The following is a 758,075-nucleotide window of genomic DNA, read 5'->3' as shown; positions in this document are numbered from 1 at the left end:
CGGCCTGGTGGTCAGGAAGGTGAACCGGTCTGTGGGCGGGGATGGTCGCGGCCTGGTGGTCAGGAAGGTGAACCGGTCTGTGGGCGGGGATGGTCGCGGCCTGGTGGTCAGGAAGGTGAACCGGTCTGTGGGCGGGGATGGTCGCGGCCTGGTGGTCAGGAAGGTGAACCGGTCTATGGGCGGGGATGGTCGCAGCCTCGTGATCATGAATGCGAACCGGTCTGTGAAGTGAAACGGGGCAATATCTACGCGGAGCTTTCATGATCACGATCATGATCACGGGACAGGGTGGGGAGGGCGGAGATCAGCCGGTCGCGCTCGCCGGGCGGAGGGTTCTGGGCGTACGGGCCGAACGGGTCGAAGGCGACCGCGTCGGGGAGGATGCCCTGCCAGGCGGCGACCCAGGCCACCCGCTGGACGTACGCCTCCATCGGTGCCCGGAACGTCAACCGGGCAAGGGCATCCGCCCGCGCCGACGCTGCGACGAAAGTCGGGAGGTCGTTCCGTGTCCACGCCTCGACGACGGCCACCGACCACTGCGGCAGGGCAGCGGCGAGTCCCAGCAGGCTCGCCTCGGCGCCCCACATCAGCGAGGGCCCGTACATCCGGTCTTCGCCGGTCAGCAGCAGGGCGTCGGGGGCCGCCGTCCGGGCCGCGTCAAGGATGTCCTGGCAACCCATCGCGTCGTCGAGCAGGGCGAGCTTGACGCCGCAGACCCCGGGCACGGTGAGGAGTTCGGCCACCGTGTCGGCGTCGTACTGGCACCCGCTGGCCCGGTCGTACAGGACGAACGCCAGTAGCGGCAGGCCGATCTCGGTGCCGAGCCGCTCGTGCAGGCGTACGATCTCGGCTCGCGACGCGCCCCGGACGGGAGCGACGAGGAGGGCTGCCGCACCCGCGTCGCGGAGTCCCGCGGCGAGGGGCAGCAGGTCGCTGACCCTCCGGTCCGGCCCTGGGCCGACTCCGGCCACGATCGGCAGGCTCGACGCGGACCCGAACTCCCGTACCAGCCAGCGCAGCTCACCGGCATCCAGGTGCGCGCCGCGCCCGGTGTGTGCGCCCACGGCGATGGCCGCGCTGCCGCCGCCGCGAAGCGCCTCCGCGTAACCGGCGACCGCCTCCCGCGCGACTGTTCCGTCGCGGTGGAACGGCGTGAGCGCCGCCGCGACCAGCCGACCGCGGAGCAGGTCGCGCAGGTCTGCGAAGGTGTCGTCGTGGTGGGAAGCGACGCCGGTCACGCTCGCCGAGTCTGCCAGGGTCGAGCCGGGTATGGGGCGTCACGACCCGCACCCGTTGCCGGCCAGCATGGTGGGCGCGTCATTGACGCGGTACGACGGCATGTCTACGTTCGACACCGTGATAGGGGGAAAAACGCCCTAAACTAAGGGAGTTCGGCCCCTCGTGCGGCATGACCTGCCCGAGGTTCACCTACCATCCGGGCCACGGCGAGCAGAGGGACGAAAGATGAGCAGCGAAGGAACGGACGCCGGCGAGCGCACCCTGCGCGTCGGCCTGGTCGGCGTCAACACCTCCCATGCCGGAGCGTTCGCCCGGTTGCTCAACGAGCGCGCCGTCGCCGACGGGGCCCGCATCACGTGGGTGTGGGGTGGCGAGCTGCGCCCTGGCCAACCCGATGCCACCACGCTCGCGCGCACCTACGACATCCCGCACGTCGCCAGCGAGCCCACCGAGATGCTGTCCGAGACCGACCTGGTGCTGGTGGTCGACGACACCGGACAGGGCGCGAACCACGTGCCGCTGGCCCGGGCGTTCGTGGCGGCGGGTGTGCCGACGTTCGTCGACAAGCCGATGGCGGTCGACCTGGTGGAGGCGAGCGGTCTCTTCACTCTCGCCGCCGACAAGGGCACGCCGGTCACCAGTTCGTCGGCCCTGCGGTTCGCGGTCGAGCTCGAAGCCGAGCGCGACCAGCTCGCCGCGCTGGGCACCCTGTCATCGGTCGTGAGCGTGGGCCCGGGGGAGTGGTACTACTACGGCGTCCACGCGGTCGAACAGCTCTTCGCCCTGGCCGGATCGGGCGTGGAGTGGGTGCAGCGGTTCACCTGGCCAGAGCGCGACATCGCCGTGCTGTCCTACGCCGACGGCGGTCCCAGCGCGGTCGTGCAGACGCTGCGCGACGCGAAGTACGCCTTCCACCTCACCGCCTACGGCAGTGAGGGCAGGCACGCCGTGGACATCAAGGACTTCGACGGCTTCTACGCCGGGCAGGTCCGCGCGGCCGTGGAGATGGCCCGGACCGGCAAGCCCCCGATCGCGCCCGAGGAGACCCTCGAACTGCTGGCCGTGCTGAGAGCGGGCGTCCTCTCCGCCGAGGATGGCGGGACCCGGGTGAACGTGTCCAGCGTCCTCGGCGGGATCTGACGCCGCCGCCGCGCCAGCGAAAATGATCACATATGCGTGATCATTACCACCGATGCGCGGCGACTTCGGCATGCATCGTTGGTAGTTGGCGAGTACGGCGCGGCGCCCGCAGGCCGCGCGGGGCTATCGCGTCAGGTCGTCCTGAACGTCGCCATCATCGCCATGTCCTCGTGCTCGAGGTTGTGGCAGTGGAGGAGGTACGGACCGCGGTAGTCGGTGAAGCGCACCGCGACGTCCACATGCTCCGCCGGCCGGACGTCCACCGTGTCCTTCCAGCCGTGGTCGTACGGACCGACTCCGTGGCCCCCTCGGCTCACCACCTGGAACGGGTCGAGGTGGACATGCACGGGATGGTGGACGTCGGTCATGAACCGCCAGATCTCGATCTCGCCAAGGGTCGGGTCGGCGTCCGCGCGTCGCGGGTCGTAGGCCTTGTCGTTGATCGTCCAGCCGTTGTGCTCGCCCCCGCCATCGCCGTCACCCTCCGGTCGAGCGGCCACGCCGGCGCTGCCGGGACGATCGCCGACGTCGCCGCGCCGGAAGCGCCACACGCGGGTGCGCACGGCCTTGGCCGGATCCAGGCGTTCGATCGTGGAGAGCTTCGCGGGAACGTGGGAGTCGTCCTTCACCCGGCGGGTGACCCGGAACCGCATCACCTGTGCGGTGGAGTCGTTGCCGAGCCGGTTGACCAGCGTGACCTCCGTGCCTGGTGCGTACGCCGAGAAGTCGATGACCACGTCGAAGCGCTCGGCGGGGGCGATGTCGATCCGGGCGTGTTCGATCGGCGTCTCCAGCAGCCCGCCGTCGCTGCCGACCTGGACGAACGCCGGCCGTTCGCGGGGTGGGGGGTCGAGCGTGAGTCCGTAGCGGCGGGCGTTGGACGCGTTGAGGATCCGGAACCGGTACCTCGCACCCTCGACCTCGCAGACCGGCCACGGCGCGCCGTTGACCAGGATGACGTCGCCGACGACGCCTTCCATGTAGTCGGCGGTGACGCCAGGCGTGGTGCGCAGCGTCCGGTCGAGTGCGGGGTAGCGGAACGACCCGTCGGCTTCGAACGACCGGTCGCAGATCACCAGCGGGATGTCCCGCTCGCCGTCGGGCAGCGGCAGGGCCCGCTCCTCGTCGTCGTGCACCAGATGCATGCCGACCAGACCGCGGTAGACCTGCGGCCCGGTGAAGTCCATCCGGTGGTCGTGGTACCACAACGTGGCTGCGCGCTGGCGCATCGGATAGACGTAGTCGCGTTGCCCGTCGGACTCGTCGCCCCGCATCGGGGCCGCGCCGCTGTGCCCCGCGTGGGCAGGCCGGGTCCAGCCGCGGGTCGGGAGGATGAGGTCGAGCGGACCACCGTCGCTCTCCGCGGGCGTGTGCCCGCCGTGCAGGTGGACGGAGACGGGCACGGGCAGTTCGTTGCGGTGGCGTACGACTGTCCTCCGGCCGCTGGTGGTGACGAGGGTCGGTCCGGGAAAGATGCCGTCGTAGCCGAGGATGGGGGTACGCATGCCAGGCAGGATCTCGGCGTTCGCGACCCGCTGGACGATCTCGTAGTAGTCGGTGGTGGCGTCGGTCCGTACCGGACGCTTGATGGGAGGGATCGGCAGCGGTACGCCGAACGGCTTGGGCAGGGGCGCCCGGCTGGGCAGGAACTCCGCCGTCTGCCCGATCAGCCCGCCGATCCCGCAGCCGGCGAGGGCCGCGGCGGCGCCGCCGGCGCCGACCAGGCCGAGGAATCCGCGCCTGGACAGGGCTCCTGGTCCTCCGTACGAACGGCTCGACCGACCGGGCCTGCCGAATGGGCGGTGGCTGTACAGGGTCATGCGTACGGCTCCCTCGAGGTTCGGTGCTCTCGGTTGGCCGCCCGCCCCACCCCCACGAGTCTTGTCAACCCGGGCTTGACGCAGGTCGGGACGGAACAACCAGACCGTGAAGAGGACCTGGATGGTGATGAGCGAGACGCCTATGGGGATGTGGAGATCGGCGAGGCGGAGATAGCCGAGGACCTTCTGGGCCTCTTCGGCGACGGCGAGGGTCAGGCTGAACCACATCGGCGACCACCGCCCACGACCGCGAGCGGCGTAGACGAGTGCGGCGATGATCTGGGACCAGCCCAGCAGGCTGACGATGTGCGAGTTCATCTCGTGCACGGCGATCGCGTCCACATCGCCGGTGAGGAAGATGCCGGCGAAGACAGGCTGGGCCGCGATCACGCCGCAGTGCAGGACCGCGATGGCGCGCAGGACCCACAGGCTTGCCCGTGGGTGTCGCGCCGGCGGCACCGGGTCGGTCGCGAGGTCGCCGGATAGGCGCTCCGTGGTAGGCGTCCGCGGGCCCGGCGTGACCGGGTGCTCAGCGGCCATGGCTGTCTCCCGCCTGCCGAACCCGCTGCCGGCGACGCGGGCGACGGGGGCGACGGGCGCCGCCCCGGAACAACCACACCGTCAGCAGGACCTGGACGACCACGATCCCCACGCCGAGGGGGAGGTGGATCGCGAGTTCACGGGTGTGGCCCAAGCCGATCTGGATCCCCTCGGCGAAGAACAACAGGAAGGTCACGAGGAACGGCCACCCCCGTCCGCCACCGGGCCAGACGTACGCCAGCGCGGCCGCGCCCTGGAGCATCGTGAGCAGTGGCAACAGGCTGCCGTTGAAACCGTGGACGGCGAGGGATTCGACATCGCCACCGAGGTACCTCCCGGCCAGGAGCGGCTGGCCGACCACCGCCGCGGCATGGACGAGGGCGACGCCCCGCAGGGTCCACAAAGAGGCGCCGGGCCGCCTGCCGGGGACCTGCCGGGCTGGGGGCGCGGCGCCGGCGGTCCCGGCCGCGAGGTCAACGGTGGGTGGCACGGATCTCCTCCTGAAAGAGTCGCTCAACCAGCCCGACTTTATATGTCGGCTGCCTACGTATAAATCAGGGATGACCCTGGACTGAGGTCCTGGGACCCTGGAGAGAACCCGAAGATCGCGGTCGCGCGCTTGTCGGGGGTGGGGCCGCCACAGGTAGCCTGTCTACTCGTGAAGGTCGACATTGTCCGCGGACACCTCGACGCGCTCCTGCTCGCCTCGCTGGAGGACGGCCCGCTGCACGGCTACGCCATCATCGAGGCACTCCAGGCGAGGAGTGGCGGCGTCCTCGACCTTCCCACCGGGAGCGTCTACCCGGCGCTGCGCCGACTCGAGCGGGCGCACTACGTCAGCGGGCGATGGAGCATGGTCGGCGGCCGCCGCCGGCGTACCTACCAGCTCACCCGGGCCGGGCGGCAGGCGCTCGCCCGGGAGCGCGCCGACTGGACCAGGTTCACGAGCGCGATCGGTGGCGTCCTGGGGGAGCAGGCGTGAGTGTGGAACGACGTGGTGGCGCGATGACCCTCCCCGCGGGTACGGCGTTCGTCGCACGGATGGCCGCGCGGCGGCGGGCCGCTCCCTCCAGGCCTACCCAGCGTGCGGATCCGTCCGCCGCGCCGCAGGTTGACTCGATCGCGGGATACCTTCGCGCTCTCGCCCGGGCGCTGCCGGGCCCGCGCCGGACGCGTACCGAGTTGCTGGGTGAGCTGGCCGACGGACTCCACGACGCGGCAGACGCGTACGTCCGGGCCGGGATGGATCCTCGGCAGGCCGAGGCGCAGGCGGTCGGCGACTGCGGCCGGATCGCCGAGATCGTCCCGGCCTACCGGGCAGAGCTGATCGCCGCGCAGAGCCGGCGCACCGCCATGCTCTTCGCGCTGTCCATGCCGGCGACAGTGCTCGCGTGGACACTCGCCTGGACCATCGGCGTCCAGGAGGCCCCGTCATTGTTGACCAGTGACCACCCACGGCTCGCCGTGATCCTTTCGCTCGTCACGGACTTGGCCGGCATGGCCGGTGGCGTGAGCGGCCTCGCCACCCTGGGTCTGCTGATGTGGTCGGGTCGGCTGCGGCGCTTCCTGCGTCCGGTGATCGCCGGCCAGGTGGTCGTCGGCGCCACGGTCCTCGCGGTCACGATGGGTTGCTCGACGGCGATGAACCTGCTCGACCCCAGCTTCGCTCTCCGGGTGGCTGGCGCGTCCGCGTTGGTTCCGATCGTCGGTGCGGCCACCTGTGTGCTCGGTGGCTGGCAGGTGCACTCGCTGTGGCGTACGTTCCGCGCCGTGGCGCAGTGATCTGCCCGGCAGCCGGATCTCACCGGCCGGTGCGGATCTCACCGGCGGACGCGGATCTCACCGGCCGACGCGGATCTCACCGGTGGACGCGGACTTCACGGACGCGCGGGGGTCAGGTGGTCGTCGCAGGTCTCGGGATCTCCGCGCGACTTCGTACCATCGGGGCAGACGGAGTTCGACCAGAACGTGTCCGTCAGGTCCGCACCGTCGAGGCGGGCGCCCCGGAGGCTGGAGTTGATCAGCGACGCGCCGGAGAGGTTGGCGCCGGTGAGGTCGGCCCGCGCGAGGTCGGAGCGTTTCACCACCGCGGAGCTCAGGTCGGCGTCCACGAGGCGGGCCCGGCGCAGTCCGACGTCGGTGAGTGTCGCCTCGCCGGCGAGGGAGGCGCCCCGCAGGTCCGCCCCCGCCATGTCCACCTCGTCCAGGGTCGCCCCCTCCAGCACCGCATCGCTCAGGTCGGCGCCGGACAGGTCGACGTTGCTCAACCAGGAGCTACGCAGGCTGGCCCCGTGGAGGTTGGCCCGGCTGAGCTTCACCTCCTGAAGGCGTAGCTCGTCCAGCGAGGACCACTCGAGGTTGGCGCAGTGCAGGCGGCGTTCGATGAGCTCGGAACCGTCGACCTCCCGGTGGGACAGATTCCGCCACCCCTTGCCAGGACAGTTCCGGCCGGGATCCTTCTCGGCGCACCCGGACAGCATGCTCGCCAGTATCGCGACCACGCCAAGGCACGACACCAGGATTCTCGCGCGAGACACTCGCCTTCCCCCGTGGCGCACGTTCCCAGTATCGGTTCCGGGCCAGCGGCTCGGCGGGCTTTCACCCTGGCCGGAGGAGCTGGGTGAGCGCGAGGTTGTGGAACCTTGGCCGCAGCCGCGCCATCGCCGAGGATCCCCGGCGCGGATGGACCCGGTTCGTCAGCAGGACCGAATAGACCCCGAGGTCCGGGTCGAGCCACACACTGGTTCCGGTGAACCCGGTGTGTCCGTACGCACGGGGGCTGAACAGGTCACCGACCCCGGCACCGGCGGGTTGGGTGCCCTGCCATCCCAGGCACCTCCGCAGGTTGAGGTGATCGGTGGCCGGGCGGGTCATCACCGCGAGCGTCCGTGGTGCGAGGATCGGCCCGTTGTCGCCGGCGCCGTCCCTCAGCAGTGCCAGGGCAAGTCGCTCCACGTCACCGAGCGGGGCGAACAGTCCCGCATGGGCGGCGACACCCCCGAGCGCGTGGGCGTTCTCGTCGTGCACCGTGCCCTGGACGACCTGGCCGCGCCAGGAACAGTCCTCGGTGGCGGCCGCACGGGCCCGGTCCTCAGCCGGCGGGTTGAAACCGGTGTCGGACATGGCCGCCGGCCGCGTGACGGTCTCCCGCACAAGAGCGTCGAGGGACTGGCCGGCCACAGCCTCGGCGACAAGTCCCAGGATCATGAACCCGGGGGAGGAGTAGGCCACCTCGGTGCCTGGCGCGTGGCGGAGCGGCAGCCGGCGCAGTGCGGTGAGCATGCCGTCTCGATCGGCGTGCCGCCGGTACAACGGCTGCTGGCCGGGGATCCCGGACGTGTGCGTCAGCAGGTGCCAGAGCGAGATGTCGGCCTTGTCGCTCCCGGCGTAGTCGGGGAGGTACGCCGAGATCGGGTCGGACAGCGCGAGCTGGCCGCGTTCGAGCAGTGCCATCGCCGCGAGTGCCGCGACCGGTTTGGTCACCGACGCGAGGTCCCACAGAGTGTCCTCGGCCACGGGCTCGCCGTCCCACGCCAGAGTGCCGAGGACGCCACGGAAGGTGGGGCCGGTCGTGGTGCCGACCGACCAGGCCGCTCCGGAGAAGACGCTGTCGTCGCGGGCGGCGCGCAGGAAGGCCTCGGGCGACGTCCTCGCCGCGGTTGCCGACGAACGGGGGCTCACTGGGTGTGGTCTCCTTCGTCCTCGTTGCGCCGGGCGTAGTGGGCGAGGCGGTCCAGGTCCACCTCGACGCCCAGACCAGGCCCCTGGGGGACCACGAGCGCGCCGTCGCGCATCGCGATCCGCTCGGTGAGGATGTCGTCGGCGGTGAGGTAGTACATCGCGTCGATCGCATGGTCGAGCCGGTCGAGCGCGGCGGCCACGTGCAGGTGGCAGGCCGTGGAGATGCCCAGCTCGCCGCCACTGTGGAAGTTCAACCCGAGCCCGAACGCCCGGCAGATTCCTACGAGGTCCATCGTCGGTCCTACGCCGCCCCACTTGTGTACGTCGGCATGCACGATGTCGACGGCACCCATGCGTACGGCCGGGGCGAGGTCGTCGAGCGTGACGACGCACATGTTCGTGCACAGGGGCGTGCGGATCTCGGCGCGGACCCGGGCCATGCCCTCCAGTCCGGCGCACGGGTCCTCGAGGTACTCGAGACCGAGGGCGTCGCTCTCGTGACCCGCCCAGATCGAGGCGGTCACGGACCAGGCGGCGTTGGGGTCGACGCGCAGCGCGAGGTCGGGCAGTTTCTCCCGCAGGGCCCGCAGCAGTGACACGTCGTGGCGGGCGTCGGCGGATCCCTTGAGCTTCAGTGCCGTGAACCCCTGCGCCGCCACGATCTCCGCGGCCTTGGTGGCAAGGGCTTTGGGCAGCTCGGCCGGCGCAACGTCGCCCACGGCGGCGGGCGTGACGAGGGCGGTGATGGGTACGACGCCACGCGCGGCGCCACCGAGGTGAAGGTGCAGCGGGACGTCCGCCGCCCGGCAGGTGAGGTCGAGGAACGCCATCTCCAGACCGGCGAGTGCGCAGTAGCCGAGGTAGCCGTAGAAGAACGGCACCATGGCGCAGCGGCGGCGTACCTCGGCGCTCGCGCGGGGATCGACGCCGACGAAGTCCTCGGCGAGCTTCCTCACGAGGGTGGCCGTCGGGCGGCCGTGCATCGTCTCGCCCCAGCCCGCCCGGCCGTCGTCGGTGCGGACCCGGATGACCGTCCGGGTGGTCGCGGACTTGGCCTCGAAACTCGACGCGAACGTCGTTGTCAAGGGAACGTTGACAACCCACACGTCGATGCCGGCAACCCGCATCGGCTCCTCTCCCAACCCCGCATCGGCCCCGACCCGTGCGGAGGTGGATGTGCCGTTCACTCCGCAGGACTTTCGCGCGGCTGCACGCGCGGACAAGTCTCTCATCCCGGCGGGCCCGGCGACCCCGGCGTCCTCGCCCGTCATGCCGAGGCGGTGTTCGCCACGCCGCAGGAGCCACGCGGTGTTCGCCACGCGGCCGACCCTCGCGGTGTTCGCCACGCGGCCGACCCTCGCGGAGGCGCACACTCCGACCTCAGGCGAGATGGACTGGCAGGCGTTCCAGTCCTCTGATCAGGCTGCTGTTCCGCCACCGTAACTCGGCAGGCGCCCCGGCCAGCCGTAGCCCAGGGAAGCGGCCAAGCAGTCGCGTGAACGCGATCTCGCCCTCGAGCCGCGCCAGCGGAGCGCCCAGGCAGTAGTGGATGCCGTGGCCGAACGCCAGGTGACCTCCGGCCGGTCGGGTGACGTCGAGCCGGTCCGGGTCGGCGAACCGCGACCCGTCATGGTCGGCGGAGGCGAGCGACACCAGGACGAACTCTCCGGCCGGGATCTCCACGCCCGTCGCCCCGTCGCCATCACGGGTCCCGCTGTCGGTGCCCAGCACCACCGGCTCTGCGGTGAACCGCATCGTCGCGAGGTTGACCGGTCCGTCGTAGCGGAGCAGTTCCTCGACCGCTCCAGGCAGGAGGGACGGATCTCGCTGGAGGTGGGCGAGTTGGTCGGGATGGCGGAGCAGGGCGAGCGTGCCGTTGCCGATGAGGTTGACCGTCGTCTCGTGGCCCGCGACCAGGAGCAGGAACGCCATCGAGACCAGCTCGTGCTCGTCCAGCCGGTCCTCGTCGTCGCGGGCGTGGATGAGGGCTGTCAGCAGGTCGTCGCCCGGGTCGGCCCGCTTGTCGGCCAGGAGCCGGTCGAGGTAGCTGGCCATCGCATACGACGCGACCTGTACCTCCTCGTCCGTACCGTCCGACACGATCGTCGTCGACCAGGCGCGGAAGTCGTCGCGGTCGGCAGGGGGTACGCCGAGAAGGTCGCAGATGACCGTGATGGGCAGTGGGAAGGCGAAGGTGTCGAGCAGGTCCACGGGTCCGTCGCCGACGCGCGCGGCCAGATCGTCGAGGAGTTGGTCGGTGATCGCCTCGATCCTGGGCCGGAGCCCGTCGATCCTTCGGGCCGTGAACGCCTTGGTCACCAGCTTGCGCAGCCTGGTGTGGTCCGGGGGGTCGGCGTTGAGCATGTGGGCCCGCAGGGACGCTGCGACGATCTCGTCGTCGCGCATGGCGTCGTCGTCGAACTGCTCGGTCAGGACACGCGGGTCCTTGCGCAACCGTGGATCGGCCAGCGCGGCCCGCGCCTCGGCGTACCTCGTCACGACCCAGACGTCCCACCCGTTCGGCAGCATGACCCGGCGTACCGGTCCTTCGTGTCGCAGCGCGGCATAGACGGCGTACGGATCGGTGAAGAAGCTCGGGTCGAGCGCCAGTGGTGCGGGTCTGGTCGTTCCGGGCATTCGCCCTCCTTCACAAGAACTCCTGGACCTTCGACACCTGGACAACGCATCAGAGCCGGGGTGAGATCCCGCCCCCAGAGCACGATGGCTGTGGTGGGCGCGGTCATGCCGGAGCGGGCGTTCGTACCCGCGCAGTCGCGCGAGCTCGGGTCGCTGGCCGCCATGCGCGCCCAGGTGGTCGACGGCGCCCGGGCCGTACGCGGGAGGGAGTGCTGATGTGCCTGCTCGCGCCCGCGTTCTTCCTCGGGCTGGGCAGTGAAGGCTGGGACCGCCTGCAGCGGGCGCACTTTCTGGACGACCCGAACTTCCCGCCATTCGGGACGCCCGTGGTGTGGTTCGGGGCGATGAGTGTCGCGAGCCTGGCGGGATCGATCGCTCTCACCCAGGTCATCCGCCGGCACGTCGACGCCCTCCGGCCGGTACGGCTGGGCCGGATACTCGTCATGGCACAGGTCGCGGCGGCATCGTGGTCTTCGCGCTGGTGGGGGTTCTGGATCGCCGCACGCGCGCTGTCGCACGTCCGGCGGTGCTCGGGCCGATCCGGAGCGTCGCCGAACCAGTGTCGGACCCTCGGTAGGACGCCGGTTGGAGACCGGGAGCTCACCGAGAGGACCTCGGTCAGACGCTCTGGGCGGCGTGTAATAGCAGGCCCCTGGCGCCGCCATCCCGTACCCTGACTCTCTATGTCTCCCCGTACGTCCTCGCCCCCACGACGTGCTCAGGCACGCTCGGCGAGCACGTCCCGTTCCCGTGCGAAAGCTAACAAGGGACGCGGCAGGGGACAGGGCAGGACGCGGATGACCCAGTCCCGCCGCCCACCCGCCCGCCAGGGGAGCCTCCTCGGGCGCGCCGCCACGGCGCTGGTCCGGCTGGTCGCCGGCATCTGGCTCGGCATCGCGCACCTGATCGGCGCCATCGTCCGGCGGATCGGTTCCAGTGCCCGCGAGCTCGATCCCGAACTGCGACGCGACGGTGTGGGCATGCTCTTCGTCGGTCTGGCGATCGTCGTCGCATCCGCCGTGTGGTGGAACATGCCCAACGACGTGGGCGACGGCATCAGGGTCGTCGTGTCCGGCAGTGTCGGCTCACTCGCCTGGGCGATCCCGATCCTGCTCCTGCTCGTCGCGTGGCGGACGCTGCGCCACCCCGACCGCAACGGTCCCGGCGGGCGGCAGTTCATCGGCTGGGTCGCGATCCTCGGCGGCGTCCTCGGCCTCGTCCACATCCAGCACGGCATTCCGCGGCCGGAGAAGGGAATCGAGGACCTCGTCGGTGCAGGTGGCGCGATCGGTTATGTCATGTCATCGGTACCTTCCGACCTGCTCACTCCGTACGTCGCCGTGCCCCTGCTCGTGCTCCTGACGCTCTTCGGGCTCCTGGTGCTGGGTGGTACGCCGGTACACGCCCTGCCCGAGCGCAGCCGGGAACTGTGGGCGAAGGTCAACCCCAAGGCTGCTGCCGCGCAGGCCGGGGACAGCGCCGCCGACCAGACCAGCGTCGACGAGGACGCCAAGCAGACCCAGCCGCTGCGCCGGTCCCGGTCCGCGCGCCGCCGGATCGCCGCGATGGCCAAGTCGAGCTCCGGTGCGGATGACGACGACGAGACCGGCGACAAGCCCTACGACAGTCCGGTCCTGGAAGGCCGCGAGATCGCCAAACGCGGAAAGAAGGGCGCGACCGCCGCTGACGACACCGACCCTGCCGCCGACGGCGAGGTAGCCGCCGCGACCGCCGAGTCAAGGAGCGAAGGCAAGGCCGGCAAGTCCGGCGGCAAGTCCGGCGAGGCACCCGCACACAGCCCGCTGCCGCAGCGGGTCGAGCAGCTGGCGCTCTCCGGTGACGTGACCTACGTCCTGCCCGCCGGAGACGTCCTCGCGCCCGGCTCGCCGCACAAGGCCCGCTCGAAGGCGTCGGACAAGGTCGTCGACAAACTCACCGAGGTGCTCGAACAGTTCGACATCGACGCGCAGGTGACGGGCTACACCCGCGGGCCGACGGTCACCCGCTACGAAGTCGAGCTCGGCCCCGCCGTCAAGGTCGAGAAGGTCACCGCGCTCACCAGGAACATCTCCTACGCCGTGGCGAGTAACGAAGTGCGGATCCTGTCCCCGATCCCCGGCAAGTCCGCGATCGGTGTCGAGATCCCCAACACCGACAAGGAGATCGTCAGCCTCGGCGACGTGCTGCGCTCGAGCGTCGCACGCGGTGACCACCACCCGATGGTCGTCGCGCTCGGCAAGGACGTCGAGGGCGGTTTCGTCGTCGCGAACCTCGCGAAGATGCCGCACCTGTTGCTGGCGGGAGCGACCGGCTCCGGCAAGTCGAGCTTCATCAACTCGATGATCAGCTCGATCCTCATGCGGTCGACGCCGGACGAGGTGCGGTTGATCCTGGTCGATCCGAAGCGGGTGGAGTTGACGGCGTACGACGGGATCCCGCATCTCATCACGCCGATCATCACCAATCCCAAGAAGGCCGCCGAGGCGTTGCAGTGGGTCGTGTCGGAGATGGACCGGCGCTACGACGACCTTGCCGCGTTCGGGTTCCGGCACATCGACGACTTCAACAAGGCCGTACGCACGGGGAAAGCGAAGCCTCCGCCCGGCAGCGAACGGGTACTCACGCCGTACCCCTACCTCCTCGTCATCGTCGACGAGCTCGCCGACCTGATGATGGTCTCTCCCCGCGACGTGGAGGACTCCGTCGTCCGCATCACCCAGCTCGCCCGGGCCGCCGGCATCCACCTGGTGCTCGCCACCCAGCGACCCTCGGTCGACGTCGTGACCGGGCTCATCAAGGCCAACGTGCCGTCCCGGTTGGCGGTCGCGACGTCCAGCATGGCCGACAGCCGGGTCATCCTCGACCAGCCCGGCGCGGAGAAGTTGGTCGGTCAGGGCGACGGTCTGTTCCTGCCGATGGGCGCGAACAAGCCGATCCGGATCCAGGGTGCCTGGGTCACCGAAGCCGAGATCCGCAAGGTCGTCGACCACTGCAAGGTGCAGCTCACGCCCACCTACCGTGAGGACGTCACCGCGGCACCGGGTGCCAAGAAGGAGCTCGACGACGAGATCGGCGACGACATGGACCTCGTCGTCCAGGCCGCGGAGCTGATCGTGTCGACCCAGTTCGGGTCGACCTCGATGCTGCAGCGCAAGCTCCGGGTCGGGTTCGCCAAGGCTGGGCGGTTGATGGACATCCTGGAGAGTCGGGGGGTCGTCGGGCCGAGCGAGGGGTCGAAGGCGCGCGACGTCCTGGTCAAGCCCGACGATCTGGAGGAGTTCCTCCTCACCCTGCGCGGCGACTCCGACTGACGCGTTCTCTCCGCCCCGGCTGCGGAGTCGGCTCCATTGACTCCTGACCAGGTGCCCGGGGGAGCCGGAGGCAGAAGCTCGGGCGATCGTCGTCCGGCTCGTACCACGCTTCGCCGCCGTTGGCGTGGGCGAGATTGCGCACGATCCACAGCCCCAGACCGGTGCCGTCGGCGTGCTGGCGAGCATCCGGCCCCCTCCTGAAGCGTTCGAAGAGGTGGGGCTCGAACTCCTTGGGCACGCCTGGTCCGTGGTCGCGGATGCGAATCTCCACGTCGTCGTCGCCCTCCTCGCTGACCTCCACCTCGATGGGTGGCTGCCCATAGGCGAGCGCGTTGTCGAGATAGTTGGCGAGCATCTCAGAGAAGGTGTGCCGGTCGACGAGAACGACGGTGTCGGGGCTGCACGCCAGCTCGACGTCCTGGTACCGCCGGTCGAACGCCCCCAGCCGTTCGAGGACGAACTCCAGCACGTTGACCGGCTCGGCGCTCACCTGCGAGGTCTGCGCGTCGATCTTCGAGGCGGTCCGCAGCTTGTTGACGAGCGTCTGCAGGTGTTCGGTACGTTCGGCGATGCGGTCGATGAGCTCGTCACGCTCGTCCTTGCCGCTGGCGGTACGCAGGAGCCGGAGGGACAGGGCGATGGCGTAGAGCGGGTCGTTGAGTTCGTGGGCCGTCACAGCGATCACGACATCGCGCTGGTCGAGGGCGGCCTGGAGGGTGCGTACCGCGTGCCGGCGATGGGTGACATCACGCATCGCCGCGATGTAGAGCAACTCGTTGCCCCACGCGGCGGTGGTGATCTGGATCTCGACTGCGGAGGCCCGACCGTCGGGCCTCACCACGTCGATCTCGCTCGACCCGTGCGGGACGATGGGAAAGCCGACCGGAGCGCCGATCAGATCGTGGACCCGGCGGCCCAGCAACGTCGCGGCCGCGGGGTTGCAGAACCGGATGATGCCGTCCGTACCGATCGCGATGATTCCGTCCGGTGTAGCACTCACGGCCACCTGTCCCGCGTCCTGGTCCACCGTAGCCGTCGGCATCGTCTCGGCGAGCTCTTCCTCGGCCCCTTCGGCAACACTTTCGCCGACCCTGTCCTCGACCACCTGAGCGGCGTCGTCAGGCGGGTGCGGCCCACCCCGATGCACCTGATCCGGGCCGGACGTCGGCTGGGCCGCGGGCTGCGGCACGCCTGGTCGCCGGTCTCTGATGCCGCTCATGAGACCGCGTCCTCGTCTCCGTCGGTGCGTACGCCTGGGCCGCCGTCGGCGTCGACCCACCCGGACTCCTCGCTCACCGGTCGGCCGATGTGGAGGCCGGTCTCGTCGATCGTGACCCTGCGGACGCGTTCGTCGTGTGCGGTGCCACGTGCCTGGACGACGCTGACGGTGCGCTGGTTCTCCCCGGCGGCCTCGAAGTAGTGCAGGCGGATCGTGACGTCGGTGAGACCCGCGACCTCGATCGCGGCTGAACCCGTTGTCATGAGCCGGGCACGGTCAGGAGGCAGCGCGGTGAGGAGCGTGGTGATGTCGCGCTGGCGCAGGACCGAGCCCAGTCCGGTGAGGAAATCCAGCAGGGTGCGCGGTGTGGCCACCCGTTCGAGCGCCGACAGGGTGTCGATGACGAGTCTGGCCGGATCGAAGTCGGCGATCGCATGCCGTAGCTGGCTGAAGTGGTCTTCAAGCGACGACATCTCCGGGTACTTCGCGACCACCTTCAGGTTCCCCGACCTCTCCATCGCATCGAGATCGATGCCCCAGCTGGCGGCGCTGCGGCCAAGCTGCTCACGGGCCTCGTCGAAGCTGTAGAAAAGGCAACGCTCGCCGGCCTCGACAGCGGCACTCGCATACTGCAGGCAGGTCAGGGTCTTGCCCGCGCCGGTCGGACCGGTGAGCAGCACAAGGGCGTCCTGGAAGAATCCGCCGCCACACATGACGTCCAGTTCCCGGATTCCGGAGGAGATGCGCACCCGCGAGGCGCGGTGACGGGCGGGAACGAAGGCCAGGGGGAGGACGAGGATCCCTTCGTTCGGATCGATGGCGAAGAGCCACTCGCCGGTGCGGTGGGGAGCGCCACGGAACTTGAGGATCTCGATGGTGCGGCGGCGCCGTTCGTGTTCGAGCACGTTGCGCATCGTGATGACGTTGCTGTGGACGAACTCCTCGACGCCGTGACGTGACGTCGTGTCGTACTCCTCGGACTTCTCCGCGGTGATCACCGTGACGACACCGAGGTCGTCGAGCGCCGAGGCGACGCGGAACAGTTCGTCTCGGACGTCACCGACGTCAGTGAACCGGGTGAGGATCGCGGCCATCGAGTCCAGCGCCACCCGGTGGGCGTCGGTCTTGCGGATGGCATGTTCGATGCGGGCGATCAGCGGTCCGAAGTCATAGGGGCCCAGGTGGGCGGCACGCCTGGCCTTGTCCTGGGAGGCGTCGACGAACGCCCACTTGCCTTCCTTCTCCCACGTCTCGACGTCGAGCCCGAGCGACGCCGCGTTGGTACGGACGTCGTCCGGGTTCTCCTCGAAGGTGACGAAGACCCCGGGCTCGTCGAATCGCTGGATTCCCCGGGCCAGGAACTCCAGCGCGAACAGCGTCTTGCCGCTGCCCGCGGTCCCGGTCACCAGGGTGGAACGACCCGCGGGAAGCCCGCCGAGGGCAAGCTCGTCGAACCCCCTGATACCTGTCGGGACACGAGCGAGGTGGCGCTGGTCCTGGTTCACCAGCGGTCACCGCCCGATCCGGCCTCCTCCATGACGGGAAATCCGAGGGCGGCCGATGTGCGGTGCCGGTCCGAGAGGTCCCCGAAAGCCCAGCGCTGCGGGAGTGGCATCAGCCGGACGACGGTCGGTGCGATCAGAATGCCTTCGCTCTCGGCGAGGTCCGGGCGTTCGACCACGTCGATGATCTCGAGTTCGTAGCGACCGGGAAGCGCCGACTCGCACAGCCAGCGCAGGTCCCGGACCGCCGCCTCGGTCCGTTCGGTCTGTCCGGCCACATAGAGCCTGAAGGAGTATGGCGTCACGATCGGAACACCTCTGGCGCCGAATTCGGGGGAGGGCCGGGTGGCGGGCGGTGCGCCGGACCGCGGCTACCCGTCGTCAACAGTGCCCCCTTCGAGGGACCGGCGGACGGGGGAATTCGTCCCAGGTGCCGAGGGCGTTCTGGATACCTGCGCCAGGACATCCGGCCACCGTCGTGGGACCTTCGCCGGAGCGGGCTGCCGCACGCGGCACGGTGTCCGTGCCCGCCTTCGAAGAAATCGCCGGGGTTGTCGGGCTGTAGAGTCCTTCACGACGACATGACCGGGACCATGATCATGGAGGAGAGCGGCTTGCGGATCGCCGTCACCGGTGCGAGCGGCAGGATCGGAACCGCGGTGGTGGCGGCCGCGCTCGCCGGTGGTCACGAGGTCGTTGCCCTTGATCGCGCGACAGCGGCACCACCCGATCCCGGGCCGGCCGCGGATGCCACCCCCGTGACCCCGTCGACGTTCGTCACGCCGGACGGGACGACCGACGCCGCACCGCCTGTCGCCTGGCTCGACGTCACCGATCTCGAGGCGTTCACCGCGCAGATCGACCGCTGCGACGCGCTGATCCACCTCGCGGCGATCCCGAGTCCGTGGGGGAGGCAGGCAGCCGACGTTCACGCCAACAATGTCCTCGGCAGCTACCACGCCTTCCTGGCCGCTGCCGAGGTCGGTATCCGCCGGATGGCGTGGGCGTCCAGCATCAACGCGATCGGCGGCTACTACAGCCGGGCGCCGAGGTTCGACTACTTCCCGGTCGACGAGGACCATCCGAGCTACGCCGAGGATGCGTACAGCCTGTCGAAGTGGCTCGGCGAGCAGCAGGCCGACGCGATGGCCCGCCTCCACCCGGACCTCTCGATCGCAAGCATCCGCCTGCACGGTGCCCGGGCCGAGCACCCGCGGATCCGGCCGCGCGCGGAGGAGGAACCCTCCGAGGACCGGCTTCGGACGGAGGCGCGGCATTTGTGGGGCTGGGTCGACATCCATGCCGTCGCCAGGGCGTTCCTGTCGGCGTTGACCGCCGACTTCACCGGCCACGAGGCGTTCTTCGTCGTCGCGCCCACGACAACGACGTCGGTGCCGTCGGCGGAGCTGCGGTCACGGTTCTACCCGGATGTTCCACTCCGTCGGTCCCTGGAAGGCCACGCCGGGTTCTACGACTGCGGCAAGGCCGCCAAACTCCTCGGCTGGACCCACGACACCTGATCCTCCCCGGGTCCGCCAGGGTTGCCGGACCTCCGAAGTCCTGCCGAACCTGCAGAACGAGGAGTACGCCATGAAGCTCGCGGAGATGGTTCCACCCGGTCCGGACTCGTCGACACTGCGCCGGCTCGTCGTCCAGGCGGGTGTCGAGTGGGCGATCGGCGGACTTCCGCAGACCAACGGACCGGACCGGCGGGGCACGGACCAGCCCTGGGACTACGCGCCGCTGCTGTCGATGAAGCAGCGGTACGAAAGTGCAGGGCTGGGGCTCGCCGCCATCGAGGCCAGACCGCCGCTGGTCAAGGCGAAGCGAGGGCTGCCGGGCCGTGACGAGGAGATCGACGCTGTTTGCACGCTGATCGAGAACATGGGCCGGCTCGGCATCCCGGTCTGGTGCTACGAGTGGATGAGCGACTTCAACTGGTTGCGGACCAATACCGCCGTCCCGTCGCGTGGTGGCTCGTTGGTGAGCGGCTACGACCACGCGTTGATGCAGGCCGCTCCACCTGCCGAAGCGGGGCCGCTCAGCGAGGAGACGCTCTGGGAGACGCTGGAGTACTTCCTGCGCCGGGTCGTTCCGGTGGCCGAGCAGGCGAACGTCAAGCTTGCCATGCACCCTGACGACCCGCCGCTCTCGCCGATCCGCGGCGTCGGCCGGATCATGCGCAGCGTCGACAACTACCAGCGGTTGCTCGACCTCGTGCCCAGTCCGGTCAACGGGATCACCCTGTGCCAGGGGAACTTCCGGTTGATGACCGATGACATTCCGGCAGTGATCAAGAAGTTCGGCCGGCAGGAGAAGATCTTCTTCGTCCACTTCCGCGACGTCCGCGGCACGGTTGTCGACTTCGTGGAGACCTGGCACGACGACGGGCCGACTGACCTGCTCGACTGCCTGCGTACCTATCACGAGGTGGGCTTCGACGGGCCGATGCGTCCCGACCATGTGCCGACGGTCGAGGGCGACAGCAACGCGCATCCCGGCTACTCCCTCTACGGACGACTGTTCGCGCTCGGCTACATCCGCGGGATGCTGGAGAGCATCGGGCGCTGAGCGAGCGCGGGTGCCTTGGCGGAGCTCGATTTGTCCGATATGCGAGGCCCGGTGGACTGGGGATTAGCCGCACGAGCGGTGGTACGGAAAGATGGGCGCCGATGACTCGTCCCGGCGCCACCTCCACCGCGGAGGGCACGACGACCCCGACGACGGTGGCACCGGTCACCGTCGCCATGGTGACTCTCGGTTGCGCCCGCAACGAGGTCGACTCCGAGGAGCTGGCCGGCCGCCTCGCGGGGGCGGGGTTCGCGCTCGTCGACGACGCCGCGGACGCCGACGCCGTGGTCGTGAACACCTGCGGCTTCGTCGAGGCGGCGAAGAAGGACTCCGTCGACCAGCTGCTCGCGGCTGCCGACCTCAAGGACGCGGGGCGTACGCAGGCCGTCGTCGCCGTCGGCTGCCTCGCCGAGCGCTACGGCGAGGAGCTTGCCGAGGCGCTGCCCGAGGCCGACGCGGTCCTCAGCTTCGACGACTACCCCGACATCGCGAGCCGGCTCCGAGGCGTTCTCGCCGGCGAATCGCACGTGGCGCACACGCCCCGGGACCGCCGCAAGCTGCTCCCGCTCACCCCGGCCGCGCGCGGGGGAGCCGCGACCGGCGGAGCCGCGACTGGGGGAGTCGCCGTGCCTGGGCATGCCGTCGTACGTCCGGACAGTGATTCGGGCACCCGCGGTCATCCGACGCCAGCCGTTGGCGCGGGAGATGTCGGCACGGGAGATGTCGGCACGGGACCGGACCTGCCCGACGGCATCGCACCGGCGGCCGGGCCACGGGTCTACCGCCGCCGCCTCGGGACCGGCCCGATGGCCCCGCTGAAGCTCGCGTCCGGATGCGACCGAAGGTGCACGTTCTGCGCGATCCCCCGGTTCCGCGGTGCCTTCCTCTCCCGCCCACCCACAGAGATCCTCACCGAAGCACGGTGGCTCGCGGACCAGGGCGTCCGCGAGCTCTTCCTGGTGAGCGAGAACTCCACGTCCTACGGCAAGGACCTTGGCGACCTCCGCCTCCTCGAGAGCCACCTGCTGCCTGAGCTCGCCGCCGTCGAGGGGATCTCCCGGGTCCGGGTGTCCTACCTTCAGCCGGCGGAGATGCGGCCCGGTCTGGTCGAGGCGATGACCTCGACGCCCGGGGTGGCGGCGTACTTCGACCTGTCGTTCCAGCACGCCAGTCCGACGATCCTGCGGCGGATGCGGCGCTTCGGCGACACCGCACGGTTCCTCGCGCTGATCGACCAGATCCGGGCCGCCCACCCGACCGCTGGCGTCCGCAGCAATGTCATCGTCGGCTTTCCCGGCGAGACGGCGGAGGACTTCGACGAGCTGTGCGAGTTCCTCCAGGCGGCGCGGCTGGATGTTGTGGGGGTCTTCGGCTACTCCGACGAGGACAATACGGAGGCGGCGGCATACTCCGGCAAGCTCGACGAGGACGAGATCGCGTCCAGGGTCCAGCGGGTGACCGAGCTGGCCGAGGAGCTCACCGCGCAACGCGCGGAGGACCGGATCGGCGAGCTCGTCGACGTACTCGTGGAGAGCGCCGGTGACGGTGGTGTCGAAGGACGTGCCGCCCACCAGGGACCCGAGGTCGACGGCACCACCCGCCTCGACGGTGTGGTGTCGGCGACGGTCGGTGACCTGGTGCGTGCCCGCGTCGTCGACACCGACGGGGTTGACCTGATCGCGTCGGCCCTGCCGCCGGACGACGGTCATCCGGAAGCGGAACTGGCCTCGGTGCCGGCTGGAGGAGATCGCGGGTGACTCAGGTGTCTGAACGCCGTGTGAGCGCGTGGAACGTCGCCAACGCCGTCACTGTCCTGCGGATCGCCCTCGTACCCATCTTCTGCTGGTTGCTCTTCACCAGCGCCGAGCCGGGCGACACCTCCCTGCGCTATGTCGCCTTCGGCGTCTTCGTGTTCGCGGCACTCACCGACAAGTTCGACGGAGAGCTGGCGCGGCGTCGCGGTCTGGTGACCGACTTCGGGAAGGTCGCGGACCCACTCGCCGACAAGGCTCTGGTCGGCGCGGCCCTGGTCGGGCTGTCGCTACTCGGCGAGCTCGCCTGGTGGATCACGGCGCTCGTGCTGGTCCGTGAGTTCGGCATCACGGTGCTGCGGTTCTGGGTGATCCGTTACGGCGTCATCTCCGCGAGTCCTGGCGGCAAGGCCAAAACTCTGCTGCAGACGGTCGCGATCAGCCTGTATCTGCTCCCGCTGGAGGGTCTGCCCAGGCTGCTGGCTGAGCTGACCATGGGGTTCGCCGTCGCGCTGACCGTCATCACCGGCTTGGACTACGTCATCCGCGCGCTCCGGCTCCGGCAGAGTGGGCGGAGTTGAGCCCTCCGCCCGTCGGTGACCTGGCCGGCCGTTGTCATGACCTGCTGGGCAGGGTTGGTGCCACGGTCGCGACCGCCGAGTCGCTCACCGGTGGTCTGGTGGCTGCCGCCCTCACGTCCCGGGCGGGCTCGTCGAAGGTCTTCCGCGGCGGCGTGGTGGCGTACTCCGTCGACCTGAAGGCGGCCCTGCTCGGCGTACCCGACGAGGTGTTGGAGCGGCACGGTCCGGTGCATCCGGCCACGGCGCAGGCGATGGCGGTCGGCGCGCGGGACCGACTGGGCGCCGACTACGGCCTCGCCACCACCGGCGTAGCGGGACCGGAGGCTCATGGCGAGCAGCCCGTGGGCACCGTCGACGTTTGCTGTGTGGGACCCGGAGCGCCTGTCGTACGCCGGTACCAGCTGTCCGGCGATCGGGACACTATCCGCGGATCCGCCGTCGCGGCCGCGTTGGAGATGCTCGCCGACACCGTAGTGCGCGACAACGCAAGGTCGTGATCTACGCCATGAGCGTACGCATCTGAGCGGACCGTAGGCGGTGCGGTGTCGTCATGGCGAACAGATCCCGGGTACGGTGGGTGCAGCTTGGGGAAACGCACACGTCCGGTCGCGCCGCGTCTGCGACGGTTTCGGGCTTCCGGCCTGGAGATGAGAGGGGAGCGCCCATGGTCCTGGTTCGTCACCTGCTGGGTGGCGTTCTACGCCGCCAGCGCCTGCGGCAGGGGCTCACCCTCCGCGAGGTCTCCGTCGACGCCCGGGTGAGCCTGGGCTACATCTCCGAGGTCGAGCGCGGGCAGAAGGAGGCCTCGAGCGAGCTCCTGGCCGCGATCTGTGCCGCTCTCGAGGTGCCCCTGTCCGACGTGCTCCGCGAGGTCAGCGACGAGATCGACAAGATCGAGACCCCGCTGGTCCCGGCGACCGTCCCGTCGTCGACGATCACAAAGGTCACCGCGAAGCGGATCGAAGCGCCCCTCGACACCAAGCTCATCGAGGGCAAGCGAATCGAGGGCCGTCGAATCGAGACGAGCCAGATCGAGACCCGCCGAATCGACAAGTCCCGGATCGAGCCGGCACATGTCGACAAGGCCAGGATCGAATCGGGACAGATCGACGACACCCCCGTCGAGGCCGCCAACGCACACCGCGCCGTGGTGGTCGCCGCCTGACGCTGGTCGGGCACACGAGCCCTCGCCCGCACGGCAAGGCAGGCCTCGGCGACGGTCCGCTGATCGTGCGGCTGCCTTCGCGACAGCCGGCGGTTGCCTGGTGCGCGGTGGGCGTCGATCCCGCGGCGCTATGGCAAGTGCGAAGGTGCCGACGCCATCCAGGCAATCTCGGTGGGGTGGCCGACGTGTACAGGTCCTCGCTACCGGTCAGCCCCTGCCAATGCCAGCAGACCTACCCGACGGGGAATACTGCCTGCACACCGCAGCGGATCCCCTTGACCTTCTCCGCGGAGCTGCGGGAAGACAACAACGGCGCCGTTCGCGGCCTGCTGATCGACGGAGACCGCGTACGCGCCCTCGAGTCCAGCGCATGCTCTCCTGTCAGAACAGGCTGAGGCCGGCGCCAGCATTCCGCGCGCTGGGCTGCCATCCCCCTGGCGATCCACTGCCGCCCGGCCCGGGTGCCCTGCGCTCACTGCGACCGGGCGGGCTGGCACGACGGGCACCAGTAGACCACGCGCTCCTGGCCCGCTGGGCCGATCTCGCCGCGCCGGATCGGTGTCCGGCATCGGCGACAGGGTTCGCCCGCACGTCCATACGCCCAGTGCTGGTGTCCCCGGCGTAGGTTGCCGGTCGTCGCCTGCTCGGGATGGTCGCGGTTGGTCCAGAGCAGCTGTCTGGCCAGGCGCACCATCCGCGACAGGTCGCCGGCGTCGCGCACCGGTGTCAGCGGGTGGACGCCGCGCAGAAACAGCAGCTCGGTGCGATAGAGGCTTCCGATGCCGGCGAGGTTTCCCTGGTCGAGGACGGCCTCGCCGATCGGACGGTCGGGTTCGACCGAAAGCCTGCGGACAGCCTCGTCGGCGTCCCAGTCACGTCCCAGCAGATCCGGCCCCAGATGGCCGACGACCGTCGCCTCGTCGGCGGTGGCGAGAAGGTCCACCCGAGCCAGCCGTCGCCCGATGGCGACCGCCGCCTGGTTGGCGAGGATCACCCGCACCGGCTCGCGAGTGCCGGGCCATCGCGTGCCGGCCCGTTCGATCCGCCACGTCCCTTCCATGCCGAGATGGGTGTGGAGGGTCAGATCGGGCTCGATCCGGGTCAGCAGGTGCTTGCCGCGCGACACTACTTCGCGTACCAGGCGGCCGGTGAGATCGTCGGTCGCATGCTGAGGCACCCGCAGCTCAGCGGCCGTGAGCCTCCGCCCGGCCAGGGCAGCATGCAGCCTGCGCCCGGAAAGCCAGACGGTGTCACCTTCGGGCATGCTGTCCAACGCCTTCGGCCATGCGCCATTCTCCCCACAGGCGGATGCGTGCCGGCGCCGTCATGCCCCGTACTTGCGCGGCACGGCCTGTGGACGACCGGTGCCGGACCCCGGCTTGCCACTGGGCATCAGAAGATGGACGCCTTCTCGGCTGCGATCAGGAGGCGGGCCGACCTGCTCGACGAGATCGCCGATGTCCTCGAGTACCCCGAAGTGCAGATGGCAGAGGCGGACCGGCTCGCCGACGTGAACCGCTTGAGGAGAGAAGGTGGCTGGATCTGCGCGCCGATGCTCGGGGAGTGCATTGACGGTCAGCCGGAGAACAACACGCCGGAGGCGCTGAACGGCTACTTCACTGCGCGAAGGGAGATCTATCGCAGGGTCGAGGAACTCGTCGAGGATGCTTACGTGAAGGTCGGCGAGAAGATGATCGGTGACCAGAGCTATGACTGGAACCAATGGACCTTTGTCGCCGGCGATCTGGTCAAAGAGAGCGCTGCCGAGCTCGTTCGCCAGCACGACACGCATCACTCCTCGGCTGTGGCGCTCCTCCTCAGCAAGCGTCCGGCACCTTCGCCCGTTCTCACCGGACACCGCCCGTACGGACTGACGGCGCGGGTCCTCACGGTCGGCGGGCCGATCCTCACCCTCACCGGAGCCGCATACGACCTCTGCAGCGGAAGCCCACCCCAGCGTGTCGTCCTCACCACCGGTGTCGGCGTCGGCGCCGGGGCAAGTACGGTGTGGTGGCTATCAAGGGCTGCAGCGGGACCTCCCGGCTGGGCGGTGGCACTCATCGTTACGGGGATCAGTTTCTTGGCGTCTCAAGGTGCCGACTGGGTCTATGACAACGGCCGGACCGCCCGCGACAAACTCCTCGACACAGAACAGAACCTCGATCCTGGGCGTCAGACCCTCCCACGTTGAACGCGATACAGAGAGCTACCAACATGTATGTCCCGTGGCCAATGATCTGGAGACACTTCCGCAATCAGGGAAGCACCATCTTGGGCGGCTTGATAGTTTTCGTCGTTCTGATGCTCCTCTTGTCGGTTTCCGTATTTGCTGCAGGCAACCCGTGGCTTTCGTTCCTGCTGCTTTTGTTTGTCGTGGTGGTAGCTTTCCTCGGCATCAGTGCCTACGTCACGACAGGGACGTGTGGACATCGGGGAAGCGGGGCCGTCTTTCAGATCCGTTAACGCACGGGCGGATCTGGTCTCATCATGCCGAACCTGAAAGCGACGACAGCGCTGGTGACTATTGCATGCCTCGTCCTGTCGCTGGCATTGCTGCTCTTTCCGTGGTTGATGGATCTGGTGCCCTCGGATGGCACGTGGCGAGATGCCAGGCTCCGCGCCTGGGCGCCGGCTATGCCGATCTTCGGACTCTTGGCACTGGGGTGGTCCACCCTCGGCCGCCTGGTGAGGAAGCGCGGAGCACTTGGCGTAGGCATGAGCCCCGAAGGCATCTACCACTGGTCGCGGTTCGCATGCTGCTTCTACGCATGGGAGTGGATCAGTGAGATTCGACCAACCGCCCAAGGGGCGCCTCGGGTGGGGCTCGCTGTGGCTGAGCCGAGCATTCGTCCGGACAATGGCGAGGAGAACTGGGTCGCCAGGATCGACCGTACCCGTCGAAACAGTACAAGGCTCGGCGTCACCGGGCTCGCGGTGAATCCGGGGGCGGCCTACATCGCATTGGTGTTCTAACACCGGCAACCGGAGTTGCGGCACGAGCTCGCTGGCGAGGCGGGAGTGACCCGCATCCAGAAGATGGACTTTCCCGAGCTGATCAGAGAGCTCGACGACCGCGGAGAGCTTCGCCCCACCTCGCGATGAAACGACCAACACAAGGGCTGAGGACCACCGCTGGGCGTGGCTCGGGCAGGCTGGTCCGTATGGAGTTCTCCGAGGTCGTACGCAAGCGCCGGATGGTCCGCAACTTCGATCCCTCCCGGCCGGTCGATCCCGCCGCCGTCGAGCGGATCCTCGACAATGCGATCCGCGCGCCGTCGGCGGGGTTCAGCCAGGGTTGGGCCTTCCTCGTGCTCGACACTTCGGAGGGGATCGACCGGTTCTGGGCCGCGACGACCCCGCCGGGCGGCGGCTCGGACGCGTGGTCGGAGGGCATGCGACGGGCGCCAGTGCTGGTGGTGGCGCTGTCGTGCAAACGGGCCTACCTCGACCGGTACGCCGAAACCGACAAGGGCTGGACCGATCGCGACGAGACCCGATGGCCGGTGCCGTACTGGCACGTCGACACCGGCATGGCGGCCCTGCTCATGCTGCTCACCGTCACCGACGAGGGTCTCGGCGCCTGCTTCTTCGGGATCCCGCCTGAGCGCACAGCCGCCTTCCGGAAGGAGTTCGGCGTACCTGAGGACCACACGCCGATCGGTGTCGTGGCGCTCGGCCATCGGGCGCCGGACCGGCCTTCACCGTCACTGAAACGCGGCCGCCGCAGCTCCGACCACGTAGTCCACCGCGGCCACTGGTAGGCACCTCCTCCTCGTCAGAGGTATCTCGCCTTAGAAAGGCGAGATACCCCCTGACGAGCCGGGGCCGTGCCCTCGGGTCGGACTCGAGGTCAGCGGCCGAACTCCTTGGGTTCGATCTCGCCGTTCTCGACTCCGGTCTCCCATGCCTTCTGGTACCGCGTGGCCAGCTCGGCCAGCCCGGCGTCCACATCGGTGTCGGGCTCGAGGATCAACCCGATGACCGTCGTCGCTGTGTCCTTGCCTTCGAGGCTGAGCACGGAGCCGGGATTCTTCGGCCACTGCTGGTCGTTGTCTGTCGGCCGGAACAGCTGCAGCGAGGCGTTCTCCTTGGCGACCGGTGAGTCCCATGCCTCCTCGCTCAGCGGCGGGATGCCGTTCTTGGCGAGCGTCTCCTGCATCTCCGGGCCGACCAGCACCCCGAACACCGTCGCCGCGGCCTCCGGTTCCTCAGTCCTGGAGGAGATGGCAACGGGGAAGCCCGCGTTCATCGGCGACCGGACCTGGGTCGTGCCGTCGGGAACGGGAATCGGGCCGGTGCCGAGGTCGACCTTCGAATCCAGCTGCTGAAGTCCGCCGACGATGCTCCCGCTGGTGAGAACCATGCCCACCTTGCCCTCGGCGAACGACGAGAGGAAGACGTCATAGTCCATCGTCTCCGCACCGGGATAGACGGTCTTGTCCTTGATCAGGGTGCGGAAGTGTTCGATGCTCGATGCGTACTTCTCGGACTCGAATTTCCCCGTGGACTTGTTGAAGAGGCCGTTCTGCGCCAGGTCACCGTACGCGGAGAGGATCGGCAGGTCGAGCGTCCATCCCTGGAAGCCGACCCAACCCATCGGAAGACCGACGCCGTACGCATCGCCGCCGCCGGCCTTGGTGATCGCCCGTGCCGCCTCCTCGACCTCGGAGAACGTCGTCGGCGGGTCATCCGGATCGAGCCCCGCCTTCTCGAAGAGCTCACGGTTGATGGCCAGCCGGACGGTGAACGTCGTCGTCGGGATCGCGTACGGCCGCCCGCCCCACACGAGCTCGCTGGTGTCCTGGAGGTACGGATCGGCGTCTTCGAGGAGCTTGTCGTCGACGAGGCCGTCCAATGGCTGCACCCAGCCCGCCGCGACGAAGCCACCCATCTGCGCGCTGGGTGCGTGGAAGATGTCCGGCGACCGTTCTGTCTGGAAGCCGAGCCGGACGATTTCTTCGTACTTCTCGGTCGCCTGTGGTTCGAACCGCACCTTGATGCCGAGCTCGCGCCCTTCCTTCGCGTTCCACTTCTTGAAGAACGCCTGGCGCGCGCTCGCCTCGGCGCCGGCCCGGTCCCACACCACGACGGTCTTGACGTCCCCACCGTCCGAACCGTCACCGGTCGACCCCCCGTCACCTCCGCAGGCGGCCAGGAGGGCCGCGACGAGTCCGGCCGCGGTCAGCGCCGCAGCACTGCGCAATCTCATGTTGTCTCCCTTCGTTGGGAAAACTCGTTGACGGTCGCGTCCGGGCGTGGAGTGGCGCGCCCGCTGGTGACGGTGGCGAGCCAGGCCCACAGCGCCGGAACGCTGAGCCAGTACGGAACCCAGACCGTGGTCGGTAGCAGGACTCCGACGACGAGGAGCGCGGCCGTCCCCACCGCGCACAGGGCGGCGAGATCGGGCCGCCGGATCGCGCGCAGGTACGAACAACGCAGCGCATCACGCGCACCGTTCCCGCGTACCGCGAGCAGCGGGAAACTCCACTGGACGGCGATCAACCAGGTCACGGAAACCGGGACGACGACCACCGGCAGTACGGCGCCCCAGCTGCCACCGGGCGAGGGACCGAGTAGCGCGGACGCCGTGACGACCGAACCCGCGACGGTGACGACGGCGAGGCGCAGGGCCGAAGCGAAGCAGGCGCGGGCCTCCTGCCAGCTCTCGGCGAGGGTCGGCGTGGAGGTTCCGTCCGCGATCCTCGTGACGGTACGCACCAACACCACGGTGGCCGCGGGAGCCGTCACCACCGGCAGGCACAGCAGCAGCCACACCAGGCTGGCGCGGAGCAGAGCTACCCAGCCGGCGAGTAGGCGGTAGGGCAGGCCGTCGACGGCGAGGAGCCCGCTCATCCGTCGATCCCCCTGGTCCGGAAGCCCGCTCATCCCTTCACCGCTCCCTCGGTCCAGCCGCGGACGAAGAAGCGCTGCAGCACGATGAATACCACCACGATCGGGATCAGCGCCATGTTGGCGCCGGCGAGCACGACGTTGTAGGCCGCCATTCCTTCCACCGCGTCGTACTGCAGTGCTGAGACTCCGACGATCAGGGTGCGCAGGTCGGGCGCGGCGAGAGAGAAGGCCAACGGCACCTGGTAGTTGTTCCACGACGCCTGGAAGCCGAGCACGATGGTGGTCACCAGGATCGGTGCCATCAAGGGGAGGGCGACGCGGCGGTAGATGCCGAAGAAGCCGCAACCGTCGACCCGGGCCGCGTCCTCGATCTCCGTGCCGAGGCCGCTGACGAACGCCTTGACGAGATAGACGTGGATCACCATGATTCCGGCGTACTCCACGAACGTCATGCCCAGCAGGTTGTCGATGCCGAGCGCGCGGGCGATCTTGTACTGCGGATAGAGCATCGCGGTCGTGAGGCCGATGAACAGTGTCGCCATGTAGACCGCTTCGAGTACCCGTTGGCCCGGCAGGCGTTTACGCGCCAGCACGTAGCCGGACATGCTGGAGGCGAACGTGTCGAAGACGACGACACCCGTGGTGACGAGGACGCTGTTGAGGAAGTAGCGGGCGAAGTTGGACCGTGTCCAGGCATCGAGATAGTTCGACCACTCCCAGGTGCGCGGAAGGAGTCCAGGGCGAGTGGAGATGATCTGGTCGAGCGGTGACAGTGAGGCGAGCAGTCCGAAGACCAGCGGGATGAGCATGCCGGCAGCCAGCACTGTCAGCAGGATCCAGAGGACACTCACCCGCACCCATCCGGCTGGTGTACGTCGTGGTCGCCGGCCGGGGACTCGGTGTGCTCCGGCGGACACCCGTTGCTCCTCGCCTGCGGGAGCCTCGGTCCTCGCGCTCATGCTCTTCCCCCTTCGCATGACGGCTGCGGTGCCTCACTCCGGCACACCTCGTACCTCGGCGTGCCTCCGTGGTGGCTCCTCGCGCTCATGCTCTTCCCCCTTCGCATGACGGCTGCGGTGCCTCACTCCGGCACACCTCGTACGTCGGCGTGCCTCCGTGGTGGCTCCTCGCGCTCATGCCTCCTGCCTCCTGACCAGACGCAGGTACGCCACCGAGACGACGCCGACCACCACGCTCGCGGACACGCCCAGCGCGGCCGCGTACCCGATCTGTGGGATCGCCGTCGGTTCGAAGAAGAACCGGTAGATGTAGGTGAACATCACGTCGGTCGCTCGCGCCGGGCCGCCGTCGGTGAGTGTCTTGACCAGGTCGAACGACCGCAGGATGCCGATGATGGAGATGAGGACGACGATCCGCGCGACCGGCATGAGCATCGGCAGGACGATGTGCCGGAACGTCTGCCACTCGCCGGCCCCTTCGACCGCGGCGCTCTCGGTGAGCTCGGTCGGGATCGTCATCATGCCGGCGAAGAACAACAGCATGTTGATGCCGACATGCGCCCACACGCCAACGCCGATGAGGCTGAGCAGCGCGTTCGTCGCGTCGCCGAGGAAGTTGACCGGGGAGTCGACGAGCCAGGTCGCCAGCAGGACCTGGTTGAACGGCCCGCCGATGTGGCGCAGGAGGAACCCGAAGACGATGCCGATGATCGCGGGGGAGAGGACGTAGGGCAGGAAGTAGATCGTGCGCAGGATCGTGCCACCACGCACGCCGCGGAAGAAGGCGTACGCCAGCGCCAGCGCCAGCGGCACCTCGAGCACCAGGCGCCCGCCGGTGAACTGCAGTGTCGTGACGACGGATTCCCACCACTGGCTGTCCCGACCTACGCGGGCGTAGTTGTCAAGACCGACGAACGTCGGCTCGGTGAAGCCGTTCCACCGGTGGAAGCTGTAGTAGATGAGCCAGGCGATGGGAACCAGTGCGAACGCGGCATAGGGAAGGAACGCGGGGAGAAGCATGAACCAGGCCGCGGAGTTCTCGCGGTGACGCCAACCCTCGCGACGAGGTCGAGGGAGCTTCGCGCGTCGCATCGTTCCCCCATTCACCGTGAAACGATTCACGGTTCGCCGAGGCTACGAAGGCTGATCAGGCCTGTCAAGCGGTCTCCACCGGCTTCTACCGGCGGGCTTGGGCGACCGGAGACCAACCGCCCTCGCCGCAAATGACCACGCTGAGCAGGCCCGCGGAACCGTGACCAGGCGTCAACACCCGTCCCGGCGTACGCAAGCCTGGCCGACCAGGCGAGCTAGCCCTCCGGATCGACCCAGTCGAGCTAGCCCTCCGGATCGATCCAGTCGAGCTAGCCCTCCGGATCGATCCAGTCGAAGGTGCGGGTGACCGCCTTCTTCCAGCTCGCGTAGTCGCGTTCGCGGACCTTCGCGTCCATCGCGGGTGCCCAGCGCCTGTCTTCCTGCCAGTTGCTACGCAGGTCGTCCTGGCTCGACCAGAAGCCGACCGCGAGACCAGCGGCGTACGCGGCTCCCAGCGCCGTCGTCTCCGCGACCCGCGGCCGGATCACCGGCACGTCGAGGATGTCGGCCTGGAACTGCATGAGCAGTTCGTTCACGACCATGCCGCCGTCGACCTTGAGCTCGGTGAGGTCCACGCCGGAGTCGGCGTTCATCGCATCGACGACCTCGCGGGTCTGATAGGCGGTCGCCTCCAGAGTCGCACGGGCGATGTGCCCCTTGTTGACATAGCGGGTCAGGCCGACGAGGACGCCACGGGCGTCCGACCGCCAGTACGGCGCGAAGAGGCCGGAGAACGCGGGAACGAAGTACGCCCCGCCGTTGTCGTCGACCGACCGTGCCAGCTCCTCGATCTCCGACGCGCTCCTGATCAGTCCCAGGTTGTCACGCAGCCACTGCACGAGCGCGCCGGTGACCGCGATCGAGCCTTCCAGGGCATAGACGCAAGGCTCGTCGCCGATCTGGTAGCAGGCGGTCGTGAGGAGCCCGTTCTCGCTCCTGACCCGCTCGGTACCCGTGTTGAGGAGCAGGAAGTTGCCGGTGCCGTAGGTGTTCTTCGCCGTACCCACGTCGAAACACACCTGCCCGAAGGTCGCCGCCTGCTGGTCGCCGAGGTCGCCCGCGATCGGTACTCCGGGGAGCAGGCCGCCCCTGCGTACTTCGGCGTACACCTGTGACGACGGCCGGATCTCCGGGAGCATCGACAGCGGAATGCCCATGTCCGCGGCGATCTCGGGATCCCACCGCAGGGTCGCGAGGTCCATGAGCATCGTGCGGGACGCGTTTGTGACGTCGGTGAGGTGAACACCGCCGTCGGGGCCACCGGTCATGTTCCACAGCAACCAGGTGTCCATCGTGCCGAAGAGCAGTTCGCCACGGTCGGCCTTCTCCCGGGCACCCTCGACGTTCTCGAGGATCCAGGTCACCTTCGGCCCCGAGAAGTACGTCGCGAGCGGGAGGCCCACCCTGTCCTTGTAGCGATCCGCGCCGCCTCCGAGTGCGCCCAACCGCTCACAGATCCGGTCGGTACGGGTGTCCTGCCAGACGATTGCTGGATAGACCGGTTTGCCGCTCGCGCGCTCCCAGACGAGGGCCGTCTCACGCTGGTTCGTGATGCCGACCGCGGCGATGTCGGCGGCACTGATGTCGGCCCGCGCCAGTGCGCCCGCGGTCACCTCGCGGGTGTTGGTCCAGATCTCTTCGGCGTTGTGTTCGACCCAGCCCGCCCGCGGAAACATCTGCTCGTGCTCGAGCTGATGCACGCTCACCACCCGGCCGGAGTGGTCGAAGACCATGCACCTTGTGCTCGTGGTGCCCTGGTCGATGGCAGCGACATACCTGCTGCTGCGCTTGTCGGTGACCTCACTGCGTTCGGTCATGTGACCTCCTTCGTCGGTCCCATGACCATGGTGCTGTGTTTGTCGGTGACCTCACTGCGTTCGGTCATGTGCACTCCCACTCCGCTGGCCGATGAGTCTGCAGGTAGCGTACGAAGCGGCGCGAGGTGCAGGGGAGGGTGTATGGCAAGTGTCGAGCGACTTCTCGCCGCGGCGCATCACGTTGTGTGGAACGAAATTCGCTGTGTCGTGCCGGACAATGGCCGTTGCCTGGGCTCCTCCCCGCCTCCGCGGGATCGGCCAGCGGGCCGGCATATTCCCGAATGGGGTCTGACGGAAATTCGAGAGTCACGACCTGGCGGGTTGTGGTAAGGCGATGACTCCTATCGGTCGGCCCTCCACAGGATTCGCGGCGTTGTCGAACCGTTCACGAATGGCCGTCCAGGGCGGCGTTTCACCACGCCTCCGCATGCCGATCCTTTCTAGTAGATTGATCATCTGCTGGGGACGTGGAGACGTAGGTACATACCGGGCGAATTCGAGGCGAGAGTTGTGAGGAGTTCTGCGAGGCTGGGTCCGCAGGAACGTGCGGACGCCTGGTCCCGGCTCGGCCAGCACACCTTCGACGTACTGGTCATCGGTGGTGGTGTCACCGGTGCCGGCACCGCGCTCGACGCCGTGACCCGAGGACTCGACACCGCCCTGGTCGAAGCGCGCGACTTCGCCAGCGGTACGTCCAGTCGGTCCAGCAAGCTCTTCCACGGCGGCCTGCGCTACCTCGAGCAGATGAACTTCGGACTCGTCGCCGAAGCGCTCCGGGAGCGCGACCTCATGCTCACCCGGATCGCACCACACCTGGTCAAGCCGGTGCCGTTCATCTACCCGCTGAAGCATCGGATGTGGGAGCGGCCCTACGTCGGATCAGGGCTGCTGCTCTACGACGCGATGGCGCGCGGACGTTCTGTCCCACCGCACCGGCACCTCACCCGCACCGGAGCGCTCCGGCTCGTTCCCGGGCTGCGTCAGGACGCGCTCGTCGGTGCGATCCGCTACTACGACGCCCAGGCTGACGACGCCCGGCACACCCTCACCGTGATCCGGACCGCCGCCCGCTACGGCGCGGTCGTACGAAACTCCTCGGAGGTGACGGAGTTCCTCCTCGAGGGTGGCCGGATCGTCGGCGTGAAGGTCCGTGACGTCGACTCCGGCGACACCACGACGATCCGGGCGAAGGTCGTCATCAACTGCACCGGCGTGTGGACCGACGACATCCAGCGGCTGACCGGCGGACGCGGCCGGTTCAAGGTCCGGGCGTCGAAGGGCGTGCACGTGCTTGTCGCGCGGGACCGCATCGCGTCCGAGGCGGGCCTCATCCTTCGCACGGAAAGGTCGGTGCTCTTCGTCATCCCGTGGGGCAACCACTGGATCATCGGCACGACCGACACCGACTGGACCCTCGACCTCGCCCACCCGGCGGCGAGTCGCGCCGACATCGACTATCTCCTCTCGCACGTCAACGAGGTCCTGGCCGTACCCCTCACCCGCGAGGACATCGAGGGTGTCTACGCCGGGCTACGCCCGTTGCTCGCAGGGGAGTCCGAGCAGACCAGCCAACTCTCCCGCGAACACGCCGTCGCCCGGCCACTGCCCGGGTTGGTGTCGATCGCGGGCGGCAAGTACACCACCTACCGCGTGATGGCGAAGGATGCGGTGGACGCGGCCCGCCCTGACCTCGGGCAGTCCCTCCCGCCATCGGTGACCGAACACGTTCCGCTGGCGGGCGCCGAGGGCTATCACGCGCTGGTCAACCAGGTCGACGCGCTCGCCGACGCCTACGGCCTACCGGTATGGCGGATGCAGCGGCTCCTCGACCGTTACGGCTCGCTGGTCGATGAGTTGCTGGAACTCGCCGAAGCGGACCGGAGCCTGCTCGAACCCCTGCCCGGCGCGGGAGAGTACCTCAGCGTCGAAGCGCGGTACGCCGCGAGTCACGAGGCCGCCGTCCACCTCGACGACATCCTCGCCAGGCGTACCCGGATCTCCATCGAGGTGCCGCACCGGGGTACCGAGACCGCCGAGTCGGTCGCGACCCTGGTGGCGGACGTTCTCGGATGGGACAAGGCACGGATCCGGAACGAAGTGGAGGTCTACCAGGCGCGGGTCGCCGCGGAGCGTGAGTCTCAGACCAAGCCCGACGATCTCAGCGCCGACGCCGAACGCCTGCTGGCTCCGGACACCCGCAAGCTAGCCGTCGGCCGCGCCCTGGGCTGAACCGACGGCCGCGCCGACGGGCTCGGGCTGGCCGGTCGGTTCGGGCTGGCCGGTCGGTTCGGGCAGGCCGTTGGCGGCAGGGGCATGGGGTCGGAATGCCTCGTACAGAGCGGCCACGCAGGTCGACGTCTGAGTCACCGGTACGACGAGTGCGACCGGAGCGGTCAACGGCGGGTCGATCGGCAGGACCGCCACCTTTCTGGGTGCACTGCCGCGCTCCGCGTCGGCGTAGATCGCCGTCCATTCGCCGACTCCGGATCCGATCTCCACAAGAGCGTTGGTCACGCTCGACACCGGTCGGCCGGTGCGCGGCTCGAATCCGGCGCGACGGCAGGCGCCCAGGACCAGGTCCCCGAGCAGCCGGTCACACCCCGGTTCCGGAAGCCGAAGGGGCAGGTCGGCGAGCTGCTCGAGCCGTACCGCTGGCTGTCCGGCGGTGGGGTGGGAGGTGGGTACGGCGACGTACACCTGCTCTTGCCACAGCTCGATCGTCCGCAGGTCCGGATCGGCAGGTGCTGCGCGGACGAGCGCGAGGTCCAGCTCGCCACGGCGTACGGCTGCCAGCTGGTCGTGCGCTGGTCGACCGTCCAGCTCGGTACGAAGGCCAGGAGCGAGCTGGCTCAGCGCGTCGATGGCGGATTCGAGGGTGGCGGCCAGCCCCGGGCTGGTCCCGATCCGCAGGAACCGGGTGCCAGCCGTCGCCAGCTGCGAGGCCACCGCCTTGGCCTGGTCGGCGGCCGCGAGGACCTTGCGAGCCTCGGAGAGGAGCCGCTCACCGGCATCGGTGAGCCGGACCGTCCGCGACGTACGGTCCAGAAGCTGGAGGCCGAACTCGCGTTCGAGCCTGGCGATCTGCTGGCTCACCGCGGGCTGGACGACATGTAACCGTTGCGCGGCCCGGCCGAAGTGCAGCTCCTCGGCCACGGCGACGAAGTACCGCAACTGCCGGAGTTCCACGTCCGCCTCCCGTCAGCCCGCAGCCATCACAATTCCTGATCGCTGCACAGGTCAACCGCGTCTTGGTCACGGAGCTTCCCACCGGTTGGCTGGTGGACGGGCGCGGATGGCCGCCGGGTGCGGGGAAGGGCCGGCCGGCGTCAGGTGGTGAGGCGCGCGAACGATGAGGAAACGAGGGAGTACGCATGCGGGTCGGGCTGTGGATCGAGGGACAACTCGGGGCACCTGTCGAGGAGGTGGTCAGGCAGGTGAGCGCGGCGGCCGAGGCGGGTTACGCACGGGCGTGGATCGGCGAAGTCGGCAGCTGGGACCCCCTGACCCTGCTCGCGGTGGTGGGACGGCACGTTCGGGAGATCGAGGTCGGGACGGCGATCGTCCGGACCTATCCGCGGCACCCGCTGGCGCTCGCCGCACAGGCTCTGACGGTCCAGGCAGCGACGGGGAACCGCCTCGTCCTCGGTGTCGGGCCGAGCCACGCACCGATCATCGAGAACGAGTACGGCCAGTCGTTCGCGGCTCCAGGGCGCAACATGCGGGAGTACCTGTCCGCCCTGACGCCGTTGCTGCGTGGCGAGTCCGTGGCGTACCACGGTGAGAGCTGGACCGCCGTCGGTGGGATCGGGGTGGCGGGCGCCGACGCGCCCCCGGTTCTGGTGTCCGCGCTCGGCCCGGTCATGCTGCGGGTCGCGGGCGAGTTGGCGGACGGCACGATCACCGCGTGGGCGGGACCCCCGACGATCGGCGACATGGTCAGGCCCGCGCTGGAGCGGGCGGCCGCGGGCGCAGGACGACGCTCGCCGGCCGTGGTGGCATCGGTGTGCGTGTGCGTCACCGCCGATCCCGATGGAGCGCGCCGATGGGTGAACGAAACGTTCGGCCGGGCGGGGGAGCTTCCGAGCTACCGGGCGGTGCTCGACCGGGAGGGGTTGGCAGGGCCCGGAGACGCCGTGGTCGCCGGTGACGAGACCGCCGTCGAACGGGGTCTGCGCCGGTTCGCCGACGCGGGCGCCACCGAGATTCTGGTGATTCCCGTCGGTACCGCGCAGGAGAAGGCCCGGACGGTCCAGACGCTCGGCGGCCTCGCACCGTCGTTCCACGCCGGGTGAGAAGGCGCTCATGCAGACCTTTGCCTGCGGGCACCGCGCTGGCTTGGCGTCGCTCGCAACGGTCGTCCTCCGTGAGTCGCCTCGTGTCAGCCGCGGAGGCGGAGTCCGCGTGGTGTGGTGTGGAACCCGGCCGATTCGAGCGCGCTGGCCAGCGGACTGGCGCCCGCGGGATGGTTCCGCTGGCGTAGGACCGCTTCGCCGTCGACCCGTTCGACGCTGAGCTTGCCGAGCACGCCGTCGCGGACGGCGAGTGCGAGTGCGTCGACCGCCGGTTGCAGGGTGGCCGGGTCGTCGGACCAGGTGAGCAACGTGCGCCCGCCGCGTTCGACGTAGAGGACGAGCTCGCCGTTGACCTGGACGACGAGCGCGCCGGCCTTCCGGCCGGGACGGTGCCCGCTCTGCTCCTCCGTCACCTGGCCGGGGCGGGTGGGCCAGGTGAGAGCGGCGCCGTACGGATTGGCGGGGTCGGTCGCCGCGAGCACGAGTGTCGTCGGAGAGGCGCCGGAGGGTTCGGCACGAAGCTGGTCGACCGCTCCGGCCACACCGAACTGGGCAGCTCCGAGCCCGGCGACGAAATAGCCTCGGCGGCAACGCCCCGACTCCTCGAAGGCCTTCAGAACCTGGTAGACCGCCGCGAACCCGCCGGGCACCCGCTCCGCGACCACGGCCCCTCGGGTGAGGACGCCGTAGCGGTCGAGCAGTGCCTCGGCGGCCGCGTGGGCCCGCCTGGTCGGGTGCGGATCGCGTTCGGGCAGCAGGGACCACCGACCGCCCGCGATCGGCGGTCCGGTGCGGCTCGGCATGGCGGGCCGGCCCCCGCCGCGAAAGGATGCCCGTCCGCCCGCGAGCCGGGCCCGCGGTGTCCGCGACCGTGACCTGTGCGCCGACGAGCCGCTGCCGAGCAGCGCCCGAAGTGGCGCCAGGGTGTCGCCGGTGAGGTGACCGGCCCACACGAGGTCCCACAAGGCGGTCACCAGGGCGGCGTCGTCGTTCTGTGAGCCGGCGCCACCCTCCATCGATGCGGTGCTCACGGCGGTAGCCAGATGACGGAAGAAGAACCCGCCACCTGAGTCGAGGACGTCGAGGACGGCCCGGTGCAGCGGGCCTGGTTCGAAGTCCGGATCAACCTCCGGCAACGTGAGAGCCGCCGTGTCGGCCAGGTGCAGGGAGACCCAGCCATCGCTGCCCGGAAGGGTGCCGTGACCCGCCCACACCACTTCACCCGACGCGGTCAGCTCGTCGAGCATGGTGGGGGAGTAGTCGGCCACCCGGGCGTTGAGGACCAGCGGTTCGAGCGCGGACGCCGGCACCGCGCAGCCGGCCAGCTGCTCGACCACGCGAAGCACTCCATCGGTGCCGCGCAGGCGTCCTCCGACATGTTGCCAGCTCGGGAGGAACCTTGCGAGCGTGGGCGGGTCGACGGGCTCGACCTCACTGCGCAGCGCGGCCAGCGACCGGCGGCGGAGGGTACGCAGGACGTTGGCGTCGCACCACTCCGCACCGGCGGACTCTGGAGCCGAACCACGGAAGGCGCCTTCGACCACCCGGTTCTCGGCGGCGAGGCGGTGGAGGGTGCCCATGACGACCGCGACGCCGAGGCCGAACCGACCAGCCACGTCGGCGGCGTGGAACGGTCCATGCGTTCTCGCGTATCGCGCCACCAGATCACCCAGCGGATCGGCGACCGGCTCGGTGAACGCCTCCGGGATCCCCACCGGCAGGGGCGTGCCAAGGGCGTCGCGCAGTCGTCCGGCGTCCTCGATGGCGGCCCAGCGCTCGACCGGTTCCGCACCCTCGACCGATGGGTGGCCTTCGGGCGCCGGTCCACGCACCCGGATGACCCGTCGGGCTCCCTCCAGTTCGGCCAGCCAGTGAGCCGACCGCTCCGGGTCGACGCACCGAGCGGCGACCTCCGCACTGGACTGGGGACCGAGCAGGCGGAGCAGGTCGGCGACGCCCTCGATGTCGCGGCACCTGCGGTCAGGGTCGAGTCGCTGGAGTTCGGACTCCGTACGCACGATGACGTCCGGGTCGAGCAGGTCGCGCAACTCGGTCTGCCCGAGCAGTTCGGCGAGCAGCGACCGGTCGAGTGCCAGCGCTGCCGCCTTGCGCTCGGCCAACGGTGCGTCGCCTTCGTACATGAACGCCGCGATGTATCCGAACGTCAGCGACTTCGCGAACGGCGACGGCTCGCTGGTCTCGACCTCGACCACCCGCACCCGACGGGCCTCGATGCCGCGGAGGAGCTCCACCAGGCCGGGCAGGTCGTAGACGTCCTGCAGGCACTCGCGGACCGCCTCCAACACGATCGGGAACGAGGCGTACTTGCCGGCAACCGCGAGCAGCTGGGCCGACCGGCGACGCTGCTGCCACAGTGGGGTCCGGCGACGAGGATCGCGGCGGGGCAACAACAGCGCCCGCGCCGCACACTCACGGAACCTCGACGCGAACAGCGCAGACTCGCCGATCTCGTCGGTGACCAGGCGTTCGATCTCGTCAGGGGCGAAGATTGCGAGCTCGGCCCCCGGCGGGGTGTCCTCGGTGTCGGGAATCCGGAGCACGATCCCGTCGTCGGCGTGCACGGCTTGGACGTCGACGCCGTAGCGTTCGCGCAGCCGGGCGTTGATCGCGAGGGCCCAGGGTGCGTGCACCCCGCCGCCGAACGGCGTGTGGACACAGATCCGCCAGTCGCCCAGCTCGTCGCGGAACCGCTCGACCACGATCGTGCGGTCGTCGGGCAGGTGTCGGGTCGCCCGCTTCTGCTCGGCCAGGTAGGACACGAGGTTGTCGGCCGCCCACTCGTCAAGGCCGGACTGTCGCACTCGCGCGCGGGCGTCGTCGGGAGAGAGCCGGTCGAGCTCGCGGACGAAGCCGCCGATCGCATGGCCGAGCTCCGCCGGCCGGCCGAGCACGTCGCCCTTCCAGAACGGCAGCCTTCCGGGTTGGCCTGGTGCCGGCGAGACGAGCACCCGGTCGTGGCTGATCTCCTCGATGCGCCAGGACGAGGCTCCCAGCGTGAAGATGTCGCCGACGCGGGATTCGTACACCATCTCCTCGTCGAGCTCACCGACCCGCGACGCCTTCTCGCCGACGAGGAACACGCCGAAGAGCCCACGGTCGGGGATGGTGCCGCCACTGGTGACCGCGAGCCGCTGCGCTCCCGGCCGTGCGGTCAGCGTGCCAGCCACCCGGTCCCACACGAGGCGCGGGCGCAGCTCGGCGAACTCGTCGGACGGATAGCGCCCCGTGAGCATGTCGAGCACCGCGTCATAGGCCGAGCGCGGCAGCGTCTGGAAGTTCGCGGCCCGGCGGACCAGGGCGTAGAGCGCGTCGACGTCCCAGGTGTCGACCGAGCAGGCCGAGACGATCTGCTGGGCCAGGACGTCGAGCGGGTTGGCGGGCAGCCGGGTCGCCTCGATCAGGCCCGCCCGCATGCGGTCGGTGACGACGGCGGTGGCGACGAGATCGCCGCGATACTTGGGAAAGATCACCCCGCGCGAGACGGCTCCCACCTGGTGTCCGGCGCGGCCGACCCGCTGGAGGCCGCTGGCCACGGACGGAGGTGCCTCCACCTGCACCACCAGGTCGACCGCGCCCATGTCGATGCCGAGCTCCAGGCTGCTGGTCGCGACCACGCAGGGGAGACGCCCGGACTTGAGGTCGTCCTCGATCAGCGCGCGTTGTTCCTTGCTCACCGACCCGTGGTGGGAGCGGGCGAGGACATCGGGCGCGCCCTTGCTCGCCCCGGACTCCGCCATGATCTCGGCGGGGGAGCCGGCGTGCGGAAGGGCTTCGTCGTGCGTACGGTCGTAGGCGATCTCGTTGAGCCGTGCCGTCAGGCGTTCGGCGAGCCGCCGGGAGTTGGCGAAGACCAGCGTGCTGCGGTGGGCCTCTACCAGGTCGGCGACCCGCTCCTCGACGTGCGGCCAGATCGATGCCCGGCGCTCCGGCCCGGCGGCCGCGCCGGTACGGATGTGCTGGCCCGCCCCGTCCGTCCCGTCGTCCGGACCGTCGTCGACGGTGGCGCGCAGCGCGCGCGGTTCGGACGCCGTTCCCAGCTCGCCCATGTCCTCGACCGGGACGACGACCTGGAGATCGAACTCCTTGTCGTACGCCGGATTGACCACCGTCACCGGAGCGGCGCCGCACAGGAAACGGGCAACCTCGTCCACCGGGCGGACGGTCGCCGAGAGACCGATCCGCTGGACCGGTGGGCGCCGAGGCGGTTCGTCGCTGCCGGCGGGCTGGCCGGCGACGAGGGCGTCCAGGCGTTCGAGGCAGAGGGCGAGGTGGGCGCCGCGCTTGGTCCCGGCGACGGCATGCACCTCGTCGAGGATCACCGTCTCCACACCCCGCAACGCCTCCCGGGCCTGGGAGGTCAGCAGCAGGAACAGCGACTCGGGCGTCGTGATGAGGATGTCGGCAGGCGTACGAGCGAACCTGCGGCGGGCGTCGGCGGGCGTGTCGCCGGAGCGGAGCGCCACCTCGATCGACGGCTCGGTCAGGCCCAGCCGGTGGGCGGTGTGCCGGATGCCGGCGAGCGGCGCCCGGAGGTTGCGTTCGATGTCGACGGCGAGGGCCTTCAGCGGCGAGACGTAGAGGACCCGGCAGCGGTGCTGCCGCTCGGCCGGCGGATCGGCGGTGGCCAGCCGGTCGAGTGCCCAGAGGAACGCCGCGAGGGTCTTGCCCGAACCGGTCGGCGCGACGACCAGGCTGTGCTCGCCTCGGCTCACCGCGTCCCAGGCACCCACCTGGGCGGGAGTGGGCGCGGCGAAGGAGGACCGGAACCATTCTCGGGTCGGGGTCGAGAACCGCGAAAGTACGTCAGGAGCCTCGGGCACCCGTCCATGGTCTCGCAGCCCGCCGACACCTCCGGTGAAAGGCGCTGGCCGCCGTCTCGGATCAGGACGAATCGGCGGGCGAATCCGTCAGACCGGATGTTTCGTCGCGGGCGTCGGGAGGCTTGCGCCGGATCGGCCGACGAGGAAGTCGCGGTAGATCTTCAGGAAGCCGACGAAGATCGTGACAGCCGACGCGGCGTTGAAGACAAGCCTCGACCAGTGCAGCCGCTGGAACTCCTGCGCTGTTTGCACGAGAAAGGCGTCGGAGTGCACCGCGGTGCCTTCGACGAACAGGATCTCGTTGCGCGGCCAGTGGAACGCCATGGAGAAGAGTCCCTCGCACACGATCATGAGCACGCTGAAGGCGACCCAGTAGCGTGCCGGTCTGATCCGCCACGCCAGGACCACGGCCCCTACACCGGTGATCCAGGAGAGGAACCCGAGCGGCGGGAAGAAGTCGTTCGGTGCGGTGACCTTCATGAACTCCAGCGCCGTCTCGAGCGAGGCCGGAGGGTCGACGAAGATGTTCGGATAGACCATGAACGTCTCGAGCACGATCGCGCCCAGCAGGATCATCATCAACCAGAGGTACGCCATCGAGACGGCGAGCGTGACCAGGCGAAGTTTCATGGGACCACGGTGCCGCGCCGAACCCGCGCCGCACATCCGGGAAGAGCCGGTACGCCACCCGGCCTCCGCCTCAGGGTGCGGCCGGGGGTCCCCCTGGCCGGCCAGACTTTCCTGGCGAACCAGGCTCACCTGATGCTGACCGGTGACCAGCTGGCGCCGCCGTCGTCGGTACGGAAGAGGTGTCCTTCCAGGTCGAGGATGTAGCCGATCTCCTCGGTCGTGAACCCGGCGAAGGCCGGCCTACCCAGGCCCGGTACCGGCGTCGTCGACGTGTCATCGGTTCCGATGTTCCGCGCCTCCCCAGGCACCGCGACGATCGCCCGGCCGGTGTCGCGGGCGCCGAGCGCCGATGCCGTCGCCGGTGCCGCCGGTTCCCCGGCGGGTACGTCGGACCAGCTCGCACCCGAGTCGGTCGAGACGTGCAGCGTGGTGCCTGTGCCGGTCGCGCACCTCAGCCAGAGAGAGCCGATCGTCGCCGACAGGCGCCCGGCGTCGAGGTCCTGGTGACACGGCGTCGGGTGCGTCTCGAACGTCGTACCGTCGTCGGTCGACGCCCAGACCGACGTCCCGTCGGCGTCCTTGTCGGTGACGGCGACCAACTGGCCCGTCACGGCGAGGTCTTCTGGCGCCTGCGCCTCGACACCGAGCTGCTGCCATGTGCTCTCGCCGAGAAGAGCGCGCCACAGGGTCCAGGCGCTGCCGTTGTCGACCAGCGCGTACGCCGAACCTCCGCCGATCTCCAGCCGCTTGACGAGACCGGGCACGGACCGGTCCTGCTCCCAGGTACGACCCGCGTCCCGGGTCACCCAGAGGGCACCGCCGTACGCCCAGCCGGTCTGACCGTCGCCAGCGAACCGGACGTCACTCACCGTGCTGGCGCTGACTTCGTTGTCTCCACGCGCGACAGCGGACGGAGGGCTCGCCAGCGAGCTGAACGTCGACCCACCGTCCTGGGTCGCCGCGAGGGCGGCGCGATCGCCGTCGGTGGTGCCCAGCAGCCAGTAGGTCTCGGGTCCGGCCGCCGTGATCGAGACGGGCGAGAAGTCCCCGGGAACCGGGGCGATCTCCGAGAGCACGTTCGGCTGCTCCGGCTCCGCCCCGGGCGACTGGTCGGCGCGTTCTTCCCGCCTCCGCTCGGAGTCGCCGTCCCTGCCGGGCGCCGATTCCCCTCCTCGGTCCTCGGAGTCCATGTCCGTGGCGTCGGGGGCGCTCTTTTCCGCCTGCCCACCGGCCCCGCTGCTGGCCCCGTCGGCGACCATGATCGTGGGCCCGCCGCCGGTCGCGACGTAGCCGATCCCGCCGAACGCGGCGATCACCGCGGTGACGGCACCGGCCGCCATGACGGCCTTCCGCCGCTTGCGCCTTCGGGCCGCGCCGGCGTGGACGCGGTCGAGGACGTCCACGTCAGGGGAGAGCCCCCACCGGTCGCCCCGCAGTCCTTCGCGGAGGCGGTGCTCTAGCGGGTCCATGGCGTGTCCTCCTGGTCGCCTCCGCGGGCGGTCGGACCCGAGGCGGGTGCGGTCGCCTCTTTGGCGGTTGACTCTCTGACGACGGCTGGCGGCACCTCGCGCCGGGGCGGCTGGTCCTGTCCCTGCTCCGGCAGGCGCGCACGCAGCTTCGCGAGCGCCTTGAACGTCTGGCTCTTCACCGTTCCGACCGAGCAGCCGAGGATCTCGGCGACCCGACGTTCGGACAGGTCTTCGGCGAACCGGAGCACGATGACGGCGCGTTGCTTGCGGGGGAGCGCCGCGAGCGCGCGCTGGAGTTCGGGGTCCGGAAGCTGCGGATCGTCGTGGTGGCCGCGGTCGGGTACGTCGTCGACCAGCTGTTCCCTCCGTCGGCGGCGCCAGATGCTCACGTTCCGGTTGACCATCGTTCGGCGTACGTAGCCTTCGGGGTCGTCGCGGTTGCGTACCCGATGCCAGGCGGCAAGGGTCCGCTCGAGCGCGTCCTGGACCAGGTCCCCCGCGGCGTCTGGACTCCCCGTCAACATGTGGCCAAACCTCAACAAGTCGGGCATTCGGGCCCGGACGAACGCATCGAACGCCTCCTCGTCGTCGTTCCGCACGCGGCGGCTCCCTTCGCCGTCGGGCGGTCGTGGACTGGTGACGCGCGACCGCTACCCGTAGGTTGCCCGATCGAATTCGACGGCGTAAACGGACCCGCCGTTCCCGGGTGCCAGCCTGGTCCGGGATCGTTATGGGCGGGTCCGGGATCGTTATGGGCGGGTCCGGGCCCGGACAACCGATCCCCGACCCGCCCGGGCGACGGAGTGGTCAGGTCGATCAGGTCGAGCGGCTAAGGTGTCCGACCATGCGCGCACTGGTGCTCTCCGGGGGCGCTGGTACCCGGCTGCGGCCACTGACGCACACGTCGGCCAAGCAGCTGGTGCCAGTGGCCAACAAGCCTGTCCTGTTCTACGGCCTGGAGGCGATCGCCGAGACCGGCATCACCGAGGTCGGCATCGTGGTCGGGGTCGACTCCGCCGCCGAGGAGATCAAGGAGGCGGTGGGCGACGGCAGTCAGTTCGGGCTGGACGTGACCTTCATCCCGCAGGACGCACCACGCGGGCTCGCCCACGCCGTCCTCATCGCCCGCGACTTCCTCGGTGACGAGGACTTCGTGATGTACCTCGGCGACAACTTCATCGTCGGCGGCATCAAGGCGCTGGTCGACGAGTTCCGGAGGGAGCAGCCGGCGGCCCAGATCCTGCTCACCCAGGTGCCCGATCCCACCCAGCTCGGCGTCGCGGAGCTCGACGCGTACGGCAAGGTGATCGGCCTCGAGGAGAAGCCGAAGCAGCCCAAGAGCGACCTCGCGCTGGTCGGTGTCTACATGTTCACCCCGGCCATCCACGAGGCCGTACGCAAGATCAAGCCGTCCTGGCGCAACGAACTCGAGATCACCCACGCCATCCAGTGGTTGATCGACCAGGGCATGGACCTGCGTTCCACGGTGATCTCCGGCTACTGGAAGGACACCGGGAACGTCGCCGACATGCTCGAGGTCAACCGCACGATCCTGGAAACGCTCGAGCCCAAGGTCGAGGGCACCGTCGACGACGTCAGCGAGATCATCGGCCGGGTCGTCATCGAAGCCGGCGCGACGGTCACGGCGTCACGCATCGTCGGGCCGGCGATCATCGGCAGGGGCACCACGGTGGCCGACTCCTACGTCGGCCCGTTCACCTCGGTCGAGCACGACTGCCGGATCGTCGACTCCGAGATCGAGTTCTCCATCGTCGAGCACGACACCTCCGTCGAGGGTGTACGCAGGATCGAGGCGTCGCTCATCGGCCACCATGTACAGGTGACGCCCGCGCCCCGGGTGCCGAAGGCGCACCGCCTGGTGCTCGGCGACCACAGCAGAATCCAGATCAGCTCCTGACCGTTGCCGTCCCAAGGGAATACCTCCGTGCCTGCGTCCACTGACACGACTCCGCGCATCCTGCTCACCGGCGGTGCCGGCTTCATCGGCTCGCACTTCGTCCGTACGTTGCTCACCGGCGGGTTCCCGCCTCTCGCCGGTGCGCAGGTCACGGTGCTCGACAAGCTCACCTACGCCGGCAACCCGGCCAACCTCGACCCGGTGCGTGACCGGCCGGGCTTCGCGTTCGTCGAGGGTGACATCACCGACGCCGCCCTCGTCGACTCGGTCATGGCCGAGCACGACGCGGTCGTCCACTTCGCCGCGGAGTCCCATGTCGACCGGTCGATCGAGGGCTCCGCGGACTTCGTGGTCACCAATGTCGTGGGCACACACACGCTGCTGGACGCCGCGCTCCGGCACGGCGTCGGTCCGTTCGTCCACGTGTCGACCGACGAGGTCTACGGCTCGATCCCCGAAGGCTCGTGGCCGGAGACCGATCCGTTGGCACCCAACTCGCCGTACTCCGCCTCGAAGGCGTCGAGCGACCTGATCGCGCTGTCCTACCACCGCACCCATGGCCTCGACGTCCGGGTGACCAGGTGCTCGAACAACTACGGGCCGTACCAGTTCCCCGAGAAGGTCATCCCGTTGTTCATCACCAACCTGCTCGACGGGAAGAAGGTGCCGCTCTACGGCGACGGGCTCAACGTCCGCGACTGGCTGCACGTCGACGACCACTGTCAGGGGATCGCGCTCGTCTTCGAGAAGGGCCGCGCCGGCGAGACCTACAACATCGGCGGCGGTACCGAGATCACCAACCGCGAGCTCACCGAACGTCTGCTCAAGGCCTGCGGCGCGAGCTGGGACAGTGTGGAGTACGTCGAGGACCGCAAGGGTCACGACCGGCGTTACTCCGTCAACTGGACGAAGCTGCGGGACGAGGTGGGCTACAGCCCGCGCCACGACTTCGACACCGGCCTCGCCGAAACCGTCGCGTGGTACCGCGACAACCGCACCTGGTGGGAGGGCCTGAAGCAGGAGCGGACGCCGTGATGCGCTGGCTCGTCACCGGTGCCGCGGGAATGCTCGGCCACGACGTCGTCGCACGACTCCGGGCCGACGGCGAAGAGGTCACCGCTCTCGCCCGAGGGGACCTCGACATCACCGACCCCGCGGCAGTCCGCTCGGCGTTCGCCGCGCACCGTCCGCAGGTCGTCGTCAACTGCGCCGCCTGGGCGGCGGTCGACGACGCGGAAGCGCACGAGGGTGCCGCACTGCTGGTCAACGGCATCGGCCCGCGGGTACTCGCCGAGGCCGCCGCCGCGACCGACGCCCGGCTGGTGCACGTCTCCACCGACTACGTGTTCGCAGGGGACGCGACCGAGCCGTACGCCGAAGACGCCAAGCCCGACCCGCGCACGGCGTACGGCCGGACGAAGCTGGTCGGCGAACAGGCCGTGCTCGAAACCCTCCCCGACGGCGGTGTCGTCGTCCGCACGGCATGGCTCTACGGAGCGCACGGTTCACACTTCGTCCGCACCATGGCGAAGCTCGAGGGCCAACGCGACACTCTCGACGTCGTAGCCGACCAGCGTGGTCAGCCCACCTGGACCGCCGACGTCGCCGAGCGGCTGGTACTCGTCGGCGCCAACCCGGAGGTGACGGGCGTGTTTCACGCCACCAGCTCAGGGGAAGCAACCTGGTGCGATCTTGCCAAGGACGTGTTCGAGCTGCTCGGATCTGATCCGGCGCGGGTGCACCCCACGACGACCGACAAGTTCCCGCGCCCGGCGCCTCGACCTGCCTACAGCGTGCTCGGGCACGCCAGGTGGGCCGAACTGGGTGTCGGCCCACTCAGGCACTGGAGGGCCGCTCTGCGCTCAGCCTTCGCGACGATCGTGTGAAACACGGCGGGCGAGTCGATCCAAGACGCCGGCTCTGTCCCCCTATCGTGTGAGTCGTCGAGTTGGGCGAGGAGAGAGCAAGTGCACCGCCACGGGTTTCTGCGCAATCTGCACGCGGTCTACCAGCCGCGTACGTATTTCGAGATCGGCATCAACGACGGCCGGAGTCTCACCCTGTCCCGCGTTCCCACGGTCGCCGTCGACCCCGCCTTCAAGGTGGTGAAGGAACTCCGGTGTGACCTCCACATGGTCCGGGAGACCAGTGACGACTTCTTCGCCCGCGAGAAACCGCTCGAGCACCTGGGAGAGGCGAAGGTCGACCTGGCGTTCATCGACGGCATGCACCTGTTCGAATACGTCCTGCGTGACTTCATCAACACCGAGAAGTACGCCGACTGGTCGAGTGTCGTGGTCTTCGACGACCAGCTGCCGCGCAATGTCGACGAGGCGGCGCGCAACCGCCACACCGGCGCATGGACGGGTGACGTCTACAAGATGATCCCGGTGCTGCAGCGTTACCGGCCTGACCTCCGGCTGGCGGTGATGGATACGAGGCCGACCGGAGTGATGGTGGTGCTGGGCCTCGACCCCACGAACACGGTGCTCGCGGACAACTACGACGAGATCATGGACACGTTCCTGCTCAAGGACCCCCAGCAGATCCCGCCCGAGATCGTCGAACGGAGCTGCGCGATGACGCCGGAGGCGCTGCTGTCGGCGCCGTTCTGGTCCGCGCTGGTCGCCGCGCGCGACGTCGGCGACCCGTCGTACGGCCGCGAGCAGCTGCTTGCCGGGATCGACCACGATCTCGCCGACCTGTCGCGTCCCCAGCTCTGCGACTGGCTACCCGACCCGGCCGCCGGCCGCGACTGTGAGGTCGACCAGTCCGCGTCGGTAGGCGAGCACCGGATGGTCGCCGCCATCCGCCAGAAGGCCGCCGCGAAGGCCTCGGGCATCCAGAGCCGGAACGGCGCCGGGTCAACCGCGCAGCATGCGGCCACGGCGACGAAGCAGGCGGGCGCCACGAGGCCGCCGAGACGTGTGTCGCGGCGGCCGAGTGACCTGTTCGGCAAGGTGGCGAAGCGTGCGCCGTTCCTGCGCCGGCTACCTGGTGCTCCGCGGTTGGTGAAGAAGCTCCGCTAGGTAGAGGCGCTTCGTTCAGCGCTGGCGGACAGGCCGGCGGACGAGGCGGCGGCGGATCCGCCGGGCAAGACGACGCCCTCTCCGCGCGAGCCGGTCTCTCACCGGTGGCGGCGCCGCGGCGGTCGCGTCGAACGTCTCATCCGGTCCGGACCGGGTCAGGACGTCGACGACCGGGGGGCGGGACCTGGTGGGCACGGTGAGCGTGGCTGGGAGACTGATGAACCCGTCGGCGTCGGCCACGCGGTTCTTTGCCTTCTTTTTCTTCGTTCCCCGCGACGCTGTGCTCGCGCCGGGGCGGAAGAGCCGAACGGCCACGGAGTAACGGCCGGGATCCAGCTGCTCGATGAGCGGGGCGCACAGCTCCGAGTGGGCGGTCCCGTCGGTGACCGCGGGCGCGAGCTCGGCGTTGAGCTCCGCGACCTTGCCCGAGCCGTCATGGACCAGCCGGATCGCCGCGTCGGAACGTGGCTCGGCGACTACGGCACGCAAGGGAATGGTGAGAGTGGCCTCCGGAGGTGTCCCCGCCACGACTGGTCTGGATTTCACGAGGAGCTCCAGGCCAGGCGTGATGGCATGGTCGCCTACGTCGAGGGACAGGTTGGCGTGGTTCGTCCAGTGGGGCGTGATGATCCGGGGCGGGTCGCCGAGGATCGCGGGTACGCAGTTCTCGGTCGCCTTGGTGGCTCTGACCGCACCCAGCCGGGTGTCCTTCGCCCAGCCAAAGCCGGAGAGCCGGACGGTGACGTCCCAGACACCGCTTGCCAGGGCGCCGGAACCGGCGACGGTCGAGACGTCGATCTCAGCCTCGCCTTGCAGGATCAGCCGGAACTGCTCGTCCAACTCTCCACTGGACGGTCCGGCGGCGGCCGCGGTCGCCGACTCGTCGACCGCCTTGCGGACACCGGAGTACGCCACCGGAACGAAGAACTCGGCAGCGTTGCCGCGGGCCCGGAGGATGACGTCGAGCCGCGCCATGGGCAGCCGGTCCGTGGTGTCGAGGTCGTCCTCGGCCACGCCCTCCAGCGCCTCGGCAGGAAGCGGAGGGAGGAGTAGGTCGCGGTCTCCACGGTGCGTGAACGTCATCGGTGCGCTGTTGGCACGGAGCTCCGCGGTGACGGCGAGCCGCAGCGTGCCACCGTGCCAGCCCAGGTCGTCGAGTCTGGCGTGGGTCCGGATCCGCTCCTCCCACTCGGCGAACTGGACCAGGGCATCGAGACGACCGGCCATGGCGAGGCTGCCGATGATCCGCTGTGCGGCGGGAAGGCCTGCGGCGACGCCCGGTCCGAACCTTTCACTGCAGACCAGCCGGATCTCCTCCAGGAGCGCCCTGCGGTCCTCGTCGGGTGCGTGCAGAAGGCGGCGGCCGCGGAGTCGCTCGAGCATCTCCTGGCGGAACCACCGGCGGTAGAGCCGGTCGCGCAGCGGACCTGGTTCGGTGTTGGCCTCCACGATGTCCAGGGCCTCGCGGAGATTGGCGAAGTACTCCTTGTGTTCGAGGCGCTGGAAACCGGCGTTGGAGGCGTCGTCACGGCGTACGTGGTAGTAGCAGACGTAGTCGCTCAGCACCGACACGGTCCGCGCCGCGAAGTACGCGGCGGTGACGAAGACGTGGTCCTCCAGCCGGCGTCGCCCCTCGGGAAAGCGCAAACCGTGCTCGTCGAGGAACTCCTTGCGGAACATCTTGTGTGGCGTGAGGCTGTCGATGAGCGGCGCGTCGGACAGTGTCGCGTGGGGGTAGGTCTTGCGGAACAGCTCCCGCGGAACTCCGCGTCCCTTGCCCGCCATCTTCCCCACGACGACGTCGGAGCCGTTCTCCTTCGCGAAGGCGTACATACGTTCCAGCGCCTCGTCGCCCAGCCAGTCGTCGTTGTCGACGAAGAAGACGTACTCCCCCCGCGCGTGGGCGATCCCGACGTTGCGCGGCTTGCCCGACCAGCCGGAGTTCTCCTGGTGGATGACCCGGAGGTGGGGGTGGGCGGCGGAAAGGGCGTCGAGCCGTGCAGGGCTGTCGTCGGTCGAACCGTCGTCGACGAAGATCGCCTCGAACTCGGTCGAGGGCAGGCTCTGGCGCAGGAGCGAGTTGATGCAGTCCTCGAGATAGGGGCCTGGGTTGTAGACCGGCACGATGACGCTGACCTTCACCCCGGATCCCTGCGTGCTCACGTCTGCGGGATCCGGCGTCTCTACTGGCGACTCCACCGGCGTCTCTGCCGGTGACCGGTCGGTGGGCTTCGATGCCAGCCCGGTCATGGGAACTCCTTCGTCAGCCTCGTGAACCACGTCTTCCCGGCGTCGTGGATCGACTGGACCCGGGTGGGGCCGGTCAAGACCGTGATCATCCTTCCTTTACCCCACCAGACATGTTTCTCACGCGTACGCCGACCCCGCTCTGTCAGGTGAGCGAGGAACGGTATGCCTTGCAGTCGGCGTACGACGGGAGTGCCCCCTGCAGTTCGGCCTGCGCCAGGGTCGGAGCGGCGGCGTCCTTCTCCGACAGCACAGGCTCGATGTCGTCGGGCCACGCGAGGGCGAGGTCGGGGTCGAGGGGGTGCACGCCGTGCTCGCGGCCGGGCGCGTAGCCCTCCGAACACAGGTAGATCGCCGTCGTGTCGTCGGTGAGGGCGAGGAACCCGTGGCCGAGCCCTTCGGACAGGTAGACGGCTCGCCCGGTCTGTTCGTCGAGCCGGACGAACTCCGAACGCCCGAATGTCGGCGAGCCGACCCGCAGGTCCACGATCACGTCGAGGAGGGCGCCGCGGGCGCAGGTGACGAACTTCGCCTGGCCGGGAGGAACGTCGGCGTAGTGAATGCCACGCAGGACACCGCGTCGTGACACTGAGCAGTTGGCCTGCCGCAGCGCGAACTGGTGGCCGACTGCCTGCTGGAACTCGTCGGAGGCGAACCACGCGACGAACGAGCCTCGGTCGTCGGGGAAGACCGGCGGCTCGGTCACCCAGGCTCCTTCGATGCTCAACGTCTTCATGGCCCCAGACCCTACCGAGCGGCTGGCGACGCCGCCCTTTCCGGTCACGGCCTGCGACGGCGGACGTCTGCCGTCGGTGGGGTCAGGGATCTCCCCAAACCGGTCGTCGGTCGAGTAAGATTCCGTGTTTTTCCTCAAGACGGGAGCGCCGTCACAGCATCTTCTGATCATCGGATGTCTCGGGGAACTCCGCGATCACCCGACTGGAAGGGTGCGGCATGGGCGTTGCGGACAAGGCGGTTGTGCGGACCCGTTGGTTGCGGTGGGTCCCCGTATGGGCCCGTCCCGCCCTGCGTACGCTGCGGCGTCAGGTGAGGGACATCCTGGCCGGTGGGCGCTGGCAGACAGAGGCGGCGAAACTCAGGCGCAGCTGGGCGAAGCTCCCCGCCGAGACACTCGATGACTATCTCGTCAGCGGATATCAGAATCCGCGGATCAACGCGCAGAGCATTCTCGCGCGGCACTTCCTTCTCACCGAGCTGTTCGGCTCGGAGTTCGAGCCGATGATGCGCGAGGAACTCGTGTTCTGCGTGGACGCCAATGCCGCCCTCCGGCGCCGCGCCGGGGAGCTCGGCGTCGCGATGTCCCAGTACACCGACCCGGAGAAGCGGGCCGCCGTCAAGAAGGTCTGCGCGGTCATCGCCGACCGGGAGGACACCTACGAAAGGAAATGGTCGAAGGCGCTCGCCGCCCGGGAGGCAGACACCCTCCGGGTCCTGGAGTTCGCCTGCGGATCGGCCAACGACTACCGTTTCCTCGACGCCTACGGCATCGCGCGGTTCCTCGACTACACCGGCGTCGACCTCAACGAGGACAACATCCGCAACGCCCGCCAGCGTTTCCCCGCCCGCGGCGCAACGGTGCGGTTCGAACTCGGGAGCATCCTCGATTTGCCGTATGCCGATGACAGCGTTGACTACGTTCTCGCCTTCGACATCTTCGAGCACCTCTCGCTGCCCGCGATGCACAAGGCGATGAACGAGGCCATCCGGATCGCGCGGAAAGGCGTCGTCATCGCGTTCTTCATCATGGTCGACAAGCCTGAGCACAACGTCCGGCCGAAGGACTCCTACCACTGGAACGAGCTCAGTGCGGGGAGGATCCAGGAGCTGCTGAAGGTGAAGTTTCCGACAGTCAGAGCCATACATATACCGACATTCCTCGCGGCCGACTATGGTGCCGAGCACTCCTACAACCCGAAGGCCTGGACCGTCATCGCCGAGCGTCCCGCAGTTCAGACCAACACCTCGTGAGTGGACGACCGTGACAAACCGGGCACAGGCGGCGTCCGGCAGGTGACAGCGCCCACAGGGTGGGCAACTACCATCCCTGGGATCGCACGCACACCGACGAAGGGAAGTGACGAGAACCGTGCCCCAGACGAGGCCCGACCCGACACCCGGCGCCGGGAACGAGAGACCCGCGTCCGCGCTGCGCAGCATCGCCGTGGTCCTGGCCGGCGGCTCCGGCGAGCGGGTGGGCCTCCGGCTGCCCAAGCAGCTGCTCAAGGTGGCCGGAAAGCCCCTGCTCGAACACACGCTGGAGGTGTTCGAGACCTCACCCGACGTCGACGAGATCTTCGTACTGATGCTGCCCGGCTGGACCGAGGACGCCGAGAAGATCGTCCGTAACGCGGGATTCCGCAAGGTCACCCGGATCCTCGACGGCGGTTCGAGTCGCGACGAGACGAGCCGGCTCGCGATCGCCGCCGCGGGGGACGGCGAGGCCAAGATGCTGTTCCACGACGCGGTACGCCCGCTGCTCGACCACCGCATCATCGCCGACTGCGTGACGGCCCTCGACACCTTCGCCGCGGTCGACGTGGCGATCCCGTCGGCCGACACGATCATCGTCGTGGACGACGGCATCATCACCGACATCCCCAAGCGTGACCGGTTGCAGCGCGGACAGACCCCACAGGCGTTCCGGCTCTCGACCATCCGCCGTGCCTACGAACTCGCGGCCAAGGATCCACAGTTCACGCCCACCGACAACTGCACGGTCGTGCTGCGCTACCTCCCCGACGTCCCCATCACGGTCGTCGAGGGGTCCGAACGCAACATGAAGGTCACGTATCCGATCGACGTGTTCCTCGCCGACCAGCTGTTCCGGCTGGGTTCGCACACCCCGCCGAGTGCCCTGTCGACCGACCAGGCGAGCGCACTCCTCCAAGGGAGGACCCTCGTCGTCTTCGGCGGCAGCTACGGCATCGGTGCCGAGATCGGTGACGCGGCCAGGGAACTCGGGGCCACGGTCTACAGCTTCAGCAGGTCCGCGACCGGCACCCATGTCGAAGAACCCGAACATGTGCGGGCGGCGTTGGAGAAGGCGTACGAGGAGACGGGCCGGATCGACTTCGTGGCGGTGACGGCGGGGGTCCTGCACACCGCCGCCCTCGCCGACTGCCCCGACGACGTCATCACCGACAGCCTGCAGGTCAACCTGCTCGGGCCGGTCTACGTCGCCCGGGCGGCGCACCGCTACCTCGCCGAGTCCAGTGGTCACCTGCTGCTCTTCACGTCGAGCTCGTACACCCGCGGGCGGGCGGGCTACAGCCTGTACTCCTCGACGAAGGCGGCGGTCGTCAACCTCACCCAGGCGCTCGCCGACGAATGGGCAGCCGACGGGATCCGGGTCAACTGCGTCAATCCCGAACGCACCCAGACGCCGATGCGCACCCGGGCGTTCGGCGAGGAGCCGCCGGGCACGCTGCTCCCAGCCCGCGACGTCGGCCTCGCCTCCCTCGACGTCCTGCTGTCCGAGCAGACCGGTCACGTCGTCGACGTACGCCTCGAACCCGTACCTGGTCCGGTCACGACGCCGCCGGGCGAGCACGGCGACAGCGACCCGACCCAGCCGATCACCGACGCCCTCGACCACGTGGAGGGTGCGGCCGCGGGCGGCGACACCCTCGACTCCGCCGACTACCGCGGATGACTGGATCGGTCGGCTAACCGTGCAGACCATCCAGGTCACCGAACGAGTCCCCTCGCCGAGGCTCGACCGGACCAGCATCGGGCTGGCCGCCGGACTCGGCGCCGCGTACGCCGTCCTCGTCGTGGCCGCCCTGGTGCCCTTGCCGGTCGCCTTTCTTCCGGCCGCGCTGCTGGTCACCGCGTTGGAGGTCGCGGTCGGGTGGCGGGCACCGTTCCTCGCCTGGGCCGCCGGTCGGGTCGGCGCGGGCGCGCCGTGGCGGGGCCTGCTCTACGGGTTGTCCGTGGTCGTCCTCCTGGCCCGGTCCGACTCGCCGTCCGGCTGGTTCGTGACGGCGGTCGCGGGCGTGTTGGCAGTGGTGACGCTGCGGGCGGGCGGCATGGCGTTGTCCGAGCTCGTCCACCGCCAGCGCAGGATGCCGGTCGTGACCCGCGGGCTGTCGCTCGCCCCGGTCGAGATCCCGAGCGCTCCGCACCCCGTGGTCGGGCAGTACCTTCCGCTGTCGCTGGGCTGCCCCGACGTCCTGCTCGCGGCCGGAGCCGCGCTCGGCCTGCTTTCCGGTGCGTATCCGCTGCTCCTCGTCGGCGCGGTGCTGGCGGTCACCCTCGTTGCGGTGGCGACCGGACTCCTGGGGTTTTCGGCGCTCGCCATGCGGCGCGTGACGAAACCGCGGCTGGAGGCGGCGGTCAACCGGGCGCTGGACAAGGTTGCTCCGGAGGTGGCGCTCTACTTCGGCGGAGCTCCGCAGACCCTCTACCAGCTCGAGATGTGGGTGGAGACCCTCGAGCGCCTGGACGTCCCGGCTCTGCTGATCCTCCGTGACCGGGAGAGCCTGCGGGCGCTCGGCCCCACCCGGATACCTGTGCTCTGCATCGAACACGGAACGGTGCTGATGGGCCAGCCGCTACCGCAGCTACGCGTCGCGATGTACGTCGCCCACTCCGCGAACAACCTGCACCTGTTGCGGCGCAAGGGGGTCCGCCATGTCTTCATCGGGCACGGCGACAGCGACAAGGCGGTGACGACCAACCCGTTCCTCAAGGCGTACGACGAGATCTGGGTGGCGGGTCCCGGCGGCAGGGAACGGTTCCGCACCGCCGGCCTGGACATCGACGACTCCCGGGTGCTCGAGATCGGACGCCCGCAGCTCGACGCCCTCGTCACCACTCATCGTGAGGTGCAGCCCGACCAGCTGACCGTGGTCTACGCACCGACCTGGGAGGGCTACGGCGACGAGCCGCACCAGAGCTCGCTCGGCTCGTGCGGAGCCACTCTCGTCCAGCTGCTCCTCGCCGAGCCCGACGTCCGCATCATCTACCGGCCCCATCCGCTCGCTGGCACCCGCGACCCGGCCGTCGTGCGCGCCCATCGGGAGATCCTCGACCTCCTGGGGGCGCAGGAGGTGCCGGCGCCCGTCGCTCCCGCGGAGGCGTACGCCCATGCACGCGACGACCTGGAGGTGGCCCGCTCGCCGGTGCTCACCTCCCGCGCCGAACAGCTGGCGGCCCTCGAGGTGTGGGCCGCCAAACAGCTCGCGCCGTACACGCCCGCCCTGCCGTACGCAGCGGACGCACCGGAAAGCACCCCCGAGCCGGTACACCGTGGCCACGTGGTGGCGCCGGGTCCCCACTTCAGCGTCCAGGCCTGCTTTGCCGCTGCCGACGTCCTCCTGAGCGACGTCTCGAGCCTCATCACCGACTTCCTGGCCAGCGGACGCCCCTACGCCGTCACCAACCCTGCGGGCCTCTCTGGCGCGGAGTTCGTCGGGCGCTACCCTTCGAGCCGTGGGGGCTACCTCGTCGACCCCGACGGGCACGGGCTGGCCAGCCTGCTCGCCGCCGGGCGGGGCAGCGCCGATCCGGCCGTCGACGAGCGGACGGCGTTGCGCGAGCAGCTCCTCGGCCCCCCTGAACCACCGGCTCTCGAACGCATGCGCCAGGCTGTGACGGCAAAGGACCGATGCCTGACCTGACGCCAGGGTCGGAGTAGGGTCCGCGCCACGACACCGGCATGGCCTCCACCGCCGTCGACGACATCTGGGAGAAGATTCCACCGTGTTGCACGCGCTCGCTCCACGAGGGCCACAGATCGCCGCACTGGCTGCCCTGATCGCGAGCTATGCCGGCCTGGTCGTGACGGCTGTCCTGGCCCGCCCGCTGCTGTTCGCCCTGGCGTTGCTGGTCGCGTCGGCCGTCGACGTGCTGGTCGAACGCCGGTACCGCCCGGTGGTTCTGCTCCTGCGTCGGGCCCAGATCGGGATCTCCCACCGGGCGTTCGCCCAGATCTTCCTGTTCCTGCTTCTGGTGGCCATCACCGACGCCAACCGCGACATGAACCGGGCCGAGCTTCTCGCGATCACCGTCGTGGCACTCGCCATCCCGGTCTGCCGGATCGGCTATCTCGGCCTGCTGACCCTCGTCAGCCGCCGGACCCTCCCGCCGGTGGAAGTGCGCGGCTTCGAGCTGCCGGAGGAGCTGCGTCCGGTCGAGCTCCCCAAGGTGCTCACCGAGGACGCCGCCCTGCGGTTGATGGCCCTCGGCCTGCTCCCCGTCCTGGCCGGTGCGCTCAGCGTCTGGACCAACGCGTTCTGGTCGTTCGGTCTCATGGTGGGCTTCTACACCGGCACCGTCGCGGTCGCGAGCCTGCTGCTGGTCCGTCAGCTCGTTCTCCTGGGCCGCCGGCCAGACCCGCAGGCGCTGCTCGACGGCGTGAGCGAGGCCCTGCACGCCAGGGGACCGGAGGTCGTGCTCTACTTCAGCGGTTCGCCGAACGAGCTCTACCAGGCCGAGATGTGGCTGCAGACTCTCGAACGCATGTCCCAGCCCAGTGTCGTCCTGGTCCGGCAGCGGCACGCGATCCGCGACCTCGGCCGCACCAGCGTCCCCATCGTGTGCATTCCGCGCGCGGTCGACCTGATGAACTTCGCCCTGCCCGACGCGCGGATCGCGCTGTTCGTCGCCAACGTCGGCAACAACATCCACTTCCTCCGCGAGCCGCGGATCAAGCACGTCTTCATCGGCCACGGCGACAGCGACAAGGTGGCGAGCTTCAACCCCTTCAGTAAGGTCTACGACCAGATCTGGGTCGCGGGCTCCGCCGGCAGGGAGCGCTACGCGCGCGCCAAGGTGGGCGTACGCGACGAGGACATCGTGGAGGTCGGCCGACCCCAGCTCGACGTCCTGGAGCGCCGGAGCGGTCCCGTGCCGACCCCGGGCCCCGGCCGACCGCTCACCGTGCTCTACCTGCCCACGTGGGAAGGCTGGACCGACGATCACTTCCAGACGTCGCTGACGGTGATGGGCCCGGAGCTGGTCCGGCGGCTGCTCGGGTCGAGCGTCCCCGTCCGGCTGATCTACAAGCCGCATCCGCTCACCGGCACCCGTGACCCGGTGGCCGCGCGGGCCGATCGGGAGATCCGCGCCATGATCGCGGCCGCCGCCGACCGTCACGGCGCGGTCGCCGCCGACCAACAGTCCCGCCTGGACATGATCGCCGCCCAGCTGGCCGATCCCGATCTTCCGCCGGCCGACGCCGAGCGCCTGCAGGGGGAGTGGCACACCATCTACCGGGCGGCCTACGCCGGACGCCCGGTCGTCGTCTCGGACCGGCTGCCCACCCTCTTCGAGTGTTACAACGAGACCGATCTCATGATCGCGGACGTGTCGAGCGTCGTGTCCGACTTCCTGAGCACCGGCAAGCCGTGCGTCGTCGCCAACCCCAAGGGCCTTTCGGAGGAGACGTTCCGCGCGACCTTCCCCAGCACCAGCTCCGCCTACCTGCTGAATCCGGGCGCCGACATCGGTGAGGTCGTCGACACGATCCTGTCCGATGACCCACTCGCCCGGGACCGTGACGTGGCGCGGGCCTATCTGCTCGGTCCCGACGAGCCACCCGCCCAGGAGCGATGGAACACCGCCGCCGACGCGCTGATCGCCGCCGCCGATGTGGAGTGGTCCGGTGAACACGGGGCGGGTCCACGACGTGGTGCCGTCCTTCAGCCCGTCGCGGAGGAGATGGTCGCCGAGGACGGTACGGACACTGAGGATCCGACTGAGCCGTCCGACCCTGCCGAGCTGTCCGACGCCGCCGAGGCGCCAGGTCGGGACGCGGCGGCGGACGGCCTCACCACCAGCAGCACCAGCGCCCGCGACACCTGACCTGGCCCGCCATCAGATCTACATTTTTGGGACATTCCGCGCGCTTCGGACTTGGTCGTTTAACGGCTCGATAACTCCTTGTTCCCAGTTGCCACTGACTGTGCCCGCTGACCGGTTTGAGTAGGGGACCCAGCGGGAAGCCAAAGCTCACGCGCAGGAGTCGAGCGGACCACAGGTTTGCGGGGGATTCATGATCAAGGTCAGCGTCGTCGTGCCCGTTTACAACCCGGGTCCCTATCTCGACCGGTGTGTTGACTCGTTGCTCGACCAGAGCCTCACGCCGGAGGAGTACGAGATCGTCTTCGTCGACGACGGCTCCACCGATGCCTCGCCCGCCCGCCTCGACAAGCTGGCGGCCGAACACCCGCACGTGAGAGTCCTGCACCAGGAAAACTCCGGCTGGCCGGGCAAGCCTCGCAACGTCGGCGTCGACCAGGCACGCGGCGAGTACGTCCAGTTCGTCGACCAGGACGACGAGATGGCGCCCGAGGCGCTCCAGCGGATGTACGCCATCGGAGCACGCAACTCCAGCGACATCGTGCTGGGCAAGGTGGCCGGCACGATGACCGCGCCGAGTCACGTGTTCGCCCGCAACGTCGAACGCTGCACGATCGAAGACGCTCCGCTGATCGAGAGCGTGAGTCCGCACAAGATGTTCCGTCGTTCGTTCCTGCAGGACAACGACCTGCGGTTCCCCGAAGGGAAACGCCGGCTGGAAGACCAGCTGTTCATGGTGCAGGCGTACCTCCGGGCCAAGACCGTCTCGATCGTCGGCGACTACGCCTGCTATTTCTGGAACCGTCGTGACGACCGCGGGAACAGCAGCAGCACCCGGTCGTCGATGCGGGGTTACTACGGCAATCTCCGCGAGGTGATCGACGCGGTGAAGGCCGGCACGGAGCCAGGCGAGCTCCGTAACCGACTGCTGCGCCGCTTCTTCCGGATCGAGATGATGCGCAGGCTGTGCGAGCCGCGGCTGTTGCAGTACTCCGACGGCTACCGCAACGAGGGCTTCCGGGTCGTCCGTGAACTCGCGTTCGCCTGTTTCGCCGGCAGCGACGGAAGGTTCGCGGGTGGCGAGGTCGTGGCCGGCCTCCCGCCGATCATGCGGCTCCGCGCGGCGCTTCTCGAACGTGACCGGCTCGACGGCCTGATGGAGCTTGCCCGGCGCTGCGAGAACGTCCGGGGCTTCGCCACCGTCGATGACCTGCGCTGGGAGAACAGCTCTCTGTGCGCCGACGTGCGGGCCGGTCTCCTGCATGCTGACGGCTCGCCGGTGGTCATCGTGGAGCGGGGCGGGCGGTTCGAGGTCGACCCGTCGTTGGTGTCAGGTCTGTCCACGATCGACTCCTGGGACGCCGGCGACCCGTGCGCGGACGCGACCGCAGAAGTACGCGTGTTCCACCGCGACACCAACCTGTGGTGGTTCGCGCCGACGACACTGCGGGCCACGTTGGTTCCGATCGGCGCGGGGCGCCAGGACTGCTACCAGGTGGTGCTGGCGGGTACGGCGACGTTCGACCCGCGCACCCTTGCCGGTGGAGCGCCGTTGGAGCCGGGCCGTTACGACATGTGGGTCGCCATCCGGTCACTCGGCCTCGGACGGGCGGTCAGGCTCACCATCGACGGCGGCTCTCGATGGGACGGCGCGCTGATCCCCGCCGTCGTCGGCAACCCGTCGCGCATCATCGTCCCGCACCGCACCCTCCCGCTCGGCCAGCTGTCGCTGGAGATCGACGAACGCAACCAGAGCCTCGCCGGCGAGCTCGCCGCGCGCGGTATCGGTCCGCTGCAGGCGCGCGGTGCCCAGCTGCATCTCGCCGTACCCGTGCAGGCGGCGCCCGGCACGGGTCCACGCGAGGTCGAGGTCGTGATCGGCAGGGCCGGGTCGTCCCGGACTCTTCCTGGCCGGATCCAACCGGCGCAGGAGGCGGTCCTGGCGTTCAATGACGTGACCACCCTGCCGTCCGGCCGGCACCCGTTGTCCCTGCGTACGGACCCGTCGGGGCGGCAGCCCGCGATCCCGATCGGCACGGCGGTCGTGCAGGGCGGGCGGATCGTCGGCGTCAGAGGGATCGCCTATCGGGCGATTCCGCGGCGGGTCGTCGCCCGGGTCACGTCGGAGCCGTGGCTGCACCGGCAGGCGTTCCGCGCCATCGCCGCCCTGCCGCCCGGGGCCGCGGACAGGGCTCGTACGGTCGCGCGCAAGCTGTCCCGTTGGTCAGCCGACTAGGTTTCTCAAGCCGCCCGGCCAAGATGAGCAACGGTGGCGAATTCGGACACGCGTTCCGGCACTGTCCGAATTCGCCACCGTTGATCATTTTTGGCCGTCGTCCGCGTTGATCTCGGTGTCGCATCGACTGGCACCCGCCGGATCCGCGATTACAGTCGTTGCAGGGTGGTCCGGTCGGGCAGGCAGGCAGGGGCCGGGCAGCCGCGACGTCCGGGGAGGGACGCGGTGGGATCGCTCATCGAGGCGCGGGGGCTGTACAAACGTTTCGACTCGTTCGTCGCCGTCGCCGGGATCGACGTCGAGGTGTCAGCTGGTGAGGTCTTCGGCTTCCTCGGGCCGAACGGTGCCGGCAAGAGCTCGACGATGCGGATGATCGGCTGCGTGTCGCCGATCTCCGGCGGGAGCCTCCGCATCCTCGACATGGATCCGGTCGTCGACGGTTCTCGCATCCGGGCCCGGCTCGGCGTGTGCCCTCAGGACGACTGGCTCGACGAGGAGCTGACGGTCCGGGAGAACCTCGTGATCTACGGCCGCTACTTCGGCATGTCCAGGCGGGCGTGTGCCGACAAGGCAACGGAGCTGCTGGACTTCGCCCAGCTGTCGGAGAAGGCGAGCGCCAAGGTCGCGGACCTGTCGGGTGGGATGAAGCGGCGACTCACCATCGTCCGCGCCCTCGTCAACGATCCCGACATCATGCTGCTCGACGAGCCTACGACCGGGCTCGACCCGCAGGCACGGCATCTCGTGTGGGACCGGTTGTTCCAGCTGAAGCAGCGCGGGGTCACGCTGGTTCTCACCACCCACTACATGGACGAGGCCGAGCAGCTCTGTGACCGGCTGGTCGTCATGGACAAGGGCCGGATCGTCGCCGAGGGTTCGCCGGGCGACCTGATCCGCACCCACTCGACCCGGGAGGTGGTCGAGTTGCGGTTCGGGGTCGGCGGGCAGGAGAGTGCGGCCGAGAAGGTCGCCGACCTCGCCGACCGGATCGAGGTCCTGCCCGACCGCGTACTCCTGTACACCTACGACGGGGACGCCGCCGCCAACGCCGTGAACAAGCGCGGCCTGGCACCGCAGGGCCTTCTGGTCCGCCGGAGCACCCTCGAAGACGTCTTCCTCCGCCTCACCGGCCGTACGCTCGTCGACTGACCGGGACCTCGCATGGTGACAGCCCGAACGCGGCCGGCCCGGTGGGACAGGGCCCTGCGTGCGTACGAGTACTGGATGGTGTCGTACAAGCGCACCTGGCGCGGCACGATCATCTCGAGCTTCCTCGTACCGTCGCTCTTCCTCGCCGCGATGGGCCTTGGCCTCGGTGCGTACGTCGATGCGGGTGAGGGAAGGTCGGCGCTGGGTGGCCAGACGTACCTCCAGTTCATCGCGCCCGGACTGCTCGCCGCCACGGCGATGCAAACCGCGTCGTTCGAGTCGTCGTACCCCGTGATGGGTGGCTGGAAGTGGTTCAAGACCTACTTCGCCATGCTGGCGACGCCGTTGGGCGTCGCGGACGTGCTGGTTGGGCACCTGCTCTTCGTCGCGTTCCGGGTGCTCACCACCTGTGTCGTCTACCTCGCGGTGATCACGGCGTTCGGCGCCGTCGCCTCGCCGTGGGGAGTGCTGGCCGTCGTGGCGGGGCTGCTCACCGGGCTCGCGGTCGCGGCGCCGACGTTCGCGATGGCGGTGACGACCGACCGCGACACGATCTTCTCGATGTACTTCCGGTTCGCGATCCTGCCGATGTTCCTGTTCTCCGGCGCGTTTTTTCCGGTCAGCCAGCTGCCGGTGGCCGCCCAGCCGGTGGCTTACGCCACACCGCTGTGGCACGGCGTCCACCTGGCCCGGATGTTCACCCTGGGCGAGCCCACCTGGTGGTGGGTGGCCGGCAATGTCAGCTACCTGTGCCTGTGGATCGGCGTGGGCGTGTGGTGGGCGGCGCGGGGGTTCCGGCGCCGGCTCGTCACGTAGGTGGAGGTGCATGTGCCCATGGCCGCTCTGGTCCTCCGGATGGTCCCCCTGCCCCCGCCGCGCGGGCGGGCGTGGTTGCTGGTCGAACGCAACCTCATGGTCTACCGGCACGACTGGCTGGTGCTGGTGTCGGGTTTCTTCGAGCCGCTGTTCTACCTGCTGGCGATCGGTGTCGGGATCTCGCAGCTGGTCGACGGCTTCGTGGTGGACGGGCGGTTGGTGAGCTATCCGGCGTTCATCGCTCCGGCCATGCTGGCCTCGAGTGCGATGAACGGTGCGATCGCCGACACGACGTACAACCTGTTCTTCAAGCTGAAGTACTCGAAGCTGTACGACGCCGTGCTCGCGACCCCGATACGACCATGGGACGTCGCGGCAGGTGAGGTGATCTGGGCACTCATCCGCGGCGGGCTCTACGCCGCGGCCTTCATCGTGACCATGCTCGTCATGGGGCTGCTCGCCTCGTGGTGGGCGGTGCTGGCACTGCCGGCCGCGATTCTGGTGGGGTTCGCCTTCGCATCGGTCGGCATGGCGGGGACGACATACATGCGTAGCTGGCAGGACTTCGAGTTCGTCAGCCTGGCGATCCTGCCGATGTTCTTGTTGTCCGCGACGTTCTTCCCGCTCTCGGCCTATCCACCGGTCGGGCAGTTCCTGGTCCAGCTCACGCCGCTGTACCACGGAGTGGTGCTGGTGCGGAGCCTCACGCTGGGGTCACTGTCGTGGGACCTGTTGGTGAGTGTCGGCTATCTGGTGGCGATGGCGGTCGCCGGGTTGTGGCTCGCGTCGCGGCGGATCGGGCACGTCCTGCTGAAGTGACCCGCGAATGGTCTCCTTCACTGCGGCGCGCGTTGGTTCTCGCTGAGCGTCCCGACCTCGTGTCAGGCGGCGGCGTGATCGGCCTTGACGGCGAACTCGTGCAGTGTCGCGGCGGAGATCAGCTCGTCGACCAGTGGTTCGAGGTCGAGGCGGTGTTCGATCTTCTCCAGTGCACTCACCTGGGCCTTGGTCTCCGCGAGCGGCGACGCGAACAACGTGCAGCAGTCCTCGTCGGGCATCTTCGAGATCTCCGCCGTGCCGATCCGCTCGGCCTCGGCGACGATCTCGGTCTTGTCCCAGCCGAGCAACGGACGCAGCAACGGCAGTTCCGCGGCCGCCTCCACCGCCACCAGGTTGGGCAGCGTCTGGCTGGACACCTGTCCCAGCGAGTCGCCGGTGACGATCGCCTGCGCGCCCACCTGTGCGCCGAGTCGGGACGCCACGCGCACCATCAGGCGGCGCTGTGCCAGGACCTGCAGCTTGCCGGCGCCCGCCGTGGCGAGTGAGCGCTGGGCGTTGCCGAACGACACCACCCACAGCCGCGAGCCGCCACCGCGGTAGCGGTCCAGCCGGGCCGCCAGGGCGTACGCCTTGTAGACCGACTCGGGACCGGTGAACGGCATGCCGGAAAAGTGCACATAGTCGGTCGCGAGTCCGCGCCGCATCGTGCGGTAGCCGGCCACCGGCGAGTCGAAGCCGCCGGACAGCAGGGTCAGTGCCCGCCCGTTGACGCCGACTGGTAGGCCGCCCTGGCCTGGCAGTTTCTCGGTGTAGAGCAGGACCTCGTGCCGGTCGATCTCGATGCCGAGTTCGACGTCGGGGTTCCGCAGGTCGACCTCAAGCCCGAGTTCGGCTCGCACGCGGTCGCCGAGGCGGACCGCGATCGCGTGCGAGCGCATCTCGAACCCCTTCCATCGCCGCCGCGGACGGATCGCGAACGTTGCCGGGCCGTGGTTTGTGCCGCTCGTAGTGCCGACTGTCGCGGCGTTGGTGGCGCGGGTGGCGCCACTGTCGGGCCCGTGGCCGTCGCGGTTGTCTCGTGCGTACGGACGAAGCAGGTCCAGAGCGCCGCGTTCGATGGCGGTGAGTGACGGCTTGACCATGACCGCGGGATGGACGAGGGCGAGTCCCAGGACGGCCTGCGTACGTTCGACGAGGACCGGTAGGGGAGCGCCCTTGACGACGAGGACGCCGTAGCGCCGCCGAACCGAGATGTCGCCGAGGTCGGCGAGGGTGTTGTCGAGGTTGCGCAGCAGGGTCTCCTCGAACCGCCAGCGGTTGCGACCCTTCAGTGCCAGCTCGCCGTACTTGAGCAGCACACACGACTGCATGAGGTCCTCCTCGGGTGGCCGGCGGACTACTCTGCCGCCGGCGTTCACGCCTGTCCTGGCCCGTCGATACGGCCGCTGCCCGCCGCGCGGTTCCGTGTCCGTAGGCCCGCTCCATGGTCCGCCTGCGGACATTCGTACGCCAGTCCGGGGTGCCTGTATCGCCGTGGTGGTACGCCCGGATGGGTGTTTCGTGCCCATGTCGGATACTGGGTGGGTGCGGCTGACGGAGTTCTGGCGAAGGATGGACCAGCATCTGGGCGACACCTATGCGCGTACCTGGGCGCGTGATCACGTCCTCGCCGACCTGGGTGAGCGTACCGTCCAACAGGCGTTGGACGCCGGCTGGGACGCCAAGGACGTCTGGCGCGCAGTCTGGCGCGCACTCGAGCTGCCGCCGTCCGAACGCTGAGCGCGCGTCCCCGGCGTGTCGCTGGCCTTCGAACACGTGTTCGCCATAGAGTCGTGGTGTGTGTGGCACGAAGGTCCCGCCGGCAAGGTGGCGGGTTTTGTCCACAACGCTCGAAACGGCTGCATCGTCCACAGGTGTGTCGGCCACCATGATCGATGTCGGTGGCTACCTCTAACGTCGTGGTCGTGGCAGACAGAGCGCACAGAGACAGTGCACCCAAGGACAGGGCGCAGAAAAAGACCCGGGGTTCCCGGCGAGCCCCCGACCCGACCGGGATGGCGAGCATGGCAGGTCAAGACCGCGAGAAGGCCCTCGATACGGCGATAGCCCAGATCGAGCGGCAGTTTGGCAAGGGGGCGGTGATGCGCCTCGGACAGGAGGGACGCGCCCCGGTCGAGGTGATCCCGTCCGGCGCGATCGCGCTCGACGTCGCCCTCGGCATCGGTGGACTCCCGCGCGGGCGCGTGGTGGAGATCTACGGACCGGAGAGCAGCGGTAAGACGACCATCGCGCTGCACGCGGTGGCGAACGCCCAACGCGGCGGAGGTGTCGCCGGCTTCATCGACGCCGAGCACGCGCTCGATCCGGAATACGCCAAGAAGCTGGGTGTCGACACCGACGCGCTCCTGGTGTCCCAGCCCGACAGCGGCGAGCAGGCGCTCGAGATCGCCGACATGCTGATCCGCTCCGGCGCACTCGACATCGTGGTCGTCGACTCGGTGGCCGCACTTGTGCCGCGGGCAGAGATCGACGGCGAGATGGGCGACAGTCACGTCGGCCTGCAGGCCCGGCTGATGAGCCAGGCGCTCCGCAAGCTCACCGGTGCGATCAACTCCTCCAGGACCACGGTGATCTTCATCAACCAGCTCCGCGAGAAGGTCGGCGTGATGTTCGGATCTCCCGAAACGACGACGGGCGGGAAGGCGTTGAAGTTCTACGCCTCGGTGCGCCTGGACGTCCGCCGAATCGAAACGCTGAAGGACTCTCAGGAGGCCGTGGGCAACCGGGTCCGGGTCAAGGTGGTGAAGAACAAGATGGCCCCGCCGTTCCGGCAGGCGGAGTTCGACATCCTGTTCGGTGAGGGCGTGAGCCGTGAGGGAAGCCTGATCGACCTCGGGGTGGAGAACGGTCTCGTCCGCAAGGCCGGCGCCTGGTACACCTACGAGGGCGACCAGCTCGGGCAGGGCAAGGAAAACGCCCGCAAGTTCCTCAAGGACAACCCGGACCTCGCCGAAGAGCTGGAGAAGAAGATCAAGGAAAAGCTCGGCATCGGTCCGCAGGTCGACGCTCCTGCCGATGAGCCCGAGGACTTCTAGGGCGAAGAAGCTGCCGCGTGGGGATGGTGCGGGTGAGGGGTCGAATGCGGATCCCGAGAAGGTTGCCCGTGCCATCGTTCTCCGGCAGCTCACCGTTCAGCCGAGGTCACGCGCCGAACTTGCACGGGCACTCGAGCGGCGAGGCGTCCCCGACGATGTGATCGAGAAGGTGTTGGGCCGGTTCTCTGAGGTCGGCCTCATCGACGATGCCGCGTTCGCCCGCGCCTGGGTCGAATCGCGCCACACCGGCCGTGGCTTGGCGCGGCGGGCCCTCGCACACGAGCTCCGGCGGCGGGGGGTCGGTGACGCCGAGGTCGGTGAGGCCGTCGACCAGCTGTCCCCGGAGACAGAGCTCGCGACGGCACGAGCGCTGGTGAGCCGGCGCTTGGTGGCGACGCGAGGTCTCGACGGCCAGACCCGGGTCCGGCGGTTGGTGGGGATGCTCGCTCGCAAGGGCTACTCGCCTGGCGTGGCTCTCCGCGTCGTCCGCGAGGCCCTGGCCGATGATGCCGACGAGGAGGAACGCGCGGCCGTCGAGCAGTTCGCCATGGCCGTCGACACGATGGACGATCCCGCTGAGTCGCCCGGCAGTGCCGGCGGTTGAGTGGATCATGCCGTCCCAGGTCAGCCGGGTGGACCGCTGGCTCTCCGGACAACCCGGTCGCCTCGGCGCATTCGCCCCCGTTAGCGTTCCGGGTTATGGCAATAGAGGTGAGGACAGCTCTCGACGGCGACCGTGAACCGATGCACCGGGTCGGCCAGCTGGGCTTCGCGGCCCGGTCTTCTGCGTACGACGAGGAAGCGGACCGTGCGGGAGTCCCGCTCGACCGCCGGCTCGTTGCCACCGACGGCGGCGAGATCGTCGGCAGGCTGTCGGTCTGGGAGCTCGGGCAGTGGTTCGGCGGGCGTCGGGTCCCGATGGGGGGCGTCGGCGGTGTGGCCGTCGATCCGGCGTACCGGGGAAGGGGCGTGGCGAGCGCCCTCATCCGCAGAGCGCTCGGGCAGATGCGCGAACGCGGCGAGGTGCTCTCGACACTCTTCCCGATGAACCACACGCTCTACCGCCGGCACGGCTGGGAGGTCGCGGGAAGCTACCCCGAGCACAAGCTGGGTCTCCGTGCTCTGACCGCGCTACCGAGGCCCGCCCGCCCGACTTCGACGCGCCGCGTCGAGGAGCGAGATCTGCCGGCGCTCCGCGACCTCCACGAGGAAGTGTCGCGGGACGAGCCCGGCAACCTGTGGCACGGGCCGGACTTCGCGGCCCGACGTCTCCTCGGGGGCAAGCCGGTCGATCAGGACGCCTACGTCGCCGAACGCGACGGCGGTCTCGTGGGGCTGGTCATCGTCGAGCGCGGCGAAGCGGCGGACGATCGTGGCTTCTTCACCTTGACCATCCGCCAACTGGTCGCCGTCGATCTCGACGCGGAGCTCACGCTCCTACGCCTGCTGGGCGCGTTCCATCCCGTTGCCGAGGTCGCCGAGTTGATCGCGCCCCATTCGTTCGCCCTGTCCATGTTGGTGGGTGAACGTGACCTGCGACCGGCTGGCTGGGGGTGGTGCTGGATGTCCCGGTTGGTGGATGCGCCGGGTGCGATCGCCGCACGCGGATATGACGACTCGGTCGACGTCGAGGTCCACCTTGCCCTCACCGATGACACAGCGCCGTGGAACTCCGGCGCCCACGTCCTGAGGGTCAAGGACGGCCAGGCGACCCTCGAACCCGGCGGGCGAGGGGAGGTCACGCTGGGCGTCGGCCAGCTCGCGTCGCTCTACACCGGCTGGGCCAACCCGCGCCGGCTCAGCAGGGTCGGTCTGGTGGCCGGGGCGACCGATGCCGATCTCCGCGCGCTTGACCGGGCGTTCGCCGGGCGTACTCCGTGGATGCGCGACTTCTTCTGAGCCTTCCTTCGGAAAGGAAGTGCCTGACGGACGGGCGGGCGTTCGCAGCCCTCGCGAATTGCGGTCTCATCCTGTCCGTGACCTGTCCTATGGTCAGGTCACGACCGCAGGCCACAACCGCGGGCCACAACCGCGGGCCACGACCGCGGGCCACGACCGCGGGCCACGAGTGAGGAGCTCCCGTGAAGATCGGAAACGTCACGTTCGACTGTGCAGACCCCGACCGGATGTCGACGTTCTGGGCTGCGGTTCTGGGCTATGAGAAGCGGGACTTTCCTGAGGACATGAGGCAGATGTTGCTAGCCGCCGGCCTCACCGACGACGACCTGGCTGGCCGCGGACTCGCCGAAGATCCCGCCGGAGTGGGCCCGCGGTTCTTCTTCCATCGAGTGCCGGAAGGAAAGCAGGCGAAGAACCGCGTCCACCTCGACATCAACAGTGCGGAAGGCCGCCGGGCGGAGCCGCAGGAGGTCGATGCCGAGATGAAGCGGATCGTCGCTCTCGGCGCCACGGTAATCCACAAGCAGGACGCGACATGGGGCCCGTGGCCCGAATACCACTATGTGATGGCCGATCCCGAGGGCAACGAGTTCTGCGTTCAGTGACCGCCCGCGCGCCGGTCACGACCAGGCGACGCACCGCTCGGCGAAGTTCTTCAACGCTCCGCTCTTGACGACGATCGTGCGCGGCTGAAGGAGACCCGCGTACGAATTCACCAGGGCGATCAGGTCCAGCAACCCGCGGTAGCCGGAGAGGCCGGACAGGTCCAGGTAGATCGTCGTGAACCGCTCGCCGATCTCGAGCGCCGCGCCGATGTCGAACGCGTCGAGCGTCCGGAAGTCGAGCTCGGGATGCAGCTTTCGCGCCCGGTCAAGGCAGACCGATGAGATGTCGGTCCCGATGACCATCCGCGTGTGCTGGGCAAGTAACGCCGTCGTGGTGCCCCACTCGCAGCCGATCTCGAGGACCGAGTCCGCGGGTCTGACCACGCTCGGGATGGTCTGCCGGTACTCCCGGACGCCTCGCGTGGCGATGACGCGAGACCGGAACCTGTACTGCCGTTCGTTCGCCATATCCTCCGCCGCCTGCTCGCAGCCGAGGAAGATGATCGCCCCGGCTGAAATGAAGAGAGCGCCCAAGGCCACGCGAGAACGCCGGCCCGCGAACGGACCAGCATCACCAGCATGGCTTCAGACGCTCTGTCTGCCGAAGCTCTCTGAGCTACCGCACCGAACGCCCGCGTGATCGCGGAATCCGGCGCTAACCTCCTGAAGGCCTGTTCAGTTGTCGTACGACACGCTACCAACGCCGTGGGGCATCGCCCACAGGTTTTGCGCGTCACCCCACGCCGTTGACGTCAGCTCCGCTGTCAGGTCCGTTCAGGCCCTCGCGTCGCTTCCCCGCTTCACGCGGCGAAGCGGTAGTCGCGGGACTTCCAGGCCAGCAGGGCGAAGGTCTGGATGACCGCGGACTGTTCCAGTGTTTCCGGCCGGTACGACGGGTCGTACGGGCCGCCGCCCGACGGCGGGAAGCGGAACAGCCCCAGGGCGGGGTCGCGGTTGCTGGCCCACGTGTGCTCGGCGTAGGTCTCGACGACTGCCCGATAACGCGGATCGTGCGCGGCCGAGTCGAGCAGGAAGAGGTTCTTGAAGAAGATCGAGTTGAAGATTGCCGGCTGGTCGAAGTAGCGGTTCTCAGCCGTCCAATAGTCGAGTGCGGCTCTCGCGTCGGCTTCGGCGCTCTCGAGGTAGTCCCGGTCTCCGGTGGCGCGGTAGAGCAGCGTCCCCGCACCGATCATCGCGCCCGAGTTGTAGATCCAGAGCGTGGGGTTGACCGTGCCGTCGAGGCTGATGTCGTTCCAGTACAGGCCTTCTGGCGATCGCAGACAGGTGCGGTTCCATGTATACAGTCGGTCCGCCCAGTCGAGATAGCTCCGCTTTCCGGTGATCTCGTAGAGGTGGGCTGCCAGCTCGGCCACGAGCCCGGTGACGTTGGCCGCCCGGATGGAGGTCCACGACGCGTCGACCCAGAAGATCCCGCCAGGGCAGGGATGCGAGGCGTCGGTGTCCCATCCCTGGGCGAGTACCTCGAAGACCTGCTCGGCCCGCTGCCGTGCGGACGCCTTGTGGGTCAGCCGGTAATGCCGTACGAACTCCAACCCGACGATCGCGTTGTCGTCGTAGAACAGGTCGCCCCCGCCGCCGAGCGGTGGCACGACGTAGGAGGCGTAGCCGGGCGGCTCGCGGTCGGTGTTCCAGTACGCCTGCAGGGCCGAGAACCTGTCCCGCACGTCATCGTCGTACGTCCGTCCCGACCCCGGAACGACGGTCAGGTCGATCGTGGCGGCCGTGGCCTCCCGGACCGGCCAGAGGTAGGAGAAGGCGTTGTCGGTGTCCTCGCGCGGGTACTTCTCCTGGTAGAGGTGATGCTGTCCGTCGCCCAGGTAGAGGTACTCCTGGAGCGCGTCGTAGGAGGCTGTTGCCCGACGCGCCCACTCCGCCTGGCTGGTCCCGGCGGCTTCCGCGGACGTCGACGGTGTCGTGGCGGGTGCCGCGCCCGCAGGACCCGCAACGGCGGCGGTGAGCGTGGTGGCCAGGAGGGCGCCGGCAGTGACGAGAACTCCGAGCGGGCGAGGCACGAATGCGAGGCGGGTCATGGTCGCGTGAGCCTTTCGGAGCGACGGTGACGCGAGAGGTCGGCTCAGCGTGCTCGCTTCCGCCGGCATCGTCGAGCATCGTGACCGTACCCGGCCCTCACGCCACGTCGTCGGTCACGTCGTGGTGGACCAGTTGACGTGTGACTGGGGGGACCCTGACACGAACCTGGTGGCGCAGGGGGTTTCCTCATCCAACGCTCGACATCGTCTCGTCAGTCGCCGCGGGAAGCTCCAGCTTCAGGACCGGCACCTGGGACGGCAGCGACAGGGACGACCCGGCGACCCTGGCGGCGCATCCGTGACTCGAGCCACTGGGCAAGCCGGCCGAGGCCGTAGTTGATGACGATGAAGATGGCGGCGAGCACGATCCCGACCGTCAGCGGGTTGTTGTAGAGCGGTGAGATGTAGATCTCCTCGCCGACTTTGACGATGCCGGGAGCCCCGATCACGTAGCCGAGAGCGGTGTCCTTCAGGGCGACCACGCACTGGCTGATGATCGCGGGCAACATCGACCGAACTGCCTGCGGAGCCAGGACGAGCGACATGACCTGGGACTTCCGTAACCCGATCGCATAGCCCGCCTCGCTCTGGCCCCTCGGTACCGCCAGAATGCCGGCCCGGAAGATCTCGGCAAGGACGGAGCCGTTGTAGAGCATCAGGCCGACGACCAGGGCCCAGAAGGGGCCGAAGGTCTTTCCGAACGCGAGGAAGATGAACAGGATGAGGAGCAGGAGCGGGACCGCTCGGAAGAACTCGACGATCGTCACGCTTGGCACGCGGATCCACGCGTGGTCGGAGAGTCGGCCAGCGGCGAAGACCGCGCCGAAGACAATGGCGAGCACGATGGCGACGGCGGCCGCGCTGAGCGTGGTGACGAGACCTTCGGCGAGCGCACCGATGATGAGGGGTTTGGTGAACGCCGCCCACTTGTCCGGGGTGATCTGCTCGGTGTCCCACAACTTCCACAGCGCCCACGCGAGGACCGCGGCCATGGCGAGGGTGCCGACGGCGGTGTAGACGCGCTGTCGGGCCAGAGCCTTGGGGCCGGGTACGTCGAACAGCACCGCACTCATCGCGCCACCGCCACACGCCGTTCGAAAATCGCCGCGATCCCCGAGATCACCAGGACGATCGCGATGTAGCCGCCCGCGATGCCGATGAAGCTGTAGACCAGCGAACCGGGGAAGTCCTCGATCAGGTCACTCAGCCGGTAAGTCGCCTCTGTGACGCCGAACGCCGCGGCGACCGAGGTGTTCTTCGTCAGGGCGATGTAGACGCTCGCCAACGGTGGGATGACTGCCCGGAACGCCTGCGGCAGGATGACGAGGCCGAGCGTCTGGCCGAACGTCATGCCGAGCGAGCGGGCCGCCTCGGCCTGACCGGACTGGACCGTGTTGATGCCCGACCGCACCACCTCGCAGACGAACGCGGCCGTGTAGAGCGAGAGTGCTGTCACCGCGCGCCAGAAGAACGCGTTCCCCCAGAGGAAGTCGTCTCTCAGCAGTCCGAGTGCCGGGAGTCCCACGACGGCGATGATGAACAGCACGACGAGCGGGGTGTTGCGAAAGACGTTGACGTAGCTGGTGCCGAAGGCGCGCAGCGGTGCGATCGGTGAGACCCGCATGGCAGCGAGCAGGGTTCCCAGCACGGTCGCGATGACCAGGGAACACCCGAGGAGCTGAAGGGTCAACCAGAATCCGTCGATCAGGCGGGATCCCAGCTCGGACAGATACACGGCAGCTCTTCCTCACCTTCGTCGCGCGAACGTGTCGGTGCCCGGCGCGTCGTCACGCCGGGCACCGACCGGGTTGTCCTACTCGCAGGCGTCAGGCTTCGGCGGAGTGGGGGTCTTCACACCCGACTCGCCGAGCGTCGCCTCGAACGCCTCCGCCCAGGTGCCGTCCTCGACGGCTCCCTGGATGGTCTCGTCGAGGAACTTGCACATCTCCGTGTCACCGTGCGTGTAGCCGATGCCGTACCGCTCTTCGCTGAACGCCTTGCCGACGACCTCGAGCTCGTCGGGCTTCTGCGCGGCGTAGCCCAGCAGGATGGCGCCGTCGGTCGTCACGGCGTCGACCGAACCATTGAGCAGCTGGTTCACGCAGTCGGAGTACGTGTCGAACGGCACAGGGCTCGCGCCGTAGTCGTCGGCCACCTTGTCAAGCGACGTCGACCCCGTCACGGAGCAGGTCTTGACGTCGGCGAGCTGCTGTGGCCCGGTGATCCGGTCCTTGTCCTCCTCACGGACCAGGAGCTGCTGGCCGGTGATGTAGTACGGGCCGTACTGACCGACGACCTGGCGGCGCTCGTCGTTGATGGAGTACGAAGCGAGGACGATGTCGACGGTGCCGTTCTGGAGGAAGGGCTCCCGGTTGTCCGAGACCGTCTCCTTCCAGGTGATGTCCTCGGGCGCGACACCGAGCTTGGCGGCGATGACCTTGCCCATCTCGATGTCGAACCCGGTCGGCGCGTCGGCGCCCGGCTCCTTGTAGCCGATGCCGGGCTGGTCCATCTTGACGCCGATCGTGATCTTGCCGGCGTCCGCCAGCTTCGCCATCGTCGTACCGGAGGCGAACTCGGGGTTGTCGGCGACCTCGACGTCGACGCCGGTTCCCCCACCACAGGCGCTGAGGACCAGCGCGGCAACGGCGCCCACCCCCAGCAACCGCAACTTACTCATTCGCATGACGTCCCCTTCTCGGTGTCTTTCGTACTCGTTCGGCCTCGGGCCTTGGTCGGCTTCGCCTTGCAGGGCCCCGCGTGAGGCGAAGGTTCGGTGTGCAGCAGGGTCTTCAGTGCTGCAGGATCTTGGAGAGGAAGTCCTTCGCGCGATCAGAACGCGGGTTCGTGAAGAACTCCTCAGGCGTACGTTCCTCGACGATCTGGCCGTCGGCCATGAACGCCACCCGGTCGGCGGCGCTGCGGGCGAATCCCATCTCGTGGGTCACGACGACCATGGTCATGCCGCCCTGGGCGAGGTCGACCATGACGTCGAGCACTTCCTTGATCATCTCGGGGTCGAGCGCCGAGGTGGGCTCGTCGAAGAGGATGACCTTGGGCTCCATGGCCAGCGCGCGGGCGATCGCGACCCGCTGCTGCTGCCCGCCAGAGAGCTGGGCGGGGTATTTGTCCGCCTGGTTGGCGACGCCGACCCGTTCGAGGAGTTGGGTGGCCTTCTCCTCGGCCTCCGCCTTGGACTTCTTGCGTACCTTGATCGGTCCGAGGGTGACGTTCGCCAGCACGGTCTTGTGCTGGAAGAGGTTGAACGACTGGAAGACCATCCCGACGTCGGCCCGCAGTTGGGCGAGGGCCTTGCCTTCGCCCGGCAACAGTTGACCATCGAGGCGGATCTCGCCCGAGTCGATCGGCTCCAACCGGTTGATGGCGCGACAGAGCGTGGACTTGCCCGAGCCGGACGGTCCGATCACCACGACGACCTCGCCGGCATGGACGGAAAGGTTGATGTCGCGGAGCACGTGCAGCTCTCCGAAGTACTTCTGCACGTTGTCGAGGACGACCAACGGATGCCCGTTCGCCGCCTGGGCGGCGGGCATCTCTTCGCTCGTGTCAGTCATGACAGGGCAAGGTACCCTGTCCGCGCTCCGGTGCGCGACACAGCGGGGCGGACCGTAACCCGACTGCATTACAGATCGTCGGCGGGCAGCATCGCTGGTCACTCATCGTGATAACACATCTGCCGATCGTGACGGCACTGTGGTGCGCGTGGTCGCCTTGTCGGGCACCTGCCTCCTGCGGTCGGCCCGGACCGGAGCCGTACCCTGGGACGGTCATGACGCAACGCACCGAATCCTCGCTTCCCGACGTTCTCGACACCGGTCACGCCGCCGGAGCCGTCGCGGGCGGCCGTACATATGAGGTCCGTACGTTCGGCTGCCAGATGAACGTCCACGATTCCGAGCGGCTCTCCGGCCTGCTGGAGGACGCGGGTTACGTCCGCGCTCCCGCCGGTGACACCGCTGACGTCATCGTGCTCAACACCTGTGCCGTACGCGAGAACGCCGACAACAAGCTCTACGGCAACCTCGGCCACCTCGCGCCCATCAAGGCGGAGCGCGCAGGGATGCAGATCGCGGTCGGGGGTTGTCTCGCGCAGAAGGACAAGGGCGAGATCGTCCGCCGCGCGCCGTGGGTCGACGTCGTTTTCGGTACGCACAACATCGGCTCGCTGCCGGTCCTGCTCGAACGCGCGCGGGTGCTCGGCGAGGCGCAGGTCGAGATCAAGGACTACCTCGAGACGTTCCCGTCGACGCTGCCGTCGCGCCGGGAGTCGCCGTATGCCGCCTGGGTCGCGATCAGCGTCGGGTGCAACAACACGTGCACGTTCTGCATCGTGCCGGCGTTGCGGGGGCGCGAGAAGGACCGCCGCCCCGGTGACGTGCTGGCCGAGGTGCAAGCCCTGGTGGACGAGGGCGTGCTCGAGGTGACGCTGCTCGGGCAGAACGTCAACGCGTACGGCGTGGAGTTCGGTGACAGGTTCGCGTTCGGGAAGCTGCTGCGCTCGTGCGGCGGGATCTCCGGGCTGGAGCGGGTGCGTTTCACCTCGCCTCACCCGCGCGACTTCACCGACGACGTCATCGCCGCGATGGCCGAGACGCCGAACGTCATGCACCAACTGCACATGCCGCTGCAGTCGGGCTCGGACTCGGTGCTGAAGTCGATGCGGCGGTCGTACCGGCAGGCGCGCTATCTCGACATCGTGCGGAAGGTCCGCGAGGCCATGCCGGATGCCGCGATCACGACGGACATCATCGTGGGCTTCCCGGGCGAGACCGAGGAGGACTTCGCGCAGACCCTGCACGTGGTGCGCCAGGCGAGGTTCGCGGGCGCGTTCACGTTCCAGTACTCCAAGCGGCCGGGCACACCCGCCGCCGACATGGACGGCCAGGTGCCGAAGGCCGTCGTGCAGGAGCGGTACGAACGGCTGGTGGAGTTGGTCGAGGAAACTGCCTGGGCGGAGAACCGCGCGCTCGTCGGCCGGGAGGTCGAGGTCCTCGTCTCCGAAGGGGAGGGCCGAAAGGACGCCGCGACAAGGCGGCTCAGCGGCCGCGCGCCCGACAACCGCCTGGTCCACTTCACACCCGACGGTGCGGTGCCTGTCGGTGCTGTGCCGGTCGGTGCTGTGCCCGTCGGTGCCGTGCCCGTCGGTGCCGTGGCAGACGACGTTCAGGGAACGATCCGGCCCGGTGACCTTGTGCGTGTGGCGGTGACCTACGCCGCGCCGCATCACCTGGTGGCCGACGGACCGGTTCTCAGCGTACGCAGGACGCGGGCTGGTGACCTCTGGGCAGCAAGCAGGAAGGGTTCGGGTGGTTCCGGCGAAACGCCCGCCGCGGCCAGCGAGGCCACCGGGCGCCCAGCCCCGGTCCTGCTCGGCATGCCGTCCCTTCGCGCCTGACCCCTTTCGCGCCCGAGCAGGGGCGCGCGTGCCCATGATCATGAAGGAAAGTCGTCCATAGGCCCCGCAACCTTCATGATCACGATCATGATCACGGGTCAGGGGGCGGGGGAGAAGCCTTCGGAACGGATGCGCCATCCGTCGGTGGGGAACCCGGGCGCGGGTCCTTCCGGCGCACCGTCCCAGCCGCCCGCCATCATCGCGACGGCGTAGAGCAGTCCGCCGTTGCCGGGTAGATAGAGCGGCAGCGTCCCCGGCCGCTGGAAGTTGTGACCGTTGCCGAGGTAGCGGTTCTTCGGCACGTCCAGGAGCAACGCGTCGACCGCCAGCGACGGTTCCCCGACCCGGCACGCCGTCATGGCGAGGAGGGGAAAGTCCCACCCCCACGTCTCGTCCCATCCCCAGCGGTCCAGCACGTGGCGCAACGTGGCGCGCATCCGTGCGTGGTCGACGAGGCCGGTGTCGGGAACGAAGCCCAGCGCCCCGACCATCGCCGGGTGCCCCTCGGGCAGCGTCACCGGATGCTCCAGCTCGACGTAGATCCCGTCCCGCACCGGCAGGGGCGCGAACCCACGTGCGATCGAGTCCCAGAGCGAGATCCGCGGCAGGCCGAGACGCTCGCGCCAGGCCTGCGCGGTCCGCAGCCCCCAGGCCCAGTAGCTCAGCTCGAACGTCGGATTGCGCGCCTCCCGCCGGGCACGAAACGCGCGTTCCTGCGCCGACGCGAGCGGAGGCCCGAGGTCGAACCGTTCCCGTCGCGGATCCCAACTCGCGTACGACGCCATGAATGTCGCCGACTCGAACACGAGCGGTGCGAGACGTTCCAGGGTCCGCCGGGTGGGACGCGCCCGCCACAGGAGCTCGGCGAAATAGATCGGGTGCGGCTGCTGCCAGATGAGGACGGCTCCGATGTCGCTGGGGCTCTCGCGTCCTTCCGGGCCCACCTGCTTGGGCCATCGGGCGCCCGCGTAACCCTGCGCCCTCGCGTACTCCTGCGCGACGGGGAGGATCCTTTCGTACCACCCGATGCTGCGTTCGAGCAGCGGCGTGCGGTCCCACAGCGCGAAGTGGGCAGCGTGCCACCAGTGCATCTCGAGATGGAACTTCCCGCGCCAGCTGTTGTGGACGAGTCCGGTCTCCTGCGGCGGTGTCGAGCCGGCGCAGTGGATGGCGGTGAGGTACTGCGAGAGCACGACCCGCCGCTCGAGCTCCTCCGCGCGCGGGTCGGTGCTGTCGCCGACGTCGACGACGCCGCCGGTCGCCCAGAACTCCGCCCAGAACAGCTCGGCCGCCGTCAGGGTCTCCTGCACGGTCTGTGGTGTCCCGGCAAGCGGTGTGGGGGAGAAGCCCGCCGTGAAGTCCAGCGCGCCGATCCCGTCGGCCCGCAGGACGAGCTCGTGCGGCCCGGTCTGCTTCAGGTGCGCACCGGAGGACCAGGTGAGCCCGACATGGTGGACGTCCCTATCGAGGACCCTGCGGATGTGGGCGTGGCGGCCGCGGACCGAGACCTCCGTGTGGTGCAGCGCGGCGGAGTTCCAGTCGCACGGCTCGCTCCAGTCGCCCTGGGCGTACGGAAAACGTACGGCGACAGCGAGCTCGCCCCGGGCGAGGAGCGCCGACTCGATGCGCACGGCGATCAGGTCGAGCTCCGGGTCGCAGGTCGTCGCCACCTCGACCAGCGTCCCGTCGAGGAGGAACCGGCTCTCGATCCGGCCGCGCCACAGGTCGAGGCGTTGACTGATCGCCGCCAGCTCCGACACCCGCAGCCCACGGCCGTCAGCCCGGACGAACCCGATCCGGCCGAGGTCGATCCGGTGCGGATTCTGCCGAAGCCACTGCCGCGCCTCCTTCGCCCGATGGGTGACCGTCGGGTCGGAGTAGTCGGCACCCGTGGTGGCGTAGGCGACCCTGCGCCCCTCGGGCGTCTCGTAGTCCTCGTACGAATCCGCCAACGTGAAACCCTGCGGGTTGGGCGCGGTGTGCCAGGCCCACTGCGCTTGGGTTCCCAGGCGAATTCCGTCCGCGTGGAAGTCGGGCAGGCTCTGCAGTCCGGTGACATCCACGGTGAACGCGAACTCGCCGTTGCCGACGGACAGAGGTTCGAGCGGGTCGGCGGAGGTTCGGTGCACGGCGTGGCGAGCCACGATCGTGTAGCGATCCATCATCATGAGAAAAGGTCAAAGTGTGTGTAGTGGGCGAGCGGGAACTCTCGGGTGGGTACGGCCCAGTCGGCACCGGCTTCGGAGAAGAGCAGGCCGTCGCGCGCACAACGTTCGACCAGGGCGTCGACACCGTCCAGGGCGACCCATCGCGCACCTTCCTCGAAACGGGCGGTGACTGCGGGTGGCGAGACGGGTCTGGGTCTGCCGGCGGATTCAAAGATCCCGGACAGGGCGAGAACGAATCCGCGGCACATTCTAAGCGGGCACAGGATTTCCCGGTGGCGCCCACCCACCACCTCGGCGAGGTCGACGAGCAGGTGTGAACGATCGACGGGACCACGAAGTGCTGGCAGGTCACCCGGCCCGTCGGCCAGCATGTCTGTGATGGTGGGCGGGTCGATCGTGAGCATCCCGGTCGTGTACCACGCCGTGGCGGTGGCTGAGGTTCCCCTGACGACGATCCGCGGATCGGTCTGCTCTTCGGCGCACAAGGTCGTGGCGGCGATGATGGTGTGGCCGTCGGTCGTGGTGATCCGAACGCTTGCCGTGTCGTCACCCTCGATGTCGCGGCAGCGGTAGAGCTCGGCGCGTACGGTCGCGGGGACGGCGGTATCTCCCGCCGCGCGCCCAGCAGCCCGCCCGGCGACCATGAGGGCGTTCATCAGGCCGTGGGCGAACGGATTGGTCAGCGTGCCGTCAAGCACGTAACGCCCCTGATGCGTGAGCCGCCCCGCCCAGCCGGTGCGCGCGTAATAGGCGTCGGAACGTTGCCACCGGCCGATCATCGCGACCAGCTCGATCTCGCCGAGCGCGCCGCTGCGCGCGAGTTCGCCGAGGGCGTCGGTCAGGGGGGCCCGCGCGGTCTGGAAACCCACCTGACACAGGACGTCGCGGCCGCGCTGCACCTCGACCAGCCGGTCGAGGTCCTGGATCGTCACCACCGGCGGCTTCTCGACCAGGACGGAAATCCCCGCGGCGAACGTCTGCTCGATCATCTCCGCGTGCAGCGGAATGGGCGTCGCGAGGATCGCGATGTCGAGCAGCTCACCAGCCAGCATCGCGGCGAGCGACGGATAGCCCACCGGGTGGTGCGAGCAGGACTCGGCGACGGCCTCGGCGGCACCTGGGGCGATGTCGGCGTAGGCCGCGAAGTCGAGGCGCCGGTCGAGATGGAGCTGGGCGGCGGCCCGCAGGTGGGGTGCGCCCGTATCCGTTGACGCCCACCAGGCCGACGCGGGGGAGTCGCATGAGCAATTCTCCTCGCCGAGAGGGATGCGTCCACATCGCCCGACGCCCGCGAGAACCGGAGCGAGTTCCCGCGATCGGGCACGGGCGGCGAGGCCGGCTTTGGCCCGACCAGCGGCGGGACCGTCGCGATCCTAGGTCAACCGGCGCGGACGGGTCGAGCGTTGTCCCTGGTACCGGCCACCCTCGGCCGCTGGGCGACGAGCTCCCGCAGGCTCCAGAAGAGAGCACCGAGGGGGATCTCGAGAATGTAGGTGAACGTGGAGAACAGCAGGACCGCCGCAGCTACCGGTCCGGCCGGACCACCCAGCGACACCATGGCGGCCGCGGTACCGGCTTCGCTGATGCCGAACCCGCCCGGCGTCACCACGACGGTGGTGAGCAACCGCCCCAGCGCGAACGCCGCCACCGCCTCGCCGAGTCCGACGTACGCACCGGTCGTCGCCAGGCATGCGCAGAACAGGCCCGCCTGGAGGACGAGGTAGGCGAACATGCCGGCGGTCATCGCCGGCCAGGCGGTGCGCAGCAGTCCGGCGGTCGTCGTCCGCAGCCGGGCGAGCGAGACACTCGGCACGAAGCGGCGTGGTCGGATCCGGTGGGGAAGGAGCCGCAGGACGCGGTCGGCCGTGCGTCCGGTGATCCGCGCGGCCCGGTCCCACCGTAGGGCCGTGACGGTGGCAGCCACGAGGCCGATCAGGGCGAGGGCCGCCACCAGCGCAGGCACGGCGACCCGCGCGTCGGGAACCCTGCCGGTGGCGAGCAGGGCCACCAGGCCGAGCGCCGGCAACAGGAACCTCGCGAGCACGTTCCACAGGCCGCTCGTCACCGTGCTCACCGCGATCGGGTTCGTCCGGAAGCCCCACGAGCGGGCGAGCGCGAACGTCAACGCCACACCCGCGGCACCGCCGAACGGCATCAGGTTGCTGACCGCGCTGCCGGCGGCGTTCAACGTCATCGCCTGCGGGCGGCTGAGGCCGGGCAGGGACGCCGTGAGCACGAAGGTGTACGCCCAGAGTCCCGCCAACCACAAGGCGACGAGTCCGGCGACGACCACCGGATCGAGTGCGGCGAACTGCGCGCCGATGTCGCTCCACCCCACGTCGACGAAGTACGGAAGGCAGACGACGAGACCGACCGCGACCAGCAGCGAGAGAGCGGACAGGGCCATGCGTAGCGGCGCCCTCCCTCGCCGATGGTGGGGCGTCACGGCGGAAGGGAACGTCATCGGGCGCTCAGCCCCGGGGGTGCCGCGCTCCAGGTCGGCACCTGGTCCAACGGGTGCGTGGACGCCGAACCGGATGCCACGTCCCTGCGTACATACCACTCCGTTCCCAGCACGAGGCGGAACAGCGGACCGGGCAGTCGCCTCAAGGCGGCGAGCGTACGGATGGAGTCGCCCCCGGTCGCCTGGCTCGCGTGCGCGGCAAGGCTTGCCCGCTTGGCCGCGGCGTACCTGCGTACGTCGATGCGATGGGTGATCTCCGTCCGCGACGCGAAGAGGTGGGCGAAGCGTTCGACGTCGAAGCCGGGCGGAAACCGATAGACGCGACCCACCAGCCGGAGCGCCCGCAGCAGCAGCTCACGGTCGACCGTGGCCTCGAGCACTGTCGGCGTGCCGGCGAGCTCGGCTGCACGGACGCCGACGCGGTGGACGTGCACGTGGTCCGGGTGGCCGTAGCCACCGGCGGGGTCGTAGACGGTCAGGAGGTCGGCGCGTTCGGTCCGCAGCAGATCGGCCAACCGGTGGGCGGCCTCGTCGACATCGCTTCTGCAGAAGGCCACCTGGCCCGGCCCCGGAACGGCGGTGCCGTCGAGTCCGCTGTCGGCGTAGCCGAGAACCTCGACGCGGGCACAGCCGAGTGCCTTCGCCGAGGCCGCCAGTTCGCGCAGTCGCACCTTGTCGAGGTTCTCGCTCCCTGGACGCGTGGCGGAAAGACCATTGCCTCCGGCCGTGGCGACGACAAGGACCACCCGGTGCCCTTCGCAGGAGAGGCGCGCCATCGTTCCGCCGGTGAACAGCGCCTCGTCGTCTGGATGGGCATGAAAGAAGACACACGTACGACTCACCCGCCCAGCCTGACATGCCGGCAATCAGAATCCGCGCATTCTCGGGGAGATCTCCGGGACACCACTGAGTACCAGAGATCTTTCGAACCTTCGCGTCAGGGACATCTCGGGGATTCCTCCAATGGTGAACCGCGACGGCGCCTTGATAGGTATGGACGCAGGCGTGAAGGGGAATACTGAGGGCGATGCAATAGTCCTGACGCACAAGTCCTCTGCCACCTGGCCGACGGCCAGGGAAGTAGAAGAGATGTGTCGCGCGTATTGGTATTGCGTCGGCCCGATCCCACGCTTGTAGACACGCCGAAATACGACACGACAGGCGTCGAGGAAACGCAGAGTCGAATTGCGGGTGGAATTCCACCTGACTCGGCGCGGGGGAGGGTTCATGGTGAAAGTTGTTCATGTCAGCGACTGCTTTCTACCCCGGCTGGGTGGCATCGAGACCCAGGTCGCCGAACTCACCCGGATGCAGCGTGGCGCGGGCCACGACGTCGAGATCATCACCGCGACTCCCGACCGGACGGACGGCCGTGTCGGCGCTGCGGTGCCCGTGCATCGCGTGGTCGCGCGGCTCCCGTGGGACCTTCCGGTCCATCCGCGGATGGGACACCACCTGGCGCGGCTCTACCGGGAACTGCGGCCCGACGTCGTCCACGTGCACGTCGGTGCGGTGTCGCCGTTCGCCTGGTCAGGCGTCCGGGAGGCCACGTTGGCCGGCATCCCCACCGTGGTGACCGTGCACAGCATGTGGGACGCCGGCACCGCCACGGTCTATCGCTTCCTCGACGCGATGGTCGGCTGGACGCGCTGGCGCGGAGTGTGTACGGCGGTGAGCGGAGCCGCTGCAGAACCCATCCGCCGGGTCGTCGGGGAGCGCGTCCCCGTCCACGTCGTGGCCAACGGCATCACCATCGGCCACTGGCGTCTCGCACCGCCGGGTGGCGGGGTCGAGCCCCGCGGTCCCGTGCACGTGGTCGCGGTCGGCCGGCTCGCACCCCGCAAGCAGCCGTTGACACTGCTGCGGATCCTGCGTGACGCTCGGGACGTTCTCGCCGTCGGGCAGGACGTCCGGCAGGACGTCCGGCAGGACGTCGGGCAGGACGCCGGGCAGGACCCTGCCGGCACGTCCCCGCTCCGGGCCACGATCGTGGGTGACGGTCCCGCACTGCCGTGGATGCGGTGGTACCTCCGGCGACATCGGATGGAGCCGTGGGTGACCCTCACCGGGCGCCTGGACCGTACGCAGGTGCGTACGGTCCTGGAGGACGCGGACCTGTTCGTGGCACCGGCCCGGCGCGAGTCGTTCGGCCTCGCGGCGCTGGAGGCCCGGCTGGCGGGCGTTCCGGTGGTCGCGTACGCCGACAGCGGGGTGTCGTCGTTCGTCGTGGGGGAAAAGGAGGGCCTGCTGGGCCGCTCACCGGGCGAGCTCTCGGCCGCCGTGGCGCGGCTGGCCAGCGACCGACCACTCCGCGCCGCACTCGCCGCGCACAACCTCGTGAGCGTCCCGGTGCACTGCACCTGGCCGGTGGTGCTCGCCGACTTCGACGAGCGTTACGCTCAGGCCATGGCGCGGGCGCCGGTGGCGCCGGTGAGGTAGGGCTGGGGGCTCTCGACGAAGGAGAGTGGCGGCGATGCCGACGACGCTGCGGGATGTCGCGAAGCTCGCCGGCGTATCCCCCAAAACCGTCTCGAACGTCGTCAATGGCTACGTACACGTACGTCCCGAGACCCGGGACCGGGTCGAACGCGCCATCGCCACGCTCAACTACCGGCCGAACCTCTCTGCCCGGAGCCTTCGCCAGGGCAGGACCGGGATCATCGCGCTCGCCGTCCCGGAGTTGGACATTCCGTACTTCGCCGAGCTTGCCCGGCACCTCGTGACCGAGGCCGACCTGCACGGGTGGACGGTCCTCGTCGACCAGACCGAGGGCGTGCACGAGCGGGAACGCAAGGTGATCGGTGGCCTTCGCGACCAGCTCATCGACGGTCTCATCCTGAGCCCGCTCGCCCTGACGGCCGAGGACCTCGCAGCGCGCACCGACTCGACACCCATGGTGTTGCTGGGCGAGCGCGTCCACCATGGTCCCGCCGATCACGTGGTGATCGACAACATCGCCGCCGCCCGGGATGCGACCAACCATCTGATCGAGCGCGGGTGCCGGCGGATCGCCGCGATCGGTGCCCAACGGGTGCCTGCCGGCGAGACGGCCCGGCTGCGGCTGCGCGGCTACCGCGAGGCACTCGCCGAGGCCGGCCTGCCCTACGACGACGAGCTCGTGACGACCACCCTGCGCTATCACCGCCGCGACGGCGCGGCGGCGATGACCTGGCTGCTGGGACTCTCGCCCCGGCCCGACGGCGTCTTCTGCTTCAACGACCTGATGGCTCTCGGTGCGCTGCGTACCCTCGCGGAGCGGGGGGTCAAGGTGCCGGGCGACGTCGCCGTGATCGGGTTCGACGACATCGAGGACGGCCGGTACTCCGTGCCCACCCTGTCGACGATCTCTCCGAACAAGCAGGAGATCGCGCGCCTCGCCGTCGATCTGCTCAAGCGGCAGATGGTGACCGGCGGTCCCGGGCGGGCCGATGCCGACGGGCCGCAGGAGATCTTCGCGCCGTACAAGCTCACGCCACGGGAGAGCACCCTCGGCTGAACCGAGCCCATGAACCGGCCCATCAGGTGGGGTGTTCGGCCACCCACGCGTGACGCCTGACGCACCCACCTGGCACGGTAGCTGTTCGACGAAACTCCTCGGAGGACCCATGCACGACGACCACCGCCTGGTCGAGGCCCGGCTGGAACGCGCCCTCAGGCAGCGCCTGCGCCCGGCTCTCCACGGCGCGACTGTCCCGCTCGACATCGAGGTCTGGCACGCACCAGGCGAACCGGTACCGGTGAGCGACGCCCTCGGCGCCGACTACAAGCCGGCCGCCCTCGGCGAGTCCTGGGGTCCGCCCTGGGGCACCAGCTGGTTCCGGCTCACCGGCCGCGTCCCGCAGGAGTGGGACGGTCAGCGGGTCGAGGCGGTCGTCGACCTCGGCTTCGGTGGCGGGCCGGGCTTCTCGGCGGAAGGGCTCGCCTACACACCTGAGGGCGAGCCGATCAAGGGCCTCAACCCCGACAACATCTACGTCCCGCTCGCAGGTCTGGCCTCGGGTGGCGCCTCGGACACGGACCAGGCGTACGCGAAGGGTGGTGCCGCCTTCCAGGTCTACGTCGAGGCGGCCGCTAACCCCACGGTCATCGGCTGGCCGGACTTCTCACCGACGAACCTCGGCGACAAGGAGACCGCCGGGACCGAGCCGATGTATGAGATCCGCCGGGCGGACCTCGCCGTCTTCCACGCGGACGTGTGGAATCTCCTGCTCGACATCGACGTCCTGAACGAACTCCGTGCCGAGCTGCCCGCCGACCTGCCGCGCCGCTCGGAGATCCTCCGGGCGCTCGAGCGGTCGCTCGACGCGCTCGACTACGACGACATCCCAGGGTCCGCCGCGGCCGCCCGCGCGCAGCTGGCCGGTGTTCTCGCCAAGCCGGCGTACGCCAGTGCCCACCAGATCTCGGCCGTCGGCCACGCCCACATCGACTCGGCCTGGCTCTGGCCACTGCGCGAGACGGTCCGGAAGGTCGCGCGCACGGTCTCCAACGTCACGACGCTGGCCGCGGACCACGACGACTTCCGGTTCGCGTTCTCCCAGGCTCAGCAGCACGCCTGGATGAAGGACCACCACCCGCAGGTGTGGTCGCGTCTCAAGGCCGCTGTCGAGAGTGGCCACGTCATCCCGATCGGCGGCATGTGGGTCGAGTCCGACACCAACATGCCCGGTGGCGAGGCGATGGCCCGGCAGTTCGTCCACGGCAAGCGGTTCTTCCTCGACGAGTACGGCATCGAGACCGAGGTCGTCTGGCTGCCCGACTCGTTCGGCTACTCCGCGGGCCTGCCGCAGCTGGTGAAGCTCTCGGGCCACAAGTGGTTCCTCACCCAGAAGATCTCCTGGAACCAGACGAACAAGTTCCCGCACCACACGTTCTGGTGGGAGGGGATCGACGGGACCCGGGTCTTTACGCACTTCCCGCCGGCCGACACCTACAACGGTCAACTCACCGGACGCGAGCTGGCGCATGCACAGCGCAACTACCAGGACAAGGGTGGCGGCACGTGGTCGCTGCTGCCGTTCGGTCATGGTGACGGCGGTGGCGGGCCGACCCGGGAGATGCTGGGCCGGGCGGAGCGCCTCGCCGACCTCGAGTCCTCGCCCAAGGTGACGGTCGAGCACCCGGCGCGGTTCTTCGAGAAGGCGCACGAGGAATACGCCAACGCGCCCGTCTGGGTGGGCGAGCTCTACCTCGAGCTGCACCGCGCCACCTACACGTCGCAGGCGAAGACCAAGCAGGGCAACCGGCGCAGCGAGCACCTCCTGCGGGAAGCCGAGCTGTGGTCCGCGGCGGCCGCGGTGGCGGGCCGGCTCGAGTATCCGTACGCCGATCTGGACCGGATCTGGAAGGCCGTCCTGCTCAACCAGTTCCACGACATCCTGCCGGGCAGCTCGATCCGCTGGGTCCACCGGGAGGCCGAGGAGACCTACGCGCGCCTCGCAATCGAGCTGGAGGCGATCATCGCGCGCGCCCAGCAGGCGTTGGCCGGCGAGGGTTCGGCCGACGTCGTCTTCAACGCCGCGCCGCACGACCGCGACGGGGTGCCGGCAATGGGCGCTTCGGTGCGCGGGCGTTCGCACGCACCGGACGTGACGGTGAACGACGAGGGTCCGGGCATCGTGCTCGACAACGGCCTTGTCCGCGTCACCGTCGACGAGCGCGGCCTGCTGAGGTCGGTCTACGAGATCGAGTCACAGCGGGAGGCCCTCGCGCCCGGCGCGGCCGGCAACCTGCTCCAGCTCCACGTCGACACCCCGAACCTCTGGGACGCCTGGGACGTCGACCCGTTCTACCGCAACAAGGTCGTCGATCTGGTCGACGCGGACTCGGTGGAGGTCGAGAGCGCCACGCCGGAGGAGGCCGTGGTCGCGGTCACCCGGTCGTTCAGCTCCTCGCGGGTCGTGCAGCGGATCCGGGTCCGCGCGGGTGCCTGTCAAGTCGATGTTGACAACGAGATCGACTGGCACGAGAAGGAGAAGTTCCTCAAGGCGTCGTTCCCGCTCGACGTGCGGGCTGAGCAGTCCGCCTCGGAGACGCAGTTCGGGCACCTGTTCCGGGCGACGCACACGAACACCTCCTGGGAGACGGCGAAGTTCGAGATCTGCGCCCACCGGTGGATCCACGTGGGAGAGCCGGGATACGGGCACGCGATCGTCAACAACTCGACGTACGGCCACGACGTGACCCGCGACGTCCGCCCCGACGGTGGTACGACGACGACCGTGCGCCTCTCGCTGCTGCGGGCGCCGCGGATCCCCGACCCGGTGACCGACCAGGGGATGCATCGGCTGTCGTACGCCCTGGTGCCGGGCGCCGGCATCGCCGAGGCGGTGGAGGAGGGCTACCGGATCAACCTGCCCTCGCGCACCGTTGCCGGGTCTGACGGCGTTGCTCCACTCGTCACGGTCGACAACCCCGCGGTCGTCGTGGAGGCGGTCAAGCTGGCCGACGACCAGTCCGGCGATGTCGTCGTCCGCCTGTACGAAGCGCACGGCGGTCGGGCGACGGCGCGGCTCACCACGTCGTTCGGGATCGATTCGGCGCAGGAGACCGACCTGCTCGAACGCCCCCTGGCCGAGAGCGACCTGGCCGACGGCGGAGTCGAGGTGGCGCTACGCCCGTTCCAGATCCTCACGCTCAGGCTGGCCCGCGCGTCGTAGCAGCGGTAATCGGCACAACGCCATGGCCAGGGAAGGCGGCCGCGGCTCGTCCAACCTGCCGACAGCGCGCACCTGTCAGGGGTATCTCGCCTTCTACGACGAGATACCTCTGACAGGTCACCGGCTACGACAGGTCCACCGGCGACGACAGCAGGTCCGGCAGCCACGGGTCGATCGGCTGGCTGTACCCGGACAGGTCCCTCATCAGGCCCCACAGTTGTGACACAATCCGCGGCATGGGTGACGGAAGCAGGGCCGCCGCCGATGAAGTGGCGGAGACCCTCCGCACAGAACTCCTCGACGGCGTACGCCCACCGGGCTCGCACCTGTCCGAAGAACACCTGGCGGAGAGGTTCGGGGTAGGTCGCTACACCGTGCGCGCCGCCCTGCGGAGCCTGGTCACCGCCGGACTACTCGTCCACGAGCGGCACCGTGGCGCGTTCGTCCCCGCACTCAGCCGAGACCGGATCGACGAGCTCTTCGCCTACCGTTCCGTCGTCGAACTCGGTAGTCTCCGCCTCGCCCTCGACGGCGGACAGGATCTCCGCCCCGTCGAAGACGCCGTCCTCGAGCTCGAACGCATCGACCGGCCGGGAAGCACTCACGCCGCGTGGCACGACGTCACCGCGGCACACCGAGCGGTCCACCACGCGATCGTGGCCGCCGCCGGAAACTCCCGCCTCCTCGCCGCCTACTCCGCGTGTGAGGACGAACTGCAGTTCGTGCTGGCGTTCCTTCGTCCCGAGTTCGCGCCGGGCCGGCTCGCGACGCTGCACCGGGACCTGCTCCGGCGCCTCGCCGACGGTGTCGAGGCCGCGCAGGCCGCGCTCGCCGACGACCTCGAGGTCGGTCGGCAGGGTCTGCTGCGGGCGCTCCACGATCCTGCCCTTGAAGGGAGAACTGCCTGATGCCAGAGCTGTCGAAACGGCCCGAACGGCCCACCATCCGTCGCCAACTCCCGCGCTGGTCCGAGCTGCGGCCGCTCCTGCGTACCCGCCGAGTCGAGCTGGACGCGACCCAGCGTCGGCTCCAGCGCGCCCTCACGATCGCCGACCTGCGTGAGGCCGCGCGCCGGCGTACTCCTCGGGCGGCGTTCGACTACACCGACGGCGCCGCCGAGGGCGAGGTGAGCCTGCGCCGGGCACGGTCGTTGTTCCGCCGGCTGCAGTTCAACCCCAGCATCCTGCGCGACGTGTCGAAGGTGGAGACGGCGACGACGATCCTTGGGCGCCCGTCGGCGTACCCGTTCGCGTTCGCGCCCACCGGCTTCACCCGGATGATGCAGCACGAGGGGGAGTCGGCAGTCGCTCGCGTCGCCGAACGCGTGGGCATCCCGTACGGCCTCTCCACCGTCGGCACCACCTCGATCGAGGACGTCGCCGCGGCGGCGCCGGCCGCCGACAAGTGGTTCCAGCTCTACATCTGGACCGACCGGGCAGCCGGCAAGGACCTCGTCGACCGCGCCCGCGAGGCCGGCTACACGGCACTGGTGCTCACCGTCGATGTGCCGGTCGCGGGCGCGAGACTTCGGGACGTACGCAACGGCATGACCATCCCGCCCACCCTCACGCCGAAGACGCTCATCGACATGGCGACCCACCCGGCGTGGTGGTTCAACCTGCTGACCACGAAGCCGCTGACGTTCGCGTCGCTGTCGGACTGGCCGGGCACGGTCGCCGAGCTGATCAACACGATGTTCGACCCGACGGTGACGTTCGAAGATCTGGCGTGGATGCGGGAGTCGTGGCCGGGATCCCTTGTGGTGAAGGGAATTCAGAACGTCGTCGACGCGCGCAAGGTTGTGGACCTCGGCGTCGACGGCGTGGTGGTCTCCAACCACGGCGGCCGACAGCTCGACCGGGCACCCGTGCCGTTGGAGCTGCTGCCGCAAGTGGTCGACGCCGTCGGCGACCGGGCGGAGGTGCTCGTCGACACCGGCATCATGAGCGGTGCCGACATCGTGGCCTGCCTCGCACTGGGCGCGAAGGCCGCGCTCGTCGGTCGGGCGTACCTCTACGGGCTGATGGCCGGCGGTGAGCGGGGCGTCCAGCGGGCGGCCGACATCCTCGGCACGGAGATACGCCGGACGATGCAGCTGCTCGGCGTCGCCGACGTCAGCGAGCTGAACCGCTCCCACGTCACGTTGCCCGCCGTGCCCTTCTGAGCGGGCCCGCCTGGCCAACTCCCGCCTGGCCAACTCCCGCCTGGCCAACTCCCGCCTGGCCATCTCTCTCGTCTCGCCCACCCTCCCCTTCGGGAACCTCCGAAGCCGACCAGGGGTCGCCGTCAGGGGCGGATCCGGGTCATGGCCCGTGCATCCGCTCGGTGGGCAGGGCAGGATGGACAGAAGCCAGCACACCACGCGAGGAGGCTGCGCCTTATGTATGACAACGCCACGTGGTTTCCGATCTGCGCCGCGCTCTCGGCTGTCGGGGTCGTGGCGGCGTTCTTCGCGTTCCGCCGGCGTGGGCTGGCCTCCGGTCTCCGGCTGCTCGGCTGGGCGGTCCTGCCGATGGCGGTCTACCTGACCGGCATGGTGCGGCTGTTGTGGACCATCGGCGCGGCGGTCGGCAAGTGGGTCTCCGGCTTCGTCTTCAGCCCGTTCGTCTGGGCCGGCGTCGCCCTCTTCGGCTTCGCCGCGATCGCCCTCCCCGTCGCCGGCGCGCTACGGCGGCGGAAGGCCGGCCGTGAGGTTCCGGCGGGCGAGGGCGCGGCTGCCCAGCTGGAACGCGGTGGCACTTCAGGGACCGGCGCGGTCGGTGCCGCGGAGTCCGGGACGAAAGGGAAACCAGCCGAGAAGAAGGCAAGGAAGACGTCCGAGGAGAAGTCGACCGCCGACAAGGGGGCCCGGGACAAGGCCGCGGGCCAGGGGGACAAGTCCTCCGACCCGCTCGAAGGCATGGAAGACATCGAGGACATCCTCAAGCGACGTGGCATATCGTGAGGCGTTTCTGGCCCCGCTGAGCGCGTGGTGACCCCACGTCGAGCAGGTACGAATGTCCCCGTCGGCCAGCCGCCCCGTCAGGACAGAGGCAGACCCCCGGAGATCCTGACGTGCGCGCTCGGTGGCTGTGCCTCGCGGCGCACTCGCCCGGCTGGGGACGGGCGAGCATCGAACGATCTCCGGGGGCCCGAATCCGGCCGGGTCGAGGCGTTCACTCCCACGATCGGCCGGGGCACGGAGTAGCGGGGACCGGGCGAGGCACGCCGCACTTCGGTGACGCTCGCGTTCGCGCGACGAGGTGGTCGCGGCAGGATGGGCGCCGAGGCCGTGTGCCGGCAGTCTCGTACCCGTCGGCCGGTGGTCCACACGCCAGGCAGGGTCACGATCCGGTGAAAGGTGGCGGCCGTTGCGTTCCGCTCCACTCGACGTACTCGCCGTCGTCGGTCCGACCGCGGCAGGGAAGTCCGACCTCGCGGTCGAGCTGGCGCTCCGGCTCGGCGGCGAGGTCGTCAACGCCGACTCGATGCAGCTCTACCGGGGCATGGACATCGGTACCGCGAAGCTCGCGGTCGCCGAGCGGCGAGGTGTCCACCATCACCTGATCGACGTCCTGGACATCCACGAGACGTCGACGGTGGCTGAGTTCCAGGACCGCGCCCGAGCGGCGATCCGCGACTGCCAGGTACGCGGCGTCCTCCCCGTCGTGGTCGGCGGGTCGGCGCTCTATGTCCGGGCGGTGCTCGACAGGTTCGAGTTCCCCGGCACTGATCCGGTCGTACGCCGACGACTGGAGGCGGAACTGTCCGCCGTCGGATCCGTACGCCTGCACGCACGCCTCGCGGAGGTCGATCCGGAGGCCGCGGCCCGGATCCTGCCGTCGAACGGGCGGAGGGTGGTTCGTGCCCTGGAGGTCATCGACATCACCGGGAGGCCGTTCACCGCGTCGCTTCCCACGCATGCGTACGCATTCGACCAGGTCTGTCAAGTCGGCCTTGACGTTCCTCGTCGAGTGCTCGACGAACGGATCCGGCTCCGCGTCGACCGGATGTGGGACGCGGGCATCGTCGACGAGGTACGCCGGCTGGATGCCGCGGGCTTGCGGAAGGGCGTGACGGCGAGCCGGGCGCTGGGCTATGCGCAGGTGCTGGCCTACCTCGCAGGTGAATGCGGCGAGAACGAGGCGAAGGACGCGACCGTGCGGGCCACCCGACGATTCGCACGCCGCCAGGACTCATGGTTCCGGCGGGACACCCGGATCAGCTGGCTGCCCTACGACGCCTCCGGCCTGGTCGAGCGGGCCCTCGCTGCGGTGTCGGCCGACCAGCCGCCGCAGCAAGAATGATCACGTTTGCGCGGTCAATGCCAACAACACGTGGCAAATGCACGGTGCAGCGTGGGAATGATCACGCAGGCGTGATCATTTTCGCCCCGACGCGGTGGTTCTCTTCGACAGGGTTCGCGTATAGCGTCGATCGGGACGAGGAAGGGAGCACCATGATGCGCCGACTCGCCGTCGCTTCCGTCGCCAGCGCCACCGCGGCGGTGCTGGCCGCCGGGCTTGTCGTCCCACCCGCACAGGCGTACGTCCGCGCCGCGAGCCCGCCCGGCACCACGACGTCCCTCGCCGAAGCGCCCGCCGGACATGTGCCCGCCGGGAAGGTGCCGGTCGCCGAAGGCTATGGAGGGGCGGTGTCCACGGTCGACCTCGACGCCACCCGCGCGGGTCTCGGAGTGCTCCGCAGGGGCGGCAACGCCGTCGACGCGGCGGTCGCGGCGGCCGCGACGCTCGGTGTCACCGAACCGTTCTCCGCAGGCATCGGTGGCGGCGGCTTCTTCGTCTACTACGACGCCCGCTCCGGCGAGGTCCGCACGATCGACGGCCGGGAGACGGCACCGGCGGCGGCCACGGAGGAGTTGTTCATCGACCCCGAGTCCGGCGGCCCGTTGCCGTTCGAGCAGGCGCGGGTCAGCGGCCTGTCCGTCGGCGTCCCGGGCACTCCTGCCACCTGGCAGCGTGCGCTCGACGAGTGGGGTACCTGGTCCCTGCCCCAGGCGCTCGCTCCCGCGACAAAGGTGGCCGCGGAGGGCTTCGTCGTCGACGAGACGTTCCGCTCCCAGGTCGCCGAGAACTCCGACATCTTCGACGACTTCACCTCGACTAGTGAGCTGTACCTTCCGGGCGGCGCGCCGCCCGCTGCTGGATCCCGCTTCAGCAACCCGGATCTGGCGCGCACCTATGCGTTGCTCGCCAAGCAGGGCGTCGGTGCCCTCTACGACGGCCCGCTCGGCGCCGAGATCGCGCGTACCGTCCAGCAGCCGCCAGTCGCCCCCGACACCGATCGCGTTGTCAGGCCGGGCGCGATGACCGCTGCGGACCTCGCGGCCTACGACGCACCGCTGCGCGCGCCGACGCACGTGGACTATGCCGGCCTCGACGTCTACGGCATGGGCCCGCCGTCGTCCGGTGGCTCGACCGTGGGGGAGGCGCTCAGCATCCTCGAGAGCCAGGACCTTTCGGCCGACGACAGGACCGCGGCACTGCACGCGTACGTCGAGGCGAGCGCGCTGGCCTTCGCCGACCGCAACCGCTACGTGGGCGATGCCGACCAGGTGGATGTCCCGCTCGACGAACTGCTGTCCCAGGGCTTCGCCGACGAACGTGCCTGCCAGATCGATCCCGACGCGGTGCTGGAGAAGCCCGTCGCCCCCGGCGTCCCGGACGGGCAGTACGCGGGCTGCGGCGAAGAGGCGCCCGGCGCAACCGGCGGGCAGCGCGAAGGCTTGTCCACGACGCACCTGACCGTCTCCGACCGGTGGGGCAACGTCGTCGCCTACACGCTCACCATCGAGGCGACCGGCGGGAGCGGCATCGTGGTGCCCGACCGGGGTTTCCTGCTCAACAACGAGCTGACCGACTTCAACTTCGCACCCACCCAGGGCGATGCGCCCGACCCGAACCTGCCGGGGCCCGGCAAGCGGCCGCGTTCGTCGATGTCGCCGACGATCGTGCTCGACGACGGCCGGCCCCTCCTCGCGCTCGGTAGCCCGGGCGGAGCGACGATCATCACGACCGTCCTGCAGACCCTTGTCAACCGGCTCGAGCTCGGCATGAACCTGCCGGAGGCCGTGGCGGCTCCGCGCGTATCGTCACGCAACACCGCATCCCAGGCCGAACCCGCATTCCTCGCCTCACCGGAAGGCGAGGCACTTGTGGCAAAGGGGCACAAGTTCGCCGAGATCCCGGAGATCGGTGCGGAGACGGCGCTGGAGTTCGGCCGGCACGGGTTCGTCCAGGCAGTCGCCGAACCCACCAGACGAGGAGGCGGATCGGCCATGGTCGTGAGACCCGGCCCGGATCGCTGAGGACCGCACGGGGGCGTACGAGGCGCCTCCTGATGCAATAGGTTCGTACGAAGGACCCCGGCAAGCCGGACCATCGAGCAACACAGGCCGCCGAGCACGACAGGGTCCTCCGGCATGACTGGGCCCTTCGGCATGCATTGGGACACCTCAGGCAGAACGGAAGCGAGCGACAAGGTGACGCGGACAGTGCGGTGGGTCAAGGGCCACGGCACCGAGAACGACTTCCTGCTGCTCCGCGACCCGGACGGTACGACCTACCGTGACCTGGACGCCGCGGCCGTGCGGGCGATGTGCGAACGCCGCAGGGGTGTGGGCGCAGACGGGGTCCTCCGGGCCGTACGCACGGACGCGATCGAGGACGGCCGGGCCTACGCCGAGGTGGCCGAGTGGTTCATGGACTTCCGCAATGCCGACGGCTCGACCGGCGAGATGTGCGGCAACGGTGCACGGGTGTTCGCAGCTTTCCTGTACGCGGAGGGGCTCGCCGACCCCGGCACCGAACTGCCCGTCGCGACCCGGGCGGGACTGAAGCGGATCCGGGTCGAGGGCGACGGCCAGCTCACCGTGGACATGGGCATCGCCCGGTTCCCAGCCTCGGACGGCCTGGAGGTCTCGGCCGCCGGTCACACGTGGTCGGCGACGGCGGTCGACATGGGGAACCCACACGGGGTGGCGTTCGTCGACGACCTGGCGGATCCCGGCCCGCTGCTCGACCCGCCGACGTGGAGTCCGTCGGAGGTGTTCCCGAAGGGCGTGAACCTCGAGTTCGCCCTACGCCGGGGCACCCGGCACCTGGCGATGCGGGTGCATGAGCGAGGCGTCGGGGAGACGCGGTCGTGCGGTACCGGCGCGTGTGCGGTGGCGGTGACGACGGCACGGGCCGACGGGGTGGATCCGCCCGCGACGTATCGCGTCGACGTACCCGGTGGCACACTCGCGGTCGGTCTGCATTCCGATGGCCACGTGGAACTCACCGGACCCGCAGTCCTCGTCGCGCGCGGTGAGGTCGACGTCTAGCCTAGTGCGTCGGACGAGCGGCGTCCTGGCTCTCCTCACTGCTCATGGGCTTTCTCCGTGGTCCGGCCTCCCTGGTCCGGCCTCCCTGGTCCGGCCTCCCTGGTCCGGCCTCCGTGGTCCGGCCTCCGTGGTCCGGCCTCCCTGGTCAGGAGAATCCCTGACCAGCGTCTCCGTCTTCCGGCCTAGAAGAGACGGGCCCTTCGGCCGAGGACTTTTGTCGGTCGTCACAGCTAATGTCCGTGAGCATGGCGATGATTCCGCAGCAGGCCACCGAGGACGATGCCGGTGCGCTGCGTGAGCAACGCCGGCGGATCGTCCTGCGTCACGTCCGTTCCCGGGCCGCGTCACGCCTCGCCCGCAGGTCCGCAGTGATCCGCACGGCGGTGTTGCTGCGTTCGATCGGCTACCACGACGAACGCTGAACCGCCTTGTCGCGCAGCCGGTTCAGGGACGCTGAACGGTGCCGTCCGGCAGCCGGGTACGGGTCCAGGCGTCGTTCACCAACGGATCCACCGGCGGATACTTCGCCGCCAGCTTCTCGTCGAGATCGACACCGAACCCGGGTGTGTCACTGGGCCACAGGTGCCCGTCTCGCACCTCGGGACAGCCGGGGAAGACCTCGGTCGCCGCCTCGTTGAAGACGTGCTGCTCCTGGATGCCGAAGTTCGGCGCGGCCAGGTCGAGCGCCAGGTTGGCCGCGTGCCCTATCGGTGAGACGTCGCCCGGACCGTGCCAGGCCGTACGAATGCCGAAGAGCTCGGCGGCCGACGCGAGCCGCCAGGCCGGCGTGAGCCCACCGATCGCGGAGATGTGGCACCGGACGAAGTCGATCAACCGGTCGCGCACAAGGGGGACGTACTCCGCCGGGTTCGTGAACAGCTCCCCGATCGCCAGCGGCGTAGCGGTCTGCGCGCGCACTGTCGGGAGCCAGCCGAGGTCCTCCGGCGCGAGAAGGTCCTCGAGGAAGAACAGGTGGAACGGCTCGAGCTCTTTTGCCAGGCGTACGGCCTGGGTGGGGTGCAGTCGTTCGTGCACGTCGTGCAGGAGGTGCACCGACGGTCCCAGCTGCTCGCGCAGGTGGGCGAAGAGTGCGGGCACCACTCGCAGGTAAGCGTCGGGTTCCCACGCGTTCGGCGTGAGGCCGGGTCGCACCCTGACGTCGGCTTGGAGTGAGCCGCCACGCTCATCACCGGCACCCGTCGACGCCGCGGACGGAGCTCCGTAGGTCAGCGCACCCGGGATCGCGACCTGGCAGCGGACGTACCGGTAGCCGTCCTCGACGTACGCGCGCACGTTGTCCTCGACCTCGGCGGCGTCGCGTCCGGAGGCGTGGGCGTAGACGGGCACGGCCGTGCGGCAGCGTCCGCCGAGCAGCTGCCACACCGGTAGGCCGGCCTGCTTGCCCTTCAGGTCCCACAGCGCCATGTCGATACCGGAGAGCGCGTTGTTGAGGACCGGCCCCAGGCGCCAGTACGAACTCACCAGGAGTGACGACGCGATGTCGGTAATGTCGGCCGGGTCACGCCCGATCAGCTGGGGAGCGAGGTAGTCCTCGATTGCTGTGGCGACTGCCCGTGCACGCTGCGTGAACGTCGCGCAGCCGAGGCCGTAGAGCCCGGGTTCGGACGTCTCGATCTTCACGACCACCAGGGTGATCCGCTCCGGTGCGGTGAGGATCGTCCGTACGCCGGTGATCCGTACGCCGCTGTCTGACGACTGCCAGGGCGGAGCGGCGAGGGGCTGGGACTGCTCGGAGGGCGAACTCACTAGGTGATCCTTCCGGCCCTCGCCGGTTGCGTTACCGCAGGTGGCGTGGGCAGCTGGGGAGCGGGCTGGTGGCGTGCGGGCAGGTGGCCTGCGGGCTCGTGGCGTGAGGGACTGTACGAAGCGGATCCGGCGATGCCTACCGGTCCACGCCGAAGGGACAGGTATCGGTCATACCGGTTCCTGCGTCCGGGCATCTCGGCCCAAGCGTGGCGCCGGTGCCGATGCCGGTGCTCACGGATGTCGGTGCTCACTCGGACGATATGCGGGTGCACGGAAACGGCCCGCGTGCCACGATGGAGGAAGCTACGGCGTCTCCGTAGCGTTGACTGGAGCAGGATGACTCTACGACCACACACGAACACCCAGGCAGAGCTGGCGCGACAGGGCGATGCCCCGGAGAGGCCAACCGAGAGTCGAATCGACCTCGACCCGATCATGGCTGAGCGGGAGGTACCGGGGATGGACGACCGCGCCGAGGCAGATCCCGCCACCGGTGAACTCGATCTCGAGGACCGTCAGGCTCTCCGCCGGGTAGCAGGCTTCTCGACCGAGCTCACCGACATCACCGAGGTCGAGTATCGGCGCCTCCAGCTCGAACGCGTCGTCCTCGTCGGCGTCTGGACAGACGGCAGCGTCGAAGACGCGGAAAACTCCCTCCGCGAACTCAAGCTGCTCGCCGAGACGGCTGGTGCGGAGGTCCTCGAAGGGCTGATCCAGCGGCGAAGCCGGCCCGACCAGGCCACCTACATCGGCCGCGGCAAGGTCGACGACGTCCGGTCCGACGTGATGATGACCGGTGCCGACACGGTGATCTGCGACGGCGAGCTGAGCCCTGCCCAGCTGCGCAACCTGGAAGAACGCATCAAGGTGAAGGTCATCGACCGCACCGCGTTGATCCTCGACATCTTCGCCCAACACGCCAAGAGCAAGGAAGGCAAGGCCCAGGTCGAGCTGGCCCAGCTGTCTTACTTCCTTCCCCGGCTGCGTGGTTGGGGTGGGCAGCTGTCCCGGCAGGCCGGCGGCCGCGCCGGCGGTGCCACCGGCGGTGTCGGCCTGCGTGGACCTGGTGAGACCAAGCTCGAGATCGACCGGCGCCGGATCCGTACCCGGATGGCCAAGCTACGCCGGGAGATCGCGGCGATGAAGACCAGCCGCGGGACGAAGCGCCTGCGCCGCCGCCGCAACGAAGTACCCTCCGTCGCCATCGCCGGCTACACCAACGCCGGCAAGTCCTCGCTGCTCAACCGGCTCACCGGAGCAGGTGTGCTCGTCGAGGACGCGTTGTTCGCCACCCTCGACCCGACGACGCGGCGGGCCAGCAGTCCCGACGGCAAGCTCTTCACGCTGACCGACACCGTGGGTTTCGTACGCCATCTTCCGCACGAGTTGGTCGAGGCGTTCCGGTCGACGTTGGAGGAGGTCGCCGACGCCGACCTCGTGGTCCACGTCGTCGACGGCTCGCACGCCGACCCAGAAGGCCAGATCAGCACCGTCCGTGAGGTGCTGGCCGAGGCGGGCGCCGGCGACGTGCCGGAGATCGTCGCGATCAACAAGGCCGACCTCGCCGACCCGGTGGAGCTGGCCAGGCTGCAGACGCTGGTCCCCCGATCGGTCATTGTCTCCGCCCGGACCGGACACGGCATCGCCGAACTGCTGGACGCGATTGGGACCGAACTCCCGCGTCCCGAGGTCGAGGTCAGTGCGCTCGTGCCCTATGCACGCGGCGACATCGTGGCGAAGGTCCATGAGCACGGCGAGGTACTCGAGATCGAGCACACCCCCGAAGGCACCAGGCTGCGCGCGCGGGTCAACCCAGGCCTCGCGGCCGCCCTGACCGGCTTCGCCGGCGGGTGAGGGATCGTCGCCGCTCGGCCGCGCCCGCCCATGTGGGAAACGACGCGGGTGACGTGCTGCGGTGGAGACGAGGGACGGTGTATCCCTACCGCCCCGTCACGGGCTAGGACGCGCGCCAGCTGGTGGAGCGGGAAGACGTGGTACGCCGCCGCGGAGAACCGCTGAGCAACCACGCACTGATGAGGCCGCCGACGGCGCCGAAGAAGTGTCCCTGCCAGGAGATCCCGGCCTGGGGTAGGAGCCCGCTGAGGAGCGCACCGCCCCAGAAGACGACCACCAGGACGCCGATCAGGAGCTGGCCCAGGCTGCGGTTGAAGATACCCCGCACGATGAGGTAGGTGGCATAGCCGAACACGATCCCGCTGGCGCCTACCGTGATCGAGCCGGGCGGCGACGTCAGCCACGTGCCGATCCCGCTCACCAGCGCCACGACGACGGTCACGCCCAGCAGATGGGCCGCGCCGCTCGCGGCGATGATCGCGCCGAGCATGAGCAGCGGGATCGTGTTGGAGATCAGGTGGCCGAACCCCGCGTGGAGGAACGGCGCGGCGGCGATGCCGATCAGGCCGTCGGAGTCACGCGCCTGGATGCCGAAACCGTCGAGCGCCCCGCCGAGGAACGTGTCGAGGAACTCGCTGGCCCACATCAACCCGACCAACAGGACCAAAATCTTGAGACCGGCGACGCCGGGATCACCGAAGCGGTTGCCGGCACCGCGCCGGTCCGGCAGCGGCGAGTACGCAGACGACATGCTTCCACCATGCCCGATCCGGGCAAGTCGCGCCGCTTGTGCGATCAGTTTCTTACCGGGTTTTCAAGTCCAACCGCTCGGCGCCCGGCCTCGTGCCTGGTGGCACGGCGGACAGGCAGCCGGGGGGGTGGTGGGCGTCGCGCGGGCGGACACATGGCGGTCGGGCAGGCGGTGTCGCGTGGTGGGCGTCGCGCGGGCGGACACATGGCGGTCGGGCAGGCGGTGTCGCGTGGTGGGCGTCGCACGGACGGCTGGATGGCGGTCCGGCGGCCGAAGTGGCGTAGTGGGTCCGCAGCCGGGACCACGCGCTGGGAGGCTGGCTCAGCCCTCCGCACGCCCGCCCAGGTGCTCGGCCAGGAACCGCTCGGCTGCCGCGTAGTAGACCTCGCGGTTCTCCGGCCGCGCCAGGCCGTGCCCTTCGTCCGGGAAGAGAAGGTATTCGTGCGGAACGCCCTTGCTCTTCAGGGCCTCCACGATCTGCTCCGCTTCGGCCTGTTTGACCCGCGGGTCGTTCGCACCCTGCGCCACCAGGACCGGGATCGAGATGTCCTCGACCCGGGACAGTGGGGAGCGTTCCCAGAGCATGTCCTTCTCGGTCTCGGGGTCGCCGACCTTGGCGTACATCATCGCGACCATCGGCTTCCAGTACGGCGGGACCGCGGCCAGCAAAGTCAGGAGGTTGGACGGGCCGCACAGGTCGACCGCACAGCGGAACACGTCGGGTGTGAAGGCGGCACCCGCCAGTGCGGCATACCCGCCGTAGGAACCGCCCATGATCCCGATCCGGTTCGGGTCGATGTACCCCTGTCCGCCGAGGTGTTCGATGGCGTCGAGCAGGTCGGTGTGCATCGTGCGGCCCCACTGCTTGTCGGCGGCGTTCCCGAACGCCTTGCCGTAGCCCGTCGACCCGCGGAAGTTGACCTGCACACATGCGTAGCCGCGGTTGGCGAGCCATTGCGCTTCGGCGTTGTAGCCCCAGGCGTCACGCGCCCATGGACCGCCGTGGACGTTGAGCACCGCGGGAAGGTGCTCGCGTTCGACGTCGGGCGGGAACGTCACGTAGCCGTGGATCTCAAGGCCGTCGCGCGCGGTGAAGGCGAACGGCTCCATGGGCGCGAGGGCGTACCCGCCGAGGTCCGGCTTGTGCGCGAACAGGAACCGGAGGCCGCCCGTCGACCGGTCGTAGAGGTAGAAGCGGACCGGGCCGTCGGACGGCATGACCGACACCATCCAGAGCCGGTCGTCGCGTTCGGTGCGGTTGATGCCGAGTTCGCCGTCGATGCCGAGGGAGCTCCGGAGTTGTTCGACGGCCTGGCCGTACGCCTCGTCCAGAAACGTCCAGGACTTGCGATCCTTGTCGAAGATCACGGCCTGCGGCACGCGGGTCTCCGGGTCGAACTCCACTCCGTCCACGTCGTACGCGGAATCGGCGGCGAGCTCAGTCTCCTTGCCCGTTGCGAGGTCGACGCTCACCAGCCGGGCCGCGTTGGCGCCGAGAGAGGAGACGAGGTAAAGCGTGGTGCCGTCGCGGGAGAACCCGACCGGGCTGGTGGTGTTGGCGTCGTCGGCCGGAACCTCCAGCCAGGAATGGAACTCGCCATCCTCGTCGGCGAGGAAGAACACCACACCGCCGTCCTCGGTCACCGAGGCCGCACCCTGGATAGTGAGATCTGTGTCGGCGAGCCAGCCGACGTAGCCGGGATTGTCCCGGATCTTCTCCAGTTCGCCATTGGTGAGGTCCAGGCGGTAGACGTCATGGAGTTCCGGCCTGTCCCTGTTGATGGCGAGCAGCATCGTGGTCGGGTGCCAGCGGTTGTGGCCGAGGACCCGCACCTGCACGTTGTCGTACGGCGTCACACACCGCTCGGCGCCGGACTCCAGGTCGAGCAGGTGCAGGCGCCAGTTCTCGTCGCCGCCCTCGTCCTGCAGGTAGTACAACGTCCGGTCGTCGTGGCAGAAGCCGAAGACCCGGATCCCGCGGCCGCGATCACGCGTCACTGGCGTCGCCTGGTCCGGTTCGTCGACCGGGCCGACCCACACGTTGAGCACGCCCTCGTCAGGAGCGAGGTAGCCCAGCCGGGTGCCGTCGGGGGAGACGGTGGGGGTGGCGTACGTCGGATTGCCGAACAGGACCGCGCGGGGGATCAGCGGTACGGCGTCGTAGGTCATGAGCAAATCCCACCACATGAGGGGCCGTCGGCGGGGAACCCGGGCGGTATAACCTCGCGGGATGGCCGAACCAGCGCGGGATTCCCGCGACGCCCCGCCATCGACGTCGGACCGGCCGGATCCCCGTGTGCGTGAGTTGCTCCAGGACGCTGTGACCGCGCTCGCCGGCACCGAGCGGCCCGGACAGGTGGTCATGGCTGAGGCCGTGACGCGCGCGATGGAGCGTGGTGAACACCTGGTCGTGCAGGCCGGAACGGGTACGGGGAAGTCCCTCGCCTATCTCGTTCCGGCGTTCCTGCATCCGGGTGGGGGCGAGCGCCGCCCGGTCGTGGTGGCGACGGCCACGCTGGCGCTGCAGGCGCAGCTGGTCGGCCGTGACCTTCCCCAGCTGGTGGATGCGATCGAGAAGAGGCTCGGCCGGCGACCGTCGTACGCCATTTTGAAGGGACGGCACAACTACGCCTGTCTGCACCGGGTTCGTGACGGCGTACCCGACGAGCAGGGAGCGCTGGTCGAGAGAGTCGACACGGGGCCGCTCGGCCGGCAGGTCCTGACGTTGCGGAACTGGGCGAAGAACGAGGCACAGACCGGGGGCAACGGCGACCGCGACGCGGCGCCGACCCACCAGGACCGCGCCTGGGCGCAGGTGGCGGTGTCGTCGCGGGAGTGCCTGGGCGCACAGCGCTGCCCCTATGGCGACGAGTGCTTCGCCGAGCGTGCCCGGGAGCGTGCGCTGGCCGCCGACGTGATCGTCACCAACCACGCACTGCTGGCGATCGACGCCCTGGAGAACGTCCCCGTGTTGCCCGACTACGACGTCGCGATCGTCGACGAGGCGCACGAGCTGGCCGCCAGGGTCACGAGCACGGCGTCGGCGGAGCTGGCGCCCGGCATGGTGCAGCGCGCGGCGCGCCGGGCCCGGTCCTTCTGCGACGGCGGCGAAGCCGACCCGTTGGAGGACGCGGGCGAGACCCTGCGCGCTGCCCTCGCCTCGGCGTCGCTCGGCCGCGTGGAGTCCCTGGGTGGCGAGCTTGCCACGGCGGTCGCGCTCGTCCGTGACAGTGCACGTGCGGCGTGGTCGGCGTTCCCGGGTGAGAAGAAGGACCCCGGGGGCGATGCCGAGAAGGAGTCGGGACGCCGCCAGGCACGGGCCTACGTCGAACAGGTCCGTGACATCGCCGATCGGATCGCGGCGATGTCGCCCCACGACGTCGTGTGGGTGGCCGAACGCGAGCGTGGAGGGCCTGAACTGTGCGTGGCGCCGCTGTCCGTGTCGGGCCTTCTGCGGGTGCACCTGATGGCCGAGCGGACCTGCATCCTCACCTCGGCGACGTTGAAGCTGGGCGGCGACTTCGACGCGGCGGCTCGGTCGGTGGGCCTGCGACCGGTCGACCGCCTCCCTGATCCGCCGGAAGGCCACGAACCGGCGGGCGACCAGCCAACAGGTGACGGGCCCGATCGTGACCGCCCAGAAGGTGACCGCGCGGATGGTGACCGCGCAGGCGGTGACCGCCCAGAAGGTGACCGCCCGGATGGTGACCGCCCAGCTGGTGACCGCCCAGCTGGTGACCGCGCAGGCGGTGACCGCCCAGGTCGTGCGGCTGGCAGTCACACAGGCGGTGAGATCGCAGAACCCGGCGGCGCTTCCACCGACGCGGCCGCGGCGGCGGGCACGGACGTCGTGGAGCCCTTGCCGTGGCGTGCGCTCGATGTCGGTTCGCCGTTCGACTACGGCCGGCAGGCGATCCTCTATGTCGCCCGACGATTGCCGCCGCCGGGGCGTGGTGGCATCTCGGAGCGCACCTTGCAGGAGCTGGCACAGCTCATGGAGGCCTCGGGCGGCGGGACACTCGGCCTCTTCTCGTCCCGCCGCGCCGCGCAGGACGCCGCGGCCGCGGTTCGGGAACGCCTCGGCCTCGAGGTGCTCTGCCAGGGCGAGGGGCAGCTGGCGGAGCTGCATCGCCGGTTCGTGGACGAGCCGCGGACGTCGTTGTTCGGCACCTTGTCGCTCTGGCAGGGACTGGACGTGCCGGGCGACACCTGCCAGCTCGTGGTCATCGACCGCATTCCGTTCCCGCGCCCCGACGACCCGCTCGCCTCGGCCCGGCAGCGCGCCGTCGACGAGGCCGGCGGCAACGGCTTCATGGCGGTGGCGGCGACCCATGCCGCACTGCTGCTCGCCCAAGGCGTCGGCCGGCTGATCCGGCGTTCGTCCGACCGCGGGGTGGTCGCCGTGCTCGATCCCCGGCTGGTCACGGCCCGCTACGGCGGCTTCCTGCGGGCGTCACTGCCACCGATGTGGTTCACGCCCGACCGCGACGTCGCCGTCGGAGCGCTGCAGCGTTTGCGCGCCGCCCGCGACGCCTGATCAGTCCGGCATGCGTACGCAGATCGCGATCGGGGTCTGTTGGCGGCCCTGACCGAACGGGTTGTCCCGGAACAGTTCGCAGAAGAAGCCGGGGCGGCGATCGGTGTCGTGTCCCAACACGTCACGGCCGAGGTCGTTGGAGTCGATGACGACGGTGCCCGCCAGCGTCCCGGCGATGTCCTCGGGGAGCTGGGCAGTCACGGCGTCGGTGATGGCCGCGGCCACCTTGCCAGGGTCCTTGGGCGGAAGCTTCGCCGAGACATTGGACGGGAACGCCGAATAGGACGTCGGGCCGTCGATCGCGTTGACCCGGTGCCCGGCCACGACGTAGAACCATCCGCGCTGGCGGACGGCCTTGCCGACGACACTGGCTGCTGCCGCTGCCAGGATCCTGGGAAGGCCCGCCTCGTTGATCGCCAGCTGCATCGTCCAAGGGCTGCCGAGTCCGATGCCGTGCGGCGTGCGCTGGACCAGCCGGGAGAGGACCCTGGCCGCAGGCCCCGGGTCGATCTCCCAGGTGAAGTAGGACCGTCCCTGCGAGATCGCCACGATCTTCTCGCTCACCACGACGTACCACGGTCCCTCGAAGACCCCGCTGAAGTGGGGACTCTCCGCGACGAGGCGCGCGGCGTCGCGGACGTAGGCCGTCACGCGGGCCGGCACGTCGTCGCCGCGGGCGAAGAGTTCGGTCTGGAGGGGGATGCGTGCCCATCGCATCCCTTCGACCTCCACGACCAGGCTCTTGCCGTCGTTCGGGGCCAACGGCTCCTTCGCCGGCGGTGGATCGTGCGGGACAGCGGACCGCGCGTGGTCAGCTCCTGACGTCGCGTCGGTCCCCGTCGTGGAGTTTGACATGCTTCTCCCGGTCGTCAGGTGGTGTGCGCGGCACCCTGACAGGTCAGACGCGCCGCAGGACCGCGACGACCTTACCGAGGATCACGGCGTCGTCTCCAGGAATCGGCTCATAGGCCGGGTTGTGCGGCAGCAGCCACACCTGCTTGCCGCGCCGGCTGTAGGTCTTGACGGTGGCCTCACCGTCGATCATCGCGGACACGATCTCGCCCAGCTCGGCCGTGGGTTGCTGGCGAACCACCACCCAGTCGCCGTCGCAGATGGCCGCCTCGACCATCGAGTCGCCCTTGACCTTGAGCAGAAACAGCTCACCCTCGCCTACCAGCTGACGGGGGAGCGGCATGATCTCCTCGACAGCCTGCTCGGCGAGGATCGGTCCACCGGCGGCGATCCGGCCTACCACGGGCACGAACGCCGGCGTGGGATGAGCGTCACCGCTGTCGGTCTCGTCGTACGTCGTCATCCGGGCACTCGAGACGGCCCGGCGGTGAGTGTCGGGGAACAAGACCTCGAGCGCGCGGGGTCGGTTGGGGTCGCGCCGGATGAATCCCTTGGTCTCGAGGACGCGGAGCTGGTGGGCGACCGATGAGGACGAGGTCAGACCGACGAGCTCGCCGATCTCGCGCATGGCAGGTGGATATCCCCGGTTTTCGACCGACTCGCGGATGACTTCCAGGATTCGGCGCTGCCTGGGCGTGAGGCCGGTGGCGTCCGGCGGCCCGTCGGGCAGTTCGCGCACGGCCGCGGTGGAGGAGTCGCGATCGGACTTCTTCCGCTTGGGCATAGCGGTGTTCTCCTTCCGAGGGTTTCCAGGAAGGGCTCCCGGGTTCCCGCCGGGTGCCCACATCGAGGAGCGTAGGGCCTCCGTCATCCACTTTCAAACATCTGTTCGACGGCGTGTCGCGAGCGTGTCGCGGACCGTGCAGGACGCCGCTCGCGCCCACCTGGCCGATGGGACGGTCTGCCTGGCCGACGTGGGCGGGGCTGGTCCTCTCCCACCGGAGAACCTGTGGCCTCGAACCTATTTTCGACCCTGCGGTCTGGCGGGCTGTCGGTGGGGTGGTGTAGAAAATCGTCCAGACGTTCGATCGAACAGTCGTTCGACGTCGAGCAAGGTCGAGGTTCGTTCCCTCGCCGTAGGAGGTCGGCACATGAGTAGCAGTGCGCCAGTCGTGCACATCGACGAGTTCCGTTCCCGGCGGACCTCTCGGGCGAGCGCGCCCCACCTCCCGGAGGCACTGTCGGACAGTGGGCGGCTCGAGGGGGTCCCCCGCAGGGGCGCCGCCGAGCGCTCTCCGGCGCGAGCCCGGCGCGGTCCACGGCCGCGGCTGGTACGGGCGTGTCATCGAGGGCTGGTGGCGGGTGGGCCCGCGCAGGCGCCGGTCACCCTGACCCGGCGGGGCCGGGTCGCCGTTCTGGTGATGACGCTGGTCTTCCTCGCGCTCGGCGTCCTCGGCTCGGTGGTCCTGTTGCAGGGCGCGTCGGCCGCCGACGCGGGCTCTGACGGTGGTCAGTCGGTCCGGACCAGGACGGTGACGGTGGCGCCAGGGCAGACGCTGTGGGAGATCGCCGCACGAGTGGATCCTGATGCCGACATCCGGGCCACGGTCGAGGAGATCTCCCGGCTCAATGGCCTGACGAGCGCCGGTGACCTGGAGATGGGCCAGTCACTCGTGGTCCCAGTTCGTTCCGGTAGCTGACATCGCCGCCCCGAGGGTCTGGCCGGCGACACGCCCGGCTATCGCGGGTTGTGTCCCGCCTTGCGCCACCTGACCTGCAGCGACGCGGGGAGAGGAGTGTCGCCGGCGCGCCGAAGCTTGCATGGGTCTGGGCGACCGACGTACGGTACCCCTAGATGTGGTAGTTACAGAGTTGTAAGTCGTCCACAGGTTGTGATTCGAAGCCCACAGGTTCTCCCCAGGGAATCCACAGTCTCATCCCCAGGGACAGCGCGATCTGGGCCCCGAACCAGGACATGTCGGGCAGATCTCGACGGCAGGGCCCGATCATCTGATCACCCCGCCGCCTGGACCCCGAGGAGCGCGCGTCATGCACTGCCCTTTCTGTCGACACCTCGACAGTCGCGTCGTCGACAGTCGTACGACCGACGACGGCACCGCGATCCGGCGCCGTCGCCAGTGCCCTGAGTGCGAGCGTCGCTTCACGACCGTCGAACAGGTCACCCTCGCCGTGGTGAAGCGCTGCGGAGTGACCGAGCCGTTCAGTCGGGACAAGGTCGCGGCCGGTGTGCGCAAGGCGTGCAAGGGACGGCCCGTCGACGAAGATGCCCTCGCGCTCCTCGCACAGCGCGTCGAGGAGGAGATCCGGGCTAGCGGTTCGGCCGAAGTTCCCTCGCACGAGGTCGGGCTCGCGATCCTCGGGCCGCTGCGGGAACTCGACGAGGTCGCCTACATGCGGTTCGCAAGTGTCTACCGGAGCTTCGCGAGCCTGTCCGACTTCGAGACCGAGATCGCGCTTCTGCGCGCCGAGCGGGCCGAGACGGTTCCCGAACCCACACCCGAGCGGGAATCCGCCCACCCCTAGGAGCTGGGCCACGACGGCCGAACGGGACCAGGTGGAGACGGCTCGCCACAGACCCGTTCCTGGGCAGGCGAGGGGAAGCGTCCGGCCCAGGAACACCAACACACCAGAAGGAACCAAGGAGAGGCAGCATGACGGAGACGGTGAGCGGCTCAACCCGCGGGGGGGCGAGGGGACGTACGAACAAGGGACTGAAGATCTCGAGGGTCTTCACGAAGCCCGGTTCGCACCCCTACGACGAGGTGACCTGGGAGCGCCGCGACGTCGTACAGCAGAACTGGAAGACCGGCGAGACCGTCTTCAGCCAGAAGGGCGTGGAGTTTCCCGACTTCTGGTCGGTGAACGCCTCGACGATCGTCACCACGAAGTACTTTCGGGGTGCCGTCGACACTCCGCAGCGGGAACAGAGCCTGAAACAGCTCATCGACCGGGTGGTCAAGACCTACCGACGGACTGGCGAGGAGCACGGGTACTTCGCGTCTCCCGCCGACGCCGAGATCTTCGACCATGAGCTCACCTGGATGCTGCTGCACCAGTACTTCAGCTTCAACAGCCCCGTCTGGTTCAACGTCGGCACGCCGTCGCCGCAGCAGGTGAGCGCCTGCTTCATCCTGGCGGTCGACGACTCGATGGACTCGATCCTCAACTGGTACAAGGAAGAGGGCCTGATCTTCAAGGGCGGCTCCGGCTCGGGTGTGAACCTCTCCCGCATCCGCGCCAGCCGCGAACTGCTCTCCTCCGGCGGCACGGCGTCCGGGCCGGTGTCGTTCATGCGCGGTGCGGACGCCTCGGCCGGGACCATCAAGTCCGGCGGGGCGACCCGGCGCGCGGCGAAGATGGTGATCCTCGACGTCGACCACCCCGACGTGGAGGAGTTCATCGAGACGAAGGCGCGCGAGGAGGACAAGATCCGTGCCCTCCGCGATGCCGGCTTCGACATGGACCTCGGCGGGGCCGACATCCACTCGGTGCAGTACCAGAACGCCAACAACTCCGTCCGGGTCTCCGACGAGTTCATGCGTGCGGTCGAGGACGGCGCGCCGTTCGGCCTGCGGGCCCGGATCACCGGGGACGTTCTGGAGAAGGTCGACGCCAAGGGGCTCTTCCGCAAGATCTCCGACGCGGCATGGGGTTGTGCCGACCCCGGCCTGCAGTACGACGACACGATCAACGACTGGCACACCTGCCCCGAGACCGGTCGGATCACGGCGTCCAACCCATGCTCGGAATACCTTCACCTGGACAACTCCTCGTGCAACCTCGCCTCGCTCAACCTGCTGAAGTTCCTGACCGACGACGGGCGCTTCGAGACCGACACCTTCGTCAAGGCGGTCGAGCTCGTCATCACCGCGATGGACATCTCGATCTGCTTCGCCGACTTCCCCACCCAGGCGATCGGTGACACGACGCGGGCCTACCGCCAGCTCGGCATCGGCTACGCCAACCTCGGCGCCCTGCTGATGGCCACCGGGCACGGCTATGACTCCGAAGGAGGCCGGGCGCTCGCGGCGGCGATCACCTCGCTGATGACGGGCACCGCCTACAAGCGGTCTGCCGAGCTGGCGGGGATCGTCGGTCCGTACGACGGCTACGCACGCAACGCCGAGCCGCACAAGCGGGTCATGCGCAAGCACGCCGCTGCCAACGACGCCGTACGCTCGATCGGCGCGATGGACCGCGAGGTTCTCAAGGCGGCAGGCGCGGCCTGGGACGGCGCGTTGAAGATCGGTCAGAAGAACGGCTACCGCAACTCCCAGGCCAGCGTGATCGCACCGACCGGCACGATCGGTCTGGCGATGGACTGCGACACGACCGGCGTCGAGCCTGACCTGGCGCTCGTGAAGTTCAAGAAGCTGGTCGGCGGCGGGTCGATGCAGATCGTCAACAACACGATCCCGCGCGCGCTCGACAAGCTCGGCTACCAGCAGGAGCAGGTCGAGGCGATCGTCGAGTACATCTCCGAGCACGGCCACGTCATCGATGCACCGGGACTCAGGCCGGAACACTACGAAGTGTTCGACTGCGCCATGGGCACTCGGGCGATCAAGCCGATGGGCCACGTGAAGATGATGGCGGCGGTGCAACCGTTCGTCAGTGGCGCCATCAGCAAGACCGTGAACATGCCCGAGACGGCGACGGTCGAAGAGGTGGAGGAGATCTACTTCCAGGGTTGGAAGCTCGGCCTCAAGGCACTCGCGATCTACCGCGACAACTGCAAGGTCGGTCAGCCGCTCTCCGATGCGCGGGCGAAGAAGAAGTCGGCCTCCCAGGAGGCCGAGGCAGAGGCTACGGAGAAGGAGGTCGTGGTCGAGTACCGGCCCACGCGTCGCCGGCTGCCCAAGTCCCGCCCGTCGCGCACGACGTCGTTCACCGTGGGCGGCGCCGAGGGTTACATGACGGCCGGCTCCTACCCCGACGACGGGTTGGGGGAGGTCTTCCTCAAGCTCGGCAAGCAGGGGTCCACCCTCGCGGGTGTCATGGACGCCTTCTCCATCGCGGTGTCGATCGCCTTGCAGTACGGCGTTCCGCTGGAGACCTTCGTCCAGAAGTTCACCAACCTGCGGTTCGACCCGGCAGGCATGACCGATGACGCCGATGTCCGCATGGCGCAGTCGATCATGGACTACATCTTCCGGCGGCTGGCTCTCGACTACCTGTCGTTCGAGAAGCGTGCGGCCCTCGGCATCTACTCGGCCGAGGAACGGCAGCGTCAGCTCGAGACGGGTTCGTACGAACCGATCCCGGAACCTGACGATGCCAGCGACATCGGCGATGCGGCCTCGCTCACCCAGGAGGGGAGCGGTACGGACGACGACGCCGGGCCGGAAGCGTCCCGGGTCGCACAGGCGCAGGCCAAGCCGGCCCCTCGGGAGGCACACACGTCGACGGAACTCCTCGAGGCGATCCAGGGTCGGACGGCCGACGCGCCGCTCTGCTTCACCTGCGGAACGAAGATGCGTCCGGCAGGGAGCTGCTTCGTCTGCGAGGGATGCGGCAGCACCAGCGGTTGCAGCTGATCCGCGTGGACCCCGGCAGCCCGGGCGGGTGAGTCGAGAGGCTCGTTCGCCCGGGCTGTCCGGGTTCTGGTTTTGCCGTCCCTGGCGGCGGGGCGGCCGATTCCGAGCTCTGGTCAAACCGGTGCGACAACGATGGCCAGGTCCGGCAGGATTGCACCTCGTGCTCCTGACTCTGACGACCACTGCCGAACCCGCCACCGATCTGGGCTATCTGCTCCACAAGCACCCGGGGCGGGCGCAGGAGTTCGCCGTCGCCGGTGGCACGGCCCACGTGTTCTACCCCGAGGCGAGCGCTGCCCGGTGCACGGTGGCGCTCCTGCTGGAGGTGGACCCGATCGGGCTTGTGCGTGGCAGGCAGAGCCGTTTCAGGGACGCGTTCGCGCTGGGCCAGTACGTCAACGACCGGCCGTACGTCGCCTCCAGCATGCTGGCCGTCTCGCTTGGCAAGGTCTTTCGTACCGCTTTGTCAGGGCGATGCGACGCCCGGCCTGAGCTCGCGGCGACGGCGCTCCCGCTCGAGGTACGGATACCTGTCCTGCCGTGCCGTGGAGACCCGGACCTCGCCAAGCGGCTCTTCGCGCCGTTGGGCTGGCAGGTGCAGGCGGACCGGATCATGCTCGACGAGGCGATTCCGGACTGGGGAGCCTCGCGGTACGTCGATCTTCGACTCGTCGGCCGTCTGCGGTTGGCCGACGCGCTCAACCACTTCTACGTCCTGCTGCCCGTGCTGGATGACGACAAGCACTACTGGGTGGGCGCGGACGAGGTGGAGAAGCTCGTCAGAGCGGGCTCCGGGTGGCTCGCGACCCATCCGGACAAGGCCTTGATCACTCACCGGTATCTCGCCCATCAGGCGGGTCTCACCCACAGTGCGCTGGCCCGCCTGGCGGAGGTAGACGACGCGGAGCCGGCGGAGCTCGACAACGCCGTCCCCTCGTCCACTGGCGCCGACGGCGCCGACGGCGCTGACGGCGCTGACGGCGCTGACGGCGCTGACGGCGCTGACGGCGCTGACACAGCCGCCGGGGAGCCGGATCGACTGGTTCCGCTGTCCGAGCAGCGGCGCGCCGCCGTCCTTGCCGTCCTGCGTGACGTGGGTGCCAAGCGGGTCGGGGACCTTGGCTGCGGTGAGGGTGCGTTGGTCGCGGCCATGCTGGCCGATCCGTCGTTCACCGATGTCCTGGCGACCGACGTGTCCGCGCGAGCCCTGGAGGTCGCCGCGAGGAAGCTCCGCCTGGAGCAGATGCCGGAAGTGAAGCGCGAGCGCCTGACGCTCTTCCAGTCCTCGTTGACCTACCGCGACGACCGGTTGACGGGTCTGGACGCGGCGGTGTTGATGGAGGTGGTGGAGCACGTGGATCCGCCCCGCCTCGCCGCCCTCGAACGCAGTGTCCTGGGTCATGCGGCACCCGCGACAGTGATCGTGACGACGCCGAACGCGGAACACAATGTGCGGTACGAAAGCCTGCCCGCGGGAGCCTTCCGCCATCGCGACCACCGGTTCGAGTGGACGCGCGAGGAGTTCGCCGCCTGGGCCGAACAGGCGGCCGGCCGGTTCGGCTACACCGTGCGGCTGCTTCCGGTCGGTGCCGACGATCCCGAGGTGGGACCGCCGACACAGCTGGCCGTCTTCACCCGACAGCCGTCCGCCGTGTCCGACCGCGAAGGCGCGCGCCGATGACCTCGACATCGACCAACGAAGCCGCGCGCTCCGCTACGTCCGACCACCTGCTGGAGATTCCCGCGTTGAGCCTGGTGGTGCTGGTGGGGGCGAGCGGGTCGGGAAAGTCGACCTTCGCCCGGACTCACTTCGCATCGACGGAAGTGCTGTCCAGCGACTTCTGTCGCGGCCTGGTCGCCGACGACGAGAACGATCAGTCGGCAACGAAGGACGCCTTCGACGTGCTCCACTACATCGCCGGCAAACGCCTCGCGGCCGGGCGGCTCACCGTCGTCGATGCGACCAACGTGCAGCCCGACGCCCGCAGGTCCCTGGTCGGCCTGGCTCGCGAGCACGACGTCGTCCCGGTGGCGATCGTGCTCGACCTTCCCGAGCGCGTGTGCATCGATCGCAACGCCGGGCGGGCCGATCGGACGTTCGGTGCGAACGTCGTGCGGCGCCAGAGCGGCCAGTTGCGGCGCGGGCTTCGGAACCTCAAGCGTGAAGGTTTCCGCACGGTCCACCGCCTCACCTCCGAAGCGGACGTCGACACGGTCACGATCAGCCGGACCCGGCTGTACAACGACCTTCGCCACGAGACCGGCCCGTTCGACGTCATCGGCGACGTGCACGGCTGCCGCGCCGAGTTGGAGGACCTGCTCGTTGCCCTCGGCTACGAGGCGACACGTGACGCACACGGGCACCCGGTGAACGCGCGGCATCCCGACGGACGGCGCGCGGTCTTCGTCGGCGACCTGGTTGACCGCGGCCCGGACACACCTGGTGTCCTCCGCCTCGTCATGGGCATGGTGGCCGACGGTTCGGCGTTCTGCGTACCCGGAAACCACGAGAGCAAGCTGCTGCGAGCGATGCGCGGGCAGAATGTGCGGGTCTCTCATGGGCTGGCCGAGTCGATGGAGCAGTTGGCGGGGGAGTCCGAGGAGTTCCGCGCCGATGTGGTGCGGTTCCTCGACGGGCTCATCTCGCACTACGTGTTGGACGGCGGCGCCCTCGTCGTGTCGCATGCGGGACTGTCCGAACGGCTGCAGGGGCGCGCGTCGCGCCGTGTCCGTGCGTTCTGCCTGTATGGACAGACCACCGGAGAGACCGACGAGTTCGGTCTGCCCGTGCGGTACCCGTGGGCGGATGACTACCGCGGCCAGGCCATGGTGCTCTACGGCCACACGCCCGTGCCGACACCCGAGTGGATCAACAACACGATGTGTCTTGACACCGGCTGTGTCTTCGGCGGCCGACTCACAGCAGTCCGCTATCCCGAGCGGGAGGTCGTGTCAGTACCCGCCGCGAGGGTCTACTACGAGTCGGCGAAGCCCTTCCCGCCCGCATCACCGGCACCGGGCGCTGACACGCTGAGGAACCCGCAGCTTCAGGCCGTTGCCGGTGGGCCGAGGCAGGCGACCCGCCGCGAACCTGACGTCCTCGACATCACCGACGTCGCCGGTCGGCGGGTGGTGGAGACCCAGCATCACGGGCGGATCAGTGTGCGGGAGGAGAACGCCGCCGCGGCGTTGGAAGTGATGAGCCGCTTCGCCGTGGATCCGCGGTGGCTGCTCTACCTCCCGCCGACGATGAGTCCGGTCGCCACGTCGACGAGAAGCGATCTGCTCGAGCACCCCGACCAGGCCTTCGACGCCTACCGCGCGGAGGGGGTCGGTGCGGTGGTGTGCGAGGAGAAGCACATGGGTTCGCGGGCCGTCGCGCTGGTCTGCCGCAACCTCGCGGCGGCGCGGGACCGCTTCGGCGCGCCCGGTGACGCGAGCGGCGCGGTCTGGACGCGGACCGGGCGGCCCTTCTTCGGCTCTGACGTGACCAAGCGGCTCATCGAGCGACTCGGTCAGGCCGCGGAGTCCGCCGGGCTGTTCGACGAACTGGCGACCTCCTGGTTGCTGCTCGACGCAGAGCTCCTGCCATGGAGCGCCAAGGCCGAGGACCTGTTGCGCCACCAGTACGCGTCCGTGGGCGCCGCGGCTCGAACCGCCCTGCCAGCGGCTGTCTCGGTTCTGGAGCAGGCCGCGACGTCCGGACTCGACGTGACGCCGCTGCTGGAACGTACGAAGTCCAGGCAGGCCAACGCCGAGGTGTTCACGGCGGTCTACCGGCAGTACTGCTGGGCCACCGAGGGCCTGACCGGGGTGCGCCTGGCGCCGTTCCAGCTTCTGGCCAGCGAGGGTGCGAGCCATCACGACAAGACCCACGCGTGGCATCTCGACATCGCCGATCGGCTGGTGGCGGCGGATGGCGCGCTGTTCACCGCCACCAGGCGTACGTTCGTCGAGGTCACGGATCCAGAGGCGGTCGGGGTAGCCGCAGCATGGTGGGACGACCTCACCTCCGCTGGAGGCGAGGGCATGGTCGTCAAGCCGGCGGCGAACCTCGTCCGCGGTCGGCGGGGTCTGGTGCAGCCGGGGCTCAAGGTCCGTGGCCGGGACTACCTTCGCCTGATCTACGGCCCCGACTACACCGAGCCGGTCAATCTCGAGCGGCTTCGCCAGCGCGGCCTCAACCACAAGCGTTCGCTGGCGGCGCGGGAGTATGCGCTCGGGCTCGAGGCGCTCGACCGGCTCGCGCACGGGGAGCCGTTGTGGCGGATACACGAGTGTGTGTTCGCCGTCCTGGCGCTGGAGTCCGAGCCGGTGGATCCGCGACTCTGAAACTCACCGCCTGCGGTGCGGGCGGCGCACGGTTGACGGTCGCCCGGGTCGGCGCTTCAGTCCGGCCCGGGTCCGACCCACGTCGGAGGTGCTACTCAGCCTGGAGATCGGCGAGAGCGCGCTGGGCTGCTTCCAACTCCGCCTGCAACTGCTCGACCCGGGAACGTTGCCGGTCCCGGGCCGCGCTCAGCACCGACTCGATCGCCTCGGCGATGTCGGGGTGGAGGTCCTTGGCGGCGGCGGCGACCGCCGTTGCCGGCACCGGCAAAGCTTTCACCACCCGCTTGCCGCCATGGGTGACCTCGGCCTGCCAGTCGGTGGCCTCCGCGGTACCGGTCACGGTGAGGACGAGTTCGACACCCTGCGGCTTCGCACCAGCGCCCTTGCGAGGCCTCCCACGCCTGGGTCGCGCCCCCGCCGGATCGGCAGCTTCGGACGCATCTGTCGCCGGAGCCGCGTCGCTCCCGCCGCTCGCGGAACCGGGGCTGGACGCGACGTCGAGCGAGCTGTCGCCTCGATCGTCCGCGGTCTCCGCAGCCGCCACCGCCGCGGCTTCGTCCTGCTTGGTCACATCCACCATCAGCGCTCCTTGATGTCCTGCCATAGGTTTGTCGGGTGCGGCGCTCACTGTAGCAGTGGGTAGAACGTGTGTTCGACAAGATCCTCTTGCGTGTCGCGGTGAAACGCTGGACCGGTGGAGAGCTGGGAACGCAGGCGTAGGGAATGGGGGAACGACTGTGCGCGTCGTCATTGCTGGGGCCCATGGAAAGGTCGGCTTGCGCCTGGGCCGGATGCTCGCTGATCGCGGTGACGACCTCATCGGCATCGTCCGCAATCCTGAGCACGGACCGGACCTTCGCGCGCACGGTGTTGCTCCGATCGTGCTCGACCTGGAGCAGGCGACCGTCGAAGCGGTGAGTGACGTGCTTGCCGGTGCCGACGCCGCCGTCTTCGCGGCCGGTGCCGGCCCAGGCAGTGGTGCCGCCCGCAAGGACACCGTGGACAGGGCCGCCGCGGTGCTCGTGGCCGAGGCCGCCGAACAAGCCGGCGTACGACGAATCCTCCAGGTGTCGTCCATGGGAGTGGAGCAGGTCCGCGACGGTGCGTCGCCGCCCGGGATGGACGAGGTGTTCGTCGCCTACCTGAAGGCGAAACTCGCCGCGGAGGAGGACCTGCGGACGCGCGACCTCGACTGGACGATCCTGCGTCCGGGCGGGCTCACGGACGCACCCGGCACCGGGCGGGTATGCCTCGCCCCACACGTGGAACGCGGCCAGGTTCCACGCGAGGACGTGGCCGCCGTCCTGGTGGCGTTGCTGGAGGCGCCCGCGACCGCGGGTCTGGTCCTCGAGCTCACCAGCGGCGACACGCCCATCCCGGATGCCGTGTCCGCGGTGACAAGCCTGCCTTGACAGCGCGATCGGCAGGGCCCCGCGCCTCGCGCGGCTCGAGCATCGTGTGGCTGTTGCGAGAAGCCGGACCGCGAAGAACGACGGCGTTGCGGGCAGGTTAACCGGAAGCACCGACAGGCTGAAGAGTGCGACCTCGAGCCGTCCCACAGGGACCTGTGTTCGGAACGACCGTGTCCAAAGTGACCTGAGTCACTTCGACAAAGCGGAATGGCCGGAGTAAGAGAAGAGCTGAAGCCCTTGTGGGCAGTGTCGCCCACCCTTTCCTTCTTCTGAGACGACCTCGGGCGGCGTTGCCTCCCGTTCCAGCACCATCGCCACGCCCTTGCCGTACCACGGCACACATATGTCAGGCATCCATCGCCACCATCCGTGCGCGCGATGCCAGAGCTTCGGAGACCACCTGTGCGCACCACCGTCGGCGCTGTCGACCCAACGCTGCGAGAAAGACCTGCCCGGATGCCGTTGTTGGTCCTCCTCCTCGGCTCGATCACCGCGATCGGGCCGCTGTCGATCGACCTGTACCTCCCAGCTTTTCCGGAGCTGACCCGTGCGCTGCACACCAGCGAGGCGATGGTCCAGCTCACCCTGACCGCCTGCCTGGTCGGTCTCGCCTCGGGCCAGGCGTTCCTCGGACCACTGTCTGACGCGGTGGGGCGCAGGCGCCCGCTCATCGCGGGCATGATCGGCTTCACGGCCGCCTCCGTGCTGTGCGCACTTGCTCCCACGATCGAGGTCCTCCTGGCCGGCCGGTTCCTGCAGGGCTTCGCCGGGTCGGCGGGCATGGTCCTCGCCCAGGCGCTCGTCCGTGACCTGGTGGAAGGTCCGATGATCGCCCGGGTCCTCAGCCGGCTGATGCTCGTCATCGGCGTCGCGCCTGTTCTCGCGCCCACCTTCGGCGGCCAGATCCTCGGTCTCACCGGGTGGCGTGGGCTGTTCTGGGCACTCGCCGGCTTCGGCGGGATCATGACCTTCGTCGTGGTGGCGTTCGTCAGCGAGACGCTCCCGAGCGAACGCCGCCAGCGCGGCGGCATCCTCGGCACCCTGCGCGGCTACCGACGGGTCTCGTCCGACCGGCGCTACCTGGGATACGGCGCGATCTCGGCGTTCGGGTTCCTCGCGATCTTCGGCTATGTCTCCGGGTCCTCCTTCGCCTACCAGGAGGTCTACGGTGTCTCGCCGCAGACGTTCGGCCTGCTCTTCGGCCTCAACGGGGTCGGGTTGGTCTGCGCGAGCCAGCTGAACGCACGGCTCGTCCTCAGGGTGCCGCCGTTCGTGATCCTGCGTACCGTCCTGCCGATCACCGCGGCCGGGGCGATCGCGATGCTGTTCACGACGGCGACAGGGGCGTTCGGGATCATCGGCCTGGCCGCACCCCTGCTGGTCGTGATGACGAGCCTCGGTCTGGTCCTGCCGAACTCCGGTGCCCTCGCGCTGAACCGCCATCCCGAGTCGGCGGGGACCGCAGCGGCACTTGTCGGAATGACCCAGTTCGTGGTGGGAGGCATCGCCGGCCCTGTCATCGGCCTGGCCGGTACGGGCAGCGCCGTTCCCATGGCCGTGGTCATGGTGACCGGCGTGGCCGGCATGAGCGTGATCGCGACGCTGCTGGCTCCGGGAGAGCCGAGGCGCGGCGCGCGGCACCGGAGATCCAGGAGCCCGGTCGAGGCGGCCGAACCAGCCCTTCGCTGACGGCCGGCCTCGGTGCCCGGCCGGATCGGGCAGACTGACAGGCGTGGTGGCGCCACGGTGGGTTCTTCACGTCGACCTCGACCAGTTCATCGCGGCGGTCGAGGTGCTCCGCCGGCCGGAGCTCGCCGGGCGGCCGGTCGTCGTCGGCGGGGCCGGTGACCCGACCCAGCGCGGCGTGGTGGCTACGGCGTCCTACGAAGCCCGCGAGTTCGGCGTCCAGTCGGGCATCCCGTTGCGGACGGCGGCGCGAAGGTGCCCCGACGCGGTGTTCCTCCCCTCGGACCCGCCGGCCTATGACGCGGCGTCGGAGAAGGTCATGGAGACCCTGCGGGAGTTCCCGGCCGTCGTCGAGGTCATGGGCTGGGACGAGGCGTTCCTCGAGGTGCACACTCCTGACCCGGAGGCGATGGCGGCCGAGATCGCCGACGCCGTACGCACGAACACCCAGCTCGCGTGCTCGGTTGGTATCGGCGACAACAAGCTGCGCGCCAAGCTGGCGACGGGTTTCGCCAAGCCCGCCGGCGTCTTCCGCCTCACCGAGGCCAACTGGTGGCAGGTCATGGCCGAACGCCCGACCGACGCCCTGTGGGGGATCGGCCGGAAGACCGCCCGCAAGCTCGCCGACCTCGGTGCCCACACCGTCGCCGAGCTCGCCGGGACGGACGCGGCCGTGCTGGCGGGGCGGCTCGGGCCGACCATGGGCCCGTGGTACCGCCGGATCGCCCGGGGCGAGGACCGGTCACCCGTCGTCGGCACGCCGTACGTCCCGCGGTCGCGAAGCCGGGAGACGACGTTCCAGACCAACCTCACCGACTGGTCGGCCGTACGCACGGAGGTCGTGACGCTCGCGCACCGGGTCGCCGACGACGTGGTGGCCGAGGGCCGACCCGCCGCGCGGGTCGCCGTCAAGGTCCGATGGGCACCGTTCCAGACCCACACGCGAAGCGTCACCCTGGCAGCGCCGACGAGTGACGCCGCCGACATCGAGGCGGGGGCGCTCGCCGCGTTGGCGAAGTTCGAACCGGGCCGGGCGGTCCGGCTGCTCGGCGTACGGGCCGAGTTCGAGACCAGGTGAAGGGGAACGCCCTCAGAAGCGCCAGCGGGTCTGGCTGAACGGCCGGCCCTTGGCGAACCCGAATGCCTTCGAGGGCGCCACTTCGTAGATGAGCACGTCGCCGCGCCGGATCGCGTCGGCGAGGCCGTGGAACGTTCCGTCTGGCGCGGTGAAGTGGTGCCGGTACTTCGACTCGTAGCCGGTGGCGATCCGGTCCAGCCGAGCCTTGTCCTCGACAGTACGGGCGTCGCCTTCCACCACGATGTCGCAGCCCTCGTCGAGGTCGTTGCGGCCGGTCGTGAGGATGCAGTGCGGGTTGCTGGCGAGGTTCTTCGCCTTGCGTTCCTCCGAGCCGGTGCAAAAGTACAACGCGTCGTCCAACCAGAGCCCGATCAGGGGCGTGACGTGGGGGCGTCCGTCCGGGCGTACCGTCGTCAGCCAGTACACGCCCGCCGTCTCCAACTGCCCGCATGCCTCCGCCCACCCGGTCGGCGTCGCGTCCTCGCTGCTGAATCTCGCATCCAGGTCGGTCGTCGGCGGCTTGGCGGCCATCGTCTCTCCGTTCCTCGTGGGTACGTCCTGTGACGTAGACGCGTCCAGAGCCGGAAACTCATCGGTCCGGGCGCCCCTGGGTCCTACCCAGGGTTCGCGCTGACGTCCCACAGGAGGACGGCGAGGTCGTCGAGCGTCGCGACCTCGCGCCCTCGTGCGATGTCCCTCACGCCGGTGAGCACGTCGAACCGGTGCATGAGCGCCACACTCATGGCCCGGCGGCAGAACGCGTCGTCGACCGGCCACCCGTAGCCCGCCAGGAAGGAGCCGAGGAGTCTCTTGTCGCCTTCGAACGCGCCGAAGTGGAGGGCTGCCAGTTCGTAGTAGGGGTCGGTGACGAAGGCGTCGCCCCAGTCGATGATGCCGACCAGTTGGCCGCCGTCGACGAAGAGATGGTCCTCGGTCAGGTCGGCGTGGACCAGCCGGCGGTGGGGAGACGGTGCAGAGAGAAAGTCGGGGATCTGGTCGATCAGGTGCTCCGGGAGCGTGCCCCATGCGCGGTGCCGCTCGGCGGTGCCGGGCCGGTGGTCGCGGAGCCAGTCCCGTTGGAGACCCGCCGCCTCGGGCACCCGCAGGTCGTGAACCTGCCGGATGATCTCGCCGACCGTTCCGGCCAGCTTGGTTCCGGTGGAGGCCGACGGACGAAGGTCGCGCCAGGCGCTGCCGGCGAGCCGGGTGGTGACGAGGTACGGCCAGGGATCGGCGCCGTCGTAGAGCTGGCCGTGGGCGACCAGCGCCGGCGCGGGAATGTTCGGGTGCCCTCTCAGGAGTTGCTGTACGGCCAGCTCGGCGTCGTGGTCGGCGCGCCAGGTTCCGAAACAGCCGAACAGCTTCACCACGACCGGTCCGGCGAGAAACGTCGGATAGGTACCGACGAAACCGGCCACCAGATCGCCGTCCGCATGGCCGTGGCGGCGGAGTACCTCCCTTACGTACGGCGCCCAGAACCCGACGTCGCCCAGTCGATCGCCGTAGTCACCGCCGGAGAGGTCCGGCGGCGGGGGAGCGCCCATCACGCCGGCCGATCCTGCCAGTTTCATACGTACACCCGCGGTGGGTTTTCCTTGCGGGGCTCACGCTCGGGCTACGCCGTCACTCGCACACCACGCCGTCGCCGTCCCGGTCGTGGTACCAGAAGTACTCGATGTCCCTGCCGAAGTAGTACGGCCCGTAGCCGCTCTCCCTGGCCCGCCGGCAGTTCACGAACCAGGGGTCGACGTCGTGTGGCCAGTTCCGCGACCGGTCGTGGCGCGAGTCGTTTCCGGAATCGGACGGTTCAGAGGGTGTCGACAGGCCCGCCGAGGAGTCCCGGTGTGGCTCCTTCGGTGAGGTCGGAGGAGGGTGCGGATCGGCGGAGTAGGGCGCCGGCGCCTGGCGCGCGGTGGGCACGGGACCACGATCGGCGTCGCGGTCAGCCTTCGGCGTGCGCCGAGCCGGCTGGTCATCCGGATCGAGGGTGACGACATTCGTCTCGCCGGGTGCGGAGAAGACGAAGACGTAAGCCAGCAGGATGGTGACGCCCACGACGAACCCGAGGGCGACGCCGAGCGGTCGTCGGCCGAACCTGGCGCGGGGTGGGGAGTCGTCGATCCACAGCTGCCAGCCGTACGGCGGAGGACCCCAGGACGGGTCGGGCTTCCAGCCGGGTGGAGGGGTCCAGTCAGCGGGCGGGCGTGGCCAGTTCGGTGGCGGGTTGTAGCGATCGGCCATGGCTGTCTCCCCGGACGAGGACCGTGGTGATCTTAGGCGTCACGGTTCCTCTCCGCAGGCCCTTGCTCACATCGTGGCAAGTCCGGTCAGCCGCGCAGTGTGTGATCCAACGGCGGTCCGCGGCCGTACGAGGCGAGCGTCGACGCCCGCGCCGCTCGTGGTCAGCCGACGGCGAGGGTCGGGTGATAGCCGCGCTGCCTGTCGTCAGCGGTGCGCCACCCCTGCTCGGTGAGCAGGATCACATGACCGTCGAAGGCTGGTACGTCGTGCCCGGACTGACGCCATCCCTCGAGCCATCGGCGGTCGGCGGCGGTGATCTCGAGCGGCCCGCTCCGGACGATCACCGTCAGGAACGAATGCCTTGGCGGGCCGACACTGACCCGCGGGCCGAACAGCCGCTCGGCCGTGTCGCGGACGGCCGCCGCGCAGTGTCGGATCTCGTCCGTGGTTCTGTCTGTCAGGGCGAGCACGGCCGTGTCGAGGAGATGTTGGATCGTGTCGGGAAGTTCGACGAGACCGATGATGACCATGCCGGCGCGAAGCCGGTGACGCCGGGCGATGCCCGCGAGCGCGGCGGCCGGGTCGCGCAACTCCCCCCGTTGAGTTCGCATGTCTTTGATGGTGCGCCTTTTCCGGTCGGCTTGGTGAGCTTTTTCCACAACCGGGCCTTGTCGCGACGACCGATCACGTCGCGGCGTACCGGGAATTGGACGGGTCCGTGGGGCTCTGTGTGATCCTTGGTGAGCGTCGTACGTCATCCGGACGAGAAGGGAGCGCACTCAGGTCATGGGTCGGCACGACTTGCTTTTGGCGCGCGTGCCAGCGGAGCTGGCGGGCCATGCCCGCCTGGTGGTCGAGTGGCTGGTCGGCGACGCGATGGAGTTCAGTGAGCTTGGGCAGGCAGAGGTCCAGCGGCTGCTCTGGCTCGACCTCCCCACCAGGTGGACGGTTTCCCCCGCCCAGTGGCCGCAGGTGGCAGAGGCGACTGCGCAGGTCCTCGATCTGGCTGGGCGACCGACCCTCGCCGTCCTGGCCCGATCGGATGAGACCCGGGAGATCCTCGCCGCACATGCCCGCTCGGGCGATGACGGTGCCCAGGCCGCCGAGGCGGCGTATGTAAAGACCGGCACCATGCCCCCCGACACCGATCTGCTCGTGTGGGGATCCAGGCACAGCGGACCGGAGACGCACGCCCACGACGAGCTGAGGCGCGTCCTCGAAGCGGCCGTGGTAGCCGGCGACTACGTTCCGGGAACGGCCGGTTGGCGCCAGCGGCAGCAGGCCCTGACCGACCGGTGGCTCACCACGCCGACCCGGTTGTTCGACGCGCAGCGTCCTGTCGATGTGATCCACGGCTTTCGCCGTGAGCAGTGGAGCACGACGGGCACACCGGCCCGCTGCGTGATCCTGGGGGAGATCGAGCCACTCCTGCGGGAACCGCTGCCGGCGCCCGAGGGGGAGCCGGCTCCTCTGGTGTGGCTCCTGGACCAGATCGGACAAGGCGTACGCCTCACCCAGCGCGGCTATCTGCCGCCGTCGATCGTCAAGGCCGCCGATGAGCGTTTCGGATGGAGTCCGCCGCCGTTCCGGGCGACGAGGGAGTCCGACCTGGCGCCGCTGCTCGAACTGCACGAACTCCTGCGTGAACACCGGCTGCTCACCAAGCGTCGCGACCAGCTCCGACCGTCCGCCCGGTGCCGGGCACTACGGGAAGCACCGGGACGGTTCTGGGAGGTGTCGGCGGTCGCGTGGCTCGGCACGACCCCCTTCGAGATCCGGGTGGGCGAGATCGCGTGCGCGGTCATGCTCCGTGGATCGTGCACGCTCGACGACCTCAGCGCGCTCGCTCACGAAGCGGTCGCGCCCGAGTTCCGCGATCGGCACGGCCGGTTGGTACCCGAGGGCGCGGCCTATGAGGTCGTTGTCGGATGGTTCCGTCGCGCAGTCGCGCTCGGCTTCGCCGATGGTCGGGTTGGTGGCCTGGAGAGGAGCTTGAGTGAGGTGGGCAGGCCGGCGGCACTCACGGCGCTGCGCGCCCGGGCACACAGCGCGGTGAGCTGACAACGCTGGGTTGGTCACGAATCCAACGCCCAAACCATGCTCACGATCGGGCACCTGGTGTGTGGCAGGCTCGTCACCGTGGGAAAAGTCGTGATGGTGACCGGGATGCAGGCGGCGGGAAAGACGACGATCGGGCCATTGCTCGCTGCCGGCCTCGGGCCTCTCGCGGCCGCGTTCGACGGCGATGTCTTCTATCGGATGGTCGTCGCGGGCAACGTGGACATGACACCAGCGCGGCACCCTGAAGCAGTCCGCCAGGTGGGGCTGCGGTACGACGCGGCGGCACTCGTCGCACAGCACTACGTCGAGTCAGGGTTCGACTTCGTCTACACCGACATCATCCTGGGTGCCGACGTGCACAGGTGGATGGACTCGATCAGGAACGCCGAGCGTCACCTGGTCGTCCTCAACCCCTCGATCGATGCCATCGTGGAGCGCGAGATCGGAAGGGGCAAGAACTCCTACCGAGACTGGCAGAAGCCTGGCATGACTCTCGAAGCGGCGGTCGCCTCGATGCAACGCGCCCTCCAGGAAACGCCTCGTCGAGGTCTCTGGCTCGACTCGAGTGGTCAGACGCCCAAGGAAACGGTCGAAGCGATCGTCAGCGACCTGTCGACCTCGCTGTACTAGCTACGAGCGCCGCAAGCTCGCTCGAGGCGAGCTGGATACCGACCAGAAAGCCTGCGGCGCTTCGAGATTGCGGCTCAGGGCGTGTCACGGAGCGGGTGCACGGTGTCGACGAACTCCCTGAACGTCTTGACCCACAGGTCGGGCACATCGCGGTGAAGGTGGTGGCCGCCGGGCAGGACCGTGAAGCGTTCGGTGGAGAGGGCGCGTTCGACGGCGAGGCGATCGATACCGCGCAGCGCGCTCAGCCGACCACTGCCGAGCGGGTCGGGTTCGTCCGGTGCGGCCAACACGAGTGCCTGGGCGCGCAGAGTCGCGACCAACGTCGGCAGGTCCCACGGACGGGGTGCGCGAAGCCCGGCGAGGATCGCAGGAACATCGGCCGCGGCCATGCCGGCGACGGCGTGTTCGACGTCTTCGGGGGACCAGCGTGGGTTGGCGAGGCGCAGCCTCCGCATGAGCTGGTCGCGGTCGGAGTGGACGAGCGCGGAGTCCGTGGCGATCGAGTCGGCCAACGCTTCGCGGTCCTCGGTCCGGGCGCCCGGCGGCTCCTCCAGCACCAGCGCCTCGGTGAGATCGACGTACCGGCTGGCCAGCACGAGCGCGACGATGGCGCCGAGCCCGTGGCCGACGAGGACGTCGACCTTGCCGGGGAACCGTTCGGAGGTTCCCTGGACGATGGCCGGCATGTGCAACGGCCGGTTGAGGAGTGGTCGCTCGCCGTGGCCGGGGAGGTCCAGCGCGGTGACGTCCCAGCCGAGCCCGGCGAGCGCCGGTCCGATCCGCCACCAGGTCGCCGCGTGTGACATCTCGCCGTGCAGGAGCACCACCCGGCCGCGCGCCGGACCCAGTGGCTCCCACCGAAGAGTCATGTCGGACATCAAAGCGGACGGGACCGCCTGTTGACGACACGCGGAGCGGATCTTTTCCGTACGCACGTCGCCGGCAGGCGCGCGGGCCGGTGGAGCGCTGGGGGAGTCGGGAGATATAACCGGAGCGCAGGACACGCCGCCCGGTGACACTCGCCGGGAGAGTCCGTGGCCTGAGCCGAGAACCGGGAGGCCGCCGATGAGGAACCTGACCCTTGACCCTGATCCCCGCTCCGGCGAGCGCGAGGTGCTGCTCGGGTTCTTGCGCGGGGAGCGTGCCAAGGTGCTCAAGACCGCCGAGGGATTGACGGAGGAACAAGCGCGCTGGACGCCCGCCGGCAAGCTCATCCCCGTCACAGGTGTGCTCAACCACCTCACCCATGTGGAGTGGCGCTGGATCGACGGTCGCTATCTCTGCCAGGAGGTGTCCCGGTCGGAGGAGGAGTTCGTGCCGACGGCAGACCACACGCTGGCGGAGGTTGTCGCTGCGTACGAGGAGCGGGCCATCCGCACCGACGCGACCGTCCGTGGCGCACCGAGTCTCGACGCTCCATGCCTCGGTGGACGGGAACCCATACCCGGCCTCGACCTCCGGTGGGTGCTTCTCCATCTCATCGAGGAGACGGCCCACCACTGTGGGCACGCGGACTCGACCCGGGAGATGCTCGACGGCACCAAGTTCTGGTGAACGGCGACCTCAGCGAGGGAGATGACATGAATACCACGCGGTCCTATCGCCAGCGCGGCCTCGAGTGCACGGAGTACGTCATCGACGTGCCGCTCGACCATGACCGCCCCGGCGGGGAGCAGCTCCAGGTCTACGCGCGCGAGGTCGTCGACACGACGCAACCCGATGCGTCGGTGCTGCCGCGCCTGGTGTTCCTGCAGGGTGGGCCGGGCGGGAAGGGGCCGCGACCGGTCGACCGGTCGGGGTGGCTCGCGCGGGCGTTGAAGGACTACCGCGTCGTCCTGCTCGACCAGCGCGGCACCGGTCTGTCCACGCCCGCCAACCGGCAGACGCTGCCACGACGGGGGACGCCCGCGGACCAGGCCGCCTACCTCAGCCATTTCCGGGCCGACGCCATCGTCCGCGACGCTGAGGTGCTGCGCCGCGAGCTTCAGGGCGATGAGCCGTGGAGCGCGCTCGGCCAGAGCTACGGCGGCTTCTGCGCGCTCACCTACCTTTCGTACGCACCGGAGGGGTTGCGGGAGGTCTTCGTCACGGGCGGGCTGCCGCCGCTCTCGGCCACGCCGGACGAGATCTACCAGATGACCTACACCCGGGCCGTGGAGAAGAACCTTGCGTACTTCGACCGCCATCCCGACGACCGGGACCTGTGCGTCCGCGTCGTCGACCACCTGCGCGACCACGACGTACGCCTGCCGACCGGGGAGCGGCTGAGCCCGCGCCGCTTCCAGGGCGTCGGCATGCGGTTGGGGATGCGAAGCGACTTCGACGCGCTGCACTACCTGCTCGAGGAGGCGTTCGTCGACGGACTGTCGGGTCCCGAGCTCTCCGACACGTTCCTGGTCGGCGTCGGGAGCGCGCCGTTCTCCAGTGGCCCCTTGTACGCGGTGCTGCACGAGGCGTGCTACTGCCAGGGTGTCGCCTCAGCATGGTCGGCCGAGCGGGTCTATACACAGCGTCCGGAGTTCGCGCTCGATCCCGGAACGCCGTTCCTGTTCACCGGCGAGATGATCTATCCGTACCTGTTCGAGGAGGTTCCGGCGCTGGTGCCGCTGCGCGAGGTCGCGGACCTGTTGGCGGCCAAGGACGACTGGCCACCTCTCTACGACCCGGACCGGCTCGCCGCCAACGACGTGCCGGTCTTCGCCGCCGTCTACTACGACGACCTCTACGTCGCCCGGGAGTTCTCCCTCGCCACCGCCGCGGCCGTAGGACGCCTGAGGCCGTGGATCACCAACGAGTACGAACACGACGGCCTGCGGACGGGCAACGTTCTCGACCACCTGCTGACGCTGGCGAGACAGACGCCCTGACCGGCACCGAACGGGACGGGGCGACATTCAGCCGCCGGGATAACGCTCCCGCCAACGCGTGAACGGTCCGTAGTCGCCGTGCAACTGGCCGCCCTGGGTGAACTCCATCGCGAAGTCGTCGGCCACTTCCAGGATCGTTCCACGGCCTTCGATCTCGGCCACCCAGTCGGGAGGGAGTGCGGTCTCGCCGTGGAGGACGCCGAGCAGGTTGCCGCAGACGGCGCCGGTCGAGTCGCTGTCACCGGAGTGGTTGACGGCGAGGAGGAGCGCTTTGCGGATGTCGGCCGGATCGGGGTGGGCAAGCGCGCAGTAGACCGCGATCGCCAGGGCATCCTCGGCGACCCAGCCGCCACCAAGGCGTTCGACGATCTGTGGACCGACGGGTTGCTCGGCGGCGGCCCGCGCTGCCCGCAGGGCTTCGGTCGTCTCTTCGTGGCCGGCGTACGTCTTCAGCAGGGCAAGCGTCTCGTCGACCGCGTCGTCCAACCGCGCACCGTCGACGAGGATCCGGACGATCGCGGCGAGTGCGCCGGCGGCCAGGTAGCCGGTGGGATGCCCATGGGTCTGAACCGCACAGTCGACCGAGAGGTCGAAGCACTTCCGCGGCTCCCAGCCGGGCGGGGGGAGGAGTCCGAAGGGCGCCGACCGCATGACCGTGCCGCACCCCTTCGACCGCGGGTTCGCCGGCGCCTCGCGCGTCCCCATGCGGCTTGCCCGCAGACCGGAGATGCACGCGTTGCCGGGGGCGCGCTGCGCGTACAGCCAACCCTGCCGGCCGAGCCATCCCGAGACGTCGGGCGGCGGAGCAGGCTCGTCCTGCGTCGCCAGCCACCGAAGGTAGGCCTGGTAGACGACCGACGGCGCGTGGCAGATGCCCCGGTCCGCACGCACGCTGGCGCGGATCAGCCCTTCGGCGGTGAACAGCGTCATCTGGGTGTCGTCGGTGACGAGGCCGCGTCGGTCGCCGTTCATCGGAGCGAGGTCGGTCAGGCCGTCGGCCCCGTGTGCGCGAAGGATCGCATCGAGGGAGAGAAACTCGATCGGTGCGCCGAGGGCATCCCCAACGGCACCGCCGAGGATGCACCCTCGCACCCGGGACCGGTAGTCCTGCAGGCGTTCGCGCGTCCACGTCCTCACGGTGGCCGTCATCGGCGCCCGCTCGGTGGACGCAGGACGGCGACGGGATCGGTCACGCGGATGTCCCGGCACGTGAAGCGGAACAACGCCGCGGGTCGGCCGCCGGTAGGTCCGGGCGAGGCCGTTTCGCCGGTCGTCGTGAGCTGCCCACGTCGGGAGAGGACCCGCTGCAGGTTGGTCGCGGAGACCCGGTGTCCGAGGGCGGCGGAGTAGAGCTCGCGCAGCTCGGAGATGGTGAACGTCGGCGGCGCCAAGGCGAAGCCCAGGTTGGTGTAGGAGAGCTTGGAACGGAGTCGGTCGCGCGCGCGCAGGATGATCGCTTCGTGGTCGAACGCCGTGCGGGGGAGCGCATCGACTCGGTGCCACTGTGTGTCGTCAGGCAGCTCCGGGTCGTTGTCGCTTGCGACGAGGCCGAGGAACGCGGTGGCGATGACGCGAGGGCCGGGTACCCGGTCGGGTGCGCTGAACGTCGCGAGCTGTTCGACATGGGACAGTTGCCGCACATCGACCTTTTCGGCCAGCTGACGGCGTACGGATCTCTCGATGTCCTCGTCGGCCTGGAGCTGTCCGCCCGGAAGCGACCATCGACCGACCTGCGGCTCGCGCGCCCGCTGCCACAGCAGCACCTCGAGGGACAGCTGGCCGGGTGACCGGGACCGGACCTGGAGCACTGCCGCAAGCACCTCATGCCCCAGTTTGTTCACGCGGTGATAGTATCTCTAGAAGTTTTCGATTCAAAGGCGAAAACCGGAAAGTCGAAAGCCCCAAGGGAAAGCCCCAGAGAAGAAGTGCAGGGAGGGCCCATGACCGCTGTCACCTCAGCGGAGCCCCGCTCGGACACCGAATCATCTGAGAGCGACATGTCAGAGAGCGGGACCGGCGCCTACGACGGAGTGGAGCCGGACCAGGCATGGCAGGAGGAGGTACGCCGGCTCGCCACCGAGCGCGACGCCGTCCTCCTGGCGCACAACTACCAGGTTCCTGCGATCCAGGACATTGCCGACCACACCGGTGACTCGCTCGCGTTGAGCCGCATCGCCGCCGCCAGTGACGCGTCAACCATCGTCTTCTGTGGCGTCCACTTCATGGCCGAGACCGCGAAGATCCTCAGTCCGGACAAGACCGTCCTGATCCCGGACGCGCGGGCCGGGTGCTCCCTGGCCGACTCGATCACCGCCGACCAGTTGCGGGCGTGGAAGGCCGAGCACCCAGGCGCCGTCGTCGTGTCGTACGTCAACACGACCGCGGAGGTAAAGGCGGAGACCGACATCTGCTGCACGTCGTCCAACGCGGTCGAGGTGGTCGCGTCGATCCCCGCCGACCGCGAGGTGCTGTTCCTGCCCGACATGTTCCTGGGCGCTCACGTCAAGCGTGAGACCGGGCGGGAGAACCTCCACGTCTGGGCGGGCGAGTGTCACGTCCACGCGGGCATCAACGGCTCGGAACTCACCGAGCGGGCGGCCGCGCACCCCGACGCCGAGCTGTTCATCCACCCCGAGTGTGGCTGCGCGACCTCCGCGCTCTACCTCGCGGGCGAGGGTGCGGTGCCGCCCGACCGGGTGAAGATCCTGTCCACCGGTGGGATGCTCGACGCGGCCCGCGAGACCCGGTCGCGATCCGTGCTGGTCGCCACCGAGATCGGCATGCTGCACCAGCTCCGCAAGGCCGCACCGGGTACGGACTTCCAGGCGGTCAACGACCGCGCGTCCTGCAAATACATGAAGATGATCACCCCGGCCGCGTTGCTGCGTTCGCTGCGCGAGGGCGTCGACGAGGTCCACGTCGATCCGGTCCTGGCCGAGCGTGCCCGCGGCGCCGTGCAGCGGATGGTGGAGATCGGCCAACCCGGCGGCGGCGAATGAGGAGCCGCTGGGAAGCCTCCGCCGACGTGGTGGTGATCGGTTCCGGCGTGGCCGGGCTCACCGCCGCACTCGAGGCGTCCCGACTCGGTCTGCGAACTCTCGTGGTCACCAAGACGTACGCCCACGAGGGAAACACCCGCTGGGCACAGGGCGGGGTCGCCGTCGTCCGCGCCGACGAACACGACGAGGGCGACACCGTCGGCCGGCACGTGGACGACACGCTGCGGGCCGGTGTGGGTCTGTGCGACGCCGACGCGGTCGCGGCCATCATCGGGGACGGTCCGGCGGCCGTGGCGTCGTTGCGGCGGTACGGCGCGGCGTTCGACGTCGACGCCGCGTCGGGACTGCTCGCCCGCACTCGGGAGGGCGGCCACACCGCCTACCGCGTGGTCCATGCCGGTGGTGACGCGACCGGCGCCGAAGTGCAGCGGGCCCTGCTGACCGGTGTACGCAAGCGCGCGTTGACAGTGCTCGAGAGCCAGGTCGCCGTGCAGGTTCTTCGTACTCCCGAAGGGGCGGCGGCCGGTGTGCTCCTGCTCGGCGCCGACGGTGTGGCGGGCGTCGTGCGCGCTCCTGCTGTCCTGCTCGCCACCGGCGGGCTTGGCCAGCTGTACCAGTCGACGACGAACCCCGACGTCGCGACCGCCGACGGGATCGCGTTGGCGTTGCGGGCGGGTGCGTCCGTGGCGGACATGGAGTTCGTGCAGTTCCATCCGACGGTGCTCTACACCGGGCGGGGTTCGACCGGCCGGCGGCCACTGGTGACGGAGGCGGTCCGCGGCGAGGGTGCGGTCCTGGTGGACGCGTCCGGCGCGGCGGTGATGGCGGGCGTCCATCCGTTGGGTGACCTGGCACCACGCGACGTCGTGTCGGCGGCGATCATCCGGCGGCTCGCGGAGGCGCCGGGCGGTGTGGACGACCACGTGTATCTCGACGCGACGCACCTCTCGGCGGCGGCGTTCCAGGCAAGGTTCCCGACGGTGTACGCCGCCTGCACGGCGGCGTCGATCGACCCGTCCGCGGAGCCGATCCCGGTCGCCCCGGCGGCGCACTTCGGGTGCGGTGGCGTCGTGACGACGGTCGACGGGCGCACCGAGGTGACCGGTCTCTACGCTGCTGGCGAGGTCGCGCGCACCGGCCTGCACGGCGCCAACCGGCTGGCCTCCAACAGCCTGCTGGAGGGGTTGGTCGTGGGCACCCGCGCCGCCCGGGCGGTGGCGTCCGACCTGGCGACGGGCGCACTCGCGGATGTGGGGCAGATGGTCGAGGAGCCGTTGCCGGTGCTTTCGGTCGCCCGGCGTTCCACCCTGCAGCGGGTCATGAGCCGACACGTCGCGATCGGGCGGGACGCCTGCGGGCTGGCGGTGGCGGAAGAGGCGCTCGACGCGACCGGTACGACGACTCTGGTGGATACGCGTGAGGGGGTCGAGGACGCCGCCCTCGCCCTGGCGGCACGCGCGGTCATCGTCGCCGCGCAGGAGCGCCACGAGTCGCGTGGTTGCCACGTGCGCCACGACTTCACCGACACTGACGACGAACGTTGGCGGGTCAGTCTGGCTGTACGCCTCGACGCTGAGGGTCAGCTCGTCCCGGCCAGGACATTGGCATTGGATGGTGTGGCATGACGCGGGGCACAGTGGTGACGGACGGGTCGGCGGAGGTCCGGGTGGGGGCCTGGGCGGAGCGTTCGCTGGACACGCTTTCGCCGGGCGTGGCCGGTGCGCTGGCCGAGTCCGGGCTCGACGCCGATGACGTCCTGAGGGTCGTCAAGACCGGCTTGACAGAGGACCTCCGGTACGGCCCGGACGCGACGACGGTGGCGACGACACCCGAGCATGTGCTCGTCCGGGCAGAGATGACGCCCCGGTGTCAAGGCGTCCTTGCAGGTGGCGCGGTTGCGCTGGTGGTGTTCGACCTGCTGATGCCGGGGGAGGTGGAGGTGCTGGCGCGCGAGGCCGACGGTGCGGTGCTCGCGCCACACCAACCGGCGCTGGTGGTGCGCGCGCCGGTACGGGGCCTCCTCACCGCCGAACGCACGGCGCTCAACCTCGTCTGCCACCTGTCCGGTGTCGCCACCACGTCGGCCGCGTGGGTCGCTGCGGTCGCGGGTACCGGATGCACGATCCGCGACACGCGGAAAACCCTGCCCGGGTTGCGGATGTTGGAGAAGTACGCCGTCCGTTGCGGTGGCGGGGCCAACCACCGGTTGGGGCTGGGGGACGCGGTCCTCATCAAGGACAACCATGTCGTGGCTGCCGGCGGTGTGGCCGCGGCGCTCGCTGCGGTGCGTGCAGAGGCGCCCGATCTTCCGTGCGAGGTCGAGGTGGGATCGCTTTCGGAGTTGGACGAGGCGTTGGCAGCCGCGGCGGAGTTCGTCCTGCTGGACAATTTCACGGTCGAGCAGTGCGCGGAGGCGGTCCGGCGCACTCGTGCGTCGGCACCTGGGACGCGGTTGGAGGCGTCGGGCGGGCTCGTGCTCGACGAGGCGCGCGCCTATGCCGGGACCGGTGTCGACTTTCTCGCCGTCGGGGCGCTGACCCATTCCGCTCCCGCGCTGGACCTCGGCCTCGACCTGCGCTGACCCCGCCGGTTCCCCACGGACGTTCCACTCCCGCACGCCCCCCACCCCGTGATCATGATGGTGATCATGAGGATTTCCGGGGCGTATGGCCGACTTTCCTTTCATGATCATGAATCACCTGCGTGGTGTCCGGAGTGAGACAGCTCCACCGGAATAAGTGGATGCACACGGGATGTTCGAGAAGGCGATGAACGTTCGCATCCTGCTCTGGGTACGCCTGTACGTCGACCTTCGGCTACAGGCCAGCTCCGCCTGTCAGTAGTCGAACGCCGGAGATCTGGGGCGGTCCGCAGACGCCTGAGCTCCGTTGATTTCCAGGACGCGGGCGCCCTGCGCCGATTCGAGACACCTGAGCGCTGCGCCGATTGGCCGGTGCGCCTTCGCCGGAGCCGGAACTGACAAAGATGACGGTCTCCAGCTCTGATCCCTTTCGCCATAAGACCACCGTCGTACGCCTTCGTACGGGAGGAAAATCGTGTCGGCTACCTCCGCCGCGTCAGCGCGGCAGACTCCTCAACCCCGCTTGCCGTTCTGGGCCCAGATCCTTGCTGGCCTGGCCCTCGGCATCATCCTCGGCCTGCTCGCCCGCGGCCTCGAGCTGAGCTGGCTCGCCGAGACTCTCACCCAGATCGGCAGCATCTTCGTCCAGCTGCTGCGGGTCGCCGTACCACCGTTGATCTTCACCGCTATCGTCGTGAGCATCGCCAGCCTGCGCCAGGTGACCGGTGCGGCACGACTCGCGGGCCAGACCCTGCTCTGGTTCATGATCACCTCGCTCCTCGCCGTGACGATCGGGCTTGTCCTCGGTCTGCTCACCAACCCGGGCCTCAACACGTCGCTCTCGCAGGACAACGCGGAGGCCTATGACGGGACCAGCGGGTCCTGGCTCGACTTCCTCACCGGCATCATTCCCGCCAACGTGCTCGGCGTGTCCGCCGAAACCTCAACGGAGCAAGCGGATGGCGTGGTCTCGGTGACGACGGACCTGTCGTTCAACGTCCTGCAGATCGTCGTGGTGGCGGCGGTCGTCGGGGCAGCGGCGCTCGCGGCGGGGGAGAAGGCCGAACCGTTCCTGGCGTTCAACCGTTCAGCGCTTGCCCTTGTGCAGAAGGTGCTCTGGTGGATCATCCGGCTCGCTCCGATCGGGACGCTCGGCCTGATCGGCAAGGCGGTCGCGACGTACGGTTGGGACCTCCTGGGCCCGCTCGCGACCTTCACCGTCGACGTGTATGTCGGATGCGCACTCGTCCTCTTCGGTGTCTACAGCATCCTCGCCCGCCTGCACGGCCTGAGTCCGTTGAAGTTCTTCTCCGGCGCGTGGCCGGCGATCGAGTTGGCGTTCGTGTCCAGGTCGTCGGTGGGCACCATGCCACTGACCCAGCGCGTCGTGACGCGAAACCTCGGTGTGCCACAGGAGTACGCCTCATTCGCCGTGCCCTTCGGTGCCACCACGAAGATGGACGGCTGCGCGGCCATCTATCCAGCGCTGGCGGCGATCACGGTGGCGCAGATCTTCGGTGTCAACCTCGGCTTGACAGAGTATCTGCTGATCGCGTTCGTCTCGGTCGTCGGTTCGGCGGCGACAGCGGGGCTCACCGGTGCGATCGTCATGCTGACGCTGACGCTCTCGACCCTCGGGCTCCCGCTCGAGGGAGTGGGTCTGCTCATCGCCATCGACCCGATTCTGGACATGATGCGTACCGCCACCAACGTCGCGGGCCAGGCGCTGGTGCCGACCATCGTGGCGAAGCGGGAGGGTCTGCTCGACCTGCAGGTCTACAACGGCCCGCGGTCCGCGCTGGCGCCGGAGCCTGAGCCAGCCGCCAGTCCGGTCACCGCAACGGCCTAGCGAGCTCGAGTGTCGCGGACCTGTCCGACGGATCAGACGCCCACCGTGGGCGGCATCTTCGGACAGGTCCGCGGCGGTCGAAACTACGGCCGTGGCAGGGTCGCATGGCTGGTCTCAAACGGAGCTCGCCAGGCGGAAGCCGATGCCGACGAGATCTGGGTCGTACGCGCCATGCCGTCGAGCGCACCGGGCGAGGTCCCGGCAGTGGAACCACGCACCGCCACGGGTGACATGAGGATCGGTCGCGAAGGTGTCGGTGACGGGGACGCCCGCAGGCGCTCCCGGGTAGCGTGCATATTCGGTCGAGGTCCACTCGTCGCAGTTCCCGACCATGTCGAGGATCCCGAACGGGCTTGCTCCTGCTGGGAAGGATCCCACCGGCAGCGGGCCACCCGCTCCATGCTCCCGCAAGTTAGCCAAGCGTGGGTCGAACTCGTCACCCCAGGGGTACTCCCGCGTGTCGTCGCCTCGGGCCGCGCGTTCCCACTCGTTCTCGGTGGGCAGCCGGACGGGCCGGTCGAGTTGGTGACCGAGCCAGGCGCAGTACGTAGTGGCTTCGGCCCAGGGGACACCTGTGACCGGGTGGTCTGGCTCGCCTGTGGGCGATCTGCGACCCGTGTCGGCGGTGAAGTGCGACCACTGTGCGTGGGTGACGGCCGTACGGGCGATGCGGAACGTGGGGACGAACACGTCGGTCCGGGGCGCCTCCTTGCGGAACCATTCGACATCGACCTGAAGGTCACTGTGTCGGTCGAAGACAGCTGCCACCTCATCCGTCGGCGTACCTCGGTGAAGGACGCCACCGGGCACCACCACCCAGTCGGCGTGCAGGGGATCTGTCGAGGGCGTTGTCATGCGGGAAGACTCGCAGTGGTGACCGACGGCAGGCATCGGTCCACGGACCGAGCCTTCCTCCGACCATGGCCTGAGGCGAGGCTGGGCCGACGGTCAGCGCGGGACCACCATCGCCAGGAGGCAACCGGCGAGGGCGAACGCCAGGAACGTCAGAACCTTCCATCGCACGCCGTCTCCTCCCCTCTGGTTCGACGCCACCCGTTGGCCCGCTTGGCCTTCGCTCGACGCGACCACATGTCGGTACGGCGCTGTTGGTACGACGCGGCGGCCAGGACCGGCAGGGAATGGGGGCCGGGTCCGGTTGACCAGCCGCCGCGCTTTGGCGTCATGTAGGCCTAGGTGCCTGTGGGGACAACCTCCAAACCGGCCAGGCGGACATAGCGTCACGAACGATGATCGATCCAACCGCTGATCGGGCTCTCTTCCGGCAACTCGCCGACGAGCTTCGACGCCAGATCGCCGCAGGCGAGCTTGCGCCGGGAGAGCGGCTGCCGTCCGAGAGCGCGCTAGGGCAGCACTACCACCTTGCCCGAACTGCCGTGCGTTCGGCGCTCGGTGTCCTTCGCGCGGAGGGCCTCGTCGAATCGGTACGTGGTCTCGGCTGGGTGGTCCGGGATCGTGGTGAGCTACGTCCGGTCCGCCTGGGCAAGAGTGACGAGGCCACGATCGTGCTCGGCGAAGGGCTGCCGCAGGTGGTGGTCAGCCGCAAGGACGGAACGACCGAAACGTTCCCGGCGGACCAGGTGGTCATCCGCCCTGCCTAGAGCCTGTTCCTGAACCTCTGTTGATCTTGGTGGTTCGCCCAGTCAATGTCGCACGGGCTCGGTGTCGCGCAGAGAAGTGCCGGCGGGCTGGGGTACCGCGTCGGGCTCGGGAGTCGAGGTAGCCGGCACCACACCAAGGTGCCTGGAATCCGCGTGCCTCGTTCGGATCTTGATCGGAAGGACGAGGTGCTTGACACCCTTGTACGGCTCGCCGCTGGTGACGCGGTGATGAAGCAAGAGTGCCGCCTCACGGCCGATGTCCGTGGCGGGAAGGGACGCGGCGACCACGGTCAGCGGAAGGATGTCGAACGGGCCGGCGTCATCCATGCCGGCCAGGTCGACCTGTCCTGGTACGTCGACGCTCATGGCCGCAAGGTCGGCGACGGCGTGCGCGAGGGTAAAGCCGTTCGCGCAGAGAAGGACGCTCGGAGGATCGGGGTCGGCAAGCAGCGTCTCGAGCGTCCCGGACTGTCCGGGCTCGGTCAGCCCGACGTATCTGCGGAGCACCGTGAGTTCGGGGTGGATGGGGATGTCGTTGTTCCGCAGCGCCTGTAGGTGCCCTGTCAACCGGTCGCGCACGCTGGTGCATTCGGTCTCGCTCCACAGAGTGGCGATGCGTCGGTGCCCCATGCGGATCAGTTCCTGCGTCACCTCGTAGCCGACCGCGACGTTGTCTGCGACGACTGCGTCCGCGGCAAGGTCCGGCCGGTACCGGTCGATCATGACCAGAGGAACGCCACGCCGGCGTACCTCGGCCAGGGCGTCGGCGTTGGCACCGCCTTCGGCCGGGTAGAGCACGATGCCGCTGACGTTCGCGTTGAGTGCCTCCTGAAGTGCCGTCCGCTCCCGCTCGGGACGGTCGTTGCAGTGTGTGAGGAACAAGCGGTAGCCGTGCTCGGTGCAGGTGGTTTCCAGACCCATCAGAAGCTGACTGATGTAGGAGCTGTGGTTCTGCAGGATGCACGCCACGGTGGGCTTCCGGTGCGCTCCGGCGGGCGTCGGCGCCTCGGCATCTGCCTTCTCGGCAGGCCGTTCGGCGATGAACGTTCCGACTCCCTGACGACGGACGAGGACCCCCTCGGCAACAAGCTCGTTGAGGGCACGGACGGCGGTTGTCGAACTCACGCCGAACCGGCGGCATACCTCGCGCTCGGTGACGAACGGTGTTCCGGGGGCGTGGCCACTCTGCTCGATCGCGGCACGCAGCGCGCGCCGCACCTGTTCGTAGAGCGGAGCCCTGTCCGTCTTGTTGTCCACGCTCATCGCACACCCACTGGTTCATTCTCATCCGACCGCGACTGCTCAGGTTAACCCTCCCGTCAAATGCGTCCAGAGGCCGTTGCTCAGGGACGCTGCTACCACATTGACACATGCAATCCTCGCAGTACCTTTACCGCCATCGCCCACCGTCCTGAGCCCTGTAGGGAGACCCCGCCATGGACCGAACCCCGTCGAACGTCTCGCGTCGCCGGTTCCTGCTCGCCTCGACTCTGCCGATCGGGCTGTCCGTCCTGGGTTCTGCCTCCCCTGCGAACGCGGCCCCGCCGACGTCGGGTATCTCGTGGCCGGAAGGTCAGGCCCTTCCGCACTTCGCGCGGCCCCGCCACCTCGATGTCGTCAACCTTCTCTCGCCGGTCCCCAACGACGAGAAGGTCATGTTCACCACGCTTCAAGGTCTGGTCAATCGCTCCCGGCCACGCCTCTACCTGCTCCACACCGAGGAAGAGGGTGCATACACCTGGCTGGAGGACCTCGGCCTGCCGTGGGACGAGCAGGACCGCTGGGAGATGTTGTCGAAGTATCAGACGGAAGCCAAGGGAATGGTGGTCTGGGATCCCAGCATCCCCGACACCGTCAACGTCGCCACCACACTGGCGGGAATCCACGACGCGCTGGCCGTCAGTCCGCAACTCGCGGCCCGGCTTTCCGAGGCTCCCTACCGACTGACGACACTGGTCGACCTGCGCGATCGCTTCGACAGCGGCCTCGACGCCTACAGATGGCAGTTCGAGGAGTTGTGGGACGAGACCACCCACCGGATGGTGGTAGCTCTCAATCCGGAGGTCCACCTCGGATTTTTCCGGGACTACGCCGTCGCCAACCGCGCGATGGTGTTCTGGCTTGAAGTCAACGCAGCCGAGGAGCGCGCGCTACTGGAGGACATGCTGTCCGCGGTTGACCCGTACACGCCGTACATGGGGTGGTTTGCGTCCGACATCGCCGGCGAGTTCGCCGGCACTGAGCTGGTGTCCCAGCACGCCGCCTACGTCGTCCCCGCGGACTGGTTTGCGAACGGCACGGTGTTCGCGGGTGCCCGGCCGCCGGTCAGTGACCGGCAGCAGTCACCGCCCACTCCGCGGCTGGAGAACCGGATCTATGTGACGTTCACCCTGGGCGAGGGCGACAACTTTGCCTACAACCAGCACCACATGCGCAACCTGTGGGAGAACGACGCGCGCGGCAGTGTTCCGATCAACTGGACCACCAACCCGCTCCTCGCCGATGGCGCACCGGCGATCCTGGCCCACTACCAGCAGACCGCGACCGAGAACGACTACCTCGTCGCTGGACCCTCTGGCGCGGGCTACATCTATCCGACCGCGTGGCCGGACGCCACCTTCTCCACCTACACAGCGACGACGGGTGCGTACATGAAGCGCACCGGCATGGACTCGATCCAGATCCTCAACCGGGTCGACCACGAGGACGTGGACCTCAGCGACGAGAAGGCTCACCAGTTCGCCACGGACGTACGGCCCAGGGGTTGGTTCATCCACCACACCGACCACACCGAGATGCAGGTCGTCGCGGGCGTGCCGCAGGCGACCGGATATCTCGTCAACAGCGTCGAGCAGACCAAGAACGCCATCGCCGAGTCGGCCGCGGACTGGGACGGCACGTCACCGTTGTTCGTGTCAATCGCTCCGATCGCGTGGAGCATGAATCCCGCGGACCTGGCGGACGTGGCGAACTCACTGAGCGATGACTACACGGTGGTCCGCGGCGACCACTTCCTCGACCTCGCGCGTGAGGCCCTCGGACTTCCCCCGATGGACTGACCCGTACGACGGCCGTGCTTCGGCATCTGACCGCCGACCCGATGTCAGGGTGGGTCGGCGGTCAGATGTCACTTCGGACCCGTCGCGAGTCGCCTGACCACCAACTCGGTTGTGTCTACGCCAGCTCGCCGCAAGGCCAACAGTGCCGCGCCCGCAGCAGGCTCGAGCACCGGCTCAACAACGTCGAGGCGTTTCCCTCGTGAGGCTGCCAAGCCGGTCCCGACTCTCCCTGCAAGAGCACCGGACCGACCAGCGTGGCGAAGTTGATCGACGGCAGTCGATCGGACCGTCCACGTCGGAAGTCTGAGCGCTCGGACCGCACGGGAGGTGCGGTCTGACGCGTTCAATGTGGAGAAGTGGCATACCGAACCGGGTCACGGTCAACCATTTCTCCGCAATCGATTCAGGCTCGAGGGCAATTCCATTCAGGCTCGGGGCAAAGGGTGCCTGCGACCGCAATCGATCCAGACTCGAGGGCAAGTCGATTCAGACTCGGGGGCAATTCGATTCAGGCTCGGGGGCAAGGCGTGCCAGCGACCATGACGTCCTCCACTGTCAACCCCGCCTTGCCGGCGCTCCGACGGAACCGGACCAGGTCCGCCGGCGCGCCGATGTCGAGAGTCCCGCGGCCGCCCGCGATGGCGCCTGGCGTCGTCGTCGCCAGCGCCACCGCCTCGCCGAGCGAGAACGGCCCCAGCCCTGCCACGTGTGCCACGCCATCGCTGATCGAACGCGCGGCACCGGCAAGGTAGGGCGTACCCACATGCGACAATCGCCCCTCGGCGGACAGCTCCACCTCGCCACCGACCGGCGTGCGGTAGATGCCTGGCGGCGATCCCGCGAGTGTCGTGGCGTCCGACACGAGGAACGACCGCGACAGTCCCTTGGCCCGCAGCATCGCGACGAGCGTGTCCGCCGGCAGATGATGGCCGTCGGCGATGAAGCCCGCGGCCAGCCGGTCATCGGCGAGCTGCGCCCATACGTAGTTGGGATGCCGGGCCAGGACCGCGTGGGCGCCGTTGCCGAGATGCGTCGACAACGACGCACCCGCCTCCGCCGCCGCCCTGATCTGCTCGGGTTCGGCGTGCGTGTGGCCTACGGAGACGCGGATCCCGCGGGCGACGAGATCTGAGATGTAGGCAGGACTTCCAGCGAAGTGCGGCGACAGTGTCACCATGCCCACCAGCCCGTCGCAGGCCGCCTGCCAGCGCGCGAACTCCGCCACGTCGGGCGGGCGTACGTGCGCGGCCGGATGCACTCCACGTGGCCCGTCCTCGCCGGACAGGTGTGGCCCCTCCACATGGACGAACGGGATCGCGTGCCGCACCAACGGGTCGCGCTCCCGGGCCCGGACGATCCGGCGCAGGCACGCGATGATGTGAGACTCGGCCGCTGTCACGATGGTGGGAACGACGGTCGTGACGCCGACCGCGAACAGCGCGTGGACGAGTCCGACCACCACCTCCGGCCCGGCGTCGTCCTCGGCGGCATTGGCGTCGAATCCGCCGAACCCGTTGACCTGCAGGTCGACGAATCCGGGCGCTATCCAAACCTCCGCGTCCTCCGCTGAGCCCGCTGAGCCCGCCGGGCTCCTGGTCACCTTCGCGATGAGGCCGTCCTCGATGCGTACGACTGTCAACAGGCCGGTGGCGGGGTCGCGGCCGGCCAACTCGGTCACGCCGGGAGAACCGGGCAAGGGCTCAGTCGAGGTCATGGGCGGAGTCCTGGTCGAGATAGACGGTGCAGCCGTGGTGGGTACGCAAGGCGCTCGCCGGACACGACTCCGCGATCGGGCCCTGCAATGCGTCGCGAACCGCGGGCGCCTTCGCCAGTCCGGGAACCATGCAGAACATCCGCCCCACGTCGAGCAGGCGTGGCACGGTCAGGGTCAGAGCGCTCGTGGGTACGTCGTCGAAGGTGGGGAAGCAGCCGTCGTCCACCTGTTGCTGGCGGCAGGTGGAATCGAGCTCGACCACCTTCACGGCCAGAGGATCGGCGAAGTCGGCCACCGGCGGGTCGTTGAACGCGATGTGGCCGTTGACGCCGATGCCGAGACAGCAGATGTCGATCGGCGCCTCGTCGAGCAGCGCGGCGTATTCCGCCGCCCGGAGCTCGGCATCCCCGTCGGTCCGCATCAGGTGCACGTCCTTGAACGGCAACCTGTCGAAGATCGCTGCCCGCAGCCACTGACCGAACCGTTGTGGTGCCTCGTCGGCAAGCCCGAGATAGTCATCCATCTGGAACGCCGTCACGCGTTCCCAGTCGATTCCCGCCTCGGCGGTGAGCGCGTCGAGGGTCTCCTGCTGGCTGGGTGCGGCTGCGAAGATCATGCGTACGGCGTCCTGGAGGCCGAGCCGTTCGCGGATCTCCGCCGCGATGTCGCTGGCTGCCGCATGCCCGAGGCTGGCGCGGTCTGGAAACACGCGGACGATCGGTTCGGTCACAGTGGGTCCTCTCGGTGCGAAATGCCCGACACCTACCAATAGCAGAGGCCACATCGAGATGTTCTGGTGTGGCAGGGAGTCGGACGTGATCGGACATCGGCGATGATTTGCGGGGGTACCGCCGGTCAGACTCAGCAGCGGGCGACGACACGACCATCGGTGGAGGGGAAAGGCCATGAACGACTCGACGAGTGCGACCAGGTCGGGCTGGTTGCGCGGACCGTTGCGGCCGTTCCGGTTCGGGCAGTACCGGCTGTTGGCCGCGTCGGTCACGTTGTCGCTGTTCGGTGCCGGCGGATGGTTGATCGCGCTCGTGTGGCAGGTCATCGCGCTGGGCGGTGGGCCCGGCGCCGTGTCGATGGTGTCGGCCGCCTCTGCCGGCGGAATGCTCGCCACCGCTCTGCTCGGCGGTGTCATGGCCGACCGCATCCCGCAGCTACGGATCCTGCGTGCCGTCGCCGTCGTACGCACCCTCGCGGTCGGCGTGGTGGCGGCACTGGCCGTCGCAGGCTGGCTCGAGGTGTGGCACCTGGTGCTCGTGGCACTGGCGATCGGGCTCGGCAGTGGGTTCACCTATCCCGCGTACTCCGCGCTGCTGCCGTCGATCCTTCCCGGCCGGGACCTGATGGCCGCGAACGGTGTCGAGGGGATGCTGCGTCCGATGATCATGCAGGCGGCCGGTCCGGCCGTGGCGAGTGCGGTGATCGCGGCCTGGTCCCCGGGCGCGGCCCTGGCGGTGGTCTGCGTGTGCGAGGCGGCGGGCGTCGCCCTGCTGCTGGCGATGCGCCCGGTGCCACTCCGGCAGGAGCATCCGGCAGGCCCTGAGCATCCCGTGCGATCCGCCGTGACCGACCTCAGGGACGGCTTCGTCTACATGGTGCGAACGCCGTGGCTGTTGGCGACGTTGCTGTTCGCGTCGGTACTGATCCTGCTGATCATGGGCCCGATCGACGTCCTTGTACCGTTCGTGATCAAGGACCGGGCCGGTGGTGGACCCGGCGACCACGCGATCGTGATGGCGGCGTTCGGGATCGGTGGCGCGGTCGGGTCGTTGGCGATGGCCTCGTTCCGGATGCCACGGCGATACCTCACGGTCATGAACCTGTTCTGGGGACTCGGTTGCGCGCCGCTCGTCTTCGTCGGCTTCGCCACCCACGTCGCGCAGATCGCGGTCGCGGTGTTCGTCGTCGGGATCTGCTTCTCCGCGCCGATGGTGATCTGGGGAACCCTGTTGCAGCGTCGGGTGCCCCCGCACATGCTGGGCCGGGTCTCGAGCCTCGACTTCTTCGTGTCGCTGGTGTTCATGCCGGTGTCGATGGCGCTTGCCGGACCGGTGAGCGCCGCGGTCGGGTCGGGTACGACGTTCCTCGCCGCCGGCCTGATCCCCGCCGTGATCGCGGTGCTCGCGATCGTGCTGGCGAAGATGCCGAAGGACGAACTCGCGCACCCGCTCGACGACCGCGGAGACGACGAGGACGGATCCGCCGGAACGGACGACGAGCCCGAGAACGAAGCCGTCCACCCGGTCGAGCCCCTGCCCGTGTGCACCTGACGTTTCCGGTCTCGGCGTGACGCCGCCGGATTGGCCGCCGTGGATGGCTCGTCGCCCGCCAGTCGGGGTCAGGGAGTCGTCGGGCGGTGCAGGTCGGCCGGCAGCTCCTTGGCGGCGGCCCGGTCGAGCAGCCACAGGGTGCGCTGCCGACCGCGTACGCCGGCGGCCGGGATCTGCACGGGACCCGCCCCGGACAGGGCCAGGCGTACCGCCCCCGCCTTCTCCGCTCCCGAGACCAGGAACCACACCTCGCGCGCGGCGTTGAGCGCCGGGAAGGTCAGCGAGATCCGCGTCGGCGGCGGCTTCGGCGCTCCGTGGACCCCGACCACCGGGCGTTCGTCGTAGACGGCAGGACGTTCGGGGAACAGCGACGCCACATGACCGTCCGGACCGACCCCGAGCATGCAGATGTCGAACGCCGGAACCGGGCCGTGGTCCTCGGGACGCACCGCGGCGGCCAGCTCGGACGCATAGCGTTCCGCGGCCGCCTCGACCCGGGCAGCGTCATGCTCATCCGCGGACGGCATGGCGTGGATCCGGGCCGGATCCACCGGCACGTGGTCGAGGAGCGCCGCCCGGGCGCCGGTCTCGTTGCGTTCGGGATCGCCGGTGGGCAGGAAGCGTTCGTCGCCCCACCACACGTCCAGCCGTCGCCAGTCGATCGCATCGCGGGCCGGCGAGTTGGCGACGGCGGCAAGGCTGCCGGTCCCGATCCCGCCACCGGTGAGGACGACCGACGCCCTGGTCCGGCTCGCCTGGACGTCGACCAGCGCGGTGACGAGCCGGGCCGCGATGGCTTCGGCGAGCAGGTCCTTGGTGGCATGGACGACGATCTCGGGGGTACTCATCGCGAACCCTGGACCTCCGCCTCGCGCGTGGACTTGCGCGGATCGATGTCCGTGGCCCGCATGTGCAGCAGTTCCTCGACCGTCAGCGCATAGACGTCGTCCGGATCGAGCCGGCGCAGTTCCTCCGCGAGCAGTTCGGAGGTCTCGCGGCGTTTCAGCGCGACGTGGCGTTCGGGCTGATCGGGAATCGAGTACCGCGCCAACAGACCGTCGCCTCGGGTGATGGCGATGTCGCCGTCGTCGGTGTGGAGACGGGCCGCCGTGATGCCGGGGCCCTCGCTCGTCGTCACCGACGTCGGGATCCGCAGCCGCAGGGCCAGCCAGGCGGCTATCAGGTCGGCGCTGGCGTTGGACCGTTCGGCCTCGATGGTCGCGCCGACGACCCTGGCGTGCTTCTGGTCCAGTGCCGCGGCCAGCAGGGCCCGCCACGGGGTCGTACGCGTCCACGCCAGGTCCGTGTCACCCGGCGCGTAGCCCCGGCAGTGTTCGTGCAGCGCCTCGATCGGTCGTTCGGCCGCCGCCGCATCGGTGACCCGGCGACGGGCCAGCTGGCCGAGGGGATCGGCTGAGGGGATCGCGGGCGCCCTCCCGGGCCACCAGGTGACGACCGGCGACTCTGGCAGCAGCAATGGCATCGCCACCGAGTCCGGGTGCTGGGAGAGCTCTCCGTAGAGGCGGAGCAGCAGGCTCTCACCCGGACCGCTCTCGCCGCCCACCCGCACCTCGGCGTCGAGCCTCGCCGGGCCTTCGCCATTGCGCGGGATCACGCCGATGATGCGGGACGGATGCTCCTTCGCCGCCAGCATCGCGGCCTTCAGCGCGTCGTAGTGTCCGCTCTCGTCGGCCACCACGATGAGCGTGAGCACCATGCCCATCGCCGGGCTCCCGGCATTGCGACGCGCCTTGACCAGGGCCGACGCGATCTCGCTCGCACTCGTGTCCGAAAGATCGATGATCACAGCGCTGCTCCTTCACTCCGCACGATCGGCGCCCGGATCCCCTTGTCGTACGGGTATGGCTGTCGTACGGGTGGCTGAGAAGCCTCGCGCACGTCGCTCACGGTCGTCTCCAGGTGCGGCCGTCCCGGGCGAGCATCTCGTCAGCGCTGGACGGCCCCCAGGTGCCGGACGGGTACTGCTCGAGCTTGGCGTGTTCGGCCCAGAAGTCGACGATCGGGTCGAGGATCTGCCAGGACAGCTCGACCTCCTCGTGCTGGGGAAACAGCGGCGGATCGCCGAGAAGCACGTCGAGGATCAGCCGTTCGTACGCCTCCGGCGAGGACTCGGTGAACGCACCGCCGTAGGCGAAGTCCATCGTCACGTCCCGGATCTCCAGCTGCGTTCCCGGCACCTTCGAGCCGAACCGGATGGTGATGCCCTCGTCCGGTTGGATCCGCATCACCAGCGTGTTGTGGCCGAGCTCCTCGGTCGCGGTCGCCGCGAACGGCAGGTGCGGTGCCCGCTTGAACACCACCGCGACCTCGGTGACCCGCTTCGGCAGGCGTTTGCCGGTACGCAGGTAGAACGGCACCCCGGCCCAACGCCGCGTGTCGACCTCCAGCTTGATCGCGGCGTAGGTCTCGGTGCGGGAGTCCTTCGGGATGCCCTCCTCGTCGAGATAGGCGCCGACCTTCCTGCCACCGGCCCATCCGTCGGCGTACTGTCCGTGCGCCGTGTGCAGGTCGAGCCGACGCGGCAGCTGCACGGCAGCGAGGACCTTCTGCTTCTCGATCCGCAACGCCCGGGCGTCGAAGCTGACCGGCTCCTCCATCGCGTTGAGCGCGAGCAGCTGCAGCAGATGGTTCTGGATCACGTCGCGGGCCGCGCCGATGCCGTCGTAGTAGCCGGCGCGCCCGCCGATACCGATGTCCTCGGCCATGGTGATCTGCACATGGTCGACGTAGTTGGCGTTCCACACCGGTTCGAACATCTGGTTGGCGAACCGCAGCGCGAAGATGTTCTGGACCGTCTCCTTGCCGAGGTAGTGGTCGATCCTGAAGACGGCCTCGGGCGGGAAGACCTCCGACACGATCTGGTTGAGCTCGCGGGCGCTCTCCAGGTTGTGACCGAACGGCTTCTCGACCACGACTCGGCGCCAGTGCTCCGTCCCCTGGTCGGCCAGGCCGTGTTCCTTGAGCTGGCGTACGGTCACGGGGAACAGCTTCGGCGGCACCGAGAGATAGAACGCGTGGTTGCCGTTGGTGCCGCGCTCGCGGTCGAGCTCGTCGATCGTGGTGCGCAGGCGTTCGAACGACGGGTCGTCACCGAGCTCGCCCTGGACGAACCGGCAGCCCTCCCGCAGCTGCTTCCAGACCTCCTCGCGGAACGGCGTGCGCGCGTGTTCCTTCACCGCGTCGTGGACGACCTTTTCGAAGTCCTCGTTGGCCCACTCGCGGCGGGCGAAGCCGACCAACGCGAAGCCGGGCGGCAGGAGCCCGCGGTTGGCGAGGTCGTAGACGGCCGGCATGAGCTTGGTACGCGCCAGATCGCCGGTGACCCCGAAAATGATGAGGCCGCACGGACCGGCGATGCGGGGGAGCCGGCGGTCCTGCGGATCGCGGAGCGGGTTGGAGGGTGCGGGGCGGTTCTTCACCAGCACGGCCTCATCGGTCATGGACGACCTCTCCTTGGTCGGCGCTGTGCCCTCGTGACGACCGCACGTCGTTCGGTCATGGGCGCACCGCCTTGACGGCGGCGATGAGCTGGGCAAGGCCAGCTCGACGATCGGTGAGATGCAGGCGTACGACGGGTTGTCTGGTGGCGATCAGCACCCGGGCGTCGCCCGCGGCCTGGGCCCGCTGGAGCTGGCCGAAGGTGTACGGACGGTCCGGTACGGCGAGGTCCTCGGCCACCTCACCGGTGATCTGGACGAAGCCGCCGTTGCGGTGCCCGCCCTTGTGGTACTGCCCGGTCGAGTGCAGGAACCGTGGGCCCCATCCGAACGTCGTCTGGACGCCACTGGCCGCCGCGACAAGAGGGCGGAGCTCTGCCGCATCGGCCTCGCCGTCACGGTCGAGGTAGGCCTGCAGCGCGAGATAACCCGTCTCTGGGACGAGAACGTGCAGGGACGCGAAGAGCGCGGCGAGCGACTGCTCGCCGCGCAATGTCGAGGGGTCGCCGTAGACCTCGACCGCTCCCTCGGTCCAGGCGAGCGGCATCCCGTCTCCCGCCTCTGGCGAATCGAGCAGCGCCCGCGCCTGCTTCTTCGCCTCCTCGACGTTCGGCTGGTCGAAGGGGTTGATCCCGATGACCCGGCCGGCGATCGCGACGGCGGCCTCCCAGAGCTGGAACATCGCGCCGAGGGGTCCGCTGGTGAGGACCTGGCCAGGGACCTGGTGTTCAGGCGTGCCAATGGAGACCCTGGTGCCGGCACCGGCACCGTTCCAGCCGGGTGTCGTGGCCGACGTGCGGCCGACGTCGACGGGCAGCAACCCTCGCCCGTCCTTGCCGGTGGACTCGGCGACGAGCTGTTCGACCCAGGCGGGTAAGCCCCTGATGGGCGTGGCACCGTCGCCCAGCACGACCTTCTCGAGGCCCTGCTCGTGAGCCGCGGCGAGGGCGGCTGCCAGCGTCAGGGCGGGGTTGTCCGGGGTGGACTCGGCGAGCGCCGGAAGGATCGCCTCCGCCTCGTCGAGAAGCTCGGCCACGTCGGCTCCCGCCAGTCCGGCCGGCACCAGACCGAACGCGGTCAACGCGGAGTAGCGCCCGCCCACCTTGGGGTCGGCGAGGAACACCTTGCGATAGCCCTCGCTCTCGGCAAGCTCGGCGAGCGGAGAGCCCGGGTCGGTGACGACGACGATCCGGCTCGGCCCGTCGATACCCGCCTCGGCGAACGCCCGGAGATAGGCGCGGCGCTGGCTGTCGGTCTCGACCGTGGAACCGGACTTGCTGGACACGACCAGCACGGTCCGGTCGAGCCGGTCCGCGAGCGCCCGCCTGACCACGGCGGGGTCCGTGGAGTCGAGGACCGTCAGCGCGACGCCGGCGGTCGCCGTGATCACCTCGGGCGCCAGCGACGATCCACCCATTCCGGCCAGGGCGATGTGGTCGAGCCCTTCCTGGCGCAGCTCGGCGGACAGGGCGTCGATCTCGGCGAGCAGCGGCCGCGACGTGCGCGGGGAGTCGACCCAGCCCAGCCGGATCGAGGCCTCCTCCTGCGCCGCCGTACCCCACAGCAGGGAGTCGCCGCGGGCCAGTGCCGGCGCGACGTCGTCGTCCACGAGCGCCCGCAGGACCGCACCACAGGTGGGCTGGTCGACCTCGACACGGACGGCGTCGGTCACCGGTGGGCCTCCAGCTCCCTGCTCACCGACTCCAGCAGTTCCTTCCAGCTGGCCGCGAACTTCTCGACGCCCTCGTCTTCCAGGACGCCCACCACGTCGGCGTAGCTGATGCCGAGCGCCTCGAGATCGTCGATGACCTTGCGGGACTCGGCGTAGGTGTCGAGCACCGTGTCGCCGCGCGTCTCGCCGTGGTCGGCGTACGCCTCGATCGTCGCCTCGGGCATCGTGTTGACGACGCCGCGGGTCACCAGCTCGGTGACGTAGATCGTGTCGGGCAGGCTCGGGTCCTTCGTCGACGTCGACGCCCACAGCGGCCGCTGCGGGTGCGCACCGGCGGATTTCAGCGCCTGCCAACGGGCACCCTCGAAGACCTCTTCGTACGCCTGGAACGCGAGGCGGGCGTTGGCGATCGCTGCCTTGCCGCGCAACGCCCTGGCCTCGGTCGATCCGATCTTGTCCAGCCGCTTGTCGACCTCGGTGTCGACCCGGCTGACGAAGAACGACGCCACGCTGCCAATGCTCGACAGCTCACGGCCGGCCGCCTTTGCCTGCTCCATGCCGGTGAGGAACGCCTCCATCACCTCGCGGTAGCGCTGCAGGCCGAAGATCAGGGTGACATTGACGCTGATGCCCTCGGCCAACGCCGTCGTGATGGCCGGGAGGCCTTCGCGCGTCGCCGGGATCTTGATGAAGAGGTTCGGCCGGTCCACGAGCCACCAGAGCGCGCGCGCCTCGGCGATCGTCTTCTCGGTCTCGCGCGCCAGCCGGGGGTCGACCTCGATGGACACCCGGCCGTCGACGCCCCCGCTCGCGTCGTAGGCCGGCCGGAGGACGTCGCAGGCCCAACGGATGTCGTACGTCGTGAGCGCGCGGACGGCCTCCTCGATGTCGACGCCGCGGACGGCGAGGTCCCGGGTCTGGTCGGAGTAGACCTTCGCGTCGGACAGCGCTTTCGCGAAGATGGTCGGGTTGCTCGTCACGCCGACGACGTGCTTGTCGCGAACCAGCTCGGCGAGGTTGCCCGAACCGAGTCGCTGCCGGGACACGTCGTCGATCCAGATCGCCACGCCCTCGTCGGCGAGGGCCTTGAGTCGGTCGTTCATCTGGGTCCCCTTCTTTGTCTGCGATGGCGGCGCGGGTTGGCGCAACAGCCCTGGCGGGCTGGCCCGTCCCTACCCGCGAGCGGCGGCGATGCTCTCGCGGGCCGCCTGCGCGACCGTTTCCCCTGTCAGTCCGAACTCGGTGAACAACGTCTTGTAATCCGCTGAGGCGCCGAAATGTTCGAGCGAGACGATCCGGCCGGCGTCACCGGCGAAGCGGTACCACGGCTGGGCGATGCCCGCCTCGACACAGACCCGCGCCTTGACGCCGGGCGGGATGACGGTGTCGCGGTAGGCCTGGTCCTGCGCGTCGAACCACTCGACGCACGGCATCGACACGACCCGGGCGGCGACGCCCTCGGCCTCGAGCTGCTCGCGGGCGGCGACGGCCAGCTGGACCTCCGAGCCGGTCGCGATGAGGACGACGTCGGGCACCTGCTTTCCTGGAGCGTCGACGAGGACGTAGCCACCCCGCGCCACCTCGCTCGCCGGTGCGAACCCGGTGCCTCCCGAACGGTCGAACGTCGGGACGTTCTGCCTGGTGAGGGCGAGTGCCTTGGGCGCGTCGGAGTGAGCCATGACGTGCTGCCAGGCGGCCGCCGTCTCGTTGGCGTCGGCCGGGCGGACGACCTCGAGGCCGGGAATTCCGCGCAGTGCCGCGAGATGCTCGACCGGCTGGTGGGTCGGACCGTCCTCACCCAGGCCGATCGAGTCGTGGGTCCAGACGTAGATCACCGGCAGCTTCATCAGCGCGGCCAAGCGCACGGCGGGGCGCATGTAGTCGCTGAACACGAGGAAGGTGCCGCCGTACGGACGGGTGCCGCCGTGCAGGGCGATGCCGTTGAGGACCGCGCCCATGGCGTGCTCGCGGACGCCGAAGTGCAGGACCCGGCCGTACCAGTCACCGGTGAACTCCTTCGTGGAGTACTCCGGCGGGATGAACGACGGCTCGCCAGCCGGCGTGGTGTTGTTGGAGCCGGCCAGGTCCGCAGAGCCGCCCCACAGCTCCGGCAACACCGGAGCCAGCGCGGTCAGCACCTCACCGGACGCCTTGCGGGTCGCGACGTCCTTGCCCGGCTCGAACGAAGGAATCCGGTCCGTCCAACCCTCGGGCAGCCGGCGCGAACGCATCCGATCCAACAGCAGCGCCTGGTCGGGGTGATCGTCGCGCCAGGCCTGGAACGTCTCCTGCCATTCCTCGTGCACCTTCGCGCCGCGCTCGCGCAGTTGGCGGACGTGGGCGAGCACCTCCTCGTCGACCTGGAAGCTCCGGTCGGGGTCGAAACCGAGGACGCGCTTGGTGGCGGCAACTTCAGTGGGCCCGAGCGCCGAACCGTGCGCCTTGCCGGTGTTCTGGGCGTTGGGCGCCGGCCAGGCGATGATCGTCTTCACGATGATGAGCGACGGCCGGGCGGTCTCGGCGATCGCCTCCTGGTACGCGTCCCACAACGCCTGGACGTCCTCGACGTAGCCATCGGCGCGGCGCCACTCGACCGTCTGGACGTGCCAGCCGTAGGCCTCGTACCGCTTGGCGACGTCCTCGGACAAGGCGACGTCCGTGTCGTCCTCGATCGAGATCTGGTTGGCGTCGTAGAGCGCGATCAGATTGCCGAGCTTCTGGTGCCCGGCGATGGCGCTGGCCTCGTGGGTGATGCCCTCCTCGATGTCGCCGTCGCTTGCGAACACGAAGATCCGGTGGTCGAACGGGCTGGTCCCCGGCGCGGCGTCAGGGTCGAGCAGGCCACGCTCGCGGCGGGCCGCCATCGCCATCCCGACCGCGTTGGCGAGGCCCTGGCCGAGCGGGCCGGTCGTGGTCTCGACGCCCGCGGTGTGGCCGTGCTCGGGGTGGCCGGGGGTGCGGCTGCCCCACTGGCGGAGATGCTTCAGGTCATCCAGGTCGAGCAGGCCGGCGAAGAAGAGCTGGACGTAGAGCGTGAGGCTCGAGTGGCCACAGGACAGGACAAACCGGTCACGACCCATCCAGTCCGGGTCGGCCGGGTCGTAGCGGAGCAGGCGTTGGTACAGGAGGTACGCCGCGGGGGCGAGGCTCATGGCCGTTCCTGGGTGGCCCATTGCCGGTGTCTCGACCGCGTCCATGGCCAGCACCCGAACGGTGTCGACGGCGCGCTGGTCGAGATCGGTCCACTCGAGGCGGTTACTTCTGTCGTTGGCGCTCATGTGCGTCGATCGGCTCCTGCTCGCGGATGGAAAACTCTGTTGAACATCACCGATTCGGAGCCTACCCATGCTCCGTGCCGCAGCGGTGGCCGCCGCATGACCATCGGGTCTCTGGTCGCACCCTGTGCACGGATGGGCGACCTCCCGCTTCTAGACTGACGGCTGCTTTGTGTCCGGCCGGCCCGGTTGCCGGCGTTGCTGGTTTCGCTCCCGAGGTGTACGTGACAGCTGTCGGCTCCGAGTCCTCGCTGGGCGAACCACGGTCCTCGCTGGGCGAAACCGGGCGTTTGCCGAGCGAATCCGACACTTTGGTGACCGAACCGGCTGGCGTTGGTCCGGCGACGTGGCGCGACGTTGTCGGCGCCTACGTCGCCCTCACCAAGCCGCGGATCATCGAGCTCCTGCTCGTCACCACGATTCCGGTGATGTTCCTCGCCGCCGGGGGAGTGCCACCGCTCGGACTGGTGCTTGTCACGGTGGCGGGTGGGATCCTCGCGGCCGGAAGCGCCAACACCCTCAACTGCGTCCTCGACCGCGACATCGACGAGCGGATGCGCCGCACCCGGCGCCGGCCGCTGCCCAGGCACGCCGTAAGGCCTCGCGACGCGCTGTGGTTCGGTCTCGCGCTGGGTGTCGTCTCGACCCTGGTCCTCGGGCTGGCGGTCAACTGGCTGTCGGCGGTCCTCGCCCTGGCGGCCAACGCGTTCTACATCTGCGTCTACACCCTGATCCTCAAACGGCGTACGCCACAGAACATCGTGTGGGGCGGCATCGCCGGCTGCTTCCCGGTCGCCATCGGGTGGACCGCCGTGCGGGGGTCACTCGACTGGGCACCGTTGGCGCTGGTCCTCGTGGTGTTCTTCTGGACGCCGCCGCACACCTGGACGCTCGCGATGCGCTACCGCGACGACTACGCCGCGGCCGGTGTGCCGATGCTGCCGGTCGTCGCGACCGAACGCGCCGTCGCCTGGCAGGTCATGGCGTACTCTCTCGCGACCGTCGCGGCCTCCCTCGCTCTGTGGCCGATCGCCCCCACCGGGTGGTTCTACCCGGTAGCCGCCTCGGTACTTGGCCTGGTCGTCCTGGTGGAGGCGTACGCCCTGATCCGGCGGGTGGCGCGCGGCCGAAGCGGGCTCGACCTGCGTCCCATGCGGTTCTTCCACTGGTCCAACCTCTATCTCGCGCTGCTGTTCGTCGCCGTCGCCCTTGATCCGCTGTTGACCTGAGGAGGTCCGACCGTCGATGACTGTGCCGGCAGCCCCCACCGATCGGAACGAACCACAGCATTCGCCACTCCACCTCGACTGGCCCAACTGCCTCAACGCCCGCGACGTCGGCGGGCTCCCCACGACCGACGGTGGTCGGATCCGGGAGCGGGCGCTGGTGCGTACCGACAGCCACTCCAAGCTCACACCGGAGGGAATCGCCGCCGTCCATGCCTACGGCGTGAGCCGAATCATCGACCTGCGGCGGAACCGGGAGTGCGAGGCGGCGCCCAGCCCCTTCGCGGCCGACCCGCTCTACCGCAACCTCGAGGTCCAGAACCCAGCCGATCCGGACCACCAGGCGCTCGACCTCGCCGACATCTACCTCACGATGCTCGACCTGCGGCCGACGCTCTTCACGGCCGCCGTCGCGGCGATCGCCGACGCCCCGCCCGGAGCGGTCGTCGTGCACTGCGCAGGCGGCAAGGACCGGACCGGCGTCGTGGTCGCGATGGCGCTGCACGTGGCCGGCGTCGACGAGGAGACGATCGCGGCCGACTACGCACTGACCGAGGCGCAACTGGTCGAGGAAAGCGCGGCTTTCCTCGCGGCGGTCGAGGACCAGGAGTTGCGCGAGGCCTACCGCCGGCTCCAGCCCACGCCGCCGTCGAACATGCTGAAGGTCCTCGGTCACCTGGACCGGCGCTATGGCGGAGTCCCGGGCTATCTCGAAGCCGGCGGCATGAGCACCGCGCAGGTGGACGCGCTCCGGGACCGGCTCCGCGCCTGAACCAGTCCGGCGGGTGCGGGCTGGACACCTGTTGGCCCCGACGATGCTGACGGTGAATGACCACGCTGAGCATGCCTGGTGCCTGCAAATGACCACGCTGAGCATGCCAGTGGTCCCCGGAAAGGCATGGATGCATGTCCCGGCTACCACAGGCATGCCCAGCGTGGTTATTCACCACCGTCGCCGGGCCTACCCAGCGTGGTTATTCACCACCGTCGCCGGGCCTACCCAGCGTGGTCGTTCACCACCGTCGCCGGGCCTACCCAGCGTGGTCATTTGCGGCTCTCGCCGAGGTGATCAGCCGGACAGGGCGGACTCGACTTCGCCGACCTGCTCGGTGGTCAGGGTGATCGCGCCGGCTCCCGCGTTGGACTCGAGCTGGGCGAGCGTCGAACTGCTGGGAATCTGCGGTCCCATGCCGGGCAGCGTCAGGAGGTACGCGAGAGCCAGCTGGTTCACCTCGATGTCCCAGGACTCCGCCAGCTTCACCAGCTTGCGTACCGATGCCAGCCGTTCCGGCGTCGCGACCGCGGCGAGCTTGCCCTCGTCGTGCAGCCGGTCACCGGCACCCGCCCGGGCGGGGTCGAGGTAGCGGCTCGTCAACAGCCCGCCGGCGAGCGGGCTGTACGGGATGTAGGCGACGCCGTTGGCCGCACAGAAGTCGAGCACGCCGCGGTGTGGCTCCGTCTCCCGGCCGAGCGGGTCGTACTGGTTCTGCACGGCGACCGGTCGGCACCGCCGCGACAGACCCGACGCCACGTCGAGGTACGTCGCGAGCTGGTCACGACTGAAGTTCGACACGGCGAAATACCGGACGAGGCCCTGGCGTACGACGTCCTCGACGGCCTCGAGACTCTCCTCGACCGGCACCGTGTCATCGGGGCGGTGGAAGTAGAGCATGTCTACATAGTCCAGCTGCAGTCGCGCGAGCGACGCGTGGAGAGCGTCGAGGATGTTGCCGCGGGACAGCCCGCTGTGGTTGGGTGTCGCGCCGTCCATGCCGCCGTGGATCTTGGTCGCGAGAACGACGTTGCGTCGCTGGTCGGGGTTGGCGCGGAACCACCGTCCGATCAGGCGTTCGGAGTTGCCGGCGCCGGCGTTGTAGCGGTTGGCGGTGTCCCAGAAGGTCACGCCGAGCTCGATGGCCCGGTCGAAGATCGGGAAGGCCGCGCGTTCGTCGACCCGCGCGGCGTCGCCGGTGTCCGGATAGCCGAACTTCCAGGTGCCGAGCCCGATCACCGATGCCCGTAGGCCCGAGGCGCCGACGAGACGGTACGGCATCCCGTGGTACTCCTCGGCCATGAAGGGAACGTCGTAGAGATCAGGGCGGGGAGTCAGGTGGTCCATACGGTCCTCTCGGCAGACGTGGCGCAGGGGAGTACGCCGACGATGATGCCTGAATCGGCACGCGCTTCGGAAGGCGCTTTCCCACACCGGTCTCCCAGGACCGGGGGTGGCGGACGGACTGTGGGCGAGGTACGGACGGACTGCAGGCGAGGTGCGGACGGACTGTGTGGGCGAGGTGCGGACGGACTGCAGGCGAGGTGCGGACGGACTGCAGGCGAGGTGCGGATGACGCACGGGCGCGGTGCGCATGGCCTATGACCTGGTCCCTCGGGTGTCCTCGAGCGGCTGCTGGCTGGTGCACGGAGCCTGGCAGGCATGGTGAACGCCTGGCAATGGGTTCACGTGCACCGGCTGGCCCCTGCGTACCGTCGCGAATGCCACCAACCCACCCAGCCCACACAGCACGGCGCTGATGAGCATGGCGCGCCCGAAACCGGGCCCCAGTGGGCTGTCGGTCCCCGCGCTGACGCCAGCGACCGGGGGGAGGACCGCGACCGCGAGCAGGCCGGCCGTCCGGGCCACCGCGTTGTTGACGCCGGAGGCGGCACCGGCCCGCTCACCCGAGACCGATGCCAGCACGGTGGAGGTCAGCGGCGCGACCGTGATCGCCAGACCGAGGCCGAAGACGACGATCGCGGGGAGGGCGTGCGTCCAGTACGAGCTGCCCGGCACTATCCGCGCCATCAACGCCAGCCCGGCGCCGGCCACGATGGGCCCCAGCGTCATCGGCACCCTCGGCCCGACGCGTTGGGCGAGGGCGCCCATCCGCGAGGACAACAGGAGCATGAGCACCGTGATCGGGAGCGTGGCGACGCCCGCCGCGAGTGCCGTGTAGCCCAGCGACTGCTGCAGTTGTAGGGCGAGCAGGAAGAGCGCGCCGCTGAGTGCGGCGTAGACCGCGAACGTCGTGAGGTTGGCTCCGGTGAACTGCGACGAACGGAAGATGTCGAGCCTCAGCAGCGGATCGCGCCGCCGGTTCTCCACCAGCGGGAACGCGACGAGTCCGACGACGCCGAGCACCGCCGCCACCACGCCTACCGGCTCCCAGCCACGGGCCGGCACCTCGATGAACGCGTACGTCACACCGCCGAGCCCCACGGTGATGCAGGCGGCGCCGAGGACGTCGAGCCGGCGCGGAGCTGCGGGATCCCGGCTCTCCGGTACGTGACGCAGCGTCACCCAGAGTGCCGCTGCCGTAAACGGCAGGCTCAGGAGGAACACCCACCGCCACGACGCGGCGTCGACCAGCCACCCGCCGAGGAAGGGACCGATGGCCGACGAGACGCCGGTCAGCCCGGCCCAGAGCCCGACCGCGGCCCCCCGGTCCTCTCCCCGGATGCTGGCGTCGATGAGGGAGAGGCTTCCCGGAACCAGGAGTGCGCCGCCGACGCCCTGGACCAGGCGCGCGGCCACGAGGACCGGACCGGTCGGAGCGAGACCGCAGGCCAACGAGGCGATGGTGAACGCCACAAGACCCAGCGTGAACACCTTCCGCCGGCCGTAGCGATCGCCCAGGACCCCACCCAGGAGGAGCAACGCGCTGAGCGTGAGGAGATAGCCGTCGACGACCCACTGCTGGACCACGAGTCCGCCGCCAAGATCCCGGCTGATCGCCGGAAGGGCGATCGTGACCACGGTGCTGTCGAGGAACGCGATACCCGAGCCGAGCACGGTCCCCACGATCACCCACCGGCCGCGGCTGGAGTCGAGCGGCAACGACAGCCGCGCGGCAGGGGCGTTCGGTCCCTGCGGTGGCTGGTTCATCGGCGTCCCCCGGGATCGTTCCTGGCCCCACCATCGTGCGCGATCGACGGCGGCGAAAGTGCCAGGACGGACCGGATCGACTGAACGAGTCCTGGTCCGGGTACACTTCCACCCGACGGCCTCCGCCGTCTCTCCTGCGGGCGAGCCGCCCGCGTGGTCGCTTTCCGAGTGTTCCGTTCGGTCCGGTGCCTCAGTCGCCGGATGTCGTGCGAGCCTTCGACCGGAAGTCGCGGCCGCTTGTCCAACACGACGGAGCATTCCTTCTTCATGCCACAAAGCCCCAACACGTCCACGCCCCGTGCCCGAACCAGCTCGTCCTCGCGGTCCGGCAAGGGCCAGCGCCGCGACAACCCGAACTCCGCCCGCTCCGCGAACTCCGGTTCCCAGGGCGGTCGTCGTACGTATGGCAACCAGTCGTCCGGTGAGCGCCGTGGCGGAAGGTCCAACGACCGTGGCCGGTTCGCCCGACGCCAGTCCGCACGACCGGCGACCCAGCCGCGCCCGGTCGACGCCGATCGAGCCCGTGAGCGGGAGCTCGACGCCGCCCTCGACGCGGCCGCGCGGGTCGAGCCGGCCGATCTGCCGGAGAGCTTCTCCGACACCGACCTGCCCGAGCGACTGGCCGAGGCGCTGAGTCGTCGCGGCATCCGCCAGCCCTTCCCGATCCAGGCGAGGACCCTGCCCGACGCGCTCGCCGGGAGAGACGTGCTCGGCCGGGCGCAGACGGGCTCGGGCAAGACACTGGCGTTCGGGCTGCCGATGCTCGCCGCGCTCGCCGAAACAGTGCGGGAGCGGACGCCCGGCAACCCTCGCGGACTCGTCCTCGTCCCCACCCGTGAGCTGGCCCAGCAGGTTGCGGACGCGCTCGCGCCGTTGGGCCGGCGGCTCGGCATCGAGCTGACCACGGTCTACGGCGGTTCGTCGATGCGCCGTCAGGTCTTCGCCCTCCGTGATGGTGTCGACATCGTGGTCGCCACGCCGGGTCGTCTCATCGACCTGATCGAGCAGGGCGAATGCCGTCTCAGCGACGTCAGGATCAGCGTTCTGGACGAGGCCGACTACATGGCCGACCTCGGGTTCCTTCCGGCGGTGACCCGCATCCTCGACCTGACGCCGGCCGGCGGGCAGCGGATGCTGTTCTCGGCGACCCTCGACCGCGGCGTGAGCCGGTTGGTCGGCCGGTACCTCAGTGACCCGGCATTCCATGCCGTCGCCGCGGCAGCCGCACCGATCGAGTCGGTGGAGCACCGGGTCTTCACCCTGCGCCCAGAGGACAAGGTCGCGGTCGCGGCCGAGATCGCGTCCCGGCCCGGGCGTTCGCTGTTCTTCGTACGCACCAAGCACGGCGCCGACCGGCTGGTCCGGCAGTTGCGCCAGTCCGGCGTCGAGTCCGTCGCCATCCACGGCAACCTCAAGCAGGGTGCCAGGCGCAAGGCGTTGGCCGGATTCTCGGCGGGCTCGCCCCGGGTGCTCATCGCGACCGACGTCGCAGCCCGGGGTATCCACGTCGACGACGTGGACCTCGTGGTGCACTTCGACCCGTCGGCCGACCACAAGGACTACCTCCACCGCTCAGGGCGCACGGCGCGGGCCGGTGCGACCGGGACGGTCGTGTCGCTCGTCCACCACGACCAGCGGCGTGAGGTCGACCGGATGCACAAGCAGGCCAAGGTGAGCGCGACGGCCGTCGACGTCGAGCCCGGTCACACCGCGGTGCGCGACGTCGCCACCTCCGGCACGCCGATCGTCGTACGACCGCAGGCGACCGCCTCCGGCCGGCCAGCCCGCAGCGGTCGCCCCACCAACGGGCGGGGGCGCCCGAGCGGCAACCGGCGGGGCTCGTCCAAGAACTCCTGGCGTCCGCACGACCACCAGACCGCGGACGGTTTTCGCCGCGGACGCCCCAAGGGCCAGGTCTCACGCGGCCAGCAGGCTTCGTAGCTGGTCGAGCGAGGCGTTCGCGCCGGTACACACGATGCCGACCTGACGCCCGGCGAACCTCGGCGGATCGCCCAGAACGACCGCCAACCCGGCCGCGCCCGCACCCTCGGCGAGGGTGTGGGCGCGGCTCAGTAACAACCGCTGGGCGGCACGGATGTCGTTGTCGCTGACGAGGACGAAGCCGGCGAGACCGTCCCGCATCAGTTGCTGCGTCAGCGCGAAGCCGCGGCCGGTCGACAGCCCTTCGACCTCCGTACGGTTGGGGCGCTCGACCAGGTGCCCCGCATGCCAGGAGTCGTGCGCGGCCGGTGCGGCGTCGGACTGGACTCCGATCACCTCGATGTGCGGCGCGAGGGTACGCACCACCAGGCTGGCCGCGGCGGCGTTGCTCCCACCTCCCACCGGTACGACGATGACGTCGAGATCAGGTGCCGCCGTGAGCAGTTCGAGGTAGGCCGTACCGACGCCGGCGATCAGCGCGGGTTCGTCGGCCGGACTGACGAGCCGCGCACCACACCGGGTGGCGAGCAGCGTGGCGGCGGTCGCGGACTCCTCGAGCGTCGTGCCACGCAGCAGCACGGTCGCACCCAGCGCCTCGACCGCACGGTGCTTGGACTCGTTCGCGCCTTCGGGCATGACGACCGTGCAGGGCGCGCGGAACTCCCGAGCCGCGTAGGCGATCGACTGGGCATGGTTGCCGGTCGAGTAGGTCACCACTCCACGGTCGCGCTCGGCGGCCGGCATGGTGGCGAGCAGCGTCAGCCCGCCGCGGACCTTGAACGCACCGGTGGGCTGGACGTTCTCGTGCTTGACCACCACATGAGCCCCGCACGCCGCGTCCAGGGCGGGATAGGACCAGGCCGGTGTGGGCGGCAGGTGCGGCCGGAGCGTCTGACCGGCGCGGAGGACGTCGGTGAAGCAAGGTAGGCGCATGGCTCCAGGCTCCGGCACAGTTTCGTATTCGCCCAATGCCACTTGTCTCGATGTTCCATAGATCGCATCGATACGATGCACCGCATGCTCGACGTCGCCCGGCTCCGGGTTCTCGCCGCGGTCGCCAAGCACGGCTCGGTCACCGCCGCGGCGCGTGAGCTGCACTACGCCCAACCCTCGGTGAGTCATCACCTTGCCCGGTTGGAGGTGGAGACCGGCGCCCGCCTCGTACAGCGGGCGGGACGCGGGATCCGGCTCACCGAAGCCGGACGGATGCTCGCGGCCCGGGCGGAGGAGATCCTGGGCCGGCTCGACGCGGCGGAGGCGGAGCTGGCCGCGCATGTGGGGTTGCGGCGGGGGCGGGTACGGCTGGCCGCGTTTCCCTCGGCCCTCGGCACCGTGGTCCCCGTGGCGGTACGTCGGCTCGAGGAAGTGGCACCGGGCGTCGAGCTCTCCCTGGCCGAGGCGGAGCCACCGGAAGGTCTCGCGATGCTGCGGTCCGGCGAGGTCGACGTGGCTCTGGTGTTCCGGCACGGCGACGATCCCGACGAGGGCAGCGACAGCGACCTCCGGCTGGCGCACCTGCTCGACGAGGCCATCTACGTCGTCACCAGGAAGGGCAGCCGCAGCCACGGCCCGCGGACCGACGTCGCCACCTTCGCCGACGAGTCGTGGGTCGCTGGGTGCGAACGCTGCCGTGCCGACCTCGTGCGGCGCTGCGGCGAAGCCGGGTTCGCCCCGCGGATCGCCTACACGACCGACGACTACGTTGCTGTGCAGGCCCTCGTGGCCGCGGGCGTGGCAGTGGCGACCCTCCCGGCTCTGGCGCTCACCGCATCCCGGCATCCAGGCGTACGGATCGATCGGTTGCACGGCTCGGTGCGCCATGTCGCCGCCGCGACGTACGGGCATCCACCCGATCCACCCGCGGCGGCCGCGCTCGTCTCCGCGCTCCAGGAGGTATGCCGGGATTTCGCCCCGGCGTTCTGAGCGAAGCGTCGGGACCAGCCGGCCTCGAGCGGCGGAAGCCCTCAGACGGTCGCGAGCCGGGCCTGGTCCTCGTCCGCCGAACCCGCCGGGTCGTCGGCGCGTTCCTGCGTACCGACGACCACCCAGGCCGCCATCGCCACGGTCACCGCCGCGCCGAGCAGGTGGAGGCCGACGAGCGCGACCGGCAGGTCGGTGGCGTACTGCACGAAGCCCACCCCTCCCTGGGCCAGCTCGACGGCGAGCAGCCACGTGGCCGCCCGGCGGGCCCGCGGGGGTGCGCCGGTCGCGTGGAGGGCCAGCAGGAGGCCGACAGTGAGTCCGACGAGCAGGAACACCAGATCGGCGTGGAGTTGGCTGAGCATCGCGGAGTCGAGACCGTTGCGCGGAGCGCGATCGTCACCGGCGTGGGGTCCGCTCCCGGTGACGACGGTGCCGGCGTACATCACGGCGAACGTGGCCGCGAGCGCCACCTGCGCCAGCCGGCGGACGGCGGACGGGACGGTCGGCACCGGAGCGCCGCCACCTTCCCGGGTACGTCGGACGAGCACCACGGCGACCGCGATGAGGGCCGGCGACACCATGAAGTGCGCGGACACGACCCACGGATTGAGCTCGGTGAGGACGGTGACGCCGCCCATCACGGCCTGGAAGGGCACGCCGAGCAGGAGAACGGTGGACAGCCGTACGAGGTCGGGCCGGCGCGGCCGGAGGCGCAGGGCGGCGAGCCACGCCAGGCCGACGGCGATCGCGACCGCGAAGGTGAGCAGCCGGTTGCCGAACTCGATCGTGCCGTGAATACCCAGCTCGGGATGGGTGGTGAGCGACTCCGCGCTGCACCGCGGCCAGGTCGGGCAGCCGAGGCCGGACCCGGTGAGCCGGACGGCGCCACCGGTGACGACGATCCCGACATTGGCGACGAGGGCGGCCACGGCGAGCCTGCGCATCAGTGCCGCGGTGGGGCGGGGGAGTGACACGCGGTAAAGCGTAGGTACCACCGCCACCCGCGCCGCCCTCGGGTGTCCGGCGCCCCTTCGGGGGTCCACCTCCTCACCACCAACCCGTTCTTCCCGTGATCATGATCGTGATCATGAAGGAAAAGTCGTGTATACGCCGAAAGTCTTCATGATCACGGGAGGGCCCCACGCCAAGGAGAAATGGGAGTGCGCCACGCCCATGATCATGGGAGTGCGCGCCCCGCTGGACGTCGTGACGAGAGGGCGGGCGACTACTCCCAGCGGAAGGTGCGGGCGGTGGCGATCCCGCCCAGGACTGCCCAGCCGAGGAGGACGCCCACGAACCCGCCCACACCGCCCCAGGAGGGATCGGAGAACGCATGACGCAGTCCCTCCGCGAGCGCCCCAGACGGCAGCCAGCCGATCACCGGCTGGAGAAGCGCGGGGTACGCCTCCACAGGCACCAGCGTCGCTCCACCCACGAGCAGGAGGATGTAGACGAGGTTGGCCGCCGCGAGGGTCGCCTCCGCACGGACGGTCCCCGCCATCAGCAGGCCGAGCGAGGAAAACGCGCAGGTCCCCACCACCAGCAGCACCAACGCCGCCGCGGCGCCGCCCACACCCACGCCGGGTCGCCAACCCAGCAACCAGCCGGCGCCCACCACCAGGACGAGTTGCAGCATCTCGACCAGGACGACCGCCAGCAGCTTGCCGGCCAGCAGCCCGGTCCGTGACAGCGGTGATGTGCCGAGCCGCTTGAGGACGCCGTACCTGCGTTCGAACGCGGTCGCGATGGCCACGCTGGTGAAGGCCGTCGACATGACGGCGAGTGCGATCACGCCGGGCACCAAGAGGTCGATCCGCCGCGCGCCGCCGGCCGCCGATCCGAGGTCGAGCCCGGGCGCGAGCGCGCCGATCACCAGCAGCAGCAGCGGGATGACGAGCGCGAGCACCAGTTGTTCGCCGTTGCGGAGCAGCAGGCGCGCCTCCATCAGGCCCTGCGCGAGGACCATCCGGGGCCAGGGCGCGCGGCCCGGCGCGGGCGCGAACGTCCCTCCCACCGCCGACATCCCGGCCTCCGACGCCGCGGACCGCGGGGTCACCGGTGCAGCTCCCGCCCGGTGAGCTCGAGGAACACGTCCTCGAGGCTGTGCCGCTCGACGGCGAGGTCGTCGGGGAGTACGCCGTTGGAGGCACACCACGCCGTCACCGTCGCCAGCAGGTGCGGGTCGACCGTCCCCTGGATCACGTAGCTACCGGGCAGGGGCTCGCGTACCTCGCAGCCTTCGGGCAGTGCCGCGCGCAGCGAGCGCACGTCGAGCCCTGCGGGACCGCGGAACCGCAGCGTGTTCGCCGCTCCCCGCGAGGTGAGCTCGGCAGGGGACCCGGACGCGATCACGGTTCCGTGGTCGATGACGTGGACCTGGTCGGCAAGTCGTTCGGCCTCGTCCATGTGGTGGGTGGTCAACACCACCGCCACCCCGTCGGTGCGGAGGTCCTCGATGAGCTCCCAGGTCGTACGCCTGGCCAGAGGGTCGAGGCCCGCCGTGGGTTCGTCGAGGAACACGAGTTCCGGCCGCCCGACGATCGCCATCGCGAGGGCGAGGCGTTGGCGTTCGCCGCCGGAGAGCCGGCGGTAGGTGGTGGCGCCGCAGGAGCCCAGGTCGAGCCGGCGTACCAGCATGTCCACATCGAGCGGATGGGCGTGCAAACGGGCGATATGCCGCAGCATCTCCACGGCGCGTACGCCGGACCAGGCGCCGCCGTCCTGGAGCATGACGCCGAGCCGGGGCACAAGCTGTCGCCGGTCGCGCACCGGATCGAGGCCGAGCACGCGAACCCGTCCGCCGCTCGGTCTCCGGTAGCCCTCGCAGGTCTCGATCGTCGTCGTCTTGCCGGCACCGTTGGGCCCGAGAATCGCCGTCACGGTGGCCTGGCCGACCGTGAGGCTCAGCCCGTCGACAGCGGTGACGGCGCTGCTTCCCCGCCCGTACCGCACCACGAGGTCCTCGACCTCGACGACGAGCTCACCCACGAGGGCGAGTCTAAGAGGCGGTCCCCTCGCGTCACGTGACCCGCCTCCTGCCGTGCTTCCGGGCGTACGCCATGGCCGCGACCGCCACGGCCAGAGCGACGGGCGGCCCGAGCAGGATGGCTACCCGGACGCTCCCGGCCGACCAGACGTCGGGCCACGGCCACCAGTCGCCACCGGAGGTCTCACGGGTGTCTGGAGGCGACGTTGCCGTCGGGTCGACCACGACGGTCACCAACGTCCCGGCCCGGCTCGGCATCGACACCCGGCGGCGCTCGACCGCCTGGCCGACCCTGACGCTGACGTCGTAGTCGCCGAGGAAGCCCCGGGTCGTGTACTCGCCTCCGCCGTTCGTACGCCCGCCAGCCCGGGTCCACCAGTCGTGGTAGATGAGGTTCCGCCACGCGGCCGCGTTCGGCTTGGGCGTGAAGTCTGCCCGGTACATCGCCGCCGACGGACTCCAGTGGATCGGCTCCCAGAACCCCCACGTGGTGATCCGGGTGACGGCCGGATGGCTGAACGCCACGGTGAGGAAGTCGCGGGTGTAGTCCGCCTGGAGGTCTTCGTCGGTCGTCGTCACGTCGAACTCGCTGACCTCCAGCGGAACGCCGAGGCGGGCGTACCGGTCGAGGATGGGGACGAGATCGGCGGGCGGCGTCAGCTGCGGAGTGGCGAAGTGGGCCTGGAATCCGACTCCCTCGACGGGGACGCCCTCGTCCCGAAGCTTCTCGACGAGCGTGAAGAGATAGTCCTGGTGGCGGCGGTTCCAGCCGTGGTCGTCGAGGATGTCGTAGTCGTTGACGAACAGCCGCGCGGACGGGTCGGCCCGGTCGGCCAGTCGGAACCACGACGCCACCTCGTCCGGTCCGAGGACGTCCTGCAGGTCGTGCATGGCGTACGGCTCGTTCACGACATCCCAGACGTCGATCGTGCCGCGCAGGGCACCCACCTCGTCGCCGATGTGCCGGTTGACCCGTTCCCGCAGCAGTGTCGGCCGACCCCGCAGCTTCCGGACGTCCTCGGGCATCCGCCGCCAGCCCGGCCACAGCAGGGCGTGCCCGGTGGTGGTCATTCCCGCCGTACGCATCCAGTCGAGGGCGGGCAGGGTGGCCTGCCGGCGATGTCGGGTGTTCTCCCACGCCGACCATCTGAGGTCGTTGCCGAGGGTGCCGTGGTTGAACGTGGACCGCAGCACCTGGTGGTACTGGGCGTGGGAGCCGAGGGTGGCGGCGTCGACGGCCGTACCGAACCTGAACGCATGCGCACGCATGACCACCTCCACCTCGGCCCTGCGTACCGGCCGGCCGGCCGCGTCGCGCACCCGGATCTCGAGGTTGCCCTGGCGGTAGGCGTCGATGCGGGCCCGTGCCTCTGCGCGCCAGGTGGCGTCCTCGCCCCGCCCCTCGTAGGTCGAGGACGGGAACCCCGGCGGGTCGCCCGGGCCGAGGTCGCGGAGCGAGAAGCCCGCGATCTGCAGCGTCTGCGGCCCGTGACCCAGCCAGAACGACGCCTGGGCACCACCCGCCGGGTAGCTGCCCGCGACCCGGAAGGGGTACTTGTACTCCCGCCACTCGGGACCGAACTCGAGCGCGACCGACACCGACTTGCGGTGGTCGCCGCCGGCCTGCTCGACGTTGAACCGGGCGTGGGCGTCGGCCCGCCGCAACGACCGGCCCCAGAACCTCACCACGACGGCGTGGCCGTCCCGCAGCGGCACGGCAGTCCGGGCCGCCATCCTGATCTCGCGTTCGCCGTCGGCGTACGGGCTGGTGGGCGGTGAGGCGACGGTGAGCTGGAGTGCCCGCTTCAGTCCCGGTCCGTCGGGGATCGTGCCCGGTCGGACGGGAACGATCCGGGGCCGACGGATGTCGCCGGTCCTCGCGGCGTCGGCGAGGGCGCGAAGTGGATCGGGGCCGAGCACGTCGCGGGGGGCGGCTGACACGTCAGCCTGTGGCGCCGTGCCTGCCGTGCCTGTCTGCGGCGCTGCGGCTCCGGCACGTACCGGCGGGGCGAGGGGGACCACGGCACCGGCGCACAAGACCGCGACGGCGCCGAGGAGCGCCCACCGCCCGGACGTACGCATCGGAGCCCACACGCGGACCAGCCTCCACCATCGTCCGACGGTCGCCTCCGGCCGACACGCGTACGTCTCCGGCGGTTCGATGTCACGACAGAAGGGAACGGATGTGACGAAGGTCGCAGCTGCCCGCATGCGACTCAGGCCGGCGACTTAGGTGCGCCTCACTAGCCGGCGCGGCCGAATAACAGCACAATGAAGTTGTGAAAAACGCCCGGCCGCCTGTCGCGGCTCCCGCGGCAGCGGGACATGGTGTGTCCAGCGGGCATTCCACGCCCATGGACACGCAGCGGGACGTCACGCCCGAATCGGCCCACCAGCACGGGTCGACCCGGGAACGTGTCGCGCGGGTGATCCTCGAGTCCGGGCCACAGACGGCCGCCGCCCTCGCCGAGCGGCTCGGCGTCACACCGGCGGCCATCCGGCGCCATCTCGACGCCATGCTGGCCGAGGGTGTCGTCGTGGGGCGGCAGCAGCGCGTCTACGGACACCGGGGGCGTGGCCGGCCGGCGAAGGTGTTCGCGTTGACCGACGCGGGCCGCGGTGCGTTCTACCAGGCGTACGACGATCTCGCGGTGAGCGCGCTCCGCTACATCAGGGAGACCGGCGGGGACCACGCCGTCGAGGAGTTCGCGCGCCGCATGGTCGGCCGGCTGGAGGAGCGGTACCGCTCCGTCGCGGCGTCCTCGCCGGGCGCGGAGGGAACATCCGCGCTGGCCGAGGCGCTGTCCGAGGATGGGTACGCTGCCTCGGTCGAACCGGCCCGGCTGGGGGAGCAGCTGTGCCAGCACCACTGCCCGGTCGCCCACGTGGCCGAGCAGTTCCCACAACTGTGCGAGGCCGAGACCGAAGCGTTCTCCCGGCTCCTCGGGCGACACGTTCAGCGCCTCGCGACCATCGCCCACGGTGACGGCGTGTGCACGACGCACGTGCCCCACCAACCGCAGGAACACCGCACGCAGGAACACCGCACGCCGGAACACCGCACGCACGAACTCCGGGCCGCAGAACCCCGGACGGAGCAAGACCGAACCCAACCCACGACCCGGCTGGACCGGACTGGGAGGAATTCTTCATGACCACGACCGCGCATCCCGAACTCGAGGGTCTGGGCCGCTACAAGTACGGCTGGGCCGACTCCGACGTCGCGGGTGCCACGGCCAAACGAGGCCTGTCCGAGGCCGTCGTCCGCGAGATCTCCGCGCTCAAGAACGAGCCCGAGTGGATGCTCGACATGCGGCTGCGGGGTCTGAAGTTCTTCTACCGCAAGCCGATGCCCACGTGGGGCGCCGACCTGTCGACGATCGACTTCGAGAACATCAAGTACTTCGTACGCTCCACCGAGAAGCAGGCCGCGACCTGGGACGACCTGCCCGCGGAGATCAAGAACACCTACGACAAGCTCGGCATCCCCGAGGCCGAGAAGCAGCGCCTGATCGCCGGCGTCGCCGCGCAGTACGAGAGCGAGGTGGTTTACCACAAGATCCGTGAGGACCTCGAGGAGCAGGGCGTCATCTTCCTCGACACCGACACGGCGCTTCGCGAGCACCCGGAGCTGTTCCAGGAGTACTACGGCACGGTGATCCCCCCGGGCGACAACAAGTTCGCGGCCCTCAACACGGCGGTGTGGAGTGGCGGCAGCTTCATCTACGTACCGCCGGGCGTGCACGTCGAGATCCCGTTGCAGGCGTACTTCCGGATCAACACCGAGAACATGGGGCAGTTCGAGCGGACGCTGATCATCGTCGACGAGGGTGCCTACGTGCACTACGTCGAGGGCTGCACTGCGCCGATCTACTCGACCGACTCGCTGCACTCGGCGGTCGTCGAGATCATCGTGAAGAAGAACGCCCGCTGCCGCTACACCACGATCCAGAACTGGTCCAACAACGTCTACAACCTCGTCACCAAGCGGGCTACCGCTGCCGAGGGCGCGACGATGGAGTGGGTCGACGGCAACATCGGGTCGAAGATCACGATGAAGTACCCGGCGATCTACCTGATGGGCGAGCACGCCAAGGGCGAGACGCTCTCGATCGCGTTCGCCGGCGAGGGCCAGCACCAGGACGCCGGCGCCAAGATGCACCACCTCGCACCGCACACCTCGTCCACGATCATCTCCAAGTCGGTGGCGCGTGGCGGCGGCCGCACGTCCTACCGCGGCCTGGTCGAGGTGCAGGAAGGCGCCGACCACTCCAAGAGCACGGTGAAGTGCGACGCCCTGCTGATCGACACGGTGAGCCGGTCCGACACCTACCCCTACGTCGACGTCCGTGAGGACGACGTGGAGATGGCCCACGAGGCCACGGTCTCCAAGGTCACCGACGACCAGCTCTTCTACCTCATGAGCCGCGGGCTGGGCGAGGACGAGGCGATGGCGATGATCGTCCGCGGGTTCGTCGAGCCGATCGCGCGCGAGCTGCCGATGGAGTACGCACTCGAGATGAACCGGCTGATCGAGCTGCAGATGGAGGGCGCTGTCGGCTGACGCCGGCAGGGCCACCACCCGCGGCTCATGCCGAACGAACGCAGGCACAGGACACCACGAACGACAGAAGGCGAGAACGACTCCGACATGCCCGAGATCAAGACCCGTCCCCGCAGCGCGGACGCTGGTACCGGTTCTGGAACCGCCAAGCCGGCTTCGCACCTGCACCCGCCGGGTTCGTTCGACCTCGCCGACCACGAGGTGCCGAGCGGCCGCGAGGAGGTGTGGCGGTTCACCCCGCTGAAGCGCCTGCGTGGCCTTCACGACGGCTCGGCCGCAGGCGGCGGCAAGGTCGTCGTGGACGTCGACGCGCCCGCGGAGGTCCGGGTGGAGACCGTCGGCCGGGACGACGCCCGGTTGGGTGGGGTCTATCTCCCGGGTGACCGGGTGAGCGCCCAGGCCTGGACGTCGTTCACCGAGGCCACGGTCGTGACGATCCCGTCGGAGGTACGGCCGTCGAAGCCGGTCGTCGTGACCGTCCGCGGCGAGAACGCCGAAGGCGCGAGCTACGGCCACACCTTCGTCGACGTCCAGCCGTACGCCGAGGCGGTCGTGGTCCTCGACCACGTGGGCACGGCGACCTTCGCCGACAACGTGGAGTTCAGCATCGGAGAGGGCGCTCAGGTCACGGTCGTCTCGATGCAGGACTGGGCGGACGGCTCCGTCCACGCGGGACACCAGGCCGTCCGGGTCGGCCGTGACGCCAGGGTCCGGCACGTCAACGTGACTTTCGGCGGCGACCTGGTGCGGATCTACACCCACGTCGAGTACGCCGGCGTGGGTGGTGAGGCCGAGATGCTCGGGCTCTACTTCGCCGACGCGGGCCAGCATCTCGAGCACCGCCTCTTCGTCGACCACAACGACCCGCACACCAAGAGCAACGTGGAGTACAAGGGTGCGTTGCAGGGCAGCAAGGCGAACACCGTGTGGATCGGCGATGTGCTGATCCGCAAGGCGGCCGAGGGCATCCAGACCTACGAGAACAACCGAAACCTGATGCTGACAGACGGCTGCCGGGCGCACTCGGTGCCGAACCTCGAGATCGAGACCGGCGAGATCGTGGGCGCGGGTCACGCGAGCACGACAGGTCGTTTCGACGACGAGCAGCTGTTCTACCTGCAGTCGCGGGGGATTCCCTCCGACGAGGCGCGTCGGCTCGTGGTGCACGGGTTCTTCGCCGACCTCGTTCGCCACATCGGCGTTCCCGAGCTCGAGGACCGGCTGCTCGCCGCCGTCGAGGCCGAACTGGAACGCAGCGTCGGCCTGCCGCCGGCGTCCTCGGGGGTGGGAGCATGAGCGACTACCAGCGCGCCTGTGCGTTGGCCGAGGTACCGGACCTGGGTGTCGTGCCGACCGTCATCGACGGCGTACCCGTCGCGATCGTCCGCAGTGAAGGTGCCGTCCACGCGATCTACGACGTGTGTTCGCACGAGGAGGTCGCACTCTCCGAAGGCGACGTCGACGACGGCGAGATCGAGTGCTGGCTGCACGGCTCGCGCTTCGACCTCGCCAGCGGGCAGCCAACCGGCTTGCCCGCGACCGAGCCGGTGCCTGTGTATCCGGTGAAGATCGACGGCGACGACGTGCTCGTCGACGTACGCCATCCCCTGAACGCCGCGACCGAATGAACCCCACAAGCGACTGACCTGCACGAGAAACTGGAGCCTGATATCCCGTGAGCACCCTCGAGATCCGCGACCTGCACGTGTCCGTCGAGACCGAGACCGGTCCGAAGGAGATCCTGCGTGGGGTCGACCTGACCGTCACGTCGGGGGAGACCCACGCCATCATGGGCCCGAACGGCTCGGGCAAGTCGACATTGGCGTACTCCATCGCCGGCCACCCGAAGTACCAGATCACCAAGGGCGGCGTCACGCTCGACGGCACCGATCTCCTCACGATGACAGTCGACGAACGTGCCCGGGCCGGGCTGTTCCTCGCCATGCAGTACCCCGTCGAGGTGGCGGGAGTCTCGGTCTCCAACTTCCTGCGTACGGCGAAGACCGCCGTCGACGGCAAGGCGCCGGCACTGCGGCACTGGGTGAAGGACGTGGGCGGCGCTCTGGACCGGCTCGGTATGGGGGCCGACTTCGCCCAGCGCAACGTCAACGAGGGCTTCTCCGGCGGTGAGAAGAAGCGGAACGAGATCCTCCAGCTTGAGCTGCTCGACCCGAAGTTCGCGATCCTCGACGAGACCGACTCCGGGCTCGACATCGACGCCCTGAAGGTCGTGTCGGAGGGCGTCAACCGGTTCAGCGACAAGGGTGACAAGGGCGTCCTGCTCATCACCCACTACACCCGGATCCTGCGCTACATCACGCCGGACCACGTGCACGTCTTCGTCGACGGCCGGGTCGCCGAGGAAGGTGGCCCCGAGCTGGCCGAGAAGCTCGAGGCCGAGGGCTACGCGAGCTACGCGAAGGCGGGCGCATCCACGTGACGACCACCCCTGCAGTAGGCCGGCTGGACGCGCAGAGGATCCGGAAGGACTTCGCGATCCTCGACCGGGTCCTGCCCAACGGTCGTCGGCTCGTCTACCTCGACAGCGGGGCGACCTCGCAGAAGCCGCGCCAGGTTCTCGACGCCGAACGCGACTTCTACGAGCAGCACAACGCCGCCGTCCACCGGGGCGCGCACCGGCTGGCCGAGGAGGCGACCGACCTCTACGAGTCCGCCCGGGCGCGGATCGCCGCGTTCGTCGGTGCTGACGAAGGTGAGGTGGTGTTCACCAAGAACACCACCGAGGGCATCAACCTCGTGGCGTATGCGATGAGCAATGCCGCGACGGCGGGCCCTGCGGCGGAGCGCTTCTCGGTCGGCCCCGGCGACGAGATCGTGGTGACCGAGATGGAGCACCACGGCAACCTCGTGCCCTGGCAGATGTTGTGCCAGCGCACCGGGGCCACGCTGAAGTGGTTCGGGCTCACCGACGACGGCCGGCTCGACCTCTCCGAGGTCGAGGCCATGATCACGCCGCGCACCAAGGTGGTGGCGTTGACCCAGCAGTCCAACGTCCTCGGCACGGTCAACCCGCTCGATCTCATCACCGCCCGGGCCCATGTCGTCGGTGCGCTCGTCGTCGTCGACGCCGCGCAGTCGGTGCCGCACCAGCCGGTCGACTTCCACCGGCTCGGCGTGGACTTTCTCGCCTTCTCCGGCCACAAGATGCTTGGGCCGACCGGCATCGGGGTGCTGCTGGGGCGTCGCGAGCTGCTCGAGGCGATGCCGCCGTTCCTCACCGGCGGGTCGATGATCGAGGTCGTCCGCATGGACATGACGACGTTCGCTCCGCCGCCACAGAAGTTCGAGGCAGGGGTGCCCAACATCGCCCAGGCGATCGGGCTCGGCGCCGCGGTCGACTACCTGAATGCCGTCGGCATGGAGGCCGTCGCCGCGCACGAGCACGACCTCACGGCGTACGCCCTGCACCGGTTGGCCGCCATCCCCGGCGTACGCATCATCGGGCCGCCGACGGCGGAGGCGCGTGGGGGAGCGGTGTCGTTCGTCGTCGACGGGATCCACCCACACGACGTGGGCCAGGTCCTCGACGACCTCGGCATCGCCGTCCGGGTCGGGCACCACTGTGCCTGGCCGATCGTGCGCCGCTACGGGATCCCGGCCACCACGCGGGCGACGTTCTACCTCTACAACACCCGTGCCGACGTCGACGCGCTCGCCGACGGCGTCGAGGAGGTCAAGCGCTTCTTCGGCGTGGACAGTGCTCTGGGCGTGGACAGTGCTCTTGGCGCGGGCAGTGCTCTTGGCGCGGGCAGTGCTCTTGGCGTGGATAGGGGTACGGGAACCTGATGCAGGTCGAGGCGCTCTACCAGGACATCATCCTGGACCACTATCGAAGCCCGCACGGCAAGGGCCTGCGGGATCCCTATGACGCCGAGGTCTACCACGTCAATCCCACCTGCGGTGACGAGGTGACGCTCCGGGTCCGACTGTCCAGAGCCGAGGGCGACGGAGACGGACCGGTCGTCGAGGACGTGTCCTACGACAGCATGGGGTGTTCGATCAGCCAGGCGGCCGCGTCGGTGCTGCACGACCTCGTGCACGGCCGCCGGGTCGACGACGCGATGCGGGTGCATGATGAGTTCCTCGCGCTCATGCAGTCCAAGGGCCAGGTCGAACCGGACGAAGAGGTGCTCGAGGACGGCATCGCCTTCGCGGGGGTGTCGAAGTACCCCGCGCGGATCAAGTGCGCGCTCCTGGCCTGGATGGCGTGGAAGGACGCGACCCTGCAGGCGATGGGTGCTGGTGATGCAGCGGGCACGCAGGAGCAGGTAGCGTCGGAGCAGTTGGGCACCCAGCCGGACGACGAGAGGGGAGCCGGACGATGACCGAAGTGAAGACGTCCGACGACGATGTTCTCGAGGCGATGAAGGATGTGGTCGACCCCGAGCTCGGCATCAACGTCGTCGACCTCGGTCTCGTCTACGGCGTGGCGCTGGACGACGAGGGCGTCGCGACGATCGACATGACGCTGACGTCCGCGGCGTGTCCGCTCACCGACGTGATCGAGGACCAGACGCAGGTGGCGCTCGACGGTGTGGTCGACGCCTTCCGGATCAACTGGGTCTGGATGCCGCCGTGGGGCCCGGACAAGATCACCGACGAAGGTCGCGAGCAGCTCCGCGCGCTCGGCTTCAACGTCTGAACGGCATCTCCGCACCACCACGCCGGTCCGGTACGGTCCGTCCGCTGACAGGATGGTGGGCGTGAAGGAGATCCGGTGCACGCCCGAACGGCTCGACCGCTGGCTCACCGGCTTCGCCGAGCGACACGGAGAGACGTCGTACGCCGCGACACCGCAGATCGTGACGGTGACGGCGGCCGATGGTGCGCGGGCTGAGTGTCGCGTTCCGTTCCCTCCGCTCGCGGTCGACGAGACTCAGCAGTACGCCGGGCTGGTCGAGCACGCCCGCCGTGACCGGACGGTCGGCGTCGTACTCGTCCGGATGGGTGGGTACGCCGCCGGAGTGTTCGAGGGTCGCCACCTGGTGGCGTCGAAGGTCGGTTCGCGCCTGGTGCAGGGCCGGTCCGCCGCCGGCGGCTGGTCACAGCAACGGTTCGCCCGGCGGCGGGAGAAGCAGGCGAGGGAGGCGTTCGGCGCGGCCGCGGACGTCGTCGCCCGGGTGGTTGTCCCCCGTGCCGAAGCGGGCGAGCTTGACGCGGTCGTCGTTGGTGGTGACAAGCGGGCAGTCGAGCAGGTCCTCGCCGACACCCGGCTGGGAGCGCTGCACCGGCTCGTCGCACCGCCGCATCTGCACGTGCCCGACCCGCGCCTGGCCGTGTTGCGGCGAACACCTGAGGAGTTCCGGGCCGTCCACATCCGGCTCAGCGCCGCAGCTTGGGGATGATGTCGCGGCCGTACGCCTCGAGCGTGCGTTCGGGTTCGTCGTGCATGAGGTACAGGGCGAAGTGGTCGACCCCGATCTCGGCGAGCTCACGGAGCCGGTCCACGTGCGCCGACTCCGGACCGACCAGGCAGAACCGGTCGACGATCGCGTCGGGTACGAAGTCGGTGGACGGATGGCCGGCCTTGCCGTGGTGGGAGTAGTCGTAGCCATCCCGCCCGGCGATGTAGTCGGTGAGCGCCCGGGGGATCGGGCCGTCCGTGCCGTAACGCGCGACGAGATCGGCCACGTGGTTGCCGACCATCCCGCCGAACCACCGCAGCTGGTCCCGCTGATGCGGCAGGTCGGCGCCGACGTAGGCCGGTGCCGCCACGCAGATGGTGATCGCGCCCGGATCACGGCCGCTGTCAAGTGCGGCTTGACGAACCGACCCGATCGTCCAGCGGGCGATGTCGAGGTCGGCCGTCTGCAGGATGAAGCCGTCGGCCACCTCACCGACGAGGCGCAGTGCCTTCGGGCCGTAGCCCGCGAGCCACATGGGCAGCCTTCCCTCGCGTACCCACGGGATCCGCAGGGGTACGCCGTGGTGGACGACCTCGCGGCCTTCGGCGAGTTCCTTGATGACGTGCATGGACTCGCGCACGGTGGCGAGGGTGGCGGGTCGCCGGCCGATCACCCGGTGGGCGGAGTCGCCGCGCCCCATCCCGCAGATCGTGCGGTTACCGTACATCTCGTTGAGGGTCGCGAACATCGACGCGGTCACCGACCAGTCGCGCGTTCCGGGGTTGGTGACCATCGGACCGACCGTCATGCGCGACGTCGCCGCGAGGATCTGCGAATAGATGACGAACGGCTCCTGCCACAGCACGTGGGAGTCGAAGGTCCAGCCGTAGCTGAAACCGTTGCCCTCGGCCAGCCGCATCCGGTCGACGACGTCACGGGCCGGCGGATCGTTCTGCAGGACCACCCCGAATTCCATGCGTCCCCCAAGTTTCCTGCGTGTGTTGTCGACGGTGCGAGCGGGCCAGAGTGCAGGCGCTCGCTCAGGTGAGGTACTGGCAGAGGTCGCGGGCGAGGAACCCACCGTGGCCTGCCCGACCGTGGAACTCCCCGCCGGTGATGACGATCTGCCCACGCGAAAGCACCGTCTCGACCCGGCCGGTGATCGACATTCCCTCGTACGCGGAATAGTCGACGGCCATGTGATGCGTACGCACCGACAGGGTTTGTCGTGCCCGCGGGTCGTAGACCACGATGTCGGCATCGGACCCTGGCGCGATCACGCCCTTGCGGGGATAGAGGCCGAACATCCGCGCGGGCGTCGTCGAGGCGATCTCCACCCAGCGGCCCAACGAGATCTCGCCGCGGACGACGCCCTGGTGCAACAGATCCATCCGGTGTTCCACGCCCGGGATGCCGTTGGGAATCTTCGAGAAGTCACCCTTGCCGAGCTGTTTCTGGTCCTTGAAACAGAACGGGCAATGGTCGGTTGACACCACCGAGAGATCGTTCGTCCGGAGCCCACGCCACAGCTCGTCCTGGTGCTCGACGGGGCGCAGCGGTGGCGAGGCGACGTACTTCGCACCCTCGAAGTCCGGCCGGCCGAGATCGTCGAGGGACAGGAAGAGGTACTGCGGGCAGGTCTCGGCGTACACGTTCTGCCCGGTGTCGCGGGCAGCGGCCACGGCTGCCAGCGCCTGGCTCGCCGACAGGTGGACGATGTAGAGCGGCGCACCGGTGACCTTCGCCAGGGTGATGGCCCGGTGGGTTGCTTCCGCCTCGAGCTCCGGCGGCCGCGTCGTGCCGTGGTGTACGGGATCGATCCGACCCTCGGCCAACGCCTGGACGACCAACTGGTCGATCGCGATGCCGTTTTCGGCGTGCATCATGATCGTCGCGCCGATGTCCTTCGCCTTCTGCATCGCCCGCAGGATCTCGCCGTCGGTCGCGTAGAACACTCCGGGGTAGGCCATGAACATCTTGAAGGAGTTCACTCCGGCCCCGACGCAGGCGTCCATCTCCTTCAGCGTGGCGTCGTTGACGTCGGAGATGATCATGTGGAAGCCGTAGTCGACCGCGGCCTTGCCGGCGGCTTTCCCGTGCCATGTCTCCAACGCCGACAGCAGGGACGTGCCCTTGGGCTGCACCGCGAAGTCGACGATGGTCGTGGTGCCGCCCCAGGCGGCGGCGGTGGTACCGGTCTCGAACGTGTCGGCCGAATGCGTTCCGCCGAAGGGCATCTCCATGTGTGTGTGGACGTCGATGCCACCGGGCAGGACGTACTTCCCCGCGGCGTCGATCACCCGGTCCGCACCCGCCGCCCAGGTGTCGGCGAGGCCTGACTCGGGCGCCGCGACCGCCGCGACCTTCTCACCGGCGACGAGCACGTCGGCGGGGGTCGCGCCGGTGGTCGAGATGAGGATTCCGTTGCGGATGACCGTGTTCATCGCATGCGTCCCTTCGACCTAAGGCGTCACGAGAGAGTCGTAGGTCTCGGGCCTTCGGTCGCGGTAGAAGGCCCACAGATCACGCACCTCGGACAGCACCGCCATGTCGAGGTCGCGGACGACCACCTCGTCGTCGGTGTCGGATGCGGCGTCGCCGACCACCTGCCCGCGCGGGTCGGCGAAGTACGACTGACCGTAGAAGTCGTTGTCTCCCAGGGGTTCGACGCCGACGCGGTTGAGCGCCCCGACGAAGTACTCGTTGGCGACAGCGGCAGCCGGCTGCTCGAGCCGCCACAGATACTGCGAGAGGCCGCGGCTCGTCGCCGAAGGATTGAAGACGATCCGCGCGCCGGCGAGTCCGAGCGCGCGCCAGCCTTCGGGGAAGTGGCGTTCGTAGCAGATGTAGACACCGATGCGCCCGACCGCGGTGTCGAACACCGGATAGCCGAGGTTCCCGGGTCGGAAGTAGAACTTCTCCCAGAACCCTTTCACCTGCGGGATGTGGTTCTTGCGGTGCTTGCCGAGGTAGCGCCCGTCGGCGTCGATGACAGCGGCGGTGTTGTAGTAGACGCCCGGCTGTTCCTCTTCATACATCGGGACCACGAGCACGATGCCGTGCTGACTGGCGAGCTCGCACATCAGCTGCGTCGTCGGGCCGTCGGGGATCTGCTCGGTGTAGGAGTAGTAGTCGGCGTCCTGCACCTGGCAGAAGTACGGACCGTAGAAGAGTTCCTGCAGACACACGACATGCGCGCCCTGCGAGGCCGCCGTCTGGATGTGCGCGACCGCATTCGCGATCATCGAGTCCTTGTCGCCGGTCCAGCGTTGCTGCACGAGCGCGGCCCGCACCGTTCCCGGCGTACTTCTCGAGTCAGGCATGGTCAGACACTCCCCTCCTTAGTCGGCGTCGGTGCGAGTTCGGCGTTGGCGTACCGACTCGCGACAATGGCGGACGGATCCCTGAGGTCGACCCGGCCGTCGTGATGGACGACCTGCTCCTGCGACTCTCTCGTTGCCGTCATCGCCCCCCGCTCCCCTCGCCGGTCCCACCTGGCGAAGCCCCACCGTCGCGAAGGCTTGGATGCCACCTGCGTGCGGCAGACCAGCGCCTCGTCAGGCCGATGCTAGGCGATCACCGGACCGGTCGGGGCAAAACGGTGAACGGCGAGGCGGCTTGGAGCGAGTCGCGATCGAAGCTCTCGTCGTACTACCGGGCGCGGTAGCGGGCGAGCGCGGCGGCGACGAGATCGATACTGGCCGCCTCGCTCGGCTCGGCCCAGCAGATGAGCTCCGACACGCCTTCGGACTCCCAGGCGGCGAAGGCGTCCGCGCGATCTGATCGGCGTCGCCACGGATGACCCGCGTCGGATCCTGGTCGTCACCGTCGGGGTTCGCGGTCTGGCCGCCGGGAGCGGCGATCCGGATGCCGGCGGTGCGGGCCAGCGTCGCCGGGTCGCGGCCGATCTCCTGGCAGGCGGCGGTGAGGGCGGCGTTCGCCTCCCGGAACCGGTCGCCGGGCAGGCCGAACCACGCGAGGTTCCAGCTGTCGGCGTACTCCGCGGTGAGCCGGAGCATGCGTGGCCGAACTCCGGCCACCAGCACGTCCGGGCCGGTCCGGTCCGGGCGGATGCGTACGGGCGCGTCGGCGGCGTGGTGGAAGCGACCGGACACGGACGCACGGCCCGTACGCAGCATGGTCGTGATGATCTCCAGCGCCTCCGCGAACCTGCGGACCCGGTGGTCGAACGGCAGCCCGAACGCCTGGAACTCCGGCTCGTGCCACCCCGCGCCCAGGCCGAGGACCACCCGGCCGCCGCTGATCTCCTGCAGTGTGTCGGCCATCCGGGCGAGGACGGCGGGTGGTCGGAACGCCGTACACAGCACCAGCGCGCCGATGCGTACGCGTGACGTGGCGTCGGCGAGCGCGCTCATCACCGTCCATGCCTCCCACGGCGACGCCGCCGCATCCTCGGTCGACTCGCCGAGCAGGTGGTCATAGACCCACACCGAGTCCAGGCCGGCGTCCTCTGCGCGGGTCGCGAGGGACCGGATGTCGGCGTAGCTCAGCGGCACACCCGGCCGCGACTCCTCGCCCAACGGCAAGATCAGGCCCACACGCATGGATCCCCTTCCACCGGGAGGTGAGGTCCGCAGCCTTCGCGTACTCGGTGGTGCGAGGTGCGGCGGGCTGTCGGCCATCAGTGCTACCGGCGGCAGCGTATCCGTCCAGGCCGGCTCGAAGGAACGACAGTGGTCCCCAGGCGCGTTGAACCCGCATGTTCTTCGACACCGACGCGACCCTCACCGGGTGTCACGATTTCCGCGACAAGGGTGTTGACCACCTGCGCTATCCGGTCGACTCGGTCGTCGTTCTCGTCGGGATCCCAGGTGCCGGCAAGAGCACCCTTCTGCACAGGCTTTCCGGGACCGCCGCTGACGAGCCCCTCCCGGAGCAGCGGGGAGGCGTCCGGATCGTCGACTCCGAGCAGGAACGTTTCCGCTGGCAGCGGTACATGGGGAGCCATGCCTACGCCTGGTGGCGCCCGGCCGTGCACGCGGTGCACTACGGTCGCGTCTGGGCGGCGATCCGGCACGGAGGTCCGGTGATGGTTCCCGACTGCGGTACGCGTCCTTGGGTACGCAGCCTGCTGGGGCGCCTCGTCGCTGCTGAGCGTCGCGTCCTGCACCTCGTGCTCCTCGATGCGACACCAGAGCAGGCCCGGGCGGGTCAGCGGGCGCGAGGGCGATCCCTTGGCGTGCAGACCTTCCAGCGGCACTGTCGCCGATGGGGCGCGCTCCTGGCCGCGGTGGAACGGGAGGGAGACCCGGCACATCTGGTGCCCGGCGCCCGGTCGGCGGTGGTCCTGGACCGGCGGTCGGCGGAGCGGCTTCGCGCCGTGAGTTTCACCGGCGTGTCGCAGCGGTCGGACTACGGCGTTGTCGCCGAACTCCGGTCCGGTTCCTGATCCTCCCCCTGTTCCTCGGCCTGACCTTGTTCCTCGGCCTGACCTTGTTCCTCGGCCTGACCTTGTTCCTCGGCCTGACCTTGTTCCTCGGCCTGACCTTGTTCCTCGGCCTGACCTTGTTCCTCGGCCTGACCTTGTTCCTCGGCCTGACCCTGATCCTCGCCCGCACCCTGATCCGTACGCCGCCTCTGTTCTTCATCGCGACCCTGGTCCAGGGCCGGCCCATGCCCGCGCTGACGTCCGGACAGGAGTACCGGGAGGACGACGAGGACCACCATCAGGGCCAGCAGCACGATCGAGGCCGGCCGCTGGACGAAGATGTCAGGACTGCCCTGAGAGATGATCATCGTCTGACGCAAGCTCTCCTCCGCGATCGGCCCGAGGACCAGCGCGACCACGAGCGCGGCCGGCGAGAATCCGTGGAGCCGCATGAAGAATCCGAGCACCCCGCACCCGATCATGACGGCGACGTCGACCATGCTGGCGTTGACGGTGAAGGTGCCGAACGTACAGAGGACGACGATGATCGGGGCGAGCACGCGGAACGGCACCCGCGCGATACCCGCGAACGCCGGAATGCAGAAGATGTTGACCAGCAGCAACATCGCGTTCCCAAGGTACATGCTCGCGATGAGGCCCCACGCGAACTCGGGGTTCTGTTCCATCAGCAACGGACCTGGCTGCAGGCCCCACATCAGGAATCCACCGAGCAGGACGGCTGTGGACGCGGAGCCCGGAATGCCCAGCGTCAGAAGTGGAACCATCGCACCCGCCGAAGCGGCGTTGTTCGCCGCCTCCGGGCCGACGAGACCCGGCATGGCGCCCTTGCCGAACCTCTCCGGTTTCGCCGAGAGCGACTTCTCCACGCTGTAGGACATGAGGGACGCAACGGTGGCCCCTGCTCCCGGCGTCGTGCCGACGAAGAAGCCGAGGAACGAGCCGCGCAGGATCGGCCCCCGCGACTCGAGGACATCGGCGCGGTTCGGCCAGAATCCCTTGGCGCGGGCGCTGACGGAGAAGTAGCCGAGCCGTTCCAGATACCCACCACGGTAGAGCGTGTGGAACACCTCGCCGAGCCCGAAGATCCCGATGGCGACCGGGATGAAGTCGATGCCGTTGATGAGTTCCGGCGAGCCGAACGTGAACCGCTGCTCGCCGCCGCCGATGTCCACGCCGACCGTCGCCAGGACGAAGCCCATGAGAGCGGAGAGCCCACCAAGCAGACGGTTCCGGCCGATGACGACAACCAACGTGAGAAGGCCGGCGAGCACCAGCAGGAAGAGCTCCGGCGGGCCGAACCGCGACGTCACCGACGCCAGCAGCGGCGCCGCGACGCTGATGAGCAGCGTCCCGACCGTGCCGGCGACGAACGACGCGACTGCGGCCATGACGAGTGCGGGACCGGCTCGGCCCCGGCGGGCAAGGGGATAGCCGTCGAACGTGCTGGCGACGGTCGCTGACTCGCCCGGTGTGTTGATGAGTACCGACGTGATCGTGCCGCCGTACATCGCGCCGTAGTAGATCGCGGCGAGCATGACGATCGCACCGGTCGGATCGAGGGAGAACGTCAATGGCAGCAGGATGGCGATACCCGCGGACGGGCCGAGACCGGGCATGACACCGACCACCATGCCGACCAGAACGCCCAGGGCGAGCAGGACGAGGTTCTGCGGGCTGAGGACCGTCGCGATGCCCGTCGCGAGATGCTCCAGGATCTCCATGCGCGGGCGTTCCTTCTAGAAGATTCCGGAGGGCAGCTGGGCGTCCAGGACCCTCTCGAAGAGCACGTAGAGCGTGACCGGCAGGCCGACACCGACAGCGGCGTTGCCGACGAGCCGGCGGCGCCCAGGATTGAGCAGCATCAGCGCGCCGGAGAGGAACACCACCCCGCCGACAAGTGCGCCGGCCACGGCCAACAGGACGAAGAAACCCACACACGCACAGACAGCGCCAGCCAACAGGGGCGGATGAGTCGGGGCCCCGGTGTCGGCCCTGGCCCCGGTGTCGGCCCCGGCCCCGGTGTCGGCCCCGGTGTCGGCCCCGTCCCCAGGATCGTGTCGCCACAAGGCGACGAGGCAGAGGACGAGCGCGGCCACACCGATGAGCCGTGGAAAGAACCCCGGACCGATCTGCCCCGAGGGCATCCGCCATGCCATGTCCCAGGACAGAACGGAGTATCCGGCAAGCACGCCCGCGAGCACGCCGAGGAACATGCCACGAGCGCCGAGCCGCCGAAGCCTCATATCGCACCGCGTTCGCGCAGGATCTCCTCCAGCTCCTTGGAGGTGTCGGCGATGAACTGGCCGAAGTCGTCGCCCCAGCGGACGTCCTCGACGAGAAAGTTGTCGCGCAGGTAGGCCTTCCACTTCTCGGTCCGTACGAGCTTCTTCATCGTGGTGATCCACCACTGCCGGGCGTTGTCCGGCACCTCGGGCGGCAGGATCAGTCCGCGCGGCATGGTGGGAAGGTCGGTGAACCCGAGCGACTCACCGGTGGGTACGTCGGACAGCTTCGCCGGCGACTCGCGCCCGGTGAAGAGCAGCGGCACCATGTCGCCGGCGTCGATCTGGCCCATCACCTCGCCCGGGTTGGAGACCACCGCCTCGAGGGACTTCGACGTCAGGGCGGTGAGCAGTTGTCCCTCGTCGTTGAACGGTACGTAGTCGATCTTGTAACCGGCCTTGGCGGCGAACATGTCGTGGAGGATGAAGTCGACGTTGACGGTGCCGATGCCGCCGACCGCGACGGTGCCCTTGCCCTTGGCATGGTCGACCCACTGCTGCCAGGTCGCCAGACCGCTGCCGGCATTGACGACCAGCAGCGCGGCGTCGGTCGCGAAGAGGCCGACCGGAGTGAAGTCGGTAGGAGTCCAGCCCGGATCGGACTCCAGCGGCGTGGTGAGGAACGATCCCGACGTGGTCGAGATGACATAGGGATCGCCGGACTTTCTGAAGACGTGGCCCCAGCCCGTCGCGCCGCTGCCACCCTCGCGGTTCTGGACCGCGATGTGTTCGGGATAGAGCTTCTCCCGCTCGAGGATGTCGACCATGGTGCGCGACATGATGTCGTTGCCGCCTCCTGGGCCGAACGCGATCGTCCAGTCCAGGTCCTCCGACGGGTAGTCGGCCTCGCCCCCGCCCGTCGCGGCTCCGTCGGCACACCCCGCCACGCCGACAGCCGCGGCACCCAGGGCGAGGAACGTTCTTCTCGGGTACGCATGCGTCATTGCAAGGCTCCCTTCGTTCCGGTCGTACGCCGGATCGGCGTGGCCGGGTGGCCCTCAGCCGAACCGTGGAGTGCGCTTGTCGAGAAAGGCGCGGACCCCTTCGGCGTAGTCGGCGGTGTCGAACGACGTATTTCGCAGGTCGGTCGTCACCGCGTCCTCGGTGGTTTGCCCGGCGACGATCCGGTTGACGATCGTCTTCGCCGCCCGGACGCTGAACTGCGCGCGCGTGCTGAGCAGGTGGGCAAAGTCGTAGGTGTGCTTCTCCAGGTCGTCGACCGGTGTCACCTCGTCGAGCAGGCCGACCCGCAGTGCTTCGGGAGCCGACATCTTCTCGCCGGACATGAGGATCCACTTGGCCCGTGACGGTCCCGCGAGGTCGACCAGCCGCTTCGTGGACTCGAGGCTGTAGACGAGACCGAGCTTGGCCGGGGTGATGGCCATCGTGGTGCGCTCGTCGCCGAACCGCAGGTCGGCCGCGAACGCGAGCCCCGCGCCCCCGCCGATGCAGTAGCCGTGGATCATCGCGATCGTGGGTTTGTCGAGCTGTTCGATGGACTGCTCGGCCGCGGCCACCCGGTCGTTGTAGACGCGGGCCTTCCCGGCGTCGCCGCGGACGCGTTCGAACTCGCTGATGTCCGCCCCGGATGCGAACGACCGGACGCCGGCACCCCGCAGGACCACCACCTTCACCGACTCGTCGGCCGCGAGCACGCCGAAGAGGTCGGGGAGAGCGGTGTACATGTCGAGGGTGATGGCGTTGTGGCTGTCCGGGCGGTTGAGCAGCACGGTGGCGACGGCACCGTCTCGCCGCAGAACAAGGTCGCCGTCTGGAGCGGCGAAACGGTCGGCATGGCTGGCGGAGTTCACGATTCGACACCTGCGCGGTCGTAGGGGGTGGTGGAGGTCTGGGGGGCGGGCCCCCGATGCCGCTGCATCTCCGGATGGGCGTCGAACGCGATGCTGTCGACGAACAACGCCGCGATCTCGTCGTCGGCGAGCCCCGCCTCGGTGAGGACCTCGACCGTGTGCTGGCCGAGCCACGGCGCCGGAGCCCTGACGGCGAAGTCGAACTCACTGAACTTCGTGGGTGGCCCGATGGTGTTCATCGCCCCGATGATCGGATGGTCGAGGTCGACCACCATGCCGCGGGCCCGCACGTGGGGATCGGCCAACGCCTCGTCGTAGGTGAGGACGGGTCCGCCCGGGACACCGGCCTTGTCGAGTGCGTCGATCCATTCCTGCGTACGACGGCGGGTGGTGATCGCCTCGATCTCGCGTTCGAGGTCGTCGATGTTGCTCAGCCGGTCGGGGAGCGTGCGGAAACGGGGGTCGTCCAGCCACTCGGTCCGGTCGAGGACGCCGGTGACGAGGCGTTCCCACAGCCGGTCGTTGTTGGCGCCGATCGTGACGTAGCCGTCGGCGGTGCGGAAGGCCTGGTACGGCGTCGACCGGCGGTGTCGGGTGCCGGTGGGTGCGGGGAGTTCGCCGCTGCCGAACCAGGCACCGGACTCCCACACCGTCCAGGCGAGGCCGGCTTCGACCAGCGAGACGTCGATGTGCTGCCCCTTTCCGGTGCGCTGGCGGAGGAGAACGGCTGCGAGGATCGAGTAGATGGCCGTTGCGCCGGCGGCGAGGTCGTTGACCGCGATGCCGACCTTCGCTGGCCGTCCATCGGGATGGCCGGTCATGCGGAGGAACCCGACGGCGCCCTGCGCCATGATGTCGAAGCCCGGCCGGTCGCGGTAGGGCCCGTTCTGGCCGTAGCCGCTGATCGAGCAGTAGAGCAGGTCCGGTCGCAGGGCACGCAGGGCTTCGTAGTCGATGCCGAGCCGGGCGACGACGCCGGGCCGGAAGTTCTCGATCACCAGGTCGGCGCCGTCGACGAGGCGGAGGAACGCCTCCCTGCCCCGGTCGGCCTTCAGGTCGAGGGAGACGCTGCGTTTGCTCCGGTTGGGCATGGCGAACGGATAGCTCTCGCCGTTGACCTTGGGGCTGAGCCGCCGGGAGTCGTCACCGGTGATTGGCTGCTCGATCTTGATCACGTCGGCGCCGAGTTCGGCGAGAACCATCGTCGCGTACGGGCCGGACAGGAACCGGGTCAGGTCGAGGACTCTGAGTCCGTCAAGGGGCAACATGTTCGGTATTCCTCCCGTGTTGCCACGAATCCGTGCAATCGGTCATTCGAGCCATTGGTCGAGACGGTGCTTGCCACAAAAGCCATGGATGCCGCAAAGTGGGATAACATCCTGTAATTCAGGAACACTAGGCAGGGAGGCAGGGTGACGTCAACGGATTGGCAGGATCCGAACACATCGGGTGGCGTCCTGGGCTCCGGCGTTCCCGGTGGCAGCGCCCCCGGCACGAACGGACCCGAATCCCCGGGCGCGGAGGAGGGCGTATCCGAGCCGCCCGTGCGTCGCCGAGGCGTGCAGTCCATCGATCGCGCCGTCATGATCCTGCGCTGCTTCGACGCCCGCCATCCCGAGCTGGGCATCAGTGACATCGCCCGGATGACCGGACTGTCGACGAGCACCACGCACCGGCTGCTCGGCGCGCTGCAGGACAACCGGCTGGTACGCCAGACCCGCGACCGCCGCTATGCCCTGGGCTCACTGCTGGTCCAGCTCGCCCGCGGTGGCGCGATGGCGACAAGCGTGCGCGAGGCCGCCCTCCCGGCGATGACCCGGCTCCGCGACGAGATCGACGAGACCGTCGGCCTGCACGTGTTGCTGCCCACCCATGACCGCGCGGTCATCGACCAGGTGGAGAGCCGCCAGCCGCTGCGTCGCAGCTACACCGAGTTCGGCGCACCGATCCCGCTGCCCCTCGGCGCGCCCGGCAAGGCACTCCTCGCGCACCTCGCCCACACCGTGCAGGAGTCGATCCTCGCCCGGCCGATACCGGCCGCCACCCCGGCGACGGTCACCGACCCGGTGCTCCTTCGCAAGCAGCTGGCCGAGATCCGCGCCCACAACTTCGCGCTCTCCTACTCCGAGCGCACGTCGGGTATCCGGACGATCGCCGCCGTCGTCTTCGACGGCTCCGACCTTCCGGCGGCATCGATCAGTGTCTCCGCGCCCGAGGTGCGGATGCCCAACGAACGGATGGAACGCCTCGGCCCGGTCGTCGCGGCCACGGCATGGTCGATCTCCGAGGCCCTCGGTGCGACCCGCGACGGCGTGGCCGCACAGATTGCCCTGGCCAGCCCACCCGTGGAGTGATCGACGTCCACCCCTTCAGTCGTCGAGGCCACGGGCCGCGAGCGCGTCACCCATGGCGTCGGCCTTCTTGAGCAGGCGTACGACGAGGGACACCGCGAGGGCGACCGGGCTGCGTTCGAGGCCACGGGCCCGCTGCGCTTCCCGGGTTTCCGCGTACGTCTGGGCGACCAGGGGAATGCAGCGCACCGTGAGGGCCAGCACGAGACCGACCCGCATCGGGCTGACGCCGACCCGCTCGAACGGACGCAGGGCCGACTCGAACGCGTCGAGCATCGCCGTGACCCGGGTCGTGAGCGTGACCAGCGCTGCGAGCGCCACCAGGACGAGCAGTTGACCGACGACGAGGACCGCGTGGGCGGGTCCGGCGCTCACCCACTGGAACGCCAGGAGCGGTACGGCGAACCAGCAGACCGGACGGACCTGCGCGAAGCCCACCCGCCAGGGGATCTGCGCGGCCGCCACCAGAGCCAGGGTGAGCACGACCGCGACGCCGAGGGTGGACACGGCGGTGATCCGCAGGATGACCACCGCCGCGACGGCGAGCGCGGTGAGCTTCGCGCCGGCCGGAAGCCGGTGCAGGAGCGACGACCCCGGTTGGTAGAGGCCCAGACCGCCGTGACCGGGAAGGGCGGCGTTCATGTGAGCAGCTTCCGGTAGGCGTCGACCGCGTCGTCCGCGGTGCCGTCGGCGACCAGGCGCCCGTGGTCGAGGACGAGAACGCGTTCGAACCCGTCAAGCAGTTCGAGGTGATGCGTGACGAGGACGACCTGCTGAGGAAGCCGGCGGAGCAGGTCCGTGACCATCCGTGCGTTGCGCAGGTCGAGCAACGTGGTCGGCTCATCACAGACCAGCGTGGTGGGCTCGGTGACGAGAACCCCGGCGAGGGCGAGCAGCTGCAGCTGGCCACCGGAGAGCAGGTGGGCGGGGTGATCGGCGTAGTCGGCGAGACCGTACGCCTCGAGCGCGGCCTGCGCTCTCCGGGACACCTCCTCGCGGGGCAGGCCGAGCCGGCGCAGGCCGAACGCCACGTCCTCACCGACGGTCGGCATGACGACCTGGGCATCGGGATCGGTGAAGACGAAGCCGACCCGGCGGCGGACCTCGCGGCCGTCGGTCCGGGTGTCGAAACCGTCGACCTCGACTGTGCCGTGGGTCGGCACCACCAGGCCGTTGAGCAGCCGCGCGAAGGTGGACTTGCCGGACCCGTTGGCACCGACGACACCGATCCGCTGCTCGGTCAGGCGTACGTCGAGATCGGCCAGGACCCGCCGGGAGCCGTAGTGGTGGGAGACGCCCCGCAACTCGATCACCGGTCGCTCCCGGTCCTTGTTCGCCGCCCGCCGGAAGTCGAGCCGACGCGGCGTACCAGTGCGGCGACGCCCATGCCACCGCCGACGGAAACCGCGGCGAGTCCGAGCGACGGGCCGTCGTCGCGCACCATCCGGGTGAAGAGCCGGACCATCACGACAGCGCCGGTCGCGCCCCAGGCATGGCCGAGCGCCAGTGCGCCACCCTCGGGACAGAGCCGGTCGGGGTCGAGGTCGAGCGCGTCGGCGCAGGCCAGCACCTGTCCGGCGAAGGCCTCCACGAACTCGATCGCGCCGATGTCGTCCATGCCCAGCCCCTGCCGGTCGAGCACCTGCCGCACCGCGGCGACCAGACCCAGACCCGGCCGGCCCGGGTCGGTACCCGTGCACGCCCAGTCGAGGATGTGCAGGCCCGGCCAGTTGTGCCGCGCCCGCAGGCGTTCAGGGACGACGGCGACCGCCGCGGCGCCGTCGTTGACGCCGCAGGAGTTGCCGGCGGTGACCGTTCCGCCTGCGTCGTCCGGGACGAACGCGGGACGCAGCCGGGCCAGCCGGGCCGACGTGAGACCGGCGCGCGGGCGTTCGTCATGATCGAGCCCGCCGACCGGAACGAGCTCGTCGGCGAACCGCTTCGCCTCCATGGCCGCGACCGCCCTCGCGTGGCTTCGCGCCGCGTAGGCGTCCTGGCGGCCTCGGGAGACGCCGGCCTCGTGGGCCACCAAATCCGCGGCCTCGCCCATCTCCGGATCGGGATATGGCGGGGGAGCGAACGGCGCCCGTTCGTAGGGCTGCGGCTCGCCGCCTTGCTCGCTGCCCGGCCCGCCCGCTCGTGCGGGCCAGCTGCGGATCGGCGCCGTCGAGGCACTCTCCGCGCCGCCGGCGAGGTAGACCGCACCTCTCCCGGCCTTGACCAACCCTGCCGCGAGGGTGATCGCCTCCAGCCCGCTGCCGCACTGGCGGTCGACCGTCAGGCCCGGCACGCCGGGGCCGAAGCCGGCCGCGAGCGCGGCCACCCTTGCCACATTGCCGCCGGGACCCATGCAGTTGCCGAGGACGACCTCGCTGACGTGCCGGGGTGAGAGGCCAAGGTCGTCGACCAGCGCGCGGAGAACGGGCGCGGCCAGCTGTTCCACCCGCACGTCGGCGAGCCCTCGGCCGCGGCTGCCGAGGGGGGTACGCCTGGCCGCCACGATCGCCGGGGCGTTCGGGTCCGTGCGTTCGGGTGGGGCGGCTTCCACGTGGTTCAGAATGTTCACGTAAGTGCCCGGACGACAAGGCTGCCGTCCGCGAGTCCGGCGATGACCTCGGCGCGGGCGACCTTGCCCGAGCCGGCACGTGGGAGCCGGTCGACCTCGTACCACACCCGTGGTCGATGGGAAGGGTGCAGTTGGTCGGCGATCGCGGCCCGCAAGGTCGCCAGGGCGACACCGCCTGGGCCGTCCGGCTCGACGACCGCGACCACGACCTGCCCGAGTTCACCGTGCGGCGTGCCGACGACCGCGACGTCGGCGACACCGGACGCGAGGCGAAGAGCGCGTTCGACCGCCTCGGCGGCGATGGTCGCCCCGCCGCAGTTGATCGACTGGTTCGAACGACCGGTGACGATGAGGGTGCCGTCGGGCTCGAGGCAGCCGTGGTCGCCGACGCTCGCGTACCCGTCGGCGGAGAGGTCGAGTCCCTTGGCGAGGTACCGACTCCGCGCCCAGATCACGCCATCACGGACCTCGACCTCCACATCGGGGAACGGCCGCATCGCGCCCGGGGGAGAACCACGCCGGCGGAGCGCGACGAACGACAGCTCGGCCGCCCCGTAGTAGTCGATGACCTCGATCCCGGCCGCACCTGCCACCGCCTCCACTGTGGGGGCGAGGTGTGCGCCGGCACAGACCGCCCGCCGCAGCCGACTGGTCGCCGGGTCGACCCGGCCGGCGAGGACGCCGAGCATCGCGGGAACGACGTGAGCCGTGGTGCAGCTCACCGTCGCCTCCGTCGCGAGCGTGGGCGACCAGTGCGACAACGGGTGGATCGCCGCACCCATGACAAGGGCGTGCAGCGCGCCGAAGAGGAAAAGCGTTCCCGACATCCGGCCGGGGATCAGCACGGTGTCAGTGGCGTCGACGCCGGTGAGCGCCGAGAACGCCGGAAAGCTGTACGTCCACGACTCCTGCGTACGCACGACCGGCCGCGGGACGCCCGTGCTGCCGGAGGTGAAGACGACCAGGCACCCCGCTCCGCCATGGCGTTCGGCGGCCGCGGTCGCGGCGTCGAGGGCGGGACCGCGCATGGCGTGCGGCCATGCGGAGTCGGCGACGATGATGCTGGCACCCACGCGTTCAGCGGCCATCAGGTCGACCAGCAGGCGGACCGGCTCGCCGTCGAAGGAGATGACCACGCCTCCAGGCCCCACGCCCTCCGCGGAGAGTGCGTCAGCGCGCTCGGACGCCCGGTCGGCGAGCGCGCCGAAGCTCAGGGGGCCGCACGGACCGACGACAGCCGGCCGCTCAGGTTCGGTCGCCGCGCGGCGGGCCACGTCACGGAAGATGGCCATCGTTTCGCACCGTACCCCCTGCCGTCCCCTCAGAGGCCCCGCTCGTGGATGTGCCTCCTGAACGCGGCGTACGCAATGTGGGATAGCCGGCATGGACGCCCTTGGCGACGACGGTGGCGACCGCGGCCTTGATGAGGTCACCGGGCAGGAAGACCGCCGCCGCCACCATCGTGGCCACCAGGCCCGACGTTCCAGTGCGGGCGGCCTGCACGGGGATGCCGATGGCGTAGACGACGGCGATGCCACCGACGACGTTGGCGATGAACCCGACGGGCAGCGTGTACCGCGGCATCGTCTTCTCGGTCAGCCAGCCGGTGACCCAGGCGCCCAACGGGAACGCGAGGAAGTAACCGGCCGACGGGCCGGCGAGGACGCCGATCCCGCCGCGTCCGCCGGCGAGCAGCGGCAGGCCGGCGAGGACGAGGACGCCGAACGTCGCCACCGCGAGGAACCCGCGTCGCGCGCCGAGGATCGACCCGGCCAGCATGACGCCGAGGGTCTGCGCCGTGATGGGGACGGCGTTGCCGAAGAGGTTGAACGAACCAGGAAGGCCTAGCGCGGCGATGAGGGCCGCGAACAGGGCGATGACGGCGAGGTCACGCGTCGGTAGTCGGCGACGGGAGGGCACGGGCGGCTCCTTCGGCAGGCTTACGTCTGTTCGGGCGTCGGCAGTCCGAGCGTAGGCGCGTTGACGTGCGATGCCCGCTCCCGCCATCGCCAACCTCCCGGCCGCAGGCTTGGAGCGATCCGACAATGCCGCTGCGGCCGCGAGGTGTAAATGACCACGCTGGGCATGCCTGTGGCCGCCCAGCCGGGCGACGACGCCTCTCCGGCTACCACAGGCATGCCCAGCGTGGTCATTTACACCTCGGCCAGCCCTGTACGGCACGTGCGCGGCGATCCGGTGGGGCGATCCGGTGGGGCGATCCGGTGGGGCGATCCGGTGGGGCGATCCGGTGGGGCGATCCGGTGGGGCGATCCGGTGGGGCGATCTGGTGGGGTGGCGATCTGGTGGGGTGGCGATCTGGTGGGGTGGCGATCTGGTGGAGGCGGAGGAAACCCGGAGGCGGGACGCGCGGCTCGTTCTCTAGACTGGTCCGCATGCTCATCCGCTGTGCTTGATCGGACACTCCTTCGCCCACGTGTCCCCTGTGTCCGATCGGCTCCGGAGCGTTCTCAAGTGATCACGGCCAGCAACCTCGAACTCCGCGCGGGTGCGCGACTCCTCCTCTCCGACGTATCTTTCCGCGTCTCTCCCGGTGACAAGGTCGGCCTTGTCGGCCGCAACGGCGCCGGCAAGACCACGCTGACCCGGGTACTCGCCGGTGACGGCCTCCCGGCAAGCGGTGACGTGACCCGGGTCGGATCCGTGGGCTACCTACCCCAGGACCCGCGGACCGGCGACCTCGACGTCACCGCCCGCGATCGGGTGCTCTCCGCCCGCGGTCTCGACGACGCCGTACGCGAACTCCGGTCGACCGAACTGGAGATGGCGGGCGCCGCCGGGCGCGAGCGTGACAGCGCGGCTCAGGACCGGGCGATGCGGAAGTACGCCAGGGCCGAGACCGAGTTCCTCGCCCGGGGCGGTTACGCAGCGGAGTCAGAAGCCGCGCAGGTGACCGCCAACCTCGGCTTGCCCGACCGGGTGCTCGGCCAGCCACTGCGTACCCTCTCCGGCGGCCAGCGACGCCGGATCGAACTCGCCCGCATCCTCTTCTCCGGCGCCGACACCCTGCTGCTGGACGAACCGACGAACCACCTCGACGCCGACTCGATCGGCTGGCTGCGGGAGTTCCTCCGTGCGTTCAAAGGCGGACTCGTGGTGATCAGCCACGACGTCGGGCTGTTGGAGGCGACTGTCAACCGCGTCTTTCACCTCGACGCCAACCGGGCAGAGCTCGACATCCACAATGTCGGCTGGAAGGTCTACCTCACCCAGCGCGAGGCCGACGACCGGCGCCGCAAGCGCGAACGTAGCAACGCCGAACGCAAGGCTCAGGCCCTCATGGCCCAGGCCGACCGGATGCGGGCGAAGGCCACCAAGGCGGTCGCAGCGAAGAATATGGCCCGCCGGGCCGAGCGCCTGATCGCCGACCTCGAACCCGAACGACGATCCGACCGCGTGGCGAAGATCCGGCTGTCCGAGCCCGCACCCTGTGGCAAGACGCCGTTGACAGCGACCGGTTTGTCCAAGTCGTACGGCTCTCTCGAGGTCTTCACCGACGTCGACCTCGCCATCGACAAGGGAAGTCGAGTCGTGGTTCTCGGCCTCAACGGTGCAGGCAAGACGACGTTGCTGCGTATTCTCGCCGGCACGGAAAGTCCCGACACCGGAATCGTCGAGGCCGGACACGGTTTGCAGCTTGGCTATTACGCGCAGGAACACGAGACCCTCGATATCCGGCGTACCGTCGGAGAGAACATGGCCTCGGCCGCACCGGATCTCACCGACAGGGAGGCGCGCCGCGTCCTCGGTTCGTTCCTGTTCACCGGCGATGACGTGGACAAGCCGGCGGCCGTGCTTTCCGGGGGTGAGAAGACCCGCCTCGCGCTCGCGCGGCTCGTCTGCTCCGCCGCCAACGTCCTCCTGCTCGACGAACCGACAAATAACCTCGATCCGGTTTCGCGACAGGAAATTCTTGGTGCAATTCGGTCGTACAAAGGGGCGATCGTCCTCGTCACCCACGACGAGGGTGCGGTCGCGGCCCTCGAACCCGAGCGGGTATTGCTTCTTCCCGATGGCGTTGAAGATCTCTGGAACACCGAATATGTTGATCTTGTAAGCCTCGCCTGACCCCAGAATCCTGGCCGGGACGTCCGCCCCCACCGTGCCTGCCCGCAACAGAAGAGAAAATAATATTGGCGCGACACGGCCGATCTTCCGTTGGTAACGAGGCATGGGTCGGCGGATCATGGGGCATTGGTATTGATCGAATGCTGTACGCCATCGGTACCACGTGAGCGTGAGCTGTCGGTGAATGAGACCGAGCGCGACGTGAGCGCGTGACCGATACGTCGGCATCACTGGGGCGGGTCGGCGAACGGAAAGCCGAACGCGACCATCACACTCGTCAGCGGGAGGCAGGCGTGGCCGAGACTCTGAAGAAGGGCGTACGGGTCACCGGAACGCAGCGGGACAAGCTCGCGGCGGACCTCAGGAAGAAGTATGACGGCGGAAAGAGCATCCGCACCATCGCTCAGGAAACGGGCCGGTCCTACGGGTTCGTGCACCGGCTGCTGAGTGAGTCGGGGGTGAGACTTCGCAGCAGGGGTGGCGCCACGCGCACCAAGAAGGTGCGGGTCTAGCGCCGACGTGGGACTGGGGTGTGGACGCCCACACCCCAGTCCCGACACCTGGTGTCGAGGGGGGATCGCGCCTGCTGCAGAAGAGCGTTGCCCTGGAGCGGGGTGTTGCTCCTGGTCGCCACGCCGCGCGCAGACGATGGGACGCAGCGCGACACCGGTGCGGTCAGATGGTGCGTTCAGATGGTTGGTGCCGCGCGTTCAGATGGTGCGGAGCACGCCGCCGTCAACAGCGACGGTGGTCCCAGTGATGTAGGACGCCACCGGCGACAGGATGAAGGCCGCGACCCGACCGAACTCCGGCGGCGAGCCATAGCGACGCAGCGGTATCTCCGCCTCGCGACGTCGCCGGAGAGCCTCGGGATCGGCACTCTGCGCGGCAAGTTCGCGACTACGCTCAGTGTCGAAGCTGCCGGGCAAGAGGCCGTTGACGCGCACACCGGCCGGACCGAGTTCGTCGGCCAGTGTCTTGGACAGGCCGGCAAGTCCCGGTCGCAGGCCGTTGGAGATGGCGAGGTTCGGGATGGGTTGGCGCACCGAACTCGACAGGACGAACCCGATCGACCCGCCGTCGCGACACGCCGCCGCAACCGCCCGGGCGAGGCGTAGCCCACCCAGGAAGACCGACTCGAATGCCGCCCGCCACTGGTCTTCGTCGGAGTCGAGTGCGCTTCCGGCAGGTGGGCCGCCGACACTGATGAGGGCACCGTCGAGGCGTCCCCACTTGGCCATCGCGGTGGCGACCAGGCGTTCGGCCGAAGCCGGGTCGGCGTTGTCGGCGGCGACGCCGACAGCGCGCGCGGTGCCCAGACTCGCGGCAGCGCGCTGGACGCCGTCTTCGCCGCGGGCGGAGATCACCACATAGGCGCCCTCGGCGACGAGGACCTCGGCGGTTGCCCGGCCAAGCCCCCGACTTGCTCCGCTGAGAAGGAACACTCGGTCCCGCACCCCAAGATCCACGGTGCATCATCCTGCCTCATGGTGGTCACGCATTGCATGCAGAAACTGTAAGTGTCCGGCGAAATTTGGGGCATCCAGGTGCACCTTCCCGCATCATGATCACGTTCCGCACACAGGGCCGGTCGCTGGGCCGGTCGCTGGGCCGGTCGCTGGGCCGGGCTGCCCGTCCACCGGCGGCCAAGCCGACCGGCCCGCGACGGCGTGAGCGTACGGTCGGAGGCATGTCTGGAGACGACGTGGTCGACCTCGCAGGCGTGGGGCGATGGCTGCGGTCGGCTCGCTCAGCTCGGGCGGTGACGGTGCTCACCGGTGCGGGTGTCTCGACGGATTCCGGAATTCCCGACTTCCGCGGACCGGCGGGAGTGTGGACCACCAACCCCCGTGCCGAGCGGCTGTCGACGCTGGCCGACTACCTGTCCGATCCCGCCGTACGAATCGAAGCCTGGCGGCAGCGGCAGAAGCACCCCGCCTGGACCGCGCGGCCGAACGCGGCCCACCGGGCGCTGGCGGCGCTCGAGTCCGCCGGCGTCGTCCGCACGCTCGTCACCCAGAACATCGACGGTCTGCACCAGCGGGCCGGCTCGGAGAACGTGATCGAGCTCCACGGCACGGTCTGGTGGGCGGTCTGCCTGGAGTGTGAGGTGCGTACGCCGATGGCCGACGTACTCGCGCGGGTCGAGGCGGGTGAGCCCGACCCACGGTGCCTGGAGTGTGCCGGTATCCAGAAGTCGGCGACGATCTCGTTCGGGCAGTCGCTGGATCGGGAGGTGCTCGAGCAGGCGGCGCGCGCCGCGGCATCATGTGAAATCCTCCTGGCCGTGGGTACGTCGTTGCAGGTGCATCCGGCGGCCGGACTGTGCGACGTCGCGGTCGCGGCGGGCGCGAAGCTCGTCATCGTCAACGCCCAACCGACGCCCTATGATGCGGCCGCCGCGGCGGTGGTCCGCGTACCGATCGGCGACGCGCTCCCACGCCTCGCCGAGACGTCCGGCTCGCCGATCCCAGTGGCGCCAGACGATCAAGAGGCACCGTGACCACCATTCCGGCTGGCACTCCGGCAAGAGCCAGGAGCATCTGCTCGCGATCCACTACCGCTCGGTCGGGCTCGGTGCCGGCCTGCTGCGGGCCGGTCAGTCTGCCGTCCATCGAACCCGCCCTGGGAAACCCGGTGGATGAGCCCTGAACGGCGCGCCCATAATGGGGTCGAACGAACGTATGCGAGGAGAAGTCGCGGCATGACGCGCGTGGGACAGCGAGCTAGGTGCGCCGAGCTGGGCGCTGGGGTCTTCGGCATGAGCTGAGTCCGCAGTCCGGCCCCTCGGTCCGGCTCGGCGTGGGTGAGATCACCCGGTCCCTGATCTGCCAGGTCCCTCAGCTGTTGAGGCACCGCCGCCGTCCCGATCCGCCGGAGGCCTCCCGTGCGTACCCCTGACATCCGTCGACTGTTCCTCGACTACTTCCGCGAGCGCGGCCACCAGCTGGTGCCGTCGTCCTCGCTCGTGCCCGACGACCCGACGCTCCTGCTCACGACCGCGGGCATGGTGCAGTTCAAGCCGTACTTCCTGGGCGAGTCCTCGCCGCCGAAGGACCGCCTGGTGTCGCTGCAGAAGTGCGTACGAACGGTCGACATCGACAACATCGGCACCACCGACCGGCACTCGACGTTCTTCGAGATGCTCGGCAACTTCTCCTTCGGCGACTACGGCAAGGCGATCGCGGTGCCGTGGGCGTACGAGTTCCTGACCGACGTACTCGGCCTCGCGCCGGAGCGGCTCTGGGCGACGGTCTACCGCGAGGACGACGAGGCCGTCGAGCTGTGGCGGCGCGTCGGCATCCCGATCGAGCGCATCCAGCGGCTCGGCGTCGCCGAGAACTACTGGGACACCGGCGGTCCGGGTCCGTGCGGTCCGTGTTCGGAGATCTTCTACGACAGGGGTCCCGCCTACGGTCGCGAAGGTGGACCGGCGGTCGACACCGACCGGTACCTCGAGGTCTGGAACCTCGTCTTCATGCGCTACCTCCGCGGTGAGGGTGGTGACGAGAACACGATCCCGTTCGTCGGGGACCTGCCGCGGCCCTGTCTCGAGTCGGGACTCGGGCTGGAGCGGGTCGCGATGGTCCTGCAGGGTGTCGACACCATCCACGACATCGATGTGATGGCGCCGGTGATGGCGCGCCTCGGTCAGCTCACCGGGGCGGACGTCCGTGCCGAGGGTCAGCGCCGTCCGGCGCGGATCGTCGTCGACCACGTGCGGGCGGCCGCGTTCCTGCTCGCGGACGGCGTACTCCCCTCGAACGAGGGACGCGGTTATGTGCTCCGTCGGCTGCTGCGCCGGGCCATCCGCCACGGTCAGGCGCTGGGAGTGGACCATCCGTTCCTCCACGACCTCGCGGGTACCGTCGTCGACCAGCTCGGTCAGGTCTGGCCCGAGCTGACCGAACGCCGCGGCCTGGTCGAGCAGGCGATGGGACACGAGGAGGACGGATTCGGGCGGACGCTCGCGCAGGGTGCACGGCTCCTCCACACCGCGATCCGGCGTACGCGTGAGGAGGCGGTGCGCCGGAGCTCCACGTCGACGACACCGGCGCAGCCGGTGCTGTCGGCGCGACCCGTGCTGTCGGGGCGTACCGCGTTCGAACTCCATGACACGTTCGGCTTTCCGGTCGACCTGACCACCGAGATCGCGGCCGAGGCCGGGTTGGTGGTGGACACGGACCGGTTCGAGGCGCTGATGGACGACCAGCGCCGACGTGCGCAGCGGGCGCGAGGCGAGGCGCGTACGCAGGGCGATGACCGTGGCCGTGGGCAGGCGTACCGGACCATTCTCGACCGCACCGGGGCGACGCGCTTCGTCGGCCACGACCGGCTCACCGAGGAGGGCTCGATCATCGGGCTGGTCCGGGACGGGACCGAGGTACCGGCGGCGCTCGAGGGTGAGCACGTCGAGGTGGTGCTGGACCGGACGCCGTTCTACGCCGAGTCCGGTGGGCAGGTGGGCGACGCCGGAGTGATCCGTACGCCTGACGGCAGCGAGCTGCGGGTGGTCGACACCGGTCTCGGTGCGGGTGGCGACCTTCACGTCCACCGGGCGGAGGTGGTTCGTGGCGAGCTGCGCGTCGGCCAGTCTGTGCACGCGGTCGTGGACGATGACCGGCGGTCGGCCACCGCACGCTCGCACAGCGCGACCCATGTCCTGCACGCGGTGCTGCGCGACACGCTCGGCGACCACGCGCGCCAGCACGGGTCCCTCGTCGCGCCCGGCAGGCTACGTTTCGACGTCACCCACTTCGCGCCGATCGAATCCGACGCGCTCGTGCGCATCCAGGACGAGGTGAACCAGCGACTGCTCTCCGATCCGGAGGTCCGTATCTGGCAGGCGAGCCGTGCCGAGGCGCAGGAGGCGGGGGCGATCGCGCTCTTCGGCGAGACGTACGGCGAGGTTGTGCGGGTGGTCGACATCGGCAACTTCTCCCGGGAGCTCTGCGGCGGTACCCATGTGGGCCACGGCAGCCAGGCCGGTCCGGTCCGTCTGGTGGGGGAGACGTCGGTCGGTTCAGGCGTACGCCGGATCGAGGCGTTGACCGGGATCGACGCGCTCCGGTACAGCGACCACGAGCGGGTCCTGGTCGAGCAGATCGCCGCCCTGCTTGGGGTTCCGCGGTCCGGCGAGATCCTGCGCCGCCTGCAAGGTCGCCTTGACGCACTGGCGCGGGCCGAGGGTGAGCTGGCTGACGTGCGGCAGCGCGAGCGGGCGAAGCTGGCTGAACGCCTTGCCGGAAAGGGCCGCGACGCCGGTGGTCGGTGGATCGTGGCCGAACGACTGGACGATCCGGGCGTGCGTGACGGTCACGACGTCAAGCAGGGCGAGGAGATCCGGGCGTTGGTCGACGGCGTCCTCGCGTACTGCCCGTCCGGGCGTCCTGGTGGTGCGGTGCTCGGGATGGTGCGGGACGGCAAGGCGCAGCTGGTTCTGGGGATCAATTCCGCGATGGAACAGCTGACCGCTCCGGCCCGGGACCTCCTGCGGCCCGCGGGACGCACGATCGGTGGTGGCGCTGGCGGGGTCGGCCGCATCGCGCACGCGGGTGGTCGGGAGGTGAACCGGCTCGATCAAGCCCTCGCGCAGGCGGCTCACCACCTCGCCACGTCGACCCGTACGTGAATCGCGGGCGGGTGTGGGTTGATCATTCCGGGCGGCTGCGGTCACCTGCGGGGACCGGGCGTGGGCCGCGCTCGGCGGTACGGATCCGGGTGCGCAGCCGCCCGTCGTGGGCTTCGTCGTACGCGAGAAAGCCCACCCCGAGGACCGCGATCAGTGCGAACAGGAACCACTGCACCGCGTAGGCCAGGTGCGGCCCTTCGGACAGTTCCGGCGGGGGGAGCACCCGCGGGGACGATCCGGACGCCTGGCCGGCACCGGGCGGCTCGATCAGCTCCAGATAGCCACCGACGACCGGGTACGGCAGGTGCGCGGCGATCTGCTCGACGTCGATGAAACGCACCTGACCGTCTCGTGGAGCGCCGGTGCCCGGATCGGCCGCCTCGGAGGGGCGCACCCGGCCGAGCACGCGCACCTCGCCGCTCGGGACCGCCGGCGGCTCAGGTGCCTGCACCGACGCGGTGCGCGGGACCCAACCACGGTTGACGAGGACGGCGGCGCCTCGGGAGGTGACGAGAGGGGAGAGGACGTTGAACCCGGGCTCGCCCCCCTGAGACCGGTAGCGGACCAGAATCTGGTGCGAACCGTCGTACCGTCCTCGCGCGCTCACGCGCGTCCACTCCTGCCCAGCTGCCACCGGCCGACCGGGGGCGAGCACGGTGTCGAGCGGCTTCGCCGCCGCGGAGCTGTTGGTCGTGATGACCGCGTTGTGTGCCCGCCGATCATCGAGCCGGTGCAGCTGCCAGCGCCCCAGCTGGACGAACACGGCGACCAGCAGCGCGACGATGATCACCAGGGCGATCCAGCGCGGGCGCAGCAGGAAGCGGTACACGTCTCGCGACGCTAACCGAGCGCTCCGCCCGCCGTGCCTGTGGGGTGTCCACTCGGTACCGAGCGGCGTGTCGCCCCGGGTTGCGGTGTCCGCCTACGCTTGGCGGGTGGCAGGCGAACTGGTGGACAGGTACGGGCGGGCGGCAACCGACCTCCGGGTCTCACTGACCGACCGTTGCAATCTGCGGTGCAACTACTGCATGCCGGCCGAGGGCCTGCCCTGGCTGCCGACGCCCGAGGTACTGACCGACGACGAGGTCGTACGCCTGATCGCGGTGGCGGTCCGACTGCTCGGGGTCCGGGAGGTGCGGTTCACCGGTGGCGAGCCGCTGATCCGCCGTGGGCTCGTCGATATCGTCCGGCGCACCGGAGAGCTGAGTCCGCGCCCCGAGATGTCCCTCACGACCAACGGCATCGGTCTCACCCGGCTCGCGACGCCACTTCGGCAGGCTGGTCTGGACCGGGTGAACGTCTCGTTGGACACGTTGAGCGCTCCGGCGTTCCACGAGCTCACCCGCCGCGACCGATGGTCCGATGTCGTCGCCGGCCTGGCAGCGGCGGAGACGGCCGGGCTCACGCCGGTGAAGGTCAACGCCGTCCTCATCCGTGGCCTCAACGACCACGAGGGGCCGGACCTGCTGGCCTGGTGCCTCGAGCGTGGTTACGAGCTCCGGTTCATCGAGCAGATGCCCCTCGACGCCCAACACCGCTGGAACCGCGACACGATGGTGACGGCGGACGAGATCCTGGCCGGGTTGCAGAGCCACTTCGACCTGCGACCTGACGACCGCAGCCGGCGGGGGAGCGCTCCGGCGGAGTCGTTCGTCGTCGACGGTGGACCGGCGCGGGTCGGGATCATCGCGTCGGTGACGCGGCCGTTCTGCGGTGACTGCGACCGGGTGCGACTCACCGCCGACGGGCAGGTTCGCAACTGCCTGTTCGCCCGCGAGGAGTCCGACCTGCGCGGTGCGCTGCGCGGTGGTGCGGGCGACGAGGAGTTGGCCCGGCGTTGGCGAGCGGCGGTCGCGACGAAGCAACCAGGACACGGGATCGACGACCCGACGTTCCTGCAGCCGACCAGGCCGATGTCCGCGATCGGCGGATAGCCAGCGGGCCGCGCTGACCGTGGTTTCGCCCGAGACGAGAGCTGGTTCGGAGAGCCGCTAGCTCTTGCCTGCGGCACCGCCCGGCGGGTCCGTGCCTTCGAAGGGTTCGATCTCGCGGAGGAACCCCCGCGCGCTGAGAAAGTCCGCGAGAGAGCTCCGGTGAGCGTCACAGGCCACCCAGGTCTTGCGTCGCTGCGGCGGGTGGATCTTCGGATTGTTCCAGCGAAGTGCCCATGTGGCCGGATTGTTGCAACCCTTCGCCGAACAGATCGCCTGGTCGGGGCGGAAGTCGTCGGTCATGGCTCTCCCTCAACCAGGCTCGCCCAGCTCATCCAGGCCGTGGTGACGCGTTACGCACGAGGGGGACTTCGAAGAGTAACGGTGCAGTGGGGGAAGTCCGGTGGTTTGCGTACGCCCTGTGACGGCGAGAATGTCGCCAGATAACAAGAAGCGATGCCGGGCAGCCACGGGGGAAGCCGCCCGGCATCGCATCACGTCGCACTCCGACGGGGGAAGCGGAGCGCGCAGACATGAGTTTGGCACGAACGTCCCGCCAGGTCTAGACGGCTCCCCGGGTATTTTGCGGTCGGCTTGGATGATCGGATCCAGCCGGTAGTTCGCGAGGGTGGTCGGGGACGTACGCCGGCATGCTGTCGGTACGCCGCTCACGGCCCGCATTCGCAATCACCACAGCGATATAGGGCAGGATGAAGGCCGCCACGATGAGCAGCCACCGCAGTGTGCCCTGCGTGACGAACGCCATGACGAAGCACACTGTCCGCACTCCCATGGACAGCAGATAACGCACCTCACGGGAACGTACGTCCGCTTTCAGACTCTTTGGTGCCGTCGTGACCCGGAAGGTCGGTTTGCGCACCTTCTGCCGCATCGCGTCTCCTCCACCTCTGCTGCAACCGTACGCCTGAACGACGTGCGAACGGCCTCGCCTGTGACAGTGAGTTGCCCCACTGCGACGGCGGTCAGGTCCCGCTCCTGCGCCGGCTTCCCGGCACGGGCAGGGCCGTCAGGTGCGTACCGCCTCGACGGTGTGGTGGACGGGCAGGACGATGCGGGACTCCGCGCGGCCGCCCCGGTGGACGGTCTGCTCGGCTGCGGGCGAGAGGTCGAAGCGCGGATAGTTCGAGGATGCGATCTCGACCCGGATCCGGTGCCCCGCGGCGAAGGTCATGGCGGTCGCGCCGACCTCGATCTCGACCTCGCCCGGTCGACCCGGCGCCGTGCGTACTCGTCGGATCGAGTCCACCACCAGCATCGCCCGCCCGTCGAGGTGGAGGTCGACCAGCTTGACGGTGACGTCGGCCACATCGGCGGTCGAGGCGAAGGTCACGTGCGCGCGGACCTGGCCAATGATGGTGAGGTCGCGCTCGAGGGGTCCGGTCGTGTAGACGAGGACGTCCGGGCGTTCCTCGATGTCCCACTGGTCGAGCGGTCCAGCCTCGGGCAGCACCGGATGGAGGGTGCGCCCACCGCCGGTCGGCACCGGATCCCCAGGGTCGTGACGGTAGTGGTCGGCACCGGCCTCCTGCGGCGGCTCCCACGCGAGGGCGTCATCGCCGGCAAGGAACAGCGGCGTGGGCGTGGTCTGGGGAGGCCAGTCGGGAAGGTCGAGCCAGCGGTTGGCTCCCATGACGAAGACCCGCACTCCGGCAGGCACGTCCCGGTCGGCGATTCCCGCGGTCAGGAACGCGAGCTGTTCCTCCGCGATGCCGTTGAAGTCGCCCTGTGCGGCGACTCCGAAGTCGAGTCGTCCGGTCGTACGCCGGAGCAGGCTGGCGTGGGACCACGGCCCGACGACGAGGCGCTGTCGGCGACGTACGGACTCGTCGACGTCCGGCCCGGTGAGGAGGGTGTAGCCGCCGATCGTGGCGTCACAGAACAGGTCGTGCCACCCGGCCAGGTGGTATCCGGCCGGCTGTGGACCGACCGGCTGGGTACCGGCGCCCTGTCCGTCGCGCAGTGCGGGGGCCGCGTCGAGGGGATCCCAGAGCTCCGCGTCGTCCGGGTCGAGCCACCGGTTCCAGTCGGCGCTGATCCGGGGCAGGGTGGTGTTCTCGACGCCCGACCTCAAGACGCCCGGCCAGGTGTCGAGGTCCGCGATCGCCGCCTTCACCAGCTCGGCGTCGTAGCTGCCGCCGACCGCGCCGATGCCGAGGGTCCAGGCGGAGAAGACGCCCAGCTGGAGGGCGCCGCCTTCGTACACCGCATCCCGAACGGTCGGCCCGGCGACGGCGGGCACGATGACCCGCAAGGCTGCCGGGCGTTCGGCGGCGGCCAGCCACTGGGTGAAGCCGTTGTACGAACCGCCGGCCATGGCGACGGCGCCGTTGGACCACGGCTGGGACGCACACCAGGCGACGGCCGCGGCACCGTCGAGGCGTTCGCTGCGAAACGGCGCGAAGGTGCCGGGGGAGTCCCAGCGGCCGCGTACGTCCTGGGTGACGACGGCCCAACCCAGCCGGGCCATGCCGATGGCGTCATGGTTGCCGCGGACCGATGCCCTTCCGTACGGCGTCCGCATCAGCAGGACCGGGTGGGGCTCGCCGTCGTCGGCGACGATCACGTCGGTCGCGAGCGGGATGCCGTCGGGCATCGTCACGGTGGTGTCGAGACAGGTGAGGCGCGAGGTATCTCCCACGCTCGTGGAGCCTAGTTGTGGTTCGCCGGCCGGTCACCGCACTCAGGGCGGCTGGTGTCGGCCACGTTCGCGCGGGTCTTTGCCCCCTGACCTCCGCACCTGGACGCCCACGCCGATTCCCCGCGATGCACGCTGAATCGGCCGTGTTTCGTGGGAAATGACCACTTATGCGCGATCATTCACCGCCAATGGCCCTGGACTCGGCTCACATATGCCTTGTCATGATGTCGCACTGACGTCATAGTGGCGTCATGTTCTCCGTCAAAGGCCAGCAAACGTTGCGAAGGCGGATACACCTGCCGCCTGCGGTGCTCGGCATCATCGCGGTCCTGAGGCTGCTGCCCCAGGTCGGACGGGGCAGGACGGTCCTCTTCGCGGTCGGTGTCGCTCTCTCCTCCGTCCTACCGATCGCCCTGGCCGTGCTCACCGGTCTCGTGGTCGGCTCGATTCCCGCCGCTGTGCGAGGCGGCCTCGACAGCCCCGCAGGCACGACAACGGTCCGGCTGCTGGTGGCCCTCGCCGTCATCGTCGTGGTGCTGCGGGTCTGTCAACCGGTGCTGGCCGCCCTCACCGCGACTCTCGGCCGGGGGCTCGACCGGCTGCTCCAGGAGAAGGTGATCACGGCGGTCGGGCGGCCCCACGGGATCGCGCATCTGGAGGACCCCGACGTCCTCGCCGACGTCCGCAAGGTCCGCGGGCTCGGCATGGACCCCACCCGGCCGAGCATGGCGATCGAGGCGCTGGGCTGGCTGTTGCCGTCCTGGTTGCAGGCGCTGGGCTCGACCGTGGTGCTCGCCTTCTTCCACTGGTGGCTCGGTCTGATCTGGCTCGTGGCGTGGCCGGTGCTCGTCTACGTGATGCAGCGGGAGTACGTCAGGGTGGGCCAGATCACGTATGGCCAGAGCAGCGCGCTACGGCGTGCCGAGTACCTTCGCGACCTCGCGCTGGAGCCGCCGGCCGGGAAGGAGGTTCGGGTCTGGGGGATGCTCGACTGGCTCATCAGTCGGTTCGAGTCGACCTGGCGGACCGCGATCGAGCCGGTGTGGAACGCCCGCAAGCCCCACCCGCGGACGCTCTTCGGATCGACCGGAGCCGTGCTCGTGCTCAACCTCGCCTCCTACGGCCTGCTCGCCTGGGCCGCGACCCGTGGCGACCTGGCTCTGGGAGCCCTCGCCGTCTACGCGCAGGCGCTGAACGGGGCGAACGCCTACGCCGCGTTCAACGACGGCAACGCGCACCTGTCGTTCGCCGCTGTCGTCGTACCACGGCTGTTGGAACTGGACGAACGCCTGCGGACCGACGCACCGGCGGCGGCGCGCGCCATCGCCGGACCGGCGGGCGACCGGGACTTCCCGGCCCGCGACGTGCGCTTCGAAGGGGTGACGTTCCAGTACCCGCGCAGCGAACGCCGGGCGCTCGCCGGTCTCACGCTCACCCTCGCCGCGCACCGGTCGCTCGCGATCGTCGGCGAGAACGGCGCCGGCAAGACGTCCCTCGTCAAGCTCCTATGCGGGCTCTACGCTCCGACATCCGGCCGGATCAGCGTCGACGGCACCGATCTGCGCGATCTCGACCCGGCCGCGTGGCGCAGCCAGGTCGCCGTGCTGTTCCAGGACTTCGCCCGCTACCACCTGCCCGTCCGCGACAACATCGGCATGGGTGCGCCGGAACTCGCAGGCGACCTCGACCGGCTCCGCAGTGCCGCGCGCAGGGCCGGGCTGCTCGATGTGATCGAAGGGCTGCCCCTCGGCTGGGACACCGTGCTCTCCCGCGAATACACCGGCGGCACCGACCTGTCGGGCGGCCAGTGGCAGCGGGTCGCACTCGCCCGGGCGATGTTCGCCGTGGAGGCCGGCGCCCGCGTCCTGATCCTCGACGAACCGACCGCCGCGCTGGACGTTCGGGCCGAAGCCGAGCTCTACGACCGCTTCCTCGAACTCACCGAAGGCCTCACGACGATCCTGATCTCCCACCGCTTCTCGACGGTACGAAGGGCGGACCGGATCGTCGTCCTCGCCGACGGAGCCATCGACGAGGACGGTACGCATGAACAGCTGATGGCCCAGGGCGGTCGGTACGCCCACATGTTCACGCTGCAGGCGGCCCGGTTCACCGACGAACTCGCCGTCGCCGGGGAAGGAGGCCGTGATGCGTGAGGCATGGCGGGCGTACCGCATCACTCTCGCGATCGGTTTCAGGGCCGCGCCGTGGCACGCGACGTTCCAACTGATCACCGGTGCCCTGATGGCGTCGACCCCGCCTGTGGCCGCCTACCTCATCAAGCTGCTCATCGACGCGGCGGTCGCCAGGGACCTCACCGACGCCATGGTCGCGGCGGCCTTTCTGGCTCTCGTCGTCGCGGTGGGACTCGTCCTCGTCTTCTACTACTGCGACTGTGTTTTCGCCGTGATCGAGCGCTCGGCCGCCTATGCGGACCGCAGGCTCATGGAACTGGTGGGCGGAGCGGACGGGCTCGCCCACCACGAGCAACCGGAGTATCTCGACCAGGTGCAGCGGATCCGGGAGGAGCGGGGCAGCCTCGCTCTCATGGTGAACGGCACGGCCGGTGTGGTCCGTGTCGCGGCGGCGCTCATCCTGACGGCGATCCTGCTCGCGCAGATCCATCCCGCCCTGCTGGGTCTGCCGGCGGTGGGCGTCGTCTCGTTCCTGCTCGCCAAGCGGGGACGGGACCTGCAGGTGGCGGCACAGGAGGCAACGACCGAACCGGAACGCCTGCGCCGGCACCTGTTCGAGGTGGCGACCGCGCCGGGAAGCGGCAAGGAGCTGCGGGTGTTCGGGCTGGCGGGGGAGCTGCTGCGTCGGCACCATGCCGCATCCGAGGAGGTCCTGGTCGAACGTGACCGGGCGGACTGGCGGGGAGCGCGCCTGCAGTCGTTCGACGCGGTGGTCACGGCATCGGCGTACGTCGGTGCGGTGACACTCGTCCTGCTCCTCGCGATCGACGGGCGGGCCACACCGGGCGACGTCGTACTGGCCGTCGGCCTCGCCACGCAGATCGGCGGCATCGTCGACACGGCGGTGTCCTACGGCACCCACTTCCTCCACGTCCTGAAGATCGCCAGGCGGCTCACCTGGCTCGAGGACTACGTCGACGACGACCGGCGACCTGTCCCCGATCCCGTCGTGGTGCCGCCTCGGCTCGAACGCGGCATCGAGTTCCGCGACGTGTCGTTCCGCTATCCCGGCACCGAGCGCCCGGTCGCTGACAAGGTGACCTTGACACTGCCCGCCGGCAAGGTGGTCGCCCTCGTCGGTGAGAACGGCGCGGGAAAGACCAGCCTGATCAAGTTGCTGTGCGGCTTCTACCAAGCTGACAGCGGGCAGATCCTCCTCGACGGGACGCCTCTGGACCGGTTCGACCAGGCGGAGTGGCGCGCCCGGATCGGTACGGCGTTCCAGGACTATGTCGCGTTCGAGTTCCTCGCCGGTGAGTCGGTGGGTGTCGGCGACCTGGAGCGGATCGACGACCGCTCCGCGGTGTCCGCCGCTCTCGACCGGGCCGGCGCGACGCCGGTGCTGGACGTCCTGCCGAACGGCCTGGACACCCAACTGGGCAAGGCATGGGACGGCGGCGTCGACCTGTCCGGCGGCCAGTGGCAGCGGCTCGCCCTTGGCCGCGGGCTCATGCGTACCGACCCGCTTCTGGTGGTCTTCGACGAGCCGACGGCGGCGCTGGACGCGCAGACCGAGCACGCGTTGTTCGAACGGTTCGCGGCCGCCGCGCGCAGCGGGGAGAGTCGGGGCACCGTGACACTGCTGGTCTCGCACCGCTTCTCGACCGTACGCATGGCCGACCTCATCGTCGTGCTCGACGGCGGGAGAGTGCTGGAGCAGGGGAGCCATGCCGAGCTGATGGCCCGGGACGGGTTGTACGCCGAGCTGTACGACCTGCAGTCCATGGCGTACCGCTGACACCGGTGCTACGGAAGGGCCCCGTGCTCCTACGGAAGGGCCCCGTGCACCGGCGTCCCTCGGGCCATCACGGTCTCCACCTCGAGGCGGTCGGACAGGACCACCAGGTCGGCATCCTTGCCCGGCGCGATGGTGCCGGTGTGGTCCGCGATCCCCAGCAGCGTGGCGGGTGTCGTCGCCGCGGCGATCGCGGCGTCGGTGATGGGGATGCCCACGCACCTGACGGCGTGCCGGAGGGCCGCGTCCATGGTGAGCGTGCTGCCGGCGAGTGAGCCGTCGGAGAGGGTGACCTTGCCGTCGCGGGCGAAGACAGGCACCGGCCCGAGACGGAACTCCCCGTTGGTCATGCCGGCCGCCGGTGTGGCGTCGGTGACGAACGCGATCCGCTGCGGGCCCGCGGCGTCCACCGCGATGCGTACGGCGTCGTCGTGGACGTGGAACCCGTCGTTGATCAGCTCGCAGGTGACCGCCTCGTTGGCGAGGGCCGCACCGGCCGGACCCGGATCGCGGTGGTGGAAGTGGCGCATCGCGTTGAACAGGTGGGTCGCGAGTCGTGCACCCGAGGCGAAGGCCGCTCGCGCCTGGTCGAAGTCGGCCTCGGTGTGACCGACCGCGGCGATGACGCCGGTCGTGACGAGCTCATGCAGCAGCTCCATGCCACCGGGAAGTTCCGGTGCGAGCGTCACGACCCGCACGGTGCCGTCGCCCGCCGCGAGCAGGTGCCGCAACGCCGGCAGGTGGGGCGGGAGGAGGTGGTCGGCATGGTGGGACCCGCGTTTGTCGGGGTTCAGGAACGGGCCCTCCAGATGGACACCCACGATTCCGGGATCGGCGCCGCCTCGGATGATCTCGGCGATGGTGCGTACGGAAGCGGCCATCCGGTCCAGCTCGTCGGTGACCAGGCTGGCCAAGGTCCGCGTCGTGCCGTGGCGGCGATGGAAGGCGACCGCGGCCAGGATCTCCGCCGGATCGTCGGTGGTGATCTGGGCGCCACCGCCACCATGCATGTGCAGGTCGACGAAACCCGGCAGGACATAACGGCCGGTGAGATCGTGCACGGCATCGTCGACGGTAGGCGGGTCGCCGGATCCGACGCCCACGATCCGGCCGTTCTGGATGGTCAGCCAGCCGGGGTCCAGCACGCGCCGAAGCATGACGACGCGGGCGTTCGCGAGTGCGATCACGTACGCAACGCTATCCACGCATCGCGCGGCCCGGGGGGACGGCGGCCAGGTCGGCGTCGACGTCGGAGACCGAGCGGCACCCGCACAGGGCGAGGGTTTGGGCGACCTCCGCCTGCAGCGATGTCAGCAGGTCGCGTACGCCGTCGGCGCCGCCCGTGGCGAGTGCCCACAGCGCGGGCCGGCCGACGAAGGCGGCGGTGGCACCGAGGGCGAGCGCGCGGACGACGTCGCGGCCGGTACGGATGCCGCCGTCGACGTAGACCTCACAGCCCTCGCCGACGGCCGCCCGGACCTGCGGCAGTGCCACGGCCGTCGGGATCGCGCCGTCGAGTTGGCGCGCCCCGTGGTTGGACACCCAGACCGCCGCGGCGCCGGCGTCGACACACGCGCGGGCGTCGTCACCGCGCAGGACGCCCTTGACGACGACGGGCAACCCGCCGGAAAGCTCGCGCAACCAACCGATGTCCTTGAACGTCACCGCGGGATCCTGCCAGGTTCCTTCGTCGTCGCGGGTCTCCAGCGCGGGTACGAGCCGTGGCACCGACGGACCGACTGGGACGGCGCCGACGCGCGCCTTCGTCGCGACGTACGGCGTGTCGACGGTCAGCACCAGCGCCCGGGCTCCCGCGTCCACGGCACCGCGCACGATCTCGGCGGTGAGGTCGCGGTCGCGAAGCAGGTAGTGCTGCATCCACCACGGCCCCGCCACCGCCGCCACCTCGTCCAGTGACGCCGTGGCGCGTGTCGACAGGACGAAGAGCGACCCTGCCTCGGCCGTGCCCTTGGCCGTCGCCACCTCACCGTCGGGATGCGCGAGCCGGTGGTAGCCGGTCGGTGCGACAAGAACCGGCGAGGCGACCGGCGTCCCGAGGGCGCTCGTCGCGGTTTCCACGTCGGACACGTCGCGTAGCACCCGCGGACGCAGCGCGACCTCGTGCCACGCCCGGTCGTTGCCGGCGAGGGTCTCCTCGACGCCGGAGCCGGTCGCGATGTAGTCGTAGACGTCGGCGGGAAGTGCCGCCCGCGCGGCCTGCTCCCACTCCGCTGGACTGGCCATGACGGGCATTCTGCCGGAACGGGACGCGCCCGGCCGCCTGCGGTCAGTGATCGACGTGGCGGCTGCTAGCGTGCCAGAACGCGGAAATCGCTCACCACCATCCACACGCCACGGGAGGCAGACGTGGGTCGCTCAGTACTCGTCACCGGAGGAACCCGGGGCATCGGACTCGCGGTCGCGCAGGCGTTCCGTGAGGCGGGCGATGACGTCGCGTTGACCTATCGCGGTGGCGAGCCACCGGCGGGATTCCTCGCAGTGAAGGCCGAGATGACCGAGCCCGACACGGTGGAGCAGGCGTTCGCGGAGGTCGAGGAGAAGCAGGGTCCCGTCGAGGTCCTGATCGCCAATGCCGGCATCACCCGCGACACCCTCCTGCTCCGGATGAGCGAGGACGACTGGTCGAGCGTGATCGAGACCAACCTGACCGGTGCGTTCCGGTGCGCCAAGCGGGCGGCCAAGGGCATGCTCAGGCTGCGCCGCGGCCGGATCGTCTTCGTGTCGTCGGTCGTAGGTCTGCTCGGTTCCGCCGGCCAGGTCAACTATGCGGCCAGCAAGTCCGGCATGGTCGGCATGGCCCGCTCCATCGCCCGCGAACTCGGGTCGAGAGGCATCACCGCCAACGTTGTCGCGCCCGGTTTTGTCGAGACCGCGCTCACCGAGGTGCTGTCCGAAGAGCTACAAAAGAAGTACGTCACGCAGATCCCGTTGGGTCGCCCCACGACCACCGAGGAGGTGGCCAAGGTGATCCGCTGGGTCGCGAGTGACGAGGCCGCCTACATCACCGGAGCGGTCATCCCGGTCGACGGTGGCCTGGGCATGGGCCACTGAACCGCAGAGGAACGGCGCTGAGCCGCAGGACGAGCCGCACAGGGATGGGGAGCTGAGCAATGGGTGGGATTCTCGAAGGTAAGCGGATTCTCGTCGCGGGCGTGACGATGGACACCTCACTGGGCTTCGCGGTCGCGAAGGTCGCGCAGGAGCAGGGCGCGCAGGTCGTCATCACCAACTTCGGCCGCGCGCTCGCGATCACCCGACGGATCGCCAAGCGGCTGCCGGTCGAGCCGGCGATCATCGAACTCGACGTGACGAACGACGAACACCTGGCCGGCCTGGCCGACTCCCTGCGTACGCACGTGGACGGCCTCGACGGGGTGGTCCACTCGATCGCGTTCGCGCCCCAGGAGGCGTTGGGCGGCAACTTCCTCAACACCTCGTACGCGGACGCCGCGACGGCGTTCCACGTCTCGGCGTACTCCCTGAAGTCGCTCACCACGGCGGCGCTGCCGTTGATGGGGGCGGGCTCGTCGGTGGTCGGGCTGACGTTCGACGCAACCGTGGCGTGGCCGGCGTATGACTGGATGGGTGTGGCCAAGGCGGGCCTGGAGTCCTGTGCCCGCTACCTCGCGCGTGACCTCGGGCCGAAGGGCATCCGGGTCAACCTGGTGTCCGCTGGATACACCAAGACCATCGCCGCCAAGGGCATCCCCGGTATCGAGCAGGTCGAGGGCATCTGGGGCGAACGCGCCCCGCTGGGCTGGGACCCCGATGCCGACCGTGAAGCGACGGGGCGGGCGTGTGTGGCGCTGCTGTCGGACTTCTTCGGCAAGACGACCGGCGAGATCGTCCACGTCGACGGCGGCTACCACGCGATGGGCGTCTGAGCCTAGGGGCCTACCGTCTCCAGCCAGGTGTGCGCGATGAGGGCGTGGCCGGCGGGAGTCGGGTGGACGCCGTCGGCTGCGAGTTCGTCGGCGGGCCGGGTGGTGGCCGCGTGCGTCAGCACGGAGTCCAGCGGTACGAGGGTGGCGTCGTGGTCCGCCGCGAGCCTGCGTACGACGGCGATCTTCGGATCGAGATCCTCCCGCCAGCTGTCCTGCCCGGGTCTGACCGGCAGCAGGAACGGCTCCACGAGAACGAGCGCCGCACGGCTGTTGTCAACCGTGGCTTGCAGGATCGCGCGATAGTCGCGCTCGAACGCCTCGACCGACGTCGGATCGCCGCTGTCGTAGCGCCGCCAGGTGTCGTTGACGCCGATCATGATCGAGACGACGTCCGGCTTCAGGTCGAGGCAGTCGGCCTGCCACCGCTCCCGCAGGTCGCGCACCCGGTTACCGCTGATGCCGCGGTTGAGGAAGGTGACCGGACCGCCCTCGGAGTTTCCGGCGTACGTCTGTGCGACGACTCGCGGATAGCCGCCGCCGAGGTCACGAGGATCCCCTCGGTCGCGCCCGGCGTCGGTGATGCTGTCGCCGATGAACAACACCCTGCTCGCGGTCTGGAGAAGGCTCATGACGGCACACCCTTCGTGCTCGAGCTGGTTGTCACGCGGTCGGGACGTCTACGTGGTCGCGCCAGGAGTACTGCGGGGTGAAGCCGAGTGCCTCGCGGGCACGGTCGATCGCCAACAGCGTCTCGAAGCCGGCGACGTCGCGGGTGACCTTCACCTCGGGGAACACCTCGCGCAGGAGGTCGGCGGACGGCCGGTCCATGATCGTGTCGGCCGCGGCGATGATGAAGTTCGTGCTGCCTTCGACCGGCGCGTCGAGCGCGAGCCGGCATGCCTGGGCGACGTCGCGGACGTCGACGTAGCCCCACAGGTTCCACTTCCGCGCGTGCGGATCGGCCCAGAACGACCGAACCCGCGCGTAGTTTTCCGGCAGGAAGATGTTCGACAGGCGCAGCCCGACGAAGGGGATTCCCGACCATCCCGAGATCTGCGCCGCGATGGTCTCGCCCACCACTTTCGACAGGGCGTACGTCGAGGTGGGGTGGGGGAAGTGGTCCTCGTCGACGGGTGCGTAGCGCGGCGGTACGTCACCGAAGGGGAGGCCGAGCGTCGTCTCGCTGGACGCCCACACCACCCGCCGCAGGCCCAGCTGTGCCGCCGCGAGGAACACGTTGCCGTTCATGGCCGAGTTGGCGTTGAAGGTCGTCGCCGGGGTGTGGCGGCCCGGCGCCGGGATGTTGCCCAGGTGGACCACCGCGTCGACGCCCTGCAGCAGCTCGACGACCTGTCCGTAGTCGGTCAGGTCCGCGCGCAGGAACGAGGTTCCGAGATCGGCCGGGGCGGGTGCGAGGTCGGTGGCGACCACCTCGTGCCCGTGCGCGAGAAGGTCCTTGGTGGTGGCCTGGCCGGCCTTGCCGCTGGCCCCGGTGACGCAGATCCTTGCCATGGTGATCCTTTCGTACGCAGGAGATCCCCGCACTGCCACGCCAACCGTACGATGCACCACCCAGCTGAACCTCGGTCTGCCGGGTGAGAGAAGAATGGCCGGGCATGAGCGTCCACGAACTTCGCCCGACTGAACCGCCGGCGGAGTGGTCCGCCGTCCTTCGTGAGCTGTCCGCGTCTGGCCCGATCAGCGAGTCCGATCTGGTGGAAGCCGTACGCCTGGACGCGGCGGACGTCGAGGACGTGCTGCTCGACAGTGCGCTGGCTTATGAGTCGCCCGACGGGTGGGTCAATCTGATGACCGTGGCCGACGGCGCGGTCTTCACCCACACTCTGACCTGCGACGAGGTGGAAGCCGGTCGCCTTTACGCCAACGGTGACCTGGCTTTGTGGGAGCGGTTGGCCGAGGAGGACGATCTACCCCTTCGAGGGGGTGGATCCCTGTCCATCGACTGGATCGGCGAGCAGCCGGACGAGCAGCTGGTGTTGGCAGGTCCCGACGGCTGGCTGAGCGGGTTCGAGGAGGGAGACCTGCTCGCTCTCGGGTTGCGCGACGGCATTGTCGAGATGTCCACCGCCAGCGTGGAGGAGCCCGTCAGCCCCGAGCTGCGCCGGTCGGCGGCGACGGTCGCCGCGGCCTTCGCAGGAGCGGCTGTCGAATCCCTGAACGACCTTCCCCGGCTCAGCGAGATCGACTTCGCCCCAGGTGCACGAATCGACGAGGTACTCGCCGCGCTGCTCCTCGAGCGGCCGGATACGTTCGCCGAGCCGTTGCCCCCGTTGACCAGGATGCTGCACGCCGGACAACTCGAGGTGGTCGATGGTCGCGTCGGCCCCGCCGGTATGCCGTGGGACCCGCGGCTCACCGCTGGCATGGATCCTGCCGACGTGGTGCGTTACGCCCGCGCGCGTGCGGCGCTGCGCATGTGGGGAGCAGTCGACGACTTCACCAGTTTCCTCCGGCACCTGGGCGACTCCGAGCTGGTCCTCGCCAAGATCGCTGACGACGTCGAGGCGAGGCCGCTCGACGCCGACCGGCTGACGGCGATCCGTCGCGCGGCCTCAGGTCCGGCGCAGCGGGCTGCGGCACTCCTGTTGGCGGCGCGGTCGGCGGAGGGGACCGGTCGGGCCGACGAGGCAGCGGAGCTGGTCGAGGAGGTCCTTCAGGAACGTCCCGACCTCGGGCCCGCGCTCTGCGACGCCGCGGAGTACGCCGCCTGCAAGGGGGACGCACTCCGTGCCGACGGCCTGCTGCGTACGGCCGGATTCTCCTCCGACGACGGAATGCGCAGGTGGCTACGCCCGCTGACCGCGCTCCCCGCCGCCTCGACGTCTCGCAACCGGCCGTGCCCCTGCGGGTCCGGACAGAAGTACAAGATGTGTTGCCTGCGTAAGGAGATCCATCCACTCACCACTCGGGCCGCCCTGCTCTACGGCCTGCTGGTCACCTATGCCGAGCGGGGCAGGCACTTCGACCAGATTGTGGCGCTGATGGATCTGTGTCCGCGTGTCCCGGTGATGTTCGGCGTCGAGTTGGCGTTGTTCGAGCGCGGCTACCTGGCCGAGTTCCTCGCCGAACGTGGACCATGGCTGCGCGAGGACGAACGCGAGCTGCTCGCCCGCTGGGAGCAGAGCCCACTCCGGCTCTACGAGGTGGTGTCGTCCCGGCCAGGCCGGGATGCCACCGTGCGGCACCTGCCCGACGGCGATCCGGTGGTGCTGCCTGACCGGACATTCTCCCGGAGCGCCGAGCCGCTGGATCTCGTCCTTGCCCGGCTGCTCGACGACGGAAGCCGGTTGGCCCTTTTCACCGATCCTCTGCGGGTCCACCGCTCCCGCCGTCGCGAGATGCTCGACCTTCTGGACGGCGACGTCGACCCGTCGGCAGTCATGCGGTTCTTCGCGCCGCAACCGCCACCTGAGCTGCGCAACCAGGACGGACACGAGCTGACCCAGTGCTCCGCGACGTACGACGTGGACGGTGGCGACGAGGCGTGGGCCGCCCTCGCGAAGGATTTGTCCGAGGAAGGACAGGACCGTCTCGTTGCCATCGTGGACGACGTAGTCCGCGGGTCGGTACGTCGGGCCGGAACCCGCTGGACTGTCGAGGCAAACTCGCTCGAACGCCTCCGAGAACTCCAGCAACTCCTTCTCGCGGCCGCTCCGGATGCTCGCCACCGCTCCGAGTCGAGCGTCCCGCTGGAAGAGCTGATCGGATCCGCCGCCCCGCCGGCCGGCCTCGGTGCCGCATCCGCACCTGCCTCGCCCGAGGAGATGGAGCAGGTCATGGCCGAGGTCATCCGGCAGTACGAAGAGGCGTGGCTCGACGACGCCATCCCCGCGCTCGGCGGGCGCACCCCTCGGGAGGCAGCGGCCGAGGGCGGCGCAGCTCTCGCGGAACTCACGGCCCTGCTCGACGACTTCGAGTGGTCCAGCCGTCAGGAGGGTGGCGGCATGAGTGGCGAACGGATTCGTACGCTCCTTGGCCTACCTCCTGGGCGCGTTCAGGGCAGAGGACGGGTCTGAGGGGCGGGAGTTGACGTCGCCGAAGCCGGTGCGCCAGCCCGTTCGCAGTGCCGACGGGCACTTCGGTCGAGAGGCCCGGATCGTGGACGTGATGGGGGCCACTGTCACCCCGCCTGAGGTGGGGCGTACGAGCGGACCGAGGAGAGAGACGCCTCGCGAAGCTAGGTGTCTGACCAGCGGCGTATTCTTCGCCCGTGGGACTGCGGTTCGAGACGCGCCGGTCCGATTCGCCGTGGGTCGACACCGTGTGGACCTGCGCAAGCGAACAGGTTACGGCGATGACGTCCGTCGCAGGGGTGCGCTGGGGTCTGGTGTTCTGGGAGCAGGACGGTCGGGCACACGCGGGCATCACCGGTCCCGAGACCCGGACCGGCACGGCGCCGGTGCCAGAGAGCGCGACCTTCACGGGCATCGAGTTCGCCATAGGCACCTCGTTGCGGGCCGTGCCCACGTCGACGCTGGTCGACGGCGGCGTCGAGCTCCCCGACACCACGCGCCGGACGTTCCGGCTGGATGGCGCGCGCTGGGAGACGCCCGGGCCCGACGACGCCGAGGCGCTGGTCGAGCGTCTCGTACGCGCCGGGATCGTGATCCGTGACCCGCTCGTCACCGACGTGCTGCTGGGTCACCGCCCGGACGCCTCGGGGCGCACGGTCGAACGCCGGTTCCGCGCCGCGACCGGGCTGACGCGGGGTGCCGTCCGGCAGATCGAGCGGGCCCGCACGGCGGCGGAGCTGCTGGCCGCCGGTAACCCGGCCGCCCACGTCGTCGCCAAGCTCGACTACTTCGACGAGCCGCATCTGGCCCGGGCGCTGCGCTCCTATGCCGGACGCACCACTAGGCAGCTGCGCGAGGGCGCCGGCGGCGCGATCGCCCTTGACCTGGATCAGCCCTTGACGTCGTAGACCAGCTTCAGGATCCCGTTCGAGTAGCTCTCCGACTCCCGCAGCGTCAGCATCTGCTTGTCGCGGTCGGCCCGGCCGAACAGGCTCTTCCCGTCACCGAGCAACACGGGGAAGACGAGCAGGTTGTACTGGTCGATCAGGCCTGCGTCCGACAGCCGCCGGGCCAGCTCCGCGCTCCCATGGATGAAGATCGTGCCGCCCTCGCCCTTCTTGAGCGCGGCGACGTCCTCGGTCGAGCGCAGGATCGTCGTCAGCCCCCACCCGTCGACGAGGGCGTCGTCGGACAGCGTGGTCGACACCACATACTTGGGCAGTTCCTTGTAGGCGGCGTGGTCCTCCGAGCTGGGCCAGGTCGGCGCGAACGCCTCGTAGCTGCGGCGGCCGAACATCAGCGCCGTCGTGTCGGCGAGCTCCTCGGCCTTCAGTGACCAGGCTTCTGGGACGAACTCGAGGTCCTTGAAAACCCAGCCGCCGCTGCGGTGCTCCTCACCCGGCCCACCGCCGGGCGAGTCCACGACGCCGTCAAGCGACATGAAGCCGGTGTAGACCAGGTCACGCATGGTGCTGTCTCCCTGAGGATCGGGCGAGCTGCTGGGTGGTCATGCTAGGTCGCGGCCGTGGCGGCCGTCTTGGACAGAAACGACAGCGCGTTCAGTCGTCGGCCGGCCGTCGTCCTGCGGAATCGGGGCAGATGGATCGGACTACGGGCCCGCTGCAAGGCAAACCCCGGAGGGGTCCCCCCGGCGGGCGTCTCTCGCGCCATGTGAAGCCAGAAGTGGAACCGCATGTGGTTCACGAATCATGCGCTCGGCGCGCGCCCGCGACGAAAGCGCTGGTACCAAGCTTCGGAGGCCTCGTCGGCCAGGCGGTCGAATGCCGGGCGCGGGATGGCGATGTCGGCGCGCCCGGGGATCTCGAGAAAGTCGAGCAGGTGGCGCACCGTCGCTTGGTAGTCGGCGACCAGATCTTCGTAGACCACGGTGTACGGGACCACGCCCCAGCGGTCGAACTGATCCTGCATGTCGGCCTCGCGCTGGTTGGCGCCAATGAGCAGGAACTCCAGCGCGTCGTGATCGTAGCGGTCAATCACATCGGCGGCGCTGGTACGTGGCGGCGCCTCGCCCACCACGGTGTCGGCGCGGTTGGGCCGGTGCCACTCCTGTGATCGGATCGCTCGCAGCCACGAGACCGCCAGGCGTAGCTTGTTCCGCCGGGTCATGAACACGTGTTTGCAGGCGGGAAAAACCGTCGCCCAGGCCTTGCGTCCATCGGGATCGACCACGCCCGGGATTGCACTCGCGAACAGAGCCGTCAGTTCCTGGTGCGGGCGCGCGCTCATGCCGTATTTGGCACCCATCACGCCGTTGGGCGTGGCAGCCTCACGCCACAAAAAGTCGCGCAGCTGCACGGCATCGGAGACGCCATATTTGGCCGGCAGCCCGTGACCCGCCGGGTCCTCGAGCCACTCACGCGGACGCCCGGCGATGCCGGTGTCCTCCAGCGCTTGGGTCAACATGGTGCTGCCCACGCGCTGGCTGAACCAAATGAGATACGACTGTCGGGGCGCCGCGACCGCCATGCGTGGAGCTTAGCGCCCCGCGCATGGCGTCCGCGTAGGTCAGACCCAGCGCACGCCTGAGGCGGGGCCGGCCGTCGGCAGGATGCGGCGGCGAGCGCCAGGGCGACGCCAAGGTGTCATTGTTGCTCAGGATGCAGATCAACTGTGAACGTCGGGTAGTCCGGCTCCGGGCAAGCCAGTCCTGTGTATCCAAGCTTGGTGTAGAAAGGCGCCGCGCGAGTTTCGTGCGCCTGCCACTCAACGTAGCGGGCACGACCTCTCGCCCACTCTATTGCCGCATTCAGTAGTTGAGTACCTGCGCCGCGCCCGCGCTGAGATTCAGTCACGATCAGGTCGTGCATCCGGACGATCCGGTGGAAGTCACCATGCCTGAGGTGTGGTCCGTAGTCCTGCGCGGCAACGTACCCGACCGCCCGATCGTCGCGATAGGCCCCAATGATTGCCCAGCTGTCGGCTCCGACGAGTCGGGCGAATACCTGCCTTGCCTTCGGCTCGGGATCGTGAGGGGTCGATCAGCGGCCGTAGATCGTCATCATCAATCAGCTGGACAGGTCGGATCGCAAAGATCATGGTGTCATCTTGGTCCGGTCGATCAATAACGACAACAAATCAGGCTGGCCCCGGTGACCTCTGAAGACGAGCGCACCCGACGATCCGCACTTCAAACCCGACGACCAGCATTGTCGAACGGTCCCGCCGAAGCGACGCGTGCCGTCCGCTCCCCGGAAAGGCCAGAAGGCGGCGTTCCATGGAGTAATGGGTCGTCACCGAGGAGCCCCGCGAGGGACGACCTGTGCCTTGTGGGGTTGCCGCGTATAAGGTGTCTCGGCGATCGAGCGCGAGCATCGACCATGACGCTTTACGAGGACGACGAGGAAGACCGTGGAACCATCCGAAGTCCGGCGCGCGGTTGAGGCCGCCGGGGCGACTGCCTCCGCGCTTGGTCTGCAAGTCGGCGATGCGGTCGTCGTTCACAACTCGGACCGCATCGCCGTGCGCCTGATTCCGTGCGATGTTCTTGCTCGTGTAGCACCGCTGTCCCTTCATGACGGTCAGGGGCAAGCGGGCATGGAGTTCGAAGCAGAGGTTGCTCGCCGTCTCGCCGAAACCGACAGCCCGATAGGTGAGCTCGAGCCTCGGGTGGAGCCCGGCGTCTATCTGCGCGACGCCTTCGCTATCACGCTATGGACCTACTACGAGCCCGTCGTTGCTGACCGGCAAGGCGGCGCGGCGCACGAGCAGCCCGGCATGTCCACAGACCTCGCGCCGGCGGACTATGCGCACGCGCTCGTCCGCCTCCATGCCGGCTTGCGCAAGATCGATCTGGCGGCACCACACATCACCGCTCGAATCGCCGGTTGGGCAGAGGGAGTTGGCGATCCAGAGCAGACTCCAGACCTTCGCGACCGTGACCGCGAACTGGTCAGCGACACACTCAGCCGCGTGAGCGCGGCGATCAGCCGTTGGGGTTCGGACGAGCAGCTGTTGCACGGTGAGCCTCATCCGGCAAACGTGCTCAGCACCAGGAGGGGGCCGCTCTTCATCGACCTCGGGACGTGCCAACGTGGGCCGGTCGAGTACGACCTCGCCTATGTCCCCGATGACGTTGCAGAACACTATCCCGGAGCCAACCAGGACCTCGTTCACCAGTTCCGCATCCTCATGTGGGCAGGCGTCACGACGATGCGCTGGAACCGAAACGACCAGTACCCCAACCGGGACTACTGGAGAATCGAGACGCTCAACCAGCTTCGAGCAGCGCTCGATCGCCACGGACTGGATTGAGTCCACGGGGAGGTTCACCGTCGTTCGGATCGTCAGTCGAACCGGTCATCAGGGTGCGACCGCGCTGACCAGGTGGTCGTAGCGCGAGGTGATCCATTCGATGGCCCGCAGATTTCGTTGGTAGCCGGCGGGATCGGGCACCCAGCCGTGTAGGCACCAGTCGGCGCCGCCGACCAAGGCGGTGAGCAGAAGTGGTACGACAGCGGCCTGCTCGCGTTCGGTCAATGGGTGGGTTGAGTGGTAGCCGGCAACGTAGTGCCGCAGTACGGCGGCCATGGCATCGGGGTCGCCGTCGGTGATCTGGTTCTGGAGGCGGCTGGCGAGGTAGTAGCTGAGGTCGCGGACTCGTGGGCCGTGTGGCAGGTGGTCGAGGTCGATGTATCCGGTGACCTCGCCGTTGTGGACGAGGATGTTGCCGACGTTGCAGTCGCCGTGGGTGAGCTGGGTGGGCAGGTCGGTGAGCGCGGCCCAGAGCTGGTCTCGCAGGGGATCGACCAGTGAACGCAGCTCCGGCGGCAGCTTGGCGTAACCATCGCCGAGGATGTCCGGCGCGGGGTCGTCGGTGTGTGAGGTCACGTGCCATGGGCACTCGGCGAGCATGCGGTCGAGCTGGCCGATGCCGGCGCCGATCGTGTGCGCCAGCTCCGGCGACTCGTGCAGCTCAGGGTCGTTGGGGAGCAGAGGAAGGAGTGCGTACGCGTGCGGGCCAGTTGGTTGCTTCTCGTTCGGGTCGGTGCCGAGGTTGTCGGCGTTGTAGGCGATCAGCCCGTCGTCGGTGATGACTGGCGTGGCCACGGGCAGTCCGCCGGCCTGCAGGTAGCACAGCACCCGGTACTCCTCGACCGGGCCCACTCCGGGTGGCCATTCCGGTAGGTGCTTGAGCACCCACTGTCGGCCGTCCTCGCCCGTGACCTTCCAGATCGGGTTGTGGACCCTGTCCATCGGCTCGACTCGGGCCGCACCGACGACGCTCTTCCAGGCCTCCAGGGCCGCGTACTCGTCCATGCCGGGGACGCTAGGCACGTCCGGTCCGTGGTCGCACGACATTTTCGCCGGCCGGATCCGGCCATGTCGATCCCCCTACGCCGTGGCATGGTCGACGGAGCCCTTCGTCCCCCGCCACTCGGTTCGGACCACTGGCTAAGCACCTGGCTCTGCTCAGCTGGGCCGGCCGCCCCATGGGTTGCGGCACTTCTGCGCGTCGTCTTCGCACCGGTACGACTGCCGAAAGGAAGCGTCATCCGCATACTGACCCGAACGCACGGCCTGACTTCAGCCACAACGACTTCTATCACCGGTACCTGCTGCGCCAGGTACCACGGCAATGCGATCGAGCGCTCGACATCGGATGCGGAACCGGCTTGTTCGCCAGGCGATTGGCTCAGCGTGCACAGACGGTTGACGCCATCGATCGCGCGCCCGAGGTGATCGCCCAGGCGCGTGCGCTGTCCCACGACACACCCAACGTCCGCTACGCCGAGGCAGATGTCGCCGACTACGACCTGGGCAGTGCGCGTTATGACTTCATCGCCGGTATCGCCAGCATCCATCACATGCCGTTCGCGGAGACGATCACGAAACTGCGTGATGCGTTGGCCCCGGGTGGCGTGCTGGCCATCCTGGGCCTCTGCCGCTATGCGACACGAGCCGACTACGTGCCCGACCTGGTCGCGGTCCCGGCGAACCTGGCTGCCAAAGCGGCGGTCCGGGCGAAGGCCCGCCTTGGCAGCCGGGCGGCGGGCTCCGGACCGGCGCCGTCGATGGATGCGCAGATGACGTTGCCGGAGATCAGAACTGAAGCGGTTGCCCTGCTGGCCTGGACCCAGGGGCGGCCGTCGTACAGCACAGAGTCGGTGCCCAGGCCGATGCGGGCATCGAAGTCCGTCTCAGGTGTCATATCAAGAGGTTGACGTCGCCGAACTCGTGCCACAGGTAACCGCCGTCGAGCGCGGCGGCGTAGCAGGCCCGTACCAGCTCAGTGCCGGCGATCGCCTCGAGCATCTGCAGGTGTGACGCCCGCGGTTCGTGGAAACCGGTCAGCAGGCCGGACACGACCCGTACGCCGCGTGCCGGGGTGACCACCACGTCGGTCCATCCGTGGGCAGCAGCGATCGTGCCGGACCCCGGCGGCGCGGACTCCAGCGCGCGGACGACCGTCGTCCCCACCGCGACCACGCGGGCGCCACGGTCTGTCGCGTCGCTCACCACCCGCGCCGTCACGTCAGGGACCTCGAACCATTCGGCGTACGGAGGTTCATGGGCCTCTGCCGAGGCGACGCCGGTGTGCAGCGTGACGGGTACGACGAGAACGCCCCGGGCGACGAGCCGGGTCACGATCTCCGGAGTGAACGGCCTGCCAGCGCTCGGCATCTCCGCACTGCCGGGGATGGTCGCGAAGGTCGTCTGGTAGTCCTCGAGCGGCCACTGCTCCGCGACGTAGCCGTACCTGATCGGTCGACCGTACGCCGCGAGATAGCGGGGTATGTCCGTCACTGTGAGCACCGCGTGCCACAGCCGGTGGGACACGTGGCGATCCCGCAGCAGCAGGTCGACGCCACCGGGCAGGGCAAGTCGGTCACCTGGTTGCCCACCCGGGTCAGGATCGGCGCCACGGCGCAGCTCCACCAGCCAGGATCCGTCCGGTGCGAGGGTCGAGAAGTGCACGGCCCGCTGCGTACCACTGTCGTCCGGCAGGTCCACCGCCGCTGGCAACGTCCCCGATCTGTTGACCACAAGGACGTCGCCGGGGGAGAGCAGGTCGGGCAGCTCGCGGAACGCATGGTGGCTCACGCCGCCGGCGCCCTGACCGTCGCGCGGGCTCCGACCCACCAGCAGGCGTACGCCGTCACGGGTGAGGCCTCGCGCCTCGGGCGGCTCGTGCGCCTCGAGGGCGGCCGGAAGCGAGAAGTCGATCGACGGAGGACCGGCACGGTCGACGGGCGCGCCACCATCGGCGGTCTTGGCTTCGGCCACCGACGTCATGCGGCGAGCCCGTCGAGCAGGTCCGTCGCCCGGAAACGACCGCTGGGCGGGCGTTCGGTGATCAGCCGGACGAACGCCGGAACCACGGTGTCGGGCAGTGGTCGGTCGGAGATGTCCTCGCCCGGGAACGCGTCCTGGTGCATCTGGGTACGCAGGTCACCGGGGTCGACCCACCAGAGCCGCACGTCGTGCTGCCCTTCGGCGAGTTCGGCGGCGAGGACGTTGGACCACTGTTCGAGTGCGGCCTTGGCCGAGCCGTAGCCACCCCATCCGGCGTACCCCTCGACGGCGGCATCGCTGGTGACGTTGACGATCGCACCGCCCCTCGCCGCGAGGTGGGGCAGGGCGAGCTGGGTCAGCGCCAGCGGCGCGACCGTGCCCACCTCGAGGATCTCGCGATACGCGGCGAGGCCGAGGTCTGCCACGGCGGGTAGCGGGCTCGGCCCGAGTAGGCCGGCGTTGTTCACCACCAGGTCGGGGCCACCGAGCAGCGCGGCGGCCTCGACCAGCTCGGCCCGGTGCCCGGGGTCGGTGACCGAACCCGCGAGGCTGGTGACCGTGCCCGCCGACCCGGCACGGGCGGTGAGCTCCCGGGCGGCGTCGGCCAGGGGGTCGGGGTTGCGGGCGTCGATCACGAGGGACCAGCCCCGGTCGGCGAGCCCGCCGGCAAGGGCGAGGCCGAGACCGCGGGACGCTCCGGTGATGAGGGCGACAGGCATGGGGACTCCCTTCCTGGACAGGGTGTGCGGGTCGGTTCGGAGAACGCGGTCGCCACCTAGCAGCCCTGAGCCGCCGGGGTGGTCGCCGCGGCCGCCGCGGTCGGTCGGACGGCCGGCTCGGCCCGGTGCCGGCCGGCTTCTGCCGCCCTCCGCCGCGCGTGGTGGGCCAGCCGGGCGAGGCGGCGCTGTTCGGCCTGGCGCAGCAGCTCTTCGGCGCGAGCTGTGGCGAGGCTCTGGATCATCACGTCGTTCCACATGAGGTGCTCCCTTCACTGGAACCGACGCTAGGGCGGCGGCGGACGCCCGCCATCGGGCCGCCGATCGGACCGGAGTACGCCGTTCGCCCTACTCCATGCGGCCTACCACCCGTGGCCTACGTCGTGAGACCTACGACCTGCGGCCGGTCCGCCAGCGGGTCAGAGACGGGTAGCGTGGCAGCCGTGTCCACGCCTGTGCCGCCGGAATGCTGCGACGACCTCGACGCGCTGTCCCGCGCGCTCCTCGCCGTCACCGGGCAGACGGCGACGCACGAGGTCCTGCAGATGATCGTCGAGTCGGCGCGCACCCTCGTCGGGGCGGAGTACGCGGCACTTGGGCTTCCCGACGGGCAGGGCCGGTTCGCCGAGTTCTACACGTCCGGCGTGAGCAGCGAGCAGTGGGCGGCGATCGGCCCGGTACCGCGGGCACACGGCCTGCTCGGCGTCCTGATGCACGACGCCCACCCCTACCGCGTCGTCGACGTCCAGACCGACGGCCGCTTCTCCGGGTGGCCCGGCGCACATCCCGACATGCGCGGATTTCTCGGCGTACCCATCGTCGACCGAGGAGACATTCTCGGCGCGGTCTACGTCGCCAACGGCCCGGATGCGCCCGAGTTCACCGCGGACGACGAACGCCTGCTGACGATCCTCGCCGCGCACGCGGCGATCGCGCTCACCCGGGCGCGGATGTTCGAACGCAACCGGGAGCTGACGCTGGTGGAGGAGCGGTCCCGGATCGCCCAGGACCTCCACGACGCGGTGGCGCAGAAACTGTTCAGTCTCCGCCTGACCGTGGGTGCGGCCGAGGCCCTTGCGCTGAAGGGGGATCTCGACCGCTCCCGGGTGGAGTTCGCCAGAGTGAAGGAGCTGGCGGGTTCCGCGCTCGACGAGCTGCGGGCCGTCGTCACAGAGCTCCGCCCGCCGGCGGTCCGCGAGGACGGTCTCGTGCCGGCCCTGCGCAAGCACATCGCCGTAATCGGCAGGGCGCATCCAGTCGAGATCGGCTTCACCTCCGACTGCGACGGCCGCTGCCAGCTGCCGGAGCAGGTGGAGGACGTCGTGTTCCGGGTGACGCAGGAGGCGCTGCACAACGCCTTGCGGCACGCCGAGCCCAGCGCCGTGACGATCGATCTGCGGACCCCCGAGACCGGCGTCGTCCTGACCGTCGCCGATGACGGCAAGGGATTCGTCGACGACCCCGCGCGGCAGGGCGGGCATCACCTGGGCCTCGCGTCGATGCGGGAGCGGGCGCGGCGGGCGGGTGGGAGGCTCCGGGTCGAGTCGCGGCTCGGGGCGGGGACGACCGTGACCCTCGAGGTGGCCCGTGAGTGAACCCGTGAGTGAGCCCGTGAGTGAGCCCGTGGGTGAGCCGATGAGTGAGCCCTTGAGGGGGCCCGACGCCGAGCCTGTGGCCGACGGCGTGGGTACGCGTTCGGACACCGTCGCAGGGCCGATCAGGGTCCTCGTCGTCGACGATCACCAGGTCGTCCGGCACGGCCTGCGGACGTTCCTCGACATCCTCGACGACATCGAGGTCGTGGGAGAGGCGGCCGACGGTCAGGAAGCGGTCGAACAGGCTGAGGCGCTCGCGCCCGACGTGATGCTGCTCGACCTGCAGCTCCCGTCGGTCGACGGTGTGGAGGCCTTGCGGATGCTGCGCGACCGGGGGAACCCGGCCCGGGTTCTCGTGCTCACGTCGTTCACGGAACCGGCCAAGGTTGTGCCGGCGCTGCGGGCGGGTGCGGCGGGCTACCTGTTCAAGGACGTCGATCCCGACGCGCTGGCGCAGGCGATCCGCGCGGTGCACGCCGGACAGGTGCTGCTCGAACCCGAGGTCGCCGCGGCTCTGCTCCGAGGTGACGCGGGCGACGAACGCGCCGGCGCCCTCACCGACCGCGAACGCGAAGTGCTCGCCGAGATCGCCCGTGGCAGGTCCAACCGCGAGATCGCCCGCGCCCTCGTCCTGTCGGAGAAGACCGTGAAGACCCACGTGTCGTCGATCCTCGCCAAGCTCGGCCTCGCCGACCGCACCCAGGCCGCCCTCTACGCCGTTCGTTCCGGCCTCGTCTAAGTTGGCGTTCCATGGACCGCTCTGAAATCCGGGCGTTCGTCGATCGGTGGGTCGAGGACTGGAACGCCCACAACCTCGACGCCGTCCTCGAGCACTTCGCCGACCACGTGGTCTTCACCTCGCCCAACGCCGCGGAGTGGATACCCACCACGGGTGGTGTCATCCGCGGCAAAGCGGCGTTGCGCGAATACTGGTCTGTCGGTCTGCGAGCCCAGCCGGACCTCCATTTCGAGGTGATCGCCAGCTACGCCGGGGTCAACACGCTGGTGATCAACTTCCGGAACCAGCACGGTCGCGTGGCCAACGAGGTCCTCACCTTCGACGGTCCGCTGGTCGTCGAGGGCCACGCCACTCACCTCGACGGCTGAGCCTGGAGCGCACGGTCGCTGGTCGCGTGGCCTCAGCGGTCAGGCGACCCTCGACGCCAGCCGTTCACCGGTGACTCCTAGGCTGGGGGACCGGCGGCCAGGGTGTCGCCGTATCGACCACAGGACCTGAGGATGAAGACGTTCGACGAGCTGTACGCCGAGCTGGCGGCGAAGGCGGTGGCCCGCCCCGAGGGATCGGGCACCGTCGCCGCCCTCGACGCCGGCGTCCACGCGATCGGCAAGAAGCTCGTCGAGGAGGCGGCCGAGGCGTGGATGGCGGCTGAGCACGAAGGCCGGGAGCGGGCCGCTGAGGAGATCTCACAGCTGCTCTACCACGCCCAGGTGCTCATGATCGCCTGTGATCTCGACCTCGACGACGTCTACGCCCATCTCTAGGGTGAGCCGGCCGCGACAGGTTGGCTCGCCCTCGCCGACGCGTCCGTTCGTTCCTACCCCAGGCACCTGAGGAAGAGAGCCAGACCATGCTGCGTGTCGCCGTTCCCAACAAGGGATCGAGAATCGCCGAACCCGCCGCGGAGATGCTGCGCGAGGCGGGTTACCGCCAGCGCGGGGATTCCCGCGAGCTGGTGCTCACCGATGCCGAGAACGGCATCGAGTTCTACTACCTGCGTCCCAGTGACATCCCCGTCTTCGTCGGACAGGGCACCCTCGACATCGGCATCACCGGGCGTGACTATCTGCTCGATTCCGGCGCACCGGGCGAAGAAGTCCTACAGCTGGGCTTCGCCCGTTCGACGGTCCGGCTCGCCGCCCGACCTGGAACGGCGTCCTCGATCGAGGATCTCGAAGGGCTCCGGGTCGCCACGTCACTGACCGGACTGATGCGGAACTTCCTCGCCGAGCGCGGTGTGACCGCCAAGGTGATCAAACTGGAGGGCGCGGTAGAGACGGCCATCAGCCTCGGCGTAGCCGACGTCATCGCCGATGTCGTCGAGACCGGAAGCACGTTGCGCAACGCCGGCCTCGAGGTCTTCGGCGAGCCGATCCTCACGTCCGAAGCCATTCTCGTGAAGCGGGACGGAGTGGCCGACCCGAGCGAGCTCGAGCTGCTCATCCGCCGGCTTCAGGGAGTTCTGGTCGCCCGCGACTACGTCCTGATGGACTACGACCTCGAGGCCGACGCCATGGAGCGGGCCGTCGCGATCGCACCCGGTCTGGAGGGGCCAACGGTCTCACCGCTTCATCGAGCGGGCTGGGTCGCCGTGCGGGTGCTCGTGCCGCGCGTCGAGGCCCAGCGGCTGATGGACGAGCTGTGGGAGATCGGCGCCCGCGCCATTCTCGTCACCGACCTGCACGCCTGCCGGCTGTGAGATGCGGCCACCACGATGACCTCCACGCCACCAGGGCGTCCCGACGGGCCGAGTACGCCGGTGCCCCACAGCCTTCCCGCACTGCCACACACGTGGCGCCCCCGCTTCGTACCCGTGGTGGCCGCTGCGATGGGGGTTGTCCTTGTCGCCGCCGCTCTGGGCATGTGGGTCGGGTTGCCGACGGCGGCCCGGGCGCAGATCAACATCCTGCAGTCCCTCACCCTCGGCCTGGTTCTGCTCGCCCTCCTCGCGGGGTTGTACCGGCTGGCCCGGCTGAAGGTGCGCGCCGACGAGGCCGGCCTCACGATCGTCAACGTCCTGCGCACTCGCCAGTTGGAGTGGGCGCAGGTCCTGTCGGTCAACCTCCGTTCGGGCGATCCGTGGGTGCAGTTGGACGTCGACGACGGTACGACGGTGCAGGCGATGGCGATCCAGTCCGCCGACGGTCAGCACGGGCGGACGGCGGCGCGCGAGCTGTCCCGTATGGTCGCCCAGCACACCCGAACGCAGCGGAACGACTGACGCCCTTGGAGATCGAACACGTGTTCGATATCCTGTGGTGGAGGGCAGCGGGAGGCGGGAGCGGTGAGAGAGCGATTCGTCGTACGCGAGACCGACTACGGCCATGGCATCTGGGATCTGCTGCTCGACGACTGGTGGATTCCTCGGCTCGACATGGCACGTCGCGATGCGGAGCTGATCGTCGAGGAGCTCAACCAGGGGTCCTGACTGGCGCGTCCCTTGTCGACGTGACGTTGGTCGGCTGGATCCGGTCATGACGAAGCGTCGCGCCGTCGCCGTGGCGGTGCTCCCTTCGGTTTTCGCGTTCGTGGTCTACCTGTGGGCGCTGGGTGTTCCCGCGCTCTGGCTCGACGAGGCGGCAACGGCGAGTGAGGTCGGGCGGTCCCTCGGCGGTCTGCTCGGATTCCTCGCACACCGCGACGCCGGTCTCGGCGCCTACTACCTCGCCATGTCGGCCTGGACCTCGGTGGGCGACGCGGAGTGGTGGCTACGTCTTCCGTCCGCCGCGGCCATGGCGGTCGCGGCAGGTGTGATCGCCGACCTGGCACGCCGCTGGTGGGGGGTGTCGAGCGGGATCACTGCCGGTGTGCTGACGGCTTTGTCGCCGATGGCGTCGCGGTACGCCCAGGAGGCGCGCCCCTACGCCCTCGTCGTGGCCGTCGGCGTCCTGTCCGTCTGGCTGCTGCTCCGGGCAGTACGGACGGATCGGTGGCGCTGGTGGGCGGTCTACGCCGCCGCGCTGACGCTGCACGCTGGTCGGCGTACGACGGAACCCGCTCACCGCGCCGCTGCTGGTGTGGGTAGTCGCTCCGCCCCTGCTGCTGTTCGGCGTCGGAGCCATCACACCGGCGTTCCTTCCGCGGTACCTGCTCACCTCGGCGCCCGCGCTCGTCCTTCTCGCCGCGGCCGGGCTGCGGCACCGGACGGCCTGGACGGTCGCGGTCGTGGGCGCTGTGGCTGCAGCGGTGGCATGGGCTCCCCTGGCGAGGATGCGTGCGCCCGACGGTCATGGACCGGACCTGCGCGCGGCCGCACGAGTCGTTGCGGCCGACTGCCGTACCGGCGATGCGGCGTACGAAACCCTCACGACCGTTCACACTCTTCCGTACTACCTGCGAGGCTCCGATTGCGACCCACCTGGGTCGCCGGTGGTCTGCCGCCAGGCGTTCGCCGGGTGTGGATCGTCGTGCCGCGGTGGCAAGGGGGCAAACCGTCAGGTGTGACCGGACTCCGGCACGTACGCACGACTTCGGTGGCCGGCGCGCGCGTCATGCTCTGGGAGCGGCCGCGCCGGTGACGTCCCGGCTCTGGCGTGGCAGGCGATGCGACGACGCTCAGACGGTGGTCAGGATCTCCGCGCCCGTGGGCGTGACGAGCAGCGTGTGCTCGAACTGCGCCGACCACCGGCGATCCTTGGTGAGCACGGTCCAGCCGTCCTCCCACATGTCCCATTCGTGCGTGCCGAGGGTGAGCATCGGCTCGATCGTGAACGTCATGCCGGCCTCGATCGTGGTGTCGAAGCGTGGCTCGTCGTAGTGCGGAATGATCAGTCCCGAGTGGAACGCCGTGCCGATGCCGTGGCCGGTGAACTCCTGTACGACCCCGTAGCCGAACCGCTTGGCATAGGACTCGATCACCCGTCCAATGACGTTGACCTGGCGGCCGGGTGCGACGGCCTTGATTCCTCGCATCATGGCCTCATGGGTGCGTGAGACCAACTGGCGTACGTCTTCTGCGACGTCGCCGACGAGAAAGGTGGCATTGGTGTCGCCGTGCACGCCGCCAATGAACGCGGTGATGTCGATATTGACGATGTCGCCGTCTTCGAGTTGGCGCGCGTCAGGAATGCCGTGGCAGATGACCTCATTGACCGAGGTGCAGAGCGACTTAGGGAATCCCTGATAACCGAGCGTCGAGGGATAGGCGCCAGCGTCACACAGAAACTCGTGGCCCACCTGGTCGAGTTCATCGGTGGTGACGCCCGGGGCGACCTGCTTCCCGACCTCCTGGAGCGCCTGTGCCGCGATCCGCCCGGCGACCCGCATCCGCTCTACGGTGTCGGCGTCCTTGACCTCCGAGCCGGTGAACCGGCGTGGCGTGGCCTTGTCGACGTACTCAGGTCTGCCGATGTCCTGGGGGACCTTGCGGCGCGGGGAGATCTCGGCGGGAACCAGTGGGGCCATGGTTCCGGGAGTCTACGACGCCCGTCGGGAGGTTCTGTCACCATGTCCGCCGGGTGCGAACGACGCTGCGGAGTTGCCGGAGCCGCTTCGCTGGGGGAAGCTTCCCCCATGAGCGTGGAACCTGCCGAGTGGTATTTCTGTCTCCGGCACCACCGGGTCGAGCCTCGGGAAGGATGCCGCGCCGCTGATCGGCTCGGTCCCTACCCCAGCGAGGCGGAGGCGCAGGAGGCCCTGGCCAAGGTGGCCGAGCGCAACGAGCAGTGGGACACCGACCCACGCTGGAACGACGACGTCGACGACGAGCGCTGATCGGGCCCATCCGTCTCCCGTCGCAACGAGTGCTGGCTCGGCTGTGACGGGGTCTGGGTGGCGGCATCAGGTTGTTGGCCGTGACTGGAGTCGGCTGTGGGGACGGCGCACTCTGCGCACGTCCCCACAGTTGACACTGCTTTTTCGTTTTCGATCGATCTACCCGGTTTGGATCATCCCGCGGACTGGCGGCGCGGCGCACGGCTGCCCGTCCGGGCGGTCGCTGTCTGCGTGGCGCTCGGTGTGGTCGCTGCTCGCGTCATCCTGCGTCCGGCCATCTTCCGGGTCCCGGCGGTCCTCCTCGTGGTGGTCCGCTTCATGCCGGCCCGCTTCCGAATGGCCTTCTTGGCCGGTGCGCGCTTCTTGGCGGCCTTGCGCGCCGGCGCCCGCTTTGTCGCGGTCTTCTTGGCCGTACGCTTGGCCGTCGTGCGCCGGCCGGTAGCCCGCTTGGCGGCGCCGCGCTTCGCGGTGGCCCGCTTGGCGGTGGCCCGCTTGGCGGTGGCCCGCTTGGCGGTTGTCCGCTTGGCGGCGCCGCGCTTCGCGGTGGCCTTCTTGGCCGTGGCGCGCTTCGCGGTTGTCCGCTTCGCGGTGGCCCGCTTGGCCGTGCCCCGCTTCGCGGCTGTCCGCTTCGCGGTTGTCCGCTTGGCGGTGGCCCGCTTGGCGGGAGTGCGCTTCGCTGTGGCCCGCTTGGCGGTGGCCCGCTTGGCCGGGGTCCGCTTGGCGGTTGTCCGCTTGGCCGTGGCCCGCTTGGCGGGAGTGCGCTTCGCGGTGGTCCGCTTCGCGGTGGTGCGCTTGGCGGTAGTGCGCTTCGCCGTCGTCCGCCGAGTCGTTGTCTTGCGACCCACGCGCTTCGCTGTGCTCCCGGTGGCCTTCCTTGCCGCAGCCACCGACTGCTTCCGTACGGTCTTTGCCGCCGACTTTCCTGCCGCTGTGGCCCGGGTAGCTATCTTCCCCGTCTTCCTGGCCGCGGCCGTTCTCGTGTTTGCGGTCTTGGTCGCCGCTGTTCTTGCTGTGGGCACCGCACTGCCTCCCTTGCAGGGGCCTCCGGCCTTCAACCGGACCGTTGCTGCCAACTTGGCCAGGACATTCACTCCGGCCGTCTCAGTGGATCTTGCGCATTAACGGCTCCCGTAAACCACGAACGGCGGGGGAATTTATTGATCTGTGCGAGAACCGCTCAGAAATGCGGTCGAGTTCCATGCATCGTGATTTCGCAAACCCAGAGTTGATGGGAAGCATTGGCGTCCAAACACCGAATATGTAAAGCAGATAGGCGCTCGCCGAAGTCGTCCTCCCGCAGACGTTATGCGCCCGGGCCCACGATGGTGTCGAGAAGGCGACCGAGTCGTGCGCGCAAGGTGCGGCGTCGACCGGGCGTCGGTTCGGTGGCCGCGATGCTCAGCAGGTGTTGTGCACTGTCGAAGGACACGGCCGGCAGGGCATCTGTGTCGACTGCGAGAACATCGTGCGCGAGGGCGGCGAGTTCTGGCTGACCTGTGTCGAGGGCGAAGATGTTCGCGCCCTTGCGGCGTACGTCATCGACGCGTTCGAGCAGTGGTACCGGCACCGACGCAGCGACGACGAGAAGCGACTCGCCTCGGCGTGCGTCGCGCAAGCGGTCCAGCCCGACGGCGAGATGTGCCGGCGCGCCCTGGGGCGGGTTCCATCGCACCAGGGTGGGCGCGATCTCAGGGAGGGCGGCATACCGCGACTCGTCGTCGAGGTGTGCGGTGAGGTGCCAGGGTTCGTCCTCTGGTGGGCCGAAGAGCAAGAGCCCGCCGGGGGACTTCGTGGTGGTCCGAAGTGCGCGTCCGAACTCGGCCGTGCGTTCGAGCCAACCGCTCCCGTCGAGAAGGTCGCGGAGTGCTCGTGCCTGCTGGAGATCCATCGCACTCCACCGTGCCACATGGGCCCCGCGAGGGGGACGGTTTGGTGCCGACTGGTTTGCTGGACTCGTACGGCGGGCGTCGTGCGGAGAGGAGCAACCAGTGAGGTACGGCTACAAGGCATCGGCCGAGCAGTTCGGCACCCGCGAACTACTCGACTACGCACTACTCGCCGAGCGGCTCGGCTTCGACATCGTGGCGGTGTCGGACCACTTCCAACCGTGGCGACACACCACCGGCCACGCGCCCCTTGTCTTCAGCTGGCTCGGTGCACTGGCGTACGCATCGGAGCGGATCACGATGGGCACGAGTGTGCTCACGCCGATCCTTCGCTACCACCCGTCCGTGGTGGCGCAGGGCTTCGCCACCATCGACCAGTTCGCACCCGGCCGGGTCTTCCTCGGCGTCGGTACCGGCGAGGCGATGAACGAGGTACCGGCCACGGGCGCGGCGTGGCCTGGCGGCAAGGAGCGGCGGGCGAGGTTGCGGGAGGCCGTCACCTTGATTCGTACCCTCTGGACGCAGGAACGCGTGGACTTCGCCGGCGACTACTACACGACCTCCAAGGCGACCATCTACGAACGTCCGGACGTCCCGCTGCCCATCTACGTCGCGGCGTCCGGACCGCTCGCCGGCCGGCTGGCGGGGCGGATCGGCGATGGTGTCATCCAGACCAGTGGCAAGTCACCGGAGCTCTACGAGACGGTGCTCGGCAAGGTGCGCGAAGGTGCGGAGGCGGCCGGACACGATCCAGCGAAGCTCCCGAACCAGATCGAGATCAAGGTGTCCTACGACGCCGACCGCCGGGTCGCCGAAGAGGCCTGTGCGTGGTGGGCGGCGCTCGGACTGACGCCGGAGCAGAAGCAGGGCGTCGAGGACCCGGTGGAGATGGAACGCCTGGCCGATGCCGACCCGCTGATCGCCACGAAGCGGTTCATCGTCTCCGACGACCCTGACGAGGTGGTGGACAAGATCGCGCCGTATGTCGAGCTCGGCTTCAGCGAACTCGTCTTCCACGGCCCGGGCAACGACCAGGCGCGCTTCCTGGAGGGTTTCTCCCGCGACGTCCTGCCGCGCCTGCGGTCCCGATGGGGCTGAAGCCCGGGGAGTAGTCACGACGAGTATCTGACGGGCACCATGGGTGCATGAAGTCACTGGTCCGGTTGGCTGGCTGGGTCGGCATCGTCCTGTTGTTCCCGGTGCTCTACCTCTACGCCGTGAGCGGGCTCGTTGCCCCTGTCTGGGCAGTGGTCGTGCTCCTTGCCTGCTGGCTCGTGCTCGGGCTCTGTGCCGTGCGGTGGGTTCGGCGGCGGCCGCTGGTGGTGCTGGCGCTGCCCTTCGTCGGGGTGGCGTTCTGGTTGGCCGTGGTCTCGCTCGGTGAGATCCTCCTCGGGTGGACGGCCTGACGGGTTCACCGGTCGCCGTACTGGTTGACACAGTGGACTTGGTGACGCCGGGGGTGGCGCCCGCCACCGCGATGAGTCGCGCCATCGCCTCCGTCCTCACCGGGGGATGAGGCGGCAGCGGACCGGGCCGGTCGCTCGGAGAGTGATCCCCGCGGTGAGGGGCACCTCGGTGTCGATCGCGGTGAGTTCGTACGCCTGGAGCACGAGGGCGAGGGCCAGCACCGACTCCAGCATCGAGAAGTGCTGACCGATGCAAGCTCGGGGTCCGCCGCCGAACGGGAACCAGGCGTAGCGCGGACGTGCCGCCTCCGCCTCCGGCGTGAACCGGTCGGGGTCGAAGACCTCGGGCTCTTCCCAGTACGCCGGATGCCGGTGGGTGACCCATGGACTGACGAAGACGTGCCCGCCCGCGGGGATCGCGAAGCCACCGATCTCGGTCTCGGTGACCGCCAGACGACCCGTCGCCGGTGCCGCGGGATAGAGGCGCATCGCCTCCTTCAGTACCTGCGTTGTGTAGGGGAGCGCGTCGAGGTCCCTGGCCTCGGGAACTCGGCCACCGAGCAGCCGGTCGACCTCCTCCCGGGCCCGGGCCTGCTCGTCCGGATGACGGGCCAGCAGGTGTAGCGCGAAACCCAGCGACGTCGCGGTGGTCTCGTGCCCGGCCAGAAGGAAGATGAGGACCTGGTCGCGGATCTCACTCGCCGCGAGGCTGTCGCCGTCCTCGTCGGTGGCGCGCGCCAGCAGCGAGAGCAGGTCAGTACCGTCGGCGCCCTCGGAGTTTCCCTTGCCGGTGCTGGCCGTACCCGCGCCGCGGCGCTCATCGATGATGCGGTCACAGACGCCGTACAGCTCGCGTAGGGCCGCCGCCGCGCGGCGGTTCGACGAAGTGGGCCACTGCCGTGGGATGTGGATCGGTGAGAGACCGCGACGTCGGGTGTATTCGCCGATCACCGGGAAGGATCGACGAACGGTCTCGATGGCGTCGTCGACGTCGGCGCCGAAGAGGATGCGCGCCACGACCCGGAGCGTGAGCCGGGTGGACTCCTCGATCACGTCGACCACCTGGCCGGTGGCGCCCCGCCAGGCCTCGACTGCCGCGCCGACCTCCTCGCACATGGCAGCTGCGTACAGGTCGACCCGGCGCCGCGTGAACAGCGGCTGGATGAGCCGGCGTTGGCGTGCGTAGTCGGTGTCCTGGCTGGTCAGCAGGCCGTTGCCGAACGACTCGCGCACCTCGACGTAGAACCTGTTGTCCTTGCGGAACAGGGCCGCATCCGAGAGAACCTGTCGCGCACCGTCGGCGGAGAACACGCCGTGGACCACCAACCGAAGGCCGGGCGGGCCGACGACGAAGCGCACCACGTCGCCGCACTCCTGAAAGGCGCGCAGGTACGTGCCCAGGCAGTCACGCCGAAGATCGAGCATCGACCCGACCAGAGGTCGGCCGGTGGGCGTCGGTGCGGTGGTGAGAGTCATGGCTCCTCCAACGGCGGGCAGTGGCTGCTCGAATCAGTCTCGGGTGTGGAGGGACTCCGGCGCCCCGCTCAACACGCTCCTACGCGCTGGGCGGCGCTGGTCACCGGCCGGCCCCTGCACACCCGGTCGTGCCGTACGCATGGCGCCGGCGCTCGCCACGACGACCATCCCCACCGCGGCGAGCTGCCACGGCGTGAGCCGCTGGTCGAGAATCAGGAAGCCCGCGACGGTCGCGACGGCGGGCTCGAGGCTCATCAGCACGCCGAAGGTCCGCGGTGAGAGCCTGCGCAAGGCCGTGAGCTCGAGGGTGTAGGGCACCGCGGTGCACAGCAGGGCGACGCAGGCGCCCAGGAGGAGGGTGGGCGGGGCGAGGAGAGCGGGACCGGTGGTCACCGCCGCGAGGGGAAGGATGGCGATGCTGGCGACGACGAGTGCGAACGCCAGACCGTCGGCGCCGCGGAACCGTCTGCCGGTCTCGGCGCCCAGCAGGATGTACGCCGCCCAGCACACCCCGGCGCCCAGGCCGAACGCGGCTCCCACCGCGTTCAGCTCCTCCAGCCCGCCCTCGCTCAGGAGTACGACGCCGATTCCGGCGAGTCCGACCCAGAGGAAGTCGCGTAGCCGCCGGGACATCACGACGGCAAGCCCGAGTGGACCCAGGAACTCCAACGTCACCGCGGCGCCGAGGGGCAGGCGGGCCGCGGCTTCGTAGAAACAGACGTTCATCGCCGCGAGGACCAGTCCGAGGCCGACGCCGACCGCCAGATCCCGTCGAGTGCGGCCGGACAGGCGGGGACGCACGAGCCCTACGACGAGTACCGCCGCCAGCAACATCCGTAGCGTGACCGCACCGACCGCCCCCACCTGCATGATCAGGATGACGGCGAGCGCACCGCCGAACTGGACCGAGATGGTCGCCCCCAGCACCAGGGCGACCGCCTGTCCGTCACGACGCGGCCACTGAGCCGGAGGGCCGGTGTCGCCCACGCCGGAGGACCTCGACGTCATGCCTCCCGCGGGCCCTCACCGGGTGGTGCCGTGCGTTCCGGCGGAGCCGCGGTTTCCGTCACGCGACCAGGCTGCGTCGTCTCCCGCCAGCCGTCGGTGATCGGCAGTCGGCGGTCACGACCGAACGCCTTGAACGAGATCTTCGGGCCCGGCGGGTACTGCCGACGCTTGAACTCGGCGGCGTCGACCATCCGGATCACCTTCTCGACCAGTTCCGGCTCGAAGCCTGCCGTCACGAGGTCGGCCGCACTGGCGTCCTGCTCGACGTAGTCGTCCAGCATGTCGTCGAGAAGTTCGTACGGGGGAAGGGAGTCGGTGTCCCGCTGGCCTGGGCGTAGCTCCGCCGACGGCTCCTTGTTGATGCTGCTGGTCGGGATCGGCGGCGTCTCACCGATGTCCCGGGCGACCTGGTTGCGCCAACGGGCGAGCCGCCAGACCCACGTCTTCGGGACGTCCTTCAGGGGCGCGAAGGCGCCGACCGCGTCGCCGTACATCGTGGAGTAGCCGACCGCCAGCTCGCTCTTGTTTCCGGTCGCGATGACCAGGTGCCCTTCCTGGTTGGCGACTCCCATCCAGATCATGCCCCGGATCCGGGCCTGGAGATTCTCCTCCGCCACCCCGGTCAGCTCGACGTTGTCGAGGAACGCCGCGACTATCGGCTCGATCGGGATCTCGCGGTAGTCGAGCCCGGTGCGCTCGGCGAGGTCGGCGGCATCGTCCTTGGAATGATCGCTGGAGTACTTGCTGGGGTTGGAGATCCCGTGGACGTTCTCCGGGCGCAGAGCGTCGCAGGCGATCGTGGCGGCCAGGGCGGAGTCGATCCCGCCGGACAGGCCCAGCACGACGCTCTGGTAGCCGTTCTTGTGGACGTAGTCGCGCAGACCGGTGACGACCGCCGTGTAGATCTCGGCCTCCTCGTCGAGCCGCGGCGCGATGCCGGAACGGCTCGGCGGGTAACCCATGAGCGGGCTGTCGGAGATGACCGTACGGTCGATCCGGATGCCGGCGTACTCGTCGGCCCCCTGGGTCGTCGTCGCGAGGTCGAGGTCGACCGTGAGCAGCCCCTCGGTGAACTGCGGCGCCCTGGTCAGGACCGTGCCCGTCTCGTCGACCACGATCGAGTCCCCGTCGAAGACCAGCTCGTCCTGCCCACCGACCATGTTGACGTACGCGAGCGGGCACATGGCCTCGCGGGCGCGCCGGGTGACGAAGGTGAGCCGCTCGTCGTCCTTGGCCAGTTCGTACGGCGAGGCGTTGATCGTGAGCAGCAGTCCGGCACCAGCGGCACGGGCCGCGCGCACCGGACCGCCGTCCTGCCAGAGGTCCTCACAGATCGCGATCGCGACGTCGATGCCGTGCACCGTGACGACCTGGAGGCTCTCGCCGGGCACGAAGTAGCGGTACTCGTCGAAGACGCCGTAGTTGGGAAGGTGGTGCTTGATCGCCCGAGTGACGATCTTGCCGCCGTGGAGGACGGCGGCAGCGTTGTGCGGCGAGCCCTTGGGCCGCCCGATCTGGTCCGGCGATCCCGCGCCCTTGTCCAGATATCCGCAGACGACGACGAGCTGGCCGAGGCCGGCGGCGGCGAGCTTGGCGGCGAGATCCTCCATGGCGGCGCGGGAGGCATCCACGAACGACGAGCGGAGAGCAAGGTCCTCGACGGGGTAGCCGGTCAGAGCCATCTCGGGGAACGCGACGATGTGCGAACCCCGGTCGGCGGCATGCTGGGCCCACCGCAGGATGGCATCGGCGTTGCCGGCGATGTCACCTACCGTGACGTTCAGCTGTGCCAGTGCGAGGCGGATTTGTGCCACGCTCCGAGGGTAGTCGGTCGGCGTCTGCCGGCCGACTCTGCGCCCGTGGGCGTTCCCGATCCGGTCGCGCGTCGCGGAGACCGAGTGGGATCGACGCTGGACAAACCGGACGCCTCACCCTCACGAGCCTCCCCGTTCTGCCGGCAGTGATCAAGATGTGGCGTCGGCGGGGCCGGCCACGTGTGAGGCCCGGGCGGGCAATGCGCCGGTAACCCCGGAGTGATACTGATGGTCAGCGGACATACCGCTGCCCGACGCCAGTGAACGAGTCGCAGGGATGGATGAGCATGGACAAGCAGCAGGAATTCGTCCTCCGCACTCTCGAGGAACGCGACGTTCGGTTCGTCCGGCTGTGGTTCACCGACGTCCTCGGCTTCCTCAAGTCCGTGGCGGTCGCACCGGCCGAGCTCGAGGGCGCGTTCGCGGAGGGGATCGGCTTCGACGGTTCCGCGATCGAGGGCTTCGCCCGCGTCTACGAAGCTGACATGCTCGCCAAACCCGACCCGGCGACGTTCCAGATCCTGCCGTGGCGGGGGAGCTCGCCCAGCACGGCGCGGATGTTCTGCGACATCCTGATGCCGGACGGTTCACCGTCGTACGCCGATCCGCGCTACGTCCTCAAGCGGGCCCTCGGCAAGGCGGCCGATCTGGGCTTCACCTTCTACACCCACCCCGAGATCGAGTTCTTCCTCTTCAAGAACACGCCTGAGAAGGGCCGCCCCCCGGTGCCTGTCGACCGCAGCGGCTACTTCGACCACACCGCCCACGGGATGAGCCAGGACTTCCGGCGCGAAGCGATCACGATGCTGGAGGCGATGGGGATCTCGGTGGAGTTCAGCCACCACGAGGGCGCGCCCGGACAGCAGGAGATCGACCTGCGCTACGCCGACGCGCTGGCGACCGCCGACAACATCATGACGTTCCGCGTGGTGGTCAAGGAGGTCGCGCTCAGCCAGGGCCTGTACGCGTCGTTCATGCCCAAGCCGTTCTCGCAGTGGCCAGGATCGGGGATGCACACGCACATGTCGCTGTTCGAGGGCGACCGGAACGCCTTCTTCGAGTCAGGTGCTGAGTACCACCAGTCGAAGGTGGCCCGGTCGTTCATCGCGGGACTGCTCCGCCATGCCAGCGAGATCACCGCTGTCACCGACCAGTGGGTCAACTCGTACAAGCGGCTCTGGGGTGGCGGTGAGGCACCCGCGTACATCTGCTGGGGGCACAACAACCGCTCGGCGTTGGTGCGGGTTCCGATGTACAAGCCGGCGAAGGGGCAGTCGACGCGGATCGAGTTCCGTTCGCTCGACTCCGCGGCCAACCCCTATCTGGCGTACGCCGTGATCCTGGCGGCCGGGCTCAGGGGCGTCGAGCAGGGTTACGACCTGCCACCGGGGTCAGAGGATGACGTGTGGTCGCTCACCGAGGGCGAGCGTCGTGCGCTGGGGATCGACCCGCTGCCGCAGAGCCTCGACGAGGCGATCCGGGTGATGGAGAGTAGTGAACTCGTCGCTGAGACGTTGGGGGAGCACGTCTTCGACTTCTTCCTCCGCAACAAGCGGACGGAGTGGGAGGAGTACCGCCAGCAGGTCACGGCGTTCGAACGCGACCGGATGCTCCCAGTCCTCTAGCGTCAGGCCCGCAGGCGTCGCGTGGGAGAGTGCCCGCTGCGGCTTCGACCGCCCACGCCTTCCAGTCCGCGCGCGACCATCGCCGTTCGATGACGAGCATCCGCATGACGTCGACGCTCGAGAAGACGGAGAGCAGATCCACCGCGCGTTCGCGCCCGTTTCGACCAATTTTGAATGGCATCACATTCCTACGTGGCAGAATCGCACGTCCTGGACCAGGAAGGTCCTCCCGTGCCGGAGCCCTCGTTCAACCTCGTCGTCATCGTGGGGAGTACTCGGGAGGGACGGATCGGCCACCACCTCGCCCGGTGGTTCGTGTCGCAGGTCGAGCCGCGCGACGACATGGTCACCGACCTGATCGACCTGGCCGACGTCGAGTTCCCGTCGGTCTACCCTCAGTCGCTCGGCGAGGTGGAGAAGGCGTTCATCGCGCGGATCGCGGCCGCCGACGCCTATGTGGTGGTGACTCCGGAGTACAACCACGGGTATCCGGCCTCGTTGAAGCAGGCGATCGACTTCCCCTACCTCGAGTGGAGCGGCAAGCCCGTGGCGTTCGTGTCGTACGGCGGCATGAGCGGAGGGCTCCGCGCCGTCGAACAGTTGCGTCAGGTCTTCGCGGAGGTCAACGCCGCCACCGTGCGGGACTCCGTGAGCTTCCACAACGTCGAGGAACTGTTGGACCCCTCCGGCGAGCTGCGCGACCTCGCCGGGTGCAACGCGGCGGCCAAGGCCATGCTCGACCAGATCGTCTGGTGGACGTTGGCGCTGCGCGCTGGCAGAGCCGTCCGGCCGTTCCCCGCCTGATCCGGTGGACGTCAGGGCTTGCGTGCCACGCCGCCGTACATCCAGCGGGACTCATGCGCTCCGCGGCGGACGGAAGTCCAGCTAGCTCGGCGCGAACGCCGCGGTCGTCACGCGGCCCTTCCGGACGTGGACGACGGTTCGTACGTCGTGGGATCCGGGCACGTCAGCCCTGACCTGCCAGCTACCGGGTGGCACGTCGACGATGCCGAACCATCCGCTGCCGTCGGTGAGCCCCGACGCCACCTTCGTGCCGGTACGCAGGTCGTGCACGCTGACGGTTCGCTGGTCCAGCGGCATGCCGTCCTGGCCGACGAGTTCTCCGGTGACGTGACCCGTCTCGGGCCGGGTCTTCCACGGCATCGAGGGGACCTTGGCCGGGCGGGCGAAGACTGGCTCGTCCGCACCGGTCGGGTCCTCCTGCGTGAACGCCGAGGCGAGTGCGGCGCGCTCGGCGTCGGCGAGGGAGGGATCGGCGTTGGCGGCCGCACTGGGGACCGCATAGGAGTAGCCGCTCCACCCCACGACCCTGTTGCCGGCGGCGGTGGATGTGAAGGCCGCCCGCGCCTGGCGCACGCTGTCGGGCACGCTGTTGAGGTAGACGGCTGGCCCGACGACGTTGTGCCGGCCCGCCTGCCAGTCGGCGAGGACCTCGTTCCACTCGCGGAACATCTGCTGCTGGTCGGGCAGGTGTTCGCGCTTGTAGTTCATGGCGACGGTGGTGTCGATGATCCCCTCGTCGAGCCAGCCCTTCCAGTCCTGCATGACCTCTGCGTAGGTGCGGGTGCGTTCCCAGCCGCCGACCGACTGCGGGCCGAAGCCGTAGGTGATGCCGTTGATGGAGAGCCTGGCGAGGGGCTTTCGTTCGTACATCGACAGGTAGATCTTGCGGACCAGAGCCGTGACCTGTGCGCGGCGCCACGCGCTCCACTGGAGGTCGGCCGGGGCCGGCGTGTCCGTGCGTCCGGTGGCGTCGCGGAACCGCTGCAGCGAGACGTCGGAGTAGCCCCAGTCGCTCGTCTCGGTCGTGGAGTTGTAGTCGGGGTAGCGGATGTAGTCGAGGTTGATCCCGTCGATGTCGTACTCGTCGACGATGCTGGCGATCCCGTCCACCACGTAGTCGGCGGCGGCGGGGTTGGCGGGGTCCATGACGTTCATCGTGTTGACCCGCTCGGCTCCGTCGACCCGCTTGTTGAGCCAGCGGTCGGCACCGGTTGCGGTCTCACCGTGGGTGTGGAACACGTGGTCGGGCGACGGTGGCGGAGTCGCTGCGTTCCACATCGGGGTGGCGTTGACCCAGGCGTGGACCTCGATGCCAGCGGCGTGTGCCTTCTCGATCACGTCGTCCAACGGGTCGAAGGCCGGGTCGATCGCCACGTGCGTACGCGGGAAGGCGGACCGGTTGCAGAAGCAGTCCATCCACCGGCCGACCTGAACGATCAGGGCGTTGGCTCCGAGAGCCTCGGCGTCGGCGACCAGTTTGTCGACGTTCTCCGGCGTGTAGATGCTCGGCCGGAACGAGTCGACCCAGTAGCTGCGCCACTGCGCGATCGGCTTCGGCTCCGCCGTGGCGGTCGGGGTCGGCCCGACCGAACTGGCGAGGAGGGCGCCCATCGCCCCGACCGCTCCCAGCGCGGAGATCGCACGGATGATCCGACCCATGGGCTGCTCCTCCCGGGATCCTGACGCTTCGGATGTGCCCTGCCGACGCATGCTCGCAGTACGAAGGGAAGTTACACCGGCGGGTCCACCGGTGGAAGCTGTTGCCGCCTCGGGCCACGGCCCAGGCTGTCGCCGGCCGCCGACCCGGCATGCCGAGACTCCCGCGGGCGCCGGTGTCGGCGGTCAGGACACCAGGTGGTCATCTAGGTTGGGATGCGTGCCGGGTAGGGGCGGACGCGGGGGCCGGGCCGCAGCGACGGCAGAGGGAGGTTGCGGGGTGACGCCACAGGCGCACGTGTGGACCACGGGACAGCTCGTCCGGCTGGGATTCGGGGAGCCTGACCGCATCCGGGAGACGCTGGGGGAGCTGGGTCCCAGGTTCGACCCCCTTCTCGAGGCCGCCGCCAGAGCGGCCGACCCCGACCAGGCGTTCTCCTTTCTCGCGGCACTCCTCGACGCCGCGCCGGACCGGGCGGAGCTCGAACGCCACCTCCTGACCGACCGCGCACTCCTGTCCAACCACGTGCTCCGGGGCCGACTCGCCGAGGTTCTCGGCGCAAGCAGCGGGCTGGCAGAGCATCTCCTGCGACATCCCGCGCACTGGCGTGAGCTCGCCGATCCCGAACTGAACCTGGTCCGACCGACCGCCACGGCGTTGCGTGTTGCACTCCTGGAGGCCGTCGGAGCCGACCCGTTGGCGGCCGAACCGGTCGCCGCCGAAGCCGGACCGGCCGCCCCCGACGCCCTGCGGGTGGGGTATCGCCGGCTGTTGCTGCGCCTCGCGGCCAGGGATCTGGCCATGGCGGTCTCGGTCGACGATGTGGCCGCCGAGCTTGCCGACCTTGCGGCTGCCGCGCTGGAGGCGGCTCTCGCGATCGCGCGCGCCCGGCTGCCCGAGGGTGCCGTGCCGTGCCGGTTGGCGGTGATCGGTATGGGCAAGTGCGGCGGCCACGAACTCAACTACGCAAGCGATGTCGACGTGTTGTTCGTCGCCGAGCCGGCGTCGCCGGGACCCGCGGGTCCCGGCCCGGACGGGGAGGTGGGCGCCCTGCGTACCGCCACCCAGCTCGCGTCCCAACTCATCCAGATCTGCTCCGACCACACGGCCGAAGGAACGCTCTGGCCGGTCGATGCGGCACTTCGCCCCGAGGGCCGCAGCGGACCGCTGGTTCGCACTGTCGCGAGCCACCTGGCCTACTACGAGCGGTGGGCGAAGACCTGGGAGTTCCAGGCTCTGCTGAAGGCGCGGACCGTCGCGGGTGACCGTGACCTCGGCGCGGCCTACCTCGAGGCGGTGACGCCGCTGGTGTGGCGCTCCGCGGACCGGCCAGGCTTCGTCGAGGACGTCCAGGCGATGCGGCGTCGAGTTGTCGACCACATCCCGGCGGCCGAGCTCGACCGTCAGCTCAAACTCGGGCCGGGTGGCCTGCGGGACGTGGAGTTCGCCGTCCAACTGCTGCAGCTCGTCCATGGCCGCGCGGATCCCACTCTGCACAGCCCGTCCACGCTGTGCGCGCTCGAAGCTCTCACCCAAGGCGGGTACGTAGGACGCGGTGACGGTGCCGCCCTGGCCGATGCGTACCGCTTCCTGCGTACGTTGGAACACCGCGTCCAGCTGACCCGGCTCCGGCGTACCCACCTGCTGCCCGCCGACGAACGGGAGCTACGCGCGCTCGGGCGTTCGTTGGGCTACTTCGCCGAGCCGGTCGCGGAGCTCACCCGGGTCTGGAAGCAGCACAAGCGCGAGGTCCACCGCCTGCACGAGAAGCTCTTCTACCGGCCGCTGCTGGCCGCTGTCGCACGGATCCCCGGCGAAGAGGCCCGGCTCACCCCGGAAGCCGCGCGCGTCAGGCTCACCGCGCTCGGCTTCTCCGATCCCGCCGCCGCGCTGCGTCATCTCGAGGCCCTGACCGCCGGGGTGTCCCGACGGGCCTCGATCCAGCGCACCCTGCTGCCGGTGATGCTCCACTGGTTCGCCGACGCACCGGATCCCGACGCGGGCCTGCTGGCGTTCCGGCAGGTCTCCGACGCGTTGGGCACCACCCCGTGGTACCTGCGGCTGCTGCGCGACGAGGGCATCACGGCCGAACGCATGGCCAGGGTGCTCGCGACGAGCAGGTTCGTCGTCGACCTCCTGCGCAGGGCGCCGGAGGCCGTCGCCATGCTCGGCGACGACGAGAGCCTCCGCCCGCGAAGCCGGGAACAGCTCGAGACGGAGACTCTCGCGGCGGCCGGGCGCCACGACGACCCCATGGCAGGGATCGGCGCCGTGCGTAACGTGCGTCGACGAGAGCTCTTCCGGATCGCCGCCGCCGACGTCCTCGGGCTGATCGATGTCGACGCCGTGGGCGAAGCACTCACCGACATCGCGACGGCCACCCTGGTGGGCGGGCTGACCGTCGCGGTCCGCGCGGTCGAGGCCGAACGCCGAAGGTCGCTGCCGACCCGGCTCGCTGTGATCGCGATGGGCCGCTTCGGTGGCCACGAGATGAGCTACGGCAGCGACGCCGACGTGATGTTCGTCCACGAGCCGCTCGCCGGCGCCAACGAGCAGGAGGCCGCCGAAGCCGCGACCGCCGTTGTCACCGAGCTGCGCCGACTGCTCGCGTCGCCGGCACCGGATCCACCCCTGGTCGTGGACGCCGACCTGCGGCCAGAGGGACGACAGGGACCGATGGTGCGGACGCTCCCGTCGTACGCGGCGTACTACCGCCGCTGGTCCCACGTCTGGGAGGCGCAGGCACTGCTGCGTGCCGAGCCGATCTGCGGCGACCCCGAACTGCGCCGACGCTTCGTGGAGCTGATCGATGCGATCCGCTGGCCAGCGGCTGGACTCCCCGAAAGCGACGCCCGTGAGATCCTCCGGATCAAGGCTCGGGTCGATGCCGAACGCCTGCCACGTGGCGCCGACCCGACCACCCACACCAAGCTCGGACGTGGCGGTCTGGCAGATGTCGAGTGGACGGCACAGCTGCTGCAGTTGCGCCACGCCGGCCGCCTGCCGGAGCTGCGGACGACTCGGACCGTCCAGGCGCTGCGGGCCGCCGCGTCGGCCGAGCTGATCGACAACTCCGACGCCGAGGCGCTCGTGTCGGCCTGGCGGCTCGCCACCCGCGCCCGCAACGCGGTGCTGCTGGTTCGGGACCAGCCGTCAGACTCCCTGCCGCGCGACCCCCGGGACCTCGCGGCCGTCTCCCGGGTCCTGGGATACGCGCCGCTCGAAGCTGGCCGCTTCCTCGAGGACTACCGGCGGGTCACGCGCCGTGCCCGGGCGGTCGTCGATCGCGTCTTCTGGCAGTGAGAAGTCGGCTCGACCGCCGCCGGCTACCCGGTCAGGGAGGAGCGGCCGTCGAGGCTGGCGAGGTCGGCGGCCACCTTGCCGGCGGCCCACCCGGCGGCGTTGGAGACCGACACCGAACGCGCCCTGGTGCGGGGGAACAGCTCGCCGAACAAGGCCTCGACCTCCTGTTCCCGGGCGGCGAGGACAGGCAGGAGCCGGCCGGATGACTCGGTATCGACCGTCGCCTGGCTGGCGGCATTCGCTTCGTGCAACCGCTCGCCGATGCGCGAGGAGTAGGACACGAGGAACGACTGGCGCCACGAACGCGTGCTCGACCGGCCGAACCTGCTCACCTGGCTGCCATGAGCGAGCATCGCTCGGTTGGCCTGCAACAGCAGCGACGTCGTGAGGATCTCGACCAACTCCAGGTCGACCTCCTCGCCGACGACGGTGACGTAGCCGGTCTTGTCCTCGACCACGGTGCGCGATCGGTTTGCCGTGGCGACCACGTGGACGAGCAACGACTTGGCGCTGACATACGGTGCGTCCAGCCAGATCCGCCGGGCGGTCGCACTGCCTGTGCCGGGCGTTCGCCCGGCACCGTCGACGTCGGCGTCGAGCAGTGCCCGGTCGAGCGAGAACTTCGTCATCAGCTCCTGCGCCTTGCTGGACAAGGCTTCCGCCTCGTCCGGGAACTCCGTCGACTCGGCCTTGGCCAGTAGTGCCCGGATGCGGGCGAGGACCTTGTCGTCGACATCGCCGCGCCCTGGTCGTTCGGGGGGTACGGACGCCTCCCCTGGAAGGGGAAGGATCTTCGTGGTGCGTGGCAGCGTCAGGCAGAAGCCCAGCACGGTCATCGCCGTCTGTAGGGCGGTGGAACGGTCACGGCCCTGACGGGTGCGCCACTGGTCGAGATGCGGCTGGTCGGATCGCCACCACAACGACCCGCCCAACTCGTCGAGCTGGGCGCGCCAGCGTGGATCGATCGTGGACTCGGCATAACGCTGGGTCTCGCCGAGGATCACGTCGGTGAGGTAGTCACGCTGCAGGGGGTCGAGCCGGCGACTGGCAAGCTCGGCGGCGTCGCGAGGTTGCCAGCCGCCCTCCCACATCCCGCGAACGCCGCGAAGCAGACAGGACCCGATCACGGTGTCGACCAGGCGCGCCTCCACCCCGGGAGCGGCGAGGTCCGTCGCCACTCGGCGGGAGATCTCCGCGTTGTCGCGGCCGGAGTAGGCAGCGGCAAGCACCCACCGCTCGATCTCCTCAGGCGTCGGCGTTGCTCCAGGAGACATCGCACGCACGGATCCGAGCCCAGCAGCCCCGAACTCGTCCGGCCGGAGGTCGGCGCGGCAGTGGGGACAGTCGCACAACGGGTCGCCGAACGGCGACGTCCCCTCACCACTGGCCCGTCCGGACCGACGCCGCCTCGCGCGCTGCTTGGCGGCCCTACGCTCGCGGCTGTTCCTTCCCACGTCGAGGTCTCCTCCCCGTCGGAGTTCGGTGTCGTGGCGCAGTCTGCCGCGTGCCACCGACAAGGTGGCGGAGACCCGCGGGGTGGGTGGTATCTGTGGTGGCGGAGGTCAGCTTCCTTCAGCTCGCCTCTTTCGTACCGACGATGCGAGTTCACGAAGCACGCCCTCGGTCACCTGCCAGCTCATGCACGCATCGGTGATGCTCTTGCCGTAGGTCAGCTGGTCGGCGTCGCCTTCGACGAGATCCTGCCGGCCTGGTTCGAGGAAGCTCTCCAGCATCATCCCGACGATGCCGTGCTGGCCGGTGGCCACCTGGTCCGCGACCGCCTTGGCGACGACCGGCTGGCGCAGGTGGTCCTTGCCACTGTTGCCGTGGCTCGCGTCGATGACCAGGCGTTCGGGAAGGCCCGCCTTCTCCAGCCGGAGCAGCGCATCGGCCACGTTCGCCGCGTCGTAGTTGGGGCCGGTCTGGCCGCCGCGCAGGATCACGTGACAGTCCGGATTCCCATGCGTGGTGAGAATGGCCGCGACGCCGTCGTCGGTGACTCCGGTGAAGACATGGCTCACTCCCGCGGCTCCCGCCGCGTCAACCGCGCCTTGCACGTCGCCGCCGGTGGAGTTCTTGAATCCCACCGGCATGGAGAGCCCGCTCGCGAGGTGGCGGTGGACCTGGCTCTCCGACGTCCTGGCACCGATGGCGCCCCAGCTCACCGTGTCGGCGATGTACTGCGGAATGATCGGGTCGAGGAACTCGCACCCCGCAGGCAGACCGAGCGACAACACGTCGAGAAGCACCTTGCGGGCCGTACGCAAGCCCTTGTTGACGTTGTAGCTTCCGTCGAGGTCCGGGTCGTTGATGAGCCCCTTCCAGCCCAGGGTCGTCCGCGGCTTCTCGAAGTAGACCCGCATCACGACGCAGAGGTCGTCGGCGAGTTCGGTGGTGAGGGCCGCGAGGCGTCGCGCGTAGTCGAGTGCGGCCGCGGGGTCATGGACCGAGCAGGGGCCTACGACGACGAGCAGCCGGTCGTCGTCACCGGACAGGATCCGGGTGACCTCCCGGCGACCACGGACGACCACGGCCGAGCCGGCCCGGTCCAGTGGGAGTTCGTCGCGGAGCAGGGCGGGGGAGAGGAGCGGCCTGGACTGGCTGATTCGAAGGTCGCGCACCGCCTCGCCAGCCGCGGTTTCGGCAGGATTGGCCGGACTGGCCGGAGCGGGGCTGGCCGGATTGGCCGGATTGGCCGGATTTGCGGGGGTGGCGGGATCGGTCAGATCGGCTGCGGAGCGTGGGGCGGGATCGGATGTTGACGACACGGGAAGGGCGTCCTTTCGGCTGGGGGCCGTCCCCGTCTGGGCGTTGGGGCCGGCTCGCCTGGTGGGCAACAAAAAGAGGCAGGGCCCTCGCGGACCGCTGCCTCTGCCGGCTCTGGATGGTTGAAGATCAGCGCATGGCGTCGCTGCCGCGCCCATCCAGGGCCGGCTCGCTAAACCAATAGCTCCATCGCACGGCAGTGACCCTACCCTGCCGAGCGCGGACCGGGCAACGCGGTCAGTCTGGGAGGGACGCGACGCGGCGGTCGGGGCGCTCGAGATACCTCTGGTCAGGCGGGCTGAAGCCGAACTGGGCATAGAGGCCGTGGGCGTCGTCGGTGTGCAGCGCCCATCGGAAGTGTGCACCCGGGCCACGGTCGATCATGGTCCGCACGAGTTCCTTGCCGAGGCCGTCGCCGCGTACCTCGGGCAGGACGTAGACGTCAGCCAGGTAGGCGAACGCCACGCCGTCGGAGATCGCCCGTGCGAAACCGACCATTCGGGCGTTCGTCGGCGTATAGGCACCGACCACCCGCCAGGCGGAAGCGAGTTGGCGTTCGACGTCCTCGCGGGTACGCCACCGGCCCCAGTAAGCATCGGTGGACAGGAACGCCCACAAACCCTCGACATCGATCCGCTCAGGACTGTCGTCGAGTTCGTACGGGCCGTGCGAGATGACCATGAGCGCCGAATCTAGCTACCCGAGCCCTCACCCGGTGAGCGTCCCCCGTGCGCCGATCCGGCGAGCGAGCACCTCGAAAGGGTTCTGCGGTTCGTCGACAGCCCGACCGAAGACGTGGACATGCACGTGCGGAGTTTCCTGGCCGGCACGGGGTCCATCGTTGAGGAAACAGCTCAGTCCGGTTGACCTGTGCCGGTGGGAGAAGACGGCGCGTACCTCTCGGAGCCTTTCTGCGTACGACACGATCTCCTGCGGATGAAGTGCCGCCGGACTCACGACGTGGCGGAGCGGCATCACCAGCACACTTGCCGCCACCAGCGGAGCGCGAGGCCTGAGGACACGAACACCATCGGCGCGCCAGAGTTCCTGCTCTCGTTCGACGGCTGGGACGCAGCCGTCGCAGGTCGCGGGGTCGACCTCGGGACCGGGAGGCGGCATCGGTTCTGCCGTCGCGAACGCCAGGCTCAGTCGTCGGTCCAGATCCTCCTGCTCTGCAGGCGACATCGGTGCTGGACGTTCGTGCAGAGGCAGTGCCATCACCCGGACAGGCTTGACGCGCTCAAGCCGGTTGCGGCCGAAGACATGGATCGTGGGTTGGTCCGACTCCGGGACCGGCTCTCCGATGCCGCTCCCGTACGGGACCCACGACCAGGCGAAACTCAACCCGAACCCGTCGCACCCGAGGACAGCATGGAGACCAGCCTGCGCAGCCCGATAGACATGAGCGAGATCGGCGGCAACGTCCGGCGTCGGTTGGTCGTTCGGACTGCCGCTCCGGAGGCGCAACGCCACATGTGCCTCGGTGAGGGGGTACGCCGGTCGTACGATCTGCCAGTGTTCGGAATCCAGTAACACCACTTCTCGTCGATCGCTCGCGTATGTACGCGTAGCCATCCTCACCCGGCCGCGAGGGGGGTGGACACCCACCAGAGAACGCCGAACGGGTCGAAAAGTCCTGCTTCCCGTACTCCATAGGTCCGGTCGCCAGGTGCCGACTTCAGCGTCGCGCCCGCCGCCAACGCCTGCTCGACGGTGGCATCGACATCGGGAACGTAGAGCGACAGGCAGATGTTCGGGTGATCGTCGGCCACCGTACTGGTCTTGCTGTCTGGACCCAGGAGCAGTCGCGATCCGTCGATGTCGAGCTCCGCATGGAGAACCGTGCCGCGATCGTCGGTGTAGGTCGAGGCCACGGTCGCGCCGAATGCGGCCTGGTAGAACTCGATCGCCACCGGTACGTCAGGCATCGCCAGGCCGGGCGCCAGCGCGCCGCGACCGTCGGGGATATAGCTCATCGACTTCCTCCATGGCTCGGGCGGGGCCTGTGGCCACCTATCCTGGCCAAGGCTCAACTTCCGCGCAACAGATGTGCTGCGAGGCCGGGCTCGCCGCCGGGCTAGATGCTTCGAGATACTCGCGGCATGGTTGTCGCTCTTCGGCGGCCATTCTGGGAGGACATGTGATCGTTCTGCTCTCGGTCGTTGGTGTCGCGGGTGTCGCGATCTTGTGGGCGGAGGTGGTGCACTGGCGGGCCTCTCGCAGTCTGACGAGTCCCGATCGGGCTGGAGCGGAGGCGATCGTCGTGCTGGGGTACCGCAATCCGAGTAGCGAGAACGCGAATGTGCTGAACCGCTGGCGGGTGCGTGCGGGTCTGCGTTCGATCGATCCTCATGCCTCATCGTCTCGACTCGTGTTCTGCGGCGGACCTCACGAGGCGACGGTGATGGCTCGTTACGCAACCGAGCAGTGCGGATTCACCGGTGATGTCGTCGTCGAGGAACGGTCGCGTACGACGTGGGAGAACGTCGAGAACGTCATTCCCCTCATCGGCGACGTCGACCGCATCAAGTTCGTTTCCCATCCGCTCCACGCGCAGAAGGCGCGACTCTATCTTCAGCGCCAGCGGCCGGACCTCGCATCCCGAATGGTTCGGTCAGCGGATTACCGGTTCGGGGAGTGGGCACCGCTCAAGCCACTGTTCGCTGCGTACGGCCTCGTGGACCTGGCGAAGACGAAGAAGAACCTCGCGGCGTCGGCATAACTGATGGCGAGCCCACCGCCAGGGCGTGGGCTGCGGAGTGGGTGAGATACCTGGAAAGCGGGCCGGACTGCACACGTCGGCGCCGATCTACGAACGACTTGGCTATCGAGGCGAGGCCGGGCCTCAGGACAGATCGATCCGCCAGTGGTGACAGTGCAGCGTGCGCCCCGCGAAATCGAGGTCGCACGCTCCGAGGTTCGCGAACCCGTTCTTCTCACACACCTTGTTGGACGCGGCATTCGTCACTGCAGGAAAGGCATGGATCCGCCCGAACTTCCGCTCTCGCCGCCTTCTCGAGCACGGAACGCACGGTCTGACTGGCAATTCCTCGATTCTGGAACTCGGAAAGGACCATCCACCCGATCTCGACGATCTCCTCACCCTCATGTGAGGACTCAAAGACCCCGACCCAGCCGACAGCCGAGGACGAACCGTCCAGCATCACTTTGAGCGGCCAGCACCGTCCCTCGGCGGCCATTGCGAGGGACTTCGTGTGCGCGCGCTCGATGGCCTCTGGCGGGCGTGGACCACCCAGCTCGGCCATCATCACCGGCTCGGTTTCGGTCACCAACCGTAGCTCGACGTCCTCGGCGGTCATCATCTCCAGCGGTGACAGTAACGCCCGCGACCGACATTCTTCCCCGGTTGCCGGCGCCTCGCTGCGCGCCTCTCTGTCGTGCATGGCCGCACGTCGTCCGGTCCTAAAGGGTGCCGTTGTGCAGTGCGGCGAGCTGGTCGTCGTACCAGGGGATCCACTCTGAGGATCTTGTTTCCTCCTCCAGGCCATCGAGCCCGGCGCTTGAGGAGGTGGAGCGTTGTCGCCGCGACCCTGTCGTGCTGTCGGATCGATGACGACCGGCGTCCCGGAAGCTTTCAAAGAAGTCCGGGATGGGGTGTCGGATCGGGGCGGTGGTGTTCGTAGCAGGGGTGAGGCCGCCCACAGGGGCGGCGCGCCAAGGCAAAGGAACCGCGATCATGAAGCTTACGACCATGACTCAGGTCGCCATCGACGGAGTGACGCAGGGACACGGCGCCGCGTCGGAGCCTTGAACGAGCCCCCCAAGTACGTTGCCTCGACCGCGCTCACCGCGCCGCGTTGGGAGGGCACGACCGTTCTCCGCGGTGACCTCGCGGCGGGCGTGACGATCCAGGTCTACCGACCGGCCGGGCGCCTGCGGTATGCAACGGCCTGAAGTCCCTGACCACCGAACCACGCTGTCTTGACACCACAGGAGATGATCTTCAGATGCAGTACCTGGTTTCCGTGATCGATGACAAGAGCAATCCCGACAGCACGGACAGGCAGCCTGCCATCAGCGCGTTCAACGAACGACTGATCGCCGAGGGCTACTGGGTTTTCGCAGGCGGACTCGCCGACACCGACGCGGCCACGGTCATCGACAACCGGGGCGAGCAGGCGGTGTTCAGCGACGGGCCTTTTGTGGAGTCGAAGGAGTACCTCGCCGGTATCTGGGTGTGGGAGGCCCCCGATCTGGATGTGGCGCTCGAGCTCGCCACCGAGGCGTCGAAGGTCTGCGATCGGAAGATCGAGGTGCGGCCGTTCCTGTGAACACCCCCGGTCGGTGCCGCGTCTGGCCTCGGGTTGGCGCTGGTTGTACAGACCAGCCCTCCTGGTCGTCAAGCCCTCTGATCCGGCCGGAGTCCCCACGGAGCGCTGGCTCAGCCCGGGCCGTTGGGATGGGTGAGGTCGTAGGCGCGGGAGAGCTTCTTGGGGACGACCATGCGCCAAGCGTCGACGACCAGCTCGCGGGCCTCGATCGGGTCCAGTGCCGCCAGCTCAGCGTGGACCCAGTTGAAGCGCATGTCCGACGCCGATGGCATCTGGAACTTGTGCGGCTCGCTCGCGACGAGGGCGGCCCGCTCCTCCTTGGGGTACGCGAAGCCCATCACGCTCTCGTCGAGGGAGAACGCCACGTAGACGATCTGCCCGACGCGGAACTTCAACTTGCCGCGTACGTACACCTGGTAAGAGCGCTCCAACCCGGCGCCCAGCGCCCGAACGTCTTCGATCACCGCCATGCTCGGAACCCCTCGATCATGGGGCGGGGCGGGCCCGCCGGTCCGCACGCCGTCCAGCAACCACAGCTACCTCAGCAAGACCAAGATGCCCGCCCAGAAGCGGACACCTTCAGATGAGCCAACGACTCACCGCACGCGGGCATCTTGACATGAGGCATCAGGCCTCGCGCGCGGACAGGAGGCTGGCAGAGTCGCTGGCCAGCTATCAGGAGCACCCTGACGAGAGCGTGCGAGACAACGAGGGTGCGGCGACGACGGTCCCGGCTCCCTCCCGTGGCGCCACCGTTATTCATCGGCGTCGTAGACGGTCAGCTCGCCATGTTCGGAGAAGCCATGCTCGGAGAAGAGGCCGGGAAGGTTCGTCGGTTGGTCGCGAAGCTCGGCGTCGAGGAAGCCGAGCGTCATCTCGGTGATGATGCGGTTGCCTTCGGTGCGTCCGAGGGAGCCGACCAGCGACGGCACCGGCGGCATCCACAGGGGCGCGTCGGTGAAGGTCGGGTGGGCGGTGCCGGGGATGGTGAGCATGTAGGCGGTCGTCGTGCTGCGCTCGAGTGCCCGCCCCAGATCGGGGAGGTAGGTGGGGTTGTCCTCCAGTCCGATCTGGCTGGTCAGCGCCAGAACTGGCTGGTCATATGGCCCGGGATCGCCGTCGTATGGACGGCCGTCGAGGGCGATCACCGCTGAGAAGCGCTCATCGGTGCGGGCCGCTTGGAAGGCGCCGCCTACGCCGGCCGACATGCCGACGACCGCGGCGCGGTCGGTGTTAAGCCGACCGGCGAGGATGCTCCGCACGTCGCCGCTGTCGAGGCGGCCGAGGTGGGTGAGGGCCGAACTGAGATCGCTGGCCCTCACCGCCGCCAACCTCTCGGCCAACCGGTAGGCGTCGAAGCCGGCGCGCTCCTGCCTGCGAACCTGCTCCGCCCTGCGAACCGTCCGGCCGTCGGCGAACCTGACCGCGGCCGTGTCGTAGGGGTGGTCGAGCGCGGCGACCACGTAGCCGTGGCTGGCCAACTCCTCGGCCCAGGCGGTGTTCGTGGTCCGCCCCATGCCACCACCCGGCGAGAACAGCACCACCGGGAACCGCTCCAGATCGTGGGCGACCGGCCCGTCGGGCACCGCGTTGGTGCGGGCCACCACCTGGCTGTCGAAGACGAACCGGGGGATTCCGAGGAAGTGTCCGACGCCCTCGGCGACGGCGTTCGCCTCGGCCTCCGAGCGGCCCAGGTAGAACGCCCGCTCCGCCTCGTCCGGGCTCGCTTCGGCCGGATACCAGATCTGGGCCTGCAGCGCACGCACATCGTCGGCATCGGTCGTCCACGTCTCGGGCCGATCGGGTTCGGTCCACTCGATGACGGTGGTGCCGACCGCGTAGGTGCCGGTCGGCGTGGGGAAGTCCGGGATGGGGAAGGCGACCGCCGCGCCCAGACCGGCGACGATCGCCAGGACGCCGGCCGCCGAACCTGGTCCGGCCAGCCACCAGCGGATCCGCCGACCGCCGGGCTTCCCCCACATGGTCCGGGCCGTGAACGGCAGCACTACCACGACCGCCACCAGCACCGGGATCATCTGCCAGCGAAGACCGACCACCGCGAGCACCGCCGCCGACGCCAACGACACCGCTGCGGCGCCGATCGCGACTCGGCGCCGGAATCGCGGCGGCAGCCAGCGGGCCAACACCAGCGCGAGTCCGCCCACGACCAGGACTGCTTCGATCGGCGTCATGCCGATTCCGCTGATCATCTCGTTGGCAGACGCGAGGGGAAGGGAGGCCGGGTCAGTACTCCTGCTCGATGCTGGCATGACGGCTCCAGAGCGGGCAGCCTCGAGTGCCGCCCGGGTAGGGTTTCGTGGTGGAAGCCCAGCGCCTGGGCGACCATGGGTATCGGGCTACAGGAAGTGCTGACACTGCGCGGCGGTCCGTCCGGCCAGGATGGGGATGCCGAGGTGGCCGATGAGGCGGTGCGGGTGTTCTATTCGGCGAGCGCCTGGACCGGTGTGACGCGGGTGGCGAGTCGGGTCGGTACGACGGCGGCGATGAGGGTGAGGACTGCGGTCGCCGCGATGACGGTGACGGTCGGCCAGAGTGGTAGGGCGGGGGCGACGAGGGTGCTGGTGAACGGCTGGTCTGGGTCGACCCGGATGAATCCGAGGAGCGATTGCGCTCCGGCCCATCCGTAGGCGATGCCGAGGAGGAGGCCCGTGGCGAGCGCGGCGATGGTGATGTGCGCGGCTTCGAGGAGCACGACGCGTCGTACCTGGCCGTTGGAGAGACCGAGTGCGCGCAGCAGGCCGAGCTCGCGCCGGCGTTGGATGACGCCGAGCGCGAGGAGGTTGACGAGTCCGACGCCGGCGATGACCGCCGACACGGCGACCAGGGCCATCATGATGGCCGCGAACGTGTCGAGCGGCGCCGCGAGCGCGGGTGGCAGCTCGCCGCCCGCGGCCGCCGCCAGCACACCTTTGGCCGAGTCGGTCGCGACGGCGAACATGGTCACGAGCGTGACGCCCATGACGACGCCGATCGCCATGCGGCTCGACCGTTCGGGGTAGCGCAGCGCGTTCTCGGCGGCCAGGCGTGCGGTTGCCGATCTGCCGAACGCACGGCCGACGAGCCGCAGCACGGGCGGCATGACGAGCGTCGCGCCGAGTGAGAGCCCGGTGAACGACAGGATGCCGCCGAAGAACGCCACCACGACGCCCAGGGGCGTGAAGAGTCCGGTGAGGATTCCCAGCGCGAGCAGCACGCCGCCGGTCACGAACACCGCGATCGCCGCCGCGTTGCGGCCCTTGCTGCGTACGAGATCACCGTGGGAGCTGTCGACCGACCCGCCGAGCGCCTCCAGCGGTGTCACGGTGAGCACGCGGCGCGAACCCGCCCAGGCCGCGGTCCACGTCGTGAGCGTCACGACTGCGGCAGGGAACAGGAGGGCGGGCTGGACGACCGCGTACTGGAGACCCTCCAGCCTCAGCAGCTCGGTTCCGAGGGCGACGCCTACCGCCGCGAACGCCGTGCCGCCGACGAGTCCGGCGAACGCACCGATCGCTCCGACAACGAGACCCTGGCGAGCGACCTCTGCGCGCTGCGCCCGCGCCGACGCCCCGATCAAACGGAGGAGCGCGATGCGCCGGGTGCGACCCGCAACGATCGTCGAGAACGTGTTGGCCGTCACGATCGCCGCGACGTACACGGCGACACCCAGCAGGATCAGCGTCAGAAAGCTCTGTACGAAGGCGAGCGTCCCGCTGTCGCCGATGTAGGGGTCCGCCTCCAGCATGGCGGCGATGAACCCTGTCGCCGAGATGAGCAGGACGCCGAACGCGCTCGAGATCGCCGCGACCAGGATCGACGCGCCCATGCCGCGCTCGCGCAGCCACGGGAGCGGCGCGGCGACCCGCGGCCGCGACGAGGTGTGGACGTTGCCCGTCGCGGCGCTCATGCCGATACCCCCTCGGTCGCGCCGGAGGCGGCGGGCGCGGCGACGGAGGCCGTGCCGAGCTCGGTCGCAAGCATGAACGCCGAGAGCTCCTCGGCGGTCTGGCGAGGCTTGTCGGCGACGATGCGGCCGTCGCCGAGGAACAGCACGCGGTCGGCGTGCGAGGCGGCCACCGCGTCGTGTGTCACCATCGCGATCGACTGGCCGTGCTCGCCGCACGCCTCCCGCAGCAGCGCGAGCACCTCGCGGCCCGAGCGCGAGTCGAGGTTGCCGGTCGGCTCGTCGGCGAAGACAAGGTCGGGCGCCGTTGCGAGGGCGCGGGCAATCGCGACGCGCTGCTGCTGACCTCCGGAGAGCTCGTGCGGACGATGGTGCAGCCGCTCGTGCAGGCCGAGCGTCTTGACGAGACCGTCGATGCGCGCCTCCTCGAGCGCCGACGGCCGGCGGCCGTCGAGGTCGAACGGCAACAGGATGTTGGCCCGCGCGTCGAGCGTCGGGACCAGATTGAACGCCTGGAACACGAACCCGACCCGGCGACGACGCAAGATCGTCAGGTCGAGGTCGGACAGGCCCGTGATCTCGGTGTCGCCGATCCACGCGCGGCCGCGGGTCGGGACGTCCAGTCCGGCCATGATGTGCATGAGGGTCGACTTGCCCGATCCGGACGGTCCCATGACGGCGGTGAACTCGCCGCGGCGGATGCCGACGCTGACGTCGTCGAGCGCGCGCACCTCGCTCTCGCCGGCGCCGTAGGTCTTCGTGAGGTGCCGCACCCGTGCCGCGAGGCCGAGGCCGGTCGATGTCCGTTCCATGCCTTCGACGCTATGGACCGTCCGGCACCCGGCGCGTCTGCCGGCAGAGGTATTCGCGTACATCGTCAGGATGATTCGAATGGGAGGGCCAGAAGCACGTAAGTACAGGCCAGCGCAGAGCAGTCGCTGACCGCGCTACGCGAGTCCGTGCTCGAACGCGAAGACGACGAGCTGCACGCGGTCGCGCAGGCCGAGCTTGGTGAGGATGCGGCTGATGTGCGTCTTGACGGTCGCCTCGGACAGGAACTCGCGCGCCGCGATCTCGGCGTTGGACAGGCCGCGGGCGGCGAGCGCGAAGATCTCGCGCTCCCGGTTCGTGAGCTCCCCGTACTCGCGCGGGACGGGCCGCGGTGCGGCATCCGCGAAGTGCGCGAACAGCTCACGGGTGGCCGATGCCGCGATGACGGCCGATCCGGCGTGCACCGTACGGATCGCTGCGAGCAGGAACTCGGGGTCGGCGTCTTTCAGCAGAAACCCGCTCGCACCTTGCCGAATCGCGCGAGCGGCGGCCTCGTCGAGGTCGAACGTCGTGAGCATGACGATGCGGGCCGGAACGGGTTCGCGCAGGAGCTCGGCTGTCGCGGCGACGCCGTCGAGCACAGGCATCCGGATGTCCATCAGAACGACGTCGGGCTTCGCGGCGTGCACGACATCGATCGCCTCACGTCCGTTGGACGCCTCGCCGACGACCTCGAGGTCGGACTGCGAGTCGACGAGCATCCGGATGCCGGCGCGGAACAGCGCCTGATCGTCGACGAGCACCACCCTGATCGCGCTGATCGCGTTCACGACCCGCCTCCGATCGGGAGGGTCGCCCGCACGACGAAGGCGCCGTCCTGTGTGCTGGCGTCCAGCCGCCCTCCGACGAGCTGCGCGCGCTCCCGCATGCCGATGACGCCGTGCCCGCGCGTCCGCTCACCGGCGCTGCGGTTCTCCAGCTCCTGCGGCTGAGTGGCCGTCGTACCGGGTCGCAGGGCGTTGCGGACCTCGAAGTCGACGTGATCGGCGTGCCAGGCGAGCCGCACATCGACCGGTCCTGCACCGCCGTGCTGCAGCGCGTTGGTGAGCGCCTCCTGCAGGATGCGGTACACCGCGAGCTGGATCGACGCCGGCGGTGTGCGCTGCGGCGAGGGGTCGACATCGAACCGGAGCTCGACGCCCGCCCCACGCAGCTGCGCGTACAGCTGCTCGAGGTCGGCAAGCGTCGGCTGCGGCCCCTCGGCCTGGCTGCGCCGCAGTTGGGTGAGGAGGAGCCGAACGTCGGCAAGCGCCGCGCGTGCGGTCGTCGAGATCGTGCCGAGGGCATTGCGCGCCACCGAGGCGTCGGATACTGCGGCATACCGCGCCCCATCAGCCTGGGCGACGACGACAGCGAGGGAATGCGCGACGACGTCGTGCATGTCGCGCGCGATGCGCACGCGCTCTTGCTCGGCGACGGCCTCCGCCTCGGCCCTCAGCTGCGCGACGCGGTTCTCCTGCGCACGCAGCGCGGTACGCACCAGCGCCCCGGCCGTCCATGCCAGCAGGAGTGCGAACATCGCGGCGAACAGCGACGCCACCGCGGTCGTGATGATCGACCGCCGCTCGCCAGTGAGGATCGGTTCGCCGAACAAGTACGCCGTGATGACGCCGGCGCCCGTGATCGCTGAGGCGAAGCCGAGCCAGAACACGACCCTGGACCCGTAGGCGGCAGTCGTGTAGAGGACGGCGAAGATCGCGACGTCGGTGGGGCTCGGCGGCCGGCCGAAGCCCATCTGCACGATCGCCCCGGCCCACGCGACCGCGAGCGCGATCCCCGGCGAAAGGCGACGAAGCGCGACCGCGGCGGCCATGAGCACGACGACCATCGCTGTGCCGACCCCGTTGTGCGACACAGTGCGCCCCACCACAAGCTCAGGCCACGCGACGACCACTGCGAACAGCGCCGCGACAACGAGGTCCACGACGAGCTGGTTCGTCTTCAACCGGCGGAGCACACACCTCACGCTACGTGACGACGGAGGTCGAAGCATCCGTCCAGCGATGTACGCGAACTCAACCTCTACGCCTCGGTCTTGCCTCGATGCAGGGGAGAGCATCGAGGCACTCGCCGAGTACCTCGGCCACGCCGATCCCGGGTGCAGTGCTGTGGACCTACATACATCTGATGCCACGTAGTCAGGCACGTACGCGAAGGGCCGTCGACGACGCTTTCCGGCAAGGCGGCTAGGTCAACCAGGATGGTGGACGGGCCGCAAGGTGATGGGGTGGCCGGTTGGAAGGGTCCTTGATCCAGGACCGAAGGCCGCGACCGGCAAGCGGCTCATCGCGGTATCGCGGCACGAGATGGCAATGTGCGTGCGGCACAGACTGGCCGCCGACAGTGGCGACGTTCCAGCCCACATTCCAGCCATCAGGAGCGTGGATGTCGACAATCAGCTCCCGCATCAGCTCCAGCAGACGTCGTGTCGATGCCCACTCTTGGTCGGTGAGGTCGAACACGGTAGGCCGATGGTCACGCGGTAGAACCATCGCTGAGCCCTCCGGGGACTCTTCGGTCCACATCGAGTAGCAATGATCATCAGAGAGCACGACCCGAGCCTTGACCTGGGGTAGGCAGAAGGGGCAGTCCTGCATCCACGCATGCTGCCACAGGAGGTGGGACCCACGACATGTCGCGTGCCCTCCGCGTGCCCCAAGCCAGGGCCAATCATGGTCCGCAGCGGTCAACGACGGTCAGGCCGAGCCGTCTCCAGCGCTGCGCCGATCTACGCTCAGCGCAGCGGGAGCCTGCGAGGTTCCTTTGCAAGGCAGGGGTCACGGCTTCGGTGGCTGGAGTTTAAGATACGCCTGAGGTGATGCTCCCGCTATGGGGTACCGGCCGATGTTGACGTAGACCTCGCCGTAGTCGGTATCCATCCGCCACGCCTCGAACTGATCGAGGTCGTACGAGCAGTAGCGATGCAGCAGCGTCAGCAGCTCGCGGTGCTCAGCCTCGGACAATGGACCATCGGAATCGGACATCTGCTCGTCCATAAGTCTCGCCTCCAGCGGATGCGGCATCATGCAGTCATCAAAGCAGCGCCAGCTTCGATGACTGTCCAAAACCCACCGCGCTGACCCCAGCATGACCCCAACGACCGGCACCGTCGGCCGACAGCGAGCACCTGGTCGACGGCCGCCGGAGCGCAAGCGGGCAGGTCGCGATCACGATGCCTGCGTCTACGGATCACAGGGTCGGCGTGCCACTTGCGTGCCAGATCGGGCGGCTGATCATGGGCTGTCACGGTCAACACTGGTCACTACGACACCGGGGCGGACGCCTCGCCAATCAACGCTCAGCAGAGCGTGCACACCGAATATGGCTTGCAAGGCAGGGGTGATCCCCGGCAGGGGAGTGGTACACATCCGGTACACATGAGAACGAAAAGCGGCGGCAGACCGTGGAAGACGCCACGAGACGTTTCCCCAGGTCAGCCGCCGTTTTCGTCGGGCTGAAGCAGGTCAGGGACCCGCGTGGATCAGATGTCGAAGTAGAGCTCGAACTCGTGCGGGTGGGGACGCAGGCGCACGGGGTCGATCTCGTTGGAGCGCTTCCAGTCGACCCAGGTCTCGATCAGGTCGGGTGTGAAGACTCCACCCTCGAGCAGGTACTCGTGGTCGGCCTCGAGGGCGTCGAGCACTTCCGGCAGGGAGCCGGGCACCTGCTGGACCTGCGCGTGCTCGTCCGGCGGCAGCTCGTAGAGGTCCTTGTCGATCGGCTCGGGCGGCTCGACCTTGTTGCGGATGCCGTCGACACCCGCCATCACCATCGCCGCGAACGCGAGGTACGGGTTGCACGACGGGTCCGGCACCCGGAACTCGATCCGCTTCGCCTTGGGGCTCGTACCCGTCACCGGGATCCGCACCGCGGCCGACCGGTTGCGCTGGCTGTAGACCAGGTTGACCGGCGCCTCGAAGCCCGGGACCAGGCGGTGGTAGGAGTTGACCGTCGGGTTGGTGAACGCGAGCAGGCTCGGCGCGTGCTTGAGCAGGCCACCGATGTACCACCGGCCTGTGTCGGACAGGCCGCCGTAGCCCAGCTCGTCGTAGAAGAGCGGCTGGCCGTCCTTCCACAGGCTCTGGTGGCAGTGCATGCCCGAACCGTTGTCACCGAAGAGCGGCTTCGGCATGAAGGTGGCCGTGTGGCCAGCCTTCCACGCGACGTTCTTGATGATGTACTTGAACAGCATCAGGGAGTCGGCCGCGTGGAGCAGGGAGTCGAACTTGTAGTTGATCTCCGCCTGACCCGCCGTGCCGACCTCGTGGTGGGCGCGCTCGACCTGGATACCCGACTCGAGAAGTTGGGCGACCATCTTGTCGCGCAGGTCGGCGAAGTGGTCGTTGGGAGAGACCGGGAAGTAACCGCCCTTGTAGCGCGGCTTGTATCCCTTGTTGCCGCCATCCTGCTCGGCGCCGGTGTTCCAGGCGCCCTCGATCGAGTTGATGAAGTAGTAGCCGGCGTTCTGCTTCGTCTCGAAGCGGACGTCATCGAAGACGTAGAACTCCGCCTCCGGCCCGAAGTACGCCGTGTCGGCGAGGTTGCTGCTCTTGAGGTAGGCCTCCGCCTTGCCCGCGACGTTGCGCGGGTCCCGGCTGTAGGCCTCGCTGGTGAACGGATCGACGATCGAGAAGTTCAACGCCAGCGTCTTGCGGTCCCGGAACGGATCGACGAACGCCGTCGCCGGGTCCGGGATCAGCTTCATGTCGGACTCGTGGATCGCCTGGAAGCCTCGGATCGACGATCCGTCGAACATCAGCCCCTCCGCGAACGCGTCCGCGTCGAACGACGACGCAGGCACGTTGAAGTGCTGCATGATGCCCGGTAGGTCACAGAACCGTACGTCGATGAACTCCACGCCCTGATCACGGACGAAGGCCAGCAGGTCGTCGGCGTTTTGGAACATCCACCCTCCTCGAAGTCTTGCCACGGACGGTAGAAGTCAGCCGTTTCTCCGCCATGACGCCTATGTTGCGCCTGTGTTACGGGACCAGTGTGGCCCACCCGCATGGTCACCGCGAGGGCAGCCTGCGAGGCCACGCCCGCCGGATAATCTTCACGGATGGCTGAGCAGTCAACCGGGCGCGGCTACGCAGGTCAACGTCTGGGCCTTCCCGAGGCTGGCCGCGGGTCGCTCGCCGGCTGGGGTACCCGGATCACCGCCCTGATCCTCGACTGGTTCCTGGCGAATCTGGCCGCCTTCGCGCTCGTACGCGACGCCGGGATCTGGCAGGCGCCCGCCACCGGGCGGGATTTGGTGCCGCTCGCCGTGTTTGCCCTGGAGGTCTGGCTGATGACGGCATTTGTCGGGGCCAGCGTCGGTCAGCGGCTCCGTCACCTGGTCGTCGTCCGGCTGGACGGTGCACCTGTCGGGGTGGTGCGGGCGTTCGTGCGTACGGCGTTGATCCTGCTCGTCCTGCCGCCGCTGATCGTCGACCGTGACGGCCGAGGGCTACACGACCGGCTGGCCGGCACGGCGCTGGTCCGGGCCCGCTGAACGATCTCGCCGCGGCCGCGCCGCGAGCGTTCCGCCCGGGCTTTCGTACGACCTGGTGCCGCGGGTCAGCGAGGGCGGGGCGCGCCTGGTGGGAGCTTGACGTTCTTCGGCAGCGGACCCTTGGGGATGGGCAGCTGCTGCCGGTTGGCCGACAACGCCTTGAGCCGGTGAAGCAACTCGGTGACATCCGCCGGACGGAGGTTCCGGGGCAGCTTCATGACGTGCTTGGAGAGCCGGCGGAGCGGCACCTGATCCTTGCCGTCGCCGACCACGATGTCGTAGATCGGCGTGTCGGGCGCTACCCGGGCGTGCTTGCGCTTCTCGTTCGCGAGCAGGTTGCCCACCCGGTTGTGAGCGCCTTCGCCGACCAGCACGATCCCGGGTCGACCGACGACGCGGTGCACGACGTCCTGGTTGCGGGTGACGGCCACGGCCGGGTCGACGGTCCAGCCCTTGCGCAACGTCGACAGGGCGTTGGCGCCGGCGCCGAGCTGGCCCTCGAGCCGGGAGTACGCGGCCTTCTCCACGCGGCGGCCGAAGATGATCATCGTGACGAGGAAGCCGAACGGGAGACCGGTGAGCCCCCACAGGATCGGGTTGCCGAGCAGGAATCCGAGCCCGGCGAAGACGGCGACCACACCGAGGAAGATCCCCGCGAGCAGCAGCCCGATCCGAGGTTGCGCCTCCTTGGTGATGCGGTAGGCGGCACGGACCTGGGCGATCCGGCCTGGCTTGCTGTCGTCGGTGACCTCACGCTTAGCCATGGGTGGCGCCTGTGTTCCTTCCTCGGGTCATGCAGTGGTGGTGGACTGGCTCAGGGTGTCGCGGCGGGTTCCTCGCGCGACTCGAGCGCCTGGCGGTAGAGGCGGCCGGCACGGTACGACGACCTGACGAGCGGCCCGGACATCACGCCCACGAAGCCCATCGCGAGCGCCTCGTCGCGCAGCTCGACGAACTCCTCCGGGCGCACCCAGCGCTCCACCGGGTGGTGGCGTACGGACGGACGGAGGTACTGCGTGATCGTCAACAGCTCGCACCCCGCCTCGAGCAGGTCACGCATCGCGCCGCTGATCTCGGCACGTTCCTCACCCATACCCAGGATGAGGTTGGACTTCGTGACCAGGCCGTACGCACGGGCCTGGCGCAACACGTCGAGGGACCGGGAGTAGCGGAAGCCCGGCCGGATGCTGCGGAAGATCCGCGGCACGGTCTCGATGTTGTGGGCGAACACCTCGGGCGCGGACTCGAACACCTGCGCCAGCAGCTCCGGGCGTCCGGAAAAGTCGGGCGCGAGCAGCTCGACGCCGCAGCCGGGGTTCATGGCGTGGATCTGGCGTACGGTCTCGGCGTAGATCCACACGCCCTCGTCGTCGAGATCGTCACGGCAGACGCCGGTGACCGTGGCGTAGCGCAGTCCCATCGTCTGGACGCTCTCGGCGACCCGCCGCGGCTCGTCGCGGTCGAGAGCGACCGGCTTGCCGGTGTCGATCTGGCAGAAGTCGCACCGCCGGGTGCACTGGTCGCCGCCGATGAGGAACGTCGCCTCGCGGTCCTCCCAACACTCGAAGATGTTGGGACAGCCCGCTTCCTGACAGACGGTGTGGAGGCCCTCACGCTGGACCAGCGCGCGCAACTCGGTGTACTCCGGACCCATTTTGGCCCGGGTCTTGATCCACGACGGCTTCTTCTCGATCGGCGTCTGGCTGTTGCGCACCTCGAGGCGCAGCAGCTTGCGTCCTTCCGGAACCACGGCAGTCACGGCTCACAGCCTACGGCGCCGCGGCGGGGTCGGGCAGCGCCCGGTCCGGTGAGGAGGCGCCGGGTTGGGCCCCGTCAGGGCCGCCGGGTTAGGTTGTCGGCTGTGTCCTTACGAATTGCCATTGCCTCGATGAACCCGGTCAAACGGCGCGCAACGCTCGAAGCCGTACGTGTCGCCCTGGGCATCGACGACGTGCAGTGCCAGGCCGTCGAGGTGGACTCCGGCGTACCCGCCCAGCCGGTCGGTGACGAGCAGACCCTTGCCGGCGCCCGCAACCGTGCCGAGGCGGCCCGGTTGATCGCGCCCGAGGCGGACCTGTGCGTCGGCCTCGAGGGTGGTGTCATCGAGCGGGACGGCACCCTCGAGTGCCTGGCGTGGGTCGTCGTGCTCGGCACCGCCCCGACGGGCGAGCCGATCAGGGGCGAGAGCCGGACGGCGACGTTCGTCCTGCCCACGGAGATCGCCAGCCTGGTCCGCGCGGGCGTGGAGCTCGGTGCCGCCACCGACGAGGTGTTCGGCGGGACGGACACCAAGAAGAGCACCGGCACGGTCGGCCCGCTGACCGGCGGGGTGATCGACCGAGTGGCCTACTACGCCCACGCGACCGTGCTGGCCCTTGTCCCGTTCCGCAATGCCGGCCTGAGCTTCCCGGCATATCCCGGCCACCAGCCGACGTTGGAGTCCGTGGGGTAGCCAGCAGGCCGCCCCGACCTGACATCAGCGTGGGAGGGGATGCCGGCAATGTCTGCACCGGAACAGAGCATCGACGACTGGAACCGGCAGGTCATCGAGGAGTTCAGGGCGAACGACGGCAAGGTCGGCGGCTACTTCGCCGGGTCGACGCTGCTGTTGTTGACCACGACGGGTGCGAAGTCCGGCAGGCGGCGTACGTCACCGCTCGCCGCGTTGCGCGACGGTGACCGGCTGCTGGTCTTCGGCTCCAACGCGGGAGGCCCTCGCCACCCCGCCTGGTACCACAACGTGCTGGCCAACCCGGAGGTCACCGTCGAGTTCGGCACCGAGACCTACGCCGCGACCGCCGTCGACATCCAGGGTGAGGAACACGACGAGCTCTACGCCCGGCAGGTGAAGGTCGCTCCGGTCTTCGGTGAGTACCAGGAGAAGACGACGCGGGTCATCCCGGTTGTCGCGTTGTACCGACGGGACTCGTGACCGGGTCCCTCGATGCCTCGAGCATCGCCGCGAGGGCCTGCTCGGTGGGTTCGAGGATGTCGTCGACGCTGACCCGGCGGCCGAGTTCGGCAGAGAGCGAGGTCACGCCCGCGTCGGGGAGGCCGCACGGCACGATCCGCCCGAAGGCGCCGAGGTCACAGTCGCAGTTGAGGGCGAACCCGTGCATCGTCACGCCCTGGGCGACCCGGAGTCCGATCGCCGCGACCTTGCGGTCGGGGCCACGACCATCGGCCGGCACCCACACCCCGCTGCGGCCATCGATCCGGGCGGTGGCGAGTCCGGCGCCGGCACACACCTCGATGAGGACGTCTTCCAGCCGGCGTACGAACGCCACGACGTCGATCGGCTCGGGCAACTTGACGATCGGATAGCCGACCAGCTGTCCCGGCCCGTGCCAGGTGATCTTGCCGCCCCGGTCGACGTCGATGACGGGGGTGCCGTCGACTGGTCGTTCGGTGGGGTCGGTACGTTTTCCCGCGGTATAGACGGGCTGGTGTTCGAGCAGGAGTACCGAGTCCGGGATCTGGTCGGCGACGCGTTCGGCATGAAGCTCGCGCTGCCGGGACCACCCGGCCGCGTAGTCGACGGCATCCGCGCCGAACCCGGCCCGGATGAACCGAGGTGAGGCCATATCCTCACACCCTAGAGTGTGCGGCGACAGGGCACCGCGGGGGCCGCGCCGTGGTGTGAGGTCGCACAGTCTGGGGAGGCCCAAAGGGCCGCTGTCGGGGCATCGCTAGCATGATCCATTCGTTGCTGTCGCCGTGTGGGATGGGCGACCATGAGAAGTGACGCCCGCAGTCAGCCGTACCGTCGATCGTAGGTCTGGAAGGCTTGGAAACCGTGCGGAGCCACTTCGATGTGGATGGGTACGAGATCGAGGGTTTGCTGGGTGCCGGACCCACCGGCGAGACCTGGCTCGCCCGCGAAAGCGCCTCAGGGGCAGAGGTCGCGCTGCATCGGGTCCAGCCCCGTGACGCTGACGCGCTCGACCATGCCCGCCGCCTGGTCGAGAGACTGAACGCCCTCAACCATCCACGCGTACGCCGGATCCGCGAGCTGCTGCCGTTCGACGACGAACTCGTCTTCGTCCTCGACCACATCGAGGGCGGCAGTCTCGAACAACTGCTGCTCGTGCGCGGCACTCTGGATCCGGGCGAGCTCGTCACCATGGCGGCAACAGTTTCCAGCGCCCTCACGGCCGCGCATGAGCGTGGCCTGGTCCACGGTGACCTGCGGCCGGAGGACATTCTCTTCACGACCGACGGCACGCCACTCGTCACCGACATCGGGTTCGGGCGGATCGCCGCGCCGCCGGTCGACGAGCTGGCACGGCCCTACGCCGACCCGGCCGAACCCGAGGATGCCGACCCCACACCCGCCGGTGATGTCTACAGCCTGGCCGCGATCTGCTACGCCGCCCTGACCGGCCTGGTGCCGCGCCCCGGCGAGCCGCAGCGTCCCGTGCACCAGGTCGCCCCGGGCGTCCCACCGGGTATCGCGCACGCGATCCAGGCCGGCCTGCAGCCGGCGTGGGACATGCGGCCGCACATGGGTCAGTTCGGCGCGCTCCTGGACGCTGCCGCCCGGCGCGCGCCGGTCCGGCTGCCGGACTCCATGTCGCGTGCCGAGCCCGCGGCGCCGGACTTCGGCCTTCCCACGCCCGACTTCGAAGGGCCGCCGGCCGATGCCGGTCCGGTCGACGCGCCCACGCAGACGCTGGCGTCGTTCGAGTCCTCCGGCGGCTACCGCCCGCCGACCGGACCGACCGCCCGCGCCGGCGGGTCCCCGCCTCCGGCGGTGCCAATCGAGCAGGGACACCGAACCGACCGCGCGGCGCCACCTTTCGCCCCACCGCCGAAGTCGGCGGGGGAGAGGCCGCCCGAGGCGTCACGATCCACGACGGGACAGCAGCCCCCGTTCGCCGGTCAGCACCCGTTCAGTGGTCAGCTCCCGTTCACCGGCCAGCCGCCGTCGAGCGGGCAGCAGCAGTACGCCGGACAGCAGCAGCACTTCAGCGGCCAGCCGCCGTTCAGTGCTCAGCACGGCACAGGAGGAACGGCGGCGCAGGTGCGGCCGCCGGCGCCGCTCGTGCGGGACGGTGCCGACGACGACGGTCCCGACCAGGAGTCTTCCCACACGCGGCAGCTTGTCGTGATCGGCGCCGTCCTGATCGCCGTCATCGGAGTTATCACCACGGTCGTTCTGTGGCGGATGTCGACGGACACGACGCCGATCGCCGAGCAGACCCACACGGCGAAACCGAAACCGAAAACGCCCACACCGACACCGCCGACGGATCCGTTCTCCCTCCAGTGGTTCAAGAACTTCGAACTCTTCGACGATCGGCGTGCCAACGCCTACGCCAACCGCGATCCGGAGCTGCTGAACCAGCTGTACGCACCGGACTCGCAGGCGTACAAGGAGAATCGAAAGCTCATGGCCGACCTGGCCCAGAACGACGCCGCGAAGGTTCTGGACCTCAATCGATCGATGATCACCCTCACCACGGAGTCCCGCCAGCCGCGTGCCATCGTCTTCGAGGTCGTACGCATGCAGCAGGCCTACACCGTCGTCATGAACAACGGTCAGCGGCACAAGTGCCCCGCCGGCCCGCTGAAGAAGGTGCGGATCGAGATCGTTCCGCTCCAGGGCAGCACCGCGTGGCGGATCAGCCGCGAGTGGCAGGTCGGCGGACCCGATACTCCGGACCTGGAGATCTGCGACGGGAGCAAGCCCGCCGGGTGACCAGGGGGCCGCGGGGTGCGGCCGGCGACCCGCGTACCACTCGCTACTGTGCAGCTTTCAGACATCCGACGGCGCGTCGGTGGGAAGGCTTGGGTGGATGCAGGGCGACTTCCGGGTCGAGGGGTACGACATCGAGGGCCTGCTGGGCGCGGGCCCTGCTGGTGAGGTGTGGCTCGCTCGGGACGTTGCCGCAGGTTCCCAGGTTGCTCTCAAACGCGTGCATCCACGCAACAACGCTGCCCACGACGAGGCGCGGCGGATCGTGTCGGTGCTCGGTTCCGTGGCGCACCCGCACGTGCTGCGGATCAGCGAGATGTTGCCGGTCGGCGACGCGCTCGTCTTTGTCTGCGACTACGCCGAAGGTGGGAGTCTCGGCCAGCTTCTGCTCGCCCGGACGACCCTCGACCCGGGCGAAGTGGTCACGATGGCGACCGCGATCGCGGGGGCGCTGACTGCCCTGCATGAGCGCGGGCTGGTCCACGCCGACGTCACCCCCGAGAACGTTCTTTTCTCCGCCGATGCGCGGCCACTGTTGGCCGATGCCGGCCTTCTCGGCCTGGTCGAGGGGGGCCCGGAGCTGGGCACCCTCGGGTACGCCGACCCTGGCCAGCGCCCTGGCGCCGAGCCCGTACCGGCTGCCGACATCTACGGGTTGGCCGCGGTCTGCTACACCGCACTCGCCGGTACGCCACCCGAACCGGGACAGGGCCGGCGTCCACTGCATCAGGTGGCGCCCGGGGTCCCACCCGCCCTCGCCCACGTCGTGGAGGCCGGCCTCGCGGGCCAGCCCGACCAACGCCCTAACGCCGCACAGTTCGGGGCGCAGCTCGCCAGCGCCTGCCCCGCCGTTCCGGTGAGGTTCCCGGATGGTCTTGCCTCGTCCTCGGGGGCACCCTCCTTCGAGGGGTCGAGCCCGGCATCGTTCGGGCCGACGTCGGGTACTGGCGATCCTCGGGGGAGCGGTCGTTCGGCCGACCCGTGGCGGGGGAGTAGTGGGACCCAGGCTCCGGGCGCCGGGCCGGGCACATCGGCGGTGGGGGATCCGCTGCGGGGCGCTGCTCCCGGGCCTGGACCGGTCGCGTCGGATCAGCCAGACGCGTTCGCCGGCCTGGCCCCGCCTCGTCCCAGGGACGCGGTCGTTGGCGACGCGGAGGACGAGGACGACGGACGTTCCCGGAAGGGGCGAGGCGTGCTGATCGCCGCACTCGTCGGCGTACCGGTCGCGCTGGCGGGCGTCGCCGCTCTCGGCGTCCTCGGCTGGCAGGCACTCGCCGGGCCCGAGCCATCTCCCACCGAGACTCCACCCACGGCCTCGTCATCGCCGTCCACGGGGTCGGCGGCGCCGTCGAGTTCGCCGCGTACGGAAGCTGAGGCGCGGTGGACGCAGGTCCTCACCGCGCTCGACGAGCGCCGAGCCGAGGCATGGCGAAAGTTGGACCAGGACGGGCTCTCCCAGGTCTACAAACCCGGCTCCAGGGCGCTGCAGGAGGAGCTGGACACCATGCGCGTGCACGCCAGCAAGGGCGTCACGAGTGTGGAGGGCCTGAGTACGCCGATCCAGTCACTCGAGGTCGTCTCCGAGGGTCCGGACCGGGTGGTCGTCGATGCGGTGAGCCAGCTCCAGCCGTACAGCCTGGAGGTCGACGGTCAGCTCTATCCCCATGATGGCGGCGAGCCGAGGCGGTTCCGGATGACTCTCGAGCCCGACGGCTCGGGCGGCTGGCTCATCGCCGGGAGCAAGGAGATCGGCCCCGCATAGCGGCCCGGACGGATGCTCGCCGCGACAGGCACGCGCCCGGGCGGGGTTGTGGACAACGTTCGTCACGCCGACCGCAGGTTCTGCCAGGCTTGGCGACCATGCGCGGTGAGTTCCGGGTACGCGGCTATGACCTCGAGACGTTGTTGGGCGCCAGCGCGAGTGGCGAGATGTGGCTCGCCCGTGCGCAGGGCTCGGGTGACCACGTGGCCCTCAAGCGGCTACGCCTGCGCGATGCCGCCGCCCGCGAAGGCGTGGGTCAGGTCGTCTCGTTGCTCGGCCTGATCGACCACCCGCACGTCGTACGCATTCGCGAGGTGCTGCCTGACGGCGACGAGGTCGTCCTGGTTCTCGACCATGCCGACGGTGGCAGCCTCGACCATCTCCTGAGCGGTCGGGGCGGCCTCGATCCGGGTGAGGTCGTGACGACGGTCGCGCCGATTGCGGAGGCCCTCGCCGGTGCGCACCAGCACGGTCTGGTCCACGGGGACGTGACACCAGAGGCGATCCTGTTCACCTCTGACGGCCGCCCGTTGCTCGCCGACCTCGGGGTCCTGAAGCTGGTCGAGGGTGGTGAGGCCCTCGGGACGCACGGCTACTCCGACCCGATGGGCACCGGAGAGGGCGGCCCCACGTCGGCCGGCGACGTCTACGGCCTGGCGGCGGTCTGCTACACCGCGCTGACGGGCGTGGCGCCTCGGCCCGGCCAGTCACGGCCCGAGCTGTCCGAGGCGGTTCCCGGCCTTCCCACCGAGCTCGTCCACGCCGTCAGTGCGGGTCTGCAGCCGCTACCGGCGCGGCGTCCTGACGCGGCTCAGTTCGCCGACCTTGTCTATGCCGCCTGCCCGGCCGCACCGGTGCGGTTCCCGATCGGACTGGTGCTGAGCGACTCGGACATCGCCGCCGCGTTGGGGGAGTCGTCCCCAGGAGCAGGTTCCGGGACCGGCACGCCCTCCAGCCAGCCGCGGCATCCGGCCGCGCCGATGCCCGGCTCTTCCTCGACGTCCGGCTCCTTCCCGACGTCGGGCGCCGTCCAGACGCCGGGCGCCGTCCAGACGCCGGGCGCCGTCCAGACGCCGGGAGCGGCGCCAGACATGGGCCCCGCGCCGGACGGTCCGCCGGCTCGTGACCCCTTCGCCGCTGCCGGGTTTCCCGCACCCGGACCAGCGATGGCGCCAGAGGCGGCGGCCGCGGACGATGACGAGAAGGACGGTCGCCGGATAGGTCTGATCGTCGCGAGCGGGCTTTCGTTCCTTCTGCTTGCCGGTGCCGTGGTGGGCGGGATCGCCTGGGCGCAGCGCGCTCGCCCAGCCGATCCGGCTGCGGCCCGTGACGCCGACATCGCGCGAGATGGCAACGGAGCGGCGGCAGCCGCACCGGGTCGCGGCAAGGACACCCCGGACGGTGCCACCGGTCGTGGCCGTACGGAGGACGGAGCCTCGGTCCCACCCCGAGCGGAGAACTCACCCAAGGCCTCCCACGCACCCGAGCCGCCGGCCGCACCAGGCGGGTCGGGCAGCGACGGCGAGGCCACCTGGCAGTCGATTCTGGCCGCGCTCGATCGCCAGCGCGCCGAGGCGTTCGCCGAGTCCGATCCCGCCCTGCTGGGCGACGTCTACGCGACCGACTCCGACCTGCTCGCCAAGGACCGCGCCGAGATCGACAAATGCGCCACGGCGGGTTGCCACATCGAAGGGCTGAGGTTCGACATCAAGCGACTGCGGGTCGTGTCGTCCGGCGACGGTCAGGTGGTGCTCGAGGTGATGGACCAGCTTCAGGCCTACACCGTGGTGGCCGACTCGGGTGAGCGGACCGACCGGCCGGCCGGCGAGGTGACGACCCGACGGATCACGCTCGACAGATCCAACGTCGGCGACTGGCGGATCGCCCGCATCGTCGCTCGCTGAAGATCGTCCTGCTGGCCGCGGGTCACTGCGGTTCAGGACCGATGTAGCGCGGCAGCGACCGCTGAGGCGACATCAGGCGCGGTGAAGGTGAAGCCAGCTTCGAGCAACCGACTGGGCAGGATCCGCAGGCCGTCCAGGAGCTCGATGGAGAACCCGCCGAGGACCGTACGCAGGACGAACGCAGGTACCGGCGCAGGGGTTGGCCGCTTCAGCGCCGCCCCGAGCGCCTGGGTGAACTCGGCGTTTGTGGGAGGTTCGGGCAACGTCAGGTTGTAGGCACCCTGACAGCCGGGGCGTTCGACGACGAAACGTACCGCGGCCAGCCAGTCGGTGAGGGAGATCATGCCCATGTACTGCTGGCCGGACCCCAGCCGTCCACCGAGACCGAGCCGGAAGGGCGCGGCGATGAGCGGGAACGCCCCGCCGGAGCGGTCGACGACGACGCCGGTACGAAGGCGGACCACCCTGACGCCGGCGCGTTCCGCCGGGCTTGTCGCCTCCTCCCACTCGCGTACGACTCCCGCGAGGAACCCGCGTCCCGGCAGGGAGTCCTCGGTGAGCTCCTCGTCGCCCCGGCCCTCGCCGTAGTAGCGGATGGCGCTCTGCGCGACGAACACCGGCGGCTCGGGGAGGCCGGCCAGCACGTTGGCCAGGGTGCTGGTGGTGGTGATCCGGCTCGTGCGGATGGTCTGGCGGTAGGCGGCCGTCCAGGGGATCCGGCCGATGTTGGCGCCGGCGAGGTTGACCACCGCATCGGCGTCGGCGAGCACCCCCGGATCGACCTGGTCGTGCGCGGGATCCCACTGGGACTCGTGCGGCGACTGGGGAGTGCGGCGCACGAGCCGGATCACGTCATGGCCGGCGCGGGCGAGGTCGGCGTGGAGCGCGCGCCCAAGAAACCCCGACGCGCCGGCGAGTACGTACCGCATGACGAACCAGTCCCCCCGTTGCCGAGCCGTGAGTGTCCGAACCGAGTCAGCCCTCGAGCGGACTCAGCTCCCGAACTCGGCGGCGACGCTGCCATCCTCCAGGCGCCGCTTGACCGCGCCCAGGAAGCGCGCCGCGTCGGCGCCGTCGATCAGCCGGTGGTCGTAGCTCAGGGCGAGGTAGACCATGTGCCGGATGGCGATCGTGTCGCCGAGCGGCGTGGTGACCACGACGGGGCGTTTGACCACTGTTCCCGTCCCGAGGATGGCGACCTGGGGCTGGAAGAAGATCGGCGTGTCGAACAGTGCACCGCGGCTGCCGGTGTTGGTGAGGGTGAACGTTCCGCCGGAGATCTCGTCGGGCGTGATCTTGTTGATGCGGGTGCGTTCGGCGAGGTCGGTGATCCGCCTGGCCAGCCCGGTGACGTTGAGGTCACCGGCGTCGTGGATGACCGGGACCATGAGGCCGCGGTCGGTGTCGACGGCGATGACAAGGTTCTCGGTGCCGTGATAGGTGACCTCGCCCTTGTCGACGTCGATGGTGGCGTTGAGCTTCGGATGTTCCTTGAGCGCTTCCAGAGTCGCCTTGGCGAAGAACGGCAGGAACGACAGCTTCACGCCCTCGCGTTGGGCGAAGGTCCCCTTCACCCGGTCGCGCACCTTGGCGATCGCCGTGACGTCGACCTCGACGACGGTGGTGAGCTGGGCGGTGCTCTGGAGGGACTCGTGGACCCGCTGGGCAATGACCCGGCGGGCGCGGCTCAGCTTCTCCGTGGTCCCGCGGAGGGGGCTGGGTTGTGCGGGGACGGATGGAGCCGAGGGGGCAGCGCCAGGCAGCCCGGACGCGGCCTCGGCCTGCTGACGGGTGCGGATCGCCGCCTCCTCGCGGGCCTTCGCCGCGGCGAGGACGTCCTGCTTGCGAATCCGGCCACCGACGCCGGTGCCCTGGACGTTGGCCAGGTCGATCTGGTTCTCAGCGGCGAGCTTGCGGACGAGCGGCGTGACGTACTGGGTCGCCGCTCCGTCAGTGCCACCGACCGCGGCTCCGCCTCCCGCGGGAGAAGGGGGCACCTGGGTCGGCGTGGCTCCGGCGGGCTCAGGCGCGGCTGAGGGCGGGGTCTGCGCCGCGGGTACCGGAGCTGGCGTGGGCTCGGGCTCAGGACTGGGAGGCGCTTCTGCGGGCGCCGGTGTTGGTGCGGCGTGGCGGGGGCGTGGTGCCGCCTGCTCGCCGGCGATGATGCCGAGCTCGGCGCCGATGGAGACGGTCTCGTCCTCGCCGACGGTGATCTGGGTCAGCGTGCCGGAGGCAGGTGCGGGGATCTCGGTGTCTACCTTGTCGGTGGAGACCTCGAGCAGTGGCTCGTCGGCCTGCACGGTGTCGCCTACCTGCTTGAGCCACCGCGTCACGGTTCCCTCGGTGACGCTCTCGCCGAGGGCGGGGAGAGTGACGGAGGTCCCCTGCCCGTTGCCGGACTCGGCGGCCACCGGAGCGGGTTCCGCGGGCACTTCGGCTGCCTGAGGTTCGGGCTGGGCCGGTTGCTGGGCCTCCTCCCGCGGCGGCGCCGGTGGGGCGGCCGCCTCCTGGGCGGGTTGCTCTTCCGGCCCGGCGGGTGCCGGCTCCTCGCCACCGGCGGCCTCGACCTCAGAACCGATGACGCCGAGCTCGGCGCCGATAGAGACGGTCTCGTCCTCGCCGACGGTGATCTGGGTCAGCGTGCCGGAGGCAGGTGCGGGGATCTCGGTGTCTACCTTGTCGGTGGAGACCTCGAGCAGGGGCTCGTCGGCCTGCACGGTGTCGCCTACCTGCTTGAGCCACCGCGTCACGGTTCCCTCGGTGACGCTCTCGCCGAGGGCGGGGAGAGTGACGGAGACCGGCATCGTTGCTCCTTGTCCTGAATGTTCGAAGTCTGGGATGTCCGAAGTCTGGGATGTCCGAAGTCTGGCGTGTGCTGAGTCTGACGTGTCCTACACCCGGGGCGGCCGCGAATCCTGAGGGGCGAACGATGGGCCCGGCCGTCAGCTGTGGCTGTGCAGCGGTTTGCCGGCGAGGGCCATGTGAGCCTCTCCGATCGCTTCACTCTGCGTGGGGTGCATGTGCACGAGCTGGGCGACCTCCTCGGGGAACGCCTCCCAGTTGTAGATGAGCTGCGCCTCGGAGACGAGCTCGCCGACCCGTGCACCCACCATGTGGATGCCGACGACCGGACCGTCCTTGGCCCGGATCACCTTGACGAACCCGCGCGTACGCAGGATCTGGCTCTTGGGGTTGCCCGCCAGGTCGTAGGTGAAGGTCGTGATGCCGTCGGCGCCGTACTTCTCCGCGGCCGCCGCTTCGTTGAGCCCCATCGAGGCGACCTCGGGATCGCAGTAGGTGACCCGGGGGATGCCTGTCTCGTCGATGACGGCGGGCTCGAGGCCGGCGATGTCCTCGGCGATGAAGATTCCCTGCTGGAAGCCGCGGTGGGCGAGTTGGTAGCCGGGCACGATGTCGCCGGCCGCGCGGACGCCGGGAACGTTCGTACGAAGACGTTCGTCGGTGAGGACGAAGCCGCGGTCCATGGCGATGCCGACGTCCTCGTAGCCGATGCCCGCGGTGGTCGGGCCGCGCCCGACGGACACAAGGAGGAGGTCGGCTTCGTAGGACTCACCGGACTCGACGGTCAGGCGTACGCCGGAGTCCGTGCGTTCGACGGCCTTGTACGAGGTGGTGGTCTTGGTCGTGATCCCGCGCCGCCGGAAGGCCCGCTCGACCATCTGGGAGGAGGCTTCGTCCTCGAGCGCGATCAGCCGTGGCAGTGCCTCGATGATCGTGACCTCTGCACCGAAGGACCGCCACACACTGGCGAACTCGACCCCGATCACGCCACCGCCGAGGACGATGACCGATTTCGGCACGTCGTCGAGGAGGAGGGCGTGCTCACTGGTGATGACACGTTCGCCGTCGATGTCGAGGCCGGGCAGTGTCTTGGAGTACGAACCGGTGGACAGCAGGATGTTCGGCGCGGTGTAGCGGGTGCCGTTGACCTCGACCGCGTCTCGCGCGACGAGCCGGCCCTCGCCTTCGATGACGGTGACGCCGGCCGACTTGAGCAGGCCGGTGACGCCCCGGAAGGCGCGGTTGACTACGCCGTCCTTGTACTTGTTGACACCGGCCATGTCGACGCCTTCGAACGTCGACAGGATGCCGAAGTCGCCGCCGTCGCGCGCGTTGTCCGCGACTTCGGCGGCGTGCAGAAGTGCCTTGGTCGGGATGCAGCCGCGGTGCAGGCAGGTGCCACCCAGTTTGTCCCGCTCGATGAGGGCGACGTTCAGGTCGAGCTCGGCTGCGCGTAGCGCGCATGCGTACCCACCGCTGCCTCCACCGAGGATCACAAGGTCGAAAGCGGTGCCGGCGTTGTCCGCCACGGGGTCCTCCGCGTGCGTTGATCGAGAACGTGGTGTCGACGATCTCGTGACCTTCCACCTCGCCGGGGCCAATCCACCTCGTCGAGCAGGGGGCACGCGACCGTCACGTCACAGTCATCCTTGCACTCCCGCCGCGATACCTGCCAAACGGTCCGCCTCGGCGGGGCCGGGATGGGCCGAGAGGGACAAGGTCGTTATGCGTCCACCCGGAACCTACGCGACACTTGAGCCGTTCGGCGGACGAACGAATGTCGTGATTTCTCGTGGCCGTGGACGTAGGAGGTCGGCAGATGCTGCGGTGGTTCCGGCGGCGCCCCCGCAAGGGTCGCTCGGGCGGCGGATCGGGCGCCGGCCGGCGCGGTTGGTCGGCGCAGGACAAGACCCACCTGGAGAGCTTCGCGCGCACGCGGCGAGGGGTCGAGGGCTTCGTCGAGCCGCGCACGGCCGTGACCGACATGACCCTGCTGCTGGTCGCGTCGGACGGCGAGTGGACCCGGAGGCGGGTCCCGGACGCGGCATTCGCCCACGAGTTCGCCAACAAGCTCGGCGTCCCCAGCTACGACGCGCAGGTGGTCGGCTACCCGCAGCGCATGCGGGACTGGACCAGCCGCCAGGCGGCCGCACAGAAGGACATTCTGGGCAAGGCCGGCGAAGCCAGCACGTGAGGAAAATCATTCCCACGGCCCCTCGGCGGGAACAACGCGGTCCGGAGTACGGCAACCGCGACGCACTGATGCGCCGGCACGGGCTCTATGCCGAGCTGGACGACCTGCAGGCCTGTGCCTACCGGTGAGGCGGACGTGCCCTACAGCTCGCCCTCGGCAGCCGCTTCGGCGATCCCGATCAGTGTGCGTACGGCCGATCCGGTCCCGCCGCTCGGTGTGTAGCCGAACGGACCGCCCTCGTTGAACGATGGACCGGCGATGTCGAGGTGCGCCCACGAGACACCGTCGGCGACGAACTCCTGCAGAAAGGCCCCCGCCACGAGAGCGCCGCCGAGCCGCTGGGTGGCGATGTTGGCGAGGTCGGCCACCTTGGACTCGAGGCGTTCGCGGGTCCCTTCGGGGATCGGCAACGGCCAGCCGTCCTCGCCGACACGCTCGGCGATGGCTCGGACGTTCGTCGCGAGGTCGTCGTCGTTGGCCAGGATCCCGAACGTCCGGGCGCCCAGCGCGACCATGCAGGCACCGGTGAGGGTGGCGACGTCGACGATGAGGTCGGGCTTGTCCTCGCCGGCCCGGACGATCGCGTCGGCCAGCACCAGCCGGCCCTCCGCGTCGGTGTTGAGCACCTCGACGGTCTTGCCGCCGTACATCGTCAGGACGTCGGACGGACGCTGCGCCGAACCCGACGGCATGTTCTCGGCCATCGGTGCGTACGCCGTCACCGCCACCGGCAGTCCCAGCTCGGCGATCGCGGTGGCCGCGGCGAGGACCGCGGCGGCACCGCCCATGTCGCACTTCATCGTGACCATGCTGTCGGCGGGCTTGAGTGAGATGCCGCCGGTGTCGAACGTGATTCCCTTGCCCACGAGGGCCAGGTGCTTCTTGGCGCGCGCAGGACGGTAGGTCAGCCGCACCAGCCGTGGCGGCCGCTCCGAGCCCTGGCCGACGCCGATGATCCCGCCGTAGCCACCGGTCGCGAGGGCCTTCTTGTCGAGCACCTCGACGGCGAGCTTCGCCTTCTTGGCCTCGGCCTTCGCCTGGTCGGCGAACGCCGCGGGGTAGAGGTCCGACGGTGCGGCGTTGACCCAGTCGCGGGTGAGGTTGACCGCGCGCGCGACGGCCTGGGCGCGTGTCAAGGCGTTCTTGACGGCCTTGTCGCGGGACTTCTCGGTGAGGACGGTCAGGTTGGAGATCGGCTTGGGGCGGTCGCCGTTGTGTTCCGAGCGGTAGCGCTCATAGGAGTACGCACCCAGCAGGGCGCCCTCGGCGACGGCACCGATGTCGGCCGCGTCGTCGGCCGTAAGAGCGAAGGCGACCGCGCCGGCCTTGCCGGTCAGCCGGCGGACGGCGGCACCCGCTGCCCTCCGGAGCGCCTCGAGAGTGGCCGCCTCCTTGCCGTTCTTGACTTTGCCGAGGCCGACCGCGGCGATCACTGGTGCGGCGACGGCGCCACCGGAGGGCACGAGGGTGACCTCATCGGCCTTGCCCTTGGCGCCGAGGGTCTCGAGCGTCCGGACGAGGGTCCCGCCCAGGGCTCCGTCGATCTCGCCCGCCCCAGGCGCGAGGGTGAGGCCGCTCCCGTCGGCTGGTACGACACCGATGACCACAGCGTCTGCCTTGACCGTCGCAGCTGAAGCTTTGCGAACGGAGATGGTCGGGTTCGAGGCTCTCACGCTTGATCGTCTCCTCGTCGGTCGGAGCGGCGGGTGTGCTGGGATACGGCAGGATTTCGGGCTCGCGCGGATGCTACGCCGTCGGGGCACGGGGCTGCGCGGATGGTACGCCTCGGCGGCGTACGGCCAGCAGATAGGTTCGCGGACATGATGCGTTCGCCACTTCACGACCGGCACCTCGCGCTGGGTGCGAAGCTCGCTCCGTTCGGTGGTTGGGAGATGCCGCTCGAGTATCCCGGTGGTGGCGTTCTCGCCGAACACCGGGCGGTCCGCACCAGTGTTGGTGTCTTCGACGTGAGCCACCTGGGCAAGGCGCGCCTGCGCGGCCCCGGCGCGGCGGCCTACGTCGACGCGACCCTGACCAACGCACTTGGCAAGATCGCTCCCGGGCAGGCGCAGTACACGCTCTGTTGCGACGACGCGACCGGCGGCATCGTGGACGACCTGATCGCCTACTTCGTCGGGCCGCAGGAGTTGTTCCTCGTCCCCAACGCCGCCAACACCGCGGAGGTCGTACGCCGGCTCGCGGCCGAGGCGCCGTCTCGGGTCGAGGTGACCGACCTGCACGAGGCGTACGCCGTCCTCGCCGTCCAGGGACCGCGCAGCGACGACCTGCTGGCAGCGGCGGGGCTGCCGGCCGGACATGCGTACATGTCCTTCGTCGAGGCGCCCTGGCGCGGCACCACGCTGACCGTGGCGCGCACGGGCTACACCGGGGAGCGCGGCTACGAGTTGGTGATCCCCGCCGACGCGGCGGGGACGGCGTGGGACGCGTTGTTCGAGGCTGGTCGGGCCCTCGACGTGATGCCGTGCGGGCTCGGTGCCCGCGACACGCTGCGGACCGAGATGGGCTACCCGCTGCACGGTCAGGACATCTCGCTCGACGTCACGCCGGTACAGGCGCGCCTCGGTTGGGCGGTGGGCTGGAAGAAGCCGGCGTTCTGGGGGAGGACCGTGCTGTCGGAGGAGCGAGCGGCCGGTCCGGCGCGGCGGCTGCGCGGTCTCGAAGCACAGGGCAGGGGCATCCCGAGGCCCGGCATGTCGGTGGTCGACGAGGCCGGCGAGCCGCTTGGTGCCGTGACGAGTGGGACGTTCTCCCCGACCCGGCGGGTCGGCGTCGGCCTGGCGCTGCTGGCTTCCGGCGTGGCGGATGGCGCCGAGGTCGCGGTGGACGTCAGGGGCCGCCGCGAGCCTTTCGTCGTCCGCCGCCCACCCTTCGTGGACACTTCTCTTCGTTGACACCGCCCCCACGGCGTAACCACCTCCCGGTCATCTCATTTTCGAGATAGCGTCGCAGGTATGGGAGCGGAGGACCAGGACAACCTGCCGGTGATGCCGGGCTTTCGGGAGATGGCCGTCAGGCGTCGCCGGCTCGCCACGGAACTGGTCGAACTCCGCAAACGGTCCGGGCTCTCCCAGACCCAGGTGGCCGCGCGGATGGGCACGTCGCAGTCCGCCGTCGCCCGGATCGAGGCCGGCGCCGTGGACGTCCGGCTGTCGACCTTGGAGCGGTACGCATCCGCGGTGGGCCGCCAGGTCGAAGTCCGGCTCGCCGCCAGCGTACGCCCACCACGGAAGTAGGAGGGGGCATCCGGACGTGGCACCCGAGGATGCGGCAAGCGACAGGGAGAGACGCATGGCAGACGACCGCGTGATGACGTTCGACACCTACATCCAGGAGCAGCTCTTCGAACGCCGGGTCGTTCTCGCGCAGGGCTTCCTCGACGACCAGCTCGCCACCCGGACCGCCGCCCAGCTGCTCACTCTGGAGGCCCTTGCCGACCAGCCGATCCGGCTCCACCTCGGCTGTCGCGGCGGCGAGTTGGGGGCGGTGCTCAGCCTGGTCGACACGATCCACATGCTGGGCGTCGATCTCACGGCTGTCGCGGTCGGTGAGGTGAGCGGCGTCGCTGTCGCCGCCTTCGCCGCCGCGCCCACGCGGCTCGCCTACCCGCACGCACGCTTCGCCCTCGACGAGCCGAAGTCGCCCGAGATCAGCGGTACCGCGTCCGAGGTCGACACCTACGCCCGCGAGCACCTCCGCATGCGCGACGCAGTGATCGAGCTTCTCGCCGCCGCGACCGGACGCCAGGCCGACGAGATCGCTACGGACCTACGGAAGGGCCGGTTCCTCACCGCGGAGGAGGCCGTCGGTTACGGACTCGTCAACCGGCTGGTGGGTCCGGGCGAGCGGGAGGCGTCCGCGCCCTGAACAGGCCCACCCGGGTCGGGCGAGGGTGGCCGGTCCCAGGCCGCCCGGCGGGCGGCACGGCGCAGAGTCGCGAGTACCGGACGTCCCGCGAGGAGCACCAACGCCGCGTTGACGAGGGCGCGTACGCCGTCCCAGCCGAACGACGTCGTGACGTAGAACGCCGCATAGTGTCCGACGTTCGCGAGGGCGGATTCGCCTGGTGCGTACGCCATCCCGGCCGGCAGCGAGCGGGAGAACGGCCAGAACGACAGGTTCAGCAGCGCGCCATACGCGACGCCCGCCAGCCCCGCGTAGCCCGCGAGCAGCCAGCGCTCGACCCGGCCGGACGCCCGTGGCAGAAGGCCGGCCAACAGCCCCACCCACGCGAGCCCGACCATCTGGAACGGCATCCACGGCCCGACACCTCCGGTCGCGAGCGCGCTGGCAAGGAGCATCACCGAGCCAAGCGCGAAGCCGAAGCCGGCGCCGAAGACCCGGCCCGCGACGACCAGCAGGAACAGCGTCGGCTCGAACCCGCCCGTACCCGGGCTGAGCGCCCGCAGCGCGACGCCGGCAGCCGCCAGCACCCCGAGCATCGCGATCGCCTTGGCGTCCATGCCGCCGTCGGCGAGTTCGGCGAGGACGACAGCCACGACGAGGGGGAGGAGCAGGACGAAGAGGTACGTCGCGGCGACGGAGTCCCCGCTCGCCGTACTCCCGACGTCGGCCAGGAACGGCCAGCCGAACCCGGCCGCGCCGACGAGCGTCGCCAGGACCAGCGCGACGAGCGACCGCGCCCGAAGTGTGCGCGTCACGACGCCGGCTCGAGCGAGGCGGCCACCTGCCCGACGGTGAGCCACGGCAACGGACGCAGGATCTTCGCCACCTGCGGCGCGAAGGTCGGCGACGCCGCCACCACGTGTGCGACGGGGCCGTCCGCGACGATCTCCCCGTCGGCGAGGACCACCACCCTTGTGGCGATCTCGGCGACCAGCTCGACGTCGTGGGTCGCGACGACGATCCCGTGGGCGATCCCACGGCCGTCGCCGCCGACCGCGAGCTCGCGCAGGATCCCGGCCAGGCGTCCCTTCGCGAGGTAGTCCAGGCCACGGGTGGGTTCGTCGAGCAGCAGCAGCGGCGGTTCGGCGGTGAGGACGACGGCCAGCGCCAGACAGAGCCGCTGCCCTTCGGACAGGTCCCGGGGATGCCGATCGAAGGGTACGCCTGGAGCCAACCGGCCGAGGATGGCCGCGCACCGACCTGCCGGGGCCCCGAAGTCGGCGTCGGCCTGTCGGCACTCCTGCGCCACCGTCTCGGCGTACAGCAGCGCACCAGGCTCCTGCGGCACGAGACCCGCGGCCTTCGCGATGACCGCGGGCCTGGCGCCGGCCGGGTCGAGGTCGCCTAGCCGGACCGTGCCGCCGGCCGGCTTCGTGAGTCCCACCAGGGCATTGAGCAGGGACGACTTGCCCGCGCCGTTCCGCCCCATCAGGGCGATGACCTCACCCGGTGCCACGTCAAGGTCGATGTCGTGCAGCGCCGGCCGGGTCGCAGCCCGCCGTGGTCCGTAGCGCACGAGCAGGTGGCGTACGGACGCGACCGGGCGTGCGCCGGAGCCGGACGTACTGTCAACGCTGCCTTGCGCACCCGCTGGCGCCGGAGTTGCCGGCGTCGATCGCGGGGTCGATGGCGGGGTCGATCGCGGGGTTGGCGGTGCGACGGTGGCGAGCCGCTCCCGCAACGGCCCGGCCAACGCGCGCGCGTCGCGCACCGTCAACGGCAGCGGGTCCCAGCCGGCGAGCCGGCCGAGTTCCACGACCGGTGGCGCCACCGTCGAGTCGGCCATGACGGCTGCCGGCGGTCCCACCGCGAGTGCCTGGCCGTCACCGGGGACGAGGACGATCCGGTCGGCGTACTGCACGACGCGTTCCAGCCGATGTTCGGCGAGGACCACCGTGACGCCGAGGTCGTGGACGAGCCGGTGCAATGCGGCGAGTACGTCCTCGGCGGCCGCCGGGTCGAGAGCGGAGGTGGGCTCGTCCAGCACGAGCACCCGCGGATGGCTGGTGAGGACGGAGCCGATCGCGACACGCTGCTGTTGACCGCCGGAGAGCGTGGCGATGGGCCGGGACCGTACGCCGGTGAGTCCGAGCAGGTCCAGCGTCTCCTCCACCCGGGTACGCATGACGTCGGGTGCCAGGGCCAGCGACTCCATGCCGTAGGCCAGCTCGTCCTCGACGGTGTCGGTGACGAACCCGGCCAGCGGATCCTGACCGACCACGCCCACGACGTCGGCGAGGTCTCGCGGATGGTGCGTACGGGTCTCGCGCCCGTCGACGACCACGCGGCCGCTCAGCGTGCCGCCGGTGAAGTGGGGGACCAGGCCGTTGATGGCGCGCAGCAGGGTGGTCTTGCCACTGCCGGTCTGGCCGACGACAAGGCACAGTTCGCCTTCGGCGATCTCGAACGTCACGTCGCGCAGGACCGGGCTCGCGCTCCCCGGGTAGCGCATGGACACCGACTCGAACCGGATCATGACGCCTGCACCTTCCCCCGTTGGTCGCCCGCCCGCTGGTGCTTTGCCTGTTCGTCGCCCGCCCGCTGGTCGTCTGCCTCTTCGCCGTCCGCCTGCTGGCCGGCCGGCGCCTCGTCACTCACCGGTCGGGGCGGAGGTGGAGCCAACCACGCGGGCAGGAGGCCGAGGAGCGCGGCCACGGTGGGGATCACCGGCAGCTCGGGCACCGTGAGCGGCACGGTACTGGCAACGAGGTCGCCGCCCCCCGCGATGGATACCCACAAGAAGCCAGCGGCGACGGCAACGCCGCTGGCGGTGACCAGCCATTCCGGCAGGGCCCAAGGATCTGGCCGGTACCTCGTCCGGACCGTGCGCCGGCCACCGAGCATCAACCCGGCACACGCCGTGACGAGCCCCGCGCCGAGAGCGGGCAGGGCGAGAGTTCGGGTGGCACCGGCGTCGAGGAGCGCGTAGACGCCGACGCAGATACCCATCAGGCCCCCGAGGACGAGGCCGGAGGTGAGCAGGCGGGCCCGCCGGGTCACGTTGCCGAGCCGACCGTATCCCCGTGAGTCCATCGCCGCCGCCAGCGCGAGGGAGCGTTCCAAAGCTCCCTCGAGGACTGGTACGGCGGTGGCACGGACCGAGCGCAGGCCACGGTCCGGCTGGCCGCGCAGCCGGCGGGCCGCCCGCGCCCGTGCCGCGTCGGCGACGAGCTGGGGTGCGAACGTCATGGCGACCACGACCGCGACACCCAGCTCATAGAGCGCTCCAGGCACGTGCGTGAGCAGGCGCTTGGGGTTGGCGAGCGCGTTCGCCGCCCCGACGCAGCCGAGTATCGCGGCGAGCCGCAGTCCGTCGTACACCGCCGATGCCAGCGCCTCGGCGGTGACCTGGCCGCCGATCCGGATGCCGTCGACCCACCCCGGCAGGGGCAGCTCGGGCAGGGTGAAGAGGACCGTCCGGCCGGCGACGGCGGCGCCGAACACCGCCTGGAACACGACGCGGATCACGATGACCGCCAACCCGAGCTTGAGAAACGCCGCATAGGAGTTCGCCCACGGCGCGGTCGATCGCCTGGCCGCCACGACGTAACCCGCAACCGCCAGGAGCAAGGCGAGCAGCAGCGGGTTCGTCGTCCGGCTGGCGGCGGTGGCGAGCCCGAGCGCCCACAGCCACCACGCGCCCGGGTGCAGGTTCCGGGCGAAGGAGGGGCGATGGGCTGCACGCACGGGTCGGCCCGTCAGCCCGTCGAGCCGGCGTCGGCGTTGCGCTGACGCCGGATCATGAACCCACCGACAATCAGCACGACCACGACCGCGACGGCTGCCACCGGCAGGACTGGGAACCCACCCGACTCGGCGTCCGCGCTCGCGGCGGTTTCTGAAGACTCAGCTGGGCTGGAGTCCCCGGCGGGAGTGGCTGCCGCGGGCAGCGCGAGGGAGACGCTCGGCTCGGGCGTGGGGAACTCCGGCACCGAGTCGACGGTGTCGCCGCACCCGGTTGCTGGGAAGTCGTCGATGGCGCAGATCAGCCCTTTCTGCTCGCGTACCTCACCGATGGCGGCGAGCACCTGCGCGGAACTGGCTTTCGCGTCGACCACCGCGCATGCACCGCGGGCGTCCGGTGGCTCCGGCTCGCCCTCGGCCTCGCCCGCGAGGCCGTAGTCGACGACGACCGCGACCCGCTTCTTGCCTGTCTCGGCCGGTGTCGTCCCGCAGATCTGATCGAAGTCTCCGGCGGCCCGCGGCGGGCGGGGCGGTGTCTTCTCGCCCGAGACGGCGAGCCGCCATCCCTCCACGGCACCGTCCTTCGGGGTGACGCCGGAAGGGCCGGACTTTGCCAGTGCCCAGGCGTCGTCCTGCCACTGGTAGAAGCCCCAGAAGCGGTACGCATCCGCGTGGGCGGTGCCGGTGCCAGCGGCGAGTGCGGCCGCGAGTACAGCGGCACAGAGTACGACGAAGAACGGAACGGCCAGCGTGGCGTACAGCAGGCCGGCGCGATGACGGGGGCGGATCTCGGACCGCATCGATGTCCTCTCACGGTGTTCGGTCACGGTCGATGCGGGAACCGGACCACACACGAGAGATGCCCCCGGCAACGCAGGCGGCGTACGCCTGGAGCCGAGGGCGGGCTCGGGTGTCTGACCCGGGCTCCGCCCGCAGACCTCGACGGGTGGTGTGGAGCCGGCCGCCATGGTCAGGTGCTCCGGCTTGCCGCGGGCACCTGGTGTCGAACCCCTGGATGGAGCCAGTGGATCGAGCGACCTGGCACGCGGCCTACGGTTGCGGGTCAGCGCCGGACTCGGACCGGCTTCCCCTGCTGGTGGTGGCCTTTTCGACCACAACCCCATGGCGGTAGTGCTGGACGGACGGTCTCACGCCCGCACCCGGAAGTCAAAGGAGGGTGGGGGCCTCCACTAGGCTCACCTGCCATGACGTGGACGTGGCGGCTCGAGGACGCCGAGGGCAACCCTGTGGACGCTGGCGAGTTGGCGCGCAGCGAATTCCCTTCGCAGAGCGACGCGGAGAGCTGGGTCGGTGAGTGCTGGCGTGATCTCGTCGCCGTGGGCGTCGACCAGGTCGTGCTGCTCGAGTCGGGGCGCGAGGTCTACGGGCCGATGAGCCTGCACCCCGCCGACTAGCTCGCACCACCTCGCCGGACGCGTCGGTCGCGGCGTCGTTCAGATCGTCTCGCCGGGCTTCACGAGCGGCTTGGGCATGCGGAGCCGGCGGATCTGGGTGGCCCGCATGACGCCGTAGGCGACGGCACCCCGGTGACTCTCGTCCGGGAAGCGTTCGCGCAACTGCCGCTTCAGCCGGCGCCCCATGAAGATCAGGTCGATCGGTACGACGATGATCGCGACCAGCCACAGGTAGGTGGCGACGATCTGTACCTGCGGCATGGGGATCGTCATGACGATGAAGATCACCAGGAAGTAGGGCAGGAGATACTCCGCGGGAGTACGCCTGGAGTCGACGAAGTCGCGGCAGAACCTCTTCACCGGGCCCTTGTCGCGTGCCGGGAGGTAGCGGTCGTCGCCGGTCACCATCGCCTGCTGGACCTTCGCCCGCTCGGCGCGGGCCTTCTCCCGCTGCTGGCGGATGGCTTCCTTGCGGTCACGCGGTGCCGACACGCGTGCCTTGCGTGCCTGTTCGGCATCGCGGCGCTTGGGGGTGGGCCGACCCTTGCTGCCCGGTCGAGCAGGAGCGGTCTCGGCGGCAGGCTCGGACGGCGGCGGCGCCTCTTCGGTCGTACGGCGTCGGAACACGATCCACAGGGTATCGGCTCGACCACGCCCACCGGCCGCGGAGGCCGCTGAGCGCCACGCGCTTCCTGTCGCGGAACCGCGCGCACCGCGCCGGCGGATTCCGGTCCGTTTCGGGCGGAGACCGGACGAATTCGGCTTCCAGGGCTTCGCCCATCGCCAGCGTGGCGCCGGTGAAGACGGGGCAGGGAGCTACGAAGGTGCGTTCTCGCCGCCCGACCTGGGCACGCGTGGTAACTGCGGGGCGGGCGGGGTCGCTCTTGTTCGCTTCGCGGGCATAGGGTGATCGCAGGCAAACTGCTGTCCGGTGCCGCCGTGGCGCCCGACTTATGACGACCGGCCTGGAGACGAAGGGGGCGGCCGACCTCGATGGGTATCCTCAACCGCTTCGCGATGATCTTCCGCGCGAAGGCCAACAAGGCGTTGGACCGCGCTGAAGATCCGCGCGAGACCCTTGACTACTCGTACCAGAAACAGCTGGAGATGCTCCAGAAGGTCCGGCGCGGAGTCGCCGACGTCGCCACCAGCCGGAAGCGTCTCGAGCTGCAGATGAACCAGCTGCAGCAGCAGTCCGGCAAGCTCAAGGACCAGGCGCAGAAGGCGCTCGGCATGGGCCGGGAGGACCTCGCCCGCGAGGCGCTGACCCGACGGTCCGGTATCGAGCAGCAGCTCACGGATCTCAGCACCCAGCACGCGACCCTGCAGGGCGAGGAGGAGAAGCTCACGCTCGCCGCCCAGCGCCTGCAGGCCAAGGTGGAGGCCTTCCGCACCAAGAAGGAGACCATCAAGGCGACCTACACCGCCGCCGAGGCGCAGACCAGGGTCGGCGAGGCGTTCACCGGCATCTCCGAGGAGATGGGCGACGTCGGCATGGCCGTGCAGCGTGCCGAGGACAAGACGGCCGAGCTCCAGGCACGTTCCGGCGCCATCGACGAGTTGCTCGCCTCGGGTGCGCTCGACGACGTGACCGGCACGGGCAAGGACGACATTTCGCTCGAGCTCGAACGCATGGCGTCCGGCAACGACGTCGAGAGCGAGTTGGCGGCGATGAAGGCACAGATCGGTGGCGGCAGCGCCGAGGCCCCCAAGCAGATCGAGGGCCAGGCCGCCGAGGGCGACCAGGCCGCGTCTCCGGCCAGCCCGAAGTCCCAGGCGGCGCCGGAACAGCCACAGAGGCAAGGTGAGTGAATCGTGATCGTCCGCATTCTCGGAGAGGGGCAGGTCAAGGTCGCCGACAAGCACCTTCAAGCCCTCAACGAGCTCGACAGCAGGCTCGAGTCTGCGGTCAACGCTGGCGACGAGGCAGCCTTCCGGGCGGCGCTGCAGGCGCTGCTGGAAAAGGTTCGCGCGGTCGGGACCAAGCTCCCTGACGACTCCCTGGAAGATTCCGACCTCTTCCTCCCGCCGGAGGACGCCACGGTCGATGAGGTCAAGGAACTCCTCGGCGAGGAAGGTCTCATCCCCGGATAGTGGAACTCGAGAAGACCGCCATGACGGTGGTCGAACTCATCCGCCTCATCCGCCGCGCCCGTGACGGGTGCGGCGGATGCTGCCGAGCGAAGCTCTCTCGGGGCTGGAACGAGACCACGCCGGGAACATTTGGGCGCTCCCGCGTCGTCCTATGAAGTGACTCTCGAGGAGCGATGAAAAAGATGGCTCGCACACGATTTCTGCCCGACCGGGGCCTTACGTCGCGAATGGTTCTGGTCATGTTCCTGCTCGGCCTGCTCTACGTCGCGGCGATGGCCGGGCTGATCGCCGCGGGTTTCGACGTTGCCCTGGTGCTGATCATCGCTGCCGGTTTCCTGGTCGCGCAGTGGTTCTTCTCCGACAAGATCGCGCTCGCCGCGATGGGTGCCCACGAGGTGTCACCAGAAGACGGCCGGATGGCGGCCGAGCTCCACGGCGTGATCGACCGCCTGTGCGCACTGGCGGACATGCCGAAGCCGCGGGTCGCGATCGCCGACACCGACCTGCCGAACGCGTTCGCGACCGGCCGCAATCCGAAGAAGGCGGTCGTCTGCGTGACCACCGGTCTGATGAGGAAACTCGACACCGACGAGCTGAGAGGCGTGCTGGCGCACGAACTGTCCCACGTCGCCCACCGCGACGTCGCCGTCATGACGATCGCGTCGTTCCTCGGCGTGCTCGCCGGCCTGGTGGCACGGTTCGGGATGTACTCCGGCCTCGGCCGCAGCCGCGACAACACCGCGGTCATCTTCGCCGTCGTGTGGCTCGGCAGCATCGCGGTCTACGTGATCAGCTTCATGCTCACCCGTGCGCTGTCCCGCTACCGCGAGTTCGCGGCCGACCGGGCCGGCGCCTACCTCACCGGTCAGCCGTCGGCGCTGGCGTCGGCCCTGACCAAGATCTCTGGCGACATGGCGCAGATCCCGACCCGTGATCTCCGCAAGGCCCAGCCGGCGCAGGCGTTCTTCTTCGCGCCCGCGGCCGTGGGCAAGACGCTCGGTGGCCTGCTCTCCACCCACCCGCCGACCGAGAAGCGGCTCGAACGCCTCGCCCAGGTGAGCGCCGAGCTCGGCAAGCCGATGGCCTAGACCCAGCGCCCCTGACGACATGCCCACGCCACCACCCGCGCCCCGACAACCTCGTGATCATGATCGTGATCATGAGGGATTTCGGGGTCTATGGCCTGGCTTTTCCTTCATGATCATGGGCGCAGCGCCCGCCCGGGCATGCACGTCGACCAGGTTCTCCCTGGGCGAGCACATCGAGTGCGCACGACGACCAACCACCTCGCGATGATCGAGACGATCTGAGAGGCTGCCGGGATGAAGTTCCTCGACGCGTTGCTCGGGCGTAGCCAGCCCAAGAAGCCCGACCTCGACCAGCTGTTCGGGCTGCCCCAGGCGGCGCTGACCCTGGAGGCGGCGACGGACTTTCGGCCGACCGGCGTGGGTTCGGTGTGCTACCGGGCCGCCGAGGGCGGTGCCTTCGCCGCCACCCAGGCCGATGTGCAGCAGCTGCTGGACGCCGACGAGGGCCCCAAGGTCGAGCGCACCCAGGACAGCTACGGCTTCACCTGGTTGGTGTGCAAGCACGACCCGTCCGATGCCTCTGGACTCGTGACCGACCTGCATGCGGTCAACAGTGCGCTGGAGGCGTCCGGGTTCGGGCCGTTCCTGCTCTGCTCACTGCTGACGTTCCGCGACACCGGCGGCCGCAAGCTGGCGCTGGTCTATCTGTACAAGCGCGGGAGCTTCTATCCGTTCGCTCCGCAGACCGGCGAACGCCGCGACAACGCGCTCGAGCTGCAGATCCGGGGGCTCGTCACCAATGACCTGCGGGTCGAGGACGACCTGTCCCGCTGGTTCCCCGTGTGGGGTGCGCCGGGCCTGTGAGGCGGCGCCGGTCCGGTGCGCGCGGAACGCCGGGCCGATTGCCGGCGGTCGTACGTTCGGTGAGGTCCGGCTCTTGTTCGGCGGCGTCCTTGCCGTACGGGATGCCACTCAGAGAAACGCGCCGGAGGGAAGGTAGGGGGCGGGCGGACGCATGTGGCGCAGGCACAGATAGCCCTCCGTACGCAGGGACAGACCGGCCGCCAGTGCGACGTCCACGGCCCACTCCTGCGCGGCGGTGAGGAAGTCGATCCGGGTCAGCGCTCCCTCGGGCGCGCGGGCCAGGGCCGACCAGAGCAGCCGCTGCGCGATCTTGCGGGTCGTGGCGGCCAGCAGAACCGGTGTACCCGAGGCGTCGACGAAGCAGTAGCCGCTCCCCGTCAGTGTGTCGCACACCAGCAGTCCGAACTCGGCACACAGGAACTCGTGGTCCACCCCGTGCGCCGCTCCGCGGATCTGGCGGTCGACCGAGTCGCACAGGTCCCGGTCTCCCGGGCCACCCTCGCGGATCCCGTCGACCACCGGCAGGGCTGCCCGGTTGACCGTGCCGGTGATCCGGATGGTCGGGTGCAGCGTGAAACCGGCGAGCCGGTAGCGACGCGCCGCGCGCGGGTCGGACGTCGAGATGATGATCCCGCGCAGGCACCCCTGGCTGTAGCCGAGCACCGCGTCGAGCAAAGCCGAGCCGATCCCGGCGCTCTGGTGGTTCGGATGGACGAAGTACGCCGACAACCCCCAGAGCTTCTCCCTCCGCAACGCCATCGTGACGCCCACCACGTCGCCATCGGCGTCGGCGACCCAGCAACCCTCGGGGTCATGGCGCAGGAAGTGCTTGGCCCGGCGCGCCCACAGCGAACTCCACTCCGGCGACGCCGGCCCCGGCGGCGGCGAAGTGCCGGTGGGGCGCGTCGCCCGGACCAGCTCCAACGCCGCGTGGGTGAGTGCTCTGGCGGCCACGATGTCGTCATCGCGCATGGGGCGGATCAGCACGAAGTGACCCTATGCCGGGACCCCGCACGTGCGCACCCGCCCGTCACGCGCCAGGATGTCGGGCGTGCGCGTGCTGATTGCTCCTGACAAGTTCGCCGGGACTCTGACCGCGGTCGAGGCGGCCGAAGCGATGGCCGAGGGCTGGCGCCGGCAGGCTCCAGCCGACGACGTGGTCACGGTGCCGATGTCCGACGGTGGGCCCGGATTCGTCGACGTCCTGCGCGCGGCCTCGGGCGGCGAGTTGGATGCCGTGACGGTCACGGGTCCGCTCGGTGAACCGACGCCCGCCACCCTCCTTCGTACCGGCGACACGGCCTATCTCGAGTCGTCGCAGGCGTGCGGGCTGGCGCTGGTGCCGGAGCAAAGGCGCGATCCACACCGGGCCACCACCTTCGGTGTGGGCGAGATGGTGGCGGCCGCGATCGACGCGGGCGCGCGCCGGCTGGTCGTGGGCCTCGGAGGGAGCGGGACCAACGACGGGGGAGCGGGCCTCTTGGCCGCACTCGGCGCCACCGCGGAGCCGTCCGGGGCGCTCACGTCCGGTGGCGCGACCCTTGCCGACCTCACCCACCTCGACCTGGCCGCGGCACGGGAACGCGTGGCCGGCGTCGAGATCCTGGCGGCGAGCGATGTCGACAACCCCCTGCTCGGCCTGCGGGGGGCGACCAACATCTTCGGCCCGCAGAAGGGTGTCGGAAAGGACGAGCTGGTCGCCCTGGACGCCGCCCTCGAGCGCTTCGCCGATCTGGCCGATCGTCCGCTCGCGGACGCCAAGGGTGCGGGTGCCGCCGGTGGCCTCGGCTACGCGCTGCTGCTGCTCGGCGGCCGGCGGGTGCCCGGTATCGAGACGATCATCGACGCCGTACGCCTGACCGAGCGGGCCCGCAAGGCCGACGTCATCGTGACCGGCGAGGGTGCCTTCGACTTCCAGTCCAAAAGCGGCAAAGTGGTATCCGGTGTCGCGGCAGTCGCGGCGGAGGTCCTGCGGCCCTGCGTGGTCCTCGCGGGCGACGTGCTGGTCGGTTCCCGGGAGATGCGCACGATGGGCGTCGAGTCGGCGTACTCCCTGGTCGACCTGGTGGGCCGGGACCGTGCGCTCGGCCAGGCCAGAGACAGCCTCGTCGCCCTCGCCGAACGCGTGGCCAGGACTTGGTCCCGCTGAGCGCACCCGCCGGTGAGCTGTGCAAGCATGGTGGCGGTGCTCCCGGGGATGTCCGTACATCGGGATCGCTGAGCACCGGAATGGCTGAGCTGCCGCGGACGTTGCAGCCAGCAGACATGACCGCGACCAGATGATCACGGGAGTCCGATCTATGACCATTCAGGGCGACCTGACCCAGGAGCAGCAGGCCGACGGCGTCGTGCTCACCGACGCGGCAGCGAGCAAGGTCAAGAACCTCCTCGATCAGGAGGGCCGTGACGACCTCCGGCTTCGACTCGCGGTCCAGCCGGGTGGCTGCTCCGGCCTGCGCTACCAGCTGTTCTTCGACGAGCGCGAGCTCGACGGCGACGTCGTCAAGGAGTTCGGCAACGTCGGCGTGATCGTCGACCGGATGAGCGCGCCATACCTTCAGGGTGCGGTGATCGACTTCGTGGACACGATCGAGAAGCAGGGCTTCACGATCGACAACCCGAGCGCCACCAGCTCCTGCGCCTGCGGCGACTCGTTCCACTGAGCGTTCCCTGAGCCCTGGACTCCTTCGCGCCCGGCGCTGTCAGGCTCCGGTGTCGAGGAAGATCGGGTTCGTCAGCGCCACCATCGGCTCGAAGTGCGTCATCGCCGCGTGCGGTCGGCGCACTTCGACCCTGACGTAGTGCGAGGCCGCGGCGGTCGTGGTCCAGGTCGCGGTTCTCTCCCCACCGGTCTCCAGCTGGGCGACGGCTCCCTTGTCCGTGACGAACCGGACGAATCCTTCCGGCGCGCCCCTGATGGCCACGTCGAGTGTCACCGGGGCGTCCCAAGGGAGGCAGAGTCGGCCACCGATCCCCGCGACGTGCCCCGCACCACGCGCTGAGACCTCCAGCTCGACTTCTGCTGACCCGGTGAGGTAGCTGTGCCCCGCGCGTACTCCGGCCAGTACCGCTTCCCGGGTCAGCGCCTCCGCGCGGACGACTGTCTGGCCGAGGCCCACCCTGTCCTCGCCACCGTGGAAGTCGCTGCTGCCGACCGCGGGCAGCCACCGGCCCGCGCGGCCGGCGGCCACCAGAGCGGCGTCCCAGGCGCGGAGCGACACCTCGTCGTCGGGTGTCCAGTCGCCGTTCCACACCTCGATCGCGTCGACGTCGTCGAAGCCGTACTTCCACGCGCAGCCCAGACACGGCGCGAACGGATGTGCGGCGATCGCGATGCCTCCCTGGCGGTGGATCTCGCCGACCGTGGCGGGGAGCAGGCCGTCGGCCGCGCGGAAGCGCCAGTCGATCCACGAACCCTCCGTGAGACCCGCGGCGACGAGGTGCCCGTTGCGGGTCGTCACCTCCTCACCCACGATGATCAGCAGGTCGTCGCTGGCGTGGTGGCCCCAGATCCCGGCCGCGCTGCAGGTGTTGTGCTCCGTGGAGACGATGAAGTCCAGGCCGGCGTCTCGTGCGGCGGCCGCGAGTTCGGCGGGCTCCAGCTGCCCGTCCGAGTGGACCGTGTGCATGTGCAGGTCGCCGCGGTACCACGAGGGACCCCGACCGTGCGCCCGCGCGGGCGCTGGACAGGGTACGAAGTCTGCGTCCGTACGACCCGACTCCGTACGACCCGACTGCGTACGACCCGACTGCGTACGACCCGACTGCGTACGACCCGACTGCGGCGTATCCCGTCGCAGCGTGACCTCGACGCGATAGGTCATGCCCTGCGGCGCCACGGTGTACGGGCCCAGCAGGATGTGCCAGGTGCCGGCGTTGACCGGGCCGGGGACGTAGCCGGGGGTGGCCTGCGTACGTCCGAGCACGAAGGCGTCGCGCGCGCCCCCGGACCATCCGCGGAAGCCGGGGCCTTCAGGCACGTCATGGCCGCGTTCGTCGAAGATGCCGATGTCGAGCGCGTTACCTGGCAGTCCGGCGGGCGGCTCCGGCCGGTCGTAGCCGTAGGCGACGGCGATTTCACGGACGCCTTCGGGTACGTCGACCGGCAGGTAGACCCAGTCGGGCGCGCCGATCTCGAACCGGCCCTCCAGGACCACGGTCTCGTCGCCGTCACCCACCGCATCGGTATTGGCGGAGAAGCTCACCCGGTCGAGTATGGGCCCTCCTTCGTCACGGGCCCCACCAGCGTCGAAATCGGCGGACCAGACGAACGACCATAGCGTCGCCTTGTGACTGGCGACCAACCTCGCGCCCGGCGGGCTCACTGCCTGCCAGGTCCGGGTCGTACGGACTGTGCGACCGACCGGCCCGGCTCCGCGCCAGCCGTAGGTAGCCGTCGGCGATGGGTGACACCGGCTGGCCGGCACGTAGCCGCCTGCTCAGCTCCAGCCAGACATGTGCGTGTTGGATCGCCGCGACCTCGGTGACGGTACGCCGGTCCTCGCCGAGAAGGAGGCCCGCGAGCTCGGGTGCGACGAGAACGGCCGATCCCAGGTGCTGGAGGCACCGACCCTCGCCCTGGTGGTCGGCGAGCTTGCGGAACTCCGTCAGGGCGTGTTGCCACAGGGCGGCCGCGACCGTCGCTCGGCCCTGCATCCAGGCGGCGACGCCCCGAAGCTCCGCGGCGTGTGCCTGCCCCGCGGAGTCGCCACACTCGCCGGACCGGCTCTCCGCGAGGTCGAGGCGGTCGAGCGCACGGTCGGGCCGACCCTGGTGGAGGTAGACGACGCCCATCGTCAACAAGGTGGTGACCTCACCCTTCACGTTCTTTCGCGGAAGGCGCTGCCAGACGCGCTGGAGCTCGAGTTCGGCGCCGGCCAGCTCGACGGCGGCCATCATGGGGTCGGTCGCGCTCTCGGCGCGGGCGAGGTGGAGTAGGGCCCGCTCGTGATGGTGCCACGCACCCAGATCCCAGGCGGTGGGCCGTCGCCACGGCAGCCAGGACCACCTGTCGGCCGGCACAGGTACGCCGGCCTGGCTCAACATGGCGGCGGCGTCGTCGAACATGCCCGCGGATCGGTAGACCGCCGCCATCCGGACCGCTGCGAGGCGGTCCAGGTCGTGCCGGCCGGCAGTGTAGGCGAGCTTGACGAGGTTCTCGTGGACGAGGCGAGCACCGAACACCTGCTGCTGGCGGACGTACCAGACGTCGACCGCGTCCGCGAGCCGGGCGAGGTCATCGAGAGTCAGCGCGAGCAACTCGCCCTCGGGATAGTCCTCGGTGGGCGTGTCCACGTAGCTGGCGGTGAGCAACGCCCGGAGCAACGGCTCCTCGGCTTGGAACCACAGGGCGGCCGACCTGGCGTAGTCCACGCTGTCCAGCAGGATGCTCCACCGTACGGCGAGATCGGCGTAACGATGGACGAGCGAGGACAGAGCGGCGCGGACAGCGGTCATGCGTTCGCTGTCAGGTTCGGTCGCCCTGACCGCCTGGCGTACCTCGAGCGGCATGCGATACCTGCCGACCGGCGAGCGGCGGACGAGATACCGGTTGCAGAGCTCCTGGATGGGGTCGACGAGGTCGATGTCGTCGAGTTGTGGAGGGGTGGGGCGACCGAGCTCGTGCGACGTCGCAGGTCCACCGGACTCCATCGCGTCCAGGGCATCGATGCCGCGGCGCGCCGCCTCCATCGCCTCGACCGTGAGCTCTGCGACGGGAAGGTCGGCGAGGGCGCGCGCCAGGTGGCGGGCCTTGCGAGACATGCTGACGCCGGTGCGTTCCAGAATCGCCAGCCAGACGCGCTCGCGCGGATCCTGGTCGGACGTCATGTGGCGCCACAGGCGCGTGGTCAGCTCGGCCGGGCTCCAGTGGCTCTCGGGGCGGCCCATCTCCCGCGCCAGGTCGCGGACCGCCCCGGGCCGCCCGCCGCACACGGCGAGTACGTCGTCCAGCCAGTCGGCGTCCTGCGGCTCCCCGCCGTCCCGTGGTTGTTCTGCGGACCAGACCGTGCGCATGCTCGAGGCGTCCAGCTCTCCGAGCGCTACCACGCAGTCGTCGGGGAACGCGGCGCCGATGGTGGGCCGCCCGGCCACGACGAGGTACGGATGGCTGCCGTCGGTGGTCCACTGATCGACGAGCCAGGTGACCTGGCCGGCGTCGATGACGTTGTCCAGGAAGAGGACCGCGGGCCGTCGTGACAGCTCGTCACGGAGCCGCAGGGCCGCGTCGGCGAGGATCTGGGGCTCCGCGCTTGCCGGCTCGGCCGCACCGAACATCGACAGGAGCCGCCCGGCGATCGTCGGTGCGTCGTCGGGAGATCGGGTGGACCAGCCACGCAGGTCGAACGGCGCGGTGTCGGCGGCATCGACGTAGCCACGCTCGACGAGTTCCGCGACGACCGCCTCGGCGACGGCTGAGCTCCCGATGCCCGGGAGCCCTGTCACGGCGAGCAGACCGCGGCGGCAGACGATGTCGAGTCCCCGATAGACGTCGCTGTCACGGCCTGCGAGCGGTGCGGGGGTACGAAACCACGCAGGTCGCAGGGGCGGTCCGGGCGCCACCAGGTCGCTGTCGAGGTCGCGGTAGCGGTTCCGGTTGCGCTCCAACACCCGCCGGGTCAGCCAGAGGATGGTGAAGAGTCCACCGACGCCCAGGACGTAGCGCAGATCGCTGAGGATGTTGCCGAGTGCGTCGGAGAGAACGCTCAGAAGGAAGAGGCCGACCGTCGTCGTGGCCAGGACGGCGGCGTTGCGGACCGGACCCCACCGGGGTTCGACGTCGATCTTGGCGGCGGGCGGCGCGGCAGGTGGCGGTGCCGGCGTGATCGGTGCCTGCCCGACGAGTGCCGGCGTGATCGGTGCCTGCCCGACGGGCGCGGGAACGCCCGCGGCCGGTTCCCTGGGCGATTCGGCGTCGGGGAAGCCCAGGCGTGACGCCGCCGATCCGGAGGGGGGCGCTCCCGCGCCACCGCCAGCCGGCGCCGCGTAGCCGGGATCGGGGTCAGGCGGCCGGCCAGGACCGGCCGGACCGCCAGGTGCGGTGTCGTCTGGTCCGCTCATCGAAGGACACCTCCGGTGAGGCCCGGCACCACCCACCGGCGCCAGGTGGCGAGCAGGACGACCACCGGGACCACGGCCGACACCGCAGCGCTGGCGGCGACCGTCCCGGCAGAGGTGCCGAACTGCCGCGCCTCACCCCAGAGCACGAGCGTGAGCGGGCTGGAGCCCGGTCCGCTCACCAGCAGGGCGATGATGAAGTCGTTCCAGACCTGGACGAACTCGATCACCGCCACGGCGACCACAGCGCGTCCGGCGTTGGCCCAGAGCCGGGTTGCGGCGGTGACCGCTCGTGTCTGACCGCGCAGGGCGTCCACCTCCGGGCTGTCCGGCGCGGCGATCAGCGCGGCACGAAGGATGAGGATCGCCAGCGGCAGGGCGGCTGCGGCGTGGACGAAGATCAACGAGAAGTCGGAGCCGGCGAGGCGCAACGCCGTGAAGGCCTCGCGAAGCGGTACGGCGTACATCTGCACCGGCGCGACGGCGAGCAGAGTGAGCGCGGCGACGACGACCCGGGCCAGCCGGGGCCGGGTGCTCAAAGCCAAGGCACGGGCGGCGAAGAGTCCCGTGCCGACCACCAGGACGGTGGCGCCGAGGGCGACCGTCAGCGTGGTCGACAGCGAGTCGACGAGCCCGGGCGCGGAGATCTCGAGCGACCGCAGCGACAGGCCCTCCGTGCCCCGTCGCCACCAGCCCGTCGACCCGGCGTCAATCGGGTCTCGAAGGGCCGTGGCGACCAGGGAGATGACCGGAAGCGCCCAGAGGACGCAGATGCCGCTGCCGACCACGATGCTCCAGCCGCGGGTGCGTACGTCGGACTCGCGACCGCGTTCGCGCCACCAGTGCGGCGGGCTTGTCGAGACGTTGCGTGGCCGGCCCATGGCGTGGCTGAGCACGAGCGCCACGACGCCGAGCATGGCGAACAGGATCACCGCGAGAGCGGCGGGTTGCCCCTGGTCCTCCAACGGCTTCGCCGTGAGGCGCCACCAGTGGACGGCCACCGTGTCGACGTCGTCCTGCATGGGTCCGGGCGTGGCGACGAGTACGAGGTCGAACAGCCGGACCGCCGCCGCCACCAACGTCAGCGTGATCGTGGCCCCGACTGGCCAGAGCATCTGCACCCGGATGCTCAGCTGCCGGAGGCGGCCCGCCCCCTCGACACGCGCCCGGCGGATGACCCCTTCGGGACTTGCCCGGAGCCCCGCCCGGAACAGTGACACCGCGAAGCCCAGCCACGTCCAACAGAACGACGAGACGAGTACGAACCAGATCAGACCCGGGCCGAGCCAGACCGGTGTCCGGTCGAAGAGCTCGAACACCAGCGCGCTTGCCAGCCCGCGCTCGGGGACGGGATCGAACATCAGCCGGAAGGCAGCGCCGGAGGCGACGGCCGAGGCGCCGAACGGCAGGACGATGACGCCCATGAACGCCAGCCACCAGCGGTCGACCGCCCTGCTGAGCATGGCGATGCCGAAGCTCACCACCACCAACGCCAGGGCGGTGACGATCCAGAGGGCCGTGTGCCACAGGGCGCGGAGCGCGTCGGTGTCACCGAGGACGGCGGCGAAGTTTCCGAACCCGAACCGGTCGGCGTCGAACGCCTGGACGACGGTCACGAGCATGGGCACGATGAGCAGGACGAGGACCATGGCCGCGGGGATGGCGAGGACGTAGTCGAGGACCTTCACCGGCGGCCGGCCGGGCACCAGCGGCCCGCTCATGGGGCGGCTGGTGACCTCCAGCCGGAGGTCGCGATGCGACACGATCGCCATCAGAACCCCTGGAGGTCCACGCACTCGTCGATGGCCGCAGCCGCTGCGCGGCGCCTGAGGTGCAGCGACGTCTGGTCGACGTCGGGTCCTCCGGCTTCGTCCTCGAGGGCGATCAGCCGTTCGATCGCCCGGTCGGCGGCCGCTGGCGCCAGGTCGGCGTGGCCGTTGCCTACCTCGGCGAGCAAGTCCTGCAGGACTCTCCACAGTCCTTCGCGGCCACCGATGGCGCCGATCTGGTCCGAGAGGTCGAACTGGTAGGGCCGTTCGTGCAGCTGCCGCGCGAACGACCCGACCTTGGGCGTGTAGCTGCCCTGCGGTGTGTTGCGGTTGGCCGGGATGAAACCGCCGTGGCCCGCGATCCAGTTCACCGGCGCGGACGGGTGAGCCAGGCGTCTGATCAGGTCGGCCGCGTCGTCCACCGCCGCCCGGGTCAGCACTGCCGCGTCGCCGCCCGCGATCAGCGGTGCATCCTGCGCGTCCACCCGAGGGAAGGCGAAGATTCCCCAGTGGTCGGTACATCCGTCGCCCTCCGGGCGACCGAAGTCACGGACGAACGGCTCGGCGAAGTCGGGGACGAGCACCATCGCCGCCCGGTGGTACCGGAACACCTCGAGCACGGCGTCCGGGAACTGCTGCACCAGGGACTTCTTCACACCGCCGGACAGAGCTCCGGGCGCGCCCCACATCTGACCCAGCAACACGAGAGTGTCGCGCACCTTGGGGTGGTCCCACGGTCGTGGTGACCCGCCCCTGAGTCCTCGGTACGCACAGGGCGAGTGCCCCAGCAGGACGTTCTCGAAGAACAGCGTCAGCATCCACCCGTCGGCTGCGGCGACGGCGAGGGGAGCGACGCCTCGGCGTACGAGCTCGGCGTTGACGTCGGTCCATTCCTCCCAGGTGCGCGGCGGCTCGAGGCCGTACTTCGCGAACACGCACGTGCGGTACCACACCAGCGACTCGTGGGCGAGCTTGAAGGGCAGACCGTACGCCGCCGGGTCGCTGCCCTCCTCGGGATCGAACAGCAGGTCCCGCCACACGAGGTCGTAGTTCTCGCCGACGGTGCCGTAGGACAGGAGGTCCCTCGGCAGCGGCTCGAGGACGTCACGGTTCTCCCACACAAGGCCCGGCATGGGCAGCATGACCACGTCGACCCGGCCGGCTCCCCGCGCGGCCAGTGCGGTCGAGATGTCGTCGCCGAGGGGTACCGGTTCGACGGCGTACGTCTTGGGCCGCATTCCGGGCAGGTCGTCCAGGTGGTCGATCAGCCGCCGGAACGCCACGAGCTCGGCGGCGCTCCATGCGACCGCGACGCGGACCGCCGAGTCCGGTCGTACGAGGTCATAGCCCGCCGAACAGCCGGCGCCACCGCCGGCGAGCGGCAGGAGGCCGGCCGTGCGCAACAGGCCTCGCCGGCTGAGGCGAGCCGGGGGCCCTGCCGACCTGGCATCGTCCCGGTCGCCGGCATGCGTACGCGGGTTCATCGGACACCACCGGGCTCCACGCCCACGGGGTCGTCGTCGAGTTGCCGCACCCGCGCGGCGTCGGTCGTGATGATCAGCATGGCCACGAAGGGGTGGGGGACAGGTCGATCAGGCACGCCCACGTGCTCGGTTCGCCGCACCCGGCGACGCTGGTCCCCGAAGACAGCGTCCCAGGTGGGCTGTCCGGGTGCGTCCTCGAGTACGACGGCGGAGGGCTTCCAGCACATGGCCCTGGCCAGCCCGAGGAGTTGGCGTTCGGTCGGGGTGAGGTGCTCCGGTCGGCGTTCGGCGATGGGTTCGAGACCGAACGCGGAGACGGTTTCCTGGACGGTCTTCGTGGCGTCCTCAGTCGCGGGCGCCGTCGGGCACTGCGCCTGCAGGATGTGGTCGAAGACCGTGCGCTGCGGCTCGAGCCAGCCGTCGGCCGGCACCAGCCTGATCCCGCACTGCCTGCTCTGCTGGTGGTTGAGCCGGTGTTTGCGATGCCGGCGGTGGTCGGTGTGCTGCTGGCTGACCACGGTGTCGTCGACGAACACCCGCCCGTTGGACGGCTTGTGGAGTCCCACGATCACGTCGGCGAGGACGTCCACCGAGGGTTGGTCTCGTACGACCGCCGCCCGCACACTGCCGGCGCGTACCTGAAGGTTCAGCTTCGTGCACACACCTACGACCGTGAGGCGTTCCAGTCGTAGTCCGACCATGCCACTCCCCCTGGGGACAAGGCTGCGCTGCCCGTCCGCCACTCGGATCTCGGATCCGCCGGTCCCGGCGCGCTGCGCGAGCGCGTCCATCTGGTCACAGTGCCGAAAGAGATGATCTACCTTAGGTGACGAGGGTGATCTTGTGCAGCATCCGATCGGCTGGCCGGCGCCGGTCCGCCCCGCCGCGCGGGTCCGGGATCATCAGTCGAACACGACCGGCGTGAGGTCGGGCTCCGCGAGGTCGGCGTCCAAGGGATGCACGGGGCGTAGGACGTGCTGGTAGTCCAGCCCGTTCAGGTCCTGGTTGACACCGCCCGGCGTCAGCGCCAGCACCCACCCCCGGGCCGCCCGGTACAGGTCCGGCTGGAGATAGCCGATCTTGACCGCGGTCAGGTCGTGGGTGGCCGGGTCGAGGCCGAGGCCGGTGAAGTCGGCGACATGGTGGAACGGCTTGCGGCGGCTCGTGAGGATGGCCGAGATGCCGCCGGTCCGCACGACCGCGATGTCGCCTCCGGTCCGGTCGTCCCGCTGCACATGCGCGACGCGGCCGGCGAGCGGCACCGACTCACCGCCACCGAACTCGCCGCCAACCCGGACGTCCACCTCGGCACCGACGCCGGCATCCACGCAGGTACGCACCGCCGCGGGGGCGACACAGCTCGCCCAGATCGCCGACCGCTCGCCGGAAACCAGGGCAGGCGTGGCGAGCAGCTGGCCGAGGAACCACGCGACGTCGTTCGACCCTCCTGCGGTGGGGTTGTCACCGGAGTCGCTCACGAAGAACGGCCGCCGGTCGGAGCCGAACGCCTGGGCGATGCACCAGTCCGCAGGCCCCGCGGGTGCACAGAACTCGAAGCCGTCCCGGGCGTCCCACCAGGCCTGTGCGAGCCGGGTGGCCTCGCCGGTGACAGCGCTGCGGTCAGTGCCCGACACGAGGACGGTGGCGGCAGAGCGTGGCTCGTCGGCCCATGCGTACCCGACCCAGAGGGAGGCGTCGAGCACGCCGTCCCGGCGTTCGGCGTCGGCGAGCGAGGCGTAGATCGACTGTGCGGGTTCGACCCGGGTACTCGTCTTCTCACCCGGGAGTAGGACCGGGATCCGGACCCAGGCGCGTACCGGTCGGACGTCCTGGACCAGACAGTGCACGAGGGTGCGGACCGCGCGCTCGCGGGTCTCGACGTAGTCGATGTGGGGCGCCGTGCGGTACGCCGTGAGCAGTTCGACGGTGCCGGCAAGCTCGCGGGACACCTGTCCGTGGAGGTCCATCGACGCCGACATCAGGCACGCAGGGCCCACGAGGTCACGGATCTTCGCCGCCAGCCCGGCCTCGGAGTCGCGGCGTCCCTCCACCGCCATCGCCCCGTGGATGTCGAAGTAGAACCCGTGCATCGGGCCCGCGTCGAGTGCGGCTCGGAGCCGGTCGAGCAGCTCGGCCTCGAGCGAGTCGTACGCCTCGGGGAGCACCTGACCGCCCGGCAGCGCGGACGCCTGGAGCAGCGGGACGAACTCGACCTCCGGTCCGTCCGGGAGCCGCCAGTCGGTCAGGAACGGATAGCGGTCGGCCAGTTCGTCGCCACGGCCGACGCGGAAGTCGGCCAGTGTCGTGCGGTGGGGCGCGAACGTGCTCGACTCGGTGGACATCCCGGCGATGCCGATGCGGTAGGTCCCGGTGCTCTCGCTCATGGGCGGCAAGTCAACACCACAAGTGTTTCGGCGGTGCGGTCGTCCTCAGGTGAGCGCATAGAACCGTCGCGCGGTGCCGCCGAAGACGGCCACGCGCTCGTCGGCGGTGAGGTCGGCAGTGAGCTCCTCCGCGGCGGCCACCCAGTCGGAGTACGACGTGGCGAGCAGGCACACCGGCCAGTCGGATCCGAACATCACCCGCTCAGGGCCGAACGCGTCCAGCACCTCCTCGACGTACGGCTTCAGCGTCGCGACGTCCCAGCGCGCCCAGTCGGCTTCGGTGACGAGGCCCGACAGTTTGCAGGTGACGTGGGGATGGGCCGCGAGCTGGCGGATCTGCGTGGTCCATGGCTCCCGCTGCCCGGCGGCGATCCCGGGCTTCGAGCAGTGGTCGAGAACGAACGCCACCTCGGGCAGCTCGGCGACCGTCGCGACGGCAGCCGGGAGCTGGACTGGAATGGTCAGCAGTTCGTACCGCAGTCCCGCGGCACCGACGGCGGCGAGGCCGCGGCGGACGTCCGGTCGGCACAGCCATGCCGGGTCCTCCTCGGACTGGACGCCGTGCCGGATCGCCCGCAGGTAACCACCGCCAGGGGCGTCCCGCAGCGCAGCCAGATCGTCCGCGACCGAGGCCGCGGTGAGATCGACCCACCCTGTGACGGCACCGACCAGCTCACTGGTCTGGGCGAGTGCGAGGAAGTCCCGCGTCTCCGCGGTGTCGGAGAGCGTCTGCACGAGGACGGTCCGCGTGATGCCGTTGGCCTGCGCATGCGGTGCGAGGTCGTCGAGGCCGAAGCTGCGCCGGATCGGTGCCATGGCCTCGCCGACGATCCAGGGTTCGTCGCGGACGGCGAGGTCCCAGACGTGGTGGTGCGCATCGACGCGGAGTGTCTCAGCCGCCATTGCCGTCACCGGCCGTAGCGAACCGCGCCGACGGCGGCGAGGTCGTCCCACAACGCCTCAGGGACGTCGTACTCGATCATCGCGAGGTTCTCCTCCAGCTCGGCGACTGTCCGGGCGCCGGTGAGGATGGACGCCACAGCCGGGTGCGCGAGCGGGTACTGGATCGCCGCCGCCTTGAGGGGTACGTCGTGGCGTGCGCAGACCGCGCCGAGTTCCTGCGCCCGGGCCACCAGATCCGGCGGTGCCGTCGTGTAGTTGAACGTGGCACCCGGACGGGGGTCGGCCAGCAGCCCGGAGTTGTAGACCCCGCCGATGACGATCGAGACACCGCGTTCGAGGCAGGCGGGCAGCACGTCGGCCGCCCCGGTCTGGTCGAGCAGCGTGTAGCGACCGGCCAGCAGGACCGCGTCGATCTCGGTCTCCAGGACGAACCGGGTCGGGATCCTGGACTGGTTCATGCCGACGCCGATCGCCTTGACGACTCCCTGCGACCGCAGCTCGTGCAGGACGGGATAGGCGACCGTCAGCGCCTGCTCCTCGTGGTCGTCGGGATCGTGGATGTAGACGACGTCTACCGAGTCCAGCCCCAGCCGGTCGAAGCTCTCGTCGAGCGAGCGTCTGATGGCGTCGGGGGAGTAGTCGTAGATCGCCTCCGACGGAGGAGCGTCGACGAACCCGTCGGAGTCACCGTCGGGGTTGTCCACAATCAGCCGGCCGACTTTGGTCGAGAGGACGAAGCTCGTGCGGCCGGCATCGGCCACGGGTGCGGCCGCCAGTGCCGCGCCGATCCGCCGCTCCGCGATGCCGTGGCCGTACAGCGGAGCCGTGTCGACATAGGTCAGGCCCGCGGCGAGCGCCGCGTGCACGACCGCGGCCGCGGTGGCATCCTCGACATGGCTGAACATCCCTCCCAGCGGCGCCGTTCCCAGTCCCAGCGCTGTGACCTCGACCCCGCTCCGGCCCAGGGTGCGCCGCTCGGTTGCCCGCTTCGTCATGCCTACCTCGCATCGCTTTCCCGGCGCGCGGACGGTGACCACGCGCACCTGTGAACTGGTGAGCCAGGTACGGCTCGGCGTAGGAGCCAGCCCGACCTCATGGCAAGCTGACGCTCGGATCCTAATAGTCATCAGACGGATTCGGTCATGTGCGGAACCGCCGAGGGCCGCCGAGGAAGGGAGCCAGCGGGTGACGAAACTCGTTGCCGTGGACGTCCATGATGTGAGGTTCCCCACCTCCGCGGGCTGGCACGGCTCCGACGCCATGAACCCCGATCCCGACTACTCCGCCGCCTACGTCGTCCTCCGTACGGACGAAGGACCACATGGTCACGGCTTCGTCTTCACGATCGGGCGCGGCAACGAGGTCCAGTGCGCGGCGATCCAGGCGCTCGCGCCGGTTCTCATCGGCCGCGACGTCGAGGAGATCTGCGGCGATCTCGGCGTGGTGTATCGGGAGCTCGTGGGCGACTCGCAGTTCCGCTGGCTCGGCCCCGAGAAGGGGATCATGCACATGGCGATCGGCGCGATCGTCAACGCGGTCTGGGATCTTGCCGCCAAGCGGGCCGGCAAGCCGGTCTGGAAGCTCCTCGCCGACCTCACGCCGGAGGAGCTCGTCGCCCTCGTCGACTGGCGCTACCTCAGCGACGCCCTCACCCCGGCCGAAGCGCTCGACCTGTTGAAGAAGGCCGAACCCGGACGAGCCGAACGCGAACGCCGGCTGCGGTCGGACGGTATCCCGGCCTACACGACGACGCCGGGCTGGCTCGGCTATGACGACGCCACCGCCGAACACCTGGCCCGCCAGGCGGTCGCCGACGGGTTCCGCCAGATCAAGCTCAAGGTGGGGCGCGACCTCGACGACGACCGACGGCGCCTCGCGATCGCCCGCCGTGCGGTCGGCGACGACATCAGGATCGCCGTCGACGCCAACCAGTGCTGGGATGTCGCCGAGGCGGTGTCGTGGGTCGACGCGCTACGGGAGTTCGATCTCTGGTGGGTGGAGGAGCCCACCTCACCCGATGACATCCTCGGCCACAAGTCCATCCGGGAGGGGATCGCGCCGACCAAGGTCGCGACGGGGGAGCACGTCCAGAACCGGGTGATCGTCAAGCAGCTGCTCCAGGCCGGGGCCGTCGACATTCTCCAGCTCGACGCGACCCGGGTGGGCGGTGTCAACGAGAACCTCGCGATCCTGCTGCTGGCCGCGAAGTTCGGCGTACCGGTGTGCCCGCACGCTGGTGGCGTCGGTCTCTGCGAGCTCGTCCAGCACCTGGCGGCCTTCGACGCGGTGGCGGTGGGTGGTGACCGTGCGGACCGTGTGGTGGAGTTCGCCGACCATCTGCACGAGCACTTCCTGACACCCGCGGTCGTCCGCCGCGGTGCCTACGTCGTGCCGACCGCGCCGGGGTTCTCGGCCGAGATGCGTCCGGAGGCGCTGGCCCGCTACGGCTTCCCCGACGGCCCGGAGTGGTCGGGCGCCGGTGGCTGAACGTTTGGCCAGCGCCCCGGCCGGGTCAACTGGTGACCTTGACCGTCTTGCCCGATGAGCCGTCGACCACCGGCCGATCCCCGAGGGGTTCGTCGAGGTGGACGGCGACGGACTTCTCCTGGATGACCTGCGTACACACGAGCTTGTCGTCGGACGGTTGCGGTTTGCGACGGTGCAGCTTGACCGTCACCGCGTCGTCGCGCTGGCTGACCTCGGCCTCACGGAGATCAGGCGTACAGGGAGTAGGCAGGGTATAGCCGATCGTGAGTGTGCCGCCCGAGGCGTCCTGCTCCACCTTGTCGATCCTGATCAACGGTGTCCACGTGGAGTCGTCCGGCGGCTTCGCCGGCGGCATCTCCTGGCTCTTCCTGGACGGCTTGGGTGACGGATTCGACGTGGCGGTGGGCTCGTCGGCCTCGGGCTCGGTCTCGACCGTCGACGTCCCACCGCAACCGGTGAGCAGGACGCCCGCGGCCACGAGTGCGGCGGCCCGGGCCATAGCCATGGTGCGAGTCCCCATCAGTGCCTCCCGGATCACGGGGCGGTGCCTCGCCGGAACCTGCTGTGACGGGACACCTCCCGGGTCCGACGTCCGGCTCTGGACAGCGGTTCCAACCCGTCGACGCGACCGGTATGGGTGGAGTCGGTCACACCTGCAGAGGTGTCCGCCTGGGTAGGGTGGCGTATCTCGGCTCGCCCCCCGTGGTGGCGGGCGAGGTCGAGAGGTGCCTCGTACAGGCGTCGACTACTGCCCGCCAGACCGAAGGGGACTTCTCCGTGCGTATCGCGGTGACCGGATCGATCGCGACCGACCACCTCATGACCTTCGACGGCAAGTTCCGCGACTCCCTCGTGGCCGACCAGCTGGACAAGATCTCGGTGTCCTTCCTGGCGGACGAACTCGAGGTGCGGCGCGGCGGCGTGGGACCCAACATCGCGTTCGGGATGTCCCGCCTCGGCCTCCGCCCGGTGCTCGTGGGTGCGGTCGGTCAGGACTTCGGCGACTACCGTTCGTGGTTGGAGCGCCACGGTGTCGACTGCCACTCCGTCCACGTGTCCGAGCTCAGGCACACGGCCCGCTTCGTGTGTACGACCGACACCACCCAGGCACAGATCGCGACCTTCTACGCCGGTGCCATGGCGGAGGCCCGCGAGATCGAACTCGCGCCGGTGGCCGAGCGGGTCGGTGGCCTCGACCTGGTGCTCATCGGGGCCAACGACCCCGCGGCCATGGTGCGCCACACCGAAGAGTGCCGCGACCGGGGGTACGCCTTCGCGGCGGATCCCTCCCAGCAGCTGGCGTGGTCCGACGGCGAGCTGATCCGATCGCTCGTCGACGGAGCGACCTACCTGTTCACCAACGAGTACGAAGCCGCGCTCGCCGAGCAGAAGAGCGGCTGGAGCCCGGCGGAGATCCTCACCCGGGTGCAGGTGCGCATCACCACCCTGGGAGAGAAGGGCGTACGCATCGACCGGGCCGGTGAGCCGACGCTGCATGTGCCCTGCGTACCCGCGCGGGCCGAGGTCGACCCGACCGGCGTGGGCGACGGGTTCCGGGCAGGCTTCCTGGCCAGCCTCGCGTGGGGACTGTCGATGGAGCGCGCCGCCCAGGTCGGCTGCCTGCTCGCCACCCACGTGATCGAGACCACGGGGCCCCAGGAGTACCAGCTCGCCGCCGACACCTTTCTCACCCGCCTGGCGCAGGCGTACGGCGACGAGGCGGCCGCGGAGGTCGAGCCCCTCCTGCGATCCGCGGCGATTGTCACGCCCGAGCCGGTGTGACGGCCGGGTCCTCGGGGCGCGGGGGGCTTCACCGGGCCGCAGGAGGCGCCGAGTAGGGTTCTGTCGCTGCTATGTCGAGGTTGTACCGGCCGAGTTGGGCGTGTTCAGCAGGGCCGGTGGCGTCGCTCGCGTCCAGAGCGAGCTCGGGTCAGAGGGAGAAGGGCATCCGGTGAGGTCGAACGCTGGTGATCGTGGACCGCGCCGTGTCCTGGGCAGGATCGGCGCGGCGTTGCTCCTGGGGCTCGTGGCGGTCGCCGCAAGCGGGTGCTCTGCCACGGACATCGACACCTGGAAGAGGGGTGGCCTCCCGGCGCCGGCAAGCGACCGGGCCACCCACGTGCTGAGCCTGTGGCAGGGCGCGTGGATCGCCGCCCTCGCGGTCGGTGTCATCGTCTGGGGTCTCATCATCTGGGCGGTGATCGCCTACCGCCGCCGCGACGACTCGGTCCCGCCCCAGACCCGCTACCACCTGCCGATCGAGATCCTCTACTCAGCGGTGCCGTTCGTCATCATCGCCGTGCTCTTCATCTTCACGGTGCGCGACCAGAACGCCATCCTCGAGGTCGACCCGGACAAGCCGCCGACGAACACGGTCAACGTCATCGGCCAACAGTGGGGCTGGACCTTCAACTACCTCGACAATCCCGAGATCGGTGAGACGGTCTGGGAGGCCGGTACGCCGGACCGCAACGCGCACCTGTACCTCCCGGTCGGTGAGACCGTCGGCTTCAGGCTCAACTCGCCGGACGTCATCCACTCGTTCTTCGTCCCGGCGTTCCTGTTCAAGCTCGACGTCATTCCCGGCAAGGAGAACTACTTCGAGCTCACCCCGACCAAGGAGGGGACGTTCGCCGGCAAGTGTGCCGAGCTGTGTGGCACCTACCACGCCCGGATGCTCTTCACGGTGCACGTGGTGAGCAAGGAGGAGTACATCGCGCACCTCGAGGGACTCGAGGCCAGGGGCCAGACCGGTGAGAACACCGGAGGTGCGCACACATCGACCCAGGTGGGCGTCGAGACCGGACAGCCTGAGGGAGCGAGCAAGTGACGATTCTCGGTGACCGCCCGCAGGCGGACCAGCGTGTGACGCCCCCGGAACGCGAGCGTCGGGTCGGCAGCATGGTCGTGTCGTGGCTGACGACCACCGACCACAAGGTCATCGGCCACCTCTACCTCATCACGTCGTTCGCCTTCTTCCTGGTGGGCGGACTGATGGCGCTCATCATGCGATCGGAGCTGGCCCGGCCAGGCGTCCAGATCCTCGGTGAAGAGAAGGGTGAGGAGATCTTCAACCAGCTCTTCACCATGCACGGCACGATCATGCTGCTGCTGTTCGCCACTCCACTCTTCGTCGGCTTCGCCAACGTCGTCATGCCGCTACAGATCGGATCACCCGACGTCGCGTTCCCGCGGCTGAACATGTTCAGCTACTGGCTCTTCCTGTTCGGCGGGCTGATCACACTCTCGGGATTCCTCGCACCCGGTGGAGCCGCCAACTTCGGCTGGACCGGATACGCGCCACTGTCGGACGCCGTGCGCTCGCCGGGCGTCGGGGGCGACCTGTGGGTGATGGGCCTCTACATCGCCGGTCTGGGCACGATTCTCGGCGCCGTCAACTTCGTCACCACGATCTTCTGTATGCGGGCGCCAGGGATGACGATGTTCCGGATGCCGATCTTCACCTGGAACATCCTGGTCACGAGCATCCTGGTGCTGATCGCGTTCCCGATTCTGGCCGGTGCTCTGCTGATGCTCGAGGCCGACCGGCAGTTCGGCGCGCACGTCTTCGATCCCGCCAGCGGCGGGCCGATGTTGTGGCAACACCTGTTCTGGTTCTTCGGCCATCCTGAGGTCTACATCATCGCGTTGCCGTTCTTCGGGATCATCACCGAGATCCTTCCCGTGTTCAGCCGCAAGCCGTTGTTCGGCTACGTCGGGATGATCATCGCCACGCTCAGCATCGCGGCGCTCTCAGTCGCCGTGTGGGCCCACCACATGTTCGTGACAGGGAACGTCAACCTGCCGTTCTTCTCGTTCATGACGTTCCTCATCGCCGTGCCGACCGGGATCAAGTTCTTCAACTGGATCGGCACCATGTGGCGCGGGTCCCTGAGTTTCGAGACGCCGATGTTGTGGTCGATCGGATTCCTGGTGACCTTCCTCTTCGGCGGACTCACCGGTGTGATCCTGGCCGCACCGCCGCTGGACTTCCATGTCAGCGATACCTATTTCGTGGTCGCACACTTCCATTACGTCGTATTCGGCACAGTCGTTTTCGCTATGTTCGCCGGGTTCTATTTCTGGTGGCCGAAAATGACCGGACGAATGCTTGACGAATACCTTGGAAAGATTCATTTCTGGACATTGTTCGTCGGCTTCCACTTGACATTCATGATTCAGCACTGGCTCGGTATCGAAGGAATGCCACGTAGATACGCCGACTACATGGTCACAGACGGTTGGACGACCCTCAACATGGTGTCGACGGTCGGTGCGTTCCTGCTCGGCATGTCGACGCTGCCCTTCCTGCTCAACGTCATCCAGTCGCGCAAGAACCCCCGCGTCGACGTCGACGACCCGTGGGGCTGGGGGCGCAGCCTGGAGTGGGCCACGTCCTGCCCGCCGCCTCGGCACAACTTCACGTCGATGCCGAGGATCCGCTCGGACAGCCCGGCGTTCGACCTGCATCACCCCGAGATCGCGATGCTCGACATGGCGACGCTCGAAGGCGGGGACCATGTGGTCGACGCACCGGACGACACCGGACGGCGCGAGCACATCGAGGAAGTCAGCGGACAGAAGCCGGAGGATCGGTCGTGAAGGTCGAAGGCATCATCTTTGCGATCCTCGGGATATTTTTCGTCATCGTCACCCCGATCTACTGGTTCCTGTCCTACGACCCGACCGGCACGAGTGCGCTTGTCCTGACGACCCTGCTCGCCCTCCTGGTGGCCTTCTACGCCCTGCTGACGGCCCGCCGGATCGGTCCGCGACCCGAGGACCGCAAGGACGCCGAAATCGCCGAGGGCGCCGGTGAGCTCGGGTTCTTCAGCCCACACAGTTGGTGGCCCCTCTTCTGCGGGTTGTCGCTTTCCATTTGCGTGCTGGGGATCGTGTTCGGATGGTGGCTTTTTCTCATCGGTGCCGGTTTTGGCACCGTCTCCGTCCTGGGCCTGGTCTTCGAGTATTACCGTGGTGAACACGCTCACTAAGCGTCGCTGGCCCTTCCGTTTGGGTAATCTTTTGTGTTGCACTGATCGACGGGCAACTTCTCAGGGCCGGTGGGCGTCCTTATACCCGAAGGGTGCCTTCATGAGGGGATTGCCGGGGCTTGGCGAAGTCATCGGCACAGGGGAGTCGAGATGGCAGTACGGGGGCGCTCGGCGCCAGCGCGAATCATCGGTTTTCTTACGGTCATGATGTCCACAGCCCTGCTGTTCGCCTGCCAGTCGGGCGGCGGCTCGGCCGAGACGCGAGAGGACTCTGCTGAGGGCGGCATCGTTGCCGCACAGGTGGGTGATCCGACACCACCGGCCAAGGTCACGATCGCACCGGCCGACAACCGGGTGAACGTCCCGCTCGACGCTGCGGTCAAGGCCACGGTCAGCGGTGGCACGCTCAGCAAGATCGCTGTTACCGCCGCGAACGGCGCGAAGGTCAAGGGCACGCTGAGTGATCGCAAGACGGCGTGGTCCTCCAACGTCGCCCTCGCGGCAGATTCCGTCTACCAGGTCGAGGTAACCGCCCTCAATGCCGAGGGTGAGCCGACGGAGGTCATCCAGACCTTCAGCACGCTCAAGCCGGCGAAGGAACTCGGCACCGACATCATGCCGCTGGAGGGCAGCAGCGTCGGCGTCGCAATGCCCATCACGCTGAAGTTCGACGAGCCGGTAGCCAACCGGGCGGCGGTCGAGAAGCGGCTCGAAGTCCAGACGTCGAAGCCGGTCGAAGGCTCATGGCACTGGTTCAGCGACGAGGAAGTCCGCTACCGACCCAAGTCGTACTGGCCGGCGCACACCAAGGTCACCGTGAAGGCCCACATGCGAGGCGTACGCGCCGACAACGGCGCCTGGGGCGTGACGGACAAGGTGCGGCGGTTCAGCATCACCAACTCCGTCATCACCAAGGTGAACCTCGCCGACCACCACGCCCGCGTCTACATCGACGGCAAGCTTCGTCGCACGATTCCCGTGACCGGGGGCAAGCCCGGGTGGCGGACGCGGGACGGCATCAAGGTGATCCTGGAGAAGCGCGAGAACATCCTGTTCAGGAACGAAGCGATCGGCGCGGCGGAACACTACCGGCTCCTGTCGCGCTGGGGCCTCCGAGTCACCTGGAGCGGCGAGTTCCTCCACACCGCGTCCTGGTCCACCGGATCGCAGGGGAGCGCCAACGTCAGCCACGGATGTGTCGGCATGAACAGCGCCGACTCCGGCTGGCTCTGGGGGGTCTCGCACGTCGGTGACCCGGTGGAGGTGCACAGTCCGGAAGGAGACGCCATGGAGCCGAGCAACGGCTTCGGCGACTGGAACTTCTCCTGGAAGGACTACAAGGCCGGCAGCGCCCTGGCGCCGCAACCGGTGAAGGCGGCCACGGGCTCCAAGCAGGAGAAGGCTGGACGCTAGGCCCCGCGCCGAGTACTCACCGGCCTGGCACGCGTCGGGCAAACCACGACCAGAACGCTGGAACCCGTGTCGTGGTGTGCGGGCGTGGACAGTCACGGGGTAGATCGGACCAAACACCTACCGAGCAGGAGATATCGGACCACAGCTACCGAGCAAGAGAGCCCGAGTCGGAACAGCCAGATCGATGGGCCGGTGTAGCCCTCCCAGTTCCGGGAGTGGATACACCGGCCCATCGATGTGCGGTCGATCCCTACCACCAGACGGGAGACGGCGTACCCCGCCACCATCTCGGCGGGACACCCGCTCAGGCCGCGTCTTGTGCGCCTTGGGACGGCCTACCTACCGCTTCTGGTCTGAGGTGCTGCTCTCGTGACTGCTGACCTCGCGGTGGCCGTTGTGTGCGTGCTCATGGTCATGCCCGGCCTCGAGCTCTGGCTTTGTCGGCTTCTGTACGACATCGCCGAAGTAGAAGCGGGACGCCCGGGCCCGGAGCCGCCGCAACCGATGGCTCGGCGCCTGGACGCCGTTGGCGTCCACGCCGTCGCCGACCTCGATCGGCTCCTGCCGTTCGTGGGACGCGAGGACGAACGCGTCATCCTGGCTGACCGGCTTGTGCACCTCGATGAACTCGCCCGTCGGGAGCCGCATGATGATGCCAGCCTCCATGCCGTGCAGGAGTGTCTCCCGGTCGCGACGCTGTAGTCCGATGCAGATCCGCTTCGTCACGAGGAACGCGATCACCGGGCCGATGAAGATGGCGAACCGCAGGAACCAGGTGATGTCATTGATCGCGATGTGGAAGGTGGTGGCGATGATGTCGTTTCCGCCACCGATCCAGAGCAGGCCGTAGAACGTGATCCCCGCGGCCCCGAAGGCGGTCCGGGTCGGCTGGTTCCGGGGCCGGTCCAGCACATGGTGCTCGCGGGCGTCGCCGGTCACCCAGCGTTCGATGAACGGATAGATCGCGAGGACGATCGCAAGCAGCCCCAACAGGCCGAAGCCCGGGATGAAAATGTTCCAGCTGATGGTGAACCCGGCGATGTGGGTCTCCCAGTTGGGCATGATCCGCAGGCCACCCTCGACCCACCCCATGTACCAGTCGGGTTGGGTGCCCGCCCCGACCTGGGACGGGTTGTAGGGCCCGTAGTTCCACACCGGGTTGAGCTGGAGCAGCGCGCCCATGAGGGCCGTGACGCCGAACACGATGAAGAAGAAGCCACCGGCCTTCGCCGTGTAGACCGGCATCAGGGGGTAGCCGACAACGTTCCTGTTGGTCCGGCCCGGCCCGGGGTACTGCGTGTGCTTGTGGTAGACCACCAGCGCGATGTGCAGGGCGATGAGCGCGAGGATCAGCCCGGGGAGCAGCAGGATGTGGATGCCGTACAACCTCGGGATGATCGTGTCGCCGGGGAACTCACCACCGAACGTGAAGAACGACACGTACGTGCCGACCACCGGGATCGACCGGATCAGGCCCTCCACGAAGCGCAGCCCCGTGCCGGACAGCAGGTCGTCGGGGAGGGAGTAGCCGGTGAAGCCCTCGATCAGGCCGAGCTGCAGCAGGATGGTGCCGATCAGCCAGTTGATCTCCCGTGGTTTGCGGAAGGCACCGGTGAAGAACACCCGCAGCATGTGGACCGTCATCGCGGCGATGAACAGCATCGCCGCCCAGTGGTGGATCTGCCGCATCAGCAGGCCGCCGCGGACGTCGAACGAGATGTGGACGGTCGACGCGAACGCCTCGGACATGTGCACGCCCTGGAGCGGCCCGTAGGCGCCGTTGTAGACGACTTCCTGCATGCTCGGCTTGAACCACAGGGTGAGGAACGTGCCGGACAGCAGCAGGATGATGAAGCTGTAGAGGGCGATCTCGCCCAACAGGAACGACCAGTGGTCCGGGAAGACCTTGCGGAGCTCCTTCTTGACCAGCTTCGCAAGCCCCACCCGCTCGTCGAGGAACTCCAGCGGTTTGCTGACGGCCTTGGGCGTCGTGCCGGTACTCATCCGCGCTCCCAGTAGCTCGGGCCGACGGGTTCGGTGAAGTCGCTCTGCGCCACGAGGTAGCCCTCGGAGTCGACCATGATCGGCAGCTGTGGCAGGGACCGGGCAGCTGGACCGAAGACGACCTTTCCGCTGTCGGCAAGGTCGAACGTCGACTGGTGGCAAGGACACAGGACCTGGCGCGCCACCTGCTCGTAGAGGTTGATCGGGCAGCCGACGTGGGTGCAGACCTTGGAGTAGCAGAGGATGCCGTCGACGCTCCAGTCCCGTCGCCCAGGGAGCGTACGGAAGTCGCCCTCCTCCATCCGGACCAGGATCACCGCGGCCTTCGCCCGTGCGTTGTTGCGTTCGGAGCCCTCGGGCAGGTCTTCGAGGTTGGCCGGTACGGCGTTGACGAGTTGGCCGAGCTCGAGGTCCTCAGGGCGCAGCACCTTGTACGTCACGTCGTTGGCGATGCGGGTGCCTCGCCGCCAGATCGTGTGGGCGGACCGGCTTCCCGGCAGCGGCCCGAGGTCGCCGAGCAGGATGACCACGGGCAGGCCGAGGGCGGCCATCGCGCCGATCAGCGTACGCCGGATCATGGTGCGCCGGCCGATGCCGCTCTCCGCACCGCCCAGACGGACAGTCGCGATCGCTTCGGCGCGGTCCTCGTCGGAGGAGCGCGCCGGGTGCCGTTCCTCGACGATCTCGTGGCTGTCCATGAGCCGGCGGGCCCACTGGATCGCGCCGAGCCCGATCAGAAGCAGCGCGAGACCGAGCGTCATGCCGAGCGCGAGGTTGGACGCGCCGAACCCGAGGAACGCCGCGTGCTTGGGGACGAGCAGGTACGCGACGACGAACGCGAGGACAAGCACGGCCGCCAGGCCGAACATCGTCGCGATCTGTCGCTCGGCCCGGGTGGCGGCTGCTTCGTCGACGTCGGTGATGCGCGGCTCGTGCGGCGGAACCCCGGGGTTGGGGATCGGGTCGCCCTCGGCCCCAGCGCCGTCGGGCACCACGACCTCGCCGCGGGACTCGAGATCGCTGCTCATGTCGCCTGAGTTCCCCTTCACTTGGCCCTGCCGTTGCTGCCGCTGGTGGCGCTCTTCGCGGCGATCCACACGGCGATGATGACGAGCGAACCGATGCCGACGATCCAGGCCGCCAGACCCTCGGAAACGGGTCCGAGACCGCCGAGGCTGAAGCCGCCCCGGCTGGGTTCGTTCTTGACCGCCTCGAGGTAGCCGATGATCTTCTTCTTGTCCTCCGGACCGTGATCACCGCGTCGGAGAACACCGGCATCTGGGCCGGCCCCGTGAGCATGGCTTCGTAGATGTGCCGCGAGGTCGATCCGTCGAGGCTGGGCGCGGTCTTGCCCCAGGTGAGGGCGCCACCCTTGCCGATGACGTTGTGGCAGGACGCGCAGTTGGTACGGAAGAGCTCGCCGCCCTCGGCCATCTCGGCATCGGAGAGGTCTTCGGTGGCGTACTCGTCAGCGGCCGGAATGCCGGGACCCGGGCCGAGCGAGGCGACGTAGGCCGACAGCGCGGCGATCTCCTCGTCGTTGAAGACAGGCTTCTTCGCCGGCAGCTGCGGCCCAGGCTGCTGCGCCGGCATCCGACCGGTGCCGACCTGGAAGTCGACGGCGGCGGCACCCACACCTATGAGGGTAGGCGCCAGGTCGGTGCCCTCCGCATTGAGCCCGTGGCAGGACGAGCAGCTGACCGCGAAGAGCTTCCGCCCCTGCTCGATCTGCGTGGACTGGGCGGACTCCTCGGCGGCCTTCGACGACGGCGAGGCCACGGCGTAGAGGCCGCCGAAAAGCCCCAGCGCGAACAACACCACGACAATTCCGGCGAAGCGGTGCCGCCGCCTCGCTGACAGGGCGCTGCTGATCCGGGAGAACCCCGGCAGCCCGGCCTTCTCTGCCCGGGGACGACCCCGGAACCCAGCAGTACGTGCCCGGGAGCGACCCCGGAACCCCGCTCTATCTACCCGGGGACGACCCCGGACCCCAAAAGGCACCTCGGCCCGCTCCCTACTTGATGAGATAGATGGTGGCGAAGAGTCCGATCCACACGACGTCGACGAAGTGCCAGTAGTACGACACGACGATCGCGGTGACCGCCTGCTCGTGGGTGAACCGTCGGGCGAGGAACGTCCGGCCGAGTACCAGCAGGAACGCCAGCAGCCCGCCCGTGACGTGGAGCCCGTGGAAGCCCGTCGTGAGGTAGAAGACCGAGCCGTAGCCCGACGACGCCAGGGTCACGCCCTCGGCGATGAGCTCGGAGTATTCGTACACCTGACCACCGATGAAGAACGCGCCCATCAGGTAGGTGAGGACGAACCACTCCCGCAGGCCCCACTTGGCGGCGTTGAGAACACCGCCTTCGCGGCCCACCTGGCCGCGCTCGGCGGCGAAGACGCCCATCTGGCAGGTCACCGACGACAGCACCAGCACCGTCGTGTTGACGAACGCGAACGGGACGTTGAGTTTGGCCGTCTCCTGCGCCCACAGGTCGGGTGAAACCGCCCGGATCGTGAAGTATGAGGCGAAGAGAGCGGCGAAGAACATCAACTCGCTCGCGAGCCAGACGATCGTCCCCACGCTGACCATCGAGGGCCGGTTGGGGAGGCCGTGAAAACGGCTCGCCGGCTCCAGGGTTGCTGTCGACACGTCGGCCATTATGTCGGTCTACGGGTGGCCGGGCGGGGCCACCCCCGAGCGCTCGCCCGTACGCCTGCACATGGGCTGCCTCGCGCCCGGGTAGGTCACCGTCCATGGTGCGGTCCCCTCCTGCCTCGTGCGGGAGCGCCGATCGCCTCTGCCCTGATGACCTGATGACGAGACAGGCGGCTGGTCCGTGACATGGGTCCAGGCGGAGATATGGGTCCGAGGTGGGATCAGGGCGTCGCGGGACACCCCAGGCCGACGGCCAGCGTGGATATCCGGCGCCGGGCGGCCGCGTCGTGGGCGGTACGATCGCCGACAGCACGTACCTCGTCGCACATCCACGAGAGCATCCTTTGCGAGGACATCCCGATGAGCGCTGAAGCCACCTCGTCCCACGCCGGGTCGAGCGCACGGTCTGACCGGCGCTCGGTGCGCGTCCTGGTCTATTCCGACGACCGCAACACGCGCGACAAGGTGAGGTTCGGCATCGGCAAGCGGCCGGACCGCGATCTCCCGCCGGTCGAGTTCGTCGAGTGCGCCACCTACCAGGCGGTGCTCAAGACGCTGGACGCAGGGGGAGTCGACGTCGTGATCCTCGACGGCGAGGCCGTTCCCACGGGCGGGATGGGGTTGTCCCGGCAGCTGAAGGACGAGATCTTCCGCTGCCCGCCGATCCTGCTCCTGACCGGGCGTACGCAGGACGCATGGTTGGCCACCTGGTCGCGGGCCGACGCGGCAGTGCCGTACCCCCTCGACCCGCTGGCACTCTGCCGGGCCACCGTCGAGCTGGCCCGCAGGCGGCTCGCCACCCAGCCGGCGCACTGAGCCCCGGCGCTCCCACGGACTCCACGGAGGCTGCGATGGCGGATCAGCCGGACCTCACCTGGTCGCATTTGCTGAGCGCGCTCCTGCGCGGCGAGGACATCGGCGCCGAGGCGGCCTCGTGGGCGATGGGCGAGATTCTCTCCGGCGAGGTCACGCCCGTCCAGATCGCCGGGTTCATCGTCGCGATCCGGGTCAAGGGCGAGACGGTGGAGGAGCTCGACGGCCTGGTCCAGGCGATGTACTCCCATGCCACCAAGATCGACGTGCCGGGCCGCACCCTCGACGTCGTCGGCACCGGTGGCGACGGCGCGCACACCGTCAACATCTCCACGATGGCGGCCATCGTCGCGGCGGGCGCCGGTGCCCGGATCGTGAAGCACGGCAACCGCAGCGCGTCGTCGCTGTGTGGGGCAGCCGACCTCGTGGAGGCGCTCGGCATTCCGCTCGATCTCGAGCCCAGCCGGGTCGCGGCGCTGGCCGAAGAGGCCGGCATCACGTTCTGCTTCGCCCCGCGCTTCCACCCCACGATGCGCCATGCCGCCCTGACAAGGCGGGAGCTCGCCGTCCCCACGACCTTCAACGTCCTCGGGCCGATGTCCAATCCGGCCCGCCCGCGGGCTCAGGCGGTCGGTGTCGCCGACGCGCGGATGGCCGGGCTGATGGCCGGTGTGTTCGCGGCCAGGGGTGACGACGCGTTCGTGTTCAGAGGCGACGACGGCCTCGACGAGCTGACCACGACGACGACCTCGCGGGTGTGGGTCGTACAGAACGGCACGGTCGTCGAGGAGCGCTTCGACCCCGCCGATCTCGGACTCCCCCCGGCCCCCGCGGGCGCACTGCGCGGTGGTGACGTCGCTCACAACGCCCACGTGTGCCGGCAGCTGCTGGCGGGCGAGCGGGGTCCGGTGCGTGACGCGGTGCTTCTCAACGCCGGCGCTGCCCTCGCCGTCCACGACCCCTCCGACGCTGCCCTGGTCGACAGGATCAGGACGGGCTACGCACGGGCGGAGGACTCGGTGGACTCCGGCAAGGCGGCGGCCGCCCTCGACCGCTGGGTCGACGCCGCGGCGACGTAATGCCCAGTACGGCTTTCTCATCCGTGTCAGCCGGACCGGTCGGTGATTCTGAGGGCCCCCGTCGGTGATCTCGAGTGCTCAGTCGGTGATCTCGAGCGTGGCCATCGCCTTGCCCACATCGGTGCGTAGCTCCTGGTGGGTGTCGGGGATCGAGGCGAGGAAGATCCCTCCCGACCCACGGCCCAGATCGACCACCACGAGGGTGACCGCCTCGCCGCGGGACTCGAGCCCGTCGATCCGATAGGTGAAGTGCTGTTCGAGCAGGTACGCCGGACGACCGTCGATCCTCAGCGCCCTGTTGGATCGGGTCCGCTGGGCGACCTCCGCGCCGGTGAAGCCTTCGTCGGCGAACCAGTCCGAGGCGCTCTTGGCGCTGCCTTCGAGGTCGTCGCGGTCGTACCACTCGCGGCTCGCGGCACCTGTCGCGAGCAGGGCGACCCAGTTGTCCCTGTCGTTGTACTCGCGCTCGGTCACCTGCGTCTGTGCCTGTCCGGCGGTGAGGATGTTCGCCGCGGCCGGGTCGGCGGTCCATGGTCGCGGCAGTGCTGTGAACTCCAACCGGGGCCTGTCGGGAACCTCGGTCGGATCCGGCACGACATCGTCGTCCGGTGTCGTCTCGTCGTCCGGTGCCACATCGCCGGGGGCGGGAGCCGGCTCTGGCGTGACTTGATCGGAGGGACGCTCCTGCGTGGCGGCCGGCGTGGCCTGCTCTGTCTCGCCGCCGCGGAAGAACGCAAGATACGTGACGCCCGCGGCCGCGGCGACGAGGGCGAGGACGGCGAGGACGGTGGTGAGGCGCTTGCCTCGGTCGGTCGATTCGGTGTCGGCGCTGAGGATCTCGGTGTACGGGTCGGCACCGTCGCGGGGTCGGGCCGCGGCTCCGTCGTACGGCAGATATCCCGGGCCGGGAGCTCCTGGCGGTGGTGGCACTGCGCCCGGTGGTGCGAACCCAGGTGGGGGTATCCCGCCTGGTGGCGGGGATCCCGCGTCAGAGGTCAGGACGTCGGTCCAGCGCGTGCCGTCCCACCAACGGAACCCACCCGGCGTACCCGCGGGGTCGGCGTACCACCCTGGGCCCCTGGCCGTCATGGCTCCAAAGCTAGCCAGGGTCGGCAAGTCGACGCGTGATCAGTCTTCGGGGAGGCCCAGACTGAACGCGGCCTCGAGGTCGTGCTGGGAGTACGCACGGAACGCGATGTGGGTCTGCGTGGACAGGACGCCGGGAACCTTGTTGAGCCGGTCGGCCACCACGTCGGCGATCTCGTCGTGCTGGCGGACGCGTACCAACGCGATGAGGTCGAGGTCGCCGGTCACGGAGTAGACCTCGCTCACTCCGTCGAGCGCGGCGATCTCTTCGGCCACCTCCGGGATCCGGTCGACATCTGCCTGGACGAACACGATCGCCGTGATCACGGTGTCTCCTTCGAAAGTGCGTCGTACCGGCCCGCATGAAGGGACCACTGATCCGAACCTATGGGATGCCGGGTCCCCATGCGCGAGGGGGAGGGCCGCCTATCGGGCGGGTTGGTGGGTGGTGCGTAGGTGCCTGGTGTCGTCGGACGGGACGCCGGTGTGCCCCGCGTACGCGGTGTCCAGCCACGCCGTGTGCCGCTGCGCCCCGTCGAGCGGGCAGCTCCACTCGCCGTCGAGCTCGACCAGCCGGATACCCGGCTGCTCCAGCCAGCGAAGGATGCGTTCGGTCTCCTCGACGGTGGCCGCGGGCGTGGGGGGCGGTGGCGGCTCGACGGTCTCGGCGGCGGAGGCGATGACGTCGATCGCCGCGCGCGCCGGCGTGCCCGGCGGGACGACGCCGGCGCTGGCGAGCCGTCCGTGGCGTACGACGTGGGCCTCCCAACCACCGTCGGCGGTGCGGAGAGCGGCGACGAGCTCGGGGCACCGGGCAAGCGCGCTCATGCGCTGGGTGCGGGCCGCAGCGCGCACGAATGCCGCCATCCGGTCGCGGTGCACGCTCGCCTCCTCGTACCTCGTCTGCGCGGCGAGGCGCTGGATCCGGCCGCTGACGGCCTCGATGACGTCGCGCGGGTCGGTGGCGATGGCAGCCTTGACCGCCTCGACGTGAGCCGCGTAGCCGGCGACGTCGACTTCACCCACGCAGGGCGCGACGCAGCGGCCCATGTCGGCGAGTACGCAGGCCGAGCCGCCCCGGGGTGACCTGGACAGCTTCTGCGTGCACTGTCGGATCGGGAACGCCTCGTGCAGGGCCGCGACCGCCTGCTCGGCGACCTTGCGGGACCCGAACGGGCCGAGGTAGGTGGCCGAGTCGGCCTTGACGTCGCGGACGAGCGAAAGCCGAGGAAAGGGTTCGATGGTGACCTTGAGCCAGCTGGCCCGCTCGGGGAACCGCGACCGGCGGTTGTAACGCGGCTTGTGCGCGGCGATGAGCCGGAGTTCGCGGACCGCGGCCTCCAGCGACGTCGCGCACTCGATCGCGGTGACGTCGGCGGCGAGGCCGATCATCTCGCCGATCCGTGAACGCGTCTCGGAAGCGGTGAAGTAGCTGCGGACCCGGGTACGCAGGTCCTTCGACGTGCCGACGTAGAGCACCCGGCCATGGTCGTCGGTGAAGAGGTAGACGCCCGGAGCGTGGGGGAGCCGGTCGGCGAGGTGCCGCTTGCGACGCTGAGCTGGAGAGACCCGGGAGCTGAAGGTCGACAGCTCCTCGAGGGTCTGCACGCCGAGCGGCCCCAGGCGTTCGAAAAGTCCGTGCAGCACGTCGACGGTCGCCCGCGCGTCGGCGAGGGCCCGGTGGTTGGGCGTGGTCGCCGAACGGAAGTAGCGAGCGAGCGTGCCGAGCTTGCAGTTGGGCGCGTCGTCGCGGGTGAGGACCCGGCGGGCGAGTCGAGCGGTGTCCACGACGTCGAACGACGGCCACCAGAACCCGTGCCGGGTCGCGGCTGCGCGTAGGAACCCGACGTCGAACGGCGCGTTGTGGGCCACGAGGACGCAGCCCTGCGCGAACTCGAGGAACGCCGGCAGCGCCTGGTCGACCGCGGGAGCGTCAGCGACCATCGCGTCGGTGATCCCGGTGAGGACGGCGATGAACGGCGGGATCGACCCGCCGGGGTTGACGAGGGTCTGGAACTCGCCGAGCACCTCGCCGGTCCTGACCTTGACCGCACCGATCTCGGTGATCTCGGAGCTGTCGGGTGCCCCGCCGGTCGTCTCGAGGTCGACCACGCAGAACGTCAGGTCGCGTAGCGGCGTGCCCAGCTCGTCGAAGCTCGCCTGCACCCCGACGGGTACCCGCGACTGGGTGCCCTGACCGGGCACCGCTCGGGTCGTCGAGGCGCCGCTGGTCGTTGGCTCGCTCGTCGGCTGGGCGGTCATGGCGGCGACGCTACGGGCGCACACCGACAGGATGGCCGTACGACGCGCCGGGTATGGGCATTCTGTCCGCACCCGACCACCCGTCGGCCGAGCTCGGCCGGCATACCCACCGCGGCCCTGCTCCGGCCCTTAGCCGCGCTCCTACGATCAGCGGGATGGACACCGCCGCCGCCGCCGACGCCGCGCAGCCCGACGACGACCACGGCGACCACGGCGACCGGGACGACCGGGACCGGTCCGCGGCGGATGTGGCGGTGTTCGCGCAGCAGCGCTCACGAGTGTTCGGTCTGGCGTACCGCCTCCTCGGATCCGCGGCGGACGCGGAGGACATGGTCCAGGAGACCTTCCTGCGTTGGCTCGCAGCCGATCCGGGCACCGTCTCGGTACCCGAGGCCTGGCTGACCCGCGTCGTCACCAACCTCTGCCTGAACCGGCTCACCTCGGCCCGGGTCCAGCGCGAGCGCTATGTCGGGCCGTGGCTACCCGAACCGGTCCTCACCGAAGGCGGTGCCCTCGGTCCGATGGACACCGTGGAGCAACGGGAGTCGGTGTCGTTCGGCGTCCTGCTGCTCCTGGAGCGGTTGACGCCGCCCGAGCGTGCGGTCTTCGTCCTCAGGGCGGCGTTCGGGTACAGCCACCAGGAGATCGCCGCCGTCCTCGACATCGGCGAGGCGCACGCGCGCCAGTTGTACCACCGCGCGCGGGGACACGTCGGCGACCACCGGCGGCGCTTCGCGGCGGATGCCGACGAACAGCGCCGGCTGGTCGAGCGCTTCTTCGCGGCCGCCGTCGATGGTGACATCGCCGGTCTCGAGCGCCTGCTCGCCGAGGACGTCGTCTCGTGGGCCGACGGTGGCGGCCAGGTCACGGCCGCCCGCCGGCCGGTCAGTGGGAGGGATCGGGTCGTGCGCTACCTACTCGGCGTCGGCAGGCGACCCGAGGCGGCCGGAGCGAGGGTGGAGTTCCGCGAGGTCAACGCGACGGCCAGCGTCGTGATCCGACTCGACGGGTCCCCGGCCGCGGTGCTGGTGCCCGAGATCCGTGACGGGCGTGTCGCCGCCGTCCGCATCGTCGTCAGTCCCGCCAAGCTGGCCTTCGTCTCCGCGCAGCTGGCGTGAGGCCTGAGGATGTGAACATCCTCACGCCCTCCCGCTGTCACGGACTGGCCGGCTCGCCGGTTCAAGAGGCGCCCACCTCGAGGAGACGCATGACGCATCACATAGTGGTCCTGGGCGCCGGCTACGCAGGTCTCGGCGCCGCCACGGGCCTCGCCCGCCTGGTCCGCGGCACCGGTACGGAAGACGACGTCAAGGTGACGCTGGTCAACGCGACCGACCGGTTCGTCGAGCGGGTACGCCTGCACCAGGTCGCCACGGGCCAGCAACTGCCGGACCTGCCGCTGCCGGGCCTGCTCGCCGGCACCGGCGTCGATCTGGTCGTCGCACGGGTGAGCGCGGTCGACGTCGAACGTCGGCGGGTACGCCTGGACGCGGCACCGGGCTCCCTCTCCTATGACACGCTCGTCTGCGCGTGGGGCAGTGGGGCGGACGTCGACAGCGTGCCGGGCGTCCGCGTGCATGCGTACACCCTCGCCGAGGCGGGTCAGGCCGAGCGCCTGCACGCTTGTGTGCGGGCGGTCCCGTCAGGAGGAGTCGTCGCGGTCGTCGGCGGCGGGCTCACCGGCATCGAGGCGGCCACCGAACTCGCCGAGGCGCATCCGCGACTCCGAGTCGAGCTGGTGACGGGGGAGCGGGTGGGCGGCTGGCTCTCCGAACGTGCCCGGCGTCACCTCCGCCGGGCGTTCGTCCGGATGGGGATCGGTGTCCACGAGGGTGCGCGCGTCGCCGAGGTCGACGCCGGCGGGCTGCGGCTCGGTGACGGGGCGTTCCGCGGCGCCGCCGCGTGTGTCTGGGCCGCCGGGTTCCGCGTGCCCACCCTTGCCCGCGCCGCAGGGCTCGCAGTCGACCGGCGCGGCCGGATGCTCGTCGACGACACCCTGCGGTCGGTGTCGCATCCGGACGTGTACGGCATCGGTGACGTGGCGGCGGCTCCCACGCCAGGCGGTTCGGAGAGCCGCATGTCGTGCCAGACCAGCCTGCCGATGGGGAGGTACGTCGCCGGTTCGATCGCGGCCACGCTCGAGGGACGCGCGCCGAAACCGATCCGGATCCGCTACGTGTGGCAGAACATCAGCCTCGGCCGGCGTGACGGGGTGACGCAGTTCACGGGGCCGGACGACAGTCCGACCGGTGCGGTACTCACCGGGCGGGTGTCCGCCGCGTTCAAGGAGGCCGTCACGCGTGGCACGGTCGTCGCACTCCGGCATCCCCGCCGGGACATCGGCCGGCGCGGTCACTGGCGGCGCCGGTCCTCATCCGACGGGACGTGGCCGCCGTCGCCGGACTCCGACGTCAGGCGTGGGTGATGCGGATCTTGGACTGCCCGTGCCGGCGTTTCTCCCAGTCGGCCATGAAGCGCGCCTTGAGACCGTGGCGTTCGGCAAGCGCCACGAGCGTCTCGGTGCGGTAGTAGAAGTCCTCGCGGAGGACGTGGTGTTCCTCACCCTCGGTCCGGTCAAAGGTGAAGTCGAAGAAGCCGTTCGGTGCAAGGACCCGGCCGACGTGCGCGAAGCACTCCTCGATGACGTGGAGCGGGGAGTGCGAGAACACGCTGTGGGCGTGGACGACATCGAAGTACGCATCCGGCAGAAAGGCGAAACGCAGGTCCCGCACCGGCGTCAGATGGGGAAGCTTGTCCCGCAGGCCGTAGCTCACCAACGTCTCCTGCGCGGCGACGAGGATGTCGGGGGAGATGTCGATGCCGTAGTAGTTGCCCGCGTCGAGGTAGTCGATGAAGAGCCGGCCCGCCCGCAGGTTGCCGCAGCCGATCTCGAGCATCCGGTGGTCGGGCTTGAACCCGTGCTCCACGAGGTAGTCGAACTGCATCTTTCCGAGTGCGAGCCAGCGGGCGTGTGACTTGCTGCCGACCGCGGCCTCGGCGCTGCGGGTGGCGTCGGACCGCATCACCCCGCGGTAGTAGGTCACGTGGTCGCGACTACGCAGCCGCAGGATCAGGTCACGGGCCAGCCGGCGGGCGTACCCCGGCACCTTTGTCGGGTTTTGTACGGCATAGCGCACCTGGTAGAGCACGCTCGCGCGGTTCTTGGTCGTCACGCAGCCGAAGTTAACCACGCGGCGCGGACCGCCGCGTCGTCACATGGGCCATGTCGACGTTTCCGCGAGACGGCGCTTCCAGAGCGTGACGCCCGCGCCATCGGGATCCCAGCGACGGCAGAAGTCGAGCAGTTCGCGACAGCGGGCGATCATGGCCGCCTGTCGGGTGGCCCAGCCAGGCACGTCGCCGCCGTACGCCGAGAAGAACGCGTCGAGCAGGGGTACCCGGTCGGGATGATGCGTACGCACGATCCACTCGCACCAGGCGAGGTCCTCGATCGGGTCGCCGGGGTGGGAGAACTCCCAGTCCAGGATCGCCGTCACCACAAGCGTCTCCGGGTCGAACAGCAGGTTGTTGGGACCGTAGTCGCCGTGGACCAGAGGTCCCGGGACGACTCCGTGGAGGCGGCGGAGTGTGTCGCCGCAGGCGGCGAGGACGGCCGTCGCCGTGGCGCTGTCGACGTCGGGAGCCAGCAGCTCCTGCCCATGGACGCCCGGGAGATGGCCCACTCGGACGGAGGTCGCGTCGCCGTCGATCAGGGGTGGTACGGGCAACAGATCCGCGAGCCTTGTCAGCGCCGTGCGTTCCCGGTCTCGGCGCAGGTCGGCGTCGGGACCTGCGTACGTCTTCACCACGACCGTGCCCTCGACACGGGTGAAGTTCGTGTAGCCGTGCGGTAGGCGCACGGGGTTCTGCTCGCCTGATCCCACCCCGGGCATTCTGCCTGGCCGATCTCGCCCATGTGGAGGAGGCCGAAACCGCAGTGCGCTGGTCGGTGCCCTGTGGAACGCCAATTACGCTCGCAGCCGTGAGTACGGGACCAGCCGAGCCGGCAGGGTCGGGCGAAGGTGACCTGTCCCGGCCTTTGCCGGAACAGGTGCGCCAGCGCGTCGTCCTTCTCGCCTCCGACGCGCTCGGTGTGCTCCCCGCCGCTGCCGTACCCGCCTCGCTGCGGCCGTTCGCCCGCTTCAAGCCCGAACGCCGGGTCCGCCTGGCGGCGACACCGATCGCGGCCGCAGTCGATGCCGATCCGGAGTTCCGGGAACGTGTCGCCGCCCGCATCACCGAGGCTGTCCCGGACCTGGCGTCGGCGTTGCGCGAGGGACGCCGGCCCGGCGCCGTCGATCCGCTGGAGGCGGCCGCCGCGGCCTACCTGCTGCGCCCGGCCGGCTGGACGGCGATCGTCGAGGAGGTCATCGACCATCTCGAACAGGAGAGCGCGACCCAGGCCGGGGAGCGGGAGGCCGGTCTTGCCGCCCGACTGCGCGACCAGCTCGCCGCGACACAGGCGAGTGCCCGCCAGGGCCGGGAGCGCCTGCGGGCCGAGCTGGCGGCGCTGAAGGAGGAGAACACGACTCTGCGTCGTACGCTCCGGCACACCCGTGACCGGGTGAAGGAGGCCGAGGCGGAGGCGACGCGCAGCGCCGAACTCGCCGCGAAGGCGCGTGAACGGGCGACCGCGGACGTGGCGCGGATGGATGCGGAGGTCCGGCGGCTCCGGTCCCGGCTGGCGGAGGCGGAGTCGGCGGTCGAGTCGGCGCGGCGTACGAGCAGAGAGGATCGCGACCTGGCCGATGCTCGGCTCCGGCTGCTCCTCGACACCCTGGTCGACGCGGCGCAGGGGCTTCGCCGTGAGCTCGCCCTCCCGCCACTGCGTTCCCGACCCGCCGACGCGGTGGCGGCCGCGTCACCGGCGGCTGGCGGGCAGCTCGCGGGACCGGAGGACGTCGTACCACTCGAGTCGCTGCTGGCACTGCCTCAGGTGCACGTCATCGTCGACGGCTACAACGTGACCAAGACGGCCTGGCCGGCGCTGCCGCTCCAGACCCAGCGGACGAGGCTTCTCACGGCGCTCGGCGGCATCGTCGCCCAGACGGGTGCCGAGGTCACGTGCGTCTTCGACGGCGCGACGCTCGACACCCCACCTCAGCTGGCGGTGCCGCGCGGTGTGCGGGTGATGTTCAGCCCGGCCGGGGTCACTGCCGATGACGTCATCCGTCAGCTCGCCGCCGCCGAGCCGGAAGGACGTCCCGTCGTCGTGGTGTCGAGTGACCGCGAGATCGCGGACGGCGTGCGGCGGAGCGGAGCCCGACCGGTGCGCGCCGACGCGTTGGTTCGTCTGCTCCAGCGGTGAGCCGGCGGTGAGTCGGCGGTGAGTCGGCGGTGAGTCTGCGGTGAGTCTGCGGGACTGTCGGCGGGCGTGTCTAGCGTCGGTGCCATCGCGTGCGTGCCATGTCAGCGTGGCCGCTCACCAGGCATGACGGAGGACCGATGGACATCGACTGTGACCGTTGCACGATGCGAGGTCGAGGCTGCCACGACTGTGTGGTCACCGTGCTCCTCGGCGGCCCGCCGACCGAGACCGAGGGACCTCGCACGGGTGCCGGCCTGCCTCACGGTGCGCTGTCGGTTGCCGGCCTGGCCGGTCTCGACGTGGGCCTGGCAGACGTCGAGCTCGACGAAGCTGACCGGACGGCGTTGCGGGTGCTGGCCGATTCCGGCTTGGTGCCACGACTGCCGCGGAGCGCCACCATGGCCGTCACCGGTGATCGAGGCCGTCGTCGCGCCTGACGGTGAGTGAATGACGACATTGTGCTGATCTTGTTACTCAATGTGATTGTCCTTACGCAGCGTGTTTCCGCGCGTCTTTTCTCATCCTGACAGCGACACGCCGCCACGATTTGAAAGATCACGGACCGATCACTAAAGTCGCGCGCCAAGTGTCTGTCCGCTTTGAGCTGACCAGCCCGGTCGGCGCAGATGCTTCGCTTAGTCCCTGTTGGGCATGTATCTGACAGGGAACCGGGGACCCACCATGTACCCGGGGTGAATCGGAGTGCTCGGCCGCACACCAAGCAGCTGAGACTTTCGTAGGGCGACTTCCCGGCCCGAACCCGTCAGCTCACCCGGTAGGCGTCTGAGGAAGGAAGGGGCATCGCTTCTCGTGTCGAATCGCCGCAAGCGTCCCTCAGGGCGTGCGCTGCTCGCTCTCGGCACCGCCACCGCGGCCGTCATCGCGACGGTCCCCGGCTCCAGCTATGCCGAGCCTGCGCCCAGCATCAGCGAGGTCCGTAAGCAGGTCGCACAGCTGTACGAGGAAGCGGAGAAGGTCACCGAGGAGGCCAACGCGCTCGGCGACCAGATGAAGGTCATCGACCGTCGGGTCCGCGCGCTCAACGCCGATGTCTCCCGCCAGCAGAAGCGACTCAACGGACTTCGCGGCGACATCGGCCAGTTCGCCGCCGCCGAATACCGCACGGGTGGTCTCGACACCACCGTGCAACTTCTCGTGGCTGACGACCCCGACGAGTTCCTCGCCCAGATGAGCACCGCGAAGGCCTTCGCCGGCCAGCAGGGCGATCGGCTCCGCCAGCTCCAATCCGAGCAGAAGCGACTCGCCGAGCGGCAGGCGGCCCGGCAGGCCGAGCTCACCCGCTTCCGCGAAGCCAAGGAAGCCGCCAACTCCCGCCGCAAGATCGCCTCCAGCAAGGCAGCCAAGGCACAGTCCCTCCTCGACCGGCTCACCGCCGAGGAGCGCGAACGCCTCGCGGCCGCGGAGGAGCGCGAACGACTCGCCGACCGGTCCTCCCGAGGTGGCGACCGGATTCCCCCTCCGCCACCCGGTGGCACCCGCGGCGCCACCGCCCTCGCCTACGCCCGTCAGCAGGTCGGGGAAACCTACGTCTTCGGTGGCGACGGCCCCGACACCTGGGACTGCTCCGGGCTGACGATGGTCGCGTGGGAACAGGCCGGTGTCTCCCTCCCCCACTCGTCCCGGGAGCAATACGCCGTCTCGGCCAAGATTTCCCGTTCGGAGTTGCAGCCCGGCGATCTCGTCATCTACTACAGCGATATGCACCATGTCGCGATCTATGCCGGCGACGGCATGATTCTGCACGCGTCGAACCCCAGTGATGGCGTGAAGTACAGCGACATGGACGAAATGCCGTACGCCGGCGCGGTCCGGCCAGGTTAGTGACGGTCCGCACCACGTCGAACTCCGTCGACACGGCCTTGTGCCTGCCCATTCCCACGGAAGGGGTGGGGCCCAATTCCGTACGATGCGAGGGTGGCTGATGATCCTTCGCGGCACGCACGCAGGGTGGCCTCGACCCCTGGACGGGCCTTCGTCCAGTACTTCGTCGCTTTGGTTTGCGGCGGTCTGCTCGTGCTGGCTGTCTTTGTCACGGGCAGGTTTCTCCTCACCGGCGTCGCGATCCCGTCGGCAGCGACCGTTCGTTCGATCGAGGCGACACCCCGCGCGGAGGCCACCGACTCCGGTGTACCCACCGTTTCCAGTCGGGCCGGCAACCTCGCGGCCGCGAGGTACGACGTCGCCAGGGACCTGCTCCGCCGGCAGTCCGCCGCCTTGCGCAGCAGGGACAGGTCCGCCTATCTCGCCACGATCGACCCCCGCTCGCCCGACTACGCGAAGGTCGCGGCACGTACCTTCGACAATCTCGTCCGCATGGGTGCGAAGAACTTCCGGTTCGGCAGTCCCGCGGAGGATCCCGGTGCACTCACCCCCGAACGCCGGCGGGCGCTCGGGACGACGGCGTGGGTCTCGGAGGTCGACACGACGTTCACCCTCACCGGTGCCGACCGCGAGCCGTGGACGTCGACGCTTCGCATGGTGTTCGTCGAACGGCAGGGGCGGACCTACGTCGCGGGTGACCGCGAGGGCGAGTCGTCGTCGGGTCCCACGCCGCTGTGGTTGACCGACAAGGTGACGGTCGTCCGTGGCGAGCACAGCCTGCTCATCGGCGTCGAGTCCAGGACCCGCCTCGAGCGCTACGCACGCACCGCTGACGAGGCCGTACCGCGAGTGACCAGGGTGTGGGGCGAGGACTGGGCACAGTACGTCGTCGTGATCGCTCCCTCCACCCAGGTCCAGATGGAACGCGTCGTGGGCGTCGACGCGGAGAGCCAGGGCGCGGTCGCCGCCGTCACCACGTCCGTCGGTCGCACCTCGCCGACGGAGGCGTCGCACATTGTCATCAACCCCGCCACGTTCGACAAGATCGGCTCCCTCGGCAGGCTCGTCGTCCTCACGCACGAGACCACCCATGTCGCGGCGCAGGCGACGGTCAGCCACATGCCGGTCTGGTTGTCTGAAGGCTTCGCCGACTACGTGGGCTTCAACGAGGCCGGACTGTCCACGGCGGTCATCGCGCAGGAGTTCCTGTCCGAGGTGCGCGAGTCCGACGCACCCGACGATCTGCCGAGCACGTCCGACTTCGACCCGCGGGCGGACGAGCTCGACCAGGCGTACGAGGCCGCGTGGACGGCGTGCAGCTACATCGCCCAGCAGTGGGGCGAGGAGAAGCTGGTGGACTTCTACCAGGCGATGGACGACATCACGACGATGGCGGACGAAGAACGCGTCTATCGGAGCGTCCTGAACACCACGGAGGAGCGGTTCGTGGCTGGTTGGCGAGAGCACGTCCAGGTCACGAGCGTCGGCGGCTGAACGGCGAGCGGGCCAGACCGTCGCGGGACGACGTGGAGGCAGGGGGAACGGCGGGTTAGGGGCAACGGCGAGTTCGGGGGACGGGTCTGAGGATCCGGTGACACGGGGGAAGCATGCACAGTGGGGGGATCGCACGACGGCCTGCCCTGATCGTGGCGGTGGTGCTGTGGGGATGTCTCGCGGTGGCCATCGCCCTGGCGACGCCGTGGCAGCCGTCCGGAGACGTGGTTGCGGCCTCGTCCTCGCCGCACGAGGTGGTGGCGGACGACTTCACCTCGGGCGAGGTGGCGATCGGCAGCTGGCTCTCGCGGTCCGTGCGGTTGCCGGGCTACCTCATCACCGCGGCCGGCATGGTCACGGCGATGGTGCTGGGCTTCACCTCACTCGGTGCACGCCTGAGTGCGCGCGCCTTCCCGCGGGTGCGCGGGTGGTGCGCGCGGGTCGTCCTGGGTGCCCTGGTCGTGACCCTGGTGATCCGACTGGCGGTGGTGCCGTTCGAGGTCTGGCTGGAGGTGGCACGGCGCCGGTCCGGCGTGTCGACGCAGAGCTGGTGGGCGTGGGGTGCTGACCTGCTCGTCGGGTTCGCGGTGACGAGTACGGTCACGGCGGTTCTGCTCGTCGCTCTCGTGGGGCTGGCCCGCTGGTTTCCCCGCTGGTGGTGGGCACCCGCCGCGGCGGTGGCCACAGCGGCGGTGGTGCTGGGTTCGTACGTCTATCCGACGGTCGTCGAACCGCTTTACAACCGCTTCACGCCCATGGCGGACGGGCCTCTGCGCACCTCGCTGCTCCAGCTCGCCGAGCGGGACGGCGTGCGGGTGAGCGAGGTGTTCGTCGCCGATGCGTCAAGGCGTACGACGCGGCTCAATGCGTACGTCTCCGGGTTCGGGAGTACCTGGCGTCTCGTCATCTACGACACGCTGCTCGTGGAGGCGCCGCCGGCACACGTCCGCCGGATCGTCGCCCATGAACTCGGCCACGCCAAGCGGCACGACGTCCTGCGCGGGACGCTCGTCGGGGCACTCGCTGTCGGATCCGCGGTCATCACTCTCGCGTTGGCTCTGGACAGTCGCCGGATCGGGCGGCGTGCGGGGGTGTCGTCGGTGACGGACCCGCGCGTGGTGGCACTGGTGCTGGCGTTCGTGGCGGCGGGGACACTGGTCGCCGCGCCGGTACAGAACCTCGTGTCACGGCGGATCGAGACAGCCGCGGACCTCCATGCCCTCGACCTCACCCGGGACCCGGCCGGCTACGCCGAGACCCAACGCTGGCTCGCGGTCACCAACCGCAGTGAGCTGCAGCCGAGTCCGCTGGTCACCGGGCTCTTCGCCACGCATCCCACGCCACCGGAGCGGATCGCCCTTGTGCGCTGGTGGGCCGCCCGGCAGGGCGCACCACCGGTTCCCGCCCTGGTCGCCGGTGAGGGATTGCCTGGCGGGTGATCTGTCCGGATAGGGTCGGTGGACGTGGCGCGCACTCTCGTCGTGACCAACGACTTCCCGACCCGGCAGGGCGGCATCGAGGCGTTCGTCCTCGCGCTGTGCCACCGGATGCCGCCAACCGAGGTGGTCGTCTACACCGCCGCGATGCCGGGAGACCGCGCCTATGACGCGGGTCTGCCGTTCCCGGTGATCCGCGATCCGGGGCGCAGGTTGCTGCCGACGACCGCCGTAGCGAGGCGTACCCGCGAGGTGTTGCGCGCCGAGGGTTGTGACCGGGTGCTCTTCGGAGCGGCGGCACCGCTGGGTCTGCTCGCAGGCGGTCTGCGTGCGGCCGGTGCGCACCGCATCGTCGGGCTCACCCACGGCCACGAGACCTGGTGGGCCCGCGTGCCTGGAGCCCGCCAGGCACTGCGGCGGATCGGGCGTACGACCGACACGCTCACCTATCTCGGGGACTACACGCGTGGTGCCATCGCGAGCGCCCTGGCGCCGGAGGACGCGCGGCGGATGGTGCGGCTGACTCCCGGTGTCGACACCGAGACGTTCGCTCCTGGCACCGGTGGCGAGGTCGTCCGCAAACGACTCGGCCTCTCCGCCGACCAGCCGGTGGTGGTGTGTGTCGCCCGGCTCACCGAACGCAAGGGCCAGGACACCCTGATCCGCGCATGGCCGCACGTGCTGCGGGACGTGCCCGGCGCCGCGCTCCTGGTGGTTGGGGACGGTCCGCATCGTGCCGCGCTCGAACGCCTCGCCGACGAAACCGGGGTACGCACGCACGTCGTCTTCACGGGCGCGGTGCCGTGGACGGACATCCCGCCGTACTTCGACGCGGGGAACGTCTTCGCGATGCCGTGTCGCACCCGGCTCGGCGGGCTGGAGCCCGAGGCGCTCGGCATCGTCTTCCTCGAGGCGCAGGCGAGCGGCCTGCCGGTGATCGTGGGGGATTCGGGCGGAGCGCCCGACGCGGTGATGCACGGAGAGACGGGGTACGTCGTCGATCCGTACAACCCGGTCGCGGTCGCCGCCAAGGTGGCGGGACTGCTCGGAGACCCCCGGGCGGCGCGGGCGATGGGCGAACACGGCCGCGAATGGGTACGCGAGAACTGGACGTGGGACGTGTCGGTGGCGAAGCTGCGCACGCTGCTGGGCTACCCTGCGGCGGGCTGAGCCCGTCTGATCGGACGGGCGCCGAGAGCGACGGAGGTGCGCGTGCCGCTCGTCGACATCGCCGACGACTCGTACGTCGTGGCCTCGCCGGGAGCGATCGCGGCCCGGCTGAAGGATCCGGCGTTCTGGCAGTCGTGCTGGCCCGATGTCGCGTTGAGGAGCTATCACGACCGCGACGCCGAAGGAATGCGGTGGTATGCCGCGGGTGCGGTCGTCGGTACGGCCGAACTGTGGCTGGAGCCCTGGCGCGACGGGACCCTGGTGCACGTCTTCCTGCGCGGTGATCCGCCGTCGAGGTGGTCCGCGCGGCGGCTGGAGCGGCTGCGCCGTGCGCATGCCCTGGCTCTGAAAGCGGCCCTTTTCGCGGTCAAGGACGAGATGGAGGCCGACCGGGACCCGGGTACCAGACTGGCCGACCGGGTGGCACGCCTCGTGGCGCACCGCGCCACCGAACCGTCGAGGTCCGGAATCGCGCACCTGCTCGCGGAGCTGGCGGACGACGACACCGGGCCGTTGGACCTGGTGGACGTCGCCCGGCTCGACGGCGGGATCGCCACCGCGACCCACCTGCTGCGGGTGAGCGACAGGCAGGGACTGTGCCGCGATCTCGTCCTGAAGCGCTACCTTGCCGACGACGACACGGCCGCGCTCGAGTGGGAACGGTTGGGTTTCGCCCAGCGGTGCGGCGTCGCGACACCGGCGCCGGTGGGGGTGGACCTCGCCGGCCGCTGGTTCGGTACGCCCGCGCTGGTGATGACGGCACTCCCGGGCGCGATGGTTTACGACCCGGTTGATCCGAAAGCGTGGGTGGCCGCACTCGCCCGGGCGCTCGTCGGCATCCACCGGACCGATCTGTCGCCGCCGCTGCCGGCCGCCGTCCGCCGCCCGCCGTCGTGGCGTTCGTTCGATCGGGCCGGCCTGCCGGAGAGCTGGCGTGGCGAGCGGAGCGACGGTGTCGCTCGGGTGGCCGACCGCCTGCGTCTCCTCGGACCGGCCCAGCCCGAGGTGCTCTGCCACGGCGACTTCCATCCCGGCAACGTGCTGTTCGACGGCGATGCCGTCGTGGGTGTCGTCGACTGGAGCGGGGCCCGGATCGAACCCGCGGAGTCCGACGTCGCCAACTGCCGGGTCGAGCTGGCGCTGATCGGCGGCGACCTGCCGGACCTCTTCGCGGCGGACTACGCCGAGGCCCGCGGTCGGCCGCTCGAGCACCTGCCCCTGTGGGACGCGCTGGCCGGGGCCGGGACGATGTCCTGGCTGCCGTACGCCGGAGAGAAGGTCAACCAGGCCGGCGCCGAGATCACGAGGGAGCAGGCCCTGGTCCGGATCGAGCGGTTCGTCGACGACGCGCTGGCCAGGGCCGGTGCTGCGGATCCGTAGCCGACCGACTCCGATGCGTGCCGGGGCGGCGCCAGTACGGGTGATCTGAGGGACAGAATCTGCCGGCACCGGCGCGTTGTCGGTGCGAGCGTCCATACTGAGCGATGCGCCGGGAGGCGCCGGCCGTCCTTGGTCGGGCGTTGGCTCGATCGCGATCCGCGGCCGTCGGACGTGTCCGCACATCGATGTGCGGGATGGGAGCGTGAACCCATGACGGTTCTTCTCGCGATCGGCACGGGCAAGGGCCTGTTTCTCGCCCGCAGCGAGGACCGGCGTCGCTGGGACATGACGGGTCCGCACTTCTCGATGACGGCGGTCTACGCGGTCGGCCTCGACACCCGGCGTGAGCGGCCGCGGGTCCTGGCGGGCGTCACGAACCCGCACTTCGGCCCGACGGTGGCCAGGAGTGACGATCTGGGCGCGACGTGGGACGAGCCGGAGGAGGCACCGATCGCGTTCCCCGCCGACACCGGGGAAGCGCTCGAACGCGTCTGGCAGCTCGCGCCCGGCCCGGCCGACCAACCGGACGTCATCTATGCCGGCGTGGAACCGTCGGCGCTGTTCCGCTCCTTCGACGGTGGGCGCACCTTCGAACTGGTGCGCGGGCTGTGGGACCACCCGCACCGGCCCACCTGGGAGCCAGGTGGCGGTGGCAAGGCCATCCACACGGTCCTGCCGCACCCCACCGACCATGACCAGCTGCTGATCGCGATGTCGGCCGGCGGGGTCTACCGCACCGACGACGGTGGCAAGAGCTGGGCCGCGAGCAACACCGGCATCCGGGCTTACTTCCTGCCCGACAATGAATATCCCGACTACGGCCAGTGTGTGCACAAGGTCGCGCGGAACGCGCGCCAGCCTGAGCAGCTGTTCGCGCAGAACCATCACGGCGTCTACCGTTCCGACGACGGTGGAGCCACCTGGTCCTCGATCGCCGAGGGACTGCCGAGCGACTTCGGCTTCCCGATGGTGGCCCACCCGCAGCGGTCCGGCGTGATCTACAACTTCCCCCTGACCGCGGACGGGCGGCGGTTCCCGACCGAGGAGCGCTTCCGGGTCTTCCGCAGCGAGGACGCTGGTGCGTCCTGGACGCCGCTCTCGGCCGGCCTGCCGGCGGAGGCCTTCTACGCGAGCGTGCTACGGGACGCGATGGCCTGCGACGACGCGGATCCGGCCGGCGTCTACGTCGGGTCCCGCAACGGCGAGGTCTACGCCAGCGCCGACGAGGGCGAACACTGGCAGCTGGTCGCCTCCCACCTGCCAGACGTCCTCTGCGTCCGCGCGGCCCTGGTGGCGTAGGGCCTGGTTGCCATGCTGGGGCAGGGTTGCGTCGTGAATGAGGTGGGAGTGAGTACGCAGAAGCGGGTGACGGTCCTGGTCCCGAGCATGCTGCGCGGCGACTGCGACGGCGCGAGCCGGATCGACCTCGACGTCGACCAGCCGGCGACGCTAAGCGACCTGCTCGCCGCACTCGCTGACCGACATCCCCGGCTCGAACGCCGGGTGCGCGACGAGCAGGGCGGGCTCCGGCGCTATGTCAACGTCTACGTCGACGGCGAGGAGTCTCGGCGACGTGACGGACTGGCGACGCCACTGCGTGACGGCTCGGAGGTCCACATCGTCCCCTCCGTCGCCGGTGGGTGAGTACTGACCATCACGACTGGCGCCGGTGAGTGAGTCCGCTCGTCACGACTGGCGCCGGTGGGTGAGTACTGACCATCACGACTGGCGCGGGTTCCTGCGGCGGAGTGGGATGTTGGCGAGGGTCGGGGGAGTGCGGGTGAGGTCAAGCACCTCGCCGTCGCACAGGTAGTAGATGCCCGGCGCCTGGTAGTCGAGGCGGCGGCTCAGGTCGCCGATCGTCAGGAACGATGCGCCATCCGCACCGCGGAGTACGACGGTGGCGACCGAGACTCCGTTCATCGTGAGGGCGTACTCGCCGTGCCATTGCGGATCCGGGCCCGGCCCGGCAGGAGGTCGACGGCTCACCGGGTCGTTCCGGTAGTACGTGGTGCCGTCGTCGATGCATTGCAGGTAACCGTATTCGCCGTCGTCGAGGAGCCGGAAACGCCGATGGGGGCTGTCCTCCTGGACGCACCTGTCCCTTCCCACCACGCGCAGGAGCTTCTTCTCACCACCCACGTCCTGCCACACCTGCGTACCGTCGTGGACGAGCGTCATGGTTTCTCGCCCGACGTATTCACCGGCGAAACGGGCCAGGTCGTCAGGCGTCACTGCCACGGCCGGTGGCACCGGCCCCGGAGCGGCCGCCGGAACGTCGACGAGGGAGCGAATCACGCGTTCGCCGAGCGTCAATGGCAGCCGCTGGTCGAGGGAGTTGGTGAGGACGACAATCCCGAGGCCGGCGCTCGGTACCCACGCCAGGATGCACTGGAAGCCGAATCCGCTACCGCCGTGGTTGTAGGCGAGGACCCCGGGATCCCAGGTGCCGAAGTCGACGCCGAGCCCGTACCCGCGTCGCTGGCCCGGTGCCGGGAACGGGATCCGGTACATCTCGCCCAGGAGAGCCGGGTCGAGGAGCTGCTCGCCGGTGCGAAGGTGGAACCGGATGTAGCGCAGGGCGTCATCGACGCTTGCGTACAGCCCTGCGGCCGGGACCATCGGGACCCGCAGCGGGAGTCGCCTCACTCGTGCCGAGTGGCCGATCGCCCGGTCGGTCTCGCGGGCGATCACCCGGTGGTCGAAGGTCGTACGCAGCAGTCCGAGTGGCGCGAGCAGGTTTCGGCGTACGAACTCGTGGAACGCAAGCCCGCTTCGTCGCTGGAGAATGTAGCCGGCCAGATCGATGCCCAGGTTGGAGTATTCGTAGTGGTGACCAACCGGAAAACGGAGCCAGGTGTCGCTGATGCTGCGGCAGTGGGCGGGGAAGGACGCCTTGCCGGCAAGGAAGTTCGACCCGACGGGCGCTTCGTGGGTGAAGCCGGCGGTGTGACTGAGCAGGTGCCGCAGGGTCATCCGGCGTTCGGGCGCGGTCTCGAAGCGACTCCGGACGGTGAACTCCGGCAGGTAGGTCGTGATCGGCTCGTCGAGGTCGACCAACCCGTCCTGGACGGCGAGCATGACCGCCGTTGCGGTGTACATCTTCGACGTGGACTGGACGCTGAACATCGTGGACGTACTGACGGGCTGGTCACCGCCGGCCCTCGTCGTCCCGAACCCCGCCGACCACAACCGCTTTGACGCGTCGCAGATCCCGATCGCCAGCCCCGGGATCTGGTGCTCGACGAGCCGGTCGGGAATCTCCTGACGCAGCTCTTCGACGATCGCCGTCACATCGGCCATGTGTGCCTCCCACCCCAGCTTGTGGGAGGTTCGTCGGCATCTATGCCGCCGGGCCCCTCACAACGCGGCCATCAGAGTAGCCGTCGGCCGCGATGATCGCGCCCCGGCGGAGGGCGGAAGCCGCCTCCTGTGCGGCGTTCTGGTGCTCTCCGGGCACGGTCTGCACCTGATCGAGCAGTTCGGCCACCTGGCGTACCTCGCGGACGACATCGCCGACCGGGACACCGCTGCCGGCGAGTGCGACGTCGAGTGCGGCGCCCCCGGCCCATCGGTGGAGTGGTACGCCGAGAGCGGGTTCGGGATGCGGCGTCGGCGGGAGCCCGCAGGCCACCTCGTCGGCCTGGACCGATCGGGTCACGTCACGGACGGCCGCCCACCGGTGGGCGAGTTCGGGCGTGGCGAGCCCGGTCGAGGGCGGGGCGCCGAGGCGGCTTCGCACCGTGAACCACGAGGTCGCCGACGCGAGCGACGGCGGATCGAGCCCAGCCATGATCCCGGCGGCGAGGCACTCGGCGAGGAGCAAGCCGGACGGGTGGAACAGCCGCCGTACGGCCTGTCCCGATGCTGTCAAGGTCCAGTTGGCAAGGTGGCCACGGCGTTCGAGGAGGCGCACCATGCGGTCCAGCTCGCTGCGTACACCTGTGGCGTTCTCCGTCAGGAGGGTCTCGAGCTGGCCGACCGACTCGACCAGCCGACGTCGCCGCGCTCCCGACGTTCGGCGCGTCGGGCGACCGCGTCGCCCCACCGTGTCCGCGCCCGCGGCCCTCGTCCCGGTCGCTGCTGGAGCGGGGTCCCACTCCTCGGAGGGTAGGTCGAGTCGCGCGAGGGCATCGGCGGCGCGCTTGGCGTGGCCGCGCCGGGTCGGTTCCCATGCGGGCAACTCGACCCGCGCGACGACGGTCGGTCGTCCGCGCAGGGTGGACGGGGTGAGCTGAACCCGCCGACCGTTCGCCCTGATGGCCTCCACGCAGGTCGTTCCTCGCTTCGTCCCCACCGCGAGGACGACTGCCGGGCCTTGCGCCGGACGGCCGCCGTCGACCACGACATCGCCCGGCTCGACGGCGGCCAGGTCCGCGTCGAGAACCTCACGCCGGTCCGCTGCCGTGGACGTCACGGAGTCCTCACCGGCGTCGACCTCGGCCTCGTCGGAGGGCTCGAGCACGGCGAGTTCGTCGAGTTCGGCGAGTTCGGCGCGGCGCTCCGTGAGATCGGACCGCAGCACCTCCGCGTGGTCGAGCGCGCGGTGGTGTCGCAGCGAGGACTCGACTGCGGCCACCGCCTCGGCAGGCGAGCCGGTACGCACGAGATTGGCGGCCATGGCGGGCGTCACCCGGAACGCCGAGTGGATCGACGCGAGATGCCCGCCGGCCAGGGCCGCGACGCGATGGAACGGCACGTGCGGCGACCACGGGACCACGACGTGACCCGTCTCGTCGATACCCCGCCGCCCCGCCCGCCCGGCGAGCTGCGAGAACTCGCCAGCGGCGAGCAACTCGCCACTTGCCCGGACGACCCGGTCGATCACGACGGTCCGCGCCGGCAGGTTGACCCCCAACGCGAGCGTCTCGGTCGCGAACGCGACCTTCACCAGCCCCTCTGCGAAAGCGGCCTCCACGACCTCCCGCTGGACCGGCGCCAGCCCGCCATGGTGGGCGGCGACGCCCGCCTCGAGCGCCTGTTGCCACCCTCCGGCGCCGATCGCCCGGAGCTCGCCAGCCGACAGCGGCACGAGGGCCTCGCCGACCAGGGAACGGATCCGTACCCGCTCGGACTCGCTGGTGAGCCGCACGCCCTCGTCGACGCATCCCGAGACCGCCTCGTCACAACCGCCGCGGGAGAGAACGAACCAGATGGCCGGCACCAGGTCGTTCGCCTGCAGATGCGCGATCAGGTCTCCGCGCTCCGGCGGCACCGGCCGGTCCCGGTCCCGGACGCGGAGCCCTTCGCCGCGGGTGTCCCTGCGGGCGCCGTCGAGGAGCTCCGCCGTCGTGTTCACCTGCCCGTCGACGTACATCGGCAGCAGGAGCGGTGCCGCGCGGCGCAGGTTGCCCACGGCGTAGAGGTGGTTGAGCGTGACCGGCCGATGCGCCGCGACGACCAGTTCGGTCGGGCCGTGCACCTGCGCCAGCCACGCGTGCACCGCCTCGACGTCGGGAATCGTCGCCGACAGGCACACCAGCGGGACGTGGGAGGGCGTGTGGATCACGATCTCTTCCCAGGCCGCGCCACGCTCGATGTCCTGCAGGTAGTGGAACTCGTCGAGGATCACCGCGCCCAACGTCGACAACGCAGTGGCGTGGTCGTAGAGCATCGCCCGCAACACCTCGGTCGTGACGACCAGCGCAGGAGCATCCGGGTTGACGACCCGGTCACCGGTGATGAGGCCAACCCGGTCCGGGCCGAGGCGCGCGGCGAGATCGCGGTGCTTCTGGTTGCTGAGGGCCTTCAGCGGCGTGGTGTAGACGGCCCTGGTGCCGGCGGCGAGAGTGCGGGCGACCGCATAGTCGGCGACGAGCGTCTTGCCCGCGCCGGTGGGTGCCATGACGAGCACCGAACGCCCGTCGTCGAGCGCGGCCATGGCCTGGAGTTGGAAGGGATCGGGACGAACGTCGAGCGCGTCGAGGAACGCGGCACGGACACGGGGGGACAAGCGGACCTCCGCGAAGCTGGAGTAGCCGCCGCCCGCCTCAGGTTGGCGCGGGTGTGGTCAGAGGGTGCTGAGCAGGCTCAGCGAGAGGCTCGGGGCGGCGGCGTGGGCACGATCATCCTCGGCAGGTTCAACGCGGCGCACCCCCTCTCCCTGCATGCGTTCGTACGTGCGTCCATGTGGACGGCCTGGTTCTGGTTCGGTCAGCCTGCCCGCGGCCGGATCGCGCGTCAAGTGCGATTGCACGCGCCTCGCGAGCCCGTGCCGGGACCTACGATCCGAGGGCGCTCGCTGCGACGCGGAGATCGGCGACGAGCCCGGCGTAGACCTCCTCGCGGTCCTCGGCCCGCAGTGCCGCGGACGGATGGATCGTCGCGAGCACCCGCGGCTCCGGGCCTCTCCCACGGCCGGCGCGGGCGGCCGACGGACCGGCGGGCTCGGAGAGGTCCGGCCAGGGCAGGAGCTTGCCGCGGTCGACGGTGACCTTGAAGTCCGTTCCCAGTACCGCCTTGGACGCAGTCGCGCCCAGACAGATCAGCAGTTCGGGATCGACCACCTGGAGCTCCGCGATGAGCCACGGCCGGCAGGCGACGATCTCGGTCCGTGTCGGCGTCTTGTGCAGCCGGCGCTTGCCGCGCTCCGCTTGGGTGAACTTGAAGTGCTTGACGGCGTTCGTGACATACGTACGGTCCCGGTCGATGCCGGCATCCTCCAGCGCCCGGTCGAGCACCCGGCCCGCCGGGCCGACGAACGGCTGTCCCTGCCGGTCCTCCTGGTCGCCGGGAATCTCACCCACCAGCACCACGCGGGCGTCCGGATCACCGTCGCCGAAGACGGTCTGGGTCGCTTCCCTGTAGAGGTCGCAACCTTGGCAGGACCTGGCCGCCCGTTTCAGCTCCTCGAGATCGGCGTCGGCGGGCACGAACTCCGCGGCGGTGCGCTTCGGCGTACGAGCCATGCGTCCACACCTACCCGGGCAGGAGTCGGCCAGTCGTGGCAAGCCGTCCGCACCGCGGGAGCTGGACCCGGCGGACCGTCTTTCCTGATCAAGAAGCGGCAAACTGGCATCAAGCGGGCCGGAGCAGGCGACCTCCGCCGGCGAGTCCGAGGGCCGATGGAGGACAGCCGCCAGCGGCGACTGACGAGGCACGCGAACCCGCGCGGATACGCTGGCCAGGTCGTGAGTACGGCACGAACCAGCAGGAGGCGGCGAATGCCCGGATCACAGCAACGAGGCGCGGCGAACCGGATGGCCTCGGCGGCATCGGCGTTCCTCACGTCCCTCGACCCCGAGCAGCGGTCGCAGGCGACGGCGGCGTTCGACACCGATGACCACCGCGCGTGGACCTATCTGCCCGGACCGCGCCCTGGACTCGCGCTCGCCGACATGACCGAGCGCCAGCGCGAACTCGCCCTGGCGCTGCTGGAGACCGGTTTCAGCGCGCGCGGGCTCGGTGAAGCGCAGGCGATCATGGCCCTCGAGTCGATCCTGCGCGACATCGAACGCGAGGTCGACAACGCGATGTGGCTGCAGCGCAACCCCGTGGCGTACTGGGTCCGCGTCCTCGGCGATCCGACCGGCACGCGACCTTGGGCGTGGCGGGTCAACGGCCACCATCTGGCCGCGCACCTCACGGTGGTGGGTGACGCCGTAGCCGCCACTCCGCAGTTCTTCGGCGCCAACCCCGCCGTGGTCCCGAGCGGGCCGCACGCCGGTCTTCGTACCCTCGCCGACGCGGAGGATCTCGGCCGTGCGGTCCTGGGTGCTCTGGACGCGGAGCGCCGTACGGTCGCGATCGTCGACCAGTTGGCGCCGGACGACATCCTCACTCGGCGTGATCCGGTGGCGGACCCGAGCGTGATCACCCGCGGACTTGCGTACTCCGACATGAATGCCGACCAACAGGAGCACCTCACGAAGCTCGTCCGCCACTACTTCGACCGGGTACCTCCCGAGCTGGGGGAGACCGCCTGGCTGGAGGCGGTCGACACCGGGCTTGAGCAGGTGACGTTCAGCTGGGCGGGGTCCGAGCAGCGCGGTGAGGGCCACTACTACGCGGTCGTCGGCCCGACGTTCCTGGTGGAGTACGACAACACCCAGAACGACGCCAACCACATCCATTCGGTCTGGCGGGACCTGCGCCGAGACTGGGGCGAGGACCTGCTCGCGGCCCATTACGCGGCGCATCACGGCTGAGCACTCCGCGCGCCAGCGGGTAATTGGCTGGCACGAGAGCACGCCGTCTCACCAGACTGGGCTCGCGTGGGGCACATCGAGCTCGCCGACATCTGCTACCAGCTCCCGGACGGCAGGGCGCTTCTGACCGACGTCGACCTCCGGGTCGGCGACGGTGCCAAGGTCGCGCTGATCGGCGCCAACGGTTGCGGCAAGACGACGCTGCTCCGCATCATTGCCGGGGAGCTCGAACCGGCGTCGGGCACGGTGACGCGCAGCGGCGGCCTGGGTGTGATGCCGCAGTTCATCGGCACCGGCAAGGGTGCCGCGACCGTCAGCGACCTGCTGCTCTCGGTCGCTCAAGACCGGGTGCGCGCCGCCGCGGCGGCCCTCGACGCTGCCGAGCTGGCGATGATGGACCGCGACGACGAGCGCACCCAGCTCGCGTACGCCGCCGCCCTCGCGGAGTGGTCCGACGCAGGTGGCTATGACGCCGAGGTCAGCTGGGACACCTGCTGCACCGAGGCCATCGGACTGCCGTACGAACGGTTGCGGAATCGCGACGTCACCACCCTGTCCGGAGGCGAGCAGAAGAAGCTCGTCCTGCAGGCCCTGCTGCGTGGGCCGGAACAGGTGCTGGTCCTCGACGAGCCCGACAACTACCTCGACGTCCCCGGCAAGCGCTGGCTGGAGCAACGGATCGTCGAGTCACAAAAGACCATCCTCTACGTCTCCCACGACCGTGAGCTGCTGGCGGCGACCGCCGGCCGGATCGTGACGTTGGAAGGCGGTACGAACGGCAACACGGCGTGGGTGCATGGCGGCGGCTTCGCTTCCTACCACGAGGCTCGCCTCGACCGGCACGCGCGTTTCGAGGAGCTCCGTCGCCGGTGGGACGAGGAGCGCGCGAAGCTCCAGGCGCTGGTCGACATGCTCCGCCTCGCGAAGTCGAACAAGACGCGGGTGGCGGTGAATCGCCTGGAGCGGTTCGAGGCGGCCGGGCCACCACCGGAGCCGCCGCGGAAACAGCAGATCCGGATGCGGCTCGCCGGTGGGCGTACCGGCGTACGGGCCGTGACCTGTCGTGGGCTCGCCCTGCGCGGATTGACCGAGCCGTTCGACCTGGAGGTGTTCTACGGCGAGCGGCTGGCCGTGCTCGGCGCGAACGGGACCGGCAAGTCGCACTTCCTCCGGCTGCTCGCCGGCTGGCCGACGCTCGACACGGTGGCGTACGAAGGAGAGTGGAGGCTCGGCGCCCGCGTGGTGCCCGGGCACTTCTCACAGACGCACGAGCGACCCGACCTCGCCGGGCGTAGGTTGCTCGACATCCTCTGGGAGGACTGCGCGCTCCAGGTCGACCAGGCGGCACCGATGCTGCACCGGTACGAACTCACCGGCGCACGGGACCAACGTTTCGAAACTCTCTCGGGTGGTCAGCAGGCGAGATTTCAGATCCTGCTGCTCGAGACCGGCGATGCCGGCACGCGGCGGGATCCGGCCACGATGCTGGTTCTCGACGAACCCACCGACAACCTCGACGTCGCGTCGGCGGAGGCGCTGGAGGCCGCGCTGGACGAGTTCGACGGCACGGTGGTGGCGGTGACGCATGACCGTTGGTTCGTCCGTTCGTTCGACCGGTTTGTGACCTTCTCCGCCGAAGGACAGGTGTGCGAGGTCCCTGAGCCGGTGTGGGACCGCTGACCGCGCGATCTCCGGTAAGTTGGTGAACCCAGCAGGAAAGCGCCGTCCAACAGCACACCGGTAGGTAGTAGAGGGGCAGGGCGCAGTGCCAGATCAGACGAGTTCGAGCGTCACGATCGTCGCGGAGCCAGCAAAGATCATGTCGGTCATCGCTGACTTCGAGGCCTACCCGAGATGGGCCGCGGCGGTGAAGGAGGTCGAGGTCCGTGCGGTCCATCCCGATGGCCGGGCCGACCAGGTTCACTTCGTGCTCAACGCCGGAGCGATCAAGGACGACTACACCCTCTCCTACGCGTGGGACGGCGACCGCGAGGTGCGCTGGTCGCTCGTCGAGGCGAAGGTCGTGAAGTCGCTCGACGGTTCCTACACCCTGCGGGACAAGGGGCGCGGCAACACCGAGGTCACCTACCAGCTCGCGGTCGACGTCACGTTCCCGATGATCGGTCTGATCAAGCGCAAGGCGGAGAAGGTCATCATCGACACCGCGTTGAAAGAGCTGAAGAAGAAGGTCGAGCAGGGCTGACGGCATCGCGTGTTCGCTAGGCGCCGCACGGTGCAGTGCACCGGATTGGGTAGCCTCGGCCGGGGCAATGGAAAGGCCGGCCGACCGGTTGGTCAGCAGGTGGAAGCCCGAATCCCGGATGCCGCCGAGACGGTCGGTTCGGGACATTGACGCGTGAGAAGGGCAGGGCGTCGTGGGTGAGTCGCGGCTGACCATCGGTGTCGACGTGGGTGGCACCAAGATCGCTGCCGGCCTGGTCGACGAGGCTGGCGCCATTGTCGCCGAGGCCCGGAAGGAGACCCCGGCAACGTGCCCGCAGGAGATCGTCGCCGCGATCGTGGACGTTGTTGCCGAGCTCCGGGCGGACCACGACGCCGAGGCGATCGGGGTCGGCGCGGCCGGCTTCGTCGACGCGAGCCGCTCGACGGTCCTGTTCGCCCCCAACCTCGCGCTGCGCGACGAGCCGCTCAAGGAGGCGGTCGAGAAGCGCACGTCGCTTCCGGTCGTGGTCGAGAACGATGCCAACGCGGCGGCCTGGGCGGAGTTCCAGTTCGGCGCGGGCCGCGACGTCGACGACATGATCCTGTTGACGATCGGCACCGGGCTCGGCGGCGGGTTGGTCCTGTCCGGTGAGCTCTACCGGGGCGCCTTCGGCGTCGGTGGCGAGGTCGGACACCTTCGGGTCGTCCCGGGCGGGTACCTCTGCGGTTGCGGCAACAAGGGCTGCTGGGAGCAGTACGCAAGCGGCAGCGCTCTGGTGCGGGAGGCACGCGAGTTCGCCCGTTCGAGCCCACCGCAGGCCGCCCGCCTCCTCGAGCTTGCCGACGGTCAGGCGGACCGGATCGAGGGACCGATGGTGAGCACCGCCGCGGCCGAGGGCGATGTGGCGGCCCGTGAGCTTCTCGAGGACCTCGGCCGCTGGCTCGGCGAAGGGATCGCTTCCCTGGCCGCGGTGCTCGACCCGGCCGCCGTCGTGGTGGGCGGTGGCGTCTCCGAGGCCGGTGACCTGCTGCTGGAACCCGCGCGCCAGTCGTTCGGACGCCAGCTCACCGCGCGGGGCCATCGTCCCGTCCTCGAGATCCGGCTGGCGACGCTCGGCAACGAAGCGGGCATCATCGGTGCCGCCGACCTGGCGCGGCGGCGCTGATGGCGTTCATCCACGCGCTCACCATCGGGGTCGACATCGGGGGTACGAAAGTCGCCGCGGGGGTGGTCGATCCTGAGGGGAACGTCCTCGAACGTCTTCGTCGAGACACGCCCTCGACCAGCCCGAGAGCGACCGAGGACACCATCGCGACCGTCGTGGCCGAGCTCCGCGACAGGCACGAGGTGACCGCCGTCGGCATCGGTGCGGCTGGCTGGATCGACGTCACCGGCTCGTCCGTGCTGTTCTCACCCCACCTCGCCTGGCGGCACGAGCCGCTGCGGGACGCCGTCCGCCGACGGATCCGGCTGCCGGTGGTCATCGAGAACGACGCCAACGCCGCCGCGTGGGCGGAATGGCGCTTCGGGGCCGGCCAGGGCGAGAGCCACCTGGTCTGTGTGACGCTCGGCACCGGGATCGGCGGCGCCGTGATCACCGACGGCGTGATGCTGCGCGGGAAGTACGGCGTCGCGGGGGAGTTCGGCCACATGACCGTCGTCCCCGGTGGTCATCGGTGCGAGTGCGGCAACCGCGGCTGCTGGGAGCAGTACGCCAGCGGCAACTCGCTCGTGCGCGAGGCGCGTGAGCTGGCGGCGTCCGGGTCGCCGGTGGCGCAGAACCTGCTGGACCGGGTGGGTGGTGATCCGGGCCGGATCACCGGGCCGTCGATCACCGAGGCGGCCAAGGACGGCGACCCGGTGGCGGTGGAGCTGTTCGAGGAGGTCGGCCGCTGGCTGGGCGTCGGTCTGGCCAACATCGCGGCTGCCTTCGACCCGGGCACGTTCGTCGTCGGCGGGGGAGTGTCGCAGGCAGGCGAGTTGTTCCTCGGTCCGGCGCGGGACACGTTCCGTCGGACGCTGACCGGGCGTGGTTTCCGTCCGGAGGCGCAGATCCTCCGGGCCGCTCTGGGCAACGACGCCGGGATGGTCGGTGCGGCTGACCTGGCCAGGGAGAACATCCGGTTGTTCCGCCGCCGCCGCACCCGCCGACCGGCCCACGAACGCCTCCGCGCTCGCGTCGACCGCCTCTCCGACCTGTAGCGGGTTCCCCGTTCACCGCGCGCGTTTGCGTCAGCGCTCGATGAGGGTGAGTTCGAACGAATAGCGCGAGGCGCGGTAGAGATGCGAGCCGAACTCCACCGCGCGGCCCACGTCGTCGTACGCCGTCCTGGTCATGGTGAGCAGGGCCGCACCCTTGGGCTCGCGGAGGTCCTTCGCCTGGGTGGCGGTGGCGGGACGGGCGCCGATCGTCTGCCGGGCGACGCGGAGCTGGACGCCGGCGGTACGCAGGACTTCGTACAGCCCGCGCTCTTCCAGGGTGGCGGCCGTGATCTTCACAAGGTCCTCGGGCAGGTAGTTGGTCATCAGCGCGAGTGGTTCGCCCCGGGCGCAGCGCAGGCGCCGGATCCGCAGCACGGAAGATCCGGCCGCCAGACCGAGCGCACTCGCGACCTTCTCGGGTGCCGCGACGACGCGCAGGTCCCGCACGGTCGTGGAGGGTTCCTGACCGGCCCGGGCGAGGTCGTCGTGGAGGCTGGACAGCTCGATCGATCGGCGTACCTGCGACTGCACCACCTGCGTGCCCACGCCGCGTTTGCGGACCAGCAGCCCCTTGTCGACGAGGTGGCGGATGGCCTGGCGCATGGTCGGGCGGGAGAGCGAGAGCTGATCGGCGAGGACGATCTCGTTGGGTAGCCGGGCACCGGGGGCGAGCGTGCCGGCGACGATCGACTGCTCGATCTGCTGGGCGACCTGGAAGTAGAGCGGCACCGGGCTGCGCCGGTCGACCGTCACGGCGAGTGGGGTCACGCCCGGCTCCTCCCTCGTCCGGCGTACGGCATGGTCAGCCGGATCAAAGTCCGGACCAGCACCAGTGTGCCGCATGCAGCTGCGGACAGCCTAACGTCAGAATGTCCTTACAAACCGTTGACAGGTCAGTAATGCTGGAGAAAACTCGGCCGGGATGTCCGTCGGCGAGGAGAATTCCTCGCACACGACGACGACAGGCACCCGAGGCGGGAGGCTGGATGCGAATCGGGTTGATCGGCGTGGGCCGGATCGGATCCCTGCATGCCCAGACCCTTCACGATCTCGAGATCGTGGAGTCGGTGTTCCTGGCCGACGCCGACGTGGCCCGCGCGCACGAGACCGCCGACAAGCTGGGCATCGCCGCCGCCGGCAGCGTGGCGGAACTCTTCGCGAGCCGGCCCGACGGCGTGGTGATCGCCGCCGCGACGCAGGCGCATGCTGAGCTCGTCCACCTGGCCGCCGCGGCCGGTGTGCCGGCGTTCTGCGAGAAGCCTCTGGCGTCGGACCTCGCGGGCACCCATGAGACGTTGGCCACGGTGGCGGCCGCGGGAATCCCGCTCCAGATGGGGTTCCAGCGGCGGTTCGACGCGGGCTACGCGGCCGCGCGGGAGGCACTGGCAGCCGGCGAGCTCGGTCGGCTGCATGCGGTCTGGGCGTGCACACTCGACCCCGCGCCGCCGCACGCGTCGTACATCCCTGCCTCCGGAGGGATCTTCGCCGACTGCAGCGTCCACGACATCGACGCAGTGCGTTGGGTGACCGGACACGAGGTCGTCGAGGTGATGGCGACCGGTGCCAACCGGGGCGCGGACTTCTTCGCCGAGGCGGGCGATGTCGACACTGCCAACGCGCTCATGACGCTCGACGACGGCACCCTGGTCGCGCTGGCGGCGTCGCGGTACAACGGCTCGGGCTACGACGTACGCCTGGAGCTGCACGGCTCGCAGCGGACCGTCATCGCCGGCCTGGACGAGCGGTTGCCGGCGGGGTCGGCCGAGCCCGGTGTGACGTGGCCCGGCGGTCCGGCGTACGCGAACTTCGCCGAGCGCTTCTCCGAGGCCTATGTCGCCGAGCTGCGGGCGTTCGTCGACGTCGCCGCCGGCCGGATCGAGTCGCCGTGTCGTGGTGAGGACGCGCTCGCGGCCTTGTGTGTCGCGCACGCGTGCGAGCGTTCCAGGAGGGAAGGTAGGTCGGTACGCGTCGAGGAGATCGCCCAGGAGGTGCCGCCCCAGTGACCGGACGAGGTGAGGTCATGAGTCAGCACGGCACCCTGGTCATGCGGGCGACGAAGGAGGTCCCATGACCGCGGGCGAGAGCTATGACCTGATCACGATGGGTCGGGTCAGCGTGGATCTCTATCCCAACGACATCGGCGTTGCCCTCCAGGACGTCACGACGTTCGGGAAGTTCCTCGGCGGCAGCGCCACTAATGTCGCGGTGGCGGCGGCCCGGCACGGTCGCCGCAGCGCGGTGATCACCCGTACGGGCGCGGATCCCTTCGGCGACTACATCCACCGGGCGCTGCGTGGGTTCGGCGTGGACGACGCGTACGTCTCGGCGGTCGAGGGGCTGCCGACGCCGGTGGTGTTCTGCGAGATCTTCCCACCTGACCACTTTCCGTTGTATTTCTACCGCTATCCGAAGGCGCCCGACCTGGAGATCCACCCGGGCGAGCTCGACCGGGAGGCCATCGCTGCCGCCCGGATCTTCTGGGTGACGGGCACCGGACTGTCCGAGGAGCCCAGCCGGTCGACGACGCTCGCGGCACTGCGTGACCGGAAGCACCGGGCCCACACCGTGCTCGACCTCGACTACCGCCCGATGTTCTGGCACACCGACGAGGCACGTGCGGTGATCGGTGGTGCGGTCGAGCACGCGACGGTGGCGGTCGGCAACCTCGACGAGTGCGAGATCGCGGTCGGTACGCGAGACCCGGACAAGGCGGCGCAAGCCCTCCTTGACAGGGGCGTGGAGCTCGCGATCGTCAAGCAGGGGCCGAAAGGCGTGCTCGCGCGGACGCGGACGGACGAGGTGGTCGTCCCGCCGGTCCCGGTCGAGGTCGTCAACGGTCTGGGCGCCGGTGACGCGTTCGGCGGAGCACTGTGCCACGGTCTGCTCGCCGGGTGGGACCTCGAGCAGGTGATCCGGTTCGCCAACGCCGCAGGTGCCTATGTCGCGGCCCGGTTGGCGTGCGCCGACGCGATGCCGGACGAGGCCGCGGTCTGGCAGCTCCTTGCGGACACTCCGGGGGCGAGCGAGGGGCCGGCTGGCGCCGATGGCTGACACGTCGCGGGTCGAGGTGAGCGAGCTGGTCTCCCGCCGGATGGTTGAGCCCGGCGCGGTGGCCGCCGCCTACACCGCACGTGCCCGCCGGCCGCTGGTCGGGCGTTCGGGCCGGCTCATGGTCATCGCGGCCGACCATCCGGCGCGCGGGGCGTTGCGGGCGGGCGACCGGTCGATGGCGATGGCGGACCGGCCGGATCTCCTTGCCCGGTTGCTGGTCGCACTCGCCCGGCCCGGGGTCGACGGCGTGCTGGCAGCCCCTGACGTCGTGGAGGACCTGCTGCTGCTCGGTGCGCTGGAGAACAAGGTCGTCATCGGTTCGATGAACCGGGCCGGCCTGCCGGGGACGGCGTTCGAGATCGACGACCGGTTCACGGCGTACGACCCGGAGGGGATCGCCCGAGCACGCCTCGATGCCGGCAAGATGCTGCTCCGGATCGACTCGGCCGACGGCGCGTCGGCGGCGGCGCTGCACCGGTGCGCACAGGCCGTCAGTGCCCTTGCCGGACGCGGCCTGATGGCACTCGTCGAACCATTCATGGCGCGACGGGTCGACGGCCGGCTGGTCAATGACCTGACGGCGGACGCGGTCGTCCAGTCGGCGGTGATCGCCGCGGGCCTGGGGACGACGAGCGCCTACACCTGGCTCAAGCTGCCCGTCGTGGCCGAGCAGGGTGGCATGGAACGCGTCGCCGCCGCGACCACCCTGCCGATCGTGCTGCTCGGTGGCGAGGTCCAGGGAGATCCGGACGAGTCGTACGCCCGCTGGGAGAAGGCCCTGGCACTTCCGACCGTCCGCGGGCTCGTCGTGGGCCGGTCGTTGCTCTATCCGCCCGACGGTGACGTCGCGGCCGCGGTCGACACCGCGGTGAGCTTGTTGCCCGGCAAGGAGGACGCGTGAACCACCACCTACCCGCAGGATCACTCGCGGAAGCTCCATGGACGTTGGCGTTGACGCCGGAACGTGCGGGCTGGACCTACAGCGGTCTGCGGGTGCTGGAGCTGTCTCCCGGGGGGACGCAGTCGCTTACGACCGGCGAAGAGGAGATGGTCGTCCTCCCGCTGGCCGGCGAGGGTGTGGTGGTGCGGTGCGACGGCGAGACGTTCGAGCTGGACGGGCGTCCGGATGTCTTCGCAGGCGTGAGTGACTTCGCCTACCTGCCTCGCGATGCCGAGGTCCTGATCGAAGCGGCGCGGGGTGCCACGGTGGCGTTGCCGTCGGCGCGATGCAAGACACGGTTGACAGCGCGCCACGGTGCGGCGAAGGACGTTCCAGTGGAGCTGCGCGGCGCCGGGCAGTGCAGCCGCGAGGTGCACAACTTCTGCGCCGCCGGTGTCTTCGAGGCCGACCAGCTCATCGCGGTCGAGGTCCTGACGCCTGGCGGCAACTGGTCGTCCTACCCTCCGCACAAGCACGACGAGGACCGGCCGGGGCAGGAGTGTCCGCTGGAGGAGATCTACTACTTCGAGGTCGCGAACGGCCCGGACGGCCAACCGGGCAAGGGATTCCAGCAGGTCTACGGTACGCATGACCGGCCGATCGACGTACTCGCCGAGGTACGCAGCGGTGACGTCGTGACAATCCCGCACGGCTGGCACGGACCGTCGATGGCGATGCCCGGCTACGACATGTACTACCTCAACGTCATGGCCGGGCCGGGCGAGGAACGCGACTGGCTGATCTGTGACGACCCGGAGTACGCCTGGATCCGTACGACCTGGAACGACCAGCCGGTCGATCCCAGGTTGCCTTTGACCACAGATCGCCGATGACCACAGATCGCCGATGACCACAGCGAGAGGGTGAGCGTCCATGGGCACAGTCAGGCTCACGGTCGGGCAGGCGCTGGCGAGGTTCCTCGCCCAGCAGTGGACCGAACGCGACGGTGTCGAGCAACGCCTCATCGCCGGCTGCTTCGGCATCTTCGGCCACGGCAACGTCGCGGGCTTCGGCCAGGCACTGGTCGAGTCAGCTCAGCGGGATCCGGCGGAGCTTCCATACTTCCAGTCTCGCAACGAGCAGGCGATGGTCCACACGTCCGTCGGCTACGCGCGGATGAAGGACCGGCTGCAGACGTTCGCGTGTACGACGTCGATCGGGCCGGGCGCGACGAACCTGGTCACCGGTGCGGCACTGGCGACCATCAACCGGATCCCCGTCCTGCTGTTGCCGGGCGACATCTTCGCGACCCGGGTGGCCAACCCGGTGCTGCAGGAGCTGGAAGACCCGCGATCCTACGACGTGTCCGTCAACGACTGCCTGCGCCCGGTCTCGAAGTACTGGGACCGGATCAACCGTGCCGAGCAACTGGTCCCGGCGGCGCTGGCGGCGATGCGGGTGCTCACCGACCCAGCTGAAACGGGTGCGGTGACGCTGGCGTTGCCGCAGGACGTGCAGGCGGAGGCGTACGACTGGCCGGAGGAGTTCCTCGCCAAACGGATCTGGCATGTGGCGCGTCCGGTACCGGAGCCGGCGGCGCTCGACCGTGCGGTGGCGCTGATCCGCTCGGCGCGGCGACCGCTGATCGTCGCCGGGGGCGGGGTGATCTACTCGGGCGCCACGCAGGCGCTGACGGCCTTCGCCGAGGCGACGGGCATCCCCGTGGGGGAAACCCAGGCGGGCAAGGGCTCCCTGTCCTGGGACCACCCGTGCAGTGTCGGGGCGATCGGCGCGACGGGCACGACAGCCGCCAACGCCGTCGCTGCCGAGGCCGACGTGGTGATCGGGATCGGTACCCGCTACAGCGACTTCACCACCGCGTCGAGGAGCCTCTTCGCCAACGAGGACGTGCGATTCGTCAATGTCAACGTGGCGGCGTTCGACGCGGCCAAACACGCGGCGACTGGCCTGGTCGCCGACGCACGTACCGCCCTCGAGGCGCTGTCGGAACGTCTGGCCGGATGGCAGGTCGACGCGACGTATCGCCAACGTACGCGGGAGCTCTCGGACGCCTGGCAAGGAGTGGTTGACACTGCTTACGGCGCCGAACACGCCCCGTTGCCCGCGCAGACCGAGGTGATCGGTGCGGTCAACGAGGCGGCGGGGGAGCGGGGCGTCGTCATCAACGCGGCGGGCAGCATGCCCGGCGAGCTGCACAGGCTGTTCCGGACGCGGGACTCGAAGCAGTACCACGTGGAGTACGGATTCTCCTGCATGGGTTACGAGATCGCCGCCGGGCTCGGGGTCAAGATGGCCGACCCGACCCGCGACGTCATCGTCCTCGTCGGCGACGGCTCCTACCTCATGCTCGCCCAGGAGATCGTCACGGCCGTCTCAGAAGGCGTCAAGCTCATCATCGTCCTCGTGCAGAACCAGGGCTTCGCGTCGATCGGTTCTCTGTCGGAGAGCGTCGGTGCGCAACGGTTCGGCACGAGCTACCGCTACCGCAACCCGGAGACGGGCGCGCTCGACGGCGACGTGCTGCCGGTCGACCTCGCCGCCAACGCGGCGAGCCTGGGTGCGGATGTGCTCCGCGCCGGCACGATCGAGGAGCTGCGGACGGCGTTGACGAAGGCGCGTGCGGCCAGTCGTACGACCCTCGTCCACGTCGAGACCGACCCGCTCGCCGGCGCGCCGTCCTCCGACGCGTGGTGGGACGTGCCGGTGGCCGAGGTGTCGGCGCTGGAGTCCACCCGCAAGGCGCGTGAGGACTACGACACCAACAAGCCGAGCCAGCGCCACTACTTGTAAGCGGAGTACCTGTGAAGCAAGGGGTATGAGATGTCGACCACCAACGACGCAAGGGTCGTCGAGCCGAGAACCGTTGAGCACTGGATCGGTGGCGCGTCGACGCCGGGTGGGTCCTCGCGCCGTGGACCGGTGTGGAACCCCGCCACCGGCGCGCGGCAGGCCGACGTCGTGCTGGGCTCTGCCGCCGACGTCGACCTCGCGGTCGCCACGGCGACCAAGGCGTTCACGGCGTGGCAGGACGTCCCGCTCACGCGACGGGCGAAGATCCTCTTCGCGTTCCGCGAACTCGTCAACGCCCACGTCGACGACCTGGCCCGCATCGTCACCGCCGAGCACGGCAAGGTCGTCTCCGACGCCAAGGGCGAGGTCCAGCGCGGCCTCGAGGTGGTGGAGTTCGCCTGTGGGATTCCGCACCTGCTCAAGGGCGAGTTCTCCGACCAGGTCTCGACCGGTGTGGATGCGTACTCCTTCCGCCAGCCACTCGGCGTGGTGGCCGGGATCACGCCGTTCAACTTCCCGGTCATGGTGCCGATGTGGATGCACCCGATCGCGATCGCGTGCGGCAACACCTTCGTCCTCAAGCCTTCCGAGCGTGACCCGTCCGCGTCCACGTTGGTGGCCGAGCTGTGGCAACGTGCCGGCCTGCCCGACGGCGTCTTCAACGTCGTCCACGGCGACAAGGAAGCCGTCGACGCGGTCCTGGACCATCCGGGGATCGCGGCCGTGTCGTTCGTCGGGTCGACCCCGATCGCGAGGTACGTCCATGAGCGGGCCTCTCGCGCGAGCAAACGTGTCCAAGCCCTCGGTGGCGCGAAGAACCACGCGGTCGTGCTGCCGGACGCCGACCTCGACTTCGCCGCCGACCACATCACCGCCGCGGCGTACGGCTCGGCGGGCCAACGCTGCATGGCGATCTCGGCCGTCGTTGCCGTGGGCGAAGCCGGTGACGTGCTGGTCGACAAGCTGCGCGAACGCGCGGCCGCGATCCAGGTCGGGCCAGGCGCCGACGACGCCGCCGAGATGGGTCCGGTGGTGACCAGGCAGGCGCAGGAGCGGGTCGCCGCGTACGTCGAGAACGGCACAGAGGAAGGCGCGACGGTCGTCCTCGACGGCCGCGGCCTGCGTGTCGCCGGCCACGAGGACGGGTTCTTCGTCGGACCGTGCCTGCTCGATCGGGTGAGCCCGGCGATGAAGGTCTACCAGGACGAGGTGTTCGGGCCCCTGCTCGTCGTCCTGCGCGCCGACACGCTCGACGACGCGATCGGGCTCGTCAACGCCAACCCTTACGGCAACGGCACCGCTGTCTTCACCGGCAGCGGTGAGGCGGCGCGCACCTTCCAACGCAGCGTGACCGTCGGAATGATTGGCATCAACGTGCCGATCCCTGTCCCCATGGCGTTCTACAGCTTCGGCGGCTGGAAGGACTCGCTGTTCGGAGACCGGCATGTCCACGGGTCCGAAGGTGTGGGCTTCTACACCAGGGCAAAGGCCGTCACCGCCCGGTGGCCCCACATCGAACAGGTCGTGGACGCCACGCTGCACTTCCCGTCAACGTAGGCGAGGAGGGGCCCAGCAAGGGATTCGGCTCGCTTCGCCGGCACACGCAACAAGGAGTTGACAGGTAATGGACCATGGTCCGCTGACGGGTCGAGTCGCCGGTGCGCCGATCTCGTGGGGTGTCTGTGAGGCACCCGGCTGGGGTGTGGAGCTTCCGCCGTCGGAGGTGCTGGCGCAGATGGCCGCCCTCGGTCTGGCGGCGACCGAGTTGGGCCCCACCGGCTACCTCGGGCCCGATGCGGCGTCGGTGCGCAGGACGCTCGCGACCCACGGGCTCGGGTTGGTCGGCGGCTTCGTTCCGGTGACCCTCCACCTCGCCGCCGAGGTGGATCTCGCTCCGACCGTCGCGGCGATGCGTACGCTCGCCGAGGCAGGCGCCGAGGTGGCCGTCCTCGCCGCTGACGGCGGCCCGACCGGCTATGACCGCAAGGTGAGCCTTGACGACGCTGAGTGGGCACACCTGTTACACAACCTTGACCGAGTCCGAGCGGAGGCGGCGGCTCTCGGACTGCGTGCCTGCCTGCATCCCCACGTGGGTACGGCGATCGAGTCCCGCGATGCGGTCATCCGGCTACTCCGTGACAGCGACGTGGGCATCTGCCTCGACACCGGCCACCTGGCCATCGGGGGAATGGACCCGACGGAGTTGGTCGCAAGCGCGGCGGAGCGGATCACGCACGTCCACCTGAAGGACGTCCGGCTGGGCACCGCCAAGGCGGTCGCCGAGGGATCGGTGAGTTTCCTCGATGGCGTACGCACCGGACTGTTCGCGCCCCTCGGGCAAGGTGATCTTGACATCGGCGGAGTGGTGGCCGGACTGGAGCGGGCCGGCTTCACCGGGTGGTACGTGCTGGAGCAGGACGCCGCGTTGTCCGGGCCTCTCGGGGAGCGAGAGGAGGGTCCGGAAGCGGACGTACGCCGGAGCATGGAGTTCCTGTGGGGGACCGTGGTACCCGCGCTCGATGGAGCCGACCATGGTGGGCCCGACGGGGCGTGAGGGTTCGGTCGGACCGTGGCCGGCCAGGCGTTCGTCGGTGGGGGCGAAGGTTGAATACCGACCGGGCCGATATGAGAGGGTGTCTTCCGGGTCTACGGGCAGTAGGCCCCGGGTGGTGTCGCGGGGGAACGTCCACCTGGCGGGGGCAGGCTGGTTCCGACGTCGACCGCGAGGAGTGCCTGGACCATGGATTTTGGTCTGACCGCCGCCGGACTCGTGATCGGGTTCGTCGTCGGCCTGACAGGTATGGGTGGCGGGGCGCTGATGACTCCCGTGCTCGTCATCTTTTTCGGGGTCCAGCCCCTGGCTGCCGTGTCCAGCGACCTGGTCGCCTCGGCGCTGATGAAACCGTTCGGTGGCTTCGTCCACCTGCGGCGTGGAACTGTCTCGTTGAAGCTCGTGGCGTGGCTGTGCGCCGGGTCCATCCCCGCGGCGTTCTCCGGTGTCCTCATCCTGCGGGCGCTGGGTTCGTCGGCCGACATCGAAGGCGTCGTCAAGAAGGCGCTGGGAGTGGCGTTGTTGCTGGCCGCCGCCGGGCTGATCTCGAAGGCCTATCTCACCCTCGTCTCGCGCTCCCGGAAGGAGCGGGCGCGGTCCGGCGAGGCATCTGGCACGGTTTCGGGTGCCGCTCCTGGCACGGCGTCCGGCGCGGCCGACATCGTGATCCGGCCGGTGCCGACGCTGCTCGTCGGCATCATCGGCGGCCTGGTCGTCGGGATGACGTCGGTCGGATCCGGATCGCTCATGATCATCGCTCTGCTGCTCCTCTATCCAGCCATGAAGCTGGGTCAGTTGGTCGGCACTGACCTTGTCCAGGCCGTGCCCCTCGTCGCCGCGGCAGCGGTCGGCCACCTGTTGTTCGGCGACTTCCGGCTCGAGGTGGCGGGATCCTTGCTCCTGGGCGCTATCCCGGGAGTGGTCGTCGGCGCTCACGCGTCGTCCCGCGCACCGTCAGGGATCATCCGCCGGGCGCTCGCTCTGGTGTTGTTCGCCTCCGGCATGAAGATGCTCGGTGTCCCCGACGTTCCGTTGGGGATCACGCTTGGCGTCGTCGTGGTCGTCGGACCGATGCTCTGGATGTGGGCGCGGGTTCGCCACGGTCAGCCGGCGCTTGCACGGAACGGTCGGCGTACGAAGCGTTCCGCTGCGAAGCAGGAGGCGAGTATCGCTCGGGACTAGAAGCCTGCTGGCCGGAGCGGTGGTCACTCGCTCTTGAAGTCGTCGGCGGTGAGTCCGTCGGCGTGTCCTTCCGGCCATTGGACGAGCTCGATCAGGTAGCCGTCGGGGTCGCGCACCATGGTGACCAGCGGATCATCGGGACCGGCGGTGGGCCGCGCTGGATCGGTCTGGATGCCGTGGGCGGCCAGGGTGGCGATGGTGGCGTGCAGGTCGGCCGTGTGGATGGCGAGGTGGTTGAGGCCACCGGTCTCGGTGACCGGCCGGGCGGGATCGTGCGCGAGCTCGACGGTGACGAACGGGTCGTCCGGCAGCTGGAGCATGGTCAGGCTGCCGAACGGGGTGTCGGGAACGGTTCCGACGACGTTGTAACCGAGTGCCTGGTAGAACGCGCGAGAGCGATCCAGGTCGGTGACGCGGAGTCCGACGAGCAAGGTACGCACGGTCATCTCCCTGATGGTGTGGCGTCCTGCGGGTTCGTTGGGTCCATGATTCAGTGTTCGACGTCGTAGAGCAGGTGCGTGACACGGTTGCCCTGGGCCACGCGGGACGGGTTGCCGAGCGTCACGTTGTCGCCGGGTTCCATGGCGCCGAAGAACGGCCTGCCGCCACCGAAGACGACGGGCACGACGTTCATCACGATCTGGTCGATCAGGCCGAGCCGCAGTGCCTGCCCGCCGATCTGACCAGCGGCGACGTCGACGATCCGGTCGCCGCAGAACTCGCGTGCCTGCTTGATCGCGGATTCGACTCCGTCGGTGACGAACGTGAACGGTGCGGTGTCCGCATACTCCCAATCCGTCGGCGCCTCATGTGTAACGACGAAGACGTGTTCACCCGCTGCCGGTACGCCATTCCAGCCGTTCGTCTGATCGAACGTGTTCCGCCCGAGGATGACCGCGCCGATGTTGGGGTAGACGGACTGCATGAAGTCCTTGGACGCCTGGGTGCTGCGCAGCGCGTGCTCGTCGGATTCGGACCATTTCCATTCGACATCGCCACCCGACATCCAGTCGAACAAGGACCCGATCTGGCCATCGCCGTAAGCGATGTAGCCGTCGGCCGACACCGCCGCGCAACCCATGATCGTCTTGCTCATGATCTTTCCTTTCGTCCCAGTCAAGTCGTCGTTGTCAGGGACGCTACGAGCGCCACGGGAGGGCCGGCATCTGTCACATGACTGGTGCTGAGCTGCGTCGACGACGTGGGCGGTCACAGGTCGAGGTGGGCGAGTTCGCCGCGTCGTCTGACACCCAACTTGGGGTACGCCTTGTACAGGTGGTAGCCGACGGTGCGTGGGCTCAGGAACAACTCCGCCGCGATCTCGCGGTTGCTCATGCCGCGCGCGGCCCGACGGGCGACCTGCAGCTCCTGCGGCGTCAGCTGGCCTGCGTCGGTCGCGGGCGAGTGGTCCGGCACGTCATCGCCCAGGGCGACGAGTTCGGCCCGCACGAGCCGATCCCACCCGTGCGCGCCGATCTCTTCGAACTCGTGGTGTGCACCGACGAGTTGCTCCCTCGCAGCTTTCGGACGCCTGCGCCGCCGCAGCCATCCGCCATACGCAAATCGCGTACGCGCCCGGTCATACGGTCCGCACTCATCGATGTCCAGCGACTCCCGGAACGCACTGTCCGTGTCGGCGGCGTCGGCGAGGAGCGCCTGGCATCGGAGCATCAGCCCTCTCGCGACCGGGTGGTCGGTGTGCGTCGCCCACTCGGTGAGCTGGGGCAGGTACGTCCGCGCCCGCCCGCTGTCGCCAGCCCGAACGGCCGCCTCGACGTGGTCGGGGATCGCGCGCACCATGACGTCTCGGCCGGGCAGCCCGCCGCAGACGCCGTCCAGCCTGTCGAGAGCGGAATGTGCGTTCCCTGCAGTGAGATCGACCATGGCGAGCGCCCACTCCGCCTGCGCGGCGGCGATCCCATGGTGACGGTTGTCGCTCAGCACCCGCGCGGCGTGGCGCTCAGCCGTGGCGGCGTCGCCCCGAACCGCCGCGAGCCATGCCGACATCGACGTGAGCACGACGACCTGTAGCTGCTGCCCGAACTCGTCGGCGAGCGTCACCGCCTCGACAAGGCTCGCGTCCGCTTCGCGCAGGCGCCCGGTGGCCAGCTGGGTCGTCCCCAGCAACTCCAGCGTGTACGGCAGCCATCCCATCGCGCCCTGACGCCGCAGCTCCTCCACGTGCCGGCCGAGCATCGCCGCCGCGCGGCCGTCAGCTCCGATGAGCAGAGCCATGAAACCGGCCGTCAACCGCTCCAGCGTGGGCGTGTCCTCGCGCTGGCCGGCCGACTCGACCATGGCACGCATCGGGTCCACGGCGCCCGCCACGTCGCCACGCAGCAGCCGGCTCATGCCGACCAGGCCGTCGACGAGCACCGGGGAACCGCCACGGACCTGGGCCAGCTGTTCTGCACAAAGGCCCACCAGCTCGGCATCGGCCGCGTCGCGTGCGCACCACATCGCCTCCGTCAGCACCGCGACCGCCTGGTCGGGTTCTGTCGTCAGGACTGGCGTCGCGGCATCGACGGCAAGGCGCGCGGCGTCGGCGGGGGAGGTGCGCTCGTAGGCGACCTGGGCGCGGATCCACGCCGCCTCCGCCACCTCGCGCGGCTCGTCCGTGAGAGCGACCCCGTCCTCCGCCAACTCGACGGCACGGTCGCCCTGGCCCGCGTCATACGCAGCGCGAGCGGCGGCCACCAAGCGCCGACCCCGTTCGGCAGGGGCGCTCGACAGCTGCGCGGCCCGCTCCAACGCCCGCACCGCCGTCGACGGCCCACCCCGGCCCGCGGCACGGTCCGCCACCCGCTCCAGCTCCGCCGCCACACTCTCGTCCGCCCCGCTCGCGGCCAACGCGCGATGCCACGCCCGTCGATCCGCGTCCCGCGGGTCCGACAGCACGGCCGCCAACGCCCCGTGCGCAGCAAGGCGCGCGGCGAAGGACCCTTCCTGATACGCCGCCGCCCTGATCAGCGGATGCCTGAACGCGACCCCTCCCGCCGCCACCTGCACCAGGCGACGACGTTCAGCGGGTTCGAAGTCCGCCGCCTCGAGGCCGAGCTGGCCAGCAGCCGTCATCAGCGTCGCCAGGTCTGATCCGTGATCGGCCGCGGCCAGCAGCAACGCCGACCGCGTGCGTGGGCCGAGGTCACGCACCTGCCGGCCGAAGTGCGTCTGCAACCGGCCCGTTGCCGGAAGCGGAGCAACGGGAGCCGGCCAGCCCGCAGCGTCGACATTCGTGGTCAGTTCGATGATCGCCAGAGGGTTGCCGCCGGACTCGTCCAGGATCCGCTTCACCATCTCGCTCCGCACGGGCCGGACCGTCGACGCCAGGCGCGCGGCGTCGGCCTGCTCGAGCCGGTCGAGGGTCAGGCTCTCGATGCCGGGCGCGTGGAACGGGCGCTCGCCGTCGCGGATGGCGAAGATCGTCGCGATCGGGTCCGCCTGGAGCCGTCGGACCGCGAACAGCAACGCGTCCCGAGACGGCTGATCGAACCACTGCACGTCGTCCAGCAGGCACAGCAACGGCCCATCACCGGCGAGCTCCGACAACAACGACAGCGTCGCCGCCCCGGGCAACCCCCGGTCAACGGGCTCGCCGCTGGTGCCGAATGCCACGCGGAGGCAGTCGGCCTGGGTCTGCGGAATCGCGTCGATCCCGTCCATATCGCCGGCGAACAGCACCTGCAGGGCGGCGAAGGCGACCTCGGTCTCCGACTCGATCCCCACCACCCGCAGCACCCGCATACCACTGGCCACGTCGGCTGCGTGATCGAGCAGCGCCGTCTTGCCGATCCCGGCTTCGCCGCGCACCACCAACGAACGGCTCCGGCCGTCCTTCGCGTCAGCCACCAGCCGATCGATCCGCGACAGCTCCGCGTCCCTCCCGACAATCACGCCAGGAACGCTAACGCACGGTGAGCCACCGGGTCGCCCTCCCGCGCGGGGTCTCCGCGGGGCAGCCGTCGTCATCGACCACTGGCTTCAACGAGTCACGAAACAGTCCCGAGCCGCCCTGGTCGGATCACTGGGCTGCACCGTCTGCCGTCGGCACGCCGCCCTCCGGCACGCCGCCCTGCCGAACGGCGACAAGGGTCTTCCGCTGCCGCGCGAGTGTCACCCGCCGAGCTCGGTGGGACACGAGGTGACGCACCGCTTCCACGACGACCGTGACGCTGATCGCCAGCCCGAGTCCGAGCAGCACTCCCTTGATCGGCTCCCTCTCGAACGCCAGGCCGCCCAGGTAGCCGACGCACGCCGAGTACGTGGCCCACGACACGGCGGCCACCGCGTCGAAACGGGAGAACGTACGCAGCGGGAATCCCACCGTGCCCATCGTGAGGGTTGTGGCCGTCCGACCGCCTGGTACGTACCGCGCGACGACGAGGACCAGCCCGCCGCGCCGGTCGAGCGCCGCCGCTGCCCAACCGAAAGCCCGCCGTCGCCGGCTGCCCGGCCGTGTACGGGCGAGCAGCGGGCCGCCCGCCACCCGCCCGAGCAGGTACGACGTGTGGTCGCCGGCAAAGGCGCCAAGCGCCGCGATCACGATGAGGAACCAGAGGTTCGGCGCACCCGCAGCGGCGAACGCGCCCGCCGCGATGACGACGCTCTCACTCGGAAACGCCGGGAGGAACCCGTCGAGAGTCGCGAGCACGAAGACGGCCAGGTAGATCCACGGCGAGTTCATGGCGTCGTGGACGACGTCCAGGATGGGTGCGCTCATGGACGTCACCCTCGCCCGGAGTGGCCCGGTTGGCGTCGGGCAAGAGTGCCCGGAAGGCCCCCTCCTTTCGAGGGGGGCGCTCCGACGAAGGATGTACGCCATACCGCCCGCCCTCGCCTACTCTCAGCGGGTGGACCACGGTCGGATCGCGCCAGTCGTCGGCGAACGCGCCATGGGCTGGGCGAGCCGCACCTTCGACCGGTCGGCCCCCTGGCTGGTGGGTGCGCTGGTCGCCTTCATGTCGGCTGGGTCGGTTCGGGACTGGACCGAACCGATGATCCTGGTTGTGGCGGTTTCGTCCGGTGTGGCTGCCTGGATGGGCCGCCGCCGGCGCTGGCCGCTGTTCGTCACCGGGGCGGCCAGCATGCTCCTGCTGGCGCTCTGGCCGGCTCCGTTCGTCGCGTCGTACTACGCCGGAACCAGCCTGCGCCGCCGCAAAGAACTCATCGCCTACGCCGCGATCGGCGGCACGACCCTCATCGTGTCGTTCGTCCTCCCGCTCGACCTCGGGCTCGACCTCGGTGGCGCCGAACGCGCCGAGGGGGTGACGAACCAGGCGGCGATCCTGCTGTTCATGGGCCTGGGTCTGGTCGCCGGTCTGTGGGTCCGGGCCAGGCGGGAGGTGCTCGCCGGACTGCAGGACCGGGCCGAACGACTCGAGCGGGAGCAGGCGGCGCGTTCGGACCAGGTAAGGGCCGAGGAGCGCTCGCGCATCGCGCGGGACATGCACGACGTCGTGGCGCACCGCGTCTCGCTGATGGTCCTGCACGCGGGCGCACTCGAGGTCAACGCACCGGACCAGCGCACGGCGGAGGCGGCTGCTCTGATCCGTACGACGGGTCGCGACGCCCTCGCCAACCTGCGGGATGTTCTCGGAGTCCTCCGATCGAACCCGCCGTCGGTCGAGTGGGTGTCCGGCGCGCAGGGCTCGCACGCGCCCATGACCGGTCAGAGCACTCCCGACGCGGGTGCGTTCGACGCGTACGCACTCACACCGCAACCGACGCTCGACGATCTCGACACGCTGCTCGATGAGTCGCGGGCCGCCGGTGTCCCGGTGAGTCGGCGCGACGAGGGCGCACCAGGTCCGGTGCCGATCATGGTGCAGGGCACGGCCTACCGCGTCGTGCAGGAAGCCCTGACCAATGTCCACAAACACGCCGGCGGCGCCGCGACCGAGGTCGTCCTCACCTATGCGGCCGGTGGCCTGCGGCTGGTCGTACGCAACGACGCGCCACCGCCCGGCGCGGACAAGGCGCTGCCGGGCGGCGGGTACGGGCTGACCGGCCTGCGGGAGCGCGTGCAGCTACTCGGCGGCGGTCTGGTCGCCGGACCGCGGCCCGACGGCGGGTTCGCTGTGACCGCGGAATTTCCCGCGCTCCCGCAGGGGGAGCATGCGCCAGAGGACGACGGCGTGGGGGAGAGGACATGATCCGCGTCCTGGTCGTCGACGACGAGGTACTCGTGCGGTCCGGGCTGCGGATGATCCTCGAGTCCACCGGTGACATCGTGGTGGTCGCGGAGGCGCGCGAGGGTACCGAGGCGGTGGCGGCGACCGCACGGCACCGGCCGGACGTCGTACTCATGGACGTACGCATGCCCGGCATGGACGGCCTCAGCGCGGCGGCGGAGATCGCGAGGTCGCCGGATCCGGCCAGGATCATCATGCTCACCACGTTCGACCTCGACGAGTACGTCCACGCCGCGCTGAAGGCCGGCGCGGTCGGGTTCCTGCTCAAGGACACGCCCCCGCGCGACCTCGCCGCCGCCGTCCGTACCGTCGTCGCCGGCAACGCCATGCTCGCGCCCACGGTCACCCGGCGACTCATCAGTTCCTTTGCCGACAAGGGCCCTTCGCAGGCCGAGACGGCGCGAAAGCGGCTCGCTGTCCTGACCGAACGGGAGCAGGAGGTGGCGCGGGCCGTCGCCCGAGGGTTGTCCAACGCGGAGATCGGCCGGGAGCTCGCGATGAGTGAGGCGACGGTGAAGACCCACGTCAGCCGATGCCTGGCCAAGCTCGACCTCACCAACCGGGTGCAGGCGGCCATCCTGGTCCACGACGCGGGCCTGCTCTAACGGTTAACGTTTCGTCCGTGCCGCAGATCAAGGTTCTCAGTTACAACGTGCGAGGCCTGCGCGACGACCGGGCAGCGCTGCACACGATCGTCCGCCAGGTCCGGCCCGATGTCGCCCTCATCCAGGAGGCGCCGAGCCGGCTGCGGTGGCGGCCGAGGTGCGCGGGACTCGCCAGGGAGTGCGGCCTGCTCTACGCAGCGGGCGGTCGTACGGCCGGCGGTAACCTCCTGCTGGTCAGCTCGCGGATCGACGTCCACGCGGTCGAGGAGCTGCGGATCCCGCAGCGCGCCCGCGAACCCATCCGCGGCGTCGTGGCGGCAACCCTCGGCCTCGAGAAGGTCCGGTTCGCCGCGGTCGGCATCCATCTCGGACTGTCCAGCCTCGGCCGGCGGCGCGACGTCCGCGACGTCCTCGGGGTGCTGCGGGTCCGCCGCGACCTTCCGATCGTGCTGGGCGGCGACCTGAACGAGCCCGTGGGTGGACCGAGTTGGCGGGAGTTCGCGGCGGCCGGCATGCACGATCCGGCGACATCGGTCGAACCCGGAGATGGTGGCCCTTCGGCGGGGGACCTCGACCCGCACGCTCCGACGTTTCCGGCGGCGGGACCACGCACGCGCATCGACGCGATCTTCGTGGGTCCGGGTGCGGACGTCGCCGACTACGGCGTGCCCACGAAGGCCGATCTGCGGTATCAGCTCGTCCGCGCGACCGACCACCTGCCGGTCGTCGCGGTCGTCGACCTACCTGGCTGAGTCGGGCGCGGCTCGAAACCCCTGCGATATAGACGATATCTGCGTGCCGAATATTGTCCGCGCTCGCTTGACGGTCTCGCGCTCGACGATCAATAGTCGTTGCTGCAGACACCGGAGTTGCTGCCGTTGCAGCCGGTGCTGTTCGCGATGCAGGGGGAGTACTCCACCAACTGGTCGGTGCTGACGGCCGCGTTGGTGATCTCCGTCCTGCCGATCGTCATCGTGTACGTACGCATGCAACGCCGGTTCGTGGTAGGGCTCACGATGGGTCCCTTGTCGGACCCGGTGACGTACCGATCGAAAGGGTCGCATGAGCGAGAACAACTCTGGCCGGCTGCCGCTCCGCCCGCTCGGCGGCACGGGCCTGGAGGTCACGCCGGTCTGCCTCGGTTGCGGTGTGCTGGGCGGGATGGAGCGGATCTTCGGCTACGACGTGACCGCCGACCAGGGAGTCGCGACCGTCCGTCGCGCCCTGGACAGCCCGGTCAACTTCCTCGACACGTCCGCGGGCTACTCCGACGGCGAGAGCGAGCGCCGGGTGGGTGCCGCCCTCCGGGCTCATGGCGGCCTCCCGGACGGGTACGTCCTTGCGACAAAGGTCGACCCGGACCCCGAGACCCGGGACTACTCCGGCGCGCAGGTGCACCGCTGTGCGGAGCAGAGCCGCGAACGCCTCGGTATCGACAGCTTCCAGCTGCTCTACCTCCACGATCCGGAGGTGATCGGCTACGACGCCGCGATGGCGCCGGGTGGCCCGGTCGAGGCACTGGTCGAGCTGCGGAAGGCGGGTGTCGCCGCACACCTGGGCGTCGCTGGCGGGCCGATCGAGCTGCTGAGCCGCTTCGTCGCGACCGGCCTGTTCGAGGTGGTCCTCACCCACAACCGCTACACGCTGGTCGACCAGTCCGCCGGACCATTGCTCGACCAGGCCACGGCCGCCGGCGTCGCCGTGGTGAACGCCGCGCCGTTCGGCGGCGGCATCCTGGCCAAGGGCCCGGAAGCCGTCGCGAAGTACGCCTACCGCGAGGCGGATGACGCCATCCTGAACCGGATCCGGACGATGCAGGACCGCTGCACGGCCCACGACGTACCGCTCGGCGCCGCGGCGTTGCAGTTCTCCCTGCGGGAGCAGCGGATCGCGTCCACGGTGGTGGGCGTCTCCCAACCCGAACGTGTCGACCAGACGGTCGCCTGGGCCAACTGGCCGATCCCGGACGAGCTGTGGCGGGAACTCCGGGACCTGCTGTCGAACGGACCAGACACGGGTACGGCTGGTCGAGGGAAGGGATGACGGTGCCGAAACTGCCGGACGGGTTCGCGTGGGGTGTCGCCACCGCGAGTTACCAGATCGAGGGTGCGGTGGCCGAGGACGGCCGGGCGCCGTCGATCTGGGACACCTTCACGCACACGCCTGGACGCATCGCGGACGGCCGCAACGGTGACGTCGCCTGCGACCACTATCACCGCTACGCCGAGGACGTCGCGCTGATGGCGGACGTGGGCGTGACGCACTACCGCTTCTCCCTGGCGTGGCCCCGGATCCAGCCGACGGGCGTGGGACCACTCAACCAGGCGGGGATCGACTTCTACGCCCGCCTCGTCGAAGCGCTGCTGGCGAGAGGGATCCAGCCCTGGGTGACCCTCTACCACTGGGATCTCCCGCAGGCGTTGGAGGACGTGGGCGGCTGGCCGTCGCGCGACACGGCGTACCGCTTCGCCGACTACGCGGTCGCGACGTACGAACGACTGAAGGACCGCGTAGCGAGCTGGACGACCCTGAACGAACCCTGGTGTTCGGCGTTCCTCGGCTACGGCAACGGCCAGCACGCCCCAGGAGTCCAGGACGAACGCAAGGCCCTGCACGCCGCGCACCACCTGCTGCTCGGGCACGGTCTCGCGGTCTCCGCCATGCGCGCGGCGGGAGCGGCCGACCAGCAGATCGGGATCACCCTGAATCTCTGGCCGGTCACACCGGTCAGCGACAGCCCGGTGGACACCGACGCGGTCCGGCGGGTCGACGGGATCAACAACCGGTTCTTCCTCGACCCGGTGCTGCGCGGAAGCTATCCCGCCGATGTCCTCGACGACGTCGCGAAGATCACCGACACCGACCACATCCAGTCCGGCGACGAGCAGGCCATCGCGGCGCCCGTGGACTTCCTCGGGGTCAACTACTACAACCCGAACTACGTCCGCGGTGGTGCCTCCCGGGCCGCCGGTGGCCGGGCGTGGATCGGCTGCGACGACGTGGAAGCGGTCCCGCAGGGCTTCCCGGTGACGGACATGGGGTGGGAGGTCGAGCCCGACGGACTGCGTCGCCTCCTGGTCAGACTGCACCACGACTATCCGGGGTTGCCGATCTACGTCACCGAGAACGGCATGGCGGCCCGCGACACGATCGACGCGGACGGCAGGGTGGACGACCCGGACCGGATCGCCTACATCGACGCGCACCTGCGGGCCGGCGCACAGGCGATCGCCGAGGGTGTCGACCTGCGCGGCTACTTCGTGTGGACCCTCACCGACAACTTCGAGTGGTCCTGGGGATTCAGCAAGCGGTTCGGCCTCGTCTACCTCGACAACGAGACCCAGGAGCGGATCCCGAAGACGAGCGCGGTGTGGTTCGCCTCCCTCGCGCGGACGAACGAGCTGCCCGATGGCTGAGCAGCATGTCCTCGTCGTCGGCGGCACAGGCGGCATCGGGGCGGCGGTCGCCGAACACTTCGGCGGACTTGGAGCCCACGTCATCGCCGCCGGCCTTCCCACCAAGGCTCCGCCACCGGAATCGACGGCCATCACGGTGGAGGAGATCGACCTGGCGAAGGACGGCCAACTCGAGGACCTGATAGCCCGTCAAGCGCGCCTTGACGTGCTCGTCAACTGCGCGGGCATCATCCGGCGTCGCCTGGAGTTCCAACCCGAAGTCTTCTCCCAGGTCATCGACATCAACCTGACGGGGACGATGCGCGCATGCGTCGCGGCCCGGGCCCTGCTCGCCGCGTCGCAGGGCAACATCATCAACGTCGCCTCGATGTTGAGCTACTTCGGCGGGCCGCTGGTACCTGCGTACACCGCGAGCAAAGGGGGAGTCGTGCAGCTCACCAAGTCACTCGCCGTCGCGTACGCCGAGGACGGTATCCGGGTCAACGCGGTCGCTCCCGGCTGGATCCGGACCGACCTCACCGCCGAGATCCGCTCCGATCCCGAGGCCGAGCGGCGCATCCTCGACCGTACCCCCTTGCGTCGTTGGGGAACGCCCGCCGAGGTCGCCCAGGTCGTGGCGTTCCTCGCCTCGCCGGGTGCGGCGTTCGTCACCGGCGCCGTCGTACCCGTCGACGGTGGATACCTCGCCGCGTAGAAAGACTCTGGAGGTCACCCATGACAGAACGCCAGCGCCGGCCCGCCAACTCCGCCGACTCCGCCGACATCGTGTTCGGCAAGGTCACCGAGTCCGAAGGCGTCCTGCAGGAGATCGCGATCGCCGCGATGCCCGACGACGACCGGATCTGGGTCGAGCAGGAGAAGGACGTGTGGTTCCGCCCGCTGATGTTCAACACCGTCGTCGGGCAGTGGTGCAACCTGCTGCGCGTCACCCGTTCGGGCGTCGTGTCGCGACACCGCCATCCGGCCGCCGTCTACGGCTACGTGATCAAGGGAAAGTGGCACTACTACGAGCACCCCTGGGTGGCTGAGGCGGGTCACTTCGTCTACGAGCCGCCCGGCGAGATCCACACGCTCACTGTTCCCGAGGACTGTGCGGAAATGGTGACATTTTTCAACATCACCGGAGCGATGATCTACCTCGACGCCGACGGGCGCCAGATCGGCTACGAGGACGTCTGGACCAAGATCGAACTCTGCCGGGCCCATTACGCCAAGGTCGGACTGGGTGCAGACTTCGTGGAGCAGTTCATCCGGTAGGCGCCCACGCCCGCGGGGCAGTGCCTGAGCCGTAGGGAGGCACCGCCATGGACCTGAGCCAGGTCTATCGGTTCAGGTTGGACTGGATCACGAGCTTTGTCGCGGTCGCGCAGTACGGCGGCTTCTCCGCTGCGGCCGCCGCGCTCTACCGCTCCCAGCCGCGGATCAGCATCCATGTCGCCGAGCTCGAACGCGCCCTCGGCGTACGACTGTTCGACCGGTCGGTCCACCCTGCTGTCCTCACGCCGGAGGGGCGGGCGATCCTGCCGCACGCCAAGGCGGTTCTCGCGCACGTCCAGGAACTCTGCGACGGCGCGGCCTCCGACGGGACCGCCCGCGGAGAGGTACGCCTGGCGATCTATCCCAGTGCGGCGGCCTTCCTGCTGCCCGAGCTGCTCGTGGAGCTGCGCCGGCTGCATCCCCACGTGAAGCTGGTCCTGCGCGAGGGTCCGACCATGGCGTTGAGCGAGCTGGTTCTGACCGGAGAGGCGGACCTGGCCATCCGTCCGGTCCTCCCTCCGGTGTCGACGGAGAAGCTCGCGCACAAGGCGCTGTGGCAGGAGCCGCTCGTCGCGGTCGTCGGGAGCCGCCATCCGTTCGCCGGCCAGGACGGTGTGGAACTCGACGCACTCGCCGGCATGCCGTTGATCACGATCGGCGAGGGCGAGGAACAGGCGAGCTCGCAGTTCGAGACCAATCTCGTCTTCGAACAGGCCGGGCTCTCACCCCACGTCGTCTTCCGGAGCAACCAGCCCCAGACCCTGATCGCGCTCGTCCGCCGCGGACTCGGGATCGGCGTGACCAACTCCCTCGCGATGACGACGTCGAACCTCGACGGGGTTCGTCTGGTCCCCATTGCCGACGCGCACTGCCAACGGGAGGTGGCGCTGTGGTGGCGTACGGACCAGCCGCGTTCGGTCGCCGCGACGGCCGTGCACGAGGTGGTCTGCGGACTGCCCGCCCCCCACGGCGCTGCCGGGCAGACTCACACGATGGCGCCGTCCTCGTCGTCCGGCGGACCGCCCTTCATCCGTACGACGAGAGTCAGGAAGCCGGCGATGAAGCAGACCACGCCGACGACGACGAACCAGCTGGGTACGTAACGGCCGGCCACGGTCGCCAACAGCAGCAGCACAGGTCCACCGAGGAACGCCACCCACGCGAGTTTCGTCACCGTCTCGACCCGGGGTAGTGGCGGCGGTGGCGGCGGGACGTAGCGCTCCTCGTCGGCTGCGGACGAAGCGTGTCCACGCCCCGCACTGCCAGCCGGGGTTTCGACGGACGTTTCCGTCGTCGTTTCCCCTCCAGGCGGGGGAGCATTCTCCGTGGCCCGATGCTCGGCGGCGTTGTCATCCTCCTGGACCGGCCATCGCGGGACGGCGTCGGGTGCCGTCGCGTCATAGCCTGCGATGATGGCTGCCCAGGCCTCGTCCTCGTCGAGCGTCGCCTGGCCCTGAGCAGGTTCGGTGTCCTCGCCTCCTCCGCTCACCTGTCGAGGCAGCTGGTCGGCCAGCAGGGCCCGTGCCTGCTCCTCGGCCTCCTTGTCGACAAAGAGCCGGTCGCACGGGACCGCGGGCAGCCGGATCTCCAGACAGGGGCCGAGCACCGGTGGGCACGGCTCGGTGTAGGCGGCGACCTGGGCGGTGCCGAGAACGTCGAGCATGCGGTCGGCGACGCTCGGGTCGAGGTCGGCGATCGCGACGTACGAGGCGGCCTGCAGACCGTTGTCACGCATCGGAGCCTCCCGCGAACTTGCAAGACCCGGCGACCAGGACGGCACTGACCCTCGCTCAGGCCCAACCAGGGACTGGCCTGCCAAGGGACCGGCACAACCGCTCGACGAATGCCCACGTCTCGGCGTAGATCGTCGGCGCGTCATAGTCGAGCGTGGCGACATGGTAGCTGTCGGCCAGGCTGTGTTCCTCGATCTCCCGCGAGCCGACACGTGCTCGTAACAAGCGCATGCTGGAGCCGTCGAGCACATGGTCCTGCAGAGACCGGAAGACCAGCAGCGGCTGGGTCACCGCCGGCAGTTCGGCGGCGACCAGACGCCACAGCTGGGTGAGCGAGTGCAGTGCCGACAGCGGTGTGCGGTCGTAGGCGCCCTCATGGGCGCCCGGCTTGTGGATGTCATGGCCGATCGCGGGCAGCGACGCGACGAACCGGTGCATCAGCGGAAGCGACCGCAGCCGGATGTCGCGGCTGCCCAGGGCCGGATTGACGAGCACGACGCCCGCGATCCGGTCGCCGTGGACTTCCGCCAGTCGGAGCGCGAGGCACGCACCCATGGACTGGCCGCCGACGATCACCGTGTCGCACTCGGCGGCGAGCCGGACGAACTCCCGCTCGACGCAGGCGTACCAGTCCTGCCATCCGGTGCGGTTGAGGTCCTGCCACGTCGTGCCGTGCCCCGGCAGACGGGGCGCGGCGACGCGCATACCGTGCTCGGCGAGATAGGTGCCCCAGGGCCGCATCGAGTGCGGAGAGCCGGTGAAACCATGGCAGAGCAGAGCGCCGGTCCGGCCGGTTCCGGCGTACAACGGCTCGGCGTGGGACTGCACTCGCACGGTGCGTGCTCCTCGGGAAGTCGCGCGACGCTGGGGACTTGCGAGAATATCCGTTGAGCCACATTCGCGCCGTGACCCACCGGGCGTTGCCCTGAGATCTGCAGCGGCCTAAGGTGCCGAACAGGAGACGAAGGAGAGAACTTGTTCTACTGGTTCCTCAAGGTCTTCGCCCTCGGACCGTTGCTGAAGACCATCTACCGGCCGTGGGCCGAAGGTCTGGAGAACGTTCCTCGCGAAGGTCCAGCCATCTTCGCGAGCAACCACCTGTCCTTCGTCGACTCGGTGTTCCTCCCTCTGGTGGTGACCCGGCGGATCACGTTCCCGGCGAAGATCGAGTACTTCACCGGCGTGGGCATCAAGGGCCGGCTGACGGCACTGTTCTTCCGCGGCATCGGCCAGGTGCCGATGGACCGCACCGGCGGCCGGGCCAGCCAACTCGCCCTCGACGCCGGCCTGCGGATCCTCCAGCGCGGCGAGATCTTCGGGATCTACCCCGAGGGCACCCGATCGCCCGACGGGCGGCTCTACAAGGGCAAGACCGGTGTCGCCCGCCTCGCCCTCGCCTCCGGCGCGCCTGTCCTTCCCGTCGCCATGATCGGCACCGACACGATGCAACCGCCCGGCAAGGCGCTGCCCAAGATCATGCGACCCGGCGTACGGATCGGCAAACCACTCGACTTCAGCCGGTACGAAGGCATGGAAGACGACCGCTTCGTCCTGCGTTCGGTGACCGACGAGATCATGTACGAGCTCATGGAGCTGTCCGGCCAGGAGTACGTCGACGTCTACGCCCAGCGCGCCAAGGACGAGCTGGCCCTGAGCAGGAGGCGGTCCGCAGACACCGGACCGACCGATGACGGGGCAGAGCGTGGTGCGGGGACCGACGTACGCAAGGCGAGCTGAGGGTGGCTCACCCCGCGGAGGGGCCTGACCCGGCGGCATCGTTGTGGAAGGGCCTCGCGGTCCTGAGGTTCGTCTTTCTCGCGCAGGCGCTGGCGGTCAACCTGCTGCGCTGGCCGGAGCTGGCGCACCCGATGGCGGTGTGGTTCGTCCTGAGCGTGATGGCCGCGTGGACCCTGCTCATCAGCTGGGCCTATGACGCGCCGAGCAGGCGCCGGTGGCAGGTCCTGTCCGCCGACCTCGCGGTGGCCGTGGGTGCGCTGCTCACGACGCCGTACATCCTGAGCGAGCAGATGCTGGAGCAGCACGACTTCACCGTCCCGACGTACTGGGTGACGGCCCCGGTCCTGGCGTGGGCGATCCATCGGGGCTGGGTGGGCGGTGTCCTTGCCGGTCTGGTGATCGTCCCGGCCGACCTGTCGACGCGGGCGGTCATCAACGACTCCACGTTGGGCAACCTGTTCCTGCTGCTGCTGGCCGCCCTCGTCGTGGGCTACACGTCCGCGTTGGTCCGCCAGGCAGCCACGGAGCGAGCCCGAGCGACGGAGCTGGCCGCGAGAACCGCGGAGCGTGAACGCCTCGCCCGCGCGGTTCATGACGGGGTCCTGCAGGTGCTCGCCTACGTCCAGCGGCGCGGACTCGCGATCGGCGGTGAGGCGGCGGAGCTTGGCCGGGCCGCCGGCGAGCAGGAGGAGCGGTTGCGGAGCCTCATCCGTGGTGGAAGCGAACCGCTCGGGACCGCCACTCACGGCCAGGTCGACCTGGCCCGGGAGCTCGCCGGGTTCGCCGCCACGAATGTCTCGGTCGCCGCTCCTGCCGAACCGGTGCTCGTGCCCTCGGAGGTCGCCCGGGAGCTGGTCGCCGCGGTCAAGGCGGCCCTCGACAACGTTCACCAGCACGCGGCGGGAGCGCGCACCTACCTGCTGCTCGAGGACGACGAGCACGGCGTGGTCGTGAGCGTCCGCGACGACGGGCCGGGGATCCAGCCCGGCCGGCTCGAGGCGGCGGCGGCCGATGGGCGGATGGGTGTGAGTCGTTCCATCGTCGGACGGCTGGCGGAGCTCGGCGGGACGGCTACATCGCGGAGTGCGGCGGGGGAGGGGACCGAGTGGGAGCTGCGCGTCCCCCGGGCGCCCGCCGCCCGTGCAACTGACACAGCGCCAGCGACCTAGCAGGACTTCGTCAGGGGGGTGCTCTGGCTCGTCGTCGTGGGTTGATTCGGTTGTCTGGCGTCAAGGACCTGGCACATTTCGATCTCGAGGCGGTGTCGGATCGGGGCTGACGTGTTCGTAGCAGGGGTGAGAGGCCGCCCACGAGGGGCCGCCCCCTGGAGGGAGAAGCCAATGAAACTGACGACCATCACGAACGTCTCCGTCGACGGAGTGATGCAGGGACTTGGCGGGTGGTCGACTCGCGAGCCACGCCGAAGGGCGTGACGCTCCAGGTCTACCGGCCCAGCGGGCGCCCGCAGTACGCCACCTGAAGCACGTGGCACAGGCGCCGCGCTGCGGGCCCCAGCCGTGGCAGGCTCGCCGGGCCCTCCGACCCACCGCCGCGGCGCGGGCGCCCCGAACGCCGGACGGGATACCGTCGCTGTCGGGTCGCTCACCACCGGCGACCGGCAGGTCCTCGAAAGAAGTCCGGGAAGGGTGTCGGATCGAAGCAGAGACGTTCGTAGGGCGGGTGAGCGGCCGCCGACGAGCGGCGCCCCACAGCACAGGAGATGATCTTCAGATGCAGTACCTGGTTTCCGTGATCCACGACACGGCCGGCCTCGCCACCCCGGACGAGATGGCTGCCATCAACGCGTTCAACGACCGGCTCGAGGCGGAGGGTCACTGGGTCTTCGCCGGCGGCCTCGCGGCGCCCAGCGCGGCCACCGTCATCGACAACCGGCGTGGGCAGGCGGTGTTCACCGACGGGCCCTTCCTGGAGTCGAAGGAGTACCTCGCCGGCTTCTGGATCATCGAGGCCCCCGACCTCGACGCGGCGCTGGGGCTCGCCGCCGAGGGGTCGAAGGCCTGCAACCGGAAGGTCGAGGTACGGCCGTTCCTGTGACACCCCACGAAATGAGCGTGGTCGACGTCCGGGAGGCGATCACCCAGGCCCACCACGAGGAGTGGGCGCGGGTGGTCGCCGCCCTGACCAGGCGTTTCGGTGATCTCGACATCGCAGAGGAGGCGGCGGCCGAGGCGTTCGCGACCGCCGTCGAGCGGTGGCCGGCCGACGGCGTACCCCCCAACCCCGGCGCCTGGCTGACCACGACTGCCAACCGCAAAGCGATCGACCGGATCCGGCGCGAGAGCAAGCGCGGCGACAAGCAGAAGGAGGCTCAGATGTTGTCCGACGACGACCCGCCCGAGCCGCTTGGCGCCATCGACGACGAGCGGCTCCGGCTGATCTTCACCTGCTGTCACCCGGCGCTGGCGATGGAGACCCGCGTCGCGCTGACGCTGCGCATGGTCGGCGGTCTGACCGTTCCCGAGATCGCCCGTGCCTTCCTGGTGCAGGAGACCGCCATGGGGCAGCGGATCACCCGCGCGAAGGCCAAGATCAAGGCGGCTCGCATCCCTTATCGGGTGCCGTCCGCGGAGGATCTCCCGGCTCGTGTGTCCGGCGTACTCGCCGTCCTGTACCTCGTCTTCAACGAGGGCTACCTGGCGACCGGCCCCGACACCGATCCCGTACGTCACGACCTGACCGCCGAGGCGATCCGGCTCACCCGCCTGATCCGTGCCCTCATGCCCGACGACGGTGAGGTGGCCGGGCTGCTGGCGCTGATGCTCCTCACCGAGGCCCGCCGCACCGCCCGGGTTTCGACCAGCGGCGAACTGGTCACCCTCGACGAGCAGGACCGAGGGGCCTGGGACGCAGGCATGGTCGCCGAGGGCCATGGGCTGGTGCGGGAGCGGCTGGCCACCGGGGTGGCTCCGGGTCCCTACCAGATCCTCGCGGCGATCAACGCCGTGCACACCTCCGCCCGCGACGTACGCGACACCGACTGGTCGCAGGTCGTCGCGCTCTACGACCAGCTCGTCCGCCTCGACCCGTCGCCGATCATCGCCCTCAACCGGGCCATCGCGGTCGCCGAGCTCGACGGCCCGGAGGTGGCCCTGGCGACCGTCGACCGTCTCGAGGACAAGTTGGCCGACTATCACGCCTACCACGCGACCCGCGCCGACCTGCTGCGCCGGCTGGGCCGCAGTCAGAAGGCGCGCGCGGCGTACGACAAGGCCATCGAGCTGGCCGGCAACACCGCCGAGACCGCCTACCTGACTCGCCGCCGCGACCAGCTGGGGTAGCGCACAACACACGACCCGACATACCTGACGAAGTACTACTAGCAGGACGCCGGCCGTTGTGCGTACTGTCGGGACCATGATCCGCGTGATGGTCGTCGATGATCACCCGATGTGGCGCAACGCGGTCGCCCGCGATCTCAGCGAAGCGGGATTCGACGTGGTCGCCGAGGCGGGAGCCGGTGAGGAAGCGCTGCGCCGGGCGGAGGCCACCAGACCCGACGTCGTGGTCCTCGACCTGCAGATTCCGGAGCTCGGTGGCGTCGAGGTGACGAGGCGGCTGCTGGAGGCCAACTCCGGCAGCCGCGTCCTCATCCTCTCCGCCAGCGGGGAGCAGGGCGACGTCCTCGCCGCGGTCAAGGCGGGCGCGACCGGATACCTCGTCAAGTCCGCCTCCCCCGAGGAGTTCGTCGACGCCGTACGCCGGACCGCCGACGGCGACGCCGTCTTCACCCCGGGCCTGGCGGGGCTGGTGCTGGGTGAGTTCCGCCGCCTCTCCGGTGCCTCGCGGGTCGCCGAACCCGTCGCGCCGCAGCTCACCGAGCGGGAGACCGAGGTCCTGCGACTGGTGGCCAAGGGCCTGAGCTACCGGGCCATCGCCGACCGGCTCGTCCTCTCCCACCGCACGGTCCAGAACCACGTCCAGAACACCCTGCGCAAGCTGCAGCTGCACAACCGGGTCGAGCTCGTCCGCTACGCCATGCAGAGTGGCCTCGACGACGGCGAACCCGACGAATCACCCGACGTCTGACGCTGGATCCCCGCCCTGCCGACCGGCCATCAACTGCCGGGTCTAGGCTCGACGTCGACCTGTTCTTGCGGTCTTTGTTCTGTCATTGCGAAGGGACCTGTCCATGCGCGTTGGTGTCCTCACCGGGGGTGGCGACTGCCCCGGCCTGAACGCGGTCATCCGGGCCGTCGTCCGTAAAGGCGTCGGGGAGTACGGCTATGAGTTCCTCGGCTTCCGTGACGGCTGGCGCGGCCCGCTGGAGAACGTCACCAGCGAGCTCGGCATCCCACAGGTGCGTGGAATCCTTCCGCGGGGCGGAACCATCCTCGGTTCCTCGCGGACCAACCCGTTCAAGGTCGAAAACGGCGTCGAGCGCATCAAGGACAATCTGGCCTCGGGCGGCGTGGACGCGTTGATCGCCATCGGTGGCGAGGACACCCTCGGGGTGGCAACGAAGCTCGCGGAGCTGGACGTCAAGGTCGTCGGCGTACCGAAGACGATCGACAACGACCTGGGCGCCACCGACTTCACGTTCGGCTTCGACACCGCCGTCAACATCGCGACCGAGGCCATCGACCGGCTCCACACCACCGCCGAGTCCCACCATCGGATCGTGGTGGTCGAGGTCATGGGCCGCCACGCCGGCTGGATCGCGCTGCACTCCGGCCTCGCGGGCGGCGCCAACGTGATCCTCATCCCCGAGCAGCCATTCGACATCGACAAGGTGGTCGAGCACGTCGAGAGCCGGTTCCGTACCAACTTCTCGCCGATCATCGTGGTGGCCGAGGGCGCGACCCCCAAGGAGGGTACGCACGCCCTGCACAGCGAGGAGCTCGACGCCTTTGGGCACGTCCGCTTCGGCGGGATCGGTGACCTGGTCGCCAAGGAGCTGGAGAAGCGCACCGGCAAGGAAGCCCGGGCGGTCGTCCTGGGCCACACCCAGCGCGGCGGCACGCCCACGGCGTTCGACCGCTGGCTCGCCACCCGGTTCGGGCTCCACGCGATCGAGGCGGTCCACGACGGCGACTTCGGCAAGATGGTCGCCCTCCGCGGCACGGAGATCGTCCGCGCTCCGCTGGCCGACGCGACCCGCGAGCTGAAGGTGGTCACGCCGGACCTGTACGCCGAGGCGGGGGTCCTGTTCGGCTGAGCGCCGACCCCCTACCGGTAACCTTGCCGGGTGAATTCCCGTCAGAACTGGCGGGCGCTCCCTGCCGCCCAGCAGCCGGAGTGGCCTGACCCTGGTGCCGTGGAGGCCGCGGCCGCCCAGCTCCGTACCTTCCCGCCGTTGGTGTTCGCGGGCGAGTGTGACTCGCTCAAGGCGAGGATCGCCGACGTCGCCACCGGCAAGGCGTTCTTCCTGCAGGGCGGCGACTGCGCCGAGACGTTCAACGGGGTGGGCGCCGACGCGCTGCGGAACAAGCTGCGCACGATCCTGCAGATGGCGGTCGTCCTCACCTACGCCGGCAGCGTGCCGGTCGTGAAGGTGGGCCGGATCGCCGGACAGTACGCCAAGCCGCGGTCGAAGCCGACCGAGACCCGGGCGGGAGTGGAGCTGCCCGCCTATCGCGGTGACGCGGTCAACGGCTTCGCGTTCACACCTGAGGACCGGGCGCCCGACCCGGACCGGCTGGTGCGTACCTACCACTCGTCCGCGGCCACCCTCAACCTCGCCCGCGCGTTCGTCATCGGTGGCGAGGCCGACCTGCGGCAGGTGCACGCCTGGAACACCGACTTCGTGCGCGACAGCCCGGCGGGGGAGCGCTACGACCGGATGGCCCGCGACATCGACCGGGCGATCTCGTTCATGCACGCCTGTGGTGCTGACCCGGCCGAGTTCCACTCGGTCGACTTCTACGCGAGCCACGAGGCGCTGCTGCTCGACTACGAGGACGCGCTCACCCGGATCGACTCCCGCACCGGAACGCCGTACGACTGCTCCGGTCACTTCCTCTGGATCGGTGAGCGTACCCGCCAGCTCGACGGTGCCCATGTGGAGTTCGCGAAGGGGATCCGCAACCCGGTTGGGGTGAAGCTCGGCCCGACGAGCACACCCGAGGACGCCCTGGCGCTCATCGACGCGCTCGACCCTGATCGCGAGCCGGGCCGGCTGACGTTCATCACCCGGATGGGTGCGGGGAAGGTCCGCGACGCCCTGCCTCCGCTGGTCGAGAAGGTCACCGCCAGCGGGGCGACCGTCGCGTGGGTGTGCGACCCGATGCACGGCAACACCTTCGAGACGCCGAGCGGCTACAAGACCCGGCGCTTCTCCGACGTGATGGACGAGGTGGAGGGCTTCTTCGAGGTCCACCGGTCCCTTGGCACCATCCCCGGCGGGCTGCACGTCGAGCTCACCGGTGACGAGGTCACCGAGTGCGTGGGTGGCGGGCATGCGCTGGAGGAGGCCGATCTGGTCCACCGGTACGAAACCGTGTGCGACCCACGCCTCAACCGCGCGCAGTCGTTGGAGCTGGCGTTCCTCGTCGCGGAGATGCTGCACCGGGCGTGAGAACCTCACGCCCGGTGGCATGACGAGGCAGAGCTCAGCTCCAGAGCCGGTCTCGGAGGAGTTCGCCGTCCCAGGTCGAGGAGTCGGCGAAGAACGTCGTGTCGGCGGGGTCGAGGTGCTCGCGGAACAGCTCCTCGTTGATGTCGTCGAATCCGAGGCCGGGCCCCTCGGGCACCGCGATGTGCCCGTCGTCCTCGACGAGCGGGTTGGGCAACCCCGTCACGAGGTCGCTCCAGAACGGGATGTCGGCCGCGTGGTGTTCGAGCGCCAGGAAGTTGTTGGTCGCCGCGGCGATGTGCACGCTCGCCAGGGTGGCGATCGGCGTGCCGGCCATGTGCAGCGCCATCGCGACGCCGTGCTCCTCGGCGAGGTCACCGATCTTCTTGGTCTCCAGGATGCCACCGGAGGTGGCCGGATCAGGGTGCGCGACCCGGATGGCCTCACGTTCGAGCAGCGGCCGGAAGTTCTCGGCGAGGTAGATGTCCTCGCCGGTACAGGTGGGCGTGTTCAGCTGCGTGGTGAGTTCGCGCCACTGCTCGGTGAGCTGCCACGGCACCATGTCCTCGAGCCACGCGAGGGTGAACGGCTCGAGCGCATGGCCCACCCGCAAGCAGGAGTTGACACCGATGTGGCCGAAGTGGTCGACCGCCAGCGGGATGTCGTAGCCCACGATGTCGCGCACGGTGGAGACGTGCGCGGCGAGGTGTTCGGCACCCTTCTCGGTCACCTGGATCCCGGTGAACGGATGCATCGTCGCTCTTGACTCGCGTGCACCCGGTGGGGCGATGAGGGCGCCGGGCACGTCCCAGAGCAGGTCGATTCCCACGTCACACTTGAGGAACTGGTAACCACGCTTGCGCCGGGCGAGGAGCCGTTCGCCCAGCACGGTGGGGTCCGACGAGCGTGGCGTGTCCGCGTAACAGAGCACCCTGTCGCGGAACTTCCCACCCGCGAGAGCGTACGCGGGTACGCCGTACGCCTTGCCGGCAAGGTCCATCAGCGCCATCTCGACCCCGCACACGCCACCGGCCTGACGTGCATGGTGGCCGAACTGCTTGACCTTGCGGAACAACTTGTCGACGTTGCAGGGGTTCTCGCCGAGCAGTCTCGCCTTCAACAGCAGGGCGAAGGTCTTGCTCGCGCCGTCGCGTACCTCGCCGAAACCCGCGATCCCCTGGTTGGTGTCGATCCGGATGATGGTCGAACGGAACGGAACCCCCACCAGGGTGGCGATCCGCAGGTCGGTGATGCGCAGGTCACTCGGTCGGGAATGGGTGGTGACGTTGTCCAACAGTTGCTCGGGATCCGCGGTCACTGCTGCTGCTCCTTCTTCCATTGCTGGAAGTCCTCCTCGATGTGGTCCGGCCAGGTGCCGACGTCGATCTCGGCGCTGGTGTAGACGCCTTCGGCGAGGCGGAGCTTTCCGAACACGTCGCGGGTCCGGATGTTCTCACTGGACTCGGCGACCTTCTCGGCGAGGTGCGGTGGAATGAAGACCAGCCCGCTTGGCGTACCGAGGACGACGTCGCCGGGCAGCACGGTCGCCTCCCCGATGCGGACCGGGATGTTGATTCCCGCGAGGGTCACGTGCCGGATCGGTGTCGGATCGACGTCCCGGAAGAAGAAGTTGACGTCCTTCAGCTCCACGATTCCCTGGTAGTCGCGGATACCACCATGGATGACCGCTCCGACTCCGGTGCGGGCGGCGACCGCCGTGCTCAGGTTGTCGCCGACGACCGTGCCCTCCTTCACCTTGCCGAAGATGTCGGTGACCATCACGTCGCCCTGCTGCAGCGTCTGGATGATCCAGGAGTTCTGCTTGTCGGGGGCAAGATGGCCCTCCCGTGCCCCCGCTGTGACGGTTGCCGCGTCGTAGTCGGGCCGATGCGGAAGGAACTGTGACGTCACCGCCCGGCCGACGAGGATCGTGCCGGGATGGGTCTCTCGCCATCCACCGGCAAACTGGCGATCGTAGCCCGCACGCAGCAGGGTGCCCCACGCCTCTTCCGTGGTGGCGAGTCGGAGCCGGTCGAGCACGTCGTCGGGAACACGCGGTCGGCCGTCGGCGAAGCGCTCGCCCGACCACTCACGGGTGAGCTCGATGAGGTGGTCAGGGGTGGGTTGGATGCGCATGAAAAGAAGGGACCTCCGTAGTCGGTCGTCGACACTTCAGCATCTCACGCGGCCACGGACGACCCCTCGGTCTTCCGAGATCGGTCACGATGTCGGGGTCGGCGAGCCTGGCGTCGCAACCAGCTCGACTGCGGAACGAAACTTTCGCGGGCTTCGGTCCGTGCACCTGCCCGGACGACCATGTCGATCTCTTATGGAGGTTCATGCGCCCAGCGCATGAACACCTTCTGGACTTCAGGCGTGTTGCCGAGAAGTAGGGCCTCGACCTGCTGGGTTGCGGCCGCTTTACCAAAGGATCTGGTAATTACGCGCCGGGGTCACTATGGTGACGCCACCCAGTGTGGATCCACCCCCGACAGTTCGAAAGTTTCGTCGATTGGCCCGCTCCATCCTCACTGAACAGACGGCCACTCGGTTAGCCCGGCCGGTGCGTACCCAGTGAGTCGGACGGCCTCGACGCCTGAAGGTGTACGTGAGAGGTGTGCTCATGGAACGTCCAGCGAGCTTGGATCGCCGTCGATTCCTCGCCCGAGCGGGATTGGTGGGCGCGGCTCTTGCCGTACCCGGCGTGGCGGCGTGCCGGACCGAGGCAAGTAAGACGAGAAACGCTCCGCCGCAGGCATCCAACGCGGCTGTGCCGAAGAAGCTGCTCGACGAGGCCAAGGACTTCGAAGGCCAGACGACCCGCACGTTGTCGACGCGGCAGTACTTCGACAAGGCGAACACTGCGGTGGAGAACATCCTCCAGACCTTCGCCAAGGACACGAAGACGACGGTCAAGAACGCCACATTCAATGCCGACGAGGGCAACTTCGTGGCCAAGCAGCAGGCTGCCGTCAGGGCCGGCAATGTCGCGGACATGGCGTCCGTCGATGCTGGTCGGTTCGTCTCGCAGATGCACGAGCTCGACCTCATCGAGGACGTCACCGATGTCGTCGACGAGCTGGTGGCGGAGCTCGGAACGGCCGGCGGTACCGCTGAATACTCGTTGGTGATCGACGGCAAGTGGTGGGGAATCCCCTTCTACAGCATGGGTTCCGGTGTGTTCGCACGCAAGGACTGGCTGGAGGAGAAAGGCATCGCCTACGAGGACATCAAGACCTTTGAAGACGCCCGCGACGCGGCTCTCGAGATCTCCAACCCCGACCAACAACGCTACGGCTGGGGTCTCACCGTCAACCGCGGCGGTGACGCCAACGGACTCGTCGAATCGCTGATCAACGCCTACGGTGGCGGAATCAGCGATGACGCGGGCGAGAAGGTCGTCTTCAACTCTCGGGAGACCATCGAGGCGGTCCGTTTCCTGTCCGAGATCTACACGTCGGACAAATACAAGCCGATGCTCCCACCAGGAGTGATGAGCTGGACCGACACGGGCAACAACGAGGCCTATCTCGCCGGGGTCACCGGTTTCACCCTCAACTCCTACAGCATCTATGCCGAGGCCATGACGACCGGCAACGCCGTCCACCCGGTGACGTGGACCTTCCCGGGGTTCGCCGGACCGGCGACCGACGTCTCGCTCACGACGGCGGGAGTCATGGCCTTCGTGATCTTCAAGGGCGCGAAGAACCCCGACCTCGCCAAGATCGTGGCGAAGTACCTCGCCTCGGGTGATGGTCTGCTCCCGTTGGCGAAGGACGCCGGCGCGTTGGTCTACCCGGCATACGAGAAGGTCTGGAACTCCGACCCCTTCTACCTCGAAGGTGACCCGATCTTCAAGCCCACTTACGAGTTGGCCACGAAGGAGCTGCCGATCGAGACCACGACGGGCTACCACTTCCCGCAGGACGCGAGTCCAGGTCGAGGAGCGGTCGGGCAGGCGTACATCCTCACCGACATGATGGGTGAGATCATCCAGAAGGGTGTCGAGGTCGAGACCGCCGTGGAGAACGCACACAAGCGCATGGTCCAGACCTTCGAGCAGCTGGGGTTCAAGCAGTGAGCAGTGCGCTCCGTGAAGTCCGTCCTGCACGTCCACAGTCAGGTGCGGTCGTCAGGAGACGGCGGCTCCTCGGCACGGACTGGCGGGTGGGTTACCCGTTCGTCGGCCCGATGGTGCTGCTGTTGGTGGGCCTGATCGCGATCCCGTTCCTCGACGCGATCAGGCTCAGCTTCACGGCCCGCCACGGCGCCGACAACGTTTTCGTCGGGTTCGACAACTACGTCAGGTTGTTCGGCGACCCGTTCTTCGGTCGTTCGGTGTCCAACACGATCGTCTACACCGCCTACTCCGAGGTCTTCAAGGTGAGCGCCGGGCTGATCGCGGCGCTGCTCCTGCACAACCTCAGGAAGGGGCGGTCCCTGGTCACGGGGCTCGTCCTCCTGCCGTGGGTGATCCCCACGGTGGTGGCGGCGGTGAGCTGGCGGTCGATCTTCGACCCACTGTTCGGCAGCTTGAACTACCTGCTGAACCAGCTTCACCTGGGGCCGTTGCTCGCCGACCTTCATGTGCTGCCGCAGTGGCCGACGACCTGGCTCGCCGACCCGGACCTCGCGATGGCGTCGGTGGTGATGGTGAACACCTGGAAGGGGATTCCCTTCTTCACCATCAACTTCCTCGCCGGCCTGAAGGCGATCGACAGCCAACTGTACGAAGCGGCCGCGGTCGACGGCGCGTCGGCGTGGCGACGGTTCATCCATGTCACACTGCCCGGCCTGAAGTACGTCATGCTGGTCACGGTGTTGCTGTCGACGATCTGGACGTTCAACAACTTCGACTCGGTCTGGTTGCTCACCCAGGGCGGCCCGGCCGGCTCGACAGCGTTGTACACCATCTTCGCCTACCAGACAGCGATCCAGCAGCTCCAACTCGGCCTCGGCTCGGCCGCGGCGGTGATCCTGCTGCCGTTCACCGCGGTGCTGATCTTCGTCCTCGCACGGTACCTGCGCGGCGGTGCGGGTACGGGCAACGGCGATGGCGTGGTCGCGCGGTTCTTCGCACGGATCAGTCGGCCCATCCTCTGGACGGTGGGGGTGGCCTTCACGGCTCTGTTGATCAAGCTGGACCCACAGCTCTTCGTGAAGGCGGCTGTCGGGGTGGCGATCCTCATCGGCTTCGGTATCGGATGTGCCAAGGCCTCGGAGGTGCTGACGCAGGTCGGCAACAAGGGACTGAGCGGCAACCGCCTCGGGCGAGTTCCGTTGTGGATCGCGCTGGCGGGCCTGCTGTTCTTCGTCCTGGCGCCGATCTACTGGATGATCATCACGGCGTTCAAGACGGACCTGCAGATGACCAGCCGGGTCAGCATGCTCTGGCCGACGCCGTGGACCAGCGACCAGTTCTTCAACCTGCTGGCGGAAAATCCGTTCGGCACGTGGTTCCGCAACACGTTGGTGGTGGCCCTGGTGACCACTGTGGTTGCGGTGAGCGTGGCGGCGTTGGCGGCGTACGCCCTTGCCAGGTTGAGGTTCCGTGGTGCACCGACGATCACCGGGTCGGTCCTGCTGACCTATGTGATGCCGGGCGCGCTGCTGTTCATCCCCCTCTACGGGATCGTCAGCAACCTGCACCTGATCGACAACCTCGGAGCGTTGTTCCTGACGTATCCGACGTTCGCGTTGCCCTTCGCCTGTTGGTTCCTCATGGGCTACTTCCGGGGAATCCCGTTCGAGCTGGAGGAGGCGGCGATGACCGATGGTGCGACCAGGATGCAGGCGTTCCGGCTGATCATCCTTCCGCTCGCCAAGCCGGCGTTGTTGGCGGTCGGGCTCTTCACACTCACGAACGCGTGGAACGAGTTCCTGTTCGCCTTCGTGTTCCTCACCGACGAGAGCCTGAAGACGCTTCCACTCGGTCTCCAGCAGATGATCGTCGGCGACATTGTGCCGTGGGGTCAGCTCTCGGCGGCGTCGATCCTGATCAGCGTCCCGGTGGTGCTTGCCTACGCCTACGCACAGCGGTTCCTCGTCGAGGGTCTCTCCGTCGGTGCCGTGAAGGGATGACGGTTGTCCTGGGGTGACAGCGCGGTGGCCACGACGGCATCGGTTACGGTGCCGTCGTGGCCACTCAGACGTCCCAGGACGTGATCGACCTCCGCAGCGACACAGTCACCACACCGACCCCCGGCATGCGGACAGCAATGGCGCGGGCGGAGGTCGGCGACGACGTCTATGCCGAGGATCCGGGTTGTCGTGGCCTGGAGGAGCGGGTCGCGGACCTGCTCGGCAAGGAGGCCGCGCTCTTCACGGTCACTGGGACGATGGCCAACCTGCTCGCGGTACGTTCGTTGGTGCGACCTGGCGAGGAGGTTCTGTGCGAGTCACGGGCCCACATCGCCCGGGCCGAGTTGGGGGCACACGCCGCGATCTTCGGCATCACCACCCGCACCTGGTCCCATCCACGCGGCCTGCTCGACCTCGGTGCCGTGCAGAGGCTGCTGGCGCCCAAAGCCGGTCCGTACTTCGTGTCGACCGCGGGAGTGTCGGTCGAGAACACCCACAACTTCGGCGGCGGCAGCATCCAGCCGCTGGGTCCCCTCCGCAAGCTGCGTGACATCACGAGGTCAGCCGGTGTCGGCGTCCATCTCGACGGTGCCCGGTTGTGGAACGCGAGTGTGGCGACCGGTATCCCCCTCGGCGAGTACGCCGCTCTCGCCGACGTGGTCTCCGTGTGCCTGTCGAAGGGGCTGGGGGCTCCGGTCGGCTCGCTCGTGGCCGGTACGACGGACCAGATAGCCGAGGCCCGGGTCTGGCGCAAGCGGCTCGGTGGGGGATGGCGGCAGGCCGGCGTCCTGGCGGCCGCCGGATCGTACGCACTCGACCATCACGTCGAGCGGCTCACCGAAGATCACGCCCATGCGCGGGCCCTCGCCGAGACGCTCGCCGACGCCCGCCCGGGACTTGTCGACCTGGCCGAGGTCGAGACCAACATCGTGGTTCTCGACCTCGTGCATTGCGGACTTGCCGCGGAAGACGTAGCTCTGCAGGCGCGCGCCGAAGGGGTCCTGGTGTCCGTGCTCGGCCCGTCGACGATCCGGCTCGTCACCCACCTCGACGTGGACGCGGACGCGTGCAAGCGGGCCGGCGACGTGCTCGCCCGCCTACTCGCGGAGTAAGTGACCAGCGGAGGTCCCAACCGTGTCGGACGTCATGTCGGCTGTCGCTTCCCTGCCCAAGGTCGAGCTTCATCTGCACCTGGTGGGTTCCGCATCCGTCGAGACGGTGCTGGAGCTGGCGCGTCGCCACCCGGACGCCGGCGTTCCCACCGAACGAGCCGCGCTCGCGGCCTACTACGAGTTCCACGACTTCCCACACTTCCTGGCCGTCTACGGCGTCGTGAGTGGCCTCGTCCGCACCAGCGCTGACATCGTCGCCCTGGTCGTCGGGCTCGCGCGCGACGCGGCCCGCAGCAACGTCCGGTATGCCGAGGTCACGGTCACGCCGACCTCGCATCTGCGGGCCGGGATCGCCCCGGACGAGCTTGCCGAGGCGCTCACCCAGGGCCGCCAACTGGCAGCGGCGGAGCACCGCGTCGGCCTCAACTGGATCTTCGACATCGCCGGAGGCGAGGGCCAGCAGAGCGGATGGGAGACGGTGGCGTTCGCCCTGCGGCATCGCCCGGCCGGACTGGTCGCGCTCGGCCTCGGCGGTCTGGAGGTGGGCGTCGGGCGGGCGCAGTTCCGCCGGCACTTCACTCTCGCCCGTGAGGCTGGACTCGCGAGCGTCGTGCACGCGGGAGAGACGACGGGACCGGCCAGCGTCTGGTCGGCGATCCACGACCTGGGTGCGGCAAGGATCGGGCACGGGATCGGTGCGGTCTCCGATCCGCGGCTGCTCGACCACCTGCGGGAACGCCGGATCACTGTGGAGATGTGCCCGACATCGAACGTCCGGACGAGGGCGGTGGCGTCCTGGGAGGTCCATCCGTTACCGAGGTTCCTCGACCACGGTGTGCCGGTCACCCTCTCGACCGACGACCCGGGGATGTTCGGTGCGCAGCTGAACGACGAGTACGTGCGAGCCGCCACTGTCTTCGGGCTGACCCAGGCCGAACTTGTCCAGATCGCTCGCACCGGCGTTCGAGCCGCCCTGTGTGAGGAGCCGGTGCGTGAGCGCCTGCTGGCGGAGATCGACGCGGTAGCCGACGGGCCCCAGGTCTCCACGAGCGAGTCCCTGCGTCGGGACGCGCCAGCCTCCTAACCCGCGGCCGTGGGGGACCGGTTGAGCATCCGGGGGAACTGACGTACGGCGGAGGCGAGCTCACGCAGCTCGGCTCCGGCCAAGGACTGGCGCCCGTCGACGAGAGCGTTCTCCGGGTCGGGATGGACATCGACCAGAAGCCCGTCGGTGCCGACCGCGATGGCCGCCCGGGCGAGCGGCACCACCAGGTCGCGCCGGCCGCAGGCGCGGGACGGGTCGACAATCACCGGCAGGTGGGAGAGTTGCTGGGCGAGCGGAATCGCCCCGAGATCGAGAGTGGCGGTGGTCGCGGTCTCGAACGTACGGATCCCGCCCTCGCAGAGCACGATGGCGAGGTTGCCGCGCTGGGCGACGAACTCCGCCGCCATCAGCCACTCGTCGACCGTGGCCTGCCGGCCGCGGGTGAGCAGGACCGGCCGGCCGGATCGACCCACGCTGTCGAGGAGCGGGAGGTTCTGCATGTGGGCGGCGCCGACCTGGAGCAGATCGGCGTAGGACGAGACGAGATCGACGTCACCGGGGTCGACGACCTCGACCGCGATCAGCAGACCGGTCGTGTCGCGGACGTTGGCGAGCACCTTCAGCCCCGCCTCGCCCTGGCTCGGGAAGCCCGGCGGCAGCGTTCGTGCGTTGTGCACGCCCCCACGAAGGACTGTCGCGCCGGCGGCAGCCGCCAGCCGGGCGGCTCCCAGGGCCTGCTCCGGGCTCTCGATGGCCGGTGGCCCGGCGATCAGCGTGAACGTGCCCGGCCCGATCGAGACCTGGTGTCCGGGCGGACCGATCTGCACGACAGAACGTCCCGTGTGTGCCTGGGCGCTGACGAGCTTGTAGGGCGCTGACACCCGCAGCACCGTCGAGACTCCGGGCATCACTGGCAGGTTGAGTTCGTAGCAGTCCGCGGCGTCGCCCACCACGCCGATGATGGTGCGCAGCACCCCTCGACTGACGAATGCCTGGCTGCCCGTGGACTCGATCCGTGCGACGACCGCATCGACCTGTTCCTCCGGTGCGCCCGGCGCCATGACGACCACCATGACAGGTGGGCCTCCCATACCACTAGCGGCGGACCTGCGTGCCGCTCGAGGAGTGGAGCGTATCCGTGCGCTCTCACCTACTGGCACGGTCGTCCGGGATCCGGACGCGCCTGATGGTCACAATCAGGCCACGTGTCCCTTGCCACGTTGGACAGGCGCGCAGTGGTGAACCCCTAACAATGCTTGACGAATCAACGACTGGCGCTGCGGCTGGAGGGACTGGCGCCGGTCAGAGGGGAGGACCCTCGCCGGTCTCCTCCTGATGGGAGTAGCGCCGCCCAGTCCACGGGTCGCCGGAGTTGTGGTAGCCGCGTTCCTCCCAGAACCCGCGCCTGTCCTGGGTGAGGTACTCGATCTGACGGAGCCACTTCGGGCCCTTCCACGAGTACAGGTGCGGGACGACGAGCCGGAGCGGGCCACCGCGTTCGGGCGCGAGCGGACGGTCGGCGACGTGGGTGGCGAGCAACGACCCCTCGGCGGTGAAGTCGGCCCGCGTCAGGTTGGCGGAGTAACCGAACTGCGCCCAGGCCATCACGTAACGTACGTCCTCGCGTGGCGGAATCAGGTCGAAGAGCGCCGTGGTGGGTACGCCCGACCAGCACAGGTCGAGCACGGTGTGACCGCTGACGCAGTGCAGATCGGCGTGTACCCGGACCCGCGGAAGGGCCTCGAGAGCGGCCAGACCGAGCAGGTGGTCGTGGCCCGAGGCCGTGGCACCGCTGATCCGGAGGTCCCAGCCGCCAGGGTCGGTACGCCGGGGAACCGGCCCGTAGTGGGAGACCCGCCACTCACTGGCGACGCGATGGCCCGCCGGAACCCCGCGACGGACGTCGATCTCCGTCACGGTGCTCGTCGTGCCGTCTGTGTCACCGCGCCGACCCTGCACGAAAACCCATGCTCTCAGATGCTGGGACGGAGCATGCAGCAGGGCCTGATGTCCGGGCTTCCCAGCGGCTCGTCAGCTCAAGGTGAACGGGCAGAACTGCTTCATCTGCGGGCCCACTCGGTCCTGGACCTGCTGGAGTGCCTCCTGCGGCGTGACCTCGCCGAGCAGCACGCTGGACTGTGCGGCGCTCATCGCGTCGGAGATCTGGGCACCCACGGGCAACGCCGGCCGGTTGGTCGCGTACGGCATCATGCTCGGGAAGATTCCCTGTTCGCCGGTGACACTCTTGTCATCGATGAGCGACTTCCAGGTCGGGATCTTGCTGGCGCCCTTGGCATAGATCCGCTGGCCCTCCTCGCCGGCGTAGAACTTCATGAACTTCCACGTGAGGTCGGGGTTCTGCACGTTCTTGGGCATGACGAGGGCGAAGCCGCCGGCCCAAGTCATCGGCTCGTCACCCTCTTCCGGCACCGGCATGTACGTCACCCCATAGTCGAGGTCGGGTGCGTACTGCTTGATGCTGGCCAGGCTCCAGTTGCCGTCGATCGCCATCGCCAGCCGGCCGGTGTAGAACGGCGAGGTGGTCGGGTCGGCGTTCGGCGGGCGGTAGGTCGCGAGGTACGCCGACACCTTCTGGTAGTCGAACTTCTCCGCCCAGGCCTGGAACAACCCGAACGTCTTCTCCCAACCTGGCGACTGCACGGTGATCTCGCAGGAGTCGTTGTCGTACCACTTGGCGTTGTTGATGAGCCCCCACGTCGCGTGGAACGCCTGACCGTCCCACGGGATCATGCCCATCCGGGTGTAGTTGCCCTTCTCGTCGGTCTCGTTGACCTGCTCCGCGATCTCGAGGACCTCATCGATCGTGGGCGGGCCGTTCGACGGGTCCAGCACCTCGGGATCGACGCCGGCGTCGCGGAGAGTCTCCTTGTTGTAGTAGAGGCCGCGCGCGTCGGTGTCGAAGGGCAAGGCATAGAGGTCGCCGTTGTAGGAAGCCTCGTCGATCGCGAACGGAAGGTAGTTGTCCGGGAGGTTCTCTCCGTCGGCCTCGACGAACGGCGTGAGGTTGGCGAGCAGACCGGTCGACGCCTGGTTCGCGACAGTGAACCGGTCGGTGATGAAGACGTTAGGTGGTTCGTTCGCGCGGACGGCCGCGATGAGGGCGGTGTTGTCACCGGTGAACCGACCTGCCTTCGGCACGATCTGCACGTGCACGCCGGGATTCTGCTTCTCGAACTCGGCGATGATCTCCTGTTGCGGCTTCATGTCGATCTCGCCACCGAGCGAGGTCCAGACCAGAAGCTCGTTGTCACCGCGGTCGTTCGAGCAGGCGGCGCCTGTCGCCGCGACCATGACCAGCGCGAGCGCGGCGAGCACGAGTCGGCGAGGACGGATACGGGGAGTTCTCATCTTTCGAGGGTGTCCTCTCCTATTTGAAACTGCCGAGCGTGATACCGCGGATGAAGTATTTCTGGAACGCGAAGAACAAGATGACGAGCGGCGCCACGATCATCACCGACGCCGCCATCAGCAGGTTGAACTGCACATCGTGCGTACTCCTGAACGCCTCGAGTCCGATGGCGAGGGTCTGCTTCGCCTCGTCCTGCAGATACAGCAGCGGTCCCATGAAGTCGTTCCAGGAGCCGACGGCGGAGAAGATCGCGACGGCGGCGACCGCCGGTCGCGACATCGGAAACACCACGCGCCACAGGATCTGCCATTCGTTCGCGCCGTCGACGCGGGCGGCGTCGAGGTGTTCCCGCGGCACCTGGAGCAGGAACTGCCGCAGCAGGAAGACGAAGAACGCACTCGCGAGGAAGTGCGGGACGACGAGCGGCAGGAACGTGTTGATCCACCCCAACCAGGCGAAGAGATCGAACGTCGGGATGATCGCGATCGGGAACGGGATGAACAGCGTCGCAAGGACGATGTAGAACACCTTGTCGCGCCCGCGCCAGTCGATACACGCGAACCCGTACGCCACGATGAGGTTCGAGACCACCGAGCCGATCACGCCGAGCACGGTGATGATGACCGAGTTGGAAAAGTACGTCGCGAACGGGATCGTCTGGAACGCCTCGACGAAGTTGCTCCACTTCCAGCTGTCCGGCACGATCGTCGGCGGTGTCGTCGCGAGTTCCTCGTTCGACTTCAGTGCCGTTGCGATCATCCAGTACAGCGGCAGCAGGAACAGGGCCGCCATCGCCACCAGGAAGATGCGGTTGCCTACTTTGTCCCAGGCTCTGCGCACCGCACGCGAACGCGCGGACAGCACCGGACCACTGTCGTGACGTGGGGACTCGATGCCGGTGTCGGTCTGGAGTGCCATGCTGAAGTCCTCTTCTCTCGGGCGCGCGACGAGGTGCCGAACAGGGCTGCCTGAATGACGTCAGGTGGCGACCTCGTAGTTCACGAAGCGCCTCGACACCTGGTAGACCGCCACGGCGAGCACCACCCCGGCAAGGAACAGGATGAGAGCGAGCGCACATGCATAGCCCAACTCGGCATAGCTGAAGGCGTTCTTGTAGAGGTAGTACATGTAGAACAACGTGCCGTTGCTAGGGCCACCTCGCGTCATGATGTACGCCTGGGTGAAGACCTGCAGGCCGCCACTGATTCCCGTGATGAGGTTGAACAGGATCGCCGGTGTGAGCAACGGAATCGTGATCCGGAAGAACGACTGGAAGGCGTTGGCGCCATCGATCCGCGCGGCTTCGTACAACGTCTGCGGGATGTTGTTGAGCCCGGCGAGGAAGATGAGCGCCGCGTTTCCCGCACCCAGTTGTGCGGTGGCGACGATGACGATCTTCGCCGTCGTCGGATCGGCGAGATAGTCCGTCGGCGGTGCGCCGAACAGCCCGAAGAACTGGTTGACGATGCCCGTTCCGGGATTGACCAACACGATGAAGATGAACGACAGCGCGAAGATGGGCGCGAGTGACGGGACGTACAGCGCCGTGCGGTAGAACGCCACCTCGCGCACCGGCCGGTTCATCGCCAGGGCGAGCAGCAGGGCGACGACCAGACCGATCGGCACCGCCCAGCCGGAGTAGAAGAGCGTGTTGTAGATCGAGGTCCAGACCAGCGGATCCTGGACCAGCCGTACGTAGTTACCGACGCCGAACCACTCGGGTGCCTGCATCCCGGAGTACTTCGTCAGGCTGAGGGCGAACGAGTAGACGATCGGATACAGCACGAAGGCCAGGACACCGACTATCCATGGGCTGATGAACAGCAGGGCCTTGCGGAGGTTGGACTTCTCCCGCGGACTCCATGCGGTCCGGATCGGCGTCCCGGTGGTCGGGCGGTTCGGACTCGTCGCAACATCGGTCGTGGCAGTCAACGTCGTACCTTTCGAGCGTGCTCGTGAGGGCGCGTTTCGCCGGATCCTCGTCGGACACGGGACGCTGCCTGCGCGAACCTTGTGGGCACGTTCCCAGGTGGGACTCAGCGTTGAGAATGGCCGCCGGACCGAAAGTTTTCAAGCCATTGTCGTAGCCGAAGGTGGACGTCCTTACAACGTCAGCACGGCGTGGTGGTCGACCGCGCTCGCTGCGAGCGTGCCGGCGCCAACTCGGCGGTGTACATCGCGGCGAGGATGAGTCCACCGCCGGCCACCATCCGCACAGTCGCGAGCTCTCCGCCGATCGCGACGGCGAAACCGGCGGCCCAGACCGGCTCCATGCACATGATGACCGCGGCCCGCGTCGCGGTGACGTGCGCCTGCGCCCAGGTCTGGGTCACCAACGCGAACGCCCCGGCGACGAGTGCCATGTAGAGCAACGACGCCCAGTCGCCGGTCCGGTCAGGCACCGCGATGCCGCCCGGCAGCGCGGCGACACCGCACACCACCGCAATGACCGCCAACTGGACGACCGAGAGCCCGAGCGCGTCTCGTCTGCTCGTCCAGGCGCCGACACCGACGATGTGCAGGGCGTACAACGCGGCGGACAGGAGCGTGAGCGTCTCGCCGTAGCCGAACGCGAAACCGCGCAGCGCCAGGACCGCGAGCCCGACTGTGGCGAGACACACCGCCAGCCAGGCGGCCCGGCCGATCCGCTGCCGCAGCAGCACGCCGGCGAGCAGCGGTGTGATGACGACGTACATCCCGGTGACGAAGCCGCTCACCGACGCCGACGTGTGCGCGAGCCCTTCGGTCTGCAGGATCTGGGCGAAGCCGTAGACGGCGCCCAGGGCGATGCCGCGGCGGCGGGTGGGTGGGGAGAGGCGGCGGACCGGCTTCCAGGCGACGAGGGCGAGGACCGCTGCCGCGACGGCGAACCGCACCGCGAGGAAGTCCGGCACCGGCACCCGCACAACGAGGTCCTTGATGAGAAAGAACGTCGAGCCCCAGGTCGCCGTCACCGCCAGCAGGCCGAGGACGGCGAGCAGGGACCCGCGGTCCAGCCGTTCGGGTGCCGACGCCTCTCCGGCCGTGTGAGGCGTACGCAGGTCAGGGGGTGGCCCGGTCATCGGGACCGGCGTTTCCGTGCGGCGAGTCTGCGGAGCAGCGCGATGTCCTCGGCCCAGGCGTCCTTCCCGCCCGGCGTCTCCACGATGAGCGGAACGCCCTGAACGGCGGGATGGCGGAGCAACTCACCGAACGCCGCCTCGCCGATGTGGCCCTGACCGATCCGTTCGTGCCGGTCACGGAAGCTGCCGCACGGGTCCTTGGAGTCGTTCGCGTGCACCAGCTCCAGGCGTATCGGTGCGATCGTCTCCACCAGCGTGTCGAGCGTGCGCGTCATGCCTCGCCGCCGGTCGAGCGGTGCGCCCGCGGCGAAGACATGACAGGTGTCGAGACAGATGCCGAGCCTCGGATGGCGTTCGAGAGCGTCCAGATAGGCGGGCAGCTGGTCGACACCGGCGCACAGCGACTGTCCCTGTCCAGCGGTCGGTTCCAACAGCAGCGTGGGTCCGTCGTCCGGGACCTTGTCCAGCAGCGGCAACAGACCCTCCCGCACCTGCCGCATCGCCTGGTCGAAGCCGCCCTGCGCGACGCATGAACCGGTGTGGACGACGACGCCCCGCGCGCCGATACGGTGCCCGCGGGCGAGGTTGTGGGCGATCGAGTCCAGTGACCGCCGCACGGTCGTGGCCGTGGGTGAGCCGAGGTTGATGAGGTACGGCGTGTGCACGTACGTCGGAAACCCTGCCTCCGCACACTGGTCCCGGAACGCATGGTCCTGCGCCGGGTCGCCGTGTGCGAGGGCCCACCCGCGCGGGTTGCCGACGAAGACCTGGAGCGCCGAGGCGCCGATCCCGCTGGCCACCCGGAACGCGCCCTTCACGAGTCCGCCCGAGACCGGTACGTGAGAACCGATGGGGCGTGGAGGCAGGCTCACACCTTCTCGAGGATGATCGTGGACCCCACCCGCGTCGGCTGCCCGGCCGGCGGGTTCTGGCTCGCGATGACGTTCATGCCGAGGTAGAGCGAGGACTGGCGTACCTCGACCTCGAAGCCCGCGTCGGTCAAGGCCTTCGTCGCCTCCTCCTCGCCCATGCGTACGACGTCTGGCACGGGGATGAACTCCGGGCCCTTGGACACGACGAGATTCACCGTGTCGCCGCGATGGCCCTGACCTGGCTGCGGGTCCTGGCTGATGACCGCATTCGGTGGCACCGTGTCGGAGAAGGCGTCGGATCTCGCCACTGTCAGTCCGAGCCCTTCCAACGTGGTCGTGGCCTGGGTGATCTCGAGCCCGACGACGGACGGAATGGACAACGGCTCCGGGCCCCTGCTGACCACCAGCGTCACCGGCGCGTCGCGGCGAAGTGGCGTGTCCGGGGTGGGCGAGGTACGGATGACCCGGCCGGCCTCGACGTCGGAGTTGTACTCCTGCTGGATCGGAGCGACCGTGAGGTTGGCGCCCGTGACGACCCTCCGGGCCCGACGTTCGGTCATGCCGATGACGTTGGGAACGAGATGACGCTCCGGTCCGCGGGATACCCAGACCTCGACAGTGCCGCCACGGAACATGCGTTCGCCACGGGTGGGGATGGAACGGATGACGCGATCCTTGGGTACCTGCTCGTGGAAGACGAGCCTAGGTACGAACACCACTCCGGAGCGCTCACCTAGCTGCGGGAGGGCGGCCCTGCTCGTGCCGATCACCTCGGGTACGCGGGTGAACGGACCCACCGCGGCCAGCCAGCAGACGCTGCCGGCCACGACGAACAGAGCCAGGACGAACGCGCCGATCACCCAGAGGCGTCGCCACCAGGGCGGCGGTGGCCGACCCTCGTAGTCCTCGTCGTCGTAGGAAGGTTGCCGGACGCCGACGACGCCTGGGGCACCACTCGGGGTGAACGGACCGAGCCGGCCCCCCTGACGATGCGCCCCGCCCGGCATCGGCTCCATGGGCGCCACCAACGTGTGCTCGGCCCGCGGCGGTTGCGACGGCTGGCCCGGCCGTTGGGCCATCCCGAGATCCTGGGTGAGCTGCGCGTCGTCGACCCCCTGCCCGAGCGCGCTGCGGGCCCGCCGGACCAACTGCAGGAACGCCCGCGCGTCGGCAGGACGCTGATTGGGGTCGCGCGCGGTCGCGCGCAGGACCAGACCGTCGACGTACGCCGGAATCCCGGGCACGGCCTGCGACGGCGGTGGGACGTCATCGTTGACATGTTTGTACGCCACCTGGATGGGCGAGTCGCCGTCGTGCGGCTTGGCCCCCACGAGCATCTCGTAGAGCATGATGCCGGCGGCGTAGACGTCGCCACGCGCGGTGGCCGCGCCGTGGGTGAGCTGCTCGGGCGCGAGGTAGGAGACGGTGCCGATGAGCAGCCCCTGCGTCGCCGTGCTCGTCGCCTGCGAAACCGCGCGCGCCAGGCCGAAGTCGGCAACCTTGACCGAACCGTCGTCGCCGAGCAGGACGTTCTCCGGCTTCACGTCCCGATGGATCAGGTCCGCCTCGTGTGCCGTCGCGAGCGCCTGCAGGATCAGGTCGAGGAACGCCAGCGCCTCCCGAGGATCAAGGCGACCCCTGCTCGACAGCTCGTGGCGCAACGTCCGGCCGGGTACGTACTCCATCGTGAGGTAGGGCGTGCCGTCGTCCTCGCCCTGGTCGAACATCGCCACGACGTGCGGGTGGGACAGCCGGGCCGCAGAACGCGCTTCGCGGTGGAAGCGGCGGACGAAGTCGGCGTCGTCGGCCAGGCCGGCGTGGAGCATCTTGAGCGCGACCGTGCGGTGCAGCCGGGTGTCGACGGCTTCGTAGACCATCGCCATGCCGCCGCGCGCGATGCGGCGCCCCACCCGGTACCTGCCGTCGAGCAGGCGACCGACCATGGGGTCACTGACGCTTACGTCCACGCGAGGGCCTCGCTGACAAATCGGTTCGGACGTCACGAGTGTAGGGACACCGTGCCAACCCGCCCAGCAGGCCGCGCCGCTCGTCGTCGAGCGGTGTCACTCTCCGTGCTCCGGCCTGGGCGAATGGTGAGTCAGGCGGTGGCGGCCAGGATCCCCATGTGCCCGGTCACGTGGAACGCTCCGGTGCGCTCGATCTCGGCGCGGATCCGACACTCGGCGGCTCCACGGTAGTCCGCCCACGACACCGACGGCGGCAGGTGACGGGCGAGGTCACGCGTGCTGTCGACGTAGGCGAGCACCGGAGCGACCTCGGGGACGACGAGTCGGTAGCGGCGCTCCTGCACCTCGCAGGTCCCGAACACCTGGCGGACGAGCTCGATGCCGACGTCGAGGGAGAACCGGCGGTCGTCGAAGGAGTAGGCCGGCGGGTCGACGATGCCCAGATCACGCAGGCTCGCCTGCCACAGCCCACCCATCTCGGCCTTGTCGTCGTGGGCGTTCGTACTCGCGACCAGCCGGCCACCAGACCTGAGCACGCGCCGCAACTCAGCCAGCGCGGCACGCGGATCCGTCGCGTAGTACAGCATGTGCATCGCCAGGGCCCCGCCCGCGCTGCCGTCGCTGAACGGCAGCCGGTCCACCTCGCCGACGACCTCCGGCCGCATCCCCGCCGACAGGTCGACCGGAACCACACGGAGGTCCGGCCTGGTCGCCCTGAGGCGCGAGGTGTACGCACCAGTGCCCCAACCGACGTCCAGCACCGGACCGCCGACGTCGCCCAGCCGTGCAAGGGCGAGCCCCACCAGATCGAGGCGTGGCCGCTGCCAGTCGTAGATCGAGACTCGGGCAGCCAGCCTGGAGTTGTCGGCGTACGCCTCGCCGATGAGGACATCGTGCGAAGGAGTGGTGGAGACGGTGGCACCGCCCGAGCCGGACACCGCGTGATCGGTCGTCATGGGAGGCCACCATAGGCTGCGAACGATGGAACGTGTCGTTGTCGCCGGTGCGGGACTCGCGGGCCTGCAGGCCGTCCTTGCCCTGCGCGGCCAGGGGTACTCGGGTGAGCTGGTCCTGGTCGGAGCCGAGCCACATCCGCCGTACAACCGGCCGCCCCTGTCCAAGGCCGTCCTGCTCGGCGACGCCGACGACCCGACGCTGCCGTTCGACGCGGCCGCGTTGAAGGTCGACGTCCGCCTCGACACGACAGCGACCGACCTGCGCGAAGGAGAGCTCGACACCGACGCTGGGAGGCTTGCCTACGACGGGCTCGTCATCGCGACCGGGGCCGAACCGGTCCGGCTCCCCGGCGACGGCGCGATCTACCTCCGTACCCGCGACGACGCCCTCGCGCTGCGGTCCCGGCTTCAGCCCGGTGAGCGGGTGATCGTCGTCGGCGCGGGATGGATCGGTGCCGAGGTGGCGACGGCTGCCGCTCGGCACGGCTGCCGAGTCACCGTGCTCGAGCAGGCCGCGACCCCGGTCACGCACGCGCTGCCCGCCGAGGTCGGACGGCACTTCGCGCCGTGGTACGCCGCCGCCGGCGTCGAGTTGCTCTGCGGCCAGCGCGTGGCCGCCGTACGTCCTGACGGCGTGGACCTCGCCGACGGACGCCGGCTCTCCGGCTCCCTCGTCGTCGTCGGTGTGGGTGTCCGGCCGGCAACCTCCTGGCTCGAGGGCTCCGGACTCGCGCTAGACCACGGCGTCGCCGTGGGTGCGGACCTTCTCACCAGCTGGCCCGCAGTCGTGGCGGCTGGCGACGTGACAGCCCGCTGGTCGCCCCGCTACGCCACTCGGATCCGCGGCGAACACTGGGACGACGCGCTGCGGGCACCGGCCGTTGCCGCCGCCACCCTCCTGGGCCGGGACGAGACCTATGACCCGGTGCCGTACGTCTGGAGCGAGCAGTTCGGCCGCTTTGTCCAGTACGCCGGACATCCCGCGCCGAGCGACCGGATCGTGTGGCGCGGCGACCCCGAACGCGACCCGTCCTGGTCGGCGTTCTGGCTCACCGGAGACGACCGCCTCACCGCGCTGATCGCCGTCGGCCGGCCCCGTGACCTGGTGCAGGGGCGGCGCCTCGCCGGCAGGGGCGTCCGGGTAGATGCCGAACTCCTCACAGACCCGGCGGTTAGCGTCCAGGCAACGGTGGCAGGCTTGGCAGGGTGAGCAGGAACGAGTCGACCACGAGTGCCGCCACCAACGACCTCGACCACCTCGTCCCCGCCTGGCTGAACCTCCCTGAGGTGGCCGAGCGGCTCGGTGTGGGCGTCAACCGCGTACGCCAGCTCCTGCGCGACGGGGAGCTGATCGCCCTGCCGCACGGGGAGCGGGGAGTGCTCCACGTCCCGGCCGACTTCCTGGCCGGTGACCGGGTGGTCAAGGGCCTGGCGGGGACACTCACGGTCCTCCATGACGCCGGCTATGACGAGGTGGAAGCCGTCCGATGGCTCCACACGCCCGATGACGGCCTCGATGGCACACCGATCGCGGCGCTGGCTGACAACCGCGGTCGGCAGGTACGCCGGCAGGCCCAGGCGCTCGGCTTCTGACCACACGCCGGCACTGGCGCCGTCACTTCATTGGCGCCGTCAGCTCACCGGCCGTTTCGACACGGAACTTTCACACTGGCCCGCGTGGACGCGGAGCCGGGGAACGGGCGCGGGGGAGCTGCCCGGAAGGAGTGGGCGATGCCTGAGCTGGACAAGTTGCTTGCTGGGGAACAAGCCCCCGGCGTCTACCAGTGGCGGTCCGCACCGACCGAGGCGAAGGTGAAAGCGGCCGCCGAGCAGGCTGGCTGGCGCTTCGTCGAGTTCGACACGACTACCGTGGTCGACAAGGCGGGACTCCTCGACACCGTTGCCGCGACGTTCGGGTTCCCGACGTACTTCGGGCGCAACTTCGACGCGTTCGCCGACTGCCTGAGCGAGGTGCGCGACGACGCGGGGATCCTTGTGCTGTGGGAGGGATGGGCGGGTCTCGCCGAGCTCAACCCGCAGACCGCCCGCATGGCGCTCGACGTGTTCTCCGATCGCGCCAGGGAGAAGCAGTGGGGCCCCTTCGCCGTCCTGCTCGCCGGCACGGGACCCGAACTCGACGTCCCCACGTTCGACTAGCCCTGAGGACGCACCGGGCGGTGCTAGCCGGAGCGCTGCGTCGCCAGCCGGGCGAGCTCACCGAGGGCCGAGCGCGGGTCCTCGGTCGCGACCGGGGCCTTCGCGAGCGCGGTCGATGCGGCGTCGGTGAGCTCGGCGATGAGCCGCTCCACCGTGGCGAGCGCACCGGTGGCCACGATCACATCCCGCAGCTCGGCCACCCCACCGGAGTCGAGGTCCCGGTCGCCGAAACACGTGCGGAACCGCTCGGCCTGTGCCGGTGTCGCGGCCTCGAGCGTCTTGGCGACGAGGACCGTGCGCTTGCCTTCCCGCAGGTCGTCGCCCGCGGGCTTACCGGTCACCTGGGGATCGCCGAAGATGCCGAGTACGTCGTCTCGGAGTTGGAACGCCTCACCGAGCGGAATGCCGTACGCCGAGTACGCGGCCAGCAACTGGGGCGACGCACCGGCGAGGACCCCGCCGAGATGGAGCGGCCGTTCGACGGTGTACTTCGCGCTCTTGTACCTCACCACCCGCATCGCGGCCGGAAGTGACGACGTTCCCGCGGCCTGGTTCACCAGGTCGAGATACTGACCGGCCATCACTTCCGTACGCATCAGGTCGAAGTACCTGAAGGCCGCCAGCAGCCGGTCGTTGGGCAGGCCGCAGCCGCGCAGCATCTCGTCTGACCAGCACAGGCACAGGTCGCCCAGGAGCAGGGCGGCACCGATACCGAACGGCTCCGCCGGACCGCCCCAGCGCCTGGTCGCGTGCAGGCTCGCGAACTGCCTGTGCACCGACGGCCTTCCGCGCCGGGTGTCGGAGGCGTCCATCACGTCGTCATGCACGATCGCCGCGGTCTGGAGGAGTTCGAGCGCGGCCGAGGCGGTCACGATCCGCGGATCGTCCGCCTCGCCGCCGGCCGCACGCCAGCCCCAGAAGCAGAACGCCGGCCGCAGTCGCTTGCCGCCCGCGACGAACGAACGGACCACGTCCAGTTGGACGTCGAGCTCGGGGTCGATCGCCCGCAGCTCGGCGGCCCGCTCGTCGAGGAACCGGTCGAGGGCGGCGTCGACCCGCTGCCGCAGGCCCGGAAGATCGAGAACGTGGCCGGCATCGGCCCGCCGGTGCCCGGGCGCTGCTTCGCCCGCGGCCGCTGCCTCTGCGCCTGCCGGTGCGGGCGGCGGCCAGGGCACGTGCGTCGTGTTCGGCACGTCCGCCAGCCTAGACGGCACGGACCCGCCGGCCAGTAACCTGGGCGCATGGCTCTAGGACTGCACTCGACGAGACCTGCCACCACCACGATCCGCGACCTGCTCGCTCGCGGTGACCGTTCGTATTCGTTCGAGTTCTTTCCACCGAAGAACGATCAGGGTGAACAACAACTGTGGCGGGCGTTGCGTGAGCTGGAGACGCTCGCGCCGACGTTCGTCTCGGTGACCTACGGCGCCGGCGGCTCCACCCGGGACCGCACCGTGCGGATCACCGGGCAGATCGCCGCCGAGACGACTCTCACCCCCGTGGCCCATCTCACGTGTGTCGGACATTCCCGGGCCGAGCTGCGGTCGGTGATCGGTGCGTACGCCGATGCGGGCATCGGCAACGTGCTGGCTCTGCGGGGGGATCCCGAAGGCGGAGCCGGCCAGCCGTGGACGCCGCACCCTGAGGGCCTCGACCACGCCGACGAACTGGTCGAGCTGCTCTGCCAGCTGGGCGAGTTCTGTGTGGGTGTCGCGGCGTTTCCCGAGGGCCACCCGGAGGCGGTCAGCCTCGACGCCGACGCCGAGTTCCTTGCCCGCAAGGCGGCGGCTGGTGCCGACTTCGCGGTCACCCAGTTCTTCTTCAACGCCGACGACTACCTCGCCCTGGTGGAGCGGGCGAGCCGGTACGGCTGCGACATCCCGATCATTCCGGGAATCATGCCCGTGACGAACGTGCGCCAGATCCAGCGGTTCGCGACACTGTCGGGCGCGGAGTTCCCCGGCTGGCTCGCCGACCGGTTGCTGGCGGTGGAGGACGACCCGGCCGCCGTACGCGCGATCGGCGTGGAGGTCGCCACCGACCTGTGCCTGAAGCTGCTCGCCGGCGGCGCCCCGGGCCTGCACTTCTACACGCTCAACCGGTCGACCGCGACCCGGGAGATCTACTCGAACGTCGCCCAGGCCGGCGTTCGCCACTGACGGTCCGGCGCGTTCGCGCGGCACCTCACGCACGGCCGATCTCCGTGGCGACCGCCGCGGCTCCCAACAGCACCTCGGGCACACCAGGACCCGGATGCGCCGTGGCGCCTACCATGAACAGCCCGCGCACCGCCGTGTGGTTGCGGGCGACGCCGAGGCCCCGGACGGCCCCCCGCCACGCCGGTCCGTAGCTCGTCGCCTCGCCGTCGACGCGGGCGACGACCCGGTCGCGGATGTCCCACCCGCGCCGGGCCAGGACGTCCAGCGGATCCGCGGTGATCCCGGTTCCCCCGTTGCGGTGCACGATGACGCTCACCGCGCGATAGCCCGCCGGGGCGAGGCTCGGGTCATCGGGTGCGCGCACCACCACCGTCGGTGACTCACGGTCGTCGTCTCCGTGGAAGACGGTCTCGTGCAGGAGGTCGTCCGCTGCGTCGGCCAGCCCGACGTGGACGAGTGGGGAAGGCGACGCGTCCCGCAGCGTCCGGACGGAGCGGCGCATGGCCCACGGCGGCCGGGCCAGGATGCCGCGGGCAACGGTGCGTACGTCGACGCCGGACACGACGACATCAGCCGCCAGGCGCTCACCGCCACGCAGCTCCACACCAGTGACGGCACCGTCGCCCCGGATCGCCACCGCCTCGGCATCGAGACGTACGGTCACGGCACGTTCGTCGAGCCGCTGGCCCAGGGCGTCGACAAGGGCGCCGAACCCGCCCGCGCAGGTCCAGATGCCGAACGTCCGTTCGACGTACGCCCGCACCGCCGTGAAGCTTGGCGCGTCCGCGGGGTCCGAACCCGTCGCGAGCACCGGATACTCGAGCAGCTTCCTGGTACGGACGTCGGTCAGTCGGCGCCGGGCAAAGGCCCGCAACGACCGGCCGGGAGCGAGGGCCCGCACCCCATGGGGGCCGAGGCTTCGTACGCCGGAGAACGGAACCTCGAGCACCCGGGTCCGCAGCGACTCCCAGGTCGGGGCGAGGTCGTCGACGACCGCCTCCCAGGCCGCACCCGCGGTGGAGCCCAGCGCTGCCTCGACCGCGCGTCGTTGGCCGGATCTGCTGCCCACTGGAAGGTCAAGAGCGGTGCCGTCGGGGAAGACGTGCCGGCGCGGCGTGGGTAGCGGCGCGAGTTCGAGGACCCGCTCCAGCGGTCGGCCCGACTTGCGGAACAGGTCACGCAACGTGGCCGGCAGTGTCACCGCGGCTGGTCCAGCATCCCAGCGGAACCGGCCGACTGCGCGGTCGTCGTGTTCGGCCGTACGCACGACGCCGCCGAGGCGGGAGGAACGCTCCAGCAGGGTGACGGCGTGTCCCAGCTTGGCGAGGCGCGCGGCTGCCGCCAGGCCGCCCAGCCCGCCTCCGATCACCACGACCCGAGCCACAGACGTCGGAGCGTAGTCGTTCGCGGACGCCCGGCGTGTCGGGGGTGCCCAGGGATTCCCCTGGGGAACTACCTAGGAACGAATGAGTACGTCGCCGGATAGTCGCGAAACCTTCCAGTCGCGAGGATTTCGGACATGGAACGACCACGGCCGGTGGCAACGCGCGGCGGACAAGGACAGCCCTAGTCAGGCGGCGCGACAGACACCTCGGCGGCCGAGGTTGCGAGCGGTGGAGCGGTTGGGCCCCCACGGGGGTGGGGCCCAGCCGCTTCGCCATGTCTGGGGTGTGCGGCGCCGCGCAGGCCGCCCCGCCCGGGAGACAGCCCGCGCGGACTCTGTGGGGCCGACGGCCGGATCACCTGCTGCCCGACACCCACCGGCGCGTCGTGCCCGCGGCGCCAGGCCCTGTGGGTGAGCGTGCAGCCCGACGCCGTACGTCAGCGCCTCGTCGACGCCGAGATCCCGTGCCGGCGGCAGGACGCTCGACGACGCCGGAGTTGTAGCCGGTTCGCCGCTGGAGTGGGCGGCCCACGGTCCGGGGCGACCGCGCCCGGCCACGGCTCATGATCAAGAGGTAGAAACCGGGGAAACATGGCCCGCGATCGCCAGGTTTCCGCCTCTTGATCAGGAACCTGGATCTCGGGACGGTTGGCCGCCAGCCGCCAGCCGCCAGCCGCCAGCCGCCAGCCGCCAGCCGCCAGCCGCCAGCCGGCAGCCGGCGGTGGCCAGCCGGCGGTTGTCGGTGGTCCCTGCGAGACTCCCGGCCGTGATCGCAACAGGGCAGCGTGCCAAGTCCTCAGGCCGCGGCGACGGGTTCTTGACCTGGTTGTCGCGCCGGGCTACATTTGCCATTGTTCGAACATGCGTTCGATCTCGTCCGTCGGGGAGTCGGGTCCCCGGCGGGCGAACTGCCCGGTGCGACAGCTCGACCCTGTCGCGGCGGGCGCCAGTTGGGTCCGGGCGAGGTGCGCAGGGCAGGGGAAGTGCCTCGCCCGGCGGCTGGTGCGACGAGCTCGAAGCCGAGGTTGTCGCCGGGCGCGTGCCGACTGCGTTGCGTCGGTGCCGTCCGGCTTTCGTGAAAGGAGTCCCGCATGCGGACGCACGCGACACCTGAGTTTCAGGCACCGCTCGGACCGGGCGTCTTTGTCGCGCTGGAGCGTGCCCGTGCCTCCCTCGCCGAGGCGGAGTTGGCCGCGACGCCTGCAGAGCGCTACGTCGCCGCGCACATCGCGGCGCTGCGCACCGCCGCCGCGGTCCTGGCCGGACGGTCCAGGCCAAGCGGCCGGCGCGGGCAGCGCGATGCCTGGACGATGCTCGCCCGCGTCACGCCGGAGCTGGGTGAGTGGGCGGCCTTCTTCGCGGCCGGCGCGGGTAAGCGGGCGGCCGCCGAGGCCGGTCTGCGTCAGGCGGTGACCGACCGGGAGGCGGCCGATCTCGTCCGCGATGCCGAACGCTTTCTGGCAGACGTCGAACGGCTGCTCGAACTCCCGCATCAACCGCCCCTGCCGAGGGACGGAGACCTCCTCGACGAGCCGGGCGAGGTGAGCCGCGCCGCCGTGCCGCAGCCGCGGGCACGCGACACGGCCGCCTGACCTCTGGGCGCCTGGACAAATAGGCTGGTAGCAGTTGTCCATGCGAACGAGGAGGCACAGTCCCGTGCCCGAGTGCGGCCGGTCCGCTGATGGCTCTGACCCCCGCGCGCAACGTGGAGAGGCGGCCAGCGGCGCGGGTCATCGTCGTGCCGTCCGCAGCGAGGTGGTCTGGCGCCTGGTTCGCACGATCCTGGCCGAGCAGTCCGCCGTAGCCGGGCACGCCCAGCTCGACGTCGTCGACGCTGGTGGTGGCACTGGTCACCTCGCCGTTCCGCTCGCCGAGCTCGGACACCGGGTCACCGTCGTCGATCCCAGTCCTGACTCGCTCGCTGCGCTGAAGCGGCGGGCCGACGAGGCAGCGGTCACCGGTTCCGTCCAGGCTGTGCAGGGCGATGTCACGGACCTGCCGGAGCTCGTCGGCGCGGCGGGCGCCGACCTCGTGCTGTGCCACAGCGTCCTCGAGGTCGTCGATGACCCGGGCGCTGCCCTCGAGTCGATGGCGGCTGTCCTGCGCCCAGGCGCCGCCCTCAGTCTGGTGGCCGCGAACCGGTACGCCGTCGTCCTGGCCAAGGTCATTGGCGGGCACCTGTCCGACGCCCGCGCCGTCCTGGCGGAGCCGGCCGACGGGTGGCAGCCGGAGGGGCCGACGCCGCGCAGGTTCACCGCCACCCAGCTCCGCCGGGCGGTCGGGAACGTCGGGCTTGTCGTCCTTGCCGAGCACGGTGTGCGGGTATTCGCCGATCTGACCCCAGCGACCCTCGCCGACGAGCCGTCGGCCGCCGCGGCACTGCTCGAACTCGAGGCAGCTGCCGCGGAACACCCGACGTTCCGTGCCATCGCGACCCAGATCCACCTGCTTGCTCGGCGAGTGTGATCAACCGCTGATCGTCAGGTACCGTGTGACCCGCGAGCGACCATCCGGGCCTGGCTCATATGCGTGACATATGCGGAACAGTGCGCCGGTAACCGTCGAACGTGAGAGGTCGGCTACCGTGCTGGTCCAAGCCTGCTTAGACTGCATCTAGGCCCCGAAGATCGAACACAGCAAAGCTCGAAACACGGCAGTGTCCCGTTGGAGGTCAGGTGCCTCTCTCCGACCACGAGCAGCGGTTGCTCGAGCAGATGGAGCGGGCCCTTGCTGCCGAGGACCCTAAGCTCGCCTCGGCGCTGCGAGGGGTCGATCTACGCACCCGACAACGCCGCCGCGCAGCACTCGGTGCGGTGGTGTTTGTTGTCGGCATGGTGCTGATGCTCGGCGGCGCGATCATGATGACGACCGGGCGCAGTGTCGCCGCCTACATCGTGGTCAGCGTGCTCGGCTTCCTTGTCATGCTGGTGTCGGCCTACTACGTCGCGACCAGTGTGCGGCACATGCCCGCGGCCGGCGAGATGTCCAAGGTCGTCCCCATTCGCGGTCGCGGCGGCCGGCGACCCAAGGCCAAGGCGAAGGCGAAGGCCAGTGGGACGTTCATGCAACGCATGGAGGAACGCTGGAGACGACGCCGCGAGTCCGGCTTCTGACCGACTCGCTCCTGTGACCTGGCTCTCAGGCCCGGCACTTGGCGGAGAATCCGCGTCCTGCCGCTGTTTCCAGGGCGGCAACCTTTCAGGGCGGCACCCTTAGGCGACAGACACCCTTGAGGGCGGCAACCGTTTCCACGGCAGCGCTGCCACACTCAGTGCGCCGCTGGTGTCCTCCGGCGGCGCCAGGGCAGCTGGAGCACCTGCCTGACCGAGCGTGCGCCCGCGGTGTCCATCCGGTCGAGCAGCCCGAACAGCGGACGCCATAGCCGAGGTAGTTGGCGGCCCAGCGACGGGGGCAGCAGCAGGGCCCGCGCCTGCTGAGCGCGTGAGCCGGTAGACCGCAACGCCTGCGTCACCGCCTTGAGCGATTCGGTGACTTCGCCCGCCGAGCCGGGATCGGGGGCGTACCGACTCCGCTCCACGGCCTTGACGACCTCCTGCAGGCTTGCAACAGCGTCCTGGGGGACCTTGGGCCGCAGCCGGGCGCCGGTGGCCCGCGGGGTCGCGGCATCGTCCCAGGTCAGCCCGGCGTCGATACTCGAGTCGGCAAGTTCCCGCCAGGCCCCCTCGACCAGTCGGCCCGGCGGCTGGCGTGGCGACAACCTGATCTGCCGGATCGCCGTGCGGACGAGGAACGGCACCGCCGCGACCAACAGGACGCCCGCGAGGATCAGGACCGGAACCGGACTGATGCCCGGGTCGACAGGTGTCTGCGGAGCGCCCCGGAGCGGGTCGTCCTCACCTGGCAGCGGCGCGGGACTGGCACTGCTGGTGGTGTTCTGGCTGGGGTCGTCCGGGTCGACTGTCGTCTCTGGGGTCGGAGCCGACGGGGTGTCCGAGTCCGGGACGGTCCACGACGGGGCGAGCCCGGTCTGGGCCTGCGGTGTCGGCTCGAACCGCACCCACCCATAGCCGGCGAAGTACAGCTCCGGCCAGGCGTGCGAGTCGTGCGCGGTCACCAGCCAGCGGTTGTCCGGCTGCCGGGTGCCGGCCATGTAGCCCACACCGACCCGCGCGGGGATGCCGAGCGAGCGGGCCATGATCGCCATCGTCGCCGCGAACTGCTCGCAGTAGCCGCGCTTGTCGGCGAGGAACTCCAGCATCGCTGGTTCGCCGTGCCCTGACTCGACGTTGATGTCGTAGGAGAAATCGGTACGGAACCAGCTCTGCAGCGCGATCGCCTTGTCGTAGTTGGTCTTCGCATCGCCCACCTGGCGAAGGGCAATGTTCTTGACCTGTTCGGGAAGCGGCGGCAGCTCGGTGTAGCGGCTGAACACCGCCTCCGGCGCGAGACCTGCGGCATCGAGCTCGCCTGGCTTGAGTCCGAGCTTGAGCGTGCTCACGTCATACATCAGACCGGCCGAGCTCTTCCCTCGGCTCACGATGTCGAGCGTGTCGGGGTCGTAGCCCCACTCGCCAGGAGCCTTGAGCGTGGTCGCGGGATACGGGGACGGCAGCCAGCGCGACTCGAGCGCATCGGTGACCTGGAACGTCGTACGCACGTTGGTCCGGGGGACCGACTGGCTGAGGCCCGGAGGGTCGGGCAGCCGACTGGACTCGCCCGGTTCGTTCTCGATGTTCCGGACACTGCGCTGGGACGGACGCCACCGCTCGCCGTCGAACTCGTCGAGCGTGACGAGCTTGATGTAGTCGGGTGTGTCCGTCGTGGTGCGGTAGGTGAGGACGGGGACGTTCTGGGGGAGCCTCAGGTCGCGCCGGAGGTCGACGATCGGGTTGTCGACCTTGATGGTCTGGCCGCTCGTGCCGAAGCCGCCGCCTTCCCCCTGGCCGAAGATCCCTTCCGGAAGTGCCGGCATCAGGGCGGGTACCACGACGGCGAGTCCGATGACCATCGCGCCGACGCGGCGGCCGGTCTGGCCGAACAGCGACGCCTGCACATTGTCCTGCGGCCCGGCCACGTCGTCGGCGATCCCGATCACCCGGCCCCATCGACTCAGGCGTTCGCGGCTCTCACTGACGAGGAGGATGACGTAGCCGATCGCCGCCGGAATGAACGCCAGCGCCGAGATGCCGCCTGAGACGGTGGTGGCCGGGATGCTGTAGAGCAGCAGCAGCGGAAGTCCCGCCCAGGGTGCCAGACGGAAGGTGGCGCACATGGTGTCGACGGAAATGGCGACGAGGCCGATGCCCAGGGCCGTCACCATGGCGAGATCATGGTCATAGGGCACGGGCGCGGCGTACCGGACGACGACGAGCAGCCCTTCGTTGATGCGTTCGGTCAGAGCTTCGACCGAGTCCCCGCTCGGCAGGAAGCCGAACCGGAGATCCTCGTGCGCATAGACCAGGATGAACGCCCAACCGAGCGCCGCCAGCTGGCCGAGCGGGACGAGCAGGTGGGGAGTGCCGAGTTGGCGAAGGCCGAAGCCGGTGGCCCCGACGAAGAGCAGGACGAGCACCGCGGACCCGAGCCATTCCTGACCTTGGTAGGCCGGAAGCAGCGCCAGACAGGCGAGGAACGTGGCGGCCACTCCCGCGATGGTGTTTCGCAGTGCTTCGTTCACGTCGCCGGTCCTCCCACCATGTCGCCCCGCGGGGATGTGGGCCCGTCGGCCGTGGGCACCGCACCCGTGAGGGGAGGGGCGGAGCCGTCCGCCGGCACGCCGACGGTCGGGTAGCCAACCGGTCTGGTGGCGCCACTGGCCGGAGCGGAGGAGGACCCGCCCTGCCCGTACCCTTCGCCGACGACGAGCTGGGTCCAGACGTGCGGCACCGGGTCACCCGAACGCGCGACGACGGTCCGCCAGCCACCGCCGCGCAGGATCCGCAACGCTTCCGAGAGCTGCTCGGCGACCGCCGCGGGTGAGCGCTCCTTGGACATGGCCCAGCTCGGCGCGTCGACGACGATGGCCAACCCGGACGCCGAACGCTGCCGGATACGGACCATGGCCTCGGCTTCGAGCGGTGTGATGACGCCCAGGACGGCGATGAGCAGGCCGTACGAATTGTCGTGGGGAAGGCTCAGCGAACCGTGGGTGAGCTGGCCGACCGACGACGGGCCGACCACGGCCAGCGCGTCGAGCAGGTGCCCCTCGGCCTCTGCGGACGGACCGGACTCCCGGGCGGCCGTGGCGACGGAGGCGCCGGCGTCGGTTGCGAGCCGCAGGGAGTACCCCCGCCGCAGCAGGTGGGCGCCGATCGACGCCGCGGCGCTGACCGACCACTCGAACGAGGACGCCGGTCCGCTGCCCCGGTGACCGATGCGGCGGGTGTCGAGGATGACCGTGGCGCGGCTCTGCCATGGCTGGTCCTCGCGCCGGACCATGAGCTCACCGCGACGGGCGCTCGACCGCCAGTGCACCCGACGCAGGTCGTCGCCATCACGGTATTCGCGGACGGTGACGTCTTCTTCGCCGTCGGCCGCCGCGGCGCGGGGGCGGCTCTCCCCGTTGGTCGCCCACTCACCGCCGATCCGCGCCGAGACGAGCGGATGGACCTCCGGTGTCACGAGCAGCGTGTCCTGTGCCTTGAACGAACGGGTGAGCTCGACCAGGCCGAATGGATCGGTCACCCGCAGCGTCAGGGGGCCGAGCGTGAAGCGCCCCCGGACGTCGGAACGCACCGAGTAGCCGACGTCGCGGCGCCACCGGGCGGACATCCGGTCCAGGACGAACCGGGGCCGCGCACCGAGGACGTATGGCACGTGGTCCTCGAGCAGCAGCAGCCCGGTGGGCATCCGGCCGACGTTCTCCAGCCGCAGCCGGACGTGACTGGCTTGGCCGACCGGAACACGCACCGGTTGGATCGTGCGGCTGGCCGCGATCCGGTAGCGGGTCCGCGCGACGACGAGGACGGTCACGATCGGAAGCGCGATCAGGAAGATCGCGACCCTGAGCAGGTCCTTCTGGCCGAGGGCGAGAGCACAGACGGCGGCGGCGACTCCTGCGGCGACGAACGCACGGCCGCGGGTGGTGAGGGAGGAGAACCGGCCGCCCATCGGGCTCACCGGGCGCGGCGCTGGGGGTCGGGTACCGGCACGGTACGGACGAGGTCGGAGACGACCTGTTCTGCCGTACGACGCGCGATCTGGGCCTCGGCGGCAGGCAGCAGCCGGTGGGCCAGGACGGGGATGGCGAGAGTCTGGATATCGTCCGGCAGGACGTACTCGCGGTCGTCGAGCGCGGCCGCGGCCCTGGCCGCCCGGATCAGGTGCAGCGTCGCGCGCGGCGACGCGCCGAGTCGGAGATCAGGGGAGTGCCGGGTGGCGGTCACGAGGGCGATGGCGTACTGCTTCACCGCCTCCGCGACGTAGACCCCCTGCACGATGTCGATGAGCTTGGCGATCTCGCGGGCGTCGGTGACGGGTTCGAGATCGTCGAGCGGCGAGTTGGCGCCGTGGGCGTCGAGCATTTCCAACTCCGCCTGCGCGCTCGGGTAGCCCATCGAGACCCGGGCCATGAACCTGTCCCGCTGTGCCTCCGGCAGGGGATAGGTGCCTTCCATCTCGATCGGGTTCTGCGTCGCGATGACCATGAACGGCAGTTCGAGGTGGTACGTCGTGCCGTCGACGGTGACCTGGGCCTCTTCCATGCACTCGAGCAGGGCCGACTGCGTCTTGGGCGAGGCACGGTTGATCTCGTCGCCGACCACGATGTTGGCGAAGATGCCACCGGGCCGGAACTCGAAGTCGTGGTTCTCCTGGTTGTAGACCGACACGCCCGTGACGTCGCTCGGCAACAGGTCGGGAGTGAACTGGATCCGCCGGACGCTGCAGTCGATCGAGCGCGCGAGCGCCTTCGACAGCATCGTCTTTCCGACGCCAGGGACGTCTTCGATGAGCAGATGACCTTCGGCGAGCAGGACCGTGAGCGCGACCTTGACGACGTCTGGTTTGCCCTCGATCACGCTTTCGACGGCTTCCCTCACCCGGCTGGCGGTCTGGGCGAGATAGGGAAAGTCGGCCGCGGGGGCCCAGCGTCTTTCGGTCGGTCGCTTCGTCGGCTCAATGATCGGGCCGGTCGACACCATGGCCTCCCTTAACCGGCAGTGCCGCGACAAACGGCTATTGGTCCGAGTCTCTCAGGTTCGAGCGGTCTGCGGGGTGGTGGTTCGCCGAGTTGTCGCCAACCCTGACCGCGCGTCCGCCCGCGTGAACGCCCGGCCCCGGTCTATCCAGAGCACTGCAAAACGGCCCGCGCCCAACCTGCGCCGGATTCGTGCTGTCTGGCGCGACTGTGCCGGCTTGACCTCTTCGTTCGAACCGTACGTCTTCGATCTCGGTTTGTGTTCATCAGGGGGGCCACATTCGGCAGGGAGGTTTCTCCTGTCCCAGTGGATACGTCCGGTCGGACCAAGTTGTTCACCGCCGGTTGATTGTTCCGGCACGCCGGCCGGCATGCCCCCTCCATCGCCCTCCCTTTCGCACCACCCCTTCTGACCTGCGCCTTCGCGACGCAAACAGTGGCGCAGCCGGTGCGGCGCGCGTCAAGGATGGTTGACGGTGGAGGGAAGTGGGGTAAAGTGGCGGCCAGTGGTGGAGAGCGGCACCTGGTGAGCATCTGGGGGAGGTGGCGGCCACGTTTCTCGGCACCCACACCCCTCGGCTCGACGAGAAGGGCCGGCTTTTCCTCCCAGCAAAATTCCGGGAAGAGCTGGCGGAGGGGCTTGTGGTCACTCGTGGGCAGGAACGTTGCCTCTACGTCTGGCCGACCCCGGAGTTCGCCCGGTTGACCGACCAGATGCGGCAGGCACCAGTCACCAACAAGGCCGCACGTGACTACCTGCGGATGTTGTTCGCCGGTGCATCGGATGAGAAGCCCGACAAGCAGGGGCGGGTCACCATCCCGCCGATGCTTCGCGAGTACGCCGGACTGACCCGCGAGTGTGTGGTCATCGGCGCCATGAACCGGGTGGAGATCTGGGATGCCGAGGCATGGGCGCGCTACTCCACCGAGCAGGAACAGACCTTCTCCGACCTGAGTGAGGAGGTGCTCCCGGGGATTCTCTGAGCCGGCGCACGAGCGTTACCAGCCGGCGACACCTGAGACCCACCACTAACGACATTCGCAGATACGAGACCCACCGGTTACTCGTGCGGCGAGGTCTCCAGCCCGCTCCCTGCGCATTCTGACGCACCTTCCCCGGCGCCAGACGGCGGCTTCCCCGGGCGAGCGGGCGGGGACCTGGCCGCACGGCCATCGAAAGTGCAACACAAGGGGGCGACGTGAACCCATCCGGTCACGCGCGACGCGAGCGAGCCGACGCCGTAGTAGGTCTCGCGGACATGGCGACACTGCCAGACCTTCACCGGTCCGCCGACGACGTCTCCGTCCGCGCCGCCGTCCGGGCACGTGCCACGGTGATCGCGTTCTCCCTCGGGGCGTCCATCGCGACGACTGCCGTACTCGCCACCATGCTGGGCCTTGCCCGTTGAGGTGGCGGACCAGATGAACGCATGCGCCGACCACCCCGTCCACGTGCCCGTCCTGGCCGACCGCGTGGTTGAGCTGCTCGCGCCGGTCCTTGGCCGGCCGGGAGGCGGCGTTGTCGTCGACACGACACTCGGCCTCGGTGGACACGCGGAGCTACTGCTGCGGGAGTTTCCCGACGCGCGCCTCATCGGACTCGACCGTGACCCGCATGCTCTCGACGCGGCGAGGGAGCGGCTGGACGAGTTCGGTGAGCGCTCCACTTTGCTCCACGCGGTCTACGACGAGATCCCCGACGTGCTCGACCAGCTCGGTCTCACCGAGGTCGACGCCGTGCTCTTCGACCTCGGTGTGTCCTCACTCCAGCTCGACGACCCGAGCCGTGGCTTCGCCTACAGCCGCGACGTCACCCTCGACATGCGGATGGACCCCACCCGGGGCATCACTGCGGCCGAGGTTCTCAACACCTACCCGGTAACCGACCTCACCAGGATCCTGCGCGACTACGGCGAGGAACGGTTCGCCCGGCGGATCGCCGAGCGGATCGTGCGCGAGCGGGCCAATACACCCTTCACGACCAGTGCCGGACTCGTCGACCTCATCCGGGGGGCAATCCCGGCCGCGAAACGTCAGGTCGGAGGCCACCCGGCCAAGCGCACCTTCCAGGCGCTGCGGATCGAGGTCAACGGCGAGCTCGCGGTGCTCCAGCGTGCCCTGCCGGCGGCGGTGGACGCGGTGGCGGTGGGCGGGCGGGTGGTGGTCCTTGCGTACCACTCGCTCGAGGACCGGCTGGTCAAGCAGACGTTCGCGGCGCTCGCCCGGCCGGACGTACCTGACGGGTTCCCGGTTGTGCCACCCGGACACGAGGCCGTTCTCCGGCTCCTGACCCGCGGCGCCGACAAGGCGTCGGACGAGGAGATCACTGCCAATCCGCGCGCCACCTCCGCACGGTTACGCGCGGTCGAACGCATCCGGGCAGGGCGGAAGTCGAGCGACAGAGGGGGCACAGCATGAGCGCGAGGAGCCCCCGCGGAGGTACGCCGAGGTACGAGGTGTGCCGGAGTGAGGCACCGCAGCGGTCATGCAAAGGGGGCACAGCATGAGCCTCATCGAGAGCCTCGCACGGCCATGGCGCGAACCCGACCAGCCGGAACGCCAGCTACGGGTCGTACCGGCGCGGGCTGAGGCCCCTGCCCGAGCGCCCTTCGTCCTCCTGGTTGTCGCCATTCTGGGCGTCGGGCTTGTCGGTCTGCTGCTCCTCAACACGTCTTTGCAGCGGGGGTCGTTCGCCATCCACGACCTCAAGCGCCAGACGTCGATGCTCGCCGAACGCGAGGAGGATCTCGACCAGCGGGTTGCTCGCCTCAAGGCACCGGAGAACCTCGCCGGTCGAGCGCAGCGGATGGGCATGGTCCCCAACGCCAATCCCGTGTTCCTGCGCCTGTCCGACGGTGCGGTGCTCGGTGAGGCCGTACCGGCAGAGGCACGGGTGAAGCCCAGACCCAAGCCGAAGCCATCGTCGACGCCGGCCGGAGCGACCGCAGGTTCCCCGGCCCGGCCGACCGCCACGCCCGGTCAGACACCCGTACAGACACCGCAGGTCAGCCCAACGCCGCCGACGCCCGGAGGGAACACATGACCGGCCGTCCATCACGCCCACGCGACCGAGAGCGCCGCGAGGCACCACGTTCGCGCGGCGGCAACTCTCGTCAGTCGACCGCCGTGCCTCGCAAGACCGCGGTGCCTCGCAAGACCGCGGTGCCTCGCAAGACCGCGGTGCCCCGCAAGACCGCGGTGCCCCGCAAGACCGCGGTGGCGCAGCGGAGGGTGTCGCCCGCCAAGAAGGCGATACCGCAGAAGAGGGGGGTGCCCCGCGACAAGGCGGTGCCAGAGAAGGTGTCGACCGGCAAGAAAGCAGCGGCCCAGAAGAGAGTGGTAGCCCAGAAGAAGTCTGCGTCCCCAAAGCGGTCAGTGCCACTGAAGAAGGCCGTACCGGCACGGCCGCCAGCCAACCGGGCGAAGCCAACCCATCGCGCTGCCACGCGTCAGACGACGGTACGCCACCAGGCCGCCCCCCGGACGCGGAGGAGCGAGCCGACTGCCGTGAGGGCGCGGAGAGCGGCGGGACGACCGGGCAGCGGTAGGTCGTTCAAGCTCGGCACGGCGAGCCGGCGCCTCCGGGTGGGGTTTCTCATCGTCGCCTTCGTGATGTCGGTCTTCGCCGGCCGCCTGCTCCAACTGCAGGGGGTGGAAGCGGCTTCGTTCGCCCATGCCGCGGTGAAGGAACGCCTGCAGGAGGTCACTCTCCGCGCCACCAGGGGGGACCTGTCCGACGTCAACGGCGTCCCGTTGGCGACCACAGTGGACACGGTGGCGGTCACCGCGGACCCGAAGATGACGCGTCCCGGTGCGGTCCAGATCGCTGAGACCCTCGCGCCCATCCTGAAGGTTCCCGCCGAGGAGCTGCTGCCCAAGCTCCGCAAGGCGGACAGCAGGTTCGTCTACCTTGCCCGCAACGTACCCGCCGATCGGTGGAACCGGGCCAGGAAGGCGCTCGATGCCGGCGATCTGATCGGCGTCTTCAACCAGCCGGATCCCCTCCGCAGCTATCCCTCGGGGCCCGTTGCCGCCAATCTCGTCGGGTTCGTCGGCGGTGAAGGACGCGGTCTCGCCGGGCTCGAGTACGCTCTCGACGACAAGCTGCGGGGCAAGGACGGTCTGATGGTCTACGAGGGGGGCTCCGGAGGCCAGCAGATCCCCCTCGCCCCCAGCGTCCAGCAGGACCCGGTGCCCGGTGCCAACGTCTCGTTGACGATCGACCGGGACGTCCAGTGGGTCGCCCAGAAGGCCATCGCCGGCCAGGTGAAGGCCACGGGCGCCCGCAGCGGCGATGCGGTGGTGCTCGACGTCAAGACGGGCCAGATCGTGGCCATGGCGACGGCACCGACGTACGACCCGAACCATCCGACCAGCAGTCCCGCGGACGACCGGGTGAACCGTCCCTTGCAGGAGGTGTACGAACCCGGGAGCGTGGCGAAGGTCCTCACGACGGCCGCCCTGATCGACGCCGGTTACGTCACGCCCGAGACGAAGATCTCGGTGCCGGGTGCACTCCTTCGCAACGGGCACCAGATCCACGACTACTGGGGACACGGGACGATCCCGTTGACGATGACGGGCGCGTTGGCGAAGTCGAGCAACCTCGGGACCATCCTGGCCGCCGAACGCATGCCGAAGGCGGAGCACGCGAGCTACCTGCGCAGGTTCGGGCTCGGCCAACCCACCGGCATCGGGCTGGCCGGTGAGGCCAAAGGTTCGCTGGCGAAGCCGGAGTCGTGGAGTGACCTGCAACGCGCGACAGTCGCGTTCGGTCAGGGCATGTCGGTCAACGCCGTCCAGATGGCGTCCGCGATCGGCACCGTCGCCAACGGCGGGGTGCGGGTCGAGCCGAACCTGGTCCGGGGCCGGGTGGACGAGGAAGGCCAGCTGCGCCGCCCGGCGCCCGCACCGAAGCGGTCCCGCGTGATCAGCGAGGCGACGGCATCGAGCGTCGCCGCGATGATGGAGCAGGTGGTCGATGGCGAGGAGGCGCTGGCCACGAAGGCGCAGATCCCGGGCTACCGCGTCGCCGGCAAGACCGGCACGTCGCAGCGCGTCGACGCCGCCTGCGGGTGCTATCGCGGCTACACGGCGTCATTCGCCGGGTTCGCTCCGGCTGACCAGCCGCGCTATGTCGTCTATGTCGTTGTCCAGGATCCGAAGCGTGGCGGCAATAGCGGAAGTGGCCTCGCGGCCCCCGTCTTCCGCGACATCATGGCCTTCACCCTCCAGAAGTACGGCGTTCCGCCCACGGGGACGACCACGCCCGCCATGCCACTCACCTGGTAGCGCGGGCGCGGCCGGTCTCGGAGCGTGAGCGCGGTACTGTCCTGCGGTCGAGGGCACGCCCCAGACCGTCCGGCCAGGGGCAGGCACGACCGCGAGGTGTCGACCTCGGGACAGACAGCGGGTCGCAGAAACCAGACAAACGAGCGGTCCGAGGAGCACCTGAGTCGCGGAGGGAGGAGAGGCTGTGGCCGTCCCCGCCACCCGATCGGCGACGCCGCGACCGGCGGACCCACCTCGGCGGAGGCTGGCCGAGCTTCGTGCACTCGTTTCGGCTCAGCCGGAACCGCGGTCACCCGTTGGTCATGACGGCGCTGAGGAGGAGCTCGCAGGAGTCGTGGTGACAGGTGTGACCCAGGACTCCCGGGCTGTCGTGGGCGGTGATCTCTACGTCGCGCGTCCGGGAGGATCCACCCACGGTGCCGCCTACGCACAACAGGCGGCCGCGGCCGGCGCGGCCGCCGTCCTCACCGACCCCACGGGTCTGGAGCGCTGCCGGGCCGCCGGGCTGCCGACCCTGGTCGTGTCCGATCCACAGGGCGTGCTCGGGGCGGTCTCGGCGTGGGTCTACGGCTATCCCGCACGCGATCTCACCGTTCTGGGTGTCACGGGAACCAACGGCAAGACCACGACGGCGTTCCTCCTCGACGCGGCCCTTCGACACGTGGGCCGTCGTACCGGCCAGCTCGGCACGGTCGGTACGCGGATCGGCGACGAGACCCTCCCGAGCGTACGTACGACACCGGAGGCACCGGACCTGCAGGCCATTCTCGCCGTCATGCGCGAGCGTGGTGTCAGTCACGTCTCGATGGAGGTGTCGAGCCACGCGCTGACCTACGGCCGGGTGGACGGTCTGGTCTTCGACGTCGCCGGCTTCACGAACCTCAGCCAGGACCACCTGGAACTGCACGGCGACATGGAGGCGTACTTCGCGGCGAAGGCGGCGCTGTTCGGCCCGGATCGCAGCCGCCGCGGTGTGATCAACCTCGACGACACCTACGGCGCACGCCTTGCCGTGCTGGCGAGGGAGCGGGGACTGGACATCGTGACGTACTCCGCTGCCGGCGCTCCAGCCGCCGACTGGCGGGCCGCCGAGGTGAGCGGCTCACCCGACGGCCTGTCCCACTTCGTCCTGCACGGTCCGGACGGCGGGCCCTGGCCGGTGACGCTCGGCCTGCCTGGGACGTTCAACGTCGCCAACGCCGTCCTGGCCACCGCGATGCTGGCGGGCGCGGGCATGGGCCCGGAGACATTCCTGCCCGCGTTGGCGACCGCCAGCCTTCCGGGTCGAATGGAGCGCGTGTCCGACCCCGGCGCGGCGTTCGCGGCGATCGTCGACTACGCCCACACGCCCGACGCCATCGCGATCGTCCTGTCGTCCGTCCGCGGCTGGACGAAGGGCAGAGTGATCGGCGTGTTCGGCTGCGGGGGAGATCGCGACCACGCGAAGCGACCGCTCATGGGCGAGGCCGCCGCCCGGCACGCTGACCTCGCCGTTCTCACCGACGACAACCCGCGCTCGGAGGATCCGGAGGCCATCCGGGCGGCCGCTCTCCGCGGGGCCTACGGCGTCCCTGCGTCCCTCCGTGGCGAGGTCGTCGAGATCGGCGACAGACGGCAGGCGATCGAGTGGGCGATCGGCGCCGCACGCCCGGGCGATACCGTGCTGATCCTCGGCAAAGGACACGAGCAGGGCCAGGAGTTCGGTGGGGTAGTACATCCCTTTGACGACCGACTCGTGGTCCAGGAGGTTCTTCGACAGATGTCCGACACGATCGGCACCGCCCGCGCGGATGCCCGGAAGAAGGGTGCGGAGCGGTGATCCGGATGACTCTCGCCGAGATCGCCGAGGCGGTGGGTGGCGAACTCCGCGACGCCTCGCCGGACGCGGTCGTGACGGGACCTGTCGTCGCCGACTCGCGCCAGGCGGCCCCAGGTGCGCTCTTCGTCGCCGACGGTCCCGGCCACCAGTTCGCCGAGGAGGCCGTACGCAGGGGAGCGGTCGCGGTGCTCGCGAGTGAGCCGTTGCCCGCCGTTCCGTCGATCCTCGCGCCGACCGCGCCCGACCACGACGTGGACGCCTCGGTCGTGGCACTCGGTCGGCTCGCGGCATTCGTGGTGGGTCGGCTGGTGGACACGACCATCGTCGCCGTCACCGGGTCACAGGGAAAGACGTCGACGAAGGACCTCCTCGGGCAGGTGCTGGCGGGCGCCGGACCCACGGTGACGCCGCAGGGGTCGCTCAACGACGAGTTAGGAATGCCCCTCACCGTGTTGCAGGCTGACGAGGAGACGCGGTACCTCGTCCTGGAGATGGGCGCCCGCGGGATCGGCCACATCCGGTACCTCACCCAGATCGCTCCGCCGGACATCTCGGTCGTGCTCAACGTCGGGCTCGCCCATGTCGGGAAGTTCGGCAGCCGGGAGGCGACGGCGATCGCGAAGGGTGAGCTGGTGGAGGCCCTGCTCGACGACGGCCTCGCCATCCTGAACTCCGACGACCCACTGGTCCGGGCGATGTCCGACCGCTCCAAGGCGCCGTCGGTCCTCTTCGGCCTGGCCGACGACGCCGCGGTCCGTGCGGCGAAGGTCTGGCTCGACGGCGGTCGTCCGGTCTTCGAGCTGGTGAGCCCGCACGGAGCCACAGAGGTACGCCTGAGGCTGGTCGGCCGCCACCACGTCTCCAACGCACTGGCCGCCGCGGCCGTTGGGCTCGCCATCGGCATGGACCTGCAGACGGTCGCAGAACGCCTCTCGGCGGCGGTCCCGCTGGCCCGCTGGCGGATGGAGATCGGCGAGCGCGCTGACGGGGTCACCGTCCTCAACGACGCTTACAACGCCAACCCCGACTCGATGCGGGCAGCGCTGCAGACCCTGCCCGAACTCGCGGGCGGCCGCCGGTCGTTCGCGGTGCTGGGCGAGATGTTGGAGCTGGGCGAGGCCTCGGCGCAGGAGCACGAGGCGGTCGGCCGCCTCGCGGCTGAGCTCGGCGTGTCACGTCTGGTGGTCGTGGGGGAGGGCGCCAGACCGATCGAGCGGGGCGCGAGGGCGGCGGGTTTTCGCCACTCGACCTTCGTCCGTGACGCCGCGCAGGCGTTGAAGTTGTTACGCAAGGACCTGCGGAGCGGCGACGTGGTACTGGTGAAGTCGTCCCGCGACGCCGGACTGCGCTATCTGGGTGATGCCATTCGACAGGGGGCCGAGACACTGGAGGGCCAGGCGTGAAGGCGATCCTGCTTGCCGGGGGAGTCTCCTTACTGATCGCGCTGTTGGGCACACCGGTCGGGATCCGGATGCTCGCGGCCCGTGGCTACGGCCAGATAATCCGCGACGACGGCCCGACCTCGCACCACACCAAGCGGGGTACGCCCACGATGGGCGGCATCGTCATCATCGTGGCGACCGTGCTGGGCTACGCGGCGGCACACGTCTACTCGTGGCGGCTGCCCTCGGCGTCCGGTGCGCTGGTCCTGCTGCTCATGGTGGGCCTGGGGCTCGTCGGGTTCCTCGACGACTTTCTCAAGGTCTCCAAGCAGCGCAGCCTCGGCCTGCGCGCCAAGACCAAGCTGGCTGGCCAGACCTCGGTCGCGGTTGTCTTCGCGATCCTCGCGCTGCAGTTCCCCGACGACCGGGACGTCACGCCCGGCTCGCCGTTCATCTCGTTCATCCGCGACATCGACTGGTTGCAGCTCGGCTCGGTGGTCTTCGTCCTCTGGGTGCTGCTGATGATCGCCGCGACGTCCAACGGCGTGAACCTCTCCGACGGTCTCGACGGCCTTGCCACCGGGTCCTCGGTGCTGGTGTTCGCCGCGTACACCCTGATCTGTGTCTGGCAGTTCAACCAGGCCTGCTTCGAGGAGCCGGGCACCAAGTGCTACGAGGTCCGGGATCCGTACGACCTCGCCGTCGTGGCGTTCGCGGTTGCTGCCGCGTGCTTCGGATTCCTGTGGTGGAACGCCTCCCCGGCCAAGATCTTCCTGGGTGACACAGGTGCGCTGGCCCTCGGCGGCGGCATCGCCGGGTTCGCGATCATGACCCGTACCGAGCTGCTGCTCATCCTCATCGGTGGGCTGTTCCTCATCGAGACGGCCTCGGTCATGCTCCAGACCGGCTTCTTCAAGTTCACCCGGTGGAAGACGGGTACGCCCCGCCGGCTCTTCCGGATGGCGCCGATCCACCACCACTTCGAGCTCAAGGGCTGGAACGAAGTCACGATCGTGATCCGCTTCTGGATCATCTGCGGCATCTGCGTGGCCGGCGCGATCGGGATCTTCTACGCCGAATGGGTGGCGGGCACATGACGGCATCGCACGACGGGCAGACCACGGGACCGACCGCCGGGCAGACGACTGGGCGCACTGCCGGGCAGGTCAACGGCCACCACCGGCTGGGTTGGCTGGACGGCGCGGACCGGCACTCGCCCTGGCCGTCGGTCACCGTCCTGGTGACGGGCATCGGCGTGTCCGGGTACTCGGCCGCAGCCGGCCTGCTCGGCGTGGGCGCACGGGTCGTCGTCGTCGACGACCGCGCGGGCGACGCCGAACGCGAGAAGGCGACGATCCTTTCGACCCTCGGCGCCGACGTACGCCTGGGCCCGGGCTCCTCGGCCACGCTCCCTGACGACGCTGACCTGGTGGTGACCTCGCCGGGCTGGCTTCCTGGTGCGCCCCTGCTCGTGGCGGCGGGGGAGCGTGGGCTGCCGATCCTGGGCGAGGTGGACCTCGCGCTCCGGCTGCGCGATCCCGCGACCGCCGCGCCCTGGCTCGCCCTCACCGGTACCAACGGGAAGACCACCACGGTCGGCATGCTGGCGGCGATCCTGCGGGCAGCGGGACTGCGGGCGGAGGCGGTCGGCAACATCGGTGCGCCGGTCGTCGACGCCGTGCTCGACCCCGAGCCGTACGACGTCCTCGCCGTCGAGCTGTCCAGCTTCCAGCTGCACTGGGCGCGGCCCCTGCGTCCCCGGGCGGCGGCGGTTCTCAACGTCGCCCCTGACCACCTGGACTGGCACGGTTCGATGGACGCCTACGCCGGGGACAAGGGCAAGATCTTCACCGGCTGCGAGATCGCGTGCGTCTACAACGTCGCCGACCCTGTCACCGAGGAACTGGTCCGCGCGGCCGACGTGGTGGAGGGGGCCCGGGCGGTCGGGTTCACGGCCGGTGTCCCGGGGGTCGGCATGCTCGGTGTCGTCGACGGTGTGCTCGCCGACCGGGCGTTCGTCGCCGAACGACAGACCTCCGCGGCGGAACTGTGTGCCGTCAGCGATCTACCGTCACAGGCGCCGCACAACATCGCCAACGCCCTCGCCGCCGCGGCCCTCGCCCGGGCACACGGCGTGCCCCCGGCCGCAGTCCGGGCAGGTCTCACGGGTTTCGTTCTCGAGCCGCACCGGATCCAGCGGGTGGGGGAGCGTGACGGCGTGGTCTACGTCGACGACTCCAAGGCCACCAACGCCCATGCGGCGCTCGCCTCGCTCCTGGCGTACGACTCTGTGGTCTGGGTCGCCGGAGGCCTCGCCAAGGGTCAGGATTTCGGCGACCTCGTACACGCCGTCAAGGATCGGTTGCGCGGCGTGGTCCTGCTCGGTCGCGACCGGGAACTCATCGCGTCCGCGATTGCGCGACACGCACCGGATGTCCCCGTCATCGAAGTCGCCGACAGCGACACTGAGGTGATGGATCGGGCCGTGGGGGCCGCGGGCCGGCTCGCCCAGCCAGGTGACACCGTGCTGCTCGCACCTGGCTGCGCATCCTTCGACCTCTTCACCAGTTACAGCGCTCGAGGTGATGCGTTCGCGGCGTCGGTGCGAGGGCACCGGGGCTGATCCCCACGGCGTGACCTGAGACCAGCCGACCGGAGGGGACGACGACGCGTGTTCACACAGACGGTACGCGCGTGACGAGCGCCACCAACGACCGCCGGACTGTCGCAGGGGACGGCCACGCGCGCCAGACCGGTTCGCGCTTGACCGCAGGGCGCGGTCGCCTGTCCCGTTGGCGTTGGTCCCGCGACGACGAGTCCGGTTGGCTCGCCGAGATCCGGCGCTCGCTCGACCGTCCGCTGACGTCGTACCACCTCGTCATCGGCGTCAGTGGGCTGCTGCTCGCCCTCGGGCTTGTCATGGTCCTCTCGGCGTCGAGCGTCTACGCGTTGTCGGTCTACGGCGACTCCTACGCCCTGGCGGCGCGGCAGTTCATCTGGGTGGCAGCCGGGTTGCCCATGGCGTTCGTGGCGTCCCGCCTGCCACCGCGGGTGCTGCGCGCCATGGTCTATCCCGCGCTGATCGTGTCGATCGTCCTGCTCGCGCTCACGCTCACGCCGCTCGGGGTCTCGGTCAACGGCAACCGCAACTGGCTGTCGTTCGGTGGCCCGTTCCTTCTCCAGCCCAGTGAGGCGGCCAAGCTGGCGCTCGTCCTGTGGGGTGCCGACCTGTTCGCCCGCAAGGAGAAACTCCTCAGCGAGTGGAAACACCTGGTCATCCCGTTCGTCCCTGTCTGCGGCGTTGTTCTCGCACTGGTCCTCGCCCAGCGCGACCTCGGCACGTCGCTGGTGCTGTTCTCGCTGGTGCTCGTCATGCTGTTCGTGGTCGGGACGCCGATGCGGTTCTTCGGGATTGCCGTGGCCGGCGTCGGGCTGGTCGTCACCTATCTCGTGGTGACGCGGGAGCACCGGCGTGAGCGGCTCACGACGTTCCTGGATCCGTTCGCCGACTATCGCGACACCGGCTGGCAGGCCGCGCACTCGCTCTTCGCACTCGGCACAGGCGGCTGGTGGGGGGTGGGAATCGGTAACAGTAGGGAGAAATGGGGACGACTGCCCGAAGCCCACACGGACTTCATCTATGCGGTGATCGGTGAGGAACTCGGCCTTGCCGGCACGATCATCGTGCTCGGCCTCTTCCTGACACTGGCCTTCGTCGGCGTCCGGATAGCCCTGCGCGCGGACGACACCTTCACCAGGCTCGCCACGGCCGGAATCATCGGCTGGCTGACCGCCCAGGCACTCGTCAACATGGGTGCGGTCCTGGTGCTCCTGCCAATCGCGGGTATCCCGTTGCCGCTCGTGTCATACGGTGGGTCCGCGATGCTTCCGACTCTGTTCGCGATCGGGCTCCTTGTGTCGTTCGCGCGGAACGAGCCGGCAGCCAGGGCGGCGCTGGCCGACCGGCGGAAGTCCCGTGCCGCCGCGAAGGCGGCGGCCGGGACGAAGGCGGCGGCCGGGACGAAGGTGATGTCCCGGGCGAAGGTGGCATCAGACAAGAAGGCTCGCACGACGAAAGGGTGAGCTCGTGCACATCGTTCTCGCCGGTGGCGGCAGTGCCGGCCACATCAGTCCGGCACTCGCGCTGGCGGCCGCACTCCGCCGCGCTGATCCCGATGTGGGTCTCACCTTCCTCGGTACGGAGGAGGGCCTGGAGGCGCGGCTGATCCCTGCCGCCGGGCACGAACTCGCTGTGATTCCCCGGGTGCCGCTCCCGCGGGAGTTGACGCCGCGACTCCTCACGGTCCCCGGCCGACTCGCCGGTGCCGTGCGCGCCGCCGCCGGTGTGATCTCGCGGGTGGACGCGGACGTCGTGGTCGGGCTGGGCGGCTACGTCGCCATGCCGGCCTATCTCGCGGCCCGCCGGCTGCGCAAACCGGTCGTGGTCCACGAACAGAACGCCCGACCCGGCATAGCCAACCGATTCGCCGCCCGGTTCGTCACCTCTCATGTGGCTGTGAGCTTTCCGGGGACGCCGCTTCGCCATGCGGCGTTCGTGGGCCTGCCCGTCCGGCGGGAGATCACGACGCTGGACCGGTCTGCGCTCCGGGCGGAGGCGAGGGCGGCGTTCGGCCTCGATCCCGACCGGCCGACCCTGCTCGTGACGGGCGGATCCCAGGGCGCCGTACGCCTGAACCAGGCCGTGGCCGGGGCCGCGGCGACTCTGGCCGCGGCGGGGGTACAGGTGCTGCATGCGACTGGTGCCGGACACGACATCCGTCCGGAAAGCCCGGCCGGGAGCCCGCCCTACGTCGTGGTGCCCTACATCGAACGGATGGAACTGGCCTATGCTGCCGCGGACGCGGTGATCTCCCGGGCTGGAGCCAACACGGTGACCGAGCTCGCGGTGGTCGGGCTGCCCGCCGTCTTCGTGCCTTACCCGGTCGGCAACGGCGAACAGCGGTTCAACGCCCAACCTGTCGTCGACGCCGGAGGCGCGGTACTCGTCGACGACGCGGACCTCACCCCCGAATGGGTGGGCCAGCACGTCGCCGGTCTTGTCACCGACGCGGGCCGGCTGGCCGCGATGGCCAAGGTCGCGCACGACCTGGTGCCAGCGGACGCCGACGACCGGTTGGCCGAGCTGGTCCGCTCGGTTGCCACCAGCACGCACGGGAACGCCGGAAAGGAAGGCCTGTGATCGTTCCACCACCACCGGAGCTGGTACCGGCGGAGAAGCTGGGTCACGTTCATTTCGTGGGGATCGGTGGCGCCGGATTGTCGGGCATCGCCCGCATCATGCTCGCCCGCGGCATGACGGTGAGTGGCAGCGACGCCAAGGACTCCCGCGCGCTCACCGCCCTTCGCGCCCTCGGCGCGACCTGTTTCGTCGGGCATGACCCCGCCCAGGTCGAGGGTGCCGACACGCTGGTGATCTCGACGGCCATAAAGGAGAACAACCCCGAGGTCGTCGAAGCGCGACGGCGTGGGCTGCTGCTCTATTCGCGGGCGGCGGCGCTGTCGGCGGTGATGGACGGACGCCGGGTCGCCGCGGTGTCGGGTGCCCACGGCAAGACGACCACGTCGTCGATGCTTGCGGTGGCGCTCCAGCACTGCGGCGCTGACCCGTCGTTCGCGATCGGTGGCAACTTCAACGACACGGGGACCAACGCCCACGACGGCACCGGGGACATCTTCGTGGTGGAGGCCGACGAGTCCGACCGGGCGTTTCTGCAGTACTCACCCGAGGTCGCGGTCATCACCAACGTCGATCCCGACCATCTCGACATGTACGAGACGCCGGACGACTACCACCAGGCGTTCGACCAGTTCGTCGAGTGCATCGTGCCGGGTGGGTTCCTGGTCGCGTGCGTGGACGATCCGGGCGCCCGCCGGGTGGCGGAGGCCGCACGGGCCCGTGGCGTCGACGTCCGCACCTACGGCGAGGCCACCGACGCCGACGTCCGCATCGACAACGTGGCCGTACGCCCGCTCGGTTCGACGTTCGAGCTCGTCGTCCACGGCCGCCGCCAGGGCACGATCGACGTCCACGTCGCCGGCCGGCACCACACCTGGAACGCTGCTGCCGCCTACGCCGCCGGGCTCGGCCTGGGTTTCCCGTCGAGTGACCTCCGGGAGGGCCTGTCGAGCTACGCGGGAACGCGGCGCCGGTTCGAGTACAAGGGCACGGCGGGAGGCGTGCGGGTCTACGACGACTACGGCCACCATCCGACCGAGATGCTCGTCAACCTTCGCGCTGCCCGTGGCGCCGCCGGTGAGGGACGGGTGATCGTGTGCTTCCGGCCGTTGCGGCACACGCGGACGCAGTTCTTCTTCCGGGAGCTGGGTGAGGCACTCGGCCTCGCCGACGAGGTCATCGTGATGGACCCGACCGGTGACGATCCGATCCCCGGCATCACTGGCGCGTTGATCATCCCGCACATCCCGCTGCCGCCCGAGCGGATCGTCTACGAACGCTCGTGGTCGGCGGCTCCCATCCGGGTGGCCGAGCGCGTGCGGTCGGGCGATCTGGTGCTGACCCTCGGAGCGCCTGACGTGGCGCTCATCGGGCCCGAGGTACTGGAACTCGTCGGTGAGCGACTCGAGGAAGAAAGCGAGCCAGGCGCAGCCCGATGACCGTGCCGCCCCGGCCCACGAGATCCAGAACGACGGCGCGGACGCCGCCCGCGGGCGCGGCGGCGAGCGTGTCCGCGTCGTCGGCCCGCAAGTTCGCCCGCCGGCAGTGGTCGCGCCGGTTGCTGCGTCTCAGTCCGGCACTGGTCCTGGCGTCCGTCGTGGTCCTGGCCGGGCTTGCCGTCTGGGCGTTCGGCTTCTCGACGCTGTTCGACGCACGGACCGTCGTGGTCGGTGGCTTGACTCCGGCCTCGGGGCTTTCCAGGGCTGAGGTCCTGTCGTCCGCCGCCGTTCCTTTGGGGCGGCCTTTGGCGCGCATCGACCTCGACGCCGTACGCAAGCGGGTCGCGGCCCTACCGGCGGTCAAGGGGGCGTCAGTCGAGCGTTCCTGGCCGCACGAGGTCCGGATCGAGGCCACCTGCCGGACGCCGGTCGCGGTGTGGCGTGACGGCAGCGTTGCCCGGGTCGTCGACGCCGAGGGCGTAGCCTTCCGCACCGCCGAAGGGATGCGGACGAGGTTCGTGACGATCGAGACGGCTGCCAGGGAGTCGGATCCGGAGCGGGTGGCTGGCCTCAGGCAGGCCGGGGCACAGGTGGCAGCAGCGCTTCCGGCGGAACTGCGCCGAAGGGTCGAGACGGTACGGGTGAGGACCGTCGACTCGGTGACCCTTCACCTCGACCGGGGCGTCACCGTGATGTGGGGGAGCGCCGACGACTCCCGTAGCAAAGCGCGGGTCCTCGCGGCCCTTCTGAAGCAGCGTGCGAAGGTCTATGACGTCAGTGTTCCGGGCTTTCCGACAACGAGAACCTGACTCGGAGACCACACCCCGGCGAGGCGCGTGGCCGTCATGCCGGCGTGTTGCGTTGAATAGCTTCCGAGGCGTTGCGTACCTTGCTGCTCAAGGCGAGGTTGACATAACTATAACCCTGAACTAGAGGGTGAGGGTTATAGGGCGACCCGATCTAGAGATGTCTATTGAGAGGCGAGCGTCGTGGCGGCACCGCAGAACTACCTCGCGGTCATCAAGGTCGTCGGTATCGGCGGCGGAGGTGTCAACGCGGTCAACCGGATGATCGAGGTCGGCCTCAAGGGCGTCGAGTTCATCGCGATCAACACCGACGCGCAGGCGCTCCTGATGAGCGATGCCGACGTCAAGCTCGACATCGGTCGAGAACTCACCCGAGGGCTAGGCGCCGGCGCCAACCCCGACGTGGGAAGCAAGGCCGCCGAGGACCACTCCGAGGACATCGAGGAGGTACTCAAGGGTGCCGACATGGTGTTCGTCACCGCCGGCGAAGGTGGCGGCACCGGCACCGGCGGTGCACCCGTGGTCGCGCGGATCGCGCGGTCGCTCGGGGCGTTGACGATCGGCGTGGTCACGAGGCCGTTCGCCTTCGAGGGCAAGAAACGCGCCACCCAGGCCGAGGAGGGCATCAACGCCCTCCGCGACGAGGTCGACACTCTGATCGTGATCCCCAACGACCGGTTGCTCTCGATCAGCGACCGCCAGGTCAGCGTGCTCGACGCGTTCAAGCAGGCCGACCAGGTGCTGCTCCAAGGTGTCTCCGGCATCACCGACCTCATCACCACGCCGGGCCTGATCAACCTCGACTTCGCCGACGTCAAGAGCGTGATGTCCAACGCCGGCTCGGCGCTCATGGGCATCGGTTCCGCACGCGGTGAGAACCGCTCTGTCGCAGCCGCGGAGATGGCGATCTCCAGCCCGTTGCTCGAGGCCTCGATCGACGGTGCACATGGCGTGCTGCTGTCCATCGCGGGTGGCTCCGACCTCGGCCTGTTCGAGATCAACGAAGCCGCCCAGCTCGTCTCCCAAGCCGCGCACGCCGAGTCCAACATCATCTTCGGTGCCGTCATCGACGATGGTCTCGGCGACGAGGTCCGCGTCACGGTGATCGCGGCGGGCTTCGACGGTGGGATGCCGCGGCGACGTGGCGCCCAGCAGGCCGGAGCCGTCGGGCAGGGGAGCGGGTCGGGCGGGAGGCCCGGACCGATGGCCTTGCCGGGCGGACCGGCCTACGGCCAACCCCGTCGGCCCGGCGAGCCCGCACGGCCGGAGCCAAGCCCGCTGTCCAACGGCGGAGGCGAGCGTCCGCCGACTGGCTCGTCGTCGAGCGGCTACGCCGGACGGCCCGGCAGCGGCGGCACTCCGGCGGCGCCCGGTCCGGTGGCCAGCCGGCCAGGACAGCCGCGTGCTGACGAGCAGACTTCCGCCGGGACACCGGCACAGGCGCCGTCGCCGCGGAGCGACCTCGCGGCGCAGACCCAGGAACTCCGCCAGCGCCTACTGGGCAACAGCCAGCAGTCCCGCCCGGCCGGAAGCAATGACCAGGCGACCCGTGACGGCGGTCCTCAGCAGACTGACTCGCCCGCGGCGAGCAAACCGTTCACCCCGACGACGGCCCGTCCACCGCGCCGCCCGGTCACTGACGACGATGACCTCGACATCCCCGACTTCCTCAAGTAGCGGATGACTCACCGCGGGCCGAGACCCCAGCCCGTCACCGCCCCCGGCCATGGCGGCCGGCCGGCAGAGGACGTCCGGCGCACGCAGATCGCGACAGGTCTACAAGACGTCCGAGACAGGATCGTGAACGCCTGCGCACAGTGTGGTCGGGATCCGGCGGAGGTCACGCTCGTCGCGGTCACCAAGACCTTTCCGGCTTCGGACGTACGCCTGCTCGCCGAACTCGGCGTCCGCGACATCGGCGAGAGTCGGGACCAGGAGGCACGGAACAAGGCCGCCGCCTGCGCCGATCTGGATCTGACCTGGCACTTCGTCGGCCAACTGCAGACCAACAAGGCGCGCTCGGTCGTCACGTACGCCACGGTCGTCCAATCGGTCGATCGGCCCGAGTTGGTGCGGGCTCTCGATCGCGCTGTCCAGCGGCACCGTGAGCCGGGGCACGATCAGTCGGTCGAGCCGGGTGTGGGTGGTGTGGACCAGCCGCTCCGGTGCCTGGTGCAGGTACGCCTGGACGACCGCCCCGGGCGCGGTGGCGCCGATCCCGCCGAGGTCTCCGACCTGGCCGACCAGATCGCCGGTTCGCCGTTACTCCGGCTCGGCGGGGTGATGGCCGTGGCACCGCTGGACGGCGACCCCGCACCGGCGTTCGCGCGGCTTGCCGAGGTGGCGGCGAACGTCCGGGCGCGACACGCCGACGCGACCTGGATCTCGGCCGGAATGAGCGACGACCTGGAGCAAGCGGTCGCCGCCGGCGCGACACACGTACGTGTTGGGCGCGGGTTACTAGGTGTGCGGCCCTCCAACAGGTAGCGTCGGCGCGGACGGAGCCTCGTGATGAGGCTGGATCCTCTGCACGTGGGGCACCAGCACAGGTTCGTCCCGTCGAAGCTGAAACGCAGAAGGCGAGAGGTCAGATGGCCGGCGCGATGCGCAAAGTCGCGGTGTATCTCGGTCTCGTTGAGGACCAGGGCCGCTACGACGACGAGTACGACCCTGCCTATGAGGGCGACTACGACACAGAAGAGCGGGAGTCCCACGCGGGCGAGTCGCAGTCCGTGCACGACGAACGCCCGGGCAATGTCGCGGCCTTCCCCGACCGGCGGCGGGTACAGGTAGCGCCGGAGGTTCCGGCGTCGCGGATCACCACACTCCATCCGCGCACCTACAACGACGCGCGTCTCATCGGCGAGCACTTCCGTGACGGCACCCCGGTGATCATGAACCTGACCGGCATGGACGACTCCGACGCCAAGCGGTTGGTCGACTTCGCCGCCGGGCTCATCTTCGGACTCCACGGCAGCATCGAACGCGTCACCGCCAAGGTCTTCCTGCTCTCGCCCGCCAACGTCAAAGTCCGGGCCGAGGACAAGGAGCGGATCGCCGAGGCCGGGTTCTTCAACCAGAGCTAGCGCGGCAGTTGTCTGCCGATGCGAGCGTGCGCCGACCGGTCGCCGAACGGTTTCCCACCCGGTCGGGCCTGCCTCGAATCGGAGATAGGGTCGACAGTTCACCGATGGGCGACCCCGAGGAGCGCACGTGCAGATCGTCGGCCAGCTGATCTACGTGATCCTGTGGATCTTTCTGGTGTTCTTGTTTGTCCGGTTGGTGGTCGACTGGGTGCAGTTCTTCGCCCGGTCCTGGGAGCCGAGCGGCATCCTCCTGGTGGCGCTCGAGGGCGTCTACACCGTCACCGATCCACCACTGAAGGCGCTACGCCGCGTAATCCCTCCGCTGAGGTTGGGCGGCTTTGCCTTGGATCTGTCCTTCCTGCTCCTGATCGTCATCATTTACGTACTTCAGGCGCTTGTACTCACGGTGACGAACTGAACGAAATACCGTCCTTTGTGGAGCCCCCTCGGTCTTTGCCACTCAAACCGGGTACGGTTGCTCCGAACCACATTGTCAAGTCCTGCGAGCCTGAGGTGAGGTCATGCCGTTGACACCCGAGGACGTGCGCAATAAGCGCTTCACGCCCGTCCGCTTGCGGGAGGGCTACGACATGGGCGAGGTCGATCAGTTCCTCGACGAGGTCGAGTCGGAACTGGAGCGGCTGAACCACGAGAACGAGGACCTGCGCCAGAAGCTGGCTGCGGCCCAGCGGGGTGAGGGTGCGCCCTACGCGAAGCAGCCCGTCCCCGAGCAGCACGAGCCGGTGCATCCGCAGGTGCGGCAGCAGCCGGCGGCCGGTCCGCAGAGCGTCGCCGAGGCGTCCACCGCCGCGGCCCGTCTGTTGGAGATCGCCACGCAGAACGCCGACCAGCTCGTGGCCGAGAGCAAGGAGCAGGCCAACCGGATCCTCTCCGACGCCCGGGCCCGTTCCGAGCGGCTGGAGAACGAGGCGCGTGGCCTGGCCAGCCGGCTGGAGTCCGAGGCGCGGGCGAAGTCGGAGCAGTTGGAGCGCGAGACCAACGAGAAGCGCAACCAGCTGTTCGGCCAGCTCGACAAGGAGAAGACGCGGCTGCAGCGCGAGGTCGACGAGCTCCGTACCTACGAGCGCCAGTACCGCAGCCGGCTCAAGGCCTACTTCGAGAGCCAGTTGCGTCTGCTCGCCGGTCAGGGCAGCGTCGAGAACGGCGTGTCACCGCCGTCCGACGCCAACGGGCCGCGGTCGATCAACTCGCACAAGCCGGCAGCGATGGCGGCCGGTGGCGAACGCATGGAGCGCGGCGAGCGGGTCGCCTCCGGAGGTGGCGGCGGTACACCGCGCCTCAACGCACTGCTCGAGGACGACGACGAGTCCTCGCTCTAAGAGATCAAGAGAAGGCCCGGGACGTCTCAGGCGTCCCGGGCCTTCTCGTCTGCTCGAACCGTGGGGAATGACCACGTATGCGTGATCATTCCCCACGATGCACGGCGAGTCGGCCGCGCATCGTGGGCAAATGGCACGTATCGTCAGGCCGTTTCCGCGGCCTCAGGCTCGGCGGAACCAGAACGACAGGCCGAGGTTCTCCGCTTCACCAGCCGCGAGGTCCTCGTCGGCCTCCGCAGGCTTACCTTCACCGATCTGGCCGGCGAGCACCTCGTCGGCGATGAACGCCTCGTGCTCGCGCAACGCGGCCGCCGTCTCGGGATCCGAGGCGGACCAGGTGAGGGCGATCCGGTCACTCACCTGCAGCCCGGCGTTCTTCCGCGCCTCCTGCAGCAGGCGGACGATCTCGCGGGCGGTACCGGCCCGGCGTAGCTCGTCGGTAACCGTGAGGTCGAGGGCGACGGTCTCGCCGTAGGCGTTGGCGACGGCCCAGCCTTCCCTCGGGCGTTCTGAGGTGAGCACCTCGGACGGATCCAGCCGCACCTGCTCGCCATCGACGTCGACGTAGGCATGGTCCTGGTCACGCAGCTGCGCGACCAGCCGAACGGGGTCCGCGGAGCTCACCGCCGCGGCGATCCGCGGTGTGTCCTTGCCGAACCGCTTGCCGAGTGCGCGGAAGTTCGGCTTGATGGCGTAGTCCACGAGGTCGCCGGCCATGTCGGAGAGCCCTTGCAGGTCGAGCACGTTGAGCTCCTCGGCCACCTCCCGACGCAGCGACTCCGGCAGGGTCGTCCATCCGGTGGCGCCGACGAGTGCCCGGCGAAGGGGTTGCCGGGTCCGGACCTTCGCCTCGGCTCGGGCGGCCCGCCCGAGTTCGACGACCCGGCGGGCGAGGGTGACGTGGCCGGCGAGCTCGTCGTCGATCGCGGCCTCGTCGGCGGCCGGCCACTCCGCGAGGTGCACCGACTCCGGCGCGTCCGGGGTGACCGGTCGGACGAGGCGCTGCCAGACGTGTTCGGTGACGAACGGGGTGAGAGGCGCCAGGAGGCGGGTGAGCAGCTCCAACGACTCGTGCAGGGTGGCGAACGCCGCCGGGTCGCCGGACCAGAACCGCCGTCGTGACCTGCGTACGTACCAGTTCGACACGTCGTCGACGAACGCGGCCAGGAGCTGGCCGATCCGCTGGGTGTCGAAGTGGTCGAAGGCGGCGCTGACATCCCGGACCAGTCGATGGGTCTCCGAGCGCAGCCAGCGGTCGAGCACGGCGTTGCTGCCCGCATCCGCGCCGGTGGTCGTGTCGGTGGGAGCCCAGCCAGCGAGACGGGCGTAGAGGGTGTGGAACGCGACCGAGTTCCAGTACGTGAGGATGACCTTGCGGACGACCTCCTGGATCGTCGCGTCACCCACCCGCCGCGCCGACCACGGTGAGCCCGAGCAGGCCATGAACCACCGCACCGCGTCGGCTCCGTGCCGCTCGATCAACGGGATCGGCTCGAGGACGTTGCCGAGATGTTTGCTCATCTTCCGGCCGTCCTCGGCGAGGATGAGGCCGAGACAGACGACGTTCTCGTACGACGAACGGCCGAAGACCAGTGAACCCACCGCCATCAGCGAGTAGAACCAGCCGCGGGTCTGGTCGACGGCCTCGCAGATGAACTGCGCGGGGTAGGCCTGCGCGAATTTCTCCCGCGAACCCTCGGTGTAGGGGTAGCCCCACTGGGCGAACGGCATCGCTCCCGAGTCGTACCACGCGTCGATGACTTCCTTGACCCGCTCGGCGGTCGCGTCACAGGAGGCGCCGTCCACACTCGCCGGGCAGGCGAAGGTGACCTCGTCGACGAACGGTCTGTGCGGGTCCAGGTCGGACAGGTCCCGCCCCGCCAGCTCACCCAGCTCCGCGAGTGAGCCCACGCAGGTGTGGTGTTCGTCGGGGCAGGTCCAGATCGGCAGCGGAGTGCCCCAGTAGCGGTTCCGGGACAGCGCCCAGTCGACGTTGTTTCGCAGCCATTCGCCGTAGCGGCCGTGCTTGATGGTGTCGGGGTACCAGTTCGTGCCTTCGTTCTCGGCGAGCAGTTCGTCCTGGATCGCGGTCGTACGGATGAACCACGACGGGAGGGCGTAGTAGAGCAGCGGCGTGTGGCATCGCCAGCAGTGCGGGTAGCTGTGTTCGTAGGTCTCGCCGCGGAACAGGACGCCGCGGGCGTCGAGGTCGGCGACCAGGGCCGGGTCGGCGGCCTTGAAGAACTCCCCGCCGACGAGTGCGAGGTCGGGCTCGAAGGTGCCGTCGGGGCGGACCGGGTTGACGACGGGCAGGCCGTACGCCTTGGCCACGCGGTAGTCGTCCTCACCGAACGCCGGCGCCTGGTGGACGAGCCCGGTGCCGTCCTCGGTGGTGACGTACGGGTCGACCACGACGTACGCGGTGTCGGGCACCGCACCGTCGGCGCCGGCCGGGAACGACACGAGCGCGAACGGCCGGCGATAGGTCCAGCGCTCCATGTCCTCGCCACGGAACCGGGCCGTGACCTCCCACCCCTCACCAAGGACCGGCAGGAGTCCTTCGGCGACGACCAGCGTCTCGTCGCCGTCCGTCGCCGCTACGTAGTCGACGTCGGGGTGGACCGCGACCGCGGTGTTGGACACGAGCGTCCACGGTGTCGTGGTCCAGACGAGAAGTGCCGCGCCCGGCTTGTCGTCGGTGCCTGCCAGCGGGCCGGACGTGAGGGGCATCCGGACGTAGACCGACGGGTCGGCCACGGTCTGGTAGACGTCGGGCTGGCCGAGCTCGTGGTCGGACAGGGCCGTGCCGCAACGGGGACAGTAGGGGCTGATGCGGTAGTCGCGGACCAGCAGGCCCTTGTCGAAGATCTGCTTGAGGGACCACCAGACGCTCTCGACGTACGCCGGGTTCATCGTCCAGTACGCCTGGGACATGTCGACCCAGTAGCCCATGCGTTCGGTCAGTTCGGTGAAGGCACCCACGTAGCGTTCGACAGAGGCCCGGCAGGCGGCGTTGAACTCGGCTATGCCGTAGTCCTCGATCTGCTGCTTGCCCGAGATGCCCAGCTCCTTCTCCGTCGCGACCTCGACGGGCAGGCCGTGGCAGTCCCAGCCCGCCCGGCGTTCGACGTGCCGGCCACGCATGGTCTGGAAGCGTGGGAACAGGTCCTTGAAGACGCGGGCTTCCACGTGGTGGGCGCCGGGCATGCCGTTGGCGGTCGGCGGGCCCTCGTAGAAGGTCCACGGAGGCGCACCTTCGGTCCGCTCGAGCGACTTGTCGAAGATGCCCCGCTCGTGCCAGAACGTGAGGATCTCGTGATCAAGTGTGGGCAGGTCGACCTGCGGCTCGACGGCACGGTAGGCGCGGGAATCGCCCGGGTTGTCGTGATTGGTCACCGGTACTCCGGTCTTGGGGTGGGTCCACATTCGGCCCGCCATCTTAGAACTCCGATGCCGGTGGGGTGATCGACGGCGGCGTTGCACACTGTCTGGATGGAGTCGTCGAAACGGATCGCGGTCCGGGTCAAACCGGGTGCACGGCGTACCTCGGTCGGAGGTACGTACACCGGACGTAACGGTTCGTCCCTGGTCGTCTCGGTCACCGCACCCGCGGTCGATGGTCGGGCGAGCGACGCGGCCGGAGCGGCGCTCGCGGCGGCTTTCGGCGTACCAGCGCGGCGGGTCAGCCTGGTTTCTGGACAGCGGAGCCGGGACAAGATCTTCGAGGTGGCCGCGCCCGACGTCGAGGAACGCCTGGTGCGCCTGCTCTCCGGCCGGGATTCCGGTGATCTGGCGGACCGGCGGCCGACCCGGAGCGGACTCGGAGGGCGCTGATGGTCACGCACGACGGCCAGCTGGGGCGTCCGTACGCCGCAAGGAGCGACACGCCCGGCCGGAACTCGGTGACCCGGAAGGCGACCGCGGGGAGAGCTCCGGCCAAGAAGACTCCGGCTAAGAAGGCGCCGGCTAAGAAGGCGCCGGCTAAGAAGGCTCCCGTGAAGAAGGCCGCGGCGAAGAAGGCTCCGGCCAAGGACACGGTGCCGACGAAGGCTTCCGCGAAGAAGGCTCCGGCGAAGAAGGCTCCGACCAAGGAGACGGTGCCGACGAAGGCTTCCGCGAAGAAAGCCCCGGCCAAGAAGGCTCCGGCGAAGAAGACGGTGCCGACGAAGGCTTCCGCGAAGAAGGCCCCGGCGAGGGAGGCCACGGCCAAGAAGGCTCCCGCGAGGGCACCTGCGAAGAAGGCGACGCGCCCGAGGACTGCCGAGACCGGTGCGGACCTCGCCGAACGTGCGCCCACCCTGAAGGTCCGCGCCGACGAGGAGCCGTGGTCGGAGGCGGAGCTCGAGGAGCTCTACCTCCAGCTTCGGGCCGAGGCGGACCGGCTGCGCACCGAACTCGACTCTGCCGCCGTCGAACTCGCCGACCTGCTCCGTGACAGCGGGGACGGCGCGGGTGACGACCAGGCCGATGCGGGCTCGAAGACGTTCGAACGCGAGCACGAGATGTCCCTCGCCGCCAACACCCGCGACATGCTGGCGCAGACCGAGCGGGCGATGGGCCGGATCAGGAACGGTACGTACGGCATCTGCGAGGGCTGCGGCAACCCCATCGGGAAGGCTCGGTTGCTCGCATTCCCGCGTGCGACACTGTGCGTGTCATGCAAACAGAGGGAAGAGCGTCGCTGAACGACGCGGCCGAGGTCGATGATCAGCTGAGGCGACGACGAATCGTCCTCTTTGCGTCGGTGGCCTCCGTCGTCCTCGTCGCGGACGTACTCACCAAGATCGCCGCGACGGCCTACCTGTCCGACCGCGACCCGGTTTCGCTGTGGGGTGGCCTGCTGACGTTGCGGCTGGTACGCAATCCCGGCGCCGCGTTCGGGCTGGCGGAGGGCTACACCGTCGTCCTGTCGCTCGTCGCGCTCGGCGTCGCCGCGGTGGTGATCCGGTTGTCGCGGACGCTCGCGAGCACGGCGTGGGCGGTCGCGTTCGGGCTGTTGCTCGGTGGCGCGCTGGGCAACTTGTCCGACCGCGTCTTCCGCGAACCGGGTTTCCTGCGTGGTCACGTCGTCGACTTCCTCGCACTGCCGCACTGGCCGGTGTTCAACCTCGCCGACAGTTCGATCTGCGCCGCGGCTGCGTTGATCATCCTGATGGCTCTGCGTGGTCGGCGGTGGGACGGCACGATCGAGCGGGCGTCCGCCGAGGACAAGCCGACCGGGGGCGCGGAGTGAGTGCCACACCGGCCATGGGCGACCGCCGGAGCCTCCCGGTCCCCGACGGCCTCGAAGGTGAACGTCTCGACGCGGCGCTGGCGCGGCTGTTCGGCCTCTCGCGTACCAAAGCCGCCGAGCTGGTAGAGCACGGACAGGTCCAGCTCGACGGCGCGCCGGCGATGAAGTCCGCGCGGGTGTGGGCAGGCGCCTGGCTCGAGGTGGAGCTGCCGGCGCCGCAGCCGCCGGTCGCACCCGCGACGGTCGAGGGCATGCGGATCGTGCACGACGACCCGGACCTCGTGGTGGTCGACAAACCGATCGGTGTCGCCGCGCACGCGAGCCCGGGCTGGCGTGGCCCGACCGTCGTCGGGCATCTCGCGGCCGCCGGGTTCCGCGTCGCCACGTCCGGCGCGGCCGAGCGGCAGGGCGTCGTCCACCGGCTCGACGTCGGCACCAGCGGCCTGATGGTGGTCGCGAAGTCCGAGCGTGCCTACTCCGCGCTCAAGTGGGCGTTCAAGGAGCGCCGGGTCGACAAGATCTACCACGCGCTCGTCCAGGGCCATCCCGATCCGTCCCGAGGCACGATCGAGGCTCCCGTGGACCGGCACCCCACCCATGACTACAAGTGGGCGGTCGTGGCGGGAGGCAAACCGGCGGTGACCCACTACGAGACGCTGGAAGCACTGCGGCACGCGTCGCTGCTCGAGATCCGGCTCGAGACCGGGCGTACGCACCAGATCCGGGTGCACATGAGCGCCATCCGCCATCCGTGCGTCGGCGATCTCACCTACGGCGCGGATCCGGTCCTGGCTCGCCGCCTGGGCATCGACCGTCAGTGGCTCCACGCGCATCGGCTGGGGTTCGAGCACCCCGGGTCGGGCGCGTGGGTGGAGTTCGCCTCGCCCTATCCCGATGATCTCGCGGGTGCGCTCGACCAGGCCCGTGCTGACACCGAACGCGTCACCTGAGGCACGAAACGTCACCAGCACAGCGAAATCGGCGTGATCGTTGGAGCCGGTTCACCACCACTCGGCGGGGCGGCTTCGGCCTGTCGGCGGGTGGGCCTAGAGTCGGACTCTCTCCCCAGCCGGCGCCCCGCGCCACGGTCTCCTAGGCGGAGCTGTGGCGTAGGCGGAACAGGAGGCGCATCCGAGCATGGCCGATTCGTTCGTGCACCTTCACGTCCACACCGAATACTCCATGCTCGACGGCGCGGCGAAGCTCAAGGACATGTTCGCCGAGGTCGAGCGCCTGCAGATGCCGGCCGTCGCCATCACCGATCACGGCAACCTGCACGGTGCGTACGACTTCTTCACCAAGGCACAGGCGGCCGGGGTCAAGCCGATCATCGGGCTCGAGGCCTACGTCGCGCCGGAGTCACGGTTCCACAAGGCGCCGGTCCGGTGGGGTCACCAGCACCAGAAGGACGACGACGTGTCCGGTGCCGGTGCGTTCACGCACATGACGATCTGGGCGCGCAACGCCGAAGGTCTGCACAACCTCTTCCGGCTGCAGACCCGGGCGTCGATGGAGGGCTTCTTCCGCAAGCCACGCATCGACCGGGAGCTGCTGTCGGAACACTCCTCCGGCCTGATGGCCACGACCGGCTGCCCGTCGGGCGAGGTGTCGACCAAGATCCGGCTCGGCCAGGAGAAGGAAGCGCTGGAGGCGGCCGGTGACTTCCGGGACATCTTCGGCCGGGAGAACTTCTTCGTCGAACTGATGGACCACGGGATCGACATCGACAAGCGGGCGCGGGCCGGCCTCGAGAAGGTCGCCGGGGAGCTGGACCTGTCCTTCGTGGTGACCAACGACTCCCACTACACCTACGAGCACGAGTCGACCGCGCACGCCGCCCTCCTGTGCGTCCAGACCGCATCGACCCTGGTGGCGCCGACGTTCCAGTTCGAGGGGTCGGGCTACTACCTCAAGCCGGCCGAGGAGATGCGGGGCATCGACAGCTCCGAGGCGTGGCAGGCCGGTTGCCGCAGCACGTTGGCCATCGCGGAGCGGGTCGACACGGCGGGGATGTTCGAGACCCGCAACCTCATGCCGCGTCTCGACGTCCCCGAGGGCCACTCCGAGGAGTCATGGTTCCGCGAGCAGGTCTGGAAGGGGATGGAGCGGAGGTTCCCGGACGGCTACCCCGAGGACTACCGCCAGAAGGTCGAGTACGAGATGAAGATCATCATCCAGATGGGCTTCCCGTCCTACCTTCTGGTGGTCTCCGACTTCATCATGTGGGCGAAGCAGAACGGCATCGCCACGACCACCCGCGGCTCGGCGGGCGGCAGCCTCGCCTGCTATGCGCTCGGCATCACCGACATCGACCCGATTCCGTACGACCTGATCTTCGAGCGCTTCCTCAATCCCGAGCGTGTCTCGATGCCCGACATCGACGTCGACTTCGACGAGCGTCGGCGTGGCGAGGTGATCCGCTACGTCAGCGAGAAGTACGGCGAGGACAAGGTCGCCTACATCGCGACGTTCGGCACGATCAAGGCCAAGGCCGCGATCAAGGACGCCTCGCGGGTCCTCGGCTATCCGTACGCGCTCGGGGACAAGATCACCAAGGCGATGCCGCCGGCGGTGATGGGCAAGGACGTCCCGCTCGCCGGCCTCTTCGACGACAAGCATCCCCGCTACAACGACGCTGGCGAGATCCGAGCGCTCTACGAGCAGGATCCCGACGTCAAGAAGGTGATCGACACCGGCCGCGGGTTGGAGGGTCTGATCCGCCAGACGGGCGTCCATGCCGCGGGGGTGATTCTCTCCTCGGAGCCGCTGATCGACCACGTGCCGATGATGAAGCGGGAGGCCGACGGGGCGATCATCACGCAGTTCGACTATCCGACCTGCGAGACGCTGGGCCTTCTGAAGATGGACTTCCTGGGCCTGCGCAACCTCACCATCTTGAGTGACGCGGTCAAGAACATCGAGTTCAGCCGTGGCGAGAAAGTCGAACTGCTGGAGGTACCGCTCGACGACAAGCCGACCTTCGAACTCTTCGCTCGCGGCGACAACCTCGGCATCTTCCAGATGGACGGTGCCGGCATGCGTTCGCTGCTGCGACTGATGAAGCCGGACAACTTCGGTGACATCTCCGCGGTTCTGGCGCTCTATCGGCCCGGCCCGATGGGTGCCAACGCCCACACCGACTACGCGCTCCGCAAGAACGGCCAGCAGGAGATCATCCCGATCCACCCCGAGCTGAGGGAGGTCGGCGAGAAGCACCTGGGCGAGACCCACGGCCTGATCGTCTACCAGGAGCAGGTGCAGCGGATCGCGCAGGAGGTCGCCGGCTACAGCCTTGGGCAGGCAGACCTGTTGCGCCGGGCGATGGGCAAGAAGAAGAAGGAGGTCCTCGACAAGGAGTTCGTCCCCTTCTCCGAGGGCATGCGCTCCAGGGGTTACTCCGACGGCGCCATCAAGGCGCTGTGGGACGTCCTCGTGCCGTTCTCCGACTACGCGTTCAACAAGTCGCACACCGTGGCCTACGGGCAGGTGGCCTACTGGACGGCCTACCTCAAGACCAACTACCCGGCCGAGTACTTCGCCGCCCTGCTGACGAGCGTGCAGGACGACAAGGACAAGATGGCGGTCTACCTGAACGCCTGCCGCCGGTCGGGCATCAAGGTGCTGCCCCCGGACGTCAACGAGTCCGCGTCCAACTTCACCCCGGTGGGCACCGACATCCGGTTCGGCCTCACCGCGGTCCGCAACGTCGGCCACAACGTCGTCGACGCCATCGTGGCCGCCCGTGAGGCCAAGGGCAGGTTCACCGACGCGGGCGATTTCATGGCCAAGGTACCGGCCACCGCCTGCAACAAGCGGGTCATCGAGTCGCTGGCCAAGGCGGGTGCCTTCGACTCGATGGGGCACCGCCGCCGGGCGCTCGTGCAGTGGCACGAGGACGCCGTTGACTTCTTTGTCGACCAGAAGCGCCAGGAGGCGATCGGTCAGGACTCGCTGTTCGGGTTCGGCGACAGCGACGACGGCATCGACGAGGCGCTGATGGCACCGCAGGTGCCCGACATCGGGGAGTGGGACAAACAAACCCTGCTCGCCCACGAGCGGGAGATGCTCGGGCTCTACGTGTCCGACCATCCGTTGTTCGGCATCGAGCACGTGCTCGCGAGCGCGTCCGACTGCACGATCGGCACGTTGCTGACCGACGAGGAACGCCCCGACGGGTCGATCGTCACCGTCGGCGGTCTCATCACCGGGATCTCGCGCAAGATGACCAAACGCGGCGACCCGTGGGCGATCGTCACCCTCGAGGACCTCGAGGGTGGGATCGACGTGATGTTCTTCCCGTCGACCTACCAGCTCACCGCGCTCCAGCTCACCGAGGACGCGGTGGTGGTGGTCAAGGGGCGGCTCGACCGGCGCGACGACACGCCCCAGCTGATCGCGATGGAGCTGTCGCTCCCCGACATCAGCGCCCAGCAGACCGGACCGGTCGCGATCTCACTGGCCCGCGAACGCTGCACCCCTCCCATCGTCGACCGGCTCAAGGAGATCTTCTCGACCCATCCCGGCATGACCCATGTGCATCTCCACCTGCGCTCGGAGAGCAAGACGCTCGTGATGCGGCTCGAGGACCGTTGGCGCGTCACGCCTTCTCCTGCGCTGATGGGTGACCTGAAGGCGCTCCTCGGGCCGGGGTGTGTCCCGTCCTGAGCTGACCTCAGCACAAGTCCTCTAGGATCTGGCCCGGTGACCACACCGACTCCTCCCAGCCCGGCGATTCCGCCCGAGCGTTCAGCGTTCGACGACGCCCACGGACACGCCGCTGAGGAGTCTCTGTCCGACCGGGGGCGACTTCGGGCGTGCCTGGTGATCGTTCTCACGCTTGCGCTCGCCGGGGTCGGATGCGGGATCGCGTGGGCGGTGCTGGCGCCCGACATCGAGCTGGTCATGACGCAGGTGGGTCCGCTCCCGGCGAGTGAGCTCGACGCCGGCCGGCTCGTGGCGATGGATTCGTGGTACGCCGTGCTCGCAGGAGTGACCGGGCTGATGCTCGGGGCCGTTCTCGCGACGTTCTTCCTCCGCCAGGGTGTGGTGATGGTCGTGGCGCTCATCGCCGGTGCCTGCCTGGCCGCCGTGCTGGCGTCGGCGGCCGGAAGTCTCGTCGCCAACGGCACGGTGGTCTGGACCGCGGACCCGGCCGCGACGGTCGACACGACCGTGGCGGCACCGTTGCGACTCCATGCGTACGGCTACCTGTTCGCCTGGCCGGTCGCGGTGCTGGCTCCCGTCGTACCCCTCGCGTGGCTGGGGTGGTTAGATGACGACCGGCCGGTCGTCATGTCCGCGACGTCACTATCCACAGGTCGCCCGACGGGTCAGCAAGAACCACCTGCTCTGCGCTAGTTTCGTTCAGTCCATCTATTCCGCACCGCCTCGGGGGTGTCCTCCTTGTCGCACGACCAAACACCGCACGATCCGGGTCGACCCGGCTACTCACCGCCGGGTGGTCCCGCCGGACCAGGCGGCCAGCAGCCCTACGGTCCAGGACCCGGCCAGGGAGGTCAGCCAGGGTACGGTCAGCAGCCGTACGGTCAGCCCGGCTACGGTCAGCCCGGCTACGGTCAGCCACAGCAGGGCCAGCAGCCGTACGGCCAGCCGGGCTACGGTCAGCAGCAGGGCCAGCCGGGTTACGGTCAGCAGCAGAGTCAGCCGGGCTACGGCGGACCGGAGCAGGGTGGGCCTGGCGCCTATCCCGGCGGACCCGGACAGCCACCTGGCGGCCCGGGCGGGCCCTGGAACCCCGGGGGTGCGCAGTACGCGCCACCGGTCGAGCCGGAGCGTCGCGGACCCCGGTGGCTGATCATCGCACTCGCCGCGGTGCTCGTCGTGTTCATCGGCGGTGGCGCATGGGCGGTCGCCGCGATGCGCAACAACGGCGGCCAGCCCGAGCAGGTGCTGCCCGGCAGCGCCGTGGGTTACCTCCGCGTCGACCTCAACCCGTCGACCGAGCAGAAGCTCAACATCCTCGGCTTCGCCCGGAAGTTCCCCGACGCCAAGGACCGCCTCGGCAGCGGTGACGACCTCCGCGAGGCATTGTTCGAGGCGATCAAGTCCGACGACGAGGACCTGAAGGACGTCGACTACGCCACCGACATCGAGCCGTGGCTCGGTGACCGGCTCGGCGTGGCTGTCATGCCCGGCACCGACGGCAAGGACGAGGACGCGGTCGCCGCCGTGCAGATCAAGGAGGACGAGGAGACCGTCAGGGCAGCCCTCGACAAGCTGACGTCAGACGACGACAAGACAGGCTACGCGTTCGTCGACGGTTATCTCATCGTCGCCGACACGCAGGCGGAGGCCGACAGGTACGCGACGGCCGGAGCGGAGACACCACTCGCCGACGAGCAACAGTTCAAGGACGACATGGACGCACTCGGCGAGTCGGGCGTCATGTCGTTCTGGGCTGACGCGGCCGAGCTCTCCGAGATGGGCGGTGACGGGGCAGGGCTCCAGCAGCTCCCGATCGGCCCGGCCAAGTCGCCCGGACGGATCGTCGGTGCGCTGAGCTTCGAATCCGATGCCCTGCAGCTCAAGGCCGTCTCCCGTGGCGCTGATGTGCCGGAGCTCACCACCTCGGGCATCAAGCTCGCGGAGCTTCCCGCCACCACCGCCGTTGGCATGTCCGTCGCCGGCGCGGGTCCAGCGTTCGAGCAGGCCTGGCCGCAGCTGCAGAGGCTGGTGCAGCAGGCTGGCCAGGGCGACCAACTCGACTCGTTCGTCCGGGCGGCGGAGCAGCAGTTCGGGATCAAGCTTCCCGCCGATGTGGTGACCCTGCTCGGCGAGGAGCTGACGATCGGGATCGACGAGCGTGGGCTGGAGGATGCGATTCCGAGCGGGGTCGCTTCAAGTTCGTCGGGAACGTCGGAGCCGGGAGCTGCCGGACTGCCGATGGTCGGGCTCAGGTCCACCACCGATGTGGCCAAGGCGAAGCCGCTGCTGCCGAAGATCGACCAGATGATCGCGGCGACGGGTGCTCCGGTCGAACTGGGCAGCGCGACCGGCTCTGACGCTGTCGCGATCGCCACCACCCAGGAATACGCTGACGAGCTGGTCGCCGGCGGTGACCTGGGGGCCAGCGAGAGCTTCAAGGCGGCGGTGGCCGACGGCAGTGACGCCCAGTTCGGCCTGTTCGCCGACCTCGACAAGCTCGAGAAGCTGTATCTCCAGGCGGTTCCTGAGGAAGAGCGCGGCAACCTCGAGCCGCTCAGAGCCTTGGGTGTGTCCGGTTCGACAACGGCCGACGGTGGGACGTTCACCGTCCGGGTGTTGGTCAACTGACCGGTCGAGCCCAGCTCACCAGGCGAGGCGAAGCACGTGGCGGCCGGGAGGCCTGACCTCCCGGCCGCCATCGGCTTTTCCGACCCAGCCGCCGGCGATCGACTGACTGACGACCGCGTTGGCACCTCGGGCGATCCGGGTCGCGAGGCGGTCAGGGCGGGGCTGCCACGCGGCTTGTTCGGGCGTCGGTGAGGCGGATCAGGTCGGACGGGGCGAGCTCGACCTGGAGCCCACGGCGTCCGGCCGATACGTAGAGCGTGGGATGCCGCAGGGCGCTCTCGTCCACGACCGTCGGCAGTCGGCGCCGTCCACCAAGCGGGCTGATCCCGCCCACGACGTAGCCGGTGGCGCGTTCGGCGTCGGCAGGATCAGCCATGCGAATCCGCTTGTGGCCCAGCTCGGCGGCCAACGCCTTGAGGTCGAGCGTCGCGCTCACCGGCACGACCGCGACACAGAGGCCGTCCTCGGACTGACCCAGGAGGGTTTTGAAGATCCTCTCCGGTGAGACGCCGAGGGCATCCGCGGCTTCGATGCCGTACGCCCGAACCGAGGCGTCGTGGTCGTACGGATGCAGCGTGTAGGACACCCCGGCCCGACGCAGGGCCACGACGGCCGGTGTGGGTTGTGCGGTCTTCTTCGCCACCGGCCCAGTGTCCTCTGTCAGAACGGCGACCGCGAATCTCTGCCCGAGGGCATTGGTGTCCTCCCATTTGGTACGGAATCGTCGGGCGGGATTGGCTCGGGTGCCATGGGCCGATCCGCTCTTAGGCTTCCACCGGCCCCTGGTGGGGTTGGGCACAGGAGAGGGACGCCGAGGAAGGAACGCGGATGGAATATCGCACGATCGGCAACGATCCGAAGACACGTCGCGACGTCAGCGTGCTCAGTCTCGGCGCCATGCTGTTCGGCACCGCGACCGACGAGGCGACGTCGTTCGCGATCCTCGACCGCTACGTCGAGGCTGGCGGCACGTTCATCGACACGTCCAACAACTACGCGTTCTGGCAGGACGGTGGCCAGGGTGGGCAGAGCGAGGAACTGCTCGGCCGCTGGATCCGTAGCCGCAACGTCGGGAACGAGATCGTCATCGCCACCAAGCTGGGAGCGCGGCCACTCGCGCCCGGTACGAGCTATGTCGACAACGCGGAAGGCCTTTCCGCCAAGGTGATCCGTGAGTCCGCCGAGCGCAGTCGGGAACGACTCGGCGTGGAGAAGCTGGACCTGCTCTACGCCCACATCGAGGATCCACGCACACCCCTGCAGGAGACGGTCGAAGGTTTCGCGCAGCTCGTCGCCGACGGCACGGTCGGTCTGCTCGGGGTGAGCAACCACTGGGCGTGGCGGGTCGAGCGCGCCCGGAACCTCGCGGCGACGGCGGGACTGCCTGGTTACGAAGTCCTGCAGTATAGCTACAGCTACCTGCGCCAGCGGACCGATCTGCCGGGCGAGCTGTCCCCGGACGGCGACTACGGCGCGGTCGGGAGGGATCTGCTCAGCTACCTGCGCGAAGAGCCGGGCCTCACCCTCGTCGCGTACTCCCCGCTGCTGTCCGGTCGGTACGTACGCGACGACAAGCCATTCGGACCGGAGTTCGACCACGCCGGAACGCCCGTACGCCTGGCCGCGCTCCGCGAGGTGGCCGCGGAGACCGGTGCCACGCCGAACCAGGTCGTCCTGTCGTGGTTGATCGGAGGCGACATCCCGGTCATCCCGCTGGCTGGCGCGTCCTCGCTCGCTCAGCTGAACGAGAACCTTGTCGGTGTCGACCTGAAGCTCACGTCGGAGCAACGCGCCAAGCTGGACGCAGCTCATTAGCCCGCCGCCAGCCGTCCCGGCTCGCGGCGGGGAGCCGAAAGGGCGCGCCACCAACCTCGCATTTCGGCTTCATCCGGTCTGGCCCTCATCGTCGCCTTGTGGGCCTACGGGTCGCGCCATCTGGTGAGGAGCGGGGCGGTCCTGCGGGGCCCTCTAGACTCGGTGGGGTGATGCGTCGTATCGATCTCCGTGGCCGGCTCGCCCGAGGCGAGGCCCTCGACTATCGCGCGCTCGTTCCGCGCGCGGAGTTCGACGTGGAGGCAGCCATCGACGAGGTGCGCCCCGCGATGGCCGACGTCCGCCATCGCGGGGTCGAGGCACTCCTGGAGATCGCCAGTCGCGACGGCATCGAGGTCACCGACCTCCTGGTGCCCTCCGAGGCGCGTTCCGAGGCGTTGTCCGAGCTCGACCCGGACGTCCGCGCCGCGTTCGAGGAGTCGATCCGGCGGCTGCGCATCGTGAGCGAGGCCGAGATCGAGGACGACCAGAGCGTCGAGGTCGTCCCAGGTGGCCGGGTCACCTCGCGGTTGGTGCCGTTCAAGCGAGTCGGTGTCTACGTGCCCGCAGGCGTCACGGCGCTGGCCTCGACCGTACTGATGAACGTCGTACCGGCGCAGGTCGCCGGCGTCGACAGCATCGCGCTGGCTTCGCCAGCGCAGGCGGAGTTCGGTGGCCGACCCCACCCGACGATCCTCGCGGTGTGTGCGCTGCTGGGCATCGACGAGGTCTACGCCGTGGGCGGCGTGGGTGCGGTGGCGATGTTCGCCTACGGCACCGAGCAGTGCCCGCCCGTCGACTTCGTGGCCGGCCCGGGCCGGATCACCACGGTCGCCGCCAAGCGGCTGGTCAAGGGTCTGGTGGGTATCGACTCCGAGGCCGGACCGAGCGAGATCCTGATCTTCGCCGACGACACCGCCAGTCCCGTCCACGTCGCAGCAGACCTGATCAGCGAGATCGAGCACGGCGAGCAGGCCGCGGGTGTGCTGGTCACGCCCAGCCAGGAGCTAGCCGAGGCGGTTCAGCGCGAGCTCGCCGTCCAGCTCCCGCAGGCCAAGCACGCCGAGCGGATCGCTGCCGGGATGGCTGGCGAGCAGTCAGGCATCGTCCTGGTCGACGACCTCGAGCAAGGCCTCGACGTCGTCGACGCGTACGCATCCGAACACGTCGAGGTGCTCACTGCCGACGCCAGAAGCTGGGCGGCCCGGATCCGTAACGCCGGCGCGATCTTCATCGGGCCGTGGTCCCCGGTCCCGCTCGGCGACTACTGCGCTGGCTCCAACCACGTCCTTCCCACCGGCGGATGTGCCTGCCACTCTTCGGGGCTTTCGGCGCGCAGCTTCTTGAAGACCGTCCACGTCATCGAATACGACGAGTCGGCGTTGCGCGACGTCACGCCGCACGTGACCGCGATGGCCGACGCCGAGGATCTGCCGGCCCACGGCGCGGCGGTGCAGGTCCGGTTCGCTGGGCAGCCCGGATCCGCTGGGCATTCCGGATCCGCTGGGCATTCCAGGTTCACTGGGCATCCCGATGGGTATGCCTGAGTGCCCACCCGCCCACCGAGCCGCGCCTTCTGCGCGACACCGAGCCAGCGGAAGACACCGAGCCAACGAAACGAGTTCTCATGACCCCACCGGCCGATGACCGGAACCCCACCGACGTGACTCCCACCGACCGCACGCCCTCGGAGGTGGCGAATGTCAACGGGGACCTGCGCGACCTCGCTCTGGCCGCCGCGCAGGCGGGTGCGCACGCCATCCTGCGGGAGCTGCGCAACGGAAAGGTCGAGGTCGAGACCAAGTCCCACGACGCCGACTTCGTGACGACCGCGGACAAGGCGGCCGAGCGGGCGATCCTGCGGATGGTGCTGGCTGTCCGACCCAACGACGCCGTGCTCGCGGAGGAGTCGGGTATGCACGCCGGGGACAGCGGCGTCCGCTGGCTGGTCGATCCGCTCGACGGAACCATGAACTTCGTCCACCGCCGTCATGACTACGCCGTCTCCGTCGGGGTCGAGCAGGCCGGGCGGATGGTGGCCGGTGCGATCGTACGACCGGCGGACGGGCAGTGGGCGGCGGCCGGGGGAGACGAGGCGTTCGGGCGGGACCTGATGCCGAAGGTCTCCGCCACCGCCGACCTCACCGACTCCCTGGTCGGCATCGGTCTGCCGAGCCCGATGGAGCAGCGGGTGCGGGTCCATCACTTCCTCGGCGATCTCATGCACGCGGCGCGGGACTACCGGCGGAGTGGCTCGTCAGCCTGTGAGCTGTTGTCGGTGGCCCTGGGGGCGCAGGAGGGCTACCTGGGCTTCGGCGTCAACATGTGGGATGTCGCCGCCGGGATCGCGCTGGTGGATGCGGCCGGCGGCACCAGCCAGTGGGTGACGACGGCGACCGGGCTCGAGGTGCTGGTCGCAGGTACCCCGCAGGTCACGGAGGCCCTCGTCGGAATGGTGAAGGTGATCTGAGGATGGGCCAGACCTTGGCGGATCTGCCGCTCCGGGACGAGCTACGCGGTGAGGAGCCCTACGGAGCGCCGCAGCTCGACGTCCCGGTCCTGTTGAACGTCAACGAGAATCCCTACCCGCCCTCGGACGCTGTCGTCGCCGACATCGCGGAGTCGGTCGCGGAGGCGGCCCGCGGGCTCAACCGCTATCCCGACCGGGAGGCGCTGGGGTTGCGGGCAGACCTCGCGGCGTACCTCGGCCACGACCTCACACCGGCCCACGTGTGGGCGGCGAACGGGTCCAACGAGGTGATGCTGCAGATCCTGCAGGCCTTCGGCGGTCCGGGCCGGCTGGCGCTGTCGTTCGCACCGACGTACTCCATGTATCCGGAGTACGCCCGCGACAGCTGCACCACCTGGCTGACCGGGCGCCGGGCCGAGGACTTCACGTTGGACCCCGGCCATGTGGTCGAGCAGATCCGTACGCACCAGCCGGCGGTGGTCCTGCTCGCCTCGCCGAACAACCCCACCGGCACGGCGTTGTCGCTCGACCTGATCGAGACCGTGTGCGGTGTGGCGCCGGGGATCGTGGTCGTCGACGAGGCGTACGCGGAGTTCCGCCGGGACGGCACCCCCAGCGCGCTGACTCTCCTGCCCGCCTATCCCCGGCTGATCGTCACCCGCACGATGTCCAAGGCGTTCGCCCTCGCCGGAGGCAGGCTCGGCTACCTCGCCACGGACCCGGCGATCGTCGATGCTCTGCGCATCGTGCGACTGCCCTACCACCTGTCCGCCGTCACCCAGGCGGTGGCGCGGGCGGCGCTGCGGCACACCGGCGAGCTGCTCGCCCGGGTCGCTGAGCTGCGGGAGCGGCGCGACGAGACAGTCGAGTGGCTTCGCGGGCTGGGTCTGACCGTCGCAGACACCGATGCCAACTTCGTACTGTTCGGGACGTTCGACGACCGCCACGCGCTCTGGCAGAGCCTGCTCGACAAGGGCGTCCTGATCCGGGAGACCGGGCCGGACGGCTGGCTGCGGGTCTCGATCGGATCGGCGGAGGAGATGGCGGCCTTCCGGACCGCCCTGCGGGAGGTGCTCGGACGGTGAGCACGGCGAGGGGTAGCGGGCGTCGTACGGCGAGGATCGAGCGGACGACCAAGGAGAGCAAGGTCGTGGTCGAGCTCGACCTCGACGGCAGCGGGCGCGTCGACGTGTCCACCGGCGTACCGTTCTACGACCACATGCTCGACCAGCTCGGCCGGCACGGGCTCTTCGACCTCACGGTCCGCGCGCAAGGCGACGTTGACGTCGATGTCCACCACACCGTGGAGGACACGGCGATCGTCCTGGGGCAGGCGTTTCGCGAGGCGTTGGGTGACAAGCGCGGCATCCGGAGGTTCGCCGACGCGACCGTACCGCTGGACGAGGCGCTCGTGCACGTGGTCGTCGACGTGGCCGGCAGACCCTACTGCGTCCACACCGGGGAGCCGGACGGTCAGGCCTACGCCATGATCGGTGGGCACTTCACCGGGTCCCTGACACGGCACGTGCTGGAGACATTGGCGTTCCACGCGGTGATCTGCCTGCACGTCCGGGTGCTCGCCGGGCGGGATCCGCACCACATCGTCGAGGCACAGTTCAAAGGTCTCGCCCGCGCGCTCCGCGACGCCGTGGCGCTCGACCCGCGCGAGACCGGGGTGCCCAGCACGAAGGGCACGCTCGATCCGCGCGAGGGCGGCGCTGGCGAAGGCGACGCTGGCGAGGGCGGCGGTCCCGCGCAGCGGAAGGGAACGTTCTGATGCAGTTTCTGTACTTCGCTCTGGCCGGGGTGCTGTTCGGCGGCGTGATCGCGACGTACCGGCAGAAGCGGCCGATCTGGGTGTCGCTCGTCCTGCTCGTCCTGGCCGGTGTGTTCCTCTGGATCGGGCAGAAGGAGATGAGCCTGTGACCGCGTTGATCTCTGGCAGCCACCGATGAACGCACCGAAGGTGGTCGTGCTCGACCACGGGTCGGGCAACCTGCGTTCGGCCGAGCGAGCGCTCGTCCGGGTCGGTGCCCAGGTCGACGTCACGGCGGACTACGGGGCCGCGATGGACGCTGACGGGTTGGTGGTGCCGGGCGTCGGCGCGTTCGCGGCCTGCATGAGCGGCCTGCGTGCGGTGCGCGGCCACCAGCTGATCGGTCGCCGTCTCTCCGGCGGACGGCCGGTGCTCGGCATCTGCGTCGGCATGCAGGTCCTGTTCGACCGTGGTGTCGAACACGGCGTCGAGGCCGAGGGGTGCGGCGAGTGGCCGGGAACCGTCGAACGCCTGAAGGCGCCGATCGTCCCGCACATGGGCTGGAACGTCGTCGAGGCTCCCACCGGCTCGGTGCTCTTCGCCGGCATCGAGGACGAGCGTTTCTACTTCGTCCACTCCTATGCCGTACGCCACTGGGAGCTGTCGGGTGGTGGCCCGTTCCGGGATCCACTGGTGACCTGGACGCCGTACGACGGTGACCGGTTCGTGTCGGCGGCGGAGAACGGTCCGCTGTCGGCGACCCAGTTCCACCCGGAGAAGTCCGGCGACGCCGGCGCCCAACTCCTCGCCAACTGGCTCGCCACCCTCCGCTGACCAGGCTCTGCTGACCGGCCTCCGCTGACCGGCCTCCGCTGACCGGCCTCCGATCTGACCAGGCTCCGATCTGACCAGCCTCCGGCCAGCAGGTCGACCGACTGGCCGGTCCCGATCCGACCGCTCTCAGGCGGGCCGTCAGACGGAAGGTAGCCTCGCGGACCATGAGCCTCGTACTTCTCCCTGCGGTGGACGTCGTCGGTGGCCAGGCGGTCCAGCTTGTCCAGGGTCGAGCCGGTTCCGGCGGCCAGTACGGCAGCCCGCTAGACGCCGCCCTCGCCTGGCAGCGGGCAGGTGCGGAATGGGTCCACCTGGTCGATCTCGACGCGGCGTTCGGACGCGGTGACAACCGCACTCTGCTCGCCGAGATCATCAACCGGCTGGCGGAGCTCGGTGTCAAGGTCGAGTTGTCAGGTGGCCTCCGCGACGACGACGCGTTGCACTGGGCGATGGGCACGGGATGCGCTCGGGTCAACATCGGCACAGCCGCGCTGGAGAATCCCGAGTGGTGTGCGAAGGCGATCGCGGAGTACGCCGACCGGGTGGCGATCGGGCTCGACGTCCGCGGCCGCACACTGGCGGCCCGCGGATGGACGCAGGAAGGCGGTGACCTGTTCGAGACGCTCGCCCGGTTGGACGGCGAGGGGTGCGCGCGTTATGTCGTCACCGACGTCAACAAGGACGGCATGCTGCAGGGGCCGAACCTCGAGCTGCTGCGTTCGGTGTGCGCGGCCACGGACCGGCCGATCATCGCGTCCGGTGGAGTGTCGACGCTCGACGACCTGCGAGCGATCGCCGACCTGGTGCCGCTCGGGGTCGAGGGGGCGATCGTGGGCACCGCGTTGTACGCGGGCGCTTTCACGCTCGAGGAGGCGCTTGCGGCGACCCGGGCCTGAGAGCGCCGGGGTTCCATGATCATGAAGGAGATTCGGTCCGTACAACCACTGGACCTTCATGATCACGATCATGATCACGGAGCTGGGGCGGGTCAGGGACCCCGGACTACCACGTGCAGATGATCAGCGGCGCCTGGCCCCTGGTCAACCCTCCCGCACACCGTTTCCGGCCGCCAGTCGTGGGCGGCTCGGAGGGCGGCCGAGGCCGTCGGGATATGGTGTGGCGAACCGGCACCTAGTGCACGACACCCCAGTGCACTCTCGGGTCCGTCGGCGACGGCCAGCAGCCTCGATCAAGGGGGAGACGCGTGCAGCTCAGGGAGCGCCTCGGGGGGAAGCGGATGCTTCTCACCGGTGTCACCGGCTTCGTCGGCGAAGCCCTTCTGCACCGCATTCTCGGAGAGCTGCCCGACACGCACGTGGTCGCCCTCGTCCGGCGCAAGGGATCGCTCACCGGCCGCGCCCGGATGGAACAGCTCCTCGCCAAGCCCATCTTCGAGTCGGCCCGCGAGCAGTACGCAGGCGAGGCCGGCGCGCTCATCGACGCCCGGATCACCGTCCTCGAAGGCGACCTCGCCGACGTCCCCGAACTGCCGGCCGACCTTGACATCGTGATCCACTGCGCGGGTGACGTGTCGTTCGACCCTCCGATCCACGAGGCGTTCGAGACCAACGTGCTCGGCACCGAGCGGCTGCTGCGCAGGATCCTCGACAGTGGCAGCGATCCGCACTACGTCCATGTGTCCACCGCCTACACGGCCGGTCGCCGGCGGGGCGCGATTCCCGAGGCGAGTGTCGAGCACGACGTCGACTGGCGTACGGAGGCCAGGTGGGGCATCGCGATGCGCGACCGGATCGAGGAGACGTCGAGGTCACCTGGCGTCCTCTCGCGCCTGCGCAGGGAGGCCGAGCGGGAGCACCGCCGCGCCGGTCCGATCACCTCGGCCCAGGACGCCGAACGCCGGCGCAAGGAGTGGGTCGACAAGAAGCTCGTGCAGGCCGGTGGGGAACGCGCGCGGTCGCTCGGGTGGACCGACGTCTACACCTTCACCAAGGCGATGGGCGAGCGGGTCGTCGAGGAGATCGCCGCGCCGTTGCCCGTGACGGTCGTGCGGCCCAGCATCATCGAGAGCGCGCTGCAGATCCCGCATCCCGGCTGGATCGAGGGCTTCAAGATGGCCGAGCCGCTCATCCTGGCCTATGGCCGGGGCGAGCTGCCGGAGTTCCCCGCCAGCCCGGACGGCGTCGTCGACATCGTGCCCGTCGACCACGTGGTCGGAGCGACCCTGGCAGCGGCCGCCGCGCCGCCTCCGCCAGGCAGTCCGGCGTACTTCCACGTCTCGTCCGGCGGTCGCAACCCGTTGACGTTCAGCCGGCTCTACGAGCTGGTGCGGGCGTACTTCGACGAGAACCCGTTCGACATGAGCGAGCGCGGTGCTGTGCGTCTGCCCACGTGGCGGTTCCCCGGCGGTGAGAACGTCGACCGGCTGCTCGTCATGAGCGAACGCGCCCACAAGGTGGCCGACTGGGCCGTCCGGCACGCCCCGCGCGGCGAACGTATCCGCAAGATCGCCCGCGAGCTCGACCAGCAGCAACGTCGGCTCGACTTCCTGCGCCGCTACCTCGACCTCTACCGGCCCTACGCCGAGGCCGAGCTGCACTTCACCGACGACAAGACGATGGAGCTCTTCCGTAGTCTCGAGGCCGAAGACCAGGAGGCGTTCGCGTTCGACACGTCCGTCTTCGACTGGAAGCACTACCTCGTCGACGTGCACTGTCCGAGTGTCACGGCGTCGATGCGGCAGTACGACGTCGTACGCCGGCGCCGGGGCCGAAGCGCCCCCACCGTGGCGAAGGAGCTTCCGCAGGGTGGGGAGATCCTGGCGGCGTTCGACATGGACGGCACGCTGCTGTCGAGCAACGTCGTCGAGACCTATCTGTGGCTCCGACTGCCTGAGCTGGGCCGTGACGGCAAGCTTCGCGAGGTCGCGACGATGCTGCACAAGCTGCCCGGCTTCCTTGCCGCCGAACGCCGGGACCGGGGCGGATTCCTCCGCGCGGTCTACAGGCGCTACCGGGGCGCCGACCTTGCCGAACTGGAGCGGGTCGTCGACGAGGTGCTTGCCCAGCACGTTCTCGAACGCGTGTCCGCCGCGGCCCTGCGTCGCGTCCGCGCTCACCGCGCGGCCGGGCACCGCACGATCCTCATCACCGGGGCGATCCGGCCGCTGACCCGGCCGCTGTCCGAGCTGTTTGACGAGATCGTCGCCGCCGACCTGGCCGTCGACGAGCACGGGCGCTGCACCGGCTACCTCTCCTCACCACCGCTGGTGGGGGAGTCGCGGGCAGCGTGGCTCAAGTGGTACGCGGGCCAGAACGGATTCGAGCTGCCGCGTTCCTATGCCTATGCCGACAGCCACTCCGACCTGCCGCTGCTGCGGGCCGTGGGCCGGCCGGTGGCCGTGAGCCCGGACGTCCATCTGTGGCGGGAGGCGCGCAAGGGACGATGGCCGGTCGAGGACTGGCGTACCTCCAGCGCGGTCTCGCGACTGACGATGCCGACCCGTGAGTTCGGTACCGAGGAGTTTGGCACCCGGCCGCCTGGTGCGCTTGACCTTGGCGCCCGCGAGTCCAGGGGGGAGCTCCGCTCATGATGCTCGCTCTCGAGATGTACCGCTCGCTTCCCCGCTACGTCGCCGCCCGTGCAATGGGGGGCCGGATCCCCGGCATCCTCACCGGTCCCGCCGCGCCCGTACGCCTGGTCACCCGCGACGAGCCGCGCCTGGCCGCGCCGGGATGGGCCCGGGTGAAGCCTGTCCTGTCGGGGATCTGCGGCTCGGACCTCGGCGCGCTGTTCGGCCAGACCAGCCTCTACTTCTCCGCCCTCGTGTCAATGCCGTTCGTCCCCGGCCACGAGGTCGTGGGGGTCCTGCAGGACGACTGCGACGACCTGCCGAAGGGCACCCGGGTCGTGCTCGATCCCGTCCTGTCCTGCGCGGCGCGGGGGGTGGAGCGGTGCGAGTCCTGCGCCTCCGGGCAGACCAACCGCTGTGACCGGATCACGGTGGGGCACGTCTCGCCGGGACTCCAGACCGGCTACTGCGCCGATACGGGCGGAGGCTGGGGCGGCGTCCTCGTCGCCCACCGCAGCCAGCTCCACGCCGTTCCGGAAGGACTGTCCGACGAGCGCGCGGTTCTGGTAGAGCCGTTGGCCTGCGCTGTCCACACCGCCCAGCGTGCCGAAGTTCCGGACGGTGGTTCGGTGCTGGTGTCGGGCGCCGGTGCGGTGGGGCTCTTCGCCACCCTGGCGCTGCGGGAGCTCACGAACGCCGGCCGGATCAGTGTCGTGGCGAAGCATCCTCGGCAGCGGGAGCTTGCCAGGGCGTTCGGGGCGTCGGACATCGTGGCTCCGGACGAGGTGCCGGCGCGGGTACGCCGTGCGACGCAGGCGTTCCGCCTCGCCCCGGAACGCAGCGCGGAGTTCCTCCTCGGCGGCGTCGACGTCGCGGTCGACGCGGTGGGCAGCAAGGACTCCCTCGGCACGGCTCTGCGGGTGACGAAGGCGGGCGGCCGGGTGGTCGTCTCGGGGATGCCGTCGACCGGCGCCGACCTGTCACCGGTGTGGTTCCGCGAGCTCACCGTCGCGGGAAGCTACGCGAGCCGGGGTGGCGACGCGTTCGACAAGGCATTCGACCTGGCGGCATCCGCGTCCCTCGACGGGGTGGTCGGGGGCAGGTACCCGCTCTACCGCTGGCGGGAGGCGCTCGACCATGCGCACTCGGCAGGAAGGTTGGGCACGGTGAAGGTGGCGTTCGATCTAAGGAGCAGCAGGTGAGCCGACCAGGATTCGTACTCGAGGTCGACGACCGCACTCCGCCGCTCCTCGTCCACGAGGGCGAGGGGTTCCGGCTGGAGAAGTTCCCGATCGGGACCAGGGTCGTGTACTCACCGGAGTCGCTGCCGGGCCTGCACGACGTCGACGGCGCGATCCGGCAGGCGCTGGAGAGCCCGCAGAACTCTGAACCGCTCCGCGCGTTGCTTCGGCCCGGCATGAAGCTGACGATCGCCTTCGACGACGTCTCGCTGCCACTGCCTCCGATGCGGCGTCCCGACATCCGGCAGCGGGTGATCGAACAGGTTCTCACCTTGGCCGCGGAGGCCGGTGTCGACGACGTGCAGATCATCGCCGCGCTGGCGCTGCACCGGCGGATGATGCCGAGTGAGCTGCAGCACGCGCTGGGGGAGCGGGTCTACCGTTCGTTCGCGCCCGACGGCCTGCTGTACAACCACGACGCCGAGGATCCCGACAACCTGGAGTTCATCGGGACCACCGACCACGGCGAAGAGGTCGAGATCAACAAGCGGGCCGCGACGTCGGACCTGCTGGTCTACGTCAACATCAACATCGTCCCGATGGACGGCGGCCACAAGTCGGTGCCGATCGGACTCGCGTCCTACCGCTCGCTGCGACACCACCACAACACCCACACGATGGTGCACTCCCGGTCCTTCATGGACGCGGAGAAGTCCGCCATGCACCACTCCGCCTGGCGGATGGGGCGGCTGCTCAAGGACCACGTCAAGATCTTCACGATCGAGACGACGCTCAACAACAACGTCTTCCCGGCGCCGTACGAGTTCATGAACAAGCGCGAGTGGGAGTGGAGCGTCCGTGACCAGGCGTCGATGCTTGCCGCCAGGCGCGGACTCGCGGTGGCGCCGAGCAAGCTCAAGAGCCGGATCTTCCGCAACGTGCGCTCGCCCTACGGCATCACCGGGGTGCACGCCGGTGAGACCGAGGCCGTGCACGAGAAGACCCTGGCGACCGTCTTCCGCCAGCAGGCGGTCGAGGTCCAGGGCCAGAGCGACGTCCTCATCATGGGCGTGCCCTACCTCGGGCCCTACAACGTCAACGCCGTGATGAACCCGATCCTCGCCACCTGCATGGGACTCGGGTACTTCTTCAACTCCTACCGCGGCCAACCCCTTGTGCGTAAGGGCGGAGCGGTCATTCTCTACCACCCGGTGCCGTACGAGTTCAGCCAGCTGCACCACCCGAGCTACGTCGACTTCTTCGAAGAGGTGCTTGCCGAGTCGACCGACCCCGCGACGATCGAGCAACGCTTCGAGAAGCAGTACGCCACCGACCCGTGGTACATCCACCTGTACCGCACGTCGTACGCCTACCACGGCGTCCATCCGTTCTACATGTGGTACTGGGCGGCACACGCCATGGACCATGTGGGTGACGTGGTGTGGGTCGGCGGCAATCGCAAAGCCGTGCAGCGGATGGGATTCCGGTCGGCGTCCACGCTGGCCGATGCGCTGGAGATGGTGAGCGGCACGGTGGGATCCTCACCGTCGATCACCTACACCCACAATCCACCCCACCTCATCTCGGATGTGCGGTGAGTGGGTCGTGAGCGGCAACGGAAGTAGGAACCCAGCGCGGTTCGTCAAGGAGACCGTGCGGGAGGTACGCCTGGTCGCCCGCGGCTGGCGGTGGGGGCGCCGACCTCTGGTGCCGCGGAGCGCCGAGCCGTACCAGCTGCCCAAGCCACAGTCCATCTTCCCCACCGCATGGGCGCGCAAGCCGGCGGCCAACGCCGTCCGCGACGTGGTACAGCGCGCTGGGCTCCGCCCATTGTTGCGTTCGACGGTGACGCCGCAGGCAACGGGACTCGACGTGTTGACGAGGGTCCGGACACCGGTGCTGTTCGTCGCCAACCACACCTCCCACCTGGACACGCCGCTCATCCTGTGCTCGCTTCCCGACGAGTGGCGCCGACGGACCGCCGTGGCTGCCGCGGCGGACTACTTCTTCGACACCTGGTGGCGGGCCACCGGATCGGCGATGGTGTTCAACACGTTCCCGATCGAGCGGCGTGGCGGCACGCTCTCGGCGACGCCGGGCGACCTGCTCGACGAGGGCTGGAACGTCGTCGTCTATCCGGAGGGGACCCGATCGCCTGACGGTTGGGGTGGGCGGTTCCGGATGGGCGCCGCCTGGCTTGCCGTCGAACACAAGGTGCCCGTCGTGCCGATCGGGATCCGCGGATCGTACGCAGCGATGCCGCGCGGGCGGGGCTGGCCACGACCCGGGCGCCTGCCGGTGCGGGTGCGCTTCGGTGAACCGATCTGGCCGGGTGACGACGAGTCGCCGCGCGTGTTCAGCCCGAAGATCCGCGCCGCTGTGGCGCGCCTCCTCGACGAGGACGCGACGAACTGGTGGGACGCGACCCGCCGGGCGGCACGGGGAGAGACACCTGACCCGTCCGGTCCGCCTGTGGCGTCGTGGCGGCGGATCTGGGCCCAGACCGCTCCACCGGTGGAAGGTCGTCGCCGCGGCGCCTGGAAGTGACGAGCCGCTCCTCCCGTCGTGACAGGCTACGCACCCACGTAGCGCTTTCGACTGCCGCGCCCGTTGGCGGCCTGGGTTTCGATGAGGGGCACCTTCATCCAATAGGTTGGGACGAAGGGACCCTTCATCCACTCAGACTGCCGGAGGACTTCGATGAGCAAGAGGCAGGCACCGTTCGACGTCAACCCGTACGACTTCCTGCCGGAGGTGCCGTCGTTCGACCTGACGAGTACGGACATCTCCGATGGCGCGGGCCTGCCAACGCCTCAGCTCTCGGGCATCTTCGGCGCCGGAGGGGAGGACACGTCGCCTCAGCTGGCGTGGACCGGGTTTCCCGAGCGCACCCGGAGCTTCGCGGTGACCGTCTACGACCCGGACGCCCCGACGGCGAGCGGCTTCTGGCACTGGGTCGTCTACAACCTCCCGGTGAGCGTGACGGAGCTGCCGACGGGCGCGGGCGCTGCTGACGGTGCCGGGCTGCCGGCGGGGGCGGTGACGCTCACCAATGACGCGGGGCTGAAGCAGTACCTCGGGGCGGCACCACCGGCGGGCCACGGCGCGCATCGATACTTCTTCGTCGTCCACGCCGTCGATGTCGAGTCTCTCGACCTGCCCGACAGCGCGTCGCCGGCCCTGCTGGGTTTCAACCTCTTCATGCACACGCTGGCCCGGGCCACGTTGATCGCGACCTATGAGAACGCCTCCTGACGCGCGTTCCTGACGGCCGATAATTTCCGGAACACCGCAACGGCCTGACGGGCCCGCCCCCGCCCGGAATCCCGGCTCAAGCGTGCTCGAAGTGTGTCATTCAGAATGCTTGACCGTACCCGAAATGCAGTTGTAGCGTGCCCGACATCACCGAAAATACCGCGCAGTAGCCGAAACTTTCGGTTCGGTTCCAGGTGCCTCCGTACCCGCCCCAGGCGCGGTTACCTCGGCGCCTGTGGTGACGAGGAACGTCGTGAACGCAAGACCACCCGGCCCGCTTCAGGAGAGTTCCGGAGAGCTTTCGACTCGGGGCGTGCGGCGAGGCCCGTCGTGGTGGCGTGAATGGCGGCCGGTACCAGGGAGACCGCCCGAGGGACGACTGAGCCGACCCGCTCACTGTCGAACCGACGGAGGACAGGCTCGAAGGAGAACAATGATGTCGTTCAACCGGCGCCTCTCGGCGTTGTTCGCGGCAGGGGCCTTGGCGCTTGCAGCCGCCTGCGGTGGTAACGGGGCTGGATCCTCGAGTGACAAGACGATCGACTGGTGGCACATCCAGAGCGAAGAGCCGATGAAGTCTGTCTGGGCCAAGATGGCCAAGGACTTCGAGAAGTCCCATCCTGACGTGCAGATCAAGATCACCGCTCTGCAGAACGAACCGTTCAAGGCGAAGATGACGACCGCAGGCCAGTCCGGAAACCCGCCTGACCTCTTCCAGTCGTGGGGAGGCGGCGTCCTGCAGCAGCAGATCGATGCCGGGCTGGTCAAGGACCTCACGAACGACGTCAAGCCCTGGGTCGACTCCGTCTCTCCCACCGCGAGGGAGGCCTACACGATCGACGGGAAGATCTACGGCATTCCCTTCGACACGGGCATGGTGGGGTTCTGGTACAACAAGAAGCACTTCGCTACCGCCGGAATCTCCGAGCCGCCGGCCACCTGGACCGACTTCCTCGACGCCGTCAAGAAGTTGAAGGCGGCCGGCATCACACCGATCGGCCTTGCTGGCAAGGAAAAGTGGCCGGGCCACTTCTACTGGACCTATCTCGCGATGCGCCAGGCCGGCAAGGCCGGGCTCGATGCGGCGATCGCGGACGGCTCCTTCGACGGCGCTGACTTCGTGAAGGCCGGCGAGAACCTCGCGGCACTCGCCGCCCTCGACCCCTTCCAGAAGGGTTTCCTCGGGGCACCGTACGGCGAGGGGGCCGAGAGCCAGGCCGCGTTGATGGGCAACGGCAAGGTCGCCATTGAACTCATGGGCCAGTGGGCGCCGGCAACCCAGACCGGAGCGTCCGGTCGAGAAGAGGAGCGGGGAATCGGTGACGATCTCGGGTTCTTCCCCTTCCCCGCTGTCGAAGGTGGCAAGGGTGCTCAGACCGAGATTCTCGGTGGTGGCAACGGGTTCGTGGTTGGCGGGAACGCGCCGCCAGAGACGGTCGAGTTCCTCGAGTTCATCATGAAGCCGGAGAACTACCGCGTCGCGGTCGAGAACGGTAGCTACATCCCTGTAGTCGAGGGCACGGACGACGCCTACCCCGACGAGCGGGTCCAGCCCCTGTTGGAGACGGTCACTGGGGCAACGGCGTTCCAGCTCTACCTCGACCAGGCCTACCCTCCTGCGGTCGGTGAGACGATCAATGACAGCACGGCGGCGCTCATCGCAGGTGAGATGACGCCTGACGATGTGGCGAAGGCCATCGCCGACACGGCGAAGAAGGAAATCCAGTAGATGACCGCGACACAGATGGCGGCGGCCGAGACTGGCTCGGCCGCCGCCCTGTCTCGCACCCGGGTGCGCTGCGGTCGCCGGGACCTGGTGACGATCTGGCTCTTCGTCCTCCCGGCGCTGGTGCTGTTCGTGCTGCTGGTGCTGGCGCCCATGCTCGTCGCGATGTACACCAGCCTGTTCGATTGGAACGGCTACGGAGGACTGCCGACCGACTTCGTGGGGTTGGGCAACTTCACCAGGATGGCAGGCGACGAGGTATTCCTCGGCGACCTCGGGCGTGGCGGACTGATCATCGGTCTCTCGCTGGTGCTCCAACTGCCGATGTCGCTCGGCATCGCCCTGCTGCTCAACCAACGGCTGCCGGGCAGGGCGGTCTTCCGGCTGGTGTTCTTCGCGCCGTTCGTCCTCTCCGAGGCCATCACGGGCGCGCTGTTCACGATGATCTTCTCGCCCGAGACTGGCCTCGCGAACTACCTCTTGAGGACCGTCGGACTGGAGGCGTGGCAGTCGACGTGGCTCGCCGACCGGTCCATCGTGATGTACGTACTGTTCTTCGTCATCACCTGGAAGTACTTCGGCTTCCACATGATCCTCTACCTGGCCGGCCGCCAGGGCATCCCGAACGAGCTCCTCGAAGCGGCCGCGATCGACGGCGCGGGCACCTGGAAAGCCTTCCGGCACGTGACCTTCCCGTTGCTGGGCCCGACGATCCGGATCACCATCTTCCTGTCGGTCATCGGAGCCCTCCAGCTCTTCGACCTGGTCTGGTTGATGACCCAGGGCGGGCCGGTCGGCGCGTCGGAGACGATGGCGGTCACGATGTACCAGTACGGCTTCGTCCGTTGGGAAGTCGGCTACGCCAGCGCGATCAGCATCATGATGTTCCTCCTCAGCCTCGTCTTCGCGCTCGGGTACCAACGCTTCGTCATGCGTCGCGACACCGCGGGCGCGATCACCGGAATGCGAGATCACCGATGAGCAACGCAACAGTCCCGGCGGTGGAGACACCGTCGCGTCGCGGCGCACGGGCGAGAGCCCTAGTCCGCTCTGTCGTGCTCTACGCCCTTGTCGCGGTGGTCGGGTTGTTCGTGGTCGTGCCGCTGTTCTACGCGGTCGTGGGCGGATTCAAGGACAACGGCCAGCTCTCGACGAATCCCGTCGGTCTGCCATCGCCGTGGAACGTCGAGAACTACACCGCAATCCTTGCGTCGCTGCAGTTCTGGGGTCCGCTCTGGAACAGCGTGTTCATTGCGTTGATGACCACTCTCGTCACGGTCGGGGCCTCTGCGGCGGCGGCGTACGTCTTCGCGCGGTTCGCGTTCCGTGGCAGGGAGATCCTGTTCATGGTGTTCGCGATCGGACTGATGTTCCCGTTCGCGGTGGCGATCCTGCCATTGTTCATCATGCTCCGGACCATGGGTCTGCTGGACAACCCGTGGGGGGTGATCCTGCCTCAGGCGGCCTTCGGCCTTCCGGTGACGATCATCGTCCTGCGGGGGTTCTTCCGGGAGATCCCGAGTGAGATCGAAGAGGCTGCCACGCTGGACGGGTGTGGTGCGTTCGGGTTCTTCTGGCGGATCCTGCTGCCGATGGCGCGTCCAGCGCTCGCAACCGTCTCGGTGCTCGCGGTCGTCGGCAGCTGGAACAACTTCTTCCTGCCACTGGTGATCTTCAACAGCCAGGAGTTGTGGACCATCCCGGTGGCGATCCAGCAGTTCCAGGGGGAGTACACCGGCGACACGGCTCGGATCCTCGCCTACATCACCCTGGCGATGGTGCCGGCGCTCGCGTTCTTCGGTTTCGCCGAACGCCAGCTGATCGGCGGCCTCGCCAGCGGGGCCACCAAGGGCTGAGCCGCATCCGCGGCCCAGCCCATGGTCGTCACCTTGACGGCCTACTGCCGGGTCAGCGCTCCAGCCCTTTGTCGCGGCAGAAGCTGGGCGCGGAGACCGGGTTGCACCGTACGACGGCGCCACCGGGAAGCTCGGCCACGAAGTCGCTGTCCCAACGCGCGGCCATGCCCACCGTCGGGAAGTCCGTCGTGATCAGCTGCGCACCACTGTCAAGCGCCGTACGCACCCTGCTGAACTCCTCGTTCTTCACGGTGGCGAAGGGTTCGTCCGACCGCGTACGGATGAAGTAGCCCCGACGCACGAGGTCCTGGATCGCCGCCGTGTTGGCACCACGGGGGTCGTTGATCTGGGTGATGGCCGCGTCCGGAGCGCCGATGTCGCCTCGGGTGAAGACGGCGCGACCCTCGAGGTTGGGCCGGCCGTCGAGGTACATCTCGCGGATGCCGCCACCGTTGTCGAAGAAGAACAGGACCTTCCCGCGGGCCCACGACAGCGTGGGCCAGCCGTGTCGGAGCACGGACTGCTCGAGTGTGAGGCCGGGCTTGCGGACGTCGTCGGCGGTGATGAGTTCGGTCTCGGTGAACACCGAGCGGATCTCGGCGTCGACCGCGTCCAGCAGCCCTGCGTCCCAGGGCGGGCTCACTGCGCCGCCGATCTGCTCCCAACGGTCGTCGGTCTGCTTCAGCTCGAGCTGCAGGATGATCGGGACGTGCCCCGGATTGGCCTTCGACCACGTCCGCACCTGCGTCAGGCAGCGGACGAACGTCCGGCACGTCGTGGTGTAGTCCACATCCGGCACGTGTTGCACCTTCATGCCGGGAGCGGCCATGTCCGGGTCGTCGATCGGGCCGAGGCCGGCGCGTTGGCGGGGGAGCGGGAACTTGTACAGGCCGCCCTCCGGGTCCGGGAGCAGGTCGAGCTCGACGTGGCGCACGTTCTGCCGTTCCAACAGGTCCGGGATCGAGGCGTGGGAGTAGTAGGACCACTGCGGCAGCCCTGGGTCGATCTTCAGTGCCTCGGCCAGCTCGGCACCCTGCATCTCGCGGTGATAGCCGTTGTGCGCCCCCATGAACTGGATCTGGTTCATGCGTACGTCGTCGTCGCTCGCGCTCGGGCGGAGCTCGGCGGGCTCACCACCGCGAACGAACGGGACGACACTCAGCGCGGCGACAGTTGCTGCGACAGCGACCGCGGTCACGCCAATCCGGGCAAGTGCGGGCATGTGGTTCCCTCCCTGTGATGACACGTCCGCTCAGCCTCGCGGGCGCCGGTGTCGACGACGTGAACGCTCGGCCCCCCGGGCGGAGAAGAGTTGCTTCACCATGACCGCGAGATCGACCCGCCTCAACCGGGTTCGACCCCTTCTGGCCGCCCACGGCCGATCCCGGCCCGGAGCCCTCCGGTAGCTGGGGTGATGCCGAAGCCGTACGCATGCCCAGCACTCGGAGCTACGAGGCTGCGCCGAGCGAGTTGGCATCGAACCCGAGACTCGGCTTCCAGGCCACAAGGTCGACCACTCGGTGGCAGGGACTGAGATCATGATCTCTCCAGCGGTCTCGACCCCGGCGAACGGCGCGGCCCTTCGATCCAGTCCTCTACCGCCAAGGAGTCACGTGATGGAGAACGGCGTCACATCGCAACAGTGGAGTGTCCTCGCTTCAGAGGTTGTCTTCAGCAATTGGATTACCATCGTCCGGGATCGCCTACGCAAACCGGACGGCGGCGAGATGGACATTCACTACATCAATTCATCAGGGTCATCCTCGGTTTTGGCCTTTACCGAGGATGAGCAAGTAGTGCTGACGCGGCAATACCGCCATCCACTTCGGCAGGTTCTGTATGACTTGCCCGCCGGTGGAATTCAGGTCGGTGAGCTTCCTCGAGAAGCGGCGCAGCGTGAATTGGCCGAAGAGACCGGCTATATTGCCCACGAAATAGAACTGCTGGGGCGTTATAACCCGCTGCCAGGCACGATTGCTCACACCTGCCATGTCTTTGTGGCACGCACATTGCAACTTGGAGCCAACAATCTCGACGAGCACGAGGTAATCGAGGTGGTGCTCAAGCCCTGGCAAGAGGTGGTGGATATGGTGCTGACGGGTGAGGCGGTTGATGGATCGCTGGTATACGCGGTATTGCGCTACTTGGCGCGGACAACGTGATGGGGCGCGGTATCCCGGCCGGCTTCGGGTGTCTGTTCGAGCCGCGTTGGCCGCATCGTCTACGCATTGCGTCAGGCTGTGGCCTGACGCGACGTTCCTGCTCCGATAGTGGGTGCCTCCTCAGTTCACTCCAGAAAGATCGACAGAGCAGATGATGACGCCGGGTAGGGTGGCCTGGTGGAATCGGGGCCAGACAACGAGATGGTCGCGGTCCCGCCAGGACAGGTGACCATCACCGACCGGCGGACGCAGACGAGTTGGCCGGTCGAGGTTGCACCGTTCCAGATGGCAGCGATGCCAGTCACTCAGTCGTTGTACGCACAGGTCACCGGTCTACGGCCGAGCACTGCCCAAGGCGACCGGTTCCCTGTTGAGGGCGTTTCGTGGTGGGACGCGGTCCGGTTCTGCAACGCGTTGTCCCGGCGTGAGGGGCTGACATCCGCCTATCGACTTCATGCCGACGAAGAGGCGGTCGAATGGAACGCCTCTGCCGATGGGTACCGGCTGCCAACCGAGGCTGAGTGGGAGCACGCCTGCCGTGCGGGTACCACCGGCCCTCGGTATGGCCAGCTTGACCAGATCGCTTGGTACCGGGGCAACTCGGACTGGCAAATCCGCCCCGTTGGCGGCAAGGAGCCCAACACGTGGGGTCTGTACGACATGCTGGGCAATGTGTGGGACTGGTGCTGGGACGTCTACGACGCCGAGGTGTACGGCACCTACCGTGTGCTCCGTGGCGGTGGATGGGCGGACGAGCATTGGAGCTGCCGGGCCTCGGTTCGGCGGCGCAGTCACCCGACCTTCCGCATCGACGACGTGGGATTTCGCATCGCGCGCTCACCCCTGCCTTCCACAGGTCGCCAACGTCCCGTGGCTTCTGCCCTGGCGCAGCACCATCCGATCCGCTCCGGGTAGGCGCGGGCATCTGACTCCTCCCGGTGATGACATCTGGGCTCGAGCCACCGCGGCGGCGGTGTCGAGCCTGGGCCGCGAGGATGGCACACCCCGCTCGGCGGGGAGGCCTGACCGGGGCGGCGGCTAAGGTTCGCCGTATGAGCAACAGCCTCGCGGTGCGGGTGATCCCGTGCCTTGACGTCGACGCCGGCCGGGTGGTCAAGGGCGTCAACTTCGCCGATCTGCGCGACGCGGGTGATCCGGTGGAGATGGCGACGATCTACGACGCGGAGGGTGCGGACGAGCTGACGTTCCTCGACGTCTCGGCCTCCGCCCACGGCCGCGAGACCACCTACGAGGTCGTACGCCGGACGGCCGGCCAGGTCTTCATCCCACTCACCGTCGGGGGCGGGGTCCGGTCGGTCGAGGACGTCGACCGGCTGCTGCGGGCGGGTGCGGACAAGGTGGGGGTGAACACCGCGGCGATCGCCCGGCCGGAGCTGGTCGCCGAGATCGCGCAGCGGTTCGGTTCGCAGGTGCTGGTGCTCTCGCTGGATGCCCGGCGCGCGGTCGGCGCCGCTGGCGAGCTCCCGTCCGGCTTCGAGGTCACCACACACGGCGGCCGGCGCGGCACCGGCATGGACGCCGTCGCGTGGGCGGCCAGGGGAGCCGAGCTCGGTGCCGGGGAGATCCTGCTCAACTCGATGGATGCGGACGGCACGAAGGCCGGATACGACCTGGAGATGATCCGGGCCATCCGGGCCGTCGTCGACATCCCGCTCATCGCCAGCGGTGGTGCCGGGACGCCGGAGGACTTCCCGCCGGCCGTCGACGCGGGAGCGGACGCGGTTCTCGCGGCGAGCGTCTTCCACTTCGGGGAGCTGCGGATCGGGGATGTCAAGGCGCGCCTGCGGGAGACCGGCCATGTCGTGCGCTGAGCGAGCGGGCCGGTGAGCATGGGCGCGGCATCCCGGAACGCACCGGGCCAGCACGACCTGCCGGAACTCCTGGCCATTGTCGGACTCCCGGCTGACGCGACGGCCGAACCTGCCGGCGGTGCCACCGGCCAGCTGTGGAAGGTCACCGCACCGGGTGGTCCGTTCGCGCTCCGGACCGGATCCGACTTCACCATCGGACGCCAGCAGTCGGTCATGGCGGTCGCCGGCCGGGCCGGGCTCCCCGTGCCGGAGGTGCTCCAGCGGGTCGACATTGGCTTCGACGCTGTGCTGCTGCTGTCCTGGCTTCCGGGTGCGACGGTGTTCGACGCCGTACGCACCAACCCCGCCGATGCCCACCGGATCGGCGCCCTCATGGGCGAGGCGCAACGGCTGCTGCACGCACTGGCGGCACCGCCGGCACTCAGCGGCGTCGTCGATGGCGACGGCGGTGGATGGCCCACCTCTGGCGTACCCCCGATCGAGGGACTACCGCAGGGCACCTCGCTGCTCCACCTGGACTGGCACGGGCTCAATCTCCTCGTCGACGGTGACCGGATCAGCGGCGTCCTCGACTGGGACAACGCCCGGGCGGGGCATCCTCTGCTCGACCTCGCCCGCAGCTACACCCTGCTCACGGTCGAGCCGACCTTCGCGACATTGCAGCCGTACGAACGCGAGCTGCTCGTCACGCTGGCTGACGGCTGGGCCACGGGATACGGCGAGGCGGCGCGATCGATCCCTGCGTCCTGCCTGGCCTGGGCGGGCCGGGCGATGCTTGCCGACCTGGCCGGGCGATACGCCGACAGGCCGGAGGCGCTCGCGGATCTCCAGCGGTGGACCGAGTCCTGGGAACGCCGAAGCACCTGACGGGGGACCTTTGGGTCTGGCGGCCACCAGTGCCCTGGTGGTCGCCTGACCAGCATGAGCGCGAGGAGCCCCCGCGGAGGTACGGCGAGGTACGAGGTGTGCCGGAGTGAGGCACCGCAGTGGTCATGCGAAAGGGGCACGGCATGAGCGCGAGGAGCCCCCGCGGAGGTACGGCGAGGTACGAGGTGTGCCGGAGTGAGGCACCGCAGTGGTCATGCGAAAGGGGCACGGCATGAGCAGTACGCCGATCGCCGACTACGCTCTGCTCTCCGATCGGCACTCGGCCGCGCTCGTGAGCCGCGCCGGGTCGCTGGACTGGCTCTGCTTTCCGCGCTTCGACAGCCCGTCGGTCTTCGCGCGACTCCTCGACGAGGATGCCGGCCACTGGTCCATCCACCCGGTCGGCGACTACGCCGTGACCCGGGAGTACCGGGAACGGACGATGGTGCTGGACACGACATTTCGTACGTCTCGCGGGACTGTCGTCCTCACCGACGCACTCCTGCTCGGCCGCCACAACGGCGACCACCTGCTCGGTGTCGGCGCGCCGCACATCCTCGCCCGGGAGGTCACGTGTGTCGAGGGTACGGCGGAGATCGAACTCGAGTACCGCCCGCGCCCGGAGTATGGCCTCATCACTCCGTTGCTGTCCGCGGTCGACGACGGCGTCACCAGCCGCGGTGGTGCGGAGTGGTTGGTGTTGACGACGCCCGTGGCGCTCACGTCCAATGACGGAACCGTGCGCGGTTCCACCACGCTCCGACGGGGGGAGACACTCAGATTCGCGTTGCATCGTTCGACCCTGGACGAGACCCCGGCACGGGTCTGGGAGCAGGGGCAGATCGCCGGGTGGCTGACCGATACGGTCAGGGCGTGGCGTTCGTGGTCCGATCTCCATCAGGCGTACGTCGGTCCTTGGCGTGACCTGGTCCACCACAGTGGTCGGGTCCTGGAGGCACTGTCTTTCCAACCCAGCGGCGCGATCGTGGCGGCCGCGACCACTTCGCTGCCCGAGGGTGTGGGCGGTGAACGCAACTGGGACTACCGCTACTCCTGGGTCCGCGACGCGAGTCTCACCATGGACGCCCTCTGGGTGGCGGCCTGTCCCGACGAGGCCAGCGACTTCTTCGCTTTCCTTGCCACCGCCGCACCGTCGCTCGACACGGACAAGGCGCTGCAGATCATGTTCGGTGTCGGTGGCGAGCACGACCTCACCGAACGCACCCTGCCGCACCTACGCGGTTGGCGCGACAGCCGGCCCGTACGCATCGGCAACGACGCATGGACCCAGCGGCAGATCGACGTCTACGGCGAACTTCTCACCGCCGCGCACCGGCTCGCCGACCAGATCGTCGACATCGACGTCGACACCCGCAGGTTCCTGCGGACCTGCGCCGACGTCGCGGCCGAACGTTGGCGGGAACCAGATCAGGGAATCTGGGAGATACGCGGCGAACCGCGGCACTTCCTCTACTCCAAGGTGATGTGCTGGGCCGCCGTCGACCGGGCGATCGAGCTTGCCGACGTCTTGGAGGCGGGGGACCGGATCGACCGGTGGCGGCAGGTGCGTGACGAGATCTGGCAGACCGTCGTAGGCGAGGGATGGTGCGAGTCCGAGGGCGCGTTCACGCAGTACTTCGGGTCCACAGCATTGGACGCCTCCGCCCTGATGATGCCGGTCGTCGGCTTCCTTCCCGCGGACGATCCGCGCCTGCTCGCCACCATCGACGCCATCGAGGATCGGCTCACGGACGAGCGAGGGCTGGTGTACCGCTACCGGACAGCGCGGGGTGTCGATGAGCACGGCGTGGACGGCCTGGCCGGTACGGAGGGGACGTTCGTGATGTGCACGTTCTGGCTTGCGCAGGCGCTGGCGTTGTCCGGCCAGGTCGAGCGCGCCCGGTCCGCCTTCGAGCGCGCGGTCGCCTGCGCCAACGACGTCGGGTTGCTCGCGGAGGAGGTCGACCCGGCCACCGGTGAGTTGTTGGGCAACTTCCCGCAGGCGTTCAGCCACATCGGTCTCGTGAACGCCGCGTGGGCGATCAGCCAAGCCGAACAAGGTCAGCAGCGGACCTGACACCGTGGTGGATGCCCGTGCCGGATGCCCGTGCCGGATGCCCGTGCCGGATGCCCGGCGCGGACCTCCTCTGCCGCGGTGACCAGGGCCTGACTCCTCACCCAGGCAGGGTGGGAACCGCCGCGAGGAGGGCCCGGGTGTAGGCATGCGCCGGCCGTTCATAGACCTCCTCGGTCGGGCCGTGTTCGACGATCTCACCCTGGTGGAGGACGGCCACCGTGTCGCACACCTGCCGCACGACGTGCAGGTCGTGGGACACCAGGACCAGCGTGAGGTCGTACGCATCCGCGAGCGATGCCAGGAGGTCGAGGACCTGCGCCCGGATCGAGGCGTCGAGCGCGCTGACCGGCTCGTCGGCAAGGAGCACGGTGGGCGAGGGTGCGAGGGCGCGAGCGATGGAGATGCGTTGGCGCTGCCCACCGGAGAACTGGTGCGGATAGCGGTCCGCGGCATCGCGCGGAAGTCCGACCGCGGCGAGAAGATCGTCGACCCGACCGGAGTGCGCGCGGACCCGCGACCGCCGGCCGCCACCGCGGGCGACCAGCGGTTCGGCCACGATCTCACGTACCCGCATCCGAGGATCGAGAGAACCGGCCGGGTCCTGGAACACGATCTGGACGTCGTCCCGCACGAACCGCAGCCGGCGTTCCGGAAGGTGGCCGATGTCTTTGCCGGCGAAGTGGACGGAGCCACCGCTCGGACGGTCCAGGCCGGCGAGCAACCGGAGCAGGGTGGACTTTCCCGAGCCGGACTCACCGACGATGCCGAACCGCTCTCCTGGTGCGATCTGGACGCTGACGTCGTGGAGAGCCAGCACCTGGGGTGTTGTCGCCAGCAGCGTCGTGCGGCGCCGCGGGAAGGTACGGGTGACATGGCGGAGCTCGAGCACCGGCGTCTCCGTACCGCTGTTACGGCGTACCGGATGGCGACGGCGCCGCTCGCGACCGCCGTGACGAGTCGCGTCGATGAGTGTTTGTGTGTGTGGATGGTTCGGCCGGGACAGCACCTCGGCGACCGGCCCGTCCTCGACGATCTCGCCCGCCCGCATCACCATCACCCGGCTACACACGGCCGCGACGACCGCGAGGTCGTGCGAGATGAACAGCAGGCCGGCGTCCCGGCGCAGGGGGCCGTCGGCGATCAGGTCGAGTATCTGGGCCTGCACGGTGACGTCGAGCGCGCTGGTCGGCTCGTCGCAGATGAGCACCGCCGGGTTGTTGGCGAGTGCCATCGCGAGCATGACCCGCTGGCGCCCGCCGCCGGAGAGCTGATGGGGGTACGCACGCGCCGTCCGCGCCGGATCGGGTAGGCGTACCTGGTCCAGCAGGTCGACCGCCCGGGTGCGTGCCATCGCGCGATCGACCTCGGGCCGGTGGATGCGTACGGCTTCGGCGATCTGGTCGCCGACCCGCAGCACCGGGTTGAGCGCGGACATCGGCTCCTGGAAGACCATGCTCATGCGGTGGCCACGGAGCCGGGAGAGTGCGCGTTCGCCGGCGCCGAGCAACTCGTGGCTGGCACCGGCGAGATGCACCGACCCGACCGGTGCGAGGCCGTCGGGGAGCAGGCCCATGAGGGCGAGTGCCGTCAGCGACTTGCCGGAGCCCGACTCGCCGATCAGTCCGACCCGTTCGCCGGGGGCAACGGTGAAGGTCACGTCGCGTACGAGGGGGTCGCCCCGCCGCCCGACACCGAGCCCGGCGACTGTCAAGACGTCCTTGCGTACGTCCGGGGCGTCGTCGGTCAGCGCTGGAGGTGTGCTCACCGCTCCTCCATCCGCGGGTCGAACCGGTCGCGCAGGCCGTCACCCAGCAGGTTGAAGCCGAGGACGGCCGCGACGATCGCGAGTCCTGGCCAGACCGCCAGCAGCGGATGGATGAACAGCAGTTCCTGCGACTCCTGCAGCATCCGCCCCCACGAGGGCGTCGGCGGGGCCGTGCCGAAACCGAGGAAGGAAAGGCCGGCCTCGGCGAGTACGGCGATCGCGAACGACACCGACGCCTGGACGATGACGAGTCCCATGACGTTGGGGAGCACGTGCCGCAGCCCGATGCCGAACCGCCGGCGTCCCGCGGCCCTCGCCGCGAGGACGTACTCGGTCGCCATCACCCGCAGCGTGCCGGCGCGCACGATCCGGACGAACGCCGGAACGCTGGCGAGCCCGATCGCCACCATCGCCGTCAGCGTGCTCGCTCCGAACACCGCACCGAACATGATGGCCAGCAGCAGCGCGGGAAACGCCAGCGCCAGGTCCGAAGCGCGCAGGAGGAGTCCGCTCCGCCAGCCGCGAGCCATCCCGGCGACGACGCCGAGCGGGGTGCCGACCAGCGCGGCAGTCCCGACGGCGACGACCCCGACGAACAGGGTGGTCCGCGCACCGATCATCAGCCTGCTGGCGATGTCGCGGCCGAACTTGTCGGTGCCGAGCCAGTACGTCCCGGTGGGGTCGAGCAACCGGCGGGCGCTGTCGATCCGGAACGCGTCGTGGGGAGTCCAGGCGTAGGACAGCAAGGCCACGACGACGATCGCACCCACGAGGACTCCGCCGGCGAGCAAGGACGGGTTGACAGCTCGTCGCCGCGGGCCCCGCCCCGGCGGCGCAGGTGCGGGCACCACCGATGGTGTCTCGAAGGGCTTCATGGGCTCACCCGCAACCGCGGATCGAGGGCCGTGTAGCACAGATCGACGACATAGTTGACGATCAGGACCACGACGACGATCACCATGACGACGCCCTGCACGAGCAGCAGGTCACGGTTGGCCACGCCGTCGAGCAACAGGCTGCCGAGCCCCGGGATGACGAAGACGCGTTCGACCACGATGGCGCCGACGAGCAGGGTCGCGAGTTGCAGCCCGAGCACGGTGGTGACTGGGATCGCGGCGTTGCGGAACCCATGCCGGACAAGGGCCCTGCCCGGAGTGAGACCCTTGGCCCGGGCGGTGCGGAGGTAGTCCTCCCGGAGCACGTCGAGGATCGCCGAACGCACGTACCGCGCCAGCACGGCGGCCTGCGCGACACCGAGCGCCGCCACCGGAAGGACCAGGTGACGGACGAAGTCCACCGGGTTCTCGGCCGGTGCCACCCACCCACCCGACGGCAACCAGCCCAGGCGTACGGAGAAGAACGCGACCGCGAGAATCCCGCCCAGGAACGCGGGAACGGCGATGCCGAGCTGGCTCATTGCCGACAACGCGAGGCCGGACAGCTGGCGGTGCCGGAGCGCCATGACCGTGCCGAGCGGCACGGCGAGGACCAGCGCCACCACCATCGCCGACCCCACCAGCCACAAGGTGACACCCAGCCGGTCGAGGACCTGCGGGCCGATCGCCTCGTGCGTGACGTAGGACCGGCCGAAGTCACCGACGGCGAGTCCGCCCACCCAGTCGAGGTACCGCGCCGTGAGCGCCCGGTCGGTGCCGAACTCCTCCTGCAGTTGGGCAACGGCCGCCGGCGTGGCGTTGACACCCAACGCGACACGGGCGGGATCGCCGGGAAGCACCGCCATGAACGCGAACACCACGACGCTCGCACCGACCAGGCTGGCGGCGAAGACACCGGTACGGACGACGATGCGGTACAGCATGAGGCGGCAGGCTCAGGTCGGACGGACCGACACGGAGGTCAGGTCGAACGACTCCGACACGACGTTGGTCGGCAGGCCCTTGACCTCGGGTGTGGTCACCATGAGGTTCGGCAGCAGGAACAGCCAGTCGGCCGCGGCATCGTCCGCGAGGATCCGGGCTGCCCGGCGCAGCAGTGCGACCTGCTCGGCGGGGGTGCCGGCGTCGGCCTCGGCAAGCAGCGTTCGCACCCGGGGATTGTCGTAGCGCCAGTAGTAGTCCGGGTTGCCCCAGCTGGCGAGGTCGCGCGGTTCGACGTGGGCGATGATCGACATGTCGTAGTCGGCTTTGGTGAACACGTCGTCGAGCCAGCGGGCCGGGAACTCCAGGACATCGATCGACGCGGTCACGCCCACGTCGGCGAGTTGGCTCTTGACGACCTGCGCGGCCGCCACCGCGTAAGGCAGGTTGGGGATCCGCAGCCGGAGCCGGAGCGACTCGACGCCCGCTTCGGCGAGCAGCCGCTTCGCCCGGGCGGGGTCGTGGGGATAGGTCCGCGACAGGTCTTCGTACCACGGATCCGTCGGTGGCACCATCGAGCCGATCAGCGTGCCGTGACCCGCCCAGGCGGTGTCAAGGATGGCTTGCCGGTCGATCGCGAGGCACAGCGCCTGCCGCACCCGGCGGTCTGTCAACGGTGCCTTGCCATGGTTGAACGACAGGACCACCTCGCCGTTGCTCGTCCCCTCGATCACGCGGTACTTCGACGTGTCGGCGAACTCCGCCAGGCTCTCCGGCGTCTGCACCGTGCTCACGACGTCGATTCCGCCCGTACGCATGGCATTGTTCATCGCCGTCGGGTCCTTGAAGTACCGGAGCGTCACCGTGTCAAGGTCCGGTTGACGTCCCCAGTAGCCCTTCCTGGCCTCCAGCACGAGGGCGTCGCCGCGGGTCCACCGCGACATCGCGTAGGGGCCGGTGCCGACGGGGACGGTCGCGAGATCGGAGACCCCGGCGGTCGAGAACATCGCGCCGATCCGGGTCGTCATCGCGAAGAGCCAGGAGTTGCTGGGGCGCTTCAGCGTGACCCTCAGCGTCGTCGGCGAGACCGCATCGGCCCGCTCAACCACGTCCATTCCCGACTTCAGCGAGACTGTCCAGTCGGTCCTGACGCGGTTGATGCTGAAAACGGCGTCCTCGGCGGTGAAGTCATCGCCATTGCTGAACCTCACCCCCTCCCGCAGGGTGAACGTGTAGGTCCGGCGATCCCGGCTGACCTCCCACGTCTTCGCCAGCAACGGCACGATCTCGCCGTCGCCGTCGAGCTTGACGAGCCCTTCGTAGACGTTGACGAGCAGCGCCTGGGGGATCGCGGCGCCGTCGTTCTTCGTGAAGTCCAGGCTTGCCGGCTCGGCGATGAAACCGACGTCGAGCGCGGACTCGCGTCCGGCGCCAGGGCCGGACGTGTTCGATCCGGTCCGGCTGCCCGCGGTGCACGCGGTGAGGGCGAGGACGAGTGCGAGGACGCACACGGACACGGCGGTGTGGAGCGTCGGCAACGCGACGCGGCGGGGCGCCTCCACCGTGGCGGCTGCTCGGGCGTCGACGTTCCGGACAGGGGATGCCCCCATGAGTGACCTCCTGCGGGTGTGCCCTGCATGCCGGCAGGTGCCACGGCCGGACAGGGCCGGGCTCCTGGCCGATCACACGGGCTGAACAGGACGACCCATCATGCCTCGCCGTTCACCACGATGGTGAGCGCGGCACCGTCAAGCTCGACGCGAAGGTTCTGTAGCCCTTCGACAACGACGTCGGCGTCGAGATCGGCCGCGGGGTGCGTCGTCGTCACGCCGATGGCCCTCATCCCGGCCGCACGGGCGGCGGCGAGGCCGGCCGGCGCGTCCTCCACGACGAGACACCGCGCCGGGTCAGCCCCGACCCGCCGCGCGCCGAGAAGGTAGGGCTCGGGATCGGGCTTGCCCCTGCCCACGTCGTCGGCGGTGACCAGGACGGTCGGCTCGGGGAGGCCGGCTGCCCGGAGCCGCGCCCTCGCGACCAGCTGGTTACCGGACGTCACGATCGCCCAGCGGTCGGGTGGGAGGGCGGCTACCAGGGCCTTCGCGCCCGGCAACGCCGTGACGTCGGCGACGTCAGCGGTCTCGAGTTCGCCGACCCGCGCAAGCGCGGCGGCTCTCCGCTCCGGCGGAAGCAGCCGCGCGACGATGGCCGCCGCGGTCAGCCCATGTCCCAGGGCCGCGCGCACCTGTGCGGGAGTGAGGGCGTGCTCCTCGGCCCATCGGCTCCACGACCGGATGAGGGACGGCAGCGAGTTGACCAGGGTGCTGTCGAGGTCGAGAAGGACGGCGTCCGCGGCGAGGGCGGCTGTCGTGCGGCCCGGGCCGCCTGTCGTCGTGGTCACGTCCTCCGACGGTACCTGGTGGGCGAAAACGGCAACCGAACGCGGCGTGACCGGTACGTCCACCACGAGTCGCCGCTGGTCAGCTCGCCGGAAGCTCGTCGAGGGGGAGGCGACGGTGGCCGAAGACACGCCGGAGCCGGTCCACGTCAGCTTCGGGCAGGCCGGCTTCCACCAGGTCGAACGTCTCCCGCACGAGGTCGGTGAGCAGCGTCGCCGCGACGGCCGGTTCCGACGCGAACACGGTGCCGATGCGGTCGGCCAGACCAGGCGGCGCGTGGTCGAGGGACACGGCGATCGCCGGGAGCCACTTCAGGTTCGGTCCGTACCGCCTGTTGAGCGCGAGGAGCATCATGACGACCTGCTCGCAGACGGCGGCGAAGTGCTGGGCCAGCATCGCCGGATTCCGTCGTTCGGCGTACATCTCCCAGCGCCAGAAGTGGTCGATCACGCCAGCCCGCTCGACGACCGCGACCGCGAGCTCACGCGGGTACGCCGCTGCCCGTCGCTTCCAGCCGGCGAGTAGCTCCTGACCGTGGTAGGCGATCCCGTCCACGACACCCTGGGCGCGGTTCAGCCCGGCCGGGTCCGGATCGTGGTCGTCGAAGACGGCGGCGAGTGCCTTCTCGGTGGCCACGGTCTCGGCGTGGACGACCTCCACCAGGAGGCCGGCCCCGATCGGCCCGCCGAGATAGATGTCGTCGCACCAGACCGCTTCGGGCTCGTAGAGCGGGAAGATATGGGCGTCCCGCATGCCGCCGGCCAGGGCGAGCCGCCGACGCTCGTCCTCTGCCGGAGGACGCGACCAGAACACCCCGATCTCGGCATCGGACCAGCGGTCGGCGTTTCCACGGGCGGCCGAGCCACTGAGCATGACCGCTTCGACGTCGGGCTCTCCGGCGTACACGTCGATGAGCGGTTGAACGGCATCGCGCCGCCAGCACGCGGCTTCCGACGGTGTGTTCGGTGTGGGTCGTGTCATCGGTGCTCCTGAGGGGGTCCGGCACGATCCGTTGGCTGCCGCCGCCTTGCGTTCCGGCGGCATGTGGGTCACGGTCACAGCAGGCAGCGCCGGCGCGCAAACCCATTTCCGAACGTCGCGGGAGGCGGTAACGCATGCGGGAGACGGTAGGCATGCAGGAGACGGTGTTCACCTGGGGCGGACCGGCACTGAAGTTCGGAGCCGGTGCCATCGAGGAGATCGGGTACGACGTCGCCGCGCTGGGTGCGACGCGGGTGCTGGTGGTGACCGATGCCGGCGTCGCCGCCACGGGGACACCCCAGCGGGTCGTCGAGCAGCTGCGGGCGGCCGGGCTGGTGGCCGCTCTCTACGACGGTGTCCACGTCGAGCCGACCGACGAGAGCATCCAGGCGGCCGTCGACACCGCCGCCGGCGGGCGCTGGGACGGGTTCGTCGCGGTCGGCGGCGGTTCGAGCATCGACACGGCCAAGGCCGTCAACCTGCTGACCTCGTATCCGGGCGACCTGCTCGGCTACGTCAATCCGCCGATCGGCCGCGGGCTCGCGCCGCCGGGACCGGTCAAACCGCTGGTCGCGGTCCCGACGACCGCCGGCACCGGCGCCGAGAGCACGGCTGTCTGCGTCATGGACCTGCTGGCCGAACGGGTGAAGACCGGCATCAGTCATCCGCGGCTGCGACCTGTGCTCGCCGTGGTCGACCCGACGGTCACCCTGTCCGTGCCGCCCGGCGTCACGGCGGCGACGGCGTTCGACGTGTTGTGCCATGCGTTGGAGTCGTTCACGGCAAGGCCGTACGACAGCTTCCCGAGGCGCCGGCCCGAGCAACGGGTGGCCTACTGCGGCGCCAACCCGATCTCCGACATCTGGGTCCAGCAGGCGCTGCCGTTGCTCGCCCGCTCGCTGCGGGTCGCCTACCGCGACGGGAGCGACCTCGCGGCCAGGACGGACCTGTTGCAGGCGGCCCTGTTCGCCGGTCTGGGCTTCGGGAACGCGGGTGTCCACCTCCCGCATGCGTGCGCCTATCCGATCGCGGGGCAGGTACGCGACTTCCGCCCCGCCGACTATCCGGAGAGCGAGGCGATGGTCCCGCACGGGATGGCGGTCGTGCTGACCGCTCCGGCGGCGTTCCGGCGTACGTACGAATCCAGCCCCGATCGCCACCTCGAGGCGGCGCACGTACTCGATCCCGCCACGGACACCATGGCCGACGAGCGGGAACGGCTACCGGCGGCGATTCGCCGGCTGATGCGTGACACCGGCCTGCCCAACGGCCTCGGCGCGGTGGGCTACGAGCCGACCGACGTCGACGCCCTGGTCGACGGCGCCCTCAAGCAGCAGCGGATCCTCGCGCTCGCGCCGATCGAGGCCACCGCCGGACTCCTGGGTGAGGTCTTGGCCGACTCCTTCACGCTCTGGTAGCCCGCGGGCCTGCCTGTCAGCGGATCTCGTAGACCTGGACCACGTCGTCGTCGGTGGTGAACACGAGCCGCCAGGTCGCCGGCGGTCTCGCCGGCCGGCTGTCGAGAAGGACCTCGGCGTTGCCGCGGCAGTATCCGCAGATCGTGGACCGGAGGCTGTAGAACATGACGTGATCGCCGGCCTGCGGCGCCTCCGCCGCCGTGCCGGCGGGCACCTGCTCCGGCGTGTACCAGGTGGCGATCCGACCGCGCCAGACGGGCTCGCCGAACGTGCCGTTGACGAAGACCCGCACCAGCCGGACCGAGCGTTGGTCGGCCCAGATCGTGTCGACGTCGCCGCCGTCCGCGGCCAACCAGGAGCGAAACTGTTCCAGCTGCGTACCACCGTTGACGGCGTACGTCGCGTTCAGCGGATCGTCGCGATCGGTCATGCGGACGTGCTGGGCGATGCTCACGGGCACCACGGCGACCGCGAGTGCGGCGACACCCGCGGCGACTCCGGCGTACGCACGAACGGGCGGCGCCCGCCGCACCACCGCATGAACGACGAGCCAACCGGCAACCACAGCGCCCAGCATGATCGCGGGCATGAGCGGCAGCCAGTAGCGCTCCTTGAGGATCCGGACCATCGGATGGTCGGGATCGATGACGCCACCGAACGCGACCAACGGGACGTAGAACAGTACGGCCCAGGCGGCGAGGACCACCAGCTTGCGCGAGAACACCGCACCGAGCACCGTGACGACGAGCGCGCCCTTGAGCCACTGACCCTCCGGCGCCGCGCCGAGAACCGCGAGCACCCGGGTCAGATACCAACGGCGGCTGTGCCCGAGGAAGTCCGTGACCGCCGGCGCGACGCTCCCGTGTGCGGCGGAGGCGTGCAGGCGCGCCAGTGGGTCGCCGAAGAGGACCGCGTTGACGATGGCCTCGCCGCCGCCGATGACCACGAGCGGCAACGCCACCCACAGCCACCTGCGCAGTGGAACCCGCCGGAGGAAGAGGAGCGGGATGAGCGGCCAACAGAACACGATGTACTCACGGGTCAGATAGCTCCACCCTAGGAGTACGCCCAGGACGAGCAGCGCAACGGTCTCCCGCCGCCGGGTCACGGTCACGACGCGCCGACGCTGCCGGATCGCGACCGCGACGACGACGGCCCAGCAGAAGAGCGACGTGGCGAGCAGGTCGGGCAGAGGCTGGGTGAGCTCCGGGAAGACGATGGAGTTGCCGACGGTGAGGACGGCGCCCGCCACCCCCACCGTGCGGTTGACGAGAAGGACGCCGAGCAGATACACGCCGACGGCGAGAGCGACTCCGGCGGCGACAGGCACCAACAGATAGGCCCCCTGCGAATACCCGAAAACCTCCTGGGCGAGACGCATCGGAAAGACAAGTCCGTACCGCAGGAACTGATGAACGAATCGCTGGAGAAAAAGTGAGTTGTCGGCCAGGGGACTAGCGGGAAAACTCTCGGCGAAATCGAAGTAATAGAGCTGGTCGGAGGGATACGGCGGAAGCCGGTAGACGATCTCGACCAGCACCGTGGCAATCGCGAGCAGACCCCCGACGACAAGCGTGTGGAGCCGTTCGTGGGCGCGCACAGGCATCGGCGGTCCGTCCCTTCCGAAAAAGGAGCACCATCAAGGCGACGGCGGCGTGATCGGAAAACGCGCCGAGAATAGTCGACGTGGCACGAGTACCACGGACCAGGGGAGTGGCAGACAAGGCCGGGAAGCCGGAAACTGATTCAGCGAACTCGGTAGACCTCGACCTGCCGGTCGTTGGCCTGGAAGACAAGCCGCCATGAGGCCGGGATCCGGACCGGATCGCCGAGGATGTCCTGCGCGTGGACCATGCAGGCGCCGCAGGTCGGCGTCCGGGCGCTGTAGAGCACGACGTGATCATCGGGCTGCGGTTCATCCACCCGATGCCAGACCGTCAGCTCGCCGTCCCACGCCGGCCGGCCGAACGTCGGGTTGAGGTAGATCCCCACGACCCGGTTCGTACTCGGGTTCGCCCAGAGCGTATCGACCGAATCCGTCCGCTGCAGCCAGGATCGGAAGTCCTCGAGTTCGGTGGCACCGTTGGCGGCGTAGCGTGCGTACGGATCGGTGTCCCCGGTGGCGCGGGCGTGCTGTGCGATGCCGACCGGCACCGCCACGGCCGCCAGCACCGCCAGCGACGCGAGCGTCGAGCGGAGCCGGGCACGCTCACGCAGGAACGGCACCACCCTGGCGCGGTTGCTGACGAGCAGCCAGGTGACGGCCACGAGAGCGAGCACGATGGCGGGAATCAGCGGCAGCCAGTACCTCTGCACGTTGATCCGCAGCCGCGGCTGGTACGGATCGAGCAGGCCGCCGAGCGCGACCAGCGGCACGTAGAACAGCAACGCCCACACGAGCAGGAACCCGATCCTGCGGCTGAAGAACGCACCGACGACGGTCGCCGCGACGGCGGCCTTGAGCCACAGCGCCTCCGGAGCCGCGCCGACGATGGCCGCGAGCCGGGTGAGGTACCACTGGGCGCTGTGTCCGAGATGTTCGTTGCGCCACGGCTCGTCGCTCAGCGGCGGTCCGTCGCCATGGTGCGCGGCGACGTGCAGCCGGGCCAGCGGATCGCCGTAGGCGAGCGTGTTGAGAAGGGCTTCCCCGCCGCCCACGACCAGCAGCGGGACGATGAGCCAGCCGAGCCGGATCATCCGTACCCGCCGGATCAGCATCAGCGGGATCAGCGGCCAGACGAACACCATGTACTCGCGGGCCAGGTAGCTCCATCCGAGCAGGGCGCCGACGAACAGGAGCGCCACGATCTCCCGTCGCCGCGTCCCCGCCACGAGGAGTCGGCGTTGCCGGAGGGCGAGCGCGACCGCCAGCGCGGCGCACATGAGCGCGGTCGCCAGCACGTCGGGCAACGGAGTGGTCAGGTTGGGGAAGACCATGGAGTTGCCGACCGTGAGGACGGCCGCGGCGAAACCGACCGTCCGGTTGAACAACAACAGCCCGATGACGTAGACACTCACGGCCAGGAGTACGCCGGACAGGATCGGGACCGCGAGGAAGGCAGCCTGGGAGTAGCCGAAGAGTTCCTGCGCCATCCGGATCGGGACGGTCAGGCCGTGCCGGAGCACCTGGTGATCACTGATGTACGACGTATGACTGGGAAAGCCCCACGCGGCGTCGAAGTAGTTGACCTGGTCGAAGGGCACCGGCGGTAACCGGTACAGCACCTCGACCACGCCGACGCCGGCCGCGAGAAGGCAGCCGATGGCGACGGTGAGCGGGCGCGAATACCGCCAGCGGTCCACGCGGGTGGGAGTGCATGGTGGGCCCTCGGCGGTCGGAACGGCTAGGCCCGCGCCGGTCCGGACAGGTTCGGCAGCGGGCGCAGCCGACGCGACGTTCGGCGGGGCGGTGGCAGTAGACAAGATCAGGGTCCCCCGTTGCGTTGCTTCCCCTGCCCGTTATGGCTCAGCGCAGCGGAGACTAAACGCCCGGGACGGAAGTTTTGTCGAACAGGCGATGCGGCTGCGGACGGCGAGATGCTCTCGACCACCGATGTCCTCGTCAGCCCGTCGATCCGTCACCGGACCTGGTAGATCTCCACCACGCGGCGGGAACTGATGAACGCCGGCTGCCAGGACGCCGGCACGTGGACCGGACTGCCCAGCAGCGCCTCGGCGTTGTCCCGGCACGGTCCGCAGACCCCGGAGCGTGGGCTGTACAGCACCACGTAGTCGCCGGGAAGCGGCTGCGGGTGGCTGGCGCCGGGAAGCCAGAGTTTCAACTCTCCGGACCAGACCGGGCCGCCGAAGGTTCCGGTGGCGAAGAGCTTGACCAGGCGGTACGTCCGCGGCTCCGCCCACACCGTCGTCACTCCGGTCGAATGCTGGTCGAGCCAGGGGCGGAGGTGCTCGAGTTGCACGCCACCGTTCGCGGCGAAGCTCGCGTTCTGCGGAGTGGGTTCGGTCATCCGGGCATGCTGGGCGATGCCGACCGGCACGGCCACGACGGCGAGCGTCACCCAGGTGGCGACCACCCGCGAACGGCCGCGTAGCGCCGGCACGACCGTGGCACGGTTACGCGCCAGGAGCCAGACACCCGCGACCGCGCAGAGGCAGACCGCCGGCATCAGAGGAATCCAGTACCGCTCCTTGGTGATCCGCAGCATCGGGTGGTCGGGGTCGAGGAACCCGCCCAACGCGATCAGGGGCAGCGCGAAAATCGCCGCCCAGCCGGCGAGGAACGCGAGCCTGCGGGAGATCAGGGGCGCAGCCACTGTCGCGAGGAGCGCCGCCTTGAGCCAGGTTCCTTCCGGCGTACCACCGAGAATCGCGGCGGGCCGGGAGAGGTACCACTGCCGGCTGTGCCCGATGAAGCTGGTACTCGTCGGCGACTGGCCGTGCGAGGCCGAGGCGTGCAGCCGGGCGAGCGCATCACCCGAGGCGGCGGCGTTGAGGCCGAGCTCCACGAGTCCGATGGCCGTGAGGGGAGCCACGATCCACAGCAGCCGTCGGTACGGCAGCCGCTTCCAGAGCAGGAAGGGAACGAGCGGCCAGCAGAAGACGATGTACTCACGGGTGAGGTAGCTCCAGCCGAGCAGGATGCCCACCATGACGAGGGCGCCGGCCTGCCGGCGTGCGCTCGCGGTGACGACGTGGCGCCCTTGTCTGATCGCGAGGGTGAGCGCCACCGCACTACACAGCAGGGCGGTCGCCAGGAGGTCCGGTAGCGGTGCGGTGAGGTCGGTGAAGACGATGCTGTTGCCTACGGTGAGGACCGCCGCCGCGAAGCCCACCGTGCGGTTGAAGAGCAGGACACCGAGGGCGTAGACGGCGACCGCGAGCCCGATCGCCGCGAGCGTCGGGACGAGCAGGTACGCCCCCTGCGAGTAGCCGAACAGCATCTGCGCCAGGCGCAACGGGACGATCAGGCCGATGCGCAGGAGTTGGTGCTCACCACCGCCGGTGCTCGACCGGTGAGGAAACTCGCGCGCGGCGTCGAAGTAGTTGAGCTGGTCCGACGGATACGGCGACAGCCGGTAGAGCACCGCGATGGCGGCCACCCCGAGGGCGAGCAGGATCCCGACCAGGACCGTCGTGACTCCGGGGTGCGGTCGGAGCTGCTGGTCGACGTGATCCTGCGGTGGGAGGGTGCGTGTCGGAGCGGACGAGGGCGCGCTCACCTCGGGCGTCATGGGATTGCTCGAACCTCACGATGGTGCGTACGGGAACGGTGCCCGTGTGCCGATGGCACTCGTCGGGCGTCGGTCCTCCTCAGAGCCGCCAGATCCGGCCGGAGCAGCGGTGCCCGAGCCAGGCGAACTGGCCGAAGGACGTCACGCTGAGGCCGAACGAGTCGAACGCCGGTTGGTCGTGGTCCAGCCACCACTTGTAGGCGGCCTCGATCTCCCGCCACAGCAGGCGCGGGCCGTGTTGCTCGACCTGGATCTCCCCGGACGGACCGCGGACGGCGCAGGCGCAGGAGGTCCCGTCGTAGACCCACCGCCGGGACTCGGCCTCGGTCCCGTCCGGGCACGGAGTCATGTCCTTCTGCGCCTGGTCCGCCCTGGGTAGGCGTTGCGGGCCCGTCCTCTGACCGACCGACCGCAGCCGGGGGAGTCGAACACCCAGGGCGAAGAGCGCGGCCGGGTCGGACCACACGGTGTCGGGATCGAGTGGCGTGGTCGTGCGATACCACGGGACCGCGTTCTCGGCCTCGGCGATCACTGGTGCGGGTTCGTCCTCGCAGGCGACGTCGGCGAGTTCGACGAAGTTTCCGGCCGCCCGCCCGTCGGCGGCGACGCTCAACCGTGCAATGGCCGCTCCCGCGAACGGGTTGTGCCACGTCACCACCAGTTCGCCGCCCGGGCGGACGAGCTGAACCCAGGGATAAGGCACGTCGCGGACCGGGACGGTCGCGATGACCTGGTCGTAGGTGGCGCCGAGGTTGCCCGCGTCCGGCGCGGTGTCACCCGGGCCGATCTTCAGGGTCAGCGAGGATGGCGTCATGGGCTCTCCTCGCAGATCTCGCGGCTGAGGTTGCCGAGCGTGGACAGCCGTCCATGCGCCCACGCGGCCGGCGGGCAGAGCCACTGCCGTCCGCAGAAGACACAGTGCGAACGCTCCAGGGTGGGCCAGGGAACGAGCCTCCATCGGCGGCGCCAGCTGAGTGCGTCACGTTGGGGCCGATGGATCGTCGCCAGCTCGCGTGCCCGGCGGTCGAGTTCGTCTTCGACAGCTCCGGATGGGCGTGCGCCTGCCGCCAGGAACCAGACATCGGCGTGCGACGCCGGTGTTCCCGCTGGTTTCCGCGTGCCCCTCTTCCCTGGGCCCCTTTTCCAGGTGACCGTGGGTGTCGTCGTTGCCATCGCTACGAACCTCCCCGTCGAGGTGATGGCGCTGCGGCACTGCTTCTGCACCGACGGTAATCCTGTGGTAGTGCGCGTACACCACGAATGCGCAAATTTGCACTTGTGTCGTTCACTACCCGGGCCAAACGATCATCGCCGATGATGTGCCAGGGTGCGCGAAATCGACCTGGCGTCACCTACGGCCACATTCCCCACCAGAACCGGAAGAAACGGATGTACGCCCCACGCTCCGGAACGAAGTCCCCCACCATCCAGCGCCGGCGACTGGCGGCCGAGCTGCGCCTCCTTCGTGAGCGCGCCCAACTCACTCTCGAGGATGTCGGCGCCCGGCTCGGCTGGTCCGTCGCCAAGATCAGCCGGATCGAGACCGCCGTCGTCGGCATCAGCGCCAAGGACCTGGGCCACCTGCTCGATTCGTACGGCGTCGAGGGTGAGCGCCGGACGGCGATCCTCAGCAAGACCCGCACCGCGCGGACGAAGGGCTGGTGGGACGCCTACGCGGAGTTCGTGCCCAGCGACTACGCCGACTACATCGAGGTCGAGGCGCAGTTGGCAGGGATGCGCTGCTACGACGCACACCTCGTCCACGGGCTGATGCAGACCGAGGACTACGCCCGCGAGATCATCCATGCCGCATCGATGGGGCTGTCCTCGCCAGCCGAGATCGACCGCCGGGTGGAAGTACGCATGACACGGCAAGGGCTGCTCACCCGGGAGGAGAATCCGCCTCGGTTCTGGACCGTCCTCGCCGAGCCTGCGCTCTCCTGGCTGGTGGGTTCGCCGAAGGTGATGGCCGAGCAGTACGACCGGCTCCGCGCCTTCGCCGCACAGGACAACATCACCCTGCAGGTCCTACCGACCTCCGCCGGAGCGCATCCGGCGACGAGCGGGACATTCGCGATCCTGGAATTTCCTCAGCCATCTGAGCCCGATGCCGTCTATGTCGAAACTATGACGGCTAATCGATATGTCGAGCGAGATGTCGAGATCTACCGGTATAGCCTGGCTTTTGACCACTTGCGTGCGATGGCTCTCAGCCCAATGGATTCGGTGGACTATCTCGCGCAGGCGGCCGACAAGATCATCAGAAGTTGAATCCGACGAGGGGATTGACCATGCGGGTTTGCACACCGGACCCGTTGCGCCTGGCGTGGCGGACGAGCAGTTACAGCGGTAACGGTTCCAACTGTGTCGAGGTCGCTGCGTGGCGGGCCAGTAGTTACAGCGGTAACGGTTCCAACTGTGTCGAGGTCGCCGGGCTCGGTCCGCAGATCGCCATTCGCGATTCGAAGGACCGTGGCGGACCGATTCTCGCGTTCAGCGTTGGCTCGTGGCAGGCGTTTGTCGCGGGTGTGCGGGCCGGCGATTTCGAGACCGCCTGATCAGCAGCCCGTCACCAGAACAGGAACCGCCAGGTTCCCAGGCCGAGGCTGAACGCCGTCGCGCCGACCATCACCGCGACCGTCGCGAGGAAGAACACGCCGTCGGCTGCGCGGAGGGGTTGTGGTCGGGCAAGCGTTCGACCGTGCTCGCCCGTGAACCCGCGCGACTCCATCGCCGTCGCCAACCGGATCGCCCGCCTGATCGCGCAGACGAGGAGAGCGAAGACCCCGGAGGCGAAGAGCCGGACCCTGCGTAGCGGTGCTCGGCCGGGGTCGATCCCACGCGCGCGCCGGGCCAGCATCAGGGTGCGCCACTCGTCGCCCAGGACGGGCACGAGTCGCCACGCGGCAAGGGCGCCGAACGTGAAGCGTGGCGGTGTACGCAGGTGCTGGACGAGCGCGTCGGCGAGCTCCGTCGGATCGGTGGAGGCGAACACCACGACTCCCGGCAGAGCGATCGCCAGGATCCGGAGGCTGATCGCGAGGGCCGCGAGCGCACTCTCGGTGGTCACCAGGAACGGCCCGGCGTCCAGTAGGGGAGCCCCACCCTGGCGGTCGGTGAACAGCAGAGTCGAGGCCGCGAGCCCACCGGTCAGGAGGGCCAGCAGCCAGAGCCTTCGCAGGAAGACCCGCCACCTGACACCGGCCGCCGAGACCGCGGCGAGTTCGGCGGCGAGCACGAGCGCAGGTGTCACGGCGTCACCGGTGAAGAGCAGGCCGACCATGACGATGGTGGCCGCCGCCAGTTTGGTGACGGGGTTGAGGCGTCCGAGCAGGGCCTTCGGGTTGGCGACGATCGGCTCCGCCAGCACACTCATGCGCGTTCTCGCTTCGCTGCCATCCGCTGGTCGCTCTCGTGGACAAGCCGTCCCGCCCGCATCTCGAGCGTGCGGTCGGCGAAGGCCGCTACAAAGTCCGCGTCGTGGCTCACGAAGGTCACCGCATGTCCTTCGTCGCGCAGGTTCGCCAGCAGGTCGAGCAGTTCGAGCCAGGTGCTCCTGTCCTGTCCGAACGTCGGCTCGTCGAGCACCAGTGCCGCCGGCCCGGTCGCGAGAGCGGTGGCGACGGAGAGGCGTCGCTTCTCTCCACCGGAGAGGGTGAACGGGTTGGCGCCGGCGAGATGCGCGAGCCGCAGGCGGTCCAGCAGGTCGTCGACGCGCGACGTCACCTCGCGGGGGGAGCAACCGATGAGCCGAGGACCGAGCGCCAGCTCGGCGCGGACGGTTGAGGTGAGGAACTGGTGCTCGGGATCCTGGAAGACGGTGCCCATCGCGCGGACGAGCTCCGTCGCCCGCCAGGTGTGCAGCGGTGATTCGCCGCCCTGCCGCCGGAACAGCCGACGTCGGGCAGCCGTCCACCGGGGGTCTAGCCCGGCCCGGACGTACAACGACGGCATGGCACGGATGTGGCCCGCCGACGGAGGCAGCAGCCCGGCGAGCAGCATCGCGAGGGTGGACTTGCCGGACCCGTTGGTACCGGTGAGCGCCAGTGCCTCGCCGGCGTGGAGCCGTACGTTCGCGTCGACCAGCGCGGGCCGGCTGGCGGCGGGATAGGTGTGGGTCAGCCCCTCCGCTGCCAGCAGCGGTTCGGTGGCGGGTTCGGGTGAGGGCCGCCGAGGTGGCCGGTGCCCTGGAACCCACACCCCTGCGGCGGCCAGCCTCTCGCCCTGGGTGGCGAAGACCTGCGCCGGTTCACCGTCGGCGAGGACGCCGCCGCCGGCGCGCAGGACCACCACCCGGGAGACGAGCGGCAGCCAGTCGTCCACCCGGTGGTCGACGACGATCAGGGTGCTGCCGCGAGCCGCGACGACCCGTTCGACCGCCGTACGCACGAGGGCGGCGCCGTCCGGGTCGAGGTTCGCCGTGGGTTCGTCGAGCAGCAGGAGGGCGGGAGCGAGCGCCATGACGCCGGCGAGGACCAGGCGCTGTTTCTCGCCACCGGACAGCTGACCGGTGGGCTGGTCCCGGTCGTACGGGAACCCGGTGAGTTTCAGCGCCTCCTCGACCCGCGGCCAGATCGCGGGTGTCGGCACTCCGCGGTTCTCCAACCCGAACGCCACGTCGTCGCCGGCCCGGGCCATGACCAGCTGGCTCTCCGGATCCTGGAACGCGATGCCGACCCGCTCCCGTACCTCCCTCGGCGGAGCCCCGCCGACGGTGAGGGCGCCCTCGACCTCGCCTGCCTGTTCGGGGTCGAGGAGGCCGGCAAGGGCCGTGAGAAGTGTGCTCTTGCCCGCGCCGGACGCGCCCGCGAGCAGGATCCGTTCCCCGGGCTCGACGGTGAGGTCGAGCCCGCGGACGGCCCACGCCTGCCGACCGGCATGGCGGTAGCCCCAGGCGCGGGCGCGGACGCCCAGGGCCGCTGGGTGCGCCGGTGTCATGTCGTGGACTGCTCGCGCCCCGCGGCGAACGGTGCGAGGACACCGGTGCTGGCCAGCGCGCGCACGAGCACATAGCTACCCACTCCGGCCAGGGCGACGGTGCTGGCCACGACCAGGACGCCGTAGGCGAGCATCCACGCCGCTGCCCACGCGGCGTTGTAGAGGACGTTGTCGAGGACGGCTGGTACCAGTCCGGCCGTCAGACCTGCGACCAACGCGGCCGGCAGCCGCCAGGACCGGTAGCGCAGCGCCGCGAATCCCAGCTCCGCGCCCAGACCTTGCACCAGCCCGTACACCACGATCATCAGCGGGGCGGGCGCGCCGAAGAACACCGAGACGGTGGCGGCGACGAGTTCGGTGAACACAGACGCACCGGGCTTGCGGATGACCAGGCCGCCGAGCACACCGGGAACGAGCCACATGCCGTAGAGCACCGCCTGGGCGGGCGGAAACCAGGTGAACGCCGGAGCGGTCGCGGCCCACAGTGCGTTCCACCCGGCGAACACCACACCGAACGCGGCCGCGAGCACGGCCGCCACGATGATGTCGACCGTCCGCCAGCGAAGGCGGGTGGTGGGTGGGGAGTCGAGGCGACCGGTCGGCGTCTCGGTGGAGTCATGGGACATGGCGTTGCCCTCCCTGCTCGTGCAGAACCCTGCCCACGCAGAGCCTGCTCACGCAGATGACGGGCGACCGCGTCCTGCCGGATCCGTTCGGGCGCAACAACGCACCTGCTCGTGGGGTGCGAGTCAGGTGCGTACGTCACGTTGCCGTGGCCGGACAGACCGACTTCCTGCGCTGGAATTACCCAGATCAGGTTCGAGGGTCTGCGGGTGTGCCAGTTTGCGTGGCCCCGCACTCTCAGCGCTTCCGCGCTCCCCTGTCGTCTGCTGCTTTGTCGCTGGTTACATCACTGGGTCGACGCGTCGATGCGGCGACCTGACCCGGAGGCTAGCACGACGCCCGCGACCAGTCAGGACACGTTGCTAGAAACCGAGCGGAGCCTGGGCGAGAGCCTCGACGGCGGCGTCAGGTCCGCTGGTCTCGACCCGGGCGACATCCTTGCGTCCCCACATGTAGAGCGCGATCTCGCTCGGCTTTCCCGCGAGCACGGCGGTGGGCTCCCCGTTGCGGACGCGGACGGTGGAGCCGTTGGGACGGACCACGAGTAGACCGACGGCACAGCGGCGGAACAGGAACCGGCCCGGCCCGGTGACCCGGCGCCACAGTGCCTCCTCCAGGTCGGCCGGCAACTCGCGCTGCTCCCAGTCCGGCCTGGCCCGGCGCACGTCCTCGTGGTGGACGTAGAACTCCATCGTGTTGGCCGCCTCGTCGATGCCATGGATCCGCATCGGTGACCAGCGAGGTGGGCCCTTCCGGAACCGGTCGACGACCTCGGTGTAGCCGAGTCGCCGCACCAGTGCGTCCATCGTCGTCTTCGTACGCTGGGCCAGCGGGCCGATCACCATGCCGGCCGCGGCCACGACGTCGCTCTCCCGGATGACGAGATGCGCCACGAGATCGCTGCTCGTCCAGCTACCGCACAGCGTGGGGGCGTCGGGACCGACCTCGAAGAGGAGGTCGGCCAGCGCCTGGCGTTCGGTCCGGGCGTGGTCGCTCATGCCTCGATCCTAGTGTTCGATCCGCTCCTGGCCGGCTCGGCGAGGAGCTCGATCTGGGCAAGGACGAACGGCTTGCCGTCGCCGCCGGTGAACTCGAACCGGTAGTGCGTGCAGGCCGCCGGGCGTGCGAGGGCGAACACCCGGGTCTGCGAGCGCCACCGGAACTCCTCGTCCGTACGCGTGTCGAGCACGTCCCACCGCACACCGTCTCGCGAGCCCTTGACCACCCACGCGCTCGGATCACGTCCCACGGATGCCGAGGTGAGGGTGTAGAGCTCGACCTGTGTCGCGCTGTCAACCTCGCATTGCACCCAGGCGTCGGGTCGGTCGAACCCGACATCGACACTCGCCGTGTCGTCGAACAACCGCGCCGCCACGATCCCCGGGCCGGCGGTGACCTCGCCAGCAGTCGTGATGTCAACGAGGGGTTGCGGCAGGGCGCCGGTCGTCGTCAGTGACGGCGGCGCGCTGCGCGGATCCGTGCCCCACGTGGACGGTCGTGGGCCCATCACGAACTCCAGCACCGCTCCCTCGGCGAGCAGGTCGTGGGGGAGCGTCGTCGCGTCGTACGCCTCACCATTGACGGTCAACGACTGTACGTAGGGAGTGTCCGGGCCGTTGCCGGGTGCACTGACGACCACGCGGCGGCCATTCTCGAGATGGATGGTGGCCCTGGTGAAGAGCGGCGAGCCGATGGCATACGCCGGCCTGCCCACCTGCAGGGGGTAGAGGCCGAGGGCGCTGAACACCTGCCAGGCCGACATCTCGCCGTTGTCCTCGTCGCCCGGGTAGCCCTGGCCGATCTCGCTGCCGAGATAGAGCCTGGCGAGGACGTCGCGCACCTTCTCCTGCGTCTTCCACGGCTGCCCGGCGAAGAGGTACATGTACGCGATGTGATGGGCCGGCTGGTTGCTGTGGCCGTACATCCCCATGCGTACGTCCCGCGCCTCGGTCATCTCGTGGATGACCTGGGAGTACGACCCCTTGAACTCCGCGGCTCCGGTCTCCGGTGTCGCGAAGAACTCGTCGAGCTTGGCCGCCAGCTTCTCCCTTCCCCCGTAGAGACTCGCCAGACCCTCCCCGTCGTGTGGGACGTGGAAGGCCATGTTCCACGCGTTGGTCTCGGTGTAGTCGAAGCCCCAGATCCGTGGGTCGAACTCCTCAGGCGACAACCGCCGCCGGCCGTCGCCGTGCCTGCCCTGGAAGAAGCCCACCACCGGATCGAAGAGGTGGACGTACCCTCGGGCCCGCCGGGAGAAGTACGCCTGCTCGGCCAGGTAGCGGTCCCGGCGCGGATCGTCGCCTTCGCAGCGTTCGGCCAGCTTCCCGGCCATCATCGCGATGCCGAAGTCGTTGATGTAGCCGTCCATCGCCCACGACATCGCCTCGTGGGTCGACTCGTCGGCGGTGTAGCCGAGGAAGCGGGAGCTGTCGATGCCCTTCCGGCCCACATGGTCGTTCGGCGGGCGCACGGTGGCGTTCTTCAGCGCGGCGTCGTAGGCCGCCTCGACGTCGAAACCCGTGACGCCCTTGACGAACGCGTCCGCGAACGCCACGTCGGAGCTCGTCCCGACCATCAGATCGGCGTAGCCGGGCGAGGACCAGCGCGAGATCCAGCCGCCGTCGCGGTACTGCTGCAGGAAACCGTCGACCAGCTCGCCCGCCAGACCCGGCGTGAGGAGGGCGTACGCCGGCCAGGTGGTGCGGTAGGTGTCCCAGAACCCGTTGTTCACATGGACCTTCCCGGGCACGACCCGGGCGCCGGTGGAGGTCGGCGTGCTCGGTGGCGTGGTGACCGAGGACTGGACCGCGTGGGCGTAGACCGGTTCGGCCGCCGTCCCGATGTTCTCGTACGCGGAGTTGGGATAGAGGAAGAGCCGGTACAGGTTCGAGTAGAGCGTCACCAGCTGGTCCTCGCTGGCGCCTTCCACCTCGATGACGGCGAGCTTCTCGTCCCACTGTCGCTGTGCACGCTCGCGGACGCCCTCGAACGTCTCGTCCGGGCCGAGCTCCAGCGCGAGGTTGCGTTCGGCCTGTTCGAGGCTGATGAGCGAGGTCGCGATCCGCATGGTGACCGTCCGGTCGGTGGACGTGTCGAAACGCACGTAGCCGCTGGCGTCGCGGCGCTCACCGGTGCCGGTCGGCCCGCCACCCGCCACGACCGGCTGGTCGAACGCCGCCACGACGAACATCCGGGTCGCGCCGTTGGAGAGCCGGCTGCGTACGTCGGTGAATCCGGTGACCACGTTGCGCTCGGGGTGCACCATCAGGCCGGCGTCGGCGTTCACGTTGTCGAAGAGCAGCGTCGACGTGTCGCCCGGAAAGGTGAACCGGAACATCGCCGCATGGTCGGCCGGCGCGATCTCGGTCCTGATGCCGTTGTCGAACGTCACCGCGTAGTAGTGGGGTCGGGCGATCTCGGCGTCGTGCCCGAACGCGAGCGCCCGCGCGGAGCGGTCACCGTCTGGCTCACCCTCGGCGCTTGACGGCATCACCTGGAACGTCTGCCGGTCGCCCATCCACGGACTCGTCTGGTGGCTCAGTGCGAACGCCTGCAGCTCCGGCCGGTTGTCGGCGTTGTTCGCGCGGTGGTATTCGTACACCCAGGTGAGGGATCCGGCGTTGGTCACCGGCGTCCAGAAGTTGAAGCCGTGCGGCACTGCGGTCGCCGGAATCGTGTTGCCGCGGGAGAACTCCGCACTGGAGTGGGTGCCCCTGGTCGTCACCACGTGGTCGGAGAGGCGAGCCGGTGGTGGCGTGCTCGGCCGCTCGTCGAGTCCGATGGCGTCGACCCAGCCCGAGACGCTGGCCGGCTCAACGGGCGCGTCGTACCCGACGAGGACGGCGCGGACGGTCCGGCCCGCGGCGACGTCGCCGATCCGCGCGTACCGGTAGTTCCACTGGTCCACCGAGAGTGTCCGCGCCTCGCCCTGCTCGCGCGGGCCGAGGACGACACCGTGCTGGTCCCGGACGCCCAGGTCACTGAGCCGGGTGCCGTCAGCGAACTCGAGGTCGACGGCGGTGAAGGTCGCGAGATACCGCAGGTCGCCGGGGGCGAAGTCCGGGAAGAGGACGTAGGACAGCACGGTGTCGGGCGTCACCTCGACGTCGACCTCGAACAACCGGGCGGCCGCGCCGGAGCAGACCGCGCTCCCCTCGAAGCGGTACGCCCGCCGGCTGGTGAACCCCACGCCTGCCTTCGCCGCCGGCGCCGAAGCCGGCCCGCCACCGCCGAAGGCCCGCAGCTCGCCGGGTTGGCCGCTCGTCGATGTCGGAATCGGTGTCTCCATGGTCGGTCAGCCTGCCACGAGTTCCGCGGCCTCCCGTTCCGGGTCGGCGTCACTGCCTCGCTCCGGACCCGAGTCGTGACCTGACACGCACACCCGCGATGCGCCGTGCGAGCGACGCCGCGCGACGGGTCGGCTTCAGCGGGCCAGAGCGTGCCAGCCCAACCAGGCCCAGGCGCAGAGCACGAGGATCCGGACCTCCGCACGCACCATCACGTGGGCGAGGGCCTCTCCGAGAGTGGCCAGCTGCACTCGGCGGATCCGCGCCAGGATGACCAGGGAGCAGGCGAGCAGGAACAGCACCACGAAGCCGGCGATCACGACGAGCCGGGTGGTCACGGTCGCGCCAATCGAAACCCCGCACCGAGCCACGCGAGCCAGGCGACGAACCGGACCGGCCGCAGCTCCAGCAGCGGATCCAGCAGGACCGACAAGGTGGGGTAGTCGGCGCTGCTGACGTTCCATGCCGGCTGGTGGATGAAGGCGTACGTCTCCCACATGAGCGCGGCCGCGAGTAGGACCGCCCAGCAGATGACCGCCCGCCGCAGCCGTGGCGTGGCCACGCGTCGCCGCGTCTGCGTTCCGGTTGGTGCCCGGGACCTGGTCCGGCGCAACGCCAGGATGCCGACGCCCAGCGCTGTGGTGACGACGAGAGCGGTCGACGGCCAGGTGTGCGGACGAAGGCCAGATCCGAGCCACGCGAGCACGACGACCGCCGCCACCACCAGCAGGCTGCTGGGCACCGGCCATCGGCCGCTCAGGTGCACCTGCGTCGGAGCTGGCTCGGTGGTCACGTTTCCATGATGCGTCCGGGTGCACCCGGGCCGGAAGCCGTCCGACCCACCGGCGACAATGGCGGCCATGCCCGGTGACACACCGCTCGCACCCTCCAGCGGTCTCGACCCCGAGATCGCGGCACGTCTCTCGCGCGACGCCCAGGGACTCGTTGTCGCGGTCGTCCAGCGCCACGACTCCGGCGAGGTCCTGATGGTGGGCTGGATGGACGACGAGGCGCTGCACCGCACGCTCACGACCGGGCGTACGACGTTCTGGAGCCGGAGCCGCCGGGCGTACTGGGTCAAAGGCGAGACTTCCGGGCACCGCCAGTGGGTCAAGGAGGTACGCCTTGACTGCGACGGCGACAGCATTTTGGTCAAGGTCGACCAGGAGGGACCGGCCTGCCACACCGGGGACCGCACGTGCTTCGACGCCGACCTGCTGGATGCCGTCGTCGGCGTACCCACCCCGCAGGGAGTGCCCCGGTGACGATGCTCGGTACGACAAGCCCCGATCTGGCGGGATTCCGCGACCTTGCCCGGAACCTGCGGGTCATCCCGGTCACGCGGAGGTTGCTCGCCGATGCGGAGACGCCGCTCGGTGTCTACGCCAAGCTCGCCCGCGACGAGCCGGGAACCTTCCTGCTCGAGTCCGCCGAACAGGGTGGGGTGTGGGGGCGCTATTCGTTCGTGGGCGTCCATTCCGCCGCCACCCTGACCGAGCGCGATGGTGCCGCGCACTGGCTCGGCACCCCACCGGTCGGCCTGCCCGAAGGCGGAGACCCGCTCGAAGCGGTCCGGGAGACGCTCACCCGTCTGCACACGCCGCACCTTCCCGACCTGCCGCCGCTCACCGGAGGTCTGGTGGGCTACATCGGCTACGACGCCGTACGCCGGCTCGAACGCCTGCCCGACCTCACCACCGACGACCTGCACCTTCCTGAGCTCTCGCTCATGCTGGCCACGGACCTCGCGGTTCTCGACCACGAGGACGGCACGCTGCTCCTGATCGCCAATGCCGTGAACTGGGACGACAGTCCCGAGCGGGTCGACGAGGCGTGGGCCGACGCGGTAGAGCGGCTCGACACGATGACCAAGGCCCTCAGCCAGCCGACGCCGTCGTTCGTCGCGGCCGCCGACCTGCAGGCCGATCCGGCGTACGAACGGCGCCGGACTCAGGCCGAGCACATGGCGGCGGTCGAGCGGGCGAAGGAGGAGATCCGCGCCGGTGAGGCGTTCCAGGTCGTGGTGTCCCAGCGCTTCGAGCGCCGGACGGCGGCGCGCGCCTTCGACATCTACCGCGTGCTGAGGTTCTCGAACCCGTCGCCCTACATGTACCTCCTGCGCTACGACGACTTCGACATCGTGGGGTCGAGCCCCGAGGCGCTCGTGACGGTGACCGGCGAGAAGGCGATGACGCATCCGATCGCGGGCACCCGACCCCGCGGCAGCACCCCCGAACACGACCACGCCCTGGAAGTCGAGCTGCTCGCGGATGCGAAGGAACGCGCCGAGCACCTCATGCTGGTCGACCTCGGCCGCAATGACCTCGGCCGCGTCTGCGCGCCCGGGACCGTCGAGGTCGTCGACTTCATGACGGTCCGCCGCTACAGCCACGTGATGCATCTGGAGTCGACGGTCGTCGGGCGCCTGGCGGAGGACAGGACGGCGTTCGACGCGTTGTGCGCCTGCTTCCCGGCGGGGACGCTGTCGGGCGCGCCGAAGCCCCGGGCGATGGAGATCATCGAGGAGCTCGAGCCGACCCGCCGGGGGCTGTACGGCGGCGTCGTCGGCTATCTCGACTTCGCGGGGGACCTCGACGCCGCCATCGCCATTCGTACCGCCCTGCTGCGCGAGGGCGTGGCCTACGTCCAGGCCGGCGGCGGCATCGTCGCCGACTCCGACCCACTCGCCGAGGACGCCGAGACCCGAAGCAAGGCGGCGGCGGCCCTGCGGGCCGTGGCGGTCGCGGAGACGTTCACGCAGCCATGACGCCCCGGCGGGAGATGACGGTCGCACTCGTCCTGGTTCTGGCGGGTGCCGCGCTGGCGTTGTTCGCGGCGGGTCGTACGTGGGTGAGTGCCGAGTGGGCTGTCCCCGACTACCCGGCCGTTCGGGTGGTGGTGGGTGGGGGAGAGGCCGCACCCCTCGTCCGCGCCGCCGGCCTGGTCGGGCTGGCCGGGCTCCTGGCGGTACTCGCCACCCGCCGCTCCGCCCGGCGGATCGTGGGCGTCGTCCTCGTCCTCACCGGTGTGGCGATGGTGGCGGCCTGCGTGGCGTTCTGGCTCCAGGACTCCGCGATCGCCGACAACGCGCTCGCGACGGCGGTGGGGGACCCGACCCTCACCGTGCACGCGTCGGCGCGGGCGACGAGCGGCTGGCCGGTGGTCGGCTGCGTGGCCGGCGTACTTGTCACCGTCGGTGGCCTTTTGACCGCACTCGGTGGTTCCCGCTGGCCCGCGATGGGCAGCCGGTACGACGCGCCGGGTGGCTCCGGGGTGGCCCGCTCCACCAGACCGGCCCGCTCCACCAGACCGGCCGGCGCCACCGAGTCGTCTCGCGCCACCAGGGCAGCGCGGGCAACCGGGTCGGCTCCGCCGGAGCGGTCCAGCCACCCAGTGGCCGATGATGCCTGGGCCGCGCTTGACCGGGGCGAGGACCCGACCACCCGCGGCTGAGGACCACCCCGCCGTGATCGCCGCCCCCTCGGCCGGCAGATCTGGGACGCGGGAGACAATGATGAAGGCAACGGGCGAAGGAGAGGTACGAATGTCGGACGCACCGGGCGGTTCGATTCACCCAGGTCACGGCAACAGTCCAGCGGCCTGGACGACCGTCACGATCATCTTCCTCGGCTCCGTGGTGGCCGGTGTGGCTGTCGTCATGGCGGAGTGGTGGCTGTTCTTCGTCGGTGCGGTCGGCGTGCCGTTGGTGGGCCTGGTCATCGGCAAGATCCTCTCGAGCGCCGGCCTGGGCACCGGTCGACCGCCGCGCTACAGCGCCGAGGACGTCGCGCATGCGGGTGCCCGGAAGTCCCAGGAGGAAGGCGCCGAGACCTCCTGACGGCCACGCTCGCCGATCAGAGTGCGACGGCGCGTCGTTCCTGCGACGAGCGCCCGATCGCCTCGATGAGGCGGTGGCGTCGAAGTGCCTGGGCGAAGTCAGGGTCGTAAGGTTCGCCGTCGCGTAACGCATGGGCGATGCGGTGGTAGGCCTGTGCCACGTTCCACGGGCTGCCCGCCGGAGTGTCGCCCGGGATCGGTGTGTAGCGCGCCGGCGGGGTGAGCTCGGTCATCGGGTCCGAGCCACGCGCGCCGACGAGCTGGTTGGGACCGATCTGGGCAGACGGGCCGGTGAGAACCAGACTCCCCTCGCTGCCGTGGATCTCGATCCGCGTGCCGGTCGGGTTCGTCGGCACGGTGGCAACCTGGACGGCGACCTCGGCGTCACCCACCAGGCGACCGGCCACGCTGATGCTGTCGGGAGCGGTGACGCGGACCTCTTCACCGGTGTCGGTGTGCCGCCAGTGCCGTATCCGGGTCGCCACCCGCGCCGACACCTCCGCGAACTCGCCGAGCAGGAAGCACAGCGCGTCGATGGTGTGGCCACCGGGGATGGTGAGCGGGTTCGCCCCGTTCGCGAGGTCGGCCTGCCAGATACGTCCCGTGCCCCGCTCGGTGATCGCCTGGGGTTTGACCGTGACGTTCGCGACCAACACCTCACCGACGTAGCCGTCCGCGATGAGGTCGCGGGCATACCTGACGTGGGAGTCGCTGCGCGCCTGGAGCCCCACCATCGTGCGCAGTGACCGCTCACGAGCGGCGTCGGTCATCTCCTTATGCCTCGGTGAGATTGGCGCCAAGTGGCCACTCGCAGAAGACCGGCTTCCCGGCGCGCAGCCCGGCCATCACCAGGTCACGGTGCCAGGGCACACGGACCACGACGGCAACGAGGTCGACGTCCGGGTGGGCGACCATCTCGTCGATGTCGTGGAACGCCAACTCGGCGCCGAACGCCTGTGCAGAGGCCCGCGCAGTGTCTTCGCGTGAGGTGCAGACGGCCTTGAGTTCGAACTCGGGAAGGGCCTGCAGCGCGGGCACGTGCGCATTGGCTCCCCAGCCGCTGCCGCCGGTCGTGACGGTGGCACCCACGATCCCGACGCGGACTGGTGTGGTTGCCATGGCTCGTCAACCTCCTGGATGTGGGCTTCGACCATTCTCCCAAGACTGGTCCGAGGACTCGCACCAGGCGGCCAGCTGGTCGACGTCGACGTCGCGGCTCGTGTCGACCCTGCGAACGGGGCCGAGCGCCAGTGGCTGCGCGTGTTCCACCATCCGCGCCCACTCCTCGCCGTGGCTCATCAGGGCGCCGTGGATCGGATGGGACGACTTCGCCCGCGCGACGTACCGCGACCAGGCAAGCTCGGGTGAGACGTCACACCACACCTCCACCGGGCAGCTGACGCCGGCGTGGGTGAGGCCCGCTTGCACGAGCGGGCGGACGTCCGCCCGCCAGGAGCTCTCCAGGACCGCTCCTGCCGGTGCGTACGCCAGCAGGGACCACATGGTCTCGCTCGCGGCACGTCCCAGGGCGGCGTTCCACTGCCGTTGTGTCCGGCCGTCCGGGGAGGCGACGCCGAGCACGTCGGCGTGCGTCTCCTTGATGACATCCTTGCTCAACAGCGGGAGGCCGAGCGCCCGCGCGAGCTTCGGGGCGAGCGTCGACTTGCCCGCGGCGGGTAGGCCATTGACCAGGACGACGAGCCGGCGCGGAGACATGACCCGCAGACTAGGGGACACCCTTGATCGACCAGGTGCGGCAGGTTCGGTTGCCATGGTCGACCGCGATCCCGCGAAGGAGCGTGACCTGTGCGGCTTGACACCCTCGACGAACGGATCGTCTCGCTCCTCCTCGACGACGGTCGGGCGAGCTTCGCCGACATCGGCGCCAAGGTGGGCCTGTCGGCGCCCGCGGTCAAGCGCCGGGTGGACCGGCTGCGCCAGTCGGGTGCGATCACCGGCTTCACGGCGAAGGTCGAACCGGAGGCGCTGGGTTGGACGACCGAGGCCTACGTCGAGCTGTACTGCCAGGGCAAGACCTCGCCGACGACGATCCGCGACGGGGTCGCGAGGTTCCCGGAGGTGGTCTCGGCCTGCACGCTCACCGGGGAGGCAGACGCGCTCGTCCACGTGCTCGCGGCCGACATCCGCCACTTCGAGGAGGTGCTGGAACGGATGAACGCCGAACCTTATGTCGTACGCACGAAGAGTGCTCTGGTCCTGACCCGGCTGTTGGACCGGCCAGGTCTCACGCCGGCCGGCTGAGTATTCTCGTCGGACACAATGGCCGCGAGCCGCTCCCACGCAATGATTCGGTGCCCGTGCCCGAAATGACGCAACGATCCGCTACTTGGAAGGACGTTGCGCGCATTGGATCGCTCCTGGTCGGCGACCTACGCTCATGACGTACGTACGCGAAGGGGCGACGATACGTACGCGTCGGGGCGAGGGGGGCGCGATGACCGAGCGTCGTGAGGTCATGCACAGGCAGAGCACGCGGGCGGCGACCCGGCGGCGGTATCTCATGTGCCGGCCGAGGTATTTCACGGTGGCGTACTCCATCAATCCGTGGATGCACCCCGACGACCCGGCCGCGTGCGTGGACGGCGAGCGCGCGCTGGCTCAGTGGGAGACGCTCCGGCAGACCTATGTCGACCTCGGCCACGAGGTGCACCTGATCGACCCGGTGCCCGGCCTTCCCGACATGGTTTTCGCCGCGAACGGCGCCGTCGTCGTCGACGGCCAGGCGTTCGGTTCGCGGTTCCGGCACGTCCAACGGCTGCCCGAGGCGGTGCACTACCTCGCCTGGTTCAAGACCCACGGCACGACGGTGGGGGTGCGCGACACCTACGTCCCCCTGTCGGTCGCCGAAGGCGAGGGTGACTTCCTCACCATGCCCGACCGGATCCTCGCCGGTACCGGTTTCCGGACCGAGCCGGGTGCCCATCGCGAGCTGGCCGAGTTCACCGGTCGCCCGGTGGTGTCCCTCGAACTGGTCGACGCCCGGCTGTACCACCTCGACACGGCACTGGCAGTGCTGGACGAGGAGACGATCGCGTACTACCCACCGGCGTTCTCGCCGGAGAGCCAGGAAACGCTGCGGGAGATGTACCCGCACGCGATCCTCGCCGACGAGGCCGACGCCATGGTCCTCGGGCTGAACGCCGTGTCCGACGGGCGCCACGTCGTCATCCCGGTCCAGGCGACCAGTTTCGCTCGCCAGGTCGCCGAGCGTGGCTTCGAACCGGTCACGGTCGACGTGTCGGAACTCCGCAAGTCCGGTGGCGGCCCGAAGTGCTGCACGCTCGAGATCCGGCCGGCACGGGAGCGCGAGGGGGAGCGGCGATGATCAGCGACGTGACCTCGCGGGCGGGCGAGGCCATCGGCCTCGCCGAGCGGTACGCCGCGCACAACTACCACCCACTTCCGGTCGTCGTGGCGGAGGCCGAGGGCGCCTGGGTGACCGACGTCGACGGTCGCCGCTACCTCGACTGCCTCGCCGGCTACTCCGCGCTGAACTTCGGCCACCGGCACCCGCTGCTCCTCGCCGCCGCGCGGGAACAGTTGGACCGGGTGACCCTGACCAGCCGGGCGTTCCACCACGACCAGTTCGGTCCGTTCTGCTCCGAGCTCGTCGCGCTCACCGCCACCGCGGGCCTGCCCGACGACGCGATGGTGCTCCCGATGAACACCGGAGCGGAGGCCGTCGAGACCGCGTTGAAACTGGCGCGCAAGTGGGGCTATGAGGTCAAGGGCGTGCCCGACGGAACGGCGAAGGTCATCGTCGCGAGCGGGAACTTCCACGGCCGCACCCTCAGCATCGTGAGCTTCTCCGACGACCCGGACGCACACGACCACTACGGTCCCTACACGCCCGGCTTCGCCACCGTGCCGTACGGAGACGCAGGTGCCCTGGCCGACGCGATCGACGACACGACGGTCGCGGTTCTTCTCGAACCGATCCAGGGCGAGGCCGGCGTCATCGTGCCACCGGACGGCTACCTGGCCGCGGTACGCCGGGTGTGTACGCAACGCGGTGTGCTGCTTCTCGCCGACGAGATCCAGTCCGGCCTCGGGCGTACCGGCACGACACTCGCCTGCGAACTGGCCGGTGTGGTGCCCGATCTCGTGATTCTCGGCAAGGCATTGGGTGGTGGGATCGTCCCGGTGTCCGCGGTGGTCGGCTCGCGTGAGGTCGTCGGCGTCGTGCGGCCGGGCCAGCACGGGAGCACCTTCGGTGGCAACCCGTTGGCGTGCGCCGTCGGCCGCGCGGTGGTCGGCCTCCTGCGGGAGGGTACGTACCAGGCCCGCGCCCGCGAGCTGGGCGCGGTGATGCACGAACGCCTGCAGGGCTTGGTGGGTTCCGGGCTCCACGCGGTGCGCGGTGTCGGCCTGTGGGCCGGCCTCGACGTCGACCCGGCCCTCGGCACCGGCCGGGACATCTGCGCGTCGCTCGCTGAGCGGCGTGTGCTCGCCAAGGACACGCACGGCTCCACCATCCGGCTCGCACCGCCCCTGACGGTCGAGCCCGCAGACCTCGACTGGGCACTGGACCAGCTGGCTGACGTCCTGCGTACCCGCTGAGCCCGACCCGTCGGATGGCCCGCCGCAACGCCCGGCGGCCTGCTGTGGCCAACGACCTTGTCGACCCCGCCACCGTCCTCCACAATCTCACTCGACCGGCGACGGGTCCCCGTCGCACCGGACGAACTTCCTTGCATTGTTGAGGATTCGCGCCTGCCCTCCTCAAGGTCGGGCATGAGAGGTGTGGCATATGCGACCCGAGATCCAGGGTGCCGGGGACGACCGTTCCAGCATTCTTCCTACGCCATCGCGCCGGTCCGTCCTCGGCGGCATCGCGGTCGGCGTGCTGGCCTCGACCGTCGGCACACAGACCGCGACCGCGGCCACTGGCGGCGGGATCAGTTGGCCGAAAGACCAGGCCCTCCCACGCTTCGCCGTGCCGACGCGGCTCGACGCCGCCGACATCACGACGCTCTCGGGCGACGAGAAGCTGTTGCTCGGCACGCTTCAGGGCATCGTCAACCGCACCTCGCCCAGGGTCTACCTCATCGGTGACGACGCGACGGGCGGCGAGGGTCGCACCACCTGGCTGGAAGCCGTGGGCGTTCCCTTCACCATCCACGACAACGCGTGGACGCTGGTGGACAAGTACCACACCACCGCGCGCGGCATCATCGTCTACGACCCCGACGTCCCCGACTCGATCAACGTCGCCACCACCCTGGCCGGGCTGGAGAACGCGGTCGTGTCGAGCCCCGCATTGGCCGACCCGCTGACCGGCGACTACGGCTTGCAAATCCTCGAGGATCTGCGGGGGCGCTTCACCAGTCGGGTCGAGGCGTACACCTGGCAGTTCGACCACCTCTGGTCGCGTACCACGCACCGCATGCTGGTCGGACTTCCGCCACAGCGCGACGTCAACCTGCCGCCCGGTGTGCCGGACGGCTACACCACCTTGGCCAAGGTCGACGCACACGAGCACGACGCCGCCAACCGGCAGGTGTACGAGTTCGACCTGACCGACCACCTCGGGACCGAGGGTGTGTGGGTGCGCTTCGACGACGCGTTCACCGGCGACGGCTGGGGACCCGCCGTCACCGAGGTCGTCCTCACAGCGGACGGGGCCGAGGTCGCGCGGTTCACGCCCGGCACCGACGCCGAGGAGCCGTACCTCTTCGACGCCAACAACTCCCAGACCAGCCTCGGCCCACCGCTGCACCGGTTCGCCGACGGCGACCGTTACTTCGTCTACCGGTTCGAGCCGCCGGCGGGTGCTCAGCAGCTCACGCTGTCGGTCGAGATGTGGAACGAGTTCACGCTGTCGGTGACGGGCGTCGAACCGGTGATCCCTGGCCAGGAAGGGTTCGCCTACCTGCGCGACTACGCGGTGGCGAACAAGGCGATGACGTTCTGGCTCGACCCGAACGTGCCGGAGGAGCGGGCCCTGTTCGAGCAGATCATGTCCGACGTCGCGCCGACGACGCCGTACCTCGGCTGGTTCGCGCAGGACATCGCGGGGGAGTTCGGCGGCACCGAACTCTGTTCCGCGCACGGTGTCTACGTGCTCGCGGCGGACTGGTTCGAGAACATGAGCGTCCACTCGGGTGCGAGGGCGCCGATCTCCGACGAGCAGAAGCCAGCGCCGAAGGTCCCGCTGGAGAACAAGATCTACGTCACGTTCACGATGTCCGAAGGTGACAACCTGCAGTACAACGAGCACCGGCTCCGGGTCCTGTGGGACAACCCCGCGCGCGGTGACGTGCCGATCAACTGGACGACCACGCCGATTCTGAAGGACGCGGCTCGGCACTTCCTCAGCTACTACCAACGCACGGCCACAGAGAACGACCTCCTCGTCGCCGGTCCGTCGGGCGCCGGCTACATCTACCCCAACCCGTGGCCGGACGAGACGTTCGCCACGTACACCAAGCAGACCCGGCGCTACATGGCCGACACCGGCATGGACATCGTGTACGTCCTGAACCGGGTCGATCACGCCGACGTCGACCTCAGCGAGGCGAAGGCCCGTGCCTACGTCGAGGACGTCGGGCCCACCGGGATGCTGCTGAACTGGGGCGGGACGAGCGAGACCTCGCTGCTCCTCGGTCGTACTCCGCTGTCGACCATCCGCGGTGTGGGCGCCGTCGACGAGGCGCAGAACACCTTGGCCGACGCCCTCGAAGGCTGGGACGGCACCTCGCCCGCGTTCGTCGCTCTCGGCGTCAATGCCTGGAGCGTCACCCCGGCGGACCTGGTGACGGTGACCGAGTCGCTGGGTCCGGAGTTCCGCGTGGTGCGAGGCGACCAGTACTTCGACCTGGTGGCGACGGCGCTCGACGCCTGAGCCGGTCAGCGCATCGCCTGGGCCGATCAGACGACGGCTGGTCTGTCAGGCGCCGAGGACGGTGAAGGGTTCCCAGGGCAGGTTGCGTACGACCATGAACACCACCGCAAGGCCGATCAGTGCGCCGGTCAACCGGCGTCGGCCCACAGGTGTGAGGCGGGGGCGCGGCAACCGCAACCGGCGGTTCCCGTGCCGCTCCAGCACCCAGCTCATCCAGACGTAGCCCGCCACCGTTGCCGCCACGAGAACCGGCGCGTTGAAGAGGAGCGCGCTCGCGAGGTCGCCGTGCAACAGTGCGGCGACCATGCGGGTCGTCCCGCAGAACGGGCAGGCCAGCCCGGTGGTGCTCCGCAGCAGGCAGGGGACGCCGAGGGTGCCGCCACTCCACGAGTAGATGCCCGCGATACCCAATCCGCCGAGCGCGGCGACCGCCATTCCCGCCAGGACGCTGGCTGGCGGAGTGGCTGGTGGATGGGAGTCCGGCACACCTCAACGGTAGCCGTCGGCAGGCGCGCGGTGCGGTCCGAGGCGTACGACCGCGGGTTGGTGTCGGCGCCTGGTAGCGCGTGGTCGCCATGGACGGCAGACTCTCTCCCTGGGACTCACCCGGGAGCTGTTCCCTGCGCGCCTGCGGGTCGCTAGCCTGCTCGGGTTCACTAGGACACTTTCGAATGGAGACGGTTGTGAGTACGCCGAACCCGCCTGCGGGCTCTGACCCCCACGAGCAGGGACAGTCGTCGGGCCGCGGCGGGCAGCAGCCCCACGGTCAGGGCGAGTACGGCCAGCCGGAATACGGCCAGACGGAGTACGGCCAGGGCGAGTACGGCCACGCTGGGCAGTCGGGTCAGCAGTACGGCCAGGGCCAGTACGGCCAACAGCAGTACGGCCAGCAACCGTATGGCCAGCCTCAGGCGGGTCAGGGTCAGTACGGTCAGCAGCCGTATGGCCAGGGTCAGGGCCAGCCAGGTCAGGGCCAGTACGCCCAAGGCCAGGGCCAGTACGGCCAGCAACCGTATGGCCAGCCTCAGCCGGGTCAGGGTCAGCCGGGTCAGGGTCAGTACGGTCAGCAACCGTATGGGCAGCCTCAGCCGGGTCAGGGTCAGCCGGGTCAGGGTCAGTACGGTCAGCAACCGTATGGGCAGCCTCAGCCGGGTCAGGGTCAGCCGGGTCAGGGTCAGTACGGTCAGCAGCCGTATGCCGGTCAGCCCTACGGTCAGCAGGCCTATGGCCAGGGGCAGTACGGCCAACCGGACCCCTACGGCCAGTACGCGCAGCAGTACGCCCAGATGGTGGGACAGCCCGGTCCGGACCAGCTCGGCACCTGGTTGCAGCGCGTCGGCGCCACTCTCCTTGACGGACTGGTCACCGGCATCCCCCTTGCCGTGAGCTATGCGCTCTACATCCCGTCGCTCGCGCAGGGAACTCCGCCGGACGGCGTGACCGGCATCATCGCCGGCCTGCTCGGACTTGTCAGCCTCGGGCTGGGGATCTGGAACGTCGTCATCCGGCAGGGGAGTACCGGCCAGACCGTCGGCAAGCAGGTCCTTGGCCTGAAGTTGCTCCGTGAGTCCGACGGTCAGCCGGTTGGTGCCGGGGTGGCGTTCGTGCGTGCCCTCGCCCACGTTCTCGACGGCATGGCCTGTTACATCGGCTATCTGTGGCCGTTGTGGGACCAGAAGCGCCAGACGTTCGCCGACAAGATCATGTCCACCCTCGTCGTCAAGGTGTGACTCCTCTCCGTACGACGATTCCTCAGGGCCCCGCGCTGTGTGCGGGGCCCTCGCTTGTGTCCCGGCTCGGGTCGACTCGAGCCGGGCTCGGGGCAGGCTCGAGGTGGGCTTGGAGCACGCTCGGGGGAGCCATCCGGTGTCGGCCCGGCGACTGGGCGTCGTTAGTCTGAACCTCGTCCTCAGGGACTGCACGGGCCGCGGGGAATCGGGTCCGTTCGAGCCCTGGTAGCCGCGCAGGAAGGACCTGACCGCGTGAGCGTCCTCGACGACATCCTCGACGGCGTGCGTGCCGATCTAGCCGAGCGCCAGGCGAGAGTCTCGATCGAGGATCTCAAGGCTCGGACCGCGCACCTGCCGTATGCGATCGACCCGATGCCGGTGTTGCGCGGCGACCGAGTGGCGATCATCGCCGAGGTCAAGCGCTCGAGCCCGAGCAAGGGTGCGCTGGCCGCGATCGCCGATCCGGCCGCATTGGCGGTGGACTACCAGGCCGGCGGCGCGGCGGCGATCAGCGTGCTCACCGAGAACCGCAGGTTCGGCGGCACGATCGATGACCTGCGGGCGGTCCGGTCCGCTGTCGAGGTCCCCCTGCTGCGCAAGGATTTCGTTCTCACCAGTTATCAGTTGTGGGAGGCCAGGGCCTACGGCGCCGACCTGGTGCTGCTGATCGTCGCGGCACTGGACCAGAACGCACTGGTCTCGCTCATCGAACGTGCCGAGTCGATCGGCCTCACTCCGTTCGTCGAGTGTCACACCGAGGAGGAGGTCGTCCGCGCGGCCGACGCGGGCGCGAAGGTCATCGGTGTCAACGCCCGTGACCTGAAGACGCTCGAGGTCGACCGGACCGCGTTCGCCCGGCTCTCGCCCAAGATCCCCGACAACATCGTAAAGATCGCCGAGTCGGGCGTTCGTGGACCCCATGACGTGATCGAGTACGCACGAGCCGGCGCTCACGCGGTGCTGGTCGGCGAGAGCCTCGTCACCGGCAAGGACCCGCGCTCGGCGGTCGCGGATCTCGTCGCGGCCGGTGCGCATCCCGCCCTTCACCACGACTGAGTGGCGCCCATGACCGATCTTGTGACGAGCTTCCCCGCCGGAACACCGGCCGGACCCGACGCGACCGGGCACTGGGGCCGGTTCGGCGGCCGGTTCGTTCCCGAAGCCTTGATCGCGGCGCTGAACGAACTGGACGCGGCACGGGCTGAGGCGCTCGCGGACCCGGCGTTCGCCGGAGAGCTCAACCGGATGCTTCGTGAGTACGCCGGCGTGCCAAGCCTCCTCTATGACGCGACCCGCCTTTCCGAGGTCGCCGGTGCCCGGATCCTGCTCAAGCGGGAGGACCTCAACCACACAGGCGCCCACAAGATCCGCAACGTGCTCGGGCAGGCCCTGCTCACCAAGCGGATGGGCAAGCGCCGCGTCATCGCCGAGACAGGCGCGGGCCAGCACGGCGTCGCCGCCGCGACCGCCGCCGCCTACCTCGACCTGGAGTGCGTGGTCTACATGGGCGAGGAGGACACCCGTCGGCAGGCGCTCAACGTCGCCCGGATGCGGATGCTCGGCGCCGAGGTGGTTCCCGTCCGTTCCGGCAGCCGCACCCTCAAGGATGCGATGAACGAAGCGCTCCGCGACTGGGTGGCGACCGTCGACCACACGCACTACCTGATCGGCTCGGTGGCCGGGCCGCACCCGTTCCCGGCGATGGTGCGTGACTTCTGCCGCGGGATCGGCGACGAGGCGCGCGCCCAGTCGCTCGAGCTTCTCGGCCGGCTGCCGGACGCGGCCTGTGCCTGCGTCGGTGGTGGCTCCAACGCGATGGGGCTGTTCGCTGCGTTCGTTCCCGACGAGGACGTCCGGCTGTACGGCTTCGAGGCCGGTGGCGATGCCAGCGAAGCAGCAATCCGACATGGCGACACGGGCCGGCACGCGGCGTCGATCAGCGGTGGGCGGATCGGCGTCCTCCATGGGTCCCGGTCCTACGTCCTGCAGGATGACGACGGCCAGACGATCGAGAGTCACTCCATCTCGGCCGGGCTCGACTATCCCGGTGTCGGCCCCGAGCACAGCTGGCTGCATGACACCGGTCGCGCGACCTACGCGCCCGTATCCGACGCGGAGGCGATGGAGGCGTTCCGGCTGCTCACCCGGACCGAGGGGATCATCCCGGCGATCGAGTCGGCGCATGCCGTGGCCGGGGCGCTCAGGGTCGCGAAGGAACACGGACCCGACGCGGTCCTCCTCGTCGGACTGTCCGGGCGCGGCGACAAGGACATGGACACCGCCGCGCGGTGGTTCGGGTTGCTCGACGAGAAGCCCGGCTCGGACGCGCAGGAAGAGGAATAGGACATGAGCGTCACACCCCTCTTCGACAAGGCGCGGGGGGAGAACCGCGGCGTACTCGTCGGCTGCCTCCCAGCCGGCTTCCCGACCTACGACGACGCGATCGCGGTCATGAAGGCCATGGTTGACGGCGGGGTCGACGTGATCGAGGTCGAGTTGCCCTACTCCGACCCGACGATGGACGGACCGGTGATCCAGGCGGCGTCGGAGCAGGCGCTGCGTGGCGGGATCCGTACGACCGATGTGCTGCGGACCATCGAGGCGGTCGCCGGAACCGGCGTCTGCGTCATCCTCATGACCTACTGGAACCCGATCGAGCAGTACGGCCTCGACCGGTTCGCCCGCGACTTCGCCGCGGCGGGCGGGTCGGCCCTGGTCACACCGGACCTGATCCCGGAGGAGGCCGGCGAGTGGATCGCGGCGTCCGACGCGGCCGGCCTCGACCGCGTGTTCCTCGTCGCGCCGTCCTCGACCGACGAGCGGCTCCGGATCACGGCCGACGCCTGCCGCGGCTTCGTCTACGCGACGTCGGTGATGGGAGTCACCGGAGCCCGGGCGCAGACCTCGCGGATCGCGCCGGACCTTGTGACCCGTACCCGCGCAGTGACCACGCTGCCGGTCGGCGTCGGGCTCGGCGTCTCCAACGGTGACCAGGCCGCCGAGGTCGCGTCGTACGCCGACGCGGTGATCGTCGGTTCGGCGTTCGTTCGCCGGGTCCTCACCGCCTCGGATGGGAACGCCGGCCGGACGGGAGTCGAGGAGCTCGCCCGGGACCTGGCCGCTGGAGTCCGGCGTCGTGGGCACTGACACGGCAGACCCCACCGCCGCCACATCAGCTCCCGGAAGGCACCGCTGGCGCGCCGGCGCGCCCTGGGTCTCGTTGGCTGCGCGGCTGGTCCTTGGCGGTGTTCTGCTCGTCGCCGGAATCCTCAAACTCGGCGTCGCCCCCACCGAACAGGTCCGGGCCGTGCGGGCGTACCAACTTCTGCCGTACGGCGTCGACGCGGCCGTCGGCTACACCCTGCCGTTCGTGGAGATCGTTCTCGCGGCGGCGCTCATCCTGGGTATGGGGACCCGGGTGACCGCCGTCTTCTCCGGGGTGCTCATGCTGGTGTTCGTGGCCGGTATCGCCTCGGTCTGGGCGCGTGGGCTGTCGATCGACTGTGGCTGCTTCGGCGACGGCGGACCGGTGGACCCCGCCCAGACGAAGTACCTCGAGGAGATCCTGCGAGATCTCGGACTCACCCTCTGTGCGGCGTGGCTGGCGGTCTTCGGCGCCGGTCGGTTCGCGCTCGACACCAGACGGACGCTCGGCACCAGTCAGACGTTCGATACCGGACAGCCGCTCGACACCAGTCAGACGGGGGAACTGACATGACCAAGAAGTCGGCCCGCGACGCGCTCAGGGCCGAGCGAGAACGGCAGGCGGCGCAGGAGCGGCGGCGCGAGAACTTCGCCCGGGTCGGCATCGCCCTCGTGGTCGTGCTCGCCATCGTCGCGATCGCGGGCGTCGTCCAGTGGCAGCGATCGCGGATCGACGCCGACGCGGCCGCCCCGGCCGGCGTCGTCGAGGGTTATTCCAAGTCGAGCGGAGCTGGCACCGGAGCCGCCGGCCTGGGCAACGGCGTGGGCCTGGGTGAGGCCGATGCGCCGGTCGTCGTCGAGATGTTCGAGGACTTCTCCTGTCCGCACTGCCAGGAGTTCGAGGCCGGCGCCGAGAAGATGATCAGCCAGCAGGTCGAGAGCGGCAAGGTCCGGGTCGTCTACTACCCCGTGACGCTCGACAACTTCGGTCGCCCGACGGAGCTGTCGGCGAACGCCTTCGCCTGTGCGGCCGACGAGGGCAGGGCGAAGGAGATGCACAACGCGCTGTACATCAACTTCCGGCAGGACTGGACGACCGACCAGCTGGTAGCCCTGGGCCGGTCCGTGGGACTTGACTCCGGGTCCTTCCGCTCGTGCGTACGCGAGGAGAAGTTCGCGGAGTGGGTCCAGTCGATCGACCAGACTGCGACAGATCGGGGCGTTTCCGGAACGCCCACCGTCTTCGTCGACGGCAAGCCGCTCGATCCCGAGGACACGAGCCCGACCGCGCTGAGACTCGCCATCACCGATGCGCTCGCGGGCAAGCCGTGACCGGGTAGTGTCCGTCCGGTAAGCGCGGCCCCACCGGCGCGAGGCCGCCCGCAGGCCGCGCATCCCGAGGAGCACAGGAGTACACCCGCCCATGCTGATCCAGGCATTGATTCCCAGTCCGTCCCAGGGAGTCTGGCACCTTGGTCCGGTGCCGATCCGGGCGTACGCCCTGTGCATCATCGCTGGCGTCATCGTCGCCGTCTGGCTGGGCAACCGCAGATGGGTCGCCCGCGGCGGCCGCCCCGGTACGGTCGCCGACATCGCCGTCTGGGCGGTGCCGTTCGGCCTGGTGGGTGCACGGATCTACCACGTCGCCACCGACTACCAGCTCTACTTCGGGGCCGGGCGTGATCCGCTCCGTGCGTTCGCCGTCTGGGAGGGCGGCCTCGGCATCTGGGGTGGCATCGCGTTCGGTGCCCTCGGCGCCTGGATCGGCTGTCGGCGGCGTGGGATCCCGCTTCCGGCCATGGCCGACGCTCTGGCGCCGGGCATCATCCTCGCCCAGGCGATCGGCCGATGGGGCAACTGGTTCAACCAGGAGCTCTTCGGCGCTCCGACGTCGATGCCGTGGGGCCTTCAGATCGACCCGGCGCACCGCCCGCCCGGCTACGAGCAGTACGAATCCTTCCAACCCACCTTCCTGTACGAAAGTGTCTGGAATGTCGGGGTCGCCGGTCTGGTGATCTGGGCAGACCGTCGGTTCAAGCTGGGCCACGGCCGGGCGTTCGCGCTCTATGTGGCGGGCTACACGCTGGGACGGGGCTGGATCGAGTACCTCCGGATCGACCCCGTCAACCAGGTCGCCGGCCTGCGGCTCAACGTGTGGACGTCGGTGGCGGTGTTCCTGGCGGCGGTGCTCTACATCGCCATCTCCGCCCGACTCCGGCCGGGCCGCGAGACGGTCACCGAGCTGGGCGACGACAGAGCCGCGGTGGCTACGGACGGTAGCGCCCACACCGAGCCGCGGGTCGGCGCGCCCGGCAGTCACGCCCACGGGGACGGCGACGAGGCTGAGCAGCACGAGCTCGGCGACCAGCGGGGCGTTCCGGTCGAACTCGGTTTCGAGGTCCGCGGCCCGGAGTCCGCGGGACGAACGTCACAGGGCGGGTCCCGGCCCAAGGATGCACAATGATGTTCGGGACGATGCACAATGTCAGGTAGGTAGCTCGACGCCGAGCCGCTTCGACCCGTTTCCGCTCATTCGGACCGGGTCCGTCGTCCCTGGGCCACTTCGGGCCGCATGGCCATCAGGAGAGGGATGATGGCCGGCGCCCGGATCGCTCCGCTACCCTGCATGCAATCTCCAGGGCCAACGTCGTCCCTCGAGCACGTTCGGGGGTCCGGGGGTCGTCCCCCGGGCTAGTACCTTCAAACGCGAGTTCGACGACGGGAGTATCCACATGCTCGGAACGCCCCCGCCGCCGCACGGCCTTTATGACCCGCGGTTCGAGCACGACGCCTGCGGCGTCGCCTTCGTCGCGACGTTGAGCGGTGAGCCCAGTCGGCAGATCGTCGACCAGGCGTTCACGGCGTTGCGCAATCTCGACCACCGCGGTGCCTCCGGGAGTGAGCCCGACTCCGGTGACGGAGCCGGGATGCTGATCCAGATTCCCGATGCGTTCTTCCGTGCGGTTTGTGACTTCCCACTGCCGCCTCCGGGGGAGTACGCGGTCGGGACCGCGTTCGTGCCCGATGACGACGATGCCGATGCCGCCGTCGTACGCCGGGTGGGGGAGGTCGCGGCCGAGGAGGGTCTGGTCGTCGTCGGCTGGCGTAACGTCCCGGTTGCGCCTGAGCTGCTCGGCAAGACGTCCCGTGCGGTGATGCCGCGGTTCCGCCAGCTCTTCGTGACGAGTGTCGAGGGCGGGGCGCTTCCCGGTCTGGCGCTGGAGCGACGGGCGTTCGCGCTGCGCAAGCGCGTCGAGAACGACACGGACGTGTACTTCCCCTCGCTGTCGTCGCGCACCCTTGTCTACAAGGGAATGCTGACGACCGAGCAGTTGGAGCCGTTCTTTCCCGATCTGTCCGACCGGCGGGTCGAGAGTGCGATCGCGCTGGTGCACTCCCGTTTCTCCACCAACACGTTCCCGTCCTGGCCACTCGCTCATCCGTACCGCTATCTCGCCCACAACGGCGAGATCAACACGGTCATGGGCAACCGGAACTGGATGCGCGCCCGCGAGGCGCTGCTCGCCTCCGACCTGCTGGCGAAGCCCGGGTCGGACGACCAGCATGGTGCTGGCGACCTGCAGCGGCTCTACCCGATCTGCACGCCAGAAGCGAGTGACTCCGCCACCTTCGACGAGGCGCTCGAGCTGCTCGAGATGGGCGGACGTTCGCTCCCGCACGCCGTGCTGATGATGATTCCCGAGGCGTGGGAGAACCACACCGAGATGGACGCCAAGCGGCGGGCGTTCTACGAGTTCCACTCCTGCCTGATGGAGCCGTGGGACGGTCCGGCGTGCGTGGCCTTCACCGACGGTACGCAGGTGGGGGCGGTCCTCGACCGCAACGGCCTGCGTCCGAGCCGGTACTGGGTCACCGACGACGGCCTCGTCGTCCTGGCGTCCGAGGTCGGCGTGCTCGACCTCGACCCCAAGTCGATCGTCCGCAAGGGCCGGTTGGAGCCGGGCCGGATGTTCCTCGTAGACACCGCCGAGCACCGGATCATCGAGGACGAGGAGATCAAGGGCCAGCTCGCGGCCGAGCATCCCTACGACGAATGGCTCCACGCCGGCCTGATCCGGCTGGAGAACCTCCCGCCCCGTGAGCACGTCGTCCACACGCACGCGTCGGTCACCCGTCGGCAGCAGACGTTCGGCTACACCGAGGAGGAGTTGCGGGTCATCGTCGCCCCGATGGCCCGGGTGGGTGCGGAACCCATCGGGTCGATGGGCAGTGACACCCCGGTCGCGGTGCTGTCCGGGCGGTCGCGGCTGCTCTTCGACTACTTCACGCAGCTGTTCGCCCAGGTCACCAACCCGCCGCTGGACGCGATCCGCGAGGAGTTGGTCACCTCACTCGCCGGGACGATCGGCCCGGAGCGCAACCTGCTCGAGGCAGGGCCCGCGTCGTGCCGGCAGATCGTGCTGCCGTTCCCGGTGATCGACAACGACGAGCTGGCCAAGATCGTCCACGTCAACCGCGACGGTGACTTCCCCGGCTACGCCGCGCACGTCGTCAAGGGCCTTTACCGCGTCGAGGGTGGCGGAGCGGAGTTGGCTCGCCGGCTCGAGGAGATCTGCACTGAGGTGTCGGCGGCGATCGCCGACGGCGCGCGGGTGATCGTGCTGTCCGACCGGCACTCCAACGCCGACCTGGCGCCGATTCCGTCGCTGCTCCTCACCGGAGCGGTGCACCACCACCTGATCAGGGAGAAGGCGCGGTCCAGGGTCGGCCTGGTCGTCGAGGCCGGCGACGTCCGCGAGGTGCACCATGTGGCCCTGCTGATCGGCTACGGCGCGGCGGCGGTCAACCCCTACCTCGCCATGGAAAGCGTCGAGGACCTCGTGCGGGAAGGGGACTTCCTCACCGGGATCGAGACCGAACAGGCCGTCCGCAACCTCGTCAAGGCGCTCGGCAAGGGCGTGCTCAAGGTCATGAGCAAGATGGGCGTGTCGACGGTCGCGTCCTACACAGGTGCACAGATCTTCGAGGCGATCGGCCTGGGGCAGGACGTCATCGACAGGTACTTCACCGGCACCACGTCCCGCCTCGGCGGGGTGGGGCTCGACGCGATCGCCGAGGAGGTACGCCGCCGGCACGTGCAGGCGTATCCCCGGGACGGGGTCGCGCAGCCGCACCGACGCCTGGCGATCGGGGGCGAGTACCAGTGGCGGCGGGAGGGGGAGCCGCACCTGTTCGACCCGGAGACGGTGTTCCGGTTGCAGCACTCGACCCGCAGCCAGCGGTACGACATCTTCAAGCAGTACACGAGCCGCGTCGACGAGCAGGCGCAGCGACTGATGACGTTGCGTGGGCTGTTCTCGCTGCGCAGCGGGGTCCGCCCACCCGTGCCGATCGAGGAGGTCGAGTCGGTCGAGAGCATCGTCAGGCGCTTCTCGACCGGTGCCATGTCGTACGGCTCGATCTCGATGGAGGCGCACTCGACGCTCGCCATCGCGATGAACCGGATCGGCGCCCGGTCCAACACCGGCGAGGGCGGCGAGGACGCGGAGCGGCTCTACGACCCCGAACGCCGCAGTGCGATCAAGCAGGTCGCGAGCGGACGGTTCGGCGTGACGTCGGAGTACCTCACCCACTCCAGCGACCTGCAGATCAAGATGGCGCAGGGCGCGAAGCCCGGCGAGGGCGGCCAGCTGCCGGGCGGCAAGATCTACCCGTGGATCGCCAAGACCCGGCACTCCACGCCGGGTGTGGGGCTGATCTCGCCGCCGCCGCACCACGACATCTACTCGATCGAGGACCTCGCGCAGCTGATCCACGACCTGAAGAACTCCAACCCGTCGGCGCGGGTGCACGTGAAGCTGGTCGCCGAGGTCGGGGTCGGTACGGTCGCTGCCGGGGTGTCCAAGGCGCATGCCGACGTGGTGCTGATCTCCGGCCACGACGGCGGCACCGGCGCGGCGCCGCTCACCTCGCTCAAGCACGCGGGTGCGCCCTGGGAGCTGGGCCTCGCCGAGACCCAGCAGACGCTGCTGCTCAACGGGCTGCGGGACCGGATCGTCGTCCAGACCGACGGGCAGCTCAAGACTGGGCGCGATGTCGTGATCGCCGCACTGCTCGGCGCGGAGGAGTACGGCTTCGCGACCGCGCCGCTCGTCGTGTCCGGCTGCATCATGATGCGGGTCTGCCACCTCGACACATGTCCGGTCGGCGTCGCGACCCAGAACCCCGAGCTGCGCAAGCGCTTCAACGGCAAGCCGGAGTTCGTGGTCACCTTCTTCGAGTACATCGCGCAGGAGGTCCGCGAATACCTTGCGGAGTTGGGGTTCCGCAGTCTCGACGAGGCGATCGGCCACGCCGAGATGCTCGACGTCGGACAGGCGGTCGAGCACTGGAAGGCCTCGGGGCTCGACCTCAGCCCGATCCTCGCCGTGCCCGACCTGCCAGGTGGCGCCGCACGCCGGTGTGTGACCAGCCAGGACCACGGCCTGGAGAAGGCGCTCGACAACCATCTCATCGAGCTCGCCCGCGACGCCCTCGACAAGGGCGAGCCGGTCCGTGCGCAGGTGCCGATCCGCAACGTCAACCGCACCGTGGGCACGATGCTCGGTCACGAGCTGACGAAGATCTACGGCGGCAGGGGACTGCCCGACGACACGATCGACCTGACCTTCATCGGGTCGGCCGGCCAGTCGTTCGGTGCGTTCGTTCCGCCTGGGATCACGCTGCGGTTGGAAGGCGATGCCAACGACTACCTCGCCAAGGGGCTGTCCGGTGGGCGGATCGTCGTACGCCCGGACCGAACGGCCACGCTGGTGGCGGAGGACAACATCATCGCCGGCAACGTGATCGCCTACGGCGCCACCGGTGGCGAGCTCTTCATCCGCGGCAAGGTGGGCGAACGGTTCTGCGTCCGCAACTCCGGGGTGACGGCGGTCGTGGAGGGCGTGGGTGACCACGGTTGCGAGTACATGACCGGCGGCACCGTCGTCGTCCTCGGCGCGACCGGACGCAACTTCGCGGCCGGCATGTCCGGTGGCGTGGCGTACGTCCTGGATCTTCGACCAGGGCGGATCAACCAGGAGATGGTCGATCTGGAGCCGCTCACCGACGATGACAAGGAGCTGTTGACAGCCTTGGCGAAGGCGCACGGCCAGGCAACCGAGTCCGCGGTGGCGGAGAAGCTCCTTGCGGACTGGCCGGCGACACTCGCCCGGTTCACGAAGATCATGCCGCAGGACTACAAACGGGTGCTGCAGGCGCGCGCCCGCGCAGAGGCCGAAGGACGCGACGTCGACCAGGCGATCATGGAGGCTGCACATGGCTGACCCCAAGGGCTTCCTGACCACTCCGCGCGAGGTCGCGCACCGCCGTCCCGTAGGCGAACGCCTGCGGGACTGGAACGAGGTCTATCCCGGCAAGGGCATCGGCCACGCCCTGCTGCCGATCATCTCCGCCCAGGCCGGGCGCTGTATGGACTGCGGTATCCCGTTCTGCCACCAGGGTTGCCCGCTCGGCAACCTCATCCCCGAGTGGAACGACCTGGTCTGGCGTGACGACTGGCAGGCCGCGATCGAACGCCTGCACGCGACCAACAACTTCCCGGAGTTCACCGGCCGGCTGTGTCCCGCACCCTGCGAGACGGCCTGCGTCCTGGCCATCGACGAGGCGACGTCCGGTGGAGCCGTGACGATCAAGAACGTCGAGGTCGCGATCATCGACCGGGCGTTCGAGGAAGGGTGGGTGACCCCGCAGCCGCCGGAGTGGTTGACCGGACGCACGATCGCGGTCGTCGGCTCGGGCCCGTCCGGGCTCGCCGCCGCCCAGCAGCTCACCCGGTCCGGTCACACGGTCGCGGTCTACGAACGCGCGGACAAGATCGGTGGCCTGCTGCGCTACGGCATCCCCGAGTTCAAGATGGAAAAGCGGATCCTCGACCGCCGGATCGACCAGATGGCCCGCGAGGGCACGATCTTCCGCGCCGGTGTCAACGTCGGTGTGGATGTGACCGGCCAGGACCTGCGTACCCGCTATGACGCGGTCGTCCTGGCGATGGGCTCGACGATCCCGCGTGACCTGCCGATGCCCGGACGCGACCTGGCCGGGATCCACCAGGCGATGGAGTACCTTCCGCAGGCCAACCGGGCCGCGCACGGTGAGGAGGTCCCCGACCAGATCACCGCCGCGGGCAAGAACGTCGTCATCATCGGCGGCGGGGACACCGGCGCCGACTGCCTCGGCACCGCTCATCGCCAGGGCGCGAAGAGCGTTGTCCAGCTGGAGATCATGCCGCGCCCGAGCGACGAGCGGCCGGTCGCCCACCCGTGGCCGACGTACCCGATGATCTTCCGCGTGTCGAGCGCACACGAGGAGGGCGGGGACCGGAAGTACGCCGTGTCGACGCAGGAGTTCATCGGCGACGACGAGGGGCGGCTCCGGGCGTTGCGGCTGGTCCAGGTGAAGTTCGAGAACGGCCGGTTCGAACCTGTGCCCGGCACCGAGGAGGAGATCCCCGCCGAGCTCGTCCTGCTGGCGATGGGCTTCGTCGGACCGGAACGTGGCGGCCTGCTCGAACAGCTGGAGGTCGAGCTCGACGAGCGCGGAAACATCGAGCGGGACGCGTCCTACGCGAGCAGCGTCGACGGGGTATTCGTCGCCGGTGACGCCGGCCGCGGCCAGTCGCTCATCGTGTGGGCGATCGCCGAGGGGCGTGCCTGTGCGGCAGGTGTGGACGCCTGGTTGCGCGGAGGCGAAACCGCGTTGCCGGCCCCCATCCCGCCCACAGCCCGCCCCCTCATGGCCTGACGCCGTTCGCTCCCGTCTCCGTTGACCTGTCGGAGGTTCTCGTCGTAGAAGACGAGAAACCTCCGACAGGTCGCAGACGGCCCCAGGACACGGAAGCTGAGCCCTCAGAGGGAGTAGAGGCGGCGGGCGTTGTCGGCGCCCACCATCGCGCCGATCCGATCAGCGTCGGCGAGGGTGAGGGCGCCCTGCCTCCGCCAGCGGTCGAGAAGCCTCCCGAACGCCTCCCGGAACTGCGCGGCGCCCGCGAGATAGAGCTCCGGCAGTCCGTACGCGTCGCTCGAGTACAGCAGCTTCCCGAACGGTGCCAGTTCGCAGAACTCACCAAGGACCGCTTCGGCACGGATCCCGGCATGGGCCACGGTGAGCCCGACATCGACGTACACGTAGGGATGTACGGCGGCCAGCCAGCCGGCCTCACGGTGGTACGGATAGCAGTGCAACAGGACGATCGGCGTCCCCGTCGGCTCCGCCGCTTCGAAAAGGCCCTGCAGCAAGGCGGGGTTCACGCTGGTGAGCCGCAGGTCCCGGTCCCCGAAGCCGGTGTGCAGCTGGACCGGCAGGCCACGATCAAGACCGCACCAGAGAACGAATCGCAGAAGGACCGGATCGTCAAGGCGCCATTGGCGGATCGCCTCGTCCGCTCCGTGCCTTCCGGTGTAGGCGAGCCATCCACGGGCGGCATCCCGGATCTCGGCCATGCCCGGCCGGCTCGCGGGCACTGCGAATCCGTGGCGGTAGGCCAGGATCGACTTCACGGCGACTGCGTCTCGCGTGGCGTCGACAAGCGTGGCGACATAGGCGTCGGCGAAGTCCTCAGCTGACACTCCTGACGACGCGAGGTCCTCGGCGACCCGTTCGAGGCGTACGACTGGACGAACCTCCGCACGTGCGGCAGATGCCAACTGTGGCAGGGAAACGGGGCCCGTGGCTCCGAGCCCGGTGTCGACCAGCAGGTGTGAGAGTCCAGCCGCTTCGAGTAGCCGGCGCCGCACATCGGCCGGCGGCAGTTCGGTTCGCCGCACGAGGTACTCGTCGAGCGGCGCGCCGGGCGGCAGGCCCAGTGGTGGGGCGCACCATCGGCGGAGCGCGAGACCCAACTGCGAGTCGGCGTACGAGACGCCCGTGGGGGCGGGCTGCGTGGCCTCGGTGAGGAAGAGTTCGAACGCCTGCCGATCCGGTTGCCTGTCGACCACGACATGGCAGTGCCCGTCGACGAGTGGCTGGTCGAGCCCGGTCACGGGACCTCCTTCGTCGGCCCCAGGACCAAGGTGCTGTGCTGATGCGTGACCTCACGTCGTTCGGCCACGCATCCGTCCCTTCTCGCCCACTCCCACGGCCTGGGCTCAGTACGCCCATCGGGTCGCGGCGACGATCTCGGCCGGTGCCGCGTCGGCGAAGAGCTCCACCTCGGCCCGGTGGACGGCGAGGAACGCATGCAGCAACGGCTCACCCAGCGCGGTGGCCAGGATCTCGTCGGCTTCCAGATGGGACATGGCTTCCAGCGCCGACTGGGGGAGCCGGGGCGGACGGTCGGCGGGAGGCACGGTGGCGGGGTCGACCCGCATCTCGGATGGCAGCCGGCGTCCGCGGTCGATCCCGGCGAGTGCCACGGCGAGGACCGCGCCGACGACGAGATACGGGTTGGCACTGCCGTCGATGCACTTGAGCTCGACGTTGGCGGCGGTGTGCTCGGAGCCTGCGGTGCCAGTGATCAGGCGGATCCCCGCCTCGCGGTTCTCCCGTCCCCAGCACTGGTAGGGCCCGGCCCAGTGCTGCGGGACCAGGCGAAGGTAGCTGGCAGGGCTGGGAGCGCCGATGGCGCACAGAGCCGGCAACCGGTCAAGCAGCTCCGCCACCAGCGACTCTGCGCGTCCGGTCAGCCCATAAGGTCCCGAGCCGCCTGCGAACAGGTTCGCGCCGTCAGCCCAAGCCGACAGGTGCAGGTGCGACCCGTTCCCCACGCCCGCCGCCTCGACGACCGGCGCGAACGACGCGCGCCAGCCGTAGGTCTGCGAGACCGCATGGATGGTCTGCCGGACGAGCACGAGGCGGTCGGCCGCGGTGACCGGATCCGCTGCGGAGACAGACAGTTCCAGCTGACCTGGTGCGTACTCCGGGTGGAACTGTTCGACGGGCACGTCCTCGGCGGCGAGCGCGTCGAGCAGGTCGTGCGCATAGTTCGACAGCTCGATCACCCGGGTCATGCCATAAGCCGGGCCCTTGCACGCCGACTCCACGGCATGGTCGCCGCCGTCCTCGGCGTCCCGGCCGACGACCCACTCGACCTCGAAGGCCATGCGGACGTCCAGGCCACGGCCGACGGCCTCGTCGACCGTCCGGCGGGCGAAGGAACGCTGGCAGGCGTGGTAGGTCTCACCTTCCTGCGTCCTGCGATCGACCGGAGCCCATGCCCAGCCGGGCTGAGCCGCCAGAACGGTGACCTGGTCGAGGTCCGGAAAGAGGCGAAGGTCCCCGACGGGTCCGCCGATGTGCGTACTGGTCGTGATGGAGTCCCCGACCGTGAAGACGTCGAACACCGGCGACATGCCGACGCCCCACGCGACGGCGTCGGCGAGTCTCCTGGTGGGTACGGCCTTGACGCGCGTGATGCCGGCGTTGTCGACCCAGGTCAGTGCGATCGCCGCGACGTGTCGCAGTGCGAGTTGCGAGCCGAGCTCCTTGGCGCGTGCATCGCGGCGCCGGCGCGGGTCGCGGTCGAAGACCTGAGGCATGGTCTGATCCTTCCCACCGGAAGCCCTGGTAGAAAGATTCCCGTGCGGCTCGTCGATGTCCATGCTCGGTACGCCCGGCGTACGCCATGGGTACTCCGCGGTGTCGACGTCGAGCTCGGCCCTGGTGAGACGGTTGTCATCGAGGGACGCAACGGCTCCGGCAAGTCGACGCTGCTGCGGGTCATCGCGGGGTTGCTGCCCGTGGGTCGGGGTGAGCTGTCCGGCCGTCCCGCTGTGGTCGGATGGCTGCCGGAGCGCCTTCCGCTCGGGCGACCTTTCACCGTACGGCGCTATCTCCAGGCCATGGCGAGGGTCCAGGGCCTCACTTCCGACGAGGGACGCGCACGGATCGACGAGTTGGCCGGAAGGCTGCATCTCACCGAGTTCCTCGACACGTCGTTCGCCTCGGTGTCGCAGGGCACCCGGCGCAAGGTGGGATTGACACAGGCCTTGCTCAGGCGACCCGGACTCCTCGTCATGGACGAGCCGTGGGAGGGCCTCGACGCCACCAGCCAGAAGGAGGTCCCCGCGCTGGTGGCGGAGGTCACCGCGGCTGGTGGTTTCTGTGTCGTCACAGACCACCGGGGCCGGTCGGGCGACCTGGGACCGACCAGGCAGTGGACGCTCGAGGCGGGCCGGGTGTCCGACACCTGTCCGGTGTCCGAGGACCGGGACGTACGGAGCGAGCCGTGACCCGGGTCGTCGCCCTTGTACGCATGCGCATCGCTGCCTACGTCGGGCTTCAGCGGGTCTGGCCACCCCTGGTCGCGGCCTTGGCGCTGGTCTCGGTCGCCCACGCCGGGGGAGTGGCGCCACCCAACCAGGCGTACGCGTTCTCGGCCGCGCTGCTGTTCGGCGTCTTCGGCTGGCAGACCAAGCTCGTGCTCGACACCGAGCCCGACGAACAGCGCTTGCTGGCCAAGATCGGCGTCGGCTCCCGGGGCCGTGAGCTCGCCGCCGGCCTGCTTGCTGCCCTCGTCATGGTCCTGCCGGTGGTCGTGCTCGGTGTCGTGGCTCCCCTCCTCGTCGGCGCGGTCGAGATCTCCGGGGGTTGGCCGGAGTGGGCGGCTTGGGTCGCATTCGGGGGGTGGCTCCATGTCCTGTCGGCGATGTGTGGGTTGGCCGTCGGCGCCCTGGCGAGCCGGCCAGTCATCGCCGGCGCGGGATGGTCGGTGATGATCGTCCTCGCGGTGCCCGTCCTGGTGCTCGTCCTCGGGTCGCGGCAGTCGCAGACCCCCCGCTGGCTGGTCCCTCAACTCTTCGCGGCGTCGCGCATCGAAGGCGCCGCTGACCTCGGATCGGCCGGCGTGATCACCGTGCACGCCCTCGGGTGGGCCGCCTTGCTACTCGCGGGTTACGCGGCCCTGCGACGAAGCCGGTTCTGACGCAGGCATAGAGTCGGCTTTGTGCGCCGCGCAAAGATTGTTTGCACCCTCGGTCCCGCTACCTCCACACCTGAGCGGATCGGCGAACTCGTGGACGCCGGGCTCGACGTTGCCCGACTCAACCTGAGTCACGGCAGCCACGCCGAGCACGAACGCATCTACCGGTTGGTCCGCGAGGCTGCCGAGGAGGCCGGCCGTGGGGTCGGGATCCTCGTCGACCTGCAGGGACCCAAGATCCGGCTCGGCAAGTTCGCCGACGGTTCGGTCAACCTCGTCTACGGTGACCGCTTCACGATCACCACGCAGGAATGCGTGGGTGACGTCACCCGCTGCGGGACGACCTACGAAGGGCTGCCGCGCGACGTCGACGCGGGAGACAGCATCCTCGTCGACGACGGCAGGCTCGCGCTCGAGGTGGAGTCCGTGACCGACACCGATGTCGTGACCCGGGTGGTCGTGGGTGGGCGGGTGTCGGACCACAAGGGCCTCAACCTGCCGGGTGTGGGGCTCTCGGTCCCTGCCCTGTCGGAGAAGGACCTCGACGACCTGCGCTGGGCGCTGCACCTGCGGGCGGACATGATCGCCCTGTCGTTCGTCCGGAACGCCCGCGACGTCGAGGACGTCCGGCGCGTGATGGCGGAGGAGAAGGTGCGGCTTCCGGTCATCGCGAAGATCGAGAAGCCCCAGGCGGTCCAGAACCTCGACGAGATCATCGACGCGTTCGACGGGTTCATGGTGGCCCGTGGCGATCTCGGCGTCGAGATGCCGCTCGAGGATGTTCCCCTGGTGCAGAAGCGGATCGTTGAACTCGCCCGCACCAACGCCAAGCCGGTGATCGTCGCCACCCAGATGCTCGAGTCCATGGTCAACGCACCACGGCCGACCAGGGCCGAGGCTTCCGACGTCGCCAACGCGGTCCTCGACGGGACCGACGCGGTGATGTTGTCGGGGGAGACCAGCGTCGGGCTCTATCCCATCGATGCCGTACGCACGATGGCCCGGATCGTCGAGACCACCGAGGAACACGGTCTCGAACGGGTGGCAGGCATCCAGTGGGAGCCTCGTACCAAGGGCGGGGTGATCGCCAAGGCCGCCGCCGAGGTGGCCGAGCGTTTGGGTGCGAAGTTCCTCGTCGCCTTCACACAGTCCGGTGACACCGCTCGGCGGCTGGCACGCTACCGCTCACGGGTACCACTTCTGGCGTTCACGCCGGAGGAGGAGACCCGCCATCAGCTCGCGCTGACCTGGGGAGTCGAGACGTTCCTCGCGCCCACGGTCGCGCACACCGACGAGATGGTGAAGCAGGTCGACCGGTCACTTCTCGCTGTCGGCCGGTGCCGCCGAGGCGACAACGTGGTGATCGTCGCCGGTAGTCCGCCAGGCATCCCGGGGTCCACCAACGCACTGCGAGTCCACCGGATCGGCGACGCGGTGACCGAGGCAGCACCGGCATACCGGCTGTGAGCTGACCGTCCTGCGTCGGGTCGTGACCCCGTGTCGTCTCAACCCGCTGGTGCCGTCCCGGCCTCCGGCGAACCCGGGTGCTGCTCGTCGAGGAAGCGGGCGAGCAACCCGCGAATGATGGTGGCCATGGCGAACCCGTGCTCCTGCGACCAGGCCCGCAGCCGTGCGTGGTCTGCCGTCGGCAGGCGTACCGGCACCATCTGGTAGTCACCACGCATCGGGTCGGACATTCCGAACAGCAGCGCCTGTCGGGCAGCCTCAGTGTCGCCGGGGCCCTGGTGGGCCGCGTGTCGCGCGGCGAGCGATCTGGCGATCTCCGCTTCCGGGCCGGGTGCCTGGGCGCCGAGGTCGCGGAGCGGCGGCGCGGCCTGCGGAATGCGTTCGAACAGCCAGCGCAGGACATCGCGGCGCTGCGCTTCGGGAAGGCTCCCGAGCGCTCTCAGGAGGAGTGTCTCCGGACCTTCGGGGGTATCTGGTTCAGCGGGGCTCGGCGGGCGGGCGGAGCCGGCGGGGTCGGAGTTGGGCCCGGTGGGCTCGTCGGTGAGTCTCTCGGCCACGACGACCTCCTCGGTGTTCTGCGGTTGGGCGGGCACTCTGGTGTTCAGCGGCCCGGAGTCGGTGCCCTGTCCTCGCCAGAGATATCGCAGAAGATATCGCTCCATGCCAGGGGGATTCCAGTACCTACGAACTGGCCGGCTGGAGCCGCCGACTTCAGGACTTCGGTCCGACATGGGCGTCGAGGGCGGCGACTGCCTCTCGCCGAGCCACCGAGATCTGCCGTGGGTTGGGCTGCCGCCAGGCGATCCCGAGCAGGTCTAGTGCCCACGTGCAGAGGGCACGGATGTCGGCGGAGGCATTGGTGAAGAAGTAACGCGGATATTCATATCGCTTCGGCGTTCCATTCACCGTGCGTACGGTCCAGTTGATGATGCGGCAGCCGTCGGAATGGAAAAGCCCACGCAGGAACCTGCCGGGGTATTCTTCGACGATTTCGCGCTGCCAGGATTCCAGCACAATAGGTCGAGTGTGTTTCATGCCTGGCCCGTGCTGCGGAAACAAACACGGCCAGTGCTTCCAGGTGAGCTTTATCTCGGTACAACCCGGCTGCTGTCGGGTATGGACCCGGCCGCCAGACTTTATCCTCGCCAACGTATCCGCGATCTCGATGGTGAGGCGCGGGTATCGGTGGTCGCTGTAGATGGCCAGCGAGTAGACGCCGTCGTGCTGATGTGCGATGTGTCCGTCGCCGAGATACCAACCCAGTATCAGTGCATATGCTGCACGGTCGAGCACGGCTTCACCGCAGCGTGGGCAGGGGACGGTCGAGTGAACCTGTCCTCGTCGCAGTCCGCGCCGGCGATAGAGTCGACGCCACCGTCGAATCGTCTCGAGGGCGACTCCGCAGACAGTCGCATTATCCCGATCCCGGAGACCGGCGTCGGTGAGGAGGAAACTGAGGTCGACGAGTTCCTGCGGCCTGATATGGGGCACACTGCCATGCTCCCAACATCCACCGACAATGCATCACGTCAGCTGTGCCGGGTGTGGGATTCGAACCCACACGCCCTTTCGGACAATGGCTTTTGAGGCCATCATGTCTACCGTTCCATCAACCCGGCGAAGTGCCCGAACGAATCCTACCGGGTCATGTCGACGGGCTGGAGGTGGCGGTGGACGGGTACGCTGGCGGCGCTCGCATCGTGCAGCTCTGGGCAGGAGGATTGCGCCGTGACCAACCCGACCGAGCGCCAACCACGCCGGGTCGTCCTCGCAGAGGACGAGGCGCTCATCCGGCTCGACCTCGCGGAGATGCTGGGTGAAGAAGGCTACGACGTGATCGGCCAGGCGGCCGACGGCGACAGTGCCCTCGCGCTCGTCCGTGAGCTGCGGCCGGATCTCGCGATCCTCGACGTCAAGATGCCCAAGCTCGACGGCATCACCGTGGCCGAACGCATCGGCGACGAGGGCATCTGTCCGGTGATCATCCTCACGGCATTCAGCCAGCGCGATCTCGTCAACCGCGCAAGCGCCGCGGGAGCGATGGCCTACCTCGTCAAACCGTTCACCAAGGCCGATCTCGTCCCGGCCATCGAGATCGCCGTCTCGAGGTTCACCGAGCGCGTCCAACTCGAACATGAGGTCGCCGGACTCGCCGAGCGGCTCGAGACCCGCAAACTGGTCGAGCGCGCGAAGTCCCTGCTGCAGCAGAAGTTCGATCTCAGCGAGCCCGACGCCTTCCGCTGGATCCAGAAGACGGCGATGGACAAGCGCGTCCCGATGCGCCGCGTCGCTCAACTTGTGGTGGACGAAAGTGACAACGTGATTGCGGACGGTGGCGAGTCAGGCGATCCAGAGGCTCCGACTGGGTGATTTTCCCGACATGGGGGCGTCCAGAGTTACGAGACGGTAAGAGCGTCCCCGGGTCCGTTCACCGGAGTGCCCCCGTACAGCTAGTCTCTGCACACTCCGTGAAGTACGGGGGCGGCGCGACGTGCGCCGAATCATGCGGCATCGGGAGGAATCGTGGGTCGGACATCCGACCTGGGCGCAGGTGCGATCGTGGCACCGCTCCTGACCACGGCACCTCCCACGGAGCCTCGACAGCGGTGGCCATTCCCGCTGCGGAACACCTTTGAGACCGGCGTCCCCCCTGTGGCGGGACTTGTCGTGCCGGCTCGGTCCGCAGTAGGTTCCGGCACCGGTCGGCAGGCGCCTGTCACATGACGTGACTGCCGCGACACCATGACGTGTGGGTGGCTATGGAGGTATTCGTGTACAAAGCACGACTGGTGCGGGCCGTGGCGTTGGCAGCGGTGGTTTCGCTGAGCCTCGCTTCGTGCGCGCAGAACACAGGCGGGTCCAACAGTGACACCACCGAGTCCGACAGCGCGCCGGGCCGGGTCGCAGTCAAGCCCGACGCTGCCCCGCCGATCCCCACGGGCGCTGTCCTGCCCGCCGGCGACGGGCAGGGCAAATGTGCAAAGGGCACGTCGATCGCCTACATCGGCACGATCGCCGGTGCCAGCGCGGCCCTGGGCCTCAACATCCTGCACGGCGTACGCCTTGCGGTGAAGGAGCACAACGAGGCCAACCCTGGTTGCCAGGTGAAGTTGAAGGAGTTCGACTCGGAGGGCAGTCCTGACAAGGCCCCTGGCGTCGTCACCCAGGCCATCAACGACCCGTCGATCCTTGGTGTGATCGGTCTGCCGTTCTCCGGTGAGTCGAAGGCCGTCGGCAAGGCGTTCAATGATGCCGGCCTGGTGACGGTCAGCCCGTCGGCGACCAACCCCGGGCTGTCGACGAACGGCTGGAAGACGTTCTACCGAGGGCTCGGCAACGACGCGTCGCAGGCCCCGGCCGTTGCGACGTTCATCTCCGACACCCTCAAGGCCAAGAAGGTCTGTGTCGTCCGTGACGACTCCGAGTACGGCATCGGGCTCGCCGACCTGACGACCGAGGCGCTCGGCAGCAAGGTCGCCTGCGAGCCGAAGATCAAGACCGGCCAGAAGGAGTTCTCCGCGGTCGTGGGCGAGATCACCTCCGCTGCCCCGGACGCGGTCTTCTTCTCGGGCTACTACCCCGAGGCGTCACCGTTCGTCCAGCAGCTGCGGGACGGCGGTTTCGAGGGGTCGGTCGTCGCGCCTGACGGTGTTCGCGATGACGAGTTCGTCAAGAACGCCGGTGACGCCGCCGAGGGCGTCTACCTCAGCTGCCCGTGCCTGCCCTCCGCGGGGTTCGAGGAGTTCTCCAAGAACTTCAAGGCGCTGTCGGACAGGGATCCCTCGACCTACTCGCCCGAGGGTTACGACGCGACCACGATCCTTCTGCAGGCGCTGGACCAGGGCGCCGAGGACCGCGCGGCAGTGCTCGACTTCGTGAAGAACTACGAAGGCCAGGGACTGACCAAGCAGTTCAAGTGGGACGAAACAGGTGAGCTCACTGAAACGCCGATCTGGATGTACGAGGTCAGGGACGGTGAGATTGCCCACCTGAAGGACCTCAGCAAGTAAGTCCGGCGACGGGACGGGGCGCGGCAAGCCCGAGTTGACCTCGGTGCTCCGCGCCCCACCCACGTCGCCGCCGACCTCGACCACAACGGACGGACGTCTGCGTGACACTCCACCTTGCGACCGGCCTCATCCAGGCCAGCGGCGGCTGGGTCGACTTCAACACCGACCTGCTGATCGACCGGTTCTGGGCAAACACGATCGACGGTCTCGCCTACGGCAGCATCTACGCGTTGGTGGCCATCGGATACACCCTCGTCTACGGCGTCCTGAAGCTGATCAACTTCGCGCACTCGGAGGTCTTCATCGTCGGCGCCTTCGCGGCGTACACGACATTCGTGTTCCTCGGGTACGAACCGGGCCCGACGATCGACAGCGGGCTCGGGCCGCTGATCGTCAACCTCGCCTTGGCAGGGCTGGTGGCGATGATCTGTGCGGGCGTGATCGCGCTGGTGCTCGAGCGCGTGGCCTATCGCCCATTACGACGGCGGAACGCACCCCGGCTCGTGTTCCTCATCACCGCGATCGGCGCGTCGTTCGCCATCCAGCAGATCTTCCTCATCTGGCGGGGCGGCAACCCGGAGCCGGCGATTCGGTTGCTCGCTCCCGAGGCGGTGTTCGAGTTCGGGACCACGCGGATCACCCAGATCCAGATCATCGTCTTCGTGGCCGCTATCGCGCTGCTGGTCTTCGCCGACCAGTTCATCAACCGCACCCGGCTCGGGCGCGGCATCCGGGCCGTCGCGCAGGACCCCGACACCGCCGCGTTGATGGGCGTCAACAAAGAGCGCGTCATCATGCTGACGTTCATTCTCGGCGGGGTTCTCGCCGGCGCTGCCGCGCTCTTCTACATCATGCAGATTCCCCAGGGTGTGTTGTACAACGGTGGCTTCCTCCTGGGAATCAAGGCGTTCACGGCCGCGGTCCTCGGCGGCATCGGCAATCTCCGGGGAGCCCTCGTCGGCGGTCTCCTGCTCGGCGTGGTGGAAAACTACGGCCAGTCGTTCTTCGGTGGTGAGTGGCGAGATGTCGTGGCGTTCGTCCTGCTCATCGGCATCCTGATGGTCCGGCCCACCGGCATCCTCGGTGAGTCGCTCGGAAGGGCGCGGGTATGACCGGCCGGTGGGTCGCGACCGACCGCGTGCCGTTCGGCCAGCAGGTCCGGGACCGGTGGAACTCGCTCAGCCGGGCCCAGCACTGGGTGCTGATCATCCCGCTGCTCGTCCTGGTCTATCTGCTTCCGGTCCTCAACGTCTTCCCGCTGACGACGGAACCGTGGACCGACTACGAGCTCGCGCTGTTCAACGCGGCTCGCTTCGGGCTGATCGCGCTCGGGCTCAACATCGTGCTCGGACAGGCCGGGCTGCTGGATCTCGGTTACGTCGGGTTCTTCGCCATCGGTGCGTACGTCGCGGCGATCATGACAAGCCCCGACTCGTTCCTCACCAACCCCGAATACTCGTGGATGGTCGTGGTCCCGGTGGCCATGATCATCACGATGATCTCCGGCGTCGTCATCGGCACTCCCACCTTGCGGTTACGTGGCGACTACCTCGCGATCGTCACCCTGGGCTTCGGTGAGATGGTGCGGCTCCTCGCCGACAACGTCGAACCGCTGCGGGGAAACCGGGGCTTCCAGGAGGTCGGACGCCCTCCAGGCACCTATGCCGACGGGTCGCCGATCTTCACCCAGACCGACGGCAAGCCGTGGTACTGGCTCACGGTGACGTTCATCATCGTGATCCTCCTGCTGGTCGGAAATCTCGAACGCAGCCGGGTCGGTCGTGCCTGGGTCGCGATCCGTGAGGACGAGGACGCCGCCGAACTGATGGGCGTGCCCACGTTCAAGTTCAAGGTGTGGGCGTTCGTCATGGGCGCAGCGGTCGGAGGGCTCTCCGGCGTTCTGTACGCGGGACAGATCGGGTTCGTCAACAACCAACGCTTCGACGTGGTGACGTCCATCCTCTTCGTCGCGGCCGTCGTTCTCGGCGGATCGGGCAACAAGGTCGGAGTCCTGCTGGGTGCGCTCGTGATCTCGTATGTGCCCGACCGGCTCCAGTTGGCACCGGAGTACCGCTTCCTGATGTTCGGTATCGCCCTCATCGTCCTCATGGTCTTCCGCCCGCAGGGCCTCATGGGCGCGCGACAGCGGCTGCTCGCCCGCGGCCGGCAGGCGTACGTACGGCTGGTCGGCCGGCCTGAGCAGGCCGGGACCGAAAGCGCCCTCACCGACTCCGGCAAGGGGGTGAACGCATGAGTGGTCGGCCAGAGGAGAGTGCGCCCGTCAGCGACGACCGCACCGCGGTGGACCCGGTGACGACGCCGCCCGCCGGCGAAGGGCTGTCGGTCGAGGTCCGCGACATGACCGCGGCCGAACGCGCCGAGCACTTCGCCGAGGTCGCCGAAGCCGTCGCACCCGACCGGGAGATCGACGTCGAGGTCGGTGGGACGCTGCTCGAGCTCCGGGACGTGAGCCTGCGGTTCGGTGGCCTGGTGGCGCTCGACTCGGTGTCGTTCGCGATCAAGCGTGGCGAGATTCTCGGCCTGATCGGCCCCAACGGTGCCGGCAAGACCTCCTGCTTCAACGCCATGACCGGTGTCTACCGGCCGACTTCGGGCGAGATCCAGCTGGAGGGAAGGCCACTCGGTCGTACCAAGCGGCACCAGATAACCCGGCGGGGCATCGCCAGGACGTTCCAGAACATCCGGCTCTTCGAAGGCATGACCGCGTTGGAGAACGTCGTCGTCGGCACCGACGCGCGGCACCGCACGAGCGTGTCGGGCGCGCTGTGCAGGTTCCCCCGGCACTGGCGGGAGGAGCGGGAGGGTGTCGAACGCGCCATGGCACTCCTGGAGTTCGTAGGGATCGCAGACCGGGCGGCTGACCGAGCGCGGAACCTGCCGTACGGCTACCAGCGCCGGCTGGAGATCGCCCGAGCACTCGCCACCGAGCCGAAGCTGCTCTGCCTCGACGAGCCGGCGGCCGGCTTCAACCCGGCGGAGAAGGACCAGTTGATGGACCTCATCCGCCGGATCCGGGACGACGGCTACACCGTCCTGCTGATCGACCACGACATGCGGGTCGTGATGGGTGTGACCGACCGGATCGTGGTGCTGGAGTTCGGCAAGAAGATCGCCGACGGTACCCCTGCCGAGGTGAGGGACGACCCGGCCGTCATCGCCGCCTATCTGGGGGTTGTCGACGATGCCACTGCTTGAGGTCGACGGGATCTCCGTCCACTACGGCCGGATCGAGGCGTTGCGCGACGTCTCCTTGACGGTGGACGAGGGCGAGATCGTCACCTTGATCGGCGCCAACGGCGCCGGCAAGACGACGACGATGAAGGCAATCTCCGGCCTGCTCCCTCTCACGCGCGGGACCGTCCGCTTCGACGGTGACGACATCTCCAGGCTCCGGGCGGACCTGCGGGTCGTCCGAGGCATCTGCCAGGCGCCGGAAGGGCGAGGTGTGTTTCCCGGCATGACGGTCCGGGAGAACCTCGAGATGGGGTGCTACACCCGTAAGGACCGCCAGGGCATCGCCGAGGACTTCGCGCGCGTGTTCGAGCTGTTCCCGCGGTTGGCCGAGCGCTCCTCCCAGGTGGGAGGAACTCTGTCCGGAGGCGAGCAGCAGATGGTCGCGATCGGCCGGGCGCTGATGGCGCGGCCTCGACTGCTGCTTCTCGACGAACCCTCGATGGGGCTGGCCCCCCAGTTCATCCAGCAGATCTTCCAGATCATCACCGAGATCAACAACCAGGGCACGACCGTCCTGCTGGTCGAACAGAATGCCCACCAGGCGTTGAGCCGCGCACATCGTGGGTACGTCCTCGAGACCGGCCTGGTGACCAGGACCAGCACCGGAACCGAACTGCTCGCCGACCCCGCGGTCAAGGAGGCCTACCTCGGCATGGCCTGAGCGGCCGCGTAGCTCGAACGGGGCAGTCCCGCCACGTGGCCGGCAAGGCTGCCGCGGACAAGAGCAGGGCGGCCGAACTCCACCTGAAGCGGGGCGGGAGCCGGAACACTGTACGTATGGAGTGTCAGACCGAGCGGTTGCTCATCCGGGACTTCGAGGCGGGCGACCGCGCGGCTGTCAGCCAGTGGCGCTCCGACCCCGAGGTCATGCGCTATCTCGACCAGCCGCTCGGTCGTGATCCGGACGCCTGGTTCGATGCGGTCCTGCGTTTCACCGCACAGGACCCGCGTGGGTCGCATGACGCCGCGATCGTTCTTCGCGCCACCGGTGTGGTGATCGGCTGGATCGGCATCGGACGCACGATCGATCCCGGCGCGGGCGATCTGGTCGTGGGATACGCACTCGGGCGCGCGTGGTGGGGCAAGGGGTACATGACCGAGGCGCTCGCCGCGGTTCTGGCGTACGGCTTCACCATCCTCGGAGCGCGGACGATCTCCGCGCAGTACTACGTCGCCAACCCGAAATCGGCGAGGGTCATGGAGAAGGCCGGTATGCAGCCCGCAGGTCAGGCGACCTCGGCCAATCCGGCGCTCGGCGCGAGCGAGCGGTACGTCGCGCGCCGGGGGACCTGGCGGCGACCTGACGACGACGATTCGGCGACTCCCGCGTAACCGGCAGCAGCCGATGATCGTCGGTCATCACCCTGGGCCATGAGGCCGGCGGAGCCCCGTCAGCGCACCCACACCACGACGGCGGTGACGAGCGGGGCGGCGACCAGGGCGGGGAGGAGGTCGCCGACCGGCAGCTGCTTGATCCGCAGGAGGCGCAGCGCGACGCCCACCAGAAGCAGCCCTCCGGTCGCCGTGAGCGCCGAGATCTGGGCCTCACTGAGGAACTCGCCGGCGGCGGCACCCACCAACGTGAGCCCGCCTTGGATAACGAGAACGGCGAGGGCGGACGCCGCGACTCCCCACCCGAACGACGTCGCGAACGCGATGGCGGCGAAGCCGTCCAGGGCCGCCTTGAGGGCGAGCTGGTCCGACCCGCGACCGAGGCCGTCGGAGATCGACCCGAGCACGGTGAGCGGGCCGACGCAGAACACCAGCGAGGCCGACACGAACCCCTCGACGAACCGACGCCGCTCGGCCGAGGCTGACCCGGCGGAGAGCCGACGCTGGAGCGCGTGGCCGAGGCCTTCGAGCCTGGTCTCCAGGCGCAGGAGCGACCCGACGACGCCGCCCAGCACCAGCGAGGTGAGGATGATCAGGATCGGTGCACTGTCGCCGACGGCCGCGATCAACGCCCGGTCGCGCACCGCGAACGCCGCGAATGCCGCGATCAGCAGCGTGACCAGGCCCAGGGCGTCGGTCACGACGTCCCGCGTGCGCTGCGGCAGCCGGTGGCCGAGCAGGACACCGAGGGTCGCGCCCACCAGGACCGTGACGACGTTGAGGAGCGTCCCGAAGCCAGGAAACACGCCCGGAGACTACCCGGGCCAAACTGGGGCGACTGATCCAGGACCGGGTGGTTACCCTTGGGCGTACAGGCATCGACCCGGCCATCACCGGCGAGCCTTCCGGAAGAACGGGATCCCTCCCCAACGACGCGCCGCCACGGCAGCCGTCCGGACGGAACGAGACGGATCCTCACTAGACCCGGACGGGTCCGGCCCGTCACAGCCGGCCAACGAGCGGGTCCGACCGCGCGCCTTCAAGGGCGGGCACCGGGCCAAGCGAGGTGGTACCGCGGGCGGTCACCCATCGGGGGTTTCCTCGCTCGTCCTCGCACCAGATTCCGCAGGACAGCCTGCGGTGGTGAGGCGAGGACGAGGCGACGATGTATCCGCGACACCGCGACGATGCGGCAACCCCGGCCCCCGACGCGTCCAGTACGACGTTGCCGGCGACGCCGTCCTTCCCTGAGCTCGAGCGCGAGGTGCTGGAGTACTGGGAGGCGGACAAGACCTTCCAGGCGAGCATCGACCAGCGGGATCCGGGCCCGAACGGCTCCAACGAGTTCGTGTTCTACGACGGTCCGCCATTCGCGAACGGGCTGCCGCACTACGGCCACCTGCTGACGGGCTACGTCAAGGATCTTGTGCCGCGCTACCAGACGATGCGCGGACGCCGGGTCGAACGCCGGTTCGGGTGGGACTGTCACGGTCTCCCCGCCGAGGTGGAAGCCGAGCGCGAGTTGGGCATCTCGACCAAGCGGGAGATCGTCGACCTCGGCGTCGAGCGGTTCAACGCCGCGTGCCGGACCTCGGTCCTGCGCTACACGTCGGAGTGGGAGCGCTACGTCACCCGGCAGGCGCGCTGGGTCGACTTCGCCGGCGACTACAAGACCCTCGACGTTTCGTACATGGAAAGCGTTCTGTGGGCGTTCAAGACGTTGTACGACAAAGGCCTGATCTACGAGGGTTTTCGCGTCCTGCCGTACTGCTGGCGCTGCGAGACGCCGCTGTCGAACACCGAGACCCGGATGGATGACGTCTACCGCGACCGGCACGACCCCGCCGTCACGGTCGCGTTCGAGGTGGAGACGGGGGAGCGGCTGCTGGTCTGGACGACCACTCCGTGGACGCTGCCGTCCAATCTGGCGGTCGCCGTCGGACCGGACATCGACTACGCCGTGGTGGAGTCCGACGGGGTGCGCTATGTGCTGGCGGAGTCCCGGTTGGCGGCGTACGACAACGAACTCGGCGGCGCGGCACGCGTCGGCACCCTGCGCGGCTCGGAGCTCGTCGGCCGCCGTTACACGCCACTGTTCGACTTCCTGGCCGACACGCCGAACGCCTTCCAGGTGCTCGGTGCCGAGTTCGTCTCGACCGAGGACGGTACCGGTGTCGTCCACCTCGCACCGGCGTACGGCGAGGAGGACCAGGCCGCCTGCGACCTGGCCGACATCCCCACCGTGGTGACGGTCGACGACCACACGCGGTTCACCTCGGTGGTCCCGAGCTACGAAGGCCTGCAGGTCTTCGAGGCCAACCAGCCGATCGTCCGCGACCTGAAGCAGCGCGGCGTGCTGCTGCGCCACGACACCTACACCCACAGCTATCCGCACTGCTGGCGCTGTGACACGCCGCTGGTCTACAAGGCGGTGTCGAGTTGGTTCGTCGAGGTGACGCGGTTCCGCGACCGGATGATCGAGCTGAACCAGCAGATCGACTGGACGCCCGCGCACGTGAAGGACGGGTCGTTCGGCACCTGGTTGGCGGGCGCCCGCGACTGGTCGATCAGCCGCAACCGCTTCTGGGGTTCGCCGATCCCGGTGTGGAAGTCCGACGACCCTGCCTACCCACGCGTGGACGTCTACGGTTCGCTCGCCGAACTGGAGCAGGACTTTGGTGTCCGCGTGACCGACCTGCACCGGCCGTTCGTCGACGAGCTGACCCGGCCGAACCCCGACGACCCGACCGGACGCTCGACGATGCGCCGCGTGCCCGAGGTGCTGGACTGCTGGTTCGAGTCAGGGTCGATGTCGTTCGCCCAGGTGCACTACCCGTTCGAGAACGCCGACTGGTTCGAGGACCACTATCCGGGCGACTTCATCGTGGAGTACGTCCCGCAGACCCGCGGGTGGTTCTACACCCTGCACGTCCTCGCGACGGCACTCTTCGACCGGCCGGCGTTCCGGCACTGTGTCGTGCACGGGATCCTGCAGGGCGACGACGGGCGGAAGCTGTCGAAGAGCCTGCGCAACTATCCGGACGTCCACGAGGTTTTCGACCGGTACGGCGCCGACGCCATGCGGTGGGCGCTGCTGTCCTCGCCGGTGCTCCGCGGCGGCGACGCGATCGTGGCCGACTCGGCGTTCCGCGAGGCCGTACGTCAGGCGCTCAACCCGTTGTGGAACGCCTATTACTTCTTCACGCTGTACGCCAACGCCGAGGGCGTCGTCGCCCGCTGGCGTACCGACTCGCCGCACGTCCTCGACCGGTACGTCGTGGCGAAGCTCCACGACACCGTCGCCGCGACGACGAGAGCGTTGGATGCGTACGACATCTCCGGTGCGTACGCCGAGGTGCGCGCGTTCCTCGACGTCCTGACCAACTGGTACGTACGGCGGTCCCGGGAGCGCTTCTGGTCCGGCGACCGGGATGCGTTCGACACCCTCTCCACCGTGCTGGAGGTGGTGTGCCGGCTGGCGGCACCGCTGCTGCCGATGGTGTCGGAGGAGGTCTGGCGCGGACTCACGGGGGAGCGGTCGGTGCATCTGACGGACTGGCCGGAGGCCGACGACCTACCCGCCGACCCGGGACTGGTCGCCTCGATGGATGCCGTACGCCACGTCTGTTCGGCGGCGCTCGCCCTGCGCAAGGCGAAAGGGCTGCGGGTCCGGCTGCCACTCGCTTCGCTGACGGTGGCGGCGCCCGATGCCGCCGCTCTGCAGCCGTTCGCCGACCTGATCCGCTCGGAGGTCAACGTCAAGGCCGTCGTCCTCGAACCCGATGACGCGGCGCACTGCGAACGTGTCCTCTCGGTGGTGCCGCGGGCCCTGGGGCCGCGTCTCGGCAAGGACGTCCAGCGGGTGATCCGCGCCGTCAAGTCCGGCGACTGGTCGATGTCGGAGGCCGGGGTCGTCGCGGGAGGTGTGGCTCTGCGAGAGGGGGAGTACGAGCTCCGGCTGGTGCCGTCCGATCCCGAATCGTCCGCGGCGTTGCCCGGCGACGCCGGTGTGGTCGTGCTCGACACCGAGGTGACTCCCGACCTCACCGCCGAAGGGGTGGCGCGGGACGTGATCAGGGTCGTTCAGCAGGCCCGCCGGGCCGCTGGCCTCGACGTCTCCGACCGGATCCGTCTCGTGGTGGACTCACCCGACTCGGGTGTACGCACGGCGGTCGAGGCGCACCGCGACCTCGTGACGGGCGAGACGCTCGCGACGGAGCTGGAGTTCGGCGACGTACCCGGCGAAGCCGAGACCGCCGAGGTCGGCGACCAGTCCCCAGTCCGCGTCTCCGTCCACCGCGTCCTCCCGTGATCATGATCGTGATCATGAACGGTTTCCGGTTCCACAGCCCGAATTTGGCCCTCCCAGTCGTAGGAACTGGGCCTCAGGCCAGGCCGAGGCAACCGAGCATCAGGCTGGGCGGAGGTGACAGGTGAGGCGGACCGTGCAGACCCGGCGGTCCGCCTCGTCGGAGATCACCACCTCGTACGTCGCGATCGTGCTGCCTCGATGGACCGGTGTCGCGACGCCGTGGACGACACCGGACCGGACGGCGCGGTGATGGGTCGCGTTGAGGTCGACGCCGACCGCCACCTTGTCCGGCCAGGCGTACATCGTTGCCGCGAGCGACGCGAGCCCTTCGGCCAGTGCGCAGGAGGCGCCACCGTGGAGGAGCCCGAAGGGTTGGGTGTTGCCTTCGACCGGCATCGTCCCGGTACACCGGTCAGGCCCTGCCTCGACCACCTCGATGCCCAGCCGCTCGTGCAGGGGTGCCAGGGGGATGTCCGCGAGATCGAGCGCTTTGCCCGGATCCGTCATGCCCGCTCCTTCGTCGTCTGCTGCCACGCCTTGTCCGGCAGTGTCGGTGCCTGAGACTAGAGTCGCCTGCGTGGTTGTTCACGAAGCCTCCAACACAGATCAGCTCGGCGCCGACACGCCCGACACTGGCCAGGCCGATGCTCCGCGCCTGCTGCTGCTCGACGGCCATTCCCTGGCCTACCGTGCGTGGTTCGCGTTGCCGCCGGAAAACTTCTCGACCGCGACCGGCCAGACCACGAACGCGGTCTACGGCTTCACCTCGATGCTCATCAACATGATCCGCGACGAACAGCCGACCCACATCGCGGTGGCGTTCGACGTCGGGCGCAAGACGTTCCGGGCGGAGACCTTCGCCGAATACAAGGCCAACCGGCAGAAGACTCCCGACGAGTTCCGGAGCCAGCTCTCGCTGATCAAGGATGTCCTCGAGGCGCTCCGGATCCCGCACCTGGAGTCGGAGGGGTACGAAGCCGACGACATCATCGCCACGCTTGGCATCCGAGGTGTCGAGCTCGGCTATGACGTTCTCGTCTGTTCGGGCGACCGGGACACCTTCCAGCTCGTGTCGGACCGGCTCACGGTGATCTACCCGACCCGTGGCGTGTCCGAGGTGGCCCGCATCACCCCGGCGGAGGTCGAGCGGCGCTATGCCATCCCGCCGGAGCGCTATCCCGACCTGGCAGCCCTGGTCGGCGAGACCAGCGACAACCTGCCCGGAATCCCGGGGGTGGGGCCCAAGACGGCGGCGAAGTGGCTCAACCAGTACGGCTCACTCGATGACCTCGTCACCCATGTGGAGGACGTCAAGGGCAAGGCCGGTGAGTCGTTGCGTACGCACCTCGGTCAGGTCCTGCAGAACCGGCAGCTCAACGAACTCGTCCGCGACCTGACCCTGCCGCTCCAGCCGGTCGACCTGGTGATGCAGCCGTGGGACAGGGACGCCGTGCACCAGGTGTTCGACGCGCTGGAGTTCCGGGTGCTGCGTGACCGTCTCTTCGCGACCCTGCAGGCACCCGAGCCGGAGGCGGAGGAGGGGTTCGACGTCGCCGGCCAGAAGCTCGAGCCCGGCCAGCTGACCGGCTGGCTAGAGGAGCACGCGACCGGCGACGTCCGCACCGGCCTGCACGTCCAGGGCAGCTGGGGACGCGGCACCGGCGATGTCGCTGGGGTGGCCCTCGCGTCCTCCGACGGTACGGCGGCCTGGGTGGAGCCGGGTGAGCTCACGCCCGAGGACGACAAGGCCCTGGCCGACTGGCTGGCCGACGCCCGCCACGAGAAGGCGCTGCACGACGCCAAGGGCCCGATGCTCGCGTTGGCCGCGCGCGGGTGGGAGCTGCGCGGCGTCACCAGCGACACCGCGCTCTCGGCCTATCTCGTCCGCCCCGACCAGCGGTCCTACGACCTGGCCGACCTGACGCTGCGCTACCTGCGGCGCGAGCTGCGCTCGGAGGAGCCCGACAGCGGCCAGCTCAGTCTCGAGGGCGTCGACCATTGCGGTGTCGCGGACACGGCAATGGTGGCCGCCCGGGCGGTGATCGACCTCGCGGCCGCGCTCGACGACGACCTTGACGAGCGCGGTGGCGCCCGACTGCTGCGCGAGGTGGAGCTGCCCCTTGTCGACGTCCTCGCGCGCGTCGAGCAGGCGGGGATCTGCGTCGACGTGGAGCGGCTGTCGGGCCTCGAGGCACATTTCGCCGGGCAGGTGAAGCAGGCCGCCGACGAGGCCTACCGGGTGATCGACGAGGAGATCAACCTGGGCTCACCAAAGCAGCTGCAGGTCGTGCTGTTCGAGAAGCTCGGCATGCCCAAGACCAAGCGCACCAAGACCGGCTACACGACCGACGCCGAGGCTCTCCAACAGCTCTACGCCCAGACCGAACACCCGTTCCTGGCCCATCTGTTGGCCCACCGGGACGCGTCGAGACTGCGTTCGACCGTCGAGGGTCTGCTCAAGACGGTGAGCGACGACGGCCGGATCCACACGACGTTCAACCAGACCATCGCGGCGACCGGGCGACTGTCGTCGATGGATCCCAACCTGCAGAACATCCCGATCCGCACCGAGGAGGGCCGCCGGATCCGGGAGGCGTTCATCGTCGGCGTCGGCTACGAGTCCCTGCTCACCGCCGACTACAGCCAGATCGAGATGCGGATCATGGCCCACCTGTCGGCAGACGATGGCCTGATCGAGGCGTTCCACTCCGGCGAGGACTTCCATGCCGCGACCGCGTCACGAGTGTTCAGCGTGCCGGCTGCCGAGGTCACCCAGGAGATGCGGGCGAAGATCAAGGCGATGAACTACGGCCTCGCCTATGGTCTCTCCGCCTACGGCCTGTCCCAGCAGCTCCGCATCGAGACTGCCGAGGCGCGCGAGCTGATGGACGAATACTTCGAGCGCTTCGGCGGCGTACGCGACTACCTGCAGGGTGTGGTCGCCGCCGCCCGCAAGACCGGCTACACCGAGACGATGCTCGGCCGGCGCCGCTATCTCCCGGACCTCACCAGCGACAACCGCCAGCGGCGCGAGATGGCCGAACGCATGGCGCTGAACGCACCTATCCAGGGATCCGCGGCCGACATCATCAAGGTCGCGATGCTCGGCGTCGACAGGGCGCTGCGGGAGGAGAAGCTGCGGTCGCGGATGCTGCTCCAGGTCCACGACGAGCTGGTCCTGGAGGCGGCGCCCAGCGAGCGTGACCAGGTGGCAGAACTGCTCCGCCGCGAGATGGGTGGCGCAGCCGAGCTGACCGTTCCGCTCGACGTGTCCGTCGGTGAGGGCCGCACCTGGCACGAAGCCGGCCACTGACCTCGCCTGCTCTGCCGACGACGTTGAGGTGCCGCCCGCGCGGGCAACCTCTGCTCGGCCCTTGGCTGGCTCCCTGTGCCGCCCCGCCAGGCTAGACGGAATGCCTCTGCATACCGTCTAGCCGCGGTTGGCGCAGCTGAGGATCAGCGTTCCCGGGATGAGCCGGCCGCGTAGGGGACTCCAGCCTCCCCAGGTCCGCTCGTGACCGTCCGGCCACTCCGGCTCGACGAGATCGGTGAGGACGAAGCCCGCAGAGGTCAGCGCTCGGACCCAGTCGCCCAGTGTCCGGTGATGTTCGACGTAGGTGAGAGCGCCCCGCTCGTCGGTCTCGGCGTACGGCGTTCGGTCGAAGTAGGACTGCCGCACCACCAACCCGCGCGGGCCCGGGTCGTCGGGAAACGCCCACCTGACGGGATGGCTCACGCTGAAGACCCACCGCCCACCCCGCCGCACCACCCGCGCCACCTCGCCCATGACAGCGTCGACGTCCGCGACGAACGGCAGTGCGCCGTACGCCGAGCAGGCGAGGTCGAAGCTCGCGTCCGCGAACGGCAGGGCGCCCGCGTCGCCGCACACCACTGGCACCCCCACGCCGGTCACCTCGTCGAGTCGTCGAGAGTGCTGCAGCTGGCGCAACGACAGGTCCACCCCCACCGCGACAGCGCCCTGCGTACGCAACCACCGTGCACACTGCCCGGCACCACAGCCGACTTCGAGCACGCCACGGCCGTGGACGTCACCGAGCAGTCGGGCGTCTGCTTCGTCGAGCCCTTCCGGTCCCCAGACAAAGCCGGAATCTCCCAAGAAGTCCCCGTGCTCGCTCTGGTACCCGTCGGCACTGGCGTCCCACCAACCGCGATTGGCATGGACGCTTGCTGCGGGCGCGTACGGATCACTCACCCGATCGCCCGCCATCTCGCCCGCCATCTCCCACCGGCTCGCCGGGTGCAGGCACGATGCGCCTCCTGTCACGTCAGGCTTCTAGGATGCTCGACATGACCGCCGCCCGAGCCGATGACCAGTCTGTCGACCCGTTCTTCCACGCCGACGACCTGTGCACGTTCGTCGACGCGGCCCCTTCGCCTTACCACGCATGTGCCGAGGTGGCCGACCGCCTGGAGGCTGTCGGCTTCACCGCGCTGAACGAGACGGCCCGCTGGCCCCGCGAACCCGGGCGCTTCTACACGCTCCGGGCGGGATCCCTGGTGGCCTGGAGCACCGAGACCGCACACGGCCCCGGCACATCGTTCCGCATCGTCGGGGCTCACACCGACAGTCCCAACCTGCGGATCAAACCGCATCCGGACACCAGCCGGGCGGGCTGGCAGCTCCTTGCCGCCGAGCCCTACGGCGGCCCGCTGCTCAACTCCTGGCTCGACCGCGACCTGGGCCTGTCTGGACGGGTGTCGGTCCGTACGCCCGAAGGGGTCGCCGAGCACCTGCTCAAGGTCGATCGGCCGATCGTCCGGGTTCCCCAGCTGGCGATCCATCTCGATCGGGAGATCCGCGAGACCGGTGTCCGGCTCAATCCCCAGCAGCATCTCTTCCCCGTCTGGGGTGTCGGCACCTCTCCGGGTGACTTCGCCGGCTTCGTGGCGGAGGAGTTGAAGGTCGAGCCGTCCGACGTCCTCGGCTGGGAGCTCATGACCCACGACCTGGCTCCGAGCCGTCGGATCGGGCGGGACGGCGATCTTGTGAGCGCGCCACGCCTTGACAATCTGGGCACGACCTACGCCGGGCTCCAGGCGCTGCTGCGGGCCGTCCAGGCACCGGCCGAGGGTAGCGTCCCCGTTCTTGTCCTCTTCGACCACGAGGAGGTCGGCAGCGTCTCCGACCGGGGTGCCGCTTCGACCCTGCTGCCGGCCGTGCTCGAACGGATCGTCCTCGCGGCCGGGGGCGACCGGGAGGACCTGCTCCGAGCGCTGGCCGGCTCGATCTGCGCTTCCGGTGACATGGCCCATGCGACCCACCCCAACTATGCCGAACGTCATGAGCCCCAGCACCCGATCCGGATCAACGCCGGGCCGGTGCTGAAGGTCAACGTCAACCTGCGGTACGCCACGGACGCCCGCGGCACCGGGGCGTTCGTCCACGCGTGCGAGCAGGCCGGCGTACCGCTGCAACGCTTCGTCAACCGTGCGGACCTCCCCTGCGGCTCCACGGTCGGTCCGATGACCGCGGCCGGCGTCGGCGTCACCACGGTCGACGTGGGCGCGCCCCAGCTGGCGATGCACTCGGCGCGGGAGATGTGCGGCGCGGCGGATCCGGGCATGTACGTCGATGCACTCGCCGCGTTCCTGACCCCGGCGAACTGACGATGGTGGCCGACGACACCTCGGCTCACGACCCTGACCAGGGGGAAATCCCCAGCCCTGGTCGCAGCCCCAGCCCCGGTCGCAGCCCCAGCCCCGGTCGCAGCCCCAGCCCCGGTCGCAGCCCCAGCCCTGGTCGCAGCCCCAGCCCCGGACTCACGCCGCCGCCTGGACCCCTGCTCAGCGCGGCCCGCGACCTCCTCGGTGCAGATGCCCGACCGCTCTCCGGTGGCTACAGCGGAGAGACCTTCCTGGTGGGGGCACCGGGGGAGGAGGCGGTACTCCGTCTGTACGTCCGAAACCCGGACCGGGCCGTGGTTGACGCCGCTCTCCACTCCCTCCTGCGTGACCTGATCCCGGTGCCGCGCGTCCTCGAGATGCGTACGCAGGGACCCGCTCCGGCCGCTCCGGCGTTCCTGCTGACGGAGCGACTGCCCGGCGAACGCATGGATCTCTGGCTCGCCGAAGCGCCTCGGGCCAAGCGCCGGGCGGCGGGCGAGAGCGCCGGCCGTCTCCTCGCGCGCCTGGCCGGCGTTCCGTTCCTGCGGTCCGGGCAGTTCGTGGGGGCCGATCTGGCGGTCCAGCCGTGGCCGACCAGCGGTGCTGGCCTCGAAGACTGGGTGGAGGCGCACCGCGGCCGCGGTGCTTTTGCCCAGTGGTCGGACGATGACATGGCGGGGCTGCTCGAAGTCGCCCGGTACGCCCAGGATCTGCTCGACGCCGCGCCTGACCGGACGTGTCTCGCCCACAGTGACGTCAACCCGAAGAACCTGCTCGTCGACCCCACGTCCGGGGAGATCACCGGGCTCGTCGACTGGGAGTACGCACACAGCGGATCGCCCTACACCGACGTCGGCAACCTGTTGAGGTTCGAGACTGACGAGGCGTTCTGCACGGCCGTCGTCGCCACCTTCGCCGCTCAGGCTCCTGCCGTCTCGCCGCAGTTCGTCGAGCTCGGCCGAGCGGTCGATCTCCTCGCCCTGGTCGACCTGGCCGCCCGGGACGGGGGAACTCCGGTCGTCGATCAGGCGTGCCGGCTTCTGCGCGAGATGAGCCGATACCGTAACCTTGCCGCTGGCCGTCCGACATGGCGCTGAAACAGCCGCGTCGAAGACTCGAAAGAGCACGCCCGGAGGGAACCCAGCCGGGTTTCACTGCGTTGATCTTTGCCCGTTACGCGGGGTTGCGTTGACCCTGATCACAGGGCCCCCGTATCCTGACATGAGCGTTGTGGGCCTGTGCGACCTCGGACGGAGCAGGCTCGCGCTCTTACCTGTCGAAATCACCCGGTTCCGGCGCCAGGCAGCGACGAGGACTCTCTCGGCAGTTTGATCCAAGGGTCCACGCGCGCAGGAGACGACGACCACGCCATATCGGAGCCACCATCCAGATGACGAGCAGCATCGAGGCCCCGCTGAACGACACAGCACCGGCCCAGCAGGAGACGCCGCAGGTAGCGGTGAACGACGTGGGTTCGGAGGAGGCCTTCCTCGCCGCGATCGACGAGACAATCAAGTACTTCAATGACGGTGACATTGTCGAAGGCACCGTCGTCAAAGTCGACCGGGACGAGGTCCTGCTCGACATCGGCTACAAGACCGAGGGCGTGATACCGGCTCGCGAGCTGTCGATCAAGCACGACGTCGACCCGAGCGACGTGGTGAAGGTCGGCGACCCAGTCGAGGCGCTGGTCCTGCAGAAGGAGGACAAGGAAGGCCGGCTGATCCTGTCCAAGAAGCGCGCGCAGTACGAACGCGCCTGGGGCACGATCGAGCAGATCAAGGAGGAGGACGGCGTCGTCACCGGCACCGTCATCGAGGTCGTCAAGGGCGGTCTCATCCTCGACATCGGTCTGCGCGGCTTCCTGCCGGCCTCTCTCGTCGAGATGCGACGGGTGCGTGACCTGCAGCCCTACGTCGGGCGGGAGCTCGAAGCCAAGATCATCGAGCTGGACAAGAACCGGAACAACGTCGTCCTGTCCCGGCGCGCGTGGCTCGAGCAGACCCAGAGCGAGGTCCGGCAGAACTTCCTGCACCAGCTGCAGAAGGGCCAGATCCGCAAGGGCGTCGTGTCGAGCATCGTCAACTTCGGCGCGTTCGTCGACCTCGGCGGTGTCGACGGCCTGGTGCACGTCTCCGAGCTGTCGTGGAAGCACATCGACCACCCGAGCGAGGTCGTCGAGGTCGGTCAGGAGGTCACTGTCGAGGTTCTCGACGTCGACCTTGACCGCGAGCGGGTGTCCCTGTCGCTGAAGTCGACGCAGGAAGACCCGTGGCAGCAGTTCGCGCGGATGCACCAGATCGGCCAGATCGTGCCGGGCAAGGTCACCAAGCTGGTGCCGTTCGGCGCGTTCGTCCGGGTCGACGACGGCATCGAGGGCCTGGTCCACATCTCCGAGCTGGCCGAGCGGCACGTGGAGATCCCGGAGCAGGTCGTCCAGGTCGGCAACGACGTGATGGTCAAGATCATCGACATCGACCTGGAGCGGCGCCGGATCTCGCTGTCGCTCAAGCAGGCCAACGAGGGTGCCGAGGCGATCGGAGAGCACTTCGACCCGACGCTCTACGGCATGGCTGCCGAGTACGACGACCAGGGCAACTACAAGTACCCCGACGGCTTCGACTCCGAGACGGGTGAGTGGCTCGAAGGTTTCGAGCAGCAGCGCGACCAGTGGGAGCGGGAGTACGCCGAGGCCCACCAGCGCTGGGAAGCTCACAAGAAGCAGATCGAGGCGGCCCAGCAGGCCGAGTTGGACGAGGGCGGCGAGGAGTCGTCGGCGGCCGCACCGTCGTCCTACGCCTCCAGCGAGCCCGCCAAGCCGGCGGAGGGCACGCTCGCGTCCGACGAGGCGCTGGCAGCACTCCGGGAGAAGCTCACCGGCCAGGGCTAGGACCACCTGCGAACCCGCACGGGACTCGCACGCCGAGAAGGCCCCGTCCGCGAGGACGGGGCCTTCTCGGCGTCATGGGCGTGGCGGGTCAGCGCCGGCGGCGGCCCGCCAGGCCGCCCAGGGCGAAGATCAGGTTGATGGACACGATCGCCCCCCAGATCAACAGGACCAGGGCGACACTCGTATCGGCGGCGATCGCGGTGAGTGGGATCGACATGACGATCGACACGATCGCGAGCGCGAGCGCCTGACCAGAACGCAGCGAGGCGGCCTTCGCGAGGGCCTTCTCGTGTGCACCGGCGTCGCCGACTCGCTTCGCCACTTCGTCGGCGACCCGCGCCTCGATGGCCTTATCGATGCGTTCGACGAAGGACTCGACGATCGCGGGCTCGTACTCCGCGCCCAGGTCACGGCGGGTCTGCAGCGCGGCCTCGGCCTCGTCGCGCGGGATCTCCACATCAGCCATGGATCTCGTTATACATCGCGATGCGTACTTCCCGCGAGGTCGCAGACAAATGTCAGGGTCCACCAAGGACCGCCCGACCTACCGGCCGGACCGTGCCCTGCGCCTCTGGGCGATTGATGGTGAGCCGTCCGGAATCCGGTAGGAACCGCCGTATCTGCTGGGGATTTCGCCGTACCGCCCGACCTGGCAGGGCCGGATGGCCACCTGCACAGCCGGAAAGGTCTCAATGCGGAGCACCACTTTGTCGCGCCCCTGTCCGGACGCTGTCTTGTCGGCGACACTGGGGGTGTGCACGAGCTCGGATGGCAACCAGCGGGCGTTGGGCTGTTCGTTCCCGGACGCCGGGACGACGCCTTGGTTGCCGAGGTGCGCGATGTGGTCACCCGGCTCGACGGGCTGCACGATCCGGTCGTACGCAGATGCTCGCCGATGACCTCTCTCGCCCTACTCGATGCCGACCCGATCGAGGTCGTCGTGGACGGCTCGGTGTTCGAGCGTCCCTACACCGACGAGAAGGTCGCCTACGAGCTCGGCGACCGCCTGCGGGACCTGCTGATCGCGCTCGCGGTGACGCTGCGGCCGCTGTATGCCTCGGTCGTCCTCGAAGCTCCGTTCCTGTCGCCGAAGGATCTGCTGGTGACGCCTGAGCCCGACTTGTTCCTGGACGCCTGGTTCGACCTGTCCAGGCTGCATGTGGGGGTTGCTCAGGCCTACTCGGGCGCCCACGTCGAACAGGTCGGCGGTGGTCTCTACGTGTCGACCAGAGCGCCGTTCAATCCGGCGAGGTTCGACGAGCCCCTGGCGGTCAGCCTGGAGCGGGCCCGGCGGGCGATGGCCCAGGTCGTGGCGCACGGCTGAGCCCCAGCCGAGCTCGGCCAGGTCGACCTGTCCTGATCACGGATGTCCGGTAGTCTCCGCGGCGTGCTGCGGGTGGGGCTGACCGGTGGGATCGGGTCGGGCAAGAGTGAAGTCGCCCGGGTGTGGGCGGGGCGTGGTGCCCTCGTCGTCGACGCGGATCGGTTGGCCCGCGAGGTCGTCGAGGTGGGCACGGATGGGCTGGCGAGCGTCGTTCAGGAGTTCGGCGGCAGGGTCGTCCGTCCGGACGGCTCTCTTGATCGCGCGGCTCTTGGCGAGATCGTGTTCGCCGACGCCGAGGCACGTAGGCGCCTGGAAGCGATCGTGCACCCACGGGTGCGGGCCCGGGCGGCCGACATCGAGGCGGCCGCGGACCGCGGGACCGTCGTCGTCCACGTCATCCCGCTCCTGGTGGAGACCGGGCAGGCCGACCGCTTCGACGTGGTGGTCGTGGTCGACGTGCCCGAGGACGTCCAGGTCGAACGCCTTCGCCGGACCCGCGGGATGACCGCCGGGGACGCCCGGTCCCGGATCGCCGCCCAGGCCGGCCGGGACGAACGCCTCGCCGCCGCCGACATCGTGATCGACAACGCCGGCGACCTGGATGATCTCCGTACGAAGGCCGACAGCGTGTGGGCGGAGCTGGAGAAGCGCGCCGCTTCAGCCTGACCGTGGCGGGCCTTCCCAGCCGGTGCGGGGCGCGTTGTCGGAGGGGCGGGCTACGGTGGCTTCATGCGTCCGCTCAACGACATCAGGCGCAACGTCGCCCCCTTCAAGGTCGTCTCCGACTTCGCGCCCTCCGGCGACCAGCCCCAGGCGATCGAGGACATCGCCCGCCGGATCGAGGCCGGTGAGCGGGACGTCGTGCTGCTGGGCGCGACCGGCACGGGCAAGACCGCGACCATCGCCTGGGTGGTGGAGCAGCTCCAGCGCCCGGTCCTCGTGATGGAACCCAACAAGACGCTGGCCGCGCAGTTCACCAACGAGCTGAAGCACTTCTTTCCCGACAACGCGGTCGAATACTTCGTCTCCTACTACGACTACTACCAGCCGGAGGCCTACGTCCCGCAGTCCGACACCTACATCGAGAAGGACTCCTCGATCAACGATGAGGTCGAGCGGCTGCGGCACTCCGCCACCAACTCCCTGCTGACCCGGCGTGACACGATCGTCGTCGCCTCGGTGTCGTGCATCTACGGCCTCGGTTCGGCGGATGAGTACCTCGGCCAGATGACCACCCTGAAGGTCGGCCACGAGGTCGAGCGCGACAAGCTCCTGCGCCGGCTGGTCGAGATGCAGTACTCCCGCAACGACGCTTCCGGAGCGCGCGGCACCTTCCGCGTCCGAGGCGACACCCTCGAGATCTTCCCGAAGTACGAAGAGATGGCCGTCCGGGTCGAGTTCTTCGGTGACGAGGTCGAGCGACTGTCGACGCTGCACCCGGTGACGGGCGAGATCCTCTCCGAGGACCAGGAAACCATGATCATGCCGGCGTCCCACTACGTTGCAGGTGCGGAGCGGATGGCCCGCGCGATCCGCGACATCGAGGTGGAGCTGGGCGAGCGGCTGCAGGAGCTGGAGCGGCAGGGCAAGCTGCTCGAGGCACAGCGGCTGCGGATGCGTACGACCTACGACATCGAGATGATGCAGCAGATCGGAACCTGTTCCGGCATCGAGAACTACTCGCGGCACATCGACGGCCGGGCCGCCGGATCGGCACCGCACTGCCTGCTCGACTACTTCCCCGAGGACTTCGTTCTCGTCATCGACGAGTCGCACGTGACAGTGCCGCAGATCGGGAGCATGTACGAAGGCGACATGTCCCGCAAGCGCACGCTGGTCGAGCACGGCTTCCGGCTGCCCTCGGCGATGGACAACCGCCCGCTGCGCTGGGAGGAGTTCCTCGAACGCATCGGGCAGACGGTCTACCTCTCCGCCACGCCGGGGTCGTACGAGATGGCGAAGGCCGACGGTGTTGCCGAACAGATCATCCGCCCCACGGGTCTCGTCGACCCGGAGGTCATCATCAAGAACACCAAGGGACAGATCGACGACCTCATCCACGAGATCCGGCTCCGCGAGGCGAAGTCCGAGCGGGTCCTGGTCACCACGCTCACCAAGAAGATGGCCGAGGACCTCACCGACTACCTCCTGGAGCAGGGCATCCGGGTGCGTTACCTGCACAGCGAGGTCGACACCCTGCGCCGGGTGGAGCTGCTGCGCGAGCTCCGGATGGGGGAGTACGACGTCCTGGTAGGCATCAACCTCCTCCGCGAGGGTCTCGACCTGCCGGAGGTGTCCCTGGTCGCGATCCTCGATGCCGACAAGGAGGGCTTCCTGCGTTCGGGCACGAGCCTGATCCAGACCATCGGCCGGGCAGCACGCAACGTCTCCGGCCAGGTGATCATGTACGCCGACTCGATCACCCCGTCGATGCAGAGCGCCATCGAGGAGACCAACCGGAGGCGGGCGAAGCAGGTTGCCTACAACAAGGCCAACGGCGTCGATCCGACCCCGCTGCGCAAGCGGATCGCCGACATCACCGACATGCTGGCGCGCGAGGACGCCGACACCCAGAAACTCCTGGGCGGTGGCGGCCGGCAGCAGACCCGCGGCAAGGCGCCGGTGCCTGAGCTGGCCAGCACGGGGGAGGCGGGGCGCCACGCCCGCGACCTCGCCGCGATGCCGGCAGCGGATCTCGCCGACCTCATCCAGCAGCTCAACGACCAGATGCGGGTCGCGGCCGAGCAGCTGCAGTTCGAGATCGCGGCCCGGCTCCGCGACGAGATCAGCGAGCTGAAGCGCGAGTTGAGGGGAATGCACGAGGCCGGCCTGAAGTGAGATGACGCGCGACGACAGCGGTAGCTCTCGGCCCCGATGCGAGCTGAGGCCGAGCGCTGGCTGCTCGCGGCCGGTTTTCGCCAGTGGGAGGCCGGCGAGTACACCTCCGAGCAGTTCGCCCGGTCCATCGAGCGCGAAGCGGTGCTCGTTGTGCGCCAGGGCACGCGGCTCGTCTCCACCGTGACGATCGCCCGCGACGACGGCTTCATCTGGGCGGGCTGGACACTGGCGGACCGGCGCACGGGCGGAACTGGACCGTGAAGACGACGGTCGGCAGACCGCTGGGAGGATTCGCATGACGGGGGCCGACGGCGATGCGATCATCGCCTCATCGCAACCAGCACCTCCCATGGCAGGCACGAGCGAGCGGTAGGAGACGGACAGCCATGAGTGCACGCTCGTACGACAAGGAGAGTGCGACGGCACTCGAACTCGCCGAATGGGCCAGCCAGCGGATCGTCCGCGGCCGCCCGACCGCGGTGACGACGAAGGCGCACGACGCCGACCTCGTGACGGAAACCGACCGCGAGATCGAACGCCATGTCCGGGCGGTGATCGAGGCCCGGTTCCCCGACCATGCCGTCGTCGGCGAGGAGTACGGCGGCGAGCCCGCGGACGGCGGAGGCCCGACGTGGTACGTCGACCCGGTGGACGGCACCACCAACTACGCCAGTGGCCTGCCGTGGTGTTCGTTCAGTCTCGCGTTGGCCGACGGTGCCGGACCGGTCGTTGGTGTCGTCGCGGATCCGTTCCGGAACGAGGTCTTCAGCGCGACCCGGGGCGGACCCGCCACCTGCAACGGTGTTCCCCTCCGCTGCCGGGACGTGTCGAGCCTGGCAGGCGAGGTCGTGGTCACGGAGTGGGCGTCCTACCGCCCGTGGCCCGGCATGGACGTCATGCTCGAGCGGCTGTCCGCGCAGCACTGCACGACCCGCATCATGGGCTCCTCGGCCCTCTCCCTGGTGAGTGTCGCGGCGGGGCGGGCGGCGGCTGGGGTGATCGGTGAGTTTCACCCGATCGACGTCCTCGCCGCAGTCTTCATCGCGGCGCGGGCCGGTGCCGTCGTCCGCGCGGAGGACGGCGGTGCCACGTTGTTTCCGGCCACCGGTGGCATCGCGGTCGCCGCACCAGGTGTGGCGACCGCGATGTGGAACGCGTGGGTGCCGGCTACGGCCGCACGATCTTGTTGAGAGATCAGGGTCGTTGGGCGAGCATTGACGCGTCAGCGTCGACACGGTGCCGCCCCGCGGTAGGTCGCGTGCGTTCCTGCGGTGCCGCCCTCGCATTCGCAGACGAACGGTGGGTCGAGATGAGCTTTCCTGGCGTTGCGGGTCCGGCGGCGCTCCACACCTGCGGAGGTGGCACGAGCCGATGCAGCCCGCTGAAGGCGTTCGCCGCGAGCGAGGGCTGGTACGACGACACGGTCGTCCCGGCCCTCGGCTAGGGGCGGGTCGGTCCGGGTCGTGGGGCGAGCAGGCATGTCATCCGCTGCATCCGCATTGGTGGTCGGCGAGTTCCTCGGGGGACTGCGCGACGAAGGGCCGGTCGAGACGCTGCCGAAGGCGACGGCATACGTCGCTGTCGAGGTCGGCGACGGGCTCAGGTATCGCGTCGAGCCAGGGTCGCTTGACGCGTCGGCGTACCTCACGGCCGACCTGCTGCTGGACGGAGTCCATCTCGCCGTCTTCCAGCTGACCCTGCGCGAGGGCGGGCACGGGCCGATCTTCGTCGTGAGCTTCGGCCTGCTCAACCAGTGCGGCGCCCGGATGCGGATCCCGCTTTCCGCTGCCGACCAGAAACAGTGGCTCCTCGGCCGCGAAGGCGCCTGGCTCAAGCCCTTGTGCTGGGGCGACGCCGTTGACGTCGCCCGGGTCGACCGGATCGAGCTGACCGTGCACCGTAAGGGGCCCGACCCGGTGCGCTGGTCGATGTCGCCGCTGTGCATGGCGCCGGACGCGCCGCCTCTGCTCGACAAGCCGTTGCTGCCTCGCGGCCCGCTGCTCGACGAACTCGGTCAGAGCACTCTGCACGACTGGCCGTCGAAGACCCGCAGTGTCGCCGAGGCGAGCGGTCGGCTCCGCCGGCAGCTGGCCGCCGCGGGGGATGCGCGCTGGCCTGCGGGCTACTCCTCGTGGGGCGGGTGGGCGGCGGGCCGCCGCGCGGCTACCGGCTACTTCCGGGCCGAGCACGACGGGCGGCGGTGGTGGCTGGTCGACCCCGCCGGGCACCTGTTCTGGTCCAGTGGGCCCAACTGCGTGCAAGGCGTCGTTGACAGTACGTGTACCGGCCTCGAGGCGGCACTCGAGTGGACGCCGCACCGCGCCGGCCCTTATGCGGATGCGATTCGTACGGGCCGGAACGGCTCCCTGGTCGTCAACTATCTGGGGACGAACCTGATCCGCGCGTTCGGGATGGGTGGCTGGTGGTCGGCATGGTCCGAGCTCGCACTCGCGACCCTGCGGCGGGCCGGGTTCAACACGGTGGCGAACTGGTCCGACTGGGAGATCGCGCGGGCCGCCGGCTTCCCGTACGTACGACCCCTCCAGCCGAGGTGGCGACGGACGCCGACCGTCTACCGCGACTTCCCCGACGTCTTCCATCCGGGGTTCGCGACCGACGCGGAGACCTTTGCCGAGCAGCTGCGCGACACCGCGGAGGATCCGGCGCTGATCGGCTACTTCCTCATGAACGAGCCGACCTGGGGCTTCGCGACCGAGACGCCGGCCGCCGGGATGGTACGAAGCCCCGGCAACTCGGCGACCCGACGGGAGCTCGTCGGTTGGCTCGCCGACCGCTACGGCGACGACGCCGGACTGTCCGCGCGTTGGGGAGGCAAGGCGAGCTTGACAGCGATCGGCGAGCGTCCCTGGTCGGGTGCGCTGACCACCGAGGCGGAGCAGGACCTCGCCGACTTCAGCGCGGTCATGGTGGCGAAGCTGTTCGACACGTTGAGCCGGGCCTGCCGGGCGGTCGACCCGCACCATCTGAACCTCGGCGCCCGTTACTACACGGTGCCGCCGGCCTGGGCGCTCGCGGGCATGGCGTCGTTCGACGTCTTCAGCATGAACTGCTACCGCGAGCGGGTGCCGGCGGCCGACCTCGCCAAGGTGAGCGACGCCCTCGGGCGCCCCATCCTCATCGGCGAGTGGCACTTCGGTGCCCTGGACGCAGGACTGCCGGCCAGTGGGATCGGCCATGTCCCCGACCAGGCTGCCCGGGGGCAGGCGTTCCGGGTCTATCTGGAGGACGCGGCGGCACAGCCGTGGTGCGTGGGCGCGCACTACTTCACGCTCTACGACCAGTCGGCGATCGGCCGTTTCGACGGCGAGAACTACAACATCGGCCTCGTCGACATCTGCCACCGGGAGTACGAACCCCTCGTGGCCGCGGCCCGGGAGAGCCACGCGGCGATGTATCCGGTCGCGCTCGGCCAGCGGGAGGCCTACGCCCGCGAGCCGGAGTACCTGCCGAAGCTCTTCCTCTGATCACGCCGACGACGCCTCGCCCGGACGCAGGGAGGCGGCCGGGTACCAGTTGGTCGCGCCGGTGGCATCGAGGCTCGCCCGGCCGTACCAGCCGTCGGACTCTCGTACCCACCAGTCGAGCCGGGCCGGCCACCAGCGGCCGTCGACGAGGACCAGGACCGGCCTGGCCGGGTTGACCTTCCGCGAGACGGTGGCACCGGCCTCCTGCGGGGACTGGCCGGAGTTCATGGTCGCCGCCAGCTCGGTCGCCTCGGGCTGGCCGAGGTCCTGTCGGCTGTGCCAACCATTGACCGCGGCGTCCCAGACGCCGTAACCCTTGGTTGTCTTGCGTACGGCGAACCGGTTGATCATGTGCTGTCCCTCTCGATCATGACCTGGGCAGGGCAGATCGAACTGACGTTCGAATGATAGCGCCTGCGGTGCGTCGCGCGCGGGACGGTCCGAGATGGCTGGTGCCGTCGATCCGGAATGGGCGAGAATCCGATGATGGTCGAGCCTGCGAAACACACGCGCCCGGAACTCGGCGAGGTCTTCGCGAATCCTGGGGTCGCGGATGCCTACGCACACCGCGCGCCGTACCCACCGGAGGTCTTCGACATCCTGGAGGAGCTGATCACCGAGGAACCGCGCGCGGTGCTCGACATCGGCGCGGGAGACGGAGCCATCGCCCGTCCACTCGCATCAAGAGTGGGCCAGGTCGACGCCGTCGACGTCTCGGCCGCGATGATCGAGGCGGGCCGCCGTCGCCCAGGAGGGGAGCGACCCAACCTGCGCTGGATAGTCGGTGCGGTGGAGACGGCGGAACTGGGCGGGCCGTACGCACTCGTGACTGCCGGGGCGAGCCTGCACTGGATGCGGTGGAGACTGACGTTGAACCGATTGGCCCGAGCGATGACTCCGCACGCGTACCTCGCCATCGTCGAGCACGGCCCTCGTGAGGTCCCCTGGCAGGACGATCTGGTCACGGTCATCAAGCGCCATTCACGTTACCCCGACTACGATCCCCGGTTCTCCGTCGTCGGGGCCCTTCAGCAGCGGGGCCTCCTCGAGCTGAGCGGCAGCGCCGAGAGTTCCCCGACGCCGTTCCGCCAGTCGGTCAGCGACTACGTGGAGCAGTTCCACTCGACGTCGTCCCTCGCCCGGGAACACATGTCGGAGCAGGAGGCAAGGGACTTCGATCTCGCCGTCGAGCAGGTGGTCCGGCCCTGGGCGCACGACGACACCCTCGAGCTGACGATCGTCGCCACCCTGGCCTGGGGTCGTCCCCGGCCAGCCGGGGATGCGGGGCGTCGCGAGTGAGGCGTGATGGGAGAGACAGGGCCTGAGGATGTCCCGCTAGAGAATCCGGGCACCACCGGCGTAGCGCGCGAGCCGGTCGGGGTCGAGTGCGAGGCCGAGCCCCGGTGCGTCCGGGATCGTCAGCATGCCGGCGCCGTCGAGAGTCCACCGTCCGGTCACGATGTCGTCGATGTACGGTGAGCCGGTCCGGTACTCCACCAGATACGTGTCCGGAAGCGCCGACGCCAGCTGGAGGTCCGCCGCCAGGCCGACGGCGGTGTTCCACCCGTGGGGGATCAGCCGCACGCCGTGCTCCTGCGCCGACCAGCCGATCCGCCGGGCCTCACTCAGACCTCCGCATTTCGTGGTGTCGGGCTGGACGATGTCGAACGCCCCAGCCGAGAGAAACGGCGCGAACGCCTGCCGCCGGGTGAGGACCTCGCCGCCCGAGATCGGCACGGAGGACGACCGCCGCAGGGCCACGAAATCGTCGAGCGCATCGGGTCGTAGCGCTTCCTCGAACCACGCCACCCCGTGATCGGCGAGCATGCGCGACGTCCGAAGCGCCCACGCGTAGTCGCCGTCCCAGAAAGCGTCCGACCCGCCGGCGTCGACGGCGAGGATCGCGTCGTCACCCACGGCGGCGCGGGCGGCTGACACGATCGCCTCGTCCGTGCGGGCCCCGACCCGACCGAACGGGCCCCACCCGATCTTGAACGCCCGGAACCCCTGTGCCGTGAGTTGGTCCAGTGTTTCGGTGAGCGGACCGGGTTCGGTCATGAGCAGGGAGGCGTACGGCATCACCCGATCGCGGAAGCGGCCACCCAGCAGCCGGCCGACCGGCTGCCCGCACGCCTGACCGAGGATGTCCCACAACGCGACGTCGATGCCGCTGATCGCGTGGGTCAGCGTGCCGCCGCGGCCCATCCAGAACGAGTGCTGGTGCAGTTTCTCGCTGACCCGCTCGGGCTCCAGGGCGTTCTCGCCGCGGTAGAGCGGTTCGAGCACCTCGAGCGCCGCGCGTACCAGCGACTCTGAGGTGAAGACGCTGCCGACTCCGACCAGTCCTTCGTCGGTATGGACCGCGAGCAGGGTGTGGACCACATCGTCAGGTCGCAGCTCGTGGCTCCAGCCGCCTTCGGGAGTGGCGCCACGAAGCCCAGCGACGCGTACCTCGGTGATCTTCATGGCCTCGAAGCCCGTGGATCAGCGATTGTCGTACTTGTCCGGAATCACGACGCTCAGTGCGAAGCTCACCAGAGCGGCGATGATCGCGCCCCAGAAGCCGGCCCAGAAGTCGTCGACGACGAACTCGAGCTCGAGCTCGCCGGCCAGCCAACCCACCAGCAGGAACAGCAACGCGTTGACCACGAACGAGATCAGGCCGAGCGTCAGGATGTAGAAGCCGCAGCCGACCACCTTGATGATCGGCTTGAGGACGGCGTTGATGATGCCGAAGATGACGGCTACGGCCAGGAGCGTGCCGACCTTGCCACCGGTCGAGCTGGACGTGAGCTCGATTCCCGGGACCAGCGTGGCCGCGAACAGCGCCACCGCATTGACGAGGATGCGTACGACGATGGAGATCACCCGCCGATCCTTCCACGGTCGGCCCCGCCGTGAAAACACCCATGTGTGGTCGGTCACCTCACTCGCAGACGAGCTCGCTTCACCGGCGCCCCCTGGAACTGACCATCTAGACTTGTGCGGTTGCCCTGGTTCCTGGGCAGCGTCTCGCACCAGTCGTCCGGGCCATGCCCTGTATATGGGCCCTGGATAAGGGGGATGCGTCGTTGGCAGCCTTCTCTGACCCCGCCACCTCGTCGGAGCGCGCGGAGATCGAGCAGGAGCAACGCTACGTCGACCGGGTCTACGACCGGTTGGCTGTCATGGTGGCCCGCGCGACGGAGGTCGGCCGCGACGGCCGGGACCGTGGGTTGCTGGACTACACCGGCGAGATCAAGGAAGAGGACTACCGCAGCCTCTTCGAACGAGATGTGCTCGTCGACCACGCGGTCCGCCGGCTCGCCGTTCTCGACGCCCAGCGCGAAGGTCTGGTGTTCGGGCGGCTCGACCACCGCGGGGGCGAGATCCGCTACGTCGGGCGGATCGGCGTACGTGATGCCGAGCACGAGCCGCTCGTCATCGACTGGCGGGCGCCTGCCGCCGCGGTCTTCTACCAGGCGACGGCGGCCGACCCGAAGGACGTCGTACGCCGACGGATCCTGCGCTGTCAGGGCCAGCGGGTCGTCGGGGTGGAGGACGATCTGCTGGACCCGGAAGCGGCGCCGGCGGATCTGCCCGTCGTGGGCGACGGCGCGCTGATGGCGGCGCTGACCGCTGCCCGTGGACGGCAGATGCGCGACATCGTGGCCACCATCCAGCACGAACAGGACGAGATCATTCGGGCGCCGTCGCCGGGCGTCACGCTGATCAGCGGCGGCCCGGGCACAGGGAAGACCGTCGTCGCGCTCCACCGGGCGGCCTACCTGCTCTACTCCGAGCGGCGCCGGATCGCGGGCGGTGGCGTGCTCGTCGTCGGGCCGTCGCCGGTCTTCATGAGCTACATCGAGCGCGTTCTGCCGACGTTGGGTGAGCACGAGGCGACCTTGCGTTCGCTCGGGGAGGTCGTCGACGGGATCGTTGCCACCCGGACCGATCCGTTCGACGTCGGGCTCATCAAGGGATCGCTGCGGATGCGCCGGGTGCTCGGCCGGGCGGCGCGAGGGCCGGTACCCGGTGCGCCCGAGGAGCTCCGGATCTACGTCGGCGGCCGGATTCTTCGGTTGGACGCCGAGGAGTTGGCCGAGGTCCGGCGTACCGTCCTGCAGCGCGGCGCGCGCCGCAACCGGGCCCGCGGCGACGCCGTTCGCGGTCTGGTCGCAGCCCTGTGGCGCAAGGCGTCCGCCGACAGTACGACGGCCAACGGGCGAGGTGCGCGGTCGGACTTCGAGGAGTCCGTCACCGATCTCGACACGTTCGAGGAGTTCGTGGACGCCTGGTGGCCGGTGCTCACGCCGGTGCAGGTGCTCCGCCAGCTCGCCGACCCTGAGAGGCTGCGCCAGGCCGCCAAGGGCGTGCTCCGCCCAGCCGAGGTCGACGCGCTGACCGCCACGTGGGCCGGCGGCGCCGACGCGGGCAAGGACGGATTCTCGGTCGAGGACGTCCCCCTGCTCGACGAACTCCACGCCCTGCTGGGCGAGCCTCCGCATCGGCCGGCACCGCGGGATCCGTTCGAGATCGACGGTGTACGCGAGGTCACGACTGCCGCTGACCGCGACTACGCCGCGCGGGCCCGGGCCGAGCGGGCGACACAGTACGACGGATACGCGCACGTCCTGGTCGACGAGGCACAGGACCTCTCGCCCATGCAGTGGCGGATGCTCGGGCGGCGCGGCCGGCATGCCAGCTGGACGGTCGTCGGTGACCCGGCGCAGAGCTCATGGCCGGACATCGACGAGGCCGAGGCCTCCCGTGACACGGCTCTCGGCCGGCGGACACGGCGGACGTTCCATCTCAGCACCAACTACCGGAACTCCCAGGAGATCTTCGACCTCGCCGCGAGTGTGATCCGGCCCGAGATCCCCGACCGGCCGCTCCCACGGGCGGTCCGCGCCACCGGCCACGCCCCCGACCACGTGGTCGCGACGGAAGCTGGCCTGCCCGACGCGCTGCGCCGGACCATCCTGGACCTGCTCGCCAGCGTGCAGGGCACTGTCGGTGTCATCGCCCCACAAGCCATGGCTGAGACGGTGTCCACCTGGGTGGCCGACGCGAACGCGGCGAACGGTGCGAATGGGTCGAACGGCTCGACAGGCGGCGAGCGGACACAGACCGGGTACGAGGGCGATCGGGTCGTCGTGACGACCGGTATCGCCAGCAAGGGTCTCGAGTTCGATGCCGTCGCCCTGCTGGAGCCGGCGGAGATCGCGGCGGAGACCCCGGTCGGGACACGGACTCTTTACGTCGCGCTCACCCGGGCGACGCAGCGCCTGGCTACGGTCGGTACTGACGCCGGGTGGCCCGCCCACCACGCCAACCGGCGGCCAGATTCGCTGCATCCGCCGGAGCGGCACCAGGGCCTGGCACCGGCCGGCTGACGCGGCCGACACCCGTCTCACGGGAACGACGGGTTTCGACACGAAGGCCGCCGTCCGGCGGAAATGTGCGGATCGGGGCCAGTGTGGCCCGCGGGTAATAGGGTTTCGGCAGGCCCACCGTGGTGGATGGTGAGCCGGAGGGGGCGGCAGTGGCGGAGCCGGTCGAGACGCATGACGGGGCTCGCGTGTTCACCCTGCCCAATCTCCTGAGCTTCGCCCGGCTCGCCGGGGTCCCGTTGTTCCTCTGGCTGGTGCTCGGACCCAAGGCTGACGGCTGGGCGATCATCGTGCTCGGCCTGTCCGGTTTCAGCGACTGGCTCGACGGCCAGCTCGCCCGGCGGCTCGGCCAGGTCAGCGCACTCGGCAAACTGCTCGACCCGTTCGCCGACCGGCTCTACATCCTGGCAGTCCTGGTGGGTCTCGCCCTTCGCGAGGTCATCCCGATCTGGCTCGCCGTCCTCATCCCGTTGCGTGACGTCCTGCTCTTCGGGCTGATCGTTTTGCTGCGCCAGCGCGGTCACGGGACGCTTCCCGTGCACTTCCTCGGCAAGGCCGCGACCTTCTGTCTGCTGTATGCGTTCCCCCTGCTGTTCCTCGGTGACGGCGGGGGAGCCTTCGCCGCGGTGGCCAAGGTCGTGGGGTGGGCGTTCGCGATCTGGGGCACCGGACTTTACTGGTGGGCAGGGGTCCTTTACGGCTTCCAGGCGTCTCAGCTGCTTCGCCGATCCCCGCCGGTCCAACCGGTATCGGCCGAAGATCAGCTCCACGGGTAGGGGTCGGGAGGGGAGGGGATGTGAGAGCTGTCGTCATGGCAGGCGGCGAGGGTACCCGCCTGCGACCCATGACCACCAGCATGCCCAAACCTCTGCTCCCCGTCGTCAACCGGCCGATCATGGAGCACGTCCTGCGGCTGCTCAAGCGGCACCAGTTGACCGAGACGGTGGTCACGGTCCACTTCCTCGGCTCGATGGTCCGGGCATATTTCGGTGACGGCGAGGACCTCGGCATGGACCTCACCTACGCCACCGAGGAGAAGCCGCTCGGCACCGCCGGCAGCGTCAAGAACGCCGCTGCCGCCTTGTCCGACGACACGTTCGTCGTCATCTCCGGTGACGCGCTCACCGACATCGACCTGACCGCGCTGGTGGACCATCACCGGCGCTCAGGCGCCCTCGCCACCGTGTGCCTCACCCGGGTCCCCGACCCGCTGGAGTTCGGCATCACGATCCTCGACGACGACGGCCGGATCGAGCGCTTCCTGGAGAAGCCGACCTGGGGCCAGGTCTTCTCCGACACCATCAACACCGGCATCTATGTCATGGAGCCGGAGATGCTGAGCCACGTCGGTGCGGCCGAGAACGTCGACTGGTCCAGCGAGGTGTTCCCGCGGCTGCTCGAGGCAGGTGCGCCGCTCTACGGTTACGTCGCCGACGGCTACTGGGAGGACGTCGGCACCCATCGCAGCTATCTCAAGGCCAACTACGACGTCCTCGACGGGCAGATCGCGATCGACATCGACGGGTTCGAGGTCTCCAAGGGGGTCTGGGTCGGGGAGGGCGCCGACGTCGACCCCGACGCGACCCTCAAGGGCCCGTTGTACGTCGGGGCCTACGCGAAGGTCGAAGGCGGGGCCGAGTTGCGTGACCACACCGTCGTCGGCGACAACGTCGTCATCCGCAGCGGCGCGTTCCTGCACCGAGCCGTGGTGCACGACAACGCCTACATCGGCGCGCACTCCAACCTCCGCGGTTGCGTGGTCGGCAAGAACACCGATGTGATGCGCGGGGCCCGGATCGACGACAGTGCGGTCGTGGGCGACGACTGCGTCATCGAGGAGGAGGCCGTCCTCCATCCCGACATCAAGGTCTATCCGAGCAAGACGATCGAGGCCGGCGCGGTCGTCAACCAGAGCGTGATCTGGGAGTCGCAGGGCCGCCAGGCGCTCTTCGGCCCGCGCGGGGTGAGCGGGATCGTCAACGTCGAGATCACCCCTGAGCTGGTGGTCCGGTTGGCGAGCGCCTACGCGACGACGCTGCGCAAGGGAGCGACCGTGCTCACCGCGCGGGACACCTCGCGGTCGGCCAGAGCGCTCAAGCGGGCGGCGATCGCGGCGTTCACCTCGAGCGCCCTGAACGTCTGCGACCTGGAGGTCTCGCCCAACCCGGTCGCCCGGCTGGAGACGTCCAGGAGCAACGCCGGCGGTGGGCTGCTCATTCGTACGACTCCCAGCCGTCCCGACTCGGTGGACCTGATCTTCATGGACGAGACGGGCGCGGACCTCTCACTCGCCGCGCGGCGGAAGGTCGAGCGCGTGCTCGGCCGGCAGGAGTTCCGCCGGGCGTTTCCCGGCGAGATCGGTGACCTCACGTTTCCGTCGCGGGTGGCGGAGACCTACGTCCATGACCTGCTGGCCAACATCGACGCGTCGGGCGTCGCCGGGACGGGTCTCAAGGTCGTGGTGGACGCAGGCCGCGGCACTGCCGGCCTGTTGCTGCCGAGCCTGCTCGGGAAGCTCGCGGTCGAAGCGTTCACGGTCAACTCCGGTGTGGACGAGCGCAGCCCGACCGAAACGGCGGAGCAGCGCACTCGCGCGATCGCCAACCTGGCGGAGGTGGTGGCGTCGTCGCGGGCTGCGTTCGGTGTGCGGTTCAGTCCGCTGGGCGAGCGGATCTCGCTCGTCGACGAGACCGGCAATGTCATCGCCGACGAGCGGGCGCTGCTCGTCTTCGTCGACCTGATCGCGGCTGAGGCGTCGGAAGGACATGTCGCGCTACCGGTGACGACGACCCGGGTGGCCGAGCAGGTCGCCGCTTTCCACAACGTCGGGATCCGCTGGACCACGACCGCACCGGACGCGTTGGCCACGGCCGCTGCCGCTGACGGTCTGCTTCTGGCCGGCGACGGTCGGGGCGGGTTCATCGTCCCGGAGTTCTCCAACGCGGTCGACGGCTTCGCCGCGTTCGTACGCCTGCTCGGGGTGGTGGCGCGCACCCGGCTTCCGCTGTCGGAGATCAACGCCCGCATCCCGCGGGCCCACGTCGTCCAACTCGCGGTCCCGACGCCGTGGGCGAGCAAGGGTGCGGTGATGCGAGCCGCGATCGAGGCCGCCGACGGGCGTTCGCTCGACACGACTGACGGCGTACGCGTGCTGGAACCCGACGGCTCGTGGGCACTCGTCCTCCCGGATCCGACCGAGGCGGTGACCCGGGTGTGGGCAGAGGGGCGGAGTACGGAGGCCGCGACAACCCTCGCGCACCGGTGGGCGGACCTGGTGACCCGAGCCGGCCGCTAGCGCGCCCGGGATGGGCCAGCCGATGTCGAGGCAGACGAACAGTTGGATCCGTGGCCGGATCGGTCATGGTCGACCTGCCAGCCGCCGATGATCGTTTTTTGTGATCACCGCGCGGGACACACACCCAGCACGTCATGACACCATGGTCCGCATGGCCTCAGGGGAGCGGGAGGCGCCGACAGCGCGTCTCGAGGGTACGCCTGCGGCGCCTGGCCACCCGTCGGCGCCACCAGGCGCCTGGCCGCGCGCGGGCACGATCCTCAAGCGTGACGACTCGATGTCGCTCATGCGCGAGCTCGTCACGCATGCCCTCGACGACGGCTACGCGGCGGCCGCCGCGCGCCGCGGTCCCAGTCGTTCCCGTTCCCGCCGCGGTCTGGGCGCGACGCTGGTGGCGCTAGCATTGCTCGGCCTACTCCTCACCGTGGCAGCGGTCCAGACCAGACAGTCCGCTCCGGCGGTGGCGCAGGAGAAGGCGGAACTCTTGGAGCGGATCCGGGCCGAGACCGCCCGCAACGACGACATGCGTACCCACGCCGGCACACTGCAGGAGGAGGTCACCGTCCTTCAGAACGACGTCCTGGCGAGCACGGCGAGTGGCCAGAACCTGCGCGAACGCCTCGCCGCGCTCGACGTGCTGGCGGGAACAGGTCGGGTCGAGGGTCCGGGGCTCCGCCTGGTCATCGACGACGCGCCCGTCGACGAGGTCTCCGGGGCGAGCAGTGCGGAAGGACGGATCCTCGACATCGACCTGCAGCAGGTCGTGAACGGTCTGTGGTCGGCCGGCGCCGAGGCGATCGCCATCAACGGCCAGCGGCTCACCGCGTTGACCGCGATCCGCGGCGCCGACAAGTCGATCACCGTCGACTACCGACCGCTTGCCCGCCCGTACGTCGTCGAGGCGATCGGCGATCCCGACACCCTGGAGGCGCAGTTCGCCGAAAGTCCGGGTGGCAAGTGGCTGTTCAACCTCAAGGCAGTGCACCATATAGCACTTGGAACGGCGGCGGTTGACGAACTCCTACTGCCCGCCGACTCCGGTAACAAACTCCGATACGCGCGGACGGAAGGCGCCCAGTGATCGCGACGATCGGCCTCTTCGTCGGAATCATCGTGGGGCTGTTGCTCCAACCGGCAGTCCCTTTGTGGCTGCAGCCGTACCTCCCGATCGCGGTCGTGGCTGCCCTCGACGCGGTCTTCGGTGGACTGCGCGCGCTCGTGGACGGCATCTTCGACGACCGGGTCTTCGTCGTGTCGTTCATCGGCAACGTGCTGGTCGCCGCCGTGATCGTCTACCTGGGGGACCAGCTTGGCGTCGGCGCGCAGCTGTCGACCGGTGTCGTCGTCGTCCTGGGCATCAGGATCTTCTCCAACATGGCGGCGATCCGTCGGCGCCTGTTCAAGGCCTGATGGGTGGTACGAAGGCGATGGCCGAGCAGAAGCCCAAGGCATCTGGTGGCAAGAAGCCGCGTAATCCCGCATGGCGACGGCTCAACAGCGCGTTCCGCCTCTACATCTCCCGCGCCCAGTTGGCCGGGGCGCTGTTGCTGGCGATCCTCGGCTTCGCCGCCACCATTCAGGTGCAGGCGTTGCGCACCGACGACGAGTTCTCCGGTGCGAACAGGCCACAGCTGATCCAGATGCTCGATGGTCTGCAGCAGCGCACCCGCCGGCTGGAGGCGGAGATCAGCGAGCTCGAGTCGGCGCGGGCGGAGCTGCTGTCGGGTGCCGACCGGACCCGCGCGGCGGTCAACCAGGCCCAGGCGCGCGCCGAGACCCTTGGCATCCTCGCCGGCACTCTCCCGGCGAGCGGCCCAGGTATCCGGCTCACGATCTCCGACACCCGATCGGCCGTGACGGCGTCGTTGGTTCTCAACACGATCGAGGAGCTGCGCGATGCGGGAGCCGAGTCGATCGAGGTGAACGATCGTGTCCGACTCGTCGCCGGCAGTTACGTCCTCGACGGCCAAGGCGGCATCCTGGTCGACGGCACGCTCATCCCACCTCCGTACACGATCGATGCGATCGGGGAGACGCGGACACTCGCGACCGCGATGCGCATCCCCGGCGGTGTCGTCGACGAGGTGGGCCAGAAGGGCGGGCTGGTCACCGTCCTGGAACAGTCGAACATCCAGATCGACTCCTTGCACCGTCCGGTGACGCCTCGCTACGCTCGCCCGGCCCCGGAGGAGACCGCGAAGTCCGGCGACTAGCCTGTCTCCTCAGACGGGGTGTGCTGGCGCGGCGTGCGGTGGTGCTGCCCAGGAAATGTCGACAGCGAGGAGACAGTGGTGTTCCCGGACGACCTCACGTACACGAACGAGCACGAGTGGGTACGCGATCCCGGAGACGCCGAGGGTTCGGTCCGGATCGGCATCACCCATTACGCCCAGGACGCGCTGGGCGACATCGTCTACGTCAGCCTGCCACCGGTGGGTGAACAGGTGCGGCGCGGTGCGGTGGTCGGTGAGCTCGAGTCGACCAAGAGCGTGAGTGAGCTGTACGCACCACTGAGTGGCACGGTCGTCGCCCGCAACGACGCGCTCGACGAGCGCCCCGAGCTTGTCAACGCCGAGCCGTACGCCGCGGGATGGATGATCGAGCTACAGCCGAGCGACCCGGACGAACTCGGATCGCTCCTCGACGCCGCGGCGTACAAGGCGCAGGTCGAGCAGACCTGATCACGCGTTCCACACTGTCCGAGTAGCCGCTCATTCGCCGTTTCGCCCGGTTGGGTCGCGGATGGACGCAATCGCTGTGGGCTGCCCACCTCGACCATTGGTCAAGAGTTAGGGTGTGTGCGGTGGACGAGTTCAACTCAGACGACGAGAGAGTTCCGCCACGGGAGGGTCGATGCCTTTCTGCACTCAGTGCGGGCATGAGAACGCCGAGAACAGCAGGTTCTGCTCGCAGTGCGGCAGAGCGCTGGGGGGAGAACGACCTGTCGAGCAGACCGCGACGATCTCACTCGGCCTCGAGCCCGAATACGACCGGGCGGAGGCCGAGCTCCGTCCGCAGGAGCAGGCCGCCGTCGACGCCCTGCCCTACGACTGCGCGTTGCTCATCGTGCAGCGCGGTCCGAGCGCCGGGAGCCGGTTCCTGCTCGACGCCGACGTGGTGACCGTGGGTCGGCATCCCGAGAGCGACATCTTCCTCGACGACGTCACCGTCTCCCGTCGGCATGCCGAGTTCCGCCGCCGGCCGCAAGGTTTTGTCGTACGCGATGTGGGCAGCCTGAACGGCACCTACGTGAATCGCGATCGCATCGATGAGGTCCTGCTCATCGGTGGCGACGAGGTGCAGATCGGCAAGTTCCGCCTGGTGTACTTCGCCAGCCAGCGCGGTTTCGGCATGACGGGCGCACCCGAACGGACCGGTGCTGGTTGGGACGGGGGGCCGGAGGGGGAAAGACGGTGAGCGACGCTCTCCTTCGGGGGGTCCAAGAGCTGTACGCGCAAGGATTCCCTCGGTGAGTGGCGCGGCATCTGCGCGGTCCCACAGCTTTTCCATTGGTGAGGTTCTCGCGAGGCTGCGCGCTGAGTTTCCCGACGTCACGATCTCGAAAATCCGTTTTCTCGAGGCCGAAGGTCTGGTGGAACCGCAGCGAGCTCCGTCGGGCTACCGCAAGTTCGGCCATGACGACATCGAGCGGCTGCGCTTCGTGCTGACCGCGCAACGCGACCACTATCTCCCGTTGCGGGTGATCAAGGACCACCTCGACGCGCTCGACCGGGGCTTCGAACCGCCGCAGCTTCCGGGTCGGGCACTTCCGTCCGCGCCGTCTCCGCGAGTGCTGCTCGGCGGTGCGGACCAGGTGGGCGCGGAGGCGTTCGGGGCCAATGGTTCCGACGCGCGGTTGTCACGCAAGGAGCTCGTCGAGGACGCCGGGATCGACTCGGACCTGCTGGACCAGCTCGAGTCGTACGGCCTCGTCTCGGCCCGGCATGGCAGGGACCACTACGACGAGGATGCACTCGAGATCGCGAAGACCGCGGGTGAGCTCGCCGGGTTCGGGCTCGAGCCGCGCCACCTTCGTGCTTTTCGTACGGCCGCCGACCGTGAGGTGGGACTGATCGAGCAGGTGGTGGCTCCGCTGGCGCGGCAGCGCGGCATGGATTCGCGGGCCCGTACGGAGGACCGGATCCGGGAGTTGGCGGCGCTGGCGGTACGCCTGCACGCGCTCCTGGTGAAGACCGGGCTCGGGCGGTGAAGTGCGTCGGTCGACTGGCCACCAACCGACCGGGGTAGTGTGGACGAGTGCGCGAGCTCGACGTCGTTGGTGTCCGGGTGGAGATGCCTTCGAACCAGCCGATTGTCCTGCTCCGGGAGGTCGACGGCGAACGGTTCTTGCCGATCTGGGTGGGGCCCGCTGAGGCGAGTGCCATCGCTCACGCCCAGCAGGGGATCGTCCCGGCGCGGCCGCTGACCCATGACTTGTTCCGCGATGTGCTGATCGCGACCGGCCAGGAACTGACCGAGGTCCGGATCACCGACCTCCGCGACGGTGTCTTCTACGGCATCCTCGCCTTCGCGAGCGGTGTCGAGGTCAGTGCGAGGCCATCGGACTCGATCGCCCTGGCACTCCGCCTGAACGTCAAGATCGTCTGCTCGGACGAGGTTCTGACCGAGGCCGGCATCGCCATCCCGGACGAGCAGGAGGCCGAAGTCCAGAAGTTTCGTGAGTTCCTCGACCAGGTGACACCGGAGGACTTCGACACCCCAGGCTGAGGTCCCCTTTCGGTCTCGACCTCAGGTTGAGGTTTCGGGGCGACACGCCGGCCGTCGCGTTGACCCGTCACGACGCGCGGGCCTACCGTGACGAGGAAAACTTCGTGGATGTCATTCGGCTTCCATGGGGGGCGCTTCTCGCAGGAGGCGCAAGCATGCGGCTCTGCCGTATGACCAGCGGTCTCGTCCGGGTCGGGGTCGGGTAGGACTGGAGAGGGTGTCGCGCTCGCCGCGACCCCAACAATGTGGGAGGCGGCCGTGACAGGCACGGGTGACCAGGCGGGAGGCGGTGCCACCGGCGCCGCCATGGGCGAGAGTCCCGAGCGGACCGAAGCCCGCCGTACGGCTGGTGCGCAGGGTCTGCTGTTCGGACCAGCTGACGGCGTTCCGGATCCGCCCCAGGACGGCCTGGGCTACCGCGGTGCCACCGCCTGTGCCGCGGCTGGCATCACCTATCGACAACTCGACTACTGGGCGCGCACCGGTCTGGTGGAGCCCACCGTCCGTCCGGCGTCCGGCTCGGGCACCCAGCGGCTCTACTCTTTTCGCGACGTCCTGATGCTCAAGGTGATCAAGCGCCTGCTCGACGCCGGCGTCTCGTTGCAGCAGATCCGCACCGCGGTCATGCACCTGCGCGAGCGGGGCGCCCAGGATCTGGCGGAGATCACGCTCATGAGCGACGGTGCGAGCGTCTACGAGTGCACCTCGCCCGACGAGGTGATCGACCTGCTCCAGGGTGGTCAGGGCGTGTTCGGCATCGCTCTCGGGCGGGTGTCCCGTGAGGTCGAGGGCACCCTCGCGGAGTTCCCGGGTGAGCGGCCCGATGCCCCCGAGGACCACGAGCACCCAGGTGACGAGCTCGCGTTGCGCCGCCGCGCCCGGCTCACGGGCTGACGTTCGCAGAGGCGTTCGACCGGGAGTTCCCGGTGCAAAAGGTCCGTCCGGATGTTGTTCCGGTGGCCGGTTCGGCGGAAATGACCACGCCCGGTAGGTCTGTGGTCGCCCGTACGGTGCCGATGCCTCGCCCAGGAATCAGGTGCCAGCTCAGCGTGGTCATTGCCGCGAAGCCGGCAGCTGCTGGCGTGGTTGACCAAACTCCAGCCCGGACGCTGGTAGCGTGGGTCGAGCTGACAACCCCGCGTGGGAGAGTCTCCACGACCGGATGAACCGGCCGAAGTAGGGCGGTTACTCCTCGTAGGTCGTGGAGCGCCGAAGGGGCAACCCCCCGGAACCTCTCAGGCTCACGGACCATGCGGGCGAGGCGACTCTGGAGCGCCACGGTGGCGTGACAGAGGGGGACTCGACCTGACAGGCCACCTGCCTCGACCGGGGAGCTCCCATGAACGCCTCGATCTCGTCCAGCATCGGCTCCCAGCGGATCAGCGCTCCGCCGCCTGCCGCGAACTTCGCCGATCGCCACATCGGCCCGTCCGGCGAGGACCGGGCCAAGATGCTCGCGGCCTGCGGGTTCGGCTCGCTCGACGAGCTCACGTCGGCGGCGGTCCCGCGGTCGATCCGGACCAGACGCCCCCTCGACCTTCCACCGGCCGCGACTGAAACGCAGACGTTGGCGGAGCTGCGGGCGCTCGCGGCCATGAACCGTCCGATGACCCAGATGATCGGGTTGGGTTACTCCGACACGGTGACGCCGCCGGTCATCCGCCGAAACATCCTCGAGAGCCCCGCCTGGTACACCGCCTACACGCCGTACCAGCCGGAGATCAGCCAGGGTCGGCTCGAGGCGCTCGTCAACTTCCAGACCGTGGTGGGTGACCTCACCGGTCTCCCGGTCGCGGGCGCGTCGCTGCTCGACGAGGCGACGGCGGCGGCCGAGGCGATGATGCTGCTGCGCAGGACCAACCGGAAGAGTTCCAGCGACCGGTTCCTCGTCGACGCCGGGTGCCTGCCGCAAACGATCGCGGTGGTGCGTACGCGGGCCGAGGCGCTCGGTCTCGCCCTGGAGGTCGCCGACATCACGACCGGCCTGCCAGAGGGCGACTTCTTCGGCGTACTCCTGCAGTATCCGGGCGTCGACGGGACGGTGCGGGACCTGACCGAAATGGTGCGTGCCACGCACGAGCGGGATGCGCAGGTGGTGGTGGCTGCCGACCTGCTGGCGCTGACGCTGCTCCGGCCGCCCGGGGAGATGGGTGCCGACGTCGTGGTGGGGAGTGCCCAGCGGTTCGGCGTCCCGCTGATGTACGGCGGTCCGCACGCGGGCTACATGGCCGTACGCAAAGGACTGGAACGCTCCCTGCCCGGGCGCCTCGTCGGGGTGTCCGTCGACGCCGCCGGTCGACCGGCCTACCGGTTGGCGTTGCAGACGCGGGAGCAGCACATCCGGCGGGAGAAGGCGACGAGCAACATCTGCACGGCACAGGTCCTCCTCGCCGTGATCGCCGGGATGTACGCCGTCTACCACGGAGCCGACGGGCTCCGGGGTATCGCGGCGCGGGTCCACCGCCTCGCGGCGGTCCTCGCGCAGGGTCTCCGGCAGGGCGGCGTCGAGGTCGTCACCGAGCACTTCTTCGACACCGTGCGGGTCCGCGTGTCGGGCAGGGCGGCCGAGGTGGTCGCCGGCGCACGGGAGCGCGGTGTCAACCTCCGATTGACAGACGACGACCACGTGGGGATCGCCTGCGACGAGGTGACTGGTCCGGAGCAGCTCGCCGCTGTGTGGGCTGCGTTCGGCGTGGGTCCGTACGACGTGGACGGGATCGCCGCGGCGACGCCCGACGCCGTTCCGGTCGAGCTGCTGCGTACGACTCCCTATCTCACCCATCCGGTGTTCGCGCAGCACCACTCCGAGACGGCGATGCTGCGCTACCTGCGCGGCCTCGCTGATGACGACTTCGCACTCGACCGGGGGATGATTCCGCTCGGGTCCTGCACGATGAAGCTCAACCCGACAGCGGCGATGGAGCCGATCAGCTGGCCGGAGTTCGCGGGCATTCATCCGTTCGCGCCGGTCGAGGACGCACAGGGTTACCTCACGCTGATCCGCCAGCTGGAGTCGTGGCTGGCCGACGTGACCGGCTACGCGGCGGTGTCGCTGCAGCCCAACGCCGGGTCGCAGGGCGAGTTCGCCGGGCTGCTCGCGATCCGTGCGTACCACCGCGCCCAGTCTCAGGCGGATCGGGACATCTGCCTGATCCCGTCGTCCGCGCACGGGACCAACGCGGCGTCGGCCGTGATGGCCGGCATGCGGGTGGTGGTGGTCGGCGCGGCCGACGACGGGACCGTCGACCTCGAGGACCTCCGCGCCAAGGTCGACGAGCACCGGGATCGGCTCGCCGCCATCATGGTGACGTATCCGTCGACGCACGGTGTCTTCGAGGAGGACATCCGCGAGCTGTGCGACATCGTGCACGAGGGTGGCGGCCAGGTCTACGTCGACGGCGCCAACCTCAACGCCCTGCTCGGTCTGGCGCGGATCGGGGAGTTCGGTGGGGACGTCTCACATCTCAACCTGCACAAGACGTTCTGCATCCCTCATGGCGGCGGCGGTCCGGGCGTGGGTCCCGTGGCCGTCCGCGAGCACCTCGCGCCGTACCTTCCCAACCACCCGTTGCTCGCCCAGGCGGGACCGGAGACAGGTGTGGGGCCGGTGTCGGCGACGCCGTTCGGGTCGGCAGGCATCCTGCCGATCTCGTGGGCGTACATGCGGATGATGGGTGGGCCGGGGCTGCGCCTCGCCACCGAGTCGGCCGTGCTCGCCGCCAACTACGTAGCCACCCGGCTGGCGCCGCACTACCGCGTGCTCTACACCGGCCGCGACGGGCTGGTGGCGCACGAGTGCATCATCGACGTACGCCCGATCACGAAGCAGGTCGGCATCACCGTCGACGACGTGGCGAAGCGGCTCATCGACTACGGCTTCCACGCGCCGACGATGAGCTTCCCGGTGGCGGGCACCCTGATGGTGGAGCCCACCGAGTCCGAGGACCTGGCCGAGCTGGACCGGTTCTGTGACGCGATGATCGCCATCAAGGGGGAGATCGACCGGGTGGCGGCCGGCGAATGGCCGGGTGACGACAACCCGGTGCGCAACTCGCCGCACACGATCGAGATGTTGGCGGGGGAGTGGGACCATCCGTACTCCCGGGAGGAGGCGGCCTATCCGGTGGCGCCCCTGCGCCGACGGAAGTACTGGTCGCCGGTCCGCCGGATCGACCAGGCCTACGGTGACCGCAACCTGGTCTGTGTCTGCCCGCCGCCCGACGCCTTCGCGGAGTAGATCTCAGGCACCGCGCACATGTGACGTTTCAGCGCGGAGTTGTTGTTGACCATCCGGCCCGGATGGTCAACCACAACTCCGCACCGCTGCCCACTCGGTACGGGTGTGACCGGGTTGAGCCTGACCTGGCCGGCGACTCTGTCACATGATCCACTACCTTTGCCCCTGGGCTGGCCTCAATGGGATCAAACGGGAGAAAAGTAGGTGCCATGTCGCCATTCGAACCCCCAGCCAGCCACCGCTCGGGACCAGACTTCCTGCCGCCGGAAAGTCCGGGGGCTGCAGAGTCGTACTCGCCGATGCCCCCGGTCATCCAGCCGCAGAAGTCTCGGCGCCGAACGGCGCTCATCGTGGCTGCGGCAGCCGCGGCCCACGTCGTCATTGGTGCGGTGATTGCGTCCGCACACGGGTACCTCCCGCTTGGCGACGGGCCAGACACCGAAACCGTGTCGAAGCCGGTGGGTACCACCCGACCGAAAGCATCTCCGACCGGTACCCGGACTCCCTCACCGGTACCGACGGAGACGGCCGAGGCCTCGAAGCAGAGTGCTCGCGCCGACAAGCTCACTGCACGAGACTGGTACGGCGACGACAAGACAGTGGCGTACTCGAATGGTGATGCCAAGGCGACGATGCACGTGAAGGGCACTTGGGACCATGAAAGCTGTGCTGGCGCGGGCCGGAGCGCCTCGGGCCAGAAAGCCTTCGACAATGGTGGCTGCCTCTACGGCATCGAGATCGCCATGGAACACGGATCCGGACTGTTCTGGATCGACCAACGAGTGTTCGCTTACCGGGACGAGGCGTCCGCCGAGGCCGCCAGGAAGCTCATCGAGCAGAACGCCGACGAGATCGCCGAAGCCATGAGCTTCGGCATCCCGGAGATCGGCGCCCATCATGCTCTCGGAAGCGTCGACACCTTTGGCCGATGCATGGTCGTCGCGACCGCCGCACTCGACATGGACGGGATCAAGAGAAGCGGGGAGCAGGCGTTCGACAAGCTCCAGGACCAGGTCGTCGTGGTCTGGACATCCATCAAGGTGGAACCGGTCAACGCCTACATGTTCGGGGCCTACCAAGAGTCCTGCGGTTGAGCCCGCCGGGGTTTGCGGCGTGATGTGACTGTGCTGGGTAGAGGCTGACCGGCCGGGCCCATTGGCGGTCAGCCCCTACTCCACCTTCGATGGCTCGGTCGCCGGTCGTGGCCGGACCGGCCCGCTCAGACCTGGCCTTGCAGCGTGCGGACGGCGTCGGCGATGTACGCGTCGGCGACGTAAGTCAGCCCGGCAGACTCGACGATGCGGCGCGCCTCCTGAGATTCCGCCTCCGATGTCCAGCAGCCGCGTGGATCCGTGACGCCTTCCGACGACAGTCCGGACTGGCACCACACGGCGGTGGCGCCCATCCGTTGGGCGTCGGCGACGATCGCGGGGAGCTCCTCGATCGGCCGGAAGACGTAGACCAGGTCGCCGCGGTCTGGAGGGACGCCGATCCGCGTCTCTACGATCTCGCCGTCGCGAAGCTCACTGGCGAACACGTCGTCTGGCTTGGGCCCGCCGAACACCACTACCTCATAGCCTGCACGGGTCAACGTGTCTGGCACATCTCGCGACGGCCAGTCGTGCAACACGACGGTGCGGGCCTCTCGGAGGATCTCCTCGCAGCGAACTGGCATGCTTTTCCCCTCTCCTGTCGTTCTCACCGGCTGGCGTGGTCCTGGGTGTCAGTGCATGGTTGGGCGGGCCTGGGCGAAGACCCACCGGTGACCCTCAAGGTCTTCGGCGATGTACGTGCGCTCGCCGTGGAGGTGGATGCCGCGCACGATCGTCGCTCCGTTCGCCTTCGCGTGAGCGAAATGCGCGTCCAGGTCGTCGACGTACACGCGGGTCATGTGGGTGACCGGCAGGTCTTTCGATGGGGCATTCTCCAGCGGTGACAGGATCACGATGCCGTCTCCGACGTGGAACTCAATCCACGACGGGCTGGCGCCTTCCTCCGGCGGGCTGTCGACGTCCCAGGAGCCGAGCTGGAAGACGGTACGAAGCCAGCGGGCGGCTGCCGGCGGATCTTCGTAGGACAGGACGATCCCGAGACGACCTTGCTCGCGCGGCGTGCGCGACGCGGAGCCACGGCGCCTGCACCAGGCCACGAACGTGCCGAGCATGTGGACCCAACCGAAGCCGATCGTGGATGGGTCGCCGCCAGGAAGGAGGTACTGCTCGACCTTGACGCGCGTCCCGTGGTCGGTGGCCTCGAAGCGGATGTCGGTCTCGGTGTCCTGGACGGTGCCGCGGAGGATCAGACGGATTCCTGGCTCCCACACGGTGATCCGCGCGGTTTCCAGCATGTCCCCGCTGGACTCGTCGTAGATCTCGAGGATCCGGCCGCCGACACCGGGTTCCATCCGAAGCTCCGCGAGCCGTGAGGCGTCGTGGAAGTTGATCGGCCCGCGTACCCACCACAGGTCGATCTCTTGGGTGAAGACTTTGAAGGCCGTGTGAGGGTCGAGATCCACCTCCACCGATGCCGAGGCCGATGTCCTGGTCACGGGCGGGGTTCCTTGCGTTCGGCGTGGCGCTTGAAGGACTGGAGTTGTTCGTTCCAGTGGGCCTGCACCTGGTCCAGCCATGCCTGGGCAGCTGTCAGGGACTCGGGGCGGAGGCGGAAGATGCGCACGCGGGCGTCGTCGGGCACCCGTTCGTCGGTGACGAGACCGGCACTGAGGAGGACGCGCAGATGCCTGCTCATGGCGGGCGCGGAGGTTCCGGTCGCCTTGGCCAGCTCACCCGCGCGATGGGGGCGTTGGCCGAGCAGCTGGACGATCTCCCGGCGCGTGTGGTCGGCGAGGGTCTCGAAGAGCCTGTCGGCCCGTTCATCGGTCACGGACGCAATAATTGCAGCATATGTTAACTATTGGCAAGCCCTCGGTGGCCCTCGATTCGAGTTGTTGGAGGTTCGTCGCCTTAGAAGTCGACGAACCTCCAACGCGCGCAGGCCAGCGGTCCGCTGCTTTCGCGTCCGGCAGTCGACGGCCCAGGGCTCTGGGTCCTTAGCCCCTCACCGGGCGGATGGTCCACTACGTACGGTCGAAGGCCGTGGAGACCATGGACCACTTCGTCCTGAAGCGGGTAGTCGAAGACGAACGGCGCGCGCTCGCGGAGTACAACCGGGACCTGAGCCAGGAGCGACTGGAGTGGGTGCTCGAAACGTGCCGTGCACGGCGCCAGTTGGTCACCATGTATCGGGCAACTCGGGAACCGCGCGAGGCACATGCGGCGTATGCGCTGTGCCTGGCGGTCGTCGCCGAGTTGTACAGCGATCATCCGGATTACGATCAACGCTGGCGGCCGATGAGAGTCGTCGAGGCGGCTCACCTCTCCTGACATCTGCCAGCACTACCACGCCCGGTGCTCCCTACGCACCGTCTCCTGCTATGTGCTCTCGGCGATGTACCGTCCCTTGCCCTTGACCGTGTAGATCACGCCTTGATCGGTGAGGTCGTCGAGCGCGGGCGGACGCTGCCGATGGACACGCCGCATTCTTGGGGCTCCGCTGGGCCGATCAGGTCTCCAGCATGCTGGCCAGGGCCGGGCGTACACCCCACTGCTCCACCATCGTGGCGTACTCCTCGGCGACGTTCGATCCAGACACGGCACCCGTCCGGATGGCGCGGAGCAGCACGTTGCGGGGCGTGTGTTCGCTGCCCACGAACTGGATCGCCTCCACCCGGTAGCCGTGCTGGCGCAGGATGGACGCGCGCAACGCGTCGGTGAGCACGTCCGCGAAGCGTTCGCGCAGGATGCCGTGCCGGGTGATCATCGCGTACGGGTCCGGGACCTCGGCCTGGCTCAGCTGGGTCTGGATGTCGTGATGGCAGCACGGCGCGGCGAGGATGACCGGGGCTTCCCACCGCACCGCCCGAGCCAACGCCTCGTCCGTCGCCGTGTCGCAGGCGTGCAGGGACAGCACGACATCCGGCGGATCGGGAACCGTGGCGGCCTCGATGGAGGACTGGACGAAGGTCAGCTGCCGATCCCACCCGAGAGACGCGGCCAGCTCGGTGTTGCGTTGCCGCGCCTGAGGGCGTACGTCGACGCCCACCATCTGCAACGGGAATCCACGGACCGTGGCGAGGTAGCTCACCGCGGCGAAGGTGAGGTAGGCGTTCCCGCAGCCAAGATCGACCACTCGCAACGGCCGTGTGGGCGTCGGTCGGGGGACGCGTCCGGTTTCCACGGCGTCGTCGACGGCGGGTTCGAGGATCCGGAGGAACTCGTCGACCTGGCGGTACTTCGACTGCCGGCTGGGCTTGATCTGGCCGCGATGGTCGGCGATGCCGACCGCGCGCAGCACCGGATCGTCCACGGGCAGGAGTCGTGGCTTCGCCCGGTCGTGCTCCCTCCGTACGGCCACCTCGGCGTCGCTGCCGGCCTCACGCGGCTTCGTGTGGACCTGCGCCTCACCCTTCTTGGTGACCCGCAGCTGCACCACCTCGTCGAGCGTGTCGACGTGCCAGTTTCCGAAGGGCAGCTCGAGCAGCTCGTCGACGGCTCCGGCGGCGTCGCTTCCCACCGCGCTGTTGCGGGTGTGGGCCTGGGCTTCGTCGTACGTCGTCACCTGCAGAGCCCGGCCCGTCTTGAGGTCGACGTAGCGCAGCTCGGCCCGCCGCCACGGCACAGTGTGCCCGCGACGGCGGCCGGCCGCGACGGCGCGAACAAGGCGCTCGGGGTCGAGCAGCATCGCGCGCACGCGGTCGAGCGCGGCGCCGAGAGGTTCAGTGGGCATGGTGGTTCACGTCGGCATCGTCCTGGCCTACTCCTGGCGCGCCTGGATCCCGGACAGGCGTTCCAGCGCCTTGACGAGTGCGTGGTTGCCCTCGGCGCCGAGGCCGTCGCGCTGGAGGGTGCGATAGAGATGGAAGATCGTGCTCGTCGCGATGGTGGGTACGCCGACTTCGTCGGCCGCCTCCATCACCAGGCGCAGGTCCTTCTGCTGCAGGTCGATCGTGAAGCCCGGCCGCCAGTCGTCGCGGATCACCTGCGGTCCGCGGTTGGCGAGCATCCAGGAACCGGCGGCACCGCCTTCGACGGCCGCGATGGTCTTCTCCAGGTCGAGTCCGCCGGCCTTGGCGAAGACCAGCGCCTCGGCGACGCCGAGCATGGACACGACCACCAGGATCTGGTTGACGAGCTTGCAGGTCTGTCCGGCGCCGACGGGCCCGACGTGGGTGATCGTGCTGCCCATGGCGTCGAGGTACGGGCGTACGCGGTCGACGCTGGCCTCGTCGCCGCCGACCATGATCGACAGCGTGCCCTTGGCCGCGCCCTCGCTGCCGCCGGAGATCGGTGCGTCGAGGAAGCCGACGCCGCGTTCGGCGAGTGTCGCCGCCCACCCGCGGGTCGCCTCGGGACTGACGGTGCTCGCGTCGACGATGAGCGATCCGTCGCTGACCCCCTGGGCGAGACCGTTGTCACCGAACAGCACCTGCTCGACGTCCGGGGTGTCGCTCACACACGTGAAGACGACGGGGCAGCGCTCGGCCACCGCACGCGGCGAGTCGGCCACCTGGGCACCGGCCGTGACCAATGGCTCGGCCCGCGCGGCCGTGCGGTTGTAGACCACGACGTCGAATCCAGCGCGGAGCAGGTTGCCGGCCATCCCGGCGCCCATGATGCCGAGTCCGACAAAACCCACTGGCTCACTCATGCGGTCGTCCTTCTCCTTGCTCGATCACGGTCACGTGCAGTCTCGCGAGGCACGTCTGCATTGTCTCGGTCCACGTCTGCCAGGTCACGGTCACGTCCGGGCGAGGTGCTTCGCGAGGAACTCCAGCGCCGGAGGATACGCGTCGAGCTGGTTGACCTGGCGGGCCAGGCCGTGCCCCTCGTCGGCGTACACCCGGAGCTCACAGGGGATGTCGCGGGCCTGCAACGCTGCGACCAACTGCTCCGCCTCCGACAGCGGCACCCTCGGATCGTTGGCGCCATGGATGACGAAGAGCGGTGCGCGGATCGCGTCGACCCTGGTGAGTGGACTCGCCTCGTGCAGGAACTCACGGTCGTGCTCCAGCGAGCCGTACTCGCGTTCGCGGTGGCTGCGTCGGTAGCTCGACGTGTTCTCCAGGAACGTCACCAGGGAGGCGATTCCCACGATGTCCACCCCGGCCGCCCAACGCTCGGGCTGGAACGCGAGTCCGGCGAGGACCATGTAGCCGCCGTACGAACCGCCGTAGAGCGCTGCCCGCGCCGGGTCGAGGCCGACGGTCGGCAACCAGTCGTGGATGGCGGCGAGGTCGGCCACCGAGTCGAGCCGGCGGCGTACGTCGTCGAGGGCGTACCACCGTTTTCCGTACCCGGTCGAACCTCGCACGTTGGGCACGAGGACGGTGTGCCCCTGCGCGACGAGCCCGGCGACGATCGGATTCCACTGCTGGACCGACTGGCTCTCCGGACCACCGTGGATGACGAGGACCGCGGAGCCGTCACCGCCGTCGGCCGGTCGGTAGGCGAACACCGGGATCCGCTCGCCGTCCGGCGTCGGAACGCGGTGCGAGGTCGGGCGCGGGAGATCCTCCGGCAGCGGCGGCGCGTCCGGTGCGCGGACCGGGGTCAGCACACCGGTGGAGGGGTCGCAACGGATCGCGTACGCGGGTCCGGCTGGAGAGGAGTAGGTCATGGCCAACGCCGCACCAGACCCTGACCACACCGGGTCGGGAACGCGGACCAGCGCGGGGCATCCGCCCGGTGGGAGGTCGAGCACGCGCACGAGGCCACCGTCCGCGAGCCGGTGGATCGCCAGGGATATCGCTCCGTCGTCGTTCGTCGCCACCAGGACGTGTTCACCGTCCGGGGACGCCCACCCGATGAGGTCATGGGCGTCGTCGACGACGACTTCGCTCCATGTGCGGCTCGCCAGGTCGTACCTCACGACCGCGGTCATCTCCCGGCCGCTGTTGGTGGACAGCAACAGCCCGCTGGAGTCCGGGAGCCACGAGGGCGTACGCATGAACGCGTCGTCGTCCCATGCGGTGATCTCCTGGGCCTGACCGTCGGCCGTCGACACGAGGACGAGTTGGTAGGAGTTTGCGGGAGCGTTGGGCCGGGTCAGGGCCACCCAGCGGCCGTCGGGTGAAGCCTCAGCCTCCAGGACGTAGCCGCCACCGTCGTAGAGAACTCGTTCCTCGTCGGTCGCGACCTCGCGGCTGACGAGATCGAAATCGACGCCATTGCGGCGGTTGGTCAGGTAGAGCACGCGGCCGGGCTGGACGCCGGCGAGCCGGTGCAGCCAACGCGGATCGTGGACGAACGGGCGCAGGGCCGGCAGCTCGGACGAAACCTCCTCGGACAGGTCGAGGAGGGAGAGCTGTGCACGTTCGTTGCCGCCGGCATCGTGTTCGACGACGACGGTCCGGCTCTCCGGAAGATAGCGGCCGTTCGCGGGACCGTCGAGAGCGGTCAGCTGCCGCCATGATCCGTCGGTTCCGGCCTCGTAGAGCTGCATCGTGCCGGACGTGTCGTTGCCCAGGAGCAGCCGGCCGGTGTCATCGACGTCGCGGGCGGCGACGGCGGGAGCGGTGATGAGCCTGACCAGGAGCTCATGGGCTGGGAGGACGCCTGTCGCCATGGGAGGACCGTAACAATCCCGGCGCCCAGCCGTGGACCCGCGCCCTGCCCGGTCCCGGTCAGGCGCACCGGTTGACGGCCGCCTGGCGTGAGCGAGTCATCAGATGTCAGACAGAATGGGTGGGGAAGATACCCGATGTCTGGCCGGTACGAACGAGGAGACTTGATGGCAGATCCAACGTTTCGTGGTGTCGGCGTCGCCCTGATCACTCTCTTCGCCCCCGACGGGTCCGTTGACGTGCCCGGCACAGTGGCCCACGCCCAGCGACTGGTCGACGCCGGAGTCCGCGCCGTCCTGGTCGCGGGGACGACCGGCGAGGCGGAGACACTGGAAGAGTCGGAGCGGGAGGAGCTGATCGCGGCGACCCGCGACGCACTCCCGGACGACGTCACCGTCATCGCCGGCGCCAGCGGATCGTGGGCGCGGGGAGCGGCCGCCCGGGCACTGGCGGCGCGCAAAGCCGGCGCCGACGCCGTGCTGGTCAGCCCGGCTCGTGCCGGTGTGGACCAGGTAGCACTCTTCTCCGCGGTCGCCGAGGCGGTCGGCGACCGCAGCCGGGTGATCGGTTACCACAATCCCGGGCCTCTCGGCGTGCCCGGGATCGAGGTCTCCGCGCTGTCGGACCTGCCCATCGGCGCGGTGAAGGACTCCTCGGCCGACCCGGCGCGGCTGCTCCACGAGTTGGCGACGTGGGACGGGAACGTCTACGTCGGCTCCGGCGCGCTCATCGCTCTCGCGGGCCCGGTCGGTGCGACCGGTGCCCTGCTGGCGTTCGCGAACGCCGAACCCGAGACCTGCATCGCGGCGTTCGGCGGCGACGCGAAGGCTCAGCGGTCCCTGGCCGATCTGGTCGTCGAGGTCCGCGGATCCGGTCTGCGCGCGATCAAGCGGGCCGCAGCCGCGAGGTACGGCGTGTCCGACGTCCTCCGCCTGGCGCTGCGCTAGCCGCCCGTCCCCCGCACGCGACATGAACGGGCGGAGCTACGGGCAGCGGTGCCTGTCTTGGCGGGGAATGACCACGCTGCCAATGCCTGTCCCGAGGTGACCACGCTGCCCATGCCTGTCCCGAGGCAATGACCACGCTGCCCATGCCAGTGGCATTTGGCGAGGCGTCGACGCCCGTCCAGGCGCCCACGGGCCTGCTCAGCGTGGTCATTTGCGGCTCGGCGCGCCCGCGAGCAGGCGCTGGGAGTCACGACCGGCGGACTAGCTGGCCTGGCTCACGCTCGACATGTTGAAGTCGGGGACCCGCAGGGCGGGAGCGGCCACGCGAGGGAAGTAGTCGCCCCATTCTCGCGAGAACGCCGGCACCGTGCCGCCCGCCTCGGCGAAGCGCCCCAGCAGGTCGACCGGGCTCTCGTTGAACCGGAAGTTGTTGACGAGACCGACGACCTCGCCGTTCTCGACGAGGTAGACACCGTCGCGGGTCAGCCCGGTGAGCAACAGCGTCTGTGGGTCGACCTCGCGGATGTACCACAGGCAGGTCAGCAGCAAACCGCGTTCGGTCCGGGCGACCAGGTCGTCGATCGATCCGGCCGGGTCCGGGATGTCGAGGATGAGGTTGTCGACGTACGGCGTGACCGGCAGACCGGTGAGCTCGGCGGAGTACCGGCTGGTCGCGAGCGCCGACAGTTCGCCATCGCGGATCCAGTGCGTACCGCCCTGGGTGAGGCCGTTGTCGAAGACACTCTGGGTGGACGACGACGAATGGGCCACCACGAACGGCGCGCACTCCAACCCGGAGTACGCCGGGTCGGAGTACATCGCGAGGTTGCTGGGGGAGAGGCGTTCGCCCACCCGGGTACCGCCACCGGGTTTGCTGTAGACCGTCTGCCCCTCGTGGGCGTCCCGCGCCGACATGGTCCAGTACGCATAGATGAGCAGGTCGGCGACAGCGGTCGGCGGCAGCAGCGTTTCGTACCGGCCGGCGGGCAGTTCGATCCTGCGCTCGGACCAGTCCAGCCTGCGGTCGAGCTCACCGGCCAGCGTGGTCGCGTCGACGTCGGTGAAGTCCCGCGTCGCCTGGCCTACCCAGGCCGAGCCGCTGAGATCGGCGGACTTGCCCGTCATGGTGACGAAGCCGGTCGGCTGGACGTGGCGCATGCGCAGGCCCGTGGACGAACCGAGGTAGACCGTGCTCAGGTCGTGTTCGACGAAGCCGTAGTGGTGCCGGCCGGTGTCGCGGGCCTTGCCGAAAGCGTCTCCGAGGGCGGGGGCGAAGGTGTCGAAGACTCGGATGGAGGTCTCGGCTGGCGGTTCGTTCCAGTCGGAGGTGGCAGCGCCCTCGATCAGCGGCTGGGCGTCCTCTGCGGCATCGCCTGCTCGGGCGGCCTCCTCGGCGGCCTTCACCACGGTGTCGATCTCGTCCCTGGTCAGCGCGCTGCGGGTGACCACGCCGGAGGAGGTCCCGGTCTTGCCGGCGACGGTCGCGATCACGGTGAGGGAGCGGGTCAGCATGACGCCGTTGGTGGTGAGGGTGTTGTTGGCCCAGCGAAGGTTGGCGCTGGAGGACTCCGTGGCGAGGACGACGCACCCGTCGGCCTTGGACCTCGCCAGCGCACGCTCGACGGTCTCCTGCAGGGTCAGGTCACTGCTCACTGGTGTGCTCACCGTCCGGATTCCTGTGTGGTGTTGAGGATGCGTACGCCGCGGAACAGTGCCGACGGGCAGCCGTGGCTCACCGGCGCGACCTGCCCGGGCTGGGCCTTGCCGCAGTTGAACGCGCCACCGAGGACCCACGTCGCGGGTCCGCCGACCGCCTCCATCGAGCCCCAGAAGTCGGTGGTGGTCGCCTGGTAGGCGACGTCGCGCAGCTGCCCGGCGAGCTTCCCGCCCTCGATCTTGTAGAAGCGCTGCCCGGTGAACTGGAAGTTGTAGCGCTGCATGTCGATCGACCAGGACCGGTCGCCGACGACGTAGATCCCTCGATCGACGCGGCCGATCAGCTCGTCGGTCGATGGTCCGTTCGCCGCTGGTTGGAGCGAGACGTTGGCCATCCGCTGGATCGCGATGTGCGAGGGCGAGTCGCCGAATGCGCACCCGTTGGAACGGGCGTAGCCGAACGACTTCGCGATCCTGCGGTCGAGCTGGTAGCCGACGAGGACGCCGTCCTTCACGATGTCCCAGGACTGACCCGCCACGCCCTCGTCGTCGTAGCCGATGCTCGCGAGGCCGTGCTCGACGGTCCGGTCACCGGTGATGTGCATGACGTCGGAGCCGTACCGCAGCGTGTTGACCTTGTCCGGTGTGGCGAACGACGTGCCGGCGTAGTTGGCCTCGTAGCCGAGCGCACGGTCGAGCTCGGTGGCGTGTCCGATCGACTCGTGGATGGTGAGCCAGAGGTTGGACGGGTCGATGACGAGGTCGTAGCTGCCTGCCTCGACACTCGGGGCCTTGAGCTTGGCGGCGAGCAGGTCCGGCAGCTCGGCGAGTTCGGCGTCCCAGTCCCAGGTCGACGCGGGGGTGAGGAACTCCCAGCCACGCCCGGCCGGCGGCGCGAGGGTACGCATGGAGTCGAAGCGCCCGGACTCTGGGTCGTTGGCGAACGCCTCCAGAGTCGGGTTGAGCCGGACCCGCTGCTGGGTCGTGACCGTGCCGCTGCTGTCGGCGTAGAACTTCTGCTCCTTGACCTGGTACAGCGTCGCACTCGTGTGCGCCACGCCGTCGGCGGTCAGCAGCCGGTTGCTCCAGTCGGCGAGAAGCGCCACCTTGTCGGGCTCGTCGATCGTGAACGGGTCGATGTCGTACGCCGACACCCACGTGACGTCTCGGTAGACGGGCTCGTCGGCGAGCTCGATGCGTTCGGCGTTCATCCCGGCCGCGACACCGGCCACCTCGACGGCCTGCTCGGCGACGCGGACCGCCTCGGCGGGGGTGAGGACGACACTGGCGGCGAACCCCCAGGTGCCGTCTTTGATCACCCGGACCGCAAATCCCGTGTCCTCCCCGTCGCGACTGCCGACGAGCCTGGCGTCGCGAAGGGAGAGGTTCTGGGCCCGGATGCGTTCGAGCCGGAAGTCCGCGTGTTCGGCACCCAACTCCCGCGCCCGGGTGAGGGCGGCGTCGGCGAGGGTACGCAGCGGCAGGCTGAGGAAGTCGTGATCGATGTCATGCGGCACGAGGCCGAGCCTAGTACGCGCCGTGGACGGCCCTCCCCATCCCGGCCCCATCCCGTGATCATGACCATCTTTGGGCGGATCATCTGGGAGGGCCGGGGCGCCGAGCGACCACGCGCAGGCCGACCGGGGCGAAGCCGCCGTTGACGATCTCGCGTTCCTCGATGTCGCGCAGGGTACGAACGATGCGGAGGCCGGTTTCGTCGTCTTGGACCCGTCCGCCCAGGTAGCGGTACAGGTAGGCGAACTCGAAGGTGTCGCAGGTGCCGAAGCGTCGCGTGACCGCGGCCGTCAGGGCGGTGCCCGGATGCATCGGCTCGCGGTCGTGGTGCTGGTACTGCCAGTGGCGTAATGGATCAGCGGCGACGCTGGTGTCATCGGCATGGGCGAGGACGTTCGCGGCCTCGAGGATCGCGGCCATGTCGTAGAACCAGCCGGCGGTCGGCCGGTCGGCGCGTTCCCAGGCGAACTCGTCGAGCACCAGCTGCCCACCCGGCACCAGCAGTTCCCGGGCACGTGCGACCGCGTCGTCCAGTCGGGCCACATGGTGCAGCGACAGCGAGAACACCACCGCGTCGAACGGTTGGTCACTTGCATACTCGGCGATGTCGGCCGCGACCGCGCGCACCCCGCGGCCCGCCGCAGACCTGACCGCCTGCGGGTCGACGTCGACCCCGGTCACGTCGTAGCCCTTGCCGGTCAGAGCGAGGGCGAGATCGCCGTTCCCGCAGCCGGCGTCGAGGACGCGGGCGGGTGGGGCCGGCAGGTGAGCGGACAGGATGTCGGCCTGCTCGGCGGCGAGGGCGGTGCTGGGCCGACGCTGTCCCTGACCGGCATGAGACCTCGCCTTGGAGGTCATGAAGCGACGCCCTTTCGGCGTGCCCAGGCGAACGCGACCCACAGCGCGGTCGCGAGCGTGAGGATCCCTGTCCCCTGGAAGAAGACGTCGTTCGGGACCACCAGGTCGCCGCCGCCGGGATAGATCTGCTCCAGGTCGGGCGGATCAGTTCCGACGAGTCGAAGAGCGACGTAGAGCGTGTGGTTGTAGCCGCCTTCGTACACGCCGATCAGGACGATCCAGAAGACCAGCACCAGCCCCTGGTAGAGCCAGCGCGCCCATCGCCTGGTCCGCCCTGCGAGGAAGAGCCCGGCGGTGAGGACGTACGCCGCCGAGAACACGACGGCAAGGACGATCCGTTCGACGCTGGCGTAGCTGATCCCGCCGTACCCGTGGTGGATCAGCGTGGTGAGGAACACCGCCGTGACGAGCCCGATCGACGGACCGGATTGGGTGGAGCGAGCGGATTGGGTGGAAACGTTGGTCGCAGTCATGCGTCCAGCGTGCGGCGGCGCTGCCATGAGCACAAATGCAGGTTGGTTGGGTCTGCCATAAGCTGTGTGCATGTTGGACGTCTGGTCGCTCCGGGTGCTGATCGAGGTCAGCGAGCAGGGGTCGTTCTCCGCGGCGGCCGCGTCGCTGTCGATGACACAGCCGGCGATCTCGCGGCAGATCGCCGGTCTGGAGCAGCGGCTGCGGGTGCGCCTCTTCCGGCGTGTACCCCGCGGCGTCGTGCCGACGTCCGCCGGCAGCGTGGCAGTCGACCTCGCCCGTGACGTGCTGGGCCGCCTGCGGGCGATGGAGGCAAGCCTTGACGCTTATGCCGGCCTTGACGCCGGTCAACTGCGGCTGTCCGCCTTCGCGAGCGCCAACACCTCGTTCGTACCGGAGGCGATCCGCCAGTTCAGCGACGCTCATCCGGGCGTGAGTCTCAGCCTGGTTCAGGCCGATCCGTCCGGACCGCTCCCCGCGGTCCGAGAAGGGCGCGTCGACCTCGCGCTGGTCACTGCGTGGGAGCTGTTCGCCGACCCGCACGCCGCCAAGGGTGCGAGTGACCGTTCACAGCTCGCGCTGCAGCGGCAGGACGGTGTCGAGTTGGTCCCGCTCCTCGACGAGGACCTGCGCCTGGCTCTGTCGCGGGACCACCCGCTCGCCCGGCAACGGCGGGTCCGGCTCGCCGACCTTCGCACCGAGACGTGGATCGAAGGGGCGCACCCCGACTGCCTGGGGCCGATCGTTCCGTTGGCCGAGGCGCTCGGCGACCAGCCGCGGGTGGCTTTCGTCTGCGACGACTGGAATGGCAAGCAGGCGCTCGTCGCCGCCGGTGTGGGCATCAGTCTCGTGCCCAGCTTGGCGAGCGGCGCGATCCACAGCGGTGTCGTGCTACGACGGACCACACCGGCTCTGCCGACCCGCCGCCTGTACGCCGCCGTGGCCGAACCACCCTTCCGGCCACCCGCGGTCACCGCGATGCTGGCCGTGCTCACCGCCCTCGCCACCGGTCACGAGCCGTCCGAGTAAGCGGCGCGGGGGAACTTCAGCGGCGGATGACCGCACTGCAACCTGCCGGCAAGGTGACCTCGACAGTGGCGTCCGCCGTGGTGTGCGTACGCACGGTTCGCCCGGTTTCGTCGAGGACCGTGACGGCGGCCGTGCCGGAACCCGGGACCTTGACGGTCGTGGTCCGGGTGCCGCTGGCGAAGCTGCGCAGGAGCGCCGTGGCGTGCCCTTCGCCTTCGACGACGAGATGTTCGACCTCGGGCTGGACGAGGAGGGCGTCGACGAGAGCCGAACCGTGAGCACCGGTGGCCGTGACGGTGGTCACCTTGTCGACCGTCCGCGGCAGGGTCCGGACCGCGAGGAGGCCGGGGGCGGGTGAGTCGCCCTGGGCACCGACCTTGCCATGGTCCACCGTTCCCAGATCGCTGGCGCCCGCCCCCCAGCTACTGGCGCCCGCGCCCGGTGTCAGCTCGACTACCGGCATCAGGACGCTCGGTTCGGTGATCGCGACGTCCAACGTGACGCTGCCACCCTGGCCCAGGCGTACGCCGGCGCCACCGCTCCACAGGCTCTCGCCGGTCCAGGCCTCGGCCGGCTCGTGCCGGCTCGCGTCGCCGGCCAGGACGCCGGACTCGGCCTCGACCAGCTGCCAGGTGTGGCGTTCGGCGACATCGGCGGACCGGGCGACCGCGGCCACCCCAGGTGCGGCGTCGAGGGCGAGCATCGCGAGCAGGCCGTGGATGCTGGACTCGGCTCCGGAGTTCCGGTTGACCGTGCCGGTGCCGTCCACGCCGTCGAAGGTGCGGCCGGTCGCCTGGTCGTACATCGGCGTCCCCGCGGGGTTGTTCCCGAAGAACCACGCGGCCGCGACGCCGGCGACGGTCCGCAGGGCTGCCCGGCGTCCGGCGTCGGCCGCGGCCAGGAGCGACCCCACCCGCGACTCTGCGCCGTACGCGATCTGTACGTGGTCGGCAGGCGTGGGCAGCCAGCCGTTCTGCGGTCCGGCTGCGATCAGCAGGTGCGGTGTGAACGACGCCGTGTCGGACAGCGCGGCGTCACGCAGGCGCTTCTCGCCGAGCACGTCGTACGCCTGGGCAAGACCTGCCGGGGCGAGTCCGCCCCAGGCGTGCCACACGGCGCGGGACAGGGACCAGGGAAGGACCGCTCCGTACGGCCACGTGCGCGGAGTGCCGGCCCGCATCGCGGCGACGCCTTCGGCCAGTTTCGCGAGGACCCGGCGGGCGTGCGGGTCGCCACTCGCCCGCACGTACGCGGAAAGGCCCAGGAGCGCCTCCCCAGTGGCGTCGGCCCCGTCGGCGATGAGCCAGGCGGGTACGCGGGTGCCGTCGATGTCCAGCCAGTCGCCGTGGTGGTTGAGGACTTCACGGTCGACGGCGTCCAGCGCGAGTTCGAGCCGGTCGCGCAGGAACGCGGCGAAGGCGGAGTCTTCCTGATCGTCCGAGCCTTCGAACGCCGCGTATCCCTCGCCCAGCGCCCAGAGGGTCCGGGCAAGCCAGTACGAATCGGCACTGTCGGACGGGTCCGGCTCCTCCTTGGGCTCGGCACTCGGGTTGAGTGTGCCGTCGGGCTGCATCCACAGCACGACGTTGCCGGCGTCGGGCCCGGTCTCGGTCTGCAGGTAGGTGAGCCCGCGCAGGAGGTCGTACGCCGCGTCCCGGCTGGACGTCGCCCCGGTCTGCCGCCAGTGCCGCAGGTAGACGACGGCGGCGCGGCTGATGTCGTCCGCGTTGTACGCACCCTGGCCATACGTGTCGGTCGCCGGGTCGTAGGTGCCGCCGCCGATCCGCTTGTACGTACCGTCCGCCTGGCGGTCGGCGTAGGTCCACAGCACTCCGAGGTCGGGCTCCTCGGCGAGCCGGTAGGTGGAGTGCCGCGCCTGCCGTGGCGGGGCCACCACGTCGCGGAGCCAGTCCAGATGCGCGAGGTTGGTCAGCGGCTCGGCCGCACGGGCAGGGGCGGTGGCGGGTGAGCCCGCGATGGCTCCGACCGCTCCGACCGCCAGGACCGCGGCGACGGCGATGCCGGTAAGGAGCTTCCTTCGTACCTGCTGGGCCGTGCGTACGTGCGGGGCCGTGCGTAGGTTCATGGGATCCGCTCCAACCGGGCGACGCCGATCTTGGCGTCCGCCATGCCGTAGAAGACGTAACGCACGCCGTCGACTTCTTCGATAGCGGTGGGGAAGACGACGTTCGCGACGGTGCCGGTCAGTTCGTCCGCCGTCTCGGGTTCGAGGATCGGGGTGGGTGTGCGGGCGAGAACCTTCGTGACGTCGGACGGGTCCAGCAGCATCGCGCCCGCGCCGTAGCGCACCTGCTGGGTGGTCGGGTCCCAGCCGGGCGGAATATGTCCGGCGACGCCGTGGTGGAGGAGCAGCCAGCCCTCCTCGACCCGGATCGGCGGCGGACCCGCGCCGATCTTGAGTTCCTCGTACGCGTACTCCGACAGCGCGACGAGCCGGTGGTCGCGCAGGTGCACCAGGGCGCCGAGGTCGCGCTCCACCGCCGCTGCCGGGACGTACGACACCCAGATCCCGGGACGCTCGTCGGTGACCCCTGCCGGCAGGTGGACGCCCTCGCCCGGGCGGAACCAGCCGAGGTCCCACATCGGGCGGTGCAACATCGCGTACGCCGGCTCGCCGTCAGGACCTGGTACGGGCTCGGGAAAGAAGACCGCGTCCTTGTTCGGAAACAGGTTCAGGTCGGTGTCAAGGTCAGGTTGATAGGAGAAGTGCAGCGGCCCGAGCCGCCGCCACTGGCACAGGTCCTCCGACACGGCCAGCGCGAGCTTCGGGCCGAGGGGGCCGTAGGCGACGTAGGTCATCAGGTGCACGCCGAGCCGTGGAATCCACGTCGTGCGGGGATCCTCGACGCCGGCGTTGGCGAGGCCGCGTTCCCATCCCTCGTCGGGGGCGAGTACGACGCCGCGGCGCTCGACGCCGACCGGTACGCCGTCCTCGAGCACCACCTCGGCGAGCCCCACCCGCGACACGTTGCCGGACGCGACCAGCCGGGGGAGCAGGTGCAGCCGGCCGTCCGGCGTACGACCGCTGGCGGGGTTGAGTACGCCGTCGGCTTCGAGGTCGTTGCCTGGTTCGGGCGCCATCACCACGCCGAGCCGGGTGAGGGTGTACGGGACCGTTGTCGCCGTAGGGGCCGTGTCCTTGCCGGAAACGGAGGAGATGTCCTGCGGTGTCAAACTGCTCAACCTTTCACGCTGCTGCCGAGGTTGGTGGAGACGAAGTGGCGCTGGAACGCGAGGAACAGCGCCACGGCCGGAGCGGCCAGCACGCACGCACCAGCCAGGATCGCGCCGAACGGGTTGGCCGCCCGGGCCGCGACGCTGTCCATGTAGCTGGCCAAGGAGACCGCGAGCGGCTGCATGTCCGCTTCCTTGGTGATGAGGAACGGCCACAGGAACTCGTTCCACGGACCGATGAAGGTCAGCAGGACCGCGGTGAGCAAGGCGGGCTTGACAAGGGGAACCGCGATCCGGACGAGGATCGCCAACTCACTGGCCCCGTCGATGCGTGCCGCGTCGAAGAGTTCGGCGGGGAGCTGCAGGAAGTACTGGCGGAAGATGAAGACCGCCGTCGAGTTGATCGCGAACGGAAGGATCATTCCCAGGTAGTTGTCGGCCAGCCCGTAGTTGCGGGCGATCAGGACGTAGAGCGGGATGATCAGCAGCTGGAACGGCACGACCTGGACGAGCAGCATCGCGTGGAAGACGACACCGCGGCCGCGGAACTCCAACTGGGCCAGGGCATAGCCGGCCAGGACGCCGAACACCACCGTGGCGAGGATGACTCCGCCGGTGAAGAGGCCGGAGTTCAAAAGCGAGCGGAGCAGGTCGATGGCTCCGTCGATCTCGCGGTAGTTGGCGAGGGTGAGGTTGCCCGGCGCCGGGAACGCGCCCGCGGGAGAGGTGTCGGGCTCGTCCTGCAGACTGCCGATCAGCATGTAGTAGAAGGGAAACAGGAAGACGAACGCCCCGACCAGCAGGAGGACGAACCGTAGCACCGCTGGCCGGCGGGACCTCGTGCGCGGGTCCCGCACGGCACTGGCCGTACGATGCCGACCGGGCGTCAAGGTGTCCTTGACGGTCATGCTCTCACCTCTCGTCCAGCAGCCGACGCTGGAGCAGCGCGATGAGCAGGACGGCGACGACGAGGATGACGCCGATCGCCGAGGCGATGTCAGGATTGCCCTGTTCGATGCCGCGCTGGTACATCAGCAGCACCGGTGAGGCCGAGGCTCCGTCGGGTCCGCCGCCCCCGGTGAGGAGGTACGGCTCGGTGAAGAGGTTCGCCCCGGTGATGGTCGCCAGCAGGACCACCAGCGTCGTGGCCGGCCGAACTCCCGGCACCGTCACCGCCCAGAACGACCGCCACCGACCCGCACCGTCGACAGCGGCCGATTCGTACAACTCGGTCGGCACGTTCTGCAGGGCAGCGAGGTAGAGAAGAATGAAGAAGCCGAGCCCCTTCCAGGTGACGTACAACGCGATCGTCGGCATTGCCAACCGTTCGTTGACGAGCCACGACGGGTCGGGTGCGAGCGGGCCGAGCACCTTGTTGACCAGCCCGCCGGAGTTGAACAGGAACAGCCACACGCCGACCACGGCGACGCTCGCGGTGATGTAGGGGACGTAGTAGCTCACCCGGAAGAACGCCCGCAGCCGCATGCTGGCGTTGAGCGCGGTCGCCAGCACCAGCGAGAGCGCCGCCGTGAGCGGGACGTTGATCACCAGGAAGACCCCGACGTTCCGGAACGACCGCCACACCGCCGGGTCGCCCAGCACCGTGGCGTAGTTGGCCAGCCCGACGAACGGCCGCTCCACGATCGCACCGGGTGCGGCGAAGAAGTAGTCGTGGAACGACATGTAGACCGCGAAGCCCAGCGGGTAGGCGAAGACCGCCGCGAGGAATACGACGTAGGGCGCGACGAACACCGCCCCCAACGACGCTCGCCCACTGGGCTTACCGATCATCATGACGGCCCGATCCTGTCCGACCCTGTCCCGGTCCTGGGTCAGGACTGGCCGGCGAGGCCGTCGATCTTCGTCGCCACCTGGTCGAGTTCGGCGTCCACCGGCTGCTTGCCGAAGATCACCGAACGCGAGTACGCGTCGCGGAACGCCTGCCAGATCTCGATGGAGTTCGCGACGTTGGGCACCTCGACCGTGCGGTCGGCCTGTGCGGCGAAGGTGGCGTACTCCTCGTGCGCGGCGAAGTAGTCCGGGTATACCTCCGAGAGATCGGCCCGCATCGGCATCTGGCCGGTCATCTCGAGCAGCTTGCCGTCCTGTTCCTCAGCTGTGGCGAACTTCAGCAGGTCCCAGGCGGTGCCGCGGTTCTCGCAGGCGGAGTACATCGCGACGTTCTTCGCATCGGCGAACGTGTAGGTGTCCTCGGGCGAGGTGCCCCCGGAGGTCGGCACCGGGGCGACGCCCCAGTCGATCGAGTCCTTGTACGACGCGATCGCCCACGGCCCGACGATCGCCATCGCCGCCTTGCCCTCGCCGAACGAGTCGCCGTTGTAGGTCTCCTGCGAGGCGAGCTTCTCGTCGTAGAGGCTCTTCCAGAAGGCCGCGACCTGTTTGCCCTCGTCGGAGGCGAACGTCGCCTTGCCGTCGTCGACCAACTGCTCGCCTCCGGTCTCGGCCGCGAACAGCGGGTAGAAGTCGAACCAGGGTTGGAAGAACTCCGCCGTCGGTGAGGGCCAGATGGCGTAGTCGGCCGCGCCGCTCTTCACAATGGTTCTGGCGGTCTGGAGGAACTCCTCGTAGGTCTGGAGCGGCGGGTTGTCGGCGTCGATCCCGGCCTTGGCGAAGATCTCCTTGTTGTAGAAGATCATCACGGGGTTGGACTTCCAGGGCAGCTGGTAGTACTTGCCGTCGGGGGAGCGGTACTGCTCGGCACGGTCGCCGGTGCGCTCCTCGATGTAGTCCGTCGCCCCGTCGAAGTCGTCGAGCGGCACGAGGCCGCCCTGCTTCTGGAACTGCGGCACGGCGGCGGGCGCGGTGTTGAAGATCAGGCAAGGTGCGTTGCCCGCGGTGATCGCGGCACCGATCACTTCTTCCGAGCTCTTGCCCTCCGGGATCTGCTGCGCGGTGACCTTCTCCTTCGGATGGGCGGAGTTCCAGGCCGCAACCATCTGCTTGCCCCAGGCGACTTCCTGTTCGTTGTTGGAGTACCAGACCTTTATCGGTCCGCGGGCGGTGGCCGCGTCCGAGTTCGTCGTGTCGCCGCCACCGCAGGCGGTGGCCGCCAGCAGGGTCGCGGCGAGCGCTGCGGCGGATGTCGTGGCGAGGGTGCTGCGCTTCATGAGTCCTCCGAGGTAGAGCTGTGCTCCGCTGGTGGATTCCCCGTTGATGGTCTGCCCGTTGATGGTCTGCCTGCTGATCGGCACTGTGCGGTCGAGTTCCGTACGACGAGTTCGGCCGGGTCGAGCGCGACGTCGCCCGCGGGCTCGCCGTCGACGAGGGCGAGCAGGGTGCGGGCCGCGACCTGGCCCCAGCCGAAGACGTCCGTACGTACGGTCGTGAGGGACGGGTGGATGTGGGCGGACAACTCGGTGTCGTCGTAGCCCGTGACCGACAGGTCGTCCGGCACGGTGCGGCCGAGGCCCTGGGCCGCGCTGATGCCGGCGATGGCCATCAGGTCGTTGGCGTACACGATCGCCGTAGGTGGGTCTGGGAGTTCCAGCAGGCGGCGGGTGGCGGCGGTCCCGCCGGCGGCGGTGAAGTCGCCGACCTCGATCGGAGCCTCCGGCAGACCGTGGGCCTCGAGCGCGTCGACGAACGCCTGCCGGCGTCCGTGCCCATGCAGGAAGTCATCCGGACCGGCGACGTGCGCGATCCGGGTGTGACCGAGCCCTGCGAGGTGGTCGACCACCGCGGTGATGCCCGGCCGGTCGTCGAGACACACCGCTGGAAACGAGGACGGGGTGTCCGGGCGGTTGAGCGTCACGGCGGGCAGACCGAGGTCCTCGACCAGCGCGATCCGCGGATCACCCCGACGGAGGTCGATGAGGAACACGCCGTCCACCCGGGCGTCCTGCGCGAGGCGCCGGTAGCCCTCCTCCTCCGGTGGGCCGGCACCGACCACCTGCAGGACGAGCGCCTGGCCTTGACCGGCGAGCACCGTCTCGACGCCGGCGATGAAGGCGGGGAAGAACGGGTCGGACCCGAGAAGTGCCGGCTCCCGTGCGATGACCAACCCCAGAGCGAACGCCCGGGAGACCGAGAGCGACCGCGCCCGCTGGCTCGGCCGCCAACCCAGCGCGTCAGCGGCTTCGAGAATGCGTACGCGGGTGGCTTCGGCGACGCCGGGCCGGTCGTTGAGAGCGAACGACACGGCCCCCTTGGAGACGCCGGCACGGCGCGCCACGTCCGCGATCGTGGGGCGCCGCTTGGCCATCACACATCCCGAGGTGAGGATCCGGACATCTGTCGTTCACAAAACCGGTTCAGATCTAAACCGGTTCAGGAACCGGTTGTCAAGGGCGTGCGTCTGCCGTCGGCGAAGGGTCAGTTGTCGAGGGGGAGCTGGCTGCTGGCCAGCCGGGGTGGACCTCGACCGACCTGTGCCCCGTCCCGGGGCCGGGAACCTTGGCCAGGAAAAGCGAGCGCCCCACCTGCGGGGGGACAGGCGGGGCGCTCGGTCTGTGGGGCCGCTAGCGGCAAAGCGGCCGGATCAACGCAGCCGAACCTTCTCCTCGGGGAAGATGAGGTCGGGGTCGCCGCTCGAGAGGGAGTCCCGGTTGAGCGACCACAGCGATGGCCATCCACCGTCGACGTCGTGGGAGATCGCGATGTCCCAGAGCGTGTCGCCGGTACGGATCGTGTAGGTCTCCCGCTCGGAAGGCTTGGTCGCGGTCGTGCCCTCCGAGACCGCGGTGCGCTCCCCACTGCGGGTTGTCCGGTCAGCCGCCTCGTCGCGAGCGGCATCCTGGTCAGCGGAGTCGTCGCTGGTGGTGTCCTGGCTGGTGGTGTCCTCGCTGGTGCCCGTCGAGGTTGTCGAGTCGCCGGCCTTGTCGCTCTCGTCGAGACCGAGTTCGGCCGAGCAGGCGGGCCAGGCGTTCCACCCCTGAACGTCCAGCACCTTCTCCGCGATCTCGATCTGCTCCGCCTTGGTGGCGAGGTCCGCACGTTCGGCGTAGGTCGTACCGCCGAACTCCTCCCAGGTCGTCTGGGCGAACTGCAGGCCGCCGTAGTAGCCGTTGCCGGTGTTGATCTGCCAGTCACCGCTGCTCTCGCACTGAGCGAGACGATCCCAGGTGTCGGTCGTCGCGGCCTGAGCCAGACCGGTGAATCCGACGACGGGCACGGCGGCCGCCACACCGGTGAGCGCGGCGGTCTTCGTCACCTTCTTTGCGGTCCTGCTGGGTCGGCTCGCGCCGCGATGCCGTGCGTTCTTGGGCATGCTGGAGTGCTCCCTCTCGTCGCCTGCGGAGTGAGCTGTCGGGTTCGGGCGAGAGGAATGCCCGGCCGCACGAAAGCGGCTTCACCCCAAGGACCCTCGTAGCCTGCGCGGGTCCGTCGTTGGTTCCTCCGACTCCGCCCTCTCGATGGAAATCGGCCTTACGACACCGCTGGGCGGAGCTCGGCGAAGCGGGTCGTAATCGCGCCTGGCGCGGCGCGACCGGACAGACTCTAACGGTGTGGCCAATTCGTTAACAATCACCGATCGTGGACTATTGGCGCGGTCATTACCGCCGAAACCTGCGGAAAATAGGGCGATCCGGGCTCTGCGTCAGGTTCGTCCGTCGCCCTCCTGGCCCTCACGCAAAGTCCGTTTCGCACTGTTGCCATACGTTCCGTCGACAAATGCCCAGCTCGCCTGGAAGACGGCGAATCCTGCGGCCTTCACCGCGGCGCACACCTCCGGGTCGTCGTCGACGACGACAGCCACGGGAGCGGCCGCGGCGAGCCGCCGGACCACTCCGAGCTTGACCTGTCGGGCCGGGCGGCGGTCCCCGTCACGGCGCAGGTGGAGGGGCCCCGACGGTGCGTCGTGCCTGGCCAGCCACCGTTCGGTCGTATGCCGGAGCCGTTCGGGACGGCCGGACAGGTAGACCACTTCGTGCTCGGAAGCGAGCCTCCGGGCGACGGCGAGACCCTCGGCGAACGGCGGGTCGCCGGCCGCGGCAGCGAAGAACGCGTCCCAGTCCTTCGGCCGTCGTTCCACATGCCGTAGCCGATGTCGGACATCGGCCAGGACACCGTCGATGTCGACGACGGCGTACGCACGTCCGGAGGCGGGTGCCACGTCCGGCGGAGTGGGCTGCTGGTCCGGCATGCGGAGAAGCCTTCCAGGTCGGCCAGCCGCTTGGTACCCGCGCTGGCCCCCACGGGCTGGCGCTCGGGAGTTTCGGAGCCGCTCGTGCCGGCGGTTGCGGGCGTGGCGGCGCGCGCATCGTCGGCGGTCCCCGCTAGCGTGCCGTACATCATGGCGATCACCTCTGCGATGACTCGTCCCGGCCCGCAGGGCACGCCTGTCACCTTCGTGCACACCAGCGACTGGCAGCTCGGCATGATGCGGCGGTTTCTCGGTCCCGAGGCCGGCGCGCGCTACAGCCAGGCCCGCATCGACGCCATCGAGCGGATCGGTGCCGTCGCGCGCGAGCACAAGGCCGCCTTCGTGGTGGTGGCCGGCGACGTCTTCGACGCCAACCAGGTCGACCGGCAGGTCGTCTCGCGCGCCTGTGACGCCCTTCGCGCCATCGCGTGTCCGGTGCTGATGGTGCCGGGCAACCATGACTCGCTCGAGCCCGGCACGGTCTGGTCCAGCCCGATGCTGGCGGCGCACCTTCCCAGCCAGGTCGAGATCCTCACCGACTCCACACCCCGCCGGCCGGTCGCCGGTGTCGAGGTGGTCGGTGTTCCCTGGCGGACGCGCCGGTCGGTGAGCGATCCGCTGGGCGCGGTGGAGGGGTGGGCGGAGGTTCCGGACGCCGGCGTCGTGCGGATTCTCGTTGGTCACGGCCAGGTCGAGTCGCTCGCGGCCAGCTCGGGTGACCCGGCCCTGATCCGCCTGGAACCGCTGCAGCAGGCGATCGAGGAGGGTCGGCTGCACTACGTCGCGCTCGGGGACCGGCACTCGCTCACGTCGGTCGGGGAGACGGGGCGGATCTGGTACTCCGGCACCCCGGAGCCGACCCGGCCGGAAGAGGAACGGCCAGGCGAGGTCCTCGTGGTCGAGGTCGGTCCTCGCGACGCGTGCACCGTCACGCCCGTGTCAGTCGGCACCTGGCGGCTTCGGTCAAACGTGGTGGACGTCGACGTCGACGAGGGTCTCGACGAGCTCGCCGTGTGGCTGGGGGCACAGCCGGACAAGTCCCGCACCGTCGTACGCCTTGGTGTCCAGGGCAGCCTGACGGTCGGCGGTCTCACCAGGTTGGAGATGCTGCTCGAGGCGCAGGAGGAGGTCTACGCTGCCATCCAGCGCTGGAACCGGCACTGGGCGGTGACGGTTCTCCCCGACGACGGCGACCTGGACGAGCTACCGGTGACGGGCCCCGCGCGGGCGGCCCTGGAGGAGCTTCGGATCGCGACCGGTGGCGGGGACACCCAGGCGGCCGACGCGCTCGCGTTGCTCCACCGGCTCGCGGGTGGTGTCGCATGAGCCACGGCTCTGGGCGGACGCATCGGCCCGCACGGGCAGGACGCACGACAGGAGGTGCCGGGTGAGACTGCACCGGATCTCGTTGCGACACTTCCGCGGCGTCACCGAACGCGAGCTCGCCTTCGACAGCTCCGGGGTCACGGTCATCGTGGGCGACAACGAGACCGGCAAGTCGAGCCTGCTGGAAGCGCTCGCGTTGCTGTTCGAGCTGCCGGACGATTCGAAGGCGGCGAAGGTACGCGCCGTGCAGCCGGTGGGGCGGGACATCGGAACCGAGGTCGCCGCCGAGGTCAGCTTCGGCGATGTCCGGCTGCACTATCGCAAACAGTGGTTCCGGCAACGTGCGACCGAGCTCAGGGTCGAGCCGGACGACCGGGCGTTGACCGGTCGGGAGGCACACGACGAGGCGGCCCGGTTGTTCGGCGAGCACGTCGACCGGACGCTCTGGGCAGCACTGTCCGTCGGGCAGGAGGACAGCCTCGCCGTCCCGGTCGCCGGTTGGGTCACGGCCGTGCTCACCGCGTTGGACGACGTGGCCGGGGGCGAGGTCGACCACGGCGCCGCGGTCCCTCTGGTCGGTGCCGTCGAGGCCGAGTTCCTGCGCTACTTCACCCCGACCGGCCGCCCGACCGGCGAATACGCCCAGGTGCTCGACGACCGCGACAGGGCTCGGGTGGCGGTGGCGGACGCGGAAGCAAGGCTCGGCGAAGTCGAGCAGGACGTGGAACGGGCCGAGCGTCTCGGCCGCGACCGGGAGGTCCTCGCGTCTCGGCTGACCGAGCAGGCGGCACGGGTCGGCGAGCTCGAGTCCCGCCGGCTTTTCGCCTCGGAGCTGATCGGACGGGTCGAACGGCTGCGCCGCGACGCCGATCTCGCGAGGGAGCGTCGTATCGCGGCGCGTGGCGAGTTGTCGCGCCGTCACCAGCTCCGTCACGACGCGGCGAAGCGCGAGGAGACTGCGGCGGCAGCCGTGGAGGTCGCCCGCCAGGCCGGCGGTGTCCTGCGTACGGCCGAAAACGAGCTCGACCAGCGGACCGCGGCGTTGCGCACGGCCCGGGAGGACCTGGCGAACCGCCGCGCGACCGTACGCCGGTTCGAAGCGGACCTGGCCCGGCTACGCGACCGGGCCGACCTCGCTGCTCTGGAAGGGCGGTTGGCCGAGGTCGAGGCGGCCCGCGCCGACGAGCGTCGGCTGGCCTCCCAACTGGCCCAGGCCACGATCGACGACGGCGTCCTCGAAGCGGCCGAGGCCGCGCATCGCGACGTTCTCACCGCCCGGGCGGCCCTGCACGCGGGCTCGCCGAAGCTCGTCGTGGAGCGGCTGGGCGCCGGCGAGGTCGAGGTCGGGGGCGACCCGTTCACCGATCCGACGGTCGACGTCGTCGTCGAGCGAGACACGACGGTCGCTGTGCGCGGCATCGTGGAGGTGACGGTACGGCCTGGGGCTGGTGCCGCCGAGCTGGCCGCCGCGTGCGCCGACGCCGAACATCACGAGCGGGACCTGCTCGCCGATCTCGGGGTGTCCGACATCACCGACGTCCGCCGGGCGGCACGCGCCCGCGCGGAGTCTGCTCAGGCCCTGGCCGCGGCCCGCGACGCGTTGGCCCGCCGGCTCGACGGCGCGTCGGCCGACGACCTGATCGCGGACCGCGACCTGCTCCGCGCGCGGTTGGACGCCGCGGTGGCGGGCCAGGACGACGGTGGGGCCGCGCCCGACGCGGACGGGTCCGTGGCGGAGTCCTCCGACGAGATGCGTGCCGCTCTGGTCAGGGCACAGGAGGCTGAGGCGGCAGGCGCCCGGGACCTCGCCGAGGTGGAGGAGCGCGAGGCGCAGGCGCGCAAGCAGTACGAAACGGCGAGTGGCGAGGCGACCGCCGCCCGGGTCCGCGCCGAACAGGAGCTGGAACGTCGCGACGATCTCCACGCGGCGGTGGCGGCGGCCCGTGAGACGGCTTCCGACGACGACCTGAGTGCGGCGGTAGCGGAGGTCGAGTCGGAGTTCGCCGTCCTCGCCGGCCAGCTCGCCCAGGCTGAGGACGCGCTGGCCGCGAGCGGCGTCGACCGGCTGGAGGAGCGCCTGGTCGAGGCGGCCGCGCTACGGGGGCAGCTCGCCAGCCAGGTCGACGATCTCGCCGGCCAACTGCGGCGGGTCGAGGGTCGGCTCGAGATGGCAGGCGTGCAAGGGCTGGCGTCCGCGGTCGAGCGCGCGCACGCCGAACTCGCCCACGCCGAGACCCGGGCCGAGGCCGTCGAACGCCGTGCGTTGGCGGCCCGTCGACTCCGCGAGACGCTCGTGCGGCACCGTACCGAAGCCCGCCGGCGTTACTCCGCCCCGCTAGGCGAGCGGATCGAGACTCTGGGCCGGGTCGTCTACGGCCCGTCGTTCGGGATAGCGCTGGGCGATGACCTCGAGGTGCGGTCCCGGACCCGTGACGGGGTGACCGTGCCCGTGTCGTCGTTGTCGACCGGAGCACGGGAGCAGCTCGCGACCGTCGTACGCCTGGCGATCGCCGGGCTCACCGCCACGGACGGGAGCGGCGTCCCCGTCGTGCTCGACGACGCGCTCGGCTGGTCGGACCCGACCCGGCTCGAGGCGATGGGGTCGCTGCTGGCCAGGGCGGGGGAGAGCAACCAGGTCATCCTTCTCACCTGCGTACCCGATCGCTACGCCGGAACGGTCGCCGGCGCCCGCATCGTCCGGGTGGACGACACCTGAGCGGGAGTCGCGTGGCAGGCTTCCGCCCCATGAGTGAGGACGCGGTCGAGGTACCGGGTGGCCGAACCTCCGGCACACCGGCACCGCCCGAAGTTCGGCTGGTCGCGGTCAGGGAGGGCCACAAGCCGGTCCTCGACAGGTTGTTGCAGCTGTACCTCTACGACTTCTCCGAGATCCGGACGCTGGAGCTGACTCCGCACGGGACGTACCCGTACCGCTATCTCGACCACTACTTCGTCGAGGCCGGGCGGCATGCGTCGTTCATCGTGGCGGGCGACCGGATCGCGGGCTTCGCCCTGATGCGGCGACTGGACGACGGGACCAACCAGGTGGCGGAGTTCTTCGTCCTGAGGGCGCATCGCCGGCACGGTGTCGGCCGGGCGGCCGCCCGCGCACTGCTCCGGCGGTTCCCCGGCCGATGGTGCCTGGAGTTCGACCACGCGAACGCCGCGGCCGGTCAGTTCTGGCCTGCGGTGGTGGCCGAGGTGGCGGACGGTCCGATGGGTAGCCGCGATCTCGGACCACCCGAGGTGGACCATCCCTGCACCCAACTCACCTTCACGACCTCTGACGGGGCGATCTCGGCGGACGGCTAGACCGGCCGGGCCGCGCCTTCGCCACCGGCCTCACGGCGGTCATCGGCATCGGCGGGCAGGCCGGTCGTGCGTTCGGGATGGCTGTAGACCACGAAGCGCTCGCCGCGCAGGAATCCCACCACGGTCATCTCGAAGCGTTTGGCCAGGTCGACGGCAAGACTGGACGGTGCGCCCACGGCGGCGACGAACGGTAGCCCGGCCGCGAGGGCCTTCTGACAGATCTCGTATCCCGCTCGTCCGCTGACGACGAGCAGCTGGCCAGACAGCGGGAGGAGATCCTGCAGAAACGCCCAGCCGACCACCTTGTCGACCGCGTTGTGGCGGCCGATGTCCTCACGGGCACAGAGAAGCTCGCCATCGGGCGAGAAGAGGCCCGCCGCATGGAGTCCGCCGGTCCGGCTGAAGACGTCCTGGGCGGCACGGAGCCGATCCGGCAGGGCACACAGCGTCGACGCCTCGACCACGGGTCCCGCAAGGACAGGTTGACAGCCGCGGATCTCCAGCTCGGCAAGGCTTTCCTTGCCGCACACCCCGCATGCGGCCGTGGCGGCGCCGTACCTCGCCGACGGCGGTTCGGCCGGCGCACGTGCGAGGTCCACCGTCACGACGTTGTACAGCTGCTCGGCGGTGAGGCTGGCATCGGTGCAGTACGCGAGCCGGACCACATCGTCGGCCCTGGTAACGAGTCCTTCCGAGCGGAGGAACCCGGCCGCGAGCTCGAAGTCGGCGCCGGGCGTCCGCATGGTCACGACGATCGGCCGGGGAGGGGCACCCGGCCAGGCGACCCGGATCTCCAGGGGTTCCTCGGTGGCGAGCCGGTCGTCGCGGTCACGGGTCGAGCCGCCGTCGAGGTCGCGCACGCGAACCCGCACCGTGCTGCCGGGCCGTCGCCTGGACGCGTCCCTGCCCTCCTCCTGCATGACCCCATCCTCCCTTCCCAGCGGGGAAAAATCAGGTGCCGAACGAAGGACCGCGGTCCTAGCGGCAGGCCGACAGTCAGGCAGACGCGCTAGGTCCCCCACATCTCCATGGGCGTGATGGGTCTTCACCATCCCCAGGTGCGCCTCACCCTGGCGACAGCGAAGAACTCCACCGCCGCCCCGCCTCGCTCCATCGTCGTGGAGGGAGCCTGGGCGCACGAGATGTTGCTCGCCTCCGGTACGAAGGCCGACACGTTCCTGTGGTGCCCCGGCGCCGCGCGGACCACCCAGGCCCGCGTCTGCGCCGACCGGATGTGCGCGACGGCCAGCACTGCGTACGAGATCTCGGAGAAGGTCCTCGCCCGCCTGAGCGACCGCGAGAAGCCGGACGGCCTGGTGTCACTCGCGCAGCTCCCGCACTGGGACGCCGGGACCTGGGAGTTCGGCGAGTCCGCACTCGTCCTGGTGGCTGACGGCATCGAGTACGCGGGGAACCTGGGCACCTTGATCCGTACGGCCGACGCGTGCCGGGCCGAGTGTCTTGCCCTGGTGAACCGCCGCGTCCGGCTCACGCACCGGCGGGTGTTCGGAGCGAGTCGCGGGACGGTTCTTTCGATGCCGGTCCTGGAGTTCGCCGACGGATGGGAGGTGGCGGAATGGCTCGACCGGCACGGCTTCGAGGTCATCCTCGCCAACCCCCGAGCAGGTCGGACGTACCGCGACTGCGACTACCGCGAAGCGCGCACCGCCGTGGTCGTCGGCTCGGAAGGCCGAGGCCCGTCCCGCATGTGGTGGGGACGCCCCGTCACCGAGGTGTCGATCCCGATGCTCGGATCGGCGGACTCGCTGAATGTGGCGGCCTCCGCCGCGATCCTGCTCTTCGGTGCACGCGCCCGTCGAGCCGGTTGGTGACGTCCGCGCCAGCACGGTACGGACGAGCTCCGGCAGTGGTGACATCGGCCAGTGTCGGCGCCAACCCGCGTGGTGTCGCCTACGGCACAAGGCGCGGGCCACGACGGCTGTCGTGCCGGCGTTCCTCCGCCGTCTTGGCCGGGCGGCATGCTCGCCGGGGCGAGAAACTCTGCCGTACACGGGTCGCCCGTCACCCGGCGGTTGAGATCGCATGAGACGAACTTCTAGGGGTCACATGCGACGCTTGAGGCAACGGGCACTTCTGACGGCCGCCACCGGAATCTTCGCCGTCCTGCTCAGCGGGGCAAGTGCCCAGGCTGGGATACAGGAAGCACCTGCACCACAGAACTCCGCGCTCACCGCCGACGGCACTCCCTCGACGCCGCTGACGACACCGTCGTCGCCGCGATTCGTTCCACCCGCGCCGTCAGGCGGCCAAACCGAGGGCGCCAAGGACGGCACGTCGACAAAGGTCTGCGGCCCGCCCTTCATCGACAATGACCGTCGCCTCGGCCCGGTGCTGCTTCCGAAGACCGGTGTCCTGGGAGAGATCGTCGAGGACTATGTGCCGCTCGGCGGGCTCGAACCGGATCTCTTCCTGTACCGCTACCGGCTGCCGAACGACAGATGGCGTTATCCGCCCGACGCGGGCTTCGCCCACGAGGGTGGCTGGCCCAATGGCAGACCCCTTGCCGCACCGACGATATTGACTGTCGGAACGCTCATCGACCGGTTCGGACCTGAGGCGACTGGTGCGTTCGTCTCGCCGGTCGGAGCGTCGTTCGAAGGTCGTGCCATACCTCTGGACAACCTGAACACGTTCGACCCGGCGCGGCCGTGCAACTACTACATCTACCGCGTGATCAAGGAGTTCACGGTGGACAGCGGCCCGGCCGAACGCGCATTCCAGCAGCAAGGTGGAGATACGCAGTACCACCTCCTGAGCAGGTACATCCCCGCGGCCCCACAAACGGCTGAGGAAGTGCCCGTGAAGTGGCTTCTGGACAACGACTACCTCGAGCGGGCGAACTGACGGTGATCGCCAGGCCGGGTGCTGGTGATGTCCTGCAGGTCTGCTGGGTGGACGACGCCGGGAAGGTCCGGCGCTGCCGACATCCGGGCTAGCGGCAAGCGGCACCGCACTCCCGCCGGAGCAGTGTGTCGATGATGATCCTCTCCACGCCGCCGGTGTCCTCGGCGCGGTTGGCCCAGCCGTTGGTCGCGTCGGCGATGCGCTCCAGTGCGGCGAGGTCGGCCCGCGGGCCGATGCCGACGAGGGTGACCACGACGGGTCGCTCTGGATCGGCTTCGGCCTTCAGGCTGCTGAGAAGTTGCGTGATCGTCATGCCTGGCGTGCTTTCGTTCCCGCACGACTCGTGCCGTGACGACGCGGTTGGGCAGGCGTCGGTGAGGAGTACGAGCGAGTTGACGCGGGTCGGGTCGTAGCCGGCCAGGACGGCCCGATAGGCGGCGAGGACCGTGTCGTGGAGCGCGGCGCTCCCACCGGTCTGTCCGGGCAACGCGTCGAGGTCGGCGTTGAGATCGGCGCGGTGCTGCGGGGTGAGCGGTTCGGTGGCCGACAGCTGGACGTAGGGCCAGGCACCGTCGCGGTTTTCGGAGAACTGCCACAGGCCGACCGCCGCGGTGTTCGGCAGGTAGGTGAACGCCGTCTTGGCGGCATCGCGGGCCAGCTCGATCCGGGTGCGCTCGCCAGCCTCGACCACCATCGACTCGGACACGTCGACCACGGTGAGGAGGCGCGACTCGAGGCTCATGGCGGCCCAGCTTCTGAGCACCTCGTCGGCGTCGTCCAGGGTGCTGGGCGACAGGATGGTGACCTCGCCCGCGGCGTCGGCGTCTGGGGGAGGTGCCTGGTCGCGGTAGTCGCGGAAGCCGGCCTTGCGGAACTCCGCCCGGCCGCTCCTGGCGTCGGCGTACCGCATCAGGGTGGCGCCGGCCTCGATCAACCGCGCACCGTTCGGTTTCTCGTACAGGACGGCCACCAGGGGATAGTCGAGGAGGACGGTCCCACCAGCGGGTACGACCGGAACGATGTCGGCCTTCGGGTTCTGGCGCCGCACGTTGAGGACCCGCTGCTCGGTGGCGGGGACCCCACGGATCAGACCGTCACCGGTGGCACGGTCGAGCTCGACGTCGAGATCGTCGACGCGTTCCTTGGTCAGCGCGAGGATGCTGGTGCCGAGGTTGGTCCGGGCCGTCGCTGGCTCGTCGGCAAACGATCGCCGGAGGGCGAGCAGGGCGCTGAGCGCGACCCCTGACTCCTCCGCGTCGCCGAGGGCCATCCGGCCGGCGGTCGCCAGGGTGGCCCAGCTCCCCGTGTCGTCCTGCAGGTCGTCGGCCTGGGTCTGGCTGGTGGCGAGGACCAGCGGTGACGTGGCGACGGACGGGCTGAGGGAGAGCAGCCGGTCCTTGGGAATGCCGGTGCGCGCCACCCATTCCCAGGTGTCGGGGATCCACAGGTCAGGCGTCTTCGTCGCGCTGTCCCCGGAGAGCCGGGCGTAGACGTCGCGCGAGGCCGCGGGGGTCACGGAGTAGGTCACGCAGGCGCCGTCCACCGGAACCCGGTCGTTCTCGATCCGCGTGGCGATCCGCTTCAGCGGACCCGCGATCTCCGGCGGCGCGGCGAGGTGAACTCGGAGAGTGCCACTGCAGGGCTCAGGTTGGCCGATCGTGGCGATCCGGAGCTCCCGCACGACGACGAACGCCGCGATGGGGACCAGGAGGGCGAGCACCACCACGAGGACGAGGAGGCCACGGCTTCGGCGCGGCTGGCCTGCGGCGGCATGGCGTCCGGGCATGATTCACCCCTCCCACCCCAGCTCCCAGCGGAGACTACCTGAAATACGCTCCCCCTGGTCAGGTGTCCGCTGGTCACGTGTCCGCGCTGTCCAAGTGCCCGCTGTGGAAGTGGGCGCGGTCGCGGAGATCACCGTCGAAGGGAAGCGCCCGTGATGCTGATGCGTGCCGCCCAAGGGTTCGCCGCCCTCCGTGCGCGGGCCGATCTGGTGCTCCTCGGTCCGGCGTTCGTGGCCGCCATCGCCTACGTCGATCCGGGCAACGTCGCCACGAACGTGACTGCGGGAGCCGAGCACGGCTACCTGTTGGTGTGGGTGATCGTCGCGGCCAACCTGATGGCCGGTCTCGTGCAGTACCTTTCGGCCAAGCTCGGGCTCGTCACCGGAAAGTCACTGCCGGAAGCCGTGCGTGACCAGATGCCTCGACCGGTACGCCTGGGCTACTGGCTGCAGGCTGAGGCGGTGGCGATCGCGACGGACCTTGCGGAGGTCATCGGTGGTGCGGTGGCGCTCCGACTGCTGTTCGACCTGCCGCTCGTGATGGGTGGGCTGATCACCGGGTGCGTGTCGATGTTGCTGCTCGCCGTCCAGGACCGCCGTGGTCAGGCGCCGTTCGAACGGGTCGTCGTCGGGCTGTTGCTGGTGATCGCGGTCGGGTTCTTCGCCAGCCTGGTCGTAGCGCCCCCGTCGGCGAGCGGTGCGGTGTCGGGCCTCCTCCCGCGGTTCGACGGTACGGACAGTGTCCTGCTCGCGGCGGCGATGCTCGGCGCGACGGTGATGCCGCACGCGATCTACCTCCACTCGGCTCTGGCGCGCGACCGGCACGGCCGGCCGACCGGCGACCGGAAACGACCCATCCTCGTCGCCACCCGGGTCGACGTGGGGCTGGCGATGCTGCTGGCTGGGAGTGTCAACCTCGCCATGCTCCTCGGCGCGGCCAGTGCACTCGGCGGCATGGCCGGGGTCGACACCCTCGAAGGAGCACACGCCGGGCTCGGCCAGGTACTGGGCCCCACCGTGGCGATGTTCTTCGCGGTCGGGCTGCTCGCGTCCGGCCTGGCGTCGACGTCGGTCGGGTGCTACGCCGGTGCCGTGATCATGCAGGGGCTGCTGCGGGTCCGGATTCCGCTCCTGGTGCGCCGCCTCGTGACACTGGTGCCGGCGCTCGGCCTGCTGGCGGCGGGTGTCGAGCCGACGTGGGCGCTGGTCCTGTCCCAGGTGGTCTTGTCGTTCGGCGTGCCATTCGCCCTGGTCCCGCTCGTCGTGTTGACGGCGAGGCGGCAGGTGATGGGCCCTGATGTCAATGGCAGGTTGACAACAGTCCTCGCGAGCGGCGCGACTGCCGCCATCGTGCTCCTGAACGCCGTACTGATCGGCCTGGTCCTGACCGGGACGTCCTGAACGAGACGTCCTGCGCACACCACGTGCGCACACCTCCTGCGCACACCTCCTGCGCCCGATCTCCTTGTCCTGCGTCTCCCGCCGACCGCGTCGCGGCTGATCCCACCTGCTTCGGACGGCCGGAAGCGGCGCGTGATGTTGACGGCCCGGTGAGTGCACACGAGGCTGATGCGACCTTCTGAAGGATGGTTTAAGAAGTGGTCGACCTCCATGCCCGCAAGCGGAACCGCGCCCTGGTACTCGGGACCCTGCGTACCGATGCGCCGCTGTCGAAGGCGGAGATCGGCCGCCGGCTGGGGCTGAGCGTGCCGACCATCACGGAGATCCTCGGTGAGTTCGAGGCCGACGGGGTGGTCGCGGCCGTGGGCGAAGGTCCTTCGTCCGGCGGGCGGCGACCGATGCTGTACGGACTGCGTACGCACGCTCTTCGGGCGGTCGGCGTGAGCGTCGACCCGGACCGAATCACGGCGGTCGTCTCAGACCTGTCGGGGGATATCTCGACCGAGGCGGCACGTGCCATCGACCTCGCCGACGGCGACCGGGCATTCGTCGACGCTCTGGCAAGCGTCATCGACCACGTGCTCACAGCCGACGCCCCTGAACGCCTGGCCGGTATCGGGATCGCCGTGCCCACGATGATGCGCCGCTCGCAGAAGGGGCGCTTCACACCACTCGGCCATCCGCACTGGAAGGACGTCGACCTCCTCGCGGTCCTCGGGGAGCGGTACGGGCTGCCGATCGTGACGGAGAACCGTGCCCACGCCGTAGGGGTCGGGGAGTATCTCTTCGGCGCCGGGCGGGGAACTCCCGACCTGCTGTGCCTGATGCTCGGGTCCGGCCTCGGCGCTGCCATCCTTGCGGGCGGTGAGCTGTTCACCGGCGGCGACGGAGGTGCCGGGGCACTCGGGCGGTTGCTGCTCGAGGTTCCGGGCCGTGGCGATGCACGGTCCGCGCCCACGGTCGGGGGGCGGGTCGGTGCGGACGGCATCGCGGGTACGGCAGCCGACCGCCTCCGCGCGACCGGCCGGGAAACGCATCGGGGTGTCCCGATCACAGAACTCGACATCGACCACGTGATCGACGCGGCGGTCGACGGAGACGCCCTCATGGCCGAGGTCCTCGCCGACGTGGGACGCATCCTCGGAGCGGTCGTCGCGACCACGCTCTGTGTCACCGACTCTGACCTGGTGCTGCTCTGCGGGCAGACAATGCGGGCGGGACCGCTCATCGTCGACCCGCTACGCGACGCGTTGGAGAGCTGGTATCCCTTCGCGCTTCCGCGGCTCCGCGTCGGCCAACTGGGCGTTCATGCCGGTCCACTCGGCGCGGCCGCGCTCGTCCTCACCAACCTCGTCCGCGAGGCGCCGCTTCCCGGTCGGGAGGTGACCCGCTGATGGCGAGAAGCCCGAACGTGTTGTTCCTGATGACCGACGAGCACCGGTACGACGTGGCCGGGTACGCCGGCAACCTGGTCGTCCGCACGCCGAATCTCGACCGGCTCGCCGCGGGAGGCGTGGTGTTCGACAACGCCTACACCCCGGCGCCCATCTGCGTACCAGGCCGGCAGAGCCTGATGGCGGGGCAGTTGCCACGCACGACGGGCTGCCTGCGGTTCGGCCAGGACCTGCCGCCGGGTCATCCGACGTTCGCGCGGACGTTCGCGCGGCACGGATACGCGGCCGTGTGCGCCGGCAAACTGCACCATCAGGGCACCGACCAGATGCAGGGCTGGACGCATCGGATCGGGGCCGACACGGTGCTCGCGCCGGAGTTCGTGAGGGATCCCGCACCGGAGTTCGCCTCCCGTGCGTACACCCTCAAGGGGTTGAAGTGGTCGGACGCCAAGGAGGTCAGACGGGCGGGGATCGGGCGCAGTCCGTGGACGGCCAAGGACGACCTGGCCCTGAGCGGTGCGCTGGACTTCATCGAGGAGTACTTCTGCGACCCCTACTACGACCGTTCGACTCCGGATCGGCCGCTGCTGTTGAAGGTCAGCCTCAACCAGCCGCACTATCCCTACCTGGCTCCGAAGGATCTCTTCACCTACTACCTCAATCGGGTCGAGCCGTTCCTCGACGAGGCGGTGTCACCGCATCCGTTCCTGTCGACCCGCCAGGTGTGTCCCGGCGTCGATGCGACAGACGTCGAGATCCGGCGGGCGACGGCGGCGTACTACGCGATGGTGGAGAAGGCCGACGCGATGTTCGGCCAGGTGCTCCGAGCACTCGACCACGTGGGCCAGTCCCTCGACGACTGGATCGTCGTCTACACGACCGACCACGGGGAGATGCTCGGCCAGCACGGGGTGTGGGAGAAGCAGAAGTTCTACGAGGCGAGCGCCAGGGTTCCGTTGGTGGTCCGTTGGCCGGCGGCGTTCGGGCCCGGCCGGGTCGACGTGAACGTCAACCTGTGCGACGTGTTCGCCACCCTGTGCGCGCTGGCCGGGCTTGAACCGCCGCAAGGGCTCGACAGCCGAAGCCTTGTGCCACTCCTGCACGGCGACACGACCGGATGGCGCGACGAGTCCGTCTCCCATTTCGGACAGACGAACCTGATGATCAAGCGTGGTGACCTGAAGTACCAGTACTACGGGGAGAGCATGCCCGAGGTGTTGTTCGACCTCGATCGTGATCCGACGGAGACGAAGGACTTCGTGGCCGACCCGGCGTACGCGTCGGCGATGGAAACCTTCCGGGCACGACGGTCGGCGCTCGGCTACGGCCCTGACGCCGATCCCCACTACCGCAACGCGGGCTACGAGGAGTAGGCATGGCGACGACCGGCACTCGCCGATCGCCCGCCGGCGAAGCCGCTGGTCGTCGACCCGGCCGACGGCGCGAGCTCCATCGAGCCGAGTAGGTCCGCGCCCCACCCCGACCACGACATTGGCGACGACAGTCACGGAGTTCGAACCATGCCGGACCTTTCCCGTCGAACGATTCTCAAGTCTGGTGCCACGGCAGCGGCGGCCGGCTACCTCTGCGTCGGCAGCGCCGGTACGGCGGTGGCAGCACCAGCGGTGGCGCCAGCCGTAGTTGCGCCTGGCCGCCCACCCGACGAGGACGGCCACGAGCTGTGGCTGCGCTATCGCCTGGTCGGCCATGGCGGGCGCCTGGACGAGTACCGCCGCGCCATCGAGGGGATCGCGCCGGAGGGTTCGGGGGAGCTGCTGGGCTCCGCCGTCGCAGAGCTGCGGCGCGGCTTCGGCGGGCTGCTCGACCGGGACGTTCCGCTGGTCGATCCGGACGGCGGCGCTGTCGTCCTCGGTACGTACGACGAGTCGCCGGCGGTCCGCGCCCACGTCAGCCGGGACGAGATGGACGCGCTCGGTGACGAGGGCTACGTCGTCCGGACGACCGGGCGTTCCGGGATCGTGATCGGTGCCTCGCACCAGCGTGGTGTGCTCTACGGTGCGTTCCACCTGCTCCGGCTGCTGCAGACGTACCAGCGGCTCGACACACTCGATGTGCGGGAGCGGCCGGCCAATCCGCTTCGGATGCTGAACCACTGGGACGACCTGGACCGCAACGTCGAACGCGGCTACGCCGGCCTGTCGATCTTCCGTTGGGACGCGCTGCCCGAGCTCGACCCGCGCTACAGCGACTACGCACGGATCCTCGCGTCCGTCGGCCTCAACGCGACGGTCGTCAACAGCGTCAACGCGAACGCACAGTTCCTCGCCTCCGAACGCCTGCCCGGTCTCGCCGCGCTGGCAGGCGTGCTACGGGCCTGGGGTGTGCGGATGTTCGTCTCCGCCAACTACGCAAGCCCGATCGTGCTGACCGCCGGGGGCGCGGATCCGATCACGACCGCCGACCCGTTCGACGCGCGGGTCCAGCAGTGGTGGCAGGACAAGATCGCCGAGATCTACGACCTGATCCCCGACTTCGGCGGCTTCCTGGTGAAGGCCAACTCCGAGGGTCAGCCCGGTCCGCTGGACTACGGACGTACCCACGCCGAAGGCGCCAACATGCTGGCCGACCGGCTCCGCCCGTACGACGGTCTGCTCGTGTGGCGGAGCTTCGTCCACGAAGGCTTCTCCGACTGGGCGGAGTACCAGTACGAGACCTTCGCCCCGCTCGACGGCGACTTCGCCGACAACGCGGTCGTGCAGACGAAGAACGGCCCGATCGACTTCCAGGTCCGCGAACCGGTCCACCCGTTGTTCGGGGCGATGCCGCGGACCAACCAGGCGATCGAGCTGCAGATCACCCAGGAGTACACCGGCCACGAGGTCCATCTCTGCTACCTGGTGCCGCAGTGGAAGGAGGTCCTCGACTTCGACACGCTCGCCCAGGGGGAGGGCACCACCGTCAAGGCCATCGTCGGCGGAGCCGCCTACGGGCAGTCGAACGTCGGTCTCATCGGGGTGGTCAACTTCGGCGACGACCGCGACTGGACCGGGTACCAGTTGGGCGCGGCGAACACCCATGGCTTCGCCCGGCTGGCGTGGAACCCCGACCTGTCCGCCGAGGAGATCGTGACCGAGTGGATCCGGATGACGTTCACCCCTGCTGCGCCCTTCGTCGAGAAGCTGCGCCGGGTCATGCTCGACTCCTGGCGTACGTACGAGGCATACACCTCCCCGCTGGGCATGGGATATCTGACGTTCCCCACCGGGTCACACTTCGACCCGGATCCCCGGTCGACGCTGAACCAGTCCCACCACACGACAACCGAGGGCACGGGCTTCGACCGGAGCGTGGCGACGGGTTCCGGATTCGCCGGGTTGTACGCGGCGCACTGGTCCGAGCGCTACGAGTCACTGGAGACGGTCCCGGACAACCTGCTGCTCTTCCTGCACTGGGTGCCCTACACCCACCGACTCCACTCGGGTACGACGGTCATCCAGCACATCTACGACAGCCATTTCGCCGGCTACCAACGGGTCCTGCAGATGCGCGAGACCTGGCGCGGGCTCGTGGGACAGGTCGACGCCCGTCGCCATGCCGACATCCTGGCGACCTTCGACGACCACGTGTTCCATGCGCGACGGTGGCGGGACGCGATCGTCGCGTACTTCTTCGGCTACTCCCGGACGCTGGACGAGCGGCGAGGCTGGCTGGCGTACGAAGCCACTGGCGGCGCCCCACTCCTGCTCGGTGGCTGGCCGAACCGGCTCGCGTTGAGCGTGACCAACGGAACCGTCGCGACCCACGCCGTCACCGCGCGGGTGGACGTCCCCGGCGGAGGATGGACATCTGGCACCGTCTCGGCGGAGCTCGCGGCCGCCGCAACGGTGGAGATGAGGGCCCCGGTGCAGCCGCCGCTGGTAGCCGACCAGGTCCCGCTCGGGCTCACGGTGACGCCCGACGTCGAGCTGCTCGGCAACGCCGGTCAGCCGGCGGTCGTGGTGCCGGCCGGCCGCCGGTGCCACGTGGCCCTCGACGCGGGCTCCGGGTCGAGCCCGCTCGTCCCCGGCTACCAACGTCTGACACCACAGACGTCATGGGACCCCACGCGGGCGTACGGATGGGTCGGCAGGAGCCCGCAGGAGCGTGACCGGGGCGGGAGATGGGACGCCGCACGCCGGGACTTCTGCGGTGACACGGCTCCAGCGACACTGCGGCTGGCGATCCCGGCGGGCGTCCACGAGGTGTCGATCCTGGTCGGTGACGGAGGTCCCGACGTGTGGCCGACGTTCGTCGACGTCGACGGCGTACGCATCGCCGAGGGTGGCCGGATCCGCGGTGGCACCTTCGAATGGCTGCATGCCGACCTCGACGGCGGAGCGTCCGGGCGGGAGGTGGACCTCGCGTTCTCCAGCGTCCCCGGACGGTTCTGGCGGCTGTGCGCGCTGGTCATCATCGACCACGACTCGGTGGTGCCACCCGCGGTCGTGACCGATGTACGTGCGGACGGCGTGTGGTTCGGCGGCCGACCGAACGAGGTGACGGTGACGGTGGCGGGTACGACGCCGGACGCGCCGGCGGACGTCACCATCACCGTCGACGTTCCCGACGGCTGGTCGGTGGAGCCCGCGCTAGGCCAGGTGCCCCCCGGCGACGAACGGACCTTCGTCGCGGTCGTCACCCCGCCGTCGCCACCCGCGCTCGCGACCGTCGCAGTCCGGATCGAGGGCGACGCCGAGGCGGAGAAGTGGCCCCTCAACGTCGTGAGCGTGCCTGCTGCCGACGAAGCCGTGCTCGCCCTCGACGCCGGGAGTCCGACGAGTCCCGTGCTCGACGGCTACACCCGGCTGTCACCTGCGGAGACCTGGGACGCCGGGCGGGGATTCGGCTGGGTCGGGGAGCCACCCGACTTCCGCGACCGCGCCCGGATGGACGTCCTTCGCCGCGACATCGTCCTGGGCCGGGACCAGGCCTACGTGCTGCGGGTCGCGGTACCCGCCGGGCCGCACAGGGTCCACATCCTCACCGGAGACGCCTTCGCACCGTCCGGAACGACGACGGTCTACGAGGGCGACACCGAACTCGGGAGTTCCGGACCGGAGATCATCCCGCAGGCCGAGTTCCGGTGGTTCTCGTTCGTGCTGGACGGCGGGACGCCGGGACGTCTCGCCGACCTGCGCCTCGTCGGATCGCTACGGGACGGCTACTGGCGGGTGGCAGCACTGGTCATGCAGGGGGAGTAGCACCAACCCATCACCACGTCGGCAAGGGAGATCGGCTCATGCACACTCGGCTTCGACGACTGCTGCTCGCGGTGTTCGCGGTGTTCGCACTCGTTGTCACGGGCACCACGCCAATGGTCGCCGCCCAGGCCGTTGACGCCCAGGGCGTGGACGCCCAGGGGACGTTCACCAACCCACTGATGTCGAACTTCGCCGACGCGTTCTCCGATCCGGGAGTGATTCGCGGGAAGGACGGCTACTGGTACGCCTTCGCCACGGCGACCGTGATGACGCACGAGAACCAGGACGCGGGCGGTCCGCCGTACTACATGCCGATCGGCAGGACCGCCGACCTGGTGAACTGGGAGTACGTCGGGACGGTGTTCAGCGAGGAGAACCACCCGACGTGGAAGCCCTTCCCGGGAACGGGGTACTGGGCGCCGGACGTCCGCTACGTCGACGGAAGGTACTACCTGTACTACTCGCTTGCCGGCGGGGGGAACGCCGCCATCGGCCTCGCCACGGCGCCGACCCCGGCCGGGCCGTGGACCGACTCGGGTGGACCCGTCGTCGACTTCGTACCCGACGGCGAGGTCATGGAGATCGACCCGGCGCTGTTCGTCGACACCGACGGGACGAAGTACCTCTACTACGGTTCGTTCCGGCGTGGCGGCATGCATGTGGTGCGGCTCTCCGCTGACGGCACTCGAGCCGTGGGGGAGTCGACCCAGGTGGTCGCAGGCGACCGTGGGGAGGCGCCCTGGGTCGTCAAGCGGGACGGCTACTACTACCTCTTCTACTCCGCGTACGGATGCTGCGCGGTCGACACCGGTGGCTACCCGGTCTTCGCCGGGCGTTCGATGTCGCCGACCGGTCCGTTCGTGGACGCCGAAGGTGTTTCGCTGACGGCCACCGCACCGGGCGGGACGATCGTCAACTCACCCAACGGCAACAGCCTGGTCGGCACCGGGCACAACGCGGTCGCCGTGGACAGGTCAGGACAGGACTGGTACTTCTCCAACGCCAACAGCCGGTTCGACGCCTGGGGTGGACGCCCGACGGTGATGGACCGGCTCGACTGGATCGCTGGCTGGCCGACCGTCCGGGCCGGCGCATGGACGTCGGACACCCCGCAGCCGGCGCCCGCGGGGACATGGGACGTGGGCGGCACCTTTGCCGACGGGTCGCTACGTGGGTGGCGGCAGAGCCCCGAAGAGGCGTGGCGTCTCGACGAGGACGCCGACTCCGGCGCCTTCGTTTCCGCCCGATCGCGCGGCCCGCACCCGGTGCTGCTGCGCAGCAAGGAGACAGGTGCCGCCGACTACCGCGCTGAGGGCGATCTTCGGGTGAGAGGCGACGGTGCGGTCGGCCTGGTGGTCGGCTACCAGAACGCGGGCACCCACGCCACCGCCTGGCTCGACCCGGATCGGCGGGCCCTGGTCGTCGACGTCGTGGTGGACGGTGAGACCGTGCAGGCGGCGACCGGCCCTCTCCACGACGGATTCGCCTTCGACGCGTGGCACGCGGTCACGGCGGAGGTGCGCGGTACGCAGGCGACGTTCGAGGTGAGTGCAGCGATGGAGGGCAGTCCGCTGGCGAGACTGGACCTGGACCTGCCCGACGAGCTCGCCGGGCAGGCACCGGTCGGCGTGGTGTCCCGCGGCGGCGGTGGGCAGGCCGACAACGTCGGGACCGCCACGCTCTACGAACCGGTGACCGAGAAGGTGCCCGACCCCGAGGTCGGCACGCCCCTCCCGGAGTACGGCGACGAGTTCGACGGCACCACCCTCGGCCAGGGCTGGACGTGGGAGGGGGCGCCCAGGGGCGATCTGGCCGATGGTGCGTATGTCTGGGACACCCAGGACGCCGACTTCAGCCAGGACGACCACGCGTCGGTCCTCCTGCGGGAGGCACCGGAGGGCACGTACACCGTGGAGACGAAGCTCACCCTGCCCCTCGGCACGGGTCCGCGGGGGTATGAACGGGCGGGTCTCGTCGCGTGGATCGACCGGGGCGACTCCGTGCACGTGGCTCCCACGTCCACGGGCGCGACCCGACAGGCGTTCCTGTGGGTGGGCCCGGACGCCAGTCCGTGGCCGGACGCGGTGCAGCTCGGCCCGTCTGCGGACACGCTCTGGCTCCGGCTGCGGCACACGACCCACCCTGGTACCGGTGAGCACCTGTTCCAGGCGGCGACCAGTCGCGACGGGACGCACTGGAACTGGGGCGCCATGTGGCCTCTCCCGGGCGACGCGGCGCCACCGCGGATCGGGCTCGTCTCGATGGGTGGCGAAGGAGCGACGGCCAGGTTCGACTACGTCCGCGTCTACGGTCCCTGAGACGAGATCGTCCGCGGTGGCGTCGCGGTCCGGCAGGCTGTGTTCCCCGCGGCTGACGCTATGACCGGTCGGCCATGACGCCCTCGGCGTACATCTTGGCGATCACCGTTTCGATCGCCGGCTCCTGGATGGACAGGTCGGCCAGTGGGTACCGCTCGGCGATCGCGGACACGAGCGGTGCCGCGCTGGCGGCGGTGGGAAACGCGAGCCACTGCCGTGGTCCATCCCTCCGGACGACCCGCGCGCCCGGGACCTCGATCGCGGGCAGGGGCTCGGCCAGGTCGACGACGAGGGTCCGTTCGCTGTCGCCGAGCTGGTGCAGTCCGTCGAGGTCGCCGTCGTACATGAGGGTGCCGTGGTCGATCACCATGACCCGGGTGCACAGCTGTTCGATGTCGGTGAGGTCGTGGGTGGTGAGCAGGACCGTGGTGCCCTGTTCGGCGTTCAGGTCGCGGAGGAACTCCCGGACCTTCACCTTGCTCACGATGTCGAGTCCGATGGTCGGCTCGTCGAGGTAGAGCACCTCGGGGTCGTGGAGCAGGGCGGCCGCGATGTCGCCGCGCATGCGCTGGCCGAGGGAGAGCTGGCGGACCGGTACGTCGAGGAGTGGGCCCAGCTCGAGCAGGTCGACGAACCGGTCGAGGTTCTCGGCGTACCTCCCGTCCGGGATCTTGTAGATCCTGCGCAGCAGCCCGAAGCTGTCGCGCAGCGGGAGATCCCACCAGAGCGTGGTGCGCTGGCCGAAGACGACGCCGATCCGGCGGGCGAGGGAGAGCCGCTCCTTCGACGGCTCGATGCCGGCCACGCGCAGCGTGCCCGCGCTCGGCACGAGGATGCCGGTGAGCATCTTGATCGTCGTCGACTTCCCTGCGCCGTTGGGGCCGATGTAGCCGACCATCTCACCCCGGTCGACGGTGAAGGACAGGTCGGCGACGGCGTGCACCTCCGCCTTCGTACGGCGGATCCGACCGACCCGCCGGCGTACGACGAAGGTCTTTCCCACCCCGGACAACTCGATCAGCGCGCCAGACCCGGCGGGCTGTGAAGGTACGGACGGCGACATGTCAGCTCCCTGTACTGCGATAGCTACGGATTCCCGCGCGCCAGGCGAGCGCGGCGACGAGGGATATGGCGAGGGCTGCGACCGGCGAGCCGAACTGGAACGCCTTCGGCAGCCCGAGCGGGTCGGCGTGGCCGAGGATGTGCAGGGCCGGCATCCAGTTGACAAATGCCAGCGGGATCACGAACGTCGCCGCCCTGACCAGCTCCTTGGCGAAGATCGTCGGCGGGTACTGCGTGAGGAACGTCCCGCCGTAGGTGAACGCGTTGGTGACCTCCGCCGCGTCGCTTGCCGCGAACTGGAACGAGGCGCCGAGCACGAAGATCGCCCCGAAGATCACACTGCCGCTGAGGAGCATCACCGGCATCAGCAGCACCCGGTCCCAGGTCCAGTCGAGATCGAGTGCGAACAGCGACCAGACGAGCACCACGGTCGCCTGCGTGATCCGGCCGAGTCGGCGCAGTGCGAACTCGTCGCCCGCCACCTGGATGAACGCCGGCACCGGTCGCACCAGCATCACGTCCAGCGATCCCATCCGGATCCGGCGTCCGAGCCGCTCGGTGCTGCCGATGAGCAGGTCGGCCACGCCGAGCGCGAAGCTCGAGGTCCCGTAGAGGAACGCCACCTCCGGCAGGGTGAAACCACCCAGTTCGCGGGTGTGGGCGAACATGATGAAGATGGCCACGAAGTCGAGCGCGGTGACCACGAACTGCCCGGCCGTCAGCATGAGAAACGATGCCCGGTAGACCATCGTCGACCGGATCCACATCGCGACGATCCATCCGTACGCACGAAGCGCGTCAGCCACCCTGGACCACCACCTTTCGGGTGGCGAGGGAGGTCAGGAAGTAGCCGGCCACCCACAGCACCAGGGCCCACACCGCCTGGAAGCCGAACACCGGCAGGAGGTCGAGGCCTTGGTACGTGCCAAGGAAGACGTCCGCGGGGATCTGTAGCGCCGAGGACCAGGGCAGGATGCGGGCGAGGTCGCCGAACCAGCCGGGAAAGATGTTCAGCGGGAGAAGCATGCCGGAGAAGAACATCGCCAGCACTCCGGCGACCTGGTGCACTCCGCGGGAGTCGAGGAGCCAGAAGCCGGTGAGGGCGAAGAGGTAGTTGATCGAGAAGCACACGATCGCGCCGAGGAGCACGGCCAGGAGGAAGGCGAGCCAGGTCAGTGGATCGCGGGGGAGGGTGAGGGTGAAGACAAGCGCGCCGATGAAGGTGGGCGGGACGCCACGGGCGAGCAGGTGGAACGCCGCCCTGCCGAGATCGCCGGCGAGCCACCAGGCCTGGAAGCTGACCGGCCGGGTGAGGTCGACGGCGATGTCGCCGGTACGGATGCGTTCGGCGAGCTCGTCGCGGAACCCGCCGCCCCAGAGGCCACCGATCATGCCGAGCGACTGGCCGAGCCAGACGTAGGTGACCGCGTCACTCACGTCGTAGCCGCCGAGCCCGGGCCGGGCCTCCCACAGGGCGATGTAGGTGAACGCCATGATGAATCCGAAGACGGTGTTGGTGAAGACACCGGCGACCGTGGCCGCGCGGTAGGTCGCGAAGCGACGGAAGGTACGCAGCGCGATGGCCGCATAGACCCTCATCGGGGTTCGGGGCTCCCTTCGTGGAAAGGCATCCGGGCATCAGTGGTCAGGGCATCAGTGGTCGGGCATCGGTCGTCGGGCATCAGTGGTCGGGCTTTGGGCAGCGGGCATCGGGTTCGGGCAGCGGGAATCGCCCGGCCATGTGGTCATGGCCGGGTGCGAGTCGGGTGCTTGGCGCCGAAGGGTGCAGACGGGCTGAGCACGCCGAATGTCCCCCGAGCCAGCGCGGACCGGGGGTTCGTCAGGTGGAGAATTCTGGGCTGTGGCCCTGCTGTCGCTCGTCAGGGCATTTGTCGGGACCGGTCAGCTTATCGGCTGTCGGGCCGCGATGGGAAGGCACCTGTCCGCGGGTCTTCCCCCTCGATGGACTTCGGCCAGGTGGTGCGTGATAGGCAGGTGTGGTTCGATCGCTGCCCACCTGCGAGGACCGTCGACATGCCGCGACTGCTGACCGCCTACCGCGTGATGGCCTACGTCACCGGGATTGTTCTGATCGCTCTGCTGTTCGTCGCCGTCCCGCTGAACCACCTCGCGGACAATCCGGGACCGAGCGCGGTGATCGGGCCGCTGCACGGCTTCCTCTATGCGGTGTACGTCGTGGTCGTCCTGCTGCTCGGCTACGCGCGGCGGTGGTCCCTCTGGCGGACCCTCGTGGTGCTGGTCGCAGGGACCGTGCCGTTCGCCGCGTTCTTCGCCGAGCACCGGATCGTGACGGACGCACGTACGCAGGATGGCGGGGCTGGCGCACCCGACGCTGCCGACGAGACGGGACACGCCGGCGGACACGACACGGTCCCGGCAGCACATGACTGAGCGGCCCATGAGCGCGCGGTTCATGACTGAGCGGGCCCATGGCTGAGCAGCCGACGACGGGACACGCGGACGTCTTCGCACTCGCCCGGGAGCACGCCCGCGCACTCGTCGACGTGGACGGCGTCGTCGGCGTCATGGTGGGTGGGAGCCATGCGCGCGGGACCGCCGACGGGGGCTCCGACCTCGACCTCGGCGTCTACTACCGCGAACCGCTGGACCTCGACACCCTCCGTGCCCTCGCGAGCGAGACGGTCGGTCGGCCCACGGAGGTCGCCGGGCCCGGTGGTTGGGGTCCGTGGGTCAACGGCGGTGCCTGGCTCGACCTGAAAAGCGGCCGGGTGGACTGGATTCTGCGCGACCTCGACCGGGTGCACCGCGAGTGGAAGCGCGCGCAGCGAGGGGAGTTCGGGCTGCATCACCAGCCGGGGCACCCGTTCGGATTCGTCTCGACGACGTACGTGGGCGAGATGGCGTTCGGCATCGTCGTCGCCGATCCCAGTGGCGAGCTGGAACGACTGAAAGCTGCCGCGGTGCTCTATCCGAGCCCGCTCCGTGCGGCATTCGTGAACTGGCTGTGGGAGGCCGGGTTCAGCCTCGACATCGCGCACAAACCGGCCGGCCGCGGCGACGCGGCGTACGTCGGAATGTGCCTTGCCCACGCGGTCGGCATCATGGCGCACGCTCTCCACGCCCACGACGGTCGGTGGGTCGTGAACGAGAAGGGCCTCGTCGACAGCGCCGGTCGGCTGCCCTCGGCACCGACCAACTTCGCGAAACGGGCGCACGGCCTGTGCGCCGGTGGTACGGACCCGGCGGATCTCCTTGCCCGGCTCGACTCCGCGGCCGTGCTCCTCGACGACGTACGGGCCGGCGTCCGGCGGTGATCCTCAGGCAGGATGGGTCGCATGTCGAGCTCGCGGAGTCACACCCCAAGGGTTGAGGAGGAAGGTCCGGCGCGGGACGAGCTTGCGCAGGACCGGCTGGAGCGCGCCTTCCGCGGGCTGCTCGTGGCGGATCACCGGGTCCGGGCCGCGCTGACCTACGGCTCGCGCCCGGCCGGGCTCGGCGACGCCTTCTCGGATGTGGAGTTCTGGGTCTTCCTCGACGATGCCGAGCTCGGCTCGTGGTCGTTCCCGCACTGGATCGCCCAGGTGGCGGAACCGGATCTTCTTGTACGCAACGAGTCCGGTGGCTGGGTCGCCGTGGTCGACCGGCACATCCGGGTGGAGCTGCACGTGTGGCCGGCGTCCGACACCGAGGTCGTACGCAGCTGGCCGGGCAGGGGAGCGCCGGTCGAGGCGATGCTCGTCGTCGACCGGGACGGCCGGCTCGCGCCAGCACTGGCGGAGCTTCCCGTGCATCCTCCTGCGCCCTCCACGTCCTTCGAGGTCGCGGAGCTGTGCGGCAGATTCGCGAACTGGTGGCTCCTCGGCCGCAACGTCCTCGCGCGAGGAGAGTACGAACGCGCTGTCGACGCCCTCGCCCACGTACGCCGGCACCTGCTGTGGATGGCGCGCCTGGCCGAAGGTGCGACCGATCGGTGGCTCACGCCGTCGAGGTTGGCGGAGCGGGACCTGTCGCGCGAGACGCTGGACGCCCTCCGGGGGATCGGCACAAAACGCGGGCGTGGTGACAACCTGGCTGACGCCTTCGTCGCGGCGTGGGAACTCGGCATCCGGCTGTGGAGTTCGCTGGCACAGAAGTGGGGGTTCCACCTTCCTCCGCTCGCGGAGGAAGGCCAGTCCGCCCCGGACATCCCCACATAGGTCGACGAGGCCGCCGGGGCCCCGGAGTGGGACGGTTGAACGGCGTCAGGTCACCAGGGGTCGACGCCGAGTAGCTTGCGGCCAAGTGGTCCGGCGGCGGCGAGTTGGCGTTCGTTGAAGCGACCAGGTGCGGGCGCCTTGCCCGCGCCGTGCGGGTGGTCCTCCCGGGCGTACCGCATGAACTGCGCCACCCGCGCCACCGGACGGCGGTTGTGGGCCGCACCGTGCGGCATCAGGTGGTGCAGCAGGGCGAAGTCGCCCGCCTCGCCGGTGACCTCCACGCTCTCCAGGTGGGTGATCCGCTTCCAGTCGTCGTGCAGGTGCCGGCCCTGTGGATGCGCGCGCGACTCCTCCTCGACGATCTTGTGGCCGCCGGGCACGATGTGGATGCCGCCGCCGTCGGGAAGGACGTCGGTGAAGTAGTAGCAGCCGCCGACCTGAACCTCCTCCAGCGTGAAGAGGAAGTTGTCGACGTCCTTCGGTACGGAGGCGTCGATGTGCAGCGTCTGGCTGCGTGGAGTGTCGCGGTGCATGTCGTTGCGCATGGTGACGCCGAGCGACCCGTCGAAGACCCGGAGCCGGTGGGACTCCAGGAGCTGCGCGGCCACGTGGTACAGGCGTTCGTTGGCCCAGAGCGGCAGGAGTTCGGGTGTGTCGTAGGTGTGGTCGCCGGGCGATGCCATCGGCTTGATCCGCCCGTCGGCGCTGTGCCAGTGCTCGGGGATGTTCAGGTCGCGGGGGATCATGTCGAGGATGAGGTCGCGGTAGTGCGCGGCCTCCTCCCTCGAGATGGCACCGCGGACCACCACGTAGCCCTGCTCCCAGAACTGTTCGATCTCGGTGTCGGTCAGGACCTTTGGTGTGTCGACCACGGCGGTCACGATGCACTCCTCGGCTGCTCCGGTGGGGCGGCGTCGGACCGCCGCACCTCAACGGTACGAACGCGACCGGCATGGCGGCAGCGGGTTTGCCAGCATCGGCCAGCGCCACGGGCAGGCGCCGCCAACGACGACCCCTCGCCCAACCGGCCGCGTCAGTAGCCGGCGGCCTTGTCGACGACGTGGGTCAGCGGCTCGCCGTCGACGAAGCGGCGGAGGTTCGCGATGAAGATGTCCACCGCGCGCTGTCGCGTCTGTGGTGTGGTGGCTCCGTTGTGGGGCGTGATGATCGTGTGGGGCGCGGTCCAGAACGGGCTGTCGGCCGGCAGCGGCTCCTGCCCGTGTGCGTCGATGCCGGCGCCAGCGATCCAGCCGTTCTGCAGGGCGGCGAGAAGAGCGTCGTCGTCGGCGATACCGCCGCGGGAGAAGTTGACGTAGTAGGCGGTCGGCTTCATCGCCTGGAACTCCGCCTCGCCGAGCATTCCCCGCGTTTCCGGTGTGATCGGCGCGGTCAGGACGAGGAAGTCCACCCGGGGAAGGATCTTGTGCAGCTGGTCCGGCCCGTAGACCTCATCGACGTTCGGAGTGGGCTGCGGGTTGCGGCGGATACCCAACACCTGCATGTGGAACGCCTTCGCCTTCAGCGCGAGGTCGACACCGGAGTAGCCGAGGCCGAGGATGCCGACCGTGAGACCGTTGAGCTCACCGTGGGTGTGACGTTCCCAGCGTTGTTCGTCCTGCGCGCGTACCCACCGCATCGCGTCGCGGTTGAGCATCAGCATGAGCATGATCGCGTGCTCGGCCAGGGGGACGGCGCCGTTGCCCTTCGAGCAGGTGACCGTCACCGGGCTCGCGACCATCTCGGGAAAGACCTGGTTGTTGGGTCCCGCGGCCCAGCTGTGCACCCATGCCAGGTGTGATGCCTTGGCGAGGTTGGTCGCGTCGACATGGCCGGCCACCACATGCGCTGATCCGATCTTGTCCGCCAGTTCGTCGCCGGCGTACCGCTCGACGGTGGCCTCGGGGACGGCTGCGCGGATCTGGCCGAACTGGTCGTCGGTGACGCTGGTGACAAGCACGAGGGGGTCGCGCATGGATCACTCCACTCCACAGTCATGTCTGGGAAGACCTGCAGGTCAGGGAAGGCAGGCTGGTCTGGGAAAGCGCTTTACGCGCCCAGGATCTCACTGTTGGGCCCATCCGTGCGAACGGATGGCTGGCCGATTCCCGTCCTGTCGCGCGACGCGGAGACCGGATGAGCCGCGCCGCGACCCGTCAGCCCAGCCTTGACGTGACCCAGGCGGCGACCTGATCCAATACGGCGGCCGGCTCACAGGCGTACGAACTGAACGACGGCTCGATGTGGTCACGCAACCATGCGGCGAACCCCAGTTGCCGGGCGACGAAGTCCTCGTCGGTTCCTTGCCACGGCGGCCGCGCGCGCAGGCGTTCGACGAGTACGTCGTCCGGGCAGTCGAGCAGGCAGGAGTGGATCGGTCCGACGAGTTGGCGGGTCGGCAGCGTCTCGAGCTGGTCTGGTGTGATCGTGCCGCACAGCACGGTCGAGCGGCCGTTCTGGGCGATCCCGTGCGCGATCTGCAGCCACGTGGCTCGCCAGGCATCCCAGTCGAGGGCTGCTGTCCGACCTACCGCATAGCATCGGCCGGGTGCTGACACCTGACTGTCCGATCGAGACCGACCGGCTCCTGCTACGGCCGTTCACCCCGGATGACCACGACGCCCTGTTCGACATCCAGCGTCGTGCCGACGTGGCCCGCTACCTGTACTGGGAGCCGCGCCGTGCGGAGGAGATGCCCGACGTCCTGGCGAAGCGGATCAGCCAGAGCTGCATCAGGTCCGAGGGTGACGCCCTCGCACTTGCCGTCGTACGCCGTGACACCGGCGCACTGGTGGGCGACCTCCTGGTGTTCTGGGTGAGCCGCGAGCACCGGCTGGGCGAGATCGGGTACGTCTTCCACCCCGACCATGGCGGGCAGGGATTCGCCACCGAGGCGGCGGAGGTCGCCCTACGGCTCGGCTTCGAGGGACTCGGCCTGCACCGGATGATCGGGCGCCTCGACGCCCGCAATGTCCGCTCCGCCCGGCTCCTCGAACGGCTCGGGATGCGACGCGAGGCGCACTTCGTGGAGAACGAGTACGTCAAGGGCGAATGGACCGACGAGGTTGTCTACGCGATGGTGGAGACGGAGTGGCGGGCCACCAGGGCACGTGACGATACTCGCGTCAGCCGCGCACCAACTCCTTGAACCGTCGGCCACGTTCGACGAAGTTGCCGAACATCCCGTAGCTCGCACAGGCGGGCGACAAGAGCACCGTGTCTCCTGGCCGGGCCACGCTGCGCGCTGCCGCCACGGCGTCGTCGAAGCTCGCCGCGCGGTGCAGCTCGAACCCGTCCGGCTCCCCCGGGGACTCCCGCATACGAACGGATTCGGCGACAGTTTCCCGCGGACGAAGGGACTCCGCGATCGCGTCGGCGGTCTGGCCGAACACCACGGCGGCCCGGCAGCGCTCACGTACCCGACGCCCCAGGTCGGTGAAGGGCAGCTTCTTGTCGTAGCCGCCGAGCAGGATCACGAGCGGTCCAGTGACCGTGTCGAGAGCGGCGAGCGTGCGTTCGGGGGTGGTGGCGATCGAGTCGTCGTAGTAGGTCACACCATCGCGTTCGACGACGTACTCCATCCGGTGCTCGACACCGGCGAACGACCCGAACACCTCCTGCGCGGCGTCGCCCCAGCCGTCGAACGCCCCCGCCGTCGCGGCGACAGCGGCCGCCATGTTGTGCAGGTGGAACCGGCCGGCCAACCGTCTCGCCGACACGTCCAACACCCGCCCACCGTGGTGGATCGACTCACCCTGGATCCACGTGCCGCTCGTGGCGTCGCCGCTCTCGCCGAACCACCGGGTCGTGCCGCCAGCGAAGTTTCGTACGACTGGATCATCGGCGTTGAGCACCCGGAGGGCACCGTCGCGTTGGTGGGCCACGATGGCGCGCTTGGCGGCGATGTAGCGGTCCATCGAGCCGTGCCGGTCCAGATGGTTGGGCGTGACGTTGAGCACGACCGCGACCTGCGGGCTGCGCCGAATCGCGTCGAGGTTCTCCAGCTGGAAGCTCGACAGTTCGAGGACGACGACGTCCTCTGGCGCGATCGCGTCCACGACCGGAAGCAGCGAGACTCCGATGTTGCCGCCGAGCCAGGTCCGCCGCGGCCCTTGCTCGAGGATCCTGGCGATGAGCGTGGTCGTGGTCGTCTTGCCGTTGGAGCCGGTGATGCCATAGACAGTCCGGGCGCGACACAGCTTGACGAAGAGGTTCAACTCGGTGTCGACGGCGGGCGCGAGCGACAGCCAGGGAGAGTCAGGCGGTACGCCTGGGCTCGCGATCACGAGATCTGCCTGGCGGAAGTCCCTCTCCCGGTGCTCGCCCAGATGGAACTCGACCGGCCAGCCGGCCAGCTCGGCAACGGATGCGTGCAGATCCTCAGCGGGCTTGAGATCGGTGACGGTTACCTTGGCGCCCGACCGGCAGAGGTACTTCGTCACCCCGACACCCGCGTCGAACAGGCCGAGACCCATCACCGTCACGCGGGCGCCTTCCAGGCACGGAACATCGAGCAGCATCCGCCCATCCTCTCGCAGTCGGATGGCCGCCCGGGCGGACTCAGCCGGTTGGCGTCAGACGGTGAAGGATCTGCCGGGTCTGCTGGTCGGCGGGAAAGAACGACTCGACGGCCAACTCCGCGAGGGTGACATCGTTCGGGCTCCCGAAGCTGGTGACCGTGCTGTGCAGGTGAAGCTCCCCAGCCGGGTGCGCGAGCTTCAGGGTCAGCAGAAGCTCTCGGGAGGAGACTTCGTATGGCCGGTCCAGGGCTGCGGCGACGCCGGGATATCCGCGGATCTCGGCGACGAGGTCGACCAGCCTCGGGTCGCCCGTGAGCCGTGCGAGACGGGTGAGGCGGTGACCGAGGTGGGCGGTCCAGTCGTCCCGGTTGCGGATCCGCGGCGCCAGGCCGTCGGGGTGCAGGCTGAGCCGGTACACGTTGATCGGCTGCGCGAGAATCGCCGCATCGACGTCGACCAGGAGCGGTGCGATCGCGTTGTTGGTGCGTACGACATCACCGCAGCGGTCCAGGACGAGTGCCGGGTAGGGCTCGTGGCCGGCGAGCAGGCGTTCGAGCGCGTCGCTGATCGCGCGGGTCTGTGCGCTGTCCAAACCGGTCTCGGTGTAGGCGGGGGCGTAGCCCGCGGCGAGCAGGAGAGCGTTCCGTTCGCGCAGCGGTACGTCGAGTTGGTCGGCCAGAGCGAGCAGCAGCCTCCGGCTGGGCTGGGACCGACCGGTCTCCACGAAGCTCAGATGTCGGGCGGAAACGCCGGTGTCCAGGGCGAGGTCGAGCTGGCTCCGGCCGCGTAGGCGCCGCCACTCCCGCAGCAGATCACCGACCTGCGGGTTGTCGGCGGGGGCCAGCGGGGTCGCGGTCGGTGGGCTCCTCACCGCACCGACCATAGGCCGTCGCCCATTCGCCCGGCGACTACCTGGGAGGTAATCGACACGACGCCCCGATTCGCCGAAGCTCGTCTCGCAAGGTCACGCCCGCTCGGCGCTGAGCATCGTTCACAAGTATTCGACGAAGGAAGAAACCATGACGGCGTACGCGGTCGCCCGCCTCCGCAAGGCGCCGGTGCATGTGGAGGTGTTGACCTATCTCGAACGAATCCAGGGGACTCTGGATCCGTTCGGTGGGCGGTTCCTCGTGCACGGAGGGCCGGTGGACGTTCGGGAGGGCAGCTGGGCCGGCGATGTGATCATCATCGAGTTCCCCGACATGATGGCCGTGCGCAGCTGGTACGAATCCTCCGCCTATCAGGAGATCAAGCCGCTGCGGACCCGGCACCTCGACGGTGACGTCATCTTCGTGGAAGGTGTCGGACGGGACCACGATTCAGCCGGGATGGCGGCGAGCCTGCGCCAGACCCTCGACGCGCAGAGCTGACAGGCAAGGACGCCATGTCGTCGGTGTGCGCAGAGGACACGATCTCGCCGCCGCCGTCGGGCGTTGGACCGTCGGTGGTGACCCGACCTACTGCGGTCCGACATCAAAGGCGCGGACATGACCGTCCAGGTGCCCAGCTGCGCAGACTGGAATGTCGGCCAGTTAGTTCGGCATCTTGGTGGCGCCCATCGCTCGGCCGAGGCACAGACGCTCATCCACCGCGCCGACGCCGCCCTTGCGCTCGGTATGACCTACACGGTCGATCCCGACCTGGCGGTCGACGCTATCGACGAGTGGATGCAGCTCACTGCGATGCTGGTGATTTTCGAGATCGACCCCGGCCGCAACCTGCACTTCCATGCCACGACACCACACCAGAGAAGTCCGCGGAGTGGACGATCGATCTCACCGGCGACGTCATCACAGGGCATCGTGGTCGTGCGAAGGCGGCTGTGGTCTCGGTGCGGGGACCTGTGGCCGATCCTCCTTGTCTGCTACCGACGCCTACCTGTTCGTCGCAACGGAATAGCGATCGTCGGCGACAGCCAGCTGCTCGACCTGTGGCTGGAGGCGGTCCCGTTTGGCTGCCTCGACTTGGGGTTTTCGTAGCCTCCGCACCCTCAACGTCCGCGCCGGAGCACTGAGCTGTCGCCGATTCCGGGCAGCACCTGGGCGGTGAGGGCCGTGCTGGTGGTCGTGGACGCTGGTTGATAAGGGGTGGCGACTGGTCGCTGACTTCCTCGCCGAAGCGGAGTGCGGATCTGTCATTGGAGCGGTGGTGGCCTGCGCAGACCTGGGGTCAGGGCGAGTGCGGCCGCCGCGGTTGCGCCGACTGTGGCGATTGCTACCGCGCCGACGCTCAGTGGTGCCACTGTGAGGAGGGCGCCGGCCAGCAGTGGGCCGACGGCAATTCCGGCAGTTCCGATCCCGCCAACGAGGCCGAACACGTGGCCTTGGTCGGCGGGCGGGATGCGCTCGTACTCGACGGTGATGAAGGTGGCCGAGAAGAGTCCGGAGCCGAAGCCGGCCGTGAGCATCGCGCCGACCACGGCGGGCATCGGTGCGTGGGACGCGATGAGGACGAACGGTGGCACGAGTGCGAGCAGGACAGCGGTCGCCATCAGCAACCGTCGGTCGAGGCGGGGCCCCAGGATGCCTGCGAGTGAGGAACCGGCGATCGCGCCGATTCCGCTCGCGGTGAGGATGGCCGCGAGCTGGGGCGCGCTGTGGAGGACTGTCTGCCCATAGACGGGGGCGAGGACGCTATTCCAACCGGACATGGCGACGGCGAGCGCGAGCATGATCGTGATCAGCCGCACGAGAACGCGGTCTGCCCGCAACACCTGGGCTGCTGATAGCAGTGACGGTCGGTGGTCCTGGTGGGGTTGGCGTTCGGCTGGCAGGAACAGCTGGATGGCCAGACCGGAGACGAGGAAGGTCGCGGCATCGACGACGAGAGCCCACGGAGCGCCCACCAGGGCGATGGTGGCGCCGGCGAGGGGTACCCCGATCACCTTCGCGAGCTCGAGGGAGGCGAGATACGGTCCGCTGACAGTCTCGGTCGTCGTCTCTGCCAGGCGTGCCGTCTGCGCGAGCATGACCATGCTGGCGGCGACGGCGGGGGTGCGAAGGAGGCCGTTGACCGCGACCAGGACCAGGAGGAGGGGGTAGGCGATCCCGGTGGTCACGTGCAACACAGGAACGGCGAGGACTGCGAGGCCGGCGACAACGTCGGAGATGACGCGGGTACCGCGCGGGCCGAGATGCCGGATGGCCGACCCGGCGAACAGCGACGCTGCCGCGACCGCGAGAAACTCGCACGTGGCCGCGATGCCGGTGAGCGCCGTGTCACCGGTGGTCTGGAAGACAAACCATGGGAGGGCGACCAGACTCATCGCTCCGCCGACGGTGGAGACAAGATTGGCGCCCATAAGGGCGGCCAGGGGAGCACGTCGGCGAGGTCGCGTTACCGTCACGTAGGAAGTTTACGGCGTAAACGTGTACGGTGTAAACGTGCGGGAGTCGCGTGAAGCCGAACCGTGGAATGCGCCGTCAGGCGGAGTGCCAGTGAGCCGCCGCGACGAGATCGTCGACGCTGCGATCGCCATCTCCGAAGAGGTCGGCGTTGACAGCCTGTCGATGCGGCTGATCGGCAAGCGGATGGGTACCTCGGCCATGGCGATCTACCGGCACGTCCCTAGCCGGGAGGCACTCCTCGACGCCATGGTGGGCCGCGTCCTCGCCTCCGTCGCACTGCCTGGACCGGAGAACCCGTGGCCAGAACGCCTCCGGGTGATCGGACACGGGTTGCTCGATGCCGCCCAAGCCAACCCGACCGTCTTCCCGATGGTGCTCACCCGCACCTACCAGGCCGATGAGGCGATTGCTGTGATGCGGTCGATGTATGAGGTGCTGGCCGAGGCTGAGGTGCCGCCGGATGCCGTGCCGCGCGTCGAACGCATGGTCAGCACGGCCTTGATCGGTTACGCCGTAGCCGCTTCGACTGATGCCTTCTGGGCCGTGGACCCCACACTCGCGTCCGGTGAATTGAGAGTTCCTGACATGCGGTCGGCCGGGGGAGCCCTCGAACGCTGGCACGACGAGCTCGACCAAAACGTGGACGACCTCGTCATGCTGGTGCAGTCCCTTGCAAGGAAAGGATCGGCGTAGCGAAGATCCTTGACTCGATCTGTCCGTACGAGGATCGCCACCGAACGCCTACAGCCGCTCAAGGCAGCCAGTGAGACCTTCGACGACGGCGAGCACGTCAACCGAGCGATTGCGAGTGGCAGGCGAACTGCCCGCCGTGGAATCGTGCCGAGCTTGTCGTCCACACCGCTGGCAGCATCAGAACAAGCGACTTCCGTACTGCGCAGGAGCAGCGTTTCGACCGCAGCCGATCCCATACGCACAGCCCCGGTTAGTTCTGGGGCTCCGGGAGTCGGGGATGCTCGGTCGGGTAGAGCGCAACCATGAAGGCGTGGGCCTTGCCTGGATTTCGTCTGGGCAACTGCGCGAACTCGTTGACCAGGTCTAGGACGCGGCGGTAGAACTCCTCGGCGTCGGCGTCGTCGATCCAGGCGTAGCGCTTGATCGCGCGGAGATTGTCGTCGATGTGAGCGGGCGCGGCTTCGGCTGCCCACTCGGCCATTCGGTTAGGGATCAGCTCGGTCTGTTCAGGCGTGATCTGGCCGACGTAGAAGACTCGTGCGGTTCTGCCGTAGAAGCGTTCCTCCCGCCCTCGGATCGTGCGCGTTCGTACAACCTTGAGCATCCCGGCCTCGGCCAGCAGATCGACGTGATAGGCGACCGTGCTCTTTGGGCGCTTCACCGCGGAGGCTAGTTCTTGCACCGAGGCCGCCCTCTCGAGCAGTAGTTCGAGCAGGGTGCCGCGGAAGGAGTCGAACATGGCTTTGAGCTCCTGTGTGGAGGTGACGATGCGCACGTCGTCGAGCTCGTAGTCCGGCACCTGCTGACTGATCGACATTTCTCGATTGCTCCGCTACTGTGACTGCTCGAAATATCTGGATTAGTTCCGCGGCCAGGCTACGCGTCGCGGCACGAAACGATCAACTACACGCGATAAGCGCCAGGCGAGGGATCTCGTGACCGGCGAGGGCGGATGGGGAATCGAGGCTGGACATGGTTGTCGTGGTGGGTGTGGAACACGTTGGAGGGTCTTTCTGGGAACCGGCGGCGTCGAGGATCGAGTGCGCCGGACGTCGGCCGCACCCGGCGAAACGCTGCCTGACCTCGGATGAGGTGCCGAATGCCTGACAGGACGGCGGCCAAGCCATACACCGTCCGCCCGCTCGATGCGTCGACATGGGATGCCTTCGCGGAGTTGGTCGAGCGTAACGGTGGGGTATTCGGCGGCTGCTGGTGCATGGGCGGCCACCCCGAGGCCGCGCAGGAAGGCCTGGACAAACGCGCCGCGAAGGAGGAGCGCGTACGCACGGGCCGAGCCCATGCCGCGCTGGTCTTCGATGCCGAAGGCGTTGCCCAAGGTTGGGCGCGTTACGGCAGCCTCGAGGAGCTGCCGGGAATCAGTCACCGGCGCGCGTATGAGCAGGATCCACCACCGCGGCCAGACTGGCGCATCAGCTGCTTCTACGTCGACAAGCGTCACCGCCGGCAGGGCGTCGCCCGGGCCGCCCTCGAAGGGGCGCTCGACCAGATCGCACGGGCAGGCGGAGGGCTCGTCGAGGCGATCCCTGAGGTGACCACCGGGCGCACGGCGCATGGCCGGTTCCTGTTCAACGCGACGGTCGAGCTGTTCGAGCAGAACGGATTCCAGCGCGTACGCCAGGTCGGCAAGCACGCATGGATCGTCACCCGCGTCCTCGACCCCGCCTGACCTCAGTCGAGGCCACACCAGGCCCCGGCCCGAGCATCCGGATCCGCCCACAGTTATCCATCTGGCCAGAGCCCGTTCGACGAGCAAGGAGATCGCTATGACCACCCTGTCAGATCGACCCAACACCGCTTTGATGGTGATCGACGTCCAGAATGGCGTGGTGGCCGATGCGTACGAGCGCGACAGCGTCGTCGCCAACATCGGCACACTCGTCGACCGGGCTCGCGAAGAGGGCGTCGCCATCGTGTGGGTTCAGCACTCCTCCGAGCAGATGAGGAAGGGCAGTGACTCCTGGGCGTACGTATCGGAGCTGACGCGCCAGGAGCCAGAACCGTTGGTGCACAAGACATTCGCCGATTCCTTCGAAGACACCGACCTCGAGGACGTACTGGCCAAGGCTGGTGTCGGACGCCTGGTCGTGACAGGAGCGCAGACGGACGAGTGCATCCGGTCTACGATCCACGGCGCCTTTGTACGTGGCTACGACGTCACTCTCGTCGGCGACGCGCACACAACGGAGGATCTGAGCCCGTGGGGTGCTCCACCGCCGGACAAGGTCATCTCGCATACGAACCTCTATTGGCAGAACCACTCTGCGCCCGGCCGCACTGCCGGAGTCACGGAAACAAAGGACGTGACGTTCAGCGGCTGAAGGGCCGGCATCGGAGCGAGCCGACTGTCAAACGAACCGGCATGCTGCGCCGACGGCATCCACCGTCGAAGACGACCCTGGCCGGCTTGATCAAGCACATGGCCTCAGTCGAGGAGTGCTGGACCGCGGACGCTGCCCACCGAAGAGCACCTGCCCCGGCTACCGCCCAAGCCGAAGAGCCCAAGCCTGGAACGTTCGAGCGTTCCAGGGGCACTTGTGAAGCGTTGTGACGACCAGTACTGCCGCTACGACGTGTGCACGTGGCTGATACGGGCCTCGTAGCAACGCAGCTCGGATTCGGCTTCGACCTGGTAGAAGCCCGCGTGTTCGAGGGACCGCTGGGACGCAACGTTGTCAAGATCGGTGTCAGCGCGGATCGTCGTCACGCCGAGACCAGCGGCAATTTGCACGAGGGCTGCTACTGCTTCGGTCGCGTAGCCATGTCCTCGGGCGGAGGGCACCAGGCCGTAGCCGATCTCAGCGACTCCGCCATTGGGGGGTCCCTTGAAGCCAACGCCGCCAATAGCGAGACCGTCGGACCGACGCCTGATCTGGTAGTAGCCGAACGGACGCTGCTCGCCGTTCTGCTCGGTAGCACGCAGAAAGCTGCCGATGGCGGCCAAGTCCCCTTCGAATGGGTAGTCGGCCGCCCAAGCGTCGCCTGATTGGGGTGCACGATCGTGGATGCGCCGTGCCGCCAGCTCATCGATCGCGTGCAAACTCAACCGTTCAGTGCGGTAATCCACGTCGAACACTCAACCAGCATGAAGCGTCTGAGCTCAACCGAGTTGCGAGCTCTATCTGCCGCAAGACCCGTTTCTATGGGGGTGATGACCGCGACTTGACCTTCACCCATGTGTGAGGCTCCTACGTTCCTGGCATGCGGACTGAGAACGCCTTCGCGACCAGCCTGTCCATGACCAAGCTCTTCACCGGACGCGTCGTCGTCTTCGGTTCGGCATCCGGAGAGGCCAGCCTCACGACCCACGACCTGGTCTTCGCCCACCAGGTACAGGTCAAGGGACTGCACATAGGCGCATTGGCGACCGCGGCGCCTTCCATCTACCAAGGTCTGCTCGATGAGATCAAAACGCTCATTGAGCAAGGCGTGTATATCCCCGGCACTCCACACATTCATCCCCTCAGCGACGGCCCGGCCGTGCTCCAAGAACTTGAAGCGGGCGTGACGCACGGCAAGCATGCCCTCGACCCAACGCGATGGGGTGAGCATTGTGAGCCATCGCAACGCTCCGCTGTCGGAACGCTTGGACACTGCCACCCTCGTTCACCCGAACGCTGGCTCGTCGACGGGCGACAGCTCAGAACCCGCGCCGGGACGACGAATCAACGCCGCGGAGCAGCTCGACCAGCGGCATGTCGGCCAATGACGACAGCACCATGTCGGCGTCGTGGAGGGGAAGCTGCCTGGTCATCGCGTTGGGGACGACGACGCAGGACAGTCCGGCCGCCCTCGCCGCCGCCAGGCCGTTGGGGGAGTCTTCCAGGGCGATCGCCCGCTCCGGCGCGACGCCGAGTGCCTCGACGGCGACCTGGTAGAGCGCCGGGTCTGGCTTGGTCCTGCATACGTCCTCCGACGTCTTGATGGTGTCGAAGTGCTCGGTCAGGCCGAGCCGGCGCAGGTGCCCGTCGACCCAGCTCAGCGGTGAGCTGGACGCCAACCCGATCTTGAGGCCGTGTTCTCGCGCGTCCCGGAGATACGCCTCCACGCCGGGCAGGATCGGGTTGGCCGCAATCAGCTCGTGGACGCGGGCCCGCTTGGCGGTACGGATGGCTGTCCGGTCGACGCTTCGGCCGCTCAGTTCGGCGAGATGGGCGTACGGATCCCAACCGTGATCGGAGCTGCCGATGCACTGCGCCCAGATCTCGACCTCCAGTACGGCGTCATGGGCGGCGAAGATCTCCTGCCACGCCTGGAACTCCGGTACCTCCGTGTCGAGGATGAGCCCGTCGAAGTCGAACACCAAGGCCTCGAACACCAAGGCCTCGAACACCGGGGCCTCGAACGCCGGGGCCTCGAACGCCGGCATGGGTCGCGGGTCAGCCAGGCCGTCGCCGTCCTGCACCTCAGATCTCTCCACGACGACCATTCTGGGTGGTCGTAGGTCCGACGTGGTCGACGACCCGTGGAGGCGCCCTCGGATGCCGCGGGCGTCGAGGGGGAGGTAATTGCCCAGGCGGGCCACCTAGGCTCCGGGCATGGCAGCACGCGACAACCGTCGGGAGCCCCGGCCACGTGGCCGCCCGCCGCACCCTGACGTGCTGACGCCCACCGAGTGGGCGGTCCTGCTGAAGGTCCGGGAAGGGCTAGGTAACGCCGAGATCGCCCAGATCCGCGGATGTCGCGTCGACACCGTGAAGTACCACGTCGCGAACATCGTCGGGAAGCTGCAGCTCACCGACCGGGCAGCCCTGCGGCGCTGGTCCGGCCGACCACTCGGGGACGAGCCACGGCCCGGGATCGACCTCGCCCGCGCCGAGAGGAGACAGAAGATGGCCACTACGACCGCACCGGGCACGCTCACCGGGATCGCACCGATGTTCCTCGTCGACGACGTGGCGAGGACCGCCGAGTGGTACCGCGACCACCTGGGTTTCCAGATCGGCGACTACCTCCGCGAGGACCACGCGCATGGCCGAATGCACGAGAGCCTCGGTGAGCCCGTCTTCGCGATCCTGCACCGCGACGGCCAGCGGGTGATGCTGGGCCGGACAACGGAGCGCGGCAGCGGCGTGCACTCCAACCAGGAGTTCAAGAAGATCTCCTGCGACGCGTACTTCTGGGTCGAGGACGTCGAGGCGTTGTACGCCTATGCGAAGGCGGCCCGCGTGACTTTCCTGCAGGACCTGCACGACCGGTACTACGGCCTGCGCGAGTTCCAGCTCAGGGACTGCGACGGTCGGGTTCTCACCTTCGGCGGAGACCTGCCTGGCAGCTGAGCGGTCCCTGACGTGGACGGAGCCGGGTTCCTCCTGTTTGCGAAAGAAGCACCAGGAGTGGCGTCGTCGGCCGGCCGACATTCAGAACGTTGGCCTCGGGCGGCATCGGATCAGGCATTGGCGACAACCCGTTCGAACCCGTCGATCGCTTACCCGGTTGGACTGTCCTACGTCCGGCGCCCCTGGTGACGTGACCCCAGGGCCGGCCATACTCGAAGGCCCGCGTCCCAGAAGGAGTCCACGTCATGCAGATCGAGGCCATGGAGATCGAGTCCGCCGTTGACAAGGCGCTCGCGCGCCTGGACCTCGCGACGAAGGCGAGCCTGCTTGCCGGCAAGGACGTCTGGTCGCTCCCGGCTGTGCCCGAGATCGGGTTGAAGTCGCTGGTGATGTCCGACGGGCCGATCGGCGTACGCGGAACCCGGTGGACGCCAGACGACCCGTCGATCGCGCTGCCCAGCCCCACCGCGCTCGCGGCGACCTGGGATCCTGAGCTGGCCCGGCGTGTCGGGCGGCTGCTCGCCCAGGAGGCGCGCCGCAAGGGCGTGCACCTGCTGCTGGCGCCGACGGTCAACCTGCACCGGAGCCCGCGCGGTGGACGGCACTTCGAGGCGTACTCCGAGGATCCGTTCCTCACCGGCCGGATCGGGGTGGGCTACGTCGCGGGTGTGCAGGACGGCGGCGTCGGTGTGACCGTCAAGCACTATGTGGCGAACGACTCCGAGACCGACCGGTTCACCGTCGACGTCCGCGCGTCGGACCGGACGTTGCGCGAGCTCTATCTCGCGCCGTTCGAGGCGATCGTGCGCGAGGCAGGCGCCTGGGGCGTGATGACGGCGTACAACAAGGTCAACGGCACGACGATGACCGAGCACGACGGACTGGTGAACGGCGTGCTGAAGCGCGAATGGGGCTTCGACGGGGTGAATGTCTCCGACTGGACCGCGGCCCGCGACACCGTGGGTGCGGCGCTTGGTGGGTTGGACGTCGCGATGCCCGGGCCGCGGACCGTCTTCGGCGAGGCGTTGGCGCGCGCCGTCGAGGAGGGCAGAGTGCCCCTGACCGTCGTCGACGAGGCCTGCCGCCGGGTGCTGCGGCTGGCGGCGCGGGTGGGTCTGCTCGCGGGCGCGGGACCTGTCGTGGCGCCCGAAGCGCTCCCGGAACCGGTCGACGGCGAGGGCCTCGCGCGTGAGGCGGCGAGCCGGTCGTTCGTCCTGCTCCGTAACGACGGCCTGCTCCCGCTGGACCCGGGCAGGCTCTCGCGAGTGGCGGTCATCGGTGCGGCCGCGGCCGAGGCGCGCGTCCTCGGCGGTGGTTCGGCACAGGTGTTCCCGGAGCGGGTCGTCTCGCCGCTCGACGGTCTCCGGGCGGTCCTGCCCGAGGTGACATACGCCGTCGGCGCGGATCCGCGGACCAAGCTCGCTCCTGCGGCCGGCGACTTCGGGCTGCAGGCGGTGTTCCGGGCCGCCGACGGCACGGTCCTCGGTACGCAACCGCTCCAGGACGGCTCTGCCCGCTGGCTGGGCGACCTGCCGGACGGAGTAGACCTCGCGGCCCTGGACAGCGTCGAGGTCGCGGGCGAGTTCACACCAGCCGTCGCTGGCACGCACCGGTTCGGGATCGCCGGTGTGGGGGACTACCGGCTCGTCGTCGACGGTGTGGAGCGGTTCGCCGGCCGGCTGGAGGCCGACAGCGACGATCCTGGCGCGGCGCTCCTGAACCCGCCGGAGCTGCGCTTCGACGTCGACCTCTCGTCCGGACGTCCGGTGCAGGTGTCGCTGACCCACCGGGTCGCCCGTGCCGAGGACCGCGACGAGGGTGCGTTCATCACGTTCCGGCTCGGCCATGCCACTCCGACGCCTCCGGCGGACGCGCTGATCGAGCAGGCCGCCGCGGCTGCCGGAACCGCGGACGTCGCAATCGTCGTGGTGGGAACGACCGAGGAGGTCGAGTCGGAGGGTTTCGACCGGTCGAGCCTCGCACTCCCCGGACGTCAGGACGAGCTGGTCCGGAAGGTCGCGGCCGCCAACCCACGCACGGTGGTCGTCGTCAACGCCGGCTCGCCGGTGGAGATGCCGTGGCGCGACGAGGTGGCGGCCGTCCTGCTGGTCTGGTTCCCGGGCCAGGAGGCCGGCGCGGCCCTGGCCGACGTACTCACAGGAGTCGCCGAGCCCGGCGGGCGGCTGCCGACCACCTGGCCGGTGGCCGCGGCCGACTGCCCCATCCTCGACGTCGAGCCGGTCGACGGTGTGCTGGCGTACGACGAAGGGATCTTCATCGGATACCGCGCATGGCAACGCCGGGAAGGCCCCGCGCCGGCGTACTGGTTCGGGCACGGTCTCGGTTACACCGACTGGTCGTACGACACCATCGACGTACGACCGGCGAGCGATCCGGATCTCGCCGAGGTGACAGTCGGCGTCCGCAACACCGGCAACCGGGCCGGCCGGGAGGTCGTCCAGGTCTACCTCGCGGACGAGGCGCCCGAACCCGAGCGGCCCGCCCGCTGGCTCGCCGGTTTCGCGAGCGTCAGCGCGGCGCCGGGAGAAGCCGCCAAGGCGACCGTGACCGTGCCTCGCCGGGCCGCCGAGGTCTGGGACGACGGCTGGGCGCTCGTGCCCGGAACCTACCGGGTGGAGGTCGGCCGAAACGCCGCCGATGTCCGGGTCACCGCACCGCTGGCGCTCGGGTCGTAGAAACCCGGACAACAACCGTCCCGGGATGGTCATCGCTCCGGGTCCTTCGTACGTGTACAACGTGATGGACATGCCGAGTGACGACTACGACGAAGGGCACATTCGAAGCTTCACGGGAGCTTTTCCGGACCTGTTCCCGCGGGCGGTACGCCTGGCCCGCCGGATCCTCACCGACCAGGCATCGGCCGAGGATGTGGCGGCGGAGGCCCTGACTCGTGCGTACGCGGCCTGGGACCGGATCAACACCTCCGCCGGCCACCGCACCGCATGGGTCCTGAGGGTCACCACCAACCTCGCCATCGACGTCGTACGCCGGCGGGCGAACCGGGAGATGGTGACCGAGGCGTCGCCCGGCGAGCTCGAGACCCTCGGATCGTCACCGGGCCAGGTGGACGAGCAGGACGCCGCGACCACCCGACTGGTCCTCATCGACGCGATGCGCGGGTTGCCACGCCGCCAGCAGGAGGCGATCACCCTGCGGTATCTCGCCGGCCTCAGCCAGGTCGAGACCGCCCAGGCGCTCGGCGTGAGCACGGGAACCGTGGCGAGACATGTCCATCGCGGTCTCGCCGGCCTTCGGACCCACCTGGCCGAGTTGCAGCCGGCGATAGCAGGGATCACGGAACTCGTCGAAGGAGGACGCATGAAGATCAGTTCGTTGCGGGAGGCAGTGGAGCTGCAGGGCACCGACACCGTGCTCGAAGCGCACGTGACCGGGGTGCTGCCCGGGGAGTGGGGGTGGAGCGTCGACGTCGGAATCCCCGCCGTCCTTGTCATGCGCGGACGACGCCACAGGCCGATTGGCGACGACGACCTGTCCGCGCTCGTGGGCGAGGACGTCGACTGCGTGGTCGCCGAAGTCGACCTGGACCGCGAACGCATGGTCGTGGCGCGGGTGATGAGTGGAGTGGATGAGGAGGAGGAGTACGCCCGACGCCACCGGCTCGTGGCCGGGATTCGGCCCGGCGAGCTGCGGTCGGGACGGGTGCACTCGCTCGTACCGTTCGGTGCGTTCGTGGACATCGGCGGCCTGCATGGACTGGTGCACGTGTCGGAGCTGGGACGACCGGTGGAGCACCCCGGGGAGGCCCTTCAGGTCGGCCAGGACGTGGACGTCGAGGTCCTCGACACGAACGTCGAGCTCCAGCGGGTCGCGCTCCGCCTCCACCAGATCGCCTGAACGCGGTGAAACTCGCGCCGCCTCCTCATGTCCGGCACGGTTCGGTCGTACGGCACCATGGGAAGCTGCCGTGCGACGAAAAGGCGGGTGTGATGGGAGTACGTAGCGACTATCTGGCCGTTGCCGACTCGGCCGTGGCGTTGCTGAAGGGTCCGGCGGTCGCGTCGAAGTGGGCCGAGCCGAGTGCGCTCGAGGACTTCAGCGTCGGAGGGCTCGCGTTCCATCTGGCCAACCAGATCTTCCATGTCCCGCAGACGACACCGTCCTTCGGTCCGGCGATCTCGCTCGCGGAGAACTACGCCCGGGCCGCCTGGGTCGGCAAGGACGCGTCGCACGAGGTGAACATCGGGATCCGCCAGCGCAGCGAGAACGACGCCACAGAAGGCGTTTCGACATTGATCAGCCAGGTCGAGGCCGCGCTCGGCGAGGTCAGGGCGTTGATCGCCGAAGCACCCGAGGACCTTGTCGTCCACATCGAACGGGCAGGTTGGGACCTGACATTCGACGACTTCCTGACGACCCGGCTGATGGAGCTCGTCGTCCATTCCGACGACCTCGCGGTAAGCGTGGGGGTTCCGACACCTCCCGTGCCCGAGTCGGCGGCGCGGACGGTCGTGGATCTGCTGAGCGGGATCGCGGTACGACGGCACGGTACGACGGCGGTGATCCGGGCTCTGTCCAGGGCCGAACGCGCGCCCTCGACGATCGCCGCCTTCTAGCGCGGACGGTCAGCTCTCCCTGGCTCTGGCCCCGGCCCGGAATGGTTGGTGGCCGCCGGTGCCTTCGGACTCGCGCTGGTGCTCAACCAGGTTGGGCGACCAGTTCGGCGATCCGGCTGACCCGCGCGGCGACCACCGGGTGGTCGCGGGGGATTCCGCGTTCGGGAGCGAGCCAGCCACACAGGTCGGGAAGACCGTGTACCACCGCCGACCGCCTGATCGACTCCAGGTGGTCAGGCGGCAATGGCTGGACCCGCTGGTAGCCCTCGAGCAGCGCCGGCAACAGCGGGACGCCCAATACCTCCGGGGCGTTGAGATGGAAGAACCCGAGGTCGAACAGGGAGTCAGTGCCTCGGATCTCGCCGAAGTCGATGAGTCCGGTGTACGCACCACGCTGGACGAAGATGTGGGCCAGCGTGAGGTCACCGTGCGCGAGGGTGGCGTCCGGCACGGGGCGGGTGATCTCCTGCTCGACCAGCCGCTCGATGGCGTCGAGAGTCTCGGTGCTGAAGGCGGTGGCGAGTGGACCCGGCCATGTGTGGCGTGGCGGAAGGCCGTCGATGACGAACCTGCCGTAGGTGTCGAGCTGCGCCTGTAGCGGCCCGGGTCCGCGCCGCTGGATCCAGCCGAAGCCCTTCACCGGATGCTGGTTGAGCCGAGCAAGGTCGGCGCCCGCCTCCTGGAGTGCCGTGGTCGCACCCGACCGGACCGAGACCTGTTCGAGGGGGACGCCGTGGATCTCGGTGGTGATGAGGACAGAGCGCCCGAGAGCGGGGTCGAACGGCTCGACGTGGATCGGCTCGGGAACCCGGACACCCAGCTGGCGGAGCTGGCGGAAGAGCTCCGCCTCCGCCTCGAGATTCTCATCGGCCTCCTCCGCGAGCCGGAGGTAGAACGTCTCGCGGTCCCGGCGCAGACGGTAGACCTGGGTACGGAGGCCGTCAGGTGTGCGCTGACAGGAGACAGGCACCGTGGTGCCGAACGCCCTGTCGACGAGGGCGTCAAGAGCAGCCTGGTCGACGTCGGGCTTGCGGGCGAGCACGGGCAGGTATCTGGGCCCTTCATGCATGGCGGTAACCGTACGGACGTCCCTTTTCGAAGTAAATGCCCAAACCGGACATCTCCCGATCGGCTCAAGGCATTGGCTCGACGTGCCACGCGTCGCCGTCCGGCCGGAGCCGCCAGGCATCTGTCACCCGGAGGGTCCAGCCGTCGCCGTTCAACGTGGTGGGAAGGGTCGGCGGGGATCCGTCCCGAAGGGTCGAGGCATCGAGCGGCACCCAGATCTCGGACCAGTCGGGCGTGAGGAGCGCGCCGCCTGGTGCGACGAGTTCGCAACCATCAGGTGAGCGCCAGGCGAGGTGGCGATAGACGGTGCCGATGTCGAGGGGTGTGACCTGGCCCGGACGGAACGTCAGCCCGTTCCGCTGCCAGCGGATTCGTAGCACTCTCGATGCCGCGAACCGCCTCCTGAGCACGTCGACCTTGGATTGCTGCCGCTTCTCGCGGGCGGTTTCGAGTCGTCGTACACCCTCGAGTCCGTACGCTTCTCCACGCGCTTCGGCGGCGGCCAGGTCGTGGTTCTCAACCGTCTCGGACAGCAGTGCCTGGAGGTCCTTGACGATCTGCAGCCGACATCGCCATTCACTGCCGGTCGCGTCGAGAAGATATCCGTACGCAGGTCCGGTGTGGTACGGAAAGCTGCGTACCCACGACACCTCGTCACCGTCAGGAAGGTCCTGCACATGGTGGGCCAACGCCTGCGGTGAAGCGCCCGAGAGCCGCCAACCGGTGTACTCCGCCATTCCTTCGGCGATGTCGAGGTGCTGTTCGCGCATTGCCTCTGCCGCCGTCGCGTGCAGACCTCGACGACGGCGGAACAGCAGAGCATCGGCCGCCGCGGATCGCCACTCGTCGTCCGTCCCCACGAGCGCGAGAGCACGGGAGAGGGCGACGCTTTCGAGTCGTAACCAGATCCGCCCGTTCGCGGTGTCGAGCAGGTCGGCTCCTTGGACTCCGGTGGTCTCGAGCGAGGTGATGTCGGAGAAGAGCTGCGGTTGCACGACAACGTGCCACGCCTCGTGGAGCAACTCGCGTACGGCCGCCGCATCGGTGTCGTGGAAGGAGAACTCGCTGGCCGCCCATTGCCTACCCGCCCACTCGAGTGAGGTACTTCCCAGCGCGAAGTCCGGCGGCCGTGGGCCCGACCACAGACCTTGACCGTCGGGTGCGTACCCCGGTCGGCCCGGAGTGGCGGTGAGCAGGATCCGGTCGTCCTCGATGCCCATCCACGAGACGTCCGCGAGCGAGATTCCCCACAGGTCACCGTCATCGGCAACGAGACACGCTCGTGCGGTGGACACAAGTTCGGCGAAGCGTGTCATGGCCGCACGTCCAATCGTGACTGCCGCAAGGCGGCGATGGCGGCCTCCAGCACGTCGTCCCGGCCGGCGGCAAGCCCCTCCGGTGTTGGCGCGACGAGGATGTCGGGGTGGATGCCGAGGTTCTGGAACCGGGACCCGTCGGCGTAGGTGACCCGCATCCCGGTGAAGCTCACCGAAGCTCCGCCAGGAAGGTCCACCCAGGTGACGTTGCCGTTCGTGCCAGCGGTCGGTGTACCGACGAAGATCCCGCGGCCGGCGTTGCGGAGGCAGATGCAGAAGTCCTCCGACTGGCTGATCGCCCGATCGTCGATCAGCACCGCGACCTCTCCGCCATAGTGCAGGTCCGGGTCGGGATGGATGAGGTAGTGCTCCTGCGTCCAGTACTCGGCCACGTGGTCGCGCCCCGGTGTCGTTCCACCCCCGCCGCCTCGCCGCGCACCCGAACGCAAGGGAAAGTGGTAGTGCGGGCTGTGGCACGGCCGGTCGATCAGCCGGGGTACGACGGTGCCGCGCGGATAGCATCGCGGGTACCCACGCATGTCGAGGAGGAGACCGGGCGCGTCGACGAAACGGGCGAACGCCGCGTCGACGACCGCGGGACTCTCGGCCGTCGCGAGGTCGAGGTAGCCGAACTCCTCGACCCAGCGAGCTGCTTCCTGGTCGTGTGCCGGCGGACTCAGCTGAGCCGCCGGACGGCTCCGCGTCACCGTGACCTTCCGGTCGTGTCCGCCGGAGCTGACGGTCAGTTCGGCAGGTGAGTGCGCGGGCCCGAGGAGAACGACCCGCGACAGCCGCGCCATCCGTGCCTGGGGCGTCGAGGCGGAGATGAGGGGCGCGTACTCGGCGGCGACGTCGGTGAGTGTCCGGCCGTCGACCTGCGTCACCTCCATTCCCGGGACGAGCTGGTGACCGTCCTCGCTCCCGCTCTCGGTCCCGTCGAGCGGTTCGCCGACGACAACGCGATCGCCCAACGCCAGCAGGCGGATCGGTGGCGCATGCGTGGCCGACCGCGCGACGAACACCTGCTCGCGCAAGGCGTGGTTGACACTCACGTGACTGTCGTTGAGGTGTGCGGTCAGCTCGAGCAGGACCTCGCCCCAGGTGGCGATCGTGCCAGCCGCCTCGACCCGTGGGACCCACTCGTCGAGAAGGCGCGGCCAGTCGAGGTCGGCGTACTCCAGATGTGGAGAGAACTCACCGAGGACGCACCAGAGTTTGAACAGTCCCAGGAGCCGCGCCTCGCGGGAGGGCAGGTCCGGTGAGGTGCCGTCCGGCTCGTACGCCGGTGGAGCGGGCAGGACGAGCGGGGGCCCCGTCAGGCGTTCCGGCGTCCCGTCGTGAAGCAGACCTGCGGCGGCGGCGACCGCGGCGTCCGGATCGCTGGGCGACACGATGCGGTCAGGTGTGACGTCGACCAGACCGTGGCCGGTGGCGAGTCGATGGTGGCGTAGGCAGACCTCGACGTCTCCCCACAGCAGAAGCGACTCGCCGGCCGCCCGGGCCGCCGGAACATGAGGGCCGTCCGCGGTCTCGTGGACGACGAACGTACCCCCCGCGGACTGGAGTCCGGCCAGCGCCACCTCACATCGAGCGAAGGACTCGTCGTCGACGATGACCGCGAGCGGACCGCCGTAGGAGGGCAGTGCGTCGAAGTCGGTCGATGCGTACCTTGCGCGTACGGGTGGACCTGCCGAGCGCATCGGAGTGAGGAGACCGCCGGATCGGTGTTCCCAGGTCGAGCCGTAGACCGACCGCCGTCCCTCGTTCCAACCATGGTGGACGCGTTCGAGCCGGCCGGGCGTCGGGAGCGGGGAGTCGACGAAGAAGCCGAACGCCTCCGGCAGGGGGCTTTGTACCCAGGTAGCGGAGCCCATGGGGTACGCACGCCGCAGGTCGAGGACGATCCCGGTGGTGTCGGCGAGGCTGTCGACCGCTTCTCCCCACCTGGTCAGCAGGTCGGGCTGCTCGGTGAGGTCGGCGTTGCCGGCGTCCAGGTATCCGAGACCGCCCGAAAGCCGGCGAGCGGAGGGCAGCCGGACAGCTTCGACCTCCTCGCCTGCGCGGTCATCTCGGAGGCGGCCGGTAGGGGAGGTGTTGTTCGCGACCGCCCGGGTCCACCGATCGTCGAGGTGGCGGAGCAGGAGGTTGAGGGCGGCGGCGTACGCCTCGCCGGTCTGAGCCGCCTCCACGCGCGGGATGGCGGCCACCAGCAGGTCCTCCCACCGCTCATCTGGAACGGTCAGGCTCGGATGGTAGAAGTACAGCTCGCCCCACACACGCGCCAGTCCGGTCAGTCGCTCGATCCGCGCGGAGTCGCCAGCCATTGGTCGAGTATGACCTGGTTTCGCGTCGGTCCTCGGGCACGCAGACCGTGTTGCGATTTTCGCAACGTACGCATAGGCTCGATCTCATGGCCGACTCCACCGCGACCCGGGTGCGCGCACTGATCGAGTCCAGCGGGCTCACGCAGTCGGCGTTCGCCGCCAGAGCGGGCTTGGACGCGTCGAAGATGTCCAAGTCACTGTCGGGCGTGCGGCGGTTCACCTCGTTGGACCTCGCGCACATCGCTGAGCTCGGCGACGTGACCGTCGACTGGCTTCTCGGCGGCAGGGCCGGCCCGCCCGCGGTGGCTGCCCGCGCCGAGAGCGTCCATGACGGTGGTGTGGAAGCGGGCGTTCGCGAGGCGACCCGCCTGGCGCAGGCCCGGGAAGATCTCGCGTTCCTCGGCTACGAGCAGGCATCGGGGGCAGTGCGTTCGGTCGACGCTCCCGGCCTGCCGGCGGACAACGGCGCCCGCCTCGCCGCCCAGGTCGTCGGCGAACTCCGCAAGGCGGGAGGCGATCCGCTTGCCCGGGATCTCGCGTCCGTCGTCGAGCACTACTTCGGCATCGACGTCGCCGTGAGCATGATTCCGGCCGGGTGTGACGGCCTGGCCTGGCACGACAAGCACACCCGGCTCATCCTGGTGGCGACGAGCGAATATCCGACCCGGCAACGCTTCACGGTCGCTCACGAGCTGGGCCACCTGCTGGCCGGCGACGACCAGGGCCTCTCGATCGACAAGGACGTGATGGATCCGGAACGCCGGCGCCATCCGTCCGAGGCCACCGCCAACGCCTTCGCCGCCGCGTTCCTGCTTCCGGAGGATGCGTTGCGCGCCGCGGTACCGAGCGACGGCGGGTTGTCGGTCGACGACTTCGCCGCGCTGGTCATGCGCCTCTCCGTCTCGCCCAGCACCCTCGCCTACCGCCTTCACGCCCTCGGCCTCATCGCGACCCCGCTTCGGGAGGAGTTCCGTACGCTGACGACCGCCGCGTGCGCGTTCCGGGTGGGGCGGAGCGGTGAGTTCGCTGACTGGATCGAGTCGAGTCGCCGATCGCGGCTCCCCGCAGCGCTCGTCCGGGACACCTTCACGGCCTATCTCGACGGCAAGGCCACCTTGCGCCCGTTCGCCAACCTCGTCGGTGTCGACGTCGACATCCTGCGGCGGGCCCTCGAGACGCCGGCTGAACCGGGCGCCGGCGATCCGGAGCCCGAGTTCGTTCCGTGACCGCCTACTGGTTCCCCGACAACACCGTCCTCTGCAACTTCGCGGCGGTCGACAGCCTGGCGCTACTCGAGGAGACTCTCGCCGGGCGCGGTCGATGGGTGGAGGCGATCGCCTTCGAGGCGGACCGATCGGCAAGGACCTACCCGTGCCTCGCGACGATCGGGCGCGACGGTTGGCTCGGGAAGCCCGTCGAGATCACCGAAGCCCACGACATCCACCAGATCGAACGCCTCCGCCGCGCGGTCTTCGGCGGGCCACCGCGGCAGGCGCTACGCCACCTCGGCGAAGCCCAGACCTGTTACGTGATCCAGTCTTGGCCCGAGTTCGCCGGCTCGCACTGGGTGAGTGACGACCGGGAGGCGTTACGGTACGCCCGGCTGGCCGGCATACCAACCTGCGACACCGCCGGTCTGATCAGCGAAGCGATCGCGGGCGACCTTGTTTCGCGTACGCACGGCTATCAGCTCATGCGCGACATGCTGTCCGCCGGTCGCCACCCCCGCGTCCCTTCCCATCCCGCCCATCTCTGAACCCCGCCCACCTCTGAATCCCGCCGACATCCGAAGGCGAGGTAGTCGTCGATCGACGGTGGGACCACTCCGACAGGTCGCCAGGACCGTCCGAGCCGTCATGCGCTGATCACCTTCTGGCGAAGTGGGCGAAGCCTCGCCCGAGGGATCTCACCAGCCGCGGGAACGCCATTCGCCGAGGTGGGGGCGTTCCGTGCCGAGGGTGGTGTCGGCACCGTGACCCGGATAGACCCACGTCTCGTCCGGCAAGCGGTCGAACAGCTTGCGCTCCACATCGCCCAGGAGGCTCTCGAAGTCCTTCTTCGACCCGTGCGTGTTGCCGACCCCGCCGGGGAAGAGGCTGTCGCCGGTGAAGATGTGCGGCCGGCCGCCCGGCTCGTCGTACAGCAGGGTGATCGAACCCGGCGTGTGGCCGACCAGATGGATCACCTCGAGCGTGCACGAGCCCACCGACACCTGGTCTCCGTCGCGTAGGACCTCGTCGGTCGGTACCGGGATCCCCTCGGCGTCGTCGACGTGCGCCGTGGTCCGGGCGCCGGTGTGTGCCACGACGTCCGCGAGCGCCTGCCAGTGGTCGCCGTGCCGGTGGGTGGTGACCACGCGCGCCAGCGGGCCGTCGGCGTCGAGCAGGCCGAGCAGCGTTGCCGCTTCGTTGGCGGCATCGATGAGGAGCTTCTCGCCGGTCTCGCGGCATCGGAGAAGATAAGCGTTGTTGTCCATCGGACCGACCGCGACCTTGGTGAGGACGAGGCCGGTGAGCTCCCGGACCGCAGGTGGTCCGCCAACCGTTACTTTTCCGTCGTACGCCACAACTCGTCACGCTAGCGCACCGACACTCGACTCCGCGGTAGCCCTGTGGGCGGGTGTCGCTCGGCGACACCTGGGCCGGCCGCGGCAATTCGGTGGACTGGACGTGAGATCCTTACGTGTTGTGACGGACCTTCCCCAGCTGCTGACAGACCGACTGGCCCGTGCCTTCTCCGAGGTTGCCGGCGATCACGCCGACCCCGCGGTCCGGCGTTCCGACCACGCCGACTACCAGGCAGACGGCGCACTCCCGCTGGCGAAGAAGCTCCGACGCCCCCCGCGCGAGATCGCGGCCGCGATCCTCAACGTCGCCAAGATCGAGGACCTCGTCGCAAAGGCTGAGATCGCGGGTCCGGGGTTCCTCAACCTCACGGTCGCCGACTCCGCGCTGTCCCGAATCGTCGAGGAGATGGCCGCCGACGAGCGCGTCGGAGTTGCGACCGTAGCCGAGCCGCAGAAGATCCTCGTCGACTACTCCGGACCGAACGTCGGCAAGGAGCTGCACGTCGGGCACCTGCGCTCGACGGTGATCGGTGACGCACTCGCCAGGCTGCTGGAGTTCCTCGGCCACGACGTGGTCCGGCAGAATCACCTGGGCGACTGGGGGACGACGTTCGGCATGCTCATCGAGCACTTCGCCGATTCGGGCGCCGACCCGACCTCCGACGACTTCGCGCTCGGCGACCTCACGGACTTCTACCAGGCGGCCAGGCGGAAGTTCGACGCCGACGAGGACTTCGCCGACCGGGCCCGCCGTCGGGTGGTGCTCCTGCAGAGCGGTGACGCCGCGACCCACGCGCTGTGGAAACTGTTCATCGAGGAGTCGGAGAAGCACTTCCAGGGCGTCTACGACGCGCTCGACATCACCTTGACCCCTGAGCACAACGTCGGCGAATCCGCGTACAACGATGGTCTGCCCGGCATCGTGGAGGAACTCGACCGGCTCGGTCTGCTGCGGGAGAGTGACGGCGCCATCTGCCTCTTCCCCGAGGGTTTCACCGGCCGCGACGGCAAGCCGTTCCCGATCATCGTCCGCAAGCGCGACGGCGGCTACAACTACGAAGCCACCGATCTGGTGGCGATCCGCCGGCGCCTGCTCGACCTGCATGCGGACCGGATCTACTACGTCGTCGCCAACGAGCAGCGGTTGCGGCTCGCGATGCTGTTCGTGGCGGCCCGGGACGCCGGCTGGCTCAAGCCTCCAGCCACCGCGGAGCACATCACCATGGGGATGGTGCTCGGCACCGACCGCAAGCGGCTCCGGACCCGGTCCGGAGACCTGCCCAAGCTCGCGGACCTGCTCGACGCGGCGGTACAGCGCGCGGAGGCCGTGGTCAGCGAGAAGGCACCTGACCTCGACGCCGACGAGCGGTCAGCCGTCGCGAGAGCGGTCGGGATCGGGGCGATCAAGTACGGCGACCTGTCCAACGACCGGATCAAGGACTACCTGTTCGACCTCGACCAGATGGTCTCCTTCGACGGCAACACGGCGCCGTATCTCCAGTACGCCCGTGCGCGGATCCTTTCGGTGTTCCGGCGTGGGGAGATCGATCCGGCGAGCATCAAGGGCTCCGAGGTCGTGCTCACCGCCCCGGAGGAGCACCGGCTCGCGCTGCGGCTCGCCGAGTTCGAGGGCGTGCTGCACAAGGCGGCTGAAGGCGTCGAGCTGCACCGGATCTGTGGGTACCTCTTCGACCTGGCCACGGCGTTCACGGCGTTCTACGAACACTGTCCGGTTCTGCGTGCCGAGGACGAGAAGACGAAGGCCAGCCGGCTCGTCCTCTGCGACGTGACCGGGCGGGTCCTCGCCACCGGGCTCTCCGTCCTGGGCATCTCGGCTCCCGACCGCATGTAGGAGCCCCCTGTGGCGGCGCTGGTCTCTCGGTGCCGCCACAGCGCGGTCGCCGACCGAGTGGACGCTCGGCGTGGAAGGATGACAGCCATGAGTGAGTCCGTGAGCACGACAGTCGAGCTTCGCGCCGCGATCGACCGGAGCGGTTACTACCCGGATGTCGTCGCCGACGCGCTGGAGACCTGCCTCGCCGGTGAGCGGGTGCTGTCGTACTTCGTCCACCACGAGCCGACGTTCACCCGCGACGAGGTGACCCGCCACATCACCGTGCTGGTCCTCACCCCGACGCGGCTCATCGTGGGCCACACCGACGAACACCCCGCCGACGACAGCCTGCCGACGCCTTACGCCACGGCGTCGACCGAGGCGGTACCCATCGACCGGGTGAGCTCGGTCGTGGTGAGCCGCGTGGTCGCCAACCCGGCGGCGTACGAACCAGGCGGGGCTGTGCACTCGGCGATCCTCACTGTCGGGTGGGGAGCGATGGGACGTCTGGAGCTGGAGCCGGCCGCCTGCGCCGACCCCAACTGCGAGGCCGACCACGGCTACAGCGGCACGTTCTCCTCCGACGACGTGACGGTCCAGGTCAGCTCGGCCGCCGAGGGTGGCGACGCCGTCGGACGCCTGCTCGGGTTCGCGCAGGAACTGTCGAGCGTGTCCCGGCGCCCGTCGGTCCGGTGAATGCTGGTCCTCCCGAAGTACGGCGAGGCCGCCCTCTCTGATCTCGTCGCGGCCGCGATGGCGGGTCTGGAGGTCGAAAGCGCGCGGAACCTGCTCGGGCTGCCGCCGGCGAGGCGGTACGTCGTCCTCCTCATCGACGGGTTCGGCTGGAACCTGCTGCGGACCTACGCCACCGAGGCGCCGTACCTCGCCGGGCTCGCCGACCAGAGCGGGCGGCCGCTGACCGCGCCGGTGCCGTCCACGACCTCGACGAGCCTGGTCAGCCTCGGCACCGGGCGCCCGCCCGGTGAGCACGGGGTGGTCGGCTACACGATGCTGGTGCCGGGCACCGACCACCTCCTCAACACCCTGCGCTGGAACACCACCGTCGAGCCACTGGTCTGGCAGCCGCACGCCACTCTCCTCGAGCAGGCCGAACGTGCCGGCGTCGCGGTGACATCGGTGTCACCCAAAGCGTTTCGCGGCTCGGGCCTCACCGTGGCGGGGCTCCGCGGTGGCGAGTTCGTGGCGGCCGACAGTGCCGGGCAGCGGATCGCATACACCGCGGAGGCGTCGGCCCGCGGCCAGCGCAGCCTGGTCTATCTGTACGAAGGAAGCCTCGACTGGACCGGCCATCGCGACGGCTGCCACTCGCCGGCCTGGAGACACCAGCTGGCAGCGACCGACGCCTTCGTCGCGCGCCTCCGTGCGGCGTTACCCGCCGACGCGACGCTGCTCATCACCGGCGACCACGGCATGCTCGACGTACCCTTCGACCGACGGGTCGACGTCGACAGCGACCCGCGACTCCGTGCGGGGGTCTACCTCGTCGGCGGTGATCCACGGTTGCGCTACCTCTACACCGAACCTGGGGCGACCGACGATGTGGTGGCGGCCTGGCGCGAACGGCTCGGGCCCGACGCGGTGGTGCTCACCCGGGACGAGGCCGTGACCCAGGGCTGGTTCGGTCCCGTGGACGAACGGGTGCTGCCGCGCCTGGGTGATGTCGTGATCGCTTCGCTCGGCGATGTCGCCGTGGAATGTGCCGCCGAGTTTCCCATGGAGGCGAGCCTGCTCGGCTGGCACGGCTCACTCACCGCCGACGAGATGCTGGTGCCCCTCCTCGTCGCCGCCTGATCCGTTGGGAATGATCACGCATACGTGATCATTCCAACGACACCCGGCAAATTCGCCGCGCATCGTTGGTACTTGCCAGGTAAGCGTGATCATTTACGTCCAGCGGCATTGGCAGTGCGGGGGATGTGAGGTAGCCCACCCTTTTCGACCACGAGTCGATCACGGCGTGTCTCGCAACCTGAGTTTGCAAGGATGGCTCGCCGTGGCCGAACTCGTCTTCTTCACCGGAACGATGGACTGCGGCAAGTCCACCCTCGCCCTTCAGCTGGACTACAACGCGCGGCAACGTGGGCTTGCCGGGCGTCTGTTCACCTGCAATGACAGGGCCGGGCAGGCGACGCTCTCCAGCCGGCTCGGACTGACCGTGCCGGCGATCGAGGTCAAGGCCGATCTCAACCTGCAGCGCCTGCTGGTGGGGGAGATGACCGCGGGCGCACGGATCGACTACCTGATCTGCGACGAGGCACAGTTCTACTCGGGTGAGCAGATCGAGCAGCTCGGCCGCATCGTCGACGAGTTGAGCGTCGACGTCTACGCGTTCGGGATCTTGACCGACTTCCGGACCCGGCTGTTCGAAGGCAGCCAACGCCTGGTGGAGCTGGCCGACCGGGTGGAGGCCCTGCAGGTGAGGTCGCTGTGCTGGTGCGGCCGGCCCGGCACCCACAACGCGCGCACCGTCGGCGGCGTCATGGTCACCGAGGGCGAGCAGGTGGTGATCGGCGACACCGAGGAGGTGCGGGCGCTCGACCTCGGCTACGAAGTGCTGTGCCGGCGCCACCACCGGCGGAAGGTGACGGCGCACGTCGGCAACTCAGGGTCGCTGTCGCCCGACGTCCTTCCGTTCGGCACCAGCAGCTGACCCAACGACGACCGGGAAACCGCGCGACCGCCCGTACGCAGGAACGTCCGCGCCAGCTCAGCACTCCTGCAGGAACCGGTCGAGCACCCGCGCCCCGAACCGCAGCCCGTCGACCGGCACGCGTTCGTCGACCCCGTGCGCCATTCCCCGGAACGCATAGTCGGGCGGCAGGCGCAGCGGCGAGAAGCCGTAGCCGGCGATGCCGAGCCGGGCGAACGCCTTCGCGTCGGTGCCGCCTCCCATGCAGAACGGCACGACGACCGCCTCGGGATCTTCGGCCCGCAGCGCGTCGCCCATGGCCCGGAACCATGGCGAGTCCACGGGCGCTGCGACGGCCTCGGTGTAGTCGAGCGTTTCGCGGCTGACGTCGGGGCCGAGCAGTTCGTCGATGGTGGCGAGGAACTCCTCCTCCGTGCCGGGCAACGCGCGCCCGTCGAGCAGGGCGTGGGCTGTGCCGGGGATCACGTTGATCTTGTACCCCGCGTCGAGCATGGTCGGCGTGGCCGTGTTGCGCACCGTGCCCGCGGCCAGCAGGCTCGCCCGGCCGAGGCGTTCGAGGGTGCCGTCGATGTCGGTCAGGTCGACGGGGACGTTCAGGGCCGCGCCGGCGTGTTCGAGGTAGGCCTGGACCGTCGGCGTGAGGCGTACCGGCCACACGTGGTCCGCGATCCGGCTGAGCGCCTTCGCGAGCTTCACGACCGCGTTGTCGGGGTTGGGCCGCGACCCGTGCCCCGCCCGCCCGCGTGCGGTGAGCCGCAGATGGATGGTGCCGCGCTCACCGGCCGCCACCGGGTAGAGGCGTACGCCGTCGACATGGAACGTATGCCCACCGGACTCGCTGATCGCCGCCGTACACCCGGCGAACAGGTCGGGGTGGTTGTCGACCAGCCAGTTCGCGCCGTAATCGCCGTGTGCCTCCTCGTCAGCGACGAACGCCACCACGATGTCGCGCCTCGGCTCCACCTCCCGGACCGCCCACGACCGCAGCACGGACAGGACCATCGCGCACATGTCCTTCATGTCGATCGCACCACGGCCCCACACGTAGCCGTCCTGGACCCTTCCGCTGAACGGCGGCACGGACCACTCACTCGGATCGGCGGGTACGACGTCGAGGTGGGCATGGACGAGCAGCGCGTCGGCCTCGGGGTCGCGGCCGGCGATCCGGGTGATGACGTTGGCCCTCCGGGGAGCGGACTCGAGCGTCTTCGGCACATAACCCGCAGCCGCCAGCGTGTCGGCGACGAAGGCGGCCGCCTCGCGCTCGCCCACGGAGTCGCCAGGTCCGCGGTTGGTGGTGTCGAACCGGATGAGCTCGGCGCAGAGCTCCTCGACGCCATCGTCGGGGTGGCCGGACGACCCGGAATCCTGCGTACTGGCTGGGCTCACAGCGGTCCTTCCTGGCTGGGAGGTGTGTGGGGTCTGGGGACGTGTGCGGTCGTGGCCCTTCCTCCGGACGCTAGGCGAGGGCAGGTTCGGTCAGTCTCAGCCGGGCGGTACCGGTCCGGACGTCCGATACGAGCTCGACCTCGCTGGCGAGCGGGACCGCGAGCTGCCCACGGCAGTGGCCGAACCCGAGTTCCCAGACGATGGGTACGCCGAGATCGCCCAGCCGGTCGGACAGGACCTCGCGGACGTCGGCGAGTTCACCACAGTCGACCCACGAGCCGAGGGCGATGCCGGCCACGTTGCGAAACCACCCGGCCCGGCGGAGGTGGCTGAGGTACCGGTCGATGCGGTACGGCTCCTCGGTGACGTCCTCGAGCAGCGCGATCGCCCCCGGAGGCGGCGGTGCGATCTCCGGGACCCCGGCACCACTCGCGACCAGGCTCAGATTGCCGCCGACCGCGATCCCGCGTGCCCGACCGGGTACCAGTGGCGCGGCCCGCGGACTCTCGAGCAGCACGCCAGCATCGGGCGCGAAGAGCATGCGGCGCAGATTGTCCTGGGCAACCGGGTCGTCGACGAAGGAGCCGCTGCCCACCATCGCGCCGAAAACGGTAGGGATTCGCAGCCGCGAGCCGATCACCTGGTGGAGTGCGGTGATGTCGCTGGACCCGGTGAAGACCTTGGCCGGTGCGGCGGCGAGTGCGTCCCAGTCGAGAAGGTCGAGAGTCCGCATCGCACCGTAGCCGCCGCGGGCGCAGAACACCGCGACCGTCTCCGGATCGCACCAGGCCCGCGTCAGGTCCTCGGCCCGTTGTCCGTCCGTACCGGCGAGATAGTCGAACCGGGGATGCCGGGCGTGGACGTACCTGCCGAGGCGTACGTCCAGCCCCCATGCCGACAGGATCGCCACCCCCTTGTCGAGCAGGTCCGGCGCCACTGGTCCGGCGGGCGCCACGACGCTCACCCGGTCCCCGGCGCGAAGTCGCCGGGGCCGGTCGTTCTGGCGGGGCCGGTCGTTCTGGCGTCCCCCGTGTTGTCCTGGCATCGATGCCACTCCTTCTCGCCGCGCCCGTCGACAGCACTTCGGAGCAGCCTGTCAGATGCGGCCTCGTCACGAGGGCGGTGGTCCGCGCGAGGGTAGCGATCGGTCATGGCGAGGATCAGCGGTTCCCGAGCCCGCGGGTTGTGTGTGGCATGGCGAGCGGATTTGGAAGACTGCGTGCCGTGAGTGCGCTGATCTCAGTCTCCGAGCTGTCCGAAACCCTGCGGTCGGACCGGCCGCCGGCCGTGCTCGACGTCCGGTGGGCGCTGACCGGACCACCAGGTCGGAGCCGGTACGACGTCGGCCACATTCCTGGCGCCCGGTTTGTCGACCTCGACAAGGACCTGTCCGCTCCGCCCGGCGGGTCCGGGCAACGCTATGGCGGGGGCCGGCATCCGCTGCCGGATGCGGAGGCATTCTCCCAGGCCATGCGGCAGGCGGGGGTGTGGGCCGACCGACCGGTCGTGGTCTATGGCGAGCAGGACGGCTTCGGTCCCGCCCGAGCATGGTGGTGCCTTCGGTACTTCGGCCACCCGGCGGTCCAGTTTCTCGACGGCGGCTTCCCCGCATGGATGGCGGCCGGCCTGCAGGTCGAGTCGACCACGCCGGACGTCGCGCCAGGTGACTTCGAAGCGCAACCGGGTGGGATGGCCCTGCTCGACGCCGACGGTGCCGCACGGATGGCACGCGAGGGCGTGCTGCTCGATGCCCGGGCGGGGGAGCGGTACCGCGGCGAGAGCGAGCTGGTCGACCCGGTTGCGGGCCATATTCCAGGAGCCCTGAACGCACCCACCGACGGCAACACCAGTGGCTCAGGCGGTTTTCGCGCCGCCGCGGAGCTGCGGAAGCGGTTCGCCGGCCTGGGTGTGAAGCCCGAGAGCCCGGTCGGCGTCTACTGCGGATCCGGCGTGAGCGCTGCCCACGAGGTGCTCGCGCTCGAACTGGCCGGAATCCCGGCCGCGCTGTATGTCGGCTCATGGTCGGACTGGGTGTCCGACCCGAGCCGTCCCGTGGCGACGGGCACGCATCCGGATCCGCCCGGTGCCCAACCAGGGGCACAGCAGAGCCCACCGACCGGCGGGTGGTTCGCGGAGCACGCGCGGGGTGGCGAGCGTCAGGGGTGAGCGCCGCACGGACCGAACTCCTGACCAGGCTCGCCGACCTCATCGAGGCAGTCCGCCGACCTCATCCGGTACGGGTGGCGATCGATGGCGTGGATGCGGCAGGCAAGACCACGCTGGCCAACGAGCTCGCCGACGTGCTCCGGGCGCGGCGTCGGCACGTGATCCGCGGGTCGATCGACGGGTTCCACCGGCCTCGGGCAATTCGCCGACAGCGGGGTGAGCTGTCGCCGTACGGCTACTACGCGGACTCCTTCGACACATCGGCCGTACGTACGTTCCTGCTGGATCCGCTCGGACCGGACGGTGACCTGCGGTATCGCTCCGCGGTCTACGACTACCGCGCTGACTGCCCGGTCGAGACGCCGCCCGTCATGGCAGTGCCGGACTCAGTCCTGGTCTTCGACGGCGTATTCCTGCTCCGCCCGGAGTTGCGAGCCGCGTGGGACCTCCGCCTGTTCGTCTCGGTCGGTTTCGCCGAGATCCTGCGCCGTGCGACCCGGCGTGACGCGGACCTGTTCGGCGACGTCGCGCAGGTGAAGCGCCGCTACCACGCGCGCTACCTCCCCGGCCAACGGCTCTACCTCGCCGCCGAGCGACCGGCGTACCAGGCGGACGGCGTCGTCTACAACGACGACCCCGCGAGGCCCTGCATGCGGATGCGGACCACCTCGCGCTGAGCCCACTCAAGACGACCGCCGGCCTCCCGCGCGTCCCAGGCGTCGAGTCCGTCTCGGGAACGGCCGCGAAGCAGTCGGTGCCACAGCGTGTCGAACAGCGGTGCGGCCTCGTCGGGCCCGAGGAGCCCTGCCTCGTGGCCGCACCAGCCGCGATCCCTCATTCCGTCGTACGCCACGATCTGAGCCGGCCGCGCATCGACGGGGACGATGTAGCGCGGAGCGTCGGAGGAACTGACCGGGCCGTCGTCATGGCTGCGGCCGCAGTCGCATCCGCGGCTGGCGACGGGGGCCGCGACGAAGAGAGCCGACTCCGGGTGGCGCTCCATGGTGACCCGGGTGCCGCGGCACCGGAACAGGACCAGGCCGCCGTCCGGGATCAGGGCGCAGACCTGGATCGGCGTGGGATGGGTGGGTGCGACGATGGTGAGCCCGCGCTCGGAAAGCGCGCGGGTCCAGTCGGCGAAATTCATCACGAACGTCCTTGAAGCTGCTGGTCGCGGGTGCATCGATCCCTTGGATGAGGACCAGGTCGCGAGGCCGGCGAATACCGGCACAAAAGCCGCGGAACCTGGGGTGGCTCAGCGACAACAACAGCGACAAGTGACGCGTGAACGCATGGCGGCCATTGTGCCAGCGGCATGCGCGTACCCCTTGGGCAGGGGTCCTCTGCCCAAGGGAGGCGGACCCGACCTAGTCCTTGGCCTCGCGGCCACCGCCGCCGAAGAGGATGTCGTCCCAGCTGGGAACCGAACCCCGACGGCCGCTCGAGCGGGCCCGCTTGCGCCGTGCCTCGGCGGTCGAGCGGGCCCGACGCGGTGTGGCCTGCTCGCTGCCGTTGGACCGCTCGGCGGCGGGCGGGGGAGCCGGCTCGGCCCGGGATGCGACGGCAGGTTCCTCGACGCGCTCGCTGTTGAGCGGATCATCAAGATCGGGCATCTCGTCCGGGGCGAGCTCCCCGGAGTCCGGGGTTGGCGGACCGGCGTCGGGTCGGTGCTCGCCGGACGTGTTCCGCCCCGGCTGTGGCTTGGGCCCAGACCCACGGGCGGCCAGGGTCTGCGACAGGTCGATCGTGTCCTCGGTCTCGGGAAGCTCAAGGGCCGGCTCGGCCGGGGTGACGCCCGGGTCCGGCGAAGGAACGGGTGCGAGCCGCAGCCGGTGACCGTCTCGGGTGGAACGACCCGTCGCGGAGCGGTGTCGTTCATCGGCGTCGTCAGGGGAGGGCCCGAACCCTGGCGCCAGCTCGGGCGTCAGCCCCGGAACCGGCTGGGTGGCCTCGCCGACGAGAGCCCTGGCGATGTCATCCGCGGACGTGACCACCCGGCCGAGCGGGTCGTAGCGGAACGTCGCCTTGTGGTCGGTGCCGCCGAGGCCGAACGACACGGCCACCACCCAACGTCCCTCGCTGCTCCGCCAGGCGTCCCAGCTCGCGTGGTCACGGCCCACCTGCAACTCGTCGAGACGCTTGCCGACCGCTTCGTCGAGAATCTGGCCGGGCCCGTCGCGGCCATTGCGGCGGAGTGCACAGCGGCGGGCCTGCTCGGCGATGTACTCACGCTCGGCGAGCACCGGGCCGGCGTAGCGCAGGATGCGTTCGATCGGCACGTCAGCCGCCGCCGCGATGTCCTCTGAGGACTCACCGGCCCGCAGGCGGGCCTGGATCTCCTTGGGACGAAGCCGGCTCTGCCGCTCCAGCGGCAATGCACCTTGCCGGGCCCGATCACTCACCACTGCTCCCCGTAGTCGATCGTCGACGCGTAGCGCGAACTCCTCGCCAGTGCGCTCGTGAGTCAGGACCAGATGGGTGCCGTCATCGCTGAGACGTACCAGCTTGACGTCGCGCATCGTCTCCGCCTCCCCACTTCTCGAGCCCGTCTAGTCTCTCCTGGCTCGGGAGGGCGACGCCAGGCAGCGCGCCGTGGACATCGGAGGTCCTTGGGCAGGCTTTGGATTAATCAGGCCGCGGATCGGGCAAGGCTAGCGTCTTCGGGCGAGGAAACCCGCGGGCCTGGCGCGCGGCCGGCGAGTGTGACGAGGGCGGTGGCGACGGCCGCGACGAGCGGGACGAAGAACCCCGCGCGTCCGCCGGCGGCGTCCACGACCAGTCCGGCGATCGCCGCGCCCGCCGCGACCCCCGCTGCCACTCCGGTGTGCGTCCACGCCATGCCCTCGGTCAGTCGCGACGCGGGCACCGTGCGCTCGATCACCGCCATCACGGCGACCAGAGTCGGTGAGATGGCGAACCCGGCGAGGAACATGACGACCCCGAGGATGCCGAGGTGACCGATGAACGGCATCGGGATCAGGGTGACGGCGAGCACCGCCGCACTCACCCGGAGCCGGACATGGGGTGGGGTACGCAGCCGCAGCGTGCCGATGACGAGCGCGGCGAGCATGCTTCCCGTCGCCCAGACCCCGAGCAGCACGCCGGACAGCGCGCGCTGGCCGCCCTCCGACGCGACGGCCACGACGACCACCTCGGCACTGCCGAAGAGGACGCCGAGACCGGCGCTCGCGACGACGAGCGGTCCGAGGTTCGGCCAGCCCAGAGCAGGTTTCCTGCCCTGCCCCGCCCGGACCTGGTGCACCGGAGGTTCCGTGCGTCGCTGGACGGCGAGCAGCAGTGCCCCGGAGAGTCCGGCGAACACCGCCGCCGCAAGTCCGGCGACGGGGCTGATCGAGGTGGCGAGCAGGGTGATGAAGGGTGGGCCGATCATGAACACCAGTTCGTCGATCAGTGCCTCGAGCGCGAACGCGGTGTGTAACCCGGGCCGGCCCTCCAGGACGTGCGTCCAGCGGGCCCGCACGAACGAACCGATCAGCGGGCTGGTGGCACCCGAGACGGCCGCGATGAGCTGCGGCACCGGCGAGCCGTTGCCGGCCTGGACGGCGACGATGACGCCACCCATCGACACCGCGTTGAGGAGAGCGAGCGGCGGGATGACGCGGCCTTGGCCGAAGCGGTCGACCAGCCGCGCCTGCACCGGAGCCGTGACCGCCTGCGCGACGATGAAGGCTGCCGCGACGGAGCCGGCGAGGCCGTAGGAGCCGCTCACCGCCGACACCAGGAGCACGAGGCCGATGCCGGTCATCGACATCGGAAGTCGGGCGTACCACCCGATCGCCGAGAACGCGAGACTGCCGGGCAGGCTCAGGATCGTGCGGTAGGGCGTGAACATGTGACCAGGGGCTCGCAAATGCTCGAAGGGTGAACTGGACTCGAGTTCGTTCACCCTAACGACGGGCACCGACAGACCGCCTGGGAATATCGACCCATGGCGGCCGAACCGTTCGATGCTCTCCTGCTGGTGTCCTTCGGGGGTCCGGAGAAGCCGGCGGACGTCCTGCCGTTCCTCGAGAACGTCACACGCGGTCGGGGCATTCCGCGCGAACGCCTCGCCGAGGTCGGCGCACACTACGACCTCTTCGGGGGGCGGAGCCCGATCAACGACCAGTGCCGGGCGCTGCGTCAGGCGCTCGTCGACGAGTTCTCCGCGAGCGGGCTCGACCTCCCCGTCTTCTGGGGAAACCGGAACTGGGACCCCTACCTCGTCGACGCCCTGCGCGAGCTCCGTGACGCTGGCGCCAGGCGGGTGGTGTGCCTGCTGACCAGTGCCTACGCGTCGTACTCGGGCTGCCGGCAGTATCGCGAGGACCTCGCGGCAGCCCTCGCGGAGGTCGGTGAGGGGGCGCCGGAGTTGACCCGACTTCCGCACTACTTCAACCGGCCGGGCTTCGTCGCGCCGTTCGTCGACGGTACGCAGGAGGCGTTGGCTCGGCTGCCCGTGGGCGCTCGCGTGGTGTTCGTGACCCACTCGATCCCCGAGGCGATGAACGACGCGAGCGGCCCGGACGGCGGTCGCTACGTCGCCGAGCACCGTGACGTGTCCGCGGTCGTCGCCGCCACGGTGGCGGAGCGCATCGGCACCCGCCTCGACTGGGACCTCGCCTACTGCAGCCGCTCGGGTCCGCCCGCCATGCCGTGGCTCGAGCCCGACATCAACGACCACCTCGCCACTCTCGCCGACAAGGGCGTGCCCGGCGTCGCCGTCGTACCCATCGGTTTCGTTTCCGACCATATGGAAGTGATGTACGACCTGGACACCGAGGCGAGGGCAACCGCCGAACGGATGGGGCTGGCGTTCGCGCGCGTTCCCACGCCCGGTGTCGACCGGCGGTTCGTCGCGATGGTGCGCGAACTCGTGCTCGAGCGGATCGCGATGGCCCGCGGAGAGATCGCCCAACCGCCGGCCGGCGCGGTCGAAGGTCTGCTCGGGCCGGCGTGGGGTGACTGTCCGGCGGGCTGTTGCGCCAATCTTCGTGGACCGCGCCCCGCCGCCTGTGGCGCCGACTGACACGCTCCTTCTCGCAGGAAGCCCGCAGGAAGTCGGCCGCGAGGGTTCCCCCACGAAGTCGGCCGCGGAAATCGACATCTGGAAATGTGTCGCTACGATGACCTGGATATGGCCGGCGCATGACGGGGAAACAAACCGCGGAAATGGCCGGCTCCCTTCCTTGGGTGACCACGGACACTGCTGAGTAAACACGCGATGCAGACATTTCCCTCAGGGCACGGTGCTCTTCCCTGCGAGGTGACGACATTCGTCGGTCGCCGCCAGGCGGTGGCGGACGTCAAGCGCCTCTTGTCAGCGGCGCGACTGGTGACGTTGACCGGGTTTGGAGGGGTCGGCAAGTCCCGGTTGGCCATGCACGTCGGTCGTGAGCTCCGCCGAGCTTTCCCTGACGGTGCGTGTCTGATCGAGCTCGCGAAACTCAGAGACCCGCTGCTCGTCGGACAGGCGGTCGCGGCCGCACTGGATGTCCGCGACCGGTCAGTTCGCAATATCGAGTCGGTACTGTTGCGCTATCTCGCAGACAAGCGAATGTTGCTCATTCTGGACAACTGCGAACATGTTCTCGACGGATGCGGCGAACTCGTGACGCGCCTTTTGTCGGCGGCACCAAAGGTACGGATACTGGCGACCAGTCGGGAATCACTCGGTATTTCCGGTGAACACAGTTGGCGCGTTCCTCCTTTGGCATTTCCTACCGAGACCGCCGCGGGGACCATGGCCGTTTCTCGGCTTGCGGGGGAGGCGACAGGTCGGTTACCGGCCCGCCGGCACGAGGCTCTGATGCTCTTCGAGGACCGAGCCGCGGCCGTGTCGCCCGGCTTCTCCGTCAACGGCGACAACGAGGCGACCGTCGCCCGGCTCTGCCAGCGTCTGGACGGCGTACCTCTCGCCATCGAACTCGCGGCGGTCCGGATGCGGATGTTGTCGGCGGAGCAGATCCTCGCGCGGTTGGAGGATCGCTTCCGGCTGCTGACGGACGGTCAGCATGACGCGCAGGGCCGGCACAGGTCGTTGCGTGCGGCGGTGGAGTGGAGCTTCGACCTCTGCACCGAGACCGAGCGGTTGCTGTGGGCACGGTGCTCGGTGTTCGCCGGCGGGTTCGACCTTGACGCGGTGGAGAGCGTCTGCGCAGGCGAGGGCCTGTCCCAGGAGGACGTCTTCGCCGGCGTGACGGGACTCGTGGACAAGTCCATCCTCAGCTGCGACCACACCGGGCGGGCGGCGAGATACCGGATGCTGGAGACGATCCGGCACTACGGCCAGGAGCAGCTCGTCGCCAGCGGCGAGGAGGCCACCGTCCGGCGCGGGCATCGCGACTACTACCTGCGGATCGCCGAGCAGTCCGACGCCGACTCGTGCGGTCCACGCCAGGCCGAGTGGATGGCGCGGCTACGGGCCGAGCGATCGAACATCTGGGCCGCGCTCGACTATTGCTTCACCGAACCAGGGGAGGCACGGGTCGGGCTGCGGATGGCGTCGGCGCTGTGGTTCTACTGGGTCGCGTGTGGTGTCGTCCGCGATGGTCGGCTCTGGTTGGACCGCGCGCTTGCCCTCGACGCCGCGCCGAGTGGTGAACGCGCCCGCGCGCTGTGGATGGCCGGTTGGATCGCCAGTCTGCAGGGTGACAACACGGCGAGCCGGCGCCTGCTCCGTGAGTGTCAGGGCCTCGCCAGGCAGCTCGGCGACGAGACCGACCTGACATATGCGAGCCAGTTCCTCGGTGAAGCGGAGACCTTCGTCAACGACCTCGAGCACGCGATGCCGTTGCTCGACGACGCGTTGTCCCGGCATCGGCAGGCGGACGCCTGGACGGCGCCGGGACTGCTGATCTTCGGTCAACACGCCAGAACCGACTTCCTTCGCGGCGATGTCGACCGTGCTGTCGCCCGGCTCACCGACGGCCTGAAACTCTGCGTGTCGCTGAACGAACGCTGGACGCTCTCGTGCACGGAGTGGAACCTCAGCGTCACCTGGTGGGCAGCGGGGAACGTGCGGGAGGCTGCGAAGTACGCCGGCGACGCGTTGCGGAAGAAGGCGGAGCTGGACGACCAGTTCGGCATCCCCTTCTGCCTCGAGGTCCTGGCATGGGTCGCCGCGTCCGACTCCCACCCGCACCGAGCCGCGGTGCTCTTCGGTGCCGTACGCAGGATGTGGGACCTGATCGGCCGTCCGCTCTTCGGCTTCACCACCCTGCTCGAGTGGAGTGCGGAGGCCAGGCAGCGCAGCCAGGTCGCCCTGGGTGAGGACGCGTTCGCGGCGGCCGAGCGGATCGGTGCCACAGTCCCGCAACAGGAGCTGATCGCGTTCGCACTGAGTGACGAGGCGGATCTCCAGGTGGAGGCGGGCGGCGCTCCCGTCGCTGTGCCGTCGACCGGGCGGGACACGACCGCCGTACGAATTCCGGCTTCCCGGAGGCCCGCGGCCCCGGCGGCCCTGACCAGACGCGAACGCGAGGTGGCCGCACTCGTCGCGGAGGGGATGACGAACAAGGAGATCGCCTCCCGGCTGGTCATCTCCCGCCGGACGGCGGAGGCACACATCGAGAACATCCTCACCAAGTTCGGGTTCAACTGCCGCGCACAGATCGCGGCATGGGCGGCCGTCAACGCCGAGCTGGCCTGAGGTGTCCTCGGTGGCGACCGGATGCGCCAGCGCGTCGCGCTGCGCGGAAGAAACTTCCGATCCAGGACATTAGGCTCTGGATCATGACTGCGGAGACGACGCCCGGACCAGGCGCGGACGCCGGGCAGGATCCGGTGGCCGATCCGGCGACACCGTTCCACGACCTCGACCACTATGTCGCGCTGCGGCGGCTGACGGGCATGTGGCTGGCTCCCGACGGGGGCCAGCTGGTGGCGGCCGTCCAGCAGCTCGCCCCGGACAGGAAGAGCTACCTCAGCGCGCTGTGGCGGATCGACCCCGACGGGGATGGGCCCGCCCGGCGCCTGACGCGTGGCGCCAGCGGCGAGACCAGCCCGGCGTTCCTCCCCGACGGGTCACTGCTGTTCGTGTCCAAGCGAACACACGCCGAATCCGAAGGTGCCAAGGAGTCCGACGACGAGAAGCCTGCCCTGTGGCTGCTCCCCGCCGCCGGCGGCGAGGCGCGTGCGGTGGCGACAAGGCCAGGCGGGATCGCCGGGGTAGCGGTCGCGCGCTCCGCCGGCACCCTGATCGTGTCTGCTTCCGCGCTGCCGGGAGCGAAGACGCCTGAGGACGACGCCGAACGCCGGAAGGACCGCAAGGACCACGCGGTCGCGGCGATCCTGCACGAGGGTTACCCGATTCGGCACTGGGACCACGACCTCGGTCCCGACGAGGTACGCCTGTTCGCCGCGGAGCGGCCGCTCGCGGGCGAGGCGGAGGAGGACGAACCCGTCGACCTCCGCGACCTGACCCCTGAGCCGGGCCGTGCCCTCGACGAGGCCAGTTACGACGTCAGTCCCGACGGCAGCACCCTGGTGACGACGTGGGGCGTTCGCCTCCCACGCGGTGACGTACGCGCCGAGCTCGTGGCGATCGACACGGCGACGGGCGAGCGCCGGGTGCTCGGCGGCGAACAGGCCTACGAATACGGGGAGCCGCAGATCTCGCCCGACGGCCGGTGGGTGGCATGCGTACGCCACCTTCGCAGCACGACGGAAGCGCCGGCGGACAAGACCCTGTGGCTCGTGCGGCTCACCGGCGGACCGGGCCGCGACCTCACCCCGGAGCTGGACCTGTGGCCGACCGGGCCGCGGTGGTCGCCTGACGGGAGCGTGCTCTACTTCGTCGCCGACGAACTCGGCCGAGCGCCGGTGTTCGCGCTCGAGGTCGATACCGGTGACATCCGCCGGCTGGCCGCCGACGCGGCCTACACCAATCTGTCAACGGCGCCGGATGGCCGGTCGCTCTACGCTCTGCGTACGTCCATCGACGCGCCGCTCGCGCCCGTCCGGCTGGCCGTGGACCGTGAGGACCAGACTCCGACATTCCTGCGCGGACCGGACGAGGCGCCGGCCGTTCCCGGTCACGTCAGCCAGGTGAGGACGGAGACGGTCGACGGCACACCGCTGCGGGCCTGGCTGGTCCTGCCCTCCGGCGCGTCGAGCGACACACCCGCTCCGCTGCTGTTGTGGATCCACGGTGGCCCGCTCGGCTCGTGGAACGCGTGGAGCTGGCGGTGGAATCCCTGGCTGATGGCCGCCCGCGGCTACGCCGTGCTGCTCCCGGACCCTGCCCTCTCCACCGGTTACGGCCGCGAGTTCGTCAAGCGGGGTTGGGGACGTTGGGGTGCTGAGCCCTTCACCGACCTGATGAGCATCACCGACGCCGCCTGCGCCCGCGACGACATCGACGAGCAGACGACGGCCGCGATGGGCGGGTCGTTCGGTGGCTACATGGCCAACTGGGTCGCCGGACACACCGACCGGTTCAAGGCGATCGTGACGCACGCGAGCCTGTGGGCCCTGGACCAGTTCGGGCCGACGACCGACGTCGCGGCGTACTGGTACCGCGAGCTCACACCGGAGCGCGCTCTCGCCAACTCGCCGCACATGTTCGCCGACCGGATCCGCACGCCGATGCTGGTCATCCACGGCGACCGTGACTACCGCGTTCCGATCGGCGAGGCGTTGCGGCTGTGGTGGGAGCTGTCGTACCGCCACGAGGGGGAGCCGGACGACTTCCCGCACCGCTTCCTGTACTTCCCTGACGAGAACCACTGGGTGCTCAGCCCTCAGCACGCGAAGGTGTGGTACGACACGGTGCACGCGTTCCTCGCCTGGCACGTTCACGAGGAAGCATGGGCGCGACCTGACCTGGTCTGAGGCTCAGGGGCACCATGAGGCTGATGCCGGTAGCTTTCCGGATCTGGCCGCGCTCGTGCCGCAGCGAACGTGATCGACATGGCGACGCGTCCTGGCGGTGGCGCAGGTGCGGGCCCGGCCGATGGCCGGTGCGCACCTCGTTCGACCGGAAGCGGGCATTGCAGACATTGCACGCCAACTCGCGCTTTCATTGCGCGAAACGGGTTGCATCCAACGGGGACTGCGCACATTTCAGCAACAAAATCGGGTTACATCTTGCTGGATGTGGTTCCGTTCAGCCGGGTCGAAGGTATAGCTTCCGGGCAGTCAAACTCCGTCTCGCGGACCTGCGAGGCGGAGTCCCTGTGACCTGATGTCCCAAGCCTGCATGGAGAGTTCCCGTTCGACTGCGCTGTGTAGTTATCGAAGGCTGTTGTTGTAGGAAAGCAGGCGGCGCTGCCGAGGCAGCAAGCGCCGTACGACCGGGAGGTGAAGGTGTCGGCGACCGACCAGACGGAGCACGCGGTCGAGCAGAGCAAGACTCCGCGACAGTCCGGACGAAGGTCCGCGGCGCGATATGTGGTCGGTCGGATAGTCAAGGCACTGTTCACGATCTACGTCGTCGCGACGGCGACGTTCTTCCTCGTGCGACTCCTTCCTGGCAACCCGGTTGACGTCTACATCAACCAGCAGATCGCGCAGTACGGCATGAGCTACCAGGACGCCGCCAACCAGGCCGCGGGACTGTTCTCGTTCGATCCCAACGAGCCGGTTCTCCTGCAGTACCTCGACTATCTCGCCGGCATCGTGAGGGGTGACTTCGGCGAGTCGCTGCTCTCACCCGGCTCGTCCGTGCTCGGCCAGATCGGTGCGTACCTTCCCTGGACGCTCTTCAGCGTCGGCATCGCGCTCGTCGTCAGCTTCATCCTCGGCATCGGGATCGGGATGATGATGGCCTACCGGCGCGGCGGCATCTTCGACCATCTGATGACCTTCGCCGGCTCGGTGACGCACTCGGTCCCCAACTTCCTGCTCGCGATGATGATCGTCGTCTTCTTCGGCGTACAGCTGGAATGGCTGCCGATCGCCGACATGCGCGGTGCCTACTCGCCCGGCGTGGTTCCGGCGTTCAGCGCGGCCTTCATCGCAGACGCGCTCTACCATGCGGCGTTGCCGATGCTGGTCTATGTGCTGACCTCGCTCGGCGGTTGGATGCTGGTGATGAAGTCCTCCACCGTCGAGACGCTCGGCGAGGACTACGTCACCGTCGCCCGGGCCCGCGGGCTCACCGACCGGCGGATCCAGTTCCAGTACGTCGGCCGCAACGCGATGCTGCCGCTCTTCACCAGCTTCGCGTTGTCCCTGGGATTCGTCGTCGGCGGCTCGATCCTGGTCGAGCAGGTGACGCAGTACCAAGGCATCGGATTCCTGCTGTTCGAGGCGGTCAACCGGCGTGACTATCCCGTCCTCCAAGGGATTCTGCTGGTCGTCACCATCTCCGTTGTGATCGCCAACCTGGTCGCCGACCTTCTCTACAGCCGGATCGATCCGCGGATCCGGATCGCGAGCGGAGGGAACTGACACGTGGCCCAGATTCTCGAGCCGAGCGCCACGGACTTCCACGCTCCGCCACCACCGGACGAGAAGGACGTCGGTGTCTTCAGGGCGTTCGTCCGTGCGCTGATGCGCAGTCGCACCGGCTTCATCGGGTTCCTCGTCTTCGCGGGCATGGTGCTCATCTGCCTGATCGGTCCGCTGTTCACCCCCGACGACCTGCCGACCGACGTCGCGAGGATCTACGCCCCACCGACGCTCGCGCATCCCCTGGGCTTCGACTCCGAGGGACGCGACGTGCTGATGCAGCTCATCAACGGTGGGCGAACGGTCATCTTCGTCGGCTTCCTGGCGGCACTCGTCTCCACCGTCATTGCCGTCCTCTTCGGGGCACTCGCGGCGTACGTCGGTGGCCGGGTCGACTCCATCATCGTCACCGCCACCGACATCGTCCTGACCGTTCCGGGCATCATCCTCCTGGCGGTGCTCGCAGCGTTCTACCGGGTCGGAAGCTCGTGGGCACTGGCGGTGATCCTGGGCATCCTGGGGTGGCCGGGGCTCTTACGCGCCGTGCGCGCACAGGTGTTCTCGTTGAAGGAACGCGAGTACATCGAGGCGGCCAAGCTGCTCGACCTCGGCACCGTCCGGATCGTCGTCCGCGAGATCCTGCCCAACATGGCGAGCTTCATCCTGATGAACTTCGTCATCGGCATGACGAACGCCATCTACGCCCTCGCCGGCCTTTATCTGTTGGGCCTCGCGCCGATGGAGGGTGACAACTGGGGCATCATGATCAACTTCGCGTGGACGCGAGGGGCGATCTTCTTCGAGGGCAGCTTCTTCTACATCATGGGCCCGGTGCTCGCGATCTGCATCCTCCAGCTCGCGCTCGTGACGATGGCCCGGTCGTTCGAGGAAATCCTCAACCCGCGGCTGCGGCACAACTAGGAGGACGTACGCAAGTGGATCGCGAGCAGGAGAGTCCCACGGTGACCGGATCGGCGTCCGGCGTCGCCGCGACAAGTGAGCCGATCCTGTCCGTGCGGGATCTCTCGGTGGAGTACAAGACCGGCCAGGGTGTGGACGATCCCGCGCAGCGTGCGGTCAACAGTGTGAGTTTCGACCTCTACCCGGGCGAGAGCATCGCGCTGATCGGCGAGAGTGGCTGCGGGAAGACCACGCTAGGGCTCGCGATTCTGCGTCTCCTGCCCAGGCTTGGTTCGATACCGAGCGGATCGATCACCTATCGACGCAGGGACGGGTCGGTCGTCGACCTCCTGAGCCTGAACCACGAGCAGCTGCGTCAGTTCCGGTGGAGCGAGTGCGCCATGGTCTTCCAGGGCGCGATGAACTCCTTCAACCCCGTCCTGCGGGTCTGGGACCAGATCTATGACACCATCCGGGCACATGACACGTCGATGTCCCGCCACGACGCCCATGACCGCGGTGTCGAGGTGCTGAAGGAGGTCGACCTCGACCCCGACCGGGTACTCAAGTCGTACCCCCACGAGCTGTCCGGCGGGATGCGCCAGCGGGTCCTGATCGCGATGAGCATGCTGTTGCGCCCGCAGATGCTGATCCTCGACGAGCCGACGACCGCACTCGACATCCTGACCCAGCGGGCGATCGTCGACCTCATCCACGACCTGCACGACAAGCTCGACTTCGCGATGATCTTCGTGTCGCACGACCTCGCGGTGGCGGCCGAGCTGGCGACGCGGGTCGCGACGATGTACGACGGCGAGATCGTCGAGATGGGCGATGTCAGGGACATCTTCTACCGCCCGCAACACCCTTACACCACGAGCCTCATCAACGCCGTGCCCACGGTTGCCGACGGTTCGACCGTCCTCGAGTCACCCGTCGATGCCACCGGCAAGGAGTCGCCCGCGAACGGAGGTCCGGCCGATGAGTGAGCTGTTGGAACTCGACTCCCTCACCCACGTGTTCAAGACCCGTCGGGGCGAGGTCCGTGCCGTGGATGACGTGTCCCTCAAGCTCGCCGAGGGCGAGGTGCTCTGTCTCGTCGGCCAGAGCGGCTCCGGCAAGAGCACCGCGGCCAAGATCGCGTCCGGTCTGCTCAAGCCCACCGAGGGTGCCGTGCGGTTCGACAAGGGAGACATCTACGCCAAGGGCCACGGGCACAAGCAGCGGTTCAAGAGCTTCCGACGAGCCGTTCAGTACGTCCATCAGGATCCGTACGCCTCGCTCAACCCGATCCAGGACGTCATGGCCACCCTGTCCGCGCCGCTGTTCCGGCACCGCCTGGTGCGCAGCAGGTCGGAGGCCCGCAGCCGGGTGTCGGACCTCCTGACCCAGGTGGGTCTCACACCTCCGGAGACGTTCCTGACGAAGTTTCCGCACCAGATGTCAGGCGGCCAGCGGCAGCGGGTGGCGGTGGCCCGGGCGCTCACCCTCGACCCGCGGCTGATCATCGCCGACGAGGCGACCTCGATGCTGGACGTGTCGATCCGGATCGGCCTGCTCGGCATGCTGACCAAGCTGCGCAAGGAACTCGGGGTCGGCTTCCTCTACATCACCCATGACCTCGCGATGGCGAAGTACTTCGGTCGCGAAGGCAACATCGCCGTCATGCACGTGGGCCGGATCGTGGAGTTCGGCCCGACCCTCGACGTCATCGCGGACCCGCAGGATCCCTACACCCAAGCACTTCTGGAGGCTATTCCAGAACCAGACCCCGACCTGGCGCGGCGCAAGCGCGCCGCCCGCCTCGCGGCCAGCCGAGCTGGCCAGGACAAAGGAGTTCCGGCGGCATGATCGGTCCCGGAGCCGGAATGGCGGCATTTCGATGGGCGGCATTCCTTGCCGTGTGCGCAGGGTTCCTGCTGCTCGTCGTCCAACCCGGGACAGCCGAGTTCGTGATCACCGTGTTCATGCTGTGTCTCAGCGTGTTCTTCGCTGGGGCGGTCGCTGTTCTCGTACGAATGAAGAATCGCTGAGGAATCACCTCCTTATGCGGCACAACCCTTTGATGGGGAGGAACCCAATGAATGCAACACCTGGCCCGGTCGAGCGGGAGTTGTCCCGTCGACACGTGCTCGAGATCTTCGGTTTCGGTGCCGCGGGGGCGGCCCTCCTCGCCGCGTGTGGCGGCGGCGGGGGCGGGACAGGCACCGGTGGCGGTGGCGGTGGCGGTGGAGGCGGCAGTGCCGAGTTCGCCGGTGCGTGGCCATACCAAGTGCCGCCGAAGGGTCACTTCAACCTGATGAGCGGTGTCACCGACGGCATCATCGCCGGTGGTGCCTATCAGGACCTGGTGGTCCTGCCCGGTGGGATGTACTACTGGGCGGACAAGAAGTGGGAGCTGCTGCTCGCCGAGAACTTCGCCATCGACGACGCTGCCAAGACCTTCACCTACACCGTGCGGTCCGGGCTCACCTGGAGTGACGGCAAGCCCATCACCAGCAAGGACGTCGTCACGACCTTCTGGTGTCTGCGGGTCATGCGTAACGTCGTCTGGAACTACGTCTCCAAGGTCGAGGCGACCGATGACCAGACGGTCGTCTTCACGATGAACAACCCGTCGACGGTGCTCGAACGTTACGTCCTTCGGCAGGCGATCTTCGCTGACGCGGTCTACGGCGAGTTCGCCACCCGTGCTCAGGAGCTGTTCGACGGCGGCAAGGACCTCGACAGTCCCGAGGGCGGCACGCTCAACAAGGACCTGCAGGCGTTCCGGCCGGAGGCGGGCAAGTTCCTCGCCAGCGGCCCGTTCACCTTCGACACCAACAGCATCACCAACGCCCAGCTGACGCTCGTCAAGAATGACAAGGGTTACCTGGCCGACACGGTGAAGTTCGACATCGTCACCCTCTTCAACGGCGAGACCCCGACGATCACCCCGCTCGTGCTGAGCAAGAAGGTCGACTACGCGACCCACGGGTTCCCGGTGGCAACGGAGAAGGAGTTCATCAACAAGGACATCCGGGTGCTCCGGCCACCGGTCTACTCCGGTCCCGCCCTCTTCATCAACCTCGACAAGCTCAAGGAATTCAAGGACGTCAAGGTCCGGCAGGCGCTCGCGCACGCCATCAACCGCGACCAGAACGGCACGGTCTCGCTCGCCGAGTCCGGCAAGGGCGTCAAGTACATGGCGGGGTTCTCCGACATCCAGGTGCCGGACTGGCTGAGCCAGGAGGAGCAGGACCAGCTCAACCCGTACGAGTTCGACCAGGACAAGGCGGCTTCCCTGCTCACCGAGGCAGGCTGGAAGAAGCAGGGCAACAACTGGCTGAAGCCCGACGGTAAGCCGGCAAGCTACGAGCTGACCTTCCCGGCCGAGTTCGCGGACTGGTCTGCCGCGGGTGCGGAGCTCGCCAAGCAGCTCTCGTCGTTCGGCATCCAGGTGAAGGGTCGTGGCGTCACGCACACCCAGCAGCCGATCGATGTCGACAAGGGCGCGTTCGAGTTCGCGATCCAGGGGTGGGGCGCGGGCAACCCGCATCCGCACTTCGCGTTCGTCGCGGACTTCTTCACCCACAACATCCCGATTGCGGCCAACCAGGGCGGGAAGGGCAGCGCGTTCGAGCTGAACCAGACCACGGAGGCGTTCGGCAAGGTCGACCTGGAGAAGACCGTCACCGAGGCGGGCCAGGGTCTCGACGAAGCGGAGCAGAAGAAGAACGTCGCCACCGCGGCGATCGCGTTCAACGAGCTGTTGCCGATCATCCCGATCTTCGAGCGGTACGGAAACAACGCCGCGCTGGAAGGGGACCGGGTGAAGGCCTGGCCGCCGGACGATGACCCGATCCTGCTCAACTCGCCGTACGCCGACAACTTCACGGTCCTGCTCATGCTGACCGGGAAGCTCGAACCCGCCGGCTGAGCGAGAGTTCGGCCGACCCCACGCGGTCAGTGGAGCGGCGGAGCAACACGGGCGGACCCCCGACAGGCATGCCCTGTCGGGGGTCCGTCCGTGTCCAGGTCACCCGACCCCTCGGGTCATGCTTTGTGGTCTGCGCTTCGCGCCAGGCGCTTGCCTTGGATGAGGGTGCCCTCCTCCAATACCTCGTTGGCGCCGTGCGCCCCTCACACAATGTGCCGTGCGAACTCATCCGGCGGACAAGGCCTCCTCCGCCGTTTCCGGCCGCCGCCTCGCGCCGAGCCAGGCGTCCTTGAGCGAGATCTTCGCACCCATCCGCAGGATCGCCCCCTCGTAGATCCGGGCGCCGGCGACGACGAGAAACGCGATGGCCGCCAGCATCAGGCCCAACGCGAGTCCCGTCTCCCACCAGGGCGCCGAGCCGCGGGACATGCGTACCGGCGCGCACAGCGCGGAGAAAGGTGGGATCACGCCGAGCAGTCGCGACGCCAAGCCGTCAGGGTTGAAGTTGACGTAGAACGTGGCGAAGAACGACACCATGATCAGCATGTTCGCCGGCCCGATGACGTTCTGCAGCTCCTCCTGACGGGACACTCGCGCGGCGCTCGCCGCGAACACCGCACTGTAGAAGGCGTAGCCGAGAACGAACCACAACAGGACGAACCCGACCGGGACCAACAGGTCCGGCGTCACCTCCAGCATCCCCGTGGCGTTGCCGAGCAACAAGCCGAAGGCCGCGATCAGAGTCAGCTGGAGGAACCCGAGCAGCCCGATGCCGAGGATCTTCCCGGCCAGCAGGGCCTTGGTGTTGATCGCCGAGAGGATCAGCTCGACTACCCGGCTCGCCTTCTCCTCCACGATTCCGAACGCCACCCACATGCAGTAGCCGATGATCTGGCCGTAGAGGACGATGCTGCCGATGAAGGCCACCTGACCCCGCTGCTCGGCCTTCGGGTCCGGCGGGTCGAGCGCGTCGACGGCGAGCGGAGGCACGGACTGGACGGCCCGCGCTTCGTCCAGGTCGAGCCCCTTGGCGCGAAGCTGCGCCGTGGCGGTCACGTCGCGATGGGCCGCCTGCAGCGCGGCCGCGAGCGTGTCGTCCAGGTCCTCCTTGACGAGGATCTTGTCTTTCATGATGTAGGCGTCGAGGTCGCCGTCCTCGACGGCCACCTTGGCACGCGCCTCGGAGGAGTACTGGTGCTGCTCGACGGTGATGCCGAGCAGCTGCTCCTGGGCGTTCACCGCCGCCGACAGCTTGTAGATGCCGTCGGCGATCGCCACCTTGTGCGTACCGTCATTGCCGAACAGTTTCGGCATGAACAGCACGGCTCCCAGGATCACCAGTGTGATCACGGTCGAGAACCAGAACGACCGGTCACGCAGCCGTTCGGACAGCTCACGCCGGGCGACAGTCCGCGTCGCCTCCCGGAAGGTCAGAGCCGCGCTCATGCTGGTCTCCTTTCGCATGGCCGCTGCGGTGCCTCACTTCGGCACACCTCGTCCCTCGGCGTACCTGCGTGGGGGCTCCTCGCGCTCATGCTGGTCTCCTTTCGCATGACCGCTGCGGTTCCTCACTTCGGCACACCTCGTTCCTCGGCGTACCTGCGTGGGGGCTCCTCGCGCTCATGCGACGACCTCCGTCTTCTGCGAGTCCTGCGTTCCGGTGGCGTTCCCCGGAAGGGCGCTGTCAGCCTCGGAGACGGCTTCCCGGAAGAGCTCCGCCAGCGTGGGGGTCAGCCAGCGGAACTCCTGGACCGCGCCAGCGGCACGGGCAGTGTCGAGCAGGAGTTGGTCGTCGGTTCCCTCGGCGAGCTCGACCACCGTCTCCGTGGCCGCCCTCTCCGTCGGTCCAACGGCAGCCCGCTCGGTGAGGACCTGGGCGCCCCGCACTGCCGCGCTCCACCCCGGCGGTGCGCCGACCACCACCCGGTAACGGCGTGGACGGTCCTTGTTGCGAAGGTCCTCGACCGGGCCGGACGCGACGATCCGCCCCGCCTGGATGATCCCGACGGCATCGCACAACCGCTCCACGAGCTCCAGCTGGTGGCTGGAGAAGAGGACGCCGACACCTCGCCGGACCCGCTCGCTCAGAATGTGGGCGAGGGCATCGACCCCTACCGGGTCGAGGCCGGAGAACGGCTCGTCGAGCACGAGCAGGTCCGGATCGTGGACCAGCGCGGCGGCCAGCTGCACCCGCTGCTGGTTGCCGAGGGACAGTTGCTCCACGCGTTCGTTCGCTCGGTCGGCCAGGCCGAACTCGCCCAGCAGCGAGGCGACCGACGCGGCTGCCACCGTCGGCGGGGTCCCGCGCAACCGGGCCAGATAGATCAGTTGGTTCCGGATCCGCATCTTGGGGTAGAGGCCGCGTTCTTCGGGCATATACCCGAAACCCCGGCGGGCGTCGGCATCAGCCGGTCGACCGTGCCAGTGGACGGCACCGGCGTCCTGGGCCAGGACACCCATGAGTATGCGCATCGTGGTCGTCTTGCCAGCGCCGTTCGTCCCGACGAATCCGACCATCTGGCCGGGCAAAACGGACAAGGAGAGGTTATCGACGGCGACGCGGTCGCCGTATCGCTTGGTTACGCCAAGTAGTTCGAGCACCAACCAAGGCTCTCAGGCGTACACCTTGCTCGATGTCATCCTCGGGGACGGTTTCCTATCGCTCCGGGGTAGGATCCGGGCGCCCCCCATGAAAGAGGGGTGACAGTGACACAGGCGTAACGGGGATGTACGTCCGCAAGATCACGAGCGACACGCGGATCCAGTACGAGTGTGCCGGATCCGCATAGGGCAGAATCTGCGCCCGCGAATCGGGCACAAGTTCAGCCCGCCACGCGTTACGTGCTCGACAAGCGGTGATGGGCGCACCGCCAAGCGCGCCACCACCAGAGGGGGTCGAGCGCGACGTTTGCGCACAAGGATGTGCGTACCGCAACACCCGCTGAGCCAGGGGGAAGAGGGACGATGGCCACCGACTACGACGCGCCACGCAAGACAGACGAAGAGCTCTCCGAGGACAGCATCGAGGAGCTCAAGGCGCGGCGCATGGACAAGAACTCAGGGAAGGTCGACGTCGACGAGGCCGAAGTAGCCGAGACGTTCGAACTTCCCGGTGCCGACCTGTCCAACGAAGAACTATCCGTGCGGGTGCTGCCCCGCCAGTCAGACGAGTTCACCTGCTCGAACTGCTTCCTGGTCCACCACCGGAGCCAGCTCGCATTCGAGAAGAAGGGCCAACCGGTCTGCCGCGACTGTGCTGCCTAGCCCGGTCCGGGCCGCCTGCTGGTGGCCACGGACAAGGGTCTGGCCCCGCTCGCAGGAACGCGTCCGGCGCCGTGTTGACCGCTCGAGAAGTCGGTCGGCACGGCGCCGGACGCGTCGCGTGTGACCCGCGCTGGCCCTATGAGCCGGAAACCGGATGCCCGCGTCACGCGGAGTCGTCGGGCCGCAGGCCGGGCGGCAGCTCACCGGTCCACTTGCGCCACATCCGGGCGGCCTGACGGCCGGCAAGGAGCCTGGCGACCGCGACCCCGACACCACTCGCCACCGCCCAGGTGACGGCTTCGCGCCAGGTGAGGTCCGGATCGTCCGGGTCGGCCGGCGGCTCATTGCCGGTGATCCAGCGCCAGCCGGTGTCGACCACCTTCTTGGTCACCGCCACGGCGGCGAAGGTGCTCAGGCCGCGTACGACAGTCCATCCAAGCTTCGACCCAGCCACGTGAAACCTCCGTTCTTGTCCCGAGTCTTCCACGCGGTACCGGTCCGCGGGGTCAGTCTCGAGTCCTCGCAGCCGCCACCGCGTCGTCGAGCGCGCGGGCGAGGGCTTCCGGGCGTCGGGTCGCGACGTACCAGTACGGCGTCGGATCAGCGGGGTCGGTGACCTCGACGCGGATCCCGCGGGGGAGGTACGGCCGCAGGAACATCCGCGCGGTCGCGTCTGCCGCCGGCCCGCGGAGGGCACGCGCCTGCGCGGACGAGAGTGGAAGCGCCGAGCCCACCGCCGTGAGGGGGAGGCGGGCAGAGCCCACCCGGAGCGAGTGCTGGTCGACCCGGATCGCGAGCCGACCGTAGACGAGGAGGCCGGCGGCGCACAGCAGCGTCGTGGCGAGTCCGGCGAGGTGCCCACCGAGATGCGGCCACCCGTGCTGGGCCGCGAACCAGAAGGAGCCCGCCAGCCCGCCCACGACCAACCACCACCAGACCGGGACCCACAGGCGCTCGGTGTAGCGGGTGGCGCCAGCAGTGGACTGGTGCCGGTCCGGGTCGATCTCCGCCGGTGCGTTCACGACCGCCAAGCCTCCCATCCACCCGCTCGGTGCCACGGGTAGGGTCGGGCACCGTGACCCCCGAGAACGACGTACCGGTTCTCATCCGGCGTCTCGACCCAGACGTCACCATTCCCGCCTATGCTCATGCGGGTGACGCCGGTGCCGATCTTGTCACCACGGTTGGCCTCACCCTCCAGCCGGGGGAGCGTTCGGTCGTCCCCACTGGCATCGCCCTCGCGCTGCCGGCCGGGTACGCCGCCTTCGTCCATCCGAGGTCCGGCCTCGCGGCACGATGCGGGATGTCGATCGTGAACGCGCCTGGCACCGTCGACGCCGGCTACCGGGGAGAACTCCGCGTCGTCCTGATCAACCTCGACCCGCACCAGCCGATCGAGCTTCGCCGGGGCGACCGGATCGCCCAACTCGTCATCCAGCGTGTCGACCGAGCCCGCTTCATCGAGGTCGACACCCTGCCCGAATCGCTGCGAGGTGACGGCGGCTATGGCTCGACCGGTGGCTTTACCGAGGCGGGCCAGACCCGTGGGGGAGGAACCTGACGTGATCTTTCGCAAGGCGCAGCCTTCACAGACGACCTCCGATCTCGACGCGCGGGACCGGAGGCGTCGCGGCCGAGGTCCCGACGACGCCATGCCTGACCAGGCGGCGTGGGATCCAGCAGATCCGTACGCCGGGGGTGCACCGACCGCCGCTTCCGGAGCCCCCGGCGTCCCCTCACGCCCAGGACCCTACGACTCCAGCGAGGTGGAGCACGGCTCCGATCCCGCGGCGGCCGGCCGGGACGACTTCGGCGCCCTGCAGATCCCCAGAATGGCCGGAGTCGAGGTCAAGGTGGGAATCAACCAGGCATCACAGGTGGATGCCGTGTTCCTCGTGCAGGGCGCATCAGCGCTCGAGCTACGCGCCTTCGCGGCGCCGAAGAGCCGCGGCCTCTGGGACGAGGACCGGCGCAGCGTCTCGGCCGACGTCACGCGAGCGGGCGGGGTCGTGACCGAAGGGGAGGGCCCGTTCGGACGCGAGCTCAAGGTGATCATGCCGGGTCGGACACCTGACGGTCAGCCGGTCAACAAGACCTTGCGGTTCGTCGGCGTCGACGGCCCACGCTGGGGCCTCCGCGGCACCCTGCACGGCCAGGCCGCCTCGGACCCGGCGGCTGCAGGCCCCCTGCTTGCCGCCATGTCCGCGATTGTCGTCGTGCGCGGCAAGAGTCCGATGGCGCCCGGCGAGATGATCCCGTTGCGCGACCCCCATGCTGCGCGACCTACGTAGGCGGGCTCGGAACGGCTCCGCAGCCGTCCGGCGACTGGTCGACCGGCCGAAGCGGCACGGGCACGGGTAACCTGCGTCGCATGACCGAGGCCAGGAGGCGTGACGCCCCATGAGTGAGGGTGGAAAGACCACGCGCACCGGCATGTGGCGCCGCGCCCTCTCCCGGCTCGCCAGCAGCCAGGACGCGCTGGAGGCCGCCGAGCTGCAGGACGACGTGTTCGAATCGGGCTATGAGCCGATCGGGAGCTGTGCTCACCGTGAACAGGTCCAACTCTGCGGCACCCTCCGCACGGTCACCCTCCGACCGCGAGGCGGCGTCCCGGCGCTGGAGGCCGAGCTGTACGACGGTTCCGGCTCCGTCACCCTGGTCTGGCTGGGCCGGCGCCGGATCGCCGGCATCGAACCGGGGCGCGGCCTGATCGCGAAGGGGCTGATCGCTTTCCGCGACGATGAGCGGATCATGTACAACCCACGCTATGAGCTTCGGCCCTCAGATGACCCGGACCAGTAGGGAGCAGCGGTGACCGACCAACCGCCAGCCGAACAACAGCGCGTGGACGAGCCGGAACCTTCGGCGCAGGAAGGGTTCTCCCTCGTCCGGGCGTTCGGCGGCTGGGGAGGCATGCTCGACGCGGGTATACCCGGCGTAGCTTTCCTCATCGCCTACACGGTGTCTGGCCAGGATCTCCGGTTGGCGCTGATCATCGCCCTGTCGGTCGGTGCGGTGTTGGCCGTGATCCGGCTGGTACGTCGCGACCCGCTACAGAACATCATCGGCGGCTTCATCGGCGTCGCCATTGCCGCGCTGATCGCGAACGCCACCGGGAAGGCCGAGGACTTCTATCTCCCGGGTCTGTTCATCAACGCCGGCTACGCCGTGGCCTATCTCGTCGGAAACCTCCTTCGCTGGCCGCTGATCGGTCTGATCGTGGGCTTCGCCGCGGGCTGGGGAACCACCTGGCGGCAGGATCCCGTGCTGCTGAGCGCGTTCATGCGGGCAGGTTGGCTCTGGGTGGGTCTGTTCGCGGTCAAACTGGCGGTGCAGTTGCCGCTGTATCTCGCCGGCGAGGTCGTCGCACTCGGAATCGCCCGGGTGGCCCTCGGCTGGCCGTTGTGGCTGCTCGTCCTGTGGCTCAGCTACATCGTGATCAAGGGCTCGGTGCCGCGGGAGCACTGGGCGGCGGTGAAGCAGGCCGCCGACAAGATCGGGCAGGCCCGTGGCGGCTCCTGAGGTCCCGACGACACACGTGACAAAGCCGCCCTACCTGTCTTCGGTCGGAGGCTGGGTCTCATGCGGTGACAGGAGTTCCTGAAGTTCCTTCTCCCGCTCGGGAATGGCGACGAACAGCAACTCGTCATGACCCTCGAGGGGGGTGTCGCCGGTCGGCACCAACACCCGCCCGGACCGGACAATCGTGACGAGCGTGGTGTCAGGCGGCCAGGAGACGTCCTGGACGCGCCGGCCGATCGTCGTGGAGTCCTCCGGAAGGGTGAGCTCGACGAGGTTGGCCTCACCCTGTCGGAAGGTGAAGAGGCGTACGAGGTCGCCGACACTCACGGCCTCCTCGACGAGTGCGGCCATGATCCGCGGCGTCGAGACGGCGACGTCCACACCCCAGGACTCGTTGAACATCCACTCGTTCTTGGGGTGGTTGACCCGGGCGACCACCCGCGGGACACCGAACTCGGTCTTGGCCAGCAGGGACACGACGAGGTTGACCTTGTCGTCTCCCGTCGCGGCGATGACGACGTCGCAGCGGTGCAGGGCGGCCTCGTCGAGCGTGGAGAGCTCACAGGCGTCGGCCAGGAGCCACTCCGCGTGCGGGACGACCTCGACCTTCATGGCGGCCGGGTCGCGGTCGATGAGGAGGATCTCGTGGTGGTTCTCGACCAGCTCACTCGCGATGGACTGGCCGACGTTGCCGGCACCGGCGATGACCACGCGCATCAGAGTTCCTCCGGACCCGAGGCGAATGCGTTCTCCACCTTGTCGATCGTGCCCTCGCGCATGATGACGTGAACGAGGTCGCCGTCCTGCACGACCGTGTCGGGGCCGGGCAGGACGCCCTCGCCGAGCCTTGTCAGGAACGCCACGCGGGCCCCGGTGGTCCGCTCCAGATCGCTCACCCGGTGGCCCACCCAGGCCGCGTCGATGTGGATCTCGGCCAGGCGTACGGTCCCCGTGGGGTCACGCCACTCCGGCTCGGATCCTTCCGGCAGCAGCCGGCGGATGATCTGGTGGGTCGTCCACGGAATCGTGGCGACCGTGGGAATGCCGAGGCGCTGGTAGACCTCAGCACGCCCAGGGTCGTAGATCCGGGCGACGACGTTCTCGACCCGGAAGATCTCGCGGGCGATCCGGGCGGACAGGACATTGGAGTTGTCGCCGCTGGAGACCGCGGCGAAGGCTCCGGCCTGCTCGATACCGGCCTCGGCGAGGACGTCGCGGTCGAAGCCCATGCCGGTGACGGTCCGGCCGCCGAAGCTCGGGCCGAGCCGGCGGAATGCCTCCGTCGCCCGGTCGACCACGGCGACGCTGTGGCCGCGGTCCTCGAGGCTGTGCGCGAGTGTGGAACCGACGCGTCCGCAGCCCATGATCACGATGTGCACGGTGTCCTTCTTCGCCCGATCGCTGGTCGGATCGTCCCTGACGCTACACCGCGTCACCCCGCCGGTGGCGGACCGGGCATCGGACTCTGCCTGATCAGCAGCGCGCCCCGGCGCGGAAACCCGTACGGTGCCCGCCGACCGGCCGTCCGTCGCTACCTCTAGCATCCTTGCCGTGGGAATAGGCGACCTCGGCAAGCGGCTGCTGATCGGGCGCAAGCTCCGCAGTACCCAGATCCACCAGACGCTCCTGCCGAAGCGCATCGCCCTCCCCGTCTTCGCCAGCGACGCACTGTCCTCCGTGGCGTACGCACCGGACGAGATCTTCATCATGTTGTCGTTCGCCGGCCTCTCCGCGTACGCCTTCTCCTGGAAGATCGGCATCGCGGTCGGGATCGTCATGCTCGCGGTGGTGGCGTCGTACCGGCAGAACGTGCAGGCGTATCAGTCCGGCGGCGGCGACTACGAGGTCTCGACGGTCAATCTGGGTCACGCGGCCGGGCTCACCGTCGCCAGTGCCCTGCTGGTCGACTACGTGCTCACGGTGGCGGTGTCGATCTCCTCGGCCGCGCAGTACGCCGCGACGGCGATCGAGTCGTGGCAGGGGCACCAGACGACGGTCGCGGTGATCGCCACGCTCTTTCTCATGGCGATGAACCTGCGCGGGATCCGAGAGTCCGGTACGGCGTTCGCGATCCCGACGTACCTTTTCATGGCGGCGATTCTCGGGATGTCGCTGTGGGGGCTCGTCCGCTACTTCCTCGGGACGCTGCCGGACGCCGAGTCCGCCGATCTCCAGATCGCCGCCGAACCGGAGTTCGCGCAGGGCTTCGCGGGGCTTGCCGCCGCGTTCCTGCTCCTGCGGGCGTTCGCGTCCGGTTGCGCCGCGCTCACCGGCGTGGAGGCGATCAGCAACGGCGTTCCGGCGTTCCGCAGACCCAAGGGGCGCAACGCCGCGGCGACCCTGCTCCTGCTCGGCGTCATTGCCGTGGTGATGGGCCTGAGCGTCAACCTGCTGGGCAACGCCATGGGCGTGCGCATGGTCGAACGCCCAGCGACCCAGCTGCTCAACCCGGACGGCACTCCGGTGGGACCGGGCTATCACCAGGACCCGGTGATCAGCCAGCTCGCGGGAGGGATCTTCGACCACTTCCCGATCGGGTTCTACTTCGTCGCCGCGGCGACCGGCGTGATCCTGGTGCTGGCCGCCAACACGGCGTTCAACGGGTTCCCGGTCCTGGGGTCGATCCTGGCCCGCGACGGCTACCTGCCGCGGCAACTGCACACCCGCGGCGACCGGCTGGCGTTCAGCAATGGGATCGTCCTGCTGGCGGGGTTCGCGATCGTGTTGATCGTCGCGTTCGACGCCGAGGTCACCTCGTTGATCCAGCTCTACATCGTCGGCGTGTTCGTGTCGTTCACGGTGAGCCAGACCGGCATGGTCCTGCACTGGACAGCGCTGCTACGGACGGAGCAGGATCCGGGCGCCATCCGGCGTATGCAACGCAGCCGGTTGATCAACGGCTTCGGGCTCAGCGTGACCGCTGTCGTGCTGGTCGTCGTCCTCGTCACGAAGTTCACCCAGGGAGCGTGGATCTCGATCCTCGCGATGGCGGTGCTCTTCGTCCTCATGCGCGGAATCCGGGCGCACTACGACCGGGTGGCCCAGGAGTTGACGGCGGCGCCGGAGGATGAGCTGACCTTGCCGTCCAAGGTGCACGCGGTCGTCCTGGTCTCGAAGCTGCACCGGCCGGCGTTGCGGGCGCTGGCGTTCGCGCGGGCGTCGCGTCCGGACGTGCTCGAGGCGTTGACCGTGGATGTCGATCCGGAGGAGACCCGCAAACTCGTCGAGGAATGGGACCGTCGCGGCATCCCGGTGCCACTCAAGGTCCTCGCTTCGCCCTACCGCGAGATCACCCGGCCGATTCTCGACTACATCCGTCACATCCGGCGGGCGAGTCCGCGCGATGTGGTGACCGTGTACATCCCGGAGTACGTCGTCGGGCACTGGTGGGAGCACCTGCTCCACAACCAGAGCGCGCTTCGGTTGAAGACCCGCCTGCTCTTCACCACGGGCGTGATGGTGACCAGCGTGCCGTACCAGCTGCGTTCGTCGCAGATCGCCGAACGCCGGGCCGAGCGGCAGGTCAACGCTCCCGGTGGCGTACGACGCGGCGGACCCCGGCGGACCGGCGGGAGGCCGTCCGCACGGCGGTGACCACACGTGGCCCACCTCGGGCGCGTCGGCTACTTCTGGCGCTGGGTGGCTCGGTGACGGTGGTCGGCGACGCGGACTCGGTTGGCGCACCGGAGCGAACAGAATCGGCGCCGTCCTCCCCGTGACGTGTCGACGAACACGAGGCCGCACTTGTCCCGGTCGCAGCGCCCGAGCCGTTGACCTCCGGCGTCGCACAGTGCGTGCGCGAGTCCGGCCGCGGTCTGTGCCCGGACCCGCGTCACGACGTCGGGATCCTCGGGGAAGTAGTGCAGGTGCGGAAACCGGCCACCGTGCTGGCTCACGAACGGCCGGCTGGCTCCCTTCTCCAGCAGTGCGTTGATGGTGTCGACCTGATGCTCGAGGGACGTTTCTCCGTACGCCTGACGCAGTGAGTCGGCCCAGGTACGCAGTTGCGCGGCCTGAGTTGCGGAGAGCGTCCTGGTATGGACGTCGTGGGCAGCCAGCAATGCACGCAGGCCGTCCGGATCGTCGGCGCCGTGGGTGTGGCAGAAGTTGACCAGCGCGGTCGACAGTTGTGCCGCGGACCCGCCGTAATGGTTGAAGTGCACAAGCCCATGACAGCATGCTGGGGTGGTGCGACACAACAGCCCACATTCCGCATCCTGCCCGCCGGCGTCCCCGTCACCCAGTCCGTCACCCAGTCCGTCGCCCTGCCCGTCAGCGTGTCCGTCGTGCGGGTGGAGGTTGGCGGATCCGGGGGTGCGGCACCTGTCGTGGCACGCGACCTCCACCGGGTGGGTGGGGTACCTCCGCTGCGTGTGTGGTGACGTCGTGGTCATGGTGGCCGGAAGGGTCGCGGCGGCGGCCGGGCTCGCGGAGAGCGTGCCTCCAGCCCCGGGGGACTGATCGCCTAGACTCGGGCGGCAGATGAGGCCGGCGGCCGGCGGGCGTCAAACCTCCTGATCGCGGCCGTCGCGCCAGCGTCCAGCCCCGCAGTGCCACCGATGAGAGGGGACGCCAAGCGTGAGCCACCCGGGCCGAGGCCTGCTGCGTGTCGCGCGCGGCGGTCTTCTCGCCGTGTGCTGCGCCATGCTTGCCCTGGCGGGGCACGTCATCGGCGGTGGAGATGTCCCGAAGGCACACACCTGGGTCGCGGTGGCGGTGCTCACCGGCGCGGGGTTCAGCGTTCTCGCCGACCGACAGCGCTCCTTCGGCCAGGTACTCGCGGGGGCGGTGGCCGCGCAGGCGGGGTTCCACCTCGCGTTCTCGCTGACCGGCCCGGGTGCTGGCGATCACGCCCAGCCCGCCGCCGGCGGGTCTCACGGCATGGGCCTGCCCACGGATCTCGCCATGGTCGGCGGCCACCTGCTGGCAGCCGCCGGCACCGCCGCACTGGTGACCCACGGCGACACGGTGCTCTGGTCACTCGTCGAGCTTCTTGGGCTCGTACGCATGCCCCCGCTGGGCGCACCGCTCGTGGTCACCGTGCCGTGCTCACCGGCGCCCTCGCCGCCGGACCTTCCTCGACCGGGCGCCAGCCTGTGCGCCCGGGCGCATCCCAGGCGTGGGCCCCCGCTGCGTACTCGCTGACGTTCCACGTCGAGCCGAGCCGCGGCGACGCGATGTTCGCCGCCAGCTTCTTATCGCCAGGCGTTGCTGACGCGCAGCCGACCTCACCGAGTCGACGGTCGGTGCGCCGCATGCGCCACGTCACCGAAGGGTTCTCATGTTTTCCCACCCAGTTCGCCGCGGCGCGGTCGTCGCGGCGGCGACCGCGAGTGCGCTGGCCCTGCTCGCCGGGCCAGCGTTCGCCCATGTGACGGTCAATCCCCGGGAGGAGACGCAGGGCAACTACGCCAAGCTCGCCTTCCGTGTCCCCAACGAGTCCGACACCGCCGCCACCGTCAAGGTCAAGGTGTCCTTTCCATTGAAGACCCCACTGGCCTCGGTCCGCGTGAAGCCGCACGACGGCTGGAAGGCACAGGTCACCAGGACCAAGCTGCCCGAGCCGGTCGAGTCGGGCGACTACACCTTCGAGGAGGCGGTCAGCGCGATCACCTGGACCGCCGAGAAGGGCGTCAGGATCGGCCCGGACGAGTTCGACGAGTTCGAGGTCTCGGTCGGCCCACTACCGGAAGAGGAGTCGCTGGCCTTCCCCGCCGTCCAGACCTACGACGACGGCGAGGTGGTCGAGTGGACCGAGCCGGTCCGTGAGGGCGCTGCCGAGCCTGAGCACCCGGCACCCGTTCTCACGCTCACGCCAGAAGAAGGCGGCTCCGGCCACGGCACCGCACCCGCGGCCGACAAGGATGAGTCCGGCTCCGACGACCCGGCCGCGCCCGTCGAGGTGGCGGCGGTCGGGACGTCCGACCAGACCGCACGGCTGCTGGGCGGTGCCGGGCTGGGTGTCGGCGTCCTCGGCCTCGCCGCTGCCCTGCTGCTCCTGCTCGCCGTACGCCGCAAGGACGCCGGGTGACGGTCGTCCCGAGGGGACGTGGTGGCTCGCACCCCGGGTGGGAGCTGGCCACCGCGACCCCCCTTGTCCGGGTCCTGACGCTCGCGGTCATCCTGGTGGGATGCACGCTCGCCCAGCTCGCCGGACCGGTACCGGCGTCTGCACACAACTCGTTGGTGTCGAGCACGCCCGCCGACGGTGCGAACCTGCGACAGGCCCCCACGGCGGTGACGCTGACGTTCGACCAGCCGGTCGGGCGCCGGTTCGGCGTGGTGGCGGTCACCGGACCCCGGGGCGAGAAGGTCCAGGCCGGTGCGCTCGAGGTCTCCGGAGCGAAGGCGACGCAGCCGCTGCGGACGCTGAACCTGCCCGGCACCTACCAGGTCGCCTGGCGGGTCGTCTCGGTGGACGGGCATCCGATCACGGGCACTTTCCGGTTCCGGCTCCAGAAGGGGGCCGCGGGCCTCGCACCGTCGCCGGCGGACTCGGCGACACCCTCGACGGCTGCACCCTCGGCAACGGACCCGCCGACCGATTCCCTCACGGACCCGCCGACCGATACGCCGGCGCCGTCCGGCACGGCCACGACGCGGGCGAGCGGAGGCGGCAGTCGCTGGCCGATCATCGTGGGTGGGCTGGCCCTGATTCCGTTGATCGCCGTCGGCGTGGTGCTCGCCGTGCGGCGCAGCCCCACGTCGCCGGACTCCGGCGCCCACGGATGAGGAACCGCTGATGGCGACGGAACGCCGGAGTCCCGGTCTCGACCCGCGCGCCGCACCCTGGCTGGTCGCGGCGGCTGTCGTGTTGGGTGCGCTCGGTGTGCTCCTGGTCGCGCTGGGGGTGGGTGGGGGTGGACCGCAGCAGGCCGCGCCAGGTCTTCCCGACCCTGGTGCCCTCACCGGTTGGGGGATCCCGGTCGCCAAGCTGACGATGGACCTCGCCACCGTCGGTGCGGTCGGGTCCCTGCTCCTCGGCGTCCTGGCACCGTCACGTGGCGACGATCTCGATCCCGTCGCCGCGCGTGCGGTCCGTTCCGCCGCCGGGTGGGCATGGGTCTGGGCCGTCGCGGCAGCCGGCACGCTGGCGTTGACGCTGTCGGACTTCCTCGGCGTACCCCCTGGACAGGTCGACTACCAGAGCACGCTGCTGGGCTTCATCGCGGAGGTGTCCCAGGGACGTGCCCTGGGCGTGGTCGTCGTGCTCACCGTCGTTCTCGCCGGGGCGGCGCGCAGCGTCCGCACCCCGAACGGCGCGGCCCTCCTGCTGATCCTCGCGATCGCGGCAGCGCTTCCGCCGGTCCTGACAGGGCACTCGGCGGGGGCGGCGAACCATGACATCGCGACGTCGAGCCTGATCGTCCACGTCGTGGCGATCACGCTGTGGGTGGGTGGCCTGCTCGGCCTCGTGGTCTACGCGCGCTCGAGCCGAGCCGTCCTGCGTACCGCGGTGCCTCGCTTCAGCACGGTGGCGCTCTGGTGCTTCTGCGCCGCGGCAGCGTCGGGAGTCGTCAACGCCTGGGTGCGGATCGAGAGCGTCGAGCAGCTCGTCTCGACGTCCTACGGTCGGCTCGTCCTCGGCAAGGTCGTCGCACTGGTGGCACTGGGGGCGTTCGGCTGGTGGCATCGCCGCGCGATACTGCCCCGGTTGGAGCGCGAGGACTCGGGAGTGTTCCGCCGGTTCGCGGCGGGTGAGGTTGCCGTCATGGTGGCGACGGTGGCGCTGGCCGTGGCCCTGGCGCGAACTCCCACGCCGGTCGGGGAGGAGCGCCAGGCGGCCACGACGGCCGGCGCGCTCATCGGCTACGACGTGGCGCCGTTCTCGTTGTCGCGGGTGTTCTCCGAATGGCGGATCGACAGTCTCGTCCTCACGCTGGCGGCCATCGGGCTCGTGTGTTACCTGCGAGGCGTACGACGGCTGCGGGCCAAGGACATCCGCTGGCCGGTCGGTCGCACGATCGCCTGGGTTTCGGGCATCGCCGTCGCGGTGGTCGTGCTCTGTGGCGGAGTCGCGACGTACGCACCTGCGATGTTCAGCGTCCACATGGTCCAGCACATGACCCTGACGATGCTGGTGCCGATCCTGCTCGTCATGGGAGCGCCGGTGACCCTTGCCCTGCGGGCGTTGCCGGCGCACCATCGATCGATCGCGAGGACATACGGCGGGACCGAAGGACCGAGCGGCGGCGCCGGCGAGGAGGAGGCGGCGATCGATCGCGTTGGTACGGCAACAGATCGCGGACTCCGCGAGTGGCTCCTCGTCGTGCTCCACAGCCGCGTCGTGCGGGTGCTGACCTTCCCACCGGTCGCGCTTGGCCTCTACATCGTGAGCCTCTACGCCTTCTATCTCTCGCCGATGTTCGTGTGGGCGATGCGCTCGCACAGCGGGCACCTGGCGATGGCGGCGCACTTCCTGCTCGTCGGTGGCCTTTTCTTCGCGACGGTGATCGGCCTCGATCCGTTGCCGCACAAGCTGCCGCCGCTCGGCCGGATGGTGATGCTGTTCGCGTCACTTCCGTTCCATGCGTTCTTCGGCGTGATCGTGATGACGAGCACCACCCTGATCGGCGCGGCGTGGTACTCCTCCCTCCGGTTGGGTTGGGTCGATCCGCTGGTCGACCAGAACGTCGGCGGAGGCATCGCGTGGGGCGCGGCCGAACTCCCGTCCCTGCTGGTGTTGGGCGTGATCTTCGCCCAGTGGATGCGATCGGACACCCGCGAAGCGCGGCGTTTCGACCGGCGCGTGGACGCGGGGACAGACGTCGAGTTGCCGGCGTACAACGCCTGGCTCGCCCAGCTCGCGGCGAGGGAACAGCGGGGTACCAAACCGCACTGACCTTTCTCCTCGCTGGTCCGGGCATGCCGGCCCGGTCGGGTGGCGCGGTCCCGGCGCCACCGTGTATCTTGACATCGAGATACCTGTCCACCGCGAGCCGGTGAGTTAGGGCACCCTGACCAGTTCTGTCCGTGTTCGCGTAGGCAGGATGGCGACGAGGTACGCCCGCAGCAGCCGACGACGAGGGAGTACGCACAATGGCGAGCAACGACAACGGCGGCGGCCAGGGCCGGTTGGACAGCTTCGGCGCCCGGGGCCAGCTCGACGTCGGTGGCACGGCGTACGAGATCCACCGGCTCGCCGCCGTCGACGGCGCCGACCGTCTTCCGTACAGCCTGAAGATCCTGCTCGAGAATCTCCTGCGGACCGAGGACGGCGCCAACGTCACCGCCGACGACATCCGTGCCCTCGCCGGCTGGGAAGCCGAAGCCGAACCCAGCAAGGAGATTCAGTTCACCCCTGCCCGGGTGATCATGCAGGACTTCACCGGCGTACCGGCTGTCGTCGACCTCGCCACCATGCGCGAGGCCGTGCGCGATCTCGGCGGCGACCCGGCGTCGATCAATCCGCTCTCACCTGCGGAGCTGGTGATCGACCACTCCGTCATCGCCGACGTCTTCGGTGCGCCGGACTCGTTCGCGCGCAACGTCGAGATCGAGTACGAACGCAACGTCGAGCGGTACCAGTTCCTGCGCTGGGGTCAGGGTGCCTTCGACGACTTCCGCGTCGTGCCGCCCGGCACCGGCATCGTCCACCAGGTCAACATCGAGCACCTCGCCCGCGTGGTGTTCGAGCGCGACGTCGACGGCGTGACACAGGCCTATCCCGACACGTGCGTCGGCACCGACTCGCACACCACCATGGTCAACGGTCTCGGCGTCGTCGGATGGGGTGTCGGCGGCATCGAGGCCGAGGCCGCCATGCTCGGCCAGCCGATCAGCATGCTCATCCCGCGCGTCGTCGGCTTCAAGCTCTCCGGCGAGCTGCCCGCCGGCGCGACGGCGACCGACCTCGTGCTCACCATCACCGAGATGCTGCGCAAGCACGGGGTGGTGGGGAAGTTCGTCGAGTTCTACGGCCCGGGTGTCGGCGCGGTGCCGCTCGCCAACCGCGCCACGATCGGCAACATGTCGCCGGAGTACGGCTCGACGATCGCGGTCTTCCCGATCGATGACGAGACCGTGCGCTACCTGCAGTTGACGGGGCGTTCCGCGGAGCAGGTCGCTCTGGTGGAGGCGTACGCCAAGGAGCAGGGCCTCTGGCACGACCCGTCGCGAGAGCCGGACTACTCCGAGTACCTCGAGCTCGACCTGGCGAGCGTCGTCCCCTCCATCGCCGGGCCGAAGCGACCGCAGGACCGGGTGAGCGTGAGTGCGGCGAAGCAGGCGTTCCGCACGGTGTTGGGCGATTACGTCGGCGACGCCCAGCCGGTCGAGGAGAGGGGCTACGACGAAGCTGACGCGGAGTCGTTCCCCGCCAGCGACTCGCCCTCCTACACCGGCAGCAACGGCGCTGACGCCCCGCGCACCTTCGAGTCCGCCGCCGCGTCCGGCAACGGTCGCCCGAGTTCGCCGACCCGAATCACGCTCGCCGACGGCACCGAGTGCGAGGTCGACCACGGCGCCGTCGTGATCGCGGCGATCACCTCCTGCACCAACACCTCCAACCCGTCGGTGATGGTGGGTGCGGCGCTGCTCGCGAAGAAGGCCGTGGAAAAGGGGCTGACCAGCAAGCCGTGGGTCAAGACCACGTTGGCGCCGGGGTCGAAGGTGGTGATGGACTACTACGAGCGCGCGGGTCTGACTCCCTTCCTCGACAAGCTCGGGTTCAACCTCGTCGGCTACGGCTGCACCACCTGCATCGGCAACTCCGGACCGCTCATCCCCGAAGTGAGCCAGGCGGTCAACGACGCCGACCTCGCCGTCGTGTCGGTGTTGTCCGGCAACCGGAACTTCGAAGGCCGGATCAACCCCGACATCAAGATGAACTACCTCGCCTCGCCACCACTCGTCGTGGCGTACGCACTCGCCGGCAGCATGGACGTCGACCTCGTGAACGATCCGTTGGGCCAAGACTCGGTGGGCAACGACGTCTTCCTCGCCGACATCTGGCCGTCGGAGAAGGAGATCGAGGACGTCGTGGCGGGCGCGCTCGCTGCCGAGATGTTCACCCGCGACTATGCCGACGTCTTCGCCGGCGACGAGCGCTGGCAGAACCTTCCCACGCCGCAAGGCGATCTCTTCGCGTGGGACGCCGACTCGACCTACGTCCGCAAACCCCCTTATTTCGAAGGGATGCCGGCGTCGCCGGCGCCAGTGTCGGACATCACCGGCGCACGTGTGCTGGCGAAGCTCGGCGACTCGGTGACGACGGACCACATCTCCCCGGCCGGCTCGATCAAGCGGGACAGCCCGGCCGGTGCGTACCTCCTGGAGCACGGTGTCGAACCGCGGTCGTTCAACTCGTACGGCTCGCGACGCGGCAACCACGAGGTGATGATCCGCGGGACGTTCGCCAACATCCGCCTGCGCAACCAGCTCGCGCCCGGCACGGAGGGTGGCCTCACCCGCGACTTCACCGCCGGTGGCGAGGTGGCGACGATCTACGACGCCTCGATCCACTACCAGGCTGCCGGAACCCCGCTGGTCGTCCTTGCCGGCAAGGAGTACGGCTCGGGCTCGTCCCGCGACTGGGCGGCCAAGGGCACCGCGTTGCTCGGTGTCAAGGCGGTGTTGGCGGAGTCGTACGAACGCATCCATCGGTCCAATCTCATCGGCATGGGCGTGCTGCCGCTGCAGTACGCGCCGGGGGAGTCGGCTGAGTCGCTCGGACTCACCGGCGAAGAGACCTTCGACATCGTGGGGATCGAGGAGCTGAACTCCGCTAGGACCCCGCGGGAGGTGACGGTGCGCGCGGACGGCAAGGAGTTCCGCGCCGTCGTCCGCATCGACACTCCCGGCGAGGCCGACTACTTCCGCCACGGCGGGATCATGCAGTACGTCCTGCGTTCCCTGCTGTCACGTTGAGCGGCCTGCGTCCGGCTGCCCTGCGAGCCCTACCGCTCGGTCAGCTCCGGCCCGCGGGCTGGCTCGCCCGCCAGGTCCAGACCCAGGCCGACGGCATGGCCGGCCACCTCGACGAGATCTGGCCCGACGTCGGCGATAGCGCCTGGATCGGCGGGTCCGCCGACGGGTGGGAACGTGGCCCGTACTGGCTGGACGGCGTGACGCCGCTCGCGTTCCTACTCGACGACGTGATGCTCCGCGCGAAGGTCGACCGGTGGGTGGCGGCCATCCTCGACCGCCAGACCGACGACGGCTGGCTCAGCCCGTGCCCCGATGGCCAGGCCCGCACGGACGCCGATCCTCGCGCCGCCGGAGACGTGTGGCCGCGGATGGTGGTACTCAAGGCGCTGCTGCAGTACCACGCGGCGACCGGTGACGAGCGGATCGTCAAGGCGGCCTTGCGGTTCGCGCGCGCACTCGCGCCACGACTCGACCGGACTCCGTTGCACGACTGGGGTCGCAGCCGGTGGGCTGACCTCGTGCTGTCCCTGCACAGGCTGTACGACCTGACCGGCGAGTCGTTCCTGCTCGACCTCGCCAAGGCCGTGCATCGGCAGGGGTACGACTGGACCGCGTTCGCGGAATCGCTTCCTTACCGCGACAAGGTGCCGCAGGCGACCCTCGACGACTTCCGGCGGCGAGCCGGCGGCGTCTGGATGAACGACGACATGATGGCGACCCACGGCGTCAACGTCGCCATGGGGATGAAGGCGCCCGCCGTCTGGTCGCGCCAGAGCGAGGATCCCGCACCGCCCGAGCTTCTCGGCCGCCTGCTCGCCCAGCTGGACCAGCACCACGGGCAGGCATCCGGGCTGTTCAGTGCCGACGAACACCTGGCCGGCCGACACCCCTCCCAGGGAACGGAGACCTGCGCGGTCGTCGAGCAGATGTTCTCCCTCGAGACCGCCGTCGAGGTCTGGGGTGCGGCGGAGGCACTCGTCGACCGGCTGGAACGCCTTGCCTACAACGCCCTTCCGGCCTGCGCGACGGTCGACGACCGTGGGCACCAGTACGTCCAGCAGGCGAACCAGGTCGTGTCTCACGTGACGCAGGACCGCATTTACACCAACAACGGGCCGGACGCGAACGTCTTCGGCCTCGAGCCGCACTTTGGTTGCTGTACCGCCAACCGCCACCAGGGTTGGCCGAAGTTCGCTGCCCGCCTCTGGATGGCCACCCCCGACGACGGGCTGCTCGCCCTGTCGTACGCACCATGCGTGCTCGAGACGAGCGTTCATGAAACGCCCGTGCGGGTGGAGGTGCGCGGAAGCTATCCGTTCGACGACACGGTCACCGTCGTGGTTCGGGTTGACCAGCCGGTTGCGTTTCCGCTGTCGCTGCGCGTGCCGGGCTGGGCCGTGGACCCGCGCCTGTCTGTCGGTGACGCCCCGCCTGTCGCACTCGATCCCGGCAGCGTCCACCGGATGCACCGGGAGTGGGTGGGGGAGCAAGTGCTCACGCTCCGCCTGCCCGCCCGGATGCGGGCCGAACAGCGCCCGAACAACGCCGTGACAATGTGGCGCGGTCCGCTCGCCTTCGCCCTCGCGGTAGGGGAGTCGTGGCAACGCAAGGGCGGCCACGAGTCGTACCCCGACTGGGAGGTACACCCGACGACACCGTGGAACTACGCCGTCGAACTCGATCCGGCCAATCCAGAGAAGTCCTTGACCGTACGCCGACAGGCAGGCGTAGGCCCGCCCTTCTCACCGGAAGGCGTGCGGCTCGCGGTGCACGCCACAGGTCGGCGACTTGCGAACTGGAGAGTCGAGCACGGAGCCGCCGGCAGTCCACCACCCAGTCCTGTCGACACCAAGGCAGGGACGGACCAGGTCGTCCTCGTTCCATATGGTGCCGCCCGCCTCCGCGTGACCGAGCTCCCGTGGATGCCGCCACGCTGAAATCCGGACGGCAGAGGACTCTGCGCGCGGCTCCACGTAGGTTCTTCCTGCGGTAGCGCGTTCCGGGCCGCTGCCGGTCACGGCCCGTCGTCGACGGACAGCTGGCGGGTCAACGGCGGCGTCTCGAACTCGTCCTCCTCATCCAGGTCCTCATCACCTCGTCCGCGCAGCGCGGCGGCGCCGATGAGGATCAGGATGACCGCCCCGAGATTGATCCATGCGCCCGGCTGGATGTCTGCGATGGAGAGTTCGCCGGGCGGGACCTCGAGGACGACGGTCGTGACCCAGAGGCCCAGCGTGGCGAGGGCGAGCAGGAACGTCACCCACAGCAGAGCGCGGGACAGAAACAGGGTCGCAAGGACGCCGATGGCGCCGACCACCACCAGCGGGGTAGCCATGGACTGGTAGTAGGACGCCGCGGTCGCCGCCGGATCTGGTTGGAGCAGAAGCTGCTGCACTGGTATCTGGTCCGGGGAACGACCGTCCAACCAGTCGAAGTAGGCACTCGCGGCGACGGCGAGGGCACCGATGGTTGCGAGGACGGCTGCCCGTGGGCGGATGTCTGTCATGATCGGACCTCCTGAACCGATGACGACTGGCCCCGTGGCGGTAGACCCTCGCACCCTAGGCCCCCCCGGGTGTACGACGTCCACCTTGTGCACATGCCGCCGGCTAGTATGCCGGTCCCGCCATCGGGAGGGAACAGTGCGGCACAGCGGATCCGATCTTCGTCGCCGCTGCGGCTGGCCGCTACCTCCAGGTTGTACGCCTCACAACGCCGCACGCACCCGCGCGGCATAGTCGGCCGCCTCGGCGTCGTCGGCGTACTTCCGGCGCGGCCACAGGAAGCCACGCAGCCCGTCGCCTCTGGTCCGGGGAATCACATGGGCGTGCAGGTGCGGGACGCTCTGGCTGACCCTGTTGTTGACCGCGACGAACGATCCCTGTGAGCCGAGGCCGTTCTCCATCGCCGCCGCAAGCCGTTGCACGGCACGGAAGAACGGGTCGCGCAACGCGTCGGGCAGATCGAGCAGCGTGTCCACGTGGTCGCGGGGGATCAGCAGGACGTGTCCCTTGAACACCGGCCGGACGTCGAGGAACGCGAGGAGTTCGGGTTCGTCGAGGACCCGGTGCGCGGGGGCTCCCTCGGCGATCGCGCAGAAGGCACAGCCGTCCATGAGTCCAGAGCGTACGGACTCGGGCAGCCCCAGGGTCCGCGGCCAGATCCGGGCTTCCGTTCGGTCACTCTTCGTCATGGAGTAACCGCGGAGAAGATGGTGAACATCTGCGGGCCGATGAACACCGCTCCGTGGGTGTCGTTCCAGGGCTTGACGATCAGGTTGCGCACGGGTTGTCTTTGGCGCGTGACGCTACGGCCGGGTTCCCAGGCGTCGCTTCGGGCGGCGAACATCCGCCGGGTGCTGGCAACGGTCCGGGCACACGGCGTACTCAGCCAAGCCGAGATCGCCCGCCTCACCGGACTGTCACCGGCGTCGGTCTCCAACATCGTCCACCAGCTCGGTGACGCCGGAACCGTCGAGGTCTCCCCGGGCATCCGCGGGGGCCGGCGGGCGCAGGAGGTCCGGATCCGCTGCGAGGACGGCCTCGTCGTCGGCCTCGACTTCGGACACCGGCACATCCGCGTGGCCGTCGCCGACCTGCGGTTCGCGATCCGGTCCGGCCGCCGCCACTCCTGCGACGTCGGGGCCTCGGCGGCCGTGGCATTCGCCGCCGCCGAGAAGCTCCTGGTCGAGCTGCTCGACGACATCGGCGAGGACCGGACGAAGATCAGGGCCGCGGGAGTGGGGCTGCCGGCCCCGTTGCCACCCGGCGGCGGAACCCTCGGCTCGTGGCCGATCCTGCCCGGCTGGGAGGCCGTGGATCCGGTGCGCGATCTCGCGCAGCGCCTCGATGTACCCGTCTTCGCCGACAACGACGCCAACCTGGGTGCCCGTGGTGAGCTGTACTTCGGCGCCGGGCGCGGGGTCGCCAATCTTGCGTACGTCAAGGCGGCGACGGGACTCGGCGCGGGCCTGGTCGTCGACGGCTACGTCTACCACGGGTTCGGCGGCTCGGCCGGGGAGATCGGCCACCTGACCATCGACGAGACCGGTCCGGTGTGTTCGTGCGGCAACCGGGGGTGTCTCGAGACGCTGGTCGGCGCGCCGTACCTCCTCGAGCTCATCCGGCACAGTCATCCCGACCTGCACACGATCGAGGACCTCGTGGCCAGGGCTGTCGAGGGCGATGGCGGCTGCCGGCGGGTGCTCGCCGACGCGGCCCGGCACATCGGCTTCGTCGCGGCCAACCTGTGCAATGTGGTCAACCCCGAACGGGTCGTGGTCGGCGGTGACCTGGCCGCGGCCGGCGACGTCTTCCTCGACCCGCTCCGGGCCGCGATGCCCCGTTACGCCGTGTGCTCGGTGGCGTCGACGCCGGTGGTGGCCGCCGAGACGGGAGAGCGCGCCGAAGTCCTCGGGGCGCTCGTCCTTGCCGTCGAGCAGTTGGAGATCCGGCAGGGCCGGCCGGCCGAGATCCTCACTCCGGCGATGCCCGGTGACGGTGACGAACTGGAGCGCCCGCAACTCGTTTGAGTCGGCCGGAGCCGGTGATGGTCACCAACGTGGCCAACCCCACACCTGGCCACGGCGTCCCAGGATCAGCCGAAGGGCAATCTAGACTCGAGCGAACGGTCCGCGACGAGCCATCGGGCGGACCGTGCACGGCGAGTCCTTCGCGTGGCCGACCTGCAAGGAGGGATCTGGCAATGAGCCTGCTCGAGAAGGTACGGGAGCCTTCCGACCTGTCCGGCCTCTCCGAGCAGCAGCTCGTCGACCTGGCCCGGGAGATCCGCGACTTCCTCGTGACCAAGGTGTCCCGCTCCGGCCACCTCGGTCCCAACCTCGGCATCGTGGAGGTCACCCTCGCGGTCCACCGGACGTTCGACTCGCCGCGGGACAAGATCCTCTTCGACGTGGGCCATCAGGCGTACGTCCACAAGATCGTGACCGGCCGGCAGGCCGGTTTCGACCTGCTGCGGCAGAAGGGCGGCCTGTCGGGTTACCCGAGCCAGGCGGAGTCGCCGCACGACGTGATCGAGAACTCCCACGCGTCCACCGCCCTGTCCTACGCCGACGGCCTTGCCCGGGCGTACCAGCTCAAGGGCGAGGACCGCTACGTCGTGGCCATCGTCGGTGACGGGGCGCTGACGGGCGGGATGGCCTGGGAGGCGCTCAACAACATCGCAGCCGCGAAGGACCGGCGCCTGGTGATCGTCGTCAACGACAACGGCCGGTCCTACCGGCCGACGGTGGGTGGCCTCGCCCAGCACCTCAACGCGCTGCGGACCAACCCCCGCTACGAACAGGTCCTCGAGCTGGTGAAGCGCTCCCTCGGCCGGACGCCGCTGGTGGGTACGCCGGTGTACGACGTCCTGCACGGGGTCAAGCGCGGCCTGAAGGACGTCCTGGCGCCCCAGGGGTTGTTCGAGGACCTCGGCCTGAAGTACGTCGGACCGATCGACGGGCATGACCGGGTGGCGATCGAGTCCGCGCTTGACCAGGCGAAGCGGTTCGGCGGACCTGTCCTCGTGCACTGCGTCACGCGCAAGGGCGCCGGCTATGACCTTGCCGAGCAGGACGAGGAGGACTGCCTGCACCAGATCCGCACTGATCCGACCGGTACCTGGACGAAGGTCTTCAGCGACGAGCTGCTCGCCCTCGGCCGGGAGCGGTCCGACCTTGTGGCGATCACGGCGGCCATGCAGGGTCCCACCGGACTGGATGCGTTCGCCCAGGAATATTCCGATCGGTTCGTGGATGTCGGGATCGCCGAGCAGCATGCCGTGACCTCGGCGGCGGGGCTGGCCCTCGGCGGCATGCACCCGGTCGTCGCGATCTACTCGACGTTCTTCAACCGTGCGTTCGACCAGATGCTGCTCGACGTGGCCCTGCACAACTGCGCGGCGACGTTCGTCCTCGACCGGTCCGGGGTGACCGGCGACGACGGTCCAAGCCACAACGGCATGTGGGACCTGTCCATCCTGCAGGTCGTGCCGGGGCTCCGGGTCGCGGCACCGCGGGACGGCGCGCGGCTGCGCGACCTGCTGCGCGAGGCGGTGGCGGTCGACGACGGTCCGACCGTCATCCGGTTCCCGAAGGGCCCGGTGGCAGACGACATCCCCGCAATCGACGCGATCGGCACTGTCGACCCCGACCTGGACGATCCGGGCGGTTGTGACGTCCTGGTCCGCGAGGGGGAGCGGGACGTCCTGCTCGTCGCGGTCGGTGCGATGGCCACGACCTGCCTGGAGGTCGCCAGCCGGCTCAGCGAGCAGGGGATTGGCGTGACCGTGGTCGACCCGAGATGGGTGAAACCGGTCGATCCGGGCCTCGTGCGCCTCGCCTCCCAGCACCGGCTGGTCGTGTCCGTCGAGGACAGCGGGCGGGTCGGAGGCTGTGGAGCGGCCCTCGGCCTCGCCCTCGCCGACGCCGGCATCAGCACGCCGCTGCAGGTGGTCGGGATCCCGCAGCGGTTCCCCGAGCACGACAAACGTGCCAGCCTGTTGGCGGAGTTCGGGCTGGGCGCCCAGGACCTTGCCCGCGCCATCGTGGAACGCGTGGCCCAGCTCGACGGTGCGACCCTCGCGAGCGGCGATCCCGATCCGCTGCCCCGTAGCTGAGTCCCTAGCTGCCCCGTAGCTGATCGTCCTGCAGCCGATCGCCCGTAGCCGGTGGCTGATCGATTACTCTCCGGTTTCGTTTCGCTGCTGTGATGCCGGGGCACGCGTGGCGCCATGAAGCTGCTGCGCACCAAGCCGGTGGAAGGGGCGATCTCCGACACGCTGGAGCCGGAGCATCGTCTGAGCAAGAGCCTCGGAGCTCTCGACCTCACCGTGTTCGGGGTCGGAGTGACGATCGGCGGTGGGCTGTTCGTGCTCACCGGAACGGCCGCGGCGTCCTACGCGGGTCCCGCCGTCGCACTGTCGTTCGTCCTCGCGGCGGTCGCGTGCGGCCTCGCCGCCCTGTGCTATGCCGAGTTCGCCTCTGCCGTGCCGGTGGCCGGTTCGGCCTACACCTTCTCCTACGCCGCCCTGGGCGAGCTGATCGCCTGGCTGATCGGCTGGGACCTCATCCTCGAGTTCTTCGTCGCCGCGGCGGCGGTGGCGGGTGGGTGGTCGGGATACCTCGCGACCGCGCTGCGCGGCACACCGCTGCAGATCCCCACGGCGGTCGCGAACACCACCGACGGGGTGATGAACCTGCCGGCCGGGCTCCTGATCCTCGCCCTTACCGGGGTCCTGGTGGCCGGCATCAAGCTGTCGAGCCGGATCAACCAGATCGCGGTGGCCGTCAAGGTGGGCGCCGCGCTGTTGTTCGTCGTGGTCGGCGTTTTCATGGTCAAGGTCAGCAACCTTGCTCCGTTCGTACCGTCGAGCAGGCCGACCGAGGGCGGGACCGGACTGACACAACCACTGATCCAGGCGATGTTCGGGGTCGAGCCGGCGATGTTCGGCTGGGCCGGCGTCGCGAGCGGCGCGGCCGTCGTCTTCTTCGCGTTCATCGGTTTCGACGTCGTGGCGACGACGGCCGAGGAGGCGCGGGATCCCCAGCGGGACATGCCGCGCGGCATCATCGGATCCCTGGCCATCTGCACCGTGTTGTACGTCGCGGTGAGTCTCGTGCTGACCGGCATCCAGAACTACGCGCGGATCGATCCGGAGGACGCGGCCCCGCTCGCGACGGCTCTGGTGAACGCCGGCGCGCCCGCCCTGGGGCGGATCATCGCCGTCGCGGCCGCCGTCGGCATCACCGTCGTGGTGATGATCCTGCTACTCGGCCAGACCAGGGTCGGCTTCGCGATGGCGCGCGACGGCCTGTTGCCGGGCTTCTTCGCGAAGGTGCATCCGAGGTTCCGGACGCCGTATGTCGTGACCATCGTCGTCGGTGTCGCGGCCGCGGTTCTGGCGACGTTCACCTCGATCACCGTTCTGGCGGAACTCGTGAACATCGGGACGCTGGCGGCGTTCATCCTCGTGAGCATCGCGGTCCCGGTGCTCCGGGCGACCCGGCCCGACCTGCCGCGGGCGTTCCGGACGCCGTTCGTACCGCTGATCCCGATCCTGTCGGTCGTCGTATGCGCCTACCTGATGCTCAACCTCGCCATCGAGACCTGGCTGCGGTTCCTGGTGTGGATGCTGGTCGGGTTCGTGATCTACTTCGGCTACGGCCGGCGCCACTCCCGGCTCGCGACCACCACGGAGCCGGTCGACACGGGCGGCCCGCCCAGCTCGTCAACGCCGGGTTAGGTGAGCCGCGCGGGAGCGCAGGGACGACCGACCCGGATCCCGCAGGGCGACCTATGTCGGGAGGCTCGCGACTCCCTTGCGCAGGAACCGCTTCCCGGTCACGCGTTCGGCGACACCACTGCGGTCGAGGTACGGCGTGACGCCACCGAGGTGGAACGGCCACCCCGCACCCAGGACCAACGCGAGGTCGACGTCCTGCGGCTCAGCGACGACGCCGTCGTCGAGGAGCCGGCGCACCTCGTCGGCGATCGCCGCCAGGGCACGCTCACGCACCTCGTCCTCGCTGGAGGGGGCGTCACCGACATCGAGCAGCGCACGGGTGTCGTCGTCGAGGTAGGGCTGTCCCTTCTCGTTCCACGACCACAGCCCGGGCTTGTTCGCCGCCACCAACCGTTGCAGGTTGGGTGAGACGTAGAACCGGTCCGGGAACGCCTCGTGCAGCGTCTCCGCCACGTGCAGCGCCACCGCCGGACCGACCAGCTGGAGCAGGACGAACGGGGCCATCGGCAACCCCAGCGAGAGCAACGCCCGGTCGGCGACCTCGGCCGGCGTCCCCTCGTCGAGGCACTTCGTCACCTCGCCCATGAACCGTGTCAAGATCCGGTTGACGACGAACGCCGGTGCGTCCTTGACCAGGATCGCGTTCTTCTTCAGGCCCTTCGCGACCGCGAACGCCGTGGCGAGGCTGGCGTCATCGGTGCGTTCGCCGCGGACGACTTCCAGCAGAGGCAGGATCGCCACCGGGTTGAAGAAGTGGAAACCGACGACCCGCTCCGGATGGGTCAGCTTGGACGCCATGGTGCTGACCGACAACGACGAGGTGTTCGTCGCTAGCACGCACTCCGGCGGGACGATCCCCTCCAGCTCGGCGAACACCTGCTGCTTGAGCTTCATCTCCTCAAAGACTGCCTCGAGGACGAACGAACAGTCGGCGTAGACACCCTTGTCCGTCGATCCGGTCACGAGACCCTTGATCCGGTTCGCCAGATCAGCGTTGACGCGACCCTTGGCGGCGAGCTTGTCGACCTCACCTCGTACGTAGGACAGGCCCTTCTCCACCCGCTCGTCGTCGAGGTCGGTGAGCACCACGGGCACGAGCAGGCGGCGCGCGAAGAGCAGCGCCAGCTGGCTCGCCATCAACCCCGCACCCACGATGCCGACCTTGGTGACCGGCCGCGCCAGCGCCTTGTCGGGTACGCCCACCGGCTTCTTCGCCCGCCGTTGCACCAGGTCGAACGCATAGAGCCCCGCACGCAGCTCGTCGGTCATGAGAAGGTCGGCGAGCGCCTCGTCCTCCAGGGCGAAGCCTTCCGCCTTCGTACACACCTTCGCCGCGGCGATGATGTCGAGCGCCCGCACAGGAGCGGGAGCGGCTCCGTGCAGCTTCGCGTCCACGAACGCATGGCCCCGCACCACCGCGGCATCCCACGCTTCGCCGCGGTCGACGGGATCGCGTTCGACGGTGATGCGGCCGGTGAGGACCTGGGCCGCCCAGTCGATGGACCGCTCCAGGAAGTCCGCACCCTCGAACGTGGCGTCGGCAAGCCCGGCGGGCTGGATCTCGGGTCCGCGCATCATCCGGTTGGTGTTCAGCGCGTTCTCGATGATGATCTTCACCGCGCGGTCGGCGCCGACGAGGTTGGGCAGGAGCCAGGTGCCACCCCACGCCGGCAGGATGCCGAGGAAGCACTCGGGGAAGGCGACGGCGGGCGCGCTCGCGATCACCGTGCGGTAGGTGCAGTTCAGGGGGAGCTCGAGGCCACCACCGAGGGCGAGGCCGTTGATGAACCCGAACGACGGCTTGCGGCCGTCATCGAGCTTGCCGAACACCTCGTGGCCGTACCGCGCGATCTCCAGCGCCTGCCGGCGATGGGTGATCCGTGGCATTCCGGTGAGGTCGGCCCCGGCCGCAAGGATGAACGGCTTGCCCGTGAGACCGATCGCCGCCACGTCCTCGCGGTCGATCACCGCGTCGATGGCCGCGTCGAGCTCGGCCAGCCCTTGCGGTCCGAACGAGTTCGGCCGGGTGTGGTCGAGCCCGTTGTCGAGCGTGATGAGGGCCATCGTCCCGGCGCCGTGCGGCATCTCGACGTCCCGCACGTAGGCGTGCGTCACCACCTCGTCCGGGAAGACCTCGCTGCCGACCACGGCGTTCGTACCCGTGTCCTTGCTCACTGTGCACCCTCCCAGTGGGGGTTCTCCCAGATCACGCTGCCGCCCATGCCGATACCCACGCAGAGCGTCGTCAGGCCGTACCGCACATCCGGCCGGTCCTCGAACGCCCGGGCCAACTGCAGCATCAGCCGTACGCCGCTGGACGCGAGTGGATGCCCGACCGCGATCGCGCCGCCATAGGGGTTGATCCGCGGGTCGTCGTCGGCAAGGCCGAAGTGCTCGGCAAAGGCCAGCACCTGCACGGCGAACGCCTCGTTGATCTCGATCAGCCCGATGTCGTCCATTGTCAGCCCCGCCTTGCCGAGCACCTTCTCGGTGGCGGGAATCGGCCCGACCCCCATGACCTCGGGCTCGACTCCCACGAAGGCGTACGACACCAGCCGCATCTTCGGCGTCAGCCCGAGCTCCTTCGCCACCTCCTCGGCGGCGAGGACACACGCCGTGGCGCCGTCGTTGAGGCCGGCCGCGTTCCCGGCCGTGACCCGACCGTGCGGGCGGAACGGCGTACGCAGCGTGGCGAGCCCCTCCGCCGTGGTGTCGGGCCGGGGCGGCTCGTCGGCCGTGGCGAGACCCCACCCGGACTCCGTGCTCCGGGTGGCGACCGACACGAGGTCGCGCTGGATCACGCCGTCCGCGTACGCCTTGGCGAGCCGCTGCTGACTCGCCGCCGCGAACGCGTCGGCACGCTCCTTGCTCAGCCCGGGAAAGCGATCATGGAGGTTCTCGGCGGTCTGGCCCATCACCAGCGCGGACGGGTCGACCAGCTTCTCGGCGATGATGCGGGGGTTGGGATCGACGCCCTCGCCCATCGGATGGTGTCCCATGTGCTCCACGCCACCCGCGATCACCAGGTCGTACGCACCGAACGCGATACCCGACGCGGTGGTCGTCACGGCGGTCATGGCGCCGGCGCACATCCGGTCGATCGCGTAGCCGGGGACGGTCCGGGGGAGACCGGCGAGCAGTGCCGCGGTCCGGCCGATGGTGAGGCCCTGGTCACCGGTCTGCGTCGTCGCCGCGATCGCCACGTCATCGATCCGGTCGGCCGGCAGGCGAGGGTTGCGGCGCAGCAACTCGCGGATGCACTTGATCACCAGGTCGTCGGCGCGGGTCTCGGCGTACATCCCGCCCGCCTTGCCGAAGGGAGTGCGTACGCCGTCGACAAAGACGACATCGCGGAGCTCTCGGGGCACGGTAGCCCTCCTCGATTTCTCGCCGGCAGATGCGCTACCTACCCACCGATGCTACTCGCTGGTAACAAGGTTGCGCGACCGATTCGCCCGATCAGGCGAGGTGTTTTGAGGGCCGCCCAGCGAAGGCGCCGTCGTCGTCCCGGCGGCGCGGGACAGGAACCCCGACGCCGGCTCGGATCACGAGGTGAAGCAGTACGAGTCGCTGGAGGCGTCGCCGCCCTGCAGACGTACCTGATGGATCCGCAACCCGCCGAAGTCGTCCCCGTGCGGGAAGAACTCGGGATCGATCGTCAGCCCGCCACGCTCCGGGTCCGCGTCGAACTTCGCCGCCCAGGCACCCACGCCGTCGGGGTACAGGACGTCGTCCCACGCGGCGTACAACGAGTTCGTCACATAGACCCGACGTCCGTCCCGGCTGATCTCGACCATCTGCGGGGCACCGGCGAGTGGCAGGTCCGGTCGGGCCGGATGCGCCCGACGACGAGCGACGCCGCCCAGCCGGATCGAGCCTGTCTCCCGCGGATGCCGCGGATCGCGGACGTCGTACTGCTTCAGTTCGCCCGTTCCCCAGCACGACACGTAGAGCCAGCGGTCGTCGACGGACAGGTCGATGTCGGTGACGAACGGCGGCACCGCGCCGAACGGCCGGAGCGCGGGCGGCAACTCCTCCGGCCGGGCAACCTCCGCGGGAATGCTGAGGACCTTGTCCGCGGTCCACCGGTCGCCGTCGCGCTGCCACAGCCAGACCGAGGCGGACAGATCGGCGACGCTGACAACGACACCGGCGAAACCCCAAGTCTGCCGCGGATCATGCGCCGGACGTAGCTCCAGCACCATCTGGTGCTCGTCACCCAGGTCGATCCGCTGGGTGAGGCGACCTTCCGACAGGCTCCAGAAGTCGACGTGGTGACCGAACCGGCGGCCGAGCAGGTCCTCGGGGTTCAACCCGTTCTCGATCATCGAGGGAGTGGCCCACTCCGAGGTGACCATCGTGTCGTGGGCGAGATGCCACCAGAAGTCGTACGCGAGGAACTGGCCGCCCCGGTCGGTCTCCCAGGGCCCGATCACGTCGAACGTGTCGTGGTCGAGCAGTGCCACCCCACCGGGTCCTTCGGCGCCCCCGGGCCCGTTGGCGCCGCCGAGGTTCGACATGAAGATGCCGCCCGGGCCACAGTGCACCGTGTGCGGACGGGAGTAACCGGCCTTCCGCGCGAGTTCGTCCGCCTCGATCGTGCGCACGACGCGCGGGTGTCGCGGGTCCGGCTTCGTGTCGAGGATGTACGTACGGGAGGACCGCAACCCCGGCACGATCAGGTAGCGGCGCTCGAGGGTCCCGGTGTGCCCCTCGTGGCACAGCGCACTGGAGCAGGCGTTCCAGCCGAAGTGGTGGAGCTCGTTGCCCGCAGTCGGCAGCTCGGACCGCCCGACCACCTCGCCATACGACGACGAAGCCGGCGCGCAGTCGACCACGGTCATGGCGTCGCGCTGCAGCCCGGTGGGATCGAAGGCGGCGATGTAGGCCAGCTCCTCGCGGGGAGCCGAGATGGCGGCATCCGGCGTCCGGTAGAACGTCGGGTCGACGAAATCCGACATCGGGGTCACTTCCCTTCGCCACGCCCGCGGCATGCCCGTTTCCATCGTGCGTCCACGGCCGGGCCGGTGGCGAGGGGCCCAAGGTCACCGGTCGTACGGCGGGATTCGCGCCTGGGAGGTTGCGCAGCTCGCCGGCCGGTCCGCCTCGTGCGGTCAGGACGGGCCGGGGTGGTGGTCGGCGAGCGCCGACGCGAGCCGCTCGGCGGTCAGCTCGACCTGCCAGCGCCTGGCCCCGCGCGCGATGAGCGCCTCCGCGACGGCCGCCTGCGTGGGTTCGACCGGGGGATCCCACGCCAGCCGGCGCACGGCGTCAGGGGCGAGGAGATTCTCCACCGGCACTTTGTGCGCCCCTGCGAGTTCGTGCAGGGAGGTCCGGCACGCGGTGAGCCGAGCGGCGGCGGAGGGGTCACGGTCGGCCCAGGCGCGCGCCGGCGGCGGTCCGTCGTACGGAGCGGTGTGCTCGGGGAGATCGCGGTCGGGCACCTGCTGGGCCTGTTGGACCGCCGACCACCACAGGTCGAGGTCACGCCGGGTGGTGCGCGTGTCGAAGCCGGGCAACCGGGCGAGCTGGTTCCGGCTCGTCGGTCGGGTGCTGGCGGCGGCGATGATCGACTGGTCGCTCAACACGCGCCCTGGCGACAGGTCGCGACGCTTCGCGGCCTGGTCGCGGGCGAGCCACAGCGCACGGACGTACGCCAGCTCGCGCCGGTTGCGGACGCGGTGGATGCCCGACGTGCGGCGCCAGGGATCGCGACGGGACTCCCGAGGCGGCTGGGCCATGAGGGCCGCGAACTCCTGCGTCGCCCACTCCCGCTTGCCGTCCCGGTCGAGCTGGTCGGCCAACCGGTCGCGCAGATCCACCAGGAGCTCGACGTCGAGCGCGGCATAGACCAGCCAGGGTTCCGGCAGGGGACGGGTCGACCAGTCGACGGCGGAGTGCCCTTTTTCCAGGCGGTAACCCAGCAGGTCCTCGACCATCGCGCCCAAGCCGACCTTGGGGAACGACAGCAGCCGGCCGGCGAGTTCGGTGTCGAACAGCGCCCGCGGCGAAAGCCCGATCTCGGTGAGGCAGGGCAGGTCCTGGCTCGCTGCGTGCAGTACCCACTCGGTGTCGGCGAGTGCGGCGTCGAGTTCGGAGAGATCAGGGCACCGGGTGGGGTCGATCAGTGCCGTCCCCGCGCCCTCGCGGCGGAGCTGGACAAGGTAGGCCCGATGGGAGTAGCGGTAGCCGGACGCCCGCTCGGCGTCGATGGCGACCGGACCGGTCCCCGCGGCGAATGCCCGGACGGTCTCGGCCAGAGCCTCGGCTGACTCGACGACCGGAGGCAGGCCGTCGGTCGGGGTCAGGAGCGGCGCGGGCTCGTCGGCCGGCGCGTTGGCGACAGCGGCGGAGTCGGTCACCGGTTCTTCACCCGCCGGTCCGGGATGCTTGCGACGCCGGCCGGCAGGGGCGGCAGGCCGGCGGCGGTGCACAGCAGCAGGCCCCACGCCTGGGCGTGTGCGCCGATCGCACCGTCGAGCGGCGTCCAGGAGGCGCGGATCTCGATCTCCGCGCGGGCGGGCTCCTCGCCCATCCCGCCGAAGCTCTCCGAAGCGACCCGGGTGACGGTGCCGCTCGGCGCGAGGAAGGAGGCACCCTCCGCTTCCAGGGCCTCGGTGAGCCAGGACCAGCCGACCGCTCCCAACAACGGATCGGTGACCATCTCCGCCTCGATCTCCGCGCGTACGTAGGCGACGCAGCGGAACGTGCCCTGCCAGGCGTCGTGCCCCTCGGGGTCATGCAGCAGGACCAGCCGGCCGGTGGCGAGCTCGTGGTCGTCGATCACGACGTCGGCGCTCACCGCGGCGGAAAAAGGCGCGACCCGCTGTGGCGCCGGAATCTCCTCACTGACGACCTCCGGGCGCAGCCGCGCGGAACGCAGCTCGCTCACGGCCCGTTGGAACACCTCGGGCGGATCATTCGACTCCCTGCGAGCGGCCACGCCCGAGAGACTACGTCCGCCTACCCCCGCGAGTCGTCGCACGACGCGCCGGCAATCCCGGCGAGGAACGGCGCATTCCGGTGCAAACCGGGGCGGCGGAACGGTTCCGAGAGGCATGCCTCAGTCCGTATCACACCGGGATCACGGTTCGGCATCGCACCCGGGATCCGGAGTCAACCGACGGCACATCGCCAAGCGGATTCCATCCGTACCACTCGCTGGCGTCGTCCGTCAGTCCACTAGGCTTGCCACCTTGTGGACACGACGATCGATCCCCGCGATGTCATGGATCTCTCCCGGTCCAGCCTGAACGACTCGGCGTTCCTGAGGGCCTGCCGCGGTGAGCCCGTCCCGCACACGCCGGTGTGGTTCATGCGCCAGGCAGGTCGTGCCCTGCCGGAGTACCACGCGGTCCGTGACGGCATCCCGATGCTCGAGGCGTGCTCCCGACCCGAACTCGTCGCCGAGATCACCCTGCAGCCGGTCCGGCGCTACGGCGTGGACGCCGCGATCCTCTACTCCGACATCGTGGTCCCGCTCAAGGCGATCGGCGTCGACCTCGACATCGTTCCCGGCGTGGGCCCGGTGGTTGCGAAGCCCATCCGTACCCGCGCCGACCTCGACCCGCTCCGTCCGCTCGAGGCGGCAGACGTCCCGTATGTCACCCAGGCGGTACGGGAGCTGGTCAGCACCCTCGGGCCGACACCACTCATCGGCTTCGCCGGTGCGCCGTACACGCTCGCGTCGTACCTCGTCGAGGGCGGACCCAGCCGGGACCACGCGGCCACCAAGGCCCTGATGCACGCCGATCCCGGGCTCTGGAACGACCTCCTAGGCCGGCTGGCGGGGATCGCCGCCGCCTTCCTGCGGGTCCTGGTCGAGGCCGGCGCTTCGGCGGTTCAGCTGTTCGACTCCTGGGCCGGCTCGCTCGCGCCGGACGACTACGAGGCCTACGTATGGCCCCACTCCAAGGCCATCCTCGAGGAGGTCGGCCAGCTCGGCGTGCCGCGGATCCACTTCGGTGTCAACACCGGCGAACTGCTCGGTTTGATGGCCTCGGCGGGCGCGGACGTCGTCGGCGTCGACTGGCGGGTTCCCCTCGAAAGGGCGATCCACCGGGTGCCCGGCAAGGTCGTCCAGGGCAACCTCGACCCCGCCCTGGTCTTCGCGCCCTGGGACGTCATCGCGGACAAGACCCGGAGCATCCTCACCGCCGGACGGCAGGCGCCCGGACACATCTTCAACCTCGGACACGGCGTGCTGCCCCAGACCGACCCCGACGTCCTCACCCGGCTGGTGGACCTCGTCCACACCGAGTCGGCGCGTACGTAGCCGGCTGGGGCGCACAGCGCTCAGCTCGCCGACGTCGAGGCCGTGGGGGCGGGGGTTTCTGCCTGTGAGGGTGCTGAGTCGGACCGGTGGGACCTCACCCGCCACATCAGCCAGGCCGGCAGCCCGGCCACGAGCGCGAGCGTGAGGGCGAAGGGCAACACCGCGCCGAACGCCGTCAGCAGTCCTTCGAGCACGGCGACGAACGCGTTCCACCCGCCCCGCAGCCCGACCAGGAACCCGCTGTCCTTCTCCTCAGGCGGTGCGGCCTTCGCCGGCGGCGCCTCGAACGTGATCTGGATCGTCGACAGCGCGGCCTGTGAACTCAACGTCGCGAACCGGCTCTGCAGTGACTCCAGCTCGGCTTCCCGAGTGGCCAGCTCACCCTCGACCTGGATCACTTCTCCGACCGTCTTGGCCTCGCCGAGCAGGGAACGCAGCCGCTGAATGCTCTTCTTCTGGCTGGCGACCCGGCTCTCCACATCGACGACCTCCTCGGTGACGTCGTTGGCGTCCCGCTTGTCGGCGAGGACCGTGCCGAGTCCCTTGATCTCGTCGGCGATGCGGTCGAAGTCGTCGACCGGCACCCGGACGTCCAGGTGGATGCTGCGGAGTTGTTCGGTGTCGCGCCCGGTGTCACTCGGCAGGTCGACAGGCGACATCGAGCTCTGCTGGTTGGCGACGTAGCCCTCGGTGGCGGTCACGAGGCTTTCGGTCCGGTCGGCCGCCGCCTGGACCTCCTTCGTGCGTACGACCAGTTCGGCCGTACGAATGATCGACCGGACCTCCAGCTCCGCCCGGGCGGGACTGCTGGACCTGCCCACCTGGCCGTCGCTCGGCTTCGTGGCAGAGGCGTCGGTGTCGCCGCCACCAGACTCCTGGAGGGCGGCCTCCTCCGGCGCCGCTGCGCCTGCGCCGCCGTCCGCCGACGAACGCCCGCCTGAGGAGCCGGCGAGTGGGTTGAGGCTGTCGCCGGAGCAGCCGGCAAGGGTCAGGGTCGCGGTCAGCAACGCCGCGACGACGATGGTGGGAGCGTGGAGCCAGCGTGGTGCGGGGCGGTGCATGGCGGGCCTCCTGCTGAGTGGAGTGGTGCCGGGCGTGGACGTGTCCCCGTCGATGGCTGTGCCGCGTTGCAGCGTGACCGCGTTGCTGTGTGGCGCGTTGCCGTGTGACCGCGTTGCTGTGTGCCGGTTGCCGTGTGACCGCGTTGCTGTGTGCCGCGTTGCTGTGTGACCGTGTCGCGTCGTTCTCCCCGTATGGCGGTGCGCTGTGCCAGTCATGACGCGGCACGTCCGGGGGAGGTTGTCCGATGTGGATCTGGAAAAGTGGAGCCATGCGTCAGGTCGTCGTTGTCGGTGGAGGCGTCACCGGAGTCGCCGCGGCATGGCTCCTACGTCAGGTGGGGGGCCCTGACCTCGCCGTCACCGTGCTGGAGAGTTCGCCGCGGCTGGGTGGGAAGCTCCACACCGTCGAGCTCGCCGGTGTGGACGTCGACACCGGCGCCGAGGCGATCCTGAACCGCCGGCCGGAAGGTGTCGAGCTGGCCAGAGCAGTCGGCCTGGGCGAGCGGATCCGTTACGCGGCGACGACATCGGCGGGTCTGTGGTCGCGCGGTGCCCTCCACCCGATACCGGGCGGCACCATCCTGGGTGTGCCCGGCGACCTCGCGGCCCTACGGGAGAGTGGGCTGCTGAGTGCTGACGGACTGAGCCGAGTGGAGGCGGAGCCCGACCTTCCCGGAGCGCCCCTCGACGAGGACGTGGCGATCGGCACGTACGCCGCACACCGGATGGGCAGGGAGCTGGTCGACCGCCTGGTCGAACCCCTGCTCGGCGGTGTCTACGCGGGGCGTTCGGACCAGCTGTCACTCCAGGCGACCGTTCCGGCCCTCGTCCCGTACCTCCGCGAGAATCCTTCGCTGCTTCGCGCGGCCGCTCGGGCGAAGGCTGCGACGCCGGCCTCCGACGCCCCGGTCTTCGCGGGCCTCACCGGTGGGGTGGGCGGACTTGTCCCCGCCGTGGCGCAGGCGTCAGGTGCGTGCGTACGCACTGACACGACTGTCCGGGAACTCCGGCGTACGTCTGACGGCCGATGGCAGCTGGTGGTGGGGCCGACCCGGGTGCCCGATCTCGTCGACGCCGACGCCGTCGTGCTGGCCTGCCCGGCACGCCCCGCGAGCCGGCTGCTCGCCGAGATCGCGCCGGCGGCGGCGGGGGAGCTCGCCGGGATCGAGTACGCCAGCATGGCGACGATCGCGCTGGCGTTCCCGTCCTCGGCGGTGCCGGGCAGCCTTCCGGGTTCCGGATTCCTCGTGCCGCCGGTCGAAGGCCGCCTGATCAAGGCCGCGACGTTCTCCTCGGCGAAATGGTCCTGGATGGCCGAAGACGCGCCCGATGTCGTGATCATCCGCTGCTCGGTGGGTCGGCTGGGCGACGTGACCGAACTGCAGCGCGACGACGCGGACCTGGTAGCGGGAGCGGCGGCCGACCTGCGGGGGTTGGTGGGCGTCCGCGCTCAGCCGATCGACGCGCACGTGGCACGTTGGGGTGGCGGGCTCCCGCAGTACGCGGTCGGCCACCGCGCTCGGGTCGCCAGGATCAGGGCAGACCTGGCGCGGCAGCCTGGGATCGCCGTGGCGGGGGCGGCGTACGAAGGAATCGGCATCCCCGCCTGCATCGCGAGCGCGCGCTCCGCGGTGACCCAGTTGCTCGGTGCGTCCCACGCTCCGGGGACAATGACGGCATGACCGAGCACTCGGACCGGACGGAGCGCGAGGCGAAGCCGAAGGCGCGCGAGCTCAACCAGGTGATCCGCTACACCATGTGGTCGGTGTTCCGGCTACGTGATCCTCTCGGCAGCGTCGACCGCGCCGGCATGGCCGCCGAGGTGGAGGCGCTGATCAGCCAGCTGGGGGAGAAGGACGTCGTGGTCCGCGGCACCTACGACGTGTCCGGGCTCCGGGCCGACGCCGACCTGCTGATCTGGTGGCACGCGCCGGACTCCGACGACCTGCAGGAGGCGTACAACCGGTTCCGGCGTACCAACCTCGGGCGGCACTTCGAGCCCGTGTGGTCCCAGCTCGCCCTGCACCGGCCGGCGGAGTTCAACAAGAGCCATGTGCCGGCGTTCCTGGCCGGCGAGGAGCCGAAGCGTTACGTCAGCGTCTATCCGTTCGTGCGTTCCTACGAGTGGTACCTCCTGCCCGACGACGAACGCCGTGCGATGCTCGCCGAACACGGCAGGATGGCGCGTGACTACCCTGACGTACGCGCCAACACCGTCGCGTCGTTCGCTCTGGGCGACTACGAATGGATGCTGGCGTTCGAGGCCGACGAGCTCCACCGCATCACCGACCTGATGCGACACCTACGTGGCGCGCGTGCACGGCTGCACACCCGGGAAGAAGTGCCGTTCTTCACCGGCCGCCGCAAGCCGCTCGCCGACATCGTGGGCCTCCTGCCGTAGAGCGACACGAAGGGAACACCGGGTGTGAGCTTCTTACGGAGAATCTTCGGAGGGAAGGACGACCTGGCTCCCGCCGGGACGGTCCGCCTCGACGTCGACCAACGCAAGGCCCAGTTGGTCGAGCTCGAACGCGTCCTCGACAAGCTCGTCGAGGTGATGAAGGCGAACGACCGGCGGATGTCCAACCCTGGTTGGCGTGAACGCATGGCTGAGTACCGCCGGCTCTCCGGAGAGTCCTACCGGCTGCGGGCGGGTTCGTTCACCCGCGAGCAGATCCTCGACCTGGCGTTCGAGATCCGGCCGGTGTTCACCGGTGAGCTTCCCGACGACGTGCGGGTCGTCGAGCCGCTGCAGGTACAACTGCTGGCGGCGGCCACCGCACTACAGGACGTCCTCCCCGGCGAACGCCCCGATTCATGACCGTCGTGCGGTCTACGTCGACCCGCTGGGTTCGAGGGTGAGCGAGACCGAGTTGATGCAGAAGCGCTGGTCGGTGGGGGTGCCGTAACCCTCGCCCTCGAACACGTGGCCGAGGTGGGAGTCACAGCGGGCGCACCGCACCTCCGTGCGGGTCATTCCGAGCGAGCGATCCTCGATCAGCTGCACCCGGTCGGCGGCCAGCGGCGACCAGAACGACGGCCAGCCGCAGTGGCTGTCGAACTTCGTGTCGCTACGGAACAGCTCGGCACCGCACGCGCGGCACCGGTAGACGCCGGTCGTCTTGGTGTCGACGTACTCCCCGGTGCCCGGTCGTTCAGTGCCGGCCTCGCGCAGGACGCGGTACTCCTCCGGCGACAGCTGCTGGCGCCACTCGGCTTCAGTCTTGACGACCTTCTCAGGCATACTTCCGACCTTACGTCGCCCACGTGGGTCTGGTTCGGACGACTCGGCAGGTCGGCACCGAACCACGTCGTTCCTGGACGGGAAATCACGGGTTCGGGTTATCCACAACCGCACGCTGGGTGGCTGCACGCGAGTGATCAGGTCGCGTAACGTTTCCCTGGCGCCCGCCGATCGGGCGACCCACAACGGCGCCGTCCCCACCACGGGGTGGGTGACGGGCGATGGATTCTGGTGGCCACGACTGAGTACGGGGAGAGTTGGGTGCAATGGGCGGGACGACAGTAGACCCCGGCGATCTCGACGACTTCGCCAAGCGCATGCGCGAGCTGGATGAGGACTGGACTGACGAGAACGGCTATCCGCAGAGGGTGTTGCTGGCCGAGGACGGCGACTCGGGATTCCCGAGGCTGGGCACGTTCGAGGAGGCCGGGCAGTTCAGGACGCAATACAACGCCGCACGGGCCAACATGGCCCAGAACTTCAACGACCTGCACAACCTGCTCGAAGGCTTGGCTGACGCAAGCAAGAAGATCGCGGACCAATACCGCTCGACCGAGGCGCTCAACAACGCCAGTGTGGGCGAGATCGACCGGATCCTCGGCGAGGAGATGGCGCCGGCACCTGGGTCCGGCCAACCGGGTCAGACGGGTCAGCCGAACCCCCAGGCACAGGCGTGACGGGAGCCGACGACGATGACTGACAAGCTTGCCGGATCCGGGCACCAGAGGATTCTGTTCCGCGTGCGGGGATACCCGGACCCTTACTACGTAGGCGACTATGACGATCCCAAGGCGCCGAGTGAGAGCTGGATCAACGGCGCGGCCGAATATTGGAAGCACGCCGGCACTGCTGCCGCCGATATTGCCGAAGGGCTGGAGACCGCACGCGACCAACTCTTCTCCGGCGGTAACAGTGGAGGCTGGCAGGGGAAGGCCGCCGACTCCTTCAAGGACAAGCTCGAGCAGGTGATCTGGTTCGCCAAGGAGGTCGCGCACCGCTGCGACAAGACCAACCCGAAACCGCCCGCGCCGCAATCGGAGGACCAGGCGTTCCAGGTGAGCGACGACGGGGCTGACTCAGAGGGCTTCCGCCAACTGTTCGAGGACCTGGGCGGCTACGTCGGTGGCATCCAGAACGACGACAAGCTCCCCAAGCCCGGATGGCACGAGGACTCCTACTACATCAAGTGGTGGGTGTCTGGCATGACGAACGGATCGATCAAGTACGAGTTCCGCAAGGGCAGCGCCGACGGTGAGATTCTCCAGATCCCGAGGATCGGGGAGGCCAACGGCGGAAACGACATCGACCGCGACTCGATGAACGACTACTACAGCGAAGCCGGCATCCAGACCAAGACCAGCGAAGACGGCATCTACGACTGCCAGGTGCCGGCCAACGGGGTTGACTACGACGGCATCTTCCGCACTCTCGAGATGAACAAGTCGGAGGAGGAGAGGTGCCAGCAGACCGCGACGGATCTCACCACCAAATACACCGAGGTCTCCGGGAAGTTTCCGCAGCCTGCGCAGGCACCGCAGATCGCCTCTGGAGACCCGGGCGCCGGGGGCGGTGGGGGCGGTGGCGGTGGAGGCGGTGGAGGCGCCGGCCCGTTCGGCACGCCTGACACGCCCGGCAGCCCTGACACGCCCGGCAGCCCTGACACGCCCGGTATACCCGACACGCCTGACACGCCCGGTACACCGGACACGCCTGACGTCCCCGACGGCACGGACTCCGACGGTGACGGGATCCCGGACTCCCAGGACCCGTTCCCGAACGACCCTGACCACAACGGCGACGGGATCCCCGACGGCGATCAGTTTCCGGGTAGCGGCGGTCGCGGCACTGGTGGTGTCGACACCGGTACCGAGACAGCCCGAGCAGGCGGACTCGGCGGCGGCGGCATCGGCGGCGGCGGTGGCGGAGGATTCCCGAGCGGCACGCCGATTCACGGAGCTGGACCGGCCGTCAGCGGCATTCCCGGCGTCGCGGGAGCGGGCGCCGGCATGGGCGGTGTCGGTGGCTTCGGCGGCGGCATGGGCGCCGGGGCAGGAATGCGTGGCGGCATGGGCGGCATGATGCCCATGATGGGCGGCGCTGGCATGGGCCAGGACGGTGGCCAGGAGCAGGAACGCAACACCTGGCTCGAAGAGGACGAGGACGTCTGGGGCGCTGACGGTGACGCCCCGCCAGGCGTCATCGGCTGAGCTGTTCCGTTCAATCCGTTTCTGGGGCGGGGTCGGACATCCGGCCCCGCCCACGTCTTCGCCGGTTCAGGATGGGAAGCGGGCTTGCGCGGGCTGTATGACGACCTCGGCCGATTCCGCACCGTCACGCGCGACCTCGATGTGCAGGCCACCTGCGTCACCCTGGACAAACCCGTGCTCCGGGTTCAGTCGCGAGCTGGCCCAGGACATTGCCGCCTCGCGATCTGCTCCGCTGACGAGTTGGTCGAGCACGGCGTCGATGTGCGTACGTAGAACTTTGTCGTTCACCGGTTGGCCCGCATCCTCGACAGAGAGGCGAATCTCGCTCCTCTTCACCCGGGCGAGGGAGGTCGTGCCCTCTGCATCCTTGTCGCAGCTGTCTGTGTCACAGGCGAACCCGGCACCGCCGAGGCCTTTCTGGATGTCGCCGATCGACGCAGGAAGCACTGCACTCCCGGAGACGGGCTTGGTTCCGTCCTTGGCGAAGGTTGCGAACGAGGCGTCGGGGAACGCCCCGAACTCCACCCGGCCCCACGGCACGAACGTCGTTCGTGACTGGCCGCCCTCGATCTCCGGAAGTTCGTTGGCCTCAGAGCCCAGCAGCGTCTCGCTGATCGCGGTGAACGCCTGCGTGGTCGGCTCAACTGGATCGCCCCGGGGAGCAGTCAGGCTGCCAACTCCTGACTGCCGCCCCATGACCTCCACATGGAGCGCCTCGCCGTCCTGACCTGCCTGCATGCGTACGGCGACATGCGCACCATCAGAGGCCGTGAGATAGCAGGAACGTACGACGGTCGGTTGGCTCAAGGTCTCGTAACAGGAGAAGCCTTGCTTCTCGATGGCCGCCTCGATGTCCGCGACGTCAGCGCCCTCCGAGCTGGCGTTGGGCGGTTCACTGCTCGCCCCGCCACCCGAGTTGCTGATGTACCAGTACGCCGCGATGCCGCCTCCGATGAGGAGGAGAGGGATACCCACCAGCAGCGCGATGGTGAGGATCACGTTGCTGCGGCTGCGAGGCGGCCGCTGCCGGCGAGCCTGCGGGGATCCCCACACCGCTGGCGGAGGACCTCCGGGGGGACCCTGCGGATGGGGTCCGGGTGGCAGGTTGGCCGGCGGCTGAGGAGACGGCTGGGGAGGCGGTCCCACGGACCCTGGAGGGACGTAGGGGCCTGGCCCGCCACCTTGCGGGCCAGCCGGCGGCCCGGAGGCAGGACCTGTGGTGATCGGCCGTCCCTGCGCGGACCCTCCCTGCTGCTGTGCAGGGGGCGGCGACCCACCCCACGGCGGCGGCGAGGACGAAGCGTCTGACGATGGCCGCTGAGGCACACCTTCGGGTGTGTCTCGTTCGCCGGGAACGTCGTTCATGGGTTCAATGCCTCCCGTGAGGGCCTCGCGGTCTCTGCCACCGTATGTCGGGACTCGCCCCGGCAGAAACGAGGCACGGCCGAGGCGTCTCGAGGCGTGCTGTCGGTGACTCGCGCTAGCGTTCGGGCATGGCGACGCCGTACGAAGAGATCGAGGTGGGCGCGCGCACCGTGCGTGTGTCCAACCCCGACAAGGTGTACTTCCCCGAGCGCGGGTTCACGAAGCGAGACATCGTCCATTACTTTCTCTCCGTCGGCGACGGCATCCTGGGTGCCCTGCGCGAGCGTCCCACCACGTTGGAGCGGTGGCCCGGTGGCGTTTTCGAGGGAGCGAAGTTGTCGACCAGGGGCGACAACCGAGGCGACGCGTTCTACCAGAAGCGGATACCCAAAGGCGCGCCGGAGTGGGTGGAGACGGTCCGCATCACGTTCCCCAGCGGGCGCCCCGCCGACGAGGTCTGCCCCACCGAGACCGCGGTGATCGCCTGGGCGGCCAACCTCGGCACACTCACGTTCCACCCCTGGCCCGTACGCCGGCCCAACGTTGACCATCCCGACCAGATCCGGATCGACCTCGACCCGCAGCCGGGGACGGACTTCGCCGATGCAGTCCGTGTGGCCCCCCAACTACGCGCGCTGCTGCATGAGCTGGGCATGGAGGGTTGGCCGAAGACCTCCGGTGGGCGAGGCCTCCACGTCTACGTACCGATCCAGGCGAAGTGGACTTTCGTCGAGACGAGGCGAGCGGTCATCGCCCTCGGTCGGGAGCTGGAACGCCGACTGCCTGACCTGGTGACGATGTCCTGGTGGAAGGAGGAGCGCGGCGAGCGGGTCTTCATCGACTACAACCAGATGGCGAGGGACCGCACGATCGCGTCGGCCTACTCCATCCGCCCGAGGTCCCGGGCACCGGTGTCGGCACCACTGCGGTGGGACGAGTTGGAGAGTGTCGCTCCCGAGGACTTCGACATCGTGACCATGCCGGATCGATTCGCCACGGTGGGTGACCTCCACGCCGGAGTCAATGACGAGGCGTACGCGATCGACACCCTGCTGGAGTGGGCCGAGCGCGACCAACGCGACGAAGGGCTGGGCGACCTGCCATACCCACCGGACTATCCGAAGATGCCGGGCGAGCCGATGCGGGTCCAGCCCAGCCGGGCCCGTAACAAGGCCTGAAAGAGGCGCCACTCGTGGCACATGACGCTCCCGGCGCGGTGGTCGAGGCATTCCGCGAGCACTGGGCCCGGCTGCTCGCGTTGCTCGCCGGCCACTTCCGCAGCCTGGACATCGCCGAAGACTCGTTGGCGGAGGCATTCGAGCTGGCGGTCGAGCACTGGGCGCGGGACGGCATCCCCGACCGCCCGGAGGCATGGCTCTTCACCACGGCGAAGCGCCGGGGCCTCGATCGGGTGCGCCGTGACGCCACCCTGGCCCGCAAGCTTCCCCTGCTCGTCATCGACGCCGCGGCAGAGACAGACCCTGTGGACGGTGCGCGGCCGGACGGCTTCGATCCGGACGACGCGGCGATCTCCGCCATCCCCGACGAACGGCTGCGCCTGCTGTTCACCTGCTGCCACCCGGCCCTCGCTCTCGAGGCGCGGACGGCGCTCACACTCCGACTGGTCGGCGGCCTGACGACACCGGAGATCGCTCGCGCCTTCCTGGTCTCTGAACCGACCATGGCTGCTCGACTCACCCGCGCCAAGAAGAAGATCGCCGCCGCCTCGATCCCCTACCGCGTGCCCACCGAGGCGGAGCTGCCCGATCGGCTGGGCGGTGTCCTCACTGTGCTCTACCTGACCTTCACCGAAGGCCACTCGGCGTCCTCCGGGGACGCGCTCGTTCGGCGGGGCCTGTGCGATGAGGCGATTCGGCTCACGCGGGTGGTCGTCGAGCTCCTCCCGGACGAGCCCGATCCGATGGCTCTGCTCGCCCTGCTGCTCCTGCACCACTCCCGGAGGGACGCCCGCGCCGACGACACCGGCGAGCTGGTACTTCTCCCTGACCAGGACCGCGAACGCTGGCATCAGACGGAGATCGCGGAAGGGGTCGCCCTGCTCGAGAAGGCAGCGGGGTTCGGCGGACGCGCGACGTCGTACCTCCTTCAGGCGGCGATCGCCGCTGAGCACGCGTCAGCACGTCGCGCGGTCGACACTGACTGGCGGGCGATCACCATGCTGTACGAACGCCTGGAACGGATGACGGACTCGCCCGTCGTACGCCTCAACCGGGCCGTGGCGGTCGCCGAGGCCGACGGTCCGGCGACGGCCCTCGCCCTGCTGGCCGACCTCGACGAGCGGCTTGCGAACTACCACCTGCTACCCGCGACCCGAGCCGACTTCCTGCGCCGGATGGGGCGGCTCGTCGCGGCGCGCGAGGAGTACTCAAGAGCGCTCCGGCTCGCGGGAAACTCTCCAGAACGCGCGTACCTCGCCCGCAGAATCGCAGAACTCGAACCCACGGGCACCATGCGGAAGCCGAGGATGCCCGACGGTCTGACGTGAGCTGAACCTAGCCGGGTGAGCCGTTGCGCCGGCCGGAACCGGTAGGGGCGGCGTCAGGATCAGTCGGCACGGGATCGCGGTGTTCGATGAGATGCAGGCACGGAACACCGAGTCGGCGGCGTGCCTTCGAGGTCCAGTCGAAGTGGAAGAACTCCGCCACCAGGTGCGGCCGGGTGAGGATGACGACCTCGGCCGCGTTCCGCTCCCGTACGGCGGCAGCGAGCGCATCGACCGGATCCGCTGACGTCACCTCGCCGTCGGCCGAGCACCCGCACCGACCGAGCGCCTGAACGCTCTGGTCGAGCGCTGACTTGCTGCGTTCGACGATCTCCCGCTGGATCTTCGCCAGGTCGACGTCGGGGAAGTTCAGAGCGGACGTAGCGAGCACTTCACTCGCCGCGATCGACCCGAGCGCCGACTCGACCCGAGCCGACGCGTCCTCGACGGGGAGCAGAACGTGGACATGGGTGGGTTCGCCCGACACCCGGTAGAGCTCGGCGATCTGATGTGCGTCGAAGTGCGAGATCGGCTTTTCGATGAGGAGCACGACTTTGTACATGGGCACCTCCTCGTGTGTCCGCGCCCATCGTGCCGCGCGGGTGCCCGATTGGAAAGTGTCCTTGGTCATCTGTGCGGCAAATTGTGAGGAGCGCGTGCTCACTTCGTGCCCAGGACCTCGGCGAGGTCGAAGCGGACCGGCTCCTCGAGCTGGGCGTAGGTGCACGACTCCGGCTCGCGGTCCGGTCGCCAGCGGACGAACTGCGTGGTGTGCCGGAAACGTACGCCTTCCATGTGGTCATACCGGACCTCGACGACCCGCTCCGGTCGAAGCGGCACGAACGACAGGTCCTTGCCGGCGCTCCAGCGGCTCTGTTCGGCGTTGCGCGGAGTGCGACTGCCCGCTTCCTGCTTGGCCCATGACCACGGATGGTCGTCGAACGTCGTCACCAGCGGCTGAAGCTCGGTGAAGAGCTCCCGCCGCCGGGCCAGCGGGAACGCGCCGATCACACCGACGCTGGCGAGGTCACCGGCGTCGTTGTAGAGGCCGAGCAGGAGGGAGCCGATCGCGTCCGGGCCACTCTTGTGGACCCGGTAGCCCGCGACGACGCAGTCAGCGGTGCGTTCGTGCTTGACCTTGAACATCGTCCGCCTGTCGGGTTCGTACGACCCGTCGAGCGGCTTGGCGATCAGACCGTCGAGCCCGGCACCCTCGAACTGGTGGAACCAGCGCTCGGCCAGCTTCCGATCGGTGGTCGCGGGCGTGGTGTGGACCGGCGGTCCTGCGTTCGACAGGGCTTCCACGAGGGCCGCACGGCGCTCCTCGAATGGCCGACCGGTGTAGTCGGTGTCGCCCAGGGCGAGCAGGTCGAACGCCACGAACCGGGCGGGCGTCTGCTCGGCGAGCAGCCGGACCCGGCTGGCCGCGGGGTGGATCCGCAGCTGGAGGGCCTCGAAGTCCAGGCGTACGCCTTCGGCGTCCTCGATCACGATCTCGCCGTCGATCACGCTTCGGGCGGGAAAGTTCGCCTTGACAGCCTCGACCAGCTCCGGGAAGTAGCGGGTCATCGGTCGTTCGTTGCGGCTGCCGATCTCCACCTCGTCGTGGTCACGGAAGATGATCGACCGGAAGCCATCCCACTTCGGCTCGAAACTGTGGGCACCCTGTGGTATCTGCTTCACCGGCTTCGCCAGCATGGGCGATACCGGCGGCATGACCGGAAGTTGCATGGCCCCATCTTGCCCGGTCCCGGTGACAGGCCAGCAGATCAAGGTCGCCAGGAGGGGTCGCGGCCGAGCATGGCGACAACCCGGTCCAGCGGCGCAGCTGTGGCGGGTACCTCGACACCCGGCTGGAAGTGGCTGCGGGGTCCACGGGTCTCGGGGGTGTCCGGCACCTTCGCGGCCAGGACGACGGCGACGTTGAGGACGTCCTGGTCGTACGTCGTCGCGACATCAAGGGCCTTCGCGACATCCCAGCCATGGACGACGTAGTCGAGGAAGTGGAACCCGATCGCCGCACGGGCAGGGAACGGTGCCGTGATCCGGACCTCGGGCAGCCAGAAGTCGCGCTCGAGAACGCCGTTCTGGGCGAACGCGGCCGTCACCAGGGTCGCCGCCTCCGTGTAGGGCCCGGACGGGTCGTCGTCGAAGGGACGTGGACGCCAGGCGGCCAGCTCGGTAGGTTCGCCCGACGCCGCGAGGGCGAAACCGTCGTGCTGTCCGATCATGTGTTCGAGGAGATGGCGGACATTCCAGGCGGCGCACGGGGTGGGCCGGTCGAGCTGGTCGGCGGTGACGGTGTTGACGAGCCTGGTGGTGGTGTCCACCACCCGCCGGTCGAGCTCTCGGATATCCATGACGCTCCTTCGTGTTCCCCTCGGACGTCGACAGTACGCGTTCGAGTGGGCGCGAGGAGTGAAGACATGCGGAGCCGTCAGTGGAGGGTCGGCGACCGACACGCACCGCTGTCACCGGCGAGGTGGTGGACAGGTTCGGCGCTCCGCGGACCGACAGATGTCGCCGGCTGGGCGAGTCAGGCGAAGAGCCACCGGAAGAACAGGAACCCGTCGGCCTCGAGCAGGCTGGCAAGGCGAAGGTCGGCCGGCGCGGAGAGTTCGGGGCCGGTGAGGATGCGCATCGCCGGCCCGGCCAGAAGCTCGGGCGAGATCGTCAGGCACAACTCGTCGAGGAGTCCGGCGCGGGCGAGGAAGCCCGCGAAGGTCGGACCACCTTCGCTGAGAATGCGCTGGTGCCCCCGGGCGGTGAGGGCGTCGATAACAGCCGCGGCGTCGACCTGCTCGTCGCCGGCAATCGCGAGGTCGACCTGGCTGGCGAGCTGCCGCCGCCGATCGGCGTCGGCCTGGGCACAGGTGAGGACGACGGTGCGCGGATCGGTCAGCAGCCGGTCGGGGATGTCGAGAGAGTCGGTCACCACCGCGATCGGCGGCGTGGGTGGTAGTCCGAGCTGTTCGCGGAGCGGGGCGAAGGCCGGACGGATGTCAGCGGGCGCGTAGCCCTCGACCCGGACCGTGCCCGCCCCGACGACGATCACGTCGGCAAGGGCGCGCAGGAGCGCGAGAATGCGGCGGTCAGCCGGGCCGGAGATCGACCCCGACCGATGATCGGGCCCTTGGGCGGCGCCGTCGACGGTGGAGACGAAGTTGGCCCTGACCCAGCGACGATCCCGCGGATAAGCGTACAGCCCCGCGAGTGCGGCGTCGTCCAGGTCGGCGCCGTCAAGGTCGGCGCCGTGCGCCGGTCCGGGAACGACGACGCCAGTCTCCGCGGTCCGGCCGACGGAGGCGGGTGGGTGGGCAGCGGTCTGCGGGATCAACAAGCGCACAGGGAGATCTCATCAGAGAGTCGCCGCAAGCAGAAATTGACGCGACACTGGCAGCACGGCGGTGGGAAGGGAGCACGGTATGGCGAAGCGGCTCAGTGATCGTCTCCGACTCCCACCGGCCCGGCCCGTCGTGATCGGTGATCTGTCGACCAGGACGACGCCGGGCTTCAGGGGCGGCAAGCGCCAGGCGCGGGCTGCCGTCGGTGACCTCGGCCCGGCACTCGCCGATCTGCAGGAACGGCTCTTCGCCGAAGGTCAGACCGGCGGCAAGCGAAGCCTGCTCCTCGTCCTTCAGGGCATGGACACGGCGGGAAAGGGCGGAACCGTACGGCACGCGGTCGGGCTGGTGAATCCACAGGGCGTCCGTGTGGTGGGCTTCAAGGCGCCAACGCCCGAGGAGCGTCGCCGCGGGTTCCTGTGGCGGATCCGCCGTGAGCTTCCGGCGCCGGGCTATCTCGGGATCTTCGACCGGTCGCACTACGAGGACGTGCTGGTCGCGCGCGTGCGCGGGCTGGTGGGCCGGGCCACCTGGTCCCGCCGGTACGCGACGATCACGAGGTTCGAGGACCAGCTGACGCTCCGCGGAACCCGGATCGTCAAGTGCTTCCTGCACATCTCGAAGAAAGAACAGAAGAAGCGCCTGATGGCTCGGCTGGACAACCCTACGAAGCACTGGAAGTACGACCCGAACGACGTCGCCGCACGCCTCCACTGGGACGACTATCAGCAGGCGTACCAGGACGTGCTGGAGCGGACCGACACCGAGGCCGCGCCGTGGTATGTCATACCCAGTGATCACAAGTGGTACCGCAACTGGGCGGTCACTCAGCTGCTCGTCGAGCACCTGCAGGACCTGGATCCCCAGTGGCCCGCAGCGGACTTCGACGTCGAGGCGGAGAAGGCCCGGCTCAGCGCCACCTGACAGGCGACCATGGCACCCGACGACACGGCCGGGATGGCTCCCCGGCTTGCGCTCAGACCCGCTTGAGCACCACGAGTGAGCGGGAGATGACCTTCAGCTGCTCGCCCGCCAGCACGGCCCCACGTTCCCGGAGGTCGTCGTCGGCCGTGTCCAGCACGGGCTCCCACGCTTCGCCGTACTTCGCGCCTGGTGCGGAGAACTCGAGGTCGTCCTCGGAGGCGTTGAACAGCAGCAGGAACGAGTCGTCGACGATGCGTTCGCCCTGCCGGCCGGGCTCACGGATCGCCTCGCCGTTGAGGAAGACAGTGAGCGACTTCGCGAATCCCGCCGTCCAGTCGCGGCCGGTCATGTCGGTGCCGTCGGGCTTGAGCCAGGCGACGTCGCCTACCCCGTCCCCGCCGCCAAGACCGTCGAAGAATCGGCGGCGCCGGAAGACCGGGTGCTCGGCGCGGAGTTGGCTCACCGTCCTCGTGAAGGCGAGAAGGTCCGAGTCGGCGTTGACCCAGGAGACCCAGGAAATGTCGTTGTCCTGGGAGTAGGCGTTGTTGTTGCCGTGCTGCGTGCGCCCCAACTCGTCGCCGTGCAGCATCATCGGCACACCCTCGGACAGGAACAGCGTGGCGAGGAAGTTGCGTAGCTGGCGCTGGCGGAGCGCGACAATGCTGTGATCGTCCGTGGGTCCCTCGGCGCCCGAGTTCCAGGACCGGTTGTCCGACGTGCCGTCGCGGTTGTGCTCGCCGTTGGCTTCGTTGTGCTTGTGGTTGTACGAGACGAGATCGCGCAACGTGAAGCCGTCATGGGCGGTGATGAAGTTGATCGAGGCGTACGGCTTGCGCCCGTCGTCTTCGTACAGGTCCGACGATCCGGTGAGCCGCATCGCGAACTCGCCGAGGGTGGCGGGGCGGCCGCGCCAGAAGTCGCGTACGCAGTCGCGGTACTTGCCGTTCCACTCCGTCCAGACCGGCGGGAAGTTCCCGACCTGATAGCCACCCGGCCCGACGTCCCACGGCTCGGCGATCAGCTTGACCCGCGACACGATCGGGTCCTGCTGGACGAGGTCGAAGAACGCCGACAGGCGGTCGACCTCGTGGAACTGCCGGGCGAGGGTGGCCGCCAGGTCGAACCTGAAGCCGTCCACGTGCATCTCGCTCACCCAGTAGCGCAGCGAGTCCATGATCAGCTGGAGCACGTGGGGGTGCCGCATGAGCAGGCTGTTGCCGGTGCCCGTCGTGTCCATGTAGTAGCGCGGGTCGTTGTCGACCAGCCGGTAGTAGGCGGCGTTGTCGATGCCCCGGAACGCGAGCGTCGGCCCGAGGTGGTTGCCCTCCGCGGTGTGGTTGTAGACGACGTCGAGGATCACCTCGATGTCAGCGCGGTGCAGCGCCCGGACCATCGCCTTGAACTCCTGCACCTGCTCACCGCGCTGGCCCGACGCGGCGTAGGCGTTGTGGGGCGCGAAGTAGCCGATCGTGTTGTAGCCCCAGTAGTTGGACAGGCCCTTCTGGACGAGGGTGCTGTCGTGGACGAACTGGTGCACCGGCATCAGCTCGACCGCCGTCACGCCCAGCGACTGCAGGTGGTCGATCATCGCCGGCGCCGCGAGTCCCGCGTAGGTGCCCCGGATCACCTCGGGAATGTCCGGATGGTTGATCGTGAGCCCTTTGACGTGTGCTTCGTAGATGACCGTCTCGTGGTAGGAGCGACGGGGGAGTCGGTCGTCCTGCCAGTCGAAGTAGGGGTTGACGACGATCGACTTCATCGTGTGAGCGGCGGAGTCGGCGGAGTTGAGCGTGTCCGGGCTGCCGAAGCGGTAGGAGAACAGCGACTCGTGCCAGTCGATCTCACCCTCGATCGCCTTGGCGTAGGGGTCGAGCAGGAGCTTGGCGGGGTTGCAGCGGTGACCGGTCACGGGTTCGTACGGGCCCTGGACGCGGAACCCGTAGCGTTGTCCAGGACCGATCCGCGGGAGGTAGCAGTGCCAGACCGAACCCTCCCGTTCGGTCAGAGCCACGCGGGTCTCGCGGACGTTCCCGCTGTCCCGGTCGCCGGCGCCATCGCCGTCGAACAGACACAGCTCGACGGCATCGGCGACCTCGCTGAACAGCGCGAAGTTGGTGCCCGCCCCGTCGAACGTCGCACCCAGGGGGTACGGCGTTCCAGGCCAGACCTCGACCATTCCGCTCCTTTCCGCCGGATCGCACATGTTGCTGACTAGCGGCATCTTTCCAGGTGAGCCGGCGCCCCGGGCGGCGCATGGGCCCCCTGCCGCGGAATGGTTACCTGTCAGGCGAGCCCTGAGCGGCGGAGGACCAGTTCGACGATCTCCGGCCGAGCGCCGAGGGGGGCGCTCACCTCGAACGCGCCCGCCTGTCCGGCGTCCGCGCGGATGCGGTCAGCGAAGAAGCCGGGTGCGAGGAGGTACGTCGCGACGGCGACGCGCCGCGCGCCGCCGGCCTTCGCCTGCGAGACGGCGGGACCGACCCGGGGCTCCGCCGCGGAGGCGAAGCCCGCCGTGACGGGCGTGTCGATTCGCGTGGCGAGGGCGCTGGCAACGCCTTGGACGGCACGGTTGGCGTCGGGATCGGTGGAGCCGGCCGCGGCGAGCACCACCGCGTCGTAGCCGGCCGCCGCGCACGCCTCGTCCAGGCGAGCGGCCAACGCGTCGATGAGCAGGTCGTCGGGCCCCAGCACGTCGCCGGTGCGGACCGGCCACCCGCGCTCCTCGACGAGGGCCGACACGCCCGGCAGGTCGACCTTCGAGTGGTACGCATGGCTCAGCAGGAACGGCTGGACGACCACATCGTCGACGCCACGCTCGCCCAGCAGGTCGAGCGCCTGTTCCGGCGAGGGCGCAGCCAGTTCGAGGAAGGCCGCGCAGCTCTCGAGATCCGGCGTAGCGGCCCGCGCACGAGTCGCCGCCGCGGAGGCCACCTGCTGTGCGACCTGTGCCGCTCGGGCGTCGCGGCTGCCGTGGGCCAGCAGCAGGAGGCCCTGGGTCATCGCCGCCCGTCGCCGGATGCGAGCTGTGATGCCAGGGTGATGACCTCGCCCACGACGATGACGGCGGGGGAGCGGACGTCCTGGGCGGCGGCGATGTCGACGATCGTCGCCAGGGTGCCCGGCGTCAGACGCTGCTCCGGCAGGGTGCCGCGCTCGACGAGAGCGACCGGCGTGTCGGGCGACCGTCCGTGTGAGAGGAGGCCGTCGACGATCTCGCCGAGCTGGCTCACCCCCATGAGGAAGACGAGGGTGCCTTCCAGGCCGGCAAGGCCTTCCCAGTCGGGCTCCTCGCCGCGCCGCGACGTGTGCGCCGACACGACGGTGAACTGCCGGGCGACGCCGCGGTGGGTCACCGGAATTCCGGCCACCTCCGGCACGGCGACTGCGCTGGTCACGCCCGGAACGACCTCGCAGGGAACGCCGGCCTCGGCGCAGGCGAGCGCCTCCTCGCCGCCACGGCCGAAGACGAACGGGTCGCCGCCCTTCAGGCGTACGACCTGCTGGCCGGCGCGGGCACGCTCGACGAGAAGGTCGTTGATCTCCATCTGAGTCATGGTGTGGGCCTGCGGGCCCTTGCCGGCCTCGACCACCTCGACGCCCGGGTCGAGTTCGGCGAGCAGGGCACGCGGAGCCAGTCGGTCGACGACCACGACGTCGGCGTCGGCCAACAGCCGTCGACCACGGGCGGTGATGAGTCCGGGATCGCCGGGCCCGCCGCCGACCAGGGCGACGTGGCCGTTGCGGGGACGGCGGTACCTGCGTACTGGCAGTTCGCCGGTCTCGAGCTGGGTGGCGATGCGGTCCTTGATGGCGCGCGCCCGGCGCGGGTCGCGTCCGGCGGAGACAGCGACGGTCACGTCGTCGACCCGTGCCGTGGCCGGCGTCCAGGCGGGTGAGTGGGTGGCGTCGGAGGCGCGTACGCACCAGATGCCGGCCGCATCAGCATCGGCGGCGACCTGGGCGTCGGTCGACACGTCACCGGTCGCGGTCTGCACGACCCATGCCCCGGCAAGGTCACCGGAGGCGTACTCCCGAGGAATCCAGGCGACCTGCGCGTCACCGGTCATGACCGCGAGGTCCTCGCACAACTCCGGGGCGACCACCACGACCTCGGCGTCGGCGTCCAGCAGACCACGGACCCGGCGCGCGGCGACCGGGCCACCCCCGACGACGACTGCCCGGCGTCCGGACAGGTCCAGCATCAGGGGATAGCGCGGGCTCATGTGTGGATGCCGCACTCGGTCTTGGACAGCCCCGCCCACCGCCCGCTCCGCGGGTCCTCTCCGGGCGCCACCCGCCGCGTGCACGGCCAGCAGCCGATGGACGGGTAGCCGTCGTGGAGGAGCGGGTTGGTCATCACGCCATTGTCGACGATGTAGCTGTCGAGGTCATCCTGGGTCCACCGGGCGAAGGGCGCGATCTTGACCTTGCCGCGCCGGGCGTCCCATGCGACCACGGGTGTGTTCGCCCGGTCCGGTCCCTCGTCGCGCCGGATTCCGGTGGCCCAGGCGTCGTAGGCCTGCAACGCCCGCTCCAGCGGCGCAACCTTGCGGAGCTGGCAGCACAGGTCCGGGTTCCGTGCGAACAGGTCGGCTCCGAGCGTGGCGTCCTGCTCGGCCACCGTCTGCCGCGGCCGGACGGTGACGAGGTTGATCGGGATGGTCACCGAGGCGGCGTCGGCGGTGCCGACGGTCTCCGCGAAGTGGTAGCCGGTGTCGAGGAACACCACGTCGATGCCTGGCTGGACCGTCGAGGCGAGATGCGACAGCGCCGTCTCCTGCATCGACGACGTGATGCAGAACCGTTCACCGAACGTGTCCACCGCCCACTGGATGATCTCGGTGGCGGTCGCGTGCTCGAGGTCGCGGCCCGCCTGGGTGGCGAGCGCCTCGAGTTCCGCGGCGTCACGCCCGGACGCCCCCGACTGCTGAGGCAAAGCGGCAGTAAGACTCATGAACGCACCACCAGTCCGATGAACTTCAGGGAGAAGGCACGGGTGCAGCCGCGGCACTCCCACGCGCCGTGGCTGTCCTCGGCGGGACGGAGGTCCTCCTCGCCGCAGTACGGGCAGTAGAACGGGGTCGCGCGCTCGGTGCTCATGGTCGCGTTCGCCTCCTCGCTCGCTGCGCGGGCAACCACGCTCGTTCCTCGCTCGGTTGACCACTTCGCTTGCTCGTCACCGAGCCGCTCCGGATCATGTGAGGGCCTCCTCTGGCGCCCGGGTCACCCACTGGGCGAAGCGCTCGCCCTGCTCACGCTGGTCGAGGTAGTGGCGGACGACCCGCTCGACGTAGTCCGGCAACTCGTCGGCGGTGACCTTGTGGCGGCGGAGCTTGCGCCCGAAGCCGGCGTCGAGCCCGAGCCCACCACCGAGGTGGACCTGGAATCCCTCCACCTGCTGCCCGGCATTGTCGAGCACGCTTTGGCCCTTGAGACCGATGTCGGCGACCTGGATCCTGGCGCAGGAGTTGGGGCAGCCGTTGAGGTTGACGGTGATCGGGACGTCGAGCTCGGGAATGCGCCGTTCCAGCTCGTCGATCAACGCGGCCGCGCGAGCCTTGGTCTCGACGATGGCGAGCTTGCAGTACTCGATCCCGGTACAGGCCATGGTGTGGCGGCGCCATCCGGACGGGCGTGCCTGCAGGCCGATGTCGGCGAGTGCGCCCACCAGGTGCTCGACCTGGTCCTCCTCGACGTCGAGCACGAGCAGCTTCTGCAGCGGTGTGGTACGGATGCGATCCGAGCCGTGGGCCGCGGCGATGTCGGCGAACTTGCCGAGCTGGCTCCCCGACACCCGGCCGGCGACCGGCGCGACGCCGACGTAGTATCGGCCGTCCTTCTGGCGGTGGACCCCGATGTGGTCGCCGGGAACCGCGGGCGGCTCGGGCGCGGGACCGTCGACCAGCTTGCGCTTGAGATACTCGTTCTCCAGCACGTCGCGGAACTTCTCGGGTCCCCAGTCGGCGACGAGGAACTTGAGCCGTGCGCGGTGCCGCAGCCGCCGGTAGCCGTAGTCGCGGAAGATGCTCGTGACGCCCCACCACGCCTCGGCGACCTCGTCGAGGGGGATCCAGGTGCCGAGCCGCTGGGTGAGCATCGGGTTGGTGGACAGGCCCCCGCCGACCCACAGGTCGAAGCCCGGACCGTGGTCGGGGTGGACGACGCCGACGAACGCGATGTCGTTGGTCTCCGGCGCGACGTCCTGGCTCGGGTGGCCAGTGAGGGCGGTCTTGTACTTCCTCGGCAGGTTGGAGAACTCCTTGCTGCCGATGTAGCTGGTGGCGATCTCGTGGATGGCCGGTGTCGGGTCGATGATCTCGTCGGCGGCGATTCCCGCGACCGGGCTGCCGATGATGACCCGAGGGCAGTCGCCGCACGCTTCCTGGGTCTGCAGGCCGACGGCCTCCAGGCGTTCCCAGATCGTCGGCATGTCCTCGATGCGGATCCAGTGCAGCTGGATGTTCTGCCGGTCGGTGACGTCTGCCGAGTCGCGGGCGTACGTCGTGGAGATGTCGGCGATGGTGCGCAGCTGCGCGACCGTGAGCTGACCACCGTCGATGCGGACGCGCAGCATGAAGTAGGAGTCCTCGAGCTCCTCGGTGTCGAGGATCGAGGTGTGCTCCCCGCTCATTCCGGGCTTGCGCTGGGTGTAGAGGCCCCACCAGCGGAAGCGACCGCGCAGGTCGGACGGGTCGATCGAGTCGAAGCCGCGGTGGGCGTAGATGTTCTCGATCCGGGCACGGACGTTCAGCGGGTCGTCGTCCTTCTTGGCCTGCTCGTTCTTGTTGAGCGGCTCGCGGTAGCCCAGCGCCCACTGTCCCTCGCCGCGCTTGCGGCGTGGGGGACGGTTGGCGGCGGGCCGCGGCCGGGCGGCAGACGACGTGGATGTCATAAAGTGTTTGGTCCTCGGTCAGGGCACAGGATGGCCAACGCCACCGTGCCGAGCGGCGAGAGTCGAGGAGGCCGGCGCGACCGAGCGCCCGGGTCCCGCTGTCAGGGGAGGATAGGGCGCCTCAGCGCGCCGAGAGACACAGCATGCTGCGCATGCGACCGAAATCGAGGTGACGCCGTCCCACGAGGAGCGGGGTTACCGGCGTCATCATGGTCATCAGCCTGCGTGAATGATGCCCGACTGGCAACTGAATCGTCCGCGATGCGAGACGCCCATCTCGAAGTCCGACTCTCCTCGTAGGGATTCTGGGTTGCCCTGATCAGCCTCGGCCCAGGGGTTACGTCCCAATTCGCGGCACTCTGCGCCGACTGCTGGGTGCCCGGAGCTGGCCTCTGGCAAGATCGCCCGATGACTCAGCCAGCGTGGGTTCGACGATTCAGGGCGACCGACATCAGCTTTCCACGGTGGGCGCGTGACGCCCCGCATCGGTGCCTCTACACCTCCAACCGCAGCGGTACCGCCGAGCTGTACGGATGGGATCGCCAGGAGGCCCGGCACGCCCAGTTGACGTCACGACCGGAGGGAACCACGTGGGGCGTGATCCATCCGGACGGTGAGTCGGTCTGGTGGTTCGACGACACCGCCCATGACGAGCGTGGCCGGTGGGTGCGACAGGCGTTCGACGTCTCCGGCGCGGCGGGCGACAAAGCCGAGATCGCGTTTCCAGACCTGGCGCCTGGCTACCCGGTCGGCCTGGCACTCGGTCACCGGGTGGCGGCGGTCGGAATGTCCGAGCGTGGCGGCGTGCGACTCCACCTCCACCGGTTCGACAGCGCGGCCACGACCACGTTGTACGAGTCGGCCCGCCACGCGCAGGTCTCGGCCATGTCCTACGACGAGACTCTGCTGGCGATCGAGCACTCCGAGCACGGTGACGCGGACTATCCGGCAATCCGTGTCCTGCGAACCGGGTGCGAGACCGCCGTCGGTGAGATCGCGGGCGAGCTGTGGGACGGTATCGGCCGTGCCCTGCACGCGGCGGCCTTCGCGCCGTGCCCCGAGGACTCCCGACTCCTCCTCCATCACGAGCGATCCGGCCGCTCCGAGCCGATGATCTGGGACCTCGCCGCCGATACTTTCGTCCAGCCACGTATCGACTTACCCGGTGAACTGACCGCTTCCTGGTACCCGGACGGATCGGCTCTGCTGATCCGACGCCACTGGCAGGCGCGCGATGAGCTCTACCGGTACGACCTGGGGGCAGAGAGCCTCGCACGGGTGGGGACCGCGCGCGGCGTCGTCTGGGGACATGGCGTACGACCGGATGGCACGGTGGAGTACCAGTGGTCGGCGGGTGACCGGCCGACCGCCATCCTGACCGAGTCCGGGTCACCGGTGCTGGAGGTGGTGGAACCGGCACCGCCGTCCGCAGCCCTCGACGATGCCTGGGTCGACGGCCCGGGCGGACGGATCCACGCCCTGGTGGCCAGCCCTCCGGCCGCGAGCGGTCCGATGCCCACGGTGTTCTGGCTCCACGGCGGGCCTGGCGGCGAGATGACCGACAGCTTCTTCCCCATCCGGGCCGCGTTCGTCGACGCCGGCTTCCGCGTCGTCCACGTCAACTATCGTGGCTCGTCCGGATTCGGCGCGGCCTGGCGCGACGCGCTGCGACCGGCGCCCGGCCTGGTCGAACTCGAGGACGTCGCCGCAGTGCGCGACTGGGCGGTAGACACGGGACTCAGTGATCCCGACCGGTGCGTGATCACCGGCAAGTCGTGGGGCGGCTACCTCACGCTGCTTGCGCTCGGCACGCAAGCCGACCGCTGGGCCGCCGGGATCGCCGACGTCCCCATCGGGGACCTCGTCGCGCTCTACGAGGACGAAATGGAACCGGTCCGCGAATACGACCGGTCGTTGTTCGGCGGCTCACCTGAGCAGATCCCGGACAAGTGGGCGCGATCGAACCCGATCACGTACACCGACCGGGTGAAGGCGCCGCTTCTCGTCATCGCCAGCACCAACGACCCGCGCTGTCCGATCCGCTCGGTCGACAACTACCTCGCCCGCCTCGCCGCGTTGGGAACGCCGTACGAGGACTACAGGTTCGAGGCCGGTCACATGAGTGTCGTCGTCGAGGAGCAGATCAAGCAGATGGCGCTCCAGCTCGACTTCCTCAGCCGCCACCTCTCCGGCCCGCCAGAGGACGCATCGAGTGCGCCGACGCTGTAGGTCCTGCGGGCTTGTGCCTACCGCCTGTCACGGCACGTCAGGAACCGGCGGAACCGGAACAAACCACCGGTGAGGTGCGCGATCCGGATGGAGCGTCGGTGGCCGCGTACGCCTGCCAGGTGCCAACTTCGTTCCCGACATCGTCGCGCTCCGACCGGGCGCGGGGCGTGGGGTTGTCTGGCGGAACGGCTCTGACCGGGTGAGACCTGGGAGGCACTGATCCCATTGCCGGTCACCATTGACCCGAACGCCTTGATCACCCGACGAGGGCGTTCCCTCGCATGAGCCCCGCTGGCCACCTGCTGAGGTCGGTCAGCGGGGCTCGCTGCTGTCTCTGACCAGAGTCAGCTGGCCGGCCAGCCCGGGATGGGGAACGCCTTGGTGAAGTCGCGGACGTCCGCCGCGATCCGGTCGAGCGCCTCGCCATCGTCCTTCTTGCCCGCCTCCACGGCCTCGTCCATCCAGGCCGCGATCTGGGCCATGTGCGCGGGAGTCAAGCCACGAGTGGTGACAGCGGGGGTACCGATCCGGATCCCGGAGGGATCGAACGGCTTCCGGGTGTCATAGGGAACCGTGTTGTAGTTGAGCTCGATGCCAGCCCTGTCCAGGGCTTTGGCAGCCGGCTTGCCGCCGACATCCTTGTTCGTGAGATCGACGAGGATCAGGTGGTTGTCGGTGCCGCCCGAGACCAGATCGAACCCGCGCTCGATGAGGGCGGTGGCGAGCGCCTTGGCGTTCTCGACGATCTGCCCTGCGTACGCCGTGAACTCCTGGGTGGCGGCTTCCTTCAGCGCAACGGCGATCGCGGCGGTGGTGTGGTTGTGCGGCCCACCTTGGAGTCCAGGAAAGACCGCTCGGTCCAGCGGCTTGGCATGCTCCTGGTCACTCATCAGCATCGCCCCTCGGGGCCCGCGCAGGGTCTTGTGGGTCGTCGTCGAGATCACCGGCGCGTGTCCGACGGGCGAGGGATGCGCTCCGCCTGCGATGAGGCCGGCGATGTGGGCGATGTCAGCGACGAGAAGGGCGTCGACCTCGCGGGCGATCTCGGCGTACCCCTCGAAGTCGATGAGTCGCGGGATCGCTGTTCCACCGCAGAAGATCAGTTTCGGGCGTTCTGCGCGAGCGATTTCACGCACCTCGTCGAGATCGACCCGGCCGGTCTCGCGCCCGACGGAGTACTGCACGGAGCGGAACCATTTCCCGGTCGCGGAGACGCTCCAGCCGTGCGTCAGGTGGCCGCCCATCGGAAGCGACATCCCCATGACCGTGTCGCCCGGCTGCATGAACGCGAGGTAGATCGCGAGGTTGGCCGGTGAGCCGGAGTAGGGCTGGACGTTGGCATGCTCGACACCGAAGAGCTCCTTGGCGCGGGCGACAGCCAGCTCCTCCACCTCGTCGATGATCTGCTGGCCTTCGTAGTAGCGCTTGCGGGCGTAGCCCTCGGAGTACTTGTTGGTGAGAACCGTGCCGGTCGCCTCGAGGACGGCCTGGGACACGTAGTTCTCGCTCGGGATCAGTCGGATCTTCTCGAACTGCCGACGGCCCTCGGCCTCGATGAGCCGGGCGATCTCCGGATCGGCGTCGGCCAGCCTGGCGGCGAGGTCGAGACCAGTACGCTGCGTCATTGCTCCTCCTGGGTCAGCGGTGGTGACGGTCACTCGGTGACCGCCTGGTCGTGCGTGCCCTGTGGTTCAGGGACACGCCCTCAGACCCAGGCACCCAGGCGCGCGGTGCCCGTGCTCGGTCGTACGGGACGGTGTTCTGTCGTACGGCAGCCCGTACGCCGCTCCCCGGTGGTCGATTCCACCTTGCCTGCGCCAGTCGCGGTAACCACGAGCCTAGTGCAGAGGGCCGGGCCCGTGGGCTGGCAGGTGCTCCCCAGACCTTGACATGATTCGATGTCCAGCCGTTACGGTGCTCGCCACCAGAGCGGCGCAGGTCAGGCACTACTCGGGGGTCACGTGTGAGTCTGGATGGCTTCGCCATGGGGGCGGGACCTGACGATCTCGCGCTCGGGTTCGTTGCCTTGGACGGGCGCGTGCAGCGTGTCCGCGACCAGATCGTCTCGCGGAGCTACACGGTCGAGGACCGACGCAGGGTGATCCAGTTGAGCGTCGACGGTGTCGGCCGGATCAAGCACGTCGAAGTCGACCCGCGATGGCAGCGGGTCCTGCAGGCCCAGGTGCTGGACCGCGAGATCGCGGCGCTCTACCGTGCCGCCCGTGACGAGGCGGCCCATGCCGAGCAGGTGGCCTACGCCGACGCGGGCTTCAGCGAGGCCGCTGGGTCCGAGGTCGCCGCGGCGCTCCGCGGCTTGGTGACGACGATCCCGGGGGCGCGGGACATCCTCGCGAGGCTGTCCTCGGAGTCGCTCCGCGTGGAGCGCGAACGAGGTGCCGTCGCCGCCGAGTTCAACGGTGACGGTGTTCTGCTCTCGCTCGAGATCCGGACCCGCTATGCCATCGAGACCGACCCGGCGCGGCTCGCTGGCAACATCGAGGCCGCGCTGCGGGAGGGTGAAGAGGCGATCGTGCAGCGTCGTACCGACCTCGCCGCCGAACTCACCAGCGGGCGATCGATCGAGGAGGTGGCAGAGGAGAACCTCGATCGGCTGCGACAACGCATGGATGTCCTTCGCGCAAGGTTGCCGTAAGCGGGTGCAGGCGGAGAGAAGCGGCGATGAACCCCATAGACCCTTCGCAAGTGATATGCGCCGGCATAGCAGAGCAGCCCTATTGCGGTCATGGCGAGTGCTCGGGATGGCCTGTCCGTTGTGCAGAGACAAGTATTGAGAACGCAACGCAGACTATGGCGAGCAATGCCAGGAGGCGCCAGTACCTGCGACAATCCGCGCTCTTGAGCCTGCCCTTGAATCCCAGACGTACGGCGGGGAGAAAAGAGCATAGGCGATCGCGGAAAGGATCAACCCGACCAGGAAGATCGCAGCGGCCGACGTCTCATGTGCTGCGAATGCACCTCCGATGAGAACGCCAATCGGGATCATGAAGGTGAGTGCGAGCACCAGGGGATGACCGTGCGCACCCCACCGTAGTAGCTGGGGGGAAGCGCCAAATGGAAGCCTGGTGGAGGCATGGCACTTAGGGTACGGCGCTGCATATGTGGGGGAAAGATCACACCACGCCGGAACCGAGTCAGAAATCCGGCACAGCGCGGTGGAGGATGGCGTCGGCGTCGACGCCGCGCGGGAGGGTGCCGAACGTCACGCCAGCATCCCCGCTGAGCCGGGAGGCGCAGAAGGCGTCGGCCACTTCGGCCGGGGCGTACTCCACGAGCAAGGCGCCTTGCAGGACCTGGGCGAGGCGTTCAGCAAGCCGACGTGCGCGGTACTCCGCCTGGTCGAGGTCAGCCAGCGATGTCAGGACGTCCTCGACAGCGCGGGCAAGGCGGGGATCGGCGCTCTGGGCGGAGGCCACTTCACGCAGCCAGGCTTCGAGGGCGGCGGGTTCGCGTTGCAGCGCCCGCAGGACGTCGAGCGCCTGCACTGAACCCGAACCCTCCCAGATCGAGTTCAGTGGCGACTCGCGGAAGAGCAACGGCATGCCGGACTCCTCGACGTAGCCGTTCCCGCCCAGGCACTCCAGCGCCTCCACCACCACGGCCGGAGTCCGTTTGCACACGAGGTACTTCGCCGCTGGAAGGGCGATCCGCAGGAACGCCTGCGCCGCCGGGTCGGCCGGGGCCCTGTCGACGGCCGTCGCGAGCCGGAGCGCCAGCAGGGTGGCGGCCTCCTGCTCGACCGCGATGTCGGCGAGGACGTTCGCCATCGCCGGCTGGTCGACCAGAGCCTTCCCGAACGCCCGGCGGTGGCGCGCATGCCAGACGGCCTCGACCACGGCACGCCGGGTGAGGGCGGCCGAACCGAGTACGCAGTCGAGCCGGGTGCTCGCGACCATCGGGATGATCGTGGCGACGCCACGTCCCTCCTCGCCGAGCCGCCGCGCCCACGTGGACGCGAACTCCACCTCGGCGGAGGCGTTGGAGCGGTTGCCGAGCTTGTCCTTCAGACGTACCAGCCGGAAGGTGTTGCGGCTGCCGTCGGGCAACACCCTGGGTACGACGAAACAGGTGAGCCCTCCGGGCGCCTGCGCCAGCACCAGGAAGACGTCGTTCATGGGAGCCGAACAGAACCATTTGTGTCCGGTGAGGAGATACTCGCCCGCCGACCCGAGTGGCTCCGCGACGGTCGTGTTCGCGCGTACGTCCGAACCGCCCTGCTTCTCGGTCATGGCCATGCCGGCGAGGCAGCCGGCCTTGCCCGCTGCCGTCGTCAGGCCGGGGTCGTAGGTCGTCGACGCGAGCCGGGGCACCCACTCCGCTGCGAGCGCCGGGTCGACGTGGAGGGCGGGCACGGCGGCGTAGGTCATCGACACCGGGCAGCCATTCCCCGCCTCCGCCTGACTCCAGAGATAGAAACCGGCCGAACGTGTGAGGTGCGCAGACGGCTCGCGCGACGTCCACGGTGTCGCGTGCAGCCCCCAGCCAACGGCCCGCCCGAGCAACTCGTGCCAGGACGGATGGAACTCCACCTCGTCGACCCGGTGACCGTACCGGTCGTGCGTCACGAGCCGGGGTGGGTGGCGGTGCGCGTCGAACGCCAGAGCCCGCGCCTGTGGTGACCCGGCAACGGTGCCGATCTCGCTGAGGCGGGAGTACGCGGACCCGGACCCCCGTTCGGGCCCCCATCGCGTCAGTGCCTCCTGCAGGGCACTGTCCGAACCGAACGCGTCGTAGTCCAGGACCGGAGGCTGGTTGGTGACGGCATGCGTCTCCTCGTTCTCTCGGCGTACCCGGCGGGGAGGTGACACGGAGGTTGCGGGGTGTTGCGCGTCCATGTGGCTACGGTATGCGCATGAGCGGGCGGGCGCCGGCGGCTGGCGCGCAGGGGGAGCGGACTCGGCGAGGATTTCGTGGCTCGCTGGCCTGGCGACTTCTCAGAGGAACTGTCGGCGCATGCGTGCGCTACCGCGTGACCGGCCTCGCGGCGGAGGGAGCGTTCTTCGCGATCCTGTCGCTGCCGCCGCTGGTGTTCGGTCTGGCCGGCTCGATCGGCTACGTCGTCGGCGGATTCGGCCCCGACACCGTCGAACTCGTGAAGGCGGAGCTGGTCGAGGTCGCCCGAGGCGCCCTCACCGAGCAGAGCGTCCAGAGCGTTATCGTGCCGACGCTCGACGCCGTTCTCGACGAAGGTCGTGCCGATGTCATCTCGGTCGGCTTCGTCCTCGCCCTCTGGTCAGGTTCGCGCGCGCTGAACGTCTTCATCGACACGATCGCGATCATGCACGGCCTCGGCGGGCGGCGCGGAATCGTCAAGACCCGGGTCCTGTCGTTCTCGCTGTACGTTGTCGCCCTCGGAATGGCGATCGTCGTCCTCCCGCTCGTCCTCGCCGGACCGTCCCTCGTCGACACGCTCCTTCCGGCACGTTTGGACTTCCTGACGACCGCGTACTGGCCCGCCGTGCTGGTGTCCTCAAGCGTGTTCCTCACCACGCTCTACCACCTGGCCGTACCGAAGCGGACGCCGTGGTTGCAGGACTTCGGTGGTGCGGTGGTGGCGATGGTGCTCTGGATCGCCGGGAGCTTCGCGCTGCGCTGGACGTTGTCGCACGCGATCGGCAGTACGTCGATCTATGGTCCGCTCGCCGCTCCTATCGCGGTCCTGCTGTGGTTGTACCTCATCGTGATCTCGCTCCTGATCGGCGCGGCGTTCAGTGCGACGTTCCATGGACTGCTGAACGACCGGATGCACCCGGTTCTGCGACAACCGATGGGGAACCGGCAGGTGGGGAACCGGCCGGTGGAGAACCGACCGGTGGAGAACCGACCGGTGGAGAACCGACGGGCGGGGAAGCGACGGGAGCAGCCACGCAGCCGATCCGGACTCACGCGCGAGGACGAGGCGGCGCGGCGTACCGCCGCGGAGGCGCATGGTCCTCAGCCCGAATCGCCGGCGCCAGCCCTCGCCCCCGAGTCGTCCGGTGACGCCTGAGGGGCGGACTGAGCAGCGCGACCGAACCGCGCCGCGAGCGTACGGATGTGCGGGGCGAGTGCGGCAGGCTCGTGCACGTGGAAGTCGAACCCCAGCACTCCGACGTAGATCGCGAGCTCCTCGAGCGAGTTGGACCCGGTGTGGAGCAGGCAGGTGTCGGCGTCGACCGCCTCCACGACGCCCGAGGTCGGCGTCACCTTGTCGGCGACCACCTCGGCAGGTGCATGCATCGTGAAGCGGGCTTGGTACCGGTAGGTCGTGGTCGAGACGCCCCTGGACGCGTACGCCGCGATGTCGGGATCGGGCGGCTCGCGCGGCGCGAAGCGCGGACCGGTGGGCGTGCGTGGCGTGATCCGGTCGACCCGGAACGTCCGCCAGTCGTGTCGGTCCAGGTCGTAGGCGACGAGATACCACCGCCGCCCGGTGTGGACCAACCGGTGTGGCTCGACGGTCCTCTCGCTCGAGCTCCGGTCGTGGGCCTGGTAGTCGAAGCGCAGTCGGTCGTGGTCGCGGCAGCAGGTGGCGATGAGCGTCAGCGCACCCGGATCGACGGTCGCCGCACCCGAGGCCATCGGAACCGTGACCGCCTGCAGGGCGTTGACCCGGTGGCGTAGCCGGGACGGCAGGACCTGCTCGAGCTTCGCGAGTGCCCGCACGGACGTCTCCTCGATGCCAGCGACCGTGCCACCTGCGGCGGTGCGCAGGCCCACGGCCACGGCGACCGCCTCGTCGTCGTCGAGCAGGAGCGGCGGCAGGGAGGCGCCCGCGCCCAGCCGGTAGCCGGCGGTTCCGCGGGTCGCATGGACGGGATAACCCAGCGCCCGCAGACGGTCGACGTCGCGCCGGACCGTACGCACGGTGACGCCGAGCCGCTCGGCGAACTCAGCGCCGGACCAGTCGCGCCGGTTCTGCAGCAGCGAGAGCAGCTGGAGGAGCCGTCCAGAGGTTTCCCACATACCTTGAATCCTCGCCAAGGGTTAGGACAAGAGCTGACCTTACTGGCTCCTAGGGTGACTGTCATGACGAACACCAACCCGCCCGGGTGCAGTCCGGAGATCCGGCCGTTCCACCTCGACATCCCGCGATCCGACCTCGACGACCTCGCCGACCGGCTCGCCCGCACCCGCTGGCCTGACGAGCTGCCCGGCGTCGGCTGGACCCACGGCGTACCCCTGGACTATCTGAGGGACCTCGTGGAGCACTGGCGGACCAGTTACGACTGGCGCAAGCACGAAGCGGAGCTGAACGAGTTCCCGCAGTTCACGACCGAGATCGACGGCCAGCTGATCCACTTCCTCCACGTGCGTTCGCCCGAGCCGAACGCGCTCCCGCTGATCCTCAGCCACGGCTGGCCCGGGTCGGTGGTGGAGTTCCTCGACGTGATCGGCCCGCTCACCGACCCCCGCGCTCACGGAGGCGACCCGGCCGATGCGTTCCACCTGGTGATCCCGTCGCTGCCCGGCTTCGCCTTCTCCGGCCCGACGCGCGAGAGCGGCTGGGACTCCCGGCGCATGGCCGCCGCGTTCGCCGAGCTCATGCACCGGCTCGGTTACGAGCGCTACGGCGCTCAAGGCGGCGACTTCGGCGCCTTCATCGCACCGGACCTCGCGCGGGTCGACGGTGAGCGGGTCGTCGGCGTCCACGTCAACGCGGCTACCGCTGGATTCATCCCGTTCGGACCGGTCGACGACGCCGTGCTCGCCGAGCTCACCGACGTCGAGAAGGAACGCATCGAACGCAAGAACCGCTTCCTGTCCGAGGGCAACGCGTACTTCCAGATCCAGGCGACGCGCCCGCAGACGCTGGCGTACGGGCTCACCGACTCGCCGGTCGGCCAGCTGGCGTGGGTCGTGGAGAAGTTCAAGGAGTGGACGCATCCGGCCGAGGGCCTGCCCGAGGCGGCCATCGACCGGGACAGGTTGCTCACCAACGTCATGCTCTACTGGCTCACCGCGACAGCGGGCTCGGCGGCGCGGCTCTACCTTGAGAGCATGCGCAGCCAGAACTGGCCCACGAAGACCGCCGTTCCGACCGGGGTGGCGGTGTTCGCCGAGGACATCGCCATCCGGCGGTTCGCCGAGCAGACCAACACGATCGTCCACTGGAGCGACTTCGACACCGGCGGACACTTCGCGGCCATGGAGGTGCCGGACCTGCTCACCGGAGACGTCCGCGCCTTCTTTCGGTCGCACCGATGAGCGACGTGCTCACGACGCGCGCGCTCAACCGCGCCACGCTTGAGCGGCAGCTGCTGCTCCGGCGGTGGCGGTTGCCCGCACTCGACGCGGTGGAGCGCGTGGCCGGCCTGCAGGCGCAGGCGCCGTTCCCGCCGTACTACGGGCTGTGGTCACGGCTCGTCGACTTCCGGCCTGAGGAGTTGGCGGACCTGCTCACGACACGGCAGGTCGTGCGCATCGTGCTGATGCGTTCGACGATCCACCTGGTGTCCGCGGGCGACTGCCGGCTGCTGCGGCCGCTCGTGCAGGTCGTCTCCGAGCGGGGCCTGAGTGCCGTGTTCGGCCGGACCCTCGACGGGCTGGAACTCGAGGAGGTCGCCAAGGCCGGCCGCGCGCTGGTGGACGAGCGGCCACTCACCTTCGCCGAGCTCGGCGCCCAGCTACGGGAGCAATGGCCCGACCGGGACGCCTCGGCACTCGCCCAGGTCGTCCGCGCCAAAGTGCCCCTCGTGCAGGTACCCCCACGGGCGATCTGGGGTGCCGGCGGGCTCGCGCGGCACACGTCCGCGGAGTCCTGGCTGGGCGCTCCGATGGACCCTCAGCCGGCCCTCGCCGAGCTGGTCCGGCGGTACCTCGCCGCATTCGGCCCGGCCACCGTCGCGGACATCGCGAAGTGGTCAGGGCTGACGAAGCTCGGCGAGGTCGTCGACGGTATCCGGCCGGAGCTGCGGACGTACCGGGACGAACGGGGACGCGAGCTGGTCGACCTGCCCGACGCGCCGCGGCCCGACCCGGACACGCCGGCTCCTGTCCGGTATGTCGCGGAGTTCGACAACCTGCTGCTCGCCCATGCCGACCGCACCCGGGTGATCGCCGACGAACACTGGCCGCGCATCTACACCGTCAACGGGATCTTCCCCGGAACCGTTCTCGTCGACGGTTTCGTCCGCGGGACCTGGCGGATCGTCAAGCAGCGCGGGAACGTGACGCTCCGAGTCGATCCGTTCGTCCGCCTGACGAAGCGCGACCAGGCCACCCTCGGCAAGGAGGGGGAGCGACTGCTCGCCTTCGCGGCTCCTGACGCCGAGGCCCGCGACATCGAGGTCTCGGCCGCGGGGTGAGGCCCGCGCCACCGCGCCGGCGGTCCACCGTGTAGGAATGGCTGGCGTGGCAGACAGTTCCGCGGCTTCGGCCGACCTCGTGGTGCTGGGCGCCGGTCCGGCAGGGCTCGCGGCCGCCTGGCGCGCGGCGCGGCGAGGGCTGAGCGTCACCGTTCTCGAACGCGCGCCCTCCGTCGGCGGCATGGCGGCGAGCTTCGAGGTCGCCGGTGTCCGCGTCGACCACGGCAGCCACCGGCTGCACCCGGCCACGCCGCCCGAGCTGCTCGCCGACCTGCACGGCCTCCTCGGCTCCGACCTGCAGACCCGGCCCCGCAACGGCCGCCTCCGGGTGGGCGAGCGGTGGGTGGGCTTCCCGCTGCGTGCCGCCGAACTGGTCAGGGCGCTCCCGCCCGGCCTGCTCGCCCGGGTCGCGCGGGATGCGGTGACCGCGCCGCTACGCCGGCCGCAGGCCGACACCTACGCCGACGTGTTGCGGGCCGGCCTCGGTCCGGCGTTGTACGACGCGCTCTACGCACCGTACGCACGCAAGCTCTGGGGTCTGCCCGGCGACCGGATCGCGGGGGAGCAGGCCCGCCGCAGGGTGACGGCGGACACGCCGTGGAAGATCGCCGCGCGGATGCTGCGCCTGTCTCGACCGAGCCAGAGGGGCGGTGCCGAAGCGAAGCTGCAGGGCCGGGTCTTCTTCTACCCTCGCCGGGGCTTCGGCCAGATCGTGGAAGCTCTCGCGGACGCGGCGACCGAGGCCGGCGCGAGCATCCGCCTGGGTGTCGCGGCCGAGCGCCTGTCGACCGGCGCCGGAGGCGTCACCATCGACACCACCGACGGTGCGACCCTGCGGGCGGAGCAGGTGTTCTCGACGATCCCGCTGCCCGTGCTCGGTCGGATCGCCGAACCACGTCCTGACGCCGCGCTCGAGGCGGCGGAACACCTGCGCTTCCGGGCGATGGTGCTCGTCTACGTGGTGCACGAGGGTGGCCGCTACTCGGCGTACGACGCGCATTATCTGCCTGGACCCGAGACACCGGTCACGCGGATCTCCGAGCCGGCCAACTACCGCGTCAGTGTCGACGATCCCGCGGATCGCAGCGTCTTGTGCGCGGAAATCCCTTGTGCGATGGGTGATCCGGTATGGAAGGCCTCGGCCGAGGATCTCGCGGAGATGGTCGACGACGCCCTCGCCAGGACGGGCCTCCGCCCGGCCGCCCGGGCGGATGTGGAGGTACGCCGGCTGCCGCATGTCTATCCGGTCTACGACCTGGGTTTCGAACGGCACCTCAGCGCCCTCGACGCCTGGGCGCTGGATCTGCCGCGGGTGACGACGTTCGGGCGGCTGGGTACCTTCGCCCATGACAACACCCACCATGCGCTCGCGATGGCCTACGACGCGGTCGACGCGCTCTCCGCGCGGGGGTTCGACGACGTGGCATGGTCGGCCGCACGGGAGCGGTTCGCCGCCCACGTGGTCGAGGACTGAAATCCCGGCCCGTTCAGCTCCCGGTGGACGGCAGGGACCACTTTGCGCAGGTAACGCCCGAGCCGGACGAACGATCGCCCGCTCTCCCGGAACGCGTAGGTGATCGGCACCTCGGTGTAGGTGTATCCCTTGGCGAGCAGATCGAGGGTGAGGACCTGCGCGTAGTTGTAGTCGTGCACGATCTCGGCCTCGGCGGCCGCCCTGGCGGAGAAGGCGCGGTAGCCGCTCTGGCCATCGGTCACGTCCCGGCGCCGGGTGAGCCAGCGCACCCACCAGGTCAGCACGACGTTCCCGAGTCGCCGATGCGCGTGCATCCGGCGGATGTCCCCGGCGAACCGCGAGCCGATCACGTAGTCGGCACCTCCGGTGAGGACTGGTTCGGCGAGCCGTGCGAGCTCCTCGGGCTGGTACTCCCCGTCGGCGTCGAGGTAGACCACAGCGGCGGGCCGCAGCTTCGTCGCCTCCGCGAGCCCCCGCCGGACCGCGGCGCCGAGACCGAGGTTGCGGCCGTGCCGGACGACGTGGGCACCGGCATCCGCCGCCCGCTCCGCGCTCCCGTCGGAGGACCCGTCGTCGACGACCACGCACTGGACCGGCCTGCCGTGGACTGTCTCCGGCAACCTGCGTACGACCTCACCTACGGTGTCCTGCTCGTTGTGCACCGGCATGATCGCGACGACCGGTGCCGCGGACTCGATCGGCCACGGCGTCGGGCGAGGCGGGACAGTACGCGGCAGGCGCAGCAGTCCCCAGTACGTCGGCGCAGGCACGAGGAGCGCGACGCCTCCGACGAGTAGGGCGTAGACCGTCTTCACCGCGTGCGTCGCGAGCGCGATCGCGAAGGCTTGACCCGTCGGCACACCGAGGCCGGTGAGCGCGGCCGTGGCGGCGGCTTCGTACGATCCGAAACCGCCCGGCGTGACGGCCACCGCCTGCGCCACGATGGTGACCGCCGTGACAGCGACCGCCTCGAGTGGCGCCAGCGGCACCCCCGCGGTCCGCGCGATCTCCCAGACGACGGCCGACTCGAGCACCCACGCCACGACAGCTGCCGCGACCACGAGCCCGCCCGGGAGCCGTACCCTCTCGCCGGATCGGGTCCTGGTCTGGGCGGCGGTGAGCCTGAGCCTGCGTACCCACCACACCGCCGCGGCCCCGAGAGCCACCAGGCCGGCCAGGAGCGCCCACACCCACGGGTCGGTGACATCGAGCACCAGTCCTGGAACTGCGACAAGGGCGAGGAGCACCACACTCAGCAGGTCGGCGACCCGCGAGGTGACGGCGGTGGCGGTGACTGGCCCGGCGGGGAGGTCGGTACGCCGGAGCACGCTCGTCACCCGCAGGGCCTCACCCAAACGGAACGGCAGGACGTGGTTGCCCAGCAGGCTCACGTGGAGGGCTGCCCAGGAGTGGCCGTAGGCGAGTCCCGGCAGCATCCGCCGCCACGCCCGGGCACGCAGGTCGAACGCCAGTGCGTAGCACGCGAGCGCGACGAGCAGACCGAGCGGATCTGCGGCGACTGCGGCCAGGACCTTCGCGAGCACTCCGGCGTCGACGACCGTGACGAGGTAACCGCAGGCCACGACGAGAAGGGCGAGGCCGATCACCCGGCGGGCGGTGCGCATAGGGCGCTTCCTCTCGGGAGGAGACAAGCGATCAAGGGCCGACCAGCAGGAAGCGCCCCCGCGGATGACAGCCTGCTGAGGTTAGGCTAGCCTTCCCCACCATCATGTGGCGAGTGGAGGAGACAGCGTGGCTGTCGTCGTGACCGGGTCGGCCGGCTTCGTCGGCCAGACGACCGTCCGGACGCTGCTCGACGGGGGATACGCCGTGGTCGGCGTCGACCGCCGGCCACATCCGCGGCCGGTGGGCCTCCACCCGGCTGCCGGTCGACGCTTCACGTCGCTCACCGCCGACCTGCTCGCAGGCGACGCGGGCGTGCGTGAGGCGCTCGACTCCGCCGACGCCGTAGTCCACCTGGCCGGTTGCCCGGGCGTCCGCGACGGCGGGCCTGACGTCGCGCAGCGGCGCCACCGCGACAACGTCCTGGCGACGCAGGTGGTACTCGACGCAGTGCCCCTGCACACGCCGCTCGTTGTGGCGTCGTCCTCGTCCGTCTACGGCGGATCGGTGGCCGGGAAGCCGTGCGTGGAGTCCGACGTTTTGCGGCCGATGGGCGGGTACGCCGAGAGCAAGCGTGCGGCCGAACAGCTCTGCCGTCGGCGCCTCGATGCCGGCGGTGTCGTCGCCATGGCACGGATGTTCACCGTCGCGGGCGAAGGTCAACGGCCGGACATGGCCCTCACCCGCTGGATCGCCGCCGCCCGGAACGGCCAGGCGCTGCACATCTTCGGCTCCCTCGACCGCACCCGGGACATCACCGACGTACGCGACGCCGCACGGGCGCTCGTCGCCCTCGCCGAACGGCACGTCCGCGGGCCGATGAACGTCGGTACCGGCGTCGGCCACCGGTTGCGCTCCTTGGTCGACGTCACGGCGGAGGTCCTGGGTGTCGACGTGACGACGGCAGTGACCCCCGCCCATCCGGACGAGGTGAGCGACACCCTCGCCGACGTGCGCCGGCTGCGGCAGGCGGTCGGATTCGTCCCGGTGACGGACCTTCGCGACGTCATCACCCGCCAGGTCGCGGCCAGCGGACAAACAGACGCCGGCACCGGAGTGGGGACAGCCGCCGGATCGGTTCGCCATCGGGGGAGCGGCGTGGTGACGGTGACGTGACCCGCCCCGCGCCGCCGCCTCCCCTCGCCTGGGCGATGGTGGTTGTCTTCGTCGTGGCCATGACGGCCGCGTTGCTCGGGATCGGTGTCCACGCCACCCGGGGCGGCCATGCGGCCGTCGACGAGCCGCAGTACCTCCTGACCGCGCTCTCGCTGGCCGAGGACGGCGACCTCGACATCTCCGACGAACTCGCGGCCGAGAGGTGGCGGGCGTACTTCCACGACGACCTACCCACGCAGACGGCGCCGCTGGAGGACGGGCGGGAGCTCAGTCCGCATGACCCGCTCCTGCCGGTGTTGCTGGCGGTGCCGATGAGACTCGGCGGGTTCCTCGCTGCCAAGGCGGCCCTTTCAGCGGTCGCCGGTGCCGCCGCTGCCCTTTCGGTCTGGACTGCCGTACGCCGGTTCCAGGTGCCGCTCGGTCTGGCGACCTCCGGTGTGGCGGTGGCGTTCGCGTCGCCACCGCTCGCCGTGTACGGCCAGCAGGTGTACCCGGAGCTCCCGGCCGCACTCGCGGTGGTGGTGGCGGTCGCGGCACTGACCGGCCGGCTCGGTACCCGAGGTCTGGTCGTACTGGTGCTCGCCGTGACCGCGCTGCCGTGGCTCGGAGTGAAGTACGCACCCGTCGCGGCTGCGCTGGTACTGGTCGCGCTGGCCCGGCTGGTGCTGGCGCGGCGGCGGCAGGCGGTGCTCGGTCTGACGGGAGGACTGCTGGTCTCCGGGATCACCTACCTGGCCGCCCATCAGGCGATCTGGGGTGGCTGGACCGTCTACGCGAGCGGTGACCACTTCGTGGACACGGGCGAGTTCAGCGTCGTCGGCGTCGCCCCCGACTACGTGGGCCGCAGCCTGCGACTCGTCAGCCTGTTCACCGACCAGGCGTACGGCCTGGCCGCGTGGCAACCGGCATGGTTGCTCGCCGTGGCCGCCCTCGGTGCGCTCCTGGCCGTCCGTCCCCGGGGATGGGCCGCCCTGGCCGTACCGCTGGCCGCCGGCTGGCTGGTGGCGACGTACGTCGCGCTCACCATGAACGGGTTCTGGTGGCCCGGCAGGCAGGTCGTCGTCGTCCTGCCACTGGCTCTTGTCACGGTGCTGTGGTGGCTGGGCAGGTCCCCGGTCGGTGTCCGGGTGGTGGCCGGCGTCCCCGGACTCGTCGGTGTCCTCGCCCTGGTGACCCTGCTGGTCGACGGGTGGGCGGGCGAGATCACCTGGGTGGCGCACTTCGAAGGCGTCGACAACCCGGCGTACCAGATCCTTCGCGTGTTCCTGCCGGACTACCGCGCGGGCTGGTCACATTTCTGGATCGGTCACCTGATCTGGTGCGCGGTCCTTGTCTGCCTGGCCGCGGCCGGATGGTCGCAGGCGAGGCGGCGCGAGAACGCCGAGGCGGTACACGACGAGACGTCCCACGAGGACGAGGACGCGGCAGCACTCACGGCCAGTACGAGATGAGCCGCAGTACGAGATGTGTCTGAGAGATGAGCCCGCAGTACGAGAGGAAGGACGATCAGGATGGAACGCATGAGTCGCCGGCTGGGCGCCGTGATCGCGGCGCTCGCCCTCACCGGCACGCTGGGTCTCGCCGGCTGCAACGACGACGGGTCCGGAAGCGGGTCAGGTTCGGGTTCCGGGTCCGGTTCGGGGTCCGGTTCGGGCTCCGGCTCCGCCAGCGAGTAGGCAGGCTGTACGGGCGCCAGTCAGCACCGCATGCGATGTGCTGGCCGGGGTCCAGCACCGGCCATGGCGTCAGTGGTCGGTGGGGAAGAACTCCGCCTCGCCGACCACGACCAGCCCGACCTCGGCACCCACAGGTGGTGCGGGCGCCCCCTGGACGCGGGCGGTCACCTGAACCGGCGTCCCGCCGTCCTGGCGTACGGAGAGCCGCACCAGCGCGTCATGACCGTAGTACTCCCCGCCGCTGACCTCGGCGGCGACACCGTGGCCGGCGGCCTCCATCCTGACCTGCTCCGGCCGGATGACGACGACTCCGGGGCCCGACGGGAGGGATCGGCGCACGGTCACCTCGCCGAGCGGACTGTCGGCGACCCGGCCGTCGCGCAGCACGGCATCGAGGACGTTCGCCTCGCCCACGAACGTCGCCACCTCCACATCACCCGGTTCCCGGTAGATGCCTGCCGGCGGTGCCGCCTGCACCACGCGGCCGTCGCGGAGCACGGCCACCAGGTCGGCCATCGAGAGCGCCTCCTGCTGGTCGTGGGTGACGAGCACCGCGGTGGCACCGGCCGCATGCAGCGCGGCGCGGACGTCACTGCGCACTGTCGCGCGGAGTGCGCTGTCGAGCGCGGCGAAGGGCTCATCGAGCAGGACGAGGGCGGGCTCCGGTGCCAGGGCCCTGGCCAGCGCGACCCGCTGTTGCTGGCCGCCGGACAGCTCGTGGGGCATGCGTTCGGCATAGCCGCCGAGACCGACGAGGTCGAGCATCTCCGGCACCCGCGCCGTTCGCCGGCGACCGCGGGGGAGTCCGAACGCCACATTGCGGCCGACGGACAGATGCGGGAACAGCGCACCCTCCTGAGGCACCACTCCGATGCGCCGCCGCTCCGGTGGCTCGACACCGGCGGGCCCCGCGACGACACGTCCGTCGAGCAGCACCTCTCCGGCGTCCTGGCGGCAGAAGCCGGCGATGATCCGGAGCAGCGTGGTCTTGCCGCACCCCGACGGGCCGAGCACGGCGGCGAGGGTGCCCTTGCCGACGGTGAGATCCACGCCCCGCAGGACGGTGGCGTCACCGAAGCTCTTGGCGACTCCACGCACGGTGAGCTCGCTCATGGACCGGCCTCCTCGCGTAGTGCTCCCCAGCGCCGGCCCAGGACGAACGTCGGCAGCGCCGCGAGCAGGACGAGGGCTGCCGCGTAGGGTGCGGCTGCCGCGTACGCACCCGTCTCCGTACGTCCCCACAGCTCTGTCGCGAGCGTCTCCAACCCGGTCGGCCGGAGCAGCAACGTCGCGGGCAGTTCCTTCATACAGGTGAGGAAGACGAGAGCGGCGCCCGCGGCAACCCCGGGCGCGGCCAGGGGGAGGGTGATGTGCCGTAGTACGTCGAGCGGCCTGCGGCCGAGCGAGCGCGCGACCTCCTCGAGCACCGGTGGTGACTGCGCGACCGACGCCCGCACCGCACCCACGGCGAGGGGCAGGAACAACACGGCGTAGGCGAGGACGAGCACCGGAAGCCGCTGGTAGAGCGGGTACAGGTAACGGACCGACAAAAACACGAGCGACAGCGCGAGGACGATTCCGGGCAGGGCGTGCGGGACGAACGCCGCCTGCTCGAGCAGCCGTCCGACCCGCCCCCGATACCGCGCGGCCACCACGCCGACAGGCACCGCGAGGGCGACCGTCACCAGCGCGCCCAGCGCCGAGACGCCGAGCGTGGTGAGCATCGCGGGGACCAGTTCGTCGAGTCCGAGACCGGCCGACCGCCCGCCTACCAGCCAGTACGCAAGGGCCGCGAACGGCACGCCGACCCCGACGCCGGCCACCGCGCCGCACCACAACACCGCGGGCAGCGCACGCCGCCACCCGAAGGTCACCCGCTCCCGGTATCGCGCGACGCCCCCGCCCACCCGGGCATAGCCGGCGCGGCCCCTGGCGCGGTTCTCGCCCCAGACGATCACTACGGTGAGAACCACCAGCAGGCAGCCGAGGATCGCGGCCGGCGTGGGGTCGAAGCTCGACCGGTACGACGTGTAGATGACCCGGGCGAATACGTCGTAGCGCAGGATCGCGACCGCACCGAAGTCGGACAGGACGTACAGCATCACGAGCAGCACACCGGCGGCCGCGGCCGGCCGGACCTCCCGGAGCGTCACCGCCACGAACGTCCGGACCGGCCCGAGTCCGAGCGAGCGGGACACCTCCTCGTGTGCGGGATCCATCCGTTCGAACGCCGACAGCACCGGGAGGTAGACGTACGGATAGCAGGCCAGCCCGAGGACCAGGGTCGCACCGGCGAGGCCACCGAAGCGCGGCAGGAGCGACAGCCAGGCGAACGCGGCGACGTACGATGGCACCGCGAGCGGCAGGGCGAGCACCACTCCCCAGAAGCGCCGACCGGGCAGCCTGGTGCGGGCGACGAGCCACGCGAGGCTGACACCGAGGACCAGGGCGAGACCGCTGACGGTGGCGGCCAGGACGAGGCTGCGGACGACGAGGAGCAGGGTGCGTTCGCGGGCGAGAACGTCGACGACCGTGCCGAGGCCCTGCTCGGACGCGCGGACGGCGAGGTAGAGCAACGGGAGCAGCGCCACCGCGGCCGCGATCAGCGCGGGCACGAGGAGAACGAGCGGCGGGCGGTCCCTCTGACCGGCGGGCCGCCCTGGTCGTGTCGCGCTCCGCGCGGGTGCCGCGGTGGTCACGTCAGTCCGGCGTCCTCGATCATCCGCAGCGTGTGCTCCAGCGTGTCGAGGTCGGACAGGTCGATGTCCGGGCTGTTCAGGCTGTCCAACGGCGGGAGGTCCTCGACGGCGGGCACGCCCTCGATCAGTGGGTACTCCTTCGTCTCTGTGGCGAAGTACCTCTGCGCCTGCGGCGAGACCAGGAAGTCCACGAACTTCCGCGCCTCACCGGCATGGTCGGCCCCACGCAGGACACCCGCGCCCGCGACGTTGACGAGCGCGCCCGGGTCCTCGTTGTCGAGGAACTTCAGCCGGGCCGGCACGGCCTCGAGTCCTTCCTCGGCGACCTGTTCGTACCAGTAGTAGTGGTTGATCAGGCCCAGGGCGATCAGGCCGTCCTCCGCGGCGTTGAGGACCAGGATGTTGTTGTCGAACGTCTGGACGTCGTTGGCCTTGATCCCTTCCAGCCACTCGCGGGTGACGTCCTCGCCCTCCATGACCCGCATCGCCGTGACGAAGGCCTCGAACGACGCGTTGCTCGGCGAGATGCCGATCTTGCCCGTCCAGCGCGGGTCGGTGAGCTCCATCACGCTGTCCGGTATCTCGTCCGGGCTCAGCTGGTCAGGGTCATAGACGATGACGCGGGCCCGGCCAGACGTGCCGATCCACGTCCCGTCGGCAGAGCGGTACCGCTCGGGAATCCTGTCAAGGACACCTTGCGACAAGCGGGCGAGCCGTTCGCCCTTGGCCAACGCACCGAGCGCGCCCCCGTCCTGGGAGAAGTAGACGTCGGCCGGCGTGCGGTCGCCTTCCTCCAGGATCTGGGCGGCCAGCTGGGCGGTGTTGCCGTACCGCACGGACGTCTCGATCCCCGTGCTCTCCTCGAACCGCTCGATGAGCGGGCCGACGAGGTCCTCCTGGCGTCCGGAGTAGATGACGAGCTTGCTGTCGTCGACCGCGTTCTCGCCGCCACAGGCCGCCAGCCCGGCGGCGAGGATGAGGCCGAGCCCGGCAATAGCAGCCGGCAGCCCTAGCCGATGCCGCATCGGTGCGCTCCAAGGACAGTCCGAGGATTAGGTACGCCTAACCTTAGCCCAGGCGACGTGAGGTAGCGCAGCGAGTCAGACGTCCAGAAGCCGCACAAGGTGCGCACCACCCCGCACCCACGTGGCCCGCCCGGCCCGGTGGCGCGAATCACAACCTCTGGGTAGCGCGGGGGCTTACCGGTTCTCCGGCGGTTCCGCGGTGGGAAAGACGGTAAGTCGCAGGAGGGTGTTGCCCAGTGGCACCAACTCGATCCGTTCGACGTCCTCCGATAGCCGGTCCGGAAGGGTGTCGGGCTCGGGTAGGGGCGGGGTCAGGGTGAACTGTCCGGTGACTTCGTGCTCGACCATGCGGAATCGGCCATTGGCGAACGACGGCAGCGAGCGTGACACCCGGTCGGTCTCGACCAGGGACCAACCCTGAACGCGTCGGGCTGGCACGACGACCCGCACTGCTGGGGTGTCCACGTCCAGCGGAAACCCGGTGCTCTCGCTCCACACCACGTCGACGTCGGCCATGTCGGGCGGCGATGTCTCGTCGATCGCCAGAGCGTACGCCCACGGGCTCTCGGGAATGAGCGTGTACGCGGGAAACCCGGGTAGCCTCCGTTGCGGCCCGGCGAGGCGGAACTCCTGCGGCGTCCGCTCCCAATCATCCTCGGTGTCGACCGTGAGCGGTGCCGAGATCGGATGACTGAGCGTCAGCGGCCCGAGTTCGAGACTGACTCCTCCGCCTGGCCAGCGTTTCGCCACCAGTTCGAAGGGAAGCGTCAGGTCGACTCGGTCGCCCGGGTGCCATTCGCGCTCGATCCGGCAGAAGCCCCCCTGGGCCGGGGTCTCGGCGATCGGCCGGTCGTTGACCGTCACGACCGGTTCCCGGCACCATCCAGGTATGCGCAGGGTGAACGCAAAACGGACCGGACGGGCCGGGGTGAGCGTGAAGCCGATGGCGGGCTCGAATGGGTACCGCGTGTGCTCCTCGATCGTCACCGGTGTATCGGTTAGCCGCGCCTCGATCCGGCTCGGGCCGAGGAGCGCGGCGACGATCTCATCGACCCTGCCGTCGCGGTCGCCAGCGCGGCGCATCCACATGCGCTCGACGTAGTTCGGCAGAGCGCGCTGCACGTTGCCGGTACAGCACTGCACCGGGTGTCCCGGGCGGTACGCCATCCGGTTGTCACCGCGAGACATCGAGTTGTGGTTGCTGGCGTAGGTGGCGATCACCTGGTTGGGGCACGAGAAGTACTGCAACGCCGTGAAGTCCTTCATCAGGGCGCCGGGAAGGGCATTGAAGATCACCCGTTCGAGCCGGTCGGCGTAACGGGAATCTCCGGTGATCTGTAACAGGTGTCCAAGCGACCAGGTGTAGTCCGTGATGGTGCAGGTCTCGTGGGACGCGAGCGGGTCGTTCCCGCACATGGCTTCCGAGGCGGAGTGCAACCCGTCGGCCAGCAGATGGGCGCCTTCGACTTTGGCGTACGCATGCACCGTGGCGTCGAGGCTGTCGCGCTCACCGGTGGCCGCGTACATCAGCGCGCCGAGCTTCGCGATCTCGTTGAACGCGACGCCATGTGTCGTGACGGGTCGGTCCGAGCCCATGCCGGCCAGGGACAAGTCGACGTTGTGGTCCGTCGCCTCGCAGTTGAACCGCTCGTACAACTCGGTCGCCATCTGGAGAAGGTCGGGCTCGCGAGTCTCGGCGTAGAGGGCGAGGAGGATCTCGACGCCGGAGACGTCGCGGCGGGAATCCATCGGGTGCGGTGTGCTCCGGTAGTGGGATACCAGCGCATCGAGGAGTCGTCGATCACCAGTCATGCCGTACTGGGCGAGAACCGCCCGGAAGAAGACGGCGTACGGCCACCGGTTGCCGGTACGGAACAGTTCCGGCCCGACGAAGCCATCTGGCGCGGCGGTCGCGATTGCCCCCTCGACCTGCGCCAACGCCATGCGATGGACGGTCTCGTCACCGGCCAGGAAGCCGGCCTTGAGCGCGCCGTCCACCCAGTACGCCGTCTGTTCGTACGGCCACCACACCATCGCCGGGTCGGCCACATCCGGCAGCCGTGACGGGTTGTCCCAGAACGTACGATCCAGGGGATAGCCGCTCGCCTGTGGGTGCCCTGTGATCCCAGCGCACTGACGCTGGAGAAACTCCAACAGCCAACCTTGCGCCCGGACATCGGACAGCGGAACAGACCCATACTCGGCATACGGCAGTGCAGCCATCGCAACTCCTGAACACGATCGACGTGGAAGTCACAAGGGTTGCCCCAGGCGGTTCGAGCCTCTTGTGACAACTGCCCCTTGAGGCGGCCCGCAGGGGCGGCCGCGCGCCGCGGCGCGTCGGTGGCGCCTCGCTCTCACCAGAGGCATTTTCGGCAAACCCGACATCTGCCCAGTTCCGGGAGCAGGTGCACGGGGAGGGTGACCCGTTCTGTGGCCGCGCGTCACGCAGTTTTCCACTTTGGAGGCATCGCGGAGCCCCTGGCAGACGTGCGCCGGATTCCGCATAGGGCCTCTGACCTGCGCAAACGGGGTGGGCGATACTGGGATTGAACCAGTGACCCCTACCGTGTCAAGGTAGTGCTCTCCCACTGAGCTAATCGCCCTCGTCACCAAGCTTTCGAGGTGGAGACGGGATTTGAACCCGTGTACACGGCTTTGCAGGCCGTTGCCTCGCCTCTCGGCCACTCCACCGATGACAGACCTGCGGCGTGCGGTCCTGGGGGATCACCCCAGACGACCTCAGGCCCGCTCCGAGCGGACGACGGGATTCGAACCCGCGACCCTCACCTTGGCAAGGTGATGCGCTACCAGCTGCGCTACGTCCGCGTGCGCGCTCACATGTGTTCTTGGGCGCGCAGAGCACTTTAGCTGATCGGCGGCGGCTCTCACACCTGGGGCTCACACCGGCGGTTCGGGCACCGCGCGCACGTCGGAGCAGCCGCGGAGAGCCGCCCAGTCGCTGCGCATCTCCGCTGCCCGGCCTCCGGACGCGAATGACGGCACGCCGTCTTCGCCGATCATCGCAGGCGCCCAGGAGGATCCGGTCACCGATCGGCCCTCCAGCGTCAGCGTGAGGACTCCGGTCGACGTCGTGCGTTCCGAGCTGCGGTTGTACCAGACGAAGTTGCCGAGGCCGTACGCGACGAAGGTGTCATACCCGTCCAGCTTTCCGGCAGCGAGCTGGACATGGGCATGGGTACCGGCCACGACATCCGCGCCCGCCGCCGCGAGCTCGCGAGCGAGGAGCCGCTGGTCTGTGGTCGGACAGCTCTCGAGCTCGGTTCCCCAGTGCAGATAGACGACCACCACGTCGGCGAGCTGGCGTGCCTTCCTGACCTCCGCCGCGAGGCGGGTGGGGTCGAGGGCCGACGCCACGCCCGCCTGGGTGGGGCCGGCGGAGAATGCCCTTGTCGTGTGGTCGGCCACGGCGTCGGCACCGATGACGGCAACCTTCGTCCCCCTGATCGTCGCGACGTGAGGGGCGAACGCCTGATCGTCGTCGGCACCGATCCCGACGACGCCGACCGGGGCGACGCCTGCCGCGGCGAGTGTGTCGGCGAGACCCTCGGGGCCGTAGTCGACGCCGTGGTTGTTCGCCATGGACACGACGTCGACGCCTGCGGCCGCCACTGCGTCGAACGCCTTGGGCGACGTGCGGAACGTGAACTCCTTGTCCTCCGGTTCGCCTCGCGTCGTTACCGCCGTCTCCAGGTTGGCGACGGTGAGGTCGGCCGCGGCGAGTTCGGGCCTCAGCCGTACGAGGGAGCTGCCAGGCTCGTCGAGCAGAGGTCTGAGGTGACCCTCGAAGTGGATGTCGCCGGCGAATGCGAGGGTGATCGGGCGGGTCGCCGCGCCGGTGGGCGGATGCGCGCCTCGACCCGGACGACGCGGCCGCGCAGTCGGCGTGCGGGCCCTGGTATCCGGAGGGGCCGCCCGGGCGGCGCTGGTCGGCGTGGCGTTCGTACGGCCCGACTTCCGTCGTGCCGGGCCCGTCCGTCCCGGGGTCGCCCCTACGGAGAAGCTCGGGTCGATCGTTCGCGGGTTCGGTGTCCGTGCCTCTGACGAGGTACCGGAGCCCGCCCTCGATGTCGCTCGCGCGTGCCAGTCGGGATCGGCGGCTTCGAACGTCTCGACGCCTCGCGCCGAGCCCAGCCAGGACAGGCCCGCGGCGACGACAACGATGATGAGGACAACAGAAATCCCCAGGTGCCGGCGCCGCATGTATCGAAGGCTAGGTGCCGGGGCCCTCACCGACGGCCATAGTCTGGCAACACCGGATTCGTCGCGCTGTGAGGCGGCGAATCCAACGACAGAAGGGCATGCGGGTCTCATGAGGCTGTGGGTCAATGGACACGTCGTCACCGATCCCGGCGCGCCGGCGGTGTCGCCGCTCGATCACGGTATGACCGTCGGCGACGGCGTGTTCGAGACGATCAAGGTCGTCGGCGGGCGACCGTTCGCTCTGAGCCGGCACCTGGACCGCCTGGCTCGGTCCGCCGACGGGCTTGGTCTGGCAAAACTCGATCTCGATCAGGTCCGTCAGGCCGTGCGAGAGGTCGTCGGAGGATGGGGCAAGCCGGAGGGACGGCTCCGGATCACCGTCACGGGAGGTCCCGCGCCGATGGGCTCGGAGCGCGGTGACCAGGCCCTCACCCTGATGGTGGGCATCGCGGACCTTTCTGTCCGACCGGAGACGACAGCGGTGGTCGTCGTGCCGTGGGTACGCAACGAACGCGGTGCCTTGGCCGGGCTGAAGACCACCTCGTACGCCGAGAACGTCGTCGCACTCGCCTATGCCCGGGAGCGTGGCGGCTCCGAGGCGTTGTTCGCCAACACGGTCGGCAATGTCTGCGAAGGCACCGGTTCGAACGTTTTCCTGGCTCTGGACGGAAAGCTCTACACCCCGCCGCTTACGTCCGGTTGCCTGGCGGGGGTCACCCGTGCGCTCGTCTGTGAATGGTGCGAGGTCGAGGAGCGCGACCTGCCGATGAGCATCCTCGGGGACGCCGAGGAGATCTTTCTGACCTCGACGACGCGAGATGTGCAGGGTGTACACGCCCTGGGCGGGCGCACGCTGGACGCACCAGGTCCATTGACCGCACGTGCGATGGAGACGTTCTCACGCCGGGCGGTCGAGCACACCGATCCCTGAGGCGCCGAGCGGCCGCTACAGCGCGGGTCCTCCGCTGCGGCGAAGCTCCTCCACGAGGACGTCAAGGTCCACGTGTCCACTCTCGCCGCCCGGAGCGACGATTGCGTAGGTGCTCTGGAGGAAGGCCGCCAGGCCCTCCGCCGGTGCGTGCAGCACCGCCTCCCCGTCGGGGGAACGCAGTTCGATGAGGACGATCGCCCGACCGTTTTCGTCGACGAGAGGTGACACGTGGACGTCACCTTCGCCACTCGGTCGGAAGAGTCCTTCGGACAGGAGGTCACGAGCGAACACCCAGCGGACTCCGCGGGGTTCACCAGTGTGAAACACCGCATCGACGGCATAGGGGTCGGCAGCGTCGTATCGAAGCTCTGCGGTGAGGTTCAGCGCGGCGCCCGTTCCGTCAATCAGCCGGAGCGGGAGCGCGTGTGTCACCGAAGCGGGGAGTGCATCCATCGGGGGGCGGGGGCCTTTCCGTGGGTGTTACGGGACCGGCGGTAGGGCCATAGGGCGAGAGTTTGCTCCTACCAGTGGCCATCCCTCAAACCCGGGGGGTTGGTGCGTCCCGGTCTGGCCGATTCGCACCCCGGATTGTCTCGGTATCCGAGACAAGATCCGCGGTGATGGGACGAGGTAGAGCTCATGTTCGCGGGGTACTCTCTGCCGAAACGTAGGCTATGGCGTGCACCGAGACGGTGACGGCGACGGTATCGCACCCGAATCGGTGCGGGGGGACACAGGAGGACTTGTGCGCGAGGACCGCCGGCCCGGCATGGACACCGACACGCCGGGGCGAGACACGGTCGAGTCCACCGATGCGGCAACGAAGCCCGTGACCAGGAACGGATCGGACGTTCCCGATCGGGTCGACACCGACTCCGCCACCCGTGAGGAAACAGTCACGCGAGAGGAAGCGGTGACGACGCAGAAACCTCCGGGCCGCAGGCGACTCCTTCGGCACCACGCTCGCCGCGTTCGCCGCCGAGTCCGCCGCAACCGCACCCTCGACGCCACCTGGCGGGTCGCGGTATTCATCGTCGGGGTGGTCTTCGTCCTGGCCGGCCTCATCATGTTCGTCACACCGGGTCCGGGTTGGCTGGCGGTCATCTTTGGCCTCGCGATCCTCGCGACGGAGTTCGCGTGGGCGCAGCGCATCCTGCACTGGGCCCGCGAGAGGGCCCGCGAGGCGAGTGCCAAGGCGCTCGACCCGAAGGTACGCAGGCGCAATCTGCTCATCGGCTTGGGAGTGGTCGTGGTCGTCGTCGGTGGCGGATGGTGGTGGGTCGCGACCTTCGGATGGCCGGCGCCGCTGGTCGGCACCCTCGACTGGGTGCGCTCGTGGCGTTGACCGGCGTGCGCTAGGGTTTCCCTCGCGTTTCTGTAGAGAAATCCCGGGCGATTAGCTCAGCGGGAGAGCACTCGCCTCACACGCGAGGGGTCACTGGTTCGATCCCAGTATCGCCCACATCGAGTCGAAACCCCGTCCTTGCCAGGACGGGGTTTCGCTTGCTGAGGCCGCTCAAGATCCTCGTACTCCAACCAGACCGCGCCGGTCCAGGTGACCAGGTCGAGCAGCCGGTCAGATCACCTGGTCGAGCAGTCCGGTGTCGACGTCGTAGAGGAATCCGCCGACCGCGACGGACGAGGCGATGAGCGGATGAGCCTGCACCTTGGCGACCTCTTCCTTGATGCTCGCCACCTGGTCGATGGTGACTCCGATGGTCAACCACGATGTGTCCTCACCGGTGGCGGCGGAGAGTCGCCGGTGGAGTTCGGGTTCGCTCGCCGAAGCCATCGCGCAGCGCGTGTGCTGGACGACCAGGATCCGGTCGACACCCAGCAGGTTGACGCCGAGAACGAGCGCCACCAGGGCCCGGTCGGTGACGCGACCACCGGGATTGCGCAGGATCTTGGCGTCACCTGGGGAGAGTCCGATCATTCCGAGCGGATCGATCCGCGAATCCATGCAGGTCACCATGGCGACGCCTGCCCTCGCCACGCCGTCGAAGCCGGCGAGTTCGAACGTCTGGGCGTACGCCCGGTTTGCGGCGATCAGATCGTCGAACGCCGCCTGAGCTGGGATGTCGGCCACGAACAGCACGCTAGCGCGCTGTCGTAACACCGACGTTGCGAACTGCGGTGAGTCTGTCGGAGACCACCGGGTCGGAGTCGTAGCGGTACGCCCGGTAGTCGTACTCGCCGGCACAGTCGTACTCGCCGGCACAGTCGTACTCGCCGGCACAGTCGTACTCGCCGGCACAGTCGTACTCGCCGGCACAGTCGTGCGCGGGGTCAGGCGGGCGGAGGTGTGAGGACAATGCCGCGGTTCTTCGGCCCGCGGAAGTCGAGTTGGATCTCCTCGACGCCGCCGCCGATGCCGCGGTGGTGCCGACCGATCGTGGCGAGCAGCTCAGCCTGCCCCAACCGCTGCGCGCGGGTCCAGAAGTTGCAGCAGGGCACGACGACGACCGGGCGTACCCGTGCCGAGTCGACCACGGCCGGCAGCGCTTCGTCGGGATGCAGGCCGACGATCACGTCGTAGAAGTCCGCCATGCTCGCCGCGTACTCCTCCTGGCGGCTCGGGACACCCTTGAGCGTCCAACCACGCGGGTCGACGACCTCGCACTCGATGCCGTACCGCTTGCCGAGGATCCTCGTGAGCATGCCCTGTCCGCCGGCGACGTCGGCGACGTAGCGCGCGTCGGGGAACCGGTCGGCGACGAAGCCGGCGACCACCTCGAACCGGGTCGGGTCGCCGTGGAAGCGGTGGCGGCTCACGCGTACGGCGTCGCCTTCGCGTCGACGTCCAGCAGGTGCCTCACCGGCCGGACCGGGCTGTCACCCGCGGCGGTCATGCCGAGCAGGGTCTCGTCCATGGACGAGAGCATCTCCTGCCCGACGGCCGGCCCGGCGCCCGGGTGTGGCCGTGGTGCCGCGCGGTTGCGTACGACCGCACGGTGGGGACGCTAAGGTCGGCGAAGGCGGGACCGCGCCGGCGGCGGGAGGACAGCGCACGTGGGTCACACCATCGGGATCGACCTCGGGACGACGTACTCCGCGGCGGCACGGGTCAACGAGGCGGGACGACCCGAGCTGCTCGTCAACCGGGACGGCGACCGCCTCACCCCGTCGGTCGTGTTCTTCTCCGACGAGCAACCGATCGTCGGCACGATGGCCCTGCGTTCGGCCGCGACGTCACCCCTCGATGTGGTGCAGTTCGTGAAGCGGTCGATGGGCGACCCGGCGTGGCGGTTCGAGACCTCCGGCGGTGGTGCGTACCGGCCTGAGGAGATCTCGGCGATCATCCTCAAACGTCTCAAGGACGATGCCGAACTCGCCCTCGGCGGTGAGGTGACCGACGCGGTCATCACCGTCCCGGCGTACTTCGACGACGGTCCACGCCGCGCCACGATGGACGCCGGGCGAATCGCGGGTCTGAACGTCCGAAGGGTGTTGAACGAACCCACCGCGGCGGCGCTGGCCTACGGTGTCGAGCGCGAGATCAAGGGCACGGTTCTGGTCTTCGACCTCGGCGGCGGCACGTTCGACGTCACAGTGTTGTCGGTCGACGGAGCGGAGTTCGACGTTCTCGCGACGCATGGCGACCGCAACCTCGGCGGGTTCGACTTCGACAACCTGCTCATGCGGCTGCTCGACGAACGGTTCCGCGCGGCCGGCGGGCCGAGCCTGCTCGACGACCCGGAAGCCGAGTCGGACCTCCGGGAGAAGGCCGAGATCGCCAAGCGCAGCCTCACCACCGTCGAGCAGACCCGAGTCCTCCTGTCCGCAGGTGGCGTCTCCAAGGCCGTTCCGCTGACGCGGGCGGAGTTCGCGGAGGCGACCTCCAGCCTGATCAGCCGTACCCGCGACGTCGCCGAGATGGTGCTGGCAGACGCCGGCCACGACTGGTCGAAGGTCGACCACGTCCTGCTGGCAGGCGGCTCGACGCGGATGCCGATGGTGCCGGCCATGCTCACCGCGGCGGGTGCCCCCGAGCCGGCCCGCGCCGTCAACCCCGACGAGGTGGTGGTGCTGGGCGCCGCCGTCCAGGCGCACCTGGTCGAGGCGGAAGCGGCGGCGAGCCTGCCCGAGCGGGCCGCCCGTCTCCCGGTGCTGGCGTCCTCGGTCGCGATGCCGCGCGTGCGCGACGTCACGTCGCAGGGCCTCGGCGCCATCGCGGTGCGGCGGAGTGGGCGGAGTGCCGATGATGTGGAGAACGTCGTGATCATCCCAGCGAACACCACGATCCCGGCGAGGCAGAGCCAGGTCTTCGAGACGGTCGAGTCCAACCAGACCCGGCTCAAGGTCGAGGTGACCCAGGGCGACGACGACGATCCGGCATACGTCCGCGCGATCGGGGAGCAGACCTTCGAGATCCCCGCCTATCCGGTAGGGGCGCCGTTCGAGGTCGTCTATGCGTACGACGTCGACCAGACGGTCTTCATCGAGGTCCACGACAAGACGTCCGGCCGGCAGATCGGCACGTTCCGGGTCACCAACGTCGCGACCATGCGGGACGCGGAGGTCGCCCGGGCGGCCGACCGGATGCGTCTCCTCGACATCAGCTGAGCCGGGCACGCCATGCCGGTCGACGACTACTACGCACTCCTCGAGGTCGACACCGCGGCGACGCCGGAGGAGATCCGGGCGGCGATCACCGCCCAGCGGCGGATCTGGGTACGCCGGCAGTCCAGTCCCGACCCCGAACGCCGGGCACACGCCGAGCAGCGGGTGCGCGACATCGACTCGGCCGAGAAGATCCTGCTGGACCCGTTGACCCGCCAGGCCTACGACACCGCGCGGGTGGACGAACGGCGGGCGGCGAGACGCCCGCAGGCCCGGACCCGCGACGCCAGCGGTTCCCGGCGCGGCGACACCGAAGCGGACGAGGACCTGGCCGCGCACCTGCGCCGAGGAGAGGACTACGTCGACCAGGGCAGGTGGCGGCTTGCACAGGCCGAGTTCGAGTACGTCCGCGAGCGCGCCCCAGACGACCTGCGTGCCCTTGCCGGCCTCGGCGCCGTGCACGTCGGCGCCGGGCGCGTCAAGGAGGGCTTGACGCTGTTGGAGAAGGCGGTCGCCGAGCATCCGGACGACGAGGACGTCAGGATGACGCTGGCGACCGCGTTGTACGACGCGGCACTCGCGGGCATCGGCGAGGCCGGTCAGGGGTACCGGCAGCGACTCCGGCCCGCGCGCCCGATGATCCACTCTCGCCGCCAGCTCCGCCTCGTGAGGGCGCATCGCCGCCGGATCAGGAAGCTGGAGCTGGCGGAGTGGCAGGCCAAGATGTACGTCGAGGACCTGACAGACCTCCTGGCCCAGGCCCGGAAACCGGTGTGGACCCGCAGTGACCACCTGAAGTTCTATGTGGTCCCGTTCGCCGGCGCGACCTTGCTCGCGTTCGTTCCGAGCATGGAGCAGCTGCGCCTCATGGGCGTGTTCTGGATGGTGGTGATCCTCGGGGTCTATGTCCTGCGCCACCGCCAGCCCGGCTGGAGGTATCACCGGCCGGGAGGCCGGCGTGGTCGCGGCGGGTCGTCCGGCGGCCTGTTCGGGCGGTGACCTCCGCGCTCGCTACGATCGGCGGAGTCGGCGCGACGTCCGCGTCCACACCACTGTCGACCATGGCCAGCCGGGCCTTGGCCGGGTCCGAGGGAGCTTCCCGTGTCCGAGATCAGTGTCAGCGTCGTCCGTACCGGCGAGCGTGCCGAGTGCGGGGTGACGACGGGCACGACGGCCGGGGAGTTGTTCGAAGGTGACCGCTCGGTGATCGCCGCCCGCGTCAACGGCGAGTTGCGCGATCTGGCCCGGGTGCTGTCCGAGGGTGACGAGGTGGAGCCGGTCGCGATCGAGTCCGAGGACGGTCGGGCGATCCTGCGGCACTCGACCGCCCATGTGCTGGCGCAGGCGGTGCAGGAGCTGTTCCCCGAGGCGAAGCTGGGCATCGGACCGCCGATCGAGAACGGCTTCTACTACGACTTCGACTCACCCGTCGCGTTCCGCCCCGACGACCTCGAACGCATCGAGACCCGGATGCGGCAGATCGTCAAGGAGCGCCAGCGGTTCTCGCGTCGTGCGGTCTCCGATGACGAGGCGCGCGCCGAGCTGGCCGCCGAACCGTACAAACTGGAACTGATCGGGCTCAAGGGCGCGGCCGGCGGAGCCGCGGAAGGCGCGGGAGTCGAGGTCGGCGGCGGCGAGCTGACGATCTATGACAACCTCCGCGGCGACGAGCTGGCGTGGAAGGACCTCTGCCGCGGGCCACACCTGCCGACGACCCGGCACATCCCGGCGTTCAAGCTGATGCGGGTGGCGGCGGCGTACTGGCGCGGTGACGAGCGCAACCCCCAGCTGCAGCGGATCTACGGCACCGCCTGGGAGACCAAGGACGCCCTCAAGGCGCACCTGACAATGCTCGAGGAGGCTGAGCGCCGCGACCACCGCCGGCTGGGTGTCGAGCTCGACCTGTTCAGCTTCCCCGAGGAGATCGGGTCCGGGCTCGCCGTCTGGCACCCCAAGGGCGGCACCATCCGCCGGGTGATGGAGGAGTACTCCCGGAAGCGGCACGAGGAGTCCGGCTACGAGTTCGTCTACACCCCGCACATCGCCAAGGAGGGGCTGTTCCAGACGTCGGGCCACCTCGAGTGGTACGCCGACGGGATGTACGCCCCGATGGAGGACGACGGGCAGAACTACTACCTCAAGCCGATGAACTGCCCGATGCACGTGATGATCTACCGCTCCCGCGGCCGGTCGTATCGCGAGCTTCCCCTGCGGCTGTTCGAGTTCGGCACGGTCTACCGCTACGAGAAGTCCGGCGTGGTGCACGGGCTGACCCGGGCCCGCGGCTTCACCCAGGACGACGCCCACATCTTCTGTACGCCCGAACAGCTGCAGGACGAGCTGGCCTCGCTGCTGGCGTTCACCGTCGGTCTGCTGCGCGACTACGGCCTCACCGACTTCACTGCCGACCTCTCCACCCGGCCCGAGAAGTACGTCGGCGAGATCGAGCAGTGGAACACCGCCGAGGCGGCGCTGGAGGAGGCGCTCAAGCGGGCCGACATCCCCTACGCGGTCGCCGAGGGGGAGGGCGCGTTCTACGCGCCGAAGATCGACGTCCACGTCAAGGACGCGATCGGGCGCAAGTGGCAGCTGTCGACGCTGCAGGTCGACTTCCAGCTGCCTGGACGGTTCGACATCGAGTACCAGTCCGCCGACGGCAGCCGGCAACGGCCGTACATGATCCACCGGGCGCTGTTCGGCTCGGAGGAGCGGTTCTTCGGGATCCTGCTCGAGCACTACGCCGGTGCCTTCCCTCCGTGGCTCGCGCCGGTGCAGGTGGTGCTCATCCCGATCGCCGAGCGGCACGAGGACTACCTTGCGCGGGTGGCCGAAAAGCTTGCCAGGCAAGGGATCCGGGCCGAGGTCGACCGGTCCGACGACCGGATGCAGAAGAAGATCCGGACGGCCCAGACCCACAAGGTGCCGTACATGCTCCTCGCTGGCGACCACGACATCGAGGAGGGTGCGGTCTCGTTCCGCTACCGCGGCGGCGAGCAGAAGAACGGCGTCCCGATCGACGAGGCTGTCGCCGAGATCGTCTCCGCCGTCGAACGCCGCATCCAGCTCTGAGGGAGGAGCGAGTGTCCTCTTCGGCCGAACTCCAGCTTCTTCGCCACGACCATGCGCGGGCTCTGCTGGTCTTCGAACGGGAGAACCGGGACTACTTCGC

General features: G+C 69.4%; 667 protein-coding genes, 5 tRNA genes, 2 pseudogenes and 6 riboswitches (1 of these 680 running past the window's edge). Of the genes and pseudogenes, 377 read left to right on the top strand and 297 right to left on the bottom strand.

Annotation, left to right across the window (positions count from 1 at the left end; genetic code table 11):
* On the top strand, positions 1 to 232 hold a 232-nt coding region (locus ABN034_RS03910), incomplete at its 5' end, for a hypothetical protein (protein WP_349689572.1).
* Between the two features lie 13 nt (positions 233 to 245).
* On the opposite strand, the gene ABN034_RS03905 is transcribed toward ABN034_RS03910, so the two are convergent.
* On the bottom strand, positions 246 to 1,238 hold the full coding sequence (locus ABN034_RS03905) for a dihydrodipicolinate synthase family protein (protein WP_349689571.1): 993 nt from the start codon (positions 1,236 to 1,238) through the stop codon (positions 246 to 248).
* A gap of 226 nt (positions 1,239 to 1,464) precedes the next feature.
* Between ABN034_RS03905 and ABN034_RS03900 the strand changes: the two genes are divergently transcribed.
* Positions 1,465 to 2,379, top strand: a complete 915-nt coding sequence (locus ABN034_RS03900) for a Gfo/Idh/MocA family protein (RefSeq protein WP_349689570.1) — start codon at positions 1,465 to 1,467, stop codon at positions 2,377 to 2,379.
* 131 nt (positions 2,380 to 2,510) lie between these two features.
* Here the strand turns inward: ABN034_RS03900 and ABN034_RS03895 are convergent, their stop codons facing one another.
* Positions 2,511 to 4,739 carry a multicopper oxidase family protein gene (locus tag ABN034_RS03895; RefSeq protein WP_349689569.1) on the bottom strand — a complete coding sequence of 743 codons (2,229 nt, stop codon included), beginning with the start codon at positions 4,737 to 4,739 and terminating at the stop codon, positions 2,511 to 2,513.
* The gene (locus ABN034_RS03890) at positions 4,729 to 5,229 is read right to left on the bottom strand and encodes a hypothetical protein (protein ID WP_349689568.1); all 501 of its coding nucleotides are present in this window, start codon (positions 5,227 to 5,229) and stop codon (positions 4,729 to 4,731) included. The genes ABN034_RS03895 and ABN034_RS03890 overlap by 11 nt, the downstream gene beginning before the upstream one ends.
* Before the next feature lie 168 nt (positions 5,230 to 5,397).
* On the opposite strand from ABN034_RS03890, the gene ABN034_RS03885 reads away from it, so the two are divergent.
* The gene (locus ABN034_RS03885; protein ID WP_349326395.1) at positions 5,398 to 5,721 is read left to right on the top strand and encodes a PadR family transcriptional regulator; all 324 of its coding nucleotides are present in this window, start codon (positions 5,398 to 5,400) and stop codon (positions 5,719 to 5,721) included.
* On the top strand, positions 5,718 to 6,521 hold the full coding sequence (locus tag ABN034_RS03880; RefSeq protein WP_349689567.1) for a permease prefix domain 1-containing protein: 804 nt from the start codon (positions 5,718 to 5,720) through the stop codon (positions 6,519 to 6,521). The genes ABN034_RS03885 and ABN034_RS03880 overlap by 4 nt, the downstream gene beginning before the upstream one ends.
* A 95-nt stretch (positions 6,522 to 6,616) precedes the next feature.
* Here ABN034_RS03880 and ABN034_RS03875 read toward each other — a convergent pair whose 3' ends face one another.
* The 4 genes from ABN034_RS03875 to ABN034_RS03860 form a co-directional block, all read right to left on the bottom strand.
* Complete coding sequence (locus ABN034_RS03875) at positions 6,617 to 7,219, bottom strand: pentapeptide repeat-containing protein (protein ID WP_349689566.1); 603 nt, start codon at positions 7,217 to 7,219, stop codon at positions 6,617 to 6,619.
* A 118-nt stretch (positions 7,220 to 7,337) separates the two neighbouring features.
* Positions 7,338 to 8,420: a serine hydrolase domain-containing protein gene (locus tag ABN034_RS03870; RefSeq protein WP_349689565.1), complete on the bottom strand. Its 1,083-nt coding sequence runs from the start codon at positions 8,418 to 8,420 to the stop codon at positions 7,338 to 7,340.
* Positions 8,417 to 9,766, bottom strand: a complete 1,350-nt coding sequence (locus ABN034_RS03865) for a mandelate racemase/muconate lactonizing enzyme family protein (RefSeq protein WP_349689564.1) — start codon at positions 9,764 to 9,766, stop codon at positions 8,417 to 8,419. Before ABN034_RS03865 ends, ABN034_RS03870 begins: the two co-directional genes overlap by 4 nt.
* Before the next feature lie 34 nt (positions 9,767 to 9,800).
* On the bottom strand, positions 9,801 to 11,057 hold the full coding sequence (locus ABN034_RS03860) for a cytochrome P450 family protein (RefSeq protein ID WP_349689563.1): 1,257 nt from the start codon (positions 11,055 to 11,057) through the stop codon (positions 9,801 to 9,803).
* Positions 11,058 to 11,150: 93 nt separating this feature from the next.
* On the opposite strand from ABN034_RS03860, the gene ABN034_RS03855 reads away from it, so the two are divergent.
* Genes ABN034_RS03855 through ABN034_RS03845 form a run of 3 tightly spaced genes read left to right on the top strand, consistent with a single transcriptional unit; the run spans position 11,151 to position 14,368 of the window.
* Positions 11,151 to 11,273: a hypothetical protein gene (locus ABN034_RS03855; RefSeq protein ID WP_349689592.1), complete on the top strand. Its 123-nt coding sequence runs from the start codon at positions 11,151 to 11,153 to the stop codon at positions 11,271 to 11,273.
* Positions 11,273 to 11,734 (top strand): hypothetical protein, encoded by a 462-nt coding sequence (locus tag ABN034_RS03850; RefSeq protein ID WP_349689591.1) that lies wholly within the window; start codon positions 11,273 to 11,275, stop codon positions 11,732 to 11,734. Before ABN034_RS03855 ends, ABN034_RS03850 begins: the two co-directional genes overlap by 1 nt.
* Before the next feature lie 6 nt (positions 11,735 to 11,740).
* Positions 11,741 to 14,368 carry an FtsK/SpoIIIE family DNA translocase gene (locus ABN034_RS03845; protein WP_502878951.1) on the top strand — a complete coding sequence of 876 codons (2,628 nt, stop codon included), beginning with the start codon at positions 11,741 to 11,743 and terminating at the stop codon, positions 14,366 to 14,368.
* Here the strand turns inward: ABN034_RS03845 and ABN034_RS03840 are convergent.
* From ABN034_RS03840 to ABN034_RS03830, 3 genes are read right to left on the bottom strand one after another with little or no spacing between them, the layout of a single operon-like run.
* The gene (locus ABN034_RS03840) at positions 14,343 to 15,587 is read right to left on the bottom strand and encodes a PAS domain-containing sensor histidine kinase (RefSeq protein WP_349689561.1); all 1,245 of its coding nucleotides are present in this window, start codon (positions 15,585 to 15,587) and stop codon (positions 14,343 to 14,345) included. The genes ABN034_RS03845 and ABN034_RS03840 overlap by 26 nt on opposite strands.
* Positions 15,584 to 17,092: a circadian clock protein KaiC gene (gene kaiC / locus ABN034_RS03835; RefSeq protein ID WP_349689560.1), complete on the bottom strand. Its 1,509-nt coding sequence runs from the start codon at positions 17,090 to 17,092 to the stop codon at positions 15,584 to 15,586. Before kaiC ends, ABN034_RS03840 begins: the two co-directional genes overlap by 4 nt.
* On the bottom strand, positions 17,089 to 17,394 hold the full coding sequence (locus ABN034_RS03830; RefSeq protein WP_349689559.1) for a circadian clock KaiB family protein: 306 nt from the start codon (positions 17,392 to 17,394) through the stop codon (positions 17,089 to 17,091). Before ABN034_RS03830 ends, kaiC begins: the two co-directional genes overlap by 4 nt.
* 276 nt (positions 17,395 to 17,670) lie before the next feature.
* Between ABN034_RS03830 and ABN034_RS03825 the strand changes: the two genes are divergently transcribed.
* The 6 genes and pseudogenes from ABN034_RS03825 to ABN034_RS03800 all read left to right on the top strand — a co-directional run.
* Positions 17,671 to 18,609, top strand: coding sequence for an NAD-dependent epimerase/dehydratase family protein (locus ABN034_RS03825; protein WP_349689558.1), 939 nt, complete (start codon positions 17,671 to 17,673; stop codon positions 18,607 to 18,609).
* 70 nt (positions 18,610 to 18,679) lie between these two features.
* Positions 18,680 to 19,660 (top strand): mannonate dehydratase, encoded by a 981-nt coding sequence (locus ABN034_RS03820; RefSeq protein ID WP_349689557.1) that lies wholly within the window; start codon positions 18,680 to 18,682, stop codon positions 19,658 to 19,660.
* A 101-nt stretch (positions 19,661 to 19,761) separates the two neighbouring features.
* A complete protein-coding gene (rimO, locus tag ABN034_RS03815; protein ID WP_502878950.1) occupies positions 19,762 to 21,417 on the top strand; it encodes a 30S ribosomal protein S12 methylthiotransferase RimO in 1,656 nt (551 codons plus the stop codon).
* Entirely contained in the window at positions 21,414 to 21,992 is a 579-nt protein-coding gene (gene pgsA / locus ABN034_RS03810; RefSeq protein WP_349689556.1) for a CDP-diacylglycerol--glycerol-3-phosphate 3-phosphatidyltransferase, read from the top strand. The genes rimO and pgsA overlap by 4 nt, the downstream gene beginning before the upstream one ends.
* Positions 21,989 to 22,489 carry a CinA family protein gene (locus tag ABN034_RS03805; protein ID WP_349689555.1) on the top strand — a complete coding sequence of 167 codons (501 nt, stop codon included), beginning with the start codon at positions 21,989 to 21,991 and terminating at the stop codon, positions 22,487 to 22,489. Before pgsA ends, ABN034_RS03805 begins: the two co-directional genes overlap by 4 nt.
* Before the next feature lie 167 nt (positions 22,490 to 22,656).
* Positions 22,657 to 22,890 (top strand): annotated as a pseudogene (locus ABN034_RS03800) (helix-turn-helix domain-containing protein); the annotation flags it as partial.
* A 739-nt stretch (positions 22,891 to 23,629) separates the two neighbouring features.
* Here ABN034_RS03800 and ABN034_RS03795 read toward each other — a convergent pair.
* Positions 23,630 to 24,421 carry a DNA-formamidopyrimidine glycosylase family protein gene (locus ABN034_RS03795; protein ID WP_349689554.1) on the bottom strand — a complete coding sequence of 264 codons (792 nt, stop codon included), beginning with the start codon at positions 24,419 to 24,421 and terminating at the stop codon, positions 23,630 to 23,632.
* 135 nt (positions 24,422 to 24,556) lie between these two features.
* Here ABN034_RS03795 and ABN034_RS03790 point away from each other — a divergent pair, with 135 nt between their 5' ends.
* The 3 genes from ABN034_RS03790 (at position 24,557) to ABN034_RS03780 (ending at position 26,918) form a co-directional block, all read left to right on the top strand.
* Positions 24,557 to 25,348, top strand: coding sequence for a hypothetical protein (locus tag ABN034_RS03790; RefSeq protein WP_349689553.1), 792 nt, complete (start codon positions 24,557 to 24,559; stop codon positions 25,346 to 25,348).
* A gap of 296 nt (positions 25,349 to 25,644) precedes the next feature.
* A complete protein-coding gene (locus tag ABN034_RS03785; RefSeq protein WP_349689552.1) occupies positions 25,645 to 26,130 on the top strand; it encodes a hypothetical protein in 486 nt (161 codons plus the stop codon).
* 188 nt (positions 26,131 to 26,318) lie between these two features.
* Positions 26,319 to 26,918 (top strand): nitroreductase family protein, encoded by a 600-nt coding sequence (locus tag ABN034_RS03780; protein WP_349689551.1) that lies wholly within the window; start codon positions 26,319 to 26,321, stop codon positions 26,916 to 26,918.
* Positions 26,919 to 27,007: 89 nt separating this feature from the next.
* Here the strand turns inward: ABN034_RS03780 and ABN034_RS03775 are convergent, their stop codons facing one another.
* From ABN034_RS03775 to glpK, 5 genes are all read right to left on the bottom strand, one after another.
* Complete coding sequence (locus ABN034_RS03775) at positions 27,008 to 28,366, bottom strand: ABC transporter substrate-binding protein (protein WP_349689550.1); 1,359 nt, start codon at positions 28,364 to 28,366, stop codon at positions 27,008 to 27,010.
* The gene (locus tag ABN034_RS03770; RefSeq protein ID WP_349689549.1) at positions 28,363 to 29,043 is read right to left on the bottom strand and encodes a YesL family protein; all 681 of its coding nucleotides are present in this window, start codon (positions 29,041 to 29,043) and stop codon (positions 28,363 to 28,365) included. Before ABN034_RS03770 ends, ABN034_RS03775 begins: the two co-directional genes overlap by 4 nt.
* Entirely contained in the window at positions 29,040 to 29,969 is a 930-nt protein-coding gene (locus tag ABN034_RS03765; protein WP_349689548.1) for a carbohydrate ABC transporter permease, read from the bottom strand. Before ABN034_RS03765 ends, ABN034_RS03770 begins: the two co-directional genes overlap by 4 nt.
* A 174-nt stretch (positions 29,970 to 30,143) precedes the next feature.
* The gene (locus ABN034_RS03760; protein WP_349689547.1) at positions 30,144 to 31,061 is read right to left on the bottom strand and encodes a carbohydrate ABC transporter permease; all 918 of its coding nucleotides are present in this window, start codon (positions 31,059 to 31,061) and stop codon (positions 30,144 to 30,146) included.
* A gap of 269 nt (positions 31,062 to 31,330) precedes the next feature.
* The gene (glpK, locus tag ABN034_RS03755; RefSeq protein ID WP_349689546.1) at positions 31,331 to 32,878 is read right to left on the bottom strand and encodes a glycerol kinase GlpK; all 1,548 of its coding nucleotides are present in this window, start codon (positions 32,876 to 32,878) and stop codon (positions 31,331 to 31,333) included.
* Between the two features lie 510 nt (positions 32,879 to 33,388).
* Here glpK and ABN034_RS03750 point away from each other — a divergent pair.
* On the top strand, positions 33,389 to 35,107 hold the full coding sequence (locus tag ABN034_RS03750; RefSeq protein WP_349689545.1) for a glycerol-3-phosphate dehydrogenase/oxidase: 1,719 nt from the start codon (positions 33,389 to 33,391) through the stop codon (positions 35,105 to 35,107).
* Here the strand turns inward: ABN034_RS03750 and ABN034_RS03745 are convergent.
* Positions 35,081 to 36,064, bottom strand: coding sequence for a LysR family transcriptional regulator (locus ABN034_RS03745; protein ID WP_349689544.1), 984 nt, complete (start codon positions 36,062 to 36,064; stop codon positions 35,081 to 35,083). The genes ABN034_RS03750 and ABN034_RS03745 overlap by 27 nt on opposite strands.
* Before the next feature lie 185 nt (positions 36,065 to 36,249).
* Between ABN034_RS03745 and ABN034_RS03740 the strand changes: the two genes are divergently transcribed.
* A complete protein-coding gene (locus ABN034_RS03740; RefSeq protein ID WP_349689543.1) occupies positions 36,250 to 37,170 on the top strand; it encodes a TIGR03564 family F420-dependent LLM class oxidoreductase in 921 nt (306 codons plus the stop codon).
* Between the two features lie 86 nt (positions 37,171 to 37,256).
* Here ABN034_RS03740 and ABN034_RS03735 read toward each other — a convergent pair whose 3' ends face one another.
* From ABN034_RS03735 to ABN034_RS03720, 4 genes are all read right to left on the bottom strand, one after another.
* Positions 37,257 to 42,011, bottom strand: coding sequence for an ATP-dependent helicase (locus ABN034_RS03735; RefSeq protein ID WP_349689542.1), 4,755 nt, complete (start codon positions 42,009 to 42,011; stop codon positions 37,257 to 37,259).
* Positions 42,012 to 42,098: 87 nt separating this feature from the next.
* A complete protein-coding gene (locus tag ABN034_RS03730) occupies positions 42,099 to 42,641 on the bottom strand; it encodes a hypothetical protein (protein WP_349689541.1) in 543 nt (180 codons plus the stop codon).
* 125 nt (positions 42,642 to 42,766) lie between these two features.
* Entirely contained in the window at positions 42,767 to 44,110 is a 1,344-nt protein-coding gene (locus tag ABN034_RS03725; protein WP_349689540.1) for a sialidase family protein, read from the bottom strand.
* Positions 44,098 to 44,709: a SigE family RNA polymerase sigma factor gene (locus ABN034_RS03720; RefSeq protein WP_349689539.1), complete on the bottom strand. Its 612-nt coding sequence runs from the start codon at positions 44,707 to 44,709 to the stop codon at positions 44,098 to 44,100. The genes ABN034_RS03725 and ABN034_RS03720 overlap by 13 nt, the downstream gene beginning before the upstream one ends.
* 245 nt (positions 44,710 to 44,954) lie before the next feature.
* On the opposite strand from ABN034_RS03720, the gene ABN034_RS03715 reads away from it, so the two are divergent.
* From ABN034_RS03715 to ABN034_RS03700, 4 genes are all read left to right on the top strand, one after another.
* Complete coding sequence (locus tag ABN034_RS03715) at positions 44,955 to 46,028, top strand: glucose-1-phosphate thymidylyltransferase (protein WP_349689538.1); 1,074 nt, start codon at positions 44,955 to 44,957, stop codon at positions 46,026 to 46,028.
* A gap of 27 nt (positions 46,029 to 46,055) precedes the next feature.
* Positions 46,056 to 47,063, top strand: a complete 1,008-nt coding sequence (rfbB, locus tag ABN034_RS03710; RefSeq protein ID WP_349689537.1) for a dTDP-glucose 4,6-dehydratase — start codon at positions 46,056 to 46,058, stop codon at positions 47,061 to 47,063.
* Entirely contained in the window at positions 47,063 to 47,914 is an 852-nt protein-coding gene (gene rfbD, locus ABN034_RS03705; protein ID WP_349689536.1) for a dTDP-4-dehydrorhamnose reductase, read from the top strand. Before rfbB ends, rfbD begins: the two co-directional genes overlap by 1 nt.
* 81 nt (positions 47,915 to 47,995) lie before the next feature.
* Positions 47,996 to 49,057 carry a class I SAM-dependent methyltransferase gene (locus ABN034_RS03700; RefSeq protein WP_349689535.1) on the top strand — a complete coding sequence of 354 codons (1,062 nt, stop codon included), beginning with the start codon at positions 47,996 to 47,998 and terminating at the stop codon, positions 49,055 to 49,057.
* 15 nt (positions 49,058 to 49,072) lie between these two features.
* Here the strand turns inward: ABN034_RS03700 and ABN034_RS03695 are convergent, their stop codons facing one another.
* On the bottom strand, positions 49,073 to 51,307 hold the full coding sequence (locus tag ABN034_RS03695; protein ID WP_349689534.1) for a glycosyltransferase family 2 protein: 2,235 nt from the start codon (positions 51,305 to 51,307) through the stop codon (positions 49,073 to 49,075).
* Between the two features lie 142 nt (positions 51,308 to 51,449).
* Complete coding sequence (locus ABN034_RS03690) at positions 51,450 to 52,040, bottom strand: dTDP-4-dehydrorhamnose 3,5-epimerase family protein (protein ID WP_349689533.1); 591 nt, start codon at positions 52,038 to 52,040, stop codon at positions 51,450 to 51,452.
* Between the two features lie 218 nt (positions 52,041 to 52,258).
* Here ABN034_RS03690 and ABN034_RS03685 point away from each other — a divergent pair, with 218 nt between their 5' ends.
* The 8 genes from ABN034_RS03685 to ABN034_RS03650 all read left to right on the top strand — a co-directional run bounded on the left by ABN034_RS03685 (position 52,259) and on the right by ABN034_RS03650 (position 64,148).
* A complete protein-coding gene (locus ABN034_RS03685) occupies positions 52,259 to 53,293 on the top strand; it encodes a class I SAM-dependent methyltransferase (RefSeq protein WP_349689532.1) in 1,035 nt (344 codons plus the stop codon).
* 118 nt (positions 53,294 to 53,411) lie between these two features.
* Positions 53,412 to 54,977 carry an SDR family NAD(P)-dependent oxidoreductase gene (locus tag ABN034_RS03680; RefSeq protein WP_349689531.1) on the top strand — a complete coding sequence of 522 codons (1,566 nt, stop codon included), beginning with the start codon at positions 53,412 to 53,414 and terminating at the stop codon, positions 54,975 to 54,977.
* 19 nt (positions 54,978 to 54,996) lie between these two features.
* On the top strand, positions 54,997 to 56,946 hold the full coding sequence (locus tag ABN034_RS03675) for a CDP-glycerol glycerophosphotransferase family protein (RefSeq protein WP_349689530.1): 1,950 nt from the start codon (positions 54,997 to 54,999) through the stop codon (positions 56,944 to 56,946).
* 82 nt (positions 56,947 to 57,028) lie between these two features.
* On the top strand, positions 57,029 to 59,131 hold the full coding sequence (locus tag ABN034_RS03670; protein ID WP_349689529.1) for a CDP-glycerol glycerophosphotransferase family protein: 2,103 nt from the start codon (positions 57,029 to 57,031) through the stop codon (positions 59,129 to 59,131).
* A gap of 190 nt (positions 59,132 to 59,321) precedes the next feature.
* Complete coding sequence (locus tag ABN034_RS03665) at positions 59,322 to 61,364, top strand: glycosyltransferase (protein ID WP_349689528.1); 2,043 nt, start codon at positions 59,322 to 59,324, stop codon at positions 61,362 to 61,364.
* 225 nt (positions 61,365 to 61,589) lie between these two features.
* Entirely contained in the window at positions 61,590 to 62,513 is a 924-nt protein-coding gene (locus ABN034_RS03660; RefSeq protein ID WP_349689527.1) for an ABC transporter ATP-binding protein, read from the top strand.
* A gap of 12 nt (positions 62,514 to 62,525) precedes the next feature.
* Positions 62,526 to 63,329, top strand: coding sequence for an ABC transporter permease (locus ABN034_RS03655; protein WP_349689526.1), 804 nt, complete (start codon positions 62,526 to 62,528; stop codon positions 63,327 to 63,329).
* Positions 63,330 to 63,347: 18 nt separating this feature from the next.
* Positions 63,348 to 64,148, top strand: coding sequence for an ABC transporter permease (locus tag ABN034_RS03650; protein WP_349689525.1), 801 nt, complete (start codon positions 63,348 to 63,350; stop codon positions 64,146 to 64,148).
* 62 nt (positions 64,149 to 64,210) lie between these two features.
* Here the strand turns inward: ABN034_RS03650 and thiI are convergent, their stop codons facing one another.
* The gene (gene thiI / locus ABN034_RS03645) at positions 64,211 to 65,479 is read right to left on the bottom strand and encodes a tRNA uracil 4-sulfurtransferase ThiI (protein WP_349689524.1); all 1,269 of its coding nucleotides are present in this window, start codon (positions 65,477 to 65,479) and stop codon (positions 64,211 to 64,213) included.
* A 214-nt stretch (positions 65,480 to 65,693) separates the two neighbouring features.
* On the opposite strand from thiI, the gene ABN034_RS03640 reads away from it, so the two are divergent.
* The 5 genes from ABN034_RS03640 to ABN034_RS03620 all read left to right on the top strand — a co-directional run bounded on the left by ABN034_RS03640 (position 65,694) and on the right by ABN034_RS03620 (position 69,708).
* Complete coding sequence (locus tag ABN034_RS03640; RefSeq protein WP_349326446.1) at positions 65,694 to 65,888, top strand: DUF3046 domain-containing protein; 195 nt, start codon at positions 65,694 to 65,696, stop codon at positions 65,886 to 65,888.
* A 284-nt stretch (positions 65,889 to 66,172) separates the two neighbouring features.
* Positions 66,173 to 67,204: a recombinase RecA gene (gene recA / locus ABN034_RS03635; RefSeq protein ID WP_349326448.1), complete on the top strand. Its 1,032-nt coding sequence runs from the start codon at positions 66,173 to 66,175 to the stop codon at positions 67,202 to 67,204.
* Positions 67,185 to 67,808 (top strand): regulatory protein RecX, encoded by a 624-nt coding sequence (locus tag ABN034_RS03630; RefSeq protein WP_349689523.1) that lies wholly within the window; start codon positions 67,185 to 67,187, stop codon positions 67,806 to 67,808. Before recA ends, ABN034_RS03630 begins: the two co-directional genes overlap by 20 nt.
* A gap of 107 nt (positions 67,809 to 67,915) precedes the next feature.
* Positions 67,916 to 69,103, top strand: coding sequence for a GNAT family N-acetyltransferase (locus tag ABN034_RS03625; RefSeq protein WP_349689522.1), 1,188 nt, complete (start codon positions 67,916 to 67,918; stop codon positions 69,101 to 69,103).
* Between the two features lie 182 nt (positions 69,104 to 69,285).
* Positions 69,286 to 69,708 carry a VOC family protein gene (locus ABN034_RS03620; RefSeq protein WP_349689521.1) on the top strand — a complete coding sequence of 141 codons (423 nt, stop codon included), beginning with the start codon at positions 69,286 to 69,288 and terminating at the stop codon, positions 69,706 to 69,708.
* A gap of 15 nt (positions 69,709 to 69,723) precedes the next feature.
* Here ABN034_RS03620 and ABN034_RS03615 read toward each other — a convergent pair whose 3' ends face one another.
* From ABN034_RS03615 to ABN034_RS03590, 6 genes are all read right to left on the bottom strand, one after another.
* The gene (locus tag ABN034_RS03615) at positions 69,724 to 70,248 is read right to left on the bottom strand and encodes a class I SAM-dependent methyltransferase (RefSeq protein WP_349689520.1); all 525 of its coding nucleotides are present in this window, start codon (positions 70,246 to 70,248) and stop codon (positions 69,724 to 69,726) included.
* Between the two features lie 260 nt (positions 70,249 to 70,508).
* Entirely contained in the window at positions 70,509 to 71,759 is a 1,251-nt protein-coding gene (locus ABN034_RS03610; RefSeq protein ID WP_349689519.1) for a glycoside hydrolase family 76 protein, read from the bottom strand.
* A 212-nt stretch (positions 71,760 to 71,971) separates the two neighbouring features.
* A complete protein-coding gene (locus ABN034_RS03605) occupies positions 71,972 to 72,832 on the bottom strand; it encodes an amino acid ABC transporter permease (protein WP_349689518.1) in 861 nt (286 codons plus the stop codon).
* Positions 72,829 to 73,494 carry an amino acid ABC transporter permease gene (locus tag ABN034_RS03600; RefSeq protein ID WP_349689517.1) on the bottom strand — a complete coding sequence of 222 codons (666 nt, stop codon included), beginning with the start codon at positions 73,492 to 73,494 and terminating at the stop codon, positions 72,829 to 72,831. The genes ABN034_RS03605 and ABN034_RS03600 overlap by 4 nt, the downstream gene beginning before the upstream one ends.
* A 78-nt stretch (positions 73,495 to 73,572) precedes the next feature.
* Positions 73,573 to 74,445, bottom strand: coding sequence for a glutamate ABC transporter substrate-binding protein (locus ABN034_RS03595; RefSeq protein WP_349326460.1), 873 nt, complete (start codon positions 74,443 to 74,445; stop codon positions 73,573 to 73,575).
* A gap of 106 nt (positions 74,446 to 74,551) precedes the next feature.
* Entirely contained in the window at positions 74,552 to 75,313 is a 762-nt protein-coding gene (locus ABN034_RS03590) for an amino acid ABC transporter ATP-binding protein (protein WP_502878962.1), read from the bottom strand.
* A gap of 344 nt (positions 75,314 to 75,657) precedes the next feature.
* Between ABN034_RS03590 and miaB the strand changes: the two genes are divergently transcribed.
* Positions 75,658 to 77,175, top strand: coding sequence for a tRNA (N6-isopentenyl adenosine(37)-C2)-methylthiotransferase MiaB (miaB, locus tag ABN034_RS03585; RefSeq protein WP_502878961.1), 1,518 nt, complete (start codon positions 75,658 to 75,660; stop codon positions 77,173 to 77,175).
* 98 nt (positions 77,176 to 77,273) lie between these two features.
* Here the strand turns inward: miaB and ABN034_RS03580 are convergent, their stop codons facing one another.
* On the bottom strand, positions 77,274 to 79,337 hold the full coding sequence (locus tag ABN034_RS03580) for a hypothetical protein (protein WP_349689515.1): 2,064 nt from the start codon (positions 79,335 to 79,337) through the stop codon (positions 77,274 to 77,276).
* 2 nt (positions 79,338 to 79,339) lie between these two features.
* Positions 79,340 to 80,470 (bottom strand): Gfo/Idh/MocA family protein, encoded by a 1,131-nt coding sequence (locus tag ABN034_RS03575; protein WP_349689588.1) that lies wholly within the window; start codon positions 80,468 to 80,470, stop codon positions 79,340 to 79,342.
* Here ABN034_RS03575 and ABN034_RS03570 point away from each other — a divergent pair.
* Positions 80,426 to 80,554 carry a hypothetical protein gene (locus ABN034_RS03570; RefSeq protein WP_349689514.1) on the top strand — a complete coding sequence of 43 codons (129 nt, stop codon included), beginning with the start codon at positions 80,426 to 80,428 and terminating at the stop codon, positions 80,552 to 80,554. The two genes, ABN034_RS03575 and ABN034_RS03570, sit on opposite strands and share 45 nt — an antisense overlap.
* Before the next feature lie 167 nt (positions 80,555 to 80,721).
* Here ABN034_RS03570 and ABN034_RS03565 read toward each other — a convergent pair whose 3' ends face one another.
* Both ABN034_RS03565 and ABN034_RS03560 read right to left on the bottom strand, forming a co-directional pair.
* Positions 80,722 to 81,750 carry a lysylphosphatidylglycerol synthase transmembrane domain-containing protein gene (locus ABN034_RS03565; RefSeq protein WP_349689513.1) on the bottom strand — a complete coding sequence of 343 codons (1,029 nt, stop codon included), beginning with the start codon at positions 81,748 to 81,750 and terminating at the stop codon, positions 80,722 to 80,724.
* Positions 81,751 to 81,803: 53 nt separating this feature from the next.
* Positions 81,804 to 82,649: a PIG-L deacetylase family protein gene (locus ABN034_RS03560; protein WP_349689512.1), complete on the bottom strand. Its 846-nt coding sequence runs from the start codon at positions 82,647 to 82,649 to the stop codon at positions 81,804 to 81,806.
* A 385-nt stretch (positions 82,650 to 83,034) separates the two neighbouring features.
* On the opposite strand from ABN034_RS03560, the gene ABN034_RS03555 reads away from it, so the two are divergent.
* The 10 genes from ABN034_RS03555 (at position 83,035) to ABN034_RS03510 (ending at position 96,212) form a co-directional block, all read left to right on the top strand.
* Positions 83,035 to 84,246, top strand: coding sequence for a glycosyltransferase family 4 protein (locus ABN034_RS03555; protein WP_349689511.1), 1,212 nt, complete (start codon positions 83,035 to 83,037; stop codon positions 84,244 to 84,246).
* Positions 84,247 to 84,280: 34 nt separating this feature from the next.
* Positions 84,281 to 85,303 carry a LacI family DNA-binding transcriptional regulator gene (locus tag ABN034_RS03550; protein WP_349689510.1) on the top strand — a complete coding sequence of 341 codons (1,023 nt, stop codon included), beginning with the start codon at positions 84,281 to 84,283 and terminating at the stop codon, positions 85,301 to 85,303.
* Positions 85,304 to 85,412: 109 nt separating this feature from the next.
* Positions 85,413 to 88,466: an alpha-mannosidase gene (locus ABN034_RS03545; RefSeq protein ID WP_349689509.1), complete on the top strand. Its 3,054-nt coding sequence runs from the start codon at positions 85,413 to 85,415 to the stop codon at positions 88,464 to 88,466.
* 236 nt (positions 88,467 to 88,702) lie between these two features.
* Positions 88,703 to 89,374, top strand: coding sequence for a GntR family transcriptional regulator (locus ABN034_RS03540; RefSeq protein WP_349689508.1), 672 nt, complete (start codon positions 88,703 to 88,705; stop codon positions 89,372 to 89,374).
* Positions 89,374 to 90,630, top strand: a complete 1,257-nt coding sequence (locus ABN034_RS03535; RefSeq protein WP_349689507.1) for an alpha-hydroxy acid oxidase — start codon at positions 89,374 to 89,376, stop codon at positions 90,628 to 90,630. The genes ABN034_RS03540 and ABN034_RS03535 overlap by 1 nt, the downstream gene beginning before the upstream one ends.
* 216 nt (positions 90,631 to 90,846) lie before the next feature.
* Positions 90,847 to 91,410 carry a G protein-coupled receptor family protein gene (locus ABN034_RS03530; RefSeq protein ID WP_349689506.1) on the top strand — a complete coding sequence of 188 codons (564 nt, stop codon included), beginning with the start codon at positions 90,847 to 90,849 and terminating at the stop codon, positions 91,408 to 91,410.
* 406 nt (positions 91,411 to 91,816) lie between these two features.
* Entirely contained in the window at positions 91,817 to 92,752 is a 936-nt protein-coding gene (gene miaA, locus ABN034_RS03525; protein WP_349689505.1) for a tRNA (adenosine(37)-N6)-dimethylallyltransferase MiaA, read from the top strand.
* A gap of 152 nt (positions 92,753 to 92,904) precedes the next feature.
* Positions 92,905 to 94,773: a gamma-glutamyltransferase gene (ggt, locus tag ABN034_RS03520; RefSeq protein WP_349689504.1), complete on the top strand. Its 1,869-nt coding sequence runs from the start codon at positions 92,905 to 92,907 to the stop codon at positions 94,771 to 94,773.
* 174 nt (positions 94,774 to 94,947) lie between these two features.
* Positions 94,948 to 95,790: a diaminopimelate epimerase gene (gene dapF, locus ABN034_RS03515; RefSeq protein ID WP_349689503.1), complete on the top strand. Its 843-nt coding sequence runs from the start codon at positions 94,948 to 94,950 to the stop codon at positions 95,788 to 95,790.
* 245 nt (positions 95,791 to 96,035) lie between these two features.
* Positions 96,036 to 96,212 (top strand): hypothetical protein, encoded by a 177-nt coding sequence (locus tag ABN034_RS03510; RefSeq protein WP_349689502.1) that lies wholly within the window; start codon positions 96,036 to 96,038, stop codon positions 96,210 to 96,212.
* A gap of 22 nt (positions 96,213 to 96,234) precedes the next feature.
* Here the strand turns inward: ABN034_RS03510 and ABN034_RS03505 are convergent, their stop codons facing one another.
* On the bottom strand, positions 96,235 to 97,557 hold the full coding sequence (locus tag ABN034_RS03505) for an enolase C-terminal domain-like protein (RefSeq protein WP_349689501.1): 1,323 nt from the start codon (positions 97,555 to 97,557) through the stop codon (positions 96,235 to 96,237).
* A 459-nt stretch (positions 97,558 to 98,016) separates the two neighbouring features.
* Here ABN034_RS03505 and hflX point away from each other — a divergent pair, with 459 nt between their 5' ends.
* On the top strand, positions 98,017 to 99,411 hold the full coding sequence (hflX, locus tag ABN034_RS03500) for a GTPase HflX (RefSeq protein ID WP_502878960.1): 1,395 nt from the start codon (positions 98,017 to 98,019) through the stop codon (positions 99,409 to 99,411).
* A gap of 103 nt (positions 99,412 to 99,514) precedes the next feature.
* Here hflX and ABN034_RS03495 read toward each other — a convergent pair whose 3' ends face one another.
* Positions 99,515 to 100,162: a rhomboid family intramembrane serine protease gene (locus tag ABN034_RS03495; protein ID WP_349689499.1), complete on the bottom strand. Its 648-nt coding sequence runs from the start codon at positions 100,160 to 100,162 to the stop codon at positions 99,515 to 99,517.
* 321 nt (positions 100,163 to 100,483) lie between these two features.
* The gene (locus ABN034_RS03490) at positions 100,484 to 102,331 is read right to left on the bottom strand and encodes a S9 family peptidase (protein ID WP_349689498.1); all 1,848 of its coding nucleotides are present in this window, start codon (positions 102,329 to 102,331) and stop codon (positions 100,484 to 100,486) included.
* A gap of 61 nt (positions 102,332 to 102,392) precedes the next feature.
* Here ABN034_RS03490 and ABN034_RS03485 point away from each other — a divergent pair, with 61 nt between their 5' ends.
* Entirely contained in the window at positions 102,393 to 104,699 is a 2,307-nt protein-coding gene (locus ABN034_RS03485) for an ATP-dependent DNA helicase (protein ID WP_349689497.1), read from the top strand.
* On the opposite strand, the gene ABN034_RS03480 is transcribed toward ABN034_RS03485, so the two are convergent.
* Entirely contained in the window at positions 104,700 to 105,554 is an 855-nt protein-coding gene (locus ABN034_RS03480) for a hypothetical protein (RefSeq protein ID WP_349689496.1), read from the bottom strand.
* 43 nt (positions 105,555 to 105,597) lie between these two features.
* Positions 105,598 to 106,335, bottom strand: coding sequence for a transcriptional repressor LexA (gene lexA, locus ABN034_RS03475; protein ID WP_349326488.1), 738 nt, complete (start codon positions 106,333 to 106,335; stop codon positions 105,598 to 105,600).
* Between the two features lie 367 nt (positions 106,336 to 106,702).
* On the opposite strand from lexA, the gene ABN034_RS03470 reads away from it, so the two are divergent.
* From ABN034_RS03470 to ABN034_RS03450, 5 genes are all read left to right on the top strand, one after another.
* Positions 106,703 to 107,251, top strand: coding sequence for a LysM peptidoglycan-binding domain-containing protein (locus tag ABN034_RS03470; protein WP_349689495.1), 549 nt, complete (start codon positions 106,703 to 106,705; stop codon positions 107,249 to 107,251).
* Between the two features lie 349 nt (positions 107,252 to 107,600).
* Complete coding sequence (gene nrdR / locus ABN034_RS03465) at positions 107,601 to 108,095, top strand: transcriptional regulator NrdR (RefSeq protein ID WP_349689494.1); 495 nt, start codon at positions 107,601 to 107,603, stop codon at positions 108,093 to 108,095.
* Positions 108,096 to 108,223: 128 nt separating this feature from the next.
* Positions 108,224 to 111,109 carry a vitamin B12-dependent ribonucleotide reductase gene (locus ABN034_RS03460; RefSeq protein ID WP_349689493.1) on the top strand — a complete coding sequence of 962 codons (2,886 nt, stop codon included), beginning with the start codon at positions 108,224 to 108,226 and terminating at the stop codon, positions 111,107 to 111,109.
* Positions 111,110 to 111,269: 160 nt separating this feature from the next.
* A complete protein-coding gene (locus ABN034_RS03455) occupies positions 111,270 to 112,790 on the top strand; it encodes a 3' terminal RNA ribose 2'-O-methyltransferase Hen1 (RefSeq protein WP_349689492.1) in 1,521 nt (506 codons plus the stop codon).
* Positions 112,787 to 115,441 (top strand): polynucleotide kinase-phosphatase, encoded by a 2,655-nt coding sequence (locus tag ABN034_RS03450; RefSeq protein WP_349689491.1) that lies wholly within the window; start codon positions 112,787 to 112,789, stop codon positions 115,439 to 115,441. The genes ABN034_RS03455 and ABN034_RS03450 overlap by 4 nt, the downstream gene beginning before the upstream one ends.
* 91 nt (positions 115,442 to 115,532) lie before the next feature.
* On the opposite strand, the gene ABN034_RS03445 is transcribed toward ABN034_RS03450, so the two are convergent.
* Positions 115,533 to 116,021 (bottom strand): DUF6319 family protein, encoded by a 489-nt coding sequence (locus tag ABN034_RS03445; RefSeq protein ID WP_349689490.1) that lies wholly within the window; start codon positions 116,019 to 116,021, stop codon positions 115,533 to 115,535.
* A gap of 157 nt (positions 116,022 to 116,178) precedes the next feature.
* On the opposite strand from ABN034_RS03445, the gene ABN034_RS03440 reads away from it, so the two are divergent.
* The 3 genes from ABN034_RS03440 (at position 116,179) to ABN034_RS03430 (ending at position 119,617) form a co-directional block, all read left to right on the top strand.
* Positions 116,179 to 116,853 carry an NAD(P)H-binding protein gene (locus ABN034_RS03440; protein ID WP_349689489.1) on the top strand — a complete coding sequence of 225 codons (675 nt, stop codon included), beginning with the start codon at positions 116,179 to 116,181 and terminating at the stop codon, positions 116,851 to 116,853.
* 456 nt (positions 116,854 to 117,309) lie between these two features.
* Positions 117,310 to 118,542: a multidrug effflux MFS transporter gene (locus ABN034_RS03435; protein WP_349689488.1), complete on the top strand. Its 1,233-nt coding sequence runs from the start codon at positions 117,310 to 117,312 to the stop codon at positions 118,540 to 118,542.
* 43 nt (positions 118,543 to 118,585) lie between these two features.
* Complete coding sequence (locus ABN034_RS03430; protein ID WP_349689487.1) at positions 118,586 to 119,617, top strand: DNA polymerase IV; 1,032 nt, start codon at positions 118,586 to 118,588, stop codon at positions 119,615 to 119,617.
* A 12-nt stretch (positions 119,618 to 119,629) separates the two neighbouring features.
* On the opposite strand, the gene ABN034_RS03425 is transcribed toward ABN034_RS03430, so the two are convergent.
* The 4 genes from ABN034_RS03425 to ABN034_RS03410 all read right to left on the bottom strand — a co-directional run bounded on the left by ABN034_RS03425 (position 119,630) and on the right by ABN034_RS03410 (position 122,469).
* Complete coding sequence (locus tag ABN034_RS03425) at positions 119,630 to 120,148, bottom strand: pyridoxamine 5'-phosphate oxidase family protein (protein ID WP_349689486.1); 519 nt, start codon at positions 120,146 to 120,148, stop codon at positions 119,630 to 119,632.
* Positions 120,149 to 120,231: 83 nt separating this feature from the next.
* Positions 120,232 to 121,188, bottom strand: a complete 957-nt coding sequence (locus ABN034_RS03420; protein ID WP_349689485.1) for a phosphotransferase family protein — start codon at positions 121,186 to 121,188, stop codon at positions 120,232 to 120,234.
* A gap of 52 nt (positions 121,189 to 121,240) precedes the next feature.
* Positions 121,241 to 121,858, bottom strand: coding sequence for an excalibur calcium-binding domain-containing protein (locus tag ABN034_RS03415; RefSeq protein ID WP_349689484.1), 618 nt, complete (start codon positions 121,856 to 121,858; stop codon positions 121,241 to 121,243).
* 161 nt (positions 121,859 to 122,019) lie between these two features.
* A complete protein-coding gene (locus ABN034_RS03410) occupies positions 122,020 to 122,469 on the bottom strand; it encodes a hypothetical protein (RefSeq protein WP_349689483.1) in 450 nt (149 codons plus the stop codon).
* 175 nt (positions 122,470 to 122,644) lie between these two features.
* Here ABN034_RS03410 and ABN034_RS03405 point away from each other — a divergent pair, with 175 nt between their 5' ends.
* Positions 122,645 to 123,919: a hypothetical protein gene (locus ABN034_RS03405; RefSeq protein WP_349689482.1), complete on the top strand. Its 1,275-nt coding sequence runs from the start codon at positions 122,645 to 122,647 to the stop codon at positions 123,917 to 123,919.
* Between the two features lie 36 nt (positions 123,920 to 123,955).
* On the top strand, positions 123,956 to 124,549 hold the full coding sequence (locus ABN034_RS03400; RefSeq protein ID WP_349689481.1) for a hypothetical protein: 594 nt from the start codon (positions 123,956 to 123,958) through the stop codon (positions 124,547 to 124,549).
* A gap of 74 nt (positions 124,550 to 124,623) precedes the next feature.
* On the opposite strand, the gene ABN034_RS03395 is transcribed toward ABN034_RS03400, so the two are convergent.
* Positions 124,624 to 125,418 (bottom strand): alpha/beta fold hydrolase, encoded by a 795-nt coding sequence (locus ABN034_RS03395; RefSeq protein WP_349689480.1) that lies wholly within the window; start codon positions 125,416 to 125,418, stop codon positions 124,624 to 124,626.
* A gap of 196 nt (positions 125,419 to 125,614) precedes the next feature.
* Between ABN034_RS03395 and ABN034_RS03390 the strand changes: the two genes are divergently transcribed.
* Together ABN034_RS03390 and ABN034_RS03385 are read left to right on the top strand one after the other, a co-directional pair.
* Complete coding sequence (locus ABN034_RS03390) at positions 125,615 to 126,103, top strand: DinB family protein (protein WP_349689479.1); 489 nt, start codon at positions 125,615 to 125,617, stop codon at positions 126,101 to 126,103.
* 26 nt (positions 126,104 to 126,129) lie between these two features.
* The gene (locus ABN034_RS03385; RefSeq protein ID WP_349689478.1) at positions 126,130 to 127,416 is read left to right on the top strand and encodes an alpha/beta fold hydrolase; all 1,287 of its coding nucleotides are present in this window, start codon (positions 126,130 to 126,132) and stop codon (positions 127,414 to 127,416) included.
* A 27-nt stretch (positions 127,417 to 127,443) separates the two neighbouring features.
* Here ABN034_RS03385 and ABN034_RS03380 read toward each other — a convergent pair whose 3' ends face one another.
* Positions 127,444 to 128,553 (bottom strand): ADP-ribosylglycohydrolase family protein, encoded by a 1,110-nt coding sequence (locus tag ABN034_RS03380; RefSeq protein WP_349689477.1) that lies wholly within the window; start codon positions 128,551 to 128,553, stop codon positions 127,444 to 127,446.
* An 8-nt stretch (positions 128,554 to 128,561) separates the two neighbouring features.
* Positions 128,562 to 129,257, bottom strand: a complete 696-nt coding sequence (locus tag ABN034_RS03375; protein ID WP_349689476.1) for an NUDIX hydrolase — start codon at positions 129,255 to 129,257, stop codon at positions 128,562 to 128,564.
* A 156-nt stretch (positions 129,258 to 129,413) separates the two neighbouring features.
* Here ABN034_RS03375 and nadA point away from each other — a divergent pair, with 156 nt between their 5' ends.
* The 4 genes from nadA to ABN034_RS03355 all read left to right on the top strand — a co-directional run bounded on the left by nadA (position 129,414) and on the right by ABN034_RS03355 (position 134,845).
* Complete coding sequence (nadA, locus tag ABN034_RS03370) at positions 129,414 to 130,415, top strand: quinolinate synthase NadA (RefSeq protein WP_349689475.1); 1,002 nt, start codon at positions 129,414 to 129,416, stop codon at positions 130,413 to 130,415.
* Positions 130,416 to 130,441: 26 nt separating this feature from the next.
* A complete protein-coding gene (locus ABN034_RS03365) occupies positions 130,442 to 132,040 on the top strand; it encodes an L-aspartate oxidase (RefSeq protein WP_349689474.1) in 1,599 nt (532 codons plus the stop codon).
* Positions 132,037 to 132,996 (top strand): carboxylating nicotinate-nucleotide diphosphorylase, encoded by a 960-nt coding sequence (gene nadC, locus ABN034_RS03360; protein ID WP_349689473.1) that lies wholly within the window; start codon positions 132,037 to 132,039, stop codon positions 132,994 to 132,996. The genes ABN034_RS03365 and nadC overlap by 4 nt, the downstream gene beginning before the upstream one ends.
* 475 nt (positions 132,997 to 133,471) lie before the next feature.
* A complete protein-coding gene (locus ABN034_RS03355) occupies positions 133,472 to 134,845 on the top strand; it encodes a dicarboxylate/amino acid:cation symporter (protein WP_349689472.1) in 1,374 nt (457 codons plus the stop codon).
* Between the two features lie 114 nt (positions 134,846 to 134,959).
* On the opposite strand, the gene ABN034_RS03350 is transcribed toward ABN034_RS03355, so the two are convergent.
* Complete coding sequence (locus ABN034_RS03350; protein WP_349689471.1) at positions 134,960 to 135,700, bottom strand: formylglycine-generating enzyme family protein; 741 nt, start codon at positions 135,698 to 135,700, stop codon at positions 134,960 to 134,962.
* A gap of 392 nt (positions 135,701 to 136,092) precedes the next feature.
* Between ABN034_RS03350 and ABN034_RS03345 the strand changes: the two genes are divergently transcribed.
* Complete coding sequence (locus tag ABN034_RS03345) at positions 136,093 to 136,464, top strand: winged helix-turn-helix domain-containing protein (protein ID WP_349689470.1); 372 nt, start codon at positions 136,093 to 136,095, stop codon at positions 136,462 to 136,464.
* A gap of 42 nt (positions 136,465 to 136,506) precedes the next feature.
* On the opposite strand, the gene ABN034_RS03340 is transcribed toward ABN034_RS03345, so the two are convergent.
* On the bottom strand, positions 136,507 to 137,727 hold the full coding sequence (locus tag ABN034_RS03340; protein WP_349689469.1) for a GntR family transcriptional regulator: 1,221 nt from the start codon (positions 137,725 to 137,727) through the stop codon (positions 136,507 to 136,509).
* A gap of 173 nt (positions 137,728 to 137,900) precedes the next feature.
* On the opposite strand from ABN034_RS03340, the gene ABN034_RS03335 reads away from it, so the two are divergent.
* Positions 137,901 to 139,523 (top strand): GxGYxYP domain-containing protein, encoded by a 1,623-nt coding sequence (locus ABN034_RS03335; RefSeq protein ID WP_349689468.1) that lies wholly within the window; start codon positions 137,901 to 137,903, stop codon positions 139,521 to 139,523.
* A 65-nt stretch (positions 139,524 to 139,588) separates the two neighbouring features.
* Positions 139,589 to 139,726 carry a hypothetical protein gene (locus ABN034_RS03330; RefSeq protein WP_349689467.1) on the top strand — a complete coding sequence of 46 codons (138 nt, stop codon included), beginning with the start codon at positions 139,589 to 139,591 and terminating at the stop codon, positions 139,724 to 139,726.
* Positions 139,727 to 140,031: 305 nt separating this feature from the next.
* On the opposite strand, the gene ABN034_RS03325 is transcribed toward ABN034_RS03330, so the two are convergent.
* Both ABN034_RS03325 and ABN034_RS03320 read right to left on the bottom strand, forming a co-directional pair.
* Positions 140,032 to 141,237, bottom strand: coding sequence for an N-acetylglucosamine-6-phosphate deacetylase (locus tag ABN034_RS03325; RefSeq protein ID WP_349689466.1), 1,206 nt, complete (start codon positions 141,235 to 141,237; stop codon positions 140,032 to 140,034).
* The gene (locus tag ABN034_RS03320) at positions 141,224 to 141,967 is read right to left on the bottom strand and encodes a glucosamine-6-phosphate deaminase (RefSeq protein ID WP_349689465.1); all 744 of its coding nucleotides are present in this window, start codon (positions 141,965 to 141,967) and stop codon (positions 141,224 to 141,226) included. The genes ABN034_RS03325 and ABN034_RS03320 overlap by 14 nt, the downstream gene beginning before the upstream one ends.
* A 175-nt stretch (positions 141,968 to 142,142) precedes the next feature.
* Between ABN034_RS03320 and ABN034_RS03315 the strand changes: the two genes are divergently transcribed.
* Entirely contained in the window at positions 142,143 to 143,519 is a 1,377-nt protein-coding gene (locus tag ABN034_RS03315; RefSeq protein WP_349689464.1) for an MFS transporter, read from the top strand.
* 68 nt (positions 143,520 to 143,587) lie between these two features.
* Here the strand turns inward: ABN034_RS03315 and pgl are convergent, their stop codons facing one another.
* From pgl to tkt, 6 genes are all read right to left on the bottom strand, one after another.
* A complete protein-coding gene (gene pgl / locus ABN034_RS03310) occupies positions 143,588 to 144,367 on the bottom strand; it encodes a 6-phosphogluconolactonase (protein WP_349689463.1) in 780 nt (259 codons plus the stop codon).
* Positions 144,364 to 145,326, bottom strand: coding sequence for a glucose-6-phosphate dehydrogenase assembly protein OpcA (locus tag ABN034_RS03305; RefSeq protein ID WP_349689462.1), 963 nt, complete (start codon positions 145,324 to 145,326; stop codon positions 144,364 to 144,366). The genes pgl and ABN034_RS03305 overlap by 4 nt, the downstream gene beginning before the upstream one ends.
* Before the next feature lie 97 nt (positions 145,327 to 145,423).
* Positions 145,424 to 146,980 carry a glucose-6-phosphate dehydrogenase gene (zwf, locus tag ABN034_RS03300; RefSeq protein ID WP_349689461.1) on the bottom strand — a complete coding sequence of 519 codons (1,557 nt, stop codon included), beginning with the start codon at positions 146,978 to 146,980 and terminating at the stop codon, positions 145,424 to 145,426.
* A 55-nt stretch (positions 146,981 to 147,035) separates the two neighbouring features.
* A complete protein-coding gene (locus ABN034_RS03295) occupies positions 147,036 to 148,649 on the bottom strand; it encodes a phosphoglucose isomerase-related protein (protein ID WP_349689460.1) in 1,614 nt (537 codons plus the stop codon).
* On the bottom strand, positions 148,646 to 149,752 hold the full coding sequence (gene tal, locus ABN034_RS03290) for a transaldolase (protein WP_349689459.1): 1,107 nt from the start codon (positions 149,750 to 149,752) through the stop codon (positions 148,646 to 148,648). Before tal ends, ABN034_RS03295 begins: the two co-directional genes overlap by 4 nt.
* A 69-nt stretch (positions 149,753 to 149,821) precedes the next feature.
* A complete protein-coding gene (tkt, locus tag ABN034_RS03285; protein ID WP_349689458.1) occupies positions 149,822 to 151,927 on the bottom strand; it encodes a transketolase in 2,106 nt (701 codons plus the stop codon).
* Between the two features lie 287 nt (positions 151,928 to 152,214).
* Between tkt and ABN034_RS03280 the strand changes: the two genes are divergently transcribed.
* Both ABN034_RS03280 and ABN034_RS03275 read left to right on the top strand, forming a co-directional pair.
* Positions 152,215 to 153,153 carry a heme o synthase gene (locus tag ABN034_RS03280; protein ID WP_502878959.1) on the top strand — a complete coding sequence of 313 codons (939 nt, stop codon included), beginning with the start codon at positions 152,215 to 152,217 and terminating at the stop codon, positions 153,151 to 153,153.
* 16 nt (positions 153,154 to 153,169) lie between these two features.
* Complete coding sequence (locus ABN034_RS03275; protein WP_349689457.1) at positions 153,170 to 153,922, top strand: tyrosine-protein phosphatase; 753 nt, start codon at positions 153,170 to 153,172, stop codon at positions 153,920 to 153,922.
* 297 nt (positions 153,923 to 154,219) lie between these two features.
* Here the strand turns inward: ABN034_RS03275 and ABN034_RS03270 are convergent, their stop codons facing one another.
* Both ABN034_RS03270 and ABN034_RS03265 read right to left on the bottom strand, forming a co-directional pair.
* Positions 154,220 to 155,269: an aldo/keto reductase gene (locus tag ABN034_RS03270; protein WP_349689456.1), complete on the bottom strand. Its 1,050-nt coding sequence runs from the start codon at positions 155,267 to 155,269 to the stop codon at positions 154,220 to 154,222.
* A 252-nt stretch (positions 155,270 to 155,521) separates the two neighbouring features.
* Positions 155,522 to 157,033 (bottom strand): MFS transporter, encoded by a 1,512-nt coding sequence (locus ABN034_RS03265; RefSeq protein ID WP_349689455.1) that lies wholly within the window; start codon positions 157,031 to 157,033, stop codon positions 155,522 to 155,524.
* Positions 157,034 to 157,300: 267 nt separating this feature from the next.
* Here ABN034_RS03265 and ABN034_RS03260 point away from each other — a divergent pair, with 267 nt between their 5' ends.
* Positions 157,301 to 158,974, top strand: a complete 1,674-nt coding sequence (locus tag ABN034_RS03260; protein ID WP_349689454.1) for a DEAD/DEAH box helicase — start codon at positions 157,301 to 157,303, stop codon at positions 158,972 to 158,974.
* On the opposite strand, the gene ABN034_RS03255 is transcribed toward ABN034_RS03260, so the two are convergent.
* Positions 158,951 to 159,907 (bottom strand): threonine ammonia-lyase, encoded by a 957-nt coding sequence (locus tag ABN034_RS03255; RefSeq protein WP_349689453.1) that lies wholly within the window; start codon positions 159,905 to 159,907, stop codon positions 158,951 to 158,953. The genes ABN034_RS03260 and ABN034_RS03255 overlap by 24 nt on opposite strands.
* Before the next feature lie 84 nt (positions 159,908 to 159,991).
* On the opposite strand from ABN034_RS03255, the gene ABN034_RS03250 reads away from it, so the two are divergent.
* Entirely contained in the window at positions 159,992 to 160,897 is a 906-nt protein-coding gene (locus tag ABN034_RS03250) for a LysR family transcriptional regulator (protein ID WP_349689452.1), read from the top strand.
* Between the two features lie 41 nt (positions 160,898 to 160,938).
* On the opposite strand, the gene ABN034_RS03245 is transcribed toward ABN034_RS03250, so the two are convergent.
* From ABN034_RS03245 to ABN034_RS03230, 4 genes are all read right to left on the bottom strand, one after another.
* A complete protein-coding gene (locus tag ABN034_RS03245) occupies positions 160,939 to 161,871 on the bottom strand; it encodes a COX15/CtaA family protein (RefSeq protein WP_349689451.1) in 933 nt (310 codons plus the stop codon).
* 251 nt (positions 161,872 to 162,122) lie between these two features.
* A complete protein-coding gene (locus ABN034_RS03240) occupies positions 162,123 to 162,953 on the bottom strand; it encodes an ABC transporter permease (protein WP_349689450.1) in 831 nt (276 codons plus the stop codon).
* Positions 162,950 to 163,885 (bottom strand): ABC transporter ATP-binding protein, encoded by a 936-nt coding sequence (locus ABN034_RS03235; protein ID WP_349689449.1) that lies wholly within the window; start codon positions 163,883 to 163,885, stop codon positions 162,950 to 162,952. The genes ABN034_RS03240 and ABN034_RS03235 overlap by 4 nt, the downstream gene beginning before the upstream one ends.
* A 31-nt stretch (positions 163,886 to 163,916) precedes the next feature.
* On the bottom strand, positions 163,917 to 165,977 hold the full coding sequence (locus ABN034_RS03230) for an endo-1,4-beta-xylanase (protein WP_349689448.1): 2,061 nt from the start codon (positions 165,975 to 165,977) through the stop codon (positions 163,917 to 163,919).
* A gap of 260 nt (positions 165,978 to 166,237) precedes the next feature.
* Between ABN034_RS03230 and ABN034_RS03225 the strand changes: the two genes are divergently transcribed.
* From ABN034_RS03225 to ABN034_RS03185, 9 genes are all read left to right on the top strand, one after another.
* Positions 166,238 to 167,038, top strand: a complete 801-nt coding sequence (locus tag ABN034_RS03225) for a helix-turn-helix transcriptional regulator (RefSeq protein WP_349689447.1) — start codon at positions 166,238 to 166,240, stop codon at positions 167,036 to 167,038.
* Entirely contained in the window at positions 167,035 to 168,447 is a 1,413-nt protein-coding gene (gene sufB, locus ABN034_RS03220; protein WP_349326563.1) for a Fe-S cluster assembly protein SufB, read from the top strand. The genes ABN034_RS03225 and sufB overlap by 4 nt, the downstream gene beginning before the upstream one ends.
* Positions 168,448 to 168,534: 87 nt before the next feature.
* Entirely contained in the window at positions 168,535 to 169,743 is a 1,209-nt protein-coding gene (sufD, locus tag ABN034_RS03215) for a Fe-S cluster assembly protein SufD (protein WP_349689446.1), read from the top strand.
* Positions 169,740 to 170,075 (top strand): non-heme iron oxygenase ferredoxin subunit, encoded by a 336-nt coding sequence (locus tag ABN034_RS03210; protein ID WP_349326566.1) that lies wholly within the window; start codon positions 169,740 to 169,742, stop codon positions 170,073 to 170,075. Before sufD ends, ABN034_RS03210 begins: the two co-directional genes overlap by 4 nt.
* A gap of 47 nt (positions 170,076 to 170,122) precedes the next feature.
* On the top strand, positions 170,123 to 170,887 hold the full coding sequence (sufC, locus tag ABN034_RS03205) for a Fe-S cluster assembly ATPase SufC (protein ID WP_349689445.1): 765 nt from the start codon (positions 170,123 to 170,125) through the stop codon (positions 170,885 to 170,887).
* Complete coding sequence (locus ABN034_RS03200; protein WP_349689444.1) at positions 170,884 to 172,254, top strand: cysteine desulfurase; 1,371 nt, start codon at positions 170,884 to 170,886, stop codon at positions 172,252 to 172,254. Before sufC ends, ABN034_RS03200 begins: the two co-directional genes overlap by 4 nt.
* Positions 172,254 to 172,793, top strand: coding sequence for a Fe-S cluster assembly sulfur transfer protein SufU (gene sufU, locus ABN034_RS03195; RefSeq protein ID WP_349689443.1), 540 nt, complete (start codon positions 172,254 to 172,256; stop codon positions 172,791 to 172,793). Before ABN034_RS03200 ends, sufU begins: the two co-directional genes overlap by 1 nt.
* A complete protein-coding gene (locus ABN034_RS03190; RefSeq protein ID WP_349689442.1) occupies positions 172,790 to 173,110 on the top strand; it encodes a metal-sulfur cluster assembly factor in 321 nt (106 codons plus the stop codon). Before sufU ends, ABN034_RS03190 begins: the two co-directional genes overlap by 4 nt.
* Positions 173,111 to 173,162: 52 nt before the next feature.
* Positions 173,163 to 173,813: an acVLRF1 family peptidyl-tRNA hydrolase gene (locus ABN034_RS03185; protein ID WP_502878949.1), complete on the top strand. Its 651-nt coding sequence runs from the start codon at positions 173,163 to 173,165 to the stop codon at positions 173,811 to 173,813.
* Here the strand turns inward: ABN034_RS03185 and ABN034_RS03180 are convergent.
* The 5 genes from ABN034_RS03180 to ABN034_RS03160 all read right to left on the bottom strand — a co-directional run bounded on the left by ABN034_RS03180 (position 173,791) and on the right by ABN034_RS03160 (position 178,378).
* A complete protein-coding gene (locus ABN034_RS03180; protein ID WP_349689440.1) occupies positions 173,791 to 174,789 on the bottom strand; it encodes a TIGR03842 family LLM class F420-dependent oxidoreductase in 999 nt (332 codons plus the stop codon). The two genes, ABN034_RS03185 and ABN034_RS03180, sit on opposite strands and share 23 nt — an antisense overlap.
* Before the next feature lie 64 nt (positions 174,790 to 174,853).
* Positions 174,854 to 176,257: a dihydropyrimidinase gene (gene hydA / locus ABN034_RS03175; RefSeq protein ID WP_349689439.1), complete on the bottom strand. Its 1,404-nt coding sequence runs from the start codon at positions 176,255 to 176,257 to the stop codon at positions 174,854 to 174,856.
* 18 nt (positions 176,258 to 176,275) lie between these two features.
* The gene (locus ABN034_RS03170) at positions 176,276 to 177,136 is read right to left on the bottom strand and encodes a nitrilase-related carbon-nitrogen hydrolase (RefSeq protein ID WP_349689438.1); all 861 of its coding nucleotides are present in this window, start codon (positions 177,134 to 177,136) and stop codon (positions 176,276 to 176,278) included.
* 2 nt (positions 177,137 to 177,138) lie between these two features.
* Positions 177,139 to 177,279, bottom strand: coding sequence for a hypothetical protein (locus ABN034_RS03165; RefSeq protein WP_349689437.1), 141 nt, complete (start codon positions 177,277 to 177,279; stop codon positions 177,139 to 177,141).
* A 91-nt stretch (positions 177,280 to 177,370) separates the two neighbouring features.
* Positions 177,371 to 178,378, bottom strand: a complete 1,008-nt coding sequence (locus ABN034_RS03160) for an LLM class flavin-dependent oxidoreductase (protein WP_349689436.1) — start codon at positions 178,376 to 178,378, stop codon at positions 177,371 to 177,373.
* A 155-nt stretch (positions 178,379 to 178,533) separates the two neighbouring features.
* Between ABN034_RS03160 and ABN034_RS03155 the strand changes: the two genes are divergently transcribed.
* Entirely contained in the window at positions 178,534 to 179,223 is a 690-nt protein-coding gene (locus ABN034_RS03155; RefSeq protein WP_349689435.1) for an AAA family ATPase, read from the top strand.
* On the opposite strand, the gene ABN034_RS03150 is transcribed toward ABN034_RS03155, so the two are convergent.
* Genes ABN034_RS03150 through ABN034_RS03130 form a run of 5 tightly spaced genes read right to left on the bottom strand, consistent with a single transcriptional unit; the run spans position 179,187 to position 184,584 of the window.
* The gene (locus ABN034_RS03150; RefSeq protein ID WP_349689434.1) at positions 179,187 to 180,944 is read right to left on the bottom strand and encodes a tripartite tricarboxylate transporter permease; all 1,758 of its coding nucleotides are present in this window, start codon (positions 180,942 to 180,944) and stop codon (positions 179,187 to 179,189) included. The genes ABN034_RS03155 and ABN034_RS03150 overlap by 37 nt on opposite strands.
* Before the next feature lie 15 nt (positions 180,945 to 180,959).
* Entirely contained in the window at positions 180,960 to 181,466 is a 507-nt protein-coding gene (locus tag ABN034_RS03145; RefSeq protein ID WP_349689433.1) for a tripartite tricarboxylate transporter TctB family protein, read from the bottom strand.
* Positions 181,463 to 182,449: a Bug family tripartite tricarboxylate transporter substrate binding protein gene (locus ABN034_RS03140; RefSeq protein WP_349689432.1), complete on the bottom strand. Its 987-nt coding sequence runs from the start codon at positions 182,447 to 182,449 to the stop codon at positions 181,463 to 181,465. The genes ABN034_RS03145 and ABN034_RS03140 overlap by 4 nt, the downstream gene beginning before the upstream one ends.
* A gap of 54 nt (positions 182,450 to 182,503) precedes the next feature.
* Positions 182,504 to 183,316, bottom strand: a complete 813-nt coding sequence (locus ABN034_RS03135; protein ID WP_349689431.1) for an enoyl-CoA hydratase-related protein — start codon at positions 183,314 to 183,316, stop codon at positions 182,504 to 182,506.
* Entirely contained in the window at positions 183,313 to 184,584 is a 1,272-nt protein-coding gene (locus ABN034_RS03130; protein WP_349689430.1) for a CaiB/BaiF CoA transferase family protein, read from the bottom strand. Before ABN034_RS03130 ends, ABN034_RS03135 begins: the two co-directional genes overlap by 4 nt.
* Positions 184,585 to 184,728: 144 nt before the next feature.
* Between ABN034_RS03130 and ABN034_RS03125 the strand changes: the two genes are divergently transcribed.
* Positions 184,729 to 185,670, top strand: a complete 942-nt coding sequence (locus ABN034_RS03125; RefSeq protein WP_349689429.1) for an IclR family transcriptional regulator — start codon at positions 184,729 to 184,731, stop codon at positions 185,668 to 185,670.
* A 15-nt stretch (positions 185,671 to 185,685) separates the two neighbouring features.
* Here the strand turns inward: ABN034_RS03125 and ABN034_RS03120 are convergent, their stop codons facing one another.
* From ABN034_RS03120 to ABN034_RS03100, 5 genes are read right to left on the bottom strand one after another with little or no spacing between them, the layout of a single operon-like run.
* Positions 185,686 to 186,309: an energy-coupling factor transporter transmembrane component T family protein gene (locus ABN034_RS03120; RefSeq protein WP_349689428.1), complete on the bottom strand. Its 624-nt coding sequence runs from the start codon at positions 186,307 to 186,309 to the stop codon at positions 185,686 to 185,688.
* Positions 186,306 to 186,980, bottom strand: a complete 675-nt coding sequence (locus ABN034_RS03115; protein WP_349326596.1) for an energy-coupling factor ABC transporter ATP-binding protein — start codon at positions 186,978 to 186,980, stop codon at positions 186,306 to 186,308. The genes ABN034_RS03120 and ABN034_RS03115 overlap by 4 nt, the downstream gene beginning before the upstream one ends.
* Positions 186,977 to 188,215 (bottom strand): thiolase family protein, encoded by a 1,239-nt coding sequence (locus tag ABN034_RS03110; protein WP_349689427.1) that lies wholly within the window; start codon positions 188,213 to 188,215, stop codon positions 186,977 to 186,979. The genes ABN034_RS03115 and ABN034_RS03110 overlap by 4 nt, the downstream gene beginning before the upstream one ends.
* 14 nt (positions 188,216 to 188,229) lie before the next feature.
* Entirely contained in the window at positions 188,230 to 189,525 is a 1,296-nt protein-coding gene (locus ABN034_RS03105) for a class I adenylate-forming enzyme family protein (RefSeq protein WP_349689426.1), read from the bottom strand.
* A complete protein-coding gene (locus tag ABN034_RS03100) occupies positions 189,509 to 190,153 on the bottom strand; it encodes a biotin transporter BioY (protein ID WP_349326601.1) in 645 nt (214 codons plus the stop codon). The genes ABN034_RS03105 and ABN034_RS03100 overlap by 17 nt, the downstream gene beginning before the upstream one ends.
* Positions 190,154 to 190,442: 289 nt before the next feature.
* Between ABN034_RS03100 and ABN034_RS03095 the strand changes: the two genes are divergently transcribed.
* From ABN034_RS03095 to ABN034_RS03085, 3 genes are all read left to right on the top strand, one after another.
* Positions 190,443 to 190,616, top strand: coding sequence for a hypothetical protein (locus ABN034_RS03095; protein ID WP_349689425.1), 174 nt, complete (start codon positions 190,443 to 190,445; stop codon positions 190,614 to 190,616).
* Between the two features lie 89 nt (positions 190,617 to 190,705).
* On the top strand, positions 190,706 to 192,319 hold the full coding sequence (locus ABN034_RS03090; protein WP_349689424.1) for an ABC-F family ATP-binding cassette domain-containing protein: 1,614 nt from the start codon (positions 190,706 to 190,708) through the stop codon (positions 192,317 to 192,319).
* Between the two features lie 293 nt (positions 192,320 to 192,612).
* Entirely contained in the window at positions 192,613 to 192,831 is a 219-nt protein-coding gene (locus ABN034_RS03085; RefSeq protein WP_349326605.1) for a helix-turn-helix domain-containing protein, read from the top strand.
* A gap of 198 nt (positions 192,832 to 193,029) precedes the next feature.
* Here the strand turns inward: ABN034_RS03085 and ABN034_RS03080 are convergent, their stop codons facing one another.
* Positions 193,030 to 193,776 (bottom strand): SDR family oxidoreductase, encoded by a 747-nt coding sequence (locus ABN034_RS03080; RefSeq protein ID WP_349326607.1) that lies wholly within the window; start codon positions 193,774 to 193,776, stop codon positions 193,030 to 193,032.
* A 233-nt stretch (positions 193,777 to 194,009) separates the two neighbouring features.
* Between ABN034_RS03080 and ABN034_RS03075 the strand changes: the two genes are divergently transcribed.
* Together ABN034_RS03075 and alaS are read left to right on the top strand one after the other, a co-directional pair.
* The gene (locus tag ABN034_RS03075) at positions 194,010 to 194,822 is read left to right on the top strand and encodes an SIR2 family NAD-dependent protein deacylase (protein ID WP_349689423.1); all 813 of its coding nucleotides are present in this window, start codon (positions 194,010 to 194,012) and stop codon (positions 194,820 to 194,822) included.
* Between the two features lie 384 nt (positions 194,823 to 195,206).
* Positions 195,207 to 197,951, top strand: a complete 2,745-nt coding sequence (gene alaS / locus ABN034_RS03070; protein WP_349689422.1) for an alanine--tRNA ligase — start codon at positions 195,207 to 195,209, stop codon at positions 197,949 to 197,951.
* 22 nt (positions 197,952 to 197,973) lie between these two features.
* Here the strand turns inward: alaS and ABN034_RS03065 are convergent, their stop codons facing one another.
* Positions 197,974 to 198,780: an SURF1 family cytochrome oxidase biogenesis protein gene (locus ABN034_RS03065; RefSeq protein WP_349689421.1), complete on the bottom strand. Its 807-nt coding sequence runs from the start codon at positions 198,778 to 198,780 to the stop codon at positions 197,974 to 197,976.
* A gap of 106 nt (positions 198,781 to 198,886) precedes the next feature.
* On the opposite strand from ABN034_RS03065, the gene moaA reads away from it, so the two are divergent.
* Positions 198,887 to 199,885 (top strand): GTP 3',8-cyclase MoaA, encoded by a 999-nt coding sequence (gene moaA, locus ABN034_RS03060; protein ID WP_349689420.1) that lies wholly within the window; start codon positions 198,887 to 198,889, stop codon positions 199,883 to 199,885.
* A 57-nt stretch (positions 199,886 to 199,942) separates the two neighbouring features.
* On the opposite strand, the gene ABN034_RS03055 is transcribed toward moaA, so the two are convergent.
* The 3 genes from ABN034_RS03055 to ABN034_RS03045 form a co-directional block, all read right to left on the bottom strand.
* On the bottom strand, positions 199,943 to 200,185 hold the full coding sequence (locus ABN034_RS03055) for a hypothetical protein (protein ID WP_349689419.1): 243 nt from the start codon (positions 200,183 to 200,185) through the stop codon (positions 199,943 to 199,945).
* Positions 200,186 to 200,444: 259 nt separating this feature from the next.
* Positions 200,445 to 200,774, bottom strand: a complete 330-nt coding sequence (locus tag ABN034_RS03050; protein WP_349689418.1) for a DUF3099 domain-containing protein — start codon at positions 200,772 to 200,774, stop codon at positions 200,445 to 200,447.
* A gap of 135 nt (positions 200,775 to 200,909) precedes the next feature.
* Positions 200,910 to 202,541: a CocE/NonD family hydrolase gene (locus ABN034_RS03045; RefSeq protein ID WP_349689417.1), complete on the bottom strand. Its 1,632-nt coding sequence runs from the start codon at positions 202,539 to 202,541 to the stop codon at positions 200,910 to 200,912.
* Positions 202,542 to 202,792: 251 nt separating this feature from the next.
* Here ABN034_RS03045 and ABN034_RS03040 point away from each other — a divergent pair, with 251 nt between their 5' ends.
* Entirely contained in the window at positions 202,793 to 204,697 is a 1,905-nt protein-coding gene (locus tag ABN034_RS03040) for an ABC transporter ATP-binding protein (RefSeq protein ID WP_349689416.1), read from the top strand.
* Positions 204,690 to 206,474: an ABC transporter ATP-binding protein gene (locus ABN034_RS03035; protein WP_349689415.1), complete on the top strand. Its 1,785-nt coding sequence runs from the start codon at positions 204,690 to 204,692 to the stop codon at positions 206,472 to 206,474. Before ABN034_RS03040 ends, ABN034_RS03035 begins: the two co-directional genes overlap by 8 nt.
* A gap of 29 nt (positions 206,475 to 206,503) precedes the next feature.
* On the opposite strand, the gene nagA is transcribed toward ABN034_RS03035, so the two are convergent.
* Both nagA and ABN034_RS03025 read right to left on the bottom strand, forming a co-directional pair.
* Entirely contained in the window at positions 206,504 to 207,658 is a 1,155-nt protein-coding gene (gene nagA / locus ABN034_RS03030; RefSeq protein ID WP_349689414.1) for an N-acetylglucosamine-6-phosphate deacetylase, read from the bottom strand.
* A 10-nt stretch (positions 207,659 to 207,668) separates the two neighbouring features.
* On the bottom strand, positions 207,669 to 208,715 hold the full coding sequence (locus ABN034_RS03025; RefSeq protein WP_349689413.1) for an alpha-hydroxy acid oxidase: 1,047 nt from the start codon (positions 208,713 to 208,715) through the stop codon (positions 207,669 to 207,671).
* Between the two features lie 123 nt (positions 208,716 to 208,838).
* On the opposite strand from ABN034_RS03025, the gene fabG reads away from it, so the two are divergent.
* Both fabG and fabI read left to right on the top strand, forming a co-directional pair.
* Positions 208,839 to 209,543, top strand: coding sequence for a 3-oxoacyl-ACP reductase FabG (fabG, locus tag ABN034_RS03020; RefSeq protein ID WP_349327765.1), 705 nt, complete (start codon positions 208,839 to 208,841; stop codon positions 209,541 to 209,543).
* Positions 209,544 to 209,602: 59 nt separating this feature from the next.
* Positions 209,603 to 210,376 (top strand): enoyl-ACP reductase FabI, encoded by a 774-nt coding sequence (gene fabI / locus ABN034_RS03015; RefSeq protein WP_349689412.1) that lies wholly within the window; start codon positions 209,603 to 209,605, stop codon positions 210,374 to 210,376.
* 2 nt (positions 210,377 to 210,378) lie between these two features.
* Here fabI and ABN034_RS03010 read toward each other — a convergent pair whose 3' ends face one another.
* On the bottom strand, positions 210,379 to 211,005 hold the full coding sequence (locus ABN034_RS03010; RefSeq protein ID WP_349689411.1) for an SGNH/GDSL hydrolase family protein: 627 nt from the start codon (positions 211,003 to 211,005) through the stop codon (positions 210,379 to 210,381).
* Between the two features lie 31 nt (positions 211,006 to 211,036).
* Complete coding sequence (locus ABN034_RS03005) at positions 211,037 to 211,888, bottom strand: NAD-dependent epimerase/dehydratase family protein (RefSeq protein ID WP_349689410.1); 852 nt, start codon at positions 211,886 to 211,888, stop codon at positions 211,037 to 211,039.
* Positions 211,889 to 211,992: 104 nt separating this feature from the next.
* Here ABN034_RS03005 and ABN034_RS03000 point away from each other — a divergent pair, with 104 nt between their 5' ends.
* A complete protein-coding gene (locus tag ABN034_RS03000) occupies positions 211,993 to 214,413 on the top strand; it encodes a YecA family protein (protein ID WP_349689409.1) in 2,421 nt (806 codons plus the stop codon).
* A 278-nt stretch (positions 214,414 to 214,691) separates the two neighbouring features.
* Positions 214,692 to 215,318: a helix-turn-helix domain-containing protein gene (locus ABN034_RS02995; protein ID WP_349689408.1), complete on the top strand. Its 627-nt coding sequence runs from the start codon at positions 214,692 to 214,694 to the stop codon at positions 215,316 to 215,318.
* On the opposite strand, the gene ABN034_RS02990 is transcribed toward ABN034_RS02995, so the two are convergent.
* From ABN034_RS02990 to ABN034_RS34255, 3 genes are all read right to left on the bottom strand, one after another.
* On the bottom strand, positions 215,300 to 215,878 hold the full coding sequence (locus ABN034_RS02990; protein WP_349689407.1) for a dihydrofolate reductase family protein: 579 nt from the start codon (positions 215,876 to 215,878) through the stop codon (positions 215,300 to 215,302). The genes ABN034_RS02995 and ABN034_RS02990 overlap by 19 nt on opposite strands.
* A 239-nt stretch (positions 215,879 to 216,117) precedes the next feature.
* On the bottom strand, positions 216,118 to 216,897 hold the full coding sequence (locus ABN034_RS02985; RefSeq protein ID WP_349689406.1) for a Stf0 family sulfotransferase: 780 nt from the start codon (positions 216,895 to 216,897) through the stop codon (positions 216,118 to 216,120).
* Positions 216,898 to 217,013: 116 nt separating this feature from the next.
* Positions 217,014 to 217,337: a GNAT family N-acetyltransferase gene (locus ABN034_RS34255; protein ID WP_502878958.1), complete on the bottom strand. Its 324-nt coding sequence runs from the start codon at positions 217,335 to 217,337 to the stop codon at positions 217,014 to 217,016.
* A gap of 628 nt (positions 217,338 to 217,965) precedes the next feature.
* On the opposite strand from ABN034_RS34255, the gene ABN034_RS02980 reads away from it, so the two are divergent.
* Positions 217,966 to 218,682, top strand: a complete 717-nt coding sequence (locus tag ABN034_RS02980; protein WP_349689405.1) for a phosphotransferase — start codon at positions 217,966 to 217,968, stop codon at positions 218,680 to 218,682.
* Between the two features lie 48 nt (positions 218,683 to 218,730).
* On the opposite strand, the gene ABN034_RS02975 is transcribed toward ABN034_RS02980, so the two are convergent.
* The gene (locus tag ABN034_RS02975) at positions 218,731 to 219,687 is read right to left on the bottom strand and encodes a phosphotransferase enzyme family protein (protein WP_349689404.1); all 957 of its coding nucleotides are present in this window, start codon (positions 219,685 to 219,687) and stop codon (positions 218,731 to 218,733) included.
* A 173-nt stretch (positions 219,688 to 219,860) separates the two neighbouring features.
* On the opposite strand from ABN034_RS02975, the gene ABN034_RS02970 reads away from it, so the two are divergent.
* Positions 219,861 to 220,592 carry a class I SAM-dependent methyltransferase gene (locus ABN034_RS02970; protein WP_349689403.1) on the top strand — a complete coding sequence of 244 codons (732 nt, stop codon included), beginning with the start codon at positions 219,861 to 219,863 and terminating at the stop codon, positions 220,590 to 220,592.
* Here ABN034_RS02970 and ABN034_RS02965 read toward each other — a convergent pair.
* From ABN034_RS02965 to ABN034_RS02955, 3 genes are read right to left on the bottom strand one after another with little or no spacing between them, the layout of a single operon-like run.
* On the bottom strand, positions 220,576 to 221,664 hold the full coding sequence (locus tag ABN034_RS02965; protein ID WP_349689402.1) for an S-adenosylmethionine:tRNA ribosyltransferase-isomerase: 1,089 nt from the start codon (positions 221,662 to 221,664) through the stop codon (positions 220,576 to 220,578). The genes ABN034_RS02970 and ABN034_RS02965 overlap by 17 nt on opposite strands.
* Complete coding sequence (locus tag ABN034_RS02960; protein ID WP_349689401.1) at positions 221,661 to 222,383, bottom strand: SDR family NAD(P)-dependent oxidoreductase; 723 nt, start codon at positions 222,381 to 222,383, stop codon at positions 221,661 to 221,663. The genes ABN034_RS02965 and ABN034_RS02960 overlap by 4 nt, the downstream gene beginning before the upstream one ends.
* A 56-nt stretch (positions 222,384 to 222,439) precedes the next feature.
* The gene (locus tag ABN034_RS02955; protein ID WP_349689400.1) at positions 222,440 to 222,640 is read right to left on the bottom strand and encodes a hypothetical protein; all 201 of its coding nucleotides are present in this window, start codon (positions 222,638 to 222,640) and stop codon (positions 222,440 to 222,442) included.
* 183 nt (positions 222,641 to 222,823) lie between these two features.
* On the opposite strand from ABN034_RS02955, the gene ABN034_RS02950 reads away from it, so the two are divergent.
* The 8 genes from ABN034_RS02950 (at position 222,824) to ABN034_RS02915 (ending at position 228,232) form a co-directional block, all read left to right on the top strand.
* Complete coding sequence (locus tag ABN034_RS02950; RefSeq protein ID WP_349689399.1) at positions 222,824 to 223,975, top strand: GAF domain-containing sensor histidine kinase; 1,152 nt, start codon at positions 222,824 to 222,826, stop codon at positions 223,973 to 223,975.
* Between the two features lie 40 nt (positions 223,976 to 224,015).
* Positions 224,016 to 224,714 (top strand): response regulator, encoded by a 699-nt coding sequence (locus tag ABN034_RS02945; RefSeq protein WP_349689398.1) that lies wholly within the window; start codon positions 224,016 to 224,018, stop codon positions 224,712 to 224,714.
* 11 nt (positions 224,715 to 224,725) lie between these two features.
* Complete coding sequence (locus ABN034_RS02940; RefSeq protein ID WP_349689397.1) at positions 224,726 to 225,082, top strand: YybH family protein; 357 nt, start codon at positions 224,726 to 224,728, stop codon at positions 225,080 to 225,082.
* Positions 225,083 to 225,214: 132 nt separating this feature from the next.
* Complete coding sequence (locus ABN034_RS02935) at positions 225,215 to 225,478, top strand: phosphoribosyl-ATP diphosphatase (RefSeq protein WP_349327783.1); 264 nt, start codon at positions 225,215 to 225,217, stop codon at positions 225,476 to 225,478.
* An 86-nt stretch (positions 225,479 to 225,564) separates the two neighbouring features.
* Entirely contained in the window at positions 225,565 to 226,413 is an 849-nt protein-coding gene (gene hisG / locus ABN034_RS02930) for an ATP phosphoribosyltransferase (protein ID WP_349689396.1), read from the top strand.
* 15 nt (positions 226,414 to 226,428) lie between these two features.
* Entirely contained in the window at positions 226,429 to 226,935 is a 507-nt protein-coding gene (locus ABN034_RS02925) for a PH domain-containing protein (RefSeq protein ID WP_349689395.1), read from the top strand.
* A gap of 63 nt (positions 226,936 to 226,998) precedes the next feature.
* Positions 226,999 to 227,142 (top strand): hypothetical protein, encoded by a 144-nt coding sequence (locus ABN034_RS02920; protein ID WP_349327786.1) that lies wholly within the window; start codon positions 226,999 to 227,001, stop codon positions 227,140 to 227,142.
* A gap of 46 nt (positions 227,143 to 227,188) precedes the next feature.
* Complete coding sequence (locus ABN034_RS02915; protein ID WP_349689394.1) at positions 227,189 to 228,232, top strand: glycosyltransferase family 39 protein; 1,044 nt, start codon at positions 227,189 to 227,191, stop codon at positions 228,230 to 228,232.
* A gap of 37 nt (positions 228,233 to 228,269) precedes the next feature.
* Here ABN034_RS02915 and map read toward each other — a convergent pair whose 3' ends face one another.
* Complete coding sequence (gene map / locus ABN034_RS02910; protein ID WP_349689393.1) at positions 228,270 to 229,118, bottom strand: type I methionyl aminopeptidase; 849 nt, start codon at positions 229,116 to 229,118, stop codon at positions 228,270 to 228,272.
* Positions 229,119 to 229,226: 108 nt separating this feature from the next.
* Between map and ABN034_RS02905 the strand changes: the two genes are divergently transcribed.
* Positions 229,227 to 229,427 carry a hypothetical protein gene (locus ABN034_RS02905; RefSeq protein ID WP_349689392.1) on the top strand — a complete coding sequence of 67 codons (201 nt, stop codon included), beginning with the start codon at positions 229,227 to 229,229 and terminating at the stop codon, positions 229,425 to 229,427.
* Positions 229,428 to 229,600: 173 nt separating this feature from the next.
* On the opposite strand, the gene ABN034_RS02900 is transcribed toward ABN034_RS02905, so the two are convergent.
* Together ABN034_RS02900 and ABN034_RS02895 are read right to left on the bottom strand one after the other, a co-directional pair.
* On the bottom strand, positions 229,601 to 230,272 hold the full coding sequence (locus tag ABN034_RS02900) for a histone H1-like repetitive region-containing protein (RefSeq protein WP_349689391.1): 672 nt from the start codon (positions 230,270 to 230,272) through the stop codon (positions 229,601 to 229,603).
* A gap of 458 nt (positions 230,273 to 230,730) precedes the next feature.
* Positions 230,731 to 231,315 carry a hypothetical protein gene (locus ABN034_RS02895; protein ID WP_349689390.1) on the bottom strand — a complete coding sequence of 195 codons (585 nt, stop codon included), beginning with the start codon at positions 231,313 to 231,315 and terminating at the stop codon, positions 230,731 to 230,733.
* Positions 231,316 to 231,415: 100 nt separating this feature from the next.
* Between ABN034_RS02895 and ABN034_RS02890 the strand changes: the two genes are divergently transcribed.
* Both ABN034_RS02890 and ABN034_RS02885 read left to right on the top strand, forming a co-directional pair.
* The gene (locus tag ABN034_RS02890) at positions 231,416 to 232,411 is read left to right on the top strand and encodes a TIGR03557 family F420-dependent LLM class oxidoreductase (RefSeq protein ID WP_349689389.1); all 996 of its coding nucleotides are present in this window, start codon (positions 231,416 to 231,418) and stop codon (positions 232,409 to 232,411) included.
* Positions 232,412 to 232,458: 47 nt separating this feature from the next.
* Positions 232,459 to 232,719, top strand: coding sequence for a hypothetical protein (locus ABN034_RS02885; RefSeq protein WP_349689388.1), 261 nt, complete (start codon positions 232,459 to 232,461; stop codon positions 232,717 to 232,719).
* A gap of 96 nt (positions 232,720 to 232,815) precedes the next feature.
* Here ABN034_RS02885 and ABN034_RS02880 read toward each other — a convergent pair whose 3' ends face one another.
* The 3 genes from ABN034_RS02880 to ABN034_RS02870 are packed head-to-tail and all read right to left on the bottom strand — an operon-like array spanning position 232,816 to position 237,017.
* Positions 232,816 to 234,195: a cytochrome P450 gene (locus tag ABN034_RS02880; protein WP_349689387.1), complete on the bottom strand. Its 1,380-nt coding sequence runs from the start codon at positions 234,193 to 234,195 to the stop codon at positions 232,816 to 232,818.
* A 33-nt stretch (positions 234,196 to 234,228) separates the two neighbouring features.
* Positions 234,229 to 235,203 (bottom strand): EamA family transporter, encoded by a 975-nt coding sequence (locus tag ABN034_RS02875; RefSeq protein WP_349689386.1) that lies wholly within the window; start codon positions 235,201 to 235,203, stop codon positions 234,229 to 234,231.
* On the bottom strand, positions 235,200 to 237,017 hold the full coding sequence (locus ABN034_RS02870; protein ID WP_349689385.1) for an NAD+ synthase: 1,818 nt from the start codon (positions 237,015 to 237,017) through the stop codon (positions 235,200 to 235,202). Before ABN034_RS02870 ends, ABN034_RS02875 begins: the two co-directional genes overlap by 4 nt.
* Positions 237,018 to 237,304: 287 nt before the next feature.
* On the opposite strand from ABN034_RS02870, the gene ABN034_RS02865 reads away from it, so the two are divergent.
* Together ABN034_RS02865 and ABN034_RS02860 are read left to right on the top strand one after the other, a co-directional pair.
* Entirely contained in the window at positions 237,305 to 238,642 is a 1,338-nt protein-coding gene (locus tag ABN034_RS02865) for a glutamine synthetase family protein (protein WP_349689384.1), read from the top strand.
* Between the two features lie 231 nt (positions 238,643 to 238,873).
* Positions 238,874 to 239,446, top strand: coding sequence for an NADPH-dependent FMN reductase (locus ABN034_RS02860; protein ID WP_349689383.1), 573 nt, complete (start codon positions 238,874 to 238,876; stop codon positions 239,444 to 239,446).
* Positions 239,447 to 239,527: 81 nt separating this feature from the next.
* On the opposite strand, the gene ABN034_RS02855 is transcribed toward ABN034_RS02860, so the two are convergent.
* Complete coding sequence (locus tag ABN034_RS02855; protein ID WP_349689382.1) at positions 239,528 to 241,105, bottom strand: family 10 glycosylhydrolase; 1,578 nt, start codon at positions 241,103 to 241,105, stop codon at positions 239,528 to 239,530.
* A gap of 277 nt (positions 241,106 to 241,382) precedes the next feature.
* Here ABN034_RS02855 and ABN034_RS02850 point away from each other — a divergent pair, with 277 nt between their 5' ends.
* Complete coding sequence (locus tag ABN034_RS02850; RefSeq protein WP_349689381.1) at positions 241,383 to 244,406, top strand: bifunctional [glutamine synthetase] adenylyltransferase/[glutamine synthetase]-adenylyl-L-tyrosine phosphorylase; 3,024 nt, start codon at positions 241,383 to 241,385, stop codon at positions 244,404 to 244,406.
* 23 nt (positions 244,407 to 244,429) lie between these two features.
* Here the strand turns inward: ABN034_RS02850 and ABN034_RS02845 are convergent, their stop codons facing one another.
* The 5 genes from ABN034_RS02845 to ABN034_RS02825 all read right to left on the bottom strand — a co-directional run bounded on the left by ABN034_RS02845 (position 244,430) and on the right by ABN034_RS02825 (position 249,148).
* Positions 244,430 to 245,860 carry a DUF2786 domain-containing protein gene (locus ABN034_RS02845; RefSeq protein ID WP_349689380.1) on the bottom strand — a complete coding sequence of 477 codons (1,431 nt, stop codon included), beginning with the start codon at positions 245,858 to 245,860 and terminating at the stop codon, positions 244,430 to 244,432.
* Between the two features lie 108 nt (positions 245,861 to 245,968).
* Positions 245,969 to 247,174, bottom strand: a complete 1,206-nt coding sequence (locus tag ABN034_RS02840) for a 3-deoxy-7-phosphoheptulonate synthase (protein ID WP_349689379.1) — start codon at positions 247,172 to 247,174, stop codon at positions 245,969 to 245,971.
* Positions 247,175 to 247,409: 235 nt separating this feature from the next.
* A complete protein-coding gene (locus tag ABN034_RS02835; protein WP_349689378.1) occupies positions 247,410 to 247,853 on the bottom strand; it encodes a GNAT family N-acetyltransferase in 444 nt (147 codons plus the stop codon).
* Positions 247,854 to 247,880: 27 nt separating this feature from the next.
* Positions 247,881 to 248,708: an HIT family protein gene (locus tag ABN034_RS02830; protein ID WP_349689377.1), complete on the bottom strand. Its 828-nt coding sequence runs from the start codon at positions 248,706 to 248,708 to the stop codon at positions 247,881 to 247,883.
* A gap of 41 nt (positions 248,709 to 248,749) precedes the next feature.
* Complete coding sequence (locus ABN034_RS02825; RefSeq protein ID WP_349689376.1) at positions 248,750 to 249,148, bottom strand: VOC family protein; 399 nt, start codon at positions 249,146 to 249,148, stop codon at positions 248,750 to 248,752.
* A 164-nt stretch (positions 249,149 to 249,312) separates the two neighbouring features.
* On the opposite strand from ABN034_RS02825, the gene ABN034_RS02820 reads away from it, so the two are divergent.
* Positions 249,313 to 249,894: a YdcF family protein gene (locus ABN034_RS02820; protein ID WP_349689375.1), complete on the top strand. Its 582-nt coding sequence runs from the start codon at positions 249,313 to 249,315 to the stop codon at positions 249,892 to 249,894.
* A 214-nt stretch (positions 249,895 to 250,108) separates the two neighbouring features.
* Here ABN034_RS02820 and ABN034_RS02815 read toward each other — a convergent pair whose 3' ends face one another.
* Positions 250,109 to 250,576 (bottom strand): GNAT family N-acetyltransferase, encoded by a 468-nt coding sequence (locus ABN034_RS02815; protein WP_349689374.1) that lies wholly within the window; start codon positions 250,574 to 250,576, stop codon positions 250,109 to 250,111.
* A gap of 364 nt (positions 250,577 to 250,940) precedes the next feature.
* Between ABN034_RS02815 and ABN034_RS02810 the strand changes: the two genes are divergently transcribed.
* Together ABN034_RS02810 and ABN034_RS02805 are read left to right on the top strand one after the other, a co-directional pair.
* Positions 250,941 to 251,087, top strand: a complete 147-nt coding sequence (locus ABN034_RS02810; RefSeq protein WP_349689373.1) for a hypothetical protein — start codon at positions 250,941 to 250,943, stop codon at positions 251,085 to 251,087.
* 53 nt (positions 251,088 to 251,140) lie between these two features.
* Positions 251,141 to 251,464 carry a YciI family protein gene (locus tag ABN034_RS02805; RefSeq protein WP_349689372.1) on the top strand — a complete coding sequence of 108 codons (324 nt, stop codon included), beginning with the start codon at positions 251,141 to 251,143 and terminating at the stop codon, positions 251,462 to 251,464.
* A gap of 110 nt (positions 251,465 to 251,574) precedes the next feature.
* On the opposite strand, the gene ABN034_RS02800 is transcribed toward ABN034_RS02805, so the two are convergent.
* The 9 genes from ABN034_RS02800 to glnA form a co-directional block, all read right to left on the bottom strand.
* Positions 251,575 to 251,934: an MmcQ/YjbR family DNA-binding protein gene (locus ABN034_RS02800; RefSeq protein ID WP_349689371.1), complete on the bottom strand. Its 360-nt coding sequence runs from the start codon at positions 251,932 to 251,934 to the stop codon at positions 251,575 to 251,577.
* 285 nt (positions 251,935 to 252,219) lie between these two features.
* Positions 252,220 to 253,734, bottom strand: a complete 1,515-nt coding sequence (locus ABN034_RS02795) for an alpha/beta hydrolase family protein (RefSeq protein ID WP_349689370.1) — start codon at positions 253,732 to 253,734, stop codon at positions 252,220 to 252,222.
* Between the two features lie 170 nt (positions 253,735 to 253,904).
* Positions 253,905 to 255,371: an ABC transporter permease gene (locus ABN034_RS02790; protein WP_349689369.1), complete on the bottom strand. Its 1,467-nt coding sequence runs from the start codon at positions 255,369 to 255,371 to the stop codon at positions 253,905 to 253,907.
* Positions 255,368 to 256,180, bottom strand: a complete 813-nt coding sequence (locus ABN034_RS02785) for an ABC transporter ATP-binding protein (protein ID WP_349689368.1) — start codon at positions 256,178 to 256,180, stop codon at positions 255,368 to 255,370. The genes ABN034_RS02790 and ABN034_RS02785 overlap by 4 nt, the downstream gene beginning before the upstream one ends.
* 135 nt (positions 256,181 to 256,315) lie before the next feature.
* Positions 256,316 to 256,969 (bottom strand): response regulator, encoded by a 654-nt coding sequence (locus tag ABN034_RS02780; RefSeq protein WP_349689367.1) that lies wholly within the window; start codon positions 256,967 to 256,969, stop codon positions 256,316 to 256,318.
* Positions 256,966 to 258,156: a sensor histidine kinase gene (locus ABN034_RS02775; protein ID WP_349689366.1), complete on the bottom strand. Its 1,191-nt coding sequence runs from the start codon at positions 258,154 to 258,156 to the stop codon at positions 256,966 to 256,968. The genes ABN034_RS02780 and ABN034_RS02775 overlap by 4 nt, the downstream gene beginning before the upstream one ends.
* Before the next feature lie 229 nt (positions 258,157 to 258,385).
* Positions 258,386 to 258,796: an HIT family protein gene (locus ABN034_RS02770; RefSeq protein ID WP_349689365.1), complete on the bottom strand. Its 411-nt coding sequence runs from the start codon at positions 258,794 to 258,796 to the stop codon at positions 258,386 to 258,388.
* A gap of 180 nt (positions 258,797 to 258,976) precedes the next feature.
* Positions 258,977 to 259,195, bottom strand: coding sequence for a hypothetical protein (locus ABN034_RS02765; RefSeq protein WP_349689364.1), 219 nt, complete (start codon positions 259,193 to 259,195; stop codon positions 258,977 to 258,979).
* Between the two features lie 485 nt (positions 259,196 to 259,680).
* The gene (gene glnA / locus ABN034_RS02760; RefSeq protein WP_349327815.1) at positions 259,681 to 261,105 is read right to left on the bottom strand and encodes a type I glutamate--ammonia ligase; all 1,425 of its coding nucleotides are present in this window, start codon (positions 261,103 to 261,105) and stop codon (positions 259,681 to 259,683) included.
* Between the two features lie 156 nt (positions 261,106 to 261,261).
* Here glnA and ABN034_RS02755 point away from each other — a divergent pair, with 156 nt between their 5' ends.
* A complete protein-coding gene (locus tag ABN034_RS02755) occupies positions 261,262 to 261,696 on the top strand; it encodes an RDD family protein (RefSeq protein WP_349689363.1) in 435 nt (144 codons plus the stop codon).
* 65 nt (positions 261,697 to 261,761) lie between these two features.
* Here the strand turns inward: ABN034_RS02755 and ABN034_RS02750 are convergent, their stop codons facing one another.
* Positions 261,762 to 262,460 carry a DUF4191 domain-containing protein gene (locus ABN034_RS02750; protein WP_349689362.1) on the bottom strand — a complete coding sequence of 233 codons (699 nt, stop codon included), beginning with the start codon at positions 262,458 to 262,460 and terminating at the stop codon, positions 261,762 to 261,764.
* Positions 262,461 to 262,510: 50 nt separating this feature from the next.
* Positions 262,511 to 263,455: a lipoyl synthase gene (gene lipA, locus ABN034_RS02745; protein WP_349689361.1), complete on the bottom strand. Its 945-nt coding sequence runs from the start codon at positions 263,453 to 263,455 to the stop codon at positions 262,511 to 262,513.
* A gap of 48 nt (positions 263,456 to 263,503) precedes the next feature.
* Between lipA and ABN034_RS02740 the strand changes: the two genes are divergently transcribed.
* The gene (locus ABN034_RS02740; protein ID WP_502878948.1) at positions 263,504 to 264,148 is read left to right on the top strand and encodes a DUF84 family protein; all 645 of its coding nucleotides are present in this window, start codon (positions 263,504 to 263,506) and stop codon (positions 264,146 to 264,148) included.
* A gap of 48 nt (positions 264,149 to 264,196) precedes the next feature.
* Positions 264,197 to 264,628, top strand: coding sequence for a nitroreductase family deazaflavin-dependent oxidoreductase (locus ABN034_RS02735; RefSeq protein WP_349689359.1), 432 nt, complete (start codon positions 264,197 to 264,199; stop codon positions 264,626 to 264,628).
* Here the strand turns inward: ABN034_RS02735 and lipB are convergent.
* A complete protein-coding gene (gene lipB / locus ABN034_RS02730) occupies positions 264,591 to 265,280 on the bottom strand; it encodes a lipoyl(octanoyl) transferase LipB (protein ID WP_349689358.1) in 690 nt (229 codons plus the stop codon). The genes ABN034_RS02735 and lipB overlap by 38 nt on opposite strands.
* 212 nt (positions 265,281 to 265,492) lie before the next feature.
* Here lipB and ABN034_RS02725 point away from each other — a divergent pair, with 212 nt between their 5' ends.
* The 3 genes from ABN034_RS02725 to ABN034_RS02715 all read left to right on the top strand — a co-directional run bounded on the left by ABN034_RS02725 (position 265,493) and on the right by ABN034_RS02715 (position 271,060).
* Positions 265,493 to 267,397: a serine/threonine protein kinase gene (locus tag ABN034_RS02725; RefSeq protein WP_349689357.1), complete on the top strand. Its 1,905-nt coding sequence runs from the start codon at positions 265,493 to 265,495 to the stop codon at positions 267,395 to 267,397.
* A gap of 97 nt (positions 267,398 to 267,494) precedes the next feature.
* Positions 267,495 to 269,156, top strand: a complete 1,662-nt coding sequence (locus ABN034_RS02720) for a serine/threonine protein kinase (protein WP_349689356.1) — start codon at positions 267,495 to 267,497, stop codon at positions 269,154 to 269,156.
* A gap of 98 nt (positions 269,157 to 269,254) precedes the next feature.
* Positions 269,255 to 271,060 (top strand): serine/threonine protein kinase, encoded by a 1,806-nt coding sequence (locus ABN034_RS02715; protein WP_349689355.1) that lies wholly within the window; start codon positions 269,255 to 269,257, stop codon positions 271,058 to 271,060.
* A gap of 32 nt (positions 271,061 to 271,092) precedes the next feature.
* Here ABN034_RS02715 and ABN034_RS02710 read toward each other — a convergent pair whose 3' ends face one another.
* The 3 genes from ABN034_RS02710 to lpdA form a co-directional block, all read right to left on the bottom strand.
* Positions 271,093 to 271,989, bottom strand: coding sequence for a TIGR01777 family oxidoreductase (locus tag ABN034_RS02710; protein WP_349689354.1), 897 nt, complete (start codon positions 271,987 to 271,989; stop codon positions 271,093 to 271,095).
* A gap of 63 nt (positions 271,990 to 272,052) precedes the next feature.
* Positions 272,053 to 273,864 (bottom strand): 2-oxoglutarate dehydrogenase, E2 component, dihydrolipoamide succinyltransferase, encoded by a 1,812-nt coding sequence (gene sucB / locus ABN034_RS02705; protein WP_349689353.1) that lies wholly within the window; start codon positions 273,862 to 273,864, stop codon positions 272,053 to 272,055.
* A 138-nt stretch (positions 273,865 to 274,002) separates the two neighbouring features.
* Positions 274,003 to 275,391 carry a dihydrolipoyl dehydrogenase gene (gene lpdA / locus ABN034_RS02700; protein WP_349689352.1) on the bottom strand — a complete coding sequence of 463 codons (1,389 nt, stop codon included), beginning with the start codon at positions 275,389 to 275,391 and terminating at the stop codon, positions 274,003 to 274,005.
* Positions 275,392 to 275,681: 290 nt separating this feature from the next.
* Between lpdA and ABN034_RS02695 the strand changes: the two genes are divergently transcribed.
* Both ABN034_RS02695 and ABN034_RS02690 read left to right on the top strand, forming a co-directional pair.
* Entirely contained in the window at positions 275,682 to 276,056 is a 375-nt protein-coding gene (locus tag ABN034_RS02695) for a hypothetical protein (protein ID WP_349689351.1), read from the top strand.
* Positions 276,053 to 276,184 (top strand): hypothetical protein, encoded by a 132-nt coding sequence (locus tag ABN034_RS02690; RefSeq protein ID WP_349689350.1) that lies wholly within the window; start codon positions 276,053 to 276,055, stop codon positions 276,182 to 276,184. Before ABN034_RS02695 ends, ABN034_RS02690 begins: the two co-directional genes overlap by 4 nt.
* Positions 276,185 to 276,196: 12 nt before the next feature.
* Here ABN034_RS02690 and ABN034_RS02685 read toward each other — a convergent pair whose 3' ends face one another.
* Complete coding sequence (locus ABN034_RS02685) at positions 276,197 to 277,729, bottom strand: leucyl aminopeptidase (RefSeq protein WP_349689349.1); 1,533 nt, start codon at positions 277,727 to 277,729, stop codon at positions 276,197 to 276,199.
* Positions 277,730 to 277,876: 147 nt separating this feature from the next.
* On the opposite strand from ABN034_RS02685, the gene gcvT reads away from it, so the two are divergent.
* Genes gcvT through ABN034_RS02670 form a run of 3 tightly spaced genes read left to right on the top strand, consistent with a single transcriptional unit; the run spans position 277,877 to position 279,941 of the window.
* Complete coding sequence (gene gcvT, locus ABN034_RS02680) at positions 277,877 to 278,968, top strand: glycine cleavage system aminomethyltransferase GcvT (protein WP_349689348.1); 1,092 nt, start codon at positions 277,877 to 277,879, stop codon at positions 278,966 to 278,968.
* A 60-nt stretch (positions 278,969 to 279,028) separates the two neighbouring features.
* The gene (locus tag ABN034_RS02675) at positions 279,029 to 279,310 is read left to right on the top strand and encodes a helix-turn-helix domain-containing protein (protein ID WP_349689347.1); all 282 of its coding nucleotides are present in this window, start codon (positions 279,029 to 279,031) and stop codon (positions 279,308 to 279,310) included.
* A 55-nt stretch (positions 279,311 to 279,365) separates the two neighbouring features.
* Positions 279,366 to 279,941 (top strand): ATP-dependent Clp protease proteolytic subunit, encoded by a 576-nt coding sequence (locus tag ABN034_RS02670; RefSeq protein WP_349689346.1) that lies wholly within the window; start codon positions 279,366 to 279,368, stop codon positions 279,939 to 279,941.
* Here ABN034_RS02670 and ABN034_RS02665 read toward each other — a convergent pair.
* Genes ABN034_RS02665 through ABN034_RS02650 form a run of 4 tightly spaced genes read right to left on the bottom strand, consistent with a single transcriptional unit; the run spans position 279,884 to position 284,464 of the window.
* Positions 279,884 to 280,735, bottom strand: coding sequence for an ECF transporter S component (locus tag ABN034_RS02665; RefSeq protein WP_349689345.1), 852 nt, complete (start codon positions 280,733 to 280,735; stop codon positions 279,884 to 279,886). The genes ABN034_RS02670 and ABN034_RS02665 overlap by 58 nt on opposite strands.
* Positions 280,732 to 282,456 carry an ABC transporter ATP-binding protein gene (locus ABN034_RS02660; RefSeq protein ID WP_349689344.1) on the bottom strand — a complete coding sequence of 575 codons (1,725 nt, stop codon included), beginning with the start codon at positions 282,454 to 282,456 and terminating at the stop codon, positions 280,732 to 280,734. Before ABN034_RS02660 ends, ABN034_RS02665 begins: the two co-directional genes overlap by 4 nt.
* Positions 282,453 to 283,667 carry an energy-coupling factor transporter transmembrane component T family protein gene (locus tag ABN034_RS02655; protein ID WP_349689343.1) on the bottom strand — a complete coding sequence of 405 codons (1,215 nt, stop codon included), beginning with the start codon at positions 283,665 to 283,667 and terminating at the stop codon, positions 282,453 to 282,455. Before ABN034_RS02655 ends, ABN034_RS02660 begins: the two co-directional genes overlap by 4 nt.
* Positions 283,668 to 283,678: 11 nt before the next feature.
* Positions 283,679 to 284,464, bottom strand: a complete 786-nt coding sequence (locus tag ABN034_RS02650) for an SCO2322 family protein (protein ID WP_349689342.1) — start codon at positions 284,462 to 284,464, stop codon at positions 283,679 to 283,681.
* A gap of 151 nt (positions 284,465 to 284,615) precedes the next feature.
* Positions 284,616 to 284,804, bottom strand: a riboswitch (cobalamin riboswitch).
* Between the two features lie 65 nt (positions 284,805 to 284,869).
* Here ABN034_RS02650 and ABN034_RS02645 point away from each other — a divergent pair.
* Positions 284,870 to 285,079, top strand: a complete 210-nt coding sequence (locus ABN034_RS02645) for a hypothetical protein (RefSeq protein WP_349327837.1) — start codon at positions 284,870 to 284,872, stop codon at positions 285,077 to 285,079.
* Between the two features lie 39 nt (positions 285,080 to 285,118).
* Here the strand turns inward: ABN034_RS02645 and ABN034_RS02640 are convergent, their stop codons facing one another.
* Positions 285,119 to 285,706: a DUF3043 domain-containing protein gene (locus tag ABN034_RS02640; RefSeq protein WP_349689341.1), complete on the bottom strand. Its 588-nt coding sequence runs from the start codon at positions 285,704 to 285,706 to the stop codon at positions 285,119 to 285,121.
* A gap of 366 nt (positions 285,707 to 286,072) precedes the next feature.
* Between ABN034_RS02640 and ABN034_RS02635 the strand changes: the two genes are divergently transcribed.
* The 4 genes from ABN034_RS02635 (at position 286,073) to pspAB (ending at position 289,065) form a co-directional block, all read left to right on the top strand.
* On the top strand, positions 286,073 to 286,891 hold the full coding sequence (locus tag ABN034_RS02635; RefSeq protein WP_349327839.1) for a PspA/IM30 family protein: 819 nt from the start codon (positions 286,073 to 286,075) through the stop codon (positions 286,889 to 286,891).
* 3 nt (positions 286,892 to 286,894) lie between these two features.
* A complete protein-coding gene (gene pspAA / locus ABN034_RS02630; RefSeq protein WP_349327840.1) occupies positions 286,895 to 287,173 on the top strand; it encodes a PspA-associated protein PspAA in 279 nt (92 codons plus the stop codon).
* 182 nt (positions 287,174 to 287,355) lie between these two features.
* Positions 287,356 to 288,261: a zinc metalloprotease HtpX gene (gene htpX / locus ABN034_RS02625; protein WP_349689340.1), complete on the top strand. Its 906-nt coding sequence runs from the start codon at positions 287,356 to 287,358 to the stop codon at positions 288,259 to 288,261.
* Between the two features lie 234 nt (positions 288,262 to 288,495).
* Positions 288,496 to 289,065, top strand: a complete 570-nt coding sequence (gene pspAB / locus ABN034_RS02620) for a PspA-associated protein PspAB (RefSeq protein ID WP_349689339.1) — start codon at positions 288,496 to 288,498, stop codon at positions 289,063 to 289,065.
* Between the two features lie 108 nt (positions 289,066 to 289,173).
* On the opposite strand, the gene ABN034_RS02615 is transcribed toward pspAB, so the two are convergent.
* Complete coding sequence (locus ABN034_RS02615; RefSeq protein ID WP_349327844.1) at positions 289,174 to 290,052, bottom strand: GNAT family N-acetyltransferase; 879 nt, start codon at positions 290,050 to 290,052, stop codon at positions 289,174 to 289,176.
* Positions 290,053 to 290,107: 55 nt separating this feature from the next.
* Here ABN034_RS02615 and ABN034_RS02610 point away from each other — a divergent pair, with 55 nt between their 5' ends.
* Together ABN034_RS02610 and ABN034_RS02605 are read left to right on the top strand one after the other, a co-directional pair.
* Positions 290,108 to 291,214: a glycerate kinase family protein gene (locus ABN034_RS02610; protein WP_349689586.1), complete on the top strand. Its 1,107-nt coding sequence runs from the start codon at positions 290,108 to 290,110 to the stop codon at positions 291,212 to 291,214.
* Between the two features lie 151 nt (positions 291,215 to 291,365).
* Positions 291,366 to 291,728 (top strand): HesB/IscA family protein, encoded by a 363-nt coding sequence (locus tag ABN034_RS02605; protein ID WP_349327845.1) that lies wholly within the window; start codon positions 291,366 to 291,368, stop codon positions 291,726 to 291,728.
* A gap of 39 nt (positions 291,729 to 291,767) precedes the next feature.
* Here the strand turns inward: ABN034_RS02605 and ABN034_RS02600 are convergent, their stop codons facing one another.
* From ABN034_RS02600 to ABN034_RS02565, 8 genes are all read right to left on the bottom strand, one after another.
* Positions 291,768 to 293,270, bottom strand: a complete 1,503-nt coding sequence (locus tag ABN034_RS02600; RefSeq protein WP_349689338.1) for a CehA/McbA family metallohydrolase — start codon at positions 293,268 to 293,270, stop codon at positions 291,768 to 291,770.
* Positions 293,271 to 293,295: 25 nt separating this feature from the next.
* Positions 293,296 to 296,124, bottom strand: coding sequence for a hypothetical protein (locus tag ABN034_RS02595; RefSeq protein ID WP_349689337.1), 2,829 nt, complete (start codon positions 296,122 to 296,124; stop codon positions 293,296 to 293,298).
* Positions 296,121 to 297,893, bottom strand: coding sequence for a sugar ABC transporter permease (locus tag ABN034_RS02590; protein WP_349689336.1), 1,773 nt, complete (start codon positions 297,891 to 297,893; stop codon positions 296,121 to 296,123). Before ABN034_RS02590 ends, ABN034_RS02595 begins: the two co-directional genes overlap by 4 nt.
* Entirely contained in the window at positions 297,893 to 299,374 is a 1,482-nt protein-coding gene (locus ABN034_RS02585; protein ID WP_349689335.1) for an ABC transporter substrate-binding protein, read from the bottom strand. The genes ABN034_RS02590 and ABN034_RS02585 overlap by 1 nt, the downstream gene beginning before the upstream one ends.
* A complete protein-coding gene (locus ABN034_RS02580; RefSeq protein ID WP_349689334.1) occupies positions 299,371 to 300,165 on the bottom strand; it encodes an ATP-binding cassette domain-containing protein in 795 nt (264 codons plus the stop codon). Before ABN034_RS02580 ends, ABN034_RS02585 begins: the two co-directional genes overlap by 4 nt.
* A 111-nt stretch (positions 300,166 to 300,276) precedes the next feature.
* The gene (locus ABN034_RS02575) at positions 300,277 to 301,758 is read right to left on the bottom strand and encodes a M81 family metallopeptidase (RefSeq protein ID WP_349689333.1); all 1,482 of its coding nucleotides are present in this window, start codon (positions 301,756 to 301,758) and stop codon (positions 300,277 to 300,279) included.
* Between the two features lie 45 nt (positions 301,759 to 301,803).
* Positions 301,804 to 302,661: an amidohydrolase family protein gene (locus tag ABN034_RS02570; RefSeq protein WP_349689332.1), complete on the bottom strand. Its 858-nt coding sequence runs from the start codon at positions 302,659 to 302,661 to the stop codon at positions 301,804 to 301,806.
* Positions 302,662 to 302,666: 5 nt separating this feature from the next.
* Entirely contained in the window at positions 302,667 to 303,656 is a 990-nt protein-coding gene (locus ABN034_RS02565) for an aldo/keto reductase (protein WP_349327853.1), read from the bottom strand.
* Between the two features lie 190 nt (positions 303,657 to 303,846).
* Between ABN034_RS02565 and ABN034_RS02560 the strand changes: the two genes are divergently transcribed.
* Positions 303,847 to 305,148: an enolase C-terminal domain-like protein gene (locus tag ABN034_RS02560; RefSeq protein WP_349689331.1), complete on the top strand. Its 1,302-nt coding sequence runs from the start codon at positions 303,847 to 303,849 to the stop codon at positions 305,146 to 305,148.
* Between the two features lie 25 nt (positions 305,149 to 305,173).
* Here the strand turns inward: ABN034_RS02560 and ABN034_RS02555 are convergent, their stop codons facing one another.
* Entirely contained in the window at positions 305,174 to 305,668 is a 495-nt protein-coding gene (locus ABN034_RS02555) for a hypothetical protein (RefSeq protein ID WP_349689330.1), read from the bottom strand.
* Positions 305,669 to 305,925: 257 nt separating this feature from the next.
* On the opposite strand from ABN034_RS02555, the gene ABN034_RS02550 reads away from it, so the two are divergent.
* The 5 genes from ABN034_RS02550 (at position 305,926) to ABN034_RS02530 (ending at position 311,555) form a co-directional block, all read left to right on the top strand.
* The gene (locus ABN034_RS02550; RefSeq protein WP_349327856.1) at positions 305,926 to 306,930 is read left to right on the top strand and encodes a carbohydrate kinase family protein; all 1,005 of its coding nucleotides are present in this window, start codon (positions 305,926 to 305,928) and stop codon (positions 306,928 to 306,930) included.
* A 169-nt stretch (positions 306,931 to 307,099) separates the two neighbouring features.
* Positions 307,100 to 307,978, top strand: coding sequence for an aa3-type cytochrome oxidase subunit II (ctaC, locus tag ABN034_RS02545; RefSeq protein ID WP_349689329.1), 879 nt, complete (start codon positions 307,100 to 307,102; stop codon positions 307,976 to 307,978).
* A gap of 71 nt (positions 307,979 to 308,049) precedes the next feature.
* Positions 308,050 to 309,750 carry an aa3-type cytochrome oxidase subunit I gene (ctaD, locus tag ABN034_RS02540; RefSeq protein WP_349689585.1) on the top strand — a complete coding sequence of 567 codons (1,701 nt, stop codon included), beginning with the start codon at positions 308,050 to 308,052 and terminating at the stop codon, positions 309,748 to 309,750.
* Entirely contained in the window at positions 309,747 to 310,142 is a 396-nt protein-coding gene (locus ABN034_RS02535; RefSeq protein WP_349327858.1) for a cytochrome c oxidase subunit 4, read from the top strand. The genes ctaD and ABN034_RS02535 overlap by 4 nt, the downstream gene beginning before the upstream one ends.
* Before the next feature lie 204 nt (positions 310,143 to 310,346).
* A complete protein-coding gene (locus ABN034_RS02530; RefSeq protein ID WP_349689328.1) occupies positions 310,347 to 311,555 on the top strand; it encodes a L,D-transpeptidase in 1,209 nt (402 codons plus the stop codon).
* A 339-nt stretch (positions 311,556 to 311,894) separates the two neighbouring features.
* Here the strand turns inward: ABN034_RS02530 and qcrB are convergent, their stop codons facing one another.
* The 4 genes and pseudogenes from qcrB to ctaE form a co-directional block, all read right to left on the bottom strand.
* Positions 311,895 to 313,559 (bottom strand): cytochrome bc1 complex cytochrome b subunit, encoded by a 1,665-nt coding sequence (gene qcrB, locus ABN034_RS02525; RefSeq protein ID WP_349689327.1) that lies wholly within the window; start codon positions 313,557 to 313,559, stop codon positions 311,895 to 311,897.
* Positions 313,556 to 314,587, bottom strand: a complete 1,032-nt coding sequence (gene qcrA / locus ABN034_RS02520; protein ID WP_349689326.1) for a cytochrome bc1 complex Rieske iron-sulfur subunit — start codon at positions 314,585 to 314,587, stop codon at positions 313,556 to 313,558. Before qcrA ends, qcrB begins: the two co-directional genes overlap by 4 nt.
* 17 nt (positions 314,588 to 314,604) lie before the next feature.
* Positions 314,605 to 315,431: pseudogene (qcrC, locus tag ABN034_RS02515) on the bottom strand (cytochrome bc1 complex diheme cytochrome c subunit).
* 142 nt (positions 315,432 to 315,573) lie between these two features.
* On the bottom strand, positions 315,574 to 316,221 hold the full coding sequence (gene ctaE / locus ABN034_RS02510; protein WP_502877576.1) for an aa3-type cytochrome oxidase subunit III: 648 nt from the start codon (positions 316,219 to 316,221) through the stop codon (positions 315,574 to 315,576).
* 357 nt (positions 316,222 to 316,578) lie between these two features.
* Between ctaE and ABN034_RS02505 the strand changes: the two genes are divergently transcribed.
* Together ABN034_RS02505 and trpD are read left to right on the top strand one after the other, a co-directional pair.
* Positions 316,579 to 317,034: a response regulator gene (locus ABN034_RS02505; RefSeq protein WP_349327862.1), complete on the top strand. Its 456-nt coding sequence runs from the start codon at positions 316,579 to 316,581 to the stop codon at positions 317,032 to 317,034.
* Between the two features lie 35 nt (positions 317,035 to 317,069).
* Complete coding sequence (gene trpD / locus ABN034_RS02500; RefSeq protein ID WP_349689325.1) at positions 317,070 to 318,110, top strand: anthranilate phosphoribosyltransferase; 1,041 nt, start codon at positions 317,070 to 317,072, stop codon at positions 318,108 to 318,110.
* 78 nt (positions 318,111 to 318,188) lie between these two features.
* Here the strand turns inward: trpD and ABN034_RS02495 are convergent, their stop codons facing one another.
* The 3 genes from ABN034_RS02495 to ABN034_RS02485 form a co-directional block, all read right to left on the bottom strand.
* Positions 318,189 to 319,199, bottom strand: a complete 1,011-nt coding sequence (locus ABN034_RS02495) for a DUF2510 domain-containing protein (protein WP_349689324.1) — start codon at positions 319,197 to 319,199, stop codon at positions 318,189 to 318,191.
* Between the two features lie 39 nt (positions 319,200 to 319,238).
* Positions 319,239 to 319,523 (bottom strand): Lrp/AsnC family transcriptional regulator, encoded by a 285-nt coding sequence (locus ABN034_RS02490; RefSeq protein ID WP_349689323.1) that lies wholly within the window; start codon positions 319,521 to 319,523, stop codon positions 319,239 to 319,241.
* A 99-nt stretch (positions 319,524 to 319,622) separates the two neighbouring features.
* Entirely contained in the window at positions 319,623 to 321,458 is a 1,836-nt protein-coding gene (locus ABN034_RS02485; RefSeq protein ID WP_349689322.1) for a DEDD exonuclease domain-containing protein, read from the bottom strand.
* Positions 321,459 to 321,613: 155 nt separating this feature from the next.
* Here ABN034_RS02485 and ABN034_RS02480 point away from each other — a divergent pair, with 155 nt between their 5' ends.
* Positions 321,614 to 322,576, top strand: coding sequence for an RNA polymerase sigma-70 factor (locus ABN034_RS02480; protein WP_349689321.1), 963 nt, complete (start codon positions 321,614 to 321,616; stop codon positions 322,574 to 322,576).
* A gap of 89 nt (positions 322,577 to 322,665) precedes the next feature.
* A complete protein-coding gene (locus ABN034_RS02475) occupies positions 322,666 to 323,883 on the top strand; it encodes an NAD(P)/FAD-dependent oxidoreductase (RefSeq protein WP_349689320.1) in 1,218 nt (405 codons plus the stop codon).
* Here the strand turns inward: ABN034_RS02475 and ABN034_RS02470 are convergent.
* Both ABN034_RS02470 and ABN034_RS02465 read right to left on the bottom strand, forming a co-directional pair.
* Entirely contained in the window at positions 323,870 to 324,631 is a 762-nt protein-coding gene (locus ABN034_RS02470) for a class I SAM-dependent methyltransferase (protein WP_349689319.1), read from the bottom strand. The genes ABN034_RS02475 and ABN034_RS02470 overlap by 14 nt on opposite strands.
* Positions 324,632 to 324,670: 39 nt before the next feature.
* Positions 324,671 to 325,342 carry a phosphotransferase family protein gene (locus tag ABN034_RS02465; protein ID WP_349689318.1) on the bottom strand — a complete coding sequence of 224 codons (672 nt, stop codon included), beginning with the start codon at positions 325,340 to 325,342 and terminating at the stop codon, positions 324,671 to 324,673.
* Positions 325,343 to 325,440: 98 nt separating this feature from the next.
* Between ABN034_RS02465 and ABN034_RS02460 the strand changes: the two genes are divergently transcribed.
* From ABN034_RS02460 to ABN034_RS02420, 9 genes are all read left to right on the top strand, one after another.
* On the top strand, positions 325,441 to 326,766 hold the full coding sequence (locus tag ABN034_RS02460) for an NYN domain-containing protein (RefSeq protein WP_349689317.1): 1,326 nt from the start codon (positions 325,441 to 325,443) through the stop codon (positions 326,764 to 326,766).
* Positions 326,767 to 326,903: 137 nt separating this feature from the next.
* Positions 326,904 to 327,203: a hypothetical protein gene (locus ABN034_RS02455; RefSeq protein ID WP_349689316.1), complete on the top strand. Its 300-nt coding sequence runs from the start codon at positions 326,904 to 326,906 to the stop codon at positions 327,201 to 327,203.
* Positions 327,204 to 327,388: 185 nt separating this feature from the next.
* A riboswitch (cyclic di-AMP (ydaO/yuaA leader) is annotated at positions 327,389 to 327,563 on the top strand.
* Positions 327,564 to 327,576: 13 nt separating this feature from the next.
* Positions 327,577 to 328,608 (top strand): C40 family peptidase, encoded by a 1,032-nt coding sequence (locus tag ABN034_RS02450; RefSeq protein WP_349689315.1) that lies wholly within the window; start codon positions 327,577 to 327,579, stop codon positions 328,606 to 328,608.
* Positions 328,609 to 328,701: 93 nt separating this feature from the next.
* Positions 328,702 to 330,102 (top strand): gluzincin family metallopeptidase, encoded by a 1,401-nt coding sequence (locus tag ABN034_RS02445; protein ID WP_349689314.1) that lies wholly within the window; start codon positions 328,702 to 328,704, stop codon positions 330,100 to 330,102.
* 113 nt (positions 330,103 to 330,215) lie between these two features.
* A complete protein-coding gene (locus ABN034_RS02440; RefSeq protein ID WP_349689313.1) occupies positions 330,216 to 331,541 on the top strand; it encodes a M48 family metallopeptidase in 1,326 nt (441 codons plus the stop codon).
* Positions 331,542 to 331,565: 24 nt separating this feature from the next.
* Positions 331,566 to 332,708: a glycosyltransferase family 4 protein gene (locus ABN034_RS02435; protein ID WP_349689312.1), complete on the top strand. Its 1,143-nt coding sequence runs from the start codon at positions 331,566 to 331,568 to the stop codon at positions 332,706 to 332,708.
* 42 nt (positions 332,709 to 332,750) lie between these two features.
* On the top strand, positions 332,751 to 334,088 hold the full coding sequence (locus ABN034_RS02430; RefSeq protein ID WP_349689311.1) for a phosphotransferase family protein: 1,338 nt from the start codon (positions 332,751 to 332,753) through the stop codon (positions 334,086 to 334,088).
* 210 nt (positions 334,089 to 334,298) lie between these two features.
* On the top strand, positions 334,299 to 335,387 hold the full coding sequence (locus ABN034_RS02425) for a WD40/YVTN/BNR-like repeat-containing protein (RefSeq protein WP_349689310.1): 1,089 nt from the start codon (positions 334,299 to 334,301) through the stop codon (positions 335,385 to 335,387).
* Between the two features lie 33 nt (positions 335,388 to 335,420).
* Entirely contained in the window at positions 335,421 to 335,732 is a 312-nt protein-coding gene (locus ABN034_RS02420; protein ID WP_349689309.1) for a ubiquitin-like small modifier protein 1, read from the top strand.
* A gap of 75 nt (positions 335,733 to 335,807) precedes the next feature.
* Here the strand turns inward: ABN034_RS02420 and ABN034_RS02415 are convergent, their stop codons facing one another.
* The 3 genes from ABN034_RS02415 to ABN034_RS02405 form a co-directional block, all read right to left on the bottom strand.
* Positions 335,808 to 337,391: a serine hydrolase domain-containing protein gene (locus ABN034_RS02415; RefSeq protein ID WP_349689308.1), complete on the bottom strand. Its 1,584-nt coding sequence runs from the start codon at positions 337,389 to 337,391 to the stop codon at positions 335,808 to 335,810.
* Between the two features lie 40 nt (positions 337,392 to 337,431).
* Positions 337,432 to 340,041, bottom strand: a complete 2,610-nt coding sequence (locus tag ABN034_RS02410; RefSeq protein ID WP_349689307.1) for a DEAD/DEAH box helicase — start codon at positions 340,039 to 340,041, stop codon at positions 337,432 to 337,434.
* Positions 340,042 to 340,309: 268 nt separating this feature from the next.
* On the bottom strand, positions 340,310 to 340,996 hold the full coding sequence (locus tag ABN034_RS02405) for a UdgX family uracil-DNA binding protein (RefSeq protein ID WP_349689306.1): 687 nt from the start codon (positions 340,994 to 340,996) through the stop codon (positions 340,310 to 340,312).
* Positions 340,997 to 341,251: 255 nt separating this feature from the next.
* On the opposite strand from ABN034_RS02405, the gene ABN034_RS02400 reads away from it, so the two are divergent.
* From ABN034_RS02400 to ABN034_RS02380, 5 genes are all read left to right on the top strand, one after another.
* Positions 341,252 to 342,235, top strand: a complete 984-nt coding sequence (locus ABN034_RS02400; RefSeq protein WP_349689305.1) for a DUF3500 domain-containing protein — start codon at positions 341,252 to 341,254, stop codon at positions 342,233 to 342,235.
* 66 nt (positions 342,236 to 342,301) lie between these two features.
* Positions 342,302 to 343,915, top strand: a complete 1,614-nt coding sequence (locus ABN034_RS02395; protein ID WP_349689304.1) for an ATP-binding cassette domain-containing protein — start codon at positions 342,302 to 342,304, stop codon at positions 343,913 to 343,915.
* Between the two features lie 85 nt (positions 343,916 to 344,000).
* A complete protein-coding gene (locus tag ABN034_RS02390) occupies positions 344,001 to 344,438 on the top strand; it encodes an SRPBCC family protein (protein WP_349689303.1) in 438 nt (145 codons plus the stop codon).
* A 172-nt stretch (positions 344,439 to 344,610) separates the two neighbouring features.
* Positions 344,611 to 345,564, top strand: a complete 954-nt coding sequence (locus ABN034_RS02385; RefSeq protein WP_349689302.1) for an ROK family glucokinase — start codon at positions 344,611 to 344,613, stop codon at positions 345,562 to 345,564.
* On the top strand, positions 345,564 to 346,601 hold the full coding sequence (locus ABN034_RS02380; RefSeq protein WP_349327887.1) for an ROK family glucokinase: 1,038 nt from the start codon (positions 345,564 to 345,566) through the stop codon (positions 346,599 to 346,601). Before ABN034_RS02385 ends, ABN034_RS02380 begins: the two co-directional genes overlap by 1 nt.
* A gap of 30 nt (positions 346,602 to 346,631) precedes the next feature.
* Here the strand turns inward: ABN034_RS02380 and ABN034_RS02375 are convergent, their stop codons facing one another.
* Positions 346,632 to 347,369 carry a GntR family transcriptional regulator gene (locus ABN034_RS02375; protein WP_349689301.1) on the bottom strand — a complete coding sequence of 246 codons (738 nt, stop codon included), beginning with the start codon at positions 347,367 to 347,369 and terminating at the stop codon, positions 346,632 to 346,634.
* A 218-nt stretch (positions 347,370 to 347,587) separates the two neighbouring features.
* On the opposite strand from ABN034_RS02375, the gene ABN034_RS02370 reads away from it, so the two are divergent.
* From ABN034_RS02370 to ABN034_RS02335, 8 genes are all read left to right on the top strand, one after another.
* Positions 347,588 to 348,604, top strand: coding sequence for a Gfo/Idh/MocA family protein (locus ABN034_RS02370; RefSeq protein WP_349689300.1), 1,017 nt, complete (start codon positions 347,588 to 347,590; stop codon positions 348,602 to 348,604).
* 64 nt (positions 348,605 to 348,668) lie between these two features.
* Entirely contained in the window at positions 348,669 to 349,652 is a 984-nt protein-coding gene (gene iolC / locus ABN034_RS02365; protein ID WP_349689299.1) for a 5-dehydro-2-deoxygluconokinase, read from the top strand.
* Complete coding sequence (locus ABN034_RS02360) at positions 349,645 to 350,553, top strand: Cgl0159 family (beta/alpha)8-fold protein (protein ID WP_349689298.1); 909 nt, start codon at positions 349,645 to 349,647, stop codon at positions 350,551 to 350,553. Before iolC ends, ABN034_RS02360 begins: the two co-directional genes overlap by 8 nt.
* Positions 350,550 to 351,425 (top strand): 5-deoxy-glucuronate isomerase, encoded by an 876-nt coding sequence (gene iolB, locus ABN034_RS02355; protein ID WP_349689297.1) that lies wholly within the window; start codon positions 350,550 to 350,552, stop codon positions 351,423 to 351,425. The genes ABN034_RS02360 and iolB overlap by 4 nt, the downstream gene beginning before the upstream one ends.
* Positions 351,426 to 351,465: 40 nt before the next feature.
* Positions 351,466 to 353,343, top strand: coding sequence for a 3D-(3,5/4)-trihydroxycyclohexane-1,2-dione acylhydrolase (decyclizing) (iolD, locus tag ABN034_RS02350; protein ID WP_349689296.1), 1,878 nt, complete (start codon positions 351,466 to 351,468; stop codon positions 353,341 to 353,343).
* A gap of 30 nt (positions 353,344 to 353,373) precedes the next feature.
* A complete protein-coding gene (locus ABN034_RS02345) occupies positions 353,374 to 354,900 on the top strand; it encodes a CoA-acylating methylmalonate-semialdehyde dehydrogenase (RefSeq protein ID WP_349689295.1) in 1,527 nt (508 codons plus the stop codon).
* Positions 354,901 to 354,967: 67 nt separating this feature from the next.
* Positions 354,968 to 355,897, top strand: a complete 930-nt coding sequence (locus ABN034_RS02340; protein WP_349689294.1) for a TIM barrel protein — start codon at positions 354,968 to 354,970, stop codon at positions 355,895 to 355,897.
* Between the two features lie 186 nt (positions 355,898 to 356,083).
* The gene (locus ABN034_RS02335) at positions 356,084 to 357,076 is read left to right on the top strand and encodes a sulfite exporter TauE/SafE family protein (protein ID WP_349689293.1); all 993 of its coding nucleotides are present in this window, start codon (positions 356,084 to 356,086) and stop codon (positions 357,074 to 357,076) included.
* A gap of 23 nt (positions 357,077 to 357,099) precedes the next feature.
* Here the strand turns inward: ABN034_RS02335 and ABN034_RS02330 are convergent, their stop codons facing one another.
* The 4 genes from ABN034_RS02330 to ABN034_RS02315 all read right to left on the bottom strand — a co-directional run bounded on the left by ABN034_RS02330 (position 357,100) and on the right by ABN034_RS02315 (position 361,796).
* The gene (locus tag ABN034_RS02330) at positions 357,100 to 357,522 is read right to left on the bottom strand and encodes a VOC family protein (protein WP_349327897.1); all 423 of its coding nucleotides are present in this window, start codon (positions 357,520 to 357,522) and stop codon (positions 357,100 to 357,102) included.
* A gap of 44 nt (positions 357,523 to 357,566) precedes the next feature.
* Positions 357,567 to 358,172, bottom strand: a complete 606-nt coding sequence (locus ABN034_RS02325; RefSeq protein ID WP_349689292.1) for a dihydrofolate reductase family protein — start codon at positions 358,170 to 358,172, stop codon at positions 357,567 to 357,569.
* 113 nt (positions 358,173 to 358,285) lie between these two features.
* On the bottom strand, positions 358,286 to 360,970 hold the full coding sequence (locus tag ABN034_RS02320; protein WP_349689291.1) for an AAA family ATPase: 2,685 nt from the start codon (positions 360,968 to 360,970) through the stop codon (positions 358,286 to 358,288).
* A gap of 127 nt (positions 360,971 to 361,097) precedes the next feature.
* Complete coding sequence (locus ABN034_RS02315; RefSeq protein ID WP_349689290.1) at positions 361,098 to 361,796, bottom strand: DedA family protein; 699 nt, start codon at positions 361,794 to 361,796, stop codon at positions 361,098 to 361,100.
* A gap of 130 nt (positions 361,797 to 361,926) precedes the next feature.
* On the opposite strand from ABN034_RS02315, the gene ABN034_RS02310 reads away from it, so the two are divergent.
* Genes ABN034_RS02310 through ABN034_RS02300 form a run of 3 tightly spaced genes read left to right on the top strand, consistent with a single transcriptional unit; the run spans position 361,927 to position 364,624 of the window.
* Positions 361,927 to 363,228: a sensor histidine kinase gene (locus ABN034_RS02310; protein WP_349689289.1), complete on the top strand. Its 1,302-nt coding sequence runs from the start codon at positions 361,927 to 361,929 to the stop codon at positions 363,226 to 363,228.
* Positions 363,225 to 363,872, top strand: coding sequence for a response regulator (locus ABN034_RS02305; RefSeq protein WP_349689288.1), 648 nt, complete (start codon positions 363,225 to 363,227; stop codon positions 363,870 to 363,872). Before ABN034_RS02310 ends, ABN034_RS02305 begins: the two co-directional genes overlap by 4 nt.
* A 17-nt stretch (positions 363,873 to 363,889) precedes the next feature.
* Positions 363,890 to 364,624 (top strand): endonuclease/exonuclease/phosphatase family protein, encoded by a 735-nt coding sequence (locus ABN034_RS02300; RefSeq protein ID WP_349689287.1) that lies wholly within the window; start codon positions 363,890 to 363,892, stop codon positions 364,622 to 364,624.
* Between the two features lie 89 nt (positions 364,625 to 364,713).
* Here ABN034_RS02300 and ABN034_RS02295 read toward each other — a convergent pair whose 3' ends face one another.
* The gene (locus tag ABN034_RS02295) at positions 364,714 to 364,887 is read right to left on the bottom strand and encodes a hypothetical protein (RefSeq protein ID WP_349689286.1); all 174 of its coding nucleotides are present in this window, start codon (positions 364,885 to 364,887) and stop codon (positions 364,714 to 364,716) included.
* A gap of 47 nt (positions 364,888 to 364,934) precedes the next feature.
* Between ABN034_RS02295 and ABN034_RS02290 the strand changes: the two genes are divergently transcribed.
* From ABN034_RS02290 to ABN034_RS02270, 5 genes are read left to right on the top strand one after another with little or no spacing between them, the layout of a single operon-like run.
* Positions 364,935 to 365,915: an aldo/keto reductase gene (locus ABN034_RS02290; protein ID WP_349689285.1), complete on the top strand. Its 981-nt coding sequence runs from the start codon at positions 364,935 to 364,937 to the stop codon at positions 365,913 to 365,915.
* The gene (locus tag ABN034_RS02285) at positions 365,912 to 367,288 is read left to right on the top strand and encodes a GH1 family beta-glucosidase (RefSeq protein ID WP_349689284.1); all 1,377 of its coding nucleotides are present in this window, start codon (positions 365,912 to 365,914) and stop codon (positions 367,286 to 367,288) included. The genes ABN034_RS02290 and ABN034_RS02285 overlap by 4 nt, the downstream gene beginning before the upstream one ends.
* Positions 367,281 to 367,982 carry an SDR family NAD(P)-dependent oxidoreductase gene (locus tag ABN034_RS02280; protein WP_349689283.1) on the top strand — a complete coding sequence of 234 codons (702 nt, stop codon included), beginning with the start codon at positions 367,281 to 367,283 and terminating at the stop codon, positions 367,980 to 367,982. The genes ABN034_RS02285 and ABN034_RS02280 overlap by 8 nt, the downstream gene beginning before the upstream one ends.
* 20 nt (positions 367,983 to 368,002) lie before the next feature.
* Positions 368,003 to 368,545 (top strand): 2,4'-dihydroxyacetophenone dioxygenase family protein, encoded by a 543-nt coding sequence (locus ABN034_RS02275; RefSeq protein WP_349689282.1) that lies wholly within the window; start codon positions 368,003 to 368,005, stop codon positions 368,543 to 368,545.
* A gap of 47 nt (positions 368,546 to 368,592) precedes the next feature.
* Positions 368,593 to 369,648, top strand: coding sequence for a LysR family transcriptional regulator (locus tag ABN034_RS02270; protein ID WP_349689281.1), 1,056 nt, complete (start codon positions 368,593 to 368,595; stop codon positions 369,646 to 369,648).
* Here ABN034_RS02270 and ABN034_RS02265 read toward each other — a convergent pair.
* Both ABN034_RS02265 and ABN034_RS02260 read right to left on the bottom strand, forming a co-directional pair.
* Positions 369,531 to 370,280 carry a hypothetical protein gene (locus ABN034_RS02265; protein ID WP_349689280.1) on the bottom strand — a complete coding sequence of 250 codons (750 nt, stop codon included), beginning with the start codon at positions 370,278 to 370,280 and terminating at the stop codon, positions 369,531 to 369,533. The two genes, ABN034_RS02270 and ABN034_RS02265, sit on opposite strands and share 118 nt — an antisense overlap.
* A gap of 55 nt (positions 370,281 to 370,335) precedes the next feature.
* Positions 370,336 to 371,112, bottom strand: a complete 777-nt coding sequence (locus tag ABN034_RS02260) for an alpha/beta hydrolase (protein ID WP_349689279.1) — start codon at positions 371,110 to 371,112, stop codon at positions 370,336 to 370,338.
* 141 nt (positions 371,113 to 371,253) lie between these two features.
* Between ABN034_RS02260 and ABN034_RS02255 the strand changes: the two genes are divergently transcribed.
* From ABN034_RS02255 to ABN034_RS02225, 7 genes are all read left to right on the top strand, one after another.
* Complete coding sequence (locus ABN034_RS02255; RefSeq protein WP_349689278.1) at positions 371,254 to 372,015, top strand: lysophospholipid acyltransferase family protein; 762 nt, start codon at positions 371,254 to 371,256, stop codon at positions 372,013 to 372,015.
* 2 nt (positions 372,016 to 372,017) lie between these two features.
* Complete coding sequence (macS, locus tag ABN034_RS02250; protein ID WP_349689277.1) at positions 372,018 to 373,184, top strand: MacS family sensor histidine kinase; 1,167 nt, start codon at positions 372,018 to 372,020, stop codon at positions 373,182 to 373,184.
* Between the two features lie 562 nt (positions 373,185 to 373,746).
* A complete protein-coding gene (locus ABN034_RS02245; RefSeq protein WP_349689276.1) occupies positions 373,747 to 374,070 on the top strand; it encodes a YciI family protein in 324 nt (107 codons plus the stop codon).
* Between the two features lie 11 nt (positions 374,071 to 374,081).
* Positions 374,082 to 375,314 (top strand): RNA polymerase sigma factor, encoded by a 1,233-nt coding sequence (locus ABN034_RS02240; protein ID WP_349689584.1) that lies wholly within the window; start codon positions 374,082 to 374,084, stop codon positions 375,312 to 375,314.
* A 76-nt stretch (positions 375,315 to 375,390) separates the two neighbouring features.
* On the top strand, positions 375,391 to 376,062 hold the full coding sequence (locus tag ABN034_RS02235; RefSeq protein ID WP_349327918.1) for a response regulator: 672 nt from the start codon (positions 375,391 to 375,393) through the stop codon (positions 376,060 to 376,062).
* A 103-nt stretch (positions 376,063 to 376,165) separates the two neighbouring features.
* Positions 376,166 to 377,191 carry a 6-phosphofructokinase gene (locus tag ABN034_RS02230; protein WP_349327919.1) on the top strand — a complete coding sequence of 342 codons (1,026 nt, stop codon included), beginning with the start codon at positions 376,166 to 376,168 and terminating at the stop codon, positions 377,189 to 377,191.
* Positions 377,192 to 377,221: 30 nt separating this feature from the next.
* Entirely contained in the window at positions 377,222 to 378,550 is a 1,329-nt protein-coding gene (locus ABN034_RS02225; protein ID WP_349689275.1) for a class II 3-deoxy-7-phosphoheptulonate synthase, read from the top strand.
* A 34-nt stretch (positions 378,551 to 378,584) separates the two neighbouring features.
* Here the strand turns inward: ABN034_RS02225 and ABN034_RS02220 are convergent, their stop codons facing one another.
* Both ABN034_RS02220 and ABN034_RS02215 read right to left on the bottom strand, forming a co-directional pair.
* Positions 378,585 to 379,865 carry a mandelate racemase/muconate lactonizing enzyme family protein gene (locus tag ABN034_RS02220; protein ID WP_349689274.1) on the bottom strand — a complete coding sequence of 427 codons (1,281 nt, stop codon included), beginning with the start codon at positions 379,863 to 379,865 and terminating at the stop codon, positions 378,585 to 378,587.
* Positions 379,862 to 380,683, bottom strand: a complete 822-nt coding sequence (locus tag ABN034_RS02215) for an RraA family protein (protein ID WP_349327922.1) — start codon at positions 380,681 to 380,683, stop codon at positions 379,862 to 379,864. The genes ABN034_RS02220 and ABN034_RS02215 overlap by 4 nt, the downstream gene beginning before the upstream one ends.
* 487 nt (positions 380,684 to 381,170) lie before the next feature.
* Between ABN034_RS02215 and ABN034_RS02210 the strand changes: the two genes are divergently transcribed.
* Genes ABN034_RS02210 through add form a run of 4 tightly spaced genes read left to right on the top strand, consistent with a single transcriptional unit; the run spans position 381,171 to position 386,824 of the window.
* The gene (locus ABN034_RS02210) at positions 381,171 to 382,628 is read left to right on the top strand and encodes an extracellular solute-binding protein (protein WP_349689273.1); all 1,458 of its coding nucleotides are present in this window, start codon (positions 381,171 to 381,173) and stop codon (positions 382,626 to 382,628) included.
* Positions 382,625 to 384,628, top strand: a complete 2,004-nt coding sequence (locus ABN034_RS02205; protein ID WP_349689272.1) for an ABC transporter permease — start codon at positions 382,625 to 382,627, stop codon at positions 384,626 to 384,628. The genes ABN034_RS02210 and ABN034_RS02205 overlap by 4 nt, the downstream gene beginning before the upstream one ends.
* A gap of 56 nt (positions 384,629 to 384,684) precedes the next feature.
* Positions 384,685 to 385,740 carry a threonine aldolase family protein gene (locus tag ABN034_RS02200; protein WP_349689271.1) on the top strand — a complete coding sequence of 352 codons (1,056 nt, stop codon included), beginning with the start codon at positions 384,685 to 384,687 and terminating at the stop codon, positions 385,738 to 385,740.
* 22 nt (positions 385,741 to 385,762) lie between these two features.
* On the top strand, positions 385,763 to 386,824 hold the full coding sequence (gene add / locus ABN034_RS02195; RefSeq protein ID WP_349689270.1) for an adenosine deaminase: 1,062 nt from the start codon (positions 385,763 to 385,765) through the stop codon (positions 386,822 to 386,824).
* Here the strand turns inward: add and aroF are convergent.
* From aroF to ABN034_RS02150, 9 genes are all read right to left on the bottom strand, one after another.
* Complete coding sequence (gene aroF, locus ABN034_RS02190; protein ID WP_349327927.1) at positions 386,821 to 387,858, bottom strand: 3-deoxy-7-phosphoheptulonate synthase; 1,038 nt, start codon at positions 387,856 to 387,858, stop codon at positions 386,821 to 386,823. The genes add and aroF overlap by 4 nt on opposite strands.
* A gap of 229 nt (positions 387,859 to 388,087) precedes the next feature.
* On the bottom strand, positions 388,088 to 388,702 hold the full coding sequence (locus ABN034_RS02185) for a molybdopterin-dependent oxidoreductase (RefSeq protein ID WP_349689269.1): 615 nt from the start codon (positions 388,700 to 388,702) through the stop codon (positions 388,088 to 388,090).
* A gap of 114 nt (positions 388,703 to 388,816) precedes the next feature.
* Positions 388,817 to 390,154 carry an ABC transporter substrate-binding protein gene (locus tag ABN034_RS02180; protein ID WP_349689268.1) on the bottom strand — a complete coding sequence of 446 codons (1,338 nt, stop codon included), beginning with the start codon at positions 390,152 to 390,154 and terminating at the stop codon, positions 388,817 to 388,819.
* A gap of 19 nt (positions 390,155 to 390,173) precedes the next feature.
* Positions 390,174 to 391,073 (bottom strand): carbohydrate ABC transporter permease, encoded by a 900-nt coding sequence (locus ABN034_RS02175; RefSeq protein WP_349689267.1) that lies wholly within the window; start codon positions 391,071 to 391,073, stop codon positions 390,174 to 390,176.
* A gap of 60 nt (positions 391,074 to 391,133) precedes the next feature.
* Entirely contained in the window at positions 391,134 to 392,087 is a 954-nt protein-coding gene (locus ABN034_RS02170; RefSeq protein ID WP_349689266.1) for a carbohydrate ABC transporter permease, read from the bottom strand.
* Between the two features lie 179 nt (positions 392,088 to 392,266).
* Positions 392,267 to 393,217, bottom strand: a complete 951-nt coding sequence (locus ABN034_RS02165) for a DMT family transporter (protein WP_349689265.1) — start codon at positions 393,215 to 393,217, stop codon at positions 392,267 to 392,269.
* Positions 393,214 to 394,089, bottom strand: coding sequence for a deoxyribonuclease IV (locus ABN034_RS02160; RefSeq protein WP_349689264.1), 876 nt, complete (start codon positions 394,087 to 394,089; stop codon positions 393,214 to 393,216). The genes ABN034_RS02165 and ABN034_RS02160 overlap by 4 nt, the downstream gene beginning before the upstream one ends.
* Positions 394,086 to 396,056: a Stk1 family PASTA domain-containing Ser/Thr kinase gene (gene pknB, locus ABN034_RS02155; RefSeq protein WP_349689263.1), complete on the bottom strand. Its 1,971-nt coding sequence runs from the start codon at positions 396,054 to 396,056 to the stop codon at positions 394,086 to 394,088. Before pknB ends, ABN034_RS02160 begins: the two co-directional genes overlap by 4 nt.
* A gap of 131 nt (positions 396,057 to 396,187) precedes the next feature.
* The gene (locus ABN034_RS02150) at positions 396,188 to 397,012 is read right to left on the bottom strand and encodes a class I SAM-dependent methyltransferase (protein WP_349689262.1); all 825 of its coding nucleotides are present in this window, start codon (positions 397,010 to 397,012) and stop codon (positions 396,188 to 396,190) included.
* A gap of 25 nt (positions 397,013 to 397,037) precedes the next feature.
* Between ABN034_RS02150 and ABN034_RS02145 the strand changes: the two genes are divergently transcribed.
* From ABN034_RS02145 to ABN034_RS02135, 3 genes are all read left to right on the top strand, one after another.
* The gene (locus ABN034_RS02145) at positions 397,038 to 398,222 is read left to right on the top strand and encodes an NAD(P)/FAD-dependent oxidoreductase (RefSeq protein ID WP_349689261.1); all 1,185 of its coding nucleotides are present in this window, start codon (positions 397,038 to 397,040) and stop codon (positions 398,220 to 398,222) included.
* Positions 398,219 to 398,605 carry an Rv2175c family DNA-binding protein gene (locus ABN034_RS02140; RefSeq protein ID WP_349689260.1) on the top strand — a complete coding sequence of 129 codons (387 nt, stop codon included), beginning with the start codon at positions 398,219 to 398,221 and terminating at the stop codon, positions 398,603 to 398,605. Before ABN034_RS02145 ends, ABN034_RS02140 begins: the two co-directional genes overlap by 4 nt.
* A gap of 138 nt (positions 398,606 to 398,743) precedes the next feature.
* Positions 398,744 to 399,169, top strand: coding sequence for a barstar family protein (locus ABN034_RS02135; protein ID WP_349689259.1), 426 nt, complete (start codon positions 398,744 to 398,746; stop codon positions 399,167 to 399,169).
* 23 nt (positions 399,170 to 399,192) lie between these two features.
* Here the strand turns inward: ABN034_RS02135 and ABN034_RS02130 are convergent, their stop codons facing one another.
* Entirely contained in the window at positions 399,193 to 400,362 is a 1,170-nt protein-coding gene (locus tag ABN034_RS02130; RefSeq protein WP_349689258.1) for a polyprenyl synthetase family protein, read from the bottom strand.
* Positions 400,363 to 400,410: 48 nt separating this feature from the next.
* Here ABN034_RS02130 and metF point away from each other — a divergent pair, with 48 nt between their 5' ends.
* Positions 400,411 to 401,328 carry a methylenetetrahydrofolate reductase [NAD(P)H] gene (metF, locus tag ABN034_RS02125; RefSeq protein WP_349689257.1) on the top strand — a complete coding sequence of 306 codons (918 nt, stop codon included), beginning with the start codon at positions 400,411 to 400,413 and terminating at the stop codon, positions 401,326 to 401,328.
* A 25-nt stretch (positions 401,329 to 401,353) separates the two neighbouring features.
* Here the strand turns inward: metF and ABN034_RS02120 are convergent, their stop codons facing one another.
* Complete coding sequence (locus ABN034_RS02120) at positions 401,354 to 402,712, bottom strand: phytoene desaturase family protein (protein ID WP_349689256.1); 1,359 nt, start codon at positions 402,710 to 402,712, stop codon at positions 401,354 to 401,356.
* A 1,091-nt stretch (positions 402,713 to 403,803) separates the two neighbouring features.
* On the opposite strand from ABN034_RS02120, the gene ABN034_RS02115 reads away from it, so the two are divergent.
* The 3 genes from ABN034_RS02115 (at position 403,804) to ABN034_RS02105 (ending at position 405,825) form a co-directional block, all read left to right on the top strand.
* The gene (locus tag ABN034_RS02115) at positions 403,804 to 404,304 is read left to right on the top strand and encodes an SAV_6107 family HEPN domain-containing protein (protein ID WP_349327942.1); all 501 of its coding nucleotides are present in this window, start codon (positions 403,804 to 403,806) and stop codon (positions 404,302 to 404,304) included.
* 64 nt (positions 404,305 to 404,368) lie between these two features.
* Positions 404,369 to 405,178, top strand: a complete 810-nt coding sequence (locus ABN034_RS02110) for a methyltransferase domain-containing protein (protein ID WP_349689255.1) — start codon at positions 404,369 to 404,371, stop codon at positions 405,176 to 405,178.
* Between the two features lie 209 nt (positions 405,179 to 405,387).
* On the top strand, positions 405,388 to 405,825 hold the full coding sequence (locus ABN034_RS02105) for an SCO2097 family morphological protein (RefSeq protein WP_349327944.1): 438 nt from the start codon (positions 405,388 to 405,390) through the stop codon (positions 405,823 to 405,825).
* 155 nt (positions 405,826 to 405,980) lie between these two features.
* Here the strand turns inward: ABN034_RS02105 and ABN034_RS02100 are convergent, their stop codons facing one another.
* From ABN034_RS02100 to ABN034_RS02090, 3 genes are read right to left on the bottom strand one after another with little or no spacing between them, the layout of a single operon-like run.
* The gene (locus ABN034_RS02100; protein WP_349689254.1) at positions 405,981 to 408,350 is read right to left on the bottom strand and encodes a transglutaminase TgpA family protein; all 2,370 of its coding nucleotides are present in this window, start codon (positions 408,348 to 408,350) and stop codon (positions 405,981 to 405,983) included.
* Positions 408,347 to 409,783 carry a DUF58 domain-containing protein gene (locus ABN034_RS02095; protein ID WP_349689253.1) on the bottom strand — a complete coding sequence of 479 codons (1,437 nt, stop codon included), beginning with the start codon at positions 409,781 to 409,783 and terminating at the stop codon, positions 408,347 to 408,349. Before ABN034_RS02095 ends, ABN034_RS02100 begins: the two co-directional genes overlap by 4 nt.
* Before the next feature lie 5 nt (positions 409,784 to 409,788).
* Positions 409,789 to 410,814, bottom strand: coding sequence for an AAA family ATPase (locus ABN034_RS02090; protein ID WP_349327947.1), 1,026 nt, complete (start codon positions 410,812 to 410,814; stop codon positions 409,789 to 409,791).
* A 539-nt stretch (positions 410,815 to 411,353) separates the two neighbouring features.
* On the opposite strand from ABN034_RS02090, the gene mraZ reads away from it, so the two are divergent.
* The 18 genes from mraZ to ABN034_RS02000 all read left to right on the top strand — a co-directional run bounded on the left by mraZ (position 411,354) and on the right by ABN034_RS02000 (position 431,171).
* Positions 411,354 to 411,794, top strand: coding sequence for a division/cell wall cluster transcriptional repressor MraZ (gene mraZ / locus ABN034_RS02085; protein ID WP_349327948.1), 441 nt, complete (start codon positions 411,354 to 411,356; stop codon positions 411,792 to 411,794).
* 275 nt (positions 411,795 to 412,069) lie between these two features.
* Positions 412,070 to 412,219 carry a hypothetical protein gene (locus ABN034_RS02080; RefSeq protein ID WP_349689252.1) on the top strand — a complete coding sequence of 50 codons (150 nt, stop codon included), beginning with the start codon at positions 412,070 to 412,072 and terminating at the stop codon, positions 412,217 to 412,219.
* Positions 412,220 to 412,232: 13 nt separating this feature from the next.
* Positions 412,233 to 413,228, top strand: a complete 996-nt coding sequence (rsmH, locus tag ABN034_RS02075; protein ID WP_349689251.1) for a 16S rRNA (cytosine(1402)-N(4))-methyltransferase RsmH — start codon at positions 412,233 to 412,235, stop codon at positions 413,226 to 413,228.
* 85 nt (positions 413,229 to 413,313) lie between these two features.
* A complete protein-coding gene (gene ftsL / locus ABN034_RS02070; protein WP_349689250.1) occupies positions 413,314 to 413,853 on the top strand; it encodes a cell division protein FtsL in 540 nt (179 codons plus the stop codon).
* Between the two features lie 464 nt (positions 413,854 to 414,317).
* Positions 414,318 to 416,102: a peptidoglycan D,D-transpeptidase FtsI family protein gene (locus ABN034_RS02065; protein WP_349689249.1), complete on the top strand. Its 1,785-nt coding sequence runs from the start codon at positions 414,318 to 414,320 to the stop codon at positions 416,100 to 416,102.
* A gap of 184 nt (positions 416,103 to 416,286) precedes the next feature.
* Entirely contained in the window at positions 416,287 to 417,921 is a 1,635-nt protein-coding gene (locus tag ABN034_RS02060; RefSeq protein ID WP_349689248.1) for a UDP-N-acetylmuramoyl-L-alanyl-D-glutamate--2,6-diaminopimelate ligase, read from the top strand.
* Between the two features lie 5 nt (positions 417,922 to 417,926).
* Positions 417,927 to 419,324, top strand: a complete 1,398-nt coding sequence (locus ABN034_RS02055) for a UDP-N-acetylmuramoyl-tripeptide--D-alanyl-D-alanine ligase (RefSeq protein WP_349689583.1) — start codon at positions 417,927 to 417,929, stop codon at positions 419,322 to 419,324.
* Complete coding sequence (gene mraY, locus ABN034_RS02050; protein ID WP_349327954.1) at positions 419,321 to 420,400, top strand: phospho-N-acetylmuramoyl-pentapeptide-transferase; 1,080 nt, start codon at positions 419,321 to 419,323, stop codon at positions 420,398 to 420,400. The genes ABN034_RS02055 and mraY overlap by 4 nt, the downstream gene beginning before the upstream one ends.
* The gene (gene murD / locus ABN034_RS02045; protein ID WP_349689247.1) at positions 420,397 to 421,926 is read left to right on the top strand and encodes a UDP-N-acetylmuramoyl-L-alanine--D-glutamate ligase; all 1,530 of its coding nucleotides are present in this window, start codon (positions 420,397 to 420,399) and stop codon (positions 421,924 to 421,926) included. The genes mraY and murD (ABN034_RS02045) overlap by 4 nt, the downstream gene beginning before the upstream one ends.
* A 71-nt stretch (positions 421,927 to 421,997) precedes the next feature.
* Positions 421,998 to 423,386, top strand: a complete 1,389-nt coding sequence (gene ftsW / locus ABN034_RS02040; RefSeq protein ID WP_349689246.1) for a putative lipid II flippase FtsW — start codon at positions 421,998 to 422,000, stop codon at positions 423,384 to 423,386.
* 4 nt (positions 423,387 to 423,390) lie between these two features.
* Positions 423,391 to 424,503 (top strand): undecaprenyldiphospho-muramoylpentapeptide beta-N-acetylglucosaminyltransferase, encoded by a 1,113-nt coding sequence (gene murG, locus ABN034_RS02035; protein WP_349689245.1) that lies wholly within the window; start codon positions 423,391 to 423,393, stop codon positions 424,501 to 424,503.
* Positions 424,500 to 425,939 (top strand): UDP-N-acetylmuramate--L-alanine ligase, encoded by a 1,440-nt coding sequence (gene murC, locus ABN034_RS02030; protein ID WP_349689244.1) that lies wholly within the window; start codon positions 424,500 to 424,502, stop codon positions 425,937 to 425,939. Before murG ends, murC begins: the two co-directional genes overlap by 4 nt.
* Positions 425,936 to 426,748 carry a cell division protein FtsQ/DivIB gene (locus ABN034_RS02025; protein WP_349689243.1) on the top strand — a complete coding sequence of 271 codons (813 nt, stop codon included), beginning with the start codon at positions 425,936 to 425,938 and terminating at the stop codon, positions 426,746 to 426,748. Before murC ends, ABN034_RS02025 begins: the two co-directional genes overlap by 4 nt.
* A 180-nt stretch (positions 426,749 to 426,928) precedes the next feature.
* A complete protein-coding gene (gene ftsZ / locus ABN034_RS02020) occupies positions 426,929 to 428,422 on the top strand; it encodes a cell division protein FtsZ (protein ID WP_349689242.1) in 1,494 nt (497 codons plus the stop codon).
* A gap of 87 nt (positions 428,423 to 428,509) precedes the next feature.
* Positions 428,510 to 429,232, top strand: coding sequence for a YggS family pyridoxal phosphate-dependent enzyme (locus ABN034_RS02015; protein ID WP_349689582.1), 723 nt, complete (start codon positions 428,510 to 428,512; stop codon positions 429,230 to 429,232).
* 104 nt (positions 429,233 to 429,336) lie between these two features.
* A complete protein-coding gene (locus ABN034_RS02010) occupies positions 429,337 to 429,831 on the top strand; it encodes a cell division protein SepF (protein ID WP_349327961.1) in 495 nt (164 codons plus the stop codon).
* A 127-nt stretch (positions 429,832 to 429,958) separates the two neighbouring features.
* Complete coding sequence (locus ABN034_RS02005; RefSeq protein ID WP_349327962.1) at positions 429,959 to 430,249, top strand: YggT family protein; 291 nt, start codon at positions 429,959 to 429,961, stop codon at positions 430,247 to 430,249.
* Positions 430,250 to 430,352: 103 nt separating this feature from the next.
* Entirely contained in the window at positions 430,353 to 431,171 is an 819-nt protein-coding gene (locus ABN034_RS02000) for a DivIVA domain-containing protein (protein WP_349689241.1), read from the top strand.
* A gap of 162 nt (positions 431,172 to 431,333) precedes the next feature.
* Here ABN034_RS02000 and ileS (ABN034_RS01995) read toward each other — a convergent pair whose 3' ends face one another.
* On the bottom strand, positions 431,334 to 434,597 hold the full coding sequence (gene ileS / locus ABN034_RS01995; protein ID WP_502878956.1) for an isoleucine--tRNA ligase: 3,264 nt from the start codon (positions 434,595 to 434,597) through the stop codon (positions 431,334 to 431,336).
* Between the two features lie 66 nt (positions 434,598 to 434,663).
* Between ileS (ABN034_RS01995) and ABN034_RS01990 the strand changes: the two genes are divergently transcribed.
* From ABN034_RS01990 to ABN034_RS01960, 7 genes are all read left to right on the top strand, one after another.
* Complete coding sequence (locus tag ABN034_RS01990; protein WP_349689239.1) at positions 434,664 to 435,005, top strand: DUF167 domain-containing protein; 342 nt, start codon at positions 434,664 to 434,666, stop codon at positions 435,003 to 435,005.
* Positions 435,005 to 435,856, top strand: coding sequence for a TraR/DksA family transcriptional regulator (locus ABN034_RS01985; RefSeq protein WP_349689238.1), 852 nt, complete (start codon positions 435,005 to 435,007; stop codon positions 435,854 to 435,856). Before ABN034_RS01990 ends, ABN034_RS01985 begins: the two co-directional genes overlap by 1 nt.
* Entirely contained in the window at positions 435,829 to 436,404 is a 576-nt protein-coding gene (gene lspA / locus ABN034_RS01980; protein WP_349689237.1) for a signal peptidase II, read from the top strand. The genes ABN034_RS01985 and lspA overlap by 28 nt, the downstream gene beginning before the upstream one ends.
* A gap of 14 nt (positions 436,405 to 436,418) precedes the next feature.
* Positions 436,419 to 437,354 (top strand): RluA family pseudouridine synthase, encoded by a 936-nt coding sequence (locus ABN034_RS01975; protein WP_349689581.1) that lies wholly within the window; start codon positions 436,419 to 436,421, stop codon positions 437,352 to 437,354.
* Positions 437,355 to 437,541: 187 nt separating this feature from the next.
* Positions 437,542 to 441,069, top strand: coding sequence for a DNA polymerase III subunit alpha (dnaE, locus tag ABN034_RS01970; RefSeq protein WP_349689236.1), 3,528 nt, complete (start codon positions 437,542 to 437,544; stop codon positions 441,067 to 441,069).
* A 36-nt stretch (positions 441,070 to 441,105) separates the two neighbouring features.
* Positions 441,106 to 441,762 (top strand): hypothetical protein, encoded by a 657-nt coding sequence (locus ABN034_RS01965; RefSeq protein ID WP_349689235.1) that lies wholly within the window; start codon positions 441,106 to 441,108, stop codon positions 441,760 to 441,762.
* Positions 441,763 to 441,807: 45 nt separating this feature from the next.
* Positions 441,808 to 443,697, top strand: a complete 1,890-nt coding sequence (locus ABN034_RS01960; protein ID WP_349689234.1) for a DUF3352 domain-containing protein — start codon at positions 441,808 to 441,810, stop codon at positions 443,695 to 443,697.
* Positions 443,698 to 443,848: 151 nt separating this feature from the next.
* Here ABN034_RS01960 and ybaK read toward each other — a convergent pair whose 3' ends face one another.
* On the bottom strand, positions 443,849 to 444,340 hold the full coding sequence (gene ybaK, locus ABN034_RS01955) for a Cys-tRNA(Pro) deacylase (RefSeq protein ID WP_349689233.1): 492 nt from the start codon (positions 444,338 to 444,340) through the stop codon (positions 443,849 to 443,851).
* 185 nt (positions 444,341 to 444,525) lie between these two features.
* Here ybaK and ABN034_RS01950 point away from each other — a divergent pair, with 185 nt between their 5' ends.
* The 16 genes from ABN034_RS01950 (at position 444,526) to ABN034_RS01875 (ending at position 462,116) form a co-directional block, all read left to right on the top strand.
* Positions 444,526 to 445,512 carry an aldo/keto reductase gene (locus ABN034_RS01950; RefSeq protein WP_349689232.1) on the top strand — a complete coding sequence of 329 codons (987 nt, stop codon included), beginning with the start codon at positions 444,526 to 444,528 and terminating at the stop codon, positions 445,510 to 445,512.
* A 170-nt stretch (positions 445,513 to 445,682) separates the two neighbouring features.
* Positions 445,683 to 447,056 (top strand): histidinol dehydrogenase, encoded by a 1,374-nt coding sequence (gene hisD, locus ABN034_RS01945; RefSeq protein ID WP_502878955.1) that lies wholly within the window; start codon positions 445,683 to 445,685, stop codon positions 447,054 to 447,056.
* A gap of 80 nt (positions 447,057 to 447,136) precedes the next feature.
* Complete coding sequence (locus ABN034_RS01940; protein WP_349689230.1) at positions 447,137 to 447,979, top strand: inositol monophosphatase family protein; 843 nt, start codon at positions 447,137 to 447,139, stop codon at positions 447,977 to 447,979.
* Positions 447,980 to 447,981: 2 nt separating this feature from the next.
* Complete coding sequence (locus ABN034_RS01935; RefSeq protein WP_349689229.1) at positions 447,982 to 449,064, top strand: histidinol-phosphate transaminase; 1,083 nt, start codon at positions 447,982 to 447,984, stop codon at positions 449,062 to 449,064.
* Entirely contained in the window at positions 449,061 to 449,756 is a 696-nt protein-coding gene (hisB, locus tag ABN034_RS01930) for an imidazoleglycerol-phosphate dehydratase HisB (RefSeq protein ID WP_349689228.1), read from the top strand. Before ABN034_RS01935 ends, hisB begins: the two co-directional genes overlap by 4 nt.
* Positions 449,756 to 449,905 carry a CG2302 family histidine operon protein gene (locus ABN034_RS01925; RefSeq protein ID WP_349689227.1) on the top strand — a complete coding sequence of 50 codons (150 nt, stop codon included), beginning with the start codon at positions 449,756 to 449,758 and terminating at the stop codon, positions 449,903 to 449,905. Before hisB ends, ABN034_RS01925 begins: the two co-directional genes overlap by 1 nt.
* Positions 449,906 to 449,930: 25 nt before the next feature.
* Positions 449,931 to 450,569 (top strand): imidazole glycerol phosphate synthase subunit HisH, encoded by a 639-nt coding sequence (gene hisH / locus ABN034_RS01920; protein WP_349689226.1) that lies wholly within the window; start codon positions 449,931 to 449,933, stop codon positions 450,567 to 450,569.
* A 164-nt stretch (positions 450,570 to 450,733) separates the two neighbouring features.
* A complete protein-coding gene (gene priA, locus ABN034_RS01915; protein WP_349689225.1) occupies positions 450,734 to 451,465 on the top strand; it encodes a bifunctional 1-(5-phosphoribosyl)-5-((5-phosphoribosylamino)methylideneamino)imidazole-4-carboxamide isomerase/phosphoribosylanthranilate isomerase PriA in 732 nt (243 codons plus the stop codon).
* A 308-nt stretch (positions 451,466 to 451,773) separates the two neighbouring features.
* Entirely contained in the window at positions 451,774 to 454,119 is a 2,346-nt protein-coding gene (locus ABN034_RS01910) for an HAD-IB family hydrolase (protein WP_349689224.1), read from the top strand.
* Positions 454,116 to 455,300, top strand: a complete 1,185-nt coding sequence (locus ABN034_RS01905) for a zinc-dependent alcohol dehydrogenase (RefSeq protein WP_349689223.1) — start codon at positions 454,116 to 454,118, stop codon at positions 455,298 to 455,300. Before ABN034_RS01910 ends, ABN034_RS01905 begins: the two co-directional genes overlap by 4 nt.
* Complete coding sequence (gene larAH, locus ABN034_RS01900; RefSeq protein ID WP_349689222.1) at positions 455,297 to 456,877, top strand: NPN-dependent hydroxyacid isomerase, LarAH14/15/16 family; 1,581 nt, start codon at positions 455,297 to 455,299, stop codon at positions 456,875 to 456,877. Before ABN034_RS01905 ends, larAH begins: the two co-directional genes overlap by 4 nt.
* Positions 456,878 to 456,884: 7 nt before the next feature.
* Positions 456,885 to 457,826 carry a lysophospholipid acyltransferase family protein gene (locus ABN034_RS01895; protein WP_349689221.1) on the top strand — a complete coding sequence of 314 codons (942 nt, stop codon included), beginning with the start codon at positions 456,885 to 456,887 and terminating at the stop codon, positions 457,824 to 457,826.
* Positions 457,827 to 457,979: 153 nt separating this feature from the next.
* Positions 457,980 to 458,534: a YbhB/YbcL family Raf kinase inhibitor-like protein gene (locus ABN034_RS01890; protein ID WP_349689220.1), complete on the top strand. Its 555-nt coding sequence runs from the start codon at positions 457,980 to 457,982 to the stop codon at positions 458,532 to 458,534.
* Positions 458,535 to 458,970: 436 nt separating this feature from the next.
* A complete protein-coding gene (locus ABN034_RS01885; RefSeq protein ID WP_349689219.1) occupies positions 458,971 to 460,263 on the top strand; it encodes an extracellular solute-binding protein in 1,293 nt (430 codons plus the stop codon).
* Positions 460,264 to 461,241 (top strand): carbohydrate ABC transporter permease, encoded by a 978-nt coding sequence (locus tag ABN034_RS01880; protein WP_349689218.1) that lies wholly within the window; start codon positions 460,264 to 460,266, stop codon positions 461,239 to 461,241.
* Entirely contained in the window at positions 461,238 to 462,116 is an 879-nt protein-coding gene (locus tag ABN034_RS01875) for a carbohydrate ABC transporter permease (RefSeq protein ID WP_349689217.1), read from the top strand. The genes ABN034_RS01880 and ABN034_RS01875 overlap by 4 nt, the downstream gene beginning before the upstream one ends.
* Before the next feature lie 52 nt (positions 462,117 to 462,168).
* On the opposite strand, the gene ABN034_RS01870 is transcribed toward ABN034_RS01875, so the two are convergent.
* Positions 462,169 to 463,338 carry a phosphatidylinositol-specific phospholipase C1-like protein gene (locus tag ABN034_RS01870; protein ID WP_349689216.1) on the bottom strand — a complete coding sequence of 390 codons (1,170 nt, stop codon included), beginning with the start codon at positions 463,336 to 463,338 and terminating at the stop codon, positions 462,169 to 462,171.
* Between the two features lie 394 nt (positions 463,339 to 463,732).
* Here ABN034_RS01870 and ABN034_RS01865 point away from each other — a divergent pair, with 394 nt between their 5' ends.
* The 5 genes from ABN034_RS01865 to ABN034_RS01845 all read left to right on the top strand — a co-directional run bounded on the left by ABN034_RS01865 (position 463,733) and on the right by ABN034_RS01845 (position 469,054).
* Positions 463,733 to 464,278 (top strand): NUDIX hydrolase, encoded by a 546-nt coding sequence (locus ABN034_RS01865; RefSeq protein WP_349689215.1) that lies wholly within the window; start codon positions 463,733 to 463,735, stop codon positions 464,276 to 464,278.
* 177 nt (positions 464,279 to 464,455) lie between these two features.
* Positions 464,456 to 465,193 (top strand): formylglycine-generating enzyme family protein, encoded by a 738-nt coding sequence (locus ABN034_RS01860; RefSeq protein WP_349689214.1) that lies wholly within the window; start codon positions 464,456 to 464,458, stop codon positions 465,191 to 465,193.
* Between the two features lie 137 nt (positions 465,194 to 465,330).
* Entirely contained in the window at positions 465,331 to 466,110 is a 780-nt protein-coding gene (gene hisF / locus ABN034_RS01855; protein ID WP_349689213.1) for an imidazole glycerol phosphate synthase subunit HisF, read from the top strand.
* A gap of 18 nt (positions 466,111 to 466,128) precedes the next feature.
* Entirely contained in the window at positions 466,129 to 466,977 is an 849-nt protein-coding gene (locus tag ABN034_RS01850; protein WP_349689580.1) for a phosphotransferase family protein, read from the top strand.
* 232 nt (positions 466,978 to 467,209) lie between these two features.
* On the top strand, positions 467,210 to 469,054 hold the full coding sequence (locus tag ABN034_RS01845; RefSeq protein WP_349689212.1) for a glycoside hydrolase family 15 protein: 1,845 nt from the start codon (positions 467,210 to 467,212) through the stop codon (positions 469,052 to 469,054).
* Between the two features lie 97 nt (positions 469,055 to 469,151).
* On the opposite strand, the gene ABN034_RS01840 is transcribed toward ABN034_RS01845, so the two are convergent.
* The 6 genes from ABN034_RS01840 to ABN034_RS01815 all read right to left on the bottom strand — a co-directional run bounded on the left by ABN034_RS01840 (position 469,152) and on the right by ABN034_RS01815 (position 476,013).
* A complete protein-coding gene (locus ABN034_RS01840; RefSeq protein WP_349689211.1) occupies positions 469,152 to 470,819 on the bottom strand; it encodes a dipeptide ABC transporter ATP-binding protein in 1,668 nt (555 codons plus the stop codon).
* Positions 470,816 to 471,694: an ABC transporter permease gene (locus tag ABN034_RS01835; protein ID WP_349689210.1), complete on the bottom strand. Its 879-nt coding sequence runs from the start codon at positions 471,692 to 471,694 to the stop codon at positions 470,816 to 470,818. The genes ABN034_RS01840 and ABN034_RS01835 overlap by 4 nt, the downstream gene beginning before the upstream one ends.
* Complete coding sequence (locus tag ABN034_RS01830) at positions 471,691 to 472,638, bottom strand: ABC transporter permease (RefSeq protein ID WP_349689209.1); 948 nt, start codon at positions 472,636 to 472,638, stop codon at positions 471,691 to 471,693. The genes ABN034_RS01835 and ABN034_RS01830 overlap by 4 nt, the downstream gene beginning before the upstream one ends.
* A gap of 12 nt (positions 472,639 to 472,650) precedes the next feature.
* Positions 472,651 to 474,246: an ABC transporter substrate-binding protein gene (locus ABN034_RS01825; RefSeq protein WP_349689208.1), complete on the bottom strand. Its 1,596-nt coding sequence runs from the start codon at positions 474,244 to 474,246 to the stop codon at positions 472,651 to 472,653.
* A gap of 98 nt (positions 474,247 to 474,344) precedes the next feature.
* Positions 474,345 to 475,034 carry an HAD-IA family hydrolase gene (locus tag ABN034_RS01820; protein ID WP_349689207.1) on the bottom strand — a complete coding sequence of 230 codons (690 nt, stop codon included), beginning with the start codon at positions 475,032 to 475,034 and terminating at the stop codon, positions 474,345 to 474,347.
* Positions 475,035 to 475,113: 79 nt separating this feature from the next.
* Entirely contained in the window at positions 475,114 to 476,013 is a 900-nt protein-coding gene (locus ABN034_RS01815; RefSeq protein ID WP_349689206.1) for a DUF4037 domain-containing protein, read from the bottom strand.
* Positions 476,014 to 476,147: 134 nt separating this feature from the next.
* On the opposite strand from ABN034_RS01815, the gene ABN034_RS01810 reads away from it, so the two are divergent.
* The gene (locus tag ABN034_RS01810; protein WP_349689205.1) at positions 476,148 to 477,431 is read left to right on the top strand and encodes a hydroxyacid-oxoacid transhydrogenase; all 1,284 of its coding nucleotides are present in this window, start codon (positions 476,148 to 476,150) and stop codon (positions 477,429 to 477,431) included.
* A 16-nt stretch (positions 477,432 to 477,447) separates the two neighbouring features.
* On the opposite strand, the gene ABN034_RS01805 is transcribed toward ABN034_RS01810, so the two are convergent.
* The 4 genes from ABN034_RS01805 to ABN034_RS01790 form a co-directional block, all read right to left on the bottom strand.
* Positions 477,448 to 479,037: a hypothetical protein gene (locus ABN034_RS01805; RefSeq protein WP_349689204.1), complete on the bottom strand. Its 1,590-nt coding sequence runs from the start codon at positions 479,035 to 479,037 to the stop codon at positions 477,448 to 477,450.
* A gap of 140 nt (positions 479,038 to 479,177) precedes the next feature.
* Entirely contained in the window at positions 479,178 to 480,734 is a 1,557-nt protein-coding gene (locus ABN034_RS01800; protein ID WP_349689203.1) for a glycosyltransferase family 39 protein, read from the bottom strand.
* A 275-nt stretch (positions 480,735 to 481,009) separates the two neighbouring features.
* The gene (locus ABN034_RS01795; protein WP_349689202.1) at positions 481,010 to 482,623 is read right to left on the bottom strand and encodes an ArnT family glycosyltransferase; all 1,614 of its coding nucleotides are present in this window, start codon (positions 482,621 to 482,623) and stop codon (positions 481,010 to 481,012) included.
* 79 nt (positions 482,624 to 482,702) lie between these two features.
* Complete coding sequence (locus ABN034_RS01790; RefSeq protein WP_349689201.1) at positions 482,703 to 483,437, bottom strand: hypothetical protein; 735 nt, start codon at positions 483,435 to 483,437, stop codon at positions 482,703 to 482,705.
* A gap of 500 nt (positions 483,438 to 483,937) precedes the next feature.
* Between ABN034_RS01790 and ABN034_RS01785 the strand changes: the two genes are divergently transcribed.
* Both ABN034_RS01785 and ABN034_RS01780 read left to right on the top strand, forming a co-directional pair.
* Positions 483,938 to 484,894: a helix-turn-helix domain-containing protein gene (locus ABN034_RS01785; RefSeq protein WP_349689200.1), complete on the top strand. Its 957-nt coding sequence runs from the start codon at positions 483,938 to 483,940 to the stop codon at positions 484,892 to 484,894.
* A 20-nt stretch (positions 484,895 to 484,914) separates the two neighbouring features.
* Positions 484,915 to 485,181 carry a DUF397 domain-containing protein gene (locus tag ABN034_RS01780; RefSeq protein WP_502878947.1) on the top strand — a complete coding sequence of 89 codons (267 nt, stop codon included), beginning with the start codon at positions 484,915 to 484,917 and terminating at the stop codon, positions 485,179 to 485,181.
* An 11-nt stretch (positions 485,182 to 485,192) separates the two neighbouring features.
* On the opposite strand, the gene ABN034_RS01775 is transcribed toward ABN034_RS01780, so the two are convergent.
* The 7 genes from ABN034_RS01775 to ABN034_RS01745 form a co-directional block, all read right to left on the bottom strand.
* Positions 485,193 to 485,999 (bottom strand): energy-coupling factor transporter transmembrane component T family protein, encoded by an 807-nt coding sequence (locus ABN034_RS01775; RefSeq protein WP_349689199.1) that lies wholly within the window; start codon positions 485,997 to 485,999, stop codon positions 485,193 to 485,195.
* On the bottom strand, positions 485,996 to 487,561 hold the full coding sequence (locus tag ABN034_RS01770) for an ABC transporter ATP-binding protein (protein ID WP_349689198.1): 1,566 nt from the start codon (positions 487,559 to 487,561) through the stop codon (positions 485,996 to 485,998). Before ABN034_RS01770 ends, ABN034_RS01775 begins: the two co-directional genes overlap by 4 nt.
* On the bottom strand, positions 487,558 to 488,187 hold the full coding sequence (locus ABN034_RS01765) for an ECF transporter S component (protein ID WP_349689197.1): 630 nt from the start codon (positions 488,185 to 488,187) through the stop codon (positions 487,558 to 487,560). The genes ABN034_RS01770 and ABN034_RS01765 overlap by 4 nt, the downstream gene beginning before the upstream one ends.
* A 147-nt stretch (positions 488,188 to 488,334) precedes the next feature.
* Positions 488,335 to 488,453: riboswitch (TPP riboswitch) on the bottom strand.
* A gap of 94 nt (positions 488,454 to 488,547) precedes the next feature.
* Positions 488,548 to 489,183, bottom strand: a complete 636-nt coding sequence (locus ABN034_RS01760; RefSeq protein WP_349689196.1) for a TIGR03085 family metal-binding protein — start codon at positions 489,181 to 489,183, stop codon at positions 488,548 to 488,550.
* Complete coding sequence (locus tag ABN034_RS01755) at positions 489,180 to 492,473, bottom strand: GH92 family glycosyl hydrolase (RefSeq protein ID WP_349689195.1); 3,294 nt, start codon at positions 492,471 to 492,473, stop codon at positions 489,180 to 489,182. The genes ABN034_RS01760 and ABN034_RS01755 overlap by 4 nt, the downstream gene beginning before the upstream one ends.
* A 135-nt stretch (positions 492,474 to 492,608) precedes the next feature.
* Positions 492,609 to 492,809 (bottom strand): DUF6186 family protein, encoded by a 201-nt coding sequence (locus ABN034_RS01750; RefSeq protein ID WP_349689194.1) that lies wholly within the window; start codon positions 492,807 to 492,809, stop codon positions 492,609 to 492,611.
* Positions 492,806 to 493,264 carry a hypothetical protein gene (locus ABN034_RS01745; RefSeq protein ID WP_349689193.1) on the bottom strand — a complete coding sequence of 153 codons (459 nt, stop codon included), beginning with the start codon at positions 493,262 to 493,264 and terminating at the stop codon, positions 492,806 to 492,808. The genes ABN034_RS01750 and ABN034_RS01745 overlap by 4 nt, the downstream gene beginning before the upstream one ends.
* Positions 493,265 to 493,331: 67 nt before the next feature.
* Between ABN034_RS01745 and hisI the strand changes: the two genes are divergently transcribed.
* From hisI to ABN034_RS01725, 4 genes are all read left to right on the top strand, one after another.
* A complete protein-coding gene (hisI, locus tag ABN034_RS01740) occupies positions 493,332 to 493,736 on the top strand; it encodes a phosphoribosyl-AMP cyclohydrolase (protein ID WP_349689192.1) in 405 nt (134 codons plus the stop codon).
* Between the two features lie 2 nt (positions 493,737 to 493,738).
* A complete protein-coding gene (locus ABN034_RS01735) occupies positions 493,739 to 495,238 on the top strand; it encodes an anthranilate synthase component I (protein WP_349689579.1) in 1,500 nt (499 codons plus the stop codon).
* On the top strand, positions 495,235 to 495,924 hold the full coding sequence (locus tag ABN034_RS01730) for a Trp biosynthesis-associated membrane protein (RefSeq protein WP_349689191.1): 690 nt from the start codon (positions 495,235 to 495,237) through the stop codon (positions 495,922 to 495,924). Before ABN034_RS01735 ends, ABN034_RS01730 begins: the two co-directional genes overlap by 4 nt.
* A gap of 91 nt (positions 495,925 to 496,015) precedes the next feature.
* Entirely contained in the window at positions 496,016 to 496,309 is a 294-nt protein-coding gene (locus ABN034_RS01725; protein ID WP_349328015.1) for an HGxxPAAW family protein, read from the top strand.
* Between the two features lie 16 nt (positions 496,310 to 496,325).
* Here ABN034_RS01725 and ABN034_RS01720 read toward each other — a convergent pair whose 3' ends face one another.
* From ABN034_RS01720 to ABN034_RS01710, 3 genes are read right to left on the bottom strand one after another with little or no spacing between them, the layout of a single operon-like run.
* Positions 496,326 to 497,078: a Gfo/Idh/MocA family protein gene (locus ABN034_RS01720; protein ID WP_349689190.1), complete on the bottom strand. Its 753-nt coding sequence runs from the start codon at positions 497,076 to 497,078 to the stop codon at positions 496,326 to 496,328.
* Between the two features lie 4 nt (positions 497,079 to 497,082).
* Positions 497,083 to 497,427: a Gfo/Idh/MocA family protein gene (locus ABN034_RS01715; protein ID WP_349689189.1), complete on the bottom strand. Its 345-nt coding sequence runs from the start codon at positions 497,425 to 497,427 to the stop codon at positions 497,083 to 497,085.
* A gap of 6 nt (positions 497,428 to 497,433) precedes the next feature.
* On the bottom strand, positions 497,434 to 498,024 hold the full coding sequence (locus ABN034_RS01710) for a P-loop nucleotide/nucleoside kinase family protein (RefSeq protein ID WP_349689188.1): 591 nt from the start codon (positions 498,022 to 498,024) through the stop codon (positions 497,434 to 497,436).
* 90 nt (positions 498,025 to 498,114) lie between these two features.
* Between ABN034_RS01710 and ABN034_RS01705 the strand changes: the two genes are divergently transcribed.
* From ABN034_RS01705 to ABN034_RS01690, 4 genes are all read left to right on the top strand, one after another.
* Positions 498,115 to 498,570, top strand: a complete 456-nt coding sequence (locus ABN034_RS01705; protein WP_349328018.1) for an Lrp/AsnC family transcriptional regulator — start codon at positions 498,115 to 498,117, stop codon at positions 498,568 to 498,570.
* A gap of 193 nt (positions 498,571 to 498,763) precedes the next feature.
* Complete coding sequence (gene ddaH, locus ABN034_RS01700; RefSeq protein WP_349689187.1) at positions 498,764 to 499,654, top strand: dimethylargininase; 891 nt, start codon at positions 498,764 to 498,766, stop codon at positions 499,652 to 499,654.
* The gene (gene rocD / locus ABN034_RS01695; protein WP_349689186.1) at positions 499,651 to 500,889 is read left to right on the top strand and encodes an ornithine--oxo-acid transaminase; all 1,239 of its coding nucleotides are present in this window, start codon (positions 499,651 to 499,653) and stop codon (positions 500,887 to 500,889) included. The genes ddaH and rocD overlap by 4 nt, the downstream gene beginning before the upstream one ends.
* A 190-nt stretch (positions 500,890 to 501,079) precedes the next feature.
* Complete coding sequence (locus ABN034_RS01690) at positions 501,080 to 503,173, top strand: GxGYxYP domain-containing protein (RefSeq protein WP_349689185.1); 2,094 nt, start codon at positions 501,080 to 501,082, stop codon at positions 503,171 to 503,173.
* A 45-nt stretch (positions 503,174 to 503,218) separates the two neighbouring features.
* Here ABN034_RS01690 and ABN034_RS01685 read toward each other — a convergent pair whose 3' ends face one another.
* Both ABN034_RS01685 and ABN034_RS01680 read right to left on the bottom strand, forming a co-directional pair.
* Entirely contained in the window at positions 503,219 to 503,659 is a 441-nt protein-coding gene (locus ABN034_RS01685) for a DUF2752 domain-containing protein (protein ID WP_349689184.1), read from the bottom strand.
* Between the two features lie 170 nt (positions 503,660 to 503,829).
* Positions 503,830 to 504,420, bottom strand: coding sequence for a hypothetical protein (locus ABN034_RS01680; RefSeq protein ID WP_349689183.1), 591 nt, complete (start codon positions 504,418 to 504,420; stop codon positions 503,830 to 503,832).
* 39 nt (positions 504,421 to 504,459) lie between these two features.
* Between ABN034_RS01680 and ABN034_RS01675 the strand changes: the two genes are divergently transcribed.
* The 9 genes from ABN034_RS01675 (at position 504,460) to ABN034_RS01635 (ending at position 516,810) form a co-directional block, all read left to right on the top strand.
* Complete coding sequence (locus ABN034_RS01675; RefSeq protein ID WP_349328024.1) at positions 504,460 to 504,903, top strand: RDD family protein; 444 nt, start codon at positions 504,460 to 504,462, stop codon at positions 504,901 to 504,903.
* A gap of 252 nt (positions 504,904 to 505,155) precedes the next feature.
* Positions 505,156 to 505,959, top strand: a complete 804-nt coding sequence (gene trpC, locus ABN034_RS01670) for an indole-3-glycerol phosphate synthase TrpC (RefSeq protein WP_349689182.1) — start codon at positions 505,156 to 505,158, stop codon at positions 505,957 to 505,959.
* 9 nt (positions 505,960 to 505,968) lie between these two features.
* Entirely contained in the window at positions 505,969 to 507,246 is a 1,278-nt protein-coding gene (trpB, locus tag ABN034_RS01665; RefSeq protein ID WP_349689181.1) for a tryptophan synthase subunit beta, read from the top strand.
* Between the two features lie 3 nt (positions 507,247 to 507,249).
* Positions 507,250 to 508,050, top strand: coding sequence for a tryptophan synthase subunit alpha (gene trpA, locus ABN034_RS01660; protein ID WP_349689180.1), 801 nt, complete (start codon positions 507,250 to 507,252; stop codon positions 508,048 to 508,050).
* Positions 508,040 to 508,621, top strand: coding sequence for a MauE/DoxX family redox-associated membrane protein (locus ABN034_RS01655; RefSeq protein WP_349689179.1), 582 nt, complete (start codon positions 508,040 to 508,042; stop codon positions 508,619 to 508,621). The genes trpA and ABN034_RS01655 overlap by 11 nt, the downstream gene beginning before the upstream one ends.
* Positions 508,618 to 509,379 (top strand): DsbA family protein, encoded by a 762-nt coding sequence (locus ABN034_RS01650; RefSeq protein ID WP_349689178.1) that lies wholly within the window; start codon positions 508,618 to 508,620, stop codon positions 509,377 to 509,379. The genes ABN034_RS01655 and ABN034_RS01650 overlap by 4 nt, the downstream gene beginning before the upstream one ends.
* Before the next feature lie 91 nt (positions 509,380 to 509,470).
* Positions 509,471 to 510,511 carry a prolipoprotein diacylglyceryl transferase gene (gene lgt, locus ABN034_RS01645; protein WP_349689177.1) on the top strand — a complete coding sequence of 347 codons (1,041 nt, stop codon included), beginning with the start codon at positions 509,471 to 509,473 and terminating at the stop codon, positions 510,509 to 510,511.
* A 268-nt stretch (positions 510,512 to 510,779) separates the two neighbouring features.
* On the top strand, positions 510,780 to 515,333 hold the full coding sequence (gene gltB, locus ABN034_RS01640; RefSeq protein ID WP_349689176.1) for a glutamate synthase large subunit: 4,554 nt from the start codon (positions 510,780 to 510,782) through the stop codon (positions 515,331 to 515,333).
* Positions 515,326 to 516,810: a glutamate synthase subunit beta gene (locus ABN034_RS01635; RefSeq protein ID WP_349689175.1), complete on the top strand. Its 1,485-nt coding sequence runs from the start codon at positions 515,326 to 515,328 to the stop codon at positions 516,808 to 516,810. Before gltB ends, ABN034_RS01635 begins: the two co-directional genes overlap by 8 nt.
* A gap of 104 nt (positions 516,811 to 516,914) precedes the next feature.
* On the opposite strand, the gene ABN034_RS01630 is transcribed toward ABN034_RS01635, so the two are convergent.
* Together ABN034_RS01630 and ABN034_RS01625 are read right to left on the bottom strand one after the other, a co-directional pair.
* The gene (locus ABN034_RS01630) at positions 516,915 to 518,048 is read right to left on the bottom strand and encodes an amidohydrolase family protein (RefSeq protein ID WP_349689174.1); all 1,134 of its coding nucleotides are present in this window, start codon (positions 518,046 to 518,048) and stop codon (positions 516,915 to 516,917) included.
* Positions 518,049 to 518,153: 105 nt separating this feature from the next.
* Complete coding sequence (locus ABN034_RS01625; protein ID WP_349689173.1) at positions 518,154 to 519,542, bottom strand: type I glutamate--ammonia ligase; 1,389 nt, start codon at positions 519,540 to 519,542, stop codon at positions 518,154 to 518,156.
* 42 nt (positions 519,543 to 519,584) lie between these two features.
* On the opposite strand from ABN034_RS01625, the gene ABN034_RS01620 reads away from it, so the two are divergent.
* Genes ABN034_RS01620 through pyk form a run of 3 tightly spaced genes read left to right on the top strand, consistent with a single transcriptional unit; the run spans position 519,585 to position 522,391 of the window.
* Complete coding sequence (locus ABN034_RS01620; protein ID WP_349689172.1) at positions 519,585 to 520,235, top strand: ABC transporter ATP-binding protein; 651 nt, start codon at positions 519,585 to 519,587, stop codon at positions 520,233 to 520,235.
* Positions 520,232 to 520,927, top strand: coding sequence for a hypothetical protein (locus ABN034_RS01615; RefSeq protein WP_349689171.1), 696 nt, complete (start codon positions 520,232 to 520,234; stop codon positions 520,925 to 520,927). Before ABN034_RS01620 ends, ABN034_RS01615 begins: the two co-directional genes overlap by 4 nt.
* A gap of 21 nt (positions 520,928 to 520,948) precedes the next feature.
* Entirely contained in the window at positions 520,949 to 522,391 is a 1,443-nt protein-coding gene (pyk, locus tag ABN034_RS01610) for a pyruvate kinase (protein WP_349689170.1), read from the top strand.
* A 38-nt stretch (positions 522,392 to 522,429) separates the two neighbouring features.
* On the opposite strand, the gene ABN034_RS01605 is transcribed toward pyk, so the two are convergent.
* From ABN034_RS01605 to ABN034_RS01595, 3 genes are all read right to left on the bottom strand, one after another.
* Positions 522,430 to 523,053 carry a hypothetical protein gene (locus ABN034_RS01605; RefSeq protein WP_349689169.1) on the bottom strand — a complete coding sequence of 208 codons (624 nt, stop codon included), beginning with the start codon at positions 523,051 to 523,053 and terminating at the stop codon, positions 522,430 to 522,432.
* 49 nt (positions 523,054 to 523,102) lie between these two features.
* Complete coding sequence (locus ABN034_RS01600; RefSeq protein ID WP_349689168.1) at positions 523,103 to 523,684, bottom strand: transcriptional regulator; 582 nt, start codon at positions 523,682 to 523,684, stop codon at positions 523,103 to 523,105.
* Positions 523,685 to 523,927: 243 nt separating this feature from the next.
* Positions 523,928 to 524,010: transfer RNA gene (locus tag ABN034_RS01595), tRNA-Leu, on the bottom strand.
* A 109-nt stretch (positions 524,011 to 524,119) separates the two neighbouring features.
* On the opposite strand from ABN034_RS01595, the gene ABN034_RS01590 reads away from it, so the two are divergent.
* The 7 genes from ABN034_RS01590 (at position 524,120) to ABN034_RS01560 (ending at position 530,988) form a co-directional block, all read left to right on the top strand.
* On the top strand, positions 524,120 to 524,761 hold the full coding sequence (locus tag ABN034_RS01590; protein ID WP_349689167.1) for an ANTAR domain-containing response regulator: 642 nt from the start codon (positions 524,120 to 524,122) through the stop codon (positions 524,759 to 524,761).
* 401 nt (positions 524,762 to 525,162) lie between these two features.
* Positions 525,163 to 526,401, top strand: coding sequence for a branched-chain amino acid ABC transporter substrate-binding protein (locus ABN034_RS01585; protein ID WP_349689166.1), 1,239 nt, complete (start codon positions 525,163 to 525,165; stop codon positions 526,399 to 526,401).
* 101 nt (positions 526,402 to 526,502) lie between these two features.
* Complete coding sequence (locus ABN034_RS01580; protein ID WP_349689165.1) at positions 526,503 to 527,513, top strand: branched-chain amino acid ABC transporter permease; 1,011 nt, start codon at positions 526,503 to 526,505, stop codon at positions 527,511 to 527,513.
* Positions 527,510 to 528,655 carry a branched-chain amino acid ABC transporter permease gene (locus tag ABN034_RS01575; RefSeq protein WP_349689164.1) on the top strand — a complete coding sequence of 382 codons (1,146 nt, stop codon included), beginning with the start codon at positions 527,510 to 527,512 and terminating at the stop codon, positions 528,653 to 528,655. The genes ABN034_RS01580 and ABN034_RS01575 overlap by 4 nt, the downstream gene beginning before the upstream one ends.
* The gene (locus tag ABN034_RS01570) at positions 528,652 to 529,617 is read left to right on the top strand and encodes an ABC transporter ATP-binding protein (protein WP_349689163.1); all 966 of its coding nucleotides are present in this window, start codon (positions 528,652 to 528,654) and stop codon (positions 529,615 to 529,617) included. Before ABN034_RS01575 ends, ABN034_RS01570 begins: the two co-directional genes overlap by 4 nt.
* On the top strand, positions 529,604 to 530,317 hold the full coding sequence (locus ABN034_RS01565; protein WP_349328045.1) for an ABC transporter ATP-binding protein: 714 nt from the start codon (positions 529,604 to 529,606) through the stop codon (positions 530,315 to 530,317). The genes ABN034_RS01570 and ABN034_RS01565 overlap by 14 nt, the downstream gene beginning before the upstream one ends.
* Positions 530,318 to 530,433: 116 nt before the next feature.
* Positions 530,434 to 530,988 (top strand): GNAT family N-acetyltransferase, encoded by a 555-nt coding sequence (locus ABN034_RS01560; RefSeq protein WP_349689162.1) that lies wholly within the window; start codon positions 530,434 to 530,436, stop codon positions 530,986 to 530,988.
* 59 nt (positions 530,989 to 531,047) lie between these two features.
* On the opposite strand, the gene ABN034_RS01555 is transcribed toward ABN034_RS01560, so the two are convergent.
* Entirely contained in the window at positions 531,048 to 531,794 is a 747-nt protein-coding gene (locus ABN034_RS01555) for a DUF554 domain-containing protein (RefSeq protein ID WP_349689161.1), read from the bottom strand.
* 359 nt (positions 531,795 to 532,153) lie between these two features.
* Between ABN034_RS01555 and ileS (ABN034_RS01550) the strand changes: the two genes are divergently transcribed.
* A complete protein-coding gene (ileS, locus tag ABN034_RS01550; protein WP_349689160.1) occupies positions 532,154 to 535,300 on the top strand; it encodes an isoleucine--tRNA ligase in 3,147 nt (1,048 codons plus the stop codon).
* 99 nt (positions 535,301 to 535,399) lie between these two features.
* Here ileS (ABN034_RS01550) and ABN034_RS01545 read toward each other — a convergent pair whose 3' ends face one another.
* Positions 535,400 to 535,807 (bottom strand): PaaI family thioesterase, encoded by a 408-nt coding sequence (locus tag ABN034_RS01545; protein ID WP_349328049.1) that lies wholly within the window; start codon positions 535,805 to 535,807, stop codon positions 535,400 to 535,402.
* Positions 535,808 to 535,958: 151 nt separating this feature from the next.
* On the opposite strand from ABN034_RS01545, the gene polA reads away from it, so the two are divergent.
* Positions 535,959 to 538,613 (top strand): DNA polymerase I, encoded by a 2,655-nt coding sequence (gene polA, locus ABN034_RS01540; RefSeq protein ID WP_502878953.1) that lies wholly within the window; start codon positions 535,959 to 535,961, stop codon positions 538,611 to 538,613.
* 117 nt (positions 538,614 to 538,730) lie between these two features.
* On the opposite strand, the gene ABN034_RS01535 is transcribed toward polA, so the two are convergent.
* Positions 538,731 to 539,585 carry a class I SAM-dependent methyltransferase gene (locus ABN034_RS01535; protein ID WP_349689159.1) on the bottom strand — a complete coding sequence of 285 codons (855 nt, stop codon included), beginning with the start codon at positions 539,583 to 539,585 and terminating at the stop codon, positions 538,731 to 538,733.
* A 23-nt stretch (positions 539,586 to 539,608) separates the two neighbouring features.
* On the opposite strand from ABN034_RS01535, the gene ABN034_RS01530 reads away from it, so the two are divergent.
* From ABN034_RS01530 to rpsA, 3 genes are all read left to right on the top strand, one after another.
* On the top strand, positions 539,609 to 540,928 hold the full coding sequence (locus tag ABN034_RS01530; protein WP_349689158.1) for a M18 family aminopeptidase: 1,320 nt from the start codon (positions 539,609 to 539,611) through the stop codon (positions 540,926 to 540,928).
* 2 nt (positions 540,929 to 540,930) lie between these two features.
* The gene (locus ABN034_RS01525; RefSeq protein ID WP_349689157.1) at positions 540,931 to 542,022 is read left to right on the top strand and encodes a phosphotransferase family protein; all 1,092 of its coding nucleotides are present in this window, start codon (positions 540,931 to 540,933) and stop codon (positions 542,020 to 542,022) included.
* A gap of 293 nt (positions 542,023 to 542,315) precedes the next feature.
* Positions 542,316 to 543,815: a 30S ribosomal protein S1 gene (gene rpsA / locus ABN034_RS01520; protein ID WP_349328053.1), complete on the top strand. Its 1,500-nt coding sequence runs from the start codon at positions 542,316 to 542,318 to the stop codon at positions 543,813 to 543,815.
* 88 nt (positions 543,816 to 543,903) lie between these two features.
* On the opposite strand, the gene ABN034_RS01515 is transcribed toward rpsA, so the two are convergent.
* Positions 543,904 to 544,281, bottom strand: a complete 378-nt coding sequence (locus ABN034_RS01515; protein WP_349689156.1) for a hypothetical protein — start codon at positions 544,279 to 544,281, stop codon at positions 543,904 to 543,906.
* 288 nt (positions 544,282 to 544,569) lie between these two features.
* Here ABN034_RS01515 and ABN034_RS01510 point away from each other — a divergent pair, with 288 nt between their 5' ends.
* The 7 genes from ABN034_RS01510 to ABN034_RS01480 all read left to right on the top strand — a co-directional run bounded on the left by ABN034_RS01510 (position 544,570) and on the right by ABN034_RS01480 (position 551,462).
* Positions 544,570 to 545,139: a hypothetical protein gene (locus ABN034_RS01510; RefSeq protein ID WP_349328055.1), complete on the top strand. Its 570-nt coding sequence runs from the start codon at positions 544,570 to 544,572 to the stop codon at positions 545,137 to 545,139.
* Between the two features lie 42 nt (positions 545,140 to 545,181).
* On the top strand, positions 545,182 to 545,805 hold the full coding sequence (coaE, locus tag ABN034_RS01505) for a dephospho-CoA kinase (protein WP_349689155.1): 624 nt from the start codon (positions 545,182 to 545,184) through the stop codon (positions 545,803 to 545,805).
* Positions 545,806 to 545,868: 63 nt separating this feature from the next.
* Positions 545,869 to 547,977 (top strand): excinuclease ABC subunit UvrB, encoded by a 2,109-nt coding sequence (gene uvrB / locus ABN034_RS01500; protein WP_349689154.1) that lies wholly within the window; start codon positions 545,869 to 545,871, stop codon positions 547,975 to 547,977.
* 36 nt (positions 547,978 to 548,013) lie between these two features.
* Complete coding sequence (locus ABN034_RS01495) at positions 548,014 to 548,238, top strand: hypothetical protein (RefSeq protein ID WP_349689153.1); 225 nt, start codon at positions 548,014 to 548,016, stop codon at positions 548,236 to 548,238.
* Positions 548,239 to 548,363: 125 nt separating this feature from the next.
* Positions 548,364 to 549,167 (top strand): inositol monophosphatase family protein, encoded by an 804-nt coding sequence (locus ABN034_RS01490; protein ID WP_349689152.1) that lies wholly within the window; start codon positions 548,364 to 548,366, stop codon positions 549,165 to 549,167.
* Between the two features lie 119 nt (positions 549,168 to 549,286).
* Positions 549,287 to 549,421: a hypothetical protein gene (locus ABN034_RS01485; protein WP_349689151.1), complete on the top strand. Its 135-nt coding sequence runs from the start codon at positions 549,287 to 549,289 to the stop codon at positions 549,419 to 549,421.
* 34 nt (positions 549,422 to 549,455) lie between these two features.
* Positions 549,456 to 551,462 carry a hypothetical protein gene (locus ABN034_RS01480; protein WP_349689150.1) on the top strand — a complete coding sequence of 669 codons (2,007 nt, stop codon included), beginning with the start codon at positions 549,456 to 549,458 and terminating at the stop codon, positions 551,460 to 551,462.
* Here ABN034_RS01480 and ABN034_RS01475 read toward each other — a convergent pair whose 3' ends face one another.
* A complete protein-coding gene (locus tag ABN034_RS01475) occupies positions 551,463 to 551,813 on the bottom strand; it encodes a hypothetical protein (protein WP_349689149.1) in 351 nt (116 codons plus the stop codon).
* Positions 551,814 to 551,948: 135 nt separating this feature from the next.
* Between ABN034_RS01475 and ABN034_RS01470 the strand changes: the two genes are divergently transcribed.
* A complete protein-coding gene (locus tag ABN034_RS01470) occupies positions 551,949 to 552,761 on the top strand; it encodes a class I SAM-dependent methyltransferase (RefSeq protein ID WP_349689148.1) in 813 nt (270 codons plus the stop codon).
* Positions 552,762 to 552,797: 36 nt separating this feature from the next.
* Here ABN034_RS01470 and ABN034_RS01465 read toward each other — a convergent pair whose 3' ends face one another.
* Together ABN034_RS01465 and ABN034_RS01460 are read right to left on the bottom strand one after the other, a co-directional pair.
* Positions 552,798 to 553,928: a mandelate racemase/muconate lactonizing enzyme family protein gene (locus tag ABN034_RS01465; protein ID WP_349689147.1), complete on the bottom strand. Its 1,131-nt coding sequence runs from the start codon at positions 553,926 to 553,928 to the stop codon at positions 552,798 to 552,800.
* Positions 553,929 to 553,946: 18 nt separating this feature from the next.
* The gene (locus ABN034_RS01460) at positions 553,947 to 554,330 is read right to left on the bottom strand and encodes a phage holin family protein (RefSeq protein WP_349689146.1); all 384 of its coding nucleotides are present in this window, start codon (positions 554,328 to 554,330) and stop codon (positions 553,947 to 553,949) included.
* A 203-nt stretch (positions 554,331 to 554,533) separates the two neighbouring features.
* On the opposite strand from ABN034_RS01460, the gene ABN034_RS01455 reads away from it, so the two are divergent.
* From ABN034_RS01455 to ABN034_RS01395, 13 genes are all read left to right on the top strand, one after another.
* Complete coding sequence (locus ABN034_RS01455; protein ID WP_349689145.1) at positions 554,534 to 556,840, top strand: HelD family protein; 2,307 nt, start codon at positions 554,534 to 554,536, stop codon at positions 556,838 to 556,840.
* Positions 556,841 to 556,962: 122 nt separating this feature from the next.
* Positions 556,963 to 557,613, top strand: coding sequence for a cardiolipin synthase ClsA (gene clsA, locus ABN034_RS01450; RefSeq protein ID WP_349689144.1), 651 nt, complete (start codon positions 556,963 to 556,965; stop codon positions 557,611 to 557,613).
* A 35-nt stretch (positions 557,614 to 557,648) separates the two neighbouring features.
* Complete coding sequence (locus ABN034_RS01445) at positions 557,649 to 560,132, top strand: sugar phosphate nucleotidyltransferase (protein ID WP_349689577.1); 2,484 nt, start codon at positions 557,649 to 557,651, stop codon at positions 560,130 to 560,132.
* Between the two features lie 151 nt (positions 560,133 to 560,283).
* A complete protein-coding gene (locus ABN034_RS01440; protein ID WP_349689143.1) occupies positions 560,284 to 561,213 on the top strand; it encodes a DUF881 domain-containing protein in 930 nt (309 codons plus the stop codon).
* Positions 561,210 to 561,542 carry a small basic family protein gene (locus ABN034_RS01435; RefSeq protein WP_349328068.1) on the top strand — a complete coding sequence of 111 codons (333 nt, stop codon included), beginning with the start codon at positions 561,210 to 561,212 and terminating at the stop codon, positions 561,540 to 561,542. Before ABN034_RS01440 ends, ABN034_RS01435 begins: the two co-directional genes overlap by 4 nt.
* A complete protein-coding gene (locus tag ABN034_RS01430; protein WP_349328069.1) occupies positions 561,542 to 562,345 on the top strand; it encodes a DUF881 domain-containing protein in 804 nt (267 codons plus the stop codon). The genes ABN034_RS01435 and ABN034_RS01430 overlap by 1 nt, the downstream gene beginning before the upstream one ends.
* Before the next feature lie 78 nt (positions 562,346 to 562,423).
* Positions 562,424 to 562,813 carry a glycine cleavage system protein GcvH gene (gcvH, locus tag ABN034_RS01425; protein WP_349689142.1) on the top strand — a complete coding sequence of 130 codons (390 nt, stop codon included), beginning with the start codon at positions 562,424 to 562,426 and terminating at the stop codon, positions 562,811 to 562,813.
* 172 nt (positions 562,814 to 562,985) lie between these two features.
* Entirely contained in the window at positions 562,986 to 563,549 is a 564-nt protein-coding gene (locus tag ABN034_RS01420) for a zinc-ribbon and FHA domain-containing protein (RefSeq protein WP_349328071.1), read from the top strand.
* A gap of 52 nt (positions 563,550 to 563,601) precedes the next feature.
* Positions 563,602 to 564,342 carry a transcriptional regulator FtsR gene (gene ftsR, locus ABN034_RS01415; RefSeq protein ID WP_349689141.1) on the top strand — a complete coding sequence of 247 codons (741 nt, stop codon included), beginning with the start codon at positions 563,602 to 563,604 and terminating at the stop codon, positions 564,340 to 564,342.
* A gap of 47 nt (positions 564,343 to 564,389) precedes the next feature.
* On the top strand, positions 564,390 to 564,860 hold the full coding sequence (locus ABN034_RS01410; RefSeq protein WP_349328073.1) for a bifunctional nuclease family protein: 471 nt from the start codon (positions 564,390 to 564,392) through the stop codon (positions 564,858 to 564,860).
* 306 nt (positions 564,861 to 565,166) lie between these two features.
* Entirely contained in the window at positions 565,167 to 565,754 is a 588-nt protein-coding gene (locus ABN034_RS01405; RefSeq protein WP_349328124.1) for a MerR family transcriptional regulator, read from the top strand.
* A 237-nt stretch (positions 565,755 to 565,991) separates the two neighbouring features.
* A riboswitch (glycine riboswitch) is annotated at positions 565,992 to 566,121 on the top strand.
* A 78-nt stretch (positions 566,122 to 566,199) separates the two neighbouring features.
* A complete protein-coding gene (gene gcvP / locus ABN034_RS01400; protein WP_349689140.1) occupies positions 566,200 to 569,097 on the top strand; it encodes an aminomethyl-transferring glycine dehydrogenase in 2,898 nt (965 codons plus the stop codon).
* 350 nt (positions 569,098 to 569,447) lie between these two features.
* Entirely contained in the window at positions 569,448 to 570,191 is a 744-nt protein-coding gene (locus tag ABN034_RS01395) for a hypothetical protein (protein WP_349689139.1), read from the top strand.
* Positions 570,192 to 570,316: 125 nt separating this feature from the next.
* Here the strand turns inward: ABN034_RS01395 and ABN034_RS01390 are convergent, their stop codons facing one another.
* From ABN034_RS01390 to ABN034_RS01380, 3 genes are read right to left on the bottom strand one after another with little or no spacing between them, the layout of a single operon-like run.
* Complete coding sequence (locus ABN034_RS01390; RefSeq protein ID WP_349689138.1) at positions 570,317 to 570,772, bottom strand: CoA-binding protein; 456 nt, start codon at positions 570,770 to 570,772, stop codon at positions 570,317 to 570,319.
* Between the two features lie 48 nt (positions 570,773 to 570,820).
* Positions 570,821 to 571,645: a VOC family protein gene (locus ABN034_RS01385; protein ID WP_349689137.1), complete on the bottom strand. Its 825-nt coding sequence runs from the start codon at positions 571,643 to 571,645 to the stop codon at positions 570,821 to 570,823.
* Positions 571,642 to 571,980, bottom strand: a complete 339-nt coding sequence (locus ABN034_RS01380; protein ID WP_349689136.1) for an ArsR/SmtB family transcription factor — start codon at positions 571,978 to 571,980, stop codon at positions 571,642 to 571,644. Before ABN034_RS01380 ends, ABN034_RS01385 begins: the two co-directional genes overlap by 4 nt.
* Before the next feature lie 221 nt (positions 571,981 to 572,201).
* On the opposite strand from ABN034_RS01380, the gene ABN034_RS01375 reads away from it, so the two are divergent.
* Entirely contained in the window at positions 572,202 to 572,480 is a 279-nt protein-coding gene (locus ABN034_RS01375; RefSeq protein WP_349328125.1) for a DUF6221 family protein, read from the top strand.
* 178 nt (positions 572,481 to 572,658) lie between these two features.
* On the opposite strand, the gene ABN034_RS01370 is transcribed toward ABN034_RS01375, so the two are convergent.
* The 3 genes from ABN034_RS01370 to ABN034_RS01360 all read right to left on the bottom strand — a co-directional run bounded on the left by ABN034_RS01370 (position 572,659) and on the right by ABN034_RS01360 (position 576,720).
* Positions 572,659 to 573,882, bottom strand: coding sequence for an SAM-dependent methyltransferase (locus tag ABN034_RS01370; RefSeq protein WP_349689135.1), 1,224 nt, complete (start codon positions 573,880 to 573,882; stop codon positions 572,659 to 572,661).
* Between the two features lie 27 nt (positions 573,883 to 573,909).
* The gene (locus ABN034_RS01365) at positions 573,910 to 574,803 is read right to left on the bottom strand and encodes an NAD(P)-dependent oxidoreductase (RefSeq protein WP_349689134.1); all 894 of its coding nucleotides are present in this window, start codon (positions 574,801 to 574,803) and stop codon (positions 573,910 to 573,912) included.
* A gap of 90 nt (positions 574,804 to 574,893) precedes the next feature.
* Positions 574,894 to 576,720, bottom strand: coding sequence for a S9 family peptidase (locus ABN034_RS01360; RefSeq protein WP_349689133.1), 1,827 nt, complete (start codon positions 576,718 to 576,720; stop codon positions 574,894 to 574,896).
* A gap of 165 nt (positions 576,721 to 576,885) precedes the next feature.
* Here ABN034_RS01360 and ABN034_RS01355 point away from each other — a divergent pair, with 165 nt between their 5' ends.
* On the top strand, positions 576,886 to 577,665 hold the full coding sequence (locus ABN034_RS01355) for a dihydrodipicolinate synthase family protein (protein ID WP_349689132.1): 780 nt from the start codon (positions 576,886 to 576,888) through the stop codon (positions 577,663 to 577,665).
* 261 nt (positions 577,666 to 577,926) lie between these two features.
* Here ABN034_RS01355 and ABN034_RS01350 read toward each other — a convergent pair whose 3' ends face one another.
* The 4 genes from ABN034_RS01350 to ABN034_RS01335 form a co-directional block, all read right to left on the bottom strand.
* A complete protein-coding gene (locus ABN034_RS01350; RefSeq protein ID WP_349689131.1) occupies positions 577,927 to 579,330 on the bottom strand; it encodes a metallopeptidase TldD-related protein in 1,404 nt (467 codons plus the stop codon).
* Positions 579,327 to 580,838, bottom strand: a complete 1,512-nt coding sequence (locus ABN034_RS01345; protein ID WP_349689130.1) for a TldD/PmbA family protein — start codon at positions 580,836 to 580,838, stop codon at positions 579,327 to 579,329. Before ABN034_RS01345 ends, ABN034_RS01350 begins: the two co-directional genes overlap by 4 nt.
* Positions 580,839 to 580,917: 79 nt before the next feature.
* A complete protein-coding gene (locus tag ABN034_RS01340) occupies positions 580,918 to 581,694 on the bottom strand; it encodes a class I SAM-dependent methyltransferase (RefSeq protein WP_349689129.1) in 777 nt (258 codons plus the stop codon).
* Positions 581,691 to 582,167: a hypothetical protein gene (locus ABN034_RS01335; RefSeq protein ID WP_349689128.1), complete on the bottom strand. Its 477-nt coding sequence runs from the start codon at positions 582,165 to 582,167 to the stop codon at positions 581,691 to 581,693. The genes ABN034_RS01340 and ABN034_RS01335 overlap by 4 nt, the downstream gene beginning before the upstream one ends.
* 70 nt (positions 582,168 to 582,237) lie before the next feature.
* Here ABN034_RS01335 and ABN034_RS01330 point away from each other — a divergent pair, with 70 nt between their 5' ends.
* Positions 582,238 to 583,194 (top strand): LysR family transcriptional regulator, encoded by a 957-nt coding sequence (locus tag ABN034_RS01330; RefSeq protein WP_349689127.1) that lies wholly within the window; start codon positions 582,238 to 582,240, stop codon positions 583,192 to 583,194.
* Positions 583,195 to 583,210: 16 nt separating this feature from the next.
* Here ABN034_RS01330 and ABN034_RS01325 read toward each other — a convergent pair whose 3' ends face one another.
* From ABN034_RS01325 to ABN034_RS01290, 8 genes are all read right to left on the bottom strand, one after another.
* On the bottom strand, positions 583,211 to 585,280 hold the full coding sequence (locus ABN034_RS01325; RefSeq protein WP_349689126.1) for a hypothetical protein: 2,070 nt from the start codon (positions 585,278 to 585,280) through the stop codon (positions 583,211 to 583,213).
* Positions 585,277 to 586,398: a glycoside hydrolase family 130 protein gene (locus ABN034_RS01320; protein WP_349689125.1), complete on the bottom strand. Its 1,122-nt coding sequence runs from the start codon at positions 586,396 to 586,398 to the stop codon at positions 585,277 to 585,279. The genes ABN034_RS01325 and ABN034_RS01320 overlap by 4 nt, the downstream gene beginning before the upstream one ends.
* The gene (locus tag ABN034_RS01315; RefSeq protein WP_349689124.1) at positions 586,395 to 587,297 is read right to left on the bottom strand and encodes a carbohydrate ABC transporter permease; all 903 of its coding nucleotides are present in this window, start codon (positions 587,295 to 587,297) and stop codon (positions 586,395 to 586,397) included. The genes ABN034_RS01320 and ABN034_RS01315 overlap by 4 nt, the downstream gene beginning before the upstream one ends.
* Before the next feature lie 4 nt (positions 587,298 to 587,301).
* A complete protein-coding gene (locus ABN034_RS01310; protein ID WP_349689123.1) occupies positions 587,302 to 588,183 on the bottom strand; it encodes a carbohydrate ABC transporter permease in 882 nt (293 codons plus the stop codon).
* A 38-nt stretch (positions 588,184 to 588,221) separates the two neighbouring features.
* The gene (locus ABN034_RS01305; RefSeq protein WP_349689122.1) at positions 588,222 to 589,517 is read right to left on the bottom strand and encodes an ABC transporter substrate-binding protein; all 1,296 of its coding nucleotides are present in this window, start codon (positions 589,515 to 589,517) and stop codon (positions 588,222 to 588,224) included.
* Positions 589,514 to 590,611: a LacI family DNA-binding transcriptional regulator gene (locus ABN034_RS01300; RefSeq protein ID WP_349689121.1), complete on the bottom strand. Its 1,098-nt coding sequence runs from the start codon at positions 590,609 to 590,611 to the stop codon at positions 589,514 to 589,516. Before ABN034_RS01300 ends, ABN034_RS01305 begins: the two co-directional genes overlap by 4 nt.
* Before the next feature lie 276 nt (positions 590,612 to 590,887).
* Positions 590,888 to 591,616, bottom strand: a complete 729-nt coding sequence (locus ABN034_RS01295; RefSeq protein WP_349689120.1) for a transglycosylase family protein — start codon at positions 591,614 to 591,616, stop codon at positions 590,888 to 590,890.
* A gap of 4 nt (positions 591,617 to 591,620) precedes the next feature.
* A riboswitch (cyclic di-AMP (ydaO/yuaA leader) is annotated at positions 591,621 to 591,784 on the bottom strand.
* A gap of 162 nt (positions 591,785 to 591,946) precedes the next feature.
* Positions 591,947 to 592,492: a phosphatase domain-containing protein gene (locus ABN034_RS01290; RefSeq protein WP_349689119.1), complete on the bottom strand. Its 546-nt coding sequence runs from the start codon at positions 592,490 to 592,492 to the stop codon at positions 591,947 to 591,949.
* A gap of 150 nt (positions 592,493 to 592,642) precedes the next feature.
* Here ABN034_RS01290 and ABN034_RS01285 point away from each other — a divergent pair, with 150 nt between their 5' ends.
* The 3 genes from ABN034_RS01285 (at position 592,643) to ABN034_RS01275 (ending at position 597,130) form a co-directional block, all read left to right on the top strand.
* Positions 592,643 to 593,818 (top strand): metallophosphoesterase family protein, encoded by a 1,176-nt coding sequence (locus ABN034_RS01285; RefSeq protein ID WP_349689118.1) that lies wholly within the window; start codon positions 592,643 to 592,645, stop codon positions 593,816 to 593,818.
* 61 nt (positions 593,819 to 593,879) lie between these two features.
* Positions 593,880 to 596,534 (top strand): ATP-binding protein, encoded by a 2,655-nt coding sequence (locus tag ABN034_RS01280; protein WP_349689117.1) that lies wholly within the window; start codon positions 593,880 to 593,882, stop codon positions 596,532 to 596,534.
* Positions 596,535 to 596,563: 29 nt separating this feature from the next.
* Positions 596,564 to 597,130: a GNAT family N-acetyltransferase gene (locus ABN034_RS01275; protein ID WP_349689116.1), complete on the top strand. Its 567-nt coding sequence runs from the start codon at positions 596,564 to 596,566 to the stop codon at positions 597,128 to 597,130.
* On the opposite strand, the gene fdhD is transcribed toward ABN034_RS01275, so the two are convergent.
* A complete protein-coding gene (gene fdhD, locus ABN034_RS01270; protein ID WP_349689115.1) occupies positions 597,127 to 598,050 on the bottom strand; it encodes a formate dehydrogenase accessory sulfurtransferase FdhD in 924 nt (307 codons plus the stop codon). The two genes, ABN034_RS01275 and fdhD, sit on opposite strands and share 4 nt — an antisense overlap.
* Positions 598,051 to 598,188: 138 nt before the next feature.
* Between fdhD and ABN034_RS01265 the strand changes: the two genes are divergently transcribed.
* Together ABN034_RS01265 and ABN034_RS01260 are read left to right on the top strand one after the other, a co-directional pair.
* The gene (locus tag ABN034_RS01265; protein WP_349689114.1) at positions 598,189 to 598,962 is read left to right on the top strand and encodes a TrmH family RNA methyltransferase; all 774 of its coding nucleotides are present in this window, start codon (positions 598,189 to 598,191) and stop codon (positions 598,960 to 598,962) included.
* Positions 598,963 to 599,197: 235 nt separating this feature from the next.
* Positions 599,198 to 599,995 (top strand): TNT domain-containing protein, encoded by a 798-nt coding sequence (locus ABN034_RS01260; RefSeq protein ID WP_349689113.1) that lies wholly within the window; start codon positions 599,198 to 599,200, stop codon positions 599,993 to 599,995.
* An 88-nt stretch (positions 599,996 to 600,083) separates the two neighbouring features.
* On the opposite strand, the gene ABN034_RS01255 is transcribed toward ABN034_RS01260, so the two are convergent.
* Positions 600,084 to 601,781 carry a substrate-binding domain-containing protein gene (locus tag ABN034_RS01255; RefSeq protein ID WP_349689112.1) on the bottom strand — a complete coding sequence of 566 codons (1,698 nt, stop codon included), beginning with the start codon at positions 601,779 to 601,781 and terminating at the stop codon, positions 600,084 to 600,086.
* A gap of 159 nt (positions 601,782 to 601,940) precedes the next feature.
* Here ABN034_RS01255 and ABN034_RS01250 point away from each other — a divergent pair, with 159 nt between their 5' ends.
* From ABN034_RS01250 to ABN034_RS01230, 5 genes are all read left to right on the top strand, one after another.
* A complete protein-coding gene (locus ABN034_RS01250) occupies positions 601,941 to 603,179 on the top strand; it encodes an Nramp family divalent metal transporter (protein WP_349689576.1) in 1,239 nt (412 codons plus the stop codon).
* A gap of 197 nt (positions 603,180 to 603,376) precedes the next feature.
* Positions 603,377 to 604,573, top strand: a complete 1,197-nt coding sequence (locus tag ABN034_RS01245; RefSeq protein ID WP_349689111.1) for an ROK family transcriptional regulator — start codon at positions 603,377 to 603,379, stop codon at positions 604,571 to 604,573.
* A complete protein-coding gene (locus ABN034_RS01240) occupies positions 604,573 to 605,946 on the top strand; it encodes a sulfatase-like hydrolase/transferase (protein WP_349328105.1) in 1,374 nt (457 codons plus the stop codon). The genes ABN034_RS01245 and ABN034_RS01240 overlap by 1 nt, the downstream gene beginning before the upstream one ends.
* A gap of 147 nt (positions 605,947 to 606,093) precedes the next feature.
* Entirely contained in the window at positions 606,094 to 609,774 is a 3,681-nt protein-coding gene (locus ABN034_RS01235) for an alpha-glucuronidase family glycosyl hydrolase (protein ID WP_349689110.1), read from the top strand.
* Between the two features lie 38 nt (positions 609,775 to 609,812).
* Positions 609,813 to 612,092: a family 43 glycosylhydrolase gene (locus ABN034_RS01230; protein WP_349689109.1), complete on the top strand. Its 2,280-nt coding sequence runs from the start codon at positions 609,813 to 609,815 to the stop codon at positions 612,090 to 612,092.
* 58 nt (positions 612,093 to 612,150) lie between these two features.
* Here ABN034_RS01230 and ABN034_RS01225 read toward each other — a convergent pair whose 3' ends face one another.
* Genes ABN034_RS01225 through ABN034_RS01215 form a run of 3 tightly spaced genes read right to left on the bottom strand, consistent with a single transcriptional unit; the run spans position 612,151 to position 614,753 of the window.
* Positions 612,151 to 613,155 carry an ABC transporter ATP-binding protein gene (locus ABN034_RS01225; protein ID WP_349689108.1) on the bottom strand — a complete coding sequence of 335 codons (1,005 nt, stop codon included), beginning with the start codon at positions 613,153 to 613,155 and terminating at the stop codon, positions 612,151 to 612,153.
* Position 613,156: 1 nt separating this feature from the next.
* Complete coding sequence (locus ABN034_RS01220; protein ID WP_349689107.1) at positions 613,157 to 613,960, bottom strand: ABC transporter permease; 804 nt, start codon at positions 613,958 to 613,960, stop codon at positions 613,157 to 613,159.
* On the bottom strand, positions 613,953 to 614,753 hold the full coding sequence (locus tag ABN034_RS01215; protein WP_349689106.1) for an ABC transporter permease: 801 nt from the start codon (positions 614,751 to 614,753) through the stop codon (positions 613,953 to 613,955). Before ABN034_RS01215 ends, ABN034_RS01220 begins: the two co-directional genes overlap by 8 nt.
* Before the next feature lie 435 nt (positions 614,754 to 615,188).
* Here ABN034_RS01215 and ABN034_RS01210 point away from each other — a divergent pair, with 435 nt between their 5' ends.
* From ABN034_RS01210 to ABN034_RS01200, 3 genes are read left to right on the top strand one after another with little or no spacing between them, the layout of a single operon-like run.
* Positions 615,189 to 615,566: a DUF3817 domain-containing protein gene (locus tag ABN034_RS01210; RefSeq protein ID WP_349689105.1), complete on the top strand. Its 378-nt coding sequence runs from the start codon at positions 615,189 to 615,191 to the stop codon at positions 615,564 to 615,566.
* 38 nt (positions 615,567 to 615,604) lie between these two features.
* Positions 615,605 to 616,450, top strand: a complete 846-nt coding sequence (locus ABN034_RS01205) for a nucleotidyltransferase domain-containing protein (RefSeq protein ID WP_349689104.1) — start codon at positions 615,605 to 615,607, stop codon at positions 616,448 to 616,450.
* A 21-nt stretch (positions 616,451 to 616,471) separates the two neighbouring features.
* Positions 616,472 to 617,332 carry a hypothetical protein gene (locus ABN034_RS01200; RefSeq protein WP_349689103.1) on the top strand — a complete coding sequence of 287 codons (861 nt, stop codon included), beginning with the start codon at positions 616,472 to 616,474 and terminating at the stop codon, positions 617,330 to 617,332.
* 50 nt (positions 617,333 to 617,382) lie between these two features.
* On the opposite strand, the gene ABN034_RS01195 is transcribed toward ABN034_RS01200, so the two are convergent.
* The 3 genes from ABN034_RS01195 to ABN034_RS01185 form a co-directional block, all read right to left on the bottom strand.
* A complete protein-coding gene (locus ABN034_RS01195) occupies positions 617,383 to 618,213 on the bottom strand; it encodes a phytanoyl-CoA dioxygenase family protein (protein WP_349689102.1) in 831 nt (276 codons plus the stop codon).
* A gap of 152 nt (positions 618,214 to 618,365) precedes the next feature.
* Positions 618,366 to 619,304, bottom strand: coding sequence for a D-2-hydroxyacid dehydrogenase (locus ABN034_RS01190; RefSeq protein WP_349689101.1), 939 nt, complete (start codon positions 619,302 to 619,304; stop codon positions 618,366 to 618,368).
* 181 nt (positions 619,305 to 619,485) lie between these two features.
* Positions 619,486 to 619,887, bottom strand: a complete 402-nt coding sequence (locus tag ABN034_RS01185) for a hypothetical protein (protein ID WP_349689100.1) — start codon at positions 619,885 to 619,887, stop codon at positions 619,486 to 619,488.
* Here ABN034_RS01185 and ABN034_RS01180 point away from each other — a divergent pair.
* Positions 619,878 to 620,477: a GNAT family N-acetyltransferase gene (locus tag ABN034_RS01180; protein WP_349689099.1), complete on the top strand. Its 600-nt coding sequence runs from the start codon at positions 619,878 to 619,880 to the stop codon at positions 620,475 to 620,477. The two genes, ABN034_RS01185 and ABN034_RS01180, sit on opposite strands and share 10 nt — an antisense overlap.
* On the opposite strand, the gene murD (ABN034_RS01175) is transcribed toward ABN034_RS01180, so the two are convergent.
* Both murD (ABN034_RS01175) and ABN034_RS01170 read right to left on the bottom strand, forming a co-directional pair.
* On the bottom strand, positions 620,455 to 621,849 hold the full coding sequence (murD, locus tag ABN034_RS01175; RefSeq protein ID WP_349689098.1) for a UDP-N-acetylmuramoyl-L-alanine--D-glutamate ligase: 1,395 nt from the start codon (positions 621,847 to 621,849) through the stop codon (positions 620,455 to 620,457). The genes ABN034_RS01180 and murD (ABN034_RS01175) overlap by 23 nt on opposite strands.
* Positions 621,850 to 621,889: 40 nt before the next feature.
* Positions 621,890 to 622,720, bottom strand: a complete 831-nt coding sequence (locus ABN034_RS01170) for a helix-turn-helix domain-containing protein (RefSeq protein WP_349689097.1) — start codon at positions 622,718 to 622,720, stop codon at positions 621,890 to 621,892.
* A gap of 148 nt (positions 622,721 to 622,868) precedes the next feature.
* Here ABN034_RS01170 and ABN034_RS01165 point away from each other — a divergent pair, with 148 nt between their 5' ends.
* Together ABN034_RS01165 and ABN034_RS01160 are read left to right on the top strand one after the other, a co-directional pair.
* Positions 622,869 to 623,219, top strand: a complete 351-nt coding sequence (locus ABN034_RS01165) for a DUF1330 domain-containing protein (RefSeq protein ID WP_349689096.1) — start codon at positions 622,869 to 622,871, stop codon at positions 623,217 to 623,219.
* Between the two features lie 90 nt (positions 623,220 to 623,309).
* Positions 623,310 to 623,828 carry a maleylpyruvate isomerase N-terminal domain-containing protein gene (locus tag ABN034_RS01160; RefSeq protein WP_349689575.1) on the top strand — a complete coding sequence of 173 codons (519 nt, stop codon included), beginning with the start codon at positions 623,310 to 623,312 and terminating at the stop codon, positions 623,826 to 623,828.
* 155 nt (positions 623,829 to 623,983) lie between these two features.
* Here ABN034_RS01160 and ABN034_RS01155 read toward each other — a convergent pair whose 3' ends face one another.
* Positions 623,984 to 625,195, bottom strand: coding sequence for an MFS transporter (locus ABN034_RS01155; RefSeq protein ID WP_349689095.1), 1,212 nt, complete (start codon positions 625,193 to 625,195; stop codon positions 623,984 to 623,986).
* 91 nt (positions 625,196 to 625,286) lie between these two features.
* Between ABN034_RS01155 and ABN034_RS01150 the strand changes: the two genes are divergently transcribed.
* A complete protein-coding gene (locus ABN034_RS01150; protein ID WP_349689094.1) occupies positions 625,287 to 625,889 on the top strand; it encodes a TetR/AcrR family transcriptional regulator in 603 nt (200 codons plus the stop codon).
* Between the two features lie 250 nt (positions 625,890 to 626,139).
* Here the strand turns inward: ABN034_RS01150 and ABN034_RS01145 are convergent, their stop codons facing one another.
* Entirely contained in the window at positions 626,140 to 626,706 is a 567-nt protein-coding gene (locus ABN034_RS01145; RefSeq protein WP_349689093.1) for a helix-turn-helix domain-containing protein, read from the bottom strand.
* A 282-nt stretch (positions 626,707 to 626,988) separates the two neighbouring features.
* On the opposite strand from ABN034_RS01145, the gene ABN034_RS01140 reads away from it, so the two are divergent.
* From ABN034_RS01140 to ABN034_RS34250, 3 genes are all read left to right on the top strand, one after another.
* A complete protein-coding gene (locus ABN034_RS01140) occupies positions 626,989 to 627,576 on the top strand; it encodes a GNAT family N-acetyltransferase (RefSeq protein ID WP_349689092.1) in 588 nt (195 codons plus the stop codon).
* Positions 627,577 to 627,673: 97 nt separating this feature from the next.
* Positions 627,674 to 628,228, top strand: coding sequence for an isochorismatase family protein (locus ABN034_RS01135; RefSeq protein WP_349330772.1), 555 nt, complete (start codon positions 627,674 to 627,676; stop codon positions 628,226 to 628,228).
* Positions 628,229 to 628,269: 41 nt separating this feature from the next.
* Positions 628,270 to 628,458: a mycothiol transferase gene (locus ABN034_RS34250; protein ID WP_502878946.1), complete on the top strand. Its 189-nt coding sequence runs from the start codon at positions 628,270 to 628,272 to the stop codon at positions 628,456 to 628,458.
* Between the two features lie 15 nt (positions 628,459 to 628,473).
* On the opposite strand, the gene ABN034_RS01130 is transcribed toward ABN034_RS34250, so the two are convergent.
* The 3 genes from ABN034_RS01130 to ABN034_RS01120 are packed head-to-tail and all read right to left on the bottom strand — an operon-like array spanning position 628,474 to position 630,327.
* Positions 628,474 to 628,983 carry a GNAT family N-acetyltransferase gene (locus ABN034_RS01130; RefSeq protein ID WP_349689091.1) on the bottom strand — a complete coding sequence of 170 codons (510 nt, stop codon included), beginning with the start codon at positions 628,981 to 628,983 and terminating at the stop codon, positions 628,474 to 628,476.
* On the bottom strand, positions 628,950 to 629,501 hold the full coding sequence (locus ABN034_RS01125; protein WP_349689090.1) for a hypothetical protein: 552 nt from the start codon (positions 629,499 to 629,501) through the stop codon (positions 628,950 to 628,952). Before ABN034_RS01125 ends, ABN034_RS01130 begins: the two co-directional genes overlap by 34 nt.
* Before the next feature lie 46 nt (positions 629,502 to 629,547).
* Positions 629,548 to 630,327, bottom strand: a complete 780-nt coding sequence (locus tag ABN034_RS01120; protein WP_349689089.1) for an HAD family hydrolase — start codon at positions 630,325 to 630,327, stop codon at positions 629,548 to 629,550.
* 118 nt (positions 630,328 to 630,445) lie between these two features.
* On the opposite strand from ABN034_RS01120, the gene ABN034_RS01115 reads away from it, so the two are divergent.
* The 4 genes from ABN034_RS01115 (at position 630,446) to ABN034_RS01100 (ending at position 635,781) form a co-directional block, all read left to right on the top strand.
* Entirely contained in the window at positions 630,446 to 631,186 is a 741-nt protein-coding gene (locus ABN034_RS01115; protein WP_349689088.1) for a LuxR C-terminal-related transcriptional regulator, read from the top strand.
* Positions 631,187 to 631,431: 245 nt separating this feature from the next.
* Positions 631,432 to 633,882, top strand: a complete 2,451-nt coding sequence (locus ABN034_RS01110; RefSeq protein ID WP_349689087.1) for a beta-glucosidase — start codon at positions 631,432 to 631,434, stop codon at positions 633,880 to 633,882.
* Between the two features lie 25 nt (positions 633,883 to 633,907).
* Entirely contained in the window at positions 633,908 to 635,062 is a 1,155-nt protein-coding gene (locus ABN034_RS01105; protein ID WP_349689086.1) for a sigma-70 family RNA polymerase sigma factor, read from the top strand.
* A gap of 92 nt (positions 635,063 to 635,154) precedes the next feature.
* A complete protein-coding gene (locus ABN034_RS01100) occupies positions 635,155 to 635,781 on the top strand; it encodes a maleylpyruvate isomerase N-terminal domain-containing protein (RefSeq protein WP_349689085.1) in 627 nt (208 codons plus the stop codon).
* 82 nt (positions 635,782 to 635,863) lie between these two features.
* Here the strand turns inward: ABN034_RS01100 and ABN034_RS01095 are convergent, their stop codons facing one another.
* The 3 genes from ABN034_RS01095 to ABN034_RS01085 form a co-directional block, all read right to left on the bottom strand.
* Positions 635,864 to 636,850: a phosphotransferase family protein gene (locus ABN034_RS01095; RefSeq protein ID WP_349689084.1), complete on the bottom strand. Its 987-nt coding sequence runs from the start codon at positions 636,848 to 636,850 to the stop codon at positions 635,864 to 635,866.
* A gap of 64 nt (positions 636,851 to 636,914) precedes the next feature.
* Positions 636,915 to 638,165, bottom strand: a complete 1,251-nt coding sequence (locus tag ABN034_RS01090; protein WP_349689083.1) for a hypothetical protein — start codon at positions 638,163 to 638,165, stop codon at positions 636,915 to 636,917.
* Entirely contained in the window at positions 638,162 to 640,489 is a 2,328-nt protein-coding gene (locus ABN034_RS01085) for a S41 family peptidase (RefSeq protein ID WP_349689082.1), read from the bottom strand. The genes ABN034_RS01090 and ABN034_RS01085 overlap by 4 nt, the downstream gene beginning before the upstream one ends.
* A gap of 86 nt (positions 640,490 to 640,575) precedes the next feature.
* On the opposite strand from ABN034_RS01085, the gene ABN034_RS01080 reads away from it, so the two are divergent.
* Together ABN034_RS01080 and ABN034_RS01075 are read left to right on the top strand one after the other, a co-directional pair.
* Positions 640,576 to 641,715, top strand: coding sequence for a helix-turn-helix domain-containing protein (locus ABN034_RS01080; protein ID WP_349689081.1), 1,140 nt, complete (start codon positions 640,576 to 640,578; stop codon positions 641,713 to 641,715).
* The gene (locus ABN034_RS01075; RefSeq protein ID WP_349689080.1) at positions 641,712 to 642,245 is read left to right on the top strand and encodes a hypothetical protein; all 534 of its coding nucleotides are present in this window, start codon (positions 641,712 to 641,714) and stop codon (positions 642,243 to 642,245) included. Before ABN034_RS01080 ends, ABN034_RS01075 begins: the two co-directional genes overlap by 4 nt.
* Positions 642,246 to 642,395: 150 nt before the next feature.
* Here ABN034_RS01075 and ABN034_RS01070 read toward each other — a convergent pair whose 3' ends face one another.
* Positions 642,396 to 643,055 (bottom strand): MBL fold metallo-hydrolase, encoded by a 660-nt coding sequence (locus ABN034_RS01070; RefSeq protein ID WP_349689079.1) that lies wholly within the window; start codon positions 643,053 to 643,055, stop codon positions 642,396 to 642,398.
* 121 nt (positions 643,056 to 643,176) lie between these two features.
* On the opposite strand from ABN034_RS01070, the gene argS reads away from it, so the two are divergent.
* The 4 genes from argS (at position 643,177) to ABN034_RS01050 (ending at position 647,560) form a co-directional block, all read left to right on the top strand.
* On the top strand, positions 643,177 to 644,907 hold the full coding sequence (gene argS / locus ABN034_RS01065; RefSeq protein WP_349689078.1) for an arginine--tRNA ligase: 1,731 nt from the start codon (positions 643,177 to 643,179) through the stop codon (positions 644,905 to 644,907).
* An 87-nt stretch (positions 644,908 to 644,994) separates the two neighbouring features.
* Positions 644,995 to 645,585: a DUF5998 family protein gene (locus ABN034_RS01060; protein WP_349330758.1), complete on the top strand. Its 591-nt coding sequence runs from the start codon at positions 644,995 to 644,997 to the stop codon at positions 645,583 to 645,585.
* Positions 645,586 to 646,701, top strand: coding sequence for an alkaline phosphatase family protein (locus ABN034_RS01055; protein ID WP_349689077.1), 1,116 nt, complete (start codon positions 645,586 to 645,588; stop codon positions 646,699 to 646,701).
* A 202-nt stretch (positions 646,702 to 646,903) separates the two neighbouring features.
* The gene (locus ABN034_RS01050) at positions 646,904 to 647,560 is read left to right on the top strand and encodes a thymidine kinase (protein ID WP_349689076.1); all 657 of its coding nucleotides are present in this window, start codon (positions 646,904 to 646,906) and stop codon (positions 647,558 to 647,560) included.
* 57 nt (positions 647,561 to 647,617) lie between these two features.
* Here the strand turns inward: ABN034_RS01050 and ABN034_RS01045 are convergent, their stop codons facing one another.
* Both ABN034_RS01045 and ABN034_RS01040 read right to left on the bottom strand, forming a co-directional pair.
* The gene (locus ABN034_RS01045; RefSeq protein ID WP_349689075.1) at positions 647,618 to 648,949 is read right to left on the bottom strand and encodes a M20/M25/M40 family metallo-hydrolase; all 1,332 of its coding nucleotides are present in this window, start codon (positions 648,947 to 648,949) and stop codon (positions 647,618 to 647,620) included.
* A 70-nt stretch (positions 648,950 to 649,019) separates the two neighbouring features.
* Positions 649,020 to 649,994: a S66 peptidase family protein gene (locus ABN034_RS01040; RefSeq protein ID WP_349689074.1), complete on the bottom strand. Its 975-nt coding sequence runs from the start codon at positions 649,992 to 649,994 to the stop codon at positions 649,020 to 649,022.
* Positions 649,995 to 650,173: 179 nt separating this feature from the next.
* Here ABN034_RS01040 and ABN034_RS01035 point away from each other — a divergent pair, with 179 nt between their 5' ends.
* Both ABN034_RS01035 and ABN034_RS01030 read left to right on the top strand, forming a co-directional pair.
* Positions 650,174 to 651,115 carry a sulfurtransferase gene (locus ABN034_RS01035; protein ID WP_349689073.1) on the top strand — a complete coding sequence of 314 codons (942 nt, stop codon included), beginning with the start codon at positions 650,174 to 650,176 and terminating at the stop codon, positions 651,113 to 651,115.
* A complete protein-coding gene (locus tag ABN034_RS01030) occupies positions 651,112 to 651,792 on the top strand; it encodes a nucleoside/nucleotide kinase family protein (RefSeq protein ID WP_349689072.1) in 681 nt (226 codons plus the stop codon). Before ABN034_RS01035 ends, ABN034_RS01030 begins: the two co-directional genes overlap by 4 nt.
* On the opposite strand, the gene ABN034_RS01025 is transcribed toward ABN034_RS01030, so the two are convergent.
* From ABN034_RS01025 to ABN034_RS01015, 3 genes are all read right to left on the bottom strand, one after another.
* Positions 651,738 to 652,262 carry a hypothetical protein gene (locus ABN034_RS01025; RefSeq protein ID WP_349689071.1) on the bottom strand — a complete coding sequence of 175 codons (525 nt, stop codon included), beginning with the start codon at positions 652,260 to 652,262 and terminating at the stop codon, positions 651,738 to 651,740. The genes ABN034_RS01030 and ABN034_RS01025 overlap by 55 nt on opposite strands.
* Before the next feature lie 220 nt (positions 652,263 to 652,482).
* Entirely contained in the window at positions 652,483 to 653,634 is a 1,152-nt protein-coding gene (gene sepH / locus ABN034_RS01020; RefSeq protein ID WP_349689070.1) for a septation protein SepH, read from the bottom strand.
* A gap of 110 nt (positions 653,635 to 653,744) precedes the next feature.
* Positions 653,745 to 654,968, bottom strand: coding sequence for an MFS transporter (locus ABN034_RS01015; RefSeq protein WP_349689069.1), 1,224 nt, complete (start codon positions 654,966 to 654,968; stop codon positions 653,745 to 653,747).
* A gap of 96 nt (positions 654,969 to 655,064) precedes the next feature.
* Here ABN034_RS01015 and ABN034_RS01010 point away from each other — a divergent pair, with 96 nt between their 5' ends.
* The 9 genes from ABN034_RS01010 to ABN034_RS00970 all read left to right on the top strand — a co-directional run bounded on the left by ABN034_RS01010 (position 655,065) and on the right by ABN034_RS00970 (position 667,328).
* Complete coding sequence (locus ABN034_RS01010) at positions 655,065 to 656,144, top strand: ferrochelatase (RefSeq protein WP_349689068.1); 1,080 nt, start codon at positions 655,065 to 655,067, stop codon at positions 656,142 to 656,144.
* A gap of 237 nt (positions 656,145 to 656,381) precedes the next feature.
* Positions 656,382 to 658,766, top strand: coding sequence for a LuxR C-terminal-related transcriptional regulator (locus tag ABN034_RS01005; RefSeq protein ID WP_349689067.1), 2,385 nt, complete (start codon positions 656,382 to 656,384; stop codon positions 658,764 to 658,766).
* A gap of 83 nt (positions 658,767 to 658,849) precedes the next feature.
* Complete coding sequence (locus tag ABN034_RS01000; protein ID WP_349689066.1) at positions 658,850 to 660,949, top strand: S9 family peptidase; 2,100 nt, start codon at positions 658,850 to 658,852, stop codon at positions 660,947 to 660,949.
* Positions 660,950 to 661,423: 474 nt separating this feature from the next.
* Positions 661,424 to 662,509 carry an ABC transporter permease gene (locus ABN034_RS00995; protein WP_349689065.1) on the top strand — a complete coding sequence of 362 codons (1,086 nt, stop codon included), beginning with the start codon at positions 661,424 to 661,426 and terminating at the stop codon, positions 662,507 to 662,509.
* Between the two features lie 3 nt (positions 662,510 to 662,512).
* Positions 662,513 to 663,430, top strand: coding sequence for an ABC transporter permease (locus tag ABN034_RS00990; RefSeq protein ID WP_349689064.1), 918 nt, complete (start codon positions 662,513 to 662,515; stop codon positions 663,428 to 663,430).
* Between the two features lie 14 nt (positions 663,431 to 663,444).
* Complete coding sequence (locus ABN034_RS00985; protein ID WP_349689063.1) at positions 663,445 to 664,398, top strand: ABC transporter ATP-binding protein; 954 nt, start codon at positions 663,445 to 663,447, stop codon at positions 664,396 to 664,398.
* A complete protein-coding gene (locus ABN034_RS00980; protein ID WP_349330742.1) occupies positions 664,391 to 665,260 on the top strand; it encodes an ABC transporter ATP-binding protein in 870 nt (289 codons plus the stop codon). The genes ABN034_RS00985 and ABN034_RS00980 overlap by 8 nt, the downstream gene beginning before the upstream one ends.
* The gene (locus ABN034_RS00975; RefSeq protein WP_349330741.1) at positions 665,257 to 665,442 is read left to right on the top strand and encodes a hypothetical protein; all 186 of its coding nucleotides are present in this window, start codon (positions 665,257 to 665,259) and stop codon (positions 665,440 to 665,442) included. The genes ABN034_RS00980 and ABN034_RS00975 overlap by 4 nt, the downstream gene beginning before the upstream one ends.
* Before the next feature lie 47 nt (positions 665,443 to 665,489).
* A complete protein-coding gene (locus ABN034_RS00970) occupies positions 665,490 to 667,328 on the top strand; it encodes an ABC transporter substrate-binding protein (RefSeq protein ID WP_349689062.1) in 1,839 nt (612 codons plus the stop codon).
* Between the two features lie 225 nt (positions 667,329 to 667,553).
* On the opposite strand, the gene ABN034_RS00965 is transcribed toward ABN034_RS00970, so the two are convergent.
* Positions 667,554 to 668,774 (bottom strand): ABC transporter permease, encoded by a 1,221-nt coding sequence (locus ABN034_RS00965; protein ID WP_349689061.1) that lies wholly within the window; start codon positions 668,772 to 668,774, stop codon positions 667,554 to 667,556.
* 174 nt (positions 668,775 to 668,948) lie between these two features.
* Positions 668,949 to 669,929 (bottom strand): ABC transporter ATP-binding protein, encoded by a 981-nt coding sequence (locus ABN034_RS00960; protein WP_349689060.1) that lies wholly within the window; start codon positions 669,927 to 669,929, stop codon positions 668,949 to 668,951.
* A gap of 363 nt (positions 669,930 to 670,292) precedes the next feature.
* Here ABN034_RS00960 and ABN034_RS00955 point away from each other — a divergent pair, with 363 nt between their 5' ends.
* Positions 670,293 to 670,592 (top strand): DUF4193 domain-containing protein, encoded by a 300-nt coding sequence (locus ABN034_RS00955; protein ID WP_349330737.1) that lies wholly within the window; start codon positions 670,293 to 670,295, stop codon positions 670,590 to 670,592.
* A 163-nt stretch (positions 670,593 to 670,755) separates the two neighbouring features.
* Here the strand turns inward: ABN034_RS00955 and ABN034_RS00950 are convergent, their stop codons facing one another.
* Together ABN034_RS00950 and ABN034_RS00945 are read right to left on the bottom strand one after the other, a co-directional pair.
* Positions 670,756 to 671,046, bottom strand: a complete 291-nt coding sequence (locus ABN034_RS00950; RefSeq protein WP_349689059.1) for a DUF4235 domain-containing protein — start codon at positions 671,044 to 671,046, stop codon at positions 670,756 to 670,758.
* A gap of 52 nt (positions 671,047 to 671,098) precedes the next feature.
* Positions 671,099 to 671,614 (bottom strand): DUF3093 domain-containing protein, encoded by a 516-nt coding sequence (locus ABN034_RS00945; protein ID WP_349689058.1) that lies wholly within the window; start codon positions 671,612 to 671,614, stop codon positions 671,099 to 671,101.
* A 53-nt stretch (positions 671,615 to 671,667) separates the two neighbouring features.
* Here ABN034_RS00945 and dut point away from each other — a divergent pair, with 53 nt between their 5' ends.
* The 4 genes from dut (at position 671,668) to ABN034_RS00925 (ending at position 674,114) form a co-directional block, all read left to right on the top strand.
* The gene (gene dut, locus ABN034_RS00940) at positions 671,668 to 672,153 is read left to right on the top strand and encodes a dUTP diphosphatase (RefSeq protein ID WP_349689057.1); all 486 of its coding nucleotides are present in this window, start codon (positions 671,668 to 671,670) and stop codon (positions 672,151 to 672,153) included.
* A gap of 1 nt (position 672,154) precedes the next feature.
* A complete protein-coding gene (locus ABN034_RS00935) occupies positions 672,155 to 672,883 on the top strand; it encodes a DUF3710 domain-containing protein (RefSeq protein ID WP_349689056.1) in 729 nt (242 codons plus the stop codon).
* 109 nt (positions 672,884 to 672,992) lie between these two features.
* Positions 672,993 to 673,394: an OB-fold nucleic acid binding domain-containing protein gene (locus ABN034_RS00930; RefSeq protein WP_349689055.1), complete on the top strand. Its 402-nt coding sequence runs from the start codon at positions 672,993 to 672,995 to the stop codon at positions 673,392 to 673,394.
* 9 nt (positions 673,395 to 673,403) lie between these two features.
* On the top strand, positions 673,404 to 674,114 hold the full coding sequence (locus ABN034_RS00925; RefSeq protein WP_349689054.1) for a DUF3159 domain-containing protein: 711 nt from the start codon (positions 673,404 to 673,406) through the stop codon (positions 674,112 to 674,114).
* Positions 674,115 to 674,144: 30 nt separating this feature from the next.
* Here the strand turns inward: ABN034_RS00925 and ABN034_RS00920 are convergent, their stop codons facing one another.
* A complete protein-coding gene (locus ABN034_RS00920; protein ID WP_349689053.1) occupies positions 674,145 to 674,831 on the bottom strand; it encodes a potassium channel family protein in 687 nt (228 codons plus the stop codon).
* Positions 674,831 to 675,493, bottom strand: a complete 663-nt coding sequence (locus tag ABN034_RS00915) for a potassium channel family protein (protein ID WP_349330729.1) — start codon at positions 675,491 to 675,493, stop codon at positions 674,831 to 674,833. Before ABN034_RS00915 ends, ABN034_RS00920 begins: the two co-directional genes overlap by 1 nt.
* 172 nt (positions 675,494 to 675,665) lie before the next feature.
* Between ABN034_RS00915 and ABN034_RS00910 the strand changes: the two genes are divergently transcribed.
* Entirely contained in the window at positions 675,666 to 677,708 is a 2,043-nt protein-coding gene (locus ABN034_RS00910; protein WP_349689052.1) for an APC family permease, read from the top strand.
* Between the two features lie 29 nt (positions 677,709 to 677,737).
* Here ABN034_RS00910 and ABN034_RS00905 read toward each other — a convergent pair whose 3' ends face one another.
* Positions 677,738 to 678,277: a CGNR zinc finger domain-containing protein gene (locus tag ABN034_RS00905; RefSeq protein ID WP_349689051.1), complete on the bottom strand. Its 540-nt coding sequence runs from the start codon at positions 678,275 to 678,277 to the stop codon at positions 677,738 to 677,740.
* A 415-nt stretch (positions 678,278 to 678,692) separates the two neighbouring features.
* On the opposite strand from ABN034_RS00905, the gene ABN034_RS00900 reads away from it, so the two are divergent.
* The 6 genes from ABN034_RS00900 to ABN034_RS00875 all read left to right on the top strand — a co-directional run bounded on the left by ABN034_RS00900 (position 678,693) and on the right by ABN034_RS00875 (position 687,919).
* Positions 678,693 to 679,259 (top strand): hypothetical protein, encoded by a 567-nt coding sequence (locus ABN034_RS00900; protein WP_349689050.1) that lies wholly within the window; start codon positions 678,693 to 678,695, stop codon positions 679,257 to 679,259.
* 136 nt (positions 679,260 to 679,395) lie between these two features.
* Positions 679,396 to 680,145, top strand: a complete 750-nt coding sequence (locus tag ABN034_RS00895; RefSeq protein ID WP_349689049.1) for a YcnI family copper-binding membrane protein — start codon at positions 679,396 to 679,398, stop codon at positions 680,143 to 680,145.
* Complete coding sequence (locus tag ABN034_RS00890) at positions 680,142 to 680,846, top strand: copper resistance CopC family protein (RefSeq protein ID WP_349689048.1); 705 nt, start codon at positions 680,142 to 680,144, stop codon at positions 680,844 to 680,846. Before ABN034_RS00895 ends, ABN034_RS00890 begins: the two co-directional genes overlap by 4 nt.
* Positions 680,847 to 680,856: 10 nt before the next feature.
* Entirely contained in the window at positions 680,857 to 682,956 is a 2,100-nt protein-coding gene (locus tag ABN034_RS00885) for a bifunctional copper resistance protein CopD/cytochrome c oxidase assembly protein (RefSeq protein ID WP_349689047.1), read from the top strand.
* A gap of 197 nt (positions 682,957 to 683,153) precedes the next feature.
* On the top strand, positions 683,154 to 685,982 hold the full coding sequence (locus tag ABN034_RS00880; RefSeq protein WP_349689046.1) for an aconitate hydratase: 2,829 nt from the start codon (positions 683,154 to 683,156) through the stop codon (positions 685,980 to 685,982).
* Positions 685,979 to 687,919, top strand: a complete 1,941-nt coding sequence (locus ABN034_RS00875; RefSeq protein WP_349689045.1) for a beta-L-arabinofuranosidase domain-containing protein — start codon at positions 685,979 to 685,981, stop codon at positions 687,917 to 687,919. The genes ABN034_RS00880 and ABN034_RS00875 overlap by 4 nt, the downstream gene beginning before the upstream one ends.
* Positions 687,920 to 687,996: 77 nt before the next feature.
* On the opposite strand, the gene ABN034_RS00870 is transcribed toward ABN034_RS00875, so the two are convergent.
* Positions 687,997 to 688,488 (bottom strand): hypothetical protein, encoded by a 492-nt coding sequence (locus ABN034_RS00870; protein WP_349689044.1) that lies wholly within the window; start codon positions 688,486 to 688,488, stop codon positions 687,997 to 687,999.
* A 201-nt stretch (positions 688,489 to 688,689) separates the two neighbouring features.
* Entirely contained in the window at positions 688,690 to 689,097 is a 408-nt protein-coding gene (locus ABN034_RS00865) for an HIT family protein (protein ID WP_349689043.1), read from the bottom strand.
* 186 nt (positions 689,098 to 689,283) lie between these two features.
* Between ABN034_RS00865 and ABN034_RS00860 the strand changes: the two genes are divergently transcribed.
* The 3 genes from ABN034_RS00860 to ABN034_RS00850 all read left to right on the top strand — a co-directional run bounded on the left by ABN034_RS00860 (position 689,284) and on the right by ABN034_RS00850 (position 694,226).
* Positions 689,284 to 690,513: an ROK family transcriptional regulator gene (locus ABN034_RS00860; protein WP_349689042.1), complete on the top strand. Its 1,230-nt coding sequence runs from the start codon at positions 689,284 to 689,286 to the stop codon at positions 690,511 to 690,513.
* Between the two features lie 173 nt (positions 690,514 to 690,686).
* Complete coding sequence (dxs, locus tag ABN034_RS00855) at positions 690,687 to 692,600, top strand: 1-deoxy-D-xylulose-5-phosphate synthase (RefSeq protein WP_349689041.1); 1,914 nt, start codon at positions 690,687 to 690,689, stop codon at positions 692,598 to 692,600.
* A 114-nt stretch (positions 692,601 to 692,714) separates the two neighbouring features.
* A complete protein-coding gene (locus ABN034_RS00850) occupies positions 692,715 to 694,226 on the top strand; it encodes an amino acid permease (RefSeq protein ID WP_349689040.1) in 1,512 nt (503 codons plus the stop codon).
* A gap of 51 nt (positions 694,227 to 694,277) precedes the next feature.
* Here ABN034_RS00850 and ABN034_RS00845 read toward each other — a convergent pair whose 3' ends face one another.
* The 5 genes from ABN034_RS00845 to ABN034_RS00825 all read right to left on the bottom strand — a co-directional run bounded on the left by ABN034_RS00845 (position 694,278) and on the right by ABN034_RS00825 (position 701,169).
* Entirely contained in the window at positions 694,278 to 696,401 is a 2,124-nt protein-coding gene (locus ABN034_RS00845) for a 3-hydroxyacyl-CoA dehydrogenase NAD-binding domain-containing protein (protein WP_349689039.1), read from the bottom strand.
* Positions 696,398 to 697,594: a thiolase family protein gene (locus ABN034_RS00840; protein WP_349689038.1), complete on the bottom strand. Its 1,197-nt coding sequence runs from the start codon at positions 697,592 to 697,594 to the stop codon at positions 696,398 to 696,400. The genes ABN034_RS00845 and ABN034_RS00840 overlap by 4 nt, the downstream gene beginning before the upstream one ends.
* Before the next feature lie 177 nt (positions 697,595 to 697,771).
* Positions 697,772 to 699,187 carry a selenium-binding protein SBP56-related protein gene (locus ABN034_RS00835; protein ID WP_349689037.1) on the bottom strand — a complete coding sequence of 472 codons (1,416 nt, stop codon included), beginning with the start codon at positions 699,185 to 699,187 and terminating at the stop codon, positions 697,772 to 697,774.
* Between the two features lie 153 nt (positions 699,188 to 699,340).
* Positions 699,341 to 700,588 (bottom strand): HRDC domain-containing protein, encoded by a 1,248-nt coding sequence (locus ABN034_RS00830; RefSeq protein WP_349689036.1) that lies wholly within the window; start codon positions 700,586 to 700,588, stop codon positions 699,341 to 699,343.
* Positions 700,585 to 701,169: a DUF3000 domain-containing protein gene (locus tag ABN034_RS00825; RefSeq protein ID WP_349330711.1), complete on the bottom strand. Its 585-nt coding sequence runs from the start codon at positions 701,167 to 701,169 to the stop codon at positions 700,585 to 700,587. The genes ABN034_RS00830 and ABN034_RS00825 overlap by 4 nt, the downstream gene beginning before the upstream one ends.
* Positions 701,170 to 701,454: 285 nt before the next feature.
* On the opposite strand from ABN034_RS00825, the gene hemE reads away from it, so the two are divergent.
* Positions 701,455 to 702,501, top strand: coding sequence for a uroporphyrinogen decarboxylase (gene hemE, locus ABN034_RS00820; RefSeq protein WP_349689574.1), 1,047 nt, complete (start codon positions 701,455 to 701,457; stop codon positions 702,499 to 702,501).
* Between the two features lie 20 nt (positions 702,502 to 702,521).
* On the opposite strand, the gene ABN034_RS00815 is transcribed toward hemE, so the two are convergent.
* Positions 702,522 to 703,562: a DUF4349 domain-containing protein gene (locus ABN034_RS00815; protein ID WP_349689035.1), complete on the bottom strand. Its 1,041-nt coding sequence runs from the start codon at positions 703,560 to 703,562 to the stop codon at positions 702,522 to 702,524.
* A 245-nt stretch (positions 703,563 to 703,807) separates the two neighbouring features.
* On the opposite strand from ABN034_RS00815, the gene hemG reads away from it, so the two are divergent.
* Genes hemG through ABN034_RS00800 form a run of 3 tightly spaced genes read left to right on the top strand, consistent with a single transcriptional unit; the run spans position 703,808 to position 706,383 of the window.
* Entirely contained in the window at positions 703,808 to 705,244 is a 1,437-nt protein-coding gene (gene hemG / locus ABN034_RS00810; RefSeq protein WP_349689034.1) for a protoporphyrinogen oxidase, read from the top strand.
* The gene (hemQ, locus tag ABN034_RS00805) at positions 705,241 to 705,963 is read left to right on the top strand and encodes a hydrogen peroxide-dependent heme synthase (RefSeq protein WP_349689033.1); all 723 of its coding nucleotides are present in this window, start codon (positions 705,241 to 705,243) and stop codon (positions 705,961 to 705,963) included. The genes hemG and hemQ overlap by 4 nt, the downstream gene beginning before the upstream one ends.
* A gap of 24 nt (positions 705,964 to 705,987) precedes the next feature.
* Positions 705,988 to 706,383: a hypothetical protein gene (locus tag ABN034_RS00800; RefSeq protein WP_349689032.1), complete on the top strand. Its 396-nt coding sequence runs from the start codon at positions 705,988 to 705,990 to the stop codon at positions 706,381 to 706,383.
* 12 nt (positions 706,384 to 706,395) lie between these two features.
* Here the strand turns inward: ABN034_RS00800 and msrB are convergent, their stop codons facing one another.
* Complete coding sequence (msrB, locus tag ABN034_RS00795; RefSeq protein ID WP_349689031.1) at positions 706,396 to 706,806, bottom strand: peptide-methionine (R)-S-oxide reductase MsrB; 411 nt, start codon at positions 706,804 to 706,806, stop codon at positions 706,396 to 706,398.
* Between the two features lie 266 nt (positions 706,807 to 707,072).
* Between msrB and ABN034_RS00790 the strand changes: the two genes are divergently transcribed.
* Together ABN034_RS00790 and ABN034_RS00785 are read left to right on the top strand one after the other, a co-directional pair.
* Positions 707,073 to 707,483 (top strand): DUF2563 family protein, encoded by a 411-nt coding sequence (locus tag ABN034_RS00790; protein ID WP_349330705.1) that lies wholly within the window; start codon positions 707,073 to 707,075, stop codon positions 707,481 to 707,483.
* A gap of 15 nt (positions 707,484 to 707,498) precedes the next feature.
* Positions 707,499 to 709,013, top strand: a complete 1,515-nt coding sequence (locus tag ABN034_RS00785) for a hypothetical protein (protein WP_349689030.1) — start codon at positions 707,499 to 707,501, stop codon at positions 709,011 to 709,013.
* 66 nt (positions 709,014 to 709,079) lie between these two features.
* Here the strand turns inward: ABN034_RS00785 and ABN034_RS00780 are convergent, their stop codons facing one another.
* Positions 709,080 to 710,012, bottom strand: a complete 933-nt coding sequence (locus tag ABN034_RS00780; protein ID WP_349689029.1) for a hypothetical protein — start codon at positions 710,010 to 710,012, stop codon at positions 709,080 to 709,082.
* Between the two features lie 494 nt (positions 710,013 to 710,506).
* Here ABN034_RS00780 and ligD point away from each other — a divergent pair, with 494 nt between their 5' ends.
* Positions 710,507 to 711,556 carry a non-homologous end-joining DNA ligase gene (ligD, locus tag ABN034_RS00775; RefSeq protein ID WP_349689028.1) on the top strand — a complete coding sequence of 350 codons (1,050 nt, stop codon included), beginning with the start codon at positions 710,507 to 710,509 and terminating at the stop codon, positions 711,554 to 711,556.
* Between the two features lie 14 nt (positions 711,557 to 711,570).
* Positions 711,571 to 712,884, top strand: coding sequence for an RNA polymerase sigma factor (locus ABN034_RS00770; protein ID WP_349689027.1), 1,314 nt, complete (start codon positions 711,571 to 711,573; stop codon positions 712,882 to 712,884).
* A gap of 7 nt (positions 712,885 to 712,891) precedes the next feature.
* On the opposite strand, the gene ABN034_RS00765 is transcribed toward ABN034_RS00770, so the two are convergent.
* The 4 genes from ABN034_RS00765 to ABN034_RS00750 form a co-directional block, all read right to left on the bottom strand.
* Positions 712,892 to 713,443: a hypothetical protein gene (locus ABN034_RS00765; RefSeq protein WP_349330699.1), complete on the bottom strand. Its 552-nt coding sequence runs from the start codon at positions 713,441 to 713,443 to the stop codon at positions 712,892 to 712,894.
* A 98-nt stretch (positions 713,444 to 713,541) separates the two neighbouring features.
* Positions 713,542 to 714,612: an ATP-dependent DNA ligase gene (locus tag ABN034_RS00760; protein WP_349689026.1), complete on the bottom strand. Its 1,071-nt coding sequence runs from the start codon at positions 714,610 to 714,612 to the stop codon at positions 713,542 to 713,544.
* A gap of 38 nt (positions 714,613 to 714,650) precedes the next feature.
* On the bottom strand, positions 714,651 to 715,241 hold the full coding sequence (locus tag ABN034_RS00755; RefSeq protein WP_349689025.1) for a TIGR03086 family metal-binding protein: 591 nt from the start codon (positions 715,239 to 715,241) through the stop codon (positions 714,651 to 714,653).
* 176 nt (positions 715,242 to 715,417) lie between these two features.
* Positions 715,418 to 716,227, bottom strand: a complete 810-nt coding sequence (locus tag ABN034_RS00750; protein WP_349689024.1) for a dihydrofolate reductase family protein — start codon at positions 716,225 to 716,227, stop codon at positions 715,418 to 715,420.
* Between the two features lie 79 nt (positions 716,228 to 716,306).
* Between ABN034_RS00750 and ABN034_RS00745 the strand changes: the two genes are divergently transcribed.
* The gene (locus ABN034_RS00745; RefSeq protein ID WP_349689023.1) at positions 716,307 to 717,149 is read left to right on the top strand and encodes a PPK2 family polyphosphate kinase; all 843 of its coding nucleotides are present in this window, start codon (positions 716,307 to 716,309) and stop codon (positions 717,147 to 717,149) included.
* A 52-nt stretch (positions 717,150 to 717,201) separates the two neighbouring features.
* On the opposite strand, the gene glgX is transcribed toward ABN034_RS00745, so the two are convergent.
* The 6 genes from glgX to ABN034_RS00715 form a co-directional block, all read right to left on the bottom strand.
* Positions 717,202 to 719,325: a glycogen debranching protein GlgX gene (gene glgX, locus ABN034_RS00740; protein ID WP_349689022.1), complete on the bottom strand. Its 2,124-nt coding sequence runs from the start codon at positions 719,323 to 719,325 to the stop codon at positions 717,202 to 717,204.
* Positions 719,326 to 719,432: 107 nt separating this feature from the next.
* Positions 719,433 to 720,149 carry a sirohydrochlorin chelatase gene (locus tag ABN034_RS00735; protein ID WP_349689021.1) on the bottom strand — a complete coding sequence of 239 codons (717 nt, stop codon included), beginning with the start codon at positions 720,147 to 720,149 and terminating at the stop codon, positions 719,433 to 719,435.
* Positions 720,146 to 721,372: a uroporphyrinogen-III C-methyltransferase gene (gene cobA / locus ABN034_RS00730; RefSeq protein WP_349689020.1), complete on the bottom strand. Its 1,227-nt coding sequence runs from the start codon at positions 721,370 to 721,372 to the stop codon at positions 720,146 to 720,148. Before cobA ends, ABN034_RS00735 begins: the two co-directional genes overlap by 4 nt.
* Positions 721,369 to 722,103, bottom strand: a complete 735-nt coding sequence (locus tag ABN034_RS00725) for a phosphoadenylyl-sulfate reductase (protein ID WP_349689019.1) — start codon at positions 722,101 to 722,103, stop codon at positions 721,369 to 721,371. The genes cobA and ABN034_RS00725 overlap by 4 nt, the downstream gene beginning before the upstream one ends.
* Positions 722,100 to 722,288 (bottom strand): hypothetical protein, encoded by a 189-nt coding sequence (locus ABN034_RS00720; protein ID WP_349689018.1) that lies wholly within the window; start codon positions 722,286 to 722,288, stop codon positions 722,100 to 722,102. Before ABN034_RS00720 ends, ABN034_RS00725 begins: the two co-directional genes overlap by 4 nt.
* Positions 722,289 to 722,343: 55 nt before the next feature.
* The gene (locus ABN034_RS00715) at positions 722,344 to 724,041 is read right to left on the bottom strand and encodes a nitrite/sulfite reductase (RefSeq protein WP_349689017.1); all 1,698 of its coding nucleotides are present in this window, start codon (positions 724,039 to 724,041) and stop codon (positions 722,344 to 722,346) included.
* A 408-nt stretch (positions 724,042 to 724,449) separates the two neighbouring features.
* Here ABN034_RS00715 and ABN034_RS00710 point away from each other — a divergent pair, with 408 nt between their 5' ends.
* Positions 724,450 to 726,270, top strand: coding sequence for a S9 family peptidase (locus ABN034_RS00710; protein WP_349689016.1), 1,821 nt, complete (start codon positions 724,450 to 724,452; stop codon positions 726,268 to 726,270).
* 344 nt (positions 726,271 to 726,614) lie between these two features.
* Here ABN034_RS00710 and glyA read toward each other — a convergent pair whose 3' ends face one another.
* Complete coding sequence (gene glyA / locus ABN034_RS00705) at positions 726,615 to 727,895, bottom strand: serine hydroxymethyltransferase (RefSeq protein ID WP_349689015.1); 1,281 nt, start codon at positions 727,893 to 727,895, stop codon at positions 726,615 to 726,617.
* Between the two features lie 85 nt (positions 727,896 to 727,980).
* Positions 727,981 to 728,105, bottom strand: a riboswitch (ZMP/ZTP riboswitch).
* 149 nt (positions 728,106 to 728,254) lie between these two features.
* Between glyA and ABN034_RS00700 the strand changes: the two genes are divergently transcribed.
* The gene (locus ABN034_RS00700; protein ID WP_349689014.1) at positions 728,255 to 728,923 is read left to right on the top strand and encodes a hypothetical protein; all 669 of its coding nucleotides are present in this window, start codon (positions 728,255 to 728,257) and stop codon (positions 728,921 to 728,923) included.
* A 499-nt stretch (positions 728,924 to 729,422) separates the two neighbouring features.
* Here the strand turns inward: ABN034_RS00700 and ABN034_RS00695 are convergent, their stop codons facing one another.
* A complete protein-coding gene (locus ABN034_RS00695) occupies positions 729,423 to 731,123 on the bottom strand; it encodes an acyl-CoA dehydrogenase family protein (RefSeq protein ID WP_349689013.1) in 1,701 nt (566 codons plus the stop codon).
* Positions 731,124 to 731,140: 17 nt separating this feature from the next.
* On the opposite strand from ABN034_RS00695, the gene ABN034_RS00690 reads away from it, so the two are divergent.
* Positions 731,141 to 732,277, top strand: coding sequence for a YihY/virulence factor BrkB family protein (locus tag ABN034_RS00690; RefSeq protein ID WP_349689012.1), 1,137 nt, complete (start codon positions 731,141 to 731,143; stop codon positions 732,275 to 732,277).
* Here the strand turns inward: ABN034_RS00690 and ABN034_RS00685 are convergent.
* Complete coding sequence (locus ABN034_RS00685) at positions 732,223 to 733,233, bottom strand: helix-turn-helix transcriptional regulator (protein WP_349689011.1); 1,011 nt, start codon at positions 733,231 to 733,233, stop codon at positions 732,223 to 732,225. The two genes, ABN034_RS00690 and ABN034_RS00685, sit on opposite strands and share 55 nt — an antisense overlap.
* Before the next feature lie 63 nt (positions 733,234 to 733,296).
* Between ABN034_RS00685 and ABN034_RS00680 the strand changes: the two genes are divergently transcribed.
* From ABN034_RS00680 to ABN034_RS00670, 3 genes are read left to right on the top strand one after another with little or no spacing between them, the layout of a single operon-like run.
* The gene (locus tag ABN034_RS00680; protein ID WP_349689010.1) at positions 733,297 to 734,475 is read left to right on the top strand and encodes an epoxide hydrolase family protein; all 1,179 of its coding nucleotides are present in this window, start codon (positions 733,297 to 733,299) and stop codon (positions 734,473 to 734,475) included.
* Entirely contained in the window at positions 734,472 to 735,575 is a 1,104-nt protein-coding gene (locus ABN034_RS00675; protein WP_349689009.1) for a winged helix DNA-binding domain-containing protein, read from the top strand. The genes ABN034_RS00680 and ABN034_RS00675 overlap by 4 nt, the downstream gene beginning before the upstream one ends.
* Positions 735,576 to 735,621: 46 nt before the next feature.
* A complete protein-coding gene (locus ABN034_RS00670) occupies positions 735,622 to 737,049 on the top strand; it encodes a protoporphyrinogen/coproporphyrinogen oxidase (protein ID WP_349689008.1) in 1,428 nt (475 codons plus the stop codon).
* On the opposite strand, the gene ABN034_RS00665 is transcribed toward ABN034_RS00670, so the two are convergent.
* Positions 736,953 to 738,674: a lysylphosphatidylglycerol synthase domain-containing protein gene (locus ABN034_RS00665; RefSeq protein WP_349689007.1), complete on the bottom strand. Its 1,722-nt coding sequence runs from the start codon at positions 738,672 to 738,674 to the stop codon at positions 736,953 to 736,955. The genes ABN034_RS00670 and ABN034_RS00665 overlap by 97 nt on opposite strands.
* 127 nt (positions 738,675 to 738,801) lie before the next feature.
* On the opposite strand from ABN034_RS00665, the gene ABN034_RS00660 reads away from it, so the two are divergent.
* From ABN034_RS00660 to ABN034_RS00650, 3 genes are all read left to right on the top strand, one after another.
* Positions 738,802 to 739,788 carry an NAD-dependent epimerase/dehydratase family protein gene (locus tag ABN034_RS00660; protein WP_349689006.1) on the top strand — a complete coding sequence of 329 codons (987 nt, stop codon included), beginning with the start codon at positions 738,802 to 738,804 and terminating at the stop codon, positions 739,786 to 739,788.
* Positions 739,785 to 741,239 (top strand): hypothetical protein, encoded by a 1,455-nt coding sequence (locus ABN034_RS00655; RefSeq protein ID WP_349689005.1) that lies wholly within the window; start codon positions 739,785 to 739,787, stop codon positions 741,237 to 741,239. Before ABN034_RS00660 ends, ABN034_RS00655 begins: the two co-directional genes overlap by 4 nt.
* Before the next feature lie 69 nt (positions 741,240 to 741,308).
* Positions 741,309 to 741,464 carry a hypothetical protein gene (locus ABN034_RS00650; RefSeq protein ID WP_349330673.1) on the top strand — a complete coding sequence of 52 codons (156 nt, stop codon included), beginning with the start codon at positions 741,309 to 741,311 and terminating at the stop codon, positions 741,462 to 741,464.
* Between the two features lie 69 nt (positions 741,465 to 741,533).
* On the opposite strand, the gene ABN034_RS00645 is transcribed toward ABN034_RS00650, so the two are convergent.
* The 8 genes from ABN034_RS00645 to ABN034_RS00610 form a co-directional block, all read right to left on the bottom strand.
* Positions 741,534 to 742,577, bottom strand: a complete 1,044-nt coding sequence (locus ABN034_RS00645; RefSeq protein WP_349689004.1) for an ABC transporter ATP-binding protein — start codon at positions 742,575 to 742,577, stop codon at positions 741,534 to 741,536.
* Complete coding sequence (locus ABN034_RS00640) at positions 742,574 to 744,079, bottom strand: ABC transporter permease (RefSeq protein WP_349689003.1); 1,506 nt, start codon at positions 744,077 to 744,079, stop codon at positions 742,574 to 742,576. Before ABN034_RS00640 ends, ABN034_RS00645 begins: the two co-directional genes overlap by 4 nt.
* 80 nt (positions 744,080 to 744,159) lie before the next feature.
* Positions 744,160 to 745,188, bottom strand: a complete 1,029-nt coding sequence (locus ABN034_RS00635; RefSeq protein WP_349689002.1) for an iron ABC transporter substrate-binding protein — start codon at positions 745,186 to 745,188, stop codon at positions 744,160 to 744,162.
* A 174-nt stretch (positions 745,189 to 745,362) separates the two neighbouring features.
* Positions 745,363 to 747,411 carry a beta-L-arabinofuranosidase domain-containing protein gene (locus tag ABN034_RS00630; RefSeq protein ID WP_349689001.1) on the bottom strand — a complete coding sequence of 683 codons (2,049 nt, stop codon included), beginning with the start codon at positions 747,409 to 747,411 and terminating at the stop codon, positions 745,363 to 745,365.
* A gap of 311 nt (positions 747,412 to 747,722) precedes the next feature.
* Positions 747,723 to 747,794: transfer RNA gene (locus ABN034_RS00625), tRNA-Val, on the bottom strand.
* 17 nt (positions 747,795 to 747,811) lie between these two features.
* Positions 747,812 to 747,882: transfer RNA gene (locus ABN034_RS00620), tRNA-Cys, on the bottom strand.
* Between the two features lie 62 nt (positions 747,883 to 747,944).
* Positions 747,945 to 748,017, bottom strand: a tRNA-Gly gene (locus tag ABN034_RS00615).
* Between the two features lie 72 nt (positions 748,018 to 748,089).
* Positions 748,090 to 749,412, bottom strand: a complete 1,323-nt coding sequence (locus ABN034_RS00610; RefSeq protein WP_349689000.1) for a CapA family protein — start codon at positions 749,410 to 749,412, stop codon at positions 748,090 to 748,092.
* A 109-nt stretch (positions 749,413 to 749,521) separates the two neighbouring features.
* Here ABN034_RS00610 and ABN034_RS00605 point away from each other — a divergent pair, with 109 nt between their 5' ends.
* A complete protein-coding gene (locus ABN034_RS00605; protein WP_349688999.1) occupies positions 749,522 to 750,343 on the top strand; it encodes an aminotransferase class IV in 822 nt (273 codons plus the stop codon).
* Between the two features lie 15 nt (positions 750,344 to 750,358).
* Here ABN034_RS00605 and ABN034_RS00600 read toward each other — a convergent pair whose 3' ends face one another.
* Entirely contained in the window at positions 750,359 to 750,775 is a 417-nt protein-coding gene (locus ABN034_RS00600) for an SsgA family sporulation/cell division regulator (RefSeq protein ID WP_349330666.1), read from the bottom strand.
* A 313-nt stretch (positions 750,776 to 751,088) separates the two neighbouring features.
* On the opposite strand from ABN034_RS00600, the gene ABN034_RS00595 reads away from it, so the two are divergent.
* Complete coding sequence (locus tag ABN034_RS00595) at positions 751,089 to 751,688, top strand: TIGR02611 family protein (protein ID WP_349688998.1); 600 nt, start codon at positions 751,089 to 751,091, stop codon at positions 751,686 to 751,688.
* A gap of 45 nt (positions 751,689 to 751,733) precedes the next feature.
* Positions 751,734 to 751,805 (top strand) — tRNA-Val (locus ABN034_RS00590).
* 114 nt (positions 751,806 to 751,919) lie between these two features.
* Here ABN034_RS00590 and ABN034_RS00585 read toward each other — a convergent pair.
* From ABN034_RS00585 to ABN034_RS00575, 3 genes are read right to left on the bottom strand one after another with little or no spacing between them, the layout of a single operon-like run.
* Positions 751,920 to 752,432 carry a beta-class carbonic anhydrase gene (locus tag ABN034_RS00585; RefSeq protein ID WP_349688997.1) on the bottom strand — a complete coding sequence of 171 codons (513 nt, stop codon included), beginning with the start codon at positions 752,430 to 752,432 and terminating at the stop codon, positions 751,920 to 751,922.
* 10 nt (positions 752,433 to 752,442) lie between these two features.
* On the bottom strand, positions 752,443 to 752,658 hold the full coding sequence (locus ABN034_RS00580; protein ID WP_349688996.1) for a hypothetical protein: 216 nt from the start codon (positions 752,656 to 752,658) through the stop codon (positions 752,443 to 752,445).
* A complete protein-coding gene (locus ABN034_RS00575; protein ID WP_349688995.1) occupies positions 752,633 to 753,118 on the bottom strand; it encodes a hypothetical protein in 486 nt (161 codons plus the stop codon). The genes ABN034_RS00580 and ABN034_RS00575 overlap by 26 nt, the downstream gene beginning before the upstream one ends.
* A gap of 237 nt (positions 753,119 to 753,355) precedes the next feature.
* Here ABN034_RS00575 and ABN034_RS00570 point away from each other — a divergent pair, with 237 nt between their 5' ends.
* The 4 genes from ABN034_RS00570 to ABN034_RS00555 all read left to right on the top strand — a co-directional run.
* Positions 753,356 to 754,909, top strand: coding sequence for an Hsp70 family protein (locus ABN034_RS00570; RefSeq protein WP_349688994.1), 1,554 nt, complete (start codon positions 753,356 to 753,358; stop codon positions 754,907 to 754,909).
* Positions 754,910 to 754,921: 12 nt separating this feature from the next.
* Positions 754,922 to 755,905, top strand: a complete 984-nt coding sequence (locus tag ABN034_RS00565; RefSeq protein WP_349688993.1) for a tetratricopeptide repeat protein — start codon at positions 754,922 to 754,924, stop codon at positions 755,903 to 755,905.
* A 102-nt stretch (positions 755,906 to 756,007) separates the two neighbouring features.
* The gene (thrS, locus tag ABN034_RS00560; RefSeq protein ID WP_349688992.1) at positions 756,008 to 757,975 is read left to right on the top strand and encodes a threonine--tRNA ligase; all 1,968 of its coding nucleotides are present in this window, start codon (positions 756,008 to 756,010) and stop codon (positions 757,973 to 757,975) included.
* An 11-nt stretch (positions 757,976 to 757,986) separates the two neighbouring features.
* On the top strand, positions 757,987 to 758,075 hold the beginning of the coding sequence (locus ABN034_RS00555) for a GNAT family N-acetyltransferase (RefSeq protein WP_349688991.1). It continues 454 nt past the right edge of the window; 89 of the gene's 543 nt are visible here — the first part of the coding sequence; it begins with the start codon at positions 757,987 to 757,989; its stop codon lies off the right edge, out of view.

The sequence above is a fragment of the Actinopolymorpha sp. B11F2 genome (assembly GCF_040195635.1).
Classification (GTDB): domain Bacteria; phylum Actinomycetota; class Actinomycetes; order Propionibacteriales; family Actinopolymorphaceae; genus Thermasporomyces.
This window is presented reverse-complemented; position numbering and strand designations above follow the sequence as displayed.

What these genes read in the sequence shown, in the direction of transcription:
- ABN034_RS03900 (WP_349689570.1), top strand. Translation starts at nt 1,465, where the DNA reads ATGAGCAGCGAAGGAACGGACGCCGGCGAGCGCACCCTGCGCGTCGGC.
- ABN034_RS03895 (WP_349689569.1), bottom strand. Translation starts at nt 4,739, where the DNA reads ATGGCCGCTGAGCACCCGGTCACGCCGGGCCCGCGGACGCCTACCACG.
- ABN034_RS03875 (WP_349689566.1), bottom strand. Translation starts at nt 7,219, where the DNA reads ATGCTGTCCGGGTGCGCCGAGAAGGATCCCGGCCGGAACTGTCCTGGC.
- ABN034_RS03860 (WP_349689563.1), bottom strand. Translation starts at nt 11,057, where the DNA reads ATGCCCGGAACGACCAGACCCGCACCACTGGCGCTCGACCCGAGCTTC.
- ABN034_RS03850 (WP_349689591.1), top strand. Translation starts at nt 11,273, where the DNA reads ATGTGCCTGCTCGCGCCCGCGTTCTTCCTCGGGCTGGGCAGTGAAGGC.
- ABN034_RS03845 (WP_502878951.1), top strand. Translation starts at nt 11,741, where the DNA reads ATGTCTCCCCGTACGTCCTCGCCCCCACGACGTGCTCAGGCACGCTCG.
- ABN034_RS03840 (WP_349689561.1), bottom strand. Translation starts at nt 15,587, where the DNA reads ATGAGCGGCATCAGAGACCGGCGACCAGGCGTGCCGCAGCCCGCGGCC.
- ABN034_RS03825 (WP_349689558.1), top strand. Translation starts at nt 17,671, where the DNA reads ATGACCGGGACCATGATCATGGAGGAGAGCGGCTTGCGGATCGCCGTC.
- ABN034_RS03820 (WP_349689557.1), top strand. Translation starts at nt 18,680, where the DNA reads ATGAAGCTCGCGGAGATGGTTCCACCCGGTCCGGACTCGTCGACACTG.
- rimO (WP_502878950.1), top strand. Translation starts at nt 19,762, where the DNA reads ATGACTCGTCCCGGCGCCACCTCCACCGCGGAGGGCACGACGACCCCG.
- ABN034_RS03795 (WP_349689554.1), bottom strand. Translation starts at nt 24,421, where the DNA reads ATGCCCGAAGGTGACACCGTCTGGCTTTCCGGGCGCAGGCTGCATGCT.
- ABN034_RS03790 (WP_349689553.1), top strand. Translation starts at nt 24,557, where the DNA reads ATGGACGCCTTCTCGGCTGCGATCAGGAGGCGGGCCGACCTGCTCGAC.
- ABN034_RS03785 (WP_349689552.1), top strand. Translation starts at nt 25,645, where the DNA reads ATGCCGAACCTGAAAGCGACGACAGCGCTGGTGACTATTGCATGCCTC.
- ABN034_RS03780 (WP_349689551.1), top strand. Translation starts at nt 26,319, where the DNA reads ATGGAGTTCTCCGAGGTCGTACGCAAGCGCCGGATGGTCCGCAACTTC.
- ABN034_RS03775 (WP_349689550.1), bottom strand. Translation starts at nt 28,366, where the DNA reads ATGAGATTGCGCAGTGCTGCGGCGCTGACCGCGGCCGGACTCGTCGCG.
- ABN034_RS03770 (WP_349689549.1), bottom strand. Translation starts at nt 29,043, where the DNA reads ATGAGCGGGCTTCCGGACCAGGGGGATCGACGGATGAGCGGGCTCCTC.
- ABN034_RS03765 (WP_349689548.1), bottom strand. Translation starts at nt 29,969, where the DNA reads ATGAGCGCGAGGACCGAGGCTCCCGCAGGCGAGGAGCAACGGGTGTCC.
- ABN034_RS03760 (WP_349689547.1), bottom strand. Translation starts at nt 31,061, where the DNA reads ATGCGACGCGCGAAGCTCCCTCGACCTCGTCGCGAGGGTTGGCGTCAC.
- glpK (WP_349689546.1), bottom strand. Translation starts at nt 32,878, where the DNA reads ATGACCGAACGCAGTGAGGTCACCGACAAGCGCAGCAGCAGGTATGTC.
- ABN034_RS03740 (WP_349689543.1), top strand. Translation starts at nt 36,250, where the DNA reads ATGCGGGTCGGGCTGTGGATCGAGGGACAACTCGGGGCACCTGTCGAG.
- ABN034_RS03730 (WP_349689541.1), bottom strand. Translation starts at nt 42,641, where the DNA reads ATGAAACTTCGCCTGGTCACGCTCGCCGTCTCGATGGCGTACCTCTGG.
- ABN034_RS03725 (WP_349689540.1), bottom strand. Translation starts at nt 44,110, where the DNA reads ATGGACCCGCTAGAGCACCGCCTCCGCGAAGGACTGCGGGGCGACCGG.
- ABN034_RS03715 (WP_349689538.1), top strand. Translation starts at nt 44,955, where the DNA reads ATGCGCGCACTGGTGCTCTCCGGGGGCGCTGGTACCCGGCTGCGGCCA.
- rfbD (WP_349689536.1), top strand. Translation starts at nt 47,063, where the DNA reads ATGCGCTGGCTCGTCACCGGTGCCGCGGGAATGCTCGGCCACGACGTC.
- ABN034_RS03695 (WP_349689534.1), bottom strand. Translation starts at nt 51,307, where the DNA reads ATGACCGGGCTGGCATCGAAGCCCACCGACCGGTCACCGGCAGAGACG.
- ABN034_RS03690 (WP_349689533.1), bottom strand. Translation starts at nt 52,040, where the DNA reads ATGAAGACGTTGAGCATCGAAGGAGCCTGGGTGACCGAGCCGCCGGTC.
- ABN034_RS03685 (WP_349689532.1), top strand. Translation starts at nt 52,259, where the DNA reads ATGGGCGTTGCGGACAAGGCGGTTGTGCGGACCCGTTGGTTGCGGTGG.
- ABN034_RS03665 (WP_349689528.1), top strand. Translation starts at nt 59,322, where the DNA reads ATGATCAAGGTCAGCGTCGTCGTGCCCGTTTACAACCCGGGTCCCTAT.
- ABN034_RS03655 (WP_349689526.1), top strand. Translation starts at nt 62,526, where the DNA reads ATGGTGACAGCCCGAACGCGGCCGGCCCGGTGGGACAGGGCCCTGCGT.
- ABN034_RS03650 (WP_349689525.1), top strand. Translation starts at nt 63,348, where the DNA reads ATGGCCGCTCTGGTCCTCCGGATGGTCCCCCTGCCCCCGCCGCGCGGG.
- thiI (WP_349689524.1), bottom strand. Translation starts at nt 65,479, where the DNA reads ATGCAGTCGTGTGTGCTGCTCAAGTACGGCGAGCTGGCACTGAAGGGT.
- recA (WP_349326448.1), top strand. Translation starts at nt 66,173, where the DNA reads ATGGCAGGTCAAGACCGCGAGAAGGCCCTCGATACGGCGATAGCCCAG.
- ABN034_RS03630 (WP_349689523.1), top strand. Translation starts at nt 67,185, where the DNA reads ATGAGCCCGAGGACTTCTAGGGCGAAGAAGCTGCCGCGTGGGGATGGT.
- ABN034_RS03610 (WP_349689519.1), bottom strand. Translation starts at nt 71,759, where the DNA reads ATGACCCGCCTCGCATTCGTGCCTCGCCCGCTCGGAGTTCTCGTCACT.
- ABN034_RS03605 (WP_349689518.1), bottom strand. Translation starts at nt 72,832, where the DNA reads ATGAGTGCGGTGCTGTTCGACGTACCCGGCCCCAAGGCTCTGGCCCGA.
- ABN034_RS03595 (WP_349326460.1), bottom strand. Translation starts at nt 74,445, where the DNA reads ATGCGAATGAGTAAGTTGCGGTTGCTGGGGGTGGGCGCCGTTGCCGCG.
- ABN034_RS03590 (WP_502878962.1), bottom strand. Translation starts at nt 75,313, where the DNA reads ATGCCCGCCGCCCAGGCGGCGAACGGGCATCCGTTGGTCGTCCTCGAC.
- miaB (WP_502878961.1), top strand. Translation starts at nt 75,658, where the DNA reads ATGAACGTCCACGATTCCGAGCGGCTCTCCGGCCTGCTGGAGGACGCG.
- ABN034_RS03580 (WP_349689515.1), bottom strand. Translation starts at nt 79,337, where the DNA reads ATGGATCGCTACACGATCGTGGCTCGCCACGCCGTGCACCGAACCTCC.
- ABN034_RS03565 (WP_349689513.1), bottom strand. Translation starts at nt 81,750, where the DNA reads ATGGCCCTGTCCGCTCTCTCGCTGCTGGTCGCGGTCGGTCTCGTCGTC.
- ABN034_RS03555 (WP_349689511.1), top strand. Translation starts at nt 83,035, where the DNA reads ATGGTGAAAGTTGTTCATGTCAGCGACTGCTTTCTACCCCGGCTGGGT.
- ABN034_RS03550 (WP_349689510.1), top strand. Translation starts at nt 84,281, where the DNA reads ATGCCGACGACGCTGCGGGATGTCGCGAAGCTCGCCGGCGTATCCCCC.
- ABN034_RS03545 (WP_349689509.1), top strand. Translation starts at nt 85,413, where the DNA reads ATGCACGACGACCACCGCCTGGTCGAGGCCCGGCTGGAACGCGCCCTC.
- ABN034_RS03540 (WP_349689508.1), top strand. Translation starts at nt 88,703, where the DNA reads ATGGGTGACGGAAGCAGGGCCGCCGCCGATGAAGTGGCGGAGACCCTC.
- ABN034_RS03535 (WP_349689507.1), top strand. Translation starts at nt 89,374, where the DNA reads ATGCCAGAGCTGTCGAAACGGCCCGAACGGCCCACCATCCGTCGCCAA.
- ABN034_RS03530 (WP_349689506.1), top strand. Translation starts at nt 90,847, where the DNA reads ATGTATGACAACGCCACGTGGTTTCCGATCTGCGCCGCGCTCTCGGCT.
- ggt (WP_349689504.1), top strand. Translation starts at nt 92,905, where the DNA reads ATGATGCGCCGACTCGCCGTCGCTTCCGTCGCCAGCGCCACCGCGGCG.
- ABN034_RS03510 (WP_349689502.1), top strand. Translation starts at nt 96,036, where the DNA reads ATGGCGATGATTCCGCAGCAGGCCACCGAGGACGATGCCGGTGCGCTG.
- hflX (WP_502878960.1), top strand. Translation starts at nt 98,017, where the DNA reads ATGGACGACCGCGCCGAGGCAGATCCCGCCACCGGTGAACTCGATCTC.
- ABN034_RS03495 (WP_349689499.1), bottom strand. Translation starts at nt 100,162, where the DNA reads ATGTCGTCTGCGTACTCGCCGCTGCCGGACCGGCGCGGTGCCGGCAAC.
- ABN034_RS03490 (WP_349689498.1), bottom strand. Translation starts at nt 102,331, where the DNA reads ATGACCTACGACGCCGTACCGCTGATCCCCCGCGCGGTCCTGTTCGGC.
- ABN034_RS03485 (WP_349689497.1), top strand. Translation starts at nt 102,393, where the DNA reads ATGGCCGAACCAGCGCGGGATTCCCGCGACGCCCCGCCATCGACGTCG.
- ABN034_RS03480 (WP_349689496.1), bottom strand. Translation starts at nt 105,554, where the DNA reads ATGTCAAACTCCACGACGGGGACCGACGCGACGTCAGGAGCTGACCAC.
- lexA (WP_349326488.1), bottom strand. Translation starts at nt 106,335, where the DNA reads ATGCCCAAGCGGAAGAAGTCCGATCGCGACTCCTCCACCGCGGCCGTG.
- ABN034_RS03470 (WP_349689495.1), top strand. Translation starts at nt 106,703, where the DNA reads ATGAGTAGCAGTGCGCCAGTCGTGCACATCGACGAGTTCCGTTCCCGG.
- nrdR (WP_349689494.1), top strand. Translation starts at nt 107,601, where the DNA reads ATGCACTGCCCTTTCTGTCGACACCTCGACAGTCGCGTCGTCGACAGT.
- ABN034_RS03460 (WP_349689493.1), top strand. Translation starts at nt 108,224, where the DNA reads ATGACGGAGACGGTGAGCGGCTCAACCCGCGGGGGGGCGAGGGGACGT.
- ABN034_RS03450 (WP_349689491.1), top strand. Translation starts at nt 112,787, where the DNA reads ATGACCTCGACATCGACCAACGAAGCCGCGCGCTCCGCTACGTCCGAC.
- ABN034_RS03445 (WP_349689490.1), bottom strand. Translation starts at nt 116,021, where the DNA reads ATGGTGGATGTGACCAAGCAGGACGAAGCCGCGGCGGTGGCGGCTGCG.
- ABN034_RS03435 (WP_349689488.1), top strand. Translation starts at nt 117,310, where the DNA reads ATGCCGTTGTTGGTCCTCCTCCTCGGCTCGATCACCGCGATCGGGCCG.
- ABN034_RS03425 (WP_349689486.1), bottom strand. Translation starts at nt 120,148, where the DNA reads ATGGCCGCCAAGCCGCCGACGACCGACCTGGATGCGAGATTCAGCAGC.
- ABN034_RS03420 (WP_349689485.1), bottom strand. Translation starts at nt 121,188, where the DNA reads ATGAAACTGGCAGGATCGGCCGGCGTGATGGGCGCTCCCCCGCCGCCG.
- ABN034_RS03415 (WP_349689484.1), bottom strand. Translation starts at nt 121,858, where the DNA reads ATGGCCGATCGCTACAACCCGCCACCGAACTGGCCACGCCCGCCCGCT.
- ABN034_RS03410 (WP_349689483.1), bottom strand. Translation starts at nt 122,469, where the DNA reads ATGCGAACTCAACGGGGGGAGTTGCGCGACCCGGCCGCCGCGCTCGCG.
- ABN034_RS03405 (WP_349689482.1), top strand. Translation starts at nt 122,645, where the DNA reads ATGGGTCGGCACGACTTGCTTTTGGCGCGCGTGCCAGCGGAGCTGGCG.
- ABN034_RS03400 (WP_349689481.1), top strand. Translation starts at nt 123,956, where the DNA reads ATGCTCACGATCGGGCACCTGGTGTGTGGCAGGCTCGTCACCGTGGGA.
- ABN034_RS03395 (WP_349689480.1), bottom strand. Translation starts at nt 125,418, where the DNA reads ATGACTCTTCGGTGGGAGCCACTGGGTCCGGCGCGCGGCCGGGTGGTG.
- ABN034_RS03390 (WP_349689479.1), top strand. Translation starts at nt 125,615, where the DNA reads ATGAGGAACCTGACCCTTGACCCTGATCCCCGCTCCGGCGAGCGCGAG.
- ABN034_RS03385 (WP_349689478.1), top strand. Translation starts at nt 126,130, where the DNA reads ATGAATACCACGCGGTCCTATCGCCAGCGCGGCCTCGAGTGCACGGAG.
- nadA (WP_349689475.1), top strand. Translation starts at nt 129,414, where the DNA reads ATGTCAGAGAGCGGGACCGGCGCCTACGACGGAGTGGAGCCGGACCAG.
- nadC (WP_349689473.1), top strand. Translation starts at nt 132,037, where the DNA reads ATGACGCGGGGCACAGTGGTGACGGACGGGTCGGCGGAGGTCCGGGTG.
- ABN034_RS03350 (WP_349689471.1), bottom strand. Translation starts at nt 135,700, where the DNA reads ATGACAACGCCCTCGACAGATCCCCTGCACGCCGACTGGGTGGTGGTG.
- ABN034_RS03345 (WP_349689470.1), top strand. Translation starts at nt 136,093, where the DNA reads ATGATCGATCCAACCGCTGATCGGGCTCTCTTCCGGCAACTCGCCGAC.
- ABN034_RS03340 (WP_349689469.1), bottom strand. Translation starts at nt 137,727, where the DNA reads ATGAGCGTGGACAACAAGACGGACAGGGCTCCGCTCTACGAACAGGTG.
- ABN034_RS03335 (WP_349689468.1), top strand. Translation starts at nt 137,901, where the DNA reads ATGGACCGAACCCCGTCGAACGTCTCGCGTCGCCGGTTCCTGCTCGCC.
- ABN034_RS03330 (WP_349689467.1), top strand. Translation starts at nt 139,589, where the DNA reads ATGTCACTTCGGACCCGTCGCGAGTCGCCTGACCACCAACTCGGTTGT.
- ABN034_RS03325 (WP_349689466.1), bottom strand. Translation starts at nt 141,237, where the DNA reads ATGACCTCGACTGAGCCCTTGCCCGGTTCTCCCGGCGTGACCGAGTTG.
- ABN034_RS03315 (WP_349689464.1), top strand. Translation starts at nt 142,143, where the DNA reads ATGAACGACTCGACGAGTGCGACCAGGTCGGGCTGGTTGCGCGGACCG.
- pgl (WP_349689463.1), bottom strand. Translation starts at nt 144,367, where the DNA reads ATGAGTACCCCCGAGATCGTCGTCCATGCCACCAAGGACCTGCTCGCC.
- zwf (WP_349689461.1), bottom strand. Translation starts at nt 146,980, where the DNA reads ATGACCGATGAGGCCGTGCTGGTGAAGAACCGCCCCGCACCCTCCAAC.
- tal (WP_349689459.1), bottom strand. Translation starts at nt 149,752, where the DNA reads ATGAACGACCGACTCAAGGCCCTCGCCGACGAGGGCGTGGCGATCTGG.
- tkt (WP_349689458.1), bottom strand. Translation starts at nt 151,927, where the DNA reads ATGAGCGCCAACGACAGAAGTAACCGCCTCGAGTGGACCGATCTCGAC.
- ABN034_RS03275 (WP_349689457.1), top strand. Translation starts at nt 153,170, where the DNA reads ATGACTGTGCCGGCAGCCCCCACCGATCGGAACGAACCACAGCATTCG.
- ABN034_RS03270 (WP_349689456.1), bottom strand. Translation starts at nt 155,269, where the DNA reads ATGGACCACCTGACTCCCCGCCCTGATCTCTACGACGTTCCCTTCATG.
- ABN034_RS03265 (WP_349689455.1), bottom strand. Translation starts at nt 157,033, where the DNA reads ATGAACCAGCCACCGCAGGGACCGAACGCCCCTGCCGCGCGGCTGTCG.
- ABN034_RS03260 (WP_349689454.1), top strand. Translation starts at nt 157,301, where the DNA reads ATGCCACAAAGCCCCAACACGTCCACGCCCCGTGCCCGAACCAGCTCG.
- ABN034_RS03255 (WP_349689453.1), bottom strand. Translation starts at nt 159,907, where the DNA reads ATGCGCCTACCTTGCTTCACCGACGTCCTCCGCGCCGGTCAGACGCTC.
- ABN034_RS03250 (WP_349689452.1), top strand. Translation starts at nt 159,992, where the DNA reads ATGCTCGACGTCGCCCGGCTCCGGGTTCTCGCCGCGGTCGCCAAGCAC.
- ABN034_RS03225 (WP_349689447.1), top strand. Translation starts at nt 166,238, where the DNA reads ATGGACACGCAGCGGGACGTCACGCCCGAATCGGCCCACCAGCACGGG.
- sufB (WP_349326563.1), top strand. Translation starts at nt 167,035, where the DNA reads ATGACCACGACCGCGCATCCCGAACTCGAGGGTCTGGGCCGCTACAAG.
- sufD (WP_349689446.1), top strand. Translation starts at nt 168,535, where the DNA reads ATGCCCGAGATCAAGACCCGTCCCCGCAGCGCGGACGCTGGTACCGGT.
- ABN034_RS03210 (WP_349326566.1), top strand. Translation starts at nt 169,740, where the DNA reads ATGAGCGACTACCAGCGCGCCTGTGCGTTGGCCGAGGTACCGGACCTG.
- sufU (WP_349689443.1), top strand. Translation starts at nt 172,254, where the DNA reads ATGCAGGTCGAGGCGCTCTACCAGGACATCATCCTGGACCACTATCGA.
- ABN034_RS03190 (WP_349689442.1), top strand. Translation starts at nt 172,790, where the DNA reads ATGACCGAAGTGAAGACGTCCGACGACGATGTTCTCGAGGCGATGAAG.
- ABN034_RS03185 (WP_502878949.1), top strand. Translation starts at nt 173,163, where the DNA reads ATGGTGGGCGTGAAGGAGATCCGGTGCACGCCCGAACGGCTCGACCGC.
- ABN034_RS03180 (WP_349689440.1), bottom strand. Translation starts at nt 174,789, where the DNA reads ATGGAATTCGGGGTGGTCCTGCAGAACGATCCGCCGGCCCGTGACGTC.
- hydA (WP_349689439.1), bottom strand. Translation starts at nt 176,257, where the DNA reads ATGAACACGGTCATCCGCAACGGAATCCTCATCTCGACCACCGGCGCG.
- ABN034_RS03170 (WP_349689438.1), bottom strand. Translation starts at nt 177,136, where the DNA reads ATGCCTGACTCGAGAAGTACGCCGGGAACGGTGCGGGCCGCGCTCGTG.
- ABN034_RS03165 (WP_349689437.1), bottom strand. Translation starts at nt 177,279, where the DNA reads ATGACGGCAACGAGAGAGTCGCAGGAGCAGGTCGTCCATCACGACGGC.
- ABN034_RS03160 (WP_349689436.1), bottom strand. Translation starts at nt 178,378, where the DNA reads ATGCGTGTGGGCCTGATCTTGCCGTTGGGCGAGGAGTCGCGGCCGGGT.
- ABN034_RS03155 (WP_349689435.1), top strand. Translation starts at nt 178,534, where the DNA reads ATGTTCTTCGACACCGACGCGACCCTCACCGGGTGTCACGATTTCCGC.
- ABN034_RS03150 (WP_349689434.1), bottom strand. Translation starts at nt 180,944, where the DNA reads ATGGAGATCCTGGAGCATCTCGCGACGGGCATCGCGACGGTCCTCAGC.
- ABN034_RS03145 (WP_349689433.1), bottom strand. Translation starts at nt 181,466, where the DNA reads ATGAGGCTTCGGCGGCTCGGCGCTCGTGGCATGTTCCTCGGCGTGCTC.
- ABN034_RS03140 (WP_349689432.1), bottom strand. Translation starts at nt 182,449, where the DNA reads ATGACGCATGCGTACCCGAGAAGAACGTTCCTCGCCCTGGGTGCCGCG.
- ABN034_RS03130 (WP_349689430.1), bottom strand. Translation starts at nt 184,584, where the DNA reads ATGTTGCCCCTTGACGGACTCAGAGTCCTCGACCTGACCCGGTTCCTG.
- ABN034_RS03120 (WP_349689428.1), bottom strand. Translation starts at nt 186,309, where the DNA reads ATGAACGCCGCCCTTCCCGGTCACGGCGGTCTGGGCCTCTACCAACCG.
- ABN034_RS03105 (WP_349689426.1), bottom strand. Translation starts at nt 189,525, where the DNA reads ATGGCCATCTTCCGTGACGTGGCCCGCCGCGCGGCGACCGAACCTGAG.
- ABN034_RS03075 (WP_349689423.1), top strand. Translation starts at nt 194,010, where the DNA reads ATGTCTGGAGACGACGTGGTCGACCTCGCAGGCGTGGGGCGATGGCTG.
- ABN034_RS03055 (WP_349689419.1), bottom strand. Translation starts at nt 200,185, where the DNA reads ATGACCGACGACTTCCGCCCCGACCAGGCGATCTGTTCGGCGAAGGGT.
- ABN034_RS03050 (WP_349689418.1), bottom strand. Translation starts at nt 200,774, where the DNA reads ATGCGGCAGAAGGTGCGCAAACCGACCTTCCGGGTCACGACGGCACCA.
- ABN034_RS03040 (WP_349689416.1), top strand. Translation starts at nt 202,793, where the DNA reads ATGTTCTCCGTCAAAGGCCAGCAAACGTTGCGAAGGCGGATACACCTG.
- ABN034_RS03035 (WP_349689415.1), top strand. Translation starts at nt 204,690, where the DNA reads ATGCGTGAGGCATGGCGGGCGTACCGCATCACTCTCGCGATCGGTTTC.
- ABN034_RS03025 (WP_349689413.1), bottom strand. Translation starts at nt 208,715, where the DNA reads ATGGCCAGTCCAGCGGAGTGGGAGCAGGCCGCGCGGGCGGCACTTCCC.
- fabI (WP_349689412.1), top strand. Translation starts at nt 209,603, where the DNA reads ATGGGTGGGATTCTCGAAGGTAAGCGGATTCTCGTCGCGGGCGTGACG.
- ABN034_RS03010 (WP_349689411.1), bottom strand. Translation starts at nt 211,005, where the DNA reads ATGAGCCTTCTCCAGACCGCGAGCAGGGTGTTGTTCATCGGCGACAGC.
- ABN034_RS03005 (WP_349689410.1), bottom strand. Translation starts at nt 211,888, where the DNA reads ATGGCAAGGATCTGCGTCACCGGGGCCAGCGGCAAGGCCGGCCAGGCC.
- ABN034_RS03000 (WP_349689409.1), top strand. Translation starts at nt 211,993, where the DNA reads ATGAGCGTCCACGAACTTCGCCCGACTGAACCGCCGGCGGAGTGGTCC.
- ABN034_RS02995 (WP_349689408.1), top strand. Translation starts at nt 214,692, where the DNA reads ATGACGTCCGTCGCAGGGGTGCGCTGGGGTCTGGTGTTCTGGGAGCAG.
- ABN034_RS02990 (WP_349689407.1), bottom strand. Translation starts at nt 215,878, where the DNA reads ATGCGTGACCTGGTCTACACCGGCTTCATGTCGCTTGACGGCGTCGTG.
- ABN034_RS02985 (WP_349689406.1), bottom strand. Translation starts at nt 216,897, where the DNA reads ATGGCGGTCGCGGCGCCCCGACAGTCGTATCTCATTTGGTTCAGCCAG.
- ABN034_RS02980 (WP_349689405.1), top strand. Translation starts at nt 217,966, where the DNA reads ATGGAGTTCGAAGCAGAGGTTGCTCGCCGTCTCGCCGAAACCGACAGC.
- ABN034_RS02975 (WP_349689404.1), bottom strand. Translation starts at nt 219,687, where the DNA reads ATGGACGAGTACGCGGCCCTGGAGGCCTGGAAGAGCGTCGTCGGTGCG.
- ABN034_RS02970 (WP_349689403.1), top strand. Translation starts at nt 219,861, where the DNA reads ATGGGTTGCGGCACTTCTGCGCGTCGTCTTCGCACCGGTACGACTGCC.
- ABN034_RS02965 (WP_349689402.1), bottom strand. Translation starts at nt 221,664, where the DNA reads ATGACGTCGGTGGCCGAAGCCAAGACCGCCGATGGTGGCGCGCCCGTC.
- ABN034_RS02960 (WP_349689401.1), bottom strand. Translation starts at nt 222,383, where the DNA reads ATGCCTGTCGCCCTCATCACCGGAGCGTCCCGCGGTCTCGGCCTCGCC.
- ABN034_RS02955 (WP_349689400.1), bottom strand. Translation starts at nt 222,640, where the DNA reads ATGTGGAACGACGTGATGATCCAGAGCCTCGCCACAGCTCGCGCCGAA.
- ABN034_RS02945 (WP_349689398.1), top strand. Translation starts at nt 224,016, where the DNA reads ATGAGTGAGCCCTTGAGGGGGCCCGACGCCGAGCCTGTGGCCGACGGC.
- ABN034_RS02940 (WP_349689397.1), top strand. Translation starts at nt 224,726, where the DNA reads ATGGACCGCTCTGAAATCCGGGCGTTCGTCGATCGGTGGGTCGAGGAC.
- ABN034_RS02935 (WP_349327783.1), top strand. Translation starts at nt 225,215, where the DNA reads ATGAAGACGTTCGACGAGCTGTACGCCGAGCTGGCGGCGAAGGCGGTG.
- hisG (WP_349689396.1), top strand. Translation starts at nt 225,565, where the DNA reads ATGCTGCGTGTCGCCGTTCCCAACAAGGGATCGAGAATCGCCGAACCC.
- ABN034_RS02925 (WP_349689395.1), top strand. Translation starts at nt 226,429, where the DNA reads ATGACCTCCACGCCACCAGGGCGTCCCGACGGGCCGAGTACGCCGGTG.
- ABN034_RS02915 (WP_349689394.1), top strand. Translation starts at nt 227,189, where the DNA reads ATGACGAAGCGTCGCGCCGTCGCCGTGGCGGTGCTCCCTTCGGTTTTC.
- map (WP_349689393.1), bottom strand. Translation starts at nt 229,118, where the DNA reads ATGGCCCCACTGGTTCCCGCCGAGATCTCCCCGCGCCGCAAGGTCCCC.
- ABN034_RS02905 (WP_349689392.1), top strand. Translation starts at nt 229,227, where the DNA reads ATGAGCGTGGAACCTGCCGAGTGGTATTTCTGTCTCCGGCACCACCGG.
- ABN034_RS02895 (WP_349689390.1), bottom strand. Translation starts at nt 231,315, where the DNA reads ATGGATCTCCAGCAGGCACGAGCACTCCGCGACCTTCTCGACGGGAGC.
- ABN034_RS02885 (WP_349689388.1), top strand. Translation starts at nt 232,459, where the DNA reads ATGAAGTCACTGGTCCGGTTGGCTGGCTGGGTCGGCATCGTCCTGTTG.
- ABN034_RS02880 (WP_349689387.1), bottom strand. Translation starts at nt 234,195, where the DNA reads ATGACTCTCACCACCGCACCGACGCCCACCGGCCGACCTCTGGTCGGG.
- ABN034_RS02875 (WP_349689386.1), bottom strand. Translation starts at nt 235,203, where the DNA reads ATGACGTCGAGGTCCTCCGGCGTGGGCGACACCGGCCCTCCGGCTCAG.
- ABN034_RS02865 (WP_349689384.1), top strand. Translation starts at nt 237,305, where the DNA reads ATGGACAAGCAGCAGGAATTCGTCCTCCGCACTCTCGAGGAACGCGAC.
- ABN034_RS02855 (WP_349689382.1), bottom strand. Translation starts at nt 241,105, where the DNA reads ATGGGTCGGATCATCCGTGCGATCTCCGCGCTGGGAGCGGTCGGGGCG.
- ABN034_RS02835 (WP_349689378.1), bottom strand. Translation starts at nt 247,853, where the DNA reads ATGGTCATCTCGCACGGCCCGTACGAACTCGACGACAGTCCTGAGCGG.
- ABN034_RS02825 (WP_349689376.1), bottom strand. Translation starts at nt 249,148, where the DNA reads ATGAGCTATATCCCCGACGGTCGCGGCGCGCTGGCGCCCGGCCTGGCG.
- ABN034_RS02815 (WP_349689374.1), bottom strand. Translation starts at nt 250,576, where the DNA reads ATGCACGACAGAGAGGCGCGCAGCGAGGCGCCGGCAACCGGGGAAGAA.
- ABN034_RS02805 (WP_349689372.1), top strand. Translation starts at nt 251,141, where the DNA reads ATGCAGTACCTGGTTTCCGTGATCGATGACAAGAGCAATCCCGACAGC.
- ABN034_RS02800 (WP_349689371.1), bottom strand. Translation starts at nt 251,934, where the DNA reads ATGGCGGTGATCGAAGACGTTCGGGCGCTGGGCGCCGGGTTGGAGCGC.
- ABN034_RS02795 (WP_349689370.1), bottom strand. Translation starts at nt 253,734, where the DNA reads ATGCCAGCATCGAGCAGGAGTACTGACCCGGCCTCCCTTCCCCTCGCG.
- ABN034_RS02790 (WP_349689369.1), bottom strand. Translation starts at nt 255,371, where the DNA reads ATGAGCGCCGCGACGGGCAACGTCCACACCTCGTCGCGGCCGCGGGTC.
- ABN034_RS02785 (WP_349689368.1), bottom strand. Translation starts at nt 256,180, where the DNA reads ATGGAACGGACATCGACCGGCCTCGGCCTCGCGGCACGGGTGCGGCAC.
- ABN034_RS02770 (WP_349689365.1), bottom strand. Translation starts at nt 258,796, where the DNA reads ATGCAGGACTGCCCCTTCTGCCTACCCCAGGTCAAGGCTCGGGTCGTG.
- ABN034_RS02765 (WP_349689364.1), bottom strand. Translation starts at nt 259,195, where the DNA reads ATGGACGAGCAGATGTCCGATTCCGATGGTCCATTGTCCGAGGCTGAG.
- glnA (WP_349327815.1), bottom strand. Translation starts at nt 261,105, where the DNA reads ATGTTCCAAAACGCCGACGACCTGCTGGCCTTCGTCCGTGATCAGGGC.
- ABN034_RS02755 (WP_349689363.1), top strand. Translation starts at nt 261,262, where the DNA reads ATGGCTGAGCAGTCAACCGGGCGCGGCTACGCAGGTCAACGTCTGGGC.
- ABN034_RS02750 (WP_349689362.1), bottom strand. Translation starts at nt 262,460, where the DNA reads ATGGCTAAGCGTGAGGTCACCGACGACAGCAAGCCAGGCCGGATCGCC.
- ABN034_RS02735 (WP_349689359.1), top strand. Translation starts at nt 264,197, where the DNA reads ATGTCTGCACCGGAACAGAGCATCGACGACTGGAACCGGCAGGTCATC.
- lipB (WP_349689358.1), bottom strand. Translation starts at nt 265,280, where the DNA reads ATGGCCTCACCTCGGTTCATCCGGGCCGGGTTCGGCGCGGATGCCGTC.
- ABN034_RS02720 (WP_349689356.1), top strand. Translation starts at nt 267,495, where the DNA reads ATGCAGGGCGACTTCCGGGTCGAGGGGTACGACATCGAGGGCCTGCTG.
- ABN034_RS02715 (WP_349689355.1), top strand. Translation starts at nt 269,255, where the DNA reads ATGCGCGGTGAGTTCCGGGTACGCGGCTATGACCTCGAGACGTTGTTG.
- ABN034_RS02710 (WP_349689354.1), bottom strand. Translation starts at nt 271,989, where the DNA reads ATGCGGTACGTACTCGCCGGCGCGTCGGGGTTTCTTGGGCGCGCGCTC.
- sucB (WP_349689353.1), bottom strand. Translation starts at nt 273,864, where the DNA reads ATGCCGGTCTCCGTCACTCTCCCCGCCCTCGGCGAGAGCGTCACCGAG.
- ABN034_RS02695 (WP_349689351.1), top strand. Translation starts at nt 275,682, where the DNA reads ATGCTGCGGTGGTTCCGGCGGCGCCCCCGCAAGGGTCGCTCGGGCGGC.
- gcvT (WP_349689348.1), top strand. Translation starts at nt 277,877, where the DNA reads ATGATGCGTTCGCCACTTCACGACCGGCACCTCGCGCTGGGTGCGAAG.
- ABN034_RS02675 (WP_349689347.1), top strand. Translation starts at nt 279,029, where the DNA reads ATGGGAGCGGAGGACCAGGACAACCTGCCGGTGATGCCGGGCTTTCGG.
- ABN034_RS02670 (WP_349689346.1), top strand. Translation starts at nt 279,366, where the DNA reads ATGGCAGACGACCGCGTGATGACGTTCGACACCTACATCCAGGAGCAG.
- ABN034_RS02660 (WP_349689344.1), bottom strand. Translation starts at nt 282,456, where the DNA reads ATGATCCGGTTCGAGTCGGTGTCCATGCGCTACCCGGGGAGCGCGAGC.
- ABN034_RS02650 (WP_349689342.1), bottom strand. Translation starts at nt 284,464, where the DNA reads ATGCGGTCCGAGATCCGCCCCCGTCATCGCGCCGGCCTGCTGTACGCC.
- ABN034_RS02645 (WP_349327837.1), top strand. Translation starts at nt 284,870, where the DNA reads ATGACGTGGACGTGGCGGCTCGAGGACGCCGAGGGCAACCCTGTGGAC.
- ABN034_RS02635 (WP_349327839.1), top strand. Translation starts at nt 286,073, where the DNA reads ATGGGTATCCTCAACCGCTTCGCGATGATCTTCCGCGCGAAGGCCAAC.
- htpX (WP_349689340.1), top strand. Translation starts at nt 287,356, where the DNA reads ATGGCTCGCACACGATTTCTGCCCGACCGGGGCCTTACGTCGCGAATG.
- pspAB (WP_349689339.1), top strand. Translation starts at nt 288,496, where the DNA reads ATGAAGTTCCTCGACGCGTTGCTCGGGCGTAGCCAGCCCAAGAAGCCC.
- ABN034_RS02610 (WP_349689586.1), top strand. Translation starts at nt 290,108, where the DNA reads ATGTCGGGCGTGCGCGTGCTGATTGCTCCTGACAAGTTCGCCGGGACT.
- ABN034_RS02605 (WP_349327845.1), top strand. Translation starts at nt 291,366, where the DNA reads ATGACCATTCAGGGCGACCTGACCCAGGAGCAGCAGGCCGACGGCGTC.
- ABN034_RS02595 (WP_349689337.1), bottom strand. Translation starts at nt 296,124, where the DNA reads ATGAGCGGACCAGACGACACCGCACCTGGCGGTCCGGCCGGTCCTGGC.
- ABN034_RS02590 (WP_349689336.1), bottom strand. Translation starts at nt 297,893, where the DNA reads ATGGCGATCGTGTCGCATCGCGACCTCCGGCTGGAGGTCACCAGCCGC.
- ABN034_RS02585 (WP_349689335.1), bottom strand. Translation starts at nt 299,374, where the DNA reads ATGAACCCGCGTACGCATGCCGGCGACCGGGACGATGCCAGGTCGGCA.
- ABN034_RS02580 (WP_349689334.1), bottom strand. Translation starts at nt 300,165, where the DNA reads ATGGACGCGCTCGCGCAGCGCGCCGGGACCGGCGGATCCGAGATCCGA.
- ABN034_RS02575 (WP_349689333.1), bottom strand. Translation starts at nt 301,758, where the DNA reads ATGAGCGAGAGCACCGGGACCTACCGCATCGGCATCGCCGGGATGTCC.
- ABN034_RS02570 (WP_349689332.1), bottom strand. Translation starts at nt 302,661, where the DNA reads ATGGCGGCTGAGACACTCCGCGTCGATGCGCACCACCACGTCTGGGAC.
- ABN034_RS02565 (WP_349327853.1), bottom strand. Translation starts at nt 303,656, where the DNA reads ATGACGAAGCGGGCAACCGAGCGGCGCACCCTGGGCCGGAGCGGGGTC.
- ABN034_RS02555 (WP_349689330.1), bottom strand. Translation starts at nt 305,668, where the DNA reads ATGGGGACTCGCACCATGGCTATGGCCCGGGCCGCCGCACTCGTGGCC.
- ctaD (WP_349689585.1), top strand. Translation starts at nt 308,050, where the DNA reads ATGGTCGTGTCGTGGCTGACGACCACCGACCACAAGGTCATCGGCCAC.
- ABN034_RS02530 (WP_349689328.1), top strand. Translation starts at nt 310,347, where the DNA reads ATGATGTCCACAGCCCTGCTGTTCGCCTGCCAGTCGGGCGGCGGCTCG.
- qcrB (WP_349689327.1), bottom strand. Translation starts at nt 313,559, where the DNA reads ATGAGTACCGGCACGACGCCCAAGGCCGTCAGCAAACCGCTGGAGTTC.
- qcrA (WP_349689326.1), bottom strand. Translation starts at nt 314,587, where the DNA reads ATGAGCAGCGATCTCGAGTCCCGCGGCGAGGTCGTGGTGCCCGACGGC.
- ctaE (WP_502877576.1), bottom strand. Translation starts at nt 316,221, where the DNA reads ATGGCCGACGTGTCGACAGCAACCCTGGAGCCGGCGAGCCGTTTTCAC.
- ABN034_RS02505 (WP_349327862.1), top strand. Translation starts at nt 316,579, where the DNA reads ATGAGCGCTGAAGCCACCTCGTCCCACGCCGGGTCGAGCGCACGGTCT.
- trpD (WP_349689325.1), top strand. Translation starts at nt 317,070, where the DNA reads ATGGCGGATCAGCCGGACCTCACCTGGTCGCATTTGCTGAGCGCGCTC.
- ABN034_RS02495 (WP_349689324.1), bottom strand. Translation starts at nt 319,199, where the DNA reads ATGACGGCCAGGGGCCCAGGGTGGTACGCCGACCCCGCGGGTACGCCG.
- ABN034_RS02485 (WP_349689322.1), bottom strand. Translation starts at nt 321,458, where the DNA reads ATGACCGCCCAGCCGACGAGCGAGCCAACGACCAGCGGCGCCTCGACG.
- ABN034_RS02480 (WP_349689321.1), top strand. Translation starts at nt 321,614, where the DNA reads ATGGACACCGCCGCCGCCGCCGACGCCGCGCAGCCCGACGACGACCAC.
- ABN034_RS02475 (WP_349689320.1), top strand. Translation starts at nt 322,666, where the DNA reads ATGACGCATCACATAGTGGTCCTGGGCGCCGGCTACGCAGGTCTCGGC.
- ABN034_RS02455 (WP_349689316.1), top strand. Translation starts at nt 326,904, where the DNA reads ATGGACATCGACTGTGACCGTTGCACGATGCGAGGTCGAGGCTGCCAC.
- ABN034_RS02440 (WP_349689313.1), top strand. Translation starts at nt 330,216, where the DNA reads ATGCACAGTGGGGGGATCGCACGACGGCCTGCCCTGATCGTGGCGGTG.
- ABN034_RS02425 (WP_349689310.1), top strand. Translation starts at nt 334,299, where the DNA reads ATGACGGTTCTTCTCGCGATCGGCACGGGCAAGGGCCTGTTTCTCGCC.
- ABN034_RS02415 (WP_349689308.1), bottom strand. Translation starts at nt 337,391, where the DNA reads ATGGCCGATGTGACGGCGATCGTCGAAGAGCTGCGTCAGGAGATTCCC.
- ABN034_RS02405 (WP_349689306.1), bottom strand. Translation starts at nt 340,996, where the DNA reads ATGGCTCGTACGCCGAAGCGCACCGCCGCGGAGTTCGTGCCCGCCGAC.
- ABN034_RS02400 (WP_349689305.1), top strand. Translation starts at nt 341,252, where the DNA reads ATGCCCGGATCACAGCAACGAGGCGCGGCGAACCGGATGGCCTCGGCG.
- ABN034_RS02380 (WP_349327887.1), top strand. Translation starts at nt 345,564, where the DNA reads ATGGCGTTCATCCACGCGCTCACCATCGGGGTCGACATCGGGGGTACG.
- ABN034_RS02370 (WP_349689300.1), top strand. Translation starts at nt 347,588, where the DNA reads ATGCGAATCGGGTTGATCGGCGTGGGCCGGATCGGATCCCTGCATGCC.
- iolC (WP_349689299.1), top strand. Translation starts at nt 348,669, where the DNA reads ATGACCGCGGGCGAGAGCTATGACCTGATCACGATGGGTCGGGTCAGC.
- ABN034_RS02360 (WP_349689298.1), top strand. Translation starts at nt 349,645, where the DNA reads ATGGCTGACACGTCGCGGGTCGAGGTGAGCGAGCTGGTCTCCCGCCGG.
- iolD (WP_349689296.1), top strand. Translation starts at nt 351,466, where the DNA reads ATGGGCACAGTCAGGCTCACGGTCGGGCAGGCGCTGGCGAGGTTCCTC.
- ABN034_RS02345 (WP_349689295.1), top strand. Translation starts at nt 353,374, where the DNA reads ATGTCGACCACCAACGACGCAAGGGTCGTCGAGCCGAGAACCGTTGAG.
- ABN034_RS02340 (WP_349689294.1), top strand. Translation starts at nt 354,968, where the DNA reads ATGGACCATGGTCCGCTGACGGGTCGAGTCGCCGGTGCGCCGATCTCG.
- ABN034_RS02335 (WP_349689293.1), top strand. Translation starts at nt 356,084, where the DNA reads ATGGATTTTGGTCTGACCGCCGCCGGACTCGTGATCGGGTTCGTCGTC.
- ABN034_RS02330 (WP_349327897.1), bottom strand. Translation starts at nt 357,522, where the DNA reads ATGACCGTGCGTACCTTGCTCGTCGGACTCCGCGTCACCGACCTGGAT.
- ABN034_RS02325 (WP_349689292.1), bottom strand. Translation starts at nt 358,172, where the DNA reads ATGAGCAAGACGATCATGGGTTGCGCGGCGGTGTCGGCCGACGGCTAC.
- ABN034_RS02315 (WP_349689290.1), bottom strand. Translation starts at nt 361,796, where the DNA reads ATGAGCGCACCCATCCTGGACGTCGTCCACGACGCCATGAACTCGCCG.
- ABN034_RS02305 (WP_349689288.1), top strand. Translation starts at nt 363,225, where the DNA reads ATGATCCGCGTCCTGGTCGTCGACGACGAGGTACTCGTGCGGTCCGGG.
- ABN034_RS02290 (WP_349689285.1), top strand. Translation starts at nt 364,935, where the DNA reads ATGAGCGAGAACAACTCTGGCCGGCTGCCGCTCCGCCCGCTCGGCGGC.
- ABN034_RS02285 (WP_349689284.1), top strand. Translation starts at nt 365,912, where the DNA reads ATGACGGTGCCGAAACTGCCGGACGGGTTCGCGTGGGGTGTCGCCACC.
- ABN034_RS02280 (WP_349689283.1), top strand. Translation starts at nt 367,281, where the DNA reads ATGGCTGAGCAGCATGTCCTCGTCGTCGGCGGCACAGGCGGCATCGGG.
- ABN034_RS02275 (WP_349689282.1), top strand. Translation starts at nt 368,003, where the DNA reads ATGACAGAACGCCAGCGCCGGCCCGCCAACTCCGCCGACTCCGCCGAC.
- ABN034_RS02270 (WP_349689281.1), top strand. Translation starts at nt 368,593, where the DNA reads ATGGACCTGAGCCAGGTCTATCGGTTCAGGTTGGACTGGATCACGAGC.
- ABN034_RS02265 (WP_349689280.1), bottom strand. Translation starts at nt 370,280, where the DNA reads ATGCGTGACAACGGTCTGCAGGCCGCCTCGTACGTCGCGATCGCCGAC.
- ABN034_RS02245 (WP_349689276.1), top strand. Translation starts at nt 373,747, where the DNA reads ATGCAGTACCTGGTTTCCGTGATCCACGACACGGCCGGCCTCGCCACC.
- ABN034_RS02240 (WP_349689584.1), top strand. Translation starts at nt 374,082, where the DNA reads ATGAGCGTGGTCGACGTCCGGGAGGCGATCACCCAGGCCCACCACGAG.
- ABN034_RS02235 (WP_349327918.1), top strand. Translation starts at nt 375,391, where the DNA reads ATGATCCGCGTGATGGTCGTCGATGATCACCCGATGTGGCGCAACGCG.
- ABN034_RS02230 (WP_349327919.1), top strand. Translation starts at nt 376,166, where the DNA reads ATGCGCGTTGGTGTCCTCACCGGGGGTGGCGACTGCCCCGGCCTGAAC.
- ABN034_RS02215 (WP_349327922.1), bottom strand. Translation starts at nt 380,683, where the DNA reads ATGCGCATCCAACCCACCCCTGACCACCTCATCGAGCTCACCCGTGAG.
- ABN034_RS02210 (WP_349689273.1), top strand. Translation starts at nt 381,171, where the DNA reads ATGGAACGTCCAGCGAGCTTGGATCGCCGTCGATTCCTCGCCCGAGCG.
- aroF (WP_349327927.1), bottom strand. Translation starts at nt 387,858, where the DNA reads ATGGTGGTCGTCATGGCGCCGGGCGCACCGGAGGAACAGGTCGATGCG.
- ABN034_RS02180 (WP_349689268.1), bottom strand. Translation starts at nt 390,154, where the DNA reads ATGAGAACTCCCCGTATCCGTCCTCGCCGACTCGTGCTCGCCGCGCTC.
- ABN034_RS02175 (WP_349689267.1), bottom strand. Translation starts at nt 391,073, where the DNA reads ATGGCACTCCAGACCGACACCGGCATCGAGTCCCCACGTCACGACAGT.
- ABN034_RS02165 (WP_349689265.1), bottom strand. Translation starts at nt 393,217, where the DNA reads ATGACCGGGCCACCCCCTGACCTGCGTACGCCTCACACGGCCGGAGAG.
- ABN034_RS02150 (WP_349689262.1), bottom strand. Translation starts at nt 397,012, where the DNA reads ATGACGACCGATCACGCGGTGTCCGGCTCGGGCGGTGCCACCGTCTCC.
- ABN034_RS02145 (WP_349689261.1), top strand. Translation starts at nt 397,038, where the DNA reads ATGGAACGTGTCGTTGTCGCCGGTGCGGGACTCGCGGGCCTGCAGGCC.
- ABN034_RS02135 (WP_349689259.1), top strand. Translation starts at nt 398,744, where the DNA reads ATGCCTGAGCTGGACAAGTTGCTTGCTGGGGAACAAGCCCCCGGCGTC.
- metF (WP_349689257.1), top strand. Translation starts at nt 400,411, where the DNA reads ATGGCTCTAGGACTGCACTCGACGAGACCTGCCACCACCACGATCCGC.
- ABN034_RS02115 (WP_349327942.1), top strand. Translation starts at nt 403,804, where the DNA reads ATGCGGACGCACGCGACACCTGAGTTTCAGGCACCGCTCGGACCGGGC.
- ABN034_RS02095 (WP_349689253.1), bottom strand. Translation starts at nt 409,783, where the DNA reads ATGGGCGGCCGGTTCTCCTCCCTCACCACCCGCGGCCGTGCGTTCGTC.
- ABN034_RS02090 (WP_349327947.1), bottom strand. Translation starts at nt 410,814, where the DNA reads ATGGTGTCGACCGGCCCGATCATTGAGCCGACGAAGCGACCGACCGAA.
- ABN034_RS02080 (WP_349689252.1), top strand. Translation starts at nt 412,070, where the DNA reads ATGGCGACACTGCCAGACCTTCACCGGTCCGCCGACGACGTCTCCGTC.
- rsmH (WP_349689251.1), top strand. Translation starts at nt 412,233, where the DNA reads ATGAACGCATGCGCCGACCACCCCGTCCACGTGCCCGTCCTGGCCGAC.
- ftsL (WP_349689250.1), top strand. Translation starts at nt 413,314, where the DNA reads ATGAGCCTCATCGAGAGCCTCGCACGGCCATGGCGCGAACCCGACCAG.
- ABN034_RS02055 (WP_349689583.1), top strand. Translation starts at nt 417,927, where the DNA reads ATGACTCTCGCCGAGATCGCCGAGGCGGTGGGTGGCGAACTCCGCGAC.
- murD (WP_349689247.1), top strand. Translation starts at nt 420,397, where the DNA reads ATGACGGCATCGCACGACGGGCAGACCACGGGACCGACCGCCGGGCAG.
- ABN034_RS02025 (WP_349689243.1), top strand. Translation starts at nt 425,936, where the DNA reads ATGACCGTGCCGCCCCGGCCCACGAGATCCAGAACGACGGCGCGGACG.
- ABN034_RS02010 (WP_349327961.1), top strand. Translation starts at nt 429,337, where the DNA reads ATGGCCGGCGCGATGCGCAAAGTCGCGGTGTATCTCGGTCTCGTTGAG.
- ABN034_RS02000 (WP_349689241.1), top strand. Translation starts at nt 430,353, where the DNA reads ATGCCGTTGACACCCGAGGACGTGCGCAATAAGCGCTTCACGCCCGTC.
- ileS (WP_502878956.1), bottom strand. Translation starts at nt 434,597, where the DNA reads ATGTGGACCCACCCCAAGACCGGAGTACCGGTGACCAATCACGACAAC.
- ABN034_RS01990 (WP_349689239.1), top strand. Translation starts at nt 434,664, where the DNA reads ATGGAGTCGTCGAAACGGATCGCGGTCCGGGTCAAACCGGGTGCACGG.
- ABN034_RS01985 (WP_349689238.1), top strand. Translation starts at nt 435,005, where the DNA reads ATGGTCACGCACGACGGCCAGCTGGGGCGTCCGTACGCCGCAAGGAGC.
- lspA (WP_349689237.1), top strand. Translation starts at nt 435,829, where the DNA reads ATGCAAACAGAGGGAAGAGCGTCGCTGAACGACGCGGCCGAGGTCGAT.
- ABN034_RS01975 (WP_349689581.1), top strand. Translation starts at nt 436,419, where the DNA reads ATGGGCGACCGCCGGAGCCTCCCGGTCCCCGACGGCCTCGAAGGTGAA.
- dnaE (WP_349689236.1), top strand. Translation starts at nt 437,542, where the DNA reads ATGGCCGATTCGTTCGTGCACCTTCACGTCCACACCGAATACTCCATG.
- ABN034_RS01950 (WP_349689232.1), top strand. Translation starts at nt 444,526, where the DNA reads ATGGAATATCGCACGATCGGCAACGATCCGAAGACACGTCGCGACGTC.
- hisD (WP_502878955.1), top strand. Translation starts at nt 445,683, where the DNA reads ATGCGTCGTATCGATCTCCGTGGCCGGCTCGCCCGAGGCGAGGCCCTC.
- ABN034_RS01940 (WP_349689230.1), top strand. Translation starts at nt 447,137, where the DNA reads ATGACCCCACCGGCCGATGACCGGAACCCCACCGACGTGACTCCCACC.
- ABN034_RS01935 (WP_349689229.1), top strand. Translation starts at nt 447,982, where the DNA reads ATGGGCCAGACCTTGGCGGATCTGCCGCTCCGGGACGAGCTACGCGGT.
- ABN034_RS01925 (WP_349689227.1), top strand. Translation starts at nt 449,756, where the DNA reads ATGCAGTTTCTGTACTTCGCTCTGGCCGGGGTGCTGTTCGGCGGCGTG.
- hisH (WP_349689226.1), top strand. Translation starts at nt 449,931, where the DNA reads ATGAACGCACCGAAGGTGGTCGTGCTCGACCACGGGTCGGGCAACCTG.
- priA (WP_349689225.1), top strand. Translation starts at nt 450,734, where the DNA reads ATGAGCCTCGTACTTCTCCCTGCGGTGGACGTCGTCGGTGGCCAGGCG.
- ABN034_RS01905 (WP_349689223.1), top strand. Translation starts at nt 454,116, where the DNA reads ATGATGCTCGCTCTCGAGATGTACCGCTCGCTTCCCCGCTACGTCGCC.
- ABN034_RS01890 (WP_349689220.1), top strand. Translation starts at nt 457,980, where the DNA reads ATGAGCAAGAGGCAGGCACCGTTCGACGTCAACCCGTACGACTTCCTG.
- ABN034_RS01885 (WP_349689219.1), top strand. Translation starts at nt 458,971, where the DNA reads ATGTCGTTCAACCGGCGCCTCTCGGCGTTGTTCGCGGCAGGGGCCTTG.
- ABN034_RS01880 (WP_349689218.1), top strand. Translation starts at nt 460,264, where the DNA reads ATGACCGCGACACAGATGGCGGCGGCCGAGACTGGCTCGGCCGCCGCC.
- ABN034_RS01875 (WP_349689217.1), top strand. Translation starts at nt 461,238, where the DNA reads ATGAGCAACGCAACAGTCCCGGCGGTGGAGACACCGTCGCGTCGCGGC.
- ABN034_RS01870 (WP_349689216.1), bottom strand. Translation starts at nt 463,338, where the DNA reads ATGCCCGCACTTGCCCGGATTGGCGTGACCGCGGTCGCTGTCGCAGCA.
- ABN034_RS01865 (WP_349689215.1), top strand. Translation starts at nt 463,733, where the DNA reads ATGGAGAACGGCGTCACATCGCAACAGTGGAGTGTCCTCGCTTCAGAG.
- hisF (WP_349689213.1), top strand. Translation starts at nt 465,331, where the DNA reads ATGAGCAACAGCCTCGCGGTGCGGGTGATCCCGTGCCTTGACGTCGAC.
- ABN034_RS01850 (WP_349689580.1), top strand. Translation starts at nt 466,129, where the DNA reads ATGGGCGCGGCATCCCGGAACGCACCGGGCCAGCACGACCTGCCGGAA.
- ABN034_RS01845 (WP_349689212.1), top strand. Translation starts at nt 467,210, where the DNA reads ATGAGCAGTACGCCGATCGCCGACTACGCTCTGCTCTCCGATCGGCAC.
- ABN034_RS01835 (WP_349689210.1), bottom strand. Translation starts at nt 471,694, where the DNA reads ATGAAGCCCTTCGAGACACCATCGGTGGTGCCCGCACCTGCGCCGCCG.
- ABN034_RS01830 (WP_349689209.1), bottom strand. Translation starts at nt 472,638, where the DNA reads ATGCTGTACCGCATCGTCGTCCGTACCGGTGTCTTCGCCGCCAGCCTG.
- ABN034_RS01825 (WP_349689208.1), bottom strand. Translation starts at nt 474,246, where the DNA reads ATGGGGGCATCCCCTGTCCGGAACGTCGACGCCCGAGCAGCCGCCACG.
- ABN034_RS01815 (WP_349689206.1), bottom strand. Translation starts at nt 476,013, where the DNA reads ATGACACGACCCACACCGAACACACCGTCGGAAGCCGCGTGCTGGCGG.
- ABN034_RS01810 (WP_349689205.1), top strand. Translation starts at nt 476,148, where the DNA reads ATGCGGGAGACGGTAGGCATGCAGGAGACGGTGTTCACCTGGGGCGGA.
- ABN034_RS01805 (WP_349689204.1), bottom strand. Translation starts at nt 479,037, where the DNA reads ATGCCTGTGCGCGCCCACGAACGGCTCCACACGCTTGTCGTCGGGGGT.
- ABN034_RS01795 (WP_349689202.1), bottom strand. Translation starts at nt 482,623, where the DNA reads ATGACGCCCGAGGTGAGCGCGCCCTCGTCCGCTCCGACACGCACCCTC.
- ABN034_RS01790 (WP_349689201.1), bottom strand. Translation starts at nt 483,437, where the DNA reads ATGACGCCATCCTCGCTGACCCTGAAGATCGGCCCGGGTGACACCGCG.
- ABN034_RS01785 (WP_349689200.1), top strand. Translation starts at nt 483,938, where the DNA reads ATGATGTGCCAGGGTGCGCGAAATCGACCTGGCGTCACCTACGGCCAC.
- ABN034_RS01780 (WP_502878947.1), top strand. Translation starts at nt 484,915, where the DNA reads ATGCGGGTTTGCACACCGGACCCGTTGCGCCTGGCGTGGCGGACGAGC.
- ABN034_RS01775 (WP_349689199.1), bottom strand. Translation starts at nt 485,999, where the DNA reads ATGAGTGTGCTGGCGGAGCCGATCGTCGCCAACCCGAAGGCCCTGCTC.
- ABN034_RS01770 (WP_349689198.1), bottom strand. Translation starts at nt 487,561, where the DNA reads ATGACACCGGCGCACCCAGCGGCCCTGGGCGTCCGCGCCCGCGCCTGG.
- ABN034_RS01765 (WP_349689197.1), bottom strand. Translation starts at nt 488,187, where the DNA reads ATGTCCCATGACTCCACCGAGACGCCGACCGGTCGCCTCGACTCCCCA.
- ABN034_RS01760 (WP_349689196.1), bottom strand. Translation starts at nt 489,183, where the DNA reads ATGAGCGACCACGCCCGGACCGAACGCCAGGCGCTGGCCGACCTCCTC.
- ABN034_RS01755 (WP_349689195.1), bottom strand. Translation starts at nt 492,473, where the DNA reads ATGGAGACACCGATTCCGACATCGACGAGCGGCCAACCCGGCGAGCTG.
- hisI (WP_349689192.1), top strand. Translation starts at nt 493,332, where the DNA reads ATGCCCGGTGACACACCGCTCGCACCCTCCAGCGGTCTCGACCCCGAG.
- ABN034_RS01735 (WP_349689579.1), top strand. Translation starts at nt 493,739, where the DNA reads ATGCTCGGTACGACAAGCCCCGATCTGGCGGGATTCCGCGACCTTGCC.
- ABN034_RS01730 (WP_349689191.1), top strand. Translation starts at nt 495,235, where the DNA reads ATGACGCCCCGGCGGGAGATGACGGTCGCACTCGTCCTGGTTCTGGCG.
- ABN034_RS01725 (WP_349328015.1), top strand. Translation starts at nt 496,016, where the DNA reads ATGTCGGACGCACCGGGCGGTTCGATTCACCCAGGTCACGGCAACAGT.
- ABN034_RS01720 (WP_349689190.1), bottom strand. Translation starts at nt 497,078, where the DNA reads ATGACCGACGCCGCTCGTGAGCGGTCACTGCGCACGATGGTGGGGCTC.
- ABN034_RS01715 (WP_349689189.1), bottom strand. Translation starts at nt 497,427, where the DNA reads ATGGCAACCACACCAGTCCGCGTCGGGATCGTGGGTGCCACCGTCACG.
- ABN034_RS01710 (WP_349689188.1), bottom strand. Translation starts at nt 498,024, where the DNA reads ATGTCTCCGCGCCGGCTCGTCGTCCTGGTCAATGGCCTACCCGCCGCG.
- ddaH (WP_349689187.1), top strand. Translation starts at nt 498,764, where the DNA reads ATGACCGAGCGTCGTGAGGTCATGCACAGGCAGAGCACGCGGGCGGCG.
- rocD (WP_349689186.1), top strand. Translation starts at nt 499,651, where the DNA reads ATGATCAGCGACGTGACCTCGCGGGCGGGCGAGGCCATCGGCCTCGCC.
- ABN034_RS01690 (WP_349689185.1), top strand. Translation starts at nt 501,080, where the DNA reads ATGCGACCCGAGATCCAGGGTGCCGGGGACGACCGTTCCAGCATTCTT.
- ABN034_RS01675 (WP_349328024.1), top strand. Translation starts at nt 504,460, where the DNA reads ATGGTGGGACAGCCCGGTCCGGACCAGCTCGGCACCTGGTTGCAGCGC.
- trpB (WP_349689181.1), top strand. Translation starts at nt 505,969, where the DNA reads ATGACCGATCTTGTGACGAGCTTCCCCGCCGGAACACCGGCCGGACCC.
- trpA (WP_349689180.1), top strand. Translation starts at nt 507,250, where the DNA reads ATGAGCGTCACACCCCTCTTCGACAAGGCGCGGGGGGAGAACCGCGGC.
- ABN034_RS01650 (WP_349689178.1), top strand. Translation starts at nt 508,618, where the DNA reads ATGACCAAGAAGTCGGCCCGCGACGCGCTCAGGGCCGAGCGAGAACGG.
- lgt (WP_349689177.1), top strand. Translation starts at nt 509,471, where the DNA reads ATGCTGATCCAGGCATTGATTCCCAGTCCGTCCCAGGGAGTCTGGCAC.
- gltB (WP_349689176.1), top strand. Translation starts at nt 510,780, where the DNA reads ATGCTCGGAACGCCCCCGCCGCCGCACGGCCTTTATGACCCGCGGTTC.
- ABN034_RS01635 (WP_349689175.1), top strand. Translation starts at nt 515,326, where the DNA reads ATGGCTGACCCCAAGGGCTTCCTGACCACTCCGCGCGAGGTCGCGCAC.
- ABN034_RS01625 (WP_349689173.1), bottom strand. Translation starts at nt 519,542, where the DNA reads ATGCCTCAGGTCTTCGACCGCGACCCGCGCCGGCGCCGCGATGCACGC.
- ABN034_RS01605 (WP_349689169.1), bottom strand. Translation starts at nt 523,053, where the DNA reads ATGGAGCGATATCTTCTGCGATATCTCTGGCGAGGACAGGGCACCGAC.
- ABN034_RS01575 (WP_349689164.1), top strand. Translation starts at nt 527,510, where the DNA reads ATGACCGGCCGGTGGGTCGCGACCGACCGCGTGCCGTTCGGCCAGCAG.
- ABN034_RS01570 (WP_349689163.1), top strand. Translation starts at nt 528,652, where the DNA reads ATGAGTGGTCGGCCAGAGGAGAGTGCGCCCGTCAGCGACGACCGCACC.
- ABN034_RS01565 (WP_349328045.1), top strand. Translation starts at nt 529,604, where the DNA reads ATGCCACTGCTTGAGGTCGACGGGATCTCCGTCCACTACGGCCGGATC.
- ABN034_RS01560 (WP_349689162.1), top strand. Translation starts at nt 530,434, where the DNA reads ATGGAGTGTCAGACCGAGCGGTTGCTCATCCGGGACTTCGAGGCGGGC.
- ileS (WP_349689160.1), top strand. Translation starts at nt 532,154, where the DNA reads ATGTATCCGCGACACCGCGACGATGCGGCAACCCCGGCCCCCGACGCG.
- ABN034_RS01545 (WP_349328049.1), bottom strand. Translation starts at nt 535,807, where the DNA reads ATGACGGATCCGGGCAAAGCGCTCGATCTCGCGGACATCCCCCTGGCA.
- ABN034_RS01530 (WP_349689158.1), top strand. Translation starts at nt 539,609, where the DNA reads ATGACCGCCGCCCGAGCCGATGACCAGTCTGTCGACCCGTTCTTCCAC.
- ABN034_RS01525 (WP_349689157.1), top strand. Translation starts at nt 540,931, where the DNA reads ATGGTGGCCGACGACACCTCGGCTCACGACCCTGACCAGGGGGAAATC.
- rpsA (WP_349328053.1), top strand. Translation starts at nt 542,316, where the DNA reads ATGACGAGCAGCATCGAGGCCCCGCTGAACGACACAGCACCGGCCCAG.
- ABN034_RS01515 (WP_349689156.1), bottom strand. Translation starts at nt 544,281, where the DNA reads ATGGCTGATGTGGAGATCCCGCGCGACGAGGCCGAGGCCGCGCTGCAG.
- coaE (WP_349689155.1), top strand. Translation starts at nt 545,182, where the DNA reads ATGTCCGGTAGTCTCCGCGGCGTGCTGCGGGTGGGGCTGACCGGTGGG.
- uvrB (WP_349689154.1), top strand. Translation starts at nt 545,869, where the DNA reads ATGCGTCCGCTCAACGACATCAGGCGCAACGTCGCCCCCTTCAAGGTC.
- ABN034_RS01495 (WP_349689153.1), top strand. Translation starts at nt 548,014, where the DNA reads ATGCGAGCTGAGGCCGAGCGCTGGCTGCTCGCGGCCGGTTTTCGCCAG.
- ABN034_RS01490 (WP_349689152.1), top strand. Translation starts at nt 548,364, where the DNA reads ATGAGTGCACGCTCGTACGACAAGGAGAGTGCGACGGCACTCGAACTC.
- ABN034_RS01485 (WP_349689151.1), top strand. Translation starts at nt 549,287, where the DNA reads ATGAGCTTTCCTGGCGTTGCGGGTCCGGCGGCGCTCCACACCTGCGGA.
- ABN034_RS01480 (WP_349689150.1), top strand. Translation starts at nt 549,456, where the DNA reads ATGTCATCCGCTGCATCCGCATTGGTGGTCGGCGAGTTCCTCGGGGGA.
- ABN034_RS01475 (WP_349689149.1), bottom strand. Translation starts at nt 551,813, where the DNA reads ATGATCAACCGGTTCGCCGTACGCAAGACAACCAAGGGTTACGGCGTC.
- ABN034_RS01470 (WP_349689148.1), top strand. Translation starts at nt 551,949, where the DNA reads ATGGTCGAGCCTGCGAAACACACGCGCCCGGAACTCGGCGAGGTCTTC.
- ABN034_RS01465 (WP_349689147.1), bottom strand. Translation starts at nt 553,928, where the DNA reads ATGAAGATCACCGAGGTACGCGTCGCTGGGCTTCGTGGCGCCACTCCC.
- ABN034_RS01445 (WP_349689577.1), top strand. Translation starts at nt 557,649, where the DNA reads ATGGCAGGCGGCGAGGGTACCCGCCTGCGACCCATGACCACCAGCATG.
- ABN034_RS01440 (WP_349689143.1), top strand. Translation starts at nt 560,284, where the DNA reads ATGGCCTCAGGGGAGCGGGAGGCGCCGACAGCGCGTCTCGAGGGTACG.
- ABN034_RS01430 (WP_349328069.1), top strand. Translation starts at nt 561,542, where the DNA reads ATGGGTGGTACGAAGGCGATGGCCGAGCAGAAGCCCAAGGCATCTGGT.
- ABN034_RS01420 (WP_349328071.1), top strand. Translation starts at nt 562,986, where the DNA reads ATGCCTTTCTGCACTCAGTGCGGGCATGAGAACGCCGAGAACAGCAGG.
- ABN034_RS01405 (WP_349328124.1), top strand. Translation starts at nt 565,167, where the DNA reads ATGGGCGAGAGTCCCGAGCGGACCGAAGCCCGCCGTACGGCTGGTGCG.
- gcvP (WP_349689140.1), top strand. Translation starts at nt 566,200, where the DNA reads ATGAACGCCTCGATCTCGTCCAGCATCGGCTCCCAGCGGATCAGCGCT.
- ABN034_RS01390 (WP_349689138.1), bottom strand. Translation starts at nt 570,772, where the DNA reads ATGCCAGTTCGCTGCGAGGAGATCCTCCGAGAGGCCCGCACCGTCGTG.
- ABN034_RS01375 (WP_349328125.1), top strand. Translation starts at nt 572,202, where the DNA reads ATGGACCACTTCGTCCTGAAGCGGGTAGTCGAAGACGAACGGCGCGCG.
- ABN034_RS01370 (WP_349689135.1), bottom strand. Translation starts at nt 573,882, where the DNA reads ATGCCCACTGAACCTCTCGGCGCCGCGCTCGACCGCGTGCGCGCGATG.
- ABN034_RS01365 (WP_349689134.1), bottom strand. Translation starts at nt 574,803, where the DNA reads ATGAGTGAGCCAGTGGGTTTTGTCGGACTCGGCATCATGGGCGCCGGG.
- ABN034_RS01360 (WP_349689133.1), bottom strand. Translation starts at nt 576,720, where the DNA reads ATGGCGACAGGCGTCCTCCCAGCCCATGAGCTCCTGGTCAGGCTCATC.
- ABN034_RS01355 (WP_349689132.1), top strand. Translation starts at nt 576,886, where the DNA reads ATGGCAGATCCAACGTTTCGTGGTGTCGGCGTCGCCCTGATCACTCTC.
- ABN034_RS01340 (WP_349689129.1), bottom strand. Translation starts at nt 581,694, where the DNA reads ATGACCTCCAAGGCGAGGTCTCATGCCGGTCAGGGACAGCGTCGGCCC.
- ABN034_RS01335 (WP_349689128.1), bottom strand. Translation starts at nt 582,167, where the DNA reads ATGACTGCGACCAACGTTTCCACCCAATCCGCTCGCTCCACCCAATCC.
- ABN034_RS01330 (WP_349689127.1), top strand. Translation starts at nt 582,238, where the DNA reads ATGTTGGACGTCTGGTCGCTCCGGGTGCTGATCGAGGTCAGCGAGCAG.
- ABN034_RS01325 (WP_349689126.1), bottom strand. Translation starts at nt 585,280, where the DNA reads ATGAACCTACGCACGGCCCCGCACGTACGCACGGCCCAGCAGGTACGA.
- ABN034_RS01315 (WP_349689124.1), bottom strand. Translation starts at nt 587,297, where the DNA reads ATGACCGTCAAGGACACCTTGACGCCCGGTCGGCATCGTACGGCCAGT.
- ABN034_RS01310 (WP_349689123.1), bottom strand. Translation starts at nt 588,183, where the DNA reads ATGATGATCGGTAAGCCCAGTGGGCGAGCGTCGTTGGGGGCGGTGTTC.
- ABN034_RS01305 (WP_349689122.1), bottom strand. Translation starts at nt 589,517, where the DNA reads ATGAAGCGCAGCACCCTCGCCACGACATCCGCCGCAGCGCTCGCCGCG.
- ABN034_RS01300 (WP_349689121.1), bottom strand. Translation starts at nt 590,611, where the DNA reads ATGGCCAAGCGGCGCCCCACGATCGCGGACGTGGCGCGCCGTGCCGGC.
- ABN034_RS01295 (WP_349689120.1), bottom strand. Translation starts at nt 591,616, where the DNA reads ATGCCCAAGAACGCACGGCATCGCGGCGCGAGCCGACCCAGCAGGACC.
- ABN034_RS01290 (WP_349689119.1), bottom strand. Translation starts at nt 592,492, where the DNA reads ATGCCGGACCAGCAGCCCACTCCGCCGGACGTGGCACCCGCCTCCGGA.
- ABN034_RS01285 (WP_349689118.1), top strand. Translation starts at nt 592,643, where the DNA reads ATGGCGATCACCTCTGCGATGACTCGTCCCGGCCCGCAGGGCACGCCT.
- ABN034_RS01275 (WP_349689116.1), top strand. Translation starts at nt 596,564, where the DNA reads ATGAGTGAGGACGCGGTCGAGGTACCGGGTGGCCGAACCTCCGGCACA.
- fdhD (WP_349689115.1), bottom strand. Translation starts at nt 598,050, where the DNA reads ATGCAGGAGGAGGGCAGGGACGCGTCCAGGCGACGGCCCGGCAGCACG.
- ABN034_RS01260 (WP_349689113.1), top strand. Translation starts at nt 599,198, where the DNA reads ATGCGACGCTTGAGGCAACGGGCACTTCTGACGGCCGCCACCGGAATC.
- ABN034_RS01255 (WP_349689112.1), bottom strand. Translation starts at nt 601,781, where the DNA reads ATGCCCGGACGCCATGCCGCCGCAGGCCAGCCGCGCCGAAGCCGTGGC.
- ABN034_RS01250 (WP_349689576.1), top strand. Translation starts at nt 601,941, where the DNA reads ATGCGTGCCGCCCAAGGGTTCGCCGCCCTCCGTGCGCGGGCCGATCTG.
- ABN034_RS01240 (WP_349328105.1), top strand. Translation starts at nt 604,573, where the DNA reads ATGGCGAGAAGCCCGAACGTGTTGTTCCTGATGACCGACGAGCACCGG.
- ABN034_RS01235 (WP_349689110.1), top strand. Translation starts at nt 606,094, where the DNA reads ATGCCGGACCTTTCCCGTCGAACGATTCTCAAGTCTGGTGCCACGGCA.
- ABN034_RS01230 (WP_349689109.1), top strand. Translation starts at nt 609,813, where the DNA reads ATGCACACTCGGCTTCGACGACTGCTGCTCGCGGTGTTCGCGGTGTTC.
- ABN034_RS01225 (WP_349689108.1), bottom strand. Translation starts at nt 613,155, where the DNA reads ATGTCGCCGTCCGTACCTTCACAGCCCGCCGGGTCTGGCGCGCTGATC.
- ABN034_RS01215 (WP_349689106.1), bottom strand. Translation starts at nt 614,753, where the DNA reads ATGAGGGTCTATGCGGCCATCGCGCTGCGTACCTTCCGTCGCTTCGCG.
- ABN034_RS01210 (WP_349689105.1), top strand. Translation starts at nt 615,189, where the DNA reads ATGCCGCGACTGCTGACCGCCTACCGCGTGATGGCCTACGTCACCGGG.
- ABN034_RS01205 (WP_349689104.1), top strand. Translation starts at nt 615,605, where the DNA reads ATGGCTGAGCAGCCGACGACGGGACACGCGGACGTCTTCGCACTCGCC.
- ABN034_RS01200 (WP_349689103.1), top strand. Translation starts at nt 616,472, where the DNA reads ATGTCGAGCTCGCGGAGTCACACCCCAAGGGTTGAGGAGGAAGGTCCG.
- ABN034_RS01190 (WP_349689101.1), bottom strand. Translation starts at nt 619,304, where the DNA reads ATGCGCGACCCCCTCGTGCTTGTCACCAGCGTCACCGACGACCAGTTC.
- murD (WP_349689098.1), bottom strand. Translation starts at nt 621,849, where the DNA reads ATGCTGCTCGATGTTCCGTGCCTGGAAGGCGCCCGCGTGACGGTGATG.
- ABN034_RS01165 (WP_349689096.1), top strand. Translation starts at nt 622,869, where the DNA reads ATGACGGCGTACGCGGTCGCCCGCCTCCGCAAGGCGCCGGTGCATGTG.
- ABN034_RS01145 (WP_349689093.1), bottom strand. Translation starts at nt 626,706, where the DNA reads ATGTCGATCAGTCAGCAGGTGCCGGACTACGAGCTCGACGACGTGCGC.
- ABN034_RS01140 (WP_349689092.1), top strand. Translation starts at nt 626,989, where the DNA reads ATGCCTGACAGGACGGCGGCCAAGCCATACACCGTCCGCCCGCTCGAT.
- ABN034_RS01135 (WP_349330772.1), top strand. Translation starts at nt 627,674, where the DNA reads ATGACCACCCTGTCAGATCGACCCAACACCGCTTTGATGGTGATCGAC.
- ABN034_RS34250 (WP_502878946.1), top strand. Translation starts at nt 628,270, where the DNA reads ATGCTGCGCCGACGGCATCCACCGTCGAAGACGACCCTGGCCGGCTTG.
- ABN034_RS01115 (WP_349689088.1), top strand. Translation starts at nt 630,446, where the DNA reads ATGGCAGCACGCGACAACCGTCGGGAGCCCCGGCCACGTGGCCGCCCG.
- ABN034_RS01110 (WP_349689087.1), top strand. Translation starts at nt 631,432, where the DNA reads ATGCAGATCGAGGCCATGGAGATCGAGTCCGCCGTTGACAAGGCGCTC.
- ABN034_RS01105 (WP_349689086.1), top strand. Translation starts at nt 633,908, where the DNA reads ATGGTCATCGCTCCGGGTCCTTCGTACGTGTACAACGTGATGGACATG.
- ABN034_RS01100 (WP_349689085.1), top strand. Translation starts at nt 635,155, where the DNA reads ATGGGAGTACGTAGCGACTATCTGGCCGTTGCCGACTCGGCCGTGGCG.
- ABN034_RS01095 (WP_349689084.1), bottom strand. Translation starts at nt 636,850, where the DNA reads ATGCATGAAGGGCCCAGATACCTGCCCGTGCTCGCCCGCAAGCCCGAC.
- ABN034_RS01090 (WP_349689083.1), bottom strand. Translation starts at nt 638,165, where the DNA reads ATGACACGCTTCGCCGAACTTGTGTCCACCGCACGAGCGTGTCTCGTT.
- ABN034_RS01085 (WP_349689082.1), bottom strand. Translation starts at nt 640,489, where the DNA reads ATGGCTGGCGACTCCGCGCGGATCGAGCGACTGACCGGACTGGCGCGT.
- ABN034_RS01080 (WP_349689081.1), top strand. Translation starts at nt 640,576, where the DNA reads ATGGCCGACTCCACCGCGACCCGGGTGCGCGCACTGATCGAGTCCAGC.
- ABN034_RS01060 (WP_349330758.1), top strand. Translation starts at nt 644,995, where the DNA reads ATGAGTGAGTCCGTGAGCACGACAGTCGAGCTTCGCGCCGCGATCGAC.
- ABN034_RS01055 (WP_349689077.1), top strand. Translation starts at nt 645,586, where the DNA reads ATGCTGGTCCTCCCGAAGTACGGCGAGGCCGCCCTCTCTGATCTCGTC.
- ABN034_RS01040 (WP_349689074.1), bottom strand. Translation starts at nt 649,994, where the DNA reads ATGCCAGGACAACACGGGGGACGCCAGAACGACCGGCCCCGCCAGAAC.
- ABN034_RS01025 (WP_349689071.1), bottom strand. Translation starts at nt 652,262, where the DNA reads ATGAATTTCGCCGACTGGACCCGCGCGCTTTCCGAGCGCGGGCTCACC.
- sepH (WP_349689070.1), bottom strand. Translation starts at nt 653,634, where the DNA reads ATGCGCGACGTCAAGCTGGTACGTCTCAGCGATGACGGCACCCATCTG.
- ABN034_RS01015 (WP_349689069.1), bottom strand. Translation starts at nt 654,968, where the DNA reads ATGTTCACGCCCTACCGCACGATCCTGAGCCTGCCCGGCAGTCTCGCG.
- ABN034_RS01010 (WP_349689068.1), top strand. Translation starts at nt 655,065, where the DNA reads ATGGCGGCCGAACCGTTCGATGCTCTCCTGCTGGTGTCCTTCGGGGGT.
- ABN034_RS01000 (WP_349689066.1), top strand. Translation starts at nt 658,850, where the DNA reads ATGACTGCGGAGACGACGCCCGGACCAGGCGCGGACGCCGGGCAGGAT.
- ABN034_RS00980 (WP_349330742.1), top strand. Translation starts at nt 664,391, where the DNA reads ATGAGTGAGCTGTTGGAACTCGACTCCCTCACCCACGTGTTCAAGACC.
- ABN034_RS00975 (WP_349330741.1), top strand. Translation starts at nt 665,257, where the DNA reads ATGATCGGTCCCGGAGCCGGAATGGCGGCATTTCGATGGGCGGCATTC.
- ABN034_RS00970 (WP_349689062.1), top strand. Translation starts at nt 665,490, where the DNA reads ATGAATGCAACACCTGGCCCGGTCGAGCGGGAGTTGTCCCGTCGACAC.
- ABN034_RS00965 (WP_349689061.1), bottom strand. Translation starts at nt 668,774, where the DNA reads ATGAGCGCGGCTCTGACCTTCCGGGAGGCGACGCGGACTGTCGCCCGG.
- ABN034_RS00955 (WP_349330737.1), top strand. Translation starts at nt 670,293, where the DNA reads ATGGCCACCGACTACGACGCGCCACGCAAGACAGACGAAGAGCTCTCC.
- ABN034_RS00930 (WP_349689055.1), top strand. Translation starts at nt 672,993, where the DNA reads ATGAGTGAGGGTGGAAAGACCACGCGCACCGGCATGTGGCGCCGCGCC.
- ABN034_RS00920 (WP_349689053.1), bottom strand. Translation starts at nt 674,831, where the DNA reads ATGCGCGTGGTCATCGCCGGTGCCGGCAACGTCGGCCAGTCCATCGCG.
- ABN034_RS00895 (WP_349689049.1), top strand. Translation starts at nt 679,396, where the DNA reads ATGTTTTCCCACCCAGTTCGCCGCGGCGCGGTCGTCGCGGCGGCGACC.
- ABN034_RS00885 (WP_349689047.1), top strand. Translation starts at nt 680,857, where the DNA reads ATGGCGACGGAACGCCGGAGTCCCGGTCTCGACCCGCGCGCCGCACCC.
- ABN034_RS00880 (WP_349689046.1), top strand. Translation starts at nt 683,154, where the DNA reads ATGGCGAGCAACGACAACGGCGGCGGCCAGGGCCGGTTGGACAGCTTC.
- ABN034_RS00870 (WP_349689044.1), bottom strand. Translation starts at nt 688,488, where the DNA reads ATGACAGACATCCGCCCACGGGCAGCCGTCCTCGCAACCATCGGTGCC.
- ABN034_RS00865 (WP_349689043.1), bottom strand. Translation starts at nt 689,097, where the DNA reads ATGGACGGCTGTGCCTTCTGCGCGATCGCCGAGGGAGCCCCCGCGCAC.
- dxs (WP_349689041.1), top strand. Translation starts at nt 690,687, where the DNA reads ATGAGCCTGCTCGAGAAGGTACGGGAGCCTTCCGACCTGTCCGGCCTC.
- ABN034_RS00850 (WP_349689040.1), top strand. Translation starts at nt 692,715, where the DNA reads ATGAAGCTGCTGCGCACCAAGCCGGTGGAAGGGGCGATCTCCGACACG.
- ABN034_RS00835 (WP_349689037.1), bottom strand. Translation starts at nt 699,187, where the DNA reads ATGTCGGATTTCGTCGACCCGACGTTCTACCGGACGCCGGATGCCGCC.
- hemE (WP_349689574.1), top strand. Translation starts at nt 701,455, where the DNA reads ATGGATCTCTCCCGGTCCAGCCTGAACGACTCGGCGTTCCTGAGGGCC.
- ABN034_RS00815 (WP_349689035.1), bottom strand. Translation starts at nt 703,562, where the DNA reads ATGCACCGCCCCGCACCACGCTGGCTCCACGCTCCCACCATCGTCGTC.
- hemG (WP_349689034.1), top strand. Translation starts at nt 703,808, where the DNA reads ATGTGGATCTGGAAAAGTGGAGCCATGCGTCAGGTCGTCGTTGTCGGT.
- hemQ (WP_349689033.1), top strand. Translation starts at nt 705,241, where the DNA reads ATGACCGAGCACTCGGACCGGACGGAGCGCGAGGCGAAGCCGAAGGCG.
- msrB (WP_349689031.1), bottom strand. Translation starts at nt 706,806, where the DNA reads ATGCCTGAGAAGGTCGTCAAGACTGAAGCCGAGTGGCGCCAGCAGCTG.
- ABN034_RS00790 (WP_349330705.1), top strand. Translation starts at nt 707,073, where the DNA reads ATGGGCGGGACGACAGTAGACCCCGGCGATCTCGACGACTTCGCCAAG.
- ABN034_RS00785 (WP_349689030.1), top strand. Translation starts at nt 707,499, where the DNA reads ATGACTGACAAGCTTGCCGGATCCGGGCACCAGAGGATTCTGTTCCGC.
- ligD (WP_349689028.1), top strand. Translation starts at nt 710,507, where the DNA reads ATGGCGACGCCGTACGAAGAGATCGAGGTGGGCGCGCGCACCGTGCGT.
- ABN034_RS00765 (WP_349330699.1), bottom strand. Translation starts at nt 713,443, where the DNA reads ATGTACAAAGTCGTGCTCCTCATCGAAAAGCCGATCTCGCACTTCGAC.
- ABN034_RS00760 (WP_349689026.1), bottom strand. Translation starts at nt 714,612, where the DNA reads ATGCAACTTCCGGTCATGCCGCCGGTATCGCCCATGCTGGCGAAGCCG.
- ABN034_RS00755 (WP_349689025.1), bottom strand. Translation starts at nt 715,241, where the DNA reads ATGGATATCCGAGAGCTCGACCGGCGGGTGGTGGACACCACCACCAGG.
- ABN034_RS00745 (WP_349689023.1), top strand. Translation starts at nt 716,307, where the DNA reads ATGGCGAAGCGGCTCAGTGATCGTCTCCGACTCCCACCGGCCCGGCCC.
- glgX (WP_349689022.1), bottom strand. Translation starts at nt 719,325, where the DNA reads ATGGTCGAGGTCTGGCCTGGAACGCCGTACCCCCTGGGTGCGACGTTC.
- ABN034_RS00735 (WP_349689021.1), bottom strand. Translation starts at nt 720,149, where the DNA reads ATGACCCAGGGCCTCCTGCTGCTGGCCCACGGCAGCCGCGACGCCCGA.
- cobA (WP_349689020.1), bottom strand. Translation starts at nt 721,372, where the DNA reads ATGAGCCCGCGCTATCCCCTGATGCTGGACCTGTCCGGACGCCGGGCA.
- ABN034_RS00725 (WP_349689019.1), bottom strand. Translation starts at nt 722,103, where the DNA reads ATGAGTCTTACTGCCGCTTTGCCTCAGCAGTCGGGGGCGTCCGGGCGT.
- ABN034_RS00715 (WP_349689017.1), bottom strand. Translation starts at nt 724,041, where the DNA reads ATGACATCCACGTCGTCTGCCGCCCGGCCGCGGCCCGCCGCCAACCGT.
- ABN034_RS00710 (WP_349689016.1), top strand. Translation starts at nt 724,450, where the DNA reads ATGACTCAGCCAGCGTGGGTTCGACGATTCAGGGCGACCGACATCAGC.
- glyA (WP_349689015.1), bottom strand. Translation starts at nt 727,895, where the DNA reads ATGACGCAGCGTACTGGTCTCGACCTCGCCGCCAGGCTGGCCGACGCC.
- ABN034_RS00700 (WP_349689014.1), top strand. Translation starts at nt 728,255, where the DNA reads ATGGGGGCGGGACCTGACGATCTCGCGCTCGGGTTCGTTGCCTTGGAC.
- ABN034_RS00695 (WP_349689013.1), bottom strand. Translation starts at nt 731,123, where the DNA reads ATGGACGCGCAACACCCCGCAACCTCCGTGTCACCTCCCCGCCGGGTA.
- ABN034_RS00690 (WP_349689012.1), top strand. Translation starts at nt 731,141, where the DNA reads ATGAGCGGGCGGGCGCCGGCGGCTGGCGCGCAGGGGGAGCGGACTCGG.
- ABN034_RS00685 (WP_349689011.1), bottom strand. Translation starts at nt 733,233, where the DNA reads ATGTGGGAAACCTCTGGACGGCTCCTCCAGCTGCTCTCGCTGCTGCAG.
- ABN034_RS00680 (WP_349689010.1), top strand. Translation starts at nt 733,297, where the DNA reads ATGACGAACACCAACCCGCCCGGGTGCAGTCCGGAGATCCGGCCGTTC.
- ABN034_RS00675 (WP_349689009.1), top strand. Translation starts at nt 734,472, where the DNA reads ATGAGCGACGTGCTCACGACGCGCGCGCTCAACCGCGCCACGCTTGAG.
- ABN034_RS00665 (WP_349689007.1), bottom strand. Translation starts at nt 738,674, where the DNA reads ATGCGCACCGCCCGCCGGGTGATCGGCCTCGCCCTTCTCGTCGTGGCC.
- ABN034_RS00650 (WP_349330673.1), top strand. Translation starts at nt 741,309, where the DNA reads ATGAGTCGCCGGCTGGGCGCCGTGATCGCGGCGCTCGCCCTCACCGGC.
- ABN034_RS00645 (WP_349689004.1), bottom strand. Translation starts at nt 742,577, where the DNA reads ATGAGCGAGCTCACCGTGCGTGGAGTCGCCAAGAGCTTCGGTGACGCC.
- ABN034_RS00635 (WP_349689002.1), bottom strand. Translation starts at nt 745,188, where the DNA reads ATGCGGCATCGGCTAGGGCTGCCGGCTGCTATTGCCGGGCTCGGCCTC.
- ABN034_RS00630 (WP_349689001.1), bottom strand. Translation starts at nt 747,411, where the DNA reads ATGGCTGCACTGCCGTATGCCGAGTATGGGTCTGTTCCGCTGTCCGAT.
- ABN034_RS00610 (WP_349689000.1), bottom strand. Translation starts at nt 749,412, where the DNA reads ATGCGGCGCCGGCACCTGGGGATTTCTGTTGTCCTCATCATCGTTGTC.
- ABN034_RS00605 (WP_349688999.1), top strand. Translation starts at nt 749,522, where the DNA reads ATGAGGCTGTGGGTCAATGGACACGTCGTCACCGATCCCGGCGCGCCG.
- ABN034_RS00565 (WP_349688993.1), top strand. Translation starts at nt 754,922, where the DNA reads ATGCCGGTCGACGACTACTACGCACTCCTCGAGGTCGACACCGCGGCG.